The organism is Microbacterium mcarthurae, assembly GCF_046064585.1.
In the GTDB taxonomy this organism is placed as follows: Bacteria; Actinomycetota; Actinomycetes; order Actinomycetales; family Microbacteriaceae; genus Microbacterium; species Microbacterium mcarthurae.
In genome coordinates this window covers 623,811-1,383,745 of record NZ_JAROCE010000001.1, presented here as the reverse complement: position 1 = coordinate 1,383,745, position 759,935 = coordinate 623,811, and the positions used below count along the sequence as shown (strand labels likewise).

Here is a 759,935-nt window from a genome sequence, read left to right as displayed (position 1 = left end):
CCAGCTGCGCGCCGCGCACGGCCGCGACGTACCCGCCGGGACCCGCACCAAGAATGACCAGATCGTAATGAGGCATGCGCTCAGCCCTTCGTGTTCGCGGTGGCGGGGGCGACCGTGCGCGGACGGGAGACCCCGCCCTGCAGACGCTCGACGTAGGAGCGGTGGGCGGCGATCTCGGCCGCCACCCGCGCGGCATCCCACCCCAATTCGCGCGCGGCGCGTTCGGCCACGGCGCGCTCGACGTCGGTGCCCAGCGCCGGCTCGAGACCGACGAGTGTGCGCCGGTGCAGGATGTCGACGAGGGTGGCGGCGCCCTCTGCGCGGATTGCATGGGTCACCTCCGCCGCGACAACGGCGCCCCGGCCGTGGCCGAACACCTCTGCTTCCCCGGGGTCGGTCGCCGCGAGGTCGCGAATCGCCGCTGCCCCCGCGCCGTACACATCGACGAGGCGCTCCGCGAGCGCGGGTTCGAAGGGGAGGGTTGCGAGCAGGCTCTGACGCGCCGCCGCGGCTCCCGCCCAGCGCGCAGAGAGTGCGCCGGGAAGCGGCATCCGCGCCGTCCGGGAGGGGGTCAGGCGGCGCCCGAGCTTCCGAGCGATCTTGTCGATGGTCTGCTGTCCGAGGCTGAGGTGCGGGGTCAGCTTGCCGCCGACGATCGTGACGAGACCGGGGGCGTCGTCGTGCGTGAGGATCAGGTGGCTGCGCGGGATGTTGCCGGCCTTGACTCCCGGCCGATAGGGGAGGGGGCGCACTCCCGTGTAGGTGTAGAGCACGTCGTCAGCGGTGAGGTGCGCGCTGGGGATCAGCAGATTCGTCTCGGCGAGGAGATAGGCCACCTCCTCGTCTGTTCCGCGCACCGCCCCCGGGTCCCCGTCGAAGCGGTCGTCGGTGGTGCCGATGAGGTAGCGGCCGTTCCACGGGATGACGAGAATCGCACGATTGTCCGATCGGGCTTCGAAGTAGATGCACGCGTCGGGAGCGCCCGGGAAGGCGTTTACGACGAAGTGCGTGCCCGTCGTGCCGCCGATCTGTCGTGGCATCCCCAGCTTCTGTCCGATCTCATCGACCCAGGGGCCGGCGGCGTTGACGACCGCGCCGGCTCGGATCTCGAACGTCTCGTCGGTGAGAACGTCGCGCGCGGCGACGCCGACGACGCGCGCGCCGTCGCGCAGGACGTCGGATGCCTCGATGTAGGTGCCGATGACGGCGCCGGAGTCGGCGGCCGACAGGGCGGTCTCGATCACCAGGCGCTCGGGGTATGTGACCTGCCCGTCGTAGTACCGCACCGCGCCGGACAGGCGGTCCTTCTCGAGCCCGGGCAGCTCGGTGTCGATGGCCTTGCGGCCGAGGTAGCGGTGTGCGGGCACGGACTTGCGCAGCGACAGCACGTCGTACATGAGCAGTCCGATGCGGAACATCCAGCCCGGGAGGTGGTTGTGTCCGTACAGGGGCACGACGAAGGGGAGCGGCGTGACCAGGTGCGGTGCGATACGGAACAGGCATTCGCGGTCGTGGAGCGACTCGTAGACGAGCGGGATCTCGCCGTGCTCGAGGTAGCGGAGCCCGCCGTGGATGAGGCGGCTGTTCCACGACGACGTGCCCACGGCGAGATCGCCGCGTTCGATCAGGGCGACGGAGAGTCCGCGGGTGGCGGCTTCGCGGGCGATCGCGACACCGTTGATGCCTCCCCCCACGACGAGGACGTCGAACGTCCGGCCGGTCAGCTGCGCGGCATCGGCGCGAGAGAAGCTGGTCATATGTCTCGTTCTCCATTGACGGGGACATGGGCGGTGCCGGTGCACCTAAGATGTATATACAAGAGTACACAACTTCGGTTCGAGCGAGGATGCCGATCCGAACGACAGGAGGTCTGATGTCCCTGCCCGCGACCATGGTCGGATGCAGCCCGAAGAGCTACCTCACCGCCGATACCGCTGAGCGCTGGCTCGACGCCCTCGTCGACGGTCTGAAGCGCACTCCTGAGCAGGGGGAGGGTGTCTTCGTCTGTCTGCCCGCCGCCCTCCTGGCCCGGGGCGTCGAGATGCTCGCGCCGCTCGGCGTCGTCGTCGGCACCCAGGACGTGTCGGCGCACCCCGTCGGGGCCTTCACCGGAGAAGACAACGCGGAGCTGCTGGCGGGACTCGGCGCGCGGCTGGCGATGATCGGGCACCCCGAGCGCGTGCGGTACTTCGGCGAAACCCCCGAGGTGTTCGGGGCCAAGGCGCGCGCCGCAGCGGGCGCGGGCATCGCCCCCGTCCTGATCGTGGGCGAGCCCGAACGCGGTGCCGACCCCGAGCGCATCATCCGGCCGCAGCTGGACGCGGCATTCGGCGAGATCGCCGCAGACGCGCCCGTAGTGGTCGCTTACGAGCCCACGTGGGCGATCGGTGCTGCCGAACCCGCCCCACCGGCCCACGTGGTGGGTGTCGTCGCCCGGCTCCGAGAACTCCTCGCCGATCGCCGCGGCCCGGTGCGGGTGGTCTACGGCGGCAGTGCCGGCCCCGGGACGTACGCGGCGATCGCCGCGGCCGGCCGTGCGGCCGGTGCGCCCAGCGGCATCCCGGACGGAGTCTTCCTCGGCCGCGCGGGAGTGGATGCCGCGGGCTTTCTCGCCACGATCGCCGAGGTGCGATCCACGTGAATGCCGAACGGCGGCCCGGGTGCGTGGCGTCCGGGCCGCCGTCGAGGGAACTCCGGGTCAGATGACGCCCCACGCGTCGATCGCGACCCGGAGTTCGTCTGTGTCCGCCGCGGCCTCCTCGACCGGGACCCCCGCGACGGCGGCGTCGATCGCTTGACGCATCGCTCGGACGCCGGCCGCGGCGCCCCCGGGGTGACCCTGGACGGCGCCTCCGGCACCGAGCACGATGTCGACGCCGAGGTCGGCGACGTAGCGGGCGACCGTGCCGGGGTGCACGCCGCCACCGATGACGGGCATCGTCGGCGCGATGCCGGGCCGGGGGAGGAGCAGCTGGTGCACGGTGCGCTGATAGGGCAGCGAGCGGATCGTCGCACCGCCGTAGGGGGTGCTGACCAGGGCGAGGTCCGCGCCGGCGAGGCGCGGCAACAGGCCCATGGCCAGGGGAGCGCTCATGCCCGTCGACGGTCCTTCGAAGTAGGGGGCCGCGCCCGCGAAGTGCGCGAGGACGGGAACGTCGACGGCCTCGGCCAGGGCCTCGAGCGACCCGTACCCCACCGTGGCGTAGGTCGCCATGACGGCGCGGGCACCGGCGTCCACGGCGCGGCGGGCGGTGTCGATCATGCGATCCGGTCGATCGCTGACGTTGGGGATGTAGATCGTCTCGATGCCGGTCTCCTGCGCGGCTTGCCGTGCGGCTCGAGTGAAAAGGCGCACGCGCTCCACGACGGGCGAGTACTCGGGGTCGGCCGTGAGCTCGTCGTCCTTGATGAGGTCGATGCCCCCGAGGGCGGTCTCGAAGAACACGTCCCGGGCGACAGCGGGCGGCATGCCCGCGCACGGCTTCAGCATGTTGAGCAGAAGCGGCCGGTCGTGGACGCCGGTCAGTCGGCGCAGGCCCTCGACGCCGAAGGCCGGTCCGGAGAACGAACGCGTGAAGGACTCGGGCATTTCGAGGTCGACGAGCTTGGCCTCCACCGACGTCGAGGAGTCGTTGCCGAGCACGGTCGTCAGCAGCATCGGCAGCGAGGCGCCGAAATTGATCGTGGGGACGGCGATGCGCAGGACGTAGCCGATCCGCGCGGGATCGTCGATGCGTGTGGTGTCGGAGGGGGGAAGGCTGTACACGCTCAGCACGCGAGCCTCGTGCCGGGCGCGCATGTCGTCGGTGATCCCGGGAACCGGCAGCCACGTCCCGATGGTCTGACCCACTGCGAAGCGGGTGGCGCGGACGAGAGCGTCGGCGTCGGCCGGGAGTTCGAGCACGTAGGTCGCCACGATGTGGTCGCTGTCGCGCACGGTCTCGGGGAGGGCGAACAGGTCGAGGGGAGTGGGCATGGGGTTCCTTCAGTGTCGGGCTCGGTCCAGCTCGGCGGCGAGCTCTTCCAGGACGACGGCGGCGCCGTCGTCCGCGTGGTGGAGGGTATGGCGTCGGGTGAGTGCTTTGACTTCGTCGCGGGCGTTCGCCATCGCGACCGGGTGGCCGATGCGACTCAGCCAGGGCACGTCGTTGCCCCCGTCGCCGATGCCGAGGACGTGTGCGGGGTCGATCTCCCCCGCGAGCAGATGCTGCAACGCGGCCCACTTGTGGGCGTCCGGTGCGACGAATTCCCAGAACGTGTCCATCGACCGGGCCGCGTCCGGGAGAGCGGTGCGCACCTCGTGCGCGGCGGCGTCGAGGGCCTCCGGTGTCCCGTGCAGCATCATCTTGAGGGTCGTGTCCGGGCGGATGCCGTCGGGGTCGCCGACGCGGATCGCTTCGGGCGACTCTCCGAGCGCGATCAGCTCGTCGGCCGCGGGGCCGTCGGCATCCACCCAGATGGTGTCGCGTTCCCACCACGTCAGGGCCAGTCCCGTGGAGCGGTGAAGCCCGACCGCGGCGGTGACGTCTGCGGCCGACATCGGCGCGACGCGCGTGTCGACGTCGGCCACGGGGTCGAAGGCGACCGAACCGTTGGCTGCGGCTACGCGGTTGCGCAACCCCAGCTCACGCGCCAGGCGCAGGACGCTGCGGCGCGATCGGCCGGTGAGAAGGAAGACCGGGAGCCCCGCGGCGTGCACGGCGGCGATCGCGGCCATCGTGCGCGCGCTCACCGCGTGGTCGGCGCCGGCGATGGTTCCGTCGACGTCGAGGGCGACGGCGTGGACGTCCTGCGGGGTCCCGGTCTCGTGGCCCATCGGGTCAGCTCACCGCCGGGAAGAGCGCGGCCGCGCCCAGGACGAGGGTGGTCACGGGCCAGATCGCCGCGGCCGGCGGGTCGATGTGGGTGTCGCCGTGTGCGAGCCACAGCCGGGCGAAGACCTCGGCGATCCAGGCGCCGAGCACACCGGCCGCGATGCCGATGAGCATGGCCGCCCACGCCTGTCCGCCGACGATCGGGAGGAAGGTGACGGCGGCGACGCCGGCGGGCAGGGTGATGTGGTGTGTCACGGGAACCGGGATGCCGATGGTGAGGAAGATCAGCGAGACGGCGGAGACGGCGAACATGAACGTTGCGGCACTCCCGGCGATCGCGGGAAGCGACTGCGCGATCGTGATGGCGACGAAGGCGCCGAGCCCGCCGACGAAGACGCCGAGGACGGTGTTGGGCACGAAGCGTTCCTGTCCTTCGATCCACCGGCCCTCGTCCGACGGCGAGTACGCGGCCCAGCCGCTGGCGCCGGAGGAGTTGCGAGCGAAGACGCCCTTGCGTCCGAAGACGATCCGGGCGACGAGCGCCGACACGAGGACCGTGACGGCTACGGAGTCCGTGTTCGCCCCGAACCACGGGATGAGCGCGACGAGCTTCTGGAGGAAGTAGCCGAAGACGCCGAACAGGGCGCCCACGAGCAGGACGTCGGGCTGGGCGAACTTCGCCAGGGGCGTGACGATGTCCTTCCCCTGGAGATCGTGCTTGCGAGCCGCGTACGCCGCGGCCGCGACGCCACCGGCGAAGGAGATGTGCGGACCGAACGCCGGTCCGAAGGCGACCGATCCGAGGATCGGCGAGGAGGGATCGGCGATCAGGCTCACGAGCCCGACGAGCACCATGACCCCGGTGAAGATGAACGCCTGCAGGGCGCCGATGGCGGCGCCGAAGAAGCCGCCGGCGGCGGCGGCGAGGATCGAGAAGAGATCGATGTCCATGTGTGTGTCCTTGGCTTCACGTCGTTGTGTGCGCGGATAGGGATAACCTTCGGTCGGGCGCTACCGACCGGATCACAGAGTAGAGATCTGCGACTAACAGGGCAATACTTGACTATACAAGTTCTATCCGAATAACCTCAGCGTGCCGTCGGACGCCCGTGCCCGACGACGCATTCACCTCCAACACGATGAAGTGGGAGTACCCATGGTCAAATACCTGCTGGGAATCGACGAAGGAACCACGAGCGCGCGTGCCTTCGTCATCGACGAGGACACCACCGTCGTCGGCTTCGGTCAGGCCGAACTGACGCAGATCTACCCGCGGCCGGGCTGGATCGAGCATGACCCGATGCAGATCCTGAACACACAGCTCGAGGTCATCCGCGCCGCGCTGCGTGACGCCGGCATCACGCCCGATCAGCTGGCCGGCGTGGGCCTGACCAACCAGCGAGAGACCGGCATCGTGTGGGACAAGGAGACCGGCCGCCCGATCTACAACGCCATTGTCTGGGCTTCACGCCACTCCGTCGACATCGTCCAGGGTTGGGTGGATGCCGGCATCGGCGACCTCATCCAGGAGCGCACCGGCCTCATCCCCGACGCCTACTACACGGCATCCAAGATCCGGTGGATCCTCGACCAGGTGCCGGGAGCGCAGGGGCGGGCCGAGCGCGGCGAGCTGCTCGCCGGGACCGTCGACACGTGGCTCATCTGGAACCTCACGGGGCGGAAGTCGTTCAAGACGGACTACTCCAACGCGTCGCGCACCATGATGATGAACCTCGAGACCCTGCAGTGGGACGAGGAGCTGCTCGGGCACTACAACATTCCGGTCGGCATGCTCGCCGAGATCGTCCCGTCCGACTCGAACTTCGGCACCATCGAGCCGACCTTCGGCGCGCCCGTCGTCATCGGGTCCGACCTCGGCGATCAACAGGCCGGTCTCTTCGGTCAGGCCGCGTTCACCCCGGGTCAGGTCAAGATGACCTACGGCACCGCGGGCGTGCTCAACATCAACTGCGGCAGCACGCCGCGCCGTATCGAGGGCCTCACCCCGAGCCTGGCGTGGGGTGTGCAAGGAACCACGGCGTACGAGGTCGAGGGCGTCCTGTTCGCCATGGGCAAGACCATGCAGTGGCTGCGCGACGACATGCAGCTGATCCACGCCGCCCCCGACAGCGAGTGGTACGCGGGGCAGGTGCCTGACACGCAGGGCGTCTACCTGATCCCGGCCTTCACCGGCCTCGCCGCCCCCACGTGGGATCCGTACGCGCGTGCCGCACTCATCGGCATGAGCAACTCCACCAACCGGCTGCACATCATCCGCGCGGCCGTGGAATCGATGGTGTTCCAGACCCGCGACGTCGTCGAGGCCGCTCTCGCGGGCTCGGACCTGTCGATCCCCGAACTGCGGGTGGACGGCGGTGCGGTGAAGAACAACCTGCTGTGCCAGCTGCAGGCCGACATGCTCGGCGTGCCCGTCATCCGGCCCAAGAACGCCGAGGCGACGATCTTCGGCGCCATGCTGCTGGCGGGTCTGACCACGGGCGTGTACTCCAGCCTCGAAGAGCTCGAGTCCAAGTGGGTGGTTGACCGCGTGTTCGAGCCGCAGATGAGCCGGGACGAGGCCGACGCGCGCTACGCGGGTTGGACCGCCGCCCGCGAGCTGACCAAGGGGTGGACCAAGAAGGTCCAGGTCGCCTGATCCCCCTCCGGGGCACCGGTGCGCGCAGCGCACCGGTGCTCCGCCCTGCCCGCGGAACGCCGCGCGGGCTCCGCCACCGCCAGACGAAGGGCGACATTGTGACCCAGTACATCCTCGGTATCGACGAGGGAACGACGAGCGCTCGGGCGTTCGTCATCGACGAGGACGCCACCGTGCTCGGATTCGGGCAGTCCGAGCTCACCCAGATCTCCCCGCGCCCCGGCTGGCTCGAGCACGACCCGATGCAGATCCTCCACACGCAGCTCGACGTCATGCGCGAGGCGATGAGCCAGGCGGGAATCACCCCCGATCAGCTCACCGCGGTCGGCCTGACGAACCAGCGCGAGTCGGCGATGGTGTGGGAGAAGGAGACCGGGCGTCCCATCTTCAACCTCATCGTGTGGGCCTCCCGCCACTCCGACGGCGTTGTCCAGCAGTGGGTGGACTCGGGTCTCGGCGAACTGATCAAGGAGCGCACCGGCCTCGTCCCGGACGCCTTCTACGCGGCATCCAAGATCCGGTGGATCCTCGATCACGTGCCCGGGGCGCAGGAACGCGCCGAGCGGGGCGAGTTGCTGGCCGGCACCGTCGACACGTGGCTGATCTGGAACCTCACCGGTCGTGAGTCCTTCGTCACCGAGCCCTCGAACGCGTCGCAGACGATGATGATGAACCTTGAGACCTGCGACTGGGACGACGATCTGCTGCGCGGGATGAGGATTCCGCGGCACATGCTCGCCCGCATCGTTCCCTCCGATGCGCACTTCGGCACCATCGAGGCCACGTTCGGCGCGCCTGTGCCGATCGCCTCCGATCTCGGAGACCAGCAGGCCGGCCTGTTCGGCCAGGCGGCGCACGCGCAGGGCCAGGTGAAGATGACCTACGGCACCGCCGGCGTCCTCAACATCAACAACGGCGCGACCCCTTTCCGTCCCGAGGGGCTGACCCCCAGCGCGGCGTGGAACATCCGCGGCGAGGTGATGTACGAGACCGAGGGCGTCGTGTACGCGATGGGCAAGACGATGCAGTGGCTGCGCGACGACCTCCAGCTCATCCACGCCGCTCCCGACAGCGAGTGGTACGCCGGTCAGGTCGCCGGGACGGAAGGCGTGTATCTCGTCCCGGCCTTCACGGGTCTGGCAGCGCCCACGTGGGACCCCACCGCGCGGGCCGTGATCGTCGGGATGTCCAATGCGACCAACCGTCTGCACATCATCCGCGCCGCCGTGGAGTCGATGGTGTTCCAGACACGGGATCTGGTGGATGCCGCCGTCACGGGCTCGCATTTCGAGATCCCCGAGCTGCGGGTGGACGGAGGGGCCGTCAAGAACGACCTCCTGTGCCAGCTGCAGGCCGATGTGCTCGGCATTCCCGTCGTCCGGCCGAAGAATTCCGAGGCCACCATCTTCGGTGCCATGATGCTGGCCGGCCTCTCCACCGGGGTGTACCGAGATCTGGCGGAAGTGCGGTCGAAGTACGTCGTCGACCGCGTCTTCGAGCCGCAGATCGACGCCGGTCGCGCGGACGAGCTCTACGCGGGGTGGCGTGCGGCGCGCGATCTGACCCGTGGCTGGACGGCGGCCGTGGCATGAACCGCCCCGCACAGATCCCGGACTTCGAGTCCTACGTCTTCGACCTGGACGGCACGATCTACCTCGGCGAAGCGCTCCTGCCCGGGGCGCAACGTCTCATCGAGGGGCTGCGCGCGCGCGGCAAGCGCGTCATCTTCTGCAGCAACAACCCCACGAAGCGTCCCGAGGACTACGCCGACAAACTCACGCGGCTGGGACTTCCGACGGCGGTGCCCGAGGTCTACACGAGCCTCGCCGCGACGGTGTCGTGGATCCGTCGCACCATGCCTCACGCGGCCGTGTTCCCGATCGGCGAGATGCCGCTGGTCGAGGCGCTGGCTGAGGCGGGTATCCACATGAGCGACGACCCGGAGCGTATCGACCTGGTCGTGTCGTCGTACGACCGCACGTTCGAGTACCGCAAGCTGCAGATCGCCTTCGACGCGCTGTGGTTCCATCGGCGCGCTCGGCTGGTGACGACGAACCCCGACCGGTTCTGCCCCTTCCCCGGCGGGCGTGGAGAACCGGATGCCGCCTGCATCACGGCCGCGATCACCGCGGGAACCCAGATCGAATGCGAGGCCGTCTTCGGCAAGCCGTCGAAGGATCTGCTGGAGATCATCGCCGCCGAGACCGGTCTGGATCCCGCGACCTCGGTGATGGTGGGCGATCGGCTGGCCACCGACATGCTCTTCGCCAAGAACACCGGAATGCGTTCGGCCCTCGTGCTGACCGGAGAGACCGACCGCGGCCTCTTGGCGGCGGCGCCGGAGGAGCAGCGCCCCGATTTCGTGCTCGACCGCATCGACGACCTCCTGGACGTCGACCTCGCCCTCCGCTGACGTCTCCGCGTCGCGCGCGCGACGCGGGAAAGGATCCCCCATGACCTCCGTATCGACGATCGACCTGGCCCGCACGTCCTCCGGCGGGGCGATGCGCCTCATCGCCGAACCCGGCGCGTTGCGGCACCTCGCCTCCCTCGTCGACGAGCTCGCCCCCGTCGGGGACATCGTCCTCGTCTCCGATGACACCCCCAAGCTCGTCTCCGGCGCCCCCCTGGACGCCCTGGTCAGCGCCGCTCTTCCCTCAGGGCGGCCTCGGCGCGCGGTTCCCGTGCCCGCCGGCCCGCACGGCGTCACTCTCGACGAGGCGACGGTGGACGAGGTGACGGCCGCGGTCGCGGGAGGCGCGATCATCGTCACCGTCGGCTCGGGAACGGTGAGCGACCTCGGCAAAGTCGTGTCGGCGACGCTGCGGGTCCCGCTCGTGTCCGTGCAGACGGCCGCGAGCGTGAACGGGTTCGCCGACCCCCTGTCGGTGCTCGTGCGCAGCGGAGCCAAGCGGACGGTCCCCAGCCGATGGCCCGACGCCCTCGTGGTCGATCACGATGTCGTCGCGGGAGCGCCGATGGATCTCACGCGAGCGGGCGTGGGCGACGCCGTGGCGATCTGGTCGTCCCCGGCCGATTGGTACCTGGCCTGCGCGCTCGGCATGGATCCGGGCGCGTACGACAGCCGGTTCGTCGACCCCGTGCGCGACCTCGCCCCGCGGTTGGCGGACACGTCGCTCGCCGCGGACGAGCGGCTCGCCGCCCTCGTGGATGTGCTCACCGTCGGTGGTCTCGTCATCGGCGAGGCGGGCAGCACGGCGCCGCTGTCGGGTGTCGAACACCTCGTCAGCCATGTCCTGGACATGGCCGCGCTCGCGGAGGGTGGTGAGCACGACCTGCACGGTGCGCAGGTGGGCGTCGCCAGCGTCCTTTCGGCGGCGCTGTGGGACGTGGCGCTGACCGAAGAACGCGTGTTCGACGTCGGTCCGGACGACCTCGTCGTGCCGCTCGGCCTGGAAGAGCGGGTGCGGGCGGTCTGGCATCCCGTCGACTCCTCCGGAGCGCTGGGGGACGAGTGCTGGCGCGCTGTCGAGACGAAGATGCGCCGATGGGTGGCCGCCGCGCCCATGATCGAGGACTTCTTCCACCGTCGCCGCGAGCACGTGTCGACGCTGCGTGCGCTCGCCGCCGACCCCGCGCTTCCGGTGGCGGCTCTGCGGGCGTGGGGCGCGCCGACGACGTTCGCCCAGCTGCGCCCCGCGGTGTCGGCGGATCGGGCGCGCTGGGCGCTCGAGGCGCTGCCTTTCATGCGGGATCGGATGTCGCTCGCCGATCTGCTCGTCCTCGCCGGCCGCTGGAACGACGACCTGTTCGATCGTGTGTTCGCCCGGGCCGAGCGCGCCGGCGGCGGCCACGGAGGGGTCTAGTTGTATAGGGTTGGCTATACTTGTACTGTTAAACTGATCGCAGCAGAGCCGCTCCGATCCAGAGGAGGGAACCCCCAATGACTTTCGCCAGCACGAAGCTGCTCGCCCGCGAGGCGCGCGCGAACGGGTACGCGATCCCCGCGGTGAACATCGTCGACGGCATCTCGATCGCCGCTGTCGTCCGTGCGGCCGACCGCGCCGGGTCGCCCATCATCCTGCAGACCTCGGTCAAGACGGTGAAGTACTTCGGAGCCGAGGTGCTGGCGGGCCTCGCACGCGCGGCCGCCGACGCCGCCGATGTCCCCGTCGCCCTTCACCTCGACCATTGCCCGGACCGCGCCGTGATCACCGAGACGATCGCCCACGGCTGGTCGTCGGTGCTGTTCGACGCCTCCGACCGTCCTTTCGACGTCGCTCGGACGGAGACGGCCGAGGTGACGGCGGAGGCTCACGCGGCCGGTGTCGACGTCGAGAGCGAGATCGAGAACATCGTCGGTGTCGAGGACGGCGTCGGCTCGGACGACCCGAACGTGCACTTCTACCCCGATGAGCAGCTCGTCGCGGTCGCCGAGGAGACCGGCACGGATCTCATCGCCCCCGCCCTCGGAACGGCCCACGGGCTCTACAAGGCCTCGCCCGTGCTGCTGTTCGACCGCGTCGCCGCGCTCGCCGCGCTGACCGACATCCCGATCGTGCTGCACGGCGGGACGGGGCTCTCGGGGGAGGAGTTCGCGCGCTTCATCGATGCCGGCGTGTCCAAGATCAACATCTCCACCGCGCTGAAGCTGGCGTACATGTACTCCGCGCGTGACCACCTCGCCGAGGCCGAGCGCACCGGCAAGTGGGAGCCGGTGCGGCTCTTCGACCAGATCGGGGCCGCGGTCGAGGACGTCGTGACCGAGCACATCGCCCTGTTCCGTTCGGGTTCGCGTCAGGAGGTGTCCGCATGAGCGGTCGCGCCCTCATCCTCGATTGCGATGGCGTCCTCGCCGACACCGAGTTGGACGGCCACCTGGTCGCCTTCAACCGCACCTTCGAGGAGCTGGGGATGCCGTTCCGGTGGAGCGCCGACGAGTACGGCCCGCTCTTGCGCATCGGTGGCGGCAAAGAGCGCATGCGCGCCTACCTCGCCCAGCATCCCGAGATCGGTCTCGGCACTGCCGAAGAGGTCGACGCGCTGATCGTCCGCGCGCACAAACGCAAGTCCGAGATCTACGTCGAACTGGTCGAAAGCGGCGCTCTCCCCGGGCGGCCGGGAATCGCCCGCATCGTCCGGGAGGCGTTGGATGCCGGTTGGCAGGTCGCCTGTGCGTCGACCTCCGCCGAGAAGAGCGTCGAGGCCGTGCTCGCCTCCGTGGTGGGGTCCGAGCTGCGCGGGCGTATGGCCGGGGTGTTCGCCGGCGACGTCGTCCCGGCCAAGAAGCCGGCGCCCGACATCTATCTGCTGGCGGCGGAGTCGCTCGGCCGCTCGCCCGAGGAGATCGTGGTCATCGAGGACTCGCAATCCGGTGCCGCCGCGGCCGCTGCCGCGGGGATGGCCCACATCGTGACGGTCAGTCACTTCACCGCCGACGACGACTTCCCGGCGGCGGCGGTCATCGTCGACGTCGTCGGGGATGCCCGCACGCCGGCGACGGTCCGCTCGGGGCTCGACGTGCGCGACGACCGCGGCGTGATCGGCGTCGAGGGACTGGAGAGGATTCTCGCGGCGCGCGCCTGATCACACGCACGACGGCCCCGCTTCGGCGGGGCCGTCGTGCGTGCGATCTCAGGTGAGGTCGTAATGGAACTCGAGGCGGATCATGTCGCCGCGGAAGCTGATGCGGCTGAACTCGAACGGCGTGCCGTCGGGTGCGGCGATGCGCTGCTCCAGCAGAAGCAGGGGCGTGCCCGCCCGCGTGCCGAACAGCTTGGCCACCGCGGGGGAGGCGGTGGTCGTCTCGAGGGTCTCGGTGACCCCGGCCATCCGCAGACCGAAGTCGCGATCCAGCACCGTGCACAGCTGCTCGTGGGCGAGGTCGCGATCGAGCATCTCGGGGGCGAGGGCCCGGGGCACGAACGACTCGTGCAGGCTGATGGGGTGACCCTCGACGCGGCGGAGGCGGCGCACGTTGTAGACCTGGGTCCCCTCGGGCAGCGAGAGGGCGGATGCCACGCGGGCGTCGGCATCCACCAGGGTGCTGGTGAGGACCTCGGTCTCGGTGGCGTAGCCCTGCTGCTCCAGCTGCTCGCGGATGCCCTGGTAGGACGGAGAGCGCGTGCTGATCTTGCGCCGGGACACGAACGTGCCCTTGCCCTGGACGCGGAAGAGCAGTCCCTCATCGACGAGCCGGGCGAGCACCTGGCGGGCGGTCATGCGGCTGATGCCGTAGATCTGGTTGAGCTCGTTCTCGGACGGGATCTTCTGGTCCGGTACCCATTCGCCGCGCTGGATCTTGTCGCGGATCACGTCGGCGAGTTGGATGTAGAGCGGTGTTGCAGAGTCGCGATCCAGCTTCTCGGTCATCCGGTGCCCCTTCCGTGCGGCGGTCGCGACATCGCAGCTCGCGCGTCGCCGATCATCGTCGTCGCCGAACAGGACAAACTCGTCTAACCTTGTATATACTTGTATTGTATTTTTACAACGGGTACGACGACGTCCGCTCGGCTTCGCTGAAGCCTATCTGACCGTGTCGGCCCGACGTCGGTCCGGCCACTGCGCGCCGGAGGATTCATCGAGGATGAGGATCATGGCTCAGACCATCACGCTGGAGCCCGCGGCACCGTGGGTCGAACTCCGAACGACCGAGGCCGACTGGGATGCCGCTGACCCGGTGCTCCTGCAGACCATGCTGGTGCAGCTGCACCTCATCCGCGCCTTCGAGGAGTACGTACTCGAGCTCGCGGGACAGAAGCTCATCAACGGTCCCGCCCACTCCTCGATCGGGCAGGAGGGCGGCGCCGTCGGCTCGGCGCTGCCGCTGGTCAGCGCCGACCAGGTCAACGGGTCGCACCGCGGCCACCACCAGTTCCTCGCCAAGGCCTTCGGTCACGTCCAGCCGAACGGGTTCGACGCCACCGCCGACTTCTCGCCCGAGGTGCGCGAGGTGCTCTACCGCGCGCTCTCCGAGATCGCGGGTCTGCGCGATGGCTACTGCAAGGGTCGCGGAGGTTCGATGCACCTGCAGTGGACCGAGGCCGGGGCGATGGGCACCAACGCCATCGTCGGGGGAGCCGTTCCGTTCGCCGTCGGCTTCGGGTGGGCCGATCAGCACGCGGGCACCGACAACGTCGCGGTGACGTTCTTCGGCGACGGTGCGGTCAACATCGGCTCGGTGCTCGAGAGCTTCAACCTCGCCTCGGCGTGGAAGACGCCGACGTGCTTCTTCATCGAGAACAATCAGTACGCCGTGTCGACGACCGTCGCCGAAGCCACCGGCGAAGCGCGCCTGTCCGGCCGCGGACTCGGGTTCGGCATCCCCAGCTGGCGCGTCGACGGGCAGGACACCCTTGCCGTCTACCTCGCGATGCAGCAGGCCGTCGAACTCATGCGGGCCGGGGGAGGACCGACGATCGTCGAGGCCGACACGTACCGCTTCTTCCACCAGAACGGACCGTTCCCCGGTTCGGCTTTCGGATACCGCACCAAGGACGAGGAGAAGGGGTGGCGTGATCGCGACCCGATCGCCCTGGTCGAGTCCCACATCGTGCGCCGCGGCATCCTGAGCGCGGACGAGGCGCAGGCGGTGCGCACCCGCGCGAAGAAGATCATGCAGGAAGTCGGTTCGACCGTCGTCGAGGCGGATCCCGACGGCAAGCCCGGTCAGCTGCGGCTGCGCGCCGAGCTGTGGCCGTCGACCGACACGATCAACCTCGGCATCCGGGGCGAGATCCCCGAGATCACCGACGTCGCCGTCAAGGACAACGCCGACTTCGGGCCCGACGAGCTGGAGGAGAAGAAGTTCGTCGATGTCATCGCCGAGGTGATGCATCGCCGTATGGAGCAAGACCCCTCGATCGTCGTCCTCGGTGAGGACGTGCACCGCCTCAACGGCGGGTCGCGCGGAGCGACGAAGGGCCTGGCTGACGACTTCCCCGACCGCACCCTCGGCACGCCCATCAGCGAGAACGCCTTCACCGGTTTCGGGGGAGGACTCGCGCTCGACGGGCGCTACTACCCGGTCGTCGAGCTCATGTACGCCGACTTTCTGTGGGTGGCCGCCGATCAGCTCTTCAACCAGATCGGCAAGGCGCGGCACATGTTCGGCGGCGACCACGACATGCCGTTGCTGCTGCGGATCAAGATCGGCACCAACACCGGTTACGGTTCGCAGCACTCGATGGACCCCGCCGGGATTCTCGCGACCTCGGTCGGGTGGCGCATCATCGCGCCCTCATCGCCGCTGGACTACGTAGGCCTCCTCAACACCGCGATGCGGTTGAAGGACCCCGTCGCGGTCCTCGAACACGACGCCGACCTCTACAAGTCGATGGGGGAGGCCCCGAAGGACCTCGACTACTGCCTGCCGTTCGGCAAGGCCGCCGTCCGTCGGGAGGGCACCCAGGTCACCGTCATCAGCTACCTGTCCATGGTGCACCGGGCCGTCGAGGCGGTCGAGAAAGCCGGCGTCGACGGCGAGGTCATCGACCTGCGCTGGCTCGACAAGGCCAGCGTGGACTGGGACACCATCGGCGAGTCGATCCGCAAGACCAATCGGGTCCTCATCGTCGAGCAGGGCTCGGAGGGCACGTCGTACGGCGGCTGGCTCGCCGACGAGATCCAACGCCGGTACTTCGATTGGTTGGACGCTCCCGTGGAGCGGGTCACCGGGTCGGAGTCGTCTCCGAGCATCTCGAAAGTGCTCGAGGCGGCGGCCCTGGCCACCACCGACGACATCGTCGCCGCGCTGACGGCGATCGTCTGAGCCGGGCGAGAGAGGACAACTGACATGGCTCGTTACCTGCGCATGCCCGGCGTCTCCGCCGACTCCGACGCCGCGGCGCTGGAGTTCTGGACCGTCGAAAAGGGTGATTCCGTCTCGGCCGGCGACACCGTCGCCTCGGTCGAGACCGAGAAAGCGGTCGTCGACATCGAGATCGACGAGGATGCCGTCATCTACGCCCTCGTGGCGGAATCCGGTTCCATGGTTCCCGTCGGCGACCCGATCGCCGTCCTCATCGCCCCCGGCGAGGACCCCGCCGAGGCGGAGGAGCTGCTCGCCCAGCTCGGCGGAGCGGCATCCCTTTCCGCGTCCGAGGACGCGGCCCCAGACCCGGCGGCGTCGAGCGGCTCGGCTTCGGCGCCGCCGGCCGCCCTCGCCGCGGAGGACATGGCCGCTCCGGCCTCGCCCCCCGCCGATGCCGCGCCCGAGCTGGTGACCGAGGAGGTGTCGGCCGCGACGAACGACACCGGCGGGCGCATCTTCGCCAGCCCGCTCGCGCGTCGGGTCGCCGCCGACAAGGGCGTCGACCTGGCCACCGTGACCGGGTCCGGCCCTCGCGGCCGCATCGTGCGTGCCGACGTCGAGGCGGCCGCCGCAGCGCCCGCCCCTGCGGCCGACGCGCCCGCCGCATCGTCGCCCGCGACCCCGGCGGCCGGCACCACGACGGCCCCCGCGGCGCCGGTCGCGGCGCCCGCCGGAGGGACGGCGACGCCGCACACGAAGCTGCGTCGACTGATCGCGAACCGCCTGCAGGAGAGCAAGCGCACCGCCCCGCACTTCTACCTCACGCGGCATCTGCGCGTCGACGCCCTCCTGGCGCTGCGCGCGCAGATCAACGCGCAGGCGACCGTGCGCGTCTCGGTGAACGACTTCTTCGTCAAGGCGGCGGCGCGTGCGCTCGTGGACGTGCCCGAGATGAACGTGATCTGGACCGACGACGCTGTCGTCGGCTACGACACCGCCGATGTCTCGGTCGCGGTGGCCAGCGAGCGCGGCCTGGTCACGCCCACCTTCCGCTCGGTCGAGTCGATGTCGCTCACGGTGCTCTCGAGCAGCATCAAGGATGCCGTGGCCCGCGCCAACGAGGGTCGGCTCCAGCAGTCCGAACTCGAGGGCGGGACGCTGTCGATCTCGAACCTCGGCATGTTCGGCGTCGACGAGTTCGCCGCGATCATCAATCCGCCTCAGGCCGCGATCCTCGCGATCGGTGCCGCGACAGCGCGCCCGGTCGTGGGTGCGGGCGGAGAGCTGGAGGCGGCGACCGTCGTCACGGTGACCCTGTCGGTGGACCACCGGCCCGTGGACGGCGCGATCGCCGCGCGCTGGCTGGACCGTCTGGCCGCCCTCATCGAGTCGCCGCTGACCATCCTGCTCTGACGCAGGAATCGCGAGGGCCCCGGACCGATCACGGTCCGGGGCCCTCGGCATCCGCCCATCCGTCCAGGTCCGGCTGGCGGGACCGCGCGTGGGAGCGTGCGGGGTCAGCCGAAGAGGATCTCGGCCTCGGCGTAGCGCTCGGCGGGGACGGTCTTCAGCTCGTCGAGGGCGTCGGCGAAGGGGACGGTGGTCAGGTCGGTGCCGCGCAGCGACACCATGCGGTCGCGCTCCCCACGCAGCACCGCCTCGGTCGCGGCCATGCCCATGCGGGTGGCGAGGACACGGTCGAACGCCGACGGGATTCCTCCGCGCTGGATGTGACCCAAGGTCGTCGCACGTGTCTCGATGCCCGTGAGGGCCTCGATCTGCGGCGCGAGGCGTTCCCCGATTCCGCCGAGGCGCGGGCGTCCGAAGGCATCCAACCCGCGCTCGGAGTGCGGGTCGTCGGCCTGGTCGGGGATGAAACCCTCGGCGACGACGACGAGCGGGGCCTTCCCGCGCGCCCGGGCATCGGTGACCCAGGTCGCGATCTCGTCCATCGTCGTGCGGCGCTCGGGGATGAGGATCGCGTGCGCGCCGGCGGCCATGCCGGAGTGCAGAGCGATCCACCCCGCGTGTCGGCCCATGACCTCGGCCACCATGCAGCGGCCGTGCGAATCTCCGGTGGTGCGCAGACGGTCCATGGCATCCGTGGCGATCTGCACGGCGGTGTCGAAGCCGAAGGTGTAATCCGTCCCGTTGAGGTCGTTGTCGATGGTCTTCGGAACGCCCAGGACGTGGATGCCGCCCTCTCCGAGTCGCTGCGCCGCGGCGAGGGTGCCTTCGCCGCCGATCGCGATGAGGGCGTCGACGCCGAGATCGGCGAAATTCGCACGCACGCGCTCCACGCCGCCGTTGTCGAACGGGTTGAAGCGGCTCGATCCCAGGATCGTGCCGCCCTGCTTCGCGATGCCGCGGATCCGTTCGCGGTCGAGGACGAGGTGCTCGCCGGTGGTGGCTCCGCGCCAGCCGTCGCGGAAACCGACGAAGGTGTGGTCTCCGGCGGCGAAACCGCGCAGCACGGCGCCGCGGATCACGGCATTCAGGCCGGGGCAGTCGCCGCCGCTGGTCAGGATGCCGATGCGCACGGCTGCTCCTCGGGGACGGGTGGGGTCGTCGCGCTCACGGTCGCTCCTCTCCGCGGTCGACATCGACCGCAAAGGCTGTTGTATATACAAGTATAGCCGTCAGGCGGGTGTCATGTCGCCGCTACTGTGAGGGACCATGAGCGGCGACGGCGGGGGAAAGCGCATCGGTATGCGCGAGGTCGCCGACGCCGCCGGCGTCTCGACCCAGACGGTCTCCCGAGTGCTGAACGGGTACCCCGGCATCCGGGATGCCACGCGCGAGCGCGTCCTCGACGCGGTCGCCGCGCTCGACTACCGCCTGAACAACGCCGCTCGCGCGCTGGGCACGAGCCTCACGCGCACGGTCGGCGTCGTGGCATCCGATGCCGCCCTGCACGGACCGTCGGCGGGCATCGCGGCCCTCGAGCGAGCGGCGCGGGCTCGGGGGCGGTGGATCTCGACCGCCTACACCAGCTCGGACGACCCCGCCGATATCGACGCCGCGGTCCGGCACCTGCTCGCACAGGGCGTCGACGGGGTCGTTCTCGTCGCCGCGCACAGCACGACCCCGCTCGAGGGACACGGCGTTCCGCTCGTGCCGCTCTACGGCGAGTCGGGCATCCGCCAGCGCTCCGCGGCGGCCCTCGTCGTCGAGCATCTCGCCGACCTCGGCCACCGCCGCATCGTCGAGGTCGCCGGACCCTCGGACTGGCGCGAAGCGCTGGCGCGCGCGTCCGGCGTCGCCGATGCCGTCGCGCGCCGAGGGCTCGCGTGCGTCGGTCGGATCGACGGGGACTGGAGTGCATCATCGGGCGCGGCGGCCGCCGACGCCGTCGCAGCGCACGTGCGCGCGGGCGCCACGGCCGTCGCGGTCGCCAACGACCAGATGGCGTTGGGGCTCATGGCCGCGCTCGCCGCGCGCGGGCTGACGGTACCGCAGGACGTCTCCGTCGCGGGCTTCGACGACAATCCGGATGCCGCCTTCTACACGCCCGCACTCACGACGGTGCGACTCGACGTCGACGGCGAGGCCGCCGAGGCGGTTGCGGCGGTGCTCGGCGAGGCCGCCGCCGCCCCGGCCGACCCGGTGCTGGTTCCGCGCGCCTCTACGGCGCGCGCGCGGTAGCGGCTCGGCGGGCGTCGACGGCGTGGCCGCGGTGGTGGCTCGGCCGGCGTCGACGGCGTGGCCGCGGCGGCGCCTCGGTCGGCAGAACTCCGGCGTTGCGTGCGGGTGCGGGCGCGGCGGCGCCTCGGTCGGCAGAACTCCGGCGTTGCGCGCGGGTGCGGACGCGGTCGGCATCCGGGGTTCGGTTTCGCCGGAGTTGTGCGCGCCGGCTCGCGGAGCCGTGCTGCGGGGGTGCCGGATGCCACGCCGTCCATGTCCCACTCTGTGCGACATCAGGTCCTCAGTTCCGCACATAGTGGGACACGCCCCACGACAGGCGGATGAGGCGCAGCGATGCGCGCCGGCGTGCGGCGGCTCGGCGGGCAGAACTCCGGCGTTGCGCGCGGGTGCGGGCGCGGTTGGCATCCGAAGTTCGGGTTTTGCCGGAGATGTGCCCGCCGGCTCGCGGAGCTGGACGGCCGGGATGCCGGATGCCGTGCCATCCATGCACGCCGGCTCGCGGGGCTGGACGGCCGGGATGCCGTGTGGTCGGGGCCTGGGCCGCCGGGAGTGCTGGGGCGAAGCTGGCGAGGCCTGGCGGGGCGGCGCGGATGCCGGGGCAGAGCGGGGCGCCACGGAGGCCGGGGCGCGAAGTGACCGCATCCGAGGGTCGCGAAACCGGCGATGTTACCGGTAACATAGACACGCCACCCGGCCCTAACGTCGAAGGAGACCCCGCGTGTCCGATGCCGCCACGTTCGCGCCCGAGGTGCAGGAGGCGATCGACGCAATCCGCGCCGACGTCGCGAAACTGCACGCCGAGCTCGTGCGCTACAACCTCATCGTCTGGACCGGCGGCAACGTCTCGGGCCGCGTCCCGGGCGCCGATCTGTTCGTCATCAAGCCCTCGGGCGTCTCGTACGACGATCTGGCCCCCGAGAACATGATCCTGTGCGATCTCGACGGCAACGCCATCCCCGGCACGCCCGGGAGCGAGCGCAGCCCCTCCAGCGACACCGCCGCGCACGCGTACGTGTACCGGAACATGCCGGAGGTCGGCGGCGTCGTGCACACCCACTCCACCTACGGCGTCGCGTGGGCGGCCCGCGGCGAAGAGATCCCGTGCGTCATCACCGCCATGGCCGACGAGTTCGGCGGCCCCATCCCCGTCGGCCCCTTCGCGATCATCGGCGACGACTCGATCGGCCGCGGCATCGTCGAGACCCTGCGCGGACACCGCTCGCGCGGCGTGATCATGCAGAACCACGGTCCCTTCACGATCGGGACGAGCGCGAAGGATGCCGTGAAGGCCGCCGTCATGCTCGAAGACGTCGCCCGCACCGTGCACATCGCGCGCGAGGCCGGACCCCTCATCCCGATCCCGCAGGACAAGATCGACGCCCTCTACAACCGCTACCAGAACGTCTACGGACAGAGCACGGACGACCGTCGATGAACGCGCACATCACCGAAGGCCGGGCCTCGCTCGGCATCGAGCTCGGCTCCACCCGCATCAAGGCGTGCCTCATCGGACCCGACGCCGAGGTGCTCGCCACGGGTTCGCACGAGTGGGAGAACGTCTACGCCGACAAGCTGTGGACGTACTCCCTGGATGCCGTGTGGTCGGGGCTCCGCGCCGCCTACGCCGGCCTCGTCGCTGACGCACAGCACAAGTACGGTGTCATCCCCGAGCGGTACGCCGCGATGGGTGTGTCGGCGATGATGCACGGCTACCTCGCCTTCGACGCCGAGGGAGAGCTCCTCGCCCCCTTCCGCACGTGGCGCAACACCAACACCGGTGTCGCCGCCGCCGAGCTGACCGACCTGCTGTGCGTGAACATTCCGCTGCGCTGGTCGATCGCGCACCTGCACCAGGCGGTCGTGGATGCCGAGCCCCATGTGCCCGAGATCCGCTTCCTCACCACGCTCGCCGGCTACGTGCACTGGCAGCTGACGGGCGAGAAGGTCCTGGGCGTCGGCGACGCCTCGGGCATGTTCCCGATCGACTCCGCCACCCGTGACTACGACGCCGAACTCGTGGAGCGGTACGACGGCCTCGCCGCGGGACGCGTGCCCGCGCTCGGCGACCTGCTGCCCGAGGTGCTCGTGGCGGGCGCTGCTGCGGGGGAACTGACGGCGGCGGGCGCCGCGCTGCTCGATCCGAGCGGGGCGCTGCAGCCCGGCATCCCGTTTGCCCCGCCCGAGGGCGACGCGGGCACGGGCATGGTCGCGACGTGCGCCGTCGCGCCGCGCACGGGCAACGTCAGTGCCGGCACGAGCATCTTCGCGATGGTCGTGCTCGAGCGGCCGCTGGCCGAGGTGCACCACGAGCTCGACCTGGTCACGACCCCGTCCGGCGACGCGGTGGCGATGGTGCACTGCAACAACGGCGCGAGCGAGCTGGCGGCGTGGGCGAACATGTTCGGCGCGTTCGCCGCCGCCGCGGGCGTGCCCCAGACTCCGGATGCCACCTACGCGGCGCTCTTCGCCGCGGCGCTGGAGGGCGAGGCCGACGCCGGCGGACTGCTGGCCTACAACCACCTCGCCGGTGAGCCGATCGCCGGTCTCGACGAGGGACGCCCGCTCGTCGTCCGCACTCCCGACAGCCGCTTGACGCTGCCGAACTTCATGCGCGCACAGCTGTACGGCGTCTTCGGGACGCTCGCGCTCGGCATGGCCGTCCTCCACGGCGAGGGCGTCGGCCTCGACAAGATGTACGCGCACGGCGGCATGTTCCGCACCGCGGGGGTCGCGCAGCGCTTCCTCGCGGCGGCCCTCGACGCCCCCGTCGCGGTCGCCGAGACCGCGTCCGAGGGCGGGGCGTGGGGCATGGCCGTGCTCGCCGCTTACGCCGCCGACGGCGCGGGCCGCGACCTCGACACCTACCTGCGCGAGGCCGTCTTCGCCGACGCGCCCATCGTCACCGCCGAGCCCGAACCGGCGGACGTCGCCGGCTTCTCGGCCTACCTCGACCGTTACCGCGCCGGGCTCGCCGTCGAGGCGGCCGCCGTGGCATCCCTTTGAGAACGACAGGAAAAGACATGACCCGCACGCCCCTCAAGAACGACCTCGACGGCTACGAGGTCTGGTTCGTCACCGGCAGCCAGAACCTCTACGGCGAGGAGACCCTGAAGCAGGTCGCCGAGCAGTCCCAGGGTGTCGTCGAAGGCCTCTCGGGCCTGCCCGTGAAGGTCGTCTGGAAGCCCGTGCTGAAGGACTCCGACAGCATCCGCCGTATGGCCCTCGAGGTCAACGGCCGTGACGACGTCATCGGCGTCATCGCGTGGATGCACACCTTCAGCCCCGCGAAGATGTGGATTGCCGGCCTCGACGCGCTGCAGAAGCCGCTGCTGCACCTGCACACGCAGGCCAACGTCGAACTGCCGTGGAACGACATCGACTTCGACTTCATGAACCTCAACCAGGCCGCCCACGGCGACCGCGAGTTCGGGTACATCCAGACGCGCCTCGGCGTCGCGCGCAAGACCGTCGTCGGGCACGTGTCGAACCCCGCCGTGCGTCAGCAGATCGAGGACTGGGAGCGCGCCGCCGCCGGCTGGACGGCCGCCCGCACCCTCAAGCTCGCGCGCTTCGGCGACAACATGCGCTTCGTCGCCGTCACCGAGGGCGACAAGACCGAGGCCGAGCTGCGCTTCGGCGTCCAGGTCAACACGTGGGGCGTCAACGAGCTCGTCGAGGCCGTCGAGCAGGCAACGGATGCCGACATCGACGCGCTCGTGCAGGAGTACATCGACAGCTACGAGGTGGTCGAGGAGCTGCTCCCCGGCGGCGCGCGGCACCAGTCGCTGCGCGACGGCGCCGCGATCGAGCTCGGCCTGCGGTCGTTCCTCGAGGAGGGCGGCTTCGGCGCGTTCACCACCTCGTTCGAAGACCTCGGTGCCCTGAAGCAGCTGCCCGGTCTCGCGGTGCAGCGCCTCATGGCCGAGGGCTACGGATTCGGCGCCGAGGGCGACTGGAAGACGGCGATCCTCGTGCGCGTCGCGAACGTCATGGGCGCGGGCCTGCCCGGTGGCGCGTCGCTCATGGAGGACTACACCTACGACCTCGTCCCCGGCAACGAGCGCATCCTCGGCGCGCACATGCTCGAGGTCTCGCCGTCGCTCACGACGGCCAAGCCGCGCCTGGAGATCCACGAGCTGGGCATCGGCGGCAAGGAAGACCCGGTGCGTCTGGTGTTCACCGCCGACCCCGGTTCGGCTCTCGTCGTCGCGCTGAGCGACATGCGCGACCGCTTCCGCCTCACGGCGAACGTCGTCGAGAACGTCGAGGCTCCCGACCTGCCGAAGCTCCCCGTGGGCCGCGCGGTGTGGAAGCCCGCCCCGGACTTCGCGACGTCGGCCGCGTGCTGGCTCGCCGCCGGCGCCGCCCACCACACCGTCATGACGACGGCCGTGGGCATCGAGGTGTTCCGCGACTTCGCCGAGATGGCCAAGACCGAGCTCGTCGTCATCGACGAGGACACCACGGTCCGCGGCTTCCAGAGCGAGCTGCGCTGGAACCAGGCGTACTACCGCCTGGCCCAGGGCATCTGACCCCCGCCGCCCCGGGTTGCTTCGAGCCCCGGGGCGGTGCGGCACGTACGCGAACCGGTCGCTCGGGGCGCGTCCCGTGCAGCGGGGCGGACATCGTGCGCCCCACTGCACGAACCGTGCCCCGGTTGTTCCGGCGCACGAACCGTGCCCCGGGCCCGCGTCGGTGGTGGGCCACCGCGGGACCCGGGGCATTCGTGTGCCCGCAGCCGCGGCAGCCGGCCGGCGTGCATGTCCCACTTCGTGCAGCTTCGGGACACTGCCGTCGCACGAAGTGGGACATGGATGCCGGGAGACCGCGCTACAGTCGCTGGCCCAGCGACCACAGGCGGTCGGCGCGGCCGGAGATCGCCTCCGACAGCGTGAACGCCTGGGCGTCGGTGAGGGATGCCACGTAGTCGACGATCCCGCGGGAGCGCGCGAGCGTCTCGGCCTCGGCATCCGTCGGCCGGCGTTCGGCGGGAAGAGCGGCGTACTGCTCCTGCGCGAGGGCGATGAGCTCGCGCAGCCGCCGCGGGGTGCGCGATCGGTCGAGGTCGTCGTCGAGCCATTCGCCGAGCGCGCGCACCGATCGCGCGAGGATCCGGCTCATTCCGCGTTGCTGGATCGCCAGGTCGGGGCGGCTCAGCACGAATCGCTTGTGGACGAACTTCAGCACCTCGACGTGGTGCCAGGCCGACGGCGACAGCGCCACCGGTCCGGACCGCGGAGTGTCCAGCGGTCGCAGATGCACCGATTCCTGGAAGCGGCGGATCCACCGGTCGGTGAACGCGGCCAGCCGCCGCTCGGCCGTCAACGACCCGTCGAACGGGCGCGCGAGCAGGTCGGTGACCATCTCGGCATCCACGTCGCTCACCGCGTCGAGGAACGCCTCGTCGTCCGCGATCCACGGGTCGTCGCGGCGCATCTTCCGCCGCAAGCGTTCCAGGCCCGCGCCGGGCGCGAGCTCGGCCCGCACCTCGGCGTCATCGCGCGAGCGCCACTCGAGCACGTCGTCCAGCCAGCCGCGGAACTCCGCCGCGATCGGGGCGTGGTCCAGGATCCCCGCGCGGTAGAAGTCGTCGACGTCGTGCACCGAGTACGCGATGTCGTCGGCGAGGTCCATGACGGCGCCCTCGATCGTCTGCCGCAGCGGCTCGGCATCCACGCCCTCCCGCGCCTGGTCCAGGTCAGCGGCATCGAGGTCGTACACCGAGTACTTGTGCACGCGGTACGCGCCGTCTGAGGCGCGACGGATGCCACGGGGTGGACCGAGCCGCTCGATCTCGGCCGCCGACACCGACGGCGACCACGGGTACTTCGCCGAGGCCGCGCGCACGGCGGCGGTGAGGTTGAGCCCCCGGGGCGCGTGCTCGACGACGTCGAGGGCCGCGAGGATGCGATACGTCTGCGCGTTGCCCTCGAACCCGTCGGCAAGGCCGAGCTCGGTGCGCGCGAGACGGTCGAGCGTCGATTCACCGAGGTGGCCGAACGGCGGGTGGCCCAGGTCGTGCGCGTACGCGGCGGCTTCGACGACGGTGGCGTTGCACACGTCGGTGCCGGCGCTCGTGTTCAGCTGCAGGGCAACGACGCGGGCGATCGCGCTGACCTTGAGCGTGTGCGTGAGGCGGTTGTGCACCGGGGCGCCCGAGATCGACGGCGACACCACCTGGGTCACGGCCGACAGGCGGGAGAAGTACGGCGAGAACTGAATGCGTTCCAGGTCGATCGACCACGGGTCGGCGCCGGCGGCGTCGCGATCGTCGAACACGCGCGAGGATGCCGTGGGGAGCGTCATCCGTCCACGCTATCGGCCGTCCACCCCCGCGAGACAGCATCGCGCCGACAACCCCCGTGCCGTATGCGGGGCGGTCGTCGGCGCGATGAAGTCTCGCGGACAGGAGAGGCGGGATCAGCCCCGGCGCACCTCGACGGCGACGATGCGAGCGTCGTCGGGACGCAGCTCGAACGCCGGGCCCGTGAGGCGCAGGGCCACGGCTTCGTCGACCTCGGCGCAGGACGGACCCACGCGCAGCTCGACCTCGCCGGGCTCGACGACCCGGCGCAGCGCACGATCGCTGTACGCCAGGCGCGACGCGGGGATCGTGAACCGCACGTCCGCCGTCTCGCCCGGCTCGAGCTCCACCCGGGCGTACGCGACGAGCTGGGCGACGGGGCGCGTCACGCTCGCGACGGCGCGGTGCGCGTAGAGCTGCACGACGTCGGCACCGCGGTGCTCGCCCGTGTTGGTCACGCGGACGCGCGCGCAGAACGCGTCACCGGCCCGCACCTCCACGGCGGACCCGGACGACCCGTCCACCTCGAGGCCCTCACGCCGGAACGTCGTGTACGACAACCCGAAACCGAACGGCCGGACGGGGGTCGGGTCGGTGCTCGTGACCTCGGTGGGGCCGCCGAGGATCGGGTGCAGGTACGAGTACGGCTGCGCCCCGGCCGAGCGGGGAAGCGACACCGGGAGGCGCCCCGAGGGAGAGGCGTCACCGGCCAGCAGAGTCGCGAGAGCGGCACCACCCTCTTCTCCCGGGAAGAAGGACTGCACGACCGCCGCGGGACCGGTGGCCTCGTCGAGCGCCCACCCGAGGGCGTACGGGCGGCCGGTGAGCAGCACCATCACCACGGGCGTCCCGGTCGCCACGACCTCCTCGACGAGACGGCGCTGCAGGCCCGGCAGCTCGAGAGAATCGGCGTCGTTCCCCTCGCCCACCGTGCCGCGACCGAACAGGCCCGCGCGGTCGCCGACGACGACCACCGCGACGTCGGCCGAACGGGCGAGCTCGACCGCCGCGGCGATGCCCGAGGCATCCGTCCCCTCGACCGTGCAGCCTTCCGCCGCGACGACATCCGGGAACCGCGCGGCCAGGGCCTCGCGCACCGTCGGGATGTCGAAGCCCATCGGCGTCCCGGGGTGGTGCGCCAGCACGTGGTTGGCGAACGAGTAGCAGCCCATGAGCGCCTCGGCGCTGTCGCCGTTGGGGCCGATGACGGCGATGCGTCCGGGAGCGGCCGCGAGCGGCAGCACGCCATCGTTGCGCAGCAGCACGGCGCTCTCCAGCGCCAGGCGGTACGCCAGCGCGCGGTGTTCGGCGTCGTCGAGGTCGACCTCCGTGGGGGCGTCGTCGAAGGTGGCATCCAGGAGACCGAGGTCTTCCTTCTCGGCGAGGACGCGCGCGACCGCGCGGTCGATCACGGCTTCGGGAAGGTCTCCGGATGCCACCCGCGCGGCCAGGTGCGGGTAGGCGTCGGCGCCGGGGAGCTCGACGTCGATCCCCGCCTCCAGGGCGAGCTGCGCGGCCTCGCCGGGGGTGCCGGCGACGCCGTGCATCGAACGGAGGAAGTCCACCGCGAAGTAGTCGGAGACCACCGTGCCGTCGAAGCCCCACCGTCGGCGGAGCAGATCGGTGAGCAGCTCGGGCGAGGCGGCGACGGGGACGCCGTCGATCTCGGCGTACGAGTTCATCACCGAACGCACACCGCCATCACGCACCGCCATCTCGAACGGCGGCAGGAACACGTCCTGCAGCTCGCGCGGACCCGCGTGCACGGGGGCGTGGTTGCGGCCCGCCCGCGAGCCCGAGTACCCCACGAAGTGCTTGAGCGTCGCGTGCACGCCGGCGTCCTGCAGGCCCCGCACGTACGCGGTGCCGATCGTGCCGACCACGTACGGGTCTTCGGCGATGCACTCGTCGACGCGTCCCCACCGGGGATCGCGGATGACATCGAGCACCGGCGCGAGTCCCTGGTGCACGCCGACCTCGCGCATCGAGCGTCCGATGGCGGATGCCACGAGCTCGACGGTCTCGGGATCGAACGACGCGCCCCACGCGAGCGGGGTGGGGAAGGTCGCTGCCTTCCACGCCGCGAAACCGGTCAGGCACTCCTCGTGCACGAGGGCGGGGATGCCCAGACGCGTCTCGGTCTTCAGTCGACGCTGCTCGCTCCACAGCCAGGCGGCCCGGTCGACCGGGTCGACCGGCCGCGTGCCGTACACCCGGGTGAGGTGGCCGAGGCCGTGGACCGTGGCATCCGCGTAGTCGGTCGAGGTGACCTTCTCGCCGGACATCGGCGCGACGACCTCGTCGCCCTGGTCGACCCAGTAGCCGACCAGCTGGGCCAGCTTCTCGTCCAGGGTCATCTCGGTCACGAGCGCCTGCACGCGGGCCGAGACGCCGGGGGCCAGCGGTGCGCCGATGTCGGACTTGTGGATGGTCATGCGGATCAGCCCTTCACGGCGCCGGTGAGGCCGCCGACGATCCGTCGCTCGAACACGCTGAAGAACAGCAGAGCGGGGATCATCGACAGCGAGGTGAATGCGAGCACGCGCGCGGTGTCGACGGAGTACTGCGAAGCGAAGGCCTGTGTTCCCAGCGGGAGCGTGTACGAGGCCTCGTTGTTGAGGATGAACAGCGGGAGCATGTACGAGTTCCAGCTGTTGACGAACGCCAGGATGCCGACGGTGACGACCGCGGGGACGGCCAGCGGCAGCACCATGCGCCAGAAGAAGCCGAGACGACCGAGACCGTCGATGGAGGAGGCCTCCTGCAGCTCCTTCGGGATCGCGGCGAGGAACGGCGACAGGATGATGATCGTCAGCGGCAGCGCGAACGCGATCTGCGGGATGATGACGCCGGTGAGCGAGTTCGTCAGCCCGAGGTTGCGCACCAGGATGTACAGCGGCGTGATGGCCACCGTCATCGGGAACATGAGTCCCGCGGTGAACAGCGCGTACACGGCCCCGCGCCCGCGGAAGCGGTAGCGCGACAGCGCGTACGCGGCCATCAGACCCAGCGCGACGACGAACACCGTCGTCGCGATCGCGGCGATCGCCGAGTTGCCGACTTGGCCCCAGAACACGCCGCTGCCGAGGACGTCGGCGTAGTTCTCCCAGTTCCACCGGGTCGGGAACCCGGACGGGTCGACGGTGATCTCGGCGTTCGAGCGGAAGCCGCCGAGGATGATGTACACCACCGGGGCGAGCATCATTCCGATCAGCAGGAGGGCGACGAAGCCCACGATGACCGAGCTCGAGCGCGAGGTGCCGACAGGGGAGCGGCGGGCCGATCGCGGCGCCTTCGGCGCGACGAGGGTGGCGGTGGCGGTCACTTGGTGCCTCCCGTGAGAGCGCCGGCCGTGTCACGACGGAGCACGAAGCGCTGGTAGATGAGGGCGACGGCGAGGGAGATGAGGAACATCACCACGGCCACGGCGCTGCCGTAGCCGAAGCTGCCGGCGTTGCGGCCGTTGGCGACCATGTAGGTGGCCATGGTCGAGGTTCCGGCCGTCGAGGCGACGTACTGACCCCAGATGATCCAGACGAGGTCGAACAGCTGCAGCGAGCCGATGATCGACAGGAACGCCCAGATGCGGATCGTGGGTCCCATGAGGGGCAGCACGATGTGGCGCTGGATCTGCCAGAACGACGCGCCGTCGATGGCGGCGGCCTCGGACAGCTCCTCCGGGATGCCTTGGAGCCCCGCGAGGAAGAGGATGACGGCGAAGCCGATGTACTTCCACGTGATGATGATGAGCAGCGTCCAGATCGCCAGCGCCGGGTCGGAGATCCAGTCGGCGCGGAGGGCGCCGAGCCCGATCTTCTCCAGTGCGCCGTTGAGCGCGCCGCCGGACTGCAGCATGAGGCCCCAGCCGAGGCCGACGACGACCTCGGAGATGACGTAGGGAACGAAGATCAGCACGCGGATCAGGGACTGCGCCCGCATCTTGCGATTGAGAAGGAGGGCGAGTCCGAGGGCCAGGGGGCCCTGCAGCACCAGCGAACCGATGACGATGAAGGCGTTGTGACCGAGCGCCTCGTGGAAGGCGGGGTCGGTGAGGATCGTCAGGTAGTTGCGGAATCCAACGAACTCGGTGGGGGCGCCGAACCCCGACCAGCTGTAGAAGCCGTAGAAGGCGGCCAGGGCCACCGGCAGGATGACGAACGAGACGAAGACCACGAGGGCAGGGCCCAGGAGGATCGCCAGTTCGCCGCGGATGCGCCAGTTCTCGCGGCGGCGCCGCACGGGCGACCGCCCGGCCGAGGAGGAGCGGGTAGCTCCCTCCTCGGCCAGGCGGCGACCGGCGACGTCGTCCGACGCGGTGGCGACGGGGTGACGCACGGTGGTCATGTCGGGATCCTTAGGAGCGGGCGCCAGCCGCGTTGACGGCGTCGACGATGCCCTGCGGTGTGCCCTTGCCGGCGAACATGTCGACCACGGCGACATTCAGCGCGTTGCCGACGTTCTGGCCGTAGAGCGTGTCGAGCCACACCGACACGTAGGGGGCGTCGGTGTAGGCGGCCAGGGCCGACTGCAGGGCGGGCGTCGTGACCGCTGCGGTCGCCTCGCTCGAGGCGGGGATGGTCTGGAACGCTTCGGCGTAGTACTCCTGGTTCTCCTGGGTCACCATGAAGTTGAGGAAGTCGACGCACTGTTCGGGGGCGTTGACCCAGCAGGAGTATCCGTCGACGCCGCCCATGATGGCGCCGGGCTCTCCGTCACCACCGGGGACCTCGGGGAACGGGAACCAGCCGAGGTCGGGCAGCGGCTGCTGGTCGGGGGTCAGCGACGCGATGACGCCGGGGTTCCAGGCGCCCATGAGCTCCATCGCGGCCTGCTTGTTGGCCAGAAGACCCGCCGAAGAACCGGCGCCCTGCTGGGCTGCGGTGGTCAGGAAGCCCTCGTTGAAGGGTTCGGTCTCGAGGAAGGCCTGCAGGTTCTCGCCCGCTTCGAGCCAGCACGGGTCGTCGAAGTTACGGCTCTCGGCCGCGGCATCCAGCACGTCCTTGGCGCAGGCGCGCAGTGCGAAGTTGTAGTACCAGTGCGCGGCAGGCCACGCGTCCTTGGCGCCCACGGCGATGGGGGCGACGCCGGTGGCGCGGATCTTCTCGTCCGCCGCCACGAGGTCGTCGATCGTCGCGGGGGCCTCGGTGACACCCGCGGCGGTGAGCAGGTCCTGCGAGGTGAAGATGCCCGAGGGGAGCACGGCGACGGGCATGCCGTAGTTCTTGCCGTCGACCTCGAAGGCGCCGAGCGATCCGCCCAGAGCGGACTTGACGTCATCGGAGATCTTGTCGGTGAGATCCATCGCCTGGCCGGCCTCGACGATGTCGGCGAGCTTGCCGCCACCGCGTGCCATGAAGACGTCCGGCGCGTCGCCGGAGTTCAGCGCGGTCTGGAGCTTGCCGTCCATCTCCTCGTTCTGCACGGCCTGGATCTCGATGGTGACACCCGGGTTGGCCTCCTCGAAGGCCGCGGCGGTGTCTTCCCAGTACTTCTTTCCGTCACCGGTGGTGGAGTTGTGCCAGAAAGTCAGGGTGACGCTGCCGTCGGCGTTCTGTCCGCCGCCGCCGCCCGCGGCGCAACCGCCGAGGGCCAGGGTGCCGGCGACGGCGATGGCCGACGCGGCGAGGATCTTCCTCGTGTTCATGTGATTCCGTTTCTCTTCGTCGAGGTGCGTCCCTCGCGGGATGCTCCGGTGTTCGGCTGCGATGCCGTTCGTTCACCCCCGGGTGTGCGGCCCGAGGTTCCAGAAGTGTCACCCGGGGCGTGACGAGCGTCAAACGTTTTCGAAAATGATTTCCACGACTAGTGTCGAGCCGTGAACAGACGCGCGACCATCCACGACGTCGCCACCGCCGCGGGGGTTTCGGTGGCAACCGTGTCCAAGGCCGTCAACGGCCGATACGGCGTCTCGCCCGAGACGGTCGCGCGCGTGCTCGACGCCGTCGAGGCCCTTGGTTACGAGTCCAGTCTGGTGGCCAGCAGCATGCGGGCGCGACGCACGGGGGTCATCGGCGTGCTCGTGGCCGACATCGAGCCGTTCTCGGCCGAGATCCTCAAGGGTGTGGGCGGGGCGTTGTCCGACACCGGCTACGACCTCCTCGCCTACACGGGTGCCCGCCGCGACGGTGAGGGCTGGGAGCGGCGCTCGCTCAGCCGCCTGAGCGGCACGCTCATCGACGCGGCGATCCTGGTCACGCCCACGGTCGTCAACGTCGTGAGCGAGGTGCCGATCGTCGCCGTCGACCCGCATACGGGCCGCGCTGACCTGCCCACGGTCGAATCCGACAGCTTCACCGGCGCCCAGCAGGCCGTCCACTACCTCGTGCAGCTCGGCCACCGTCGCATCGGCTTCATCGCCGGTCGCCCCGACCTGCGGTCGGCGGTGGCGCGCGCGTCCGGGTACCGCGCGGCGCTGTCGGCGGCCGGCATCCCGTTCGATCCCGCGCTGGTGGGGGTCGGACGCTATGAGCAGGACGTGGCGCGCGAGGCCGCCCACGCGATGCTCGCGCTGCCCGATCGGCCCACCGCCGTCTTCGCCGCGAACGACCTGTCCGCCCTGTCGATCATCGAAGTCGCCGCCGAACGGGGGCTGCGCGTCCCCGACGATCTATCGGTCGTCGGGTTCGACGACGTGCCCGAGGCCGCGCGCGCCCAGCCCGGCCTCACGACGATCCGTCAGCCCATGAAACGCCTCGGGGCCGAGGCGGTGCGCATCGTCCTCGCGCTCCTGACGGGCGAGGACTTGCCCGAAACCCACGTCCAGCTGCCGACCCGGCTCGTCGTCCGCGCCACGACCGCACCCCCGCCTCGGCCCCGCTGACCCGGTTCCCGGCGCCGCCCCGCGCTCCGCCCGGCGGTTCGGTGTCCAAGACACGCGGACGCGTGTGAGGCGTGTCCGCGTGTTGTGGACACTCGCTGCGCCGGTCGAGAGCGGCCCCGGCGATGCGCGTTCCTCTCGCGGTTCAGTGTCCAAGACACGCGGATGCGCGCGCTCGGCATCGGCGTGTCTTGGACACTCTGCCCCCCGCCCCCGCCCGCGCCCCGCCCCCGGCCCCGGCCCCCGCCCCGCCCCGCCCCGCTCCCGGCGCCCGCCCCCGGCCCGTGCCGACGCACCGGGCGGAGTAGGGTCGGCGCGTGACGCGCGTGCTCTTCGCCCCGGACGGGTTCAAGGGGTCCATCTCCGCGGCGGGGGCCGCGGCGGCGCTCGCGGCGGGGTGGCGTTCCGTGCGGGGCGACGACGAGATCGTCGAGCTGCCGATGGCCGACGGCGGCGAGGGCACCCTCGACGCCTTCCTCGCGGCCGTGCCGGGGGCTCGCCGGATGCCGGTGCGTGTCACGGGTCCGCACGGGCGTGAGGTCGCGGCATCCTGGGTCCTTCTCCCCGCGGCGGCGGACGCGACCGGTGAGACCGGCGTCGTGGAACTCGCCTCGACCTCGGGCATCGAACTGCTGGGCGGCGACCTGCGCCCGCTCGACGCCGACACCCGCGGATTCGGGCAGGCGATCGCCGCGGCGCTCGATCACGGCGTCACCCGCCTCGTGCTCGCGATCGGCTCGAGCGCGTCCACCGACGCGGGATTCGGCGTGCTCTCCGCTCTCGGGGCGCGCATCATGGATGCCGACGGGCGCGAGGCGCTGCCCGGGTTGCGGGGCGTGCGCACCGCGGTCCGCCTGGATCGCTCGGGGCTGCGTCCTGCGCCGCGGGACGGGGTCCTCGTGCTCAGTGATGTGCGCAGCCCGCTCACCGGTCCGTCCGGCGCGGCAGCGGTGTTCGGTCCGCAGAAGGGGCTCGGGGTCCGGGCGGTCGCGGAAGCCGATGCGGCGCTCGCTCGCGCGGCGGCGCTGCTCGGCGTCGACACGAACGAAGCCGGAACGGGTGCGGCGGGCGGGACCGGCGCAGCCCTGCGCGCGTGGGGTGCCGTCCTCCTGCCGGGGGCTGAGCGCGTCGCGGATCTGATCGGCCTCGCCGACGCCGTGGCCGCCGCCGACGTCGTGGTCACGGGGGAGGGGGCGTTCGACGCGGGGTCCGCGGCGGGGAAGGCGCCGGCCCTGGTCGCTGGGCTCGCCCGGCAAGCGGCGCGTCCGACGGCTCTCGTCGCGGGGCGGATCGCGCCGGATGCCGACACCTCGGGCTTCGTCTCGACGGTGGCGCTCGTCGATCTCGCGGGGACGGCCGACGCCGCTCTCGCCGACCCGGGGCGGTGGCTGTCGGCGGCCGGCGGGGTGTTGGCGCGGCGCGAAGGCCGGTCCGCGCCACGGTGAGCGTTCCCGGGGAGCCCGCGGGATTGCGGGTTGCCGTCGAATAGCCGGGCGGGGCCGCGACGGTCGAATGCGCCCGGCGAACGCACAATCCCGCCGCGAAACGCCCGGTCCGGAGCCGATCGCCCCCGCGACTCCGGTACCGTCGAAGTGTGTCCACGGTCTCCAGCAGCAAAGACGACGAGGTCGACCTCCTCATCGACGCCTGGTCGCAACTGCTGCCCGAAGTCGACCTGACCCCGCTGGACGTCATGTCGCGGCTGCGTCGCGCGGCCTTCCACCTGTCGAAACTGCGGGCCCGCGCCTTCGCAAGCGCCGACATCGCCGTGTGGGAGTTCGACGTGCTCGCCGTCCTCCGTCGCGCCGGTACCGAGCTGAGCGCCACGCGCCTCATCGCGGCGACGATGATCGGCAGCGCGGCGATGACCAATCGCCTCGACAAGCTCGCGGATCGCGGGCTCGTCCACCGTCGGCCCAACCCTTCCGACGGTCGCGCGATCCTCGTCGCCATCACCGCCGAGGGCATCGAACGTGTCGACGCCGCGATGACCGAGCTGGTGCGTCTCGAGGCCGAGGCCCTGCGCGATGTCAGCCGCGCGGATCAGGCGCTTCTCGCGCGCGTGCTGCGCGTCCTCGCCGCGGGCGAGACCCACGAGGCGTGATCGACCTCGAAACCCGCCCCCTCGTCCTCGATGGAGGCCTCGGCACCCTGCTCGAGCGCCGCGGCAACGATGTGTCGTCGTCGCTGTGGTCCGCGCGGGTTCTGCGCGACGACCCGGGCGAGGTCCGCGCCGCCCACGAGCAGTTCGCCGCCGCCGGCGCGGACGTCCTGATCACCGCGTCTTATCAGGTGGGCTTCGGCGGATCGATTCCGGATGCCGAGGTCGAGACGCTCCTTCGGCGCTCGGTCTTGCTCGCCCGCGAGGTCCGAGGTCCCTTGGTCGCGGCATCCGTCGGTCCGGTCGGTGCGCTGCGCGCCGACGGCAGCGAGTACACGGGGGAGTACGGGCTGGACGTCGCGCAGCTGCGTGGTCTGCATCGCCGCCGCCTCGCCGTTCTCGCCGAGGCGGGCGCCGATCTGCTCGCGGTCGAGACGATCCCGTCCCCGCTCGAGGTCGAGGCGCTCGCTCTCGAACTCACCGCTCTGGGCATGCCCGCGTTCGTCAGCCTGTCCGCCGACAGCACCGGGTTCACTGCTGCCGGGGCTCTGGCCGAGGCTCTGCGCACCGCGGCATCCGTTCCGGAGGTCATCGCGGTCGGAGTCAACTGCTGCACACCGGCGCGGGTCCTCCCGGCCCTGGCCGAAGCGCCCGCCGTGCCGCTCGTCGCCTACCCGAACACCGGGGAGCGGTGGGATGCCGAGGCCCGCACGTGGCACGGCGCCCCCGCGCCGCTGGCCGAGACCGCCCCGTCGTGGGTGGCGGCCGGAGCGCGGCTCGTGGGCGGCTGCTGCCGCTCGACCCCGGCTGACATCGCCGCGATCGCCGCCGCGCTTCATTCGTGACGCCTCGGTGTCAGGCGCGCTCGCCGCGCCCGCGCGCGGCCCGGCGTTCGGTCAGGAGTGCGATCTCTTCCGGGCTCCAGCCGAAACCGTTCTGCAACTGGTCGCTGAGCGTGGACAGCGCCGACGGGAGTGCCGTGGCCACGCCGTCTCGGACGTCGACGGCGCGATCGTCGATGGCGTGGGTCGCCGCCCGCATCTCGTTGACGAGCGACCTCAAGTGCTCGACGCCGTAGGCCCGCGCCACGAGGCGCGCGTCACCGACCACGATGACGGTGAGCTCGCCGGAGACGCTGTCCGCCGTCCGGCTGGGCGAGCGCAGGGACAGGATGATGGCGAGGCCGCACGCCAGAACGATCATGATGGCGACCGCGGAGCCGATCTCCAGCGAGCGGAACACCGGTCCCATCGGCCCGGCCCAGCCGGTCGCTGCGCCCACCACGGCACGCCCTGCCGAGTAGACGGTGTAGACCCCCATCGCGACGGCGAGGAGACGCGCAGGATGCCGCGGTGCGACCGTCGAGCGGGCCGCGGCGATCGCACACACACCGCACACCACGGCGAGGACCGCCGCCTTGATGATGAGGGACTGCTCCTCGCTCATGGTCGCAGTCGCTGCGCCCGTCGCGAGCGCGATCACCGCGACCAGCGCCAGAGCGGCGCGGCGGCGGCGCGTGGACAGTGCGGCCACGGCGACGGCCATCGTGCCGGCGGTGAGGACCATGCCGGCGTCGGCGACGACCAGGGCCAGCCGTGCGCCGTCGTACCGGTGCACGGCGTACATCATCGCCGATCCCACCGAGAAGATCCCGGCCATGGTGGCGTACTGCAGGAAGGTCGTGAACCGTACGGGCGCTGAGGTCTTGGGGAGGGCGATCCCCACCACGGCGATAGCGACGCCGATGGACATCGCAGCGAGCCCGATCGTCAGCAACACGGCTCTTCCCCTCGCCGTGCGGCGCCGCACGGTTCCGCCACTCTATCGGCCCGCGGTGCGCCGTCTCGCCGCCGCTGCGGGCCGTCTCACGCGAAGTCGGCCGCGAGGGCGTTGCGGTGGTACTCGAAGATGATGCTGGTGCGGGTGGATGCCACGCTGTGCCGGGCCGAGAGCTGATCGACCACGAAGCGGCGCACGGCCGAAGAGTCGTCCACGGCGATGTGCACGAGGAAGTCGTCGGCACCGCCGAGGAAGAACAACTGGATGACGTCGGGGTGTCGTCGCACCTCCTGAGCGAACGCGCGGATGCTCTCGTGGCGCTGCCCAGGTCGGAGTGTGACTCCGACGATGGCCTGAAGCCCCCGGCCGAGACGGCTCTGGTCGACGGCGGCGTGGAACCCCGTGATGAGGCCGCGCTCGACCAGACCGCGCACGCGGGCGTGTGCCGTCGACGCGGCAACACCGAGCGCGTCCGCGAGTGCCGCGTTGGTCATCCGAGCGTCGGCGGACAGCAGGTCGATGATGCGGGCGTCCAGGGGATGTAGGTCGTCGTCGGCCATCGCAGATCCTTCGGTCGGGCCATCGGCTGAGGGTGGGTTCGCTTGAGGGTACCGCGGTGCACGGCATCCAGAGCGAAGAATATTCGGCGTTACGCCACGGAAACGTTTGTTTCTGCGATTCTTCCTGCCACGACCACCTCAGAGGAGAGACCGATGCGCGTCGCCGTGCCCACCGAGATCAAGAACAACGAGAACCGCGTCGCGATGACGCCCGCGGGCGTGGATGCGCTCGTGCATCGCGGACACGAGGTGCTCGTGCAGGCGGGCGCCGGTGAGGGCAGCGGCTTCTCCGACGAGCAGTACCGTGCCGCGGGCGCCGAGATCGTCGCCACCGCCGAGGAGACGTGGGCGCGTGCCGAGCTCCTGGTCAAGGTGAAGGAGCCCATCGCCCCGGAGTACGGGCACCTGCGCTCGGACCTGACGCTGTTCACCTACCTGCACCTGGCGGCCGACCGCCCGCTCACGGATGCGCTGATGGCGGCGGGCACCACCGCGGTCGCCTACGAGACGGTGCAGACCGCCGACCGGGCGCTGCCGCTTTTGGCCCCCATGAGCGAGGTCGCTGGACGCCTGTCGATCATCGAGGGCGCTCACCACCTGCTGCGCGCGTCGGGCGGGCGCGGGCTGCTCCCGGGCGGAGTGCCCGGCACCCCCAAGGCGAAGGTCGTCGTAATCGGCGGCGGCGTGGCCGGCGAGCACGCCGCCGCGAACGCGCTGGGCCTCGGCGCCGACGTCACCGTCATCGACATCTCGCTGCCCAAGCTCCGCCAGCTCGAGGAGCGCTTCGGCGGTGCGATCCAGACGCGCGCCTCGACCCGCCTCGAGATCGCCGAGCAGCTCGCCGACGCCGACCTCGTCATCGGGTCCGTGCTCATTCCCGGAGCCGCTGCGCCCAAGCTCGTCACCGACGACATGGTCGCGGCGATGCGGCCGGGGTCGGTGCTCGTCGACATCGCGATCGACCAGGGCGGGTGCTTCGAGGGATCGCGGCCGACCACCCACGACGCACCCACGTTCCGCGTCCACGACTCCCTCTACTACTGCGTCGCCAACATGCCCGGTGCCGTGCCTCACACCTCGACGCGTGCGCTGTCCAACGCCACGCTGCCTTACATCACCCGCATCGCCGACGCGGGCTGGGAGGCCGCGGCATCCGCGGATCCGGCTCTGGCGAAGGGCCTGAACGTCCGTGCCGGAGTCGTCGTGAACGAGGGCGTCCGCGCCGCCTTCGACCTCTGACGCGCGCTACCCGCTCCGCCCCGCGATCGGCGCGGTCCGCCTCCGATCGACCCGGTCCGGGACGGCGGGGCGTGGACCGCACCGGGTCGAGGCGCGTTGCCCGCTTGAGTGTCCAGGACACGCGGACGGACACGTGACGCGTCCGCGTGTCTTGGACACTGAACGGGATGCCGGGGCGCCGACGCCGACGTGGGGCGCCGACGCCGACCCGGGGCGCGGGCTCGGACGCGGGCGAGTGGGCGGGTGGGGAACGGGAGAGCGGGCGAGCGGGCGGCGCGGGCGGCCCCGCGGGGCGGCGCGACGGACGGACGCGGGTGCGTCAGGCGCGGACCCAGGCGTACGTGATCTCGGGGCGACCGGGGCCGCCGTAGCGCGGCTCGCGTCGCACGCGGCCCGCGTCGGCGAGGTGTTCGAGATACCGTCGCGCCGTCACGCGCGACATCCCCTCGCGCTCGCCGACCTCCGTCGACGACACCGCCCCCGGGGACACGCGGACGCGCTCCGCCACGGCCTGCAGGGTCTCGTCGCTCAGGCCCTTCGGCAACTTCGGCGAGACCGCGCGCAGCGTCCCCAGAAGCGCGTCGACCTCGGACTGCGTCGCTTCGCCCGCCGCGCGGTCGAGCCCCTCCACGTAGGCCCGGTACGCCTCCAGACGCTCGCGGAACGCGGCGAACGTGAACGGCTTGATGAGGTACTGCACGACCCCGGTCGACACGGCCGCGCGCACCGTCGCAGCATCGCGGACGGCCGTCACGGCGATGATGTCGACGCCCGCACCCATCGCCCGCGCGCGGCGGGCCACGTCGAGACCGCCGCCGTCGGGCATGGTCATGTCCAGCAGCACGAGGTCGACCGGGCGTTCGGGGTCGGCGATCGCCGTGAGAGCAGCGCGCGCCCCCGCAGCCTGACCGATGACCTCGAAGCCCGGCACGCGGCCGACGTAGGCGGTGTGGAGCTCGAGGGCGAGCGCGTCGTCGTCCACGACGAGAACACGGATCACGCCGGCACCGCCTCGACGGGGGCGGGCAGGACCACCCGGATTGTCGTGGGGTCGGCCGTGACACGCAGCGTTCCGCCGTGGGCTGCGACGATGTCCCGCACGAGGGCGAGTCCGACACCGCGACCGCCGGGCACCGCGGCCGGCTTGGTCGAGGCGCCGAACGCGAACGGGTCGGCGAGGTTCGGATCGAACCCGGCCCCGCTGTCGCTCACCTCGATCGCGACATCGGGCCCGCGCCGCGTGAGCGACGCGCGCACCCACCTCGGCTCCGCGCCGGTCGAGGCGGCATCCAGGGCGTTGTCGACGAGGTTGCCGACCACCGTGACGGCCTCGCCGGGCGCGAGCGGAAGCGCGGGGGTGGGCTCGTCGACGTGCAGTTCGAGGGCCACGCCGCGTTCGGCGGCCTCGTCCAGCTTGCCGAGCAGCAACGCCACCACGACGGCGGCGTCGCTATCGGCCACCAGGCGGTCGGCGAGATCCTGCCTCTCTTCGGTGGATGCCACGATGAGCCGCCGTGCGTCGTCGACACGGCCCAACTCCAGCAGCGCCAGCAGGGCGTGCAGGCGGTTGCCGTGCTCGTGCGTCTGCGAACGAAGCGTGTCGCTCAGGGTGCGCACTCCCTCGAGTTCGCCGAGGAGGGCCTGGAGCTCGGATCGGTCGCGCAGCGTCATGACCCGCCCGCGCTCGGGGGCGCGGCGCCCGGAGAGGTCGCGCGCCTCCTCCTGATTCACCAGCAGCACGCGATCGCCGGTGACCACGGTCTCCTCGACCATGCGCCGACCTGTCGCGATGGCGTCGGCGAGCGCGGCATCCATGTCGATCGCGCGCGGGTCGAGGCTCACCTGCCCCTGCGCGGCCGGCGGCAGGCCGAGGAGATCGGCGGCTTCGTCGTTGTAGAGCACGATGCGCCCGCGATGGTCGGTGACCACGAGGCCTTCCCGCAGCGAGTGCAGCACGGTCTCGTAGCTCTCGACCAGCCGCGCCAGTTCGCTCGGCGTGTACGAGCCGGTGACACGGCGGGCGCTGCGGCGGACGTACAGGGCGCCCAGGATGCCGATCCCGACGATGCCGGCCGCGGCGGTCACGATCAGGGGCACGCGCGCGGCCAGGTCGGCCTGCACCGCCGTGAGCGTGACACCGACCGAGACAAGCCCGACGATCTCGCCGTCGTCTGCGCCGTCGCGGCGGATCGGCGCGATCGTCCGCACCGAGGGGCCGAGCGTGCCGCCGTACACCTCGGTGAACGTCTGTCCGGCGAGCGCTTCGTCGCGGGAGCCCAGGTACGGTTCGCCGATCTCGTCACGATTGCGGTGGGTCAACCGGATGCCGTCGGGCGTCATGATCGTCACGAACGACAGGTCGGCGTCGGCCAGGATCGCCTCGACCATCGGCTGCAGCGCGTCCGAGTCGCGCGTACCGACGAGCGCGGCGACCTCGGGCTCGTGCGCGAGGGTCTCGGCGACGGAGCGCGTGACCTGCTCCGCCTGACGTTGTCCGGAGTCCGACAGCTGCACCGACATCAGCGCGGCGAGAACCCCCGCGACCAGCACGACGACGCCCAGCGACACCATCGCCAGCCGTCCGCCCACGCTCAATCGCACGTCGTGCCCTTTCCGGTCTGCCGTGAACAATACGACCACAAATCGTCCCGTGCCCGGCGGTCGAGCAGAGTCATCACGTCGCCGGCGACCCCGCCGGACTCAACGAAGACGTTAGGAAAAGGGGAAGTCGCCGATGTCTCTCTCACTCCGCACCACGCGCGACGGTCGTCCGCGCAAGAAGATCGACCGCAACCACTGGCTCTACATCGCCGTCATCGTGGCGGTCGTGGCGGGAATCGTCGTCGGGCTCGTGGCGCCGGCGTTCGCCACGGCTCTCGAACCCCTCGGCAAGGGCTTCGTCAACCTCATCAAGATGATGATCGCGCCGGTCATCTTCTGCACGATCGTGGTGGGCATCGGCTCGATCGCCAAGGCATCCACGGTCGGCAAGATCGGCGGCCTGGCGATGCTCTACTTCCTGGTGATGTCGTCGTTCGCGCTGATCATCGGCCTCGTGGTGGGCAACATCATCCACCCCGGCGAGGGTCTGAACATCGCGGGCGCCACCTACGAGGCTGCCCCCGAGGCGACCACGACGCAGGACTTCGTTCTGGGCATCATCCCCACCACGTTCTTCTCGGCGTTCACGGGCGGCAGCATCCTGCAGGTGCTCTTCATCGCGCTGCTGGTGGGCTTCGCCCTCCAGGGCATGGGCGAGCGAGGTGCGCGCATGGTCGAGGGCATCCGCAACTTCCAGGCCCTGGTGTTCCGCATCCTCGGCATGATCCTGTGGCTCGCGCCCATCGGCGCCTTCGGCGCGATCGCCGCTGTCGTGGGCAAGACCGGCTTCCAGGCCGTCATCAGCCTCGGCATCCTGATGGGCGCGTTCTACCTCACGTGCTTCCTCTTCATCACGGTGGTGCTGGGCGTGCTGCTGTACGTCGTGACGCGGGTCAACATCTTCACCCTGATGAAGTACCTCGGTCGCGAGTACCTGCTGATCGTCGGAACGTCGTCCTCCGAGGCCGCCCTGCCGCGGCTCATCGCCAAGATGGAGCACCTCGGCGTCTCGAAGCCCGTCGTCGGCATCACCGTTCCGACCGGGTACTCGTTCAACCTCGACGGCACCGCGATCTACCTCACGATGGCGTCGCTGTTCATCGCGTCGGCGATGGGGGCGCCCATGTCGATCGGCGAGCAGGTCGGTCTCATGGTGTTCATGATCATCGCCTCCAAGGGCGCGGCGGGTGTCACCGGTGCCGGGCTGGCCACCCTCGCAGGCGGCCTGTCGGCCTACCGCCCCGATCTCGTCAACGGCGTGGGCGTCATCGTCGGCATCGACCGGTTCATGTCCGAGGCCCGCGCGGTGACGAACTTCACCGGCAACGCGGTCGCGACGATGCTCATCGGCGTCTGGACGAAGCAGTACGACGGTGCGCGCGTGCGTCAGGTGCTGGCGGGCGAGATCCCCTTCGACGAGTCGCTCCTCACCGGTCACGACCACTCCGAGACCCCCGCGGCGGATGCCAAGGAAGAGGCGTCCGCGGAGGCCGGCGTCGGACCGGCACCGGTCGACACGCAGGCGCTCGACGCGTTCCGTGCTCAGGCCGAGGCCGAGGCAGCGGCACGGGGTCGTTCGTGAGCGTCACCCCGATCGCGGCGGGGGCGGCTTCGGCCGTCCCCGCCCCCGCGCGTGTCGACCTGGCCCGCACCTGGCTGCTGCGCTCACCGCTGGCCGCGGGCGGCGACACCGCGGCCGACGTCCTGGTGCTCGATCTCGAAGACGGACTGCCGGCCGCGCGCAAGGCCGAGGGGCGGGAGCGGGCGCGTCGTGCGGCCGAGCGCGCGCCGGTGTGGCTGCGCATCAGCGCCGCCGGAACGCGCGAGGGCGAGGCCGACCTGGCACTCGGCCGTGAGCTCGGCGACCGTCTCGCCGGTGTCGTCCTGGCGATGTGCGCCGGACCCGCCGACGTCGCCCACGTCGCGGCATCCCTCCCAGCGGGCGTTCCGATCGTGGCCATGATCGAGTCGGCCGCGGCGCTGCTGTCGGCCCCCGCGATCGCCGCGCACCCGGCGACCCGCCGCTTGGCGTTCGGTACCGGCGACTTCCGCCGTGACACCGGTATGGCGGCGGACCGCGTCGCGCTGTCGTGGCCGCGCGCGCAGCTGGTCGTCGCATCCGCGGCAGCCGGCATCCCGGGGCCGATCGACGGCCCGTGCGGCCCGGTGGAACAGGCCCGGGATGCCGCGGAGCACGCCGCCGCGATGGGCTTCACCGGCACGCTGGCGCTGCGGGATGCCGCGATCCCGGGCGCCCACGCCGGGTTCACGCCGAGCCCCGCCGAGGTCGCGAGCGCCCGAGAGATGCTGACGAGCGCTCCCGACGGCCCCGTCGACGGCTCCTACGCCCCGGCCCTGGCCCGTGCCCGCGCCCTCGTGCGTCGTGCCGACGCGCTGTCGCGGCTCTGACGCGTCCCGTCCCGTCCCGCCCCACCGGAACGTGTGCTTTCGCTTCGCTCAGCGCGCGCGGAACCAGCGGCGGCGACGCGGCGTCGGGGGTGCCACGGCCGCGGCGGCCGCTCGCGCGCGGCGGCGTGACGCCCACGCCTCGATCTCGGCATCCACATCGACCGTCGGCGTGACCACGGGCGGGCCGCCGAGCAGCTGCCTGCGGGCTTCGATGACGCGACGGTTGAAGTCCTCGAGGGCGTCGCGAACGTCGCCCTCGCGCGCCAACGCGTCCATGCGGTCGGCGAGCGCGGCGTGCTCCACGCGCAGCGTCAACGCCGGCGGCCCGAGCCCGCTCAGCTTCTCATTCTCGATCTTGCGGCGGATCCACCAGTCGGGATCGTGGCTGTCTCCGAGGTTCGTGAGGGGCTTGCCGGCTCCCGGCAGGTCGTCGAAGTCGCCGCGCCGGATGGCCTGCTGGATCGCAGTCTCGACGTACGCGGCGCGCTCCGCGGCGGTCGATCCGCGTTCCGGCGCCGTGGATTCGGTCTCTCCCGGGTCGATACCGGCATCCCGCAGCCGCCGATCCAGGCGGTAGCGTTCGGCCGCCTGCCGGGGGTCTTCACTCATGCCGCCTCCGCGTGTGCTCGGGTGCTTCCAGGCTACGTCGGCGGCGGGCGCATGGCGCCGGACGGGAGGTGGGGGCGTCGCGCCCCCACCGGGGTCGATGTCCAAGACGCGCGGATGCCACGTGAGGGCGTCGCGTGTTCCGGCCACCGAACGACAAGGGAGCGGGGCGCACGACTCCGGCAGACCCGCCGCTCGCCGGCTCCGGATGCCGCTACCCCCGACACCGTGCAGGACTTGTGCGGCACTGCCCCTGGGTGTCCACGACACGCGGATGCCGCTCGAGGGCGTCCGCGTGTTTTGGACACCGAACGGGAAAGGACGTGCGCCCCGCCCGCGCGAGAACTACAGACCCAGCCGGCGCAGCCGCAGGCGTGCCATGTCCTGCGCGCGGGGACCTGAGCCGAGCGCGCGCTCGGTGAAGCGCAGGATGAGGCCAGTCGCGGTCTTCACCGGAAGCCAGGACCGGCGGAGCCCGAGCATATGCCGGATCCGCGGGGGGAAGGTCGCCACGGCTGCCGCGAACAGCACCCGGTAGGCAAGACCCATCGCCCCGGGGAACGGAGGCTTTCGCAGGAACCGCACGACGTCGTCGACGCGTTCGTCGCGGCGCAGCTCGCCGCGGTCGAGGAAGCCGTCGAGCTCGGCGCGGAGCGCTTCTTCTGTCTGCGGCGGGTCGGGGATCCGCATGAGTCGGCCGGCGGTCGCCCAGTCGGCGACGTAGGCGTCGGGGCCCCCGGGGATCGGGCCCCCGTACGCCTCGTGGCTGCGCAGGAACGCGTCCGTGAAGGCCAGGTGCACCCACCGGACGAGGTCGCCGTCTTCCGCCGAGTACGTGCGTTCGCCGCCGTCGCCCGCCGTGTACGTACCCTGCACGCGGCGGTGGAACCGGCCGACGCGGGCGGTCTCGGCATCCGCTTGGCTCGTCGAGCCGTAGGTGAGCGTGATGACCCATCGCACGGTGCCGGTGAGGCGCCCGATGGGATCCTCGCGATAACGCGACCAGTCGTGGACCCCCGCGAGAGCCCCGGGGTGCAGTGCCTGGAGGAGCAGAGCCCGGATGCCGGCGACGAGCGTCCCCATGCCGGCGTGAACGGTCCACGCGGGACCGTTTTCGACGAAGTAGCCGCCGTCGTCACCGTCCGCGATCGCCCGCACGTACGGGGCCATGCCGGTCGGGTCGCCGGCGAGGGCGGTGAGCAGCTTCGCACGCAGCCGCGCGACGCGTGCCGGAACCGGGGGTGAGGACGTCACTGTTCCAGCGTGCCATCCCGTCGAAGCGGGAGGGCCGGATCAGTGATCGTGGGTGATGACGGGGACGGACCCGTCGTCGCGGATGAGGACGGCATCCTGCGCAGAGCCGAGGGCGGGCGTCACGACAACGGCGATGATCGAGGCGGCGAGGAGGAGCCCCCAGACACTCATCGGCTGAGCGGTGCTCGGCGTCGACTCGGCTCGTCCGCGTCGGCGCAGGGTGGGTGCGATTCCGGCTCCGACCCCGATGAGGAGCAACCAGGCCGCCGCGACGGCGATGACGCTGGTGTGAGACGGGAGCACGAACATCAGCGCCGACGAAGCCAGCAGTCCGACCACGACGCCCGTGAGGGTCGCGCGGGGAAAGACGAGGCGGCCCAGGGCGAGAGCGGCGCCGCCCCACACGAGGGCGGCGACCCCGAGGGCGACCAGACCCGCTCCGAGGCCGCGCGAGGCGGCCCCGGAGCTCGGTCCGACGATGGCGCCCGCACCGAGGGCGGCGAGGATGAGCCCGGCCCCCCATGCGGACACGGAGGGCCACGACCTCACGAAGGTCGCGGCGTTCACGCTCAGACCGCCGCGGTGCGGGGGACGTTGCGCTCGGTGCCCAGGCCCACACCCAGCAGCACGACGGCGCTCGCGAGGTGCAGGAAGTGGTCGGGCACGTTCAGCGCGAGGATGTTCGCGGGACCCGTGAGGAAGAAGCCCACGATACCCAGGAGCAGGTACACGGCACCCACGGCGATGTTGACGCTCTTGGCGGCGCGGGCGTTGGCAAGACCGGCGACCAGAAGCGCGGCACCGATCAGGAGGTGCGCGATGTTGTGCAGCGGGTTGACCTCGAAGATGCCCAGCAGCAGGCCACCCTCGTTGGCGATGAACCCGACGCCGCCGGTCACGGCGAAGCCGAGCAGACCGACGAGCAGGTAGACGGCGCCGAAGATGGTGGCGACGATGCGGTTCGGTGACGAGCTCATGATGAACCTCCCAGAGTTCTGACAGCGACCACTCGGCCGCCTTCCCTCCATGTTCGAAGAGAATGGGAGATTCGGATTGGCCTTTGCAGCATTCGCCTGAATCCGGTAGAGAGCCGTGGCAGCTTTCTCGTGCCCCGAAAACGACAGAAGGCCCCCGAGTACTCTCCGAGGCCCTCCGCAACGGAGTCGACGCTACGGGCGCGCACGATCCGTGCCGGGGGCGTTGCATTTTTTTCTTTGTTCGCCTAGTGCACGCGGGGAGCGTTGCGGAGGCCTAGAGCGGCGGATGCGCGCGCGACGTATCGCGAAGATCTTCGCCGCCCTGACGTGAGGGAGCGATGGCCCCCGACGTCCGGGCGATAGCCTGGAGCGGGAGGTCGCGTGGGCCGGACGAAGGATGCCATCGCCGAAGGGCTGTCGATCGCGACGGCTGCGGCGCGACTCGCCGTACGCAACCGCATCCTCGTCGAGACCATCGCCCGGGGCGGGCATTTCGATCAGGACGTCTTCGCCGCCTTCGCGCGCGACACGCTGCACGCCCTCGCCGACGAGCAGGACCAAGCGGCCGACCGGGTCACGCAGCAGCGGAAGAGGGCCTGGGGGCGGTTCTCCGATTCGTCGGGCACGCACGATTACCGCGACCGCGATACGCGGAATCTCCGCCGGCGCGCGCGGCAGTCTCGCGGCGTCGCGAAGGAGCTGCGCGATTTCGCCGACGATCCGTTCCGGGTGGAGCAACTGGTCGCGGGCGCGCGCGTCGCGGCCTGGGGGGATGTCGAGGCGAACCTGTCCAAGCGTCTCGACGTCGAGGGCATGACCGAGGATGCCGATCCGGATTACGCCACGATGCGTCGCGCCCGCATGGATGCGCTGCGCATGGTCGACCTCGCCCGCCTCGCCTCGCAGGCGAAGAAGCGGGCGAAGGCGCAGGCCGCCGCCGACGCCGACGGGCCGACCGCGTCAAAGGGCGACGCGAAGAAGCCGTCGTCGACCTGAGCTGGTGCGGTCACCAGGACGCCGGCCGGATGGGCCGGTGGGACTCGACGGTCGCCGCGGTGGGGGGCGACGGGGACATCATCGCGGCGTCACCCGCCGGGCGGTGCGCGTGGCTTTCGGTCCGGGGTGAGGTGCACCCGTTCTCGTGGTTCGACCGGTGCGAGTGCCACAGCGTGGCCTTGGCCTCGTCGAGGTCGGCGCAGGTGTCGAGGGGGCGGGCGTCGTCATCGAACACCGTCCACGTGTCGTCTCCACCGCGGTTGAGGAACCCGATCACACGCCGTGAGCACGCCCCCAGGACGAAGTCCTCATCGACCGATCTCCACAGCGCCTCGGGCGCCGGTCCTTTCCGCCACAACATCGGCAGCCCCTTTGCATGCCCTGTCACCGATCGTCGAACACTAGGGCGGACCCGGGATGGCTGCGATGCCGCCCGTTTGCGTTTTTCGTATTTCGTACGAAAGTCGGCGTAAAGCTGCCGGAATGCCCTCGAACGACGGAGGCGGAGAAAACACCGACGGCCTCCGCCGAAGCGGAGGCCGTCGATTTACTGTCTCAACACAGTGTGCGCCCGAAGGGACTCGAACCCCTAACCTTCTGATCCGTAGTCAGATGCTCTATCCATTGAGCTACGGGCGCAGGGCCTCCGCGCGAAACGGCGCGCAGGCCGTGGTCCAGCATAGACGCAGAACCCGCGGAGGTCTAATCGGCGGGGACGGCATCGTATCTCGGGCGTGGCGCGAGCGTGTCCGGGGGGTGAAGCGGCAGCGACGTACGCTGGGGACATGAGCGCCTACGTCTCGGCGTTCGAGCTGTTCTCCATCGGTGTAGGACCCTCGAGCTCCCACACGGTCGGCCCCATGAGGGCCGCCGCCGACTTCGCCGCACGCCTGCGCTCGACCCGAGTGCTCGACGACGTGGCATCCGTCTCCTGCGCCCTCTACGGCTCGCTCGGAGCGACCGGGATCGGCCATGGCACGCCCGACGCCGTCGTCGCGGGGCTGCAGGGCCTTGAACCCGAGACGGTCGATCCGGACGCCGTGCGCCGGGCGTGGTCGGACTGGCCCGACGGAGGGACGCTCACGCTCGCCGGCACCCACGGCATCCCTTTCGCCAAGAGCGACGTGGTGCTCGCGCCGCGCACCCGCCTTCCCGGCCACCCGAACGCGATGACGCTGTTCGCGCGCGACGCCGACGGCGTCCTGCTCGCCGATGAGACCTACTACTCCGTCGGCGGCGGGTTCATCCGTCGCGAAGGAGAGGCTCCGCGGGTCGCCGCGGCATCCGTGCCCTTCCCGTTCACGGACGCCGCGAGCCTGCTGGCTCTGTGTGACGAGCACGGCATCACGATCGCCGAGGCCGCGCGGCGGAACGAACAGGCGCTGCGCTCGGACGAGGAGATCGCCGCGGGGCTGGACCGCATCTGGGATGCCATGGCCGCGTGCGTGGACGCGGGTCTGCATCACGACGGCGTGCTGCCCGGCATCCTGAAAGTGAAGCGGCGCGCGTCGGTGCTGCGTGCACAGCTGGAGGGCATTCAGGCGGAGGGGCACCGCGAACTCCCGGGGGAGTGGCTGGGGGCGTTCGCTCTCGCGGTCAACGAGGAGAACGCCGCCGGAGGCCGCGTCGTCACGGCTCCGACCAACGGGGCGGCCGGCATCCTGCCCGCGGTGGCGATGTACTGGTGGCGGTTCCTTGCGGACTCGGGGCTGGGCGTCGGCAACGCGGTCACCCCGCACGGTGAACTGGTCGGCAGCGCGCTCCTGGGCTTCCACGGGGATGCCGTCGCACCTGACGAAGCCGCCGAGTGGGATGACGCGCGAGTGGCCGAGGCCAACCGGCGCCGCGGCATCCGTCGCTTCCTGCTGACGGCGACGGCCCTCGGGTCGCTGTTCAAGAACAACGCCTCCATCTCGGGGGCCGAGGGCGGATGCCAGGCCGAGGTCGGCTCGGCGTGCGCGATGGCGGCCGGCGGGTTGACCGCGGTGATGGGCGGCACCAATCGGCAGATCGAGAACGCCGCCGAGATCGCGATGGAACATCACCTGGGTCTGACGTGCGATCCGGTCGGCGGACTCGTGCAGATCCCGTGCATCGAGCGCAACGCGATCGCCGCGTCCACCGCCGTGACCGCGGCCCGACTCGCCCTGCGGGGCGACGGCACGCACTACGTCTCGCTCGACACCGTCGTCGAGACGATGCGCCAGACGGGCATCGACATGTCCACGAAGTACAAGGAGACGAGCGAGGGCGGTCTCGCGGTGAACGTCATCGAGTGCTGACGCGGAGTCGGATGCCGTGCTTCGGTGTCGCCGTGCCCGTTGAGTGTCCACGACACGCGGATGCCGTGCTTCGGTGTCGCCGTGCCCGTTCAGTGTCCACGACACGCGGATGCCATGCGCGGGCGTCGGCGTGTTCTGGACACTCAACCCGGAAGACCGGGAGCGGGCAGGGTGTCAGCGGGCGTCGCGGAGCTTTGCGGTCAGGGCGTGCAGCTGCGCGAGCTCGGCGTCGTCGAGGCGTGCCATGCGGTCGGCGATCGAAGTGGCGTGCGTCGCGGCGAGGCGCCGGAACGCGACGGCGCCGGCCTCGGTGGCCGTGACGAGCGAACCACGGCCGTCCTCGGGGTCGGCGCACTTGGTCAGCAGGCCGCGCGCGACCATGCGCTCGACCAGACGTGAGACGCTCGGCTGGCTGATGAGCATGTTCGCGGTGACATCGCGCAGCCGCGCGGTCATCGCCCGGCCGCGCGTCACCGTGAGGAGCACGTCGTATTCGGCCTGCGACAGTTCCGCGCACTCGAAGTCGGTGCGCAGGTCGTCGAACACCTCGTGTTGCGCGCGGAACAGGCTCTCCCAGGCCTGGACGGCGAGGCGACGATCGGTCATGACTTCAGCGTAGAGCCGTCCGGCCCGCGCGCGGACTCGCGCGGATAGCACACGCGGGTTGCGAGCCGAGTCACCCGCCGGTCACCTGCCGGGTCAGTCTGGTTCACCGTTCCGGTCACCCGGGCTCCTAGGGTCGGGCCGTTCCCCCGATCGAAGGTGGCTCTTCCATGCGCTCTCCGCGTCCCCGTCTCCTCTCCGCCGCTCTCGCGACCGTGCTCGTCGCTGGAGGGGTCCCGACCCTGGTCGCTCCGGCCGCGCACGCCGCCGAGGCGTCCTCCCGCGTCGTCGTCACCGAGATCCTCGCCGACACCACCGGCGTCGACGACTTCGAGTACGTCGAGATCCACAACATCTCGGATGCCGCCGTCGACCTCGGGGCATCGGGGATCACGTTCGCGTACTCGTACGACGACTCCACCGACCGCACCCGCGACGTCGCCCTCGAGACCGAGCCGCTGGTGCTGGCCGCGGGCGAGACGGCCCTGCTGTGGGTCAGCTACACCTCGGGGTCGGTGAACGCCTCGGCCAAGTCGGTCGCGGAGTTCCGCGCGTTCCACGCCGTCGCAGACGACGTCCAGGTCGTACGTCTCACGGGGCAGCCGGGTATCGCCAACGGCGGCAACCGTGGCATCCGCGTCGTCGAGAACGGCGAGCTGACCTCGTGGTCGCACGCGCCGGCCGGGGGCTTCGGTGTCGGCCTCGCCACCCACTTCCGCCTGGCCGCCGACACGGCGCAGGCGCGCCTCGACGTCCTCGGCGTCAACGCCGCGCCGACGCCCGGCTCGGTGCTGCCGGAGCAGGTCGGCGGCTCCGCGCCCTCGCCGTCCCCCGAGCCCACGTCCACCCCCACGTCGACGCCGACCGTCACCCCCACGCCGACGTCCACCCCGACGCCGACCGCCACCCCCACGCCGACGTCCACCCCGGTCCCGACCACTCCGGCACCGTCCCCGACGGCGACCGCCCCGGGTGAGCCGCTCCTCGCGGGCGCGCCGCTGCAGATCACCGAGGTGCTGCCCGACTCGACCAACGTCGGCGGCTCGGACGGCTACGAGTTCATCGAGGTCTTCAACGCCACCGATGCGCCGATCGACTTCTCCGACTACGCCATCGACTACCTCTACCCCGTCGAGGGCACGGTCAGCCGCTGGCCGGCCGTCCCGTCCGACGTGGTCATCCCCGCGCGCAGCGCCCTGGTGTTCTGGATCAAGAACGGCGCGAACGACGCCCTGACCGCCGCCGACTTCAACCGCCAGTTCGGCACCGATCTCGTCGCCGGTGTGTCGCTCGTGGAGATCTCCTCCGCCGGTATGGCCAACGGCAGCCCGCGCGGACTGCAGGTGTCCACCAACACCGGGTACGCCGTGAGCACCGCCTTCTACAACCTCGACGGCCGCGACGACACGCAGGCCGATCGCGGCATCCGGTACACCGCGACCGAGGATGCCGGTCGCCAGCGGATCGTCGACCTTGCTCCCGCGACCCCCGGTGCGGCGCAGAGCGACCAGGTCGCCGAGGAGCCCGTCCGGACCCCCGTGGACACCGTGGCACCGACGGTCACCGACCGCACCCCGGCGGAGATCGTTCCCGGGCAGGACTTCGTCATCGACCTCGCGCTCGCCGACGACGTGCAGGTGCGCACCGCCACTCTCGAGCTTCGCAACGACGTGGATGCCGAGACTCTGCGCGTCAACCTGAGCGACGCCGGCGACGGCGCCTTCCGGCACACGGTGAAGGCGGTCGACCTCACGGGCAAGCGCTGGTACGCGTACACCGTCACCGCGACCGACGGCGTCAACACGACCACGAGCCCGGAGCGACGCGTCAACGTCGCCGGCACGTCCGATGACCCGGTACGTCTCAACGTGACGGACGGCCAGTTCGTCCGCGGCGAGACCGAACTCGTGGCATCCGGAGACGCCTACCCGAGCCCGCTGTCTCTGTCGGTCGACGGGAAGACCGTCGAGACGACGCCGAGCCTCGAGGCGCGGCCGGTGTTCGTCTTCGAGACCACCAACGTCAACTACTACTTCAAGAACGGCGTGCGCATCGGCGACGACGTCCTCGCCATCTTCGACAAGGGCACCGTGGGCTGGGAGACCATCGCGACGCCGGTCCCGCTGGAGTACCTCGAGCGCGGCGGAGACGTCACGGCCAGCGTGTGGGCGGGCACGAAGAAGGCGCCCGAGATCGACCCGGACGAGAACAACGACGACTTCGAGATCCGCGGCATGCGCCTGATCCTCCCCGACGGCCGCACCCTCACCCCCGCGGGGTACGACGACCCCACGGCCGTCCTCCGCATGGGCGACAGCGCCGGAAAGCTCGACTTCTACGACGCGCGGTTCACCGTTCCCGAGGACGCGTACTCGGCCGTGGCGCACGCGTGGGACACCACCGCGCGGACCGACGGTCCGGCCGAGATCGCCGCGACCGACGGTGAAGAGGTCGTCACGCGCACGGTCCGGGTGGACAACACCGCGCCGACGGTGACCTCGCGCATCCAGGACGGCACCGCCTACCGCGGCACGATCGACATCGACGCCGAGGTCGTCGACGACGGGTCCGGTGTGGCGGAGGTCGTCGCCCGACTCGACGGTGCCGAGATCGCGCTGCCGTATCAGACCTCGTCGGTCGCGCTCGCCCCGGGCGATCACTCGCTCGAGATCGCCGCGACCGACACCGTCGGCAACGCCACGACCTGGACGGCCACGTTCGAGACCTACGCGGAGCAGCCGGCCGCCGGGCTCCTGGCTCCCGCCGAGGGTGCGGAGGTCACGGCGGGTGACGTGACGCTGCAGGCCAAGGTCGAGGACCCCCAGGGCGACACCCTCGACGTCGCCTTCCTCGAGGGGCGCCGCCTCGACCTCGCGGACGGCGACGTGACCGTGCAGTCGGGCACGGTCTCCGATGCGGCATCCCTCGACCGCACGCAGCCGCAGACGCTCTCGCGTGCGCAGGTCGAGACGCTCGCCGCCGTGGACGGACTGTCCGACGACGTCACCAGCTCGGAGGCGTTCCCGTATCAGCTGTTCGAGGTGGCGGTGGATGCCGCCGACGCCGGCGCCGATGTGCGCTCGACGTGGTCCGGGCGCGCGAACGCGGGTGCCTCGGTGATCCTGTCGGTGCAGCGTCCCGACGGTTCCGGCTGGGACGAAGTGGACCGGCACGTCGCGGCCGCGGACGACGAGGCGTTCGACCTCGACGGTGTCGTCGGCGTCGACGAGTACGCGGTCGACGGCGCCGTGCGCATGCTCGTGCAGCACTCGGAGGGCTTCGCGGCTCCCGATCGCAGCTCGCGTGACACGGCGGTCGCACCGCACAACGTCGACGACGTTCCGCGCTCGGAGTACGACTTCACGTTCGGGTGGGAGTCGGACACGCAGTACTACAACGAGAACGAGATGGCCGGGGAGCCCTACAAGCACCAGGAGGCGATCCACTCGTACTTCCTCGACCGGCGTGACGAGCTGAACCTGCAGTACGTCATCCACACGGGCGACATCGTGGACGACTACGACGTGATCCCGCAGTGGGAGCGGGCCGACGTGCAGTACGACCGTCTGGACGAGGCGGGGCTTCCCTACGGCGTGCTGGCGGGGAACCACGACGTGGGTCACGACGTGGGCGACTACACCAACTACGGCACCTACTTCGGCGAGGACCGCTTCGCGCAGAACCCCTGGTACGGCGGAAGCTACGAGAACAACCGCGGTCACTACGACCTCGTCTCAGCCGGCGGCATCGACTTCCTCATGCTGTACACCGGGTGGCTGCCCGATGACGCGTCGATCGCGTGGATGAACGACGTCCTGAAGCGCTACCCCGATCGCGTGGCGATCGTCGCGCAGCACGAGTTCATCCTCACCACCGGTGGACTGGGTGCCATCCCGCAGCGCGTGCTGGACGAGGTCGTGGCTCCGAACCCGAACGTGCGCATGGTCATGTCGGGCCACTACCACGACGCGTTCCTGCGCACGGATGCGTTCGACGACGACGGTGACGGCGTCGACGACCGGACCGTGTACTCGATGCTGTTCGACTACCAGGGTCTCCCCGAGGGCGGCCTCGGCTACCTGCGCCTGCTGCACTTCGACAACGAGGGCGAGCGCATGATGGTGCGGACCTACTCGCCGTCCCTCGACCGGTACAACTCCGACGAGCCGAGCCTGCTCGGCCCCGCGGACGACCCCTACGCGCAGCAGGAGTTCGAGCTGACCTACGACCAGCTCGGCATCCAGCCGATCGAGCGTACGCTCGGCACCGACGCGTTCTCGGCCGAGGTACTCGGTGGCACCGAGATCGCCGCGTTCGCGGATGTCGCCAGCGGCACGATCCTGTCGGCATCCTGGCCGCTGACCGAGGCAGGCGAGTACGGCTGGTATGTCCGCTCGAGCGACCCGTACGGCGCCGTGGACTACTCGCGGGTGGCGCTGTTCACGGTGCGCGCCGCGCCGGTCGAGCCCGAGGAGCCGGGCGAGGAACAGCCGGGCGACGGGCAGGAGGAGCCCGGTGACACCGGTGGGGGACAGGGCAGCGGATCGGGCTCGGGCTCGAGCGGCGCGGGTTCCCCGGCCGCCGGCGACGCGGGGTCCGATGACACCGGCGGGGGAGCGCTCGCGGTGACCGGGGCGAATGCCGGAACGCTCGCTCCCTGGGCGCTGGGAGCCCTGCTGCTCGTCGCCGTCGGGATCGTGATCCGGCGTCGATCGCGGCGCAGCTGAGGCGGGGGCGCCGGTGCGAGAGCATCGGCGCCTCGCTCCGTTAACGGGGCAAGGGCCGGTCGAAGCGGCATCCGACCGGCCCTCTGCACCAGAGTGTCCTGCAATCACATGTCGGTAGCCGCCACAGCAAAACGGTTACCGCGCGATGACTCTATAACGGTGAGGTAACGGAACGGAAGGGGTTCCGTGATCTTTTCGTGACGAACGGGGCGCCTGGCAGCCGGTGTCTCAGCGACCGCGGACGTGGTTCCACTGCGTGATGACCTCGGATCCATGCTCGAATCCGAGCTCGCTGACCGCCGACGTCCCCAGCACGAAGTAGCGGCCGCCCGCGGCGGTCAGGCCGAGCCAGACGCCCGCGAGGGCACGCAGGAAGTGCGCGTGCGAGAAGACCAGCACCTGCTCCCCGGCTCGCACGCGGGGGCTCAGCTCGTCGAGCAGGGACTGGGCGCGCGCGGTGACCTGTTCGACGCTCTCGCCCGGGGTGGCGCCCGCGGGGGCTCCCGCCTGCCAGATCGTCCATGGCCGCCCGAGTCGTTCGACGATCTCGGGCGTCGTAAGGCCCTCGTACGCGCCGTAGTCCCACTCCACCAGGCGCGCATCGGGTCGGGCGTCGGGGTAGCCCGCGCGATCGGCGGTCTCGACCGCCCTCCGCAGCGGGCTCGTGAGGACGAGGTCCCACCGCCGGGTCGCCAGGAGGGTGCCGGCGAGCTCGGCCTTGTAGGCGCCCGTCTCGGTCAGGGGGATGTCGGTCAGGCCCGTGTGGCGACCGGTTCGGCTCCATTCGGTCTCGCCGTGGCGCACGAGCACGAGGCGCCCGTCGGGATCGGTCAGCTCGGCGTCTTTCACGAGCCCATCCTGCCGTCATCGGCGGGCATTCGGGGTCCTGGCCGCAAAAGACGAAGGGCCGGTCGAGGAGTGTCGACCGGCCCTTATCCCTGCACCAGAGTGTCCTGCAATCACATGTCGGCAGCTGCCACAGCAAAACAGCTACCGTGCGATGACTCTATAACGGTGAGGTAACGGAGCGGAAGGGGATGCCGTTATCTTTTCGTGATTCACAGGTGGCGCTGGGCGCGCGCTCGGCGTCCGCCGAGCTCGCGCGCATTCGTCAGCGCGCCACTTCGCGCTCGCGTCGGACGTCCGGCTCCGGGGCTGTGACGGGAAAGAGCCGACGTCGCAGCCACAGCGCGACGTAGACGAGCCCGATGAGCACGGGCACCTCGATGAGGGGGCCGACGATGCCCGCGAGGGCTTGTCCGCTGGTGGCTCCGAACGTGCCGATGGCCACCGCGATGGCGAGCTCGAAGTTGTTGCCGGCCGCAGTGAAGGCGAGCGTCGTGGTCCGCTCGTAGGTCAGTCCGATGATCTTTCCGGTGCCGAAGCCGATGAGGAACATCGCGAGGAAGTAGGCCAGCAGGGGCAGCGCGATGCGGGCGACGTCGAGCGGGCGCTCGATGACCTGCTCGCCCTGGAGCGCGAAGAGCATGACGATCGTGAACAGCAGGCCGCCGAGGGCGAGCGGGCCGACGCGGGGGAGGAAGGTCGTCTCGTACCAGGCGCGGCCGCGGCGACGCTCGCCGATCAGCCGCGAGAGGTAGCCGGCGACGAGAGGAATCCCGAGGAACACCAGCACGCTCAGGGTGATCGCCCACAGGGAGAACTCGGCGCTGGTGGTCGGCAGTCCCAGCCAAGCGGGGAGGATCTGCAGGTAGAACCATCCGAGCGCGGCGAACGCGATCACCTGGAAGACGGAGTTGATCGCGACGAGGAAGGCGGCCGCCTCGCGATCGCCGCACGCGAGGTCGTTCCAGATGAGAACCATCGCGATGCAGCGCGCGAGGCCGACGATGATGAGCCCGGTGCGGTACTCGGGGAGGTCGGGCAGAAGGACCCAGGCGAGCGCGAACATCAGGGCGGGGCCGACGAGCCAGTTCAGGACGAGGGAGGATGCCAGCAGGCGCTTGTCCCTCGCGACGATCGCGGCATCCGAGTACCGCACCTTGGCCAGAACCGGGTACATCATCACGAGGAGTCCGACCGCGATCGGGATGCTGATCGTTCCGATCGATGCCGCGTGAAGGAATTCCCCGAAACCCGGGGCGAAGACCGCAAGGGTCAGACCGGCGCCCATCGCGAGCAGGATCCAGAGCGGCAGAAGCCGGTCGAGGGCTCCCAGGCGGGCAGGGGTGGGTGTCGCGGTCACGTCGCTCCTCTATCGATAGACAAGTATCGATATGGACCCTATCAATACATTGACGCTCGTCGATGCATTAGGCGCCCTTCGGTATCCGTGTAGGGGCGATCGGGTTGGGGTGTGGAAGTGGTTGCTCTCGTTCACCGCGCGTTCAGATAGATCAGCTTCTATACCAAACGGATAGAAGCTCATCTATCTGGATGGGTCGTGCGTCGACTCGTCCTGGCGCCCGCACCGGGCACGAAGGGAAGCGCACTCGTGAAGAAGAACACAGCAAAGTTCGCCGCCGTGGCGACGCTCGCCGCCGCCGCTCTGGCTCTGAGCGCATGCGGCGGTCAGGCTGCCTCCAGCCCCGCTCAGGGAGAGTCCGCCGCGGGAGGGGCGGGTGGCTCGGTCACGACCGATGGATCGTCCACGGTCGCGCCTCTGACCGAAGCGGCCGCGGATCTCTTCCGCGAAGAGGACCCGTCGGTCAACGTCTCGGTCGCCACCTCGGGCACGGGCGGCGGCTTCAAGGCCTTCTGCGCGGACGAGACCGACATCTCGAACGCCTCGCGCCCCATCAAGGACGAGGAAGCCGCCGAGTGCGAGGCGAACGGTGTGGAGTACACCGAGATCGTGGCGGCGAACGACGGCCTCTCGGTCATCCTGAACCCCGAGAACGACTGGGCGACCGACCTCACGCTGGAGCAGGTGGCCAAGATCTGGGCTCCCGAGTCCGAGGGTGTCGTGAACAGCTGGTCCGACGTCGACCCCAGCTTCCCGGACGTCCCGCTGGTGCTGTTCGGAGCCGGCACCGACTCGGGGACGTTCGACTACTTCACCGAGGAGGTCAACGGAGAAACCGGCGCGATCCGTACCGACTACAGCCCGTCGGAGGATGACAACATCACCATCCAGGGTGTGGCGGGCGACCGCGGCGCGATCGGCTTCCTCGGCCTCAGCTACGTCGAGGAGAACGAGGGGACGATCATCGCCGCCTCCATCGACGGCGTCTACCCGAGCACCGAGACGGTGCAGGACGGCACGTACACGCCTCTCGGGCGCCCGCTGTTCATCTACGTCAAGAACGCGGCGTACACCGACAAGCCGCAGGTGAAGGAGTTCGTCGACTTCTACGTCGCCAGCTCGGCCGAGATCGCCGACCTCGCCCTGTTCGTCCCGCTGACGGAGGAGCAGATCGTCACGGCGCAGGAAGAGCTCGCCTCGCTCGGCTGAGCGAGACCTTGCGGAGACTCTCCATGACCGTTGTCACCTCCACGGCCGGGGACTCGAGGACGACCTCCTCGGGCCCCCGGCCGCGCTCCCCCTTCGCCGGGCGCCGCCGTCCCGGCGAAGCCGTCATCAAGCTCGCTCTCCGGCTGGCCGCCGTGCTCACGATCGCGACCACGATCGGCATCCTCTTCGCCCTCGTGATCCCGTCCGCGGCGTTCTTCGCCGAAGTTTCGGTCGGAGACTTCCTGTTCGGCACCCGCTGGGCTCCGCGCTTCGCGGATGCCTCGTTCGGCGTCGTGCCGCTCGTCTCGGCGACCCTGTGGACGACAGCGATCGCATTGCTGGTCGCGGTGCCCTTCGGGCTCGGCGCCGCCATCATGCTGGCCGAGTACGCCCGGCCGCGCACGCGGAAGATCCTCAAGCCGATGCTGGAGATCCTCGCGGGCGTGCCCACCGTCGTCTACGGATTCTTCGCTCTGCAGTTCGTTCAGGCCACGGTGCTCCGCGACTGGCTGCAACTCCCCACGGGCGCTTTCAGCGTGCTTGCGGCGGGGCTCGTCATGGGCGTCATGATCATTCCGACGATCGCTTCGATCTCGGAGGACGCGATGTCCGCGGTGCCCGGTGCGCTGCGTCAGGGCAGCGCCGCTCTCGGCGCGAACCGGATGCAGACCACGCTCCGGGTGGTGTTCCCGGCTGCTCTGTCAGGAATCGTCGCGGCCGTCGTGCTCGGGGTCTCCCGAGCGGTGGGGGAGACGATGATCGTCGCGATCGCGGCCGGCAGCCAGGCCAGGATCGTGACGAACCCGATCGAGCAGGGGCAGACGATGACCGGGTTCATCGCCAACGCCGCGCTCGGCGATTCCCGCGTGGGGAGCCTCGAGTACAACACCCTTTTCGCAGTGGGGCTCTTGCTGTTCCTCATCACGCTGGCGATGAACTTCATCAGCATCCGGTTCGTCCGCCGCTTCCGAGAGGCCTACTGATGATCTCCCTCACGCACCGCACCACATCCGAGACCGTCCGGGCCTCCACCCCGTTGGGTTCGGGAACCCCCGGTGACCGCAGGCCCGGGCCGATGATCTTCCTCATCCTGCTCTGGCTGTCGCTGCTGGTCGCCTTCGGCGTCCTCGTCACGCTCCTGGTCACCATCCTCGTCGAGGGGTGGGCGAGGCTGACGACCCCGTTGCTGACGGAGTACCCCTCCGCGTCGCCGGAGACCGCGGGCGCCCGCCCCGCCATCCTCGGTTCCGCCTGGGTCATCGCCACCACGGCGGTGCTGACGCTTCCGCTCGGTATCGCCGCCGCCATCCACCTCGAGGAGTTCGCCGACAAGAAGCGCTGGTTCAACCGGCTCCTCGAACTGAACGTGCAGAACCTCGCGGCTGTCCCGGCGATCATCTACGGACTCCTGGCCCTCGGGTTCCTCAGCATGCTGCAGGTTCAGAACAAGAACATCGTCATCGGTGGCGCGGTCGCGCTGTCGCTGCTCATCCTGCCCGTCATCATCATCTCCACGAGAGAGGGTCTGCGCGCGGTTCCGAGTGAGATCCGAGACGGCTCCCTCGCCCTGGGCGCCACGAAGTGGCAGACCGTGTGGAGGCAGGTGCTCCCGGCATCCGTGCCCAGCATCGCCACCGGCTCGATCCTCGCCCTCTCACGCGCGCTGGGAGAGGCGGCGCCGCTGCTGGTCCTGGGCGCACTCGTCTACATCACCTTCGATCCCAACGGTCTGATGAGCGGGTACACCACGCTTCCCATCCAGATCTTCAACTGGACCGGCCGTCCGCAGGCGGGCTTCCACGAACTCGCCGCCGCCACGAGCGTCCTCCTGCTGGGAGTTCTCCTCCTCATGAACGCGCTGGCCATCTTCATCCGCAACAAGTACCAGAAACGGTGGTAACCATGAGCGACTCGATCGTCCCGTCCCCCGAGGCGTCTCCTCACCCCTCCTTCCGCTCTCCTGCCGCGAACACGAGCGTGAGCGCATCGCCGAGCGGTCTGATCCGTTGCGAAGCCGTCGACGTGTTCTACGGCGACTTCCGTGCGGTGACCGACGTGAACCTGAGCTTCGGCAAGAACGAGATCACCGCGCTGATCGGCCCCTCCGGGTGCGGGAAGTCGACTCTCCTGCGCTCCTTGAACAGAATGAACGACCTCGTCGACGGTGCGCGCGTGGAGGGTCGGATCCTGTTCCAGGACGACGACATCTACGCCAAGAACGTGGACCCGATCGAGGTGCGCCGTCGGATCGGCATGGTGTTCCAGAAACCCAACCCGTTCCCGAAGTCGATCTACGACAACATCGCGTACGGGCCCCGCGTGACGGCGATGAAGGTGTCGAGCATGGACGACCTCGTCGAAGAGGCACTGACCAAAGCGGCTCTGTGGGACGAGGTGAAGGACAAGCTCAAGCAGTCGGCCTTCGGATTGTCGGGCGGGCAGCAACAGCGTCTGTGCATCGCCCGCACGATCGCCACTCAGCCCGACGTGATCCTCATGGACGAGCCCTGTTCGGCCCTGGACCCGATCGCGACCATGCGCATCGAAGACCTCATGCACGACCTCCGCCGGGACTACACGATCATCATCGTCACGCACAACATGCAGCAGGCCGCGCGGGTGGCGGATCGGACTGCGTTCTTCACCGCCCTCGCGGACGAGACCAGCGGAGACCGCACCGGAGTGCTCGTCGAGTACGCCCCGACGGCGGAGATCTTCGAACATCCGAAAGACCAGCGCACCGAGGACTACATCAGCGGCAGGTTCGGGTGACCACGCTCGCCGGGCCGGTGCGCGGGGCGGCGCGGATCGTCGTCCTGTCGTCAGACCCCCACGTCGTGAGAGGCAGCACCGCGGAGTTCCGGCACTTCGGCGCGTCGCTCGTGCTCCGCGCCGACGTCGTGAGCGCACTGACGGAGGTCGTCCGCGATCCGGACACGATCCTCCTGGTGTGCTCGGATGTCGACTGCCAGGACATGGCGTCCGTCCTCGAGCTCGCGCTCGCCACGTCGCGGTCGACCGTCCTCTTCGGGGTCCACCCGGCGGGCGGGCTCGGCGCGCTCGGCACCGCGGTGGCTGCGGGCGTCGGCGGGATCGTGGATCTACCCGTCACCCCTGAGCGCCTGGTCGCCGCGTTGCGCGACCTTCCGGTGCCGACCACCGACCTGCCCGGCCCGGTGACCGTCGGGGGGCTGGTCGTGGATCGGTATCGGCACCGCGTCGAGCTGTTCGGGACGCCCATCCCGACGACGCCGCGGGAGTTCGACATCCTGCTCGCCCTCGCGACGTCATATCCGGGAGTGGTCACGCTCGACCGACTCGCGGGGGGCCGCGGGCGCGGAGCCGGGCATCGTGCGTCCGTCCGCGTCATGGTCGCCGGCTTGCGATCGCGGTTCTCTGCCCTGGCGGGAGTGGCGCGCGATGCGGTCATCGAGACGCAGCGCGGTGTCGGCTACCGACTGGGCCCCTGAGGAACCAGGTCCATCTCCGTCAGAAGCGATTCGACGTGCCGACGGATTCGATCCCTGACGCGGCGGAGTCCTCGGTCGTCCAGAGCCAGGGGGTCCTCGAGGTCCCAGTCCATATAGCGGCGGCCGGGATAGACCGGGCACGCGTCCCCGCAGCCCATCGTCACCACGTAGTCCGCTGCCTGCACGACCTCGTCGGTCAGGGGCTTGGGGTACTCGTCAGGCATCGGCACACCCACGTCGGCCAGGGCCGAGACGACACGCTCGTTGATCTCCGCCGCGGGCTGCGAACCTGCGGTGCGGACATGGACGCGATCGCCGGCGAGGTGACGCAGATACGCCGCGGCGATCTGCGATCGGCCGGAGTTCTGCACGCACACGAACAGCACCTCGGGCGTGCCTCGCAGCATCAGGCCCCTCGCCGACGCGAGCGCGTCGAGGCGGTCGGCGGCGTACCGAGCCGTCAGGGAGGGCAGGTGCGACTTGACCCGGGCCCTCTGGCTGAGCAACAGGAAGCTGTCGACCACGTACTGCGACACCGTCTCCTCGCTGAAGGTGGAGGAGAACCGATAGGACAGGTCTTTCGCGACGGAGGCGATCGACGCGGGTAACGCGGCGACGGCGGGCTGGTCATCGGGGAGGGGGAGAGCGGGCGCGTCGCCGACGAGGAGGCGGCCGAACCTCACCCACGACGTCGCGGGAAGGACGACGTCGTCTGCGCCGTCGGCGTGGATGATCTCCGCGGCTGTCAAGCGAGCCACAGCGTCCGCGACCTCATCGGTGGGCGCGTGCAGCAAGGTTGCGAGGTCGTCGACAGGAGCGCCCGCCGCGAGTGCGCTGAGGACCCGCAGGGCCAGCAGATCGCCGAGCACGGCGGCCTGCGCGGCGCGCTCGCGCGCGGCTCGGTCGTCGAGAGGGCGCCCGACCCGGTGGCCGGAGTCGCCGGTCACCGCAGCAGATCCTCGATGGCACTCCGCCGGGACGGGGTGACGGAGAGCCACACGAACTTGCCCTCCGGTTCTCGCTGCAGCAATCCATCGTCGACGAGGATGCGGACGTGGTGCGTGACGGTGGGCTGCCTGAGACCCAGGGCTTCGGTCAGCTGTCCGACGGTCGCGCGCTCGCCCTCCGAGTCCAGGACGACGCTCAGGATCTGCAAGCGCGTGGGATCGGCCACGGCTCGCAATGTGCGAGCCAGGTCTTCCGCCGCCGACCGCTCCAGCGGCGCGCCCGCACCAGCGGCGGCGGGACCTCCGGATGAGCGCATGGCGCCATCGTACCGGAGGATAGATCGCCATCTATGAAAATCGTAATGGGCGGCCGGCGCCCTGCCGCCGGGGCTCGGCGAGTCACCGTCCGTTCACCTGGCGTTGGGCTGCCATGCATAGACGACTCTCTATGCTTCAAGTCACAGGAAGTGAGAATGCCATGTCCGACACCCCCACCGTCCTTTTCGTCTGCGTGCACAACGCGGGTCGTTCGCAGATGGCGGCCGGCTACCTCAAAGAACTCGCGCAGGGCCGCATCGAGGTGCTGTCGGCCGGCTCCGCGCCGAAGGACGAGATCAACCCGATCGCGGTCCAGGCGATGGCCGAGGAAGGCATCGACATCGCCGGCAACACCCCGAAGGTGCTGACCGTCGAAGCCGTGCAGGAGTCCGACGCGGTCATCACCATGGGGTGCGGCGATGCCTGCCCCATCTTCCCCGGCAAGCGTTACGAGGACTGGGAGCTGGACGACCCGGCCGGGCAGGGCATCGAGGCCGTCCGCCCCATCCGCGACGAGATCCGCCGACGTGTCGAGGTGCTGATCGGCGAACTCCTCCCGGCGGGCGGTGTCGCATGACCGGGCGGAAGGGGCAGGACGGCCTTCTCGCTCCCGACTCGGTCCTGCACCGTGCGGCGGAGCGCCTCGCCGTCCAGTTCACCGGAATGGTGGGAGCCGAGACGGTCGAACGCGTCGTGTTCGAGTCGTACGCCGCGCTCGCGCGCACAGCGAGTGTGTCCACCCACCTGCCGTCACTGGCCGAGAAGTTCTCCCGAGACCGGTTGACCGCACTGGCGCAGTCCCGGGGGTTCCTGCCCAAGCCCGTTCCCGAGGTGTTGTACGTCTGCGTGCAGAACTCCGGCCGCTCCCAGATGGCTGCGGCACTCACGCGACACCTCGCGGGAGACCGTGTGCACGTGCGCTCCGCAGGATCTCAGCCGGGTGAAGGCATCCTCGCGGTCGTCGTCGAGGCGCTCGCGGAGAAGGGCATCGACGTCCACGAGGAGTTCCCGAAGCCGCTGACCGACGATGTCGTCCGCGCCGCGGATGCGGTCGTGACCATGGGCTGCGGCGACGCGTGCCCGGTCTACCCCGGTAAGCGCTATCTCGACTGGGATCTCGCCGATCCCGCGGGGCTCGACCTCGCGGCGGTTCGCGAGATCCGTGACGACATCGAGGCGCGCGTGCGGCGTCTGCTCGAGGAGCTCACGACCTCGGGCGCCTGAGCCGCGGATTCCCGCGACCATGGCTGCGTTCGGCGGCCAGCGACTGCCCGTTTCGAGCAGTTCCTCCCGCACCGCCCGCTGGTCGGTGAAGATGTGGCCGTGTACGCACCGGATGCCACCCGGCCGCGGGCGACCGTCCGAGGGGGACACTGAGGGGGAGATGTTCCGCTGGCGGTCGGGTGGTGGTGCGTCCGGACGTACGGGCACCTCGACTGCGCAGACCGGCGCCCGCGCGGCGGTGTCCGCGGGCGCCGGAGTCCTCCGTCAGGCTCCGATGGCGTGCCCGGCGAAGTACTCACCGAGGCCGCGCCGGGATCCGGCTCCGACCTTCCCGCGTGCCTGATAGATGTGCGACTCGACTGTCCGGACGGAGATGAAGAGGTGGTCGGCGATCTGGCGGTTCGACATCCCCGCGGCGATGAGGGTCGCGATCTCGCATTCTCGACGCGTCAGCGAGGACGACTCCGCCGAGCCGGGGCGCGGCGATGCGGCGGCGGAAGCGTCGGACGAGGAGGGCGTTCGCGCGATCAGGGTGCCGAGGAACGCCGATCGGACCGTCCCTTCTCGCGGCGACCGGTGCGGCGGATGCGACAGCGCGTGAGTGAGAGGCGATCGTCCGTCATGGAGCAGCCGCCGGATCTCCAGCAGCGCTTCTTCTCCGAGCACGTCGAGGGCGACGCCGCGGTAGAGATCGCGAGCGCGTCGCATCGGTGATTGTCGGGAGGTCGTGGCGGCGAGCGCGCCCCGCAGGGCCCGTGCGGCCTCGTCGTTCCGCTGATCCAGGGCGTCGATGATCGATCGCGTGGCGGCGCAGGCGTGACGCAGGGACAACGGTCCCTCCGACCACACCGTCTCCACGCGCTCCGCGATGGCGCGCGCTTCCCCTGTGCGACCGTTGCTCGCGAGGAATTGCGCGATCCACAGCTTCACTCCCGCGACCGCCATGTCCTGCCGCAACGGGGCGAAGCGAGCCCGTGCGGCATCGAGGCTCCTCACGGCCGCATCGCTCTCGCCGCGGACAGCGGCGGACAGTGCCACCGCGAGACCGGCGATGCCGAGGACACGATCGTTGCCTTCGCGCGCGGCTCGTCGCCTCTCTCGTGCGATGCGTTCATGAATCGGCGGTGCGTCCTCGCCGAGCACGAGGTGCGTGGCGAGCTCCACCATCAGTATCCATAGCCGGTCCGTCGTCGTCAGGCCCGGAGTGCCACCGTCGATGACGTCCTCGTCCACGCGCGTGAGGAGGCGTTTTGCTCCTTCGGCGTCGGCGAGCTCGCCCCGCGCGTAGGCCTCCATCAGCCAGCACCACAATCGCCACTGCCCCGTGGTCGCCCTTGCCGCGTCGTGCGCCGCGTCGCGGGCCTCCGGCCATTCCAGCGACAGGCCGAGTGCGTCGATCAAAGCGAAGGTCACGTGGGGGTCCTCCGGACCGGAGGCTCCTCGTTCGAGAGCCGACCGCAACTCCTGTGCGCGGGACGTGTAGCCGCGCACCCCCCACGTGGCGCTGAGGAGCAGAGCGCGTGCGCGATCTTCCTCATCCGACAGGATCTCCGGCAACCGCAGCCCGGCGCTGGGCTCTCCGGCGGACACGCGCGCGTGCGCCAGCTCGAGCTGGAGTCCCGCGTCATCGGCAGCGCCGGCGATACCCATGGCGGCGTACGCCTCCGCCGCTGCCCACCGGCCGTCGTCGTTGTTCCGGCGTGCGGCATCCCGCAGAGCCCGCTGGCACAGATGGGCGGGCGCCGGCGCGGGCAGAGCGCCGCCGCGCAGGAGCAGATCCGCAAGACCCGTCGCGATCGGAGGGCTCCACCAGCGACCGCCGCCTTCGAGCAACCGAGAGACGGCCGACCCGACGAGTGCGTCCACCTGTGCCGCCCCGAGGATGCGGGCAGCCCCTTGAGCGAGCAACGGGTTGGCCCACAGGGACCCGGTGTGCGATTCCTCCCTGTGCAGATAGCCGCCGCGTCGCAGGGCGTCGATCTCGTGCTGGGGGCGGATGCGGACCGCGTGCGCGGAAGCCAATCCCGGGAACCGGTGGACGGTGACCAGCGTCCTCAGGTGGTCGGCGTCCAGGCCCGCGAGATGCGAGTGAACGGTGTCAGCCAGCCGAGCCCACACCGGAACGTCCCGGACCGCGACGAGAGGGTCGCGTCCGTCCGCCGACGCCTCGCGCGCCACCTCCGCGAGCTCCTTCAACAACGCGCGGGACCCGTTGGCCAGCCAGACGATCGTCTCGATCGTCATGTCGTCGAGGTCGCCCGCTCCGGACTCCACGACGAAAGACCTCGCCTCGGCGTCGCCGAGCGGCTCGAGGTCGATCCGCCGAGCGAAGCCCTTCGACGCGAGACCGAGGAGTGCGCCGGTCACCGGATCGGACGACGCCCGGGCCACCGTGGGGGCCTCCACGGCGAAGCACACCGGGACGCGCTGCCGACACACCGCCTCGATCAGCATCGAGGCGCTGTCGGGGTCGAGATCATGGGCGTCGTCCACCAGGAGGGCCGCCCCGGCGACGGGAAGGCCCCCCGAGCCCGCCAGCGCCGTCGGAACCCGAGCCAGCCCCCGGATCAGGTCTGACGCGACGTCACGTTCGGCCAGCGCATGGGCGACGCGATGCATCGTCTCCGTCTTGCCCGTTCCCAGCGGTCCGACCAGTACGACGGCGCCCCCGGACGCCACGTGATCCGCGATGTCCTCCGGATCAGTGAATCGACCGGTACTACCGATGAAGCCATGCCCCCCGCAGAACTCCACTGTCGCCCCCCATCCCCACATATGGTTTCGGCTCGGTGTGGGGTTCAGGTTAGTGGCTGCGCGAACGGTTCAGCCCCCAGATCACGCGAATGTCTCGGCAGTGCGCACTCGGTACTGCGGCGCACTACCGGGATTTCGTCCGTATTGCGGAGGACCTCCCCCTCGCCTACCGGTTTCCGCCCTGGTTCACCGCCCAGGTTCTAGGCCCCGTACGGCGCTTGCGACAGGCTCGCCGTCGCGGGGGGTTTCGCTCGCCCGCCGGCACCGGCACGGCGGAACGTGATCGATTGGGGTTTCCATGGAGCAACACAAGCGTCGGACCGTTCGGCGTCGGATCTTCGCCATCGCGGCGGGTGGCGCCGCGCTCGGGCTGGGTGCCGCCGCGACCCTCGCGGCGTGGACCGACACCGAATGGGTCTTCGGGGGTGACGGTACGGGCGGCCCCGGCGTGGGCACATCCACCTTCGCCGTGCAGCAGAACACCGATGCGCCGGCCTTCGACGAGGCGGCGTGGACGGACGAGCCGGACAACCCCGGCGGTGAGATGGTGTTCACGGCCGACGGAATCCTCGGTACCGAACTCTCCCCGGGCACGAGCGTGTACGCCCCGATGGCCTTGCGGACCACGTCCACCTCGATCGCCGGTTCCGTCGAGCTCCAGGCCGCGACGCCGGCGGCGGGCATCACGACCACAGACCCGGACGGCCTCCTCTTTGCCGCTCTCGACGTGCGCGTCGCCACCAGTGCGACGCCTTTCGCGTGCGACGCCAGCGCCTTCACGGGTGGCGCGACGGTGATCGCCGACGGCGCGCTCGCGAGCACGGGCGGATCGGTCTCCCAGGATCTGCTCGAGGAGTCCGGATCGGTGCAGTACTACTGCTTCGAGGTGACGCTCCCCGATCCGATCCCCGTGGCCGGCGGTGTCGGTCCCGCGGAGTACATGGGTCGCACGGTTGCGCCGGCCTGGGAGTTCGTGGCCACCTCGTGATCGAGCCACTCACGGCATCCCGCCCGCTCGCCGCGCACGCTGCGTCATTGTCCGGCCGCGGCTCGGCCCGGTCATCGGAAGGTCGACCGGTTCCGTTGATCGAGCGCGTGCGGGATGCCGTGACCCTGGTGTTCGGATGCCTCGGCATCGTCGCCGTCGCCTGGTTCGCGGCGAGCGCGCTGTGGAGTCTGGGGATCATCGTGTTCGTCACGGGATCGATGGCCCCTTCCCTCCCGACCGGCGCCGCCGCGGTCACCCGCGTCGTCGACGCGTCGGAGTTGGCCGTCGGAGACATCGTCACCGTTCGTCGTCCCGATGCGAACGAGCAGGTGACGCACCGTATCGTCGGCATCGCGCCGGTCGCCGACGACGCGCGCGCGCGCAGTCTGACGCTCCGCGGCGACGCGAACTCGGCCGCAGACCTGGAGCCGTACATCGTCACCGAAGCGGCGCGCGTGCTGGTCGGTCTCCCGGTCGTCGGTGAGGTCATCATCGCCGCCAAGACACCTGGAGTCATGCTGGGCGGCGCAGGGCTCGTCGCGTTCGTCGTCACCTGGGCGCTGTGGCCCGCACCGGAGCGGGCAGGAGCCGACGAAGATCGGTCGGATCCCGAGCGGCGTCAGACCCGCTGAAGTCGAGCAGGAGAAGTATGTTCCACCCCGACCGCTCTCGGCGCCGTCGCCGTAGCGCGACGGTCCTGGCCGTGGCCTCCCTGGCGTTCCTCGGCGCGGGGAGTCTCGTCGTCGCCGACACCGCCCTCGCCGACCTCATCGAGGCCGCACCCACGGGGGCGCCGGGGCGGCTGATTCTCGCCTCCGATCCGTACCCGGCGCAGTTCCTCGACCTGAGTCCGGGCGAGCCGGCCCACTGGAAGATCCGCGCGCGGCTCGAAGACGCCACACACGCCGAGCTCGCCCTCGAGCTCCGCAAGAGCGGTGCCCTCGCGGCCGCTCCCCGGGGGCTGGTCATGCGGGTGGACGTGTGCGACTCCCCGTGGTCCGATGTCGCCGACCAGCCGATCTGCCGGTCTGGGGCGCGAGAGGTCACCGTCGCCCCGCCGGAGGACGATTACGCCTCGTCGTCGCCGACCTTCGAGTTGCGCCCGCTGACGCCGTCGGCGCCCCAGTACCTCCTGGTCACGCTCGCCGTCGACAGCACCGGGGAAGCGGCGAGAGACGCAAGCCTCATGGGTCTTCGGGGAAACGTGGCGGTCGGCCTCACAGCGACGTCCATCGAGGACGACTCCGCCCGCCCGGCGGAGCGCCTGGCCGTCACGGGTGCTGCCCCCGAGATGCTCCTCGGGGTCGGTGCGCTCGCGGTCGGTGTGCTCGGGCTCGGTGCGGCGCTGCGTCGTGCGCGGAAGGGCGGTGCCGCGTGAACCGGCGGACGCGTACCACGCTGGCGGCGGTGGTCGGAGCCGTGCTCGTCATTCCGCTCGGCATCACCGCGACGACCGCGAGCTGGAACGATCGCGAGTGGGCGCACGGGGAGTCGATCGGGACGGGCATCCTCTCGTGCGACGGCGATGCGGTGCTCGATACCCGCTCGCGCGGCACCCTCCTCGCCGGCCAGCTGTTCGGAGTCGATCTCGATGCGGTCGCCGAACTCGAGCAGCTGAGCTTGACGGTGGATGCCGACGACGGCCCCCAGCCGCGCCCGGGTGACGCGATCGATCTCGCTTCCTCGCCCCCCACGTACACGTACGCGAACCCCTTCGATGTGACGGCCGTGGACATCGTCGGGGTCAACCTCACCGGGTTCGCCATCGCGCTCCCGGGCGCGCAGTCGGGTGCGGCGAGCCAATGGACCCGGGGAGCGACGGACGGACGTGCGGCGGGGGCGTCCGGTCTGGTCAACGACTCGGGTGGCATCCTGGTGTCCGAGACGACACCGGGACCGCAGGTGCCTCAGCCGGCGAGGATCGACCTCACTCGTCTCCTTCCGCCGATCACCGGGCTGGATCGTGCCGAGCTCGAGATCGGCGCGGTCGCCGCGAGCGCGCAGCTCGACGGATGCGCGGCGCTCCAGGAGCAGGTGTGGGGTATCGCGCCGTCGCAGGCGGTAGCGGAGCGCGACTACGGCATCGCCGGCATGGAGGTCGTCCTCGAAGCGCCCGCCGTCGAAGCGCTGACCGGGGCGGTCACCGCCGGGGTCGCCGACCTCGATGCCGCCGTCGGCGCACTCGTCGGGCAGAGCGGGCTGATCGCACAGAACCTGCGTGCGAACCTCGCGCTGGCCGTGCCCGGGGTGGCCGCGGCGAGCATGGCGGGCGACGTGACGATCACCGGTCTCGATCTGAGTGGGACGGTCGCGCCCTTCCTCGGTCTGACACTCGACGGCGACGGTTTTGCGATCGACCTCGCGAACGGCCGCATCCTCGTCGACGTCGAGCGCCTCGCGGGACCGTTGAACAACGCCCCACCCAACAGCGAGCTGGTGCTGAACGCCGACGTCGTCAATGCCATCGTCGCCGAGGCCGGGGCGCTTCTCGACGACTGGGCGAGCGATGTCACGGAGGCTCTGCGCACCGCGATCCGCGACGCGCGGCTCGGAATCGCCCTGACCACCTCGGTGTCCGCGGCCGGCTACACGTTGGCCACCGTGCGGCTCGGCCTCGACGCGACGATCGGACAGGTTCTCTCGGGCGACGCCACCATCGGAGTGACCCTCTCCAACCAGCCGACCGGCCTCATCGTCGGGACGATCAATCTCGCACTGGGCGCGCTGGGCCTGCCCACCCTGAGCTCGATCCTCTCGATCCTCGGCGGCTCCGGCGGGGCATTGACCGCCGCGCTGGCGAACCTGCTGACCACGGAACTGATGAACCGGGTCACGTCGCTGGGGGCGACCCTGTCGGCGCTTTCCGCGCCGGTGATCGACGTTCTCGGTGGCGTGGTGAATGCGCTCCCCACGGTCGTATCGGTGATGGTCAACGTGCAGCCCGATCAGGAGGGCGCTCCGCCGGGTTCGTCCTTCGTGCCGGCGGGGCCGCGATCCACGGCCGAGTTCGCCGTCACTGCGCTTCGACTCGGGCTTGCGGATGCCGCCGTGCCCGGGGACGTCGCGCACATCCTCTTCGCGACCGGCTCGGCGGGCCCGGTCGATCTGCCTTGAGGTCAGTGGAGACAGTCCGTGCCGCGTGTCCTACGTCTTCGCGCCGGTCAGCGCGAGCGTGCCGCCGAGGCCGATCATGAGGACCCCTCCCGCCCCCGACAGGGTGGAGATCCGCCGCGGCGACCGCGCGAACCACGCACGCGCGGTGCCGGCCGCCAGGGCCCACACGCTGTCGCACGCCAGCGCCAGCACCTGGAACAGCAGTCCGAGGATCAGCAGCTGCGCCCACACGGGGCCGGAGGAGGGCGAGACGAACTGGGGCAGCACGGCGACGAAGAAGGCGATCGTCTTGGGGTTGGTCAGCCCCACGATCATGCCCTCGCGCAGCAGCGTCCACGGTGACCGGACAGTGCCGACCGCGGCGACGCCCGACGTCCGTCGATGCCGGATGGCCTGGATGCCGAGCCACACGAGGTAGGCCGCCCCCGCGACCTTCAGCACCGTGAACGCGGCGATCGACGAGGCCACGATCGCTCCGACCCCGAAGGCGACGGCGATCACGGCGGGGATCGTTCCGAGGGCGTTCCCGACGACGCTGAGCACCCCGGCGCGGCGCCCGAGGGCGATTGACCGGCCGATGACGAACAGCACGCTGGGACCGGGGATCACGATGATCACGATCGAGGCGAGCGTGAACGCCACCAGGTTCGACCACGGGATCATGCGCTCACACTAACGCCGCCGGGAAAGCCCCCGCGCACTACTCTCTTCTCACGGTCGTCTACCCGAGGGAGCCGTCATGGAACAGTTCGACATCGTCGTCGTGGGAGCGGGGATCTCCGGTCTGTCGGCCGCGCGTCTGCTGGTCGCCGAGGGGCGCCGCGTCGTCGTCCTCGAGGCGCGCGACCGCGTCGGCGGACGCGTGCATTCGCAGCGTGAGGGGCACCGGATCACCGACCGGGGTGCCTCCTGGATCCACGGCATCGACGACAGCCCCGTCGAGGCCGCGGCCCGTGCGTTCGGCCTGCCCATGGCCGAGTTCACCGTGGGCGGGTACCAGCCCGACAGTCGGCCGCTGGCGTACTTCGGGCCGAACGGTGAGCGACTCGGCGCCGACGAGGTGCGGCGCTTCGCCGACGACGTCCGCGCGCTCAACGTCGATCTCGTCGAGGTCATCGCCCGTTCCGCTCCGGATGCCACCTACGCCGACGTGGTCGAGGAAGCGCTGGCCGCGCGCGACTGGGACGCCGAGCGGGCGCAGCGCGTGCGCGAGTACAACGGCCGCCGCGCCGAGGAGCAGTACGGCGTCCACATGTCCGTGCTCGGTGCTCACGGCCTCGATGACGACACCGTCAACGGGGACGAGGTCGTCTTCCCGCGGGGCTACGACGAACTCGCCACGCACCTCGCGGGCGGTCTGGACGTCCGGTTCGGTCACGTCGTGACGGCTGTCGCCTGGTCCGCCGCCGGCGTGACCGTCACGACCGACCACGGCGACTTCCACGGCGCGAGCGCGGTCGTGACGCTGCCCATCGGCGTCCTGCAGTCCGGCGACGTCGCCATCACCCCGCCGCTGCCCGACTCCCATCAGCGCGTGCTGGGGGTGCTGGCATCCAATGCCTTCGAGAAGGTCGTGCTGCGCTTCCCCGAGAAGTTCTGGGATGCCGAGGTGTACGGCATCCGTCAGTTCGGCGACGAGGGGGAGTGGTGGCATTCCTGGTACGACCTGGGGCGCATCCACGACGAAGCGGCGCTGCTCACCTTCGCCGCGGGGCCCGCCGCCGTCGCCACCCGCTCCTGGACCGACGACGAGATCGCCGCCTCGACGATGGCGCAGCTGCGTCGCCTGTACGGCGCGAACATTCCGGATCCCGAGAGCGTCGTCGTCACCCGCTGGCAGGACGACCCGTTCGCGCGCGGGTCGTACAGCTACATGAAGCCGGGTTCGGTGGGTCCCGACCACGACGACCTGGCCGAACCCATCGGTGGCGTGCTGCACCTCGCCGGCGAGGCGACGTGGGGAGACGATCCCGCCACGGTCCCGGGGGCGATGCTGTCGGGGCACCGCGCGGCGGAGAACGTGCTCGGTCGCGCCGTGCCCATCGAGCGTCTCTGGAGCTGAGTCAGCGCGGATCGGGGCCCGTCGCCACGGGCAGCTCCGGGTGATTCGACCACTGGCTCCACGACCCGGGGAACAGGCGCGGCGTGAATCCGGCGAGGGTCAGGGCGACCGCCTGGTGCGCGGCCGTCACCCCGGATCCGCAGGAGACGCCCACCTCCACGCCCGGAAGCGCACCGAGCTCGGTGAAGCGCTCACGCAGAGCCTCGGGGGCGTGGAAGCGACCGTCCGCCCCGACGTTCTCGGTGGTGGGCGCGCTCACCGCCCCCGGCACGTGCCCCGCGCGCGGGTCGATCGGCTCCACCTCGCCGCGGTACCGTTCCCCGGCGCGCGCGTCGAGCAGCAGACCGTCGTCGGCGAACGCGGCCACCTCGTCGAGCGCCAGCACGGGCAGCGCGCCGTAGGCCAGGGTCACCGACCCCGGCGTCGGGGTCGCGGCATCCCCCGTCTCCATCGCGAGGCCGGCGTCGGTCCACGCGCGCAACGACCCGTCGAGCAGGCGCACGTCGGCGACGCCGGCGTATCGCAGCAGCCACCATGCGCGGGCGCTGGAGAGGTTGTTCAGATCGTCGTAGACGACGACGGTGTCGCCGTCGTCGATGCCCCAGCGGCGGGCCGTCTGCTGGAGTGCTTCGACGGGCGGGAGAGGATGCCGGCCGTCGGTCGGCGCGCCCGGGGCGGCGAGGTCGTGATCGAGGTCGACATACTGTGCGCCGGGAATGTGTCCTGCCCGGTACTCGGGTCGTCCGTCGGGGCGGTCGAGACGCCAGCGCACGTCGAGGACGCGCACGGGGCCGCCGTTGGGGAAGCGGCCGGCGCGCAGGGCGGCGTCCAGTTCGGCGGGGGTCGTGAGGATTCCCGGCATGGGCCTGCGCCACCTTCCTTCGCGAGAGGCGGGCGTCACCCGCCGCTCGAGCTTACGGTGCGCCCGTCCGCGACGCGGGCGGAGGCCCGGTCGTGGCGGGAGCCGACCGGAACCATCGTGGTCGCCTTCGGCAGCCCCATGGTCGGGGTGGCCACAAAGATCGACTCGGCGCGGTCGACGAGGTACGTCTCGTGCCAGATGCCCACGGCGCCGGCGGCCTTGCGTGCCCGCTTGTTGAAGCGCGTCCACGCGGGGCGGTGCGCCTGCGCGGGAGAGGAGGCGTAGGCGTACAGCTTCTCCAACGACGACCAGTACTGCACGATGTACGGTCCGCGTGGACCGAAGAGCGTCGTGAACCCGAGCAGACCCGAGTCCGGATCGCTGCTCAGTTCTCGCAGCATCGGGCCCATCTCCCCGAACACGGGGAGCCAGGCGTCGGGCCGCCACCACCGGTTGATGGTCATGCCGATGTGGAAGACGACGAGTTCGCCGTCATGCTGGTGCGTCATCCGCCCCGAATTGATGGATGCCATGGGTCCGTCCTCACTCGATAGTGGTGCTATCTAGTGTTGGATAGTGGTGCTATCCAGTCAAGGGGGAATCCATGCGGATCTCGGAACTGTCCGCCCGCAGCGGTGTGCCGGTCGCGACGATCAAGTACTACCTGCGCGAACGCGTCCTCCCTGAGGGAGAGCGCACATCGCCGACGCAGGCGACCTACGGCGACGCGCACCTGCGTCGTCTCGGCGTCATCCGTGCGCTCGTCGATTCCGGCGTCGGGATCGCCGGAGTGCGCAACGTCGTGGCCGTCCTCGAGAACCCGCCCGATCACCCGTCGGCCCTCCTCGGAGCCGCCAGCGCCGCCGTGAACCCGGTCGACGACGACACGGCCGATCTCGATCTCGCCCCCGCCCTCGCGCTGCTCGAGCGCCTGGGAGGCGGCGCCGACGACTGCTACCCCGGACAGGTCACCGCGATCGCACGCGCGCTCGCCGCTCTCGACCGTGCCGGCTTCGCCGTGCCCGAGCCGGTGCTCGCGGCGTACGTCGAGCACCTCGGCGCGATCGCCGACGCGGAACTCTCGGCCACGCCGACCGACTCCGCCGAAGCCGCCGTCCGCTACGTCGTCCTCGGCACGACCCTCGTCGAGCCGCTCATCCTGGCCCTGCGACGCGTCGCCGAGCAGATCGCGGCCTCTCGCCGCTTCGGGCGTGACTGACCCGCCGATTCAGCGCTGCGGATTCGACGCGGCACCGTCCAGCCACAGGGTGTCGGTCGCGTCGCCGTGCGCGCCCCCGCGCCCCACGTGCGCATCGCTGATCTTCGGCCCCTTCGTGATGACGTGCACGAGGGCCATGCCGTGACCGCGACCGAGGTCGTAGTCCTGCTTCAGCCACTCCAGAATCGGAGTGGCCTTCGTGTCGGGGCCGAAGCCGAGTTCGTGCGCCCGCTCCACGAGCTGGCGCGGAGTGAGACCGGTCTTCTTCTCGGCCGCGTCGAGATACGCCTGGAAGGACATGTGCACACCCTAGAGTGGGCCGCCCGCGATAGCGTCGAGGAATGTCCGTCACGCTGCACCGCGCGCCCGTCGCGCAGATTCCTCCGGGCACCCTCTACCGCATCCTGTGGCTGCGCGTGAGCGTCTTCGTGGTCGAACAGGACGCCGCCTACCCCGAGATCGACGGGCGCGACATCGAGGCCGGTGCCGAGCTGATGTGGGCCGAGGAGTCCTCGGGCGACGTGCTCGCGACGCTGCGCGTCTTGAGGGAACCGCAGAACACCCGCATCGGCCGGGTCGCCACCGCCGCGCACGCCCGCGGCCGCGGCCTTGCCGCCGATCTCCTGCGCGCGGCGATCGGGGTCCTGGATGCCGAAGCCCCCGGCATCCCGATCCTGCTCGACGCCCAGGCGCACCTCGCCGACTGGTACGGCCGGTTCGGTTTCGTCGTCTGGGGTGCGCCCTTCGCCGAGGACGGCATTCCGCACGTGCCGATGCGCCGCACGGGACCGGGCGAGCCGATCGCGAAGGAGTCGTCGTCGTGAGGCGGACGGCGGCCGCGGTCGTCGCGCTCGTGTGCGCCCTGGTGCTCTCCGGGTGCGGCCTGCAGTTCTCGCTCGGCTTCGGAACGGGCGAGGACGGACGCTTCGACGGCACCGAGGTGACCGTCCCCGTCCTGTACGCGAGCGGGAAGAAGGGCGTGCTCGCCACGCAGCGCATCGCCGCCGCCTCGGCCGAGGGGCTGCGCATCGACATCACCGAGAACGACCTCAGCGGCGTCGACCCTGTCACGCAGTCCGCGACCTGGACCGCCGTCACGGCGGCGACCCTGCTCACCGGAGCGCGGCCCGACACCGCGTACACGTTCGCGTTCGACACGCGCATCGCCACCCCCGCGGCCGGCGCGGTGACGGCCGTCGGCGTCCTCGCGCTGTACTACGGCACCGAGATCCTCCCCGGTGTCGCGCTGTCGGGAGCGGTGACCCCGTTCGGCGCCATCCGCCCGGTACCGGGACTGGCCGAGCAGGTGCAGGCCGCCATCGAGGCCGGGGGCATCGACACGATCCTCGTCCCCGCCGGCCAGCGCACCGTGCGCGCCGCGCAGGGCGAGACCGTCGACCTCGACCAGCTCGCCGCGACGGGCGGGATGACCGTGACCGAGGTCGCCGACATCGCCACCGCGTACGCCGTGATGACCGGTGAGGATGCCCCCGAGGCGGCTTTCCCGACGCCCCCGGCCTCGCCGACACCCCTGCCGGAAGCCGACGACGCCTCCGCGCCGGACGCGGTGCTCGAGGGGGCGGTGGACGAGATGCTGGCTGATGCCGACGACCTTCTCGCCCTGGCATCCGATCCGGTCCTGGTCGACTCCGGCCGCGCGGCGCTCGCCCGCGCCGAATCTCTCCGGGCCGCGGGAGAGACGGACGCCGCGCTCGCTGCGGCGGTCACGGCTGCCGACCGGGCCGCTCTCGCCGCGGCGCCCGAGGCTTCGGCCGCCGAGGCGACCGTCGCGGCCGGCCGGGCGAGCGACGGTGCCTCGGCGCTCATCGACGACCTTCAGGCGCGGTCGCCCGCGACCCTCGACGACGCCGACCGCGTGCTGCGCGCGGCGACCGCCGCCGCCGAGGCCTTCGCGCTGGCCCGGTACGCGGAAGACCTGCTGTCCGACCCCGCCGCCGACGACACGGCCCGCACCGTCGCGACGACCGCGGCGTTCTTGGCGACGTCATCCGCACGCACGGCCAGCGCCCTGGCCGCGCTGCCCGAGGGCGGCGGCGGCGGGTTGTCCGGCGACGCGGACCTGGACGCGGTGGCCTCCCTGCTGCGGCGCGCGGGAGTCGCGGCGAGCGAGGCGTATCGAACCCGCGTCGTCGCGGCGCGGGCCGATGCCGACGGCGTCTCGCTCGACGCGGCCGAGATCCGGCTGGCCGGCGCCGATCCGGCGGCGCTGCGCGCACTCGCGCTGGATCGCGCGCGCGGCGAGTTGACCGCACGTGCCCCGCAGGACCGCGGGTGGGGGGCCCTCGGGATCGCACTGGCCGGCTACACGAGCGCCTCGCCCGTGCTGGCGGCGACGCAGGCGGTGCGCCCGCCCTCCGAGGCGGATGCCGATGCCGCCGCCGCCCAGCGCGTCGCCGTGGCGGAGGAGTACACCGTCGCGGCGATCGACGCGCTGACCGCGACCGGAGCGGAGGTACCGTTCGCGCGTGGCCTGCTCACCCAGGCGGTCGCGGCCGCCGAGGCGGAGCCGGCGGCCGGCGCGGGGGGTTTCGTCACCCCGTTTGTGGCGGCGCGTGTCCTCGCTTTCGCAGCGGGCGTCGAGCGGTCGTGACCCGGCTGCGTCAGTGCGGCGCGTGGTACTCGGCGGTTCCCCGCTTCCAGTAACCCTTCACGATCGTGGTGGCGGGATCGCTCGCCCAGCGGTCGAGCAGCAGCGCTCGACCGGCTCGGACGACCGATTGCTCTGCCGCGACGAAACCGAAGACGCAGCCGTCGGGGCGCTCCGGGGCGTCGAGGGCGTCGAGCCAGTCCGTGAGCTCTTCGCCCGCGGGTCGTGCCCCGCGGTGCACCTGGGTCACGTCGACACCGGGCGGGGCGGCGATCGGGAGGTCGTGCGCGGCATCCCGCACTTCGATCGCGATCCGGCCGACCGCCTCGGCATCCATCGACGCGGCGAAACGGCGAATCGCGGGCACCGCGGTCTCGTCTCCGGCCAGCAGCCACGCGTCGGGTCGACCGGTCAGCACGAGCGAGCCCCGCGGTCCGCCGATCGCCGCGGGTGCGCCGATCGGCGCGGTCTCGGCCCAGCGGCTGCCGATTCCCTCGCCGTGCAACGCGAAGTCGAGATCGAGCCAGCCCTCCTCGGCATCCCATGCGACCGGCGTGTACTCCCGGCTCGGCGCCGCGCGTACCTCTTCGGGCGTGGATGCCGCGGACTCGGGGAAGAACACGCGCACGTGGTCGTCGGCGCCGGGGGAGTCGAAGCCGCGGAGCTCGGGCCCGGTCAAGCGCAGGCGCACGTATGAGGGGGTGACCGCGGTGCGCCGGGTCAGCGTCGCCGACCGGAAGAGGAGGGGGTTTCGGCGGGGCTCGAGACGGGCTTCGCGGTCCCGAATGGACTTCGTCATGTAGCTAAGGCTAACCTAACTCGCCGGGCGGGGTCGTTCCGGTCGCCCGCCCCTCGAAGACCGCTCTGGAGAAGATCGCATGAGTTCACGCCTGTCCCGTCCCGTCGTCGTCCTGTCGCTGACGGCTGCCCTCGCCCTCACCGGGTGCGCCTCGGGAGCCGCTGCCCCGGTCGAGGAATCCGCCGCCCCCGCCACGGTCACGATCGAGGACAACCACGGCGCCATCGAGGTGCCGGTGAACCCCGAACGGGTGGTCGCGTTGGACAACACGACCTTCCAGACGCTCAGCGACTGGGGCGTGACGCTCGTCGCCGCGCCGAAGCCGCTCATGTACGACCTGTGGCCGTCGCTGTCGGGCGGAGACGAGGTCCTCGACGTGGGCCTGCACCGCGAACCCGACCTCGAATCGGTCGTCGCCGCCGAACCCGATCTGATCGTCGGCGGCTACCGCTTCCGCGAGATCTACGACGACCTGAAGCAGATCCAGCCGGCGACGATCGAGACCAGCCCCCGCGACGGCGAGGACCACACGTCGGAGCTGAAGCGCCAGACCGAGATCCTCGGCACGGTGTTCGGGCGGGAGGCGGAAGCCGCCCAACTCACCGCGGATCTGGATGCCGCCATCGCCGACGCCCGCGCGGCGTACGACCCGTCCGAGACCGCGATGGGACTCATCGCCTCGGGCGGCAAGATCGCCTACGCAGCTCCCGGTGACGGTCGCGGTGTCGGCACGCTCTTCCCGACGCTCGGGCTCACCCCCGCGCTCGACCGCGCGGCGGAGGACGCCTCGCACGGTGACGACATCTCGGTCGAAGCGATCGCCGCAGCGCAGCCGGAGTGGCTGTTCGTGCTCGATCGCGACGCGATGTTCGGCGAGGACGGCTACGTCCCCGCGAAGGAGCTCGTCGAGAACGCCGAGGCTCTCAAGAACGTGCCCGCCGTGCAGAAGGGGCAGATCGTGTACCTCGACGGCAGCTTCTACCTCGACGAGGGGATCCAGGCGTACACGAAGCTGTACCGCTCCGCCGCAGAGGCGTTCACGTCCTGACGTGACGCGCCTTCCCCTGTCGATCGCCGTTGTCGTCGTCGCCGCTCTCGTCGCCCTCTCGCTTTTCGTCGGGGCGTACGACCTGGGCGGCGACGACTTCGGCGCCGAGATGTTCTGGATCTCCCGCGTGCCGCGAACGGCTGCACTCGTGCTGGCCGGCTGCGCCATGGCGGTGTCAGGGCTGATCATGCAACTCCTCACCCAGAATCGGTTCGTCGAGCCCTCCACCACCGGCACGACCGAGTGGGCGGCGCTCGGGCTCCTCGTCACGGTCGTCATCGCCCCCGCGGCCCCCGTAGGGGTGCGCATGGTCGTCGCCTCGCTCGCCGCGTTCGCCGGCACCCTGGTGTTCCTGGCGATCCTTCGCCGCATCTCGCTGCGCTCCTCGCTCGTGGTCCCGCTCGTCGGCATCATGCTCGGGGCCGTCGTGTCCTCGTTCACCACGTACCTGGCCGTCACGACCAACGCGCTGCAGATGCTCGGAACCTGGTTCATGGGGAGCTTCACCTCGATCGTCCGTGGCCGCTACGAGATCCTCTGGGTCGTCGCCATCGTCGTGGTCCTGGTCTTCCTGTACGCCGATCGCATCACGGTCGCGGGTCTGGGGCGCGACGTCGCGACATCGGTGGGGCTCGACCACGGGCGCGTCCTGCTGGTGGGGACCGCGCTCGTGGCCGTGGCGACGGGCATGACGACCGTGGTCGTCGGCTTCCTCCCGTTCCTGGGGTTGGTGGTGCCCAACCTCGTGTCGATGTGGCGCGGCGACAACGCGCGGACGAACCTGCCGTGGGTGTGCCTCGGCGGGGTCGCGATCGTCGTGGTGTGCGACATCGTGGGGCGTGTCATCCGGATGCCGTTCGAGGTCCCGGTCTCGATGATCCTGGGCGTCGTGGGCTCGGTCGTGTTCCTGTCCCTGCTGCTGAGGATGCGTGCCCGTGTCTGACATCCTGCTCCGTCCCACCCCCGCGGTGCGGTCCCCGCGCATCGCGTGGCGCTTCGCGATCCTCGCCGCGATCGTCGCGGTCGCGGCCGTCGGCGTTCTTACGTGGGACATTCCGGGCGCCCCCGGCTCGCGGGGATTCTGGATCGCGATGAACCTCCGCGTGGTGAGTGTGGCGACGATCGCCCTCGTCGCGTGCTGTCAGGCCACGGCCACCGTGCTCTTCCACACCGCCACGGCCAATCGCATCCTGACCCCGTCGATCATGGGCTTCGACGCCCTGTACGTCGTGATGCAGACCGCGCTGGTGTTCTTCTTCGGGGCCGCGGCCCTCTCGGCGACCGATGGCCTGCTGAAGGTGGCGCTGCAGAGCGCGCTGATGGTGGGCTCCGCCACCCTGCTCTACGGCTGGCTCTTCGCCGGTCCCCGCGGCAATCTCCACGTCATGCTCCTGGTGGGGGTCGTGCTCGGTGTGGGGTTCGGCTCCCTCTCCACCGTCATGCAGCGGCTGCTCACCCCGAGCGACTTCGACATCCTGTCCGCGCGATTGTTCGGAAATCTGTCGAACTCGGATGCCGACTACTTGCCGTGGGGAGCGCTCGTCGTCGCCGCGGTCCTCGTGGTCGTGTGGCGCGCACGGTACCGGCTCGACGTGCTCGCCCTGGGACGCGAGGCATCCGTCAACCTCGGGCTGTCGTACCGCCGCGAGGTGACGCTGATCCTGGTGCTGGTGGCGGTGCTCATCTCGGTGTCGACCACGATGGTGGGGCCGATGACGTTCTTCGGCTTCCTCGTCGCCACGCTCGCCTATCAGCTGGCGGGGTCCTCCGAACACCGGATCGTCCTGCCGTTCGCGATGCTCCTCGCGATGGCGACCCTCCTCGTGGGGTACTTCGTGCTGCGGCACGTGTTCTACGCCGCCGGGATGCTCTCGATCATCATCGAGTTCGTCGGCGGCGTGTTCTTCCTGATTTTCCTGCTCCGGAAGGGAGCGATGTGATCCGCCTCACCGACATCACGATGACCTACGGAGACCGAACGGTGCTCGGGCCGGTGACTCTCGACATCCCCGCGGGGGGTGTCACGGCGCTCGTCGGGCCGAACGGTGCGGGCAAGTCCACACTGCTCACCATCGTGGGAAGGCTGACGACGCCCACGTCGGGTCGAGCGTCGGTGGCGGGCCTCGACGTCGCCACCACGCCCGGGCGCACCCTGGCGCGCGTGGTGTCGATCCTCCGGCAGGAGAACCACTTCGTGACGCGGTTGACCGTGCGCGATCTCGTCGGCTTCGGGCGCTTCCCGCACTCGCAGGGCCGGCTGACCCCCGCGGACCGGGCCGTCATCGACCAGGCGATCGCGTTCCTGGATCTCGAGGAGCTCTCGGAGCGCTATCTCGACCAGCTGTCGGGCGGACAGCGGCAGCGCGCCTACGTGGCGATGGTGTTGGCGCAGGACACCGACTACATCCTGCTGGACGAGCCCCTGAACAACCTCGACATGCGCCACGCCGTCGCCATGATGGGGCAGCTGCGTCGAGCCGCCGATGACCTCGGCAAGACGATCGTCATCGTCGTGCACGACATCAACTTCGCCGCAGCCTACGCGGACCGGATCGTCGCCCTCGCCGACGGTCGCGTCGTGCACGCCGGGACTCCCGCCGAACTCATGACGCCCGCAACCCTCGAGGAGGTGTTCGGCACGCCGGTGGAGGTCCGTCATGACGGCGCGTACCCGTTGGCCGTCTACTACCGCTGAGCGACCCGCGACGGAGAGCGCCGCAGCGGTGGTGCGTCAGAGCTCGACGCCGTTGTCGGGGTCATTGACCCCGACATTGCGTCCGCGGCTGGATTCGAAGGCGAGAAGCCAGCCGAGCGACACTACCGCGGCCAGGAGCACGCCGAGCCAGACGTTCTGGAGGATCAGACCGAAGAGCACGCCGCCGGCCAGCAGCACGAGGGTGCCCAGAATCCAGTACGTGCGTCCCCGCGGCCATCCCGTGCCCGATTGCGTCATGCGCCCAGCCTAGGGTGCGGGCGCTTCCGCTCCGGTGTCGATGACGACCTGCCAGTCGATGCCGAAGCGGTCGGTGACCGTTCCGTAGCGGCCGCCCCACGGCGGCGTCTCGAGGGGCAGACCGATGCGACCGCCCTCGGCGAGGGCGTGGAACCATCCCTCGAGCGCCGCTTCCTCGTCCCCGTGCAGCGCGATGGAGATGCCGGCCGCGGGGGTGAACGGCATCCCCTCCGGAACGTCGGATGCCATCAGAACGAACCCCTGCGGGGTCGTGAGCTGGGCGTGCATGACCAGATCGCCGTCGCCGTCGCCGACGGGCATGCCGTAGTCGTCGAACGTGGCGATCTGCAGGTCGCCTCCGAACACGCCGTGGTAGAACTCCATCGCTGCGCGGCTCTCGCGTCGGAAGTTGAGGTAGGTGGTGAGTGCTGTCGTCATGCCGACAGTGTGTACCCCCTCCCGGGCGATGTCGATGGCCCGCGTCGACGTCGCCGCGCTAATGATCGCGGTGGTCTTGCGGGTGAAGCCGCGGGCCGCGACGCGGCTCCAACGACGCGCCCGCGTAGATGAGGCGGATGACGCGCTGGCGGTGCCCCGCGAACGGTTCGAGGAGCTCGAGCATGCCGTCGTCGTCGGTGCGATGCCCGGTGAGGGCGAAGCCCACCTGGTGCGCCAGATGGTAGTCGCCGATGCTCACGGCATCCGGGTCGCCGAAGGCGCGGATGCGGGTCTCGGCGCTCGTCCACACGCCGACGCCGCGGAGGCTGATGAAGACGCGATCGCGCGCCTCGCCGTCGGGGGCTGCCGTCGCCGCACGTTCGATAGCCGACCCGCGGCGTGCGGTCTCCACGATCGTGCGCGACTGCGGGGGCTCGAGCCCCGCGCGATGCCACGCCCAGGACGGCACGTGTCGCCACCCCTCGATGTCGGGCGGGGCGAACATCGGCAGCGGGGTCGGACCCGGCGCGCGTTCGCCGTACCAGGTGACGATGCTCCGCCAGGCGGAGAAGGCCTGCAAGCTGGTCACCTTCTGCTCCATGATCGCGCTGACCAGAGCGTCGAACACGAGGTCGGTGCGCCCGATGCGCAGGTCGGGGTGCCGTCGGTGCCATTCGGCGACGGACGGATGCCGCGACGCATCGAAGCCGTCGGGGTCGTCGTGCGCGCCGCAGAGGGCGGGGAGCTGGGCGAGGGCCCACTCCGCGCCCGGGCCCCACGCGGCCGCGCGAACCGTGCCGCCCGCGGTGCACCGCAGGGCCATGGTCGCCACGCCCATCGGCGTGCGGCTCGCGCGCCACACGATGCCGCCGGTGCGCAGCGGGCCGGTCGCCGCGAAAGTCGGGTCGTTGCGCCCGTGCCGCTGCGCCGTGATCGTGCGATCGATGTCGACCGGCTGCGGCGGTCGGTACTCGGTCTGAAGGGGGTCGGAGACCGGTGGCCGAACCTCGCGCGAGGGCAGTGCCGCGCGCGCCCGGGTCGATCTCATGCCGACACCCTACGTCGCCCCGCCGACATCGCGGTGGGAGCGGCGGGAGCAGGGCTCAGAAGCGGTCGGGCGAGGGCGTGCCGTGGCCGTAGCGGATCGAGACGTCCGCGTGGCGATCGAACCGGTATCCGACGCCGCGTACGGTGCGCACGATGTCCTCGTAGACGCCGAGCTTGGCGCGCAGCCGACGCACGTGGACATCGATCGTGCGCTCGCCGGGCGCTTCGTCGTCGGTGGCACCCTCCCACAGCGACGAGACCAGCTCGGTCCGCTCGATGGTGCGGCCCTCGCGGAGAACGAGGTACTGCAGCAACTCGAACTCCTTGAAGGTGAAGGCGGCGGACTCGCCGTCGATGAGGACCCGCTTGCGTGAGATGTCGACGACGACGCCGCGCGGGGCGCGGTCCTCTTCGGCGGGCTCGTCCTTGGTGCGGGCGACGGCGGACGGTTCGTGCAGGGCCAGTCGGACGACGTCGACGTCGCGGCCTCCGGCGCCGGCGGGGGCGAGAGCGACCGTGGCGTACGTCTCGGCGGCGGGGGCCAGTTCGCCGAGGGTGCGACGCAGAGCCTCGACGAGGGTGCCCAGGCTCACGCCGGCGGCGGCGGCCTTGGCTTCGTCGATGCCGACATAGAGCGCGAATCCGCGCGGCGAAGTGCCGGCGGGGACAGCGGGGCGGGCTGCGGCGGCGGGCGTCGTGGGAGCCGGTGCCGAGGGAGCCGGCGGTGCGGTGATCCGGCGTGCGGGCTGCGGGCGAACGGCGGAGACGGGGGTGGGACGATCGAGAACGGCGGAGGTCGACATGAGGAAGGTGTCCTTCACTGGTGAACCCGGGCGTCGAGGGAGCGGGGTTCGACGGGAGGTGTGTGGCCGAGGGGCCGGAGCGCGGTGTCGGGGTGCGCGTGATCGACGCGGACCGCGGACGACCGGGGGACGACGTCGGCGTTCAGAAGCTCGAGATCGTCGGACGAGGGTCGCTGTTAGCGGCACATTCGACAACACATGACAACGCGGCCGGGCATCATCATGCCGGCAGTCCCGTTCGCCTCCCGGGCGGACAGAGAGAGCGCGTTGACAGTCATGCGGCCGATTATGACCTACCGTGTCCGCTCGCGTCAAATCATGACGCCCGGAGAACCGGGCATCCTGCTCGATGTCGTGGCCGATGGTGGGCATTCATCGAGCACATTGCTCGTGAGGCGCCGGTGTCGGCGGAACGGCGTACCGTGTCATCCCATGACCGACCTGCGTTTCGCCGATGACCGGGCCGCCTCGCGCTACACGCTGCACGACGGCGACGACCTGGTCTCGGTGCTCGATTACCGCGACGACGGCCGCACGGTGGCTCTCACTCGCGCGTTCACCATTCCCACGTTCCGCGGTCGCGGGTATGCCGCGGTGCTCGTCGAACGCGCCGTGGATGCCATCGAGAAGGCCGGCGACCGCGAGATCCTGCCGGTGTGCTGGTACGTGGGCGAATGGTTCGAGGCGCACCCCGAGCGGGGAAGCCTGCTGCACGCCCGCCGCTGAGCGATCCGGTACCCGCGGCCCGCAGACCCGTCAACCCCTGCCGCCTCACAGCACGGGGCGACGATGCTGGGTCGGGTCGAAAGGGGTTGTCATGACCGACGAACGCGACCTGCCCGAGGGCGTCATCGATGCGAACCCGCCGGGAGGCTGGGAGAGCGGCGCCGTCGCGGACGACGAGACGGCCGAGCAGAACGAGAACGCGAAGGGCTCGCCGCGCCTGAACGACGCCGAGCCGTCGGACCCGATCGAGGGGGATGCCGCCAGCCAGGGCATCGACCCCGACATGAGCACGGAGGAATGACATGACCGAGCACACCCGAAGCCCCGAGCCGTCCGACGCCGCCGAGACCGGCGCTTCGCCGGCCGACTCCGTCGGGGGAGCCGTCCACGAGGACGGGAAGGCGTCGCGGCCCGATGAGCAGTCCGCTCCCGCGATGGACACGCACCCCACCGACGACGAGGCGCGGATCGCGGGCGTCGTGGTGCAGACCCGGGCCGACGTGGGCGACAAGTCGCCGGAACGTATCGCCGACGTTCTGCGACAGCGTTTCGCTGACATCGGGCTCGAGCTGGGCGATGACCGCATCCGGGCTCTGGCGGCCGAGGTGTCGGGGGCCTGAACCGCGGCGCGGGTGCCGTACGGGCGACCCGCGCGGCAGCTGACCGCCGATGTCGGAGGCCCGACGTACCGTGTCAGCATGCGGATCCTGCACACGTCCGACTGGCACATCGGGCGCTCGTTCCACGGCCACTCGACGCTCGAGGCGCTCTCCGAGGTGCTCGGGGTCCTGGTCGGTCAGGTGGAAGAACACGGCGTCGACGTCGTCGTCGTCGCCGGTGACGTGTTCGACTCCGCGGCGCCGTCCGCGGCGTGCTATCCCCTCTTGACCCGCACGCTCGCCGCACTCGCAGAGGCGGGGGCGCGCGTGGTCGTCACCTCCGGCAACCACGATTCCGCCGCGCGTCTCGGGTTCCAGTCGGCGCTGCTGCGCGACGACATCACCGTCGTCACCGACCCGCTGTCCGTCGGCACCCCCGTCACGATCGAGGACGCGCACGGCCCCGTTCACTTCTACGGCATCCCGTACCTCGAGCCGGCGATCGTGCGGCATCTGTGGCCGGGTGCAGAACTGCGCAGCCAGGCGCAGACGATGGCGCACGCCATGGATCTCGTCCGCCGTGACCTGTCCGCGCGCGGCGGTCGCTCCATCGCGATCGCGCACTGCTTCGCCGCGGGGGTCGAGGCCACCCCCGGGGTGGAGCGCGAGATCCGGCAGGGCGGTCTCGACAACGTGCCGCTTCCCGTCTTCGACGGTCCCGACTACGTCGCCCTCGGCCACATCCACGGGCGACAGAGCCTGTCGGATCGCGTGCGCTACGCCGGCGCTCCTCTGCACTACAGCTTCGGCGAGGCGGGCAAGCCGCGCGGGTCGTGGCTCGTCGAGCTGGATGCCGCGGGCCTCTCGTCCGTCGAGTGGCTCGCCCTGCCGGTACCGCGACCGCTCGTGACTTTGCGGGCACCGTTCGACGACTTGCTCTCCGACGCGGCCCTGGATGCCCACGTCGATGACTGGGTGCGCGCCGAGTACACCGACCCCACTCCCCAGATCGACCCGATGCGTCGGCTGCAGGCTCGCTTTCCGTGGTGCGCGACCGTGGCTCACCTGCCGGCCGAGGCGAGACAAGACGACGGACGCGGGTACGCCCGCCGGGTGCGCGCGGCTCGCGACGAGACCGAGATCGTCGACGCCTTCCTGGTGCACGTGCGCGAGGGCGAAGGGGCGTCCGAGGCGGAGCGGGAGATCCTCCGCGACGTGCTCGACGCGCGCGCGATGACCCAGGCGCAGTCGTGAAGCTGCACCGCCTCGAGCTCGAGGGCTTCGGTCCTTTCCTGGAGCGTCAGGTCGTCGACTTCGACGCCTTCGCCGATGACGGCATCTTCCTGATCGCCGGGCGCACGGGCGCCGGGAAATCGAGCGTGCTCGACGGCGTCTGCTACGGGTTGTACGGCGGCGTTCCCCGGTATGACGGAGCCGAGCGGCGACTGCGCAGCGATCATTGCGGCCTCGATGACCCCACCAGCGTGACCGTCGAGTTCAGCGCCGAGGGGAGGCGCTGGCGGGTGACGCGGTCGCCCGAGTACGAACGCCCCAAGCGCACGGGCACCGGCACCACGAAGGAACCGCATCGCGCGAGCCTCGAGGTGCTCGAGCCCGAAGGCTGGACGGGCGTGGCCGCACGACCGGTCGATGTCGCCGCCCGGCTGGATGAGATCCTCGGACTCACGCAGCAGCAGTTCCTTCAGGTGATCCTCCTGGCCCAGAACCGGTTCGCCCGGTTCCTGCTCGCCAAGAACGACGAGCGTCAAGCGCTCCTGCGCACCCTGTTCGGTACGCGCTCGTACGAGCAGTACGCGGCGGCCCTCGACGAGCGACGCAAACGCGCGGCCGAGCGACTCGCGTCCGGCGGCACCGAGGTGACCACGCTGCTCGACGAGGCCGAGCGGATGATCGTCGCCGACGAAATCGCTCGGGGCGCGGGAACACCCGACGTCGCTCCGGGAAAGGACGACGCGATCGAAGGGGTCAGCGGCCCGGCGGCCGCCCTGACCATCGACGAGCGCCTCGCTCGCGTGGTGCGGGCCGTCGAGCGCATGGAGTACCGCGTGGACGCCGTCGCGCACGAACGCGTGGTGGCCAAGGCCGCCCTCGACGCCGCTCTGGCAGCGGAGCGCGACGCGACCGCGATGCGGGACCGGCAGATGGAGCGGCAGAGTGCGCGTGAACGTCTCGCCGCCCTCGAGGCCGACGCCGAGCGAATCGACGCCCTGCGCGCCGAGCACGACGCCGCCGCCGCGGCGGAGGCGTTGCGGGCTCCGCTCGAGGCGGTCGATCGTGCGCAGCGGTCCCTCCAGTCGGCGGAGGACGCCTTCGCGGCCGCGCTCGATGCGGCGGAGCGGTCCGGCGAGTCCGGGCTCGGCGACGCCGGGGTGCTGGCGCAGCGCGATGACGACCTCACGGCCCTGCTCGCACGCGTCGACGAAGCCCTCGCGGCCGAAGAAGACCTCCGCCGGGTCGAGGCCGGGGTCGCGGCCCGGCGCGTCGACGTCGAGAGCGCCGAGAGTCGGAGCGCCGACGTCGCAGCGCGCCGCGCCGAGGCGCCGGCGTTACGAGAGGCGCTCGAAGCGCGTCTGACCCTGCTCGCCGACGCCCAGCCGCGCCGTGACGTCGCCATCGCCGAGCGCGACGAGATCTCGCGGCGAAGGGCGGCGGCTCGTGAGGCGGAAAGGCTTCACGAGGAACGGGAGAAGGCCGACCTCGCCGCGCTCGTGCGCTCCGACGAACTGCAGCGCGCGGTCGAGGCCTGGAGCACTCTCCTGCGCCGCAGACTCGCGGGCGCCGCCGGTGAGCTCGCCCACCGCCTCGTCGACGGCGAACCGTGCGCCGTGTGCGGGTCACGCGAGCACCCCGCGCCCGCGGTCGGCAGTGACGACCCCGTCACCGACGCCGAGATGTCGGCGGCCGAGGATCGCAAGGCCGTCGCGGCCGAGAATGACCGCCTCGCCTCCGACGCGTCGCGCATCGCCCGCGATGCGCACGCGCTCGCGGCCGCGCGCGCCGGCGGTGAGACGGTGACGGAGCTCGACGAGCGCCTCACCCGCGTCGAAGACGTGCTCGCGCGCGCCGAGGCCGATGTGGCCGAGTACGACCGCCTCGCTGCCGAGCGCACCGAGCTGAGCGATCGCGAGCGCGCGGACGCCGCCGAGAGCGAGGAGCTCGCGCGCGAACTCGCCGACGCGCGGCAGGATCTCGCGCTCCAGCTTCAGCGGGCGGACGGTCTGCGCGCCACGGTCGCCGAGGCGCGCGGAACGTTTGCAACGGTGCGCGAGCGTCGGGACGACCTGCGCACCCGCCGCGATGCCGTGCGGGCCGTGGCCGCTGCAGGGGCTGAGCGCGACGCGTGTCGGCGCGCCGCCGTCGACGCGCGCACGGCCTTCGGCGCGCTGCTCGCCGCGAGCGACTTCCCCGACGAGGCGGCCGTGCGCGCCGCCGTGCGCGACCTCGCCGAGCGCCGCCGGAACGAGGCCGTCCTGGCCGAGCACGACACGGCGCTGGCCGCGACGCGTCGCCGCCTGCTCGACCTCGAGCTGCAGCTCGTCGGCGCGCCCGACGATCCGATCGACCTCGCCCCCGTCCTCGAGGCGGTGACCGTCGCGCGGGCGGAGGTCGAAGCGGCGGCCGCCGCTCATGCCTCCGCGTCCGCCGCCGCGCAGCGCGTGCGCGATCTGGCACAGCGGGCCGACGCCGGGAGCGCCGCCGTCGCGCGATTGTCCGACGAGCATGCCGTCGTGGTGCGTCTGGCCGACACCGTGGCCGGCCGCGCCCCCAATACCCGCCGTATGACCCTCGAGACCTTCGTCCTCGCGGCCGAGCTCGAAGAGATCGTGGATGCCGCCAACCTGCGCCTCGATCACATGTCCGCGGGGCGGTATCGACTGCAGCACACCGACGCGCTGGCCGCGCGCGGAGCGGCGAGCGGGCTGGGTCTCGAGATCATGGACGCCTTCACCGGTCAGTGCCGGCCCCCGCAATCCCTCTCCGGTGGTGAGACGTTCCTCGCCTCGCTCGCGCTGGCGCTCGGACTCGCCGAGGTGGTCACGGCTCGGGCGGGCGGCATCCATCTCGACACGCTCTTCATCGATGAGGGGTTCGGTTCGCTCGACGACGAGACCCTCGATCTGGCGATGCGCACTCTCGACGAGCTGCGGCAGGGCGGCCGCACGGTGGGAGTGATCAGCCACGTCGCCTCCATGAAGGACCAGCTGCCCGCACAGGTGCGCGTGACCGCCACCCCGCGCGGCCCGAGCGTGATCCGGCAGGACTCGGCGGTGAGCTCCCTCACCTAGGCTGGAGGCATGCGCAAGAGCACCCTGTGGACCGTTCTGGGGGTCATCGCGGCCATCGTGATCGCGTGGGTCCTCGTGAACATCCTGTTCTCGGTCATCGCGTTCGTCTTCCGGCTGGTGGTCGTCGCGGTGGTCGCGGTCGTCGTGTTCTTCATCCTGCGGGCCGTGTTCGCGCGACGCGACATCGACTGACGCCGCGAACGCCGGGACCTGCCGTCCTCGGCGCGCAAGCCCCGGCCGGGGCGGGTGATCGCGGGGGTACCGTGAGCTGCGATGCCTGAAGACAGCTCGTCCCCCCATCCCCCCACCCGCGACATCCCGCTCTCGTCGCGCCACCGCTGGCGCGCCTACTGGGTCGCCGTCTCCGTCGCGGCGCTGACGATCCTCGATCTCACGAAGGTCAACGTCGCCCTCCCGTCCATCGAAGCGGCGCTGAACGCCGGACCCACCGAGCTGCAACTCGTCGTGTCGGGGTACATCCTGACCTTCGGGCTGGTGCTCGTGCCCGCGGGCCGGCTCGGCGACCTCCGCTCGCGTCGTGTGCTCTTCCTCGTCGGCCTGTCGCTGTTCCTGGTGACGAGTCTCGTGTGTGCGCTGGCCCCCAACACCGCCGTGCTGCTCATCGCGCGTCTGCTGCAGGGCGTCGCCGCCGGCATCCAGATGCCCCAGGTCCTCGGGCTCGTACAGCAGCTCTTCCAGGGAAAGGAACGCGGTCGCGCATTCGGGTTGTTCGGGGCGACGATCGGCATCGCGACCGCGCTGGGCCCGACCCTCGGCGGACTGCTGATCGCGGTGGGCGGTCCGACCGACGGCTGGCGCCTGATCTTCTGGATCAACATCCCGCTCGTCGCGATCGTCATCGCGTTGGCCGCGTGGCTGCTGCCCAGCACGCGCACGAAGTCGCACCGGGCGCTCGATCTCGACCCGATCGGCGTCGTGCTGTTCGGCGCGACCATCGTGGCCCTCATGTGGCCGTTCTTGTTCACGACGGGCTCACCCGATGACGACCCCCGACGGTGGTGGCTCCTGGTGGTGTCCGCGGTCTTGGCCGCCGGGTTCGTCTTCTGGGAACGCCGCTACGCCCAACGGGGACGGATGCCGCTCATGCCGTTCTCGATCTTCTCCCTCGCGTCGTACCGCAACGGCGTGCTCATCTCGACCGCCTACTTCTCGGCCGTTCCCGCGATGTTCCTCCTCGGCACCCTCTACTTGCAGGGCGGTCTCGGACTCGAGCCCGTGTTCGCGGGCATGGTCACGATCGGCTTCGCGGTGGCATCCGCGTGGAGTTCGTGGATCGGCGGGAATCTCGTCACACGTCTGGGTCGACCGCTGGTGGTCGCCGGCATCGTGGGCGTGCTCGCCGCAGCCGGTGCGCTGGCCCTCGTCGCGCTGGTGACGCCCCCGGAATGGACGCCGTGGGCGATGGCCGGGGTCATGGTGGTGGGCGGCTTCGCGGGAGGTCTCGTCATCTCGCCCAACCAGACGCTCACCCTCGCCGACATCCCCGTCAGCAGCGGCGGTGTGGCGGGATCGGTCGGTCAGCTCGGGCAGCGCATCGGCACCGCGGTCGGCACGGCCATCGCTCTCGCGCTGTTCTACGCCACCGTCTACCGCGAGCAGGGGGAGCGCGATCCGCTCGTGGTGTTCCACGACGCGTACGCCTACGGCATGATCGCGGTCGGAGTGTTCCTGGGGTTGGCTCTCATCGTCGGCGTCGCCGACCTCGCGGGCCGGGCCCGGAACGGGTCTCAGACGCCGTAGAGCTCGCGCAGCTTCGCGCGCAGCTCGTGACTGCACCGCTCGACGACGTCGTCCCAGAGCTCGGTCGCTCCGCCTTGCGCGCGATCCGAGACGGCGCGCAGGATGCGGATCGGCACACCGAACTGCTGGGCGACCCAGGCGAGGGCGTAGGACTCCATGTCGACCATGCGGGCGTCGAGGTCGCGGATGAGCGCGACGGCTTCGGCGTCGTCCACGAAGTGGTCGCCCGTGGCGATGACGACGCCCTCGGAGGCGATGTCCACCCGAGAGGGCAGCCACACGTGCTCGCCGAACGTGCCGTCCAGCCCCTTCACGTCGTGCTGCACGGCGGCGGCGATGTCGTAGATGCCCCCCTCGAGTGCGGGGTCGATCGCGCCGGCGGTGCCGACGACGACGATCTCGTCGTACTCGCCCTCGCAGAGGGCCCGCGTGAGCGCGTAGGCGGCGGGGATCTTGCCGACGCCCGTGAGCAACCGGTCGAAGCCGGGGATCTCGGCCTCGAAGGCGACGAATTCGGACGCGTGGGCGGCGACGAGAAGCTTCACCGGACCATTCTCGCCGACGCGGCGCACGAGCCGCGTCGGCAAGCACGATCCGGGGCGACTCAGCCCTGGGCTTCGGCGGAGACTGCTCCCAGGCGGGCGAGTTCGTCCGCCGACAGTTCGAGCGACATGCTCGCGATCAGGTCGGCGACCTGCTCGGGTCGCGACGCGCTGGCGATGGGCGCGGCCACGGTCGGCTGCAACCGGAGCCATGCCAGCGCGGTCGAGGCGATCGACGCGTCGTGGGCGCGGCCGATCTCGTCGAGGACATCGATCACGGCGAGACCCGCGGGCGTGGCGAGCTTCGCGGCGCCGCTCGCGCGGGGCGACTCGCCCGCGGCATCCGTCGTGCGGTACTTGCCCGTGAGGAAGCCGCTGGCCAGCGCGTAGTAGGGGACCAGCGAGAGACCGAACTCCTCGGCGACCGGCACGATCTCGCTCTCGACCTGTGTGCGGTGCACGAGGTTGTAATGCGGCTGGATGGCGACGGGGAGGTCGGCGCCGGCGGCCTGCGCGAGCGAGATCCATTCGCGGATGCGGTCGGCGGTGTAGTTCGAGACGGCGACGTAGCGGACGAGACCGTCCGACACCAGGTCGGCGAAAGCGCCGACCGTCTCTTCGAGCGGAGTGTCGGGGTCATCGAAGTGGGCGTAGTAGAGATCGATCGCGTCCACGCCCAGCCGGCGCAGTGAGGCCTCTGCCGCGGCCCGGACATTCGAGGCCGACAGGCCGCGGAAGTCGGGGTGGGTGCTCACCTTGGTCGCCACGACGACGTTCTCGGGTCGGCGGCTCGCGAGCCACTCGCCGATGATCGTTTCGCTCTCACCGCCGGAGTTCCCCGGCGCCCACGCGCTGTACCCGTCCGCAGTGTCGATGAAGTTCCCCCCGCCGGTGTGGAAGGCGTCGAGAACCGCGAACGAGGTGTCGCGGTCGGCCGTCCACCCGAAGACGTTGCCGCCGAGGGAGAGCGGACGGATGTCGAGGTCGCTGCGTCCGATGCGCGTCATGGATGCCCTTTCGTCGTGATCGGTGTCCTCGGGACAACGACCACGACCACGGGGAATTCCCGCTCCGGTTCAGTTGCCGGAGAGGATGCCGATGAGACCGCTGCCGAGCAGCCAGAGCCCGACCGCGGACACGGCGACCCAGATGGCGACCGTTCCCGGCGGGTACTTGCGGGGCCGGGGGTCCTGGCCGCCCTCGTCGGCGCCGCTCACGAGCGGACCATCATGACGATCGAGACGATGATCACGGCGAGGCCTCCGATTCCAGCGATGGCGGCGATCACGGGACCGCCTCCCGAGAGGAGCGCGGCGATGCCGAGACCGAGGAACAGCACGCCGATCAGGATGCCGATCACCTGGTACACCCGGTACCGTCGACCGCTGTCGATGCCGTGCTCGCCGCTCACTCGTGCCCCTCCTGTTCCCAGGCTACCGAACCCACCGCGCCGAGCGATCCGTCCTGCGTTCAAGGGCGCCCCGATTCCGCCCCTCCCCGGCGTGGTCGGCGTAGCGTTGATCCATGGCCCGCCCTGTTCCCGATCCCGTTCGTCCCGGTCAGGAGTCCGTCTGGGACTACCCCCGCCCACCCCGCGTGGAACGTATCGCGAAGCGCGCGCAGATCGATTTCGGTGGCATCCGGATCGTCGACACCGACGACGTCGTGCGCGTGCTCGAAACAAGCCATCCGCCCGTGTACTACCTGCCGATCGCCGCGTTCGGCGATGCTCTCACGCTCGGTCAGGGGGCGTCGTTCTGCGAGTTCAAGGGCGGTGCTCGCTACTTCGACGTACACGGCGGGGGAGGTGCGCTCGCGGAGCGGGCCGCGTGGGACTACCCGCATCCGATGCCCGGCTACGAAGTGCTCGCCGATCGTGTCGCCGTGTACGCCGCCCCGATGGATCGGTGCATCCTCGCGGGCGAGACGGTGCAGCCGCAGCCCGGGGGGTTCTACGGCGGCTGGGTCACGAGCGATCTCGCGGGACCGTTCAAGGGCGTCCCCGGCTCGATGGGCTGGTGAGCTCAGTCGCCGGCGAACGCGCTCGGAACGGCCGCGTGCAGATCGGCGAGCCACGCGCGCGCGTTGCCGTCCGACGGTGCGCGCCAGTCGCCGCGGGGTGAGAGCGACCCGGCGGGCGAGACCTTGGGCCCGTTGGGGATGGCGCTGCGCTTGAACTGGGCGAACCCGAAGAAGCGCTGCAGGAACACTTCCATCCACCGGGCGACGGTGACGAGGTCGTACGAGGGACGTGCGCCCTCGGGGTAGCCCGCGGGCCAGGACCCGGCATCCGGATCCTCCCAGGCCTTCGCCGCAAGGAACGCGATCTTCGACGGCCGGAAGCCGAACCTCAGCACGTGGTAGAGCGTGAAGTCGTGCAGGTTGTAGGGACCGATGCGATCCTCGGTGGACTGCATCTTGCCGTCCTGGCCCGCGGGCACCAGTTCGGGGCTGATCTCGGTGTCGAGCACGGCCTGCAGCACCTCGACGGTCGCGGCGCTGAGCTCGCCCGCCGAGATGACCCAGCGGATGACGTGCTGGATGAGCGTCTTCGGCACGCCCGGGTTGACGGAGTAGTGGCTCATCTGGTCGCCGACGCCGTACGTCGACCAGCCCAACGCGATCTCGGACAGATCGCCCGTGCCGATGACGATCCCGTTCCGCTGATTGGCGAGGCGGAACAGGTAGTCGGTGCGGAGCCCCGCCTGGACGTTCTCGAACGTGACGTCGTGCACCGGCTCGCCGGCGGCGAACGGGTGGCCCATGCGGGAGAGCATCTCGGATGCCGCGGGGCGGATGTCGATCTCTTCGATCGTCGCTCCGACGGCTTCGGCCAGGGCGATGGCGTTGCGTTTGGTCTTCTCGCTGGTCGCGAACCCGGGGAGGGTGTACGCGAGGATGTCGCTGCGCGGGCGGCCCATGCGGTCCATCGCTCGGGCGATCACCAGCAGCGCATGGGTGGAGTCGAGCCCACCGCTCACGCCGATGACGGGCCTCGGACCGCCGATCGCTTCGAGACGCTGCACCAGGCCCGACACCTGGATGTTGAACGCCTCGTAGCAGTCCTGCGCCAGACGCGCCGGGTCGTCGGGGACGAAGGGGAACCGGTCGAGCGAGCGGCGGAGGCCGAGATCGGCAGCGGGCGGTGCGAGCTCGAACGTGACCGTGCGGAAGGGGGCTCCGGCGGTGCGCCGGTTGTCGTCGAACGTTCCCTGGCGGAGCCGATCTTGGCGCAGACGATCCAGGTCGACGTCGGCGACGCTGCGCCGCGGCCCGTCGGGGAAGCGTTCGGTGGTGGCCAGGAGCTGGCCCCCCTCGTAGATCATCGTCTGACCGTCCCACGACACGTCGTTGGTCGACTCGCCCTGGCCCGCGGCGGCGTACACGTACGCGGCGAGGCAGCGCAGGGACTGGGACTGCGACAGCAGGGTGCGGTCGTCGGCGCGGCCGATCGTGATGGGACTGCCCGAGAGGTTGGCCAGCACCGTGGCCCCGGCCAGGGCGGCGGCGGACGACGGGGGGATGGGGACCCACACGTCTTCGCACACCTCGGCGTGCAGAGTCAGCCCCGGCACGTCGACGGCGTCGAACAGCAGGTCGGGACCGAACGGCACCGTGGAACCCGCCACGGAAATGTCCTGACCGGCCTGGTCGTCGCCCCGGGCGTACCAGCGGTGCTCGTAGAACTCGCGGTAGGTGGGCAGATACGACTTGGGCGCCACGCCGAGGATCCGGCCCCGATGGATGACGACGGCGCAGTTGTAGAGACGGTTGCGGTGCCGCAGCGGGGCCCCGACGAGCAGGACGGGCAGCAGGTCGGCGGACGCCGCGACGATTCGCGCGACGGCGGCCTCGACGGCATCCAGCAGGGGGTCCTGCATGACGAGGTCGTCGATCGCGTAGCCCGACAGGCACAGCTCGGGGAACACCGCCACCGCGACGCCGTCTGCATCGCAGTCCCGCGCGGAGGCGAGCACCGCCTCGGCGTTGGCGGCGGGGTCGGCGACCGCGACGGGGATCGTGCACGCGGACACACGCGCGAACCCGTGCCGGTAGACGCTCTCGAACGGCAGCTCGGTGATCACCGGTCCAGTCTGTCAGGTGGGTCGGACACCGCGGCAGACGGTTCGCGCAGACTCGCGGACCGTGCGCACCGCCGCGCGGCGATGTCGGCGGCCCCGGTTAGCGTTGGGGATCATGCGGTACATCGAGCAAGACGCCCGGATCGTCTGGAGCGCCAGCGACCTCAAGGCGGCGGCCGAGTGCGAGTTCGCGTGGCTGCGCGCGATCGATGCGAAAATCGGCCGTATCGCCGCCGTCCCCGACCCCGAGGATGCCACGCTCGAACGCGCCGCCGCGCTCGGCACCGCGCACGAACGGCGCGTGCTCGACGACTACCGCCGCCGCCTCGGATCCGCGGTGCGCGAGATTCCCGCCGTGCGCTCCTCCGACGCCGATGCCCTGGCCGAGGCGGTGCGGCTCACGTCCGCGGCACTCGCCGACCCCGCGGCCGAGGTCGTGTATCAGGCGGCGTTCTCGACCGACGAGTTCGTCGGGTTCGCCGATTTCCTCGTGCGCGAGCCCGACGACGGCAGGGGCGGTCCCCGCCCCTGGATCGTGCAGGACACCAAGCTCGCGCGGCGGGCGCGGGTGACCGCCCTCATGCAGCTGGCCGCCTACGTCGATCAGCTCGACAGGCTCGGGGTTCCCCGCTCCGACGAGGTGCAGTTGCTCCTCGGCGACGGCACCACCAGCACGCATCGCGTCGACGATCTGCTCCCGGTGTTCGCGTTGCGCCGCGCACGTCTGCGCGCCCTCATCGCGGACCGCCGGGCCGATCTCGGCGCCGCGGGTCCCGTGGTTCCGTGGGGCGATCCCCGCGGGGAGCTGGCCGTCCTCGCGTGCGGCCGTTGCCCCACGTGCGAGATCGAGGTGGTGGCGCACCGCGACCTGCTCCTGGTCGCCGGTATGCGTCCGGTGCAGCGCGACCGCCTCCGCGCCGGGGGCATAACCACGATCGACGCGCTGGCGGCGGCGCCCGTCGCCCCTGAGGCGATGAGCCCCGACACCTTCGCCTCCCTCCGCACGCAGGCGCGGCTGCAGCTGGCCAGTCCCGCCGGCGACGGCGCCTCCGCCGCGCACGTGGTCCCGACCTACGAGGTGGTCGCTCCGAAGGCGCTCGGCGTCCTTCCCCGCCCCGACCACGGCGACCTGTTCTTCGACTTCGAGGGTGATCCGCTCTACACCGAGGGCGATCGCGAGCACTGGGGCATCGATTACCTCTTCGGCTGGGTGGATTCCCGCGAACGGTACACCGCGCTGTGGGCGCACACGTTCGACGAGGAACGGGCAGCCCTCGAGCGGTTCCTCGACATGGTGGCGGTCCGCCGGGAGCAGTTCCCCGGCATGCACATCTACCACTACGCGCCTTACGAGCCCACTCATCTGCTCACGATGGCGGCCCACTACGGCGTCCGCGAGGCCGATGTCGACCGGCTCCTGCGCGACGGGGTGTTCGTCGATCTCTATCCCGTCGTCCGCCGCGCGCTGCGCGTGGGGTCGCGCTCGTATTCGATCAAGAAGCTCGAACCGCTCTACATGGGCGATGAGGTGCGCACGAGCGACGTCCAGCGCGGCGACGACTCGATCGTGAAGTACGTCGAGGCGCGCGCGCTCGCCGCCGACGGCGAGGCCGAGGCCGCGCAGCGCGTCCTCGACGACCTCGCGGACTACAACCGCTACGACTGCGTCTCCACTCGCCGACTGCGCGACTGGCTCGTCGAACGCGCGCGCGAGGGCGGAGCGGTCCCGGCCCGCGGCGCCGAGCCCGACGAGCAGTCGTATGAGCCGTCACCGCGCGCCACCGCGCTGCAGCGCTGGGCGGCCGACGCCCCCGAGCCCGAGGCGACGGCTCTCCGGCTCGCGGCGGCGGCGATCGACTACTACCCGCGCGAAGACAAGACGTACTGGGCCACGCACTTCCTCCGCCTGCGCGAGCCCGTGTCGATCTGGGAGGACTCGCGCGACGTCGTCGTGGTGGATGCCGCACGCTCCCGCGTCGTGGCCGACTGGCACATCGCGGAGTCGGGCCGGGGTGCCGAGCGGCGTCTCGTCGAGATCCGGGGCGAGGTCGCCCCCGGGAGCCGGCTGACCGTGGATGCCGAGCCGTTCGCCGTCTACGACCTGCCGACGCCCTTCCCCCTCGACGTGCGGCCGCGCTGGATCCACGGAGCACGCAGGGTCACGGTGCGCGAGGTGCTCGACGACGGCGCGGTCATCGAGGAGACCGCGGTCGACGGGATGACGTGGGATGTGCTTCCGCTCGCGCTCACACCGCCGGCGCCGCCCCGCGCGGGCAATCAGCAGAAGGCGATCGACGCGTGGGCGGATGCCGTGCTCGCGGCGGCGCCGTCCATCCCCGACGGGCCGGCGGCCGACATCCTGCGTCGCCGCCCGCCGCGCACGCGGTCGGGGTCCTTGGCGCCGGTGACCGCTCTCGACGGCGCCGGGGGAGACGACGAGGTCACCGCGATCGCCCGCACCGTCGCCGACCTCGACCGCAGCTACCTCGCGGTGCAGGGCCCACCCGGCACCGGGAAGACCTACGTCGGCTCGCACGTGATCGCACGTCTCGTCGCCGAGCGCGGCTACCGTGTGGGCGTCGTCGCCCAGTCGCACGCGACGGTCGAGCACATGCTCGACCGGGTCATCGCCGCGGGCGTGCCGGCCGCGCGTGTGGGCAAGGCCCCGAAAGACCCCGCAGCGGCGCACGCGTTCACGGTGCTGCCGAAGAACGGGATCCCCGCGTTCGCCGCCGAGAACGCCGCCCACGGCTTCGTCGTCGGGGGTACGGCGTGGGACTTCAGCCACGAGGGCCGGATTCCTCGCGGAAGCCTCGACCTGCTCGTCATCGACGAGGCGGGGCAGTTCTCCCTGGCATCCACGGTGGCGGTGTCTCTGGCTTCGCCGCGGCTGCTGCTGCTCGGCGACCCGCAACAGCTGCCCCAGGTCAGCCAGGGAACGCACCCCGAGCCCGTCGATACCTCGGCGCTCGGCTGGGTCATCGACGGCGCCGAGGTCGTCCCCGCCGAGCTCGGCTACTTCCTCGCGCGAACGCGGCGCATGCACCCGGCGGTCGCGCGTCCGGTGTCCCGTCTGTCCTATGAGGGACGCCTCGCCGCGCACCCGTCCACGGCGCTGCGCGCGCTGGAGGGGATCGAGCCGGGCGTGCACCCCTGGCCGGTGCGGCACAGCGGCAACGCCACGTACGCGCCGGAGGAAGCGGACGCCGTCGTGCGCCTGGTCGCCGACCTCGTCGGACGCGAGTGGACCGGCGCCGAGGGCGGGGCCGGTGACAGCGCGACGCTGCAGCGCCCGCGGCCGCTGGGCGCCGACGACATCATCGTGATCACGCCGTACAACGCGCAGCAGGTGGCCGTCGAGGAGGCGCTCGCCGCGGCGGGCTTCCCGGAGGTGCCCGTCGGCACCGTCGACCGGTTCCAGGGCAAGGAAGCGGTCGTCGCGATCCTCACGCTCGCCGCGTCGTCGGGGCGCGACGCCCCGCGAGGATTGGAGTTCCTGTTGCTCCGCAACCGCATCAACGTCGCGATCTCGCGGGCGATGCAGGCGGCGTACGTCGTGTACTCGCCGTCGCTGCTCGACGATCTCCCGCGCACGCCCGAGGGCGTGGCCCGTCTCAGCGCGTTCGCGCGCTTGGTCGGCGCCGACGGCTGACCCCGGGCGAGGCTCCCACCTCCCCGCACAACCCGCCCGGCTGCTCAATGTTTCTGGTTTGGGGCGCATTTCGTGCTTCGGGGCGCGCGATGTCCGCCCCAAAGCACGAATCGCACCCCAAACCGGGGGGAGGGGGGTCCGACCGCGCGAGACCCGCCCGGGATGAAGTGCCCGCGTCAGGCCGTGCCGTAGAGGCGGTCGCCCGCGTCGCCGAGGCCGGGCACGATGTAGCCCTTCTCGTTGAGTCGCTCGTCGAGAGCGCCGAGCACGAGGGTCACGTCGTGTCCTTCGACCTGCTTCTCGATCGCGGCGACGCCCTCGGGCGCTCCCAGCAGGCAGATCGCGGTGACGTCCTGCGCGCCGCGGTCGAAGAGGAAGGTGATGGCCGCCCCGAGGGAGCCGCCCGTGGCCAGCATCGGGTCCAGCACGAAGCACTGCCGGTCGCTGAGATCGTCGGGCAGGCGTTCCGCGTATGTGGTGGGCTCGAAGGTCTGCTCGTCACGCACCATGCCGAGGAAGCCGACCTCGGCCGTGGGCAGCAGCTTCACCATGCCCTCGAGCATGCCGAGACCGGCGCGCAGGATCGGCACCACGATGGGACGCGGTTCGCTGATCTTGACCCCCTGGGTCTTCGTCACCGGCGTCTGGATCTCGATGGCGTCGACGCGCACGTTCCGGGTCGCCTCGTACGCCAGCAGAGTCACGAGTTCTTCGGTGAGCTGGCGGAACACCGGCGACGAGGTCTGCCGGTCGCGCAGCACCGTGAGCTTGTGGGTGATGAGGGGGTGGTCGGCGACGTGGACACGCATAGGCTCAAGGCTAGCCGCTCGAATCGAGCCCTCCACCCTCGTCTTCCGGGAGAGCACCGTGACCCCCGCCGCTGCCGACCTCGCCGCGATGCAGCGCGCCCTCGCGCTGGCCGGGACGGCGTCGGTGCATGACGACGTCCCCGTGGGGGCGGTCGTGCTCGACGCCGAGGGGCGCGTCGTCGGCGAGGGGCGCAACCTGCGGGAGATCACGGGGGACCCCACCGCGCACGCCGAGGTGGTCGCGCTCCGAGAGGCCGCGACTCTTCTGGGGACGTGGCACCTCGCCGGGTGCACGCTCGTGGTGACTCTCGAGCCGTGCGTCATGTGCGCGGGGGCGATCCTGCAGGCGCGGGTGCCGCGGGTGGTGTTCGGATCGTGGGATGCCAAGGCGGGCGCGGCCGGCTCGTTGTACGACGTCCTGCGCGACCGGCGTCTGCCGCACCGGGTCGAGGTGGTCGGCGGGGTCGCCGAGGAGGCGGCATCCGCTCTGCTGCGGGAGTTCTTCGAACGTCGACGGGACTGACGCGCCCGGGACGACGGGCGCTCAGCGCGGCAGGAGCGGCAGCAGGTCGGTGCCGATCTCGTCGGCGTGCTCGACGTCGCGCAGATCGAGCAGTTGGAAGTAGACGCGGTCGGCGCCGATCGCCCGGAGGCGCTCGACCTTGTCCGCGATCTGCGCGGCGGAGCCGATGAGGTTGGCGCCGTTGTCGAACTGCTCGCGCGTCTGCCCGATCGCGGCCGCCCGGCGTTCGATGGTGCGATCGTCGGCGCCGAGGATCGTCGGCAGCGCGACCGAGAACTTCAGCGTTCCGGGGTCGCGCCCGGTGCTCTCGCACGCGGCCCGCACGACGGCGAACTTCTCGGCGACGACGTCCTCGGCCACGAACCCGATGTTGTACTCGGTCGCGAAGCGGGCGGCGAGGGCCGGGGTGCGCTTCGGGCCGCCGCCGCCGACGATCACCGGGACGGGTGATTGCACGGGCTTGGGCAGTGCGGGCGCGGCATCCAGGCGGTGGTGCGCGCCCTCGAACGAGAAGGTCTCGCCGGCCGGCGTCGACCACAGGCCCGTCACGATGGCCAGCTGCTCCTCGAGCAGGTCGAAGCGGCGCGACGGGAAGGGGATGCCGTACGCGGCATGCTCCTGCTCGAACCAGCCGGTGCCCAGGCCCAGCTCGACGCGGCCGCCGGACATCGCGTCGACCTGAGCCACCTGAATGGCGAGGATGCCGGGGACACGGTAGGTGACCGAGGACACGAGAGTGCCGAGCCGGATCCGCGAGGTCTCTCGGGCGAGGCCGGCGAGGGTCGTCCAGGCGTCGGTGGGGCCGGGGGTCGGATCGCCCTCGCCCATGCGGAGGTAGTGGTCGGAGCGGAAGAACCCGTCGAGGCCGTGCGTCTCGGCCGAGCGGGCGAAAGCGAGCTGGTCGTCGTACGAGAACCCCTGCTGGGGCTCCGTGAACAGGCAGTACTCCACGACGGTCGCCTCAGTCCGCCGAGCGGAGGATGATCGCCTCGGTGGGCGGTGCCGGGTCGGCGGGCCGGCCGACGTACCCGATGTGCGTGAGAAGGGCCTGGCGGAACTGCGCGGGTCGCTCGAGGTGCGGCGCGTGTCCGGCGCCCTCGACGGCGATCTCGGTCACCTCGCCGCCCGCGGCGGCGTATGCGTCGAGCACGTCGCGCGTCTGCGACACCATCGGCTGCGCCGGGGCGACATCCTCACCGGGCCACCCCGGCACGATGCCGAGGGCTCCGAGGTGGTTGATGTCGTAGAACGAGGCGTCGGAGACGATCGCGTCGGCCGTGCCGTGGATCCACAGGATCGGGGGCTTCGCGGCCAGGTCGACGATGCCGGAGACGTCGAAGTGTCGGGGTGCGAGCGTGTTCAGCACGCCGATGGTGCCGGCGGCGAAGCCGGGCCAGTTCGGCGACGGCACGGAGTCGCCGGGGTAGTTCCCGCCGGCGGTGGAGGTCGTGAGCATCGACTCGACCCACACGTCCTCGTGGTCGCTCGTGTACCCCGGTGCGACGTAGCCCGAGCGGAACACCGAGCGCGGCGACGTCGGCGCCTCCGTGGACGTGTCGTGGTCGATGAGGCGCTGGACGAAATCGGGGTTCGCGGCGCCGGCGCCGGCACCGGCGTCGTCGTCGGTCAGGCGCGTTCCGTCGCGGCGCGTGCCGCCGAACCCATAGGGCGATACGGGCGCTTGCAGCGTGAGCGAGAGGACGGGGTGGTCCAGGGCGTACTGCAGCACCACGCCGCCGCCCAGGGACCAGCCCACGAGGTGCGCGGTGGGGATGCCGAGCGCTTCGAGCGCGGCGTGCAGATCGTCGCTGAAGTCGCGTACACCGCGCGTGGCATCGATGGGAGCGTGCTCGGTGCCGCCGAAACCGCGCAGGTCGACCGCGAGCACCCGGAGGTCGCTCGGCAGATCCTGCATGATCTCCTGCCAGAACAGCGAGGAAGAGACGTTGCCGTGGACGAAGACGACCGTGTGGTCGGGCACCGTGGCGGGATCGTCACCCGCGCGCTCGAGCACATTGACGCTCAGCCGACCGGTCTCGACCAGGCGCGAGGTGATGCCGTCGAAGAGAGTCATGGGGTCCTCCGTGTCACTCTCGCCCGCTCCGGCACGGGCGCGTTTCGACTCTAACGCGCGCCCCTCCGCGCCGCACTCAGGCTTCGTAGACTTGCGGTCATGACGGATGCAACTTCCTCCCTGCCCGCAGTCGCCATCCTCGGCGCCGGTTCCATGGGAGGGGCGATCCTGCGGGGCCTCGTCGCGGCGGGTCTCACGGGCGGCGGCATCACGGCGACGAACCGTTCGGCCGCGAAGGCCGAGGAGCTCGCGGGGCTCGACGGCGTGACGAGTGTGGCGCTGGAAACGGAGCCCGACGGCAACGTTCGGGCGGTGGCATCCGCCGACATCGTCCTCATCGGCGTCAAGCCGGCCATGGTGCCCGACCTGCTCGATGACATCGCCCCGCACCTGCGCCCCGGGACGGTCGTGGTGAGCCTTGCCGCCGGTGTCACGCTCGAGACCTTCGCCCGCCACCTCGGCGAGGGCGTCGCGACGCTGCGCTCGATGCCGAACACGCCGTCCCTCGTCGGTCAGGGAGTGACCGGGCTCGCGGCAGGCCCCGCGGCAACTCCCGAGGACGTCGCCGTCGTCCGTGCGCTCTTCGAGACGGTGGGTCACGTCGTGGAGGTGCCCGAGGCGCAGATCGATGCGCTCTCGACCATCTCGGGTTCGGGTCCCGCTTATGTCTTCCTCCTCGTCGAGGAATTCACGAAGGCCGCCGTCCGCATGGGCTTCGACGACGACGCCGCGCGCCTCCTGGCCGAACAGACGTTCATCGGGGCGACGGCGCTTTTGGCATCCGCCGATGTCGATCCGGCCGAGCTGCGTCGCCGGGTCACGAGCCCCAAGGGGACGACCGAGCGCGCGATCGCGGTGCTGCAGAACGCGCGCCTCGACGACACGTTCGCCGCTGCCGCCGAGGCCGCTCTCGCCCGCGCGAAAGAACTGGCCGCCGGAGCCTGACGTGCGGCTGCGGTTCGAGGGCGAGATCTGGTTCTGGCGCGGGCCCGCGCCGTTCCACTTCGTCACCGTGCCGACCGCCGAGGCGGCCGCGATCGCCGAGGTCGCTCCGGTGGTCACCTATGGCTGGGGCATGATCCCCGCGGCGGTGACCATCGGCGACACGCGCGTGACGACATCGCTCTGGCCGAAGGACGGCGCGTACGTCGTGCCGATCAAGAAGGCGCTCCAGGGTGCCGAGCACCTCGGCGTCGGCGACACCGTGACCGTGGAGCTGGAGATCGACGCCTAGGCGCATGCCTTCCCCGGGCATAAACGCTCTCCGCGTTCATAAACGCGCTCCGCACGCGTTTTTCGGCGCCGATCGCGTTTATCGACGGTCGTGCGGGTGGGGGATCACTGCGGAGGGGGGTCAGCGGTCGAGTGCCGCGAACCGCTCGATGTCGCGGTTGGTCCCCGAGACGATGATGAGGTCGTGGTTGGTGACCACGGTGTTCGCCTCCGCGTAGCGGAAGGGCCGGCCCGGGCTCTTCACCCCGACCACGGTGACGTTGTACTTCGTGCGGACACCGGACTCGTTCAGCCCCACGCCGCGGACGAGCTTGGGCGGGTACATCTTGGCCAGCACGAAGTCGTCGTCGAAACGGATGAAATCGAGCATGCGGCCGCTGACGAGGTGGGCGACGCGCTCGCCGGCCTCTGCCTCGGGGTAGATGACGTGATTGGCGCCCACGCGCGCGAGGATCTTGCCGTGCGACTGCGAGACCGCCTTCGCCCAGATCTGCGGGACCTTCAGGTCGACGAGGTTGGCGGTGATGAGGACGGATGCCTCGATGAGAGACCCGACGGCGACGACGGCGACCTGGAAGTCCTGAGCGCCGATCTGGCGCAGGGCGTCGATGTTGCGGGCGTCGGCCTGCACCGCGTGCGTCACACGCTCCGACCACTTCTGCACCAGCTCGAGGTTGCCGTCGACGGCGAGCACTTCGCGATCGAGCCGGTCCAGTTCGCCGGCGCACGCCGCACCGAAGCGTCCGAGGCCGATCACCAGGACGGGCGCGTCGCTGCGAATCCGTTCAACCAACGATGGGCCTTTCGACGGGCAGCGCGTACAGCTGCGAACGGGACGAGGCCGCGACGGCCGCGGCGAGTGTCACAGTACCAATGCGTCCCATGAACATGGTCAGTGCCAGGACGTAGACCGCCGGGTCGGGCAGTTCCGCAGTCAGGCCGGTGGACAACCCCACCGTCGCGAAGCCCGAGATGACGTCGAAGAGCACGTACTCGATGGGGGCGTCGGTGATGCGACTGATCGTGACCGTGGACAGCGCGACGATCGTCGCCCCCCAGGCCACGACCGACAGTGCCACGCGCTGCACGTCGCTCGGGATGCGTCGGCCGAACGCCTGGACCGAGGGGCGGCCCTTGGCCTCCGACCACACGGCGAGGGCGAGCACGGCCAGCGTGGTGACTTTGATCCCGCCCGCGGTGGATGCCGAGCCGCCGCCGACGAACATGAGCATGGATCCTACGACCAGCGTCGCACCGTTGAGGTCGCCGACCTCGACGACGGAGAACCCGCCCGAGCGTGTCATGGCGGAGAGGAAGAAGGCCTGGAACGTCGTGTCCCACGCGTCCATGCTCCCGAAGGTCAGGGGGTTGTCGTATTCCAGCAGGAGAATGACACCGGCGCCGGCGAAGAACAGCACGATCGTCGTGATGATCGTCAGCTTCGCGTGCAGTGACCACAGCCGGAACCGCCACCAGTGCCGCCACAGCGTGAAGATCACCGGGAATCCGATCGACCCGAGGAAGACGCCGATCATGAGCACCGTGAGCAGGTAGTAGTCCTGCGCGAAAGGGGCCAGCCCCTCGGCGTTCGGGACGAACCCGGTGTTCGTGAAGGCCATCGCCGCGTAGTACGGCGCCTCCCACAGGGCGACCACGGGGTCGATGCCGCCGATGATGAGCGAGGGGTAGATGAGGACCGCGAGGACGGCCTCGATGACGAGGGTCGACAGCGCGACCGTGCGCAGCAGCTGGCCCACCTCGCCGAGCCGGATCGTCTGGCCCTCGTTCACGGGTCCGCCGTGGACACGGAGCGGATTGCTGTCGCCGGCGGCGATGAGCTTGGCGCGCAGCCCCAGCCGCTTGGAGATGACGAGGCCGAGGATCGACGCGAGGGTCAGCACCCCGAGCGCCCCGACGTTGACGCCGACGTAGGTGATGGCGCGACCGAGCGGCGACCAGTCGCTGTACATGTTGACCGTCGACAGACCCGTCACGCAGATGGTCGAGACCGCCGTGAAGAGGGCGTCGGCCAAGGGGGTCCGCTGCCCGTCGGCGGCGGCGGCCGGCAACGAGAACAGCGCGGTGAACAGCAGGATGAGGATGACGAACACCAGCACCGCGAATCGCGCGGGGGATGCCGTCGTCAGATCCCGCAGGCCGTCCCATGCGCGATAGGCGATGCGCTGTACGCGCATCGACATACGCACCTCGTCGGGCGTCGCCGCCATGCGTCGCTCCCTTCGGGCCAGCACCGGAATCATGGTACTCGGGCTGGACCGCGGCTAACCTGATGCCATGGCGGACATCTTCGACGTGATCGCTGACGGCACGCGTCGCGACATCCTGCAGCTTCTGTTGGACCGTGCGACCGGGGGAGAACGGGGCACGAGCGTTTCGCAGATCGTGCACGCGCTGGGCGTCAGCCAGCCGACGGTGTCCAAGCACCTCAAGGTGTTGCGCGAGGCCGAACTGGTCTCGGTCCGTGAGGAGGGGCAGCACCGGTACTACAGCCTGGCGGTCGCACCCTTGGACGAGGTGGATGACTGGCTCGGTCCCTTCTTCTCGATCGACGTCGAGAACGAACCGGCTCTCCCCGAGTCCGCGGTCCATGCCGCCGAGGTCGTCGGCCGCGCGGCGGCTTCGGTGAAGCATTCCGTGACATCGGCGCTCCGCAAGCTCCCGGGTCGCTGAGTCCCGCACGCCCGAGGGCGGCGGCATTCCCCGTCACATCCGTCACTCAAGCCCCGACGGTTTACAGCCGTCGCGCGCAGACCCTAGAGTGTGTCGACATCAGGGTGAAGTCCGCCCGCGGCGAAGGGTGATCGATGGCAGAGCTGCCCGACGTGCGTTTCCTCACGGTCGCCGAGGTCGCCGACCTCATGCGGGTCTCGAAGATGACCGTCTACCGGCTCGTCCACGCGGGCGAGCTCCCCGCCGTGCGGTTCGGCCGCAGCTATCGCGTGCCCGAATCGGCCGTCGCCGAGCTCGTGCAGCGTCCGGTCTCCGACGTCGGCTAGACTGGTCCGAGGCCTTTTTCCAACGCCTGCCCGTTCCCGGGAGCCGACATCGGCACCCAGACCCCGACTTAGTGAGGTTTTCCGTGGGTTCTGTCATCAAGAAGCGCCGTAAGCGCATGGCGAAGAAGAAGCACCGCAAGCTGCTTCGCAAGACTCGTCACCAGCGTCGCAACAAGAAGTAAAGCGACCACCACACCGAGCGCCTGTCTGCTGACGGGCGCTTCGTGTATGCGGCATCCGTTCCCTTCGTCTCCGAGGAGCAAGAATGCAGTCCATCTCGGTCCATGACCTGCACGCCGGACGCGACCGTCCGCTCATCGACGTGCGCGAGGTCGACGAGTTCACCGCCGGGCACGTCCCCGGTGCGGTCAACCTTCCGATGTCGACTCTCGGCGAGAACCTGCACATGCTCCCCGAAGGCGCGTTCGACGTCATCTGCCAGGCGGGCGGGCGTTCGGCGCGGGTCGTCGAGGCGCTGTCCGCGCGCGGCCACGACGCGACCAATGTCGAAGGCGGCACGGGCGAGTGGATCGCCTCGGGCTACGACGTCGAATCCTGACCCCCAGGCGCCCTCCTAGGATGGAGGGGTGACGACCCTGACGCTCATCGGCAAGACCGACTGTCACCTGTGCGACGTGGCAGAGCAGATCGTCGAGACCGTCGTCGCCGATCTCCCGTCCGAGGTCGCCGCTCGGGTCGTCATCGAGCGGGCGTCCATCGCCCAGGACGCCGCGCTCTACGAGCGGTGGTGGGAGAAGATCCCCGTCGTCCTCCTCGATGGTGAACTGCACGCGCACTGGCGCGTCTCCGCCGATCGCCTGCGTGCCGCGCTCCTGGCGGCCGATCTCGAAGGAGCTTCCGCGTGAGCATCCGTCACATCGTCCTATGGAAGCTCGCGGCCGACGACGCGGACACGCGTGCGCTGCACGCCGAGCAGATCGAGGAGCGCCTGCTCGCGCTCCGCGCCGAGATCCCGGAGATCCTGCACCTCGAGGTCGGCCGGAACGTCGCCTACCCCCAGACGAACTGGGATGTCGTCCTGGTCAGCGAGTTCGCGGACGTCGACGCTCTCGAGCGCTACCAGGTCCACCCCGCGCACCAGGAGGCCGGGGCGTTCGTCCGCTCGGTGGTGTCCGAGCGCGCGGGGATCGACTTCCCCGCCTGAGCCTCCGCCTCAGCCCAGCGGGCGCGTCGTGACCGGAACCGGGGCGAGCGCGATCCGCACGCGGGCGTGATCGTCGAGCCGGTCGGTGACGGCGTGATCGACCTGCACGAGACTCCCATCGGTGGTGCGCACGAGCGAGCGCCGCACGCTTCCCAGGAACGTGCTCTCCTCCACGACGGCATCCATTCCGGGGGCATCGGATGCCACGAGCACGACGTTCTGCGGACGCACCAGCACCTCGCAGTGACCGTCGTGGGCCGGGCCGGCCAGGGGGACGTGCTGCCCCCAGACATCCACGACCGCACCTTCGACGATGCCGGGAACGGCGTTGACCGGTCCGAGGACGGCGGCGACCGCGGGTTCCGCCGCACGTGCGTAGACCTGTTCGGGGGAGCCCTCGGCGGCGACGCGGCCGCGGTGGAGGACGACCACGCGGTCGGCGACCGCGACCGCCTCGGCGGTGTCGCGGGTCGCCCACAGGGTGGTCGTGCCGCGGCGACGGAGCTCCCGCACCACGGCGTCCCGCACTCGTTCCCGGGCGGAGGTGTGCAGGAAGCTCAGGGCGTCGTCCAGCACGAGCGCGCGAGGGCGGGCGAACAGGGCCCGCGCGATGGCGAGGCGCTGCCGGTCGCCCCGGGAGAGCCGACGTGCCCGCTCCTCCCGGTGCTCGAGGCCGACGAGGTCGAGGAGCCGCTCCATTTCTTGGTGCGCTTCCGCGTGGGCGCGTTGCGCTCGCGGAACGATGGTGTCGCGCGCGCGGCGCCAGCGGGGTGAGAAGCGGTGGGGGACAGCGACCACGGGGGGCGCGTCCGGCCGCGTACGTCCGTCGATGCGCACCTCGCCGCGGTCGGGGCGTTCGCGCCCGGCCACGATCCTCGCCAGGGTCGATGCCCCGCACCCGGATTCGCCGACGACGGCGACGATCATGCCCGCGGGCAGTTCGAGGTGGATGTCGTCGAGCACCGCGGTGCCCTCGCGACGACGCCCGATCCCGTTCAGCCGAATCGGCCAGCCCGCGCGGGGTGGACCGTCCACCGGGACGGTGCGCACGGCGCTACCTTCGACCATGACGACACGCTATGAGCCCGGGATGGCCCTTCCCGGCCCGGAGAGTGAACCCCGGGGGTCGGGCCGGCGAAATCAGGGGGCCAGGCGCGTCGGTCCGCGGAACAGGTAGGTGACCTCGCGGATCGACGACTCACCGAGCAGCAGCATCAGCACGCGGGCGAGGCCCATGCCGAAGCCGCCGTGCGGCGGGGCGCCGAAGCGGAAGAAGTCGAGGTAGAAGTCGAGGTGCTCGGGGTCGAGCCCCTTCTCCTTCGCCTGCTCGACGAGGACGTCGACGCGGTGCTCGCGCTGCGCGCCGGTCGTGATCTCGACACCGTTGAACAGCAGGTCGTACGACTTGGTGAGCCCGGTCTCGGGGTCGCGCATGTGGTAGAAGGCACGGATCTCGGGGTGGTAGTCCGTGATGAACACGAACTGGTGGCCGTAGGTCTCGCCCACGTGCGCCGCGATCTGCCGCTCGCCCTCGGGGTCGAGATCCCCGTCGGTGCGCGGGATCTCGTATCCACGGGCAGCGACGATGTCGCGGGCCTCGGCGAGAGGGATGCGCGGGAAAGGCAGGCTTGGCACCTGGACGTCGACGCCGAAGAGTTCCTGGATCTCGTCGCCGTGCTTGTCCTTGACCGCCTGGATCGCGGTCTGCAGGAGCTCTTCCTGCATGCGGGCAACGTCCTCGTGCGAGTCGATCCAGCTGATTTCGGCGTCGACGGAGGTGAACTCCGTCGCGTGGCGGCTCGTGAACGAGGGGTCGGCGCGGAAGGCGGGGGCGATCTCGAAGATCTTGCCGAAGCCGGCGACCTGCGCCATCTGCTTGAAGAACTGGGGGCTCTGCGCGAGGTACGCGGTCTTGTCCTCGAAGTAGGGCACCTCGAACAGCTCGGCGTTGGATTCCGACGGGGATGCCATGAGCTTGGGCGAGTGGATCTCGATGTAGTCGCGCTCCACCCAGTACGTGCGCATCGCGTGCTCGAGGGTGGTCTGCACCCGGAAGATGAGGTTGTTGCGGCGCTGGCGCAGGTCGAGGAAGCGCCAGTCCATGCGCTTGTCCAGACCGCTGTCGGCGGCGATCGGCGTCTCGGGGTTCGCGGCGGCGGCGATCTCGAGCTCGCCGATCCTGATCTCGACACCGCCGAGCTTCACGCGCTCGTCGTGCTTGAGCTCGCCGTGCACGGTGAGGAAGGTGCCGTTGGCCAGGGCGCCGATCGTCTCGGTGAGCGCGAGGGCCGTGGCATCCTGCTCGCCGGCGTCTTCGGACGGACGGGTCGCCGGGTTGACCAGCTGCACGGCACCGGTCTCGTCGCGCAGGACGACGAACTGCACCTTCTTCTGATCGCGCACGGTCTCGACCCAACCGGACACCGAGACGGGGCCCGCGGGGAGGGATTTCAGCTGCTGCACCAGGACGCGTTCGCTCACGAGAAGCCAGTCTACGTGCGGGCGCGGGCGGCCTTTGCGCCTCAGCGACCGGAGCCGGCGGTCAGGCCCGCCTTGACGTGACGCTGGGCGGCGAGGATGACGACCAGCGCCGGCACGCTCGCGATCAACGAAGCGGCCATGGTCGCGGCCCACGTGTTCAGGTTCGAGTTCGACAGCGCGAGGATCAGCACCGACATGGGGTACATCTCGTTGCGGTTGACGAGGGTCAGGCCGAACAGCAGATCGCCCCAGCTGAAGAGGAAGGCGAACACCCCGGCGGTCACGATCGCGTTGCGCGAGAGCGGGACGACGATGCGCCACAGGGTGCCGACCGGGCCGAGACCGTCGACCGTCGCCGCCTCGATCACCTCGGTGTCCAGGCGCAGCATGAACGCCCGCATCACGATCACGGCGAAGGGCACGCCCGCGGTGGAGTTGGCGAGGATCAGCCCGATGAAGGTGTTGAGCAGCCCCCAGGAGTTGAACATCGCGTAGAAGGATGTGGCGAGGACGACGCTCGGGATCATCTGCGCCAGCAGCAGCAGGATGAGGGCGATGCTCACCGCGCGGGAGCGGAGGCGACTCAACGCGTAGGCCGCGGGGATCGCGACCAGGAGGGTCACCAGGACCGAGCCGAGCGAGACGAGGACCGAGACCCGCAATCCGCCAATGCCCGCGTCGTCCAGGGCCTTCTCGTATCCGCCGAGTCCCGGTGCCGCGGGGAACCAGGCCGTGTCCGCGGAGTTCGCGGAGGGTTGGAGCGACGCCGACACCATCCAGTAGACCGGGAAGAGGTAGACCGCAAGAACGATGACCGTGACCACGGTCCACGTCCAGCCGCGTCTGCGGCGGCGGGCAGCGACGGGGGCTGCGGCCGGCTCGGGCGTCGCCGTCGCGGGGGCGACGGGCAGGGTGGCGGTCATTCGTCACGCTCCCGGCGCATCGACATCACGGTGTAGGCGATGGCGAACAGGATGCTGATGCCCAGCAGCAGCATCCCGTACGCTCCGCCCAGTCCGAACTGGAACTGCTGGAAGGCCTGCCGGTACGACAGGAGTCCGAGGGTCACGGTGCTGTTCGCGGGGCCGCCGGCGGTGAGCACCAGGACCAGGTCGACGATGAGCAGCGTGTAGACGACGCTCATGACCACGAGCACCGAGATCACCGGCCAGATGGTCGGCATCACGATCGAGAGAAGGCGGCGCCACGCCCCGGCGCCGTCGAGCTGCGCGGCCTCGAGCTGCTCCGCGGGCACCTGCTTCAGCGCGGCGCCCAGGATCGTGGCCCAGTAGGGCAGGCTCGCCCAGACGGCGACGACGATGACCGCAGGCAGGGCGGTGGCGGGGTTGGCCAGCCACGGCTCGACCGGGATGCCGATCGAGGAGAGGACATCGTTGATCGGGCCGTCGCCGGCGAGCAGCGACTTCCAGACCGTGGCGACCACGACGGCCGGGAGCAGCCACGGCAGAAGGATGAGGGTCGGCAGCCAGCGGCTGCCGGGGAAGCGTCGGGCGAACAGGAGCGCGAGAGCGAGGCCGAGAACGAGTTCGACCGCGACCGAGACGACCGTGATGGCGAGGGTGTTCGCGAGGGCGCGGAAGGTCACCGGCTCCGCGAGGATCGCCTCGAAGTTCGCCGTTCCCACGAAGGGCGCGCGGCCGGTGATGAACGTTCCCGTCGTGAAGGTGGTCGTGCTCATGTACACGCCGTACCCCAGGGGGAACAGGAAGAACACGACGAAGAACACGATGGCGGGGGAGAGGAATCCCCACAGCTCACCGCGCTGCCGCGCCGCGAGAGAACGCCGGAACCGGCCGGGGGAGCGGACCCCCGGCCGGTCGGTCGACGTCAGCGTGTCCGCCGTCACTGGCCGCTGGCCTGCTCCAGTGCGGCCTGCGCCGTCTGCCCGCCGACGGTCGCACTCTGGATGGCGTCGACGTACTGCTGCTGCAGGGTGTTCCACTCCGTGCCCAGCTCCGCGGAGTTGTACGCGCCGTCGACCGCGTCGACGAACGGGGCCGCCGCGGGCACCTGCTCCACGAAGGCCTCCTGCGCGCTCTGCAGCGCGGGGATGTACCCGCCCTGGACGGCGGTCTCGATCTGGTTCTCCTCCGAAGCGCGGCACTGCACCAGGGCGGCCGCTGCGGCCTCCTTCTGCGCGTCCGCATTGGCGGCGACGCCGTACGCGTAGCCGAGCAGGTTCACCTGCGGCGACTCGCCCGCCTCCGCGGTCGGGAAGGGGAACGTGCCCCACTCGAACGGGATCGAGGTATCGACGAGGTTCCAGGGACCCGACACCGTCAGGGCGGCGGAGCCCGACGTCCACTGGTCGATGGAGTCCCAGCCCCAGTTGACGAACTCCGACGAGAGGGAGCCACTGTCGACGAGCTTCTTGTACAGGTCGACCGCCTCGACCGCGCCCGCCCCGGTCGGGTCGGCGGGGTCGCCGCCGGCCGAGAGGAGGAACGGCAGGAAGTACACCGGCGTCGAACCGTCGCCGCCGATTCCCGGCAGGACGATGCCCTTCTGCGTCGGGGTCGTGAGCGACTCCGCCAGCGCGACGAGATCGTCGAAGGTCTCGGGAGCGGTCTCGGCGACTCCCGCCGCGGCGAAGGCGGCCTTGTTGTAGAAGACGGCGTAATCCTCCACCTGCACGGGCAGGCCGTACAGCGTGCCGTCGTAGCGGCCGAGGTCGGCGGCGCTCTCGGCCAGACCGTCGGTGCTGACGTCGTACTGACCCAGGTCCGCGAGGACCCCCTGCGACGCGAGCTGGGGCAGCTGCGTGTCGGTGGAGAGCAGCGCGACGTCGGGCAGCGACTTCGCGCCGGCGGCCTGCAGCAGGCGTGTGGTGTAGTCGCCCGACTGGGTCTGGACGTCGACGGTGATGCCGAGGTCGGCGGCACAGGATTCGAAGTACGTCTTCTGCAGTCCCTGGTACGGCTCGAAGTCGATGTTGTTCCACACCGTCAGCTCGACGCCCTCGAAGCCGTCCGTGGCGGCGGGGGTCGAGGAACCGCCCGCGCAGGCGGTGAGCGCGAGGACGGCGGTGAGCCCGGTCGCAGGCACGGCGATGCGGCGCAGGCGAGAGATGGATGCCATGGGTCTGTCCGTTCCCGACGACGCCGTGGCGCCGGTCGACGTGTGCTGTGGGGGAGGCGGGTCGGGAGCTACCCGCGTCATGGCTCACTCTGGGGCGTCCACGTGACGAACAGGGAACGAACGTGTCACGCGATGTAACGCCGCGCCGTGTCGGCGTGGGGGAACCGGCAGGGTGAGAGCGTCCCCTTCTTCCGCCCGAGGAGCATTCATGGCATCCGTCCCCCCTTCCGTCCGCCGCGTCCTCGTCGACACCGACACCGGTCTCGACGACGCCCACTCGCTGATGTACCTGCTGGCGCAGCCGGACGTCGAGATCGAGGCGATCACGACGATCTACGGCAACACGCCGGTCGAGGACTCGGCGCGGAACGTGCGGACGGTGCTGCGGCTGGCCGGTCGCGAGGACATCCCGATCCACCTCGGCGAGGCGACGCCGTTCGAGGGCGAGGCCTCGATCGCCGACTTCGTTCACGGCACCGACGGTCTGGGCGATCGTTTCGAGCGCGCCGAGCTGCGCGTGGAGGACGAGAGCGCGGTGGATGCCATCGTGCGCATCGCCGCCGAGCACCCCGGCGAGGTCGACCTGCATCCACTCGGGCCGCTGACGAACATCGCCCGCGCGCTCGAGCGCGACCCCGACCTGTTCCTGAAGTTCCGCTCGGTCGTGATCATGGGCGGCGCGGGTCCGTACCCGGCACCGGGGGGAGCGACCCTGACGGATGCCAACACCGCCAACGACCGTCGAGCGGCCGAGATCGTCTTCGGGGCGCGCAACTCCGGCAACGTGGTCATGGTGGGCGTCAACGTCACCGCGAAAGCCATCCTGGACGAGCACGTGCTCGCCGTCCTGCGCGGAGCGGGCAACCCGTGGGCGGAGTTCGCCGGCGAGGTCCTCGACGCCTACAACGACTTCTACCAGTACAAGTGGGGGCGTCGGATCTCGTCGGCCCATGACGGCCTCGCGACCGTCGTACTCCATCGTCCCGAGATCGTCACGGGCTGGATCGAGGGGCCCGTGGACTACACGCCCTACGGCGGTTCGCTGGCCACTCGCGTCGCACTGACCCACGACGGCCTGCCCCTGGTGTGGGGGACACCGGCAGGTCCTTCCGTCCGCGCCGTCACGGCGTTCGACGGCACCGAGTTCCTGCTGCGGTTCGTCCAGGCGCTGTCGACCGGCCCGGCACCGCGGGACCGATGACGCCCGGGGTGCTCCGCCGACCGTGAACCCCGGGGCGTCACACCCCGGCAGACGACCGATCGTGCCCGGGCGTGCGCGTCCAGCGCTCGCGGCCGCCGACCACGGTGAGGGATGCCTCGTCGGGCCCGGCCTCGACGAGCTCCGCGAGCGCGTCGCGCGCGGTGGAGGCGGACACGGGGAACACCGCCAGGTCGGCCCGTGCGCCCGGGCGGAGCGCCCCGGTGTCGGCATCCATTCCGAGCGCGTGCGCGCCGCCGATCGTCGCGGCCGCGAACAGGCGTGCGTGGAGGTCGTCGGCCGCGTATCCCTGGGCGCGGGCGATGTCGTGGAGCGCGGCCACGTCGTGCCACGGCGAGAGGCTGGGCGAGGACGACAGCGAGTCGGTGCCGACCGCGATCGCGTTCCCCTCGCGCAGGTACGCGGCCACGGGCGGCGCGTCGAGCCCGATCACGGCGTTCGAGCGGGGACACAGGGCGACGCTGACACCGCGTGCGCGCAGCAGCGCCCGGTCGGCGGCATCCACGTAGATTCCGTGCGCGAGGTGCGTGGAGGGGTTCAGAGCGCCGAGGTCGTCGAGGTAGCGGATGACCCCGGTGCCGACCCCGCCGTCGCGGAGCAGCGCGAACTCTCCGCGACCGTTGGCGCGCCAGCGTTCCGCGAGATCACCGGTGCCGGAGCGGACGTACGCGTCCTCCCACGCCGACTCGGCGGCGTGGATGTGCTGGCGCACGCCGAGTTCCGCGGACAGGCGCGCGAGGTCGCGGATGACCGCGGTGTCGAGCGAGTAGATCGCGTGCGGGGAGAGTCCGATCGCGGGAGTGGCGGGGAGGGCGGCGAGCTGTGCCCGCACGGTGCGCTCGCCGCGCTCGTCCCAGGCCCGCTCGGTCCACCCGAGGACCTCCCAGAACGCGATGCCGTGGAGCCCGGCGTCGTGCACCGCCGATCCCGCGGCGGCGTCGGTCACGATCTCGGCGACGGTCGTCGTTCCCGAGCGCAGGGCGAGCGCGGCTCCCGCGGCGGCCGACGCACCCCAGTCCCGCGGCACGGGGTAGAGCTCCATGAACGCGCTCATCCACGCTTCGAAACCGGCGTGCGCGGCGAGGCCGACCGCGGCCATGTCGCTGTACTGCAGGTGGGTGTGGGCGTTGACCAGACCCGGTGTGAGCGCACCGTCCCATTCGTGCACCACCGCGCCCGGCCCGACACTCGCGAGGACCTCGTCGGCGGAACCGACGGAGAGGATGCGGCCGCCCGCCACGGCCACGGCACCGTCCGTCACCGCGGCTGCGCCGGGCGACAGGACGAACCGGGCGCGATGGACGACGACCATCACTCCTCGTCCTCCTCGGGATTCCACGCGGCAAGGAACGCCCGCTGCGCCGCCGACGGCGCGTCCAGCGTCCCGCCGAAGGAGGCGAGGGCGAGAGCGGCCACCTCGTCGTCGGCGGCGCGCGGCAGCTCGTGCACGCCCGGGCCCAGGGACGGGGTGGACAGCACGTGGGCGACCGAGGCCAGCTGGACGCCGAACGAGAGGTCCATGATCTCGACCGGATTGCCCTCGGCGGCGCTGACGTTGAGGCAGTTGCCGTCGTCGAGCACGCGCACCTCGGCTCCGCTCGGCATCCGGAGAACCGACACCGCCCCGTCCCGCGCGACCTCGACCGCCCCCGCGGCCCGCGCGGCCGTCAGCGCGATCTCCTGGCCCACGCCGCCGCCCACGGCGACCACCGCGCCGCTGCGCAGCGCGTCGAGGTGGGCGACGTCGATGGAGTGACGGATGCCGGTGGCCGAGATGACGATGTCGGCGTGACGAACGGCTTCGGCGAGGGTTCGCACCTCGAAACCGGCGAAGGCGGCCTGCAGCGCGGCGACCGGGTCGGTCTCGGTGACGACGACGCGCGCGCCGAGAGCGGCGGCGTGCTGGGCGATCCCGGTGCCGACGCGACCGAAGCCGACCACGACCACCGTCGCACCGAGGAACGAGCGGTCGGCCACGTCGGCCACGGCGAAGACGACCGACTGCCCGGTGCCGTGCATGTTGTCGAACAGGGACTTGGAGCGGGCGTCGTTCGCGGCGACGACCGGAATCCGCAGCGCGCCTTCGACCTCCATACGCCGAAGGGGACGCACACCGGAGGTCGTCTGCTCGGTGGCGCCGCGCATGTCGGCCACCACATCGGGGCGCTCGAGGTGGGCCAGCCGGATCGTGGACGCCCCGTCGTCCACGATGACGTCGGGCCGGTGGGCGAGAAGCGCCAGGGCGTTCGCGCGGTCCTCGGCGCTGTCGGCATCCGCCCGTGCGTACACCGGCAGACCGGCGTGCGCGAGTGCGGCCGCCACGGCGTCGTCGGTGTTCCGCCCGGCCGAGGTGACCGTCACCTCGGCGCCGGCCTCGGCGAGCGCGAGCGCGACCGTCGCCGTCTTGGGCTCGAGCACGTCCGAGACGCCGATCCGGACGCCCGCGACGGTGCCATCGCGGCCCAGACGCGCGGCGAGAGCCGTGGTCACCGGCATGTGGGCGCGAGCCCACTCGATGCGGTCGTGCCCCTCGGGCCACAGGTCCGCGTCGGCAATGCGGCCCGTCACGGCGTCACCGCCGCGGCGAAGGCGCCGCTGTCGCCGTCCGGGCCGTCGTCGACGATCAGCGCGGCGACGAGCGCGTCGGCCAGACGTCGTTGCGCCGCCGTGGTCGGCTCGGTGTCCGCGGGGAGCGGAGAGGGCATTTCCACGAGCGTTCCTCTCGGTGTCGTGCCGACGTGCGCGCGCGGAGACGGCAGGGAGGCGGCCGTCGTCGGTCGGGGTGCGGCATCCGCGACGATGCCCGCGAAGTCGAGAGCCGAGACACCGTCGTGTCCGACACCGGTGAGCAGGGTGAACGCGGTGGTGCCGGCGGTGGACACCGGCTCCACGCGAACTCCGTCGAGCCGCGCGGCGAGACGTTCCACGGGGTCGTCGGTCGCCCGCACGACCGCGGCGCCCAGCCGCCGCAGGGCGGTCGTCAGGACGGGGGCGAGCGCACCGTCGCCGACGACGCGCACGGTGGCTCCGGCGAGGGTGAGGTTGGTGCGGGAGGAGAGGGCGAGGAGCACCTGCTCGGCGCGGACGTGCGCGTACAGGATGCCGAACGCCCGCGACGTGAGCGGGTCGAACGCCGCCGGGTCGTGGTCGATCCGGAGATCCCACGTCTCGCGGAGGGCCTCACGAAAGGTGCGAGGAAGGGCGGGGAGCGGGCCGCCGTAGGCGACGGGGGAGGGCGGCAGCGATCGCGCACCCAGGAGCTCGCGCGTGATCGGGAACCCGCCCTCGAGCCCGACGGGGGCGGCAGAGGAGGAGGACGACACGGCTCGAACGTAGGACCCGGGGACCCTTCCGCGCGAATCGGGGGCGCGGCATCCCTAGGATGTCGCCCGTGACCTATTCCCTCTCACCGGAGTCGTACCGGATGCTCCGGCCCGAGCGGCCGCAACGGCCTGCGCGCCGGGGATGGGATCTCGCCCTGACGATCGTTCTGCTGGTCCTGCTCCCGCTCGTCGCGATCGCGGGCTCGTACGCGGGCTTCTTCCTCGCGTTCGCCTCGGACGCCTGCGGCGCGGCACGGTGCGACTTCGGCGTCATGAACTTCGGGCTGTGGTTCGCGGTCATCGCCCCCTGGGTCGTGCTGCTCCTCACGGTCGTCGCCGCGATCGTGCGCCTCGTGCGTCATCGCGTGACGTTCTGGGTTCCGCTGGTGGGGGCGGTCCTCATCACGGCCACGTGGTTCGTGGCCGCGGCGATCGTGAGCGCCGGGGTCTCCACGACCTGACGCGCTCACAGGTCGCGCCGAGGCGACACCCGTAGGCTTCGGGCGGACGTCCGGACGGGCGGCCGATCACCGAGCGCGAAGGCACCCGATGACCGACACCACCCTCACGCACGCGTCCGCGGCATCCTCCTCGGGCGACACGTCGTGGCTCACGTCGTTGGCCGACTGGACCGTGTCGCTCATGGAGATCATCGGTCCCGTGGGCGCCGGTGTCGCGATCGCGCTGGAGAACCTCTTCCCGCCGCTGCCGAGCGAGGTCGTGCTGCCGATGGCGGGCCTCACCGCCAGCCGGGGGTCGTTCACGCTGTTCGAAGCGCTGCTGTGGACCACGCTCGGCTCCATCGTCGGCGCCTTCGCTCTCTACGGACTGGGCCGGTGGCTCGGTGCCGCGCGCCTGCGCGCGTTCGCCGCGAAGATGCCGTTGCTCCACCCCGAGGACGTCGACCGCACCGTGGCCTGGTTCGAGCGCCACGGCGGCAAGGCCGTGTTCTTCGGGCGCATGGTGCCGATCTTCCGCAGCCTCATCTCGATCCCCGCCGGGGTGGCGAAGATGCCGCTGTGGCGGTTCGGTCTGCTCACGGGCGCCGGCAGCCTGATCTGGAACACCATCTTCGTCCTCGCCGGGTACCTGCTCGGCGAGAACTGGCACGTCATCGAGCAGTACGCCGACATCCTGCAGTACGTGGTGATCGCCGCGGTGGGCCTCGGCATCGCGTGGTTCCTGTACACCCGGATCCGCTCGCTCCTGGAGGCGCGCCACGGCGCCTGAGCGCCCGCGCTCACGGATACGACGCCGTCGAACCAACGGCACCGCCCGCTCAGCCGGCCCACAAGACCCGCCCGTAGACTGGTGACGTGCCCGCCGACCGCCTTCATCTCGTGCGCCACGGGGAAGTCCACAACCCCCGTCGTGTGCTCTATGGCCGGCTCCCCGGATTCGGGCTGAGCGTCGATGGCCGCCGTATGGCCCGCCAGGCCGCGGACTACGTGCACGGCCTGCAGCGGCCCGTCGGGGCTCTCGTCGTGTCGCCGCTCCAGCGCACGCGCGAGTCCGCCGAACCGTTCGTCGAGCTCTTCGGAATCGAACCCTTCATCGACGACCGCGTGATCGAGCCGACCAACGTGTTCGAGGGGCGACGGATGAAGCGCGCCCTGGCGAACCCGATCAACTGGCGCCACCTCTCGCGCCCGGCGGTGCCCAGCTGGGGCGAACCGTACGAGCGGATCGTGGCCCGCATGACCGAGGCCATGACCGACGCCTGGGAGCGCGTTCCCTCCGGCGATGTCGTCGTCGTCTCCCACCAGCTCCCCATCTGGGTCACGCACCTGGCCCTCTCACGCCAACCCACCCGCCACGACCCCCGCAAGCGCCGCTGCGCGCTGTCGAGCGTGACGAGCTTCGAGCGGCGAGACGGTGCCGCCGGGACCTCGCGCTGGGTCGAGGTGGCGTACGCCGAGCCGGCCGCGACGGCCGGAGCCGTCGACGTAGGAGCCGTCTGATGCGCCGAGTTCTTTCCGCCGCCGCGGTCGCGATCCTGGCCGTCGGCTTGGCCGCCTGCGGTGCCGACCCTCTCGCCGAGCAGTACCGCGCCGGTGACAACAAGGGCTTCATCGCGGCCAACGGCTTCCAGACCCAGGAGATCGCGCCCGATCAGCGGGGAGAAGCGGTCGACTTCGCCGGGACCCTCGACAACGGGTCGCCCGTTTCCAGCGCCGACTTCGCGGGACAGGTCCTCGTGGTGAACTTCTGGTACGCCACGTGCGGCCCGTGCATCATCGAAGCGCCCCGTCTCGAACAGGCCTTCCAGACGTTCGAGGGTCAGGACGTGGAGTTCCTCGGGATCAACACGTACGACCAGCCCGCCACGGCGCTGGCGTTCGCCCGCGACAACGGCGTGTCCTACCCCAGCGCCATGGCGGTGGGCGACGCGGAGCTCAAGCTCGCTTTCGCCGAGAAGACACCGATCAACGCCACGCCGACGACGCTCGTGCTCGACCGGCAGGGGCGCGTCGCCGCCCGCGTGATCGGTGAGCTGCCCGAGGCATCCATCCTCGAGGCGATGGTGCGCACGGTGCTCGCGGAGAGCGCGTGAACCCCGGAGCTCTGGTCTTCGACGGGGCGCTGTGGCTCGCGATCCCCGTCGCCCTCGCCGCGGGCCTCGTTTCGTTCCTGTCGCCGTGCGTGCTTCCGCTCGTGCCGGGCTACCTCGGCTTCATCGGCGGCGCCGTCGCGCCGCGCGGGGGGTCGGCATCCGCCCCCGGCCGCTCCCGACTGGTCTTCGGCACCCTGCTCTTCATCGCCGGGTTCACGCTCGTGTTCATGGCGGTCAACGTATTCGGCGGGACCGCCGGCATGTTCTTCCTGCGGTACGCCGACACGATCACCCGCATCATGGGCGTCGTGATCATCCTGCTCGGGCTGGTCTTCATCGGGCTGTTCGGTCTCGCGCAGCGGTCGGTGCGCCTGCAGGCGCGCGGCAACCTCGGGCTGGTCGGCGCTCCGCTCCTCGGCGTCGCGCTGGGCGTGGGGTGGACCCCGTGCATCGGGCCGACGCTCGCGGCGATCCTCTCGGTGTCGTACAACCTGGGCGACCCCGGTCGGGCGGCACTCCTCGGGCTGGCGTACTCGCTGGGCCTCGGCATCCCGTTCCTGCTGCTGGCGCTCGGCTTCGGATGGGCGTCCCGTTCGGTGGCCTTCGTCCGTCGGCACATCCGCGTCGTCAACCTCATCGGCGGCGCGCTGCTGATCGTGCTGGGCCTGCTGATGGTCACGGGCGTGTGGGGTTCGTGGATGTCGAACCTGCAGGGGGTGATCGGCAATGTCCAGCTCCCGCTCTGATCGAGGGAACACCGTGACCGAACCCGCCGACGGCGTGCTCCGCCCGTCCGACCATGCCGACTCGGCGACCCCCTCCGGCGACGAGATCTCCTCCCCGCGCCTGGGCGTGGTGGGGTGGCTGCGGTGGGGCTGGCGGCAGCTGACGAGCATGCGCACCGCGCTCGTGCTGCTGCTGCTCCTCGCGATCGCGGCGGTCCCGGGCTCGCTCGTGCCGCAGCGCAGCGCCGACCCCAACGGCGTGACGCAGTACTTCCGCGACAACCCGGATCTCGCGCCCGTCCTCGACAACCTCAGCCTCTTCGACGTGTACACGTCGCCGTGGTTCTCGGCGATCTACATCCTGCTGTTCATCTCCCTCATCGGGTGCGTTCTGCCGCGCACCAAACACCACGCCAAGGCGCTCCGTGCGCAGCCTCCGCGCACGCCCGCGCGGCTCGCGCGACTCGACGATCACCGCGTCGCATCCGTTCCCGTGCCGGAGGGGCAGGATGCCGACGTCGTCGCCACCGCGGCGGTCGACAGTGCCGCGGCGCAACTGCGCAAGGCCGGGTACCGCGTGGCGCGGTACGACGGGCGCGGAGCCTTCTCGGTGTCGGCGGAGCGCGGGTACCTGCGCGAGACCGGAAACCTCGTCTTCCACGCCGCTCTCGTCGGCGTGCTCATCGCGGTCGGTGTCGGCGGCGGCTTCACGTACACCGGTCAGCGCGTTCTCGTCGAGGGGCAGGCGTTCACGAACAGCCTCCTCGACTACTCCTCGTTCAACCCCGGTCGTTTCGTCGACAGCAACGCCCTGGCCCCGTACTCGATGACGCTCGATCGTTTCGACGTGAGCTACGTCCCGCCCGGGCAGCCCGGCTCGGGCCAGGCCGGCGACTTCGCCGCCCACGTCACCACGATCGCTCCGGGCGGCGACCGCCGCGAGGGGCAGATCCGCGTCAACCACCCGCTCGACGTGCAGGGCGATCGCGTGTACCTGCTCGGCAACGGCTACGCGCCCACCGTGACGATCCGCAACGCCCAGGGCGAAGAGGTGTTCCACGACTCGGTGGCCTTCCTGCCTCAGGATGCCAACATGACCTCGCTCGGTGTGATCAAGGTCGCCGACGGTCTGCCCGACCAACTGGGTCTCGTCGGCTTCTTCTACCCGACGATGGACACCCTCGACACGGGGGCGCTCACCTCCACGTTCGGTGGCCTGGAGTACCCCGTGCTCACGCTGCGCGCCTACTCGGGCGACCTCGGCATCGACGGCGGGACACCGCGGTCGGTGTACACGCTCGACACGAGTGAGATGACCCAGATCGCGGGCGGCGACAGCGGCACGCCGGCGTTGCGCCTCATGCCGGGCGAGACGCAGGACCTGCCCGAGGGCCTCGGAACCATCACGTTCGAGAACGAGGCACCCGCGGGGGCGGTGGGCTACCAGGACTCGGTCAAGCGCTTCGTGTCGCTCTCGATCCACCGCGACCTCGCGGGTCCGTGGGTGCTGGTCTTCGCCACGCTGGCCACGCTCGGGCTGCTGGCGGCACTCTTCGTCCCGCGTCGGCGCATGTGGGTCAAGGCCGCAGCGGACGGCGACACCGTGCGCATCGAGTACGCCGCCCTCGCCCGCGGCGAAGACCCCACGCTCGCCGCCGCGCTCGACCAGGTGGTCGAACGGCACCGTTCCACGCTCCCGGCCCCCGACGACCAGAGCCGCCCCGACACCGGAAAAGTAGACTGACATCATGCCCGGAACCGACCCGCTCGTCCTCGACGAGATCTCCCTCCTGTTGGTGTGGACGGCCGTCGCGATCTACGTGCTGGCCTTCATCGCGTACGCGATCGATCTCGCCCGCCGATCCGACCTGGCCCTCAAGGCCAAGGACGAGATCGTCGCGCGCGAGCTGGTCACCGCGGGTGGCGGCGGTGTGATCGACGCCGCCTCGCCGTCGGCGGCATCCGGAACCTCGCCCGCCCGGCCGCGGTACCTCTGGGCCCGCATGGGCACGGCGCTCACGGCCCTCGGCTTCCTGTTCCACCTCGCCGCCACGGTGCTGCGCGGTATCGCGGCCGAGCGTGTGCCGTGGTCCAACATGTACGAGTTCGCCCTCACGGGCGTGCTGCTCGTCGTCGCGGTCTACCTCGCTGTGCTCACCCGGTACGACCTGCGCTTCCTCGGCTCTCTCATCACGGGTCTCGCCGTGGTGCTGCTGGGCGGGGCGACCCTGGCCTTCCACGTCGAGGTGGTGCCGCTCGCGGACCCGTTGAAGTCGGTGTGGCTCGTCATCCACGTGTTCGTCGCGTCGCTGGCCACCGCGCTGTTCGCCCTCGCCTTCGGGCTGTCGATCATGCAGCTGCTGCAGGCGCGCCGCGAGCGGAAGCTCGCCGCGGCCGCCGCCTCCCCGGACGCCGCGGCGCCGCGCCGCAGCTTCCTGCAGACCCTGCCGACGGCGGATGCGTTGGAGTCTCTGGCGTACCGCTTCGCGATCGTCGGCTTCATCTTCTGGACCTTCACTCTCATCGCCGGTTCCATCTGGGCCAACGACGCGTGGGGCCGGTTCTGGGGCTTCGACACCAAAGAGGTCTGGACCTTCGTGATCTGGGTGCTGTACGCCGGGTACATCCACGCTCGCGCGACCCGCGGCTGGCGCGGCACCCGTTCGGCCTGGCTGTCGATCATCGGCTTCGCCGCGGTGCTGTTCAACTTCACCATCGTCAACGTCTTCTTCAAGGGTCTGCACGCCTACTCGGGTCTGACCTCCTGACGCGTCGCCCGCGCGGGCGCCGCGCGCGCGTGCCGGGGTGCCGAGGCGTGCGGGCGCCGGCGCGCGTGCCGGGGTTCAGTGTCCAAGACACGCGGACGCGGGGGCGCGTCATCCGCGTGTTGTGGACACTCAATCGGGGCGTCGGGGCGAGGCCGGCCTAGCGGAGCGCGGTCGTGGCCTGCGGTGGCATGCCGGGTTCGGTGTCCAAGACACGCGGATGCGGGGGCGCGGCATCCGCGTGTTGTGGACACTCAAGAGGGATGCCAGCGCGTTGGGGCGTCGGAATACCGGGGCGTCGGGGCGTTGCCGGCTTAGCTGCGCGGTCGTGCGCTGCGGTGGCGTGCCGGGGTTCGGTGTCCAAGACACGCGGACGCGGGGGCGCGACATTCGCGTGTTGTGGACACTCAATCGGGCGTTGGGGCGTTGGGGCGTCGGAATGCCGGAGCGCGCGGGGCGCGGGGAATGCCGGGGCCTGGCCGGCCGAACGGAGCGCGGTCGTGCGCTGCGGTGGCGTGCCTGGGTTCAGTGTCCAAGACACGCGGACGCGGGGGCGCGGCATCCGCGTGTTGTGGACACTCAACCGGGGCGGGGCGGGGCGGGGCGGGTCGGGGCGCCACGCGCGGGTGGCATCGGGACTGCCGGCCTACGTGCCGGGGCGCCAGCCTCGGGAGATCAGCGCGGCACGGACCGGGCCGACGACGTCGCGCGCGGGGACGTGGAGGTGGTGGTCGAGCACGCGCACAAGGAGCCATCCCGCTCCGGCGATGGCGCGCCACCGGTCGGCATCGCGGCGGAACTGGTCGAGCGCGGCGTGTTGGCGCCCGTCGTACTCGACCGCGACACGGTAGGCGCGGTACGCGAGGTCGAGTCGAGCGACGAACCGGCCGTCCACATGCAGGTTCTCGTTCAGCTCCGGTTCGGGCAGCCCCGCGCGGTGGAGCAGTAACCGCACCTCGGTCTCCCGCGGCGATTCTGCGCCGGCCCGGGCGAGGTCGAGGGCGGTCTCGAGGTCCGCGGCCCCGCGTCGACGGAGGCGTTCGAGGGCGCCGCGGAGTTCGTCACGGTCGGCGTCCCGCCGGGTCAGGACGACATCGACCGCCGCGACCAGAGCGTCGAGCGGGAGCATTCCCCCGAGCTGCGCCCAGGTCTCGGCGGCCGAAGGGACCGGGAGTCCGTGGCGGAGGGTCAGGTCGGCGCCATCCATCCGGAGCCGATGGCCGATCACGCCGACCGACCGCGGCTCGCGTGCGGGACGGTCGGCCGCCACGTGGAGGTCGCGTAGGGCGTAGCCGGGGAGCGGCAAGTCCCAGAGCGCGGCGGCGGTGGTGTGGCTGAAGAACTGACTCCCGCGCAGCCGGGGTGCGTACGCCACGCACCGGTCGAGCACTTCGTCGAGCGGATGATCGACCCCGACTCGTACGCCATGGAAGGGCGCGAGGAGGTCGTGAGCGAACAGGCGCCCCGAGGCGATTCCCTCCCGGCGGGCGGTCGCGACGTCGAACGCGGGTCCGAGGTGGTCGGGCAGGGCAGAGCGACGCATGTCGCCAGGAAACCGCACCCGCACTCCTGGCGGTCGCGGCCTCTCGCCGTTCTGGGGATGGCGAAGGCACTGCGTGTCATGTGGAGGAGGGGCACTCGCACAGGTGCGGGGTGGTCCACCCCGTTGAGTGTCCAAGACACGCGGATGCCGGAGCGGCTCGTCCGCGTGTCTTGGACACTCAACAGGGAGAGGCGCCGCGCCCCCGCGCAGCGCCCCGGCGTTGCGTCCCCGCGCCGCGTCCCCGCGCCGCGTCCCCGCGCCGCGTCCCCGCGCTGCGCCCCCGCGGCGCTACGCGGGCTGGGCGGCGGCGCGCACGGACGCTGTGCGGTGCCGGACCACGACGAGCGTCGTCACGATCAGCGCGAGCACGGCCCAGACCGCGAGGCCGGCGACACCGGCCGCCACTCCGCCCGATGATGCGAGGGCGCCGAGCATCGCCGCGTAGGCGGGGGAGGTCGGCAGCAGCGAGGCGAGACCCGCCAGGATCGGCGGCACCGTCGAGACGATGTTGGCCGCGACGGCGAGGGCTCCGATCACGGCCGCGACCCAGCGTCCCGCTCCGCCGAAGAGGGCGACGAGGGCCTGGTTCACCGCGGCGAACGCCACTCCGGCGGCGATGCACACGAGGGCGAACAGCGCCCAGTCGCTCCAGTCGTACTGGGATGCCACCTGTACGACGCCCGCGACGAGGATGCCCTGCACGGCGCCAATGATCGCGGCGGGGGCGAAGCCCCGCAGAGCGACGAGGCCCGAGGCGCGGCGGCTCGTGAGCGCCCGCGCCGACACGGCCTGGAACGCGACGAACGAGGCGAGGCCGCCGAACCAGAGCACCGCCATCGCCAGCAGCGGCACCGCCGCGATGCCGAACAGGGAGTCGCTCACGCCGGACGCCGAGACGGGGTCGGCGACGACGTCGGCGAGGTTCTGTGCCTGGGCGTCGGTGTAGGTCGGCAGTTGCGCGACGGCCGTGTCGAGCCCGTCCGCGAGCGACGAGGTGCCCGAGGCGACCTGGTCCACGCCGTCGGCGAGCTGCACGGCACCCTCCTCGGCTCCGGCGACACCGGATGCCAGCTGCGCGGCGCCGCTGCTGAGGCCCGCTGCACCTGTGCCGAACTGTCGTGCGCCGTCGGCGAGCTGGTTCGCGCCTCCGGCGAGGCCGTCGACGCCGCCGGCGATGGTGTTCAGGCCGTCCGCGGCTTCGGTGGCGCCGCCGGCCAGCCCGCGGGCGCCGTCGGCGAGCTGCTGGTTCGCGGCGGCGATGGTGCGGATGCCGGCGGGCAGCTCTGCGGCGTCGCCGGCGAGTTCGCCGATCCGCGTCACGGTCGCCGTGGCCTGGGGGAGCGCGGCGTTCGCGTCGGCCGCTGCGGCGCGCAGCGCCTCGCACTGCTCGGGCGTGCCCGTGCACTCGTCGGCGGCCGTCTGCAGCGCTGCCGCCGCCGCCACGAGGGCGTCGTTGACCTGCGGCGCGGCTTCGGACAGGTCGGTCGCGATCTGCGCGAACTGCGGCGGGATCTGGTCGGCGATGCCGTTGATCTCGTTGGCGAGCTGTTGGTTGCCGTCGGCGATGCTGTTCGCACCGCCCGCGAGGTCGCCGACACCGGCGGCCGCCTCGCGCGTACCGCCGGCCAGCGCGGTCGCACCGCCGGCGAGCTGCGACGCGCCGTCGGCCAGTGGGCCGGCTCCCGCGGCCAGCTGCTGCGCGCCGGTGGCGAGCTGCGAGGCTCCGTCCGACAGCTGCCCGAGGCCGTCGGCCAGTGCGTCGGCACCGTCGGCGGCTTGACCGGCGCCGTCGGCGAGCTGGTGCGCTCCACCGGCCGCCGTGCTCAGCTGCTCGCCGAGGGTGGTGAAACCGAGGAACACGTTGGTGAGGTACTGCGACGACAGCTCGCTCCCGAACACCGAGGAGGCGGTGGATGCCAATTGCGCGGTGATCGCGCCGTCGACGACGCGCGCGTTGGGTGCGGTCTCGACGCCGATCGTGGCTCGTTCGGGTGTTTCGCCCGGTCGCGTGGAGAGGGCGGCGGCGGTGAAGTTCTCGGGGATCGTGACGACGGCTGTGTACGTGCCGTCCTTCAGGCCCGTTGCGGCGTCGTCGTCGTTCGAGATGACCCAGTCGATGTTGCTCGGCTGGTCGTCGGCGCCCTCGACGAGTCCGCCGGTGAGCTGCCGGCCCAGGGGCACGAGCTGCCCGTCGAGCTCGACGGCCTTGTCGTCGTTCACGATGGCCGCGGTGATGTTGTCGAGACGGTCGGTGGGGTTGTAGAGCGCGCCGACGAGGATGCCACCGATCACAGCGGGCAACAGCAGCACGCCGATGAGGGTGAGCCAGGTCACGGGGCGGCGCGAGCGGGAGCGCTCGACGGGGACGGTCATGCGAACACCTCGGAGAGATCGGTGAAGGACTCGGGAGCCGGTCGGTGGCGGTGGGGCGACGGGAGGGCGAGCGAGGTGACGTCGGGGCGGTGTGCGTCGGCGAGGAGCGCAAGGGCGCGGCGCTCGTCGCGGGCGGAGACGACGAGGGTGAAGGCCCCGGAGGCGTCGTCGCTGCGCTCCCGCGCGGCGGCCGATGCCCGGCGGATCGCCTCGGCGACATCGGCGCGGGCGTCCGCGTCGAGGCGATCGACGTCGCACAGCACGGCCAAGCGTGTGCGGCCCGACACTGCGCTGTCGACCTCGGCTGCGACCGTCTCGGCGTCGTCCAGCAGGGCCACGCCCACCCGCGAGCGCACCGTGCCGGCCCGCTCGGGCAGCAGCAGCCCGTCGACGCGCAGGCGTCCCTCGATCGCCGAGAGGCGACCGGCGAGGGCGAGGAGCAGGGGACGCGTGACGCGGGTCTCCCCGGTGACGAGCAGCGTGCCCCCGTATCCGAGGCGGAGCTGCACGTCGGCGAAGGCGGGGTCTTCGTCGTCGCGCACCGTCGCCGCGCGCAGGTCGTCGGCCGCGATCGCGATCGCCGGCTCGGAGGGCCACCCGGCGAGTCCGAGCTCGCGCTCGACGGCTTCGCCCTCGACGTCGAGCTTGGGCAGGAGCCGGTCCAGCCACCGCGGCATCCACCAGGCCTTGGCCCCCAGCAGCGCGAGGATCGCCGGCACCAGGGTCATGCGCACGAGGAACGCGTCGACGGCGACGCCCACCGCGAGGCCCAGGGCGATCGGCTTGAGGCTCGAGTCTCCCTCGGGCACGAAGGCGACGAACACCGAGAACATGATGACGGCGGCGGCCACGACGACCCGCGCCGAGCCCCGGAAGCCGCTGCGCACGGCGCCGAGGGCGATCTCCCGGGGGGTGCGACCCTCGCGGGAGGCGTGCACGTAGTCCTCGCGCATGCGCGAGACGAGGAACACCTGGTAGTCCATCGCCAGACCGAACAGCACGCCCATGAGCACGATCGGCATGAAGCTGATGATGGGGCCGACCTTCGCCACGTGCAGGGCGTCGGCGAACCAGCCCCACTCGAACACCGCGGCGACGACGCCGAAGGACGCGGCGACCGAGAGCAGGTACCCGCCGGCGGCGGTCAGGGGCACCCAGATCGAGCGGAAGACGATCATCAGGAGGATCAGCGACAGGCCCACGACGAAGATGCCGAAGGGGAGGAGCGCCGCTCCGAGCTGGTCGGAGATGTCGATCGTCACGGCGGTGTAGCCGGTGACCAGCAGGCGCACGCCGAACTCGTCGTACAGGCGGTCTTCGGCGGCGCGCAGTTCGCGCACGAGGTCGGCGGTGCGCGGGTCTTCGGGGCCCGTTTCGGGGACGATCTGCACGATGCCGGTGTCGGCGGTCTCGTTGGGGGTGGCGAGGGCCACTTCGGCGACGCCGGGGATCTTCGCGACCTCGTCGCCGATGTCCTGCATGAGCGTCAGCGGATCGTTGGACGTCACGATCGTTCCGGTCATGATGAGGGGGCCGTTGGCGCCGGGACCGAAGTACTCCTCCGTGAGCTCGTACGTGGTGCGTGCCTCGTTGCCCTCGGGGAGCTGACCGGCGGTCGGCAGGGTGAGGGCGAGGCTTCCCGCCGGGATAGCGGTGACGCCGAGGAGGCCGATCACGGCGACGGTCGTGATGACGGGATGCCGTGTCACGAGGCCCACCCACCGCTTGGCGGGACCGTTGCGTTCGGCGCGCGCCTTGGCGGCGGCGACCTTCTTCTCGCGCTCGAGGGCGGCGGCGTGGACGGCGTCGGCGTCCTCCTGCGCGGACATGCCGCGACGGCGGCGCGATGTCGTGCCGCGCGACCCGTAACCCCAGCCGACGACGCGGCCCTTGGCGAAGCCGAGGAGCGCCGGCGTGAGGGTGAGGCCGATGCAGACCGCGATGGCGACCGCGACCGACGCGGCGATGCCCATCGTGGTCAGGAACGGGATGTTCGCGAAGCCGAGGCCGATGAGCGCGATGAGCACGGTGATGCCGGCGAACACCACGGCCGACCCGGCGGTGCCGGTGGCCCGCGCGGCGGACTCCTCGGGGTCCATCCCCTCGCGCACCTGATCCTGGTGGCGCGAGACGATGAACAGGGCGTAGTCGATGCCGACCGCCAGGCCCAGCATCACCGCCAGCAGCGGGGTGGTGGACGACACGGTGGCGAACCCGGTCGAGATGAAGATCAGGGCGACGGACAGCGCCACGCCGAGGATGGCGGTGGCCAATGGCATCCACGCCAGGCGCAGCGAGCGGAACGTCAGCATGAGCACGATCGCGGCGATGACCACGCCCAGAGCCTCGGTGATGGTCGCGCCGGGGACCTCGGTGGCGAACAGCTGACCGCCGAGCACGGCCTGCGAGCCGCTGGGGAGGGCCGCGCCGAGGGCCTCGGTGTCTTCGCGCAGGCCGTCCTCGGTCGCGGCGGGGACCGCGGTGGCCTCGCCCGAGAATTGAATGCGGATGATCGCGGCGCGATCGTCGTCGGAGACGCCGCCGGAGATGCGGTCGTCGAAGGGGTTGGTGACGGCCTCGACGAACTCGAGGGTGCCGATGTCGTCCACCGCGGTGCCGATGGCGTCCTGGTAGGCCTGGTCGCGCACGCTCGCGCCGTCGGCGGAGACGACCACGATGTCCGCGCTCGCGCCGCTGACCTGCGGGAACGTGCGGGAGAGCATCTCGAGCCCGGCCTGGGATTCGGTGCCCGGGATCGAGAAGGTGTTGTCGGTGCCTTTGGCGAACAGCGCCACACCGCCGCCGGCGAGCGCGAGGATGAGCAGCCAGGCCGACAGGACGCGCCACGGGTGGCGGAACGACCAGCGGCCCAGGGTGTACAGGAAGGTGGACACGGTGGCTGCTCCCGAGGTCGGCGGTGGGTCGATACAGCACCGTATCGGATACAAGACTGTATCGTAGTGATGCGGGCTGACCTACAACCTGAGTCTCGCCCGTGAAACGAAGAGGAGCGCGGCATGACCGATACGGCACCGGCGCCGTCGCGACGACGCGAGAACACCCGCACCCGACTCATGGATGCCGCGGCCCAGATGTTCGCCGAAGAGGGGATCGACGCGTCCTCGGTCGAGGCCATCTGCGAACGCGCCGGCTTCACCCGCGGGGCCTTCTACTCGAACTTCGCCTCCAAGGAGGAGCTCTTCCTGGCCCTCTGCGGGCGCTCGGCCGACACGACGCTCACGGCCGTGCGCGAGCGTGTCGCCTCGCTCGAGGTCACCGAACTGGATGCCGACAACGAGGTGCGCAAGATCGTGCAGGAGGTGCTCGAGGTCGCGGGACACGACCGGCTCGACGTCCTGCTCGGGGCCGAGATCCGCGTGCAGGCGCTGCGCAACGGCGATTTCGCGGAGGCGTACCTGGCGCTTGACCGCGGACTCTCCGAGAACGTCGCCCACCTCGTACGCGATGTCGCACAGGCGCGCGGCCTGTCATTGCGCCTGCCCCTCGACGAAGCGACCGATCTGCTGCTGTCCACGTGGATCGCCGCGTCGGAGCACGCGCTCATCACACGACGCGACCCGAACCGCGCCCGGCGTGACCTCGCCGAACGTCTGGCGCACCTCGTGGCGCTCATCCTCGAGTGACGTCGGCCTCGAGCAGCCGATAGCACCGGGTGAGGCGCTGCAGCCACAGGTCGCGTCGCTCGGCGGGCGCGGCGACCCTGTCGAGCCCCGCCGTGGTCGGTACGGGACGAGACACGGCCAGAGCCCCCGCGCGCGGCCGGAGGGGTTCGGCGACGACGTCGGCGGTGAACAGGGATGCCGTGCCGAGGCCGCAGTCGTATTCGAGGTCGGGAAGCGCGGCGGCCACGGCGAGTCCCATCGACAGTCCGATCGAGGTGTCCAGGGCGCTGGAGACCACGGCCGGCAGGCCCGCATCGGCGACGAGGGCGAGCGCGGCGCGGACCCCGCCGAGCGGCTGCGCCTTGATCACGAGCAGGTCGGCCGCGCCCGCGCGTGCGACCCGGAGGGGGTCGGCCGCCTTGCGGACGCTCTCGTCCGCAGCGATCGGGATGTCGAGGTAGCCGATGCGCTGTCGCAGCTGCGCGAGTTCGTCGACCTCGGCGCACGGCTGCTCGATGTACTCGAGGTCGAACTCGGCGAGGGCGTGGACGGCGCGCTCGGCCTCGTCGACGTTCCACCCGCCGTTCGCATCGACGCGGATGCGGCCCTCGGGCCCCATGGCCGCGCGGACCGCGCGGACCCTCGCGACATCGTCGGCGAGCACCTGGCCGGCCTCGGCGACTTTGACCTTGGCCGTGCGGCATCCGTCGAAGCGGGCGAGGACCGCGTCGACCTCGTCCGCGGTGACCGCGGGGACCGTGGCGTTCACGGGGATGCTCGCGCGAAGCGGCGGAGGGGTGGGATGCCACCCGAAGTCCACGGCCGCCGCGAGCCACGTCGCGGCCTCCGCGTCGTCGTACTCGATGAAGGGCGAGAACTCCGTCCACCCCTCGGGCCCTTCGAACACGACGGCCTCGCGCGTCCGGATGCCACGGAACCGGGTCGCCAGCGGGAGGGCGACGACGCGGGCCGTGGCCAGGACGTCGGCGAGCGGGGGAAGCGCGGTGGGGCTCATCGTCCCATCCTGGCCCGCGCCCCGGACCGCCGGGAATAGGCTGACGCCATGCTCTTCGACACCCCGGTCCGGCTCGGCGTCCAGATCCAGCCGCAGCACGTGCAGTACTCCGACATCCGTGACGCCGTCTTCCGCCTCGAGGAGATGGGCGTCGACATCCTGTTCAACTGGGACCACTTCTTCGCGCTCTACGGCGACCCCGACGGTGAGCACTTCGAGTCGTGGACGATGCTCGCCGCGTGGGCGGAGCAGACCGAGCGGGTGGAGTTCGGCGCCCTGGTCAACTGCAACAGCTATCGCGGGGCCGACCTGCAGGCCGACATGGCCCGCACCATCGACCACATCAGCAAGAAGGGCGGCGACACCGGTCGCTTCATCTTCGGCACCGGGTCGGGGTGGTTCCAGCGCGACTACGACGAGTACGGCTACGAGTTCGGCACGGCGGGCTCGCGCCTGAACGCGCTCGCCGGCGACCTCGACCGCATCGTCGAGCGCTGGGGCAAGCTCAACCCCGCGCCCACGCGGAAGATCCCCGTCATGATCGGCGGCAAGGGCGAGCAGAAGACGCTGCGCATCGTCGCCCGTCACGCCGACATCTGGCACAGCTTCGTCACCCCCGAGGAGCTGCCGCACAAGTTCGAGGTCATCGAGCGCTGGGCCGAGACCGAGGGGCGCGACCTGTCGGGCCTGGTCGTGTCGAACGAGCTCAAGGACCGCGACGAGGACGTCGCCGACGCGCTGTTCGACGCGGGGACCCGGCTGTTCACGCTCGGGTTCTCGGGTCCGGACTGGGACTACTCGATCATTGAGCGCTGGCTCGCCTGGCGGGACGCGAAGAACGCCTGAGTCCCGTGAGCGTCTCCGACATCTTCGACCCCGCCGAGTGGACCCTGGCGCCCGGCGCCAAGGGGTACACCGACATCACGGCCCACGTCACGCACGACGGCCGTGTCGCCCGGATCGCGTTCGACCGTCCCGAGGTGCGCAACGCCTTCCGGCCGCACACCGTCGATGAGCTGTACCGGGCTCTCGACATCGCGCGGCAGGACCACCGCATCGGCGTCGTCCTCCTCACCGGCAACGGGCCCAGCCCGAAGGACGGCGGGTGGGCGTTCTGCTCCGGCGGCGACCAGCGCATCCGGGGGCGCGACGGGTACAAGTACTCCGAGGACGAGGACGCCGTGGCCGATCACGGCCGCGCGGGACGGCTGCACATCCTCGAGGTGCAGCGGCTCATCCGGTTCATGCCGAAGGTGGTCATCGCGGTCGTTCCCGGGTGGGCGGCGGGCGGGGGGCATTCGCTCAACGTCGTGTGCGACCTGTCGATCGCAAGCGCCGAGCACGGACGCTTCAAGCAGACGGATGCCGACGTGGGATCGTTCGACGCCGGTTACGGCTCGGCCTACTTCGCGCGGCAGATCGGGCAGAAGTTCGCGCGGGAGATCTTCTTCCTCGCCGAGGAGTACTCAGCGCAGCGGGCGTACGAGATGGGCGCGGTGAATCGCGTCGTGCCGCACGTCGACCTCGAGCGCGAAGCCCTCGCGATGGCCCGCACCATCCTCACGAAGTCTCCCACGGCCATTCGCATGCTCAAGTTCGCGTTCAACGCGGTCGACGACGGCCTGGTGGGCCAGCAGCTGTTCGCGGGCGAGGCCACGCGGCTGGCGTACGGCACCGACGAGGCCGCCGAGGGGCGGGATTCGTTCCTGCAGAAGCGCGACCCCGACTGGTCGGGCGTCCCGTGGCACTACTGATCCTCGGATGCCGCGGCCCGGTGCGGTCGTGAAGCTCGAGCGGTTGACGTCCGACGGCCCGCGCGACGTGCTGCGGGCGCTCCGCCACGCGGTCCTGGGGGCAGGGCCCGCCGTCGCGCTCGGCGGCGACGCGGTCCTCCCCACCGAGGTGGCCGCCGGAACAGCCGCGGTCATCACCACCTCGGGGTCGACGGGGGTGCCCAAGTCCGTCGCGATCGGACGAAACGCGCTCATCGCCAGTGCGTTCGCGACCTCCGCCCGGATCGGCGAGGGGGCGTGGCTGCTCGCGGTCCCGGCGACCTACGTCGCGGGGGTGCAGGTGCTCGTCCGGGCGCTCGTGAACGGCCGGGAGCCCGCGATGCTCACCGGGCCGTTCCGCCCGGAACCGTTCGCCGCCGCGGCCCTGGGAATGGCGTCGTACGAGAACGGCATCCGCGTCCCGACCTACACCTCCCTCGTGCCGGCACAGCTGCAGCGACTTCTCGACGCCGCCGAAGACGATTCCGACGTCGCCCGCGCGCTGCGGTCGTTCGAGGCCATCCTCGTCGGCGGCCAGGCCCTCGCTCCCGCCCTCCGGGAGCGCGCCCAGACCGCGGGGGCGCGGATCGTGCGCACCTACGGCTCGACCGAGACCTGCGGGGGATGCGTGTACGACGGGCGAGCGCTCGACGGGGTGAAGGTCGCGATCGTCGACGGCGAGGTGCGCATCTCCGGTCCCACCCTCGCGGACGGCTACGTCGGCGACCCGGATCGCACGGCCGAACTCTTCCCCGTGGATGCCGACGGCGCCCGGTGGTACCGCACAGGAGACGGCGGTGACCTGGCCGACGGTGTGCTGCGGGTCACCGGGCGGCTCGACAACGTCATCGTCTCGGGTGGGGTCAACGTCTCGCTCGACCGCGTCGAGGCGGCGGTGCGTGGCATCCCCGGCTTGGAATCGGCCGTCGTGATCCCCGTCGACGACGAGCGCTGGGGCCAGGGGTCCGCGGTCATCGCACCGCACCGTCCGGGCCTCGACGAGGGGAGGACCCTCGATCTCGTGCGCACCGAAGTGGCCGCCGTGATCGGGCCGGTCGCCCGCCCGGCACGTCTCGTGCTGGTCGATGCCGTGCCGCTCCTGGCATCCGGCAAACCCGACCGTGCCGCCCTGCGAGCCCGGTTCGGCCCCGCGAAGAATTAGGCTTTCCCTCCGTGGCAGCACAGTCTCGCAAGCGCTCGCGTCCCGCCCCGAAGCGGCGTCCCGGGGGAAATCCCCAGAAGGCCCACCGACCCGTTCCGCGCGCGGCGACCCCCGCGACCGCGCGCGATTGGATCGGCGCCGCTCGGCTGCGCACCCTGCCGCTGGCGATCACGCCCGTGCTCATCGGCACGGGAGCGGCGACCCTCGTCGACGGTCAGCTCCACTGGGTGATCGCGCTCGCGTGCCTCGCGGTCGCCTTCGCGCTGCAGATCGGCGTCAACTACGCCAACGACTACAGCGACGGCATCCGCGGCACCGATGACGTCCGGGTCGGGCCGGGCCGGCTCACGGGCGGCAAGAAGGCGAAACCGCGCACGGTGCTGATCGTGGCGTTGGCGTTCTTCGCGCTCGCCGCGCTCGTGGGTCTCGCGCTCGTCATCCGCACCGGGCAGTGGTGGCTCATCGCCGTGGGCGCCGCGTGCATCGTCGCCGCCTGGTTCTACACCGGTGGCAAGCGGCCCTACGGCTACAACGCCCTCGGAGAGGTCTTCGTCTTCGTCTTCTTCGGCCTGGTCGCCACCCTCGGCACGACGTGGCTCCAGGTGCAGTCGCTGCCGCAGGAAGCGTGGTTCGGTGCCGTGGCCGCCGGCCTTTTCGCGTGCGCGGTTCTGCTGCCGAACAACCTCCGCGATATCGACCAGGACCGTCTCGCGGGCAAGCGCACCCTCTCGGTGCTCATCGGCCGACGCGCGACGCAGGTGCTGTTCAGCGTGTTCGTCCTCGTGCCCTTCGCGATCTCGGTGTTCCTCGCGCTGGTGTACCCGATCGCGTGGCTGACGCTCCTGGCTCTGCTCGGCGCGCTGTCGGCGATCCTCATCGTCTGGACCTACCGGGCGCCGCGCGAGCTCATCGTCGCGCTTCAGGTGACGAGCTTCACGTCGGTCGGCTACGGCGCGATCCTGTTCTGGGCGTTCGTGGCCTGACCCGCGAAGCCGGCCTCAGCGTTCGGAGCCGGGGCGCTCGTCGCTCGTCGAGTCCACGACGGCGTCCTCGACGTCGGCATCCGTCTCCGCCCCGGTGCGGCGGTTCGCGGCGCGGCGCTCCGCGCGACGGGCGGCGAGGTCGCCGGTCACCTGATCGAGGGGGCGCCGGAGGAACAGCAGCGACAGGCTCAGACCGATCAGCGCGGCGAAGACGGCCGCCAACCACGGCAGTTCCCGGAAGATCGGGAACAGCAGCAGGATGCCGAGGGGCACCAGGAAGGCCAGCAGGCGCAGCACCGTGTAGACCAGGGCGGAACGGGCACGCATATTCCTAGCTTACGACCGCCGGCTGACACCCCGGCGCCCGGCCGGTGTCCAGGCAGCGCCGGTAGAATCGGGTCATGGCACGCCTGTTGCTGATCCTGGCGCTCGTGGCGATCGCATTCTGGGTCTACACGATCGTCGATTGCGCCGTTCAACCGGCCGCACGCCATCGCGGGGTCAGCAAGCCCGCCTGGATGGTGATCGTGATCCTGGTTCCGGTGCTGGGCGGCATCCTGTGGTTCCTCATCGGTCGCGGCCGCGCCGGCCGCCCCGTCGTACGGCGTGCGCCCGACGACGACCCCGAGTTCCTCGGCGGGTTGTCCGCGCGTGCTCGCGCCGACCAGGACGAGCGGATCCGACGTCTCGAGGAAGAACTCGCGCAGCTCGACTCCGCCGCCGACGACCCCCGCGACAAGCGTCCGCCCGCCGAGCCCGACGGTGACGCCGATGGTGACCCGGGCAAGGGCGACGACGACACCCGCGGTCAGCGCGGCGCCGTCGGCTGACCGTGGCACGAGAGGAACGGGGCTCCGCGGCCCCGGCGACCGACGCGGCCGCCGCGCTCCTGGCCGGTCTCGTCTCTCGCGGAGTCCGGCACCTGGTCGTCAGCCCCGGGTCCCGCTCGCAGGCGCTCGCGCTCGTCGCCGCCGACCTGGAGCGGGCGGGGATCGTGCGGCTGCACGTCCGCATCGACGAACGCGTCGCGGGCTTCACCGCGTTGGGGATCGGCCGCGAGACCGGCGTTCCCGCCGCCGTGATCTGCACGTCGGGGACGGCTGTGGCGAACCTCCTGCCGGCCGTGTTGGAAGCCCACCACGCGGGTGTGCCGCTCATCCTCCTCACCGCCGATCGCCCGCCCGAGCTGCGCGGGGTCGGAGCGAACCAGACCACGCGCCAACCCGGGCTCTTCCGCTCGGCGGCGCGCTACGAGGCCGACCTTCCCGTGCCCGAGGACGTGGATCCGGATGCCGGGGGCAGCCAGACCGCCGTCTTCGATGAAGCCGCTGCGACGGCGCTGGCCGCGGCGCTGGGGGAGGGCGCCCGGCCCGCGGGGCCGGTGCACCTCAACGTCCCGCTGCGCGAGCCCCTCGCCGGGGCCGCCCCGCGGTGGCTCGTCGACCGCGCCACGCGTGCCGCAGCCTCGGAAGACGCCGCGGCCGACGAGGGCGACGCCTCGGGCGCGCATTACCAGGGCGGCGGGGGAATCGGTATCGCCGACCTCCCGCCCGAGCCCGAGGCGCCGTACGTGCTCGAGTCGGGACCGCGAACGATCGTCGTCGCGGGAGCGGATGCCGGCCCCGCCGCGGAGGAGCTGGCCCACCGGGGCGGTTTCCCGCTCGTCGCCGAGATCGTCAGCGGGGCGCGCTTCGGACGCTCCGTGGTCCACGCGTACCGCGCTCTGCTGCGCGAGCCCGAGCTCGGCGGGCGGGTCGAGCGCGCGGTCGTGTTCGGTCACCCGACCCTGAGCCGCGAGGTGGTGCGTCTGCTCTCGCGGGAGGACGTCGAGGTCATCGCCGTCCGAGGCCCGGGGGAGCCGGTCAATCTCAACGGGGCCACCCACGCGGTGGACGCCGTGCGGGCCGCCGGTGCCGAGGATCGCGCGTGGCTGGGGGAGTGGATGCGGGCGTCTCGCGCCGCCGCCGTCGACCTCAGCCCGCCCGCCCCCGACGCGGACGGTCTTTCGTCGGCTGTCCCGCACGAGCGCCTGGGCGCGATCAACGCCGAGGTCGAGGTCATGCGCGCGCCGATCGACCGCGCGACCCTGGTCGACGCGCTGTGGCGGGCCACGTGGCCCCACGACCGTCTCGTGTTCGGTTCGTCGCGCCTCGTCCGTGTCGCCGACGATCTGCTCGGCGGCAAGAAGGTGGCGGTGCACGCCAATCGGGGGCTCGCCGGGATCGACGGCACCATCGCCACGGCGACCGGTGTGGCCGTGGCCAGTCAGGACGGCGAGCGCCCGGGTGTGACACGCGTGCTCCTCGGCGACCTCGCTTTCCTCCACGACGCCGGGGCGATGCTGCTTCCGCCCGGAGAGGACGAGCCGCGGTTGCAGGTGATCGTGGGCAACGACGGCGGAGGGACGATCTTCGACGGTCTGGAGGTGGCATCCGTCGCCGGCGAGGACGCGATGGAGCGGGTGCAGTACACACCCCAGAACGTCCGGCTCGAGCATCTCGCGCTCGCCTACGGGTGGGAGTACCGCCGTATCACGACGCGGGTCGCGCTCGATCAGGCGCTCACCGCTCCCGTCGGAGGCCGGCAGCTCATCGAGGTGCCCCTGGACCGTTGAGCGCCGTCCGTCAACCACTGGCGCGCACCACCGTCCCCCGCCACGATGTGACGATGAGTTCGCACAGCCGCTGGTCCACGCCCGCCGCCGATGCCCTGAGCGTCGCTCCGGGCTTCCGTCTCGTCGATGTCGACACCCGCGCGACCCCCGGGTACGACGGTGACAAGGATCAGGGCAAGGCGGACCTCGAAGCGGGTGTGGCGCCGCTCGCCGACCTCCAGGAGCGGCTCTTCGCGCAGAGCGTCGCGGGCACCGCCACCGGGTCGGTGCTGCTGGTGCTGCAGGCGATGGACACCGCCGGCAAGGGCGGCATCGTCAAGCACGTCGTCGGGGCCGTCGACCCGCAGGGCGTGGAGCTGGCGTCGTTCAAGAAGCCCACCGCCGAAGAGCTCTCGCACGACTTCCTGTGGCGCATCCGCAAACGCCTCCCGGATGCCGGCCGCCTCGGCGTCTTCGACCGGTCGCACTACGAGGACGTCTTGATCGGTCGCGTCCGCGAACTCGCACCCGCGGACGAGATCGAACGACGCTACGGCGCGATCGTCGCGTTCGAGGCGGAGGCGGCGGAACTCGGCATCCGCGTGGTCAAGGTGATGCTGCACATCTCCAAGGAGGAGCAGCGCGAGCGGCTGGCGGACCGTCTGGAGCGGCCCGACAAGCACTGGAAGTACAACCCCTCCGACGTCGACGAGCGCGCGCTCTGGGACGACTACATGGATGCCTACCAGGTCGCGCTCGAGCGCACGTCGACGCCGCTCGCCCCCTGGCACGTCGTGCCCGCCGACCGCAAGTGGTACGCACGATTGGCCGTGCAACAGCTCCTCATCGACGCTCTCGCCGACATCGACCCGCAGTGGCCGGGCGCCGACTACGACATCGCGACGGAGAAGCAGCGCCTCGCGGCATCCTGAGGTCAGGCCAGGGCTTCCACGATCGGCCGGAACTTCACGCGGGTCTCGAGCAGCTCCGATTCGGGAACGCTGTCGGCGACGATGCCCGCTCCCGCGTACGCCGTGATCGGCGCGGTGGGCGACGACGGGGCCGCGCGGTCGATCTGAGCGCACCGCAGGGCGATCGCCCACTCCCCGTCCCCCGAGGCGTCGATCCATCCGACCGCCCCGGCGTAGCGGCCGCGGTCGAACGGTTCGAGTCGTCGGATGACCTCCATCGCGGCCGCCGTGGGGGTTCCGGCGACGGCGGCGGTGGGGTGGAGCACCGCGACGAGGTCGAGCGCGGATGCCGCCTCCGACAGCTCTCCCTCGACGTCGGTGGCGAGGTGCCAGACGTTGGGAAGCTTGAGCGTGAAGGGCTGTTCGGCCGCGGCGAGCGCCGAGGTGTGCGGCCGGAGGGCCGCGAGCACGCTCTGCACGGCGAACCGGTGCTCCTCCTGGTCTTTCGCGCTCTCGGTCAGGGCGAGAGCCGCGGCGACGTCGCTGTCGGCGTCGCCGCCGCGCGCGACCGTACCGGCGAGGACGCGAGCGGTGACGGTGCCGCTGGACACCGTCACGAGGGTCTCGGGGCTCGCGCCGATCAGCCCGTCCACGGCGAACACCCAGCAGTCCGGGTAGCCCTCGAGGAGAGCGCGGGCGAGCCGCCGCAGGTCGGATCCGGCCGGCACGGTTCCCGTGATGTCGCGCGCGAGCACGACCTTGCCCACTTCGCCGCCGTGCACCGCTTCGACGGCCTGGCGGACGGCATCCTGATACCCCTCGGCGGTCTGCTGGCCGGGGCCGAGGGTGGCCGACCAGTGGGGGCCGAACGGCGACCGCGGTGGCAGGTCGGGCTCGGGTTCGTCGGGGGTGTCGGCGAAGGCGATGCGCGTCACCCACGCGCGTCCGCCGTAGCGACCCACGATCGTGCCCGGGACGCGCAGGACGTTCTCGCGCTCCGACCGCGGATCGAACACGAACGACCCGAACGCCACCAGACCCGTGCCCGGAAGCCGGACCGGATCGTCGACCTCGGCGGCCGCGGCGATGCGCCGCCAGCGGTCGGCGATCGTGGCATCCCCCGGCTGAGCGCCCGTGTACCGCAGCGTCAGAAGGTCGCCGAAGCCCGCGAGCGACTCACCACGGCGGCTCCAGAAGAGCGGGTCGTACCCGGTGGTGTAGCCGAGCACGTCCTCCATCGGGGGCAGCTCGCGCGTGACGACACGCAGACGCGGGACGAGGTCATCCGCCGGTTCCTGCACGTTCCCACAGTAGACCGCGACTTAGACTCGCGGCATGACCTCCCGTCCCGCACCCGGCACCCGGCTCGTGTTCCGCTGGCGCAAATGGGACGGCTCGCCGCACTGGGAGCAGGACTGCGTGTACCTCGGCTCCGATGAGTGGGGCGACTGGTTCGGACAGCGGGTCGGCTGGCGCAGTGTGCGTCCGGGGCGCGAGTTCGTCTGCCGCGAGCCGAACGTGACGCTCGTGCCCGCCAGCGGTGACTGGGCCTTCACCCACAACGCAGCACCGCACCCGGTCGCCGTCTACATCGATCTCGCGTGGGACGCCGGATGGAACGAGGAGGGCGCCCCGGTGGGCGTCGACATGGACCTCGACGTCGTGCGTCGGACCGATGAACGGGGCACGTGGATCGACGACCGCGACGAGTGGGACGATCACCGCGTCCGGTACGGGTACCCGGCCGACGTCGTCACGCACCTCGAATCCGTCGCGGTCGACCTCGAGCGCCGCGTGCGGGCGGGTGAGGCGCCGTTCTCGGACGAGGTGACCGGGCCGTGGCTGCAGCGCCTCGCCGACCTCGCGCAACCCGGGGCCGACGCCGCGGCCCGCGCCTAGACTCGACGCGTGAGCAGCGACCCCAACCGCGCCGATCTCGGCAAGGATCCCCAGCGCGTCAGCGGCATGTTCGACCAGGTGGCCGCGGCCTACGACCGGACGAACTCGGTGCTGAGCCTCGGCAACGACCGGTTCTGGCGCGTCGCGACCCTCCGGGCCGTCGCGCCGCGGCGCGGCGAGCGGATCCTCGACCTCGCCGCCGGCACCGGGACGTCGTCGATGGCGTTCGTCCCGAGCGGTGCGCACGTGGTCGCCGCCGACTTCTCGCGCGGCATGATCGCCGAGGGCCGTCGCCGTCACGGCGACGTCCCGAATCTCGAGTTCGTGCAGGCGGATGCCACCGACCTGCCGTTCCAGGACGGGGAGTTCGACGCGGTGACGATGTCGTTCGGCCTGCGCAACGTCAACGATCCTCGTCGCGCGCTGCGGGAGCTCCGCCGTGTGACGCGGCCGGGGGGACGCATCGTGGTGTGCGAGTTCTCGCATCCGCCGTCCCGGGCGTTCAACGGTGTCTACCGCTTCTACAACGACCGCGTCCTGCCGGTGGTCGCGAAGGCGGTCAGCTCGAACGCCGAGGCGTACGACTATCTCAACGAGTCGATCCGCGACTGGCCGGATCAGCCGACGTTGGCGTCGTGGATGCGGGACGCCGGGTGGGCCGACGTGGCGTACCGGAACCTCACCTTCGGCATCGTGGCCCTCCACCGCGGAGTCAACCCCGGCGCGTAGCCCGGACGATGCGCGCCCTGTCAACCGTCGAGATACCGTCGGCGGCCTGTGACCGCGCCAGGATAGGCTGGAAATCGTGACCCCGAGACCGCCCGCGGCCGGCTCCCGCCTGTCGGGCAAGCTGGGCCTGAGTGACCGCATCTTCGGCGGGCTGCGCGCGCGCACCCTGCTCTCCACCGTCGAGGCCGGTCTCGACCTCGTCGAGAGCACGCTGGAGCGCGAGGTACGCAGCGCCGACAAGCTCGCCGATGTCACCGCCCGCTATCTGTACGAGGCCGGCGGCAAACGGGTGCGTCCCATGCTCGCGATCCTGACGGCGCAGCTCGGGCAGGGCACCACGACCGAGGTCGTCGAGGTCGCCACGGCTCTGGAGCTGACGCACCTGGGGTCGCTGTACCACGACGACGTCATGGACGGCGCAGACAAGCGGCGCGGCGTGCCGAGCGCTCAGACCGTGTGGGGCAACAACATCGCCATCCTCACGGGCGATCTGCTGTTCTCCCGCGCGAGCCAGCTCATGGCGCGCCGCGGTGAGCGCGCGATCCAGTTGCAGGCCGACACGTTCGAGCGTCTCGTGCTCGGGCAGATGCACGAGACCGTGGGCCCGCAAGAGGGCGACGAGCCGGTGGAGTTCTACCTGCGCGTACTCGCCGACAAGACGGGCTCGCTGATCGCGGCGGCCGCCCAATCGGGTGTCATCTACTCGGGGGCTCCCGAGGAGTTCGAGGCACCCATGGTCGTCTTCGGCGAGAAGGCGGGCGTCGCTTTCCAGCTGCTCGACGACGTCATCGATCTGTCGCCCGATCCCTCCGAGACGGGCAAGGTGCCCGGCACCGACCTGCGCGCGGGCGTTCCGACGATGCCGTACCTCCTCCTCGGACACCGCACCGATCAGGCATCCGCCGACCTGCGGGCCCGCATCGACGAGGGGCAGGACCGCATCGCCGCCGGCGCCGACCCGGCGATCCTCGACGACGCGCTCACCGAGCTTCGTGAGCACGAGACCACGCGCGAGACGCTCGACCTGGCCCACCGCTGGTCGCAGGAAGCGATCGACGCGCTCGCTCCGCTGCCGGACGGTGCCGTCCGCGAGGCCCTGACGCGCTTCGCGCGCGCGGTGGCCGACCGCTCCGCCTGACCTTTTCCACACCCCCCGATCACGATCGAGAGGATTCCCATGAAGCTGCGCCTTGCCATCGTCGGAGCCGGACCCGCCGGCATCTACGCCGCCGACATCCTGCTGAAGGCCGAGCGCCAGTTCGACGTGTCGATCGACCTGTTCGAGCAGCTGCCCGCCCCGTACGGTCTCGTCCGCTACGGCGTCGCGCCCGATCACCCGCGCATCAAGGGCGTCATCACGGCCCTGCGCGAGGTGCTCGACCGCGGCGACATCCGGATCTTCGGCAACGTGCGCTTCGGTGAGGACATCACCCTCGACGACCTCAAGCAGCACTACAACGCGGTGATCTTCGCCACCGGCGCCATCCGCGACGCCGATCTCGACATCCCCGGGATCGACGCGAAGGGCTCCTACGGCGCCGCCGACTTCGTCAGCTGGTTCGACGGGCACCCCGACGTGCCGCGCGAGTGGCCGCTGGAGGCCGAGTCGGTCGCGGTCATCGGCAACGGCAACGTCGCCCTCGACATCACGCGCATCCTCGCCAAGCACGCGGACGACCTGCTCCCGACCGAGATCCCCGCGAACGTGTACGAGGGACTCAAGGCATCGCCCGTCACCGACGTGCACGTGTTCGGCCGCCGCGGTCCCGCGCAGGTGAAGTTCACCCCGCTGGAGCTGCGCGAGCTCGGCGAGCTGCGCGACGTCGACATGGTCGTTTACGACGAGGACTTCGACTACGACGAGGCCTCCCGCACCGCCATCGAGACCAACAAGCAGGTCAAGGTCATCGACCGTGTGCTGCAGCAGTGGCGCACCCGCCCGGGCGCGAACAACGCCGGGGGAGAGGCATCCCGCCGCCTGCACCTGCACTTCTGGGCGAAGCCGCTCGAGGTCGTGACGGATGCCGAGGGCCGGGTCGCGGCGCTGAAGTACGAGCGCACACGCCCCGACGCCGAGGGCGGCGTCGTCGGCACCGGCGAGATCCGGGAGGTGCCGATTCAGGCGATCTACCGCGCCGTGGGCTATTTCGGTTCGCCGTTGGCCGACGTGCCCTTCGACGAGCGACACGGAGTCATCCCGAACCACGAGGGTCAGGTGCTGGCATCCGACTCGAACTCGCGGATCCCCGGTCTCTATGCGACCGGCTGGATCAAGCGCGGACCCGTCGGCCTCATCGGCCACACCAAGTCGGATGCCATGGAGACGGTGCGCCATCTCATCAACGACCAGGGCGAGTGGTGGCGGCCGGCCCACCCCGAGGAGGAGGCCATCCCGGCGCTCCTGGCCGAGCGCGGTGTGCGCTGGACCGACCTCGCGGGCTGGCACCGTCTCGACGAGCACGAGATCGCCCTCGGTGCCCCGCACGAGCGTGCCCGCATCAAGGTCGTTCCGCGCGAGGAGATGATCCGGGTCTCGCGCGGCGAGTGACCCGATGTGCTCTCGGGCAGCCCCTCGCCGGGCAGCCCTCGGCGCGAGGGGGGCCAGAGGATCGTTCGGAGGGGTTGAGTGAGCATCGCGGCGATCCTGATGGGTGTCTTCCTCATCGGCGCGGGGGTGGCGGCGTATCTCGGTCGCTGGCGACGATGGGCCTTCGCGCGTCCCGTCTTCTCGTACGCGATCGGTTTCGGCGTGCTCTACATGGGTGTCGGCATGGTGATCTTCGGTGTTCTGACGATGGTCGGAGACGCCGTTCCTCTGGGCGTGGAGCGGGTCGCCGCCGTGGTCGTCTTCGCGCTGATCGCGATCATGCTGCTGTCCCTGTTCTGGTTCCCGTCCTTCCTGACCCCGCGGTGGTTCCGGACCGAGCGGACGGCGCAACGCGGCGCGCGCGGGACGAAGGGCGCTCCCCCGTCCGCCTGACGCCCCGCGCGCGAGTAACACCCATCCCACGGCCGAGGCAACCCTCGCGACCGGAATCGACCCCCGTCGGCAGGATGGAGTGCACGATGGCGGGCGCCGGTGCCCGCGACGACGCGAGGGGGCCGGATGCGAAGAGCCAGACGGATCGTGGCCGGAGTCTCCGCCCTGGCCCTCGCGGGCACGCTCGGCGCGTGTTCCGCCGATGACGGGGTGCCGACCCTCACGTGGTACATCAACCCCGACGACGGCGGTCAGGCCGAGATCGCGGCATCCTGCACGGAAGCCGCAGACGGGGCATACCGGATCGAGACCTCGCTGCTGCCGCGCGACGCCGCGTCGCAGCGCGAGCAGCTCGCCCGGCGTCTCGCGGCCAGCGACCGCTCGCTCGACATCATGAGCCTGGATCCGCCGTTCATCCCCGAACTGGCCGAGCCGGGGTTCCTCGCCCCCGTCCCCGACGACCTGCAGAACACCGACGGGGTCGTGCAGGGCGCCGTGCAGTCCGCGAGTTGGAACGACGAGCTGGTCACGGTGCCGTTCTGGGCCAACACGCAGCTGCTCTGGTACCGCAAGTCGGTCGCCGAAGCCGCAGGCCTCGACATGACGCAGCCGGTCACGTGGGATCAGATCATCCAGGCAGCCGAGGACCAGAGCAAGCAGCTGGGGGTGCAGGGCGCGCTCGCGGAGTCGATGACGGTGTGGATCAACGCGCTCGTGGCCTCGGCGGGCGGCGAGATCCTCGAGAACCCCGACGCCACCCCCGACGAGATGCAGCTGGGACTCGACACCGACGCCGGTCGCGCCGCGGCCGACATCATCGGCCGCATCGGCTCGTCCGGTCTCGGCGGCTCGGGCCTGCCCACGGCCGACGAGAACGCGAGCATGAACCTGTTCCAGGGCGACAACGGCTCGTTCATGGTCAACTGGCCCTTCGTCTACCCGGCGATGCAGGGCGCCGCTCCCGAGGTCGTCGAAGACCTGGGATGGGCCGTCTACCCGCGGGTGGATGCCGGGACTCCCGCCGCACCGCCGGTCGGGGGGATCAATCTCGGCGTCGGCGCGTACAGCGCGCACACCGACCTCGCCTGGCAGGCGGTGGCGTGCATCGTCAGCCCCGAGAACCAGGCGCAGTACTTCGTCACCAACGGCAACCCGCCCTCCAACACCGCGGCCTACGACGACCCCGAGGTGCAGGAGAAGTTTCCGATGGCCGACACGATCCGCGAGTCGCTCGACCTCGGCGCCCCGCGGCCGCAGACGCCGTACTACAACGAGATCTCGATCGGGCTCCAGCGCACGTGGCATCCGCCCAACGCCGTGAACCCCGACACCACGCCGCAGACGTCGACGGACTTCATCCTCGCGGTGCTGAGAGGGGAGAGGCTGCTGTGACCGCCGAAATCGCCGCGGCCGGCAAAGTCCGGACCGACACCGAGGCCACGCCCTCCGCACCGAAGCACAAGAAGCGCCGATCCGACCGTGCGCGCGCCGAGGCTCGCCTCGGCTGGATGCTCGCCGGCCCCGCGTTCGGCATCATGCTGCTGGTCACGCTGTACCCGATCGTGCAGGCGCTGTGGGACTCGTTGTTCAGTCTTCGCCTGACCGCGCCGGACGATCGCGAGTTCATCTGGTTCCGCAACTACGCCGTGATCCTCGGAGACCCGGCGTTCTGGCAGTCGATGGGGGTCACACTCTTCATCACGGTCGTCACGGTGCTTCTCGAACTCATCCTCGGGTTCGGGTTCGCGCTCGTCATGCACCGCGCGATCAAGAAGCTCCGCGGGTTCGCCCGCACCGCGATCCTCGTGCCGTACGGCATCATCACCGTGGTCTCGGCGTTCGCGTTCTTCTACGCGTTCGACATCAACTCCGGCGGCTACGTGAACAGCTGGCTGGCGTGGATCCCCGGTTTCGACGAGAACCTCAACTGGTTCGCCTACCAGGGAACCTCTCTCACCGTGATCATCCTCAGCGAGGTGTGGAAGACGACGCCGTTCATCTCGCTCCTCCTCCTTTCCGGTCTCGCGCAGGTCCCGGGCGACCTGGAGGAGGCCGCGAAGGTCGACGGCGCGACGGCGTGGGAGGTGCTGCGTCGCGTCATCCTGCCGAACATGAAGGCGGCGATCATGGTCGCCGTGCTGTTCCGCACGCTGGAGGCGTTCCGCATCTTCGACAACATCTTCATCATGACCGCGGGTGCCAACGACACCGAGGCGCTGTCGCTCCTGGCCTACAACACCTCGATCGGACGGCTGGAGATCGGTCTCGGCTCGGCGATCTCGGTGCTGCTGTTCCTCAGCGTCCTGATCATCGCGGGGATCTTCATCAAGGGCTTCAAAGTCGACCTGTCCGCAGGGAGGAATGGGTAATGCGCGCGATGACCTGGCCCCAGCGGATCACGTGGATCGTCATCATCGCGGTCGTCCTGGTGTGGTCGCTGTTCCCCGTGTTCTCGATCGCGATGACGTCGTTCAAGACGCCCGCGGGCCTGTTCTCGGGCACGCTGCTTCCGCAGGAGTGGACCCTCGACAACTACGCCACGATCCTCGCCCCCGGCGGCAGCGCGCAGGACCTGTTCCTGCCGGCGTTGCGCAACTCGATCGGCATCTCCCTCATCGCGACGTTCATCGCGGTCGTGCTGGCGACGCTGTGCGCCTACGCCATCGCACGGCTCGACTTCCCCGGCAAGCGGGTCATCCTCACCACGGCGCTCGCGGTGTCGGTGTTCCCGATCGTGTCGATCGTGACGCCGCTGTTCAACCTGTGGCGCGTCGTCGGGCTGTATGACACGTGGCTCGGGCTCATCATCCCGTACCTGTCGCTCACGCTCCCCATCTCCATCTGGACCCTCGCGGCGTTCTTCCGTCAGATCCCGTGGGAGCTCGAGCAGGCGGCGCAGGTCGACGGCGCCACGCCGTTCGAGGCGTTCCGCAAGACCGTGGTGCCGCTGGCCGCGCCCGGCGTGTTCACCACCGCGATCATCGCGTTCTTCATCGCCTGGAACGACTTCGTCTACGGCATCTCGTTGACCTCGACGGATGCCGCCCGCCCGGTGCCGGCGGCGCTGTCGTTCTTCACCGGGGCATCGCAGTTCGAGGAACCCACGGGGGCGATCTCGGCCGCGGCGATCGTCGTGACCATCCCCATCGTCATCGTCGTCGTGATCTTCCAGCGCCGGATCGTGTCCGGTCTCACGCAGGGCGCCGTCAAAGGCTAAGGAGCGAATCCATGGCATCCATCACCCTCAACCGCATCGTCAAGACCTACGACGACGGTTTCACCGCGGTCAAGGGCGTCGACCTCGACATCGCCGACGGCGAGTTCGTGATCCTCGTCGGCCCGTCGGGCTGCGGCAAGTCGACGCTGCTGCGCATGATCGTCGGGCTCGAAGACATCTCGGACGGCGAACTGAAGATCGACGACGAGGTCGTCAACGACAAGGCGCCCAAGGACCGGAACCTCGCGATGGTGTTCCAGAACTACGCGCTCTACCCGCACCTGACCGTGTACGAGAACATCGCCTTCCCGATGCGACTGAAGTCCAGCGACCTCGACGACAAAGAGATCGACGAGCGCGTCCGAAAGGCGTCGAAGCTGCTCGAACTTGACGAGCACCTCGAGCGCAAGCCCGCGAACCTTTCGGGCGGTCAGCGTCAGCGCGTCGCGATGGGACGGGCGATCGTGCGCAACGCCAGCGCGTTCCTGTTCGACGAGCCGCTGTCGAACCTCGATGCGAAGCTGCGCGGTCAGATGCGCACCGAGATCGCGCGACTGCAACGCTCGCTCGGCATCACCACCGTGTACGTCACCCACGACCAGACCGAGGCGATGACGCTCGGCGACCGTGTGGCGGTGCTCCGCCGGGGCGAGCTGCAGCAGGTCGCGAGCCCGCGCGGACTGTACGACCAGCCCGTGAACCTGTTCGTCGCGGGATTCATCGGCTCACCGCCGATGAACTTCCTCAGCGGTACGGTCGACGGCGACGTGCTGCGCCTGCCGTTCGCCGATGTCCCTCTCGACGATCGGCTGCGGGCGGCGGTCGAGGGTCGGGACCTCGTGATCGTCGGTGTCCGCCCCGACGCGTTCGAGGACGCCGATGCCACCGAGCGCGATCTCACGGGCGGCATCACCGCCGATCTCGACATCGAGATGACGGAGTGGCTGGGCGAGGTGCTCTACGCCTACGTGCCGTACGAGACCGACGCGACGGTGAAGGAGAAGCTCTCCGAACTGGACCGCGACCTGGACGGCGAGAGCCTGCGCACCGAGCTCGTCGTGGCCCTGGATGCCATGAGTGCGATCCGTGCCGGCGACACCGCCCGTCTGTGGTTCTCGCCGGACTCTCTGCACCTGTTCGACCCGGAGACAGGCGTCAACCTCACCCGCGACGAAGCGAAGGCCGAGAAGCTGGAGGAAGACGCCCGCTCCGCGCGCAAGCGCGCGCTGGAGCGTGCCAAGGAGCGGGCGGAGCGGGAGAACGCGTCGCCCTCACGCTGACGCGCCGAGCTGCCCGAGCCACAGGTAGAACCCGACGAACAGGCTCGCTCCGACGATCGCGGCGAGACCGCCGGTGACGCTCGGCGCGATGCGCGGGCGGGCCTGCAGGATCGCGGCCGTCATGAGGGCGAGCCCGAGCACGATCTGCAGGATCCAGTACACGGGGCTCGTCGTCGCGGCGACCACCGTCAGTCCGTAGACGCCCTCGCCGAGGAGGACGGCGGCGACCGGCGCCGCGGCGACGGGCTTCCACCCCGCGGGTCCCGACCGCACGAGTGCCGCCGCCACCCCGACGACGGGACCGGCGAGCACTCCCACGATCGTGAACGTGTCCTGGAACGGCTCGGCGTAGTAGTACCCCCGCCAGCCCGAAACGATGCGGTACCCCTCGATGAGCAGCACGAAGGACACGATCCCCAACGCGGCGGCGATCGGCGGCCGTACCCGCGACAGCCAGATCACGCCGAAGGTGAGGATCGTCCACCCTCCCGCCGAGTTCGCGAACGACACCAGGGCGTCCGGCAGCAGCGTCTGACCCCAGCTGGTGAGGCCGCCGAGCGCGAGCGATGCCGCGGCGACGACGAGGGCGGGAACGAGCCAGTGCCGGGGGTGCATGTCTTCACGGTAGGCAGCGGCGGCCGGGCGCGCGTCCTCCCGGAGAGGGTGGTCGTGTCATTCTTCCGATGGATGTCGTCGCCCTAGGCTGAGGCCATGGGGGACTGGCATCCGGACATCCTCGGCGACGGCTTCCAGCAGCGCACGCTGCCGCTCGGCGCGGATGACGAGGGAGAGGTCGTCGCGACGCTCGTCCGCGCGATGCCCCACCCGGGAGCGCGGCTGTTCGGGGCGTGGCGCGAGATCGATGTGCTGTACGTGCACGGGTGGTCGGACTACTTCTTTCAGACGGGTCTCGCGCGCTTCTTCACCGACGGGGGCGCCCGCTTCCACGCGCTCGACCTGCGCAAGTACGGCCGCAGCATCCGCCCCGGCCAGACACGCGGGTACGTTGCGGCGCTCGACGTCTACGACGCCGACATCGAGGCGGCGCTGGATGCCATGGGCACCGAGGGCCAGGGACGGCGCCTGGTGCTCCTCGGCCACAGCACCGGGGGACTGACCCTCACGCTGTGGGCCGCGCGGCATCCGGGGCGCGCGCACGCCGTCGTTCTCAACAGCCCGTGGCTCGAACTGCAGCTCGGTCCCCTGGGGCGACAGGCGCTCGCGCCGATCCTCAACGCCCGTGCCCGCATCGACCCGCTCGGCACCCATCCCGCGGTCGACCTCGGGTTCTACACCCGCGCCCAGCGCGAGGTCGGGTCGCTGCCCGACAGCCCCGACGGGTGGCGCCCCGAGCGCGGCTTCCCCACCCACCCGGGCTGGCTCGCCGCCGTCGTCGCCGGCCACGCGCGGGTGGCATCCGGGGTCGATGTCGGGTGTCCCGCGCTCGTGCTGCTGTCGGCTCGGTCCACCTCCGCGATGGCGTGGAGCGACGCGATGCTGGGGTCGGACTCGGTGCTCGTCGTGGACGACATCGCCCGTGCGGCGACCCGCATCGCGCGGGAGGTGACGATCGCCCGGATCGACGGGGCGCTGCACGACGTGTTCCTGTCGCGGCCCGCGGCCAGGGATGCCGCGTACACCGCGCTCGACCGCTGGTTGGGGTGGCTAGCGTAGAGGGTGAGTGAAGGAGCCCCATGACCTCGACCACCCCCACCGAGCTGTACCGCGCCGCGCGCGACGAACTGCTCGCCGCCCGCACGGATCCGGCTCGGGCCGCGTCCTTCACGTGGCCTCGCGTCGAGGGGCCGTTCAACTGGGCGATCGACTGGTTCGACCCGATGGCGCGGGGTAACGATCGACCGGCGCTCATCGTGGTCGACGACGACGAGACGCACCACGAGCGGACGTTCGATGAGCTCGCACGCCGCTCCGACCAGCTCGCCGCGTGGTTGGCATCCCAGGGCGTGCGCACGGGGGATGCGGTGCTGCTGATGCTGGGCAACCAGGTCGAGCTGTGGGAGTCGATGCTCGCGATCATGAAGCTCGGCGGCGTGATCGCCCCGACCACGACCGCCCTCGGACCGGGCGATCTCGCCGATCGCATCGTCCGCGCGGAGATCCGCCACGTCATCGCCGGGTCCGCGGATGCCGACAAATTCGATGACGCCCCGGCGGAGCTCGGCCGTGTCGTCGTGGGGGAGGCGCGGTCCGGGTGGGCCCGGTACGACGACGCGTTCGAGGCGGATGCGCCGCCGTCGCGGCATCCGGGAACGACCGCCGAGGACCGCCTGCTGCTGTACTTCACCTCGGGCACGACGTCGAAGCCGAAGCTCGTCGAGCACACGCACGCGTCGTATCCGGTGGGGCACCTGAGCACCGTGTACTGGCTCGGGTTGGAGCCCGGCGACGTGCACCTGGCGATCAGCTCGCCGGGATGGGCGAAGCACGCGTGGAGCTGTTTCTTCGCGCCGTGGATCGCCGAGGCGACGGTGCTCGCTTTGAACTACTCACGGTTCTCGGCCGACCGGCTGCTGGCCGAACTCGAGCGCGATCGCGTGACGACGTTCTGCGCGCCGCCGACCGTGTGGCGCATGCTCATCCAGGCCGACCTCACGGGTCGTCGCGGTGCTCTGCGCGAGGTCGTGTCGGCCGGGGAGCCCCTTAACCCGGAGGTCATCGCGCACGTGCAGCGCGCGTGGGGCCTCGACATCCGCGACGGATACGGGCAGACCGAGATGACCGCGATCGTCGCCAACACACCGGGCGCACCCCTCGTGCCCGGGTCGATGGGACGCCCGTTGCCGGGTTGCCCGGTCGTGATCGTCGATCCCCTCACCGGCGAGCGCGCCGACGAGGGCGAGATCTGCCTCGACCTGACCGAACGTCCCGTGAACCTCATGACGGGATACGTCGGGGAGGCCGAGCGCAACGCGGATGCGTTCGCCGACGGCCTCTTCCACACCGGCGATGTCGCGCGCCGCGACGAGACCGGCAGCATCACCTACATCGGCCGCACGGACGACGTCTTCAAGTCCTCGGACTACAAGATCAGCCCGTTCGAACTCGAGAGCGTGCTGATCGAGCACCCCGCGGTCGTGGAAGCGGCCGTCGTGCCCGCCCCGGACGATCTGCGGCTGTCGGTGCCCAAGGCCTACGTCGTGCTGGCATCCGGTCATGAGCCCGGGGAGGACGTCGCGCTGGAGATCCTGCGCTTCGCCCGCGAGAATCTCGCCCCCTTCCAGCGTCTGCGTCGCATCGAGTTCGCGGAGTTGCCGAAGACCATCTCGGGAAAGATCCGTCGTGTCGAACTGCGCGATCGCGAAGAGCGTGCCGCCCGGGGCGAGGTCGTCGTCGTCGAGTGGCGGGACGACCGCCTGCGGGGCTGACGGCAAGCCCCTCGCCCCGCGGCGACCGCGCGTGTGACGATCGCTTCATGGACAACGAGAAGAAGCAGCCGTTCGAGAACCCCACCGTCGACGACGATAGTGACATGCCCTCGCCCGAGGAGGACCGCTCGATGGGGCGCGAGACCGAGCGTGAGATCGACCAGCTGATCGGTGGCATCGAGTGACGACGCAGGCCCCGTAAGCCCTCTAGCCGGGCTCGGTCGTTCGGATCAGTCCGCAGTTCACACACGACCAGGCCACGAGGAACCGCTCGTCGTCGAGAACCTCGAACCGCAGCGGCTCGCCGCAGGTCGGGCAGCGGGGGAGGGCGTCGGCCGTCGTCAGCGCGTCACCGGTAGTTGACGAACTGCAGGTCGACGTCGAGGTCGGCGGCCTTGAGCAGCCGCTGCACTTCCTGGAGGTCGTCGCGCGACTTCGACTGCACGCGGAGTTCGTCGCCCTGGATCTGCGACTTGACTCCCTTGGGGCCCTCGTCGCGGATGATCTTGCCGATCTTCTTGGCGTTCTCCTGCGAGATGCCTTCCTTGAGGGTCGACGTGATGCGGTACTCGCGGCCGCTGGCGGTCGGCTCGCCGGACTCGAGGCTCTTCAGCGAGATGCCGCGCTTGATGAGCTTGGTCTGGAAGACGTCGAGGACGGCATTGGCGCGCTCCTCGGAGTTCGCCTTGATGAGGATCGCTTCGCCGCTCCACTCGATCGACGCGTCGGTGCCTTTGAAGTCGTAGCGCTGCTCGACCTCTTTGCGCGCCTGGTTGAGGGCGTTGTCGGCTTCCTGGCGGTCGATCTTGGAGACGATGTCGAATGAGCTGTCGGCCATCCCGCGATTCTACCGAGCCGTGACGCGCAGGCCAGGGGAGTGCCGTCGGTAGATCACAGGTTGGTATCGACGTGCGCGGCGCTTTGCGGCCAGGGTGTTCGTCCTTCACTATGTAAGCGCTTGCAACGTAAGCGCTTGCATGCGCACCCGGGGCCGATGACGTCCGCGATCTGGACGATCTGGAGCCCCTCCCCCCACCAGAGAGGCACACACCAATGAAGGTGAAATCCACGAGCGCACTCGGCTTCGGCGTTCTCATCGCTGCCGGTTCGCTGCTGCTGGCCGGTTGCTCCGGCAGCGGTTCCACCCCGCAGGCCAGCGGCGACGCCGCCGCGGCCGGAACCCTGACCGTCTGGGTCGACGCCAACCGCGCCGACGCACTGAAGGATGTCGCGGCGACCTTCGCCGACGAGAAGGGCATCGCGGTCGACCTGGTCGAGAAGGACTTCTCGAAGATCCAGGCCGACTTCGCCGCTCAGGTTCCCACGGGCAAGGGTCCCGACATCACGGTCGGCGCCCACGACTGGCTCGGCGGTTTCGTGCAGGACGGCCTCGTCGCCCCGATCGAGCTCGGTGACACGGCATCCGACTTCCAGGACGTCGCCATCCAGGCGTTCACCAACGACGGCAAGGTCTACGGCCTGCCGTACGCGACCGAGAACATCGCGCTCATGCGCAACGTCGATCTCGTCCCCGAGGCTCCCACCTCGTTCGACGACATGATCGCCAAGGGCGCGGCCGCCGGCGTGCAGTACCCGTTCGTCATGGGCCTCGACCCGGCCAACGCCGACCCGTACCACCTGTACCCGTTCCAGACCTCGTTCGGGAACTCGGTGTTCGCGCGCAACGCGGATGGCAGCTACGACGGCTCCCAGCTGACGATCGGTGACGAGGCCGGGCAGGCGTTCGCCGCGTGGCTCGGCGCGCAGGGCACCGCGGGCACGATCAACCTGAACCTCACGCAGGACCTGTCCAAGGAAGCCTTCAACTCCGGCCAGACGCCCTTCATCCTCACCGGGCCCTGGAACGTCGCGGATGCCGAGGCCAAGGGCATCAACATCGCGATCGATCCGATCCCCTCGGCCGGCGGCCAGCCCGCGCAGCCGTTCGTGGGTGTGCAGGGCTTCTACCTCAGCGCGAAGTCGCAGAACGCGCTCGCCGCGAACGAGTTCCTCGTGAACTACCTCGGCACCGAGCCGGTGCAGACCGTGCTGTACGAGGCGGGCGACCGTCCGCCGGCTCTCAAGGCCGCGTACGAGAAGGCTGCCGCCGACCCGATCATCGCCGGCTTCGGCGAGGTCGGCGCACAGGGCGCTCCGATGCCGAGCATCCCCGAGATGGGCTCGGTGTGGGAGTTCTGGGGCGTCGCCGAGGTCGCGGTGCTGAAGGGTGAGGACCCGACGGCGACGTGGACCACCATGTCCGACGACATCCAGGCCAAGATCACCGGCTGAGCCGGCGCCGCGGCGGGCCCCCTCGCGGTCGCCCGCCGCGGCATCCCCCTTCTTCCCCCTCAACCCCCGGACTTCGTCCCCCTGACGCAGAAGGCCTCAACGATGACGGCTCCCCTCCTCGAATCCGACGCGCCCGCCGCGAAGCGACCCGATCCCGCCGCCGAGCGTCGCCGCCGCCGAGCGGAGCGTTACGCCGAAGCCGCGTCCGCCGGCTGGAAGGTGTGGCTGGTCAAGATCGTCGCGCTGGCGATGATCGACGCGGCCGCGGTGTACGCCGTCATGGTGCTCGCGGGGACCGGACAGTGGGCTGTCGCCGCGGCCGTCGCGCTCATCGCGGTCGGCGTCAACGTCGTCTACCTGACCCCGGGTCTGCTGCCGGCGAAGTATCTGACGCCGGGGCTCATCTTCCTGCTGATCTTTCAGATCTTCGTCGTCGTGTACACGGTCTACATCGCCTTCACGAACTACGGCTCGGGCCACAACTCGACCAAGGACGATGCGGTGAACGCGCTTCTGCTGCAGTCGCAGACGCGCGTGGCCGACTCGGCGACCTACCCCATCACCGTCGTCGAGCAGGGGGGCGTGTTCTCGTTGCTGGTGACCGACCCCGAGACCGGCGACGCTCTGGTCGGCACGACCGACGAGGCCCTCGAGCCCGTGGACGCGGAGTTCTCCAGCGGGCGCGCCGTGTCGGCGGACGGCTACACCAGCCTCGACTTCGCGAGCATCATCGCCAATCAGGCCGAGATCGGCGCGATCGCCGTTCCCGTCTCGGACGACCCCAACGACGGGTTCCTCCGCACCACCGACGGCTCGAACGCGTACCTGTTCACGTCGAGCCTGACCTGGGATGCCGCGGCCGACACGATGACCGACACCACCGACGGCACGGTGTACCGCGACACCGGCACGGGCGCCTTCACCGCCGATGACGGGACCGAGCTTCTGCCCGGGTGGGTGGTGACGGTCGGCGCGGACAACTTCGTGCGCGCCTTCACGGAGGAGTCCATCCGCGGCCCCTTCGTCGCGGTGGCGATCTGGACGTTCGTCTTCGCGTTCCTGTCGGTGGCCACGACGTTCGTGCTGGGCCTCTTCCTCGCGATCGTGCTGAACGACCCGCGCATGAAGAGCCGCAAGTACTACCGCGTCGTGATGATCCTGCCGTACGCGTTCCCCGCCTTCCTGTCAGCGCTGGTGTGGGCCGGCATGTTCAACCAGGACTTCGGGTTCATCAACCAGGCGATCCTCGGCGGGGCCTCGATCCCGTGGCTGCAGGATCCGCTGCTGGCGAAGATCGCGATCCTCATCGTGAACCTGTGGCTGGGCTACCCGTACATGTTCCTCGTGTGCACGGGGGCGTTGCAGTCGATCCCCGACGACATCACCGAGGCGGGGCGCGTGGACGGCGCCAGTGTGTGGCAGGTCTTCCGCCACATCAAGTTCCCGCTCCTGCTGGTGTCGGTGGCTCCGCTTCTGATCTCGTCGTTCGCGTTCAACTTCAACAACTTCAACCTGATCTACATGCTCACCGGCGGCGGACCGCGATTCGCGGATGCCGCGATCAACGCCGGCGCCACCGACATCCTGATCTCGATGGTCTACAAGGTCGCCTTCGTCGGCCAGCTGCGTGACTTCGGTCTGGCCAGCGCGTTCTCGATCGTCATCTTCCTGCTCGTGGGCGTGATCTCGTACATCGGGTTCCGCCAGACCAAGGCTCTCGAGGAGCTGAACTGACATGGCCACCGACACCGCGACCGTCACCCGTCCCCGTCGTCCGGCGCCGGCGCCTCGCCGGTCGTTCGGCACCTGGTTCCGACAGACCGGGTGGCGCCACTTCGTCGGCATCGCGATGCTGATCTTCTCGGCGTTCCCCCTGTTGTACGTGCTGTCGGCGGCGTTGAACCCGGGGGGAACTCTGCTCACCGCGAACGGGCTCTTCCAGACGTTCAGCATCGACAGCTTCATCCGGTTGTTCTCTCTGCCGCAGCAGCCGTTCGCGGCCTGGTTCGTCAACTCTCTCGTGATCGGGCTGGCGACCGCGGCGGGGACGGTCTTCCTCGGTGCTCTCGCCGCGTACTCGTTCTCGCGCATGCGCTTCACGGGTCGACGCTTCGGTCTGCTGAGCCTGCTGCTGGTGCAGATGTTCCCACAGCTCCTGGCGTTCGTGGCGATCTTCCTGCTCATGACGACGATCGCCGACGTGTTCCCCGCGATCGGACTGAACACGCAGATCGGGCTCATCATGGTGTACCTCGGCGGCGCGCTCGGGGTGAACACGTACCTGATGTACGGCTTCTTCAACACCGTTCCCGCATCCATCGACGAGGCCGCCAAGATCGACGGTGCCGGTCACGCCCGCATCTTCTTCACGATCATCCTGCGTCTGGTGGCCCCGATCCTCGCGGTGGTGGGGCTGCTGTCGTTCATCGCGACGATGAACGACTTCGTGCTGGCATCCGTGATCCTCGTCGACCCCGCGAAGCAGACCCTCGCGGTGGGCCTCTACCAGTTCGTGTCGCAGGAGACGGCGACGAACTGGTCGGTGTTCGCGGCCGGAGCGGTGCTCGCGGCGATCCTGCCGATGGCGCTGTTCCTCGCGCTGCAGCGCTACATCGTGGGAGGGCTCACGGCCGGCAGCGTCAAGTGAGCTCTGGCCCGTCGCGCTTCGCGCGCTTCTAGACTCGGATGCCATGCGAGCACTCACCGAGAACGAGGTGCGCGACGCGTTCGTCAACGCCGCACCGGACGAGCTGCGAGTCGTGGCTCTGCCGCACGACTTCCTGCTGACCGATTGGGATCACCTCGACTTCTGGGCGTGGCGGGATCCCCGCACCCGGGGCCGCGGCTATCTCGTGACCGAACGCGACGGGGAGGCGACCGGGGTGGTTCTCCGGGTCGCCGACGGGCAGTCGCGGGCACGGTCGGCGATGTGCAATCTGTGTCACACGATGCAGCCGGGCGACCAGGTGGCGCTTTTCACGGCGCGCAAAGCCGGGGCCGCGGGGGAGCAGGGCGATACGGTCGGAACGTACATGTGCGCCGACCTGTCGTGCCACGAGAACGTGCGCCTGGCGATGCCCCTGGCGCCGAGTGAGATCCGCGGGAGTGTGGACATGAAGATCGACGGCACGAAACGCCGTACCGAGGCGTTCGTCGAGCGGGTGCTCGAGACGGCCGGGGTGGAGCGGTGAGCGGCCGCGTCGTCGTGATCGGCGACGCCCTGATCGACGAGCTGCGCGATGACGACGGCGTGCGCGAGTTCGTCGGTGGCGCGGCGCTGAACGTCGCGGTGGGGCTGTCCCGCCTGGGCGTGCCCGCTTCGCTCATCGCGATGGTCGGCGACGACGCCGCGGGCGAGCAGATCCGGGCGTACCTCGCAGAGTACGACGTCGACCTGCTGCCGAGTCCGTCGGAGCACGGCTCGTCGCGTGCGGTCAGCACGCGGTCGGCGGGCGGCGAGCCGGAGTACGTCTTCAACGACGCCGCGCAGAACCGCCGCGTCCACTACGGCGACGCCGAGCGCCAGGCGCTGGCCGACGCGACCATGGTGGTCGTCAGCTGCTTCCCCTTCGACGACGCCGAGCAGACGGACGCGCTCCTGGATGCCGTGGGCTCGGCGTCCGCGTCGCTCGCGATCGATCCGAACCCCCGCGCCGGCATGCTGCACGACCGCGACGCGTTCGTGCGCGGTTTCGAGAAGGCCGCCGCCCGCGCCCAGCTGGTGAAGGTCGGCGAAGATGACGCGCAGCTGCTCTACGGCCGCCCGCTGGAAGACCTGCGCGAGAAGCTGACGGGCCTCGGCGTGGATGCCGTGCTCGCCACCTACGGCGCCGGGGGAGCCGCGATCGACGCGGACGGGATGACGGTCTCGCGCGGTATCGCCGACCTCCCCGGCCGCATCGTCGACACGATGGGCGGCGGCGACGCGGTGCTCTCGACCACCGTCGCGCTCGTGCGCGAGGGCCTGCCCGAGGACGAGGCATCCTGGGGCTTCGTGTTGGACCGTGCGATGGAAGTGGCCGCGGCGACCTGCCGCAGCGAGGGAGCGCTCCTGCGCATCCCGGAGTGACCTCGCCCCGTGTTGGAACCATGCCCTCGGGGAGGGTAAGGTAGGTGATCGCGCCTCTGGTCGACTGTGAAAGCCGGGCGGGTGCGCACCTGGCGAGTTACCCAAGCGGCCAAAGGGATCTGACTGTAAATCAGACTGCATTGCATTCGGGGGTTCGAATCCCTCACTCGCCACCACCAACACCAGCAAGAGCCCCGGGAGACCGGGGCTTTTCGCTTTTCTTGCGCCTTCCCCGCCCGGGTTCCTGCCTGATGATCCGGCCGGCCTCCATGCGCACGACGACGTCGGCTTCGGCGATGAGTCGGTCGTCGTGGCTGACGCACACCACGGCGGTGCCGCGCGCCGTCTCGTCAGCGATCGCGTCGCGGATGAGCGCCGCGCTGGCGGCATCCAGGGCCGTGGTCGGCTCGTCGAGCAGGAGCAGGTCGGCGCCGCGGGCGAGGCCCTGCGCGAGGAGGGCGCGCTGACGCTGACCGCCCGAGAGGGTGGCGAACGGCCGGCGGTGGAGGGCCGTCATGTCGACGCGGCGCAGCGCGTCATCGACGGCGGCTCGGGCCTCGCGGTCGAGGCGGCGCATCGCTCCGACGCGCCCCCAAGCGCCCACGACCACGACGTCGCGCACGGTGAGCGGGAGGCGCTCCGCGACCGCGGCGCGCTGCGGCACGAACGCGCGCGCCCGCGCGTCGACGACGACCGTGCCCGCGGAGGGGGCGCGCGCTCCGGCGAGCACCTCGATGAGCGTCGACTTGCCCGAGCCGTTGGGGCCGACCACCACGGTCAGGGCGTGCCGAGCGATGTCGAGATCGACGCCGTCGACCGCGCGCGTGTCATCGAAGTCGACGCGGATGCCGCGCAGTGCGGCAGCGGGCGAGAGTCGGGTGATCGGGGGCATGGCATCCATTGTATGAGTTTGAGAATCGTTCTCATTACGGATACGGTCGACTCCCGTGCCGTGGTTCACCGATCCCTTCTCCCTCGAGTTCGTGCAGCGCGCGCTCCTGGGCGGCGTTCTCGTGGCCGTGCTGTGCGCGGTCGCCGGCACCTGGGTGATCGTGCGAGGCATGGCGTTTCTCGGCGAAGCGCTCGCGCACGGCATGCTTCCCGGGGTGGCGCTGGCCACCGTCCTCGGGCTCCCCGTCCTGCTGGGCGCAGCCGTCAGCGCCGTGGTGATGAGTTTCGGCATCGGCGTGCTGCAGCGTCGGGCGCGGCTGTCCTACGACACGAGTATCGGGATGCTGTTCGTCGGCATGCTGGCCCTCGGCGTCATCGTCATCTCCCACGCCGGAAGCTTCGCGACGGATGCCACGGCGATCCTGTTCGGTGACATCCTCGCCGTCGGGACCGGTGACCTGGTCGTGCTCGTCGTGGCCACGGCGGTGGGCGTGGCCTCCGCGGCGTTCTTCCACCGCTCTCTCGTGGCCCTAGCGATCGACGAGCGTGTCGCCCGCGTTCTGCGACTGCGTCCCCGGGTCGCACAGACCGTGCTCGTGGGGCTGGTGACCCTCGCGGTCGTGGCCTCGTACCAGGCCGTGGGCTCTCTGCTCGTGGTCGGCCTCTTGGTCGCCCCGGCCGTGGCCGCCCGGCAGTGGACCGAGCGCATCCCCACCACCATGGCCCTCGCCGCCGTGATCGGTTCGGCCGCCGTCTGCGCGGGACTTCTCGTCTCGTGGCACGCGGCCACCGCCGCCGGGGCCACCATCGCCGCCACTGCGATCGCCGCAGCCGGCGTGTCTTGGGTCCTCCGCGCGGGGATCGACACCGTTCGGCGCCGCCTGGTCGCGCCCGATCTCGTCCCCGCCTGATGCAGAAAGCCTCCATGTCTCACCGTTCTCCCCTCCGTCCCTTCGTCCTGTCGCTCGCGATGGTGCTCGCCCTGACCGGGTGCGCGGCGAACGGTCCGACGGCATCCGTGACCGAACCGGCCCCCGACACTCACGGCGAGATCGCCGGGGCCGAAGAGCTCGCGGAACCGGCGCTCGGTCTCACCTCGATCGATGCCCAGGGGCGGGTGTCCCACCTCGACCTCCTCGACGAGACGACGGTCGAGCTCGGGGCGGTCCGTGCCCCGCGCGCGGTCCACAGCGACGGCCGCTACCTCTTCGCGATCGACGAGACCGGTGTCTCGGTCGTCGACAGCGGGGTGTGGACGTGGGATCACGTCGACCACTTCCACTACTACCGCGCCGAGGCGCGGGTCCTCGGCGACGTCGAGGGGGCGGGGGCGGCGACGGTCGCGACGTCGAACTCGTCGACCACCGGCGGAACGGGCGTGTTCTTCCCCGAGTCCGGCGACGCCGTGCTGCTGGACACCGAGGCCCTCTCGAAGGGGCGGCTCGTGGAGTCCTTCCGTCTCTCACGCGAGCCCGGACCCGGCATGGTCGTGCCCGCCGGATCGTTCGCCGCGGTCGCCGCGGGCGACGAAGTGACGCTGCACACGGCCGACGGCGCCACCACGGGTGAGCCGGTCGCGTGCGAGGCCGCCGCCGGGACCCTCACCACCCGCGTGGGAGCCATCATCGGATGCCAGGACGGCGCGCTCCTCATCCACGTCGAGGACGAGCGGCCGGTCGTGGAGCGTATCCCGTATCCCGACGGTGTGAGCGCACCGCGGGCCACGGCTTTCGCGAACCGCGAGGGGCGTCCCCGCGTCGCGGCTCTCGCGGGCGACGCCGGCATCTGGATGCTGGACACCCGCGCCCGCACGTGGACGCTCCTTCCCGTGCCCGAGCCGGTAGTGCAGGTCACCGCGGTCGACGACGCCGACGCGAACGTGCTCGCACTGACCCGCGACGGGCGCGTGCTCGTGCTCGACGGCGAGACGGGCGCCATGCGCGCGGCATCCGTTCCCCTGGTCGGGGCGAGCCTCGCCGCAGGAGCCCCCGTGACCCTCGTGGCCGACCAGCAGCGCGCGTACCTCAACGGTCCGGCGGAGGGACGGCTGTGGGAGATCGACTTCGCCGACAACTCCCGCCTCGCCCGCGAGTTCGAGACCGCTTCCGCGCCCGTGTTCTTCGCCGAGACGGGACGTTGACATGAAGCTCTCCCGCCTCGCGGCTTCGTTGTTGCTCGCCGGTGCGCTGCTCACCGGGTGCGCGTCCAGCGCGACCGAGCGCCCGCTGATCGTGGTGTCGACGAACATCCTCGGCGACGTCGTGTCGAACCTCGTCGGCGACGACGTCGAGGTCCTGACCCTCATGCGCCCGGGCGCCGATCCGCACTCATTCGAGATCTCGGCATCCGAGGCGGCCCGCGTGCGTTCGGCCGACCTCGTCGTCTCGAACGGGCTGGGGCTCGAGGAGGGCCTGCAGCAGCACCTCGATGCCGCCGCCGACGCCGGTGTGGCCGCCTTCGTCGCGGGCGACGTCGTCGACGTGCTGCCGTACACCTCGACCGACGCCGGGGGTGCGGACGACCCGCACTTCTGGACCGACCCCGCGCAGACCATCGCCGTCGTCGACGCGCTGGTCCCCGTCCTCGAAGGCGTGGACGGGGTGGATGCCGCCGCGATCGCCGCGCGCGCGGCCGACTACCGCGAGGCCCTCGAAGCCCTCGACGCCGACATGACGACCGCCTTCGCCGCCATCCCCGAGGCTCGGCGCGCCCTGGTCACGAACCACCACGTCTTCGGCTACCTGGCCGAGCGCTTCGGGTTCCGCGTCGTGGGCGCCGTCATCCCTGGCGGGACGACCCTCGCGGCCCCGAGCGCGAGCGATCTCGCCGATCTCGTCTCGGCGATCGACGAGGCGGGGGTGCGCACGATCTTCGCCGAGTCGTCGCAACCCGACCGCTTGATGAAGGCGCTTGCGGAAGAGGCGGACGTCGACGTCACCGTCACCGAGCTCTTCACGGAGTCGTTGACGGATGCCACCGGGGGAGCCCCCGACTACCTGACCATGATGCGCGTCAACACGGAGCGCATCGCGACCGGCCTGTCGCCCTGAGCGCCCGGCCACCCCAGAGAAGAAAGAAGAATCACATGCGCACCCTTCCCCTTCGACGCGCGGGCGTACTCGCGCTCGCGGTCGGCGCCACCGTCGGACTCGCCGCGTGCTCCGGCGGCGCCGGCGGCGGTTCTGCCGCTCCCGCCCCCGGCTCGTCGTCGTCGGCCGCCGACGAGACCGGAACCCGCGTCGCGCTGTCGTACCCGGGCGGCATCGTCGTCCTCGACGGCGAGACGCTCGAGGTCGTCGGCGACGTCGACTCCGAGGAGTTCACGCGGCTCAACTCCGCCGGCGACGGTCGGCACGTCATGGTGACCACCACCGCCGGCTTCCAGGTGCTGGATGCCGGGACGGCGCAGGACGAGCCCGTCCTCACCGACCTGGTGTTCCCCGCCGAGAAGGCCGGTCACGTCGTCGTCCACGGCGGCAAGACGGTGCTGTACGCCGACGGCACGAGCGACACCACCGTGTTCGACACCGACGCCCTGCTGGCATCCACCGACGCACTCCCCGAGACCGAGACGATCCCGGGCGTCGAGGCGCACCACGGTGTGTCGATCGTGCTCGAGGACGGCTCCTTCGTCACGACCGTGGGCAACGCCGACGGGCGCACGGGCATCGTCGTGAAGGACCCGTCGGGTGCGACCGTCGCCGAGAGCGCCGACTGCCCCGGCGTTCACGGTGAGGGCACCGCTCAGGACGAGGTCGTCGTGTTCGGGTGCGAGAACGGCGCGCTGATCTTCGACGACGGCGAGATCACCAAGCTCGACGCTCCCGACCAGCCGTACGGTCGCACCGGCAACCTGTTCGTCAGCGAGACCAGCCCGTTGGTGATCGGCGACTACAAGGACGACCGGGATGCCGAGGGCTACCTGCTGAACCGCATCGCCCTCATCGACACCGCGGCCAAGACCCAGACCGTCGTCGACATGCCCGAGGGCGCGGAGTACACCTTCCGTGACCTCGCTCGCGGCCCCGGGGACCTCGGCTACATCCTCGCCTCCGACGGCGCGATCCACGTCTTCGACCCCGAGGCCGGCGCCTTCACGGACGCGTTCCCGGTGATCGACGCGTGGGAGGGTCCGGCCGAGTGGCAGGACGCGCACCCCGCCATCAAGGTCAGCGGTGACATCGCCTACGTGACCGAGCCCGCCAAGAACATGGTGCACGCGGTCGACCTCACCACGGGCGAGGTGCTCACGAGCGCGACGCTCGAGGTGACGCCCAACGAGATGGCCCTCACGCGCTGAGTGCGACGAGCCGCCCCGGGACTTTCCCGGGGCGGTTTCGTGCGCTCACGCCGATTCGCGCCAGACGATCGGGCTCTCCAGCAGGATCGGGGCGTCGAAGGTCTGACCGTCGAGCTGGGCGAGGACGGCGCGGGCGGCGGTACTGCCGAGCTGATCGGCGGGCTGGTGCACGGTCGACAGCGGGGGGTCGCAGCGCAACGCCCACGAGCTGTCGTCGAAACCGACGATGCCGACGTCGTCCGGCACGCGGCGCCCCGCCTCGCGCAGTGCTTCCAGCGCCCCGGCGGCGACGGCGTCGCTGGAGGCGAAGATGCCGTCGACATCGGGAGCCCGGTCGAGCAGACGCTTCATGCCCGCCTTGCCGTCGGAGAACGAATAAAACGGCACGCGTTCGACGAGCTGCGGATCGAAGCCGGCGCCCAGGGCATCGACGAACCCGGCGAGGCGGTCGGCGCCGGAGTCGCGGTCCAGGGCCGCGGCGACCATGCCGATGCGGCGACGGCCCGTGCCGACGAGCCGCCGCGTGATCTCGCGCGCAGAGCCTCGGTTGTCGATCGCCACGTGGGCGGCATCGCCGATGTCGCGCGGGTTTCCGACGAAAGCGGCGGGCAGACCCAGCTCGACGACCGCGCGCGTGATGGGGTCGCCGACGCGGGCCGAGACGATGATGACACCGTCGATGAGTCCGCCGCTGAGGTAACGCGCGAGCCGGTCGACGTCGCGCGGGGTGTCGGCGATGAGGCAGGACAGCTGGTAGTCGGCCTCGGACAGGGCGCTGTTGGCCCCCAGCAGAATGGACGCGATGTTCGGGTCCTCGACGAACAGCGAGTGCGGTTCGTGCACGATCAGGCCGATCGCCTGGGAGCTGCGCATCACGAGGCTCCGCGCGGCGCGATTGGGAACGAATCCGACCTTCGCGATGGCCGCCTCGATCGCCGACCGGGCGTCTTCCGACACGTATGGCTGCCCGTTCAGCACGCGGCTCACCGTGCCCCGTGAGACGCCCGCCTCGAGGGCGACGTCCTTCACGGTCGCGCGACGCCGACGCTCCGTTTCCACGCCCCGATCCTAGGGGGAGGAGGGGCCCTCTGTGAACGAGCACAGATTGGTAACGAAGCCTTGACGCGGAAAACGCGGGATGACACTCTGTGTACGTTCACAGAACCTCGACGGTGAGGCATCCGCTCGAATCTGTGCACGTTCACAGAACGAGGAGCAGGATGACCGATCGCACCCCCTTCACTCACGAGGGCATCGCCTTCGGGTGCGACTACAACCCTGAGCAGTGGTCGCCCGAGGTCTGGGACGAGGACATCCGTCTCATGCGCGAGGCCGGGGTCGACCTCGTGGCGATCAACATCTTCGGGTGGTCTCACCTGCAGCCGGGCCCCGACGCGTTCGACTTCGCCGCCCTCGACGACATCCTGCAGCGACTTCACGACGCCGGGATCCGCGTCAACCTCGGCACCGGCACCGCGTCGGCCCCCGCGTGGCTGAGCCGGGCCTACCCCGAAGTGCTGCCGATGGCCGAGGACGGGACCCGCCGGTACCCGGGTGGGCGTCAGGCCTGGTGCCCGAGCTCGCCGATCTTCCGCACGGCATCCCTGCGTCTGGTCGAAGCGGTCGCCGCCCGCTACGGGTCGCACCCGGCCGTGGCGTTGTGGCACGTCTCGAACGAACTGGGATGCCACAACGCGCTCTGCTACTGCGACGAGAGCGCCGCGGCGTTCCGCCTCTGGCTGCGCGAGCGATACGGGTCGATCAGCGAACTGAATCGCGCGTGGGGGACCGCCTTCTGGAGCCAGACGTACCACGACTGGGAGGAGATCCTGCCGCCGCGGGCGGCGCTGTCGGCCCGCAACCCCGGTCAGCTGCTCGACTTCCACCGCTTCAGCTCGGACGCCGTCTTCGCGCAGTACCGCGCGGAGGCCGACGTGCTCCGCCGTCTCAGCGACCGCCCGGTGACGACGAACTTCATGGTCACCGCGCACATCGAGAACATGGACTACTGGTCGTGGGCCGCCGAAATGGATGTCATCGCCAACGACCACTACCTCGACCACCGGCTCGGCGACCCGCGGAGCGAGCTCGCCTTCGCCGCCGACCTCAGCCGCGGCCTCGCCGAGGGAGCGCCCTGGATCCTCATGGAGCACTCCACCGGGGCGGTGAACTGGCAGCCGCTCAACCTCGCCAAGGAGCCCGGCCAGCTGCTGCGCAACTCCCTCACGCACGTCGCGCGCGGCGCGGACGGCGTGTGCTTCTTCCAGTGGCGGGCGTCGGTGCAGGGCGCCGAGAAGTTCCATTCCGCGATGCTGCCCCACGCCGGCACCGACTCCGCGGTGTGGCGCGAGGTCGTCGAACTCGGCGGGATCGTCGACCGCCTCGGCGAGGTCGCGGGCTCCCGGGTGGTGGCGGATGCCGCGCTGGTCTTCTCGTGGGAGGCGTGGTGGGCCACCGACACCGAATGCCGTCCGAGCCAGGCGGTCGGATACCTCACGCAGGTGCACGCGGTCTACGCCGCGCTGCACCTCCAGGGCCTCACGGTCGACATCGTCCGACCGGGCGCCGACCTGTCGGCCTACCGCTTCGTCGCGGTACCGGGACTCCACCTCCTGCGCGCCGACGAGGCGGCCGTCCTGACCCGCTGGATCGATGCGGGCGGGACCGCCGTGGTCACCTTCAACTCGGGCATCGTCGATGAGAACGACCGCATCTGGGCGGGCGGCTACACCGGTCCGCTGCGCGAGGCGCTCGGCATCCACGTCGAGGAGTTCGCGCCCGTCGCCCCCGGTGTCGGGATCGCGCTCGACGACGGTACGGCCTCCCGTCTCTGGAGCGAACGCCTCCGTGCGACGACGGCCGAGACCGTCGCCCGCTTCGTCGACGGCCCGGCGGCCGGGTCGCCCGCGATCACGCGCAATGCCCACGGGCGGGGGAACGCCTGGTACTTCGCCACGCAACTGGAGCCCGCCGCCCTCGCCGACCGGCTCGGTGCGATCGCGCGCGAGGCGGGCGTCCGCCCGCCCGTCGAGGTCGATGCCCCGGGGGCGTGCGAGATCGTGCGGCGGCGCGGCGAGACCGCGTCGTACGTCTTCGTCGTCAACCACGGCGACACCGAGCTGGTCGCCGACGTGCGCGGCGCCGAGCTCGTCACGGGAACGGCGGTCGACGGACGACTGCCCGTTCCCCCCGGCGCCGTGCGCGTCGTCCGAGAGGAGAACCACTCATGACCGCTCCCGTCGCCACCGCGGCACCGGCCGGGGCATCGACGCCCCGGGTGCGCCGCCGCATCCCCCACAAGGGAGCGATCGTGGCCTTCATCGCCCCGTTCGTGGTGCTGTTCGTGCTCTTCTACCTCGTGCCGATCGGCTACGCGGTGTGGAAATCTCTGCTCGTCGTCGAGCGGGACGGCACGTTCGGTCAGGCCCGCGAGGTGTTCGGTGGGCTGGCCCAGTACGCACTGGTGTTCCAGAACACCGCGTTCTGGACGTCCGTCGGGCGCGTCCTGCTGTTCGGTGTCGTGCAGGTGCCGGTGATGCTGGGACTCGCGCTCCTGTTCGCGCTGCTGCTGGACTCGCCGTTGCTGCGCGGCAAGCGGTTCTTCCGTCTGGCGTTCTTCGTGCCCTACGCGGTGCCGGGAGTGATCGCGGCGATCATGTGGGGGTTCCTGTACTCCCCGAACCTGTCGCCGTTCCCCGCGGTCACCGCCAACGTCGACCTGCTGTCCGCCGACCTGGTGCTGTGGTCCATCGCCAACGTCGTGACGTGGGTGTTCGTGGGCTACAACATGCTCATCATCTACTCGACGCTCCTGGCGATCCCGCAGGAGATCTACGAGGCCGCACGCATCGACGGGGCGGGTCAGGCCCGCATCGCGTGGTCCATCAAGATCCCGCTCGTGCGGCCCGCTCTCGTCCTCACCGGCGTGCTGTCGATCATCGGAACCCTGCAGCTCCTCGCCGAACCGCAGACCTTCCGGTCGTTCAGCTCGGCGGTGACGAGCACCTTCACCCCCAACATGACGATCTACGCGACCAGCTCGATCCCGAACGTCTCCCTCGCCGCGGCGTTCTCGGTCGTGCTCGCGCTGGCGACCTTCGTGCTGTCGTTCACCTTCCTCCGTCTCAGCCGTCGTGGAGTCCAGTCATGAGCGCGCTCGCCCCCCACCCCACCGACACCCGCACGCTCACGACGGGCCGGCGCGCCGCGCGGCGTCCCGTGGCGACCGGCCCGCGCGAAAGCATCGTGTCGCGCACCACGGCCATGGTCGTGATGTCGATCTTCACGCTCTACTTCCTCATTCCGCTGTGGTGGCTCGTCGTGGCATCCACGAAGGACCGCGGACAGCTCTTCAGCACCAACGCGCTGTGGTTCGCCGACTTCCGGTTCTTCGAGAACGTGGCGCAGCTGTTCACCTACCGCGACGGGGTGTACCTGAAGTGGCTGGCCAACAGCGCCCTGTACGCCGGCGTCGGCGGTGTCATCGCGACCATCGTGGCCGCGATGTGCGGCTACGCGCTGGCGAAGTACCGGTTCCCGGGCCGCGAAGCGATCTTCAACACCGTCCTCGGCGGCGTCCTCGTGCCGGCGACGGCCCTCGCCCTGCCGCTGTTCCTGCTGTTCAGCCAGGTGCAGCTCACCGACACCTATTGGGCGGTGCTGCTGCCCAGCATCGTCAGCCCCTTCGGCGTCTACTTGGCGCGGGTGTTCGCCGAGGCATCCGTGCCCGACGAGCTCCTCGAGGCCAGCCGCCTGGACGGGGCGGGGGAGGTGCGCACGTTCTTCACGGTGTCGATCCGCCTGATGTTCCCCGCGCTGGTGACGGTGTTCCTGTTCCAGTTCGTCTCGATCTGGAACAACTTCTTCCTGCCGCTGATCATGCTGCGCAGCGAAGAGCTCTTCCCCGTCACGTACGGCCTCTACGCGTGGAACTCCACGATCAACCAGTTCCCCGAGCTGCGCACGTACGTGCTCGTCGGCTCACTCATCTCCATCGTCCCGCTCATCGTGACGTTCCTGCTGCTCCAGAGGTACTGGCGCACCGGGCTCGGCACGGGGGCCCTCAAGTAACGAACCTCCCGTCGGCGCGACCGACGGGCCAACCGAGAGAAGGAATCATGCAGCACAAGAAGAGAGCGGTCAGTGTCGCCCTGCTCGCCGCGGGCGCCCTGGTCATGGCGGGATGCTCGGCGTCGAGCACCGGCGGCGGCGACGCGGCGTCGTGCGCCCCCGCGGGCGAGGACGTCACGCTCACGTTCACCTCGTGGATCCCGGGCATCGAGGATGCCGTGGCGATCTGGAACGAGCAGAACCCCGACATCCAGGTCGAGGTGCAGACCGGCCCCTCCGGCAACGCCGGCACGTACCAGAACTTCTTCAACCAGCTGCAGGCGGGGAACGCCCCCGACCTGGGCCAGATCGAGTACGACGCGCTGCCGAACTTCCGCGTGCAGGACGGACTGGCGAACCTCGGCGCGTGTGAAGAGGTCGTCGCCGCTCAGGACCAGTTCGTCGACTGGACCTGGAAGCAGGTAACGCTCGGCACCGAGAACGAGGTCTACGGTGTGCCGCAGGACGCCGGCCCCATGGCGTTGTTCTACCGCAGCGACCTGTTCGCCCAGAACGGCATCGAGGTTCCCACGACGTGGGACGAGTACCGCGAGGCGGCCGTGAAGATCCGCGAGCTGGGGGGATACATCACCAACTTCTCGCAGAGCGACATCAACCAGTTCGCCGGCTTCGTGTGGCAGGCCGGCGGGCAGTGGTTCGCCAACGACGGGGACGCGTGGCAGGTCGATCTGACCGACAGCGTCTCGACCCAGGTCGCCGACTACTGGCAGGGTCTCATCGAAGACGACCTCGTCTCGTCGTACCCGGCGTGGACCGACGAGTGGAACAACGCCTACAACACCGGTGAGGTGTGGACGTGGAACTCCGCCGTGTGGGGCGCCAACTCCATCTCGAGCGGCGCTCCCGACACGGCCGGCAACTGGTCGGTCGCGCAGAGCCCGCAGTGGGAGGCCGGTCAGTCGGCGGCGGGGAACTGGGGTGGATCCTCCATCGCGGTGTTCAAGTCGACCGAGCACCTCTACGAGGCGGCGAAGTTCGCGCTGTGGCTCAACACGTCGGAGGAAGCCCTGACGTCGCTGAACACGACCGCGGCGATCTACCCCGCGACCAAGGACGGCCTGTCGCTGCCGTCGCTGCAGGAGGGCGTGCCCTTCTACGGTGACCAGAAGATCTACGACGTCTTCGCCGAGGCCTCCGGCCAGGTCGACCCCAACTTCGTGTGGGGCCCGACCATGACCCAGGTGTACGCCGACGTGTCGGACGGCTTCAAGTCGGCCGTCGCCGGTTCGGGGACTCTGGCCGAGGCACTGGCCTCCGCTCAGGAGAAGACCATCGCGACCCTCGAGGCGCAGTCGATCCCGGTCGCGGAGTAACCGCGGGCATGATCCATCACCTCCGCGCCGCGGGCGTCGACCTCATCATCGACGCCCGCGGCACGGCGGCGCCGGTCGTGGTGCATTGGGGCCGCGCCCTCGGTGACCTCGACACCGCCGCCCTCACCGCCCTGGCCGACGCGAGCGCACCCGCCATCGCCCCGAGTTCGATCGACCACCCGTTCCGGGTGAGCGTCGTCCCTCTCCTCACCGAAGGCTGGACCGGGCGTCCCGCCGTCGAGATCTCCCCCCACGCCGCCGCGCTCCGCCACATCGGGACCGGCCGCGACGGCGATGCCGTCCTGACGATGCTCGCCCTCGGCGACGCCCGGATCGAACTGCGGTACGCCCTCAGCCCCGAGGGCGTTCTGCTCGTGGACCGCCGGGTGCGCAACGACGGCCCCGCCGACATCGAGGTGCGCGCCCTCGCCGCCCTCCTGCCCGTGCCGTCGCGGGCCCGCGAGGTGCTCGACTTCACCGGCCGCTGGGCCGGCGAGCGCGAGCCGCAGCGCCTGCGTCCGGGTCACGGCGTGTGGGCGCGTGACACGCGCCACGGCCGAGGCGGACACGACGACCCCTTCCTGTTCACGGTCGGGACTCCCGGGTTCGGGTTCCGCCACGGCGAGGTCTGGGCCACGCACGTCGCGTGGAGCGGCGACCGCTCGGTGTGGCTCGAGCGCAGCGACCTGGGTGCGTCCGTGGTCGGGGCCGGAGAACGCCTCGACGGTCACGTGCTCGCTCCGGGCGAGACCTACGCCGCCCCCACGGTCGTGGCCGTCTGGTCGGACGAGGGTCTGGACGGGCTCTCCGCGCGCCTGCATCCGTGGGTGCGGTCGTGGGCCACCCCGCGTGGCCCGCGCCCGGTGACCCTCAACACGTGGGAGGCCGTGTACTTCGACCACTCGCTCGAGCGGCTCACGCCCCTGGTCGAGGCGGCCGCCCGAGTGGGCGCGGAACGCCTGGTGCTCGACGACGGCTGGTTCCACGGCCGCACCGATGACCGCCGGGCGCTCGGCGACTGGACGGTCGACGAGCGGGTGTGGCCGGACGGCCTCGGTCCTCTCATCTCCCGCGTCTCGGAGGCGGGGTTGCAGTTCGGGCTCTGGGTCGAGCCCGAGATGGTCAGCGCCGACTCCGACCTCGCGCGCGCACACCCCGACTGGATGCTGACGCCCGCGGACGCGGTGTCGTGGCGGTGGCAGCACGTGCTCGACCTCACGCATCCGGATGCCTGGCGGCACGTGTTCGACAGTCTCGATGCCCTGCTGACGCAGTACCCGATCGCGGCGCTCAAGTGGGACCACAACCGCGACCTCCTCGTCCCGCACTCCGGCGGGCAGGTTAGGGCGTTGTACCGGCTGCTCGACGCGCTTCGCGCCGCCCACCCGGACGTCGAGATCGAGTCGTGCGCGTCCGGGGGTGCCCGCATCGATCTCGGCATCCTGCGGCGCGTCGACCGGTTCTGGACGAGCGACACCAACGATCCCCTCGCCCGTCAGCGGATCCAGCGGTGGACCGGCATCCTCATCCCGCCGGAGTTCCTCGGATCCCACGTGGGCGACGAGCGTGCGCACACGACCGGCCGGACGGCCTCGATGGCGTTCCGTCTCGCGACGGCGCTGTTCCTGCACGCCGGCATCGAGTCCGACATCTCGCGGCTCGACGACGCTCAGCTCGACGTCCTCGCGCGATGGACCGAGGTGTACCGCACGCACCGTGCCCTGGTGCACGGGGGCACGGCCGTCCGGTCGGACGATGCCGACCCTGCCCTGCTGCAGCACGGCGTGGTCTCGCCCGACCGCACGGAGGGACTGTTCGCCTACGTCGCCCTGGATCGTTTCGAGGCGGCGCTGCCGTCGCCGATCTCGCTGCCGGGCCTCGACCCGCTCCGGCGCTACCGCGTGCGGGTGTGCGATGTCGGTGCTCCCGTGCGGACGGTCCAGGATGCCGATCCCGCGTGGCTCGCGAACGGAGTCGAGCTCCCCGGCTCGGTGCTCGCCGAGGGCGTGCTTACGGCGCCGCTCCTGGCCCCGGGGGAGGCGCTCCTCCTTCACGCCGTCGCCGTGTGACGACAGACGAATCGCCCCGTCCCGGGTTCGGGACGGGGCGATTCGTCGTGGGGCGCGGGTCGGTCAGTCGTCCTCGGGGGTGAAGGGGACGCTGCCGGCGCTGCAGTACGAGCCTGGGGAGTGCACGAGGTGCGCGATGCGCAGCTCTGCGTCGGCGTCGCCGGACATCTGCGGACGCACCTCCGGCGAGGCGTTCCATTGGAACTGCTCGCTGTCGGGGAAGCGGCGGGCGTGGGCCTCGAGCCCCAGCGGCAGCAGGCGCATGCGTCGGTCCACCCACTCGGCATCCCAGGGCCCCTCCGTGCGGATCTGCTCCGCCGCGCGGAACTCGTAGTAGATGGTGCGGCGCAGACGGTTGCCGGTGACGGCCTCCGACCCGTGCACCACCATGACGTCGTGGACGAGCACGTCTCCGGGCTCGAGCTCCACCTGGACGACGCCGGGTGCGTCCCACCCGAACTCGTCCTGCAGCTGGCAGACGTCGACGGGGGCGAGGTGCGACCCGGGAGCCACGCGGAGCGCGCCTTCCCCGGCTTTCGACGCGTCGAGGTAGACGTCGATGTTGAAGATGCGGTGCGTACGGGGGTGCACGGCATCCTGGTGCCAGTCGATCGCGGCGCCATCGCCGGTGTCCTTGAAGACCAGGGATTCGTAGGTCGGCACCAGGTCGGGGCCGGCGAGGCTCTCGGCGATGCCGAGCACCGCGGGCGAACCGAGGAGCTCGAGCGAGGCGGGGGAGCCCTTCCCGTGGAGGTAGTCGACGCGGAACATGCGGCGGGCGCCGCCCCGGGTGGCCCACTGGTAGTCGGGCCCCTCGGGGTGGTCGGGGCCGAGGGCGCGGCCGTCGGCGATCCAGTCATCGGCGGCGTCCTGCAGGCGCGCGAGCAGGTCAGCGGGAATCCGCCCGGGGAGGACGACGTAGCCGTGTGCGTCGAAGTGCGCGATCTGCTCGGGGGTCAGGTGGTACGGCGAGGTCGACACCGAGGGCAGTGTCGGCGCGAGCGAGGTCATGAGGTTCCTTTCTGTCGCCTCGGCGAGGCGTCCCCTCACGCTATGGGCCGAAGAAAGGCGATCTCCTCGCGTGCAGACCTCCGTTCTTCCGGGATACTCGGATCATGGGTTCTGCGATCTCGTCGTTCGACCTCGCGTGTTGGCGGGGAGCGGTGCCGCGCATGTCGGTGGCGCACACGCACGACGACCTCGAATTCAACACCGCTCCGGTGGATCTGGAGTACCTGATCGACGGGCGTCAAGTGGTCATCCCCGCGGGAGCCCTCGCGGTGTTCTGGGCGGCGCGCCCGCACCAGCTCGTTCGCGACTCGGGCGAGAGCGCGCTGGCGTGGCTGACCGTTCCGTTGGCGCAAGCGCGGGGATGGCGCCTGCCCGGCGCGTTCCTCGCGCGGATGTTCGCGGGCGAGATCGCGGTGGCGGGAACCGCCGTCGGTCCGCTGGCCCTCGCCGACCGCGTCGAGTCGTGGAGCGACGAGCTGGCGGCGGCTCACCCCTTGCGCCGCGCCGCGGTGGGGGAGGTGCAGGCGTTCGTCCTGCGCGCGGCGCACGCGGTTGCTCCTGCGGCGCCCGCGGGTCGCGCTGGCGGAGGCCTGAGGGCGGATGTGGCCGACATGGCGGCGTGGATCGCCCGTCACGCGGCGGAGGACATCTCCGTTGCGGACGTCGCCGCGCAGGTCCACCTGCACCCGCATCACGCGATGTCGGTGTTCCGGGCGGCTCTGGGCGTCACGGTCGGCGAGTACCTCGCGCAGTGCAGGATCGCACGGGCGCGCGAGCTACTTCTCATGACGGATGCCGGCATCCCCGACATCGCGGCATCCGCGGGGTTCGGTTCGCTGAGCCAGTTCTACGCCCGGTTCCGCGAACACACCGGGGAGGCGCCGGCCGCGTACCGGCGTCGCCACGGAGGGTGACGCGGCGCTAGCAGGAGGCGAGCAGCGCCCGCGACTTCGTCTCCAGGAAGGACACCAGCGCGCCGAGGACATTGACCTCGTTGCCGAGGTTCACCAACTCGACCGCCGTGAGCTCGATCGTGGTGTCGCGCGCCTCCATCGTGGCCTTCCAGCGGCCTTCGCTCTCGGCGATCGGCTGGAGATACGTGATGGTCGCCGCCTCGCTCAGGTCGACGACGATCAGTCCGCGACGGGCGTCGGCGTCGTCCTGCTGCTCCAGCACACGGATGTCGCTGCCGGTGAGATAGCCGAGGCTTCGGAACTCGTCGAGCCACTGCTCCAGCAGCTGCATGTCGAGCAGATCACGTACAGGCACGGCGGACTCCGTCTCGGCGCTCGGGCGGCGCTCACGTCATTATCCCGTGCCGGGACGCGGACGTGACCGTACCATCATTTAAGCGTCTTAAATAGTGAGCCGAATTATTCACAGATCTAGGCAGTCGCCCATACTGTGGAGCCATGTCGTCCCGTCCCGCTCTCTCCCTCGCGCTCGACGCCTACGTCGAGGCGCGGCGCTCCGCGGAGCTGGCGACACGGGCCGAGCTGCGGCTCAGTGAGACCGAGGTGCGGGCACTGCTGCGCATCCGCGAGCGTCCCGGCATCCGGCCCTCCGAACTGCGCGACCACCTGGGCGTGACGTCGGCCGGTGTGACGACGCTGGTCGACCGGCTCGTCGAGCGCGGTCTGGTGCGTCGCGAACTCGACACCGCGGATCGCCGGATGAACCACATCCACCTCGAGGTCGACCTGGATGCCGTGCCCTGGTCACGGCTCGACCGCTTCACGCGCGACCTCGATGGTGCCGTCGACGCCGAGCCGGCGTCGACGACCGACGACTTCGCGGAGACTCTGCACCGCATCATCCGCGCGGCGCAGGGTCCGCGCTGATCCCCGTCGCCCCATCGAACGCCGTCTGCAGGGCCGACCGCACGGCTCGGATGCCGGGACGCTCGGCCGTACCGCGCCGCACCGCCGTGAAGATCTCCCGTCGCGGCCGCCCGGGGAGGTCGAGGAGCCGGGTCGCCGGCTCGTCGCCCCCGAAGACCAGCGCCGGGATCATGCCGACCGCGTGACCGGACGCCACCAGGCGCACGTGTGCGGTGAGGTCGGCGAGCTCGAAACGCACGTCGGGTTCGAATCCCGCGGCGCGGCACTGTTGCGTCGCCCATTGGCGGGCAGCCGTCCCCTCCGGCTCCATCACCCACGCCCGCTCGCTCAGGTCGGTGATCGACGCGGCGTCGTCGCCGTGCGCGACGGCGAGGTGGATGGCATCCCTTCCGAGCGTGCGCCGCTCGAGGAGCTGGCGCTGCTCGCGCGTGTGCCCCGGATACTGTTCGGCCACGGCGAGATCGAATCCCCGCGCGGCGACCTCGAAGAGGCTCTCTTCGGGCGCGAGCTCGACGACCTCGACACGCAGTCCCGGCTCGGTCTCGGCGAGGGCGCCCAGAGCGCGCGGGAGGATGCCGTGCGCGGCGGACTGCATCACCGCCAGTCGCACGGGGGCGCGTGACGGCTGCAGCGACTCGAGCTCGGCCCTCGCGGCCTCGTCGGCGGCGAGCATGCGGGCCGCGTGCGCGGCGAGGGCTTCTCCCTGTGCCGTGAGGCGCACGCGCCTGCCGTCCGGCTCGAGCAGGGGAACGCCGGCGTCGCGTTCGAGCTGCGCGAGCTGCTGCGAGATCGTCGACGGGCTGAACGAGAGGGCATCCGCGACCGCCGCCAGCGTGCCGCGCATCGACAGCTCGTGCAAGAGCCGCAGACGACGAAGGTCGAACATTCCGCTCCGTTCAGGTTTCGCGAACAATACCGTTCGCAAATCATCGCTTTTCTCGATCGTACGCCGGCCGCACACTGAGGGCATCCGAGGAAGGATCCCCATGTCGCTCACCGATGTCACCCCCGCCGAGATCGCGCCCGCCGACCTGGCCGACGACGCCGTCGCGCTCGTTCGACGCTGGCTGGCGGAAAGCCGTTCGGAGCCCGTCGATGCGGCGGCCACCCGACTCGCCGGTGTGCTGCGTGACCCGAACGGTCTGGCGTTCACGGTGGGATTCGTCGACGGTGTCGTCCGACCCGAGGACCTGCGCGTCGCGGCCGCCAACCTCGCCGGTCTCGCACCGCTCGTCCCCTCCTTCCTCCCCCTGCATCTGAAGGCCGCGATCCGCCTCGGCGCGCTCACCGCCCCGATCGTGCCCCGGGTGGTGGTCCCGGCCGCACGCGCGGCGCTGCGGTCGATGGTGCGTCACCTCATCGTCGACGCGAGCGACCGCCGCCTGGGGGATGCCATTGCCGCCATCCGCGGCCGCGGCGAGGGCATCCGTCTCAACGTGAACCTCCTCGGCGAGGCGATCCTCGGGAAGAAGGAGGCGGCTCGGCGCCTGGAGGGCACGCGGCGCCTGCTCGCCCGCGACGACGTCGACTATGTCTCGATCAAGGTCTCGTCGACCGTCGCGCCGCACACCCCGTGGGCCTTCGACGCGGCGGTGTCGGACGCGGTCTCGGCCCTGCGCCCCCTCTACCGGGTGGCGAAGGAGACCGGGACGTTCCTGAACCTCGACATGGAGGAGTTCAAGGACCTCGATCTGACACTGGCGGTGTTCGAGACGCTGCTCGGGGAGGCAGAGTTCCACGACGTCGAGGCCGGCATCGTGCTGCAGGCGTACCTTCCGGATGCCCTCGCCGCGATGATGCGCCTGCAGGACTGGGCGGCGGCGCGCGTGGCATCCGGTGGCGCCGCCATCAAGGTCCGCGTCGTGAAGGGCGCGAACCTGCCGATGGAGCGCGTCGATGCCGATGTCCACGACTGGCCCCTGGCGACCTGGCCGTCCAAGCAGGCCACGGATGCCTCGTACAAGGCGGTGCTCGACTACGCTCTGCGCCCCGAGCACACGGCGCACGTGCGCATCGGCGTCGCGGGGCACAACCTCTTCGACATCGCGCTGGCCTGGCTGCTGGCCGAACGGCGTGGCGTCACGGGCGGTGTCGACGTGGAGATGCTGCTCGGCATGGCCACGGCGCAGCAGGCGGTGGTGCGGCGCACCGTCGGCTCGATCCTGCTCTACACGCCGGTCGTGCACCCGCAGGAGTTCGACGTCGCGATCGCCTACCTCATCCGCCGCCTCGAAGAGGGCGCTTCGAGCGAGAACTTCATGTCGGCGGTGTTCGATCTCGACACGCACGAGGCGCTGTTCGCGCGGGAGCGCGACCGGTTCCTCGCGTCTCTCGCGGACATGCCGGAGGGTGTGCCCGCGTCGCACCGGGTGCAGGACCGCACCGCGGTGCCGGAGCCCGCTCCGCGGGAGGGCTTCCGCAACACCCCGGACTCGGACCCCGCGATCGCGGCGAATCGCGCGTGGGCGGCGGAGATCGTCGCGCGCATGGCGACGTCGCGCCGGGGTGCTGAGACGATCGCGGCGCACACCGTGTCGGACGAGGCGGTCCTCGATCAGCGCATCCGCGCCGCCGCTGCTGCCGCCGCCGCGTGGCGTGACCTCGGCGCCGATGCCCGCGCCGAGATCCTCCACCGGGCCGGTGACGTGCTCGAGGCGCGGCGCGCCGAGCTCGTCGAGGTGATGGGGGCCGAGTGCGGAAAGGTCGTCGAGCAGAGCGATCCCGAGGTGTCGGAGGCGATCGACTTCGCGCACTACTACGCCGAGCACGCGCGGCACCTGGATCGTGTCGACGGCGCCCGCTTCACGCCGGTGGGCGTGACGGTGGTGACCCCGCCCTGGAACTTCCCCGTCGCCATCCCCGCCGGCTCGACCCTCGCCGCGCTCGCGGCCGGGTCCGCAGTTGTGATCAAGCCGGCCGCGCTCGCCGAGCGCTCGGGAGCGGTCATGGTGGAGGCACTTTGGGAGGCGGGCGTCCCGCGCGACGTGCTGACGCTCGTGCAGGTCTCCGAGAACGACCTCGGTCGGCAGCTGCTGACCCACCCGGCTGTGGAGCGCGTGGTGCTGACGGGCGCGTACGAGACGGCGGAGCTGTTCCGCTCGTTCCGGCCCGATCTTCCCCTGCTGGCCGAGACGAGCGGCAAGAACGCGGTGATCGTGACCCCCAGCGCCGACCTCGACCTCGCCGCGAAGGACGTCGCACTCTCGGCCTTCGGCCACGCGGGCCAGAAGTGCTCGGCCGCGTCGCTGGTCGTTCTCGTCGGGTCGGTCGCCACGTCTCGCCGGTTCCGGGACCAGCTCGTCGACGCGGTCACCTCCCTCGAGGTAGGGATGCCGTGGGACGACGCCGCCCGCGTGGGACCGCTCATCGAGCCCGCGCAGGGCAAGCTGCTGCGGGCGCTGACGACCCTCGAGCCCGGCCAGCGGTGGGTCGTCGAGCCGCGCCGCCTCGACGAGGACGGGCGACTGTGGCGACCCGGCATCCGCGAGGGGGTCCAGCCGGGGAGCGAGTTCCACCGCACGGAATACTTCGGACCCGTGCTGGGCATCATGACCGCCGAGACGCTCGACGAGGCGATCGAGATCGTGAACGCGATCGAGTACGGCCTCACGTCGGGACTGCACGCGCTGGACGAGGCTGAGATCGAGCGGTGGCTGTCGCGCATCGAGGCGGGGAACGTCTACGTCAACCGCGGCACGACGGGCGCCATCGTGCAGCGGCAGCCCTTCGGCGGGTGGAAGAAGTCGGCGGTCGGAGCGGGCACCAAGGCCGGCGGTCCGCACTACCTCTTCGGATTCGGGACGTGGACGGATGCCGAGTCCTCCGCGCCGCGCGGGGGAGATTCCCTCGTCGGGTCGGCGTCGGCGGCCGTTCCGGCAGAGGATCGCGAGTGGCTCGCTTCCGCTCTGGCATCCGATGCCGCCATCTGGTCGAGCGAGTTCGCCGTCGCGCGTGACGTGACCGCGCTGCAGTCGGAGCAGAACGTGTTGCGGTACGCCGCGGTCCCGGTGACCGTGCGTCTCGAGGACGCGCGCGACGTCGCTCTCGTCCGGGTGGTGGCCGCGGGCGTGCGGGCAGGGTCGACCGTGACGGTCAGCGCGCACCGCGAGCTGTCGCCCGCGGTGCGGGCCTGGCTCGAGGGCGCGGGCGTGGCCTCCGCGATCGAGGACGCCGGCGCGTGGGAGCGTCGAGCGGCTCGTCTCGTCCGCACCGGCGGCCGTGTGCGCCTGCTCGGCGGTTCTCCGGACGCGTTCGCCGCGATCACCGACGGATCGCCCGCTGTCGCGGTGTACGCGGGTGAGCCGACCCGCTCCGGCGAGGTCGAGCTGCTGCCGTTCCTCCGCGAACAGGCGGTGTCCATCACGGCCCATCGCTTCGGCACACCGCGGCGATACACGGTGCCGCCGCTCGTGGCGCCCTGACAGTCGGATGAGGTGACGGCGCGCGCGCTCGTGACGCTCCGGCGGGTGGGCTGCGCCGCGGCGTGCCCGCTTCCGGGGCTCGGGCGGCTGGGCGACGCCGTCGTGTGCGCCTCCGGGACTTTGACGAGGCGGCGACGCCGTGGTGTCCGCGCTTCCGAGGGTCTGACGGCTCCTACGCCGTGCCGCTGGCGGCGATCCGTTCCGCTGCGCGGCGGACCGACGCGGGGATCGCGGTCGACGGTCGGGTCTGCGCGGAGGTGACCGGGTCGCCGGTTACCACCCGAAGGGGGAGGGTGCCGGCCCATACCGAGCGGTCTTCCCCGTCGTCGTCCTCTTCGACTGCGGAGCCGGCGTTGTCTTTGACGCTGGCTTCGGCGAGAGGCAGACGCAGGACCATGGTCGCCGCGAGCTCCCGCGCGGTCATGGGGCGCACTTCGGCCGGACGTCCGGGCATCAGGTGCTCCGACAGGGTGAGGAGAGCGCTTTCCTTGTCGTCGGGAGGGACGACGGATGCCATCCCGTGCACCACGGCGCAGCGGTAGCGCATCGAGCTGTCGAACAGGGAACGCGCGTACTTCAGTCCGAGCAGGTGCGTGACGGTCAGACAGACCGGTGCCCCCGCGGCGATCCTCCGGAAGAAGTCGCTGCCGGTCGACCCGTGGATGAGGACGTCGTCGCCGTCACGACCGATGCCGACCGGAAGCGCCACGGGGCGCCCGTCGCGCGAGATCGCGAGCGTCGCCGCGAGGGCCCCGTCGATGATGTCGTAGAGGGCTGCGCGATCGGTGACCTGGTGATGCGGGAGCCGTCGGATGCGGGTCAGGGGAGTGAGCGGCAGATCGGTCATGTGTCGATCTCACGCCCCCAAGAGGACCGATGCATAGACCGGTTTTCTCTGGATCGGGTGGACCAGTGCCAGGATCGGTTCCGTGATCTCGTCCGGCATCCTGGATCGCTCCTCGCCCGTCCCGCTGCACACGCAGCTCACCCAGGGGCTCCGAGGTGCGATCGTCGACGGACGCCTCACGCCGGGGGAGCCGCTTCCCTCGACGCGCACGCTCGCCGCCGATCTCGGCATCGCCCGGGGGACCGTCGTCGCCGCGTTCGAGACGCTCGCGGGTGAGGGGTACCTCGTGGCGCGGCCCGGCGCGCGCACGACGGTCGCGGTGCTTCCGCGGCAGCCGTCGTTCGCCTCGGAGGTGCCGCCACAGCCGTCGGCGACCGCTCCGTCGGCGACCGATCTGCGTCCGGGCCGCCCCGGCACGCGGGGGCTCGCCGATGCCGCGTGGCGGTCGGCGTGGCGGCGGGCGAGCGCGGTCGACCCCGCGCCCGATGTCGACGACGAGACCGGGCTGCTCGCGCTGCGTGAGGAGATCGCCCGCCACCTCGGGCGTACCCGCGGGCTGACTGTCGATCCGGGCGACGTGATCGTCACGGCCGGGACGAGCGACGCCCTGCTGCTGTTGGCCCTGAGCCTGTCAGGTTCGCGGCGCGCGCGGGTCGGGATCGAGAACCCGGGCTACCCGCGTGTTCGCATGATCCTGGGTCGAGCCGGCGTCGAAAGGGTCCCCCTGCCGGTGTCGGTCGACGGGGGACTCGATCTGGATGCCGTGGAGCGGCACCGAGACCTGGATGCCGTCGTCGTCACACCCCACCACCACTACCCGCTCGGAAGCCGACTCGACGCGGCGGCGCGGGCGCGCCTGACCGCGTGGGCGCGAGACACCGGGACGGTGGTGATCGAGGACGATTACGACAGCGAGTTCCCGCACGGTCGTGCTCCGCTCCCGCCCCTTCGCCTGCTCGACCCTAGGCATGTCGTGCTGATCGGAAGCGTGTCGAAGGTGCTCAGTCCCGCCCTGAGGTGCGGCTGGGTGGTCGCCTCCGGAGTGGTGCGGGACCGGATCCGCCAGGCCCGCGCCGACCTCGACGCACCTGTGTCGGAGGTCGCGCAGCAGGCCTTGGCGCTGTACCTCGCGGACGGTTCGCTCGCGCGGCACACCGCGCGTCGCCGCCGCGACTACCGCCACCGGCGGCAGCTCGTGCTGGAGGCCCTCGGATCCATCGCGGGGGTGTCGCTGGCGGCCGTGAACGGCGGGCTGCACGCCGTGGCGCTGCTGTCGCCGGCCGAACCGGGGGAGGAGGCGGCCCTGGTCGACGCCATTGCGCAGCGCGGCGTGCTCGTGGCCGGGCTCGGGGCGTACTCGGTCCCCGACGCGCCCTCGAGTCCCGCTGTCGGCATCGTTCTGGGATACGCCGAACCGACCATTCCGCAGCTCGTGGAGGCGCTCGCCGTCGTCGCGAAGGTGCTGAGCGCCCGCGACGCCGGTGGCGGGGGGCGCTCTCCCCGCTGAGGGAAGGGAGGGCGTCGGCGCGGCGGATGCGGGCGTGGGGAGAGCCGTCCCCGCAGAGGGCGCGGCAGGCAAGGGCCGGGGCGGCGGGGCGGGCCCGGGGCTGTAGCGGGACCGATGACGACCGGCAGGGGGCAGCCGCCGGGCCGATCGCGAAGAGCGATGGTCCGAAGACGAGGCGTGTCGCCCGGCTCCATCCCCGCGGGATCAGAACGGCGGCGGATCCGTATCCGGTACGAACAACACCCGGGGTGCGAGCTTTTCGGTGCGTTCTTGTCCCAGGGGACTGTGGAAGGTGAGCGTCCCATCGGGAGCCTGCGTCACCGTCCATCCGGTCTCGGTCTTCAGCGTGTGGTGTCGGACGCACAGGTGACACAGGTTGGCGAGGTGGGTCGGGCCGCCCTCGTGAGCTTCATGGTTGTGATCGATCTGGCATCGCGCGATGGGGGCCCGGCATCCGGGAGCCCGGCAGTGCCGATCGCGGGCAGCGAGGAAGCGCCGCTGCGCGGCTGTCGGCGTGTACCGGTCGACGTCCAGCACGGTCCCCGACACGGGGTGGCAGAGGACGCGGTCCCAGCCGGGAGCGTGGGCGGCGAGGTGCCGCGCCGTCGCGGCGTCGATCGGGGTGAGGCCGTCGATACTGGCACCCGCGTCCGCGTGCCCGAGAAGCGTCAGAACGGGAACCGTGATCTGCACCCGGCCGCGGATCGCCCCCAGTCCGCCCGGGCAGTCGGCATCCGTCGTCGGGTCGATCGCGGGGACGGCGGTCAGCAGCAGGTCGGCACAGACGTCGGCTCCGATCTGCGCCAGAGTGCGGGTGTCGCGTGCCTCGGCGTCGGTCGGGCGGGTTCCCGCTCGCGCCTCCGACTCGGCCGCCGCCAGGGACGACCCCGCCGCAGCCGGTGCCGCTGCATCCAAGACGGGCGCCCCCGCCGCCACGCGCACTGCCGCCGCTCCGCGCGCCGCCGCCGCCGCCACAGACGCCCCCGCCGCAGCTGGAGCCGCTGCGTCCAAGACGGCCGCCCCCGCCGCATCGGCCGCAGCCCGCGCCCCGTCGACGACCGCCTCTTCGCGCAGCGCGGCGTCGCGAATCGCAACGGCCTGCCGCCGCAGGCGGTCGCGGATCCCGTAGGCGACCGTCGCCGGCAGGATCACGCTCAGCTCGGCCATGCCGTCGGCGAGGTCGCGCACGCTCACGCCGCGCGTCGCGGCGGCGCGCGCGTGACGCGTGCTCATTCCGACGGGGTGCACGCTCTCGGCGAGCTCCCGTCCGAAAGCGCGCACGCGTCCCGGTGATTCGCGTTCCGCGCGGGCGAGCACGACCTGCTCCCATCCGGCGCGCGTCGCGTCGTCGTCGAGCACGACCCCCGTCTCGAGGATCGCCTGTGCGTGGCGCGCGCCGATGCGCCCGGCGGAAAGAGCGTCGACCGTCGCGGCGAACTTCTCGGTCAGCGTGTGCGCGTCGGAGAGTTCTCGCTGCACCGTGAGGTCATGACTCTGCGTCGCGACGGCGATCTCGAGCGCGAGTGAACGGACGGGCATCTCGCGCTCCCTCGCGTTCCGGGAGCGCGAGCGGGCGACCTCGTCGAGCGCGATACGCAGGGCCTCGGAACGCAGCTTCACGAGCTCGGCGTGAGTCTTCGCGGCCTGCCGCGACTGTTCCCGGATCTGCTCGACGAGTGTCCGCAGCGAGCCACCCTCATCCTTCCCGAGGGGGATGGAGCGGGGGGTGGATGCCATGACTCCACGCTAGAACACATGTTCGACACTCTGAAGTGATCTCGTCTGAATCTCGCCCGGAATCACCCTTCGGTGCTGCGGATGCCAGCATTCCGCACTCTCGCGCTGGCCCACTCTCGCGCTGGCCATAGATCTCCGACGTCGCCGCACTGTGCCCCAGAATCTCGCACTTCCGCGCCGTTCCAGAACTCTCAGCCGCCACTGCGCCCCGGAACCCCCCCCGTTCAGCGCCGTTCGAGGATCTCCAGCGCCGCCATCGCCGCGTTGTGCCCCGCGATGCCGCTCACCGCGCCGCCGCGCTGCGCCGAGGATCCGCACACGAGGATGCGTCCGTGGCCCGTCTGCACGCCCCATCGCTCGGCGGGCCCCAGCCCGTCGGCGGGGCCCTCCAGCCACGGCCACGAAAGGCCGCCGTGGAAGATGTCTCCTCCGATCATGCCGAGCGACCGCTCGAGATCGGTGGTCGTGCGCGCCTCGATGCACAGGCGGCCGTCGGGGGCCTCGAGGATGCAGTCCCGCAGCGGTTCGTCCAGCACCGAGTCCAGCGACTGCTGTGCCGCGGCGAGCAGGCGGGCTCCGGCCGCGACGGGATCTTGGCCGTCGATGAGTCGGTGCGGCACCTGCAGCCCGAACAGGGTGAGCGTCTGCGCGCCGCTCGCGCGGAGTTCTTCGCCGAGGATCGACGGGTCGGTGAGCGAGTGGCAGTAGATCTCGGCGGGGAGCGGCTCGGGCACGAGTCCCGCGGATGCCGCAACGTAGGCGGCATCCAATTGGGTCATCGTCTCGTTGACGTGGAACGTGCCCGCGAACGCCGCCTCGGGCGTCACCGACGTGTCCTTCAGCCGCGGCAGGCGGGAGAGGAGCATGTTGACCTTGATCTGCGCGCCCTCGGGTGCGGGTGCCTCGGTGGGGGCTCCGCCGGCGGTCAGCAGTCGCGCGAGCACCGCGTTCCCCACGCCGCTGAGCACGACCTCTCCGACGTAGGCCTCGGACCGGTCGGTCACGCCGTGCACCTCACCCGAGGGCGAGACCGAGATGACCTCGATACCGGTGCGGATGTCGACGCCGGACTCGCGGGCCGCCCGTTCCAGCTCCGCGGTCACGGCCCCCATGCCTCCTACGGGGACGTCCCAATGGCCGGATTCGCCGCCGATGACGTGGTAGAGGAAGCATCGGTTCTGGGCGAGTGAGGTGTCATCCGAGGATGCGAAGGTGCCGATGAGTCCGTCGGTGAAGGCGATGCCGCGGGCGAGGTCGCTATCGAGCGACGTGCGCAGGAGGTCGCCGAGGGGCCGTTGGGTCAGAGCGGTCCAGAGATCGTCGTCGTCGAGTCGGCGTCGCACTTCGTCGGCGGTGGGCAGCGGCTCGGTCATCGTGGGGAAGACGGCCCGCCCGAGCGGGGCGAGTCGCTCGCCGAGCGCGGCGAACCGCTCCGCTTCCGCCGTGTCGCCGAGGGTGCGCGCAAAGGACGCTGCGGTGGCGTCGGCGTCGTGCGTATCGATCAGGATGCCGCGCGTCGGATCCGTCGGGTCGGGGGTGTAGGACGAGTACCGGCGCCGACGGAGATCGATCCGGAGCCCGAGATCGTCGATGATCGTCCGTGGCAGAAGGCTCACCAGGTACGAGTACCGCGACAACCGGGCGTCGACTCCCGGCCACGGCCGCTCCGAGACGGCGGCGCCGCCGACGGCATCCTGCTTCTCCAGAACCACGACCGATCTCCCCGCGCGGGCGAGGTAGGTTGCGGCGACGAGGGCGTTGTGTCCTCCGCCGACGATGACGACGTCGTAGCGAGTGGTCTCCGGGGCGCTCATGCCCCCACGGTAACGAGTCGGACCCGGGCCGCCCAGGGCTTGGCATCGCAGTAGCGTGGATGCCATGACCCTCGCCGCAGACCTGCTCGATATCGCCACCCGCATCGCTCGGGAAGCCGGGGATCTGGCCGCGCGCCGACGCCGAGAGGGGCTGGAGATCGCGACGAAGTCGGTCGCCGCCGACATCGTCACGGCGGCGGATCGCGAGGTGGAGGCCTTCATTCGTGCCGAGCTCGCGCGCGAGCGCCCCGACGACGGTTTCTTCGGCGAGGAGTCGGCGGCGCAGGAGAGTGCCAGCGGTGTGACGTGGGTCGTCGACCCGATCGACGGCACGGTCAACTACGCCTACGGTATCCCCGCGTGGGCCGTGAGCATCGCGGCCGTCGAAGGAACTGCCGACCCCGCGACGTGGACCGCCGTCGCCGGGGTCGTCTACAACCCGGTGTCGGGCGAGATGTTTCGCGCCTCCCGCGGGGGTGGCGCGTGGCTGGGCGAGCAGCGCCTTTCGGTCACCGGCGAGGTCGGCCCGGCCGGTGGTCTCATCGCGACGGGCTTCGGCTACGACCCCGCGACGCACGCGCCGACCCTCGAGCGTCTGAGCCGAGTGATGCCGATCGCCCGTGACATCCGGCGCATCGGGGCGGCCTCGCTCGATCTCGCATCGGTCGCCGCCGGTCGCTTGGATGCCTACTACGAGAAGGGCACGCACCCCTGGGATCACGCCGCGGGGGTGCTGCTCGTCGAGGAAGCCGGCGGACGTGTCGGCGGGGCACCAGGGGGTCGCCCCGGGAACGCGATGGTGGTGGCCGCGGGGCCGGACTTCTTCGACCGGCTCGCCGCACTGCTCGAACCCGAGCTGCGGACCTCGGAGCGTTGATGGCATTCCCAGCCGTCCGAGGGTAGGGTGTTTACCTGATCGTTATTTTCGCGACCCGAATCAGCGGAAATGGCAGAAGCCCAGAAAGCCCGAAGCCGTCGCCCTCGCGACACGACACGAGAGCCCCCGCGCGTTGCCGTCAGAATCCCCCCAGACTGAGCCCGCCCGTACCCGGCGATCCAGTCGACCCTCCGCCGCGCCCAGCGCCACCGAGCTGACGCGGGCCGAGAGGCGTCGTCGCGCCGTCCCGGTCCCCGCCGCCGATGAGGCGTCGGCGCCGGTGGCATCCGACCCCGCCCCGATCGACGCCGAGAACGCGGCACAGCCCGAGATCGTTGAGCAGGTCGCCGCCGCCGTCGTCGAGACGGTCATCGCCGCGACGATCGTCCCCACTTTGCCGGCGGCGCGCCGTCGGTCCGCGCGGCCCGCGGCAGGTTCCGCTGTCTCGGCCCCCACCGAGAAGACCCCGGTCGCATCGGCCGAGGGCTCGGCATCCGACGCCCTCGAGGTGACGGTCGTCGACGAGCGTCGTACGGACGACGACGAGGTCGCCGTCATCCTGCAGAGCGCCGACGCGTCCGAGGCGACAACGCCCGTGACGCTTCCCACGTCTCCGATCACGCTCCCGGCGACCCGCCGAAGCCGTCGTCGTCCCGCGGCGATCGACGACGCTCGCCTGATCGTCTCCGACGCTCCGCGCGGGGAGGACGCCCCCTCCGACGCAGGCGCCGCTCCAGCGGATCGCGCGACCGTTGACGAGGCCGCGGATCGCGAGGCCGTCGACGAATTCGAGGCCGCCGCACGGCTGTTCGCCTTCACCGGCGAGACTCCCGTGCAGGGAGCCGCCTCCGAGCCCATCGCAGCGCCGGCGAGTCCGGTGACGCAGGGAATCCCAGTGGATGCCGTTGCACGCCGCCGCAACGGCCGTCGCGTCGCCGCCGCGTCGTTCTCCGTCGGCGTGATGGGGTTGGTCGGTCTGATGACCGTCGGGATGACCATGCCGGTCAGCGCTCTCGCCTCGGCCAGCGGCACCGCCAATGTCGCCTCGGCGGAAACGGCGACCCAGAACCTCGCCGTGGGCGGTGGCGACGTCGCCGGTGGCGAGATCCAGGCCTATGTCGCCCCCGCGGAGGCCCAGGCGGGCGTCGTGGATCGTGCCGACGGCTACAGCGCCGCAACCTACGCGCAGATGGCCGCCGACTCGGGCATCTCCAACTTCTCGAACTTCTTCGTCAACGACCCCACGGCGGCGATCCAGTGGCCGTTCGCGGTGGGTGTTCCGATCACGTACGGCTTCGGCATGCGTGACGGTCGGATGCACGAGGGCGTCGACTTCGTGCCCGGCGACGGGTCGCCCATCCAGGCGATCGCCGACGGCACCGTGCGCATCGCCACCGAAAGCGGTGGCGCCTTCGGTGTCACGGTGGTCATCGACCACGAGGTCGACGGCCAGCTGATCTCGAGCCGTTATGCACACATGCAGTACGGCTCACTGCAAGTCACCCCCGGGCAGAAGGTGACGGTGGGGACATTCCTCGGCCGTACCGGCAACACCGGCCGCTCGTTCGGCGCGCACACCCACTTCGAGCTGCTGCAGAACGGGTCGACGCCGATTGACCCCCTGCCGTGGCTGCGTCAGCACACCGGTGGCTGACTCGATTCGAGGATGACGGCTCTGCTCTGATATCCTCTTCTAGTTGCCCGGAGAAATCCGGGTACGCCCCGATAGCTCAGTGGCAGAGCACTTCCATGGTAAGGAAGGGGTCGTCAGTTCAATCCTGACTCGGGGCTCACAGCATCTCTTCCCAGGGATGCCGCGCGGCGGGGTAGCTCAGTTGGTGAGAGCGCACGACTCATAATCGTGAGGTCGCGGGTTCAAGCCCCGCTCCCGCTACCGAAGCATCACAGAAGCCCCGGCCCTGCCGGGGCTTCTGTTGTTGCTGCCAGGTCCTCGTGGAGTCTCCCCTTACGTTCACCCGGACGACCCGTGATCGCGGGAACCGCGTCGCATGAACGTGAGTCCATGCCTCCCGTACCGTGTCCGCTTCATGCGTCATCAATGACAGCCGCTATGAAGGCCGCCGCGATCAAACATTTCGACTCGCGAAATGCATATAGGAATAATCGTTCGCGAGGCGTACCACTAATCCATCGAAAGATCGCTTCAATTGGGGGGCGCCACCTGATTCAGCGAGATCTCGCGCGAATCGAACAGCCCCCGCTTCGCGATCACCATCGTGTAGCCGTGCGCGCGCAGGTCTCGAGCATTCTCGGGCGTCAGTGGTCGACGGCCGATCTTCTCCCATCCGACGGCGAGCCGGTATCCGTGCGTAATGGTGCGTTCGCGTGCCATTTGTTCCTCCCCGAGGTCATAATGGCATCGGAATAGGCGAATTACGAAATGGCGGGTTTCGTAGAGCTGAACGACGCGTCGCGACCGGTTCGGTCGCTCCGGCGGGCGTTCCCCGTCAGCTCTCCCCAGTCCGCCGCCGGCGCCCCACCGGGACGCAGCGACGCCAGGAACGCCATATGTACCTGGAAGCATGCAAGACGAAGAGTCGTTGCCCAACCGATGTTCTCGCCAGCCTGAACGGCCTTGTACAAGACCCGGTCAGCGGCGGGAACACGGCGGATCTCGACGCGGCCGTACTCGTGGCCGTGCGGGTCGATCATGCGCCAAACGCCCGTGGGGCCTTCGACCGCGGCGAGAATCGGATGCCATTGCGTCACGGTGTGCCGGAACCTTTCTCCGGCCGAGGACCCCCACCGTATCGGCGGCCACCGACATCGAAGCAAGACCGTCGGGACCGGCCTGGATCACGGCGTCTCCAACGCGCCCCATAGGGCCGGATAGCGAAATCGTCTGAGTAAGCCTCCGTGTTCCCCTATTCTCGGCATCATGGGGGCGGCAATTCGGGCCACGGGCGTGGTCAAGAAGTTCGGCGAGGTCACGAGCGTCGATGGGGTGGATCTCTCCATTCCGGCGGGCTCCTTCTACGGCATCGCCGGACCGAATGGGGCGGGCAAGACGACGACCATTCGCATGATCACGGGTCTTCTCGAACCGGATGCCGGTCGGATCGAGGTCGACGGAATCTCCGTATGGCCGAATCCCCGCCGTGCCAAGAGTGTTCTCGGGTACGTCGCCGACAATCCGCCGCTGTTCGGCCGCCTGGCGGCGCGAGAAATGCTCGATTACGCCGGAATGCTGCGCGGAATGGCCGCGCAAGATATCCGGACGCGAGGCGACGAGTTGTTGCGCGTGCTGGACCTCGAAGCCGATGCGGGGCGACCCATCGCTGATTTCTCGCTGGGCATGACCAAACGCGTCGGGCTTGCCGTCGCCATGCTGCACGCTCCGCGGGTCCTGATTCTCGACGAACCGTTCGGAGCCCTCGATCCTGTCAACACCCAGGTGATGGAGCAGATGCTGCAGCGGTTCCGCGAGGGAGGCGGCACGGTGGTGTTCTCGAGCCACGTGCTCGACGTGGTGCAGAAGCTGTGCGATCGGGTCGCGATCATCGCGCGGGGTGCCGTGGTGGCGGAGGGCACCGTCGCGGAACTGTCGCACGGTGGGTCGCTGCAGGACGCCTTCGTCGACATCGTCGGTGGACGCGAACTCGCCGAGGGGGATCTGTCGTGGCTCTCGTCCTCGCCCGCCTGAAGCTCGCTCTCCAGATCGGGGGCGCGCGGGCGTCGAGCCTCGGTATCGTCGCGTTCGCGCTCGCGTGGGCGCTCGGCATCCTGGGCGGACTCGCCGGCGGATTCCTCGTCGCCTTCTTCGACTCGGGCGGTTCGCCGTTCGGCGACCTTCTGGTGCTGCTGCTGTTCGTGGCGATCTTCGGTGCGTGGATCGTGCTGCCGATCGCAACGCCCGTTCCCACCGCGAACATCATCGATCCCGCGGTGCTGGAGCAGTATCCGCTCAGCCGGGCACAGCAGGTCGCGGGACTGGTGCTCGGCGGGCTCGCCTCGCCGGCGGCGGCGGCGACGTTCCTGACCGCCGCGGGCGGCGTCGCGGCCGTGAACGTCGGAATTGGCGAGCGGGTGGTCGCCGTGGCCGGGGGAGTGCTCTTCACGGTCTTGTGCGTGGCCGCGTCATCGGGGGTGCGCGCCCTGTTCGCCGAGGCTCTGTCGGCGCGACGCGGGCGCGATGTCGCGGTGATCGCGTCGACCCTCATCGTGGTGGCGCTCTACGTCCTCCCGCACCTGCTTCGCCCGCTGCTCGGGGCGGCCGAAGACGCGGGCGCGATCCTCGTCACGATCCTGACGTGGACGCCACCGGGAGCCGTCGGAGCGATGGGGTACGTGCTCGAGACCGGCGACGTGGTGGGCGCGCTCGCCCGCCTCGCGGTCGTCGTCGCAACCATCGCTGTCGCTCTGCTGCTGTGGGGCCTGGCACTGCGACTTCACGTCCGGGGGCGGACGGCGCGGGCCGTGGCATCCGGTCACCACCGGTCGGCGGCGGACCTGGCCCTCGTACCGCTGGTGCTGCGGGTGTTGCCCACCGGTCCCGCGCTCGCCGCGGCGAGCCAACACCTGCGGTACTACTTCTTCCGCGCGCCGCGGGCGGCGCAGGTCGTCATCCTGGGGCCGGTCGTCGGGGTGATGTTCTCAGCGACCCAGGTGCATGCGACGGGCCTGACGTTCGCCGTCGCCGTGGGCGCGGTGGCGATGGGCTCGAGCGCCCTGTTGAACCTGTTCGGTTTCGACGGGCGCGGTGTCGAGCTCACCGTGCAGACGGGTGGCTCGCTCGCGAGCGTGCTCCGGGGCAAACTCCTCGCGGTCTCGCTGTTCCTCGTTCCCGGGGTTGCCCTGCTCACGATCGGCCTCGGCATCGCGACGAACATGGCCGATCAGATTCCTCTGGCGTTGGTGTCGGCGCTCGCCGGGCTGCTGCTCGCGTTCGCCGTCGGCGCCGCCTGCAGCGCCTGGAATCCGTATGACCAGGAGGCGCCGCACGGCGACCGCAGCACGATCGCCGTGCGGATGTACCTCGCGTTCGGCCTCGCCTTCGCGCTCGTCTACGTGGTCGGCTGGCTGAACACGTGGCTCCAGCCCGCTGTGCCCGTCGAGGTCGTCCTCGGCGCCGCGTTCGTGCTGTCCGCGATCGCCGCGACACTCTCCACCCGGATGAGCGGTCTCTTCCTCGACCGGCATCCCGAACGCGTCCTCGCGGCCTTCACCCCGCGCTGATCACCCCTCGAACGACAGGAGTTCCCGTGTCCGCACCGACCCCCACCATCAGCAAGGGCCGCCTCTGGCTGAACAGCTTCATCATGGCTCTGGCCGCGAGCTGCGGGTATCTCATCGTGGCGCTGATGAGCCAGCACCAGGTGCTCACGATCGTCATCGCGATGGCCTCGATCACGCTCGTGCTCACGCCGATCTTCTACTGGACCAACTCCCGGCGGGCGCGGCTGGGCAACGCGCCACGCCGCGGCGCCTGACGCGAGCGCTGCGGTCGTCGACGCAGCGTCGGCGGCACGGGATAGCGTCGAGTCATGAGCGACGATCCCGTTCCCCCGGCAGCCCTCGGCCTGGGGCTGGCCGCCGTCGGACGGCCGGCCTACATCACCGCGGGCCGCGACGACGATCTCGGCGCTCCGGCCGAGAGGTCGATCGCGGCGATGCGCGCGCGCACGCACGCACTGCTCGACGAGGCATGGCGTCTCGGCATCCGCTACGTCGACGTGGCCCGCTCGTACGGTCATGCCGAGGATTTCCTCGGCGTATGGCTGCGGGAGCACCCCGAGCGCGCCACGGAGCTGACCATCGGGTCGAAGTGGGGCTACGCCTACGTCGGCGGCTGGCGGATGGATGCCGAGGTGCACGAGCGCAAAGAGCACTCGGTGGCGATGTTCCAACGACAGTGGCCCGAGACGCTCGAGGCCCTCGGACGCGCTCCCGACCTCTACCTCGTCCACTCGATCACCCCCGACAGTCCCGCCCTGGCGGACGCCGCCCTGCTCGACGACCTCCGCCGACTGGCCGACACCGGGGTGCGCGTCGGACTCTCCACGAGCGGACCCCATCAGGCCGCCGTGCTCGACCGGGCTCGAGAACTCGATCGCACGCCGTTCACGGCGGTCCAGGCCACCTGGAACCTGATCGAGGGATCGGTCGGGCCGGCGCTCGTACGCGCCCACGACGACGGCTGGACCGTCGTGGTGAAAGAGGTCCTCGCCAACGGCGAACTCGCCGCGGGCCCGGCGGAGGTCGCCGCGGCCGCCGCGACCGCGGGTGTCCCCGCCGACGCGTTCGCGATCGGCGCCGCGAGGACGCAGCGCGGCGTCGACATCGTGCTCAGCGGGGCCTCGACGGTCGCGCAGCTGCGGCGCGGCGCGCACGCGGCGCCGCTTGTCGTGGGCGACGACGAGCGCGCGCGGTGGGCCGTCGATCCCGAGCTCTACTGGCGGCGGCGTTCGGAGCGCGCCTGGCGATGACGGTCGCTGGAGGCCGCGTCAGCGGTGATCGCGCCAGGAGTGTCGCGGCTCGAATCCCAGCACTCGTCGCGCCTTGTCGATCGAGAGCAGCGTGTCGGTGCCCCCGAGGTCGCCACGGGTCTCCACGTTCGGGAAGACCTCGGCCACCAGCTCGGAGTTGGGCCGCGTCATGACCGTGTCGGCGGCCGCGATGATGAAGCGGTCGAATCCCGCGGGCGCGTTCTCGAGCGCACGCTGAACGGCTTGGGCGCCGTCCCGTGCGTCGATGTAGCCCCATAGGTTCCACTTGCGGGTGCGCGCGTCGGCGTCGAACGGGAACTCGACGTAATCCTCGGGCACCATGACGTTCGAGAACCGCAGAGCCGTGATCGACAGCTCCGGATGCCATCGCACCAGCTCACCGGCGAGGTGCTCCTCGAGCACCTTGACCAGCGAGTAGACCGACTCGGGGCGCGGCGCGTACTCCTCGTCGACGGGGATGTACGGCGGGTCGACGTCGAACGGGAGCCCGAGAACGGTCTCACTCGACGCGTACACGATGCGCTGAATCCCCAGCCGCACGGCCGCCCAGAACACGTTGAACGTGCTGGTCATGTTGTTGTGGAATGTCGCGACGTCCGAACGGATGCCGGGAGCGGGGACCGCCCCGAGATGCACGAGGGCGTCGACACCGTCGTGCTGGTCGTTGACACCGGCGAGGGCGTCGATCACCTGGCCGTAGTCGGTCAGCTCGACCTGCACGAATCCGGGCCCGCGCTCGCCGCGCACGTCGAGGCCGATGACCTCGTGGCCGGCGGCGCGCAGCTCGCGAGCGACGACGGTGCCGAGTTTTCCGGATGAACCGGTGAGGGCGATGCGCATAAGCGTCCTTCGATCGGGGGAACGCTACGACGTTACCCGTGTGCTGGGGGGTCGAGGCCGCGCGACCGGAATGCCCCCTCGATCGCGGATGCCACGAGTTCGCGCGTTCGTCAAGAGCCCGCGCGCCGCCGGGCCGGGGTGTTTCGCTATGGGTCGGATCCGGATCGTGAATCGTCACGGGACCGGACGCAGATCATCCGACGGGAATCGCCATGACCACTTTGTCCTCCGCGACCGACGCGTTCCTCGCGTCGCGCGCGGCGGACGGCCACCAAACCGCTTTCGGCGTGCTCGTCCGCCGCCACGCACCGTTTCTGGTCGCGTTCGCCACCAAGCTCACCGGGTCGCGGGCGGACGCCGACGACTGCGTCCAAGAGGCGCTCATCACCGCCTGGCGCCGGCTGCCCGATCTCGCCGATCCCGAGAAGGTGCGCAGCTGGCTGACCACGATCGTGTCCCGCAAGGTCACCGATCGCATGCGGGCCCGGAAGATCTCGGAACAGATCGACGAGGAGATGGTCTCTCTCGGGGATGACCCCGAGCGCTCGGTTGTGGCATCGTCGCAGATGGACGCGTTGAAGAAAGTCCTCGCCGATCTCCCCGAAGAGCTTCGCGTCGTGTGGGTCCTCCGAGAGATCGGCGGGCACAGCTACGACGAGATCGCCTCCGAAGTCGGCGAGACGCCCGCGACGGTGCGGGGACGCCTGGCGAGGGCCCGCAAGACCGTGTTGGAACGCATGCAGGAGTGGAGGTGATCGAATGAGTGACGACGTGAACGATGTGGGCGGCTCGGGGTACTCGCTCGAAGACCTCTCCGCCTATCTCGATCGCGGACGTACCCCCCGGATCCCGGCGATCGAGCGCAACGCCGAGTGTCAGGCCCTGCTGGCCTCGATGGAACGGATGGGCCGGCTCTCCCGCGAGATCGTCGACGAGCAGGCCTCCGAGCCGCTCGCGGAGTCCTGGTACGACGGCATCATGCGCGAGGTCATGCGCGAGTTCCGGGCGGGCCGCGACATCCCCCTGGCCCGGACCGAGGACGGCACCGAGCTGGTGGTCACCGAGGGGGCGCTCTACGAACTGATTCGAACGGTCGGTGACGAGGTTCCGGGTGTGCTGGTGGGGCGTGTGCGTCTCGATCAGGCGGAGGCCGCGGCACCGCTCGATGTGCGGGTGACCGTCAGTGTGCTCTTCGGTCACCCGATGGAGCAGACGGTGGAACGTATGCGCCAGGGGATCCGGGATGCCATCGAGCGTCACGGCGATCTGCGCGTGGGCCGTGTCGACGTCACCGTCGGCGACGTGCACCTCGAGGGGGAGGACGAGGGATGACGGACAACGCTGCCGAACTGGCACCGCGAATCGACCTGGCGGTCACGGCGGTCGCCGGGGTGCGCGAGTCCTACTCCGCCCGACCAGTCGTGGCGCGTGCCTACGAACGGATGGCGGAGGTGGAGGGCTCGCTCGCGGCCGTCGAGGAGGCTGGCGAGACCCGCGCGATCACCGTCTGCATCGGTGTCTCCGCCGACGACGACAGCGCGGAGGTGGCATCCGCGGTGGCTCGCGCCGTGCGCAGCGCGGGGGCCGGGTCGTCCGACACCGTGCGCGTCCGCGTCGCCCGGCTGGTCGCCCCGCGGATCTGACCTTCGCGGCCGCCTCGAAGAAACAGCGCAATACGCTGGAGAGCACCGACTCTCGCCTCTCGGAGGACGCATGCCCGCCCAGCCCGTCATCGCCGTCACCGGTTCCACCGGAGCAGTGGGAGGACGGGTTGCACGCGACCTGGCTGCCCGCGGCATCCCGCAGCGCCTGCTCGTGCGCGATCCGGCCCGCGCTCCCGAACTCGACGGTGCCGAGGTGCACGTCGCGGGGTACTCCGACGCCGATGCCGCAGCCGCCGCGCTCGACGGCGTCACGACGCTGTTCATGGTGTCGGCATCCGAGACCGCCGACCGGGTGGAGCACCACCGCCAATTCATCGACGCGGCCGCGCGCGCGGGTGTGCGCTCGATCGTCTACACGTCGTTCCTCGCCGCCGCACCCGACGCGGTGTTCACTCTCGGGCGGGATCACGCCGCGACCGAGGAGATCATCCGCGCCTCGGGGATGTCGTGGACGTTCCTGCGCGACAACTTCTACATGGACATGATGGAGCTCTTCGCGGGAGACGACGGCGTCATCCGCGGGCCCGCCGGCGAGGGGCGGTGCTCGCTCGTCTCTCGCGCGGACGTGGCCGCAACGGCCGTCGCGGTCCTGCTCGACCCCGCCGCGCACGCCCACGCGACCTACGACCTCACCGGTCCCGAGGCTCTCACGCTGAAGGAGGTGGCGGAGAAGATCTCGGCCGTGCGCGGCCATCCGGTGCGCTTCATCGACGAAAGCGTGAACGAGGCGTACGCGTCCCGCGCGGTGTTCGGGGCTCCCCGGTGGCAGGTCGACGCCTGGGTGAGCACGTACACCGCGATCGCCAGCGGTGACCTCGCCGGGATCTCCGGCGACGTCGAGGCCGTCACCGGTCGCCCCGCCCAGACGTTCGAGGAGTTCCTCGGCGCGGTCGGCTGAGCGGTCGCGCCGCCGCGGACGACGACGCGACCGCCTCCGTTCAGCGGCGGAGGATCCGTCGCGCCAACCGGTTGCCGAGGAACTGGGCCAACTGGACCAGCACGATGATGATGCCGATGGCGATCCACATCGTGAGGAAGTCCCACCGACGGAAGCCGTAGGTGAGGGCGAACGAGCCCAACCCGCCCGCTCCGACGGCGCCGGCGACCGCGGTCATGTCCACGATCGCGACGACGACGAACGTGTACCCGAGGATGAGCGGTCCCAATGCTTCGGGCACCAGCAGCGTCGCGATGATCCGCCACGGCCCCGCGCCCGCGGCGCGCGCCGCTTCGATGACCCCGGGGCTGATCGTGACGAGATTCTGTTCGACGATGCGCGAGAAACCGAACGTCACGGCGATCGACAGCGGCACCACGGCCGCGGTCGTCCCGATCGCCGTGCCCACAACGGCCGCGGTGACGGGCGAGAGCGCCAGGATCAGCACGATGAACGGAATCGGTCGGAACACGTTCACGAGAAGGTTCAGCACGACGTTCACGGCTCGGGCGGGAAGCACACCGCCCGCGCGGGTGACATAGAGCGCGAGCCCGAGCAGAAGGCCGCCGATCCCGCCGAACACCATCGTGAGCAGCACCATGGTGAGCGTCTGACCGATCGACTCCAGCAGGATGGGGCCGTACCGGTCCCAGCTCCATTGCGTCGCCGCGGGGGCGATCAGGGCGGTGAGAGAGGTCATCGCGCCACCTCCTCGACACGGGTGACGGCGCGCAGCTGCGCGATCACGGCATCCACGGGGTCATCCGATCCGGTCAGTTCGATCGTGAGAGAGCCGAACGAGCGCTGCTGCAGCGAGCTGATGCCCCCGTACAGCAGCTCGAAGGTCACGCCGGTGTTCGCCGCGCGAGACAGGATGCCGCCGATCCCGGCGCCGTCGATGACGTCGGCGATCACGATCCGTCCGGGGTGCGCGGCGCGCAGGCGCGCGAGGTCGTCGGGGCTCGGACGGTCGTGCAGCGCGGTGGACACGAACGACCGGCCCGTGTCGGAGGAGGGCTCGGCGAACACGTCGAACGCCGTTCCGCTCTCGACGATCCGGCCGGCGCTGAGGACCGCGACCCGATCCGCGATCGCCCGCACGACGTCCATCTCGTGCGTGATGACCACGACGGTGACCCCCAGCTCCCTGTTGACGCGACGCAGGAGGTCGAGGACGTCCGCGGTGGTCGCCGGGTCCAGCGCGCTCGTGGACTCGTCGGCGAGGAGGATCGGGGGAGAGGTCGCCAGGGCACGGGCGATCCCGACCCGCTGCTTCTGACCGCCCGACAGCTGGTCGGGGTACGCGTGCGCACGATCGAGCAGCCCGACGAAGTCCAGCAGCTCGGCGGCGCGCTTCTCGCGGTCGGCCTTGGACCATCCCGCGACCTTCAGCGGATACATGACGTTGCCGGCGACGGTGCGCGAGGCGAAGAGGTTGAACTGCTGGAAGATCATCCCCGTCCGTCGCCGGATCGGGCGCACCTGCCTCTCCGGCAGGGTCGAGATGTCGACGCCGTCGACGACGACCGTGCCCGAGGTCACGCGTTCCAGGCCGTTGATCAAGCGCACGAGCGTGCTCTTACCCGCGCCCGACTGACCGATCACGGCGAAGATCTCGCCCGCGTCGATGTCGAGATCGACACCGTCGAGCGCCGTGACGGTGCTTCCGTCGACGTCGTAGGTCTTGGTCACGCCCTGGAGGCGGATGAGCGGCGGCATGGCGGCCTCAGGCCCCCGCATCCTTCTCGTCCTCGATCTCGGCGAGCCACTCGCGCACCTGCGCGGGCTGCTCCTCGACGATGCGGGCGGTGCCGCTGGACTCCGCCACGACGATGTCGGTGACGCGCGGGTCGTGGTACGCCTCCCACACCTTTTGGAAGACGGGGTCGTCCTCCTCGCCGGCGCGCGAGGCGATGATGTTGATGTACGGCCAGCTGTTGGCATCCGACGGGTCGACCGAGTAGATGGCCTTGTCGATGATGCCGGCGTCGGTGGCGAAGGTGTTGTTCACGATCGCGGCCGCGATCGAGGGGTCCTGGAGTGCGGGGGCGGTGAGCGACGCATCGACCGGTTCCACCTGCACGCGGCTGGTCACGACGTCGGCCGGGGTCGGGGTGGTGGCGTCGTTCAGCTCCAGCAGGCCGGCCGACTCGAGCACCTTCAGCGCACGCGCCTGGTTGGTGGCATCCTGCGGGATGGCGACGCGACCGCCCTCGGGGATGTCGGCGACGTCGGAGTACTGCTCGGAGTAGATCGGCAGGGGCACGATGATCGTCGGGCCCACCACGGCGAGACCGTCGCCGGTGGCGTTGTTGTGGTCGGAGAGGTAATCGACGTGCTGGAAGGCATTGAGGTCGATCGAGCCGTCGGCGAGGGCCGGGTTGGGGGTCTCGTACGAGTCGAACGGGACCACCTCGAGATCGATCCCCTCCTCCGAGAGGATCTCCTCCAGCACCGGCCAATGTCCCTGCGCGGCGTCGGTCGTCCCCAGACGCACGGTGGTGCGCTCGCCGCCGGCGGTGTCATCGGACGACGCGAACAGCCGCGGGATCACGAGCGCACCGGCGACGAGGACGGCGACCGCGGCGACCGCGATCAGGGCGTACAGTCCGCCGCGGCGGCGGGGCTTTTCGGGAAGGACGGGCCCGGTAGGGCCGTTCGTGCGATCACTCATGGTGCTCTCCTTGGTGCAACACCCGGTTCGGGGCGTCCGAGCACCGTAGGCAGTGCCGCACGGCATCCTCAATTCGCGTGACGAAGCGTGACCATCGAGGACCGGATCACCGGTATTCCTCGCCGCGCGCGCCCTCCCTCGGGTATGCTGACCGCGTGCTGACCTGTCGCTGTTGTCGCTGAACGCCCCCGCGTTCTTCTTCGACGACCCCGTCAGCCGCGCCCTCCGGCGCATCGACCCTCAGGATTCCACCGTGCGTTACGCCCAGAGCGTCGCCGACCTCGTCGGCAACACCCCCCTCGTCCGCCTGAACCGTGTGACCGATGGCATCGCCGCGACGGTCCTCGCCAAGATCGAGTACTTCAACCCCGGCGGTTCCGCGAAGGACCGCATCGCCGCGAACATCGTGGATGCCGCCGAGCGGGACGGACTGCTCCGCCCCGGTGGCACCATCGTCGAGCCCACGAGCGGCAACACCGGAGTCGGTCTCGCTCTCATCGCGCAGCAGCGCGGCTACCGGTGCGTCTTCGTGGTGCCCGACAAGGTCGCCGAAGACAAGCGCGCGGTCTTGCGCGCCTACGGCGCCGAGGTCGTGGTGACCCCCACGAACGTCGAACCCGACGACCCGAACTCGTACTACAGCGTGTCCGACCGGCTCGTGCGCGAGATCCCCGGCGCCTTCAAGCCCAACCAGTACGCCAACCCGAACGGCCCGCGCAGCCACTACGAGACCACCGGCCCGGAGATCTGGCGCGACACCGACGGTGCCCTGACCCACTTCGTCACCGGCGTCGGCACCGGCGGCACCATCAGCGGCACCGGACGCTACCTCCGCGAGGTCGCCGGTTCGGCCGTGCGCATCATCGGCGTCGACCCGGTCGGCTCGATCTACTCGGGCGACGACATCCACGGGTACGACGTCGAGGGCGTGGGAGAGGACTTCTGGCCGCCCGCGTTCGACCCCACCGTGGTCGACGCGTACGAACGGGTCTCGGATGCCGAGTCGTTCGCGATGACGCGGCGCCTGGCCCGCGAGGAGGGGCTGCTCGTCGGCGGCTCCAGCGGCATGGCGGTCGTCGGCGCCCTGCGCGTGGCGCGTGACCTTCCCGCCGACGCTGTCGTGGTCGTCCTCCTCCCCGACCACGGCCGCGGTTATCTCAGCAAGATCTTCGACGACCAGTGGATGGCCGACCGCGGCTACGAGGTCGAGCCCGTGGCATCCGTCCTTCCCGTTTCGAACCCCCAGGAGCACTCCGCATGAGCACCCACGACGCCGCCCGCGGCTTCGACAGCCTCGCCGTCCACGCGGGGCAGGCTTTCGACCCCACGACCGGTGCGGTGATCCCGCCCGTGCACCTGTCGACCACGTACGCGCAGGACGGCATCGGCGGGCTCCGCGGCGGCTACGAGTACGGCCGCAGCGGCAACCCCACGCGCACCGCCCTCGAGACCCAGATCGCCGCGCTGGAGGGCGGCGTCCGTGCCCTCTCGTTCGCGTCGGGCCTGGCCGCCGAGGACGCGCTCCTGCGCGCCGCGCTCGTCCCGGGCGATGAGGTGCTGCTCGGCAACGACGTCTACGGCGGCACGTACCGTCTGCTCGCGCGCGTGCTGAGCCCGTGGGGCGTGAAGCTGCGCGTGGTCGACATGAGCGACCTGGATGCCGTGGCATCCGCGATCCAGGAACGCGCGCCGCGCATGGTCTGGGTCGAAACGCCCAGCAACCCCATGCTGCGGATCACCGACATCGCCGGCCTCGCACGCCTCGGTCACGACGCGGGCGCGATCGTCGTCGTGGACAACACCTTCGCGTCGCCTGCGCTGCAGCGTCCGCTGACCCTCGGCGCCGACGTGGTCGTGCACTCGGCCACGAAGTACCTCGGGGGCCACTCCGACGTCGTCGGTGGCGCGCTCGCCTTCGCCGACGCGGAGCTGGCCGAGAAGACCCAGTTCCTGCAGTTCGCCGCCGGCGCGGTGTCGGGTCCCTTCGACGCCTACCTCACCACGCGCGGCATCAAGACCCTCGGCATTCGGATGCAGCGGCACAGCTTCAACGCGCAGGCCGTCGCCGAGCACCTCGTCACGCACCCGCGCGTCGCGAAGGTCTACTACCCGGGCCTGCCCGCGCACCCCGGTCACGCACTCGCCGCGGCGCAGATGAGCGGGTTCGGCGGCATCGTGTCGCTCGAGCTCGCCGACGGCGCGACCGCGCGACGCTTCGCCGAGTCGACGCGTCTGTTCACGCTGGCGGAGTCCCTGGGCGGTGTGGAGTCGCTCGTGAACTACCCGGATGCCATGACCCACGCCTCGGTGCGCGGCACCGAGCTGGCCGTCCCCGACACGATCGTGCGCCTCTCGGTGGGGATCGAGTCGGCCGACGACCTCGTCGCCGACGTCGACCAGGCCCTCGCCGCGCTCTGACGCCCGGCGTCCCATTCGCGTGAGGCGCCAACTTTTGTCGCCCGCGACGGCGTCGGGGCGACAAAAGTTGGCACCTCACGCGGGGGAGCGGCCGGGTCAGCGCTCGGCGCGAGCGAGGTTCTGCTCGAGCTCCTCACGGGTCTGGCGGATGCCGTAGCCCGGGGTGTCGCGTTCGATGCGCCAGCTGTCGGCGAGGGGGCCGATGGCGACGGTGTCGAAGCCGAACTCGTCGTAGATCCGGGTGGCGACCTCGATGCCCTCGGGGGAGTCGCTCGCCGTGGCCAGGGCCCGGCGCCCGGGCGTGCCGGCGGGAGAACCGGTAGTGAGGATCTCGGCGGCGACGATGTGGTTAAACGCCTTCACCACCGTGCTCCCGGGCAGGTGCTCCTGCAGCATCTGCGCGGTGGTGGTGCGCTTGTCGTCGAGTGCGGCGATCCGCCCGTCGCGCTCCCAGTAGTAGTTGTTCGTGTCCAGCACCGTCTTCCCGCGCAGCGGTGCGACGGGAATCTCGCGGTACGCCTTCAGTGGGACGGTCACCACGACGAGTTCCCCGGCCTCGGCGGCGTCGTGGGCCGTGGCGGCGCGCGCCTTGTCGCCCAGCTCTGCGACGAAGTCGGCGAGCGTCTCCGGTCCCCGGGAGTTGGCGATCACCACGTCGTATCCGTTGTTCACGAAGCCCTGCGCGAGGGCCTGCCCGATGTGTCCTGCTCCGATGATTCCTACGGTGGTCATACTCGTACCGAACCGTCGGGCCGCCGAGCGCATTCCCCCGCGAGATAGACGAACCGAGTTAGTTAGTTAGCAGCCTGAGATATCAGTGTCAAGAGGGAGATCCTTCCGGTTCCACGGGGTAACTTCTTTCCTGTCGCACCCTCGCGATCGTGGTCGCAGACCGGTGTTCGGGTCACCGTTCCGCTTGACCTGTGAGGGCGACGGCCCCCGGTGGACGCGGCTTCGGACCACCGGGGGCCGCTTTCTTTCCCGCCCCGGGTCGCGTCCGGAGAGCCGTCGCGAAGGTGGAAGACTGGTGCGTCGGCGGGCGTCGGCCCGTCGCGACCCCATCGCGCGAGGATTCCGCACAGTGATCGAACAGACCCGCCCTCCCCGCTCCGCCCGCTACTACACCGTCTGCATCGGGGTCGGCCTGCTCGCGGGTCTCCTCTCCGGCCTCTTCGGCGTGGGGGGTGGCACGGTGATCGTGCCCCTCCTCGTGCTGCTGCTCGCCTTCGACCAGCGTTTCGCCGCCGGCACCTCGCTCGCGGCCATCGTCCCCACCGCGTCCGTCGGTGTGATCACCTACGCGATCGACGGGCACGTCGCGTGGATCCCCGCGCTCATCCTCGCCGCGGGTGCGGTCGGTGGGGCGCAGATCGGCACGTGGCTTCTCCCGCGACTGTCGCAGACCGCGCTGCGCTGGGCCTTCGTCGCGTTCCTCGTCGCCGTGATCGTCAGCCTCTACTTCGTCATCCCCTCCCGCGACGCCGAGCTCGAGCTGACCCTCGTCACGGGACCGGGGCTCGCCCTGCTCGGCCTGATCACCGGCATCCTGGCGGGGTTGCTGGGCGTGGGCGGCGGCATCATCGTGGTGCCGGCGTTGCTGCTGTTCTTCGGCACGAGCGATCTCGTCGCGCGAGGCACGTCGCTTCTCATGATGATCCCCACCGCCATTTCGGGCACGGTCGGCAACCTGCGTCGGTCCAACGTCGACCTCGCCGCGGCGGCCTGCATCGGGATCGCCGCCTGCACGACCACCGCGCTCGGGGCTTTCCTGGCGAAGCTCATCGACCCGTTCGTCGGCAACGTGCTGTTCTCGCTGTTCCTCGTCTTCATCGCCAGCCAGATGGCCGTGAAGGCCGTGCGCGGACGACGCCAGCGCTGAGGATGCCGGGGCGGCGGTCGATAGACTGAACCGGTGCCCGTGAACCCCGAACTGGTCGGTCGTGTCTTCCCGCCGACCGCGCCGTACCTCGTCGGCCGTGAGAAGGTGCGCGAGTTCGCCCGCGCCGTCTTCGCCGACGCCGCCCCGCACTCCGACCCCGAGGCCGCGCGTGCACTCGGCTACGCCGACGTCGTCGCGCCGCCGACGTTCGCCATGGTCGTGCAGGACCTCACGCTGCAGCAGCTGCTCGGCGACCCCGACTCGGGCATCGAGCTGTCCCGTCTCGTCCACGCCGAGCAGCGCTTCCGCTACACGCGCCCGATCGTCGCGGGCGACGAACTCACCGCGACGCTGTCGGTCACGGGCATCCGTTCCCTCGGGGGCAACGCGATGATCACCAGCGAAGCCGAGATCGTGGATGCCTCCGGCGCCCACGTCGTGACGACGACCAGCGTCCTGCTGGCCGGGGAGGCCGGCGCATGAGCGCGTTCACCGTGGGAGAGATCGTCGCCGAACGCTCCGTGCACCTGACGCGCGAATTGCTCGTGCGCTACGCCGGCGCATCCGGCGACTTCAACCCCATCCACTACCGCGATGACGTCGCCGCCGCCGTGGGCCTGCCGGGTGTGCTCGCCCACGGGATGCTCACGATGGGCATCGCCGTCGGCACCCTCGCAGACGCGATCGGCGACACGGGGCGCATCCTCGAGTACGGCGTCCGCTTCACCCGGCCCGTCGTCGTCGACCCCGACTCCGGGGCCGACCTCCACGTCAGCGCCAAGGTCGGCGCCGTGGACGACGAGGCCGCCCGTATCGACCTCACCGTGACGCACGCGGGGACCACCGTCCTCGGCAAGGCGCAGGTGCGCGTGCGGCTGTCCTGATGCCCGAGGTCACCCCCGTACCCCTGTCCGGCTTGACGACGCTGCGGACGGGTGGACTCCCGGCGCGCGCCATCGAAGCGCGGACCTCGGACGAGCTCGTCACCGTCCTGCGCGACGTGTGGGCGACGGGTGAGCCGTGGCTCGTCGTGGGGGGCGGCTCGAACCTGTTCGTCGGCGACGAGCCCTTCGACGGCACGGTCGTGCTCGTGCGCACGTCGGGGATCGAGGAGCTTCCCGGGTCGCGCGCGGACACGGTGCGCCTGCGCGTCCAGGCGGGCCACGATTGGGACGCTCTCGTCGCCGAGACGGTCGACCGCGGTCTCGCGGGCATCGAGGCGATGTCGGGCATCCCGGGAACGGTCGGCGCCGCGCCCGTGCAGAACATCGGGGCGTACGGTCAGGAGGTCGTGCAGACCCTCGTCGAGGTGGAGCTGCTGGACGAGGCCACCGGCGAGCTGTCGACGGTCCCGGCATCCGATCTGGGGCTGGGCTTTCGCACCTCGGTGCTGAAGCAGCACTACGGGTCGGTCGCCGAACGGCCCGCCGTCATCGTCTCGGTGACCCTCGAACTCGCGCGGGTCGGCGACGGTGAGCGTCCCATCGAGGGCGCTCAGCTGCGCGGAGCCCTCGGACTGGATGCCGACACGGCGGTGTCGTTGCGCTGGATCCGCGAGCACGTGCTGGCCACGCGCGCCCGGAAGGGCATGGTGCTCGACGACGAGGATCCGGACACCTGGAGCGCGGGGTCGTTCTTCCAGAACGCCATCGTGTCCGAAGCGTTCGCGCGGACTCTGCCCGCCGAGTGTCCCCAGTGGCCGTTGTCGCCGGCGGTGGACCCGGTGACGGTGATCCCTCTGGCAGCGTTCGACGGCGTCGTGCCGCCGCCGACGGCAGAGCGCCGCGAGGTGAAGGTGAGCGCCGCGTGGCTCATCGAGCACGCGGGCCTGTCGCGCGGTTTCCGTTTCCCCCGCTCCCGTGCCGGTCTGTCGACCAAGCACACCCTCGCGCTGACGAACCGTGGCGAGGCGACCGCCGCCGAGATCGCCGAACTCGCGCGCTTCGTGCAGCAGCGCGTGCAGTCGGAGTTCGGTCTGCTCCTGCAGCCCGAGCCCGTCCTGGTGAACGTCGAGCTGTAGCCCCTCCAGGGCGCGAGTCGCCAGGATTTGTCGCCTCGGCGCTCGCACGGGCGACAAAAGCTGGCGACTCACGCGAGGAGGAGGCGGCGGAGACGGGCGAGCAACACCTCGGGGGCGTCGAAGTCGCGGGCCGTCACCACCGTCACCCGGTAGCCGAGGGACTCCAGCTCGGCACGGCGGGACTGGTCGCGGCTCCACTGATCCGGATCGCGGTGGTAGTCGCCGTCGTACTCGACGATGAGGCGGGCCTCCGGATAGAGCAGGTCGACGCGAGCGACGAAGCGGTGCCCGTCGAAAATCTCGACATTAGTCTCGGGCGTTGGAAGTCCCGCCTGGATCAGCAGGACGCGAAGCTCAGACTCCCGCGGCGACTCGGCCCGGTCGTCGGCGAAGTCGACGGCGAGCCGCCGCCGGCGAGATCCTCGCCCACCCAGGAAGCGCAGATGCGTACGCTCGAGCTGCCCTCGCGTGGCGAGGGGCCGACGACGCGAGATCAGATGGTCCGAGATGGCGGTCAGCTGCCCGACGCTGAGGCTCTCGGCGAGCTCGGCCCACGTCCGAAGGGCGGATGTGCACCGGATGCCATCCACCTCCACGATGTCGTCCGGACCCACCGTCAGCGCGCGTCCCCTCGTTCCCGGACGACGGATGCGATTGCGCCCGCGGGGCACGCCGACCACCGGATGACTCCACGCCCGCGTGGCGACGGGCAGAGGCAGGGGCATCCCGAGAAGGACGGCCGCCGTCGATCCGCAGAAGAACGTATGGTCAGGCGCGGCGCGCTGGAGTGCGGCCAGCCGCTGCCGCTGCGTCGCTGACGCTTCGACGCGCACCCCCGTGTGCGGGCTCGTCCAGCGCGCGGACCGCAGGCTGCTGGGCGAGAGACCGGATGCCGAGCCCTCGGCGACGGTGAAGGCGGGAGCGGGGGCGACGAGGTGGGGCGATATCGGCATCCGCCGATCCTCGTGCCTCGTCGCCCCTCCCATTCGGGTCTCTCCCCAGGTGGAGGAGGGTCACCCCGTGTGAGTCGCCAAGATTTGTCGCCCGGGCTGCGCTCCGGGCGACAAATCTTGGCGACTCGCGCCCTGGGACTAGGAGAAGAGGCGCTGGAGGCGGTGGATGCCCTCGAGGAGCTCCGCGTCGCCGAGGGCGTACGACAGGCGCAGGTAACCGCTCGGGCCGAAGGCCTCGCCGGGGACCACGGCGACCTCGGCCTTGTCAAGGATGAGGTCGGCGAGCTCGAGCGAGGTCGTGGGTGTCACGCCGTCCCACTCGCGGTTCAGGAGCCCCCGCACATCGGGGTAGACGTAGAAGGCGCCGAGGGGGTTGGGAACCTCGACCCCGTCGATCTTCGCCAGCTCCGAGACGATCAGGCGGCGGCGCCGGTCGAAGGCCTCGCGGAACTGCTCGGCCTCGTCCTGCGGGCCGTTGAGGGCCGCCGCCGCGGCGATCTGCGCGATGTTGTTGACGTTGCTCGACAGGTGCGACTGCAGGTTGCCGGCGAGCTTCATGGCATCCGCAGGTCCCACCATCCAGCCCACTCGCCACCCGGTCATCGCATACGTCTTGGCGACGCCGTTGACCAGCAGGGTCTGGCCGGCGAGCTCGGGCACCGCCTCGACGATCGAGACGGCGCGGGCACCCTCGTACGTGAGGTTCTGGTAGATCTCGTCGGTGATCACCCAGATGCCGTGTTCGAGCGCCCAGCGGCCGATCTCGGCCGTCTCTTCGGGCGTGTAGACCGAGCCCGTGGGGTTCGAGGGCGAGACGAACACCAGCACGGTGGTCTTGTCGGTGCGGGCGGACTCGAGCTGCGCGACGGTGACCTTGTAGTCCTGGTCGGCACCGGCGAACACCTCGACGGGCACGCCGTCGGCGAGCGCGATCGCCTCGGGGTAGGTCGTCCAGTACGGCGCGGGGAGCAGCACCTCGTCGCCGGGGTTCACCACGGTCTGGAACGCCTGGTACACGGCCTGCTTGCCGCCGTTGGTGACGATGACCTGCGACGCCGGGACCTCCAGGCCGGAGTCGCGCCGCGTCTTGGCCACGATCGCCTCGCGCAGCACCGGAACGCCGGCGGCGGGGGTGTACCGGAAGTTCGCGGGGTCGCGCAGCGCCTCGGCCGCGGCATCCACGACGAACTGCGGGGTGGCGAAATCGGGCTCGCCGGCCGCATAGGAGATGACGGGACGGCCGGCGGCCTTGAGGGCCTTGGCCTTGGCGTCGACCTTCAGGGTCGCGGATTCGGCGATGGCGGAGAGCTTGCGGGAGAGCGGTGCACGGTCGGTCACGGCACAGAGCCTACTCGGCACGCCCGGGATGCCGCGGGCCCCGCGTCGGCGCGGACGCCGGTGTCACACGGTCGAGCCGACGAGCACCCACAGCATCGGCAGGACGAGGAGAACGCCGAGCACCAGCCCGATGATCGACAGGACGGGGTTCCGGTGCTGCCGCACGCGCAGGACGACGCCGATCACCCCGATGACGACGGCGACGCCCCCGAGGAACGCCATGATCGGCAGCAGCACGATTCCGAGCCACCAGATGGCGTTCATCTCGGGGGAGAGGCCGATGAGGAAGATCATCAGCGCCGGCAGCAGGATGAGCGCCGCGAGGATGATCGCGACGATCCCGAGGGCGTCGGCCGCGCGCCGACCGGCGGGGGAGACGGATGCCATGCGCTCACGGTAGCGCGTGGCGGACACGAGCGAGGGGCCGGAGCGCTGAGCCCCGGCCCCTCGTGGCATCCGGTCAGTCCAGGTACTTCGCGTACGCCGGGAGCGTCAGGAAGGACGGGAACTCGTCGCGCAGCGCCACCTCGCGGAACACGTCGGCGGCGTCGTCGAAGCGGTCGCCCTCGAAGCGCGTGACCTCGGCGAGGACGTCGCCGAGCAGCCCCTCGACGTACTCGCGCGTGATGCGCGTGCCGTCGTCGGTCGAGCGGTCCTGGTGGATCCACTGCCAGATCTGCGAGCGCGAGATCTCCGCGGTCGCGGCGTCCTCCATGAGGTCGTCGATCGCGACGGCCCCGAGGCCCCGCAGCCACGCCTCGATGTAGCGGATCGCCACCGAGACGTTGCCGCGCACCCCGCCCGCGGTGATCGGCAGGCCGATCCGCAGGTCGAGCAGCTGCTCGGCTCGCACCTCGACGTCCTCGCGCAGCCGGTCGAGCTGGTTGTCGCGGTCGCCGAGCACCGCGTCGAACTCGGCGAGGGCCACCGGGATCAGGTCGGGGTGGGCCACCCACGTGCCGTCGAAGCCGTCGCCGGCCTCGCGCCGCTTGTCGGCGGCGACCTTCTCGAACGCGGCCTCGGTCACCTCGGGCTTCCGGCGGTTGGGGATGAATGCGCTCATGCCGCCGATCGCGTAGGCGCCGCGCTTGTGGCACGTGCGCACGAGCAGCTCGGTGTAGGCCCGCATGAACGGAACCGTCATCGTGACCTCGCTCCGGTCGGGCAGCACGAACCGTGCTCCGCGACCGCGGTAGGTCTTGATGATCGAGAAGATGTAGTCCCAGCGGCCGGCGTTCAGTCCCGCGCAGTGGTCGCGGAGGGCGAAGAGGATCTCCTCCATCTCGAACGCCGCGGGCAGCGTCTCGATCAGCACCGTCGCCCGGATCGTGCCGTGGGCGAGGCCGAGGCGCTCTTCGGTGAAGGAGAACACGTCATCCCACAGCCTCGCCTCGTCGGCGGACTCGATCTTCGGCAGGTAGAAGTACGGTCCCCGGCCCGCCGCGATCAACGCGTGCGCGTTATGGAAGACGTACAGGCCGTAGTCCACGAGGGACCCGGATGCCGCCAGCTCCCGGCCGGCGCGGTCGATCACCGTGATGTGCTTCTCGGGCAGGTGCCATCCGCGCGGGCGCATCACGATCGTGGGCGTGCGCTCGGCGGTGACCCGGTACTCCTTGCCCTCGGGGCTGGTGTAGCTCAGCCGTCCGCGGATCGCGTCGAACAGCGAGAGCTGGCCGCCGATGACGTTGCGCCACGTGGGGGAAGTGGCATCCTCCTGGTCGGCCAGCCAGACCCGCGCGCCGGAGTTCAGCGCGTTGATGGTCATCTTGGGGTCGGTCGGACCGGTGATCTCGACGCGGCGGTCCTCGAGTCCGGGGCCGGCACCGGCCACCTGCCACGACGGGTCCTCGCGGATGTGCGCCGTCTCGGAGCGGAAGTGGGGGTCGTGTCCGTTGCCGATCTCGAACCGTCCGCGCAGGCGGGCGGCGAGCCGGTCGTGGCGGCGGCGGCCGAAGCGGTCGTGCAGCTCGGTGAGGAACGCGAGGGCCGCAGGGGTGAGGATCTCGCCGTCGCGCCCCTCGAGAGGGCGCTCGATCCGCAGGTGCGGCGCGGTCGCGGATGCCGCGGGCGCGGGGTTCCGTCGATCGGTGGTGGGCGGGGGTTCGATGAGGGTCATGATCGTCGCTTTCGTGTGGGCCTCGGTGTCCACGACACGCGGGCGGAAGAGCCTGGCATCCGCGTGTCGTGGACACTCGATGGGCGGAGACGGGGTCAGTGGAACTGCGCGGCTTCGGTGGAGCCGGCGAGGGCGAGCGTGGCGCTGTCGGGGTTGAGCGCGGTCGAGACGACGTCGAAGTAGCCGGTGCCCGCCTCGCGCTGGTGCTTGGTGGCGGTGTAGCCGACGGCCTCGGCGGCGAACTCGGCCTCCTGCAGCTCGACGTACGCGCTCATGGCGCGTTCGGCGTAGCCGCGGGCGAGGTCGAACATGGAGTGGTTCACGGCGTGGAAGCCCGCGAGGGTGATGAACTGGAACGCGTACCCCAGGGCGGCGAGGTCCGCCTGGAACGTCGCGATCTGCGCGTCGTCGAGGTGACGCTTCCAGTTGAAGCTCGGCGAGCAGTTGTAGGCGAGGAGCTTGCCCGGGTAGCGGGCGTGGATCGCCTCGGCGAAGGCGCGGGCGAGCTCGATGTCGGGCTCGCCGGTCTCGACCCAGATGAGGTCGGCGTAGGGGGCGAACGCGAGTCCGCGCGAGATGACGGCATCCAGGCCCGGACGCACCCGGTAGAAGCCCTCGCTGGTGCGCTCGCCGGTGAGGAACTCCGCGTCGCGCGGGTCGACGTCGCTGGTGAGCAGGTCGGCGGCGAGGGCGTCGGTGCGGGCGATGATGACCGTCGGCACTCCCGCGACGTCGGCGGCCAGCCGCGCGGCGTTCAGGGTGCGGATGTGCTGCTGCGTCGGAACGAGGACCTTGCCGCCGAGGTGCCCGCACTTCTTCTCGCTGGCGAGCTGGTCCTCCCAGTGGATGCCGGCGGCCCCCGCCGCAATCAGCGACTGCGCCAGTTCGTAGGCGTTCAGCGGCCCGCCGAAGCCGGCCTCGGCGTCCGCCACGATCGGGGCGAGCCAGTCCCGCGTGACCTCGCCCTCGGCGCGTTCGATCTGGTCCTGCCGTAGCAGCGCGTTGTTGATGCGTCGTACGACGGCCGGCACCGAGTTGGCGGGGTACAGGCTCTGGTCGGGGTAGGTCTGCCCGGCGAGGTTGCCGTCGGCGGCGACCTGCCACCCCGAGAGGTAGATGGCCTTCAGGCCCGCGCGCACCTGCTGCACGGCCTGGCCGCCGGTGTAGGCGCCGAGCGCACGGACGTACTCCTCGGTGTGCAGGAGGTTCCAGAGGTTCTCGGCCCCGCGGCGGGCGAGGGTCGACTCCTCGCGGACGCTCCCGCGGAGGCGGACGACGTCCTCGGCGGAGTAGGTGCGCTCGATGCCGTCCCAGCGGGGGTCGTTTTCCCACGAGGCGCGGATCTCATCGGCGGTCTCGGTCTGGTCGCCGGGGCGCAGGGGCTGCGAGGCGGGGGTGGCCTGGATCGTCATGTCGTCCTCCTTCGGGTGCGGGGCGTCGGTGCCCGTGAGACCACTGTCGCGAAGAATGCGGGTCTCCTCGACAAAATCTCTTGTGAAGTTTGGCCGTTCTTCCGTTCTGGTGAGATCATCGCGTCATGGACACCGGTGTCTCCCTGACAGCGCCTTCCGCGGCATCCGACGATGAGGGCGTGGACACGCTCACGATCGGCAAACGCATCCGGCAGCTGCGCACGGCGCGCGGCTTGACGCTGGACGAGCTCGCCGCCGCGGTCGGCCGTGCGCCGAGTCAGATGTCGATGATCGAGAACGGTCGTCGCGAGGCGAAGCTCACGCTGCTGCAGGCGATCGCGCGAGCGCTCGGCACGGGCCTGGACGCCCTTCTGGATGCCGAGCCTCTCGACGAACGCGCGGCGCTCGAGGTCGCCGTGGAGCGTGCCATGCGGGGATCGACGTTCCAGGCTCTCGGGATCACCCCGTTCCGCGTCGGCAAGACCGTCCCCGACGAGGCGCTCGCGGCGATGCTCGCGCTGCAGGCCGAGATCGAGCGGCTGCGCGACGAACGCTCCGCCACGCCCGAGGAGGCGCGACGAGCCAACGTGGCGCTGCGCCGGCTCATGCGCACGCAGGACAACCACTTCCCGGAGCTCGAGCGCACGGCATCCGAGATCCTCGCCGCGGTCGATCATCCGGGCGGCCCTCTGACGCAGCGGGCCGCGAGCGACATCGCCGCCTACCTCGGCTTCTCGTTGCACTACGTGCCCGACCTGCCGCAGACGACCCGCAGCATCGCCGACGTGAAGAACGGACGCCTGTACCTGTCGACCCGCGTCGCGAAAGGCGACCCCCGGGCGTCGGTGCTGCAGGCGTTGTCCAGCCGCATGCTCGGGCACACCGAGCCGACGAGCTACGGCGAGTTCCTCCGGCAGCGCGTCGAGACGAATTACCTCACCGGTGCGCTGCTCATGCCCGAGGCGCACGTCGTCGCCGCGCTCAGGGATGCCAAGGCCCGCCGCGCCCTCAGCATCGAGGACCTCCGCGACGCCTACTCGGTGTCGTACGAGACCGCCGCGCACCGGTTCACCAATCTCGCGACGGTGCATCTCGGCATCCCGGTGCACTTCTTGAAGGTGCACGAGTCGGGGACGATCACGAAGGCGTACGAGAACGACGACGTGAACTTCCCGACGGATCGGCTGGGGTCGATCGAGGGGCAGATGTGCTGCCGCCGCTGGACGAGCCGCGTCGTCTTCGACGAGGACGACCGCTTCAACCCCTACTACCAGTACACCGACACCGGCAACGGCACGTACTGGTGCACCGCGCGCGTGGAGCAGTCCAGCGAGGGCGCGCACTCGGTGAGCGTCGGGGTGCGGTTCGACGACACGAAGTGGTTCCGGGGGCGCGACACCCCCAACCGCGGCGTTTCGCGGCACGCGGTCGAGGTGTGCTGCCGCCGTCCGCCCGCGGAGCTCGAGGCCGCGTGGCGCGACAACGCGTGGCCGAACGTCCGCACGCCGCGCACCCTGCTCGCGACCCTGCCGACGGGCGCGTTCCCCGGCGTCGACACGACCGAGGTGTACGAGTTCCTGGAGGCGCACGCGCCGCGATGAGGCGAGCCCTTCGCCAACGTATGAGCTGGCGGGGCGGGACGCGGGGTTGTGTAAAAACCACGCGGGTGTAAGGTTTTGTGCACCGAGCTCCGTCCCCCCGGAGCGCTTTCGATGAGGAGAGCCCGTCATGAAGCACACCCGCTTGGCATCCACCGCGATCGCAGGTCTCGTCGTGAGCGGTCTCGTCGCCGCCGCTCCCGCCGTCGCCGCACCGCCCGGACCGCCGCCGCACGCCGGCGCACCGGTCGGGGCCGGAAGCGGCCCCGGCGCCCGCGACCTGCTGCGATACGCCGAAGACACGTGGACGTCGATGGCCGCGATGGCCCACGCGAACACCGGACTCCCGGACGACAACATCGGGGGAGACCTGGATGCCGCCACGGCATCCGGCTACACGTCGCCGACCAACATCGGCGGTTACCTGTGGTCGACCGTGACCGCACGCGACCTCGGCATCATCGGCGTCGATGAGGCGCGCGAGCGGCTGACGGCCACGGTGACGACCCTCGAGGGCATGGAGCGCAACGAGGGCAGCGGCATGTACTACAACTGGTACTCGCCCGAGACCGGCGCCAAGCTCGAGATCTTCCCGACGTCCGGCGAGGTCATCCACCCCTTCCTCAGCACCGTCGACAACGGCTGGCTCGCCGCGGCGCTGCGGATCGTGCGCGAGGCCGAGCCGTCGCTCACCGAGCGGGCCGACGCGCTGTACGCGTCGATGGACTTCTCGGCGTTCTTCGACACCGCCGGGGCAGCGGGCCTGCCGGCCGGGACCAACCGCGGCGGCTTCTGGGAAGCCTCGCCCGGCGGGGGCTGCGCCGTGGAGGCGCCGATGTACAACGGCAGCGGCGAGACGGCCTTCTACACGTGCCACCACTACGACACCACCGTGAGCGAGAGCCGGATCGCCACCTACCTCGGCATCGCGCAGGGCGGCATCCCGGCGACGGCCCTGTACGGAACGCACCGGACGATGCCCGCCGGCTGCGACTGGGCATGGCAGGAGCAGCTGCCCACCGGGCAGACGCGCACGTACGACGGTGTCGACGTGTACGAGGGCGTCTACTCGTACGACGGCATGTCGTTCGTGCCCAGCTGGGGCGGCAGCATGTTCGAGTCGCTCATGCCCGACCTCCTGGTGCCGGAGACCGAGTGGGGCCCGCAGTCGTGGGCGGTCAACCACGCGATCACGGTCGAGGTGCAGAAGAGGCACGGCCTGCGCGAGGCGGGCTACGGGGTCTGGGGCTTCTCCCCGGCCAGCAACCCGTTCGGCGGATACGCCGAATACGGCGTCGACATCGCCGGCATCCGCTCCGACGGCTACACCTCGGATGCCGAGAAGACCGACGTCGACATCGACCGTGCGGGATGCGCGACCGGGACGAACCCCGACCCGGCCTTCGGGGACGGTGTCGTCACCCCGCACGCGGCCTTCCTCGCGCTGCCGTACGACCGGCCCGGCGTGCTGAAGAACCTCCGCGGCCTCGAGAAGAAGCTCGGCGCGTACGGTCCGGGAGGCTTCTACGACGCGGTCGCGGTGAAGAGCGGAACGATCGCCGAACGCTACCTGTCGCTCGACCAGTCGATGATCATGGCAGCCATCGGCAACGCCCTCACCGGCGACACGCTCAAGGACTACTTCGTCGATGACCGGATGGAGCAGACCCTCCGCCCGGCGATGGAGCAGCAGGTGTTCGGATCGTCGTGGGGTGAGCGCCGCCCCTGACGCTCGGTCGGCTCGATGCCCGGTACCCTCGCGGGACCGGGCATCGGTGCGTGCGGAGGGATTCGAATGGCGGACGAGGGGATGCCGCGCGCCGCGCGCGGAAGCTACCCGAAGGGACAGCAGCGGCGTCAGCGCATCGTCGACGAGGCCGTCCTCGTCTTCGGGCGCTCGGGGGTCACGAGCGGGTCGTTGCGGGAGGTCGCCAAACGCGTGGGGTTGACCCCGGCGGGCCTGCTGCACCACTTCGCCACCAAGGAGGAACTGTTCGCCGAGGTGTTGCGCCAGCGCGACGAACGCGTGCGCGCGGCCGCCGGCGACCCGCGCGAGCACACCCTCGTCGAGCAGATGAGCAAGGTCGTGGCCTACAACGCCACGACGCGCGGTCTCACGTCGCTGTACACGGTGGTCGTCGCGGAGGCGAGCGACCCCGACCATCCCGCTCACGCCGCCTTCGCGGCCCGGTACCGAGACGGCGCGGAGCGCGCCACCGAACTGCTGCGTGTGGGGCAGGCCGCGGGAGAGGTGCGCGCCGACATCGACCCCGAGCGCGCGGCGCGGCTCCTCAGCGCGGTGATGGACGGACTGCAGCAGCAGTGGCTGCTCGACGACACGGTCGACATGGTGGCCCACTTCGCCGAGTTCGTCCGCGGGTACCTCGCACCGCGGCCCTGACGCCCCGGCATCCCGGTCGCCCGTCCCGGCAGCCGGCGTCCGTCGGCGTCCCGGCGTCCGTCGGCCGCTGGCGTCGAGCGCACACGCTCGGGTCGAACGCACACGTTCGGGGCGGCCCTGTCGTGTGCGTTCGACCGGATCGTGTGCTTTCCAGAGACGCGGTGGTTGCCGGGCGAGAAGTTATGCGCTTAAACTAAAGGGGACACCGCGCCCGATGGAGGGCGCCCGTTCGAGGAGGAACACGATGAGAAAGACCCGATGGAGCGCCGTCGCCGTCGTCGCGGTGGCCGCGATCGCGCTGACCGGGTGCGGACGCACCTCCGATTCCGGCGGCGACGCCGCCGAGGCATCCACGATCGGCGACGCGCAGGCCGAGGGCACGCTGACGATGTGGGCCATGGGCGCGGAGGGTGAAGCCCTGCCCGAGTTCGTGAAGACTTTCGAAGACGCCAATCCCGGCGTCACGGTCGAGGTGACGCCGGTGCCCTGGGATGCCGCGTACAGCAAGTTCCAGACCGCGATCGCCGGCGGCAACACCCCGGATCTCGCCATGGTCGGCTCGACCTGGATGGCCGATTTCGGTGATGCGCTGCAGACCGTCCCCACCGACCTGTCCACCGACGGGATCTTCCCCGGCGCCGTGGACTCGACGATGATCGACGATCGCGCGACCGGGGTGCCGTGGTACGTCGACACGCGCGTGCTCTACTACCGGACCGACATCGCCGCGCAGGCCGGCTGGACCAGCGCGCCCACCACGTGGGACGAGCTGAAGCAGATGGCCGCCGACATGCAGGCCAAGGGCGGAGCCGAGTACGGCATGCGCCTTCCCGCCGGCAACGATTCCTTCCAGGGCAACCTGTGGATGCCGTGGTCCAACGGTGTCGAGCTCGAGAACGGTTCCGAGTGGACGCTGGACACCCCCGAAGCGGCGGAGGCGTTCGAGTACTACCAGAGCTTCTACACCGACGGTGTGGCCAACCCGGCCGCGGACCGCTCGGCGGGGGCGCAGGAGGCGGACTTCGTCTCGGGAGCCACCCCGATGCTGATCGACGGCCCCTTCCTCATCGGTCAGCTCGAGGAGCTGGGCGGGGAAGGCTTCAGCGAGAAGTTCACCACCGCCGTTCTGCCGGCGAAGGAGTCGTCGACGTCGTTCAGCGGCGGCGCGAACCTCGCCGTGTTCGACAACTCCGACAACGCCACCAGCGCTTGGAAGCTCGTGCAGTGGCTGACCGAGCCCGAGACGCAGGTCGCGTGGTACGAGGCCACCGGTGATCTGCCCGCCGTGCAGGAGGCGTGGAACGACGACGCGCTCGCATCGTCGCCGACGCTCGCCGCCTTCGGCACGCAGTTGGAGACGGCCAAGTCCGTCCCCGCCACCACCACGTGGGTGCAGGTCGCGGCGGCCGGTGACGGCATGCTCGAGAAGATCCGTCTCGGGCAGCAGACCCCGGCCGACGGCCTGAAGGAACTGCAGGCCACCGCCGACCAGCTGGGCCTGGGCTGAGGCCATGACCCAGACAGTCGTGGGCGCGACCGGGACGCGTGCCGTTCCCGGTCGCGCCCGGGCGCGCGGCGGCGCGGGAAGCCGTCGCCGCCGTCAGGGATGGATCGCGTGGGGTTTCGCGCTGCCGTTCGTCGCCGTGTTCGCGGTGTTCATGGTGATCCCGATCGTCGGATCGTTCGCGATGTCGTTCACCGACTTCCGCGCGGCCGACATCCGCTCCCCGTTCTCGGTGAACTTCATCGGGCTCGAGCAGTACGCCGCCGTGCTCGGCGACCCGGTCTTCCTGACCTCGCTCGGGGTGACCGCGACGTTCGTGATCGTCGGCATCCCCGTGACGATGGCGCTCGCCCTCGCCCTCGCGCTCGCGTTGAACGCCAGCCGTGGCCGCATCGTGTCGATCCTGCGCGTCGGGTTCTACGCACCGGTGGTCACGAGCATCGTCGCGGTCGCCGTCGTCTGGCGCTACATCCTGCAGCCGGAGGGGCTGCTGAACTCGGCGCTCGCGGTCGTCGGCATCCAGGGTCCGGACTGGCTCAACGACACCTCCACCGCGCTCCCGTCGCTGATCGCGATGGCGGTGTGGCGCAACGTCGGAACGCTCATGGTCATCTTCCTCGCCGGGCTCCAGGCCATTCCGACCGATGTCAAAGAGGCCGCGCTGATGGACGGTGCCTCGTCCTGGCGCCGACTGACCTCGATCACGCTGCCGCTGTTGCGCCCGACGCTGCTGCTGGGTGCCGTGCTCATCTCGGTCGGGTTCCTCCAGTTCTTCGAGGAGGCCTTCGTCATGACCCAGGGCGGTCCGCTCAACTCCACCCTCTCGGTGGCCTTCTACACGTTCAAGCAGTTCGGCTTCGGTCAGTACGGCACCGCCTCCGCGGCGAGCTACCTGCTGTTCCTGGCCATCGCGCTGCTCAGCCTGCTGCAGTTCCGCCTGTTGCGCTCGCGCGACTGAGGCAAGGAGACGCTCATGACCCTCACCGCCCCCGCGGCCACCCCCGCCGTCGCCGAGACCGCGCACCCGCCGCGCCGTCGCCGCTCCGAGACCCGTCTCACCCCCGGTCGCGCCCTCACCCTCACCGTGCTCGTCGTCGGCCTGCTGGTGTGGATGGTGCCGTTCGCGTGGATGCTGCTGGGGTCGGTGAAGACGCAGCGCGAGATCCTGCAGCGCCCGCCGACGTGGTGGCCGCAGGAGTTCACGTGGGAGAACTTCGCCGTCTGGTTCGGACAGCTCAACTTCGGACAGTTCTTCGGCAACAGTCTGCTCGTGGCCGTCGTCACCGTCGCCGGCAACCTGGTGTTCTGCTCGATGGTCGGCTACGCCCTGGCGAAGATGGACTTTCCCGGCAAGAAGGCCTTGTTCGTCGTCGTGATGGTGACGCTCATGGTGCCGGGCGTGGTGACCTTCGTGCCGCTGTTCGTCATGGTCTCTTCGCTGGGCCTCGTCGACACGTACGCGGCGCTCATCCTGCCCTTCGTCACCACACCGCTGGGCGTCTTCCTCATGCGGCAGTTCATGCTCGGCATCCCGGATCCGTTGCTCGAAGCCGCCCGCATCGACGGTGCGGGGGAGCTGCGCATCTTCGCCCGCATCGTCATGCCGCTGTGCGGACCGCCCCTGGCGACCCTCGGCATCCTGACGTTCCTGGCGTCCTGGAACAACTTCCTGTGGCCGCTCGTGGCCGCCCAGACGCAGGGCAAGTACACCCTCCCCGTTGCGCTGTCGCTGTACTCCACCGGGCAGAACGCGACCGACTACGGCCTGCTGCTGGCCGGATCGGTGCTGGTGATCGCCCCGATCATCGTGCTGTTCGTCTTCCTCCAGCGGTACTTCATCCAGGGCATCGCCTCGACCGGGCTGAAGTGACCCGCGAGACCCTCTCCACGACGTCGCCCTCGGGGTCGAGTGACCCGCGACCGATCCGAAAGGATGCCATGACCTCCTCCCGCTTTCACACGGCCCCCGACGGGACGCGCTTCCGCGACCTGAACGGCAACGGCGTGATGGATCCGTATGAAGACCCGCGCCGCAGCGTGGACGAGCGCACGGAGGATCTCCTCGGCCGCCTCAGCCTCGAAGAGAAGTGCGGTCTGATGTTCCAGACCGTGATCGAGGTGGGCGACGACGGCGAGCTGCTCGAGGCGCCGGGGAAGATCTCGAAGTCACCGACCACGACCGTCGTCGTCGGCAAGAACATGACGCACTTCAACGTGCACGCGATCCGCACCGCCCGCCAGGCCGCCGAGTGGAACAACCGCCTGCAGGCGTTGGCTGCGACGACCCCCCACGGCATCCCGGTCACCATCAGCACCGATCCGCGGCACGCCTTCGTCGAGAACACCGGTGTCGCCTTCTCGGCCGGTCCGTTCTCGCAGTGGCCCGAGGGGCTGGGTCTCGCGGCGCTCGACGATGTCGAGACGGTGCGCGAGTTCGCCGAGGTGGCGCGGCGCGAGTACCGCGCCGTCGGCATCCGGGCGGCTCTGCACCCGCAGATCGACCTCGCGACCGAGCCGCGCTGGGGCCGACAGGCGCAGACCCTCGGACAGGATGCCGCCCGCGTCGCGGAATTCACCGCGGCGTACCTGCGCGGATTCCAGGGCGAGACCCTCGGACCGGACAGCGTCGCGTGCACGACGAAGCACTTCCCGGGCGGCGGTCCGCAGCAGGGCGGTGAGGACGCTCACTTCCCCTACGGTCGCGAGCAGGTCTACCCCGGCGGCATGTTCGACTATCACCTGGAGCCCTTCCGCGAGGCGATCCGCTGCGGCACCGCGGGCATGATGCCGTACTACGGCATGCCCATCGGCCTCGAACTCGACGGGCAGCCGATCGAGCCCGTGGGCTTCGGGTACAACAAGCAGATCGTCACGGGTCTCCTGCGCGAGCAGCTGGGCTACGACGGCGTCGTCGTGACCGACTGGGAGCTCGTCAACGACAACCACGTGGGCGACCAGGTGCTGCCCGCCCGGGCATGGGGCGTCGAGCACCTCAGCGCGACCGAGCGCATGGAGAAGATCCTGGATGCCGGCGCCGACCAGTTCGGGGGTGAGGAGTGCGTCGACATGCTCCTGGACCTCGTGCGCTCCGGCCGCGTGTCCGAGGAGCGCATCGATGCCTCGGCGCGGCGACTGCTGCGGGTGAAGTTCGCCCTCGGGTTGTTCGACGACCCGTTCGTCGACGTGGACGAGGCCGAGCGCATCGTCGGCAACGCGGACTTCCGGGCGCAGGGGGAACGCGCCCAGGCGCGCTCGCTGACGGTGCTGGTGAACGAGGAGCGCGACGGCGCCCCCGTGCTGCCGCTCGGCGCCGTCGGCGCCGTGTACGTCGAGGGGTTCCGTCCCGACGAGGTCGCCGAGCTCGGCCGTGTGGTCGCTGACCCCGCGGACGCGGGTCTCGCGCTCGTGCGCGTCGGCGCTCCGTTCGATCCGCGCGACGACCTCTTCCTCGAGGCGTGGTTCCACCAGGGCTCGCTCAAGTTCGCCCCCGGGTTGGTGTACCGGTTGCAGCAGATCGCGGCATCCTGCCCGCTCGTTCTGGTCGTCAACCTCGATCGCCCGGCGATACTGACGCCGTTCGTCGGGCATGCCGCGGCGATCGTCGCCGATTACGGCAGCTCCGCGCGGGCCGTCCTGGATGCCCTCACCGGACGCGTGGCGCCGCGGGGGCGTCTGCCGATCGAGATCCCCCGGTCGATGGATGCCGTGCGGGCCTCGCGAGAGGATGTACCGTCGGACACCGGCGACCCTGTCTTCCCCGTCCACTTCGGCTTGGACCTCGAGGGTGTGGAGGAGGCGCCGGAGCCGACGAGGGGATACGCGCACCGATGAGCGAAGCGGACGCGACGCGACGACCGACCGTGTACGACGTGGCGCAGGAGGCCAACGTCTCGATCGCGTCGGTGTCGTTCGCGTTCCGCCGCCCCGACAAACTCAGCGATGCGACTCGGGAACGCGTCCTCGAGGCCGCGCGGCGACTGGGGTACGCCCCCAGCGCCGCCGCCCGGGGCCTCGCGCACGGCCGCACGGGCACGCTCGGCCTGCACGCTTTCGATCTGCTGCTCGAGCGCGCCGATCCCATCGCGCAGGCGAACCCGCTGTCGGGCCTGGCCACGCCGCGGCTGGACGCCGACGGAGTGATCCCGTGGACGCAGACCGACGACGACGTGCTGTCCGACCCGCGCGCGTTCCCGCTGTACGTCGATGAGGTGCAGCGCGGATTCGAGCTGGAGTGCTGGGCGCTGGGGCGCCCCGTGATGCTCAGCAGCGGTGCGGGGACGGACGTGTCGGTGGCCGACACCGCCGGTCGTGTCGACGGGCTGGCGATCTTCCCGTCGCCGCAGACGGCACCGGCCCTTGCCCGCTACGCGCCGACCATCCCGATCGTGCTGTTCAGTGCGCCCCCCGCCGACGACCACCACCATCGCGTCCGCGTCGACAACGCCGCGGGCATGCGTGCGGTCGTCGAGCATCTGGCCCGCGCGCACGGCGTCCGCGACGTCGCCTTCGTCGGGCGGCCCGAGGCCTCCGACACCGTCGAGCGACTCAGCGGTCTGCGTGCGGCGGCGACGGAGTTCGGCGTCGCGCTGCGCCCCGACGTGGTGGATGCGACGGTGCGCGGCGAGGACGAGCTCGTCCCGCAGTTGCGTGCCCTCATCGCCGGGGCGCGGATGCCGCGGGCACTCGTGTGCGCGACCGACCAGCACGCCTTCGCGGTGCTGGACGCGCTCGCCGCCGAGGGGATCCGTGTGCCGGACGACGTCGTCGTCACCGGGTTCGACGGCACCCTGGCCGCGCGGTTGAGCTCTCCGCCGCTGACGACCGTGCGTCAGCCGATGGAGGCGATGGGTCGCGCCGCCGCGCGCATCCTCGCCGGCGCCGCGGGCCCCGCCGACCGTCCCTTCGACGTCGTCTTCGAGCCGCGGCTGACGGTGCGCCAGAGCTGCGGCTGCCGCGCCTGACCCGCGCCCGGGGTTCCGCGGCGCCGAGCGCACACGAACGTGTGCTCTCGAGGCGGGCACCGCACTACCGGCAGGCGGCGGGCGGGGCCGCGGCGTCAGGCCCGCTGGACCCGGAGCGCCGCCCACAGCTCGGCGCGGGTCGCGAAAGACCCCAGGTCGCGCCCGAGCAGCCGTTCGGCCAGGGCCAGCCGCGTCCGCACGGTGTGACGGTGCACGCCGAGCGCCTGGGCGGTCGCCTCGTGGGAGCAGTCGTGGTCGAGCCAGGCGCGGAGGGTCTCGACGAGCCGCGACCCCTCGACCGCGTCGTGGGCGGTGAGGGGCGCGAGCTCGGCGGCGGCGAGGGACGGCGCGTCCGGACCGAGCGCCGACAGCACTCCGGAGGCGGCGACGGCATCGAAGGTCGTCACCGGCTCGACGCCGCGGTCGCGGGCGACGCGCGCCTGCCCGAGGGCCGCGGCGAACCGGTCGTAGCCGGTGGGGTCGGACACGCCGATCCGCGCGCCGAAGCGTTCGGCGGCTTCGTCGAGGGCGTGCCGCTCGTTCGCCGGCAGCACCACGACGACGCCGTCGTCGGATCGACCGAAGAACAGGCCGCCGTGCCGCTCCTCGGCGCGCAGCTCGAGGAGTTCGGCCAGGCCATCGCTGCGGGCGACGACGGCGTCGGTGAGGGCGACGACGATCGGCGCCGAGGGCAGCGGCCCCCAGGCGTCGCGCGCGATACGCCGGGCGAGGGCGGGGTCGTCGGTGAGCAGCGACTGCACCAGGCCTGCGCGCAGGGCCCCGCGGGCTCGGCTGAGCCCCTGATGCTGCTCGAAGGCGAGACCCGCCATGGCGATGACGGCCGTCACCACCCCACGCCCCTCCTGGTCGAGTTCTCCGGCGGCGATCGCGATGACGCCGCGCAAGTGTCCGCCGCGCCCGAGCGTCTGGAGGGTGAAGGGGCGCCCCGCGATGCGGAGAGCCGATGCGGCGCGCGCTCCGCGTCGCAGGACCGCGGCCACCTCATCGCTCACAGCGCGGGCGCTCTCGGCATCCAGGTCTCCGGGCGGGTGTTCGCGCGTGAGCTCTCCGGCGGCGTCGTACAGTCCCACCCAGGTGCCGAGCTGTCGGGCGAGTTCCGCGAGGGTCGCGCCCAGACCATCGGGCCGCAGCGCCGCGAGCGCGATCGCGCGCTGGGCCGAGAGCGCCCACGTGCGCCGCGCGAACGCCTCGGCCGCGATGGCCTCGGCATTGGCGCGCGCGACGGCGAGGAACGGTGTGCGGTACGGCACCTCGAACAGCGGCAGCCCCGCCTCGCGGCACGCGGCGGCGAGCTCGGGAGGGATGCCATCGCGAACGACCTCGGTGCCGAACCCGAGCCCCGCGACTCCCCGGGCGGTCAGGCGCTGCACGTAGTCGGCGGCGGAGGTGGCGTCGGGGCCCTGGAATTGCGTGCCGGTTGTCAAGAGCACTTGCCCGTCCGAGAGGAAGGGCGTCGGGTCGGCGAGATCGCTGCTGTGCACCCACCGCACGGGGCGCTCGAGGGCGTCGGGTGCTCCCGTCTCCAGCTTCAGGTGGAGGTCGGAACGGCGCAGCAGCGCCCCCAGGGTGGGGGTGTCGGTGGCATCCATGGGTTCCTTGCGACGAGGCGTGTACGTCTCGTACAGCCGGGTAAGCAGAATGTACAGCACGGAAGGTGCTCGGTCGCGTCGCCGTTGCCTACGCTCCCGAGCATGACCGCACCGCACACCGTCACCGCACCCCCTGTCGGCGGACCCTCGCTCCCGCAGGAGCGCCGCCTGGTCACGAGCATTCCCGGCCCGCGCTCGCAGGAACTCCTCGACCGCAAGGCCGCCGCCGTGTCGGCCGGCGTCGGCCACACCGCCCCCATCCACGCCGTCGCCGCCGGCGGGGGAGTCGTCGTCGACGCCGACGGCAACTCGCTCATCGACCTCGGCTCGGGGATCGCCGTGACCTCGGTGGGCAACGCGCACCCGGCCATCGTGGCCGCCGTGCAGGAACAGGTCGCGGCGTTCACGCACACGTGCTTCATGGTCTCGCCGTACGACTCCTACGTGTCGGTGGCCGAGGCCCTCAACCGCCTGACCCCGGGTGACCACGCCAAGAAGAGCGCGCTGTTCAACTCCGGCGCCGAAGCGGTCGAGAACGCCATCAAGATCGCGCGCAAGCACACCGGCCGGCAGGCCGTCGTCGCTTTCGACCACGCCTACCACGGCCGCACGAACCTCACGATGGCGCTGACCGCGAAGAACATGCCGTACAAGAGCGGTTTCGGACCGTTCGCCGCCGAGGTCTACCGCGCTCCGCTGTCGTACCCGTTCCGTGACGGCCTCTCCGGCGCCGAAGCCGCCGCGCGCGCGATCACGCTCATCGAGAAGCAGGTCGGGGCCGAGAACCTCGCCGCGGTGATCATCGAGCCCATCCAGGGAGAGGGCGGATTCATCGTGCCCGCCGACGGGTTCCTTCCCGCCCTGGTGGACTGGTGCCGCGCGAACGGCGTCGTCTTCATCGCCGACGAGGTGCAGTCGGGCTTCGCCCGCACCGGCGCGATGTTCGCCTCCGAGATCTTCGGCATCGTCCCCGACCTCGTCACGACCGCCAAGGGGATCGCCGGCGGTCTGCCGCTGGCCGCCGTCACCGGTCGCGCCGAGATGATGGATGCCACCCACACGGGCGGCCTCGGCGGCACCTACGGCGGCAACCCGATTGCGTGCGCCGCGGCGCTCGCCGCGATCGACGCGTTCGAGAACGACGGACTCGTCGAACGCGCCCGGGAGATCGGCGAGGTCCTGTTCTCGCGCCTCACCGCGCTGCAGCAGACCGACCCGCGCATCGGCGACGTCCGCGGTCACGGCGCCATGATCGCCGCGGAGTTCGTCGATCCCGCCACCGGCGCCCCCGACGCCGCTCTCACCGCGGCCGTGGCCAAGGCGGCCATCGCCGAGGGCGTGATCGTGCTGACCTGCGGCACGTACGGCAACGTCATCCGCTTCCTCCCCCCGCTGTCGATCGGAGACGACCTGCTCCACGAAGGCCTCGACGTCGTGGCCGCGGCGCTCGCGCGCCACTGAGCGATAGACCCGAGGGGGCGGCAATGACCCGAACGCGCCGCCCCCTCGTCCTCCCTTCGGGTCACCGACGCAGAGAAAGAAGATTTCATGGATGAGATCACGCGAGACGTCGTCGTCATCGGTGCGGGGGCCGCGGGCCTGACCGCCGCGAACGACCTGCGCAAAGCCGGCCTCTCGGTCGTGGTGCTCGAGGCGCGCGACCGCGTCGGCGGACGCCTGTGGACCGACGTCGTCGACGGCGCCATGCTCGAACTCGGCGGCCAGTGGGTCTCGCCGGATCAGCAGGCCCTCATCGACACCGTCGCCGACCTGGGCCTGTCGACCTACAGTCGCTACCGCGAGGGCGACAGCGTCTACGTCGGTCCCGACGGCGTCGCCAAGCGCTTCACCGGTGAGATGTTCCCGGTGGCCCCCGAAACCGAGAAGGTCATCGACGAGATCACCGCGCGCCTGGATGCCATGGTCGCCGAGATCGACCCGGACAAGCCGTGGGAGCACCCCCGCGCCGCCGAGTGGGACAAGATCTCGTGGGACGCGTGGCTGCGCGAGCAGACCGACGACGACGAGGCGGTCCGCAATCTCGCGTTCGCCACCGGCTCGGCGATGCTCACGAAGCCGACGCACACGTTCTCGCTCCTGCAGTCGCTGCTCATGGCGGCATCCGCGGGCTCGTACTCGCACCTCGTCGACGCCGACTTCATCCTCGACAAGCGCGTCGTCGGCGGTCTGCAGCAGGTGCCCGAGCTCCTCGCCGAACGGCTGGGCGACGACGTCCTGCTGAACCAGCCCGTTCGGCGCATCATCTGGGGCCCGGATTCCGTGGCGCCCGAGCGCGGCGGGGAGGCGGTGACCGGGCGCCGGGTCGACGAGCTCCGCGCGCTGACGGCCCGCGTCGAGGCCGCGAAGTCCTCGTCGGCGGGCGTGACGGTGATCGCCGACGGCGTCACGGTCCGGGCACGGTACGCGATTCTCGCGCTCGCCCCCGTGCTGTACTCGCGGATCTCCTTCGACCCGCCGCTGCCGCGGCTGCAGCATCAGATGCATCAGCACATCTCGATGGGCTTCGTCATCAAGGTGCACGCGGTGTACGACCGGCCGTTCTGGCGGGAGCAGGGCCTGTCCGGCACCGCCTTCAGCCCCTACGAGCTCTCGCACGAGGCGTACGACAACACCAACCACGGCGACGAGCGCGGAACGCTCGTCGGGTTCGTGTCCGATCAGAACGCCGACGACCTCTTCCGCCTCACCGCGGAGGAGCGCAAGGAGCGCATCCTCGAGTCCCTCTCGCACTACTACGGGCCCGAGGCGAAGAACCCGATCGTCTATTACGAGAGCGACTGGGGAACCGAGGAGTGGACGCGCGGCGCCTACGCCGCCAGCTTCGACCTCGGCGGGCTCGAGCGCTACGGTGCCGACCTGCGCGAGCCAGTCGGCCCGATCCATCTCGCGTGCAGCGACATGGCGGGTGCCGGCTACCAGCACGTCGACGGCGCGATCCGCCAGGGTCACCGCGCCGCCGACGAGATCCTGGAACGGGCACGGCGATGACCGCCGCGGTGGTCGTGGGCTACACCGCGACCGACACCGGTGCCGATGCCCTGGCGCTCGGCATCCGTCTGGCCCGGGCGATCGGTGCTCCACTGGAGGTGGCCCTCGTCCTGCCCGACGACGCCCGGAGCGTCATCACGCCCCCGGACGCGGCGTACGCGCGGCTCGTGGCCGAGCAGGCCGACCGGTGGCTGAAGGACGCGGCGGAGGTGATCCGGGATGCCGTGCCCCACCGCGAGCACGTCCGTCACGCCGACTCGTTCGCCGAGGGCCTGGTGGCTTTCGCCGACGAGATCGGCGCCGGCTACATCGTCGTCGGCGCGGCCAACGGCGGGCTCCGCGGGCGGCACCGCCTCGGGACGGTCGCATCGGAGCTGCTGCACTCCTCCGACGTCCCCGTGGTCCTCGCCCCCGAGGGGTCGCGTCGCGTCGACCCGGCGATCGGCGTGAGCCGCATCACCGCCGCCATCGGCAGCCGTCCCGGGGCCGACGTGCTGCGCGAGGAGAGCGTCGCGCTCGCCGCGGCGGCATCCGTTCCCCTCCGCCTGTTGTCGCTGGTCACCGTGGACCTCCCGCCGGGGCTCGAGACCGGCGCCATCCGCGTCGCCGGCGCGCGTCACGCCGAAGAGGTGCTGGCGCAGGCCCGCGTGGAACTCCCCACCGACGTCGCGGCCGAAGTGGTCGTCGCCGACGGAGACAGCATCGAGGAAGCCGTGCGCGACCTGCCGTGGGACCCCGCCGAGCTCGTGATGGTCGGCAGCAGCCGTCTCGCGCAGCCGCGTCGGCTGTTCCTCGGTTCGACCGCGGCGAAGATGCTGCACGAACTGCCCGTTCCCCTCGTCGTCGTGCCACGCAGCCGTGCCGACGTCTCGTCACCGGAAGGATCGCGGCCATGACCGCACCCGCACCCGCCACCGGCAGCGACGCCGGCGGCCTGTCGAAGAAGGGGTTGAGCGCCGGCACGATCGGACTGCTCGGCGCCGTCGTCATCGGCATCTCCTGCATCGCCCCCGCCTACACCTTCACCGCCGCGATCGGCCCGACCGTCGGCGCTGTCGGTCTCCAGGTGCCCGCGATCATCCTGGTGGGGTTCATCCCCATGCTGCTGGTGGCCTTCGGCTACCGCGAACTGAACAACCGGATGCCGGACTCCGGCACATCCTTCACCTGGGCGGCGCGCGCGTTCGGCCCGTGGATCGGGTGGATGGCCGGGTGGGGGCTGATCGCGGCGACCGTCATCGTGCTGTCGAACCTCGCCGGCATCGCCGTCGACTTCCTCTTCCTGCTCATCTCGCAGCTCACCGGGCAGCCCGGCGTCGCCGACCTGGCATCCAATCTCCCGATCAACATCGCCGTGTGCCTGCTGTTCGTGCTCGGGGCGACGGTGGTGTCGTACCGCGACATGCAGACGACGCAGAAGCTCCAGTACGTGCTGGTGGGCTTCCAGGTCGTCGTGCTCGTCATCTTCGCGGTCGTCGCGATCGCGCACGTCGTGGGCGGGGATGCCTACGACCCGACGCCCTTCGACTGGTCGTGGTTCAACCCGTTCGCGGTGTCGTCGTTCAGCGCGTTCGCCGCGGGCGTGTCGCTGTCGATCTTCATCTTCTGGGGGTGGGACGTCACCCTCACGATGAACGAGGAGACCAAGGACCCCGAGAAGACGCCGGGGCGCGCCGCGACCATCACGGTGCTCACGATCGTCTCGCTGTACCTGCTGCTGGCGGTGTCGATGATCATGTTCGCCGGCATCGGCGACGGCGAGTTCGGCCTGGGCAACCCCGACATCCAGGACAACGCGTTCTTCGCGCTGGCCGGCCCCATCCTCGGGCCCTTCGCGGCATTCGTCTCGCTCGCGGTGCTGACCAGCTCGGCATCCTCACTGCAATCCACCTTCGTCGGGCCCGCGCGCACCCTGCTGGCGATGGGGCACTACGGCGCCCTGCCGCCGAAGTTCGCCGCCGTCAGCCCGCGGTTCTTCACCCCCGGGTTCGCGACGATCGTCTCGGCCGCGGTCGCGGCGGGCTTCTACGCCGTGATGCGGGTCGTGAGCGTCAACGTGCTGTCGGACACGATCCTCACGCTCGGCATCATGATCTGCTTCTACTACGGACTCACCGCCTTCGCGTGCGTGTGGTACTTCCGCAAGCAATGGTTCGACTCCGCGCGGAACGTGTTCTTCACGTTCCTGTTCCCGCTCGTCGGTGGTGTCATCCTCGCGGTGATCTTCGTCACCACGCTCATCGACAGCATGAACCCCGAGTACGGCAGCGGGTCGGAGATCGGCGGCGTGGGCCTGGTGTTCATCCTCGGCGTGACCATCATCGTGCTCGGGGCGGTCATCATGGTGGTGCAGTACTTCCGCCGGCCGGCGTTCTTCCGCGGCGAGACACTCGCCACGGACGCGCCGCCCAGCGCCCGCCACCTGCGCCGCGCGAACCAGTGACCATCGACCACGACACCACACGGGAGCACACATGAGTGACTACGCCGTCATCAACCCCGCCACCGGGGAGACCCTCGCCGAGTACGACACCCTGTCCGACGCCGGGGTCGAGGCGGCGCTCGCCGCCGCCCACGACGGGTACCGCGTGTGGTCGCGGACCGCTCCGGCCCAGCGCGCCGAGGCTCTGCGCCGCGTGGCGCAGCTGCACCGCGACCGTCGCGACGACCTCGCCGCGATCATCGTGCGCGAGATGGGCAAGCCCCTCGAGGCCGCGCTCGGCGAGGTCGACTTCGCCGCCGACATCACCGAGTACTACGCCGACAACATCGACAGGATCACCGGCGACACGCCGATCGACATCCAGGGGGAGGGCACTGCCGTCATCCGTCGCTCGGCGCTCGGGCCGCTGCTGGGGATCATGCCCTGGAACTTCCCCTACTACCAGGTCGCCCGCTTCGCCGCGCCGAACCTCGCGGTCGGGAACACGATCCTGCTGAAGCACGCGCCGCAGTGCCCCGAGTCCGCCGAGGCGCTGCAGCTGATCTACCGCGACGCCGGCCTCCCCGAGGGCGCCTACGTCAACATCCGCGTCACCAACGACCAGGCGGCCACCATCATCGCCGACCCCCGTGTGCAGGGCGTCTCGGTGACCGGCTCCGAGCGGGCCGGTGCCGCTGTCGCCGAGGTCGCCGGCCGCAACCTCAAGAAGGTCGCCCTCGAACTCGGTGGTTCCGACCCGTTCATCCTGCTCTCGACCGACGACCTCGACGCGGCGGTGCAGGCGGCCGTCGACGCGCGCCTGGACAACAACGGCCAGTCCTGCAACGGGGCCAAGCGATTCCTCGTCGTCGACGACCTGTACGACGCCTTCCTGGCGAAGTTCAGCGCGGCCCTGGGCGAAGCGAAGGTGGGCGATCCGTTCGCCGAAGACACCGTGCTCGGGCCGCTCTCCTCGCTCGCGGCCGCGGAACGCCTGGACGAGCAGGTGCAGCGCGCCGTCGAGCAGGGCGCCGTGCTCGAAGTCGGTGGCACACGCGACGGTGCGTTCTACCCGGGCACCGTGCTGACCGGAGTGACGAGCGACATGGACGCGTACCGCGAGGAGTTCTTCGGCCCCGTCGCCGCGGTCTACCGCGTCTCCGGTGAGGACGAGGCCGTGGCGATCGCCAACGACACCGGCTTCGGTCTGGGATCGTACGTGTTCACGACGGATGCCGCGCAAGCCGAGCGGATCGCCGAGCGTCTCGAGGCCGGCATGGTCTACGTCAACCTCGTCCTCGCCGACTCGCCCGAGCTGCCCTTCGGCGGCGTCAAGCGCAGCGGCACCTCCCGTGAGCTGGGGCTGCTCGCCGCGGACGAGTTCGTGAACAAGAAGCTCATCCGCACGGCCTGAGTCGTGCTCGTCCCCCGGCGCGGTTCGCCACGCCGGGGGACATGGCATAGACTGGGACGTGCAGTCGAAATCTGCATTCTTTCGCCGTGCCCCGCGCACAGGCGGCATCCCTCCCCGAGAGATTCCTGGCGAAGACGTGTCGGTTTCGCATCCCGGACCCCCCGCGGGTCTTAGGGCGGTAGCTCAATTGGCAGAGCAGCGGTCTCCAAAACCGCAGGTTGCAGGTTCGATTCCTGTCCGCCCTGCGCACAGCGCACGCTGGCAACGAGAAGCGACCTAGGTGGTTCGATGACGCAGGACGAGACGAAGGGCGAGATCGTCGCAGACCGCGGCGCGCCCCGTGAGAAGAAGCTCAACTTCTTCGCGCGGATCGCTCTTTTCATCCGTCAGGTCTTCGCGGAACTGCGCAAGGTCGTTACGCCCACCCGGCAAGAGCTGGTCAAGTTCACCGCCGTCGTCCTCGGGTTCGTCGTCGTCATGATGGCGATCGTCTACGGCCTCGACGTGCTGTTCGTGTGGCTGACCAGCGCCGTGTTCGGTATCCCGGGCGCCGCGGGCGCCTGACCGGCGCTTCGGCGGACGCGCGGCCCCACGAGCGGCCGCTCCAGAACGGAAGAGATCATCAGTGTCTGAAAGATATGTCGACGACGCCGATTGGGCGCCCACGGCCGAGCAGTCCAGCGAGGACGACGAGGCCCAGGAGGGCAACATCCTCGCCTCGCAGGAGCACGCCTCCGACGCGGCCGAGCACAGTGCCATCCACATCGTCGACGACGAGAACGACGACGTCGCCGATGACCTCGGCGACATCGACATCACCGACCCGGAGGCGGACGCCATCGTGAACGACGCGCTCGAGATCGACGAGGCCGGCGAGGCCGAGGCCGCCGCCGAGGTGCTCAACGACTCCCTCGCCGAGGAAGCCGCGGAAGAGGCGGCCGAAGCAGCCGATGAGGTCACCCCCTACGACGGCCCCGACATCAACGGCGAGCCCGACGCGCCCGTGCTGGACGAGGACTTCGTCGACGAGGTCGCGGGCGCCGCGAGCGTCGTCGACGAGGTCGAGGCATCCGTCTCTCCGGCCGACGCCGCCGATGCTCCGGTCGACGAGGACGCCGCCGACGCCGAGGACCTCGACCCGTACGAGGCGTTCCGTGCCGAGCTGCGGTCGCTGCCGGGCAAGTGGTACGTCATCCACTCGTACGCCGGTTTCGAGCGCAAGGTGAAGGCCAACATCGAGCAGCGCAAGTCGACGCTCGAGGTCGAGGACGACATCTACCAGGTCGAAGTCCCGATGGAGGACGTCGTCGAGATCAAGAACGGCCAGCGCAAGATGGTCACGCGCGTGCGCATCCCGGGCTACGTGCTCGTGCGCATGGACCTCAACGAAGACACCTGGTCGGTCGTCCGTCACACCCCCGGTGTGACCGGCTTCGTGGGCAACGCCCACAACCCCACGCCGCTGCGCTTCGATGAGGCGTTCAACATGCTCAAGAGCCTCGTCGAGGTGAAGGAGTCGGCTCCCGCCAAGTCCGGTGCCGCCAAGGGCGCTCCGGTTGCTCAGCGTGTTATCCCCGCCGAGGTCGACTTCGAAGCCGGCGAGACCATCACGATCAAGGAGGGCTCGTTCGCGGGCCTGCCCGGCACGATCAGCGAGATCAAGCCCGAGAGCGGCAAGCTCACGGTGCTCGTGTCGCTCTTCGAGCGTGAGACCCCGGTCGAGCTGTCGTTCGACCAGGTCACCAAGATGATCTGACGCCCCGCGTCTTCGCGAACGCCCCGCCCGGCTCCGGCCGCGCGGGGCGTTCGCCGTTCCCCCCGCGCTGCCGCGGTTTGCGGCGCGGGTCGGGCGGGCATTCGCGCATAAACGCTCCGAGCGTGCATAAACACGCTGCCCCCGTGTTTATGCGCGACGATCGCGTTTATGAGCGCCCCGCCGCGCCCCGCCGTGCCGTGCCGGTGCCGTGCCGCGCGCCCCGTCGCGCGCCGGGCGCGGGGCTGTCCGGTGGAATCGGCGGGCATCCGGGCATAAACGCTCCGGGCGCGCATAAACACGCTGCCCCCGCGTTTATGCGCGCCGATCGCGTTTATGCGCGCCTCGTCCGCGCCCCGTCGTGCCGTGCCGGTGCCGTGCCGCGCGCCCCGCCGCGCCGCGCCCCGCCGGGCCGTGCCGTGCCGGGCCGTGCCGTGCCGGGCCGCGCGCCGGGCGCGGGGCTGTCCGGTGGATTCGGCGGGCATCCGGGCATAAACGCTCCGAGCGCGCATAAACACGCTGCCACCGCGTTTATGCGCGCCGATCGCGTTTATGCGCCGCAGCGTGTGCCCGCGTCGATCGCGTTGATGCGTGTCAGGTTGAGCGGGCGTTCCTCCCCACGGAGGCCAGGGCGGCGACCTCGGGGCGCCGCACCGGCCGCAGCCCCACGGCCATGAGCGCACGGCGCAGCGCGTCCACCCCGAGTGCCCCGGCGTAGTCCCACCGAGCGATGCGCCACCCTTGCCGCCGAAGCGCGTCCTCGCGTCGTTTCTCAGCCCGGACTGAGAAAGCGGCCGCGGCGGCGTCATCGGCGCTGTACTTGAGCCAGCCGTCGGACTCCCCGAGGATCTTCTCGTCCGGCCAGCAGAAGTCCGATCGGAAGATGCGCCCATCGACACGGTGTTCCACCTGCAGGGCCGGGTCAGGGAAACCGCACCACTCGATGACGGCGCGGCTGATCGACTCTCCCGGTGACTCGGCGAGCGGCGTTGCGTGTGCCAGCGTCCACTGCAGACGTCGCAGACCGAAGCTGTTCCGCTGCGCCGCAGCCCGATCGAGCAGTCGCTCGCGGTCGAGGTCGAAACTGCGCAACGCGGCATCCGCCACCGCCAGACCCAGCGCGGGCGGTAACGCGCGGGCGAGGTCGACGACCACGTCTTCGACGGCGGTGATCCGGATGCCGGCGACCTCGCATGCCGATCGCGCGTCGGCGCTCGTGTGCACGGTGACGTCGCCGTATCGGACCGAGCGCGAGCGGCGCGCGTCGAAGATGTGGATCATGCGGGGGTGCCCGAACGTGGGCAGCCCGAGGAGGGATGCGGCGGACTCGTGGGAGAACACGGCATCCGGTCGCGCCAGAGCGAACGCGTGGACGCGGACGAGGTAGCGGTCCCAGGGAGTCAGTCCTTCCCACGCGGAGCGCATCGTGTAGATGCCGGCGCGAACTCGCAACAGCGAGTCGTCACGCCACGGTGGGGGCCCCGACCGGGGAGCATCCGAGGTGAGAAGCAGGGGAGTCGGTGACGCGCGCAGCGAGCGGGGAACGGCATCCATCCGGCGAGACTGCCAGGTTGGCCGACGGCGGATGCCGGGGCTGTGGAGAACCATCGTCCGCCCGCACGCATAAACGCGATTCACGCGCAGAAACACGTGGCCAGCGCGTTTCCGCGCGCCGATCGCGTTTATGCGTGGCGGCGGCGCGGGGCGGCGGCGGCGTGGCGGCGGGGAAGGGCAGGCGGCGGCCGGCTGCGGCGGCGGCCGCGGGGCGCCGGTCGGGCGGGGGAGTGCGGATGCCGGGACATCGCGTATGATGGGGAGGTTGCTCGTGCGCCCGCGCGAGCGCGACCGCTGCCCGGAACCGCCGGGCGTGCGGGAGAGAGGGAGCCGTCAGGCACCCGCTCGATGAGAGGAAGAGGATATGGCACCCAAGAAGAAGGTGACCGGCCTGATCAAGCTCCAGATCAACGCCGGTGCTGCCAACCCGGCGCCGCCGATCGGCCCCGCGCTCGGTCAGCACGGCGTCAACATCATGGAGTTCTGCAAGGCCTACAACGCCGCGACCGAGTCGCAGCGCGGCAACGTGATCCCCGTCGAGATCACGGTGTACGAGGACCGCAGCTTCACGTTTATCCTGAAGACGCCCCCGGCCGCCGAGCTCATCAAGAAGGCCGCCGGCCTGCAGAAGGGCTCCGCGACGCCGCACACCACCAAGGTGGGCAAGCTCACCAAGGAGCAGGTGCGTCAGATCGCCGAGACCAAGCAGCCCGACCTGAACGCGAACGACATCGAGGCCGCGGCCAAGATCATCGCCGGCACCGCCCGTTCCATGGGCATCACGGTCGAGGACTGAGGGAGATAATCATGGCTACCAAGTCCAAGGCATACCGGGCCGCCGCCGAGAAGGTCGCGCCCGACACGTTCTACACCCCCGCCGAGGCCGTCGCCCTGGCGAAGGAGACCGGTTCGAAGAAGTTCGACTCGACCGTCGAGGTCGCGCTGAAGCTCTCCGTCGACCCCCGCAAGGCCGACCAGATGGTCCGCGGCACGGTCATCCTGCCCCACGGCACGGGTAAGACCGCCCGCGTCATCGTGTTCGCGAACGGCCCCGCGGCCGAGGCGGCCCTCGCCGCCGGTGCCGACGAGGTCGGCGGCGCCGAGCTCATCGAGAAGGTCGCCGGCGGATACACGTCGTTCGACGCGGCCGTCGCCACGCCCGAGCTCATGGGCCAGGTCGGTCGTCTGGGTAAGGTCCTGGGTCCCCGTGGCCTGATGCCGAACCCCAAGACCGGCACCGTGACCCCCAACCCGGCCAAGGCCGTCGAGGAGATCAAGGGCGGAAAGATCGAGTTCCGCGTCGACAAGCACGCCAACGTGCACTTCGTCGTCGGCAAGGCCTCGTTCTCGGCCGAGCAGCTCGACGAGAACCTGAAGGCCGCGCTCGAGGAGATCGTCCGCCTCAAGCCGTCCAGCTCGAAGGGCCGCTACATCCAGAAGGGCGCCGTTTCGACCACTTTCGGTCCCGGCATCCCGCTGGACGTCAACGCCATCGTCTGACGCATCTCGCCGAAAGCCCCGTCGCGCCCCGTGCCGGCGGGGCTTTCGCGTGCCGACGCCGCCCCGCCCGCGCTGCCCCGCCCGCCCCGCGCCCGCGCCGCCCCGCGCCCCCGCCCCGCGCCCGACGCCGCCCCGCGCCCCGCCCGCGCCCCCGACCCGCGTCCCGTGCGCTGCACGAACGTGCAACACAACGTCATCCGGGAAGGATGCCGCGCGGATCCGTGTTGGGGTGGAAGGTGCGCGCCGCGCCCCGCCCCCGGAACCCCACCCGCATCACTTGCAAGGAACACCTATGCCCCGTCGCCTCCCCTTCCTCGCCGCCGCTCTCGGCACGCTCGCTCTCGCGCTCACCGCGTGCAGCGGCGGATCCACATCCGGCTCGGCCGAGCAGGGCGACGACCTCGGTCTGGTCTCCGCGGGCACCCTGACCGTCGCCACAGAGGGCACGTACCGTCCGTTCTCGTTCCACGACGAGTCGGGAGACCTCACCGGTTTCGACGTCGAGATCGCCGAGGCCGTCGCCGAGAAGCTCGGGCTGGAGGTCCGCTTCCAGGAGACCCAGTGGGATGCCATCTTCGCCGGCCTCGACGCGGGTCGCTTCGACGTCATCGCCAACCAGGTGTCGATCAACCCCGAGCGCGAGGAGAAGTACCTCTTCAGCACGCCGTACACCGTCTCGCGCGGCGTCGTGGTGACCACGGAGGACGACTCCTCGATCTCCAGCTTCGCCGACCTCTCGGGCAAGACCACCGCCCAGTCGCTCACGAGCAACTGGTACGAGCTGGCCACCGAGAGCGGCGCCCAGGTCGAGGCCGTCGAGGGCTGGGCGCAGGCCGTCGCCCTGCTGCAGCAGGGCCGCGTCGACGCCACCGTGAACGACCAGCTGACCTACCTCGACTACGAGAAGACCAACAGCCCGACAGGTCTGAAGATCGCCGCCGAGACCGAGGACACCTCGGAGAGCGCGTTCGCGACGACCAAGGACAAGCAGGCTCTCGCGGATGCCATCGACGGAGCGCTCGAGGAGCTCGAGGCCGACGGCACCCTCGCCGAGATCAGCCAGAAGTACTTCGGCGCCGACGTCACGAAGTAAACCCCCGGCGCACGCCCGCGACTCCCGCCTAGCGTGGGGGGCGCGGGCGTGCCGCGTTCGCGACAGGAAGGAGGGCGCGTGAACGACATCTGGACGCTGTTGCTCGATTCGTTCTGGCCCATGGTGCTGGCCGGGCTGCGGGGGACCATCCCGCTGTCGCTGGCGTCGTTCGCGATCGGGCTGGTGATCGCCCTCGGCATGGCTCTGCTGCGTCTCTCGCGCAACGTCGTGCTGCGCGGCGTCGCGCGGTTCTACATCTCGGTCATCCGGGGGACGCCGCTGCTGGTGCAGCTCTTCGTCATCTTCTACGGTCTGCCCGCGGTCGGGGTCGTCATCGACCCGTTCCCGGCGGCCGTGATCGCGTTCTCGCTCAACGTCGGCGGGTACGCCGCCGAGGTCATCCGCGCCGCGATCCTCTCCGTGCCCCGCGGGCAGTGGGAGGCGGCGCACGTCGTGGGTCTTTCACCGCGCAAGACCTTGACGCGGATCATCCTGCCGCAGGCGGCGCGCGTCTCCGTGCCGCCGCTGTCGAACACGTTCATCTCGCTCGTGAAGGACAGCTCGCTGGCATCCCTGATTTTGGTGTCGGAGCTGTTCCGCCAGGCGCAGAACATCGCCGCGTTCTCGTACGAGTTCATGGCGATCTACCTCGAAGCGGCCCTGATCTACTGGCTGTTCTGCCTCGTGCTCTCGGCGGGGCAGGGCGTTCTCGAGAGGAGGCTGGATCGCCATGTCGCACGCTGACGATGCCGTGACCCCGCCGGCGGGCCCGACGGGCGCGCCGCTGCTGCGGGTGCAGGGCCTGCAGAAGAGCTTCGGCGCGAACCGCGTGCTCGATGGCGTGGACCTCGAGGTCCGGCGCGGCGAGGTGCTCGTGCTGATCGGTCCCTCGGGGTCGGGCAAGACCACGGTGCTGAGGTGTCTGAACGGTCTCGAGACCGCCGACGCCGGCCGCATCGGGTACGACGGCGGGCCCTCGATCGACCTCGCCGGCCGCGTGTCCAAGGCGGATCGAGCCGCGATGCGGGACCGATCGGCGATGGTGTTCCAGCACCACAACCTCTTCCCGCATCTCACCGTGCTGCAGAACGTCATCGAGGGACCCGTGCAGGCGCACGGCGTTTCCCGAGCCGACGCCACCGCGCGCGCGGAGGCGCTCCTGGAACGCGTCGGTCTCGCCGAGAAGCGCGACGCGTATCCCTTCGAGCTGTCGGGCGGCCAGCAGCAGCGCGTGGGCATCGTCCGCGCGCTGGCTCTGCGCCCTGACCTCCTCCTCTTCGACGAGCCCACCAGCGCGCTCGATCCCGAGCTCGTGGGCGAAGTCCTCAAGGTGCTGCGCGGGCTCGCCGATGAGGGATGGACGATGATCATCGTCACTCACGAGCTCGCCTTCGCTCGCGAAGTCGCCGACGAGGTCCTGTTCTTCGACGAGGGCGTGATCGTGGAGCGCGGCGCACCCGCGACGCTCTTCACCCGCCCCGAGAAGGAACGCACGCGCCGGTTCCTCGATCGCATTCTGCGTCCGTTGGACTGACCATGTCGCGGGTGTGCGAGCTCTTCGGCATCGATGTTCCGATCGTCCTCGGACCGTTCGGCGGCCTGTCTTCGGTGGAGCTCACGGCGGCGGTCAGCGCCGGCGGCGGTCTCGGCTCGTTCGGCCTCTACGGCTATGCGCCGGACCGCATCGTCGAGACCGTGCGCATGCTGAGGAGCTCCACCGACCGGCCGGTCGCGGTGAACCTGTGGTGGTCGCGGGGCGACGAGGTCACCCCCGCGGACGTCGATCTCTCCTCCACCCGGGATGCCATGGCCGGGCTGTTCGCGGCCGCGGGCGTCGCGGTGCCCGACGTGCCGGAGGTGTTCTTGCCCGATCTCGCGGATCAGCTCGACGCCGTCTTCGCCGCAGTGCCCGACGTCCTGAGCCTTGTCTACGGCGTACCGGATGCCCAGACCGTCGCGCGCGCTCGAGAGCGCGGCATCCGCGTGATCGGCACGGCCACGTCGGTCGCTGAGGCCGTCGCTCTCGAGACAGCCGGCGTCGACGCGGTGGCGGCGACGGGGATGGAGGCCGCGGGGCATCGCGTGTCGTTCCTCCGCGACCCGGCGTCGTCGCTCGTGGGAACGTTCGCTCTCATCCCGCAGGTGGTCGATGCGGTCTCGGTGCCGGTGATCGCGGCCGGCGGCATCGCGGATCGTCGGGGTGTCGCCGCCGCGTTCGCGCTCGGAGCGGAGGGGGTGCAGGTCGGCACGGCGTTCTTGCGCACGCGACAGTCCGGCGCGACGGCCGCGCACCGTGAGGCGATCGCTGCGGCCGGCGACACCGACACCGTGCTCACGCGGGCGATGAGTGGACGGTGGGCGCGCGGCATCCCGAACCGCGCGGTCCGCGAGATCGAAGCGGCCCAGGCGATCGCGCCCTTTCCCGCGCAGAACTGGCTCACCGGCGTGTTCCGCGCGGCGGCCGCCGCGGCAGGGGAGGGCGAGCTGCTGTCGTTGTGGGCGGGGCAGGCGGCGGGACTCACCCGGTTCGACGAGGCCGCCGACGTGCTCGTCGAACTGCGCGCGGGGCTCCCCGGCGGCCGGGACTAGGCGGACGCGCGGATCTCGAACGCGGTGTCGTTCGTGGCATCCGTGTCGGTCTCCCGCTCCTCGACGCGCTCGACTCGGGCCAGCGGGGGCCCCTGGCTCGCCCAGGACACGATCGCGTCGACCGCGTCCGTGGTGCCGGTGACGCGGGCCTCCACGGTGCCGTCACGCCGGTTCCGCACCCAGCCGGTGACACCGAGGCGTTCGGCTTCGGCGCGCATCGCCCAGCGGAAGCCGACGCCCTGCACGTGTCCGCGGATGCTCAATTCGACGCTGCGCATCTGTTCATTGTGACCTCACCCGGTGAACACGGGGAGGACGAGAGAGAACGCCAGCCCCCACATGACGAGCGCGATGACCCCGTCGAGGACGCGCCAGGCCCCGGGGGAGTCGAGCCATCGCCCGAGGAAGCGTGCGCCGTAGCCGAGGGCGGCGAACCACACCAGGCTGGCCGCGGCCGCGCCGACGCCGAACACTCCGCGTTCCGCCCCGTGCGTCGCGGCGACGGAGCCGAGCAGGAAGACGGTGTCGAGATAGACGTGGGGATTGAGCCAGGTGAGCGCGAGGCACGTCAGGACCGCTGCCGTGCGGGTAGTCGTCGCCACCATCGTCCGCCCGCCGCGTTCTGCGGGCGGGGCCTCCGTCTCGACGTGCAACGCGGCCCCCGTCGGACGCAGGGCTCGGCGGGCGGCGAGCATCCCATAACCCACGAGGAAGGCGGCCCCGGCCCATCTCACGACGTCGAGAAGCCACGGCACCGCGGTGACGACGGCGCCGATTCCCGAGACGCCGAGCGCGATGAGCACGGCGTCGGACACGGCGCACACGGCGACGACGGACAGGACGTGCTCGCGACGCACGCCCTGCCGCAGCACGAAGAGGTTCTGAGCGCCGATGGCGACGATGAGCGAGAGGCCGAGCCCGAAACCGGCAGCGAGGGAGGAGAGCACGGTGTCGAGGGTAGGCGGGCGTCGTCCTTCAGTACATTTCAGGATTCTGCAGCACCATTAGCATCGCTTCATGACGATTCCGTTTGAGCTCGCCCGCACCCTGGCGACCGTCATCGACGAAGGAACGCTGGATGCCGCTGCCCGGCGGCTGCACATCACGTCGTCCGCCGTCAGCCAACGAGTGCGCGCTCTCGAGGATCAGCTCGGCCGTGTCGTCCTCGTCCGGTCGAAACCGGTGCGGGCGACACCCGCGGGAGACGCGGTGGTGCGTCTGGCCCGCCAGCTGGCCCTGCTCGAGCACGACGCGCTGGCAGCGATCGGTGCGGAGAGCGGAGCCGTGGCATCCGTGCCCCTCGCCGTGAACGCCGACTCCCTCGCGACGTGGTTCCTCGCCCCGCTGGCCCGTGTCGCCGAGCGGAGGGCGGTGGTGTTCGACCTGCATCGCGACGATCAGGACTTCACCGCCGGACTGTTGGAGACCGGTGTCGTGATGGCGGCGGTCACCTCCCGGGAGACCCCCGTGGCCGGATGCCGCGTGCGGAGCCTCGGGGTGCTGCGCTACGAAGCGGTGGCTTCCGCCGGGTTTGCGGCCCGATGGTTCTCCGACGGGGTTCATGCGGGAGTGTTGACCTCGGCGCCCGTCGTCGACTTCGATCGTCGCGACGACCTGCAGACCCGGTGGCTCGCCGGGTTCGACGTGCCCGTGGGAGCTCCACCGCGGCACCGCGTCCCGGCTTCCCAGGACTTCGCGACGGCGGTGGCGCTGGGGCTCGGATGGGGGCTGCTGCCCGAGTTCCAGTCCGCGGAGGGACTCGCCTCCGGTGCGCTCGTCCGGCTCGGTGGCCCACCGGTGGACGTTCCTCTCTTCTGGCAGCAATGGAACCTCACCTCGCCGCTGCTGGACGAGGTGGCCGACGAGGTCGTGGGCGAGGGGCGCCGCGTGCTGTCGCCGCGGCCGGTCAATCGTCGCTGACGCGCAGGACGATCTTCCCGCGCGTGTGCGCCTTCTCCAGCTCGCGGTGCGCCGCTGCCGCCTGTTCCAGATCGAACACGCGGTCCACGAACACGCGCACCGCCCCGGAATCGAGCAGGCGCGCGATGGTGGCGAGCGCGCCGCCGTCGGGGACGACCTTGTAGCCGGTCGAACGGATGCCGCGCGCCGCCGCCGCGTCGCGGAAGCCCGGCCAGGCGCCGGTGGGAACCTCGATCAACAGGCCCCCCGGCCGCACGACCTCGAGGGAACGGGTCCCGGTGTCGTCGGCGACGTTGCCGATGAGGTCGACCACGACATCCACGTCGGCGACGACGTCCTCGAACCTCGCCGTCGTGTGGTCGACGACCTCGGCGGCGCCGAGCTCCCGGAGCCAGTCGAGATTGCGCGAGGACCCCGTCGCGATGACGTGCGCGCCGAAGTACGCGGCGAACTGCACCGCGAAGTGGCCCACCCCGCCGCTGCCGGCGTGAATCAGGATGCGCTGACCGGCGTGCGCGAGCGCCGTCTCGACCACGACGCCCCACGCGGTGAGGGCGGCCAGGGGCACACCGGCCGCCTCGACGTGCGACAGCGACGCGGGCTTGCGCGCGAGAGAGAGGGACGGGACCACCGTGTACTCGGCGTAGGTTCCCGGCGTCCGCGGGGTCGGCGTCATCCCGAACACCTCGGTCCCGGGCGGGAACGGGTGAGATTCGTAGGGAGCGGCGACCACGACGCCGCTGAAGTCGTACCCCAGCGTGGCCGGCCACCCGGTGATGGCACCGGCCGCACCCCGGCCCGCGCGTGTCTTGGCGTCGATCGGGTTGATCCCCGCCGCGACCACGCGGACGAGCACCTCACTGAGGATGGGGTCGGGTGTCGAGACGGATGCCACGCGCAGGGCGTCGGCGTCGCCCGGGGCGTCGAACACCACGGCGCGCATGGTCTCGGGGATGACGACCCCCGGCGAGTCGGCTGTGGCTTCGGGACGCGTCGATCGGAATCTCATCGGGCGTTCCTCCTCGGGGGTCACATCGACGGCGACTCCGCCGCGACCCCTTCAGTCAAGCGCGCGATTGTCTCGACGGTGTTACACCTCGGTCACCGTGTCGCGTCGCCCGGAGTGCAGGAGCCTCAGCGGCGTCCGGGGACCTCGCCGACGGCCAGGGCGTGCAGCATCGTCGAAAGGTGCTCGATCTCGTCCACGGACCAGTCCGCGAGAGCCTCGTGGAGTCGGCTCTCGTGCGGAGCGCGCGCCTCGCTCAGACGATCACGGCCGAGATCGGTCACAGCGATCAGCCGGGAGCGGCGATCGTTCGGGTCGGGCGTCCGGGTGACCAGTCCCATGCCCTCGAGGTCGCTGATGGCACGGCTGAGGAAGCCTTTATCGGCAGAGAGCCGTTCGGCGAGGGCGGACAGCGTCAGGGGGCCGAAACGGCTCACGACCGACAGGGTCTTGAACGTCGCCGGCAGCATGCCGGGGCTGACCCGTTCCGCCGCCTCTGAGACGAAGCGGCGGAACACGGTCATCAGTTCCGAGAACGACGACTCGAGCGCGTGCACGGCGGCCTGTCGCTCGGCGTCGGGTTCGGGGGTCACGTCACCCATCCTCCCCCACGGGAGCGTCGGAGCGGGGACGGCGGCGGGTCTCGGCATCCACCGTCGGAACCGTCCCCGTCGTCGACAGGGTCGCCATACCGGCGGGAACCGACACGGTGGCCAGGTCCGCCTCGCTCGCCGCGACGCGCTCGGACGTCGTCATGCGGGTGAGCGGACGGTTCGGCAGGAACACGATCGCGATGAGGCTGACGACGGCCACCGGCACCGCAATGAGGAACGCGTGCGCGATGGACTGGGCGTAGATGTCCTCGACGATGACGCGCACGACCTCGGGCAGGGTCGACACCTGGGGGATCGTGTCGGACTGCAGGGCCTCGGCAACGGGAGCGCCGGCCGCGCCGAGACCGACGATCGCGGTCTGCAGGTCGGTGGCCCGGTCGGTGAACAGGCGCGTGGCCGTGTCGGCGAGAACCGCGCCCATGACCGACACGCCGATCGTGCCGCCGAGGCTGCGGAAGAACGTCACGCCGGAGCTGGCCGCACCCATCCGGGCCGGGTCGGCGGTGTTCTGCACGATCAGCACGAGGTTCTGCATCGTCATGCCGACGCCCGCGCCGAGCAGGAACATGTACAGCGAGACCAGCGCGAAGTTCGTGTCGTAGTGGATGGTCGACAGCAGGTACGTGCCCGCGATGAGCAGCACTCCACCGGCGATGAGGAACGGCTTCCAGTACCCGAAGCGCGTGATGAGGGCGCCGACGACGATGGATGCAAGCAGGAGCCCCGCGATCATCGGAATCGTCATGACGCCGGCCTCGGTGGGCGTGGCGCCGCGGGCCATCTGCATGTACTGGCTGAGGAACACCGACGTGCCGAACATCGCCAGGCCGGTCGCGATCGACGCGATCGTGGCGAGGGTGAAGGTGGCGTCGCGGAACAGCGTCAGCGGGACGAGCGGCTCGGACGAGCGCAGCTCGACCAGGACGAACAGGATCGCCGCGAGGACGGCGCCGCCGACCATGAGGAGCGTCTCGGTGCTGGCCCACTCGAACGTGCGCCCGGCGTTGGTGATCCAGATCAGCAGCAGCGACACGGCGGTCGAGAGCAGCACGATGCCGAGGTAGTCGATCTTGACCTTGCGCGGTGCGCGCGCGGGCAGGTGCAGCGTGCGCTGCTGGATGACGAGCGCGGCGACGGCGAAGGGCAGGGCGACGAAGAAGTTGAACCGCCAGCCGAAGGCATCCGTGATGACGCCGCCGAGCAGCGGGCCACCGACGGTGGCGACGGCCATGACGGCACCGAACAGGCCCATGTAGCGACCGCGCTCGCGCGGGCTGATGATGTCCGCCATGATCACCTGGCTGAGTGCGGCGAGACCGCCCGCGCCCAGACCCTGCACCGCGCGGAAGGCGATGAGCATGTCGGTGTTCTGCGAGAACCCGGCCGCGGCGGTGGCCAGGACGAAGATGCCGATGGCGACCTGGATCAGCACCTTGCGGTTGAACAGGTCGGCGAGCTTGCCCCAGATGGGTGTCGAGATCGCGGTGGTGAGCAGGGTCGCCGTGACCACCCAGGTGTAAGCGTTCTGGTCGCCCGAGAGGTCGTGGACGATCACCGGCAGCGACGTCGAGACGACGGTCGAGGCCAGCATCGACACGAACATGCCGAGCAGCAGCCCGATGAGGGCGGGGAGGACGCGGCGCGGTGCCGCGGTCTCGGGGACGGATGAGGTCATGCGGGACTCTCCAGGGGAGGAAGAAGGATGCCGCGACGACGACGGCGCGTTAGTTGACGAAGATCAACTATACGCCGATTGTTTGATTTCGGTCAACTATCCGTCGAGGAGCGCGAGAGCGCGGTACCTCTCCGTCGGTTCCGGGCGCCGCACCGGCACCCGGCCCGCGGTCGTCCGCCGGTAGAGCTCGTCGATGAGCGAGGTCGCCAGCCGCACGAGCGACGCGATCTCCTTCTCGTCGCGGTCCACCCACTGGCAGCGGGGCTCGTCGCCCACCGGCACGAAGCCGTCATGCTGCTCCCACGCGACCAGCGTGCGCTCGGCGCCGAGGACGTGCTGCTGCCACCACACCTGGCGCAGATACGTGCGGGGGATGGAGCGCCACGCCTTGTTCGTCGTCTTGATCTCGGCCAGGACGATGCGCCCCTCGGCATCCACCACGACACCGTCCGGGGTTGCGAGGTGACGTTTCTCGACGACCGCGTGATACAGCGCGGACGAGGGCTGGATGCCATGCGTCGCGGCGACCCATGCCGCGATCTCGGGTTCGCGCCGACGACCGTGCGCCGTGTAGGCGTTACCCGAGAAGCTCGAGCCGAGGAGCTTGGCATCCGCCGCTCGCGTGATCGCGTTGGCGCTGGTGAGAGTGGCGACGTCGGTCGCCGTGATGCCGCGCGAGCGCGCCCGGATCCACGCGACCCGGTCGCGCGAGTCCGCGACGATCCGCGACTCGAGGTCGGCGCTGCGGGAGGCGACGAGCTCGGGGGACATACGTTCGACCCTAACCCGGTCGCGCGTCTGGCGCGTTCCTGCGTGGCGGCGCGTCGCGGGCCGCGGCCGCGCCGCGCCGAGATGACCCACCGTTCGCGAAATGACCCCGGACGGCGCGGGATCGCGGGTCGTCTCGGTGAACGGGGGTGATCGCGCGAGGGGTCGGCCGGGGCAAGACGCCAGGCGCTCCTCCCCAGGCCGGTGGGCGGCCGAGATGTCCACGGATGCCGGGGGTGGGGGATCGCGCGAACGGGTGGTGGCGGCACGATCGGGGGGATGCACAGGACGGTGGGTATCGGCATCCGGGGGGTGCCCTTGTTCACCCGCGCGGACCTGCTCGCACGGGATGTCACTCCCACCGAGCTGTCACGCGCGGCGGCCGGGGGCGTGTTCCTGCGGCTGCAAGCGGGTGTCTACGTCGAGCGCGCGGCGTACCTCGCGCTCCGGCCCGTCGAGCAGCATCGGCTTGCCGTCTGCGCCGCCATGGAGCAGACGCGCGGTGGTTCCGCCGTCGTCTCTCACCTCTCGGCGAGCGTGCTCCATGACCTGCCGCAGTACCGGTTCAGGGATCGGCCCGTCGACGTGACGGTCGCCGCCGACGTCGGAGCGACCAGTCGCAGAGGGCTGCGGCGACATCTCGACGCCATCGACACGGGCGACCTCACGACGGTCGCGGGCATCGCCTGCACGACCCTCGATCGCACGGTGTTCGACGTCATGCGCACGATGCCCCTCGAGGTCGCGGTGACCTGCGCGGACGCCGCACTGCGGCGTGAAGCGGTGGTCGGACGCCGGTTCGACCCCCACGCGCAGGAGGACTGGCGCGAAAGGATGCGCGAGAGGGCTGCGCGGAAAGCGGGAGCACGCGGCATCCGGCGAGCTCGCTGGGTGATCGAGTTCGCCGACGGACGCGCGGAACTGCCGGGGGAGAGCGTGAGCCGGGTGCAGCTGTTCCGTCTCGGGTTCGTCGAGTTCGACCTCCAGGTGGCGGTGCCCGGGCCCCGCGGCGCCGACTACTTCGTCGACATCGCCTTGCCCGAGGCTCGAACGTTCTGGGAGTTCGACGGGGAGGTGAAGTACCGCGACCCTTCCCTGCGCGGAGACCGGTCGATTGAGCAGGTGGTGCTCGACGAGAAGAAGCGCGAGGACTGGATCCGAGGGCGCACGCAATGGCGCGTGTGCCGCGGCGGCTTCTCCGACATCACGACCCCCGAGGTACTCGCGGCCCGGCTCGAGGCGTTCGGCGTGGCACCCAGGCGTGGAGGACCGGTGGCGCCGCCGCCGAGATGACCCCTGTCTCACCACATGGCCCCCCATTCGCCCGAATGGCGCGTCATCTCGGAAACGGAGCGTCATCTCGCTGCACGTCAGCGCGGGGCAGGGCGCGACGCGGGGGCGGGGGCGCGGCGGGTGGGGCGGATTTGGCGGGGGCGGGGGATGCCGAGTACAGTAGAGACCAAGCCAAAGACCGCCGGTCATCGTCGTGCGTGCACGAAGATCGAAGCGTCTGCCGAAAGGCAGAGGACCTGCGCAGGTGACATGAACTCCTCCCGATCGGGAATCCGAGCTCCGTGCGCCTGCGCCGGAGCTCTTCTTTTTTGCCGTCGCCCGGTGTCTTGGCCGGCGCCCCGCCTCCGCGGAGCGCCTCGTACACACAAGGAGTGGCCATGGCGCAGAAGGACGCATCGGTCGCCGAGCTCACGAAGCACTTCGAGAACTCGACTGCCGTTCTGCTGACCGAGTACCGCGGTCTGACGGTTGCCCAGCTCAAGCAGCTGCGCAACGACATCCGTCAGGACGCGGAGTACGCCGTGGTGAAGAACACGCTGACCAAGATCGCCGCGGCCAACGCGGGGGTCACGGGACTGGACGACGAGCTCAAGGGCCCGTCTGCCATCGCGTTCGTGCACGGCGACCCGGTCGCCGTCGCGAAGGGGCTGCGTGCCTTCGCCAAGGCTAACCCTCAGCTCGTGGTGAAGGGCGGCTACTTCGATGGCGCCGCTCTGACCGCGGATGAGGTTAACAAGCTCGCCGATCTCGAGAGCCGTGAAGTCCTGCTGGCGAAGCTCGCCGGTGCGATGAAGGCGACGATGACCAAGGCGGCATACGTCTTCCAGGCGCTTCCGTCGAAGGCCGTTCGCACGGTCGACGCGTTGCGCGAGAAGCAGGACACCGCGGCCTGACCCGGCCCGGATGACAATCCCGATCAAGGAGAAACACAATGGCTAAGCTCAGCACCGAAGAGCTGCTCGACGCGTTCAAGGAGCTCACCCTCATCGAGCTCTCCGAGTTCGTGAAGGCGTTCGAGGAGACGTTCGACGTCACCGCCGCCGCCCCCGTGGCCGTGGCCGCTGCCGGCGCCCCCGCCGGTGGTGCCCCCGCCGAAGAGGCCGAGGAGAAGGACTCGTTCGACGTCGTCCTCGAGGCCGCCGGTGACAAGAAGATCCAGGTCATCAAGGTCGTCCGCGAGCTCACCTCGCTCGGCCTCGGCGAGGCCAAGGCCGTCGTCGACGGTGCCCCCAAGGCCGTGCTCGAGGGCGCGAACAAGGAGACCGCCGACAAGGCGAAGGAGGCCCTCGAGGCTGCCGGCGCCACGGTGACCCTCAAGTAATTCCACGCACTTCGCGTACACGAAGGCCCGGATGCCATTGGCATCCGGGCCTTCGTCGTTCCGCGCCCGCGGCTCCGGGTCTCGCTGCGGGCGGCGGCGGATGTTCACCTACTCGAAACAAAGAAGTCTGGGAAATCGGTATGCGTCTCGTCTACGGTCGAGATGACCCCCCCGTCGATCCCCCCACCGGCGTCGCTCCGTCGCGCGTCGTTCTCTGGAGACCCATGCATCACGCACCCTCCCGCGCGCCCGCGCGCCGCTTCACCACGACCCTCAGCGCCGTCCTGGGGGCGGCGTTGCTCGGCTCCGCCCTCGCTCCCGCCCCCGCGTTCGCGGCCGACGGCCCCCGGGTGGTGATCAACGAGGCCTACCTGAAGGGCGGTAGCGGCGCCGCCGCGTACACGCAGAAGTTCGTCGAGTTGTACAACGCCGGCGACACCTCTCAGGACCTCAGCTCGTGGTCGCTGCAGTACCGCTCGGCCTCGAGCACGAGCGCGCCGAACGGCGCCAACACCCTGCGCCTGACGGGTTCCATCGCCGCCGGCGGCTACTACCTCATCGCGCTCCCCGGCAACGGCGTCGTCACCAACGCGTTGCCGACGCCCGACGTCACGAGCACGGGTCTGAACCCGTCCGGGACGACGGGGCAGCTCTTCCTCGCGAATGTCGCCGAGTCGCTCGCTCTGCCCGCGGGCAACGTCGACGACCCCCGGGTCGTGGACTTCCTCGGCTACGGCGCCGGGGTGAGCTTCGAGACCGCCCCGGCGGTGGTCGACGGCCCCAATGCCACGCAGAACGCGCTGATCCGCAGCGGATTCGTCGACAACGACGACAACTCCGCCGACTTCACCAATACCGCGACCGTCACGCCGCAGAACTCCGGCGGCAGCACCCCCGCCCCCGAGCCGACCGTCACCCCGACCACGGCGCCCACGACCCCGGCGCCGACGCCGAGCGTCACCCCCGGCGAGGTCGTCGCGATCCGCGACATCCAGGGCACCGGTGCCACGACCCCGCTCGACGACGCCACCGTGACCACGCGCGGCATCGTCACCGCCGCGTACCCGACCGGCGGCTACAACGGCTTCTACATCCAGACGCCGGGGACGGGCGGCGACATCGACCTCGCCGCGCACGCCGCATCGGACGCGATCTTCGTCTACGGCTCCGCGGCCACCGCGAAGGTGCAGATCGGCGCCCACGTCGAGGTCAGCGGCACCGCGAGCGAGTACTACGGCCAGACCCAGATCACCGCTGCCGCCGACGGCATCCAGTCGCTCACCGAGCAGGCCGCACCGGTCGAGCCGGCGAAGATCGGGTGGCCGAAGACGGACGAGGAGCGCGAGCGGTTCGAAGGGATGCTGCTCGCCCCGCAGGGTGACTTCACGGTCACCAACACCTACACGACGAACCAGTACGCCGAGGTCGGCCTCGCGGCCGGCACCACGCCGCTGCGCACCCCGACCGATGTCGCGCGTCCCGACACCCCGGAGTACGTCGCGGCCGTCGCCGACAACAAGGCCCGCGCGATCGTCCTCGACGACGGGGCTTCGCTGAACTTCCTCAGCACGGCGAAGAACGTTCCCCTGCCGTACGTGTCGCTCGCCGAGCCGGTCCGCGTCGGCGCTCGCGCGACGTTCGAGACTCCGGTGATCTTGGACTTCCGCAACAACACCTGGAAGTTCCAGCCGACCGAGCAGCTGACGGTGGAAAACGCGGATGCCGTGCAGCCGGCGACCTTCGAGAACACCCGGACGGTGGCTCCAGAGCCCGTCGGCGGCAACGTGAAGATCTCGAGCTTCAACGTGCTCAACTACTTCACCACGACCGCCGAGAGCGTCGGCTGCACCTCGACCTACGACGACCGCGAGGGCAACCCCATCACGGCGAACCGCTGCCCGGACAACGGTCCGCGCGGTGCCGCGAACGACGAGAACCTCCAGCGCCAGCAGGCCAAGATCGTCGCGGCGATCAACGGCCTCGGCGCCGACGTGGTCTCGCTCGAGGAGATCGAGAACTCGGCGCAGTTCGGCAAGGACCGCGACGCGGCCCTGTCCACCCTCGTCGACGCTCTCAACGCCGCCCTCGGCTCGGAACAGTGGGTCTTCGTTCCCTCACCGGCCGATCTGCCGGCGTCGGAGGACGTCATCCGCACCGCCTTCATCTACAAGAAGGCCGTCGTGGCGCCGGTCGGTGACAGCGTCATCCTCGACGACCCTGCGTTCGCGAACGCGCGTCAGCCGCTCGCGCAGGCATTCGCCCCCGTGGGCGACGAGGATGCCGCCATCCTCGCGATCGTGAACCACTTCAAGTCGAAGGGCGACAGCGACCCCAAGGCGACCGGCGACAACGCCAACGGCATCCAGGGTGCGTTCAACGGCGACCGCGTGCGTCAGGCCGAGGCCCTTGCGGCCTTCGCGGACGAGCGCGCGGCCGCGATCGGCACCGACGACGTGTTCCTCCTGGGCGACTTCAACGCCTACTCGCAGGAAGACCCGATCGAGAAGCTCCGCGAATTCGGCTACGAGCCGCTCGAGGCGGGCACGGGCAAGTTCTCGTACTCCTTCAGCGGTCAGTCGGGGTCGCTCGACCACGTGCTGGCGTCGCCGTCGGCGCGCGAGCTCGTCACCGGTACCGACATCTGGAACATCAACGCCGTCGAGGCGCTCGCCCTGGAGTACAGCCGCTACAACTACAACGCGCTGAATTTCTATGAGGCCTCGCCGTACCGCTCGAGCGACCACGATCCGGTGATCGTGGGCCTGGACCTGTCGTCGACGACCGAGATCAACCTGCTCGGCATCAACGACTTCCACGGCCGCATCGACGCCAACACGGTGAAGTTCGCCGGGACGATCGAGCAGCTGCGCGCGGAGTACGGCGACGACAACTCGCTGTTCGTCTCGAACGGCGACAACATCGGCGCGTCGCTGTTCGCCTCGTCGGAGTTCGGTGACAAGCCCACGATCGACGTGCTCAACGCGCTCGAGCTGGCGGCCTCGGCCGTGGGCAACCACGAGTTCGACAAGGGGGCCGACGACCTGACCGGACGCGTGTCCGACCTGGCCGACTTCCCCTACCTCGCGGCCAACGTCTACAAGGACGGCCAGCCCCTCCTCCCCGGTTACGAGATCGTCGAGGTGGACGGCGTCCGCGTCGGCGTCATCGGCGCCGTCACCGAGACGACCCCCCAGCTCGTCACGGAGAGCGGCATCCGCGGCATCGAGTTCCGTGAGCCGGTCGCCGAGGTCAACCGGGTGGCCGCCGAGATCGATGACCGGGTCGACGTCATCGTCGCCCAGTATCACGAGGGCAGCGAGCTCGGGGACGCGGACGCGACGCTCGAGCAGGCCCTCGCCCAGGGCGGCGCGTTCGCGTCGATCGTGAACGACACGGACCCGGCGGTGGATGCCATCTTCACCGGGCACACGCACGCCGAGTACGTCTGGGACGCTCCGGTCCCCGGCGGTGAGGGCACGCGCCCGATCCTGCAGACCGGGAGCTACGGCGAGAACATCGGTCAGATCGTGCTCGACGTCGACAGCGACGGCGACGTCGTGGACTACACGGCCCGCAACGTGCCGCGCCTGTCCGCGCCGGACGCGGCCGCGAGCGCCGAGCTCGATGCGCGTCTGATCGCGACCTACCCCCGGGTTCAGGAGGTCAACGACATCGTCACGGCCGCGCGTGCCGAGGCGGACGTCGTGGGCCGCGTCCCGGTCGGCTCGGTCACGGCCGACATCACCACCGCCTTCAGCGGCGGCGCCTACGTCGACGGCGTCTACACCGGAGGCAAGCGCGACGACCGGTCCAAGCCGTCGGCCCTGGGTGGTCTCGTCGCCGACGCTCTGCTGACGACGCTCGAGGCGCCCGCCCGTGGCGGTGCCGACCTGGCGGTGGTCAACCCGGGCGGTCTGCGCGCCGAACTCCTCTACGACGGCGACGGCATCATCACGCGTGCGGAGGCGAACGCCGTGCTGCCGTTCGTGAACAACCTGTGGACGACGACCCTCACGGGAGACCAGCTTCGCGTGATGCTCGAGCAGCAGTGGGGCGACGCCGCGGGACGCGGCACGACCAACCTCGCGCTGGGCGTGTCCGAGAACGTGCGCTACACCTACGACGCCTCGCGCCCGGCGGGCCAGCGCATCCTGGGCATCTGGATCGACGGCGTCGCCGTCGATCCGGCGGCCGAGTACCGCGTGGGCTCGTTCAGCTTCCTCCTCGGCGGCGGTGACAGCTTCTCGGTCTTCCGCGAGGGCGCCGATACGCGCGATTCCGGTCTCATCGACCGCGACGCGTGGATCGACTACCTGAGCGCGAACCCGGGCCTCACGCCCGACTTCACCGCCCGCGGCGTGCAGGTCACGGGTCTGCCGGCGCAGGTCGAGCCCGGTGCCGAGGTGACGCTGACGGTTTCGGGTCTCGACCTGACCTCGCTCGGCGCTCCCGCGCACACGTCGCTGCAGGCGTCGCTCGGAACGACGGACCTCACCCCGGTCCCCGTGGCCGCAGGGGTCGGGACCCTCACGCTGACCGTGCCCGCTGAGGCAACCGACACGCTCGAGCTGCGGCTGACGGCTCAGCCCACCGGCACCACGGTGTCGGTGCCGTTGCGGGTCGCCGCCCCGGGCACGACCGACCCGGGAGCCGGCGACTCCGGCACCGGTGCGGGCGGGACCGGACAGGACGGTCCCGGCCGCGGCAACGCGGGGCAGGCCGGCGGGAACCTCGCGGTGACCGGTGCGGAAGGCGGCTGGATCGGCGCCGGGGTGCTCTCCGCCATCGCGCTGCTCGGACTGGGCGTGGCCCTGCGCCGCCGCTCGGTGCGTTCGACCGACTGAGCCGAAACGAGACGGGACCCCGGATGCCTGGCATCCGGGGTCCCGTTCGTGTCAGACGGTGCGCGGGGGAGCGGTGGAGGCCCGTACGACCAGACGGGTCTCGGCGAGGGTGCGCGGCGGTGGCTGCTCGCCCTCGATCATCGACAGCAGCAGGCGTGTCGCCGCGACGCCCTGGGCCTCGGGGTACTGCTCGACCGTCGTGAGCGCGAACATCTCGGCGTAGTCGTGGCCGTCGATCCCGACGACGCTCAGCTCCGTGGGGACGGCGATGCCCATGCGGCGGGCGGCGATGACGACGCCGATCGCGACCTCGTCGCACGCCGCGACGACGCCGGTGGGGCGTGAGGCGGCGTCGGCGAGGAAGGATGCCGCCGCGGCGTAAGCGTCGGTGATGGTCAGTGTCGACGGGACGCTGCGGATCCTTACCGCGAGACCGCTGTCGTTCATGGCGTTGCGGTAGCCGATGGAGCGTTCGTCCACGTCGCGCGCCGGCGCGTCGGTGGGCGGGGTGCTGCCCACGAAGGCGATGTCCGTGTGGCCGAGCGCGATGAGGTGTTGTGTGATGATGCGGGTGATGCCGATGTTGTCCAGGCCGAGGGTCGGGATGCCCTGGAGGGGGTTTCCGATGCAGACGGTGGGTTTGTCGATCGCGAGCAGCCGCTCCAGGTCGGTGTCGCCCGGTTCGAGAGCGACGGCGATGATCCCGTCGAATCTCTTGCGTGCGAGGTAGGTCGAGTACAGACTCTCCCGGTCGCGTGAGCCGGGTTCGGCGACGTAGAGGGTGACGTCGTAACCCTGCGAGATGAGCGAACGCTCGACCCCCTCGATGATCGCGCCGAAGTACCATCGGTTGACCTTCGGGACGATGAGGGCGACGGTGCGCGTGCGTCCGGTCGCCAGGCTCACGGCGCTGGTGGAGGGCACGTAGCCGAGGGATGCCGCGGCGTCGGTGACGCGGCGGCGCGTGTCGTCCGAGACGTAGCCGCCGCCGGTGAGCGCGCGACTCGCCGTCGACTTCGACACGCCTGCCAGGCGTGCCACATCGGCGATTCCGCTCATGAGCCGTCTTCCTCGAGGATCGTCGACGTCCGTGTCGACGTCATGAAGAGTATCCGACAACCGCACAAACTGGAACCGGTTCCGCGCACATATCCGCCAGGAATCCCGCGTGATTCCGCGAGTTACGGAGTCGTAATCAAAGATTGTTGCGTAGCGGGTCTTTGTCGCCTACGGTGATCTGGAATCGGTTCCCGATGGGTGCCGGTGCACCACTGAACTCAAAGAGGAGAAATCACATGGGCATGTCACAGCGGTATCGCCTGCTGGCTCCCGTCGGACTGCTGGCGGTCGGCGCGATCGCGCTCGCGGGTTGTGCGGAGGGCGACTCGGGCGGCTCCAGCGGTGGCACCGAGGGTGCGACCGTCCGGATCTCCGGCGGCATCACCGGTAGCGAGGCCGATCTGCTGAACCAGTCGTTCGAGAAGTTCACCGAAGACACCGGCATCAAGGTCGAGTACACGGGCGACAAGAGCTTCGAGGGAAACATCGTGACGAAGGTCACCGGTGGCGACGCCCCTGACATCGCCATCGTCCCGCAGCCGGGTCTTCTGCAGACCCTCGTGGGCACGGGCGAGGTTCAGAAGGCGACGGACACCGTCTCCTCGAACGTCGACGAGTACTGGGGCGAGGACTGGAAGTCCTACGGCACCGTGGACGGAGAGTTCTACGCCGCCCCGATGCTCGCCAACGTCAAGGGCTACATCTGGTACTCGCCCTCGAAGTTCGCCGAGTGGGGCGTCGAGATCCCCAAGACCTACGACGAGCTCCTCGCCCTCACGCAGACCATCCAGGAGAAGACGGGTGCCGCTCCGTGGTGCGCCGGCTTCGCCTCCGGCGACGCGTCGGGCTGGCCCGGCACCGACTGGATCGAGGACCTCGTCCTCCGTCAGTCCGGCCCCGAGGTCTACGACCAGTGGGTCGCGAACGAGGTCAAGTTCACCGACCCCGAGATCAAGCAGGCCTTCGACGCGGTCGGTGAGATCCTGCTGAACCCCGCCTACGTCAACGCCGGCTTCGGTGACGTCAAGAGCATCAACTCGGTCGCCTTCGCCGATGTCGCGGCCAAGGTCGCCGACGGCAGCTGCCCGATGACGCACCAGGCTTCGTTCCTGTCGTCGAACTTCCTCACCGTCACGAACGCAGAGGGCGGCGAGGTGACCGTCGCGCCCGATGGTGACGTGTACGCGTTCCTGACCCCCGGCATCACCGAGGGTGAGCAGTCGGTCGAGGGTGGCGGCGAGTTCGTCGCGACGTTCTCCGACGACCCGAACGTGCAGAAGGTCGCCGAGTTCATGTCGACCCCCGAATTCGCTGACGCTCGTGTGGAGCTCGGCGGCGTGATCTCGGCCAACAAGGGCGCCGACCCGTCGCTCGCTTCCAGCGAGTTCCTGAAGGAGGCCATGGAGGTCCTTCAGAACCCCGACACCACGCTCCGCTTCGACGCGTCCGACCTGATGCCGGCCACGGTCGGTGCCGGGTCGTTCTGGAAGGGCATGGTCAGCTGGATCGACGGCACGCCCACCGACGAGGTGCTGCAGAACATCCAGGCCGGCTACGACAACTGAGCCGACCCGCAAGACCGGTGGGCCGTCCGCTTCGGCGGGCGGCCCACCGGTACCGTACCCCCATCACGGCGCCGCTGAGCCGGCCCGTCCATCGATGAGCACGAGGGCGTGTTCGGGAGGGAAGTCATGACCCAGATCAGGCAGGCGGAGAAGCCCCCGGAGGCATCTCCGCGACGCGGGCGGGCGGAGGCCGATCCGGCCCCGCGGGGCCCCGCACGGAGGCATCGGACGACCGTCCTGGTCGTCGTCATCGGGCTCATCGCCGCGGTGGCACTGTTCCTGTTCATGATCACGCGGGCACCCGCGGAGACGAGGCCCACGACCCTCGGCTTCTCGCTGAACAGCTTCTTCCGGACGCTGGGCGAGATGAACCCACTGATCCAGATCCCGCTCGTGATCCTGGTCTTCGCCGCGGTCGTCGGTCTGCTCCTCCTGCTCATCGAGTACGCGCCCCGATCGGGTAAGGGGTACTTCTGGCTGCGGCTGGTCGCGTGCTTCGGCATCCCGGTGCTGGCCTTCATGCTCCTGCGCCCGTACCAGAACGCCGTCATCTACGTCCTGGGCATCGCCGTGATCCTCGGTGGCATCCTTTTCTACGCCGACTACCGCTCACGTCAGGGCGCGGGCTACCTGTTCCAGCTCGTGCTGTTCGCCGCCCCGGCCGCGATCCTGCTGCTCATGGGGCTGGTCTACCCCGCGCTGTCCACGCTCGTGCAGTCGTTCATGGACAAGACCGGCGAGAACTTCGTCGGTTTCGAGAACTACATCTGGACCTTCACGAACCCCGAGGGCTTCTGGTCGGTCATCAACACCCTCATCTGGGTGCTGCTCGCCCCGACCTTCGCCACCGCGATCGGCCTGGCCTACGCCGTCTTCATCGACCGAGCCGCGGGGGAGCGGTTCCTCAAGATCCTCATCTTCATGCCGTTCGCGATCTCGTTCGTCGGCGCCGGCATCATCTGGAAGTTCGTCTACGACTTCCGCCAGGGCGACCAGATCGGCATCCTGAACGCGATCGTCACGGCGTTCGGCGGTCAGCCGGTGTCGTGGCTCGCGGCCACCCCACTGATCAACACGCTCCTGCTTGTCGTGGTGTTCATCTGGAGCCAGACGGGCCTCGCCATGGTCATCCTGTCGGCGGCGATCAAGGCGGTCCCGCCGGAGCAGATGGAGGCCGCGGAGCTCGACGGGGCGAACGCCTGGGAGCGCTTCATCAACGTCACGGTCCCCGGCATCCGCTCTTCGCTCATCGTGGTGCTCACCACGATCGCAATCGGCGCTCTGAAGATCTACGACATCGTCGCGGTCATGACCGGTGGTCGCAACGACTCCACCGTCCTCGCCTTCGAGATGGTCAACCAGCAGCAGCGGTTCCAGAGCTACGGGCACTCCGCGGCGCTGGCCGTCGTGCTGTTCCTGTTCGTCCTGCCGCTGATCATCTTCAACGTGCGCCAGATCCGGAAGCAGAGGGAAGTGCGATGACCACCTCCACCGTGGTGCTCGAGCCCACGTCAGACACCCGTTCGGCACGACAGGTCGCGCGGGACACCCGTCGCCACGAGGCGATGGCGCGCAAGCGACTGACCTCGAAGGGAGCCACGATCGCGGCGATCGCGATCGCGTTCTTCTGGACGATCCCGACCTTCGGTCTGTTCGTCACCTCGTTCCGCCCGGGCTCCGACACGCAGTCGACCGGATGGTGGACGGTCTTCACGGACCCGTCCTTCACTCTGGAGAACTACCGTCTCGCCTTCACGTCGGGCGGTACCGCGCTGACGCTGGCGGCATCGTTCCTCAACTCGCTCGCCATCACGATCCCGGTGGTCGTGTTCGCGCTGGCGATCGCCTCCTTGATCGCGTACGCGTTCGCGTGGATCGACTTCAAGGGGCGGAACTTCTTCTTCATCTTCATCTTCGCGTTGCAGATCGTGCCGCTGCAGATGGCCCTCGTGCCGCTGCTCAGCCTGTTCTCGCGCGGCTTGACGATCAACGACGTGACGATCTTCCCCGGCTTCGAGCTGCGGGGCATCGAGCACAGCTTCGCCACGGTGTGGATCGCCCACGTCATCTTCGCGATGCCGTTGGCGATCTTCCTGCTGCACAACTTCATCGCGGAGATCCCGCACGAGGTGATCGAGGCGGCGCGCGTGGACGGCGCGGGGCACGGACAGGTGTTCTTCCGTTTGATCCTGCCGCTCGCGGCTCCCGCCCTGGCATCCTTCGCGGTGCTGGAGTTCATCTGGGTGTGGAACGACCTGCTGGTGGCGACGATCTTCGCCCCGTCGTCATCGCTGCCGTTGACGCAATCGTTGAACTCGCTGTCGGGAACGTGGGGTGACCAGTGGTTCCTGCAGTCCGCGGGAACGTTCATCTCGATCCTCGTTCCCCTGATCGTGTTCTTCCTGCTGCAGCGCTTCTTCGTTCGGGGTCTCCTCGCCGGCGCGACGAAGGGCTGACGCCTTACGACGACGAGAGGGCGTGGCATCCGCGAGGGCGCCACGCCCCTTCGTCGTGCGAAGGGTCAGCCGGAACAGGACAGGCGGGCCTGGATGCTGCGCATCGCGTCGATCTCGGCCGACTGGCCGGCGACGATGGCCTCAGCCACGTCCTTCACGCGAGCGTCGTCGCCCAACTCGATGACGGCCTCGGCCATGGGAATCGCTCCCTGGTGGTGCCGGATCATCAGGTCGAGGAACAGACAGTCGGCGGGCTGCCCGTCGAGGGTGGCGAGGCGATCGAGCTCGGCATCCGAGGCCATGCCCATCTGCGCGAGCACCTCGTCCTGCGAGAGGGCGGACGTGTCGCCGTGGCTGTGCGCGCCGGACGCGGCCATCCACTGCATGAGCGGCTGGGACGACGCCTGCGGCAGCCCCCACTGCACGAGCCAGCCGTACATCTCGCCGCGCTGACCGGACTGGGTCGTGGCGATGTCGTACGACAGGGTGCGCAGCTCGGGGTCGGCGGTCTTGCGGTAGATCTCCATCGCCATCTGGACGGCCTGCGTGTGATGAACCTGCATGTCGCGGGCGAAGCCGGCGTCGGCCGAGGCGGTCGACGGCGTCGCCGGCGCGGCGGTCGCGCCGAACGCGGTGAAGCGCCCGACGGCGAAGGCGACCGCGAGCAGCGCCACGGCGGCGACGGCGACGACGAGCCACCGCGTCGCCGGTCGCGCGACCGGGGCGTCGTCGTTCACGTCACGCCTTGCCGGGGCCGTCGATCGCACCCGAGCACGTGGCGTTCGGCTCGGGGACGTTCTGGCTGCGCCAGTACTCGGTGAAGAACTCCGCGATGCGCGGGTCGGTGGGGTCGTCCAGCTTCAGCTGGTGGTTCCAGGCGCTGACAGCCACGGGGGTGTCCATACCGGGGTACGGCGAGAGGATGGCGTAGCTGGAGGGCATGACCGCCTCGAGCGCCTCGACACCGGCCTCGTCGACACGCTCGGGATCGTAGGTGATCCAGATCGCGCCGTGCTCGAGGGAGTGCACCGCGTTCTCGTTCTGCTGGGGCTCGGTGTAGACGGCGCAGTTCAACCAGTACGGGTTGTGCGGACCGCCGGCGGGCGGGGTCTGCTCGTACGTCACGGTTCCCTCGACGTGGTCCGTGCGGTTCTCGAACGTCTCCACGCCCTCGATCTCGCGCCCGGTGCTGTTGCCGGCCTGATAGCTGGGCGGTGGCGCCGGGGCGAAGGCGAAGGATGCCACCACGAGACCGATCACGGCCAGGGCGGCGGTGGATCCGACCACCCACCAGACGAGCTTGCTGCGCTTACGACGCGCGATCTGCTTCTGGTACTCCTGGAGCTTCTGCTGCCGCTTCTGCTCGCGTTGCTGCTTGACGGTGAGGTCGATATCGGCCTGCGTGGCGGGGTTGCCGCTCTTGCGCTTGTCGGGGGAGGGGCTCATGCGGTCTGTGCTGTCTCTCTCTTATGCGGGAGGCGTCGGCGCGGGCCGATGCGCCCAGCCTATGCGGGTGAATGCGGCGTCGGCCTGAAAGGAACCCGCGAGGGGATGGTGCTGAAGCTGAGCCGCGCGATAGTATGACGATGTCGAATCGTTTCGAGGTTCGGCGATCCCCCTCTTTTGTCAGCCCGGCTCCGTCCGGGCCATCCGTGTTGCGAAACGAACTGACTGCCGTGCTCGATACCGCCTCCCAGCCCGTGATCCCCTCGACCGCCCGCCCCGAGACCTCGGCGACGGGTGCCATCCGCGCGCTCGGCAGCAATCCCGCCACCGCGCCGGTCGTGTTGCATCCCGGCGACAGCATCCCCGCATCGCGTCGTGTGCTGTACGTCGTGCTGCTGGGGGCGCTCACCGCCCTCGGGCCCTTCACGATCGACCTGTACCTGCCGGCCTTCCCGGTGCTCGAGGCCGACTTCCAGACGTCGGCGGCGGCGATCCAGCTGACGCTGACCGGGACGATGATCGGCTTCGCCCTCGGGCAACTCATCGTGGGGCCCCTCAGCGACAAGGTCGGGCGCCGCATCCCGCTGCTGTCGGTCACCGCTCTGCATGTCGCGGCCAGCGTCTTCGCGGCCCTGGCCCCGACGCTCGGCACGCTGTCGATCGCGCGCGTGCTCATGGGGGCCGGTGCGGCGGCCGGTGGTGTGGTCGCCGCGGCGATCGTCCGGGACCTTTTCGGAGGGCGCCGCCTCGTCGTGATGCTCTCGCGTCTGGCTCTGGTGTCCGGCGTCGCTCCGGTCCTGGCTCCCCTCGCCGGCTCGCTGCTGCTGTCGGTCATGCCGTGGCGCGGCATCTTCTGGGTCTTGGCCGCGTACGGCACGGTCATGCTCGTGTCTGCCATCGTGTTCGTTCCCGAGACGCTCCCCTCCGCTCGCCGCGGCGGCAAGGGCGCGACGACCGTGTGGCAGCGGTACGCGAGTGTGTTCCGCGACCGCGTCTTCATCGGTGTGCTCGTCATCGGCGCCATGACCTTCAGCGGTCTCTTCTCTTACCTGTCGGCGTCGTCGTTCCTCTTCCAACAGAGCTACGGCTTCGACGCCCAGCAGTACGGCGTGCTGTTCGCGGCCAACTCCGTCGGTCTGGTGATCGGCGTGCAGGTGGCCTCGCGTCTGGCTGCGCGATTCGGTCCCCAGTGGGTCTTGGCGTTCTCGACGGCCTCGCTGGTGTTGTGGGCGACCGTGATCGTCGTGTTCGATCAGCTCGGCCTCGGGCTGTGGGGCACGGTGATCCCGTTGTTCTTCTTCATGACCTCCTGTGGATTCACGTTCCCGTGCGCGCAGGTGCTCGCCCTGGATCGCCACGGCAAGGCGGCAGGAACCGCGCAGTCGATCATCGGCGCGTCGAACTTCGGCATCGCGGGAGTGATCTCGCCCGTGGTCGGTCTGTTGGCCACGGGTTCCGGCATCACCGCGACGACGATGGCATCCGTCATGGTGGGGTGCGCGGTGCTCGGCGTCCTGGCCCTGTGGCTGCTCGTGCGCCCGCGCACCGTCGCGCGGCTCGCGCCGTGACCCGATGCCGCGGCGCGAACAGTAGCAGAGGGCGTGCCGAGGTTCCGCGGCGCCGCCCGGACGGGCATCATTAGCCGATGAACGTCGATTCCGAGCCCGTGGCGCCGCTGACGGTGCGCTCCGATCGTGCGTGGGGCATCGTCGGCCTGGTGCTGATCGCTCTCGCCTGCGGACTGGGGGCGTGGGTGTACTTCCGTGGGCCGAGCCCGTTCGCGATCGACGTGTGGTGGAACCAGTTGTTCGCCGCGGCGCCGCTGGAGCCGCTGCTGTCGTTCGCGCTCGTGATGAACGAGCTGGGCGGCTACGTCACCGCCATCCTCATCGTCCCGATCGGCGGTGCGCTCGCGCTGTTCCTCTTCGGCAGGCGGTGGGCGGCGCTGTACTTCCTCGCGGCCTCGGCGGGCAGCGCTCTGCTCGTGCAGGTGCTGAAGCACACGTTCGGACGCGCGCGTCCGGAAGACATCCTCGTGCTCTCCGATTACGGCTCCTTCCCGTCGGGGCACACCGCGAACGCGGCGACCATCGCGGTGGTGGCGGGAATCCTCTTCCCGTCGCTCTGGGTGCGGCTGGCCGGTGCGGCCTGGCTCGTGCTGATGGCTTTCAGCCGCACATACCTGCACGCCCACTGGCTCTCCGACACCATCGGCGGCGCCCTCGTCGGCGCCGGCGCGGCTCTCGTGCTGGCCGCGGTGTTCTCGCGTCTGCGCGCACGCGACGCCGACCGCGCGACGCTCCGGCGCGCCGGCCGAGCCCCGGATGCCGTGTCCCCGCGCACGTCCTAGGCTGACCGCTATGAGCGACAGTGCCGCCGCCCGTCCCGCCGACGATCCCGAGGTCGCACGTCTGCGCGCGGCGGCAGAGGCCGCGGAGGCGGAACTGCGTCTGGCCCGGGCGCGCGCCGAGCTCGCGGCCGCCGAGGCCGCTGCCGCTCGTGCCCGCGCGGATGCCGCCGCGGGGCCGGACGTCGAAACCACGACGTCGGCGGGCGAAGCGGCGCCATCACGTACCTCGTCGACGCGGCAGCCCGCCCCCGACGCCGAAGCTCCTCTCACCGCCGCCCAGGTCGCCGAGATCGCGGCCGGGTATGGGAGCGACGCGGCGGCCCTCGACCTCGGCGTGCTCGTCAACGGCGGCCCGGTGGCATCCGTTCGCGTGCGCATCCCGCTCGCCATGACCAACCGGCACGGGCTTGTCGCCGGGGCCACCGGGACGGGCAAGACGCGCACGCTGCAACTCCTGGCCGAGCAGCTGTCGGCCAGCGGCGTTCCCGTGTTCGCGGCCGACATCAAGGGCGACCTGTCCGGTATCGCGGCTCCCGGCGCGGAGAGCGAGAAGCTCAGGGCGCGCACCCGCTCCCTCGAACAGGACTGGTCACCGCGCGCGTACCCCACGGAGTTCTACGCCCTCGGGGACGACTCCGCGTCCGGTGTGCCGGTGCGGGCGACGGTATCGGGATTCGGCCCCCTGCTGCTCAGCCGCGTGCTCGGCCTCAACGCCACCCAGGAGTCGAGTCTGGCGCTCGTGTTCCACTACGCGGACGAGAAAGGCCTCGCCCTCGTCGATCTCTCCGACCTCCGGGCGGTGCTGACGTTCCTCACCAGCGATGAAGGCAAAGCCGAGCTGAAGAACGTCGGGGGACTGTCGAGCGCGACCGCCGGTGTCATCCTGCGCGAGCTCGTTGCCTTCTCGGCCTCCGGCGCCGACGGCTTCTTCGGCGAACCGGAGCTGGACGTGACGGACTTCCTGCGCGTCACCGCCGAGGGCGAGGGCATGGTGAGCTTGCTCGAGGTGCCGAACGTCGCCGCACGCCCCGAGCTGTACTCGACGTTTCTCATGTACCTGCTGGCGGAGCTCTACGAGGTGCTCCCCGAGGTCGGCGATCTCGACAAGCCGAAGCTGGTGTTCTTCTTCGACGAGGCGCACCTGCTGTTCCGGGACGCGTCGAAGGCGTTCCTCGCGGCGATCACGCAAACCGTGCGCCTCATCCGGTCGAAGGGCGTCGGCGTCTTCTTCGTCACACAGACACCCAAGGACGTCCCGGCCGACGTGCTGGCGCAGCTCGGTTCGCGCGTCCAGCACGCGCTGCGCGCCTTCACTCCCGATGACGCCGCGGCTCTGCGCGCCTCGGTGCGCACGTACCCGGCCTCCGGTTACGACCTCGAGCGCGTGCTGCAGGAGCTCGGGACCGGCGAGGCGATCATCACCGTGATGGATGAACGTGGCACGCCGACGCCCGTCGCCTGGACGCGGCTGTACGCACCACGGGCGTCGATGTCGCCGATCCCTGCGGGCGACCTCGCCGCCGCCGTCTCGGCATCCCCCCTGTTCGCCCGATACGGCTCACCGCTGGAGCGCGAGTCCGCGCGTGAGATCCTCGCAGCGCGGCTGCAAGCGGCGGCCGAGGCGCGGGAGGCCGCCGAACGGGCGAAGAGGGCCGCCGCCGATGAAGCGGAGTACGCGCGGCAGAAGGCGGCGATCGACAAGGCCCACGCCGAGGCGCAGAAGAAGGCGCAGCGCGAGTACGACCGGCTGCTCAGGGGAACGGCATCCCCTCGGTCGAGCTCTCCCTCGTCGCCGCTCGACGACCTTCTGGGCCGCGGTTCCACGCGGACGATCCTGAACGGTGTGATCCGGGGCCTGTTCGGCACCGGCCGCCGTTAACCCGGCGCGAGTCGCCAAGATTTGTCGCCGCGGAGCACCCGGTGGCGACAAATTCTGGCGACTCGCGCGTGGCGGGGCGGTCAGGGGCGGCGGATCTCGAGGGGCATCGTGGAGGTGTCGATGAGGGGGTCGTCGTCCTGGCGGGCGACCACGGCCTCCGCTTCCGCGGGTGTCTCGACCGCGGGCACCGAGCCCAGCAGGGGTCGCCGCGCGGTCTCGCGCATCGCCAGCAGCGCGAGGAGACCGAGCGCCGCGAAGAACATGATGTAGAACGCGGGCATGAGGGTGTTCCCGGTCCACTCGATCAGCGCCTGGCTGAACAGCGGCGTCGTTCCGCCGAACAGCGACACCGCGATGTTGTACGCCACCGCCATCGCACCAAAACGTGACGCGGTGGGGAAGAGGGCGGGGAGCGCGGATGCCGAGATCGCGACGTAGAACGCCACCGGCACCGCCGCCATGAACAGGGCGATCATGACCGCCCACAACTCGCCGATCTGCATGATGAGGAAGGCCGGCACGAGGAGCACGACGGCCGATCCGGCGGCGATCGCGTACACGGGCTTCCGGCCGATCCGGTCACTGAGCTTGCCGATCAGAGGGAGCGTGGCCGACATCACCAGCAGGACCGGAACCGTTGCGACGGCGGCTCCGAGGTTGGAGATGCCGACCTCGGTCTCTAGGTAGGTGGGCATGTAGCTCGTCAGCGCGTAGCCGGCCGTGTTGGTCGCCGCGACGAGCGCGATGCCGATGAGCAGCGCACGCCAGTGATGACGCACGATGCCCCTGAGCCCCTGCCGAGCCAGGGGATCGTCGGAGCCGATCTCCTGCGCGGCTTCGGCCGCATGGGTCTGCTCGAACGAGGGGGTCTCGGGGATGCGCAGACGGAAGTAGATCGCGACGATACCCAGCGGGATCGCCAGCAGGAACGGGATACGCCAGCCGTACTCGACCATCGCGTTCTCGCCCGAGATGGAGGTCGTGATCGCCGTCGTGATCGCCACCGCCGAGGCCCCGGCGGCGAACCCGACGTACGAGCCGACATCGAGCCACGACGACCAGAACCCCCGGCTGCGGTCGGGGGAGAACTCCGACACGTACGTCGTCGCGCCGGCGTACTCGCCTCCCGTGGAGAACCCCTGGACCATCTTCAGCAGGTACAGCGGCACGATGGCCCACAGACCGATCGCGGCCGACCCGGGCAGCAGGCCGATGAGGGCGGTCGCGGTGGCCATCATCGCCATGGTCAGGAACAGCACCTTCTGGCGTCCGATGCGGTCGCCAAGGGGGCCCAGGACGAAGCCACCGAACGGGCGGACGAGGAACGAGATCGCGAAGCCGAGCAGGGTGACGAGGAGGCCCCACGGCTCGGGGAGGTCGGAGGTGAAGACGACCGCGAGGGTGACGGCGAGGTACCCGTAGATGCCGAAGTCGAACCACTCCATGAAGTTGCCGACGACGGTTCCGCCGATGGCCGTGCGGACGCGCTTCTTGTCGACGACGATGACGTCATCGACCTCGAGGCGGGGATGATCGGATGCCGCGGAAGAATGCTGGCTCATACTCCACCCCTACCGCGAACGCGGTGCGTTTTCCAGTCGATGGGATGCGCGGAACGGATGTGTTAGCCCGGTCCCGTCGCCCGCCGCGAGAAGCCCGGTCGGTCGCTCAGAGCCGCTCGCCCTCGACAGACTTCCCCCCGCGTGTCAGGAGAACGTCAGGATCGTATCGCCCCACGCGCGGCGGAGGTCGCCGTCGAGGTCGTTGACGACGGCGTCGTGCCGGTCGATCACGAGCGTCGCCCGCGCGTCGTCCCCGTCCGTGCGGAATGGGCGCCAGGCGGGGGTGCCGGATGCCGTCGGCTCGTCTCCCCGAGCGAAGGCAGTCCACCGCGCCAGCATTCGCGCGGAGATCAGGTCGGCGATGCGGCGCCCGCCGAGCCGGAAGGTCAGGTCCTTCGGGCCGCTCACGAGGTTCCCCCACACGTACGGCAACTCGGTCGCGTGTGTGGCCCCGAGGCCGATGAGTCGGAGGAAGGGCGCGGCGTGGTCGAAGCGGTACAGCCACACCGGCGCGGCCTTCGAGTGACCTTCGGCCACCCACAGCGTGGGGAGACGGAAGCCGATATCGCGCGCCACGCCCAGCCCGATCGCACGATGACGCACGTGCTCGTACGCGGTCAGCACCTGTTCGCGCGTCGGCAGTTCGACGCCGGGGCTCTCCGCCGCCATATCGGCGAACATCTGATCGATGCGTTCGCCCGTGATGGGGATGAGCGGCGACTTCATGAACGAGAACAGTGACGCTTCGTCTTTGTTCGTGCCGATCACGAGGGGGACCGGGATGCCGCGGCCCTCCCGGAGCACCGCGATGGGGGCTTCCGGGAGCAGGTCGCCGTCGACGACCGGAGCGAACGCGAGCGTGCCGGGGTCGCTCGTCGGGACGTCGGCGTAGACGCGCTGGCTGGCGGCGACGATCGCATCGACCGAGGCGGCCTCGACCGCGGTCGAAGCCGCGGGGTCGTCCGCGGCGATTCCCAATTCGGAGAGGAAGCGGCGGGCGACCTTCATCGCGCGCGCGCTGCCGTAGACGCTGGAGGCCGGAGACGATTGAGCGATCGCGCGGTGGAACAGACCCCGCGCCGACGGGGTCGCAAGGAGCGTGGTGACCAGGCCGCCCCCTGCGGACTCGCCGAACACCGTGACGCGGCTCGGATCACCGCCGAAAGCCGCAACATTGCGCTGCACCCACCGCAGGGCGAGCAGGACGTCCTTGAGAGCGAGATTGCCGTCGAAACCCCCGTCGGGCAGGGCGTGGGAGAGGTCGAGAAAGCCGAGGGCGCCCAGGCGGTAGTTGACCGTGACCACGATCACGTCGCCGGCCGACACCATCGACGTCGCGTCATAGAGCGGTTGGCTCGAGGACCCGAACGTGTAGGCGCCGCCGTGCAGCCACACCATCACCGGGCGGGCGGACGCGCTCTCCCCCTCCGGTGCCCACACATTCAGTGACAGGCAGTCCTCGTCTTCGACGGCTCCTTCTCCGAGCGGGATCGCCGGATTCGTGGGCTGAGGGCAGACGGGGCCGAAGACGGTGGCATCCACGACGCCGTCGGCGTCCGGCGCAGGAAGGGGAGCGCGCCAGCGGCGCTCGCCCGTCGGGGGGAGCGCGAAGCGGATGCCGCGCCACGAGCGGACGGAACGGTCGACGCGGCCCCGGAAGGTGCCGGCGGGCGCGGTGACGGTGGTCTCCACGCGCCTCACCCTATCGGCGTCAAGCCCCCGCTCGTGTCGTCGGCCGGGCGTACGGTGGCGGCATGAGCGAGCTGTCCGCCCCCACCGGCCGTGAACCCGCGCTCGTCGCGCAACCCCGACCGGACGGATCGCCTCCGCGCGCGCTCGTCCTCGGGGCCACCGGCTATCTCGGGGGTCGTCTGGTGCCGCGCCTGCTGTCGGCCGGCTATCGGGTGCGCGTGCTCGCCCGCGACGCGCGGCGCGTCGAAGCGTTCCCCTGGGGCCATGACGTCGAGACGATCGAGGGCGACGCGACCGATCAGGCGGCGGTGGCCCGTGCCGTCGAGGCTGTCGACGTGGTCTACTACCTCATCCACTCCATGGGCGGCGGGCGCGACTTCGAGGACACCGATCGTCGCGCGGCCCGAACGGTCGCCGACGCCGCCGCAGGGGCGTCCGTGTCTCGGATCATCTACCTCGGCGGGCTCCACCCCGACGACGCGCCGCTGTCGGCGCATCTTCGATCGCGCGTCGAGGTGGGCGAGATCTTGCTCGCCAGCGGAGTGCCGACGCTCGTGCTGCAGGCCGGTGTGGTGATCGGATCGGGCTCGGCGTCGTTCGAGATGGTGCGACACCTCACCGACGTCCTGCCGTACATGCCCGCGCCCAAGTGGGTGCGCAATCACATCCAGCCGATCGCCGTGCGCGACGTGCTGCACTATCTGCTCGGGGCCGCGCGTGTCGCCCCCAACGTCAACCGCGCCGTCGACATCGGCGGTCCCGACGTGCTGCGCTACGGGCAGATGATGAACGGCTACGCCCTCGAGGCGGGGCTTCCCCAGCGTGCGATCGCGTCACTCCCCGTGCTCACCCCGCGGCTGGCCTCGCACTGGGTCAATCTCGTCACCCCGATCCCGAAGTCGATCGCCCGTCCGCTGGTGGAGTCGCTGCAGAACGACTGCGTCGTGAAGGACCGTGCGATCGACGACCTCGTCCCGCGTCCCGAGGGCGGGCTGATGCCTTACCGTGAGGCCGTGCGCCGAGCGCTCGGCCGGGTGAACGACGACGCCATCGAGACCAGCTGGCAGGATTCCGAGGTCTCGGGAGCGCCGAGTGACCCGCTGCCGAGCGACCCCGAGTGGGCGGGCCGTCTGGTCTACACCGACGAGCGGACGATGCGCACGAGCGCGAGCCCCGCGCAACTGTGGTCGGTGATCGAAGGCATCGGCGGCGAGAACGGCTGGTACTCGTCACCACTGCTCTGGGCCATCCGGGGGTGGATGGACCGTCTGGTCGGCGGGGTGGGCCTCGCGCGCGGTCGGCGCAGCCGTACGGTCGTCACGGTCGGAGACGCCCTGGACTTCTGGCGTGTCGAGGCCATCGAGCCGGGCCGTCTGCTGCGCCTGCGTGCCGAGATGAAGGTGCCTGGTGGGGCGTGGCTCGAGCTGCGCGCGAGTCCCGAGGGCGACGGTGCGCGATTCGACCAGCGGGCGTTGTTCTTCCCCACGGGGCTCGCCGGGCGGTTGTACTGGCTGGCCGTCCTCCCGTTCCACGGACTCATCTTCAGCGGTATGGCACGACGCATCACCGCCGCCGCCGAATCGGTGCAGCGCGATGACCTGGCGCCGAAGGCCAAGGCGGGGCGCATGGCCCCCGAGGTGCCCGAGGTGGAGACGATCCCCGCCGCATCGGACGCACCCGCCTAGGCTGGGACGGTGCCGCACACCGCTCGCGTGATCACCGTCTCCGACCGCTCCGCCGCCGGGCTCCGCGAGGACCGGGGCGGTCCGCTCGCCGTGTCGCTCCTGCGCGAGGCGGGGTTCGAGTGCGCCGACGCCGTCGTCGTACCCGATGGTGCGGACAGCGTGGAGAGCGCTCTCCGCGCCGCGATCGCTGCGGGCGCGGGTCTGGTCGTCACGACCGGCGGCACCGGTGTCGCACCCACGGACCGCACGCCCGAGGGCACCGTGACGGTGCTCGACCGTCAGATCCCGGGGATCGCCGAGGAGCTCCGCCGCCGCGGACTCGACGACACGCCGCTCGCGGTCCTCTCGCGCGGACTCGCCGGCATCGCCGACCCCGCGACCCTCGTCGTGAACCTTCCCGGATCCACGCGTGCCGTGGCATCCGGAATCGCCGTGATCGCCGAGCTGGCCCCGCACGTCCTCGATCAGCTCGCCGGAGGAGACCACGCATGAGCGCCGTCCGTATCGCCCGCCTGTCCGAGGAACCGCTCGACCTCGACGCGCACCTGCGTGCGGTGGAAGACGACGCCTCAGGAGCGGTCACGACGTTCGTCGGGCGCGTTCGCAACACCGACCCGGATGCCACGGATGCCGTCGTCGCGCTGGAGTACAGCGCACATCCCGACGCGCCCGCCGCGCTCCACCGCATCGCCGAGCACGCTGCCGCGGGCACCGATGCGATCGTGGCGGTGAGCCACCGTGTGGGGCGCCTAGGCGTGGGGGAGGCGGCGGTCGTCATCGCGGTGGCTTCGGGTCACCGGGCCGCGGCATTCGAGGTGTGCCGCACCGTCATCGAGACGATCAAGACCGATCTGCCCGTGTGGAAGCGTCAGGTGGAGGCAGACGGCACCACGGCCTGGAAGGGCCTCGGAGGCTAGCGCTTGGCATCCGAGCACGCATAAACGCGTTCGGCGAGCATAAACGCGCTGTGCACGCGTTTCTGCGCGTGGAAAGCGTTTATGCGTGAGGGCCGACGGCGGGACGGCGGGACGGCGCGGCGGCGGGACGGCGGGACGGCGGGACAGCGCGACGCGCGGAAGGGGTGGGGTGAGGCTCAGCCGCCGGCAAACGGGGGCAGCACGTCCACGTGCGTGACCCCCTCGAGGGGCGCGTCGTCGTCGCGGCGCTCGCCGTCGACGAGGACGGCGCAGCGATTCAGGATGCCGCCGAGCTCGGGGTGGTCGGCGACGACGGCCGCGCGCAGCGCCTCGAGTCCCGGCTCGTGGCGGTCTTCGGCATCCGTTCCCGCTGCCTCGGCCGCGGCGGCGAAGTAGCGCACCCGGACGCTCACGCGGTCTCTCCCGGGCGGTGCCAGTCGCCGGACTTGCCGCCCGTCTTGGACACGATCCGCACGTTCTCGATGGACGTGCCCTTGTCCAGGCCCTTCACCATGTCGACGATCGCGAGGGCAGCCACCGACACGCTGGTCAGGGCCTCCATCTCGACGCCGGTGCGGTCGGCGGTGCCGACGGTGGCCTCGATCTCGACGCCGTCGTCCACGATCGCGAGGTCGACCGAGGCCCGGTGCACGCCGATGACGTGCGCGAGGGGGAGGAGCGCGGGCGTGGACTTCGCCGCCTGGATGCCGGAGATCCGTGCCACCGCCAGGACATCGCCCTTGGGGGCGGTGCCGTCGCGGAGAGCTGCGACCACCTCGGGGCTGCAGCGGACGAAGCCGCGCGCCGTCGCGGTGCGCACGGTGGGCTGCTTGGCGGTGACGTCGACCATGCGGGCGTGGCCCGCGGCATCCAGATGGGTGAAGGTCATGGCATCAGCATGACATCGACGGGGTCGCCGACGGCGACGGAGGCCACCTCGGCGGGGACGATCGCGAACGCCTCGGCTCGCGCCAGCGACGCGGCGAGGTGGGACCCGGACCCTCCCGGGGTGGCGGGGCGCACGGTGCCGGCGACGAGGTCGACGACGGCGGGGAGGTACTGGCGGCGACCGGGGGGTGTCGTCCAGGTCTCGGATGCCGTGAGCCGGGCCCTGCGGCGGTCGATCACCGCGCGTCCCTGCAGGCGGAGCAGCGCGGGACGCACGAACACCTCGAACGATACGGCCACGCTCACGGGGTTTCCGGGAAGCCCGAAGACGAGCCGGCCGTCGTCGAGTCGACCGAAGGCCTGCGGCTTCCCCGGCTGCATCGCGACCTTCTCGAACGCTATGCGGTCGGACAGTGCCTGGCGCACCGGTTCGTACGCTCCGGCGCTGACGCCGCCGCTGAAGACCACGACGTCGACCTCGGCCGCGTGTGCGAGCACGTCGTCGATTGCTCCGGCCTCGTCGGTCACGTGCGCCACGAGCACGACGTCGGCGTCGGCATCGGCGACGAGCGAGGCCAGCAGCGTCGCGTTCGAGTCGGGCGTCTGACCGCGGCCCGGTGCGACGCCGGGCGGCACCAGCTCGCTCCCGGTGGACACGACCGCGACGCGCGGACGGCGACGCACCTCGACCCGGTCGACGCCCGCCGCCGCCGCAGCGGCCCGTGCGAAGGGACCGAGCCGCTCTCCCGCGGTGAGCACGACCTCGCCCGCGCGGACGTCGCCGCCGCGGCGTCGGATGAACGCCCCCGCGGCGGCCGGCGCGTGACGCACCTCGATGAGGCCGAGGGAATCGGCGAGACCTCCGGCGGTGTCCTCGAACGGGACGACGGCGTCGGCGCCCGTCGGGATCGGCGCTCCCGTCATGATGCGCACGGCCTCGCCCGGGCCGAACGCGGGGTCATCGGCGGAACCCGCCGGGAGGTCGGCCACGACCCGGAGGACCACCGGGGTTCCGGTATCCGCGCCCTCGACGTCGGCGAAGCGCACGGCGAAGCCGTCCATCGACGAATTGTCGTCTCCCGGGAGGTCGTGGCGGGCGCGTACATCCGCCGCGAGCGTACGGCCCGCGGCCTCCACGAGACCGACCGTCTCGACGGGCAGCACGGTGACGGCTTCGAGCACGCGGGCGCGTTGCTCCTCGGCGGTGCGGAGATCAGGCACGCGGGGTCCTTCCGGTGAGCGGGACGATGTCCTGGCGGGCGCGCAGGGCGTCGATGACGGCCATGCGGCCGAGGAGCGGCTCCCCGGCGCCCGTGACCAGCTTGATCGCCTCGGTCGCGAGCATGCCGCCCACCTGCACGCACAGCGAACCGAGCACGCCGACCTGCGCGCACGTGGGGGGTTCGCCGACGGAGTCCGCAGGGAACACGTCCGACAGGGTCACGGGGGCGTGCCCCTCGGGCGGACGTGACCAGAACACCGTCGCCTGCGCCGACCACTCCTGCACCGCGCCCCACACCAGCGGCATCCCGAGGGCGTCGGTGGCGGATGCCACGGCGCTGCGCGTGTCGAAGGTGTCGCTGCCGTCGATCACGACGTGCGCGTCGGCGAGGAGCGGCCGCGCATTGTCGGCGGTCAGGCGCACTGTTTCCTCGCGCACGCGAGTGAGGGGCGAGAGGTCGCGGATCGCGCGCGCCGCCGAGGCCGTCTTCGGGACGCCGATGTCGTCGACGCGGTGCATCAGCTGCCGCTGCAGGTTCGTGCGCTCCACGATGTCGTCGTCGATCACGGTGAGTTCGCCGACGCCGGCGGCGGCGAGGGCCAGCAGCACGGGCGAGCCCAGACCCCCCGCCCCCACCACCGCGACGCGCGCGGCGGCGAGGCGCCGCTGGCCTTCCTCGCCGATGCCGGCGAGCACGGCGTGCCGTGCGGTGCGGACGAGTTCTTCGGGGGCGAGGGACACCACCGGGTCGACGAGCGGCTTCATCCGCCGATCGCGCTCATCGTGCGCTCGGGCTGGACGAAGTCGGCGCGCGCGAGCCCGACGCGGTCGGAACCGTGCGCGCGGGGCTTTCGCCACATGGCATCCCGCCAGATCTGCGCGAGACCCTCGTCGCTCGCGCCGTCGCGCAGCGCGGTGAGCAGATCGGTCTCCTCGTGCGAGAACAGGCACGAACGGATGCGGCCGTCGGCGGTGACCCGCGTGCGCGTGCACGCGGCGCAGAACGGCTCGGTCACCGAGGAGATGATCCCGACGTGACCCGCCAGCGTGCGGTGGCCGCGGCGCCGCACCTCCCACCGCTCGGCGGGGGCGGCGCCGCGCCCGCGCGGGTCGGGCGACAAGTCGAACACGTCCTCGAGGGCGCCGCGGATCTCGCGCGCGGGGACGACCTGCGTCTCGGTCCACGAGCGGTCGCCGTCGAGCGGCATGTCCTCGATGAACCGCATCTCGTAGCCGTGGGTCACCGCCCAGTCCACGAGCGGCACGACCTCGGTGTCGTTGATGCCGCGCAGCAGCACCGCGTTGATCTTGATGGGGCCGAGGCCCGCGGCCTGGGCGGCGTCGAGCCCCGCGAGGACCTTGTCGAGGTGCGGGCGGCGGGTCAGCTCGGCGAAGGTCTCGGGGTGCAGCGTGTCCAGTGACGCGTTCAATCGAGTGAGGCCGGCATCCTTGAGGGCCTGCGCGCGACGGTCGAGCCCCACCGCGTTCGTCGTCATCGCGATCGGAAGGTCGGGGTGGTCGGCGCGGATGCGGCCGATGACGTCCTCGAGGTCCTTGCGGACGAGCGGTTCCCCACCGGTAAGTCGCAGCTCCTCGGCGCCGAGCTGGCGCACGGCGACCCGCACGATGCGCGCGATCTCCTCCCCGGTCATGAGCTGCTGCTGCGGCATCCAGGGCAGCCCCTCGGCCGGCATGCAGTACGTGCAGCGCAGGTTGCACTTGTCGATGACGGAGACGCGCAGGTCGCGGGCGACGCGCCCGAACCGGTCGAGCAACCCGCCCTCGCGGGGCGCCCCGGTCTCGCGCACGGCATCCATGCGACGAGCCTAGGCGAGTGGCGGCGGGCCGGGGGTCGCCGCCGTCGCGTCGGCGGCGATACCGTCGTGCCATGCCGCACACCTTCCGCATCGCGCAGGCCGCACGCCTGCTCGGGGTCAGCGACGACACCGTGCGCCGCTGGGTCGACCAGGGTCTGCTTCCCACGACGGGCGCGACGCCCGTAGAGATTCCCGGTGAGGCGCTCGCCGCCCGCGCCGTCGCCCTCGCCGACGAACCCGAGGACCCCACCGGTGCCGTCTCCAGCGCGCGCAACCGCTTCGTCGGGATCGTCACGCGCGTACGTATCGACGGCGTGATGGCCCAGGTCGACCTGCAGTGCGGGCCGCACCGGATCGTGTCGCTCATGTCGGCCGAGGCGGCCCGCGAACTCGCGCTCGTCCCGGGCGCGCTCGCCGTGGCATCCGTGAAGGCCACCGTCGTGACCGTGGAAACGCCGCGCGAGCGGATCTGATCGCCCATCTGGTCCGCGGATGCGGAACAATGGATGCCGCGGCCCCGTGCCCGCGGAAAGGTCCCGCCATGCGTCTCGCCCGTCTCGCACTGCCCCTCGCGGCCGTGCTGTCGATGACGGCGTGCGCTTCGGCGGTGCCCCCCGCCGCGGGCAGTGGGCCCACCGGAGTCGTGCAGGTGTACGCGGCGGCGTCGCTGCAGAGAGCGTTCGACGAGATCGCCGCGGCGTTCGAGGCCGCGCACCCGGGGGTGGACGTCGTCTCCGTATACGACGGCTCGAGCACGCTGGCGACCCAGATCGACCAGGGCGCCCCGGCCGACGTCTTCGCATCCGCCGACGAGGACACCATGCACAGGATCGGTGATCTCGCCGTGGATGCCCGGATCTTCGCGGCGAACACTCTCGTCATCGCGGTCCCGGCGGGCAATCCGGGCGGCGTCACCGGCCTTACCGATCTCGCCCGCGTGACGACGGTGCTCTGCGCGGCCGCGGTCCCGTGCGGGTCGGCGTCGGCGACGCTCCTGGCGCAGGCCGACGTGTCGGTGACGCCGGTGAGCGAGGAGCAGAACGTCACCGCGGTGCTCGCGAAGGTCGAGGCGGGCGACGCACAGGCAGGCCTGGTCTACGCCACCGACGCCGCCGGTCGCGGCGATGTCGAGGTCATCGTCCCGGAGGGGGCCGAGGGCGTGGTCAACCGCTACCCGATCTCCGCGCTCCGCGATGCCGCCAACCCCGGGGGTGCGGAGGCGTTCACCGCGTTCGTGCTGTCGCCGCAGGGGCAGGGCATCCTCGCCGACGCGGGATTCCGCGCCCCATGACCGGGGGCGGGTACGTTCCGCGCTGGCTCGTGGTGCCGGCGCTGGCGGGCTTGGCATTCCTCCTCATCCCCCTCGCGGCGCTCATCGGGCGCGTCGAGTGGGGCACCCTGTGGGCGGATGTGACCTCGGATGCCGCCCGCTCGGCGCTGCTGCTGTCGGTGGCCACGGGGGCCGCGGCCACCGCGGTGTGCGCCGGTGTCGGCATCCCGCTCGCCCTCCTCATCGCCCGCAGCTCCCGTCGCACTGCGGCGGTGTTGCGCGCGCTCGTGACCGTGCCGCTCGTGCTGCCGCCCATGGTCGGCGGCGTCGCGCTGTTGTACCTCTTCGGCCGCAGCGGATGGCTGGGCGGCCTCGGGCTCCCCTTCACCACGATGGCCGTCGTGCTCGCCCAGGTCTTCGTCGCCCTGCCGTTCCTCGTGCTCGCCGTCGAGGGGGCGCTGCGCAGCACCGGGGTGGACTTCGAGCGCGCCGCCGCGTCGCTCGGTGCGAGCCGCGGCACGATCCTGCGGCGCGTGACGCTGCCGCTCGCCGCCCCCGGGATCATTGCCGGAGTCGTCCTGTGCTTCGCCCGGGCGATCGGCGAGTTCGGCGCGACCGCCCTGTTCGCCGGCAATCGTCCCGGTGTGACGCAGACGATGCCGCTGGCGATCTACACCGCGTTCAACGGCGGCGGTGTGGCCGAGGGCACCGCGGTGGCACTCGCTCTGCTGCTGCTGGTCACGGCGATCGCCGTCCTCCTGCTGGTGCGCGGGTGGCGCCCGTCGGCGGGCGCGTCGTGACCGCCGCGCTCTCGGCGCACATCGTCGTGCGGCGTCGCGCCTTCGTCGTCGACGTCGGCTTCGACGTGGCGCCCGGTGAGACGCTCGCGATCATGGGGCGCAGCGGCGCGGGGAAATCGACGCTGCTCCAGGTCCTCGCCGGGCTTCAGCCGCTCGACGCGGGGGAGGTGTCGCTGGATGACCGCGTGCTGGACCGTGCCGCAGCTCCTCGCGTGCGTACCGCCCCGATGCATCGGGGCATCGTGCTCCTCGACCAGGACGCACGCTTGTTCCCGCACCTCTCCGTCCGCGAGAACGTGGCCTTCGGTCCGCGCGCCGCCGGCGTGGACCGTGGGACCGCTCGGGACCGGGCGGAGGAGTGGCTCGCCCGCGTCGGGCTGCCCGGGACCGGTGAGCGTCCTCCGGCGACCCTCTCCGGCGGGGAACAGCAGCGTGTCGCGGTCGCGCGCGCCCTCGCGGCCCGACCGCGTGCGGTGCTGCTGGACGAACCCCTCGTCGCCCTCGACCCCGTCACCGCCGCCGAGATCCGGGCCATGCTGCGCGAGGCGCTGAGCGGCGTCACCGCGGTCGCCGTCACGCACGACGCCGTGGACGCCGCCGCTCTCGCCGACCGGCTGCTCATCATCGAAGAGGGCAGGGCCACCCAGGGGGGTGCGGTGGCCGACGTGCTGCGCGCTCCGGCCACCGATGTCGCGGCGCGCATCGCCGGACTGGAGCGTCTCGTCGGTCGTGCCGCGCGCGGCGGCTGGACGAGCGACGCGGTGCGGCTGGAGTCGTCGGATGCCGCCTCCCGCTCGCTGGCCACGAACGAGGGGCGCCCGATGGCCGCGGTGTTCCGGGCCTCCGATGTCCGCATCGGCGGGGCGGCGGTCAACGCCTGGTCCGCGCGCGTGGAACGACTGGAGCCGACCCCGTCGGGGGTGCGGGTCGTCACCTCGCGCGGAGCCGCCGAGGTCGAGCCGGTCGACGCGAGCGGGCTTCGCCGCGATGACGACGTGATGCTCTCGATCGCTCCCGATCGCGTGCGGTTCGTCCCGGCATCCTGACCGGTTCAGCTCGCCACGACCCGGCCCTCTTCCAGGCGCACGGTCCGGTCCACGATGTTCTCGGGCACCTCGACGTGCGAGATCAGGACGACCGCACGCGCGTCGTCGACCGCGCCGAGCAGATCGCGCAGAAGGGCGTCGGATGCCGCGGGGTCCACGCCCGCGGTGGGCTCGTCGAGCACCAGCACGGGGAATCCGCGCAGCAGGGCGCGCGCGAGGGCCAGGCGCTGGGCCTGGCCTCCCGAGACGAGGGCGCCCCGGTCGCCGACGGGAGCGTCCAGGCCCCCGCGCTCGCCGATCCACGTGTCGAGTCCGACGCGCTCGAGGACGCGGCGCAGGTCGGCGTCGGTGGCGTCGTCACGCGCGAAGAGCAGATTCTGGCGCACCGACTCGTCGAACAGATACGGGGACTGCTCGACCAGGCCGACGGTGCGGCGCAGGTCGTCGCCCGCGAGGGAGCGCGCCTCGACGCCGCCGATCGTGTACGAGCCGTCGTAGTCGAGGAAGCGGACCAGGACGTGCGCGAGCGTGGTCTTGCCGGCGCCACTCGGACCGGTGACGAGGACGCGTTCGCCGGGTCCGACGCGCAGGGTGACGTCAGCGATGCGCCCCGGGTCGTCGGCATCCGCGTCGCTGCGCGCGGGCCAATGCGCGGCGACGTCGCGCAGCTCAAGACCGGCCCCCAGCAAGGGTGCCTCGCCCCGCGCGGCGGGCTCGTGACGGGGGAGACCGTCGGGAATCTCGGCGGGCACCGCGTCCGCGATGCGCTCGGCTGCCGCCCGCACCTGGCGCCACGACGCCAAGGCCAGCGGCACCGGTCCGAACACCTCGAAGACCGCCATCGGCAGCAGGACCACCACGGCCAGGCCCGGCCCCGAGAGCGTGCCACCGGTGACGGCCGGGGCGGCCACGACGAGGGCGAAGAGGGAAGCGAGGCCGGCGAGTACGGAAACCGTGCCGGAGGTGAGACCCTGGGCGGCACCGCGGCGCACGACCGCGCGTCGAAGCGCTCGGTCGGCGGAGCGAACGCGTTCTTTCGCCGCGTCGAGCGCTCCGTAGGCGGTCAACACGTCGAGGTTGGTCAGCAGGTCGTGGACCGCATCGGCGACTGCGCCGCGGAGCGGTGCGATGGCACGTTCGGCCCGCGCCCCCGCCGCCCATCCGACCGCCACCGACACCGCGAACGCCCCGGCCAGGCACGCCAGGAGCGTCAGCGCGGCCGGCCACGACACCAGGGCCGTGAACGCGACGGCCGCGAGCGAGGTGATCCCGGCGACGGACAGCGGGAGAACGACGCGCAACGGGAGGTTCTGCAGCTCCTCGACGTCGTCGACGACGCTCGACAGCAACCCACCGCGTCGCGCGCGACCGAGACCGTCCGGCGCGAGGGGCACCAGGTCGCGCACGAGGTCGGCTCGCACGACCGCGAGTCGTTCGAGCGCGGCGTCGTGCCCGGTGAGTCGCTCGAGGTAGCGGAAGACGCCGCGCGACAGCGCGAAGGCGCGCACGCCCACGACCGCGGCGGACAGATACATCACCAAGGGCTGTTCGGCCGCGCGTGCGATCAACCACGCGCTCGCCGCGAGCAGAGCCACCGCGCTCGCCGCGGTGCCGAAACCCGACAGCACCGCGGGGGCGAACCGCCGGCGCGTCGGCATAGCGGAGGCCAGGATGCCGCGAACCCGGGCGTTCACGCGCGTGCTCCCAGCTCGACGACCCGGTCGGCGATCTCGCGGGCGGAGAGCCGGTGCGACACCAGGAGCACGCCCGCACCGCCGTCGGCCTCGGCGCGCAGGGTGCGCCAGAGGTGAGCCTCGGTTGCGGCATCCAGGGCGCTCGAGGGCTCGTCGAGGACGAGGATGCGGGCGCCCGCGACGCGTGAACGGTACAGGGCACGCGCGACCGCGACGCGTTGCGCCTGCCCGCCGGACAAGCCTGCGCCCCCCGCGCCGAGCGGCGTGGCGGGGTCGAGGTCGGCGGCACCGGCGTCGGCCAATGCCTGTGCGATCTCGCGGGCGTCCGCGGGAGAGCCGAGAGCGATATTCTCGGCGACGGTGCCCGACACCAGGCCGGGTCGCTGCCCCGCCCACGCCACGACCTCGCGAGCGTGCGCGACCGGGCGGCCGTCGACGCGCACTTCGCCCTCATGTTCGGCGTAGCCGAGGATCGCGGCGACCAGGCTCGACTTGCCGACGCCGCTCGGACCACTCAGCAGCACGACGTCACCGGGTCCGATCGACAGCGAGATCCGTGGCATCCGGTGCGCCCCGCGCGCGACGAGGACATCGTCGAGCTCGAGGGACGTGCCCGCACCGCCCGCATCGGCCCGCGGCCGCTCGGCCGTGCGCGCCGAATCCAGCGCGTCGAAGATCTCCTCGGTCGCGGCGACGCCCTCGGCGGCGGCGTGGAACTGCACGCCCACCTGGCGGATGGGCAGGTACGCCTCGGGAGCGAGCAGCAGGACGAAGAGCCCCACGAGCAGGCTCAGGTCTCCCGCGAGCAGCCGGAACCCGATGGTCACGGCGATGATGGCGACCGAGATGGATGCCAGGAACTCCAGCGCGAAGCCCGACAGGAACGACACGCGCAGCACCGTCATCGTCTCGCGCTTGTAGTCACGGGTGACGCGTTCGATCGTGTCGGCGGCGCGGTGCTCGCGTCCGAAGGCCTTGAGGGTCCCCAGGCCCTCGACGGTGTCGGCGAAACGCGCCGCGAGGCGACCGAGTGTGCCGTACTGCTTCTTCTGCACGGTGCGGGTCGCGAGTCCGATGAGCACCATGAACACGGGGATGAGTGGCAGGGTCAGCACGACGATGAGCCCGGACAGCGGATCGGCCAGGGTGATCGCCCCGATCAGGATCGGCGTCGTCACCGCGGTCGCCACCAGCTGCGGGAGGTAGCGGCTGAAGTAGGAGTCGAGCGCCTCGAGGCCGTGCCCGGCCGTCACCGATAGGGAGGCGGCGTTGCGCCGCGCGAGCCAACCGGGGCCGAGCGCGGCGACGGCGGACAGCAGCCGTTCCCTCAGCTGCAGGGAGGCGGCGGCGGCGCCGCGAGCCGCGACGCGTTCGGACGCCGCCACGAGCAGACCGCGCAGCACCACGAGCGCCGCCGCAGCGGCGATGGCTGCGGAGAGCTCTGCGAGGGGGCGTCCATCGATCGCACCCACGAGAGCGGAGGTGAGCGCCCACGCGAAGCCGACGACGACCCCCGTCTGGGCGAGGACGATCGCCGCACTCACCGCGAAGAAGCCGCGGGAGGCGGTGGCGTACCGCACCAGTCGGGGGTCGACGGGGCGCACCCGTGTCGTGTCGGTCAATGCGCCACCAGCGCGGCCTTCTCGATCCGTGCGCGCGTGACGCGCTTGCGGAACACCCAGTACGTCCAGCCCTGGTACGCGAGCACGACCGGCAGGAAGATCAACGCCGCCCAGCTCATGATGGTCAGGGTGTAGTCGGTGCTCGAGGCGTTCTCGATGGTGAGGCTCGAGCCGGCCTCCAGCGTCGACGGCATGACGTTGGGGAACAGCGCGAAGAACAGCGCCGCGACGGCGGTGACGATGGTGACCGCGCCGAGGGTGAAGGCGGTGCCTTCGCGATCGCGGAGGTTCGCCACCCACGAGCCGATGAGCGTCAGTGCGGCGATGCCGGACAGCGCCACCACACCCAGCAGCAGCGGAGCCTCGTTGTTCGCGGCCTGCAGGATCGTCCAGGCGAGGAACACCGCGGCGGCCACGATCGTGAGCAGCCCGGACGTCTTCGCCAGCGCGCGGGCGTCGCTGCGGACCTGCCCGTCGGTCTTCAATGCGACGAAGTAGACGCCGTGGGTGAAGAACAGCAGGAGCGTCACGACGCCGCCGAGCAGGCCGTAGGGGTTGAGGAGCGTGAAGAGCGTGCCGACGTACTCGTGGTCGGCATCCAGGGGGACTCCCTGCACGATGTTCGCGAAGGCGACACCCCACAGCAGCGCGGGCACGGCCGACCCGACGACGATCATGCGGTCGAAGCCGCGCTTCCACTTCAACGACTCCCGCTGATGGCGGTACTCGAACGACACTCCCCGGGCGATCAGCGCGAGCAGGATGAGGAGCAGCGGCAGGTAGAACCCGCTGAAGAGCGTGGCGTACCACTCGGGGAACGAGGCGAACAGCGCGGCGCCGGCGACGATCACCCACGTCTCGTTGAGGTCCCACACGGGGCCGATCGTGTTGATGATCTGACGGCGGGCGATGTCGTCCTTGCCGAGGAACGGCAGCGACATGCCCACGCCGAAGTCGAACCCGTCGAGGACGAAGTACCCGATGAAGAGGAATCCGACGATCCAGAACCAGAGATATGCGAGGTCCATGACTGTGCTCCTAGTAGACGGTCGTCGGGGTGTTCTCGATGGTGTCGGGCTCGCGCGGCGCGTCTGGGTCGGGCAGCGGGTCCGGCCCCTTCTGCGCGTGCTTCTTGATCAGCCCGAACTCGACCACGGCCAGGGTGGCGTAGATCGCGGTGAAGGCGATGAGCGAGATCAAGACGCTCCAGCCGGGCACGCTGGGCGAGACACCGTCCTCGGTGAGCATGAGGCCGAAGACGATCCACGGCTGTCGGCCCATCTCGGTGAAGACCCAGCCGACCAGGCTGCCCAGCAGCGGCAGGGGAGCGGCCCAGATCGCCACGCGCCACATCCAGGGAGCCACGGGGCGCGTCGCCTTCTTGCGGGTGACCCACAGGCCCACGACGCTGATGAGGGCGGCGAGGCCGCCGAGCGCGATCATCCACCGGAACGACCAGTAGGTGACCCACAGCACGGGGGCGAAGTTGCCGTCGACCTGGTCGGCGAACTGGGGAAACATCTCCTGCGCGTACATCGTGTTGAGGTCGTTGATGCCTTCGACGCAGCCGTCGAGCGAGTGCGTCGACAGGATGCTGAGAAGGAACGGCACGCGGATGGAGAACAGCTCGCTCGTGCCGTCCGGGGTGCCGAGCGTGAAGATCGAGAACGAGGCATCCGCCCCGCAGACGGTGTTGAAGGTCGCTTCGGCGGCGGCCATCTTCATCGGCTGCGTGGCGACCATGACGAGGCTGAGCTGGTCACCGGCGATCGCGACGAGGACGAACGAGACCACCGCAGACCACAGGCCGAAGCGCAGCGGCTTGCGCATCATCTCGACGTTGCGTCCGCGGGCGAGGTGCCACGCGGACACGGCGACCACGACCATCGCGGCGAACATCCAGCCCGAGAAGATCGTGTGGGGGAACGCGGCGAGGGCGACGGGGTTGGTGAGCATGGCCCAGAAGTCGACGAGTTCGGCGCGGCTGCCGTCGGCCGCCATCTGGTAGCCGACCGGGTTCTGCATGAACGCGTTCGCGGCGATGATGAAGTACGCCGAGAAGGTCGCCCCGAGCGTGGCCATCCAGATGCTCGCGAGGTGGGCGAGGCGGGGGAGCTTGTCCCAACCGAAGATCCACAGCCCGATGAATGTGGCTTCCAGGAAGAATGCCAACAGCCCCTCGAACGCCAGGGGAGCGCCGAACACGTCACCGACGAAACGCGAGTAGGCCGACCAGTTCATGCCGAACTGGAATTCCTGGACGATGCCGGTCACGACGCCCATCGCGAAGTTGATCAGGAAGATCTTCCCGAAGAAGCGCGTCAGGTGCAGCCACTTCACGTCGCCCGTGCGGTACCAGACGGTCTGGAAGATGGCCACGACCAACGACATGCCGAGCGTCAGGGGCACGAACAGGAAGTGGTACAGGGTGGTCAGGCCGAACTGCCACCGAGCGAGGATGAGGGGGTCGAGCCACTCCACGGGATGCCTCCGATCGACGACCTTCTCTGTGGTCTGACCACAGGCTACTCCCGCGTCGTGGTGCGGCGGAGAGCGATCACTCGGCATCGAACCATATACTCGGAAAGCCATTTGTTCACGGGTCGGAGGGCCCTATGTCCGTACGCCAAAGCCTGCTAGCGATCCTCGATCGCGGCGACTGCTACGGCTCGCAACTGCGCGCCGAGTACCTGCGCCGCACGGGTGCGGCGGTCAATGTCGGGCAGGTGTACACCACCCTCGAGAGACTTCAGCGTGACGGTCTCGTGGAGCACCGGGGCGTGGATGAAGAGGGTCGCGTGCTGTGGGGGGCCACCGCCGCGGGTCGCGCGGAAGCCCGCGCGTGGCTCGGCGAGGCATCGGTCGCTGATCGGCGGGATGAGGTCGCTCTGCGCATCGCCTTGGCGCTCACTCTGCCCGGGGCGGACGTCGCGCGCATGATCGCCGTCCAGCGGGCCGCGGTTCGCGAGGCCCTGGCCGAAACGAGGGCGGACGACGACGAGCAGATGGATGCCGTCGCGCGCGCGGTCGTCCTCGCCGCCCGCCGCGCGCGGCTGGACGCCGACCTCCGCTTCCTCGACGAGGTCGAGAGGCTGGCCGCCGATGCCACCCCGTTCGGCCTCTCGACGGAACGTCCTCGCCGCGGCCGGCCGGTGCGAGCCGCCGGCTGAGCGGCCGTATCCCGAGATCCACGATTCGTCAACCCCGAAACGACACGCCGACGCGCGGCGCACCCTGAGAGTACCCCGGATATCAACAAGGAGTTCTCTCATGGTCATGGACATGCCCCTTCGCCGTCCGGGTCGCTTCGACACCACCACGGAGATCCCCTGGACGCGGATCGACCTGGACCTGTACGAGGTCGCACGGGACGGGCTCATCGTGGGGTACGTCGAGGTGGTCGGGGCCGTTTTCGTGGCTCTGGGGGGAACGCGTTACGACCGCGCCGTCGAGGTCGCGCAACACCTGACGTTCCATGCCGCCGTCGACACGGTTCTGCGCCGCGCCGGGAGCTGACGGCGCCGGGTAGCACGCCCGTTCGCGGAGTCAACCCCCTCGGCGTCGCGGGAGGGCTGACGGAGTGTCGAATCACCAGGAGGTCGACATGCTTTACCGACTCGCCGGTGGTGGTCGACGATGACCGCCGATCCCTTCCCCACCGGACCCCACCGTCCCATTCGCATCGCGCATCTGCCCCCGGTGCGATCGCAGCGACGAGAATCAGAAGATGACGCAGACGCTGGCTCGCCTGCCGGGCGCGGCTCGAAGGTTGTGCCTGAGCCGCCGAAGAGGAGAGATCTGCACGCGTGAGAAGGGCCATCGCGGCCTCCATCACCGTCGTGGCGGCGCGCTCCTGTGGAACGACCTCCAGGCCGACCCGCCCGAGTGCCCCGCCGGGGGGTCTCCGGCCGAACCGGCTCCCCGCCTGGACGACGGATTCCCGGGTGGTCGATCCCTCTGTCCCACCTGCTGGGCCTTCGTGCCGTTGCAGGACGACGGGACGTTGAGGCCGCACGACACGTGGCGGGGCGACCCCACCCGAGCCGATGCCGATCGACGGCGGGAGTGGTTCAACACCTTCGGCTGGTGACCTCATGATCCTCGCAGAGCCACGACGGGCTCGACGCGTGCCGCACGGCGGGCCGGCAGACCCCCGGCGATCAGACCTACGAGGGCGCCCAGCAGCGCGCCACCGATGGCGATGAACGGATCGAGCACCGGCGTCCAGTTCTGCACCACCGCCACCCCGACGACGGTGAAGACGCCTAGTGCGGCGCCGATCAGGCCGCCGAGGCCGCCGACGACGACCGACTCCACGACGAACTGAGCGGCGACCTGACGCCGCGTGGCTCCGAGGGCGCGTCGCAAGCCGATCTCGCTCGTCCGTTCGGTCACCGAGAGCATGGTCACGTTCGCGATGCCCAGCCCGCCCACGAGAAGGACGACGAGGCCGACGGCGGCGAAGATGGTCGTGAGGTCGTTCTGAACTCCTGAGCTCACGGTCGAGGACGCGGGGGGCGCGCCGACGGTGACATCGTCGGGCTGGTCGGGGAACAGCGCGAGCGCGATCTGCTGTCGCAATTGCGGCCCGGCGCCGACGACGATCTTCGCCCGCACGGTTGCTGGCGAGCGCAGACCGAAATCCCGTCGCGCCGCGCCGTCGGGGATGACGAGAGCATTGACGAGATCGCCGATGGCCTCGGTCCCGCTGATGATTCCGATCACGGCGTAGGCGCGCCCATCGAGGAAGACCGACGGCTGTGAGTCCACTCGCGTGATACCCAGCGCCATGGCGGTCTCCGACCCGAGAACCGCCACGCGATCGCCGCGGCGGTCATGGCCGGCATCGAAGAAACGTCCCGTGACGACGTGCCCACCGGCTGTGCTGAGCAGGCCCTCGGAGGTCGCGTAGATCGTCGGGGGCACAGCGGCCGCCGCGGAAGGATCCGTGATCGACACGGCGGAAACCGTCCCGCCGCGCAGATCCAGAGGGCTGAGTGTCGCGGAGGCCTCCACTCCCGCCAGCCGTGCGACCCGCGCAGCGGCGTCCTCGGGGAGTGCGGCGGTGGCGACGGATTTGCCATCCTTGTCCTTCGCGGTGGCCGGCGAGGCGACGACCTGTGTCGAAGCGACGGCGTCGAACTGACGCTCGATCTGAGCCGACGCGGTCCCTGCCAGCCCGATCGTGGCGACGAGCGCGGCTACGCCCAGCGTGGCCCCGGCGATCGTGGCCACGAGGCGCCCCGGACGTACACCGATGTCGCTCGTCGCCTCGGCAAGGAGGTCGTTCCAACCGAAGCGATTCGCTCGCACGCGGCGCTTCACGATCTCTCGCTCATGCGGCCGTCGCTGATGCGAATCACTCGGTCGGCGCGCTTCGCCACGGTGGTGTCGTGGGTGATGATCACCAGCGTCATGCCTCCCTCATGCAGCGCTTCGAAAAGGGTCATGATCTCCTCTGTCGTCCTTCCGTCGAGGTTCCCCGTGGGCTCGTCGGCGAGGACCAGGCGCGGCCTCGTCACCAGAGCGCGCGCGACCGCGACACGCTGGCGCTCGCCGCCCGAAAGGACGTCCGGCCTGAAGCCCAGGCGGTGGCCCAGCCCCACTCGTTCGAGGGCTTCTCTCGCGCGCGATTCTCGGTCGCCCCGGGGGGCGTCGCTGTAGATCAGAGGCAGCATGACGTTCTCCTCCACCGATCGCCGCGGAAGCAAGTGGAACGCCTGGAAGACGAATCCCAGTTGTCGAGCCCGCAGGGCCGTGCGTGCGTCGTCATCGAGCGTCGTGGTCGGTTCGCCCCCGAGCAGGTACTCGCCACTGGTGGGCCGGTCGAGCAGTCCCAGGATGTTGAGCATCGTGGATTTCCCTGAGCCACTAGGACCGACGATGGCAAGGTAGTCGCCTTCGTGGATCGTGAGGTCGACTCCCCGCAGCGCCCGCACTTCCGGCGGCCCCGGGAAGGAACGCGTCACCTCCTGTAACTCGAGAAGCGGGGCGATCATCGTCCCACCACCACGAGGTCGCCCTTGGACAGCTCTCCATCGACGGGACGTACTTCTACTGCTCCCGAGGCGGACAGCCCCGTCTCGACCACGACGCGGCGCGTCGATGCGGACTGTCCGTCCCGGGGGTCGCCGGTGACGACCTCGACCCGATCCTCGCCCCCGGGCCCCGCGGTGAGGGCGGCGAGAGGGACGTGGAGGACGTCGCCATCGGTGGCGGCGACGGGGATGCGAACACGGAGATTCTGCCCGCGCAGTTCCGTCAGCTGCTGGTCGGTGACGGCCGCCGGCGCGAGGGTCACCGTCCATCGATCACCCGCTTTCTGACCAGGAGTGACGCTGGTGACCGTGGCGTCGAGCGTCGAACCGTCGGGAAGGTCGACGACTGCCTTGCCATCTTTCTTCACGAGCCGGGCATCGGACTCGGGAACCGATCCGGAAAGCGAGAGCGCGGCACCGGACACGGTCATCGCCGTGCCCTTGAGTTCCGCTCCGCGCTGGGCCTCCACCGAGTCGACGCGACGGGGAAGGGCCGAGAGGTAGAGCACCTCCCCGGCGGGGAGGTACGGGAGTGCTCGCTCCTGTGCCCGCGCGAGATCTTCGCGTGCCTGATCGAGCTGCTCCTGGGCGCTACGAAGGTCCGTCTGAGCGGAGGACGCGTCCGGTGCGACATCCAGCTGCGCGCGCTTGGTTTTGGCCAACGCGAGCGCGTCCCGCAAATCGGCCACGCGCGCCTCGGTTTCGCCGCTGGCCACAGCGGCATCCAGGGCCCGTTGTGCACTCGCCACAGCGTTGTCCGCCTCTTGCTTCTCCGCGGCCGTCGCTCCGGCTCTCGCCTTGTCGTAAGCGGACGAGGCGGTTGCGACGGCCCGTTCGGCGCTGGCGACGGCGGACCGAGACGAACGAACCGCCGCCTCGGCATCCTCAGAGACTGCCGGAGCCGGGTAGCCCGCCTGCGCGTACAGTGCCTTCACTGCTGAAGCGGCCTGCTCATCGAAGACCGCGTTCTCTGGGTCGCCGGCGTCCAACCCGATGGAGCGCATCGCGGACTTGAACTGAGACACGTCCGGTCCGGAGACGCCGAAGCGGAGCGAACGGTACGCGGGAAGGTCCCCGGGCAGCACAATGACGGGGCGTCCCGCGACTTCCAGAGCGACGGAGAGCGGGTTCAGCTGGGTACCGACCTCCGGCACCCGTCCGGTCACGATGGGTTGGCCGGGCAGGTCGGTCGTATCGATCTTCACGTCGACTGGATCGGCGTAACCGAAGTCGGCTCGCATCGTGACCTCGTTGCTGAGCGGCCCATACTCCACCGGGGCGGTCACGTAGCCGGGCGCGGGGGGAGACCCCAGAGCAGCGGCGTCCGTCGGTGACACGACGAAGCGTCCCACCACGAGACCGGTCACCAGCGACGCCACTGCGACCGCGGACACGATCCACAGCGGGCGGTTGCGGCGGATGATCGCCCGGACCGGCGCGACCATATGGCCCACCCGAGTGCGCACGCCCGTCACGAGTTACCCTGCTCGGCCGCCGCTTTGGCCTTATCGAGCTCCGACCTGTGGTCGGCGACGAACTTCTCCTCGGCCGCCCACTGAACCTTCTCAACCCGCTCGTCGTAGCCGGTCTTCGTGCGGCAGTCCAGATCAGCCAGTGCCGTCTCGATCTCCTCCGTCTTGAACTTCTCCTTCGCGGAGGCGTCGGGCTGTGTGCTCCCGTCTCCCAGCAGCTCCATCCACTGCTGACTGAGGCTCGTGATGGCGCCCTGCGGGTTCGTGAAGCTGTATCCGGCCGTCGTCATGCAGGCCGCCCACTCACTATCCGCCCGCGCGATCTCCGGCGACGACGTGACCTTCTCCTGGAGCGTGCCCAGGGCCTGCCGGAGGTCGGCGAACTCGTCCGAGTCTGCGGAGGTCTGTTGGTCGGCCTTGCCGGAGCATCCGGCCCTCGCGGGAATCCACTCCTGCGGGGCCTCTTCTCCGGCGTAGTCGCCCAGCAGTGCTCGATTCCAGGCGCGCTGCTGCGATTCGGGAAGCGATTCCAGGTGCTTGGTGTTGGGGTCTGGTTCTGACGTCTCGGGGGTCTGCTCGAATGATCGGAGCATCCCGTACCCGTTCTGCGCGACCCACGAGCGGTCGTCGGGCTTCCAGTCATCCGCGGACACGGTGCTGTACGCCGTGGCGTCGACGTATGGTACGTAATCGAAGCCCTGCTCTTTCATGCATTCGGCGATCACTCCTTGCCGCTTCTTCTCTTGCTCCAGGAGCGCGGCACTGTCCGCGTTGGGATCGCTGGCGGCGCCGAAGAGCGCAGAAAGGTAGGGCGTGAGGGGCGATTGTCCTGTTGCGGTGCTGTCGTCTGCTGGGGATGACGCCGTGCACCCGGCGAGAATCAGCACGATACCGAGGGCGGCGGGGACGGCGAAAGTGTTGCGGTGGAATGACATGAGTACCTCCTGGTCGAAAACCAGAGGTAGCAGCGAAGCTTTTGGAGACATGAGGCACACCTGTGAGCCAGTGATGTGTGCCGCGCGGGTCCGCGAAGGAAGTAGCCGGGCCGCCCAGTGATTCACCCGTCTGCTCATCCGTTCGGTTGCGGCCCCTAACATGGCGTCATGGTCCCGGTACGCGTGCTCGGCGTGGCTCTCGACTCCGCCCAACAGCACGTCATCCTGCTGGCCCCGCTGTCGGGCGCCGAGCGGGAAGATGCCGTGGTCCTCCCGATATGGATCGGCCCGCAGGAGGCGATGTCGATCCTCGTCGCGATCGAGGGCGCGGCCGCCCCACGCCCGCTTTCGCACGACCTGATGGTCGTCATGCTCCAGGGCCTCTCGGCATCCGTCGACCGGGTCGAGGTGACTCGGTTGGTCGAGGGCACGTTCTACGCCGAGATCCACGTGCGTACGCCGCGGGGACCGTTCGTCGTCGACGCGCGCCCCTCGGATGCCATCGCTCTCGCCGCCCGCACCGACGCGCCGATTGCGGTCGCCGAGGCGGTGCTGGCCGAGGCGGGCGTGCCCGAAGGGGCGGTCGAGTTCGACACGAGGGGCGACGACGACCGGGTCGAGGAGTTCCGGAAGTTCCTCGACGACGTCGACCCCGACGACTTCCAGGGCTGACCCGGCCGCGACGTCTCGCCACGCTCCTAGACTCGCGTGAGAGCCGTCGATCGCGGCGGTGATCCACGACGAACGGGGTACGGATGCAACTCGCCATGGTCGGACTCGGGCGGATGGGCGCCAACATCGTCCGCAGACTCATGAAGGACGGCCACGACTGCGTCGTCTACGACGTCAATCAGGATGCCGTTTCGGCCCTGGTCGCGGAGGGCGCCGTCGGCGCTTCGAGCATCGCCGACCTCGCCGCCAAGCTGGAGAAGCCGCGCGCGGTCTGGCTCATGATCCCCGCGGGGCTCACCGGCGGTGTCGTCGACGAGGTCGCTCAGGTGCTGGACGCCGGTGACATCATCATCGACGGCGGCAACTCCAACTATCGCGACGACGTGCGGCGGGCAGCGAAGCTTCAGGACACTGGCATCCACTATGTCGACATCGGCACCAGCGGCGGTGTCTTCGGTCTCGAACGCGGCTACTGCCTCATGGTGGGCGGCCACGACGAGGCCGTCGCGCACCTGGAACCCGTCCTGCGTACGATCGCTCCCGGCCCGGGTGAGGTCGAACGCACACCCGGCCGCACGGGCGACTACACGCCGGAGGAGCGCGGCTACCTGCACTGCGGTCCCTCGGGTGCCGGGCACTTCGTGAAGATGGTGCACAACGGCATCGAGTACGGCATCATGGCGGCGCTCGCCGAGGGGCTCAACGTCCTGAACAACGCCGACGCGGGGATGCGTCAGGGGGAGCACTCCGCCGAGGTCGCGCCGCTGGAGGAGCCGGAGTACTACCAGTTCGACATCGACACCGCGAAGGTCGCCGAGCTGTGGCGGCGCGGATCGGTGATCTCCTCGTGGTTGCTCGACCTCACCGCCGCCGCTCTCGCGCAGAATCCGACGCTCGACGGCCTGGCCGGTCGTGTATCGGATTCGGGTGAGGGCCGATGGACGGTCAAGGCCGCCGTCGACATGGGCGTGCCGGTGCCCGTCCTGGCCTCGTCGCTGTTCGAACGATTCGCCTCACGGGGCGAGGACCACTTCGCCAACCAGGTGCTGTCAGCCATGCGGTTGCAGTTCGGTGGACACCAGGAGCTCCCCGCGGGCGATGTGCTCGAGGCGGGCGCGAAGAAGGCTGACAGCAGCGAGGGGTGACCCATCGCGTCAGCGAGCGAGCGAGATAGCGCAGATGAAGAGGGTGGCTCCGTCGTTCCACACGTCGGTGGCGGGTGCGACGCAGCCGCTCTCTTGCGCCGTGAGCAGTACGACCTCGTCGCCGCGGTACTCCACGTAGGGGCCGATCGTCCCGTTGACGGCTGCGGACACACCCGTGGGGAGGGAGCCGACGGAAGCGAGCGCCTCCATGAGCTCGACGCTGCCCTGTTCGGTGTAGTAGTTGCTCGCGTCGTAATCGCGGCAGTTGGCCGTGCCTCCGCTTCCCGTGGGGAATCCGGTGCCGAGGCAGTATCCACCGTCCGGGAGATCGGGCAGTGCGCCGTTCGTCTCCCGGTACTGCTCGAAGAGCTGCTGCCATTGCTGCAGCCTCTGCGTGGCCTCCTCGTTGGGGTCCTGGGGAATGTTCAAGAACCAGATGAGGAAGCCGACGGCACCGGCGATGATCACGGCGGCCGCGGCGATCGCGACGCGCGCAGCGGTCGACAGACGTGAGCGGGGCTCGGACATGGAGAGACTGTCCCACGCCCGTCGACGTCGCTGCGACGACCGGCACGCAATACCGCCCTTCGACGCTCATGACTTCATCCGGCCGGCGTCGGCGAGACTAGAGAGATGAGCACCGCCGAGTCTTCCCCCGATCGTTACATCGTCGCCACCGACGGCGCGTGCAAGGGCAACCCCGGACCCGCGGGGTGGGCCTGGGTGGGAGAGGACGGGCACTGGGCCGCGGGGTCCGTCCCCGAGGGCACGAACAACATCGGCGAACTGCTCGGACTCTTGCACGCCATCACCGATCATGCCGAGGTGCGCGACCTCGTGGTGCAGGCGGACTCGAAGTACGCCATCGATACGTACTCGTCGTGGATGGACGGCCATCGCCGACGCGGCTGGGTGACCTCGGCGAAGAAGCCTGTGGCCAACCGCGGCATCCTCGAAGCGCTCATTGCGGCGCGCGACGCGCGCCGGGCGGCGGGGCTCCCGGATGTCGTGCTGGAACACGTGCGTGGACACAGCGGCCACGTGCTGAACTCGTGGGCCGACGAGCGTGCCGTGCGCGCGTCGCAGCACGCCGCGAAGGGCGAGGAGCTGATCTGGACGTCGCTGCGAGGCCTGGACCGGCTCGACGTCTCGTCGGCGCCCCCGCGATCAGCGGCCGATCGTCACGGACGGTGACGCGAGAGAGGGGTGCCCTCAGGCACCCCTCTTCGGACACCTCGGGGCCGAGGACGCGCAGCGGCGGGCGAGGATCACCGCACCGATGCGCGGCGCAGCAGGACGTACTGCCCCACGATCGACATGACGATCATGGTCGTGGAGGCCACGACGAGCCACCACGGCTGAAACGCGGAGGCCAGCGGGACCAGGAGGATCGCGACGATACCGAGGGCGAGGACGAGCACCACGCCGAGCGCCGTCGGGCCCAGCGCCCCGAATCGCACCCACGCGGCAGCGAAAGCCCCGCCGATCGACAGGACGAACAGGGTGCTGAGGAAGGTGGTCAGGGCGAGCTGGAAGGGATTTCCCGACCCCAGAATGGTCACGTCCGTCATATAGATGTCGAAGAACCAGTGCCCCGTGGCCAGTTCGATGGCCAGGAGGACGAGCAGCATCGCGGTGACGTAGAGCGAGAGTGCGACGTGAGTGATCACGGTGCCGGCGACGAAGCTCCGGCGCGTGCAGCCCAACGACAGCGCGAGCGGGAACGTCAGCGAGACGGTCTGGACACCCAACCATCCCAGGAAGCCGGGAAGCGCCCAGAACACCGCGGCGTTGTTCCGGCTGTTCTGCACCCACTCGGCGCTTCCGGGAACGGAACCGGCCCGCCAGAAGATGATCGCGATGATCACGGTGAGTGCGAACACCACGAGCATGATCCCGGGCGGGGTCCGCAGCAGCAACGCGCGCTGCGAGAAGTGCAGGCGGAGGACGTCGAAGGGAGCGGCCCCGCGGCGGGAGCCGGCGATCAGTGCGGTCATGCGGGTGTTCCTTCCAGGGATTCGCTCTCGACGCCGTAGGCGGCGACGAGGTCTTGCAGTGTGGCCGGGGTGAGCTGCGCTCCGGCGCGGGCGACGCGGGCTCGCAGGTCCTCATCGGCGTGCGTCTCCAGGACGACGGAGGTGAGTCCGCCGATGGTCCTGCGCTGGAGGACTCGGAGCCCGCGAGCGAGATCCTCGACGGCGGTGGTCAGCCCGCTCAGGGTGACCGCGCTTCCCCGCAGGTCGTCCGCCGCGGCGGAGCGGACGAGTCGTCCTTCGTCGACGATGACGACGTGCTCGAGGAGGGGTTCCATCTCGTCGATCAGATGCGTGGACACCACGATCGTTCGGGGGTGATCGAGGTAGTCCTGCATGAGTGTGTCGTAGAAAAACCGGCGGGCCGTGGCATCCAGGCCCAGGTAGGGCTCGTCGAAGATCGTCAGGGGAGCCCGCGACGCCAGTCCCAGGACGATTCCGAGCGAGGAGGACTGACCGCGGGAGAGCTTCTTGATCGCCGTCTTGTGGGGGAGGCGGAAGCCGCGGACCAGATGGTCGGCGACCTCGGCATCCCATCCGGTGTGAAAGAGCGGGGCGACTTCGAGCACCTGTCGCAGTGTGAAGTCGTCGGGGTATCGCTGGTTGTCGCGGACGAAGCTGATGGCGGACATCGTCGCGGCGTTCTCGAACGGGTCGGTGCCGAAGACGCGGACCGAGCCCGACGTGGGACGGTCGTGACCGGCGATGATCGACATGAGCGTCGTCTTGCCGGCGCCGTTGCGGCCGAGCAGGCCCGTGATGGCGTTCTCAGGGATGTCGAGGGTGAGGTCGTCGAGGGCTCGCGTGCGCCGGAAGCGTCGCGACACCCCCGAGAGGTGGGCGGCGGGCTGCGTCATGACGGTGCCCCTTCCTGGTCGATGATGCGGTGGACGTCGGAGAGATCGAGACCGAGCGAGGCCGCCTCGTTGAGGAGCGGGGCGACGAAGTCGGCACGGAAGGCGGTGGCGCGTTCGTCGCGCAGCTGACGTCGGGCGCCCTCGCTGACGAACATGCCGAGACCGCGACGCTTGTGAAGGATGCCGCGGTCGACGAGGAGTCCGAGACCTTTTCCGACGGTCGCCGGATTGATGCGGTGGAACGCAGCCAGCTCGTTGGTCGAGGGAACCTGCGTTCCCTCGGGGTACACGCCGGCGAGCACGCCGTCGGCGATGGATTCGGCGATCTGAAGGAAGATCGGCTTGCCGTCGTCGAGCATCACACTCCTTGGGTTCATTACTTGAGTAATGAACCTACGAGGTGTCTCTTGTCGTGTCAAGTGAGCGTGCGCGCACGTTGAGCGGAACCGGACGTGCGCCACCGGTCAGAACGGCGGCGGATCAGGTTCGGGGACGAAAGCCACGTACCGTTCCGGACGGTCGGTTGCTCGGCGGCCGAGCGGACTCGTCCATTGGATGCTGCCGTCGGGGAGCTGGCGAGCGACCCATGGCGTCTCGGTCTTCAACGTGTGATGTCGTTTGCACAGGCAGGCCAGATTGCACCGGGCGGTGGGGCCGCCGCGCGCATGGTCGTGGTTGTGGTCGAGGTCGCACCGGCGAGCGGGCTGACGGCATCCAGGGAACCGGCAGTGCACGTCGCGGGCTCGGACGAACCGTTGCAGGGCGGGGGAGGGGCGGTACCGATCGACCGCCAGGACGCTGCCCGTGACGGGGTGCGTGACGAGTCGGTCCCACGCGGGGGCACCCGCCAGAAGGCGGCGAGCCGTGTCGGCGTCGATGGGACTGAGCCCGTCGATGGAGGCGTCCCGATCGGTCGCTCCCGCGGCGGTGAGCGCGGGAACGATGACCGACACGTTCGCGCGGATCGCGCCGAGACCGCCCGGAAGCGTGCCGGCCGTCGGGTCGACGGCGGGCTGTCCGGCGAGGACGAGGTCGCACAGGAGATCCGCGCGCGTCTGGTCCGTGGTGCGGCGGTCTTGCACGGCATCCGGATGGATGTCACCGACCTCGGCCTCGGCACGCGCGACCACGCGGATCGCACGTGCCTGTTGCGTCAACCGGTCGTACATCGCGCGGATCTTCGCCGCGCCGTCGATCACCCCCAGCCGTGCCATGCCGTCGACGCCGTCCTCCATCCACACGCGCCGCTGCTGCTCGGCACTCTCGAACCGCTCGGTGATCGAGGCCGGGTGCAGCTCTTCGAGCAGGGCGCGCGCGAACGCCCGTGTTCCCGCCGCGGTGTCGCTCGCGGCCCGCGTGACGACCCGGGCCTCGAACGCCGCTCGCAGCGTCGGATCAACGAGTTCGGTCCCGACATCGCGGATGACGGCCGCGTGGCGCGCGCTGATCCTGCCGTCGGAGAGGGCCTGCACCGTGGTCGGGAAGTCGTCGACGAGCTGGAGTGCCTCGCCGAGCCGCCGCTGGACAGTGCGGTCGTTCCATCGCAGCGCGACGCCGATCTCCGCCGCGATCGAGCGCAGCGCCATCTCGCGCTCCTGGATCGCCCGCGGACGGTGCTCCGACCGCCGCAGGGCGACGCGCATCGCCGCGGCGAACTGCACGATGCGCACGCCTTCGAGCTCGGCGAGAGCCCGTTCGCTCTCGACGAGCGCGCCGACGACCTCGGTGAGGACGGCGTCCTCGCGATCGTCGAAGACGGGCGGTCGATCCGGCATGCAGACATGCTGTCACGGACCTCCGACATCGCCGGCCGCACATCCACCGGGGGAGGAACGATCGATCCGCGCTGTGGCGGACGAGGCTCCACGCCCGACCGGAGATCGTCAGCCGACGATAGCCCCGCTCAGTCCCGAAACCGTCACGTCGGCTCGCGCGCGTGTGACCTCGATCAGGGCCGCGTTGGCGCCGTCGACGTCGCGCGCCCACGCGGTCGCCGCCTCACGCGTTCGACCGTAGGTCTGGTGTCGCTCGATGAGCCGTTCCTCGCGCAGCGCTGCCGGTGTCGCACAGAACCACGTCTGATCGAGCGCGTCACGAACGCGTGCCCACGGGCCCTCGTCGACCAGCAGGTAGTTTCCCTCGACCACCACGATCCGCGTACGGGGCTCGACGGCGATCTCACCGGCGACGCCTTCGTCGACCTCGCGACGGAAACTCGGCGCGAACACGGTGTGCCCCGTCTCTGCGCGGAGGCGATGAAGCAGTGCGAGGAATCCCCAGCCGTCGAAAGTGTCGATCGCGCCTTTGCGGTCGCGGCGGCCGAGGCGATCCAGGGTGGCATTGGCGAGGTGGAAGCCGTCCATCGGCAGGACCGCGGCCGAGCCTGCGCGGCGGGCGTTCAGCTCGGCGACGACGGCAGCCGCGAGCGTGGACTTGCCGCTGCCCGGACTGCCCGCGATCCCGAGGAGGAAGCGCGAGGATCCGGATGCCGCAGCCTCCACGCGCGCGACCAGAGCGGCGACGGCGTCGGCTGGTGGGGACGCGGGCATGCTTCGACTGTAACCGCGGCGTGGTCAGCGTCGACGGAAGATCCCGAGCAGGAGCGAGCGCCCTCGGCGTGTGCAACGACGAACGCCCCCGCCTCCTCGGCCGAAGCCGGAGGATGCGGGGGCGCGTCGCCTCGTGCGGGCGCTCAGCGCGTGCGAGCGCTACGGCCGCGCGTGGCGAAGACGTAGATGCCGAGCACGATGATGGCGCCGATGATCGAACCGATGATCCCGGACGGCTGCAGGAAGCCGCCCATGGGGTCGCTGCCGAAGATGAGGAAACCGAGGAATCCGCCGACGAACGAGCCGACGATCCCGAGGATGATGGTCATGAGGATGCTCATGCTCTGCTTGCCGGGGATGACGGCGCGCGCGATGAAGCCTGCGATCAGACCGACCAGGATGAGGCCGAGGATCGTCCAAAGCATGCTGTACTCCTTGCTGCGAGGTGCCGGGTGGCACAGCGCTTCTGCTGTGTGAAGCGCCTCCGGGAACGCTAGGCCAGCGGCATCCGTCTTCGCGCGCCCTTGAGGGACGGCATGCCAGTGGCTATGCTCTCGCGCTCGCGAAAGCGCATATGGCGTTCGCCGCATGCGAGAGTCGCTACCTTCCTCGAAACGCATATGCCTCGTTCGCGAGGCCCGAGGAAGGTGGGACCAATGATGGATCAGCAGACGCACCTCGAGATCGGACGGCCGACCGCCGCCTTCGTCGGGGCCTCATGGGTGGCGCTAGGGCTCGGCGCTTCCGTCTACTTCATCGGCCTGGCGAATGCCCAGATGCAGCTCGCGGAGAAGGGGTACTTCCTCGCGATCTTCCTGCTCGGCCTGTTCGCCGCCATCTCCGTGCAGAAGGCGGTGCGCGATCGCGCGGAGGACGTCCCCGTGACGGGGGCGTACTTGGGTGTCGCCTGGGGCATGCTGCTCGCGTCGCTCACGCTGATGTCGGTCGGCCTGTGGAACGCCGATCTCCTGCTGTCGGAGAAGGGCTTCTACGGCATCGGCTTCGCCATGAGCCTCTTCGCGGTAGTCGCGGTGCAGAAGAACGTGCGCGACATCGCGGCGTTCCGCGCGATCCACCCCGACCCCGTGCCGGCCGAGCGGCCCGGTCTGGTCGGAAGCTGAGGCTCGCACGGAAGCAGCCCCGGATGCCATGGCATCCGGGGCTGTCCTTTCGTGCGGCCTCACGCGGTGGCGAGCGTCGACTCCCACCCGAGCGCCGGCGCGACGTGCGTGGCGAAGTTCTCGACCAGGCGCAGGTTGAACTCCACACCCATCTGGGACGGGATCGTCAGGAGCAGAGTGTCGGCGCTCATCACGGCCGCGTCGTTCTGCAGCTGCTCGACGAGGACGTCGGGTTCGGCAGCGTACGTCTTGCCGAAGGTCGATCGCATGCCGTCGATGACGCCGATCTGGTCGGACCCCGCCGAGCCACCGAAGTACAGGTGATCCTCGTCGCTGACGATGGGGAAGATGCTGCGGCTCACCGAGGTGCGCGGCTCGCCGGGGTGGCCGGCCTCACGCCACGCGGCGCGGAAGGCGTCGAGCTGACGCGCCTGCAGGATGTCGAACGGCGTGCCGTCGGCCTCGGTCAGCAGCGTCGACGACATGAGGTTGACGCCGATACGCCCCGCCCACTCGGCCGTGGCCGTGGTGCCGGCGCCCCACCAGATGCGCGTACGCAGTCCGGGGGAGTGCGGTTCGATCCGCTGCCGCCCGGTGCCGCCGCCGAAGGGGCTCAGGGGGTCGCGTTCGGCGAGGCCTTCGTCGTCGATGGCGCGGAGGAACAGGTCGAAGTGGTCGCGGGCGATGTCGGCACCGCGCGGATCCTCCGAGCCGGTGTAGCCGAATGCCTCGTAGCCGCGCACCACCGTCTCGGGTGACCCGCGGCTCACGCCGAGGGCGAGGCGGTTTCCGCTGATGAGGTCGACGGATGCCGCCTCCTCGGCGAGCATGAGGGGGTTCTCGTACCGCATGTCGATGACGCCCGTCCCCACCTCGATACGCGAGGTGCGTGCGGCGATGGCGGCCAGGAGCGGCATGGGCGCCGACTGCTGTCGGGCGAAGTGGTGGACGCGGAACGAGATGCCGTTCACGCCGAGGTCGTCCATGCCCTGAGCGAGGTCGATCGCCTGCAGCATGGAGTCGCCGGCGGAGAGGTGATGCCCGCCGCCGAGGGGGCCGTAGTGCCCGAAAGAGAGGGTGCCGAAGGAGCGCATGTCCTGTGCAACGCGGCATCCGGAAATCTATTCCGTCGAATGAACGTCCGACCCCGCCGTCCGCCAGCTGTGAAACGATGCAGGGCATGGATGCCGAGGAGCGGAGCGAGCTCGAGAGGCTCCGGGCGCGGGCCTACGGACCGGATGCCGATCTCGCCGACGACCCGGACGCGTGGGCGCGGTTGCGTGAACTGGAAGAGGACGACCGGCAGGGCAGGACCGAAGCGTCCGAGAGTCTCGCCGCGGCCGAAACCGAACCGCCCGACGCCGGTGTCGCCGACGACGCCGAAGAGCGGGACGCCGGCGGCGACCGGACCGCGTCCCGACGACCCCGAGTGAAGAATCCGCGGACTCTCTGGCTCTGGGCCGGCTCACTTGCGGCTGTCGCGGCGATCGCGAGCGCGGCCTCGATCGCCGCGGTGACCGTCGTTCCGGTGGCGCGTACCGCCGGCGTCGCACAGGTGGACAGCCTGCTCCCGGACCCGTCGGTGCGGACCGATTCCCTCTCATCGCTCGGCATCGACTCATCGCAGCTGACGGGTTATGCGGACTACCTCGGTCTCACCGCCTTCGCGGGGCCCACCCAGATCGATTCCGCCGGCAACCGGGCGGACTGCCTCGTGCTCGTCGACACGAACGAACTCTCCGGTGAGGACGACGACGAGGACTCGTTCCGCGGCGGATTCCGTTACGGCGGCTGCGGGGCGGGCAGCTTCCCCGCGACCGTCGAATTCATCGTCACGCCTGAACTGCCCGAGGATTTTCGCAACCGATTCCCCGTCGGCACGGCGGTGCAGTTCGTGCGTGAGGGGGAGCGCGTCGGCGTCTTCTCCGACGCCGAGTGAGCGATCCGACCGGCCGCGCAGCGGCGGGATGAGAGGCTGGAACGGTGACCTCCCTCCTCGACCACGTGCCCGCAGGCAGCGACCCGGATGCCGCCTACCTCGGGTTCGTGGAGTGGGCGAGCGGTCGCGGACTGACCCTCTACCCCGCCCAGGACGAGGCGGTCATCGAGATCGTGTCGGGCGCCAACGTGATCTTGTCGACCCCGACCGGCACGGGGAAGTCCCTCGTCGCTGTCGCCGCGCACGCGGCATCCCTCGCCCGGGGTGGTCGCAGCTACTACACCGCCCCCATCAAGGCCCTCGTGAGCGAGAAGTTCTTCTCCCTCGTCGAGGTCTTCGGTGCCGAGAACGTCGGCATGGTCACGGGCGACTCGTCGGTGAACTCCGACGCCCCGATCATCTGCTGCACGGCCGAGATCCTCGCCAACCTCGCCCTGCGGCAGGGGGCGGATGCCGACGTCGACCAGGTCGTCATGGACGAGTTCCACTACTACGGCGAGCCCGATCGCGGCTGGGCGTGGCAGGTCCCGCTGCTGCTCCTGACGCGAGTGCAGTTCGTCCTCATGTCGGCGACCCTCGGTGATGTCACCGACATCGCCGACGACCTCTCGCGGCGTACTGGCCGGCCGACGGCGCGGGTGACCGGCGTCGAGCGACCCGTGCCGCTGCACTTCGAGTACGCGCGGACGCCCGTGCACGAGACGGTGCAGGAGCTCCTCGACACCCGGCAGGCTCCCGTCTACGTCGTCCATTTCTCGCAGGCGGCGGCGATGGAGCGCGCGCAGGCCCTGTCGTCGATCCGCATCATCGGGCGGGAGCAGCGCGACGAGATCGCCGAGGCCATCGGTGGTTTCCGCTTCACGACGGGGTTCGGCAAGACGCTTTCCCGTTACGTGCGCGCGGGGATCGGCGTGCACCACGCCGGGATGCTGCCGCGGTACCGCCGCCTCGTCGAGACGCTCGCGCAGCGGGGCCTCCTGCGTGTCATCTGTGGTACCGACACGCTCGGCGTGGGCATCAACGTCCCGATCCGCACGGTGCTGCTGACCGCGCTGACGAAGTACGACGGGCAGCGCATGCGGCAGCTCTCCGCCCGCGAGTTCCACCAGATCGCCGGTCGCGCCGGCCGCGCGGGGTATGACACGGCGGGGACGGTGGTCGTCATGGCCCCCGACCATGAGATCGAGAATGCCGCGCAGATCGCCAAGGCCGGCGACGACATCAAGAAGCAGAAGAAGATCGTCCGCAAGAAGGCGCCGCAGGGCTTCGTCAATTGGACCGAGCAGAGCTACGACCGCCTCGTCGCGGCGGAGCCCGAGCCGCTGCAGCCGCAGATGGAGCTCACCGCCGCCATGCTGATCAACGTCATCGCGCGGGGCGGCGACGTCTTCGGCAATGTCCGCGCGCTCGTCTTCGACAATCACGAGCCCCGCGCCCGCCAGTACGAGCTCGCCCGCCGCGCGATCGCCATCTTCCGCACGCTGGTGCAGGCAGGGGTGGTCGAGGTAGTCCCCGGCCCCGCCCCGCGCGAGTCGCCAAATTCTGTCGCTTCGGGCGGCCCCGAAGCGACAAATCTTGGCGACTCGCGCATCCGGCTCACCGTGGACCTGCAACCGAACTTCGCGCTCAACCAGCCGCTGTCGCCCTTCGCGCTCGCCGCCATCGAGATGCTCGACCCCGACGTGGAGCTCGGCAGGGGAGCGGATGCCGCACCGTCGGCGTCCTCGGTCGGCACGGGGCACTACGCGCTCGATGTCGTCAGCGTCATTGAGGCGACGCTCGACGACCCGCGACCGGTGCTGTCCCAGCAGCAGTTCCGTGCGCGGGGCGAGGCCGTGGCGGCGATGAAGAGCGAGGGGATCGAGTACGACGAGCGCATGGAGCTGCTCGAAGAGATCACGTGGCCGAAGCCCCTGGACGAGCTGCTCGCACAGGCGTACGAGGTGTTCGCCTCCAGCCAGCCGTGGATCCGTGACTTCGAGCTGTCGCCCAAGTCCGTCGTTCGCGACATGTACGAGCGGGCGTGCTCGTTCGGCGAGTACGTCTCGCTATACCAGCTCGCGCGCAGCGAAGGACTCGTCCTCCGCTACCTGAGCGATGCGTACCGGGCGATCCGGCAGACCGTGCCGGTCGATGCGCAGACGCCCGACCTGCTCGACCTCATCGCGTGGCTCGGCGAAGTCGTGCGGCAGGTCGACTCGAGCCTGGTCGACGAGTGGGAGCAGCTCGTCAATCCCGCCGACGACCCGTCAGCTCCGGTGGTCCCGCCGGCGCCGCCGTCGATCCTGACCAACCACCGCGCGTTCGTCGTCCTCGTGCGCAACGAGATGTTCCGCCGCGTGCAGTTGGCCGCGTTGCAGCGCGACGACGAACTCGTCGAGCTCGACCCGGCCGTGGACTGGCCCGCGGCGCTCGACGCCTACTTCGACGAGCATGACGCGATCGGTACGGGGGGAGCGGCGCGGTCGTCGGCGTACGTCGCGATCGACGAGTCCGCGGCGTCGGATGGCCTGTGGCGGGTAGAGCAGACGATCGACGATCCGGCCGGCGACCACGATTGGCGCATCCGCGCCGAGGTGGACCTCGCGGCCTCCGAGGACGAGGGCACCGCGATCGTGCGTGTCACGGAGGTGCTGCGGCTCTGACCACCCTCCCCAGCGGGCGGCAGGGTGAAGTTGTCCACGGTGGGCGCCTGTCGACTCGCGAGCGGGAGACAGACGTCGTACATTCGACCGCACCCCCGCTCGAAAGGACGCACCGTGACCGTCGACGCCGCGCAAGCGATCATCGCTCTCGTCGCGCTCTTCGTCACGTTCGCCTCCCTGATTCTCGGCGGGACGAAATGGATGATCGTGCGGATGGAACAGCGCATGGATCGCCGCTTCGTCGACTCGGAAACACGATGGGACGCGCGGTTCGCCCGTGCGGAAGAACGGTGGGAAGCGCGGTTCGCTCGATCCGAGAGCCGCCTCACCGAGCGCTTCGAGCAGATCGATAAGCGGTTCGAGCAGGTCGACAAGCGCTTCGAGCAGGTCGACAAGCGGTTCGAGCAGGTCGACCATCGTCTCGTCGCTCTCGACGAGGAGATCCGGGGTGTCCACGACTCCCTGTCAGACGTCAAGGTCGCCCTCGCCCGGCTCGAGGGCCCGCACCCGCCCTTCCTGATCGCGCGCGGCTGATTCACGCCGGAACGACGGATGCCGAGGCCCCGAGGCCCCGGCATCCGCTGTGTTCCGTCGCTCTTACGACTTTCGTGCGACGCGGTTCTCGGCGCTGACCATCCACGACAGCTGCTCGAGCCGCTCGAGGATCCCGTGCAGGATGTCGGCGCTCGTGGGGTCTTCGTCGTCGACGTCGTCGTGCACGTCGCGAACGGTGCCCACGGTCGCGTCGATGCGCTCGGTGATGAGGTCGACGACCTCGGCCGTGTCGACTTCGCCCTGCGGGAACTCCGGCAGGGTTGTCGTCTCGGCGATGGTGTCGCTGCGACCGTCCGGCAGTGCGTGCAGCGAACGCATGCGTTCGGCGACGGTGTCGCTGAACTCGCGTGCGGCTTCGATGATCTCGTCGAGCTGCAGGTGCGTGTCGCGGAAGTTCTTGCCGACGACGTTCCAGTGGGCCTGCTTGCCCTGGATCGACAGCTCGATAAGGTCGACCAGAACGGCCTGCAGGCTCTCGGTGAGCTTCTCGGAAGCCTGGAAGCCCTTCTCGGCGTTCTGCTCCTCGGTGGTCTCGGGGCCGCTGCCGCCGCGAGCCGGGCGACGACGGTTCTTGGTCGGGGAGTCCTTCGTGGTGGAAGACATGCGCGTTCCTTTCACTCGCGGTCGGAGTCGACGTTAGGCCGTGGAACCTCGGGTGGGCCGGGGGTTGCGAGTGCGGCGGTGCCGCGGTACCGCCGGTCCCGTAGCCGCTCGCCCCCGGATCGACAACCCCCGGCGGCGGGCGGAGACCGGTTCTTACCGTGGGGACGTGCCCTCGAAACCACCCTCTCCGTCCCGCCCTCTGCGCGACTACGCGGCGATCGGCGACGGCCGCACGGTGGCACTGATCGCGCGCGACGGAGCCGTCGACTGGTTGCCGTTGCCGAACATCCACTCCCGCCCGGTCTTCGCACGGCTCGTCGACGAGTCGGCGGGCGGCTGCATCGAACTGGCGCCCGTGGGCGAGTTCGAAGTGACGCGTCGCTACATCGCGCACACCAACGTGCTCGAGACCACCTTCACGACCGACACGGGCGTGGCCACGCTCACGGATGCCATGGTCACGGGCATCGCCGGGCGGCTGCCGTGGGCTGAGCTCGCTCGAAGAGTCGAGGGCGTCTCGGGCGAGGTGGAGTTCGCGTGGTGCGTGCAGCCCGGCACCATGCTGCGTTCGGCAGCACCGTGGACCGAACGCATCGACGGGTTCTCCATCATGCGGGTCGGGCACGTGTCGCTCGCCGTGGTGGGTTCGGAGCACGGCATCCACGGTGAGCCCGACGAGCGAAGCGAGAGCATCTCCGGCGGCTTCACCACGGCAGAGGGTTCGCGGCATCTGCTCGTGATCGCGGCGACAGAAGGCGAGCCCTTGCGGGTCCCCGACGCGAAGAACGTGGACCGCGGCATCGACCGCACCGTCGACGGATGGTCGATGTGGTCCGAGGAGTTCTCGTACGACGGGCCGTGGGCGGAGGACGTCCAGCGCAGCGCGTTGGCGCTGAAACTCCTGCTGTTCAGTCCGACCGGCGCGATCGCCGCCGCCGCCACCACATCACTGCCCGAGAACCCCCGCGGCGGAAAGAACTGGGACTACCGCTTCGCGTGGGTGCGCGATCTGGCGTACACGGCGCACGCGTGGGTGGGATTCGGTCTTCGCGAAGAGACCCACGCGGCCTTGTCGTGGATGCTCCGCACGATCCGCGAGCACGGCCCCGAGGTGCGGGTGATGTACACGCTCGACGGCGGTACCGACGTGGGCCTGGAGAAGCACGAGGTGCCCGGGTGGAATGGCATCCAGCCCGTCGTCACGGGAAATCCGGCACAGGGCCAGCTGCAGCTCGGTGTGTACGGCGATCTCATCGCGATCTGCCGGACCTACGTCGAGGCCGGCAACCGTCTCGATACCCAGACCGGGAGGCTCCTCGCCGACGTCGCCGACAAGACGTGCGACCTGTGGCGCCGTCAGGACTCCGGCATGTGGGAGCTCCCGGAACTCGAGCACTACACGTCGTCGAAGATGGGCTGCTGGAAAGCGCTCGACGATGCTCAGTGGCTCGCCTCCGGCGGACACATCCCCGACAACGGTGAGCGGTGGCGCGCCGAACGCGACCGCATCCACGTCTGGGTCGAGGAGAACTGCTGGTCCGAGACGCTGCAGGCGTACACGCTGCGCCCCGGCACCGACGATCTCGACGCCTCGGTGCTCCTGCACGCCCCGACCGGTTTCGATCGCGGCGAGCGGATGTCGAAGACACTGGATGCCATCACCGAGCGTCTCGGTACGGAGAACCACCTCGTCTACCGCTACACCGGCATGGACCAGGAGGAGCACACCTTCGTCGCGTGCGGGTTCTGGCGCGCGACGGCCCTGGCCTGTGTCGGCCGCCACGCCGAAGCGCTCGAGGCGATGGACGCTCTCGTCGCCCAGGCCAACGACGTCGGCATCTACGCCGAGATGATCGCCGAGGACGACGGCGCGTTCTGGGGCAACCTGCCGCAGGCCCTCAGCCACCTGGCGCTCATCAACGCCGCCCTCGTCATCCGTGACGTGGTCGACGAATCCGACCTCGGCGACCGCTGAGCCTCCCCGCCGGGGCGGTCCGTCTCGGCATCCCCCTACGAAAGGACTCGCCATGACCTCGCAGTACACCTTCACCGACCCGGCGAAGCTCTACGCCGACATCGAGCCGTCGAAGCAGCACCAGCCGGAACCCGGTCTGGACGCCGAACTGGCGCCGAAAGCCGCGCTCGGCGAGGACACCTATGTCGGCAGCGGCCGCCTCGAGGGCCGCAAAGCCCTCATCACGGGCGCCGACTCCGGCATCGGGGCTGCCACGGCGATCGCCTTCGCCCGCGAGGGCGCGTCCGTGGCGATGTCGTATCTGCCCGAAGAGAAAGAGGATGCCGACCGCATCGCGGGCATCCTGCGCGAAGCCGGGGCGACCGTGGCGCAGATCCCCGGCGACCTGCGCGATCCCGAGTACTGCCGCACCCTCGTGGCTCAGGCTGTCGAAGAGCTCGGCGGTCTCGACATCCTCGTGAACAACGGCGGCAAGCAGCTGTTCAACGAAGACCTGACCACCCTGACCGACGAGCAGTTCGACGCGACGTTCAAGACCAACGTCTACGCGATGTTCTGGATCACGAAGGCAGCACTGCCGCACCTGCCGGCGGGTTCCGCGATCATCAACACGACGTCGATCCAGGCGTATTCGCCGTCGGCCATCCTCGTCGATTACGCCTCGACCAAGGCGACCATCAACGCCTTCACCAAGGCGCTCGGCCAGCAGCTGGCCCCGAAGGGCATCCGCGTGAACGCGGTCGCCCCGGGTCCGATCTGGACGCCCCTGCAGGTGTCGGACGGGCAGCCCCAGGAGAAGGTCGCCGAGTTCGGCGAGGAGACCCCCCTCGGTCGCATGGGACAGCCCGCCGAGCTCGCCCCGGCGTACGTGTACCTGGCATCCGCGGAGTCGAGCTACGTCATCGGCGAGACGCTGAACGTCAACGGCGGCATGCCCACCCCGTAAGGCGACGCGTTCCCCGTCGCCTGGGGGTTCCCCCGGCTGAGTGTCCAAGACACGCGGACGGCCCGTCGTGGCATCCGCGTGTCTTGGACACTGGGGCACTCTGAGTTCGAGACGGTGGGATCGTCAGCGGTGGCGGTAGGACTGGCCCGCCTGGCCGAACACCTGCATGCGCTCCGCCACCATGCTCTGCATCGCGACGCGGCCGCGTGAGCCGTAGAGCGCGGGGTCGCAGCCGATGCCGTCCTCGTCGAGGTAGGTACGCACAGCCGCGGCGTGGGCCATGTGCGAGTCCATGCCCTGATTGATCTTCCGGATGCCGAGTTGCGTCGACCGTGCCTTCTCGGACTCCGGTACACCCCACGATTCGGGCAGTTTCCCGCCGTGGGCGTTGATGGTCTCGCGCAGATCTGCCGGCAGCGAGGACGAGCCGTGCATCACCAGGTGCGTGTTCGGCACGCGCGCGGCGATCTGCTCGATCAGATCCATGTGCAGCACCGTTCCATCGGGCGGGCTGGTGAACTTGTACGCGCCGTGGGAGGTGCCGATCGCGACGGCGAGGGCGTCGACTCCGGTTGCCGCCACGAAGCGCTCGGCCTCGTCGGGGTCGGCCAGAACGATCTCCTTGCTGCTGGCGCCGCCGTCCTCGGACCCGCCGATGGTGCCAAGTTCTCCCTCCACGGATACCCCGTGCGCGTGCGCGTAGTCCACGACCTTCTTGGTAACGGCGACGTTCTCCTCGAAGGAGGCCGGGGTGACATGATCGTCGCGCATCGACCCGTCAATCATGACGCTGGTGAATCCCGCCCCGATGGCGCGGACACAGTCGCCATATGACGCGCCGTGATCCAGGTGCAGGACGACGGGCACGTCGGGGTAGTGCGCGATGAGGTTGACCAGTGCCTCCCAGAACAATTCGTCGCGTCCGTGCGTCGATGCTCCGGCGATGGTCTGCACGATCACGGGGGAGTCGGTCTCGGCGGCGGCGTCGAGCACGGCTTCGGCTTGTGCGAGGTCGGTGACGTTGAACGCCCCGACTCCGTACGATCCGGCGCGCGCGGCGTCGAGCGCGTCGGTGAGTGAGATGAGAGCCACGGGCTCGTCCTCCATTTCGTCGGCCCGTCGGGACGGGCGGTGTCTGACAACGGTAGACAGGCTATGGGGGCCGTGCTACTTTGTCCATCGTTGGACAGAACACCGACGGCGACGAGGCCGACGGAGGACGCGGAGGCCGCCATGCGAGACGAGCTGTTGCTCGGCATCGATCTGGGCACGTCGTCGATCAAGGCGAACGCGATCGACCGCCACGGACGATCGATCGGCCTCGGCGTCGCCCCCACGCCGTTCGAGTCGGGTCCGCACGGCGTCGAGATGAGCACCGCCGCGCTGTTCTCCGCGATCCGCGACGCCATCGTCGACCTCGGCGTCCTCGCGACGCGTGTCGCGGGAGTGGGCATCGCCAGCATGGGCGAGACTGGCACCATCATCCGCTCCGACGGGCCGAGCGATCTGCCCCTCGTGGCCTGGCATGACGCGCGCGGCGCCGACATCGTCGATGAGGTGATCGCGCACTTCGGGGCCGACGAAATATACCGGCGCACCGGACGTGCTCCCCGCAGCGTGACGAGCATCGCGAAGCTGGGCTGGCTGTTGCGCAACGGCCACCGCACCGGAGGCACGTGGACGGGGGTCGCGGGTCTGACCCTCTGGCGCCTGACCGGCGCGCTCGCGCAGGAGCAATCTCTCGCGGCTTCCAGTGGGGCTTTCAATCCGCTCTCGGGAGAGTACGACCGCGAGATCCTCTCGTTCCTCGGGTTGGACTCGCTCGTGTGGGCCCCCGCTCGCATCGGCGGCACCGCGCTCGGGCGGATCTCGACCGAGGGCGCCGCCTGGAGTGGCCTGCGCCCCGGCATCCCCGTGACCATCGCCGGACACGACCACCCCGTCGGAGTCATCGGCGCCGGAGGAGACCACACCGAGGTCATCGACTCGATGGGTACCGGAGAGCCACTCGTGGTGGCGTGGGAGCAACGTGCTGGCTCCGGGCGTTCCCACCCACGGTGGCCCGACCAGTTCGGCGATCTCACAATCACCGCGTGGCCCGGAACGTCCCGTCACATGCTCCTGTGGGAGACGCTGCGGCCCGGCTTGGCCATGCGTCATCTGCGACAGGCGCTCAGAGTCGATCGCGACGACATCGAGTTCGCCGCCATCGGCGTCGAGGCGTCGCCGCTGTCGCTTTCGACGCTGCTCGCGCTCCAGGACGGCGAGGTCTCCGAGGACCTGCGTGGTCTCGCCCCCCAGGTCGCGTGGGCCAGCGTACTCGAGGGGTTCGCTCTGGCATCGGCCGACGCGGAGCAGCATCTGCGCGCTCTGTCGGGAGTGTCGGGGCAGACGCTGCTGATCGGGGGTGGCCTGCGCAGCCGCCGCTGGGTCGAGGCGAAGATCCGGCGCACACTTCACCCCGTCGCGATGGCGCAGGAGAGGGAGGCCGTCTCTCGCGGCGCTGGCCTGCTCGCCGGTGTCGCCGCCGGCTGGTGGGCACCGGAGAACTATCCGCCTGCCGACGCGGTCCCGCTGGCCGCGGGGGCCGAGCGGGGCGAGATGGTGAGGGGTCTGTCATGAACTGCACGCTGGCGGCGACGCCGCCGCCCCGCCGTCAGGACGGACGATCGTGACCGGCTCGCCGCGCCCTGGCCTCCGCCCGCCCGCGCGGCTCGTCGACATCGCCCGCGCCGCAGGAGTGTCGACGAAGACGGTCTCGCGCGTGCTCAACGACGAGATCTACGTCACGGATGCCACGCGCCAGCGCGTCATGGACGCGGTCACCGAACTCGCCTATGTCGGTGACGCCGCGGCCACGGGTCTTCGCACCCGCAAGTCGGGGTTCATCGGGCTCATCCTCCCCGACGTGCGCAACGGCTTTTTCGCGTTGCTCACGCGCGCGATCGAGGAACGCCTGTCACCGGCGTCGCCGACTCTGCTGTTCGGCGACTCCGACGAGGAAGCCGACCAGGAGGAGAGGTACCTGCGGACCTTCCGTCAGCAGCGGGTTGACGGGCTCATCATCCTCCCCAGCGGAGCGCCCAGCCTTCCCGATGCCGTGTCGGAGATTCCCACCGTGATCGTGGACCGTACCGTCCCATCTGTCCGCAAAATCGCCGACCACGTCCTCGCCGACAACTCCCGAGCCGCGGGACGACTCGTCGAGCACCTTGTTCGCCACCACGGCCTCCGCTCAGTTGCGCTGGTCGCCGGCAACACGCGGGTCTCGAACGTGCGCGACCGCCAGGCCGGCTATCTGCGAGTCGTCCGCGACGCGGGCCTCGAGCCGCACATCACGTCGGGGCACTCGACGCCGGACGACGCCGCCGCCGGAGCGATGGAGCTGTTCCGCACGCTCACACCGCCCTTCGGTGTCTTCGCCACGAACAACCGGATGTTCTGGGGTGCGATGGCGGCCATCGCGCGTCTGGGTCTGCATGTCCCGCGAGATGTGCTGGTCACCACGATCGACTCGATCGGTGAGGCGACGGTCACCGGGCTCAAGCCCACGCAGGGCGTCGTCCCGGTCCAGACGGTCGCCGCCAAAGCGATGCGCCTGCTCGCCGAGCGCACCGAGGACCCGACCCTGCCCCCGCGCCGGGAGACCGTCGACATCGACATCGAGTTCGGCACCACGTGCGGGTGCATCCCGCTGACGAATCCCCTGATGATGGGCCCCGTCGGCTCCGTTCCCACCTCTCCCGCGGGCGACACGCGGGAAAAAAGCGAGGACTGACCTCGGCAGCCGCAAGCACGACGAGATCAGCCCCCGCAATGTCGCACCAGTAGTCCCGAAAGTCACATCCTCAAAGGAGAGAACCATGACCCGACACACCCTGACGCGCTCCGCCGTAGCGGCCGCCGCGACGGTGACGATCCTAGCCGGGGCACTCGCTGGCTGCTCGGATTCCGCTGCGCCGCAGGGGACCCCTGCGGCCGGTGAAGACGGCAACGGCAAGATTGCCCTGGTCCTCAAGCCGCTGGACAACACCTACTTCGGTGCGATGGCCGAGGGAGCGCAGGCAGCGGCAGACGAGGCCGGCGTCGATCTCACGATCGTCGCGGCGGAGAACGTCACCGACGACTCCGGGCAAGCGACGAAGCTGAACTCGCTCGTGACCGCGGGCTACGGCTGCTACATCGTCAACCCGACCAGTCAGACCAACCTGATCACCGGGCTGGTTCCCGTGACCCAGGCCGGAGCGCCCATCGTCAACCTCGATCTGCCCATCGACCTGGATGCCGCCGAGCAGGCAGGCGTGAAGGTGACGACCTACGTCGGCACCAACAACGAGACCGCGGGCGAGGCCGGCGGCGAGGCGATGCTGTCACTGGTGCCCGAGGGCTCGCAGGTCGCCCTCATCGGCGGTCTGGTCGCCGACCCCGGCAACATCGCACGGCTCGGAGGCTTCGAGAAGGCGGTCGAAGGCAAGCTCGAGATCACTCAGACGGTCGCGGCGGACTTCGACAAGGCGAAGGCCAAGAGCGCGGCATCCACGATCCTCATCGCCAATCCCGACATCAAGGGCTTCTTCACTCCGTCGGGCGACATGGCGATGGGAATCCAACAGGCCGTGGAAGAGGCCGGGAAGAAGGGTCAGGTCTCGGTCGTCGGCATCGACGGCACGCAGGACCAGCTCAAGGACATCGTCGCCGGCGGCCAGCCGGCCGCGATCGAGCAGTTCCCGTACCTGATGGGCGCGCAGTCGGTCCAGGCGTGTGTCGCGGCGATGGGGGGCGCCTCGATCCCGTCCACGGTCGAGACCCCGGTCCTGATCGTCGACTCGGAGAACGCCCAGGACGCGCTCGACGCCTTCCCGGCACCGCCGAAGGGCTTCGACGTCCCGAACCCGTTCAAGTAACTCCTCACCAGTGATCGGGGATCCTCACCCATGACTACGCAGACACCCCCTCGACCGGCGGCTGCCGCAGAGACGGCCGCGACGGGGCTCCGTCGGGCGTTCGGTTCCGAGGAGATCTGGATGAAGCTGGCCGCACCGGTCGCTCTCATCGTGCTTTCCATCGTGTTCACGGCGCTGAACCCTCGGTTCCTGTCGTGGCCGAGCGTCTCGACGATGCTCGCCGACTCGACCATTCCGATCCTGCTGGCGCTGGGCGCGACGTTCGCCGTGTCCCTCGCGGGCATTGATCTGTCGCTCGCAGCGACGGTGGCCCTCGGCAGCGTCACGATGGCGACGGCCTATCAGAGTGGGATGCCGCTCATCGTGTGCTGCGCGATCGCGCTGCTCACGGGGCTCGCGGTTGGCGCGGTCAACGGCACGTTCATCGGCTGGGTGAGGATTCCCGACTTCATCGTCACGCTGGGCTCGCTCAGCGTCGTGATGGGGCTCAGCCTCATCATCTCGCAGGGCAAGCCGGTGGCGATCCCCGAGCGCGCACTCACCTCGCTCAGCACCATGAGCTTCGCCGGCATCCGCGTGAACTTCCTGCTGGCGATCGCGGTCGCGATCGTGCTTCACATCGTGCTGTTCCGCACGCGATTCGGAACCCACTTGCTGGCGGTCGGCGACAACCCCGAAGCGGCCAAGGCGATGGGACTCAAGGTGCCTCGCGTGAAGCTGGCCGGATACATGATCTGCGGGGCGATGGGGGGCCTCGGTGCCATCCTGCTCACCTCCTACATCGGGTCGAGTCAGCCCGCGACGAACACCGACTACTTGTTGAAGGCGATCGCCGCCGTCGTCCTGGGCGGGGTGAGTCTGTTCGGCGGCCGCGCCACCATCTACGGACCGGTGATCGGGGCGATCCTGCTCACATTCCTCCAGTCCGGACTCACGCTGCTGGGCGTGAGCGCCTTCTACTCGCCGCTGGTGATCGGCATCGTCGTCATCGCGGCCGCGACGCTCATGAGGGGGCGCAAATGACCACCGATACAGGCGAAAAGATCGTCGTCGACAACATCCACAAGTCGTTCGGGAACGTCCACGCACTCAAGGGCGCTTCCCTCACTATTCGTGCGGGGGAGATCACCGCGATCGTCGGCGACAACGGTGCCGGCAAGTCCACCCTCGTGAAGTGCCTCACGGGGCTGTACGCGCCCGATGAGGGAGAGATCCGCATCGACGGCAGCCCCGTGCGGTTCTCGTCGCCGCGCGACGCTCGCGACAAGGGCATCGAGACGGTTTACCAGGATCTCGCCCTGAGCGATCAGCTGAGCGTGTGGCAGAACATGTACATGGATCGCGAGCTCGTCCGTGGCATCCCGGGGTTCCGGTTCCTCGCTCGTAAGGAGATGAGAGAGCGCGCGGCCGAGCTCGTCGCCGACCTCGCAGTGAACGTGCCCGGTGTCGGCCGTCCCGTCAAGCGACTCTCGGGCGGGCAGCGGCAGGCCGTCGCGATCGCGCGCGGCGTGATGTGGGCCGAGAACATGATCATCTTGGACGAGCCGACCGCAGCGCTCGGTCTCAACGAGACGGCGCAGGTCGAGGCCCTCATCCGCCGGGTCGTCGAGGGCGGCAAGACCGTCCTGGTCGTGTCGCACAACTTCGAGCAGGTCAAGCGACTGTCGCAGCAGGTGTGGGTGATGCGCGGGGGGCGCGTCGTCGGCGGCACCCGCACCGAGAAGGTCACCGGCGAACAGCTCGTGGGGATGGTGACCGGAGCCGTCCGCACGATTGACTGATCGGTCGAGCTCAGCTCTCCTGTCACCCATTGAGTGTCCAAGACACGCGGACGGCCCGTCGTGGCATCCGCGTGTCTTGGACACCAAACGTTTGGGAACGCGGCGACGGGAACGGGACGGCGCGGGGCGGGGCGGGGCGCGACGGCACGGGAACGGGACGACGCGGGGCGGGGCGGGGCGCGACGGCACGGGAACGGGGCGGGACGGGGCGGGACGGGGTCAGGCCAGCGGCTTGCGGTAGTAGATTTCGCCGTCGTCGGTCGTCTCCGTGCGGTGGTAGCCCTCGCGCTCGTAGAGGCGCTGATTGGCCTCGCTGAGGCCGCCGGTGAACAGCTCCGCCTCGGTGGCGCCGGCGCGGCGACCGCGCTCCTCGACCGCGGCGAGCAGCATCGAGCCCAGCCCGCCGCCCTGCTGGTCCGGGGCGATCGCGAGGCGCCCGATCAGCAGCAGGGTCCCGTCGCGGCGGGCGCGAACCGCCCCCACGAGGCGGTGTCCGGCGATCGCCACGCAGCCGAGGTTCTCGACCAGTTCCGCCTCGAGTTCTTCGAGCGTCTGGGTGAGCGGCGGCATGTCCGCGTTGCCGTAGATGAGGGCCTCGCTGGCGAATGCCGCGCGTTGGATGGTCAGCACCTCTCCGGCGTCCTCGGGGCGGATGTCTCGGATGACGGGCGAGTCGGTCATGGGGGCGATCTCCTGTGTCGGTGAACTATCGGCGGCGGCACGGTGCGCCTGGTGCGGCTCAGGGTTAACTACTATGGCGGTGGCGCAGGAAAGCGGAAACGGAGTGCCGCGAGCTATGGGCGACTACTTCGACACGCAGATGATGACAGCGGAGCCGTCGGAAGCCCTGGCCTGGTTGCAGGAGCATTACGGCCGCGTCGACATCCAGGTCGAAGACGGATCGTTCGCCGAGCACGCCGTCGGCGACTGCGGCTTCGCGCTCAGACGCCTCCTCTGGAAGTGCCGCGCGGAGGTGCACTACGAGGCCGACCGCTTCTACTTCGCGACGTCGACGCCCGGCTACGCGTGGCGCATCGGTTCGGCGGAGGGCGAGTACAGCGTCGAACCGGGCATCGTGCAGCCCGGCCACGAGTTGGTCGGCCACGCCGACGACAGCTCCGTGCAGCTGGTCGCGTTCGACGCCGGGCACCTGACCGAGACCGCACGGGCCATCTACGGCGACGACAGTCTTTCGGTGCGCTTCGACGGGACGGGGCCGGTCTCGCCGCGCATGCGGGACTACTGGCTCGCCACGGTGCGCTGGTCGCTGACGCAGCTGCCTGTGCTCGGCGAACCGCTCGTCCGCGCTCACGTGTACCGCGCTCTCGCGTCTGCGACGCTCGAGGCCTTCCCGCTGGCCGGGGATCCGCGTGAGCGCCGCGCCTCTGCTCTCGAGCAAGCGGCGATCTACGCCGCCGCGACGGCCTGGATGGACGACCACGCGTCTCTCCCCGTGACCGCCGCTGACGCGGCTCGCGCGGCGGGTACCTCGGCTGCGGGTCTGCGCCGCGCGTTCGTCGCCAACGGCACCCTCGCCCGGACGCCGGAGGGGTATCTCGCTCAGGCGCGCATCAGCGCCGCGCACGCCGACCTCGTGGCATCCGATCCCACCGGGTCGACGATCGCCCAGATCGCGCTGCGCTGGGGGTTCGCCGACGCGGCGGGTTTCGCCGCCGCCTACCGTGAGGCGTACGGCAGCGACCCGCAGGCGACCCTCGAACGCTGACTCAGCGATCGCGGTCGGTGTACTCGCCCGGACGCTCCGTGTCGTCTCGCGACTCGTCGCCGGAAGGCAGCTCCACGTCGGTGTAGGAGCCGGCCTCGTCGGCGCGGGGTCGTGCTTCAGTGCCGTCGGCGCGCTCGTTGTCGACGTACTCACCGGGGGCGTCGAGGTTGCGGCCCGCCTCTTCGCCGTCGGGGAGTTCGACTTCGGTGTACTCGCCCTCGTCCGGCCCCGTGCCGTGGCCGGTGGTGTCGCGATCGCCCATGATGCGCCTTTCTCGTCGTGGTGGTTCCGAGGCTAGCCCCGAGAGGGGACGGTCCACGGGTGCTTGACACGCGCTTGGTCTGTAGCCGCCCGGGTGTCAAGGGCACCGGTCCGCGTGCCGCGGGGGAGGAGAGTGGATGCCATGCCAGCTCTCGCCATTCTCCTCATCGTCGTCGGTCTCGTCTTCCTGTTCCTCGGCATATTCGTCGAGGCCGTGAAGTTCCTCCTGTGGATCGGCATCATCATCCTGATCATCGGCGTGATCGCCGCGCTGATGCGGTTCGTCCGCCGCAACACCTGACCTCGACTGCTCAGGCCGCGAACAGATCGCGGGCCCGGGGCCGGCGCACGGATGCCACAGCGTCCAGCGCCGGCCCCAGCTCGTCGTACGCGAACTGGAAGCCCGCCGCCGTCAGCACGGCCGGGGTGGCCCAGCGACTCTTCAGCACCAGCTCGGGTTCGTTGCCGAGCACCGCCATCGCCGGGTCGAGCATCCATCGGAACGCGGGTAGCCCGAAGGGGGCGCCCGCCACACGTCGCACCTCGCGCATCAGCGTGCGATTGTCCGTGACGCCGGGCGCGGCCAGGTTGACGGGACCGGCGAGGTCTTTCCGATCGCGGAGGAATCGGACGGATGCCACGACGTCGTCGATGTGGATCCAACTGAAGCGCTGGCGACCTCGGGTGCGATGCCACGAGGACATGACCGCGCCGGTGGGGTGGGCGCCGATGCCACGGTAGCGGCGATGCGGGAACCACCAGCTGTCGATCTGCGGGCCGCCGAGACCGAGCCTGCCGAGGGCGAACAGCAGACGGGTCGCCGGCCCGTCGCCGAGCACGATCGCCATGCGCAGCGCCACGCGCCGGGTGGCGGGGAGGTCGTCGGCGAAGAAGGCTCGCTCCCAGCTCGTCGCGACGTCGACCGAGAAGCCCTCGCCGATCACGCCGGTGGTCTCGTCGTTGCCTCGCTCGATCTCGTGCCGGTAGATGGTGGCGGTCGAGGCGTTCATCCACACGCGCGGGGGGTGCTCTGCATCCCGGACCGCCCGGTGCAGGGCGCGCGTCGTATCGACGCGTGAGCGCAGGATCTCATCGCGATTGTCGTCGGTGTAGCGGCACGACACGATCCTGCCCGCGAGGTTGATCAGCACGTCGGCGCCGTCGACGAGGCGCGCGATCCCGGCCGGGTCGTCCCACGTGACGGTCCCGGCGCGCCCCACCGTCGCCACCTCGTCGCCATCGGCACGGAACGCAGCGGTCAGCGCCTGGCCGACGAAGCCGCTCGCTCCGGCGATCACGACTCGGCGGGGGGCGAAGGCGCGGGACTCGGGCGTCATCCGCTCAGACTACGACCGCGGGGTCAGGCGTCGTCGGGATCGGGGAGGTTCTGCGCAATCTTGCTCGATTCCGCCGATCCGCGACCGACGCCCGGCTCGTACTGAGCGATGAGGGAGTCGGCATCCACGTGGTCCTCGCCGCCGTCCGCGGAGCGGGGCGGCGACGCGGGAGTCTCGTGAGGGGCGTGACGCGACGTCGAGCCGCTCTCTCCGCGGGCATCGTCGGTGCCGCGTTCCATGTCGCCGTCGCCCGCGCGGGTGCCGACGCCCGCCACGTCGTTCTGGCTTGAGACGTTCTGCACGCGCGCCTCGTCGGCGTCGTCGATCTCGGTCGCGGACACGGCGCCGGTGTCCGCTCCCGCGCCCCCGGCGGGGACGTCGGCGGTCAGGCCTTCGGCATCGGAGACGGTCTTCTCGTGGTCGGCGCCGGGGAGGTCGTCGGGGGGAGTGTTCACGGTGATCCTTCCGGTGGGTGTGGCCCCACGCTAGGCGTCGCGTCGGGCTCCGGAGACGGGGTTGACGACCTCGCGGAGAAGGGCGACGGCCGCCTCCACGCTCTGCGCGATGACGGCGGCCGGGTCGCCGTCGAACTCGTGGAGACGCCACGTCGAGGCATCGTCCGACACCGCGGCGATGTACACCGTGCCGGCCGGATGGCCGGCGTCGTCCGCGTCAGGACCGCCGACGCCGGTGACGGCCACCGCGTAGTCGGTGTCCACGAGGCGGCGCACCCCGGTGGCGAGCTGGATCGCGCATTCGGCGGAGCACGGATCGATGTCGGCGTCGACTCCGAGCACGTGTGTCTTCGTCGCCATCTGGTAGGCCACGACCGAGCCGGCGAACCATTCCTGCGTGTCCGACCCCCGGCCGAGGGCGGTGCCGACGGCGCCGCTCGTGAGGGATTCGGCGACCGCGAGACGGGCCCCGCGCCGGGTGAGATCCGCGGCCAGGTTCGTCACGGCCTCGTCGAGAGAGGTGTCGCTCATGGGGTGTCCTTTCGCTCTGCGGGGCTCATCGCCCCCGAGGGGGGAGGGTCTGGATAGGCTCGGTGCGATCCCCGAAAGGAACCGCCATGCAGCAGCGCCCCCTCTCTCGTACCGGCCGCGAGGTCTCCGCGATCGGTCTCGGCACCTGGCAGCTCGGACCGGATTGGGGCGGGGTGAGCGAAGACGACGCCCTGCGGGTTCTCGGGGTCTCCGCCGACGCGGGCGTCACGCTGTTCGACACCGCCGACGTCTACGGCGACGGCCGCTCCGAGGAGCTCATCGGGGCGTTCCTGCAGCAGTCCGGGGTGGGCGGCATCACGGTGGCGACGAAGATGGGTCGCCGCGAAGACCAGGTGCCCGAGAACTACACGATGGAGAACTTCCGGGCGTGGACCGAACGATCGCGTCGCCTGCTCACGCAGGACACGCTCGACCTGGTTCAGCTCCACTGTCCCCCGTCGGCGGTCATCGACGACGACGCGACCTGGGACGCGCTCGACCAGCTGGTGTCCGAGGGCGTGATCGCCGCGTACGGCGTGTCCGTCGAGACGATGGACCAGGCGATGTCGGCGCTGCGGCGGCCGAACCTCACCAACCTCCAGATCATCTTCAACCCGTTCCGGTTGAAGCCCCTGGACGAGGTGCTGCCGGCTGCTGCCGAGAGGGGCGTCGCGGTCTTCGCGCGCGTCCCGCTCGCCAGCGGCCTTCTGTCCGGGAAGTACACCGCCCAGACGACGTTCGACAAAGACGACCACCGCACCTACAACCGCAACGGCGAGGCGTTCGACAAGGGCGAGACGTTCTCGGGCGTGCCGTTCGCCGAAGGTGTCGCGGCGGCCGACGAACTGAAGGCGGCTCTCCCCGAAGGCGTTTCGCTGCCGGCGGCGACCCTGGCCTGGATCGCGTCGCGCGAGGGCGTCACCTCCGTCATCCCCGGCGCCCGGTCGGCGGAGCAGGCTTCCGCGAATGCCGCCGCGGCCGATCTGCTCGAGGGGGGCTTCGATCTCGACGCCTTCGACACGCTCGTGCGCGACGTGTACGACCGTCGTCTGCGCGCCGAGATCCACCCGCAGTGGTGAGACGACGCCGCGCCTCGGGCTGACGGGGCGCGGCGTCATCGCAGACCCGACGACGCGACGCCCTGGATGATCTGCTTCTGCGCGACGAAGAAGACGAGGATCATCGGCACGGTGGCGATGACGCTCGCGGTCACGATGATCTCCCAGTTCCACTGGCCGCTGAAGCCGAAGGCATCCACCATCGCTTTCAGGCCCCGCGGGATGGTGAAGGTCGACGAGTCACGCAGGTAGATGAGCGCGCGCATGAGGTCGGTCCAGACCGCTTGCACCTCGAACACGAGGGTCACCGCGAGGGCGGGGCGGGCCATCGGCAGCGCGATCCGCCAGAACACCGCCCACTGGGACGCCCCGTCCACCCGCGCGGCGTCGAAGAAGTCCCGCGGCAGACCCAGGAAGAACTGCCGCAACAGGAAGACGTAGAACGCGCTCGCGAAGAGGTTCTGCGCCCACAGCGGTACGAGCGTGCCGACGAACCCGAGCGAGTTCCAGATGAGGAACGTCGGGATCATGGTCACCGCCCCCGGGAGCATCATGCTCGCCAGCACGAAGCCGAACAGCACCCCTCGGCCGCGGAACCGGAACCACGTGAACCCCCACGCGACCATGGCGCTGGAGAGCGTGACGGTCACCGCTGCGAGCACCGTGACGATCGCGGTGTTGGCGAACCACAGCGCGAGCGGCGCCTCTTGCCAGACGGCCGCGTAGTTTCCCAGCGTGAACGTCTCGGGGATGAGGCGATTGTCGAACACCTCGCCGCGCGGTTTGAAGGACGCGCTCACGAGCCACACGAACGGATACGTGAACACCACGCCCAGCACCGAGAGTGCAGCGATGACCAGGACGCGCACGACGCGGGCACGGCGTCGCGCCGACGCCGACGGGTTGCTGCCGACCGACGCGGGCGGTACGGACGAAGCCGGCCGCTCGGGCTCGTGAAGGTCCCCCGGGGCGGTGAACGGAACGGTCCGGCTCATCGCTGGCCCCCTTCGTAGTACACCAGGCGGCGCGAGACGAGCAGCTGGATGCCGGTGACCACCAGGATCAGGGCGAAGAGCAGCCATGCCATCGCCGAGGCGTACCCCATGTGGAGGAACTCGAACGCCTGCTGGAACAGGTAGATGACGTAGAAGAGGGCGGCATCGTTGCTGTAGGTGCCGTTCCCCGCGCCGAAGAACGCGGTGTAGGCCTCGTCGAAGGTCTGCAGACCCGCGATGGTGTTGACCACCACGATGAAGAACAGGGCGGGACTGATGAGGGGCAGCGTGACGCTCCAGGACTGTCGCCAGAACCCGGCGCCGTCCAGACGCGCAGACTCGTAGAGCTCGACGGGGACGTTCTGCAGTGCGGCGAGCAGGATCAGCACCGACGACCCCACCGTCCACAGGCTCATGAGGATGAGCCCCGGCTTGATCCACGCGGGATCGGTCGTCCACGCGGGCCCGTCGATCCCGACGACCCGCAGAGCGCTGTTGATGAGCCCGTTCTGCCCGTTGAACAGCAGCAGGAACAGGATGCCGACGGCCACCGGCGGCGTCATCTTCGGCAGGAAGAACAGCGTGCGGAACAGACCCGCCCGGCGACCCGCCCGGTTCAGCAGGAGGGCGAGGGCCAGCGCGACGGCGATGTACAGCGGGATCTGCACGAGCGTATAGAACGCGGTGTTGCCGAGCGACTGCAGCACCTTGGCGTCTTCGGCGAGCTGGGCGTAGTTGTCCAGTCCGACGAAGCGCGGGTTGCGGATCACGTCGTAGTCGGTGAGCGAGAGGTAGACGCTGTAGAGCAGAGGCCACGCCGTGAAGACGGAGAAGCCGACGATCCACGGCGAGAGGAAGAGCAGGGCCGAGCGCAGGTTCCGGCGAGCGGCCCGCCGGCGGGACCGCTCGCGCGTCAGGTCGCGGGCGGCCGGGGCGGTCGTGGCCACCTCAGCGGTTCTCGATCTCGGCCCACGCATCGTCCAGCGCCTTCTGCGCCGTCTGCTGCGCGCTCGCGAGAGCATCCTCGGGCGTGGATTGCCCGTTGAGCACCGCGTTGACGGCGTCCTGCCAGGCCTGGGTGAACTCGGCGTCGGCGGGGTTCGCCGGGAGCGAGAAGGTGTGGTCGTTCGCCTCGTACATCGCGTCGACCGCGTCGCTCCAGGGGGCCGTGGTCGCCGTGACCTTCTCGCGCACGAGGGCGTCGGCGGTGGCGTTTCCGGTGAGGATGCCGGTGAAGGGCTTGCCCTCGGCCTCGCGTGCGGCCAAGCGGGCGTCGGCGGCGGCCTGCCACGCGTCGACGGAGGTCATCACGCGGGCCCAGCGGCAGGCGGCCTCGGGGTTGTCGCTGCCGGCGGGGATGGCCCACGTGGAGCCGGAGGCGTAGGCGAGCGGTTCTCCCTCGCTGTCGCGAACCGTGTCGAACACGAGGGGGGCGTCGGGTGAGACGTCGTTGAGGATGTTGACGTACCACTGCTCCATCGGCATCGCGCCGAGAACGCCGGTGGCGAACTGGTTGCCCGCCCCGAAGAAGTCGGCCGAGTCTCGGAACGCCTTCACGGCGCTGAACCCGCCCTGCGCGTCATAGATGCCCACGGCCCACTCCAGCGCCTGCACCACGGCGGGGTCGTCCAGCTGCGCCGTGCGGCCGTCCTCCGAGATCAGATCGGCGCCGCCGGCCTTGGCCCACAGGGGAAGGAACTCCGGCAGTTTGCTGTCGACGCCGATGACATCGAGCCGTCCGCCCTCGCGGCGCATCAGGGCCTGGTTGGCGGCGGTCATGGCATCCCGGTCCGAGCCGTTGACCGCGGAGATGTCGAGCCCCGCGCCGGCGAGCAGGTCCGCGTTGGCCATGGTGATCTGGATGCCGTTGAACTCGGGGATGCCGTAGATGCGGTCGTCGAGGGTGACCTGCGCGATCGCCGAGGGCACGTACTGCGACGTGTCGATGCCCTCACCCTCGATGCAGGCGTCCAGGGGGATGATCGCCCCGCGCGCGGCGAGCGAACCGATCTGGTTGCGATCGGCGTAGATGATCTCCGGCGGCTGGCCGCTGGCGATCGCGGACAGGAACTGCTGGATGTCGAGTTCGCCCTCGACCAGGGAGACCTCGACGCCGCTCAGGGCCTCTTTGGCGAGGTCCATGCGGGTGGTGGCGACTTCGTCGACGCCGCCGAATCCCATGACGGTGAGTTTCCCGTCGAGCTCCGCACCGGAGTCGTAGTCGGCGCCGGAGTCGTCGGCGCCACCGGTGCCGACGGCGCAGCCGCCGAGGGCGAGGACGCTCGCGAAGGCGAGGGGGAGCAGAAGGCGTCGGGGGGATGCCATGGCGAGACCTTTCTCTCAGCCCAGCGAGAAGTGGGCAACGGAGGAAGGTAAGAACTGCTTCTCGGATAATCCGAGGGGGTTGACAGCGAAAGAGCCGGGTCCGCCCCGAAGGGCAGACCCGGCTCTCGAGGAGGTCGGCGTCAGCTGACGTCGCCGCGCCACGCGCCGGACTCGGCGCCGCGCGACTCGATGTACTCCTTGAAGTTGGCGAGATCCTTCTTGACCGAGTGGTCGTCGGCCCCGAAGACGGCGCCGGCCTTCTCGAGCAGGCCCGTGGGGTCCCAGTCGATCTGCACCGTGACGCGGGTCTCATCGTCGGACAGGCGGTGGAAGGTAACGACGCCGGCGTGGTTCTCCTCGCCGCCGACGCTGTTCCACGCGACGCGCTCGTCGGGGTGCTGCTCGGTGATCTCGGCGTCGAACTCGCGCTCGGCGCCGGCGATCTTGACCTTCCAGTGCGTGAGGGTGTCGGTCTTCTGCGTGATGGACTCGACGAAGCTCATGAAGTGCGGGAACTCCTCGAACTGCGTCCACTGGTTGTACGCGACGCGAACGGGGACGTTGACGTCGATGGTTTCGATGACCTGGGCCATGATCTCCTCTTTCGTGTGATCCGGGGCTGCCCCCAGTCTTCGCGCGTCTGACCCGGTAACCCCCGGGGGTTGAGGGATCGGCCCGAGTGGCCTATAGGCCCCGCGTCGCTCAGGCGCGTCCGCGCAGGATCAGGTGCCAGTACACCCACGGCAGGATGCGGCGATCGGCGATCCAGGTCGAGCGCCGCTCGCGCGAGAGGGAGCGCCAGAAGGGGATCGTCGGTCGCGGGCGACCCCACCGGTCGAACTCGGCGAAGACGACGGTCCCGCGTGAGACGGTGAAGGGGACGACGCTGTACCCGTCGTAGCGGGCGGTGGGCGCCTGACCGCGGAGCGCGGAGCGCAGGTTCTTCGTCAGCACCTTGGCTTGCGGACGAATCGCTCCTCCCGACGGGCGCGTCGCGACGCGGGCCGCATCGCCGAGCGACCAGATGTCCGCGTAGCGGCGATGCCGCAGGGTCTCGGGATCGACGTCGACGAAGCCGTGGGGGTCGTCGTCCGCGGACAGGCCGCTGCCCGCGATCCACTCGGGCGCCCGCTGTGGCGGTACGGCGTGGAGGACGTCATAGGAAAGGGTCTCCTCGTCATCGCCGTGGCCGATGGTGACGGTGCGGGCGTCGGCGTCCACGCTGCGCACTTCGCGGGAGTACCTCACCTCGACGCCGTACCGGTCGAGCACGCGGTGGAGCTCGCGGTCCACGTCGGGAACACCGAAGGGCACCGGGTCCGGCAGGACGAGCACTCTTCGGATGTCGTCGAGCACGCCCAGCGACCTCCACCAGTCGCACGCGAGGTAGAGGGGCTTCTGTGCGGCCGCGCCGCACGAGGCCGGCTCGGCGGGCTGCGTGAAGACCACCGTGCCGCGGCGCAGGTCGCGCAGCACCGCCGACGCCCGGGTGGCGAGATCGAGCGTGTAGTTCGACACGCTCTCGGGGCGGTCCATCGCCTCGGGGAGACCGGGCACCTGTTCCCAGGCCAACCGCAGACCGGCCGCGACGATCAGCTGGTCGTAGTCGAGGTGCCCGCCCGACACCAGGTGCACCCGTCGGGCCTCCGGATCAACCGTGAACGCCTCGTCACGCAGCCATCGCACGCCCGGTGGCGTGACGTCGCCCTGCGGGCGGACGGCGAGCGACGCGCGTGCGGTTCCTCCGGCGATGTGCGACTGCAGCGGCGCGTACACGTGCTGCGTGCGGGGTTCGACGACCGTGACGTGACCGAGCCGTGCGCGAGTGAGGCGCCCGGCGATCGAGAGTCCGGCGTTGCCGCCCCCGATCACCACGATGTGCGGGCCCGAGGTGGGCGAGTGCGGCATGCGGCATCCTTCCGTTTGTCTCAGCCAACCCCGCCCGCGCCGCACCGGCGACCGGGTTGACAGCGGCTCAGGCGAACGAGTCGGCGGATCCCGCATCCTCCGGCGGCTCGGGGACGACGTAGAGCCCGCTCGGGGAGTTCGCCATCGTCATGAGCGCTTCCAGCCAACTGCGGTTCAGCGCGGGCGGGCGTCCCCCGTGGAACTTGAACACGATGTTCGAGCGCGGGTGGATCCAGACCGAGGTGCGGCCCCCGCCGGTGCTGACATCGTCCTTCCACTGGAAGTAGAAGGGCTCCCCGCGGCGCAGCTTGTTGCCCACCACGATCTGCAGGTGAGCGAGAAGGCGATCCTCGAAGTCTGTACGAACGGTGCCCTCGTAAATGAACTTCCCCATGGCGCGGTCTCCTCGTCGGCGGTCTTCGTCACTGTGCCTCGCGTTCGCTCGCGGGGGCGACTTCGCAGACGCCGTGCGTCACGACGGCACCGAATGCGAAGAGAGTCAGAACATTCGTGCCGTCTGGCTCGGGTTCCGGCCGTACATGTCGCGGTAGAACTTCGCGAATCGTGACGGACTGGAAAAGCCCCACCGGCGGGCGACATCGCCGACGCTGTCGGTGCCGCTCACGAGGTCGCGATGAGCCGCGGTCAGGCGCACCGTTCGCAGGTGAGTGGACGGCGTCGTGCCCAAGGCTCGGCGGAAGGCGTGCTGAAGGCCGCGCGTGGAGATCCCCGCCGCTGTCGCGACGTCGTCGATGGTGATCGGTCGATGCGCGTGCGAATCGATGAAGGCGAGGGCCCGGCGCACCGTGCGCGGTGCGGCGGCCCGCTGGGTCGCGTGATCGACGGCTTCCCCGTAGGTGGTCGAGAAGACCGAGAGGGTGGACAGCAGCGCGTGACGCTCGAGTTCCGCCGCGACGAGCGGATGCTCGTGGCCGGCGACGAGGGCGGATGCCACGTACCCGAAGCTGCGTTCCCACTGCGACGCGAGCATCCGGTCGCGCGCGACCGAGTCGATCGTCCGCAGCACGAGACGGTCGTCGCCCGAGACGGCGCGAGCGACACGCTCGGCGGACGTGCGGTCGAACAGGAATGCCCGCACCTTGCCGGTGCCGCTCCAGCGGGCGCGCATCGGCCCGTCGCCGGTGAGCCAGGGCTGCCGCGGATCGATGTCGCGATCTTCCGCCCGCAAGCGGGCATCGAGGGCGGCGAGCTGGCAGGCCATGATCTGATCGTCCAGCTGCACCGACGAGCGGACGTCGGCCCGGAGGGAGTACTGGACGAGCGAGAACGTTCCGGAGTCGATCGACGACCAGTCGAAGCGCACCCGGTCGGGGTCGACGTGATCCAGACGTGCGCCCGGAACGAACTGCCGCCACACCGCTTCGACATCGTTCGCGCCCGTCGCGCGTACGGTGAGGACTTCCCCCATATGACCCTCCTCCACGGCCTCGACCGCCGTGGCATCCGGGATATCTTGCCTCCGGCTCGCGGGTCCAACGTGCGGTCGGACGCCGCGCGCCAGGGTTCGGCCTCAGAGCGAAAGCACGGGAGTACGGGGCGGGTCCAGGCGGTGTCAAGGGGGCGGGAACGCTGCGAGTACCGCCGTTGGATGGAGGAGTCGCCGACGCGGCGACCCGCGATACCGCATCGCGGACGACGAAAGGATTCCGCCATGAGCGACGCTTCGATCGACCCCGTCTCCTCGGACCCGACCGTTCCGCAGGCTCCGGATGCGGTGACCGGCGTGCAGCCCCTCCGCGACGGCGACACGTCCATCGAGCCGGACCCGTCGCTGGATCCGGCGCAAGCGGAGTGGGATGCCACGACCGCGCTCGACGAGGGTGCGGACCCCGCGGACCTTGATCCCGCCACGGCGACAGGAGCGGACCCGGCGGAGATCCCCGCCGACGACAGCGACATCCCCCTCGCGGATGTCCACCCCGAGTCCACGGGGACGGACTCGCAGGGGGAGGACCCCGGCGTCGTGGAGCTGGGCGAAGAAGGTCAGGGCGACCTCGCCCCCGAAGACCTCTGAGTGCGATCTAGCCGCCGTCCGCCGCGATCCCGCTCTTGACCGGCCCTGCGTTCCGGGACAGGCCGCCGGGGGAGTGGCGGCGGCGGAGGACGCGCAGCGGCGTCGCCGCGCGCGCGACACGCGTTCCGGCGTAACGCACCCCTCCCCGTACGCGCGCGCCGACGGCGATCCAGCTCGTCACCGACCGCTCGATCGCCCACACCGGCGCCCACAGGGCCGCGGAGGGGCGGAAGACGCCCCGACCGCCCGCGCGTCGGCGCCCGCCCTCCGCCGCGGCCACGACGCCGAGCGCGATCAGCAGAAGAACCCCGCGTCGGCGGCGCAGGGCCACGATGGTCGGGAGCAGGGTCAGCTCGAGGAGCAGACGAGGTGGCTGCGCGAGACTGTCGTACGCCTGCCGCACCCGTTGTCCGAGGAAGTGCGACAGCGTGGGCGGGCGCCGCACGACGAACACGTCACGGCGAAGCCGCACGACGCCCCCGGCGGCGCGGACGGTGCGTTCGAGCTCGAGGTTCTCGAACAAGCAATCGGGGTCGTACCCGCCCGTGCGTTCCAGCACGGAGCGCCGGATGCCGTACGTGCCCGAGTAATCGCGGTGGAAAGCGCGGTTGAGCAGCGTGCGGCCGGTGTCCCATCGCGCGTGCCAGGGCAGCGGATCGAACACGTTCTGCGGAGCGACCAGGTCCGCATCCGCGAGTGCCGACACCACGGCATCCAGGCCCGCCCGGTCGTAGCGGACGTCGTCGTCGGCGAGGACGATCCGCTCGTGCCGGGCCACGGCCACACCCGTCAGGACGCCGCGCACCTTGCCATTGGCGCCGTGCGCGAGGGCGGGGCGCACGTGTCGGACGAGTCCCGGAAAGGCGCGGGCATGGGCGGCGAAGAGCGGCGCGTCGGACCCGTCCACCACCGTGACGTCGATCCAGCCCGCCAGTTCGCCGAGGTAGTCCGTGAGGTCGCCGATCGCGTCGTCGTCGCTCCACCGAAGCGGCAGGACGTACTCCGCCGCGAGGCGCATCAGTCGTCCGTGCGGAATCCCGCGGCCTTGTGCGTCCCGTCGCAGAAGGGCTTGATCGTGGACAGGCCGCACCGGCACAGCGCGACCGTGCGACGGTTCTTGGGGATGGGCCGGTCCGCGGCGTCGCGGAGGTCGACCTCTCCGCGCACGAGGAACGGGCCGTCGGGATAGGCGGTGATGCGAGCCGGATCCGCCATCATCGACCCTCTTCGGGCCGCAGGGACGACTCCCCGCGCGACCACGCGTCGAGCAGATGACGGCCGACCCTGCCATCGACGTCGAGGCACGCGGCGGCGCCGAAGAGGATGTCGGGGAGCAGGTCGGGGCGATCCTCCGCGAGTGCGCCGGCCAGGTCGCGCGCGGCGATCTGCTCGTGCACCGCGTCGGCTTCGACGTGCTCGTCGAAGTACGCGCACACGTCATCGCCGAAACCGAGGCGCCGCAACCCTTCGGCGTAGAGGCGATTGGGGATCGACGACGTCATCTCGAACGCCGCGAGATGACCGACGATCGCCCCCAGCAGACGGCGATTGAGCCCGAACATCGACATCGTGTTGTGGGAGGCGAGGGTGACGGCGGGAACGTCGTCGATGTAGGCCCCGTAGGCGTCGGAGAGTCCGGCGCCGCGGACCGCGCGCGCGAACATTTCGGCGTGCACGCGCTCCGGATTGCCGCCGCCGTACTCGTCGGACTGGATCTCCACGAGCGCCGCCTTGGGGCGCCCCGTCAGCCGTGGGATGGCCCACGAATGGGGGTCGGCTTCGCGCAGGGTGTAGACCGTGCGATGCACGAGGAGCTCGTGCGCCTGGTCGAGGGTGGCTTTTTTCGCGAGGTAGCGCGAGAGGCTCGGGCCGGTGTCGGCGGCGGTCAGGGCGAAGAGGCAGCGGGCTACGGCGTCCGCCGTCGTCACCGGCGTCTCGGGGACGGCCACGCGATCGCGGAGTGTCGCTTCGAAGGCTCGCTCGATGACGCGACGGGTCGCGATGAGCGACGGGTCCCATTCGAGATCGGGCGCGAACGCGGGGATCGATCCGTAGGCCGAGGCGTAGAGCGCGAAGAGGGCGAGCTGCAGATCGTCGTCGGCGGCGACGTCGGGCGAGGCCTCCACAGCGGCGTCGGCGAGGGCGGTGTGGGCCGTCGGCGTGCCGCCGCACAGGTGCGGGAGGATCGCGGCGCTCACCGGGCCGCGAGGGGAGAAGGGCGGTGAATCGTCCGCCCCTTCCGCGTCGGAGAGAACGGGGGAGGAGGAGGTGACGGACACCCCCGCACTCTGGCGGCGAGGGGAGCGATCACCGAGACCCTTGACAACGACGCGCACGCGACGAGGGGGCCACCGGCGTCGGGTGCCCCCTCGTCGTTCGTGCTCACTGCTCGATCGGGTGCGGAGCGCTCTCGTGCGCGGCGATCACGTCGTCGGAGTCGTCGGTGGACACCGCGATACGGCGCGGCTTGGCCTTCTCGCTCACCGGAATCGTCACGGACAGCACGCCGTTGCGGTACGACGCGCTGATTCGATCCGTGTCGATCCCCTGACCGAGGTTCAGCTGGCGAACGAACGAGGCGGTCTCGCGCTCGCGCGTGATCCATTTCACGCCTTCCCCGGCGGCGAGCGTCCGCTCGGCCCGGATCGTGAGCAGCTGACCGTCGACATCGATGTCGACCGAGCCGGGATCCACGCCCGGGAGATCAGCGGAAAGCACGTAGTGATCGCCGTCGCGATAGAGGTCCATCGGCATGCGGCGGGGTCCTCCGCGTCGGGCGTCGAGGAGCGTCGACGCGAGGCGGTCGAGGTCGCGGAACGGGTCGTAAGCGGCCATGGTCGTTTCTCCTTTTCGATCGGTCCGGATGCCGGATCCGGAGGTGGTCGTAGGTTGAGTCTGTGTGACTCAACTTGGGATCAGATTAGCACTCTCGTGGGGAGAGTGCCAAGAGTTCGTCGCGCGATTGTGCTCCCGTCGGCCCGCCGCCGCAACCCCCGTGCCGGACCCCCGCGCGCCGCGGTGTCGTAGGCCCCGGATGCTGCGGCCCCTGGACGGCATCCGGAGACGACGAAGGAGAGCGATGTACTTCCACCGGCAAGAACTCCAGCACAAGGCCACCCCCGACAAGCCGGACGCGGTCTACGCGCGCAAGCTTCAGGAGGTGCTCGGCGGACAGTACGGCGAGATCTCCGTCGCGATGCAGTACCAGTTCCAGGCGTGGAACATGCACATGCCCGGCAAGTACCGCGACCTCGTGTTCGGGATCGGTGCGGAGGAGATGGGGCACGTCGAGATGCTCGCGATCATGATCGCGCAGCTGCTCGAGAAATCGCCGCTCGGCATCACCGAGGAAGCCGTGCAGGACGACCCCACGGTGGCCGCGGTGATCGGTGGCACCGACATCCAGCACGGCATCGTCGCGGGAGCGGGTGCGCGTCCGGTCGACTCCAACGGCAACCCGTGGCAGGGCAGCTTCATCACGGCCAGCGGCAACCTGCTCGCGGACTTCACCGCCAATGCCAACGCCGAGATGCAGGGGCGCGTGCAGGTCGCGCGTCTCTACCACCAGACCGACGACCACGGCGTCAAGGATCTGCTCGCCTTCCTCCTCGCCCGCGACACCATGCACCAGAACCAGTGGGCGGCTGCTGCGGCCGAGCTGCAGGAGGAGGGGTACGAGAGCCTCCCCGTGCCGAGCAATTTCCCGCTCGAGAAGGAGGATCGGGACGTGTCGTACCAGTACATCAACTTCTCCGACGGGGCTGCGGCCGCCGAGGGGCGCTGGGCGTCGGGACCGACGCCCGACGGAAAGGGCGAGTTCACCTACCTCGCGTCTCCCGAACCCGGCGTGCCGATGCCGCCGCCCACGCACCCCGATGTGCGGTTCTACGGCACCACCGAGCTCCCCAACACCGTGGAGAAGCTCGCCGGCCGCGCGCAGGACGCGCTGCACAAGGAATGAGCGGGGCGGATGCCGCGGTGCCGGGGCCCTCGATGGCCGCGGCACCGCGCAGCGGAGCGAGCTTCCCCGCGATGCGGGCCGCGAAGGTGCCGCGCACGATCGTGGCAGGACCGTACGGACACCCCTTCCACCCGGTGGCCGTGACGATTCCGATCGGCGCGTGGTCGTCGAGCCTCGTGTTCGACCTGCTCGGTGTCGCCGCCGATGACCCGCGGTCCTTTGCGACGGGGTCGCGGTGGCTCATCGCGATCGGATTGGGCGGGGCGGTGGGAGCCTCGGTGCTCGGCCTTCTGGACTTGTCCCGCATTCCGAAGGGCACACCCGCGCATCGGACGGCCCTGGTGCACCTGACCCTGAACGTCACCGCGATGGTGCTGTTCTCGATCGGCCTGTTCGTGCGCATGCTCGATCTCGGTCGCGTTCCGGGCGTGGCGCTGGCGCTCAGTCTGATCGCCGCCGCCGGACTGTCCGTCTCGGGGTGGCTCGGCGGCAAGCTGTCGTACCGCTGGGGCGTGCGCGTCGCCGACGAGAACACCCAGCGCGAGGGCTTCGAGACGTCCTGAGCTGACGTAACCCCGGGTGCCCTGGCATCCGGGGTTCGTCAGCGCGGGCGGCGGACGGGAACCCGGGGCCAGCTGCCACTCACCGCGCCCGGGTCATGCTGTGGCGCGAGCACCGCGCCCGGAGTCGGGGCGGCGGGCCTTCGGCGAAGGCCGAGGGTGCGTTGCAGTGCGCGGATGAATCGGTCGTACACGCGCGGAGCGATCGCCTGCAGCGGGCGGGTCACGAACTGCGCCGCGCCCACGCCGACCTCGAGCCGCCGCCCGCGTGTGACGCGCACGATCGCGCGTGCGACGCGGTCCGCCGAGACCACGGGGGGCAGGGGGAACGGTGTGCGACCGGTGTAGTTCGCGGCGCGTTGGTAGATCGGCGTGTCGATGCTCGCCGGCAGCACGACCCTCACGCGGATGCCGCGGTGCGCGAGCATCTCCTGGCGCAGCGACCGCGCGAAGCCCAGCAGACCGTGCTTCGCCGCCACGTACGACGAGACGTACGGGCCCGCGACCTGGGAGTACAGCGAGCCGACGAAGACGATGGTGCCGCCGCCGCGCGCCCGGAAGTGGGGGAGCACGGCGCGGGCCGCGCGCATGTGGCCGACGAGGTTCGTCTCGACGACCCGGTCGCGCACGGCATCCGGTGTGTCTTCGACCGACCCGTACGAGAAGACGGATGCCGCAGCCACCCACACATCGATGCGACCGAAGCGGACGATCGCGGCGTCCGTCGCCCGGGCCGGGCCCTCGGGGGTCGCGAGGTCGATGGCGAGGGTGAGCACCTCGGCACCGCGACGGCGGCAGGCCTCGGCGGCGGAGGCGAGGGCGACCTCGTCGCGCGCGACGAGCACGAGACGGGTATCGCGGCGAGCAAAGCGCAGCGCGGCCGCGCGCCCGATCCCTCGGGATCCCCCGGTGATGACGACGACCCGAACCATGCTGCCCCCTTCGCGCGCAGCCCCGGTGGCTCGTCACGTGTGCCGCGACAGTAGGCGGCGGCGGGGCGAGATCGGAGGGGGTTGACGGTGGGGATGCCGGCGAGCGGATGCCACGGGCGGTGACGAGATAACAGCACGTCGGCGCCCCCGCAACCCCGTGTGCGGCCGGTGGCCTCCGCGCGGAGGGTGTGCGGCATGTCGAGTACACACACGGAACTCGGGCGCACGCCCGACGGCGTGAGAGAGGTTGCCGACGGCGTGCTCATGATCACGCGCGCCCTCACCAACAGTTTCCTCGTCGACACCGACGACGGCCTCGTGCTCATCGACGCGGGGCTGCCGCGCAGCTGGCCGTACCTCGTGGCGGCGTTGGCCGCTCACCGCAGCGGCCCCGACGACCTCGTGTCGGTCGTCCTCTCGCACGGCCACTTCGACCACGTCGGCACGGTCGACCGTCTGCAACGGGTGCACCACGTGCCGATCCACGTCAACGAGGCCGACGTCCCCCTCGTGCGGCATCCCTACCGGTACGATCGCGAGGCCTCGCGCGCGCTGTACCCGCTGCGCCACCCTGGCGGCATCCCTGTCTTGGCCCGGATGGCCCGTGCGGGTGCGCTGTCCGTCCGCGGCGCCGAGGCGCTCGGCGACATCCGCCCCGGGGCACCCCTGCTGGGCGGTCTCGTCCCCATCCCCACGCCGGGTCACACGTACGGCCACATGGCGTTCCACCTGCCCGACCGAGATCTGCTCTTCACCGGCGACGCGCTCGTCACCTTTGACCCGTACACCGGCCGGGCAGGGCCGCAGATCGTCGCCCGCGCCGCCACGGCTGACAGTGCGGCCGCGCTCTCGGTGCTCGCCGCGCTGACCCCGACGGGAGCCGGCACGCTCCTCCCCGGGCACGGCGACCCGTGGACCGGCGGGGTCGAGCACGCCGTGCTCAACGCGCGCGCGACGGGCCCCCACTGAGACCACCGCGCGCGACGACCGGATGCCGCGGGCCGAGCCCGTTGACAAGACCCCCCGACCCACGAAATGAGAGCACGCATGAGAGCGATGACCTACCGCGGACCGTACAAGGTGCGCGTCGAGAACAAGCCCGATCCACGTATCGAGCATCCGAACGACGCGATCGTCCGCGTCGAGCGGGCCGCGATCTGCGGGTCGGACCTGCACCTGTACCACGGCCTGATCCCCGACACCCGTGTCGGGCACACCTTCGGGCACGAGTTCATCGGCAGCGTGGTGGACGTGGGTTCGTCGGTGCAGAATCTCTCGGTGGGCGACCGCGTCATGGTGCCCTTCAACATCGCGTGCGGAACGTGCTTCTTCTGCGCGCGGGGGCTTCTGAGCAACTGCCACAACGTCAACGCGAACGCCACCGCGGTCGGCGGCATCTACGGCTATTCGCACACCGCCGGTGGCTTCGACGGCGGTCAGGCCGAGATGGTGCGCGTGCCGTTCGCCGACGTCGGGCCGCGAGTCATCCCCGAATGGTTGCACGACGAGGACGGGCTCCTGCTCACCGACGCCTTCTCGACCGGCTACTTCGGCGCGCAGCTCGGCGACATCGTCGAGGGCGACACCGTCGTGGTGTTCGGGGCGGGGCCCGTGGGTCTTGCCGCCGCCCGGTCGTCGTGGCTCATGGGCGCGGGGCGCGTGATCGTCGTCGACCAGATCGACGCGCGCCTCGAGGCGGCCCGATCGTTCGCGCTGGCTGAGACCCTCGACTACCGAGAGCACCGCGACATCGTGGTCGAGCTGAAGAAGCAGACCGACTGGCTCGGCGCCGACGTCGTGATCGACGCGGTCGGAGCCGAGGCCGACGGACACTTCCTGCAGCACCTCACCGGGGCGAAGCTCAAGCTGCAGGCCGGTTCGCCCGTCGCTCTGAACTGGGCGATCGACTCCGTCCGCAAGGGCGGCACCGTCTCGGTCATGGGCGCCTACGGCCCGTTGTTCAGCGCCGTGAAGTTCGGCGACGCGATGAACAAGGGCCTGACCATCCACACGAACCAGGCGCCGGTCGCCCGGCAGTGGCCGCGTCTGCTCGAGCACATCCGTGCGGGGCACGTCTCGCCCCGCGAACTCATCACCCACCGCATCCCCCTCGAGCACATCGCCGAGGGCTACCACATGGTCTCGGCGAAGATCGACGGTCTCGTGAAGGCCGCCGTCCTCCCGCCGACCACCTGAGAGGAGTCGCAATCATGGCCTACACCGCCGAAAAGCCCACGCCCCCGCCGAGTGCCGACGAGCTGCGCGCCCGCATCCCCGGGTGGGGCGCCGACCTCGACCCGGCCGACCGGCCGTCATTCCCGAAGGAGCAGCGACTCGATCTCAATGCCCACTGGGCGTTCCCCGATGAGCAGCCCGAGCCCCCCGGTGGACGCGAGCGATCCATCGAGCACGGCCGCCTCACGCCCGTCTTCGGAACCGCCCAGCCGCTGCACGGCGTCTCCGGCGCGATCCGTCGTTACGCCTACGCCCGCTTCAGCGAGGCCCGCGCTGCGCACTGGCTGCTCCTCCTCGCGGCCGACCGCGTGGATGCCGGTGGTGCACACCTGCGATCGCTGCTGTCGCGGCATCCCGACAACCCGATCACCGAGACCGGCGTGCTCGCCGAGCGTCACTGGTCGCCGCTCGGCGACCGGCTCGGGCGCGTGGACGCCCGTCACCAGTGGATCGACCCGCTGCTGGTCGCCGGCCCGTGGATCCTCGGCGTAATCGGCGTCGTGGCCGTGGGACGGCGGATTCTGCGGCGTCGGTGACGCGGCACCTCGCGTCCGCTCGAAGGGTCGGCATCCGTGGCCTCGTGACCCCGGGCGCCGTCCCGGACGGTCTGCCTCGCGGTAGCGTCGTCGCGTGATGGATGCCGTGCCCCGCCCTCCCGCCCGGCCCCACCTCGTGCGAGCCCTGTGGGGCGCCACCCACCCCGGGCCCACGCTGGTGGTCACGGTGCTCTCGCTCGCCCTGGGCATCGCGGCGGGTGTCGAACCGCTCCGTCTCGCCCTGTTGGTCACGGCCGTCTTCGCCGGTCAGGTGTCGGTCGGGCTGTCGAACGACGCGATCGACGGCGCCCGCGACGCCGCGGTGGGTCGTCTCGACAAGCCCATCGCCGGGGGAGCGGTCACCCCGGAGCTCGCGCTCGCGGTGGCCGTGGCATCCGCCGTCGTCGCCGTCGCTCTCTCGGCGCCCCTGGGTGCGGGCCTGCTGGCCGCGCATGCCGTCGCCCTCGCCTCGGCGTGGGCCTACAACGCTGGGCTCAAGTCGACGCCGTTCTCGATCGCGCCGTTCCTGTTGAGCTTCGGGCTGTTCCCCTCGTTCGCGACGCTGTCGCTCCCCGCGCCCGGCCTGGCCGCCCCCTGGGCGTCGCTCGCTGGCGCCGCACTCGGCGCGGCGGTGCATCTGACCAACGTCGTCCGCGACCTCGACGACGATCGTCGGACCGGGGTGCGCGGGCTCCCGCACCGTCTTGGTGCCCGCGCATCGGTGCTCGTCGCGGCCGCCGGGATCGTTGTCGGGGGACTCGCCGTGCTCGTCGGTCCGACCGGGGCGCCCTCCCCGCTGGCCGGAGCCTTCTTCGCGGCGGTCGTTGCGGCCGCCGCGGCCACCGTCGTGCTGGCGCTGCGGCGCCCGCCCGGGCGCGCCGTGTTCCGGGTGACGATGCTGGCGGCGCTGCTGCTGGCGGCGCAGCTCGTGCTGGCCTGAGGGGGCGATCGAGCAGGCCGCGCACGGATCGCGCGGGCGTCGCAGCACCGGTCTCTCGGGCGGGACGCCCGTCAGTCGCGCGCCGCGCGGTCGAAGCGCATGGCGTACGCCCGTGCGAACGCCTCGGCGCCGGGGCCGCGCAGGACCGTGCGCAGCGCAAGCGATCGTGCCGCGTGCGCGGTCGGGCCGGCCGCCCGACCGAGCACCGTGTTCAGTGCCGCCAGCCGTGCCGCGTGCCGTGCCGAGGCGAGCCGGTCGCCCTCCCACCGGGCGAGGCCGTCATCGCGCCCCGATCGCACCCATGCTGTGAGGAGCGGGCTGAGCGTCAGGGCGTCGAGAAGGCCGAGGTTCATGCCTTGACCGCCGATCGGACTCACTTCGTGCGCCGCGTCTCCGACGACGAACACCCGTCCTCGCCGCAGCGCCGGCGCGACCGCCCGCCGCACCCGGAACGTCGAGGCGCCCGCCGTGTCGATGTCGACACCGGTGCGGGCGGCGACGGCGTCGCGGAGGAAGCCCGCGGCATCCGCCACCTCGTCGCGCCCCGTCCATGCCACCACGCGGCGTCGGCCGCCGGGCAGCGGGAACGACTCGATCACTCCGTCGCGCTCGAGGTGAACGAGGGCCGTGGGCCCACCGGCGCCGACCGTGTCGACCATCGCGTAACGATCGGGGTAGTGCCGCGTGTGGACGGCGCCGGGGCGGTAGACGAGGCTTCGACCCGACCATCCGGATGCCACGACGACCAGACCCGCGCGAACGTCACCCTCGTCCGTCTCGACGCGCACCCCCGCTCCGTCGTCGACGACGGCCGTGACCTGGACGCCTCGGCGCACGGGAGGGGCCAGAGCCGTCAGAACCGCCGTGGTGTCGGCCTGGGGGAGCGCGGCGACGTAGGGGTGCCGTGCGCGTAGCCGATCGAAGCGGATCGCGGCGAGCAGTCGCCCGTCGGCCCGCGCTTCGCCGCGACGGATGGTCACCGCCCGCTCGAGCAGCGCGTCGGTCGCGCCCGACACCTCGAGCAGGGCCAGGGCGGGGGAATGGATGCCGATCGCCCGCGTGCCGTCGTCGATGCCCGTCCGTCGCTCCAGGATCTCGACATCGATGCCGCGCGCGCGGAGATCGGCGCCGAGCGCGAGGCCCACGGGGCCCGCTCCGACCACGAGCACCTCAGGCACGGGCGTGCCCCTTCGCCGTGGCGAGGAGACGGAATGGTGCCGGGGTCTCCACGCGCCAGGGGGCGCCCAAGGCGTTCGCGAGCTCCGGAGCCCGGTAGCTGCGACGAATCGAGCGCAGCCCGTCAACGCGCAGGAGGGTCCCCGCCGCGAGGGGAGCGACGCCGACCGCGTACAGGGCGTAGGCAAGGCGTCCGCGGGCGATGTCGGCGTGCAGCACCGACCCGCGTGACAGCGCCCGGGAGTCCTCGGCGAACGCCGCGAGACCGGCGGCGTCGAGGTGGTGCAGAACATGGTTCGAGAGCACGAGGTCGAACGTCTCGCCGGCCGCCAGGAGTTCCCTCGACCCTTGCGCGGTGAAGACGAGCCCGGGGCGCTCCCGCTCCCGAGCAGCGTCGAGCGCGCGGGGGTCGGGGTCGGCGCCCACCCATTCCACGTCGAGGCCGTCGCGGGCGGCGAGCGCTGCCAGGCGCGCCACCACATCGCCCCCGCCGCAGCCGAGGTCGAGCACTCGCGCGGGTCGGCCGAGCGCGCTCAGCTGCGGGCGCACGCGCGTGCGGTACACGTGGCCCCACGCCGAGACGAGACGGTTCACCACGTCGAAACGTCGATAGGTCGCCGCAAGGGCGAGCGGATCGCAGTCGGGGTCGTCCATCAACTCGGTGACCACCGTGTCGCGCGCGTCCAGGCCGGGCCCGAACAAACCCCCGCGGTCGGCGGCGCGGGAGCGCCGGTCGGCCGTCACGCCACCGGGCGACGCAGCACGAGGCGCGCCGCCTCCACCGTGAGGCCGGGCCCGAACGCCAGGGCGGCGACGCGATCGCCGTCCGCCCGGTCCGGGTCGGCGAGGAGATCGCGCAGGATGAACAGCAGCGTGGCGCTGGACATGTTGCCGTGGGCGCGCAGCACCTCGCGCGAGGGGGCGAGCGCCGCGGCATCCAGGGCGAGCGCCGACTCGACGCGGTCGAGGATGCTCCGCCCGCCGGGATGCACGGCCCACGCGTCGACCTCGGCGAGGTCGCCCAGGACGTCGGCGGCGATCGCGGCGATCTCGCGCCCGATGATCCGCGGCACCTCGGGGGTGAGCGTCATCTCGAACCCCGAGTCGCCGACCGTCCACGCCATGTCCTTCTCGCCCTCGTCGGTGACGAACGTGGCGAAATCCTCCAGGTCGAGACCAGCGCGGCCGCCCTCCGCGGCGGCGACGACGGCCGCGGCGGCCCCGTCGGCGAACACCGACGCGGCGACGATCTGATCCGGATGCGACGACGTCTGCCAGTGCAGGGAGCACAGTTCCGCTGCCGCGACGAGCACCACGGCGTCGTGGTCGGCGGCGACGATGCGGGCCGCCAGGCGGAGGGCGGGGATGGCGGCGGCGCACCCGATGAAGCCCAGGTGATAGCGCTCGACGCTCGGCGAGAGATCCAGATCACGGACGAGGAGGTAATCCGGTCCGGGAGCGAACATGCCGGTGCACGAGACGGTCACCACGTGCGTGACGGCTGCCGCATCGCGCCCCGACCCGGCGATCGCGCCGCGGGCGGCTTCGGCGAAAAGTGCGGGGGCGGTACGGCGGTACTCGTCGTTGCGTGCACCGGTCGGGGGCATCAGCAGCGCGTCGCCGTCTCGCGCGGCGAGTCCCCCCTCCGCCGCCGCGCCAGCCAGCTGCGGCAGCACGGTATGGCGGGTGTCGATGGCCGCGGCGTCGAACGCGGCACCCACCAGGCGCTGGCTGCGCCGATCGAATCCGGGCTGGGCGGCGAACAGGTCGCGCAGCGCCGACTGGGCGACACGGGTGCGGGGCAGGGCCGTGCCGATCGAGAGGATGCTCGCGGTCATGCCTCACTGTAGGCACGGTTGGGGCGGTCGGTGGCGGGGATGGTGTCACCCGCCCCTGCCGTCTATGGTGCCGAGAGTTTCGTCCGGGGTGTCAACCCCTTCCGATTCGAGGGCGCGTCGACCGTACGGTGGCCGTTCGCCACCGACCGGAAGGCCCCCCCATGAGCGATGTCGACCCCACCCGTGTGACCCACCAGGATGCCGTGCGCCGACCTACGCCGCGCGTGTGGGTCGTGGCATCCGGGCTCCTGGCGCTCGTGGCCGTCGTCCTTTTCGCGTTCTCGATCCCGGTCGTGGCCGCATGGGCGTGGATCGGGATCGCCTTCCAGGTCGCGATCTTCGCGGCGATCGCCGTCAACGGGCTGACCGGGCGCCGCGGCTCGTACCAGGGCTACATCTTCGCGGTGCTGATGTGCGTGCAAGCCGCGGTGGCGCTGCTGGTCATGGTGGTCATCGCCGTCGCCGCGTGGGCGCCCCTCGGCTGACCGAGGGACGCCCGCGGTCGAGGTCAGAGGATCGGCTTGCCGCCGGTTACGGCCACGCGTGCCCCCGAGATGTAGCTGCCCTCGTCGGAGGCGAGCAGGACGTAGACGGGCGCCAGTTCGGCCGGCTGCCCGGCCCGGCCCAGCGGCGTCTGCTCGCCGAAGCTCTCGACGGCCTCCGCGGGCATGGTGGCGGGGATGAGCGGAGTCCACACCGGCCCCGGGGCGACGCTGTTGGCCCGGATGCCACGCTCGCCGAGGAGCTGCGCGAGCGAGGCGGTCATGTTGGCGATCGCGGCCTTCGTCGCGGCGTAGGGCAGGAGCGTCGGATTCGGCATGTCGGAGTTCACCGAACTGGATCCGATGATCGAGGCCCCCTCCTTCAAGTGGGGGAGCGCCGCCTTGACGAGGTGGAAGTAGGCGCTGACGTTGGTGGCCCAGGTGTAGTCCCACTCGTCGTCCGACACCTCCTCGAGGGTCTCGTGGCTCATCTGGAACGCCGCGTTGCTCACGAGAACGTCGAGGCCGCCGAGCTGGTCGACGGTGTGGGCGACGAGGTCGCGGCAGTGCTGCGGATCCGAGACGTCTCCCGGGAGGAGGATGGCGCGACGACCCGCGTCCTCGACGAACCGGCGGGCCTCTTCGGCATCCTCGTGCTCGTTCAGGTAGGCGATCGCGACGTCCGCTCCTTCGCGGGCGAAGGCGAGGGCGACGGCCTTGCCGATGCCGCTGTCACCGCCGGTGATGAGGGCGACCTTGCCCTCCAGTCGTCCGGACCCGCGGTAGCTGTCCTCGCCGTAGTCGGGTCGGGGATCCATCGCCCGGTCCGTACCGGGCACATCCTGCTGCTGAGCGGGCTGCTGAGCCATATCGTCCTCCTGGGGGGTGGGGTCTTCCGACTTCACCCGCTCCGGCGCGAACACGCACGAGGGTTGACAGCTCCCGCGTCGCGAGGAGGGCGCCTGCCCGCGAGGTGTCAGGCGGCGATCACCTCGGGGAGGACGAGCCCTTCGATCGCGCCCCGGTAGTCGGCGATCATCCGCCGACGATCCAGACGACCCCGCGCCGCGATGGCTGCCGAGCGCAGCCGCGGGCGATGGAGGAGGGCCTCCTGCCACGCGGCGCAGACCGCGTCGGCATCCCGCGGGGTCACGATGCCGAAGCCCGCGACGACGCGCGCCGCGTCGCCGACGTCGGTGGTCACCGGGATCGCGCCGGAGGCGGCCCCCTCGGCGAGACACAGGGGCGAGGCCTCTCCGAATGCGCTCGTAAGGGCCACGACGTCGGCGATGCGATAGAGCGCGGGCATGTCCTCGCGCAGACCGAGCGCGTGCACCGGCACGCTCGGGTCGATTCCCGCTTGCGCCACGAGGCTCGCAAACCCCGGGTTGCCGTATGTCATGCCCGAACCGCACAGGACGTAGTGGGACCCGGGGTGTCGCCGCGAATGCCGTGCGACGGCGTCGAGGAACAGCCCGGGGTCCTTCATCGCATCGAAGCGCGCCGCGAGCATCACCACCGGTGCCGACTCCGGGATGCCGAGGCCGAGCCGGATGCGGCGTCGCTCCGCGCGCGTCCCCGGGCGGAACCGCCGCGTGTCGATGCCGTTGTCGATCACCCACGCGTGCGTCGTCGAGACCCCCGCGCGGGCGTACGCGTGCGCGGTCGACGCCGCGCACGAGATCGTCGCCGACACCGCTCCCGATGCGCCCGCGTCGACGAGCCAGCCGAGGGCCGGGCCGGAGTGCGTGGGGTCGGAGCGGTGCAGGCACGCGGCGGTCGGGCGGTCGGGGAGCATCCCGGCCCGGTCCAGCGCGACGATGAGACTCAACGGCTGCTCCTTCAGAGAGAGCACGATGTCGGCATCCGCGATGACGGCGGCGGCGTGCTCGAGCTCGGCCCGGCTGAAGGATTCGGGCGTCATCGGGTGGTCCCCGGCGACGCGATCGAACATGTCGATCGACACTCCGGCGGCGCGCAGTGCCCGAAACCGCGCGTCGTCTCGCGCGTCCTGCAACGAGGCGTCCCTCCGGGCGGCGGAGGTGAGCGAGAGCACCCGGTGATCCTGGCCCCCGTCGGCGGCAAGGCCAGCCACGACGTCGGAGTGGAGGATGCGGGCTCCTCCGGCGAAGAACCCCTCGTAGAGGGACAACACACGCACGGGTCGGGTCATCGCGGTCGCTTTCCGGGGAGGGCGCCGCGGTGCGGTGCCGGATCGTTCACCGCGGATGCGGTTTCCCCATGCTGAGGCGTCCACCCCCGGTAACGGGTTACGCCGCGAAGACCATTGCGTGAACGCGTACGCCTCGACAACGACATCGACGCGCCGGTCCTCGGGGGAAGGACCGACGCGTCGGATCAGGACCGCGGGACGGAACGAGCCCGGTGCTCCGTCCCGCGGTGTCTGTCAGGCCTGGCGCACGTTGTCGCCGGCCTCGTGGGCCTGGTCGCGCACCGTCTCCGCCGCCGACGAGGATTCGTCCTTGACGTGCTGCACGGCCTCGGTGGCCCGGTCCTTGACGGCGGTCGCCGCTTCGGTCGCCGGTTCCTTCAGGTCGTCGACGATCTCGTGAGCGAGATCCTTGGCCTGGTCGACGACCGGCTGAGCCTTGTCCTTCACGGTGGCCGCGGCGTCACGCTCGGCCCGCGTGGGCGGGATGAGGGATGCCACCACGAGACCCACACCGAAGGCGACGAGGCCCACGGCCAGGGGGTTGCCCTTGGCCTTCGCCTTCGCGTCGTGCGCGGCGCCGTGGACGGCGTCGGTCGCGCCGTGGGCGAGGCCCGATGCGCCCGAGGCGGTGTCATCGGCCGCTCCCATCAGGCGGTCCTTCAGGTCGCCGATGGCGCGGTGGACCTTGTTCTTCTGCCGGTCCACGATCTTGGACGGCGTCACCTTGTCGGCGAGGGCGTCGACGTCGGAGCCGAGCGTCTCGCGGGTGCGCTCGATCTCGGCGCGGATGGCTTCCGGTGAATCGGTCATCGGTTCTCCTCGTTTCTGCTGAATGCTTCCGGGATCTCGCGGAGGGTCTCGGCCGTGACCGGGGCGCCCTCCACCTTCTTCAGTTCGCCGCGGCCGACCGCGTACAGGATGCCGGCCACGATCGCCCACACCACGGCCACGACCACGCCGGACCAGGCGTAGCCCATCAACTGGGCCAGTGCCGCCCAGAGGGCGAGCGACAGGAAGAGCACGACCATCCCCGCGGCGTACCCGGCGCCACCGAGGAGACCGGCTCCCTTCGCGGACTTGGATGCCGAATCCTTCAGTTCCGCCTTGGCGAGCGTGAGCTCCTGCCGCATGAGGGTCGACATGTCCCGCGTGACCTCGCCGACGAGCTCGCCCAGGGACGAGTTGGCGGCGCGCTGCTCAGACGGTGTCGGGTCGGTCATCGCGCACCTCGTCTCCGCTGCCGTCGATGAGGTGGGCCGAGCGGCTGTAGACGGGAGTGTCGCCCGCGATGCTCTCCGAGGCGCGCGCGTCGGCATCGGCCTCGGCGAACCGCGGACCGGTGGGCGTGACCACCGCGGCGGAACCGGACGTCCGCGAGCTCGATCCGCTCGAGGTCGCCCCGGCCGCGAGCGCTCGGCTCAGCCGGCCGACGACGAGACCCGCCACGGCCGCGCCCAGAATGAAGGCTCCGGGGCGACGCCGCGCGAAGGCCTGCACCTCTTGCAGAAGCTCCTGCGGCTCGCGATCGGCCAACCATTGACCGGCCGTCGAGGCGTGCGTCGCGATGCGCCGCACGAGGTCGCCGGCGAGGCCGGACCCCTCATCCGCGTCGGCCATCCGCGACAGGTCGTCGCCGAACGTGGATGCTCCTGCCGCGAGGCGCTGCTGCTGACTCGCCGCTTGATCGGACAGTTCGCGCCCGGTCTGGCTGAGGATTTCTGAGAACTGGGCTTTGGCCTCACTGGCCACGGCGACGGCTTCCTCTTTGCCGGTCCGTGCGACCCCGGCGGCTTCGCCCCGGGCTGTCGTCGTGACCCCGGCCGCTTCGTGCGCGGCGGTCTGCGCTTTCGCGCCCGCGTCTGCGCCTCCGTCGTGCGACGCGCTGAACTGCGACATGGTCGCTCCTTCCGTCGTGCTGTTGGGCTCCCCGGTCTAGGCCCGATCCGGCCCGCGGCGCGCGACCCTTGCGCACGGCGATCCTGCGTGCAACGCGCGCAGCGGCTGTCATTGCGCGCTCTCAGGCCGAAGAAAGCGCGGATCGCGGCCGTGCGCGCCAACGGTGGTGTCACGGCATGAGTACGATCAGGGCTCGTGCAGAATTCCTTCGACGCCCCGACGTCGTCCGACGCGGATTCCGAGCTGGGTCGTGCGCTTCTGGCCTACGACGAGGCGCGTCGCGCCGCTGCCGCGGAGGCTCGTCGAGCTCTGTCGCTGAACGAACTTGACGCCAAGGCATTGCTCTTCGTCGCCCAGAACCCCGGAGCCCGGCCGTCGCACGTGCGCGACCATCTGGGCATCACGTCGGCGGGAGTGACGACCCTCATCGACCGTCTTGTCCAGCGCGGTGCGGTGAAGCGCGAACTGGACGTGGTGGACCGGCGGGTGAACCACATCACGGCGACCGTGGATCTGGACGCGCCACCGTGGTCGGCCCTGCGGGCTTTCGACGGCGCGGTCGAGTCGGCGATCGCGACGATGGATCCCGGTGAGGCGCGCATCGTGGCCGCGGCGTTGGAACGTCTCACAGCGGCCGGCGCGGCATCCCGCTGACCCGCGTCAGCGGCGAGCGCCCCTCCGCCCCTGCGGCGAGCGCTCAGGCGCGCGAGTGGACGAACGCCTCGGCGCGCGCCTGGAGGAATGTGCACAACGCCGAGAGCATCGCCAGCTCGCCCGAGAGCGCCAGGACGCGCGCCGAGCCCAGGGGGGCGGCGTTCTCGCGCGGTTCGAAGGTCACCGCCCAGCCGGTCGATCCCGCTTCGGTCTCCGGCGCGACATAGAACGTGGTCGAGACGCTGCGCAGCTGCGCGGCGATCAGGCCGGTGTCCGACTCGTCCTCGCCGTCCTGCGGGATCACACGGAGGATCCCGGCGTCGTCGTATCCGAGCGCGCGGAAGTCATCGATCCACGACTGGAGCGTCGTCATCGTGCGGTAGGGCATGGAATGTCCCATCGGTCGTGCCGCGGGGGCGGCGGAGGCTTTTCGATTATGGGTCCCACGAGCGGGGAACGCATCTTCGCCGCGCATGGAACCGATTCCATGCCACAGATCACCGCACGGCGCAATGGTCTATCCGCAAATCGCAACGCGAATCTAGAAATCCTGCGTGGAGCATACGCATGTGGAGACCAGAGACGTCGCGACAGTAGAGGAGATGTGGCAGACCGTTCTCCCGGGCACCCGTATCTCTCGCGCGGACGGCATCCAACCGGCGTTCGTCTTCCACGGTGTTGCCGACACCGGCTTCGGATTCTGCGACTACACGATCGGTTCGATGATGGTGGTCGACACCGACCCGGGCGACCAGATGATCGTCGGCCGCATCGCCGGTCCGCGTGTTCGGGCGACCTATCGGAAGGAACGGGTCGATACGACGGTACCGTTCCTGGTGGTCGACCGGCCGGTGGAGATCGCCTTCTCGGGTCGCATCGCGGGGACGGTGATGTCGTTCGCCCGTGCCGACGTGGACGAGGTCGCACGACGGCTGACCGGTGACGACACGTTGCGCGTGCGTCCCACCGGCCACGCCCCGCTTTCGGAACAGCGCTTGCGCTACTGGACGCGAACGTGGGAGTACGGGCGGGACGTCCTTCTCCGCGCCCCCGAGCGCACGCCGTTGATCGAGCACCAGGTGCGATCGCTCTTGCTCGAGGCGACTCTGATGGCGTTTCCATCCAGCTTCACCGAGGCGCTCGCGGCGGGGCGTCCGGCCCGGCCGCTCCCGGCTCCCGTGCGCCGGGCGAAGGCGTACATCGAGGCGCATGCCACCGGCCCGATCGCGCTCGCCGATATCGCGCAGGCGGCGCGACTGTCTCCGCGCGGTCTGCAGTACGCGTTCCGTACCGCGACCGGGCGCACACCGATGCAGTACGTCCGACGAGTGCGGCTGGATGCCGCCCGCGCGGAGCTGCGGCACGCCGACCCGTCCGTCGACACGGTCGCGGCCATCGCCGCCCGCTGGGGGTTCTCCAACCTCGGACGCTTCGCAGCGATGTATCGGGGCGAGTTCGGAGAGACTCCGTCGACGACCCTGCGGTCCTGACGTCTCGGCGGCGCTCAATGGCCGCCGTCGAGTCGACCGCTCAAGCGCTCGTGGAAGCGCGAGGTCGCGTCGTTCATGCCGGTGATCTCGACCGCCGTGCCCAGCCGGGCGTAGCGGGTCTGGACGGCGTCGAGAGCGGCGACCGTCGAGGCATCCCAGACGTGCGACGCGGACAGGTCGATCTCGACGCGCGAGGGGTCGCGATGGTAGGCGAACTTCGTCGTCAGGTCGTTGCTCGAGGCGAAGAAGAGCTCGCCCTCGACCCGGTAGCGGGCGACTCCTCCCTCGACCTCGCGGTGGACGACGGTGAGGTTCGCGACGCGGCGGGCGAAGAGGACCGCCGCGGCGAGGACGCCGACTCCGACACCGATGGCGAGGTTGTGCGTCCATACGGTCACGGCGACGGTCGCCACCATCACGACCGTTTCGCTCACCGGCATCCGGCGCAGGGTGGCGGGGCGGATGCTGTGCCAGTCGAAGGTCGCGACGGACACGACGATCATGACGGCGACCAGCACCGCCATCGGGATGATCGCGACGACCTCGCCAAAGACCAGCACGAGAACGAGCAGGAACACGCCGGCGAGGAAGGTCGAGATGCGGGTGCGTGCCCCGGAGGCCCGGACGTTGATCATGGTCTGGCCGATCATCGCGCAGCCGCCCATCCCGCCGAACAGACCGGACAGGACGTTCGCGGCGCCCTGACCGAGGGACTCCCGCTTCTTCGAGGACGGGGTGTCGGTGATGTCGTCGACGAGAGCCGCGGTCATCAGGGATTCGAGCAATCCGACGATCGCCATCGCGGCGGCGAACGGGAAGATGATCGCCAGCGTCTCACCCGTCAGGGGCACGTTCGGCAGCAGGAGAGCGGGCAGACTCTCGGGCAGGGCGCCCTGGTCGCCCACGGTGGGCACGGAGATGCCGAACACCACTGCCGCTCCGGTCAGCAGGACGATCGCCACCAGGGGAGCGGGCACCGCGCGGGTCACGCGCGGAAGCAGGTACATGATCGCCAGGCCCGCGGCCGTCAGCGGATAGACCATCCAGGGCACGCCGATGAGCTGCGGCACCTGCGCGACGAAGATGAGGATCGCCAGCGCGTTGACGAACCCGACCATGACGCTGCGCGGGATGAACCGCATGAGTCGGGCGACTCCCAGGAGTCCGAGGACGACCTGCAGGATGCCGCCGAGGATCACGGTCGCCAGCAGGTAGTCGACGCCGTGGTCCCGTGCCACGGGAGCGATCACGAGCGCGATGGCGCCGGTCGCGGCGCTGATCATCGCGGGCCGGCCGCCGAGGAAGGCGATGGCCACGGCCATCACGAAGGACGAGAAGAGTCCGAGGCGAGGGTCTACCCCCGCGATGATCGAGAAGGCGATGGCCTCGGGGATGAGCGCGATCGCCACGACGAGACCGGCGAGGGCCTCGCGAGTCAGAAGGCGTGGCGAACGCAGGGCCTGGAACACGGTGGGTTCCGGGCGCGGGCGCGCGGGGGCGTCAGTCACGGGGACTCCGGGGAGGGGGGAGACAGAGGGGGTCGCGGTCGCGACGGGGCAACTCTACCGTAACGAGAGGTTTACGCGCGCGGCGACGTGGGGCCGTGCGCGGAGGCAGGCGGGGACGCTCCCGGGCACACGCCTCGCGCGGAGGGTGGGCCGGCGGGCGGACCCGCTCACGATGCCGTCGTTGTGCCCTTCGAGTGACGTGTGATGCGAACGCCGGCAATACGTCGACGGTCGAGCGCCGTGACCTGGATCGTGGCGTCGGATACGTCGACGGTGTCGCCGACGACCGCGAGTCGCCCGAGCTGCTCCGTGATGAATCCGGCGATGGTGTCGGAGGAGCCGCGGGGGAGCGCCAGGCCCGTCGCCTCCTCGAAATCCTGCAGATTCAGGCGCCCGTCCAATTCGTCGCCCGCGGCCGGGTCAGCTGCGGTGTCGTACTCGTCGAAGATCTCCCCCACGACTTCTTCCACGAGGTCTTCGAGCGTGACGATGCCGTCTGTGCCGCCGTACTCGTCGACGACGACGCCGATCTGGTGGCCGTCCGCTCGCATGCGCGTCAGCGTCGGGAGGACTCGCGCGGTGGCGGGCAGATACGGGATCGGCCGGACGAGCCGCTGGATGGAACCCCCGGCGTCGTCCGCCGCGGCCTCGAACAGGTCGCGGACGTGGATGAACCCGACGATGTCATCGATCGACTTGTCGGCCACGGGGTAACGCGAGAACGGAAGATCGTGGACCTGCGTCACGGCTTCGCCGACCGTCGCCGTCTCATCGAGCGCCACGACCTCGGGGCGGGGTCGCATGACCTCGCTGATCTGGCGACCGCGCAGCGAGAGCACGTCGTCGAGGATGCGCCGTTCATCGTCGGGGAGGCCCTGGTGGGTCGCCACGATGTCTCTCAGCTCGTCGTCGGTCATCTCGTCGGCGGTCTTGTGGGGGTCGCCGCCCAACAGCCGCACCAGGGCGTCGGTGGAAACGGACAGCAGCCAGATCACAGGGCGCATGATCGTCGCGAACCCGTCGAGGACGGGGGCGACGACGTAGGCGAACTGCGCGTTGCGCTGAATCGCGAGGCGCTTGGGCACGAGTTCGCCGAGCACCAGCGACAGGTACGCGATGACGAGCGTGAGCAACACCGTCGAGATCGTCAGCGCCACGGGTGCCGCGACCCCGAGCGATTCGAAGAGGGGGGCGACGGACGGTGCGAGGGAGGTGGCTCCGTAGGCCGCCGAAGCGAAACCGGCGACGGTCACACCGATCTGAACCGCCGAGAGGAACGTGTTCGGATTGCGAGCGAGGCCGGCGACCTTCTGCCCGCGGCGCCCGCGCGCCGCGATCGTGTTGATCTGACTCTCGCGAAGTGTGACCAGCGCCATCTCGGTGGCGGCGAAGACGCCGCCGACCAGCACGAACACGAGGACGAGGGCGATGTTGAGAGCGAGGTCGCCCATCAGCGGGTGCCGCCGTTATCGGTCGGGTTCGGTGCGCTCGGGCTGACCCGGGCGTACGGACTGTCGGGGTCGTCGGCTGCGATGGTGCGCCGCTGCGTGGTCACGGGGGTTCCTTCTCCCTGGGGATGATGCTCGAAACGGCGGTGCAGGATGCGAGGAAGCGCCGCTGTGTCGAGGGCCCGGCCGCGAGCGCGGCCGGGATGATCGTGCGTCGAAGGATATCGAAACCACCTGCAAAGCCCCCGGATGCAGAGGCGATCGGCCGCCGTCGGGACAAGCCGCGCGAGGAGCTCCGCGAGGGCGTCGGCCGCGGGGATCCGTCGGAGGATGAGGGACAATCGAGGGGGCCGCGGTCGCGGCCCGGAGACTCCATCGTGACGAGAGGCGTGCCGATTCATGGATGCCAGCGACCGGGTGCGGCCCATGCAGATCGGGGAGCTCGCCGAGCGGACGGGTTTGTCGATCCGCACGCTCCGCCACTACGACGAGATCGGTCTGCTGCGTCCGTCGGCGCGTTCGGAGGGCGGATTCCGGCTCTACACCGCCGATGACGAGTCTCGTCTGCTGCTGATCCGCCGGATGAAGCCGCTCGGCTACTCGCTCGAGCAGATGGGCGAGCTGCTCGCCGTGGTCGACGGCCTCGCCTCCCGGCCCGACGATGCCGCCCTGCGGACGCGGTTCGACGAGATCCGTCGCGAGGCCGCCGAGCGGCGCGATGGGCTGCGCCGTCAGCTCGACGCCGCCGACGAGTTCCTGGCCCAGTTGGCCGCGCGATGACCGGCCACGACACCGAGCTGACCGGCTACGGCGTACGTCTCGCCCCGGCTCGCCCGCACGACGCGGGCGATCTCTGGCCGCTCACCGATCCGCAGCTGTGGAACGGCATGACGACGCCCTGGCCGGATTCGGTCGCGGCGTACGCGGCGCATATCGAGCGGCAGAACGCGACGTCGGGCGTTCTGGCGTTCACGGTCCGTGACGCGGGAACGGGCGAGGTGCGCGGTTCGACGACGTTCTACGACTACGCGCCCGCGCAGGGTCGCGTCGAGATCGGCACCACCTGGTACGGCCGCCGGTTCCAGGGCGGACGGACGAATCCCGCCGCGAAGCTCCTCCTCCTGCGTCACGCGTTCGACGTGTGGGGACTGCGCCGCGTGGCCCTTCGGTGCGACGCACGAAACGAGCGGAGCGCCCGCGCCATCGAACGCTTGGGCGCCCGCCCCGAGGGGCTGCTGCGGCAGCACCGTGTCGCCGCGGACGGCTCGATCGGCGACACCCTCTACTTCTCTATCCTCCGCGACGAGTGGGCGCAGGTGCGAGCGGGGCTCGAGGCGCGCCTGACCTGAGCGCGGGCGGCACCCCGACGGGTCGAGGCCGGCGGCCGTGTAAGATCGTCTGTTGGAAGTGTGTCCGAGCGGCCTAAGGAGCATGGCTGGAATCCATGTAGGCGGGGTAACTCGCCTCGCAGGTTCAAATCCTGTCACTTCCGCCACAGAAAGAGCGTCGCCCCCGATCCATCGGACGGGGGCGACGCTCTTCCTTCGGTGAGGTCCTCACCCGACCGGCTCGGGCACCGCGACGGGCGGCGAGACCGACCGCATCGTGAGCGAACGCGGCAGCACGGCGGCGGCCAGGCGGCGCGCCGGTGTCGCTCGCGCGCGCAACCGCGCCCGCACTCGTGCGACCGCGTCGGTGAACGCGGGACCGGCCGCGGGGTCGGCCGCCTCCTCGGCGTACACGGCCCGCTCGACGGCATCCCGCAGAAGATCGACGTCGGTGTCGTCGGCGTCGTGCTCCTCGATGAGTCGCGTGGCGAACGCGCGCGGCGACTCGACATCGGGGGAGGGGATGCCGAGGTCCACTGCGCTGGCCCGCAGCTCACCCCACCCGGCGGTCGCGTCGCCGCCCAGGGCACGGCGCATCCGCGAACGGCGCTGCCCGGCGCGCACCGCACTCGGCAGCACGGCGGCGCCGAGCGCGAGGATGACGACCGTCCACAGCAGCACCGCCACCGGGCTCGTGGTCGCGGTGCCGTCCTGGCCGGCGGTGACGGTACCCGCGCCACCCGGATCGTCGAGCTGCGGTGCGGTCGTGCGCGTCGCCTCGGGCACCGCGGCATCCTGCTGATCGGGGGTGTCGGCGGGATCGGACCCCCCGCCGGTCGTCCCCGAGACGAAGTTCGTCGGCACGCCCAGACTGTTGGTGGGTTCGAACGGAACCCACCCGATGCCCCGGAAGTACACCTCGGGCCACGCGTGCAGCTGGCTGGAGGTCACGACGAACTCGGTGTTCCCCTGTTCGATGCTGCCCGAGCGGGTACCCGGGAGGTAGCCGACCACGATGCGCGCGGGCATGTCGAGCGTGCGCGCCATGACCGCGAAAGCAGAGGCGAAGTGCACGCAGTAGCCGGTGCGCTCCTGCAGGAACTGCGCCACGGCATCCATGCCCGCGCCATCGAATCCGGCTTCGACCGGTGCCTCGAGCGAGTAGCGGAACTGACTGCTCCGGAACCACGACTGCAGGGCGACGAGTGCGTCGTACGGCGACTGCGAGCCCGCGGTCACGGAGCGAGCGGTGTCGCCGATGATCGCGGGCACATCGGCGGGCAGGTCGCGCACGGCCCCGCCCAGCTCGTCGCCGCCGACCGGACGTGTCCGGATCTGCTCGAGGGTCGGTCGCGGGACGATCGCCTGGGCCGAATACTCCTGGTCGCGCGAGGACCCCGAGCGCGACACGACCGTGCGGTTCTCGGGAATGCCCAGCCACTCGCCCTCGAGCCCCGACACCGTCGACGCGGGGTAGGGGACGGGAAGCCACGGGCTGTCGAGATCGCCGACCGTGATGGTCGTGGTCGCGTCGGCCAGAGCGATGTCGCCGTCGACCGGGACGGGGTCGAACACGGGGCCCTCCGCGGGCACCGCCACGGCGTCGCCCGAATCGGGCTCCCATACCGATCCGTCGAACCGCGACAGCGTGACCGCCCGCAGGTACGGTGCGGTCGCTGCCGTCGTGGTCACGGTGAGGACGTCGACCTCTCTCGGCTGTCGCAGGTCGTTGCCCAGCTCGAGGTTGGGGTTGATCGTCGTGCCCGCACCCGTCCCCGTCCCCGAGGCGAACCGCAGCGCGGGCTGCGGAAGCAACGGAACGGCCGCAACCGTCACGACGACGGCGACCGCGGCGATGCCGATCGCCGTGGCCGACGCGCCCCGGGCGCGCGCCGCCACGCGGCGTCCCGATGTCCCCGCGCGCGTGCGGGAGCGGACGTCCATGCGCAACAGGAAGAGCACGGTGGCGGCGAGGAGGAGGACCGCCGGCACGTCCACGGCGGCGGGGATCGCGATCGTCGGGATGAGAGAGACAGCGACGAGTCCCACGCCGGCCAGGAGCGGCATCCGGGCGGTGAGGACCACGTGGTCGAGGACGACCGCGAGCCCGGCGACAGCAGCGACGAGGACGAACGACAGCCCCGTGGCGGGCACCACGGGCGCGACGCCCAGCCGGATCTCCTCGGAGGCCGCGGCGAACAAGGAGGGGACGCTCGCGAACGTCGCGGGGCCGGGAATCACCCCCAACAGGGCCGTTGAGCGCCCGAAGATCGCCGTCAGCAGGATCACTCCGACGCCGAGCTCGATGACGGTGGCCACGAGCGCGTTGAGGCGGAGGACGCGCACGGCCAGTCCGGACAGGAGCACGGCGGCCGTGACGGCGAGGGCGCCCACGGTCCACGCACCCGGCGCGATCACGGAGAAGACCGGAAGGAGGGCGGCCACGATACCGGCGTAGACACCGAGCGAAAGCAGCGCCAGGTCGCGCCGGCGTCGAGCCGGGGACGGGCTCGACGTATCAGACGCCGACACGAGCGGTCTCCGGTCGAGTCGCGTCTTCCCACGCGCGGGCGACGTCGCCTCCCGGGCGCAGCATCGACGCCTGCCAGCCCGCGCTCCCCAGAGTCGTGGCGGCCTGACCGTCGGTCACGGCCAGCAGCACGGGCAGCCCCGATTGCGGGGCTCCGGAGTTCAGTGCCGTCAGGTCGTCGGCATCCAGTCGTCCGGTGATGACGACGACCGGACCGAGCATCGCGCCGGCCGACGCGGGAAGGACGCGACGCGACGGATGATCGACCCGGGCGCGCAGAGTGGCGAAGGATGCCGCGAGGCCGCCAACCTCGGCATCCTCGCCGCCCTCGACGGGTTCGGCGAGGAGGTCGCCATCGCTGTCGACCACATCGACGGTGTATCCCTCGTGGACGAGCCGCGCCACGACGGAGACGCACGCCGACACCGCTGTCTCGAACGCCGGATCGCCGCCAGGGGCATCCGCGGCCGCGGGGGACCACCGGGAGAGTGCGCGATCGAGCACCACCGTCGCGGCGGGGCTCGACTCCTGCTCCTCCTGGCGGACCATCAGCGTGTCGCGGTGGGCGGTCGCCCGCCAGTGGATACGGCGCATGGAGTCGCCGGGAGCGTACGGGCGAGCGACGAGGTTGTCCGCACCCTGCCCGAGCTGCAGGGCGGCGCTCTGACGCGTGCCGCCGGGTTCGCCGGGTGCCGAGGGGAGGGGGGCGAGTTCGACGATCGTGGGGGCCACGGTCACCGGCGTCGCTCGTCCGACCCGGATGCGTCGACGGATCAGTCCGAACGGGTCGGTGGTCGTCACCACCAGCGGGCCGATCAGGAAGGGGCCGCGAACGGATCCCACCACCTCGTACCGCAACGCCACGGGGGCGGCGGAGCGGCGCAGCGTGGACGGGGCCGCGGGGAAGGGCCCCTCGGCGCGCCCCCGCAGTCCGGGCGGCACCGTGTCGGACCATCGACCGGGCAGGACCGGAACGGGCGTGCGGAGCGTCACCGAAACCCGGACCTCGGTGATTCCGCCCACTTCGGCGACCTCGGGCGCCAGCGTGCGTGTGACCTCGCCCGTCGGGCGCGCGACCAGCGCGCTCACCGCGGCGAAGACGACGAGCGCGAGCATCAGCGTCCCGAAGTACATCAGCTCGGGGATCGCGGCCCGCTGCGCCACGACGAACGACACGACCGCCAGGGCGAGTGCGCCGGTGCCGCGAAGGGTCAACGGCCAGCGCTGCGTCATGGTCGGGTCACGCTCGCTGGGCCAGGGGCACCCGGACGCTCGCGGCGATGCCCGCGAGCGCGTCGGCGACGACGACCGCTCCCGCGCGGCCGCCCGCCGCCGAGCGGTTCGCGATGAGACGGTGGGCGAAGACCGGTGCCAACAGTGCGGTGAGGTCGTCGGGGATGACGTAGGCGCGCCCGTCCAGCGCCGCCCGCACCTTCGCCGCGCGGACGAGCTGGAGGGTGGCGCGGGGGCTCGCGCCGAGCCGGATGTCGGGGTGGCTGCGGGTGCTCTGGGCCAGGGCCACGGCGTAATCCTCGAGCGCGGGGGCGACGTGCACTCCCCGGGCCCACGCGATCATGCTCGTCACCTGTCGCGCCGTGACCACCGGGGTGAGAGCGTCGAGCGGGTTCACGGTGTCGCGCTGGCGCAGCATGAGCGCTTCGGCGGCCGAGTCCGGGTAGCCCATCGAGATGCGCAGGAGGAACCGATCCCGTTGCGCTTCGGGGAGAGCGTACGTGCCCTCCATCTCGAGCGGGTTCTGCGTCGCGACGACGAGGAAGGGCGAGGGAAGCACGTGCGTGCGGCCGTCGACGGTGACCTGCCGCTCCTCCATCGCCTCCAGCAGAGACGACTGGGTCTTGGGGGAGGAGCGGTTGATCTCGTCCGCGATGACGATGTGCGCGAACACCGCGCCCGGTGTGAACTCGAACTGGCGCTGCACGGGATTGAACACCGAGACTCCGGTGATGTCGCCCGGGAGCAGATCGGGAGTGAACTGGATCCGGCGGACGTCGGCGTCGACCGTCGCGGCCAGCGCCCGCGCGAGCATTGTCTTGCCGACGCCGGGCACATCCTCGATGAGCAGGTGCCCCTCGGCTAGCAGCGCGATGAGCGCGCTGCGGACCGCGTCCGGCTTCCCGTCGATGACGCGGGACATGGATGCCAGGATCCGTTCCGTCAGCGCGGCGAACGACTCCGCGGTCAAGGGCGCCTCGCCGTCGGCACGAGAAGGCTGCGGATCGGGTCGGCGCAACCGCGGGGCCGCTTCGGGCGTCACCGTCTCGTCCATGGCATCCCTCGTGTCGCACTGCGGCGGAGGAGCGTCAGGGCCGCCGTGACCTGATCGTAACCTGCACGGGGCGGGCGAGGGTCGGATCTCGGCAGGTGCCCAGGCGTACGCGGCTCTAGGATCGGGCATCGTCGCCCATTCGAGGAGAGAACAATGCCCCTTGCCGCCCCCGTCCTCGCCGTCGACATCGGGGGAACGAAGGTGGATGCCGCCGTGGTCACCGCGGAGGGCGAGGTGCTGCGCGAGAGCGTCGCGCGTCGGCCTACCGGCCGGGACAACACGCGGACGGGCATTGCGGCGAACATCCGCGCCGCTGCGGAAGCAGCGCTCGGTGCGGTCCCCGACGTGCGAGTCGCGGCCATCGGCGTCGGCAGCGCGGGCCCGGTGGACCTCCCCGCCCGCTCGGTGTCGCCACTGAACCTGCCCGACGCTCGCGGCCTCGTGATCGACGAGGTGCTCGGCGGGCTCGTCGACGGTCCGCTCACCCTCGCGCTGGACGGGACGTGCATCGCGCTCGCGGAGCACTGGCGGGGAGCGCTGGTCGGCTCGCGCAACGCGATGGCCATCGTGGTGTCCACGGGCGTCGGGGGAGGGCTCGTGCTCGATGGTCGCCCGATCACGGGCGCGAGCGGCAACGCCGGGCACCTGGGCCAGACGTTCGTGCGCACGATCGAGGGTGACGCTGCCGCCGCGACCCTCGAAGCCGTCGCGGCGGGGCCGGGCTCGGTGGCGTGGGCTCGGGAGCAGGGCTGGATCGGCGAGACCGGCGTGGATCTCGCGGCGTCCTACCGTGGCGCAGACCCGATCGCCGTCGCCGCGGTGCGGCGGTCGGCCGCGGCGGTCGGGCAGGCGATCGCCGCCGCAGCGACCCTGTGCGATCTCGAGGCCGTCGCCGTCGCGGGAGGCTTCGCGCGCGTCGCCGACGACTACGTCGATCTCGTCCGTGCGGCGGCCGCCGCGGCCGCCGTCCACGATTACGCCCGCCGGTGCCGCGTCGTTGCGTCGGGGCTGGACGGTGACGGTCCGCTTCTCGGCGCCGCCGCGCTCGCGCTGCGGACCTGACGCGCGTCGGGTAGACTGGGGTCGGCTCTCCGCGTGGCGGCATCCAGGCCAACTCCCCCAGGACGGAAACGTAGCAAGGGTAACCAGGCTCTACCGGGTGCGCGGAGAGTCTTTTCATGCCCGGGGGCGGCATCCCCGGGAGGCCGAGGCATTCCCTCGACGCCGAGGCAACCCCGGTGTGTCGCGGGTCGCCCCGCCTAGGCTGGATGCCGTGACGCAGAGCATCTACATCACGTCGGCCGAGGGCCATTCCGGCAAGTCCACGGTGGCGCTGGGCGTCCTGGACGCCGTCAGCCGCGTCACCCCGCGCGTCGGCGTCTTCCGCCCCATCGCCCGCTCCACCGCCGAACGCGACTACGTCCTCGAGATGCTGCTCGACCATGACGGCGTCGACCTCGCGTACGACGACTGCGTGGGCGTCACCTACGACGACGTGCGCGATGACGCCGACGCCGCCCTGGCGCGCATCGTCGAGCGGTACAAGGCCGTCGAGGCGCAGTGCGACGCCGTCGTGATCATCGGCAGCGACTACACCGACGTCGGCAGCCCCGCTGAGCTCGCCTACAACGCCCGCATCGCGGCCAACCTCGGCGCGCCCGTGCTCCTCGTGCTCGGCGGCCGCGCGCAGCAGGGCCAGGGCGAGACGCTGGGCCTCTCCATTGCCCGCACCCCGCAGGAGGTCGGGCAGATCGCCGCTCTGACAATGCCGGAGCTGCTGCACGAGCGCGCCGAAGTGTTCGCCGTCGTGGTCAATCGCGCAGATCCGGATGCCCTGGACCAGGTCGTGTCGTCGGTCCGCCACGTGGTCGACGCCGCGGCCGCTCCGCGCAGCCGCACCGTGCCCGTGTGGGCCCTGCCCGAAGACCGCTTCCTCATCGCCCCCTCCATGCGCGGCGTCTTGCGGTCGGTCGAAGGAGAGCTCATCAAGGGAGACCCCGAGCTGCTCACCCGCGAGGTGCTCGGCGTGGTCGTGGCCGGCATGTCGATGGTCAACGTGCTGCCGCGCCTGAAGGAGTCGGCGGTCATCGTCATCCCCGCCGACCGCACAGAGGTGCTGCTCGCGACGCTCCTGGCCAACGCCTCGGGGACCTTCCCGTCGCTCGCGGGCGTCGTCCTCAACGGCGGTTTCGAGCTGCCCGATGCCATCGTGCGCCTCATCGACGGTCTGGGGTCGCCGCTGCCCATCATCGCCACCGACCTGGGCACGTACGACACCGCGGTGCGCATCATGAACACGCGCGGCCGCCTCGCCGCCGACTCGCAGCGCCGCTACGACACCGCCCTGGCCATGTTCGAGCGACACGTCGACACCGCGCTGCTGACGCGGGAGCTCGGGGTGGCGCGGCCGAGCGTCGTAACGCCGCTGATGTTCGAGTACGGCCTCGTCGATCGCGCCCGCAGCGACCGACGCCGCATCGTCCTGCCCGAGGGCAACGACGATCGCGTCCTGCGCGCTGCCGCCACCGTGCTGGCGCGCGGCATCGCCGACCTGACGATCCTGGGCGAGCCCATCGAGGTGCGCGGACGGGCGATCGAGCTCGGCATCGACATCCGGGATGCCGAGGTCCTGAGCCCCTTCGACGCGGTGCACGTCGACAAGTTCGCCACCGAGTACGCCCGGCTGCGATCGCACAAGGGCGTGACGTACGCGCAGGCCGCCGACACCGTGACGGATGTGTCGTACTTCGGCACGCTGATGGTGCACCTCGGGCTTGCGGACGGCATGGTCTCCGGCGCCGCGCACACCACGGCGCACACCATCCGGCCCGCGTTCGAGATCATCAAGACCGCCCCCGGCGTGTCCGTCGTGTCGAGCGTCTTCCTCATGGCGCTCGCGGACCGCGTGCTCGTCTACGGCGACTGCGCGGTGATCCCCGACCCCACGAGCGAGCAGCTCGCCGACATCGCCATCTCCTCCGCCGCCACCGCCGAGCAGTTCGGCATCGAACCGCGCGTGGCGATGCTGTCGTATTCGACGGGCGAGTCGGGCACCGGAGCCGACGTCGAGAAGGTGCGCGCGGCCACCGCGCTCGTGCGCGAGCGCGCGCCCGAGCTGCTGGTGGAGGGCCCGATCCAGTACGACGCCGCTGCCGACGCCGCCGTCGCGAAGGCCAAAATGCCCGGATCCGAGGTCGCCGGCCGGGCCACGGTGTTCGTCTTCCCCGACCTCAACACCGGCAACAACACCTACAAGGCCGTCCAGCGCTCGGCCGGAGCGGTGGCGATCGGCCCGGTGCTGCAGGGCCTGAACAAGCCCATCAACGACCTGTCGCGCGGCGCTCTCGTCGACGACATCGTCAACACGATCGCCATCACCGCGATCCAGGCGCAGGGGAGTGCCGCGTGAGCGTCGTGCTGGTCGTCAACAGCGGGTCGTCGTCGTTCAAGTACCAGCTGCTCGACATGGCGCAGGAACGCGTGCTCGCATCCGGGCTGGTCGAGCGCATCGGCGAGCCGAGCGGAGTGGCGAAGCACACCGTCGTCGGCGCCCTCACGGATCCGGACGGTCCGGCACCCGCGGTGACGGATGCCACGTCCACCATCGAGCGTGAGATCCCCGACCACACCGCCGGTTTCGCCGTGATGCTCGAGGCGTTCGCCGCCTACGGACCTTCGCTCCAGGAACGCGCACCGATGGCGGTCGGACATCGGGTCGTTCACGGTGGGGCGCGCTTCTTCGCGCCGACCCTGATCACGCCGCTCGTCGAGATCAACATCGACGAGCTGTCGGTGCTGGCCCCCCTGCACAACCCGGCGAACCTGGCCGGCATCGTGGCGGCGAAGAAGGCCTTCCCCGATGTGCCGCACGTCGCCGTCTTCGACACCGCGTTCCACCAGTCGCTCGCCCCTGCGGCCTACACGTACGCCATCGATCGAGAGCTCGCCGAGGCGCATCGCATCCGCCGGTACGGATTCCACGGCACGAGCCACAAGTTCGTCAGCGAGTCCGCGGCGCAGTTCCTCGGTCGACCCCTCGCCGAGCTGCGCCAGATCGTGTTCCATCTGGGCAACGGCGCATCGGTGACGGCCATCGAGGGGGGCCGGTCGGTCGAGACGTCGATGGGGCTCACCCCGCTCGAGGGGCTCGTCATGGGGACGCGTTCGGGCGATCTTGACCCGGCGGTGCTGCTCCAGCTGGCGCGGCGCGCCGACCTGTCGATCGGCGACCTCGACGCTCTGCTGAACAAGCGTTCGGGTCTGCTCGGACTCGCCGGCGTCTCGGACATGCGCGATCTGACCGCCCGGTGCGACGCGGGAGACCCCGCCGCGCAGCTCGCCTTCGACGTCTACGTGCATCGCCTCCGGGCGTATGCCGGCGCGTACCTCGCCCAGCTGGGGGGCGTCGACGTGATCTCGTTCACCGCCGGTGTGGGCGAGAACGCCGCACGCGTGCGCGCCGAGGCCGTCGCGACCCTCGGCTTCGCGGGGGTCGAACTCGACCCCGAGCGCAACGAGGCGCGGGGGCGTGGCATCCGCCGGATCTCGTCCGACGCATCGCGCGTCGAGGTGCTCGTCGTGCCGACCAACGAAGAGCTCGAGATCGCTCGCCAGACCCTGTCGGTCGCGTCGTGAGCGGACCGGCGAAGTCCCCCGCCACTACGCTGGAACAGCGGCGCACCGTCGTGACCGCGCGTCCCGCCCTCACGATCTGGAGCCCGCCGTGACCGACAGCCGTGCCCTGCCCGATCTGACCTCTTTCGAGGCCGTCCTCTTCGATCTCGACGGCGTGCTCACCCCCACCGCCGAGGTGCACATGCGCGCGTGGAAAGAGATGTTCGACGAGCTGTTCGCCGCGTGGGGGATCGAGCCGCCGTACACCGATCGCGACTACTTCGAGCACGTCGACGGCAAGAAGCGGTACGACGGCGTGGCCAGCCTCCTGCGCAGTCGCGACGTCGAGGTGCCCTGGGGCGACCCCTCCGACGACCCCGCGCTCGACACCGTCTGCGGCGTCGGAAATCGCAAGAACGCGGTGTTCTCGCGCATCCTCCGTGCCGAGGGGATCGCGCCCTACCCCGGGTCCGTCGCCCTGCTGGACGTGCTGCAGGCGGCGGGAACGCCGATCGCCGTGGTGTCCAGCTCGAAGAACGCCGTCGAGGTGCTCGAAGCCGCCGGCATCCGGGAACGATTCCCCGTCGTCATGGACGGCGTCATCGCCGAACGCGACCACCTCGCATCCAAGCCCGCGCCCGACGTGTTCGCCGAGGCCGCTCGCATGCTCGGGGTCGACCCGGCGCGTTCCGCCGCGGTCGAGGACGCCACCAGCGGCGTCGCCTCGGCGTCGGCCGCCGGTTTCGGGCTCGTCGTCGGGGTCGACCGCGGCGCCGGAGCGGACCACCTGCGCGCCGCCGGGGCCGACGTGGTCGTCGATGACCTGCAGGCCTTCGTAGACTGAGCCGTCGCCCCGCGCGACTGACCCGAAACCCGGCACCGGAAGGCATGCCCCCGATGATCGATCGCGATCGTTTCCCCCTCGACGAATGGCGCCTCGTCGAAACCGAATTCTCGGTCGACGACACCGGCGTGACCGAGACGCTGTTCGCCGTGGGCAACGGCTACCTGGGGTTGCGGGGCAACTCCATCGAGGGGCGGTTCGCGCAGGAGCAGGGCACCTTCATCAACGGGTTCCACGAGACCTTCCCGATCCGTCACGCCGAGCAGGCCTACGGCTTCGCCGAAGTGGGGCAGACGATCATCAATGCCCCGGATGCCAAGGTCATGCGCGTCTACGTCGACGACGAGCCCCTTTCGCTCGATGTCGCCGACGTGCGCGAGTACGAGCGCGTTCTCGACATGCGCCAGGGCATCCTGCGGCGAACGCTCCTGTGGGTCACCCCGTCCGGCAAAGAGGTGCGGATCGAGGACGAGCGGTTCGTCTCGTTCGACGAGAAGCACCTCGTCGTGCTGCGCCTGACGGTGACGGTGCTGAACTCCGACGCCCCGGTCACGGTCGCGTGCCAGCTGCTGAACCGTCAGGACGGCGAGGGCATCTACGGCGGTTCGCCGATGGCATCCTCGTCCTCGGGATTCGATCCCCGCAAGACCGAGAAGCTCACCGACCGCGTTCTGCAGCCGCGCGAGTACTGGCAGGACGGCACCCGCTCGGCGCTGTCGTACGAAGTCACCGAGTCGGGCATGACGCTCGCCGTCGTCGCCGACCACGAGGTCGACACCGAGAACGCGTACACCTCGCGCCAGCTCATCGAGCCCGACATCGCCAAGAACGTCTTCCGGGTGTCGGCGCGTGCCGGTGTTCCCACGACCATCACCAAGTTCGTGAGCTACCACACCTCTCGGGGTGTCCCAGCGGGCGAGCTCGTCGACCGCTGCCGCCGGACGCTCGACCGGGCACGCGACGTCGGCGTCGCAGAACTCGTGAAGCGTCAGATCGACTGGTTCGCGGCGTTCTGGGACCGCTCGGACGTGCGCATCGGCGGCCAGGCCGACCTGCAGCAGGCCACACGCTGGTGCCTCTTCCAGCTCGCGCAGGCCGCGGCGCGCGCCGACGGGCAGGGCGTGCCCGCCAAGGGCGTGACCGGCTCGGGGTACAGCGGCCACTACTTCTGGGACACCGAGGTGTACGTGCTCCCGTTCCTGGCGTACACGACCCCGCAGTGGGCGCGGAACGCCCTGCGGATGCGGTACCTCATGCTGCCGGCGGCGCGCAAGCGCGCACACCAGCTGAACGAGGCCGGCGCGCTGTTCCCGTGGCGCACGATCAACGGCGAGGAGGCGTCGGCGTACTACGCCGCCGGTACCGCGCAGTACCACATCAACGCCGACGTCGCCTTCGCGCTGGCCAAGTACGTCCGCGCCACCGGCGACGAGGAGTTCCTCGCCCGCGAGGGCGTGGACATCGCCGTCGACACCGCGCGGCTGTGGTCGACGCTCGGGTTCTGGCGCTCGAGCGACGGAGACGACGGCGAGCAGGATGCCTTCCACATCCACGGTGTGACCGGTCCGGACGAGTACACCACCGTCGTCAACGACAACCTCTTCACCAACGTCATGGCCCGCTTCAACCTGCGGTTCGCCGCACGGACGGTCCGTGACCTCGCCGAGAACGATCCCGAGGCGTACGGCCGCATGGCGGACCGCATGAACCTCGACCCGTCCGAGCCCGACCGCTGGGAGAAGGCGGCCGAGGCGATGCACATCCCGTTCAGCCCGGCGCTCGGCATCCATCCGCAGGACGCGGTGTTCCTGGAGCGCGAGATCTGGGATCTCGAGAACACCCCGCCCGACCAGCGCCCGCTGCTGCTGCACTTCCACCCGCTGGTGATCTACCGCTACCAGGTGCTGAAGCAGGCCGACGTGGTGCTCGCGCTGTTCCTCCAGGGCAATCACTTCACGGATGCCGAGAAGCTCGCCGACTTCGAGTACTACGACCCGCTGACCACGGGCGACTCCACGCTGTCGGCGGTCGTGCAGTCGATCCTCGCGGCCGAGGTCGGCTATCAGGATCTGGCACTGGAGTACTTCCGCCAGGCGGCGTTCGTCGACCTCGGCGACCTGCATCACAATGCCGCGGACGGCGTGCACGTGGCATCCGCGGGCGGCGTGTGGACCGCGCTCGTGAGCGGCTTCGGCGGCATGCGCGACCACTTCGGTCGCCTCACCTTCGACCCGCGTCTCCCGGTGGACTGGCCGGAGCTGTCGTACGTCTTGCACTGGCACGGTACGCGCCTGAACATCACCCTGACGGCCGCCGCGCTCACGCTGCACGCGGGTGACGAGGGGGCGCCGGTCGAGTTCGCCGTGCGCGGTGTGGACTACACGGTCGCGCCGGGCGAGACCGTCCGCGTGGCCCTGCACGGCCAGGGGCCGATCATCCCGGGTCGCCCGTCGATCCGTCAGCTCGAGGGGTCGGTCCGCGAGGACGGGAGCCTCCTGTCGGCATCCGTGCCCATCGTCACGGCCGCGATCCCGCTGGTATCCAGCGACGACGAGCCGATCGCGGTGGGCCTCGACGCCTGACTTCCCCGCCTGACGCGGCGGTGCCGTTCGTCAGCGCGATGAAGTCTCGCGGATGCCGTGCGGCGGACGCCGCAGCGAGCCGGACGCGAACACGGCGGGACGGGGAGCTCGGCAGCGGCGATGTCGGTGGCACGCCGTAGGCTGGGGGAGTGACGACAGCCCTCTACCGCCGCTACCGCCCGCAGGCATTCGGCGAAATGATCGGGCAGTCGCAGGTGACCGAGCCTCTGATGACGGCCCTCCGCAGCGACCGGGTGGGCCACGCCTATCTCTTCTCGGGGCCGCGTGGCTGCGGCAAGACCACCTCGGCCCGTATTCTCGCGCGCTGCCTCAACTGCGCGCAGGGCCCCACCGACACCCCCTGCGGAGAGTGCGACAGCTGCGTCGAGCTCGGGCGCGGTGGCGGGGGCTCCCTCGACGTCGTCGAGATCGATGCCGCCAGCCACAACGGCGTCGACGACGCGCGCGACCTGCGCGAGCGCGCGATCTTCGCTCCGGCGCGTGATCGCTTCAAGATCTTCATCCTCGACGAAGCGCACATGGTGACCCAGCAGGGCTTCAACGCGCTGCTCAAGCTCGTCGAAGAGCCGCCGGCGCACGTGAAGTTCATCTTCGCCACCACCGAGCCCGAGAAGGTGCTCGGCACGATCCGTTCGCGCACCCACCACTACCCGTTCCGTCTGGTCCCGCCCGCCGCGATGCTCGAGTACGTCCAAGAACTGTGCGAGAGCGAGGGCGTCGCCGTCGAGGCGGGCGTTCTGCCCCTGGTCGTGCGGGCGGGCGGTGGGTCGCCCCGTGACACGCTCTCGCTGCTCGATCAGCTCATCGCCGGATCGGATCGGGATGCCGACGGCCACGTGCTCGTGAACTACGAGCGGGCCGTCGCCCTCCTGGGCTACACGCACTCCGAGCTGCTCGACGAGGTCGTCGACGCGTTCGCCGCGCTCGACGGGGCCGGCGCCTTCGCCGCCGTAGACCGCGTCGTCCAGACCGGACAAGACCCCCGCCGCTTCGTCGACGACCTGCTCGAGCGTCTGCGCGACCTCATCGTCGTCGCCGCCACCGGAGCGGGGGCCTCGGCGGTTCTGCGTGGCGTTCCCGACGACGAGCTCGAGCGCATGGGGCGTCAGGCCACCGCATTCGGCGTCGCGCGTCTGTCGCGAACGGCCGATCTGGTCGTGGCCGCGCTCGACGAGATGACCGGGGCGACGTCGCCCCGCCTGCAGCTGGAGCTGTTGGTCGCTCGAGTGCTCACGCACGCGGGCGTCTCGCAGGGCACATCGCCCGCGGCGGCATCGGCGCACGCGGCCGAGCACGCGTCGCCGAACACCGGCGGTCGAGCCGGCGGGGTTCCGGGTTCCGCCCCCGCGGTGGCTCCGCCCGCCGTCGCCGCTCCTGCGGTCGCCGCCCCCGCGGTGGCTCCCCCCGCCGTGGCGAGCCCCGGTATCGCGAGCCCCAGTGTGGCGAATCCTGGTGTGGCGAATCCTGGTGTGGCGAACCCGGGGGCCACGAACCCGGGTGTGGCGAGCCCGAGTGGGACGAACCCCGGGATTGCGAACCCGAGTGTCGCGAACCCGAGTGTCGCGAACCCGAGTGTCGCGAACCCGGGTGTGGCGTCACCGGGCGGTCCCGCGCGTGCGGTTGCGGCGCCGGATCGCGTCGCGCCCCCCGCCGCCGCCCCCGTCGCGCCCCCGGCGGACGCGCCACCGAGCGCACCGCCCGCCGCGTCGTCGACCGCCGCAGCACGACCGCAGTCCGCCGTACCCGTTCCCGGGCCGGATGCCCCGTCCGACGACGACGCGCCGCCGCCGCTCGACGACGATGACGCGCCCCCGCCGTTCGACGAGGACGAACCGGTCCGCACCGTCGGGCACGAGGGCAGCGCTGCCGACCCAACACCGTCCGCGGCGTCCGCGGCGGCGAAGCCCGCGGTCACGGCGGCGTCCGCGTCCGCCGATCCGCACCCGTTCGACGCCGCACCGTCACCGGACGACACTCCCGCTGCACCGGTCGCCGACGGCTCCGCCGCTGCGGCCACCGACGCGGCGGCCGCGGCGGAGGGCTCCGCGCCCGCCCAGCCGAACGAAGACGCCGTCTCGGTGCAGTCCCCGTCCGAGCCGGCCGACGACGAGCCCGCGAGCTCGGCCGAAGAGCGCTCGCCGCTGGAGCCCGTCGCCCCGACACCTCCGGTCGTGCCGGTCGGCCCGCTCGAGCTTTCCCACGTGCGCGACGCGTGGCCCGAGGTGCTCGGTCAGCTCGAGGCTGCGAGCCGGACGTCGTGGCTCGTCGTATCGACGTCGTCGGTTCTCGCGTTCGATGACGACGTGCTCACCCTGGGATTCCGCACGGCGTCCGACCTCGCGGCGTTCAAGACGCGCTCCGCAGAAGGAGGCCCGAGCGAAGACCTGCGCCAGGCGATCCAGTCCGTTCTCGGCGTGCGGGTCAAGTACCTCGCGCGTCTCGAGGGCGACGGCGGGTCCGGTGGCCCCGGCGGTTCACCGCAGCGCGGTCCCGCGCCGGGTCCCGAGGGCGGCGCACGCGCCTCGCGGCAGGCCTCCGCCCCGCGTTCGTCCGCCCCGTACGCGGCGGCGACGGTCAGCGACTGGGCGGTCGCGCCAATCCCCGGAGCGTCGGCGGGCAGTGGCACCGCGCTCACGGGTGCCGCGCCCGCCTCGGCATCCGCCCCCGCCTCGGTATCCGCCCCCGCCGGCGGGCGTCCCGGACCCTCCGCCACCGGTCCTGCCGCGGCGCCCGCCGGCGCTACCGTCCTGGCGGTCGACGACGAACCCGAAGAGGCTGCCGTGCGGTCCGCGCCGCGGATCGCGCCGCCGCCGTTCGAGGGAGCGGTGCTCCCGTCCGCCGACGTGGCCCGTTCCGTTCCGGCTCCCGACGAGGTCGACGACGACGACGTCATCCCCCCTGCGGACGACGAGGCGAACGTTCCGGTCCCGCCCGTGGTGGTGCCGCGAATGGCGCCTCTGCGCGGAGGCGTTCAGCGCTACGGCGAGGCCGTGGTCCGCCAAGTGCTCGGCGCGACCTACGTCCGCGACGAGCCCTACGAGCCCCCCACGAGGTTCAGCTGATGTACGACGGCATCGTCCAAGACCTAATCGACGAGTTCGGTCGGCTGCCCGGCATCGGTCCGAAGTCGGCACAGCGCATCGCGTTCCACATCCTGCAGTCGCCGACGTTCGACGTGTCCCGGCTCTCGACCCTGCTGGGCGAGATCCGCGACAAGGTCAAGTTCTGCGAGATCTGCGGCAACGTCTCCGAGCAGGAACGCTGCTCGATCTGCCGCGACCCTCGTCGCAACGCCGCCCTCATCTGCGTCGTCGAAGACGCGAAGGACGTCGCGGCCATCGAGCGCACGCGCGAGTTCCGCGGGCTGTACCACGTGCTGGGTGGAGCCATCAGCCCCATCGCCGGGATCGGTCCCGACGATCTGCGCATCACTCAGCTCATGCAGCGCCTCGCGGACGGCACCGTCCAGGAGGTCATCCTCGCCACGAACCCCAACCTCGAGGGGGAAGCGACGGCCACGTACCTCAGCCGCCTGCTGCACACCCTCGAGATCCGCGTGACGCGTCTGGCATCCGGTCTGCCCGTGGGCGGCGATCTCGAGTACGCCGACGAGGTCACGCTGGGGCGGGCGTTCGAGGGGCGCCGCACGCTCTGAGGGCTGCGCGCTCTCGCGTCCCGCTCGGCTCTGATGCGCGTGTGCGGCCGTGCAGTGCTGTCGTGACCGGTGTGCCCGCGCCGCGACCGCGGACACCCCGACAGACACCCCCGGGGTGAGTGAACAAAGCGTTGAGGGTTGGTGAACCGGCCGTTCACCTGCTGCTCTCGGTGTGGCAATCCAACGGGAGCACTTTCATCCCTGCGGAACAGCGCTGAGGAGCCCGAACCCGGCGCGCAGGTCCGTCAGACAGGGGCCTTCCGTGAGCGAGCAGCTCTCCGCACGACCGACGCCGACCGCGCGTGTGGTCTTCGACACCTTCCGGTCGACCACCGATCCGATGCTCGTCGCATGGTTCGCGTTTCGCGCCCGCGTGCTTCCTCAGGCCGTCCCGCCGGCCCCACCGACGCTGCGGCCCTCGGACGGTCCCACCACGGACGGGGTGTTCGGGGTGTGGCGTCTGCTGGCGACGAACAACCGCGAGTTGGGGCGAGGGAGCGTTCTGCATCCGTCGCCCGAGCGCGCCTGGGCGGATGCCGAGACGGTGAGCGCGCGGGCGGGGGAACTGACCGCGATGGTGATGCGTGGGCCGCTCTCCATGCGGCACGGCTGGGCGCTCCGGCTCGCAGATCACCCCGTCCTGATCTGCTCGCGGTGGTACGAGTCCCCGGGGGAGGCCGCGGCGGCGGCGCGCGCGGCGCGCGACAACCTCGCGCGCGCGAGCATCGTTCGGTCGGTGAACATCGGCACACGATCCGGTCGTCGTCATCGGCAGGCCCCCGCGTCCCTGCGCGTCGATGACTGACGGGCGCGACACGGAGAACACCGCCGCCGCTGCCGTGGCGGAGCGTTTTCAGATCCGCGGGCTTCTCGGTGCCGGAGCGACCGCCTCGGTATACGACGCACGGGACCTGTGGACGGGTGAGGACGTCGCCCTCAAGGTCCTCCATCCGCACCTCGCCACCCAGGTGGCTCTCGCGCAGGCGTTCCTGCGTGAGGCCGCCGTCGTGGCGGGGATCCGGCACCCCGGCCTCTGCGCGCTGCGCGCCTCCGGTGACGGGCGGACTCCGGAACGAACCTGGACCGCGTGGGAGCTGGTGCGCGGCGTCTCACTGTCCGAGACGGTCCGCACCTCAGGACGTCTCGACCCCCTCGCCGCCTCCACCGTCGTCGGGCAACTGCTCGACGCGCTCGGAGCGCTTCACGCGGCCGGGATCGTCCACCGCGACATCTCGCCCGCGAATGTTCTCGTGACCCGCGATTCCGAGGGGCGCGTGCAGGACGTCCGCCTCGTCGACTTCGGCCTGGCCGCCCCGATCGGCGAGTCCGCACGCGGCGGCGACGTCCTGCGCAGCGCCGAAGGCGACGGCGTCGTGGGCAACGCCTCCTATGCATCCCCGGAGCAATTGCGCGGCGAACCCGTCGGTGTCGCCGGTGACATCTACCAGGTCGCCGGGGTGCTCTACTTCGCACTCGTGGGGACACCGCCGTTCCCCCGCGCGCACACCGCCGACGTCGTGGACGCGCACCTGACGGCCCTGCCTCCCACCGCGTCCGTGAGCGTTCCCGGCATCCCTGTGACTCTCGACCGCGTGGTCGTGCGGGGTCTGCTGAAGGACCCCGCCGAACGGTTTCCGGATGCCGCGACGATGCGCGGCGCTCTGGACGCGGTTCTCCGCGCCCGGGATCCTCGCGCCGTCGTGGCCGCGGCATCCGCGGCCGTGCCGTCGCCTCGCGCGATCGTGGCGCCCACCCGCGTCCTTGCGCCGGGCGCTTCGGCGACCGTCGGCGATGACGCGGAGCGGCGACGAACGTCTCCGTGGCTGTGGGTTCTCGCCGGTGCCGCAGCGGCGTTGGTTCTGACCGTGGTCGCCGTCGCTGCGCGGCCCGCCGTGTCAAATCCGGCTCCATCGGCGACGGGAGCGCCGATGGCCGAGGCGGCGATGCCCGTCGGCGACCCTCCCGCGGCCACGCCGACGTCCGTCGTGGCGAGCGCCGTTCCGTCGCCCATCGCCCCGACGTTCGCGCGGATGCCGGACATCCGTGGCCTCCTTCTTCCCGACGCCGTCGACGCCCTGCGACGCGAGGGTCTCGAGGTCGGTGAACGCACCGACCGGGACGGAACAGCCCCCGCCCAGACGGTCGTGGCGGGATCCGTGTCGCCGGGGGCCGAGGTCCCCGCGCGGAGCCGCGTCGATCTCGTCGTCGCCACGGGTTGGAACGCCGTTCCGGACGTCGCCGGGTTCGCCGAGCAGGATGCCATCGGCCGGCTGACCGGGGCGGGGCTCATCCCGGTCGTCGTGAGGGAGCCGCGTCCGGGTGTCGCCGGTGCCGTGGCGGCCGTCGAGCCCGGTGCCTCGACACGCCTCCCGCTGGGTTCGGCCGTCACACTCATCGTCGCGACTACCCCGACCCCGAGCCCGTCCGCCCCCACGTCGACGACACCGTCCCCCGGTCCGAGCGCGTGATGTCCCTCCCTCATGACCCGGAAAGGTCTCCTTCGCCCGTGTGTCCTCCCTCGTTCACCCGTGAACCCCACGATGAGCGTCGTCCGGTCGGAACCCGCCGCCGGCCTCTCTGCTCAGGAAGTTCCATGAGTCGAAATCTGCGCATTGCAGCGCCCGCGCGTCGGCGTGTTCGCGGATGAACGCCGCTCCTTCGGGCGACCTCACCGAGGTCCTCTTCGCCGACGTCCCCGACTCCGACCAGACGGCGCCCCGCGGCGACGATGGTCCGCGCGCCCGTTCGCTCGCGTCGCGCCCCTCGACGGCGGATTCGATCTTCCGGACGACCGCCTTCGCGGCCGGAGGCATCACCGTCGCCATCATGCTGGCGGTCGGCTTTTTCCTCACGCTCCGCGGGGGCGACGCGCTCCGGGTCGCGGGCTTCTCCTTCCTGACGACGCAGGAATGGTCGCCCGAGACCCGGACCTTCGGTATCGCGGCGGTTCTCTCCGGCACCGTGACGATCGCCCTGGTCGCCATGTTCTTCTCGGTGCCACTGGCCATGGGCACGGCCCTCCTCATCTCCGAGGTCATCCCGCCGCGGTTGCGCTCTCTCCTCATTTCGCTCGTCGATCTGATGGCGGCTGTTCCGAGCGTCGTGTACGGCCTGTGGGGTTTGTTCTTCCTCCAGCAGAACGTCATCCCGGTGGCCCAGTGGATCTCGTACTACTTCGGATGGATTCCTGTCTTCGCCGTCACCGACGCCGACGGCGCACGACTGACGGATGCCAGCCAGTTCACGTCGTCCGCGTTCATCGCCGGGATCGTGGTCGCTCTCATGGTCGCGCCGACCCAGACCTCGGTCATGCGGGAGGCCTTTTCGCAGGCACCCGTCGGCGAACGTGAGGGGGCACTGGCTCTCGGCTCCACCCGCTGGGGGATGATCCGTACCGTCGTCCTGCCGTTCGGACGCGGCGGCATCATCGGCGGCACGATGCTCGGCCTCGGCCGCGCACTCGGGGAGACGATCGCCGTCTACCTGATCATCTCGCCGATCTTCACGATCAACTGGCAGGTACTCAAGACCGGCAGCAACTCGGTCTCGGCGCTCATCGCCCTGCGCTACGGCGAGGCCAGCGAGTTCGGTCTGTCCGCGCTCATGGCAGCGGGGCTGGCCCTGTTCCTGATCACCCTGGTGATCAACTTCACCGCTTCCTCGATCGTGGCGCGTTCGCGGTCGGGTGCGCAGAGCGAGGGCTGACCCGCATGGACGAGACGATCACGACGGTCATTTCCGGTGGTGCCTCCGGCGGTCACGGCGGCGGTCCCGTCGACACCGGGCCGAGACGGACCTTCCGCCCGGCACCGGGCAACGACCCCGTCGGTCCGCGTCGTCGTATGAGCGGCGCGACCGCCGACGACACGTTCAATCTCACGGGTGCGCTCGGTGCGGCCCTGGCCGTGGCGACGCTGTTGTTCGGGTGGTTCACTCCGATGACGGGCGCCGTCGGGTGGGCGATCGTGACCTACCTGCTCTTCGTCGTCATCTACGCCCTCCTGGTGGCGCTGCGGGCGACGGGTCAGGAGGTCGCGGACCGCGTCATGACGGCGCTTCTCTACAGCGCTGCCTCGATCCTCATCGCGGCACTGGTCTTCGTCGTGTGCTTCGCCGTGTTCCGCGGTCTGCCGGCGCTGGTCAACCTCAACTCGTTCGTACAGACCATGGAGTCGGCCGGTCCGCTCGAGCCTCTCAGCGTGGGCGGTATCGCTCACGCGATCGTCGGGACGCTCATCCAGATCTCGATCGCGCTGTCCATCACGGTGCCCCTCGGCATCGCGACGGCGGTGTTCATGAACGAGATCGGCGGCCGGTTCGCCCGCTTCGTCCGGACGATCTCGGATGCCATGACGGCCCTGCCCTCGATCGTCGCGGGCCTGTTCGTCTATTCGGCGGTGATCCAGCTCGTCACGCATGAGCGATCGGGTTTCGCCGCGTCACTGGCGATCACGGTGATGATGCTTCCCATCGTCATCCGCGCGTCGGATGTGGTCCTGCGCCTGGTTCCGGGCAACCTGCGCGAGGCGTCGTACGCGCTGGGCTCGTCGCGGTGGCGCACGGTGTGGCACGTCGTGCTGCCGACGGCGCGATCGGGCCTGGTCACCGCGGTGATCCTCGGAACCGCGCGCGGTATCGGCGAGACCTCGCCGGTCCTGCTCACCTCGGGCGTGACGGCCGTGATGAACGTCAATCCCTTCTCGGGCCCCATGATCTCGTTGCCCTTGCAGGTATTCGACTTCGTCAAGTCGCCCGAGCCGAACATGATCGCTCGCGGGTTCGGTGCCGCCGCGACGCTCCTTCTGCTCGTGCTCCTTCTTTTCGCGATCGCGCGCGTCATCGGGGGTCGCGGTCCCGGCCAGCTCAGCCCGCGCCAGCGTCGTGCCCGCAGCGCGCAGTCCGCCGCCGACCTCGAGCGCATCGAGAACCGACACCGCGTCGCCGCCGAGACGCTCCCGAACGACCCGACTCCTCCGAAGGACCAGCCGTGATTCGCCGCATCCGCTCTCTCCTGGCGGCTTCCGCCGTCGCCGTGCTCGTGGCCACCGGATTGGTGTCGTCGTCTCCGCCTGCGGCGCACGCCTATTCCTGGGCGCCCATCTCCGGTACCGGGTCGACGTGGTCGCAGAACGCGCTCGACCAATGGCGTCGCAACGTCGGCGAGAACTACGGCATGACGGTGAACTACTCGGGCGTGGGCTCCTCGGCCGGTCGCCGCGACTTCATCAACGGGACCGTCGACTTCGCCATCAGCGAGATCCCCTTCCAGTCCAACCCTGAGGACGGCTCGCAGCCGGAGGTGCCTCGGAGCGGATACGCGTACATGCCGATCGTCGCCGGTGGGACGGCCTTCATGTACAACCTCAAGATCGGCGGAAAGCGGGTCACCAACCTGCGTCTTTCCGGTGCGGTGGTGACGAGGATCTTCTCGGGAGCCATCACGAAGTGGAACGATCCGGCCATCCAAGCCGACAATCCCGGCCTCGCGATGCCGGACCGGGCGATCGTCCCGGTCGTCCGCTCGGACGGATCGGGTTCGTCCGCGCAGTTCACCCTGTGGATGTCCAAACAGCACGGTGACATCTGGACGCGCGGCATGACCTCGCAGTTCCCGACACCCGGAAACGGCAAGGCGCAGAACGGCTCGCTCGGTGTCGCCGGGTACGTCAGCCAGGACTACGGTGAGGGCGCCATCACCTACGTGGAGTACTCGTACGCGGTGAAGTCCGGCTTTCCGGTGGCCAAGATCCTCAACTCCGCCGGCTACTACATCGAGCCGACTGCGCCGTCCGTGGCGGTGGCTCTGCTGCAGGCGCAGATCAACAACGATCCCAACTCGCCGGACTACCTGACCCAGATTCTGGACGGCGTCTACAACAACGGCGATCCCCGTACGTACCCGTTGTCGAGCTACTCGTACCTGATCGTGCCGACACAGACCGCGGGGATCTTCACCGCCGAGAAGGGGCGCACGCTGGGAGGTTTCGCCGAGTACGTGCTGTGCGAGGGTCAGCAATCGGCGACGGCGCTGGGGTACTCGCCGCTGCCCATGAACCTCGTCCTGGCCGGTTCCGAGCAGCTCAAGCGCATCCCGGGAGCCAACGCCAACGGCGTCGACATCAACCGGTGCAACAACCCGACCTTCAAGCCGGGTGACTCGCCGTCCAACAACCAGCTCGCCGTATCCGCTCCCGCCCCCGCGGAGTGCGACAAGCAGGGTCCGAACCAGTGCACCTCCGGCACTGCGGGTTCGGCCGGTACCGACACGCCCGTGACGGGGTCCGGCTCGGGCGGCTCCTCCGCAGAGGCCGGCGGGGGCGGGGGAGCGGCGGCGGGGAGCGGTGTCGCGACCGGGGCGGCGGATGCGACGAGCACGGGGGGCGACGCGGTGTACGACGCGAACGGCAATCTCGTGAGCGGGTCGGCCGCGGCCGGGGGCGGTGTCGCGGCGGCTGCGGTCTCCTCCCCGTTCACCCTCGCGGAGGACGGATGGAAAGCGCCGCAGTGGCTCATGCTGGCCGCCGCGCTGCTGCTCATCGCCGCGATCATCCTCCCGCCCGTGAGTTTGCGTCGTATGCGAACGACAAGAGCCGGCAAACGCTGATCGCCGTCGAATACCGCCTCCTCGCGGAGGCGGTATTCGACGTGTCAAAAAGGACCTTTGATCTCGGCTTTGTTTTGCCATCGCGGCTCCCGTGCAGATACGACCTCTCGTTGATGGACCGTTCACGCGGAAGTCACGACCCGCCCCTACTTTCATCGCTGTCGGCACCCGGACAGGGTGTCGCCCCCACTTGGAGAATCCTGTGCGTAGTGCTCTACCCGAAGGGCGCGCCGCGCGACGTGCGCTGTCCGGCCTGTCCGGCGCGCTCGTCGGCGGTCTCGTCTTCGCCGCTCTCACTGCCGGCGGCGTGATGCCGGTCGGTGCCGCCGTCGCGGCCGATGCGACGTCGGCGACGGTCACCGCCAAGGCCTACGACGCGGATTGGGAGAACGCCCCGTTCCCCGATCTCTCCGTGACGGTCTCACAGACCAAGGGACTGGTCTCCCAGGGCGTGGAGATCAGCTGGACAGGGGGGAAGGAGTCGACGCCCCCCACGCAACAGTCCGGCGGGCAGAACTTCTTGCAGATCGCCCAGTGCTGGGGCGATGACCCGCAGAACCCGGGGCGGCCCGACCGCACGACCTGCCAATACGGCGCGTTCGGCACACCTGGTGCGACACGGGACGGAAACCGCGTCGAGGGGAGCGTCGCCGACGCCGATCGATCCTTGACGGTGCCGGCCGCGGGTGTCCTCGACCCCGCGTACACCTCGATTCCCTTCCGATCGGCAACCGGCGAGACGGTCGCCTCGGTGGTCGACGGCACCCGCGTTCCCGGCGTCGACGTGAACACCAACCCCTTCTTCACGCAGTACACGTCCAACGAGGTGCCGTGGGCCGGTACCGGTGCGGACGGGACCGGCAGCACCAAGTTCGAGGTTCAGACCGTCACGCAGTCCCGGGGTCTGGGCTGCGGCGCCCGCACCTCGGATGACGCTGCGGCGACCAGCGGCCAGCCCTGCTGGCTCGTCATCATTCCGCGCGGTACCACCGACACGGGTGAGGCCTCCGTGGTGAGTTCCGGTCTGTTCTGGGACAACTGGAAGCACCACGTCGCGATCAAGCTCGACTTCCGCCCGGTGGGTCTCCGGTGCGCCATCGGCGCGGCCGAACGTCAGCTGTCCGGCAGCGAGGTCGTCGCGCGAGCGGTGTCGTCGTGGCAGCCGTCGCTGTGCTCGGGCGCGGAAGGCAGTGTGTTCACGCTCCTCACGGGAACCGAGAGCGACGCCGTCGCCACCGCCAACACGGCCGCCGACACCGCGCCGCTCGCCCTCACCTCTCTGCCCTACCGCGGTGAGGAGGAGGACAGGCTCGTGTACGCCCCGATCGCGCTGAGCTCGGTCACCGTGGGCTTCGCGATCGACCGATTCCCGCGGCAGGACGGGACGGTCCCCGCCGACGCGCTCGCACGCGCCCGGCTGCCGTTGACGGACATGAAGCTGACTCCGCGCCTTCTCGCGAAGCTGCTCACCTCCTCTTACCTGGATTCGCTGCCCTACCAGGCCGACCGGTCGCACCTGGGCAGCAATCCCCGGAACCTCCTCTTCGATCCCGACTTCCTCGAGATCAACGACCCCGAGTGGTCACAGCAGGCGATCGCCAGCGTGGCCGTGGCCGACATGCTCGTCCCGCAGGGACGAACCGACGTCGCCACCGCGCTGTGGAGCTACGTCATGGCCGACCCCGACGCCCGAGACTTCCTCGCGGGGAACCCCGACGACTGGGGGATGGTCATCAACCCCTACGCCTCCACCGACGCGGCGAAGAACCCCACCGGCACTGCCTTCGCGCTACCGCGCGACAGCTTCCCGCGCCCCGACCCGGTCGAGGTGCCGGCTGTCGAGGACGGCCCCGCGGCCATCAACTCGGTCACGTGGCGCCCCTACACCAACGACCTCGACAACGCGGCGTATTACACGCTGCGCGGCGACGGGCTGGCGCTCAGCGCGTGGGACCCGCTGGGCAACCCACCCCGCTACACACGCAGCCCACGGAACCTGCCGGGCACACAGGCTGTCATCTCCCTCACCGACGGCGCCGCCGCCGACAAGTACCAGCTCGTCACCGCGTCGTTGCGCAACCCGGCCGGGACCTTCGTGAGCCCGACGAACGAGGCGCTCGTGGCGGCAGCCGTCGCGATGACGCCGATCGGATCGCAGGCGCAGGTCCGCGGCTTCGATCCCGCCAGCGCCGAGGCGGCTCGAGCGGTGGATGCCTATCCGCTCGCGCTTCCGGTCTATGCCGCCGCGAGCCCGTATGTGAAGGATGCCTCCGTCCGTCGCGTGTACGCGGACTTCATCCGCTATGCCGCGGAGCCCGGCCAGGCCCCGGGGGTGCAGACCGGTCAGCTCCCCAGCGGCTACGCTCCGCTTCCCGACAGCTGGCGGGTCCAGGCGCGTGCGGCAGCCACCGCCCTCGAGAACGGTGTCACTCCGGCGACTCCGGCGCCGCCGCAGGCTGCGCCGTCGCGGCCCTCCGGAGCGGTCGGAGGCAGCGTCACCGGCGGAGGATCGTCGTCTGGTGCTTCCGCGGGAGCGGCCGCGGCGCCCGCGGCGGCAGCCTCGGCGGGAGACGCCAACCCCACGGCATCCGGGGCCGTCGCCGGCGCTCTCGCGGGCGCCAAGACCGCGGCCGACCCCGACTCGGGTGCCCTCCCCGCCGCCCTGCCGATCAGCCTCCTCGCCGGTCTCATCGCCGCGCTGGTCGTGCTGCTCATCCCTCGTCTGCCGCGCAGAACGTGACCTTCGACTTTCCCTTCCCGCAGTTCCCTTCTCACCACACCAACCCACAGATAGGTCATCAGTGAAGATCAAGAAGATCGCCGCACTCGGTGCGGCTGTCGGCCTCGTCCTCTCGGGCGTCGCCTTCGCGTCATCGGCCTCCGCGGAGCCCGTGTCGAACAGTTATGCCGTCGTCGGTTCGGACACGCTCCAGGACTCGATGAACGCCCTCACGAACGGCACCAACGTGTCGGGCTCCTTCGTCCGCATCCTCGCCGGCGGCAAGTCGGTCGGGAACTTCGACGCATTCGGGTCGGCCGCGATCCAGACCAAGCCGGGTGGCGTGTTCTTCGCCCGGCCGAACGGCTCGGGGTCGGGGCGCGACGCGCTGCGCGCTTCGGTCAGCGGGGCGAACTGGTCGGTCGCCAACAACAGCACGCCCGCACGCGCCATCACCAACCAGGTCGACATCGCCCGCAGCTCGAGCGGCCCCGGCACCAACGCCAACGCCAACGGCCGCCTGCTCTACGTCCCCTTCGGTCGTGACGGAATGGCCTACGCCTACAAGGGCGGCACGGCCGCGTGGGCGAACCTCACCGCCGCGCAGCTCAAGTCGATCTACGACGGCACGCTGACCTCGATCGACGGTGTCCCCGTCACCCCGCGCCTGCCGCAGGCCGGTTCGGGTACCCGCACGTTCTTCCTGAACGCGATCGGCTACTCGGGGAGCGCCCCCACGGCCCCCGCGGTCAACGACACGGGCAACGTCACCCCCGAGAACGACGCGACCGTCCTCGGCGACAACCAGATCATCCCCTTCTCGGTGGCGAACTGGGTCGCTCAGGCCAACAACGTCTCGGGTGTCAACACCGTCGCGGCCGCTCCCACGGTGGCCCTCGGTTCCCCCGTCGCCGGCCAGGTTCCCTACACGGGCACGGCGCCCAACCTGATCCCGAGCACGGCGTACTACGCCGACACCACGTTCGGCCGTGACACCTACCTGATCGTCGAGCGCGCCAAGGTGCAGTCGTCCTTCACCTACACCGGTTCGCCCGCGTACGACCCGGTGCTCGCCGGTCTCGTCGACTCGTCGAAGGTCACCAGCCTGACCAACTTCTCCACCTCGCCCTTCGCGCCCGGTTCCGTCAAGCGGAAGTTCGGCTTCCTCGCGCCCAGCTCCTCGACCCCGATCGCGGCCTACGCGGCCGGCTGACCGACCTCTCGATTGGACAGATCATGAAGAACCTCCGTATCAAGGCCGCCCTCGCCGGCGTCCTCGCCCTCACCCTGTCGGCCGGCGGCGCCCTCGCCGCATCGGCTGCCCCCACCCCGGCCCCCTCGCTCGAGCAGATGTGGCTGTGGAACCCCGATGAGACGATCGTCCAGAGCACCGACGTCAAAGCGTGGGACGACCCCGTCTACGGGTACCCGCTGAACGCCGGCTTCTCGGACTACGACGACATGTTCACCGGTCCCGCGGACGCGGCTGCCGTCTTCACCTTCTTCTCCAACCCCGGCGATGAGCTGGACTCGCAGAAGTGGCTCGGCAGTGGCTTCAACGGGTTCAACGACCCGGCGCTGAAGACCGTCCTGACACCCGCCCTGCGCCCGATCGACATCGACGGCCTCGGTATGGCGGCCGCGAAGGCCAACGGTGGCATCTACTCGGTGGGCATCGCCTTCACCGACGGAGCCGGCGTCCTGGTCAAGGGCGTCACCTTCGTTCGCGTCAACGTCGCCCCCGGTGGGAACTACACCTACACGCCGACCATCGAAGGCACGGTCGACCCGGAACCCACCGGTGACTCGAAGGACATCGACATCTCGGCCGACGTGCAGGAGGCGCCCGGCGACCTCACCTTCACGGTGCCGACGACGTCCGTCGCCCTGACCACGTCGATCAACGCGCAGAAGCTGTCGGAGTCCACCGGCTCGATCACCGGCATCACGGTCGCGGACACGCGCCGTACGGCCGACCGCAAGGGCTGGGACCTCACGCAGTCCGTCGCGAACTTCGTGTCGGGCGCGAACACCATCGACAAGGCCAACTTCGGTGTCAAGGTCACCAAGACCGAAGGCGCCGCTGCGACGGCCGCCGCGGAGCAGGTCGCCGGCAGCGCGACCTACCCCTCGCCGTTCGCCACGGCCGGCGCGGGGGTCTCGACCGAGCCCAACACGACGCTCAACGCCGACCTGAAGCTCGTCGCCCCCGCCGGCACGCCCGCCGGCACCTACACCTCGAAGATGACGCTCACGCTCGTCTCGAAGTGACCCCGGGGAAGGGCGGCGCCGACGGCGCCGCCCTTCCTCTCGGACCTTCCTCGTTCAGCCCTCGTTTCCGCTGCCGCAGTGCGGCCGTAAGCCCTTACTGGGGAGATGTACCGTGCAGATCTTCCGACCCGCGGTGCGCCCGAACGCCCGCCTTTCCGCCACGATCGCGTCGGTCGTCGCCGGTGCCGTGGCACTCGGCGCGATGCTCGCGTCCCCGCCCGCCCGCGCCGAAGAAGCGGCCCCCATCGACGAGATCGGTATCTCGGCTCAGCCCGTCAACGACGACGGTCCGATCCGCACGCGGTTCGACTACCAGATCGGTCCTGGCCAGTCGTTGGAGGACGGCTACAACGTCAGCAACCGCGGAACCGCTGCGCAGACCTTCAGCGTCTTCGCCACCGACGCCTTCAACACCGACGAGGGAGCGTTCAGCCTCCTCGATACGGGAGTCGCCCCCACCGATGCGGGAGCCTGGGTCAGCTTCAGCGGTGAGCCCTCGGTGCAGGTGACGCTGCAGCCGGGCGAATCGACGACGATCCCGTTCACGATGCGAGTCCCGGACGACGCCACACCGGGCGACCACGCCGGGGGCCTGGTGGCATCCGTCCAATCGCCCGACGGCCAGGTGATCGTCGACCGCCGTCTCGGGACGCGCCTGTACGTCCGCGTCCCCGGCGACCTCCAGCCGAACCTGTCCATCGCGGGAATCTCGGCGTCTTACACGCCGAACGTCAACCCGTTCGCGGGCGAGACCACGATCACCTACACCGTCCGCAACGCGGGCAACGTCGCCCTCTCGGGAGATCTGAAGGCCGAGGTTCGCGGTCTTTTCGGCATCCCGCTGGCGGCTCCCGTCCAAGAGGAACTGTCCGAGATGCTGCCCGGGAGCACCCGAACGGTCACGACCACGATCAGCGGCGTAGGTCAGTGGGTTTACCTCAATCCCTTGGTCACGGTCTACCCCCGGGTCGATGAGACCGCTCCGAACCCCGGCCCACTGCTGAGCGTCTCACGCGACACCGTCGTGTTCGCGGTGCCGTGGCTGCTCCTCGGGCTCATCCTTCTCGCCCTCCTTGTCTGGGGTGGGCTCCGTCTCAGCCGCCGACGCAACGACGCCCGCGCCAAGGAGTGGATGGAGTACGCCGAGGCGGAAGCGCGCCGCAAGGCCGAGACCGAGCGCGAATCCGTCTCCGCCGGCTCGGGAGCGTGACCGCCGTGCGCTTTGTTCCTCCGTCGATTCGGTCGGCGCGTCGCGTGGGGGGTGCGGTGGTTCTCGCCCTCGCGATGATCGCCGCGCCGGCGGCGGTGACCTCGGCGGCGGCGGCGGACGGGGCGGTCCAGTGCCCCTCGCCCTCGCCGGTGGTCTCGCCGGCTCCGACGGGAGGGGGAGTGGGGATCACCGCGCTGGTGTGCGGACCCACCGCCGCGCCCTCCGGTACCGGGACCGCGGGACCCGCGTCTTCGGGCGGTCTCCCGGCTTCCGTCGGGTCCGGTGCGTCGAGCGGAATACGCGGCGGTTCGAGTTCCGGTGGCGGAACGGGTGCGCCTTCGACGGTGACGCCTTCGTCGCCCGCGGGGGTGACTCTGGTCGACAGCGTCGACCTGGGTGGCATCCTGTCGATCGGCGGACTGTCGACCGGAAGCGCGCCCTCGCTGAATCCCTTCGGCGGGGAGGCGCAGGTGTGGTTCACCGTGCGCAACATGTCGAAGTCCTCGATCGACCTGACCGTGGACTTCTGGATGGAGAACGTTCTCGGCCTGCGCCTGTCGAATGTCGACGGCGTCGCCGTTCCGGCGCTGAAGCCGGGGGAGACCCGCACGGTCGGCGCCGACCTGCCCGGTGCCGGCCAGTGGACGGTGCTGACCGCACACGCACGGGTCAACCCGCCCGCCCAGGTCGAGGGAACCGCGCTCAGCCCTGTGACCCGCGATGCGACGGTGTTCGTCCTGCCGTGGCTCGTCGTGCTGCTGCTCGGCGTCGGTGCGGCGGCCGTGGTCGTCGTCTCTCTCATCCGTCGTGCCGGTGGCACGCCCCTCCCCGTGACGGTGGGCGCATGACGGTCACGGAAGAACACGCCACCGGCGTCCCGGCTCGCCCGCGCCGTGCGCCGTCGGTCCCGCGCCCACCGCGTCGCCCTCCGCGCGAGAACAAGCCCGCTCCGCCGCTCACCGCGACCGAAGCGATCGTCCGAGCCGTCGTCGCGCTCGCTGCGGTACTGACGCTCATGTTCGTCCTGAACGTCACGGTGTTCAGCCACGTCCAGCACCTCGTTTCCCAGCAGCGCGTGGGGGATCAGTTCCGCGAACAGCTGCGCGCGGGGACGGCCCCGGTCAGCGAGTACACCTTCGACGAGAACCTGCTACCCGACGGTGCACCCGTCGGCATTCTCGAGATCCCGAGCCTCGGGCTGCACGAGGTGATCGTCGAGGGGACGTCGTCGGCCGAAACGGCGCAGGGCGTCGGCCATCAGCGCGACAGCATCCTGCCGGGTCAGGCGGGCGTCAGCTTCCTGCAGGGGCGCAGTGCCGCGTTCGGCGGTCCGTTCTCCGGCATCCAGTCGCTCAGCCCCGGGGATGCCATCACCGTACGCACCGGACAGGGGCTGCAGGAGTTCTCCGTGGTCGGCGTCCGCTATGCGGGCGATCCGACGCTCCCCAACCTCCGCCCCGGGGAGAGCCGCCTCGTCCTCATGACGGCGCGCGGTGCGCCCTACGTCCCGACGGGCGTGGCCTATGTCGATGCCCGGCTGGTCGGCACGGCGCAGCCCCGCGGCGCTCGTGTCACCACCACGGCCGCGCTGCCCCCGGAGCAGCGTGCGATGTCGACCGACACGACGACCGTGTGGGCGCTCGTGTTCGCTCTGCAGTTCCTCATCGCGGCCGAGCTCGCCGCCGTCTGGGCCTTCCGGCGGTTCGGCGCGCAGCGCACCTGGATCGTCTTCGTGCCGGTGCTGCTGCTGGCCGGCTTCCTCGCGGCCTACCAGGTCACGCTCCTTCTCCCGAACCTCCTCTGACCTTGCGAGAGGCATCCATGTCCGACGACATCACCCGCGTCATCGGGGCGACACCCGATCCGACACCCCCGGGGCCCGTGCTGCCCGTCCCCGCCGCTGCGCACGACGACATCACCACCGTCGTCACTCCGGTCGCCGCTGAGCCGTTGCGCCGCAACCGCGCCGGCGGCTCCCCGGCGCCGGATGGCGTCCCGCCGGTGGCCGTTCAGCCGGCTCCACAGGACGTTTTCTCGTCCCCCGCGCCCTTGGCGACGCTGGAAGCACGCGGCATCACCGCCTGGTTCGGTGACCACCAGGTGTTGGACCGCGTGTCGCTGACGATGCCTGCGGGGCAGGTCACCGCGCTCATCGGACCATCGGGGTGCGGGAAGTCGACGTTCCTGCGCATCCTCAACCGCATGCACGAGCTCGTGCCGTCGGCATCCCTCGCCGGTGAAGTGCTCCTCGACGGCGACGACATCTACGATCCCGCTCGCCGCCTTACGGACGCCCGCAAGGACATCGGGATGGTGTTCCAGAAGCCCAACCCCTTCCCCGCGATGTCGATCTACGACAACGTCGTCGCCGGCCTGAAACTGACGGGGGTGCGGGCGAGCCGTGACGAGAAGGACTACCTGGTGGAGCGCTCGCTCACCTCGGCGGGACTGTGGAAGGAGGTCAAGGACCGTCTCCGCGCTCCCGGCGGCGGATTGTCCGGCGGTCAGCAGCAGCGTCTCTGCATCGCCCGGTCGCTCGCGATCAAGCCCAAGGTCCTCCTCATGGACGAGCCGTGCTCGGCGCTCGACCCGACCTCGACGCGTGTGATCGAGGAGACGATGGGCGAGCTCCAGCACGAGGTGACGATCGTCATCGTCACGCACAACATGCAGCAGGCGCAGCGTGTGTCGCAGCAGTGCGCGTTCTTCCTCGCGTCGCAGGGCCAGCCCGGTCACATCGTCGAACACGGTGACACGGAGGCGATGTTCGATTCGCCCATCGACCCGCGCACGTACGACTACGTCAACGGTCGCTTCGGGTAAGGGTGCGGCGATGACCCTCTTCGACGAATCGACGGCCGTTCTGACGCGCCCTGCGCCGTCGCCGGAGGCTGCGGATTCTCCGCCGTCGTCTTTTCCCACGGCGCGGGTCGTCCTGCTCATCGTGATCCTGCTGGGCCTCGCGGTCGCCGCTGTCCTGGTCGGGGAGGCGGTCGGTCGCAGTGAGGTCGAACGCTCGGTCGCGGCGGAGGCGCGCGCGGCGATGTCCCTGCCGGAGAGCCAGCACATCGGAGCAGTCGTGGACGGTTCCGCCCTGCTCCAGGGGGTGGTCAACCACTACGAGAGCATTCATTTGACGATGCCGAATGCACCGTTCGCCGAAGGAACCGCTGATCTCGCGATGACGCTCACGGGTGCGCATCTCGACGACGGCGGCGTGTGGGTCGCGGACCGGGTCGCGGTCGTCGCGAGTCTGAACGCCGGGCAGGCGACATCGATCTACATCCCCGAGAACGCCCGCGGCGCGATGCAGATCGGGTTCCGTGGGTCGGACATGGCCCTCGATGTGTCGATGGCGTCCGGCGGCACGAATGTCGCGGCGAGCGTCGCGGTCACCCCGGCGTTCGCGGACGGTTGGCTGAGCGCGACGGTCTCGTCGGTCACGATGGGTGGCACGACGCTGTCCGGCGATGAGCTGCGGGTGAAGTTGGGTGACGACGCTCTCGGCGCCCTGCAGGCGCCGCCCGTGTGCCTCGCCGAGGCCTTGCCCCGGTCGATGACCGTGCGTGAGGTGGAAGTGCGCGACCAGCACCTGCGAATCGATGCCTGGGTCGACGTGGCTCTGTGGAACACTCCTGCGGGCGCTGAGCCCGGGGCCTGCGGTCAGGTCAGCCCGTGACGAGGCGTTACGTCCGCGTGCGCGTTCGAGCCCGCACCACGCTCGACAGCGTCGCTCGCACCGGCTGCCCGAGGTAGATGCCGAGCGAGGCGCCGACGGCCAGGGCGATGCCGATCGTCGCCGCACCCGCGAGGGTCGTGACCCCGGCCATGAGGACGGCGGCGTCGTCGCCGGACTCGACGATGCCCAGCAGCCCCCGGAACACCGCTGCTCCGGGCACCATCGGCAGGATCGCGGCGGTCGTGATCGCCACCGAGGGCACGTGGAGACGGTAGGCCACCACGACGCCGATGAAGCTCGCGACGAACGCCCCGACACCGCTGGCTGCGGCCACCTCGAACCCCAGGCCCGAGGCGCCGACGTACCCGACCCAGGCGAGGAGGCTGAGGACCGCGCTGACGAGCACGATCCGGGCTCCGGCGCCGTTGTAGATCGCCACGGCGATCGCGATGACAGCCGCGCCGACGAACTGGACCGGCAGCGGCCCGAGCGGCAGCGCGGTCGAGGGCGGCGACATCCCGAGGCCCAGGACGCGCACGGTCTCCAGCCCCGCGAGGATCCCGAGCACCACGCCGAGGGTCTGCGTTGTCAGCTCGAGGATGCGGCCGGTCGCGGTGAGGGCGAACCCGTCGATGGCATCCTGAGCCGCCCCGACGACGGTGAGCCCCGCGAGCATGAGGACGATCCCGGATGCCACGATCACCGAGGGCCGGATCGCGGCGGCCGCCTCGATCCCGGTGTAGCGCAGCAGGGGCGAGAGCGCCGCGACGACGGTGATGACGAACCCGCCGGCGATCTGCGCGAAGAAGTACGGCACGCGCACGCGCGCGAGGAAGTACTGGGTCGTGGCGGCCAGGGCCGCCGCGACGAACGAGAGCATCAGCGCCAGCCAGTTCGCGCCGAACATGATCGCGACACCCAGGGCCAGCATCGCCTGGGCGGCGATGACGGCGGCGGGCCGATATCGGAAGGGCAGGCGTCGGATCGCGCGACAGCGCGCGATCGCCGCGTCGAGGTCGAGACCGTCGGCGATCTCGCCCACCAGGGCTTGAAGACGCTGCAGCTTGGCATGGTCGGGCACCGACCCCCGCACCACGCGCAGCAGTGTCGTCGGGTGCGCCGCCCCGGGCAGGCTGTGGGCGATCGTGATCGAGTTGTAGGTGACGTCGACGTGGACGGGATCCAGACCGTACGCCCCGCACACGCGGACGATGGTCAAGGTCACCTCGTTCGCCGGAGCCCCGACCACGAGCATCGTCTCGCCGATGCGGATCGCCAGGTCCAGGATGCGGGTGGCGAGCCCCTCGTCGATGACCGTGAGGAGCTGGGTTTCCGGCGCGAGGGCCTCGTCGGCGTGGACGAGTCGGCGAAGTGACGACAGCCATCGACCGGGGGTGGGGGACATCCGCAACGCTCCCAGAGGCAGAGGGTGGAACTCCACGATCCTATCCGCGCCCGCACCTCCGCCCCGGCCGCGCCCCTGCCCCGCGCCCGCATGACGTCAGCGGCATGCGGGCGCCTCTAAGATGAACCCTCGGGCGTGGCATCCGAGCGCCCCTTCGTGGCATCCCGACGCCCGACCCTCCCGGGAGTTCCCCTCATGGCGCTGATCGTCCAGAAGTACGGCGGTTCGTCCGTCGCCGACGCCGAGAGCATCAAGCGCGTCGCCAAGCGCATCGTCGACACCCGGCGCGCCGGCCACGAGGTCGTCGTCGCCGTCAGCGCCATGGGCGACACGACCGACGAGCTCCTCGACCTCGCGGGGCAGGTCGCCCCGATCCCGGCGCCGCGCGAACTCGACATGCTCCTCTCCAGCGGTGAGCGCATCTCGATGGCGCTGCTGGCCATGGCGATCCACTCGATGGGCTTCGAAGCCCGTTCCTTCACCGGCAGCCAGGCGGGCATGATCACGGATGCCACCCACGGCGCCGCGCGGATCGTCGACGTCACCCCGGTACGTCTGCGCGAAGCCCTCGACGAGGGCGCCATCGTCATCGTCGCCGGCTTCCAGGGCTTCAACCGCGACACCCGCGACATCACCACCCTCGGCCGCGGCGGGTCGGACACGACCGCGGTGGCGCTCGCCGCGGCGCTCGAGGCCGACGTGTGCGAGATCTACAGCGACGTCGACGGCATCTTCACCGCCGACCCGCGGGTGGTGCCGCTGGCCCGGAAGCTCGACCGCGTCTCCAGCGAGGAGATGCTCGAGCTCGCCGCCAACGGCGCCAAGGTGCTGTACATCCGCGCGGTCGAGTACGCCCGCCGCCACGGCGTCCTCATCCACGCGCGGTCCACGTTCAGCTCGAGCGAGGGCACGTGGGTGCTCGACGCGTCGAAGAAGTCCCCGCTCGTCCCCGAGGGAGCCACCATGGAAGAGCCCATCGTCGCCGGCGTCGCCACCGACCTCAGCCAGGCCAAGATCACCGTCATCGGTGTCCCCGACGTGCCCGGCAAGGCCGCCGACATCTTCAAGATCGTCGCCAAGTCCGGCGCGAACGTCGACATGATCGTGCAGAACGTCTCGGCCGCCGCGACCGGTCGCACCGACATCTCGTTCACGCTGCCGAAGACGGACGCTGCGACCGCGCTGAAGGCGCTCGCCGGCGAGCAGTCCGAGGTCGGGTTCGAAAGCCTCGTGCACGACGACCAGATCGGCAAGCTCTCGGTCGTCGGCGCCGGCATGCGCACGCACTCCGGCGTGTCGGCGACGCTCTTCGAGGCGCTCAGCATGGCGGGGGTGAACATCGAGATGATCTCGACCTCCGAGATCCGTATCTCGGTGGTCGTCCGCGGTGTCGATCTTGCTGAGGCGGCGCGTGTCGTGCACACCGCGTACGGCCTCGACAACGAGATCGAGGCGACCGTGCACGCCGGCACCGGTCGCTGAACGCCTCCGGACACGTTCAGCCGCGTCGCAGAGAAAGCCCCTATTCTTCGGCCGAACGGAGGCGGAGATGGCACGGTCGTGGCCGACGAAAAGGTCTCGCTGGTGGTGGGGAATCGGCGCATCGATCGCGGTGGTCGCCTTGGTCGTGCTGGGGCTGATCTTCCAGCCGTGGTTGCTGTTCATCGACGTCCGCGTCGATGACGAGATCCCCGCGTCGGCGCCCACCGTGTCTGCGCCGGCCGCGCCCTCCACGGCCGCCACCGCACCCACGACGGACCCCGTCGACGTCGTCGAACCGCAGACGGGACCCGTCGATCTGCTCACCGGTGCGCTGATCAGCCATGAGCACGAGACCAGCGGGACGGTGCGGGTCATCGAGAATCCCGACGGCTCCCGCCAGCTGGCCCTGATCGGCCTCCAGACGACGAACGGGCCCGACGTGCACGTCTGGCTGAGTGCGGGCCCCGTCGTCGAGGGCCGAGAGGGATGGTTCACGGCCGCGGGCTACGACCACGTCGACCTCGGCCCCATCAAGGGGAACCTCGGCGATCAGCTGTACGACATCCCCGCCGACGTCGATCTGTCGGTCTTCCGCACGGTCGATCTGTGGTGCGTGCAGTTCGGGGTGTCGTTCGGTGCAGCGGCGCTGACCTGAGCCCCGCCGGCCGAGGCGATCGCGCTCCGCGGCAGAACGCTACAATCTGGATCTCACCCATAAATCCCGAGGACTTCGCATGACCCGCATCTCCGATTCCGGAATCTCCCTCGCCGTCGTCGGCGCCACCGGCCAGGTCGGCACCGTCATGCTCGAGATCCTCGCGGAGCGCGCCTTCCCGATTCGCGAGCTGCGCCTGTTCGCCACCGCCCGCTCGGCGGGCACCTCGATCGACTTCAGCGGCCACACGGTCGTCGTCGAGGACGTCGCCACCGCCGACCCGGCCGGCGTGGAGGTTGCGCTGTTCTCCGCCGGCGCCACCGGTTCGCGCGCCCACGCGCCGCGCTTCGCCGAGGCGGGGGCGCTCGTGATCGACAACTCCAGCGCGTGGCGCATGGACCCCGAGGTTCCGCTGGTCGTGAGCGAGGTCAACCCCCACGCCATCGCCGAGGCGAAGAAGGGGATCGTCGCGAACCCCAACTGCACGACCATGGCCGCCATGCCGGTGCTGAAGGTGCTCGACGCCGAAGCGGGTCTCGAACGTCTCATCGTCAGCACCTACCAGGCCGTGTCGGGTTCCGGCCTCGCGGGTGCGCGGGAGCTCCTCGGCCAGGTCGAGGGCGTCCTCGCCCAGGGCGACGTCGAGCGTCTCGTGCGCGACGGCTCGGCGCTCGACTTCCCGCAGCCCGAGAAGTACGTCGCGCCCATCGCGTTCGACGTCATCCCCTTCGCGGGCAACCTCGTCGATGACGGCCTCAACGAGACCGACGAGGAGAAGAAGCTCCGCAACGAGAGCCGCAAGATCCTCGAGCTCCCCGACCTGCGCGTCGCGGGCACGTGCGTGCGCGTCCCCGTCTTCACCGGCCACTCGCTCAGCATCAACGCCGAGTTCGACCGTGACATCACGCCGGAGCGCGCGCGTGAGCTGCTCGCCGATGCGCCCGGCGTCGTCCTCGAAGAGGTGCCGACCCCGCTGCAGGCCGCGGGCACCGATCCCAGCTACGTGGGCCGCATCCGCGCCGACCAGTCCGCGCCCGAAGGTAAGGGCCTGGTGCTGTTCATCAGCAACGACAACCTCCGCAAGGGGGCCGCGCTGAACGCCGTGCAGATCGCCGAGCTCGTGGCGAAGGAACTTTCCGCACGCGTCTGAGCTCGGCATCCGGATGCCGTTCGAGCGGGCGTTGTCTCGATATCGAACCGACGGATCTCTCGATGTCGAGACACTCTCACCCGGCACCTAGAATCGTCTGGTGACCGAAAACGTCGACGTTCTCCTCATCGGAGGCGGCATCATGTCCGCCACCCTCGGCACGATGCTGAAGGATCTGCAGCCCGATCTGAAGATCGCGGTGCTCGAGAGGTTGAGCGACGTCGCGCAAGAGAGCTCGAACGCCTGGAACAACGCCGGCACCGGGCACGCGGCACTGTGCGAGCTGAACTACATGCCCGACAACCCCAACGGTCCGCTCGATCCGTCCAAGGCCGTCACGATCAACGAGCAGTTCCAGCAGAGCCGCCAGTTCTGGGCCTCGCTGGTCGCGGAGGGCGTGCTCGACGAGCCGTCGACCTTCATCAACCCGACCCCGCACATGACGTTCGTGCGGGGCGAGAAGGACGTCGCCTACCTTCGCCGCCGCTACGAGGTGCTCAAGCAGCAGCCGCTGTTCGCCGGCATCGAGTACAGCGAGGACTCCCGCGTCATCAACCAGTGGGCGCCGCTGCTCATGCAGAAGCGTCGGAAGGGGGAGCCGTTCGCGGCGACCCGGGTTCCCGCGGGAACCGACGTCGACTTCGGCTCGCTGACGCGTCAGCTGTTCGCGGGGCTTCGCGAGAAGGGCGTCGAGGTCGTCACCAACCACGAGGTGAAGAAGCTCAAGAAGCGCAAGGACGGTCGGTGGGACGTGAGCTACCGTCACGTCATCGGTCACACCCCCGGCACGATCACGGCGAAGTTCGTCTTCGTCGGCGCCGGCGGCTGGGCGCTGAAGCTCCTCCAGCGCTCCGGCATCCCCGAGATCAAGGGGTACGGCGTCTTCCCGATCGGCGGCCAGTGGCTCAAGACGTCGAACCCGGCGATCGTCGCGCAGCACCGGGCCAAGGTGTACTCGCAGGCGTCGGTCGGAGCGCCCCCGATGTCGGTGCCGCACCTCGACACCCGTGTCGTGGACGGCGAGACGTCGCTGCTGTTCGGTCCGTTCGCGACGTTCAGCCCGAAGTTCCTCAAGAACGGCTCGATGCTTGACATCGTCACGCAGGTGCGCCCCCACAACATCTTCCCGATGCTCAAGGTCGCCATCGACAACCCCAGCCTGCTGAAGTACCTCATCAGCGAACTCCTCAAGAGTCACGCGAAGAAGGTCGACAGCCTGCGGGAGTTCATGCCGACGGCCAAGGCCGAGGACTGGGAGCTGCTCGACGCCGGTCAGCGCGCGCAGGTGATGAAGCGCGACAAGGACAAGGGCGGTGTGCTGCAGTTCGGCACAGAGGTCGTCACGTCGGGCGACCGCTCCATCGCGGGTCTCCTCGGGGCGTCGCCGGGGGCCTCGACCGCCGTCTCGATCATGCTGGGCCTGATCAAGACCTGTTTCCCCGAGCGGATGCCCGAGTGGGAGCCGCGCCTGCGTCAGCTCATCCCCAGCTATGGCGAGACGCTCAACACGCGTCCCGAAGCGGCGCGCGCCGAACTGGATGCCACGGCCCAGGCGCTCGCGATCAACGCCTGAGGCACCCGTGGCCAAGCTGTACTTCCGCTACGGAGCGATGAACTCCGGCAAGTCCACGGCCCTGCTGCAAGCGGCGTACAACTACGAGGAACGCGGCCAGCGGGTGCTTCTCGCCAAACCCGAGATCGACACCAAGGGCGCTGACCAGATCGACAGCCGACTGGGGGTCACCCGGACGGTGGACTTCCTCGTCGGCCCGGCCGATGACCTGCGCGCCGTCTTCCACGAGGCCGCGGGTAAGGCGCCCGTGGCGTGTCTCCTGGTCGACGAGGCGCAGTTCCTGACCGCCGAGCAGGTCGACGACCTCCTGCGCATCGCCGTGCTCGACGGCATCCCCGTCCTCGCCTACGGCATCCGCACGGATTTCCGTACCGACGCGTTCCCCGGTTCGGCGCGGCTCCTCGAGATCGCGCACAGCCTGGAAGAACTCAAGACCATCTGCCGGTGCGGCCGCAAAGCCGTGTTCAACGCGCGTCTGGTGGGCGGCCGGTTCGTGTTCGACGGCGACCAGGTCGCGATCGACGAGGGGCAGATTGCCGGCGAGGTGACGTACGAGTCGATGTGCGCGGCGTGCTACCTGCGCGAGTCCGGCGGTCGTCTCGACGGGCGCTGAGGCCGCGCCGACCGACCTCGTCGGGCGAGGCCGTCGTCGGCCGATAGCCTGGAGACATGCGCGTACTCCTGGCCGGTGGTGCCGGCTACATCGGAACACACACGGCCGTTGCTCTTCTGGATGCCGGTCACGACGTCGTCCTCCTCGATGACCTCTCGGGCACGCACGCCGTCGCCGCAGAACGCGTCGAGCGCATCACCGGAAAGTCGGCGCCCCTCGTCGTCGGCGACGCGGCCGACGAGGCCGTGGTCGCGTCCGTGTTCGACGAGCACGGCCCCATCGACGCGATCATTCACCTGGCCGCGTTCAAGGCCGTGGGCGAGTCCACGCAGAAGCCGTTGGAGTACTACTCCAACAACCTCGACACGACGTTCACGCTTCTGCGTGTCGGTATCGCCCGCGGCATCCGATCGTTCGTGTTCTCCAGCACGGGAACGGTGTACTCCGACCCGGCGGACCTCCCCTTCACGGAGGAGTCCACGACGAGCGTCGACCTGTCGAACGCCTACAGCAAGTCCAAGCGCATGAACGAGGTCGTCCTCGCGGACGTCGCCCGCGTGAACCCCAAGCTGAACGTCACGGTGCTGCGCTACTTCAATCCCGTCGGGGCGCACCCGTCCGGGCTCATCGGCGAAGACCCGGCCGGCATCCCGAACAACCTGATGCCGTTCGTGTCACGCGTCGCGATCGGAACGCTCGATGAGATCGGCGTGTTCGGTGACGACTACGACACCCCCGACGGCACGGGGCTGCGCGACTACATCCACGTCGTCGACCTCGCCGAGGGGCACGTCGTGGCGCTCGAGCAGGCACAGCCCGGACACCAGGTGTTCAACCTCGGCACGGGCCGACCCATCAGCGTTCTCGAGCTCGTGGCCTCGTTCGAGAAGGCAGTCGGTCACGAACTGCCGAAGAAGATCCTCGCCCGCCGTCCCGGCGACGTCGCCGCGACGTACTGCGACCCGACGAAGGCCGCCGACGTGCTCGGGTGGCGGACGCGTCTGACGATCGATGACGCGTGCCGTGACTACTGGAACTGGCAGTCCAAGAACCCGGCCGGTTACGCAACCCCCGCCGAGGACTGACGGACCGCGCGTAGTGTCGTGTGGTCAGGCCACATGGTCTGCCGCATCGACCGAGGGGATGCCATGCCGGATTCCGCACTGCGCGCGTGGCAGGTGGTTCTCGAACGTATCGAGACCGACCTGCGTGAGGGGCGGCTCTCGCCGGGCGAGCGTCTGACGCCCGAGCGTGAACTCGCCGCCCAGCTGGGTGTGGGGCGTTCGAGCGTCCGCGAGGCGATCCGCGTGCTGGAGGTACTGGGGGTCGTGCGCACGGCGACCGGATCCGGTCCGTCCTCGGGAGCGATGATCGTCACGACGCCGCGCGGGGGGCTCGCCGCCTTCCTGCGACTCCAGGTGGCGGCGAGCGGCTTTCCGCTGGGTGATGTGGTCCGCACTCGCATCGTGCTCGAGTGCGATGTCGCCGAGACGCTCGCCGGCGCGGATGCCGACCTCACCGAGATCCGCGGCATCCTGGATGCCATGGATGCCGCCGCGCTCGATCGCGACGAGTTCCTCGCTCTGGATGCGCGCTTCCACCAGGCTCTGGCGGAGGCGTCGGGCAACGCCGTGATCTCGGCGATGATGGCGGGCCTTCGCAGTTCGATCGAGTCGTACACGCGGGCCGGTGCGGCGATGCTCGAGGACTGGGACGAGACCTCTCGCCGGCTGCGGGCCGAGCATCGGGGCATCGTGCAGGCGGTCGCCGACGGTGACGCCGCGGCCGCACGCGACCGCGTCCACGCGCACATCGCGGGCTACTCCGCGCAGGTGGCCGATGCGTTGCGTCGCCGAGGAGCGGGGGTGGATGCCGCGTGAGCGACCGTCCCGTGCGCCCGCCGCGCCCGCAGCACGTGCTCGAGGTGGTCTCGGCGGAGCGCCTCACGCCCCACCTCGTGCGCCTGCGGGCGCGCGGTGTCGATCTGGCGGTGTTCCGCGACAGCCCGCACACCGACCGGTACGTGAAGATCACCTTCGCCAAGCCCGAGCTGGGCCTGGAACCGCCCTACGACCTGGCGGCGCTGCGAGAGACCCTCGCCCCGGAGGATCTGCCCGTCACCCGCACGTACACCGTGCGGGAGGTCCGGGGCGACGAGCTGACGATCGATTTCGTCGTCCACGGCGACGAGGGACTCGCGGGACCGTGGGCGGCGCGCGCGCAGCCGGGGGAGCGGCTGGTGGTGTCGTCGCCCGGTGGAGGGTACGCCCCCGACCCCACGGCATCCTGGCACCTGCTGGTCGGCGACGAGTCGGCGCTGCCGGCGATCTCGGCGGCGCTCGAGGCCCTCGCCCCCGACGCGCGCGGGACGGTGTTCGTCGAGGTATCCGGCACCGACGATGAGATCGCGCTGGTGTCTCCACCCGGTCTCGAGATCGTGTGGCTGCACCGGGGAGGGGCGGCGGCGGGAACGTCCCGTGTTCTCGTGGAGGCCGTCACGGCGTGGACGGTGCCCTCGGGGCGAGGGCACGTCTTCGCTCACGGAGAGCGCGAGGCGATGAAGGCTCTGCGCGAGGTCTTCTTCACGGCGTGGGGTCTGGAACGCGCCCAGGTGTCGCTGTCGGGCTACTGGGCGTACGGCCGCACCGAGGACCGATTCCAGGCCGAGAAGCGCGAACCGATCGGGAAGATCCTCTAGTCGCGGCTCGTGCGCTCCGGCGTAGGTCGCGCCGCGGTCGTATGCGGCGGGATCCGATCGTGTCGGTCGCGTGCGGCGGGTCAGTCGCGCGCGGGCAGCGTGGGGATGAGGGCCTCGAGGTAGTCCGCGGTGTCTTCCCACCCATGGACGGCGTGACACTCGACACCCATGGCCAGCACGGGGTAGTCGTTGCCGTCGGGGTCGAGCCGGTCGCCGATGAACAGCATGTCGTCGAGCGAGATGCCGGTGGCGTCGGCGAGCTGACGCATGCCGTACGCCTTGTCGATGCCGCGGTGGGTGATGTCGACCGAGGTGGATCCGCCCGAGCGCACCTCGAGGTCGGGAATACGGGCGGCGACCGCCTCGCGCAGCGTGTTCTTCTTCTCGCCCGTGGGATCCCAGGCCATCTTGGCCTCGAGGGGAGCGCTCTGGCCGAGCGCGGAGAAGGTGATCTGAGAACCGCGATCCTCGAGGATCTCGCCCCACGGCTCGGCCTCCCACAGCCCGAGACGCTCCGCCTCCTCGCGAACGGCGGTGAGGGCGCGCGACTTCTCGTCGTCGGTCAGCGAGTGAGCGTAGACGGTCGTGATGCCGTCTTCGCTGAGGCGGTAGTACTGCGTTCCACACGTCGGCATCAGGTGGAGGTGTGACACGAGTGCGGCGTCCGCCTGAGGCAGGCGCTCGACCACCTGCGTCTTGAACTGCTGGAGCTGGCCACCCGAGATGATCGCGACCTCGACACGCTCGGCCAGAGCGAGCAGCAGGTCGCCCATGCGCGGGTCGATCGCGGTCTTCGATGGAGCGAGGGTGTCGTCGAGGTCGAAGGCGACGAGGCGGGGCGAGGTATCGGACACGGTGCTCCTGAGGGCGGGTGAAGTCGGTATCTCGGTACACGAGAGGCCCCACCCGAAGGTGGAGCCTCTCTGCGGTCGGGGTGACAGGATTTGAACCTGCGGCCTCGTCGTCCCGAACGACGCGCGCTACCAAGCTGCGCCACACCCCGTGGCCAACCCTGCAAGTCTACCCCGTCCGCGACCGTGGTCCGAACCGTGCCGTCGGGCGGGCGCGTCGCGCGAAACGTTGCAATCCCGACGGCCCGCCCGGTCGGCAGCGTCACGTGCGCTGCGCTTGGTCAGACGCGCCCGGCCACGCGGCGGCGAGCGATGACGAGCGCAATGAGCCCCGCCGCGATCGCCGACGCCGCCAGGCCCCCGGCCGTGCCGACGTCGCCGGCCGTCAGGCCGGTCGCTGCGAGAGCCGCGGTCGGAGGGGCTGCGGCCGGCGGCGCTACCGGTGCGGGAGTCGAGACGGGCGTCGGCGTCGGCGCGGGGGCGGGAGGGGCGAGCTGCTCGGTCTGGCTGGGCGTGGCGAACCGCTCCACCCACACGTAGCGGGTTGGCAAGTGAGCAAGGGTGGCAACCTCCTGATCGGCGCGTTCGATACGCCAGACCGCGCTGTAGACGCCGGGTCCCGGCAGCGGCCCCGTCGATGCCGTGTAGGTACCCGGCCCGATGTCGGGGGAGGTGGTCAGCTCGAGCTGGGCGACGGGTGTGAGCCCGGCCGGGATCTCGGCAGACTCGGCCGGAAATGCCCCCGTACGGTAGACGTCCGCGCGGGCCCGGAGCCGGACGAAGCTGCCATCCGCGTGACGGGGCCATACCCCCTCGCCCGAGGTGAACTCCACGTCGTCGATGAAGCGCCCCTCCTGGATGCGGGCGAACGTCTGGATCCGGGGCGAGAATCGCACCGGTCGCGCCGTGGCGTCTTCGGCCGCCAGAGTGAACCGCTGCGGCTCAGCGGGGCCGGCGGACTCCTGCTGGCCCGGTGTCGTGAACAGGCGCACGGCTGCCGACCGCACGGAGAAGGTGCCGCGGACCCGCACGGTGTATGGCCGCCCGTCGGTGTCGACGGGCGGTGGCGCGAGGATCGGATACGCCACCCCGGCGACGACATCGCTGCGTTCGGACAACCCGGTGTCGCCGAACACCGCACCTTCGAGGCGAAGGGCGCCCCGTGCGTCGGGGTCGACGTCGGCGACGACGGTCCCCTGGGTGGGATCGTCGGGGTGCACCGTCAGCGTCAGCGTCCCGCCGACGCGAGGAACTCGGACGGCCGCGGCCTCCGCCAGATACTGCTCCGCGCGCTCTTGAATGGCGAGGCTGTTCTCAGGGCTCGCTCGCCGCATGATGTAGTCGATCGCCTCGCGGAACGAATCCCCCTGGTATCCCCACGAGTGCAACGTCGTGTCGCGGTCGGCGATCGCCTTGACCGCCCATCCGACGCTCGCCGCTTGAACCGGGTCGTCGGTCTGGCCGTAGGTCGTGACGAGGTGGTTGATCGAGACCAACTGCTGGGGGCTCATTCCGTCGGCATACGTGCGGACACCCTGGTCGGTCGTGGGGCCGGTGGCCAAGGGAAGGCCTGGGTGGATGCAGTACGTGTGCACGTCGCCGACGCGCATGGAGCCGTGCCACCCGGTGGAAGACAGTGGAGCCCACGTGCCGAATCCGGTGCCCCGGTCTGCGGCGTGCGCGGGAGCCGCCACGAGAGCCGGAGAGGTCAGGACGGCGGCGCTGAGGAGGAGTGCGATCGCCGAGGGGAGTCGGCGGCGGCGGGGAGGTGGTCGGTGCATCGAGTGTCCCTTCGGTCGAGGAGACTCGATCATGCGATGTCGGCGTGGGCACGGAACGAGCGAAAGGGCCGATCCGTGAACGGATCGACCCTTTCGTCAGAGGGGGAGGAGCGGTCAGCGCGTCAGCAGCGTCAGCAGTGTCGCCTCGGGACGGCACGCGAAGCGCACGGGCGCGTAGATCGAGTGGCCGAGACCGGCGCTGACGTTCAGCGGAACCGTTCGTCCGCTGTGCGACCACTCGCTCAACCCGCGGGCCTGATCAAGCGGCAGATCGCAGTTGGAAACGAGCGCTTCGCGGCTGAACGGCACGCGGACCTGACCGCCGTGCGTGTGACCGGCCAGGAGGATATCGGCGCCGAGATCGACGAAGCGATCCAGCGTTCGCCGATAGGGCGCGTGCATCACGCCGAGCGTGAGGTCGGCGGCATCCAGGGTCGACAGCACCGGGGGAATGAGCTCGGGCTTGTCCCAGTTGCGATGCGCGTCGTTCACCCCGAACGCGGTCACACGCACACCCTTCACGTCGACGGACACCGCGGTGTCGTCGAGGATGTGCCAGCCGAGATCGTCGGTGAAGAAGCGATCGAGGGCGTCGACATCGAGGTGTTTGTGCTCGGGAACGTTCTCGGACGGTCCGAGGAAGTAGCGCAGCGGATTGCGCGGCGACGGCTCCTGAAAATCGTTCGAGCCGTGAACGACGAGACCCGGTACGCCGCGCAGCGGCGCGAAGGCCGTCCGGATGCCGGTCAGCCCGTCGCGGTGGCCCAGGTTGTCGCCCGTGTTGACGACGAGATCGGGCGACAGCTCGGCGAGCCGCGCCATCCACTCCTGCTTCCGGTGCTGCCAGGGCGCCATGTGAGCGTCAGAGACATGGAGGACACGCATCGCGTCCACGCCCGGCGGGAGTACGCGAAGCGCGTGATAACGCACGGTGAAGAGGTAGCGCTCGACGCCCATACCCCATACAGCAGCGCCGACAGCGGCCGCCCCCGCAACCCCGAGGGGTGCGAGGGCGGCCTTCACGAGCGGACCCGTCACGGGCAATCCTTCGCCACGATGTCGAGTCGGATGCCGGTGTTCTTGTTGGCGGACGAGTTCGCGGCCGGATCGGTCGACCTCACCTGACCCTCGTCGGGGGCAGATCCGTTCTCTTCGCAGTCACCGATCGAGACATTGCCGAAGCCCGCGGACTGCAGCGCCGCTCGTGCGGCGTTGACGTTCTGACCGCTGACGTCCGGCACCGTCCCGCCCTGGCCGTTGCCGGGGCGGATCGTGATCACGGAACCGGCGGCCGCCGACCCGCTCGGGCTCTGCTCCGCCACGCGGTCGCCCCCGAACTCGGCGTCCACCGGGTCGCCGACGTTCACGCGGAAGCCCGCGCGTTCGAGCGTGCTCCGCGCTTCGTCGATGCCGCGTCCGACGACGTTCGGCACGTCGCGCTGGATGGTGCGCAAGAGGTTCTGCGCCGGGTCGGGGAACCGGTCGCCACCGTAGAACTCGTTGGCGGCGCTCTGAACGTCGCGAGCGAGCGTGTAACGCATGTCGCTGAGCCGCAGCCCGTTGGAGTACCGGTTGAACAGGTCGACGTCGCCCGTCCAGTTACCGACCCACACCGCGGTGGTGGCGTTCGTGGACGACTCGATCATCCAGGTCTGGAAGCCTTCGTGTGTACCGGTCTTTCCGATCACGGGGACGCCGTCGCGCGGGTTGGCCGACGAACCCGTGCCGCCACCGGCCATGACGCCCTGCAGGGCGTACGCTGTCGTCGCCGCGACCTCGGGGGTCAGCACCGGCTCGCACTTCCGCTCCGGAATGGGCCGCTCGGCGCCATCGGCATCCGTCACCTTGTCGATGACTTTCGGCTGGCAGTGGTTGCCGCCGTTGGCCACTGTGGCGTACGCACCGGCCATGGCGATCGGCGACACGTTGTCGCTTCCGATCACCTCGTTGGCGTTGGCCATGAGGATCTCATTGCCGTCGCCCGTGGTGACGCCCAGCTTCTTCACCGTCTTCGCGATGTCGCACAGGTCGAGCTGAGCGGCCATGGCGAGGTAGCCGGTGTTGAGGGAGTCGCGCGTGAACATCATCGGGGTTCCGACGTAGCCCGAGTTGTTCGCGAAGTTGTTGATGCGCACGTTGCCCTGGTTGACCCACCGGCCCTGGCAGGAGTTCTCCATGTTGGGCACCGGCTGCAGGCGACCGTTCAGCTGCTCGTTGAGCGATTTGCCCTGCTCCAGCCAGTCGACCAGGGTGAACAGCTTGAAGGTCGATCCGGCGTTGAAGCCGATCGAGCCGCCGTTGGTGGAGTCTCCCGCGAAGATGATCGAGTTGTACGACGGGTCGGACTGGGCGAGGTCGGGGTCCTGCGTGAACTTCGTGTTCTGCGCGATGGCGAGTAGGCGCCCGGTCTTGGCCTCCAGGCTCACGGCCGTGGCGCCGAACTTCATGCCGTCGAGGCTCTGCGGCGTGTTCTCGTTGATCGAGTTCTGCGCGGCATCCTGCATGCGCCAGTCGAGCGTCGTCTGGATCGTGAGCCCGTCCTGGCGGAGGGCGCGCACGCGGTCGTCGACCTCGGCGCCGAAGGCGGGGTCGTTCAGGATCGTCGAGACGACGTACTGGCAGAAGTACGGAGCGCGCGAGCTGCCGCAGCCCTGATCGGTCGGGGTGATCTGCGGCGAGATCGGCTCGGTCGCGTACTGCACGTACTGTTCGTGCGTGATCTTGCCGTCAGCCTCCATGCGGCTGAGCACGTAGAGCTGGCGGCCCTTGGTCTCGCTGTAGCCGTCGGCGGCGGCGACGAGCTGCTCCTGGGTGATCTCGCCGTTGTCGAGAAGGGTGTACAGAGCCTGGATCGTGCCCGGGTCGACGTCGTCGATCGAGCCGTCCGGCTGCTTGTTGTAGGCCGTGCCGTCGTTGTCGAAGATCGAACCTTCGGCGCGGTCGATGCGGAAGCGGTTGGGGTTCTGCACCATGCCGGCGAGGACGGCCGACTGCCCGATGTTCAGCTCCGACGCGGGGACGTTGAAGTAGTACTTGGCGGCGGCGTCGATGCCGTACGTCACACCGCCGAAGTTGGCGATGTTCAGGTATCCCAGAAGGATCTGGTCCTTGGTGTACTGCTTCTCGAGCTGCACGGCGTAGCGCATCTCCTGCAGCTTGCGCTGATACCCCTCCACGCCCTCGGCCTGGATCGCCTCGAGAGCGCACGCCTGCAGCGCCTCGTCGCGCGTCATCGCCGGGGTGTCGTCGGTGGCCTCGACCGCGCGCGCGTCGCGCTCGCAACGCTGGACGAGCACGTTCTTGACGTACTGCTGGCTGATCGACGACCCACCCTGCGTCTCGCCGCCCGCGGCGTTGCTGAGGAGGGCGCGCGTGGTTCCGATGAGGTCGACACCGCCGTGCTGGTAGTAGCGCGGGTCTTCCGACGAGAGGATCGCGTCGTACATGACGGGGTTGATCTGGTCGAACGTCACCGGCGAACGGTTCTGGTCGTAGAACTTCGCGAGGACCTCGTCGCCGGCCATGAACGTCGTCGGCAGCATCAGCTGGTCGGGCTGCAGGTAGCTCGGCATGTTGTCGAAGATCGTGATCGCGCTCGACGCCGCGAGGCCCGAAACGGCGATCGCCGGGGTCACTGCCGCGGTCACGAGGACGCCGGCGGCCGCGCTCAGGCCGACGAGGCCGACGATGCCGCCGAGGGCACCACTGGCCGTACGTTTGTTCTCAGGCATAGGCTTGATGCTAAGCGACGTTGCTGGGCGATGCCTCGAAGGCGTGCCCTCGCGCGCGTACGCGCCCATCCTCTCGCTCGCTGATCGAGCCGACCCGCCGGGAGTCCGTATGACCACGTGGGAGTACCTCACCACGCCGCTGCTGATCCACAACACCGCCGCGATCCTCAACAACTGGGGCAAGCAGGGGTGGGAGCTCGTCCAGGTCGTGACCGGCCCCGAGGGGGGACTCGTGGCGTACTTCAAGCGCCCCGTCGGCGGGGGCGAGGCCAACGCCGGCCTGGGCGCCGCCGCGACCGCCGCTCGCCAGTTCGAGGGTCAGCAGTGAGCGTCTCGGAGCGCCTCGCCGCGCTCGGCGTCGAGCTCCCCGGTGTCGTCCCGCCCGTGGCGGCCTACATCCCCGCGAAGCGGCACGGCGACCTCGTCTACACCTCCGGTCAGCTCCCGATGGTGCAGGGCGCGCTCCCCGCCACCGGCAAGGTCGGCGAGGCCGACGCGCTGGTGTCCCCGGCGGATGCCAAGACCCTCGCGCGTCAGTGCGCGCTCAATGCCCTCGCGGCCGCCGCGTCGCTCGTGGGCGGCGTCGACAACGTCACCGGCGTGCTGAAGATCACCGGGTTCGTGGCATCCGTGCCCGAGTTCACCGGCCAGCCCGGCGTGATCAACGGCGCGAGCGAGTTCCTCGGCGAGGTGTTCGGCGAAGCGGGTGCCCACGCGCGTTCCGCCGTCGGCGTGCCGGTGCTGCCGCTCGACAGCCCCGTCGAGGTCGAGGTCGTCTTCACCGTCTCCTGAGCTCGCGTCCGTCGCTGCGCGTCACCGCGACGCGACGCTGCCGAAGACGCGCGCGACGGAGGCGAGCACGGAGGGCCGAGCGGCGATCCACGCCGCGGCGATCACCGCGAGGGATGCCGCGAACACGATGACCCCGAGCCATCCGTCGCCGTCCTGCGCGGCGTACATGTGGTTGAGGTTCCTGCGCGCCCCCGTGGCGAGCACGAGCCCGACGTGCACGACGGTGAAGGCGACGAAGAACAGCATCACCGGGTAGTGCACCGCGCGGGCCCACGCGATCGGGTAGGCGCGGTTGAGGCGCTCGGCGTCCCTCGGCCACACACCCGACATCCGCACCCCCGACACGATCGCGAGCGGGGCCGCGACGAACACGATGGTGAAGTACGCCATCTGCTGCAGCGCGTTGTACGCCACCCACCCGTTCTCGGTCGGCCACTGGAGCGACGCGTACTGCAGGACGGCGCTGACGGCGTTCGGGAAGACCTCCCACGATGTCGGCACGATCCGCATCCACTGCCCGGTGGCGAACAGGAGGACGACGAACGGGATGCCGTTGGCGATCCACAGCACGTCGAGGGCCTGATGGAACCACAGCGTCAGGCTGATCTTGCGCTTGGCGTTGCGACGGGGTGACCAGAAGGCCGACGGGCGCTTCTCGTGCCGCACCTGCAGACCCGACCGCACGATGAGCACGAGGAAGAACGCGTTCAAAAAGTGCTGCCAGCCGAGCCACGCCGGAAGCCCCACGGGGGCGGTCTCGGGCAGCGGGTAGTCGCCCGGGTAGGCGATGAGGAAGGCGGCGACGGCGGGGGTGCTGACGATCCACCGGGTGAAGAGCACCACCATCACGGCCGCGACGGCGAGGGCCGCACCGCCCGCGAGAGCCTGAGCGACGCGTCGCGAGGGCGCGGGCGCCGGGGTTCGCTCGCGTCCGAGCCGTTCGGCGCGCAGGTCGCTCCACTGCTCCGACGACGCCGTGGGGACGACGGTGCGCGGCATGCGGAGCGGAGGTCGGTCGGCGGCCGCGGTCGCAACGGCCGGAACCTCGGATGCCGCGGGATCGGCGAGAGCCGTCGCGCCGGTCGTTTCGTCGCCGACGTGGACGGAGGATGCAACGGCATCCTCGACCGGCCGTCGCGCCGCCGCCGGGGGCCACGGATCGCCCCCCGGGGTGCGGGGGAGTCCGCGGCGCAGCGGGAGTCCCTCGGTGGCGGCGGGAAGGACGGCGTCGGTCGTGCGCGTGCTCGTCGCAGAGGGCATCGGTGCCGCGGCCGGGGCGGCGGGCGCGTCGGAGGACCCCACGGCATCGACCGGAGCGGTGGTCGCCGCCGTGGCCGCGCCGGTTCCCGGCGGCCACGGCTCGCCGCCGGGAACACGGGGGAGCCCGCGGCGCCGCACGGTGGCGTTCATGACCGCTTCGCCTCGAGCGCGGCGATCGCCTGCGGCACCACGGTGAAGACGTCACCGACGATGCCGAGGTCGGCGATGGCGAAGATCGGCGCCTCGGGATCCTTGTTGACGGCCACGATCGTCTGCGCGGTCTGCATCCCCGCGCGGTGCTGGATCGCACCGCTGATGCCGAGCGCGACGTACAGCCGGGGGGATACCGACACCCCCGTCTGCCCGACCTGGGCCGCCGCCGCGACGTAGCCGGCATCCACCGCCGCCCGGGACGCGCCGACGGCGGCACCGAGCGCGTCGGCGAGCTGCTCGACGAGGGCGAACCCCTCGGCCGAGCCCAGGCCGCGGCCGCCCGATACGACGGCGGAGGCCCCGCGCAGCTCGGGGCGGGCCGACGTCGCGACGACGGGTTCGACGCGCTCGATGATCGCGGCGGGCGCGTCCGAGGCCGCGACGTCGAGCGTCTCGACCGGGACGTCGGCGACCCGATCGGCGCGCGCGTCGATCGCTCCGAGACGGACGGTCACGACGAGCGGCCCGAACGTCGAGGCCGAGGTCACGTCATACCCCCCGCCGTACACCGAGTGCCGCGCCAGGACGCCCTGGTCGTCGCGCTCCACGCCGACGGCATCCACCGCCAGCGGAAGGTGACGTCGTGCCGCGAAACGTGCCGCGGCATCGCGACCATCGACGGAGTTCGGGACGAGCACGGCCGCGGGAGAGACGCGGTCGAACGCCGCGTCGAGGGCGTCGACGACGGGGACGGTCAGCGCCGTGGCGTCGCCGCGCGCGACGAGCACGCGCTCGGCGCCCGCGCCCATGGCCTCGTCGGCGAGCGTGGCGACCTCGCCGTCGCCGACGACGAGCGCGACCGCCGTGCCGAGCTCCCGCGCGGCGGCGAGCAGACCCGCCGCGGAGCGTGTCAGGGTGCGCGCGGGGGTGGTCTCCAGCAGGACCAGGATCGTGTCGGTCACAGTCGTCCCCCTCACGCCAGCCGGTTCTCGAGCAGGAACGCCGCGAGCCGCTCGCCCGCGTCGCCCTCGTCGACGATCACGGTTCCCGCCGTGCGGGCGGGTCGCGGCGAGATCGTCGTCATGATCGACCAGGGTGCTCGCGCCGGGTCGGCGTCGAGATCCAGATCGGCGAGCGTCAGCGTCTCGTACGGCTTCTTCTTGGCGGCCAGGATGCCTTTGAACGTGGGGAAGCGTCCGTCGGGCAGCGCCTCCGTCACGGAGATGACCGCGGGAAGCGGCGCCGACACCCGTGCCGTGACGGCCTCGGTCACCCGCGTGCCGGACACCTCGGCGTCACCGAGTTCGACCGTCGACAGCGAAGTCGCGTGCGGCACGCGCAGGTGCTCGGCGAGCATCGCGGGCAGCACCCCGCCGGATCCGTCGGTGGAGAGGTTCCCCGCGATGACGAGGTCGAAGCCGACGCGCGTGACCGCGGCCGCGAGCACCTCCGCCGTCAACGACAGGTCCGCGCCGCGCAGGGCATCGTCGACGATGTGCACCGCCGCGTGCGCCCCCATCGCGAGCGCTTTGCGCACCGTGGCCGCCGCCGCTTCCGGTGCCATCGTCACGGCGACGACCTCGGCATCCGGATGCGTGTCGGCGTAGGCGAGGGCGACCTCGAGGGCGCGCTCGTTGATCTCGTCGACGACGTGATCGCTCGCGTCGCGTCGCGCCAGGCCCGTTTCGAGGTCGAGCGTGCGCTCGCCCCACGTGTCGGGCACGTCTTTCACCAGGACCACGATCTTCATCGATCTCTCCTTGTCCGATTCCGCCGCGTCGCGGAATCCGCCGTCGCCCCGGGTCGGGGCCGATCTCGCGCCCCGGGTCAGGGCGACGAGGTCACTGTGCTTCTGCGTCGCGTTCCGCGACCTCCCGTTCGGCCTCGGAGGCGACGTAGCCCTCGATGTGCCGTTCGTCCGGCCCGTTGTAGGCGGACAGCGGACGGATGAGGGCGTTGGATGCCGCCTGCTCCCTCACGTGGGCCGTCCACCCGGTCACGCGCGCGGCGACGAACAGCGGCGTGAAGGTGAGCGTGTCGAACCCCATGAGGTGGTACGCCGGGCCCGACGGGTAGTCCAGGTTCGGGTAGATGCCCTTGCGTCCGACGAACTCCGCCTCGAGCGCGTCGTACAGCGCGGCGAGGTCGCCGGCGCCGTAGTGCTCGACGAGGGTGTCCAGTGCGGCCTTCATCGTCGGGACGCGCGAGTCGCCCTTCTTGTAGACGCGGTGGCCGAATCCCATGATCTTGCGCTTCTCGGCGAGAGCGGCATCCAGCCAGGGGCCGACGTTCTCGGCGGATCCGATCTCGTCGAGGATGTGCATCACGGCCTCGTTCGCGCCGCCGTGCAGCGCGCCCTTGAGGGCGCCGATGGCCCCGACGACCGCGGAGTACAGGTCGGCGGTGGTCGAGGTGATAACGCGCGCGGTGAACGTCGAGGCGTTGAAGGAGTGCTCGGCGTAGAGCACCATCGACACCGTGAACGCCCGGGCGACGACATCGTCCGGGTCTTCACCGAACGTCATCCAGAGGAAGTTGCGCGCGTAGTCCAGGTCGGCGCGCGGCTCGATCAGGGCCTCGCCGCGTCGACGCCGCTGGTCGTACGCCACCATCGCGGGGATCTTGGCGAACAGCAGCTTCGCCTTGGCGAGGTCGGCCGCGGGGGAGTTGTCGTCGACCCCGGCGGCGGACGCGCCGAGGACCGACACCGCGGTGCGCAGCACATCCATCGGGTGCGCCTCGAGCGGCAGCAGGTCGATCACGGTGCGGACGGCGTCATCGAGATCGCGGTTCGCGCGCTCGTACTCCTCGAACGCGCGCAGTTCCTCGTGAGTGGGCAGCTCGCCGTTCCACAGCAGCAGCGCAACGGCCTCGAACGACTGCGTCGCCGCGAGCTCCTGAACCGGGTAGCCGCGGTAGAGCAGGCTGTTGGTCTCGGGGTTGACCTTGCTGATGGCGGTGTGGTCCACCGTCACCCCGGCCAGGCCCTTCTTGATCTCGACGTCGGTCATGCTCACTCCTTCGTGACGGTGAAATCGAACACGTTCGCGTCGAAGCGCGAGTAGTGCTCGTAGTCGATGAGGTCGTACAGGTCGGCACGGTGCTGCATCTGGTCGAGCTGGTCGCGCAGGTGCCCCTCGGATGCCAGCGCGTCCAGGCCGCGGCCGGCGGCACCCATCGCCAGGCGCAGGAGCGACACGGGCCAGATGACCATGTTCACGCCGGCGTCGCGCAGCTGGGTCGTGGAGAACAGCTCGCTCTTGCCGAACTCGGTCATGTTCGCCAGGATCGGCACGTCCAGGGCGGCGCGCATGGCCTCGAACTCTCCGAGGTCGCGCATCGCCTCGGGGAACACCGCGTCGGCGCCGGCGTCGACCAGGGCTTTGGCGCGGTCGATCGCGGCAGGAAGCCCCTCCACCGCCCGCACGTCGGTGCGGGCCATGATGAGGAAGTCCGGGTCGCGGCGGGCGTCGACGGCGGCGCGGATGCGCTTGATCGCGGTGTCGGCATCCACCACGCTCTTACCGTCGAGGTGGCCGCAGCGCTTCGGGTTGACCTGGTCCTCGATGTGGGTGCCCGCGAGCCCCGCGTCTTCGAGCGTCTGGATCGTGCGGGCGACGTTCATCGGCTCGCCGAAGCCGGTGTCGGCGTCGATGATCGCCGGCAGCTCCGTCATGCGCGCGATCTGCTGGCCACGGCCGGCGACCTCGCTGAGCGTCGTCAGCCCGATGTCGGGGAGCCCGAGGTCGGCCGAGATCACGGCGCCGGAGATGTAGACGCCCTCGAAGCCCTTGCGCTCGATGAGGCGGGCGGACAGTGGGTTGAAGGCCCCCGGCATCCGCACGAGCTCCCCGGATGCCAGTCTCTCGCGCAGCGCGCGGCGCTTCTGCGCCGGAGTGGTCTGGGAGTACAGCATCAGTTCTCCTCCATCGGGCGTGCACAACTCCTGCAGAACCGTGTCGACCGGGGCGTGCGACCGCGGAAACCCGCGGGCCAGGCGCCCCCGACCGGCCGAATTGCCGGAGTTGTGCGGGGCATCGCCCCCGCGCGCGTCATCAGAACAGCCCCTTCGGGGCCGGAGCCAGGGCCAAGACGCCGGGCTTCGCGACGATCGTCAGCTGCTGCACCTCGTCGGCGGTCAGCTCGGGCAGGCGCTGCGCGAGGTCGAGGAAGCGCTCGATCTCGTCGGGCAGCAGCACCGGCTCGGCGAGCAGGCGGAACTTGCGGACGTAGTCCTCGCGCGCGAACGGCCGCGCCCCGAGCGGGTGGGCGTCGGCGACGGCGATCTCGTCCTCGACCACCGAGCCGTCGGCGAGGGTGATCACGACCCGCCCGCCGAACGCCTTCTCGTTCGGGTCCTCGGAGTGGTAGCGGCGCGTCCACTCGGCATCCTCGGCCGTGGTGATCTTGTGCCACAGGGCGACGGTGTCTTCGCGGCCGGCGCGCTCGGGCGAGTAGGAGTCGACGTGGTGCCACGCGGCGTCCTGCAGGGCGACGGCGAAGATGTACGGAATCGAGTGGTCGAGCGTCTCGCGCGACGCGGTGGGGTCGTACTTCTGCGGGTCTCCCGACCCCGAGCCGATCACGTAGTGCGTGTGGTGGCTGGTGTGCAGGACGATGGATGCCACGTTCTCGGGGTCGCGCAGGTCGGGGCGCTCCGTGCCGAGGCGCCGGGCGAGGTCGATCCACGCCTGCGCCTGGTACTCGGCCGAGTGCTCCTTCGTGTACGAGTCGAGGATCGCGCGCTTGGACTCGCCCTCGGCCGGCAGCGGCACGTCGTAGGTGGCATCCGGTCCGCCCAGCATCCAGGCGATGACGCCGTCTTCACCCTCGTAGATGGGGGAGGGGCTGGTCTCGCCGCGCATCGCGCGGTCGACGGCCTCGATCGCCATCTTGCCCGCGAAGGCGGGGGCGTGCGCCTTCCACGTCGAGATCTCGCCCTTGCGCGACTGCCGTGTGGCCGTGGTGGTGTGCAGGGCCTGACCGATCGCCTGGTAGATCGTCTCCTGGTCGAGGTCGAGCAGCGTGCCGATGCCGGCGGCGGCCGAGGGTCCGAGGTGGGCGACGTGATCGATCTTGTGCTTGTGCAGCGAGATCGCCCGGACGAGGTCGATCTGCACCTCGTACGCGGTTGCCAGCGCGCGCACGACGGCGGCGCCGTCGCCGCCGGTGTGCTGCGCGACGGCGAGCACGGGCGGGATGTTGTCGCCGGGGTGGGAGTAGTCGGCGGCGAGGAACGTGTCGTGGTAGTCGAGTTCGCGCACGGCGACGCCGTTGGCCCATGCCGCCCATTCGGGGCTCGAGCGGCGTTCGAGGGTGCAGCCGAACACGGTCGCTCCGACGCCCCCGATCGAGACGGCGTGGTCGAGGGCCTGCTGCCGGGCGGCGCTGACGGGCCGGCGGGTGAGCGAGGCGGCGGCGACGGCGGCGTTGTCGATGATGCGGTTGATGATCATGTCGACCACGTCGTCGTCGACCGCGACCGGGTCGACGGCGATGCGCGCGAGGGCCCACGCCAGCTGTCCTTCGCGGGCGAGGTTCTCCTCGCTGCGGTGGACACGGAGGTGGTGGGTGATCGTCATGCGGAGGCCTTTCGTTCGGGCGAGGGCGCGGCGTCGTCGAGAGACTCGAGGATGCTCGTCAGGGCGTTGTGCAGGTGCACGTGGGTGGCGTCGGCGGCGAGATCGGCGTCACCGGCGGCGATCGCGGCGGCGATGAGGCGGTGCTCCGACACCGAGGCGGCGAGCCGCTCGGGCTGGTAGCGGGCGAGGCGACGCACGCGCACGAGGTGGGTGCGGACGGTGCGGAGCGCGGAGCTCAGGTATTCGTTCGCCGCGGCCTCGTCGAGCGCCGCATCGAAACGCGCGATGAGGCGGTAGTACGCGTCGCGCGCGGCCTCGCCGTCGAGGCGAGCGTCGTCGAATGCGTGGACGAGGGCGGCGAATTCCGCCGAACGGTTCGACGCGGCGGCGAGACGTGCCGCGGTCTCTTCCAGGGCGCGTCGGACGACGAAGAGGGCGCGGATGTCATCCCCGTCGATGTGGGTGACGACGGTGACGCGGGGCGAGGTCTGGGCGACGAGTCCGTCCGCGGTGAGGCGCGCGAGGGCCGCGCGCAAGGGTGTGCGGCTCACACCGAGTCGGGCGGCCTGCTCGACCTCGCCGAGGACGGTTCCGGGAGCGAGAGCGCCGGTCTGGATCTCTTCGAGGAGCGCGGCGTACGCGCGGTCGCTGGCGCGCATGGCATCCCTCCTCCCCGCCCGTTCCTTTCAGTGTATACACACGGCGGAAAGGTAGCGCTGGGGGGGCCGCTCCCTTGCGTCTTTCGTATACAACACCGCCGCGCCGGCATCCGTCGTGAAGAACGCGCCGCGGATGCCAGGCTCGGGCATCCGCGGCGCGTCCGGGTCTCACTTCACTTGGGCGCTGATGACGCTCATGACCGCGGTGTCGGCCAGCGTCGTGGTGTCGCCGACCTCGCGGCCTTCGGCGACGTCGCGGAGCAGGCGCCGCATGATCTTGCCGGAGCGGGTCTTGGGGAGCTCGCCGACGATGTAGACGTCGCGCGGGCGGGCGATGGGGCCGATCTGCTCCCCGACCCACCGGCGCAGTACGTCGCCGAGTCCGTCGACGCCGTTCTTCTTCATGTAGCGGCTCTTGACGATGACGAACGCGACGACGGCCTGACCCGTGGTCTCGTCGGAGGCGCCGACGACCGCCGCTTCGGCGACTCCCTCGTGCCCGACGAGCGCCGACTCGATCTCGGCGGTCGAGAGGCGGTGTCCCGAGACGTTCATGACGTCGTCGACGCGGCCGAGCAGCCACACGTCGCCGTCGTCATCGAGGCGCGCGCCGTCGCCGGCGAAGTAGTAGCCCTTGTCGGCGAACTTCTGCCAGTACGTCTCGACGAACCGCTCAGGGTCGCCCCAGATGCCACGCAGCATCGACGGCCACGGTTCGGTGATGACGAGCAGACCGCCGTTGCCGTGGCCGACGTGCTCGCCGGCGTCGTCGACGACGTCGACCGAGATGCCCGGGAGCGGCACCTGCGCCGAGCCGGGCTTGGTCTCGGTGACCCCGGGAAGGGCCGAGATCATGATCGCCCCGGTCTCGGTCTGCCACCACGTGTCGACGATCGGGGCGCGGTCGCCGCCGATGATGTCGCGGTACCAGACCCACGCTTCGGGGTTGATGGGCTCACCGACCGATCCGAGCAGACGCAGCGACGACAGGTCGAAGCCCTGCGGCACATCGCGACCGATCTTCATGAACGAGCGGATGGCGGTGGGCGCGGTGTAGAAGATCGTCACGCCGTGGTTCTGGATCAGCTCCCACCAGCGGCCGGGGTGCGGGGTGTCGGGCGTGCCCTCGAACAGCAGCTGCGTCGCACCGTTGGCGAGCGGGCCGTACGCGACGTACGTGTGCCCGGTGATCCAGCCGATGTCGGCGGTGCACCAGTACACGTCGGTCTCGGGGTGCACGTCGTGGACGACGCGGTTGGTGAACGCGGCCTGGGTGAGGTAGCCGCCCGAGGTGTGCAGGATGCCCTTCGGCTTCCCGGTCGTGCCGGAGGTGTAGAGGATGAACAGCGGGTTCTCGGCCGGGAAGGCTTCGGCCTCGTGGTCGCTCGAGGCTTGCGGCACGACGTCGTGCCACCAGATGTCGCGGTCGTCGGTCCATTCGACGTCGTTCTCGCCGCGCTTGATCACGAGGACGTGCTCGACGGTCTCCTGGATGCCGGACCCGTTGCGGTCGGCGAGGGCTTGATCGACCGCGGGCTTGAGGGGCGAGACCTTGCCCTTGCGCCACCCGCCGTCGGCTGTGATGACGAGCTTGGCGCCGGCGTCGTCGATGCGGGCGCGCAGGCTGTCGGCCGAGAAGCCACCGAACACGACCGAGTGGACGGCGCCGATGCGGGCGACGGCGAGCATCGAGGCGATGGCCTCGGGGATCATCGGCAGGTAGATCGCGACACGGTCGCCGCGCTCGACGCCGAGGCCGAGGAGCACATTCGAGAGGCGCTTGACCTCGTCGGTGAGTTCGGCGTACGTGACATTGCGGCGGTCGCCGGGCTCACCCTCCCAGCGCAGTGCGATGCGGTCGCCGTTGCCGGCCTCGACATGGCGATCGAGGCAGTTGTAGGCGACGTTGAGCTCGCCGTCGGCGAACCATTCGGCGAACGGCGGGTTCGACCAGTCGAGCACGGTCGTGAACGGCGTGTGCCAGTGCAGTTCCCGCGCCTGGTCGGCCCAGAACCCCTCGCGATCGGCGGCCGCGCGCTCGTACAGACTCGCGTCGGCGACGGCGTTCGCGGCGAATTCCGCCGACGGGGCGAAACGGCGGGTCTCGTTGAGGAGATGATCGATCTGGCTGCTCATCTGGCGCTCCTTCGCGGTCGAGGCACGGCGCGTCCTCGCGCCACGGTCACGTTATCCCGCGGCCTCGCACGGCGGTTACCTCCGATAGTTGGCATCCCTCCTCCGCGACCCGCCTGATATATCGCTCGCTTATCGAGATATATGAGTTGGTGCTCGCTGCTCGCCTGCGTACGCTGGACTTGCCCGAACATCGTTCGGCAGCGCGTCGGGGGGAGCCCCCCAATTTTTCCCCGGCGCGTGGCGGCATCCCTCGCCCCCCATTGACGGGATGCCGCCCCCTCTTTTTTCCGCCGACATGCCTGGCGCGGGTTCTCCTCAGGCGGGCGATCGGCCGAACGCTTCACGCAATCGGCAGCGAGCCCCGCGCGGTCGGCGGCGCTTTCTTTACGTTGTCGGCGTGACTTCCCCCCGCCTCGTTCCCGTCCCGACCTCGCCCCGGTCGTCCGCGGCTCCGTCGCTCGCGCCATCGCCGCCCTGGGGTGAGCCCTCGCTCGCCTTTCTGCGCCCCTTTCTCGATGACCCCGCGGTGACCGACGTCTTCGTCAACGGCGAGGACGGCCTCTTCATCGATCGCGGTGCCGGCCCGGTCCGCGTGCCGTCGTGGCGGGCGAGCGAGAGCGAGGTGAGACATCTCGCTGTGCGCTTGATCGCGCTCGGTGGTCGGCATCTCGACGACGCGTCTCCGTGTGTCGATGTCCGCATCGAACGGGGGCTACGTGTGCACGCCGTGCTCGCTCCGGTCGCCGCGCGGGGGACGGCCATATCGATCCGCGTTCCGCGGTGGGACGCTCCCGATCTCGACGAGCTGCAGCACACGGGAATGCTGTCGGGCCCGGTCCGCGATCGCCTGGAGGCGGCCGTTTCCGCTCGATCCAACGTGCTGATCACGGGCGCGACGGGGGCGGGCAAGACCACACTTCTGTCGGCGCTGCTGTCGCGCGTTCCGGCGACGGAGCGCATCGTGACCATCGAAGAAGTGGCGGAGCTGCGCCCCCGACACCCGCATCATGTCTCGCTGGAGGCGCGCCAGGCCAACATCGAGGGTGCCGGCGCTGTCGACCTTGCGCGGCTCGTTCGTGAGGCGCTGCGCATGCGGCCTGACCGGTTGGTGCTGGGGGAGTGCCGCGGCGCCGAGATCCGGGAACTCCTTCTCGCGCTGAACACCGGTCACGACGGCGGGGCGGGCACACTGCACGCGCGCGGGCTCGCCGAGGTTCCCGCGAGGCTCGAAGCCCTCGGAGCGCTGGCAGGAATGGATGCCGTGGCCCTCGCGCGCCAGGGGGTGAGCGCGCTGCACGTCGTCATTCACGTCGAGCGCGTGGCAGGACTCCGGCGCGTGGCCGGACTGGGCCGGCCCGTTCTGCGCGACGGGCGGCTGGCGATCGTCGAGGAGCCCCGCCCGTGAGGACTGCCCGCCGAGAGGACTCCGACGCCGTCATCATCGAGACGACCATGCGGTTGGCTGTCCTCCTCACCGCGGGGGTGGCCGTGGCGTCCGCCTGGGCCCACCTCGCGAAGGCCGGCGACCCCCTGCTCGTGCGTGCGGCGCACGCCGCCGAATCGGGGGGAGATGTCGCCGCCGTGTTGCGCTCGGGCGAGGGTGCCTGGCCTGACATCGCGGCAGTTTGGGCGGTGGCGGTGAACGTCGGGGCGCCGCTCGCCGACACCCTGCGATCCGCTGTGGCGGCGTTGCAAGCCGCCACGGAGGTGAGAGCCGAGGTGACCGTCGCGCTGGCCGAACCTGCGGCTACCGCGCGCTTGCTGACGTGGTTGCCGCTCCTGGGCGTGCCATTGGGATGTGTTCTCGGGCTCGATCTGCTGCGGGTGGTGAGAGAGCCCTTCGGCGCCTGCTGCGTGATCGGCGGGCTGATGCTGGTCGGAATCTCGCACGTCTGGACCTCACGTCTGGCCCGACGCGCCCGACCCTCGCCCGGCATACCGGGCTGGGGTGCCGAACTCCTCGCTCTCGCTCTGGCATCGGGGGCGTCGATCGATCGCGCCCGCGAACTCGCAGACGGGCACCGGAGTCTCGCGGAGGCCGAGCCACCGGAGGGCGTGGACGCGGCACTCGACCTGTCGATGAGCGCGGGGGCGCCAGCGGTAGACCTCCTCCGGGGCGAAGCCTGGCTTGCGCGGCACCGCGCACGCACGAGAGGGCGAGAAGCGGCCGCGCGGCTGTCGACGCGGCTGCTCGTCCCCCTCGGCGTCTGCACTCTGCCCGCGTTTCTGCTCCTCGCCGTGGTTCCCGCGGTGCTCGGCATCGTCCGCTCCACTGTCGTGCCCGTCTAGCCCGTGGTCGGCCCCGCTCGTGCCCACACCCCTAGAAGAAGGAGTCCTATGTTCCGGTTTCTCGCCCCTCGTCCCCTGCCCACAGTCGGTCCTCTGCCCGCGCCCCCGCGGCTCGACTCCCGTCGTGCGTCGTTCCTGTTCCTGGACGACCGCGGGGCCGCCACCGCCGAGTACGCGATCGCGACGATGGCCGCTGTCGCCTTCGCGGGGCTGCTGGTCGTCATCATGCGGTCCGACGAAGTGCGGGGCATTTTGACCGACCTCGTGCGCCGAGCGCTGACGGTGCAGTGATACGTCCTCTGCACGACGACCGTGGAGCGGTCGCGGCGGAATTCGCCGTGGCCCTCCCCGCGGTCATCCTCGTCCTGGCGCTGGGCCTGGGTGCTCTCGCCGCCGGCGCGACGGCGGTGCGTCTGCAGCACGCCGCCGCGGAGTCGGCGCGGCTATTCGGCCGCGGTGACGACGGCCGCGCTCGAGAGGTGGTCGCGGGCGTCGGCGCCACGATCTCCGTCGAACGGCGCGATCGACTCGTCTGCGTCGAGGCCTCGGCGCCGGTCCCTATTCCTCTTCCCTTCGGACCGCTCACCGCGCGCTCGTGCGCGCTCGACGGGGGCGAGTGATGGCGGGGAGCGTTTCGGCCGTCGGCGTGGTCGCCGCCGTCGCCGTCGCCGCCGTCGGCCTCGCGGTCGTCGCCGGCGCCGCCGTGCAGGCGCAGCGTGTCGCGGGGATCGCGGATGCCGCGGCGCTCGCCGCCGCCGACACCGTCAGCGGCGCCATCCCCGGGGTGCCGTGCGAGGCGGCCGCGGAGGTGGCGAGCGCGGGTGGTGTGAACCTGAACGGATGCGATGTCGACGGCCTCGTCGCGACGGTCACGGTCGGTACCGCGTACGGTGGGATTCCGTTCGCTGCACGCTCGCGGGCAGGACCGCCCGATGTCTCGACCGCGTACGACCTCCCGGATCCCGACCAGGAAGGCGTGTGTATGGTGTGCAACGAAGAAAGGACCCCAGTGGCAAACGGCAAGAAGCTCGTCATCGTCGAGTCCCCGACGAAGATGAAGTCGATCCAGGGATACCTCGGCGACGGTTATGAAGTGCTCAGCTCGGTCGGGCACATCCGCGACCTCGCCTCCAAGAAGGAGATCCCCGCCGACAAGAAGGCGGCCTACGGCAAGTACTCCATCGACGTCGAGAACGACTTCGACCCGTACTACGTCGTCAACGACCGCAAGACCAAGACGGTCGCCGAGCTCAAGCGTGCCCTGAAGTCCGCCGACGAAGTCCTGCTCGCCACCGATGGTGACCGCGAGGGCGAGGCCATCGCGTGGCACCTGCGCGAGGTGCTCAAGCCCAAGGTCCCCGTGCGCCGCATGGTGTTCCACGAGATCACCAAGGACGCCATCCAGGATGCCGTCCAGCACACCCGCGACCTCGACGAGTCGCTCGTCGACGCGCAGGAGACCAGGCGCGTCCTCGACCGCCTCTACGGCTGGGACGTCTCGCCCGTGCTGTGGCGCAAGGTCGGTTCCGGCCGCGAGGGGACTGCTCTCAGCGCCGGCCGCGTCCAGTCCGCCGCCACCCGCATGGTCGTCGAGCGCGAGCGCGAGCGCATGGCGTTCGTCTCGGCCACGTACTGGGACGTCGAGGCCTTGGCATCCAAGTCCGGCTCCTCGTTCACCACGCGCCTCAACCGTCTCGACGGCGCCCCGCTCGCCCGCGGCGGTGACTACGACGACAACGGAAAGCTCAAGAAGGCCGTCGTCGTGCTCGACGAGGCGCAGGCCCGCGCGCTCGCCGCCGACATCGTCGCCGCGGCTAAGGCCACGGTCGCCAAGGTCGAGGCCAAGCCCGGAACCCGCAGCCCCCGCGCCCCCTTCACCACCTCCACCATGCAGCAGGAGGCCGGTCGCAAGCTCTCGATGAGCGCCAAGCACGCCATGGGCGTCGCTCAGCGTCTCTACGAGAAGGGGTACATCACCTATATGCGTACCGACTCCACGGCGCTGTCGACGCAGGCCGTGAAGGCCGCGCGGGCGCAGGCCGTGGCGCTGTACGGCGACAAGGCCGTCCCGGCCAACCCCCGCGTCTACAAGAGCAAGTCCAAGAACGCGCAAGAGGCGCACGAGGCCATCCGCCCCTCCGGCGAAGACTTCCGCACCCCGGCGTCGGTCGCCTCCGCGCTCGACCGCGACGAGCAGAAGCTGTACGACCTGATCTGGAAGCGCACCATCGCCAGCCAGATGTCGGATGCCAAGTACGAGACCACCACGGTCACCCTTGCCGTCCAGGCGGGGGAGAAGAACGCCGAGTTCACCGCGTCGGGCACCGTCTACACCTTCAAGGGCTTCCTCGAGGCCTACGAAGAGGGCAACGACGAGAAGCGCAACGACGACGACGCCGACCAGTCGCTCCCGGCGGTCGCCGTGGGCGACGAGCTGGCGATCAGCGACGTCGAGCCCAAAGGCCACAGCACCTCGCCCAAGCCCCGCTACACGGAGGCGAGCCTGGTCAAGGCCCTCGAAGAAAAGGGCATCGGTCGCCCGTCGACGTTCGCGAGCATCATCGGCGTGATCCTCGACCGCGGCTACGTCACCAAGCGCGGACAGGCGCTCGTGCCCAGCTGGCTCGCCTTCAGCGTCGTGCGGCTCCTCGAACAGCACTTCGCCGACCTCGTCGACTACGACTTCACCGCCGCGCTCGAAGACGACCTGGATGCCATCGCCCGCGGCGAGCAGCGCCGCACCGAGTGGCTCAAGGCCTTCTACTTCGGCTCCGACAAGCAGGTGGGTCTGCGCCACATCGTCGAGAACCTCGGAGAGATCGACGCACGCGAGCTCAACTCCACGCGCATCACCGACACCGCGACCCTCCGCTTCGGCAAGTACGGCCCCTACCTCGAGGTCGTCGAGCCCGGCGCACCCGAGGACGCCAAGCCCCGCATCGTCAACATCCCCGAAGACCTCGCCCCCGACGAGCTCACCCCCGAGAAGGCGCAGGAGCTCATCGACGCCCCCGTCGCCGGCGACCGCGTCCTCGGAGAGAACCCCGAGAACGGCAAGCTCGTCGTCGTCAAGGACGGCCGCTTCGGTCCGTACGTGCAAGAAATCGAGGCCGAAGAGCCCGAAGAGGTCGACCAGGCCACCGGCGAGGTCGTCGAAGCGCCGAAGAAGCGTGGCGCCAAGAAGGAAGCTGCGCCCAAGCCCCGCACCGCGTCGCTGTTCCGCTCGATGTCGGTCGACACCATCGACCTCGACACCGCGCTGCAGCTGCTCTCGCTTCCGCGCGTCGTGGGCGTCGACCCCGAGTCCGGGGCGGAGATCACCGCGCAGAACGGTCGCTTCGGCCCGTACCTGAAGAAGGGCACCGACTCCCGGTCGCTCGACTCCGAGCAGCAGATCTTCGACATCACGCTCGAAGAGGCCCTCGCCAAGTACGCCGAGCCCAAGTACGGGGCGCGTCGTGCCTCCAGCGCGCTGAAAGAGTTCGACGCCGACCCGGTCAGCGGCAAGCCGATCAAGCTCAAGGACGGTCGCTTCGGCCCCTACGTCACCGACGGTGAGACCAACGCCACGGTGCCGCGCGGCGAGGACGCGATGGCGATCACCTTCGAGCGGGCCGTCGAGCTCATCGCCGACAAGCGCGCCAAGGGCCCCGCCCCGAAGCGCACCGCGGCGAAGAAGACGACCACCACCCGCAAGGCCCCGGCGAAGAAGTCGTGACCGGCGCGTCTCCCCGGCCGCCCCACGCCCCCCGCGCGGCAGCAGCCGGGGGGCCCGGGCTGTTCCTCACCTTCGAGGGCGGCGACGGCGCCGGAAAGACCACACAGGCCGCACTGCTCGAGGAATGGCTGCGGGCGCAAGGTCGCGAGGTCGTGCGCACCCGCGAACCGGGAGGCACCGACGTCGGCGTCCGCATCCGCGACATCGTGCTCCACCATCGCGGCCACATCGCGCCCCGCGCCGAAGCCCTGCTCTACGCCGCCGACCGCGCCCACCACATCGAGACCGTCGTGCAGCCCGCCATCGCGCGCGGCGACGTCGTCATCCAAGACCGGTACCTCGACTCGTCGGTGGCGTACCAGGGCGCCGGTCGCGTGCTCGACGCCGACGACGTCCGCGAACTCTCGCTGTGGGCCACCGGGGGACTCCTCCCCGACCTCACCGTGCTGCTCGACCTCGACCCCGCCGCAGCCCGCGCGCGCCTCGACGCCGACGACAAGCCCTTCGACCGGCTCGAAGCCGAGAAGGCCGAGTTCCACGAGCGCGTGCGCGCCGCGTTCCTCGCCCTCGCCGCCGACGAGCCGAATCGCTTCCTGGTCCTGGATGCCACCGAGCCCGCGCTCGCGCTCGCCGAGCGCGTCCGCGAGGCCGTGGCATCCCGACTGTCCTGACCGTGCCAGCCGCCGACGCTCAGCGGATCGACAGCGGCCGTGTCGGCGCCCGCGATTAGGGTGGAACCCATGTCGGCCGCCGTGGACTCGCCCCCTCGACCCGTCGCCGCCCCCTTCCCGTGGGACGCCGTGTGGGGCCAAGACGATGCGGTCGAAACCCTCCGCGCCGCCGCCACCGACCCGGCCGCCCTCGCGCACGCGTGGCTCATCACGGGACCTCCCGGGTCGGGCCGCTCCACCCTCGCCTACGCGTTCGCGGCCGCCCTCATCGCCGATCCCGGCGACGAAGCCGCCCAGCGCCAGGTGCTCGCCCGCACCCACCCCGACCTCACGGCCCTCCGCACCGAGCAGGTCGTCATCCGCATCGACGAGGCCCGCCGGCTCGTCGAGCGCGCGTCGTTCGCCCCCTCGCTCGGCCGCTACCGCGTCATCGTCGTCGAAGACGCCGACCGCATGGCCGAGCGCACCTCGAACGTCCTGCTCAAGGCACTCGAAGAGCCGCCCGAGCAGACCGTCTGGGTGCTGTGCGCCCCCAGCGACGCCGACCTGCTGCCCACGATCCGCTCCCGCGTCCGCGTGCTGCGCCTGCGCGAACCGTCGGTCACCGACGTCGCCTCCCTGATCGTCGAGCGCACGGGCGTCCCCGCCGACGTCGCCGAAGAATCCGCGCGCCACGCGCAGCGGCACATCGGCATGGCCCAGCGCCTCGCGACCGACGACGACGCCCGCGCGCGCCGTGCCGAGACGCTCTCGGCCGTGCTCGCCGTGCGGGGCATCAGCGACGCCGTCGAGGTCGCCGGGCACATCGTGCGTCTCGCCACCGACGACGCGAAGGCACTCACCGCCACCCGCGACGAGGAAGAGCGCCGCACCCTGCTGCGCACCCTCGGCGTCGCCGAAGGGGCGGCCGTCCCGCCCAGCGTGCGCGGGCAGCTCAACGCCCTCGAAGACGACCAGAAGCGCCGTGCCACCCGCAGCCTCCGCGACGGCATCGATCGGGTTCTCACCGACCTCCAGTCGCTCTTCCGCGACGTCGTCATGCTGCAGTACGGGCGCGACGGCGACCTCGTCAACGCCGAAAGGATCGACGCCCTGCGCTCCCTCGCCGCCGAATGGACCCCCGCGCGCACGCTCGGGGTGCTCGACCGCATCACCGACACGCGCCGCAACCTCGAGCAGAACGCCGCCCCGCTGCTCGCGCTCGAGAGTCTGCTCATCACCGTCGCGAACGGGTCGGCGCCGTGAGCCTGCGTCGACGGCTCGTCACGGCCGTGGCGGGCGTTGCGGCGCTCGCCGTCGCATTGTCCGGATGCCTCTACGCCCAGATCCCGCCGATCGCGCCCGACGACGGCGCGTCACTGGCCCCGCAGACCGACGGGGTACCCGCCGAGCTTCTGCCGTACTACGGGCAAACCCTCGACTGGGAGGAGTGCGGCACGGGCTTCGACTGCACGCGTGTCACCGTCCCCCGCGACTACGCCGACCCGAGCGTGGGCGAGCTCGAACTCGCCGTCGTGCGGCACCGCGCGACGTCGGGCGAGCCGATCGGCTCGCTGCTGACCAACCCCGGCGGGCCGGGCGCCGCCGGCGTCTCGCTGATGAAGCAGGCCCTGTCGGTGCTCGTCGACGACCGGCTGACCGACGCGTACGACGTCATCGGCTTCGACCCGCGCGGAGTCGGCGAGTCCACCGCCGTCACCTGCTACGACCCTCCGCAGCTCGACGCGTACCTCTACGACATCCCGCCCGGGGCACGGGGGAGCGAGGAGCGCGAGGCCGCCCTCGACCAGCGCGCCAGCGAGTTCGCGCAGGCCTGCGAGGCGCGCAGCGACGGCATCCTGCCCTACATCACCACCGACAACTCCGCGCGCGACATGGACGTGCTCCGCGCGGTGCTCGGCGACCCTCAGCTCAACTACCTCGGGTTCTCGTACGGGACGTTCCTCGGAGCCACCTACGCCGGGCTGTTCCCCGAACGTGTCGGCCGCATGGTGCTCGACGGCGGCATCGACCCGAGCGTCTCCGGAACCGACACGTCACTGCGGCAAGCCGTCGGCTTCGAGAACTCGCTCCGCGCGTTCATGGCCGACTGCCTCAACACGAACGAGTGCCCCTTCGCCGGCAGCGTCGACGACGCGATGTCCGACCTCTCCGCGCTCCTCGCTCGTGTCGACGCCCGCCCGATTCCCGCCGCCGACGGGCGTCAGCTCGGCGGTGACTCCCTTATGACCGCGATCACCGCGGCCCTGTACAGCGAAGAGAGCTGGCCCTACCTGAGGTCCGCCCTCTCCGACGCGCGCGACGGCCGCGCCGACGTCGCCTTCCAGCTCGCCGACTTCTACAACGGGCGCATCGGTGACGAATACGACGGCAACACCATGGAAGCCTTCGTCGCCTACAACTGCATGGACTACCCCGACGAGGGGACGGATGCCGATCTGGCGGCGCTGCAGCAGAAGCTCGACGCCCAAGCCCCCGTCGTCGCGCCGTACTGGGCCGGCGCAGGAGACCCGTGCGCGTCGTGGCCCGTCCCGCCCACCGGTGTGCGCGAGCCCATCACCGCGCCCGGCTCGCCGCCCATCGTCGTGATCGGAACCACCGGAGACCCGGCGACGCCGTACGACGGCGCGGTGAGCCTGGCGTCCCAGCTCGAGCAGGGCGTCCTCGTCACCAACGTCGGAGAGGGGCACCTCGGGTACAACAAGGGCAACGCCTGCGTCACGGATGCCGTCGACGACTACCTGATCAACGGCACGATCCCCGAGGACGGTCTGCGCTGCGGCTGATCCTGGGTCCCGCGAAGCAGCACGCACACGAGCGTCGACGGGGTCGGGAACGTAGGCTTGTCGTCGTCCCCGCCCGAAGGAGCATCATGACCCCGTCCGCCGCCGACCTCGCCACCTTCATCGACCACACGCTGCTCAAGCCTGAGGCCACCCGCGCCGATGTCGAGCGCACCATTGCCGACGCCGCGGAGCTCGGCACCTACAGCGTGTGCCTGTCGCCCTCGTTCCTCCCTGTCGAGGTGCCGGCGGGGCTCAAGGTCGCCGTCGTCTGCGGCTTCCCCAGCGGCAAGCACCACGCCGAGGTCAAGGCCGCCGAGGCCGCGCTGTCGGTCGCGCAGGGCGCTGACGAGATCGACATGGTCATCGACATCGGTGCCGCCGTCGAAGGACGCTACGAGGTCGTCGAGGCCGAGATCCGGGCCGTGCGGACCGCGGTTCCCGCGCCGACCGTCCTGAAGGTCATCATCGAATCCGCGGCACTGTCCGACGATGCGATCGTCGCCGTCTGCGAGGCCGCCGTCGCCGCCGGTGCAGACTTCGTCAAGACCTCCACCGGTTTCCACCCCGCCGGCGGCGCGAGCGTGCACGCCGTGCGGCTCATGAAGCAGACGGTCGGCGACCGCGCCGAGGTCAAGGCATCCGGGGGCATCCGCACCCGCGCCGCGGCCGAAGAGATGATCGCCGCCGGCGCGACGCGCCTCGGCCTGTCATCGAGCCGCGACATCCTCGCCGACCGCGCAGCGAGCGGCGACTACTGACCCCCGCCCGATTGGTCAGGCAGCCCGCTGAGCATGTAAGATCGATGATCGTGCACGCGTCAGCGGCGCGCGCCGCCTTAGCTCAGACGGCAGAGCGATTCACTCGTAATGAATAGGTCAAGGGTTCGATTCCCTTAGGCGGCTCCACATCACGAAAGGCCCGGGTTCTTCCGGGCCTTTCGTCCTTCCCACCCCGAGGGTGGGCCCGCACGGTGCGACGACGACGGCGCACCCGCCGCCGCCCGATAAGCTGGAGGACCCACCCGTCGCGCCTCGGCGCGGAGATCGTCGCCCCGCCCGCAGGAGCCCCCGTGTCGAACGTCCTCGATGTCGTCATCGAGCTGTTCACATGGGTGGGCCTCGGTGCCGGGACCCTGCTGGCCGTCGTCGCGCTGATCCTCTATGTCGCCGACGGCACGTGGCTCCCCGCTCGCGCCGTCGTCGAAGACCTCGGCGACCATCGCGTCGTGCGGTGGTTCGACGACGAGGGCGGCGTCAACGAAGCGCCGCTGTCACACCACGACGAGGCGAAGGTGGGCGTGGCCGACATGACCGACATCTTCTATCGCCGCGGCTCGCAGCACCGCATGCGGCTCACCCGCTCGTCACCGCTCGTGCGATTCGTCGCGCTGGCGGCGACGGGAGTCCTGAGCCTCGGGCTGGTGGCCTTCGCCGTGTCGGTCGTGCTGCTCTTCGCCCGCGGCTGACGCGGGCCCCCGTTCCTCGCCCGCGGAGGCCGCGCCCCCCCAGTAGCGGCGGCGCCGGTTTCCGCCGCCGAGCGTAGGCTCGGAGCATGAGCCGCGCACTGTTCATCGTCGACGTCCAGAACGACTTCACCGAACGCGGTGCGCTCGGGGTCGTCGGGGGAGACGAGGTCGCCGCGCGCATCTCCCGCTACCTCGACGCGCACGCCGACGACTACGCGATCGTCGTCGCGTCCCGCGACTGGCACAACGGGGACGACGACAACGGCGGCCACTTCTCGGCCGAGCCGGACTTCGTCGACACGTGGCCCGTGCACTGCGTGGGCGGGACCTACGGCGCCGACTACGACGAGGTCTTCGACACGAGCCGTGTCACGCACCACCTCAAGAAGGGGCAGGGAAAACCCGCCTACTCCCTCTTCGAAGGGGTGACCGACGACGGCCTCACCGCCGACGACATCCTCGAAGAGCACGGCATCCGCGACATCGATGTCGTCGGCATCGCGACCGACTACTGCGTGCGCGCGTCCGCGCTCGACGCGATCGCCGCCGGCCGGGGCGTGCGCGTTCTCACCGACCTCGTCGCGGGCGTGCACCCGGATTCCAGCGCCGCCGCGCTCGACGAGATCGCATCGGCGGGGGCCCGGCTCACTCGATCGGAGTGACCTCGTCGTCGGCGCGGGGGATCGTCAGCGTCACGGTCGTTCCGACGCCGAGCTCGCTCGCGATGCGCACGGTGCCGCCGTGCTCCTCCACGATCTGCCGGACACTGGCCAAGCCGATCCCGTTCCCGCCGTCGCCGGCATCGGCGAGCCGTCCGCGTTGTCCCTCGCGCAGCACCGTCCGGAGGTCGTCGGGGTGGATGCCTCGCCCCCGGTCCTTCACGGTCACCGCCGCGCCCTCGTCGGTCTCGCGCACACAGACGTCGATCGCGTCGTCGGAGTACTTCGCGGCGTTCTCCAGCACGTTGGCCACCGCACGGCGCAGGCCGAGGACGTCCCCGAGGACGGGCACGGCATCCATCCGACCGAAAACGGCGCGGTCGGGCCCAGCGCCCGGCAGGACGAGGGCGACCGCCCCGCGGGTCACGAGGTCCATCGTCGTACGTCGCCGCCCGCGTTGGGGACGCGCGTGCGTGTCGGCCAACAGGGCCTGCGCCATCGCGACGATGTGGTCGCTGGCCTCGGTGGCCAGACGCAGGATCCGGTGGTCGGCCGGCAACTCGTCGACGAGCAGGTCGAGGTATCCGCGGATCGCGGTGACGGGCGAGAGCAGATCGTGCGCGAAGGTGCGCTGCAATGCCGCCTGTTCCTCCTCGACGCGCTTCTCTGTCGTGAGGTCACGGACGATCTTGACGAAACCCCGCACCTGCCCCGCGTCGCTGCGGATCGCGGAAATCGTCACGCGGGCCCAGAACTCGCCACCGTCCTTGCGGACCCGCCACCCCGTGTCTTCCACGTGCCCGTCGCGCTGCGCGGCGGCGAGCAGACGATCGGGAAGGCCCCGTCGGCGATCCTCCTCCCGGTAGAACCGCGAGAAGTGCGTCCCGACGATCTCGTCCTCGGTGTACCCCTTGATGCGCTCCGCGCCCGGGTTCCACCCGCGCACAACGCCTCCGCCGTCGAGCTTGACGATGGCGAAGAGATCGACCTGGTCGTCCCAGTCGGGAGGCAGAGAGCGCCGCAGGCTCGCTAACGGCCGGTCGGAGCCGTCCCGCTCATCCGCGAGAGGAGAGACCGGGTCACCCTCGACCACGCTCATGCGATCGGACCGGACGAAGACGGGATGCTTGCTGAAGGCATGAACCGATCTTGCCCGTCGCCGGAAAGCGCAGACGAGGACTTGACACGCACCACACGCCGACGGCGGTCAGCTGACGGTGACCAGCGTCCGCTGCCAGCCGCTCGACCCGTTCGGGGCGATCGCGGCCGGTTCCTGGATCTGGACGTTGCCCTCTTTGTCGATCGCGCGAACGGTGATGTAGTGCGAACCCGGCTCGGCATCCCATTCGAGCACCCACTGCACCCACGACTGGTCGTTGATGGGAGTCGAGAGCGTCGCCTGCTGCCAGTCGCCGTCGTCGATGCTCACCTCGACAGCTTGCACGCCGATGGGCTGCGCCCACGCCATTCCCGCGATGGGCACGGTGCCCGCGGAGACCGGGCTGCCGATCTTGGGGGTGTCCACGCGCGACGACATCTTGATCGGCGCCTCCGCCGAGTAGCCACGAGGCGTCCAGTAGGCCTCGTCCTGATCGAATCGCGTGACCGTCAGCTTGGTGACCCACTTCGTCGCCGAGACGTACCCGTAGAGCCCGGGCACGACCATGCGCACGGGGAAGCCGTGCTCGAAGGGGAGCGGTTCGCCGTTCATGGCCACCGCGAAGATGGCATCCAGTCCATCGTCGGTGAGGGCGGACAGGGGAGTGGATGCCGTGTACCCGTCGACGCTCTCGGAGAGCACCATGTCGGCGTCCGCCTGGGGGCCCGCCATGCGCAGGACGTCGCGGATGGGGATACCGGTCCAGATGGCGTTGCCGACGAGGCCGCCGCCCACCTCGTTCGAGACGCAGGTGAGGGTGACGCCGTATTCGTCGAGACCCATGGCGACGAGGTCGTCGAAGCTCAGCTCGATCGGCTGGTCGACCATGCCCTCGATCTGGAGGCGCCACGTCGAGGGGTCGACGTTCGGCACGGTCAACGCGGTGTCGACGCGGTAGAAGTCGGCATTGGGTGTGATGATCGGCGACAGGCCCGGCACGTCGAGCGACGCGCCCTCGGGGATCGTGACCGTGCTGCGGGCGGACGGCAGCCGCAGGGCGTCCCGGGCGGCGGCGACCGATGCGGTGGCGGCGTTCACGACACGGGCGCCCACACCGACGACGACCGCGGTGGCGGCCGCGATGCCGGACAGCAGGAAGAATCCGCGGCGGTTGACGCCGGCGGCGGTGGCGTTATCGCCCAACGCCGCGGCGTCCCAGCGGCGCAGGCGCCGCACGAGGAACACCAGGAGCACGACGCCCGCCACGGTGCCGAGCACGGGAGGCAGCCAGGCGAGGGCACCGGCCGCGGCGCGCGTGATGATCGCGGCGGTCGCCAGCGCGCCACCCACCCCGAGGAGGATCGCCCCGACAGGCCGGAAGCGGTACTGCAGAATTCCCGCAACCGCGGCGGCGACCGCGGCCCCGAGGCCGACTCCGACCAGCAGCGCGACCTTGTCCGCCTCACCGAACACGGTGATCGCGAACTCCTTCAGGGGGCGCGGGACGATGTCCACGATGAACGACCCGACCGCGAGGACGGGACTCGCCGAACGGGCGACGAGCACCGCGAACAGCTCGGCGACGGCCAGCAGCGCGGCGGCCGAGACGAGCCCGGCAAGAGACGCCCAGAACCAGGCGCGCGGCCGCCGGACGGTGGTGGCGTCATCGGTGCGGGCCGCAGTGTCGGTGGTCATGGCATCCCTCTCGTCGGCGACGACGCACGAAGCACCGCCCTCATCCGATTGTTCGGAGCGGGGGGTCGAACGGATGCCGCTTGACAAGCGCGCGCGACAGTCCGGCGCCGTGATGCGGTGGCCCGGGTGCCCTCGCCGTTCGCGCGCGGCGTGCGTCCGGACCTCCGCCGACGCCACTCGACTCCGGTCTCGCCCCCGCTACGCTGTGGAGCGTTCGCCCCGTGGCATCCGGCCCGCCCGTGCGAGAGGAGCCCGTCGTGACCGATGTCGCTCGCTGGGCCGCGGCACTGTCGACCCTCGTCGGACTCGGTCTCAGCCTGGGGCTGAACCCGGCGCTGTACGCGGCCACGACGACGGTGCTGGCGCAGAACACGCGCGTCGCGTCCCGCATCGGGGGGATGATCGCCGGGCTCGCCGTCGGGGCGACCGCACTGTACTTCCTGCTGCAGAGCTTCGATCCCACAGCGCTCGTCTCGGCGGCCGAGGAGCGCGCGTCCGAGGCGGTGCGCGACGCTCGCGTGGATGCCGTCGCCGGCGCGGTCTTCCTCGTCGGTGCCGCCGCGGTCGCCGTGTGGAAGCTGCGCTCCCCGATCCCGACGCCCCGGACCGCGCCGGTGACCGCGCGGACGCGTCCGTGGAGCTATGTCGCCCTCGGGCTCGGGTGCTCGGTCATCGGTTTCACCACGCTGCCCATCATGTACATGACCGGGCGCGTGACCGAGGGGGTGACAGCCGACCCCGCCCTGCGGCTCGTGGCGTTCGCGGTCTTCCTCGTCGCGCTCGCCGCACCGTTCGCGGGTCTCGCGGGGGCGTGGTCGCTCTTCCCGTCGACGGCGGCGAGGGTCAACCTCGTCTACGCGCGGCTGGCTCGCACGGATCACCGCTGGCTCTATGCGGGCCTGCTCGCTGGTGCCGGCCTCGCCTGCTTCGGGTTCGCGCTGCTGCCGGTGCGGTGAGACACCGGCAGCCGCAGCGGCTCTAGGCGCGCGTGATGTCGCTGATGGTGCCCTTCGCCAGGCGCAGCCGTCGCCGAGCACGGCGGGCGACCGCGGAATCGTGCGTCACGACGACGAGGGTGAGTCCCTCGCGATTGAGGGCGTCCAGCACGTCCAGGATCTCGTCGCGCATGTGTTCGTCGAGGTTCCCCGTCGGCTCATCCGCCAGGAGCACGCGGGGGTGCTTGGCCACGGCGCGGGCGATCGCCACCCGCTGCTGCTGACCACCCGACAGCTCACCCGGACGATGGTCGTGGCGGTCGGCGAGGCCGACGCGGTCGAGCGCTTCGGTGACGCGTCGACGGCGTTCGTCGCGGTCGAGGCCGAGCGGCTCGAGCCCCATGTGGACGTTCTCGGCGGCAGTGAGGGTGGGGATGAGATTGAACCCCTGGAAGACGAAACCGATCTCGGCGGCACGGACGCGGCCGAGGTCGAGGTTCGACGCCCGGGCGAGATCGAGGTCGCCGAGGCGCACGCTGCCGGATGTCGGGCGGTCGAGGGCCCCGAGCATCTGCAGCAGCGTCGACTTTCCGCCCCCGGTCGGCCCCTGGATCGTGACGAAGTCGCCGGCGGCGATCTCAAGGTCGATGCCCGCGAGGGCGGTCACCGTCCGTTCGCGCTGTCGGTAGGTCCGCGTGACCCCCGTGAGGCGGTAGGCGGTCGCGCTCGCGGCCGGATCGGCGATGGAGGACGCAGCTGTCATGGTCATGATGTCTCCTTCGAAGGACGAATCGGATGCCGGTCAGGCGACGGCGCGGAGGGCGGCGGCCGGGCTGAGGCGGGCGGCGCGCCATCCGCCGAAGGCGCCCGCGAGAACTCCGCCGAGGACGGCGATGCCGACCGCCGCGACCACGACGGTGGGCGTCACCGGTGCGTGGAGGACGATGTCCGTGGCCTGCTGCGCCGCCTGACCGAAACCGCCGGGGCCGCCCATCCGAGGACCCCCTTGTCCGGTCGGGGCGGTGGAGTCGGTGGCCGCGGACGTCACCGAGATCGTGGGGGAGATCAGGTTGACCAGCAGGATGCCGCCGAGCCCGAGGACGAGGCCGACCGCGCCCCCGATGAGCCCCTGCACGAGCGACTCCCCGGCGACTTGACGGACGACCCGGCCGTTCGACCAGCCGATCGCCTTGAGGGTGCCGAACTCCCGCGTACGTCGAGCGACGCCCGAAAGGGTGAACAGCACAGCCAGGGCCACGGCCACGGCCAGGACGACGATCGACAGCCACGTGCCGAGGTTCGTGATCAGCGACGACGCGCTGGACAGCGACCCGGACACTGTGGAGGCGAGCTCGGACTGCGTGCTCAACGTCGCCTCGGGCAGCGCGGCCGACACCTCACTCTGCACGGCGTCGATGGCATCCGCGGATGCCGCCTGCACATAGACGGTCGAGACCACGTCGCCGACGCCCGCGAGCTCCTGCGCGACATCGAGGGGAAGATACACGTTCGCGGCCGTATCGGCTTCGGCCGACGCGGATGCCACGATGCCGACGATCTGCAGGGAGGAGCCCCCCACGTCGATCGTGCCGCCGACGGTGAGGTCGTGGGAAGCGGCGTAGGTCGCATCGATCACGGCGACGTCGGTCCCCGCGTCCGCCGCGGTGAGTGCGCGTCCGTCGGAGACGGTGATGGACGACAGGGGTCCCACGGTCGCTGCGGGGTCCACGCCGAGCACGCTGAACGACTCGATGCCGAACGCGCTCCCGCCGTCTCCGTTCGGTCCGCCCGCGGGAGGTTCGCCCATGCCGCCGCCCTGCGCGCCGTCCGTTCCGGACATCGCGCTGCGGTCGGGGATCTCGCCCGAGAAGGTGGTGTTCGTCAGCGACAGGGCCCCCGTCGCGGCGGCGACTCCGTCGAGATCGGCGACGGTGGTCACGGTGGAGGCATCGAGCGTCTCACGCAGGAAGTCGGTCATCAGACGCGACTGGCTGAGCGATGTCGTGCCGTCTTCTGTCGATCCATCCTCGGCGCCGAAGTCGAAGCGGGGACCTCCGCCGCCCTCGGCGGGCTGCGTCTGAGCCCCGGTCACGGTCAGGTCGGTGCCCACGCCGTACACCGACGACAGCGCCTCGGATTGTGCGTCGCGCACGCCCGCGGAAAGGGCGTTGACGACGATGACGAGTGCGATCGCGACAGCCAGCCCGATGGCGACGATCACGGTCTGTTTCGTGCGGCCCGCGAGTTCGCGCCGCAGGTACGTCCAGTACATGTTTCTCCTTCCGGCGCGGGATGCGGCCGTGGACCCGAAGGTAGGAACGCCGCCCTCACCGTTCCCTCACCGTTCCTATGAACCGTTTATGCACGTGCGGGAGGGCGTGCCTCGCGGACCCGGACGCGGCATGCTGATCCCCATGCCCGCGCCTCGATCGCCGCTGACTCGTCCCGACGGCTCGCCCATCCGTGCCCTCGTGGTCGACGACGAGGTCAACCTCGGCGAGCTGCTGCGCATGGCGATGAGCAATGAGGGGTGGGACGCGCGGGCCGCCACCAACGGTCGTGACGCGCTGGAGCTGATGCGCGGCTTCGGTCCGGACCTTCTCGTGCTGGACGTGATGATGCCCGGCCTCGACGGCATCGAGCTGTTGACGCGCATCCGAGCGGCGGGAGATGACCTTCCGGTGCTCTTTCTGACCGCGAGGGATGCCGTCGAGGACCGCATCGCCGGGATCGCCGCCGGCGGCGACGACTACGTGACCAAGCCGTTCAACCTCGAGGAGGTGATCCTGCGGCTGCGTGGGATGGCGCGGCGACACGTCGCGGCCGCCGTCGCGGCGGACACGCTCCTGCGCGTCGGCGATCTCGCGCTCGACGAGGACGCGTACGAGGTCACCAGAGGGGGGAGCGAGATCAAGCTCACCGCGAAGGAGTTCGAGCTGTTGCGCTACCTGATGCAGAACACGCGGCGGGTCGTGAGCAAGGCGCAGATCCTCGACGCCGTCTGGGGGTACGACTTCGGGGGAGACAGCGGCGTCGTGGAGATCTACATCTCGTACCTGCGGCGCAAGATCGATGCGGGCCGTGACCCGCTCATCCACACCGTGCGCGGTGTCGGGTACACGATCAAGGCCTCATGACGCGGCGGCCGGTGACGCTCCAGCGGACCCTGGTGATCGGAGCCATCGCCCTCGTCGCCACCGCCCTCGTGCTCATGAGCGTCGCGACGGTGACGGCATTGCGGGCTTTCGTCTACGACAGACTCGACGAACAGGTCGTCGGGGGTCTCGTTTTCGCCGGCGGTCCCGGAGACGGGCGTGGCTGGCCGCCATCGGAAGAATCGACCGGTGCTCCGACGCCGAGCGCCAGCGCCGGCGTCCCCGCCGAGGGGCGCGGCCCGGCGCCGCGGATCGGCTCCTTGCTGGTGAGGGTTGCGGACGACGGCGCTGTCGCATCGAGCTATACCCGCTCCGACGGCACGGTGCAGACGCTCTCCGACGAGCAGGTCTCGGTGCTTTCCCGCGGCGTTCCGCCCGATGAGGTGCCGGTGACCGTCGAGCTCGGCGCTGAGCTGGGGACGTTCCGCGTCGCGGCGCGGAGCGCGAACGGCTCGACCGTGTTCTCGGGCATCTCCCTCGCCGATGCTGCCGCCACGACGTCCGCGTTGACGACGATCCTCATCGCGGTCGGAGCCGTGACGCTGCTCGCCGCGGTCGTGGGCCTGTCGTTCTTCGTCCGGCGGGCGCTTCGCCCCCTGGACCGCGTCGCCGCCGTCGCGCAGCGGGTGTCCGAGCGGACTCTCGGTCGAGGCCCCGCGGAGATCCCCGATCGCGTCGAGGCGGCGGACACCGACACGCGTACCGAGGTCGGGCGAGTGGGGGCGTCGCTGAACGATCTGCTCGGGCATGTGCAAGCGGCCTTGACCGCCCGCGCTCACAGCGAGAGCGAGCTCCGCCGGTTCATCGCGGATGCCAGCCACGAGCTGCGGACGCCGTTGGCCAGCGTCCGTGGCTACACCCAGCTGACGCTGACCGGGCCCGAGCCGATGACGGCGACGCAGCGGCGCTCGCTCGAGCGCATCGAGTCGGAGGCCCGTCGGATGACCACACTCGTCGAGGATCTGCTGTTGCTCGCGCGATTGGACGCCGGACAGCGATTGCGGGTGGAGGACGTCGAGCTGCCGCTCGTGGCGATCGATGCCGTCAGCGATGCACAGGCCGTCGACCGTGAGAGGGAGTGGCGTCTCGACATCGCCTCCGACGCCCCGCTGACCGTTCCGGGCGACGAGGATCGTCTGCGGCAGGTGGTGGCCAATCTTCTGCGTAACGCGCACGCGCACACCCCGCCCGGCACGATCGTGACGACGTCGATCGAACGCGATGACGACGAGGCGGTGCTCCGCGTGACCGACACGGGGCCGGGGATCGACCCGGCGGTGGCCGATACACTCTTCGAACGCTTCACGCGCGGCGATCGGGCACGCAACCGTGACGCCGGCAGCACGGGCCTCGGACTCTCGATCGCGCAAGCGATCGTGGTCGCGCATCGTGGCACTATCGCCGTGCGCAGCCGTCCCGGCGAGACGACGTTCACCGTCCGTCTGCCCGCGCATCGATCACGTGCAGCGACGGACTCCTAGATTCGACGCCTGCCGTCGCGCCTGATCAGGGGCGCAGCGTCCGCAGCAACTCTCCGATCCGGTGGTCTGCCTCGAGCGGATGCCGCAGAGGAAGGTCTTCGACGCAGTCGTAGCGGTTGCGTCGACCTTCCTTCGTCCGTCGCAGGTACCCGGCGTCGACGAGGTCGGTCAGGATGCCCTGCGCGGTTCGCTCGGTGATGCCGACGGCGTCGGCGATCTCACGGACGCGCGCGCCCGGGTCTCGGGCGACGTAGATGAGCACGTGGGCGTGATTCGTGAGGAACGTCCACTGGCCCATCCGGCCATCGTAGCCGAAGCACACAACGCGAGACGCGAATCCGGACTCACATCACGTGTGATTCAACACCGGCATTGAAATGCATGTATTGTGCATCCCATGTCGATGGCATCCCTGATCGTGACCGCCGCCCTGCTCGTCGCCGTCCTCGTCGCTTCGCTCGCGCGAACCGAAGGGCGTCGCCGGACGGCGGGGTTCGCCGCGGTATGGCCCACGGGCGTGGCCGCGGTCATCGCCGCGGCGGGCCTCTCGCACGAGGTGCTCACCCGGGGCGACATCGCGGGTGCGTCGCTGACGGTCCTCGTCGCGGTGCTGACGCTCGTGGTTCAGGTCTTCGCCGACCGCCATCTGCGGGGCGACCCGCGGGCGCGGGCGTTCTTCGCCCTGTCCGCCCTCGTCGCGGCGGGGTCGACGGTCGCCGTCTCCGCGGACGGTGTCGTGCTCCTTGCCGGGGGGTGGACTGTCGCGACGGCCGGAATGATCGGGCTGATCAGGACCGGGGGTCGTGGGCCGCAGACGCGTGCGGCCGTGCGACGGGCAGCCCTCGCGCTGGGCATGGGCGACGCGGCGCTGTGGCTCGCGGTCGCGATCACGATCACGACGATCGGCTCCGGCGAACTCGCCGACCTCGGAAACCTCCGCGGTGCGCCGGCGGTCGCCGTGGGCGTGCTCGTCGCCGTCGCCGCGATCGCCCGCGCCGGGTCCTTCCCGCTGCACACGTGGCTCGCGGCCACCGCGGCCACGACGACCCCCGCGTCGGCGCTCCTGCACGCGGGTTTCGTCAACGCCGGTGCGCTCCTGCTGCTGCGGTTCGCCGAGGTGCCCTCGGTCATCGGTCCCTGGATCGTCGGGGTCGCGGGCGGGATCACCCTGCTCGCCGCCGCGGTCGCGATGCGCACGCGCCCCGACGTCAAAGGCCGACTCGTGCAATCCACGGCAGCGCAGATGGGCTTCATGCTGCTCGCCTGCGGGATCGGCGCCTTCGGCGTCGCGCTCGTCCACGTCCTCGGCCACGCGCTGTTCAAGGCCAGCCTGTTCCTCGGCGCCGGCTCCGCGGTCGAGCGCGCGATCGCCCTGCGGTCCGCGCCCACGGCACCCCGGTCACGCGGGGGCAGTGCCGCGGCGGCCGGCGCGGTGATCGTCGTCGGAGCGGCCGTGATCCTTCTCGGAGGAGCCGTCGCGCACACCTCGGCCGTCCTGTTGCTCTTCGTCGTGGCCACCGCCGCGCTCGCGGGAGCCCGTCTCGGCGGAGCGACTTCGCCCCTCGGCATCCGCGCCCTGCTCGTCGCCCTGGTCGCCGGCGCCGTCGTCGGATACGTCCTGGTCGTCGCCCGGGGAGCCGAGGCCCTCGCGCCGGTCGCGCCCGCCGCCGCCCTGTCGCCGCTGTTCGCGCTCGCCGTCTTCGTCGTGGCGAGTGTGCTCGCCCTCGTGTCGTTCACGTCCGGGCGCGCGGCGGACGCGGTGTTCGCCTTCGCCTTCGCCTGGGGTCGATCCCCGCTTCCGGCCCCCGCCCGGACCCCCGACGTCACCACACCCCCGACCGCCGCGCGCGGTCCCCTCGAGTACGGGAGGCTCTCATGACCACGAACACCCCGGAATCACGCCGGGCAGCCATCCGGGGGTGGGTCGCCGTCGCCGGTCGGGCGATCTCCCCGCATCACCCCCTCGAGACGTTCATCGCCCGCAATCCGCTCGCCGACTACGAGCACCTCCCGTACGAGGAGGCCCTCCGGGCGGTCGCGCGCGAGCACGGCATCCTGCTCACCCGCGCGGAAGCAGAGTTCCGGGAAATGCACGCGGCCGGGCGCATCACCGACGAGGACCTCGTCGCGGCGCTGCATGTCGTCGTGCCCGAAGCGCGCACTCCGCGCCCGGTGATCGTGGACGGGCGGATCACGAGCATCACGGAGATCCTGCGTCAGGACCTGCTCGTCTCCCCTCCCGCGGTCACGTCGGGAGCATCGATGCCGACTCCGGCCGCGGCGCTCTTCCCGCGCCTCCACGCTCGAGTCGACGACCTCACCGGCCGGTGGCTGGCCGCATTGCTCGGCGCGCCCGCGTGGTCGACACCGATCCGGCGCGGACCGATGTGGGAGACGTGGCGTCGCCTCGCTGCCCTCGACCCGAGCGTGCCCCGGCGCGTGCGCGCTGGCATCCGCACCGCTCCGGTGGATCCCGCGGATGCCATCGACGCGGCGTTGCAGCGCTGGGGCATCGACGACGACGGCGCCGAATCGTTCATCCGCGCGCACCTGCTCGCCCAGCCCGGGTGGACGGCTCTAGTGCGTTCCGTCGGTGACCGGGCCCGGGGGACCGACCTGACCTCGCTCGTCGCGGTCCGCGCGACGTGGGAGCGGCTCCTCCTCCCCGCCGATGCGGCACTGCCGGAGACGACGGCGTCGAGTTCCGACACCGCCGCGCGTCAGGAGGCGGTGGCGCACGCGCTCGGCGCGGACGGGGCAGGGGTCGGTGTTTCGGCGACGCTGCACCGCACGCTCTCGCTCGTCGACGCGACGGCACGTCTGGCCGTCTGGCAGGAGGCGTACGAGCGGCGCGTCGCTCGCACGCTCAGCCCGTCGGCCGAACCGGTGCTGCGTCCTGTCGGTCCTGCCATGGCTCGGCCGCTCGCGCACGCGGTGTTCTGCATCGATCCGCGGTCCGAGAGCTTCCGTCGCCACCTCGAAGCCGCCGCCGACGTCGAGACGCTCGGATTTGCCGGCTTCTTCGCCGTCCCCATCTCGTTCCGCCCGGCCGACGGTTCGCCCGAGGTCGCATCGTGCCCCGTCCTGTTGACGCCGCGCGTGGCGATCAGCGAGTCGTCGGTCGACCGCGACGCCATCACCGGGTGGCGCAGACGTCGCTCGGCGCACCTCGAACGGCGAGCGACCGTGCAGGCTCTCGAGAAATCCACCCTCGCGCCGTACGCGTTCGCCGAGACGGCCGGCTGGGTCTTCGGGGCGGCGGCCGCGGCCCGCACGGTGGCCCCGCGCGCATGGCGGGCAGCGAGCGAGCGGCTGCGCTCGCGGAAACCGCCCACCCATGTCGACGCCGATGTCGTCTTCGGTCTCGAGGAGCGGGTGCTGTACGCCGAGACGGCCCTGCGCATGATGGGGCTCGTCGACGGATTCGCACGCATCGTACTGCTGTGCGGACACGGGGCGTCGGTCACCAACAACCCCTTCGCGTCGAGCCTGCAGTGCGGGGCGTGCGGCGGACACGAGGGAGAGCCCAACGCGCGCGCCGCGGCGATGATCTTCAACGACCCTGCGACGCGTGCGGGGCTGGTCGAGCGCGGCATCCATATCCCCGATGACATGCTCTTCGTGGCCGCGCAGATGGACACCGTGACCGACGAGGTGACAGTGCTCGAGCCGTGGCGCATCCCCGCGACGCACGAGACGGCCATGTGGGAACTCTCCCGCGCGCTCGAGCGGGCCCGCTCCGCGAACGTCGTCGACCGTGCGGCGGAGCTCCCCGGCGCGCCGGTCGGTGCGGCCGACTCCGTCGTCGTGGCGGACGCTCGCCGCCGTGCGGCGGACTGGGCCGAGGCCTACCCCGAGTGGGGGCTCGTCGGCAACGCCGCGTTCATCGTGGGGCCGCGCGCCATCACCGCCGGCCGCGACCTCGGCCGCCGCGCCTTCCTGCACAGCTACGACACGGCCGCCGATCCGGACGGCTCCGGTCTGGAGACGATCCTGACCGCGCCGATGATCGTGGCGCAGTGGATCAACGCGCAGTACGCCGCCTCGACGGTGGCGCCCGACCGCTTCGGTGCCGGACCGAAACCGCTGCACAACGTCGTCGGCACCGTCGGCGTGCTGTCCGGGTTCGGGGGAGACGTGCGCATCGGGCTGCCCTGGCAGTCGGTCGGGGTGGGCCGCGAAGCCCGGCACGAACCGGTCCGGCTGCAGGTGTTCGTGCAGGCGCCCCTCGCGCGCATCAACGCGATCGTCGAGTCGTCGGAGGTGGTGCGCACTCTCGTGCTCCACCGCTGGATCACCCTGCGCGCGCGCGAGCACGACACCGACCGCTGGCTGCGGTTCGGTTCGTACGGCTGGCACACCGAACCCGGCTTCGCCGTCGCCGAAGCCTCCGCCGCGACCGTCGCGCGCGAAGAACAGCGAGAGAAGGAGAACCTGTGATGAGCCTGTCCGACCTCACTCCCATGACGAAGATCGAGGTGGTCGTCGGCAGCGACGACGTCCGCGAGATCGGCGACCTCATGCAGTCGCTCGGGGCGCGCGGCTACACCGCGATCACCGGGGTGGCCGGGGTCGGCCATCACGGCCCGCGGGGCGGGCGTCTGCTGTTCAACGATCACGACGCGCTGACGTTGCTGGTCACGGTCGTGGACCCCGAGCGTGCGGACGCGATCGTGGCCGGCATCCGTCCCATCCTCGATCACGCGTCCGGGGTCATGTTCGTCTCGCCGACGGCCGTGAGCCGCCCCGACTACTTCGCGTGACGCCCAGCAGCGGATGCCGTGCCCCGGCGTCGTACGTCGGCGCCGAGGTCGCGGTCGGCACCCGTCACGGCAAGGAGACGGCCTTCGCCCCGCCTTCGCGCGCTGGCTCGGAGCGTCGGTGCGGGCTGCCCACCTCGCGCGTGCGGGCCGACGTCGACGGGTGCGCCTTCTGCGCCGTTCGGGCGGAGCGCCCCCGGGCTCTGACGCGTGCGGATCCCGCCACGTGCGACGCGTGCAATCCGTGAGCCGCGCACTTGCGGCGGCGGATCCGGGTCAGAGCCCGTCGATGAAGTCTCGGACGGCGGCCGCGACCTCGGGCGAGGCCGGGTACACGTGGTCGGCCGCGGGGAACGTGCTCTCGCGCACCTCTCGCGCGTACGCCTCGACGCCCTCGACCATCGCCTCGCCGACCGCGGCGTAGCGCTTGACGAACACGGGCGGACGCCCCTCGGTGATTCCGAGGAGGTCGTGCTGCACGAGCACCTGTCCGTCGGCCGCGCCCGCGCCGATACCGATCACGGGGATGTCGAGCGCCCGACGGATCTCGTGCACCACATCGGCGGGGACCGCTTCGATCACGAGCGCGAAAGCCCCTGCCGCCTGGACCGCGAGGGCGTCGCGGGCGACCCGGATGGCATCCTCCGCCGTCCGGCCCTGGGCTCGGAGGCCGCCGAGTGCCGTCGCTGTCTGCGGGGTGAGGCCGACGTGGCCCACGACGGGAATGCCCGCGTCGACGATCGCCCGCACACGCGAGAGGCGCGCCGGGTTCGCGCCCTCGATCTTGACCGCCTCGGCGCCCGCCTCGTGCACGAAGCGGACGGAGGTGGCGACGGCCTGCTCGTCGCTCAGCTCGGTCGATCCGAACGGCAGATCGCACAGCAGCAGGGGAGTACGGACCGCCCGGCGCACGGCCTTGGCGAGGGTCAGCATCTCGTCGAGGGTGATGGAGGTGGTGTCGGGGTACCCCAGCACCACCTGTGCGCCGGAGTCGCCGACGAGCACGATGTCGACGCCGGCACGTTCGGCGACGCGACCCGACACGAAGTCGTAGGCGGTGACCATCACGATTGGCGTTTCCGCGTCGGCGAGTTCGCGGAGGCGGCGGAGCGTGACTTTCGGACTCGTCACGGGTGACTCCTGTCGGTGGGGGCGAGGGGAAGGGGGTCGGTGACGCCCGGCACCAGCACCACGTTGTCGATGAGCCGCACGGGCCCGACACGCACAGCGAGGGCCAGCAGGGCAGGGCCCTCCACCTGCGCGATCGGCTCGAGGCTGTCGGCGTCGACCACCTCCACGTACTCGGGCTCCAGCTCGGCGGCGGCGAGATGCTCGCGCACCGTCGCCGCGAGGCGGCGAGGATCCCGGATGCCGGAGGCGAAGGCATCCCGAGATGCCCGAAGCGACCGCGGAATCGCCGCCGCGAGCTCTCGTTCGGTCGGGGAGAGCCGCGTATTGCGGCTGGAACGCGCGAGGCCGTCGGCGTCGCGGGAGGTCGGGCACGTGATGATCTCGACCGGGATGCCGAGGTCGGCCACCATGCGCCGGACCACGACGACCTGCTGCGCATCCTTCGCGCCGAAGTAGGCGCGGTCGGGCTGCACCGCGAGGAGGAGCTTGGAGACGACCGTCGCGACACCGTCGAAGTGGGAGCGGCCGCGGAGGGCTCCCTCGAGCGTGCCGGTGATGGCGCCGCCGACCGACACGGTGGTGGCGAACCCGGCCGGGTACATCTCGCCCTCCGAGGGGGCGAAGATCAGGTCGGTGCCCGCGCCGCCCGCGAGAGCGACATCGGATGCCTCGGTTCGGGGGTAGGCGTCGAGGTCGGCCGCTTCGCCGAACTGCGTCGGGTTGACGAAGATCGACAGCACCACGACGGCGTTCTCGTCGCGCGCGGCACGCAGGAGCGAGAGGTGGCCCTCGTGCAGCGCGCCCATGGTGGGGACGAACCCGATGCTCGAGGCACGGTGCGGTGCGAGGGCCGCGCGCAGCTCGGCGACCGTGCGGACGATGCGGGGACTCATGGGCCCACCGCGGTTTTCGGCTGCTGCGTCGCAGCGAGGTCGCGGGTCGCATCCACCAGCGCGTCGAAGAGCGCCAGACGGTGCGGGAGGCGTTCGGCGATCGCGTCACGTTGCCGCGCGATCGTCGCCGCGTCACCGCGCGAGACGGGCCCGGTGAGGGCACCTGCGGCTCCGCGCTCGGCCCAGTTGTCGACGGCGGCACGCACGAGCGGGACGAGCGCGGCCCGTTCGACTCCCGCGGTTTCGGCGAGCTCCTCCGCCAGCCCTTCGAGCGTGACCAGGAAGTTCGCGGCGATCGAGGCGGCGGCGTGGTACGCCGCGCGGTCCTCATCGCGGACGGCGACCCCCGTCATCCCGAGCACATCGGCGAGAGCCGCGGCCGCGGCGTACGCGCGCGGGGTCGTGCCCGCGAGCGCGGCCGTGGCGCCCGCGAACGTCGCACCGGGCCCGGTGACGGTGAGCAGGGGATGGATGCCGAACGCCTCGTGCGGCGTCAGCGGCGAAAGGTCGAGCGCGCCCGAGAGGTGGCCGACGAGGCGGCCGGGGGCGATGGCGCGCGCGGCATCCGCGATCGCGGCGTCCGGCACGGCGAGCAGGACGATGCCGGCATCCGTCGCGGTCTCTCCCCGCCCCGCGGGTCCGATCACGGGCACCGCGGCGGACTCGAGCGCGTCGGCGAGCGCGCGGCCCATTCGGCCGTCGCCGACGATGAGGACCGGCCCGGAGAGCCGGAGGACGGAGAGGGAGGTGGAGGTCGACATATCGAGCGGCGAGGACCGCGGGGACGGCTTCGCCGTAGAACACCGTACCTCCTGCGGGGGGACAGGGGCCCTCAGGACCTCGGACCGCCCGGCGAGGACACGACCGCCGCGGTGGTGGCATCCACCGCCACTGCCAGGGTGCCGACGTAGCCGTTGCGCGCGTCGCCGGCGAAGCTCGCCATCTCCAGGGCGTAGCCGTCCGAGAACACGTTGTCGTTGTCGAGGCTGCCGATGTCCGAGAGATTCTCCGCGGAACCCGTGTACGCCGCGTCCTGATAGACGGCATCGAGCATGTCCTGCGGAAAGGCGACCTGCGACGTGGCGATCTGGTTGGACACGTTCGTCGCGGAGGCGGCATCCGGGTACACCTCGAAGTGGATGTGGGTCCATCGGCCGCGGTAGCAGCCGGGCACGATCGTGGTGAAGGTCACCCGCCCCTGAGCGTCGGCGACCTGGATGCCGCGCAGGTACGTCTCGGTGACGATCTCGTCGGAGTACATGGAGTATCTGCCGAGCGCGTCGCAGTGCCAGATGTACACCGCGGCGCCGGCGTAAGCGGTGTTGCCGGCCGCCAGGTCGCTCAGCGTGAACGTGAAGGTGAGGGGCACGCCCTCGGCGGTGGTGCCCCCGTCGAGGCTGGAGCGGATGTCGCTGCGGACCATCCCCGACCGTTCGAGCACGTTGAGACCGTTCGTCCCGTCGGCGGGGTAGGGGCCGTTCGTCTCCTGCGGGATCTCTTCCGTCGCGAACGCCGCCGCACTGGCGGTGGGCGTCGCCGTGGCTGTGGCTGTCCCAGTGGGGGTGGATGTCGGGGACGGGGAGGCGGTCGCCGTGACGGTGGCTGCGCTCTGCGGTGTGCAGGCGGCGAGCAACGTCGCGCCGGCACTCAGCCCGACGAGCCCGAGGAGGCCTCGACGATCGACGAGGGTACGCAGATCGAACCCCGCGCCCTGATCGACGACCTCCTCGTCGGGTCGGTGGAGGAGTCGCCCCTCGTAGGCGGGGCCGAGGGGTGTCTGGTCTGGTTCGGGGACGCGGTTCACGAGGACTCCTGGATGCCGAGGGAACGGGACATCCACAGAATGGGCGGGCTACCCTGACCGCACCCTCACGGTTCCTATGGGCGGTCTATGGAGGGCGGGAGCGTGTGCCGCGGGTCGCCACACTGCGCCCGAGTGCGACAAGCTGTGCGGGACGACGGAGGACGTGGGGGCGTGTCTTGAATGACGAAGAAGGCAGCGAGCTCAGACGCCTCTCGGCGCGCACGCGAACGTATGTCGCCGCGATGGTGCTGAGCTTCTTCCTGCAGGGAGCATTCCTCGTGAACGCCGTCCGAAGTGAGGAATCGCTTGGAGCGTGGCTCACCTGGGGAGTCGTCTTCGTCATCGCGCTCGCCGGGATCGTCTTCACCGGAGTGCGGGCGAGCCGCCTCGCCCGGCGTTACCGACGTTTGCGGTGGGGCGAGCGCTGAGACGCCAGCGCGCGTTCCGACGAGTGCTGAGGTGGGCCCCGTGGGGCTCGAACCCACGACCCGCGGATTAAAAGTCCGATGCTCTACCGACTGAGCTAGAGGCCCGCGGCATCCAGCCTACCGGGCCGCGCGAGGCGGATCGTGCACGGGTGGACGCGCAAAGAGCGAGCGCCGGACCCCCTCGCCTGGGGTCCGGCGCTCGCCGTCAGGTCCGATCGGTCATCGATCGGTCGGAAGCGTGGTGATCACGCTCCGAGGACTTACATCGGGGGCATCAGCACCGAGTCGATGAGGTACACCGTGGCGTTGGCGGTCTGCACGCCACCGCAGATGACGTTGGCGTCGTTGACCATGATCGAGTCACCCGAGCCCGAGACGGTGACTTCCTGGCCCTCGACCGTGGCCTGCGCGCCCTCGATCTCGTCGGGGGTCATCTGGCCGGGAACCACGTGGTACGTGAGGATCTTGGTCAGCAGGTCGCTGTCGGTCTTCAGCGTCTCAATCGTGGCGGGGTCGATCTTGGCGAACGCGTCGTCGACCGGAGCGAAGACGGTGAACTCACCACCGTTGAGGGTGTCGACGAGGTTCACGTTGGGGTTCAGCTCGCCGCTGACGGCAGCGGTCAGCGTGGTGAGCAGCGGGTTGTTCGAGGCGGCGACGGCGACCGGGTCGGCAGCCATGCCCTCGACCGAGCCAGCGCCCGAGGGGACGGCCTCGGCGTAGTCGGCGCAGCCGGGGCCGACGAGGTTGGCGGCGGGGTCCATCATGTTGGACGAGGCCGAGGGCGACGCCTCCATGGACGGGGCGGCCGAGGTCTCCTCAGCGGCGCCACCGGCGGTCGAACCACCCGAACATGCGGTGAGAGCGAAGGCCGAGCCCAGGACGAGGGCGAGACCGGCGACGACAGGCTTCTTCTTGGTGAGCATGACATTCCTCCGAAATCGTTCGGACCGCGGCTGCGACCCGTCAGGGACACCCCGGTGCGAGGGGCGGTCCGCCGTGTTGCGGCGTACACAGGGTCTTCGGGATGCCCCCGCCTTCGGATTGCGGAATGTTGCGAAATCCGCCCTGACCCGGCACCCCGATGCCGGAAAAGCCCAGATCAGAGGTGGGGAAATATTCTTGAGAATGTTTTTGCGTGGGTACGGTCCCGCGTGATCCGCCCTGCGTTCGGATGCAGTGGTCACGGTTCTGTACCTCATGCGCGCCACGCGCGCACGAGGAAGGGAAGTCTCGGTGCGGTACGGCATGCTGGGAGGCATGGTGATCGACGGATTCTCTCTCCCCGATGACGGGGCAGACCACGTCGACCACGTCGGAGAATTGCTGCAGAGAGTCGCCGAGGGCGACCGGAATGCCTTCGCCGAGCTGTACGACACGCTGTCTGCTCGCGCGTTCGGTCTCATCCTGCGGGTGCTCGTCGACCGGTCGCAGAGCGAGGAAGTGCTTCAAGAGGTGTTCCTCGAGATCTGGCAATCCGCCGGGCGCTTCACTCCGAAGAAAGGACAAGGAAGGTCGTGGGTCCTCACGATCGCGCACCGACGAGCGGTGGACCGGGTCCGGTCGTCGCAGTCCAGTGCCGATCGTGACGTGCGCGCGGGCTTCCGGGATATCGACGTCGCCTACGACGGTGTCTCCGAAAGAGTAGAACTCAAGATCGAGGGGCGGCGCGTCGTGGATGCACTCGCGACACTGCCCGATCCGCAGAAAGAGGCGATCACTCTCGCCTACTTCGGTGGGTACAGCCAGAGCGAAATCGCTACCCTCGTCGGAGCGCCGCTCGGTACGGTCAAAACACGAATGCGCGACGGCCTGTCGCGATTGAGAATGGAAATGGGGGTGGACAAGTGAACGAGAGGGATTTCGCCGACCTCGCTGCCGGTCACGCGTTGAACGCGCTATCGGAAGCTGATGAGCGCGCGTACCAGGAGGCTCTCGCGGGGAATCCGCACTGGTCCTCCCATGTTCGGGATGCCACCGACGCCGTCGCCGCGATCAGCGCGACGATCGAGCCCGTCGAGCCGCCGGCATCCATTCGGGCTTCGCTGCTCGCGCGGATCACCGATCTGCCGCAGGAGGGCACCGCGGGTCCGGAGTCGAACTCAGCCGACGCGGGGGACTACGCCGCCGCCGGCCCCGCTCCTGTCGTCTCCGAGCCGTCCGCCCCGACCCTGACCACGTCGGGTTGGGGGATGCGCCGCTGGTTCACGCTGGCCGCGTCCATCGTGGCCGTTCTCGTCCTCGGCTTCGGCGCCGTCACCGTCAGCCAGCAGCTGACACGCCCGGCCTCCGTCGTCGCGCTCGAGCAGATCACCACGGCGCCCGACGCGCAGTCGGCGACCGCGACCATGCCCGGCGGTGCCGTCGCGACGGCGCACTGGTCGGCATCCACCGGCCAGAGCGTTCTCGTCACGGAAGGCATGCCGACGCTGCCGGACGACCAGACGTACGAACTGTGGTTCGTGCGGGACGACACCCCCATCGCCGCGGGAATCTTCTCGACGGATGCCGAGGGCAAAGCGACCGCCGTGCTGCAGGGCGAATTCCACTCCGGCGACGTCATCGCCGTGACGGTCGAGCCCGCGGGCGGATCACCGGACGGCACGCCCAGTTCGGCGCCCGTCGTCGCGGTGGCCACCGCCTGAACGCTCTCCCGCGACGGCCCGTGCTTCACGGGGCACGCTCTAGCCTGGAACGATGAGCGATTCCCCCCGCGAGTTTCACAAACCGGTGCGGCGCCCCGCCGAGCTGTTCGACCGGCTCTTCGCGGCGGACGACCCCGCCGAGGTGTCGCGCGTCGCGCACAGCACCGCTCAGGCCCTGCTGTCGCGCGTCCGCGCTGACCCGACCGTCGACGTGGTCGAACGGCTCGTCGCCTTCACCGACGACAACGGCATCGACGACATCGCCGAACTGTGGTCGCGCTCTCCTGCCCGCTCGCTGCCCGGCGCCCTGTGGCGGCTGTACCTGCTGCAGCTCATGATCCACGACGACGCGGCCACCGCCGCACTGCTGTACGAGCGGGGGCGCGGCGAGATGGCCACGGTCGATCCGGTGGTGGTCGGTGCGCCGGCGCCCGCCGGACCGGAAGAACTGGTGCAGCTGATCGACACCATCCTTCGCGGCCTGTTCCAGGGGGATTTCGCTGTCGCCCTCGAGCGCGCCGCCGCGTTCTGCCGCGTGCAGGCGTCCGGATCCACGCATCTCGCCGACGACTACGAAAACACCGAGTCCGAGCGCGCGACGGCACTCACGACGCGCGCGCTGCGGCTGTCCACGTACGCCGACGATCTCGCCGCGGCTGCGGCCCTGTGGCGTCGTGACGCGCTGACCTGACCGCGCTCGCGCCGTCCCGCGCCCGCCGTCGCGCCGAGCAGCGCCCAGGCTCGGCCTCAGGGCCTGCGGCGAGCCCAACCGTCGAGACAAAGAAAGTGCCGGGCCGCAGAACGCCTCTCGGCGCAAGGCCGCTCGCAGCGGCAGAAGATGGAGCCCGGGGTTACTGCGGCCCGGCTATGAAAGTGTAACAAGCGCATGCCTGAGGCATTCCCTCGGGCGGGGTGGTTGACGCGGCCCGGGCGTGTCGGTAGGAGGGCATAGAGTCGATCCATGGCTTGGCGTTTCGCGCTCGTGATCGACTCCGTGGCATCCGGTTCCGGGCGTGGAGACTTCTCCGACACGTTCACGGTCGTCGACCCGGCCGGTCCGGTGCTGAGCCTCGGCGAGCTGAGCGCCCAGCGCGGAGACGGCGTCTTCGAATCGCTCGGCGTGGTCGACGGCCACGCGCAGGAGGTGGGGCCGCACCTCGACCGCCTCGCGCACTCCGCACGGCTGTGCGACCTGCCGGCCCCGAACCTCGATCAGTGGCGCGCGGCGATCGCCCGCGTCGCCGTCGAGGCGGGACCGGGGGAGTCCGTCATCAAACTCATCCTCAGCCGCGGGGTCGAAGACGGCCCGTCGCCGACCGCGTGGGTGACCCTGGGCGACGCCCCCGACAACGCGCGCTCCCGCACCGAGGGGGTGCGCGTCGCGACCCTCGACCGCGGGTACGCGCTCGACACGCCGAGCCGAGCGCCCTGGCTGCTCCTCGGGGCCAAAACCCTGTCGTACGCGGTGAACATGGCTGCGATCCGCGAGGCCAAGCGGCGGGGGGCCGACGACGCCGTCTTCGTCACGACCGACGGCTTCGTGCTGGAAGCTCCCACGGCATCCGTCCTGCTCCGTTTCGGCGACCGGTTCGTCACCCCCGCCCCGGCCGCCGGGATCCTGCACGGCACGACGCAGCTCAGCCTCTTCGCCCTGCTCGAGCGGCGCGGTTTCCGCACCGCATACGAGACGGTGCCGGTCCAAGACCTCGTGCGGGCGGATGCCGCGTGGCTGCTGTCGAGCGTGCGACTCGCGGCCCCGATCGCCGCTGTCGATGGCGAAGTCCGACCCGTCGATCGGGTGTTCACCGACGAGCTGAACGCCTACCTGCTCTCCCCGCGCGAGTGATCCGGAAACGACGACGGCCCCGCCGAAGCGGGGCCGTCGTGGAACCGGGGCTTATCCGAAGCGGCCCGAGACGTAATCCTCGGTCGCCTGCACGGCCGGGGTGGTGAAGATCGTCGCGGTGTCGTTGTACTCGATGAGCTTGCCCGGCTTGCCGGTGCCGGCGATGTTGAAGAACGCCGTCTTGTCGCTCACGCGAGAGGCCTGCTGCATGTTGTGGGTCACGATGACGATCGTGTACTCGTTCTTCAGCTCGCTGATGAGCTCCTCGATCGCAAAGGTCGAGATCGGGTCGAGCGCCGAGCACGGCTCATCCATGAGCAGCACATCGGGCGACACGGCGATGGCGCGGGCGATGCACAGACGCTGCTGCTGACCGCCGGACAGGCCCGAGCCCGGGCGGTCGAGGCGGTCCTTGACCTCGTTCCACAGGTTCGCGCCCTTCAGCGACTTCTCCACGAGCGCGTCGGCGTCGGACTTGGAGATGCGCCGGTTGTTCAGCTTCACGCCGGCCAGGACGTTCTCGCGGATCGACATCGTCGGGAAGGGGTTCGGGCGCTGGAAGACCATGCCGACCTGACGGCGCACGAGCACCGGGTCGACACCCGCGCCGTACAGGTCGTCGCCGTCGAGCAGCACGGATCCCTCGACGCGGGCGCCGGGAATGACCTCGTGCATGCGGTTCAGCGTGCGCAGGAAGGTGGACTTGCCACAGCCGGACGGGCCGATGAAGGCGGTGACGCTGCGGGGCTCGATATCGAGGGACACACCCTCGACGGCGAGGAAGTCGCCGTAGTAGACGTTCAGATCGTTGACTTCGATGCTCTTGGACACGATTCCTCGGGTGTTTCTACTGGGGTCTGACGATAAAGGGTTCAGCGGCCGAGCTTGGGCGAGAAGATCTTCGCCACGACGCGGGCTACGAGGTTCAACACCATGACGATGACGATGAGCACCAGGGCGGCGCCCCAGGCCCGATCGACGAAGGCCGTGGCCGGGATGCCCTGGTTCATGTACTGCGAGTACGCGAACACCGGCAGCGTCATCATGCGGCCGCTGAAGAGGTCGTAGTTGACGGAGGTGGCCACACCGGCGGTGAGCAGCAGCGGGGCGGTCTCGCCGATCACGCGCGAGATCGACAGCATGACGCCGGTTGTGATGCCCGCGACCGCGGTCGGCAGGACCACCTTGCTGATGGTGAGCCACTTGGGCACGCCCAGGGCGTACGAGGCCTCGCGCAACTCGTTCGGCACCAGACGCAGCATTTCCTCGGTCGAGCGCACCACGACCGGGATCATCAGCACGGACAGGGCGATCGCGCCCATGATGCCCATGCGGATGCCGGGACCGAAGATCAGCGCGAACAGGGCGTAGGCGAACAGACCCGCGACGATCGAGGGGATGCCGGTCATGACGTCGACGAGGAACGTGATGGCCTGCGCGAGACGACGCCCCGCGCCGTACTCGATGAGGTAGATCGCGGTGAAGATGCCGATCGGGATCGAGATGATCGCGGCCGCCAGCGTGATCATCAGCGTTCCGACGATCGCGTGGAGAGCGCCGCCGCCCTCACCGACGACGTTGCGCATCGAGGAGCTGAAGAACTCTCCGGTGATGCCGTTGACGCCATTGGTCACGACGGTCACGGCGACCGAGACCAGAGGCACCATCGCGATGGCGAAAGCGGTGACCACGATGCCGGTGACGAGGCGGTCGACGCCCTTCCGGCGGCCCTCGACGATCGTCGAGGTCACGGTGATGAAGATCAGGTACAGGATCGCGGTGACGACGGCCCAGCCGGCGATGTTGAAGCCGCCGGCCCCGCCGAGAGCCAGGATGCCGAACAGGGCGGCGCTCAGCGCAGCCGAGGCGACGAGGATCGCCCACGGGGCCCACGACGGCAGATGGCCGCCACGGAGGCCGCTGACGGGCGCGACCGGCGACTCCGTGGCCGGTGTCTGGGGAGCGGTGGTGGTCGTGGTCATGTCAGTTGGCCCCCGAGAATTCCTTGCGACGGCTCACGACGTAGCGCGCCAGCGCATTCACAGCGAAAGTGACAATGAAGAGCACAAGGCCGGTGGCGATGAGCACGTTGACGTTGAAGCCGTAGGCCTCGGGGAAGGTGAGCGCGATGTTGGCGGGGATCGTGCTCGGGTTCTCGGACGTGAAGAGCTGGAAGGTGACGACACCGGATGCCGAGAGCACCAGGGCCACCGCCATGGTCTCGCCGAGCGCACGGCCCAGGCCCAGCATCGAGGCCGAGACGATTCCGCTGCGACCGAAGGGGAAGACGGCCATGCGGATCATCTCCCAGCGCGTGGCGCCGAGGGCGAGCGCGGCCTCTTCGTGGAGGACGGGGGTCTGCAGGAAGATCTCACGACAGATCGCCGTGATGATGGGCGTGATCATGACGGCGAGGACGACGGCGGCGGTGAGGATCGTTCGGCCCGTCGCCGACACCGTGCCGGAGAAGAGCGGGAACCAGCCGGCGTTGGTGTTGAGCCACGCGTAGACCGGCTGGATCGCGGGAGCGAGAACCAGGATGCCCCACAGGCCGAAGACGACCGAGGGGACGGCCGCCAGGAGGTCGACGATGTAGCCGAGGCCCTGAGCCAACCGGCGCGGCGCGTAGTGCGAGATGAAGAGGGCGACGCAGACCGACAGCGGCACGGCGAGGATGAGGGCCAGGATCGAAGCCCAGATCGTTCCGAAGGCGAGAGGGCCGACGTAGGCCCAGAAGTTGCTGCCCAGGACCGAGGCGTTCTCGCTCGTGGCGGTGAAGCCAGGAATGGACTGGACGACGAGGAAGATCGTCACCGCGGCGAGCGTGACGAGAATCATCGACCCTGCGAACAGGGCGGTACCGGAGAAGACGCGGTCTCCGGGGCGTTGCTTCGGCTTTTCGGGTGCCGGAGCAGTGGTGGCTGTCATGGCTTCCTGTTTCGGGTCGATAACGGGCGGAAACCCGGCCCGACGCGGTGACGCATCGGGCCGGGCATCCAAAGGGGTGATTACTCCGCGACGATCAGGTCGATCGCCGAGTTCACGCGCTCGCGCAGCGTGTCGGTGATGGGGGCGCTACCGGCCGCCTCGGCGGCCGCCTGCTGGCCCTCTTCGCTCGCGACGTACTGCAGGAACGACTTCACGATCGGAGCGCTCGACGCGTCGGCGTACTCCTGGCACGCGATCATGTAGCTGATGAGGACGATCGGGTAGACGCCCGCCTCCTGCGAGTCGCGCTCGAGCTCGATCGCGAGGTCGCCCTCGGTGCGGCCCTCGACGAACGGCGAGGCGTCGACGATGGCGGCGGCAGCCTCGGGCGAGTAGGCGACGAACTCTTCGCCGACCTTGATCGCGACCGTGGACAGGCCTTCCTCGGCGGCGCGCGACGCGTCGGCGTAGCCGATGGTGCCGTTGGCGCCGGAGACGGCCGAGACGACACCGGAGGTGCCGTTGGCGGCCTCGCCCGAGCTCAGCGGCCACTCGCCGTCGGGCTCCGACGTCCAGACGCTCGGGGCGGCCTGGTAGAGGTAGTCGGTGAAGTTCTCGGTGGTGCCCGAGTCGTCCTGACGGTGGACGGGGGTCACGGCGAGGTCGGGCAGGGTGACACCCGGGTTGGTCGCGGCGATGGCCGGGTCGTTCCAGTTGGTGATCGTGCCGGCGAACAGGCCCGCCACCGTCGCGGCGTCGAGGTTGAGCGAGTCGACACCCTCGAGGTTGAAGATGACGGCGATCGGCGAGATGTAGGTCGGCAGCTCGATGATGCCCGAGCCGTCGACGCATGCGGCGAACTCGCCGGAGGCGATCTCCTCGTCGTTGAATGCGCGGTCGGAGCCGACGAAGGGGAAGGCGCCGGCCTGGAACGACTCGCGTCCCGCACCCGAACCCGAGGGCTCGTAGGTGATGGTGACGTCGGGGTTGGCGGTCTGGAAACCGGCGGTCCAGGCCTGGACCGCGACCTCCTGAGCCGACGAGCCGCCGCTGGCGACCTCGCCGGAGAGCGTGGAGCCCGAGCCGCCACCGTCGGTGCTGCCGGATCCGCCCTCGTTCGCGGCACAACCGGCGAGAGCGAGTGCTGCGACGGCCGAGACGGCGCCGAGCTGGGCGAAGCGAGTGATCTTCACGATGTGGAATCCTTCTGGATATCGGGTGCTGTGGTCGAAACCCTGTGCGGGGTTCGCCGGGAACGCTAAACGCCGACCCTTACCAGAGTGCGTTGCACGGGTGAACGGAAGGTGAACCGGGGCGGCCTTTCCGGGGCGTTTCCCCGGCCCGTATACGCTTCACCCCCGTGACGACCCCCGCGTTCTCGCCCCAGGCGATGCTCGATCGCACGAGCGCCGCCGCGCCGCCGCGCACGCTCATCGATCTCCTCGCCGACGTCGCCGCCCGGCATCCGGAAGCCTCCGCGATAGACGACGGTTCCGGCGCCCTCAGCTACCGCGAGCTGTTGGCCAGGGTGTGGCGCACGGCCGCCGCCCTGCACGACGCCGGGGTCGGTCGCGGCGACCGGGTGGGCGTGCGCATGCCGTCGGGTTCGAAGGAGCTGTACGTCTCGATCCTCGCCGTGATGGCGGCGGGTGCCGCTTATGTCCCCGTGGATGCCGACGACCCTGACGAGCGCGCGCGTCTGGTGTTCAGCGAGGCGGGGGTGAAAGGCATCGTGGCGGGCGACGGGGAGTTCGTCGCGGGCGACGCGCAGGTGGTGCGGCTCTATGACGGCGCGGCTCCGCACCCCCGTACGAGTGCGGTTCCGATCGTGCCACCGCCCGCCGTCGACGACGACGCGTGGATCATCTTCACGTCGGGTTCTACCGGGGTGCCCAAGGGTGTCGCCGTCACGCATCGGTCGGCGGCGGCGTTCGTCGAGGCGGAGGGGCGGCTGTTCCTCCAGGAGGACCCGCTCGGGCCGGGGGATCGCGTGCTCGCCGGGCTGTCGGTGGCCTTCGACGCGTCGTGCGAGGAGATGTGGCTCGCGTGGGGACACGGGGCGTGCCTCGTGCCCGCCCCGCGTTCCCTCGTGCGCTCCGGCGAGGATCTGGCGCCGTGGCTGCTGCGACAGGGCATCACGGTCGTCTCGACCGTCCCCACCCTCGCGGCGATGTGGCCCGCCGACGCGATCGAGAACGTGCGCCTGCTGATCTTCGGCGGCGAGGCGTGCCCACCCGAACTTGCCGCGCGGCTCGTGGCGGACGGGCGCGAGGTCTGGAACACCTACGGCCCCACCGAGGCGACCGTGGTGGCGTGCGCCGCTCCGCTCGACGGCACTCTGCCGGTCCGCATCGGTCTGCCCTTGGACGGCTGGGCGCTGGCGGTGGTCGACGCCGAGGGGTACCCGGTCGCCGAGGGAGGGGTCGGCGAGCTCATCATCGGGGGAGTGGGCCTCGCGCGGTACCTCGACCCGGCGAAGGATGCCGAGAAGTACGCGCCCATGCCGACGCTCGGGTGGGAGCGCGCGTACCGATCCGGCGACCTCGTCCGCTTCGAGAGCGCGGGACTGGTCTTCCAGGGGCGCGCCGACGATCAGGTGAAGGTCGGCGGTCGCCGGATCGAGCTGGGGGAGGTGGAGTCGGCTCTGCAGGATCTGCCCCGGGTCCATGCCGCCACGGTCGCTGTCCGCACGACCGGTGCGGGTGTGCCCGTTCTCGTCGGTTACCTCGTGATGGACGAGGGGGCTGAGCTCGATCGCGCCGCCGCCCGTGCGGCGCTCGCGGAGCGTCTGCCGGCGGCCACCATCCCGTTGCTGGGTGTCGTCGACGAGCTTCCCGTCCGCACCTCGGGCAAGGTCGACCGCGCCGCTCTGCCGTGGCCGCTCCCCGGCGTCGACGCCCCCGCCGCCGCCGATTTCTCGCCGGATGAGGCGTGGCTCGCCGAGCAGTGGCAGGCGGTGCTCGGCCTCCCCGTGACCGAACGCAAGGCGGACTTCTTCGACCTGGGCGGGGGATCCCTGTCGGCGGCGCAGTTGGTCTCGCGGATCCGCGCCCGTGTGCCGGAGTTCTCGGTCGCCGATATCTACGACGTCCCGCGCCTGGGGGCGATGGCCAAGGCGCTGGGGCCACAGCTGACCGACGACGCACCGGCGACGTTCCACCGCCCGTCGCCGACACCACGGGCGACGCAGTGGGTGCAGACGCTCCTGGGGGCTCCACTGTTCATCCTCTCGGGCGTGCGGTGGCTGCTGTACCTCCTCACCGCCTCGGCGATCCTGCAGACCACCGCCGGTTTCGAGGTGCTTCCGGACGTACCGTGGCCGATCCTCCTCGTCGGCCTCCTCGTGTTCGCGACCCCGTTCGGACGCATGGCGATCGCCGTCGCGGCGGCGCGGGTGCTCCTGGCCGGGCTGCGCCCCGGCGACTACCCCCGGGGCGGATGGGTGCACGTGCGGCTGTGGCTGTCCGAGCAGATCGCCGCCCAGGTGGACGCGGTGGGTCTCGCGGGCGCGCCGTGGGTGTCCTACTACGCTCGTGCGCTCGGAGCGCGGATCGGCCGCAACGTCGACCTCCACGCGATTCCGCCGGTCACCGGGATGCTCGAGATCGGCGACGGGGCTTCCATCGAACCGGAGGTCGATCTCACCGGCTACTGGATCGACGGCGATCTCGTGCGCATCGGAGAGGTGCGTATCGGGGCGGATGCCACAGTCGGGGCACGCTCCACCCTCGCCCCGGGCACCCGAATCGGCCGGCGCGCCGAGATCGCCCCCGGCTCGGCGGTGTTCGGCCGCGTCAAGGCCGATCAGTCGTGGGCGGGTTCGCCCGCCGTCCGCGTCGGCGGAACCACCAGGGGATGGCCGGCGCAGCGTCCCCCCGCCCCGACGCGCTGGCTGTGGGCCTACGCCGCTTCGGCGGTCGTCCTGGCCCTGCTCCCGCTCACCGCCTTCGCCGTCGGGGGTCTCGTGGTGGCCCACGGTCTCCGCGGGGCGGACTCTCTCGCCGCCGCCGCTGTGGCGGCGTTCGCCTGGCTCGTCCCCGGTGTCGCCGTCACGGGCCTGGTGTTCGCGGCATCCGTCGTACTCCTGGTCCGGATCCTCTCGATCGGCCTCGTGGAGGGGACCTTCCCCGTGCGCAGCCGTGTCGCATGGCAGGCGTGGACGATCGAGCGCCTGTTGGACGCGGCGCGGACGATCCTGTTCCCCCTGTACTCGAGCCTGTTCACCCCCGTCTGGCTGCGTCTGCTCGGCGCGCGGGTGGGCCGCGACGTCGAAGCATCCACGGTGCTCCTCCTGCCGACGATGACGTGGATTGAGGACGGGGCGTTCCTCGCGGACGACACGATGGTGGCGTCGTACGAATTGCGCGCGGGATGGCTGCGCGTCGGGCCGGTGCGCATCGGAAAGCGCGCGTTCCTCGGCAACTCGGGCATGGCGGCCCCCGGACACCGGGTCCCGCGCGACGGACTGGTCGCGGTGCTGTCGTCGGCGCCGCGGAAGGCGAAGCCCGGATCCTCGTGGCTGGGCTCACCCGCGGTGCGGTTGCGACGGTTGTCGGCGGAGGGGGACGAATCGCGCACGTACCGTCCGACGCGCGCCCTGCGGGTCGCGCGCGCCCTGTGGGAGCTCGGGCGCTTCGTGCCCGTCGTCGTGACCTGCGGCATCGGGCTCGCCGTGCTGTTCGCGCTCGCCGCGCTGTGGGAGGCGACGGGGCCGGTGGGGACGCTCCTGCTCTCGGGAATCGTGCTGCTGGCCGCGGGGGCGGTGGCAGCCGGTGTCTCGACGGCGGCGAAGTGGCTCATCGTCGGGGTCATCCGTGCGGGCGAGCAGCCGCTGTGGTCCAGCTTCGTCTGGCGCACCGAGGTCTCGGACACGTTCACCGAGATGGTCGCCGCTCCCTGGTTCGCTCGGGCCGCCGCGGGCACCCCCGCGCTCGCGGTCTGGCTGCGCAGTCTCGGCGCCCGCATCGGGCGGGGCGTGTGGTGCGAGAGCTACTGGTTGCCGGAGCCCGACCTGGTGACGCTCGGCGACGCCTCGACCGTCAACCGCGGGTGCGTCGTGCAGACCCATCTTTTCCATGATCGAATCATGAGCATGGACACCGTCGAGCTCGAGCCCGGTGCGACCCTCGGGCCGCACAGCGTGGTGCTGCCCGCCTCGACCGTCGGGGCGCACGCCACCGTCGGCCCCGCCTCGCTGGTCATGCGGGGTGAGTCCGTCCCGGTGGGCTCGCGGTGGAGCGGCAACCCCATCGGACCGTGGCGCGCGGTGAAGGTGCGCGCCTACCAGTCGACCACGTGAGCGGGGTCGATCCGTACGCTCCCCAGAGCGGCGACGCCGGGTATCGCGTCACGTCGTACGACGTGACGCTGGGATACCGCGTCCGCACGAACCGTCTCGAGGGAACCGCCGTCATCGCCGCCGTCGCCACCGATGCGCTGGCGACCGTCGTCCTCGACCTCGTCGGGCTTCGGGCATCGCGGGTGAGAGTCGATGCGGCGCCCGCGCGATTCACGGCCGCGGCGGGGAAGCTGCGGGTGACGCCCCCGGCATCCCTCGTTCCCGGCCAGGCCTTCGAGGTCGAGGTGGCCTACGCGGGCGCCCCCGCCCCGCGGCGGTCGCGGTGGGGAGCCGTTGGATGGGAGGAACTGACCGACGGAGCGCTCGTCGCCGGCCAGCCCATCGGCGCTCCGACGTGGTTCCCGTGCAACGACCGTCCGGACGATCGTGCGCGCATGACCCTGCGCGTGACCGTCGACGAGGGGTACACGGTCGCCGCCACGGGCGTCGCCGGTCCCTCCGTGCGGCGGGGCGGACGGGTCACGACGACCTTCACCTCGAACGTCCCAACCGCCACCTATCTCGCCGCCGTCCACGTGGGTCGCTATCGGACCGTGCCGCTTGCGGGGACCGGGGCCGATGACGTGCCCGCCGTGACCGTCACGGCTCCGCCCGCGCTGTCCGCGGCGGCCGATCGCGCGTTCGCGACGGTGCCCGAGATGCTGCGCGTCTTCGGCGAGCTGTTCGGTCCATACCCGCAGGAGGCGTGCACGCTCGTCGTCACGGCCGACGAGCTCGAGATCCCGCTGGAAGCACAGGGGCTGGCCGTCTTCGGCATGAACCACCTCGTTCCCGCGGCGCAGCGGTTGATCGCGCACGAGCTGGCCCACCAGTGGTTCGGCAACAGCGTCGGGATTGCGCGCTGGAGCGACATCTGGCTCAACGAAGGCTTCGCCTGCTACGCGGAATGGCTGTGGTCCGAGGCATCCGGAGGTCGCACCGCGGACGACTGGGCCCGCACCCACGAGGCGCGCGTGGCCGCGCAGCCGCACGACCTGCTGCTGGTCGACCCGGGACCGGACGACATGTTCGACGACCGCGTCTACAAGCGCGGCGCGCTCGCTCTGCACGCCGTGCGGCGGCTCATCGGGGACGACGCGTTCTTCGATCTGGTGCGCAGATGGACCTCGACCCATCGGCACTCGCTCGTCACGACCGACGACTTCCGTGCCGCCGTGCGCGCGGCGGGCGGACCGGATGCCGTGGCCCTGCTGTCGCGTTGGATCGACCGCGCCGAGCTGCCGCCGCGGGGCTGAGGGTCCGAGCGCGCATCGCCGAAGCGCGTCAGCCCCGCGGGGGCAGTGCCACGGCGACGACGACCCCGGGCGGTCCCGTGAAATCCCACCCCGTCAGCGCGGGACCGTCGTCGACGCGGGCGTTCCAGTCCGCACCGGGCGAGGCCGCGGCGAATCGGACGCGTGCAGGATCGACGGCGAGTCCCCGCCCGTCGGCCTTGAGCACCGCCTCGACACGGGCCCATGCCCCTGCATCGGCGCCGGGGAGCACCCGTTCGAGGCCCGTCACCGCAACCGGCACGGCATCCAGACCCACGCTCATCGCCCCGGATGCCGTCACCGCGAACGCCCATCCTTCGGCGTAGGACACCGACACCGCGGCATCCGCCCCCGACACGCGGAGCCGGCCATGCTCACCCCCGCAGCGGGCGCACCGCGCGGCGAACGACGCCCCCGGGAGCAGCTCGGCCAGGAGGGCGCGGGAGACGGTGCGGCGCTCGACGCCCTCGGGGATACGGCGCCACGCCACGCGGATCTCGGCCGGAAGCGTCACACCTGCGGCTCGTGCGTCTCGATCGCGACGATGCCCGATCCCGGGTGGGAGACCGGGATGTGGGCCACCGAGAACCCGGCCGGATCCAGCGCCGATGAGCTGCCGAGGTACGATCCGCGCATCGTGCCCGTGGCCAGCGCCAGCTCGTGCATGATGTCCGGGAGCACGGGACCGTGGCTGACGAGCACCACCGGTTTGCGGGCGCGGACGCGTTCCCCCACGACCGTGCGCGCGTCGCTGCGTCCCTCTTCCCACGCGTCCTGACTGATCGCCTCGCTCAGCTGCACACGCTGCGCGAGGGTCGCGGACAGTGGTGTCACCGTTCGCACGCAGCGTTCCGCCGGGCTGGACACGATCCGCCGGATTCCGAACGCCAGGAGCGGACCGACGATCGCGTTCGCCTGACGGCGGCCCCTCGTGCTCAGCGGGCGCGCCGTGTCCGACCCGTCCCACTCGTCGCGGGAGCGCGCCTTCGCGTGGCGGAGCGCCACGATCGGGAAGGTGGGGAGGGCCTGCTCGTCGACGAGACGGACGAACTCGTCGAGGATCTCGATGTCGACGGGGTAGCTGAGGTGCTTCCGAGCCTTCTTCAGGCCCACCCACTCGATCGCCGCGATCTCCTTGTTCGGCACGAACGTGGACGTGCGCACGGCGGCGTCGGTGGCCTCGGCCGCCCAGTAGTGCACGATCTTCGTCCGGGAGCTCGGCATCCGGTACCGGGACACTCCGACAGGGACCCCGAGGGCGACCCGGATGCCGGTCTCCTCACGGATCTCACGCACAGCGGTCTCGGCCAGGGTCTCGCCGGGGTCGACCTTGCCCTTGGGAAGCGTGACGTCGCGGTACTTGGTGCGATGGATGAGCAGGACGCGGTACTTGCCCTCGACCAGGCGCCACACCACTCCGCCGGCGGCGTAGACGGCGGTTTCGGTCACCGGACCGCCCGCGAGCGCCGCTTGCGCTGGACGCGCGACATGGTGTGCTCCTGCAGATCGATCAACGGTGTGCCGTCGGCGGACGTGCTGTGCCGCGTCCATTCGCCGTCGGGGCCGAGGTGCCACGAACTCGTGCCGTCGTCCATCGCCAGGTCGAACAGGTCGGACAGTTCCTGGATCTGCTTGGCATCCACGACGCGCACGAGCGCCTCGACGCGACGGTCGAGGTTGCGGTGCATCATGTCGGCGCTGCCGATGAACACCTGCGGGTCGCCGTCGTTGACGAAGGTGAAGATGCGGGAGTGCTCGAGGTAGCGGCCGAGGATCGACCGCACCCGGATGTTCTCGCTCATGCCCGGGACGCCCGGCTTGATGGAACAGATGCCGCGCACCCAGACCTCGACGGACACGCCCGCCTGGCTCGCCCGGTAGAGGGCGTCGATGATCTGTTCGTCGACCATCGAGTTGACCTTGATGCGCACCCCGGACGGCTTGCCCTCGAGCGCGTTCGCGCGCTCTCGTTCGATGTGGCGCACGAGGCCCTTGCGCAGGTGCAGCGGGGCGACGAGGAGCCGCTTGAACTTCTTCTCGATGGCGTAGCCGCTGAGCTCGTTGAACAGGCGGGTGAGATCGCGCCCGACCTGGTCGTCGACGGTGAACAGGCCGAAGTCTTCGTAGATGCGGCTCGTCTTGGGGTTGTAGTTGCCGGTGCCGACGTGGCTGTAGTGGCGCAGTCGACCCTCCTCCTCACGGATGACGAGGGCGAGCTTGCAGTGGGTCTTGAGGCCGACGAGGCCGTAGACGACGTGGACGCCCGCCTTCTCGAGCTTGCGCGCCCACACAATGTTGTTCGCCTCGTCGAAGCGCGCCTTCACCTCGACGAGCGCGAGCACCTGCTTGCCGGCCTCGGCCGCGTCGATGAGCGCCTGGACGATCGGGCTGTCGCCGGACGTGCGGTACAGGGTCTGCTTGATGGCGAGGACGTTCGGGTCCTTCGCCGCCTGCTCCAGGAACGCCTGAACGCTGGTCGCGAACGACTCGTAGGGGTGATGCACGAGCACATCCGCCTTGCGGATCGCGCCGAAGACGTCGGCGCGGCCGTTCTGCTCGCCCGGCTGGAACGCCAGCGCCGTCTTCGGCACGTGCGGCGGGTAGTGCAGGTCGGGACGGTCGATGCGCGACAGGTCGAAGAGCCCGCGGAGGTCCAGCGCACCGGGGAGGCGGTAGACCTCCTGCTCGGTGATGTCGAGTTCGCCGAGCAGCAGCTCGCGCGTGACGTCATCCATGTCGTCGGTGATCTCGAGACGGATCGGCGGGCCGAACCGGCGGCGCAGCAGCTCGGCCTCGAGTGCCTGGATGAGGTTCTCGGTCTCGTCCTCCTCGATCGTGACGTCTTCGTTCCGGGTGAGCCGGAACGCGTGGTGATCGAGGACCTCCATCCCGGGGAAGAGATCGCCGAGATGGTTGGAGATGAGCTCCTCCAGGGGGAGATACCGCACCCCGGGGCCGTCGCCGGGCACCTCGACGAACCGGGGGAGCATCGGGGGCACCTTGAGGCGAGCGAACTCCTGACGCCCCGTGCGGGCGTTGCGGATGCGGATGGCCAGGTTCAGCGACAGGCCGGAGATGTAGGGGAAGGGGTGCGCGGGGTCGACGGCCAGCGGCATGAGCACCGGGAAGACGTTGCGCTGGAAGTACTCGGTGAGCCGCGCGGAGGAATGCTCGTCGAGGGAATCCCACGACACCACCTCGATGCCCGCCTCGGCGAGGGCGGGGCGCACCTGGTCGGTCCAGACGGCGGCGTGACGCAGCTGAAGGCGGTGGGCCTCGGCGGAGATGTCGGCCAGGACGTCCTGGGGAGCGCGACCGACGTTCGTGGGGACGGCGAGACCCGTGACGATGCGGCGCTTCAGGCCCGCGACCCGCACCATGAAGAACTCGTCGAGGTTACTGGCGAAGATGGCGAGGAAGTTGGCCCGCTCGAGCACCGGGACGGTGGGGTCCTCGGCCAGCTCGAGCACGCGCTGATTGAACGCCAGCCAGCTGACCTCGCGGTCGAGGTACCGGTGGTCGGGGAGCTGGGCGTCCTCGGCCTCCACCGCCTCGTCGAAGTCGTCGTCGTCCGCGTCACCGAGGCCCGCGTCCAGCACGTCGTGTTCGATCATTCCCACATCATTGCAGGGGACGATGACGTGCGCGTGAACGTGTGCGCCGAGGGGTCAGGGCGTTGCGGCCGGGACGGGCGGCTGATCGTCTTCGTAGACGTTGAAGCGATACCCCACGTTGCGCACCGTGCCGATGAGCTGCTCGAGGTCGCCGAGCTTGGCGCGCAGGCGCCGGACGTGCACATCGACGGTGCGGGTGCCGCCGAAGTAGTCGTAGCCCCACACCTCGCTCAGCAGCTGCTCGCGCGTGAAGACGCGGGAGGGGTGCGTGGCGAAGAAGTGCAGGAGCTGGAACTCCTTGTACGTCAGGTCGAGCGGCTTGCCGTGGACCTTCGCCGAGTAGGAGGACTCGTCGATGGTGATCCCCGACGTCGAGATGCGGGACGACACCTGCTCGGCGCTGCGGCGTCCCATGGCGAGGCGGATGCGCGCGTCGATCTCGGCGGGCCCGGCCCCCACGAGCACGACGTCGTCGACGCCCCAGTCGGTGGACACGGCGGTCAGACCGCCCTCGGTGACCACCAGCACGAGGGGAGCTTCCATCCCCGTCGTGGTGAGGATCTTGCACAGCGACTTCGCGCCGACGAGGTCGACGCGCGCGTCGACGAAGACGACGTCGGCGCTCGGCGCATTGACCAGCTGCGCCGGCTCGGCGGGGATCTGCCGGACCCGGTGGCTCAGCAGTTCGAGCGCAGGCAGCACAGCGCTGCCGCCGGGGGCGGAGCTGAGAACGAGAAGCTGAGCCAAACGGACCTCCCCGTGCGGGCCTGCCGCACACCCGCCCATCTTAGGGTCAGCCGCGCGGTGCCGCCGTCACGCTGCCGTCCGGCGACGCATGTGACGTCCGAGGCGCGCGAGAAACGGCCGGCGTGCGGAATGATGGGGGCATGTCCACCCCTGATCTCGCGCCGCGCCGCACCTTCGGCGGCATCGTCGCCGTGTGGGTCCTGGCCGTCGTCGCGGGCGTAGCCATCGGGCTGTTCGTCCCGACGGAGTGGCGGGCGCAGTGGATCACCGTCGCGCTCGGCGGGTGCGTCATCGCGGCGTTCGCCGTGCAGCTGTGGGGCGGACGGTCGCAGGCGTTCATCCAGAGGGTCGCCGTCAGCGTCCTGGGTGCCCTCGTGGTGCTCGGCCTCATCACCGCGGGGTTCGGGCTGGCATCCATCGTTCCCCGGTAGGATTGGGCCATGGACCTCCTCGCGCTCGAACTCTTCTTCGTGGGACTTCTCGGCCTCGCCTCGCTCGCGATCGCCTTCGTCTCCGGAACGGTCATCTGGAACCTCTACCGCGGCCAGCGCTGACGAGCGCCGTCGTGATCGAGATTCCGACCGACCTCCCCGCCGACCTCGTCCCGCTCTCGTGGCTGATCGGCGTGTGGGAGGGCACCGGCGTCATCGACTACGAGGCCGACGGCCGCACGTTCTCGGGCGAGTTCGCGCACCGCGTGAGCTTCAGCCATGACGGCGGCGACTTCCTGAACTACACCGCGCACGCGTGGCTCCTCGACGGCGAGGACCGCCGTCCCCTCGTATCCGAGACGGGGTACTGGCGCGTCGCGCGTCCCGCCACCGACGCGGATCCGGGCCCCGCCCTGCTGCCCGCCACCGCCGAGGCCCCCCGCCGCACCGCCGACGACGTCGAAGCGTTGCGCACCGACGAGGGCGGTTTCCCGCTCGAGGTGAGCCTCGCCCACGCCGACGGCATCCTCGAGCTGTACCTCGGCCAGGTGCGCGGTCCCCGCATCGACCTGGCCACCGACGCGGTCGTCCGCACCGCGGGGGCCAAGCCCTATGGGTCCGCGACCCGGCTGTACGGACTCGTCGACGACCACCTTCTGTGGGCGTGGGACATCGCGGCGTTCGGCCGCGAACTGTCGTCGCACGCCTCCGCGCGTCTGGCCCGGGTGGAGTGATGCCCTCTCTCTCCGAAGTCCCCGGGGCCGTCGTCGACGAGGCGGGTCTCCGTCACGTCGGTGCGCCCCTCGCCGAGCAGCGGAAGCTGGCATCCGGTACCGCCCTCGCCCCCCTGGGCGATCGGCGAGTGATCTCGGTCACCGGACCCGACCGGCTGAGCTGGCTCGACTCGCTGTCGTCGCAGGCGCTCACGCACCTCCCGGCCGGGGTGTCGACCGAGACGCTGATCCTCGACCCGCACGGTCGGGTCGAGCACGCCGCCGCCGTGGTCGACGACGGTGACACGACCTGGCTCCTCGTGGATGCCGCCGACGCCGAGCCGCTCGCGACGTGGCTCGGCCGCATGCGCTTCCGTCTCCGGGTGGAGGTGCGCGACCGGTCCGACGAGCTCTCCGTCGTCGGCGGGACGCGTGCCGCCGTCGGCGCGCTGGCGGCGATCTCACCGGCGGGCGTTCCCGTCGTGTGGGTCGATCCGTGGCCGGACGTCTCGCCCGGTGGGTGGGCGTACGCCCGTGTCGACGACCACCCGGGTGTCGAGCGCGACTGGGCCGAAGCGGTCGTGGATGCCGCCGAGTTCGACCGCGTCGTGGCCGCCGCCGCTGCCGGCGAGATGTCTCTGGCCGGTCGCGACGCCGTGGAGGCTCTGCGCGTCGCCGCTTGGCGTCCACGCCTCGCGGTCGACGCGGATGAACGCTTGCTTCCCCACGAGATGGACTGGTTGCGCACGGCCGTGCACCTCTCCAAAGGCTGTTACCGCGGGCAGGAGACGGTCGCCAAGGTGCACAACCTCGGACACCCGCCCCGTCGAGTCGTGGCCCTGCAGCTCGACGGAAGCGACAGCGTGCTGCCCGCGCGCGGCGACGTCGTCCGCGTGGGTGACGACCCCGTCGGCGCCGTGACGTCGGTCGCAGTGCACTATGAAGAGGGTCCCATCGCGCTGGCCCTGGTCAAGCGCACGGCGCCCGCCGATGTGCCGTACGTCGTGGACACGACCGACGGCCCGATCGCCGCGTCCGTCGAGACGGTCGTGCCGGCGGACGCCGGCGCCACCGCGGGCGTGCCGCGCTTGCCGCGCCTCGGTCGTCGCCGCGCCGCGGAATGACCGGCGAGGAGTCTTCCACGACGACCGGCGTCGTCGTTCCTCGATCGCGTCTGCGTGCGACGCTGCGACGCCGGCTCGGCCGGGTGCGGGAGTCGCTTCCGGCGATCGTGCAGATCGTCGTGGCCGCCACCGCCGCGTACGCCTTCGCGCATTTCGTGCTGGGCCACACCGTACCGCTGCTCGCGGCGACCGTCACCGTCTCGAGCCTCGGGCTCGTGCGCGACGCGCGACCGTGGCGTGTGGCCGAGACCGTCGCGGGGATGCTCGTCGGCATCCTGCTGGCCGAGCTCGTGCTCCTTCTCGCGGGTGCCGGCTGGTGGCAGATCGGCCTGGCGATGCTGGTCACGCTGGTGGTGTCGCGTTTTCTTTCGCCACAGCCGGGGTTCGCGCTCGCCGCGGTCGTCCAGGCGCTCATCGCGCTCGTGCTCGTCACGGGTGCCCCGTTCGTCCGCGTCATCGACGGCGCCGTCGGGGGAGCGGCGGCGCTGCTGGTCACCGCGCTCATCCCGCGCACGCTGCGCCGGACCGAGCTCCGTGACGCCGACGAACTCTTCGACGCCTTCGACGTCGCCACGGCGACCATCGTGCGGGCCCTGCGGCGCGGCGACCGTGCCCGGGCCGAACGCGGCCTCGAACGCGCGCGCGCCCTGCAGACCTACGTCGACGCGTGGAGCGGATCGCTGGAGTCCGGACAGGAGGTCGCGCGGATCTCTCCGTTCCTCCGGCGGCAGCGGACCGAGCTCGAGCGCCATGCGCGGGTGCGTGCGGCGATGGACCTGGCGACGCGCAATCTGCGCGTCGTCGCTCGGCGTGCGGCGTACCTGTGCGCCGACGGACAGGCACGAGCGGTGCCCGCGGATCTGCTCGGCGAGATCGAGCGCGGCGCCGGACTCGTGCGCGACGCGCTCGACGACGTCTCGATGGAGCCCGCCGCCCGCGCCGCCCTCGCGGCCCTCGCTCGGCGTCTGGATCCGGCGGCTATCCTCCCCGACGGCAACATCGGCGAGATCAACCTCGTCGCGGCCATGCGCCCGCTCACGGTCGACCTGCTCGTGGCGACCGGGATGCCATCCGCCGAGGCCCAGGCGCTGCTCCCGCGGATCTGACCCTCAGCGCGGAGCCACCGCGCTCCAGTCGACGCTCACCTCGCCGAGCCGCCAGCGGGAGCGCCCCCGCACCGGCCACCCTGCCGTCGCGAGGGCCTCGACGGTCGTGCGCCACCGGTGCACGGGGCCGAACGGCGCGACGACCGCGGCACGGTTCCACTCCCGCTGCAGCGCGCCGACGTAGTCGTGCACGCGTTCGCCCGGCACGTTGCGATGGATCAGCGCCTTCGGCAGACGCTCGGCGAGGATGGCAGGATCCTCCAAGCCCGCGAGACGGAGAGAGACGCTGAGGGTGCGCGGCTCGGCATCCGCACCCACCTCGATCCACGTCACGACCCGCCCGATCTCGTCGCACGTCCCCTCGACCAGGATGCCGTCGGGCGCCAAGCGTCCGCACATCCGGGCCCACGCGTCGGCGACGTCGGCCTCGTCGTACTGCCGGAGCACGTTCATCGCCCGGATGATCGCGGGCCTCCGGCCGCCGGCGATGGGGATCTCGAACCCCCCGAGCGCGAAGTCGAGTCCGGGCACGCCCTCGGCCTGCGCCCGGGCGCGGGAGACCCGTTCCGGATCGATCTCGAGGCCCAGGACGGTGGCATCCGGGCGTACGCGGGTCACCCGTGCGTGCAGTTCGAGAGGGGTCACCGCGCTGGCGCCGAAACCCAGGTCGACCACGAGGGGGTCGTCGGTCCGCCGCAACACCGGATGCCGTGCGATCCAGCGATCCACCCGCCGCAGACGATTGACCCCCGTGGTGCCGCGCGTGGGGCGGCCGATGGGGGAGGGGGTCACGTCCGACATGATGCCAGTCGCCGGCTCGGAACGGCCCGTGCGGCGTCGCTAGCATGGAGGCATGCCTCACACGCTGATCCTCCTCCGCCACGGGCAGAGCGAGTGGAACAAGACCAACCAGTTCACCGGCTGGGTCGACGTCCGGCTCACCGACCAGGGGAAGGCCGAGGCCCAGCGCGGCGGCGAACTCCTGAAGGAATCGGGCGTCCTGCCCGACGTGCTGCACACCTCCGTGCTCAGCCGTGCCATCCAGACGGCCAACATCGCCCTCGACGCCGCGGACCGCCTGTGGATCCCCGTGAAGCGCTCGTGGCGTCTCAACGAGCGGCACTACGGGGCGCTGCAGGGCAAGGACAAGGCGCAGACGCTCGAGGAGTTCGGCAACGAGCAGTTCATGCTGTGGCGCCGCTCGTTCGACGTGCCGCCGCCGCCGCTGCCCGCGGACGACGAGTACAGCCAGTCCGGCGACCCCCGCTACGTCGGCATCGACGGCGAGGTGCCCGACACCGAGTCGCTCAAGATCGTCATCGATCGCATGCTGCCGTACTGGCACAACGACATCGTCCCCGACCTGCAGGCCGGGAAGACGGTGCTCGTCACCGCGCACGGCAACTCGCTGCGCGGTCTCGTCAAGCACCTCGAGGGCATCAGCGACGCCGACATCGCGGAGCTGAACATCCCCACGGGGATCCCGCTGGTCTACCAGCTCGACGATGACATGAAGCCGCTCGGACCCGGCGAGTACCTCGACCCCGAGGCCGCCGCGGCCGGCGCCGCCGCCGTCGCGGCGCAGGGCAAGAAGTAACGCCCACCGCAACGAGAAGGGGGTGGATGCCATCGGCATCCACCCCCTTCGACATCGTGTGTCAGATCACCGGGGCCGGGGTGACGTCGTCATCCGCGCCCGCCCAGTCACCGGTCGCAAGGTAGACGACCTTCTTGGCGACCGAGACCGCGTGGTCGGCGAAGCGCTCGTGGTAGCGGCTGGCGAGCGTGGCATCGACGGTGGCCGTGGCCTCGCCCTTCCACGAGTCGCCGAGCACCTTCTCGAAGACGCTGACGTGCAGCTCGTCGATGTCGTCGTCGGCGTCGCGGATCTCTTCGGCGATGCGCAGATCCTGCGTGCGCAGCAGCTCCGCCAGACGACGGGCGACCTGGACGTCGAGCTCGCCCATGCGCGTGAAGGTGCCCTTCAGGCCCTTGGGGATCGCGCGCTCGGGGAAGCGCGACCGCGCGAGCTGAGCGATGTGCTCGGCCATGTCGCCCATGCGCTCGAGCGACGCGCTCACGCGCAGCGCCGTGACCACGATGCGCAGGTCGCGGGCGACCGGCTGCTGGCGGGCGAGGATCTCGATCGCGAGCTCGTCGAGCGCGACCGCCTTCTCGTCGATGATCGCGTCGGCCTCGATGACCTCCTCGGCGAGGGCGACGTCGCTCGTTCCGAAGGCGCGCGTGGCGCGATCGATCGCGACCGCCACCAGATCGGCGATCTCGACCAGTCGACCTTGGACGTCCTCGAGGGACTGGTGGAACACTTCGCGCATCGCGATACCTTCCTCGTCGGCGGCACGGCACACATGCGTCCCGCGACCCTCCGGGATTCTTCCCAGCGAAGGTTAACGAGTGGTGCTGTGACAGTGAATAGTATCCGCTCGCGTCGCCCGGCCCTGTCTGAACGGCAGGTGACGCGTGCGGGGCGGCTCTACGCTGGACCCATGGATCACACGCAGCTCTCGCTGCTCGCGCTCCTCGTGGGAGTCATCGTCGGGAGCTCCGTCGTGGGTCTGGTCGTCACCGCGCAGCGTGCGCGCGACCGTGCTCTCGCCCAGGGATCGTCCGATCTCCCGGAGGGCGTGGAGTCCATGCTCGGCGCTCTGGACGATCCCGCCGTGGTGTGCGACACGTCGGCCACGGTCCTGGCTCTGTCGCCCGCGGCCGAGGTGTTCGGTCTGACCGCCGGCAACGTCATCGCCGACGAGGACCTGCGGCGTGTGGCCCGCGCGGCGCGCGACAACGGCGCCGCGGTGAGCGAGAACCTGCGTCTGCGCCGCGGAGCAGCGCCGGCCGAGCCCCGCCTCGTCGCGGTACGGGCGGCACCGGTGACTCCTCGCATCGTTCTGCTCGTGCTGCGCGACATCACCGAGCGCGAGCGCGTCGAAGAGATGAGGCGCGACTTCGTCGCCAACACCAGCCACGAGCTGAAGACGCCCGTCGGCGCGGTGAGCCTCCTCGCCGAAGCGATCGAGTCGGCGGCCGACGACCCCGCGCAGGTCCGGTACTTCTCGGGCCGGCTCCAAGCCGAGATCCAGCGACTGTCGGCGCTGACCAATCGCATCCTCAGCCTGTCTCGCCTGCAGGCATCGGACGAACTCAGCGAGGTCAGGGACGTCTCGATCGACGAGGTCGTGACTGCCGCCGTGGAGTCCAACACCGTCCAGGCCGACTCCGCGCAGGTCACCGTGGTGCGCGGGGGAACGAAGGGTCTGTGGGTCCGGGGTGAGCCGCAGATCCTCACCGAAGCGCTCGGCAACCTCATCGCCAACGCGATCGCGTACTCGCCGCAGGGGTCGAAGGTCGGTGTCGGCGTCAAGCTCGACGAAGACGTCGTGGAGATCGCGGTGACCGACCGCGGTATCGGCATCCCCGAGAGCGATCAGCATCGGGTGTTCGAGCGCTTCTACCGCGCCGACCAGGCGCGGTCGCGCCGTACCGGAGGAACCGGGCTCGGCCTGTCGATCGTGAAGCACGCGGTCCAACGGCACGGCGGTGAGGTGCGGCTGTGGTCGCGGCCCGAACGCGGCTCCACGTTCACCATCCGCCTTCCGCGGTCCGAGGCGCCCGACCTCGACCTCGTCCGTCCCAAAGCCCGGCGCAAGAGCCGCAAGACCGGCTCCGCCGCACGCTCCACACCCGTGAAGGGAGACACCGCATGACCCGTGTTCTTATCGTCGAGGACGAGCCCGACCTCGCCGACCCGCTCGCCTATCTGCTGCGACGAGAGGGCTACGAGGTCGAGATCGCCGAGGACGGTGCGCTCGCCCTGGCCGCGTTCCGCGAGCGCGGAGCCGACATCCTGCTGCTCGACCTCATGCTGCCGGGCATGCCCGGGACCGAGGTGTGCCGTCAGCTGCGGCTGACGTCGCAGGTACCGATCATCATGCTCACCGCGAAAGACTCCGAGGTCGACATCGTGGTGGGGCTCGAGCTCGGCGCAGACGACTATGTCACCAAGCCCTACTCGACTCGCGAGCTGCTGGCGCGCATGCGCGCAGTGCTGCGTCGCCGCAGCCCCGAGGAGTCCGACCTCGATGAGCGCGTGCTGACCGGTGGGCGTGTGACGCTCGACATCGACCGTCACACCGTCTCGGTCGACGGTGCCGAGATCAACATGCCGCTGAAGGAGTTCGAGCTGCTCGAGGTGCTCATGCGCAACGCCGGCCGCGTTCTCACCCGCGGTCAGCTCATCGACCGGGTGTGGGGAACCGACTACTTCGGTGACACCAAGACGCTCGACGTGCACATCAAACGCATCCGGTCGCGTATCGAGCAGAGCCCGAGCGAGCCGTCGATGCTCGTCACCGTGCGCGGGCTCGGCTACCGTTTCGAGGCCTGAGCCCGAGAACGACGAAGGCGCCGACGGGAGAACCGTCGGCGCCTTCGTGCGCAGTCAGGAGGACGGCGTCGGCGTGGGGGTGGGCGTGGCCGAGGGCGTCGTCGCCGGAACGAGAGCACTCGTCGGCGTGGGCGTGGGGGCGAGCGGGCTCAGGTACTCGAGGGCGCCGTCGAGGACGGGCACCTGAATGAGAGCGCCTTCGCCGTCGCCGGACTGGAAGAAGACGGGGACGGTCGAGCCGGGTGCGCCCTCGAAGCCCTCGAGGGGGAGCGGCTCGACGTCGTTGGCCAGGTCGCCCAGGCTCAGCGTGCGGCCGGCCGGAACGTTCACCGAGGCACGGATGACGTCGCTGCCCTCGCCGACCTCCAGGCGCAGGGTCTGCGCCTCGGCGGTGTCGTTGACGATCGCCGCGACCAGGTTGCCGGCGGTGCCCTCGTCGTCGGCCACGATCAGGGCGTTGCGCACCTGCAGGGGTCCCGACTCGGGAACATTGACTCCGTCGGAGGCGGAGTACTCGATGGTCGTCGCCTGGGGCGCGATGAGGTTGCATCCCGTCGTTCCGAGAACGACGGCGGCACCAACGGCCAAGGACGCGAACAGGCGCGTTTTCACGGATCCTCCCGGAACGACAGACGGCATCCAGATCATCCTACGGGGTCGGGGAGGACGAGCAGCCCGCGGGCGCCGCCTCGCGCGCACGGGGACCGGAGGGGTGCGGGTGGGGCGGAACCTTAGCGCATCAGGGCCTGTGGTATCCTGGATGTTGCCGAAAGGACATAACTCCATGCTTTTTGAGGTTGGCGAGACCGTCGTTTACCCGCACCATGGCGCGGCCACGATCATCGAGGTCAAAGAACGCGTCATCAAGGGCGAGACGAAGAAGTACCTGAAGCTCAACGTCACGCAGGGCGACCTGGTCATCGAGGTCCCCGCCGACAACGTCGACCTCGTGGGCGTTCGTGACGTGATCGGCAAAGAGGGTCTCGACCGCGTCTTCGAGGTGCTGCGTGCGCCCTTCACAGAGGAGCCGACCAACTGGTCGCGCCGCTACAAGGCGAACCTCGAGAAGTTGGCTTCGGGCGACGTCATCAAGGTGAGCGAGGTCGTGCGCGACCTGTGGCGCCGTGACCAGGACCGCGGTCTGTCCGCGGGCGAGAAGCGCATGCTGGCCAAGGCCCGGCAGATCCTCGTCTCCGAGCTCGCTCTGGCGGAGAAGACCGACGAAGACCGTGCGAGCGTCGTGCTCGACGAGGTCCTCGCCTCCTGATCGTCGGCGCGGTTCTCCCGCGCGTGCGCGCTAGCGTGGTCGGGTGATTCCCTCACCCGTACCGCGTCTGGCCGTCATCGTCGTCGCCGCCGGCTCCGGCACTCGCTTGAACGGCGGTGCTCCCAAGGCCTTCGTCGGCCTCGACGAACACACGATCCTGCGTCATGCCCTTCGGGGGGTGTTCGCTGCGCCGCGCGCGCAGGTGGTCGTCGTCGTGCCCGCGGGGTTCGAGGGCCCTGCTCTCACGGAGGTCCGTGAGGTGGCGGGCGATCGAATCGATCTGGTGTCGGTCGTGGCCGGGGGAACGACGCGCCAGTCCTCGGTGGCGGCCGGTCTCGCGGCCCTCTGGGCGGACGTCGACACCGTCCTCGTCCACGACGCTGCCCGCGCACTCACGCCCCCGTCGGTGTTCGAACGCGTCGTCGCCGCGCTCGAAAAGGGTGCGGACGCGGTCATCCCGGCGGTGCCCGTCGTGGACACCATCAAGAAGGTGAATGCCACCGGGGCCATCGTCGCGGCCGTCGACCGCTCCGAGCTCGCCGCCGCGCAGACGCCGCAGGGATTCCGCCGGCACGTGCTGGTGGAGGCCGTGAACGCCGCCGACGCCGACCATACGGACGACGCCGCTCTCGTCGCCGCCGCCGGTCACCCCGTGATCACGGTCGCGGGGGACGCGGCATCCTTCAAGATCACGACCGCCCCCGATCTCGATCGCGCACGAGCGCTCGTGTCGGACTCGCCGGCGATCACCGCCCCCGCCCGCGCGCTCCCCGCTCCCCGGGTCGGCGTCGGCACCGACGTGCACGCGTTCGGCGGCGAGGGCTCGCTGTGGCTGGCGGGCCTGGAATGGCCGGGAGAGCCGGCGCTGTCCGGCCACTCCGACGGCGATGCGGTGGCGCACGCGATCGTCGACGCCCTGCTGGCGGCCGCGGGCCTCGGCGACATCGGCACGCACTTCGGCACGGATCGTCCCGAGTTCGCGGGCGCGCACGCGGAGGCGTTCCTCGCACACACGCGAGAGCTGCTGAGCGCGGCGGGCTGGCGCATCGGGAACGTCTCGGTGCAGGTTCAGGCCAACCGACCGCGCTTCGCTGCGCGGCGGGCCGAGGCCGAGCGGGTGCTCTCCGTGGCCCTCGGCGGTGCGCCGGTATCGGTGAGTGCGACGACCACCGATGGTCTCGGCTTCACCGGACGCACGGAGGGCGTCGCCGCCTTCGCGACAGCGCTCGTCGTCCCGGCCTAGAGCTCTCGCATCATGAAGGTCGAGAGCGGGTCGGGTCGGTACGACCCGAACGGCCCGCACTCGACGAATCCCTCGCTCCGGTAGAGGCCGCGTGCGGCGAGGAAGTCGTCGCCGCTTCCGGTCTCCAACCACAGGCTCCGGATGCCGCGGCCGCGCGCCTCGTTCATGATGTGCCGCAGAATCGCGCGGCCGACCCCCTGCCCGAGGAACTGTTCGGTGACGCGCATCGACTTCAGCTCACCCGCGTCCTCGCCCCACGGGGCGAGCGCGCCGATACCGGCGAGCTCGCCCTCGACACGTGCGGACCACAGGAGCGCGCCCCCGTCCAGGAGCGCGTCGGCGTCGAGCGCGTGGCAGCTCTCGGGCGGGGTGTTCTCCCGCATCCTGGACACGTGTGCGGTGACGAGCGCGCGTGTGTCGGCGGCGGACACGTCGTCGAGTCGGATCTCCCACACCATGAGGCGACCCTAGCGGGGCCGTGTTTCGGGCCCGGGTCGCCGTCCGAGGCGGCCGATAGGCTGTAGCGGTGACCGTCCGGCTGTATGACACGAAAGCGCAGGCTCTGCGCGACTTCGTCCCCGTCGACCCCACGAACGTCACGATGTACGTCTGCGGGCCCACGGTCCAGTCCGGCCCGCACATCGGTCACGTCCGCGCCGCCCTCGCTTTCGATCTGCTTCGCCGCTGGCTGCAGTACCGCTTCGAACGGGTGACGTTCGTCCGCAACGTCACCGACATCGACGACAAGGTGCTCGCCAACGCCACCGACGCCGAGCCGTGGTGGGCGCTGGCCTATCGCATGGAGCTGGAGTTCACCCGCGCCTACGCCTCCGTCGGCATCCTGCCCCCGACGTACGAGCCCCGCGCGACCGCATCGGTGACCCAGATGCAGGAGCTCATCGCTCAGCTGATCGATCGCGGGCACGCCTACGCCGCCGCGGGCGACGTCTACTTCGATGTGCGCTCGTGGCCCGCCTACGGCGAGCTCACGCACCAGAGCGTGGATGCCATGGAGTCCGCCGCCGACGCCGATCCCCGCGGCAAGCGCGACCCGCGGGATTTTGCCCTGTGGAAGGGGGCGAAGGAGGGCGAGCCCGCGTCGGCGACCTGGGCGTCGCCGTGGGGCGCGGGACGACCCGGATGGCACATCGAGTGCTCCGCGATGTCGCGGCGCTACCTCGGCCCGACGTTCGACATCCACGGGGGTGGCCTCGACCTGCGCTTCCCGCACCACGAGAACGAGATCGCGCAGTCCACCGCGGCGGGCGATGCCTTCGCGCGCTACTGGGTGCACAACGGTCTCGTGACCGTCGACGGGCAGAAGATGTCGAAGTCGCTCGGCAACTTCACGCTCGCTTCCGACGTGCTCGCCGCGCGCGATCCGCGGGTGGTGCGGTATGCGCTCGCCGGCGCCCACTACCGGTCGAGTCTCGATATCTCGGACCGTGCTTTCGAAGAGGCCGAAAGCGCCCTCGGGCGCGTGGATGCCTTCATCGCGAACGTCGAGCGCGTCTTCGGACCGTCGCTGCGCACGACCCTTCCGTCCGAGTTCGAGGAAGCGCTCGACGACGATCTGAACGTGCCGCGTGCTCTCGCGGTTCTGCACGAGGCCGTTCGTGCAGGCAACAGAGCCTATGATTGGGCGGGCGATCCGAGCGTGGAGGTCGAAAGACACGCATCGGACGTCCTCGGGATGATCCACGTGCTCGGACTGGAACGGTCCGCCTTCGCGGGTTCCCGAGATCACGCCGACGCCGCCGCAGAGTCGACACTGGATTCGCTCATGCGCGGACTCGTCGACGAGCGCGCCCGTGCGCGCGCCGACAAGGACTGGGCCGCTGCCGATCGCATCCGTGATGCCATCGCCGCCGCCGGAATCACGCTGGAGGACACTCCGGCCGGAACCACCTGGAGTATCGAATGAGCAAGCCTGGACGGCCCGGAGCCCGCAAGCCCGGCAAAAAGAAAGGCCCGCTGAAGGGAACCGGCGGTCACTCGCGCAAGGCGCTCGAGGGCAAGGGCCCCACGCCCAAGGCGGAGGACCGCAGCTGGCACGTCGCCGGCAAGCGCAAGGCCGCTCAGGAGCGTTACGCCGCCGCCGGTGGCAAGGGCAAGCCCGGGGTGCGCCCGGTCGGCTCCTCGCAGAACCGCGCGCGGCCCAAGCAGTCCGACGACACCGAAACCGTCACCGGCCGCAACTCGGTCCTCGAGGCGCTGCGCGCGAAGATCCCTGCGACGGCGTTCTACATCGCGCAGCGCGTCGAGATGGACGACCGTGTCAAGGAGATGCTGTCGATCGCTACGCACCGTGGCATCCCCGTGCTCGAGGTCACCCGGCCCGAACTGGACCGGATGGCGGGCTTCGACGGCGTTCACCAGGGCGTCGCCCTGAAGGTGCCGCCGTACGAGTACGCCCACCCGCAGGACATGCTCGAGCAGATCATCGACCGTGGCGAGCTGCCGCTCCTGGTCGCTCTCGACGGTGTGACCGATCCGCGCAATCTCGGCGCGATCATCCGCTCGACCGCCGCTTTCGGGGGTCAGGGTCTCGTCCTGCCGCAGCGTCGATCGGCGAGCGTGAACTCGGCGGCCTGGAAGACCAGCGCCGGTGCGGCTGCGCGCGTGCCGGTGGCGCTCGCGGCGAACCTCACCGCGACGCTGAAGGACTTCAAGAAGCAGGGCGTCTTCGTGCTCGGCCTCGCCGGCGACGGCGACGTGTCGCTGCCCGAGCTGGAACTGGCCGACCGCCCCGTCGTCATCGTCGTCGGGTCCGAGGGCAAGGGCCTGTCGCGCCTGGTGACCGAGACGTGCGATCAGGTGGTGTCGATCCCGATCTCGACGGCGACCGAGTCGCTGAACGCGGGGATCGCGGCATCCGTCGCCCTGTACCAGGTCTCGACGCTGCGTAACGCCAACTGATCCCTCAGCCGCGCTGCATCTCGCGCAGCGCGGCCGGGGACGGTTCGACGTCGCCCCGCTCGATGGCGTGTCCGACGGCGACGATCGCCTCGTTGACGGGCGTCGGGATGCCGAGCCGGCGGCCCGCGGCCACGACGGCGCCGTTGATGTCGTCGACTTCGCTGTGCCGGCCCTTGCGCCAGTCCTGGAGCACCGTGGTCGTCGCCCCCGGCACGGTGAACCGTTCGTAGAGCGCATCGAGCATCGTCTCCACGACATCCGGCGAGTCCGCGATCGACGCGGGCGTGAGGCCGAAGATCGGCAGCACGCGGTGGGTGCCCGCCACTCGCAGTGCCTCACGGCCCGCCTCGAGCATGACGTCGCGCATGCCCGGCACCGTGATGGCATCCACCATGGGCAGACCGAGTGCCGCCGTGGGAACCAGCACCGATGCGTTGCTGACGAGCTTCATCCACTTCGCCGAGGCGATGTCGTCGACGCGGGCGACCTCGCCCGAGTGCGACAGGAGGTCTGCCACGTCTGCGCCGCGCGGGGCTCGAGCATCCACGGCGAACCAGGACCGCTCGGGATCGACGTGGCGATGCACGATGCCGGGGTCGGTCATCGTCGAGGAGATCTCGATCACGGCACCGACGCACCGGTCCGCTCCGACCACGTCGGCGACCGCCTCTGTCGTCATGCCGTTCTGCACGGCGGCGATCGCACCGTCGGGGGCGAGATACGGCTCGATGAGCGCGGCGGACCAGCGGGCGTCGTACGCCTTGGTCACCAGGAGAACCAGGTCGAACCGCTCCCGCAGGGTCGCAACCTCGCACAGGTGAAGTGTGCGCGGGTGCACGTGCCGGATTCCGGACGGCATCTCGATGCGGAGGCCGTCGCGGCGCATCGCCTCCACGTGCGCCGGCCACTGTTCGATGAGCACCGGGTCGAGGCCGGCGTGGATCAGATCCGCGCCGATGGAGGCGCCGTTGGCCCCCGCGCCCAGGACGGCGATGGACGGTGTGGTCATCATGCTCCTTCGTTGGAGTGGGGGCGAACGTACGAGACACGACCGCGCAATTCATGAAACTCGGCTGAACGTTCCGTCCCGCTCTTGCCGGGAACTTGGGAAGAGTGTAAACCAGGAACGAACATTCTCAATGGGGAGAAGACCATGACCGACAGCACACCCTCCGCTGAGCAGTTCTCGGCGGACCGCCCGTTCGTCTTCCGCAACGCCACCGTCATCACCATGGACGAGCAGGGCGTGCTGAACGACGCCGACGTTCTCGTGATCGGCCGCGACATCGCCGCGGTCGGGCACCGACTCGCCGTTCCCGAGGGCACTCTCGAGATCGATGCCGCCGGCGGCATCGTCACCCCCGGGTTCGTCGACACCCACCGTCACATGTGGCAGTCCGCGTTGCGCGGATACGGCGGGGACTGGGCGCTCAGCCAATATTTCGTCTTCTACTACCTGAACTGGGGAGAGGTGTTCCGCCCCGAAGACGTCTACGCCGGCAACCTCCTCAGCGCGCTGGAATCCGTCGACACCGGTGTCACCACGACGCTCGACTGGTCGCACGGCCTCCGCACTCCCGAGTACGGGGACGCGGCGCTCCAGGCGTTGCGCGAGATCCCGGGGCGGTTCGTCCTCGGCTACGGCAACTATCTCGGCGCGCCGTGGGAGTGGGCCAACGCTCCCGAGTTCCGCGACTTCGTCTCGCGCAACTTCTCGGCGCCCGACGACATGATGACGCTGCAGCTGGCCTTCGACGTCCCCGGTTCCCCAGAGTTCCCCGAGCGGGGCGCGTTCGAGGCGGCGCGCGAACTCGGCCTGCGCGTGACCACGCACGCCGGTGTCTGGGGAGCCACGACCGACACCGCGATCACGCAGATGTACGACGCCGGGTTCATGACGCCCGAGATCTGCTACGTCCACTCCGCGTCGCTCAACGAGCAGAGCTACCAGAAGATCGCGGCGACCGGGGGGACCGTCTCGGTGGCCACCGAGTCCGAGCAGAGCGCCGGCCAGGGATACCCCTCGACGTGGGCGATCCGCAAGCACGGAATTCCGGCATCCCTCTCGATGGACACGAGCGTCTGGTGGAGCGCCGACTTCTTCTCGGCCATGCGGGCGACCCTGAGCGCCGACCGCTCACGCGACCACCTCGAGGCGCACGCCCGGGGTGAGACCATCGTGGCCAACCGGCTGCGGGCCGAGGACGTGCTGCGGATGGCGACGATGGGCGGTGCGCGTTCCCTCGGTCTCGAGGACCGCATCGGCTCACTGACGCCCGGCAAGCGCGCCGACATCGTGCTGATCAAGAACGACGAGTCTCCCGCGATGACCCCGATCCTCCACCCGTACGCGCACGTCGTCTACCAGGCCGGGACCGCGGACGTCCACACGGTCGTCGTGAACGGAAAGGTCGTCAAGTACCAGGGGACCCGCATCGGCCTTCCTCTGGCGCCCGTGCGGGACAAGGTGGCCGCGTCGGTGGAGTACGTGCGCTCGAAGCTGGGCGATCAGGCGTGGGAAGAGGGCATGCACCCCGAGATCCCCGTCGACGAGGAGATCGAGAACCCGTACCGCTACACCGACGGCGACGCCCACGTCGTCGCCCGCGCCCAGGACTGAGGAGACCGGATGATCCTGCACGCCGCCCTGTTCACGTGGAGGTCTGAGGTCACCCCCGAGGAGGTGGAGGCTCTGACCGAAGCGCTCGAGGACATGGCGGCGGGGCTGCCGGTCCTGCGCGGATACCGGTGCGGCGTGAATCTGCGCCTTCGACCGAGCCCCGCGGACTACGCCGTCGTCGCTCTCGTCGACGATGAGCAGGCGCTCGCTGCGTACCTGGACTCCCCGGCGCACGCGGCGGTGTACGACGCCCACCTGTCCCGGATGATCGAGGACCGCCAGGCGGCGCAGCTCGAGGTTCCCGACGGGACCGCCCTGTGACCGTCATGCGGGCGGCCGTGCTCTACGGGCCGGGGGACCTGCGCGTCGAGAGCCGGCCGGTGCCCGTCCCCGGTCCCGGCGAGGTCCTCGTCCGGGTGACGGGGTGCGGGGTGTGCGGGTCGGATGCCACCGAGTACTCCCGCGGTCCCGTGCTCACGCATCTGCCGGTCGTGCTGGGTCACGAGTTCACCGGGACCGTCGAGGCCGTCGGCGAGGGCGTGGATCTTCCGCTCGACGCGCAGGTGGTGTGCGGCGCCGGGATCTCGTGCGGTGAGTGCAAGCCGTGCCGTGCGGGCCGGACCAACCTGTGCCGCCGCTATCGCACGGCCGGACTGCAGGTGGACGGGGGACTCGCGGAGTTCGTGCGCGTCCCGGCGGGCACGGTGCAGGATGTCTCGGCGTGGGGGCTGGCATCCGACACGCTCGCGCTCGCGCAGCCGATGGCCATCGCGGTGCACGCGGTGGCGCGGAGCGGGCTCTCGGAGGGGCAGGACGCCGTGGTCGTCGGTGTGGGAGGGATCGGCGCTTTCCTGACGTACGCCGCCGCGTCCGTCGGTGCCCGGGTGCTCGCGGTCGACCGCTCCGAGAGCCGACTCGCTCTCGCCCGCGCACTCGGAGCCGAACGCACCTTGACGGCCGGGGAGAGCTCCGTCGCCGCTGAGCTGAGGTCTGCGGGGCGCGAGGCCGACGTCCTGTTCGAGGTGAGCGGGTCTCGGGCCGGATGGGACGAGGTCGTCGACGCGGCCCTCCCGGGCGCGGTGCTCGTTCCCGTCGGCATTCAGCGCGAGGACATCCCCGTCCCTCTGGGAGCGTGGACGTTGCGCGAGTACACGATCGTCGGCACCGTCGCTCACGCGATCGCGGCCGATCTTCCGCGCGCGGTGGAGCTGCTGGCGGCCCGGGCGGACTGGTCCGACGTCGCCGACGAGGTGCTCCCTCTCGACGAGGTCGCGGAGGGGGCGCTCGGCCCCCTGACCCGCGGAGGGTCGCGCCAGATCAAGACCGTGATCGACCCGACCGCGACACGGCGGCGCGTGGCGCGACACGGCGCGGTGCGCTGAGGGCGTCAGCGGCCGAGGTCGTCCATCGCGCGCAGGACGTCGACCGCGGACTCGATCGTCTCGCGGGGCGTGCCGAGCTGCCCCGCCGACGGCATGGCCTGATTGTGCTCGCGGCGTCCGACGACGAACCAGATGCCGCGAGCGATCTGATCGCTCTGGTTGACGTACAGGTGGGGGCGGATCGAGTCGAAGTGCAGGCTGTCGCCCGGCCGGAGGGTGAAGGTGTCGAACTCCAGGCGCAGGGTCAGCTCGCCCTCCAGGAGATAGGCGTACTCCATGCCCGCGTGGCGCATCATCTTGCCCTCCACGGAGCTGGAGGCACCCGGCTGATAGGTGACGAGCAGAGCGTCGGCCGGTCCCGCGCCGGCGGCCAGGCGCTCCCACCGCACGCCGTTCTCCATGTCGAGGACGGCGTTGTCGGCCGCGTGCTGCACGGTGGGGTCGGACGATGTCGGCGCGGGTGAGGGAACCGTCGTCTCGGTGGGAGCGGTCGCGGACACCCCGAGCAGCTCGTCGATGGAGATGCCCAGATGCGTCACGATCGCGTACAGCGTCGACACGGACGGCTGCGTCTTTCCCGTCTCCACCTGGGAGATCAGGCTCGCCGACACGCCCAGCGAGCTCGCGACGCTGCGCAGACTCATCCCGCGCTGCAGCCGCGCGTCACGCAGTCGCTGGCCGATGTCGTCGGTCATGTCCGCGCCTCCTCGTCCGAGGGCGGTGATCCCGATCACCGGGAGACCGCCCGTCGAGGGACCACGCTACCGGCCTGCCCGCGCACATCCTGTGCGCCGCGCCTGAACACGGTGACGCCTCATCCGTTCACGACGACGTCGAGGAGGGCATCGACGTTCGCTGCGGAGCGGGGCATCCGTCCCGCCTCGATCTCTTTCGCGAGGCGAACGGTGTGCGCGTTGTACGGCGCTTCCTGCCCCGCGGCCGCGAGCACGGATACGACGAGCCCGTTCACCTCCTCGTACTCCGCGTGTCGACCCTTCATCCAGTCCTGCAGGACCGTCGTCTTGGTGTCGGGGAGGGAGAAGCTGTCGAGCACGGCGCCGAGGAGGTCGGCCGCGTAACGGTCGGGGTCGGTCACGGCGTCCTCGGAGAGCCCGAAGATCGGCATGAGCCGGCTGCCGTCGGCGAGCGCGGCGCGCGCGGCCTCTTTGCCGCACTCGATCATGAAGTCGTGCACGCCGGGGAGTGCCACCGCGGGGGCCAGGGGGAGGTCGAGGATCGCGGAGGGGACGAGTTCACCGGCGTTGGCGACCAGCTTCATCCACTTGGACGAGCGGATGTCGGGCGAGATGTCGACGCGTCCGGTATGGGAGAGGACCGCCTGCACCTCGGGCTCTCGCCCGCGGGCGCTGTCGTCGTAAGCACCGACGGCGAACCATGAGCCCGAGACGGGTGTCTGCCGGTTCACGATGCCGGGTTCGAACATGTTCGACGCGACCTCGATCACGGCGCCCATGGTGCGGTGCGCGCCGACGGCGGCCGCGATGGCATCCTGCGTCATCCCGTTCTGCAGGCCCACGACCAACCCGTCCTCCGCGACGTACGGGGCGATCAGCTCGGCGACCCAGCGGGTGTCGTACGCCTTGACGACGATGAAGACGATGTCGAAGGGCTCGCGGAGGGTCGCCACCTCGCACAGATGCAGGGCGTGGACGGGCGTGACGTGGGTCTCGTCGGGCAGACGCACTTCGATCCCGCGCGCGCGCATGGCCTCGACGTGCGCCGGCCACTGCTCGATGTACGTGACGTCGAGACCGGCACGGACGAGGTCCGCCCCGATGCTTGCGCCCTGCGCGCCGGTGCCGAGCACGGCGATGCGGGGATTCTTCTGGCCCATGGGTCCTCCTTGACCGGCGGTATGTGCGCTCAGGCTTTACAAATCTTGCTGCGACTGTACATTCGTGTGTAGTTCAGCACAACGTCGGGTCGAGGAAGACCCGAACGGATCGCGAGGGAGCGAGCATGCGCACACTCATCCGTGACGTGGCGGCGGCCACCGTCGACGACGATCTGGGCGACCTCGCCCGGACCGACATCCTGATCGAGGACGGTGTCATCCGTGAGATCCGCCCCGACATCGCGGTGTCGGACGCCACCGTCATCGAGGGGCGCGACATGATCGCCATCCCCGGGATGGTCGACACCCACCGTCACACGTGGCAGACGGCGCTGCGCGGGATCCTCGCCGACGGCAACATCCCCGACTACCTGAGGGGCATCCGGCTGCACATGGCGCCGCTGTACCGCGCGGACGACATGTACGCCGGCAACTACGTCGGCGCCCTCGACGCGCTCAACTCCGGCATCACGACGATCGTCGACTACTGCCACAACATCCTCGACCCGGACGGCGCGCACGCGGCCGTGACGGGGCTTCGGGATGCCGGCATCCGGGCGCTCTACGCCCACGGCCTCACGCCCATCACGACGAACACCTGGAGCCAGTCCCGCGGCGGGTCGCACGCCGGGGCGGACCCGGCGGCTCTCGCCACGCGCGCGCTGCTGGCCGAGAGGATCCGCGAGGAATACTTCTCCAGCGAGGACCAATTGCTGCGTTTCGGGATCGCGCCGCAGGAGCTGGCCATCGCGCCCGTCGCAGACGTGGCGGCGGAGTTCCGACTGGCGCGTGAGCTCGGCGCGCGGATCACTTTCCACGCCAATCAGGTCATGGTCCGCCAGCTCTTCCAGGACGTGGAGGTGCTTCATGCGCACGGGCTGCTCGCCGACGACCTGCTCCTCGTGCATTGCACCTTCAACACCCCCCACGAGTGGGCGCTGCTCGACGGCAGCGGGGTGACCGTCTCGGTCTGTGCCGAGACCGAGATGCAGATGGGGATGGGGTATCCCGCGATCGCTGAGGTCACGGCTCACACGCCCGGGCCCAGCCTCGGGATCGACTGCGTCTCGGGGAACGGGGGCGACATGATCTCGCACAGTCGCCTCGTGCTGCAGGCGTCGCGCTATCGCGCCGACGAACCCGAGTACGCCGTGATGCGCGCGCCGCAGGCGATGTCGTGGACGACGCGCGACGCGTTGCGCTGGGTCACTCTCAACGGGGCGCGTGCGGCCGGCGTCGATCACCTCGTCGGCTCGCTGACCCCGGGTAAACGTGCGGACATCGTCCTGGTGAACATGTCGGGGATCAGCCAGGTCGGGTGGAACCGCGCCGACCCGACCGGGGCCGTGGTGTCGCAGGCGCACGCCGGCTGCGTGGACACGGTGCTCGTGGACGGGCGGATCGTCAAGCGCGGCGGCCTCCTGACGCACGTCGACGTCGGGGCGGCGGCCGCCACGCTCGAGCGCTCGCACGAGTACCTGTACGACCGGATGGGGGGAGCGGGGTCGTTCATCCCGCAGCCTCCCATCGACATCCCGCTGTATCGGGAGCGCGCGTGAATTCAGCGACGCTGGACGTAGGACTACGGAGTGATAACAAATACTTGACATGTTCAGTCACACTTTCTAGCATCCGAACAACGCACATCACCGGCGCGACGACGCTCCGGTTCGACGAGGGAGTCACCACGACATGAGCACGCGCACGCTGCTGCGGGGAGGGACCGTCATCACCGCGGTCCGGCCCGGCGAGGTCCTCACCGACACCGACATCCTGATCGGTGCAGACGGAACGATCGAGGCCATCGGCCAGGGCCTGGATGCCGCGGACGCCGAGGTCATCGATGTCCGCGGGCGCATCGTGCACCCGGGCTTCGTCGACACCCACCGTCACACCTGGCAGTCGGTCGTTCGCAACCTCGCGTCGGACTGGTCGCTGACGGAGTACCTGGCCGGGCTCCACACCGGACTCAGCAAGCACTTCCGCCCCGAGGATACCTACACCGGCAACTACCTCGGCGCCCTCGAAGCGCTGGACTCCGGCATCACCACCCTGGTCGACTGGTCCCACAACCTCGCCACGCCCGAGCACGCCGATGCGGCGGTCGCGGCGCTCAAGGACACGGGCATGCGGGCGGTCTTCGCGCACGGCGGCGGTGCCGAGCAGTGGGGGAGCCTCCCGTCGGCCAACCCGCACCCCGCCGACGCGCGACGCGTCCGCGACGAGCACTTCTCCTCCGGCGACGGACTGGTGACCATGGCCCTCGCTCTGCGCGGACCCCAGTTCGTCACGCCCGAGGTGAACGTCCTGGACTTCCGCCTCGCCGCCGACCTCGATCTGCGCGTCACGATGCACGCGGGCGACGGATACTGGGGCAAGTCCGGACCCATCCACAAGATGAACGCCGACGGCCTGCTCTCGGACCGCATCACCTACGTGCACTGCTGCACGCTCAGCGACGACGAGCTGCGCCTCATCTCCGACAGCGGCGGAACCGCCTCGGTCGCGCCCGACGTCGAGATGCAGATGGGGCACGGGTTCCCCGCCACCGGTCGTCTGCTGCGCGCGGGCATCCGCCCGACGTTCTCGATCGACGTCTGCAGCTCCAACGGCGGCGACATGTTCGCCACGATGCGCACGGCCATCGGCATGCAGCGGGCGCTCGACAACGCGCCGTCGGTCGACACCGGCGAAGTGCTCGAGCGCATCAGCCTCACGTGCGCCGACGTCGTGCAGTTCGCCACGATCGACGGCGCGCACGCCGCGGGGCTGGCCGAGACGACGGGATCGCTGGCCGTCGGCAAGGCCGCCGACATCGTCGTGCTCGACGATCGTTCGCTCGCCCTGACCCCGCTGAACAACCCGATCGGGAGCCTCGTCTACTCGGCCCACCCGGGTCTCGTCCGCGACGTGTTCGTGCAGGGACGACGAGTGAAGAAGGACGGCGAGCTGGTCGGAGTCGACCTCGCCCGGCTGAAGGCGGATGCCGAGGCATCCCGCTCGTACCTGCTCGGACAGATGCCGGAGGCCCGGCTCGACGGCACCTGGCACCCCACACTGGTGACGGCATGATCGGTCTCGCCGCTCCCGCCCGCATCGCGCCGAAGGACCACGGTCCCACGGCGCGGATGGTGCTCGCCTGGCCCGGCACCCGCGCGCTCATCGCGGTGGCCGCGCTGTTCCTGGTGAGCCCCCTCATCGCGCCGGGCAGCGTTGGACCGACCGCGATCGTGTCGATGCTGCCGTTCGCGGCCCTCATCGCCATCGTCGCCATCGGACAGACCCTCGTCATCCAGCAGGGCGGCCTCGACCTGTCGATTCCCGGCGCGGTGACCCTGGGCGCCTTGATCGTCGCCCGATTCGGCGGAGACGACGCCCTGGGGCTTCCCGCCGCGATCGTGGCCGCCATCGTCGCGACCGCCGCGTTCGGCCTCGCCAGCGGCCTGGTCATCACGCTCTTCGGTCTGCCGCCCCTCGTGGTCACCATCGCGGTGAACGCGCTGATGATCGGTACCGTCCAGGCCGTCTCCGGGGGCTTCGCGACCCAGAGCCCCGACGCGCTGAACCAGTTCGCGCTCAGCCGGTGGGGCGGCATCCCGGTCCTCGTCTTCTTCGCGGTCGCGCTGACCCTCGCGGTGCACATCGTGCTGAAGCTGACGCGGCTCGGCCGCCGCTTCGAGCTCGTCGGGGAGAACCCCCGCAGCGCGGCGAATCTCGGCATCGGCACACGCGGCTACACGATCGTGGCGTATGTGCTCTCGGCGGGTCTCGCCGCCGCCGGTGGCGTGCTGCTCGCGGGACTCCTGCGCACCCCCACGCTGACCGCGGGCGACGACTACCTGCTGCCCTCGATCGCCGCGGTCGTCCTCGGCGGTACCGCCCTCACGGGCGGCCGGGGGAGTGTCGTCGGCACCGCGCTCGGCGCTCTCTTCCTCGCCCAGCTCACGCAGCTGGTCCAGACGTTCACGCAGGCCACCGCCGTGCAGAACATCGTCCAGGCGCTCATCATCGGCGTCGGGATCGTCGCCCAGCTGCAGCTGGGAGGCACCACGTCACGTATCCGGAATCTCATGAGACGGCGTCCCGGAGCCTGAACCGGCCCTCCGAACACCGCGGCCCACGGGTCGACGGGCGACCCGTCACGCCCACCCACGTCCCTGCATACCCGATCACCCACTCGAAGAGGAGTACCCCATGATCACCACAGCACCCGCACGGCGAACAGGAGTCGCCGTCATCGCGCTCGGCGCGCTCGTCCTCGCCGGCTGTTCCTCGACCAACAGCGCCGGAGGCAGCGCCGAGGGCGCCAACAACCTCACCGCCGACATCGCCGCCGGAACCGTCGGCACCGTCGATCAGTTCGCGGACATCGCCGACATCTGCCCCGCCGACGGTGAGCCGGTGTCGGTCGGCGTCGTCGACGGCTACGGCACCAACACGTGGTCGCAGACCGTGCTCGCCGAAATCGAGAGCGAAGCGGCCAAGTGCGACGCGATCTCGGGCGTGGAGTTCATCGCCGGACGCGGCGACCTCGAGGCGACCACCTCGGGCATCACGAGCCTCGCGGCCAAGGGCACCGACATCATCCTCGTCATCCCCGACGCGGGACCCGGTGAGGCGCACCTCCCCGCGATCCGGCAGGCCACCCAGGCCGGCTCGATCGTGGTGAACTTCGCCTCCGACCCGCAGGGAACCGCCGGCACGGATTACCTGGACTACACCGACCAGGTTCCTCAGTTCGTGGGCAAGTCCAAGGCGCAGTGGATCGTCGACCAGCTCGGCGACGCCGGTGGCAACGTCGTCTTCTTCGGTGGTCCTTCGGGGGCGCTCGTGTCCACGCAGGAGTTCGCCGGCGCAAAGGAGGTCTTCGACGCCAACCCGCAGATCACCCTCGTGAACGAAGAGCCGATCTGGACCAATTGGGATCCCGCTCAGGCGCAGCAGGCGATGGCGGGTGTCCTCTCTCAGGGCACGCCCATCGACGCGATCATCGCGGACTACGGCGCTTCCGCCTCCGGCGTCATCCGCGCCTACGAGGCGGCCGGACAGCCCCTGCCGATCCTCACCTCGACCGACGACAACTCCCTCAGCTGCGGCTTCGCCGACCTCAAGGCCGCGAACCCGGACTACGAGCTGGCCACCGTCTCGTCGCGCACGTGGATCGGCCGCGTGGCGCTGCGCAAGGCGCTCGCCGCGAAGTTCGGCGCGCAGAACGTCGAGCCCTCGCTGTACGAGCTCGCGCTCTTCGAGGACTCCACGGGATCCGCGTCCGGGGCCATCACCCCGGAAGAGGCCTGCCTGTCCTCCGCCCCGTCGGACGCCACGCCGTCGACGCTGCTGACGGCCGACGAGATCACGAAGCTCTTCGGCTGATGAACGAGACCCCCACGACCGTGGCATCCGCACTCACTCTCTCGGGCATCACCAAGACCTACCCCGGTGTCACCGCGCTGGACGCGGTCTCGGTCGACATCGCCGCCGGTCGCGTGCACGCCGTGCTGGGCGAGAACGGCGCCGGAAAGTCCACCCTCGTGGGGATCGCGGCGGGGTCGGTGGTGCCGGATTCGGGCACCATCGGCCTCGCCGGGCGGGAGTTCGACCGCATCCGTCCCGCCGAAGCGCGCGAGGCCGGCCTGGCGATCGTGTACCAGGTCCCGGCCCTCGCGCCCTCGCTCAGCGTGGTGGATGCCGTGCTCCTCCTGCTTCCCGCGAGCAAGCGCCCCTCGCGCCGAACGGCGGCCGCGTGGGTGGCGGCTCACTTCGAGAAGCTGTCGCTGAAGATCGATCCCCACGCGCAGGTGTCGTCGCTCTCGCTGCGCGAGGCCCACCTGGTCGAGATCGCGGCCGCGCTGGCATCCGATCCTCGTGTGCTCGTCCTCGACGAACCGACCGAGGCGCTGGGGCCCGAGGAGACCGCGTGGCTGTTCGCCCAGGTGCGCAGTCTGCTCGCGGAAGGCGTGGCGATCGTCTACATCACGCACCGCATCCCCGAGGTGATGGAGATCGGCAACGACCTCACGGTGCTGCGCGACGGTCGCGTCGTCGGGCGGGGCCTGGTGGCCGACTTCACTGCCGACGAGGTGGTGGAGCTCATCGTCGGCCGCTCGCTGGAGACGACGTTCCCCGACAAACCCGCTGCGCCCTCGGCATCCGATGCGCCCGCACTCGAAGTGCTGGAACTCAGCGGTCCCGGCTATGACAACGTGTCGTTCTCGGTGTACCCCGGGCAGATCATCGGTCTGGCCGGCGTCGAGGGGAACGGACAGCGCCGCGTCCTGCGCGGCATCGCCGGCGACGGAGCGACGGGCGGCCGGATCCTCGTGAACGGCCACGAGATCCCGACACGGTCGCGCCGGGCCGCGGCTGCCGCGGGAGTGGTGTTCCTGCCGGGCGATCGCATCGGCGAAGCCATGTTCGGCAAGATGTCGATCCGCGAGAACGCCGTCGCCGGTGCCCTGAAGGCCGCGATGCCGGGGGGCTTCGTCCGACGACGCCGCGAGTACGAGCTGACCCGCGAGGGTGTCGACGGCCTCGCGGTGAAGACGCCCCACTTCGAAGTGCCCGTCTCGGCCCTGTCCGGCGGCAATCAGCAGAAGGTGCTCCTGGCCCGCGGGCGCCTCGGCGACCCGAAGGTCCTCCTGGTCGAAGACCCGACCCAGGGCGTCGACGCCGGTGCCCGCGTGGACATCTACGCGTTCCTGCGCGAGATGGCCGCCTCCGGCGTCGCCGTCGTCGTCCTCTCCACCGACGCCGTGGAGCTGGAGGGCCTGTGCGACCGGGTCGTGGTCTTCTCGCGCGGCCGCGTCCAGACCACTCTCATCGGCGACGACGTCGACGAGCGGGCCATCACCGGCGCGGCGGTGCTGTCGTCGGAGACGGCGTCCGTGGAGATCGCCGTCAAGGCGCGCCGCTCCCGCTCGCGCAGCATCCTCGCCGGCGAGACGCAGGCGGTCGTGCTGCTGGGGTTGGCGGTGACGCTGTCGGTCATCACGTCGTTCGTGTCCTCGGCGTTCCTGAGCCCCCTCAGCATCAGTCAGCTGCTCGCCGCGGCAAGCGTGCTCATCCTCGTCGGTCTCGCGCAGCTCGTGGTCGTCATGACCGGAGGCATCGATCTGAGCATCGGGTCGGTGACCGCACTCTCGGCCGTGGTGCTGTCGTTCTTCGCGCAGCAGGGCATCGGTCTGTTCCTCGTCGGCCTGGTGCTGGCGCTCGCGGCCGGGGCCGTCGTCGGATTGATCAACGGCCTACTGGTGACACGGCTGTCGCTGCCCCCGGTCATCGCCACGTTGGTCAGCTCCATCGCTGTCCTCGGGGTCGCGCAGGTGCTCCGCCCCAGCCCGGGCGGCGCCGCCCGCGCCGACGTGCTCACGACCCTCGGGCTCGCCGTCGCGGGAGTGCCGGTGATCCTGGCGCTGGCGATCGTGATCGCCGTCGCGATGTGGTTCGTCATCCAGCGCACCCGTGGGGGACGCGCACTGCGCGCGGCCGGCTCCGACCCCGTCAAGGCCAACCGCATGGGCGTCCGTGTGCCGCGCACGCGTCTGCTCGCCTCGGTCACCGCCGGTGGGCTCGCCGCGCTCGCCGGACTGGCGGTGTACTCGCGCTCGGGCATCGGTGACGCCAACGCGGCGCAGGCCCTGACCCTCACGTCGGTGACGGCGGTCGTCATCGCCGGCGCGAGCATCTTCGGCGGGTCGGGCTCGGCGCTCGCCGTCGCCGCCGCCGGCGTGCTGCTGCAGACGGTGACGAGCGCCCTCGCGTTCCTGTCGCTCGGCCTGTCGTGGCAGTACTGGATCCAGGGCGCCTTCGTGCTCTTCGCCGCCGTCGTCCCCCTCGTCATGGTGCTCGTGCGCCGTGGTCGCTCGTCGAGGGTGCGGACCGGCTGAACCGCCGGCCCACGCACCCCTCCCGGAACCCCTCGAACCTCGGAAAGGCCATTATGAAGAACACCGGAACCACGGGCACCAACGGCGTCGACTGGGAGGCCCGGGTCGACTTCGACCGGCTCCGCGATGAGCGCCTCGCTCGCGTGAAGGCCGAACTCGAACGCTCGGACCTCGGTGCGGTCCTCGCGTTCGACTTCTCCAACATCCGCTACATGACCGCGACCCACATCGGCACGTGGGCGATGGACAAACTGATCCGCTTCTCGCTGCTGACGCGCAACACCGACCCCATCTCGTGGGACTTCGGGTCGGCGGCCAAGCACCACGCGCTGTACAACCCCTGGCTGGACGTCACCTCGTCCGAGATGGATGCCGACCCGCACGCGCCGCACGAGGGAACCAAGCGGCCCCGGCTCGAGTCCGGCGCCCGCGCCGGTATCTCGACCCTCCGGGGCGCCTTCCCGCCCGACGCCGGCATCGCGGAGGAGGTCGCCCGCAAGATCAAGCGCGAGCTGGAGAAGTTCGGGGTCGCCGACCAGCCGCTCGGCGTCGACGTCATCGAGCTGCCGATCCTGTTCGCGCTGCAGAAGGTCGGCATCCAGGTGGTCGACGGGCAACAGGTCTTCATGGAGGCGCGACGCATCAAGACGAATGACGAGATCCGTCTGCTGACGCAGGCGGCGTCGATGGTGGATGCCGCGTACGAAGACCTGTACCGGTTCCTGCGCCCCGGTGTCCGCGAGAACGAGGCCGTGGGGCTCGTGGCCAAGACCCTCTACGACCTCGGCTCCGAGTACGTCGAGGGCGTCAACGCGATCTCGGGCGAGCGGTGCTCGCCCCACCCCCACGTGTTCTCGGACCGGCTCATCCGGCCGGGCGACCCCGCGTTCTTCGACATCCTGCACAGCTGGAACGGCTACCGCACCTGCTACTACCGGACGTTCGCGGTCGGCTCGGCCAGCACCAAGCAGAAGGACGCCTACACGCGGGCCCGCGAGTACATGGACCGGGCGATCGCCCTCGTGCGTCCGGGAGCTACGACCGCCGACATCGTCTCGGTGTGGCCGACCGCGCAGGAGTTCGGATTCGCCGACGAAGAGGCGGCGTTCGCCCTGCAGTACGGTCACGGCGTGGGCCTGTCGATCTGGGAAAAGCCGATCTTCTCGCGCCTGGTGTCGTTCGACCACCCGGAGGAACTGAAGGAGGGCATGGTCTTCGCCCTCGAGACGTACTGGCCCTCGGCCGACGGGTGGGGTGCGGCCCGCATCGAGGAGGAGGTCGTCGTCACGGCCACCGGCTGCGAGGTGATCACGAAGTTCCCCGCCGAGGAACTGCTGATCGCCGGTCCCCGCTACATCGCCGTGGGCGGGCCGCTGAACAACCAGCGCGACTCGCAGTCGCACTTGAACACGACCTGGGGCCGCGGGGAGGCGTGATGGCGTCGGTCGGTTTCCTCGGTCTCGGCTCGATGGGAGCGGCCCTGGCTCGCCGCCTGCTCGGGGCGGGGCACGACGTGCACGTGTGGAATCGCTCGCGCGGGCCGGTCGACGACCTCGTCGCGGTCGGGGCCGTGGCCTGCGCGACGCCGCGCGAGGCGCTCGCGCACCCGGTGTCGTTCTCGATGCTCGCCGACGGCCCCGCGGCGCTCGCCGTCCTGGATGCCGAGTCCGTGGCATCCACGACCGGCGGCGTCCACGTGAACATGGCGTCGATCAGCCCCGCGGAGGCGGGGGAGCTGCAGCGGCGGTTCGCGGCCGTCGACGCCCGGTACGTCGCCGCGCCCGTGCTCGGGCGGCCGACCGTTGCGGCGGAGGGCAAGCTCAACGTCCTCGTCGCGGGGGCGCCCGGCGACGTTGCCGAGGTCGAGCCGTTCCTGCAGCTCTTCGCCGCGCGCCTGTGGCCGCTCGGCGCCGAGCCGTCGACCGCGAACGCCGTGAAGATCGCGGTGAACTACGACATCATCCACGCCATCCAGGCGATCGGTGAGTCCGTCGCCCTCGTCGAAGCGCGCGGCGTCGACCCCGGCCTGTTCGTCGAGATCCTCACCTCGACGCTGTTCGGTGGGGTGGTGTACAGCGGCTATGGCGGGATGATCGCCCGGCAGGCGTACGACCCGCCGGGGTTCGATGTGGCACTGGGGTACAAAGACCTCCGGCTGAGCGCAGAGATCGCGGGTGAGACCGGGACGCACCTGCCCACGCTCGCCGCATTGACCGCCGTGTTCGAGCGCGCCTTGGCCGAACCCGACCTCGCGCGCCTCGACTGGGGCGCCGCGGCGGAAGTCACTCGGCGCGGACTGCTGCCGGCATCCGACGATGAACGAGAGGAAGGTGCGGCATGAGCCGCAGGTATTTGGTGGTCGGGGGTACGTCCGGCATCGGGCGGGAGATCGTCGCGTCGCTCGCCGCCGACGGGCACGAGGTGACGCTCACCGGTCGCGACGCCGTGGCCGCGGAGGCGATCGCGCGCGAGATCGGGCCCAACGTCCGCGGCATCGCGGTCGACATCTCGGAGCCTGAGGACATCGCTCCGGCGCTCGCCGACGTGGGCGAACTGGACGGCCTCGTCCTCGCCGCGATCGAGCGCGACGCGAACACCGTGCGCGACTATGACATCGCCCGCGCCCGGCGCCTGGTGACCCTCAAGCTCGTCGGGTATACCGAGACCGTGCACACGCTGTTGGACCGGCTCGTGCCGTCGCGGTCGACCGGGATCGTCCTCTTCGGCGGCAGGGCGAAAGACGCCCCGTACCCCGGATCGATCACGGTGTCGACGATCAACGGGGGTGTCGAGGGGCTCACGACGGCCCTGGCGCTGGAGCTCGCGCCCCTGCGCGTGAACGCTCTGCATCCCGGCATCATCGGCGACAGCCCGTTCTGGGCGGGGAAGCCCGCGGGAGTCTTGGACGGCTACTCGTCGCGGACGCCGGGTGGGGAACTCGCGACCATGCGGGACGTGGTGGATGCCACCCGCTTCCTGTTGCACAACGAGGGCGTCTCGGCGACCAACCTGTACGTCGACCGGGGTTGGCGCATCACCTGACCGGCGGCTCGTTCGCGAAGATCTCCGGATGCCGCTCGAGTTCGATGCGCGTGCGTCGGATGTGCCGCTCGAGCACGTGGGCCGCTTCGTCGGCGTCACCGCGACGCAGTGCCGCGACCAGCAGTCGGTGATCGTGATGCGCCGCGCCGTCGTGCCGGGCGTGGGCCGCGGTGACGAAGGCGCGGCGGTAGTGGTGCGTCCGGTTCCACAGGCCCACCACCGTCTCGCCGAGCATCACCGTGCGGGCGGGAGCGTAGGTGAGGAAGTGGAAGGCCCGGTCGTGGCGCAGGAAGTCCTCGGCATCCGCGTCCTCCATCCGCTCGGCCAGGTCGTCCAGGTCGTCGAGGTCGGCCGTCGACAGCAGCGGTGCGCTGATCGCCAGGAGCACCGGTTCGACGCGCTCGCGTACCAGGTACAGCTCTTGACACTCGTCCAGCGTCAAGCGCGACACCCAGGCGCCGGCGTTGGCGACGCGGGTGACCAGTCCCTCCGCCTCGAGGATGCGCAGCGCTTCGCGCACCGGGATCCGGCTCGTGGTGTGTCGGGTGGCGAGGTCTTCTTGCCGGATACGGGCGCCGGGCGGATGGATGCCGCGCAGGATCTCGTCGCGAAGAGTGTCGGCGATTCCCGCCCCGGCGCTGCCGTGATCCCGGGGGACGCGGAGCAGCCCGGTCACTCGGCGGGCCTCGCGGGGTGCCAGAGAAGCGTGGACGCGGTGCGTTCGTACGCCTTGCCCTCGGGGAAGCTGACGAGCTCGAACTGCATCCCCCACGGTGCGCGGAAGTAGATCCATCGCTGTCCCGTCGAGGCCGCGCCGCTGATCACCGGATCCCCCATCACCTCGACGCCGTGCGCGCGGAGGTGGGCGACCGCGGCATCCAGGTCGTCGACGTACAGCGCGAGGTGGTGCCCACCGATGTCGCTGTTGCGCGGGGGAGGAGCCTGTCCGTCGGCGGCGTCGTACGCGAAGACCTCCAGGTTGGTGCCCATGCCGAGGCGGTAGAAGCGGATCTCGCGGATGCGCGTGCGCGGGTGGACGCCGAGCTGCCGCGTCATCCAGTCGCCTTCTCCGCTGCGGCCGGGAAGCGTATACACCGGCTCGGCGCCGAGGACCCCCACCAGGAACGCCTCCGCCTCGTCGAGGTCAGGAACCGTGAAACCGATGTGGTCGCTGCCACGCAGCCCCGGAAGTCCCATCGCACATCCTCCATTGGATCCATTCACGGCGCTGAAACCGCCTGTGAAGCGTACCGCGGCGGAGAACACCTTGTTTTGGCAACAATGTGATCGTACAGTGTGGGTGAACGTCTGTATAGATCGACGCAACGACGCGTGAGGAGCGACATGGCGAAGCGGAAACGGTTGAACACCGGTGTCGAATGGGCGCAACTGGAGACGACCACGGCGGACTGGAAAGCCGCGGACCCCGCGCTCCTGGGCACGATGCTGGGCCAGCTGCACCTGATCCGGGCGTTCGAGGAGGCCGTGCTCGACCTGGCCGGCGCGGGCCTCGTCCACGGCCCCGCGCATTCCAGCATCGGCCAGGAGGGCGGCGCGGTCGGCTCCATCGTCGACCTGCGTCCCGCCGACGCGGTCAACGGCTCCCACCGCGGACATCACCAGTTCCTGGCCAAGACGTTGACGTACGTCTCCGGGGGAGTGCTGGATCCCGCCTCGCTCGTCACCCCGGACGTGCAGACGCTCCTGGACCGCACCCTCGCCGAGATCCTCGGCCTCGCCTCGGGCTTCTCCGGCGGACGCGGGGGCTCTATGCACCTGCAGTGGCTCGAAGCGGGCGCGCTCGGCACGAACGCGATCGTCGGCGGCGGCGCGCCGTTGGCCACGGGGCACGCGTGGGCCCAGAAGCACGCCGGAACGTCGGACGTGTCGATCAACTACTTCGGAGACGGATCGAGCCAGATCGGGTCGGTTCTCGAGTCCATGAACCTCGCGTCGACGTGGAAGCTTCCTGTCGCGTTCTTCATCGAGAACAACCTCTACGCGGTATCGACCCGTGCCGACGAGGCGAGCGCCGACACCCGCTTCTCGGTGCGCGGGCAGGGCTTCTCGATCCCCGCGTGGCGGGTGGACGGCATGGATCCCCTTGCCGTCCACCTCGCGATGGGCGAAGCGCTCGACCGCATGCGCGCGGGGGAGGGCCCCGCCATCGTCGAGGCCGAGGTCTACCGCTTCTTCCACCAGAACGGCCCCTACCCGGGGAGTGCCTTCGGCTACCGGACCAAGGACGAAGAGGGGCAGTGGCGCGCGCGCGATCCGCTCGAGCGGATGGCGTCGGAGATGCGCCGACTCGGCCTCCTCGACGACGCCGAAGCCGCCGCGGTGCGCGAGCAGGCGGTGGCGGCCGTCGCGCAGTCGGTGTCGGCGGTCGTCGAGCCGGATCCCGACCGCCCCGGCCGGCGCCGTATCCGTCCGCAGCTGTGGCCCGATCCGGCGGTCGTGGACACCGGCATCCGGGGGGATGCCTCTGAGCTCGACGCCCTCACGGCGGCCGAGCCCGCCGAGTGGACGGGTTCCTGGCGCGACGTGAAGTTCGTCGATGCCGTCGCCCAGACCATGGACCGCCGGATGGGGGAGGATCCCCGCATCATCGTCCTCGGTGAAGACGTGCACCGGCTCGGCGGCGGCACGAACGGAGCGACCAAGGGGCTCGCCGAGAAGTACGGACCCGACCGCGTCATCGGCACGCCGATCAGCGAGAACGGCTTCTTCGGCGCCGCGGGCGGCATCGCGATGGACGGTCGGTTCCGTCCCGTCGTGGAGTTCATGTACCCCGACTTCATGTGGGTGGCCGCCGATCAGGTGTTCAACCAGGTCGGCAAGGCCCGGCACATGTTCGGCGACAACAACACCGTCCCGCTCGTGCTGCGTACCAAGGTCGCGATGGGTTCGGGCTACGGCTCGCAGCACCTCATGGACCCGGCCGGCATCTTCGCGACCCAGGCGGGATGGCGCATCGTCGCCGCCTCGACGGCGGCCGACTACGTCGGGCTGATGAACGCCGCCCTCGCCCTCGAGGACCCGGTGCTCGTGATCGAGCACGTCGACCTCTACGGCACGGCGGACCGCGTGCCCGACACCGAGCTCGACTACGTCATCCCGCCGGGCCGCGCCGCCATCCGACGTCCGGGGAACGACGTGACCGTGCTCACCTACCTCTCGATGGTGGGACACACCCTCGAAGCGGTCGAGCAGACCGGGACGGATGCCGAGGTCATCGACCTGCGATGGCTCGACCGGGCGTCGCTGGACTGGGACACCGTCGGGGAGAGCATCCGCAAGACCAACGCCGTCCTCATCGTCGAGCAGGGCTCGCGCGGACCGTCGTACGGCGGCTGGCTCGCGGACGAGATTCAGCGCCGGTTCTTCGACTGGCTGGATCAGCCGGTCGAGCGGGTCACCGGCGGAGAAGCGAGTCCCAGCATCTCGAAGGTCCTGGAGCGAGCGGCCATCGCGCGCACCGAGGAGGTCGTCGCCGGGCTGGAACGGGTGCGCGCGGCGGGAGGGATCCACTGATGGCTGTCGTCGTCCGCATGCCCGAGATCGCCACCGGCGCCGCCGAAGCGGCGATCCAGAGCTGGCTCGTCGAGGTCGGCAGTCCCGTGCGCGCGGGACAGGCGATCGTCGAAATCGAGACCGAGAAGGCCGTCGTCGAGTACGAGGCCGAGCGTGCCGGCGTGCTCGCCGGCATCCTGCTCCCCGCCGGGGACGCCGCGGCCGTCGGGGTACCGATCGCCGTGCTCGCCGAGGAGGGGGAGACCGTCGACGCGGCGCTCGCCGCCGCCGGCGGCGCACCCGCGCCCGCGACGGCCGACCCCACCGACGCCGACATCGCCGCCGTCCCGGAGGAAGGTGCGGAGTCCGCAGCGGCACCCTCCGAGGGTGCACCGGAGGCTGCCCCACAGGCCCCGGCGGAGACACCGGCCGCGTCCGCACCCGCCTCGGCCGCGGACGCCGCGCCCCGCGATCAGCGTCTCTTCGCCTCGCCGCTCGTGCGGCGTCTCGCCCACGAGCGCGGGATCGACCTCACCGACGTCCCGGGATCGGGACCGCGGGGCCGCATCGTCCGCCGCGACCTCGAAGCGTGGACGCAGGCGCTCCGGGAGCGGCACCCGGAACCCCGGCCGCAGGCGTCCACCCCCGCACCGGCCGCACCCGCCGGGACGTCTCCCGATCCCACCGGAGCACAGTACGAAGACGTGCCGCACACCGGCATGCGGCGTGCGATCGCGCGGCGGCTGACGGAGTCGAAGTCCACCGTCCCGCACTTCTACCTGCAGGCGGACTGCCGCGTCGACGCGTTGCTGGCTCTGCGCGCCCAGATCAACGAGGGGCGCGAGCAGCGCATCTCGGTCAACGATCTCGTGGTGAAAGCCGTCGCGGGAGCGATGCGCGATGTGCCCGAGGCCAACGCGATCTGGACACCGGATGCCACCCGCCGATTCGCCTCGGCCGACATCGCGGTGGCGGTGTCCGTCCCCGGCGGCCTGCTGACACCCGTGGTCCGCGGCGCCGACCGTCTGTCGATCGGAGAGCTCTCTGCCGCGGTGCGCGACCTCGCCGAGCGTGCGCGCGAGGGGCGGCTGAAGCAGAACGAACTCGAGGGCGGCTCCTTCGCGGTCTCCAACCTCGGCATGTACGGCACGACATCCTTCGCCGCGATCATCAACCCCCCGCACGCCGGCATCCTCGCCGTCGGGGCGGCGACCCGGCGTCCGGTGGTCGAGTCCGACGGCTCGCTCGCTTCGGCGACGGTGATGACGGTGACCCTGTCGGCCGACCACCGCGTGCTCGACGGCGCGCTGGCCGCGCAGTGGTTGGCCGCGTTCGTGGCACGTATCGAGAATCCGCTTCAGATCCTGCTGTGAATCCGTGCGACACCGGGGTTCCGGCTTCCCGGTGGCGCCGAGAACCGGCACGCTGAACAAAGACGTCCGCGCGAGGGTGCGGACCGGAGGAAAGGAACACCCGTGCCCCGTATCGCCGTCATCGGAGGAACCGGCTACGCCGGTAGCCACATCGTCGCCGAGGCCGTCCGCCGCGGCCACACGGTCGTCTCGGTCGCTCGCTCGGTTCCCTCCGAGCGTGTCGACGGTGCCACCTATGTCGAGGGCACCGTGCTCGACGTGCCCGGCCTGGTCGCCGAACTCGACGGCGTCGATGTGGTCGTCTCGGCCGTCGCCCCTCGCGGCGACATGCTGGGCAAGCTCCGCCCGGCCATCGCCCAGTTGACGTCCGTGCTCCCCGAGAGCGTCCGGCTCGGGGTCGTCGGTGGCGCCGGCGGCTCTCTCGTCGCGGATGGCGGCCCGCGCCTGATCGACACGGACGGTTTCACCGACGACTACAAGCCCGAGGCGTCCGAGGCGATCGGCATCCTGGAGGATCTGCGGGCGGACGCGTCCGACCGCGACTGGTTCTACGTGCACCCGGCCGGCGGCTTCGGTGCATGGGCGCCCGGCGAGCGCACCGGGAACTACCGCGACGGCGGGCACGTGCTCGTCGTCGACGACAACGGAGACTCGTTCATCTCGGGCGCCGATTTCGCCGTCGCCGTGCTCGACGAGATCGAGAACTCGCGCCACTCTCGCGACAACTTCACGGTCGGGTACTGACCCGAACGACGACGGCGCCGTCCCTCCGGGGCGGCGCCGTCGTCGTCTTCGTCACACCAGGTCGCGCCAGTCCACGGCATCCGTGTCGGTGGTCGGGACCTCTCCGGTCTCCGGGGCCGAACCGTCTGAGATGGTCGAGAGCGACATCGTGTCGGTCGGCGGTCCCATCACGGTCGCCTCGTCGCGGCGGTGGCTGAGGACGTCGTCGATGTAGGACGTCACGACCTCCGCCAGCGGAACGGATCGCCCGCGTGCTTGCGACATGTACCACCGGTGCTCGAGCACCTGATGGAACACCTCGGCGGGTTCGAGCTTGGCGCGCAGGTCGAACGGGATCGCCATGACGATCGGCTCGAACACGCGTGTCAGCCACTCGTGCGCGACCATCTCCTCGTCGGCGCCCAGGCGTGACACGCGCGCGCGGAACTCGTCGAGGTCGTTCAGCAGTCGTCGAGCCTGATTCTCTTCGACGTCCAGGCCGGTGAGGCGCAGCAGGCGGCGCTGGTGGTGGCCGGCGTCCACCACCTTCGGCTGGATCGAGACGCGAGTGCCGTCGCCGGTGGTCTGGATGGACATCTCGCCGATGTCGAAGCCCAGCGCGTTCAAGCGATGCACGCGCTCGGTGATGCGCCACGATTCGTCGACGGCGAACGTCTCTTTGTCCGTCAACGCGCCCCAGAGCGAGTGGTACGACGACACGAGTCCGTCGGCGATCGCGACGGCATCCACCCCGCCCTCGAGGCGGCCACCGGCTTCGAGGTCCATGATCTCGCCGGCGATGTTGGTGCGCGCGATGTCGAGATCGTGCGCGCGTTGCCCGTTCGTGAGGCGGTTGCCGTGCAGCTCGCCGGTCTCGGCATCCACGAGGTAGGCGGCGAACTCACCCGCGTCGCGGCGGAAGAGCGTGTTGGAGAGCGACACGTCACCCCAGTAGAAGCCGACGTTGTGCAGGCGCACGAGCAGCACGGCCAGGGCGTCGACGAGGCGCGTCGCCGTATGCGGCCGCAGCACCTGGGTGAAGAGGGCGCGATAGGGGAGGGAGAAGCGCAGGTGGGCGGTGACGAGCGCCGCGGGAAGGGGGCGGCCCGAGGCATCCGTCCGACCGGCGATCACGGCGACCCGGTCGACGCACGGTGCGGCGAGCCGGTCGAGGTTGCCCAGCATGTCGTACTCGCGCCGCGCCATCTGTTCGGTCGTCTCCTTGATGGCGACGACGCGGCCCGACAGGTTGGCGAAGCGCACGAGGTGGCGGGAGATGCCTTTCGGCAGGGCGACGATGTGCGAACTCGGCCAGTCAGCGAGACCGGTCGACCACGGCAGCTGCAGGAGCCCCGGGTCGACGGTGCTGGCGGTGATGCTGAGGGATTCGGCCACGGTTCCTCCGAGAAAACGGGTGCGGCGCGGGGAGTCTCGAAAGACTCCCCGCGCCGCGACGATGCGTCGGGTCAGGCCGAAGCGATGGCCTTGTCCGTGAGACGGTCGCCCGACTCGAGGTCGAACACGTGCACGTGACCGGGGACCGGTGCCAGCACGACCGTCTCGCCCGCGTTGGGGTGACGGCGGCCGTCGACGCGGGCCACGATGTCGGTGCGCTTGCCGTTGATGTCGGTGTGGCCGTAAAGGTAGCCGTCGGCACCGAGTTCTTCGACGAGGTCGACGACGACCGAGAGGCCGCGGCCGTCGGCCGGAGCGACCTGGATGTCTTCGGGGCGGACGCCGATGGTGACCTCGGAGCCGTGCGCCTTGCCGATGACGTCGGCCTCGACGGGGACGACGAGGTCGCCGAAGCGGACGCCGCCCTCGGCCAGGTCGACCGGGAACAGGTTCATCGCGGGCGAGCCGATGAAGCCGGCGACGAAGACGTTCTTCGGCTTCTCGTACAGGTCGCGCGGGGTGCCGACCTGCTGGAGCAGGCCGTCCTTCAGAACGGCGATGCGGTCGCCCATCGTGAGGGCCTCGGTCTGGTCGTGCGTGACGTAGACCGTGGTGACGCCGAGGCGGCGCTGCAGCGACGCGATCTGGGTGCGAGTCTGGACGCGGAGCTTGGCGTCGAGGTTCGACAGCGGCTCGTCCATGAGGAAGACCTGCGGCTGGCGGACGATCGCGCGGCCCATGGCGACGCGCTGACGCTGACCACCCGAGAGGGCCTTCGGCTTGCGGGTCAGGTACTGCTCGAGGTCGAGGAGCTTGGCGGCCTCGAGGACGCGGGCGGCACGCTCTTCCTTGCCGACGCCGGCGATCTTGAGCGCGAAGCCCATGTTCTCGGCGACCGTCATGTGCGGGTACAGCGCGTAGTTCTGGAAGACCATCGCGATGTCGCGGTCCTTGGGGGGCACATCGGTGACGTCGCGGTCACCGATCAGGATGCGGCCGGAGTTGACCTCTTCGAGGCCCGCGAGCATGCGCAGCGAGGTGGACTTTCCGCAACCGGAGGGACCGACCAGGACGAGGAACTCGCCATCGCCCACCTCGAGGTTGAGCTTGTCGACCGCGGGGCGGGTGCCACCGGGGTACAGACGGGTTGCGTTGTCAAAGGTGACGGACGCCATTTCTTCTTCTCCTTCACCGGCAGGTACGTGCCGGACGATCCGTAGTGAATGGAATGAACGGGGGCGACCCCGAGCGCGCACGACATTGAGCGCACGGTCAGTATCGCACGTGTCTGGGCATTTCTCAGCCAGGCTCATTACCATCGATGTTCGTTCGCCTTCCCGTGCGTTCCCATCATCGTCAGCGGCTCCCGTCCGCGCCCGAGAGGTTCCATGTCCAACGACCAGACGCCGAATCTGCCCGCCGAGAACGCCCGCCGCGAGGCGGTGCGCGAGAAGGCGCAGCAGGTCAAGGCGCGGCAGACGCGGGCGCGCATTCTCCGTCGCTCCCTCGTGACCGTCGGCGCGGTCGCGGTCGTGGCGGTGGGCGCCGCCGGCGTCACGTACGCTCTGTCGTCGCGCGACGGGCGGTCGCAGGCGCTTCCGGATGTCGCGTCGGACGACGGTTTCGTCGTGACGGCCGCCACCGGCATCGCCGACCCGCTCGCCGACCAGACCGTCGACGGCAACGCCTCCGCCCTCGCGGCCGAGGCGACGGCGACACCGACGCCGGCTCCGACGACGACCGCCGCTCCCGTCGACATCCGCGTCTACGTCGACTACCTCTCGACCGAGGCTCGGGAGTTCCAGCTCGCCAACGCCGAGCAGCTCTCGAAGTGGGTGTCGCAGGATGCCGCCTCCCTGACGTACTACCCGGTGGCGATGCTGACGTCGAAGTCCAACGGCACCAAGTACAGCCTGCGTGCCGCCGGTGCCGCCGCGTGCGTCGCCACGCATGCCTCCGACCGCTTCTTCGCGTACAACCACGAACTCCTCGTCAACCAGCCGGCGGTGGACTCCGAGGGGTACAGCGACGAGAAGCTCGCCGACATGGCGCAGGGCGCCGGTGTGAGCGACCCCGACACGGTGCGTGCGTGCATCGAGGACGAGACGTTCACCGGTTGGGCGAAGGCCGCCACCGATCGAGCCATCAAGGGGTTGCCCGACACTGAGGGTCAAGCGCTGACGGCGACGCCCACGGTGCTCGTGAACGGCACGCCCTACGTCGGCCGCATGGACGACCCGAAGGAGTTCGCGCAGTTCGTCCTCACGGTCGACAGCAACGCCTACTACTCGACGGCGACCCCGACCCCGACGCCCGTCCCGGCGGACACGCCCGCCGGGTGAGACGCGTGGGGCACCGCCCTCGCGCGTCGATAGACTGGCGTTCTCGCCGGCTTGGCGCAATTGGTAGCGCACCGTACTTGTAATACGGGGGTTGCAGGTTCAAGTCCTGTAGCCGGCACATACCCCCGCGGCTCGTTCGTGGTTTCCTCCGCTGGTGATCGCGGATGTCCCGCGAGTCGCCGGCACGAGGAGTGCCCCCTCCCTCCGGGGCGGAAGGGGGCACTCCGCCTCTGTGGGGGCTTCACCGCGCGGCGGGGCGACGAAACCGAGGGGGGTTACCGTCGTAGGATCTCGACCTCGAGGTCGCGGGCTTTCTCGGAGTCCTTCAGCGCCCAGGGCGTGCCGGCGGCATCGATGGCGAGTGCATAGTTGCCGGTGCCGGTGGCATTGCCCTCGAGGGAGGTGATGGTCTGCTCCGAAGGAGTCACGACCGTCACCCGGCCGTCCGCGATGTACGACACGCGCCCGTCGTCGCTGAGGATGAAGGCGTGTCCCGCGGTGGTCGTCGCTTTCCTGGGGAGGTCGATCCTGACCATCGGAATGCTGTCATGCGCGGACCATACGGTTCCATCGTTGGCGATGGCGAGACCCCGGTTACCGTCGCCGGCGGGGTTCCCCGTGAGAGAGACGAAGGTCCTCGAGGAGGGCGAGACCACGGTGACGCGGCCATCGGCGACGTACGAGATGCGACCGTTCTCGCCGAGGACGAAGGCGTGCGCGGCAGTCGCTCTCGCCTTCCCCGCCAGCGCGAGCTTGACCATCGGGTCGCTGTCACGGGCGGACCACACGTCACCGTTCTCATCGATGCCCAGGCCGTAGTTCTGGCCCGCGGCCCAGTCGCCGGTGACCGACGCGAATTTCACGCCGGAGGGGGAGACGACCGTGACCCGCCCGTCAGCGACGTACGAAACACGACCGTCCTCGCCGAGGACGAAGGCGTGTCCGGCGGTGGCCTTGGCCTTTCCGGGGACGGCGATCTTCTGCATCACGCGGCCGTCGTGGGCTGACCATACCGACCCGTCGGCGGCGATGCCGAGTCCCATGTTGCCGAAGGGCGTGGGGTCGGCGGACACGGATGTGAAGGTCACGCCTGCCGGCGAAACGACCCTCGCCGGGCCGTCGGCGACGAAGGAGATGCGACCGTCGCTGCCGAGCGTGAAGGCGTGCCCCCCCATGTCGGTCACCGTTCCGCACCCCAGTTCCTCGGCCAGACCAGCGAACGTGGCGATGCCGGTCGTGTCGGCCAGCGGTGCAGCCGGGTCGGCGGTCGACATCGCTGAGCGGCCGGTGGGCGTACCCGACGCGGGTGCGGTGCGGATGTTCTGAAGCGTCCGGGTGGTGCCGTTCTCGGTCACCGTGACGCTCATCGAGGTGCCGGCCACCCCGCTGAAGCTTCCCTCGCCTGAGAACCGGGCGGTGTCACCGGCGGGGACGACCGACGACGGGGTCACGACCGTCCCGTCGTTCTTCTGGAGCGCGAGAACCCTCCCTACAGGGACGGAGAACTTCTCCCCGCAGCGATTCGCGAACTTCACGTTCCCGACGATGTCGCCTTCCAGCTTCAACTTCCCCGAGAAGGACGCTCGTTGCATGAGCGCCTGCACCGTGACGGACGTATGGGCCGGCACGGAGATCGCCTGACTGGGGACGGTCCACGCGTTGGTCACCGTCTTCGTGGCCGTGTCGGTCCTGCGGAACGACGCCTCGACCTCGACAGACAGGCGATGCGTTACCTCGACCCCGGTCCCGAGCACGGTGACGGACACTTTCCGGTCCAACTCGTTCTTGACCCGGAGGGCCGCGCCCACCTCCGTGGAGGATGTCGTCGTATCCCACGTGGTGACCGTGTTCGATTGCGAGGTCAGCGTCTGGGGGTAGGGGAGATCGTTCCGGAGGGTCGTGGTGTAGGCAGAGTACGGTGCTTGATACTCGGCTGACACGCCGTACGGCGTCACAGCCGGATTGTCGAGCATCACCTCGCTCGTGTCGACGCGAAGGTTGGCGAGTTCGGGGATCGCCAGTGCCCGCTCGATGTCGAAGTCTCCGGTCACCGCTGCGTGAGCTTCGGGCGGTGGGGGACACGAGAGGGCGACGGCGCAGGCGAGGGCGCCGCTGAGCAGCCCGACGGCAGTCTTCTTCATGAAATTCCTTTCCTCATCGAATGGATTCGACCCGACCCCCGGATGCCGGGCATCGAAAGCATTCGACTGCCGTGATGGTGCCGAGGTCGAATGGATTCGATCCGAGAGCGGGGGCGGGTGAGGCAACCCTGTGGTGTCGTCGACGAGAAAATGTTGCGCGCCCCTGCAAATACGGCGAAGTCGACCGTTCAGTTCATGACGACGCCACCCGATGACCCGCCACACCTCACCATGCTGATGCGACTCCCGCCGCCCCGCCGAGGTGTGCCCGGAGCGTCCGTCCCTCGAAACGAGAAGCCCGGGACCGTTCGTCAGCGCATCCCGACGCGCAGCCAGAGCACCCCGTGCGCGGGTGCCGTCAGCCCGCCGGCCAGAGCGACGGACTCGTTCGCGATGAGGTCGACGGCATCCGGGTCCAGGCCCGAGAGGGTCAGCGCGTCGATCTCGACCGCGTGATCGGCGACGTTGGCGATGACGAGCACCGCTGCTCCCGCCTCGCCCGGCCGCAGGAACGCCACGACCGAGTCCACGTGGGCGTCGAAAGCGATGAGGTCGTTGCCGGCGAGCTCGGGGGTTGAGCGCCGCACCTCGATGAGCCGCGTGAGGCGGGCGAAGACGCGGCCTGCGGGGGTCGTGGCATCCGCGCGGTCGGCGTAGTTCTGCTCGGGGCGGTGCGGTCGGTGCACCCATCGGCTGTCGCCCGCCTCGGCGCGGTTGCGCCGGTACGAGTAGTCGTTGAGCTGGGCGACCTCGTCGCCGAGGTAGAGCAGCGGGATGCCCCCGGTCGACAGTGCCAGCGCGTGCGCCAGGATCACGCGGTCTTCGCCGCCGGCGTCTCCGGCTTCGATACCGGCGAGCGAGGCGGTGGTGCCGGCGATGCGCGCGTCACCGGTGCGCGGATTCTCCTGGAACGGCACGCCCCGCGAGAACGAGCCCTCGACGCGGCCGACGTAGAAGTCGTTGAGGAAGCGGCGGTGCGGGTATCCCTGGACGCCGAGCTCGGCGGCGTCCTCATCGGCGAACGTCCAACCGATGTCGTCGTGGCTGCGGACGTAATTCACCCACGCCGTTGCGTCGGGCAAGGCGTGGCGACGCTCCAGGGCCTGCTGCAGCAGCCGGCCGTCGCGCGTCGCGAGCGCTTCCCACGTCAGGGCCATCTGGAGCGGGTTGTAGGAGAGCTGGCACTCCTCGGGCGAGATGTAGGAGATGACCTCGTCCGGGTGCACGATCGCCTCGGACTTGAACAGCAGGCTCGGCGCTGCCATCCGCAGCACCGCGTTGAACGCCTGCAGCAACAGGTGCGCCTCGGGCAACGACTCGCACGCCGTTCCCAGGCGCTTCCAGATGAAGGCCACGGCATCCATCCGGAGGATCTCCACACCCCGGTTGGCGAGGAACAGCATCTCGCCCGCCATGGCTTCGAACACCGCGGGGTTGGCGTAGTTGAGGTCCCACTGGAAGTGGTAGAACGTGGCCCAGATCCAGCGCCCGTCGGGCAGCTGCACGAACGAGCCGGGGTGGTCGTCGGGGAAGATCTCGCGCGTCGTGCGCTCGTAGGCGTCGGGCAGCGCGCGGTCGGGGAAGATGAGGTAGAAGTCCTCGCACCCGGCGTCGCCGGCCACCGCCTTCTGAGCCCACTCGTGCTCATTGCTGGTGTGGTTGAAGATGAAGTCGACCACCAGCGAGATCCCGGCGCGGCGAAGCTCCGCGGCCAGTTCCGTCAGTTCCTCCATGGTGCCCAGGGCCGGGTTGACCCGGCGATAGCTCGAGACGGCGTACCCGCCGTCGCTGTTGCCCTCGGGGCTCTCGAACAGCGGCATGAGGTGCAGGTAGGTCAGTCCGAGCTCGCGGAAGTACGGGATCGACTCCCGGATGCCATGGAGCCCGCCGGCATAGCGGTCGACGTAGCAGACACCGCCGAGCATGCGTTCGCTCTCGAACCAGTCGGGTGCGCTCGCCCGTTCCCGGTCGAGGGCTTTGAGCCCCGCGGGGCGCGCATCCCACGACCGGTGTGCGAGGTCGACAACGGAGGCCAGCCGTTCGCGCCCATCGGGACGATCGCCGTAGAGCCGGAGGAAGAGATCGTGCAAGCGGGGGAGGTGGAGCTCGACTCCCGCGATGAAGTCGCGGTCGGCGCGCGCGGCGGTCAGTCGGGACAGGATTGCCGAGACGTCATCGGGGCCGGCGCTGAGGTGGGGCACGGGGAAAGCCTCGCGCATCGGGGCCGGTGGGTCCACTCGGCGCGCGGGCACGTACGATCGACGACGGCCCCCGACGTGGGCGGCGCCCAGGGAAGAGGATCCATGTCTCAGCGACGATCGGTCGGGATCGCGGTTCTCGGGGCGGTGCTGATCGGCGCGCTGACGGCGCTGCAGGCGCGCATCAACGGCTCGCTCGGGGCGGAGATCGGCGACGGCGTCCTGGCCGGGGCCATCTCGTTCGGCTCGGGTCTGGTGGTCGTGCTCGTCATCGCCGCCGTGCTCCCCGTCGGGCGGGCCGGTGTGCGGCGCCTGGCCGCGGCGATCCGGGAGCGGTCGATCCCCGGGTGGATGCTCCTGGGCGGCGTGATCGGAGCTTTCACGGTGGCCTCCCAGGGACTCGCGGTCGCCACGATCGGGGTGGCTCTGTTCACCGTGGGATTCGTTGCCGGGCAGACCACCGGAGGACTGTTCCTCGACCGATTCGGTCACGGCCCGTCCGGCGTCGTCCCGGTGACGCTCCGCCGCGTTGTGGGTGCACTTCTCGCCCTCGCCGGGGTGGGCGTGTCGCTGACCGGGGACCGGGTGGGCGGCGTTCCCGTGTGGATGCTGGTCGTCCCGGTCATCGCCGGGGCGGGCGTCGCGTGGCAGCAGGGGACGAACGGACGCCTGCGGCTGCGCGTGCAGAGCCCGCTCGCGGCGACAGTCGTCAACTTCGCCGGCGGAACCGCGGTGCTCATCGTCGCGGCGCTCACGCACATCGCCGTCGTCGGACCGCCCCGGGCCCTCCCCACCGATCCGTGGCTCTATCTCGGGGGAACGCTCGGCGTCGTCTACATCTTCTTGTCGTCGGTCATCGTGCAGCACACGGGCGTGCTGGTGATGGGCCTCGGCTCGGTGGTGGGGCTTCTTACCACGTCCGTCGCGCTCGACGCCGTCTGGCCCGCACCCGCGGCGCCTTCGACGCCCGTCGCTCTGGTCGCAGCGGGGGTGGCCATCGGCGGCGTCGTCGTGGCCGCCGTTCCCTGGCGACGTCGGCGCCGCGGCTGAGACCGCGGACGCCCACGAGGGATCAGAGGCGGGTCTCGTCGACCTTACGGCGCTTCTTCCCGCCGGGCATTCGCGAGATGTGCTTCGCGGCATCCACGGTCTTGCGCCGCGTGGGACGTGACCGCACCGGCTTGCCGCCGACGTACAGCCACCCCAGGAGCACCTCTCCCTTGCCCAGCCCATGGGCTTTGGCGAGGACCTTGCTCCGGGTGTTGTCGTCGGTGCGCCAGAACACGCCGAACCCGGCCTCGTCGAGCGCCAGGCTCAGCATGTGGGCGACCCCGGATGCCACGGCCTCCTGCTCCCACGCGGGGATCTTCTTCGAGCTCAGGTCGGCGACCACGGCGATGATCAGCGGGGCACGCCGGGGCTTCGACGACAGCCCCTTCTTGCCGTCGGCCTTGTTCAGCGCCCGCGCGAGCACGTCGCGGTCGGCGCCGCGGATCTCGATGAGCCGCCACGGGCGCAACGACTTGTGGTCTGCGACACGGCCGGCGGCCGCGACGAAAGCCTCGAGCTCGGGCCCCGTGGGGGCCAGGTCGGTGACTTTGGACCACGACCGCCGATCGCGCATGGCCTCCAGCGCGCTCATGCCTCGTCGGCGGGAGTGAAGCTCAGCGAGAGGGAGTTCATGCAGTAGCGGTCGCCGGTCGGTGTGCCGAAGCCATCGGGGAACACGTGGCCCAGGTGGGATCCGCAGTTGGCGCACCGGACCTCGGTGCGCTGCATGCCGTGGCTGTTGTCTTCGAGCAGTTCGACGGCCTCGGGGCGCACCGACTCGTAGAAGCTTGGCCAACCGCAGTGGGAGTCGAACTTCGTGCCGCTCTGGAAGAGCTCGGCTCCGCACGCGGCACAGGCGTACAGGCCGGCACGGCTCTCGTCGAGCAGCTCACCGGTCCAGGCGCGTTCGGTCCCGGCCTGGCGCAGGACTGCGTACTGCTCGGGGCTGAGCTCGGCCCGCCACTGGTCGTCGGACTTGTCGACGGCGTAGGTCATGAGTGGTCTCCTTCGTCGCGTCCATTCTCTCGCGTTCAGGGGACGTCGCGCCCGCACGGGCATAATCACCGGGGTGGACCTGGATGCCGTGACCGTCGTCGTCGACCGCTACACCCGCTTCGCCGACCACGAGGCGCCCGGTCGCTCCGAGACCTACGCGAAGTGGGCGCGTCGGGTCGCCGAGGATCCGGCCGTGGCACGCGTCGTCGCGGCGATCCCGGAGACGCATCGACAGCCCCCGCTGGTCTTCGCCGTGATGCGACTCCTCGGGGCGACCGACGACACCGGGGACGCGTGGGCGGACTGGGTCGTGGCGCACGCCGACGCCATCGTCGCCGAATGCGGTCGCCGGAGCGTCCAAACGAACGAGCCGCTGCGTTGCGCGGCGCTGCTGCCGGCGCTGTCGCTCATCGACGGGCCGATCGCACTCCTCGAGATCGGCGCGAGCGCCGGACTGTGCCTCTACCCGGACCGCTACTCGTATCGCTACGTCTCGGCGGACGGGGACACGACGCGCCTCGACCCCGACGGCGGCCGCAGTCCGGTCGTCCTGGACTGCGCGGTGGACGGCGACCCGCCGCTACGACTGCCCCGGGTCGTGTGGCGGGCGGGGATCGACCTGCAGCCGCTCGACGCCCGAGACCCCGAGGACCGGGCGTGGCTCACCGGTCTGGTCTGGCCGGGGGAGGACGGGCGTCGTGAGCGCATCCAGGCCGCGCTCGACATCGCCGCCGCCGACCCTCCGCTTCTCGTGGCCGGCGACGGGGCCGGCGCTCTCCCGGCGCTCGCCGCACAGGCGCCACGCGACGCGACACTTGTCGTGACGACACCGGGGGTTCTCGCCCACGTGCCGCGGCGGCACCGCGGGGCGATCATCTCCGCCGCCCGCGCGGCCGGCCGGTGGGTGACCCTGGACGCCCCCGGCCTCCACGAGGCGTGGAAGGGGATGCCGACCCTCCGGCCCGGTGGCTTCGCCCTCGCTCTCGACGGCGACGTGCTGGCCAGCGTCGACCCGCTCGGGGCCTGGGTGGCGTGGCATCCCGGATCGGCGTCCCCCTCGCAGTAGCGTGGCGACGTGCCTCTCTCCGACCGTGACCGTGCATTCCTCGCCTTCGAGGCGGAGTGGCGGCGCCACGGCGGAGCGAAGGAGGAGGCGATCCGCGCCGAGTTCGACCTCGCGCCCGCACGGTACTACCAACTGCTGGGACGCCTTCTCGACGAGCCGGAGGCCCTTGCGCATGACCCGATGCTCGTGCGGCGGCTGCGTCGGCGGCGCGACGAGGCGGCGCAGCAGCATCGCGCGCGCCTGGGCCGCACGGCGACGCGGTGACGGGGCCGCGGAACGCCGCCCGATAGCATCGTCCAATGGCCAGATCGACCTTCCCTAGGGATCGCTTCGACGACCTGCCGGTCGAAGCGGGCCGTGTCGGCGCCCACCGGGCCGAACGTCCGCGTTCGCGGGGCTGGATCATCTTCCTCTGGGCCGCACTGGCTACCGTCGTGCTCATCATCGTGGGCATCTTCGGTGTGCTCGTGGCGTCCGGTCGCATTTCGCTCGGGTCTGATCCGTCACCGACCCCCACCGCGGTCGAAACCGCTCCGGCCGCCATCGACACGTCGTACTCGGTCGTCGTGCTCAACGGCACCGCGGATGAGGGGCTCGCCGGCAACCTGCGCGACCGCATCGTCGAGCTGGGCTGGCCCGGCGACAGCGTTCAGACCGGTGACTCGGACACGACCGATTTCGCGACGACGACCGTGTACTACCGCACCGCGGACGATGCCGAGGCCGCTCGCGGTCTCGCCGACGCGATCGGTGGTGCCGACATCGCGGAGAGCGACTTCCTGCAGCCGACGGACGATCCGGACACCGCTGACGACGAGAGCGCCGAGAAACGTCTCGTCGTCGTCATCGGTCTCGATCGCGCGGCGGGTCAGCCCACGCCCTGAGCCTCGCTGCGCCGCGTGTTTCCGTGGGGTAAAAAGTTGGATGCCGCCGTGTCAACAATGCTCTCCCGGGCCGGATCGGCGCGGGCTCGCGTGCTTACGATGACCTCGTCGTTCAGCAACAGGAGATTCGCATGACGCAGGGCACCGTCAAATGGTTCAACGCCGAGAAGGGTTACGGCTTCATCACCGTGACGGACGGCCAGGACGTCTTCGTCCACTACTCGAACATCGAGATGTCGGGGTTCCGGGTCCTTGAGGAGGGACAGGCGGTGGAGTTCACGGTCGGTTCCGGGCAGAAAGGACCGCAGGCGGAATCGGTTCGTCTGATGGCCTGATCCTCCGGCTCACGCACGCCGCGGTCCCCGTCACGGGGCCGCGGCGTCGTCGTTCCCCCTCCGCACCGGGCGGCTTGCACTCCCCAGGGTCGAGTGCCAGAATGAGTTAGCACTCGCTTTTGTCGAGTGCTAAAGACTGGTAGCCACCCGTCCGGGAGGGACGACACACTTATGGCAAAGATCATCGCTTTCGACGAAGAGGCCCGGCGCGGTCTCGAGCGCGGCCTCAACACCCTGGCCGACGCCGTCAAGGTGACCCTGGGCCCCCGCGGTCGCAACGTCGTGCTCGAGAAGAAGTGGGGCGCCCCCACGATCACGAACGACGGTGTCTCGATCGCCAAGGAGATCGAGCTCGACGACCCGTACGAGAAGATCGGCGCCGAGCTGGTCAAGGAGGTCGCGAAGAAGACCGACGACGTCGCCGGTGACGGAACGACCACCGCGACCGTCCTGGCTCAGGCGCTCGTGCGCGAGGGTCTGCGCAACGTCGCGGCCGGTGCCGACCCGATCTCGCTCAAGAAGGGCATCGAGAAGGCCGTCAAGGCCGTCACCGACGAGCTGCTCGCCTCCGCCAAGGAGGTCGAGTCGAAGGAGCAGATCGCCGCGACCGCGTCGATCTCCGCCGCTGACTCGGCCATCGGCGAGCTCATCGCCGAGGCGATCGACAAGGTCGGCAAGGAGGGCGTGGTCACCGTCGAGGAGTCCAACACCTTCGGCACCGAGCTCGAGCTCACCGAGGGTATGCGCTTCGACAAGGGCTACATCAACCCCTACTTCGTCACCGACCCCGAGCGCCAGGAAGCGGTCTTCGAAGACCCCTACATCCTGATCGCGAACCAGAAGATCTCGAACATCAAGGACCTTCTGCCCATCGTCGACAAGGTGATCCAGGAGGGCAAGGAGCTCCTCATCATCGCCGAGGACGTCGAGGGCGAGGCTCTCGCGACGCTCGTGCTCAACAAGATCCGCGGCATCTTCAAGTCGGCCGCTGTCAAGGCGCCCGGCTTCGGTGACCGTCGCAAGGCGCAGCTGCAGGACATCGCGATCCTCACCGGCGGCCAGGTCATCACCGAAGAGGTGGGCCTCAAGCTCGAGAACGCCACGGTCGACCTCCTCGGCCGCGCGCGCAAGGTCATCATCACCAAGGACGAGACCACCATCGTCGAGGGTGCGGGCGACTCCGCTCAGATCGAGGGTCGCGTGACCCAGATCCGCCGCGAGATCGAGAACACCGACAGCGACTACGACCGCGAGAAGCTCCAGGAGCGTCTCGCCAAGCTCGCCGGCGGCGTGGCCGTCATCAAGGCGGGCGCGGCCACCGAGGTCGAGCTCAAGGAGCGCAAGCACCGCATCGAAGACGCCGTCCGCAACGCGAAGGCGGCCGTCGAAGAGGGTGTCGTCGCCGGTGGTGGCGTGGCCCTCATCCAGGCCGGCAAGACGGCGTTTGCGAACCTCGAGCTCACGGGCGACGAGGCCACCGGCGCGAACATCGTCAAGGTCGCCATCGAGGCTCCGCTCAAGCAGATCGCCCTCAACGCCGGTCTCGAGCCGGGCGTCGTCGCCAACAAGGTCGCCGAGCTCGAGGTCGGCCACGGCCTCAACGCCGCGACGGGTGAGTACGGTGACCTGTTCGCGCAGGGCATCATCGACCCCGCCAAGGTGACGCGCTCCGCGCTGCAGAACGCCGCGTCGATCGCGGGCCTGTTCCTCACGACCGAGGCCGTCGTCGCCGACAAGCCCGAGAAGGCCGCGGCTGCGCCCGCCGACCCGACCGGTGGCATGGACTTCTGATCCACGCTCAGGCATGAGAAGAACGCCCCCTCCTTCGGGAGGGGGCGTTCTTCGTTCGCGCCGTCAGGAGTTCCGCGGCTCCGGCGGGGTGTCGCCGAGGCGCACATCGTCGGGGAGGCGTTCGAGCGGCTGCGTGGCGATGAGCGCGTGCTCGCTGGCATCCCGACGCTCGGCGAGAGGAAGAGACACGCGGAAGGTCGCTCCGCCGCCCGGGGTGTCGCGCACATCGACGGTGCCGTGCAACGCGTCCACGATGGATGCCACGATCGACAGGCCCAGGCCGGAACCGCCCGTCTCGCGCGTCCGCGAGGTGTCCGCTCGCCAGAAGCGCTGGAAGATCTGCTCCCGGATCTGCTCCGGCACTCCTTCTCCGTGGTCGATCACTTCGATCCACCCCATGTCGCTCTCGACGTCCACGCCCACCCGCAAGCCGATGGGGGAGTCGTCCGGGGTGAATCGGCGGGCGTTGCCGAGCAGATTCGCCACGACCTGACGGACCCGGTTCTCATCGCCCAGGACGATCGGGGCGAGGCTGGGGATCCGTCGGGGGCCCGTCGTCGTCTCCGGCGGGGCTTTGGGTGCGTTCTCGGTCTCGCCGGGGGTGGCCTCGGCCGCCGTCTCCCGCCTCCGTCGCAGCCGCGACAACGTCGCGCCCGCGATCGCCATCGCCGAGGTCGTCGGGGCGCTTCGTCGCCGATGGGGCCCCGAGGAGGCGTCGTCGGCGGCGGGGTCCTGTTCGAGCGTCATCACCGGCAGCACGATGGCCGCGCGGCTCGTGGTGTCGTCGACCGTGACCTCGCGCTGCGGGGACGTGACGCGGAGGTCGAGCGCGGCATCCCTCGCGATCGGGCGCAGATCCAGCGCCGTGATCGCCACGTCTCGCCGCTCGTCGAGGCGGGCGAGGGCGAGAAGGTCCTCCACCAACGCGCCCATGCGGATGGCTTCCTTCTCGATGCGCTCCATCGCCTGGGCGACGTCGTCATCGGAGCGGATCGCTCCCATCCGGTACAGCTCGGCATACCCGCGCATGGTGACCAGCGGTGTGCGCAGCTCATGGCTCGCGTCGCCGATGAAGCGGCGCATCTGCCGCACCGTGGCATCCCGTTGATGGAGGGCGCCGTCGATACGGGCGAGCATCGCGTTGATGGCCGCCTTGAGCCGGCCCACCTCCGTGTCGGGGACGATGTCGGTCAAGCGCTGGCTGAAGTCGCCCGCCGCGATGTCCATCGCCGTCGTCTCGACCTGACCGAGACTGCGGAACGTCAACGTGACCAACGCGCGCGTCAGCAGCGCGCTGGCGATGAGGATGAGCAGGGCCACGAAGCCGTAGATGCCGACGTACGCCGCCACGATCCGGTCGGTGGGTGCCAGCGGCTGGATGATCATCTGGGTGTAGATGCCGTTGTAGCCCGGAACCTGGAGCAGCCCGACGCGCGCCAAGAACTTCTGCCCCGAGACAGGGTCGTCCAGCTCGATGCGGCGGTCGACCTGACTGTAGGTCTGCTCGACCGAGAAGGTCTCCGGAAGCTCGGGAACCGTCCTCATCGTGGTGCCGTTGTAGAAGGCGACCCGCTGGCCGTCGGGCCCGTAGACGACGACCATCGAGCCGATCTGCGGGGCGTTGTCGACCTGCGCGAACGACAACTGCCCGTCGACATCCTCGGTGACGAAGACGCTGTTGGCGATGTTGCCCGCCGCCTGCTGTCCGAGTTGCTCGTCGAGGTTGTTGATGAGGGTCGTGCGCAGGAAGATGAGAGTGCCGACGCCCGCCGCCACGAGCCCCACGGCCAGAAGCGTGACCGTGACGCCGGTCACCTTCGTGCGGAGGCTGAGTCGACGCCACCAGTGCGTCAGAGCGTCGTCGGAATTCTCCAGGATGGATCCCCGCTCAGGCGGTCTTGCCGGACTTCAGCATGTAGCCGAAACCGCGCTTGGTCTGGATGAGCGGCTCGGAGGAGTGCGGGTCGATCTTTCGACGCAGATAAGAGATGTAGCTCTCGACGATGCCGGCATCGCCGTTGAAGTCGTACTCCCACACGTGGTCGAGGATCTGCGCCTTGGACAGGACGCGGTTCGGGTTGAGCATGAGGTAGCGCAGGAGCTTGAACTCCGTCGGGCTCAGGTCGATCGAGACGTCGCCGACGCTCACGTCGTGCGTGTCCTGATCCATCGTGAGTTCACCGGTGCGGATCACCGACTCCTCGTCCGCCTGCATCGTGCGGCGGAGGATCGCCTGGATGCGCGCGACGATCTCGTCGAGGCTGAAGGGTTTGGTGACGTAATCGTCACCGCCCGCGTTCAGGCCGGTGATCTTGTCCTCGGTTTCGTCCTTCGCGGTGAGGAACAGGATCGGGGCGGTGTAGCCGGCCCCGCGAAGCCGCTTGGTGACGCTGAATCCGTTCATGTCGGGCAGCATCACATCGAGCACGATCAGGTCGGGTTCCTCTTCGAGAACCGCGGAGATGGTCTGCGCGCCGTTGGCGACGGCCCGGACCTGGAATCCGGCGAAACGCAGGCTCGTGATGAGCAGGTCGCGGATGTTGGGTTCATCGTCGACGACGAGGATGCGCGGTGCTGTCATGCGCCCATTATCGTGACTTCGTTCAAGGAAGTGCTGGATATCGCGAGAAACGCCGAGTCCTGGTAGGGCTCACGCGGCCGCGGCACCGATTCCCTCGGCATCCAGGATCGTGTAGGCGTAGCCCTGCTCGGCGAGGAACCGCTGGCGGTTCTGCGCGAAGTCCTGGTCGACGGTGTCGCGCGCGATGAGCGTGTAGAAGCTCGCGGTGTGCCCCGATTGCTTGGGACGCAGCAGCCGACCCAGACGCTGCGCCTCTTCCTGGCGCGACCCGAACGACCCCGACACCTGGACGGCGACGGATGCCTCGGGGAGGTCGACGGAGAAATTGGCGACCTTCGACACCACGAGCAGCGAGATCTGTCCCTCGCGGAAGGCCTGGAACAGCTCCTCGCGCTCCGCGACCGGAGTGGACCCGGTGATCTTGGGGGCGTTCAGGGCCTCGGCGAGCTCATCGATCTGGTCGAGGTACTGCCCGATCACCAGCACGCGCTCACCCGGATGCCGATCGACCAGCCGCCGCACGACGTCGATCTTCGCGGGCGCTGTGGCTGCCAGCCGATAACGCTCCTCGTCGGCTGCGGCGGCGTACTCCAGCCGTTCCTCGGCGGGGAGGTCGATGCGCACCTCGTAACAGGCCGCGGGCGAGATGAAGCCCTGCGCCTCGATCTCCTTCCACGGCGCGTCGAATCGCTTGGGCCCGATCAGGCTGAACACGTCGCCTTCGCGGCCGTCCTCGCGCACGAGGGTGGCGGTCAGGCCCAGTCGGCGGCGCGCCTGAAGGTCGGCGGTGAGCTTGAACACCGGCGCGGGCAGCAGGTGCACCTCGTCGTATAGCACCAGGCCCCAGTCGAGGGCATCGAGAAGTGCGAGGTGCGCGTACTTGCCCCCGCGCTTGGCGGTGAGGATCTGGTACGTCGCGATCGTGACCGGCTTGATCTCCTTCGACTGGCCGGAGTACTCGCCGATCTCCTCCGGCGTGAGGCTCGTGCGCCGCAGGAGTTCGTCACGCCACTGACGGGCGCTGACGGTGTTCGTGACGAGGATGAGCGTCGTCGTCCGCGTCTCGGCCATCGCACCGGCGCCGACGAGCGTCTTGCCGGCGCCACACGGCAGCACGACGACGCCCGAGCCGCCCTCGGAGAAGGACTCGACCGCCTGACGCTGGTACGGCCGCAGCTGCCAACCGTCCTCGTCGAGGTCGATCGGGTGCGGCGTGCCGGGGGTGTAGCCGGCGAGATCCTCGGCGGGCCAGCCGATCTTCAGCAGCTCCTGCTTGATGTGGCCCCGCGCCCACGCGTCGACCGTGTAGCTGTCCGGCGTCGGGTGACCGATGAGAAGCGGCGAGATGCGCTTGTTGCGAGAGACCTCTCCCAGCACCGCCGGATCCGTCGAGCGCAGCACGAGCGCGCCCTCGTCGTCTCGCTCGATCACGAGGCGGCCGTATCGCCCGACGGTCTCACGGATGTCGGTGCTCACCGACGCGGGCACCGGAAAGCGCGACCATTTGTCGAGGGTCTGCAGCATCGCGTCGGCGTCGTGTCCGGCCGCGCGCGCGTTCCACAGCCCCAAACGCGTGATGCGGTAGGTGTGGATGTGTTCCGGCGCGCGCTCCAGCTCAGCGAACACCGCGAGTTCGTGTCGCGCGGTCTCCGCGTCGGGGTGCGCGACCTCGAGCAGCACCGTGCGGTCGCTCTGGACGATGAGGGGGCCGTCAGCCATAGCGTTCCATCCTACCCGTGCGCCGGAGAGGCGTCATCGCCTCGCGGCGGCTCACGCGACGGGGCTCACCGAATCGATGTGCGACAGCGGCAGCGTGCGTTCCACGTCGGCGGCGCGGTCGCGACCGCGGAGACGTCCACCGCCGAGTCCCGTCGCCTCGAGCCGGAACACACGGGCGGACCCGTCGGGCAGGCGCACGGTGACATCGACCACGGCGCGGGCGCGCACCGCCTGATCGAGCTCGCGCTCGAGCCAGGCGGCATCCGAGTCCTCCCCGCCCGAACGCAGACGATCGATCAGGGGGCCGTACACCTCGAGCGGTTCTTCGGGCGTGGCCGCCGGTGCCAAACGCGCGCGTTCGACCGTACGCGGGCGTCCGTCCGGGTCGACCGCTACGGCCGGGTACCGTGCGTCACTCAACGCCCAGAACACGACATCGGCCGAGACGTGCGTGAGGAGTTCGTCGTCGGAACGGGTGAGCGCGACCGAGCGCAGCGCGGTGTCGACCTCCATGGCGCGCAGGAGCGTCTCATCGTCGGTTCGCACGGTGGTCAAGCCGGATGCCGCGTCGGCCGTGACCCGCACCCGACCATGTTCGGCGGAGGTGCGCTCGATGACGTACGCGAGCGGCTGCGGCAGGCCCGTGAGGGAGATGCCGGTGAGGAAGTCCCGCAGGCTGTCGGCGGTTTCGCCTCCCGTGATGGCCGCGCCGATCGTGGCCGCGCTGAAGCGATAACTGGACGCCTGCGCGCGAGACTCGCGCGCCGCCATGCTGCGCAGGCGCACGTCGAGGTGAGGAGCCAGCGGGCCCGGCGCGATCGCGGTGAGATCGTTCTGCAGGTACACCCGGTCGACCTCGGGCGGCAGGAGGTCGCGCAGCTCATCGATGTCGGCATCCGCTCCTTCTGCGAGGCCACGGCCCCACGGTGGGACGGCCCCGTCTGCGTCGAGCAGACCCCACGCGCGCAAACGGTGGGTCCACCGCGCCGCGCGCTCCGGCCCGGCGGGATCGAAGGGTGTCGCGCCCGCCCACGCGGACGGCGGCAGCCATCCACCGTGGGGCGCGCGGTACGCGCGGGGGAGGGCCTCGCTCAGGGCGCGCGCCATCGACGCCCACCGTTCCAGCGTCGGCAGTCGCAGCCAGGAGCGCCCGGCGGCGGTCACGAGCCATGCCCGGCCGGTCGAGCCGAGGAGCCCCGTCCGGGCTGCCATCCCGACGAGCAGGTCCGCTTCCTCCGCCGAGGCAGCCGCCCCCGCCTCGACGAGGCGACGTCGTTCCCCGGCGCCGAGCGAGCCCGATCCGATGCGTCCGAGCGGCGCCTCGAGGGTGAGCATGAGCACGTCCGCCAGCGCGGCGGCGGTGGTGAAGGCCGCTTCCGCAGTGGATGCGGTGTCGGCGCCCCCGCTCGGCGGGGCCATCGGCGCGTCCGGGAGGCCGTCGGGAGCTGCGTCGCGGACGGCTGCGGAGACATTGGCGTAGGGGTGGCCGTCGTCGTCGACGAGTGCGCGTCGACGGAGAGCGTCCCGGATGCCGTCTTCGGCCGGAACACCGTCGAAGACCGCGGCGACGAGCGCCTGCGCCTCCGCGCGATTCAGCAAGGGGAGTACCCGCGCGATCGACGCGGGGTCGAGGAGCGCATCCGCCGCATCGAACATGTCGCGCCAGGTCGCGGATACCGAGACGTGGCGATCTGCCAGAAGTCGGGCGAGGACCTCGTCACCGAGAGCGCTCAGCGAGACCGCCAGTGCGCGTTGGTCGGAGGTCTCGGCCATGTCAGCGACCCCTGTTGGCTCGTGCCCTCCGCACGAAGCTCATGATGAGCACGGCCATCATCAGGAGGAAGGCGACCGGCAGCGCGATCAAGGGAAGGACGACCATGGTCGGCCAGATGCCCTCGGAGAAGTTCGTCACACCCGCGGGGCGGGCGAGGATCACGACGAAGAAGCAGACGATCGACACGACTCCGAGCCCCAGCGACATGAAGGCCAGGATCCGGTCGATACGACGGATCGGGACGTCGCCGTCAGGGGTGCGCGTGCTCATCGTCGTCAGCCTACTGCCTGGCGGGCGTGCCGTAGGCTGGGAGGCCGGGATCCGTTCGGACCCGTGTTCCGCCGCGCGATCGCGCACACACTCAGCGAGGTGTCCATGCCCACCGGCAAGGTCAGGTTCTACGACGACGAGAAGGGCTTCGGCTTCATCACCACCGATGACGGCCAGGACGTGTTCCTGCACGCCACGGCCCTGCCCGCCGGGACCGCCGCGCCCAAGGCGGGCACACGTCTCGAGTTCGGTGTGGCCGACGGCAAGCGCGGGCTGCAGGCTCTCTCGGTGCGAGTGCTCGACGCCCCCGTGAGCCTGGCGAAGCGGGCGCGCAAGCCCGCCGATGACATGGCCATCATCGTCGAGGACCTCGTCAAGCTCCTCGACGGCATCGGCGGAGACCTCCGTCGCGGCCGGTACCCGAGTGGTGCGCACGCCAAGAAGATCGCTGCGGTCCTGCGTAAGGTCGCCGATGACTTCGAAGCCTGAGCCCGTCGCCGACGAGCGACTGCTCCACGCCCACGATCTGGCTCTCGCGGCGCTTTCCGAAATCACCCCGGCCGACACCGTCGGCCCGGCGGCCGGTCACATCGTCGAGGATGACGGCGTCGTCTCGCTCCGATTCCACACGCGGCTGCCCGGCTATCCGGGGTGGCACTGGACGGTGAGCGTCGCCGTGGTCGAGGACGCCGAGCCGACCGTTCTGGAGGCGGAGCTCTTGCCCGGTGACGGTGCGCTTCTCGCACCGGACTGGGTTCCGTGGGCGAAGCGACTTGCGGAGTACCAGGCGGCACAGTTGGCCGCCGCGGAGGACGAGTCCGATGAGGACATCGACGACGACCTCGACGGCGACGATGAGTCCGACGAGGATGCCGATGACGACGATGACGAGGACGATGACGACGAGCCAAAGGCGCGGCTGCACGCCGGAGACCTCGACGGCGTCGACATCGACGAGTTGGACGAAGATTCCGACGACGATGACGAGGACTCCGTCGACGGCTCCTACAGCGACGAGGACTCCGGCGACGACGACTCTGACGACTCGGACGACTCTGACGACTCGGACGACTCGGACGACGACGACTCGGACGACGACGACGACGACGACGATGACTCCGACGACGACGAGGACGACGAGCGCGAGCGGAGTTACTGACGCCGCGCAGCCGTCCATCGGCGGCCTCGCGCCTCACTCAACGCCCCGATGACGAAAGCCGCCCCGCTGTGCGAGGCGGCTTTCGTGTGGGGACGTGTCAGGTGCGCGGCAGGCGCTCGATCGTGTAGTCGATCGCCGCGATGAGCCGGCGCACGTCGTCGGGCTCGATCGAGACGAACGTCGCGATGCGCAGCTGGTTACGCCCGAGCTTGCGGTACGGCTCGGTGTCGACAATGCCGTTCGCGCGGAGGCTCTTGGCGATGGCGGCCGCGTCGATCGTGTCGTCGAAGTCGATCGTGACGACCACGGGGGAGCGGTCCAGCGGATCGGCCACGAACGGTGTCGCAACCTCGCTCGACTCCGCCCAGTCGTACAGCGCCGACGACGACTCGGCCGTCCGGGCGCCGGCCCACGAGAGCCCGCCGTTGTCGAGAATCCAGCCCAGCTGCTCGTCGAGGAGCAGCAGGGTCGACAGGGCCGGGGTGTTCAGGGTCTGCTGCAGCCGCGAATTCTCGACCGCGTTCTTCAGGCTGAGGAACTCCGGAATGTACCGTCCGGAGGCCGCGATCCGCTCGATTCGCTCGATTGCGGCGGGGGATACGGCGGCGTACCAGAGCCCGCCGTCCGAACCCAGGTTCTTCTGCGGTGCGAAGTAATAGACGTCGGCCTCGGCCACGTCGAAGTCGATGCCGCCGGCGGCGCTGGTCGCGTCGATGACCGTGAGGGCTCCGGCATCCGCCTTCACGCGGGTCACGGGCGCGGCGACACCGGTGGACGTCTCATTGTGGGGCCAGGCGTAGACATCGACGCCATCGACGGCCTCGAAAGACGCACGCGTGCCCGGCTCGGCGCGCCGAACGTCCGGCGCCTGCAGCCACGGCGCTGCCGCGGCGGCAGCGAACTTGCCACCGAACTCCCCCGAGACGAGGTTCTGGCTTCGGTTCTCGATGAGTCCGAAGGCCGCAGCATCCCAGAAGGCGGTCGATCCGCCGTTGCCGAGGATGATCTCGTACCCCGCGGGCAGGCGGAAGAGCTCGGCGAGGCGCTCACGAGTGCTGGCAACCAGGTTCTTCACCGGCGCCTGACGGTGTGAGGTGCCGAGGATCGTCGCGCCGCGCGTCACGAGCGCCTCGAGCTGCGCGCCGCGCACCTTCGAAGGGCCGCACCCGAAGCGGCCGTCGGCGGGCAGGAGGTCGGTGGGCAGGTCCACGTGCGGCATGCGTCGATTCTAGGGCGGGGGTCGAGCACGTCCCGTCCGTGTGTCGGAGGGGGTCGGTAGGCTGGGAACACCGCCGAGACGCCCGAGGACTGCTGAATGACCGATCTCATCGACACCACAGAGATGTACTTGCGCACGATCCTCGAACTTGAGGAAGAGAACATCGTTCCCCTTCGGGCTCGCATCTCTGAGCGCCTGGGCCACTCGGGCCCGACCGTTTCGCAGACGGTGGGTCGCATGGAGCGTGACGGCCTCGTCGTCGTCTCCGAAGACCGTCGCCTCGAGCTCACCGACGATGGCCGGCAGAAGGCGGTCGACGTCATGCGCAAGCATCGTCTCGCCGAGCGGCTGCTCAGCGACGTGATCGGTCTCGACTGGGCCTACGTCCACGACGAGGCCTGTCGCTGGGAGCACGTCATGAGCGAGCAGGTCGAGCGTCGTCTGGTCGAGCTGCTCGGGCATCCGACCGAGTCGCCCTACGGCAACCCCATCCCCGGTCTCGACCAGCTCGGCGATGTGGCGAGCGCCACTTTCGAAGAGGGCGTGGTCGGGCTCGTGCGCAAGCTGACGGATGCCGGTGGCCCGATCTCCGGCACCGTCCGCCGTCTTGCCGAGCCGGCGCAGGTCGACCCCGAACTCCTGCAGCAGCTGAAGGCTGCCGGTGTCCTGCCCGGTGCCCGTGGCCAGTACCGCTTCAACGAGGGCTACGTGCTCGTCGAGATGGACGGCATCGACGAGGGGCTCGAGCTGCCCGTCGAGGTCGCCTCGCACATCTTCCTAGTCGACGAAGCCTGAGCGCGCGCTGCGCCGGTGTTCGCGCGTGCGCCCCGTCGTATCCCGGACATCGGCTCTTCGTCTCGGCGCTGAGCGTGACAGTTTCGTTATCTTCGGGTAGCCTCTGAGGGTCCACAGGCGAGAAGCCCGCCGTCGGACCCCTCGCGGTTTGCCTCATCGGCTCGTCGTCCGCAGAGGGTGAAGCCCGCACATCGTGCCCCATCGAGTGCTGACGAGCCAGCGTCGACGACGCAGAGGCGCCGGAGGAAATTTGGCTGAACACAACGACCCCGCTGCAGGCCTGCCCGAGGTCCCCGCAACGGGTCAGACTCGAAAGAGCGCGCGCGCCGCGGTCACCCGACCCGCACGGCGGCCTCGTCAGACGCCCGTCGTGGCTTCGTCGACGGTGGCACGCCCCGCTCCCGCCCCGCGCTCGACGTCATCCTTCCGCCGTGGCGCGAAGCCGCTGCGCAGCGCCGTCATCCTGTCGATGGTCGCCGGACTCGTCGCGACCGTGGCGATCCCGGCGTACGCCGCGACGATGCCCGCGGCCGAGACCATGACCCTGCAGGAGATGTCGGCTCCCGACAACCAGTCGCTCGTCGTCGCCTCGGATGCCACGGCCGAGACCCTCGACCGCAGCAGCTACTCGGCCACCACCGCCGAAGAGATCCAGAAGAAGAAGGAGCAGGAGGCCGCCGCGGCGGCCGCTGCCGAACGTGCGCGTGAGCTCGCCGCCCGCGCGAACGTCGCGGTCTCCTCGGTCGATCTGAACATGACCGCTCCCGGTTCGGGCGAAGTGCGGTGGCCGCTCAGCAGCTACACGCTCGGTCGCGGACTGTGGGACTCCGGCTATCACCAGGGAGTCGACCTGCTCGCACCCGGTGGGCAGCCCATCTTCGCGGCCGCGGGCGGTGTCGTGAAGGTCTCGTCCGAGAGCTTCGGCGGATACGGCGTGGGTGTCGTGATCGAGCACGTCATCAACGGTCAGCGTGTCTCCACGACCTACGGGCACATGACGTACGGCAGCCGCCAGGTCCAGGCGGGCCAGACCGTCGCCGCCGGCCAGCTCATCGGTCTCGTGGGCTCGACGGGGAGTTCGACGGCCAATCACCTGCACTTCGAGGTGCACATCAACGGATCGGTGGTCGATCCCTACGCCTGGCTGCAGCAGAACGCGGGCTGAGCGTCTTTTTTGCGGACGGCGTGCCGGAGACGATCGTTCTCCGACACGCCGTCTGTCGTTTCCCCGGGCGGCGGACCTCGGGCGTGTCGCGGTGGGTTAGCCTGTTCCCGACGTCGGGAGAACCGGAGGGAAAGTCGATGGACACCATGCCTCGCATCCGCACCATGGATGCGCTCGGGCTGCTCGTCCTTCGGCATCGTGTGAGCGGATGCCGCGGCCTCACCGCGACTTCCAGGGCGCTGTCTGTATAGGCAGCGCCTTTTTTCATGCCCCTACGCCGCTCCCGCCGTCACGAGTCGAACATCCGAGAAGCCGTCTCGGCCATTCGAGAGGAAACGGAATGCGCACACTGGTGCTGAACGCGGGCTACGAGCCGCTCGCCGTCGTGTCGTTCAAGCGGGCCCTCGTGCTCGTGATGAACGAGAAGGCCACCGTCGTCGAACGTGTCGACGGTGATCCCGTCTGGGCAGCGGCGGGGACGTACGACCGCCCCGCGGTGATCATCCTCACGCGCTACGTGCGCGTTCCCGGTGCCCGCCGCGTACCGGTGACGCGTCGTGGCGTGCTGCGTCGTGACGCGCACCGCTGCGCGTACTGCGGCAAGGCGGCTTCGACGATCGACCATGTGCTGCCGCGCTCGCGCGGGGGCAAGGACACGTGGGAGAACCTCGTGGCCTGCTGCCTCCGCTGCAACAACGTCAAGGGGGATCGCACGCCCCAGGAGATGATGTGGGAGCTGAGGGTGATTCCCGGTCCGCCGCGGGGATCGTCGTGGACGGTGCGCGGCGTCGACAAATCCGATCCGCGCTGGGAGCCGTATCTGGCGCTCGCGGCGTGAGGTATTCGGTGAAGGGGCGTGGGGAGTCCTGCGCGATGGGGGAATGACCGGGTAACCCGAACCGTCTCGGCGATGTCGGAGGGTGATCGTATCTTCGAACCACAGGGATTGAGAGTGTAGAACACATGTTCTAACCTGTGGGAGTGAGGGCGATCGTGCGAGACCAGGCGCAAGCCGTACCTGACATCCACGCGCTCCGCGATCGGCTCGAGCGGATGCAGGGGCGCCGCATGGATGCTCCCGTGCTGCCGACGCACCCCGCCTTCACCTCTCTGCTCCCCGGGGGAGGTCTTCGCTCCGGTTCGGCGTATGCGATCGCCCGCTCGATGTCGCTGTTGCTGGCGCTCATGGCCCGACCGTCGCAAGACGGGGCGTGGTGCGGGGTCGTCGGCATGCCTGAGCTGGGAGCCGAAGCCGCCGAGAAGTACGGCCTCGACCTCGATCGGCTGGTCTTCATCCCCGACCCCGGGCCCCGATGGCTGGCGGTGACGGCCACGATCGCCGAGGTCCTGCCGGTCGTGGCCGTGCGTCCCCCGGCAGGGGCGAACAGCGCGCGCGGCGGTGCCGAGGCCACGCGACTCGCCGCACGACTGCGCGATCGTGGCACTGTGCTGCTCGTGCAGGGGCCATGGCCTCAGGCCGAGGCCGTGATCGATGTCGCCGACCCGCATTGGACGGGCCTGGGGCAGGGGCACGGCTATCTCGCCGGGCGTGAGCTGACGGTATCGGTCCGAAGCAAACGCACGCCGACGGCGCGGCGCGCTCGTATGCTGCTTCCGGCCGCCGACGGGTCGATCGAGCTGCTGGGCGCGCCGACCGAGAGGCTCGTCCCGCGGGAAAGTGCGGAGTATCGACAGCGGGCGGCAGGATGATGCGCGAACCCACGCGCAGCCTGGTGCTGTGGTTTCCGGACTGGCCGGTCCTGGCGTACCGTCGCGAGGCTGCGCGGCCCCCACGAGCGGATGCCCCCCTCGCGGTGTTCGAGAACAACACGGTCGTGGCATGCTCCGCCGCCGCGCGCGCTCACGGGGTGCGGCGGGGGCAGCGGCGTCGCGACGCCCAAGCGCTCTGCCCCTCGCTGGTCGTCGTCGCGGCCGACTCCGTCCGTGACGCGCGCGTCTTCGCTCCCGTGGTGGCTCTGGTCGAGGAGCACGCCCCCGGCGTGCAGATCGTGCGACCGGGACTCTGCGCTCTCCGTGCGCGCGGCCCGGCGCGGTACTACGGCGGAGAAGAAGAGGCGGCGCGCATGCTGGTGCGGCTGCTCGCGGCCGAGGGGTTCGACGACATTCGCGCGAGCGTCGCCGATGGCGTCTTCACCGCCGAGCACGCCGCCCGCGTCACCCGCCCCGACGATCCGGTGCGCGTCGTGGCCGGTGGACAGGCCCCGGCCTTCCTCGCCCCGCTCCCGGTCACCGCGCTCGATGACGTCGATCTGGCGAGTCTCCTGGCGCGCCTCGGGGTGCACACCCTGGGAGAGTTCGCCGCGATGCCGGTCGAACGTGTCCGTGAACGGTTCGCTGAACGGGGGGCGCGATTGCACGCCCTCGCCTCCGGCCGCGACTCCCAACCGGTACAGCCGCGCACACCACCGCCCGAACTCCGCCGCGAGGTCGCATTCGAGCCGCCGCTGGAGCTCGCCGACCAGATCGCGTTCGGTATGCGAGTGGCCGCGGAAGAGTTCATCGCGCGCCTGGGGGCGCTGAACCTGGTGTGCACCGAGCTGCGCGTGGTGCTCTGGGGGGAGCGAGGGGAGCGCAGCGAACGGGTGTGGCTGCACCCCGGGTCGTTCGACGCCGGAGCGGTGGTAGACCGCGTGCGGTGGCAGCTCGCCGAAGACGGCCGCGGCATCTTCGGCAGCGGAGTGGCCGGAGTGTCCATCGAGCCCGAGGCCGTCGACGACGCCGCCCATCACGCCAAAGGGCTCTTCGGTGCAGGGTCCGATGAGAGGGTGCATCACGCGCTCTCTCGCGTGCAGGCGATGCTCGGACACCGCGCCGTCGTCACGCCTGTCATCGGCGGCGGGCGGTGGCTGGCCGAGCGGCAGGTGCTGGTGCCCTGGGGAGACCGTGCCGTGACGGCGAAGGAGCGCTCGCGCCCCTGGCCGGGGAGTCTCCCCGACCCCCTCCCCGCGACGGTGTATCCCGAGCCGCGTCGGGTCGAGGTCACCGATATCGCCGGAGCGCCGGTGACGGTGGGGGAGCGCGACGCGATGAGTGCTCCGCCGGCGATCCTCGAGGCCGGCGATCGACGCGTGCGAATCCGCGAGTGGGCGGGGCCCTGGCCGATCAGTGAGCGCGGGTGGGATCCTCTGCGGCGGCGTCGTGCCCACCGCTTCCAGGTGGTCGACGCCGACGGAGGTGCGTGGTTGCTCGTGGTCGAAGAAGGGGAATGGCGCGCGGAGGGACGCTATGACTGAGCGGATCATCGCCACAGCCCTCGTCAGAGTGAGGACGCGCTGATGGGCTGGCACAACCCCCCGGTGAAGTGGTCCGAGCTGGAACGCGCCCTGAGCGACGCGCGCCGTCCGACGACGGCACCGCCCCACGCTGACGGGGGCGACAGCCCGGCATGGTCGCACAAGCGCGGACCCTACGTCCCTCCCTCGATCGAACGCCCCGCCGACGTCGTGCCCTACGCCGAGCTGCACGCGCATTCGTCGTACTCCTTCCTCGACGGGGCCTCCTCGCCCGAAGAGCTCGTGGAAGAGGCCGAGAGGCTGGGCCTCCACGCCCTCGCCCTCACCGACCATGACGGCTTCTACGGCATCGTGCGCTTCGCCGAAGCCGCGGAAGCCCGTGCCGTGCACACCGTGTTCGGTGCCGAGCTGTCGCTCGGGCTCCCCGGCCCGCAGAACGGCGAGGCCGACCCCGCGGGGTCGCACCTGCTCGTCCTCGCCCGCAAAGAAGAGGGATACCACCGACTCGCCGCCGCGATCACCCACGCCCAGCTCTCCGGTGGTGAGAAGGGGCGACCGGTCTACGACCTCGCCGACCTGGCCGAACGCGCCGGAGGGCCCGCCGACCCCCACTGGGCGGTGCTCACCGGATGCCGCAAGGGGACGGTCCGTCAGGCTCTGGCATCCGAAGGGCCCGCGGGGGCGGCTCGCGCCCTCGACGACCTGGTGAGGTTGTTCGGGCCCGACGCCGTGTACGTCGAGCTCATCGACCAGGGCAGTCCGCTCGACTCCGCCCACAACGATCTGCTCGCGACTCTCGCTGCAGAGCGCGGACTCCCTCTGCTCGCGACCAACAACGTCCACTACGCCGCGCCGAAGAAGGAGCTCTTGGCCGCCGCGGTCGCCGCCGTGCGCGCCAACCGCAGTCTGGATGAACTCGACGGCTGGCTTCCCTCGCATGCCGGTGCCCACTTGCGTTCCGGCGCCGAGATGGCAGCGCGGTTCGCCCGCTATCCGGGGGTGGTCGAGCGCACGGTCGCCCTCGCGGACGAACTGGCCTTCCCCCTCCGACGGGCCAAGCCCGCACTCCCGAAGCAGACCGTTCCCGAGGGCCACACCCCCATGTCCTGGCTCCGGCACCTGGTGTGGGAGGCGGTGCCCCGCAAGTACCCGAACCTGTCCGCCGACGACCGCGACCGCATCGAGCGTGAACTCGCGGTCATCGAGATGAAGGATTTCCCAGGCTACTTCCTCATCGTGTACGGCATCGTGGCCGAGGCTCGGCACCGCGGCATCCTGTGCCAGGGGCGAGGATCGGCCGCCAACAGCGCCGTGTGCTACCTGCTCGACATCACCGCGGTCGATTCGATCTTCTATCGGCTGCCCTTCGAACGGTTCCTGTCGAGCCTGCGCGACGAAGAGCCCGACATCGACGTCGACTTCGATTCCGATCGCCGCGAAGAGATCATCCAGTGGGTCTACGAGACCTACGGCCGTGATCGCGCCGCGCAGGTGGCGAACGTCATCCAGTACCGGCCCAAGAACGCCGTACGCGACATGGCCCGTGCCCTCGGACACTCGCCCGGCCAGCAGGATGCCTGGTCGAAACAGGTCGAACGATGGGGAGCGACCCTCGAAACCGGTGCCGACCACGACATCCCGGACGAGGTCATCGAGTTCGCATCCGAACTCCTCAAGGCCCCCCGGCATCTCGGCATCCATTCCGGCGGGATGGTGCTCACCGATCGGCCCGTCGGCGAGGTGGTGCCGATCGAGCACGCGCGCATGGACAACCGCACGGTCATCCAGTGGGACAAAGACGACGCCGCCTGGATGGGCCTGGTGAAGTTCGATCTGCTCGGGCTCGGCATGCTCGCGGCCCTGCAGTACTGCTTCGACCTGATCCGGGATGCCACGGGCGAGGAGTGGGAGCTGGCGACGCTTCCGAAAGAAGAGAAGGCGGTCTACGACATGCTGTGCCGTGCCGACTCGATCGGGGTGTTCCAGGTCGAGTCGCGTGCCCAGATGGGGCTGCTGCCGCGTCTGCAGCCCCGCCGCTTCTACGACCTGGTGGTGCAGATCGCGCTCATCCGTCCGGGGCCCATCCAGGGCGGCGCCGTGCACCCCTTCGTGCGGCGCAAGCTCGGGCAGGAGCCGATCACCTACGTGCATGAGAAGCTCCGACCGGTGCTCGAGCGCACGATGGGTGTGCCGGTGTTCCAGGAGCAGCTGATGCAGATGGCGGTCGCGGTGGGCAACTGCACCGCGGAGGACGCCGATCTGCTCCGGCGCGCGATGGGCTCCAAGCGAGGGCTCGAGCGCATCGATTCCCTCCGCGAGAAGCTCTATGCCGGCATGGCCGAGAACGGCCTCGTCGGATCCGTGGCCGACGAGCTGTACGCCAAGATCCAGGCGTTCGCGAACTTCGGGTTCGCCGAATCGCATTCGCTGTCGTTCGCGCTCCTGGTCTACGCCAGTTCGTGGATCAAGCTGCACTATCCGGCGGCGTTCCTCGCGGGGCTCCTGCGCGCACAGCCGATGGGCTTCTACTCGCCCGCGACGCTGACCGCCGATGCGCGTCGGCACGGCGTGCGGGTGCGACGGCCCGATCTGCACCGTTCGGATGTCGAGGCGGGTCTCGAGCCCGTCGACGACGAGACGAGCGAGACGGATGCCACGACTTCTCGCCGTGCTCCGACGGGGCTCGACACCTGCTCGCTCGCCCATCAGCCCCCGACCGGCGATTTCGACCGGTTCGCCCCCGACGACACCGAGGCCCACCGACGTGACGGCGCGTTCGCGGTTCGCCTGGGGCTCGCCGGTGTCACCGGCATCGGCACGAAGGTCGCCAAACGCATCGTCGCCGAACGCGAGCGCGGCGGTGCCTATCGCGACCTGCGCGATCTCGTGCGGCGCACCGGACTGGTCACCGCTCAGCTCGAAGCGCTGGCCACGGCTGGAGCATTCGAGTGCCTGGGCCACTCGCGACGCGAAGCGATCTGGCTGTCGGGCTCGGCGGCTTTGGACCGACCGGAGTTCCTCCCCGACTCCGTGGCTTTCGTGCAGCCCCCGCTGTTCACCGATCCATCCAGCTACGAGGTGCTCGCCGCCGACCTGTGGGCGACGGGACTCTCGACCGACGATCACCCGCTCACCCATTTCCGGTCCGCGCTGGATGCTCGCGGTGTACTGACATCGAGGGAACTGCGCACGGCCGAGGTCGACCGTCGCGTCGAGGTGGCGGGGCTGGTCACTCACCGTCAGCGTCCCGCGACGGCATCCGGGATCACGTTCCTCAACCTCGAGGACGAGCACGGTCTCATGAACATCGTGTGCTCCGTGGGGGTGTGGAACCGGTATCGACGTATCGTGCGGGAGTCGCCCGCGCTCATCGTCCGAGGAATGCTCGAACGGTCGGTCGAGGGGGTCACGAACGTCGTCGCCGACGGGTTCACCGATCTTCGGGTGGGTGTTTCGCACGCCTCCCGGGACTTCCGGTGACGTCGGAGCCCCTCATTAGACTCGGGGAAACGTGCACGGAGCACCGAAGCACCACAGGGGGAACGACATGACCGACACGCCCACTCCGCCCGACGGCTGGTATCCCGATCCCGCCGGGGGCGGCGGACTGCGTCGCTGGAACGGCACCGCGTGGACGGACGAGGTGCGACCGGCCGCCGGCGGCTCCTCGGCTGAACAGTCCTCGAGCCGCCCGGAGGCTCCCGCGGCCCCGCCCGTCCCGCCGACCCCGAACACAGACGTCCCGGCGTCTCCCGCCGCATCCGCGCCGCCCGTCCCGCGCGCGGACGCCCCGGCGTACGCGAGTGGCCAGAGCGCCCCGGACCACGCCGCCGCCCCTGCTCGCCCCGCACCGAGCGCGCCGGCGTATCCGACCGCGCCCGCCGCGCCGTCGGCCTCGGCCCCCGCGCGCCGCGACATCCCCACCAACACCGTCTGGATCTGGCTCGTCGTCGCCCTGCCGCTCGTCTCTCTGGTGACGCTGTTCCTCTTCGACTGGACGACCTACATCCAGGAGTCGATCTACGCCTCGCTGTATCCCGAGCAGGCCCCGTACGCTGCGGCGGCATCGCTGGCGGTCACGGCCGGCGCCTCCGCTTTCAGCTTCGTCATCGCCGCGCTCACGGTCCTGTTCTCCTTCCTGGACTGGAGGCAGCTGCGCGCCCGCGGCATCGACAGGCCGTTCCACTGGGCGTGGAGCTTCTTCGTCCTTGCCATTTCGAGCGGCGGCGTGTACATCATCGGTCGCGCGGTCATCCTGCGGCGTCAGACCGGCAAGGGGATGGCTCCGGTGTGGGGGTGGATCGCCGTGACCCTCGTCACGATCATCGCCGTCGCGGTGTGGGTGGCGCTGCTCCTGAACGCACTGCTTCCGCTGATCGAAGAGCTGCAGTACTACGGGTACTGACCCTCAACGCGAGCGGATCGCCAGGATCGCGTCGAGGAGCGCGTGGGCGGTGTCGTCCTTGGACCCGGATGCCGAGGCCACGACGTCACCGTCCCGCCCGACGATCGTGAGGGCGTTGTCGGCCGTCTCGAAACCGCGCGTCCAGCCCACGGCGTTCGCGGCGAGGAGGTCGACACCCTTCCGGGCGATCTTGGTGCGGGCGCGTTCGATCAGCTCGTCCTCGCCCTCGACGGTCTCGGCGGCGAACGCGACGACGGTCTGCCCGGCGCGCCGCGCAGCGACGAGCCCCGCGACGATGTCGCGGTTCTCGACGAGATTCAGCGTGAGTCTCTCGGGGGCATCCTGCTTCCGCAGCTTCTGCTCCGACACCGCGGCAACGGAGTAGTCCGCCACCGCTGCGGCCATGATGATCACGTCGGCCTCGGGGGCGATGGCATCCATCGCCCGTCCGAGCTCGTCCGCGGTTCCCACCGAGATGACCTCGACGCGCGGGTCGGGGTGCACGTTGGCGTCGAGGTGCGCCGCAACGAGGGTGACCGTCGCGCCGCGATCGGCGGCGGCGCGCGCGATGGCGACGCCCTGCCGTCCACTCGAGCGGTTGCCCAGGAATCGCACGGGGTCGATGGGTTCTCGGGTGCCCCCGGCGCTCACGACCACGGTGAGCCCCTCGAGGTCTCTCGGACGCTCGACCAGCGCGAGCGCCGCCGTCGCGATCTCCTCCGGTTCGGACATGCGACCGGGACCGCTGTCGCCGCCGGTTAACGCGCCGTCGGCCGGGCCCACGATGTGCACTCCCCGGGCTTGCAGCACCTCGATGTTGTGCACCGTCGCCGGGTGGCGCCACATCTCGGTGTGCATGGCGGGGGCGACCACCACCGGGGCGGTCGTCGCGAGCAGTGTGGTGCCCAGCAGGTCGGATGCCAGTCCCGCGGCCATCGACGCCAGCGTGTTCGCCGTGGCGGGGGCGACGATGACGAGGTCGGCGGACTGGCCGAGCGCGACGTGCCGCACGCGTGCGACGTCCTCGTGGACCGATGTCGTGACGGGGTTGCGGCTCAGAGCCTCCCACGTGGGCAGCCCGACGAAACGCAGCGCGTCGTCGGTGGGGACGACGTGGACGTCGTGCCCCGCCTTCACCAGCAGCCGGACCAGGGTCACGGTCTTGTAGGCGGCGATGCCCCCGGTCACTCCCACGACGACGAACATGGCCCCAGTCTCCCAGGTGCCGGCCCGCCGAGCGCACCGAAATCGAGCGAGGCGGCGGCACCGGCGAGTCATCGGCCTGATCCCGTGCGGCCGGGGCATCCGCTGGACAGCGGGCCTGCGCGGCCACCCGACCCGTCCCGAGCGGCGGTACCGTGAGAGGAATGTGCACCGTCGTCGTCGATGTCCCGCGCGAGAGTGGCGAGCCCGTTCGCATCCTGGCCGTCCGCGACGAGGACCGGCATCGGCCCTGGCGGGGCATCGGCCAGTGGTGGCCCGAGCGGCCGGGCGTGCGGGGCGTGCGGGACGACCGTGCCGGCGGCGCGTGGTTGGCCGTCGACCCCGACGCCCGACGGCTCGCGGTCCTGCTCAACCGCGAGGACCTGTCGCAGCGCGCGGACGACGAGGTCATCAGCCGCGGTGGCATCCCCCTGCAGTCCGTCGCGGGCACGCTCGCCACGACCCCGGCGACCCGCGGATTCAATCTGGTCGAAGTGGATGCCGCTGGCGCCACGGTCGTGGAGTGGGACGGTCTCACCGTCCGCCGTACGCGCCTCGCACCCGGAACGCACATGATCGCTCACCACGGCCCGGACGACCCGGCGACGCCCCGCATCGGGCGCTGGCTCGCGGAGTTCCGTCGCGTCGGTGTCGCGCCGGGCGCGGGCTGGTGGGCGCCGTGGCTCAAGGTCGTCGCGGCATCCACGGCCGATCCCTCCACCTCGGTCCTGCGCCGCGACGAGCACGACAACCTCGTGCTCGAGTCGTTGCTCGTGTGCGCGGCATCCGTGGGTGCCGACGGCGTGGATGTGCGCGAGGCCGCACTTTCCGAGCCGGGGGAGTGGGACGACACCCTCGCCGATCGCCTCCGCGCGGGCATCCCGGCTCGCCCGCAGTAGGCTGGAAGGAAGCCCCGCCTCCGTAGCTCAGGGGATAGAGCGCCGCACTCCTAACGCGGGCGTCGCAGGTTCGAATCCTGTCGGGGGCACCCTTTTCCCGCATCGCGGCTCTGCCACACTGGCTCCGTGAGCAGTCCCGCGCCGTCCCGTCGTCGCCCGATCCTCTGGATCGTCGTCTGTGTCGTCGTGTTCGCGGCGCTCTACGGCACCGTCGTGGGGCTGTACGCGGGCAGTGGTGATGTCGTCACGACCGGCGAGGCCGAAACGTCGGGTGAAACCGTCGCGCTGTCGATGACGCCCGAGAAGATGGATGCCACGACCAATCGACTGACCGTCTCCGTCGTTCCCACCCAGGGCGAGGACGGGACGGTCACGAACGGGCTGGTGGCGTGGCGTTCGTTCGGTGTGCTCATCTCGGCGGTCGCGGGGTCGACGGCGACCGAGTACGCGGCCGACGACCTGATCGCGCCGATCCAGACGTCGTTCGTCATGGAAGGGCGGATCGAGAACTGGCCCTTCGACCGTTATGCGGTGCGCTCGGTGATGATGGCGATCGAGGAGGACGCCGACGGGGAGTCGGTCCCGCTTCCCACGACGGTGCACACGTCCAAGCGGGGGATACCCGGCTGGGACATCGCGGTGACGGAGACGCAGCTCGGAGATGGCGTCCTTGCCGTCGACATCGCCGTGACGCGTTCGGGTTCGACGATCGCGTTCGGGATCGTGCTGCTCTCGCTCATGGTCATCATCCCCGTCCTGGTGTTGACGGTCGCGATCGTCGTGCTGCGCGGGCGGCGCAAGGTCGAGGTGACGGTGATGGGGTGGATCGGAGCGATGCTCTTCGCCACCATCCCGTTGCGCAACTTCCTGCCCGGCTCTCCTCCCATCGGGTCGTGGATCGACTACCTCATCGTCCTCTGGGTGCTGGCCGGCCTCGTCGGGGGGCTCGTGCTCTTCGTCATCGCCTGGCTGCGACGCGGTCCCGCGTGATCCGTCCCGGGTGAGCGGCTGCCGCGGGTGCGGATACGACGATGCCCCGGCGCGCGGCCGGGGCATCGTCGGAAAGCGGTCAGGCCTGGGCCGTGACGGCGAACTGCACTGCGCCCTGGCCGTCCATCTGGGCGTCCAGCACACGATCGTCGAGGACCTCGGCGGCATCGGCGTCGAGGAAGACGCGAGCTCCCGCGTTCTCGACGACGGCGTCTTCCGGCGCGGGGCCATCGACGACGGACAAGCGGAACTGCGATTCGGGCGAACCGGCGCCCTCGATACGCACACCGCCCTGCGCGGCATCCGGCAGCTGGGCGGCGATGGTCTTGACGGCGGTGGTGGCCTCTTCGGTGAGCGTCAGCATGGGCTCTCCTTCTGTGTCGACGTCAGGGGCCAGCCACGATTCCGAGAATCGACGGCGGTCACAACCTCAGAGCGTCTTTTCCAGGGGATTCTCACGGACCGCTCAGCGCGCGCGTCGCTGGCTCAGGGGAGCAGCCCGACGCGCCGCGCCCGTGCGACCGCGGCGTGGCGGGTGGAGGCATCCAGCTTCGACATCGCCGACGCCAGGTAGGACTTGACGGTCGTCTCACGCAGGTGGAGGGATGCCGCGATCTCCCCGTTGGTCGCGCCGACCGCGGCGCACGCGAGGACATCGAGCTCTCGACGGGAGAGATGGATGCCGGCACCCTCGGAGGTCGGCGGGGCATCCCCCGACAGCGCGGCCAGGCGGCCCTCGAGCTCTTCCAGGCGCCGACGCACGCTCTCGTCGTCCACCGTCGCGGCGATGCTGCGCAGCTGCGCGTAGCTCTGCCGGATCTCCTCCCGAGCGCCCGCGCTCATGCCCTCGTCGCCAACGGTGACGGAGGCGAGGCGGCGGTCGACCTCGTCCCGCACGCGCAACTCCGTCCCCAGCTCGCCGGCGATGTCGAACGCAGGGCGTGCTTCCCGCTCGCCGAGGGGCGCCTGCGCCCACGACCCGCAGTAGAGCACACCGCGGGCGTCGCCGCGCACGAGGACGGGGACGGCGAAGAGCGTCGCGATGCCCTCGCCGAGGATGACGCGGTCGTAGTCGTGGGTGATGGTGCGGGCCGTGCGGTAATCCAGCGCCAGGCGCGGCCGTCGTTCGACGAGCGCACGTCCGCCCAGGCCACGCTCAGCGTGCACGACGAGCCCCTCGATACTCCGGGTGCGCGCGCCGACGACGGTGGATACGTGAACAGCGCCGTTGTGCTCGAGGCCGCCGAAGGCGACGGGGAAGTTCGTGCGGCGTGCGAGCTCGGTGACGGCGTGCGACACGAGCGTCGCGTCGTCACGGAGTGCGGCCGATGCTCCCACGAACTACCTACTTCCGGGGGTGACGGCTACGTCGCCGCCTTTCGTAGCGTCGACCCTACCACCGGGGGGTCGTCCCCACCCGGTGATTTCCCCCTTCCGGTGCCGCATGGCACCGGTCTCATGAGGCAAGGAGGCCACATGACGAACAGAAGGATTGACGGCGCCGCCAGCGGCGTCGACTACATCGCGGTCGAGGAGTCCGCGCCCTTCCGGGAGCTGAAGCGGCGCCAGCGCAGCTTCGTCTTCCCGATGGCCGTGGCGTTCCTGGTCTGGTACTTCGTCTATGTATTGCTGTCGTCGTTCGCGCCGGACTTCATGGCGCAGCGGGTGTTCGGCGCCATCACGGTCGGACTGGTGTTCGGACTCGGACAGTTCGTCACCACGTTCGCCATCACCATGGGGTACGTCGCGTACGCGAACCGCCGGCTCGACCCGGGAGCGGAGCAGCTGCGCGAGGAACTCGAGCGCGCGGAGCGGGGTGAGGCATGAACGAGGTCTTCGGCACCATGCACGCGGCCGTTCAGACGGTCGAGAACAACCCCATCCTGAACATCTCCATCTTCGGCGCGTTCGTCGCGGTGACGCTGTTCATCGTCATCCGCGCCAGCCGCAACAGCAAGACCGCGGCGGACTACTACGCAGCCGGACGATCCTTCACGGGACCGCAGAACGGTTTCGCGATCGCGGGCGATTACCTTTCGGCGGCATCGTTCCTGGGTATCTGCGGCGCCATCGCGATCAACGGCTACGACGGCTTCCTGTACTCGGTGGGGTTCCTGGTCGCGTGGCTCGTTGCCCTGCTCCTTGTGGCAGAGCTCATGCGCAACACCGGGAAGTTCACGATGGCCGACGTGCTGTCGTTCCGTCTGAAGGAACGCCCGGTGCGGATGGCGGCCGCGATCACGACGCTCGCGGTGTGCTTCTTCTATCTGCTCGCACAGATGGCCGGTGCCGGTGGCCTCGTGTCGCTGCTGCTGGGAATCACGGAGCGTGTGGGCCAGTCGATCGTCGTGGCGGTCGTCGGCATCCTGATGATCGTGTACGTCCTGATCGGCGGCATGAAGGGCACGACGTGGGTGCAGATCGTCAAGGCGTTCCTGCTCATCGGTGGCGCCGTGGTCATGACGATCTGGGTGCTCGCCATCAACGGGTTCAACCTCAACACCCTGCTCGAGAGTGCTGTCGCGGCGTCGCCGAAGGGCGAGGCGATCCTCGGACCCGGTCTGCAGTACGGCGCCAATCCGTGGGACTTCATCTCGCTTGCACTGGCCCTCGTGCTCGGAACCGCCGGTCTTCCGCACGTGCTGATGCGGTTCTACACCGTGCCGACGGCCAAGGAGGCGCGGCGATCGGTCGTCTGGGCGATCTGGCTGATCGGCCTCTTCTATCTCCTGACCCTGGTTCTGGGGTACGGCGCCGGCGCTCTCGTCGGGCCGGAGGCGATCCTGGCCGCTCCCGGCGGTGTGAACGCGGCGGCGCCGCTCCTGGCGCTGTCGCTCGGCGGGCCGATCCTCCTCGGCTTCATCTCCGCGGTCGCGTTCGCCACGATCCTCGCGGTCGTGGCAGGCCTCACCATCACGGCCGCGGCGTCGTTCGCCCACGACATCTACGCCAATGTGGTCAAGAAGGGGAACGTGCCGCCCGACGGTGAAGTGAAGGTCGCACGGCGGACGGTGATCGTCATCGGCATCCTCGCCATCGTCGGTGGCATCGGCGTGCAGGGGCAGAACGTCGCGTTCCTCGTGGCGCTCGCCTTCGCCGTAGCCGCCTCGGCGAACCTGCCGACCATCCTGTACTCGCTCTTCTGGCGCCGATTCACCACGCGTGGTGCGGTGTGGAGCATGTACGGCGGGCTGGGGTCGGCGCTCGTGCTGATCCTCCTCTCCCCGGTGTTCTGGGGGACGCCCACCAGCGTGTTCGCCAACACGGGCGTGGCGATCTGGCCGCTGAACAATCCCGGCATCGTGTCCATCCCGCTCGGATTCCTCGTCGGATGGCTGGGGTCGATCACCTCGAGCCGGAAGGAAGACCCGCGCAAGGCCGCGGAGATGGATGTGCGCTCGCTCACCGGCTTCGGTGCGGAGAAGGCTTCGAGCCACTGACCCCCGTGCGTCGCCCGGCCCGGCACCTGCCCGGGTCGGGCGACGCCGCGTCAGCGAGCGGGGCTATTCACGCGGGCGTGCGCAGGCCTCCGGCGACGCTGTTCTCCAGATCGAGCAGGAAGTGCTTGACCTCGGGGTGCCCGCCGTACTCGCCGATCGAGCCGTCGGCGCGCACGACGCGGTGCACCGGCACCACGATCGAGAACGGCGTGTTCGCGCACGCCGTCCCCACCGCCCGTGCGGCACCGGCGGAGCCGGCCATGATCGCCACCTCCCCGTACGAGGCGACCTCGCCGAAAGGAATCCGTCGCGTCGCCTCGAGCGCCGTGCGCGTGAAGCCGCCGACGAGCCGCCAGTCGAGGAGGATCTCGAAGGCGCGGCGTCCCCCGGCGAAGTATTCGTCGAGTTGGGTCACCGTCTCTCGGGCGGGTTCCGGATCGGTGTCGGGCACCACGCCCAGGCGGCGAGCGATGCCCTCGCGCGCCGCGTCGACGCCGTCGTGCGCCACGTCGAGACGAACGAGGGCGTCGTCGACGAACGTCAGCAGGATCGGGGCGAACGGGGCGTCGTAGACGGTGCTGGTGACTGTGCTCATCTCTTCATCCTCCGCACGCGGCGAGACGGTCGCAGGGCCCGGTGCCCCAACTGTGGATGCCATGCCGCACTCGGCCGCGGGGGAGAAGGCGCCGATGCGCCCGGCGTGTCGCGCAATCACGCGAAACTCGCACCCGCTGCGCGTCATCCGACGGTGCCCGGCTTAGTCTGGCAGGTGTGTGGCGAGCTGAGGACGGCGTCGTGACGGGCGCCGAAGGCGACGTTCCGACGTCGATCGATCCGGGCGAGCTGCGACTGTCGGAGCCCGGCATCGTGGTTCGTCACGTCGCCGACCCCGAACGCGACCGTATCCGCGCCGAGGCCGCAGCGCTCGGCGGGCGGTCGACACTCCTGCGATTCGACGACACGCAAGACGCGGGCATCGACATCACGAAGGCCCACCCGGGTTCGCTTCCGCAGTTCATCACGGGCCGGGCGACGCTGCTGTCGAACCTGTTCCGCGACGAGGTGGCATTGCGCACCGCGCGGCTCGCGGCCGAACGGATCACGGCGAAGAACGTCGAGCTGCGGACCGCGCGAGGACTCGAGCCGGTTCACCTCGCCGTGGGCCTGGCCGCCTGGAAGATCGGCGGAGTGGAGTGGTCGGCGCCCGTGCTGCTGCGGCCCCTGGCCATCCGGCGTCACAACGGCGATTTCGAACTGAAGCTGCACGGCGCGTTCGTCATGAACCCCGAGCTGGCCCGCGCTTTCCGCACGCATCTCGGCATCCCGATCGACAGCACGGCTCTGGCCGGCCTCGCGTACGACCAAGGCGTGTTCAAGCCGCAGCCGGTCATCGACCACCTGCGCCGGTTGACCACGCACGTCCCGACCTTCGTCGTGCACCCCCGTCTGGTCATCTCGTCGTTCGCAGATGTCGGGTCCGGGATGGCTCGCGACACGCAGCACCTGGACGTCCCGCTGCTCAACGCCCTCGCCGGACACCCCGACGACCGCGCGCGTGTCACGGTGCGGCCCGCCGATCCGGTCGTCGCCGGTCCCGACGAGCGCACACCCGCGGCCGACACGCTCCTCCTGGACGCCGATGCCGAGCAGGAACAGGTGCTGGCGCGGATCTCCGCCGGACACTCGCTCGCGGTCCACACCCTGCCGGGAACCGGCGGAACCCAGACGGTCATCAACGCGATCGGCCAGTGCGTCCACGCCGGCAAGCGCGTGCTCGTGGTCAGCGCGCGGCGCTCGACCCTCGACGGCATCCGTCACCGCTTGGCCGGTGTGGGACTGACCGGACTCGCGGTGTCGCCGACCCACGTCCGGCGTGATCTCATCCGCGCGATCGGCCGCAACGAGAAGGCCGAGCAGCCCAAGGTCGCCGAGATCGACGACGCTCTCGTCCGGTTGCGCGCGGTCCTGCGCGACTACCGCTCCGCGGTCACCGAGCCGCATCTGGCTCTCGGTGTCTCGGCCCTCGACGTCTTGCGCGCGCTGACCGCGCTGGCATCCCTGTCTCCGGCGCCGTCCACCACCGCGCGGTTCGATCTCGACACGCTCGAACGTCTCGCCGGACGTCGTGATGCGGCGGCGAGAGCCCTCGCGACCGCGGCCCGTCTCGGCGAGTTCCGCTTCGGGCCCGACGACTCCCCGTGGTACGGCGTGAGCTTCACCCGGACCGAAGACGCCCGCGCTGCCCACGATCTCGCGGGCAAGCTGCACGCGCAGGACGTCCCGCGCCTGCTCGAACGCGGCTACGAACTCATCGCGCAGACCCGCATGCGCCCGTTCCAGACGGTGTCCGAGCTCGGCGCGTATCTCAAGCTCCTGCACGGCATCCGCGAATCGCTCGACCGCTTCAGCCCCACGGTGTTCGAGCGTCCGTTGGGTGAACTGATCGACGCGCACTCGCCGCGCCGGGACTCGTCGGCGATGAGCGGCCCCAACCGCCGACGCCTGCGCCGCCTGTCGAAGGAGTACGTGCGCCCCGGTGTGCACGTTCCCGACATGTACGAGGCGCTGGTGCGCATCCAGCAGCAGCGCACCGAGTGGCAGCGGGTGGTCGACGCCGGAGTCACGCCCGAGGTGCCGCTGGGGCTCGCCGACGTGCACGTGGCGTGGCAGCGCGTCGACGCCCTGCTCGGCGACCTCGATCAGATCCTGGGACGTCAGGGGTCCGAACGGCTCGCGACCCTGCCCGTGCAGGTCCTGGTGCGGACGCTGGCGGGACTGGCTGCCGAGTCGACGTTCTTCGACAACCTCGTCGAGCGGGCGCAGCTGCGCGGAGAGTTGGCGCGTCTGGGGCTCGAGCAGCTCCTCGTCGAGCTGTCGGTGCGGCACGTTCCGGAAGACCGGGTCGGCGACGAGCTCGAATTCGCGTGGTGGCAGTCGGCTCTCGAACACCTGCTCCGCACCGATCGTGCCCTCCTGGGTGCGAACACGAGCGTGGTCGACCGGCTCGAGCGCGACTTCCGTCTCGTCGACGAGGCGCACGCCGCCGCGGCGGGTCCGCTGCTGGCCGCGGAGCTGGCGAAGCAGTGGCGGATCGGCATCGTCGATCATCCCGACGAGGCATCCGCGCTCCGAGGCGCGCTGAAGGACGGTCTGCACAGCGCTCAGGAGATCGCCGACGCCGCGCCCACCCTGCTGCGCACGCTCGCCCCGGTGTGGCTGGCATCCCCCTACGAAGTGCCCGATGTGCCCACGGACCTTGCCTTCGACACCGTGATCATCGCGGATGCCGCGGCCCTGTGCCTCGCCGAGGCGGTTCCGGCTCTCCTCCGCGCACGTCAGGTCGTGCTGTTCGGTGACCCGGTGGTGCAGAAGCCCACGCGGTTCCGGGTCAGCGCGTCGATCGCGCCGGTCGCGGACGACGAGGCCGACGACATCCCCTTCGACGAGACCTCGGTCTTCGAGCGCCTCGCGGAGCTGCTGCCCGTCGAGACCCTGACTCGCAGCTACCGTGCGGGCGGTGAAGACCTGGCCGAGCTCGTCAACGACGCCTTCTACGGCGGTGAGATCGTCTCGCTGCCGTGGGCGGGCTCGTACCTGGGACGCGGCAGCTTGAGCGTGGACTACGTCGAGAACGGCGTCGGCGCGCCCGATCCCGTGAGCGGTGCGGTCGAGAGTCCGGATGCCGAGGTGGCACGCGTCGTGACCCTCGTCGTCGAGCACGCGGTGAACCGCGCATCCGAATCCCTCATGGTCGTCACCGCCAGCCGCAAGCACGCGGAGCGCGTGCGCGCGGCCGTGGAGGCGGCGCTGGCCGGTCGGTCCGACGTCGCCGCGTTCATCTCGCGCGATGGTGCGGAACCTTTCGCGGTTCTGACGCTCGAGGAGTCCGTGGCCGAGAGCCGCGATCGGGTCGTGTTCTCGCTCGGCTTCGGACTCACCCGCCACGGTCGGGTGCTCAGCGACTTCGGCGACCTGTCGACCCCCGACGGGGAACGACTGCTCACGGTCGGCATGACGCGAGCCCGCCGGTCCATGGTCATCGTGTCGTCGATCCGGCCGTCGGCGTTCGACGACGGCCGTCTGGAACACGGCGCGGCGACGCTCATGGGCATCCTCGGCAACCTCGCCGGCCGTGGTCGCGAGTCACGTCTGGAAGATCTGGTCGATCCGCTGACCCGTGCGCTCGCGCGCGAGCTGCGCCGGCTCGGCGTCGAAGTCGACCTCGACTACCGCGGACTCCTTCCGCTCGTGGCGCGGTACCGCGGGAAGGCGGTCGTCGCCGAGAGCGATCCCGAGACCATCGGCGAGTCCCTCCGCGAAACGCTGCGGCTCCGTCCGCAGATCCTGCGGAGGCTGGGCTGGCACTACGTACGCGTCCACGCGTTCGACCTGTACAGCGACCCCGCCGGCGTGGCATCCCGTATCGCCGAACTCCTCGGGCTCGCGCCGGAGGATCCCGCAACGCCGGGGAACACGACCGAGCCCCTCGACCTGCCCGGGTGAGCGTCGTGGGGGAGACTCCGGATGCCTCCGACCCCGTCGACGCATCCACCGACACCGCGACGGCGTCGGACGGCCGGACCGATCGCCAGCCGATCGTGAAGGTGCGGGGATCGCGGCGGGCCCGGTTGCTTCCGGCCCCGGGGACGAGCGCCGAACCGGCCCCGGCCGATGACCGCACGCGGGAGCGCCCCGCGACGCCCTCGGCCTCCGGCCCCAACGACGCGCAGCTGTTGCGCGACGTCCCTCCGCACTACTGACGTTCGCCGGTGTCGTCGCGCGCCCGGCGCGGAAACGAGCCTCCCGCGGAGAGCGCCGTGATGTGGCGCGCCCTCCGCGGGAGGCGGGTGTCGATGTGTGCGCGGCCGCGCTCAGCCGCGGGGCTGGCGCTCGAGAAGGTCGCGGATCTGCACGAGCAGTTCCTGCTCGGTCGGGAGCGAGGGCTCCTCGGCTTCGCCCTGCACGCCGGCCTTGGCGGCGGCTCGCGCCTTCCACCGGTTCATCGGGAAGACGAACACGAAGTAGACGATCGCGGCGACCGCGAGGAAGTTGATGACGGCGACCAGGATCGCCCCAAACTGGAAGGTCGACTCCCCGCCGAACAGCGTCGGGATCGTCACGTCGAGGTCGCTGAGGTCGCCGATCTGGAACAGGAACCCGATCAGCGGGTTGATCAGGCCCTGGACCATCGCGTTGACGATCGCTGTGAAGGCGGCTCCGATCACCACCGCGACGGCGAGATCGATGACGTTGCCGCGGAGGATGAACTCCTTGAAACCCTTGATCACGACGTGGCTCCCTTTCTGCCGCGTCGCTCACGGATCAGGATGCCGGGGCGGACGCGGTCTTCGTCGATTCCGAGGACGATGATGTCGAAGAAGCGCCCGAGGTGCCGGATGCCGCGCCGGTCGACGTTCCATTCGACCCGCGCGAGTCGGTGCGGTAGAACCCGGAACCGTTGAAGGTCACGCCGATCGAGCCGTACTGCTTGCGCAGCTCGCCGCCGCAGGCGGGGCACTCGGTGAGAGCAGCATCGGAGAAGGACTGCACGGCGTCGAAACGGTGACCGCACTGCTTGCAGGCATAGGCGTAGGTGGGCATTCGGGTTCCTTCGGGTGTTCAGGCGGCGGAGCCGTCGATCGCGACGGTCCGCGTGGGGGTCACGACGCCCGAAACGGGTTGATCGTGCACGTCCTTCGGAACGTCGTCGACGAACTCGGAATCGAAGATCACGGCGTACACCGGCGGGCACTTCTCCATCGAACCGATGGTCTTGTCGAAGTAGCCGCGGCCCCACCCCAGCCGCATCCCGCGCCGATCGACGGCGGCCGCCGGGATGATGAGCAGGTCGACGTCGTTGACGGCGATCGGCCCGAGCACGTCACCGACGGGTTCGGGCAGCCCGAACAACCCCTCGGCGATCTCGGCATCCGGTGTGGCCACCGTCCAGTCGAGCAGACCGTCCTCGCGAGTGATGGGGAGAAGGACCCGGATGCCGCGGGCCACCGCGTCGGCGACGAAGGCGTGCGTGCCCGGCTCGCTGGTGGTCGACAGGAAGCAGGAGATGCTGCGGGCGCCGAGACGCTCGACGAGCGCGTCGAGCTGGGCTTTGACTCCCGCCTCGGCGGCTTCGCGACCCTGCGCGGAGACGGTTTGGCGTCGCTCGCGCAGATCGGCGCGCAGAGCGCGCTTGGCCTGCTCGATACTGTCGGGCATGCAGTAAGTGTACGTGCGTGCGCGATCCGTAATGGCGCTGTCGCATGGCACCAGTAGGGTATGCCCATGCCTAACAAGCCCTTCAAGGCCGTGATCCCGGCCGCAGGACTCGGTACTCGCTTCCTTCCGGCCACCAAGGCCATGCCGAAAGAGATGTTGCCGGTCGTCGACAAGCCCGCCATCCAGTACGTGGTGGAGGAGGCCACCGGAGCCGGAATCGATGACGTGCTCATCATCATCGGGCGCAACAAGAACAACATCGCCAACCACTTCGACTCGATGCCCGAGCTCGAGACCAAGCTGCGTGAGAAGGGCGACCACGACAAGCTCGCCAAGGTCGAGCACTCGTCGGACCTCGCCGACGTGCACATGGTCCGCCAGGGCGAGCCGAAGGGACTCGGTCACGCGGTGCTCCGCGCTCGCAGCCACGTCGGCGACCACCCGTTCGCGGTGCTCCTGGGCGACGACCTCATCGACGAGCGCGACCCGCTGCTCGAGCAGATGCTGGCCGAGTACACCAAGCGCAACGCGACGATCATCGCCCTCATGGAGGTCGACCCCGAGCACATCCACCTCTACGGCGTCGCCGCGGTCGAGCCGACCGAGGACGAGGGCGTGGTCAAGGTGAACCAGCTCGTCGAGAAGCCGAAGGCCGAAGACGCGCCGTCGAACCTCGCCATCATCGGTCGTTACGTGCTCGGACCCGACGTATTCGGCATCCTGGAGCACACCGAACCGGGCAAGGGCGGCGAGATCCAGCTGACCGATGCGCTCGAAGAGCTCGCCAACGGCGGTGGCGACGGCGGGGGCGTCTACGGTGTGGTGTTCCGCGGGCGTCGATACGACACCGGCGACCGCGTCGACTACATCAAGGCGATCGTGCAGCTCGCGTCCGACCGGGAAGACCTCGGCCCGGCGCTGCGTCCCTGGTTCAAGGAGTTCGCGGCGGGTCTCTGACCCGACCGGATGTCATGGATCTCACCGTCCCGCGACGGCACGGCGAGGTGTCGATCCGCCTCATCCGCAACCGCGACGCGCGCGTCCTTCAGCAACAGCTGATCGACAACCGCTCGTGGTTGCGGCCGTGGGAGGCGACCAGTCCAGACGGACCGGTCTCCTTCGACATGCGGCTCGGCATCCGTCGTCTTCTGCAGCAGTATCGCGACGGCCTCGGCGTGCCTTTCGTCATGGAGTGGCAAGACCAGGTCGCGGGGCAGTTGAACGTCTGGGGTGTGGCGCGCGGGTCGCTGGCCTCGGCGACGATCGGCTACTGGGTCGCCGAGGAGTTCGCGGGCCGCAACATCACCACGATCAGCGTCGCGCTGGCGACCGATGTCTGCTTCACGGCGCTGAACCTGCATCGCGTGGAGATCTGCATCCGCCCTGAGAACCACGCGAGTCTGCGGGTGGTCGAGAAGCTTGGGTTCCGGTACGAGGGACTACGCCGGCGGTACATCCACATCGACGGCGACTGGCGTGACCACTACGCGTTCGCGCTGGTCCGCGAGGAGGTGCCGCACGGCGTGCTCGACCGGTGGGAGCGGGGTCAGGTTCCCCCCGACGCCGCGCGCGTCCCTCCGGCGGATCGGCTCTAGTCGGCAGCGCCGGGGGTTGATTCGCGAGACTTCATCGCACCGACGACTGCCGCACAGAATGTCGCTGCGTCGTCGCCGCGATGAAGTCTCGCGATTCGCGGGCGCGACACGCGGACGGATGCCGAGGTGTGACCTCGCCGTGACCTACCGTGGTGCCATGGGTGGACAGGTTCTCGGCGGCGGGGTGATCGTGTTCGTCGCGGTCGCGCTGTGGTTGGTGTACCTGCTGCCGTCGTGGCAGAGCCGTCACCGCTTCACATCGGCGGAGCGGAACGCCGTGCGGCTCAACCAGGCCCTGCGTGTTCTGGCCGAGACGGCCGAGACCCCGCGCGAGGTGCATCTCGAGCTCACGGCGCGGACCGCGCACCAGCAGCAGAAGATCGCGCGCCAGGTGCAGGCGCAGAAGGCGCAGACCGAGCTCGCCGAGGCAAAGGCCCGCCTGGAGGTCGCGCGTCTCGAAGCTGCCCGCGACCGTGATCTCGTCAAGGAGCAGCGCGCGGCTGCGGTCGAGCTCGCCCGCGCGGAGCGCGCCGCTGCCGTTGAGATCGCGAAGGCCGAGCGCGCCGCCGCCCTCGAGAAGGCGCGCGCCGAACAGGCCGCCGCGGTCGAGCGCGCTCACGCCGAACGCGCGGCCGCGGTTTCCCGCCCCGAGCTCCGACGCGCTCGCGCGCGTCGCCGATTCCGTCTGGCCACGACCTCGTTCGCCGCGCTCGCACTCGTGGCTGTCGTCGCCGGTGGCATCCAGGCCTTCTTCGGTGCTGCTCCCGTGCTGCTGTCGGCCGGGGGAGTGGTGCTCGTCCTGGCGCTGATCGTGCTGCAGCGGCTGTCTCGCGTCGCGGCCCGGGCGACGGCGCGACCCGTCGTTGTCACCGCCGAGCGTGCGCCGATCGAGGTGCAGGACTTCGGTGCCGCGGCTCCGGCTCCGCGCCCGACATGGACGCCGCGCGAGCTTCCTCGGCCCCTCGTCGCCTCCGCGGGCTCGCGAGCAGCGGCCGTGGTCGACGAGCAAATCGCCCGCGAGGCGTTGCGCGCCGCCGCACGGGAGCAGGTCGCCCGCGAGATCGCCGCCGCGCAGGCGCCCACGCCGATCGAGATCGCGCGGCCCGCCGCCGAGGCATCCCGCCCCGCTCCCTCGCCCTACGCGGCCATGGGGTACGTCGACGACGCCGAGATCGAGGGGCACGTCCGCCGGCTCCTCGAGCGCCGCGCGTCGGGTCAGTGACGCACCACCGCTACGGCACGCCCGAGGGTCGCCCGAGTCGGGTGGCGCGCGAGCGTCGTGATAGTGTTGTGGAGTTGTCCGGGCCTGTGGCGCAGTTGGTAGCGCGCTTCGTTCGCAATGAAGAGGTCAGGGGTTCGAATCCCCTCAGGTCCACCACATGACGCGCGGCGTCTCTCCCTCGGGAGGGGCGCCGTTGTCGTTTTGTTCAGGGTGCCGATCGCTCCGCGGGCATGAAGTTCCCACGCGCCCATTCGCCGAGCTGCTCCTGCACCGGCAGCAGTCGGCATCCGGCGTCGGTGAGGGCGTAGGACACCGAGACGGACGGGCGGACGCGGTGGCGTTCGGCCGCCGCGCGAGGCCACGCCCACTGACGGAGTCTCCCGGGCCCGAAGAGGAGAGACCTCGTCGAGCCCGTCGGCACGCCTCAGGTCGTCCGGCGACGTGAGCGACTTCGGATGATCCCGAAGATGACTGTCCCGAGGAACAGGACGATGCCGATGATGGCGAGCCACAGCAGGCCCTCGAACGCGAACCCCACGATCGAAAGCACCGCCCAGGCGACGAGCAAGATGATGAGTACGGTCCACATGCGCGGAACCGTACGTCGAAAAATCCCGGTCCGATCGTCCATTGACGGATGTCGCATTGTGTGAGTCCCGCGGGCGCGCGCCAGCACCTGAGCGCCCATGACGCGCGGGCGCCCTCGCGCGGCTGCGCGCCCGCGAGGCTACGTTGCGCCCGTCGCCCTGTCGACCCCCAAACGGATCGACTCCGGCATCCCCTTCACTTGCCGCACATCGCAGATCCCGAACGTGATTCCCGAAACGGTTCCAGCTCTCGCCCGGGTGATGGTCGCCGTCGCCCAGCGACGGTTCTCGCTGACCGCCGCGTGATGACCCTGTCCCTTCGCGAGAAACGACGTCCCCGATGACGCCTGTGATTTTTTCCGCTGCCTTTCACCCTCAGGCCGCGACCTCCACCGCCGTATGGCAGACCGTGCAGTCCCTTTACGCGGACATCAGCGGGTACTTCCCGCTCGCCATAGCCGGAGTTGTGGTCTGGGGCCTGTGGCTGTATCGCTTCATCCTGTCCAGACGAGCGCGCCCGATCGAGTCCGATCATCGGACGACGACCTCGGTCATCGTCCCCTCGTACCACGAGGATCCCGACATCCTGATGCGGTGTCTGGAATCCTGGCGCGCGCAGAGCCCGACCGAGATCATCATCGTCCTCGACGTGCAGGATCTCGAGGCCTACGGCCGGATCATCGCGCTCGACGACGCCAGCGTGCGCCCCATCCTCTTCCATCACGTGGGGAAGAGATCAGCGCTCGGCGCAGGTATCCGACTCGCGGTGGGAGAGATCATCGTGCTCACCGACTCCGACACATGGTGGCGCCACGGACTTCTCGTCGCGGTGCAGAAACCGTTCGTCGACCCCCTGGTCGGCGGCGTGGGGACGCATCAGAACGTGTTCCAAGCGCGAACGAGGGTCTGGCGACGCATCGCCGACTGGATGGTCGATCTGCGCTACTACGACTACGTACCCGCCATGGGCCGCGCCGGCGCCGTCCCCTGTCTGTCCGGGCGGACGGCCGCATACCGGCGTGACGCCGTGATGGCCGTCCTCGAACACCTCGAGAACGAGTTCTTCCTCGGACGCCGCTGTATCGCGGGCGACGACGGTCGGCTGACGTGGTTGATCCTGGCATCCGGGTACAAGACGGTGCACCAGTCCTCCGCCCGTGCGCTGAGCATGTTCCCCGACACCTTCCGGGCTTTCGTGAAGCAACGTGTCCGGTGGAGCCGCAACTCGTACCGCTGCTACCTGACGGCGATCGCCAAGGGGTGGCTGTGGAAGGTGCCCTTCGTGACGAAGGTCACTGTTCTGCAGATCCTTCTGACGCCCGTGACGATGGGCCTGACGATGTTCTACCTCGTGTTCAGCCGCCTGGATCTCTCGATCATCGGCGTGCTGGCCGCCGTCGGCTGGGTGCTTCTCGGTCGCGGCATCCGCGGAATCTCTCACCTTCGACGTAACCCCGCGGACCTCTTGATCCTGCCGCTGTACGCGATCGTCGTGATCTTCGTGGCACTGCCGGTCAAGCTCTTCGCGTTCTTCACCATGAACAAGCAGGGCTGGCTGACCCGCCACGCGAACCAGATCGGCGGAGACGGCCAGACGGCGCGCACGCTCGACGCCCCGGCCGTCGCGCTCGAGCCGGCGGTGGCGTCGTGAGGGGCCGCGCCGTCATCGCCCTGGTCGCTGTGGCCGCCCTCGTCGGGGGTGGAGCGGCCGTGACAGCGACGACCCTCCTCGCCGACTCGGGCGAAGAAGAGGCGTATGGCCTCAACGAGATCGCCCGGAACGGCAACGTCCAGGGGAAGCTCTACCCGGGGGATCCGACGAGCGAAGCTCGACTCGTCGAGCAAGAGGCGCAACGGGTGGTGTACATCCGTAAGGTGGCCTCCGCCGCCTACTGGGCACTGTCCGTCGACGAGCCCTACCGCTTCCAGACCGGCGACCGGTACACCCTGGTCCTCCCCGAAAGGCCGGAACCGTACACCCTCGATGACCTCCGCGCGCTCGGGCCGGACTCCCTGACGCAGAACGCCGACGGGTCGTACCTCCTCACCGAGGACGTCGCCGTCATGCAGGGAGCAACCCTGTCCCTCGGACCGATTGATCTGCGTCTGGAGAGCTCCCCGACCGGTTTCACCTCGATCGTCGCCTTCGGGGGACGGCTCGAGATCGCCGGAACCCCGGATGCCACGGCCTCCCTCACCAGCTGGGACAGCGCCGCGGGCGCTCCCGACACCGACACCCGCGACGGGCGCGCATACGTGCGGGTGATCGGCGGGACCGCCGATGTGGCTCACGCCGCGCTGTCGTCCCTGGGCTTCTGGAGCGGAAGCACCGGGGGATTCGCGATCACGGGAAGCGACGATCTGGATGATCCCGCGCTCGCCGGTGCGATGCAGACCGATCGGCAGGGGGTGGCGCCGCCGGGCGGTGCGCCTGTCGTCGACGCCGCGAGCGCGATCGATGTCCCGGAGGGAACGGATGACGCAGCGCCGCCGGCGGCGGCCGGCCTCGCGACCGCGACGATCGCGGACTCGACGATGACCGACAACGCCTTCGGCATCTTCGTCTCCGGCGCCCAGGACGTGACGATCACGCGTACCTCCGTCACCGGCAGCCTCGTCGACGGCATCACCTTCCACCGCGCGGTGTCGGCGAGTCTCGTGCAGGACACGCAGTCCCTCGACAACGCGGTGGACGGCGTCACGATCGGCCGTTCCACCTCGGGCATCACCCTGCAGAACGTCATGGCCGCTCGCAACGGCCGAAACGGCGTATCGATGGACGGGCAGTCGCTCGCCGACGGGCCGAGCGCCTCGGGGACGACCGTGGAGAGCTTCGGCGACAACATCCTCGACGGGGGACACGTGGCCGAGAACGGCCGCTATGGCGTCGAGATCATGGGCGGCAGCGGCATCCAGGTGACGCAGACACGTTTTGTCGGCAACCCCGACGGCATCGTGCTGGACCGCGGCGCCGCGAGGGTGAGGGTCACGGGCAACGAGTTCGTTGATCAGACCGCCAAGTCCGTCGCGGTGCGCGAACAGGTGACGGATGCCATCGTGGCCGGCAACACCATCACGGGGTCGGATACGGCCGTGAACGTCCGCAACGCCGACGCCGACATCACGGGCAATGTGGTTCGCGGGGTGTCCAATCATGCGGTCCTGCTCGTCGGCGATGTGACGGGGACGACGGTGGCGGACAACGATCTCGGCGGCGATGGCGGCACCGCCGTGCGGTCCGAGGACTCCCGAGGCGCCGTGATCGGTGACAACGTCACCGACCGGTGGCATCCGGCCGCCACGGTCGAATCGGTGCTGCGGTTCGTCTTCCAGCCGTTGACGGTGATCTGGATCGGGCTGGGGATCCTGCTCCTCGTCACGGCCGCGACCAGGAAGGATCGTCACTTCGGCGCGTTCCGCCATCCCTACGAGGAGCACGTCCCGCTCACGTCGCTCAGCCGCGGGATCGTCTCCCCGGACTCCCTTCGCCGCGGGTCGCCGTGAGTCGCCGTCGCACCGCGGTCATCGCCGTCGCCATCGTCCTCCCCGTCACCGCGATCGTGGTCGTCCTGGTCGTCGTGGCTGCCCTCACCACGCCCCGCTCCGCGGGACCCCCGCCGACGACCGGCGAGAGCGGAGCGGCCTCCGCGTCGCCGCAGCCCGGCCCTGAGGCCGGAGGCATCGAGTGCGCGGAGGCCACGGTGGTGGTCGCGACGACGTCGGAACTGCAGGAGGCGCTGGACGCCGCGGAACCGGGGACTTCCATCCGCCTGCAGCCGGGCGTGTATCCCGGCGAGTTCACCGCGACGGCGCGCGGCACCGCTGACGCGCCCATCCGGCTCTGCGGCGCCCCCGACGCCATCCTCGACGGGGGGCGCGTGGACGGCGGCTACGTGCTGCACCTCGACGGTGCGTCGCACTGGCACATCGCGGGCTTCAGCATTCGCAACGGGCAGAAGGGGTTGATGGCCGACGGCGTCACGCACACGACCATCGAAGGCCTGACGGTCTCGGAGATCGGCGATGAGGCGGTGCACCTGCGTGCCCACAGCACCGACAACCTGGTCATCGGCAATGTCATCCGCGACACGGGCAAGCGGCGTGCGAAGTTCGGCGAGGGCGTCTACATCGGCACGGCCGAGAGCAACTGGTGCGACGTCACCGACTGCGAGCCCGACCGCAGCGATCGGAACGCAATCGTGGGGAACCGCATCTCCGCGACGACGGCCGAGAGCGTCGACGTCAAGGAAGGCACCACGGGCGGGCGCGTCGAAGACAACATGTTCGACGGTGCACAGCTCGTGGAGGACGACGCCGACTCGTGGGTCGACATCAAGGGCAACGATTGGCTGATCCGCGGCAACACCGGCACCGCGTCACCGGGCGACGGCTATCAGACCCACGAGATCCTCGACGGCTGGGGGCGGGGGAACGTGTTCCGCGACAATGTCGCCGATGTCGACGGCCCGGGATTCGGCTTCGCCGTCACGGCGCGCCTGGGCAATGTCGTCGAGTGCAGCAACTCCGCATCGAACGTCGGCGAGGGCCTGAGCAACGTCGACTGCTCGCCGGTCGCGCCCTGAGCGCGAACTCGGATCGGCAGGTGTCACGCCGCGGCGGGGCGGAACCGGGGTCGTCCCTCGGCTCCGCCCCGCAACGGCACGCGGTTTCCCGTGATCCGGCTCAGCCCGTGCACGTGATGTTGCTCAGCCCCTTTGCCGCAGCGGACGGAGCGCACGCGACGACGTTTCCGATCGCGCCGGACTGCACGGACACCTCGTAGCCGGGGATGCCTCCGGTGACGCTGTTGTTCCGGAACACGTTGCCCTGGCCCCATCCGGGCAAAGCGACGTGCACCTGGAAGGCGTCCAGGAGCGCGCCCGACCCGCGGTTCTCGATCAGCTGATATCCGTTGCCCTTCACATCAACCCAGGAATCGCCGTAGTTCTGCCCGGAGTAGCCCGCATCGGTGAAGGTGTTCCCGCGGATGACCCCTCCCGTGGTGCCTTCCTTGATGTCGATACCCTCCGCGGAGGTGCGCCAGATCGTGTTCCCGATGATCTGCGCACGATCCGACCGATCGGGCGTGCTCGCGGAGCCCATGATCGACGACCAGTTGCTCTTCGCGCTGCCGACGTAGATGCCCTCCCCGTAGGCCGGTTTGTCCAGACCGGTGTCGTGAATACGGGAGTTGCGGACGGTGACGTTCGCGCTGCCGGTGCGCAGATGCACCGCCTCGGCGCCGATGGTGCCGACATCAACGCCGTCGATCACGGTATCGCTGGAGCCGTCCAGAACGATCCCCTTGGCCGCCCGCGTGACCGTCAGCCCGAGCACGTTCCAGTGGTCGCCCGTGATGTGAAGGGCGTAGCCCGAGGTGATCTTGCCCGTCGTCAACACGGCCCGGGAGGAGCCGATGAGTGTGATCGGCTGCGACGCCGACCCTGAGGCCGCGGCGACGAACTGCCCCGTGTATGTGCCGTCGTTCAGACGGATGGTCTGCCCCGCGGCGGCTGACTTCAGGGCCGCTGTGAGCTGCGCCGATGTCGAGACCGTGACGATCGAGCCGCCCGAACCCGTGGCCGGCGCGGAGGGGGCCGGGGCGGGAGCCGGCGTCGTCGGAGCCGCTGTCGGTGTGGTGGGGGAGGGAGTCGGTGTCGCCGGCTTCGTGGCGGCGGCGGCTGTCACCGTGAACGTTGCATTCGTTTCGTGGCGACCAGAACTGTCCTGCCACCGCACGTTGAGCGTGTGCGTGCCCGTCGACGTGCGAATCGGCCACGTGTAGGGCGCGGTCGAGTCTTGACCGAGGTAGGTCCCGTCCAGCCGGAACTTCACCGTGACGCCGGCCGGTGCACGCACCGCGAGGTCGAAGGTGCCGCTGGATCGGATCGTTCCCGCCAGCGCAGCACCGTCGACGGTGACGTCGGCGACCGTCAGCGCGGACGCGGCGGGCGAGGCGGCGATCGCCCCGATCATGGCTGTCGTGGCCACGGCGACGCGTGCGACCGTGCCGATGTGCTTCCCCGAGTTCTTCACCTTCGTGCCGTCTTCCTTCCCGAGCGGCCGATGCTCGAACCCGCCGTTACGATGTTGTCAACCCCCTGGCGCGAAGATTCAATCAGCTGCTGCGTGACGTCCAAATCTTCGGTACTCGGCACGCAGATGTCGTCCCTGATGCGAACGCGTGTTCATTCCGGGCGCACGTATCGCCGTCCTCGGGCGCGACGGCACCCCGTCCGCATCGGACGGGCGCTGTCGCCGATCGCTCTTACCGGATCGCGTCGATCACCCTTACGCGGACGGCGACCACGGCGGATTCCCGGGGGCAGAAATCACGGATGCCACGACCCCGGTGAGGGGACGTGGCATCCGTGGTCCGACGATCAGCGGCCCGGAGGGCCGACCACCCGGGGTTTCGACGGGTCGAGGAAGTCGCCGGTTCCGAGGCGGGCGTGCCGACGGGAGTACGCGAAGTAGATCGCGAACCCGAGCGCGAGCCAGATCAGGAATCGCAGCCAGGTCTCGACCGAGAGGTTGAGCATCAGATACGTGCACACCAGGGCGGACACGATCGGCAGCACAGGGCTCCAGGGCACCCGGAACCCGCGCTTGAGGTCGGGGCGCGTGCGGCGCAGCACGATGACGCCGATGGACACCAGGACGAAGGCGGACAGGGTGCCGATGTTGACCATCTCTTCGAGCACGCCCACCGGGGTGACTCCCGCGACCACGGCGACGATGACCGTCACGACAATCGAAATCACCCAGGGGGTACGGAAACGCGGGTGCACCTTCGCCAACCGCTGCGGCAGGAGGCCGTCGCGTGACATCGCGAAGATGATGCGTGTGGCACCGATGAGGAGGGTGAGCACCACCGTGGTCAGCCCAGCAACGGCGCCTGCGGAGATCACCGTGGCCATCCATCCCTGGCCGTGATAGACGAAGGCGTTCGCGAGCGCAGCGGCCGGGTCGAGATCGCGGTACGACACCATGCCCGTCACCACGAGGGCCACGGCGCAGTAGAGGATGGTGCAGATCACGAGCGAGGCGATGATGCCGATCGGCATGTCGCGCTGCGGCTTCTTCGTCTCCTCCGCGGTTGTGGCCACGACGTCGAACCCGATGTAGGCGAAGAACACCAGGGCAGCGCCGGCGAGGATGCCGCCGACCCCGAACGTCGCGGGCTCGAGTCCGGACAGGAACTGCAGCAGCGGCTGCGTCAGGCCAGACGCGGCTTCGGTCGGCTCGCTCGCCGGGATGAACGGCTGGTAGTTGGCCGGGTTCACGAACATCAAGCCGGCGATGATCACGAACAGCACGATGAACAGCTTCACGGCGACGAGGACGAGATTGACCCGGAGCGATTCCTTGATGCCGAGAGTCATGAGGCCACCGAGCACGAGAACGAGGAGCACCGCGGGGATGTCGACGACGCCGCCGTACGACAGCTCCGGGGGGAGCGCGATGCCGAGCTGGCCGAGGAAGGCGCCCAGGTACGCGCTCCAGCCCTGGGCGACGACACTCGCCCCCAGGAACATCTCGAGAATGAGATCCCATCCGATGATCCAGGCGGAGAGCTCCCCCAGGGACGCATAGGAGAAGGTGTATGCCGACCCCGATACGGGCACCGTGGAGGCGAATTCGGCGTAGCACATCGCGGCGAGTGCGCACGCGATCGCCGCGACGACGAAGCTCAACACGATCGCGGGGCCGGCGACATCGTGCGCGGCGCGTCCGGTCAATGTGAAGATTCCCGCGCCGATGACGACGCCAACGCCGAACACCGTGAGATCGAGGGCGCTGAGGGATTTCTTGAGCCGGAACTCCGGCTCGTCGGTATCGGCGATGGATTGCTCCACCGACTTGGTGCGAAAAAGACTCACTCGACACTTCCTCCGTCGGGGCGTTCCAGGAGCGAACGCCACCCCGGCACGATAGTGCCTTCGTCGTCGAGGCACGACATCCGAGTCGCTGGACGAACCCGGACGAAGTCGAGGGGCGAATCGTATGGCATCCGGGTTGAAAGGGATGCAAGGTGTAGGGTTCATTCACCATGGCCACGAAACACATCACACATCTTGTTGACGATCTCGACGGAACCGTCCTCGAAGAAGGCGACGGGAAGCAGATCACTTTCTCGATCGAGGGTCGTTCCTACGAAATCGATCTGTCCGACCGGAATGCCGACAAGTTCTATGCGGCAGTCGCTCCCTTTGTCGACGCGGCCCGTCCCGTCGGTCGCACAGGTTCCGGCTCCGGGCGCGCCCGCCCGGCTCGCCGGTCCAGCGATCTCGACCTCTCGGCCGTGCGCGAATGGGCCCGCGCGAATGGGCACACCGTGAGCGACCGCGGTCGTGTGCCGGCCTCTGTGCTCGAGGCGTACGGCGCCGCGCTCTCTTGACGACGTGGCCGCGTTCTCCGCGCGCACCGCGGGAGCGGTGCATCCCGGTGCGGTGACGCAGTTCGCCGTTCTCGATGCACTGATGAACGGCGTCTACTCTTCGGGCGTCCCCGTCGCCGATCTCCCCGAATGGGGAGACCTCGGGATCGGTTGCTGCGAGGGCCTCGGCGGCGAGGTGATCCTCGTGGACGGCGAGGCGTTCGAGTGCACGGCGGATCAGGCTCCGCGTCGTATGCGACCGACGGAGACTCTCCCTTTCGTCGACCTCTGCTTTCCCGGTGACAGCAACCCGACGCCGGTGCGAAGGGTGGACTTCGCAGGCGTCACGAGGACGGTGGAGGAGCGCCTCGTCAGCCGCAATCTGTTCCACGCGATTCGACTCGATGGTGTGATGGCTCGCGTGCGTACGCGCGTCACCGCGCGGCAGGATCCCCCGTCGCGTCCTCTGGCGGAGGTCGCGGCCGAGCAGATCGAGACCGAAACGGTGCAGCGAGCCGGCGTGGTCGTGGGATTTTGGATGCCGCACATCTATCAGGGCATTTCGGTTGCGGGGCTGCACCTGCACTTCTTGAGCGAGGATCGCCTCATCGGCGGGCATGTTCTCGACATCGAGATCGATGAGGCCGTTCTCCGAATGTCGGCTTTCGCGCAGTTCTCTCTTCGACTTCCCGTGGATGAGCATTTCCTCTCCACCGAACTCACCCACGGCGATGATCACCGCATCGTCGCGATCGAAGGGGGTGCACGTCCCGCCTCCGGTAATGATTGACCCGCTCCAGGCAGGGTTATCGGCGGGGTGAAGTCGCTGCCTTCTCAAGGAATTCCTAGAAGGTGTAGTCGTACAATGGCGCTATGGCGAAAAAGCAGATCACGCAGCTCATCGACGACCTCGACGGGACTGTCATCGACGACGGAACCACATTGCATTTCTCGGTCGAGGGGCGCGCGTACGAAATCGACCTTTCTGCTGACAACGCGACCAAATTCCGAGAGGCGTTCGAACCCTACGTGTCGGCGGGACGTCCGCTGGGCTCCGTCCCGGCGAGCTCGCGTCGGTCGAGCAGAACGCGATCCGCGGCGTCGCGCGACCTCGCCGACGTGCGGGCGTGGGCCGAGGCGAACGGGCACGCGGTGAACTCTCGGGGCCGCATCTCCGCGACGGTCCTCGAGGCTTACGACGCCGCCCACTGAGGGAGAAAAGAGCCCCGGATGCCATGGCATCCGGGGCTCGTGCGTCCTCAGACCAGGGCGGCCGAATCGGCGCCGATCCGCAGCCGCTCTGCCGCGATGCCCTCGGCGGCGGCGAGCGGGGTCACCCCGCGCGCGGCGGCCTCATCGAACACGCGGCGCAGCGTGTCGCCGATCCCGGCGACGCGCTCCATGATGCTGTCGCGCGAGCCCCGCTGTTTCGCCTCCATGTCCAGGTAGATCACGCCGCCGGCGTTCACGACGAAGTCCGGGGCGTACAGCACGCCGCGTGCCGCCAAGCGATCGGCGCCCGAGCGGTCGGAGAGCGGGTTGTTCGCCGGTCCGCAGACCGCACGCGCGTCGAGCGCATCGATGACCTCATCGGTGAGGACACCCCCGATTCCGGCGGGAACGAAGACGTCCGCGGGAACGAGGTGCGCCTCGCTCGGTTCGACCCACGCCGCGCCCAGACGCGCGGCCAGCGAACGCTTGGCGGGATTGACGTCGGTCACCGTCAGGATCGCCCCCTCGCTCGCCAAGCGCTCGGCCAGGCGGCCACCCACCTGACCGAGACCGGCCACCGTGATGCGACGCCCCGTGATGTCGCCGGAACCTGCCGCCCGCTCGAGCGTCGCCACCAGCGATGCATACACGCCGAGGCTGGTGGGCCCGGCGGGCTCTCCCGAGCCACCGACGGTGTCGGGGAGACCGACGACGTGCGCGGTGCGTTCGCTCACGACGAGCATGTCCTCGGTGGTGGACCCCACGTCTTCTGCGGTGCGGTACAGGCCACCCAGGCTCTCGACGGCGTCGCCGAGGTCCAGGAAGGCCGCGCGGCGACGATCGTCGTCGAGAACGGCACCCTCGGGAAGGCCGATGACCGACTTGCCGCCGCCCGCGTCCAGACCGGCCGCCGCGTTCTTCAGCGTCATCGCCGCCGACAGGCGCAGGGCGTCTGCGAGCGCGTCGCTCCAGTGCGGGTAGGTCCACAGGCGGGCACCGCCGAGCGCGGAACCGAGCACGGACGAGTGCAGGGCGACGGCGATGAACAGGCCGCTCCGACGCCCGGTCACCACCTCCACGCGCTCGTGAGAGAAATCGGGCAGGGCAAGGGCGTTGGTCATCGCGATCCTTATCGTCGGCCGCCTTGTGGGCGGCGCTGCGGTGGATGCCGCTGCGTTGTGGCATCCACCCCCATTGTGACCCGCCGAGGCGGTGGGGGCGAGCACTCTAGGCTGACGGCATGAGCGAGTCCCTTCCTACCCGCAGTCGCGCGGTCGCGGCCGCCCTGAGAAGCGCGGGCATCGAGGGTGAGATCGTCGTGCTCCCCGACGCGGCCCACACGGCCGCGCTGGCCGCGGCAGCGCTCGGAGTCGAGGTCGGTGCCATTGCCAACAGCCTCGTGTTCTGGAGCGACGACGAGCCCCTCTTGGTTATGACCAGCGGCGCGCACCGCGTCGACACGGCGGCGCTCGCCGCACGGCTGGGGCGCGGTGGCATCCGCCGAGCAACCCCTGAGCAGGTGCTCGCGGCGACGGGGCAGCCCATCGGGGGTGTCGCGCCGAGCGGGCACCCGTCGCCGCTGGCGACGATCGTCGACGAGGATCTCGCGGCTTTCCCGCGGATCTGGGCGGCCGGCGGTACGCCGCACACGGTGTTCCCGCTCACTTTCGACGACCTGGTGCGTCTGACCGGCGGAACTGTCGCGAAAGTCGACTGACACCGCGGCCCGCCGCCCCGCCGCCCCGCCGCCCGCGCTCAGTGTCCAAGACACGCCGTTCACACGATGTCGTGTCCGCGTGTCTTGGACACTCAACCCGGAGAAGGGCGGGGGAGCGAGGGGGTGGGAGGGGGCGGGAGGGAGCGGGCGGGGCGGAGGGTCAGGCGGGGGTGAGTGCCGTGAGGCAGACCACGGCGGCAGCAGCCGACCACGCCTGCGGGCGGCACGCCGCCGGATACGGGGTGGGCACCGAGGATGCCGAGCGGGGGTCGCCCGAATGCAGCTCGGGCACCCGGTACGCGAAGCCCTCGGCGGCGTCGAGCAGCTCACCCACGACCGCCCGCGCGTCATCCACGAGGCCGGACCGCTGCATCCCATGGACGGCGATCGCGGTGTCGTGGACCCACACGCTCCCGCCGTGGTACGACAGCGGCCAGTACCCGGCGGCGCCGGTCGACATCGTGCGGATGCCGTACCCGCTCGACATCGACTCGTGGCGCAGCAGGCTCGCGACGTGCGCCTCGTCGTCGGCATCCAGGATCCCGGTTCCCAGGAGATGTCCGATGTTGCTGGTGAGCGTGTCGACGGGACGCTTGTCGCGATCCAGTGCGACGGCGGGGTAGCGGCCCTCGGGGGTCTCGATCCAGTACGCGTCGGCGAACCGGGCCTTGAGGTCGGAGGCCCAGGCGCGCCAGAACACCGCGTCCGCGGCATCCGTCTCGTCGCCGAACTCCTCCAGCAGCGCCGCGCCCGCGAGAGCGGCCTCGTACGCGTACGCCTGCACCTCGCACAGCGCGATCGGACCCTCGGCGAGGCTGCCGTCGCGCCACTGGATCGAGTCGCCCGAGTCCTTCCACCCCTGGTTGGCCAGGCCCGTGCCCAGCCGGTCGATGTAGTCGAGGAACCCGTCGCCGTCGCTGTCACCGCTGTCGCGGATCCAGCCGAGCGCCGCGCGCAGTGCGGGCATCAGGGCGCGCACCTCGTCCGCGGGCAGGCCGGCGCGGTGCGCGTCGGCGAGAAGACACACCCATAGCGGCGTCGAGTCGACACTGCCGTAGTAGCGCGGCGGCAACGAGATCCCCTCGCTGGGGATCTCGAGGTCGGACGAGCGCAGCTCGTGCAGGATCTTGCCCGGCTCCTGAGCGGTGCGCGGGTCGTCGTCGGTGCCCTGCAGGCGCGCCAGCACGCGCAGCGTGGATGCCGCGATGTCACGGTCGAGGGGGAGGGCCAGGCGGGCCGCCCAGATCGAGTCCCGCCCGAAGAGGGTGAAGAACCACGGCGCGCCCGCGGCGAAGAACTCGTCCTCCGGCGCGTCGGGCAGGACCAACCGGAGGGCGTCCAGGTCGCCGAGCGCCGTGGTCAGCCACCGCGCCAGACGCGGATCCGCCGCCCCGGACGCGACGGCGGCGACATCCCATCGCGCCGGCGCATCGGCGCCGCCCACGACGAGGGAGTCGTCCCGCAGCGCGAGCTCCCAGGTCACCGCGGACTCGCCGAACGCCGGCACATCGACGTCCCACGACACCTCGACGCCGTCGGTTCCGGATGCCACCTCGCCCGTCGCTGCGGTGAGCGAAAGCCCCTGAGGCCCGGCCGAGACGCGCGCCGAACCGGCGCCGATCTCGACGTCGACCTGCCGCGGGCGGGCGTGGCCGGACTTGACCTCGTGCAACAGCGCGAACTCCGGCTGGAAGCGCAGCCGCAGCGTCGTACGGACCGGGAAGTCCACGCGAGAGCGGAGCGTCCACGTTTCGGTCACCCGCCCGTCGGTGACGATGCGCTCGCGCAGCAGGCGCACCTTCGGGTCGGGGGTGGTGTCGTCGAGCCCGCGCAGGACTCCGCCGAACACGATCCGCGACGGTCCGTCGGGAGCCGTCGAGATCCACTCGATCGCGGAGTCGTCGCACGACATCGTCAGCGCACGGACATGACGCACGTCACCGTGGTAGATGCCGTGCACGGGAGCCGTGCCCACCGTGCCGGAGCGGTCGGACCACACCTGGGTCGGGGCCCGGAGCACGATGACGGCGTCGCTGAGCAGGGGCTGCAGCGGCGCGGCGTCGTCGGCGGAGGGCGCGGCGGCGGAGAGCGCCTCGGTCGAGGCGGCTGCGGTGGTCATTCTTTGACGGCTCCTTCACTGGCGTTCATGATGCGGCGCTGGAACACGAAGAACACCACGGCGACCGGAATCGTCATGATGGCCGCGGCCGCGAGTTTGAGGGGGAACTGGCTGCCCTGACTGAGCTGTCCGCTCGCGAGGGAGGCGACGCCCTTGGTCAGGGTGGTCAGTTCGGGGGACTGGGTGGAGATGACGAAGTGGCTCAGCTCGTTCCACGATCCCTGGAACGACAGGATCACGATCGTGATGAGCGCCGGGCGCGCCATCGGCAGGACGACCGACCAGAAGATGCGGAACGTGCTCGCGCCGTCGATCCGCGCCTGCTCCTCGACGGACGGGGGGATCGACTCGAAGAAGTTCTTCATGATGAACACGCCCGCGGCATCCACCAGCAGCGGCAGGATCATGCCCGCGTACGAGTCGTAGATGCCGAGCTGGTTGATCACGAGGAACTTCGGGATCAGCAGCACCACGGCCGGAACGGCCATGACCGCCACGAGCGCCGCGAACACGATGCCGCGCCCCCGGAACTGCAGCCGGGCGAGGGCATAGCCCGCGAGGGAGTTGAAGAACACTCGGCCCAGGGTCACGAACACGGTGACGACGGCGGAGTTGGCGAACCAGACGGGGAAGTCCGAACGGAGGAAGAGGCGTTCGTACGCGGCCCACGTGAAGGGCTGGGGAACGAGCGAGATCGGATCGGCGGCGGCCGAGGCATCCGTCTTGAACGAGGTCGCGACCTGCACCAGGAACGGATAGATGTAGATCAGCGCCAGCACCGCCAGCAGCACGTACAGCCCGATCTGCCAGCGCAGGGTCTTGGCCGACATGCGGTGCTTCTGCTTCGGCCGGCGAGGGCCGTCGACGACCTGCTCGGCCAGAACGGTGGTCTGCGGGGATGCCGTGGCGGTCATCGCGCGTCTCCTCTCGGTGCGCGCACTTCGTACTGCCGTGCGCGACGGCGCGACACGGGGCGCTCGCGCAGCACCCAGCGCTGGAGAATCGTCAAGACGACGATGATCACGAACAGCACGAACGCGATCGCCGCGCCCTGACCCCACTCCTGCGACAGGAACGCCGACGAGTAGCTGAGGTAGGCGGGGGTCAGCGTCGTCTTGCCGGGACCGCCCTGCGTGCCGGTGTAGATCTGGTCGAACACCTGCCAGGTGCCGATGAGCCCGAGCGTCAGCACCGTGAACAGCACGGGACGCAGCTGCGGGAGGGTGACACGCCAGAAGCGCTGCCAGCCGTTGGCGCCGTCCATCATGGCCGCTTCCTGAACGTCGCCACCGATGTTCTGCAGGCCCGCGATGAACAGGAGCATGAAGGTGCCGGAGGTCGTGAACACGGCCATCAGGATGAAGGCCGACATCGCCACCGAGGGGCCGGCGAGCCAGTCCCACCAGGTGACCCCGAGGAACGTGCCGCCGGTGAGAGCGGCCGGTCCGCTCGTGATACCGACCGCGGCGAGGGCGTTGTGGACGATCCCGGAGGGATCGCTGAACCAGTTGGGCCCGTTGACGCCGAGCCACGACAGCACCTCGTTGATCGCGCCGGAGGTCGAGAAGAGGAACAGCCACAGCACGGTGATCGCGACGGAGCTGGTGACCGAGGGGAAGTAGAACGCCGTCCGGAAGAATCCACGTCCGCGCAGCACCGCGCGGTTGACGAGCACGGCGAGGAACAGCGAGAGCGCCGTCTGCAGCGGCACGACCAGGAGCACGTACCAGGCGTTGTTGCGCAAGGCGGTGCCGAAGTCCCGCTCGGCGAGGCCGCCGCCCGTTGTGACGGCGGCGTAGTTGTCGAGGCCGACGAAGCTCACGCTCGACGAGAACGGGCTGCCCCGCCCCGACCAGTCCGAGAAGCTCACCCACAGCGCCATGAGCACGGGGACGAGGAGGAACACGCCGAGGATGATCAGCACCGGGGCGGTGAAGAGCCAGCCGGCGGCGGCCTCGCCGCGCCGAATCCCCGAGGTGGAGGAGCCGGCGCGGCGAGGCGCGGTGGTGAGAGCGGTCATGAGGTTCGCGCCTACTCGGCGATGGCCTCGAGGTTGCTCTGCACCGTGGCGAGGATGGCCTGCGGGTCACCGGTCTTGAGCGACTCCAGCTGAGCGTTGAAGTCGGTGATGACGTCCGCGGCACCGGCGATGTTCGGCGGGAACTGCGCGTACTCGGCACCGGCGAGGAACGCCGTCAGGTCGGGGTTGGCGCTGGACCACGCGTCGGCGGCCGACTCGATCGACGGCATGGGGCCGAACGCCTCCGAGAAGGCCAGCTGCTGGTCGGTGCCGGTGAGGAACTCGGCCAGGGCGCGGGCGTTCTCCTGGTTCGGGCTGTCGGCGGCCATGCCCCAGCAGTTGGTGAACTGCAGCGTGCCCTTGCCGCCGGGACCCGCGGGCAGCTCGGCGACCGTGTAGTTCACGTCGGGGTAGTCGGCGCTGAGGGCGCCGGTGATCCAGTTGCCCTCGATGGTCATGGCGGCCTTCTGCGTGCCGAAGGCCTCACCGCCCCACCCGGCGCCGATGTCGGCGGCGAAGGCGAAGCTGCCGTCTTCGAGATGCGTCTTGACGTACTGCAGCGCCTCGACGTTGGCGGGGCTGTCGGCCGTGGCCGCGCCGTCGGTGAGAAGCCCGCCGCCGGCCTGTGCCATGAAGGCACCCAGGCGCTGGTACTCGGCCCCGAAGGCGAGCCCGACACGACCGTCCGCGGTGAGCGTCTGGGCGACGGATGCCAGCTCGTCCCACGTCTGCGGGATATCGGCATCCGTGAGTCCGGCCGCCGACCACACGTCGGTGTTGATCACGAGTGCGAGCGTCGAGAAGTCCTTGGGGGCGCAGTAGAACGAGCCGTCGACGGTGAAGTTCTCGACGAGCGACGGGTAGAAGTCGTCCTTGTTGGCCAGGTCGTCGCCGTAGGCGGCGATCGATCCGTTCGCGGCGTAGCCTGCCAGCGCCTCGGGGGCGAGGTAGAACAAGTCGGCCGGCGATCCCGCCGCGAAGCCCTGCGACAGCTGCTGCGGGAGGTCGTTGGCGACCTGCACCTGCGCCTCGACGCCCGATTCCTCGGACCACGCGGCGACGGCGTCTTCGACGGCCTGCGTCTCGGCGTCGCCCGACGAGCCGATCAAGACCGTCAGGGATCCGCCGGAGGTCTGCTCCGCGTCGCCGGAGTCGTCGAAGCCGGATCCGCATGCGGTGAGGGTCAGGGCTCCGGTGGCCAGGAGCGCTCCGGCTCCGAGCCAGGTGCGGGGGTAGTGCCGTGTCATGTGTCTCTCTCCTTCGATGAGGCATGCGACCCCTCCGCGGTGCCCGGAGGGCCAGAGTTTTGAACGTTCAAACTCCGGTGGGACTAAGGTACGGAGCGGCGGGCCGCGCTGTCAAGCCACGGGGCTCGCCCTACGATGACCGTCTGCCTATCGAGAGGGATGCGATGACGAAAGCCCCCACCGTCGAAGACGTCGCCCGTGTGGCAGGAGTGTCTCGACAGACCGTGTCGAACGTCGTGAACACCCCCTCGATCGTGCGCGAGGCGACACGCCTCCGCGTCGAAGCGGCCATCGCCGAGCTGGGCTACCGCCCGCACGCGGCGGCGCGGCGCCTTCGCACCCGGCGCAGCTCGACTATCGGCATCCATCTCGATCCGTACGCGGGGGGCATCGCGGGAGTCGTCCTCGACCGCTTCGTGCACGCGTTGACCGAACGGGCGAGCGAAAGGGACATGCGTGTTCTCCTCTACGCCGCCCGCACGGCGGAGGAGGAGATCGAACGCCTGGGGGATCTGCTCGAAGGGGGAGAGGTGGATGCCGTCGTGGTCACCGGCACCTTCCACGGTGACCCGCGCACGGGGTGGCTCAACGAGCGGGGGCTGCCGTTCGTGTCGTTCGGGCGCCCGTGGGGCGAGGACGACGTCGCCGCGCCCGCCCACCTGTGGGTCGACGTCGATGGCGCGGCCGGAACCCGCGCGGCCACCGCGCACCTTCGCGCGGCCGGAGCGGACCGCATCGCCTTCCTCGGGTGGCCCACCGGCTCAGGGACGGGCGACGAACGCGAGCGCGGGTGGCGGGAGGACGTCGGCGCCGCGGCGGGACCCCGGTGGGTCGTGGAAGACAGCGTCGGTCTCGCGCGTGATGTCGTCGCCGACGGCCTTGCCGCAGACCCGCGCGTGAGCGGGATCGTCTGTGCGAGTGATTCGCTCGCGATCGGCGCTCATCTCGCCACGACGCTCGCGGGGCGCGCCGACATCCCCGTCGTGGGCTTCGACAACACCCCCGCCGCCGAGGCGCTCGGGCTCTCCAGCGTCGAGCAGTTGCCCGAGCGTGTGGCATCCGGGGCTCTGGACCTCCTGATGGGGGAGGGTGGAACGGTCGTCGCTCCGCGGCCCGCCACCGCCGGCGCGGCCCACGTGCTCGTGGAGCCGCGGCTCGTGGTGCGCTGACCCCGGCTTTCCCTCCGTCGTCCATCCGGTGTCCAGGACACGCCGATGCGCGAGGCGCCGAACGGCGTGTCTTGGACACTCAACCCGGGGCGGGGCCCGGGGGCCGGTGGGTCAGCGGCTGAGGCCGTACGTCACCCCCGGCGCCCGCTGCGGCGGGCGAGCTCTGCCGCGCACGCGCGAGCCGCGGCGGCCAGGGCTGCTTCGTCGCGCGGCGCATCGTCCGGCCACGTCACCGCCACCGCGGCGAGCGGCCACCCGGTGTGGTCGAGCACCGCCGCAGCGACGGAGCGGAACCCCGAGGTCACCTCCCCGTTCTCGCGAGCGAACCCCGTCGCGCGCACCGTGCGCAGTGCATCGCGCAGCTCCGCTCGCGTGCGCGGGCCCCGCCCGGTGCGCTGCGTGAGCGCGGTGGCATCCGGATAGAGGGCGCGCACCTGCGCCGCGGGGAGCGCCGCGAGCATCGCCTGACCGCTCGCGGCGAGGTGCGCCGGTAACCGGACCCCGACGTCGGTGACGAGCACCGGGCGGCGTGGCGCGCGCTCCTCGACGATGTACAGCACGTCGCGGCCGGCGAGCACCGCAAGATGCGTGCTCTCGCCCCATCGGTCGGTGAGCGCTGCCAAGAGGGGCCGGCCGAGGCGTGCCAGCGGCTGCTGTCGGGCGTACCCGCCGCCGAGCTCGAACGCGGCCGTTCCCAGTCCCCAGCGGCGCTCCTCCTCGAGGTGCACGACGTAGCCGTGCTGCGCGAGCGTTGCAAGCAGGTGATACGTGGTCGACCGGGGGAGCTGCAGGGTGTTCGCGATCACCTGCGCCGCCAGAGGTGCGGGCTGCCGGGCGAGCAGCGAGAGTATTCGCAGCGTCTGATCCGCGGCCGGCACCTGGGGTGCCGCGCCGTCTGTGATCACAGACACAGGATGCCAGAACGGCCCCGCCCGTGACGGTGCGAGGCGGTGCAATCGGGTCATGAGTACCGCCGTGATGGTCGGAGACGACCGCCTCACCCTCAACGATGTCGTCCGGGTCGCGCGCCACGGGGCCGTGGTTCGGATCGCCCCCGATGCCGTCGCCCGCGTCGCCGCAACCCGCGAACTCATCGACGGGCTCGCGGACGATCCGCAGCCGCACTACGGCATCTCCACCGGTTTCGGTGCCCTCGCCACGACGTTCATCGCGTCCGACCGGCGCGCGCAGCTGCAGGCGAGTCTCGTCCGCTCCCATGCCGCGGGCACGGGGGGCGAGGTCGAGAGGGAGGTGGTCCGTGCGCTCATGCTGCTGCGTCTGCAGACCCTCACCACGGCGCGGACGGGGGTGCGACCGGTCGTGGTGGAGACCTACGCGGCCCTGCTCAACGCGGGCATCACGCCGGTCCTGCGCGAATACGGTTCGCTCGGCTGCTCGGGTGACCTCGCCCCGCTCTCGCATGTCGCCCTGGCGGTGATGGGCGAGGGGGACGTGCGCGACCAGCACGGTCGTTCCGTGCCCGCCGCGGAGGCGCTCGCCGCTGCGGGGATCGCGCCTCTCGTGCTCCGTGAGAAGGAAGGCCTCGCGCTCATCAACGGCACCGACGGCATGCTCGGCATGTTGGTGCTGGCCCTGCACGACCTCGAGACGCTGTGGACGACCGCGGACGTCGCGGCCGCGATCTCGGTCGAGTCGCAAATGGGCAGCGACGCGGTGTTCGCCGCCGATCTCATGGCCCTCCGCCCGCAGGTCGGACAGGCCACCTCGGCCGCCCACCTGCGCGCGTTCCTCGCCGGCTCTCCGATCGTCGCGAGCCACCGTGGTCCGGAGTGCACCCGCGTGCAGGATGCGTACTCGTTGCGCTGTGCTCCGCAGGTGCACGGTGCCGCGCGGGACACCGCGACCCACGCCCGGATGGTCGCCGAGCGTGAACTCGCCGCTGCCGTGGACAATCCCGTGGTCACCCCCGACGGCCGGGTGGAATCCAACGGCAACTTCCACGGTGCGCCCGTGGCGTACGTGCTCGATTTCCTCGCCATCGCCGTCGCCGACGTGGCCTCCATGTCGGAACGACGCACCGACCGTGCACTGGACGTCGCGCGCAGCCACGGGCTGCCGCCTTTTCTCGCCGACGAGGCGGGCGTCGATTCGGGTCTCATGATCGCCCAGTACGCGGCCGCGGGAATCGTGTCGGAGATGAAAAGACTCGCCGCGCCCGCGTCGGTGGACTCCATCCCGTCGAGCGCGATGCAGGAGGATCACGTGTCGATGGGATGGGCTGCCGGTCGGAAGCTGCGTCGCGCCGTCGACGGCCTGGCCCGCGTACTGGCGATCGAGGTGCTGACCGGATGCCGAGCACTCGACCTGCGTGCGCCGCTTCTGCCCGCGGATCCCACCGCAGCCGTGCGGGATCTGGTGCGCACGCGCGTGGCGGGCCCGGGCCGTGATCGCTTCGTATCGCCGGAGATCGAGGCCGTGACCGATCTCGTGGTCTCCGGGGCGATCGCCCGTGCCGCCGTGGAGAGGGCGGCGCTCAGGGCGTGAGCAGCTCGAACTCGTCGGGAGGAGCGGATCCGACGGTGGCCCACTCATGGTCGTGCCAGGTGCAGATCGCCACGGCCGAGGTGACCATGCGTACATCGTGACCGGCGAGGCGCGAGACGAGGTCGCTCATACCCGGGTCGTGCGCCACGACCATGACCTCCGCGACCCCAGTGCTGTGCGCGGCATCCCACAGGGCGTCGGCATCCGCGAGGTAGAGCTCGGCCCGTTCGGTCACGTCGACCTCGAACTCGGCGGCGAACGCCTCCGCCGTGGCCTTCGCGCGCGCGGCGGTGCTCGACAGGAGCAGCTCGGGTCGCACACCACGACGCAGCACGGAACGCGCCATCGCGGGAGCGTCGCGACGACCCCGGTCGTTGAGCGGCCGCTCGTGATCGTCGAGACCTTCATCGGCCCAGTCGGATTTGGCGTGCCGGGCCAGGATCAGTTGGATCATCGTCTCTCCGCATCGTCGCCGCCGAGCAATCGGACGCGGAGCGCGCGGGGCGCGTCTCGATCCGGCATCCGAGACGAGGATATCGGCGCGGGGGAGCGTGCGGGGCGGCCGCTCGTGCGGCGTGTCCTCTGCCCGGACGAGGGCTGGGGCCGGCCGGGCGCGACGCTCACCGCCCGACGTACACCCACGCCTGCCGGCCGCTGGACAGCGACACCGAGACCCGGCGGTAGAGCGACACCTCGTACTCGTCGGCGGCGTCCAGCTCCTCCGCGGTGAGAAACAGGACCCGCCCGAAGACGCGGTCGCGAGGATCGCCCGTGAATCGCACGATGGGATGCGCGTCCATGCCGGACAGGTTCGTCACGCGGTCGTCGTCGATCGGCGTCCATTCCCGTCGATAGCCGGGCAGGACGTCTTCGTCACCTTCGACGACGCGGCCGAAGGTGTCGAGTTGGACCTGCGGAAGCTGCAGCGTCCCGTAGGTGAAGAGGGGTTCCACCCCCGAACCGGAGCTCACGGGTTCAGGCTACCCATCGCCGCGCCCGGCGTCTCGGGATCACGACCCCCAGGCGAGGTGTGCGACGGTGAAGATGGCCAGCCCCGCGAGAGCGCCGACGATCGTGCCGTTCAAGCGGATGTACTGCAGGTCGCGCCCCACCATGAGTTCGATCTTCTCGGTCGTCTCATCGGCATCCCATCGCTCGACGGTGTCGGTGATGATCGAGGCGATGTCGTGCCGATACCGCTCCACGAGGAAGACGGCGGCGTCGATGACCCACCCGTCGACGCGGCGTTGCAGCGATTCGTCGGTCTGCAGGCGGCGCCCGATGTCTGCCAGGGCGGCCGACGCGCGGCGGCGCAACGCGCTGTCGGGATCGGCGAGCGAAGTCAGCAGGCCCGCCTTGGCGGTGTTCCACGCCTCGGCGGCGAGCCCGCGCACGCGCGGGCTGTCGAAGACGGATGCCTTCGCCTCTTCCAGCCGCATCCGGGTGGCGGGGTCGTGCTGCAGGTTGTCGGACAGGCGGGTGAGGTACTGGTCGATGGCGGCGCGTGCCTGATGGCGGGGATCGGCGCGGACCGCATCGACGAATCCCATCGCCTCGCGGTAGACCGTGTCGTCCACGAGACGCTGGGCGATGCCCGGCACCCACGAGGGGAGCCGTCGCGACACCAGGCCCTGGAACATCTCGCGGTTGTTGCCCAGCCACACCGCGATGTTGTCCAGCGCGAGGTCAACCGCGCCGTGGTGCGCGCCCGCGTCGACGACGCGCTCCAGCCACCCGCCCACCGACGGCCCCCAGTCGGGCTCGAGCAGGTGTTCGCGGGCGAGGTCTTCGATCAGGCCTTGCACGTCGTCGTCGCTGAGCGCGCGCAGAACGCTCGACGCGAGCGTCGCCCCCTCGGCGGCGATCCGATCCGCGTGCGCGGGCTCGGCCAGCCACGCCCCGGCCCGCGCCGACAGCGGGGTCGCCTCGAGCTTGGTGCGCACGACGTGTCCCTCGAGGAAGTTCGTCTCGACGAACTCCCCGAGCTGCTGCCCGATCTCGTCTTTCCGGCGCGGGATGATCGCCGTGTGCGGGATGGGGAGCCCCAGGGGGTGCCGGAAGAGCGCCGTCACGGCGAACCAGTCGGCGAGAGCGCCGACCATTCCGCCTTCTGCGGCGGCTCGCACATACTGCAGCCACTCCACCTCGCGCTGTAGCGCGAAGGCGACCGCGAACACGACCGCCATCCCGAGCAGGGCGCCCAGGGCCACGCCCTTCATGCGGCGGAGCGCGCGGCGGCGCTCCTGGTCGGCGGGGCTCAGGAGAGCGATCGGTGTGCGGGCCATCAGGCGTCGACCGGTCCGAGCCAGGCCCCGGCGACGGCGGAGTGGGCGGACTCGGGGTCGGAGGGGTGGAACTGCCCCGCCAGCACGTCGCGATACAGGCGGCTCAGCTCGGTGTGCGCGAAGTAGGACGACCCGCCGCCGACGAGCGTAGCCTCGTCGACGATCGCCTTGGCGGCGGTGACCGCGCGATGCTTCAGCCCCGCGAGCAGCGAGAACCACCGTCCGCCGTGGTCGACCTGGCCGTCGACGTCGGCGCTGAGGGCGGCGATCTGCGGGGGAAGGGCGTCGTAGGCCAGGGCCATGTCGGCGATGCGCCAGCGGATGTCGGGGTCGGCCGCGTAGCTCGCTCCCGTCTTCTTCGAGCGCCGCGACTTCGCGGCATCGACGGCGAGGTCGAGGGCACGCCGGGCGATCCCGGTGTACACGGAGGCCAGCAGGATCTCGAACACGGCGAAGATGCCGAACACGAGCGGGTCGGGCTGCGGACCGGGGTCGAGCCGCCGGACGACGCGTGTCGCGGGGGCGTGCGCACCCCGCAGTTCGGTCGTGCGGCTCTGCGTGCCCCGCATGCCGAGCGTGTCCCAGTCGTCGCGGGCGACGATGTCGTCGCTGCGATCGAGGAAGGCGAACACCATCTTGGGGGCGTCCGGCGACGTGGTGTCGAGGCCGTGAACGCCCAGGTGATCCCACACCGGGGAGAGGGAGGTGAAGATTTTCGTCCCGGTGAATCGGTAGCCGCCATCCCCGTCCGGAGTGGCCGCGGTGTCGCTGCCGAAGAGCACGAGGTCGTTGCCGGCCTCGCTGATGCCGAAGGCGAAGACCTCCCCGGCCGCGGCGCCGCGCAGCACGGAGTCGAGGTCGTCGAGGCCACGGTCGTGCAGCACCTTCGCCACACCCGTCCACACCAGATGCATGTTGATCGCCAGCGCGGTCGCCGGTGCCGCGCCGGCAAGGCGCTGCTGCAGTTCGGCCGCCTGGGCGAGCGTGAGGCCCGCGCCCCCGAACGCGGTCGGCACCAGGATGCCGAGATACCCCGCCGCGCGGAGATCATCGAGGTCGTCGTTAGGGAACGTGTTCTCGCGGTCGTGCACGGGCGCGCGCTCCCGCAGCCGCGCGAGCAGATCGTCGGGGAGGAACCGAGCGGTATCGAACACGGGGGCCATGGCATCCATTCTGGTCCTCCGCTCGGACATCCTGGCCGTCGGCGGCCCCGCTTCTCAGTCCAGGGCGGACAGCAGGGCGGCGACGGTGTCGTGGGGGCGGTCGCGGTGCGGCGAGTGCCCCGCGCCGGAGACCACCGACATCGTGATCGCGGGGTTCGTCAGCACCTCCGCGGCCAGCGCGCCCGAGAAGATCGAGTGCACCGCGGGGTCGGCGCCGATGACGTGCGTCGGTACCCGCAGCGCGGCGGCGTCGGCGCGGACGTCCCACACCGCGTTCTGCAGGCTGGTCTGCTCGATGGCCCAGCGGCTCGCCCGCTGGGTGGCGCGCGCCTTCAGCTCGACGTCGACGGGATGCCAGTCGGGGTGCGCGGACCGCACGGCGGCGACGGTCGGATCGGCGAACGCCTGCTCCTGGCTCTGCCGGACGATCTCCCGGTCCTCGTCCGCAAGGTGGATCGCGGGGTCGACGAGCACGAGACGCCGGGTCCAGGTGGGATCGCCGGCGGCGGCGACGGTCGCCGCCGCGCCCCCGAGCGAGTGGCTGACGACCGCATCCCATGCTCCGCCGGACTCCGGGTGCGTGTGCGCGACGTCGGCCGCGTACGCGGCGAGGGAGTAGTCGAGGGCTCGAGGGGCGTCTCCGTGTCCGCGGAGGTCGACGGCGACCGCGTGCCAGCCGGCGTCGGCGAGTGCGGCGCCGAAGCGCCACATGAGCGCCCCGTCCGAACCCAGGCCGTGCACCAGGAGCACGGACGGACGGCCGGCATCGCCCCAGGTGAGGCGGGGGAGTGTCACGGGAGCGCGCATGCCCCCATTCTGTCGGGTGCACGCGGGCGGCCCCGCGTCGTTCGCCCGCCCCCAGAATGGATGCCATGATCTCGACCGAGATGGCTCTCGCCCTTCGTGAGGCGGGGCTGGTGTGGCATCCGCGCTCGGGCGACCGGTTCCAGTTGAACGAACCGGAGTTCGAAGCCGACGTCTTCACCGTCAGCGAAATGACCGTCGAGCCGCGCGAGTACCCGACCGGACGGATCCTCGCCTTCAACGGAACGACCGAGTGGGCGCTGGATTCCGTCGCCACCGAGGACGCGCTGTGGCTGCCGTCCGAGGCGCAGTTGCGCGAGATGCTGCGGTCCGCGTTCCGGTCGCTGCGCCGACTCTCAGACACGCACGAGGTCGAGATCTCCGTCGGCGGCACGACGCTCGTCTTCGATCACCCCGAGCCCGCCGACGCGTACGCGCTCGCCGTGCTGGAGCTGCTGCGTCGCCTGCGCTGAGACTCGGCTCCGACCTGCTCGGCGAATCAGGTGATGGTGTGCACCGGTTCGGTGTCGGGGATCGGGCTCGCGTCGCGGTGACGCAGGTCGGGGAACCCGCGCACGAACAGCACCGAGACGACCAGGCCCGCGGCGGCGAACGCGGCGGCGGCGATGTAGGCGCCCTGCGGGCCCACGCCGTCGACGAGGAAGCCGGCGACAGCGGAACCCGCGGCGGCGCCGATGAGCTGGCCCGTGCCGATCCAGCCGTACGCCTCGGCGGTCTCGCTGAAGCGCACGCTCGCGGAGGTCATGGCGAACATGACGGCCAGCGCGGGCGCAATACCGGCGCCGGCCACCAGCAGCGTCGCTCCGAGCCACCACGCGTTGAGCGAGACGATCGTGAGGCTGAGGCCGACCGTGACGATCGCGAAGCGGCGCGCCATGGCCCACGGGCCGATCGGGATGTGACCGAAGGTCAGGCCTCCTGCGAGGCTGCCGACGGCGAACACCGCCAGGACCAGGCCCGCCTCGAGGCCGCCGTGGTCGAAGGTCGCCACGACACCGGCCTCGACGGCCGCGCACGCCCCGATCAGGAGGAAGCCCGTCGCGGTGGCCAGGATCACCGGCGGCTTGCGCAGCACGGTGCCCAGGGCCCGTCGACTCCGGGGGATGCGGACCCGACCCACCTCGGGGCTGAGGATGAACCACGCGCCCCCGCCGAGAAGGATGACCACGATCAGGAGGAGCGCCGGGACCGTGCCCGCCTGGGTGCCGACCAGGGTGATGATCACCGGCGCGAGCACCCAGATGATCTCCTGCAGTGAGGCGTCCAGCGAGTACAGCGGCGTCAGCTGCGACGAGTTGACCATCTTGGGGTAGATGGTGCGGACGGCCGACTGCACCGGGGGAGTCGAGAGGCCGCCGATGAGTCCCAGCGCCATGTAGACCGGGAGCGGGACCTCGAGCAGGGCGATCGCGGTGATCGCGGCGGCACAGATGAGGAGCGTGGTCGTGAGGACGCGCCGCATGCCCCATCGGCCCATCCACCGGCTCGTCACGGGGCCCGCGACGGCCTGCCCCACGCTCGTGGCCGCCAGCACCAGACCCGCGGCGCCATACGACCCGGTGACGTGCTCGATGTGCAGCAGCACGGCGAGGCTGATCATGCCGTTGGGGAAGCGTGCCGTCAGCTGAGCGGCGATGATGCGCCCTACGCCCGGGGTTCTGAGGAGTACGCGGTAGCCGGCCACCGCACCACGCTACCCGGTGCCCTGGGCGCTCGGCTGCCCCTCCGCGCTCCACCAGGGAGCGACACGCCGCGACACGCCGGAGGGCGTTATCCACCCCCTGTGCGATGTCGGAACCCCCGTCTAGCGTCCGAGCTGTGGACGGATGCCGGGAGGAGGCGCAAGATCCGCGGAACGGCGGGCCTCGACGAGGTCGGAAAAGGTCTGCCGCCTGTGGATGAAATCGTGGACAACCTGTGTTGTACATGGGGAGAGTGGTGGAAAATCACACTCATGTAACTACTACCCCTTGTGGTTCCCCCCGATGTCCGTCCCCATATGTAGTATTGAGCTCCCGGCCCGCCCCGAGCGACCGGATGACGATCTTCCAGGGGAGAGAGAGAACGAAATGGCGATCACGGTCTACACCAAGCCGTCCTGCGTCCAGTGCACCGCGACGTACCGCGCACTCGACTCGAAGGGCATCGAGTACCAGGTGCTCGACCTCACGGAGGACCCGTCGGCTCTCGAGCAGGTCAAGTCGCTCGGTTATCTCCAGGCCCCCGTCGTCATCACCGACGAGGACCACTGGTCAGGTTTCCGTCCCGACAAGATCGACGAGCTGGCTTCGCGCCTGGCGTGATCCCCGGCGGGCTCAGAGGGTTCTCATGAGCGCTGTCATGTCGGAGACGGAAGCTCCGCTGCTGGTCTACTTCTCGAGCGTGTCCGGAAACACCGCACGTTTCATCGAGAAGCTCGGCAAGCGGGCTGTGCGCATCCCCCTGCGACCGACCGATCCGCCGCTCCACGTCGACGAACCCTTCGTGCTGGTCACCCCCACATACGGCGGAGGTGTCGGCCGAGGCGTCGAGAAGGGTGCCGTCCCCAAGCAGGTCATCCGCTTCCTCAACGAGGAGCGCAACCGACGCCACATCCGTGGGGTCATCTCCGCGGGAAACACCAATTTCGGCGACGCTTTCTGCCTCGCCGGAGACATCATCAGCCGCAAGTGCTCCGTGCCGCACTTGTATCGCATCGAAGTATTCGGCACACCAGAAGACGTCGAGCACGTCACCGAAGGATTGGAACAGTGGTGGAAGTAGGGCTGAGTGACGTGGGCTTCAAGACCGAGGCGCGTTTCGAGGGGCTGGATTATCACGCCCTGAACGCGATGCTGAACCTGTACGACGCCGACGGCAAGATCCAGTTCGACGCCGACAAGCGGGCCGCACGGGAGTACTTCCTGCAGCACGTCAACCAGAACACCGTGTTCTTCCACTCCCTCAAGGAGCGTCTCGACTATCTCGTCGAGAAGGAGTATTACGAGCCCAAGGTGCTCGAGAAGTACTCGCTGGAGTTCATCCAGGAGCTCAACGACCGGGCTTACGGCAAGAAGTTCCGCTTCGAGACCTTCCTCGGCGCCTTCAAGTACTACACGAGCTACACGCTGAAGACGTTCGACGGCAAGCGCTATCTCGAGCGCTTCGAAGACCGCGTGGTCATGACCGCCCTCGCCCTCGCCGACGGCGACCAGCGCCTGGCCGTCCAGCTGGTCGACGAGATCATCTCGGGCCGCTTCCAGCCCGCGACCCCGACGTTCCTCAACGCCGGCAAGGCGCAGCGCGGCGAGCTCGTCTCGTGCTTCCTCCTCCGCATCGAAGACAACATGGAGTCGATCGCCCGCGGCATCAACTCGGCCCTCCAGCTGTCCAAGCGCGGCGGCGGCGTGGCCCTCCTGCTGTCGAACATCCGCGAGTCGGGTGCTCCGATCAAGCAGATCGAGAACCAGTCTTCGGGCATCATCCCCGTGATGAAGCTCCTCGAAGACAGCTTCAGCTACGCCAACCAGCTCGGAGCCCGTCAGGGCGCGGGTGCCGTGTACCTCAACGCGCACCACCCCGACATCCTGCGCTTCCTCGACACCAAGCGCGAGAACGCCGACGAGAAGATCCGCATCAAGACGCTGTCGCTCGGTGTCGTCATCCCCGACGTCACGTTCGAGCTGGCCAAGAACGGCGAAGACATGTACCTCTTCTCGCCGTACGACGTCGAGCGCGTCTACGGCAAGCCGTTCGGCGACATCTCGGTCACCGAGAAGTACCGCGAGATGGTGGACGACCCGCGCATCAAGAAGACGAAGATCAATGCGCGCGAATTCTTCCAGACCCTCGCCGAGATCCAGTTCGAGTCGGGCTACCCGTACATCATGTTCGAGGACACGGTGAACAAGGCCAACCCGATCAAGGGTCGGATCAACATGTCCAACCTGTGCTCGGAGATCCTGCAGGTCAACACCCCGACGACGTACAACGAAGACCTCTCGTACGCCGAGATCGGCAAGGACATCTCCTGCAACCTCGGGTCGATGAACATCGCGCTGGCGATGGACGGCCGCGACCTGGGCCTCACGGTCGAGACCGCGATCCGCGCCCTCACCGCCGTGAGCGACCAGAGCCACATCGCTTCGGTCCGCTCGATCGAGGACGGCAACGACCGCTCGCACGCGATCGGCCTCGGCCAGATGAACCTGCACGGCTACCTCGCTCGCGAGCACGTGCACTACGGCTCCGAAGAGGGCATCGACTTCACGAACATCTACTTCTACACGGTGCTGTTCCATGCGCTCCGCGCGTCGAACCGTCTCTCGATCGAGCGCGGCACGTCCTTCGACGGCTTCGCTGACTCGACCTACGCGTCGGGGGAGTTCTTCGACAAGTACACCGACCAGGTGTGGGAGCCGCAGACCGCCAAGGTGAAGGAGCTGTTCGCCGGCATCCCGATCCCCACGCAGGACGACTGGCGCGAGCTGAAGGCATCCGTCCAGCAGTACGGCATCTACAACCAGAACCTGCAGGCCGTCCCGCCGACCGGGTCGATCTCGTACATCAACAACTCGACGAGCTCGATCCACCCGATCGCGTCGAAGATCGAGATCCGCAAGGAAGGCAAGCTCGGTCGCGTCTACTACCCGGCGCCGTTCATGACGAACGACAACCTGGAGTACTACCAGGACGCGTACGAGATCGGCTACGAGAAGGTCATCGACACGTACGCCGCCGCCACGCAGCACGTGGACCAGGGTCTGTCGCTCACGCTGTTCTTCAAGGACACCGTCACCACCCGCGACATCAACAAGGCCCAGATCTACGCGTGGAAGAAGGGCATCAAGACGATCTACTACATCCGCCTGCGTCAGCTGGCACTCGAGGGTACCGACATGACCGAGTGCGTCTCGTGCATGCTCTGATCCGCTGATCACGATTTGTTATTGAGGACACCATGGCTGAGAAGCTGCAGCTGCTGAACCACGTTCAGGCCATCAACTGGAACCGCATCCAGGACGACAAAGACCTCGAGGTCTGGAACCGTCTCGTCAACAACTTCTGGCTGCCCGAGAAGGTGCCGCTGTCCAACGACATCCAGTCGTGGAACACGCTGACCCCCGAAGAGCAGACGCTGACGATGCGGGTGTTCACGGGTCTGACGCTGCTCGACACGATCCAGGGCACCGTGGGCGCGGTCTCGCTCATCCCCGACGCGATCACCCCGCACGAGGAGGCGGTGTACACCAACATCGCGTTCATGGAGTCGGTGCACGCCAAGAGCTACTCGTCGATCTTCTCGACGCTGTGCTCGACGAAGGAGATCGACGAGGCGTTCCGCTGGTCGACCGAGAACGAGTTCCTTCAGAAGAAGGCGCACATCGTCATGGACTACTACCGTGGCGACGACCCGCTCAAGCGCAAGGTCGCCTCGACCCTGCTGGAGTCGTTCCTGTTCTACTCGGGCTTCTACCTGCCGATGCACTGGTCGAGCCGGGCCAAGCTCACCAACACCGCCGACCTGATCCGCCTCATCATCCGTGACGAGGCCGTGCACGGCTACTACATCGGCTACAAGTTCCAGCGCGGTCTGGAGCAGGTCGACCAGGCCCGCCGCGACGAGATCAAGGACTACACGTTCTCGCTGCTGTACGAGCTGTACGACAACGAGACGCACTACACGCAGAGCCTCTACGACTCGGTGGGTCTCAGCGAGGACGTGAAGAAGTTCTTGCACTACAACGCCAACAAGGCACTGATGAACCTCGGCTACGAGGCCATGTTCCCGGCGTCGGTGACGAACGTGAACCCGGCGATCCTGTCGGCGCTGTCGCCCAACGCCGACGAGAACCATGACTTCTTCTCGGGGTCGGGTTCGTCGTACGTCATCGGCAAGGCCGAGGCGACGGAAGACGACGACTGGGACTTCTGATCCGGTAACGACGAGGGCCCCGCGCGAGTGATCGCACGGGGCCCTCGTTCTTTTGCGATGCGGCGACTGCACCGGTGGGTCGACACAACCCGGATATCTCCACCTCGTAGGCGGTCGTCAGCCACCGCTAAGCCGGAAGCCGTCCTGCGAGAGTCCCGACGGGTGCGACGTCAGGCCGCGTCCACCCGCTTCAGCAGTGCGGCTAGCTGGGTGAGCTCTCCGTCGGAGAGCGCGTCGAACCACGGTGCGGTGCGGTCGATCGTCGCGGCCTCGAACGCGGCGACCTGCGCGGACGCGGAGGCGGTCAGCCGCCACACGCGGGCCCGTCCGTCGCTGTCTGAGGAGAACTGCTCCACCAGTGCGTGCGTGCGGAGCTGATCCATCGCCTGGGTGATCGCGCCCGGGGTGATCTTCAGCGTCCGCGCGAGACGTCCAGGAGTCACCGGCTCCGCGTCGTGAGCGAGAAGAAAGAGGATGTCCCACTGTGTGCGCGTGAGCACGAGATCCCCGAACGGGGTGGATCGGGGGCCGGCGAGCCCCCGCGACAGGGTCACGACCGCTTCGAGCACATCACCGATCGCGGTCGTCCGCTCCACGCGCTGTGTCATCGCCCGGGGTCACGCACTCACGAACGGCAACTGGCCGACGAAGGTGCGGTCGTCCACCTGGGTCAGGAGGAAGTCGCTCAGATCATCCCTGCTGATCTGCGTGCTGGCGTTCACCCCGACCCAGCCGACCCGGTACGTGCCGGTTCCCGGCTTCTCGGTCAGCCGCGGTCCCCGTACGACCGTCCAGTCGAGCCCCGAGCCCTGCAACACGGTCAGGTGGCCTCGCGCGTCGGCCAGGACGTGCCCCGACAGCGTCTTCAGGAGGAAGCGGATGATCTTGTCGGCGGCTTTGGGGCGGTCGGGCTCTGCGGGGAGGCCCCCTCCGGACAGCGTCACGATCCGCCGAACACCGTGCTTCTTCATGGCCTGGACGATCAACGCGGTCCCGTCGGTCTGCAGGCTCGCCGGTGAGCCTTTCACCTGGCCGAACACGCTCAGCACGACATCCGCCCCCGCCACCGTCTCGAACACCTTCGCCGCGTCGAGCACGTCGCCCTCGACCACCGTGAGCCGAGGGGAGGACACCGTGAGTTTCTTGCGATCCCGGACGAGCACCCGCACATGATCGCCGCGATCGATCGCGCGCCGGAGCACGCGTCGCCCGGTCTTGCCCGTCGCACCGAAAAGAGCAATCGTCACCATGCCGTTTACTTTAGCCGCTAAACGATATGCGAGGTCCGTTTTCGGCGGGGCGGAGGTTCTACGGCGGAAAGCGCTGCGTGCGAAGCCTCTCGGACATCGTGAGTTTGGGCCCGAGCGATCGCCGGATCACACCCCGTACGTGTCGAGCGGCCCGAGCGCGGGTTGAGACGCGTCGTCCGCGACGGCCGCGGCCCCCACGGCGCACGCGCGCGCGAGCGCGTCGGTCTCGGCGTCGCCGCGCAGCAGACCGACGACCAGCGCCGCGCAGAACGCGTCGCCCGCGCCCACGGTGTTGCGGACCGTCGTGGGCACGCCGGGGGCGGAGGCGACGAGCTCGCCGTGCCGATACAACCGTGCGCCCTCCCCGCCGAGCGTCACGCACAGCAGGGGCGCGTCATGAACCTCGGGGAGCTGCGCGTACTCGGTCTCGTTCACGATGACGAGGTCGGCGCGCTCGAGCACCCCTGCGGGGAGCGGACGCGCGGGCGCGGCGTTGAGGGCGAAGAACCCCGCGGCTTCCGCGGCGGCTGAGATCACGGCATCCGACACCTCCAGCTGCGCGAGCACGGCCGACCGGGGCGCGATTCCGAGCGCGTCGGCGTCGATCGCGGCGTTCGCGCCCGCACACACGACGATGGAGTTCTCTCCGGTCGCGTCGACCACGATGAGGGCGGTGCCGGTAGCCGCATCGGCGGTTTGGACGCCCGACGCGTCGACACCGACGGATGCCAGCTGCTCGCGCATGCCTCTTCCGTCGAGGTCGTCGCCCACGGCGCCGACCAGGCGCACCCGGCCCCCCAGGCGGGCGGCGGCGACGGCCTGGTTCGCGCCCTTGCCGCCGGGACCGCGCTGCAGGACACCGTCGGCGACGGTCTCGCCGGGGCCGGGCGCGCGCTCGACGCGCGCCGTGAGGTCGACGTTGATCGCGCCGACGACGGTCAGGGCGACGGGGGTCGGGTTCGGCATCCGGGTCTCCCTCGATTCAGGCGGTGGGACGACGCCGCAACGTCGCGGACACGATCGCCACGGCGGTTCCCACGGCCACACCGATCACGGTCTCGAGCACGCGGTCGCGCAGCAGCAGCTCCGGGGTCGCGGGGGAGGCGAGGGAGACCATGAGCAGCGCGAGCGGGGTGATGAACACCATCGCGATGCCGTAGTTCCGGCCGACGAACAGCTCCGCTCCGGCCTGCAGTGCCACCGCGATGACAAGCACCGCCCACGGCGGCAGCGCGAGCGCCAGCAGTCCCGCGGCGATCAGCACCCCGACGAGCGTTCCGACCAGGCGCTGCACGCCGCGGACGAGACGCGCCGTGACGTGCGCCCCGCCGACGGCCGCGACCGCTCCCACCATGGCCCAGTACCAGTGGGTGCCGACGAGGAGGACGCCGGCGACTCCGGCGAGGAGCGCGGCGACCCCGACCGTCGCGGTCATCTCCCACGCGACCGTTCCGATCTGCGGTCGATTCCGCGGGGGCAGGTGCCATGAACCGCGGCGGGCCAGCGCGAACAGCGTCGTGACGGTGAGGCTCCACAGCACGCTGCTGACACCGACGAACAGCACCAGACCGAAGGTCGCGGGGGTCGCTGGGAAGCTCGCGCAGGCCCCCGCGGCGAACACCGTGAACAGCGCGCCGGGCGGATGCCACTGCGTCCGGTAAGCGAACAGCGTCACCGCCGCGGCGAGGGCCGCCACGACGACGACGGTGGCGACGGGAGGGGTCGCCGCCGCGGAGAGCGCGGTGCCCAGAAGCATCGACAGCACCAGGATCCCACCCGCCGTGGCCTGCATCCGTACACGCGTGCGCGGCGGGTCGAGGCGTCCGTAGAGCGCGGCGAACGCGCCGAACGACGCGTAGACGCTGAGGTCCAACCGGTCGATGAGCAGCAGCACGAGGAGGGGCACACCCACGCTGAGGGCGGCTCGAGCCGCGACGCGGTGGTCTCCGCGATGGGGGCCGATGCGGATGATCCCGGTCCACACGCGCCCCCGGGAATCCGCCACCGGTCCAGCCTACGCCGGGGGTCGACGCGCGCCGCCGTGCCGGGGGACGGAGGCGTCACCGGTGGCCCGTGTGATGGAGTGGAGTCATGGATGCCGACCGCGAGAAGCCGCCCATCGACCCCGGCCCCGAGCCGGACACGTCCACCGCAGCGGAGGGAGAGCTCTCCGACCCGACGCTCGACCGCGAGGACGATCCGGTCGAGTGAGTGAAGGGCTCCCTCGATGTCGAAGGACGCAGCGCGCAACGACGAGGCCGCTTCCGTAGGGTGGGAAGCCCTGCACCGAGGAGGAGAGACGTGTTCCGCACGCCCCTGACCCTGTTCCGTACGCTCGCGATCGCCGAGGCGATCTCGTGGACCCTCCTCATCGCGGGTCTCATCCTCCGGGCCACGGCCGACCTGTCCATCGCCGTGACGATCGGCGGCGGCATCCACGGCTTCGTCTTCCTCGCCTACGGGGCGACCGCGGTGCTCGTGGCGTTAAATCAGCGCTGGGGCTTCGGGCCGGCCGCGGTCGCCATTGTCAGCGCGATCATCCCGTACGCGACCGTCCCGACGGAGCTGTGGCTGCATCGCACCGGCCGGCTGCGCGGCGCGTGGCGACTCGAAGCGGGCGACGACCCGCGCGACGCGCGGCCCCTCGATCGGCTGCTGCGGTTCTTCCTGCGTCGGCCGTGGGTGCTCGGCATCCTGATCGTGCTCGCCGTCGCGCTCATCTTCGTGGTGCTGCTCGTCGTCGGGCCGCCGGGCGGCAAGGACTGAGGCTCAGCGCCGGGTCGACGCGGTGACGGTGAACTTTCGGTCGCGCGCGACCTGACGCGTCGGGCCCACCTGGCGCTCGAGCGCGGGTCGGTACTGCAGCGCCGAGTTCCACACCGTCCATAGCTCGCCCCCGGGCCGCAGCACCCGCGCGGCGTCGGCGAACATGCGCGGCGCGATGCCCTCGGTGATCGCGCCGGCCGTGTGGAACGGCGGGTTCAGAGCGATCAGGGAGGCGCTGGCATCCGGGCGCGAGCTCAGCAGATCGTCGCGGAAGACCTCGACCCGATCGGCCACCCCGTTGGCCTCGGCCGTCGCGCGGGCGGACGCCACCGCGACCGCGGACCGATCCGTCGCGACCACACGGACGGACGGATGCCGCGTCGCCCACGCCGCCGCCACGACCCCGGTGCCGCACGCGAAGTCGATCGCGCCGTCCGCGGGCTCGGGGAGGTGGGCGAGGAGCAGCCGCGTGCCGATGTCGATCGACGCACCCGCGAACACTCCGCCGAACGCGCGTACCTCCAGGCCGTCGACGGTCGCCGCCTCGGGTCGCGGGTCGGCGCCGTCGTGGGGACCGCGGGCGATGAGCACACGCGACTTCTGGCGGGCGTGGGTGACGTCGACGCGCGCGAAGCGTCCGCGGAGGACGTCGTTCATCGCGGGGGTCATGTGCTTGATCCGTCCACCGGCGTAGACCACGACGTCGGGGTGGGCGTACGCGGCGATGAGTCCGGCGATGTCGTCGAGGGCGCGCAGGGCGCGGGGGAGACGCAGCAGGATCACGCGCGCGTCGCGCACGAGGTCGGCATCCCGTTCGTGCGACGTGAACGTGGTGTCGAGGCCGGCCCGCAGGGCATTCGCGGTGAGCGCGCGTTCGCCGGACAGGGCGTCCTGGTGGACGCGGATGCCGCGCATGCCGGCCGCGGCCGAGCCGAGGGTGAGTGCGCCATAGGCGTCGTCGATGACCACGAGGGAGCCGTCCGCGAGCGCGGCGCGGGCGCCGGCGGATTCGTCTAGGAGCAACCGGTCCGCGGCATCCACCGCGACGAGGTCCGGGCCCTCGATGTCGGGCCACCGGCTCAGATCGTCGAGGGCGATGTTCACGCCATCACGCTCCCCAGGGGTCGGGGCCGTCGGTGAGGGGGATCAGCGTGTACCGAAGTGGAAGGGCAGCGCGAGCGAAGCCGCGACCAGCAGGATGCCGAGGGCGAAGAACAGCGCGGGCGCGGCGAGCGAGAACGACAGGCCGGTCAGCAGCATGCCGCCGACGAACAGGATGAGCGAGACGATGAACATGGGGATCCCTTCGGTCGCTTCAGGTTATCGTGCCGCATCGGTGGGCCGGTCCTCGGCCCGAGCCGTCTCGCGCAGGGCGGCGTGCGTCCACAGGGTGCTCCCGGCCACGGCGGCGGGCATCACGGCCACGGCCCCGAGCGGCACGAGGAAGCACAGCTGCGTCGCGACCCCGAACCCCAGCGCTCGGGCGCGATTGCCGCGCAGGACCGCGCGCCTCGCGCGACGATCCAGCCCGCGGGCGGAGAGGGAGCGCGAGGTGAGCTCGTCGGCCAGCAGCCATCCCGTGAGGACGAGCCCCACGAGGAAGCCCAGGATGCCGCCGACGAAGGGGATCAGCCCCACGAGCCACGCCGCGACCGCCGCCATTGCTCCGCGGGCGATGAGGCGGACGGCGTCTCCTGCCGCGCGCCAGAAGCCGTAATCGGCGTCGGGGACCCGACCGGTCGCGGTGCGCTCGGTCGCCCGCCAGATGCGGTCGTAGAACGGTTCCCCGACGGTGAGGGTGACCGCGGTGAACGACACGATCGCCAGGAAGGCCACCGCGCCGAACGAGGCCACGCCGATCGCCGTGCGTACGACGGTGGCCCAGAGGGGCGTCCAATCGTCGGCGAAGGGAGTCCAGTCGTCGACCACGTTCGTCAGCAACACCGCCCACCCGACGAGTGCCGCCGTGAAGACCAGACCCACAACCAAGCCGGGGATGAGGCCGAGGGCCATCGCGCCCGGGGAGCGACGCCACTGCCCGAGGCCGCGGAGCAGCATGCGGGCGCCCTGGACAAACTCGTGCATTCGGGAATTCTCGCAGAGCGCCGCCCAGCCGCGTCGGGGGTCGCTGACAAGATGTGCGCATGCGCATCCGCACCACGTCGACGCAGCGCACCTACCGGTACGTGCGGGTGACGATCCTCGCCGCGACCCTGCTCCTCATCGTCGCGGTGGCCGTGCAGTCGGTCACCGGGGGAGTGCCGGCGTCACTGAGCGCGGCGTACTACACGCCGGCAGGGCCGATATTCGTCTCGGCGCTGTTCGTGGTCGCAGCCGCGTTCCTCGCCCTGTCCGGCCGCAGCATCGAGCAAGGGCTGCTCGATGTCGCTGCGGTGCTGGCGCTCGCGGTGGCGGTGGTGCCCACCACCGTCGAGAGCGAGGTCTGCGGTCCGGCCGGGCGGTGCGTGCCGTCCGCGGTGGTCCCGACGGTGGTGAACAACGGGATCGCGGTGGCATCCGTCGTGTACGTCGGTGTGCTCGCGGCGCTCGTGCTCGCGCGGGTGCAGGGCACTCTGTCGCGCGGAGTCCTTCTGACCGCCGGCTCCGTCGGGGTGGTCGCGACGGGCTTCCTCCTGTGGGCTCTCGTCGCTCCCGATGCCTTCCTCGCTCTCGCGCACAACGCGGCGGCGGTGGCGTTCTTCCTGCTCATCGGGGCCGTCGCGGCGCTCGCCGCGTGGCGACCGCAGCGCGCGCCGCAGCGATTCCGCCCCGCCTACGCCGCGGTGGCCGTCGGCATCCTGTTCGCCCTGGCCGGGCTCGGGGCGACGCTGGTCGCCGCTGCGCTGGGAGCGGATACGACCGTCCCGGTGCCGTGGGTGTTCCTCGGTGAGGCGGTGGCGCTCGTGCTGTTCGCGGTGTTCTGGGTGCTGCAGACCGTGGAGCTGTGGGACGAGCCGGATCCGCGTCTTCGCGCTGGGACCTGATCGCCGGGAATATCCTCGGAGCCTCACCGTTGAACTTGATACGCAGCCACTCAAGTCGCAAACTTGAGTCGACTCCACTCACGTATCACAGGAGACGGAATTGCCTGAAGATGTCACCCCCGGCGCCGGGGACAACGGCGCCCAGTCGTTCGACGAGTTCCTCGCGCGCTACCTCGCGGGAGAGCGGGCACGCGCCGAGCGTTCGATCGACCTCAGCAGGTTCCTGAGCGCCCGCACGCAGGAAGCCCTGCAGGAGGCCGGCCGTTACGCCCTGGGCCGCGGCCAGCGCGAGCTCGACGCGCTGCACGTCCTGCACGTGCTCGTCGGTAAGGCGCCCGCGCGTGACGCCGTCGCGCGCCTGGGCGCCGACCCCGCCGCGATCGCCCGCGCCGCCGAGAGCCGTCTGCCGGCCGCCGGTCCCGCCGCCGACGTCGACGGTGCCGTCGTGGCGGGATCGGTCCAGCGCGCGCTGTTCCACGCTTTCCAGGTCGCCCGTGCAGCGGGATCCACCTACGTCGACCCCGACCACCTGTTCTTCGCCCTCGTCCTCGCGCAGGACGCCCCCGCGGGGCAGATCCTGGCCCAGGCCGGTGTCACCGCCGAGGCCCTGACGCAGGGTGTGCGCGAGACCGTCGTCGGCGCCGAGCAGACCGCGGCGCAGGAGGAGGCGGCATCCCCCACCCCGAACCTCGATCGTTTCGGCACCGACCTGACCGCTCTCGCCCGCGAGGGGCGCCTCGACCCGGTCATCGGCCGCGCCGACGAGATCGAGCAGACCATCGAGATCCTCAGCCGCCGCACGAAGAACAATCCCGTGCTCATCGGCGAGGCGGGCGTCGGCAAGACCGCCGTCGTCGAGGGCCTGGCCCGCGCGATCGTCGACGGCAGCGTGCCCGAGCAGCTGCGCGAGACGCGCGTCGTCTCGATCGACCTGGCCGCGATGCTCTCCGGAGCCCGCTACCGCGGCGACTTCGAGGAGCGCCTCACCCAGACGATGGACGAGATCGCCGCACAGTCCGGAAAGCTCGTCGTCTTCATCGACGAAGTCCACACGATCGTCGGCGCCGGAGCCGGAGGCGAAGGGGCGATGGATGCCGGGAACATCCTGAAGCCGCGCCTGGCCCGCGGTGAGCTGCACCTCATCGGTGCCACGACGCTCAAGGAGTACCGCACGATCGAGAAGGACCCCGCCCTCGAGCGGCGCCTGCAGCCCGTGCGCGTCGGCGAGCCGTCGATCACGGACGCCGTCGAGATCCTGCGGGGTCTGCGTTCGGCCTACGAGGAGCACCACGCCGTGACCTACACCGACGACGCCCTGCGCGCCGCGGTGGAGCTCGGCGACCGGTACCTGCCGGACCGCGTCCTGCCCGACAAGGCGATCGACCTCATCGACCAGGCTGGCGCCCGCTTGCGACTGCGTCTGGGTGCCAAGGTCGACGTGTCCGCCCTCGTGGAGAGCCTGGCGACGCTCGAAGCCGACAAGAACGCGGCGGTCTCGGCCGAGCACTACGAGGAGGCCTCGCGCATCCGCGACGAGATCACGGCGGTGCAGGAGCAGCTGGCATCCGCGACGTCCGCCCCGCGCCCTGACGCGGTGGTCGACGAGCCCGAGATCGCCGCCGTGATCAGTCGAGCCACCGGCATCCCCGTGTCTCGGCTGACCGCTACCGAGCGCGGACGGCTGGCGCACCTCGAGGACGACCTGCACGCGCGGGTCATCGGACAGGATGCCGCGGTCACCGCGGTCGCGAAGGCCGTGCGCCGCAACCGCACCGGTCTCGGCGACGAGCACCGGCCGGTCGGGTCGTTCCTGTTCCTCGGCCCCACCGGTGTCGGCAAGACGGAGCTCGCCAAGGCCCTCGCGGGATCGCTGTTCGACGACGACGCCGCCGTGATCCGCTTCGACATGAGCGAGTTCGGCGAGCGGCACACCGTGTCGCGCCTCATCGGTGCCCCTCCGGGATACGTCGGCTACGACGAGGCCGGCCAGCTCACCGAGCGCGTGCGCCGGAACCCCTACTCGGTCGTGCTGTTCGACGAGATCGAGAAGGCTCACCCGGATGTCTTCACGCTGCTGCTGCAGGTGCTCGACGACGGGCGCCTGACCGACGGTCAGGGGCGTACGGTCGACTTCCGCAACGCCGTCATCGTGATGACGTCGAACCTCGGCAGCGAGTACCTGGCATCCCGTTCCGGAGCCATCGGGTTCACCACGACCGGCCGGGAGTTCGACGACGCCGACCTGCGCGACCGCGTCATGGGCAAGCTCCGCGAGGCGATGCGACCCGAGTTCCTCAACCGCATCGACGACATCGTGATGTTCCGCAAGCTCGAGAAGGAGCAGCTGCGCGACATCGTCCGGCTGCTGCTGGAGCGGACGTCCCGGCGCCTCGCCGCGCGGGAGGTCACGCTCGAGGTGACGGATGCCGCCATCGACCGCCTCGCAGAGGTCGGGTACGAGCCCGAGTACGGCGCGCGCCCGCTGCGCCGTGTCATCCAGCGCGAGATCGACGATCGCATCGCCGACCTGTTCGTCGCCGGGGAGTTGACCGACGGGGGAGCGGTGACGGTGGATGCCACGGCATCCGGGTTCGTCGTCCGCGCCGCGGCGACCGCGCTCGCCGCGTAACGCTCGTGAGGCCCTCGGAACCTTCGGGTTCCGGGGGCCTTTGTCATGTGGGGCGTGCCCTCGGCCGCGCACAACTCCTGCGAGGGCCGCTCCATCTGAAGCCGTTCGACGGGTCGGGCGCCGGGTCTGCAGGAGTTGTGATGGATGCCGTGTCTGTCTCGCCGCGATGTCGGTGGGGCACGGCAGAGTAGGGGCATGAGTCGTATCGGCACGATCTTCAGCCCCTACCCGCACCCGCCCGAGGAATTGCGCGAGGCCGCGCGGGTTGCAGAGGGCGAGGGGGTGCCCGAGCTGTGGCTGTGGGAGGACTGCTTCCGGTCGTCCGCGTGGGCGGCGGCGGCGGGTGCTCTCGCGGCGACCGACCACTTGCGCGTCGGCGTCGGCATCTCGCCCTTCCCGCTGCGCAACGTGGCTGCGTCGGCGATGGAGGTCGCCACGATCGAGCGGATGTTCCCGGGGCGGCTGCTCCCCGGCTTCGGGCACGGCGTGCAGGACTGGATGCGGCAGGTGGGGGCGAAGGCGGCTTCGCCGCTCACCCTGATGCGCGAGCAGGTGCCCGCGTTGCGCGCGCTTCTGGCGGGCGAGGCCGTGACCACCGAGGGGCGGTATGTGCGGCTGCGCGACGTGTCGCTCGACTGGCCCCCGGCGACCGCGCCGCGAGTGTACGCAGCCGCCGAAGGACCCCGCACGCTGCAGCTCGCGGGCGAGGTCGCCGACGGCGTCATTCTCGACAGCCGACACACCGTCAACGAGATCCGCGTCGCCGTCGACACCGTGCGCGCGGGCTGGGCCGAAGCCGCACGCGAGGGCCGCCCCGATGTCGTGGCCTACGTCCTCACCGCGTTCGGTCCGAGCGCCTCCGACCGGGTTGCCGCCGCGCTGAGCGACTACCCGGATGCGGCCGATCGCGCACTCGCGGGCTCCGTGGGAGAGGTCGGCGAGGGTGTCGCGCGCTTCCAGGCGGCCGGCGTCGACGACGTGGTGCTCCTACCCACCGACGACGTCGATCTCTCCGTGTTCTTCGCGGCGGTGGGCCAAGTCGCCGTCGCCCTGCCCGCTGCCGGAGGGGTGTCGTGAGCCGCGGAGTCGTCTCCATCGGTTTCGCCGGTTCGCTCGGTCCTGACGCCGTTGCCCGGATCGCCCCCTCCGTCGAAGCGGCGGGCTTCCATACGCTCTGGATCAACGACACGCCCGACGGCGATGCGCTCGCCGCGCTCGCGGCCGCGGCGCGCGTGACCACGACGCTGCGGCTGGCGACCGGTGTCGTTCCCGTCGACCGCCGTCCCCCTTCTCGGATCGCCGCCGAGGTGGCATCCCTCGCTCTCCCGCTCGACCGGCTGACCATCGGGATCGGTTCCGGCGTCGCGAAAGAGGGGGCGCTCGCGCGCGTGGGTGAGGCGATCGCGGTGCTGCACGACGCGGGCCTTCCGCGCGTCCTCGTCGGGGCGCTCGGGCCGAGAATGCGCCGGCTCGGAGCCGAGCGTGCCGAGGGCGTGCTGCTGAACTGGGTGCCGCCGGCCGAGGCGTCCGTGCAGGCTGAGGAGGCGCGGGCGCACAGCGCGACCAGCCACGTCGCGGTCTACGTGCGCACGGCGATCGTCGATGCGGCGCGTGAGCGGCTCGACGCCGAGACCGCGCGGTACGCGTCGTTCCCGAATTACGCGGCCAACTTCGCCCGGATGGGGGTGGATGCCGCCGACACGACGATCCGCGACGTCACCAAGCTCGGAGGTGCGCTTGAGGCGTACACGGCTGCCGTCGACGAGGTCGTCCTGCGGGCCATCGTCCCGGACGACAGCGTCTCGGCGTACCTCGATTTCGTGCGACGGACGGGCCCGACCCCGCTGTGACGTCGCTCTAGCGAGGGGCGTGGGCGCGGGTCGGGCGGTTCACGAACGGGTGCCGACGGGCTCCGACCGTCGGTTCAGAGTTTGCCCCCACGCGCAGCGAGCGGAGCCAGAACGGCGCGGACGAGTCTCCTGCCGCGCTCGGCGGTCATCCGCGCGTCGCCCTCGGCTCCCCGGGCGACGGCGATCCCGTCGAGCGCAGCGAGCACGAGCGCGGCGTCGTCGGCGGAGATGTCCGCGCGGGGATACGCCTCCGTGAGAAGCGTCCGCAGGCCTTCCTCGGTTCGAGCCCATTCGCGCTGGTGCAGGAGTCTCACTTCGGGGTCTGTCGCCGCGCGGGAGGCGAACGCCGCCCACACCACCGCGTCCCGGCGTCCTTCGTCGCCGAGGGCGGCGAGCTCGTCGCAGAAGACCCGCACACGCTCCTCGGCCGTCGCCGCGCCGGTCAGCGCGGCGCGGAGCCGCGTGCGGAAGTGCATCGTCACGGTGTGCATGGCGGCGGTGATGAGGCTCGCACGCGTCGGGAAGTGGTGCTGAACGGCGCCGACGGACACTCCGGCGGCGGTGGCGATCTTGCGCACCGTCAGTGCGTCCGCGCCCCCGTTCACCAGCACCTCGAGCACGGCTTCGGCGATGGCCTCGCGCCCGCCGTGCGGGCCGGCCGGTGCTGCGGATGAGCGGGAGGTCACGGCCTTAGGCTACGGTCTTCGCATGACCAATACGAATGTATTGCCCGCAGATGCCGCTTCAACGCGGCTCGCGACGCTCGATGTCGTGCGGGGCGTGGCGATCATCGGGACCCTCGCCACCAACATCTGGGTGTTCTCGCACCCGTGGGGGCTCCTCGGGATGCTCACCGATCCGGTGCTGCCGGGAGAATCGCCGGCCGCTGCGACGACGCAGCTCGTTCTCATGTCGCTCGCGCAGGGGAAGTTCCTCGCCCTGCTGTCGCTCACTTTCGGTGTCGGCTTGGTGATCCAGCATCGAGCGGCGCAGCGCCGCGCCCGCCCGTGGCCCGGACGGTATCTGTGGCGCGCTGCCCTGCTCTTCCTCGACGGCGTGATCAACTACATCCTCATCGCCGAGTTCGATGTCCTCATGGGTTACGCCGTGACGGCCGCGGTGGTGTCGGTCCTCCTCCTCACGAGTTCCCGCGCGCAGCGAGCGATGATCGTGGTTTTCGCCGTCATCCACGTCACGGTCATGACGGCGGTCGTCGTCCTGCTGGTCGCCGTGCCCGGCGCGAACGCGCCGTCCGCCCTCCCGAGCGGTCCGAGCCCGTACGCGACCGAGTCCTTCCTCGGGCTGGCGGTCTTCCGCCTGCAGAACCTCGAGATCTTCCGCGCCGAGCCCGTGCTGATCGCCGTTCTGTCTCTGGCCATGTTCCTCGCGGGAGCGGCGCTCTGGCGCGCCGGGGTGTTCACCGCGCAGGGGAGCCGGCTGCGGGCACGGTTGATGATCGCGGGGGCGGTGGCCGCACCCATCGACCTCGTCCTCGCACTGATGGACTCTTCTGCCGCCGTGCTGGTGGAACGGTACGTCGTCGCACCCGTGGTCGCACTCGGCATCCTGGGGCTCGTCAGTCACCTGTGCCTGCAATGGGGAACCGGCGGGTGGGTCGCTCGACGTGCGAGTGAGATCGGTCGGGTCGCGCTGAGCGCCTACATCCTGCAGAACCTGCTGGGCGGAGCTCTGTTCTACGGGTGGGGGCTCGGGCTCGCCACCTCCGCCGCGGCGTGGCGCGTGCCGGTCACGGTCGGCGCGTTCATCGCGATCACGATCGTCGTCGCCGTGCTCGCGCACGTGTGGCTGAGGAAGTTCGCCCGCGGGCCGGTCGAGTGGCTGTGGCACGTGGCCGCGGGCGTCGGCTCCCGAGATCGGCGTGACACCGCCCCCGCGACGCCCGGCCCCGCGGGGCAGATGGCAGACTGACCGGATGCCACGCCGCCGAGGTCGCCCCATCCGTTCGCTCGCCCGCGGCGTCCTGGCGCTGCTGCTGGTCGCCGCCGGGGTCAGCCATCTGACGTGGGGTCGTCGCGGGTACCGCATCGTCGTCCCGGACTGGGCGACGCGTGTGCTGCGGACCGACAAGGACGCCATCGTCGTGGCATCCGGTGCCGTCGAAGTGGTGCTGGGGGTCGGGCTCGTCGCGTTCCCGCGGGAGCGCCGTCGGATCGGCGCCGCCATCACGGCGTTCTTCATCGCCGTCTTCCCCGGGAACGTGCACCAGTGGCGCACCGGCCGATCCGCGCCGGGGCTGAGCACAGACCGCGCGCGCTTGGTCCGGCTCTTTTTGCAGGCGCCGCTCGTGGCGTGGGCATGGTGGTCCACGCGCGAGTGACTGGCGAGGGCCGCGACCGGCGCCTTCGGCTCCTCGATGTCAGGCGGCGTCGGCGAGCTCGAGGATGCCGCGCTCGAACGCCGCGCGGGCCAGCACCTTGTAGCCGTGGTCGGGGAAGAAGACCGTGAGGCGATCGCTCTCGACGGCCATGACCGTTCCGGTGCCCCACTCGTGATGCTCGACGACGGCGTCGATCCGGATGCCTTCGCCCGCGGCGGTCGTGACGGCCGCGTCGGCGGTCACGGGTTCCGCCGCCGACGCGTCGCATCGATCGCAGCTGCCGCAATGTTCGGGCGCATCGACGCCGAAGTACTCCAGCAGCGCGCGACGTCGGCAGCGGACGGTTTCGGAGTAGCCGCGCATGATCTCGATGCGTGAGGCACGAATCCTTTCCTCGGCCTCGTCGCGCTCGCGCACCGCGGCCACCGCGTCTCCCGCCGACGCCTTCGATGCGGGTGAAACGCCGTCGGGGCCCGACACAGCGAGTCCGCACGTGACGAGCTGGGTCAGCACGCGCCCGATCGCTCGGGTCGATCGGCCGCTCGTTGCGGCGATGTCCTTGGCCCGCAGCGGGCCGTCGCCGCGCTGGAGCGCGTCCCACACTCCCGCGATGTCGGCCCGTTTGCTGCGTCCGCCCGCGAAGAACGAGCGGAGCGAGAAGTCTTCCGCACGGTAGTGCAGCACCGCCTGCGCGGGCTGCCCGTCGCGAGCGGCTCGGCCGATCTCCTGCGCGTACGCGTCGAGCGACTCGGTGACGTCGGCGTGCACCACCCGCCGGACGTCGGCTTTGTCGACTCCCATGCCGAACGCCGAGGTCGCCACGACGACATCGAGCTCGCCCGCGCTCCACGCGGCGTGCACCGCGTCGCGCTTCTTCTGCGCCATGCCCCCGTGGTACGCCGCGGCGCGACGGCCGCGCTCACCGAGTTCGGCGGCGTAGGCGTCGGTCTCTTTGCGTGTGGCGACGTACAGCAGCGTCGGGCCGTCGGCATCCGAGACGTCGTCGAGGACCGCGCGCTGCTTGTCCGCATCGTGCTCGTGTCGGCGGACGGCCAGGTGGATCTCGGGGCGGTCCATGCCGCGTACCTCGAGGTGGGGATCGCGCATGCCCAGGCTCGCGACGATCTCGTCGCGGACGGGGCCGGATGCGGTCGCCGTCAGGGCCAGGACCGGCGGGCGTCCGAGAGCGTTGACGGCGTCGCCGATCCGCGCGTACTCGGGACGGAAGTCGAAGCCCCAGGCCGACACGCAGTGGGCTTCGTCCACGACCACCAGTCGTACGTCGGCCGCGGAGAGCCGATCGAGGATCTCGGGGTTGGCCAACTGCTCGGGCGCGAGAAACGCGTACACCGGCTCGCCACCCTCGATCGCGGCCCACGCGGCGGTGCGGCCGCGCGCGCCGGTCCGGGAGTTCAGCGCGACGGCCGCGGGCGCATCGGGCGCCGCGTCGATCGACGCGATCTGGTCTCGCTGCAGGGCCAGCAGGGGCGAGATCACCACCGTGACCCCACCCAGCTCGCACCCGGCGATCTGGTACACCGCGGACTTCCCCGCTCCCGTCGGGAACACCACGAGCGTGTCGCGCCCGGACACGATCGCGTCGATGGCCTCGGCCTGGCCGGGGAGCAACGCGTCCCATCCGAAGGCCTCGCGGGCGGTGCGGGCGGACTGTTCGGCGGTGGCGGGAGCGTTCACGGGACCTCATTCCGGGGAGAGGCATCCAGCACACTTCACGTGCGCCGCGCGCATTCGGGGGTTGCGAACAGCGGCGGCGTGTGATCAACGGCGACCGAGACGCTGCGCACCCGCGCGCGACATCGACCCGCCCTGCCTCGTTCGGGATCGTGCCGGCGGGCCGTGGCATCCCGAGCGGGGGAGCGCAAGCCGACGGGCGATGTCGGAGGGGGATGCCAGGATGCCGACATGCTGTTCGGTGATGTCCAGGTCGCGCTCGAGACAGTGGCTGCCACGCGCTCGCGCCTCGCCAAGGTCGACGCGCTCGCCGACGTCCTCGCTCGTCTGGCCCCCGACGAGATCGTGCCGGCGGTGGGGTTCCTCGCGGCGGCGCCGCGCCAGGGACGGCTCGGTGTCGGCTGGCGAACCCTGGCGGCGAGGGCCGCGGATCACGCCGCGGTCGCGACTCTCACGGTCGCCGAGGTGGACGCCGCCTTCGAGCGACTGTCGACGATCTCCGGGAGCGGGTCGACGGCGGTGCGGGAGGCGGTGCTGGACGAGCTGGCCGCCCGCGCCACCGCCGCCGAGTGGCATCTGCTCGTGCGCATCGTGACGGGCGAGCTGCGTACCGGCGCGCTCGAGGGGGTGCTTCTCGACGCCATCGCGCGGGCCGGGGATCGCGAAGGAACCCTCGTCCGCCGTGCCGCGATGCTGTCGGGCGACCTCCGGGAGACGGCCGCGATCGCGCTGACCGGCTCGGTCGACGATCTCGCCTCGGTCGGTCTCGTGGTGGGCCGCGGCGTGCAGCCCATGCTCGCATCGACCGCCACCTCGGTCGGCGAGGGGCTGACCATCGCGGGGCGCGCCTCCGTGGAGTACAAGCTCGACGGGGCGCGTGTGCAGGTGCACCGTCACGGTGACGACGTACGGGTGTTCACTCGCACGCTCGCCGACGTGACGCACCGCGTGCCCGAGATCGTCGAGGTGGCCCGCGCGCTGCCGGTCACCGACGCGATCCTCGACGGTGAGACGCTGTCGCTCGACGAGGACGGTGCGCCACGGCCGTTCCAAGAGACCATGGCCCGCTTCGGCGCCGAGACGGCGCGCGAGATCGCGCTGCACCCGTGGTTCTTCGATGTGCTCCACGTCGACGGGCGCGACCTCATCGACGAGCCCCTGTCCGTTCGCCGGGCCGAACTCGAGCGGATCGCTCCCGCCCTGCGCATCCCCTCGATCGTGACCGGTGACTCCGCCGAGGCGGACGAGTTCTCGCGGGCGGCGCTGCGCGCCGGTCACGAGGGAGTCATGGTCAAGGGCATCGATTCCCTCTACACGGCGGGCCGCCGCGGCAAGAGCTGGCTCAAGGTCAAGCCGGTCCACACGTTCGACCTCGTCGTGCTGGCCGTCGAACGCGGTTCGGGTCGCCGATCCGAGTGGCTGTCGAACCTCCATCTCGGGGCACGCGATGCTCGGGGGGCCTTCGGTGAGGCGGACCGGTTCGTGATGGTGGGCAAGACGTTCAAGGGCCTGACCGATGACCTCCTCCGGTGGCAGACGGCGCACTTCGCCGAGCGCGAGACGGGGGCCGTGGCCGGCGGCATCCGCGTCGTGCCCGACACCGTCGTCGAGATCGCCATCGATGGTGTTCAACGATCGTCGCGGTATCCCGGCGGCGTTGCGCTGCGCTTCGCTCGCGTCAAGGCCTATCGGCCCGACAAGTCGGCGGCCGAGGCTGACACCATCGACACCCTGCGCGCGCTGCTCCCCGGCGCGGGCGCGCACCCCGAGGAAGGATGACCCGATGAGTCGTGCGCCCTGGTTGGACGGAGAACTCGAGTACCGCAGCTTCGGAACTCCCGGGGCGCCGCGTGCGGTGGTCGTGCTCCGTACCGGCGACATCTCGACCATCGATCCGGACGTCCGTGTCACGTCGGGCTTCGACGTTCGTATCGTCGCGATCGGGTTGGACGCTCCCGAGCTGGAGAACCCCCCGGCCTTCGGCGGTCAGACACCCGCGGGTCTCACGGTCGGGGCGCTGGAAGACCTCCTGGCGCGCGAGGCCCCGGGCACGCGTGTCGGGCTGGTCGGCGAGAGGTCGGCGGGGCCCATCGCGATTCATCTGGCGGCGGCCATGGGCGGCACGGTCGACCGTCTCGCGATTGTCGGCGTCGAAAGCCCATCCGACCCGTTGAGTCGCGATCTGCACACCCCCCTGCTCGACGAGGTCACCGCTGACACGCTGATCGTCGTCGGCGGCGAGGGGCCAGCGACCGTGCGCGACGCGGAGTGGTACGCCGGACGCATCGCTCGCGCCCGTGTCGACGTCATCGATGCCGAAGAACTGGACACCATCAACGGGCAGGTGACGCTGACTGCCGTATGGGGCAGCGTGCTCGCCCACGTCGCTCCGGGCGCCGAGCGCCGCTGAGCCCCCGCACACCGGTTAAGCGCTCATGGCGCCGCCGCGTCACCCCGCGCGGGCAACGGCGCGCACCTGGACGATGTGCGAGTTCTCGTCGACCTCGACCTGGTCGGTCTGGGCCTTCAGGAAGTCGGAGAAGCTACGGAACCCGAGCGATTTCTCGCTGAACGAGGGATCCAATCGCTTCATCAGGTCTTTCACGGCCGAGGCGTGCAGCCATTCCCCGTCGGCGCGTTCTCCCTCGAGCTGCATCGCGCGTTCGAGCAGGTTCACCGACGGGTCCTGCGAGCGCTTGCGGGCGCGGGGCCGCGAGGGCGCGGCATCCTTCTTCGTGTCGGCGAGCTTCGGGATGCCGGGGAGCGCATCGTAGTTGTCGAAACGGTCGCACGCCGAGGCAAGCGACTTCGCCGTCGAGCCGGCGACGCCGACGCCGACGACATAGCGGCCGAGCCGTTTGCAGCGCTGCGCGAGCGGCACGTAGTCGCTGTCACCCGCGACGATGACCACGTGCGAGAGGTCGGGGAGGCGGAACATGTCCTCGACGGCATCCACCGCGAGCCGGATGTCCGCACCGTTCTTGGCGTAGGCCGCCGCCGGGAACAGTTGCACGAGATCGACCGCTCGAGCCACCAGCTGCGATCGGTATTCCGCGTTGACGGGGGCCGACCAGTCCGCGTAGGCGCGGGTGAGCACGAGCGTGCCGAAGGACGCCGCGTAGTCGATGATCGCGCCCACGTCGATCGTCGCCTTCGTCAGCCGCTCCGTGATCTCGGGCTCGATGGGGTTCTCGGCGATCTTCTGCCGATCCCGTGAATAGGCGTTGCGGCCGTGGACCCGGTCGTACCAGGACATGACGATGTTGTCGAAGTCGAGGTAGACGGCGACGCGAGCGCTTTGGGAATCCGGCATGCCCCCAGTCTCCCCCGGAGACGGGTTCGGCGGATACCCCGCTCAGTGCTCCGAGGGGTAGACCACGCCGATCTGCCGGCGCACCTCGTCCAAGACGCCCATGATGGCGACGGTGTCGTCGATCGAGAGGATGTCGCTCGACGTGGCGCCGGCTGCCACGAGGCGTTCCGCGGCGAGGGCCTGGTACTGCATCCCGCGTCCCTCGACCGCGCCGTCGAACTCCTCGCGCACCGACCCGTCGGGAGTCACGACGCGGAACGTCGTGGGGGTGTACCAGACCCGGTCGATCTCGAGGCGGGCTTCGGTGCCGACGATCTGCGCCACGTTGGCGCCCGCCCCGCGCGACGACGAAACCGTCGTCGACAGCGCGCCGCCGGGGTGGACGAACACCGTCGCGACCTCGGCGTCGCTGCCGGCGTCCGACAGTCGTGCGAACGCGGTGATGCGTTCGGGGACCCCGAGCACATCGACGGCGAACGAGATCGGGTAGATGCCCAGGTCCAGCAGGGCGCCACCGCCGAGCTCGAGGGCGTTCAAGCGGTGCCCGGGGTCGGTGGAGATCTTCTGCGTGTGATCGGCCGAGACGACCCGGATCTCGCCGAGCGTCCCCTTCGACAGGATCTCGCGGATCCGCACCATGTGGGGGAGGTAGCGCGTCCACATCGCCTCCATCGCCAGCAGGCCCTTCAGGGCGGCGCGGTCACGGATGACGGCGGCCTCGTCGGCGTTGAGCGTGAAGGGCTTCTCGACCAGCACGTGCTTGCCGTGATCGAGGGCGAGCAGCGCGTTCTCGACGTGTCCCGGGTGAGGGGTCGCGATGTAGACGATGTCGACCTCGGGATCGGACACGAGCTCTTCGTACGACCCGTGGGCGTGCGGGATGTCGTACTGCTCGGCGAACGCGCGGGCGCTCTCGATGGAGCGGGAGCCGACGGCGGTGACGTCGAGGCCCGCGGTGCGGAGGTCGGAGGTGAAGGCGTGCGCGATGCCGCCGGTGGCGAGGATGCCCCAGTGCAGTCCGGTCATGGGTCCACCGTATCGGCGTGGGGGCGGTGTCGGCCCTCCGGCGGACGCTCCGCGAAGCACGGATGCCGTCCGCGTAGGCTCGCGTCATGACGCCCGTCGAGCGCTTCCGTGAGCTGCTGGCCATTCCGACCGTGTCTCACATCGACACGTCCCGCACCGACATGGCACGGTTCGAGGAGTTCCATGCCGCGCTGTCGCGGCTGTATCCCCTCGTGCACACGCATCTCGAGCGCGACGTCGTCGCTGGCCATTCGCTGCTCTACCGGTGGAAGGGCGCGTCACCGACGGATCCGCTCGTGCTCCTGGCCCACCAGGACGTGGTCGACACCGAGGGGCAGGTCTGGACGCGCGACCCGTTCGCCGCCGTCGTCGAGGGTGAGGGTGCCCAGGCGACGCTCTACGCCCGCGGCGCGATCGATGACAAGGGCGCTCTCGTGGCCATCCTGGAGGCCGTCGAGCAGGCGCTCGCCGAGGGCGTCGTCCCGTCCACGGACGTGTGGCTGGCGTTCGGGCACGACGAGGAGACCCTCGGAACGGGCGCGCGGGCGATGGCGCGCGTTCTCGCAGAGCGGGGGGTGCGTCCCGCCCTCGTTCTGGACGAGGGCGGCGCCGTCGTCGAAGGCGCACTGCCGGGGGTCGCGGCACCCACCGCCATGGTCGGCGTCGCCGAGCGGGGAACCGCGACGTTCGACCTGATCGCCCGCGAGGCCGGCGGTCACGCGTCCACCCCGCCGCGGTTCCCCGCGACGGCGCGCCTCGCGCGGGCGATCGACCGCCTCCGGCGGCGCCCGTTCCCGCGTCGACTCGCGGCACCGGTGCGGGCGATGCTGGCGTCGGCCGCCCCCCACGCCGCCGAGCCACTGCGAACGGTGTTTCGGCGCGCCAAGGTCACGGCCCCTGCGCTCACGGCGGCCTTCGCGGCCCTCGGGCCCGAGACGAACGCCCTCGTCCGGACGACCGCGGTCGTCACGCGTCTCGAAGGCTCCGCCGGCGACAACGTCCTGGCCACGACGGCGCGTGCCACGGTCAACGTGCGCCTGCTCACCGGTGACACCGTCTCGGATGCCGCGATCCACCTGCGCCGCGCGGTGGCGGATCCGCTGATCGACATCGAGCTGCGTCACGGGGGCGATCCTTCGCCGGTGTCGCCGTGGCAGGGACAGGCGTGGCGACGCCTGGCGACCGCGGTCGCGGAGACGCTCGGAGACGATGTGGTGACCCTGCCGTACCTGCAGCTCGGCGCGAGCGACAGCCGGTTCTACACCGATCTCACTCCCCACGTCTACCGCTTCACCCCGTTCCACCTCACGCGGGAAGAGCGTGACGCGCTGCACGCTCCCGATGAGCGGATCCGCGTCGAGGTGTGGCTGCGGGGCATCCGCTTCTACCGCGAGCTGCTGGCATCCTGAGCCCCCGTCCTTCCCGCGGGACGTCATCGCGCTGACGGGACATGCCCAGTGCGCGCCGCGGTTGTCGGCCCGATGGAGCCTCGGGGGAGAGGGGCTGCGCAGCGGCGCCCGGGGGAGGCGGCGCGGGGAGGGGCGGGTCGGCTATCCTCGTGTGACCGGTCACGTGCGGCCGGCGACGCAAAGAGGCGAGAGCGATGAGCGAGACCGACATCCCGGATGCCGTGGGCAAAGCGCCCAGCATCCGCGACGTGGCCCGCCTGGCCGGTGTGTCCTACCAGACGGTCTCGCGCGTGATCAACAACAGCCCGCAGCTGCGACCGGAGACGGCGGCGCGGGTGCGTGACGCCATCGCCGAGCTGAAGTTCGTGCCGAATCAGGCCGCTCGGGCCCTCGCCACCAGCCGCACGCGACTCATCGGCGTCCTGGGGCCGCGCACGACGACCCACGGGGTCTCGGCGATGGTGCAGGCGGTGGAATCGGCGGCCCGCTCTGCGGGGTACCGGCTGACCCTCACGAACCTCGGCACGAGCGCCCCCGACGACGTGCGAGCCTCGATCGACCACCTCATGCAGCAGTCCATCGAGGGGCTGATCGCGGTCGCCCCCCAGACGCGCGTCGTGCCCATCCTCGACGAGATGAAACTGCCGGTTCCGGTCCGCATCGTCTCGTCCACGGGACCGGCCGCATCGGCCGCGGTCGTCAACGACCAGGTCGCGGGGGCACGCGCCGCCGTCCGCCACCTCGTCGAGCTCGGGCACTCCCGCATCCTGCACATCGCGGGTCCGCGCGACTGGATCGAGGCCGATCATCGGATGCGCGGCTATCTGGCGGAGATGGATGCGCAGGACCTCACGCCACGCCCACCGGTGCTCGGCGACTGGACCGCGCAGTTCGGCTTCGAGGCGGGTGTGGAACTGCTGCGCACGGAGGATGCGACCGCCGTCTTTGCCGGCAACGACCACATGGCCCTGGGCTTCATGCACGCGGTACGCGCGATCGGGCGGTCGGTGCCGGAGGACGTGTCGGTCGTGGGATTCGACGACGTCCCCGAAGCGGCGCACCTCTGGCCGCCGCTGACCACGGTGCGCCAGGACTTCGCCGGAATCGGGCGGCGGGCGGTGTGGGATCTGCTCGCTGACCTGGGCGTATCGCACGACGGCGAGACGATGCCGGAGCCGGACCATCTCCGCCTGATCGTGCGCTCGTCGACCGCGCCGCCCCGCCGCTGATCACGTCACGGTTTGGCAACGGCTGGTCGCCGAACGCAGCGGGACTTGACAGCGGCGGCGAGGTGCGAGGTACCATCACACACACAATGTGAACGGTCACATCACCGCCACACCACGCCGACGGGACTCGCTGCGGAGCGACTCCGTCGAGACGAAGACGTTTCGAACGATGCGTTTCCCGCTTCGCCCGATCGGCCTCGTTTCGCCCCGCCGGATGCGTGTGGGCGTGCCGTCCGCGCTGCAGCGGCGCACTCCACGCGGAGAAGCCGTGTCATCGAACCCAACGAAGGGAACCAGAGTGAAGAAGCACAGCATGCTCAAGGCGGTCGCGGGAGCGGGCGTCCTCGCGCTCGGCATCGGTCTCGCGGGCTGCGCGGGCGACCGCACCGGCGGCGGCAGCGGAGACGAGGGTGAGGCCGGCGGCATCATCGGCGTCGCCATGCCGACGCAGCAGTCGGAGCGGTGGATCGCCGACGGCAACAACGTCAAGTCGCAGCTCGAGGAGCTCGGCTACCAGGTCGACCTGCAGTACGCCAACGACGACATCCCCACCCAGGTCTCGCAGATCGAGAACATGATCACGTCGGGCGCCAAGGCCCTGATCATCGCCTCCATCGACGGCACCACCCTCACCGACGTGCTCCAGCAGGCCGCCGACGCCGAGATCCCCGTGATCGCGTACGACCGCCTCATCAACGGCACCGAGAACGTCGACTACTACACGACGTTCGACAACTTCCAGGTCGGCGTGCAGCAGGCCACGTCGCTGCTCACGGGCCTCGGCATCCTCGACGCCGACGGCAACGAGACCGGTGCGACCGGCCCGTTCAACGTCGAGCTGTTCGCCGGTAGCCCCGACGACAACAACGCGACGTTCTTCTGGAACGGCGCCATGGAGACCCTCAAGCCCTACATGGACTCGGGTGTCATCACCGTTCCGTCGGGTCAGACGGAGTTCGGTCAGGCCGCCATCCTCCGCTGGCTGCCCGAGACGGCGCAGGAGCGCATGGAGAACATCCTCACCGTCATCGGCGACACCAAGCTCGACGGCGTGCTCTCGCCCTACGACGGCCTGTCGATCGGCATCATCTCGGCCCTGACCTCGGGCGGCTACGCGGCCAACGCGCTGCCGGTCATCACCGGTCAGGATGCCGAGGTCGGCTCGATCAAGTCGATCATCGCGGGCGAGCAGTACTCGACGATCTTCAAGGACACGCGCGAGCTGGCGAAGCAGGCCGTGACCATGGTCGACGACATCCGCAAGGGTGAAGAGGTCGAGGTCAACGACACCGAGACGTACGACAACGGCGAGAAGGTCGTCCCCTCGTACCTCCTCGAGTCGACGATCGTCACGAAGGACAACTACGAGCAGGTCCTCGTCGACAGCGGCTACTACAGCGCCGACGACCTGAAGTGATCCCCGCGGGAGGGCCCCGGCCCTCCCGCACCGCCTCCGCCGCGACCGCACGCCGGTCGCGGCGGAGGCCCCTGTTCCCTCATCCCCACCGGCGGAAAGCCGGTCCTGCAAGGAGGACCTCGTGAGCACCATCCTCGAGATGCGCTCGATCACCAAGGAGTTCCCCGGCGTCATCGCGCTCGCCGACGTGTCGCTGACCGTCGAGCGCGGAACGGTTCACGCCATCTGCGGCGAGAACGGTGCCGGCAAGTCGACCCTCATGAAGGTGCTCAGCGGTGTGTATCCCGCGGGCGACTACCGCGGTGAGATCGTCTTCGACGGCAACACCGTCGAGTTCAAGGACATCCGCGACAGCGAAGCGGCCGGCATCGTCATCATCCACCAGGAGCTGGCCCTCAGCCCCTATCTGTCCATCGCCGAGAACATCTTCCTCGGCAACGAGATCACCCACCGCGGCCTGATCGACTGGGATGCCACCAACCGCGAGGCATCCAAGCTCCTCGCCCGTGTCGGCCTCGGCGACAGCCCCGACGTGCCGGTGAACGAGATCGGCGTCGGCAAGCAGCAGCTCGTCGAGATCGCCAAGGCCTTGTCGAAGGACGTCAAGCTCCTCATCCTCGACGAGCCCACCGCCGCTTTGAACGACGACGACTCCGAGCACCTGCTCGACCTGATCCGCCACCTGAAGGGCCAGGGGATCACGTCGATCATCATCAGTCACAAGCTCAACGAGATCCGCGCGATCGCCGATGAGGTCACGATCATCCGTGACGGGCGCACGATCGAGACGCTCGACGTGGCCACCGGCGGCACGAGCGAGGACCGGATCATCCGCGGGATGGTCGGGCGCGAGCTGGAGAACCGCTACCCCGACCGCGATGTCGAGATCGGCGAGGAGGTGCTGCGCATCGAGGACTGGACGGTGCACCACCCCACCGACGGAAGCCGCGTCGTCATCCACGAGGCGAACCTCAACGTGCGCGCCGGCGAGGTCGTGGGCATCGCCGGTCTCATGGGGGCGGGACGCACGGAACTGGCCATGAGCGTGTTCGGCAAGAGCTTCGGTTCGCGCATCTCCGGAAACGTCTACATCCGCGGCCAGAAGGCCGACACCTCGTCGGTTCCCGCGGCGATCCGCAGCGGTCTCGCGTACGTCACCGAGGACCGCAAGGGTGCCGGGCTCAACCTCATCGACACCATCAAGCGCAACATCTCGCTCGCCGGGATGCGCAAGCTCGCCAAGGGCGGGTGGGTCGACGGTGACGAGGAGTATCTCGTCGCCAACCGGTATCGCAAATCGATGAACATCAAGGCGCCGACGGTCGACGTCGTGGTCGGCAAGCTCTCGGGCGGCAACCAGCAGAAGGTCGTGCTGTCGCAGTGGCTGTACTCCGACCCCGAGGTGCTGATCCTCGACGAGCCCACGCGGGGCATCGACGTCGGTGCCAAGTACGAGATCTACACGATCATCAATTCCCTCGCGGCGCAGGGCAAGGGGGTGCTCGTGATCTCGTCGGAGCTTCCCGAGCTGCTCGGCATTTGCGACCGCATCTACACCCTCAGCGAAGGCCACATCACCGGCCAGCTGCCCATCGAGCAGGCCACACCCGAGGCCCTCATGGTGCTCATGACGAAGGAGAAGGAAGCCGACCATGTCAGCGCTTAACAACACGGCGACCCAAGCGGGTCCGGGCGGGACTCCGCGCGGTCCGGTCGGCGGCGCCGCCAACGGGGGAGTGGGCATCGTCCAGTTCTTCACGTCGCGCCTGCGCGAGATCGGCATCTTCATCGCGCTGATCGTCATCGTGCTGCTGTTCCAGGCCCTCACCGGCGGGCGTCTGCTCACCGCCGGCAACGTCTCGAACATCATCGTCCAGAACAGTTACATCCTGATCCTCGCGATCGGCATGGTGATGATCATCATCGCCGGACACATCGACCTGTCGGTCGGTTCGGTGGCGGCCTTCGTCGGCGCCGTCTCCGGTGTGCTGATCGTGCAGTGGGGCATGCCCTGGTGGCTCGGCATCCTGCTCTCCCTCGTGCTGGGCGCGGTGGTCGGCATGTGGCAGGGGTTCTGGGTGGCATACGTCGGCATTCCGGCGTTCATCGTGACGCTCGCGGGCATGCTGCTGTTCCGTGGTCTCACCCAGATGACCCTCGGCAACACCCAGATCACGCCGTTCCCGACCGAGTACCGTCAGCTCGGCGGTGGGTACCTCTTCCCCGACCTGTTCCCGGCCTCGAGCTCGCCGGCGGAGTGGATCACCGTCGCCCTCGGCGCTCTGACCCTCGTGCTGTTCGTCGTCTCGCAGGTGCGTCAGCGCGCCAAGCGTGCCGCGCTCGAGCTGCAGAACGAGCCGCGCGTGTGGTTCCTCTTCAAGATCATCGGCGGCGGTGCCCTCATCGCGTACCTCACGTACCTTCTGGGTGTCGCGCCCGGTTCGCGCGGAACGCCGATCGTTCTCGTGGTCCTCGCGATCCTCATCATCGGCTACTCGACGGTCATGAGCCGCAGCGTCTTCGGCCGCCACATCTACGCGATCGGTGGCAACCGCACCGCCGCGAAGCTGTCGGGCATCAACACCCGCCGCGTCGACTTCCTGCTGTTCGTGAACATGGGTGTGCTGGCGGCCCTCGCCGGCATCGTGTTCACGGGCCGTCTGAACTCGGCCGGTCCCGGCGCCGGAAACCTGTTCGAGCTGGATGCCATCGCCGCCTCGTTCATCGGTGGCGCCGCCGTCCAGGGTGGTGTCGGCCGCGTGGTCGGTGCGATCGCCGGTGGTCTCGTGATGGGTGTGCTCAACAACGGCATGTCGCTCATGGGTATCTCCACGGACGTGCAGCAGTTCATCAAGGGTCTCGTGCTCCTGCTCGCCGTCGCTTTCGACGTGTGGAACAAGAACCGCAGCCGCGGCTGATCCCGTCTCTCTGCGGATGCCCCGTCGCCTCGCGCGGCGGGGCATCCGTCGTGTCTGGGGCAGGATGGAACGGGTGACCCCCCGCTCGATCCCGCGCGCTCTCGGCGCGGTCGCTCTCGTCGCCGCGTTCGTGCTCTCCGGGTGCTCCGCCACCACCGCGCGGACCACCGGCACGAATGACGGGGAGGGCGTGATCGGTGTGAGCCTGCCCGCCGTCGACGACCGCTCGTGGGAACGGCTCGGCGACGCGCTCGGCGAGGAACTGCGTGCCCGGGGCTACCGTGTCGACCTGCAGTACGCCGCGGGCGACGGCCGCACCCAGTTTGCGCAGGCGCAGAACATGCTCACCAAGGGTGAGGATGCCATCGTCCTCGTGCCGCTGTCGACGGACACGCTCGCCCGTGCCCGTACGGCGGCCGTCGATGCCGGGGTGCCGCTGATCGCCGCCGGACGCGACCTCGACGGGGCGGGCGCCGTGGAGGCCGTGGACCCCGCCGCGCTGGGCCGTGCTCAAGCCCAGGCGCTCCTCGACGCGATCGCGGATGCGCCGGAGCCCACGGACGTCGCGGTGTTCGCCGGATCCCGCGACGACCCGGATGCGACGACCCGTCACGCCGCCGCGCTCGAGGTGCTGGAGTCGGCCGAGGCCTCGGGAGCCGTACGGATCGTCGCGGGGGCCGACGCGCAGTCCGCCGCCGTGGCGGACGCCCCGGCAGAGGTCGAGAGCGCGTCCGAGGAACGCGCCCGCGCCGTGCTCGCGCCCTCGGACGACGCGGCCGTCGGTGCCGTCCTCGCTCTGGGAGACACCGTCACCCGCGGCGTCGTGGCGGCCCTGACGACGCCCGACCCGCGAGAGACCGCGTCGCCGAGCCCCACGGCCTCGCCGGAGCCGACGGCGCCCGCTGAACCGGACACCACCCCCGCGCCCCGGGTGCCGCCCGTCGTGGTGGGATCCGGGGGCGACGCGCCCACCGTGCGGGCGCTGCGCGACGGGATCGTCTCGGCGACGGTGTTCGTCGACACCCGCGAATGGGCGGTGCCGCTCGCCGACGCCGTCGAGCAGGCTCTCGCGGGTGACCCGCCGCCGGACAGCGCCGCACCGCAGCCCCTCACGGTGGAACGGAACGCCGTCCAGGCGGTGTTCCTCGACAGCGCGTGGGTGCGCGTCGAGGATCTGGCCGACTGACGCTTTCGGGATAACCCGAACGAAGCGGCGGGCTGCCCGGGCTGTCCCGACGAGGCCTGCGTCCTACCGTGGAACACATGACCACGGCATCCGTCCTCCCTCCTCCGCCATCGACGCTGCCCGCGCCCCCGGGAGCGGTCTCGCGACCCGGCGTACGCATCTCCGGGCCCGGCCGGGTGGCCGGCGCGATCGCCCAGCTCGCCGCGCTCGGCGTCGTGGGGCCGGCCGTCTTCGGTGCCCTCTTCGGCCTGTTCGGCGCGGGGGTGGGTCTGCTGTTCGCCCTCCTGATCGGGGCCGTCCTGCTCGCGGGCCTCGTGTACGCCCTGTTCGGCGTCGCGTGGTTCGAACAGGCGCGCCTCGACGGTCTCTACGGCTTCGACCTGCCGGCTCTCCAGGTGCGCCGCAGCCCGAAACCCGGCTTCGTCGGTGTGCTGCACACGATCTGGCTGCAGGCGATCGACCCGCGGCAGTGGCGCGCGGTGGCGTCCTTCACCGTCTCCACGGTGCTGGGGCTCGTGACCCTCATGCTGATCGGGTCGGTGTCGTGGGGGCTCGTTCTCCTCGTCGACCCCCTCTTCGGGTGGGGGGACACCCGGCTGTTCGGACTCGTCGCTCTCGACGGGGTCGGTGCTCCCCTCGTCGGCGCGCTCATCGTCGTCGTCGCCACGGGCGCGGTGATCGGACTGGGCCTGCTTCAGGGCGTCCTGGCGCGAGCCATCCTGGTGCCGTCCCGTGAAGCGCAGCTCGAGGAGCAGGCGCGCACGTCCGACACCCGCCGCGCCGGCGCCGTCCGCGCCGCGGAAGTGGAGCGGACCCGCATCGAGCGCGATCTGCACGACGGCGTCCAGCCGCGGTTGGTCTCGATCGGGATGACCCTGGGACTGGCTCAGACGAAGATCGACGACGACCCCGAAGCCGCCAAGGCCCTCGTCGCCGAAGCCCACGCGTCGACGAAGTCGGCGATCACCGAGCTCCGCCAGCTGGCCCGTGGCATCCATGCCTCGGTGCTCGAGGATCGGGGCCTGGATGCCGCGCTCTCGGCGCTCGCGTCGAGGTCGCACATCCCCGTCACCCTCGACGTGCGGCTGCCGCGCAGATGCAGTCGACCCGCGGAGGCGGCGGTGTACTTCTCCATCGCGGAGGCGCTGACCAATGCCGCCAAGCACTCGCGGGCAGGATCCTGTCGTGTCGACGTCCGGGTCCGGGACGACGGATCGCTCTGGGCGCGCGTCGAGGACGACGGTCTGGGAGGCGCGCGCGTCGTCCCCGGCGGCGGACTGGACGGCATCGTGAACCGCGTCACGGCGGCGGGGGGAACCGTCCGCATCGACTCTCCGCAGGGCGGACCGACGTCGGTGGAGGTGACGGTCCCGTGCGCATCCTGATCTGCGAGGACTCCGTCCTCCTGCGCGAGGGCCTCGTGCGACTGCTCGCCGACGACGGGCACGAGGTCGTCGCCGCGCTGCCCGACGCGTCGGGACTGGAAGCCGCGGTGGCCGACACCACCCCGGACCTGTGCGTCCTCGACGTGCGCCTGCCCCCGTCCTGGACCGACGAGGGCATCCGGGCGGCGATCACCCTGCGGGCGCGGCATCCGAGGCTCGCGGTCCTCGTGCTCTCGCAGTACGTCGAGGAGCGCTACGCGAGCGACCTCATCGCGGACGGACAGGGCTCGCTCGGCTACCTCCTGAAGGACCGGGTCGCCGACGTGCGGGACTTCCTCGACGCCGTCGCACGAATCGCCGAGGGCGCGACCGTCCTCGATCCCGAGGTCGTCGGGCAGCTCCTCGCTCGACGCCGCCGCGACGATCGTTTGCAGTCGCTGACGGAGCGTGAGCGCGCGGTCCTCGCTCTCATCGCCGAGGGGCGGTCCAACCAGGCGATCGCGCAGGCGCTTTTCGTCTCGCCGGCCAGCGTGGAAAAACACATCACCGCGATCTTCACCAAGCTCGGCCTCGAGCAGGACGAGACGGGCAATCGCCGCGTCATCGCCGCACTCGTCCACCTGGGCCACGACACCACCGGAGCATCCTCATGACCGTTCAGACCCCTCCCGACCGGACTCAGGCCGCGCCGCACCGCTCGACGGGAACGTTCGCGGTCTCGATCATCACGATCGTCGTCGGCGGATGCATCATCCTGGGCACACTCGCCAGCAGCGGCCTCTCGGCGGTCCGGAACGCCCGCAGCGCCGACGCGGGGCCACCGGTCCAGCTGACGGACACGAGCGGGGTGGAGAGTGTCGACATCGATGTGACGGGGGGAGCGCTCACCGTCGTCTACGACGACGTGCCCCAGGCGGAATTGGACGGCGACGGAGCCGGCGCGTGGCGACTCGAACTCCGGGGTGACACGCTGTACGTGGCCACACCGCGTCGCTCTTTCGCGGACTGGGGGAGCGAGAAGGGTGCGACCCTCACGCTTCCCCGCGCACTGGAAGGGGATGCCGTCAGCGTCGATGCTCGGATCGCCGGGGGGAGCTTCGACCTCGACGGCGACTTCGGTGACGTCGACGTGGAGGTGTCCGGGGGCAGCGCGAACGTCTCGGGCGGCGTGAACGCTCTCGCCCTGACCGTCGCGGGCGGCTCGGTGTCAGCCGACGTCGACGGCGCCGTGGAGGCGACGTTCGACGTCGCCGGTGGCGAGCTCACGGCGACGCTCACCGGGGAGGCGCCGACGCGCACGAGCATCGAGGTGACCGCGGGGTCGGCCGACATCGGTCTCCCCGACGACACCTACCGCTTCACCAGCGAGGGCCCCGGGTCGGTCGACAGCACCCTGCGGACCTCACCCAGCGCGACGCCCCGCGTCGAGGTGCAGGCGGTGATGGGCTCGGTGACGCTCCGCGCCACCTGAAACTGGCGACTCACGCACGCGAGTGGGCTACGCCGACGTGAGGGCCTTTGCCAGGCGCTGCGGAGAGACCGGTTCGGCCGTCCCGAGGCGCTGGGCGAACAGGCTCACGCGGAACTCCTCCAGGAGCCACCGCGTCTGCACGAGGTTCGCCGGGGCGTCGGCCGGAAGGGGCGTCGCGCCCCCCGCCTCGACGAAGCCGGCGGCGCCGCGCTCGTACTCGGTCATGCGCTGACGGTCACGGCCCGGGTTGTCGGGCAGGGTCTTCACCCGGTCCAGAGCACCCGCGAGGTACCGGGGCAGATGCGCCAGGCGGGCCAGCCCGGTGCGCGAGATGAAGCCGGGGAAGATCAGGCCCTTCAGCTGCCCCCGCACGTCGTTCAGGGCCCCGAGCAGCGTGATGGAGGAGGCATCCTTCATCGCCCGCTCGACCTCGCGCTGCGCGAGCAGGATCTTCGCGACGAGCGACACGGCCTTAAACGTCTCGTCGACCGACGCCGCGGAGAAGGCGTCACGGACGCGCTCGAAGTCGGCTTTGGTGCGGACGATCCCGCCGGATGCCGTGCGCCGGAGCACGTCGTCGGCGACGGCGACCCGCGCGTCTTCGATCAGTGCTTTGGCGTTCTGGTACGGCGACGCCGCCAGCGCCAGCTTCTCGTTCGCGGTGAGGTGGTCGAGCACGTAGGTTGCCGGAGAGGGGACGGCGAGCAGCATCAAGCGGAGGATGCCGGCACGCGTGTGCCGCGCGGCCTCCTCCGGCGTCGCCTCCACGCGGAGCGCGACGCTGTCCCCCTCGTCGATGAGCGCCGGATACCCGCGCACGACACCGCCGGCGACCGGGGTGTCCACGACCTCGGCGAGGTCGTCGAGATCCCACGTCGTGAGCCTCGCGCGAGAGGCGAAGGCGGGGGATGCCTCGGCGACACGCGCCGCGGCCGTCCGCACCGGAGTACGCGCGATCGTCGACTCCACGCTCGAGCGCGCACGGTCGGCGAGTCGCCGCTGCAGCGCGCCCAGGTCGCGGTCGGAGCCGACGGCGCGGCCGCGGGGGTCGACGGCGCGGAACGACATCATGAGGTGCCCGGGCACACGATCGAGTTCGAAGTCCGCGGCGCTCACGCGCTGGTTCGCCACGCGCTGCACCAGCGCCGCGAGCGCGTCGACGAGCGTCGTCTTCGGAAGGCCGTTGGCGTGCTCGGGGCCCTTCTCGGCGAGCTCGGCGCTGAACTTCTCGGCCCAGTCGGCGGCCGGGACGACGTTGCGGCGGATGGTCTTGGGCAGGGCCCGCAGCAGCGCGGTGACGAGTTCGTCGCGCATCCCCGGCACCTGCCAGTCGAAGCCGTCGGGGCGCAGCTGGGCGAGCAGCGGCAGCGGGACGACGACCGTCACACCGTCATCCGGTGCTCCCGGCTCGAAGCGGTACGCGAGGTTCAGCGTCTGGTCTCCCTGCCGCCAACGGGCCGGGAAGGCGCGGTCATCGCCCTGCGCGCGGTCGCCGGTGAGATCGGACTCGCGCAGATCAAGCAGGTGCGGCGTGCGGTTCGAGGCATCCTTCCACCAGGTCTCGAACGAGCGGACGTCGGTGACGTCCGCGGGGATCCGCGCGTTGTAGAACGCGAACACCGCCTCGTCGCCGACGAGGATGTCGCGGCGACGCTCGCGCTCCTCGATCTTCTCGAGGAGGCGGCGCTGCTCCTGGTTGCGGCGGAGGAACGCGGTGAGGCGCTTGTCGAGCACCGACGGATCCCATTCGCCCTCGACGAGCGCATGCCGCACGAACATCTCGCGCGCGAGCGGTCGGTCGAAGCGGGAGAGCTGCACCCTCCGGCGGCTGACGAGTTCGACACCGAACAGCGTGACCTTCTCGTAGGCGGCGGCGGAGCCGGCATCCTTCGACCAGTGGGGCTCGCTCAGCGAACGTTTCACGAGATCGGGGGCCAGTTCTTCGGCCCACGCCGGGTCGACCGCCGCAACCGTGCGGGCGAACAGACGTGAGGTCTCGACGAGCTCGGCGGCCATGACCGCGGAGGGACGCTTCTTCTTCAGTCCCGAGCCGGGGAAGATCGCGAACCGCGCGCCGCGCGCGCCGATGTACTCACCCTTCGTGGGGCGGGCGTCGCCGGGCGCCTTGCGGTCCTTGGTCTGCGCGATCGTGCGCGGATCCAGGATGCCGATGTGCGACAGGAGCCCCGCCAGGATGGCGCGATGGATGGCATCCCCCTGCGCGTGCCCCTCGGGTGCTTCTTCGCGCGACTCTCGCCGCGCTTCGGACGGTGCATGGCGCGAACGGTGCGGTTGGGAGCGGCCCGAAGCCGCAGTCTGGGCGCGACGCCGCTCGCGGCCGGCGCCGAGCAGCGACGTCAGCTGCCGGTGTACGTCGACCCACTCGCGCACGCGCACGTAGTTGAGGTGCTCGCTGTGGCACAGCCGACGGAACGCGCTCGAACCGAGCTCGGCCTGCTTGTCCTGCAGGTACTCCCACAGGTTCAGCAGCGACAGGAAGTCGCTGGTCGGATCGGTGAAGCGGGAGTGGAAGCGGTCGGCTTCCTCACGCCGCTCCTCGGGACGCTCCCGGACGTCCTGGATCGACATGCCGGCGACGATCGCCATGACCTCGGGCAGCACGTCGGTCTCGCGGGCCTCGAGCAGCATGCGGGCGAAGCGCGGGTCGATGGGGAGCCGCGCGATCTCGCGTCCGATGCCGGTGAGCCGGGGACCGTGCTCGTTCCGCCGCCGCGACGGGTCGCCGTCCTCACGCACGTCGCGGTCGGTGTCCGCTCCCCGCGACCCGGGTGCCGGCAGCTTCACGGCACCGAGCTCGACGAGCAGGTCGAACGCGGCCTTCACGCCGCGGGAGTCGGGCGGCGTGAGGAACGGGAAGGCCTGGATGTCGCCGAATCCGAGCGAGAGCATCTGCAGGATGACGGATGCCAGGGAGGTCCGCAGGATCTCGGGCTCGGTGTACTCGGGGCGGCGGAGGAAGTCGTCCTCGGAGTACAGGCGGATCGCGATACCCGGCGACGTGCGGCCGGCGCGACCCGAGCGCTGCTGCGCGGAGGCTTGAGACACGGCCTCGATCGGCAGGCGTTGGATCTTGGACCGGTTGCTGTACCGCGAAATGCGCGCGGTGCCCGTGTCGACGACGTACCGGATGCCGGGAACGGTGAGGCTCGTCTCGGCGACGTTGGTCGCGAGGATCACGCGGCGACGGACGCCGGCGACCGTGGAGCGTTCGAACACGCGGTGCTGCTCCGCGGCCGAGAGACGCCCGTAAAGGGGGAGGACCTCGGTCGGGGCGGCATCCTTCTGGTACGCCCCGCGGATCGCGTCCGCGGCATCCCGGATCTCGGCCTCGCCGGGGAAGAAGACGAGGACATCGCCCGCGGGCTCCCGGTCGAGCTCGCGCAGCGCCGCGACGACGGCACCGACCTCGTCGACGTCGTCGGTGTCGCGCTTGCCCGCTGCCGGGCTGCGGAGCTTCTTGCGTTGCGGCGCGGTCCTGCCGGCATCCGGGTCGGAATCGCCGTCGTCCTCCGGAGACGGTTCCGCTCCATCGAGCGGCCGGTAGCGGATCTCGACCGGATAGGTTCGGCCGGACACCTCGATGACGGGCGCCGGGATCGGGTCGCCGCCGGGCTGTGCGGGGGCGGCGGCGAAGTGTCGCGCGAAGCTCTCGGGATCGATCGTCGCCGACGTGACGATGATCTTGAGGTCGGGCCGCTGCGGCAGGATGCGCCGCAGGTATCCCAGCAGGAAGTCGATGTTCAGCGAGCGTTCGTGCGCCTCATCGACGATGATCGTGTCGTAGCGGCGCAGCAGACGGTCGCGGTGGATCTCGTTGAGCAGGATGCCATCGGTGACAAGCGCCACACGGGTGTCGGCTGACACCTTGTCGGTGAAGCGCACCTTGTAGCCGACCGTGGACCCGAGCGGCACCTGCATCTCTTCCGCGATGCGCTCCGCGATGGTCCGCGCGGCGATGCGGCGCGGCTGCGTGTGCGCGATCGAGGTGCGGCCGAGCTCGAGGCAGATCTTCGGCAGCTGCGTCGTCTTTCCCGACCCCGTCGCGCCGGCGACGATCACGACCTGGTGGTCGCGGATGGCGCGCGCGATCTCGTCCCGCGCGGTGCTGACGGGCAGCTCGGGCGGGTAGACGATGACGGGTTCACCAGACACAGCCTTCCAGCCTATCGGCCCCCATCGCGTGAGTCGCCAGGTTTTGTCGCCGCGCGGGACGCGCAGGCGACAAGACATGGCGACTCAGGCGGGTCAGGGCGCCTTCGCGGCGAGGACTCGGCGAGCGGCGGCATCCACCTTCGCGGCGAACGCCGGGTCGGCTTGGGCCTTCGCGATCACCGCCTGACGCATCTCGGGGTAGACCGAGGAGTCGGCCGAGACGAGCAGCAGATCGATCCCGGCGTCGACCGCGAGCGTCGCTCGGTCAGCGGGCGGCCACGGTCGCACCTGCTGCGCGGCCGAGAGGTCGTCGGTCGTGACGACGCCGTCGAAACCGACCGTGTCGCGCAGCACGCCCACGACCGTCGGCGAGAACGCGGCGGGGGAGTTCGCGTCGATCTTGGCGTAGATCGCGGTGGAGAGCATGACCACCGCGGGACCCTGCGGGAGGACGGTGCGATAGACGCCGACGTCGGGACCGTCGGCGGTGACGAAGTCGTCGGTGACACCGGAATTCGTGTCGGTGTTCTCGCCCACGTGCCCGAGCCCGGGGAAGTGCTTGAACGTGGGAAGGATGCCGCCGTCGCGCATCCCCTGCGCGAACGCCCCGGCCTTGGCGGCAACGGTGGCGCCGTCGTAGCCGTACTCGCGGGCGAGCTCGCCGATGGGCGGATTGCTCTGCGCGGTCTCGGGGCTCGTCACGACGTCCGCGACGGGAGCGAGGTTCATGTTCACGCCCGCCTGCGCCAGCTGTCGGCCCCACGTTGCGGCGTTGGCGCGGAGCGTGGCGTCGTCCTGCTGTCCCTGGTCGACGGCGGAGGGGATGTCATCGAATCCCGGCCCGGACAGCACCTGAACGGTGCCCCCCTCCTGGTCGGTCGCGACCCACAGCTCCGGCTGGCCCGTTGCCACCACCGAGGTGAACCCGCTCACCAGGTCGGCGGTCGCCTGCGCGCCGGCATCCGACCGGCCGTGGAGGAAGATGCCGCCGATGCGATCGTCGCGCACCGCGGCCAGGGTCGTCGGGTCGGTGCCGTTCACAGACGTCCCGACCATGAACATCTGCCCGACTTTGTCCTCGAGGCTCCAGCCGGCGAGGGGATCAGGTGTCGGCGTGGGGGTGGGAGCGGGGGTCGCTGTTGCTGACGGCGTCGGCGTCGCGGAGGGTGTTGGCGCCGGTTCGGGAACGCAGCCGGCGAGCGCGACGGCAGCGAGCAGGAACAGGACCATGGACCGCGCAGTCTTCCTCACCCCTCGATCGTCGCGCATCACTCGCCTCCGTGCGCCGATCTGCGCGGGATCCGGCCGGGGCTTGACTCTGCCGCTGCGTCAACCGACAGGGTGGATGCCATGAACGAATGGCCCATCGCCGAGGTCGCCCGTGCCGCGGGCGTGACCAGCCGCACCCTGCGGCATTACGAGAGCATCGGTCTGCTCCATCCCGCCCGTGTGGCCGCCAACGGCTACCGCTTCTACGGCGAGGACGAGATCGCGCGCCTCTACCGGATCCTCGCGCTGCGTGCCCTGGATCTGCCGCTGCCGGAGATCGCCCGCGCCCTCGGCGACGAGCGGACACTGGCGCAGGCGATGCGCGCGCATCTGGCCGCGCTCGAAGAGCGCCGCATCGGGATGGACCGACGAATCACCGCGGTGAGGAACACCCTGGCCGTCCTGGAGGAAGGAAAGACGATGGACATCGATGACGTGCTCGCCGGGGTCGACGACTCGCGCTGGGAGGGCGAGGTGCGCGAACGCTGGGGCGACGAGGCGTGGGAGCGCAGCGCCGCCCGGCGAGCGGCCCTCACGCCGGAGGAGCGGCGTGTCGACGACGCCCGCAGCGCCGACATCAATGCGGCTCTCCGGGATGCCGCCGCGCGAGGTCTGACCGCGGATGCCGACGAGTTGCAGTCCCTGGTGGCCGCGCACCATGCGTGGGTCGCGCGGCAGTGGGGTCGGACACCCGACGCGGCTGCGTACACCGGTCTCGGTGACCTCTACGTCGCGGACCCGCGGTTCGCCGACGTGTACGGCGGGGTCGAGCAGGCCCGGGTCGTACGGGACGCAATGGCGGCGTACGCCTCCGCGCACCTGGGCTGAGTCCCGCTCAGCCGTTGCCGGCCGAGCACGTGGCCTGGTCGGCCTTGGACCCGCTGACGTTGCTCGGCAGTTCGACGACTTCCGGCGCGGCGGGGGTGTCGGTGGCATCCGGCGCCGGGGTGGTCTCGGCGGGAGCCGGTTCGGTCGGGGCCGGTGCGGACGGGTCGGCGATCACGCCGCCGTTCGCGCCGGCCTCACCCGTGAGCGCCAGGGGAGCGTTGCGTTCGAGCGCGTCCCACAGGATCGCCGCGGATGCCTCGTCGGGCACCACGCGGTTCGGGTCGTCGGGGTCGTCGACCACCGGGAACTGCACGAACGTGATGTCGTCGAAGGGGACGTCCTTCAGCGTGTAGGCGAGCTGCGCGATGCGGATCGGATCGGCCAGGCTCTCGCTCGGCGTGATGTTGTTCACCGCGGTGTTGGCGAGGCCGATGAGCGTCCCGGGGTTGGACAGCACCTCGTCGCTGCGCAGCTTGTTGACCAGCCGCGAGAGGTACTGCTGCTGGTTGCCGATGCGGGCGAGGTCGCTGCCGTCGCCGATGCCTTTGCGCGTGCGCAGGAAGGCCAACGCGTCGTACCCGGTGACCACGCGTGGGCCGGGTTCCCAGTCGATGCCCGCGTCGGGGTCGTCGATGCCGTCGCCGCCGATGCACACCTCGACGCCGCCGATCGCGTCGGTGATGTTCACGACGTTGCCGAAGCTCACCTTCGCGGCGAAGGGGATGCTCTGACCGCTCAGCTGAGATACGGTCTCGGCGACGCATGTCAACCCGCCCGCGGCGTAGGCACTGTTGATGGGTGCCTTGAAGGAGCCCTCGAAGACGGTCCCGTCCGGGGCGGTGCACTCCGGAATCGGCAGTTCGAGGTCTCTGGGGAAGGACACCACGGTCACGCGGCGGGGATCGGCCGAGACGTGCACGAGCATGTTGACGTCATTGCGGGTGCCGTCGTTCTCGGGATCGGTGCAGCGGGCACCGAAGGCCTCTCGCACCTGATCGTCGCATTCGTCCGTGCCGACGACCAGGACCGTGAACGGCTCGGCGTACTCGCTGAGCGCCGGAGGCTGCTCGGGGGCGTCCGCGAGCGGCACGGCGGCCTCCTGCAACCGCTGCGACAGAGACCAGGCGTAGAAGCCGCCGACGGCGACGGCGGCGACGATGGCGACGGTCAGCGCGATCGCGAGGGCCTTGGCTCCGCGGCGCCAGCCCGAGAGGGGCGTACGGCGCGCGTGTTGCGCGGGAGGCTGCGTCATCCGGGTAGTCAACCACGGCGTTCCGAGAACTCGGTGAGACACGGGGCGGCCGCCGGACCGACCGCCCCGTGGCGCATTACTGCCCGCCCTCCGTGAGGGTGACTTCGATCGGCGTGTACTCGCCGTCGACGGTGACGCCCTCGTCCTCCAGGGCACTGAGAGCCGACTCGATGTACTCGTTCGAGTAGGCCGAGGCCGGGGGCTCGGCGGTGATGAGGTTGAGCCCGTCCTGGTTCACGGCGGCGAGTGCGCCCTGAACCGTCTTGTCCCAGGCGGCCGAGTCGACGAGGCCGAAGTCCCCGCCGGCCCAGATGAGCTTGTTGACCTCGTTCATCTGCCACAGCTGGTGGGTCGGCCCCACCGGGAAGGCGCTGACGCCCGGTGCGGTGGCTGCCTGGTAGGTGATCTCCGCGGCCTCGGTGGGGTTGTCGCGCGCGAAGACCCAGCCCTTGATGACGGCCTTGAGGAAGCGGACGGCGGCGTCGGCGTAGGCGGGGTCGTCCGCGAGGCGCTGGGTATCGGCCCAGATGGCGTCCTGCAGCATGGCACCGGCGGTGTCCTCGTACGAGATGACGTTGATGTCGTCCATCGTGTACAGCTCTCCCGTGGCCGGGTCGACCGTCTCGAGAAGCTGCGCGAGCTCGTTGTAGGTCATCGCCTGGGCGGCATCCACGTCCTTGTCCAGGAGCGCATTCATCGAGAAGTCCTGCGTCGTGATCTCCACCGTCGAGGCATCCAGACCCTTGTCGGCCATCGCGGCGAAGATCTCCCACTCGTTGCCGAATCCCCACGAGCCGATGCGCTTGCCTTCGAAGTCGTCGACGCTCGTGATGCCCGAGTCCTTCCAGGACACCTGCAACGTGCCGGACTTCTGGAACACCTGCGCGATGTCGGTCAGCTCGACGCCCTGGTTCTCCATCGTGCCGAGGACCTTCGGCACCCAGGCGACGGCGAAGTCGACGTCACCGGCGACGAGGGCGTCCTGCGGCACGATGTCACCCCCCGAGGGGAGGACCTCGACGTCGTCGAATCCCTCTTCCTCGAAGTACCCCTGGTCGAGTGCGACGTAGTAGCCGGCGAACTGCGCCTGCGGCAACCACTGCAGCTGCAGCTTCACGGTGGTGAGTGGCTCGAAGTCGGTGCCGGATTCGGCGGGGGCGGCGGATCCGCCGGCGCAGGCGGAGAGGGCGAGGGATGCCACGGCGATCCCCGCGACCGCGCTGAGGGCGCGGCGTGTGCTGTGTGTCATGGGAGTCCTTTCGGGTGCGGGTGGTGCAGGTGTGGAGCGGTGGGACCTGTTCTGTCGAGGGCGGATGGGAAGGATGCCGGTCAGGCCGGCGGACGCCCCGCACCGAGGCGCCGTGCGACGACGCGCTCGAGCAACGAGGTGACGAGGAAGAAGACGAGACCGATCACGATGCCGCCGCCCACGAACGCCCAGGCGAGGGCGGCGCGCCCGGATTTGGCGTAAGTGGCGATCGCGGTGCCGATTCCGTCGGACGGTCCGCCGAAGTACTCGGCGACGAGGGCGGAGATCACCGCAAGCGAGGCGGCGACGCGGATGCCGGTGAGCAGGTACGGCAGCGCGGTGGGGAGGGTGAGGAAACGGAACGTCTGTCCGCCGCTCGCGGCGGTCGCGCGGAACAGGTCGCGCTGCACGGGCCGGGTCTGCCGCAGTCCGCGCAGCGTGTTGACGAAGACGGGCACGAACGCGGCGATCGCGGCGACCGCCTGCCGGCCGAATTGGCTGGAGGCTCCGAACATCGTGTTAAGGATGGGGGTGATGGCCACGATCGGCACCACGGCCAGCATGGCCACCAAGGGCGCGGTCATCCCGTCGACGGGGCGCCAGGTCGCGGCCAGGGCCGCCAGCGCCACGGCGACGACGCTGCCCGCGACGAGGCCGACCAGAGCATTGGTGCCGGTGATCGCGGCCGCCTCGACGATGAGCGGGAAGCGCTGAATGCCTTCACTCAGGATCGCCGCGGGGTCGGGCAGCATCCGGGGAGCGTTCCCCGAGGCGACGTACGCGAACCACAACGCGAGACCGATCAGCCCGACGGCGATGGGCGCCGCCAACCGCAGCCAGGAGGGGAGTCGTGTCGCGGTCATCGCTCGTTCGCCCGCTGCAGGGGAGCGCCGTGCAGTGCTTCCCGCACCGCCGTGACGCGCGCGAAGTATTCAGGCGATTCGCGTAGAGCCTCGTTGCGCGCGCGTCCGGGGCGGGTGTCGATCACGTCGGTGATGCGCCCCGGCCGCGGGCTCATGACGACCACGCGATCGGAGAGGAACACCGCCTCGGGGATCGAGTGCGTGACGAAGACCACCGCGGCGCCGGTCTCGGCGGCGATGCGGGCGAGCTCGGTCTGCAATCGTTCGCGGGTCATCTCGTCGAGCGCGCCGAAGGGCTCATCCATGAGAAGGAGCTGCGGCGACGCGGCGAGCGAGCGGGCGATCGCGACGCGCTGCTGCATGCCGCCCGACAGCTGGTCGGGATAGCGGCCGACGAACTCCGACAGCCCGACGAGCTCGGCGAGCTCGGCGACCCGGGCGTCGCGACGGGCGCGGCTCCAGCGGTGCAGCTCGAGCGGCAGCGCGATGTTCGCGGCGACCGTGCGCCAGGGAAGGAGTCCGGCCTGCTGGAACGCGATGCCGTAGTCCTGGTCGATGCGCGCCCTGCGGGCGGGCTTGCCGAAGATGGCGAGGTCGCCCGCGCTGGGCGTGTCGAGGTCGGCGATGAGGCGGAGCAGCGTCGACTTCCCGCACCCCGAAGGGCCGATGAGCGAGACGAATTCACCGGCGGCGACGTCGAGGTCGACCCCGGTCAGCGCGGTCACCTCGCCACCGGTGGAGGGGAACACCTTCCCTACGCCCGAGGCGTGGACGGCGGGTGCGGTCATCGGATCTCCTCTCCGCGACGGAAACGGTGAAGGGTCACACCGATGAGCGCGACGCCCGCGGCGGCTACGAGCCCGATGGCGACGGTGCCGAAGGTGGGCGCCCAGGGGGCGGCCGGATCCGACGAGGCTTGACCGGCGAGCTGGATGAGCATGCGCCCGAGGCCGCCGCGAAGTCCGATCGACACCTCCGCGACGACGGCGCCGACGACGGCGGACGCGGCAGCGAGCCGCAGAGCCGGCAGGAGGTGCGGCACGGCGGCGGGGAGTCGCAGGTGGATCAGCGTCGACCACCACCCGGCCGCCCCCGCGTGGAACAGGTCGAGGTGCAGCGCGTCGGGCGCCTCGAGGCCTCGGAGCATGCCGACGGCGACGGGGAAGAACGCCAGATACGACGCGATCAGCGCGACCGAGAACCACTGCGGCCACGGCAGGATCCCGGCGCGGTCAATCTGGTTCCCGAGCGCGTTGACCACCGGGGCGAAGGCGATGAGCGGCACGATCTGGCTCACGACGATCCAGGGCAGGAGCCCCCACTCGACGAGCCGCCAGCGCTGCATCGCGATGCCCAGGATGCCACCGATCATCACGCCGATGAGCCAGCCGAGGGCCGCGAGGCCCAGGGTGGTCCCGGCGGCTTCGAGCACCGAGACGATCAGCGGGGGAGTGTCCCCACCGCTCGTCGGCGCGAACATGCGCGCGACCATGTCCCACACGTGCGGCATGGCGCGGTCGTGCGTGCGGGGGAGGAGGATGACCCCCGACCCCGCCGATCCGTCGCCGCCGACGGTCACGCCGTCCGCGGGGCCGAGGAGCTTGTACAGCTCCCAGATCGCGATCACGGCCGCGACCCCCGCGACACCCCAGCCCACGGGACCGAGGCGGCTTCCGGGACGGCGCCGGGGGCGCGGCATCCCGTCGCCGGCGCCCTCGACGATCGAGGTCACCGACCCCGGAACGATCGCCTGATCCGTCACCGCTTCGCCGTCACCGGGGGAGTGAGCGCGGGGATGACGGTCTCTCCGTAGACCCGCATCGTCTCCTCCTTGTTGTCGTGCTGGAGGTAGCCGGCGAACTGCGTGACGCCCAGCGCGCGGAGCTTCTCGAGCTTGGCGATGTGCTCCTCGGCGGTGCCGAGCACGCAGAAGCGCTCGACGATCTGGTCGGGCACGAAGTCGACGTGGTCGTTGCTGCTCTTGCCGTGCGCGTTGTAGTCGTAGCCCGTGCGCCCCGCGATGTAGTCGGTGAGGGCCGCGGGGACGTCGGAGCCCTCGCCGTACTTCGCGACGATGTCGGCGACGTGGTTGCCGACCATCCCGCCGAACCACCGGCACTGCTCGATCATGTGCGCGCGGCTCTCGGGGGTGTCCTCGCCGATGTACATGGGGGCAGCGACGCAGAACGCGATCTCGTCGGGGTCGCGGCCCGCCTCCTCGGCGGCGCGGCGCACGGTCGCGATCATCCACTCGGCGATGTCGAGGTCGGCCAGCTGCAGGATGAAGCCGTCGCCCACCTCGCCCGTGAGCTTCAATGCGAGCGGTCCGTAGGCGGCGACCCACACGTCCAGTTCCGATCCGCGGCTCCACGGGAACTGCAGCGTCGCGCCGTTGTACTCCACGGCGCGGGAGTTGCCGAGCTCACGGATCACGTGGATCGATTCCCGGAGAGCCTTCAGCGTCGTGGGGCGGCCGTTCGTCACACGCACCGCGGAGTCGCCCCGGCCGATCCCGCAGATGGTGCGGTTGCCGTACATCTCGTTGAGGGTGGCGAACGTGGATGCCGTGACGGTCCAGTCGCGGGTCGCGGGGTTCGTGACGAACGGGCCGACGACCACGCGGCGCGTGGCGGCCAGGATCGCCGAGTGCACGACGTACGGTTCCTGCCACAGCAGGTGCGAGTCGAACGTCCACACGTGGCTGAAGCCGTGCGCCTCGGCGAGCTGCGCGAGCTGCACCGTGCGGGCGGCGGGCGGGTTGGTCTGCAGGACGACACCGAAATCCATGGGGAGCCTCCCTCAGACCAGGTACTGGCTCAGGCCGCGCTTGACGAAGCGACCGTCGCCCGGGGAACCGAGGTAGGTGCCGTCGTCGACGACGACCTTTCCGCGCGAGATCACGGTATCGACGTGCCCGTCGATCTCGAAGCCCTCCCACGCGGAGTGGTCCATGTTCATGTGGTGGGTCTTGTCCACGCCGATCGAGGTGTGCCCGGCCGGGTCGTAGACCACGACGTCGGCATCGGCTCCGGGGGCGATGACGCCCTTCTTGCCGTACATGCCGAACATGCGCGCGGGGGTCGTGCTGGTCAGTTCGACCCATCGCTCGAGCGTGATCTGCCCGGTCACCACGCCCTGATACATCAGGTCCATGCGGTGCTCGACCGAGCCGATGCCGTTGGGGATCGCGCGGAAGTCGCCGAAGCCCAGGGTCTTCTGATCCTTCATGCAGAACGGGCAGTGGTCGGTCGAGACCATCTGAATGTCGTTGGTGCGCAGCGCCTGCCACATGTGGTGCTGGTGGCCTTCGTGCTTCGAGCGCAGCGGTGTCGAGCACACCCATTTCGCGCCCTCGAAGGCGCCCCACTCCTCGCTCGAGGCCCCCAACTGATCCTCGAGGGAAAGGTAGAGGTACTGCGGGCAGGTCTCGCCGAAGACGTTCTGGCCGTTGTCGCGCGCCCAAGCGAGCTGTTCGACCGCCTGCTTGGCGCTCACGTGCACGACGTAGAGCGGGGCGCCGGTCAAGTGCGAGAGCATGATGGCGCGGTGGGTCGCCTCCTCCTCCATCTGCCAGGCGCGGGCGACGCCGTGGAAGTACGGGTCGGTGTTGCCCGCCGCGACCAGCTGTTCAGCGAGCACGTCGATGACGGGTCCGTTCTCGGCGTGCATCATCGTGAGGAGTCCCGTGTCCGCGGCCACCTGCATCGCTCGCAGGATCTGCGCGTCGTCCGCGTAGAAGACCCCCGGGTAGGCCATGAACATCTTGAAGCTGGTGACGCCGTCGTCGATGAGGCCCGGCAGAGCCGCGAGCGAGTCGGCATCCACCCCGCCGACGATCTGGTGGAAGCCGTAGTCGATCGCGCAGTTGCCAGCGGCCAACTCATGCCAGTGGGCGAGTCCGTCCTGTATGCGCTCGCCGGCGCGCTGCACGGCGAAGTCGACGATCGTCGTCGTCCCTCCCCACGCGGCCGCGCGGGTGCCGGTCTCGAACGTGTCGGAGGCGCTCGTTCCGCCGAACGGGAGCTGCATGTGGGTGTGGGCGTCGATCCCGCCGGGGATGACGTACTTGCCCGTGGCGTCGATCACCCGATCCACGGATGCCGCGAGGTCATGGCCGAGCAGCGTGGAACCGGGCGCGAGGACGGCGGCGATGGTCTCGCCGTCGATGAGGACGTCGGCGGGGGAACGTCCGGTGGCCGAGACGACCGTGCCGCCGGTGAGGAGAGTCGTCGTCATCTCAGGCCTCCACGATCTCGCCGTAGGTGTCAGGGCGACGATCGCGGTAGAACTGCCAGTCGTCGCGCATCTGCTGCACCAGATCCATGTCCAGGTCACGCACGAGGATCTCCTCGTGCTCCGCCGAGCCGGCCGCTCCGACGAGGTTCCCCCTCGGGTCGATGATCTGGCTCGTTCCGTAGAAGGTCACGGCATCCTCGCCGTACTCGTTGTCCTCACGCCCGACGCGGTTGGGCTGGAGGACGAAGTACCCGTTGGCCACGGCGGCGCACGGCCCTTCCACCTCCCACAGGCGGTTGGAGAGCCCCGGCTTGGTGGCGTTGGGGTTGAAGACCATGTGAGCGCCGTTCAAGCCCAGCTCACGCCACCCCTCCGGGAAGTGGCGGTCGTAGCAGATGTACATTCCGACCTTGCCGACGGCGGTGTCGAAGACCGGGTAGCCGAGGTTGCCCGGGCGGAAGTAGAACTTCTCCCAGAACTTGTCGAGGTGCGGGATGTGGTTCTTCCGGTAGCTGCCGAGCACGGTGCCGTCGGCGTCGACGAGCACCGAGGTGTTGTAGTAGACACCCGTCTGCGCTTCCTCGTAGATCGGGAGCACGGTGACCAGACCGAGCTCCTTCGCCAGCGCGGCGAACCGCTGCACGATCGGACCGTCGACCGGCTCGGCGTAGCGGTAGTACTTCTGATCCTGGGTGATGCCGAAGTACGGCCCGTAGAACAACTCCTGGAAGCACAGGACGTCGGCGCCCTGGGCCGCGGCATCCCGAGCGAACTGCTCATGCTTGTCGAGCATGGACTCCTTGTCGCCGGTCCATGTGGTCTGCGTGATGGCGGCGCGCACCGTCGTCATGATCCCCTCGTTCCTCCGGGCCGTCGTCCGGTTCTGTTACTGTCCCGCTTGAACATTTCTCCACGATTTCCACGAGTGACACCGCCGTAAATTGGGAGCCCATGCTGTCCGCCCACGCGCTCGTCGACCGCACGCCCGCGGGCCTCGCCGCCGAGATCGCGCGTTTGGTGAGCGATGGCACGCTCGCGCCCGGGGAGCGTCTGCCGACGGTGCGCGAGGTCGCCGCCGCACTCGGGGTCTCCACCGGCACGGTCGCCGCGGCCTGGCGCGCCCTGGCGGACGCCGGAGTGGTGTTCTCCCGCGGCCGCGCGGGAACGTTCGTAAGGGCGGAGCGGCGGGAGTGGCTCAGCCCGAGGGTGCAGGGCATGTCGGCGGACGGGAGCCGGGAAGCGCCCCGGGGGCTGGGCCTGGGGCACGAGGGGACAAGGGCCCTGCGGTTGGATCTGTCGCTCGGCACCCCCGATCCCGCGATGCTCCCCTCGATCGAGCGTGCGCTGACGCTCGCACGGCCGCGCGCCGACACCGGGCGCTATCACGACCTGCCCGTGCTGCCGGATCTCTCCGACGTGTTGCGTGAGCAGTGGCCCGTGCGCGGGGTCGAAGAACTCACCGTCGTCGACGGCGCGCTGGACGGGATCTCGCGGACTCTCGATCAGGTGGTGCGGTTCGGCGACCGTGTCGCCGTGGAATCGCCGGGTTTCCCCTATTTCTTCGACCTCATCGAGGCCGCCGGTGCCGTGCCGGTCCCGATGGAGAGCGACGCCGACGGCGTACTTCCGGCGTCGCTCGCCCGCGCTCTGGCCCTGGGACCCTCGGCGGTGCTGCTGCAGCCCCGAGCGCAGAATCCGACGGGGGTGTCGATGTCGGCCGAGCGCGCTCGGCGGCTCGCGAACGTGCTGCTGAGCGTTCCGGGAGGTACGCGCGTGATCGTCATCGAGGACGATCATTCGGCGCTCATCGCCACAGCACCGCCCGTGAGTCTCGCTCTCTGGGTGCCCGGACAGGTCGTGCACGTGCGCGGGTTCTCGAAATCCCACGGTCCCGACCTGCGGATCGCGGCGCTCGGCGGGCCTGCGACGATCGTGGATCGCATCGTCCGGCGCCGGATGCTCGGCCCGGGCTGGACGTCCCGCCTGCTGCAGTCCGTGCTGCACGAACTGCTCACCGACCCGCGCTCGACCGCGCCCGTGCGCACCGCACGCCTGATCTACCGAGATCGCCTCGATCGGCTCGGCAGCGCGCTGCGCCGCCTCGGCGTCGATGTGGGCGACCCCGACGGCATCAACCTCTGGATGCCGGTGCGCGACGAGCGCGCCGCGATCGTGCGTGCCGCCGCGGAAGGCATCGGCGTCGCCGCCGGCGCACCCTTCGTCGTCGACGTCGAGACGGCCGCGCGGGTCGGACCACGGGTGCGCGTCACCGCGGGATCGGTCGGTGAGAACGTGCGCCTCGTCGCGGAGGCGCTCGCCCGCGCGGCGAACGCCGCACCCCTGTCCTGAGCGCCGTCAACCCCGAAACCGACTTCCCCGCACGCTTCTACGCTTGGTCTCATGACTGTTCCCTCTGTCCAGCTCAATGACGGAAACTCCATCCCCCAGCTCGGCTACGGCGTGTTCCTCGTTCCCGCCGACGACGCTGAGCGCGCCGTGTCCGAGGCGCTCGAGGTCGGCTACCGCCACATCGACACCGCCGCGATTTACAAGAACGAAGAGGGAGTCGGCCGCGCGATCGCCGCCAGCGGCATCCCGCGCGACGAGCTCTTCATCACCACGAAGCTCTGGAACGACCGCCACGACGGCGAGGAGCCGCACGCCGCGATCGACGAGAGCCTCGGCAAGCTCGGCCTCGACGCCGTCGACCTGTACCTCATCCACTGGCCGACGCCGAAGAACGACAACTATGTGCACGCGTGGCAGAAGATGATCGAGATTCGCGAGGCCGGGAAGACCCGGTCGATCGGTGTCTCGAACTTCCTCGTGCCGCACCTCGACCGCATCGTCGCCGAGACGGGTGTGACCCCTGTGGTCAACCAGATCGAGCTGCACCCGGCGCTCAGCCAGCGCGAGATCCGGGCGTGGGGCGCCGAGCACGACATGCACATCGAGTCGTGGGGCCCGCTCGGCCAGGGCAAGTACGACCTGTTCGAGATCCCCGCCGTCGTCGACGCCGCGGACGCCCACGACAAGTCGCCGGCCCAGGCGGTGCTGCGGTGGCACATCCAGCACGGCCTCATCGTCTTCCCGAAGTCGGTGCGCCGCGAGCGCCTCGAGGAGAATTTCGACCTGTTCGACTTCGAGCTCAGTGCCGACGAGATGGCCGCGATCGACGCGATCGACCCCGGCGACGACTCGGGCCGTGTCGGCACCCACCCCGACGACCTCAACTGAGGACGGATGAGACGCTGAACCGCCTCGCGAACGCCTCGAGCCCCTACCTGCGGGCCCACGCCGACAATCCCGTCGCGTGGTTCCCGTGGGGGCCCGAGGCGTTCGCCGTCGCGGCCGAGCGCGACGTTCCCGTGCTCGTGTCCATCGGCTACAGCACGTGCCACTGGTGTCACGTCATGGCGCGGGAGTCGTTCCAGGATGCCGAGACCGCCGCGCTCGTCAACGACGGGTTCGTGGCGATCAAGGTCGACCGCGAAGAGCACCCCGACGTCGACGCGGCCTACCTCGACGCCGCCTCCGCGTTCACGCCGCACCTGGGATGGCCCCTGACAGCATTCGCCTCGCCGGACGGCCGCGTCTTCTACGCCGGCACGTACTTCCCGCCGGAGCCGCGCGGACAGCTTCCCTCGTTCCGCCAGGTGCTCGCTGCCGTTCGCGAGGCCTGGACCGAGCGGCGAGCCGAAGTGGATGCCACGGGCACCGCCCTCCGCGAGGCGCTTGCCGCCGCAGCCCCCGCCGCGGCCGAGGCGCTCCCGTCCGCCGACGCGCTCGCCGATGCCGTCGCGGCCGTCGTTGCCCGCGAGGATCACGAGTTCGGCGGGTTCGCGGCGGGCGCCGCCGTCGAGTCGCCGAAGTTCCCGAACACCCCGGTGTTGCGCCTGCTGCAGCACCCCGCACTGGCGTCCCTCGCCCCCGAGGCCGCGAGCGTGGCATCCCGCGCCCTAGCGGCGATGACGGGGTCCGAGCTGCGCGACCCGGTCGAGGGCGGATTCTTCCGCTACGCCACGCGCCGCGACTGGACCATCCCGCACTACGAGCGGATGCTGACCGACAACGCCGGACTCGTCGAGGTCGCGCTCGCCGCGGGCGACGACGGGACCGCCGCCGAGACCGCGCGGTTCCTCGTCGACGTCTTGCAGTTGCCGTCCGGGGGGATCGCCGCCGCGCAGGACTCCGAGTCGATCATCGACGGGCAGCGTTCCGAGGGCGGCTACTACCGGGCCACCGATCGTTCGCAGCTGGCGCCCCCGGCCCTCGACGCCAAAGTGGTCACGGGCTGGAACGGGCACGCGATCGCCGCGCTGGCCGCCGCCGGTGCCCGGACGGATCCGCGATTCGTGGAGGCCGCCCGGTGGGCCGCCGACACCGTGCTCGAGAACAACGTCGCCGACGACGGGTCTCTGCGGCGCGCGTCGCTCGACGAGATCCGGTCCGCCGCTCCCGCGACGCTCGAGGACTACGGCGGGCTGGCGCGCGGTCTGCTCGTCCTCGCACGCGTCACCGGGGAAGTGGCGTACGCCGAACGGGCGCGCGCCCTCGTCGACGCGTGCGTCGGGGCCGATGGCATCCACCCGCCCGGTGGGGGCGATCCCGTACTCGCCCGGCAGGGGATGCAGCCGCAGGGTGTTCCCAGCGACGGCGCGGCTCCATCGGGGCCGTCGGCGTTCGCTGCCGCGGCCCTGGACCTGTGGCGGATGGGTGCGGGGGAGCGCTACCGCGAGGCAGCGGCGATGCTCGTCCGGGCGGCTGCGCCCGCGGCGCTGGGGGCACCGCTCGCCTACGGGGCGATCCTGGAGGTGGCGCTGGGGCTGGCGACGCCGCCCCGTCAGCTCGTCGTGGTCGGGGAGACGGACTCCGAGATCGCCGACGTGGCCCGCCGCGTCGTGGCCGACGTCATCGCGGTGGTCACCCCCGCTCAGGCGACCGCCTTCGCTCAGGCCGGCTTCGCGCTCTTCGAGGGCAAGGTCGCCCGCGACGGCGGGGCAACCGCCTACGACTGCCGGGCGTTCACCTGCGCGCTTCCGACCTCCGATCCCGCCGCGCTGGAGACACCGCGGCGCACGTCCGCGTAGATCGCGAGGTACGCCGCAGCGGGGGCGGGCGGGGGCGGAACCGGGGTCGTCGGTCGTGGACCGTCCGCCAATGCCGACGCGAGAGCCGTTGCCCAGGCGCCCGGGTCGGAGAAACCGGTCACGGTGCGGATCCCCTCGCCGTAGAGATCAGCGAGCTCGGGCAGTCCGCCGACGTGGGAGGCCACGACCGGCGTTCCCGCTTGGAGCGCCTCGGCCGCGACGCGGCCGAACGGCTCGTGCCATTGGGTGGGGACGGCCAGCACGTCGCAGCGGGCGAGGAGGTCGCCGGGGTCGACGTAGCCGAGTTGGACGCACGCGCCGGCGGCGTACTCGAGGGCATAGCGGTCCGTGAGGGCGCGTCCGTAGGACGTGGGTCCGCCGGCGACCAGCAGACGGACTTCGATGCCGCCCGCCCTCAAGAGACGGACCGCCTCGTGCAGGATGCCGACCCCCTTGTCGGCGTCCAGACGGCCGAGGTACCCCACGACCGGGAGCCCGTCGGCCCGGTGGGACGGCGTCGCGCTCTCGGCGGCATCGCCGGAGGGGCGGGGGCGGTTGCGGACGATCGTCGGGGTGTCGTCGCGGCCGCGCACCCCGGCCGCCCTCATCCGGCGCCACACGTAGTCGCTCACCCCGACCACGCGGCGGGGGCGCAGCCACGACAGGGTGAAGGGTGCCTTGAGGATGCGGCAGCGCAGGCTCCGGCGGGAGCACACGGAGTGGTTGTGCTCGCCGAACGACGACGTGCAGACGAGGGAGTAGTCCCGCACCGTCTGGACCGTCGGGACGCGTCGGACGGCGAGCCATGCCAGCCAACCGAACCCGGCGATGTTGTTGAGGTGGACGACGTCCGGCCGTCCCTGGCGGATCTCCGCACGCAAGGCCGCGTACTCGCGAAGTCGCAGGAGCTCTCCCACGTGCCACAGGGCCCGAGCCCACCGGGCCGGATGGCGCCCCTCGGGGTGCAGGCGCCGTCGCCACAGGCGTCGGACCGAGACCCGTCCGGGCTCCGGGGACGCATCGGCGTCGCGGTGGGCGTCGCGTCGACTGCGCGGGGCGAGACACAGGACCCGGACGACGTGCCCGTCGGCCGCGAGGTCTTCGGCCAGCTCCTGCACGGAGAGCTCGGCGCCGCCGATCACGAAGGGAGGGTACGACGTGTTGACGAGCAGCACCTTCACTCGTGCGATTATCGCCGTGTCACCGGCCCCGTTCTTCGGGTCGTCCCTGGAGTCGTCTCTGCGCTCACCAGAGGTCGATCCTTCATTCACCATGACCGCGATCGGCGCTGGCCGAGAGCCGTCTCGTCGGTCAGGATGTGGGGGTACCCGATCGCTCGAGGAGGAGCACCATGTCCGCGCACGCCATTCCCGACACCCCCGAGATCCGCGCCCGGATGGATGCCGCTCAGGCTGAGGGGATGGCCGCGCTCGGTCTGCACGGGAGCGAGGTGCAGGCCTGGGAGGACGGCTATCGCGCCGCCGAGGCCGCCGACTCGACCTTCGAGTGGTGGTACTTCGACTGCCAGTTCGACGACGGCTCGACCCTCGTGGTCACCTTCTCGAACAAGCCGCACACCGACCCGGGTGGGCCGATCACACCGACCGTGCTGGTCATCCGCCAGCTCGCCGACGGAACACGGACCCACGTCGAGCCCTCTTTCCCCGCGGAATCGTTTGCGGCCGAGACCACCCGGTGCGATGTGCGCATCGGCGCCAACACGGTGACCGGAGACCTCGACACCTACCGGTTGCACGTGGATGTCAAGGGCCTGACCGCCGACGTCACAATCCATCGCGCCGCGCCGTCGTGGCGGCCGGGCGCCGGGATCACTTTCTTCGACGCGGCCAAGACGCACTATCTCGCCTGGGTCGTTCCGGTCCCGTACGGCACCGTGGAGGCGACGATCACCCAGAGCGGAAAGACCGTCACTCTGACGGGCACCGCGTATCACGACCACAACTGGGGCAACCACCTCATGGGGTCGTTCCTCGACCACTGGTTCTGGGGGCGCGCCCACCTCGGGGAGTACACGCTCGTGTACGTGCAGATGACCACGAAGGGACTGTTCGGTCTGGGACAGATTCAGATCCCGACCTTCTACCTCGCGCGCGGCAACGAGGTACTGACCGATGACCTCTTGCCGCTTCGGCTCACCACGAGCGGCGAGGTCCCGGGTCCCGGACACCAGACGTATCCCACGCGGCTCGAGTGGACGTGGGAACGCGAAGGCGACCGCATCGCCTTCACCGTCACGCAGCCGCGACTGATCGAGGCACTCGACATGCGCCCGCGACGATCGCCCCTGTCGGCCGTGCTGCACGCGGGGGAGCACCCGGAGTACTACGACTTCACCGCCGACGCCGAGCTCGACATCCGGCTCGGCGAACTCGTCGACCGCGTTACGGGCCGGACGCTCTACGAGAAGATGATGTTCCGCTGACGCGGGCGGTCAGATCCAGGTCGGCAACCAGTTGTGCAGGCGCCAGAACTCGTAGGGCACCGGCAGCCCCGTCCACACCGGGTACCAGAACGCCGAGAGCAGCAGGCACGCGGCGAGGAACACCGTCACCCAGGCCTGCCCGCTCGCCCGTGAGATCGATGCGGGACCCCGCGCGACGTCGCGGAGCGCGAACGTCAGCGCGAGCACGAGGAAGGGCGCCATGGCGACCGTGTAGAACTGGAAGATCGTGCGCTCGGGGTAGAGAAGCCACGGAACGTACGTTGCGGCGAGGCCGGTGAGAACGAGGGCGTAGCGCCCGTCGCGCACGATCACGAACCGCACCACCAGGTACACCGATGCCGCGACGCCCGCCCACCACAGCAGCGGGTTGCCGATGCTGGAGATGGCCTCGGTGCAACCATCGGGGAGCTGGCATCCGTTCACACCGAAATCGTCCTGATGCCAGTACATCGACGTGGGTCGCACGAGTAATGGCCACTGCCACGCGGGGCTCGCGTACGAGTGCGGGGTGGCGAGCCCGACATGGAACCCGTACATCGCCTGGTGGTAGGCCCACAGATTCTGCAGCGGCAGCGGCACCCACGCCCAGAACCCGGTGGCGGGGGAGGCGTCGACCGCGTGGCGTCCGTACCCGCCGTCGGTGAACAGCCACCCGGACCAACTGGCGAGGTACACCACGGCGGCCACCGGGACGAGCAGCACGAACGAGACGGCACCCTGGCGCACGGCATCCGCGGGCCACTGCGCCACGCCCGCCCGCCGGCGAGCGAGCGCGTCGGACACGACGACGTACACACCAACCGCGGCGAGGACGTACAGCCCCGACCACTTCACCGCCGTGGCCGCGCCCGCCGCCGCCCCCGCAGCGAGCAGCCAGGGGCGATTCCAGAACACGGGTCCCCACGCCGACCGCGCTGGCCCGCGTGCGGCCCACCGCTCCAGCGATGCGCGCCGGTCCCGCGCGACGAAGAACAGCGTCAGCACGACGAAGAACGTCAAGAAGATGTCGAGCAACGCCACCCGGCTGAGAACGATGCTGAGGCCGTCGATGGCCAGGAGTCCGGATGCCACCGAGGCGAAGACGATCGATCCCGTCAGGGTGCGCGCGAGCACGTACACCAGCAGGACGGTGGCGGTACCGAACACGACCCCGGCGATCCGCCAGCCGGTCGCGGTGTCGGCGCCGAAGAGGGCCATGCCCGCGCCGATGAAGATCCGCCCGAGCGGCGGGTGGACGACGTAGCTGCCGACGCCGGAGAAGAAGTCGGTGTCGCCGCTGTTGAAGCGTTCATCGGCGCCCTCGGGCCACGTCGAGGGGAAGCCGAGCAGCCACTGACTCCACGAGTCCTTGACGTAGTACGTCTCATCGAACACCAGCTCGTGCGGGTCGCCGACGTGGACCACGCGCAGCACGAAGGCGATCACGGTGATGAGCGTCGGTGCGAGCCACCGCCACAGGCGTTCCCCGCGCGGGGTGGCCAGGAGCGCGTCGCGCCATCGGTCGAGGCGCGTCGCCGGCTCCGCGGTCGAGGCGGGCGGAAGGACGGCACTCACGCCCCCAGCATAGGGTGGGGCGGTGATCATCCTCGCGGCGACCCCCATCGGCAACCTGGGCGACGCATCGCGCCGGCTGGTGGAGGCCCTCGAGAACGCCGCCGTGGTCGCCGCCGAGGACACCCGGACCACGCAGCGTCTGATGGCGGGGCTGGGCGTCGCGAATCGACCGCGGCTGATCGCCCTGCACGATCACAACGAGAAGGACCGTGCCGCCGAACTCGTCGAGCTCGCGCGTGAGGACGATCTCCTCGTCCTCAGCGACGCGGGCATGCCCACCGTCAGCGATCCCGGCTATGGACTCGTCGCGGCGGCCGCCGCGGCGGGGGTCACCGTCACCGCTCTCCCCGGACCCAGCGCGGTAGTCACCGCGCTCGCCGTCTCCGGACTGCCGACCGACCGCTTCGCGTTCGAGGGCTTCCCGCGCCGTAAGCCGGGCGAGCGGCGCCGCATGTTCGCCGAGCTCGCCGCCGAGCAGCGCACCCTGGTGTTCTTCGAGTCGCCGTCGCGGCTGGCATCCACCCTCGACGACCTCGCCGCCGCATTCGGCGCCGACCGTCCGGCGGCGGTGTGCCGCGAGCTGACGAAACTCCACGAGGAGGTGCGGCGCGGCACCCTCGCCGAGCTGGCCGCGTGGGCGGCCGAGGGCGTGCGCGGCGAGATCGCGATCGTCGTCGGCGGCGCGTCCGCGCGCGAAGTGGCGTTCCCGGATGCCGTGACCCAGGTCTTGGAGCTCGTTCGCGACGGCGCGCGCCTGAAGGCCGCGGCGGCCGAGGTGGCGGCGCTGACCGGACACTCGTCCCGCGAGCTGTACCAGGCGGCGCTCGCGGTGCGGGGCTGACGCGTCACACCGGCCGGGCCGGGCGGCGCGCCCCCGTAGAATCCTGAGGTGACTTCCGGCCGATCCTTCTACATCACGACGCCGATCTACTACCCCAGCGACCTGCCCCACATCGGGCACGGGTACACGACCGTCGCCGTCGACACGCTTGCCCGCTGGCACCGCCAGGCCGGGGACGACACCTGGATGCTGACCGGCACCGACGAGCACGGGCAGAAGATGCTGCGCGCCGCCGCCGCGAACGGGGTCACTCCGCAGGAGTGGGTCGACAAGCTCGTGAACGAATCGTGGTTCCCGCTCCTGCGCACCCTCGACGTCGCCAACGACGACTTCATCCGCACGACGCAGCCCCGCCACGAGGAGCGGGTGCAGCAGTTCGTGCAGGCTCTCTTCGACCGCGGGTACATCTACGCGGGCGAGTATGAGGCGCTCTACTGCGTCGGCTGCGAGGAGTTCAAGCCCGAAGCCGAGATCGTCGACGGCACGGGCCCCTTCGAGGGTCTCAAGGTGTGCGCGATCCACTCCAAGCCGCTGGAGCTCCTCCAGGAGAAGAACTACTTCTTCAAGCTCAGCGAGTTCCAGGATCGCCTGCTCGAGCTGTACAAGACCGAGCCCGACTTCGTGCGTCCCGAGTCGGCGAAGAACGAGGTCGTGTCGTTCGTGCGCAGCGGCCTGAAAGACCTGTCGATCTCGCGCTCGGCGTTCGACTGGGGCATCACGGTGCCGTGGGACCCGTCGCACGTCATCTATGTGTGGGTCGACGCGCTGCTGAACTACGCCACGGCCGTCGGGTACGGCACCGACCCGGAGGAGTTCGCTCGACGGTGGCCCGCGTACCACGTCGTCGGCAAGGACATCCTGCGGTTCCACGCCGTCATCTGGCCCGCGATGCTCATGGCCGCGGGGCTGGACGTCCCCCGCGGGGTCTTCGCGCACGGTTGGCTCCTCGTCGGCGGCGAGAAGATGTCGAAGTCGAAGCTCACCGGCATCGCCCCGACCGAGATCACCGACGTCTTCGGGTCCGACGCCTACCGCTTCTACTTCCTTTCGGCCATCGCCTTCGGCCAGGACGGTTCGTTCTCGTGGGAAGACCTGTCGGCCCGGTACCAGGCCGAGCTCGCCAACGGCTTCGGCAACCTGGCATCCCGCACCATCGCCATGATCGAGCGCTACTTCGAGGGCATCGTGCCCCCGGCGTCCGCCTACACCGAGGGCGACCGCGCGATCCAGGCGACGGTGGCGGATGCCGCGACGCGGGCCGACGCGGCGGTCGAACGCTTCCGCCTCGACGAGGCGATCCAGGCCATCTGGACCATCGTGGACGCGCTCAACGGCTACATCACCGAGAACGAGCCGTGGGCCCTCGCCAAAGACGAGACGCAGCGCGAGCGACTGGGCACGGTGCTTTATACCGCGGCCGAGGGCCTGCGCGCGCTCGCGGTGCTTCTCTCGCCGGTCATGCCCGCCTCGACCGAGAAGCTGTGGATCGCGCTCGGCGCGACCGAAAGCCTCGGGCGCCTGCACGATCAGCCGCTCCGCGAAGCCGGGGAGTGGGGTGCGCTGCGACCGGGCTCGTCGGTCAACGGCCTCGCGCCGCTCTTCCCCCGGGTCGAGCAGGCGTGAGCACTCCCGTCGAGCGCCCCCGCGGCACGATCGAGGGCGGTGACCCCAGCCAGTACGTGCGCGAGCGGTCGGCGGACGGCCGACGCGACGTCAGCTACCCGCCGGCCTCGGACCCCCTGCGGGTGCCGGTCTACGACAACCACTGCCACCTCGAGATCGAGGACGGCGAGACCGGGCTGTCGCTCGACGAGCAGCTCGAGCGCGCGGTCTCCGTCGGCGTGCACGGCGTCGTCCAGGCCGGGGGAGACGTCGATTCCTCCCGGTGGTCGGCGTGGGCGGCGGCGAACCACCCGCGCGTCCTCGCCGCGGTCGCGATCCACCCCAACGAGGCGCCCGCCTACGCCGCCGCCGGCGAACTGGATGCCGCGATCGCGGTCATCGACGAGCTCGCGGCCGAGCCGCGGGTGCGGGCCATCGGCGAGACCGGCCTGGACTTCTTCCGGACCGAGGCCGATGGCATCCCGGCCCAGATGCATTCGTTCGAAGCGCACATCGCGCTCGCGAAGAAGCACCGCATCGCGATGCAGATCCACGACCGCGACGCCCACGACGCGGTCCTCGAGACGCTTGAGCGGGTCGGCGCCCCCGACAAGACGGTGTTCCACTGCTTCTCGGGCGACGCCGACATGGCACGCATTGCGGCCGAGCGCGGGTACTACCTCTCGTTCGCGGGGAACGTCACGTTCAAGAACGCGCAGAACCTCCGCGACGCCCTCGCCGTGACCCCGCGCGAGCGCATCCTCGTCGAGACCGACGCGCCCTTTCTGACCCCGACGCCGTACCGCGGGCGTCCCAACGCGCCCTACCTCGTGCCCGTCACGCTGCGCTTCCTGGCCGCCGAGCTCGGCACGGATGCCGACGAGCTCGGGGCGCAGGTCGCGGCCAACACCCTCGAGGTGTACGGCGAGTTCTGACGCGACCCGGAACGACGAAGGCCGGCACCCTGCGAGGGTGCCGGCCTTCGTCGTTCGTCAGGCCTTCGTCTTCTGCTTGCGGACGAACAGCGTCTCGGTCTGCTCGAGCTCCATGCCCTTGGTCTCGGGGATCTTCCACAGGACGAAGACGAAGGACAGTGCCGCGAAGAACGCGTAGGCGCCGTAGGTGATCGTCAGCGACCAGTCCGCCAGCTGGGGGAACGTCCACGACACGAGGAAGTTCGCGAGCCACTGAGCGCCCGCGGCGACGCCGAGCGCCTTGCCGCGGATACGGCTGGGGAAGATCTCGCCGAGCAGCACCCATACCAGCGGGCCCCACGAGGCGCCGAACCCGACGACGAAGAGGTTCGCGGCCACGAGGGCGACGGGGCCCCACGCACCGGGAAGCGAGACATCCTGACCCGAGCCCGTCGCGAACGAGAAGGCGAGCGCCATCGTGCCGAGCGACAGGGTCATGAGGGCGGAACCCACGAGCAGGAGCGGCTTGCGCCCGACGCGGTCGACCAGCCAGATGGCGATGAGCGTCACCAGCACGTTGGTGACCGAGGTGATGACGCCGATGAGGAGCGAGTTGCTCTCATCGAATCCGACCGCGCGCCACAGGCTCGTGGAGTAGTAGAAGATGACGTTGATCCCGACGAACTGCTGGAACACCGACAGGATGATGCCGATCCACACGATCGGCTGCAGCCCCAGCGCGGGGCCGGCGAGCGACGCCCCCTTGTTCTTGCGGTCGGTCTCGATCGCGGTGGTGAGATCGTTGACGGTCTTGTCGAGGTCTGCCGGCGGCACCAGGCGCGCGAAGATCGCGCGTGCTTCGTCGGTGCGACCACGCGAAAGCAGGAAGCGCGGCGACTCGGGCATCGTGAACGCCAGGAAGCCGTAGACGGCGGCCGGGATGACGCCGATCAGGAACATCCACCGCCAGGCATCCAGGCCCCACCACAGCATGTTGTCGGCGCTGCCGCCCGCCACGGCGACGAGGAGCGCGTTGCTCAAGAGCGCGGCGAAGATGCCCAGGGTGATGGCGAGCTGCTGCAGCGAGGCGAGGCTCCCGCGGATCTGGCGGGGCGCGACCTCGGCGATATAAGCCGGTGCCACCACCGACGCGATACCGATACCGAGGCCGCCGAGGATGCGCCAGACGATCAGGTCCAGCACGCTGAAGGTGAGCGCCGACCCGATCGAGGAGATGAGGAACAGGGCGCTGCCGACGATCATGACCTTGAGGCGCCCGTAGCGGTCGGAGAGCGCACCCGCCGCGATCGCGCCGACGGCGCAGCCGATCAGGGCGATCGCGACGACGAAGCCGGTGAGGATCGGCTCTTTGGTGTAATCCGCCTCGATCGAGCGGACCGCGCCGTTGATGACCGACGAATCGAAGCCGAAGAGGAACCCGCCGACGGCCGCTGCGATCGAGAGGACGATCGCCCGCCGCCCGTAGGGACTGCGAAGGGTGAAGGCATTGGCGGGGATCGACTGCGTTTGACTCACCCGCTTCACGGTACTCCTCGCACAGGGGTGAACGGCGGAGGCTGACTACAGTGGAACAATGCCCGTTTCCCTCCTCGGTGCCGCCGAGATCCGCCGGCTCGCCGCCGACCTCGACGTCACACCGACGAAGAAGCTGGGGCAGAACTTCGTCGTCGACGCCAACACGGTGCGCAAGATCGTTCAGGCGGCGAGGGTCTCGGCATCCGATCGGGTGGTCGAGATCGGGCCGGGACTGGGCTCGCTGACGCTCGCGATCCTCGAGGCCGGTGCCTCCGTCGTCGCCGTCGAGATCGATCACCGCCTGGCCGCGCGCCTGCCCGAGACCACGGCCGCGCACGGCGTTGCCGAAGACCGGCTGACGGTCATTGACGCCGACGCTCTCCAGGTGCGCGAGCTGCCCGGCGAGCCCGAAGTGCTCGTCGCGAACCTGCCCTACAACGTCTCGGTTCCCGTCCTCCTGCACTTCCTGGAGACGTTCCCGTTCCTGCGGCGCGGAGTGGTGATGGTGCAGGCGGAGGTGGGGGAGCGCCTCGCGGCCCCTCCCGGGTCGAAGGTGTACGGCGCTCCCAGCGTCAAGGCTGCCTGGTACGGACCGTGGCGCCTGGCGGGAACGGTGTCGCGTCAGGTGTTCTGGCCGGTCCCCAACGTCGACAGCGTCCTCGTCGGGTTCGAGAGGGATGCCGTGCCCCGCGGCGACGAGGAGCTTCGGCGCCGCACCTTCGCGATCGTCGATGCCGCTTTCCAGCAGCGTCGCAAGATGCTGCGCCAGGCGCTCGCGGGCGTGCTGGGCGGTTCCGCCGCCGCCGCGTCCGAGGCGCTCGAGCGCGCCGGCGTGGATCCGACGTCGCGCGGCGAGCAGCTGTCGATCGACGACTTCGTCCGCATCGCCGCCCTGTAACCCGGCGCCCCTGGGGCGCGAGTCGCCAAGATTTGTCGCCTGCCGCGGAGCGGCGGCGACAAATCTTGGCGACTCGCGCGTCCGGGACGGGGGAATTCGCGACGTGTTCATCACGCGTTCCCGAAACATGTCTGTAACATTTCGAGCCAACCGGGAGCATCACGCCGGTCAGAGGTCGCACCCGACGACCCGAAGGGAACGAGATGCGCTACGCCGAATACCCGCGCGCCGAACGCGTGCTGCTGCACCTGAGTGACACCCACCTGCGCGCCGGCGGGGCACCGCTGTACGACCACGTCGACTCGGAAGCGCGTCTGGCGCAGGCGGTCGCGGCGATCGAGGCATCCGGTATCCGCCCCGATGGGCTCATCTTCACCGGTGACCTAGCCGACTGGGGTGAGGGCGATGCGTACGCGCGCGTCCGGGCGATCGTCGAACCGGCGGCCGAGCGCATCGGAGCGCCCGTCATCTGGGTCATGGGCAACCACGACGACCGTGCGACGTTCCGCGCGCACCTGCTCCCCGGCGACGACAGCGACCCGACAGCCCCGGTCGACCGCGTCGACGAGGTCAACGGTCTCCGCGTCGTCACGCTCGACACCTCGGTCCCGGGTCACCACCACGGCGAGGTCACCGCCGCGCAACGCGAATGGCTCGCTGAGGTCCTTTCCGTTCCCGCCCCTCTGGGCACGGTCCTCGCGATGCATCACCCACCCGTTCCCAGCGTGCTCGACCTCGCCGCCAGCGTCGAGCTGCGTGATCAGCGCCTCCTGGCCGACGTGCTGCGCGGCAGCGACGTCCGCACGATCCTGGCGGGGCACCTGCACTATTCGACCTTCGCCACGTTCGCGGGGATCCCGGTGTCCGTGGCGTCCGCGACGTGCTACACGCAGGACCTGATGGTCCCCGTCGGCGGCACCCGTCCCCAGGACGGGGCTCAGGGCTTCAACCTCGTCCATGTGTACGACGAGACGATCGTCCATTCGGTCGTGCCGGTGGGGACGGCCGAGGTGCTGCAGTACGTCGACGCGGCGGAGTCGCAGGAACGGCTTCGTGCGGCCGGCATCGCGGTGCCGACCGCACGCGAGCTCAGCGGACGGGTGTCGCCGCCGACGGCGCCTCTGCCGATCCTGCGCTGACCGCGGTCTTCTCCCAGGGCGCGGCCACGGGGAAATAGCGCTCGAGACAAGCGCGAAGCGCCGGCACGCGCACCTCTTCGGGGATCTCGGGCACGCTGCCGTCGTTGAGGCAGAACATGTCGGTGTCACGGCGCGACACCAGGCGCTCCATGCGGCGCAGGGAGTCGAGCTGCGTCGTCTGCACGTACCGCGTGCGCGGCTCGGTCGTGATGACCGCCCGCCCGGTGGCCAGCGCGTAGTAGTGGTAGAGGCTGTTGGTCACCGAGATATCGGTCGCCGACCGGAACCTGCTCGCCGCCGTGCGCGCGTAGTCCTCCGCGAACTCGCGCTCCAGCTCGTACGCGACCGAACGCCGCAGCGGCGTGGCGCAGTGCTCCAGATCGAGGGTGATGACCCGTCCGAACCGTTCCTGGAGCAGTGCGCGATTGACCCGCAGACCGTTGTCGTGCCCGGACCTTCCGACGTGCGCGGGCCCGCTGCCGATGCGGATGCCGCTTTCGACGAACCGGCTGATGCCGGAACCGCTGAAGAACAGTTCGGGGGTGACCGGACGGCCGAAGAACATGTCGTCGTTGCTGTAGAGGAAGTGCTCGGCGAGGCCCGGAATGCGGTGCAGCTGGGCTTCCACCGCGTGCGAGTTGTGGGTCGGCAGCACCGACGGGTCGGCGAAGAACTCCTCGCTGCGCACGATCGTGACCTTGGGGTGATCGGCCAGCCACTCGGGGGTGGGCGAGTCGGTCGCGATGAAGATGCGGCGGACCCAGGGTGCGTACATGTGCACGCTGCGCAGCGCGTAGCGCAGCTCGTCGACCTGGCGGTAGCGGGCGGCGTTGTCGTCGCCGTCGCCGACGACGTAGCCCTTCATTCGTGCCGCACGCTGCCGCTGGAACTCGCTCGAGGACCCGTCGACCCATGAGAAGACCATGTCGACGTCTTCGGTGAACTCGTTCGGGTGCGGGTCGAACATCCCGGCGATCGTCCGCCAGCGTCGCCCGTAGCGCTCGACCTCGACGAGGTCCAGGTCGGCGACGGCGAACGTGCGGCGGGTCAGCGCGCTCGGGCGCGGTGCCTCGATGGTCTGCGCGCCGAAGCGCCACAGTTCGAGGCGTGGCGCGAGAGCGGAACCGTAGCGGTACGACCCCTCCGTCGACGTGCGCGGACGGAAGACGGCATACGCTTCGACCGCGTTGCGGCTCGGTGTCACGCTGTGGGCGGGTACGGGGTCTTCGCCGCGCGCCTTCAGGTAGACGGGGCCGAGGTCGGGGTCGCGCAGCGCCGCGAGCGCGGCATCCGCGTGTGTGGTGTCGACGACCAGTTTCGGTCGGCGGTTGGCATCCCGCACCAGCAGCACGGCGATCCCCGCGGCCTCGATGGCGGCGGCCACCGTGAGGAGGTCGTCTCGCTCGGCGTCCGCGGGGGTCGAGGAGTCGTCGATGACGTGGAGGATGCCGTCGACCATGCGGATGTCGTTCCGCGAGAGGAGGGCGCGCCACGGGTCGGTCTCGACAGAAAGGGGGACCATCGATCGCATACTGTGCCTCCTCGGGGGTGATGGGGGACGATTCGTACACCGTAGGTAGCCGGCGTTACGTCCGCGTTTCGGCGACGGCGCCGAACGGCGGAGGGTGGGGCGCTACTGTCGAAGAGTGACTGAGATCGCCCGTTCCGGCCCGGCCGCCATCGACCCGTCTCTCGCGGGCCGGACGTTCTCGGACCGACGTTCCAGTTTCGCACACCCGGCGGCGTGCGAAGTCCCGGGCGTGGCGGTGCGTCGATGAGCGGTCCGCTTCCCGCGCGCGTGCGCGTGCGCGCGCCCGGCAAGATCAACGTCTTTCTCGAGGTCGGTGACGTCCAGGACGACGGTTATCACGACGTGGCGACCGCGTATCAGGCCGTGTCGCTCTACGAGGAGGTCACCGCGACCGCGTCGGATGACGTCACGATCGAGATCGTCGGCACCTCCACGGTCGACGTCGAGGGCGTGCCCACCGATGAACGCAATCTCGCCGTCCGCGCCGCGCGGATGCTCGCGAGAGTGGCGGGTGTGACGGACGGAGTGCACCTGGCCGTCCGCAAAGCCGTGCCAGTGGCGGGCGGAATGGGGGGCGGGTCCGCCGACGCGGCCGCAGCGCTCGTGGCGTGCGACGCCCTCTGGGGGGTCGGGATGCCGACGGCCGACCTGGCGCGCCTGGCAGCGCGTCTGGGCGCCGACGTGCCGTTCGCGCTCCTCGGGGGCACCGCGGTCGGCACGGGGCGTGGCGACGAGCTGAGTCCCGCTTTGGCATCCGGCCGCTTCGACTGGGTCCTCGTTCCCAACAGCACCGGCCTGTCGACTCCCGTCGTGTACGGAGAGCTCGATGCGCACCGCGAACGCCATGCCGTCGACATCGGACGGGCGACCCGGGCGCCGGCCGTCGACCCCGACGTCCTGCACGCCCTGCGACAGGGCGACGCGCAAATGCTCGCCGCCACCGTGCGCAACGACCTCCAAGCGCCCGCGCTGCACCTCCGGCCCGATCTGGCCCGTGTCCTCGAGCGGGGGGAGGGTTCGGGAGCGCTCGCCGGGATCGTCTCGGGCTCTGGACCGACGCTCGCTTTCCTCGCCTCCGACGAGACCGCCGCGATCGACCTCCAGGTCTCCTTGAGTGCTGCCGGGTACCCGGCTCTTCATGTGCACGGGCCGGTCGCTGGCGCACGTGTGGTCTGACCAGGCGGGCACCATAGCCCAGGTCGTCACATGCGGCAATCTGCCATTTCGTGTCGGAGGCCCTCGCTAGCCTCAATCGAGGTGGCCACCCACCGGCGGGCCGTGCGCCCGCAAGCGCCCACGGAAGGGGAATCCCCATGAAGGCAGTACTCGACGGCGTCGTCATCGCCGAAGCGGACCGCAGCGACCTCGTGTCGATCGAGGGCAACTGGTACTTCCCGCCGAGCGCGGTGCGGGAAGGTGCCCTGTCGCAGAGCCCGACCCCGTACACGTGCCCGTGGAAGGGGGCGGCCCAGTACTGGAACGTCTCGCTCGACGGAGCCGAGCTCGCCGACGGCGCGTGGTCCTACCCCGACCTCCGACCGGGAGCGGTCGACCGTGTCGGCACCGACTTCGCCGGGTACGTCGCGTTCGACCGGAAGGTCGTGGTCTCCGACTGAGTTCGGACACGCGCATGATCGAGTTCTCGACCGTCTCGAAGGTCTTCCCCGACGGCACTCGTGCTGTCGACGATTTCAGTCTCGTCATCCCCTCCCGAAAGACCACGGTCTTCGTGGGATCGTCGGGATGCGGAAAGACCACGCTTCTGCGGATGATCAACCGCATGGTGGAGCCCTCCGCCGGCACGATCAGCATCGACGGCGACGACATCGCGTCGCGACCCCCGGTGCAGCTGCGGCGCAGCATCGGCTACGTGATGCAGAACTCCGGGCTCCTGCCGCACTTCACCGTCGCCGAGAACATCGCGACGGTGCCCGTTCTTCAGGGTGAGAACCGCAAGAAGGCGCGCACCCGCGCGCTCGAGCTGATGGAGACCGTGGGCCTGGACACCGCGATGGCCGACCGCTATCCCAGCCAGCTCTCGGGCGGTCAGCAGCAGCGCGTCGGCGTCGCGCGGGGCCTCGCGGCCGACCCGAACATCCTTCTCATGGACGAGCCGTTCGGCGCCGTCGACCCGATCGTCCGCGACGAATTACAGCAGGAGCTGCTCCGGCTGCAGAGCGACATCGGCAAGACCATCGTCTTCGTCACTCACGACATCGACGAAGCCTTCCTCCTGGGTGACCAGGTGGTGCTGCTCGAGAAGGGCGCCCGGGTCGCCCAGGTCGGGGCTCCGAGCGAGATCATCGAGAACCCGGCGAGCGACTTCGTCGCGAGCTTCATCGGCGCGGTGAAGGGCAAGCGTGCCCTGCGGTTGAAGCAGACCCCCCGGGGCACCGTCGTCGTAGACGCCGAGGGACGCACGCAGGGTGCGCTCGTGGAGGAGCCGCGCGCGTGACCTGGGTCTGGAACAACCTCGACCTCATCGCGGAGCTGACGCTGGTGCATCTGCGTCAGAGCCTCATCGCGCTCGTGGCCGGCTTTCTGCTCAGCATCCCGCTGGGGTGGGTGGCGTGGCGTTACCGGCTCGTACGCAGCGGTGTCATCACCATCACCGGGCTGCTCTACACGATCCCGTCCCTCGCCCTCCTCATCCTGCTTCCGGTCGTGACCGGGTGGTACTCGATCGTGAGCGAGACCAACCTCATCGTGGCCCTCGCGATCTACGCGGTCGCGATCCTCGTCCGCGCGGTCGCCGACGGCCTCGACTCCGTCGACGCCGGGGTGCGGCAGGCGTCCACGGCCGTCGGCTACGGGTCGTTCCGCCGCTTCTGGGCGGTGGAGTTCCCCCTCGCGGGACCCGTGATCCTCGCCGGTCTGCGCGTCGCCTCGGCGAGCACGATCGCTCTGGCCACGGTCGGCATCCTGGTCGGCATCCAGAACATCGGGTACCTGTTCACGAACGGCCTGCAGCGCCGCATCATCCCGGAGGTGTTCGCCGGCGTGATCGCCGTCGTCGTGCTCGCGCTCGTGATCGACCTCCTGCTCGTGATCCTCGGACGCGTGCTCATGCCGTGGACGCGGCGCATCCGCACGCGCGCGCCGCGCGCGAACCGGACGGCGGTGGCCGCGTGAACCTCATCGGCGATGCCATCGGCTGGATCTTCTCGGGCGAACCGGGGCGCGGATTCGACAGCATTCCCTCGGCCATCGGGGTGCAGCTGCTGTACACGGTGATCTCCGTGGTGATCGCCGGGGTGATCGCCATCCCCCTCGGCTGGTTCATCGGCCACACCGGAAAGGGCCGCGAGATCGCAGTGGCCATCTCGGGCGCCGCGCGTGCCATCCCCTCGTTCGGTCTGCTGATCCTGCTCACGCTGCTTCTCGGAGTGCTCCACAAGCCCGAGGCGGCCGTCATCTCGTTCGTCGTGCTGGCGATCCCGTCGCTCTTGGCCGGCGCGTACACGGGGTTCGAGGCCATCGACCGCCGTGTGCTCGACGCGGGGCGGTCGATGGGCATGACCGAGTCGCAGATCCTGTGGCGCATCGAGGTGCCGCTCGGGCTGCCCCTGCTCGTCGGCGGCATCCGTGCGGCGACGCTGCAGGTGCTGGCGACCGTGACGATCGCTGCCTACATCGGTCTGGGTGGGCTCGGGCAGTACATCATCGCGGCCATCCCGCTCCGCCGGTTCGACATCCTCATCGGCGGGGCCATACTGGTCGCCGTGCTCGCCCTCGTCATCGACGGACTGTTCGCCCTGCTGCAGCACCTCGTCGTGCCCCGTGGCATCCGGGCCGCCGGCGCCGCCTCGCCGCGTGCGCGCTCGGCGCGTCAGCGCCGCGCCGAGGCCGTTGCGGTCGGCGCCCCCGCGTCCCCGCCCACGACCACCTGACTCACCCGACTCCCACCACCAGAAAGAGGAACCCATGTTCACAGCACGAACTCGCAAGGGCCTCGGCGTCTTCGCCGGGCTCGCGGTCGCCTCGCTCGCCCTCGCCGGCTGCGGCGGCTCGAGCGACCCTCTGAGCGATGGCGGCGACGCCAGCGCGTCCGCCGATGAGATCGTCGTCGGCTCGCAGGCGTACTTCTCGAACGAGATCATCGCCGAGATCTACGCTCAGGCCCTCGAGAACGAGGGGCTCACGGTCAAGCGCCAGTTCCAGATCGGTCAGCGCGACGCCTACATCCCGCTGCTCGAGGACGGCACCATCACCGTGTTCCCGGAGTACAGCGGCAACCTGCTGCAGTTCTTCGACGAGGAGACCACGGCTCGCACCGCCGACGAGGTCTACGCCGCTCTGCCCGACGCTCTGCCCGAGGGCCTCGAGGTCCTCGACCAGTCCTCGGCGACCGACCAGGACTCGTACACGGTCACCGCGGCCTTCGCTGAAGCCAACGGCCTGACCACCATCGCCGACCTGGCGAAGGTCACGACGGGGCTGACCCTCGGCGGCAACGCCGAACTCGCCGAGCGCCCCTACGGCCCCGAGGGGCTGAAGGCGACCTACGGCGTGGACGTGCAGTTCTCGCCCACCGGTGAGACGACGGTCGACGACCTCGTCGCCGGCACGATCCAGGTCGCGAACGTCTACACCGCCGACCCCCGCATCCAGACGGACGACCTCGTCACGCTGGAAGACCCCGAGGGCCTCTTCCTCGCTTCGAACGTCGTTCCGGTCGTGAACTCGAGCGTCGCGTCGCAGGTGTCCGACATCCTGAACAAGGTCAGCGCCGCGCTGACCCCCGAGGGGCTCGTGGAGCTCAACGTGAAGTCGACCGTCGACCAGGAGTCGCCGGCCGACATCGCCGAGGCCTGGCTCGCCGAGAACGACCTCTGAGGTCGTAGCCGCGCCCCGCGGGGCCGTCCGGTCATCCGGGCGGCCCCGTTTCGCGTGTGCGCGCGCTGCTGGCGTCCGTGTTCTCCCCAGCTCGCCTCATCGATGGTCGTCTCGCGGACGGGATGCCGGATGCCAGCAGGCGGGGCCAGCGCGGAAGCACGCCGCGTCCGCGCCGCGTAGCCTGGGACGGATATGGCACATCTGCTCGGGGGCGAAGCCCTGCACCTGGAATACCCGACCAAGGTCGTGTTCGACTCCGTCTCGCTCGGCGTGAACGAGGGCGACCGCATCGGCATCGTCGGCCGCAACGGCGACGGCAAGTCGAGCCTGCTCGGGATGCTCGCCGGGATTCGCGAACCCGACGGTGGTCGTGTGACCGTGCGCGGGGGAGTGACGGTCGGCGTCCTCGATCAGCAGGACACCCTCGACGACGACGACACCATCGGCCGCGCGGTCGTCGGCGACCGGGCCGAGCACGAGTGGGCGGGTGACGCCCGCACGCGCGACGTGATCGCAGGGCTCTTGGGCGACCTCCCCTGGGACGCCCGACTCGGGGATCTGTCCGGTGGCCAGCGCCGCCGTGTCGCGCTCGCGCGGCTGCTCTCGGGCGACTGGGACGTGCTGTTCCTCGACGAGCCCACGAACCACCTCGACGTCGAGGCCATCACGTGGCTCGCGGGGCATCTGAAGAAGCGGTGGGCGCCGAACGCGGGTGGTCTGCTCGTCGTCACGCACGACCGGTGGTTCCTCGACGAGGTGTGCAACACGACGTGGGAGGTGCACGACCGGATCGTCGAGCCCTTCGAGGGCGGCTATGCGGCCTACATCCTGCAACGCGTCGAGCGCGATCGTCAGGCCGCCGCGATCGAGCAGCGTCGGCAGAACCTCGCCCGCAAGGAGCTCGCGTGGTTGCGACGCGGCGCACCGGCGCGCACGTCCAAGCCGAAGTTCCGCATCGATGCCGCGAACGAGCTGATCGCCGACGTCCCCGAGCTGCGCGACCGTGTCGCACTGCAGTCGCTCGCCGTCGCCCGCCTCGGCAAGGACGTCGTCGACCTCCTCGACGCGGGCGTGACGTACGGCGACCACACGGTGCTGCGCGACGTGGAGTGGCGCATCGCCCCGGGGGAGCGCACCGGCATCCTGGGCGTGAACGGCGCCGGCAAGTCCACGCTGCTCGGCCTCGTGTCCGGCACCATCGAGCCCACCACGGGTCGGGTGAAGCGCGGGAAGACGGTCAAGGTCGCGACCCTGACGCAGCGTCTCGACGAGCTGGAGCAACACCTCGACGACCCGGTCCGCGTCGTGATCTCGCGCTTGCGCACCACCTATACGTTCGGCGCCGGGTCGAAGGCGCAGGAGCTGACCCCCGGACAGCTCCTCGAGCGCCTCGGCTTCTCGAGCGCCCAGCTCTCCACGCCCGTGAAGGATCTCTCGGGCGGGCAGAAGCGCCGCCTGCAGCTGCTGCTGATCCTGCTCGACCAGCCGAACGTCCTCATCCTCGACGAGCCCACCAACGACCTCGACACCGACATGCTCGCCGCGATGGAAGACCTCCTGGATTCCTGGTCGGGGACGCTCATCGTCGTCTCGCACGACCGCTACTTCCTCGAGCGGGTCACCGACCAGCAGTACGCGATCCTCGATGCGCGCCTGCGTCACCTCCCCGGAGGCGTCGACGAGTATCTGCGTCTGCGGGCGATTCAGGATGCCGAGCCCCGGCGCTCGACGAGCACGGAGGTCGTGGCATCCGCGGGTCTTCAGGGGGCGGAGCTGCGCGCCGCGCAGAAGGAGGCATCCGCGACCGAGCGCAAGATCGAGAAGCTGCAGGCTCAGATCGATCGGGCCAAAGCCGCGCTGGCCGATCACGACCAGTCGGACTACGTCGGGCTCGGGAAGGAGATGCAGCGCATCTCGGAGTGGGAATCCGAGCGCGACGAGCTCGAGCTGCGCTGGTTCGAGCTCACCGAGGCGATCGGCTGACCGCGACCGATCCGGGCGTCAGTGGAAGCCGTACTCCAGGATCACGATGAAGATACCCAGCATCGCGGTCGCCAGGGCTCCGAGGATGCGGCCGAGGACCGGCGCCCGGCGGCTCTGGAAGGCGTGGTAGCCGAGGATGGCCAGCACGATGAACGCTGTCAGCAGGCAGTTGTCCACGGCGTCGGCGAGGGTGGCCCCGGTCAGGTCGGACACGACCAGGACGATGATCGAGGGCACCGACGCGTAGAGCATCCCGGCGCCGTGGCGGAGAGCGTTGCGCGTGGCCCCACGGAAGCCGTGCTCGGAATGCTCGGTGAGGGTGTGGGCGAAGACGTGCGCGATGAAGAAGACGACGAGACTCGCGACCGAGGTCGCCAGCATGTCCTCGATGCTCTCGGCGTGGTCTTCGGCGATCGTCACGAAGGCCGTGAAGACGATCAGGCCGTAGATGGCGGCGGGAGAGCGGAACCGGACGTCCAGCCACGTGACGATGCGTCGCCAGACCGACGGTGACGTCGCCGGGGCGCTCACGCGTCGAACCCCAGACTGAGCTTGCGCAGCAACGTGGCCAGGCGGTCACGGTCGGCGCGGGAAAGGCTCTCCAGCAGCAGCGCCTCGGCGTCGACGAGGCGGGTGATCGCGGCATCCACGCGCACGCGACCGTCTTCGGTCAGGGTCACCAGAATGCTCCGTCCATCGCCCGGATCGGCTTCTCTCCGCACGAACCGGCGGGCGACGAGCCGGTCGATGCGGTTGGTCATCGTGCCGCTGGAGACCAGGGTCTGCTGCAGCAGCTGCTTGGGGCTGAGCTGGTAGGGCTCGCCGGCGCGACGAAGTGCCGAGAGCACGTCCCACTCCCAGGACTCGATGTCGCTGCGGCGGAACGCCTCTTTCCGGGCGATGTCGAGGTGCCGTGACAGGCGCGCGACGCGCGAGAGCACCTCGAGCGGCGAGAAGTCGAGGTCGGGTCGCTGGCGCACCCAGGCCTCGACGATGCGATCGACCTCGTCGCTGTCCCGGCTCACGTGTTCATTATGTCGAGAACGTTCCGGCGTCGCGGTCTGGCAGACTTGACCGGTGCCCGCGGGCACGGTCCGCCGTGGTGTAACGGCAGCACGACAGCCTTTGGAGCTGTGAGGTCTAGGTTCGAATCCTGGCGGCGGAGCATGACATCAACGACCGATCTCGCCGTCGTGGTGCTCGCGGCGGGGCAGGGCACCCGCATGCGTTCGCGCACCCCCAAGATCCTGCACACGGTGGGCGGGAGGCCGCTCGTCGGGCACGTGCTCGACACCGCCGCAGCCCTGGATCCGGCGCGCATCGTCGTGGTCGTGCGGCACGAACGCGAGCGCGTGGCCGAGACCGTCGCCGAGCTGGCGCCCGGGGTCGTCATCGTCGATCAGGACGAGGTGCCGGGCACCGGGCGCGCGGTCGAGGCCGCTCTCGGCGCACTCGAGGACTTCAAGGGCGACGTGCTGGTGCTCAGCGGCGATGTTCCGCTGCTGCAGGCGCACACGCTCACCGATCTCGTCGCGGCCCACCGGGCCGGCGGCACGGCCGTGACCCTGCTCACCGCGCACGTGGACGATCCGCAGGGCTACGGCCGGATCATTCGCGACGACACCGACGGTGTGCGCCGCATCGTCGAGCAGAAGGATGCCACGGCCGATGAGGCCGCGGTCCGCGAGATCAACGTCGGGGTCTACGTCTTCCAGGTGTCGCCGCTGCGCGACCACCTCGCGCGCGTCGGCACCGCCAACGCGCAGGGCGAGAAGTATCTGACCGACGTCGTGGCGTTGCTGCGCGATGCGCAGCTGGGGGTCGCGGCATCCGTCACCCCCGATGCGGGTGCGGCCCTCGGGGTGAACGACCGCATCCAGCTGTCGGAGGCCGGGCGCACGCTCAACGAGCGCACCGTGCGGCACTGGCAGCGCGAGGGTGTCACGGTCGTCGACCCGGCCACGACGTGGATCGACGTCACCGCCGTGCTGGCCCCCGACGTGACGATCCTGCCCAACACCCACGTCCGTGGTGCGACGGTCGTCGCCGCGGGAGCGACTATCGGACCCGACACGAGCCTGGTGGACTGCGAGGTCGGCGAGGATGCCACCATCACCCGCACCGACGCGACCCTCGCGGTCGTGGCGGCGGGGGCGACCGTCGGCCCGTTCGCGTACCTGCGCCCCAACGCGCGCGTGGGGGTGGGCGGCAAGGTCGGCACGTTCGTCGAGGTGAAGAACTCCTCCATCGGCGAGGGCAGCAAGGTGCCGCACCTGTCGTACATCGGCGACACCGAGATCGGCCGTGGCGTGAACCTCGGGGCCGGGGCGATCACGGCGAACTACGACGACATCGCCAAGCATCGCACCGTCATCGGCGACGAGGTGCACAGCGGCTCGCACAACGTGTTCGTGGCGCCGGTTACCATTGGAGACGGCGCCAAGACCGGCGCCGGCGCGGTGATCCGCAAGGATGTCCCGGCCGGTGCGCTGGCCCTCAGCGTTGCACCCCAGCGGAACATCGAGGGGTGGGTCGAGAAGAATCGACCGGGCACGGCCGCGGCGGACGCTGCAGCGCGTGCTCGGGATGAACAGGAAGCGCGCGATGGCTCGTAAGAAGAACCGTGTAGATCTCGACCGCGACAACGGCATCGCCCCCGGGCTCGTCGCCAAGACCAAGAAGCGGCTCGTGGTCGCCTCCGGGAGGTCGCACCCCGAGCTGGCGCACGAGGTGGCCCGTCATCTCGGCACGGAGCTCGCTCCCACCGAGCACCGCACCTTCGCCTCGGGCGAGATCTACACCCGGTTCGAGGTGTCGATCCGCGGGTGTGACGTGTTCGTCGTCCAGTCGTTCGGCCCGCCGGTGAACGAGTGGCTCATGGAGCTGCTCATCATGCTCGACGCCCTCAAGCGCGCGTCGGCCAAGCGCATCACGGTCGTCGCGCCGTACTTCCCCTACTCTCGCCAGGACAAGAAGGGACGCGGCCGCGAGCCCATCAGCGCGCGCCTCGTCGCCGACCTGCTGAAGACCGCGGGCGCCGACCGCATCATGAGCGTCGACCTCCATGCCGCTCAGATCCAGGGCTTCTTCGACGGCCCCGTCGACCACCTGTTCGCCAAGCCGGTCCTCCTCGAGCACTTCGAGCAGGGGCTGACGGGCGAGGATCGCGAGACGCTCACGGTGGTCTCGCCCGACATGGGGCGTGTCCGCGTCGCCGACACGTGGTCCGACAGCCTCGGCGCGCCGCTGGCCATCATTCACAAGCGCCGCGACCCGAAGGTCGCCAACCAGGTCTCGGTGCACGAGATCGTCGGTGACGTGACCGGCCGCACCTGCCTGCTCGTCGACGACATGATCGACACCGGTGGCACGATCCAGAAGGCGGCGCAGGCCCTCAAGGCGAACGGGGCGCGCAAGGTCATCGTGGCCGCGACGCATGCGATCTTCAGCGACCCGGCGAGTGAGCGGCTTCAGGATGCCGCGATCGACGAGGTCGTCGTCACGGACACCGTGCCGCTGCCGCCGGAGCGTCGCTTCCCGGGGCTCACGGTGCTGCCGATCGCGCCGCTGCTCGCGCGCGCCATCCACGAGGTCTTCGAGGACGGCTCGGTGACGAGCATGTTCGGCGGCGACGCCTGAGACTCACGGCGTGCTCAAAGGTTCGGCGAAGACTGAACCGGGCCGGGCCGGGGATCGTGTTGTGAGGGAGCACGCTCGCTCCGTTAGGCACGACCGAAAGAGGACCCCATGATCCGCGCGACCGCCGTCCCCCGTCCCCTCCGTCTCGGCACCGCCCTCGTGGGCGTCGCCGGCATCGCGGCCCTGGCCGGATGCTCGGGCGGGACCGTCGATGCCGCAGACCCGGCCACGTCGGCTCCGGCCGCCTCGGCGGCGCCGAGCGCGGAGGCCGGCACGGGGGGTTCGACCGCGTCCGGCACCTTCGCGGACGGCACGTACGAGGCCACCGGCCAGTACGCCACCCCCGAGAGCGTGGAGACCGTGGACGTGACGCTCACGATCGCGGACGACACTGTCACGGACGTGACCGTCACCGGCGACCCGCAGGCGGCCGAGTCTCGGCGCTACCAGGCGGAGTTCATCGGGGGGATCAAGGACGAGGTGGTCGGGAAGAAGCTCGATGAGATCTCGGTGAGCAAGGTCGCGGGTTCCTCCCTCACCAGCGGCGGATTCATGAAGGCTCTCGAGACGATCACGTCCGAGGCGCGGGCCTGAGTCCATGACCGCGGCGACCGCGACTGGTTCCGTCTGGACCTTCGACGCCATCGGTACCGCGTGGGCGATCGAGACGACGCACCCGCTGTCTCCGGTCGTCCGGGCGGAGGTCTCCGCCGTCGTGGACGGGTTCGACCGGGCCTGGTCGCGGTTCCGCGACGACTCGGCGGTCTCGGCGCTGGCCACGGGGCGGTCGGCATCGGTCGATGCCCCCGAAGACACGGATGCCATGCTGGCGCTGTACGACGAGCTCGACGTCGCGACGCGCGGCGCCGTCAACCCGCTCGTCGGCGATGCGCTCGCACGCCTCGGCTACGACGCGCGGCTGACTCTGGCCCCGGTCGGATCGCCGGAGTCCGCGCCGCCCTGGCGCGAGGTCATGACGTGGGGGAGTGGCATCCTGTCGCTCTCCCTCCCCGCGACGATAGACGTCGGCGCGCTGGGGAAGGGGCGCCTCGTCGACCGTGTGTTGGAGTCGCTCCTGTCGCGCGTGGAGGGCGACGTGGTCGTCGACGGCTCGGGCGATCTCGCCGTTCGAGGCGCGCCCGTGCGCGTCGGGTTGGAGCACCCCTACGATCCGACCCGCGCGATCGGTGTGGTCGAGGTGCGGGATGCCGCGCTGTGCGCGTCGGCGATCACCCGCCGCGCGTGGGGTCAGGGGCTGCACCATGTGCTCGATGCCCGGACGGGGGCGCCGGTGGACGCGTTCGCGGCCACGTGGGCGATCGCCGACACCGCGATGCGGGCGGATGCACTCGCCACGGCGCTGTTCTTCGACGGCGGCCCGGAGCTCGCGGCCGCCTGGGGCGCCTCGTGGGTGCGCATGCGCACCGATGGCCGCGTGGAGTGGTCGCCCGGATTCGAGGGGGAGATCTTCTGATGAGTGCGACGTTGACGGCGGGTTCGACTCGTGTGCGCGGCATGCTCGGCCGTGTCTCGATGTACCGACTCGTGCTGGCCTCGCTCGGTCTTCTCTCGCTCATCGCCGTGGTCCTGGCGTTCGCCGGGCTGGTCGTGCCCGATCCGCTCGAGATCGTCGTGAGCGCGGTGGTCCTGAGCGCCGCGTGCGTCGCGGCCGACCTCGTCGCGCAGAGCGTTCTGCGGATGCCGCGACGCCTGGAGTCCTCGCTCATCACCGCGGCGATCCTCCTGTTCGTGCTCCGCCCCACGGTCGAGCCGCTGGGCGTGGCCGGGCTCGTGCTCGCCGGTGCCGTGGCATCCCTGTCGAAATACCTGCTCGCGTGGCGCGGCCGGCACATCCTCAACCCGGCCGCGACGGGTGCGACGGTGCTCACGATCGTGAGCGTGTGGGCACCCGAGCTCGGGGGGTCGTCCTGGTGGGTGGGGTCACCGTGGCTGGCGGGCCCGGTCCTCGTCCTGGGCCTGCTGCTCCTCGCGCGCACGGATCGCCTCGCCGTCGTCGCGGTGTTCTGGGTGGTTGCGGTGGTCGTGGCGTTCATCCGGACGACCGTGCAGTTCCAGGCGGCGGGCTTCCCCGTCGACGTCGCGGCGGTGCTGCTGCAGGTGACGTTCTCGTCACCGTTCCTGTTCCTCGGGGCGTTCATGCTGTCCGAGCCGCTCACCCTGCCACCGCGCCGGCGTCAGCAGTTCGTCGTCGCCGCGATCGTCGGTGTCCTCGCCGGCTGGCCGATCGCCGTCGGCGCCATCACGCTCGGTCAGGAGCGTGCGCTGCTGATCGGCAATCTGGTGGCGTTCCTGTTCTGCCTCCGAGCCGCCGTGCGACTGCGGCTGGAGGGTCGACGCGATCTGACCCCGACGGTGCGGGAGCTGACGTTCCAGGCGGCGCGGTCGTTCTCGTTCGCGCCGGGGCAGTACTTGGAGCTCGACGTTCCCCACCGGCGACCCGACGGACGCGGCACGCGGCGAGAGTTCTCGATCGCATCGGCCCCCGAGGATCTGCCGACGGTGCGCATCGCCTTCAAGGACGGATCGCAGTCGTCGTACAAGCGTGCTCTCGCCGAGGTTCCGCTGGGCGGGACCCTCGCCGTGACCGGAGTGTGGGGCGACTTCGTCCTCCCCGCCCGTCCGACGGCGCCCGTCCTCCTCGTCGCCGCGGGCATCGGCGTGACGCCGTTCGTCGCGCAGCTGCGGCACCTGGCGGCCACAGGACAGCGCCGCGACATCGTGCTCGTCTACGTCGTCTCGGACTCGGGCGAGCTGGCCTTCCGCGACGACATCGCCGCCAGCGGCATCCCGGTCGTGGTGTTCTGCCCCGACGAGCCGCGCGACCTGCCCGCCGGCTGGACGTGGGCCGGCCCCGAGCGTGTGGATGCCGAGAGCCTCGTGCGCGCGGTCCCCGACATCGCGCAGCGCGCGGCGTACGTGTCGGGTCCGCCGCGTCTCATCGCGGCGCTGGCACCGGGCCTCGCCCGCGCGAAGTCGCTCACGACCGACGCGTTCGCCGGGTACTGAGACGGCACGCGCGGTGACCGGGGAGCCCGGGTTCGGCCGGGCCCCGCGGCTCGCGTGAGGATTCAGACCGGATCGACCGGCTTCGCGGGCAGCCGCACCTCGAAGGTCGTGTCGCCCGGGGTGCTGCGCACCGTGATCGTCCCGTGGTGGGCTTCGACGATCGCCCTCGCGATCGACAGGCCCAGGCCCGTGCCCCCGGTCTTGCGGTCGCGGGAGCGGTCGGCGCGCGCGAACCTCTCGAAGAGCTGAGGGGCGACGGCCGGGTCGATCCCCGGGCCGTCATCGTGCACGCGCAGGACCGCGTCGTCGCCTTCGCGCGCGACCGAGACCGTGACCTCGGTTCCGGCCGGCGTGTGGGTGCGGGCGTTGGCGAGCAGGTTGGCGACGACCTGATTGAGCCGTGAGGCGTCGCCGGCGAGCTCGACCGGCTCGTCGCCGACCTCGATCGACCAGGCATGATCCGGTCCGGCCGGGCGTGCGTCCCCGACCGCCTCGACGGCCAGCCGCGTCAGGTCGACGGTCCCGTAGACGAGCTCCTGCCCTTCATCGAGACGCGCGAGGAGCAGCAGGTCCTCGACGAGCGTGGTCATGCGCAACGATTGCGCCTGAATGCGTTCGAGCGATTGCTCGGTGGTTTCCACGGCCATGGCGGTGCGCTGGCGGGTCTCGTCGTCCTGGGCCTGGCGCATCGCGCGCAGCGAGAGCTCGGAGAAACCCCGGATGGATGCCAGCGGCGTGCGCAGCTCGTGACTGGCATCCGCCACGAACCGGCGCATCAGCTCCTCGTTGCGCTGTCGAGCGGCGAGCGAGGCGTCGACCTTGTCGAGGAGCGTGTTCAGCGCGGCGCCGACCTGTCCGATCTCGGTGTGCTCGTCGACCTGCTCCGCCGGGACCCGTTCGTCGATGGAGACGTCTCCCTGATCCATGCGGATGGATGCCACGCGCGTCGCCGTCTCGGCGACGGAACGCAGGGGGCGAAGGCCCACGCGGATGACGAGCGCGATGATGACGGCGAGGAGGAGCAGCCCGCCGGCGGTGACGAGGGCCACCGTGGTCAGGATCGCTCCGATCGTCGCCGTCACCTGGCTGAGGGGGAGGCCGAGGACCACGACCGTGCCCGCCTGGTTGCCGGTGATGCCGATGCGGTAGTCGCCGAGGCGCGGGAGATCGACGGTGTCGGAGCCGATCTCGGAGAGTCCGGTCGCCACCGCATCGCGGATCTCGTCGACCTGCGCCTCGTCGAGTGCGCTCACCGACCGGCCGTCGACATAGGCGCCGGTGTCACCGGTGAGCGGGGTACGCAGGACGAGGACCGTGCCGTCGGGAAACGGTCCGGCCGAAAGGACGTCGATGGCCGAGCTCGTCGGGCCCACCTGAACGTTGGCCAGGGCAGCCGAGACCTGCGCGTTGAGGTTGGTCTGCAGCACGCCGGTGATGATCGCGCTCGTCGAGACGGCGATCATCACGAGGATGAAGGCGACCATGCCGATGACGGCGGTCATCAATCGCGCCTGCAGCGTCCACCGGTGGCGCGCGAGGGAACGGGTCACTGAGGCGCTTTGATCATGTAGCCGACGCCGCGGACCGTGTGGATGAGCGGTTCGTTGCCGGCGTCGATCTTCTTGCGGAGGTACGAGATGTACAGCTCGACGACGCTGGAACGGCCGCCGAAGTCGTAGTTCCAGACGCGGTCGAGGATCTGCGCCTTCGACACCACGCGGCGCTGGTTGCGCATGAGGAAGCGCAGCAGCTCGAACTCCGTCGCCGTCAGGTCTATCTCCGTGCCGCCGCGCACCACCTCGTGGCTGTCCTCGTTGAGAGAGAGGTCGCCCACGCGGAGGATCGGCTCGGAATCACGCGTCGACGCCGTCCCCGCCCGGCGCATGAGTCCGCGCAAACGCGCCACGACCTCTTCGAGGCTGAACGGCTTCGTCACGTAGTCGTCGCCCCCGGCGGTGAGCCCCGCCACCCGATCGGCGACGGCATCCTTCGCGGTGAGGAAGAGCACCGGGACGTCGTTGCCCGAGTGACGCAAGCGCTGCAACACCGCCATGCCATCGAGGTCGGGCATCATGATGTCGAGCACCATGGCATCCGGTTCGAAGTCCCGGGCGGCGGCGAGGGCGTCGAAACCGGAGCCCGCGGTGCGGACGTCCCACCCCTCCATGCGCAGAGCCATCGACAGCAGGTCGGTGAGCATCTGCTCGTCGTCCACGACGAGGACGCGGAGGGCACTGCCGTCCGGGCGAGTGAAGGCGGGAGCGCTGGCGGTCGTGGTCATGAGACCCATTGTGCGGTGGAATCTATGAGCTTTCTATGGCGCGCGCTATGCGCTCGCTGTGAAGTCGACGGGCCCGCGCGACGGCCATCGCCGCGACGACCCCGACGGCCGCGCCGATGGTGTTGGCGAGGAGGTCCCGGGTATCCGCCACCCGGCTCGGAAGCAGTGCCCATTGCGACAGCTCGATCACGACGCTGAGCGCGAGGCCGCCGAGGACGCCCAGCCACGGCCGACCGCCCCACGCCAGGACGAGGAGTCCGAATGGCGCGAATAGCGCGATGTTGGCGCCGAACTCGACGAGCTCGAACGTCACCCACGCCGTCGGTGGCCACGCCTCCAACGCGCGGAGAAGGCTCTCCAGGACGCTCGCAGTCTCCGGGCCGTACGGCGCGGGGCGCAGGGTGATCCACCAGAGCCCGAACGTATACGACGCCGAAGCGGCGACGAGCAGGGCCCGCCGCCGCTTCGTGATGGTGCGCCTCAGTGGGTGTCCTCGGCCTCGATCTCGGTGCGGTCGCCGGACCAGAGGGTGTGGAACGTGCCCTCCTTGTCGATGCGGCGGTACGTGTGCGCACCGAAGAAGTCGCGCTGGCCCTGGATGAGAGCCGCCGGCAGGCGGTCGGCGCGCAGGCCGTCGTAGTACGCCAGCGACGAGCTGAACGCGGGAGCGGGGATGCCGCTCGCCGCCGACAGCGCGACGATGTGGCGCCACGCGTCCTGGGCGCGACCGAGAGCCTCGACGAAGTAGGGCGCGGTCAGGAGGACCGGCAGGTTCGCCTCGGCGTCGTACGCCTCGGCGATGCGGTTGAGGAACTGCGCGCGGATGATGCAGCCACCGCGCCAGATCTTCGACACCGCACCGAGGTCGATGTTCCAGTCGTACTGGGCCGCACCGGCGCGGATCTCGTCGAAGCCCTGGCTGTAGGCCACGATCTTCGAGGCGTACAGCGCCAACCGCACCTGCTCGATGAACGCATCGGCATCCTCTCCCGAGAGCAGGTCGGTGCCGGAGGGGCCGGGGAGGTCACGCGACACCTCGCGCTGCTCGGGGTGGCTGGACAGGGAGCGGGCGAAGGTGGCCTCGGCGATGCCCGAGACCGGCACGCCCAGATCGAGCGCGGTCTGCACCGTCCATGCGCCCGTACCCTTCGCTCCGGCCTGGTCGAGGATGACATCCACGAGCGGCTTGCCGGTCTCGGCATCCGTCTGGCGCAGGACCTCGGCGGTGATCTCGATCAGGTAGGACTCCAGTTCGCCGCGGTTCCACTCGGCGAAGACGTCGGCGATCTCGGCCGGGGACTTGCCCGTGGCGCGACGGATGAGGTCGTAGGCCTCGGCGATGAGCTGCATGTCGGCGTACTCGATGCCGTTGTGCACCATCTTCACGAAGTGGCCGGCGCCATCGTGGCCGACGTGGGTCACGCACGCCTCGCCCTCGGCGACGGCGGCGATGGAGGTGAGGATCGGGCCGAGAGTGGTCCACGATTCGTCGGAGCCGCCGGGCATGAGCGACGGCCCGAGCAGCGCGCCCTCCTCACCGCCGGAGACGCCCATTCCCACATAGTTGATACCGGTCTCGCGGACGGCCTTCTCGCGACGGATGGTGTCGGTGAACAGGGCGTTGCCGCCGTCGACGATGATGTCGCCCGGCTCGAAGACCTTCACGAGCTCGTCGATGACGAAGTCCGTCGCGCGACCGGCCTTGACCATGATGATCGCGGTGCGCGGCTTCGACAGGGAGGCAGCGAAGTCCGCGTACGAGAACGACGGCACGAACTCGGCCTCGGGGTGGGCGGAAACGAGGTGCTCGGTCTTGTCCTGGCTGCGGTTGAAGATCGCGACGGTGTTGCCTTCGCGGCTCGCGAGGTTGCGCGCGAGGTTCGACCCCATGACGGCCAGACCGACCACGCCGATGTTCGCCGTGCCCTCACCGCGACCCTCGGGGCGCGAATCGGCTTCTGCGGTCGGGCGGGCGACGTCCTCGGGGCCGGGTGCGCCCTCGTGCACCTGCGCGGCCTCGTGCGGTGCCTGGTCCTGGTCGGTCGAGGGTCCGGTCGGGGAGGGGGTCGACGTCATTCGTTGCTCCGTTTTCACGCGCGAGAGAAGAGGGCGGACGGGAGTCGCGCACCCCCGCCACTGTATCGGCTCGGTTCGCCGCGGATCAGGCCTCGGCCTGTAGGTGCAGACGCGTGAGGATGGCGTCCACCTGTTCCTGCGGCGTCATGTCCAGGTCGATGTGGATGGCCCGCTCGTCGGCATCCGGCACCTGCAGGGTGTCGAACTGCGAGGTGAGGAGGGCCGGCGGCATGAAGTGCCCCTGGCGGCGCAGCAGGCGCTCGAGCACGAGGGCGGGGTCGCCCATCAGGAGCACGAACGTCACGTCGTCACGGCGCAGCACATCACGGTAGCTGCGCTTCAGGGCAGAGCAGGTGATGACGCCGGGGCGGCCCGCGGCGATCTGGCCGTCGATCCAGGCGGCGACCCGATCGAGCCATGGCCACCGGTCGTCGTCGTTGAGCGCGTGACCGGCTGCCATCTTCGCGACGTTGGCGGCGGGGTGCAGGTCGTCGCCTTCCTGCAGGTCCCAGCCGAGACGACCGGCGAGGAGGGCGGCGACGGTGGACTTGCCGGTGCCGGCGGGGCCCATGAAGACCAGGACGGGGGTGGTGCTGTCCAAGGAACTCTCTCTTCGTCGAGGTGCGGTGGATGCCGCACGGGGGCGATCAGATGCTGCGTCGGACCTCGGTGAGGACCGCGGCGACGTAGCGGCGGGTGTGCTCTTCCGCGGCGTCGGGATCGGCGCGTCCGATGGCCGCGGCGGTCTCGATGTGATTGTGGAGGGCCTCCGGGTTGGGAACCCCGGGAGTGAGCCCGTGCAGCGAGCGGCCTTCGATCGCCGCCGCGATGGGGGCCCGAGCCGCCGCGAGCATGAGGTTCCCGCTCGAAACGAGGATGAGGTCGTGGAAGGCGATGTCCGCCTCCAGGTACTCGGGGGAGTCGCCGCGCCCCTCGGCGCCGAGACGCGCGAGCTCGTCCGCGAGACGAAGGATCTCCCGCCGCTGCACGTCGGTGGAACGTTGCGCGCTCAGCCGCGCCGCGATGGGTTCGATCCCCGCGCGCAGCTCCGTGGTGTTGACGATCAGCTGATCGCGACGACGGCCGGCGAGCTGCCAGCCGATGAGGCGCGTGTCCAGTGCGCTCCACGCACTCGGCGGTCGCACGGTGACCCCGACGCGGCGGCGCTGTTCGACCAGACCCATGGCCTCCAGAACCCGCACGGACTCTCGCACCACGGTCCGGGAGACGCCGTACTCGGCTTCGAGGCCGCCGAGGGTGAGGACCGTGCCCGGCGCGAGGTCACCGTCCGCGATCCGGGCGCCGATCGCGTCCGTCACGGAGCCATGCGAGGCTCGGGCCATAACCCCTCCTTAGGTACGACCATATCTTGCCAAAAATATGATCATTGTGTGAAGATCGTGCGGCGCCCCCGGCGGAAGCTGCGCGACGCGCTTGCGTGCGGCGTTGCCTGACCATCCTGAATCGACGGAGATCTTCTTGGACGACTGGACCCAAACACTCGGCACAGCTCCGCTGCTGGCCATCGCGGCGGGAGCGATCGCGCTCATTCTCGTCCTCATCATCTGGCTGAAGGTGCACGCCTTCCTCGCCCTCATCATCGTGTCGCTCGTGACGGCGTTCGTCGCCGGCATCCCGGTCTCGGCGATCGTGACCACGCTGACCGGCGGCTTCGGGGGAACCCTCGGCACCGTGGCGCTCTTGGTCGCCCTCGGGGCCATGCTCGGGCGGTTGATCGAGCATTCCGGCGGTGCGCGAGCGCTCGCGGAGATGTTCGTGCGCATCTTCGGCGAGAAACGGGCGCCGTTCGCACTCGGAATCACCTCGCTCGTCCTGGGCTTCCCGATGTTCTTCGACGCCGGCCTGGTCATGATGCTGCCGATCATCTTCGCCATCGCGCGGCGCGTCTCGCGCACGAACGTGCTGCTGTTCGGTCTCCCCGCGGCGGCCGCCTTCTCGGTCATGCACGTCTTCCTGCCGCCGCACCCCGGACCGGTGAGCGCGAGTGAGCTGTACGGGGCGAATCTCGGAATCGTCCTGCTGGTGGGCCTCATCATCGCTTTCCCCGTCTGGTACGTCTCGGGCTACCTGTGGGGGAAGTTCGTCGCCCAGCGCATTCAGCTGCCGGTCCCCGCGCTCTTCGGCGACATGGACGACGACCAGCCGGTCAACCCGCCCAAGCCGGGCACCGTCATCGCGGTTCTGCTGCTGCCGATGTTCCTCATCTTCCTGAACACGGGCCTGTCGACCCTCGCCAGCGCGGGTGCGGTCTCCACCGACGACACCTGGGTGCAGGTGCTCATCCTGCTGGGCAACTCGGCCGTGGCGCTGCTCATTACGGTCATCGTGGCGACGATCGTCTTCGGCTTCCGCCGCGGCGAGAAGGGCACCGCGATCGAGAAGGTCGTTGACTCCTCGCTCGGCCCGGTGGCATCCGTCATCCTCATCACCGGCGCCGGCGGAATGTTCGGTGCCGTGCTGCGCGCCTCGGGGATCGGCGACGCGCTCGCCGACAGCCTCGGTGATCTCGGTCTGCCGGTCATCGTGGCGGCCTACATCATCGCCGTCGTGCTCCGTCTGGCACAGGGCTCGGCGGCCGTCGCGCTCGTCACCGCCGCGGGTCTGGCCGCCCCCGCCGTCATGGCCGGGGACTTCTCGCCCCTGCAGATCGCGGCCATCACGCTCGCCACCGCCGCGGGTTCGGTGTTCGCGGGGCACGTCAACGACTCCGGGTTCTGGCTCGTCGGCCGCCTCATGGGCATGGACGTCAAGACGACGCTGAAGACCTGGACCGTTCAGCAGGCGATCGAGTCGGTTCTCGGCTTCCTCGCGGCGCTGATCGTGTTCGGCATCGGCGCCGTCATCTGACCGGGAGGACTCATGAGCCGCTCGGACCGGAACGTCGTCGTCGACGATGGCATGACCGCCCTCGTCTGTGGAGAGCACGAAGCATGCACGCGCTGTTCATCGATGCCGCCCTCGAGGCGGAGGTCCGCGAGATCGCCGTTCCCGAGCCCGCGGAGGACGAAGTCCGTATCCGCGTCGAGTACGTGGGGATCTGCGGCTCCGACCTGCACTACTACTTCCACGGGGCGAACGGTGCATTCGTCGTGCGCGAGCCGCTCATCCCCGGCCACGAGCTCGCGGGGCGGATCGACCATGATCCGACGGGACAGTGGGCGGCCGGTACCCCGGTCACGGTGCACCCGGCGCAATTCGGCCGCCCCCGGCCCGGTCTCGAAGGTGCCCCGCACCTGTGGCCGGGCGGGTCGTACCTGGGCAGCGCCTCCACGTGGCCCCACACGCAGGGGGCGGCGGCGGAGTACCTCGTCGTCGACCGGGGCATGATCCGTGTTCTCCCCGAGGGCGTCACGGCTCGCCGGGCCGCGCTCGCCGAACCGCTCGCGGTCGCCCTCCACGCGCTCGGCGTGGCCGGGCCCGTCGCCGGCGCCCGGGTGCTGGTGACCGGATCGGGCCCGATCGGACTCATGGCTGTCGCTGCCGCGGTAGCCGCGGGAGCCGAGGTCACCGCCACCGACGTGCTGCCCGGACCGCTGGCCCGGGCCCGTGTCCTGGGTGCTTCGCACACCGTGGACGTACGGACCGAGGAACTGGACGCGGGGGCGTTCGACGTGGTGCTGGAGTGCTCCGGTGCCCCCCAGTCCATCTCGGCGGCGCTGCGGGCCGTGCGGGCGGCGGGCGTCGTGGTGCAGGTCGGGATGCTGCCCGATGCGGAGCGTCCCGTGAACCTCGCGCCGTTCATCGCGAAAGAGGTCCGCTACCTGGGGAGCTTCCGCTTCGCGGACGAGATCGATGCCGCTATTCGACTCCTCGCCGAGCACCCCGTCATCGAGGCCGCGATCACGCACGAGTACCCTCTCGCGGAAGCGGCCGCCGCCTTTGCCACGGCTCGGGACTCCGACGCCTCCGGGAAGGTGCTGCTCGTGCTGTGAGCGCTCCGCTTCGTTGACGTGCGAACGGCGCCGTGCCCCTAGAGCCGGCGCCGTTCGCGATGTCTGCGGGGAGCGGTCAGTGCTTGTTGTAGCCGGAGTGACGTCCCATCGAGAACAGGGCGCCGACCACGCCGACCCCGCCCACGAGCGTGATCGCGCCGACGACCCAGAGCAAGACGTGAGAGAAGAAGTCGCTGTCCATGGTGTTCCTCCGGTCCGTGGGGCTTCGCTCGATTCTATCGGGGCCCTCGGAGGCGTTCTGAGTGCGGGTCGAACGCGGGACGGGTCGCTGGTAGACTTTCGGGGAACTTCGGCGAGGGATGCATCGCCGTGCGCCCGGCGGGTGTGCGTGGCATCCGTGATCGACGCGGTGATGCAGGCTCCCGGCTTTCCTCACGCGCTCGCGTTCGAGTCGAATCCAGACCACATACGCGCGGACTCCGTCCGCTCCCAAGCTGCGGGACCCGTGCCCGCGAGGAGAACATCATGTCGGAAGACAACAAGGTCGTCGCCGAGGTGCGCGAGAACTTCGGCAAGGGCTTCGCCCGCCGTCTGCGCGCCGCCGGCAAGATCCCTGCCGTCATCTACGGGCACGGCACCGAGCCGCAGCACGTCGCGCTGCCGGGCCACCAGGTGTCGCTGCTGATCCGCCGCGCCAACGCGCTGCTCGACCTCGACATCAACGGCAAGAGCCAGCTGACGCTCGTCAAGGACGTCCAGAAGGACCCGGTACGCCAGATCGTCGAGCACATCGACCTGCTCGTCGTCCGCAAGGGCGAGAAGGTCGCCGTCGACGTTCCCGTCGTCGTCGTCGGTGAGCCCTTCTCGGGCACCGTCGCCATGCTCGACACGGCCACGGTGTCGCTCGAGGTCGAGGCCACGCACATCCCCCAGACCATCGAGGTCGACGTCGAGGGCGCCGAAGACGGCACGCAGATCACCGCGGCCGACCTGGTGCTGCCCGCGGGTGCCGCACTGGTGACCGAGCCCGAGACCCTCATCGTGGGCGTTTCGGTTCCGCTGGACACCCTTGCCGCCGAGGAAGAGATCGCCGAGGCCGACGCCGAGGTGGCCGAGGAGCAGTCCGAGGAGTCCGAGGCGGCTTCTGAGGCTGACCAGAACTGAGGCTCGCGGACCGCAGGAGCGGTCCGGTAACGACGAGGGGGCGTGCATACGCCCCCTCGTTCGTCGTATCAGGGTCCGCGGACGGATCCGGAAGGATGGATGCCATGGCGGACACCTGGCTCATCGTCGGTCTCGGCAATCCCGGGCCACGGTATGAGGCGACCCGGCACAATGTGGGCCAGATGGTCGTCGACGAACTCGCCGCCCGTCGCCGGGAGACCTTCCGCGCGCACAAGGCGAATGCGCGCGTCGTGGAGACCTGGGTGCGTCCCGGGGGAGCGAAGCTCATCCTGGCGAAGCCGAACAGCTTCATGAACGTCTCGGGCGGCCCCGTCTCGGGGCTCGCGCGCTTCTACGCGGTCGACCCGGAGCGCGTGGTCGTCGTCCACGACGAGCTCGACATCCCGTTCGACACGATCAAGCTCAAGACCGGCGGCGGACACGGCGGGCACAACGGCGTGCGCGATGTCGCCAAAGCGCTCGCGACGCCCGAATTCCCTCGGGTCCGCGTCGGAATCGGCCGGCCGGTCGGCCGTCAGGACCCGGCGGACTGGGTGCTCGATCCGTTCGGGGCGAAGGAGCGGCAGACGCTTCCCCTCCTCGTGTCGGATGCGGCGGATGCGGTCGAGACGCTCGTGGAAGAGGGACTGCTCGCAGCGCAACAGCGCTTCCACGCGCCCCGCTGAGTGTCCTCCGGCGGCCGGAGGGATGCCGTCGTCAGTCCGATCTCCGCTGGCGAAGGGCGCGCGCCAGGGTGACCGTCCCGAAGATCCCGGCGGCGACACCCGCGAGGCAGGCGGCGAGGCAGCAATAGGCGCCCACGTCGTCGAGGAGACGGTCCTCGCCGCGACGCAGCGCGAAGGCGAGGGCGAACAGGATCACGCTGCCGGACCCGCACACGAGGAAAGGAACGCGGCGAGAGGGCCTCAGAGCCCGCGGTCCGTGCTCTGCCCACCCCGAGGAGGGGTCGTGCGGTGCGGTGGTGACCGTCGGGCGTTGCGCGGGCAGCCGTGCCCGGTCAGGGTGTCGGTCGGTCGGTCGCATTCCCGCGAGGTTAGGAGTTCACGAGTACCGGCACGCGCGGTCATCTCAATCTGTGGAGAAGTAGCGCACGACTCCGGACTGTGGAGGAGGGGTGGCCGCCCGCGGCCCGCGGCGGCGTACGCAGAAGAGCCCCGGCCATGACCGGGGCTCTCGAGAGACGGGCCTCACGGGCCCGCGCATCACTGTGCGTAGGGAGCGGCTCCGATGACGGCGCCGATGCCGAACACGACCAGCACCACGCCACCGCCGAGGACGGCGAGGATGATGGCGGCGATGGCCCAACCGCGACCGCGGTTCTTCACCGCGGCGACGATGCCCTGGATCAGGCCCCACAGGGCGAGGACGCCCCACACGAGGAAGGCCGAGACCGACAGGGCGCCGGCGGCGAGACCGATCTGGTTCGCCGCTTCGGGCAGGGTCTCGGGGTCGAGAGTCGCCGTGCCGTTCGCCACGTCGGCGAACTGCGCCAGGCTGCCGCTCTGGATCCCACCGAGGAGGGCGAGGATCGAGCCGATGACGACCGCCGCGAGCGACACCACGAAAGCGATGAGACCGAGTCCGCGCGACCCTTTCGCGCGTCCTGCCGGTGCGGTGGGTGCGGGAGCGGCGTATCCGGCCGAAGCCGCGGGGTATCCGCTCTGTGCTGCCTCCGCGCGTGTGACGGGCGGGGTGTCGTACGGCTCGGGGGGCGGCGGTGTGCTGCTCACGGTGTCCTCCTGTGGTCGTCGAGGGCACGGGCGCCCTCGTCGTCGAAAGCCTAGGGAGGGGCCGTGGATGTCCCGGACGGGGTGGACGGATCGCGAAAGAGCCGGTAGGCGGCTAGATCGGCGTCCCCGAGCCCGTCGTCGCACCGGCGCCGGCCGCGACGGCCAGGAGCACGAGCCCCGCGAACAGGAACGGCCCGAGCGCGGAAATCACGATCGCCGCTATACCCGAGGCGCGGCCGGAGTTGCGCACGGTGGCGACGATGCCCAGGGTCAGGGCGGCCACTCCGAGGACGGTCCCCGACCACAGGGCGATCTCCGCCACCAGCACGAGGTCGCGCACGGGAGACAGCAGACGCCAGTCCACCGCCTGGCCACCGCGCGCGACGAACTCGGTGCCCGCGCCGCGGGCGATACCGAAAGCGGCGAAGCCGGCCACCCCGGATGCCACCACCCCGGCGAGGATCGACAACGTCAGCGCAACCGCCCCCATCGGGCGGCGTCGCCGGACGACGGGCGGCGCGGTCAACAGAGCGCCGGCCGGGGGAGCCGCGTGAGGAGCCGTGAAGATCGGACCGCCGGGGGCATCGGGCGAGGACATGAGGCCACTGTACGAGGCGAGCCGCCGTCGGCGAAGGAGCCGTGACGCCCGGGCCGGTGTGCGCGCGGGCACGTTGAGCCGTCGCCCGCATCGGAGCCGGTGTCGGTGCCCCCGCGTAGGATGGGTCGAGTGACAGTTCCCGGGATCGTTCGCGCCCTCGAGCAGGCTGAGTCGTACCGGGACGCCGCTTCGGCGGCCTCCTCCGATCTGTCTCTCTCGGTCATCGACGGGCTCGATGCGCCCGTCATCGCCGCCCTCCTCGAGCACCGTCGCTCCGGCGGAGCCCCCGGTGCCGTTCTCGTCGTCGCGCCGACCGGCCGCCGAGCCGAGTCTCTGGGTCCTGCCCTGGATGCCGTGATGCCCGGAGCCCAGGTGCTGCACTTTCCGGCATGGGAGACGCTGCCCCACGAGCGCTTGAGTCCCAGTCCCGAGACGGTCGGCCGCCGGCTCGATGTGTTGCGCCGCATCGCGGCGTGGGACGGCGTCACGCCCCTCGTCGTCACCGCTTCCGTCCGAAGCGCTCTGCAGCCCCTGGCTCCCGGACTCGGTGCCGTCGAGCCGGTCGAACTGCGTGTCGGTGGTCGCGGGAGCGAGCTCGATGCGGTGATCACACGGCTGGTGGAGCTGGCCTACCACCGCGTCGACATGGTCTCGCGCCGGGGCGAATTCGCCGTGCGGGGTGGCATCCTCGACGTGTTCCCGCCCGTTGCCGATCATCCTTACCGCGTCGAGTTCTTCGGCGACGAGGTCGACCAGATCCGCGCGTTCTCGGTCGCCGACCAGCGGTCGCTCCCCGGCGAGGTCACCGAGGTGTCGCTCGTGCCGAGCCGCGAACTCCTCCTGACGCCGGCCGTGCGCGCGCGTGCCGCCGAGCTCCGCGACGGGTACCCCGGCCTCCGACAGTTGCTGGAGAAGATGGCCGAGGGCATCCCCGCCGAGGGGATGGAGTCACTCATCCCGGTGCTGATCGACGATCTCACCACCATCGTCGACTACCTGCCCGAGGGGAGCGCGGTCGCCCTGGTCGACCCCGAGCGCTCACTCGCGCGGGCGACGACGCTCGGTGACACGAACCGTGAGTTCCTCGAGGCGGCGTGGTCCGCGGCGACCGCAGGGGCCGACACGCCGGTCGATCTGGGCGCCGGTGATTTCGTCACGCTCGACGATCTCCGCGAGATCGCCGGGGGCCGTGGCGGCGTCTGGTGGAGACTCAGCGCCTTCGACTCCGGAGCGGCGGATGCCGAGGCCGAGGGTCTCGTCGTCGTCGACGATTCCACGCACCGCGTGAAGGCCGACCCGGTGCCTTCGTTCCAGGGGAACGTCGAGGGCGCGACCGCCCACGTCGGCGAACTCCTCGCCGAGGGGTGGGCCGTCGTGGTCACGGCATCCGGTCCGGGGCTCGTCGACCGCGCACGCGACGTGCTCGCCGAGCGGGGGATCGCGGCACGCCGGGTCGATGCGGTGCTGTCGCCCCCGGAGCCCGGGGTCGCGCACATCGTGTGCGCACCCCTGGAGCGCGGCTTCGAGCTGACCGAGACGAAGTTCGCCGTGATCACCGAGACCGAGTTCTACGGTCGCGCGGTGGGCGGAGACAACCGCGGCGTCAAGAAGCTCGCGTCGCGGCGACGCAACGTCGTGGATCCGCTGCAGCTGAAGCCCGGCGATGTCGTCGTGCACGCCACCCACGGGATCGGGAAGTTCCTCGAGCTCACTCGCCGCGAAGTGTCCAGCGGGGGGCGCAACGCCGTCAAGACGACCAAGGAGTACCTGGTCCTCGAGTACGCGCCGTCCAAGCGCGGCTACCCGGGCGACAAGCTGTTCGTGCCGACCGACCAGCTCGACCTGCTCTCGAAGTACGTCGGCGGTGAAGCACCCACCTTGTCGAAGATGGGCGGCAGCGACTGGGCCGCCGCGAAGGGGCGCGCGCGCAGGGCCGTGCGCGACATCGCGGTCGAACTGGTCAAGCTGTACTCCGCCCGGATGGCGGCCAAGGGGTACGCCTTCGGCCCCGACACCCCGTGGCAGCGCGAGCTCGAAGAGGCCTTCCCGTTCGCCGAGACGCAGGATCAGCTGCAGACGATCGACGAGATCAAGGCCGACATGGAGAAGCCCATCCCCATGGATCGACTGCTCTCGGGCGACGTGGGGTTCGGCAAGACCGAGGTCGCCGTGCGGGCCGCCTTCAAGGCGATCCAAGACGGCAAGCAGGTCGCGATGCTCGTGCCGACGACGCTCCTGGTCAAGCAGCACCTCGAGACCTTCGCCGAGCGCTTCGCGGGGTTCCCGGTGAAGGTCCGCCCGCTATCGCGCTTCCAGACCGACAAGGAGGCCCGCGACACGATCGCCGGCCTCGCCGACGGCACGGTCGACATGGTCATCGGCACGCACCGCATCCTCACCGAGAAGGTGTTGTTCAAGGACCTCGGGCTCATGATCATCGACGAGGAGCAGCGTTTCGGTGTCGAGCACAAAGACGCGCTGAAGAAGCTCAAGACGAACGTCGACATCCTCGCGATGAGCGCGACCCCGATTCCCCGCACGCTGGAGATGGCCGTCACCGGCATCCGCGAGATGTCCACCCTCGCCACGCCGCCGGAGGACCGGCATCCGATCCTCTCCTACGTGGGGCCGCGCAACGACAAGCAGATCGCCGCGGCCATCCGCCGCGAGCTGCTGCGCGAGGGGCAGGTGTTCTACGTTCACAACCGCGTCTCGTCGATTCAGCGCGTCGCGGCGCATCTGGCCGAGCTGGTGCCCGAGGCCCGCATCGTCGTCGCGCACGGGCAGATGGGGGAGCACCAGCTCGAGCAGGTCGTCGACGACTTCTGGGAGCGCCGCGCGGACGTGCTCGTGTCGACCACGATCATCGAGACGGGGCTGGACATAGCCAACGCGAACACGATCATCATCGATCGCGCGGACAAGTACGGCCTGTCGCAGCTGCATCAGCTGCGCGGTCGGGTGGGCCGCGGGCGCGAACGCGCGTACGCCTACTTCCTGTACGACGAGATGAAGCCGCTGTCGGAGACCGCGGCCGACCGCCTCGAGACGATCGCGGTGAACAACGACCTCGGCAGCGGTATGCAGGTGGCTCTGAAAGACCTCGAGCTGCGCGGTGCGGGCAACCTGCTGGGCGCCGAGCAGGCCGGGCACATCGCCGGCGTCGGTTTCGACCTTTATCTGCGCATGATCGGCGAAGCCGTCGCGACGTTCCGCGGCGAGGACACCGAGGGGCCCACCGAGCTGCGCCTCGAGCTTCCGGTCGATGCGCGCCTGCCCGAGACCTACATCGACAGCGAGCGCCTGCGGCTCGAGGCCTATCAGAAGCTGTCGGCCGCGGCATCCGCCACGGCGAAGGACGACGCGATCGACCTGGTCGTCGATGAACTCCGCGACCGGTACGGAGAGCCGCCGACCGAGGTGGAGGGCCTCGTCGCCGTCGCCCGTCTGCGACGCCGTGCCGCGCAGGCCGGTCTCGCCGATGTGGTGGCGATGGGGTCGAACCTGCGTATCGCCCCGGCGAACCTCGCCGACTCTATGCGTGTGCGCCTGCAGCGCCTGTACCCGAAGGCGAAGCTGGTCGCGAGCGGGGATGCCCTGGTCGTCCCCCTCCCGCAGAATGCCGACGACACGAACCTCATCGCGTGGGTGCGACAGCTCCTCGACGCGCTGTGGCCCCTGCCCGCCGCGAAGGAGTCGGAGACGGCGCCGGCGTGAGCCCGCTAGGGGCGCACCAGGATCGTGCCCACCTTGTGGCCGGAGTCCACCCGGGCGTGCGCTTCGACGATCCGATCCAGCGGCAGGGAGGCTTCGATCACCGGGGTCAGCGTGCCGTCGGCGACCCGCTCGACCAGCGCGCTCACGAGGTCGCGCCCTGACCCCGCGGTGCCGGTGAGGACGCGTCCCCGGGCGGTGATCGTCTCGCCGAGCGTCGCCGCGGCCAAGAGGAGGCGTCCGCCCGGCGTGAGGAGCGCATCGGCGTCTCGGGGATGGAGCACGCCCACGGTGTCGAAGACGACGTCGTACCGCTCACCGAGGTCGGTGAGCGGAGTGGTCGCGCGGTCGAGGGTGCGATGGGCGCCGAGACGCGTGAGCAGTGCGGTGTTCGCGGCGCTGGAGGTCGTCGTGACCTCCGCGCCCAGAGTCCGGGCGATCTGCACCGCGTGGCTGCCGACCGCGCCGGCGGCCCCGATCACGAGCACGCGCTCACCCGCCTGCAGTCGGGCGCGGTCGCGCAGGAACCACAGGGCGGTCGTACCGCCGAACAGGACGGCCGCGGCCTCGTCGTCACCGACGTGGTCGGGGACCGCGACGAGGCGGTCGTGGGGAAGCGCGACGTACTGCGCGTGTGCGCCCATGCGCATGTCCGTCATCCCGCACACACGATCACCCGGCCGCACACCGGTCGCCTTCGGTCCTGTCTCGACCACCCGGCCCGACAGGGCGATGCCCAGCACGGGGCGACGGGGGCCTCGCAGCCCGAGGGCGAGGCGTCCGGGAACAGCGAAGCCCGGGGGAAAGCGCGCGGCGCGGATGCGAGCGTCGCCGCTGTTGACCGAAGCGGCGGCGACCTCGACGACGACGTCTCCGCCGGTGGCGCGCGGGCGGGGGCGGCGCTCGATCCGGACCACCTCGGGTGGGCCGTAGCGGTGAACGACCGCGGCGTTCATGTCCATGAGAGCTCTCCTCGATGTCAAATATTCTTGACACCGGATGGTGCCCCTCCTAGGGTCGTGATGTCAAGTTTTCTTTACATGGAGGCGTGATGTCGTTCGAAGAGCGCAACACCTGGGCGGGGCTGATCGCCAGCGTGCCCGGCATCGCCGTGTACGTCGTGTGGATGCTGTGGGCCTCTCGCGACACCCCCGTCGACCGCATCGACTGGGTGTGGCCCATGGCATCCACGATCGTCGCCAGCATCGTCGTCGCCATCGTGCTCAGCATCGTGTGGGGCATCGTCCTGTCGCGGCGGGATCCCGAGACCGACCACCGGTCCGACGTCCGAGACCGCGAGATCGCCACCCTGGGGGACCGCGTCGGTCAGGCGTTCCTGGTCTTCGGAGGACTCGCGGCCCTCGTGCTGTGCGCCGTGCAGGCGCCGTGGTTCTGGATCGCCAACGCGGTGTACGCCGGCTTCGCGCTCTCGGCGATCATCGGCAGCATGGCCCGTCTGGCGCTGTACCGCCGGGGGATGCCGTGATGGCCAAGCCCACGCGGGTGAGCAACGCGATCCGCGACCACCGCGACACCTCCGGCATGACGCAGGCGGAACTCGCGCGGCGGCTGGGCGTGACGCGTCAGACGGTCATCGCGATCGAGCAGGGCCGTTACTCGCCCAGTCTCGAACTGGCGTTCCAGATCGCCGCGGAGTTCGGGGTGGGCATCGACGACGTCTTCTCGTACGACCGCGGGTGATCTCGCCGCGGACCGGTCGCGGGACTACGCTGACGCCCATCGAGGGGAAGGACGCCGCTCATGCGCTTCGCTCATCTCGGGGCCGAGCCCCGCATCCATCCCGACGCCGTCGTGGCGCCCACTGCGGTCGTCAGTGGCGATGTCACGATCGGCCCGGGATGCCAGGTCCTCCACGGCGCGGTCATCACCGCCGAGGGGAGCCGGATCGTGCTGGGGGAGAACACCATCGTGATGGAGAACGCCCTCCTGCGCGCCAGCTCCACTCACGCGGTGCACGTGGGGGCGCACACCCTCATCGGTCCGATGGCAAGCGTCGCGGGTGCGGAGATCGGTGACGAGGTGTTCCTGGCCACGGGCACGCGCGTCTTCAACGGCGCCGAGATCGGTGACCGATCCGAGGTCCGCATCAACGCGGTCGTCCACCTCCGGACCGTCCTGCCCCGCGAAACGGTCGTGCCGATCGGATGGGTGGCCGTCGGCGATCCCCTGCGGATCCTCCCGCCCGACCGGCACGACGAGATCTGGGCCGCCCAGAAGGAGCTCGACTTCCCCGGCTACGTCTTCGGTCTCGACCGCGAGACGCCGGATCTCATGGTGCAGCTCACCGAGCGCTATGGGCGCAGCCTCGCGCGCCACGCGGCCGACCGCCGTCTCGACTGAAGCGGGACGGCGGTCTCGCCGGGATGCCGCTCAGCCGGTGTTCTGCAGGCCGGCGGCCACGCCGCTCACCGACAGCAGCAGGAGGCGCTGGTGCTCGGCATCCGGTGTCGCGTTCTCGGCCTGCGTATCGCGGAGAGCCCGGAGTGCACGCAGCTGCAGCAGTGACAGGGCATCGACGTACGGGCTGCGCATCTTCACGGCACGCTGGAGGACCGGCTTGTTCTCCAGCAGGGCGCCGCCCGTGATGCGTTCGACCCACGAACGGGTCAGGAGCATCTCGTCCATGACGAGGTCGGCGAGGTCGTCGCGGTCGCCCAGCGCCAGATAGCGGCGCGCGATGCGCGCGTCGGCCTTCGCGAGGCTCATGGCGACGTTGTCGATCATCGTGCGGAACAGCGGCCACTGCTCGTACGCGTCGCGGAGGCGGTGCTCGTCGCCCACCGCGTCCAGCGCGGTGCCGAGACCGAACCAGCCCGCCAGGTTGATGCGTGCCTGCGTCCACGAGAACACCCACGGGATGGCGCGGAGGTCTTCGAGGGACTCCACCGACAGGCCGCGGCGCGCCGGTCGCGACCCGAGCGCGAGGTGGCCCAGTTCCTCCATCGGCGTGACGGTGGCGAACCAGGGTGCGAAGCCGGGGGCCTTCACGAGGGCGAAGAAGCGTTCGCGGGAGGCGACGTCCATCGTGGCGGCGACGTCGGCGAACGCCTCGGCCGCACCACGGTTGCGGCGCTCGATCGAGGGGGAGGATGCCGTGAGCACGGCCGCCGCGACCTGGTCGATGTGGCGCATCGCGATGTCGGGGTCGCCGTAGCGGGCGAAGATGACCTCGCCCTGCTCGGTGAGCTTGAACCGACCGTCGACGGAGTGCGGCGGCTGAGCGAGGATCGCGGAGTTGGCCGGGCCGCCGCCGCGGCCGAGCGCTCCGCCGCGTCCGTGGAACAGTGTCAGCTCGATGCCCTCGGCCTGCGCCCACGTCGAGATCTTCGCCTGCGCTTCGTACAGCGCGAGGTTCGCGGCCACCGGACCGACGTCCTTCGACGAGTCGGAGTAGCCGAGCATGACCTCGAGGCGGCGGTTCGTGGCATCCAGTCGTCGGACGAACGCGGGGTGCTCGACGATCTGGGCCAGGATGCCGGGGGCCGCCTGCAGGTCGGCGAAGGTCTCGAACAGCGGGATGACGTCCAGCACGGGCAGCGGCTCGCCCGGGCCCATCGCGTACGTCGCGAGCTCGTGGACGTTCGCCAGGTCTTCGGCCGACTGCGTGAACGAGACGATGTACCGGCCGGCCGCGCGGGGACCGAAGCGCTCCTGCACGTAGGCGATCGAGCGGAAGACCTCGAGCACCTCGTCGGCCAGCTCGCTGCGCTCGCCACCCGCGCGGAGCTCGTCGAGCACCTTTCGGTGCACGGCGGAGTGCTGGCGCACCTCGAGCTCGGTGAGGTGGAAGCCGTAGGTCTCGACCTGCCACACCAGCCGCTGCAGCGCACCGTAGGCCTGGCGCGCGGCACCCGCGGCGACGAGGGAGTCCTGCACCGTGCGCAGGTCGGCGAGCAGGTGCTCGGGGTCACGATAGGCGAGGTCGGCGTTGCGCGTGCGGGTCGCGGCGATCTTGCGCGCGATGAGTAGCAGGATCCGGCGGTGCGGCTCCGCGGGGGAGCGCTCGGCGATCTCCGCCGCGGCGTCCTCGTCGGCGGCGCGCAGACGGTGCCACAGCGAGACCAGGGCGTCGCTGGGCGGCGTGGTCTCGGCATCCAGCGTGAGGCCGCGCCCGACGCGCTGGGTCGTGCGCTCCAGGCCCAGGAGCACGTGCTCGCTCGCGATCGCGGCGGCCTTGCGGGTCACGGATGCCGTGACGAAGGGATTGCCGTCGCGGTCGCCGCCGACCCACGAACCGACGCGGACGAACGGCTTGACGATGGGGGCCTTGGCCCCCGAGTCGTCGCCCTGGAGGATGTCGTCGATGCGGCGGTACACGCGCGGGACGGCGGTGTACAGCGTCTCGTCGAACACCGCCATGACCGAGCGCACCTCGTCGACCGGGGAGGGCTTCTCGCGGCGCAGGGGCGCGGTACGCCACAGCGTGTCGATCTCTTCGAGCATGCGACGTTCGGTGCGGCGCGTCTCACCGGCGTTGTCGCCGGCGGCGTCGTGCTCGCCGAGCAGCTCCGAGAGCCGCCGAATGCTGGTCGAGATCGCCCGGCGCCGAGCCTCGGTGGGGTGGGCGGTGAAGACCGGGTGGAAACGCAGCGCCTGCAGGCGCGACAGCGCCGTCTGCTCACCCACCTCGCTCGACAGGCGCTCGAACGCGGCGGCGATCGTGTCGGGCGTGCCCGAGCGCGACGGGCGGTCGCCGCGCTCGCGCAGCACACGCACGCGCTGGTGCTCCTCGACGAGGTTGACCAGGTGGAAGTACGCGGTGAACGCACGCGCGACCTCGTCGGCGCGGGAGATCGAGAACCCGTCGGCGATGTCCGCAGCCCGCTCGAACGCCTCGGGCGTCTCGTCGGTGTAGGCCTGGATCGTTGCGGTCCGCAGCTTCTCGACGTCGTCGTACAGGCCGGGGGAGCCGCTCTCTCGCAGCACACGGCCCAGCAGCGAGCCGAGGAGGCGCACATCGGCACGCATCTGCTCGGGAAGCTCCTGGCCGGCTTCGAAGCGGCCCACGAGGTCGATCGCCTCGGTCGGGGTCAGTTCACGCACACGCCCCAGAGTAGTTGCGTCGCGTTGCGCCCAGATGACACGGGTCCCTCCCGCCCCGTCGCGAGGACGCAACGCAGGAGATTGTCCGACGTCAGGCTGCGGATGCCGCAGCATTTCGCGCCCGCGGGGGTGATGGCATCCGGAATCTCCTTCGCCGAGTCGCCCCGGGGCCCGGCACAACTCCGGCACGCCATCGACGGGCGACCGCGCGCCGCGTCGGAAGGCGGAATCTTCAGGAGTTGTGACGGGCCTCGGCGGGCGACGGAAAGTCGGGGGATACTCGGGACAGCGGTGCACGGATGCCGCGGGAGGAGGGGCCGTGAGCGAGGACGCCCTGCGGCAGGCCGCCGAGACGATGCGGGCGGTGCGGGAACGCTGCGCGTGGACGCGAACGATCGACCACCGCGACCTCGTGGCGTACCTGGTCGAGGAGAGTGCCGAGGTGATCGACGCCGTCGAGTCCGGCACGCGGGCCGATCTGCGGGAAGAGCTCGGCGACCTGCTCTGGCAGGTGCTCTTCCATGCCGAGATCGCGGCCGGCGATCCCGTGGATCCGTTCGACATCGACGACGTGGCGCGTGGTCTCACCGAGAAGATGGTGCGCCGCCATCCTCACGTGTTCGCCGGCGCCGTGGCATCCACCCCGGAAGAGGTGCTGGTGCACTGGAACGCCGCGAAGGCGGCCGAGAAGCGCGAGCGCACGAGCGTGCTGGACGGCGTCTCCGACCACATGCCCTCCCTCGCGCTGGCACAGAAGGTGCTCGGCAAAGCCGCGCAGGTGGGTGTGGCTGCGGGCCGTGCGCCCCTGGCTCCCGCCGACGAGTCCGAGCTCGGCGACGCGTTGCTCGCCCTGGTGCAGCTCGCCCGCGAGCACGGCTGGGATGCCGACCGCGCCCTCCGGGGTCGCCTCCGCGCCCTGCGCGCCGAGGTCCGCGCCGCCGAGTAGCCGCGCGAGAGCACACGATCGGGTCGAACGCATACATTCGCGCCTCCCGCATCGTGTGCGTTCGACCGCATCGTGTGCGTTCGGCGCCGGGCCGGACGGGGCCGGGCCGGACGAGGGGCGGTGCGGGGCCTGGAACAATGGAGCCGTGGCATCCGTGAACCCGCCGCGCGGCATGCGCGACTTCCTCCCCGCTGACAAGGCCCGGCGCGAGCGCGTGCTCGCCGTCATCCGCGAGCGCTATCGCGCGCACGGCTTCGACGAGATCGAGACCCCGGTGGTCGAGGAGTACGGGCGTCTGCACGCCGGTATCGGCGGCGACAACGAGAAGCTGTCCTTCAGCGTGCTCAAGCGCGGACTGGATGCCGAGGCGATCCGCGCCGCGGCCGATGACCCCGCCGCCCTGGCCGACCTGGGTCTGCGCTACGACCTGACCGTTCCGCTGGCGCGCTTCTACGCGACCCACCGCGCGCAGCTGCCCTCGGTGTTCCGAGCCATTCAGATGGCGCCCGTGTGGCGGGCCGAACGCCCGCAGAAGGGGCGCTACCGCCAGTTCGTGCAGTGCGACATCGACATCATCGGCGACGCGACGCCGCGCGCCGAGGCCGAGCTGATGACGGCGAGCCTCGACGTGCTCGACGCGCTGGGCCTCGAGGGCGGCACGATCCGGGTGAACGACCGCCGCGCGCTCGACGCGATGCTGGATGTCTTCGGCTTCGCCCCGGACGAGCGGCCGGGCGTGCTCATCACCATCGACAAGCTCGACAAGGTCGGTGCTTCGGGCGTGGTCGCTGAGCTGCGCGAGCGCCGCGCGACCGCCGCCGCGGTCGACGCGTTCGCCGCCTACCTCGACCGTCCGCAGGCCGCGGACACCGCCTTCGACGACGCCGGGATCCGTGCGGCCCTGCCCGCCGGCATCCCGGACGACGTCGTCGAACACCTGGTCGGACTCGGCGAGACGGTCGCCGCCGCGCGTGGTGCCGACGCCCCCCTGCGGTTCGACCCGTTCCTCGTCCGCGGGATGGGGTACTACACCGGCACGATCTTCGAGCTCGCGCACCCGAGCGTCGACTACTCGCTCGGGGGCGGGGGCCGGTACGACGGCATGATCGGCCGCTTCCTCGGACAGGACGTGCCCGCCGTGGGCTTCTCCATCGGGTTCGAGCGCATCGTCGATCTGCTCCAGGATGCCGAGGACTCCGGGTCTCGTTCGCTCGTGCTCGTGCACGACCGCGATGTGCCGCTCACGACGCTGCTGCGACTGAAAGCCGATCTCGTGTCCGCCGGGACGCGGGTGCGGCTCGAGCAGCGCTCCAAGAACCTCAAGGCCCTGCTCGAGCGTTCGCGGGCGGACGGATACATGTCCTTCGCGACCGTGAGCGCGGACACCACCGCGGAATCCCTCGAGATCAAGCCGCTCGACTGACCCGGCGGTCGCGTCACCGCCCGTTCACCGCCGCGCGGTGAGATCGCCTCATGCGCACACGCCGTCCGATCACCGTCGCGGCCGCTTCGTCGGCGGCGCTCGTCGGCGCCGCCGCGGTGGGCGTGCGCACGCTCATCGTCCGTCAGGCCGCGATCGCGCGGCGACGCATCGGGAAGCCGCTCGGAGAGCAGGCTCTGGATGCCGACCGGGTGTGGCGCCGCAAGAAGCATCCGGGGCCGCCGCTGGAGCTCCTTCTGCTCGGCGATTCGATCGCGGCGGGTCTGGGCGCCGGCCATCGGCGCGACACGCTCGGCGCGCGCCTCGCGAAGGGCATCGCCCGCGCTCAGGGTCGGTCGGTGCGGCTGCACACGGCGGCGGTGGTCGGAGCCGAGACGTCGGCGCTCGCCGGGCAACTCGACGGCCTCCCGGACGGCTACCGCGCGGACGTCGCCGTCATCGTCGTCGGAGGCAACGACGTCACGCACCGTGTTCCGGCCGCGCGTGCGGCGGCGCAACTCGAAGCCGTCGTGCGCACCCTCCGCGGTGGGGGAGTGCCCGTCGTGGTCGGCACCTGTCCCGATCTGGGCACGCTGCGCGCGATCCCGCAGCCGCTGCGGGCCCTCGCGGCGCGGTCGTCGCGTCAACTGGCCGCCGCTCAGGCCGCCGCGGTGCGCCGGGCGGGCGGGCGTGTCGTCCCTCTCGCACGGGCGGTCGGTCCGGTCTTCGCCGAACGCCCCGACGAGATGTTCAGTGTCGACCGCTTCCATCCCAGCGCGCTCGGTTACCGGCGGACCGCAGACGCACTCCTCCCCGCGGTTCTCGCCGCCCTGACCGCGGAATCCCCGGCGGCGGCGGGCCGGGACTAGACCGCCCTCCGGCCGCTCGGCTCCCGCACCGGCGCCCCCGGACACCGCTGCGATCGCGGCCCCGGGGTCATGGCATCCGGCCTCCGTCCCACGCCGCCGTTGACCGGCGCGGTCCGGGCCGTCAGGCTGAGAACGTGCCCCTCCACGACGATGTCGATGCCTTTCTGACCGAGACTCTCATCGGTGCGGATCCCGCGTTGGATGCCGCGCTCGCCGCGCAGCAGGACGCCGGACTCCCGGCGATCGAGGTGGCGCCGGTCAACGCCAAGCTTCTGCACCTCCTCGTTCGCATCAGCGGTGCCCGACGGGTGCTGGAGATCGGCACCCTCGGTGCGTACTCGACGATCTGGCTCGCCCGCGCGCTCCCCGAGGGCGGACGGGTCGTCACGATCGAGGCCGAGGAGCGCAACGCGGGCATCGCCCGGGCCAACCTCGAGCGTGCCGGGGTCGCCGACCGTGTGGACATCCGCGTGGGCCGAGGTCTCGACGTGCTTCCCACCCTCGTGGGCGAGGACCCCTTCGACTTCGTCTTCGTCGACGCCGACAAGGAGTCCAATCCCGGCTACCTCGACTGGGCCGCTCGGCTGGGGCGGCCCGGCACGGTGGTGGTTCTGGACAACGTCGTGCGTGCCGGCGCGGTCGCCGACCCGCCCCCGGGGGACACGAAGGTCGCCGGTGCCCGCGCGGGCGTCGTGATGCTGGGGGAGGACCCGCGATTCGATGCGACGGCCCTGCAGACGCTCGACCGCAAGGGGTGGGACGGTCTCGCCGTGGCCGTGCTGACGGACGCCGTGGCATCCGAGGTCCCGTCCGTGTCGTCCTGACCGCCCGCGTGTTCCCGTCCCGCAGCCGCGTCCGGCGTCGAGTGCCAGGCGGCGCGCGGACCCGGCCACACGAGCGGCGACCGTGATCACTAGACTCGAAGCGGACCGACGACGCTCCGCCCTCTCACACCCAGAACCAACGAGGAGTCCTTCGTGGCACTTATCGAGGCTGTCAACGCGCGCGAGATCCTGGATTCGCGCGGTAACCCGACCGTCGAGGTGGAGGTGCTCCTCGACGACGGCATCGTTCAGCGCGCGGCCGTCCCCTCCGGCGCATCCACCGGTGCCTTCGAGGCGTACGAGCTCCGTGACGGCGACAAGAGCCGCTACAACGGCAAGGGCGTGCTCAAGGCCGTCGCCGCGGTCGTCGACGAGCTGGGTCCGGCCATCGAGGGCGTCGAGGCCAGCGAGCAGCGCATCATCGATGAGATCCTGATCGAGACCGACGGCACCGACAACAAGTCGCGCACCGGCGCCAACGCCATCCTCGGCGTGTCGCTCGCGGTCGCGAAGGCCGCCGCCGACAGCGCCGACCTTCCGCTGTTCCGCTACCTCGGCGGCCCCAACGCCCACCTGCTGCCCGTGCCGCTGTTCAACGTCATCAACGGTGGCGAGCACGCCGACAACGGCATCGACTTCCAGGAGTTCTTCCTCGCGCCCATCGGCGCCGACACCTACGGCGAGTCCCTCCGCTGGGGCACCGAGGTCTACCACGTCCTCAAGGGCGAGCTGAAGGCCGCCGGCTTCGCCACCGGTCTCGGCGACGAGGGTGGCTTCGCCCCCGACCTGCCCAGCAACCGTGAGGGTCTCGACTTCCTGATCCGCGCGATCGAGAAGGCCGGCTTCACCCCCGGCACCGATATCGCCGTCGGCCTCGACGTCGCCGCCACCGAGTTCTACAAGGACGGCGTCTACACGGTCGAGGGCAAGGCCTGGAGCGTCGACGAGCTCGTCGACTACTTCGCCGACCTCGTCGCGAACTTCCCGATCGTCACGATCGAGGACGCCCTCGCCGAGGACGACTGGGACGGCTGGAAGAAGCTGACCGACGCGATCGGTTCGAAGGTTCAGCTCGTCGGCGACGACCTGTTCGTCACCAACCCCACCCGCCTGCAGCAGGGGATCGACCGCGGCGTCGCCAACTCGCTGCTGGTGAAGGTCAACCAGATCGGCACGCTCTCCGAGACCCTGGATGCCATCGCCCTGGCCACCCGCTCCGGGTACACGTCGATGCTCTCGCACCGTTCGGGCGAGACCGAGGACACCACGATCGCCGATCTCGCCGTGGCGGTGAACGCCGGACAGATCAAGACCGGTGCCCCCGCCCGCAGCGAGCGCGTCGCGAAGTACAACCAGCTGCTGCGCATCGAGGAAGACCTCGGCGACGCCGCCGTCTTCGCCGGCCGGTCCGCGTTCCCCCGTTTCAAGGGCTGAACGCAACCCGCGTTTCTGGGAGGGGGGAGCCGTGCGGCTCCCCCCCTCCGTCGTTCGTGGTATCCGCCGAGCGGATGCCGGGAGCGCGGCGCGTCACGGGGGCACTTTCCCCGCGCCGCATAGGCTGGGTCACTGCCCGCGGTGCGTACCTTGCGGCGGGCGAGGAAGGAGCCGTCGTGGATCGACCGACGCTCCCCACCCGTCCCCGAGGCCGGAACGACGCGGCGCCGGGGCCCCACGGCTCGGCACGGTCGCCGCGGGAGCGCTCCGGGGCGCCGAAGGCCGAGCGCTCGCGGCCCCGCCGAGTCGATGTGCGCGAATGGCTGAGCGGGCTTCGCATCTCGGGTTTCGTCGTCATCATGCTGGGCCTCGTGGTGCTCGGAACCCTCGTGCTGGTCCCGACCGTCGGCACGTACATGGAGCAGCGGCAGCGGATCCTCGCGCTGCAGAATGCCGTGGCTCTCAGCCAGAACGAAGTCGCCGATCTGGAATCCCAGCGTGAGCGCTGGTCGGACCCTGCCTACATCACCACGCAGGCGCGGGAGCGGCTCTACTACACACTGCCGGGCGAGGTCGTGTATCTCATCGACGACGATCTTCCGGCATCCGCGACCCCCCAGGAACAACAGGACGTCTCGCAAGACGTCGAGCAGACGCGCACCGATTGGATGTCGCAGCTCGTGCGGTCGGTGACCTCCGCCGGGGCGGCTCAGGTCGTCGTGCCGTCCATCGGCGTGCCCGATCCCGCGCCCACTCCGGCGCCGACGCCGTGAGCGCACGCCTCTTCTGCCGCGGACGTCGGGGGCGCCGGGTACCCTGGAGGGAATGAGCACCCCGCCCCTGCCCCCGGCCTCCGACTCCGATCTCGACGTGCTGCGGTCCCAGCTCGGCCGGGTTCCGCGCGGTGTCGTCGGCATCGCGGCGCGGTGCGTGTGCGGGAACCCCACCGTCGTGGCGACGTCTCCGCGGCTCGACGACGGAAGCCCGTTCCCCACGTTCTACTACCTCACGCACCCGGCTGCGACGGCGGCGATGTCGGTGCTCGAGGCCGGTCACGTCATGAAGGAGTTCACCGACGAACTCGCGAACGACGAAGAACTGCGGGCCGCCTACACGCTTGCGCACGAGGCCTACCTGCGTGATCGAGCCGTCTACGGCGAGCCCGAAGAGATCGCCGGCATCTCCGCGGGAGGAATGCCCACGCGCGTGAAGTGCCTGCACGCCCTCGCGGGGCACGCTCTGGCGGCCGGACCCGGTGTGAACCCCGTGGGCGACCGTGCGCTCGCGCGCGGCACCTGGTCGCCGGAGCGCTGCGAGTGCGAGACCCCCGGAGCGGGCGGATGAGACGCGTCGTCGCGGCCGTGGCATCCGTCGTCCTGGGGGCGGTCATGCTGACGGGTGCGACGGCGGCCCCGGTGCCCGAGGATCCCACCGACCCGGTCCGCGCCGCCCAGTACTGGCTCGACCAGTACGGCATCCGCGACGCGTGGAAGACCACGCGCGGAGCGGGACAGAAGATCGCCGTCATCGACACCGGTATCGCGCGCGGGCCCGTCGAGTTCACCGGCGCTGTCGCGGCGGGGACCGATGTATCGGGTGTCGGCGCTCCGGACGGGCGCACGCCCGTCGGGGCGGTGGACTCCAATCACGGCAGCTGGGTCGCTTCGCTTGCGGCCTCGCGGGGCACCGGCAACGGGCGCGGGATGATCGGGGTGGCTCCCGAAGCCGAGCTGCTCTCCATCTCGGTCGGCTTCGGGGCCACCACCTCGAAGCCCTTCACCGAGCAGATCGTGGACGCGCTGCGGTGGGCGGTCGACGAGGGCGCGACGATCATCAACATGTCGCTGACCACGAACACCCTCGACTGGGACCCCAGTTGGGACGAAGCCTTCCAGTACGCCTTCGAGCATGATGTCGTCGTCGTCGTCGCGGCCGGGAACCGCGGGAGCGGGACGTCCCGCGTCGGAGCGCCCGCCACGATCCCGGGTGTCCTCGCCGTCGGTGGGGTCGACCCGTCGGGCAGGGCGAGCAACGATGCCTCCACGCAGGGCATCACCATCGGTCTGTCCGCACCGAGCGAGCGTCTGCTCGGCGTGTCGGCCGACGGCACGCTCGTCCAGTGGAACGGGACGAGCGGGGCTGCGCCGATCGTCTCCGGCGTTGCGGCTCTGGTCCGCGCCGCCCATCCCGAGCTGGATGCCAACAACGTGCTCAACCGTCTGATCCGCACCGCGGCACCGGTCCCGGGGGCGGCGGCCGGCCAAGACCCCTTGTACGGCTATGGTCTGATCGACGCGGAGGCCGCGGTGTCGGCGACGAACGTGCCCTCGGTGTCGTCGAATCCGCTCGGTGACCTGGCCGAATGGGTGCGGTTGTACCGGCGTGCGGACGCTCCCGCCCCCACCGGTGAGCCCACCACCGCACCCGTCGAGATCCCGCCGCTCCCGCCCGCGGATTCCGCGCCCCGCGCGTCATCCCCCCTGCTCCCGACGCGCGACAGCCTGCTGTACGGGACGCTTCCACTCGCGGGCGGCACCCTCGCCGCTATAATGATCCTGCTCGGCGTCAGTGCTGCTGCCCGGCGAATCCGACAGGCGCGCACTCCTCGCGAGCCGAGCCGCATCACAAACCAGGAGTCTCTTCCATCGTGACCAGCACCGTGCCCAAGATCCTCATCGTCGGCGGAGGCTACGCGGGCTTCTACACCGCGTGGAAGCTCGAGAAGCTTCTCGGCCGCAACGAGGCCGAGGTCACCCTCGTCGATCCGCTGCCGTACATGACGTACCAGCCGTTCCTGCCGGAGGTCGCTGCGGGCGAGATTGAGCCTCGCCACGTCGTGGTGGGCCTGCGGCGGCACCTCAAGCGTACGACCGTCATCGCGGGCAAGGTCACGGGCATCGAGCACGCCCGAAAGACCGCGACGATCACGCCGATCGCCGGCGAGGAGTCGTGGCAGCAGGAGTACGACCAGATCGTCGTGACCGCCGGTGCGGTGTCTCGCACGTTCCCGATTCCCGGCATCGCCGAGAACGCGATCGGGCTCAAGACCATCGAAGAGGCCGTCGCGATCCGCGACCGGCTCACGTCGAACTTCGACAAGGCTTCGGTGCTGCCTGCTGGTCCCGAGCGCGACCGTCTGCTGACCGTCGTCGTCGTCGGTGGCGGCTTCGCGGGCATCGAGGTGTTCGCCGAGCTCCGCGCCTACGCGTCCTCGCTGCTCAAGCAGTACCCGACGCTGTCCTTCGACGACACCCACTTCCACCTCATCGAGGCGATGGGGCGCATCATGCCCGAGGTGTCGCAGAAGACGAGCGAGTGGGTGCTGGCCGATCTGGCGAAGAAGGGTGCATTCGTGCACCTCGACACGCAGGTCAAGGGCGCAGTCGACGGTGTGGTCGAGCTCTCCACCGGTGAGCAGCTCCCCACCGATCTCATCATCTGGACCGCGGGCGTCATGGCGAACCCGACGGTCGTCCGCGGGAGCGACCTCCCTGTCGAGGAGCGCGGTCGCATCCGTACGCGCCCCGATCTGCGCGTGGGCACGGACGAGGAGATCGTCGAAGGCGCCTGGGCCGCCGGTGACGTGTCGGCTGTGCCCGACCTCTCCGGTGGCGGTGTGGGTGGCTTCTGTGTGCCCAACGCCCAGCACGCGGTGCGCCAGGGCAAGCTCATGGCGAAGAACCTCGTCGCGGTCCTGCGCGGCGAGGAGCCGAAGCAGTACTTCCACAAGAACCTCGGCGCGGTCGCGGGGCTCGGGCTGTACAACGGCGCGTTCCAGTCGGGCAAGATCGCGCTGACGGGTCTGCTCGCGTGGTTCGCGCACCGCGGTTACCACGGCCTGGCCATGCCGACGTGGGAGCGCAAGTTCCGCGTCGTGGGCGACTGGATGCAGAACTTCCTTCACGGCCGCGAGACCGTGTCCCTCGAGACCGTCCAGAACCCCCGCGCGGCGTTCGAGGAGTTCGCGGCTCGCCCGCGCCCCGCGCAGCCTGCGGCCGAGGCCCCGGCGGACAAGAAGCCCGAGAAGGTCGGCGCGTCCCGCTGACATCGATCGAGACCCCCGCATGACGCGGGGGTCTCGTCGTTTCGGGATGCCGCGTGCGGCCGCGCTACGGTGGGTCGTGGCATCCGCCCCCGTAGCCCAATGGCAGAGGCAGGCGACTTAAAATCGCTCCAGGTGTGGGTTCGAGTCCCACCGGGGGTACCGGTTCGGCATCCGTGTGCTCCGCGGTCGCTTCAGTGTCCAAGACACGCGGACGCCCGGTTCCGCCGTCGGCGTGTTCTGGACACTGAACCGGTGTCGAGGCCTCCAGACGCAGACGCGAGACCCGTGACGCGGTGGGCAGTCCTCCTGCCTCAGTGTCCAAGACACGCGGACGCCCGGTTCCGCCGTCCGCGTGTTCTGGACACTGAACCGGTGTCGAGGCCTCCAGACGCAGACGCGAGACCCGTGACGCGGTGGGTAGTCCTCCTGCTTCAGTGTCCAAGACACGCGGACGCCCGGTTCCGCCGTCCGCGTGTTCTGGACACTGAACGGGGGACGGCGCGGCGCACCGCCCGCGCGTGCGTATCCACTGGGAGTCGTCCGTAGGCCCCTGTCGGGTGACAGCCGCGCCGTTAGGATTGTGCCGCAGTCGTCGAACGGAGTATCGGAATATGTGGGAGTGGCTCGTCCCCATCATCGTGATCGTCGCGATCCTGGTGATCGCGGGGATCTATCTGTGGGCGACGTACAACTCGCTCGTTTCCTTGAACGTCCGTGTCGACGAAGCATGGAGTGACATCACCGTCCAGTTGAAGAGGCGTGCCGATCTCCTGCCCAACCTCATCGAGACCGTGAAGGGGTATGCGGCACACGAGAAGGCGGTGTTCGAGAACGTCACGCGGGCTCGTGCCGAGACGATCTCGGCACAGAGCCCCGCCGAGGCCGGGGTCGCTGAAGGTCACATGCAGCAGGCGCTGAAGTCGTTGTTTGCTGTGGCCGAGGCCTACCCGCAGCTCCAGGCGAGTCAGAACTTCCTGCAGCTGCAGCAGTCCATCGTCGACACCGAGGACAAGATCCAGGCATCGCGCCGGTTCTACAACGGTGGCGTGCGCGAGCTGAACACGAAGATCAAGGTCTTCCCCAACAATCTGTTCGCGCGGCAGCTGGGCTTCCAGGCGCGCGAGTTCTTCGAGGTGGTCGACGGCGCCGCGATCTCGGAACCACCGCGCGTGCAGTTCTGACGCGTGACCTCGCGCCCCCTCATCCCCCTAAAGGCGAGGGGGCGCTGTCGTTGCGCGGTGCACGCGGATGTTCGTGCCGCTCGGCGTCCAGAGCCGTGGACAGGGCGTCGGCCGCGTCTCCCCACCGGGACACCGTGACTCGTTCGAGGCCCTGCCACGCCGCCGCGGCGCGCAACTCGAGCGCCATACGCTCGGCGGCGTCGGCGGGCGCGCCGTGCTCCCACCACGCCGATTGGACCCGAAGCGCGGAGGCTGCGCGGTCGGCCTTGAGGTCGACCCGCCCGACGACGTCGTCACCGACGACCACCGGAAGGGAGTAGTAGCCGAAGCGCCGCTTCTCGGCGGGGGTGTAGATCTCGATCCGATAGTCGAAGTCGAACAGCCGCTCGGCCCGTTCCCGGAACCACACCACGGGGTCGAAGGGCGAGAGGATCGCCGTCGCATCGATCCGCCGGGGGCGCGCGGCATCCCGGTGGAGCCACGCCCGCGCCGGCCGCCCGCCACTGTGCCAACCCTCGACGTGGACGGGGATGAGTTCACCGGTGTCGACGAGATCGTTGACCGCCGACAGGACGGCAGGCCGATCCCGGATGCGCCAGTAGTCCGCGAGATCGGCCGCGGTCGCGACGCCATAGGCAACGGCGGCGCGACGGACGAGCTCGGCGATGGCCTCGCTGCGGGGGACCGTTCGATCGAGCGCGTGCGCAGGCAGCACGTCGGCGGAAAGGGCGTACCGCCTCTCGAAGCCCCGTCGCCCCGCGATGGCGACCTCCCCGAACAGCCACAGACGCTCCAGTCCGTTCTTCACGTCATCCCAGCCCCACCATGACCCGCGGGACCCTTTCCGGGCGTCGTGATCGATCTCGGCGGGACGAAGCGGGCCGCGTTCCGCAAGCTCGTCTCGCAGCCACTGCAACAGGGGGCGGTGGGCGTCCGCCCAGGCGTCGCTTCCGTACTTGCGTCGCATGTCGTCGCGTCGGAACTGCAGGAGCGGCCAATCGTCGGCGGCGACGAGGGATGCCACGTGCGCCCACGACTCGACCCACCTCGGTCGGCGCGAGAAGGCGACCGCGTCGAGGAGTCCGGTGTCGTAGGGCCCGAGGCGCGCGAAGAGGGGCATGTAGTGGGAGCGCGAGAAGACGTTCACCGAATCGATCTGCAGGATCCGCATGCGCTGGAGCGTCGCGGTGACCTGCCGGGTCCCGACGGAGGCGGGGCGGGGGCGACCGATGCCCTGAGCGGCGAGCGCGATGCGGCGCGCCTCGGCGCGGCGGAGGGACAGCGTCATGGGCGCCAGCGTAGACGTCGGCTCCGACATTCCCGGCGTTCTCGCCGGGACCGCGGCGGTAGGCTGACGGGATGACCGGAACCGATCCCGAGGACCGCGGATCGTTCTTCGACGCCCTGCGACGGCGTACCGTCTCGAGCGACCTTTCACCGGGAGTACCGCCTGCCTTGCGCCAGGCCACCGCGTACTCGTGGCGGCTGCTCGTGATCGCTGCGGCCATCGGGGTCGTGGTGTGGGTCGTCATCCAGCTCAAGCTCCTGGTGGTCCCGCTCCTGGTCGCGATCCTGGTGACCGCTCTGGTGTGGCCCGCCTTCTCTTTCCTGCTCCGGCACCGATGGCCGAAGTGGTTGGCGATCGTCGTGACCGTGCTCGGGACGATCGCCATCATCTCGGGTCTTCTCTGGCTGGCCGTGTGGCAGATCACGCGTCAGTTCGGGTCGGTGCGGGAGCGGACGATCGAGGCCGTGGCACAGTTCCGCCAGTACCTGATCGACGGACCGCTCCACCTGAGCGCGCAGCAGATCGATGACGGCTTGCGCCAGGCCGGTTCGTTCCTGCAGGAGCAGGCGGAGGTCTTGTGGACCGGGGCCCTGGCGATCGGCACGACGCTCGGTCACGTCGCCACGGGCCTGTTGCTGACGCTGTTCATCCTGCTGTGTCTTCTCGCCGACGGCGCCGGCATCTGGCGATGGACGACACGCCTGTTCCCGCGCGTCGCACGCCCCGCCGTCGACGGTGCGGGACGCGCCGGCTGGCGCACCGTCATGACCTACGCGCGTACCCAGCTGCTGGTCGCGACGATCGACGCGGTCGGCATCGGACTGGGCGCCTTCCTCCTCGGAGTGCCGTTGGCGATACCGATCGGCGTGCTCGTGTTCCTCGGGGCGTTCATCCCCTTCGTCGGTGCGGTCGTCACCGGTGCTCTGGCCGTCTTCATCGCCCTCGTCTACAACGGGCCCCTCATCGCTCTCTTCATGCTGATCGTGGTGCTCGGTGTTCAGCAGATCGAGAGTCACATCCTGCAGCCCATCCTCATGGGCTCGGCCGTCAAGGTGCATCCTCTCGCGGTGGTGCTGGTGGTGGCCGGCGGTGCGATGATCGGTGGCATCCCCGGGGCCCTCTTCGCGGTGCCTCTCTCCGCCTTCGTGAATGTGGTGGCGGTGTACCTCAGTACGAAAGCGTGGCGAGACGACGGCGCGGCGGTGAATTCCGCCGACCTCATCTGGCAGACCGTGCCGCGGGATCGCGGAAGGAGATCATGAACCACACGCCGACGTTGGCCGAGTTCGAGGATGCCGCGCAGACTCTGCGCGGCATCATCACGCGAACCCCGCTGGACGAATCGCTGCATCTGACCGAGTTGCTCGGCGTCCCCCTTCACCTCAAGCTCGAAAACCTCCAGCGGACGGGCTCATTCAAGATCCGCGGGGCGACCTACCGCCTCTCGCGGCTGACGGCCGAGGAACGCGCGCGAGGGGTCGTTGCGGCATCCGCGGGCAATCACGCGCAGGGAGTCGCTCTCGCGGCGCAGCAACTGGGCATCTCGGCCACGATCTTCATGCCCCTGGGCGTTCCGGTTCCCAAGCTCCTCGCAACACGCGGCTATGGCGCGGATGTCATCCTGGAGGGCGCCACGGTCGAGACCCCGCTCCGGCTGGCCGCCGAGTTCGCCGAACGGACCGGGGCGGTCCTGATTCATCCCTTCGACCACCGCGACATCGTCGTCGGTCAGGGGACGCTCGGTCTCGAGCTCGTCGAGGACCTGCCCGACCTCGAGACGGTCATCGTCGGAATCGGTGGCGGGGGACTGGCCGCCGGGGTCGCGGCGGCGGTCAAAGCGCGTGCGGCCGCCGAGGGACGCGCCGTACGTGTCATCGGGGTGCAGGCCGAGAACTCCGCGGCTTACCCGTCATCCCTGGCGGCCGGATATCCCATTCAGGTCTCCACCACGCCCACCATCGCAGACGGTATCGCCGTGGCCCGCCCCGGAGACCTTCCGTTCGAGCTCATTCGCGAGTACGTGGATGAGGTCGTCACCGTCACCGAGGATGACATCGCGCGGGCCCTGCTGGTCCTGCTCGAACGCGCGAAACAGGTCGTCGAGCCCGCGGGCGCGGTCGGGGTCGCCGCCATCCTGGCGGGCAAGGTCCAGGCGACGGGAACGACCGTGACGATCCTCTCCGGAGGCAACATCGACCCGCTCCTGCTGCAGCGTGTGGTGGCACACGGGCTGTCGGCATCCGGCCGGTACATGTCGTTGCGGATTCCTCTGCCCGATCGCCCCGGCCAGCTGGCGCGCGTGTCGGAGCTGCTCGCCCAGGTCGGGGCGAATGTCATCGAGGTGCTGCACACGCGACACGGACAAGGACTTCAGATCAGCGAGGTCATCCTGCAGCTCAGCGTCGAGACCCGCGGTGCCGAGCACCGCGCTCTCGTCATCCGCACGCTGGAAGAAGCGGGCTTCATCGCCACCGTCGTTCCCGACTGACCGGCGGAGCGGCCGAGCGCTTCTCTCACGTCGAGTGATCGGGGGTGAACGGCTTCGCCGCTCCCGATCCGTGGCAGAAACACCGCGAGCCGCTCACCCCGACGGGGGAGCGGCTCGCGATGGCCGAGTCACTGGCCGGAGTAGGTTTCGACCTTCACGATCTCGACGGAGATCTGCTTGCCGTTGGGTGCGGTGTACGAGCCGCTGTCGCCCTCTTTCATCCCCAGAATCGCCTCACCCAGGGGGGAGGCTTCACTGTAGACGTCGAGTTCCGAGTCGGCCGCGATCTCACGATTGCCGAGAAGGAACTTCTCCTCGCCCCCCGCGATGAGCGCGGTCACGACGGTGCCGGACTCGACGACGCCCGTGCTCTCGGGCGCTTCGCCGACCTTGGCGTTCTTCAGCAGCTGCTGCAGGGTGCGGATGCGCGCCTCCTGCTTTCCCTGCTCGTCCTTGGCGGCGTGGTAGCCGCCGTTCTCCTTCAGATCGCCCTCTTCACGAGCGGCTTCGATGCGCTTGGCGATCTCTTCGCGGCCCGTGGTCGAGAGGTGCTCGAGCTCGTGGGCGAGACGGTCGTAGGCATCCTGGGTGAGGAACGTCACCTGAGCGTCGCTGGACACGGTGGTCTCCTTCGTCGTTCGGGCCGGCGATGCGGCGCGATTCATGGGCGCCCGCCGGGAATATGTCGAACGCCCCGGCATCGAGCCGGGGCGCGTCTTGAGCAAAAAGCCTACGGCACCCAACAAGAGTTGACAAAACCCGTGGTCGCCAGGGCGAGGGTGGGGATCTCCTCGGTGAAAGCGCGACTGTGGTCGTCGGATGCCGGGTACTCCACCACGCGCCAGCCGACCGTTCCGTGGTCTTCGTCCTGCGCCTCGATCGCACAGGCCACCGGCTGCCCCACCGGCGCGGTGATCTGGAAGGACACGGTCACACTTTCGGCATCCGCGACGGTGAAGCCGGTGTCGGTGGCCGTGACGGATGCCAGGCTGTTCGACACGGTCGTCCACGCCAGGGCGGCCGTGAGACCGACGCCGAGCAGGCCCACGACACTCCACAGAACGATACGGCGCCGTGGCGATCGGGCGCGTCCGTATCGCTCATCGAGCATGGCCTGCGTCGTCATGGTCTCCTCGGGCTTTAGGCTGGAGTTCCAGGCTACGCGCTTCCGCCCGGACGAAGGACTTCATGCTCACCGCGCTCGCGGCCCTCGCGGCCACGCCCACCCCCGCGTCGACCCCCGACCCCTCGATCGTCACGCCGGGCCCGATCGGGTTCGCGGCGATCGCCTTCATCGGCGTCGCGGTCTTCCTCCTGGTGTGGGACATGCTGCGTCGCATCCGTCGTGGGCGGTATCGCGAAGAGGTCAACGCCGAGTTGGACGCGGAAGAGCAGGCCCGTTCCGCTCAGGCCGCCAGCGAGACCGACGACGAAGACATCGACCCCGCCGCCCCGCGCGGCTGAGGAGGTCGCCGCGACAGCGGCATCCGCGTGATCAGCCGCCGTGGTAGGCGGGCGCGAGCGCGATCAGCAGGCACGCCGTCCAGTGGCAGAGGAACGCCAGCACCGTGCAGACGTGGAAGATCTCGTGGAACCCGAAGTGTCCCGGCCACGGGTTCGGGCGCTTGAGCGCGTACACGACCGCACCGGCGGTGTAGAGCAGGCCACCGACCACGACGAGGACCATCATGGCCACATTGGCGGCCAGCAGGTCGCCGATGTACATCACGGCTGCCCACCCGAGCGCGAGGTACAGGGCGACGTACAGCCATCGGGGCGCGTGGATCCAGAACACCCGGAAGAAGATGCCCAGGATCGCTCCTCCCCACACGATCGAGAGCAGCAGCACCGTTTGCGGCGTGGGGAGCGCCAGCACCGCGAGCGGGGTGTAGGTGCCGGCGATCAACAGCAGGATGTTCGCGTGGTCGATGCGCTTGAGCACTGCCCTGGTCTTCGGCTTCCAGTTGAACCGGTGGTACAGGGCCGAGTTGCCGAACAGAAGCATCGACGTGGCCATGAACACCGCGGACGCCCACTTCGCGGGAGCTCCCTGCGCAAGGCTGATGAGGACGATGCCCGCGGCGATCGCGACGGGGAACGTGCCGGCATGGATCCATCCGCGCCACGTGGGCTTGAGGTCCGCTTGCGCTCCGACCGCCCCGGCCTCCAGAAGGGGGAGCTGGGGCATCTCGGGGCCGTCGCCGGAGGGGGGAAGTGTCACCCTTCGACCCTACGTCGCTCCGCATACCCCGGTCCGTACATGCCGGCGACGTCGGGGGAGGTGACGCACTTCGCACGGGAATCCGAGGCCGCGACGCGGTAGCGTAGGCGGGTGGCGCGCATGCGGAGGAACGAGGGGCGAGGCCCCCTCTACCGGCTCTACATCTCGCGCCTGCGGCGCCGTATGCCGGCGACGGTTCCCCACCACGTGGCGATGATGATCGACGGCAATCGGCGTTGGGCGCGTCAGCTCGGTTTCGACAGCGCGGCCCACGGGCACCGTGCCGGGGCCGCCAAGATGCACGAGTTCCTGCGGTGGTGCGACGATCTCGGCATCCAGGTCGTATCGCTGTATCTGCTGTCCAACGACAATCTGCGCAAACGAGATTCGCGCGAGCTGGACGATCTCATCGACATCATCGCCGAGCTGGCACGCGAACTGTCGCACGAACCGGATTGGCGCGTGCAGCATGTCGGACGCTCCGACGATCTCCCCCCGGCCCTCGCCGAGGTGTTGCACGAGGTCACCGCCCGCACGCGTTCGCACACCGGTCTGCACGTGAACCTCGCCGTCGGCTACGGCGGCCGCAGCGAGATCGTCGACGCGGTGCGCAGCATCATCGCGAAGCACGACGAACAGGGCGGGTCGCTGGAAGAGCTCGCCGCGAGCCTGACGCCGGAGCAGATCGGCGAACACCTCTACACCGGGGGACAGGCCGACCCCGATCTGGTCATCCGCACCTCGGGTGAGCAGCGGCTGAGCGACTTCCTGCTGTGGCAATCCGCGCATTCCGAGTTCTACTTCGTCGAGGCGCTCGGCCCCGATCTGCGCGAGGTCGACTTTCTCCGGGCGATCCGCGATTTCGCGACGCGCGATCGCCGATTCGGGCAGTAGCAGCGTTAACGCACTCGTCACTTTTCCGGGCGTGTTCGCGCGCCCCGCAGTGCGTTTCAGGCCTTACGGTGAGGTCATCGGGCACGGAGCCCGGTCGAGTCGGCCTTCGGATCGCGACTCGTGACCCACAGGTCGACTCGTGAGTGCCGGGTGAGACACCCGGGTCGGGAGTGGGTTGTGACTGCACGAGCACCGTACGACCAGCGGAACGTCGTCGACAGCAGTGTTTCGGAACCGGATGCCTCAGCCGATCAGGCTCTGCGCACGTACGTTCTGGACACCTCGGTCCTGTTGAGCGACCCGCGGGCGTTCTTCCGTTTCGCCGAGCATTCGGTCGTGATCCCGGTCGTCGTGATCACCGAGCTCGAGGGCAAACGCCACGATCCCGAGATCGGGTACTTCGCGCGGCAGGCGCTGCGGCATCTCGACGAACTCCGTATCGAGCACGGCCGGCTGGACTTCCCCGTTCCGGTCGGCACCGACGGCACCCTGCGCGTGGAGTTGAACAACACCGACCCCTCGGTCCTGCCCTCGGGGATGCGCCTCGGCGACAATGACAGTCGCATCCTGGCCGTGGCCATGAACATCGCACGTGACGGCGCCGAGGTCACCGTCGTGTCGAAGGATCTTCCGATGCGCGTGAAGGCGTCCTCGCTGGGTCTGACGGCGGAGGAGTATCTCGCGGAACAGGCGATGGACTCCGGCTGGACGGGCATCGCCTCGATCGACGTGTCCGGTGACGACCTCAGCGACCTCTACGAGGCCGAGGTGGCCGTGAGCGAGGACGTTCGCGGCCTCCCGGTGAACACGGGCCTCATCATCCACTCCGAGCGCGGATCGGCGCTCGGCCGCGTCACCGGCGACGGGGAGTTCCGTCTGGTCCGCGGCGACCGTGACGCCTTCGGTCTGCACGGGCGCTCGGCTGAGCAGCGCATCGCCATCGACCTGCTGCTCGATCCCGACGTGGGCATCGTGTCGCTCGGGGGTCGGGCGGGCACCGGCAAGTCGGCGCTCGCGCTGTGTGCGGCCCTCGAGGCGGTGCTGGAGCGGCAGCAGCAGAAGAAGATCATCGTGTTCCGCCCGCTGTTCGCGGTCGGGGGACAGGAGCTGGGCTACCTCCCCGGCGATCAGGCCGAGAAGATGAACCCGTGGGGTCAGGCGGTGTTCGACACGCTCGGTTCCGTGGTGTCGGGGAACGTCCTCGAAGAGGTGCTCGCGCGAGGCCTCCTCGAAGTGCTCCCGCTGACGCACATCCGCGGGCGCTCGCTGCACGACGCGTTCGTCATCGTCGACGAGGCACAGTCGCTCGAACGCAACGTCCTCCTGACCGTGCTCAGCCGCATCGGACAGAACTCCCGCGTCGTTCTCACCCACGACGTCGGACAGCGTGACAACCTGCGGGTGGGACGCCACGACGGGGTCGCATCGGTCATCGAGACGCTCAAGGGGCACGCGTTGTTCGGGCACGTCACGCTCACGCGGTCCGAGCGCTCGGCGATCGCCGCGCTCGTGACCGACCTGTTGGAGGCCGGCGAGCTCTCTTGAGGTCGACTCGATGAGGGGCCGGGATGCCAGGCATCCCGGCCCCTTTTCTCTGCCCGGGCGCTCATGAGAGCTTTCTCATCTCCAGCTTCACCGCATCTCACGTGCAGCGGCCACGATGGACTCATCGGCGAGGGAGACCTCGTCTCCGCCTCGGCGGTTCCCCCCATAAATGAATAAGAGGTCGGCTCATCGAGCAGGTCACCGGCGTTTCGGGTACGACGGAAGACCGCCGCAGACGATCTCCCCAGCCCCCGGTTCCCCCCACCGGGGGCTTTTGGGTTTCCGGAGGTCTACTCCCAGCGGTAACCGGCGCCGCGCACCGTCACGATGCGTGCCACGCCGAACTTCGCGCGGAGGTAGCGAACGTACACGTCCACGACGTTCGAGCCGGGGTCGAAGTCCAAGCCCCAGACGCGGCTGAGGAGCTGTTCTCGGCTCAGCACCTGGCCGGCATGCCGCACGAACTCCTCCGCGAGCGCGAACTCGCGTGCGCTGAGGTCGATCTCGCGGCCTCCGACCGTCGCCCGACGGCTGAGCACGTCGAGCGAGACCTCGCCGTGCGAGACGGTGATGCTCCCCAGCGTGACCGGCTCGCGCAGCCGGGAACGCACGCGCGCCAGCAGCTCGTCGAACTTGAACGGCTTGGCCACATAGTCGTTCGCTCCGGCATCCAGTCCGTCGACGGTGTCGCGTGTGCTGGTGCGGGCCGTCAGCATGATGACCGGCAGGGACGAGCCCTGACCACGCAGGCTGCGCAGCACCTCGAAGCCGTCCATGGTCGGTAAGCCCACGTCGAGCAGGACGAGATCGACGTCGCCCGCCAGGGCGGTCTCCAAGGCGTCTGCGCCGTCGTCGACGATCAGGGTCTGGTACCCCGCGGACACCAGTCCTTTCGCCACGAACGCCGAGATGCGCTCTTCGTCTTCGGCGATGAGGATGCGGGTCATCCAGTGGCCTCTCTCTGCAGCACCACGTCGCCGGCACGAACCGGCGTCGGCAGGTCGGTGGGAGCGTGCGCGCCGCCCAGGGGAACGTGCAACGTGAAGGTCGCGCCGCCTCCGGGGGTGTCCGTGATCGCGCAGTGTCCGTCGTGCGCCTTGGCGATGGCATCCACGATCGACAGTCCCAGCCCGGAGCCATCGATCCCTCGCCGAGTGGACACGCGATCGAACCGCCGGAACACCCGGTGTCGCGCGGCCGGAGGGATGCCGGGTCCGTGATCGCGCACCCACAGGCTGGCCGTCGTTCCGTCGGTGGAGCTGCCGATCTCGATGGGGCTGCCCGCGGGCGTGTACTTGGCCGCGTTGTCGGCCAACTGCAACCACGCCTGCACGAGGCGGTCGTGGTCGCCGACGATACGGCCGCGTCCCCGGGCCTCCACCGTCCACGTGTGCTCGGGGATCGCGGCGACCATCTCCGCCACGCGGTCGGTGAGGGCCGACACGTCGACGACCCCGGTCGACAAGGACCCGGCCTCCACCGCGGCGAGCGCGTCGATGTCGTCGACGAGACGCGAGAGCCGGTCGAGTTCGGCGATGCCGAGGTCGCGTGTCTCGATGACGTCGTGGGGGTCGGCGGGGTTCATGGTCTCGAGGTGTCCTCGCACGATCGTGATCGGCGTCTTCAGCTCGTGCCGGACATCGTCGAGCAGCTGACGCTGCGCCTCGACCGACATCGCCAGACGGTCGAGCATCGAGTTCACCGATGCGGTGAGCCCGGCGATCTCGTCGTCGCCGTCGGTGGTGAAGCGAGTGCCGAGATCGGCGATCGTGATCGCGTCGGTGGTGTCGCGCAGCTTGCGCAGCGGCGAGAACAGCCGCCCGGTGACGAACCAACCCGCCACCGCTACCGCGAGAAGGACGATCGTGCCGGCGATCGCGTAGGTCGTGGTGGACAGGGTGACCAGCTCCCGACGCTGATCCATCGAGATGGCCTGCACGACAGCGGTATCGCCGTCCACGACGGCGGCGAACCGCAACGGTCCGATGGCACTGGGGAGCTCGCCCCGAGTGTCACCGCTCTCCAGGGCGTCGATGAGACCGTCGAGGAACGTCGCATCACCGGACAGAGCGAGACCGGGAGGGGCGGGAGTCGTCGCGACCACCGTGCCGTCGCGAAGCGCCAGGGTCCCATCCGTTCGCCCCGGTACGGCCGCCGCGACCAGCGCGACGGCATCCTGCTCGCTGGAGGCGACGGTCGACACGAACCCGTCGAGTTGTCGCTCGGCGTTGGCGGTCGCGCGTTCGCTCTGCACGAAGAACGTCACGCCGCCCGTGATGATCAACCCGAGCAGGACGACGCCGAGGATCGCCGCGAGGAGCCGTACGCGCGCCGACACTGCTCTCGTGCGGCGGCTCATCCTCTGATTATGGCGCTCCTCGGCGTCGTGCCGGTGCGCGTCAGCCCGGGTGGGTCATCGACAGCAGATCGAGCTTGGCGTCGAGCACCTCTTCGGTGATCTCGCCGCGCTCGACGTAGCCGAGGTCGACGACGGCCTCGCGGACCGTGATGCCCTTGGCAACCGAGTGCTTGGCGATCTTCGCGGCGGCTTCGTAACCGATGACCTTGTTCAGCGGCGTGACGATCGACGGCGACATGCCGGCGAACGCCTCGGCGCGGGCGACGTTGGCCTCCAGACCGTCGATGGTCTTGTCGGCCAGGACGCGCATGGCGTTGGAGAGCAGACGGATCGACTCCAGCAGCGCCGTCCCCATGACGGGGATCGCGACGTTCAACTCGAACGACCCGGAGGCGCCGGCCCAGGCGACGGTGGCGTCATTGCCGATGACGCGGGCGCAGACCATGAGTGTGGCTTCGGGGACGACCGGGTTGACCTTTCCCGGCATGATCGACGAACCCGGCTGCAGGTCGGGGATGTGCAGTTCTCCGAGGCCCGTGTTGGGACCGGAGCCCATCCAGCGGATGTCGTTGTTGATCTTCGTCAGCGACACCGCGATCGTCCGCAGGGCGCCGGATGCCTCGACCAGACCGTCGCGGTTGGCCTGAGCCTCGAAGTGGTCCTTCGCCTCGGTGATCGGCAGTTCGGTCTCGGCGGCGAGCAGCTCGATGACTTTCTGCGGGAAGCCGAGCGGCGTGTTGATCCCCGTTCCGACGGCCGTCCCCCCGAGGGGCACTTCGCCCACGCGGGGGAGGACGGCCTGAACACGCTCGATCCCGAGACGCATCTGGCGCGCGTACCCGCCGAATTCCTGGCCGAGCGTGACCGGGGTGGCATCCATGAGGTGGGTGCGCCCGGACTTGACGATGCCCTTCCATGCCTCGGCCTTGGCCTCGAGCGCGACGGACAGGTGGTCGAGCGCGGGGATCAGGTCGTCGATGAGAGCCTGCGTGACGGCGATGTGCACGGAGGTGGGGAAGACGTCGTTGGACGACTGCGAGGCGTTGACGTGATCGTTGGGGTGCACGGTCTCGCCGAGAATTCGGGTGGCGAGGGTGGCGAGCACCTCGTTCATGTTCATGTTCGACGAGGTGCCGCTGCCGGTCTGGTAAGTGTCGACTGGGAAGTGCGCGTCGTGCGCACCGGTGATCACTTCGTCGGCCGCCTGCGCGATCGCGTCGGCGATACGCGGGTCGAGCGTGCCGAGGTCTTTGTTCGCCTGCGCGGCGGCCTTCTTGATGCGGGCGAGCGCCGCGATCTGCGTCGATTCCAGCCCCGAGCCCGAGATGGGGAAGTTCTCGACCGCGCGCTGCGTCTGCGCGGCGTAGAGGGCGTCTTTCGGCACCCGCACCTCACCCATGGTGTCGTGCTCGATGCGGTACTCGATGTCGGTCACGTCGTCGTTCCTCCAGATCGTTGTGGTGCGTTGTCAGGCGGCGCGGGACTCGTCCACGTCGCCGACGCTCACGACGGGGACGGCTTCCCCGTCGTCGAGTCGGTAGTTGGCGCCCACGACCGCGACCCGGCCATCGGCGACGGCCTCGCTGATCAGTTCGGAGGCGCGCAGCAGGTCTGCCACCGTGTGGCGCAGGTGCTCGCGGCCCACCAGCTCGGGGTCGATGCGCTCGGGGGTGTGCCCCGCCTCGGCTTCGCTCCGCTGGACGCGACGGACCGCGGGAACGATGGGGGCGATCTGTCGCCAGATGTAGGCGGGAAGCGTGGGAGCGTCGACGCCGGTGCTGTCGATCGCTGCCCCGACCGCGCCGCAGGCGTCGTGCGCGAGCACCACGATGAGCGGGACCTCGAGCACGCCCACGGCGTACTCGAGGCTGCCGATCACCGAGTCGGAGATCACCTGACCGGCGTTGCGGACGACGAAGAGATCACCGAGTCCCTGATCGAAGATGATCTCGGCCGCGAGGCGGGAGTCGGAGCATCCGAACAAGGCGGCGTTCGGACGCTGGTAGCTGGCGAGTTCGGTGCGGCGTTCGACGTCCTGGCGCGGGTGCGCAGGCTCACCGGACACGAAACGCCGATTGCCCTCGAGCATCTGGTTCCATACAGCGCGCGGGGTCATGCGATCGTTCACGAAATCTCTCTCAGTTCTTTCACCTGCGCGGTGACGGACGCTGCCGCGATGGCCGTGGTTTCGGGGCTCGCGTCTCCGTAGATCAACACCTGATCGGGTCCGGCCGGGGTCGAGAGCGCGTAGGTGATGTTGCCGGCTCGTTCGGGATCGCTGGGTTCGTAGACATCCCACGCGATCCCGTCGATCTCGATGGAGTCCGTGCGCGGGGCGCCGCCGAGCACCTGCGCGACCCACTCCTCCCCGGTATCGAGTCCCTGCGCGACGCGCACGAAACCGGACTCGCCGGAGCGGACGTAGACCATGGTCCACGCCTCGATGCCGCCCTGTCCTTCGGTGACCGCCTGATTGACGCGCCATCCGTCGGGCAGCTGAGGGGAGAGGGCGGGCCGACCGAGGTCGTCGGACAGGTCCGCCGCAAGAGCGGGGACATCGGGCTCGGGGCGCGGGGCCGGTGTGCCTCGCGGAACGGCAGCGATGACGACGAGAACGACGGCGACCGTCACCAGCAGCGCAGCCAGGAGATTGCGGAAGGTCTTGCTCGAGCGGTAGCGGCGGGAGGACTCGGCCTTGCGGGCCGCCGTCTCTTCCGGAGTCTCGGGGCGGCCGAGCTCGGCGACGACACGACCCATCAGGATTCCTCGCCCTCGCCACGAGCGGCATCGAGCCGGCGTTTCGCCCCGAGCAGCCACTCTTCGCAGCGAGCGGACAACTGCTCGCCGCGCTCCCAGAGCGCCAGCGACTCCTCCAACGTGGGCGCGCCCTGCTCGAGTTCGGCGACCACGCGGACGAGTTCGTCGCGGGCCTGCTCGAAGGACAGGGACGCGACGTCGGCGGAGGGGCCGGAGGGCGTCGCGGTCATGGCATCCATTCTAGGCGTGACCGGCGGGCGGGCCGCCGACGGAGGGGGAGTCATCGGGCGTGATCGCACCCGTGGAGGAGGCGCCGAAGGCCCCTTCGGCGACGGTGACCACCACTCGCGAGCCGGCGGGCGCCTGCGCGGCGTCGCGCACGATGCCCCCACCCTCCACCTGGGCGATGGCGTAGCCGCGCGCGAGCGTGGCCTCGGGTGAGAGCGCGCGCAGCGACGCCCGCAGCTCCCGCGTCCGGCGATCCTCGGCCTGCAGACGTCGGTCCACGACGTCGCGACCGCGGGTCGACAGCATCCACACGTCCTGGGCGCGCGCGGTCAGCATCGTGTGCGGGGTGCGCAGCGCCGGCCGCGAACGCAGCTGCTCCAGCTGGGCGATGTCGTGCAGCACGCGCTGCGTGAGCCGACCGGTCAGGCGTGCCCGCAGCTGCGCCACCACCGCACGCTGCTCGCTGACGTCCGGCACCACGCGCTTCGCGGCGTCCGTCGGCGTGGACGCGCGGACGTCGGCGACATCGTCGAGGAGAGGGCGGTCGTTCTCGTGTCCGATGGCGCTCACGATCGGAGTGGATGCCGCCGCCACGGCGCGCACGAGGCGCTCGTCGCTGAACCCCAGCAGCGTCTGCGGATCGCCGCCTCCGCGCGCGATGACGATGACATCGACCTCGGGGTCGGCATCCAGCGCCTTCAGCGCCGCGAGCGTCTCGGGGACGCACCGGTCACCCTGCACGGCGGCGTAGCGCGTGCGGAAGCGAACCTGCGGCCACCGCAGCTCGGCGTTGCGGTGCACGTCTTTCTCGGCGTCGGAGTTCTCGCCCGTGATGAGGCCGATGCAGTGCGGAAGGAAGGGCAGCGGCTTCTTGCGGCGGGAGTCGAAAAGGCCCTCGGAGCGCAGCTGCACCCGCAGACGTTCGAGGCGCTCGAGCTGCTCGCCGAGACCGACGTGACGCATCGCGGACACGGCGAAGGAGAAGTCGCCCGTGCGAGGGAAGTAGTCGGCCTTGACGCACGCGACGACATGGTCGCCGACTTCGAAGTCCTTCGGCAGTCGAGCGAGCGTGCTCGACCAGATACGGAACGCGACGGTCGAATCGCTGCCCAGATCCTTCAGGCGCCCGAAAACGTTGCCGCCGCGTCGATTGAATGACGTGATCTCACCCTCGACCCACACCGAGCCCCACCGCTCGATGAACCCGCGGATGGTGTCGTTCAGCCGTGACACCGACGTGGGCGCATCGTTCCGCGACTCGCGCGGGTGCACGGAGTCGGCGGGGGGCGCCTGCCCCTCGACGGCTTCGGGTCGGAAGGAGGTCATGGTCTCTCGTCAGGTTCGATGGTGGGCGGTCGGCCGTCGTTCAGGGGCGCCCCGGTAGAATCGAGGGGTGAGCTCACCTGCCGTCCACCTGCCCGTTCCCCGAATCCCGGGTCGACGCGGGCGGCTCCAGGATATCCCGGTCCGCGGACAGAAGAAGGTGCTGCTCGCAGCACCACGCGGCTACTGCGCGGGTGTCGATCGGGCCGTCATCGCCGTCGAGAAGGCGCTCGAGCGCTACGGCGCGCCGGTGTACGTGCGCAAGCAGATCGTGCACAACATCCACGTCGTCACCGAGCTGGAGAAGAAGGGCGCGATCTTCGTCGAAGAGGTCGACGAGGTGCCCGAGGGCTCCCACGTCGTCTTCAGCGCGCACGGGGTGTCGCCCGCGGTGGTGTCCGCGGCATCCGACCGGCACCTGCAGGCGATCGACGCGACCTGCCCGCTCGTGACCAAGGTGCATCGCGAGGCCGTCCGATTCGCCCGCGACGACTTCGAGATCCTCCTGATCGGTCACGACGGACACGAGGAGGTCGAGGGCACCGCCGGCGAGGCGCCCGAACACGTCACCGTGGTGAACTCGCCCGAGCACGCCGACACGGTCGAGGTCCGCGATCCGTCCAAGGTCGTGTGGCTGTCGCAGACGACGCTCTCCGTGGACGAGACCATGGAGACCGTCCGCCGGTTGCGGCTGCGGTTCCCCGAGCTGCAGGATCCGCCGTCCGATGACATCTGCTACGCCACGCAGAACCGCCAGGTCGCGATCAAGAAGGTCGCGCGCGACGCCGACCTGGTGATCGTCGTCGGTTCGGCGAACTCGTCCAACAGCGTTCGCCTCGTCGAGGTCGCGCTCGAGCACGGCGCGAAGGCGGCCTACCGTGTCGACTACGTCGACGAGGTCCGCCAGGAGTGGCTCGAGGGCGTCGAGACGGTGGGTGTCACCAGCGGCGCGTCGGTACCCGAGGTGCTCGTCACCGAAGTGCTCGAAGAGCTCGCCGGTGCCGGCTACCGCGACGTCGAAGAGGTTCGCACGGCCGAGGAAGACCTGATGTTCTCGCTCCCCAAGGAGCTGCGTCAGGATGCCTCGGGCAAGCGCGATCAGCGCGCCCTGGGTGGTCGGGGGCGCGCGTGAGCGACGGCGAGTCGCGCCCCCGTCCCCAGTATGGCGAGTACGCCACGCCCGAGGAGCAGCGCGCGCGGATCCAGCGTCCCGAGGTGACCGAGGCGCTCGAGGCGGGCGTCGCCCCGCCCGCCGAGCCCGCACCCGCCGCCGACTCCGCCCCTCGCGTCCGCGGTCCGCTCGCCGATCGGATCGCCACGTTCGTGCTGTTGGCCTACGGGCTCGTGTCGGTCGTGTCGACGATCGTGCAGCTGCAGGACTTCCCTGGCTATGCGGAACGCGCCGCTCAGATCCTCGGCGTCGATGCGACGTACACCGCCCTCTCCGCGGGTTACGTCTGGGGAGCCGCGGCCTCCGTGGTCTACGGCGTCGGGTACGTTCTCACGGCGTGGCTCACGTGGCGTCGACTGCGTCGCGGCCGCATCGCGTTCTGGATCCCGCTGGTGGGATTCGTCGCCACGACGCTCCTGGCGGGCGTGTGCGTCACGATCGCCCTCACGGCCGACCCGGCCTTCCTCTCCGCCCTCACCGGCGTCGTCGCGAACTGAACCGTCGGGCGCGGCATCCCGTGTTCTCTTCGACGAGAGGAGGCCGGCGGTGGCGCGCAACGACCATGCCCAGTTGACCGCGCTGTACGACGCGCATGCCGCGCCGGTCTGGCGTTACGTCGTGAGTCTCACCGGCGACCATGCGGGAGCGGACGACGTCGTGCAGGAGACCCTGCTCCGGGCGTGGCGCACGCCGCGGGTCATGGCGGACGACCCGTCGCGGCTTCGGTCGTGGATGTTCACGGTCGCCCGCAATCTCGTCATCGACGAGGCTCGGAGTGCGCGTCGTCGCCATGAGCTGCCCGTGGACGAGCTCCCGGAGGCGCCGAGCGGAGACGACACGGATGCCATGTTCGACGCGCTCCTCGTGGAGGAGGCGCTGGCGACGCTGACGCCCGATCACCGCGCGGTCATCGTGGCCGCCTACTACGGCGGCCGCAGCGTCGCCCAGGCGGCGGAGGAGCTGGGGATCCCGGCCGGAACGGTGAAGTCCCGGCTGCACTACGCCGTACGCGCGCTGCGGCTCGCTCTGCAGGAACGGGGGGTGACCCGGTGAACCTCGAACACGAACGATTCGCGACGTGGGACGGCGCCTACGTCCTGGGCGCGCTGTCGGCCGCCGACCGCGGCGAGTTCGAGCGGCACCTCGAGGGATGCGTCCTGTGCCGATCCGCCGTGGCCGAACTCGCTCCCACCGCCGGGCTGCTGTCCCGACTCTCGGCCGAGCGGGCCGTGGCGATCGACGCGTCCGATCCGGTTCGGCGTGACCGACCGACCGACCCCGACCCCGCCCTTCGTGGCCGCTTCGTGCGCACGGCGCGCCGCCGTCGCCACCGGGCGGTCGCTCTGTCGGCCGGCGCCGCCGCTGCCGCCGCGCTGGTCATCGCGGTGCCGAGCGTCATCGCGCTCACGAGCGCACCGGCCGACACCGCCGGCACCGTCTACTTGCTCGACGACGTCGCCGGGGCGCCCTTGGAAGCGTCGGTGCGACTCACCCCCGTCGACTGGGGGACGCGTATCGATCTCGTCTGCGAGTACACCGGTGAGGTTCTGGACGCGCCCCCCGGCGGTTGGCCGTACGCTCTCGCCGTGACGGACGATGCCGGTGCGACCACGATGCTCTCGACCTGGCGCGCGGGGCCCGGCTCGACGACCGAGCTGAGCGCCGGGACGGACGTGGCGGCATCCCGGATCGACGCGATCGAGATCCGCACCGTCGATGGCGATCGCGTCGTCATGCGCCGGGAGTTCGACACCCCTTAGCATCGACGGATGCCAAGCCTCGTCGCCGTGTGCGCTGTCCATGCTCTTCGCCCCGATGCCGGGTCGGTCGGGGTGACCGCGATCGACAAGCGTGCCGTCGAGGGCGCCGTGCGTATTGGGCGCCTCGGCGTTCGTGCGGACGTTCAGGCGAGCCGGAAGCACCACGGTGGGCCCGACAAGGCCGTGTACGCCTACGCGCAGGACGACGCCGAGTTCTGGGAGCGCGAACTCGGTCGCGAGCTCGCCCCCGGCTGGTTCGGCGAGAACCTGCGACTGGAGGGCATCGATGTCAACGGCGCACGCATCGGCGAAGTGTGGCGCATCGGTGACAGCGTCGAAGTGGAGGTGACGATGCCGCGCACGCCCTGTGCGACGTTCGCCCGCTGGGTGGGTGGTGCCGCCGCTCGCGGGTGGGTCAAGCGGTTCTCGGATGAGGGCCGTCTCGGTGCATACCTGCGCGTTCGACGCGCCGGTGAGGTCCGCGCGGGCGATCCGGTGACAATCGTGTCGTCGCCCTCCGGCGCGCCCACGGTCCTGCAGATGTACCGCGCCTGAGCCGGCCGCGTGCGTCCTGCCCGCGGTGTCGCGTGTCCGTCTCGCGGAACCCGGATGCCGGACGCACGAACGCCCCGGCCGGAGCCGGGGCGTTCGTGGCGGGGCTCAGCCCTGCGACTTGCCGAAGGAGCCGAGCTGCTTCGTGGCCTCGACCACGCGGACGGCCATCGCCGACTCGGCGATCTTGCCCCACGCGCGCGGGTCGTACTGCTTCTTGTTCCCGACCTCGCCGTCGACCTTGAGCACGCCGTCGTAGTTCGAGAACATGTACCCGGCGATCGAACGGGTGAAGGCGTACTGCGTGTCGGTGTCGATGTTCATCTTCACGACGCCGTTCGAGACGGCCAGCGCGATCTCCTCGTCGGTGGAGCCGCTGCCGCCGTGGAAGACCAGGTCGAGGGGCTTGGGGCCGGTGCCGAACTTGGCGGCGATCCCGTCCTGGATCTCGCCGAGCAGTTCGGGGCGCAGCTTCACGCCGCCGGGCTTGTACACGCCGTGCACGTTGCCGAACGTGAGGGCCGAGATGTAGCGACCGTTCTCGCCGAGGCCGAGGCGCTCGACGGCCTTCGTCACATCGGCGACCGTGGTGTACAGCGCTTCGTTGGAGCCCTCGTGCGCGACGCCGTCCTCCTCGCCGCCGACGACGCCCACCTCGATCTCGAGGATTGCGTTGATGTTCTTCATGCGGGGGAGGAGCTCGGCGGCGATGTCGATGTTCTCGTCGAGCGGCACGGCCGACCCGTCCCACATGTGCGACTGGAAGATGGGGTTGCGTCCCGCCTTGACCTCTTCCTCGGAGGCCTCCAGCAGGGGGAGAACGAATCCGGGCAGGGCGTCCTTCGGGCAGTGGTCGGTGTGAAGGGCCACGGTGATGGGGTAGTTCTTGGCGACCTCGGTGACGTACTTCGCGAACGCGAGCGCACCCGTCGCGCGGGCCTTGACGGTGTGGCCGGCGAAGTAGTCGGCGCCACCGGTGGTGACCTGAAGGATGCCGTCGGAGCCGGCCTCGGTCAGGCCCTGGAGCACGGCGTTGATGGTCTGCGAGCTCGAGACGTTGATCGCGGGGTACGCGAAGCTGCCGGCCTTCGCGCGGTCCAGCATGTCGGCGTACTGGTCAGGGGTGGCGACGGGCATGGAGGTGCTCCTTGGTCGTGACGGGGACATCGTCACTCTAGCGAAGGCCGTCGTTCGTGACGCCGCGAGAGCGCGAGGATCATGTCCGTTCTCGCGTGGCGTTAAGAATGCCGTTTCCTTCGGCCGAAAGCGGAGCAAAACCCTCGAATGTCACACGTGCGGCGCATACAGTGGGCCGCATGGTGAGCCTGACGTCCGACATGAGTCCTTTGCATCCCGATCGGAACCTGGCTCTCGAGCTGGTGAGGGCGACCGAAGCCGCCTCGATCCGCGCGGTCCCTTTCATCGGTCGTGGCGACAAGGAGGCCGCGGACGGCGCGGCGGTCGACGCGATGCGAGCCTTCTTCAGCACGGTCAACTTCGACGGCACGATCGTGATCGGCGAGGGCGAGAAGGACAACGCTCCGATGCTCTTCAACGGTGAACGCGTGGGCAGCGGCCGCGGTCCCCGGTGCGATGTCGCGGTCGACCCGATCGACGGGACATCACTCACGGCGGCCGGGCGACAGAACGCCCTGTCGGTGATCGCGGTCTCCGACCACGGCACGATGCTCGATGCGTCCAGCGTGTTCTACATGGACAAGCTCGTCACCGGCCCCGCCGGGGTCGGCGTGGTCGACATCCGCCTGCCGATCGGTGAGAACATCCGTCTGCTGGCCAAGTCGCTCGGCAAGCCCGTCGACGAGATCGTCGTGTCGGTGCTCAACCGGCCGCGTCATGAGAAGCTCATCGCCGAGATCCGTGAGGCCGGCGCCGGCACGCGCCTCATGAGCGACGGTGATGTGGCCGGTGGCATCAACGCCGCCCGTCACAACGCACGGACCGACATGTGTGTCGGTATCGGCGGGAGCCCCGAGGGCATCGTCACCGCGTGCGCCATCAAGGCGCTCGGCGGGCACATCCAGGGCGTCCTCGCGCCGCGTGACGACGAAGAGAAGCAGAAGGGCATCGACGCCGGCCTGAAGGTCGGCGGCGAGGTGTACGAGGCCGACGACCTCGTCCGCGGGAAGAACACGATCTTCGTGGCCACCGGCGTCACCGACGGGCAACTGGTGCAGGGCGTGCGCCGCGAGGGCGACTTCGTGTACACCGAGAGTGTCGTGCTGCGTGGCGCGTCCGGCACGCTGCGCCGCATCTCGTCGGAACACCTCACGTCGAAGTGGCTCTGACCGCTCGCTGACCCCCTCGCTGCGCGGGGCCGACGGATCGGTTCCCCGAGACTTCATCGCGCCGACCACCGCGCCGCAGCTCGCGGGGCGGATGCCGGCGCGATGGAGTCCTGTGGAGAGGAAGCCGGCGTGCAGGTACAGCCGGGCGTGTCGTTGCGCAAGCGTGACTGCCGCGGAGAGGGCGGTCTGGCAGAATTGGCAACGGTGTCAACGGCGACGCTGCGTTCTTCCGAGACCCGAAGGGGGATCGTCCATGACAGCTCCGACGAACTCGACCGCACCTCAGACAGGTGCCCAGGCGGTCATCGCCAGCGCCGTTGACCCCGCGCGCCGTCCCGATGTGCTTCTTCGTAAGCGCCGCGACGAGGGCCACGAGATCAGCGCGTGGTGGATGGTCGGTGCCTTCGTCGCCGTCTCGGCGGCCGTGGTGAGCCTGCTCAGCTGGGTTCCGGGCGGCTCTTGATCGGCGCTCACTCCTACTCGTCCTGAGGGAGGCCCGCTCGCGCGCGGACGGCGCCGAGATCGGCGTGGGTCACACCGCCGTCGTCGTCTCTGACGCTCGTCTGGTCTTCGCCCTGGCTCGGGATCAGTTCCGGTGCCGTCCAGCGGCGCGGTGCTGTTTCGATGGCCGACGGCGCCGCCACGGCATCCAGCTTCGTGTCGTCGATGCCGGGGAACTTGCGCGCCGTGACGAGAACGCGCGACTCGAGCGACCCGGCGAACTTGTTGTAGCTGTCGACGGTCCGCTCCAGCGCTCGACGCAGGTCGCTCGCGTGGGTCGCGAGCACGCCGACGCGTTCGTACAGTTCGGTGCCGAGCGCGAAGAGCGAGCGAGCTTCGTCGGAGACGTCTTGCTGCGTCCAAGTGAAGGCCACGGTCTTCAGTACCGCCCAGAGATTGACGGGCGAGGCCAGTGCCACCCGTCGTGTGAAGGCGTACTCGAGCAGGGTCGGGTCGTCGTCGAGCGCGGCCGACAACAGCGACTCGCTCGGCAGGAAGCAGATGACGAACTCGGGGCTGGTCGACAGCCCGGCCCAGTACGTCTTCCGTGCCAGGGCGTCAACGTGCGCACGGACCGCCTTCGTGTGCTTCGTCATCAGAACCGATCGGCGTGCGCCCTCGTCGCCGGCGGCCGTCACCGGGATCGCGCTGGCCTGCAGATAGGCGTCGAGCGGGACCTTGGCATCCACCGCGAGGGCCTTGCCGCCCGGAAGCCGGACGACCATGTCGGGGCGTCCGGCGCCGGCGTCCGACGAGATCGACGACTGCAGGTCGAAGTCGACGTTCCGCGTGAGGCCCGCGGCCTCGACCACGCGGCGCAGCTGGGTCTCGCCCCACACGCCGCGGGTGCTGCCCGAACGCATGGCCGAGGCCAGCGCTTCGGTGGTCGCTCGCAGCGCCTCGTCGGCCTCGCGGGAGAGGCGCAACTGCTCGCCGAGCGCGGAGTACTGTTCGACACGGTCGCGTTCGAGGCCATCGACCTTGCGCTGCATCGCGTCGAGCGTCTCGCGCACGGGGTCGAGCGCGCGCAGGACCGTCTGCTCGCGGCGCTCGCGCTCTTCGCGCGCCGCCTGCTCGGCCCGGGTCTGCCCCACCAGGTCGCGGTAGAGCGTGGTCTGGTGCTCGAGCTGGGCCTGGAGGCCGGCCTTCGCCGCGTCGGCCGCGGCCACGCGCGCCCCGAGCTCGGCCCGGTCGGATGCGGCGCGCGACGTCGCCCGCGCGGACCCGAGGAACCAGCCCGCACCGGCTCCGATGGCGAGGGCGAGGATCGCGACGATCGGGGCGATGGCATCCATGAGCTCAGTGTGCCGCAGGCCTCCGACATCGCCCGGATGCGCGCGGGGATCAGGCGACGGCGCGCTCGAGCCGGGGCTCGACCGCGATCTGCGACACGCGCACGCCGAGATGGTCGGCGAGGGAGAAGACGTCGTCCGCACCGGCGCGTCGGGCGCAGTCGATCGTGATCTCGGCGCACGCGACGGCGTCGGCCAGAGCGTCGTGGTGCGCGAAGGGCGAGCAGCCCGCTTCGGCGGCGACGAGGGGCAGGCGGTAGGAGTCGAGCGTGTAGGTCTTGCGCGACACCTGAACACTGCACAGGTAGCGGTACGGCGGGCACTCGTCACCCGTCGCCGCGCAGGCTCGGCGCAGCACCGACATGTCGAAGCCGGCGTTGTGGGCCACGAGCACGTCGGCGCCCGCGAAGGCGGTCAGGCGCGCCAGCTGCGTGCTCCAGTCCGGTGCGTCGACGACATCGGCGGGACGGATGCCATGGATGCCCACGTTGATCGCGGCGAACTGATCGTGCCCGGCCGGCGGTTTGATAAGCCACGCCGCGGTGGCGACCACGCGACCGTCTCGCACGCGGGCGAGACCGACAGCGCACGCGGAGGCGCCGCTGGAATTCGCCGTTTCGAAGTCGATCGCGGTGAAGTCCAGAGCCACGGTCCCACCTTCCGACGCCGTGGCGTCCGCGGCGGGGAGGCGCGCCGGGAACGCGCGCGAGCGCCGCGCGGTGTCGAGAAGTGCGACGCCCCCGCGTGGTATCCCGGGCCTGCGCGTAGGGTCGACGCATGACGGAACGCCAGAAGTCGACCTCGTTCGGACAGGCGGCCGCAGCCTACGAGTCGGGGAGGCCGGAGTACCCCGCCGAGGCGGTGGCGTGGATGCTCGCCCCCGTCCGCGAGCCCGGTCGCGCCCTGCGCGTCGCCGACGTCGGCGCGGGCACCGGAAAGCTCACGCGCGCGGTCGTCGAGATCGGTGCCGACGTGGTCGCGATCGATCCGGATGCCGCGATGCTGGCGTCGCTGCGCGAGAACGTCCGTGGCGTCCCGACGTTCGCGGGGACCGCCGAGCGTCTGCCGCTTCCGGACTCGGCTCTCGACGCGGTCGTCATGGGGCAGGCGTGGCACTGGGTGGACCCGGATGCCGGCTCGCGCGAGATCGCTCGGGTCCTGCGCGTCGGGGGTGTGCTGGGGCTCGTGTGGAACATCCGCGACGAGCGTGTCGATTGGGTGCACCGGCTGACGGCGGCGATGGGAGCGTCGAACGCCGAGCGGCTCATCTCCGCCGGTGGCCCGCACGTCGCGGCACCGCTGGCGGACCTCGAGCATCGCTCCTGGTCGTGGAGCCGTCGCATCACCCTCGCGCAGCTGCGCGACCTCGTCTTCTCGCGCAGCGACACCATCACGGCAACGCCGGAGCAGCGCGCGCGCATCGATGCCGAGGTCGACGGGGTCGTGGCATCCGTCCCCGGACTCGCCGACGGGGGAGCGGTCGACCTGCCCTACGTCACCCACGCCTTCCGCGCCCGGCGTCCCTGACGCCGTGGGGGCACCGCGGGCCGGGTAACCTGGACTCCCGTGGCTCTTACCATCGGAATCGTCGGCCTTCCCAACGTCGGAAAGTCGACCCTCTTCAACGCTCTGACCAAGAATCAGGTGCTCGCGGCGAACTACCCGTTCGCCACCATCGAGCCCAACGTCGGGGTCGTGAACCTTCCCGATGCGCGGCTCACGAAGCTCGCCGACGTGTTCGGCAGCGAGCGCATCGTGCCCGCCGCGGTGTCGTTCGTCGACATCGCCGGCATCGTCCGCGGCGCGAGCGAGGGCGAGGGCCTCGGCAACCAGTTCCTCGCCAACATCCGTGAGGCGGATGCCATCGCCCAGGTCGTCCGCGGATTCGCCGACGACGATGTGGTCCACGTCGATGGGCAGGTGAACCCGGCCAGCGACATGGAGACGATCAACGCCGAGCTGCAGCTCGCCGACCTCCAGACGCTGGAGAAGGCGATCACGCGGTACGAGAAAGAGGTCAAGGGCAAGAAGCTCGACCCCTCGGTGCTGGATGCCGCGAAGGCCGCGCAGGACGCGCTGCAGCGCGGGCAGTTGCTCTCGGCATCCGGTCTCGACCTGTCGCCGATCCGCGAACTCGGGCTCCTCACCGCGAAGCCCTTCATCTTCGTCTTCAACGTCGACGAGGCCGTCCTCACCGACCAGGCCCGCAAGGACGAGCTCGCCGCGCTCGTCGCTCCCGCGAAGGCCGTGTTCTTGGATGCCAAGATCGAGTCCGAGCTGATCGACCTCGACCCCGACGATGCCGCCGAGCTGCTGGCGTCCACCGGCCAGGACGAGTCGGGCCTCGACCAGCTCGCCCGCATCGGCTTCGACACGCTGGGGCTGCAGACTTACCTGACCGCCGGGCCCAAGGAAGCACGTGCCTGGACGATCGGCAAGGGCTGGAAGGCTCCGCAGGCGGCCGGTGTCATCCACACCGACTTCGAGAAGGGCTTCATCAAGGCCGAGGTCATCTCGTTCGCCGACCTCATCGAGCTCGGCTCGGTCGCCGAGGCCCGCGCGAAGGGCAAGGCGCGCCTCGAGGGCAAGGACTACGTCATGCAGGACGGCGACGTGGTGGAGTTCCGCCACAGTTAGGCATCTGATGCTCATCGTGATCTCTGGGCTGCCTGGCGTGGGGAAGACGACCGTCGCCGACCTCGTCGGTGCTCGCCTCGGTGCGGTGCGTCTGTCCATCGACCCGGTCGAGGATGCCCTGCTCGGGGCGGGGTTCCCGCAAGGGTGGGAAACAGGTGTCGCCGCCTACGAAGCGGTTCGCGCGATGGCCGAACTGAATCTGCGCACTGGTCGGACTGTCGTGGTGGATGCTGTCAATGACAGCGAGCCAGCGCGTGACACCTGGCGTCGAGCAGCCGACTCAGCGGACGCGGAACTGTGCTCGGTCGTATTGACAATGAGCGACACCATCGGCCATGCGTCGCGACTCCGTGAACGTGATCGAGGCTTCACGCATGTCACTGAGCCGACCTGGACCGAGGTTGCCGGGCGGGAGGTCGCGCCGTGGGTTGATACCCTCCGGACGATCGATGTGTCGGGGATGAGCGGGGAGCAGGTCGCGGCAGATGTCGAACGATACGTCGTGGAGTTCCGCTTCAACAACTGAGCGGAGGCCGGCCGGCCGAGGGTCTTTCCTTCGGGATGGAGTAGCGCCCGTGTGCGAGCGATGGCGCGTCGGCGGCGACGGCATCGACGCGCCTCAACCCCAGATTGCCTCGATCACTCCGCTGCAGGTCGTGTGACGGGCGCGTCTGCACCGCGCCCGCGGCTCAGCCGAGCTCGCCCGGATGCGTCAGCCTCCACCACAGGGACGGCTCCTCGATCGCGCCCGAGATGGCCACTTCGGCGGAGGTGGTGTTCGGACCCGCGGTCCAGGTGACCGTGCCGACCGTCTCACCGTCGGCGAAGGTCTCGGGCGTGCGGACGTCGAGCGTCGCGGTCACGGGGGTGTCGGACCATGTCATCAGCGACGCACCCCGCGCGAGGACGATGTCGGCGCGCGAGCCCCACGCCGTCGTGATCTCGCCGATCGGTGCGCCGACGCTCCCGACCGGCACCTCGTGGAACCCCGCCCGGATGCTCTGCAGCAGTGTCACGACGTCCTGATCGGTGCTGTCGTGCGTCGTGCCGCCCAGGCGCACACCGGTGATCCTCAGGGGCGCACCAGTGCCCACGTCGAGATCCGAGGTGAACAGAAGATTGAAGCTGCCCTCGCCCAGGTTCCCGGTCTTGAGCCCGTCGATCCCCTCCACGCCCAGCAGGCCGTTGGTGTTCGTCACCGTGCCGGGCCCGGCGGGCACCGAGATCGACGACGTGCCCGTGATCGCCGCGACCACGGGATTCGCCGCCGCGATCTTGCCGAGCGCGAGGAGGTCGCTCGGCGTGCTCGTGTTCCGTTCGTCGACGCCGGTGGCGTCCATGATCCGTGTCGAGGAGAGTCCGTTCGCGTCCAGCCACGACCGAGCCGCGTTCACGTACGCGCTCTCGGAACCGAAGCCCCACCGCGCGACCGCGACGGCATAGTTGCTTGCCGACGGCAGGAGCATGGTGGCGAGTGCGTCGTGCAGCGACACCTGTGCGCCCTCGGGCATCCTCGCGATCGTTACGCCTCGGACGTAGAACTCGTCGTACAGGTCGGCGTCGGCCTCGCCGAAGGTCAGAGTCGGTCCAGGGTCGTCAGGGCTCGCGAGTGGATGCCGGTCCAGCACGACGAGCGCGGTGACGAGCTTCGCGATGCTCGCGATCGGCCGCGGCTCGTCACCGCCCGAGGACACCCAGGCGCCGGAGGCATCCGGGCCCAGGTAGGCGTCCCCGCCGGAGGCACTGACGAGCATCGATCCGGTGGTCGGCAACCGGATCGATGCCGGCTCGGATGCGGGGACCGCGGGCGGCTCTGAAGTGACCGCGGGGGCCCCTAGCGGTGCTGCCGAAGCCCACCACACGTATCCGCCCCCGGCGCCGAGGGTCGCGAGTACGACCACGAGGAACACGATCAGCGCGATCTTGCCGGCCCTGCCCGTACCGGATGCCGCGGGTGCGTCGTCGAGCAGATCCGCGAATGTCGTCAGATCGTCGACCTGTTGTGCTCCCCCCATTGCGATTCCCCCTCGCGCTCTTCGAACCTAACCTCCCCGGGTGCGGAGCGGAAACGGTGTGCGCCTCCGGGGCCGGTGGTCACACCCGCTCGGCGAAGACGACCCGGTTGTCGAGATAGGAGCCGGCGCCGCGGTCGAAGATCCCTCCGCACGTGATCACGCGCAGCTCGTCGCGCGCCGTTGCGCCGAATACGCGGGCCGTGGGGAATTGCGCCTTCGGGTAGTCGGCGGTCTCGGTCACGCGATAGGCGTGGACGCGTCCGGCCGCGTCGTGCACCTCGACGACGTCACCGACGGACACGTCCTCGAGGTATCGGAAGACGGCGGGGCCGGTGGGGGAGTCCACGTGCGCCGCGATCACGGTGGGCCCGGTTCCGCCCGGTCTTCCGCCGCCCGTGAACCAACCGACCTCGTCGTAGTCGACGGGCACCTCCATGGCTCCGTCTTCGGCGAGGCCCAACTCGATGAGTGGCTCGTCGAGCCCGAGACCCGGGATGACGACGCGCGCGGGATCGGCGATCGCTGTCGAGTGACCTTTCTCGAGGAGTGGGGTCTGCGAGGGGGCGGGCGCCGGCGCGGTGATGGTCGGCGCGAAGCCGGAGGTGGTCGGCGCGGTCCCGGCAGCCGTCGGCGCGACGGCGCATCCCGCGCAGACCCACACCGCTGCGAGCGTGAGCGCGCACGCGGCGCGCCGCGGTCGCCCGGCGGGGGCGTTCCGCTGCGCGCCGCGCGGCGTGGGGATCACTGTGCCGCGGACCCGCGACGACGGTGGATCATCAGGGCGGCGCCCGCAATGACACCCGCACCGGCGACAGCGGCGGAGACGACGAGGGGAGCGGCGTCGGTATCGGCGGCGCCGCCCGCGCCGGTGTCGACGCCGCCGACCGGGATGGCCGTCAGCTGGCCGCGTACGACCCCCGCGGGAGACATCACGGTGTGGGAGTCTCCGGTGAAGCCGGCCGGGTTCGCCTCGATCTGGGCGAGGGTGAAGCCGTCGCCGGTGTCGACGCCGTCGGCCTGGACACCGGTGGTGAAGGGGCCCTCAAGGCAGCCCGACGATTCGCGCGGGCCGTCGCCGACGGGGGCCGGGTTGGGGAAGGCGATACGCGGCGGCCCGGGCTTGCCGACGGCCGCTTCGTGGATGTGCGTCGCTGTCTTCGCCGGGCTCTGGTAATCGCCGCTCACGCCCTCCAGTCGGATGTCGTAGCAGATGATGTCGAGGTCGGAGTTGATGCGGAACGTGAAAGTCCCCGTCGCTCCGTCCTGGCCGGGCGCGGGCACCCCGTCGTTGTTGATCACCTGGTCGGGGGTGGCCATGACGGTGAACGCGCTCGTGAACTCCGACGGTTCGGCGACCTCTGTCTCGGCGTGCGCCGGGGCGGCGATCCCCAGAAGCGCGATGCCCGCGACGGCACCTATCGTCAAGGGGCGGGCATATACCTTCTTCGTCATCGTCGTGCCTTTCGATCGGGACGCTCGTCGTCCGGTTGCGGGGTGTACGTCGCCGGTGGCCGGTGCGTTCATCGAGACGGGAAGCTTCGCGATGAACGTTTCGGAGCTCGTCGACGTATTCCTCGGCGAGTCCAACGGCATCGCGACCGTTAGCCTCGGGGAGGACGGTCACCGATGGTCGGTCGACGGGCGGCTTCCGCCGCGGAACGCGAGGAGGCACCCATGCGCGTGCCTCGGCGACGGGCGGTCGCGTTCGACGTGCGGCGTGCATTCGAGGAGCATGGCGGCGCGCTTCTCGGCTACGCGGTCAACGCCCTACGTGACCGGCCCCTGGCCGAGGACTGCGTGCAGGAGACCTTCCTGCGTGCGTGGCGTGCGCGAGACCGGTTCGACCCGGAGCAGGCGTCGGAGCGCACGTGGCTCTTCTCTATCGCGCGCAACGTCATCGTCGACGCCCTGCGTACGCGGGCACGCCTTCCGCTCATCGGCGACGACGCGGAACTCGAGAGCCGTGCCACCGACGCCATCGACCCGCTGGAGCGCCTGCGCATGCTCGAGGCCCTCGCTGTCCTGAGCGAGGCCCACCGCACAGCGGTCGTCGCCGTCCATCTTCACGGTCGGAGTTATCAGGAGCTCTCGGATGCCACGGGTGTCCCCGTCTCCACCTGGCGTACGCGCACGTTCCATGCGCTCCGCGCCCTCCGCACGCACTTCGAAGGAAGGGAGGAGCCGGATGCGCGCTCCCGATGACCGATGGGCCGAACTCGTCGCCGCTGCCCTGGCGGGAGAACTGACCCGCGCCGAGGCGGAGGAGTTCGACGAACTGCGTCGCGGCCACCCGCGACGCGCCGACGAATACGCCGGCCTGCAGGAGGTCGCACGTCGCCTCCGCCAGGGCGACGTCACGTGGATCGCCCCGCGCGACACCGCCGACCTGGGCGAGCGGATCATGGCATCCATCGATCGCGAGGATGCCGCAGCGGCGGTCCCGGCGCCCGGCACCCCGGCCGTGGTTCCCCGCCGCCGACGGCCCTGGATCGCCCCCGTTTCGGCCGCGGCGTGTCTGGTGGTCGGTGTCATCGTGGGGGTGAACGGAGCAGAACTCCTTCGCCCCTCCGCACCCTCGGGACCGCCCGGAACCCTCGGAGCTGTCGAAAGCATCGTCGTGGACGACGACGTCGCCGAGGTCGACGTCGACGCGCAGCTCGTGGCGCACACGTGGGGGACCGAGGCCTACCTGCAGGCCACCGGACTCGATGTGGGAGCGACCTACGAGCTGGTGTTCGTGGGCGCGGACGGCGGAGAGTTCCCGGCCGGCGAGGTGCTCGGTTCCGAGGTGCCGATCGTGTGCCGGATGAACGCAGCCGTGCTGAGGGCGGACACCGTCCGCATGGAGCTGCGCGACACCGAGGATGCCGTGGTCGCGCACGCGGATCTTCCGGGCGTGTGATCCAGGGGGCACCGTGCCTCACGGCGAGCGGTAGGTCAAGCCCCCCGACGGCAACGAGGGCGTCGACCTACCGTGGAGGACATCGGGAGATACCCGGATACCACGCGGGAGGAGCCGACATGGGACTCGACGACAAGATCAAGAACGCCGCTGAAAACCTCACCGGAAAGGCGAAGGAAGCCGCCGGCAAGACGACGGACAACGAGCGCCTCGAGGCCGAGGGACACGCCGACCAGAGCAAGGCAAACGTCAAGCAGGCCGGCGAGAACGTCAAGGACGCCTTCAAGTAAGTCGCCCTCCCCGAATGCCCCGGCCGTCCTGGTCGGGGCATTCCTGTTCTCCGGACGGGGCGATGACCAAACCGGCCGATCCTCACCGGGATAATGGCGACATGACCGCTGCTGTTCCCACCGAGACCCCCACGCTGGTCTCGGGTACCCCCGTCGTCCTCCGCGCCCACGGCTACGAAGCCGCCGTCGCGAGCGTCGGCGCCTCTCTCCGCTCGCTGACCTTCGAGGGGCGCGACCTCGTCGTCCCCTTCGACGAGGACGAACTGCGTCCCGCCTACCGGGGGACCACGCTCGCGCCGTGGCCGAACCGCATCGTGGATGGCATCCACCGCTTCGACGGACGCGAGCACCAGCTCCCTCTCACCGAGCCCAACCGAGGGCACGCGCTCCACGGCCTGCTGTCATGGGCGCACTGGAACGTCCGCGACGTGTCGGACGATGCGGTCACCCTGACGGCGACGCTCCCCGCACAAGCGGGATACCCGTGGTGGCTCGTCGTGTCGACGACGTACCGGCTGGATGCCGACGGCCTCACCCAGACGGTGCGGGCGACCAACCTCGCCGACACCCCCGCACCGTGGGGTACCGGCCCGCACCCGTACCTGGTCGCAGGCCCCGCCGCTCTCGACGAGTGGACGCTCAGCCTCCCGGCCGACACCGTGCTCGAGGTGACGCCCGACCGCCTGTCGCCGGTGGCGCTGACATCTGTCACGGTCGATGCGGCGCGCTTCGACTTCCGCGCCGCGCGAGAGATCGGTGCCGTCGAGATCGACCACGCCTACACCGGACTGATCCGGGATGCCGACGGCCGGGCGACCGTCACGGTCACCGACCCGTCGGGCACGGGTGTGGCGATGAGCTGGGCGGGGGAGTGCGCGTGGGTGCAGATCCACACAGCGGATCAGCCCACCGGGCCGGGTACGCCCGGGCATCGCGCGGGGCTCGCGGTGGAGCCGATGACGTGCGCGCCGGACGCGTTCAACGACGACGCCTACGACTTCGACACCGGTGTGGTCTCGCTCGACCCCGGCGCCTCGCACGAGGCCGGATGGACCATCTCGGCCCGCTGAGCCCGCACACGGAACCGCCCCGATCGATGTGATCGGGGCGGTTCTGCGTGGTGTGTCAGACGACCTGCGCGCCGCACATGCCGCAATCGCCTCCGGCGGAGACTTCGACGAAGCAGTCGGGGCACATCGCCCGCGTGGGACGGTCGGTGACCGGCACCGGCTTGGGCGAGGCCGTACGGCGCTCCGCACGCGGGGCGGACGCGCGCTTCTTCAGCTCGATCGGCGCGGCCGGCGCGGGTGCCGGAGCCGGCTTGTGCTCCGCGCAGTAGAACCGGACGAAGCCGCCGTGGTGCTTGGGATGACGGTGCTTCACCGCCCACAGCTGCGTGCGGTCGAACAGCTCTCCGTCTGCACCGCACCCGACGCAGCGGGTGGGTTCACCGGGGACGACATCGGCGACGACGACGGGAACGTCGAAGGCGATGGCATCCCGCCAGTCCGAGGACGAGACGATCTTCATGGGGGACCCTTCTTCGGCGGTTCGGGCCGCCTCACCCACAACGGTACGCGTCCGCCGTGGGGTGCGGGGACGGATATCCGTCCACAGGGGGATGGACACCGGGTGCGGGCCCCCCGATAGGTTGGGAGGAATTCCCCCGCGTCGCCTCGGGCGGCGCCCATCGAAGGAGAAGCATGGAAATCGCCGCTCTGGGGGCGATCGGTCTCGTCGTCGTCATCGCTCTCGTCGTCGTCATCGTGGTCGTCCTGATCGTCGCGGGCCTGATCCGCGGCTGGTATCGCGTCGCGAAGGCCGATGAAGCCCTGGTCATCGTCGGTAAGCGCCAGAAGGCCGCCGACGGGAACTCGTCTCGCATCACCGTCATCACCGGTGGCGGCGCCATCGTCAACCCGCTCACGCAGCGGGGCGAGATGATCTCGCTGCGCGCCCGTCAGATCAAGATGGAGCCGACCGCGCAGTCCTCCAACGGCGTCACCGTGAACGTCAGCGGTGTGGCCCTGGTGAAGATCGGCTCGGATCCCGAATCCGTGCGTCGCGCGGCCGAACGTTTCGCCTCGCAGGACAAAGCGATCGAGCAGTTCACCACCGAGCAGCTCGAGGGTGCGCTGCGCGGTGTCGTGGCGACGCTCACCGTCGAGGAACTCATGCGTGACCGGCAGCGGCTGTCGGACCAGATCGCCGAGGGCATCAAGGGCGACCTGTCGTCGCAGGGGCTGATCCTCGACTCGTTCCAGATCCAGGGCGTCACCGACAGCAACGGCTACATCTCCGCTCTCGGTGCCACCGAGGTCGAGCGCGTCAAGCGCGAGGCCGAAGTCGCACGCATCAACGCGGTGCGAGAGATCCGCGCGCGGCAGATCGCCACCGACGAAGCCAACCTCATCGAGCAGACCGCGCTCGACAAGAACAGCGCCGCCGCGAAGGCCGAGGTCGGTCGCGCCAACGCCGAGGCGGAGCAGGCCGAGGCGCTCACGCGCGCCGAGCGTCGGCAGGCGGTCCTCCAGCAGGAGGCGCAGAACACGCAGGCCCGCCTCGAGTCCGAGGTCGCCCGCGTCGCCGACGCCGACCTCTACCAGCGGCAGAAGGAGGCCGACGCCGAGGCCTACGCGCAGATCAAGGCGGCGCAGGCCCGCGCACAGATCGCCGAGCAGGAAGCCGCCGCGGTACGCGTGCGTGCCGAGGCCGATGCGCAGGCCGTGCGCCTGGCCGGTGAGGCCCGCGCCGAAGCGATCCGCGCCGAGGCCGAGGCGCTGTCGCACAACCAGGAGGCCCTGCTCGCGCAGCGGGCGCTGGAGGCGCTCGTGCCGATGATGGCCGAGTTCGCAAAGGGCTACGACCGCGTCGGCAACGTCACGGTGCTCGGTGGAGAAGGCGCCAGCGGCCACCTCGCGGCCGAATCGGCGACGGGTCTGCGCTCGTCCTTCGAGGCGGTGCGTGCGGCGACCGGTATCGACCTGACCGCCATCATCCAGGGCCGCGCCGTGGCCGATGCGTTCGCCGATGCGTCGCGCCGACCTACGGAGCCGGCTTCCGCGGCTTTGGACCGCTCCGCGCCGGTGACGCCGCCCACTCCGGCCGCGTCGGCGACGCGGCCGACGGCCCCCGAGCCGCAGGACTGACAGGGCCGCCACCGTGCCCGAGGCGCCCGAGGTTGAGGCGCTCACGCTGTTTCTGCGTGAGCGCCTCACCGGGCAGGCGGTGCGTGCGGTGGAAGTGGTCGAGTTCCGGGCCGTGAAGTCGCGACCCCGCTCACTCGACGAGCTCGTCGGGCGGACGGTCACGGAGGTCGTGCGATACGGCAAGCACATCGACATCGATCTGGAGGGAACGCATCTCGGGATCGGGTTCGGTCGCGCCGGTTGGGCGACGTGGACCGACGACGCGATGGCATCCGACTCCTCTCCCGACGGTGCCGCGGTCATCGCTCGCGTGCGGTTCGACGGCGGTGTCCTCGGTATCACCGACGCGGGCGACTGGCTGTCGGTGCAGCTTCACGTCATCGACGACCCGCGCGAGGTTCCATCCGTGGCGAAACTCGGCCCGGATGCCGCCGACCCGGGGTTCTCACGCGACGACCTCGCCCGCGCGCTCGGCATGCGCCGTAAGCAGCTCAAGTCGCTGCTGCAGGAGCAGGAATCCCTGGCCGGCATCGGCAACGCGTACTCGGACGAGATCCTCTACGTCGCGCGCCTGTCGCCCGTCGCCCACGCGGCAGCCCTCACGGACGGCGAGATCACACGACTGCACGAGGCGCTTCGCGCCGTGCTCGACGAGGCCGTCGCGTCGCGCCGCGGAGTGCCCATTGCCGATCAGAAAGCGGCGAAGGTCGCGGCGATGCGGGTGCACGGGCGCACCGGCGAGCCGTGCCCCGACGGCGATGGCGTCGTCGAGGACATTCCCGGCACGAAGGGCGGTGGCCAGTACTGCCCCGCGTGCCAGCCGCCGCACGCCTGACCCTGCGGCCGCCGCTCTCTCGCCGCCGCGGTGTCATCGCGCTGCATCCGTGCGGCAGGCAGCGGGGCAGACGTCGGCACGATGACGTCTCCGCGAACCGGATGAACGACGAAGGGCCCCGAGCCGAAGCCCGGAGCCCTGCGCTCGAACGGTGTCAGGCCGTCTGGCCCGCGTGCTTTCCTTCGGCGACCTCCTCGACGAGCTTGGCGTTGAACGCCGGCAGGTCGTCGGGGTTGCGGCTCGAGACGAGGCCGTGGTCGACGTGGACCTCCTCGTCGACCCAGGTGGCGCCGGCGTTGCGCAGGTCGGTCTGCAGCGTCGGGTAGCTGGTGAGGGTGCGGCCCTTCAGAACATCCGCCTCGGTGAGGATCCACCCGCCGTGGCAGATGACGGCGACCGGCTTGTGCTGGTCGAAGAAGGCACGGGCGAAGTGCACGGCATCCTTCACGATCCGGATGTCGTCCGCGTTCTGAACGCCGCCGGGGAGGACGAGCGCGTCGAAGTCGTCGGCCGTCGCCGCACCGACGGGGAGGTCGACCTTCTGCTCGTGCCCCTTCTCGCCCGTGACGCTACCGTCAGCGGGGGAGACGAGTACGGCCTCCGCGCCGGCCGAGGTGACGGCGTCCCACGGGCTGGTGAGCTCGCTGTCTTCGAAGCCGTCGGTGAGAAGGAAGGCGATGCGCTTTCCGGTGAGGTCCGTCATGGGGACTCCTCTCGTTCGTGGTCGGGATGCCACCACGCTACGAACCACCCGTGACGGCGCCGCGGGGGTTGCGGATGCCCGGACCGGGGGCTACGGGCGCCCGCGCCGTCTCGCGCCGTCACGGGGCGGCCCCGGCGACGGGGCGCGGGCCTAGCATGGACGGATGTCCGGTGACACCACCCCCGATACCGAGACGCCGCAGAAGCCTCTGATCGCTCTGCTGACGCCCGAGACCGACGACGACGTTCCTCCCGCTGCTCGCTGTTGCGGGGGCGGAGCCTGCTCGCTGGACTGACGCGCGGACGCTCCGGCGACGGAGCGCGCGCGGGCCTCAGTGCGCCATCGGCGCTGCGCCCTCGATCTGGTCGGCCGGCTTGCGAATGACGAAGGCACCGACAATCAAGGGCAGCGAGACGATCGCAGCGATGAGGAAGGCCGTGCGCGTGCCGGCGGCATCGGCCTCGAGGCCCCCGCCGTTCGAGGCCGACACGGCGGACATGACCGTGACCAGGAGCGCGATGCCCGCGGCGCCCGCCACCTGCTGGACGGTGCCGACCACGGCGGAGCCGTACGAGTAGAACTGCGGCGCGACCGAGCCGAGGGAGGCCGTGAACAACGGCGTGAACGACAGCGCGAGTCCGATCGACAGCACCGTTTGGGCGACGATCAGCAGGACGAAGGACGTGTCCGTGCCCACGGTGGAGTAGAACCACAGCATGGCGCTCGTGATGACCGCGCCGGGCACGAGCAGGACCTGGGTGCCGAAGCGGTCGTACAGGCGTCCGATCACCGGGCCGGCCAGGCCCATCGCGAGCGAGCCGGGCAGGACGGCGAGGCCGGTCTCGAGCGGGCTCTTGCCGAGGACGTTCTGCAGGTAGAGCGGAAGGAGGGTGATCGCGCCGAAGAACGCCAGCGACATCACACCCAACTGTGCGACCGACAGCGTGAAGTTGCGCGAGCGGAACACGCGCAGGTCGAGCAGCGCGACGCCGCCCTTCTGCAGGCGGAGCTGACGCAGGACGAACAGCGACAGCCCCACGGCACCGATGACGAGCGAGATCACGAGCGTGGCAGTGGATGCCGATTGCGCCGCGGCGGCGTCGGCTCCCGCACCGTGTCCGCCGCCGCCGATCTGGCTGAGTCCGAACACGAGACCGCCGAAGCCGAACGCCGACAGGATGACGGAGAGGATGTCGATCGGAGCCCTCCGCGTCTCGCCGAGGTTGTGGATCCACCGCGCGCCGACGAACAGCGCGACGAGCGCGATCGGCAGCACGATGCCGAAGATCCAGTGCCACCCGAGTGACTGCAGCACGAGGCCCGACATCGTCGGTCCGATCGCGGGCGCCAGGGCCATGACGATGCTGACGCGGCCCATCATCCGTCCGCGCTGCTGCGGGGGCACGATCGTCATGATCGTCGTCATCAGCAACGGCATCATGATCGCGGTGCCGGACGCCTGAATGACACGGGCGGCCACGAGCACCTCGAACCCGGGTGCGACGAACGCGACGAGGGTTCCAGCCGAGAACAGGCTCATTGCCGCGATGAACACCTGCCGCGTGGTGAATCGCTGCAGGAGGAAGCCGGTGATGGGGATGACGACGGCCATCGTCAGCATGAACGCGGTGGTCAGCCACTGCGCGGCGACGGCGGTGATGCCCAGATCGCGGATCAGAAACGGGATCGCCACGTTCATGGTGGTCTCGTTGAGGATCGCCACGAACGCGGCCGTGAGCAGGAGCCAGATCACGCGGCTCTGCTCGGCGGTCACCCCCGACGCCGAGGCCGGGGGAGCGGTGGGGATTCCGGTGGTGGCGGCCATGGCGAGATCCAATCGGGGAGGGCGTCGTGGCGTCACGGAAGGCGACGGACTTCGGGGGCAACGGCGCTGTCGCGCGGCGTATTCCCAGGATCGAAGAATCGGAAGACGGATGCCGAGTCTAGCGGGAGCCTCGGACATCCCCCGGGCGTCCCCATGTCCGCGGTCGGACGTAGGCTGACCGACATGAGCATGGGTGGCGCCGGCGGGAGCATGTTCCGCGGCGTGTACGCGGAGACGCAGCGGCAGCGCAATGCCGAGGCGCCGCGTGTGCCCGACCTGGGCCGGCGCGTCGCCGCGCTGTTCCGGCCCTACCGTGGTCGCATCGTCGCGACGGTGGTCCTCGTGGTCCTCGGCGCCGCGGTGGCGGTGATCCCTCCGCTCCTGGTGCAGCGCATCTTCGACGACGCCCTGTTCCCGGTCGACGGTTCGCCCGTCGACCTCCGGCTGCTGGCCATCCTCGTCGCCGCGATGATCGGTCTCTTCCTGCTCTCCGGTGGCTTGGGGGTCGCGCAGACGTGGTTCACGGCGACCGTGGGCAACCGCGTCACGGGCGACCTGCGGGTGCGCTTGTTCACGCACCTGCAGTCCATGGAGCTCGGCTTCTTCACGCGCACGAAGACCGGTGTCATCCAATCGCGTCTGCAGAACGACGTGGGCGGGGTCTCGGGGGTCCTCACCAACACCGTGACCAGCATCCTGGGCAATTCGGTGACGGTGGTCGCCTCGCTCGTGGCGATGATCCTCATCGACTGGCGGCTGACCCTCATCGCGGTGGTCATCATGCCGTTCCTCGTCCTCGTGCAGCGCCGCGTGGGGCAGGTCCGCGCCCGCATCGCGGCGCAGACGCAGGAGTCGCTCTCCGAGCTGTCGGCGATCACGCAAGAGACGCTGAGCGTGTCCGGCATCCTGCTGTCGAAGTCCTTCAACCGTCAGCGCACCGAGTCCGCCCGGTACGACGCCGAGAACGCGAACCAGGTGCGGCTGCAGGTGCGTCAGGCGATGAGCGGTCAGCGGTTCTTCGCGGTCGTCCAGGTGATCATGTCGAGCGTCCCCGCCCTCATCTACCTCGTTGCGGGACTCCTCGTCGGCAGCGGTGCGGGCAGCCTCACGGCCGGAACGATCGTCGCCTTCACCACGGTGCAGGCGCGGCTGCTCATGCCGCTCATGGGCCTGATGCGGGTCGCTCTCGACGTGCAGACGTCGTCCGCGCTCTTCGCCCGCATCTTCGAGTACCTCGACCTCACGCCCGCGATCGCGGACGCGCCGGATGCCATCCCGGTGTCCGCGGCGCCCGGCCCGGTCGGACGCGTCGAGTTCCGCGACGTCGTGTTCCGCTACCCCGATGCTCCCGAGCAGGCGCGCCCCACTCTCGGCGGCGTGTCCTTCGTGGTCGAGCCGGGCCAGCACGTCGCCTTCGTCGGGCCCTCGGGCGCCGGCAAGACGACCATCCTGTACCTCACCCCGCGCATGTACGAGGCGAGCGGCGGCTCGGTGATGTTCTCGGGCGCCGATGTGCGAACGCTGGAACGCTCGTCGATCATCGACAACATCGGCATCGTCTCGCAAGAGACGTACCTCTTCCACGCCTCGGTGCGGGAGAACCTCCGTTATGCCAAGCCCGACGCGACGGATGCCGAGATCGAGGCGGCGTGCCGGGCCGCGAACATCCACCACGTCATCGCCGGTTTCGAGGACGGCTACGACACCGTCGTCGGTGAGCGCGGTTATCGATTGTCCGGGGGCGAGAAGCAGCGCATCGCGATTGCCCGCGTGCTGCTGAAGGATCCTCCCGTGCTGCTTCTCGACGAGGCCACGAGCGCGCTCGACACGGTGTCGGAACGCATCGTGCAGGAGGCCCTCGAGACCGCGGCGCACGGTCGCACGACGCTCTCGATCGCGCACCGCCTCTCGACGGTCATCGGTGCCGACCGCATCCACGTGGTCGATGCGGGAAGGATCGTGGAGTCCGGCACGCACACCGAGCTCCTCGCCGCCGGGGGCCTGTACGCGGGACTCGCGGCCGAGCAGCTGGCCGCGTCGTTCGTCCTCAGTGAAGAGGGGCGCGACAGCGCCGGCCTCCCACGTCCTGCCCTGGCGTCGCGCCGGGGCGATGAGCCACCCGCCTAGACGTCATTCCGGCAGCGTCTCGAGGAACGCCTCCAGTGCGATGCGGTACGACGGATCGGGATGCGTCTGGGCGATACGGATCAGCGGGGGCAGGTCGAGCGCGCGGATGAGCCGTCCGCGTTCAGCGACGGCGTCGTCAGCTCCGGCTGCGCGCAGAACGGCGATGCCCTCGCCCAGCGCCTCGAGATAGTCGTGCAGGACCTCGACCTCGCTCAGTCGCTGCGTGATGGAGCTGCGGTCGCGGCGTTCGCGCCAGTCGACGACGACGTCGGGCACGACGTCGAAAGCGCGCGCGAGGGTGTACATGCGCTGGGCGACCACTTGGTCTTCGTAGTAGCGACCCTCGGGGAAGCGCAATCCGTGGGAGTGCCAGAACGAGGTCCGGCTGAGCTTCGACCAGGCGACGATGTTCCCGGATGCCGCGGGGTGCTGCGCGAGGGTCGTGGCGGTGCGGGCAGGATCGGTCGCGGCGCTGACCCACGGCTGCACCGCCCCGGGCGTGTAGCCCGGGCCCTCGGCATCCGGTCGCAGGCGCACGTATGCACCGACGACGAAGTCGCTGCCGGATGTCTCGAGGGTCGCGTGCAGCCGCTCGAGAGCGCCGGGCCGCAGGCGGTCGTCGGCATCGAGGAAGGCGGTGTAGTCGGTGTCGACGCGGGCGAGGCCACTGTTACGGGCGGCGCCGAGGCCGCGGGGCGCGGGATGCTCGACCAGCTGGAAGCGTGGGTCCGAAGATGCCGCGTCGGCGAACAGCCGCCGGGTGTCGTCCGTGGAACCGTCGTCGACGAGGATCGCCCGCCAGCGGTCGAGCGATTGATCCTGGAGGGAGCGGAGCGCTTCGCCGGCGAATTCGGCGACGTCGCGGCCGGGGACGATCACGGTGATCGCGGGGGAACTCACCCGCGTGATCCTACGGCCGCCACCGCCTCGCCGACGGCGGTTGCCACGGCGTCGAGATTCTGCGTCAGCCCGTGCGGAAGGGTAAAGCGCACGGCGGTGCGCGCGTCGTCGGCCTCCATGCCGAGGGCCAGCAGGACATGAGACGCTTCGTCGCTGCCCGCGGCGCACGCGGATCCGCTCGACGAAACGATTCCGCGTCGCTCGAGCTCGAGCAGGACCGTTTCGCCGTTGACGCCCGGGAACACGAAACTCGCCGTACCCGGGAGCCGGCGCGTGGGATGGCCGGTCAGGCGCGCGCCGGGGACGGCGGCGAGAACGCCCGCGATGAAGGCATCGCGGAGCGCGCTGATGCGCCCGGCCTCGGCGACGCGTTCGGACTCGGCGAGCGCGAGCGCCGTGGCGATCGCGACGGCGCCGGCGACGTCCGGTGTGCCCGAGCGGCGCCCGCGTTCCTGGCCCCCACCGTGCAGCAACGGTTCGAGCGGCAGACGCCCGCGGACGGCGAGGATGCCGGTGCCCTTCGGGGCGCCGATCTTGTGCCCCGCGATGGTGAGGGCGTCGGCGCCGAGTCCGGCGAGCGGAAGCCAGCCGGCGGCCTGGACCGCGTCGAGGTGCAGCGGGACCTTCTGCTCGTGGGCGACCGCGGCGAGGGCGGCGGCATCCTGCACCGTCCCCACTTCGTTGTTGGCGTACCCGATGGTGACCAGTGCGGTGTCCGGCCGCAGAACGGCCGCGAGGTCGTCGGGTGCGAGGGCCCCTGTCTCGTCGACCGGTGCGTGGGTCACGTCGACACCGTGAAGACGGGCCAAGTAGTCCGCCGACGCGAGGACGGACTCGTGCTCGATCGCGGTCGTGACGAGGTGTCGTCGCCCCAGGGGCAGCGCGCCCAGCACGAGCCCCTTGATCGCGGTGTTGTTCGACTCGGTGCCGCCCGACGTGAACACGATGTCGCCCGGCCGCATGCCCAGGATCGCCGCGACCCGCGCGCGGGCGTCGTCGAGCGCGGTCGCCGCGATCTCGCCGACCTCATGGCGACTGGAGGGGTTCCCGAACCAGCGGGTGAGGTAGGGCGCCATCGCCTCGACGACCTCGGGACGCACCGGGGTCGTGGCGGCGTTGTCGAGGTACAGGTTCACGTCGTGCGGATGCGGATGTCGAGACCCAGGTCGAGTGCGGGAGCGGAGTGGGTCAGTGCGCCGACCGAGATCACGTCGACTCCGGTCTCGGCGATCTCCCGCACGGTGTCGAGCGTGACCCCGCCGGATGCCTCGACGATGGCGCTCCCGGCGATCTTCTCGACCCCTGCCCGCAGATCGTCGAGGGTGAAGTTGTCGAGCATGATCGTGTCGACGCCGGCCGCGAGCACCGCGTCGATCTGGTCGAGGCGGTCGACCTCGACTTCGACGTGGGTGGTGTGCGGAAGCCGTGCCATCGCGCTCTGCAGCGCCTGGGTGAGCGGCAGACCGCTCGCGGCGAGGACGGCGAGATGGTTGTCCTTGGCCATCACGGCATCCGAGAGGGAGAACCGATGGTTGTGGCCCCCGCCGTCGCGAACCGCCTGGCGTTCGATGGCTCTCAGCCCCGGTGTGGTCTTCCGGGTGTCGACGATGCGCGCCCCCGTGTGGGCGACGGCGGCGACGTAACGGTTCGTCAGGGTCGCGATCCCCGACATGCGTTGAACGAAGTTCAGGCCGATCCGTTCGGCGGTGAGCACGGCGCGCGCGGGGCCCGACACGACAGCGAGCACCTGGCCCGGCACGAACTCGGTGCCGTCGGCCACCCGGACCTCGACCTCGATCGAGGGGTCGGTGAGGGTGAAGGCCGCGCGGAACACCTCCGACCCGCTGAAGACCCCGATCTCGCGCGCGACGAGTTCGGCCCGAGCCGTCGCGTCCGCCGGGATCAGTGCCTCGCTGGTCAGATCACCCCACGGCGCGTCCTCGTCGAGAGCGGCGGCGACGACACGCTCGATGACGGTTCGGGTCAGCATGCGAGGGCCTCCTGGGCGGCGAGGGCGGATGGCGCGTCGGCGCGGGAGACGGTGCCCGCGTCGGCACGGAAGTGCGCGCCGATCGAATCGGTGCGGGCCAGAGCGGCGGCGACGATGTGGCGGGCGAGGACCAGCAGCCCGGCGTCCTCGAGCGAAGGAGGGGTCGCGGCCGAGGCCCAGGCGGCGAGCACGCCGGCGGCGCGGCGCAGGCCGGCTTCGTCGCGGACGAGACCCGCGTTCTGCCACATCAGGTCTTGCAGCGCCGCGCGCGTGAACGGTGCCGCGTCCGGGGACGCCTCGACGTCGGCCAACGGGATCGCTGCGGGTGCGGCGACGTCGGGCCACGGCGCGTCGGTGGCTGCGGCGTCTCCCGCGCGCGCGCCGAACACCGCGCCTTCGAGGAGCGAGTTGGATGCCAGACGGTTGGCGCCGTGCACACCCGTCCGTGCCGTCTCGCCCACCGCGTACAGTCCCGGAACCGTCGTCCGCCCGTCGAGGTCGGTGACGACGCCCCCCATCAGGTAGTGCGCCGCGGGGGTGACGGGGATCGGTTCGCGGGCCCAGTCCAGGCCGCGCGCGCGCACGGCCGCGTCGATGGTGGGGAATCGACGGGCGAGGTGGTCGCGGCCCAGGGCCGTGGCATCCAGGTGTACCGGTCGGCCACCCTGCGCAGCCATCGCCCGCGCGCTGGCGCGAGCGACCACATCGCGAGGTGCGAGCTCACCGTCGGGGTGCGCGTCGAAGGCGAAGCGGCGTCCGGTGTCGTCGACGAGGATCGCGCCGTCGCCGCGCACCGCCTCGGACACGAGGAACGGTTCGCCCGCGGCGAGAGCGGTGGGATGGAACTGGACGAACTCGAGGTCGGCGACGGCGGCTCCCACCCGCAGCGCCGCCGCGATGCCGTCGCCGGTGGCCGAGCGGGGATTGGTCGTGTGGGAGTAGAGCTGCCCGGCTCCGCCCGTGGCGAGGATCACCGCGTCGGCGGGCAGGCGCCGGGCGACGCCCGCGGTGTCCACGTCGACGGCGATGATGCGACCGCCTTCTCGGACGAGCTCGCACAGCATGGTGTGCTCAAGCACCTCGATCGCGCTTGCGCGCACGGCGGCGCCCAGCGCGGACTGGATCGCGGCACCCGTCGCGTCTCCACCGGCGTGCAGCACCCGGGGGCGGGCGTGTGCCGCTTCGAGGCCGCGCGCGAAGTCGCCGTCGTCGGCGCGGTCGAATGCGACGCCTCGCCGGACGAGCTCGGCGATCCGCGCGGGGCCCTCCGTCACGAGCGTGCGGACGGCATCGGCGTCGTTGAGCCCGACGCCCGCGGTGAGGGTGTCGGCTGCGTGCGATGCGAGTGTGTCGTCGGTCGCGGTGACGGCGGCGATTCCGCCTTGAGCCCAGCGCGTATTGGTGTCGGCCAGGGCGCCCTTGGTGACCACCGTGACGCGGCATCCCGCCTCGGCCGCGTGGAGGGCCGCGGTGAGACCGGCGATGCCGCTGCCGACCACGACCACGTCGGTCATTTCACGGCCCCGTTCGGCTTGGCCGCCAGCATGCGCTCGAGGGCGACGGTGGCGGGTTCGGCGACGTCGGCCGGAACGGTGATGCGGTTGACGACGTCGCCGGCGACCAGGGATTCGAGCACCCACGCGAGGTATCCGGGGTGGATGCGATACATCGTCGAGCACGGGCAGACGACGGGATCCAGGCAGAAGATCTCGTGCTGCGGGTACTGCGCGGCCAGGCGCTGGACGAGGTTGATCTCGGTTCCGATCGCGAAGGTCGTCGGTTCTTCGGCGGCGGCGATGGCCTTCCGGATGATGTCGGTCGAGCCCGCCTCGTCGGCGGCATCCACCACCTCCATGGGGCACTCGGGGTGCACGATGACGCGCACGCCCGGGTGCTCGGCGCGGGCTTTGTCGATCTGGGCCGCCGTGAAGCGGCGGTGCACCGAGCAGAAGCCGTGCCAGAGGATGACCTGGCTGTCCTCCACCTCCTCGGCCGTGGACCCGCCGAGGGGACGGCGGGGGTTCCACATCGGCATCCGATCCAACGGCACGCCCATCGCCTTGGCGGTGTTGCGGCCCAGGTGCTGGTCGGGGAAGAACAGCACGCGCCGGCCCCGCGCGAACGCCCACTCCAGGACGGTGCGAGCGTTCGACGACGTGCAGACGATGCCGCCGTGACGGCCGACGAAGCCCTTGATGGCCGCGCTGGAGTTCATGTACGTGACCGGGATCACGGGCAACAGGCCCTCGGCATCCGGTGTCTCGAGGTCGCCGAGCACGTCGGCGAGCTGCTCCCAGCACTCCTCGACCTGGTCGATGTCGGCCATGTCCGCCATCGAGCATCCCGCGGCGAGGTTCGGCAGGATCACCGCCTGCTCGGGCTGCGAGAGGAGATCGGCGGTCTCGGCCATGAAGTGCACGCCGCAGAACACGATCGCCTCGGCTTCGGGGTGCGCCTTGGCGGCGTTGGCGAGCTGGAACGAGTCGCCCACGTAGTCGGCGTGGCGCACGACCTCCTCGCGCTGATAGAAGTGGCCCAGCACGACGACCCGGTCGCCCAGCGTCTGCTTCGCCGCGCGGATGCGGGCGTCGAGCTCGTCGTCCGAGGCCTCGCGGTAGGCGATCGGCAGCTCGCCCTGGCGCGGGGCGCCGGTGGGGATGACGTCGCCCATCGACGAACCCGGGCCATAGCCGGGACGCGCGTCGAAGTCCCAGGGGCCGACGGCGAGGTCGGTCGTGCACGTGGCCTCGGTCGAGGCGCCCGAAACGATGGCCTGGATGACGTGGTCGACGGACGGGTCGATGGCCGGACGGGGCTGCAGGGTGAGGGGTGTCGTGCTCATGGGCGGTCCGATCAGTGACGGGACGTGAGCGGGCCGCGATCGGCGAGCTCCACGTCACGGTTGTAGCGGTACAGGCGGGCAGGGCGATGGCTTCCGGTGCGGAAGCGCTCGGTCGGGATGACGGTGTCGGAGGTGTCGATCTGGCGGCGGAAGTTGGCCGGGTCGAGGCGGCGGCCGAGGATCGTCTCGGTGACTTCGCGCAGGTCCGCGAGCGTGAACTCGTCGGGCAGCAGGCCGTGTGCGATGCGGCTGTAGCCGACCTTGTTGCGCAGACGCCACAGCGTGTACTCGACGATGTCGTTGTGGTCGAACGCGAGGGCGGGCAGGTTCGTCGCGTCGAACCACTCGACGTTCTCGGGCGCGTCGTCGTGGCGGGCGTGGGCTGCGACCTGGGCGTCGACCTCGTCGGAGCGCAGCAGCGCCCAGTACACGATCGAGACGACCCGGGTGGGGGAGCGGTCGACGGCGCCGAACGCGTACAGCTGCTCGAGGTAGCTGGGCGTGAGACCCGTCGTCTCTTCCAGCGTGCGGGATGCCGCGGCGTCGAGACTCTCGGACGGGTCGAGCCATCCGCCGGGAAGCGCCCACCGCCCCCCGAACGGATCGCGCGTGCGACGGACGAGGGGGAGCGACAGCACGGGGTCATCGTCGACGTCCCGTCGAACGCTGAAGATCACGGTCGACACCGCGACGCGCACGTCCGCGTCACGGAATTCGGGTCCGGGGGTTCGTGTCATACTGACCATATCTCCGGGATCGATCTTAGTGTCAAAGTGACCCGAAGGGCAAAACGGCACTCTCTCAGCGGCTCCCCGTACCCTGAGGCGAGACCCAGGAGGTAGGGATGCCGCTCGTCGACATCGTGCTGATCGTGCTGCTCGCACTCGCGCTCATCGTGGGCATCGCCCGCGGATTCCTCGCCACGATCGGCTTCTTCGCGGGACTCGCGCTGGGCGGGATCGCCGCGTACTGGCTCATCCCTTACGTCGGGCAGTGGGTCACCGACCCCCTGTGGCGCGGTGCGGCCATCGTCGCGGCGGGCGTGCTTCTGCTGATGCTCGGCGCGGCCCTCGGGACCGCCGTGGGCAACGTCCTGCGCAGCGGCGTCGACCGCATCAAGCTGCGCGTGCCCGAGCGCCTGTTGGGCGGTGTCGTCAACCTGGCCGCGGCGGCGCTGGCCCTGTCGTTCTTCGCCGGTACCCTCACCACCGCCGGCGTACCGATCGTGTCGGCCGCCCTGGCGTCGTCGAACGTCGTCCGCACGATCGACCGGGTCACTCCCGACCCCGTCCGCGCCGCACTCGCCGAGCTGCGGGGAACGGTCTTCGCCGACGGGATCCCCCGCCTCGGCCAACTCATCCAGATCGGTCCGGTGCCCAGCGCGCCCGACATCGCGCTCGACGACCCCGCGCTCACCCGTGCCGCCCAGTCGGTCGCGCGCATCACGGGCACGGCGTACGCGTGCGGAGTGACGGCGAGCGGCTCCGGATTCGTCGTCGCGGACGATCGTGTCGTCACCAACGCCCACGTCGTCGCCGGTGTGGACGCCCCGCTCGTCGAGCTGCCGGGACGGGAAGCCATCGAGGGCCGCGTCGTGTACTTCGACCCGGTCGACGACCTCGCCGTCATCGCCGTCGACGGGTTGGATGCCGCTGCCCTCCCGGTCGTGCCCGCGCTGTCCGTCGGGTCCGCCGCCGTCGTGCAGGGCTATCCCTACGGCGGCCCGTTCACGTCGGGAAACGCGCAGGTCCTCTCCACCGGTACCGTGCCGGTGCCGGACATCTACGGGGATCAGTCGGCCCCGCGCGACATCTACGCGCTCGGCGCCGTCGTGCGCCCGGGCAATTCGGGCGGCCCCCTGCTGACCCCGGCGGGCGAGGTCGCCGGAGTGGTGTTCGCCCGTTCCGAGACCGACGACGAGGTGGGCTACGCGATGACGCCCGCCGAACTCGACCCCGTACTGGCCCAACTGGGGTCGCTGTCGGCCCCCGTGGCATCCGGGAGCTGCACGCCGCGCTGACGCCCTGGGCTGTGCGGGCGCGTCGCCTCGGTTATGCTGGCGCCACAAGTCCACACCGGCCCCATGATCGATGCGGGAGAGCTCCGGCGAACGCAGCCGGGCACCGAAGGAGCAAGCCTCCCCGCCAATCTCTCAGGTACGCGTACCGCCTCGATCGGGCCACTCTGGAAAGAGACCCGGATGCCAATGGCCGGGTCCGCCGACGGTGAAAGCCCGCGTCTTCCGACGCCCGGGTGAAACTCTCAGGTCCATGACAGAGGGGGAGTTCTCAGGCGCCGTCCGGCGTCTGTCCGTCCTCGCGAACGGCAGAACTCATGACCGCTACCCCCGCTCCACCGCGCTCGTCGCCCTTGCACGATCGACACGAGGCCCTGGGCGCCTCGTTCACCGACTTCGGTGGTTGGAACATGCCCGTGCGCTACTCCAGCGATCTCGCGGAGCATCGCGCGGTGCGCGAGGCGGCCGGTCTGTTCGACATCTCCCACATGGCCGAGTTCTGGGTGCACGACGGGCGGGCGGCCGACTTCCTCGACTACGTGCTTGCCGGCCGCGTCTCCGCGATGAAGATCGGCAAGGCGAAGTACTCGCTCGTGCTGGCCGACAGCGGCGGGATCGTCGACGACGTCATCGTCTACCGCACGGGAGAGCAGTACTTCCTCGTGGTGGCCAACGCCGGCAACCGCGAGGCCGTCGCCGCCGCGTTCGACCGGGCGCGCGAGACCTGGCCCATCACGCAGGCCTTCCTCGATGGGCGCCCCGACGACGGCGACGATGCCGTGGTGCTCGGCGGGAGCCTCCCGCACGTCGAGGACGTCACCGACCAGATGGCCCTCATCGCCCTGCAGGGGCCGCGGGCGCGTGGCATCCTGTCGACGACCCCCGGCGTCGAGATCCTCGCCACGCCCCTCGACGAGCTCGGGTACTACGCGTGGACCGAGGGCACCTTCGAAGGCGCATCGCTGTTCGTCGCGCGGACCGGGTACACCGGCGAAGACGGGTATGAGCTGCTCGTGCCGCTCGAGAAGGCCGGCGCCCTGTGGGACGCCCTGCTCGTCCGCGGTGCGGATGAGGGTCTCGTGCCGTGCGGGCTCGCGGCTCGCGACACGCTGCGGCTGGAAGCCGGCATGCCGCTCTACGGACACGAGCTCTCGCGCGACATCACCCCGGCGCAGGCCGGTCTCGGTCGTGTCGTCGCCGTCGACAAACCGGCGTTCGTCGGCAAGGACGGGCTGTCGTCGGGTCCCGCCGACGCCCCCGTTCTCGTGGGGCTCGCCTCCGAAGGCAAGCGCGCGGGCCGCGCCGGCTACGCGGTGCTGCGCGGCGACGAGGTCGTCGGCGAGATCACCAGCGGCGCCCTCAGCCCCACCCTCGGCCATCCCGTGGCGATGGCCTATGTCTCCCCGGCTGCGGCCGAGCCCGGCACCACCCTGACCATCGACGTACGCGGCACGCGCATTCCCGCGACCGTCACCGCCCTTCCCTTCTACCGGAGGAACGCATGACCGACCTGAACGCCCTCAGCTACACCTCCGAGCACGAGTGGATCGCCGTCGACGGCGACGTGGCCACCGTGGGGATCACCGACTTCGCGGCCGAGAAGCTCGGCGACGTCGTGTTCGTCGACCTTCCCGCCGCAGACTCCGCGGTCACCGCGGGAGACGTCTGCGGCGAGATCGAATCCACCAAGTCGGTCGGTGAGCTTTACGCCCCGCTCGACGGCACCGTCGTCGAGGTCAATGACGCCGTCGTCGACGACCCCTCGCTCGTCAACGCCGACCCGTTCGGCGAAGGCTGGCTCGTGAAGATCCGCCTCGGCGGCGACCTTCCCGGCGACCTCCTCGACCGCGCCGCGTACGAGGACCTCACCGCATGAGCCTGAGCACGGCCCCCCGAACGGATGCCACGGCGCCCGCCGCCTTCGCCGACCGCCACATCGGCATCGGCGCCTCGGACCGCGCCCGCATGCTCGAGGTCGTCGGCTACGACAGCGTCGAGCACCTTGTCGAGACCGCCGTTCCGGCATCCATCCACGTCCGTCCCCGCGCGACCAGCGATCTGCCGCCCGCCGCCACCGAGGCCGAGGCGCTCGCGGAACTGCGCGAGCTCGCCTCCGCGAACCGGTCGGCGCGACCCATGATCGGTCTGGGCTACTACGACACGTTCACGCCGTCGGTGATCCAACGCAACGTCCTCGAGAACCCCTCCTGGTACACCGCGTACACGCCGTATCAGCCCGAGATCTCCCAGGGGCGGCTCGAAGCGCTGATCAACTTCCAGACGATGGTCACCGACCTCACGGGACTCGCGACCGCCAACGCCTCGATGCTCGACGAGTCCACGGCGGTCGTCGAGGGCATGCTTGTCGCGCGCCGCGCCTCCAGGGCCAAGACCGACGTCTTCCTCGTCGACGCCGACGCGCTCCCGCAGACCAAAGCGCTGCTCGTCCACCGCGCCGCCGCCGTCGGTATCCGGATCGTCGAGACCACTTTCGAGGGAGAGGTGCCCGAGTGCTTCGGCGCCTTCGTGCAGTACCCCGGGGCGACGGGGCGCGTCTGGGACTTCTCGGATGTCGCCACGGCCGTGCACGCCCACGGCGGACTGGTCGTCGCCGCGGCCGACCTCTTGGCGCTCACGCTGTTGCGCTCGCCGGGTGCCCTCGGCGCCGACGTGGCCGTGGGCACGACCCAGCGCTTCGGCGTACCTTTGGGCTTCGGCGGGCCGCACGCCGGATACATGGCCGTGCGCGGAGGTCTCGAGCGCCAGCTGCCGGGGCGCCTCGTCGGAGTGTCGGTGGATGCCGTGGGAAACCCCGCCTACCGTCTCTCCCTGCAGACACGAGAGCAGCACATCCGCCGCGAGAAGGCCACGTCCAACATCTGCACCGCGCAGGTTCTGCTCGCCGTGATGGCCGCGATGTACGCCGTCTACCACGGACCCGACGGGCTGCGGGCGATCGCGACCCGCGTCGCTCGGACCGCCGACGCCCTGGCATCTGCTCTCGTCGCGTACGACCTGCACCTCGCCGCGGACGCGTTCTTCGACACCGTCCGCGTGCGCGTGCCCGGCCGGGCACAGGACGTCGTCGATCGCGCGCGGGAGCGGGGCTATCAGCTGCTGTGGGTCGACGACGCCACGGTGGGCGTCTCGGTCGACGAGACGACGACGGATGCCGATGTCGCCGCGATCGTGGCATCCTTCGGGCTGCCGGCGGCTGAACTGCCGGAAGGCGAGGCGCTGCGCGCCGTGCCGGAGCGACTGCACCGCGAGGACGCCTACCTCACGCATCCCGTGTTCCACGCGCACCGCAGCGAGACGGCGATGATGCGCTACCTCAAGTTGCTCGCCGACCGTGACTACGCGCTCGACCGGGGCATGATCCCGCTCGGCTCGTGCACCATGAAGCTGAACGCCGCGACCGAGATGGCCGCCGTGTCGTGGCCGGAGTTCTCGCGGGTGCACCCGTTCGCGCCCGAGGCCGACGTGCACGGCTACCTGGCGATGATCGAGCAGCTCGAACGCTGGCTCGCCGAGGTCACCGGCTACGACGCGGTCTCGTTGCAGCCCAACGCGGGATCGCAGGGCGAGCTCGCGGGTCTCCTCGCGATCCGCGGCTACCACCGTGCGAACGGTGACACGGAGCGCACCGTCTGTCTCATCCCCTCGTCGGCGCACGGCACCAACGCGGCCTCCGCAATCCTCGCGGGGATGCGCGTGGTCGTCGTCGCGTGCGACGAGGCCGGAAACGTCGATCTGGACGACCTGCGCGCAAAGATCGCGCAGCACGCCGACGCCCTGGCCGCCCTCATGATCACGTACCCGTCGACGCACGGGGTGTACGAGCACGACGTGCTCGAGATCACGCAGGCCGTGCACGACGCCGGTGGCCAGGTGTACGTCGATGGCGCGAACCTCAACGCGCTGCTGGGCTTCGCCCGTTTCGGCGACCTGGGGGGCGACGTGTCGCACCTCAACCTCCACAAGACGTTCGCGATCCCGCACGGCGGTGGCGGTCCCGGCGTCGGTCCCGTGGCGGCGAAGGCGCATCTCGCGCCGTATCTGCCGTCGCACCCGTTCTCGCAGCGCGCCGATCACGCCGGCGGCGTGTTCGACGGTGGACCGGTGTCGGCCGCGCCGCACGGGTCGGCCGGCATCCTGCCCATCTCGTGGGCGTACGTGCGCATGATGGGTGCGGAAGGGCTGCGCCAGGCAACCGCGGCCGCCGTGCTGTCGGCGAACTACATCGCCGCGCGCCTGCGCGCGCACTACCCGGTGCTGTACGCCGGGGAGGGGGGACTCGTCGCGCACGAGTGCATCCTCGACCTGCGTCCGCTCAAGGAGCAGACCGGGATCACGGTCGACGACGTCGCCAAGCGGCTCATCGATTACGGCTTCCATGCACCCACCATGTCGTTCCCGGTGGCGGGCACCCTCATGGTGGAGCCCACTGAGAGCGAGGACCTCGCGGAACTCGACCGGTTCGTGGATGCCATGATCGCGATCAAGAACGAGGCGCTCGCGGTGGCGGCGGGGGAGTGGCCGGCCGACGACAACCCGCTCGTGAACGCCCCGCACACCGCGGAGACCGCGGTCGCGAACGACTGGACGCACCCGTACTCCCGGGAGACCGCGGTGTACCCGCAGCGCTCTCTGGTGCGCGGGAAGTACTGGCCGCCCGTGCGCCGTATCGACCAGGCCTACGGCGACCGCAATCTGGTGTGCTCCTGCCCGCCACCGGAGGCCTTCGCCTGACCCGGACCTCGTGCCGCGTCGGTGCCCGGGTCCGGGCACGTTTGCGCGAGACCGCGTCCCGCTGACATCCCCTGCGCAGTATGCGCGGGGGATATCAGCGCAATGACGTCTCACGGGCCCTGACCGCCGGGCCGGAGGAGACGCGAGAGCGATGCCAAGGCTCCGAGATCGGGGACGGTGTCGGGAACCAGACCGACGCCGACAAGGATCTCGCGCAGCGCCGACGGGTGCGCCAGATCGTCCCAGGACCAGTGCACGACCGTTCGGGCGCCGCGTCGCCGCAAGCGGCGATCGCGCTCCTCTCGGGCGAGCACCGTGCGGGCCGGATCGCCGCATCGGCCGTCGTACGTCAGATGTCCGTCGGCTTCTCCGGCGATCCGCGCACGGTCCCACCAGAAGTCCGTACGGTCGGCGTCGCCCGGAGGGCCGATCCACCGTTGCAGCTCGGGCGCGGGAAATCCGCTCCATTCGATCGCGGCACGGCTGACCGATTCCCATGCCGACTCTGCGTCGCCGTCCGCACGTGCCAGGGCCCACCGTGCGTGCCGACGGCCGCGACCAGAGGCGCGCTCCTCGTTCACCGCGGCGAGCACCGCTGCACTCAGCCGTGGATCCTGGCGCACCGCGGCATCCGCCACCGCGAGTGCCGCTGCCGGGTGTCGGAATCGCGCCACGTCGACGCACGTATCGACGATGGATGTCAGCCGGATGCCCTGCACTTCCTCGACCACGCGATCGTCGTGGACGCTGGTGTGCAGCCGTGCTCGCCCCACGCGTCGCGACGTGGACGTGTCGGGACAGAGCACGTGCACGGCATCCAGAGATCCGACGATCGGCAGCCCCCACAGCAGTGCCGCGGATTCCCGGCAGATCACGGCATCCGGATGCCGGAGGAGATGCGCGTGGATGCGCGCGAGATCACGGTCCCACCGGGAGAGGCCCCTCCAGGCGGCGCTGTCGACGTACACGCCGCGGGCGACGGGTTCTACGTCTCCCCGCCGCACGCTGCGGGTCGAGTGGGTCAGTGCTGCGGCGGGGATCAAGGGCAGGGGAGAGGGGCGCAGGGTCCGAAGCATGGCCCCAGGCTGTGGCATCCGGTTACCGCGTCCGCTCTCTTCCACAGTTCCGGCTTCGGTACCGGCCGCATGGGGAGGAGGGGCCGCCACTGTCCGAGGCCGCCGAAACCGCACCCGGCCGACATCCCTGACGCCCAGCGCGGAGCGGATGTCGTCGCGATGGAGTCTCGTGGATGCCACGCGCCCGAACGCCGGGAGGGGCGGCGGCACTCAGGGGAACCCACAGGGTGCATTGGATAGGGTGCCCCTGTGCACCTCGGGCAGTACCAGCGAACCTCGACAACGCGCCGCCGCTTCGCCAGGCTGGCCGCCGTGGCCGCGGCCGCGGCCGTCGCCCTGACGGGCTGCACGGCTCCGGAGCCCGCGCCGGCGGAGGAGCCTCCGGCCCCCACGACGCTCACCGTCGGCGTGGTGGGAGAGCCCACGAGCTTCAACTCCGCCTCGGCCCACGGCAACACCCCCGCAAACCGCGCCGTATCGGCGTTCATCGACGAACACCTCGGTTCGCTCGACGGCACCCTGCAGGTCGTACCGAACGACGGGCTCGGCCGCATCACGCGCATCGAGGGCGACCCTCTCACGGTGAGCTACGAACTGTTCCCCGATCGTGTGTGGTCGGACGGAACCCCGATCACCCTCGACGATCTCCTGTTCGGCTGGGCCGTGTCGTCGCACTACTTCGATGACGCGACCTACGACGAGACGGGGGCCGTCGTCTCGGGCACGCGCTACTTCGAGACCTCAGAAACGGAGGACCCGAACGCGCAAACCTCTCGCCCTCTGCTCGACCGTGCCTCCGACACGCTGACCCTCACGTACGACGAGCCCTTCGCCGACTGGAACCGCCAGTGGCTGCTCGACCGGCCGGTGCACATCGTCGCCGCCCAGGCGGGGGTGAGCGTCCGCGACCTCATCACGGCGATCCTCACCACGCCCGAGGGTGACCCGGCGGCCCCCGTCGCCCCCAACCCGGTGCTGGCGGCCGCCGCCGCCGCGTGGAACACCGGCTTCGATGCCGCCGCGGACGGAGCGCTCGATCCGGCGAAGGCGGTCGCGTCGGGACCATGGTCGGTCGGCGAGGCCACGCCGTCGTCGATCACCCTCGTCCGCCGCGACGACTACCAGGGCGGGCACTACCCGGGTCTGGAGGGTCTCACTCTGCGCTTCTTCCCCGACCGTGCGGCGCAGGTGGCGGCGGTGGCGGCCGGCGAGGTCGACGTTGCGAACATCGGAGATCCGGATGCCGCCGACCTGGAGGCCCTGGCCGACGCCGGTGTGTCCGTGCTCACCGGCCCGACGGCGCAGACGCTGCAGCTGCGATTCGCCGCGGACACCCCGGACGCACTCCGCCAGGCCCTGACGCTGTCCCTCGATCGGGAGGCGATCGTCACGGACGCGCTGGGGGAGGAGCGAGACGATGCGCGCCCTCTGCAGTCGTTCCTGTCCTCGCCCGCGACCGGCCAGACCTACGCCGACCTCATCGCGGGCAACGGCGCACCCGGCACGGGGGCAGACCCCGGCGCCGCACGCGCGGCCCTCGAGGATCGACCGGCTGTCCTGCGCGTCGCGCACGACCCGACCGACGAGGTCGCGCGGACCGTCTTCGCTCAGATGATCACCATGGGCGCCGAGGCGGGTATCGCGGTGCGCGCCGCGGCCGCCAATGAGGTCCCGGATGCCACCCTCGCCTGGGTGGGCGAAGACGAGAGCCTTTACCGCTCGGCGCGCGACCGCCTGGCCGAAGGGGTCACCACGGCCGAAGCGGAGCAGACCTTCGAGCAGATGACGCGCGACACGGATCCGGTCGACGTTCTCGAGCGGGCCAAGGAGATCGACCGGGCGCTGTTCGCCTCGTACGCCGGTATTCCGCTTCTGGAACGGACGGGCGCGATCGCCGTGGCCGAGGGCGTCGGGGGAGTGACCTACACCTCGGAGCCGGACGGCATCCCGCCGTCGTTCTGGACCTGGTCCGCGCCCACCCGCTGACCTCGGCCATCGGGGCCGTCACGTGCCGGGCGTCGCCGTCGGGGTGGGTGCGGGAGTCGGGGGAGCGAACACACCGGGCCACCACGCCGCCGCGAGCGGGTAGCCGACGAAGGCGACGACATCGATGAGCGTGTGCGCCACGACCAGAGGCATGACACGCCCCCATCGCTTGTAACACCACCCGAAGACGAGGCCCATCACCACGTTGCCGAGGGCCGACGGCCATCCCTGATAAAGGTGGTAGCTGCCGCGGAGCAGAGCGGTCGAGACGATGATCCACGTCCACGACCACCCGAGGCGGCGTAACCGGTCGAAGACGTATCCGAGGAAGATGACCTCCTCGGTGAGGCCGGCGCGCAGCGCGGCGAGGACCAGTAGCGCGATCACCCACCACGACGAATCCAGCGGCGCGGGCACGACCGTGATGCTCTGTCCGAGGAGTCGGCCGACCGCATACACGCCGATGCCGGGAACCCCGATGAGCGCAACCAACGCGATACCGCGCAATACATCCGAACCGGTACGGCGGAAATCCAAGCCGATTCGGTGGAGCGCGTTCTTCCCCGGTTCCCACAACAGAAACAGCGCGAGAGCCACGAGGGCGAGCGAGAAGAAGATGTCGAGGAACTGGTAGAGCGCGTCCCAGAACGGCTCCGCGCTGCGCGACGGATTGAGCTGCGCTTGCTGTTGCGAGATCGGTCCCCGCGTCGCGGCGCGAAGGAAGGAGACGACCGAATAGATGGCCGACTGTCCGACGCTCACCAGCAGGACGAGTGCGATCTCCCAGATGAAGCGATGGCGCACGTAACGGTCGGAGCGGTCGAGAGGCGCAGGAAAAGCGCCGCCAGTTCCGGGCGGCGAATCACTTTGCCACATCCGCGGCCTCCCGAGTAAATCCTTTGTAACGGTTCTGCCTCCAATTGGAAGCACGTCGTTCATGTTGCCTAGGGTGTTCCTATCCTGCCCCCCGGAGCCGTGCGATTCCGCACGACCCGTGTAAACGCTCCGGACGGGCCTCATTCCCTTCCCTGGAGGAACTGTGAAGCGCAACAAGCTTGCCCTCACCAGTCTCGCTCTGCTGGGTGTCGCCGGGCTCGCGCTCGCCGGCTGCTCGGCAGGCGGCGACGACTCGGGCAACACCGGCTCGGCCGATGCCACGGCCATCATCACCACGAATGGCTCGGAGCCCGAGAACCCGCTGATCCCGACCGCGACGAACGAGGTCGGCGGCGGCAAGATCCTCGACGCCATCTTCGCGGGTCTCGTCTCGTACGAGGCCGACGGTGCGCCGGTGAACGACATGGCCGAAGAGATCACGGTCGACGACCCGCAGAACATCACGGTCAAGATCAAGGAAGGCCAGACCTTCACCGACGGTGAAGAGGTCACGGCCGACAACTTCATCAAGGCGTGGAACTACGGCGCTCTCGCTTCGAACGAGCAGTACAACAGCTACTTCTTCGAGGACATCGTCGGCTTCAGCTACGACGAGGACAGCGAGCTCACGGGTCTTCAGCAGGTCGATGACTACACCTTCACCATCGAGCTGAACAAGCCGGCCTCCGACTTCGCGCTCCGCCTCGGCTACTCGGCGTACTACCCGCTGCCCGACGCCGCATTCGAGGACATGGAAGCCTTCGGTGAGAACCCGATCGGCAACGGCCCCTACAAGCTCGCCAGCGAGGGCGCCTGGCAGCACAACGTCCAGATCGACCTCGTCAAGAACGAGGACTACCAGGGCGTTCGTCAGGCGCAGAACGGTGGCCTGACCATCTCGTTCTACGCCTCGCAGGACGCCGCCTACGCTGCTCTGCTCGGTGGCGAGCTCGACGTCCTCGACGCCGTGCCGCCGTCCGCTCTCGCCAGCTTCGAGTCCGACCTCGGCGACCGTGCGGTCAACCAGCCCGCCGCCGTCTTCCAGTCGTTCACGATCCCCGGTCGCCTCGAGCACTTCTCGGGCGAAGAGGGCCAGCTGCGCCGCGCCGCGATCTCGCACGCGATCAACCGTGAGGAGATCACCTCGACGATCTTCCAGGGCACCCGCACCCCCGCCACCGACTTCACGTCGCCCGTCATCGACGGCTGGTCGGACGACCTCGAGGGCTCCGACGTTCTCGAGTTCGACGCGGAGAAGGCCAAGGAGCTGTGGGCTCAGGCCGACGCCATCTCGCCGTGGACCGGTTCGTTCCAGATCGCGTACAACGCCGACGGTGGACACGACCAGTGGGTCGACGCCATCTCGAACCAGCTCGCGACCAACCTCGGCATCGACGCGTCGGGCGCTCCCTACCCGACCTTCGCCGAGCTGCGTGCCCAGGTGAACAACGACTCGATCACCACGCCGTTCCGTAGCGGCTGGCAGGCCGACTACCCCGGTCTGTACAACTTCCTCGGACCGCTCTACGCGACCAACGCGGGTTCGAACGACGGCGACTACTCCAGCGCCGAGTTCGACCGCCTGCTCGCCGAGGGCATCTCCTCGACCGACCTCGAAGAGGCGAACCGTCTCTTCGGCGAGGCCCAGACGGTGCTGTTCAAGGACCTGCCCGCGATCCCGCTGTGGTACTCGAACGTGACCGGTGGCTACGCCGAGACCGTCGAGAACGTCGAGTTCGGTTGGAATTCGGTGCCGCTGTTCCACGAGATCACGAAGGTCAGCTAACATCGCTTGATCACTCACCCGCGAGGCGGTGACGTATCCGTCACCGCCTCGCGTGGTGTGTTCCGGCCGTGCACTGCTCATCGGCGGTGCACGGCTTTCGTGCGGTGCCACATCCGAGGCATCCATCCATTCCCCGAAGGGAGACGAGGGTGGGCTATTACATCCTCAGACGACTCCTGCAGGTCATACCGGTATTTTTCGGTGCGACGCTGCTGATTTATTTCATGGTCTTCGCCATGCCAGGAGACCCGATCCTGGCCCTGTTCGGCGACCGGACTCCGAACCCGACTCTGCTCGAGCAGATCCGGGAGCAATACCACCTGAACGAGCCGTTCATCGTTCAGTACTTCTACTACATCACCGGCGTCCTGCAGGGCGATTTCGGCGTCAGCTTCTCGGGCCAGAACGTCAATGACATCCTCGCGCGGGCGATTCCCGTCACGCTGCGCCTGGCCGTGATGGCGATCGCGATCGAGCTGGTGCTGGCCATCATCATCGGCACCGTCTCGGCGCTGCGCAAGGGCAAGATCTTCGACAACGTCTCGCTGATCATCGCGCTCGTTTTCGTCGCCGTGCCCGTCTTCGTGCTCGCGTTCCTCGCTCAGTACTTCTTGGCGATCCAGTTCGGCTGGTTCCGTGCCACGGTGGGCGGCCAGAACGGCTGGGGCGATCTTTGGTTGCCTGCCCTCGTCCTCGGCTTCAGCCTGTATGCGACGAGCATGCGCCTGACGCGCGCGTCGGTGATCGACACGCTCAACCAGGACTGGGTGCGCACCGCCTACAGCAAGGGGCTGCCGCGTCGCCGCGTCATCCCGGTGCACGTGCTGCGCAACTCGCTCATCCCCGTGATCACCAACAGCGCGACCAACTTCGGTGTGCTGATGGTGGGCGCCACGGTCACCGAGGGCATCTTCGCGATCCCCGGTGTCGGCGGCACGCTCTACCAGGCCACCATCCGCCAGGAGGGCCCGACCGTCGTGTCCTTCGTGACGGTCTTCGTCGTCTTCTACGTGCTGATCAACCTCGTGGTTGATCTGCTCTACGGTCTGCTCGACCCGAGGATCCGCTATGCCAAGTGATCGCACCCCCACCCCGCACTACGTCGCCCCGGTGCGCGACGTCGTCGACACCGTCGACGCGGTCCGCGTCGGTGACAAGCCCCGCAGCCTGTGGGCCGATGCCTGGCGCGACATGCGTCGCCGTCCGACCTTCTGGATCACGTCGGCGGTCGTGTTCGTCGTCGTCCTGATGGCGCTGTTCCCGACCCTCTTCACGCAGGTCGAGCCCTACGGCGCCGGCTGCTCGCTCGCGAACAGCAACGCCGGGCCGACCGATGGTCACCCGCTCGGATTCACTCTGCAGGGCTGCGACATCTGGTCGCGCATCGTGCACGGTGCGCGCACGTCGCTGCTCGTCGGCTTCCTGGCCACGGCCATCGGCACCATCATCGGCACCATCATGGGCTCGTTCGCGGGTTTTTACGGCGGATGGCTCGACTCGCTGCTCTCGCGCGTCGGCGACATCTTCTTCACGATCCCCTACGTGCTCGCGGCCATCGTCGTCATGAGCGTCTTCTCCCAGAACCGCACGCCGCTCGTCCTGGCCTTCGCCATCGGCGGATTCGCGTGGGCATCGACCGCGCGCGTGGTGCGCGCCGAGATCCTGCGCGTGCGTCAGGCGGACTACATCACCGCCAGCCGGGCACTGGGTCTTTCGCGCTTCCGTACCCTGCTCTCGCACGCGCTCCCCAACGCTCTCGCCCCGGTCATCGTCGTCACGACGATCACGCTGGGTGCGGCGATCTCGGCCGAGGCGACCCTGTCGTTCCTGGGTCTCGGCCTGGGCAGCACGGTCATGTCGTGGGGTCTGGACATCGGACAGGCGCAGTCTTCGCTGCGCGTGGCCCCGATGGCGCTCATCTACCCGTCGATCGCCCTGACCGTCACGGTCCTGGCGTTCATCATCCTGGGCGAGCTGCTGCGCGACGCCCTCGACCCGAAGGCGAGGGCACGTCGATGAACGAACGTTCCAGCGCACCGCTGCTGAGCATCCGCGATCTCAAGGTCGCCTTCGACGCGGGCAAGACGTCGCGTCAGGTGCTGCACGGCGTCAGCCTCGACATCCACCCCGGCGAAACCCTCGCGATCGTGGGCGAGTCCGGGTCGGGGAAGTCGACGACCGCGTCGGCGATCGTCAACCTCCTTCCGGGCACCGGTCACGTCACCGGCGGATCGATCACTCTGGAAGGGCGCGAGCTGACCGACCTCAGCATCGCCCAGATGGAAGCCGTCCGCGGTCGCGAGATCGGCTACGTGCCCCAGGACCCGATGTCGAACCTGAACCCGGTGTGGAGCATCGGCTTCCAGGTCAAGGAGGCCATCCGGGCCAACGGCATCGCCTCCGGACGCAAGGAGGTCGAGCAGCGCGCCATCGAGGTGCTGAAGCAGGCCGGGCTGAGCGACGCGGAGCGTCGCCTGCACCAGTTCCCGCACCAGTTCTCGGGCGGTATGCGCCAGCGCGCCCTGATCGGTATCGGCCTCGCGGCCGACCCGAAGCTCCTGATCGCCGACGAGCCGACCTCCGCCCTCGATGTGACGGTGCAGCGCGTCATCCTCGACCACATGGCGTCGCTGACGCGTGAGCGCGGCACCTCGGTGCTGCTCATCACGCATGACCTGGGCTTGGCCGCCGAACGCGCCGACACCATCGTCGTGATGAACCAGGGCGAGATCGTGGAGTCCGGGCCCAGCCGCGAGATCCTCGAGAACCCGCAGCACCCGTACACGCAGCGGCTCGTCGCTGCGGCGCCCAGCCTGGCCTCGAAGCGCATCCAGGCACGGGTGGAGGACCGTGGCATCCTCCACGAGTCCGACCTCTCCGCTCCCGCCACGGTCAAGGTGACCGAGCTGGTCAAGGAGTACAAGATCCGCCAGGGCGGTTTCCGGAGCGAGCAGTTCCGCGCCGTCGACGGCGTGTCCTTCGAGATCCCGCGCGGCAAGACGCTGGCGCTGGTCGGCGAGTCCGGGTCGGGGAAGTCGACCGTCGCGAAGATGCTGCTCAAGCTCGAGGAGCCCACCTCGGGCACCATCGAGATCGACGGAGTCAACTCGGGTGGCCTGTCGTCGCGCGAGGCGTTCGCCTTGCGTCGTCGCATGCAGCCGGTGTTCCAGGACCCCTATGGTTCGCTCGACCCGCTGCGAAACATCGGATCCTGCATCGCCGAGCCGCTGGACATCCACAAGGTCGGCGACAAGGCGTCGCGCCGCGCGCGCGTGGCCGAGCTGCTCGACCAGGTGTCGCTGCCCCAGGAGGTGGCATCCCGCTACCCGAACGAGCTGTCCGGCGGTCAGCGCCAGCGCGTCGCGATCGCGCGCGCCCTGGCGCTCAAGCCCGACATCCTCGTGCTGGACGAGGCCGTCTCGGCGCTCGACGTCCTCGTGCAGGCGCAGATCCTGCAGCTGCTCGCGGAGCTGCAAGGCGAGCTCGGGCTGACGTACCTGTTCATCACGCACGACCTCGCCGTCGTCCGCGTCGCGGCTGACCTGGTCTGCGTCATGGAGCGAGGCAAGGTCGTCGAGCAGGGCACCGTCGACGAGATCTTCGCGGAGCCGTCGCAGGAGTACACGCGTCGCCTGCTGGACGCGATCCCCGGCGCGACGCTGTCGCTCGGCGGCAAGTGACGCGGGACGAGCGCTTTCGGGGCGCGGATCACCCTCGGGTGTTCCGCGCCCCCTCCGCGGTGTTCGGTCTCGTGGTGGGCGCCGTCCTGGCGGTCGTCCTGCTGGCGGATGCCGCCCTGCGCGCGGGCGTGGGGGAGATGCTGCTCATCGCCCCGTGGCTGCTTCTGGCGATGTGGGGGGTCTACGCGCTGCTGTTCGCGCCGCACGTGCGCATCGACAGGCGTGGCATCCGGATCCACAATCCCCTCAGGATCGCCGACATCCCGTGGGGGCGCGTCGCGGACATCGACATGCGATGGCAGCTCGAGGTACGTACCGACGAACCCCGCGTCTACAAGGCCTATGGAGGGCCCGTTGCGGGTCGTCCCGGACGGCCGGGTCTTCGAAGAGACGACGACCGCGACCGCCGCGAGCCGCCCGCGATCCGTGATCTCCGACTCATTCAGGAAGCCTGGGAATCGGCGGGCGCGCCCGACGCGGGGCAGCCTGTGCGGCGCAAATGTGACATTCCGTCGCTCATTTCCCTGGCGGTGCTGATCGTCTGGGTTACTATCTCTTTGTTCATCTCGGGAGTACTTCGTTGAGCGCGATGATGCGCTTGCCGTAGTTCCCTGTGACAAAGCGCTATGTCATCGCTTTGTTACGAACGTGAAAAGTGTGTTCCCCCGGCACCTTTCCCACGAGAACAGCGACGTAGGGTCGATCGAGATCCCACGTCGGGTGCTTTGATCGGCGGGGGTCTCGAAGGCGAGAGGATCCCCCCCCATGATGCACAACCGCCCTGCGTTCCGAACGGGTTCACGCGCGTCATGACGTTGTACGTCCTGCGGCGGTTTCTGAACTACGCCGTGCTCAGCCTTTTGGCGACGTGTTTGGCCTATGTCCTCGGGAGCGCGCTCCTGCGTCCGCAGGACCGCTTCTACGGCATGAATCCTCGGCCGCCGGAGGAGTCGATCATCGCGAGCCTCAACGCTCTGGGTGCGAATCCGGACGTGCCGATCATCGTGCGGCTGTGGAACTGGCTGGTCAATCTCTTCACGCAGTTCTCCCTCGGCACCACCATCGGCGGCCAGCAGGTGACCGCCGAAATCGCCGCACGCGCCGGCACGAGCCTTCGCCTGTTGCTGATCGGGTCGTTGATCGGCGCGGTCGTCGGTGTCCTCATCGGCGTGTGGGGGGCGGTTCGGCAGTACCGAGCCAGCGACCAGGTCACGACCTACGCGTCGTACCTGGTGTTCGCGACCCCGACCTTCGTCATCGGCGTGCTGCTCATGATCGCCGCGACGGGCTTCAACAACGCCGTCGGCACGCAGGTCATTCGCTTCACGGGCGAGTACACGGCCGGAATCGAAGGCTTCTGGCCCGTCCTGGCCGACCGCGCCGTGCACCTGCTGCTGCCGACGCTCGCCCTCGTGCTCATCAGCGCGGCTTCGTACTCGCGCTACCAGCGCAGCATGATGCTCGACGTGCTCGGCGCCGACTACATCCGCACCGCCCGGGCGAAGGGGCTGCCGCGGACCCAGGCGCTCTTCCGCCACGGCGTGCGGATCGCCCTCATCCCCATGTCGACGTTCTTCGCCTACAGCTTCGGCACCCTGATCGCGGGCTCGACGATGCTCGAGATCGTCTTCTCCTGGCGCGGGATGGGCCAGTTCCAGCTCAACGCCGTGACCCAGCAGGACATCAACGCCGTCGCGGGCTCGACGCTTTTCGTCGCCGTGCTGGTGCTGCTGTCGTCGACCCTGTCCGAGGTGCTGTACGCCGCACTCGACCCGAGAGTGAGGAGCTGACATGACCATGCAGGAAGAGGCCATCGACGGCACCCTGGATGCCGTCAGCCCGGTGACCCGTGATCGCAAGCCGCTCTCTCGAGGAGCGCTGGTCCGTGCGCGTCTGCGGAAGATGCCGCGGTTCTGGGTCGGGGGCGGCATCCTCGTCTTCATCGTCCTATGGGCCTTCATCGGGCCGCTGCTCTACCCGTACGGGCCGAGCGAGCGCGACTTCCTCAATGTCGGCCTCGGGCCCACGCAGCTGCACTGGTTCGGTACGAACGGCATCGGTCAGGACATCTACGCCCAGACCCTCGTCGGGCTGCAGAAGTCCCTCATCATCGGCGCTCTCGCCGGTATCGGCGCGACCCTCATCGCCGCCGCGGTGGGCTCCGTCGCCGGCTACCTCGGCGGCAAGGTCGACGCCGTGATCGGTTGGGTCATCCACCTGCTGCTGGTGATCCCGTCGTTCTTCATCCTCGTGCTGCTGAGCCCGCTGACGCGAGGACTGTCGTGGCTGGCGTTGACGTTCTTCCTCGCCGCCTTCAGCTGGATGATCCTCGCCCAGGTGGTGCGCAACCAGACGCGCTCGCTGCGCAACCGCGACTTCGTGCGGGCGGCCCGCTACATGGGGATGCCCACGCGGAAGATCCTGGGGCGGCACATCATCCCGAACATCGCCTCGCTGCTGATCATCGACGCGACCCTCGGCATCGTCGCGGCCATCATGGCCGAGACGTCGCTCAGCTATTTCGGCTTCGGCGTGCAGCCGCCGGACGTGTCGCTCGGCACGCTGCTGGCCGCGGGCACGTCCGCCGCCGTCACCCGGCCCTGGCTGTTCGTCTACCCCGCAGGCGTGCTCATCGTTCTGCTGCTGGCCATCAGCCTCATCGGCGACGCGTTGCGCGACGCCATCGACCCCACGTCCGGAGCGAACCGTGACTGATCCCCGTTCCGCCACCCTCGCGTCCTCGGCCGGTCGCTCGCCCCTGCTGTCGGTGCGCGATCTCAGCGTCACGTTCCCGCAGCGCGAGGGCAACGCCGTCCGTGCCGTGCGCGGCATCTCCTACGACGTGCACGAGGGCGAGTTCCTCGGGATCGTCGGAGAGTCGGGGTCCGGCAAGTCGGTGTCGTCGCTCGCGGTCATGGGGCTCCTGCCCTCGAACGCGCGTGTCGAAGGCGACATCGTGTACGACGGACGCTCGTTGCTGTCGATGAACGACGCCCAGCTGTCGAAGATCCGTGGCGCCGAGCTCGCGATGGTGTTCCAGGATCCGCTGTCGGCCCTGACGCCGGTGTACACGGTGGGCGACCAGATCTCCGAGGGGCTGCGTCTGCACGACCGCGCGCTCACGGCGCAGGCTGCGCACGCCCGCTCGGTCGAGCTGCTCAAGCTCGTCGGCATCCCGGATGCCGAGCGCCGGGCGCGCGCCTACCCGCACGAGTTCTCCGGCGGGATGCGTCAGCGCGCAATGATCGCGATGGCGATCGCGAACGACCCCCGCGTGATCATCGCCGACGAACCCACGACAGCGCTCGACGTGACCATCCAGGCGCAGATCCTCGAAGTGCTGCAGAAGGCGCGCGAGGTCACGGGCGCGGCGGTCGTTCTCATCACCCACGACCTCGGCGTCGTCGCCGGCCACGCCGACCGGGTCGCGGTCATGTACGCGGGGAAGCTCGTCGAGCGCGGCTCCGTCGACGAAATCTTCCACGATCCGCACATGCCGTACACGGTCGGTCTGCTGCGCTCGGTGCCGAACATGCAGACGGCCGGCTCGCACCGTCTCGTCCCGCTCGAGGGACGCCCACCGTCCCTCGCGGACCTGCCGCGCGGCTGCCCCTTCGCTGCACGGTGTCCGATCGCGATCGACGCCTGCCACGAGGTCGAGCCCGAGCTCGTGGCGCACGGCGTCGTCCCGGATCATGTGTCCGCCTGCATCCGTGCCGATGAGGTTGCCTCGGGGGCGCTGCCCCGGCCCGACATCTTCCCGCGCCCGGTCGCACTGGGGGAGATCCCGCCGTTGCGTCCGGACGTCACGCCGGCGGTCGAGGTGACCGACCTGGTCAAGCACTTCCCGCTGTTGAAGGGAGCGGTGTTCCCGCGCCGGATCGGCACGGTGCGCGCGGTCGACGGCGTCTCGTTCTCGATTCAGCCGGGACGCACCATGGGACTCGTGGGAGAGTCCGGGTGCGGCAAGACCACGACGATCCTCGAGATCATGGAGATGGTCGCGCCGCAGCAGGGCTCGATCCGGATCAACGGCACGGATGTGGGGACCGTGGGACGTCGCGACAAGGCGACCCTCCGCAAGGACATCCAGATCGTCTTCCAAGATCCGATGGGCGCGATCGACCCGCGTCTTCCCGTCGGAGAGGTCATCACCGAGCCGCTCCTCGTGCAGGGCGCCTCACGGGCCGAACGCGACCGCAGGGTCACCGAGCTCCTCGAGCTGGTGGGGCTGGACCCGGCGATGGCCGACCGGTATCCGCATGAGTTCTCGGGCGGTCAGCGTCAGCGCATCGGCATCGCCCGCGCGCTCGCGACCGACCCGGCCGTCGTCGTGCTGGACGAACCGGTCTCGGCGCTCGACGTCTCGATCCAGGCGGGCGTCATCAATCTGCTCGAAGACCTGAAGGAGCGGCTCGGGCTGTCGTTCCTGTTCGTGGCGCACGACCTCGCGGTCGTCCGTCAGATCGCCGACGACGTCTCGGTCATGTACCTCGGACGAATCGTCGAGCAGGGGCCGGTGGACGCGGTGTTCGACGACCCGCGGCATCCGTACACGAAGGCGCTCATCTCGGCGGCGCCCATCCCGGATCCGCGCATCGAGCGCTCGCGCACCCGCATCCTTCTCGACGGCGACCTCCCCAGCCCCACGCAGGAGATTTCGGGATGCCGCTTCCGCACGCGCTGCCCGCTCTACCGCCTGCTGCCCGACGCCGACCGGCGCCGGTGCGACTCCGACGACCCGGCCCTGCGCCCCTCGGCGCGGTCCCGGGTGGCGTGTCACTACGCCGAACGGTCCGATCTCGTCCTGGAGACGGCGTCGACCGGATTCCCCCCCACGTCCCCGACCGATGGCACCACGTCGTCGGGGACCCTCCCTGATCACCAATGAGAGGACTGATCACATGAAGATCCGCAAAGCGAAGGCTCTCGGCGCGCTCGCGCTGCTGAGTGCCGCCGCCCTGGCGATCGCGGGTTGCGCGCCGGGCAACACCGCCGCGCCGTCGGCAGACCCCGAGGCGCAGAACTCCCTGCCCTCCACCGCATGGACGCGCGCCGCCGCCGCGGACGTGCAGGATGGCGGCAACCTCCGCCTCGCCGTCGACTCGTTGCCGGTGAACTGGAACATCTATCACATCGACGGAAACGAGCGGAACACCAACGACATCGTCGCCACGATGCTCGGTGGACCGTTCAAGATCAACGAGTCCGGCGAGCCCGTTCTGGATGAGAACTACGCTTCGTCGGCGGAACTCGTCAGCGAAGACCCGCAGGTCGTCGAGATCACGCTGAACCCGGATGCCGTCTGGGAGGATGGCACGCCGATCACGGTCGCCGACTACCAGGCGACGTGGGCTGCGAACAACGGCACGAACCCTGAGTACGTTCCGGTTTCGACGACCGGGTGGGACCAGGTCTCCTCCGTCGAGCAGGGCGAGAACGAGTTCGACGTGAAGATCACGTTCTCGTCAGTCTTCGCCGACTGGCAGTCGCTGCTGGGCGGTCCGCTGAAGGCCAGCATCGGCAACGACCCGACCGCCTTCAACACCGGATACACCACGCAGGCGATGCCGTCGGCCGGACCGTTCAAGGTGCGCTCGATCGACTCCACGGCCGGCATCGCGACGCTGGAGCGCAACCCCAACTGGTGGGGCGAGACGCCCAAGCTCGAGACCATCGTGTTCCAGGCGGTGAGCCAGGACCAGCAGGGCTCGTCCTTCAGCAACGGTGAGATCGACGCCGTCGAGATCTCGGCCAACGCCGACCTCTACCAGACCGCTCAGAACGTGCAGGGCGCCCAGATCCAGGCCTCGAACGGTCTCACCTGGACGCACATCACCATGCGCGCTTCGGACGGCCCGCTCGCCGACGAGAACGTCCGCAAGGCCGTGGCATCCATCGTCAACCGCGAGCAGATCGCCAACACGGCGAACTCGCCGGTCGGCGTTCCGGCCATCACGCAGGGCAGCTACATCTTCATGCCCGGCCAGGACGGCTACACCGACGGCGCCCTGCCGTACGACCCCGACGCCGGAGCGCAGTACCTCGAGGACGCCGGCTACACCAAGGACGGCGACTCCTGGGTCAAGGATGGCACCGCGCTGGAGTTCTCCGTGACGGTTCCGGCCGACACCGCGACCAACATCCAGCGTGCCGAGCAGATCCAGGCGGACCTCGGTGAATTCGGTATCCCGGTCGAGCTCGTCTCGGTCCCCGTCGGCGGCTACTTCAGCGATTACATCATTCCCGGCGACTTCGAGATGGTGACGTTCTCGTGGGTGGGCACCGCCTACCCGATCTCGTCGACGCGTTCGCTGTTCACGCCCGTGGACTCCGAGCAGAACTTCACCGGCATCGCGGATGAGCGTCTCGCCGGCCTGTGGGAGCAGGCCAACAACGAGCTCGACCCCGAAGCGCGTCTGGAGATCGCGAAGGAGATCGACTCGGTGCTGTGGGAGTCGGTGCCGATCATCCCGATCGCGCCGCTGCCCAACGTCTGGGCCGTGTCCGAGGGCCTCGTGAACTGGGGCGCGACCCAGTTCGAGACCATCGACTGGACGATCGTGGGCTTCGCCAACAGCTGAGCCTGGGGGAGGGGCGGGATCCTGTGGGGTCCCGCCCCTTTCGCATGCCCGCGCGCTTCCTGAACGCCGCCTGCCGGGAGTGTCGCGGGCGCCCGGTAGACTGGGTGAGCCCGATTCCGGGCGCCACCCCGAATTTTCCTGGAGACCCTCCATGGCGCACGCCCTTCGTCCTGACCTCCGAAACGTCGCGATCGTCGCGCACGTCGACCACGGCAAGACGACCCTCGTCGACGCCATGCTCCGCCAGACCGGCTCGTTCGGCGACCACGCGCACGTCGAGGAGCGCGCGATGGACTCCAACGACCTCGAGCGCGAAAAGGGCATCACGATCCTCGCCAAGAACACGGCGATCACCTACAACGGTGAGCACACCGACGTGCCGGTGACGATCAACGTCATCGACACCCCCGGTCACGCCGACTTCGGTGGCGAGGTCGAGCGCGGCCTGTCGATGGTCGACGGCGTTGTGCTGCTCGTCGACGCGTCCGAGGGTCCGCTGCCGCAGACGCGCTTCGTGCTGCGCAAGGCTCTCGAGGCCAAGCTCCCCGTCATCCTGCTGGTCAACAAGACCGACCGCCCCGACGCTCGCATCGCCGAGGTCGAAGAAGAGGCGCACGACCTGCTGCTGGGCCTCGCGTCCGACCTCGTCGACGACGTGCCCGACCTCGACGTCGATGCGCTCCTCGACGTCCCGGTCGTGTACGCGTCCGGTCGCGCGGGTGCGGCATCCCTCACCCGGCCCGACAATGGATCGCTCCCCGACAACGACGACCTCGAGCCGCTGTTCGGCGCGATCCTCGAGCACGTCCCGGCTCCGTCGTACGACGACGAGGCGCCGCTGCAGGCGTGGGTCACCAACCTCGACTCCAGCCCCTTCCTCGGCCGCCTGGCGCTTCTTCGCATCTTCAACGGCACGCTGAAGAAGGGGCAGACCGTCGCCTGGGTCCGCCACGACGGTTCGCACTCCAACGCGCGCGTCACCGAGCTGCTCATGACCAAGGCGCTGGAGCGCTTCCCGGCCGAGTCCGCCGGCCCCGGCGACATCGTCGCCATCGCCGGTTTCCCCGACATCACGATCGGTGAGACCATCGCCGACCCCGAAGACGTGCGTCCGCTGCCGGCCATCACGGTCGACGACCCCGCGATCTCGATGACGATCGGCACCAACACCTCGCCCCTCATGGGCAAGGTCAAGGGCCACAAGCTCACCGCCCGCATGGTCAAGGACCGCCTCGACCGCGAGCTCATCGGTAACGTCTCGCTCAAGGTCGTCGACATCGGACGACCGGATGCCTGGGAGGTCCAGGGCCGTGGCGAGCTCGCGCTCGCGATCCTCGTCGAGAACATGCGTCGCGAGGGCTTCGAGCTCACCGTCGGCAAGCCCCAGGTCGTCACGCGGCGCGGCGAGGACGGCAAGCTCAAGGAGCCGTACGAGCACCTCACGATCGACGCCCCGGAAGAGCACCTCGGTGCGATCACGCAGCTGATGGCCGCCCGCAAGGGTCGCATGGACAACATGACCAACCACGGCACCGGCTGGGTGCGCATGGAGTTCGTCGTGCCGTCGCGGGGCCTGATCGGTTTCCGCAGCGAGTTCCTCACGATCACGCGCGGTACCGGTATCGCCAACGCCATCTCGCACGGGTACGACGACTGGGCCGGTTCCATCACGACGCGCCAGAACGGCTCGATCGTGGCCGACCGCCAGGGTGTCGTCACCCCCTTCGCGATGATCGCGCTCCAGGAGCGCATGAGCTTCTTCGTGCAGCCCACCGAAGAGGTCTACGAGGGCATGGTCATCGGCGAGAACTCGCGCGCCGACGACATGGACGTCAACATCACGAAGGAGAAGAAGCTGACGAACATGCGCTCGTCGACGTCGGACTCCTTCGAGTCGATGACCCCGCCCCGTGTCCTCACGCTCGAGGAGTCGCTGGAGTTCGCCCGCGACGACGAATGCGTCGAGGTCACGCCCGAGAAGGTCCGCATCCGCAAGGTCGTGCTCGACGCGACCGAGCGCGGTCGCGCCGCCTCCCGCGCCAAGCGTCAGGATGCCAACGCCTGAGCGTCCGCATCCCGCAACGGCCCCGTTCAGCTCGCGCTGTGCGGGGCCGTTCCCCTCTTGCGTGTCCAAGACACGCGGACGAGCGCCGCGGCGCTCCGCGTGTCTTGGACACTCAACAGGGAGGGACTGCCGCTCAGAGCGACTCGGACACGAGCACGGCGCTCGTCCCGGGGGTGAGTGCCTCGAACACGTGCGGGGCGTCTCCGGGGTAGGACAGGTAATCGCCCGGATGCAGCTCGAACGGGGCGCCGGCGGGCCCGACGCGACCGCGACCGGTCATGAGGATGCAGTGCTCCACCGTGCCGTGGGGGTGCGGGTCCGAGCGGCGTACGCTGCCCGGCTCGGCGCGAAGGAGGTAGATGTCGCGGCGCGCGTGCGGCGGACTCGCCGAGAGCAGGACGGCGAGATAGTCCGCCGACGTCGCGGGGACAGCGGTGGATGCCTCGCCCGCGCGAATCAGCGTGGGGGAGCGTACCCCTTCGTCGACGAGGACTGCGAACGGCACGTCCAGGGCGGTCGCAAGGGCCCACAGCGTCTCGACGCTGGGATTGCCGCCGCCGTTCTCCAGCTGCGACACCGTCGCCTTGGCCACGCCCGCGCGTCTCGCCAGTTCGGACGCGCTGAGGTCTCGCCGCTCCCTTTCGCGGCGCAAGGTCACCGCGATGCGGTTGCCGAGATCACTCACGCGTTCATTATGTCTGACGAGCGTTCGACTTGACGAACAGGGTCGTTCGTTCGAGACTCTGATCATGCGTTCACTGGAACGAACAGCCTCGCGCGCCGCAGCTCGTCAAGGCATCGCCGTGGCGCTGGCGACGAGTGCGTATGGCATCTCGTTCGGCGCCCTCTCCGTGGCATCCGGCCTGGACGTCTGGCAGACCTGCGTCCTGAGCCTGCTGATGTTCACCGGGGGATCGCAGTTCGCGTTCGTCGGCGTCATCGCAGCCGGGGGAGTCGCGGCCGCGCCCGCCGCGATCGCCTCGGCGGGTCTGCTGGGTGTTCGCAACGCGGCGTACGCGATGCGGATGTCGCCCGTGGTCGGGCCGGGCCGCTGGCGGCGGGCCCTGGCGACCCCCTTCACGATCGACGAGTCGGTGGCCGTGTCGCTCGCCCAGCCCGAACCGCACCCGCGGCGGGTCGGCTTCTGGGTCACGGGCGTTGCGATCTGGATCGGGTGGAACCTCACGACGCTCGCCGGCGCCCTTCTCGGCGACGTCTTGGGTGACCCGCGGGCCTGGGGATTAGATGCCGCGGCGGCGGCCGCCTTCCTCGCGCTCCTGTGGCCGCGCCTTCGGGGTCGACAGCCGATCGCGGTCGCCCTCGGCGCCGCGGTCGTCGCCGCGTTGCTCACGCCCTGGGTGCTGCCCGGGATCCCCGTCATCGCCGCGGCGGGAGTCGCGGTGGCGCTGGGGTGGTTCGACCCGCAACCCACCGCGCGCGACGAGAAGGGGATGCCATGACCCTGTGGACCGCCGTGCTCGCGGCATCCGTTCTCTGCCTCGCGCTCAAAGCGGTCGGCTATCTGCTGCCGCAAAGCTGGCTCGACGCGCCCCGCCCGGCCCGTATCGCCGATCTGCTCACGGTCGCGCTGCTCTCGGCGCTCGTCGTGGTGCAGGCACTGGGGGTGGGCACCGCCATCCTGGTCGATGCGCGCGTGCCAGCGGTGATCGTCGCCGCCGTGCTGCTGTGGGTGCGGGCGCCGTTCCTCGTGGTCGTCGCCGCCGCCGCAGCCACCGCGGCGCTGCTGCGCGCGCTCGGCTGGGCCACATGAACCCGCGCCTAGACTGACCGCGTGGGTTCAGGGATCGTGCGTGCCATCAGCTGGGTCGTCGCGTTCTTGGTCGGCGCGTTCTACGGGACGGCCGCCACCGTCGGTCACGCCTTCCGGCTGGGCTTCGTCCCGGTCGGCCTCATCCTCGCCGTGATCGGCTGCGCCGCCCTCCTGGTGGCTCTGCGCACTCTGACGCAGGACCGGATCAACGCGATCGCGGGTGGACTGGGCATCATCGCCGCGACATTCGTCTTCTCACAGGTGGGTCCCGGTGGCTCGGCCATCGTCGCCGCCGCGACGCCCGACACGGAGTGGATCGCGATCGCCTGGACCTTCGCCGGCCCGATCCTGCTCGCTGTCGTGGCATTCTGGCCCGACGTGTCGGTACGTGCCGACGCGGCCGAGGAATCCTAGGCCACCGGTGTCGAGCGGAGGCCGCGTCGCGCGCACGCGTAGACTGATCCCGTGACTTACGTGATCGCCCTCCCGTGTGTCGATGTGAAGGACCGCGCGTGCATCGACGAATGCCCCGTCGACTGCATCTACGAGGGTGAGCGCTCGCTCTACATCCACCCCGACGAATGCGTCGACTGCGGCGCTTGCGAGCCGGTCTGCCCCGTAGAGGCCATCTACTACGAAGACGACCTCCCCGAAGAATGGTCGGACTACTACAAGGCGAACGTCGAGTTCTTCGACGACATCGGCTCCCCGGGCGGTGCCGCCAAGGTGGGCGTCATCGCCAAGGATCACCCGGTCATCTCGGCGCTGCCGCCGCAGAGCCACTGACCCGTGGGCGTCGCGGACCTCGCCGACTACCCCTGGGATGCGGTCGCACCGTTCGCGGAGCGTGCTCGCCGTCATCCCGCGGGCATCGTCGACCTGTCGATCGGCTCTCCCGTCGACCCGACGCCTGATGTCGTCGCCGCCGCACTCGCCGCGGCAACCGATGCACACGCCTACCCGCAGACGATGGGGACGCCCGCGCTGCGCGAGGCGATCGTCGGCTGGTATGCCCGCCGTCGCGGAGTGCCCGGCCTGACGCCGGCGCACGTCCTCCCAACCGTGGGCTCCAAGGAGCTCGTCGCGCTCCTGCCGTTGCTGCTGGGCCTCGGACCGGGCGATGTCGTCGTCCACCCGCGGGCGGCCTACCCGACGTACGAGGTCGGTGCTCGCCTGGTGGGTGCGGAACCGGTGGCATCCGATGACCCCTCCGACTGGCCCGACAACACCCGCCTCGTCTGGATCAACTCCCCAGGGAACCCCGACGGCCGCGTGCTCTCGACCACGGAGCTGACGGATGCCGTGACCCGGGCGCGGAGTCTGGGCGCGGTGCTGGCGTCCGATGAGTGTTACGCCGAACTCGGGTGGGACGCCCCCTGGGACGCCGAGGGGGTGCCCAGCGTCCTCGATCCGTCGGTGGTCGGCGACGACCTGACGGATGTGCTGTCGGTCTACTCGCTGAGCAAGCAGTCCAACCTCGCCGGCTACCGCGCGGCTTTCCTCGCCGGAGACCCGCAGCTGGTGGCGCGCCTGCTCACCGGCCGCAAGCATCTCGGCCTCATGCCGCCGGCACCCGTGCAACGCGCGATGACGGTCGCGCTCGGTGATGACGCTCACGTTCAGGAGCAGCGTGCCCGGTACGCCCGGCGCCGTGCCGTCCTCAAGCCCGCCGTGGAAGCCGCCGGCTTCCGCATCGACCGCAGCGAGGGCGGTCTGTACCTCTGGGCGACGGAGGGCCGCGACGCGTGGGAGAGCGTGGAGCGCCTCGCCGATCTCGGAATCCTGGTGGGTCCCGGTCACTTCTACGGAACCCACTTCCCGCAGCACGTGCGGTTCTCGTTGACCGCGACCGACGAGCGCATCGAGGCCGCCGCGGAGCGTCTGACGCCCTGACCGTCGGCGGCAGGAGGATCCCTCCATCCGGAGGGGAAGTCCTTTGGCGATGTCATCTGTACGTCCTCGCCCCTACTAGGCTGTAAAGGCACTGCGAGCGGGTGACCCTCCGCCGGGTGCCGAGTCGGAGGCCGCGTGCGGACACCGGCCGAGAAGACTGCGGGTGCCGGGTGCTCCCACGGTTCAATCCACAGGGCGACCAGAAATCGCAAGGAGGCGCGGTGAGCGACGCGGGTACCGAGCACGACAAGGCCACCCTCTCGGTGGGGGGCACCACCGCCGAATTCCCGGTCCTGCGGGGCACCGACGGGGTTCCGAGCATCGACATCGCGTCGCTGACGAAGCAGACCGGTCACACGACGCTCGACTACGGCTTCGTCAACACCGCTTCGACCAAGTCGGACATCACCTACATCGACGGCGATCAGGGCATCCTGCGCTACCGCGGTTACCCCATCGAGCAGCTGGCGAAGAACAGCACGTATCTCGAGGTGGCATGGCTCCTCATCTACGGCGAGCTGCCCTCGGCATCCGAGCTCGCCGCATTCGATGAGCGCATCCGCCGTCACACGCTGCTGCACGAAGACCTCAAGCGCTTCTTCTCCTCGCTCCCGCCGACCGCGCACCCGATGTCGGTGCTGTCGGCGGCCACGGCGGCGCTCTCGACGTACTACGAGTCGGAGTCCGACCCGCACAACCCCGAGCACGTCGAGCTCAACACCGTGCGCATGCTGGCCAAGCTCCCCGTCATCGCGGCGTACGCGCACAAGAAGAGCATCGGGCAGGCGTTCCTGTACCCCGACAACTCGCTCGGATTCGTCGACAACTTCCTGAAGCTCAACTTCGGTGTGCTGAGCGAGATCTACCAGGTCAACCCGGTCATGACGAAGGCCCTCGATCTGCTGCTCATGCTGCACGCGGATCACGAGCAGAACGCGTCCACCTCGACGGTGCGTCTGGTGGGCTCCACCGGTGCCAACCAGTTCGCGTCGATCTCGGCCGGCATCCAGGCCCTGTCCGGCCCGCTCCACGGCGGCGCCAACGAGGCGGTGCTGCAGATGCTCGGTCGCATCCGCGACTCGGGCGAAAGCGTCGAGCGGTTCGTCGAGCGCGTGAAGAACAAGGAAGACGGCGTGAAGCTCATGGGCTTCGGGCACCGCGTCTACAAGAACTACGACCCGCGCGCGAAGCTCGTGAAGGGCGCGGCGGACGAGGTTCTCGAGGCGCTGGGCGTGAGCGACCCGCTGCTCGACCTCGCGAAGGAGCTCGAGCAGATCGCGCTCGAGGACGACTACTTCAAGGAGCGTCGCCTCTACCCGAACGTCGACTTCTACACCGGCGTCATCTACAAGGCGATGGGCTTCCCGACCCGCATGTTCACCGTGCTGTTCGCGATTGGCCGCCTTCCCGGCTGGCTCGCGCAGTGGCGTGAGGCCATCACCGACCCGCAGACGAAGATCGGTCGCCCGCAGCAGCTGTACACGGGCGCGGCGGAGCGCAACTACCCCGGCGTCGGCTGAGCCCGCCGACCCGAAGCGCCCCGTCCCTCCGTCGAAGGGCGGGGCGCTTCGCTGTGCGGCGGGGTGCCACCGTGGGGGCCGCGGCGGCCGGCACGCATAAACGCGATCCCCGCGCATAAACGCGAGCACCACGCGTTTCTGGGCGCGAGAAGCGTTTATGCGGGGGCGCGGGCCGCGCCGGGGGCAGGGCCGCGCCGCGCCGGTGCGGGACGCGTCAGGTGTGCAGCGCCGCGTTCAGCGTTGCGCCCACGCCGCCGCGGCGGCCGACACGCATGAACGCGATCCCCGTGCAGAAACGCGAGCACCACGCGTTTCGGCGCGCGAGAAGCGTTTATGCGTGGGCACCGGCCGCGGGGCCGCGCCGGGTGTGCGGGCCGCGCCGTGCGCGCCGCGCCGGTGCGGGCCGCGCCGGGGGCCGGGCCGCGTCGGGGGCGCGGGCCGCGTCAGGCGTGCAGCGCCGCGTTCAGCGTTACGCCCACGCCGCCGCGCGCCGACGCCTCGACCGCGCCGGTGAGCGAGTTGCGGCGGAACAGGATGCCGTCGCGCCCGGACAGTTCGCCCGCCTTCATCGTTTCGTCGCCGACCCGCACCTTCGTGCCCGCTGTGACGTACAGGCCCGCCTCGACCACGCAGTCGTCGCCCAGCGAGATGCCGATACCGGCGTTGGCGCCGAGCAGGGTGCGGGCTCCGATGGAGACCCGGTGGGTGCCGCCGCCGGACAGGGTGCCCATGATGGACGCACCACCGCCGATGTCGGTGCCGTCGCCGATCACGACGCCCTGCGACACGCGACCCTCGATCATGGAGGCGCCCAGCGTGCCGGCGTTGAAGTTCACGAATCCCTCGTGCATGACCGTCGTTCCGGGGGAGAGGTAGGCACCCAGCCGCACACGTGAGGCGTCGGCGATGCGCACACCGGCGGGTGTGACGTAGTCGAGCAGGCGGGGAAACTTGTCGAGTCCCTGGATCTGGATGCCGTGGCGAAGCAGCACGGGCCGCAGACGTGTGGCGTCGTCGGGGTGCATCGGACCGGCCGTGGTCCAGGCGACATTCGGCAGGTGTCCGAAAATGCCCTCGAGCGAGATCTCGTTCGGACGAACGAGCCGGTGCGACAGCGCCTGTAGGCGCAGGTAGGCGTCGACGGTCGAGGTCGGGGCGGCATCCGCGTCGATGGTGAGCGTCACGACCTCGATCCGAACCGCTCGCCGATCGTCCGTGCCCGTGAGCGCCGCCAGGTCCTCGGTGCCGGACGCGGTTTCGCCGAGAGAGGGCGCGGGGAACCATGCGTCCAAGACCGTGCCGTCGGAGGCGATGGTCGAGAGTCCGGTACCGGTGATCAGTCGTTCATTCGTCACTCCCACAGGCTAGCGAAGCACCCTGGGTAGGATCGGACGCATGCCCCCGCTCGACCTGTCCGCCTCGTCCGTCGAGATCACCCGCGCGATCTGTGACATCCCGAGCGTTTCCGACGACGAGACCCCGTTGGCGGATGCCATCGAGGCGGCCGTCTCGGGACACGCCCACCTCGAGGTCATTCGCGACGGAGACACGATCGTGGCCCGCACGAATCTCGGCCGTGCGCGGCGCGTCGTCATCGCTGGTCACATCGATACGGTGCCGATCAACGACAACCTGCCGACACGCGACATCGTGATCGACGGGGAGGACTTTCTCTGGGGTCGCGGCACGGTCGACATGAAGGCCGGTGTGGCGGTGCAGCTCAAGCTCGCCGTCGAGCTGTCCGAGCCCTCGGTGGACATCACGTGGATGTGGTACGACCACGAGGAGGTCGACTCCGATCTCAACGGGCTCGGTCGGCTCGCACGCCACCGGCCGGACCTGTTCGCCGGCGACTTCGCCATCCTGGGCGAGCCGAGCAACGGTGAGGTCGAGGGCGGATGCAACGGAACGCTGCGTGCCCTCATCCGCACCGCCGGCGTGCGCGCCCACAGCGCCCGGTCCTGGATCGGCGAGAACGCGATCCACAAGGCTGCTCCGGTGCTCGCTCGCCTCGCGGAGTACCGCGCGCGCGAGATCGAGGTCGAGGGCCTGGTGTACCGCGAGGGGATGAACGCGGTCCGGATCACCGGCGGGGTGGCCGGCAACGTGATTCCCGACGAATGCGAGATCGAGGTCAACTACCGGTTCGCTCCGAGCCGCGACGCGGCTGCGGCCGAGAGAGTCGTGCGCGACGTGTTCACGGGCTTTGACATCGATATCGTCGACGTGGCCGTCGGGGCGCGCCCGGGACTGGATGCCGCGCTCGCACAGGAGTTCGTCGCGGCCGTCGGCGCGACCCCCAAGCCGAAGTACGGCTGGACCGACGTCGCCCGCTTCTCGGCCCTCGGCATCCCGGCCGTCAACTACGGTCCGGGGGATCCTCACCTCGCGCACCACGACGAGGAACGCGTCCCCGTCGCGCAGATCGACGCGGTGGAGCGGGGTCTTCGGTCCTGGCTGACCCGATCGTGAGCGCTCAGGCCGCGACCCTGACACGGGCACGGTCCTGGCGGGACTGGCCCGTCGTCGGCCGTATCGCGGTCATCTACGTCGGCGCTCGCATCGTGACGACGCTGTTCTTCCTTCTCGCCGCCGCTCTCTCGGGTCCGACCTCGCGGTACGGGGTCGCGCCGTCGCTCGGGGAACTGGCCCTGGGCTGGGACGCGCAGTGGTACTGGCTGGCCGCGGTTTCGGGCTATCCGACCGATCTGCCGCTCACGCCCCAGGGCGGCGTCGCCGAGAATGCGTGGGCGTTCATGCCCGTGTACGCGTACCTCGCCGCGGGCCTGGGAACGCTCCTGGGATCGTGGGGCGCCGGTGCGGTCGTCATCTCGCTGCTCGCGGGATTCGGAGCCAGCCTGGCGCTTCACCGTCTGCTGCGGGATCGGATCGGGGACGGCGCCGCGCTGTGGGCGGTCGCGTTCTTCGCGTGCGGCCCGCTCGCCGCTCTCTTCCAGGTCGGATACGCGGAGTCGTTGTTCCTTCTCTTCCTCTTCCTCGCCTTGCGGTGCGTTCAACGGCGCCAGTGGGGCTGGCTGTACGTGCTCGTCCCCACCATGGGGTTCACGCGTCCCGGCATCCTCGCGTTCGCGCTCTTCCTCGCGCTGTACGGCGTGCATCGGTTCTTCCGGCGCCGGACCGATCCCCTTCCGCGTCGCGACGTCGTGCACGTCGTGGCGCTCGGGATCGTCGCGGTCGCGGTGGGCTTCTCGTGGCAGGTCCTCGCTGCCGTCGTCACGGGCGACCCCGGTGCCTACCTCGCGACCGAGTTGGCATGGCGACGGAACTGGCTCGGCGACGCGGGCGGGCACTTCGTCCCGGTTGAGGGGTGGGTGCAGGCCGCCGGGTTCTGGTTCACGCAGTGGGGGCTGGGTGCCGGCGTCGGATACGTCGCCCTCGTTCTCCTCGTCCTCGGTGTTGCCGCCATCCTCCTGTTCGCCCCCCAGGTGAAGCGCCTCGGCGTCGAAGTGCGCCTGTGGTCGGCGAGCTACCTCATCTATCTGCTGCTTGTCTTCTTCCCCCAGTCGAGCATTTTCCGGTTGCTCGTTCCCGTTTCGCCGCTGTGGGGGGCGCTCGCCGTTCCCCGCTCCCGCGCATGGCGGCTGACGGTCCTCGGGGTGGCGTTGCTGGGGCAGTGGTGGTGGATCTACAACATGTACGGTCTCGCGAACACCTACTGGCAGATCCCCTGAAGCGCGGAGGACAGGGCTCCCGGCGCGCGTCATCTCGGGCCTCCGCGCAGACCGACTAAACTAGCGCTAGACCAACGACGAAAAGGGGGCCGCGATGGCAGCCATGAAGCCGCGTACCGGTGACGGACCGATGGAGGCCGTGAAGGAGGGCCGGCTGATCATCGTGCGTGTTCCGCTCGAGGGCGGCGGGCGCCTGGTGGTGTCGGTGAACGACGCTGAGGCGAAGGAACTCTACGACGTTCTCGGCGGTGTCGTCGGCGCAGCCTGACGCATCCTGCACGAAGGCCGGTCCCTGGTGGGCCGGCCTTCGTCGTTCCATCGAGGGGTGAAGACTGCGGCAGGCTCAGGTGATCGGAGTGACCGTCGTCAACTGCAGGAGGCCCTCGCCCGTGGTGGAGAGCGCGCCGAACACGGCGGGGGAGGTCTGGACCTCCTGGATCAGCGAGCGGTAGGCGGTCGTGACGGTGTCACGGCGGACCGGATCCGCCACGGCGCCGCCCGCGAGTACGCGGGGGACCAGGACCGTGCCGCCCGCGCGCACGAGGCGCAGCCCGTGCTCGACGTACTCGATGACGCCTTCGGCGTCGGCGTCGATCAGGACGATGTCGTAGGAGGCCTCGTTCATCCGGGGCAGCACGTCGGCCGCCCGCCCGGTGATGAATCGCGCTCGAGCCGCGGGAATACGCGCCTCGGCGAACGCGGCGCGGGCCGCTCCGAGGTGCTCGGGCTCGCTATCGATGGTGGTCAGCGTGGCCCGGGGTGAGCCGTGCAGCAGCCACAAGCCGGAGACGCCGCCGCCCGTTCCCACCTCGACCACGTTCAGCGCTCGAGAGGCTGCGGCCAGAACCGCGATCTGGGCGCCCACCGCAGGGCTGATGGGAGCCGCGCCGAGTTCGAGCGCATGCGCGCGTGCGCGCGCGATGTGCTCCGGTTCGACCGTCGACTCTTGAACGAATCGCTCGTTCGCTTCGTAACCGCTCACCAGGACCTCCCCGCTCAGGCTAGACGTGTGGGTCGGCCGGACGGCCGAGGCGCGGCGGGTAATCTGAAGTCATGTTCTTCGGCCTCACCATCGAGAAGCTCTTGCTGATCGGTGTGATCGCTGCGCTCATCATCGGCCCCGAGCGTCTGCCCCGGTACGCCGAGAGCCTCGCCCGCCTGACGAAGCGGGCCAAAGAGACCATGCAGGGGGCGAAGACCCGCATGCGCGACGAGATGGGCCCCGAGTTCGACGAGGTCGATTGGCGCAAGCTCGATCCTCGTCAGTACGACCCTCGGCGCATCATCCGCGAGGCTCTCCTCGACGACACTCCGACGGCTACGATGCGGGCGGCAGGGGCGGCCGCTCTCGCAACCAAGACCCCGTCATCCGACAAGCCGGTCTTCGTCGCCGGCGAGGCCCCGCCGTTCGACGACGAAGCCACCTGACGCTCAGCGCAGCCGGATCGGCAGCGCCCGCCCGGACAAGCCGCGAGGGCGAGTCGCGAGAGCTCTCGCTGCGGCGTTGATCGCCACGGAGGCCGCGTCGTCGGGGTTGGCCAGCACGACGGGGCGCCCGTCGTCCCCGCCTGTCCGCAGCGCCGTGCTCAAAGGGACGGATGCCAAGAGCGGCACGTCGGTGCCATCGGTCGACAGCGCGCGGGCGACGGCCTCGCCCCCGCCGGAACCGAACAGGTCGAGCGTCGTGCCGTCGGGGAGCACCATGGCCGCCATGTTCTCGATGACCCCGACCGGGTTCTGACCCGTCTGCCGTGCGACCAGACCGGAGCGAACCGCGACGTCGGCGGCGGCAGCCTGAGGCGTTGTGACGACGAGCACGTCGGCGTGGGGGAGCAACTGACCCACCGAGATCGCGACATCGCCCGTACCCGGCGGCATGTCCAACAGCAGCACATCGAGATCGCCGAAGTAGACGTCCGTGAGGAACTGCTGAACGGTGCGATGGAGCATCGGGCCGCGCCACGCGACCGCGCCCGCGGCATCCTCTCCCGGGCGTCGCAGGAACATGCCGATCGAGATGACCTTCACGCCGTAGGCGACGGGCGGCAGGATCAGATCGTCGAGCCGCGTCGGGGCCGGGGGAAGACCGTCGTCGTCGACCAGCCCCAACAGGCCCGGAATCGAGAAACCGTGCACGTCGGCATCCACGAGTCCGACGCGCAGACCGCGAGCGGCCAGCGCGACGGCCAGGTTGGCGGTGATCGTGGACTTGCCGACGCCGCCCTTGCCGCTGGTCACGGCGATGACGCGCGTGAGCGAATCGGGACCGAACGGCATTTCGCGGGCCGCCCGACCACCGCGGAGCCGCTCTGTCAGGGCGCGGCGTTCGTCGGGGGACATGACCCCCACGGCGACCTCCACCCGGGAGACGCCGTCGACCGATGCCGCGGCGGCGCGCACATCGCGTTCGATCCGGTCCGCGGCGGGGCAGCCGACGATCGTCAAGGCGATGCCCACTTCGGCGACTCCCTCACGCACGGCGATCTCGCGCACCATGTCGAGTTCGCCGAGGGGGCGGCGCAGCTCCGGGTCGGTGACGGCGGCGACGGCGGAGCGCACGCGGTCGACGACCGCATCCGTCACGGGGTGGCCGTTCTCGGCTCGGACGCGTCGTGCTCGTCGAGGCGCTCG

General features: G+C 70.3%; 710 protein-coding genes, 14 tRNA genes, 1 other RNA gene, 1 pseudogene and 2 riboswitches (1 of these 728 only partly in view). Of the genes and pseudogenes, 429 read left to right on the top strand and 297 right to left on the bottom strand.

Translation table 11 applies throughout. The annotated features are described in order from the left end of the window. Window positions 1-80: 80 nt before the first annotated feature. Window positions 81-1,757 carry a glycerol-3-phosphate dehydrogenase/oxidase gene (locus P5G46_RS06705; protein WP_408905260.1) on the bottom strand — a complete coding sequence of 559 codons (1,677 nt, stop codon included), beginning with the start codon at window positions 1,755-1,757 and terminating at the stop codon, window positions 81-83. A gap of 116 nt (window positions 1,758-1,873) precedes the next feature. On the opposite strand from P5G46_RS06705, the gene P5G46_RS06700 reads away from it, so the two are divergent. After that, the gene (locus tag P5G46_RS06700; RefSeq protein WP_408905259.1) at window positions 1,874-2,641 is read left to right on the top strand and encodes a triose-phosphate isomerase family protein; all 768 of its coding nucleotides are present in this window, start codon (window positions 1,874-1,876) and stop codon (window positions 2,639-2,641) included. Window positions 2,642-2,698: 57 nt separating this feature from the next. On the opposite strand, the gene P5G46_RS06695 is transcribed toward P5G46_RS06700, so the two are convergent. Genes P5G46_RS06695 through P5G46_RS06685 form a run of 3 tightly spaced genes read right to left on the bottom strand, consistent with a single transcriptional unit; the run spans window position 2,699 to window position 5,765 of the window. Next, window positions 2,699-3,976, bottom strand: a complete 1,278-nt coding sequence (locus tag P5G46_RS06695; protein ID WP_408905258.1) for a RuBisCO large subunit C-terminal-like domain-containing protein — start codon at window positions 3,974-3,976, stop codon at window positions 2,699-2,701. Between the two features lie 9 nt (window positions 3,977-3,985). Then, complete coding sequence (locus P5G46_RS06690; protein ID WP_408905257.1) at window positions 3,986-4,816, bottom strand: HAD family hydrolase; 831 nt, start codon at window positions 4,814-4,816, stop codon at window positions 3,986-3,988. Window positions 4,817-4,820: 4 nt separating this feature from the next. Continuing rightward, a complete protein-coding gene (locus P5G46_RS06685; RefSeq protein ID WP_239276861.1) occupies window positions 4,821-5,765 on the bottom strand; it encodes a DUF7973 family transport facilitator in 945 nt (314 codons plus the stop codon). 205 nt (window positions 5,766-5,970) lie between these two features. Between P5G46_RS06685 and P5G46_RS06680 the strand changes: the two genes are divergently transcribed. The 6 genes from P5G46_RS06680 (at window position 5,971) to P5G46_RS06655 (ending at window position 13,017) form a co-directional block, all read left to right on the top strand. After that, a complete protein-coding gene (locus P5G46_RS06680) occupies window positions 5,971-7,470 on the top strand; it encodes an FGGY family carbohydrate kinase (protein ID WP_408905256.1) in 1,500 nt (499 codons plus the stop codon). Between the two features lie 98 nt (window positions 7,471-7,568). Next, window positions 7,569-9,062, top strand: a complete 1,494-nt coding sequence (locus P5G46_RS06675) for an FGGY family carbohydrate kinase (RefSeq protein ID WP_239276859.1) — start codon at window positions 7,569-7,571, stop codon at window positions 9,060-9,062. After that, window positions 9,059-9,883 (top strand): HAD-IIA family hydrolase, encoded by an 825-nt coding sequence (locus P5G46_RS06670; protein ID WP_239276858.1) that lies wholly within the window; start codon window positions 9,059-9,061, stop codon window positions 9,881-9,883. Before P5G46_RS06675 ends, P5G46_RS06670 begins: the two co-directional genes overlap by 4 nt. Window positions 9,884-9,923: 40 nt before the next feature. Beyond that, the gene (locus tag P5G46_RS06665; protein WP_408905255.1) at window positions 9,924-11,297 is read left to right on the top strand and encodes an iron-containing alcohol dehydrogenase; all 1,374 of its coding nucleotides are present in this window, start codon (window positions 9,924-9,926) and stop codon (window positions 11,295-11,297) included. Window positions 11,298-11,374: 77 nt separating this feature from the next. After that, window positions 11,375-12,247 carry a class II fructose-bisphosphate aldolase gene (locus tag P5G46_RS06660; RefSeq protein ID WP_408905254.1) on the top strand — a complete coding sequence of 291 codons (873 nt, stop codon included), beginning with the start codon at window positions 11,375-11,377 and terminating at the stop codon, window positions 12,245-12,247. Further along, complete coding sequence (locus tag P5G46_RS06655) at window positions 12,244-13,017, top strand: HAD-IA family hydrolase (protein ID WP_239276855.1); 774 nt, start codon at window positions 12,244-12,246, stop codon at window positions 13,015-13,017. The genes P5G46_RS06660 and P5G46_RS06655 overlap by 4 nt, the downstream gene beginning before the upstream one ends. Before the next feature lie 48 nt (window positions 13,018-13,065). Here P5G46_RS06655 and P5G46_RS06650 read toward each other — a convergent pair whose 3' ends face one another. Further along, window positions 13,066-13,803, bottom strand: a complete 738-nt coding sequence (locus P5G46_RS06650; RefSeq protein ID WP_239276854.1) for a GntR family transcriptional regulator — start codon at window positions 13,801-13,803, stop codon at window positions 13,066-13,068. Window positions 13,804-14,026: 223 nt separating this feature from the next. Between P5G46_RS06650 and P5G46_RS06645 the strand changes: the two genes are divergently transcribed. Beyond that, window positions 14,027-16,201: an alpha-ketoacid dehydrogenase subunit alpha/beta gene (locus P5G46_RS06645; RefSeq protein WP_239276853.1), complete on the top strand. Its 2,175-nt coding sequence runs from the start codon at window positions 14,027-14,029 to the stop codon at window positions 16,199-16,201. Between the two features lie 24 nt (window positions 16,202-16,225). Then, on the top strand, window positions 16,226-17,596 hold the full coding sequence (locus P5G46_RS06640; RefSeq protein WP_408905253.1) for a 2-oxo acid dehydrogenase subunit E2: 1,371 nt from the start codon (window positions 16,226-16,228) through the stop codon (window positions 17,594-17,596). Between the two features lie 104 nt (window positions 17,597-17,700). Here the strand turns inward: P5G46_RS06640 and P5G46_RS06635 are convergent, their stop codons facing one another. Continuing rightward, window positions 17,701-18,723: a 6-phosphofructokinase gene (locus tag P5G46_RS06635; RefSeq protein ID WP_408905252.1), complete on the bottom strand. Its 1,023-nt coding sequence runs from the start codon at window positions 18,721-18,723 to the stop codon at window positions 17,701-17,703. Window positions 18,724-18,859: 136 nt separating this feature from the next. On the opposite strand from P5G46_RS06635, the gene P5G46_RS06630 reads away from it, so the two are divergent. The 4 genes from P5G46_RS06630 (at window position 18,860) to araA (ending at window position 24,360) form a co-directional block, all read left to right on the top strand. Continuing rightward, window positions 18,860-19,828 (top strand): LacI family DNA-binding transcriptional regulator, encoded by a 969-nt coding sequence (locus tag P5G46_RS06630; RefSeq protein WP_408905251.1) that lies wholly within the window; start codon window positions 18,860-18,862, stop codon window positions 19,826-19,828. 718 nt (window positions 19,829-20,546) lie between these two features. Continuing rightward, complete coding sequence (locus P5G46_RS06625; RefSeq protein ID WP_375095256.1) at window positions 20,547-21,263, top strand: L-ribulose-5-phosphate 4-epimerase; 717 nt, start codon at window positions 20,547-20,549, stop codon at window positions 21,261-21,263. After that, window positions 21,260-22,831: a xylulokinase gene (locus P5G46_RS06620; protein ID WP_408905250.1), complete on the top strand. Its 1,572-nt coding sequence runs from the start codon at window positions 21,260-21,262 to the stop codon at window positions 22,829-22,831. Before P5G46_RS06625 ends, P5G46_RS06620 begins: the two co-directional genes overlap by 4 nt. A 17-nt stretch (window positions 22,832-22,848) precedes the next feature. After that, window positions 22,849-24,360 (top strand): L-arabinose isomerase, encoded by a 1,512-nt coding sequence (araA, locus tag P5G46_RS06615; protein ID WP_375095258.1) that lies wholly within the window; start codon window positions 22,849-22,851, stop codon window positions 24,358-24,360. Between the two features lie 298 nt (window positions 24,361-24,658). Here araA and P5G46_RS06610 read toward each other — a convergent pair whose 3' ends face one another. The 5 genes from P5G46_RS06610 to P5G46_RS06590 all read right to left on the bottom strand — a co-directional run bounded on the left by P5G46_RS06610 (window position 24,659) and on the right by P5G46_RS06590 (window position 31,776). Then, window positions 24,659-26,134, bottom strand: coding sequence for a deoxyguanosinetriphosphate triphosphohydrolase family protein (locus P5G46_RS06610; RefSeq protein WP_375095259.1), 1,476 nt, complete (start codon window positions 26,132-26,134; stop codon window positions 24,659-24,661). Window positions 26,135-26,248: 114 nt separating this feature from the next. Beyond that, window positions 26,249-28,567, bottom strand: a complete 2,319-nt coding sequence (locus P5G46_RS06605; RefSeq protein WP_375095260.1) for a beta-xylosidase/alpha-l-arabinosidase — start codon at window positions 28,565-28,567, stop codon at window positions 26,249-26,251. A gap of 5 nt (window positions 28,568-28,572) precedes the next feature. Next, complete coding sequence (locus P5G46_RS06600) at window positions 28,573-29,457, bottom strand: carbohydrate ABC transporter permease (protein WP_375095261.1); 885 nt, start codon at window positions 29,455-29,457, stop codon at window positions 28,573-28,575. Next, window positions 29,454-30,476: a carbohydrate ABC transporter permease gene (locus P5G46_RS06595; RefSeq protein ID WP_375095262.1), complete on the bottom strand. Its 1,023-nt coding sequence runs from the start codon at window positions 30,474-30,476 to the stop codon at window positions 29,454-29,456. The genes P5G46_RS06600 and P5G46_RS06595 overlap by 4 nt, the downstream gene beginning before the upstream one ends. A 10-nt stretch (window positions 30,477-30,486) precedes the next feature. Beyond that, window positions 30,487-31,776, bottom strand: a complete 1,290-nt coding sequence (locus P5G46_RS06590; protein ID WP_239276842.1) for an extracellular solute-binding protein — start codon at window positions 31,774-31,776, stop codon at window positions 30,487-30,489. Window positions 31,777-31,947: 171 nt separating this feature from the next. On the opposite strand from P5G46_RS06590, the gene P5G46_RS06585 reads away from it, so the two are divergent. The 4 genes from P5G46_RS06585 (at window position 31,948) to mmuM (ending at window position 35,895) form a co-directional block, all read left to right on the top strand. Beyond that, a complete protein-coding gene (locus P5G46_RS06585) occupies window positions 31,948-32,952 on the top strand; it encodes a LacI family DNA-binding transcriptional regulator (protein WP_408905249.1) in 1,005 nt (334 codons plus the stop codon). A gap of 314 nt (window positions 32,953-33,266) precedes the next feature. Beyond that, complete coding sequence (locus tag P5G46_RS06580; RefSeq protein WP_408905248.1) at window positions 33,267-34,394, top strand: glycerate kinase; 1,128 nt, start codon at window positions 33,267-33,269, stop codon at window positions 34,392-34,394. A 149-nt stretch (window positions 34,395-34,543) separates the two neighbouring features. Next, window positions 34,544-35,053 (top strand): MarR family winged helix-turn-helix transcriptional regulator, encoded by a 510-nt coding sequence (locus P5G46_RS06575; protein ID WP_239277898.1) that lies wholly within the window; start codon window positions 34,544-34,546, stop codon window positions 35,051-35,053. Then, window positions 35,050-35,895, top strand: coding sequence for a homocysteine S-methyltransferase (mmuM, locus tag P5G46_RS06570; RefSeq protein ID WP_408905247.1), 846 nt, complete (start codon window positions 35,050-35,052; stop codon window positions 35,893-35,895). The genes P5G46_RS06575 and mmuM overlap by 4 nt, the downstream gene beginning before the upstream one ends. Window positions 35,896-35,905: 10 nt before the next feature. On the opposite strand, the gene P5G46_RS06565 is transcribed toward mmuM, so the two are convergent. Next, complete coding sequence (locus P5G46_RS06565; protein ID WP_239277878.1) at window positions 35,906-36,829, bottom strand: hypothetical protein; 924 nt, start codon at window positions 36,827-36,829, stop codon at window positions 35,906-35,908. 86 nt (window positions 36,830-36,915) lie between these two features. Then, window positions 36,916-37,389 (bottom strand): Lrp/AsnC family transcriptional regulator, encoded by a 474-nt coding sequence (locus P5G46_RS06560; RefSeq protein WP_239277876.1) that lies wholly within the window; start codon window positions 37,387-37,389, stop codon window positions 36,916-36,918. Window positions 37,390-37,542: 153 nt separating this feature from the next. Between P5G46_RS06560 and ald the strand changes: the two genes are divergently transcribed. Further along, window positions 37,543-38,628 (top strand): alanine dehydrogenase, encoded by a 1,086-nt coding sequence (ald, locus tag P5G46_RS06555; RefSeq protein WP_239277874.1) that lies wholly within the window; start codon window positions 37,543-37,545, stop codon window positions 38,626-38,628. Between the two features lie 319 nt (window positions 38,629-38,947). Here ald and P5G46_RS06550 read toward each other — a convergent pair whose 3' ends face one another. Together P5G46_RS06550 and P5G46_RS06545 are read right to left on the bottom strand one after the other, a co-directional pair. Next, window positions 38,948-39,628 carry a response regulator gene (locus P5G46_RS06550; protein WP_408905246.1) on the bottom strand — a complete coding sequence of 227 codons (681 nt, stop codon included), beginning with the start codon at window positions 39,626-39,628 and terminating at the stop codon, window positions 38,948-38,950. After that, window positions 39,625-41,217 carry a sensor histidine kinase gene (locus P5G46_RS06545; RefSeq protein ID WP_408905245.1) on the bottom strand — a complete coding sequence of 531 codons (1,593 nt, stop codon included), beginning with the start codon at window positions 41,215-41,217 and terminating at the stop codon, window positions 39,625-39,627. The genes P5G46_RS06550 and P5G46_RS06545 overlap by 4 nt, the downstream gene beginning before the upstream one ends. 145 nt (window positions 41,218-41,362) lie before the next feature. Here P5G46_RS06545 and P5G46_RS06540 point away from each other — a divergent pair, with 145 nt between their 5' ends. After that, window positions 41,363-42,811 carry a cation:dicarboxylate symporter family transporter gene (locus tag P5G46_RS06540; RefSeq protein ID WP_375095269.1) on the top strand — a complete coding sequence of 483 codons (1,449 nt, stop codon included), beginning with the start codon at window positions 41,363-41,365 and terminating at the stop codon, window positions 42,809-42,811. Continuing rightward, window positions 42,808-43,638 (top strand): aldolase/citrate lyase family protein, encoded by an 831-nt coding sequence (locus tag P5G46_RS06535; RefSeq protein WP_375095270.1) that lies wholly within the window; start codon window positions 42,808-42,810, stop codon window positions 43,636-43,638. Before P5G46_RS06540 ends, P5G46_RS06535 begins: the two co-directional genes overlap by 4 nt. 48 nt (window positions 43,639-43,686) lie before the next feature. On the opposite strand, the gene P5G46_RS06530 is transcribed toward P5G46_RS06535, so the two are convergent. From P5G46_RS06530 to P5G46_RS06515, 4 genes are all read right to left on the bottom strand, one after another. Then, window positions 43,687-44,247: a DnaJ family domain-containing protein gene (locus P5G46_RS06530; protein WP_375095271.1), complete on the bottom strand. Its 561-nt coding sequence runs from the start codon at window positions 44,245-44,247 to the stop codon at window positions 43,687-43,689. A gap of 342 nt (window positions 44,248-44,589) precedes the next feature. Beyond that, on the bottom strand, window positions 44,590-45,414 hold the full coding sequence (locus tag P5G46_RS06525; RefSeq protein WP_275438472.1) for an oxygenase MpaB family protein: 825 nt from the start codon (window positions 45,412-45,414) through the stop codon (window positions 44,590-44,592). Window positions 45,415-45,537: 123 nt separating this feature from the next. After that, window positions 45,538-46,029 carry a hypothetical protein gene (locus P5G46_RS06520; RefSeq protein WP_408905244.1) on the bottom strand — a complete coding sequence of 164 codons (492 nt, stop codon included), beginning with the start codon at window positions 46,027-46,029 and terminating at the stop codon, window positions 45,538-45,540. Window positions 46,030-46,067: 38 nt separating this feature from the next. Further along, the gene (locus P5G46_RS06515; protein WP_239277774.1) at window positions 46,068-46,475 is read right to left on the bottom strand and encodes a DUF4383 domain-containing protein; all 408 of its coding nucleotides are present in this window, start codon (window positions 46,473-46,475) and stop codon (window positions 46,068-46,070) included. Between the two features lie 381 nt (window positions 46,476-46,856). Between P5G46_RS06515 and P5G46_RS06510 the strand changes: the two genes are divergently transcribed. Further along, on the top strand, window positions 46,857-47,471 hold the full coding sequence (locus P5G46_RS06510) for an asparagine synthase (protein WP_375095273.1): 615 nt from the start codon (window positions 46,857-46,859) through the stop codon (window positions 47,469-47,471). A gap of 10 nt (window positions 47,472-47,481) precedes the next feature. On the opposite strand, the gene P5G46_RS06505 is transcribed toward P5G46_RS06510, so the two are convergent. Continuing rightward, a complete protein-coding gene (locus tag P5G46_RS06505; RefSeq protein WP_408905243.1) occupies window positions 47,482-47,832 on the bottom strand; it encodes a hypothetical protein in 351 nt (116 codons plus the stop codon). A 205-nt stretch (window positions 47,833-48,037) separates the two neighbouring features. Next, window positions 48,038-48,110 (bottom strand) — tRNA-Arg (locus P5G46_RS06500). A 146-nt stretch (window positions 48,111-48,256) separates the two neighbouring features. Here P5G46_RS06500 and P5G46_RS06495 point away from each other — a divergent pair. Then, entirely contained in the window at window positions 48,257-49,753 is a 1,497-nt protein-coding gene (locus P5G46_RS06495) for an L-serine ammonia-lyase, iron-sulfur-dependent, subunit alpha (RefSeq protein WP_239277769.1), read from the top strand. 174 nt (window positions 49,754-49,927) lie between these two features. On the opposite strand, the gene P5G46_RS06490 is transcribed toward P5G46_RS06495, so the two are convergent. Then, window positions 49,928-50,359 (bottom strand): MarR family winged helix-turn-helix transcriptional regulator, encoded by a 432-nt coding sequence (locus tag P5G46_RS06490; protein ID WP_239277768.1) that lies wholly within the window; start codon window positions 50,357-50,359, stop codon window positions 49,928-49,930. A gap of 167 nt (window positions 50,360-50,526) precedes the next feature. Here P5G46_RS06490 and P5G46_RS06485 point away from each other — a divergent pair, with 167 nt between their 5' ends. Continuing rightward, window positions 50,527-55,083: a lamin tail domain-containing metallophosphoesterase family protein gene (locus P5G46_RS06485; protein WP_408905242.1), complete on the top strand. Its 4,557-nt coding sequence runs from the start codon at window positions 50,527-50,529 to the stop codon at window positions 55,081-55,083. 228 nt (window positions 55,084-55,311) lie between these two features. On the opposite strand, the gene P5G46_RS06480 is transcribed toward P5G46_RS06485, so the two are convergent. Further along, window positions 55,312-55,932, bottom strand: coding sequence for a histidine phosphatase family protein (locus P5G46_RS06480; protein ID WP_239277273.1), 621 nt, complete (start codon window positions 55,930-55,932; stop codon window positions 55,312-55,314). A gap of 262 nt (window positions 55,933-56,194) precedes the next feature. Next, window positions 56,195-57,289 carry an ACR3 family arsenite efflux transporter gene (gene arsB / locus P5G46_RS06475; RefSeq protein ID WP_375095276.1) on the bottom strand — a complete coding sequence of 365 codons (1,095 nt, stop codon included), beginning with the start codon at window positions 57,287-57,289 and terminating at the stop codon, window positions 56,195-56,197. Between the two features lie 198 nt (window positions 57,290-57,487). Here arsB and P5G46_RS06470 point away from each other — a divergent pair, with 198 nt between their 5' ends. The 5 genes from P5G46_RS06470 (at window position 57,488) to P5G46_RS06450 (ending at window position 61,968) form a co-directional block, all read left to right on the top strand. After that, a complete protein-coding gene (locus tag P5G46_RS06470; protein WP_239277272.1) occupies window positions 57,488-58,498 on the top strand; it encodes a PstS family phosphate ABC transporter substrate-binding protein in 1,011 nt (336 codons plus the stop codon). Window positions 58,499-58,521: 23 nt separating this feature from the next. After that, window positions 58,522-59,481 (top strand): phosphate ABC transporter permease subunit PstC, encoded by a 960-nt coding sequence (pstC, locus tag P5G46_RS06465; protein WP_239277271.1) that lies wholly within the window; start codon window positions 58,522-58,524, stop codon window positions 59,479-59,481. After that, window positions 59,481-60,398, top strand: coding sequence for a phosphate ABC transporter permease PstA (gene pstA, locus P5G46_RS06460; RefSeq protein WP_239277270.1), 918 nt, complete (start codon window positions 59,481-59,483; stop codon window positions 60,396-60,398). The genes pstC (P5G46_RS06465) and pstA (P5G46_RS06460) overlap by 1 nt, the downstream gene beginning before the upstream one ends. A gap of 98 nt (window positions 60,399-60,496) precedes the next feature. Next, the gene (gene pstB / locus P5G46_RS06455; RefSeq protein WP_239277275.1) at window positions 60,497-61,270 is read left to right on the top strand and encodes a phosphate ABC transporter ATP-binding protein PstB; all 774 of its coding nucleotides are present in this window, start codon (window positions 60,497-60,499) and stop codon (window positions 61,268-61,270) included. Beyond that, complete coding sequence (locus P5G46_RS06450) at window positions 61,267-61,968, top strand: winged helix-turn-helix domain-containing protein (RefSeq protein WP_408905241.1); 702 nt, start codon at window positions 61,267-61,269, stop codon at window positions 61,966-61,968. Before pstB (P5G46_RS06455) ends, P5G46_RS06450 begins: the two co-directional genes overlap by 4 nt. Here P5G46_RS06450 and P5G46_RS06445 read toward each other — a convergent pair. Continuing rightward, the gene (locus P5G46_RS06445; protein WP_239277268.1) at window positions 61,950-62,915 is read right to left on the bottom strand and encodes an arsenate reductase ArsC; all 966 of its coding nucleotides are present in this window, start codon (window positions 62,913-62,915) and stop codon (window positions 61,950-61,952) included. The two genes, P5G46_RS06450 and P5G46_RS06445, sit on opposite strands and share 19 nt — an antisense overlap. Further along, entirely contained in the window at window positions 62,912-63,232 is a 321-nt protein-coding gene (locus P5G46_RS06440) for an ArsR/SmtB family transcription factor (protein WP_239277267.1), read from the bottom strand. The genes P5G46_RS06445 and P5G46_RS06440 overlap by 4 nt, the downstream gene beginning before the upstream one ends. Before the next feature lie 161 nt (window positions 63,233-63,393). Here P5G46_RS06440 and P5G46_RS06435 point away from each other — a divergent pair, with 161 nt between their 5' ends. Both P5G46_RS06435 and P5G46_RS06430 read left to right on the top strand, forming a co-directional pair. Then, window positions 63,394-63,810, top strand: coding sequence for an arsenate reductase ArsC (locus tag P5G46_RS06435; protein ID WP_408905240.1), 417 nt, complete (start codon window positions 63,394-63,396; stop codon window positions 63,808-63,810). Continuing rightward, the gene (locus tag P5G46_RS06430; protein ID WP_375095278.1) at window positions 63,807-64,457 is read left to right on the top strand and encodes an arsenate reductase ArsC; all 651 of its coding nucleotides are present in this window, start codon (window positions 63,807-63,809) and stop codon (window positions 64,455-64,457) included. Before P5G46_RS06435 ends, P5G46_RS06430 begins: the two co-directional genes overlap by 4 nt. 264 nt (window positions 64,458-64,721) lie before the next feature. Here the strand turns inward: P5G46_RS06430 and P5G46_RS06425 are convergent, their stop codons facing one another. Further along, window positions 64,722-67,136 (bottom strand): helix-turn-helix transcriptional regulator, encoded by a 2,415-nt coding sequence (locus tag P5G46_RS06425; RefSeq protein WP_408905239.1) that lies wholly within the window; start codon window positions 67,134-67,136, stop codon window positions 64,722-64,724. A gap of 373 nt (window positions 67,137-67,509) precedes the next feature. On the opposite strand from P5G46_RS06425, the gene P5G46_RS06420 reads away from it, so the two are divergent. The 4 genes from P5G46_RS06420 to P5G46_RS06405 are packed head-to-tail and all read left to right on the top strand — an operon-like array spanning window position 67,510 to window position 71,313. Then, the gene (locus tag P5G46_RS06420) at window positions 67,510-68,199 is read left to right on the top strand and encodes a SipW-dependent-type signal peptide-containing protein (RefSeq protein ID WP_408905238.1); all 690 of its coding nucleotides are present in this window, start codon (window positions 67,510-67,512) and stop codon (window positions 68,197-68,199) included. Continuing rightward, window positions 68,196-68,831 carry a signal peptidase I gene (locus P5G46_RS06415; protein WP_408905237.1) on the top strand — a complete coding sequence of 212 codons (636 nt, stop codon included), beginning with the start codon at window positions 68,196-68,198 and terminating at the stop codon, window positions 68,829-68,831. Before P5G46_RS06420 ends, P5G46_RS06415 begins: the two co-directional genes overlap by 4 nt. A 17-nt stretch (window positions 68,832-68,848) precedes the next feature. Then, on the top strand, window positions 68,849-69,577 hold the full coding sequence (locus tag P5G46_RS06410; protein ID WP_408905236.1) for a hypothetical protein: 729 nt from the start codon (window positions 68,849-68,851) through the stop codon (window positions 69,575-69,577). After that, window positions 69,574-71,313 (top strand): choice-of-anchor G family protein, encoded by a 1,740-nt coding sequence (locus tag P5G46_RS06405; protein ID WP_408905235.1) that lies wholly within the window; start codon window positions 69,574-69,576, stop codon window positions 71,311-71,313. Before P5G46_RS06410 ends, P5G46_RS06405 begins: the two co-directional genes overlap by 4 nt. Window positions 71,314-71,343: 30 nt before the next feature. Here the strand turns inward: P5G46_RS06405 and P5G46_RS06400 are convergent, their stop codons facing one another. After that, complete coding sequence (locus P5G46_RS06400; RefSeq protein ID WP_408905234.1) at window positions 71,344-71,976, bottom strand: LysE family translocator; 633 nt, start codon at window positions 71,974-71,976, stop codon at window positions 71,344-71,346. Window positions 71,977-72,052: 76 nt separating this feature from the next. On the opposite strand from P5G46_RS06400, the gene P5G46_RS06395 reads away from it, so the two are divergent. Further along, window positions 72,053-73,375: a flavin monoamine oxidase family protein gene (locus P5G46_RS06395; protein ID WP_408905233.1), complete on the top strand. Its 1,323-nt coding sequence runs from the start codon at window positions 72,053-72,055 to the stop codon at window positions 73,373-73,375. A gap of 1 nt (window position 73,376) precedes the next feature. On the opposite strand, the gene P5G46_RS06390 is transcribed toward P5G46_RS06395, so the two are convergent. Both P5G46_RS06390 and P5G46_RS06385 read right to left on the bottom strand, forming a co-directional pair. Further along, window positions 73,377-74,237, bottom strand: coding sequence for a sulfurtransferase (locus tag P5G46_RS06390; RefSeq protein WP_239277257.1), 861 nt, complete (start codon window positions 74,235-74,237; stop codon window positions 73,377-73,379). Between the two features lie 35 nt (window positions 74,238-74,272). Further along, entirely contained in the window at window positions 74,273-74,770 is a 498-nt protein-coding gene (locus P5G46_RS06385) for a DUF4188 domain-containing protein (RefSeq protein ID WP_239277256.1), read from the bottom strand. 71 nt (window positions 74,771-74,841) lie between these two features. On the opposite strand from P5G46_RS06385, the gene P5G46_RS06380 reads away from it, so the two are divergent. After that, complete coding sequence (locus P5G46_RS06380) at window positions 74,842-75,456, top strand: MerR family transcriptional regulator (RefSeq protein ID WP_408905232.1); 615 nt, start codon at window positions 74,842-74,844, stop codon at window positions 75,454-75,456. A gap of 9 nt (window positions 75,457-75,465) precedes the next feature. Here the strand turns inward: P5G46_RS06380 and P5G46_RS06375 are convergent, their stop codons facing one another. Then, entirely contained in the window at window positions 75,466-75,756 is a 291-nt protein-coding gene (locus tag P5G46_RS06375; protein ID WP_408905231.1) for a DUF4287 domain-containing protein, read from the bottom strand. Window positions 75,757-75,797: 41 nt separating this feature from the next. Here P5G46_RS06375 and P5G46_RS06370 point away from each other — a divergent pair, with 41 nt between their 5' ends. Both P5G46_RS06370 and P5G46_RS06365 read left to right on the top strand, forming a co-directional pair. After that, window positions 75,798-76,280: a GNAT family N-acetyltransferase gene (locus P5G46_RS06370; protein ID WP_239277253.1), complete on the top strand. Its 483-nt coding sequence runs from the start codon at window positions 75,798-75,800 to the stop codon at window positions 76,278-76,280. Continuing rightward, complete coding sequence (locus P5G46_RS06365) at window positions 76,277-78,067, top strand: hypothetical protein (protein WP_408905230.1); 1,791 nt, start codon at window positions 76,277-76,279, stop codon at window positions 78,065-78,067. Before P5G46_RS06370 ends, P5G46_RS06365 begins: the two co-directional genes overlap by 4 nt. Window positions 78,068-78,077: 10 nt before the next feature. Here the strand turns inward: P5G46_RS06365 and P5G46_RS06360 are convergent, their stop codons facing one another. Next, window positions 78,078-78,863, bottom strand: coding sequence for a siderophore-interacting protein (locus P5G46_RS06360; RefSeq protein ID WP_408905229.1), 786 nt, complete (start codon window positions 78,861-78,863; stop codon window positions 78,078-78,080). A 79-nt stretch (window positions 78,864-78,942) separates the two neighbouring features. Here P5G46_RS06360 and P5G46_RS06355 point away from each other — a divergent pair, with 79 nt between their 5' ends. From P5G46_RS06355 to P5G46_RS06340, 4 genes are read left to right on the top strand one after another with little or no spacing between them, the layout of a single operon-like run. Next, on the top strand, window positions 78,943-79,911 hold the full coding sequence (locus tag P5G46_RS06355; RefSeq protein WP_408905228.1) for a siderophore ABC transporter substrate-binding protein: 969 nt from the start codon (window positions 78,943-78,945) through the stop codon (window positions 79,909-79,911). Window position 79,912: 1 nt separating this feature from the next. Beyond that, the gene (locus tag P5G46_RS06350; protein ID WP_375095287.1) at window positions 79,913-80,854 is read left to right on the top strand and encodes an ABC transporter permease; all 942 of its coding nucleotides are present in this window, start codon (window positions 79,913-79,915) and stop codon (window positions 80,852-80,854) included. Beyond that, window positions 80,847-81,851 carry an iron chelate uptake ABC transporter family permease subunit gene (locus tag P5G46_RS06345; RefSeq protein WP_408905227.1) on the top strand — a complete coding sequence of 335 codons (1,005 nt, stop codon included), beginning with the start codon at window positions 80,847-80,849 and terminating at the stop codon, window positions 81,849-81,851. Before P5G46_RS06350 ends, P5G46_RS06345 begins: the two co-directional genes overlap by 8 nt. Continuing rightward, entirely contained in the window at window positions 81,848-82,606 is a 759-nt protein-coding gene (locus tag P5G46_RS06340; RefSeq protein ID WP_239277723.1) for an iron ABC transporter ATP-binding protein, read from the top strand. Before P5G46_RS06345 ends, P5G46_RS06340 begins: the two co-directional genes overlap by 4 nt. Window positions 82,607-82,642: 36 nt before the next feature. On the opposite strand, the gene P5G46_RS06335 is transcribed toward P5G46_RS06340, so the two are convergent. From P5G46_RS06335 to P5G46_RS06320, 4 genes are read right to left on the bottom strand one after another with little or no spacing between them, the layout of a single operon-like run. Beyond that, complete coding sequence (locus tag P5G46_RS06335) at window positions 82,643-82,864, bottom strand: hypothetical protein (RefSeq protein ID WP_239277719.1); 222 nt, start codon at window positions 82,862-82,864, stop codon at window positions 82,643-82,645. 9 nt (window positions 82,865-82,873) lie between these two features. Continuing rightward, window positions 82,874-83,302: a VOC family protein gene (locus tag P5G46_RS06330; RefSeq protein WP_239277718.1), complete on the bottom strand. Its 429-nt coding sequence runs from the start codon at window positions 83,300-83,302 to the stop codon at window positions 82,874-82,876. Window positions 83,303-83,360: 58 nt separating this feature from the next. Next, on the bottom strand, window positions 83,361-84,350 hold the full coding sequence (locus P5G46_RS06325; protein WP_239277716.1) for a DNA-3-methyladenine glycosylase family protein: 990 nt from the start codon (window positions 84,348-84,350) through the stop codon (window positions 83,361-83,363). Window positions 84,351-84,405: 55 nt separating this feature from the next. Beyond that, window positions 84,406-85,152, bottom strand: a complete 747-nt coding sequence (locus P5G46_RS06320) for a winged helix-turn-helix domain-containing protein (protein WP_239277728.1) — start codon at window positions 85,150-85,152, stop codon at window positions 84,406-84,408. Between the two features lie 432 nt (window positions 85,153-85,584). On the opposite strand from P5G46_RS06320, the gene P5G46_RS06315 reads away from it, so the two are divergent. The 7 genes from P5G46_RS06315 to P5G46_RS06285 all read left to right on the top strand — a co-directional run bounded on the left by P5G46_RS06315 (window position 85,585) and on the right by P5G46_RS06285 (window position 92,545). Then, the gene (locus tag P5G46_RS06315) at window positions 85,585-85,878 is read left to right on the top strand and encodes a GNAT family N-acetyltransferase (RefSeq protein WP_239277714.1); all 294 of its coding nucleotides are present in this window, start codon (window positions 85,585-85,587) and stop codon (window positions 85,876-85,878) included. A gap of 91 nt (window positions 85,879-85,969) precedes the next feature. Then, window positions 85,970-86,179, top strand: coding sequence for a hypothetical protein (locus tag P5G46_RS06310; RefSeq protein ID WP_239277710.1), 210 nt, complete (start codon window positions 85,970-85,972; stop codon window positions 86,177-86,179). Between the two features lies 1 nt (window position 86,180). Next, window positions 86,181-86,498 carry a hypothetical protein gene (locus P5G46_RS06305; RefSeq protein ID WP_239277709.1) on the top strand — a complete coding sequence of 106 codons (318 nt, stop codon included), beginning with the start codon at window positions 86,181-86,183 and terminating at the stop codon, window positions 86,496-86,498. A 78-nt stretch (window positions 86,499-86,576) separates the two neighbouring features. Beyond that, window positions 86,577-87,731, top strand: coding sequence for an exonuclease SbcCD subunit D (locus P5G46_RS06300; RefSeq protein ID WP_239277708.1), 1,155 nt, complete (start codon window positions 86,577-86,579; stop codon window positions 87,729-87,731). Next, complete coding sequence (locus P5G46_RS06295) at window positions 87,728-90,784, top strand: AAA family ATPase (protein WP_408905226.1); 3,057 nt, start codon at window positions 87,728-87,730, stop codon at window positions 90,782-90,784. Before P5G46_RS06300 ends, P5G46_RS06295 begins: the two co-directional genes overlap by 4 nt. A gap of 9 nt (window positions 90,785-90,793) precedes the next feature. Continuing rightward, entirely contained in the window at window positions 90,794-90,976 is a 183-nt protein-coding gene (locus P5G46_RS06290; protein ID WP_239277704.1) for a hypothetical protein, read from the top strand. Window positions 90,977-91,057: 81 nt separating this feature from the next. Next, window positions 91,058-92,545, top strand: a complete 1,488-nt coding sequence (locus P5G46_RS06285) for an MFS transporter (protein ID WP_239277703.1) — start codon at window positions 91,058-91,060, stop codon at window positions 92,543-92,545. Here P5G46_RS06285 and P5G46_RS06280 read toward each other — a convergent pair. From P5G46_RS06280 to P5G46_RS06265, 4 genes are all read right to left on the bottom strand, one after another. Continuing rightward, window positions 92,533-93,090 (bottom strand): phosphorylase family protein, encoded by a 558-nt coding sequence (locus P5G46_RS06280; RefSeq protein WP_408905225.1) that lies wholly within the window; start codon window positions 93,088-93,090, stop codon window positions 92,533-92,535. The two genes, P5G46_RS06285 and P5G46_RS06280, sit on opposite strands and share 13 nt — an antisense overlap. 59 nt (window positions 93,091-93,149) lie before the next feature. Continuing rightward, window positions 93,150-94,094, bottom strand: coding sequence for an aldo/keto reductase (locus P5G46_RS06275; protein WP_408905224.1), 945 nt, complete (start codon window positions 94,092-94,094; stop codon window positions 93,150-93,152). Window positions 94,095-94,163: 69 nt separating this feature from the next. Next, on the bottom strand, window positions 94,164-94,304 hold the full coding sequence (locus P5G46_RS06270; RefSeq protein ID WP_239277694.1) for a hypothetical protein: 141 nt from the start codon (window positions 94,302-94,304) through the stop codon (window positions 94,164-94,166). Then, window positions 94,301-94,498, bottom strand: coding sequence for a hypothetical protein (locus P5G46_RS06265; protein WP_239277693.1), 198 nt, complete (start codon window positions 94,496-94,498; stop codon window positions 94,301-94,303). The genes P5G46_RS06270 and P5G46_RS06265 overlap by 4 nt, the downstream gene beginning before the upstream one ends. Before the next feature lie 113 nt (window positions 94,499-94,611). Between P5G46_RS06265 and P5G46_RS06260 the strand changes: the two genes are divergently transcribed. Beyond that, on the top strand, window positions 94,612-95,109 hold the full coding sequence (locus P5G46_RS06260; RefSeq protein WP_239277690.1) for a DUF427 domain-containing protein: 498 nt from the start codon (window positions 94,612-94,614) through the stop codon (window positions 95,107-95,109). Window positions 95,110-95,111: 2 nt separating this feature from the next. Here P5G46_RS06260 and P5G46_RS06255 read toward each other — a convergent pair whose 3' ends face one another. Continuing rightward, window positions 95,112-97,172: an NAD(+) synthase gene (locus tag P5G46_RS06255; RefSeq protein WP_408905223.1), complete on the bottom strand. Its 2,061-nt coding sequence runs from the start codon at window positions 97,170-97,172 to the stop codon at window positions 95,112-95,114. A 112-nt stretch (window positions 97,173-97,284) separates the two neighbouring features. On the opposite strand from P5G46_RS06255, the gene P5G46_RS06250 reads away from it, so the two are divergent. Beyond that, window positions 97,285-100,821, top strand: a complete 3,537-nt coding sequence (locus P5G46_RS06250; RefSeq protein ID WP_408905222.1) for a TM0106 family RecB-like putative nuclease — start codon at window positions 97,285-97,287, stop codon at window positions 100,819-100,821. A 176-nt stretch (window positions 100,822-100,997) separates the two neighbouring features. Here the strand turns inward: P5G46_RS06250 and upp are convergent, their stop codons facing one another. Further along, window positions 100,998-101,630: a uracil phosphoribosyltransferase gene (gene upp / locus P5G46_RS06245; protein ID WP_239277333.1), complete on the bottom strand. Its 633-nt coding sequence runs from the start codon at window positions 101,628-101,630 to the stop codon at window positions 100,998-101,000. 88 nt (window positions 101,631-101,718) lie between these two features. On the opposite strand from upp, the gene tadA reads away from it, so the two are divergent. Further along, entirely contained in the window at window positions 101,719-102,153 is a 435-nt protein-coding gene (gene tadA / locus P5G46_RS06240; RefSeq protein WP_239277360.1) for a tRNA adenosine(34) deaminase TadA, read from the top strand. A gap of 21 nt (window positions 102,154-102,174) precedes the next feature. Here the strand turns inward: tadA and P5G46_RS06235 are convergent, their stop codons facing one another. Continuing rightward, on the bottom strand, window positions 102,175-103,104 hold the full coding sequence (locus P5G46_RS06235; protein ID WP_408905221.1) for an LLM class F420-dependent oxidoreductase: 930 nt from the start codon (window positions 103,102-103,104) through the stop codon (window positions 102,175-102,177). Between the two features lie 10 nt (window positions 103,105-103,114). Continuing rightward, window positions 103,115-104,227: an alpha/beta hydrolase gene (locus P5G46_RS06230; protein ID WP_239277335.1), complete on the bottom strand. Its 1,113-nt coding sequence runs from the start codon at window positions 104,225-104,227 to the stop codon at window positions 103,115-103,117. Window positions 104,228-104,326: 99 nt separating this feature from the next. Between P5G46_RS06230 and proC the strand changes: the two genes are divergently transcribed. Further along, the gene (gene proC / locus P5G46_RS06225) at window positions 104,327-105,172 is read left to right on the top strand and encodes a pyrroline-5-carboxylate reductase (protein WP_408905220.1); all 846 of its coding nucleotides are present in this window, start codon (window positions 104,327-104,329) and stop codon (window positions 105,170-105,172) included. Between the two features lies 1 nt (window position 105,173). Continuing rightward, entirely contained in the window at window positions 105,174-105,461 is a 288-nt protein-coding gene (locus P5G46_RS06220; RefSeq protein ID WP_408905219.1) for a DUF1905 domain-containing protein, read from the top strand. A gap of 120 nt (window positions 105,462-105,581) precedes the next feature. On the opposite strand, the gene P5G46_RS06215 is transcribed toward P5G46_RS06220, so the two are convergent. Both P5G46_RS06215 and P5G46_RS06210 read right to left on the bottom strand, forming a co-directional pair. Further along, the gene (locus tag P5G46_RS06215) at window positions 105,582-106,253 is read right to left on the bottom strand and encodes a potassium channel family protein (RefSeq protein WP_239277338.1); all 672 of its coding nucleotides are present in this window, start codon (window positions 106,251-106,253) and stop codon (window positions 105,582-105,584) included. Further along, entirely contained in the window at window positions 106,246-107,661 is a 1,416-nt protein-coding gene (locus tag P5G46_RS06210) for a TrkH family potassium uptake protein (RefSeq protein ID WP_374204614.1), read from the bottom strand. The genes P5G46_RS06215 and P5G46_RS06210 overlap by 8 nt, the downstream gene beginning before the upstream one ends. Before the next feature lie 94 nt (window positions 107,662-107,755). On the opposite strand from P5G46_RS06210, the gene P5G46_RS06205 reads away from it, so the two are divergent. From P5G46_RS06205 to P5G46_RS06180, 6 genes are all read left to right on the top strand, one after another. Then, complete coding sequence (locus tag P5G46_RS06205; RefSeq protein WP_239277339.1) at window positions 107,756-108,151, top strand: ArsR/SmtB family transcription factor; 396 nt, start codon at window positions 107,756-107,758, stop codon at window positions 108,149-108,151. Between the two features lie 134 nt (window positions 108,152-108,285). Beyond that, window positions 108,286-108,477 carry a helix-turn-helix domain-containing protein gene (locus tag P5G46_RS06200; protein ID WP_239277340.1) on the top strand — a complete coding sequence of 64 codons (192 nt, stop codon included), beginning with the start codon at window positions 108,286-108,288 and terminating at the stop codon, window positions 108,475-108,477. 83 nt (window positions 108,478-108,560) lie between these two features. Beyond that, window positions 108,561-108,659: a 30S ribosomal protein bS22 gene (locus P5G46_RS06195; protein ID WP_003792170.1), complete on the top strand. Its 99-nt coding sequence runs from the start codon at window positions 108,561-108,563 to the stop codon at window positions 108,657-108,659. An 83-nt stretch (window positions 108,660-108,742) separates the two neighbouring features. Further along, window positions 108,743-109,036, top strand: coding sequence for a rhodanese-like domain-containing protein (locus P5G46_RS06190; RefSeq protein ID WP_239277341.1), 294 nt, complete (start codon window positions 108,743-108,745; stop codon window positions 109,034-109,036). 28 nt (window positions 109,037-109,064) lie between these two features. Continuing rightward, window positions 109,065-109,343: a glutaredoxin family protein gene (locus P5G46_RS06185; RefSeq protein WP_239277342.1), complete on the top strand. Its 279-nt coding sequence runs from the start codon at window positions 109,065-109,067 to the stop codon at window positions 109,341-109,343. Further along, window positions 109,340-109,642 (top strand): Dabb family protein, encoded by a 303-nt coding sequence (locus P5G46_RS06180; protein ID WP_239277343.1) that lies wholly within the window; start codon window positions 109,340-109,342, stop codon window positions 109,640-109,642. Before P5G46_RS06185 ends, P5G46_RS06180 begins: the two co-directional genes overlap by 4 nt. A 9-nt stretch (window positions 109,643-109,651) precedes the next feature. On the opposite strand, the gene P5G46_RS06175 is transcribed toward P5G46_RS06180, so the two are convergent. From P5G46_RS06175 to P5G46_RS06155, 5 genes are all read right to left on the bottom strand, one after another. Continuing rightward, on the bottom strand, window positions 109,652-110,710 hold the full coding sequence (locus tag P5G46_RS06175) for an ATP-binding cassette domain-containing protein (protein ID WP_239277344.1): 1,059 nt from the start codon (window positions 110,708-110,710) through the stop codon (window positions 109,652-109,654). Window positions 110,711-110,782: 72 nt separating this feature from the next. After that, complete coding sequence (gene aspS, locus P5G46_RS06170) at window positions 110,783-112,123, bottom strand: aspartate--tRNA(Asn) ligase (protein WP_239277345.1); 1,341 nt, start codon at window positions 112,121-112,123, stop codon at window positions 110,783-110,785. Window positions 112,124-112,164: 41 nt separating this feature from the next. Continuing rightward, window positions 112,165-113,046, bottom strand: a complete 882-nt coding sequence (locus P5G46_RS06165; RefSeq protein WP_239277346.1) for a carbohydrate ABC transporter permease — start codon at window positions 113,044-113,046, stop codon at window positions 112,165-112,167. Then, the gene (locus tag P5G46_RS06160; protein ID WP_239277347.1) at window positions 113,043-113,990 is read right to left on the bottom strand and encodes a carbohydrate ABC transporter permease; all 948 of its coding nucleotides are present in this window, start codon (window positions 113,988-113,990) and stop codon (window positions 113,043-113,045) included. The genes P5G46_RS06165 and P5G46_RS06160 overlap by 4 nt, the downstream gene beginning before the upstream one ends. Beyond that, window positions 113,987-115,222, bottom strand: coding sequence for a sugar ABC transporter substrate-binding protein (locus tag P5G46_RS06155; RefSeq protein ID WP_239277348.1), 1,236 nt, complete (start codon window positions 115,220-115,222; stop codon window positions 113,987-113,989). The genes P5G46_RS06160 and P5G46_RS06155 overlap by 4 nt, the downstream gene beginning before the upstream one ends. A gap of 208 nt (window positions 115,223-115,430) precedes the next feature. On the opposite strand from P5G46_RS06155, the gene P5G46_RS06150 reads away from it, so the two are divergent. Continuing rightward, window positions 115,431-116,423: a nucleoside hydrolase gene (locus P5G46_RS06150; RefSeq protein ID WP_408905218.1), complete on the top strand. Its 993-nt coding sequence runs from the start codon at window positions 115,431-115,433 to the stop codon at window positions 116,421-116,423. Window positions 116,424-116,460: 37 nt separating this feature from the next. On the opposite strand, the gene P5G46_RS06145 is transcribed toward P5G46_RS06150, so the two are convergent. Genes P5G46_RS06145 through P5G46_RS06135 form a run of 3 tightly spaced genes read right to left on the bottom strand, consistent with a single transcriptional unit; the run spans window position 116,461 to window position 119,764 of the window. Next, the gene (locus P5G46_RS06145) at window positions 116,461-117,753 is read right to left on the bottom strand and encodes an amidohydrolase family protein (RefSeq protein WP_408905285.1); all 1,293 of its coding nucleotides are present in this window, start codon (window positions 117,751-117,753) and stop codon (window positions 116,461-116,463) included. Then, the gene (locus tag P5G46_RS06140; protein ID WP_408905217.1) at window positions 117,753-119,009 is read right to left on the bottom strand and encodes an adenosylhomocysteinase; all 1,257 of its coding nucleotides are present in this window, start codon (window positions 119,007-119,009) and stop codon (window positions 117,753-117,755) included. The genes P5G46_RS06145 and P5G46_RS06140 overlap by 1 nt, the downstream gene beginning before the upstream one ends. Continuing rightward, complete coding sequence (locus P5G46_RS06135) at window positions 119,006-119,764, bottom strand: Rossmann-fold NAD(P)-binding domain-containing protein (RefSeq protein WP_408905216.1); 759 nt, start codon at window positions 119,762-119,764, stop codon at window positions 119,006-119,008. The genes P5G46_RS06140 and P5G46_RS06135 overlap by 4 nt, the downstream gene beginning before the upstream one ends. A gap of 68 nt (window positions 119,765-119,832) precedes the next feature. On the opposite strand from P5G46_RS06135, the gene P5G46_RS06130 reads away from it, so the two are divergent. The 7 genes from P5G46_RS06130 (at window position 119,833) to ccsB (ending at window position 125,811) form a co-directional block, all read left to right on the top strand. Beyond that, window positions 119,833-120,225: a hypothetical protein gene (locus P5G46_RS06130; RefSeq protein ID WP_239277353.1), complete on the top strand. Its 393-nt coding sequence runs from the start codon at window positions 119,833-119,835 to the stop codon at window positions 120,223-120,225. 88 nt (window positions 120,226-120,313) lie between these two features. Continuing rightward, complete coding sequence (locus P5G46_RS06125; RefSeq protein WP_408905215.1) at window positions 120,314-120,994, top strand: DedA family protein; 681 nt, start codon at window positions 120,314-120,316, stop codon at window positions 120,992-120,994. 86 nt (window positions 120,995-121,080) lie between these two features. Continuing rightward, complete coding sequence (locus P5G46_RS06120; protein ID WP_239277355.1) at window positions 121,081-121,725, top strand: histidine phosphatase family protein; 645 nt, start codon at window positions 121,081-121,083, stop codon at window positions 121,723-121,725. Further along, a complete protein-coding gene (locus tag P5G46_RS06115; RefSeq protein ID WP_408905214.1) occupies window positions 121,725-122,318 on the top strand; it encodes a TlpA family protein disulfide reductase in 594 nt (197 codons plus the stop codon). The genes P5G46_RS06120 and P5G46_RS06115 overlap by 1 nt, the downstream gene beginning before the upstream one ends. Continuing rightward, window positions 122,315-123,064, top strand: coding sequence for a cytochrome c biogenesis CcdA family protein (locus P5G46_RS06110; RefSeq protein ID WP_239277357.1), 750 nt, complete (start codon window positions 122,315-122,317; stop codon window positions 123,062-123,064). The genes P5G46_RS06115 and P5G46_RS06110 overlap by 4 nt, the downstream gene beginning before the upstream one ends. Continuing rightward, a complete protein-coding gene (resB, locus tag P5G46_RS06105; protein WP_408905213.1) occupies window positions 123,045-124,787 on the top strand; it encodes a cytochrome c biogenesis protein ResB in 1,743 nt (580 codons plus the stop codon). Before P5G46_RS06110 ends, resB begins: the two co-directional genes overlap by 20 nt. Window positions 124,788-124,791: 4 nt before the next feature. Further along, window positions 124,792-125,811, top strand: a complete 1,020-nt coding sequence (gene ccsB / locus P5G46_RS06100) for a c-type cytochrome biogenesis protein CcsB (RefSeq protein ID WP_239277359.1) — start codon at window positions 124,792-124,794, stop codon at window positions 125,809-125,811. A 643-nt stretch (window positions 125,812-126,454) separates the two neighbouring features. Here ccsB and P5G46_RS06095 read toward each other — a convergent pair. The 3 genes from P5G46_RS06095 to P5G46_RS06085 all read right to left on the bottom strand — a co-directional run bounded on the left by P5G46_RS06095 (window position 126,455) and on the right by P5G46_RS06085 (window position 132,618). Next, window positions 126,455-127,351, bottom strand: a complete 897-nt coding sequence (locus P5G46_RS06095; protein WP_408905212.1) for a hypothetical protein — start codon at window positions 127,349-127,351, stop codon at window positions 126,455-126,457. 288 nt (window positions 127,352-127,639) lie between these two features. Continuing rightward, on the bottom strand, window positions 127,640-129,724 hold the full coding sequence (locus P5G46_RS06090; protein WP_408905211.1) for a YhgE/Pip domain-containing protein: 2,085 nt from the start codon (window positions 129,722-129,724) through the stop codon (window positions 127,640-127,642). Next, on the bottom strand, window positions 129,721-132,618 hold the full coding sequence (locus P5G46_RS06085) for an MMPL family transporter (RefSeq protein WP_408905210.1): 2,898 nt from the start codon (window positions 132,616-132,618) through the stop codon (window positions 129,721-129,723). The genes P5G46_RS06090 and P5G46_RS06085 overlap by 4 nt, the downstream gene beginning before the upstream one ends. 123 nt (window positions 132,619-132,741) lie before the next feature. On the opposite strand from P5G46_RS06085, the gene P5G46_RS06080 reads away from it, so the two are divergent. Then, window positions 132,742-133,368 carry a TetR family transcriptional regulator gene (locus tag P5G46_RS06080; RefSeq protein WP_408905209.1) on the top strand — a complete coding sequence of 209 codons (627 nt, stop codon included), beginning with the start codon at window positions 132,742-132,744 and terminating at the stop codon, window positions 133,366-133,368. Here the strand turns inward: P5G46_RS06080 and P5G46_RS06075 are convergent. Then, the gene (locus P5G46_RS06075; protein ID WP_239277240.1) at window positions 133,355-134,362 is read right to left on the bottom strand and encodes an o-succinylbenzoate synthase; all 1,008 of its coding nucleotides are present in this window, start codon (window positions 134,360-134,362) and stop codon (window positions 133,355-133,357) included. The two genes, P5G46_RS06080 and P5G46_RS06075, sit on opposite strands and share 14 nt — an antisense overlap. Window positions 134,363-134,410: 48 nt before the next feature. Here P5G46_RS06075 and P5G46_RS06070 point away from each other — a divergent pair, with 48 nt between their 5' ends. From P5G46_RS06070 to P5G46_RS06055, 4 genes are read left to right on the top strand one after another with little or no spacing between them, the layout of a single operon-like run. Further along, complete coding sequence (locus P5G46_RS06070) at window positions 134,411-135,208, top strand: LLM class F420-dependent oxidoreductase (RefSeq protein ID WP_408905208.1); 798 nt, start codon at window positions 134,411-134,413, stop codon at window positions 135,206-135,208. A gap of 5 nt (window positions 135,209-135,213) precedes the next feature. Then, the gene (locus tag P5G46_RS06065) at window positions 135,214-136,116 is read left to right on the top strand and encodes a 1,4-dihydroxy-2-naphthoyl-CoA synthase (protein ID WP_239277238.1); all 903 of its coding nucleotides are present in this window, start codon (window positions 135,214-135,216) and stop codon (window positions 136,114-136,116) included. Window positions 136,117-136,144: 28 nt separating this feature from the next. After that, entirely contained in the window at window positions 136,145-137,296 is a 1,152-nt protein-coding gene (locus P5G46_RS06060; protein WP_408905284.1) for an AMP-binding protein, read from the top strand. A gap of 11 nt (window positions 137,297-137,307) precedes the next feature. Then, window positions 137,308-138,279 carry a 1,4-dihydroxy-2-naphthoate polyprenyltransferase gene (locus tag P5G46_RS06055; RefSeq protein WP_408905207.1) on the top strand — a complete coding sequence of 324 codons (972 nt, stop codon included), beginning with the start codon at window positions 137,308-137,310 and terminating at the stop codon, window positions 138,277-138,279. Between the two features lie 15 nt (window positions 138,280-138,294). On the opposite strand, the gene P5G46_RS06050 is transcribed toward P5G46_RS06055, so the two are convergent. Further along, a complete protein-coding gene (locus P5G46_RS06050) occupies window positions 138,295-138,606 on the bottom strand; it encodes a DUF4229 domain-containing protein (RefSeq protein WP_239277236.1) in 312 nt (103 codons plus the stop codon). Window positions 138,607-138,680: 74 nt separating this feature from the next. On the opposite strand from P5G46_RS06050, the gene P5G46_RS06045 reads away from it, so the two are divergent. Genes P5G46_RS06045 through P5G46_RS06035 form a run of 3 tightly spaced genes read left to right on the top strand, consistent with a single transcriptional unit; the run spans window position 138,681 to window position 141,804 of the window. Continuing rightward, the gene (locus P5G46_RS06045) at window positions 138,681-139,109 is read left to right on the top strand and encodes a PLD nuclease N-terminal domain-containing protein (protein WP_408905206.1); all 429 of its coding nucleotides are present in this window, start codon (window positions 138,681-138,683) and stop codon (window positions 139,107-139,109) included. Window positions 139,110-139,111: 2 nt separating this feature from the next. Further along, the gene (menD, locus tag P5G46_RS06040) at window positions 139,112-140,893 is read left to right on the top strand and encodes a 2-succinyl-5-enolpyruvyl-6-hydroxy-3-cyclohexene-1-carboxylic-acid synthase (protein ID WP_239277234.1); all 1,782 of its coding nucleotides are present in this window, start codon (window positions 139,112-139,114) and stop codon (window positions 140,891-140,893) included. Between the two features lie 53 nt (window positions 140,894-140,946). Further along, entirely contained in the window at window positions 140,947-141,804 is an 858-nt protein-coding gene (locus P5G46_RS06035) for a polyphosphate kinase 2 family protein (RefSeq protein ID WP_408905205.1), read from the top strand. A gap of 2 nt (window positions 141,805-141,806) precedes the next feature. On the opposite strand, the gene P5G46_RS06030 is transcribed toward P5G46_RS06035, so the two are convergent. Beyond that, entirely contained in the window at window positions 141,807-143,021 is a 1,215-nt protein-coding gene (locus tag P5G46_RS06030) for an isochorismate synthase (RefSeq protein WP_239277247.1), read from the bottom strand. A gap of 97 nt (window positions 143,022-143,118) precedes the next feature. Here P5G46_RS06030 and P5G46_RS06025 point away from each other — a divergent pair, with 97 nt between their 5' ends. The 9 genes from P5G46_RS06025 (at window position 143,119) to P5G46_RS05985 (ending at window position 151,888) form a co-directional block, all read left to right on the top strand. Continuing rightward, window positions 143,119-143,682: a DUF402 domain-containing protein gene (locus P5G46_RS06025; protein WP_239277232.1), complete on the top strand. Its 564-nt coding sequence runs from the start codon at window positions 143,119-143,121 to the stop codon at window positions 143,680-143,682. Window positions 143,683-143,691: 9 nt separating this feature from the next. Beyond that, a complete protein-coding gene (locus tag P5G46_RS06020) occupies window positions 143,692-144,411 on the top strand; it encodes a demethylmenaquinone methyltransferase (protein WP_408905204.1) in 720 nt (239 codons plus the stop codon). A gap of 76 nt (window positions 144,412-144,487) precedes the next feature. Continuing rightward, complete coding sequence (locus P5G46_RS06015; RefSeq protein WP_239277231.1) at window positions 144,488-145,549, top strand: polyprenyl synthetase family protein; 1,062 nt, start codon at window positions 144,488-144,490, stop codon at window positions 145,547-145,549. A 39-nt stretch (window positions 145,550-145,588) separates the two neighbouring features. Continuing rightward, complete coding sequence (locus P5G46_RS06010) at window positions 145,589-146,959, top strand: FAD-dependent oxidoreductase (RefSeq protein WP_239277230.1); 1,371 nt, start codon at window positions 145,589-145,591, stop codon at window positions 146,957-146,959. 78 nt (window positions 146,960-147,037) lie between these two features. After that, the gene (locus P5G46_RS06005; protein ID WP_408905203.1) at window positions 147,038-147,391 is read left to right on the top strand and encodes a hypothetical protein; all 354 of its coding nucleotides are present in this window, start codon (window positions 147,038-147,040) and stop codon (window positions 147,389-147,391) included. A 126-nt stretch (window positions 147,392-147,517) separates the two neighbouring features. Then, window positions 147,518-148,783 carry a sugar ABC transporter substrate-binding protein gene (locus P5G46_RS06000; protein WP_239277228.1) on the top strand — a complete coding sequence of 422 codons (1,266 nt, stop codon included), beginning with the start codon at window positions 147,518-147,520 and terminating at the stop codon, window positions 148,781-148,783. 8 nt (window positions 148,784-148,791) lie between these two features. Further along, a complete protein-coding gene (locus P5G46_RS05995) occupies window positions 148,792-149,760 on the top strand; it encodes a carbohydrate ABC transporter permease (protein WP_375095400.1) in 969 nt (322 codons plus the stop codon). After that, a complete protein-coding gene (locus P5G46_RS05990) occupies window positions 149,760-150,608 on the top strand; it encodes a carbohydrate ABC transporter permease (protein WP_239277227.1) in 849 nt (282 codons plus the stop codon). Before P5G46_RS05995 ends, P5G46_RS05990 begins: the two co-directional genes overlap by 1 nt. Before the next feature lie 11 nt (window positions 150,609-150,619). Then, complete coding sequence (locus P5G46_RS05985; protein WP_408905202.1) at window positions 150,620-151,888, top strand: ABC transporter ATP-binding protein; 1,269 nt, start codon at window positions 150,620-150,622, stop codon at window positions 151,886-151,888. On the opposite strand, the gene P5G46_RS05980 is transcribed toward P5G46_RS05985, so the two are convergent. Next, on the bottom strand, window positions 151,880-152,503 hold the full coding sequence (locus tag P5G46_RS05980) for a DUF6518 family protein (protein ID WP_408905201.1): 624 nt from the start codon (window positions 152,501-152,503) through the stop codon (window positions 151,880-151,882). The genes P5G46_RS05985 and P5G46_RS05980 overlap by 9 nt on opposite strands. 96 nt (window positions 152,504-152,599) lie before the next feature. On the opposite strand from P5G46_RS05980, the gene P5G46_RS05975 reads away from it, so the two are divergent. From P5G46_RS05975 to P5G46_RS05965, 3 genes are read left to right on the top strand one after another with little or no spacing between them, the layout of a single operon-like run. Further along, a complete protein-coding gene (locus P5G46_RS05975; RefSeq protein WP_408905200.1) occupies window positions 152,600-153,562 on the top strand; it encodes an alpha/beta hydrolase in 963 nt (320 codons plus the stop codon). A 20-nt stretch (window positions 153,563-153,582) separates the two neighbouring features. Continuing rightward, entirely contained in the window at window positions 153,583-155,274 is a 1,692-nt protein-coding gene (locus tag P5G46_RS05970) for an AMP-binding protein (protein WP_408905199.1), read from the top strand. A 47-nt stretch (window positions 155,275-155,321) separates the two neighbouring features. Then, a complete protein-coding gene (locus P5G46_RS05965; protein WP_375095335.1) occupies window positions 155,322-155,459 on the top strand; it encodes a hypothetical protein in 138 nt (45 codons plus the stop codon). Between the two features lie 164 nt (window positions 155,460-155,623). Here the strand turns inward: P5G46_RS05965 and P5G46_RS05960 are convergent, their stop codons facing one another. Beyond that, window positions 155,624-156,112 (bottom strand): YajQ family cyclic di-GMP-binding protein, encoded by a 489-nt coding sequence (locus P5G46_RS05960; protein ID WP_239277222.1) that lies wholly within the window; start codon window positions 156,110-156,112, stop codon window positions 155,624-155,626. Between the two features lie 215 nt (window positions 156,113-156,327). Here P5G46_RS05960 and P5G46_RS05955 point away from each other — a divergent pair, with 215 nt between their 5' ends. The 6 genes from P5G46_RS05955 (at window position 156,328) to P5G46_RS05930 (ending at window position 161,811) form a co-directional block, all read left to right on the top strand. Continuing rightward, window positions 156,328-157,566, top strand: coding sequence for a sugar ABC transporter substrate-binding protein (locus P5G46_RS05955; RefSeq protein ID WP_408905198.1), 1,239 nt, complete (start codon window positions 156,328-156,330; stop codon window positions 157,564-157,566). A gap of 102 nt (window positions 157,567-157,668) precedes the next feature. Then, the gene (locus P5G46_RS05950; RefSeq protein WP_239276311.1) at window positions 157,669-159,300 is read left to right on the top strand and encodes an ABC transporter permease subunit; all 1,632 of its coding nucleotides are present in this window, start codon (window positions 157,669-157,671) and stop codon (window positions 159,298-159,300) included. Between the two features lies 1 nt (window position 159,301). Next, the gene (locus P5G46_RS05945) at window positions 159,302-160,213 is read left to right on the top strand and encodes a sugar ABC transporter permease (protein ID WP_408905197.1); all 912 of its coding nucleotides are present in this window, start codon (window positions 159,302-159,304) and stop codon (window positions 160,211-160,213) included. 43 nt (window positions 160,214-160,256) lie between these two features. Continuing rightward, window positions 160,257-160,757, top strand: coding sequence for an FBP domain-containing protein (locus tag P5G46_RS05940; RefSeq protein ID WP_239276245.1), 501 nt, complete (start codon window positions 160,257-160,259; stop codon window positions 160,755-160,757). Next, the gene (locus tag P5G46_RS05935) at window positions 160,754-161,635 is read left to right on the top strand and encodes a carbohydrate kinase family protein (protein ID WP_408905196.1); all 882 of its coding nucleotides are present in this window, start codon (window positions 160,754-160,756) and stop codon (window positions 161,633-161,635) included. Before P5G46_RS05940 ends, P5G46_RS05935 begins: the two co-directional genes overlap by 4 nt. Before the next feature lie 91 nt (window positions 161,636-161,726). Beyond that, a tRNA-Tyr gene (locus P5G46_RS05930) sits at window positions 161,727-161,811 on the top strand. Here the strand turns inward: P5G46_RS05930 and aztA are convergent. Next, window positions 161,799-162,527 carry a zinc ABC transporter ATP-binding protein AztA gene (gene aztA / locus P5G46_RS05925; protein ID WP_408905195.1) on the bottom strand — a complete coding sequence of 243 codons (729 nt, stop codon included), beginning with the start codon at window positions 162,525-162,527 and terminating at the stop codon, window positions 161,799-161,801. The genes P5G46_RS05930 and aztA overlap by 13 nt on opposite strands. Window positions 162,528-162,582: 55 nt before the next feature. On the opposite strand from aztA, the gene aztB reads away from it, so the two are divergent. The 4 genes from aztB to aztD are packed head-to-tail and all read left to right on the top strand — an operon-like array spanning window position 162,583 to window position 166,826. Next, the gene (gene aztB, locus P5G46_RS05920; RefSeq protein WP_408905194.1) at window positions 162,583-163,437 is read left to right on the top strand and encodes a zinc ABC transporter permease AztB; all 855 of its coding nucleotides are present in this window, start codon (window positions 162,583-162,585) and stop codon (window positions 163,435-163,437) included. Window positions 163,438-163,451: 14 nt separating this feature from the next. Beyond that, the gene (locus tag P5G46_RS05915; RefSeq protein WP_408905193.1) at window positions 163,452-164,666 is read left to right on the top strand and encodes an ABC transporter; all 1,215 of its coding nucleotides are present in this window, start codon (window positions 163,452-163,454) and stop codon (window positions 164,664-164,666) included. A gap of 1 nt (window position 164,667) precedes the next feature. Continuing rightward, complete coding sequence (aztC, locus tag P5G46_RS05910) at window positions 164,668-165,576, top strand: zinc ABC transporter substrate-binding protein AztC (RefSeq protein ID WP_408905192.1); 909 nt, start codon at window positions 164,668-164,670, stop codon at window positions 165,574-165,576. A gap of 35 nt (window positions 165,577-165,611) precedes the next feature. Further along, entirely contained in the window at window positions 165,612-166,826 is a 1,215-nt protein-coding gene (aztD, locus tag P5G46_RS05905) for a zinc metallochaperone AztD (protein WP_408905191.1), read from the top strand. 45 nt (window positions 166,827-166,871) lie between these two features. Here the strand turns inward: aztD and P5G46_RS05900 are convergent, their stop codons facing one another. Beyond that, on the bottom strand, window positions 166,872-167,885 hold the full coding sequence (locus P5G46_RS05900) for a LacI family DNA-binding transcriptional regulator (RefSeq protein WP_408905190.1): 1,014 nt from the start codon (window positions 167,883-167,885) through the stop codon (window positions 166,872-166,874). Window positions 167,886-168,046: 161 nt separating this feature from the next. Here P5G46_RS05900 and P5G46_RS05895 point away from each other — a divergent pair, with 161 nt between their 5' ends. From P5G46_RS05895 to P5G46_RS05875, 5 genes are read left to right on the top strand one after another with little or no spacing between them, the layout of a single operon-like run. Continuing rightward, entirely contained in the window at window positions 168,047-170,056 is a 2,010-nt protein-coding gene (locus P5G46_RS05895) for a beta-galactosidase (RefSeq protein WP_408905189.1), read from the top strand. Continuing rightward, entirely contained in the window at window positions 170,053-170,976 is a 924-nt protein-coding gene (locus P5G46_RS05890) for a carbohydrate ABC transporter permease (RefSeq protein ID WP_239276254.1), read from the top strand. The genes P5G46_RS05895 and P5G46_RS05890 overlap by 4 nt, the downstream gene beginning before the upstream one ends. Further along, the gene (locus P5G46_RS05885) at window positions 170,973-171,896 is read left to right on the top strand and encodes a carbohydrate ABC transporter permease (protein WP_239276255.1); all 924 of its coding nucleotides are present in this window, start codon (window positions 170,973-170,975) and stop codon (window positions 171,894-171,896) included. The genes P5G46_RS05890 and P5G46_RS05885 overlap by 4 nt, the downstream gene beginning before the upstream one ends. Before the next feature lie 47 nt (window positions 171,897-171,943). Then, the gene (locus P5G46_RS05880) at window positions 171,944-173,269 is read left to right on the top strand and encodes an ABC transporter substrate-binding protein (protein WP_239276256.1); all 1,326 of its coding nucleotides are present in this window, start codon (window positions 171,944-171,946) and stop codon (window positions 173,267-173,269) included. 8 nt (window positions 173,270-173,277) lie between these two features. Further along, window positions 173,278-175,338 carry an alpha-galactosidase gene (locus P5G46_RS05875; RefSeq protein ID WP_408905188.1) on the top strand — a complete coding sequence of 687 codons (2,061 nt, stop codon included), beginning with the start codon at window positions 173,278-173,280 and terminating at the stop codon, window positions 175,336-175,338. Between the two features lie 63 nt (window positions 175,339-175,401). On the opposite strand, the gene P5G46_RS05870 is transcribed toward P5G46_RS05875, so the two are convergent. Continuing rightward, a complete protein-coding gene (locus tag P5G46_RS05870) occupies window positions 175,402-176,349 on the bottom strand; it encodes a phytanoyl-CoA dioxygenase family protein (protein ID WP_408905187.1) in 948 nt (315 codons plus the stop codon). Window positions 176,350-176,453: 104 nt separating this feature from the next. On the opposite strand from P5G46_RS05870, the gene P5G46_RS05865 reads away from it, so the two are divergent. Then, complete coding sequence (locus P5G46_RS05865; protein WP_239276259.1) at window positions 176,454-177,263, top strand: helix-turn-helix domain-containing protein; 810 nt, start codon at window positions 176,454-176,456, stop codon at window positions 177,261-177,263. A gap of 7 nt (window positions 177,264-177,270) precedes the next feature. On the opposite strand, the gene P5G46_RS05860 is transcribed toward P5G46_RS05865, so the two are convergent. Continuing rightward, a complete protein-coding gene (locus tag P5G46_RS05860) occupies window positions 177,271-177,618 on the bottom strand; it encodes a hypothetical protein (protein WP_408905186.1) in 348 nt (115 codons plus the stop codon). Between the two features lie 143 nt (window positions 177,619-177,761). Here P5G46_RS05860 and P5G46_RS05855 point away from each other — a divergent pair, with 143 nt between their 5' ends. Continuing rightward, a complete protein-coding gene (locus P5G46_RS05855; protein ID WP_375095348.1) occupies window positions 177,762-178,190 on the top strand; it encodes a MarR family transcriptional regulator in 429 nt (142 codons plus the stop codon). Here the strand turns inward: P5G46_RS05855 and P5G46_RS05850 are convergent. Beyond that, on the bottom strand, window positions 178,162-179,076 hold the full coding sequence (locus tag P5G46_RS05850) for a LysR family transcriptional regulator (protein ID WP_375095349.1): 915 nt from the start codon (window positions 179,074-179,076) through the stop codon (window positions 178,162-178,164). The genes P5G46_RS05855 and P5G46_RS05850 overlap by 29 nt on opposite strands. Window positions 179,077-179,176: 100 nt before the next feature. Here P5G46_RS05850 and P5G46_RS05845 point away from each other — a divergent pair, with 100 nt between their 5' ends. Beyond that, the gene (locus tag P5G46_RS05845) at window positions 179,177-182,611 is read left to right on the top strand and encodes a bifunctional proline dehydrogenase/L-glutamate gamma-semialdehyde dehydrogenase (protein ID WP_408905185.1); all 3,435 of its coding nucleotides are present in this window, start codon (window positions 179,177-179,179) and stop codon (window positions 182,609-182,611) included. 172 nt (window positions 182,612-182,783) lie between these two features. Here P5G46_RS05845 and P5G46_RS05840 read toward each other — a convergent pair whose 3' ends face one another. Beyond that, window positions 182,784-183,458, bottom strand: coding sequence for a pyridoxamine 5'-phosphate oxidase family protein (locus P5G46_RS05840; protein ID WP_408905184.1), 675 nt, complete (start codon window positions 183,456-183,458; stop codon window positions 182,784-182,786). 82 nt (window positions 183,459-183,540) lie between these two features. On the opposite strand from P5G46_RS05840, the gene pdxR reads away from it, so the two are divergent. After that, window positions 183,541-184,965, top strand: a complete 1,425-nt coding sequence (pdxR, locus tag P5G46_RS05835; RefSeq protein WP_408905183.1) for a MocR-like pyridoxine biosynthesis transcription factor PdxR — start codon at window positions 183,541-183,543, stop codon at window positions 184,963-184,965. A 204-nt stretch (window positions 184,966-185,169) separates the two neighbouring features. Here pdxR and P5G46_RS05830 read toward each other — a convergent pair whose 3' ends face one another. Both P5G46_RS05830 and P5G46_RS05825 read right to left on the bottom strand, forming a co-directional pair. Continuing rightward, on the bottom strand, window positions 185,170-186,702 hold the full coding sequence (locus P5G46_RS05830) for an HNH endonuclease (RefSeq protein ID WP_408905182.1): 1,533 nt from the start codon (window positions 186,700-186,702) through the stop codon (window positions 185,170-185,172). Between the two features lie 224 nt (window positions 186,703-186,926). Beyond that, a complete protein-coding gene (locus P5G46_RS05825) occupies window positions 186,927-188,516 on the bottom strand; it encodes a phytoene desaturase family protein (RefSeq protein WP_408905181.1) in 1,590 nt (529 codons plus the stop codon). A gap of 64 nt (window positions 188,517-188,580) precedes the next feature. Between P5G46_RS05825 and P5G46_RS05820 the strand changes: the two genes are divergently transcribed. The 4 genes from P5G46_RS05820 to P5G46_RS05805 all read left to right on the top strand — a co-directional run bounded on the left by P5G46_RS05820 (window position 188,581) and on the right by P5G46_RS05805 (window position 191,287). Then, window positions 188,581-189,393 (top strand): inositol monophosphatase family protein, encoded by an 813-nt coding sequence (locus tag P5G46_RS05820; protein ID WP_408905180.1) that lies wholly within the window; start codon window positions 188,581-188,583, stop codon window positions 189,391-189,393. A 280-nt stretch (window positions 189,394-189,673) separates the two neighbouring features. Further along, complete coding sequence (locus tag P5G46_RS05815) at window positions 189,674-191,047, top strand: M23 family metallopeptidase (RefSeq protein ID WP_408905179.1); 1,374 nt, start codon at window positions 189,674-189,676, stop codon at window positions 191,045-191,047. Window positions 191,048-191,112: 65 nt separating this feature from the next. Then, window positions 191,113-191,184 (top strand) — tRNA-Thr (locus P5G46_RS05810). A gap of 29 nt (window positions 191,185-191,213) precedes the next feature. Continuing rightward, a tRNA-Met gene (locus P5G46_RS05805) sits at window positions 191,214-191,287 on the top strand. 270 nt (window positions 191,288-191,557) lie between these two features. Here the strand turns inward: P5G46_RS05805 and P5G46_RS05800 are convergent. Together P5G46_RS05800 and P5G46_RS05795 are read right to left on the bottom strand one after the other, a co-directional pair. Then, window positions 191,558-191,746, bottom strand: a complete 189-nt coding sequence (locus tag P5G46_RS05800) for an alternative tryptophan synthase beta-subunit (RefSeq protein ID WP_375095357.1) — start codon at window positions 191,744-191,746, stop codon at window positions 191,558-191,560. Window positions 191,747-191,787: 41 nt separating this feature from the next. Continuing rightward, window positions 191,788-192,123, bottom strand: a complete 336-nt coding sequence (locus P5G46_RS05795) for a hypothetical protein (RefSeq protein ID WP_408905178.1) — start codon at window positions 192,121-192,123, stop codon at window positions 191,788-191,790. Between the two features lie 169 nt (window positions 192,124-192,292). On the opposite strand from P5G46_RS05795, the gene P5G46_RS05790 reads away from it, so the two are divergent. Genes P5G46_RS05790 through P5G46_RS05775 form a run of 4 tightly spaced genes read left to right on the top strand, consistent with a single transcriptional unit; the run spans window position 192,293 to window position 195,839 of the window. Beyond that, entirely contained in the window at window positions 192,293-193,057 is a 765-nt protein-coding gene (locus P5G46_RS05790; RefSeq protein WP_408905177.1) for an ABC transporter ATP-binding protein, read from the top strand. Continuing rightward, window positions 193,033-194,589, top strand: coding sequence for a hypothetical protein (locus tag P5G46_RS05785; RefSeq protein ID WP_408905176.1), 1,557 nt, complete (start codon window positions 193,033-193,035; stop codon window positions 194,587-194,589). The genes P5G46_RS05790 and P5G46_RS05785 overlap by 25 nt, the downstream gene beginning before the upstream one ends. A gap of 26 nt (window positions 194,590-194,615) precedes the next feature. Further along, entirely contained in the window at window positions 194,616-194,843 is a 228-nt protein-coding gene (locus tag P5G46_RS05780) for a hypothetical protein (RefSeq protein ID WP_239276274.1), read from the top strand. A 54-nt stretch (window positions 194,844-194,897) separates the two neighbouring features. After that, entirely contained in the window at window positions 194,898-195,839 is a 942-nt protein-coding gene (locus P5G46_RS05775) for an aldo/keto reductase (RefSeq protein ID WP_408905175.1), read from the top strand. Window positions 195,840-195,857: 18 nt separating this feature from the next. Here P5G46_RS05775 and P5G46_RS05770 read toward each other — a convergent pair whose 3' ends face one another. Beyond that, on the bottom strand, window positions 195,858-196,700 hold the full coding sequence (locus P5G46_RS05770; protein ID WP_408905174.1) for an NAD-dependent epimerase/dehydratase family protein: 843 nt from the start codon (window positions 196,698-196,700) through the stop codon (window positions 195,858-195,860). 212 nt (window positions 196,701-196,912) lie between these two features. Here P5G46_RS05770 and P5G46_RS05765 point away from each other — a divergent pair, with 212 nt between their 5' ends. From P5G46_RS05765 to P5G46_RS05750, 4 genes are all read left to right on the top strand, one after another. Beyond that, complete coding sequence (locus tag P5G46_RS05765; protein WP_408905173.1) at window positions 196,913-197,455, top strand: RNA polymerase sigma factor; 543 nt, start codon at window positions 196,913-196,915, stop codon at window positions 197,453-197,455. A 4-nt stretch (window positions 197,456-197,459) separates the two neighbouring features. Continuing rightward, window positions 197,460-198,032 carry an Asp23/Gls24 family envelope stress response protein gene (locus P5G46_RS05760; protein WP_408905172.1) on the top strand — a complete coding sequence of 191 codons (573 nt, stop codon included), beginning with the start codon at window positions 197,460-197,462 and terminating at the stop codon, window positions 198,030-198,032. Continuing rightward, the gene (locus tag P5G46_RS05755; protein ID WP_375095363.1) at window positions 198,029-198,343 is read left to right on the top strand and encodes a hypothetical protein; all 315 of its coding nucleotides are present in this window, start codon (window positions 198,029-198,031) and stop codon (window positions 198,341-198,343) included. Before P5G46_RS05760 ends, P5G46_RS05755 begins: the two co-directional genes overlap by 4 nt. 70 nt (window positions 198,344-198,413) lie before the next feature. Then, a complete protein-coding gene (locus P5G46_RS05750) occupies window positions 198,414-199,262 on the top strand; it encodes an SDR family oxidoreductase (protein WP_408905171.1) in 849 nt (282 codons plus the stop codon). A gap of 40 nt (window positions 199,263-199,302) precedes the next feature. On the opposite strand, the gene P5G46_RS05745 is transcribed toward P5G46_RS05750, so the two are convergent. The 3 genes from P5G46_RS05745 to P5G46_RS05735 are packed head-to-tail and all read right to left on the bottom strand — an operon-like array spanning window position 199,303 to window position 201,975. After that, window positions 199,303-200,001, bottom strand: coding sequence for a methionine ABC transporter permease (locus P5G46_RS05745; RefSeq protein ID WP_239276281.1), 699 nt, complete (start codon window positions 199,999-200,001; stop codon window positions 199,303-199,305). Then, the gene (locus P5G46_RS05740) at window positions 199,998-201,041 is read right to left on the bottom strand and encodes a methionine ABC transporter ATP-binding protein (protein ID WP_408905170.1); all 1,044 of its coding nucleotides are present in this window, start codon (window positions 201,039-201,041) and stop codon (window positions 199,998-200,000) included. Before P5G46_RS05740 ends, P5G46_RS05745 begins: the two co-directional genes overlap by 4 nt. Then, window positions 201,028-201,975 (bottom strand): MetQ/NlpA family ABC transporter substrate-binding protein, encoded by a 948-nt coding sequence (locus tag P5G46_RS05735; protein WP_408905169.1) that lies wholly within the window; start codon window positions 201,973-201,975, stop codon window positions 201,028-201,030. Before P5G46_RS05735 ends, P5G46_RS05740 begins: the two co-directional genes overlap by 14 nt. Before the next feature lie 172 nt (window positions 201,976-202,147). Here P5G46_RS05735 and P5G46_RS05730 point away from each other — a divergent pair, with 172 nt between their 5' ends. Continuing rightward, window positions 202,148-203,236, top strand: a complete 1,089-nt coding sequence (locus tag P5G46_RS05730; protein ID WP_239276283.1) for a pyridoxal-phosphate dependent enzyme — start codon at window positions 202,148-202,150, stop codon at window positions 203,234-203,236. Further along, window positions 203,233-204,393, top strand: coding sequence for a cystathionine gamma-synthase (locus P5G46_RS05725; RefSeq protein WP_408905168.1), 1,161 nt, complete (start codon window positions 203,233-203,235; stop codon window positions 204,391-204,393). The genes P5G46_RS05730 and P5G46_RS05725 overlap by 4 nt, the downstream gene beginning before the upstream one ends. A gap of 96 nt (window positions 204,394-204,489) precedes the next feature. Here P5G46_RS05725 and P5G46_RS05720 read toward each other — a convergent pair whose 3' ends face one another. After that, a complete protein-coding gene (locus tag P5G46_RS05720; RefSeq protein ID WP_408905167.1) occupies window positions 204,490-205,125 on the bottom strand; it encodes an NADPH-dependent F420 reductase in 636 nt (211 codons plus the stop codon). Window positions 205,126-205,474: 349 nt separating this feature from the next. Here P5G46_RS05720 and P5G46_RS05715 point away from each other — a divergent pair, with 349 nt between their 5' ends. Genes P5G46_RS05715 through P5G46_RS05700 form a run of 4 tightly spaced genes read left to right on the top strand, consistent with a single transcriptional unit; the run spans window position 205,475 to window position 208,292 of the window. Further along, complete coding sequence (locus P5G46_RS05715) at window positions 205,475-206,272, top strand: sulfite exporter TauE/SafE family protein (RefSeq protein WP_408905166.1); 798 nt, start codon at window positions 205,475-205,477, stop codon at window positions 206,270-206,272. Between the two features lie 33 nt (window positions 206,273-206,305). Further along, window positions 206,306-206,755 carry an FAS1-like dehydratase domain-containing protein gene (locus P5G46_RS05710; RefSeq protein WP_408905165.1) on the top strand — a complete coding sequence of 150 codons (450 nt, stop codon included), beginning with the start codon at window positions 206,306-206,308 and terminating at the stop codon, window positions 206,753-206,755. Further along, the gene (locus P5G46_RS05705; protein WP_408905164.1) at window positions 206,752-207,156 is read left to right on the top strand and encodes a MaoC/PaaZ C-terminal domain-containing protein; all 405 of its coding nucleotides are present in this window, start codon (window positions 206,752-206,754) and stop codon (window positions 207,154-207,156) included. Before P5G46_RS05710 ends, P5G46_RS05705 begins: the two co-directional genes overlap by 4 nt. Further along, a complete protein-coding gene (locus P5G46_RS05700; RefSeq protein WP_408905163.1) occupies window positions 207,156-208,292 on the top strand; it encodes a UDP-N-acetylmuramate dehydrogenase in 1,137 nt (378 codons plus the stop codon). The genes P5G46_RS05705 and P5G46_RS05700 overlap by 1 nt, the downstream gene beginning before the upstream one ends. 68 nt (window positions 208,293-208,360) lie before the next feature. Here P5G46_RS05700 and P5G46_RS05695 read toward each other — a convergent pair whose 3' ends face one another. From P5G46_RS05695 to aceA, 5 genes are all read right to left on the bottom strand, one after another. Then, window positions 208,361-209,245, bottom strand: a complete 885-nt coding sequence (locus tag P5G46_RS05695) for an endonuclease domain-containing protein (RefSeq protein WP_408905162.1) — start codon at window positions 209,243-209,245, stop codon at window positions 208,361-208,363. 138 nt (window positions 209,246-209,383) lie between these two features. Further along, window positions 209,384-210,583, bottom strand: a complete 1,200-nt coding sequence (locus tag P5G46_RS05690) for a pyridoxal phosphate-dependent aminotransferase (protein ID WP_375095970.1) — start codon at window positions 210,581-210,583, stop codon at window positions 209,384-209,386. A gap of 63 nt (window positions 210,584-210,646) precedes the next feature. After that, the gene (locus P5G46_RS05685; protein WP_375095969.1) at window positions 210,647-210,970 is read right to left on the bottom strand and encodes a hypothetical protein; all 324 of its coding nucleotides are present in this window, start codon (window positions 210,968-210,970) and stop codon (window positions 210,647-210,649) included. A 73-nt stretch (window positions 210,971-211,043) separates the two neighbouring features. After that, a complete protein-coding gene (gene aceB / locus P5G46_RS05680) occupies window positions 211,044-212,702 on the bottom strand; it encodes a malate synthase A (RefSeq protein WP_375095968.1) in 1,659 nt (552 codons plus the stop codon). 95 nt (window positions 212,703-212,797) lie between these two features. Further along, window positions 212,798-214,114, bottom strand: a complete 1,317-nt coding sequence (gene aceA, locus P5G46_RS05675; RefSeq protein WP_375095967.1) for an isocitrate lyase — start codon at window positions 214,112-214,114, stop codon at window positions 212,798-212,800. Window positions 214,115-214,239: 125 nt separating this feature from the next. Between aceA and P5G46_RS05670 the strand changes: the two genes are divergently transcribed. From P5G46_RS05670 to P5G46_RS05635, 8 genes are all read left to right on the top strand, one after another. Continuing rightward, window positions 214,240-215,715 carry a helix-turn-helix domain-containing protein gene (locus tag P5G46_RS05670; protein WP_408905161.1) on the top strand — a complete coding sequence of 492 codons (1,476 nt, stop codon included), beginning with the start codon at window positions 214,240-214,242 and terminating at the stop codon, window positions 215,713-215,715. Window positions 215,716-215,842: 127 nt separating this feature from the next. After that, on the top strand, window positions 215,843-217,441 hold the full coding sequence (locus P5G46_RS05665) for a glucoamylase family protein (protein WP_408905160.1): 1,599 nt from the start codon (window positions 215,843-215,845) through the stop codon (window positions 217,439-217,441). A 66-nt stretch (window positions 217,442-217,507) separates the two neighbouring features. Continuing rightward, a complete protein-coding gene (locus tag P5G46_RS05660) occupies window positions 217,508-218,113 on the top strand; it encodes a TetR/AcrR family transcriptional regulator (protein ID WP_408905159.1) in 606 nt (201 codons plus the stop codon). A gap of 244 nt (window positions 218,114-218,357) precedes the next feature. Further along, window positions 218,358-219,620 carry an extracellular solute-binding protein gene (locus tag P5G46_RS05655; RefSeq protein ID WP_239276298.1) on the top strand — a complete coding sequence of 421 codons (1,263 nt, stop codon included), beginning with the start codon at window positions 218,358-218,360 and terminating at the stop codon, window positions 219,618-219,620. Between the two features lie 4 nt (window positions 219,621-219,624). Then, on the top strand, window positions 219,625-220,575 hold the full coding sequence (locus P5G46_RS05650) for a carbohydrate ABC transporter permease (protein WP_375095964.1): 951 nt from the start codon (window positions 219,625-219,627) through the stop codon (window positions 220,573-220,575). Between the two features lie 15 nt (window positions 220,576-220,590). Continuing rightward, the gene (locus tag P5G46_RS05645) at window positions 220,591-221,487 is read left to right on the top strand and encodes a carbohydrate ABC transporter permease (RefSeq protein WP_375095963.1); all 897 of its coding nucleotides are present in this window, start codon (window positions 220,591-220,593) and stop codon (window positions 221,485-221,487) included. Window positions 221,488-221,555: 68 nt separating this feature from the next. Further along, the gene (locus P5G46_RS05640) at window positions 221,556-223,448 is read left to right on the top strand and encodes a glycoside hydrolase family 3 protein (protein ID WP_408905158.1); all 1,893 of its coding nucleotides are present in this window, start codon (window positions 221,556-221,558) and stop codon (window positions 223,446-223,448) included. Further along, entirely contained in the window at window positions 223,445-224,578 is a 1,134-nt protein-coding gene (locus P5G46_RS05635; protein WP_239276302.1) for a LacI family DNA-binding transcriptional regulator, read from the top strand. Before P5G46_RS05640 ends, P5G46_RS05635 begins: the two co-directional genes overlap by 4 nt. A 95-nt stretch (window positions 224,579-224,673) precedes the next feature. Here the strand turns inward: P5G46_RS05635 and P5G46_RS05630 are convergent, their stop codons facing one another. Then, on the bottom strand, window positions 224,674-226,188 hold the full coding sequence (locus tag P5G46_RS05630) for a PucR family transcriptional regulator (protein WP_408905283.1): 1,515 nt from the start codon (window positions 226,186-226,188) through the stop codon (window positions 224,674-224,676). 102 nt (window positions 226,189-226,290) lie between these two features. Between P5G46_RS05630 and gabT the strand changes: the two genes are divergently transcribed. From gabT to nusG, 8 genes and pseudogenes are all read left to right on the top strand, one after another. Beyond that, window positions 226,291-227,649, top strand: coding sequence for a 4-aminobutyrate--2-oxoglutarate transaminase (gene gabT / locus P5G46_RS05625; RefSeq protein WP_239276303.1), 1,359 nt, complete (start codon window positions 226,291-226,293; stop codon window positions 227,647-227,649). A gap of 72 nt (window positions 227,650-227,721) precedes the next feature. Beyond that, window positions 227,722-229,197 (top strand): annotated as a pseudogene (locus P5G46_RS05620) (flavin monoamine oxidase family protein); the annotation flags it as partial. After that, on the top strand, window positions 229,194-230,093 hold the full coding sequence (locus tag P5G46_RS05615) for a universal stress protein (protein ID WP_239276305.1): 900 nt from the start codon (window positions 229,194-229,196) through the stop codon (window positions 230,091-230,093). The pseudogene P5G46_RS05620 and the gene P5G46_RS05615, both read left to right, overlap by 4 nt. Continuing rightward, window positions 230,090-231,640: an APC family permease gene (locus tag P5G46_RS05610; protein WP_239276306.1), complete on the top strand. Its 1,551-nt coding sequence runs from the start codon at window positions 230,090-230,092 to the stop codon at window positions 231,638-231,640. Before P5G46_RS05615 ends, P5G46_RS05610 begins: the two co-directional genes overlap by 4 nt. Before the next feature lie 31 nt (window positions 231,641-231,671). After that, the gene (locus tag P5G46_RS05605; protein WP_408905157.1) at window positions 231,672-233,033 is read left to right on the top strand and encodes an NAD-dependent succinate-semialdehyde dehydrogenase; all 1,362 of its coding nucleotides are present in this window, start codon (window positions 231,672-231,674) and stop codon (window positions 233,031-233,033) included. Window positions 233,034-233,205: 172 nt separating this feature from the next. Further along, window positions 233,206-233,278: transfer RNA gene (locus tag P5G46_RS05600), tRNA-Trp, on the top strand. 43 nt (window positions 233,279-233,321) lie between these two features. Further along, window positions 233,322-233,597: a preprotein translocase subunit SecE gene (secE, locus tag P5G46_RS05595; RefSeq protein WP_239276308.1), complete on the top strand. Its 276-nt coding sequence runs from the start codon at window positions 233,322-233,324 to the stop codon at window positions 233,595-233,597. A 61-nt stretch (window positions 233,598-233,658) separates the two neighbouring features. Beyond that, window positions 233,659-234,789: a transcription termination/antitermination protein NusG gene (nusG, locus tag P5G46_RS05590; RefSeq protein ID WP_408905156.1), complete on the top strand. Its 1,131-nt coding sequence runs from the start codon at window positions 233,659-233,661 to the stop codon at window positions 234,787-234,789. Window positions 234,790-235,380: 591 nt separating this feature from the next. On the opposite strand, the gene P5G46_RS05585 is transcribed toward nusG, so the two are convergent. After that, window positions 235,381-236,340: a type IV toxin-antitoxin system AbiEi family antitoxin domain-containing protein gene (locus P5G46_RS05585; RefSeq protein ID WP_239276310.1), complete on the bottom strand. Its 960-nt coding sequence runs from the start codon at window positions 236,338-236,340 to the stop codon at window positions 235,381-235,383. A 364-nt stretch (window positions 236,341-236,704) separates the two neighbouring features. On the opposite strand from P5G46_RS05585, the gene rplK reads away from it, so the two are divergent. The 6 genes from rplK (at window position 236,705) to P5G46_RS05555 (ending at window position 241,522) form a co-directional block, all read left to right on the top strand. Then, window positions 236,705-237,136 (top strand): 50S ribosomal protein L11, encoded by a 432-nt coding sequence (rplK, locus tag P5G46_RS05580; protein WP_228163954.1) that lies wholly within the window; start codon window positions 236,705-236,707, stop codon window positions 237,134-237,136. Between the two features lie 11 nt (window positions 237,137-237,147). After that, on the top strand, window positions 237,148-237,840 hold the full coding sequence (gene rplA / locus P5G46_RS05575; RefSeq protein WP_239279199.1) for a 50S ribosomal protein L1: 693 nt from the start codon (window positions 237,148-237,150) through the stop codon (window positions 237,838-237,840). Between the two features lie 292 nt (window positions 237,841-238,132). Beyond that, the gene (locus P5G46_RS05570; RefSeq protein WP_408905155.1) at window positions 238,133-238,933 is read left to right on the top strand and encodes an amino acid ABC transporter substrate-binding protein; all 801 of its coding nucleotides are present in this window, start codon (window positions 238,133-238,135) and stop codon (window positions 238,931-238,933) included. 120 nt (window positions 238,934-239,053) lie between these two features. Beyond that, window positions 239,054-239,677, top strand: a complete 624-nt coding sequence (locus P5G46_RS05565; protein WP_239278669.1) for an amino acid ABC transporter permease — start codon at window positions 239,054-239,056, stop codon at window positions 239,675-239,677. Continuing rightward, on the top strand, window positions 239,664-240,467 hold the full coding sequence (locus P5G46_RS05560) for an amino acid ABC transporter ATP-binding protein (protein ID WP_408905154.1): 804 nt from the start codon (window positions 239,664-239,666) through the stop codon (window positions 240,465-240,467). The genes P5G46_RS05565 and P5G46_RS05560 overlap by 14 nt, the downstream gene beginning before the upstream one ends. Window positions 240,468-240,469: 2 nt before the next feature. Further along, on the top strand, window positions 240,470-241,522 hold the full coding sequence (locus tag P5G46_RS05555) for an NAD(P)H-dependent flavin oxidoreductase (RefSeq protein ID WP_408905153.1): 1,053 nt from the start codon (window positions 240,470-240,472) through the stop codon (window positions 241,520-241,522). On the opposite strand, the gene P5G46_RS05550 is transcribed toward P5G46_RS05555, so the two are convergent. Both P5G46_RS05550 and P5G46_RS05545 read right to left on the bottom strand, forming a co-directional pair. Continuing rightward, window positions 241,519-241,800 (bottom strand): acylphosphatase, encoded by a 282-nt coding sequence (locus P5G46_RS05550; protein ID WP_408905152.1) that lies wholly within the window; start codon window positions 241,798-241,800, stop codon window positions 241,519-241,521. The two genes, P5G46_RS05555 and P5G46_RS05550, sit on opposite strands and share 4 nt — an antisense overlap. Before the next feature lie 15 nt (window positions 241,801-241,815). Beyond that, complete coding sequence (locus P5G46_RS05545) at window positions 241,816-242,469, bottom strand: LysE/ArgO family amino acid transporter (RefSeq protein WP_375095951.1); 654 nt, start codon at window positions 242,467-242,469, stop codon at window positions 241,816-241,818. A 70-nt stretch (window positions 242,470-242,539) separates the two neighbouring features. Between P5G46_RS05545 and P5G46_RS05540 the strand changes: the two genes are divergently transcribed. Beyond that, on the top strand, window positions 242,540-243,442 hold the full coding sequence (locus tag P5G46_RS05540; protein ID WP_408905151.1) for a LysR family transcriptional regulator ArgP: 903 nt from the start codon (window positions 242,540-242,542) through the stop codon (window positions 243,440-243,442). Here P5G46_RS05540 and P5G46_RS05535 read toward each other — a convergent pair. From P5G46_RS05535 to P5G46_RS05520, 4 genes are all read right to left on the bottom strand, one after another. Continuing rightward, window positions 243,429-244,451, bottom strand: a complete 1,023-nt coding sequence (locus tag P5G46_RS05535) for an NADP-dependent oxidoreductase (RefSeq protein WP_239278619.1) — start codon at window positions 244,449-244,451, stop codon at window positions 243,429-243,431. The two genes, P5G46_RS05540 and P5G46_RS05535, sit on opposite strands and share 14 nt — an antisense overlap. Window positions 244,452-244,576: 125 nt before the next feature. Beyond that, window positions 244,577-245,041: a MarR family winged helix-turn-helix transcriptional regulator gene (locus P5G46_RS05530; RefSeq protein ID WP_375095950.1), complete on the bottom strand. Its 465-nt coding sequence runs from the start codon at window positions 245,039-245,041 to the stop codon at window positions 244,577-244,579. Window position 245,042: 1 nt separating this feature from the next. Continuing rightward, window positions 245,043-246,737 carry an MDR family MFS transporter gene (locus P5G46_RS05525; protein WP_408905150.1) on the bottom strand — a complete coding sequence of 565 codons (1,695 nt, stop codon included), beginning with the start codon at window positions 246,735-246,737 and terminating at the stop codon, window positions 245,043-245,045. A 96-nt stretch (window positions 246,738-246,833) separates the two neighbouring features. After that, window positions 246,834-247,508, bottom strand: coding sequence for a YqaJ viral recombinase family protein (locus P5G46_RS05520; RefSeq protein ID WP_239278641.1), 675 nt, complete (start codon window positions 247,506-247,508; stop codon window positions 246,834-246,836). 276 nt (window positions 247,509-247,784) lie between these two features. Here P5G46_RS05520 and P5G46_RS05515 point away from each other — a divergent pair, with 276 nt between their 5' ends. The 4 genes from P5G46_RS05515 to P5G46_RS05500 all read left to right on the top strand — a co-directional run bounded on the left by P5G46_RS05515 (window position 247,785) and on the right by P5G46_RS05500 (window position 254,963). Further along, on the top strand, window positions 247,785-248,798 hold the full coding sequence (locus P5G46_RS05515) for a hypothetical protein (protein ID WP_408905149.1): 1,014 nt from the start codon (window positions 247,785-247,787) through the stop codon (window positions 248,796-248,798). Between the two features lie 377 nt (window positions 248,799-249,175). Next, window positions 249,176-249,691, top strand: coding sequence for a 50S ribosomal protein L10 (gene rplJ, locus P5G46_RS05510; RefSeq protein WP_138177968.1), 516 nt, complete (start codon window positions 249,176-249,178; stop codon window positions 249,689-249,691). A gap of 38 nt (window positions 249,692-249,729) precedes the next feature. Then, complete coding sequence (gene rplL / locus P5G46_RS05505) at window positions 249,730-250,119, top strand: 50S ribosomal protein L7/L12 (RefSeq protein WP_239276729.1); 390 nt, start codon at window positions 249,730-249,732, stop codon at window positions 250,117-250,119. A gap of 224 nt (window positions 250,120-250,343) precedes the next feature. Next, window positions 250,344-254,963, top strand: coding sequence for an ExeM/NucH family extracellular endonuclease (locus P5G46_RS05500; RefSeq protein ID WP_408905148.1), 4,620 nt, complete (start codon window positions 250,344-250,346; stop codon window positions 254,961-254,963). A gap of 51 nt (window positions 254,964-255,014) precedes the next feature. On the opposite strand, the gene P5G46_RS05495 is transcribed toward P5G46_RS05500, so the two are convergent. Then, the gene (locus tag P5G46_RS05495) at window positions 255,015-256,022 is read right to left on the bottom strand and encodes a LacI family DNA-binding transcriptional regulator (RefSeq protein ID WP_239276731.1); all 1,008 of its coding nucleotides are present in this window, start codon (window positions 256,020-256,022) and stop codon (window positions 255,015-255,017) included. Between the two features lie 236 nt (window positions 256,023-256,258). On the opposite strand from P5G46_RS05495, the gene P5G46_RS05490 reads away from it, so the two are divergent. From P5G46_RS05490 to P5G46_RS05480, 3 genes are all read left to right on the top strand, one after another. Beyond that, the gene (locus tag P5G46_RS05490) at window positions 256,259-257,587 is read left to right on the top strand and encodes an ABC transporter substrate-binding protein (RefSeq protein ID WP_239276732.1); all 1,329 of its coding nucleotides are present in this window, start codon (window positions 256,259-256,261) and stop codon (window positions 257,585-257,587) included. A 126-nt stretch (window positions 257,588-257,713) separates the two neighbouring features. Next, window positions 257,714-259,069 (top strand): carbohydrate ABC transporter permease, encoded by a 1,356-nt coding sequence (locus tag P5G46_RS05485; protein WP_374204602.1) that lies wholly within the window; start codon window positions 257,714-257,716, stop codon window positions 259,067-259,069. Further along, on the top strand, window positions 259,066-260,043 hold the full coding sequence (locus tag P5G46_RS05480) for a carbohydrate ABC transporter permease (RefSeq protein ID WP_239276733.1): 978 nt from the start codon (window positions 259,066-259,068) through the stop codon (window positions 260,041-260,043). The genes P5G46_RS05485 and P5G46_RS05480 overlap by 4 nt, the downstream gene beginning before the upstream one ends. A gap of 65 nt (window positions 260,044-260,108) precedes the next feature. On the opposite strand, the gene P5G46_RS05475 is transcribed toward P5G46_RS05480, so the two are convergent. Together P5G46_RS05475 and P5G46_RS05470 are read right to left on the bottom strand one after the other, a co-directional pair. After that, entirely contained in the window at window positions 260,109-260,780 is a 672-nt protein-coding gene (locus P5G46_RS05475; RefSeq protein WP_408905147.1) for a DUF305 domain-containing protein, read from the bottom strand. 1 nt (window position 260,781) lies between these two features. Then, entirely contained in the window at window positions 260,782-261,489 is a 708-nt protein-coding gene (locus P5G46_RS05470) for a thioredoxin-like domain-containing protein (RefSeq protein WP_239276735.1), read from the bottom strand. A gap of 230 nt (window positions 261,490-261,719) precedes the next feature. Here P5G46_RS05470 and P5G46_RS05465 point away from each other — a divergent pair, with 230 nt between their 5' ends. From P5G46_RS05465 to P5G46_RS05455, 3 genes are all read left to right on the top strand, one after another. Further along, the gene (locus tag P5G46_RS05465) at window positions 261,720-263,057 is read left to right on the top strand and encodes a multidrug effflux MFS transporter (protein WP_239276736.1); all 1,338 of its coding nucleotides are present in this window, start codon (window positions 261,720-261,722) and stop codon (window positions 263,055-263,057) included. A gap of 77 nt (window positions 263,058-263,134) precedes the next feature. Continuing rightward, complete coding sequence (locus tag P5G46_RS05460) at window positions 263,135-263,839, top strand: phosphatase PAP2 family protein (protein ID WP_375095944.1); 705 nt, start codon at window positions 263,135-263,137, stop codon at window positions 263,837-263,839. Window positions 263,840-263,849: 10 nt separating this feature from the next. Continuing rightward, complete coding sequence (locus tag P5G46_RS05455) at window positions 263,850-265,718, top strand: helicase HerA-like domain-containing protein (RefSeq protein WP_408905146.1); 1,869 nt, start codon at window positions 263,850-263,852, stop codon at window positions 265,716-265,718. Between the two features lie 80 nt (window positions 265,719-265,798). On the opposite strand, the gene P5G46_RS05450 is transcribed toward P5G46_RS05455, so the two are convergent. Next, window positions 265,799-267,280: an MFS transporter gene (locus P5G46_RS05450; protein WP_239276739.1), complete on the bottom strand. Its 1,482-nt coding sequence runs from the start codon at window positions 267,278-267,280 to the stop codon at window positions 265,799-265,801. Window positions 267,281-267,424: 144 nt separating this feature from the next. Beyond that, window positions 267,425-268,972 (bottom strand): carboxylesterase/lipase family protein, encoded by a 1,548-nt coding sequence (locus tag P5G46_RS05445; RefSeq protein WP_408905145.1) that lies wholly within the window; start codon window positions 268,970-268,972, stop codon window positions 267,425-267,427. A gap of 62 nt (window positions 268,973-269,034) precedes the next feature. Here P5G46_RS05445 and P5G46_RS05440 point away from each other — a divergent pair, with 62 nt between their 5' ends. Genes P5G46_RS05440 through P5G46_RS05430 form a run of 3 tightly spaced genes read left to right on the top strand, consistent with a single transcriptional unit; the run spans window position 269,035 to window position 271,574 of the window. Beyond that, window positions 269,035-270,657 carry an SDR family oxidoreductase gene (locus P5G46_RS05440; RefSeq protein ID WP_408905144.1) on the top strand — a complete coding sequence of 541 codons (1,623 nt, stop codon included), beginning with the start codon at window positions 269,035-269,037 and terminating at the stop codon, window positions 270,655-270,657. A gap of 9 nt (window positions 270,658-270,666) precedes the next feature. After that, window positions 270,667-271,149 (top strand): MogA/MoaB family molybdenum cofactor biosynthesis protein, encoded by a 483-nt coding sequence (locus P5G46_RS05435; RefSeq protein WP_239276742.1) that lies wholly within the window; start codon window positions 270,667-270,669, stop codon window positions 271,147-271,149. Beyond that, on the top strand, window positions 271,146-271,574 hold the full coding sequence (locus tag P5G46_RS05430) for a molybdenum cofactor biosynthesis protein MoaE (RefSeq protein ID WP_239276743.1): 429 nt from the start codon (window positions 271,146-271,148) through the stop codon (window positions 271,572-271,574). Before P5G46_RS05435 ends, P5G46_RS05430 begins: the two co-directional genes overlap by 4 nt. Before the next feature lie 176 nt (window positions 271,575-271,750). Here the strand turns inward: P5G46_RS05430 and P5G46_RS05425 are convergent, their stop codons facing one another. From P5G46_RS05425 to moaA, 5 genes are read right to left on the bottom strand one after another with little or no spacing between them, the layout of a single operon-like run. Beyond that, the gene (locus tag P5G46_RS05425) at window positions 271,751-271,987 is read right to left on the bottom strand and encodes a MoaD/ThiS family protein (protein ID WP_408905143.1); all 237 of its coding nucleotides are present in this window, start codon (window positions 271,985-271,987) and stop codon (window positions 271,751-271,753) included. Next, the gene (gene moaC, locus P5G46_RS05420) at window positions 271,984-272,463 is read right to left on the bottom strand and encodes a cyclic pyranopterin monophosphate synthase MoaC (RefSeq protein WP_408905142.1); all 480 of its coding nucleotides are present in this window, start codon (window positions 272,461-272,463) and stop codon (window positions 271,984-271,986) included. The genes P5G46_RS05425 and moaC overlap by 4 nt, the downstream gene beginning before the upstream one ends. Continuing rightward, window positions 272,460-273,683: a molybdopterin molybdotransferase MoeA gene (locus P5G46_RS05415; RefSeq protein ID WP_408905141.1), complete on the bottom strand. Its 1,224-nt coding sequence runs from the start codon at window positions 273,681-273,683 to the stop codon at window positions 272,460-272,462. The genes moaC and P5G46_RS05415 overlap by 4 nt, the downstream gene beginning before the upstream one ends. Then, on the bottom strand, window positions 273,676-274,449 hold the full coding sequence (locus tag P5G46_RS05410; protein ID WP_408905140.1) for a HesA/MoeB/ThiF family protein: 774 nt from the start codon (window positions 274,447-274,449) through the stop codon (window positions 273,676-273,678). The genes P5G46_RS05415 and P5G46_RS05410 overlap by 8 nt, the downstream gene beginning before the upstream one ends. Next, complete coding sequence (moaA, locus tag P5G46_RS05405) at window positions 274,446-275,501, bottom strand: GTP 3',8-cyclase MoaA (protein ID WP_408905139.1); 1,056 nt, start codon at window positions 275,499-275,501, stop codon at window positions 274,446-274,448. The genes P5G46_RS05410 and moaA overlap by 4 nt, the downstream gene beginning before the upstream one ends. Window positions 275,502-275,572: 71 nt before the next feature. Here moaA and P5G46_RS05400 point away from each other — a divergent pair, with 71 nt between their 5' ends. The 4 genes from P5G46_RS05400 to P5G46_RS05385 all read left to right on the top strand — a co-directional run bounded on the left by P5G46_RS05400 (window position 275,573) and on the right by P5G46_RS05385 (window position 278,617). Then, window positions 275,573-275,974, top strand: coding sequence for a TOBE domain-containing protein (locus tag P5G46_RS05400; RefSeq protein WP_239276749.1), 402 nt, complete (start codon window positions 275,573-275,575; stop codon window positions 275,972-275,974). A 68-nt stretch (window positions 275,975-276,042) separates the two neighbouring features. Beyond that, window positions 276,043-276,792: a molybdate ABC transporter substrate-binding protein gene (gene modA / locus P5G46_RS05395; protein WP_408905138.1), complete on the top strand. Its 750-nt coding sequence runs from the start codon at window positions 276,043-276,045 to the stop codon at window positions 276,790-276,792. Next, on the top strand, window positions 276,789-277,571 hold the full coding sequence (modB, locus tag P5G46_RS05390; RefSeq protein ID WP_408905137.1) for a molybdate ABC transporter permease subunit: 783 nt from the start codon (window positions 276,789-276,791) through the stop codon (window positions 277,569-277,571). Before modA ends, modB begins: the two co-directional genes overlap by 4 nt. Beyond that, window positions 277,568-278,617, top strand: coding sequence for an ATP-binding cassette domain-containing protein (locus P5G46_RS05385; protein WP_408905136.1), 1,050 nt, complete (start codon window positions 277,568-277,570; stop codon window positions 278,615-278,617). The genes modB and P5G46_RS05385 overlap by 4 nt, the downstream gene beginning before the upstream one ends. Window positions 278,618-278,622: 5 nt before the next feature. On the opposite strand, the gene cydC is transcribed toward P5G46_RS05385, so the two are convergent. From cydC to P5G46_RS05365, 4 genes are read right to left on the bottom strand one after another with little or no spacing between them, the layout of a single operon-like run. Continuing rightward, a complete protein-coding gene (cydC, locus tag P5G46_RS05380) occupies window positions 278,623-280,311 on the bottom strand; it encodes a thiol reductant ABC exporter subunit CydC (RefSeq protein ID WP_408905135.1) in 1,689 nt (562 codons plus the stop codon). Continuing rightward, entirely contained in the window at window positions 280,308-281,933 is a 1,626-nt protein-coding gene (gene cydD / locus P5G46_RS05375; RefSeq protein ID WP_375095929.1) for a thiol reductant ABC exporter subunit CydD, read from the bottom strand. The genes cydC and cydD overlap by 4 nt, the downstream gene beginning before the upstream one ends. After that, a complete protein-coding gene (gene cydB, locus P5G46_RS05370) occupies window positions 281,930-282,961 on the bottom strand; it encodes a cytochrome d ubiquinol oxidase subunit II (RefSeq protein WP_239276754.1) in 1,032 nt (343 codons plus the stop codon). Before cydB ends, cydD begins: the two co-directional genes overlap by 4 nt. A 10-nt stretch (window positions 282,962-282,971) precedes the next feature. After that, window positions 282,972-284,414 (bottom strand): cytochrome ubiquinol oxidase subunit I, encoded by a 1,443-nt coding sequence (locus P5G46_RS05365; protein ID WP_239276755.1) that lies wholly within the window; start codon window positions 284,412-284,414, stop codon window positions 282,972-282,974. 134 nt (window positions 284,415-284,548) lie between these two features. Between P5G46_RS05365 and P5G46_RS05360 the strand changes: the two genes are divergently transcribed. The 3 genes from P5G46_RS05360 to P5G46_RS05350 all read left to right on the top strand — a co-directional run bounded on the left by P5G46_RS05360 (window position 284,549) and on the right by P5G46_RS05350 (window position 286,023). Beyond that, window positions 284,549-285,103 (top strand): PadR family transcriptional regulator, encoded by a 555-nt coding sequence (locus P5G46_RS05360; protein WP_408905134.1) that lies wholly within the window; start codon window positions 284,549-284,551, stop codon window positions 285,101-285,103. A 100-nt stretch (window positions 285,104-285,203) separates the two neighbouring features. After that, complete coding sequence (locus P5G46_RS05355; protein ID WP_375095927.1) at window positions 285,204-285,449, top strand: hypothetical protein; 246 nt, start codon at window positions 285,204-285,206, stop codon at window positions 285,447-285,449. Between the two features lie 211 nt (window positions 285,450-285,660). Further along, window positions 285,661-286,023 carry a hypothetical protein gene (locus P5G46_RS05350; RefSeq protein WP_239276758.1) on the top strand — a complete coding sequence of 121 codons (363 nt, stop codon included), beginning with the start codon at window positions 285,661-285,663 and terminating at the stop codon, window positions 286,021-286,023. Between the two features lie 2 nt (window positions 286,024-286,025). On the opposite strand, the gene P5G46_RS05345 is transcribed toward P5G46_RS05350, so the two are convergent. The 4 genes from P5G46_RS05345 to P5G46_RS05330 are packed head-to-tail and all read right to left on the bottom strand — an operon-like array spanning window position 286,026 to window position 290,378. Then, window positions 286,026-287,258: an ABC transporter permease gene (locus P5G46_RS05345; RefSeq protein WP_408905133.1), complete on the bottom strand. Its 1,233-nt coding sequence runs from the start codon at window positions 287,256-287,258 to the stop codon at window positions 286,026-286,028. Continuing rightward, complete coding sequence (locus P5G46_RS05340) at window positions 287,255-287,932, bottom strand: ABC transporter ATP-binding protein (RefSeq protein ID WP_239276760.1); 678 nt, start codon at window positions 287,930-287,932, stop codon at window positions 287,255-287,257. Before P5G46_RS05340 ends, P5G46_RS05345 begins: the two co-directional genes overlap by 4 nt. Then, entirely contained in the window at window positions 287,929-289,416 is a 1,488-nt protein-coding gene (locus tag P5G46_RS05335) for an efflux RND transporter periplasmic adaptor subunit (protein ID WP_375095925.1), read from the bottom strand. The genes P5G46_RS05340 and P5G46_RS05335 overlap by 4 nt, the downstream gene beginning before the upstream one ends. A gap of 26 nt (window positions 289,417-289,442) precedes the next feature. Further along, entirely contained in the window at window positions 289,443-290,378 is a 936-nt protein-coding gene (locus P5G46_RS05330; RefSeq protein ID WP_375095924.1) for a hypothetical protein, read from the bottom strand. 168 nt (window positions 290,379-290,546) lie between these two features. Between P5G46_RS05330 and P5G46_RS05325 the strand changes: the two genes are divergently transcribed. Then, window positions 290,547-291,050, top strand: a complete 504-nt coding sequence (locus P5G46_RS05325) for a bifunctional nuclease family protein (protein ID WP_239276763.1) — start codon at window positions 290,547-290,549, stop codon at window positions 291,048-291,050. A gap of 83 nt (window positions 291,051-291,133) precedes the next feature. Further along, window positions 291,134-292,195, top strand: a complete 1,062-nt coding sequence (gnd, locus tag P5G46_RS05320) for a phosphogluconate dehydrogenase (NAD(+)-dependent, decarboxylating) (RefSeq protein WP_239276764.1) — start codon at window positions 291,134-291,136, stop codon at window positions 292,193-292,195. Between the two features lie 9 nt (window positions 292,196-292,204). Here gnd and P5G46_RS05315 read toward each other — a convergent pair whose 3' ends face one another. Beyond that, window positions 292,205-292,723 (bottom strand): hypothetical protein, encoded by a 519-nt coding sequence (locus tag P5G46_RS05315; RefSeq protein ID WP_375095923.1) that lies wholly within the window; start codon window positions 292,721-292,723, stop codon window positions 292,205-292,207. A gap of 105 nt (window positions 292,724-292,828) precedes the next feature. Between P5G46_RS05315 and P5G46_RS05310 the strand changes: the two genes are divergently transcribed. Continuing rightward, a complete protein-coding gene (locus P5G46_RS05310; protein ID WP_239276766.1) occupies window positions 292,829-293,389 on the top strand; it encodes a ribonuclease H family protein in 561 nt (186 codons plus the stop codon). A gap of 74 nt (window positions 293,390-293,463) precedes the next feature. Here P5G46_RS05310 and P5G46_RS05305 read toward each other — a convergent pair whose 3' ends face one another. The 6 genes from P5G46_RS05305 to P5G46_RS05280 all read right to left on the bottom strand — a co-directional run bounded on the left by P5G46_RS05305 (window position 293,464) and on the right by P5G46_RS05280 (window position 298,059). Continuing rightward, window positions 293,464-294,192, bottom strand: coding sequence for a hypothetical protein (locus tag P5G46_RS05305; RefSeq protein ID WP_239276767.1), 729 nt, complete (start codon window positions 294,190-294,192; stop codon window positions 293,464-293,466). Beyond that, entirely contained in the window at window positions 294,189-295,085 is an 897-nt protein-coding gene (locus P5G46_RS05300; protein ID WP_408905132.1) for an ABC transporter ATP-binding protein, read from the bottom strand. Before P5G46_RS05300 ends, P5G46_RS05305 begins: the two co-directional genes overlap by 4 nt. After that, the gene (locus P5G46_RS05295; protein WP_375095921.1) at window positions 295,082-295,444 is read right to left on the bottom strand and encodes a GntR family transcriptional regulator; all 363 of its coding nucleotides are present in this window, start codon (window positions 295,442-295,444) and stop codon (window positions 295,082-295,084) included. The genes P5G46_RS05300 and P5G46_RS05295 overlap by 4 nt, the downstream gene beginning before the upstream one ends. A gap of 105 nt (window positions 295,445-295,549) precedes the next feature. Continuing rightward, window positions 295,550-296,860 carry an HNH endonuclease signature motif containing protein gene (locus P5G46_RS05290; RefSeq protein ID WP_408905131.1) on the bottom strand — a complete coding sequence of 437 codons (1,311 nt, stop codon included), beginning with the start codon at window positions 296,858-296,860 and terminating at the stop codon, window positions 295,550-295,552. A gap of 108 nt (window positions 296,861-296,968) precedes the next feature. Continuing rightward, complete coding sequence (locus tag P5G46_RS05285) at window positions 296,969-297,634, bottom strand: nucleoside/nucleotide kinase family protein (RefSeq protein ID WP_408905130.1); 666 nt, start codon at window positions 297,632-297,634, stop codon at window positions 296,969-296,971. A 143-nt stretch (window positions 297,635-297,777) separates the two neighbouring features. After that, entirely contained in the window at window positions 297,778-298,059 is a 282-nt protein-coding gene (locus P5G46_RS05280) for a GlsB/YeaQ/YmgE family stress response membrane protein (RefSeq protein WP_239276772.1), read from the bottom strand. A 231-nt stretch (window positions 298,060-298,290) separates the two neighbouring features. Here P5G46_RS05280 and yiaA point away from each other — a divergent pair, with 231 nt between their 5' ends. Beyond that, window positions 298,291-298,755: an inner membrane protein YiaA gene (gene yiaA, locus P5G46_RS05275; RefSeq protein WP_239276773.1), complete on the top strand. Its 465-nt coding sequence runs from the start codon at window positions 298,291-298,293 to the stop codon at window positions 298,753-298,755. A gap of 59 nt (window positions 298,756-298,814) precedes the next feature. On the opposite strand, the gene P5G46_RS05270 is transcribed toward yiaA, so the two are convergent. Beyond that, window positions 298,815-299,849 carry an LLM class flavin-dependent oxidoreductase gene (locus tag P5G46_RS05270; RefSeq protein WP_408905129.1) on the bottom strand — a complete coding sequence of 345 codons (1,035 nt, stop codon included), beginning with the start codon at window positions 299,847-299,849 and terminating at the stop codon, window positions 298,815-298,817. Window positions 299,850-299,935: 86 nt separating this feature from the next. Here P5G46_RS05270 and P5G46_RS05265 point away from each other — a divergent pair, with 86 nt between their 5' ends. From P5G46_RS05265 to P5G46_RS05255, 3 genes are all read left to right on the top strand, one after another. Further along, the gene (locus tag P5G46_RS05265) at window positions 299,936-300,694 is read left to right on the top strand and encodes a hypothetical protein (RefSeq protein ID WP_239276775.1); all 759 of its coding nucleotides are present in this window, start codon (window positions 299,936-299,938) and stop codon (window positions 300,692-300,694) included. 44 nt (window positions 300,695-300,738) lie between these two features. Beyond that, on the top strand, window positions 300,739-303,339 hold the full coding sequence (locus tag P5G46_RS05260) for a DEAD/DEAH box helicase (protein ID WP_408905128.1): 2,601 nt from the start codon (window positions 300,739-300,741) through the stop codon (window positions 303,337-303,339). 114 nt (window positions 303,340-303,453) lie between these two features. Then, window positions 303,454-303,873 (top strand): response regulator, encoded by a 420-nt coding sequence (locus tag P5G46_RS05255; RefSeq protein WP_408905127.1) that lies wholly within the window; start codon window positions 303,454-303,456, stop codon window positions 303,871-303,873. A gap of 63 nt (window positions 303,874-303,936) precedes the next feature. Here P5G46_RS05255 and P5G46_RS05250 read toward each other — a convergent pair whose 3' ends face one another. Beyond that, a complete protein-coding gene (locus P5G46_RS05250; protein WP_239276778.1) occupies window positions 303,937-304,497 on the bottom strand; it encodes a Dps family protein in 561 nt (186 codons plus the stop codon). 166 nt (window positions 304,498-304,663) lie between these two features. On the opposite strand from P5G46_RS05250, the gene P5G46_RS05245 reads away from it, so the two are divergent. Both P5G46_RS05245 and P5G46_RS05240 read left to right on the top strand, forming a co-directional pair. After that, on the top strand, window positions 304,664-306,472 hold the full coding sequence (locus P5G46_RS05245) for a glycoside hydrolase family 15 protein (protein WP_408905126.1): 1,809 nt from the start codon (window positions 304,664-304,666) through the stop codon (window positions 306,470-306,472). A gap of 52 nt (window positions 306,473-306,524) precedes the next feature. Further along, entirely contained in the window at window positions 306,525-307,418 is an 894-nt protein-coding gene (locus P5G46_RS05240) for an SDR family oxidoreductase (RefSeq protein ID WP_239276780.1), read from the top strand. Window positions 307,419-307,541: 123 nt separating this feature from the next. Here P5G46_RS05240 and P5G46_RS05235 read toward each other — a convergent pair whose 3' ends face one another. After that, entirely contained in the window at window positions 307,542-308,510 is a 969-nt protein-coding gene (locus P5G46_RS05235; protein WP_239276781.1) for a ketose-bisphosphate aldolase, read from the bottom strand. Window positions 308,511-308,651: 141 nt separating this feature from the next. Here P5G46_RS05235 and P5G46_RS05230 point away from each other — a divergent pair, with 141 nt between their 5' ends. From P5G46_RS05230 to P5G46_RS05210, 5 genes are all read left to right on the top strand, one after another. Continuing rightward, window positions 308,652-310,040 (top strand): FGGY family carbohydrate kinase, encoded by a 1,389-nt coding sequence (locus P5G46_RS05230; RefSeq protein WP_239276782.1) that lies wholly within the window; start codon window positions 308,652-308,654, stop codon window positions 310,038-310,040. 49 nt (window positions 310,041-310,089) lie between these two features. After that, the gene (locus P5G46_RS05225; protein ID WP_239276783.1) at window positions 310,090-311,196 is read left to right on the top strand and encodes a LacI family DNA-binding transcriptional regulator; all 1,107 of its coding nucleotides are present in this window, start codon (window positions 310,090-310,092) and stop codon (window positions 311,194-311,196) included. Between the two features lie 85 nt (window positions 311,197-311,281). Continuing rightward, complete coding sequence (locus P5G46_RS05220) at window positions 311,282-312,322, top strand: substrate-binding domain-containing protein (RefSeq protein WP_239276784.1); 1,041 nt, start codon at window positions 311,282-311,284, stop codon at window positions 312,320-312,322. A 30-nt stretch (window positions 312,323-312,352) separates the two neighbouring features. Then, window positions 312,353-313,345 (top strand): ABC transporter permease, encoded by a 993-nt coding sequence (locus P5G46_RS05215; protein ID WP_239276785.1) that lies wholly within the window; start codon window positions 312,353-312,355, stop codon window positions 313,343-313,345. Continuing rightward, window positions 313,342-314,103 (top strand): ATP-binding cassette domain-containing protein, encoded by a 762-nt coding sequence (locus P5G46_RS05210; protein WP_239276786.1) that lies wholly within the window; start codon window positions 313,342-313,344, stop codon window positions 314,101-314,103. Before P5G46_RS05215 ends, P5G46_RS05210 begins: the two co-directional genes overlap by 4 nt. A 219-nt stretch (window positions 314,104-314,322) precedes the next feature. On the opposite strand, the gene P5G46_RS05205 is transcribed toward P5G46_RS05210, so the two are convergent. Further along, the gene (locus tag P5G46_RS05205) at window positions 314,323-314,784 is read right to left on the bottom strand and encodes a GNAT family N-acetyltransferase (RefSeq protein ID WP_375095914.1); all 462 of its coding nucleotides are present in this window, start codon (window positions 314,782-314,784) and stop codon (window positions 314,323-314,325) included. Window positions 314,785-314,899: 115 nt separating this feature from the next. On the opposite strand from P5G46_RS05205, the gene P5G46_RS05200 reads away from it, so the two are divergent. After that, window positions 314,900-315,829, top strand: coding sequence for a helix-turn-helix domain-containing protein (locus tag P5G46_RS05200; RefSeq protein ID WP_375095913.1), 930 nt, complete (start codon window positions 314,900-314,902; stop codon window positions 315,827-315,829). A 1-nt stretch (window position 315,830) separates the two neighbouring features. Here the strand turns inward: P5G46_RS05200 and P5G46_RS05195 are convergent, their stop codons facing one another. Further along, window positions 315,831-316,091 carry a hypothetical protein gene (locus P5G46_RS05195; protein ID WP_239276923.1) on the bottom strand — a complete coding sequence of 87 codons (261 nt, stop codon included), beginning with the start codon at window positions 316,089-316,091 and terminating at the stop codon, window positions 315,831-315,833. 141 nt (window positions 316,092-316,232) lie between these two features. Between P5G46_RS05195 and P5G46_RS05190 the strand changes: the two genes are divergently transcribed. Further along, window positions 316,233-316,391, top strand: a complete 159-nt coding sequence (locus P5G46_RS05190) for a hypothetical protein (RefSeq protein WP_228164282.1) — start codon at window positions 316,233-316,235, stop codon at window positions 316,389-316,391. 10 nt (window positions 316,392-316,401) lie between these two features. On the opposite strand, the gene P5G46_RS05185 is transcribed toward P5G46_RS05190, so the two are convergent. The 3 genes from P5G46_RS05185 to P5G46_RS05175 are packed head-to-tail and all read right to left on the bottom strand — an operon-like array spanning window position 316,402 to window position 318,413. Further along, a complete protein-coding gene (locus P5G46_RS05185; RefSeq protein ID WP_375095912.1) occupies window positions 316,402-317,427 on the bottom strand; it encodes an epimerase in 1,026 nt (341 codons plus the stop codon). Window positions 317,428-317,450: 23 nt separating this feature from the next. Further along, window positions 317,451-317,882 (bottom strand): hypothetical protein, encoded by a 432-nt coding sequence (locus P5G46_RS05180; protein ID WP_375095911.1) that lies wholly within the window; start codon window positions 317,880-317,882, stop codon window positions 317,451-317,453. Between the two features lie 30 nt (window positions 317,883-317,912). Beyond that, entirely contained in the window at window positions 317,913-318,413 is a 501-nt protein-coding gene (locus P5G46_RS05175) for a CinA family protein (RefSeq protein WP_408905125.1), read from the bottom strand. Window positions 318,414-318,499: 86 nt separating this feature from the next. On the opposite strand from P5G46_RS05175, the gene P5G46_RS05170 reads away from it, so the two are divergent. After that, window positions 318,500-319,492 carry an aldo/keto reductase gene (locus tag P5G46_RS05170; RefSeq protein WP_408905124.1) on the top strand — a complete coding sequence of 331 codons (993 nt, stop codon included), beginning with the start codon at window positions 318,500-318,502 and terminating at the stop codon, window positions 319,490-319,492. 35 nt (window positions 319,493-319,527) lie between these two features. Here the strand turns inward: P5G46_RS05170 and P5G46_RS05165 are convergent, their stop codons facing one another. The 7 genes from P5G46_RS05165 to P5G46_RS05135 form a co-directional block, all read right to left on the bottom strand. Then, complete coding sequence (locus P5G46_RS05165; RefSeq protein WP_408905123.1) at window positions 319,528-320,466, bottom strand: carbohydrate ABC transporter permease; 939 nt, start codon at window positions 320,464-320,466, stop codon at window positions 319,528-319,530. Next, window positions 320,463-321,413 carry a carbohydrate ABC transporter permease gene (locus P5G46_RS05160; protein WP_408905122.1) on the bottom strand — a complete coding sequence of 317 codons (951 nt, stop codon included), beginning with the start codon at window positions 321,411-321,413 and terminating at the stop codon, window positions 320,463-320,465. The genes P5G46_RS05165 and P5G46_RS05160 overlap by 4 nt, the downstream gene beginning before the upstream one ends. Window position 321,414: 1 nt before the next feature. Next, entirely contained in the window at window positions 321,415-322,791 is a 1,377-nt protein-coding gene (locus P5G46_RS05155; RefSeq protein WP_408905121.1) for an ABC transporter substrate-binding protein, read from the bottom strand. A gap of 140 nt (window positions 322,792-322,931) precedes the next feature. Beyond that, a complete protein-coding gene (locus P5G46_RS05150) occupies window positions 322,932-323,384 on the bottom strand; it encodes an SRPBCC family protein (RefSeq protein ID WP_239276931.1) in 453 nt (150 codons plus the stop codon). Window positions 323,385-323,493: 109 nt separating this feature from the next. After that, a complete protein-coding gene (locus tag P5G46_RS05145; RefSeq protein WP_375095907.1) occupies window positions 323,494-324,699 on the bottom strand; it encodes an NAD(P)/FAD-dependent oxidoreductase in 1,206 nt (401 codons plus the stop codon). Window positions 324,700-324,766: 67 nt separating this feature from the next. Further along, entirely contained in the window at window positions 324,767-325,093 is a 327-nt protein-coding gene (locus P5G46_RS05140) for a DUF7882 family protein (RefSeq protein WP_375095906.1), read from the bottom strand. A gap of 105 nt (window positions 325,094-325,198) precedes the next feature. Next, on the bottom strand, window positions 325,199-326,128 hold the full coding sequence (locus tag P5G46_RS05135) for a helix-turn-helix transcriptional regulator (RefSeq protein WP_375095905.1): 930 nt from the start codon (window positions 326,126-326,128) through the stop codon (window positions 325,199-325,201). 243 nt (window positions 326,129-326,371) lie between these two features. On the opposite strand from P5G46_RS05135, the gene P5G46_RS05130 reads away from it, so the two are divergent. Continuing rightward, entirely contained in the window at window positions 326,372-326,734 is a 363-nt protein-coding gene (locus P5G46_RS05130) for a sugar ABC transporter ATPase (RefSeq protein ID WP_239276935.1), read from the top strand. Window positions 326,735-326,741: 7 nt separating this feature from the next. Here the strand turns inward: P5G46_RS05130 and P5G46_RS05125 are convergent, their stop codons facing one another. The 4 genes from P5G46_RS05125 to P5G46_RS05110 form a co-directional block, all read right to left on the bottom strand. Continuing rightward, a complete protein-coding gene (locus tag P5G46_RS05125; RefSeq protein ID WP_408905120.1) occupies window positions 326,742-327,752 on the bottom strand; it encodes a glycosyltransferase family 2 protein in 1,011 nt (336 codons plus the stop codon). Beyond that, entirely contained in the window at window positions 327,752-327,949 is a 198-nt protein-coding gene (locus P5G46_RS05120; protein ID WP_408905119.1) for a CDGSH iron-sulfur domain-containing protein, read from the bottom strand. The genes P5G46_RS05125 and P5G46_RS05120 overlap by 1 nt, the downstream gene beginning before the upstream one ends. Next, entirely contained in the window at window positions 327,949-329,013 is a 1,065-nt protein-coding gene (locus P5G46_RS05115; protein WP_375095902.1) for an iron-containing redox enzyme family protein, read from the bottom strand. Before P5G46_RS05115 ends, P5G46_RS05120 begins: the two co-directional genes overlap by 1 nt. Before the next feature lie 103 nt (window positions 329,014-329,116). Next, a complete protein-coding gene (locus tag P5G46_RS05110) occupies window positions 329,117-329,569 on the bottom strand; it encodes an Hsp20/alpha crystallin family protein (protein WP_239276938.1) in 453 nt (150 codons plus the stop codon). Window positions 329,570-329,813: 244 nt separating this feature from the next. Here P5G46_RS05110 and P5G46_RS05105 point away from each other — a divergent pair, with 244 nt between their 5' ends. Both P5G46_RS05105 and P5G46_RS05100 read left to right on the top strand, forming a co-directional pair. Next, window positions 329,814-330,695: a manganese catalase gene (locus P5G46_RS05105; RefSeq protein WP_375095987.1), complete on the top strand. Its 882-nt coding sequence runs from the start codon at window positions 329,814-329,816 to the stop codon at window positions 330,693-330,695. A 17-nt stretch (window positions 330,696-330,712) separates the two neighbouring features. Then, complete coding sequence (locus tag P5G46_RS05100; RefSeq protein WP_408905118.1) at window positions 330,713-331,258, top strand: DUF2231 domain-containing protein; 546 nt, start codon at window positions 330,713-330,715, stop codon at window positions 331,256-331,258. Between the two features lie 38 nt (window positions 331,259-331,296). Here P5G46_RS05100 and P5G46_RS05095 read toward each other — a convergent pair whose 3' ends face one another. Then, window positions 331,297-332,187, bottom strand: a complete 891-nt coding sequence (locus P5G46_RS05095; protein ID WP_408905117.1) for an SDR family NAD(P)-dependent oxidoreductase — start codon at window positions 332,185-332,187, stop codon at window positions 331,297-331,299. Window positions 332,188-332,382: 195 nt separating this feature from the next. On the opposite strand from P5G46_RS05095, the gene P5G46_RS05090 reads away from it, so the two are divergent. The 4 genes from P5G46_RS05090 (at window position 332,383) to P5G46_RS05075 (ending at window position 335,898) form a co-directional block, all read left to right on the top strand. Continuing rightward, window positions 332,383-333,156 carry an MBL fold metallo-hydrolase gene (locus P5G46_RS05090; protein ID WP_375095898.1) on the top strand — a complete coding sequence of 258 codons (774 nt, stop codon included), beginning with the start codon at window positions 332,383-332,385 and terminating at the stop codon, window positions 333,154-333,156. A 78-nt stretch (window positions 333,157-333,234) separates the two neighbouring features. Then, entirely contained in the window at window positions 333,235-334,383 is a 1,149-nt protein-coding gene (locus P5G46_RS05085) for a zinc-dependent alcohol dehydrogenase (RefSeq protein ID WP_408905116.1), read from the top strand. Window positions 334,384-334,397: 14 nt separating this feature from the next. Continuing rightward, a complete protein-coding gene (locus P5G46_RS05080; RefSeq protein ID WP_408905115.1) occupies window positions 334,398-334,958 on the top strand; it encodes a hypothetical protein in 561 nt (186 codons plus the stop codon). 97 nt (window positions 334,959-335,055) lie between these two features. After that, window positions 335,056-335,898, top strand: coding sequence for a UbiA family prenyltransferase (locus tag P5G46_RS05075; protein WP_375095986.1), 843 nt, complete (start codon window positions 335,056-335,058; stop codon window positions 335,896-335,898). A 71-nt stretch (window positions 335,899-335,969) separates the two neighbouring features. Here P5G46_RS05075 and P5G46_RS05070 read toward each other — a convergent pair whose 3' ends face one another. The 3 genes from P5G46_RS05070 to P5G46_RS05060 all read right to left on the bottom strand — a co-directional run bounded on the left by P5G46_RS05070 (window position 335,970) and on the right by P5G46_RS05060 (window position 338,912). Next, window positions 335,970-337,076: an FAD-dependent oxidoreductase gene (locus P5G46_RS05070; protein ID WP_408905114.1), complete on the bottom strand. Its 1,107-nt coding sequence runs from the start codon at window positions 337,074-337,076 to the stop codon at window positions 335,970-335,972. Beyond that, a complete protein-coding gene (locus P5G46_RS05065; RefSeq protein ID WP_375095985.1) occupies window positions 337,069-337,728 on the bottom strand; it encodes a methyltransferase domain-containing protein in 660 nt (219 codons plus the stop codon). The genes P5G46_RS05070 and P5G46_RS05065 overlap by 8 nt, the downstream gene beginning before the upstream one ends. Window positions 337,729-337,814: 86 nt before the next feature. After that, the gene (locus P5G46_RS05060; RefSeq protein ID WP_408905113.1) at window positions 337,815-338,912 is read right to left on the bottom strand and encodes a type III polyketide synthase; all 1,098 of its coding nucleotides are present in this window, start codon (window positions 338,910-338,912) and stop codon (window positions 337,815-337,817) included. A gap of 161 nt (window positions 338,913-339,073) precedes the next feature. On the opposite strand from P5G46_RS05060, the gene P5G46_RS05055 reads away from it, so the two are divergent. After that, window positions 339,074-339,397 carry a hypothetical protein gene (locus tag P5G46_RS05055; protein ID WP_408905112.1) on the top strand — a complete coding sequence of 108 codons (324 nt, stop codon included), beginning with the start codon at window positions 339,074-339,076 and terminating at the stop codon, window positions 339,395-339,397. A gap of 23 nt (window positions 339,398-339,420) precedes the next feature. Here the strand turns inward: P5G46_RS05055 and P5G46_RS05050 are convergent, their stop codons facing one another. From P5G46_RS05050 to P5G46_RS05030, 5 genes are all read right to left on the bottom strand, one after another. Then, window positions 339,421-340,263, bottom strand: a complete 843-nt coding sequence (locus P5G46_RS05050; protein WP_375095893.1) for an SDR family oxidoreductase — start codon at window positions 340,261-340,263, stop codon at window positions 339,421-339,423. A 107-nt stretch (window positions 340,264-340,370) separates the two neighbouring features. Next, window positions 340,371-341,567, bottom strand: a complete 1,197-nt coding sequence (locus P5G46_RS05045) for a glycosyltransferase (protein WP_408905111.1) — start codon at window positions 341,565-341,567, stop codon at window positions 340,371-340,373. 234 nt (window positions 341,568-341,801) lie between these two features. Beyond that, window positions 341,802-342,377 (bottom strand): DUF3618 domain-containing protein, encoded by a 576-nt coding sequence (locus P5G46_RS05040; RefSeq protein WP_408905110.1) that lies wholly within the window; start codon window positions 342,375-342,377, stop codon window positions 341,802-341,804. Continuing rightward, the gene (locus P5G46_RS05035; RefSeq protein ID WP_375095890.1) at window positions 342,374-342,787 is read right to left on the bottom strand and encodes a phage holin family protein; all 414 of its coding nucleotides are present in this window, start codon (window positions 342,785-342,787) and stop codon (window positions 342,374-342,376) included. Before P5G46_RS05035 ends, P5G46_RS05040 begins: the two co-directional genes overlap by 4 nt. After that, on the bottom strand, window positions 342,765-343,463 hold the full coding sequence (locus P5G46_RS05030) for a hypothetical protein (protein WP_408905109.1): 699 nt from the start codon (window positions 343,461-343,463) through the stop codon (window positions 342,765-342,767). The genes P5G46_RS05035 and P5G46_RS05030 overlap by 23 nt, the downstream gene beginning before the upstream one ends. A gap of 195 nt (window positions 343,464-343,658) precedes the next feature. Between P5G46_RS05030 and P5G46_RS05025 the strand changes: the two genes are divergently transcribed. Continuing rightward, window positions 343,659-344,117: a MarR family winged helix-turn-helix transcriptional regulator gene (locus P5G46_RS05025; protein ID WP_239276952.1), complete on the top strand. Its 459-nt coding sequence runs from the start codon at window positions 343,659-343,661 to the stop codon at window positions 344,115-344,117. 43 nt (window positions 344,118-344,160) lie between these two features. Here the strand turns inward: P5G46_RS05025 and P5G46_RS05020 are convergent, their stop codons facing one another. Then, window positions 344,161-344,505: a hypothetical protein gene (locus P5G46_RS05020; protein ID WP_239276953.1), complete on the bottom strand. Its 345-nt coding sequence runs from the start codon at window positions 344,503-344,505 to the stop codon at window positions 344,161-344,163. 181 nt (window positions 344,506-344,686) lie between these two features. On the opposite strand from P5G46_RS05020, the gene P5G46_RS05015 reads away from it, so the two are divergent. Further along, on the top strand, window positions 344,687-345,607 hold the full coding sequence (locus P5G46_RS05015) for a helix-turn-helix transcriptional regulator (RefSeq protein WP_408905108.1): 921 nt from the start codon (window positions 344,687-344,689) through the stop codon (window positions 345,605-345,607). Between the two features lie 14 nt (window positions 345,608-345,621). On the opposite strand, the gene P5G46_RS05010 is transcribed toward P5G46_RS05015, so the two are convergent. Both P5G46_RS05010 and P5G46_RS05005 read right to left on the bottom strand, forming a co-directional pair. Further along, on the bottom strand, window positions 345,622-347,115 hold the full coding sequence (locus P5G46_RS05010; RefSeq protein ID WP_408905107.1) for a SulP family inorganic anion transporter: 1,494 nt from the start codon (window positions 347,113-347,115) through the stop codon (window positions 345,622-345,624). Window positions 347,116-347,282: 167 nt separating this feature from the next. After that, the gene (locus P5G46_RS05005; protein WP_408905106.1) at window positions 347,283-348,566 is read right to left on the bottom strand and encodes a hemolysin family protein; all 1,284 of its coding nucleotides are present in this window, start codon (window positions 348,564-348,566) and stop codon (window positions 347,283-347,285) included. A 396-nt stretch (window positions 348,567-348,962) separates the two neighbouring features. Here P5G46_RS05005 and P5G46_RS05000 point away from each other — a divergent pair, with 396 nt between their 5' ends. From P5G46_RS05000 to P5G46_RS04990, 3 genes are all read left to right on the top strand, one after another. After that, window positions 348,963-349,343 (top strand): MerR family transcriptional regulator, encoded by a 381-nt coding sequence (locus P5G46_RS05000; protein WP_375095886.1) that lies wholly within the window; start codon window positions 348,963-348,965, stop codon window positions 349,341-349,343. Further along, a complete protein-coding gene (locus tag P5G46_RS04995) occupies window positions 349,340-349,912 on the top strand; it encodes a GNAT family N-acetyltransferase (protein WP_408905105.1) in 573 nt (190 codons plus the stop codon). Before P5G46_RS05000 ends, P5G46_RS04995 begins: the two co-directional genes overlap by 4 nt. A gap of 54 nt (window positions 349,913-349,966) precedes the next feature. Further along, a tRNA-Ser gene (locus P5G46_RS04990) sits at window positions 349,967-350,058 on the top strand. A 61-nt stretch (window positions 350,059-350,119) separates the two neighbouring features. Here the strand turns inward: P5G46_RS04990 and P5G46_RS04985 are convergent. From P5G46_RS04985 to P5G46_RS04975, 3 genes are read right to left on the bottom strand one after another with little or no spacing between them, the layout of a single operon-like run. Further along, window positions 350,120-352,423, bottom strand: a complete 2,304-nt coding sequence (locus P5G46_RS04985) for a transglutaminase TgpA family protein (protein WP_375095884.1) — start codon at window positions 352,421-352,423, stop codon at window positions 350,120-350,122. Beyond that, window positions 352,410-353,654, bottom strand: a complete 1,245-nt coding sequence (locus tag P5G46_RS04980; RefSeq protein WP_408905104.1) for a DUF58 domain-containing protein — start codon at window positions 353,652-353,654, stop codon at window positions 352,410-352,412. Before P5G46_RS04980 ends, P5G46_RS04985 begins: the two co-directional genes overlap by 14 nt. Window positions 353,655-353,661: 7 nt before the next feature. Beyond that, complete coding sequence (locus P5G46_RS04975) at window positions 353,662-354,708, bottom strand: AAA family ATPase (RefSeq protein ID WP_375095882.1); 1,047 nt, start codon at window positions 354,706-354,708, stop codon at window positions 353,662-353,664. Between the two features lie 153 nt (window positions 354,709-354,861). Here P5G46_RS04975 and P5G46_RS04970 point away from each other — a divergent pair, with 153 nt between their 5' ends. The 21 genes from P5G46_RS04970 to P5G46_RS04870 all read left to right on the top strand — a co-directional run bounded on the left by P5G46_RS04970 (window position 354,862) and on the right by P5G46_RS04870 (window position 382,907). Next, window positions 354,862-355,770 (top strand): ROK family protein, encoded by a 909-nt coding sequence (locus P5G46_RS04970; protein WP_408905103.1) that lies wholly within the window; start codon window positions 354,862-354,864, stop codon window positions 355,768-355,770. A 20-nt stretch (window positions 355,771-355,790) separates the two neighbouring features. Next, an RNA gene (gene ffs / locus P5G46_RS04965) (signal recognition particle sRNA small type) lies at window positions 355,791-355,887 on the top strand. Window positions 355,888-355,981: 94 nt separating this feature from the next. Beyond that, window positions 355,982-358,117, top strand: a complete 2,136-nt coding sequence (gene pta, locus P5G46_RS04960; RefSeq protein WP_408905102.1) for a phosphate acetyltransferase — start codon at window positions 355,982-355,984, stop codon at window positions 358,115-358,117. Continuing rightward, the gene (locus P5G46_RS04955; protein WP_239276963.1) at window positions 358,114-359,343 is read left to right on the top strand and encodes an acetate/propionate family kinase; all 1,230 of its coding nucleotides are present in this window, start codon (window positions 358,114-358,116) and stop codon (window positions 359,341-359,343) included. Before pta ends, P5G46_RS04955 begins: the two co-directional genes overlap by 4 nt. 88 nt (window positions 359,344-359,431) lie before the next feature. Continuing rightward, on the top strand, window positions 359,432-360,166 hold the full coding sequence (locus P5G46_RS04950) for an HAD family hydrolase (RefSeq protein WP_239276964.1): 735 nt from the start codon (window positions 359,432-359,434) through the stop codon (window positions 360,164-360,166). Window positions 360,167-360,219: 53 nt separating this feature from the next. Beyond that, window positions 360,220-362,748 (top strand): glycoside hydrolase family 65 protein, encoded by a 2,529-nt coding sequence (locus P5G46_RS04945; RefSeq protein WP_375095878.1) that lies wholly within the window; start codon window positions 360,220-360,222, stop codon window positions 362,746-362,748. 149 nt (window positions 362,749-362,897) lie between these two features. Then, the gene (locus tag P5G46_RS04940; RefSeq protein WP_408905101.1) at window positions 362,898-365,831 is read left to right on the top strand and encodes a DNA polymerase III subunit gamma and tau; all 2,934 of its coding nucleotides are present in this window, start codon (window positions 362,898-362,900) and stop codon (window positions 365,829-365,831) included. Continuing rightward, complete coding sequence (recR, locus tag P5G46_RS04935) at window positions 365,831-366,424, top strand: recombination mediator RecR (RefSeq protein ID WP_239279084.1); 594 nt, start codon at window positions 365,831-365,833, stop codon at window positions 366,422-366,424. The genes P5G46_RS04940 and recR overlap by 1 nt, the downstream gene beginning before the upstream one ends. 262 nt (window positions 366,425-366,686) lie before the next feature. Then, window positions 366,687-367,229, top strand: coding sequence for a hypothetical protein (locus P5G46_RS04930; protein WP_239279065.1), 543 nt, complete (start codon window positions 366,687-366,689; stop codon window positions 367,227-367,229). Continuing rightward, a complete protein-coding gene (locus P5G46_RS04925; protein WP_239279055.1) occupies window positions 367,222-368,892 on the top strand; it encodes a protein kinase domain-containing protein in 1,671 nt (556 codons plus the stop codon). Before P5G46_RS04930 ends, P5G46_RS04925 begins: the two co-directional genes overlap by 8 nt. A gap of 175 nt (window positions 368,893-369,067) precedes the next feature. Continuing rightward, entirely contained in the window at window positions 369,068-370,129 is a 1,062-nt protein-coding gene (pstC, locus tag P5G46_RS04920; protein ID WP_239279044.1) for a phosphate ABC transporter permease subunit PstC, read from the top strand. 5 nt (window positions 370,130-370,134) lie between these two features. Further along, window positions 370,135-371,415, top strand: a complete 1,281-nt coding sequence (pstA, locus tag P5G46_RS04915; RefSeq protein ID WP_239279033.1) for a phosphate ABC transporter permease PstA — start codon at window positions 370,135-370,137, stop codon at window positions 371,413-371,415. After that, entirely contained in the window at window positions 371,412-373,028 is a 1,617-nt protein-coding gene (pstS, locus tag P5G46_RS04910; protein WP_408905100.1) for a phosphate ABC transporter substrate-binding protein PstS, read from the top strand. The genes pstA (P5G46_RS04915) and pstS (P5G46_RS04910) overlap by 4 nt, the downstream gene beginning before the upstream one ends. Before the next feature lie 202 nt (window positions 373,029-373,230). Continuing rightward, window positions 373,231-375,768 carry a hypothetical protein gene (locus P5G46_RS04905; protein ID WP_408905099.1) on the top strand — a complete coding sequence of 846 codons (2,538 nt, stop codon included), beginning with the start codon at window positions 373,231-373,233 and terminating at the stop codon, window positions 375,766-375,768. Window positions 375,769-375,829: 61 nt separating this feature from the next. Continuing rightward, window positions 375,830-376,960, top strand: a complete 1,131-nt coding sequence (locus tag P5G46_RS04900) for a substrate-binding domain-containing protein (protein ID WP_239275166.1) — start codon at window positions 375,830-375,832, stop codon at window positions 376,958-376,960. Window positions 376,961-376,983: 23 nt separating this feature from the next. After that, complete coding sequence (locus tag P5G46_RS04895; protein ID WP_239275164.1) at window positions 376,984-378,018, top strand: hypothetical protein; 1,035 nt, start codon at window positions 376,984-376,986, stop codon at window positions 378,016-378,018. A gap of 112 nt (window positions 378,019-378,130) precedes the next feature. Further along, window positions 378,131-379,228 (top strand): WxL protein peptidoglycan domain-containing protein, encoded by a 1,098-nt coding sequence (locus tag P5G46_RS04890; RefSeq protein ID WP_239275162.1) that lies wholly within the window; start codon window positions 378,131-378,133, stop codon window positions 379,226-379,228. Window positions 379,229-379,596: 368 nt separating this feature from the next. Further along, on the top strand, window positions 379,597-380,076 hold the full coding sequence (locus P5G46_RS04885) for a hypothetical protein (RefSeq protein WP_239275160.1): 480 nt from the start codon (window positions 379,597-379,599) through the stop codon (window positions 380,074-380,076). Beyond that, on the top strand, window positions 380,073-381,032 hold the full coding sequence (locus P5G46_RS04880; RefSeq protein WP_239275158.1) for a sortase: 960 nt from the start codon (window positions 380,073-380,075) through the stop codon (window positions 381,030-381,032). Before P5G46_RS04885 ends, P5G46_RS04880 begins: the two co-directional genes overlap by 4 nt. 245 nt (window positions 381,033-381,277) lie before the next feature. After that, complete coding sequence (locus P5G46_RS04875; RefSeq protein ID WP_239275190.1) at window positions 381,278-382,051, top strand: phosphate ABC transporter ATP-binding protein; 774 nt, start codon at window positions 381,278-381,280, stop codon at window positions 382,049-382,051. A 10-nt stretch (window positions 382,052-382,061) separates the two neighbouring features. Continuing rightward, the gene (locus tag P5G46_RS04870) at window positions 382,062-382,907 is read left to right on the top strand and encodes an LmeA family phospholipid-binding protein (protein WP_375095869.1); all 846 of its coding nucleotides are present in this window, start codon (window positions 382,062-382,064) and stop codon (window positions 382,905-382,907) included. Between the two features lie 7 nt (window positions 382,908-382,914). On the opposite strand, the gene P5G46_RS04865 is transcribed toward P5G46_RS04870, so the two are convergent. Further along, window positions 382,915-384,312 (bottom strand): threonine/serine exporter family protein, encoded by a 1,398-nt coding sequence (locus P5G46_RS04865; RefSeq protein ID WP_239275154.1) that lies wholly within the window; start codon window positions 384,310-384,312, stop codon window positions 382,915-382,917. Between the two features lie 195 nt (window positions 384,313-384,507). On the opposite strand from P5G46_RS04865, the gene P5G46_RS04860 reads away from it, so the two are divergent. The 8 genes from P5G46_RS04860 (at window position 384,508) to P5G46_RS04825 (ending at window position 392,483) form a co-directional block, all read left to right on the top strand. Next, window positions 384,508-385,794 (top strand): aspartate kinase, encoded by a 1,287-nt coding sequence (locus tag P5G46_RS04860; RefSeq protein ID WP_239275188.1) that lies wholly within the window; start codon window positions 384,508-384,510, stop codon window positions 385,792-385,794. 67 nt (window positions 385,795-385,861) lie between these two features. Continuing rightward, window positions 385,862-386,449, top strand: a complete 588-nt coding sequence (locus P5G46_RS04855; RefSeq protein WP_239275152.1) for a DM13 domain-containing protein — start codon at window positions 385,862-385,864, stop codon at window positions 386,447-386,449. Window positions 386,450-386,528: 79 nt separating this feature from the next. Further along, complete coding sequence (locus P5G46_RS04850) at window positions 386,529-387,599, top strand: aspartate-semialdehyde dehydrogenase (RefSeq protein WP_375095866.1); 1,071 nt, start codon at window positions 386,529-386,531, stop codon at window positions 387,597-387,599. 100 nt (window positions 387,600-387,699) lie between these two features. Then, entirely contained in the window at window positions 387,700-389,172 is a 1,473-nt protein-coding gene (locus P5G46_RS04845; protein WP_239275148.1) for a malate:quinone oxidoreductase, read from the top strand. A 7-nt stretch (window positions 389,173-389,179) separates the two neighbouring features. Beyond that, complete coding sequence (locus P5G46_RS04840) at window positions 389,180-389,785, top strand: thymidine kinase (RefSeq protein ID WP_375095865.1); 606 nt, start codon at window positions 389,180-389,182, stop codon at window positions 389,783-389,785. A 56-nt stretch (window positions 389,786-389,841) separates the two neighbouring features. Further along, a complete protein-coding gene (gene galE / locus P5G46_RS04835) occupies window positions 389,842-390,870 on the top strand; it encodes a UDP-glucose 4-epimerase GalE (RefSeq protein WP_408905098.1) in 1,029 nt (342 codons plus the stop codon). Window positions 390,871-390,933: 63 nt separating this feature from the next. After that, window positions 390,934-391,665 carry a FadR/GntR family transcriptional regulator gene (locus P5G46_RS04830; RefSeq protein ID WP_408905097.1) on the top strand — a complete coding sequence of 244 codons (732 nt, stop codon included), beginning with the start codon at window positions 390,934-390,936 and terminating at the stop codon, window positions 391,663-391,665. Further along, the gene (locus P5G46_RS04825) at window positions 391,662-392,483 is read left to right on the top strand and encodes a siderophore-interacting protein (protein ID WP_408905096.1); all 822 of its coding nucleotides are present in this window, start codon (window positions 391,662-391,664) and stop codon (window positions 392,481-392,483) included. Before P5G46_RS04830 ends, P5G46_RS04825 begins: the two co-directional genes overlap by 4 nt. Window positions 392,484-392,563: 80 nt before the next feature. Here P5G46_RS04825 and P5G46_RS04820 read toward each other — a convergent pair whose 3' ends face one another. The 5 genes from P5G46_RS04820 to P5G46_RS04800 form a co-directional block, all read right to left on the bottom strand. Then, window positions 392,564-393,337, bottom strand: coding sequence for an HAD-IIB family hydrolase (locus P5G46_RS04820; protein ID WP_239275138.1), 774 nt, complete (start codon window positions 393,335-393,337; stop codon window positions 392,564-392,566). A 75-nt stretch (window positions 393,338-393,412) separates the two neighbouring features. Then, window positions 393,413-393,486 (bottom strand) — tRNA-Pro (locus P5G46_RS04815). A gap of 129 nt (window positions 393,487-393,615) precedes the next feature. Then, on the bottom strand, window positions 393,616-395,115 hold the full coding sequence (locus tag P5G46_RS04810) for a hypothetical protein (RefSeq protein WP_408905095.1): 1,500 nt from the start codon (window positions 395,113-395,115) through the stop codon (window positions 393,616-393,618). Window positions 395,116-395,229: 114 nt separating this feature from the next. Beyond that, a complete protein-coding gene (locus P5G46_RS04805) occupies window positions 395,230-396,153 on the bottom strand; it encodes a metallophosphoesterase (protein ID WP_408905094.1) in 924 nt (307 codons plus the stop codon). Further along, window positions 396,150-398,846, bottom strand: coding sequence for a transglycosylase domain-containing protein (locus P5G46_RS04800; protein WP_239275132.1), 2,697 nt, complete (start codon window positions 398,844-398,846; stop codon window positions 396,150-396,152). The genes P5G46_RS04805 and P5G46_RS04800 overlap by 4 nt, the downstream gene beginning before the upstream one ends. A 109-nt stretch (window positions 398,847-398,955) precedes the next feature. Here P5G46_RS04800 and sp36 point away from each other — a divergent pair, with 109 nt between their 5' ends. Both sp36 and P5G46_RS04790 read left to right on the top strand, forming a co-directional pair. After that, window positions 398,956-399,174, top strand: a complete 219-nt coding sequence (sp36, locus tag P5G46_RS04795) for a Sp36 family protein (RefSeq protein ID WP_026095616.1) — start codon at window positions 398,956-398,958, stop codon at window positions 399,172-399,174. Next, the gene (locus tag P5G46_RS04790) at window positions 399,171-399,638 is read left to right on the top strand and encodes a RidA family protein (RefSeq protein ID WP_239275130.1); all 468 of its coding nucleotides are present in this window, start codon (window positions 399,171-399,173) and stop codon (window positions 399,636-399,638) included. Before sp36 ends, P5G46_RS04790 begins: the two co-directional genes overlap by 4 nt. Before the next feature lie 21 nt (window positions 399,639-399,659). On the opposite strand, the gene P5G46_RS04785 is transcribed toward P5G46_RS04790, so the two are convergent. The 8 genes from P5G46_RS04785 to acs form a co-directional block, all read right to left on the bottom strand. Beyond that, window positions 399,660-401,048: a cytochrome b/b6 domain-containing protein gene (locus P5G46_RS04785; protein WP_408905093.1), complete on the bottom strand. Its 1,389-nt coding sequence runs from the start codon at window positions 401,046-401,048 to the stop codon at window positions 399,660-399,662. Beyond that, the gene (locus P5G46_RS04780; RefSeq protein WP_239275126.1) at window positions 401,045-402,013 is read right to left on the bottom strand and encodes an electron transfer flavoprotein subunit alpha/FixB family protein; all 969 of its coding nucleotides are present in this window, start codon (window positions 402,011-402,013) and stop codon (window positions 401,045-401,047) included. The genes P5G46_RS04785 and P5G46_RS04780 overlap by 4 nt, the downstream gene beginning before the upstream one ends. 11 nt (window positions 402,014-402,024) lie before the next feature. Continuing rightward, window positions 402,025-402,801 carry an electron transfer flavoprotein subunit beta/FixA family protein gene (locus P5G46_RS04775; RefSeq protein ID WP_239275124.1) on the bottom strand — a complete coding sequence of 259 codons (777 nt, stop codon included), beginning with the start codon at window positions 402,799-402,801 and terminating at the stop codon, window positions 402,025-402,027. 91 nt (window positions 402,802-402,892) lie between these two features. Next, entirely contained in the window at window positions 402,893-404,062 is a 1,170-nt protein-coding gene (locus tag P5G46_RS04770) for a bifunctional 2-methylcitrate synthase/citrate synthase (protein ID WP_239275122.1), read from the bottom strand. 2 nt (window positions 404,063-404,064) lie between these two features. Beyond that, complete coding sequence (gene prpB / locus P5G46_RS04765; RefSeq protein ID WP_239275120.1) at window positions 404,065-404,967, bottom strand: methylisocitrate lyase; 903 nt, start codon at window positions 404,965-404,967, stop codon at window positions 404,065-404,067. A 139-nt stretch (window positions 404,968-405,106) separates the two neighbouring features. Next, window positions 405,107-406,633 (bottom strand): MmgE/PrpD family protein, encoded by a 1,527-nt coding sequence (locus P5G46_RS04760; RefSeq protein ID WP_408905092.1) that lies wholly within the window; start codon window positions 406,631-406,633, stop codon window positions 405,107-405,109. Next, the gene (locus P5G46_RS04755; RefSeq protein WP_239275118.1) at window positions 406,630-407,292 is read right to left on the bottom strand and encodes a GntR family transcriptional regulator; all 663 of its coding nucleotides are present in this window, start codon (window positions 407,290-407,292) and stop codon (window positions 406,630-406,632) included. Before P5G46_RS04755 ends, P5G46_RS04760 begins: the two co-directional genes overlap by 4 nt. 168 nt (window positions 407,293-407,460) lie before the next feature. After that, window positions 407,461-409,428 (bottom strand): acetate--CoA ligase, encoded by a 1,968-nt coding sequence (acs, locus tag P5G46_RS04750; protein WP_408905091.1) that lies wholly within the window; start codon window positions 409,426-409,428, stop codon window positions 407,461-407,463. A 397-nt stretch (window positions 409,429-409,825) separates the two neighbouring features. Here acs and P5G46_RS04745 point away from each other — a divergent pair, with 397 nt between their 5' ends. The 12 genes from P5G46_RS04745 to P5G46_RS04690 all read left to right on the top strand — a co-directional run bounded on the left by P5G46_RS04745 (window position 409,826) and on the right by P5G46_RS04690 (window position 421,019). Further along, the gene (locus P5G46_RS04745) at window positions 409,826-410,833 is read left to right on the top strand and encodes a TadA family conjugal transfer-associated ATPase (protein WP_408905090.1); all 1,008 of its coding nucleotides are present in this window, start codon (window positions 409,826-409,828) and stop codon (window positions 410,831-410,833) included. Next, complete coding sequence (locus tag P5G46_RS04740; protein ID WP_408905089.1) at window positions 410,830-411,717, top strand: type II secretion system F family protein; 888 nt, start codon at window positions 410,830-410,832, stop codon at window positions 411,715-411,717. Before P5G46_RS04745 ends, P5G46_RS04740 begins: the two co-directional genes overlap by 4 nt. A 48-nt stretch (window positions 411,718-411,765) precedes the next feature. After that, window positions 411,766-412,008: a DUF4244 domain-containing protein gene (locus tag P5G46_RS04735; RefSeq protein WP_239275115.1), complete on the top strand. Its 243-nt coding sequence runs from the start codon at window positions 411,766-411,768 to the stop codon at window positions 412,006-412,008. After that, window positions 412,005-412,337, top strand: coding sequence for a TadE family type IV pilus minor pilin (locus P5G46_RS04730; RefSeq protein WP_408905088.1), 333 nt, complete (start codon window positions 412,005-412,007; stop codon window positions 412,335-412,337). The genes P5G46_RS04735 and P5G46_RS04730 overlap by 4 nt, the downstream gene beginning before the upstream one ends. A 389-nt stretch (window positions 412,338-412,726) precedes the next feature. Further along, window positions 412,727-415,435: a type I DNA topoisomerase gene (topA, locus tag P5G46_RS04725; protein WP_408905282.1), complete on the top strand. Its 2,709-nt coding sequence runs from the start codon at window positions 412,727-412,729 to the stop codon at window positions 415,433-415,435. After that, window positions 415,432-416,106: a dTMP kinase gene (gene tmk, locus P5G46_RS04720; RefSeq protein WP_239275113.1), complete on the top strand. Its 675-nt coding sequence runs from the start codon at window positions 415,432-415,434 to the stop codon at window positions 416,104-416,106. Before topA ends, tmk begins: the two co-directional genes overlap by 4 nt. 69 nt (window positions 416,107-416,175) lie before the next feature. Beyond that, window positions 416,176-417,351, top strand: coding sequence for a DNA polymerase III subunit delta' (locus P5G46_RS04715; RefSeq protein ID WP_239275112.1), 1,176 nt, complete (start codon window positions 416,176-416,178; stop codon window positions 417,349-417,351). Further along, entirely contained in the window at window positions 417,348-418,892 is a 1,545-nt protein-coding gene (locus tag P5G46_RS04710; protein ID WP_408905087.1) for an alpha/beta hydrolase, read from the top strand. Before P5G46_RS04715 ends, P5G46_RS04710 begins: the two co-directional genes overlap by 4 nt. 86 nt (window positions 418,893-418,978) lie before the next feature. Beyond that, entirely contained in the window at window positions 418,979-419,650 is a 672-nt protein-coding gene (deoC, locus tag P5G46_RS04705) for a deoxyribose-phosphate aldolase (protein ID WP_375095851.1), read from the top strand. A 71-nt stretch (window positions 419,651-419,721) separates the two neighbouring features. Further along, window positions 419,722-419,797: transfer RNA gene (locus tag P5G46_RS04700), tRNA-Thr, on the top strand. Window positions 419,798-419,961: 164 nt separating this feature from the next. Beyond that, on the top strand, window positions 419,962-420,357 hold the full coding sequence (locus tag P5G46_RS04695) for a hypothetical protein (protein ID WP_408905086.1): 396 nt from the start codon (window positions 419,962-419,964) through the stop codon (window positions 420,355-420,357). An 86-nt stretch (window positions 420,358-420,443) separates the two neighbouring features. Beyond that, a complete protein-coding gene (locus P5G46_RS04690) occupies window positions 420,444-421,019 on the top strand; it encodes an isochorismatase family protein (protein WP_408905085.1) in 576 nt (191 codons plus the stop codon). Here the strand turns inward: P5G46_RS04690 and P5G46_RS04685 are convergent. After that, complete coding sequence (locus tag P5G46_RS04685; RefSeq protein WP_408905084.1) at window positions 421,003-422,115, bottom strand: ATP-binding protein; 1,113 nt, start codon at window positions 422,113-422,115, stop codon at window positions 421,003-421,005. The genes P5G46_RS04690 and P5G46_RS04685 overlap by 17 nt on opposite strands. 108 nt (window positions 422,116-422,223) lie before the next feature. Continuing rightward, window positions 422,224-423,810 carry a molybdopterin-dependent oxidoreductase gene (locus P5G46_RS04680; RefSeq protein ID WP_408905083.1) on the bottom strand — a complete coding sequence of 529 codons (1,587 nt, stop codon included), beginning with the start codon at window positions 423,808-423,810 and terminating at the stop codon, window positions 422,224-422,226. Between the two features lie 257 nt (window positions 423,811-424,067). Between P5G46_RS04680 and P5G46_RS04675 the strand changes: the two genes are divergently transcribed. Further along, the gene (locus tag P5G46_RS04675) at window positions 424,068-424,766 is read left to right on the top strand and encodes a hypothetical protein (RefSeq protein ID WP_408905082.1); all 699 of its coding nucleotides are present in this window, start codon (window positions 424,068-424,070) and stop codon (window positions 424,764-424,766) included. A 22-nt stretch (window positions 424,767-424,788) separates the two neighbouring features. Here the strand turns inward: P5G46_RS04675 and P5G46_RS04670 are convergent, their stop codons facing one another. Together P5G46_RS04670 and P5G46_RS04665 are read right to left on the bottom strand one after the other, a co-directional pair. Continuing rightward, complete coding sequence (locus P5G46_RS04670) at window positions 424,789-425,514, bottom strand: ABC transporter ATP-binding protein (protein ID WP_408905081.1); 726 nt, start codon at window positions 425,512-425,514, stop codon at window positions 424,789-424,791. A 33-nt stretch (window positions 425,515-425,547) separates the two neighbouring features. Beyond that, window positions 425,548-427,017 carry an ABC transporter permease gene (locus tag P5G46_RS04665; RefSeq protein ID WP_408905080.1) on the bottom strand — a complete coding sequence of 490 codons (1,470 nt, stop codon included), beginning with the start codon at window positions 427,015-427,017 and terminating at the stop codon, window positions 425,548-425,550. Window positions 427,018-427,159: 142 nt separating this feature from the next. Between P5G46_RS04665 and P5G46_RS04660 the strand changes: the two genes are divergently transcribed. Together P5G46_RS04660 and P5G46_RS04655 are read left to right on the top strand one after the other, a co-directional pair. Then, window positions 427,160-427,882: a response regulator transcription factor gene (locus P5G46_RS04660; protein ID WP_275437944.1), complete on the top strand. Its 723-nt coding sequence runs from the start codon at window positions 427,160-427,162 to the stop codon at window positions 427,880-427,882. Continuing rightward, entirely contained in the window at window positions 427,879-429,381 is a 1,503-nt protein-coding gene (locus P5G46_RS04655) for a sensor histidine kinase (protein WP_408905079.1), read from the top strand. The genes P5G46_RS04660 and P5G46_RS04655 overlap by 4 nt, the downstream gene beginning before the upstream one ends. A gap of 25 nt (window positions 429,382-429,406) precedes the next feature. On the opposite strand, the gene P5G46_RS04650 is transcribed toward P5G46_RS04655, so the two are convergent. Beyond that, a complete protein-coding gene (locus P5G46_RS04650) occupies window positions 429,407-429,679 on the bottom strand; it encodes a helix-turn-helix transcriptional regulator (RefSeq protein WP_239275101.1) in 273 nt (90 codons plus the stop codon). A 99-nt stretch (window positions 429,680-429,778) separates the two neighbouring features. On the opposite strand from P5G46_RS04650, the gene P5G46_RS04645 reads away from it, so the two are divergent. The 3 genes from P5G46_RS04645 to P5G46_RS04635 are packed head-to-tail and all read left to right on the top strand — an operon-like array spanning window position 429,779 to window position 434,144. Continuing rightward, the gene (locus P5G46_RS04645) at window positions 429,779-431,260 is read left to right on the top strand and encodes a proton-conducting transporter transmembrane domain-containing protein (RefSeq protein WP_408905078.1); all 1,482 of its coding nucleotides are present in this window, start codon (window positions 429,779-429,781) and stop codon (window positions 431,258-431,260) included. After that, on the top strand, window positions 431,257-433,821 hold the full coding sequence (locus tag P5G46_RS04640) for a DUF2309 domain-containing protein (protein ID WP_408905077.1): 2,565 nt from the start codon (window positions 431,257-431,259) through the stop codon (window positions 433,819-433,821). Before P5G46_RS04645 ends, P5G46_RS04640 begins: the two co-directional genes overlap by 4 nt. Continuing rightward, complete coding sequence (locus P5G46_RS04635; protein ID WP_375095845.1) at window positions 433,821-434,144, top strand: P-II family nitrogen regulator; 324 nt, start codon at window positions 433,821-433,823, stop codon at window positions 434,142-434,144. The genes P5G46_RS04640 and P5G46_RS04635 overlap by 1 nt, the downstream gene beginning before the upstream one ends. Before the next feature lie 273 nt (window positions 434,145-434,417). On the opposite strand, the gene panB is transcribed toward P5G46_RS04635, so the two are convergent. The 4 genes from panB to P5G46_RS04615 all read right to left on the bottom strand — a co-directional run bounded on the left by panB (window position 434,418) and on the right by P5G46_RS04615 (window position 437,969). After that, on the bottom strand, window positions 434,418-435,272 hold the full coding sequence (gene panB / locus P5G46_RS04630) for a 3-methyl-2-oxobutanoate hydroxymethyltransferase (protein WP_408905076.1): 855 nt from the start codon (window positions 435,270-435,272) through the stop codon (window positions 434,418-434,420). Then, window positions 435,269-436,165, bottom strand: coding sequence for a pantoate--beta-alanine ligase (gene panC / locus P5G46_RS04625; protein ID WP_408905075.1), 897 nt, complete (start codon window positions 436,163-436,165; stop codon window positions 435,269-435,271). The genes panB and panC overlap by 4 nt, the downstream gene beginning before the upstream one ends. Further along, a complete protein-coding gene (locus tag P5G46_RS04620; RefSeq protein WP_408905074.1) occupies window positions 436,162-436,926 on the bottom strand; it encodes a DUF2520 domain-containing protein in 765 nt (254 codons plus the stop codon). The genes panC and P5G46_RS04620 overlap by 4 nt, the downstream gene beginning before the upstream one ends. 71 nt (window positions 436,927-436,997) lie before the next feature. Next, the gene (locus P5G46_RS04615) at window positions 436,998-437,969 is read right to left on the bottom strand and encodes an intradiol ring-cleavage dioxygenase (protein WP_408905073.1); all 972 of its coding nucleotides are present in this window, start codon (window positions 437,967-437,969) and stop codon (window positions 436,998-437,000) included. Between the two features lie 176 nt (window positions 437,970-438,145). Between P5G46_RS04615 and P5G46_RS04610 the strand changes: the two genes are divergently transcribed. After that, window positions 438,146-438,397 (top strand): hypothetical protein, encoded by a 252-nt coding sequence (locus tag P5G46_RS04610; RefSeq protein WP_408905072.1) that lies wholly within the window; start codon window positions 438,146-438,148, stop codon window positions 438,395-438,397. Window positions 438,398-438,429: 32 nt separating this feature from the next. Here the strand turns inward: P5G46_RS04610 and P5G46_RS04605 are convergent. Next, a tRNA-Lys gene (locus P5G46_RS04605) sits at window positions 438,430-438,502 on the bottom strand. Window positions 438,503-438,657: 155 nt separating this feature from the next. Then, on the bottom strand, window positions 438,658-439,323 hold the full coding sequence (locus P5G46_RS04600; RefSeq protein WP_408905071.1) for a fasciclin domain-containing protein: 666 nt from the start codon (window positions 439,321-439,323) through the stop codon (window positions 438,658-438,660). Window positions 439,324-439,645: 322 nt separating this feature from the next. Here P5G46_RS04600 and sigK point away from each other — a divergent pair, with 322 nt between their 5' ends. From sigK to P5G46_RS04580, 4 genes are all read left to right on the top strand, one after another. Next, a complete protein-coding gene (sigK, locus tag P5G46_RS04595) occupies window positions 439,646-440,248 on the top strand; it encodes an ECF RNA polymerase sigma factor SigK (protein WP_239275180.1) in 603 nt (200 codons plus the stop codon). Then, window positions 440,245-441,042 carry an anti-sigma factor gene (locus P5G46_RS04590; RefSeq protein WP_408905070.1) on the top strand — a complete coding sequence of 266 codons (798 nt, stop codon included), beginning with the start codon at window positions 440,245-440,247 and terminating at the stop codon, window positions 441,040-441,042. The genes sigK and P5G46_RS04590 overlap by 4 nt, the downstream gene beginning before the upstream one ends. Window positions 441,043-441,094: 52 nt before the next feature. Then, window positions 441,095-441,733 carry a DNA-directed RNA polymerase subunit beta gene (locus P5G46_RS04585; RefSeq protein WP_239275090.1) on the top strand — a complete coding sequence of 213 codons (639 nt, stop codon included), beginning with the start codon at window positions 441,095-441,097 and terminating at the stop codon, window positions 441,731-441,733. Between the two features lie 270 nt (window positions 441,734-442,003). Next, window positions 442,004-442,888: an aminodeoxychorismate lyase gene (locus P5G46_RS04580; RefSeq protein ID WP_408905069.1), complete on the top strand. Its 885-nt coding sequence runs from the start codon at window positions 442,004-442,006 to the stop codon at window positions 442,886-442,888. 51 nt (window positions 442,889-442,939) lie between these two features. Here the strand turns inward: P5G46_RS04580 and pstB (P5G46_RS04575) are convergent, their stop codons facing one another. The 4 genes from pstB (P5G46_RS04575) to pstS (P5G46_RS04560) all read right to left on the bottom strand — a co-directional run bounded on the left by pstB (P5G46_RS04575) (window position 442,940) and on the right by pstS (P5G46_RS04560) (window position 447,009). Next, on the bottom strand, window positions 442,940-443,719 hold the full coding sequence (gene pstB / locus P5G46_RS04575) for a phosphate ABC transporter ATP-binding protein PstB (protein ID WP_239275088.1): 780 nt from the start codon (window positions 443,717-443,719) through the stop codon (window positions 442,940-442,942). Window positions 443,720-443,760: 41 nt separating this feature from the next. Beyond that, window positions 443,761-444,870 carry a phosphate ABC transporter permease PstA gene (gene pstA, locus P5G46_RS04570; RefSeq protein WP_408905068.1) on the bottom strand — a complete coding sequence of 370 codons (1,110 nt, stop codon included), beginning with the start codon at window positions 444,868-444,870 and terminating at the stop codon, window positions 443,761-443,763. Window position 444,871: 1 nt separating this feature from the next. Continuing rightward, window positions 444,872-445,816, bottom strand: coding sequence for a phosphate ABC transporter permease subunit PstC (gene pstC / locus P5G46_RS04565; protein ID WP_408905067.1), 945 nt, complete (start codon window positions 445,814-445,816; stop codon window positions 444,872-444,874). An 80-nt stretch (window positions 445,817-445,896) separates the two neighbouring features. After that, window positions 445,897-447,009 carry a phosphate ABC transporter substrate-binding protein PstS gene (gene pstS, locus P5G46_RS04560; RefSeq protein ID WP_408905066.1) on the bottom strand — a complete coding sequence of 371 codons (1,113 nt, stop codon included), beginning with the start codon at window positions 447,007-447,009 and terminating at the stop codon, window positions 445,897-445,899. A 197-nt stretch (window positions 447,010-447,206) separates the two neighbouring features. Here pstS (P5G46_RS04560) and P5G46_RS04555 point away from each other — a divergent pair, with 197 nt between their 5' ends. Together P5G46_RS04555 and P5G46_RS04550 are read left to right on the top strand one after the other, a co-directional pair. Further along, window positions 447,207-451,115: a Pls/PosA family non-ribosomal peptide synthetase gene (locus P5G46_RS04555; protein WP_408905281.1), complete on the top strand. Its 3,909-nt coding sequence runs from the start codon at window positions 447,207-447,209 to the stop codon at window positions 451,113-451,115. Beyond that, complete coding sequence (locus tag P5G46_RS04550; RefSeq protein ID WP_408905065.1) at window positions 451,112-452,410, top strand: M1 family metallopeptidase; 1,299 nt, start codon at window positions 451,112-451,114, stop codon at window positions 452,408-452,410. Before P5G46_RS04555 ends, P5G46_RS04550 begins: the two co-directional genes overlap by 4 nt. A gap of 28 nt (window positions 452,411-452,438) precedes the next feature. On the opposite strand, the gene P5G46_RS04545 is transcribed toward P5G46_RS04550, so the two are convergent. The 4 genes from P5G46_RS04545 to P5G46_RS04530 are packed head-to-tail and all read right to left on the bottom strand — an operon-like array spanning window position 452,439 to window position 456,789. Next, window positions 452,439-452,942: a 4'-phosphopantetheinyl transferase family protein gene (locus P5G46_RS04545; protein WP_408905064.1), complete on the bottom strand. Its 504-nt coding sequence runs from the start codon at window positions 452,940-452,942 to the stop codon at window positions 452,439-452,441. Then, on the bottom strand, window positions 452,939-453,877 hold the full coding sequence (locus tag P5G46_RS04540) for an NUDIX hydrolase (protein ID WP_408905063.1): 939 nt from the start codon (window positions 453,875-453,877) through the stop codon (window positions 452,939-452,941). The genes P5G46_RS04545 and P5G46_RS04540 overlap by 4 nt, the downstream gene beginning before the upstream one ends. Then, window positions 453,874-456,042: an RNA degradosome polyphosphate kinase gene (locus tag P5G46_RS04535; RefSeq protein ID WP_408905062.1), complete on the bottom strand. Its 2,169-nt coding sequence runs from the start codon at window positions 456,040-456,042 to the stop codon at window positions 453,874-453,876. Before P5G46_RS04535 ends, P5G46_RS04540 begins: the two co-directional genes overlap by 4 nt. A gap of 54 nt (window positions 456,043-456,096) precedes the next feature. Further along, window positions 456,097-456,789 carry a response regulator transcription factor gene (locus tag P5G46_RS04530; RefSeq protein WP_375095823.1) on the bottom strand — a complete coding sequence of 231 codons (693 nt, stop codon included), beginning with the start codon at window positions 456,787-456,789 and terminating at the stop codon, window positions 456,097-456,099. Window positions 456,790-456,929: 140 nt separating this feature from the next. Here P5G46_RS04530 and P5G46_RS04525 point away from each other — a divergent pair, with 140 nt between their 5' ends. The 4 genes from P5G46_RS04525 (at window position 456,930) to P5G46_RS04510 (ending at window position 460,163) form a co-directional block, all read left to right on the top strand. Continuing rightward, window positions 456,930-457,220, top strand: a complete 291-nt coding sequence (locus P5G46_RS04525; protein WP_239275079.1) for a hypothetical protein — start codon at window positions 456,930-456,932, stop codon at window positions 457,218-457,220. Between the two features lie 134 nt (window positions 457,221-457,354). Then, on the top strand, window positions 457,355-457,954 hold the full coding sequence (locus P5G46_RS04520; RefSeq protein WP_408905061.1) for a nitrobindin family protein: 600 nt from the start codon (window positions 457,355-457,357) through the stop codon (window positions 457,952-457,954). Beyond that, window positions 457,954-459,057 carry a CAF17-like 4Fe-4S cluster assembly/insertion protein YgfZ gene (gene ygfZ / locus P5G46_RS04515; protein ID WP_408905060.1) on the top strand — a complete coding sequence of 368 codons (1,104 nt, stop codon included), beginning with the start codon at window positions 457,954-457,956 and terminating at the stop codon, window positions 459,055-459,057. The genes P5G46_RS04520 and ygfZ overlap by 1 nt, the downstream gene beginning before the upstream one ends. Further along, window positions 459,054-460,163 carry an FUSC family protein gene (locus P5G46_RS04510; protein ID WP_239275076.1) on the top strand — a complete coding sequence of 370 codons (1,110 nt, stop codon included), beginning with the start codon at window positions 459,054-459,056 and terminating at the stop codon, window positions 460,161-460,163. The genes ygfZ and P5G46_RS04510 overlap by 4 nt, the downstream gene beginning before the upstream one ends. A gap of 3 nt (window positions 460,164-460,166) precedes the next feature. On the opposite strand, the gene P5G46_RS04505 is transcribed toward P5G46_RS04510, so the two are convergent. Next, window positions 460,167-460,964 (bottom strand): class I SAM-dependent methyltransferase, encoded by a 798-nt coding sequence (locus P5G46_RS04505; protein ID WP_239275075.1) that lies wholly within the window; start codon window positions 460,962-460,964, stop codon window positions 460,167-460,169. Between the two features lie 52 nt (window positions 460,965-461,016). Here P5G46_RS04505 and P5G46_RS04500 point away from each other — a divergent pair, with 52 nt between their 5' ends. Then, complete coding sequence (locus P5G46_RS04500) at window positions 461,017-461,760, top strand: phosphoglyceromutase (RefSeq protein ID WP_239275074.1); 744 nt, start codon at window positions 461,017-461,019, stop codon at window positions 461,758-461,760. Window positions 461,761-461,821: 61 nt separating this feature from the next. On the opposite strand, the gene phoU is transcribed toward P5G46_RS04500, so the two are convergent. After that, window positions 461,822-462,499: a phosphate signaling complex protein PhoU gene (gene phoU, locus P5G46_RS04495; protein ID WP_239275073.1), complete on the bottom strand. Its 678-nt coding sequence runs from the start codon at window positions 462,497-462,499 to the stop codon at window positions 461,822-461,824. 171 nt (window positions 462,500-462,670) lie between these two features. Between phoU and P5G46_RS04490 the strand changes: the two genes are divergently transcribed. Beyond that, window positions 462,671-463,888, top strand: coding sequence for a sensor histidine kinase (locus P5G46_RS04490; protein ID WP_375095818.1), 1,218 nt, complete (start codon window positions 462,671-462,673; stop codon window positions 463,886-463,888). Then, window positions 463,885-464,568: a response regulator transcription factor gene (locus P5G46_RS04485; protein WP_239275071.1), complete on the top strand. Its 684-nt coding sequence runs from the start codon at window positions 463,885-463,887 to the stop codon at window positions 464,566-464,568. Before P5G46_RS04490 ends, P5G46_RS04485 begins: the two co-directional genes overlap by 4 nt. Before the next feature lie 54 nt (window positions 464,569-464,622). Here the strand turns inward: P5G46_RS04485 and P5G46_RS04480 are convergent, their stop codons facing one another. Beyond that, window positions 464,623-465,207: a DNA modification methylase gene (locus P5G46_RS04480; RefSeq protein WP_275437943.1), complete on the bottom strand. Its 585-nt coding sequence runs from the start codon at window positions 465,205-465,207 to the stop codon at window positions 464,623-464,625. Window positions 465,208-465,352: 145 nt separating this feature from the next. Here P5G46_RS04480 and P5G46_RS04475 point away from each other — a divergent pair, with 145 nt between their 5' ends. Next, complete coding sequence (locus P5G46_RS04475) at window positions 465,353-465,835, top strand: CarD family transcriptional regulator (RefSeq protein ID WP_056229249.1); 483 nt, start codon at window positions 465,353-465,355, stop codon at window positions 465,833-465,835. A 43-nt stretch (window positions 465,836-465,878) separates the two neighbouring features. Further along, window positions 465,879-467,078, top strand: coding sequence for a 2-C-methyl-D-erythritol 4-phosphate cytidylyltransferase (gene ispD / locus P5G46_RS04470; RefSeq protein ID WP_408905059.1), 1,200 nt, complete (start codon window positions 465,879-465,881; stop codon window positions 467,076-467,078). Here the strand turns inward: ispD and P5G46_RS04465 are convergent. Next, window positions 467,075-467,536 carry a GNAT family N-acetyltransferase gene (locus P5G46_RS04465; RefSeq protein ID WP_408905058.1) on the bottom strand — a complete coding sequence of 154 codons (462 nt, stop codon included), beginning with the start codon at window positions 467,534-467,536 and terminating at the stop codon, window positions 467,075-467,077. The two genes, ispD and P5G46_RS04465, sit on opposite strands and share 4 nt — an antisense overlap. A 68-nt stretch (window positions 467,537-467,604) precedes the next feature. Between P5G46_RS04465 and cysS the strand changes: the two genes are divergently transcribed. Both cysS and rlmB read left to right on the top strand, forming a co-directional pair. After that, the gene (cysS, locus tag P5G46_RS04460) at window positions 467,605-469,002 is read left to right on the top strand and encodes a cysteine--tRNA ligase (RefSeq protein WP_375095814.1); all 1,398 of its coding nucleotides are present in this window, start codon (window positions 467,605-467,607) and stop codon (window positions 469,000-469,002) included. Continuing rightward, entirely contained in the window at window positions 468,999-469,997 is a 999-nt protein-coding gene (gene rlmB / locus P5G46_RS04455) for a 23S rRNA (guanosine(2251)-2'-O)-methyltransferase RlmB (protein WP_239275066.1), read from the top strand. Before cysS ends, rlmB begins: the two co-directional genes overlap by 4 nt. A gap of 4 nt (window positions 469,998-470,001) precedes the next feature. On the opposite strand, the gene P5G46_RS04450 is transcribed toward rlmB, so the two are convergent. Then, the gene (locus P5G46_RS04450; protein ID WP_239275065.1) at window positions 470,002-471,006 is read right to left on the bottom strand and encodes a ketopantoate reductase family protein; all 1,005 of its coding nucleotides are present in this window, start codon (window positions 471,004-471,006) and stop codon (window positions 470,002-470,004) included. 144 nt (window positions 471,007-471,150) lie between these two features. Between P5G46_RS04450 and P5G46_RS04445 the strand changes: the two genes are divergently transcribed. The 3 genes from P5G46_RS04445 to P5G46_RS04435 are packed head-to-tail and all read left to right on the top strand — an operon-like array spanning window position 471,151 to window position 473,999. Further along, complete coding sequence (locus P5G46_RS04445; protein ID WP_408905057.1) at window positions 471,151-472,617, top strand: amidohydrolase family protein; 1,467 nt, start codon at window positions 471,151-471,153, stop codon at window positions 472,615-472,617. A 9-nt stretch (window positions 472,618-472,626) separates the two neighbouring features. Further along, window positions 472,627-472,938: a Dabb family protein gene (locus tag P5G46_RS04440; protein ID WP_239275063.1), complete on the top strand. Its 312-nt coding sequence runs from the start codon at window positions 472,627-472,629 to the stop codon at window positions 472,936-472,938. Window positions 472,939-472,943: 5 nt separating this feature from the next. Further along, a complete protein-coding gene (locus P5G46_RS04435; protein WP_239275176.1) occupies window positions 472,944-473,999 on the top strand; it encodes a zinc-dependent alcohol dehydrogenase in 1,056 nt (351 codons plus the stop codon). A gap of 5 nt (window positions 474,000-474,004) precedes the next feature. Here P5G46_RS04435 and P5G46_RS04430 read toward each other — a convergent pair whose 3' ends face one another. Then, window positions 474,005-474,694 (bottom strand): helix-turn-helix domain-containing protein, encoded by a 690-nt coding sequence (locus tag P5G46_RS04430; RefSeq protein ID WP_239275062.1) that lies wholly within the window; start codon window positions 474,692-474,694, stop codon window positions 474,005-474,007. A gap of 119 nt (window positions 474,695-474,813) precedes the next feature. Continuing rightward, window positions 474,814-475,854 (bottom strand): ketopantoate reductase family protein, encoded by a 1,041-nt coding sequence (locus P5G46_RS04425; protein ID WP_408905056.1) that lies wholly within the window; start codon window positions 475,852-475,854, stop codon window positions 474,814-474,816. Window positions 475,855-475,979: 125 nt separating this feature from the next. Between P5G46_RS04425 and P5G46_RS04420 the strand changes: the two genes are divergently transcribed. From P5G46_RS04420 to P5G46_RS04385, 8 genes are all read left to right on the top strand, one after another. Beyond that, window positions 475,980-477,413 carry an amidohydrolase family protein gene (locus P5G46_RS04420; protein WP_408905055.1) on the top strand — a complete coding sequence of 478 codons (1,434 nt, stop codon included), beginning with the start codon at window positions 475,980-475,982 and terminating at the stop codon, window positions 477,411-477,413. A gap of 133 nt (window positions 477,414-477,546) precedes the next feature. Then, window positions 477,547-478,926, top strand: a complete 1,380-nt coding sequence (locus tag P5G46_RS04415) for an amidohydrolase family protein (RefSeq protein WP_239275059.1) — start codon at window positions 477,547-477,549, stop codon at window positions 478,924-478,926. Beyond that, window positions 478,923-479,948: an ABC transporter permease gene (locus tag P5G46_RS04410; protein WP_408905054.1), complete on the top strand. Its 1,026-nt coding sequence runs from the start codon at window positions 478,923-478,925 to the stop codon at window positions 479,946-479,948. The genes P5G46_RS04415 and P5G46_RS04410 overlap by 4 nt, the downstream gene beginning before the upstream one ends. Window positions 479,949-480,048: 100 nt before the next feature. Then, complete coding sequence (locus P5G46_RS04405) at window positions 480,049-481,227, top strand: substrate-binding domain-containing protein (protein ID WP_239275057.1); 1,179 nt, start codon at window positions 480,049-480,051, stop codon at window positions 481,225-481,227. Next, window positions 481,227-483,740 (top strand): ATP-binding cassette domain-containing protein, encoded by a 2,514-nt coding sequence (locus P5G46_RS04400; protein ID WP_408905053.1) that lies wholly within the window; start codon window positions 481,227-481,229, stop codon window positions 483,738-483,740. The genes P5G46_RS04405 and P5G46_RS04400 overlap by 1 nt, the downstream gene beginning before the upstream one ends. Window positions 483,741-483,793: 53 nt before the next feature. Continuing rightward, on the top strand, window positions 483,794-485,176 hold the full coding sequence (locus P5G46_RS04395) for a M24 family metallopeptidase (protein ID WP_375095809.1): 1,383 nt from the start codon (window positions 483,794-483,796) through the stop codon (window positions 485,174-485,176). Continuing rightward, window positions 485,176-486,081, top strand: coding sequence for an NAD(P)-dependent oxidoreductase (locus tag P5G46_RS04390; protein WP_375095808.1), 906 nt, complete (start codon window positions 485,176-485,178; stop codon window positions 486,079-486,081). Before P5G46_RS04395 ends, P5G46_RS04390 begins: the two co-directional genes overlap by 1 nt. Then, on the top strand, window positions 486,078-486,782 hold the full coding sequence (locus tag P5G46_RS04385; protein WP_408905052.1) for an SDR family NAD(P)-dependent oxidoreductase: 705 nt from the start codon (window positions 486,078-486,080) through the stop codon (window positions 486,780-486,782). Before P5G46_RS04390 ends, P5G46_RS04385 begins: the two co-directional genes overlap by 4 nt. On the opposite strand, the gene P5G46_RS04380 is transcribed toward P5G46_RS04385, so the two are convergent. Further along, entirely contained in the window at window positions 486,775-487,458 is a 684-nt protein-coding gene (locus P5G46_RS04380) for a GntR family transcriptional regulator (protein ID WP_408905051.1), read from the bottom strand. The two genes, P5G46_RS04385 and P5G46_RS04380, sit on opposite strands and share 8 nt — an antisense overlap. Next, entirely contained in the window at window positions 487,455-487,979 is a 525-nt protein-coding gene (locus tag P5G46_RS04375) for a VOC family protein (protein ID WP_375095805.1), read from the bottom strand. Before P5G46_RS04375 ends, P5G46_RS04380 begins: the two co-directional genes overlap by 4 nt. Window positions 487,980-488,126: 147 nt before the next feature. On the opposite strand from P5G46_RS04375, the gene P5G46_RS04370 reads away from it, so the two are divergent. The 3 genes from P5G46_RS04370 (at window position 488,127) to P5G46_RS04360 (ending at window position 492,412) form a co-directional block, all read left to right on the top strand. After that, window positions 488,127-490,316, top strand: coding sequence for an alpha-ketoacid dehydrogenase subunit alpha/beta (locus P5G46_RS04370; RefSeq protein WP_408905050.1), 2,190 nt, complete (start codon window positions 488,127-488,129; stop codon window positions 490,314-490,316). After that, window positions 490,316-491,668: a 2-oxo acid dehydrogenase subunit E2 gene (locus tag P5G46_RS04365; RefSeq protein WP_408905049.1), complete on the top strand. Its 1,353-nt coding sequence runs from the start codon at window positions 490,316-490,318 to the stop codon at window positions 491,666-491,668. The genes P5G46_RS04370 and P5G46_RS04365 overlap by 1 nt, the downstream gene beginning before the upstream one ends. Window positions 491,669-491,770: 102 nt before the next feature. Further along, on the top strand, window positions 491,771-492,412 hold the full coding sequence (locus P5G46_RS04360) for an NAD(P)-dependent oxidoreductase (RefSeq protein ID WP_375095802.1): 642 nt from the start codon (window positions 491,771-491,773) through the stop codon (window positions 492,410-492,412). Window positions 492,413-492,463: 51 nt separating this feature from the next. Here P5G46_RS04360 and P5G46_RS04355 read toward each other — a convergent pair whose 3' ends face one another. Next, window positions 492,464-493,786 carry a DUF4032 domain-containing protein gene (locus P5G46_RS04355; protein WP_408905048.1) on the bottom strand — a complete coding sequence of 441 codons (1,323 nt, stop codon included), beginning with the start codon at window positions 493,784-493,786 and terminating at the stop codon, window positions 492,464-492,466. Between the two features lie 71 nt (window positions 493,787-493,857). Next, window positions 493,858-494,961 (bottom strand): ABC transporter ATP-binding protein, encoded by a 1,104-nt coding sequence (locus P5G46_RS04350; protein WP_239275046.1) that lies wholly within the window; start codon window positions 494,959-494,961, stop codon window positions 493,858-493,860. 213 nt (window positions 494,962-495,174) lie between these two features. Between P5G46_RS04350 and P5G46_RS04345 the strand changes: the two genes are divergently transcribed. Together P5G46_RS04345 and P5G46_RS04340 are read left to right on the top strand one after the other, a co-directional pair. Further along, window positions 495,175-496,128 carry a DsbA family protein gene (locus P5G46_RS04345; RefSeq protein ID WP_239275045.1) on the top strand — a complete coding sequence of 318 codons (954 nt, stop codon included), beginning with the start codon at window positions 495,175-495,177 and terminating at the stop codon, window positions 496,126-496,128. 45 nt (window positions 496,129-496,173) lie between these two features. Continuing rightward, window positions 496,174-496,246: transfer RNA gene (locus P5G46_RS04340), tRNA-Thr, on the top strand. 157 nt (window positions 496,247-496,403) lie between these two features. Here P5G46_RS04340 and P5G46_RS04335 read toward each other — a convergent pair. Then, the gene (locus P5G46_RS04335) at window positions 496,404-498,269 is read right to left on the bottom strand and encodes an ETX/MTX2 family pore-forming toxin (RefSeq protein WP_408905047.1); all 1,866 of its coding nucleotides are present in this window, start codon (window positions 498,267-498,269) and stop codon (window positions 496,404-496,406) included. Window positions 498,270-498,580: 311 nt separating this feature from the next. Further along, a complete protein-coding gene (locus P5G46_RS04330; RefSeq protein WP_408905046.1) occupies window positions 498,581-500,488 on the bottom strand; it encodes an amylosucrase in 1,908 nt (635 codons plus the stop codon). Between the two features lie 84 nt (window positions 500,489-500,572). Here P5G46_RS04330 and P5G46_RS04325 point away from each other — a divergent pair, with 84 nt between their 5' ends. After that, the gene (locus tag P5G46_RS04325) at window positions 500,573-501,517 is read left to right on the top strand and encodes a DMT family transporter (protein WP_408905045.1); all 945 of its coding nucleotides are present in this window, start codon (window positions 500,573-500,575) and stop codon (window positions 501,515-501,517) included. A gap of 22 nt (window positions 501,518-501,539) precedes the next feature. Here the strand turns inward: P5G46_RS04325 and P5G46_RS04320 are convergent, their stop codons facing one another. Together P5G46_RS04320 and msrB are read right to left on the bottom strand one after the other, a co-directional pair. Beyond that, window positions 501,540-502,109 carry a nitroreductase family protein gene (locus P5G46_RS04320; RefSeq protein ID WP_239275041.1) on the bottom strand — a complete coding sequence of 190 codons (570 nt, stop codon included), beginning with the start codon at window positions 502,107-502,109 and terminating at the stop codon, window positions 501,540-501,542. Further along, window positions 502,106-502,513, bottom strand: a complete 408-nt coding sequence (gene msrB, locus P5G46_RS04315; RefSeq protein WP_239275040.1) for a peptide-methionine (R)-S-oxide reductase MsrB — start codon at window positions 502,511-502,513, stop codon at window positions 502,106-502,108. The genes P5G46_RS04320 and msrB overlap by 4 nt, the downstream gene beginning before the upstream one ends. A 73-nt stretch (window positions 502,514-502,586) precedes the next feature. Here msrB and P5G46_RS04310 point away from each other — a divergent pair, with 73 nt between their 5' ends. From P5G46_RS04310 to groL, 5 genes are all read left to right on the top strand, one after another. Beyond that, window positions 502,587-503,579, top strand: a complete 993-nt coding sequence (locus P5G46_RS04310) for a DUF2332 domain-containing protein (RefSeq protein WP_408905044.1) — start codon at window positions 502,587-502,589, stop codon at window positions 503,577-503,579. A gap of 9 nt (window positions 503,580-503,588) precedes the next feature. Further along, window positions 503,589-503,843, top strand: a complete 255-nt coding sequence (locus P5G46_RS04305) for a DUF3263 domain-containing protein (RefSeq protein WP_239275038.1) — start codon at window positions 503,589-503,591, stop codon at window positions 503,841-503,843. Between the two features lie 35 nt (window positions 503,844-503,878). Then, window positions 503,879-504,463: a LytR C-terminal domain-containing protein gene (locus tag P5G46_RS04300; protein WP_408905043.1), complete on the top strand. Its 585-nt coding sequence runs from the start codon at window positions 503,879-503,881 to the stop codon at window positions 504,461-504,463. 131 nt (window positions 504,464-504,594) lie between these two features. Further along, complete coding sequence (locus P5G46_RS04295; protein WP_013585848.1) at window positions 504,595-504,798, top strand: cold-shock protein; 204 nt, start codon at window positions 504,595-504,597, stop codon at window positions 504,796-504,798. A gap of 171 nt (window positions 504,799-504,969) precedes the next feature. Further along, window positions 504,970-506,589 carry a chaperonin GroEL gene (groL, locus tag P5G46_RS04290; protein WP_239275036.1) on the top strand — a complete coding sequence of 540 codons (1,620 nt, stop codon included), beginning with the start codon at window positions 504,970-504,972 and terminating at the stop codon, window positions 506,587-506,589. Between the two features lie 63 nt (window positions 506,590-506,652). Here the strand turns inward: groL and P5G46_RS04285 are convergent, their stop codons facing one another. The 5 genes from P5G46_RS04285 to P5G46_RS04265 all read right to left on the bottom strand — a co-directional run bounded on the left by P5G46_RS04285 (window position 506,653) and on the right by P5G46_RS04265 (window position 512,933). Then, entirely contained in the window at window positions 506,653-508,404 is a 1,752-nt protein-coding gene (locus P5G46_RS04285) for a sensor histidine kinase (RefSeq protein WP_408905042.1), read from the bottom strand. Window positions 508,405-508,477: 73 nt separating this feature from the next. Then, on the bottom strand, window positions 508,478-509,170 hold the full coding sequence (locus P5G46_RS04280) for a response regulator transcription factor (protein ID WP_128216810.1): 693 nt from the start codon (window positions 509,168-509,170) through the stop codon (window positions 508,478-508,480). A gap of 69 nt (window positions 509,171-509,239) precedes the next feature. Next, complete coding sequence (locus tag P5G46_RS04275; protein WP_239275034.1) at window positions 509,240-510,889, bottom strand: DNA repair helicase XPB; 1,650 nt, start codon at window positions 510,887-510,889, stop codon at window positions 509,240-509,242. A gap of 51 nt (window positions 510,890-510,940) precedes the next feature. Continuing rightward, the gene (locus tag P5G46_RS04270) at window positions 510,941-512,662 is read right to left on the bottom strand and encodes a helicase-associated domain-containing protein (protein WP_408905041.1); all 1,722 of its coding nucleotides are present in this window, start codon (window positions 512,660-512,662) and stop codon (window positions 510,941-510,943) included. 1 nt (window position 512,663) lies between these two features. Beyond that, a complete protein-coding gene (locus P5G46_RS04265) occupies window positions 512,664-512,933 on the bottom strand; it encodes a multidrug ABC transporter ATPase (protein ID WP_239275032.1) in 270 nt (89 codons plus the stop codon). Between the two features lie 105 nt (window positions 512,934-513,038). Here P5G46_RS04265 and P5G46_RS04260 point away from each other — a divergent pair, with 105 nt between their 5' ends. Together P5G46_RS04260 and P5G46_RS04255 are read left to right on the top strand one after the other, a co-directional pair. Next, entirely contained in the window at window positions 513,039-513,422 is a 384-nt protein-coding gene (locus P5G46_RS04260; RefSeq protein WP_239275174.1) for a cold-shock protein, read from the top strand. After that, the gene (locus P5G46_RS04255; RefSeq protein ID WP_408905040.1) at window positions 513,406-514,092 is read left to right on the top strand and encodes a DUF3027 domain-containing protein; all 687 of its coding nucleotides are present in this window, start codon (window positions 513,406-513,408) and stop codon (window positions 514,090-514,092) included. The genes P5G46_RS04260 and P5G46_RS04255 overlap by 17 nt, the downstream gene beginning before the upstream one ends. Before the next feature lie 97 nt (window positions 514,093-514,189). Here P5G46_RS04255 and serC read toward each other — a convergent pair whose 3' ends face one another. Beyond that, window positions 514,190-515,311: a phosphoserine transaminase gene (gene serC / locus P5G46_RS04250; RefSeq protein WP_408905039.1), complete on the bottom strand. Its 1,122-nt coding sequence runs from the start codon at window positions 515,309-515,311 to the stop codon at window positions 514,190-514,192. 96 nt (window positions 515,312-515,407) lie between these two features. Here serC and P5G46_RS04245 point away from each other — a divergent pair, with 96 nt between their 5' ends. The 7 genes from P5G46_RS04245 (at window position 515,408) to P5G46_RS04215 (ending at window position 524,930) form a co-directional block, all read left to right on the top strand. Continuing rightward, on the top strand, window positions 515,408-516,106 hold the full coding sequence (locus P5G46_RS04245) for an iron-dependent transcriptional repressor DtxR (protein WP_239275029.1): 699 nt from the start codon (window positions 515,408-515,410) through the stop codon (window positions 516,104-516,106). A 370-nt stretch (window positions 516,107-516,476) separates the two neighbouring features. Further along, window positions 516,477-517,271 carry a M23 family metallopeptidase gene (locus tag P5G46_RS04240; RefSeq protein WP_375095790.1) on the top strand — a complete coding sequence of 265 codons (795 nt, stop codon included), beginning with the start codon at window positions 516,477-516,479 and terminating at the stop codon, window positions 517,269-517,271. Between the two features lie 340 nt (window positions 517,272-517,611). Next, the gene (locus P5G46_RS04235; protein WP_239275027.1) at window positions 517,612-518,109 is read left to right on the top strand and encodes an HNH endonuclease; all 498 of its coding nucleotides are present in this window, start codon (window positions 517,612-517,614) and stop codon (window positions 518,107-518,109) included. Window positions 518,110-518,252: 143 nt separating this feature from the next. Beyond that, window positions 518,253-518,981, top strand: coding sequence for a hypothetical protein (locus P5G46_RS04230; protein ID WP_239275026.1), 729 nt, complete (start codon window positions 518,253-518,255; stop codon window positions 518,979-518,981). Beyond that, complete coding sequence (locus P5G46_RS04225) at window positions 518,981-520,525, top strand: DNA polymerase Y family protein (RefSeq protein ID WP_239275025.1); 1,545 nt, start codon at window positions 518,981-518,983, stop codon at window positions 520,523-520,525. Before P5G46_RS04230 ends, P5G46_RS04225 begins: the two co-directional genes overlap by 1 nt. Before the next feature lie 42 nt (window positions 520,526-520,567). Further along, window positions 520,568-524,005 carry an error-prone DNA polymerase gene (locus P5G46_RS04220; protein WP_408905038.1) on the top strand — a complete coding sequence of 1,146 codons (3,438 nt, stop codon included), beginning with the start codon at window positions 520,568-520,570 and terminating at the stop codon, window positions 524,003-524,005. Window positions 524,006-524,072: 67 nt separating this feature from the next. Beyond that, window positions 524,073-524,930 (top strand): DUF2510 domain-containing protein, encoded by an 858-nt coding sequence (locus tag P5G46_RS04215; protein WP_375095788.1) that lies wholly within the window; start codon window positions 524,073-524,075, stop codon window positions 524,928-524,930. 3 nt (window positions 524,931-524,933) lie between these two features. On the opposite strand, the gene coaBC is transcribed toward P5G46_RS04215, so the two are convergent. Continuing rightward, window positions 524,934-526,136, bottom strand: coding sequence for a bifunctional phosphopantothenoylcysteine decarboxylase/phosphopantothenate--cysteine ligase CoaBC (gene coaBC, locus P5G46_RS04210; protein WP_408905037.1), 1,203 nt, complete (start codon window positions 526,134-526,136; stop codon window positions 524,934-524,936). Between the two features lie 161 nt (window positions 526,137-526,297). Between coaBC and P5G46_RS04205 the strand changes: the two genes are divergently transcribed. From P5G46_RS04205 to P5G46_RS04195, 3 genes are all read left to right on the top strand, one after another. Beyond that, the gene (locus tag P5G46_RS04205) at window positions 526,298-527,032 is read left to right on the top strand and encodes an NRDE family protein (protein WP_408905036.1); all 735 of its coding nucleotides are present in this window, start codon (window positions 526,298-526,300) and stop codon (window positions 527,030-527,032) included. 16 nt (window positions 527,033-527,048) lie between these two features. Further along, a tRNA-Arg gene (locus P5G46_RS04200) sits at window positions 527,049-527,121 on the top strand. A 37-nt stretch (window positions 527,122-527,158) separates the two neighbouring features. Continuing rightward, window positions 527,159-528,022 (top strand): DUF4436 family protein, encoded by an 864-nt coding sequence (locus P5G46_RS04195; protein ID WP_375095785.1) that lies wholly within the window; start codon window positions 527,159-527,161, stop codon window positions 528,020-528,022. Window positions 528,023-528,101: 79 nt separating this feature from the next. Here P5G46_RS04195 and P5G46_RS04190 read toward each other — a convergent pair whose 3' ends face one another. Continuing rightward, window positions 528,102-528,386 (bottom strand): Fe-S cluster assembly protein HesB, encoded by a 285-nt coding sequence (locus P5G46_RS04190; protein ID WP_239275019.1) that lies wholly within the window; start codon window positions 528,384-528,386, stop codon window positions 528,102-528,104. Between the two features lie 122 nt (window positions 528,387-528,508). After that, window positions 528,509-529,360, bottom strand: a complete 852-nt coding sequence (locus P5G46_RS04185; RefSeq protein WP_408905035.1) for a response regulator transcription factor — start codon at window positions 529,358-529,360, stop codon at window positions 528,509-528,511. 138 nt (window positions 529,361-529,498) lie between these two features. Between P5G46_RS04185 and P5G46_RS04180 the strand changes: the two genes are divergently transcribed. Further along, window positions 529,499-529,849, top strand: a complete 351-nt coding sequence (locus tag P5G46_RS04180) for a DUF485 domain-containing protein (protein WP_239275017.1) — start codon at window positions 529,499-529,501, stop codon at window positions 529,847-529,849. Further along, a complete protein-coding gene (locus P5G46_RS04175; protein ID WP_408905034.1) occupies window positions 529,846-531,462 on the top strand; it encodes a solute symporter family protein in 1,617 nt (538 codons plus the stop codon). The genes P5G46_RS04180 and P5G46_RS04175 overlap by 4 nt, the downstream gene beginning before the upstream one ends. A 67-nt stretch (window positions 531,463-531,529) precedes the next feature. On the opposite strand, the gene P5G46_RS04170 is transcribed toward P5G46_RS04175, so the two are convergent. Continuing rightward, window positions 531,530-532,057 carry a methylated-DNA--[protein]-cysteine S-methyltransferase gene (locus P5G46_RS04170; protein ID WP_408905033.1) on the bottom strand — a complete coding sequence of 176 codons (528 nt, stop codon included), beginning with the start codon at window positions 532,055-532,057 and terminating at the stop codon, window positions 531,530-531,532. Window positions 532,058-532,257: 200 nt separating this feature from the next. Between P5G46_RS04170 and P5G46_RS04165 the strand changes: the two genes are divergently transcribed. Both P5G46_RS04165 and P5G46_RS04160 read left to right on the top strand, forming a co-directional pair. Beyond that, entirely contained in the window at window positions 532,258-535,965 is a 3,708-nt protein-coding gene (locus tag P5G46_RS04165) for an AAA family ATPase (RefSeq protein WP_375095782.1), read from the top strand. Further along, window positions 535,962-536,222 (top strand): hypothetical protein, encoded by a 261-nt coding sequence (locus tag P5G46_RS04160; RefSeq protein ID WP_239275013.1) that lies wholly within the window; start codon window positions 535,962-535,964, stop codon window positions 536,220-536,222. The genes P5G46_RS04165 and P5G46_RS04160 overlap by 4 nt, the downstream gene beginning before the upstream one ends. A 111-nt stretch (window positions 536,223-536,333) precedes the next feature. Here the strand turns inward: P5G46_RS04160 and mscL are convergent, their stop codons facing one another. From mscL to P5G46_RS04145, 3 genes are read right to left on the bottom strand one after another with little or no spacing between them, the layout of a single operon-like run. Next, window positions 536,334-536,750, bottom strand: coding sequence for a large conductance mechanosensitive channel protein MscL (gene mscL / locus P5G46_RS04155; RefSeq protein WP_239275012.1), 417 nt, complete (start codon window positions 536,748-536,750; stop codon window positions 536,334-536,336). A gap of 34 nt (window positions 536,751-536,784) precedes the next feature. Beyond that, on the bottom strand, window positions 536,785-537,063 hold the full coding sequence (locus P5G46_RS04150; protein WP_239275011.1) for an FmdB family zinc ribbon protein: 279 nt from the start codon (window positions 537,061-537,063) through the stop codon (window positions 536,785-536,787). 18 nt (window positions 537,064-537,081) lie between these two features. Continuing rightward, window positions 537,082-537,678: a 5-formyltetrahydrofolate cyclo-ligase gene (locus P5G46_RS04145; RefSeq protein WP_239275010.1), complete on the bottom strand. Its 597-nt coding sequence runs from the start codon at window positions 537,676-537,678 to the stop codon at window positions 537,082-537,084. Between the two features lie 66 nt (window positions 537,679-537,744). Here P5G46_RS04145 and galU point away from each other — a divergent pair, with 66 nt between their 5' ends. The 4 genes from galU (at window position 537,745) to P5G46_RS04125 (ending at window position 540,651) form a co-directional block, all read left to right on the top strand. After that, window positions 537,745-538,635, top strand: coding sequence for a UTP--glucose-1-phosphate uridylyltransferase GalU (gene galU, locus P5G46_RS04140; protein WP_239275009.1), 891 nt, complete (start codon window positions 537,745-537,747; stop codon window positions 538,633-538,635). Window positions 538,636-538,649: 14 nt separating this feature from the next. Continuing rightward, on the top strand, window positions 538,650-539,273 hold the full coding sequence (locus tag P5G46_RS04135) for a GNAT family N-acetyltransferase (RefSeq protein WP_239275008.1): 624 nt from the start codon (window positions 538,650-538,652) through the stop codon (window positions 539,271-539,273). Between the two features lie 157 nt (window positions 539,274-539,430). After that, window positions 539,431-540,495: a flotillin family protein gene (locus P5G46_RS04130; protein ID WP_239275007.1), complete on the top strand. Its 1,065-nt coding sequence runs from the start codon at window positions 539,431-539,433 to the stop codon at window positions 540,493-540,495. Between the two features lie 80 nt (window positions 540,496-540,575). Next, window positions 540,576-540,651 (top strand) — tRNA-Ala (locus P5G46_RS04125). Between the two features lie 268 nt (window positions 540,652-540,919). On the opposite strand, the gene P5G46_RS04120 is transcribed toward P5G46_RS04125, so the two are convergent. Then, a complete protein-coding gene (locus tag P5G46_RS04120) occupies window positions 540,920-541,084 on the bottom strand; it encodes a hypothetical protein (protein WP_239275006.1) in 165 nt (54 codons plus the stop codon). A gap of 347 nt (window positions 541,085-541,431) precedes the next feature. Between P5G46_RS04120 and P5G46_RS04115 the strand changes: the two genes are divergently transcribed. From P5G46_RS04115 to P5G46_RS04105, 3 genes are read left to right on the top strand one after another with little or no spacing between them, the layout of a single operon-like run. Beyond that, on the top strand, window positions 541,432-542,733 hold the full coding sequence (locus P5G46_RS04115) for a glycosyltransferase (RefSeq protein ID WP_408905032.1): 1,302 nt from the start codon (window positions 541,432-541,434) through the stop codon (window positions 542,731-542,733). Continuing rightward, a complete protein-coding gene (locus P5G46_RS04110; protein WP_408905031.1) occupies window positions 542,730-544,586 on the top strand; it encodes a right-handed parallel beta-helix repeat-containing protein in 1,857 nt (618 codons plus the stop codon). The genes P5G46_RS04115 and P5G46_RS04110 overlap by 4 nt, the downstream gene beginning before the upstream one ends. After that, window positions 544,583-545,665: a right-handed parallel beta-helix repeat-containing protein gene (locus P5G46_RS04105; RefSeq protein ID WP_408905030.1), complete on the top strand. Its 1,083-nt coding sequence runs from the start codon at window positions 544,583-544,585 to the stop codon at window positions 545,663-545,665. Before P5G46_RS04110 ends, P5G46_RS04105 begins: the two co-directional genes overlap by 4 nt. Window positions 545,666-545,765: 100 nt before the next feature. Here P5G46_RS04105 and P5G46_RS04100 read toward each other — a convergent pair whose 3' ends face one another. Both P5G46_RS04100 and P5G46_RS04095 read right to left on the bottom strand, forming a co-directional pair. Then, window positions 545,766-547,118 carry a right-handed parallel beta-helix repeat-containing protein gene (locus P5G46_RS04100; RefSeq protein ID WP_408905029.1) on the bottom strand — a complete coding sequence of 451 codons (1,353 nt, stop codon included), beginning with the start codon at window positions 547,116-547,118 and terminating at the stop codon, window positions 545,766-545,768. 347 nt (window positions 547,119-547,465) lie between these two features. Next, complete coding sequence (locus P5G46_RS04095) at window positions 547,466-548,965, bottom strand: amino acid permease (RefSeq protein ID WP_408905028.1); 1,500 nt, start codon at window positions 548,963-548,965, stop codon at window positions 547,466-547,468. Between the two features lie 170 nt (window positions 548,966-549,135). On the opposite strand from P5G46_RS04095, the gene P5G46_RS04090 reads away from it, so the two are divergent. From P5G46_RS04090 to P5G46_RS04080, 3 genes are all read left to right on the top strand, one after another. Further along, on the top strand, window positions 549,136-549,483 hold the full coding sequence (locus P5G46_RS04090) for a histone-like nucleoid-structuring protein Lsr2 (RefSeq protein ID WP_239275000.1): 348 nt from the start codon (window positions 549,136-549,138) through the stop codon (window positions 549,481-549,483). A gap of 4 nt (window positions 549,484-549,487) precedes the next feature. Further along, complete coding sequence (gene budA, locus P5G46_RS04085; RefSeq protein WP_239274999.1) at window positions 549,488-550,252, top strand: acetolactate decarboxylase; 765 nt, start codon at window positions 549,488-549,490, stop codon at window positions 550,250-550,252. An 83-nt stretch (window positions 550,253-550,335) separates the two neighbouring features. Then, on the top strand, window positions 550,336-550,674 hold the full coding sequence (locus tag P5G46_RS04080) for a histone-like nucleoid-structuring protein Lsr2 (RefSeq protein ID WP_239274998.1): 339 nt from the start codon (window positions 550,336-550,338) through the stop codon (window positions 550,672-550,674). A gap of 47 nt (window positions 550,675-550,721) precedes the next feature. Here P5G46_RS04080 and P5G46_RS04075 read toward each other — a convergent pair whose 3' ends face one another. Then, a complete protein-coding gene (locus P5G46_RS04075) occupies window positions 550,722-551,795 on the bottom strand; it encodes a Glu/Leu/Phe/Val dehydrogenase family protein (protein WP_239274997.1) in 1,074 nt (357 codons plus the stop codon). 119 nt (window positions 551,796-551,914) lie between these two features. Between P5G46_RS04075 and P5G46_RS04070 the strand changes: the two genes are divergently transcribed. Continuing rightward, complete coding sequence (locus P5G46_RS04070; RefSeq protein ID WP_239274996.1) at window positions 551,915-552,391, top strand: YbaK/EbsC family protein; 477 nt, start codon at window positions 551,915-551,917, stop codon at window positions 552,389-552,391. A gap of 160 nt (window positions 552,392-552,551) precedes the next feature. Here P5G46_RS04070 and P5G46_RS04065 read toward each other — a convergent pair whose 3' ends face one another. The 4 genes from P5G46_RS04065 to P5G46_RS04050 form a co-directional block, all read right to left on the bottom strand. After that, window positions 552,552-554,510: a glycogen debranching N-terminal domain-containing protein gene (locus P5G46_RS04065; protein ID WP_239277099.1), complete on the bottom strand. Its 1,959-nt coding sequence runs from the start codon at window positions 554,508-554,510 to the stop codon at window positions 552,552-552,554. Then, complete coding sequence (locus tag P5G46_RS04060; protein WP_239277104.1) at window positions 554,507-555,340, bottom strand: carbohydrate ABC transporter permease; 834 nt, start codon at window positions 555,338-555,340, stop codon at window positions 554,507-554,509. The genes P5G46_RS04065 and P5G46_RS04060 overlap by 4 nt, the downstream gene beginning before the upstream one ends. 80 nt (window positions 555,341-555,420) lie before the next feature. Further along, window positions 555,421-556,530: a carbohydrate ABC transporter permease gene (locus P5G46_RS04055; RefSeq protein WP_239277098.1), complete on the bottom strand. Its 1,110-nt coding sequence runs from the start codon at window positions 556,528-556,530 to the stop codon at window positions 555,421-555,423. Window positions 556,531-556,541: 11 nt separating this feature from the next. Next, the gene (locus P5G46_RS04050; protein WP_239277097.1) at window positions 556,542-557,777 is read right to left on the bottom strand and encodes a sugar ABC transporter substrate-binding protein; all 1,236 of its coding nucleotides are present in this window, start codon (window positions 557,775-557,777) and stop codon (window positions 556,542-556,544) included. Window positions 557,778-557,941: 164 nt separating this feature from the next. Here P5G46_RS04050 and P5G46_RS04045 point away from each other — a divergent pair, with 164 nt between their 5' ends. Continuing rightward, window positions 557,942-558,946: a LacI family DNA-binding transcriptional regulator gene (locus P5G46_RS04045; protein WP_239277096.1), complete on the top strand. Its 1,005-nt coding sequence runs from the start codon at window positions 557,942-557,944 to the stop codon at window positions 558,944-558,946. Window positions 558,947-559,077: 131 nt separating this feature from the next. Here the strand turns inward: P5G46_RS04045 and P5G46_RS04040 are convergent, their stop codons facing one another. Then, window positions 559,078-559,824, bottom strand: coding sequence for an IclR family transcriptional regulator (locus tag P5G46_RS04040; protein WP_374204607.1), 747 nt, complete (start codon window positions 559,822-559,824; stop codon window positions 559,078-559,080). Window positions 559,825-559,909: 85 nt separating this feature from the next. On the opposite strand from P5G46_RS04040, the gene hutH reads away from it, so the two are divergent. Then, window positions 559,910-561,451 (top strand): histidine ammonia-lyase, encoded by a 1,542-nt coding sequence (gene hutH, locus P5G46_RS04035; protein ID WP_239277095.1) that lies wholly within the window; start codon window positions 559,910-559,912, stop codon window positions 561,449-561,451. On the opposite strand, the gene P5G46_RS04030 is transcribed toward hutH, so the two are convergent. From P5G46_RS04030 to P5G46_RS04010, 5 genes are all read right to left on the bottom strand, one after another. Beyond that, window positions 561,441-561,905, bottom strand: coding sequence for a SixA phosphatase family protein (locus P5G46_RS04030; protein WP_239277094.1), 465 nt, complete (start codon window positions 561,903-561,905; stop codon window positions 561,441-561,443). The two genes, hutH and P5G46_RS04030, sit on opposite strands and share 11 nt — an antisense overlap. Window positions 561,906-562,071: 166 nt before the next feature. Then, window positions 562,072-562,422 carry a gamma-glutamylcyclotransferase family protein gene (locus tag P5G46_RS04025; RefSeq protein WP_239277093.1) on the bottom strand — a complete coding sequence of 117 codons (351 nt, stop codon included), beginning with the start codon at window positions 562,420-562,422 and terminating at the stop codon, window positions 562,072-562,074. A gap of 39 nt (window positions 562,423-562,461) precedes the next feature. Continuing rightward, on the bottom strand, window positions 562,462-563,736 hold the full coding sequence (locus P5G46_RS04020) for a DUF445 domain-containing protein (RefSeq protein WP_239277092.1): 1,275 nt from the start codon (window positions 563,734-563,736) through the stop codon (window positions 562,462-562,464). Beyond that, a complete protein-coding gene (locus P5G46_RS04015) occupies window positions 563,736-564,899 on the bottom strand; it encodes an acyl-CoA dehydrogenase family protein (RefSeq protein ID WP_239277091.1) in 1,164 nt (387 codons plus the stop codon). The genes P5G46_RS04020 and P5G46_RS04015 overlap by 1 nt, the downstream gene beginning before the upstream one ends. A gap of 54 nt (window positions 564,900-564,953) precedes the next feature. After that, entirely contained in the window at window positions 564,954-565,706 is a 753-nt protein-coding gene (locus P5G46_RS04010) for an alpha/beta fold hydrolase (RefSeq protein WP_408905027.1), read from the bottom strand. A 65-nt stretch (window positions 565,707-565,771) separates the two neighbouring features. Between P5G46_RS04010 and P5G46_RS04005 the strand changes: the two genes are divergently transcribed. Continuing rightward, window positions 565,772-566,176: a pilus assembly protein CpaE gene (locus tag P5G46_RS04005; protein ID WP_239277089.1), complete on the top strand. Its 405-nt coding sequence runs from the start codon at window positions 565,772-565,774 to the stop codon at window positions 566,174-566,176. Between the two features lie 26 nt (window positions 566,177-566,202). Here the strand turns inward: P5G46_RS04005 and P5G46_RS04000 are convergent, their stop codons facing one another. After that, window positions 566,203-567,408, bottom strand: coding sequence for an MFS transporter (locus P5G46_RS04000; protein ID WP_408905026.1), 1,206 nt, complete (start codon window positions 567,406-567,408; stop codon window positions 566,203-566,205). Window positions 567,409-567,793: 385 nt separating this feature from the next. On the opposite strand from P5G46_RS04000, the gene nrdH reads away from it, so the two are divergent. Genes nrdH through nrdF form a run of 4 tightly spaced genes read left to right on the top strand, consistent with a single transcriptional unit; the run spans window position 567,794 to window position 571,638 of the window. Continuing rightward, a complete protein-coding gene (gene nrdH, locus P5G46_RS03995) occupies window positions 567,794-568,027 on the top strand; it encodes a glutaredoxin-like protein NrdH (protein ID WP_239277087.1) in 234 nt (77 codons plus the stop codon). A gap of 25 nt (window positions 568,028-568,052) precedes the next feature. Then, window positions 568,053-568,487: a class Ib ribonucleoside-diphosphate reductase assembly flavoprotein NrdI gene (nrdI, locus tag P5G46_RS03990; RefSeq protein WP_375095759.1), complete on the top strand. Its 435-nt coding sequence runs from the start codon at window positions 568,053-568,055 to the stop codon at window positions 568,485-568,487. 11 nt (window positions 568,488-568,498) lie between these two features. Further along, complete coding sequence (nrdE, locus tag P5G46_RS03985; RefSeq protein ID WP_408905280.1) at window positions 568,499-570,631, top strand: class 1b ribonucleoside-diphosphate reductase subunit alpha; 2,133 nt, start codon at window positions 568,499-568,501, stop codon at window positions 570,629-570,631. A 32-nt stretch (window positions 570,632-570,663) separates the two neighbouring features. Next, window positions 570,664-571,638 carry a class 1b ribonucleoside-diphosphate reductase subunit beta gene (gene nrdF, locus P5G46_RS03980; protein ID WP_239277086.1) on the top strand — a complete coding sequence of 325 codons (975 nt, stop codon included), beginning with the start codon at window positions 570,664-570,666 and terminating at the stop codon, window positions 571,636-571,638. A 170-nt stretch (window positions 571,639-571,808) separates the two neighbouring features. Here the strand turns inward: nrdF and P5G46_RS03975 are convergent, their stop codons facing one another. The 4 genes from P5G46_RS03975 to P5G46_RS03960 form a co-directional block, all read right to left on the bottom strand. After that, window positions 571,809-572,234: a MarR family winged helix-turn-helix transcriptional regulator gene (locus P5G46_RS03975; protein WP_408905025.1), complete on the bottom strand. Its 426-nt coding sequence runs from the start codon at window positions 572,232-572,234 to the stop codon at window positions 571,809-571,811. Window positions 572,235-572,255: 21 nt separating this feature from the next. Beyond that, on the bottom strand, window positions 572,256-572,888 hold the full coding sequence (locus tag P5G46_RS03970; RefSeq protein WP_408905024.1) for an NAD(P)-dependent oxidoreductase: 633 nt from the start codon (window positions 572,886-572,888) through the stop codon (window positions 572,256-572,258). Between the two features lie 126 nt (window positions 572,889-573,014). Continuing rightward, window positions 573,015-573,854, bottom strand: coding sequence for a ribokinase (locus P5G46_RS03965; RefSeq protein WP_239277083.1), 840 nt, complete (start codon window positions 573,852-573,854; stop codon window positions 573,015-573,017). Window positions 573,855-573,870: 16 nt separating this feature from the next. Next, a complete protein-coding gene (locus P5G46_RS03960) occupies window positions 573,871-574,893 on the bottom strand; it encodes an FUSC family protein (protein ID WP_408905023.1) in 1,023 nt (340 codons plus the stop codon). 296 nt (window positions 574,894-575,189) lie between these two features. Between P5G46_RS03960 and P5G46_RS03955 the strand changes: the two genes are divergently transcribed. Continuing rightward, a complete protein-coding gene (locus P5G46_RS03955) occupies window positions 575,190-575,654 on the top strand; it encodes a DUF3817 domain-containing protein (RefSeq protein WP_239277081.1) in 465 nt (154 codons plus the stop codon). 3 nt (window positions 575,655-575,657) lie between these two features. On the opposite strand, the gene P5G46_RS03950 is transcribed toward P5G46_RS03955, so the two are convergent. From P5G46_RS03950 to P5G46_RS03940, 3 genes are read right to left on the bottom strand one after another with little or no spacing between them, the layout of a single operon-like run. Continuing rightward, window positions 575,658-576,758, bottom strand: coding sequence for a class I SAM-dependent methyltransferase (locus P5G46_RS03950; protein ID WP_408905022.1), 1,101 nt, complete (start codon window positions 576,756-576,758; stop codon window positions 575,658-575,660). Window positions 576,759-576,800: 42 nt separating this feature from the next. After that, window positions 576,801-576,950 (bottom strand): hypothetical protein, encoded by a 150-nt coding sequence (locus P5G46_RS03945; RefSeq protein ID WP_166671746.1) that lies wholly within the window; start codon window positions 576,948-576,950, stop codon window positions 576,801-576,803. 24 nt (window positions 576,951-576,974) lie between these two features. Next, window positions 576,975-577,739, bottom strand: a complete 765-nt coding sequence (locus P5G46_RS03940) for an EI24 domain-containing protein (protein WP_408905021.1) — start codon at window positions 577,737-577,739, stop codon at window positions 576,975-576,977. 59 nt (window positions 577,740-577,798) lie between these two features. Between P5G46_RS03940 and P5G46_RS03935 the strand changes: the two genes are divergently transcribed. The 4 genes from P5G46_RS03935 to P5G46_RS03920 all read left to right on the top strand — a co-directional run bounded on the left by P5G46_RS03935 (window position 577,799) and on the right by P5G46_RS03920 (window position 583,117). Next, entirely contained in the window at window positions 577,799-578,638 is an 840-nt protein-coding gene (locus tag P5G46_RS03935; RefSeq protein ID WP_408905020.1) for a hypothetical protein, read from the top strand. 100 nt (window positions 578,639-578,738) lie between these two features. Further along, window positions 578,739-581,267, top strand: coding sequence for an ATP-dependent Clp protease ATP-binding subunit (locus P5G46_RS03930; RefSeq protein WP_408905019.1), 2,529 nt, complete (start codon window positions 578,739-578,741; stop codon window positions 581,265-581,267). A 195-nt stretch (window positions 581,268-581,462) separates the two neighbouring features. Beyond that, entirely contained in the window at window positions 581,463-582,344 is an 882-nt protein-coding gene (locus P5G46_RS03925; protein WP_408905018.1) for an LLM class flavin-dependent oxidoreductase, read from the top strand. Further along, complete coding sequence (locus tag P5G46_RS03920; RefSeq protein ID WP_408905017.1) at window positions 582,341-583,117, top strand: LLM class flavin-dependent oxidoreductase; 777 nt, start codon at window positions 582,341-582,343, stop codon at window positions 583,115-583,117. The genes P5G46_RS03925 and P5G46_RS03920 overlap by 4 nt, the downstream gene beginning before the upstream one ends. Before the next feature lie 74 nt (window positions 583,118-583,191). Here the strand turns inward: P5G46_RS03920 and P5G46_RS03915 are convergent, their stop codons facing one another. Then, a complete protein-coding gene (locus tag P5G46_RS03915) occupies window positions 583,192-583,803 on the bottom strand; it encodes a TetR/AcrR family transcriptional regulator (protein WP_239277074.1) in 612 nt (203 codons plus the stop codon). Between the two features lie 22 nt (window positions 583,804-583,825). Here P5G46_RS03915 and P5G46_RS03910 point away from each other — a divergent pair, with 22 nt between their 5' ends. Next, complete coding sequence (locus P5G46_RS03910; RefSeq protein WP_408905016.1) at window positions 583,826-585,046, top strand: DUF418 domain-containing protein; 1,221 nt, start codon at window positions 583,826-583,828, stop codon at window positions 585,044-585,046. A 4-nt stretch (window positions 585,047-585,050) separates the two neighbouring features. Next, a complete protein-coding gene (locus tag P5G46_RS03905; protein ID WP_408905015.1) occupies window positions 585,051-585,455 on the top strand; it encodes a DoxX family protein in 405 nt (134 codons plus the stop codon). A 39-nt stretch (window positions 585,456-585,494) separates the two neighbouring features. Here P5G46_RS03905 and P5G46_RS03900 read toward each other — a convergent pair whose 3' ends face one another. Next, on the bottom strand, window positions 585,495-587,150 hold the full coding sequence (locus P5G46_RS03900; protein WP_408905014.1) for a RecQ family ATP-dependent DNA helicase: 1,656 nt from the start codon (window positions 587,148-587,150) through the stop codon (window positions 585,495-585,497). 228 nt (window positions 587,151-587,378) lie between these two features. Here P5G46_RS03900 and P5G46_RS03895 point away from each other — a divergent pair, with 228 nt between their 5' ends. Further along, the gene (locus P5G46_RS03895; protein WP_408905279.1) at window positions 587,379-588,926 is read left to right on the top strand and encodes an ATP-dependent DNA ligase; all 1,548 of its coding nucleotides are present in this window, start codon (window positions 587,379-587,381) and stop codon (window positions 588,924-588,926) included. Between the two features lie 4 nt (window positions 588,927-588,930). Then, the gene (locus P5G46_RS03890; protein WP_408905013.1) at window positions 588,931-589,557 is read left to right on the top strand and encodes a hypothetical protein; all 627 of its coding nucleotides are present in this window, start codon (window positions 588,931-588,933) and stop codon (window positions 589,555-589,557) included. Window positions 589,558-589,596: 39 nt separating this feature from the next. Here P5G46_RS03890 and P5G46_RS03885 read toward each other — a convergent pair whose 3' ends face one another. Continuing rightward, window positions 589,597-590,460, bottom strand: coding sequence for an NYN domain-containing protein (locus tag P5G46_RS03885; protein ID WP_408905012.1), 864 nt, complete (start codon window positions 590,458-590,460; stop codon window positions 589,597-589,599). Between the two features lie 42 nt (window positions 590,461-590,502). Continuing rightward, entirely contained in the window at window positions 590,503-591,486 is a 984-nt protein-coding gene (locus tag P5G46_RS03880) for a Gfo/Idh/MocA family protein (RefSeq protein ID WP_408905011.1), read from the bottom strand. Window positions 591,487-591,572: 86 nt separating this feature from the next. Here P5G46_RS03880 and P5G46_RS03875 point away from each other — a divergent pair, with 86 nt between their 5' ends. The 9 genes from P5G46_RS03875 (at window position 591,573) to P5G46_RS03835 (ending at window position 602,501) form a co-directional block, all read left to right on the top strand. Beyond that, entirely contained in the window at window positions 591,573-592,895 is a 1,323-nt protein-coding gene (locus tag P5G46_RS03875; RefSeq protein ID WP_239277067.1) for a M20/M25/M40 family metallo-hydrolase, read from the top strand. A gap of 194 nt (window positions 592,896-593,089) precedes the next feature. Beyond that, a complete protein-coding gene (locus tag P5G46_RS03870; RefSeq protein WP_239278700.1) occupies window positions 593,090-594,124 on the top strand; it encodes a LacI family DNA-binding transcriptional regulator in 1,035 nt (344 codons plus the stop codon). A 313-nt stretch (window positions 594,125-594,437) separates the two neighbouring features. Continuing rightward, window positions 594,438-595,541 carry a multiple monosaccharide ABC transporter substrate-binding protein gene (gene chvE, locus P5G46_RS03865; protein ID WP_239278782.1) on the top strand — a complete coding sequence of 368 codons (1,104 nt, stop codon included), beginning with the start codon at window positions 594,438-594,440 and terminating at the stop codon, window positions 595,539-595,541. Between the two features lie 139 nt (window positions 595,542-595,680). Beyond that, window positions 595,681-597,207 carry a multiple monosaccharide ABC transporter ATP-binding protein gene (gene mmsA / locus P5G46_RS03860; RefSeq protein WP_239278793.1) on the top strand — a complete coding sequence of 509 codons (1,527 nt, stop codon included), beginning with the start codon at window positions 595,681-595,683 and terminating at the stop codon, window positions 597,205-597,207. Continuing rightward, entirely contained in the window at window positions 597,194-598,459 is a 1,266-nt protein-coding gene (gene mmsB, locus P5G46_RS03855) for a multiple monosaccharide ABC transporter permease (protein ID WP_239278717.1), read from the top strand. The genes mmsA and mmsB overlap by 14 nt, the downstream gene beginning before the upstream one ends. 73 nt (window positions 598,460-598,532) lie before the next feature. Then, a complete protein-coding gene (locus P5G46_RS03850; RefSeq protein WP_408905010.1) occupies window positions 598,533-599,645 on the top strand; it encodes a substrate-binding domain-containing protein in 1,113 nt (370 codons plus the stop codon). A 77-nt stretch (window positions 599,646-599,722) separates the two neighbouring features. Beyond that, window positions 599,723-601,030, top strand: a complete 1,308-nt coding sequence (locus P5G46_RS03845; RefSeq protein ID WP_408905009.1) for a sensor histidine kinase — start codon at window positions 599,723-599,725, stop codon at window positions 601,028-601,030. Next, the gene (locus P5G46_RS03840) at window positions 601,018-601,683 is read left to right on the top strand and encodes a LuxR C-terminal-related transcriptional regulator (protein WP_408905008.1); all 666 of its coding nucleotides are present in this window, start codon (window positions 601,018-601,020) and stop codon (window positions 601,681-601,683) included. The genes P5G46_RS03845 and P5G46_RS03840 overlap by 13 nt, the downstream gene beginning before the upstream one ends. Then, window positions 601,680-602,501: a hypothetical protein gene (locus P5G46_RS03835; protein ID WP_375095732.1), complete on the top strand. Its 822-nt coding sequence runs from the start codon at window positions 601,680-601,682 to the stop codon at window positions 602,499-602,501. The genes P5G46_RS03840 and P5G46_RS03835 overlap by 4 nt, the downstream gene beginning before the upstream one ends. Before the next feature lie 27 nt (window positions 602,502-602,528). On the opposite strand, the gene hrpA is transcribed toward P5G46_RS03835, so the two are convergent. Then, the gene (hrpA, locus tag P5G46_RS03830; RefSeq protein WP_408905007.1) at window positions 602,529-606,674 is read right to left on the bottom strand and encodes an ATP-dependent RNA helicase HrpA; all 4,146 of its coding nucleotides are present in this window, start codon (window positions 606,672-606,674) and stop codon (window positions 602,529-602,531) included. Between the two features lie 93 nt (window positions 606,675-606,767). Next, window positions 606,768-607,904 (bottom strand): glycoside hydrolase family 3 N-terminal domain-containing protein, encoded by a 1,137-nt coding sequence (locus P5G46_RS03825; RefSeq protein WP_275437764.1) that lies wholly within the window; start codon window positions 607,902-607,904, stop codon window positions 606,768-606,770. Between the two features lie 120 nt (window positions 607,905-608,024). On the opposite strand from P5G46_RS03825, the gene P5G46_RS03820 reads away from it, so the two are divergent. Beyond that, the gene (locus tag P5G46_RS03820; RefSeq protein ID WP_375095727.1) at window positions 608,025-608,771 is read left to right on the top strand and encodes a MerR family transcriptional regulator; all 747 of its coding nucleotides are present in this window, start codon (window positions 608,025-608,027) and stop codon (window positions 608,769-608,771) included. Between the two features lie 7 nt (window positions 608,772-608,778). Here the strand turns inward: P5G46_RS03820 and P5G46_RS03815 are convergent, their stop codons facing one another. The 8 genes from P5G46_RS03815 to P5G46_RS03780 form a co-directional block, all read right to left on the bottom strand. Further along, complete coding sequence (locus P5G46_RS03815; RefSeq protein ID WP_408905006.1) at window positions 608,779-610,023, bottom strand: LCP family protein; 1,245 nt, start codon at window positions 610,021-610,023, stop codon at window positions 608,779-608,781. 76 nt (window positions 610,024-610,099) lie between these two features. After that, the gene (locus P5G46_RS03810) at window positions 610,100-611,272 is read right to left on the bottom strand and encodes an ABC transporter substrate-binding protein (protein WP_408905005.1); all 1,173 of its coding nucleotides are present in this window, start codon (window positions 611,270-611,272) and stop codon (window positions 610,100-610,102) included. A gap of 80 nt (window positions 611,273-611,352) precedes the next feature. After that, window positions 611,353-612,135 (bottom strand): ABC transporter permease, encoded by a 783-nt coding sequence (locus P5G46_RS03805; protein ID WP_408905004.1) that lies wholly within the window; start codon window positions 612,133-612,135, stop codon window positions 611,353-611,355. Then, entirely contained in the window at window positions 612,132-612,923 is a 792-nt protein-coding gene (locus tag P5G46_RS03800) for an ABC transporter ATP-binding protein (RefSeq protein ID WP_408905003.1), read from the bottom strand. Before P5G46_RS03800 ends, P5G46_RS03805 begins: the two co-directional genes overlap by 4 nt. Continuing rightward, window positions 612,920-613,897: an ABC transporter permease gene (locus tag P5G46_RS03795; protein ID WP_408905002.1), complete on the bottom strand. Its 978-nt coding sequence runs from the start codon at window positions 613,895-613,897 to the stop codon at window positions 612,920-612,922. The genes P5G46_RS03800 and P5G46_RS03795 overlap by 4 nt, the downstream gene beginning before the upstream one ends. Continuing rightward, window positions 613,894-614,922, bottom strand: a complete 1,029-nt coding sequence (locus tag P5G46_RS03790) for a TIGR03842 family LLM class F420-dependent oxidoreductase (protein ID WP_408905001.1) — start codon at window positions 614,920-614,922, stop codon at window positions 613,894-613,896. The genes P5G46_RS03795 and P5G46_RS03790 overlap by 4 nt, the downstream gene beginning before the upstream one ends. 12 nt (window positions 614,923-614,934) lie before the next feature. Continuing rightward, entirely contained in the window at window positions 614,935-616,371 is a 1,437-nt protein-coding gene (gene hydA, locus P5G46_RS03785) for a dihydropyrimidinase (RefSeq protein WP_408905000.1), read from the bottom strand. Window position 616,372: 1 nt separating this feature from the next. After that, the gene (locus tag P5G46_RS03780) at window positions 616,373-617,221 is read right to left on the bottom strand and encodes a nitrilase-related carbon-nitrogen hydrolase (protein ID WP_408904999.1); all 849 of its coding nucleotides are present in this window, start codon (window positions 617,219-617,221) and stop codon (window positions 616,373-616,375) included. A 101-nt stretch (window positions 617,222-617,322) separates the two neighbouring features. On the opposite strand from P5G46_RS03780, the gene P5G46_RS03775 reads away from it, so the two are divergent. From P5G46_RS03775 to P5G46_RS03765, 3 genes are read left to right on the top strand one after another with little or no spacing between them, the layout of a single operon-like run. Next, window positions 617,323-618,720, top strand: coding sequence for an aminotransferase-like domain-containing protein (locus P5G46_RS03775; RefSeq protein WP_408904998.1), 1,398 nt, complete (start codon window positions 617,323-617,325; stop codon window positions 618,718-618,720). 51 nt (window positions 618,721-618,771) lie between these two features. Next, complete coding sequence (locus P5G46_RS03770) at window positions 618,772-619,608, top strand: aldo/keto reductase (RefSeq protein ID WP_239272788.1); 837 nt, start codon at window positions 618,772-618,774, stop codon at window positions 619,606-619,608. Further along, the gene (locus tag P5G46_RS03765; RefSeq protein WP_408905278.1) at window positions 619,605-621,461 is read left to right on the top strand and encodes a thioredoxin domain-containing protein; all 1,857 of its coding nucleotides are present in this window, start codon (window positions 619,605-619,607) and stop codon (window positions 621,459-621,461) included. The genes P5G46_RS03770 and P5G46_RS03765 overlap by 4 nt, the downstream gene beginning before the upstream one ends. On the opposite strand, the gene P5G46_RS03760 is transcribed toward P5G46_RS03765, so the two are convergent. Next, a complete protein-coding gene (locus P5G46_RS03760; RefSeq protein WP_408904997.1) occupies window positions 621,380-622,642 on the bottom strand; it encodes a glycosyltransferase in 1,263 nt (420 codons plus the stop codon). The genes P5G46_RS03765 and P5G46_RS03760 overlap by 82 nt on opposite strands. 170 nt (window positions 622,643-622,812) lie before the next feature. Between P5G46_RS03760 and P5G46_RS03755 the strand changes: the two genes are divergently transcribed. Next, entirely contained in the window at window positions 622,813-623,904 is a 1,092-nt protein-coding gene (locus P5G46_RS03755; RefSeq protein ID WP_408904996.1) for a hypothetical protein, read from the top strand. A gap of 9 nt (window positions 623,905-623,913) precedes the next feature. Here the strand turns inward: P5G46_RS03755 and P5G46_RS03750 are convergent, their stop codons facing one another. Further along, window positions 623,914-625,509 carry a dolichyl-phosphate-mannose--protein mannosyltransferase gene (locus tag P5G46_RS03750; protein WP_408904995.1) on the bottom strand — a complete coding sequence of 532 codons (1,596 nt, stop codon included), beginning with the start codon at window positions 625,507-625,509 and terminating at the stop codon, window positions 623,914-623,916. On the opposite strand from P5G46_RS03750, the gene rsmI reads away from it, so the two are divergent. The 3 genes from rsmI to P5G46_RS03735 are packed head-to-tail and all read left to right on the top strand — an operon-like array spanning window position 625,502 to window position 628,857. Then, a complete protein-coding gene (gene rsmI / locus P5G46_RS03745; RefSeq protein ID WP_239272792.1) occupies window positions 625,502-626,320 on the top strand; it encodes a 16S rRNA (cytidine(1402)-2'-O)-methyltransferase in 819 nt (272 codons plus the stop codon). The genes P5G46_RS03750 and rsmI overlap by 8 nt on opposite strands. Window positions 626,321-626,368: 48 nt before the next feature. Beyond that, window positions 626,369-627,943, top strand: a complete 1,575-nt coding sequence (gene metG / locus P5G46_RS03740; RefSeq protein WP_408904994.1) for a methionine--tRNA ligase — start codon at window positions 626,369-626,371, stop codon at window positions 627,941-627,943. Further along, a complete protein-coding gene (locus tag P5G46_RS03735; RefSeq protein ID WP_408904993.1) occupies window positions 627,940-628,857 on the top strand; it encodes a TatD family hydrolase in 918 nt (305 codons plus the stop codon). The genes metG and P5G46_RS03735 overlap by 4 nt, the downstream gene beginning before the upstream one ends. 57 nt (window positions 628,858-628,914) lie before the next feature. On the opposite strand, the gene P5G46_RS03730 is transcribed toward P5G46_RS03735, so the two are convergent. Further along, on the bottom strand, window positions 628,915-630,372 hold the full coding sequence (locus P5G46_RS03730; RefSeq protein ID WP_239272795.1) for a sugar porter family MFS transporter: 1,458 nt from the start codon (window positions 630,370-630,372) through the stop codon (window positions 628,915-628,917). Between the two features lie 58 nt (window positions 630,373-630,430). Between P5G46_RS03730 and rsmA the strand changes: the two genes are divergently transcribed. Continuing rightward, window positions 630,431-631,270 (top strand): 16S rRNA (adenine(1518)-N(6)/adenine(1519)-N(6))-dimethyltransferase RsmA, encoded by an 840-nt coding sequence (rsmA, locus tag P5G46_RS03725; RefSeq protein WP_408904992.1) that lies wholly within the window; start codon window positions 630,431-630,433, stop codon window positions 631,268-631,270. Between the two features lie 203 nt (window positions 631,271-631,473). Continuing rightward, window positions 631,474-632,409 (top strand): phosphodiesterase, encoded by a 936-nt coding sequence (locus P5G46_RS03720; RefSeq protein WP_375095402.1) that lies wholly within the window; start codon window positions 631,474-631,476, stop codon window positions 632,407-632,409. On the opposite strand, the gene P5G46_RS03715 is transcribed toward P5G46_RS03720, so the two are convergent. Then, window positions 632,360-633,940, bottom strand: a complete 1,581-nt coding sequence (locus P5G46_RS03715; protein ID WP_375095403.1) for a stealth family protein — start codon at window positions 633,938-633,940, stop codon at window positions 632,360-632,362. The two genes, P5G46_RS03720 and P5G46_RS03715, sit on opposite strands and share 50 nt — an antisense overlap. A gap of 243 nt (window positions 633,941-634,183) precedes the next feature. On the opposite strand from P5G46_RS03715, the gene P5G46_RS03710 reads away from it, so the two are divergent. The 7 genes from P5G46_RS03710 to P5G46_RS03680 all read left to right on the top strand — a co-directional run bounded on the left by P5G46_RS03710 (window position 634,184) and on the right by P5G46_RS03680 (window position 640,759). Continuing rightward, the gene (locus tag P5G46_RS03710; protein ID WP_239272799.1) at window positions 634,184-635,116 is read left to right on the top strand and encodes a 4-(cytidine 5'-diphospho)-2-C-methyl-D-erythritol kinase; all 933 of its coding nucleotides are present in this window, start codon (window positions 634,184-634,186) and stop codon (window positions 635,114-635,116) included. Window positions 635,117-635,253: 137 nt separating this feature from the next. After that, window positions 635,254-635,556 carry a DUF427 domain-containing protein gene (locus tag P5G46_RS03705; protein ID WP_408904991.1) on the top strand — a complete coding sequence of 101 codons (303 nt, stop codon included), beginning with the start codon at window positions 635,254-635,256 and terminating at the stop codon, window positions 635,554-635,556. Between the two features lie 14 nt (window positions 635,557-635,570). Then, window positions 635,571-636,395 carry an ABC transporter ATP-binding protein gene (locus P5G46_RS03700; RefSeq protein ID WP_239272801.1) on the top strand — a complete coding sequence of 275 codons (825 nt, stop codon included), beginning with the start codon at window positions 635,571-635,573 and terminating at the stop codon, window positions 636,393-636,395. Further along, window positions 636,392-637,072: an ABC transporter permease gene (locus P5G46_RS03695; RefSeq protein WP_408904990.1), complete on the top strand. Its 681-nt coding sequence runs from the start codon at window positions 636,392-636,394 to the stop codon at window positions 637,070-637,072. The genes P5G46_RS03700 and P5G46_RS03695 overlap by 4 nt, the downstream gene beginning before the upstream one ends. Beyond that, a complete protein-coding gene (locus tag P5G46_RS03690) occupies window positions 637,069-637,830 on the top strand; it encodes an ABC transporter permease (RefSeq protein WP_408904989.1) in 762 nt (253 codons plus the stop codon). Before P5G46_RS03695 ends, P5G46_RS03690 begins: the two co-directional genes overlap by 4 nt. A 34-nt stretch (window positions 637,831-637,864) precedes the next feature. After that, window positions 637,865-638,776, top strand: a complete 912-nt coding sequence (locus tag P5G46_RS03685) for an ABC transporter substrate-binding protein (RefSeq protein ID WP_408904988.1) — start codon at window positions 637,865-637,867, stop codon at window positions 638,774-638,776. 192 nt (window positions 638,777-638,968) lie between these two features. After that, a complete protein-coding gene (locus P5G46_RS03680; RefSeq protein ID WP_408904987.1) occupies window positions 638,969-640,759 on the top strand; it encodes an ABC-F family ATP-binding cassette domain-containing protein in 1,791 nt (596 codons plus the stop codon). An 18-nt stretch (window positions 640,760-640,777) separates the two neighbouring features. On the opposite strand, the gene P5G46_RS03675 is transcribed toward P5G46_RS03680, so the two are convergent. After that, window positions 640,778-641,290: a hypothetical protein gene (locus tag P5G46_RS03675; RefSeq protein ID WP_408904986.1), complete on the bottom strand. Its 513-nt coding sequence runs from the start codon at window positions 641,288-641,290 to the stop codon at window positions 640,778-640,780. Further along, on the bottom strand, window positions 641,287-641,784 hold the full coding sequence (locus P5G46_RS03670) for a MarR family winged helix-turn-helix transcriptional regulator (protein ID WP_239272807.1): 498 nt from the start codon (window positions 641,782-641,784) through the stop codon (window positions 641,287-641,289). The genes P5G46_RS03675 and P5G46_RS03670 overlap by 4 nt, the downstream gene beginning before the upstream one ends. 68 nt (window positions 641,785-641,852) lie before the next feature. Between P5G46_RS03670 and P5G46_RS03665 the strand changes: the two genes are divergently transcribed. The 6 genes from P5G46_RS03665 to P5G46_RS03640 all read left to right on the top strand — a co-directional run bounded on the left by P5G46_RS03665 (window position 641,853) and on the right by P5G46_RS03640 (window position 647,425). Further along, window positions 641,853-641,924, top strand: a tRNA-Gln gene (locus P5G46_RS03665). Between the two features lies 1 nt (window position 641,925). Further along, window positions 641,926-643,374: a bifunctional UDP-N-acetylglucosamine diphosphorylase/glucosamine-1-phosphate N-acetyltransferase GlmU gene (gene glmU, locus P5G46_RS03660; protein ID WP_408904985.1), complete on the top strand. Its 1,449-nt coding sequence runs from the start codon at window positions 641,926-641,928 to the stop codon at window positions 643,372-643,374. Further along, window positions 643,364-644,398 carry a ribose-phosphate diphosphokinase gene (locus P5G46_RS03655; RefSeq protein ID WP_239272809.1) on the top strand — a complete coding sequence of 345 codons (1,035 nt, stop codon included), beginning with the start codon at window positions 643,364-643,366 and terminating at the stop codon, window positions 644,396-644,398. The genes glmU and P5G46_RS03655 overlap by 11 nt, the downstream gene beginning before the upstream one ends. A gap of 108 nt (window positions 644,399-644,506) precedes the next feature. Beyond that, window positions 644,507-644,992 carry a hypothetical protein gene (locus P5G46_RS03650; protein ID WP_239272810.1) on the top strand — a complete coding sequence of 162 codons (486 nt, stop codon included), beginning with the start codon at window positions 644,507-644,509 and terminating at the stop codon, window positions 644,990-644,992. A gap of 4 nt (window positions 644,993-644,996) precedes the next feature. Continuing rightward, window positions 644,997-645,872, top strand: a complete 876-nt coding sequence (locus P5G46_RS03645; protein WP_408904984.1) for an FAD:protein FMN transferase — start codon at window positions 644,997-644,999, stop codon at window positions 645,870-645,872. Beyond that, a complete protein-coding gene (locus P5G46_RS03640) occupies window positions 645,872-647,425 on the top strand; it encodes an FAD-dependent oxidoreductase (protein ID WP_239272812.1) in 1,554 nt (517 codons plus the stop codon). Before P5G46_RS03645 ends, P5G46_RS03640 begins: the two co-directional genes overlap by 1 nt. A gap of 62 nt (window positions 647,426-647,487) precedes the next feature. Here P5G46_RS03640 and P5G46_RS03635 read toward each other — a convergent pair whose 3' ends face one another. From P5G46_RS03635 to P5G46_RS03610, 6 genes are all read right to left on the bottom strand, one after another. Further along, on the bottom strand, window positions 647,488-648,909 hold the full coding sequence (locus P5G46_RS03635) for a sensor histidine kinase (protein ID WP_408905277.1): 1,422 nt from the start codon (window positions 648,907-648,909) through the stop codon (window positions 647,488-647,490). A gap of 62 nt (window positions 648,910-648,971) precedes the next feature. Beyond that, window positions 648,972-649,706, bottom strand: a complete 735-nt coding sequence (locus P5G46_RS03630; protein ID WP_408904983.1) for a response regulator transcription factor — start codon at window positions 649,704-649,706, stop codon at window positions 648,972-648,974. Window positions 649,707-649,728: 22 nt separating this feature from the next. After that, a complete protein-coding gene (locus P5G46_RS03625; protein ID WP_408905276.1) occupies window positions 649,729-650,157 on the bottom strand; it encodes a VanZ family protein in 429 nt (142 codons plus the stop codon). Between the two features lie 29 nt (window positions 650,158-650,186). Further along, a complete protein-coding gene (gndA, locus tag P5G46_RS03620) occupies window positions 650,187-651,782 on the bottom strand; it encodes an NADP-dependent phosphogluconate dehydrogenase (RefSeq protein WP_239272815.1) in 1,596 nt (531 codons plus the stop codon). Window positions 651,783-651,867: 85 nt separating this feature from the next. Next, window positions 651,868-652,383, bottom strand: a complete 516-nt coding sequence (locus P5G46_RS03615; RefSeq protein ID WP_239272816.1) for a gluconokinase — start codon at window positions 652,381-652,383, stop codon at window positions 651,868-651,870. A gap of 46 nt (window positions 652,384-652,429) precedes the next feature. Next, window positions 652,430-653,101: a FadR/GntR family transcriptional regulator gene (locus tag P5G46_RS03610; RefSeq protein WP_239272817.1), complete on the bottom strand. Its 672-nt coding sequence runs from the start codon at window positions 653,099-653,101 to the stop codon at window positions 652,430-652,432. A 160-nt stretch (window positions 653,102-653,261) separates the two neighbouring features. On the opposite strand from P5G46_RS03610, the gene P5G46_RS03605 reads away from it, so the two are divergent. Both P5G46_RS03605 and P5G46_RS03600 read left to right on the top strand, forming a co-directional pair. After that, the gene (locus P5G46_RS03605) at window positions 653,262-654,650 is read left to right on the top strand and encodes a GntP family permease (protein ID WP_408904982.1); all 1,389 of its coding nucleotides are present in this window, start codon (window positions 653,262-653,264) and stop codon (window positions 654,648-654,650) included. 83 nt (window positions 654,651-654,733) lie between these two features. Then, the gene (locus P5G46_RS03600; protein WP_408904981.1) at window positions 654,734-655,735 is read left to right on the top strand and encodes a zinc-binding dehydrogenase; all 1,002 of its coding nucleotides are present in this window, start codon (window positions 654,734-654,736) and stop codon (window positions 655,733-655,735) included. Window positions 655,736-655,811: 76 nt separating this feature from the next. Here the strand turns inward: P5G46_RS03600 and P5G46_RS03595 are convergent, their stop codons facing one another. After that, window positions 655,812-655,937: a hypothetical protein gene (locus tag P5G46_RS03595; protein WP_275437739.1), complete on the bottom strand. Its 126-nt coding sequence runs from the start codon at window positions 655,935-655,937 to the stop codon at window positions 655,812-655,814. Between the two features lie 284 nt (window positions 655,938-656,221). Between P5G46_RS03595 and P5G46_RS03590 the strand changes: the two genes are divergently transcribed. Both P5G46_RS03590 and pth read left to right on the top strand, forming a co-directional pair. Next, window positions 656,222-656,860 (top strand): 50S ribosomal protein L25/general stress protein Ctc, encoded by a 639-nt coding sequence (locus P5G46_RS03590; RefSeq protein ID WP_239272820.1) that lies wholly within the window; start codon window positions 656,222-656,224, stop codon window positions 656,858-656,860. Between the two features lie 104 nt (window positions 656,861-656,964). Further along, window positions 656,965-657,546, top strand: a complete 582-nt coding sequence (gene pth / locus P5G46_RS03585) for an aminoacyl-tRNA hydrolase (protein WP_408904980.1) — start codon at window positions 656,965-656,967, stop codon at window positions 657,544-657,546. Window positions 657,547-657,577: 31 nt separating this feature from the next. Here the strand turns inward: pth and P5G46_RS03580 are convergent, their stop codons facing one another. The 3 genes from P5G46_RS03580 to P5G46_RS03570 form a co-directional block, all read right to left on the bottom strand. Beyond that, entirely contained in the window at window positions 657,578-657,742 is a 165-nt protein-coding gene (locus tag P5G46_RS03580; RefSeq protein ID WP_239272822.1) for a hypothetical protein, read from the bottom strand. Between the two features lie 341 nt (window positions 657,743-658,083). Continuing rightward, window positions 658,084-658,611: a hypothetical protein gene (locus P5G46_RS03575; RefSeq protein ID WP_375095416.1), complete on the bottom strand. Its 528-nt coding sequence runs from the start codon at window positions 658,609-658,611 to the stop codon at window positions 658,084-658,086. Window positions 658,612-658,723: 112 nt separating this feature from the next. Next, the gene (locus P5G46_RS03570) at window positions 658,724-659,209 is read right to left on the bottom strand and encodes a hypothetical protein (protein ID WP_408904979.1); all 486 of its coding nucleotides are present in this window, start codon (window positions 659,207-659,209) and stop codon (window positions 658,724-658,726) included. Between the two features lie 120 nt (window positions 659,210-659,329). Between P5G46_RS03570 and mfd the strand changes: the two genes are divergently transcribed. After that, the gene (gene mfd, locus P5G46_RS03565) at window positions 659,330-662,926 is read left to right on the top strand and encodes a transcription-repair coupling factor (protein WP_408904978.1); all 3,597 of its coding nucleotides are present in this window, start codon (window positions 659,330-659,332) and stop codon (window positions 662,924-662,926) included. Between the two features lie 5 nt (window positions 662,927-662,931). Here the strand turns inward: mfd and P5G46_RS03560 are convergent, their stop codons facing one another. After that, a complete protein-coding gene (locus P5G46_RS03560; protein ID WP_408904977.1) occupies window positions 662,932-663,885 on the bottom strand; it encodes an NAD(P)-dependent alcohol dehydrogenase in 954 nt (317 codons plus the stop codon). Window positions 663,886-663,974: 89 nt separating this feature from the next. Between P5G46_RS03560 and P5G46_RS03555 the strand changes: the two genes are divergently transcribed. From P5G46_RS03555 to P5G46_RS03545, 3 genes are read left to right on the top strand one after another with little or no spacing between them, the layout of a single operon-like run. Then, on the top strand, window positions 663,975-664,409 hold the full coding sequence (locus tag P5G46_RS03555; protein ID WP_375095698.1) for a hypothetical protein: 435 nt from the start codon (window positions 663,975-663,977) through the stop codon (window positions 664,407-664,409). After that, on the top strand, window positions 664,409-664,624 hold the full coding sequence (locus P5G46_RS03550) for a helix-turn-helix transcriptional regulator (RefSeq protein WP_239272867.1): 216 nt from the start codon (window positions 664,409-664,411) through the stop codon (window positions 664,622-664,624). Before P5G46_RS03555 ends, P5G46_RS03550 begins: the two co-directional genes overlap by 1 nt. Window positions 664,625-664,684: 60 nt before the next feature. Beyond that, window positions 664,685-665,284 carry a gamma carbonic anhydrase family protein gene (locus tag P5G46_RS03545; RefSeq protein WP_408904976.1) on the top strand — a complete coding sequence of 200 codons (600 nt, stop codon included), beginning with the start codon at window positions 664,685-664,687 and terminating at the stop codon, window positions 665,282-665,284. Window positions 665,285-665,314: 30 nt separating this feature from the next. Here the strand turns inward: P5G46_RS03545 and P5G46_RS03540 are convergent, their stop codons facing one another. After that, complete coding sequence (locus P5G46_RS03540) at window positions 665,315-667,987, bottom strand: phosphoenolpyruvate carboxylase (protein ID WP_408904975.1); 2,673 nt, start codon at window positions 667,985-667,987, stop codon at window positions 665,315-665,317. 355 nt (window positions 667,988-668,342) lie between these two features. Here P5G46_RS03540 and P5G46_RS03535 point away from each other — a divergent pair, with 355 nt between their 5' ends. From P5G46_RS03535 to P5G46_RS03485, 11 genes are all read left to right on the top strand, one after another. Next, window positions 668,343-668,933, top strand: coding sequence for a nucleoside triphosphate pyrophosphohydrolase (locus P5G46_RS03535; protein WP_375095699.1), 591 nt, complete (start codon window positions 668,343-668,345; stop codon window positions 668,931-668,933). A gap of 172 nt (window positions 668,934-669,105) precedes the next feature. After that, window positions 669,106-670,356: a histidine--tRNA ligase gene (gene hisS / locus P5G46_RS03530; RefSeq protein WP_408905275.1), complete on the top strand. Its 1,251-nt coding sequence runs from the start codon at window positions 669,106-669,108 to the stop codon at window positions 670,354-670,356. A 50-nt stretch (window positions 670,357-670,406) separates the two neighbouring features. Next, window positions 670,407-671,222, top strand: a complete 816-nt coding sequence (locus tag P5G46_RS03525; RefSeq protein ID WP_408904974.1) for an SGNH/GDSL hydrolase family protein — start codon at window positions 670,407-670,409, stop codon at window positions 671,220-671,222. A 134-nt stretch (window positions 671,223-671,356) separates the two neighbouring features. Next, window positions 671,357-672,046 (top strand): O-methyltransferase, encoded by a 690-nt coding sequence (locus P5G46_RS03520; protein ID WP_375095423.1) that lies wholly within the window; start codon window positions 671,357-671,359, stop codon window positions 672,044-672,046. Between the two features lie 153 nt (window positions 672,047-672,199). Next, window positions 672,200-673,480 (top strand): phosphopyruvate hydratase, encoded by a 1,281-nt coding sequence (gene eno, locus P5G46_RS03515; protein WP_239272930.1) that lies wholly within the window; start codon window positions 672,200-672,202, stop codon window positions 673,478-673,480. A 176-nt stretch (window positions 673,481-673,656) separates the two neighbouring features. Continuing rightward, window positions 673,657-674,253: a septum formation initiator family protein gene (locus tag P5G46_RS03510; protein ID WP_408904973.1), complete on the top strand. Its 597-nt coding sequence runs from the start codon at window positions 673,657-673,659 to the stop codon at window positions 674,251-674,253. A gap of 52 nt (window positions 674,254-674,305) precedes the next feature. Then, the gene (locus P5G46_RS03505) at window positions 674,306-674,824 is read left to right on the top strand and encodes a DUF501 domain-containing protein (RefSeq protein ID WP_239272942.1); all 519 of its coding nucleotides are present in this window, start codon (window positions 674,306-674,308) and stop codon (window positions 674,822-674,824) included. Beyond that, window positions 674,821-676,131, top strand: coding sequence for a S8 family serine peptidase (locus tag P5G46_RS03500; protein WP_239272953.1), 1,311 nt, complete (start codon window positions 674,821-674,823; stop codon window positions 676,129-676,131). The genes P5G46_RS03505 and P5G46_RS03500 overlap by 4 nt, the downstream gene beginning before the upstream one ends. Beyond that, window positions 676,128-677,525: an NAD(P)/FAD-dependent oxidoreductase gene (locus tag P5G46_RS03495; RefSeq protein WP_375095424.1), complete on the top strand. Its 1,398-nt coding sequence runs from the start codon at window positions 676,128-676,130 to the stop codon at window positions 677,523-677,525. The genes P5G46_RS03500 and P5G46_RS03495 overlap by 4 nt, the downstream gene beginning before the upstream one ends. Window positions 677,526-677,610: 85 nt before the next feature. Next, window positions 677,611-677,684 (top strand) — tRNA-Leu (locus P5G46_RS03490). Window positions 677,685-678,136: 452 nt separating this feature from the next. Continuing rightward, on the top strand, window positions 678,137-678,706 hold the full coding sequence (locus P5G46_RS03485; RefSeq protein ID WP_239272981.1) for a LemA family protein: 570 nt from the start codon (window positions 678,137-678,139) through the stop codon (window positions 678,704-678,706). A gap of 19 nt (window positions 678,707-678,725) precedes the next feature. Here P5G46_RS03485 and P5G46_RS03480 read toward each other — a convergent pair whose 3' ends face one another. Further along, window positions 678,726-679,994, bottom strand: a complete 1,269-nt coding sequence (locus P5G46_RS03480; protein WP_408904972.1) for a winged helix-turn-helix domain-containing protein — start codon at window positions 679,992-679,994, stop codon at window positions 678,726-678,728. A gap of 71 nt (window positions 679,995-680,065) precedes the next feature. On the opposite strand from P5G46_RS03480, the gene P5G46_RS03475 reads away from it, so the two are divergent. Both P5G46_RS03475 and ilvA read left to right on the top strand, forming a co-directional pair. Further along, window positions 680,066-681,256, top strand: coding sequence for an AI-2E family transporter (locus P5G46_RS03475; protein ID WP_408904971.1), 1,191 nt, complete (start codon window positions 680,066-680,068; stop codon window positions 681,254-681,256). Further along, window positions 681,253-682,482, top strand: a complete 1,230-nt coding sequence (gene ilvA / locus P5G46_RS03470; RefSeq protein ID WP_408904970.1) for a threonine ammonia-lyase — start codon at window positions 681,253-681,255, stop codon at window positions 682,480-682,482. Before P5G46_RS03475 ends, ilvA begins: the two co-directional genes overlap by 4 nt. 128 nt (window positions 682,483-682,610) lie before the next feature. Here the strand turns inward: ilvA and greA are convergent, their stop codons facing one another. Together greA and P5G46_RS03460 are read right to left on the bottom strand one after the other, a co-directional pair. Further along, on the bottom strand, window positions 682,611-683,102 hold the full coding sequence (gene greA, locus P5G46_RS03465) for a transcription elongation factor GreA (RefSeq protein WP_228163536.1): 492 nt from the start codon (window positions 683,100-683,102) through the stop codon (window positions 682,611-682,613). 110 nt (window positions 683,103-683,212) lie between these two features. Continuing rightward, window positions 683,213-683,608 carry a DUF4307 domain-containing protein gene (locus P5G46_RS03460; RefSeq protein ID WP_375095428.1) on the bottom strand — a complete coding sequence of 132 codons (396 nt, stop codon included), beginning with the start codon at window positions 683,606-683,608 and terminating at the stop codon, window positions 683,213-683,215. A 62-nt stretch (window positions 683,609-683,670) separates the two neighbouring features. Between P5G46_RS03460 and P5G46_RS03455 the strand changes: the two genes are divergently transcribed. Continuing rightward, the gene (locus tag P5G46_RS03455) at window positions 683,671-683,946 is read left to right on the top strand and encodes a hypothetical protein (protein WP_408904969.1); all 276 of its coding nucleotides are present in this window, start codon (window positions 683,671-683,673) and stop codon (window positions 683,944-683,946) included. 31 nt (window positions 683,947-683,977) lie between these two features. On the opposite strand, the gene trhA is transcribed toward P5G46_RS03455, so the two are convergent. Continuing rightward, window positions 683,978-684,670 (bottom strand): PAQR family membrane homeostasis protein TrhA, encoded by a 693-nt coding sequence (trhA, locus tag P5G46_RS03450; protein WP_408905274.1) that lies wholly within the window; start codon window positions 684,668-684,670, stop codon window positions 683,978-683,980. Between the two features lie 153 nt (window positions 684,671-684,823). Here trhA and P5G46_RS03445 point away from each other — a divergent pair, with 153 nt between their 5' ends. Next, window positions 684,824-685,597, top strand: a complete 774-nt coding sequence (locus P5G46_RS03445; RefSeq protein ID WP_408905273.1) for an isoprenyl transferase — start codon at window positions 684,824-684,826, stop codon at window positions 685,595-685,597. A 177-nt stretch (window positions 685,598-685,774) separates the two neighbouring features. Further along, the gene (gene phoH2, locus P5G46_RS03440) at window positions 685,775-687,142 is read left to right on the top strand and encodes an RNA 5'-3' helicase PhoH2 (RefSeq protein ID WP_375095430.1); all 1,368 of its coding nucleotides are present in this window, start codon (window positions 685,775-685,777) and stop codon (window positions 687,140-687,142) included. A gap of 290 nt (window positions 687,143-687,432) precedes the next feature. On the opposite strand, the gene P5G46_RS03435 is transcribed toward phoH2, so the two are convergent. Genes P5G46_RS03435 through xseA form a run of 7 tightly spaced genes read right to left on the bottom strand, consistent with a single transcriptional unit; the run spans window position 687,433 to window position 693,812 of the window. Continuing rightward, window positions 687,433-688,089, bottom strand: a complete 657-nt coding sequence (locus P5G46_RS03435; protein ID WP_375095431.1) for a response regulator transcription factor — start codon at window positions 688,087-688,089, stop codon at window positions 687,433-687,435. Further along, the gene (locus P5G46_RS03430) at window positions 688,086-689,501 is read right to left on the bottom strand and encodes a sensor histidine kinase (RefSeq protein ID WP_375095432.1); all 1,416 of its coding nucleotides are present in this window, start codon (window positions 689,499-689,501) and stop codon (window positions 688,086-688,088) included. Before P5G46_RS03430 ends, P5G46_RS03435 begins: the two co-directional genes overlap by 4 nt. 40 nt (window positions 689,502-689,541) lie before the next feature. After that, window positions 689,542-690,936 (bottom strand): class II fumarate hydratase, encoded by a 1,395-nt coding sequence (locus P5G46_RS03425; protein WP_408904968.1) that lies wholly within the window; start codon window positions 690,934-690,936, stop codon window positions 689,542-689,544. A 33-nt stretch (window positions 690,937-690,969) separates the two neighbouring features. Further along, complete coding sequence (locus tag P5G46_RS03420; RefSeq protein ID WP_239273105.1) at window positions 690,970-691,617, bottom strand: carbonic anhydrase; 648 nt, start codon at window positions 691,615-691,617, stop codon at window positions 690,970-690,972. Window positions 691,618-691,625: 8 nt separating this feature from the next. Beyond that, window positions 691,626-692,258: a DUF4245 family protein gene (locus tag P5G46_RS03415; RefSeq protein ID WP_375095434.1), complete on the bottom strand. Its 633-nt coding sequence runs from the start codon at window positions 692,256-692,258 to the stop codon at window positions 691,626-691,628. Then, window positions 692,258-692,497: an exodeoxyribonuclease VII small subunit gene (locus P5G46_RS03410; protein WP_036328293.1), complete on the bottom strand. Its 240-nt coding sequence runs from the start codon at window positions 692,495-692,497 to the stop codon at window positions 692,258-692,260. The genes P5G46_RS03415 and P5G46_RS03410 overlap by 1 nt, the downstream gene beginning before the upstream one ends. A 1-nt stretch (window position 692,498) precedes the next feature. Next, entirely contained in the window at window positions 692,499-693,812 is a 1,314-nt protein-coding gene (gene xseA, locus P5G46_RS03405) for an exodeoxyribonuclease VII large subunit (RefSeq protein WP_375095435.1), read from the bottom strand. Between the two features lie 67 nt (window positions 693,813-693,879). Between xseA and P5G46_RS03400 the strand changes: the two genes are divergently transcribed. The 5 genes from P5G46_RS03400 to P5G46_RS03380 are packed head-to-tail and all read left to right on the top strand — an operon-like array spanning window position 693,880 to window position 697,295. Next, on the top strand, window positions 693,880-694,941 hold the full coding sequence (locus tag P5G46_RS03400; RefSeq protein ID WP_239273142.1) for a 4-hydroxy-3-methylbut-2-enyl diphosphate reductase: 1,062 nt from the start codon (window positions 693,880-693,882) through the stop codon (window positions 694,939-694,941). Then, window positions 694,938-695,477 (top strand): DUF6264 family protein, encoded by a 540-nt coding sequence (locus tag P5G46_RS03395; protein WP_408904967.1) that lies wholly within the window; start codon window positions 694,938-694,940, stop codon window positions 695,475-695,477. The genes P5G46_RS03400 and P5G46_RS03395 overlap by 4 nt, the downstream gene beginning before the upstream one ends. Before the next feature lie 49 nt (window positions 695,478-695,526). Next, entirely contained in the window at window positions 695,527-696,033 is a 507-nt protein-coding gene (locus tag P5G46_RS03390) for a sigma-70 family RNA polymerase sigma factor (protein ID WP_239273160.1), read from the top strand. After that, window positions 696,030-696,740, top strand: coding sequence for an anti-sigma factor family protein (locus P5G46_RS03385; RefSeq protein ID WP_408904966.1), 711 nt, complete (start codon window positions 696,030-696,032; stop codon window positions 696,738-696,740). Before P5G46_RS03390 ends, P5G46_RS03385 begins: the two co-directional genes overlap by 4 nt. A 9-nt stretch (window positions 696,741-696,749) precedes the next feature. Continuing rightward, a complete protein-coding gene (locus P5G46_RS03380) occupies window positions 696,750-697,295 on the top strand; it encodes an MOSC domain-containing protein (RefSeq protein ID WP_375095437.1) in 546 nt (181 codons plus the stop codon). Window positions 697,296-697,400: 105 nt separating this feature from the next. Here the strand turns inward: P5G46_RS03380 and fbaA are convergent, their stop codons facing one another. Next, entirely contained in the window at window positions 697,401-698,429 is a 1,029-nt protein-coding gene (gene fbaA, locus P5G46_RS03375; RefSeq protein WP_239273191.1) for a class II fructose-bisphosphate aldolase, read from the bottom strand. Between the two features lie 179 nt (window positions 698,430-698,608). Between fbaA and glpX the strand changes: the two genes are divergently transcribed. After that, entirely contained in the window at window positions 698,609-699,598 is a 990-nt protein-coding gene (glpX, locus tag P5G46_RS03370; protein ID WP_239273201.1) for a class II fructose-bisphosphatase, read from the top strand. 253 nt (window positions 699,599-699,851) lie between these two features. Beyond that, entirely contained in the window at window positions 699,852-700,061 is a 210-nt protein-coding gene (locus P5G46_RS03365) for a UDP-N-acetylmuramyl pentapeptide phosphotransferase (protein WP_408904965.1), read from the top strand. A gap of 13 nt (window positions 700,062-700,074) precedes the next feature. Here the strand turns inward: P5G46_RS03365 and P5G46_RS03360 are convergent, their stop codons facing one another. Next, entirely contained in the window at window positions 700,075-701,394 is a 1,320-nt protein-coding gene (locus P5G46_RS03360; protein WP_408904964.1) for a DNA recombination protein RmuC, read from the bottom strand. 49 nt (window positions 701,395-701,443) lie between these two features. Further along, window positions 701,444-702,040 (bottom strand): 3'-5' exonuclease, encoded by a 597-nt coding sequence (locus tag P5G46_RS03355; protein ID WP_239273214.1) that lies wholly within the window; start codon window positions 702,038-702,040, stop codon window positions 701,444-701,446. Window positions 702,041-702,168: 128 nt separating this feature from the next. Here P5G46_RS03355 and P5G46_RS03350 point away from each other — a divergent pair, with 128 nt between their 5' ends. From P5G46_RS03350 to P5G46_RS03340, 3 genes are read left to right on the top strand one after another with little or no spacing between them, the layout of a single operon-like run. Continuing rightward, window positions 702,169-702,918: a class I SAM-dependent methyltransferase gene (locus P5G46_RS03350; protein WP_239273225.1), complete on the top strand. Its 750-nt coding sequence runs from the start codon at window positions 702,169-702,171 to the stop codon at window positions 702,916-702,918. 39 nt (window positions 702,919-702,957) lie between these two features. Then, on the top strand, window positions 702,958-704,028 hold the full coding sequence (gene ychF, locus P5G46_RS03345) for a redox-regulated ATPase YchF (protein WP_239273236.1): 1,071 nt from the start codon (window positions 702,958-702,960) through the stop codon (window positions 704,026-704,028). Between the two features lie 7 nt (window positions 704,029-704,035). Further along, window positions 704,036-704,554 carry a P-loop nucleotide/nucleoside kinase family protein gene (locus P5G46_RS03340; RefSeq protein WP_239273245.1) on the top strand — a complete coding sequence of 173 codons (519 nt, stop codon included), beginning with the start codon at window positions 704,036-704,038 and terminating at the stop codon, window positions 704,552-704,554. Between the two features lie 163 nt (window positions 704,555-704,717). On the opposite strand, the gene P5G46_RS03335 is transcribed toward P5G46_RS03340, so the two are convergent. The 3 genes from P5G46_RS03335 to P5G46_RS03325 all read right to left on the bottom strand — a co-directional run bounded on the left by P5G46_RS03335 (window position 704,718) and on the right by P5G46_RS03325 (window position 707,495). After that, window positions 704,718-706,043 (bottom strand): D-alanyl-D-alanine carboxypeptidase, encoded by a 1,326-nt coding sequence (locus P5G46_RS03335; protein WP_375095440.1) that lies wholly within the window; start codon window positions 706,041-706,043, stop codon window positions 704,718-704,720. Window positions 706,044-706,122: 79 nt separating this feature from the next. Next, on the bottom strand, window positions 706,123-706,788 hold the full coding sequence (locus tag P5G46_RS03330) for a class F sortase (protein WP_375095441.1): 666 nt from the start codon (window positions 706,786-706,788) through the stop codon (window positions 706,123-706,125). Continuing rightward, window positions 706,785-707,495 (bottom strand): CHRD domain-containing protein, encoded by a 711-nt coding sequence (locus tag P5G46_RS03325; protein ID WP_239273259.1) that lies wholly within the window; start codon window positions 707,493-707,495, stop codon window positions 706,785-706,787. The genes P5G46_RS03330 and P5G46_RS03325 overlap by 4 nt, the downstream gene beginning before the upstream one ends. Before the next feature lie 222 nt (window positions 707,496-707,717). Here P5G46_RS03325 and P5G46_RS03320 point away from each other — a divergent pair, with 222 nt between their 5' ends. From P5G46_RS03320 to P5G46_RS03305, 4 genes are all read left to right on the top strand, one after another. Beyond that, window positions 707,718-708,245, top strand: coding sequence for a sigma-70 family RNA polymerase sigma factor (locus P5G46_RS03320; protein WP_375095442.1), 528 nt, complete (start codon window positions 707,718-707,720; stop codon window positions 708,243-708,245). Beyond that, window positions 708,229-708,945 carry a hypothetical protein gene (locus P5G46_RS03315; protein WP_375095443.1) on the top strand — a complete coding sequence of 239 codons (717 nt, stop codon included), beginning with the start codon at window positions 708,229-708,231 and terminating at the stop codon, window positions 708,943-708,945. The genes P5G46_RS03320 and P5G46_RS03315 overlap by 17 nt, the downstream gene beginning before the upstream one ends. 119 nt (window positions 708,946-709,064) lie before the next feature. Continuing rightward, window positions 709,065-709,235: a CsbD family protein gene (locus tag P5G46_RS03310; RefSeq protein WP_228163496.1), complete on the top strand. Its 171-nt coding sequence runs from the start codon at window positions 709,065-709,067 to the stop codon at window positions 709,233-709,235. A gap of 101 nt (window positions 709,236-709,336) precedes the next feature. Further along, window positions 709,337-710,305, top strand: coding sequence for an aldose 1-epimerase family protein (locus tag P5G46_RS03305; RefSeq protein WP_375095444.1), 969 nt, complete (start codon window positions 709,337-709,339; stop codon window positions 710,303-710,305). Window positions 710,306-710,360: 55 nt separating this feature from the next. Here P5G46_RS03305 and P5G46_RS03300 read toward each other — a convergent pair whose 3' ends face one another. Next, window positions 710,361-710,765, bottom strand: a complete 405-nt coding sequence (locus P5G46_RS03300; protein WP_239273281.1) for a glucose-6-phosphate dehydrogenase — start codon at window positions 710,763-710,765, stop codon at window positions 710,361-710,363. A 173-nt stretch (window positions 710,766-710,938) separates the two neighbouring features. On the opposite strand from P5G46_RS03300, the gene P5G46_RS03295 reads away from it, so the two are divergent. Then, window positions 710,939-712,384 (top strand): flotillin family protein, encoded by a 1,446-nt coding sequence (locus P5G46_RS03295; RefSeq protein ID WP_375095445.1) that lies wholly within the window; start codon window positions 710,939-710,941, stop codon window positions 712,382-712,384. Window positions 712,385-712,397: 13 nt separating this feature from the next. Beyond that, window positions 712,398-713,219, top strand: a complete 822-nt coding sequence (locus P5G46_RS03290; RefSeq protein WP_375095446.1) for a DNA-formamidopyrimidine glycosylase family protein — start codon at window positions 712,398-712,400, stop codon at window positions 713,217-713,219. A 154-nt stretch (window positions 713,220-713,373) separates the two neighbouring features. Here the strand turns inward: P5G46_RS03290 and P5G46_RS03285 are convergent, their stop codons facing one another. Next, on the bottom strand, window positions 713,374-713,922 hold the full coding sequence (locus P5G46_RS03285; RefSeq protein ID WP_239273312.1) for a type 1 glutamine amidotransferase domain-containing protein: 549 nt from the start codon (window positions 713,920-713,922) through the stop codon (window positions 713,374-713,376). A 163-nt stretch (window positions 713,923-714,085) separates the two neighbouring features. Between P5G46_RS03285 and P5G46_RS03280 the strand changes: the two genes are divergently transcribed. Then, the gene (locus P5G46_RS03280; protein WP_275437741.1) at window positions 714,086-714,217 is read left to right on the top strand and encodes a hypothetical protein; all 132 of its coding nucleotides are present in this window, start codon (window positions 714,086-714,088) and stop codon (window positions 714,215-714,217) included. Window positions 714,218-714,253: 36 nt separating this feature from the next. On the opposite strand, the gene P5G46_RS03275 is transcribed toward P5G46_RS03280, so the two are convergent. Continuing rightward, the gene (locus P5G46_RS03275; RefSeq protein ID WP_239273324.1) at window positions 714,254-715,747 is read right to left on the bottom strand and encodes an MDR family MFS transporter; all 1,494 of its coding nucleotides are present in this window, start codon (window positions 715,745-715,747) and stop codon (window positions 714,254-714,256) included. Window positions 715,748-715,936: 189 nt separating this feature from the next. Here P5G46_RS03275 and P5G46_RS03270 point away from each other — a divergent pair, with 189 nt between their 5' ends. Further along, a complete protein-coding gene (locus P5G46_RS03270; RefSeq protein WP_375095702.1) occupies window positions 715,937-717,874 on the top strand; it encodes an ABC transporter ATP-binding protein in 1,938 nt (645 codons plus the stop codon). A gap of 3 nt (window positions 717,875-717,877) precedes the next feature. On the opposite strand, the gene P5G46_RS03265 is transcribed toward P5G46_RS03270, so the two are convergent. From P5G46_RS03265 to P5G46_RS03240, 6 genes are read right to left on the bottom strand one after another with little or no spacing between them, the layout of a single operon-like run. Then, window positions 717,878-718,774, bottom strand: a complete 897-nt coding sequence (locus tag P5G46_RS03265) for a glycosyltransferase family 2 protein (protein ID WP_239273334.1) — start codon at window positions 718,772-718,774, stop codon at window positions 717,878-717,880. Then, window positions 718,771-719,910 (bottom strand): cysteine desulfurase family protein, encoded by a 1,140-nt coding sequence (locus tag P5G46_RS03260; protein ID WP_308192635.1) that lies wholly within the window; start codon window positions 719,908-719,910, stop codon window positions 718,771-718,773. The genes P5G46_RS03265 and P5G46_RS03260 overlap by 4 nt, the downstream gene beginning before the upstream one ends. Continuing rightward, window positions 719,907-720,764 (bottom strand): carboxylating nicotinate-nucleotide diphosphorylase, encoded by an 858-nt coding sequence (nadC, locus tag P5G46_RS03255; RefSeq protein ID WP_375095447.1) that lies wholly within the window; start codon window positions 720,762-720,764, stop codon window positions 719,907-719,909. The genes P5G46_RS03260 and nadC overlap by 4 nt, the downstream gene beginning before the upstream one ends. Next, the gene (gene nadB, locus P5G46_RS03250) at window positions 720,758-722,278 is read right to left on the bottom strand and encodes an L-aspartate oxidase (protein WP_375095448.1); all 1,521 of its coding nucleotides are present in this window, start codon (window positions 722,276-722,278) and stop codon (window positions 720,758-720,760) included. Before nadB ends, nadC begins: the two co-directional genes overlap by 7 nt. Continuing rightward, on the bottom strand, window positions 722,275-723,606 hold the full coding sequence (gene nadA, locus P5G46_RS03245; RefSeq protein ID WP_375095449.1) for a quinolinate synthase NadA: 1,332 nt from the start codon (window positions 723,604-723,606) through the stop codon (window positions 722,275-722,277). Before nadA ends, nadB begins: the two co-directional genes overlap by 4 nt. 11 nt (window positions 723,607-723,617) lie before the next feature. Beyond that, window positions 723,618-724,343: an NUDIX hydrolase gene (locus P5G46_RS03240; RefSeq protein WP_375095450.1), complete on the bottom strand. Its 726-nt coding sequence runs from the start codon at window positions 724,341-724,343 to the stop codon at window positions 723,618-723,620. 107 nt (window positions 724,344-724,450) lie between these two features. Here P5G46_RS03240 and P5G46_RS03235 point away from each other — a divergent pair, with 107 nt between their 5' ends. The 4 genes from P5G46_RS03235 to gcvP all read left to right on the top strand — a co-directional run bounded on the left by P5G46_RS03235 (window position 724,451) and on the right by gcvP (window position 730,375). Beyond that, window positions 724,451-725,626, top strand: a complete 1,176-nt coding sequence (locus tag P5G46_RS03235; protein ID WP_239273417.1) for a MarP family serine protease — start codon at window positions 724,451-724,453, stop codon at window positions 725,624-725,626. Window positions 725,627-725,689: 63 nt separating this feature from the next. After that, a riboswitch (glycine riboswitch) is annotated at window positions 725,690-725,784 on the top strand. Continuing rightward, a riboswitch (glycine riboswitch) is annotated at window positions 725,785-725,893 on the top strand. Between the two features lie 47 nt (window positions 725,894-725,940). Beyond that, window positions 725,941-727,128 carry a glycine cleavage system aminomethyltransferase GcvT gene (locus tag P5G46_RS03230; protein WP_375095451.1) on the top strand — a complete coding sequence of 396 codons (1,188 nt, stop codon included), beginning with the start codon at window positions 725,941-725,943 and terminating at the stop codon, window positions 727,126-727,128. Then, a complete protein-coding gene (gene gcvH, locus P5G46_RS03225; RefSeq protein ID WP_239273430.1) occupies window positions 727,125-727,499 on the top strand; it encodes a glycine cleavage system protein GcvH in 375 nt (124 codons plus the stop codon). Before P5G46_RS03230 ends, gcvH begins: the two co-directional genes overlap by 4 nt. Further along, window positions 727,496-730,375, top strand: coding sequence for an aminomethyl-transferring glycine dehydrogenase (gene gcvP / locus P5G46_RS03220; RefSeq protein ID WP_408904963.1), 2,880 nt, complete (start codon window positions 727,496-727,498; stop codon window positions 730,373-730,375). The genes gcvH and gcvP overlap by 4 nt, the downstream gene beginning before the upstream one ends. Window positions 730,376-730,485: 110 nt before the next feature. Here the strand turns inward: gcvP and P5G46_RS03215 are convergent, their stop codons facing one another. Further along, the gene (locus P5G46_RS03215; RefSeq protein WP_375095453.1) at window positions 730,486-731,451 is read right to left on the bottom strand and encodes a hypothetical protein; all 966 of its coding nucleotides are present in this window, start codon (window positions 731,449-731,451) and stop codon (window positions 730,486-730,488) included. A 249-nt stretch (window positions 731,452-731,700) separates the two neighbouring features. On the opposite strand from P5G46_RS03215, the gene P5G46_RS03210 reads away from it, so the two are divergent. Beyond that, window positions 731,701-733,437 (top strand): ABC transporter substrate-binding protein, encoded by a 1,737-nt coding sequence (locus P5G46_RS03210; protein WP_408904962.1) that lies wholly within the window; start codon window positions 731,701-731,703, stop codon window positions 733,435-733,437. 18 nt (window positions 733,438-733,455) lie between these two features. Here the strand turns inward: P5G46_RS03210 and P5G46_RS03205 are convergent, their stop codons facing one another. Beyond that, entirely contained in the window at window positions 733,456-734,313 is an 858-nt protein-coding gene (locus tag P5G46_RS03205; RefSeq protein ID WP_408904961.1) for a CPBP family intramembrane glutamic endopeptidase, read from the bottom strand. Between the two features lie 163 nt (window positions 734,314-734,476). On the opposite strand from P5G46_RS03205, the gene P5G46_RS03200 reads away from it, so the two are divergent. From P5G46_RS03200 to typA, 10 genes are all read left to right on the top strand, one after another. Then, the gene (locus P5G46_RS03200; protein WP_239273471.1) at window positions 734,477-736,099 is read left to right on the top strand and encodes a peptide ABC transporter substrate-binding protein; all 1,623 of its coding nucleotides are present in this window, start codon (window positions 734,477-734,479) and stop codon (window positions 736,097-736,099) included. 149 nt (window positions 736,100-736,248) lie between these two features. Then, window positions 736,249-737,178, top strand: coding sequence for an ABC transporter permease (locus tag P5G46_RS03195; RefSeq protein ID WP_239273473.1), 930 nt, complete (start codon window positions 736,249-736,251; stop codon window positions 737,176-737,178). Then, on the top strand, window positions 737,168-738,118 hold the full coding sequence (locus tag P5G46_RS03190; RefSeq protein ID WP_408904960.1) for an ABC transporter permease: 951 nt from the start codon (window positions 737,168-737,170) through the stop codon (window positions 738,116-738,118). Before P5G46_RS03195 ends, P5G46_RS03190 begins: the two co-directional genes overlap by 11 nt. Next, window positions 738,115-739,779: an ABC transporter ATP-binding protein gene (locus P5G46_RS03185; RefSeq protein ID WP_239273483.1), complete on the top strand. Its 1,665-nt coding sequence runs from the start codon at window positions 738,115-738,117 to the stop codon at window positions 739,777-739,779. Before P5G46_RS03190 ends, P5G46_RS03185 begins: the two co-directional genes overlap by 4 nt. Before the next feature lie 38 nt (window positions 739,780-739,817). After that, window positions 739,818-740,363, top strand: coding sequence for a hypothetical protein (locus tag P5G46_RS03180; RefSeq protein WP_408904959.1), 546 nt, complete (start codon window positions 739,818-739,820; stop codon window positions 740,361-740,363). Between the two features lie 225 nt (window positions 740,364-740,588). Beyond that, on the top strand, window positions 740,589-741,569 hold the full coding sequence (locus tag P5G46_RS03175) for an ABC transporter permease (RefSeq protein ID WP_408904958.1): 981 nt from the start codon (window positions 740,589-740,591) through the stop codon (window positions 741,567-741,569). Window position 741,570: 1 nt separating this feature from the next. Beyond that, window positions 741,571-742,494, top strand: coding sequence for an ABC transporter permease (locus tag P5G46_RS03170; protein ID WP_239273512.1), 924 nt, complete (start codon window positions 741,571-741,573; stop codon window positions 742,492-742,494). Then, entirely contained in the window at window positions 742,487-744,670 is a 2,184-nt protein-coding gene (locus P5G46_RS03165) for an ABC transporter ATP-binding protein (RefSeq protein WP_375095455.1), read from the top strand. The genes P5G46_RS03170 and P5G46_RS03165 overlap by 8 nt, the downstream gene beginning before the upstream one ends. 13 nt (window positions 744,671-744,683) lie before the next feature. After that, window positions 744,684-746,363 (top strand): ABC transporter family substrate-binding protein, encoded by a 1,680-nt coding sequence (locus tag P5G46_RS03160; RefSeq protein WP_375095456.1) that lies wholly within the window; start codon window positions 744,684-744,686, stop codon window positions 746,361-746,363. 151 nt (window positions 746,364-746,514) lie between these two features. Further along, window positions 746,515-748,428 carry a translational GTPase TypA gene (typA, locus tag P5G46_RS03155; protein ID WP_239273543.1) on the top strand — a complete coding sequence of 638 codons (1,914 nt, stop codon included), beginning with the start codon at window positions 746,515-746,517 and terminating at the stop codon, window positions 748,426-748,428. A 133-nt stretch (window positions 748,429-748,561) separates the two neighbouring features. Here typA and P5G46_RS03150 read toward each other — a convergent pair whose 3' ends face one another. Beyond that, window positions 748,562-749,113 (bottom strand): helix-turn-helix domain-containing protein, encoded by a 552-nt coding sequence (locus P5G46_RS03150; RefSeq protein ID WP_375095457.1) that lies wholly within the window; start codon window positions 749,111-749,113, stop codon window positions 748,562-748,564. Window positions 749,114-749,177: 64 nt separating this feature from the next. Here P5G46_RS03150 and P5G46_RS03145 point away from each other — a divergent pair, with 64 nt between their 5' ends. The 6 genes from P5G46_RS03145 (at window position 749,178) to P5G46_RS03120 (ending at window position 753,612) form a co-directional block, all read left to right on the top strand. Then, entirely contained in the window at window positions 749,178-749,888 is a 711-nt protein-coding gene (locus tag P5G46_RS03145) for an AzlC family ABC transporter permease (RefSeq protein WP_375095458.1), read from the top strand. Then, window positions 749,885-750,199, top strand: coding sequence for an AzlD domain-containing protein (locus P5G46_RS03140; RefSeq protein WP_375095459.1), 315 nt, complete (start codon window positions 749,885-749,887; stop codon window positions 750,197-750,199). Before P5G46_RS03145 ends, P5G46_RS03140 begins: the two co-directional genes overlap by 4 nt. Window positions 750,200-750,220: 21 nt before the next feature. Continuing rightward, window positions 750,221-750,613, top strand: a complete 393-nt coding sequence (locus tag P5G46_RS03135; RefSeq protein ID WP_239273584.1) for a histidinol dehydrogenase — start codon at window positions 750,221-750,223, stop codon at window positions 750,611-750,613. Between the two features lie 51 nt (window positions 750,614-750,664). After that, entirely contained in the window at window positions 750,665-750,985 is a 321-nt protein-coding gene (gene fdxA, locus P5G46_RS03130; protein WP_022878250.1) for a ferredoxin, read from the top strand. Window positions 750,986-750,988: 3 nt separating this feature from the next. After that, the gene (gene dapC, locus P5G46_RS03125; RefSeq protein WP_375095460.1) at window positions 750,989-752,092 is read left to right on the top strand and encodes a succinyldiaminopimelate transaminase; all 1,104 of its coding nucleotides are present in this window, start codon (window positions 750,989-750,991) and stop codon (window positions 752,090-752,092) included. A 221-nt stretch (window positions 752,093-752,313) separates the two neighbouring features. Further along, the gene (locus P5G46_RS03120) at window positions 752,314-753,612 is read left to right on the top strand and encodes a citrate synthase (protein WP_375095461.1); all 1,299 of its coding nucleotides are present in this window, start codon (window positions 752,314-752,316) and stop codon (window positions 753,610-753,612) included. 443 nt (window positions 753,613-754,055) lie between these two features. Here the strand turns inward: P5G46_RS03120 and dapD are convergent, their stop codons facing one another. Then, entirely contained in the window at window positions 754,056-754,967 is a 912-nt protein-coding gene (gene dapD / locus P5G46_RS03115) for a 2,3,4,5-tetrahydropyridine-2,6-dicarboxylate N-succinyltransferase (RefSeq protein ID WP_375095462.1), read from the bottom strand. A 40-nt stretch (window positions 754,968-755,007) separates the two neighbouring features. Here dapD and dapE point away from each other — a divergent pair, with 40 nt between their 5' ends. The 3 genes from dapE to P5G46_RS03100 all read left to right on the top strand — a co-directional run bounded on the left by dapE (window position 755,008) and on the right by P5G46_RS03100 (window position 757,572). Beyond that, complete coding sequence (gene dapE / locus P5G46_RS03110; RefSeq protein WP_375095463.1) at window positions 755,008-756,084, top strand: succinyl-diaminopimelate desuccinylase; 1,077 nt, start codon at window positions 755,008-755,010, stop codon at window positions 756,082-756,084. Further along, window positions 756,081-757,304, top strand: coding sequence for a hypothetical protein (locus tag P5G46_RS03105; protein WP_375095464.1), 1,224 nt, complete (start codon window positions 756,081-756,083; stop codon window positions 757,302-757,304). The genes dapE and P5G46_RS03105 overlap by 4 nt, the downstream gene beginning before the upstream one ends. Before the next feature lie 94 nt (window positions 757,305-757,398). After that, window positions 757,399-757,572, top strand: a complete 174-nt coding sequence (locus P5G46_RS03100; protein WP_076490128.1) for a DUF3117 domain-containing protein — start codon at window positions 757,399-757,401, stop codon at window positions 757,570-757,572. 75 nt (window positions 757,573-757,647) lie between these two features. Here P5G46_RS03100 and P5G46_RS03095 read toward each other — a convergent pair whose 3' ends face one another. After that, complete coding sequence (locus tag P5G46_RS03095; RefSeq protein ID WP_239273643.1) at window positions 757,648-758,286, bottom strand: O-methyltransferase; 639 nt, start codon at window positions 758,284-758,286, stop codon at window positions 757,648-757,650. Between the two features lie 71 nt (window positions 758,287-758,357). On the opposite strand from P5G46_RS03095, the gene P5G46_RS03090 reads away from it, so the two are divergent. Continuing rightward, entirely contained in the window at window positions 758,358-758,732 is a 375-nt protein-coding gene (locus P5G46_RS03090) for a twin-arginine translocase TatA/TatE family subunit (protein ID WP_239273661.1), read from the top strand. A gap of 3 nt (window positions 758,733-758,735) precedes the next feature. On the opposite strand, the gene P5G46_RS03085 is transcribed toward P5G46_RS03090, so the two are convergent. Further along, window positions 758,736-759,887 carry an Mrp/NBP35 family ATP-binding protein gene (locus P5G46_RS03085; RefSeq protein ID WP_375095465.1) on the bottom strand — a complete coding sequence of 384 codons (1,152 nt, stop codon included), beginning with the start codon at window positions 759,885-759,887 and terminating at the stop codon, window positions 758,736-758,738. Continuing rightward, window positions 759,884-759,935 carry the 3' end of a DUF1003 domain-containing protein gene (locus P5G46_RS03080; protein WP_239273680.1) on the bottom strand. 482 nt of this gene lie beyond the right edge of the window, so the window shows 52 of its 534 coding nt (coding positions 483-534); the start codon falls outside the window, past its right edge; the stop codon is at window positions 759,884-759,886. The genes P5G46_RS03085 and P5G46_RS03080 overlap by 4 nt, the downstream gene beginning before the upstream one ends.

Bases quoted from the DNA above. Each gene is read 5' to 3' on its own strand.
- P5G46_RS06705 (WP_408905260.1), bottom strand. From the start codon at position 1,757: ATGACCAGCTTCTCTCGCGCCGATGCCGCGCAGCTGACCGGCCGGACG.
- P5G46_RS06700 (WP_408905259.1), top strand. From the start codon at position 1,874: ATGTCCCTGCCCGCGACCATGGTCGGATGCAGCCCGAAGAGCTACCTC.
- P5G46_RS06695 (WP_408905258.1), bottom strand. From the start codon at position 3,976: ATGCCCACTCCCCTCGACCTGTTCGCCCTCCCCGAGACCGTGCGCGAC.
- P5G46_RS06690 (WP_408905257.1), bottom strand. From the start codon at position 4,816: ATGGGCCACGAGACCGGGACCCCGCAGGACGTCCACGCCGTCGCCCTC.
- P5G46_RS06685 (WP_239276861.1), bottom strand. From the start codon at position 5,765: ATGGACATCGATCTCTTCTCGATCCTCGCCGCCGCCGCCGGCGGCTTC.
- P5G46_RS06680 (WP_408905256.1), top strand. From the start codon at position 5,971: ATGGTCAAATACCTGCTGGGAATCGACGAAGGAACCACGAGCGCGCGT.
- P5G46_RS06670 (WP_239276858.1), top strand. From the start codon at position 9,059: ATGAACCGCCCCGCACAGATCCCGGACTTCGAGTCCTACGTCTTCGAC.
- P5G46_RS06665 (WP_408905255.1), top strand. From the start codon at position 9,924: ATGACCTCCGTATCGACGATCGACCTGGCCCGCACGTCCTCCGGCGGG.
- P5G46_RS06660 (WP_408905254.1), top strand. From the start codon at position 11,375: ATGACTTTCGCCAGCACGAAGCTGCTCGCCCGCGAGGCGCGCGCGAAC.
- P5G46_RS06655 (WP_239276855.1), top strand. From the start codon at position 12,244: ATGAGCGGTCGCGCCCTCATCCTCGATTGCGATGGCGTCCTCGCCGAC.
- P5G46_RS06650 (WP_239276854.1), bottom strand. From the start codon at position 13,803: ATGACCGAGAAGCTGGATCGCGACTCTGCAACACCGCTCTACATCCAA.
- P5G46_RS06645 (WP_239276853.1), top strand. From the start codon at position 14,027: ATGGCTCAGACCATCACGCTGGAGCCCGCGGCACCGTGGGTCGAACTC.
- P5G46_RS06640 (WP_408905253.1), top strand. From the start codon at position 16,226: ATGGCTCGTTACCTGCGCATGCCCGGCGTCTCCGCCGACTCCGACGCC.
- P5G46_RS06630 (WP_408905251.1), top strand. From the start codon at position 18,860: ATGAGCGGCGACGGCGGGGGAAAGCGCATCGGTATGCGCGAGGTCGCC.
- P5G46_RS06620 (WP_408905250.1), top strand. From the start codon at position 21,260: ATGAACGCGCACATCACCGAAGGCCGGGCCTCGCTCGGCATCGAGCTC.
- araA (WP_375095258.1), top strand. From the start codon at position 22,849: ATGACCCGCACGCCCCTCAAGAACGACCTCGACGGCTACGAGGTCTGG.
- P5G46_RS06610 (WP_375095259.1), bottom strand. From the start codon at position 26,134: ATGACGCTCCCCACGGCATCCTCGCGCGTGTTCGACGATCGCGACGCC.
- P5G46_RS06605 (WP_375095260.1), bottom strand. From the start codon at position 28,567: ATGACCATCCACAAGTCCGACATCGGCGCACCGCTGGCCCCCGGCGTC.
- P5G46_RS06595 (WP_375095262.1), bottom strand. From the start codon at position 30,476: ATGACCACCGTGCGTCACCCCGTCGCCACCGCGTCGGACGACGTCGCC.
- P5G46_RS06590 (WP_239276842.1), bottom strand. From the start codon at position 31,776: ATGAACACGAGGAAGATCCTCGCCGCGTCGGCCATCGCCGTCGCCGGC.
- P5G46_RS06560 (WP_239277876.1), bottom strand. From the start codon at position 37,389: ATGGCCGACGACGACCTACATCCCCTGGACGCCCGCATCATCGACCTG.
- ald (WP_239277874.1), top strand. From the start codon at position 37,543: ATGCGCGTCGCCGTGCCCACCGAGATCAAGAACAACGAGAACCGCGTC.
- P5G46_RS06540 (WP_375095269.1), top strand. From the start codon at position 41,363: ATGTCTCTCTCACTCCGCACCACGCGCGACGGTCGTCCGCGCAAGAAG.
- P5G46_RS06530 (WP_375095271.1), bottom strand. From the start codon at position 44,247: ATGAGTGAAGACCCCCGGCAGGCGGCCGAACGCTACCGCCTGGATCGG.
- P5G46_RS06525 (WP_275438472.1), bottom strand. From the start codon at position 45,414: ATGGCCCCGTACGTGCGGGCGATCGCGGACGGTGACGACGGCGGCTAC.
- P5G46_RS06515 (WP_239277774.1), bottom strand. From the start codon at position 46,475: ATGAGCTCGTCACCGAACCGCATCGTCGCCACCATCTTCGGCGCCGTC.
- P5G46_RS06505 (WP_408905243.1), bottom strand. From the start codon at position 47,832: ATGTTGTGGCGGAAAGGACCGGCGCCCGAGGCGCTGTGGAGATCGGTC.
- P5G46_RS06495 (WP_239277769.1), top strand. From the start codon at position 48,257: ATGAGCGCCTACGTCTCGGCGTTCGAGCTGTTCTCCATCGGTGTAGGA.
- P5G46_RS06490 (WP_239277768.1), bottom strand. From the start codon at position 50,359: ATGACCGATCGTCGCCTCGCCGTCCAGGCCTGGGAGAGCCTGTTCCGC.
- P5G46_RS06485 (WP_408905242.1), top strand. From the start codon at position 50,527: ATGCGCTCTCCGCGTCCCCGTCTCCTCTCCGCCGCTCTCGCGACCGTG.
- pstC (WP_239277271.1), top strand. From the start codon at position 58,522: ATGACCGTTGTCACCTCCACGGCCGGGGACTCGAGGACGACCTCCTCG.
- pstA (WP_239277270.1), top strand. From the start codon at position 59,481: ATGATCTCCCTCACGCACCGCACCACATCCGAGACCGTCCGGGCCTCC.
- P5G46_RS06440 (WP_239277267.1), bottom strand. From the start codon at position 63,232: ATGCGCTCATCCGGAGGTCCCGCCGCCGCTGGTGCGGGCGCGCCGCTG.
- P5G46_RS06435 (WP_408905240.1), top strand. From the start codon at position 63,394: ATGTCCGACACCCCCACCGTCCTTTTCGTCTGCGTGCACAACGCGGGT.
- P5G46_RS06430 (WP_375095278.1), top strand. From the start codon at position 63,807: ATGACCGGGCGGAAGGGGCAGGACGGCCTTCTCGCTCCCGACTCGGTC.
- P5G46_RS06420 (WP_408905238.1), top strand. From the start codon at position 67,510: ATGGAGCAACACAAGCGTCGGACCGTTCGGCGTCGGATCTTCGCCATC.
- P5G46_RS06410 (WP_408905236.1), top strand. From the start codon at position 68,849: ATGTTCCACCCCGACCGCTCTCGGCGCCGTCGCCGTAGCGCGACGGTC.
- P5G46_RS06400 (WP_408905234.1), bottom strand. From the start codon at position 71,976: ATGATCCCGTGGTCGAACCTGGTGGCGTTCACGCTCGCCTCGATCGTG.
- P5G46_RS06395 (WP_408905233.1), top strand. From the start codon at position 72,053: ATGGAACAGTTCGACATCGTCGTCGTGGGAGCGGGGATCTCCGGTCTG.
- P5G46_RS06390 (WP_239277257.1), bottom strand. From the start codon at position 74,237: ATGCCGGGAATCCTCACGACCCCCGCCGAACTGGACGCCGCCCTGCGC.
- P5G46_RS06385 (WP_239277256.1), bottom strand. From the start codon at position 74,770: ATGGCATCCATCAATTCGGGGCGGATGACGCACCAGCATGACGGCGAA.
- P5G46_RS06380 (WP_408905232.1), top strand. From the start codon at position 74,842: ATGCGGATCTCGGAACTGTCCGCCCGCAGCGGTGTGCCGGTCGCGACG.
- P5G46_RS06375 (WP_408905231.1), bottom strand. From the start codon at position 75,756: ATGTCCTTCCAGGCGTATCTCGACGCGGCCGAGAAGAAGACCGGTCTC.
- P5G46_RS06370 (WP_239277253.1), top strand. From the start codon at position 75,798: ATGTCCGTCACGCTGCACCGCGCGCCCGTCGCGCAGATTCCTCCGGGC.
- P5G46_RS06360 (WP_408905229.1), bottom strand. From the start codon at position 78,863: ATGACGAAGTCCATTCGGGACCGCGAAGCCCGTCTCGAGCCCCGCCGA.
- P5G46_RS06355 (WP_408905228.1), top strand. From the start codon at position 78,943: ATGAGTTCACGCCTGTCCCGTCCCGTCGTCGTCCTGTCGCTGACGGCT.
- P5G46_RS06335 (WP_239277719.1), bottom strand. From the start codon at position 82,864: ATGACGCAATCGGGCACGGGATGGCCGCGGGGACGCACGTACTGGATT.
- P5G46_RS06330 (WP_239277718.1), bottom strand. From the start codon at position 83,302: ATGACGACAGCACTCACCACCTACCTCAACTTCCGACGCGAGAGCCGC.
- P5G46_RS06325 (WP_239277716.1), bottom strand. From the start codon at position 84,350: ATGAGATCGACCCGGGCGCGCGCGGCACTGCCCTCGCGCGAGGTTCGG.
- P5G46_RS06320 (WP_239277728.1), bottom strand. From the start codon at position 85,152: ATGTCGACCTCCGCCGTTCTCGATCGTCCCACCCCCGTCTCCGCCGTT.
- P5G46_RS06315 (WP_239277714.1), top strand. From the start codon at position 85,585: ATGACCGACCTGCGTTTCGCCGATGACCGGGCCGCCTCGCGCTACACG.
- P5G46_RS06310 (WP_239277710.1), top strand. From the start codon at position 85,970: ATGACCGACGAACGCGACCTGCCCGAGGGCGTCATCGATGCGAACCCG.
- P5G46_RS06305 (WP_239277709.1), top strand. From the start codon at position 86,181: ATGACCGAGCACACCCGAAGCCCCGAGCCGTCCGACGCCGCCGAGACC.
- P5G46_RS06300 (WP_239277708.1), top strand. From the start codon at position 86,577: ATGCGGATCCTGCACACGTCCGACTGGCACATCGGGCGCTCGTTCCAC.
- P5G46_RS06290 (WP_239277704.1), top strand. From the start codon at position 90,794: ATGCGCAAGAGCACCCTGTGGACCGTTCTGGGGGTCATCGCGGCCATC.
- P5G46_RS06285 (WP_239277703.1), top strand. From the start codon at position 91,058: ATGCCTGAAGACAGCTCGTCCCCCCATCCCCCCACCCGCGACATCCCG.
- P5G46_RS06275 (WP_408905224.1), bottom strand. From the start codon at position 94,094: ATGACGCGCATCGGACGCAGCGACCTCGACATCCGTCCGCTCTCCCTC.
- P5G46_RS06260 (WP_239277690.1), top strand. From the start codon at position 94,612: ATGGCCCGCCCTGTTCCCGATCCCGTTCGTCCCGGTCAGGAGTCCGTC.
- P5G46_RS06250 (WP_408905222.1), top strand. From the start codon at position 97,285: ATGCGGTACATCGAGCAAGACGCCCGGATCGTCTGGAGCGCCAGCGAC.
- upp (WP_239277333.1), bottom strand. From the start codon at position 101,630: ATGCGTGTCCACGTCGCCGACCACCCCCTCATCACCCACAAGCTCACG.
- tadA (WP_239277360.1), top strand. From the start codon at position 101,719: ATGCAGCGCGCCCTCGCGCTGGCCGGGACGGCGTCGGTGCATGACGAC.
- P5G46_RS06230 (WP_239277335.1), bottom strand. From the start codon at position 104,227: ATGACTCTCTTCGACGGCATCACCTCGCGCCTGGTCGAGACCGGTCGG.
- proC (WP_408905220.1), top strand. From the start codon at position 104,327: ATGACGGATGCAACTTCCTCCCTGCCCGCAGTCGCCATCCTCGGCGCC.
- P5G46_RS06210 (WP_374204614.1), bottom strand. From the start codon at position 107,661: ATGTCGATGCGCGTACAGCGCATCGCCTATCGCGCATGGGACGGCCTG.
- P5G46_RS06205 (WP_239277339.1), top strand. From the start codon at position 107,756: ATGGCGGACATCTTCGACGTGATCGCTGACGGCACGCGTCGCGACATC.
- P5G46_RS06200 (WP_239277340.1), top strand. From the start codon at position 108,286: ATGGCAGAGCTGCCCGACGTGCGTTTCCTCACGGTCGCCGAGGTCGCC.
- P5G46_RS06190 (WP_239277341.1), top strand. From the start codon at position 108,743: ATGCAGTCCATCTCGGTCCATGACCTGCACGCCGGACGCGACCGTCCG.
- P5G46_RS06175 (WP_239277344.1), bottom strand. From the start codon at position 110,710: ATGGTCGAAGGTAGCGCCGTGCGCACCGTCCCGGTGGACGGTCCACCC.
- P5G46_RS06165 (WP_239277346.1), bottom strand. From the start codon at position 113,046: ATGACCGCCACCCTGCCCGTCGCCCCCGCGACGGCGACGCCCGAGCCG.
- P5G46_RS06155 (WP_239277348.1), bottom strand. From the start codon at position 115,222: ATGGCATCCATCTCTCGCCTGCGCCGCATCGCCGTGCCTGCGACCGGG.
- P5G46_RS06150 (WP_408905218.1), top strand. From the start codon at position 115,431: ATGGCATCCGTCCCCCCTTCCGTCCGCCGCGTCCTCGTCGACACCGAC.
- P5G46_RS06145 (WP_408905285.1), bottom strand. From the start codon at position 117,753: ATGGTCGTCGTCCATCGCGCCCGGTTCGTCCTGTCGCCCGGCGCAGCC.
- P5G46_RS06125 (WP_408905215.1), top strand. From the start codon at position 120,314: ATGACCGACACCACCCTCACGCACGCGTCCGCGGCATCCTCCTCGGGC.
- P5G46_RS06115 (WP_408905214.1), top strand. From the start codon at position 121,725: ATGCGCCGAGTTCTTTCCGCCGCCGCGGTCGCGATCCTGGCCGTCGGC.
- resB (WP_408905213.1), top strand. From the start codon at position 123,045: ATGTCCAGCTCCCGCTCTGATCGAGGGAACACCGTGACCGAACCCGCC.
- ccsB (WP_239277359.1), top strand. From the start codon at position 124,792: ATGCCCGGAACCGACCCGCTCGTCCTCGACGAGATCTCCCTCCTGTTG.
- P5G46_RS06095 (WP_408905212.1), bottom strand. From the start codon at position 127,351: ATGCGTCGCTCTGCCCTGCCCGACCACCTCGGACCCGCGTTCGACGTC.
- P5G46_RS06090 (WP_408905211.1), bottom strand. From the start codon at position 129,724: ATGACCGTCCCCGTCGAGCGCTCCCGCTCGCGCCGCCCCGTGACCTGG.
- P5G46_RS06080 (WP_408905209.1), top strand. From the start codon at position 132,742: ATGACCGATACGGCACCGGCGCCGTCGCGACGACGCGAGAACACCCGC.
- P5G46_RS06075 (WP_239277240.1), bottom strand. From the start codon at position 134,362: ATGAGCCCCACCGCGCTTCCCCCGCTCGCCGACGTCCTGGCCACGGCC.
- P5G46_RS06070 (WP_408905208.1), top strand. From the start codon at position 134,411: ATGCTCTTCGACACCCCGGTCCGGCTCGGCGTCCAGATCCAGCCGCAG.
- P5G46_RS06050 (WP_239277236.1), bottom strand. From the start codon at position 138,606: ATGCGTGCCCGTTCCGCCCTGGTCTACACGGTGCTGCGCCTGCTGGCC.
- P5G46_RS06045 (WP_408905206.1), top strand. From the start codon at position 138,681: ATGGCACGCCTGTTGCTGATCCTGGCGCTCGTGGCGATCGCATTCTGG.
- P5G46_RS06035 (WP_408905205.1), top strand. From the start codon at position 140,947: ATGAGTTCGCACAGCCGCTGGTCCACGCCCGCCGCCGATGCCCTGAGC.
- P5G46_RS06030 (WP_239277247.1), bottom strand. From the start codon at position 143,021: ATGGAGGACGTGCTCGGCTACACCACCGGGTACGACCCGCTCTTCTGG.
- P5G46_RS06025 (WP_239277232.1), top strand. From the start codon at position 143,119: ATGACCTCCCGTCCCGCACCCGGCACCCGGCTCGTGTTCCGCTGGCGC.
- P5G46_RS06010 (WP_239277230.1), top strand. From the start codon at position 145,589: ATGAAGCTGCGCCTTGCCATCGTCGGAGCCGGACCCGCCGGCATCTAC.
- P5G46_RS06000 (WP_239277228.1), top strand. From the start codon at position 147,518: ATGCGAAGAGCCAGACGGATCGTGGCCGGAGTCTCCGCCCTGGCCCTC.
- P5G46_RS05990 (WP_239277227.1), top strand. From the start codon at position 149,760: ATGCGCGCGATGACCTGGCCCCAGCGGATCACGTGGATCGTCATCATC.
- P5G46_RS05985 (WP_408905202.1), top strand. From the start codon at position 150,620: ATGGCATCCATCACCCTCAACCGCATCGTCAAGACCTACGACGACGGT.
- P5G46_RS05980 (WP_408905201.1), bottom strand. From the start codon at position 152,503: ATGCACCCCCGGCACTGGCTCGTTCCCGCCCTCGTCGTCGCCGCGGCA.
- P5G46_RS05975 (WP_408905200.1), top strand. From the start codon at position 152,600: ATGGGGGACTGGCATCCGGACATCCTCGGCGACGGCTTCCAGCAGCGC.
- P5G46_RS05970 (WP_408905199.1), top strand. From the start codon at position 153,583: ATGACCTCGACCACCCCCACCGAGCTGTACCGCGCCGCGCGCGACGAA.
- P5G46_RS05965 (WP_375095335.1), top strand. From the start codon at position 155,322: ATGGACAACGAGAAGAAGCAGCCGTTCGAGAACCCCACCGTCGACGAC.
- P5G46_RS05960 (WP_239277222.1), bottom strand. From the start codon at position 156,112: ATGGCCGACAGCTCATTCGACATCGTCTCCAAGATCGACCGCCAGGAA.
- P5G46_RS05955 (WP_408905198.1), top strand. From the start codon at position 156,328: ATGAAGGTGAAATCCACGAGCGCACTCGGCTTCGGCGTTCTCATCGCT.
- P5G46_RS05950 (WP_239276311.1), top strand. From the start codon at position 157,669: ATGACGGCTCCCCTCCTCGAATCCGACGCGCCCGCCGCGAAGCGACCC.
- P5G46_RS05945 (WP_408905197.1), top strand. From the start codon at position 159,302: ATGGCCACCGACACCGCGACCGTCACCCGTCCCCGTCGTCCGGCGCCG.
- P5G46_RS05940 (WP_239276245.1), top strand. From the start codon at position 160,257: ATGCGAGCACTCACCGAGAACGAGGTGCGCGACGCGTTCGTCAACGCC.
- aztA (WP_408905195.1), bottom strand. From the start codon at position 162,527: ATGCCCCCGATCACCCGACTCTCGCCCGCTGCCGCACTGCGCGGCATC.
- P5G46_RS05915 (WP_408905193.1), top strand. From the start codon at position 163,452: ATGTCTCACCGTTCTCCCCTCCGTCCCTTCGTCCTGTCGCTCGCGATG.
- aztC (WP_408905192.1), top strand. From the start codon at position 164,668: ATGAAGCTCTCCCGCCTCGCGGCTTCGTTGTTGCTCGCCGGTGCGCTG.
- aztD (WP_408905191.1), top strand. From the start codon at position 165,612: ATGCGCACCCTTCCCCTTCGACGCGCGGGCGTACTCGCGCTCGCGGTC.
- P5G46_RS05895 (WP_408905189.1), top strand. From the start codon at position 168,047: ATGACCGATCGCACCCCCTTCACTCACGAGGGCATCGCCTTCGGGTGC.
- P5G46_RS05890 (WP_239276254.1), top strand. From the start codon at position 170,053: ATGACCGCTCCCGTCGCCACCGCGGCACCGGCCGGGGCATCGACGCCC.
- P5G46_RS05885 (WP_239276255.1), top strand. From the start codon at position 170,973: ATGAGCGCGCTCGCCCCCCACCCCACCGACACCCGCACGCTCACGACG.
- P5G46_RS05880 (WP_239276256.1), top strand. From the start codon at position 171,944: ATGCAGCACAAGAAGAGAGCGGTCAGTGTCGCCCTGCTCGCCGCGGGC.
- P5G46_RS05875 (WP_408905188.1), top strand. From the start codon at position 173,278: ATGATCCATCACCTCCGCGCCGCGGGCGTCGACCTCATCATCGACGCC.
- P5G46_RS05870 (WP_408905187.1), bottom strand. From the start codon at position 176,349: ATGACCTCGCTCGCGCCGACACTGCCCTCGGTGTCGACCTCGCCGTAC.
- P5G46_RS05865 (WP_239276259.1), top strand. From the start codon at position 176,454: ATGGGTTCTGCGATCTCGTCGTTCGACCTCGCGTGTTGGCGGGGAGCG.
- P5G46_RS05855 (WP_375095348.1), top strand. From the start codon at position 177,762: ATGTCGTCCCGTCCCGCTCTCTCCCTCGCGCTCGACGCCTACGTCGAG.
- P5G46_RS05850 (WP_375095349.1), bottom strand. From the start codon at position 179,076: ATGTTCGACCTTCGTCGTCTGCGGCTCTTGCACGAGCTGTCGATGCGC.
- P5G46_RS05845 (WP_408905185.1), top strand. From the start codon at position 179,177: ATGTCGCTCACCGATGTCACCCCCGCCGAGATCGCGCCCGCCGACCTG.
- P5G46_RS05840 (WP_408905184.1), bottom strand. From the start codon at position 183,458: ATGACCGATCTGCCGCTCACTCCCCTGACCCGCATCCGACGGCTCCCG.
- P5G46_RS05830 (WP_408905182.1), bottom strand. From the start codon at position 186,702: ATGGCATCCACCCCCCGCTCCATCCCCCTCGGGAAGGATGAGGGTGGC.
- P5G46_RS05825 (WP_408905181.1), bottom strand. From the start codon at position 188,516: ATGAGCGCCCCGGAGACCACTCGCTACGACGTCGTCATCGTCGGCGGA.
- P5G46_RS05820 (WP_408905180.1), top strand. From the start codon at position 188,581: ATGACCCTCGCCGCAGACCTGCTCGATATCGCCACCCGCATCGCTCGG.
- P5G46_RS05800 (WP_375095357.1), bottom strand. From the start codon at position 191,746: ATGGCACGCGAACGCACCATTACGCACGGATACCGGCTCGCCGTCGGA.
- P5G46_RS05790 (WP_408905177.1), top strand. From the start codon at position 192,293: ATGGGGGCGGCAATTCGGGCCACGGGCGTGGTCAAGAAGTTCGGCGAG.
- P5G46_RS05775 (WP_408905175.1), top strand. From the start codon at position 194,898: ATGAGCGACGATCCCGTTCCCCCGGCAGCCCTCGGCCTGGGGCTGGCC.
- P5G46_RS05770 (WP_408905174.1), bottom strand. From the start codon at position 196,700: ATGCGCATCGCCCTCACCGGTTCATCCGGAAAACTCGGCACCGTCGTC.
- P5G46_RS05765 (WP_408905173.1), top strand. From the start codon at position 196,913: ATGACCACTTTGTCCTCCGCGACCGACGCGTTCCTCGCGTCGCGCGCG.
- P5G46_RS05760 (WP_408905172.1), top strand. From the start codon at position 197,460: ATGAGTGACGACGTGAACGATGTGGGCGGCTCGGGGTACTCGCTCGAA.
- P5G46_RS05755 (WP_375095363.1), top strand. From the start codon at position 198,029: ATGACGGACAACGCTGCCGAACTGGCACCGCGAATCGACCTGGCGGTC.
- P5G46_RS05750 (WP_408905171.1), top strand. From the start codon at position 198,414: ATGCCCGCCCAGCCCGTCATCGCCGTCACCGGTTCCACCGGAGCAGTG.
- P5G46_RS05745 (WP_239276281.1), bottom strand. From the start codon at position 200,001: ATGACCTCTCTCACCGCCCTGATCGCCCCCGCGGCGACGCAATGGAGC.
- P5G46_RS05740 (WP_408905170.1), bottom strand. From the start codon at position 201,041: ATGCGGGGGCCTGAGGCCGCCATGCCGCCGCTCATCCGCCTCCAGGGC.
- P5G46_RS05735 (WP_408905169.1), bottom strand. From the start codon at position 201,975: ATGAGTGATCGCACGAACGGCCCTACCGGGCCCGTCCTTCCCGAAAAG.
- P5G46_RS05725 (WP_408905168.1), top strand. From the start codon at position 203,233: ATGAGCACCCACGACGCCGCCCGCGGCTTCGACAGCCTCGCCGTCCAC.
- P5G46_RS05720 (WP_408905167.1), bottom strand. From the start codon at position 205,125: ATGACCACCGTAGGAATCATCGGAGCAGGACACATCGGGCAGGCCCTC.
- P5G46_RS05705 (WP_408905164.1), top strand. From the start codon at position 206,752: ATGAGCGCGTTCACCGTGGGAGAGATCGTCGCCGAACGCTCCGTGCAC.
- P5G46_RS05700 (WP_408905163.1), top strand. From the start codon at position 207,156: ATGCCCGAGGTCACCCCCGTACCCCTGTCCGGCTTGACGACGCTGCGG.
- P5G46_RS05695 (WP_408905162.1), bottom strand. From the start codon at position 209,245: ATGCCGATATCGCCCCACCTCGTCGCCCCCGCTCCCGCCTTCACCGTC.
- P5G46_RS05685 (WP_375095969.1), bottom strand. From the start codon at position 210,970: ATGGCATCCGTCTCCCCCGCCGGTCGGCGCGCGGCCGACGCCCTCGGG.
- aceB (WP_375095968.1), bottom strand. From the start codon at position 212,702: ATGACCCTCATCGAACCCCCGCCCACCACCGATCGACGGAACCCCGCG.
- aceA (WP_375095967.1), bottom strand. From the start codon at position 214,114: ATGACGATCCAGGCCACCCCCGCCTCGCAGCCCCTGCGCCCCGGCGAC.
- P5G46_RS05670 (WP_408905161.1), top strand. From the start codon at position 214,240: ATGGACACCGGTGTCTCCCTGACAGCGCCTTCCGCGGCATCCGACGAT.
- P5G46_RS05665 (WP_408905160.1), top strand. From the start codon at position 215,843: ATGAAGCACACCCGCTTGGCATCCACCGCGATCGCAGGTCTCGTCGTG.
- P5G46_RS05660 (WP_408905159.1), top strand. From the start codon at position 217,508: ATGGCGGACGAGGGGATGCCGCGCGCCGCGCGCGGAAGCTACCCGAAG.
- P5G46_RS05655 (WP_239276298.1), top strand. From the start codon at position 218,358: ATGAGAAAGACCCGATGGAGCGCCGTCGCCGTCGTCGCGGTGGCCGCG.
- P5G46_RS05650 (WP_375095964.1), top strand. From the start codon at position 219,625: ATGACCCAGACAGTCGTGGGCGCGACCGGGACGCGTGCCGTTCCCGGT.
- P5G46_RS05645 (WP_375095963.1), top strand. From the start codon at position 220,591: ATGACCCTCACCGCCCCCGCGGCCACCCCCGCCGTCGCCGAGACCGCG.
- P5G46_RS05640 (WP_408905158.1), top strand. From the start codon at position 221,556: ATGACCTCCTCCCGCTTTCACACGGCCCCCGACGGGACGCGCTTCCGC.
- P5G46_RS05635 (WP_239276302.1), top strand. From the start codon at position 223,445: ATGAGCGAAGCGGACGCGACGCGACGACCGACCGTGTACGACGTGGCG.
- P5G46_RS05630 (WP_408905283.1), bottom strand. From the start codon at position 226,188: ATGGATGCCACCGACACCCCCACCCTGGGGGCGCTGCTGCGCCGTTCC.
- gabT (WP_239276303.1), top strand. From the start codon at position 226,291: ATGACCGCACCGCACACCGTCACCGCACCCCCTGTCGGCGGACCCTCG.
- P5G46_RS05615 (WP_239276305.1), top strand. From the start codon at position 229,194: ATGACCGCCGCGGTGGTCGTGGGCTACACCGCGACCGACACCGGTGCC.
- P5G46_RS05610 (WP_239276306.1), top strand. From the start codon at position 230,090: ATGACCGCACCCGCACCCGCCACCGGCAGCGACGCCGGCGGCCTGTCG.
- P5G46_RS05605 (WP_408905157.1), top strand. From the start codon at position 231,672: ATGAGTGACTACGCCGTCATCAACCCCGCCACCGGGGAGACCCTCGCC.
- secE (WP_239276308.1), top strand. From the start codon at position 233,322: ATGACGCAGGACGAGACGAAGGGCGAGATCGTCGCAGACCGCGGCGCG.
- P5G46_RS05585 (WP_239276310.1), bottom strand. From the start codon at position 236,340: ATGGATGCCGTTCCCCGCTCGCTGCGCGCGTCACCGACTCCCCTGCTT.
- rplK (WP_228163954.1), top strand. From the start codon at position 236,705: ATGGCACCCAAGAAGAAGGTGACCGGCCTGATCAAGCTCCAGATCAAC.
- rplA (WP_239279199.1), top strand. From the start codon at position 237,148: ATGGCTACCAAGTCCAAGGCATACCGGGCCGCCGCCGAGAAGGTCGCG.
- P5G46_RS05570 (WP_408905155.1), top strand. From the start codon at position 238,133: ATGCCCCGTCGCCTCCCCTTCCTCGCCGCCGCTCTCGGCACGCTCGCT.
- P5G46_RS05565 (WP_239278669.1), top strand. From the start codon at position 239,054: ATGGTGCTGGCCGGGCTGCGGGGGACCATCCCGCTGTCGCTGGCGTCG.
- P5G46_RS05560 (WP_408905154.1), top strand. From the start codon at position 239,664: ATGTCGCACGCTGACGATGCCGTGACCCCGCCGGCGGGCCCGACGGGC.
- P5G46_RS05555 (WP_408905153.1), top strand. From the start codon at position 240,470: ATGTCGCGGGTGTGCGAGCTCTTCGGCATCGATGTTCCGATCGTCCTC.
- P5G46_RS05550 (WP_408905152.1), bottom strand. From the start codon at position 241,800: ATGCGCAGCGTCGAATTGAGCATCCGCGGACACGTGCAGGGCGTCGGC.
- P5G46_RS05540 (WP_408905151.1), top strand. From the start codon at position 242,540: ATGACGATTCCGTTTGAGCTCGCCCGCACCCTGGCGACCGTCATCGAC.
- P5G46_RS05535 (WP_239278619.1), bottom strand. From the start codon at position 244,451: ATGAGATTCCGATCGACGCGTCCCGAAGCCACAGCCGACTCGCCGGGG.
- P5G46_RS05525 (WP_408905150.1), bottom strand. From the start codon at position 246,737: ATGACCTCATCCGTCCCCGAGACCGCGGCACCGCGCCGCGTCCTCCCC.
- P5G46_RS05520 (WP_239278641.1), bottom strand. From the start codon at position 247,508: ATGTCCCCCGAGCTCGTCGCCTCCCGCAGCGCCGACCTCGAGTCGCGG.
- P5G46_RS05515 (WP_408905149.1), top strand. From the start codon at position 247,785: ATGCACAGGACGGTGGGTATCGGCATCCGGGGGGTGCCCTTGTTCACC.
- rplJ (WP_138177968.1), top strand. From the start codon at position 249,176: ATGGCGCAGAAGGACGCATCGGTCGCCGAGCTCACGAAGCACTTCGAG.
- rplL (WP_239276729.1), top strand. From the start codon at position 249,730: ATGGCTAAGCTCAGCACCGAAGAGCTGCTCGACGCGTTCAAGGAGCTC.
- P5G46_RS05500 (WP_408905148.1), top strand. From the start codon at position 250,344: ATGCATCACGCACCCTCCCGCGCGCCCGCGCGCCGCTTCACCACGACC.
- P5G46_RS05495 (WP_239276731.1), bottom strand. From the start codon at position 256,022: ATGAGCGGAATCGCCGATGTGGCACGCCTGGCAGGCGTGTCGAAGTCG.
- P5G46_RS05490 (WP_239276732.1), top strand. From the start codon at position 256,259: ATGGGCATGTCACAGCGGTATCGCCTGCTGGCTCCCGTCGGACTGCTG.
- P5G46_RS05485 (WP_374204602.1), top strand. From the start codon at position 257,714: ATGACCCAGATCAGGCAGGCGGAGAAGCCCCCGGAGGCATCTCCGCGA.
- P5G46_RS05480 (WP_239276733.1), top strand. From the start codon at position 259,066: ATGACCACCTCCACCGTGGTGCTCGAGCCCACGTCAGACACCCGTTCG.
- P5G46_RS05470 (WP_239276735.1), bottom strand. From the start codon at position 261,489: ATGAGCCCCTCCCCCGACAAGCGCAAGAGCGGCAACCCCGCCACGCAG.
- P5G46_RS05460 (WP_375095944.1), top strand. From the start codon at position 263,135: ATGAACGTCGATTCCGAGCCCGTGGCGCCGCTGACGGTGCGCTCCGAT.
- P5G46_RS05455 (WP_408905146.1), top strand. From the start codon at position 263,850: ATGAGCGACAGTGCCGCCGCCCGTCCCGCCGACGATCCCGAGGTCGCA.
- P5G46_RS05450 (WP_239276739.1), bottom strand. From the start codon at position 267,280: ATGAGCCAGCATTCTTCCGCGGCATCCGATCATCCCCGCCTCGAGGTC.
- P5G46_RS05440 (WP_408905144.1), top strand. From the start codon at position 269,035: ATGAGCGAGCTGTCCGCCCCCACCGGCCGTGAACCCGCGCTCGTCGCG.
- P5G46_RS05430 (WP_239276743.1), top strand. From the start codon at position 271,146: ATGAGCGCCGTCCGTATCGCCCGCCTGTCCGAGGAACCGCTCGACCTC.
- moaC (WP_408905142.1), bottom strand. From the start codon at position 272,463: ATGACCTTCACCCATCTGGATGCCGCGGGCCACGCCCGCATGGTCGAC.
- P5G46_RS05410 (WP_408905140.1), bottom strand. From the start codon at position 274,449: ATGAAGCCGCTCGTCGACCCGGTGGTGTCCCTCGCCCCCGAAGAACTC.
- moaA (WP_408905139.1), bottom strand. From the start codon at position 275,501: ATGGATGCCGTGCGCGAGACCGGGGCGCCCCGCGAGGGCGGGTTGCTC.
- P5G46_RS05400 (WP_239276749.1), top strand. From the start codon at position 275,573: ATGCCGCACACCTTCCGCATCGCGCAGGCCGCACGCCTGCTCGGGGTC.
- modA (WP_408905138.1), top strand. From the start codon at position 276,043: ATGCGTCTCGCCCGTCTCGCACTGCCCCTCGCGGCCGTGCTGTCGATG.
- modB (WP_408905137.1), top strand. From the start codon at position 276,789: ATGACCGGGGGCGGGTACGTTCCGCGCTGGCTCGTGGTGCCGGCGCTG.
- cydB (WP_239276754.1), bottom strand. From the start codon at position 282,961: ATGGACCTCGCATATCTCTGGTTCTGGATCGTCGGATTCCTCTTCATC.
- P5G46_RS05360 (WP_408905134.1), top strand. From the start codon at position 284,549: ATGTCCGTACGCCAAAGCCTGCTAGCGATCCTCGATCGCGGCGACTGC.
- P5G46_RS05355 (WP_375095927.1), top strand. From the start codon at position 285,204: ATGGTCATGGACATGCCCCTTCGCCGTCCGGGTCGCTTCGACACCACC.
- P5G46_RS05350 (WP_239276758.1), top strand. From the start codon at position 285,661: ATGACGCAGACGCTGGCTCGCCTGCCGGGCGCGGCTCGAAGGTTGTGC.
- P5G46_RS05340 (WP_239276760.1), bottom strand. From the start codon at position 287,932: ATGATCGCCCCGCTTCTCGAGTTACAGGAGGTGACGCGTTCCTTCCCG.
- P5G46_RS05335 (WP_375095925.1), bottom strand. From the start codon at position 289,416: ATGGTCGCGCCGGTCCGGGCGATCATCCGCCGCAACCGCCCGCTGTGG.
- P5G46_RS05330 (WP_375095924.1), bottom strand. From the start codon at position 290,378: ATGTCATTCCACCGCAACACTTTCGCCGTCCCCGCCGCCCTCGGTATC.
- P5G46_RS05325 (WP_239276763.1), top strand. From the start codon at position 290,547: ATGGTCCCGGTACGCGTGCTCGGCGTGGCTCTCGACTCCGCCCAACAG.
- gnd (WP_239276764.1), top strand. From the start codon at position 291,134: ATGCAACTCGCCATGGTCGGACTCGGGCGGATGGGCGCCAACATCGTC.
- P5G46_RS05315 (WP_375095923.1), bottom strand. From the start codon at position 292,723: ATGTCCGAGCCCCGCTCACGTCTGTCGACCGCTGCGCGCGTCGCGATC.
- P5G46_RS05310 (WP_239276766.1), top strand. From the start codon at position 292,829: ATGAGCACCGCCGAGTCTTCCCCCGATCGTTACATCGTCGCCACCGAC.
- P5G46_RS05305 (WP_239276767.1), bottom strand. From the start codon at position 294,192: ATGACCGCACTGATCGCCGGCTCCCGCCGCGGGGCCGCTCCCTTCGAC.
- P5G46_RS05300 (WP_408905132.1), bottom strand. From the start codon at position 295,085: ATGACGCAGCCCGCCGCCCACCTCTCGGGGGTGTCGCGACGCTTCCGG.
- P5G46_RS05295 (WP_375095921.1), bottom strand. From the start codon at position 295,444: ATGCTCGACGACGGCAAGCCGATCTTCCTTCAGATCGCCGAATCCATC.
- P5G46_RS05290 (WP_408905131.1), bottom strand. From the start codon at position 296,860: ATGCCGGATCGACCGCCCGTCTTCGACGATCGCGAGGACGCCGTCCTC.
- P5G46_RS05285 (WP_408905130.1), bottom strand. From the start codon at position 297,634: ATGCCCGCGTCCCCACCAGCCGACGCCGTCGCCGCTCTGGTCGCGCGC.
- P5G46_RS05280 (WP_239276772.1), bottom strand. From the start codon at position 298,059: ATGCTTTGGACGATCCTCGGCCTCATCCTGGTCGGTCTGATCGCAGGC.
- yiaA (WP_239276773.1), top strand. From the start codon at position 298,291: ATGATGGATCAGCAGACGCACCTCGAGATCGGACGGCCGACCGCCGCC.
- P5G46_RS05270 (WP_408905129.1), bottom strand. From the start codon at position 299,849: ATGCGCTCCTTCGGCACCCTCTCTTTCGGGCACTACGGCCCCCTCGGC.
- P5G46_RS05265 (WP_239276775.1), top strand. From the start codon at position 299,936: ATGGATGCCGAGGAGCGGAGCGAGCTCGAGAGGCTCCGGGCGCGGGCC.
- P5G46_RS05250 (WP_239276778.1), bottom strand. From the start codon at position 304,497: ATGTCTTCCACCACGAAGGACTCCCCGACCAAGAACCGTCGTCGCCCG.
- P5G46_RS05240 (WP_239276780.1), top strand. From the start codon at position 306,525: ATGACCTCGCAGTACACCTTCACCGACCCGGCGAAGCTCTACGCCGAC.
- P5G46_RS05230 (WP_239276782.1), top strand. From the start codon at position 308,652: ATGCGAGACGAGCTGTTGCTCGGCATCGATCTGGGCACGTCGTCGATC.
- P5G46_RS05220 (WP_239276784.1), top strand. From the start codon at position 311,282: ATGACCCGACACACCCTGACGCGCTCCGCCGTAGCGGCCGCCGCGACG.
- P5G46_RS05215 (WP_239276785.1), top strand. From the start codon at position 312,353: ATGACTACGCAGACACCCCCTCGACCGGCGGCTGCCGCAGAGACGGCC.
- P5G46_RS05210 (WP_239276786.1), top strand. From the start codon at position 313,342: ATGACCACCGATACAGGCGAAAAGATCGTCGTCGACAACATCCACAAG.
- P5G46_RS05205 (WP_375095914.1), bottom strand. From the start codon at position 314,784: ATGACCGACTCGCCCGTCATCCGAGACATCCGCCCCGAGGACGCCGGA.
- P5G46_RS05200 (WP_375095913.1), top strand. From the start codon at position 314,900: ATGGGCGACTACTTCGACACGCAGATGATGACAGCGGAGCCGTCGGAA.
- P5G46_RS05195 (WP_239276923.1), bottom strand. From the start codon at position 316,091: ATGGGCGATCGCGACACCACCGGCCACGGCACGGGGCCGGACGAGGGC.
- P5G46_RS05190 (WP_228164282.1), top strand. From the start codon at position 316,233: ATGCCAGCTCTCGCCATTCTCCTCATCGTCGTCGGTCTCGTCTTCCTG.
- P5G46_RS05185 (WP_375095912.1), bottom strand. From the start codon at position 317,427: ATGACGCCCGAGTCCCGCGCCTTCGCCCCCCGCCGAGTCGTGATCGCC.
- P5G46_RS05175 (WP_408905125.1), bottom strand. From the start codon at position 318,413: ATGAGCGACACCTCTCTCGACGAGGCCGTGACGAACCTGGCCGCGGAT.
- P5G46_RS05170 (WP_408905124.1), top strand. From the start codon at position 318,500: ATGCAGCAGCGCCCCCTCTCTCGTACCGGCCGCGAGGTCTCCGCGATC.
- P5G46_RS05165 (WP_408905123.1), bottom strand. From the start codon at position 320,466: ATGAGCCGGACCGTTCCGTTCACCGCCCCGGGGGACCTTCACGAGCCC.
- P5G46_RS05155 (WP_408905121.1), bottom strand. From the start codon at position 322,791: ATGGCATCCCCCCGACGCCTTCTGCTCCCCCTCGCCTTCGCGAGCGTC.
- P5G46_RS05150 (WP_239276931.1), bottom strand. From the start codon at position 323,384: ATGGCCCAGGTCATCGAAACCATCGACGTCAACGTCCCCGTTCGCGTC.
- P5G46_RS05145 (WP_375095907.1), bottom strand. From the start codon at position 324,699: ATGCCGCACTCGCCCACCTCGGGCCCGCACATCGTGGTGATCGGGGGC.
- P5G46_RS05140 (WP_375095906.1), bottom strand. From the start codon at position 325,093: ATGGGGAAGTTCATTTACGAGGGCACCGTTCGTACAGACTTCGAGGAT.
- P5G46_RS05135 (WP_375095905.1), bottom strand. From the start codon at position 326,128: ATGGGGGAAGTCCTCACCGTACGCGCGACGGGCGCGAACGATGTCGAA.
- P5G46_RS05130 (WP_239276935.1), top strand. From the start codon at position 326,372: ATGAGCGACGCTTCGATCGACCCCGTCTCCTCGGACCCGACCGTTCCG.
- P5G46_RS05125 (WP_408905120.1), bottom strand. From the start codon at position 327,752: ATGCGCCTCGCGGCGGAGTACGTCCTGCCGCTTCGGTGGAGCGACGAC.
- P5G46_RS05120 (WP_408905119.1), bottom strand. From the start codon at position 327,949: ATGGCGGATCCGGCTCGCATCACCGCCTATCCCGACGGCCCGTTCCTC.
- P5G46_RS05110 (WP_239276938.1), bottom strand. From the start codon at position 329,569: ATGGCCGCTTACGACCCGTTCCGCGACCTCGACCGCCTCGCGTCGACG.
- P5G46_RS05105 (WP_375095987.1), top strand. From the start codon at position 329,814: ATGTACTTCCACCGGCAAGAACTCCAGCACAAGGCCACCCCCGACAAG.
- P5G46_RS05095 (WP_408905117.1), bottom strand. From the start codon at position 332,187: ATGGTTCGGGTCGTCGTCATCACCGGGGGATCCCGAGGGATCGGGCGC.
- P5G46_RS05090 (WP_375095898.1), top strand. From the start codon at position 332,383: ATGTCGAGTACACACACGGAACTCGGGCGCACGCCCGACGGCGTGAGA.
- P5G46_RS05085 (WP_408905116.1), top strand. From the start codon at position 333,235: ATGAGAGCGATGACCTACCGCGGACCGTACAAGGTGCGCGTCGAGAAC.
- P5G46_RS05080 (WP_408905115.1), top strand. From the start codon at position 334,398: ATGGCCTACACCGCCGAAAAGCCCACGCCCCCGCCGAGTGCCGACGAG.
- P5G46_RS05075 (WP_375095986.1), top strand. From the start codon at position 335,056: ATGGATGCCGTGCCCCGCCCTCCCGCCCGGCCCCACCTCGTGCGAGCC.
- P5G46_RS05065 (WP_375095985.1), bottom strand. From the start codon at position 337,728: ATGGACGACCCCGACTGCGATCCGCTCGCCCTTGCGGCGACCTATCGA.
- P5G46_RS05060 (WP_408905113.1), bottom strand. From the start codon at position 338,912: ATGACCGCGAGCATCCTCTCGATCGGCACGGCCCTGCCCCGCACCCGT.
- P5G46_RS05055 (WP_408905112.1), top strand. From the start codon at position 339,074: ATGAGCGATGTCGACCCCACCCGTGTGACCCACCAGGATGCCGTGCGC.
- P5G46_RS05050 (WP_375095893.1), bottom strand. From the start codon at position 340,263: ATGGCTCAGCAGCCCGCTCAGCAGCAGGATGTGCCCGGTACGGACCGG.
- P5G46_RS05045 (WP_408905111.1), bottom strand. From the start codon at position 341,567: ATGACCCGACCCGTGCGTGTGTTGTCCCTCTACGAGGGGTTCTTCGCC.
- P5G46_RS05040 (WP_408905110.1), bottom strand. From the start codon at position 342,377: ATGACCGATTCACCGGAAGCCATCCGCGCCGAGATCGAGCGCACCCGC.
- P5G46_RS05035 (WP_375095890.1), bottom strand. From the start codon at position 342,787: ATGACCGACCCGACACCGTCTGAGCAGCGCGCCGCCAACTCGTCCCTG.
- P5G46_RS05030 (WP_408905109.1), bottom strand. From the start codon at position 343,463: ATGTCGCAGTTCAGCGCGTCGCACGACGGAGGCGCAGACGCGGGCGCG.
- P5G46_RS05020 (WP_239276953.1), bottom strand. From the start codon at position 344,505: ATGCCCTACCGCACGATGACGACGCTCCAGTCGTGGATCGATGACTTC.
- P5G46_RS05005 (WP_408905106.1), bottom strand. From the start codon at position 348,566: ATGGGCGACCTCGCTCTCAACATCGCCCTCGTCCTCGTGTTCGTGCTG.
- P5G46_RS05000 (WP_375095886.1), top strand. From the start codon at position 348,963: ATGGATGCCAGCGACCGGGTGCGGCCCATGCAGATCGGGGAGCTCGCC.
- P5G46_RS04995 (WP_408905105.1), top strand. From the start codon at position 349,340: ATGACCGGCCACGACACCGAGCTGACCGGCTACGGCGTACGTCTCGCC.
- P5G46_RS04980 (WP_408905104.1), bottom strand. From the start codon at position 353,654: ATGACGCAGCGCTGGCCGTTGACCCTTCGCGGCACCGGCGCACTCGCC.
- P5G46_RS04975 (WP_375095882.1), bottom strand. From the start codon at position 354,708: ATGGACGAGACGGTGACGCCCGAAGCGGCCCCGCGGTTGCGCCGACCC.
- P5G46_RS04970 (WP_408905103.1), top strand. From the start codon at position 354,862: ATGCCCCTTGCCGCCCCCGTCCTCGCCGTCGACATCGGGGGAACGAAG.
- P5G46_RS04945 (WP_375095878.1), top strand. From the start codon at position 360,220: ATGATCGATCGCGATCGTTTCCCCCTCGACGAATGGCGCCTCGTCGAA.
- recR (WP_239279084.1), top strand. From the start codon at position 365,831: ATGTACGACGGCATCGTCCAAGACCTAATCGACGAGTTCGGTCGGCTG.
- P5G46_RS04925 (WP_239279055.1), top strand. From the start codon at position 367,222: ATGACTGACGGGCGCGACACGGAGAACACCGCCGCCGCTGCCGTGGCG.
- pstC (WP_239279044.1), top strand. From the start codon at position 369,068: ATGAACGCCGCTCCTTCGGGCGACCTCACCGAGGTCCTCTTCGCCGAC.
- pstA (WP_239279033.1), top strand. From the start codon at position 370,135: ATGGACGAGACGATCACGACGGTCATTTCCGGTGGTGCCTCCGGCGGT.
- P5G46_RS04895 (WP_239275164.1), top strand. From the start codon at position 376,984: ATGAAGAACCTCCGTATCAAGGCCGCCCTCGCCGGCGTCCTCGCCCTC.
- P5G46_RS04880 (WP_239275158.1), top strand. From the start codon at position 380,073: ATGACGGTCACGGAAGAACACGCCACCGGCGTCCCGGCTCGCCCGCGC.
- P5G46_RS04870 (WP_375095869.1), top strand. From the start codon at position 382,062: ATGACCCTCTTCGACGAATCGACGGCCGTTCTGACGCGCCCTGCGCCG.
- P5G46_RS04865 (WP_239275154.1), bottom strand. From the start codon at position 384,312: ATGTCCCCCACCCCCGGTCGATGGCTGTCGTCACTTCGCCGACTCGTC.
- P5G46_RS04860 (WP_239275188.1), top strand. From the start codon at position 384,508: ATGGCGCTGATCGTCCAGAAGTACGGCGGTTCGTCCGTCGCCGACGCC.
- P5G46_RS04855 (WP_239275152.1), top strand. From the start codon at position 385,862: ATGGCACGGTCGTGGCCGACGAAAAGGTCTCGCTGGTGGTGGGGAATC.
- P5G46_RS04850 (WP_375095866.1), top strand. From the start codon at position 386,529: ATGACCCGCATCTCCGATTCCGGAATCTCCCTCGCCGTCGTCGGCGCC.
- galE (WP_408905098.1), top strand. From the start codon at position 389,842: ATGCGCGTACTCCTGGCCGGTGGTGCCGGCTACATCGGAACACACACG.
- P5G46_RS04830 (WP_408905097.1), top strand. From the start codon at position 390,934: ATGCCGGATTCCGCACTGCGCGCGTGGCAGGTGGTTCTCGAACGTATC.
- P5G46_RS04810 (WP_408905095.1), bottom strand. From the start codon at position 395,115: ATGCACCGACCACCTCCCCGCCGCCGCCGACTCCCCTCGGCGATCGCA.
- P5G46_RS04800 (WP_239275132.1), bottom strand. From the start codon at position 398,846: ATGCCTGAGAACAAACGTACGGCCAGTGGTGCCCTCGGCGGCATCGTC.
- sp36 (WP_026095616.1), top strand. From the start codon at position 398,956: ATGACCACGTGGGAGTACCTCACCACGCCGCTGCTGATCCACAACACC.
- P5G46_RS04785 (WP_408905093.1), bottom strand. From the start codon at position 401,048: ATGAACGCCACCGTGCGGCGCCGCGGGCTCCCCCGTGTTCCCGGCGGC.
- P5G46_RS04775 (WP_239275124.1), bottom strand. From the start codon at position 402,801: ATGAAGATCGTGGTCCTGGTGAAAGACGTGCCCGACACGTGGGGCGAG.
- P5G46_RS04770 (WP_239275122.1), bottom strand. From the start codon at position 404,062: ATGACCGACGTCGAGATCAAGAAGGGCCTGGCCGGGGTGACGGTGGAC.
- prpB (WP_239275120.1), bottom strand. From the start codon at position 404,967: ATGCTGTACTCCCAGACCACTCCGGCGCAGAAGCGCCGCGCGCTGCGC.
- P5G46_RS04760 (WP_408905092.1), bottom strand. From the start codon at position 406,633: ATGACGATCACCCACCACCTCCGTGTCCACCGCAGCGAGGAGAACCTC.
- P5G46_RS04755 (WP_239275118.1), bottom strand. From the start codon at position 407,292: ATGCGCGCCAGCGACCGCGCGTACGCCGCGCTCCTCGAAGAGATCCAG.
- acs (WP_408905091.1), bottom strand. From the start codon at position 409,428: ATGAGCAGCCAGATCGATCATCTCCTCAACGAGACCCGCCGTTTCGCC.
- P5G46_RS04735 (WP_239275115.1), top strand. From the start codon at position 411,766: ATGTTCCGGTTTCTCGCCCCTCGTCCCCTGCCCACAGTCGGTCCTCTG.
- P5G46_RS04715 (WP_239275112.1), top strand. From the start codon at position 416,176: ATGTCGGCCGCCGTGGACTCGCCCCCTCGACCCGTCGCCGCCCCCTTC.
- deoC (WP_375095851.1), top strand. From the start codon at position 418,979: ATGACCCCGTCCGCCGCCGACCTCGCCACCTTCATCGACCACACGCTG.
- P5G46_RS04690 (WP_408905085.1), top strand. From the start codon at position 420,444: ATGAGCCGCGCACTGTTCATCGTCGACGTCCAGAACGACTTCACCGAA.
- P5G46_RS04685 (WP_408905084.1), bottom strand. From the start codon at position 422,115: ATGAGCGTGGTCGAGGGTGACCCGGTCTCTCCTCTCGCGGATGAGCGG.
- P5G46_RS04680 (WP_408905083.1), bottom strand. From the start codon at position 423,810: ATGACCACCGACACTGCGGCCCGCACCGATGACGCCACCACCGTCCGG.
- P5G46_RS04670 (WP_408905081.1), bottom strand. From the start codon at position 425,514: ATGACCATGACAGCTGCGTCCTCCATCGCCGATCCGGCCGCGAGCGCG.
- P5G46_RS04665 (WP_408905080.1), bottom strand. From the start codon at position 427,017: ATGTACTGGACGTACCTGCGGCGCGAACTCGCGGGCCGCACGAAACAG.
- P5G46_RS04660 (WP_275437944.1), top strand. From the start codon at position 427,160: ATGCCCGCGCCTCGATCGCCGCTGACTCGTCCCGACGGCTCGCCCATC.
- P5G46_RS04655 (WP_408905079.1), top strand. From the start codon at position 427,879: ATGACGCGGCGGCCGGTGACGCTCCAGCGGACCCTGGTGATCGGAGCC.
- P5G46_RS04650 (WP_239275101.1), bottom strand. From the start codon at position 429,679: ATGGGCCAGTGGACGTTCCTCACGAATCACGCCCACGTGCTCATCTAC.
- P5G46_RS04645 (WP_408905078.1), top strand. From the start codon at position 429,779: ATGTCGATGGCATCCCTGATCGTGACCGCCGCCCTGCTCGTCGCCGTC.
- P5G46_RS04640 (WP_408905077.1), top strand. From the start codon at position 431,257: ATGACCACGAACACCCCGGAATCACGCCGGGCAGCCATCCGGGGGTGG.
- P5G46_RS04635 (WP_375095845.1), top strand. From the start codon at position 433,821: ATGAGCCTGTCCGACCTCACTCCCATGACGAAGATCGAGGTGGTCGTC.
- panC (WP_408905075.1), bottom strand. From the start codon at position 436,165: ATGAGTCCCCGCATCGTCCGCACGGTCGCCGAGCTGCGCGCGGCCCTC.
- P5G46_RS04620 (WP_408905074.1), bottom strand. From the start codon at position 436,926: ATGTCGACCTCCACCTCCCTCTCCGTCCTCCGGCTCTCCGGGCCGGTC.
- P5G46_RS04600 (WP_408905071.1), bottom strand. From the start codon at position 439,323: ATGCTCACCAAGAAGAAGCCTGTCGTCGCCGGTCTCGCCCTCGTCCTG.
- sigK (WP_239275180.1), top strand. From the start codon at position 439,646: ATGCTGGGAGGCATGGTGATCGACGGATTCTCTCTCCCCGATGACGGG.
- P5G46_RS04585 (WP_239275090.1), top strand. From the start codon at position 441,095: ATGAGCGATTCCCCCCGCGAGTTTCACAAACCGGTGCGGCGCCCCGCC.
- P5G46_RS04580 (WP_408905069.1), top strand. From the start codon at position 442,004: ATGGCTTGGCGTTTCGCGCTCGTGATCGACTCCGTGGCATCCGGTTCC.
- pstA (WP_408905068.1), bottom strand. From the start codon at position 444,870: ATGACCACGACCACCACCGCTCCCCAGACACCGGCCACGGAGTCGCCG.
- pstC (WP_408905067.1), bottom strand. From the start codon at position 445,816: ATGACAGCCACCACTGCTCCGGCACCCGAAAAGCCGAAGCAACGCCCC.
- P5G46_RS04555 (WP_408905281.1), top strand. From the start codon at position 447,207: ATGCTCGATCGCACGAGCGCCGCCGCGCCGCCGCGCACGCTCATCGAT.
- P5G46_RS04535 (WP_408905062.1), bottom strand. From the start codon at position 456,042: ATGATCGAACACGACGTGCTGGACGCGGGCCTCGGTGACGCGGACGAC.
- P5G46_RS04525 (WP_239275079.1), top strand. From the start codon at position 456,930: ATGTCCACCCCTGATCTCGCGCCGCGCCGCACCTTCGGCGGCATCGTC.
- ygfZ (WP_408905060.1), top strand. From the start codon at position 457,954: ATGCCCTCTCTCTCCGAAGTCCCCGGGGCCGTCGTCGACGAGGCGGGT.
- P5G46_RS04510 (WP_239275076.1), top strand. From the start codon at position 459,054: ATGACCGGCGAGGAGTCTTCCACGACGACCGGCGTCGTCGTTCCTCGA.
- P5G46_RS04505 (WP_239275075.1), bottom strand. From the start codon at position 460,964: ATGTCGGACGTGACCCCCTCCCCCATCGGCCGCCCCACGCGCGGCACC.
- P5G46_RS04500 (WP_239275074.1), top strand. From the start codon at position 461,017: ATGCCTCACACGCTGATCCTCCTCCGCCACGGGCAGAGCGAGTGGAAC.
- phoU (WP_239275073.1), bottom strand. From the start codon at position 462,499: ATGCGCGAAGTGTTCCACCAGTCCCTCGAGGACGTCCAAGGTCGACTG.
- P5G46_RS04490 (WP_375095818.1), top strand. From the start codon at position 462,671: ATGGATCACACGCAGCTCTCGCTGCTCGCGCTCCTCGTGGGAGTCATC.
- P5G46_RS04485 (WP_239275071.1), top strand. From the start codon at position 463,885: ATGACCCGTGTTCTTATCGTCGAGGACGAGCCCGACCTCGCCGACCCG.
- P5G46_RS04480 (WP_275437943.1), bottom strand. From the start codon at position 465,207: ATGCCGTCTGTCGTTCCGGGAGGATCCGTGAAAACGCGCCTGTTCGCG.
- P5G46_RS04475 (WP_056229249.1), top strand. From the start codon at position 465,353: ATGCTTTTTGAGGTTGGCGAGACCGTCGTTTACCCGCACCATGGCGCG.
- P5G46_RS04465 (WP_408905058.1), bottom strand. From the start codon at position 467,536: ATGGTGTGGGAGATCCGACTCGACGACGTGTCCGCCGCCGACACACGC.
- rlmB (WP_239275066.1), top strand. From the start codon at position 468,999: ATGAGCAAGCCTGGACGGCCCGGAGCCCGCAAGCCCGGCAAAAAGAAA.
- P5G46_RS04450 (WP_239275065.1), bottom strand. From the start codon at position 471,006: ATGACCACACCGTCCATCGCCGTCCTGGGCGCGGGGGCCAACGGCGCC.
- P5G46_RS04445 (WP_408905057.1), top strand. From the start codon at position 471,151: ATGACCGACAGCACACCCTCCGCTGAGCAGTTCTCGGCGGACCGCCCG.
- P5G46_RS04440 (WP_239275063.1), top strand. From the start codon at position 472,627: ATGATCCTGCACGCCGCCCTGTTCACGTGGAGGTCTGAGGTCACCCCC.
- P5G46_RS04435 (WP_239275176.1), top strand. From the start codon at position 472,944: ATGCGGGCGGCCGTGCTCTACGGGCCGGGGGACCTGCGCGTCGAGAGC.
- P5G46_RS04430 (WP_239275062.1), bottom strand. From the start codon at position 474,694: ATGACCGACGACATCGGCCAGCGACTGCGTGACGCGCGGCTGCAGCGC.
- P5G46_RS04425 (WP_408905056.1), bottom strand. From the start codon at position 475,854: ATGGGCCAGAAGAATCCCCGCATCGCCGTGCTCGGCACCGGCGCGCAG.
- P5G46_RS04420 (WP_408905055.1), top strand. From the start codon at position 475,980: ATGCGCACACTCATCCGTGACGTGGCGGCGGCCACCGTCGACGACGAT.
- P5G46_RS04415 (WP_239275059.1), top strand. From the start codon at position 477,547: ATGAGCACGCGCACGCTGCTGCGGGGAGGGACCGTCATCACCGCGGTC.
- P5G46_RS04410 (WP_408905054.1), top strand. From the start codon at position 478,923: ATGATCGGTCTCGCCGCTCCCGCCCGCATCGCGCCGAAGGACCACGGT.
- P5G46_RS04405 (WP_239275057.1), top strand. From the start codon at position 480,049: ATGATCACCACAGCACCCGCACGGCGAACAGGAGTCGCCGTCATCGCG.
- P5G46_RS04400 (WP_408905053.1), top strand. From the start codon at position 481,227: ATGAACGAGACCCCCACGACCGTGGCATCCGCACTCACTCTCTCGGGC.
- P5G46_RS04395 (WP_375095809.1), top strand. From the start codon at position 483,794: ATGAAGAACACCGGAACCACGGGCACCAACGGCGTCGACTGGGAGGCC.
- P5G46_RS04390 (WP_375095808.1), top strand. From the start codon at position 485,176: ATGGCGTCGGTCGGTTTCCTCGGTCTCGGCTCGATGGGAGCGGCCCTG.
- P5G46_RS04385 (WP_408905052.1), top strand. From the start codon at position 486,078: ATGAGCCGCAGGTATTTGGTGGTCGGGGGTACGTCCGGCATCGGGCGG.
- P5G46_RS04375 (WP_375095805.1), bottom strand. From the start codon at position 487,979: ATGGGACTTCCGGGGCTGCGTGGCAGCGACCACATCGGTTTCACGGTT.
- P5G46_RS04370 (WP_408905050.1), top strand. From the start codon at position 488,127: ATGGCGAAGCGGAAACGGTTGAACACCGGTGTCGAATGGGCGCAACTG.
- P5G46_RS04365 (WP_408905049.1), top strand. From the start codon at position 490,316: ATGGCTGTCGTCGTCCGCATGCCCGAGATCGCCACCGGCGCCGCCGAA.
- P5G46_RS04350 (WP_239275046.1), bottom strand. From the start codon at position 494,961: ATGGCGTCCGTCACCTTTGACAACGCAACCCGTCTGTACCCCGGTGGC.
- P5G46_RS04345 (WP_239275045.1), top strand. From the start codon at position 495,175: ATGTCCAACGACCAGACGCCGAATCTGCCCGCCGAGAACGCCCGCCGC.
- P5G46_RS04335 (WP_408905047.1), bottom strand. From the start codon at position 498,269: ATGAAGAAGACTGCCGTCGGGCTGCTCAGCGGCGCCCTCGCCTGCGCC.
- P5G46_RS04330 (WP_408905046.1), bottom strand. From the start codon at position 500,488: ATGCGCGAGGCTTTCCCCGTGCCCCACCTCAGCGCCGGCCCCGATGAC.
- P5G46_RS04325 (WP_408905045.1), top strand. From the start codon at position 500,573: ATGTCTCAGCGACGATCGGTCGGGATCGCGGTTCTCGGGGCGGTGCTG.
- P5G46_RS04320 (WP_239275041.1), bottom strand. From the start codon at position 502,109: ATGAGCGCGCTGGAGGCCATGCGCGATCGGCGGTCGTGGTCCAAAGTC.
- msrB (WP_239275040.1), bottom strand. From the start codon at position 502,513: ATGACCTACGCCGTCGACAAGTCCGACGACCAGTGGCGGGCCGAGCTC.
- P5G46_RS04300 (WP_408905043.1), top strand. From the start codon at position 503,879: ATGGCCAGATCGACCTTCCCTAGGGATCGCTTCGACGACCTGCCGGTC.
- P5G46_RS04295 (WP_013585848.1), top strand. From the start codon at position 504,595: ATGACGCAGGGCACCGTCAAATGGTTCAACGCCGAGAAGGGTTACGGC.
- groL (WP_239275036.1), top strand. From the start codon at position 504,970: ATGGCAAAGATCATCGCTTTCGACGAAGAGGCCCGGCGCGGTCTCGAG.
- P5G46_RS04280 (WP_128216810.1), bottom strand. From the start codon at position 509,170: ATGACAGCACCGCGCATCCTCGTCGTCGACGATGAACCCAACATCCGC.
- P5G46_RS04275 (WP_239275034.1), bottom strand. From the start codon at position 510,889: ATGGCTGACGGCCCCCTCATCGTCCAGAGCGACCGCACGGTGCTGCTC.
- P5G46_RS04270 (WP_408905041.1), bottom strand. From the start codon at position 512,662: ATGGCCGAGACCTCCGACCAACGCGCACTGGCGGTCTCGCTGAGCGCT.
- P5G46_RS04265 (WP_239275032.1), bottom strand. From the start codon at position 512,933: ATGAGCACGCGCACCCCTGACGGCGACGTCCCGATCCGTCGTATCGAC.
- P5G46_RS04260 (WP_239275174.1), top strand. From the start codon at position 513,039: ATGCCCACCGGCAAGGTCAGGTTCTACGACGACGAGAAGGGCTTCGGC.
- P5G46_RS04255 (WP_408905040.1), top strand. From the start codon at position 513,406: ATGACTTCGAAGCCTGAGCCCGTCGCCGACGAGCGACTGCTCCACGCC.
- serC (WP_408905039.1), bottom strand. From the start codon at position 515,311: ATGCCGCACGTGGACCTGCCCACCGACCTCCTGCCCGCCGACGGCCGC.
- P5G46_RS04245 (WP_239275029.1), top strand. From the start codon at position 515,408: ATGACCGATCTCATCGACACCACAGAGATGTACTTGCGCACGATCCTC.
- P5G46_RS04235 (WP_239275027.1), top strand. From the start codon at position 517,612: ATGCGCACACTGGTGCTGAACGCGGGCTACGAGCCGCTCGCCGTCGTG.
- P5G46_RS04225 (WP_239275025.1), top strand. From the start codon at position 518,981: ATGCGCGAACCCACGCGCAGCCTGGTGCTGTGGTTTCCGGACTGGCCG.
- P5G46_RS04220 (WP_408905038.1), top strand. From the start codon at position 520,568: ATGGGCTGGCACAACCCCCCGGTGAAGTGGTCCGAGCTGGAACGCGCC.
- P5G46_RS04215 (WP_375095788.1), top strand. From the start codon at position 524,073: ATGACCGACACGCCCACTCCGCCCGACGGCTGGTATCCCGATCCCGCC.
- coaBC (WP_408905037.1), bottom strand. From the start codon at position 526,136: ATGTTCGTCGTCGTGGGAGTGACCGGGGGCATCGCCGCCTACAAGACC.
- P5G46_RS04205 (WP_408905036.1), top strand. From the start codon at position 526,298: ATGTGCACCGTCGTCGTCGATGTCCCGCGCGAGAGTGGCGAGCCCGTT.
- P5G46_RS04190 (WP_239275019.1), bottom strand. From the start codon at position 528,386: ATGCTGACGCTCACCGAAGAGGCCACCACCGCCGTCAAGACCATCGCC.
- P5G46_RS04180 (WP_239275017.1), top strand. From the start codon at position 529,499: ATGACGAACAGAAGGATTGACGGCGCCGCCAGCGGCGTCGACTACATC.
- P5G46_RS04175 (WP_408905034.1), top strand. From the start codon at position 529,846: ATGAACGAGGTCTTCGGCACCATGCACGCGGCCGTTCAGACGGTCGAG.
- P5G46_RS04170 (WP_408905033.1), bottom strand. From the start codon at position 532,057: ATGAGCACAGTCACCAGCACCGTCTACGACGCCCCGTTCGCCCCGATC.
- P5G46_RS04150 (WP_239275011.1), bottom strand. From the start codon at position 537,063: ATGCCCACCTACGCCTATGCCTGCAAGCAGTGCGGTCACCGTTTCGAC.
- P5G46_RS04145 (WP_239275010.1), bottom strand. From the start codon at position 537,678: ATGCCCGACAGTATCGAGCAGGCCAAGCGCGCTCTGCGCGCCGATCTG.
- galU (WP_239275009.1), top strand. From the start codon at position 537,745: ATGCCTAACAAGCCCTTCAAGGCCGTGATCCCGGCCGCAGGACTCGGT.
- P5G46_RS04135 (WP_239275008.1), top strand. From the start codon at position 538,650: ATGGATCTCACCGTCCCGCGACGGCACGGCGAGGTGTCGATCCGCCTC.
- P5G46_RS04130 (WP_239275007.1), top strand. From the start codon at position 539,431: ATGGGTGGACAGGTTCTCGGCGGCGGGGTGATCGTGTTCGTCGCGGTC.
- P5G46_RS04120 (WP_239275006.1), bottom strand. From the start codon at position 541,084: ATGTGGACCGTACTCATCATCTTGCTCGTCGCCTGGGCGGTGCTTTCG.
- P5G46_RS04090 (WP_239275000.1), top strand. From the start codon at position 549,136: ATGGCCACGAAACACATCACACATCTTGTTGACGATCTCGACGGAACC.
- P5G46_RS04080 (WP_239274998.1), top strand. From the start codon at position 550,336: ATGGCGAAAAAGCAGATCACGCAGCTCATCGACGACCTCGACGGGACT.
- P5G46_RS04075 (WP_239274997.1), bottom strand. From the start codon at position 551,795: ATGACCAACGCCCTTGCCCTGCCCGATTTCTCTCACGAGCGCGTGGAG.
- P5G46_RS04070 (WP_239274996.1), top strand. From the start codon at position 551,915: ATGAGCGAGTCCCTTCCTACCCGCAGTCGCGCGGTCGCGGCCGCCCTG.
- P5G46_RS04065 (WP_239277099.1), bottom strand. From the start codon at position 554,510: ATGACCACCGCAGCCGCCTCGACCGAGGCGCTCTCCGCCGCCGCGCCC.
- P5G46_RS04060 (WP_239277104.1), bottom strand. From the start codon at position 555,340: ATGTCGGCCAAGACCCTGCGCTGGCAGATCGGGCTGTACGTGCTGCTG.
- P5G46_RS04055 (WP_239277098.1), bottom strand. From the start codon at position 556,530: ATGACCGCTCTCACCACCGCGCCTCGCCGCGCCGGCTCCTCCACCTCG.
- P5G46_RS04050 (WP_239277097.1), bottom strand. From the start codon at position 557,777: ATGACACGGCACTACCCCCGCACCTGGCTCGGAGCCGGAGCGCTCCTG.
- P5G46_RS04045 (WP_239277096.1), top strand. From the start codon at position 557,942: ATGACGAAAGCCCCCACCGTCGAAGACGTCGCCCGTGTGGCAGGAGTG.
- hutH (WP_239277095.1), top strand. From the start codon at position 559,910: ATGAGTACCGCCGTGATGGTCGGAGACGACCGCCTCACCCTCAACGAT.
- P5G46_RS04030 (WP_239277094.1), bottom strand. From the start codon at position 561,905: ATGATCCAACTGATCCTGGCCCGGCACGCCAAATCCGACTGGGCCGAT.
- P5G46_RS04020 (WP_239277092.1), bottom strand. From the start codon at position 563,736: ATGGCCCGCACACCGATCGCTCTCCTGAGCCCCGCCGACCAGGAGCGC.
- P5G46_RS04015 (WP_239277091.1), bottom strand. From the start codon at position 564,899: ATGGCCCCCGTGTTCGATACCGCTCGGTTCCTCCCCGACGATCTGCTC.
- P5G46_RS04010 (WP_408905027.1), bottom strand. From the start codon at position 565,706: ATGCGCGCTCCCGTGACACTCCCCCGCCTCACCTGGGGCGATGCCGGC.
- P5G46_RS04005 (WP_239277089.1), top strand. From the start codon at position 565,772: ATGATCTCGACCGAGATGGCTCTCGCCCTTCGTGAGGCGGGGCTGGTG.
- nrdH (WP_239277087.1), top strand. From the start codon at position 567,794: ATGGCGATCACGGTCTACACCAAGCCGTCCTGCGTCCAGTGCACCGCG.
- nrdI (WP_375095759.1), top strand. From the start codon at position 568,053: ATGAGCGCTGTCATGTCGGAGACGGAAGCTCCGCTGCTGGTCTACTTC.
- nrdF (WP_239277086.1), top strand. From the start codon at position 570,664: ATGGCTGAGAAGCTGCAGCTGCTGAACCACGTTCAGGCCATCAACTGG.
- P5G46_RS03970 (WP_408905024.1), bottom strand. From the start codon at position 572,888: ATGGTGACGATTGCTCTTTTCGGTGCGACGGGCAAGACCGGGCGACGC.
- P5G46_RS03965 (WP_239277083.1), bottom strand. From the start codon at position 573,854: ATGCCGAACCCGACCCCCGTCGCCCTGACCGTCGTCGGCGCGATCAAC.
- P5G46_RS03945 (WP_166671746.1), bottom strand. From the start codon at position 576,950: ATGTTCATCGTCTCGCTCATCCTGTTCGTCGGCGGCATGCTGCTGACC.
- P5G46_RS03940 (WP_408905021.1), bottom strand. From the start codon at position 577,739: ATGCACGAGTTTGTCCAGGGCGCCCGCATGCTGCTCCGCGGCCTCGGG.
- P5G46_RS03935 (WP_408905020.1), top strand. From the start codon at position 577,799: ATGCGCATCCGCACCACGTCGACGCAGCGCACCTACCGGTACGTGCGG.
- P5G46_RS03925 (WP_408905018.1), top strand. From the start codon at position 581,463: ATGAGTCGTATCGGCACGATCTTCAGCCCCTACCCGCACCCGCCCGAG.
- P5G46_RS03910 (WP_408905016.1), top strand. From the start codon at position 583,826: ATGACCAATACGAATGTATTGCCCGCAGATGCCGCTTCAACGCGGCTC.
- P5G46_RS03905 (WP_408905015.1), top strand. From the start codon at position 585,051: ATGCCACGCCGCCGAGGTCGCCCCATCCGTTCGCTCGCCCGCGGCGTC.
- P5G46_RS03895 (WP_408905279.1), top strand. From the start codon at position 587,379: ATGCTGTTCGGTGATGTCCAGGTCGCGCTCGAGACAGTGGCTGCCACG.
- P5G46_RS03890 (WP_408905013.1), top strand. From the start codon at position 588,931: ATGAGTCGTGCGCCCTGGTTGGACGGAGAACTCGAGTACCGCAGCTTC.
- P5G46_RS03885 (WP_408905012.1), bottom strand. From the start codon at position 590,460: ATGCCGGATTCCCAAAGCGCTCGCGTCGCCGTCTACCTCGACTTCGAC.
- P5G46_RS03880 (WP_408905011.1), bottom strand. From the start codon at position 591,486: ATGACCGGACTGCACTGGGGCATCCTCGCCACCGGCGGCATCGCGCAC.
- P5G46_RS03875 (WP_239277067.1), top strand. From the start codon at position 591,573: ATGACGCCCGTCGAGCGCTTCCGTGAGCTGCTGGCCATTCCGACCGTG.
- P5G46_RS03870 (WP_239278700.1), top strand. From the start codon at position 593,090: ATGAGCGAGACCGACATCCCGGATGCCGTGGGCAAAGCGCCCAGCATC.
- chvE (WP_239278782.1), top strand. From the start codon at position 594,438: ATGCTCAAGGCGGTCGCGGGAGCGGGCGTCCTCGCGCTCGGCATCGGT.
- mmsA (WP_239278793.1), top strand. From the start codon at position 595,681: ATGCGCTCGATCACCAAGGAGTTCCCCGGCGTCATCGCGCTCGCCGAC.
- mmsB (WP_239278717.1), top strand. From the start codon at position 597,194: ATGTCAGCGCTTAACAACACGGCGACCCAAGCGGGTCCGGGCGGGACT.
- P5G46_RS03845 (WP_408905009.1), top strand. From the start codon at position 599,723: ATGACCACGGCATCCGTCCTCCCTCCTCCGCCATCGACGCTGCCCGCG.
- P5G46_RS03835 (WP_375095732.1), top strand. From the start codon at position 601,680: ATGACCGTTCAGACCCCTCCCGACCGGACTCAGGCCGCGCCGCACCGC.
- P5G46_RS03825 (WP_275437764.1), bottom strand. From the start codon at position 607,904: ATGGTCCTGTTCCTGCTCGCTGCCGTCGCGCTCGCCGGCTGCGTTCCC.
- P5G46_RS03820 (WP_375095727.1), top strand. From the start codon at position 608,025: ATGAACGAATGGCCCATCGCCGAGGTCGCCCGTGCCGCGGGCGTGACC.
- P5G46_RS03815 (WP_408905006.1), bottom strand. From the start codon at position 610,023: ATGACGCAGCCTCCCGCGCAACACGCGCGCCGTACGCCCCTCTCGGGC.
- P5G46_RS03810 (WP_408905005.1), bottom strand. From the start codon at position 611,272: ATGACACACAGCACACGCCGCGCCCTCAGCGCGGTCGCGGGGATCGCC.
- P5G46_RS03805 (WP_408905004.1), bottom strand. From the start codon at position 612,135: ATGACCGCGACACGACTCCCCTCCTGGCTGCGGTTGGCGGCGCCCATC.
- P5G46_RS03800 (WP_408905003.1), bottom strand. From the start codon at position 612,923: ATGACCGCACCCGCCGTCCACGCCTCGGGCGTAGGGAAGGTGTTCCCC.
- P5G46_RS03790 (WP_408905001.1), bottom strand. From the start codon at position 614,922: ATGGATTTCGGTGTCGTCCTGCAGACCAACCCGCCCGCCGCCCGCACG.
- hydA (WP_408905000.1), bottom strand. From the start codon at position 616,371: ATGACGACGACTCTCCTCACCGGCGGCACGGTCGTCTCGGCCACCGGA.
- P5G46_RS03780 (WP_408904999.1), bottom strand. From the start codon at position 617,221: ATGACGACGGTGCGCGCCGCCATCACGCAGACCACATGGACCGGCGAC.
- P5G46_RS03775 (WP_408904998.1), top strand. From the start codon at position 617,323: ATGCTGTCCGCCCACGCGCTCGTCGACCGCACGCCCGCGGGCCTCGCC.
- P5G46_RS03770 (WP_239272788.1), top strand. From the start codon at position 618,772: ATGACTGTTCCCTCTGTCCAGCTCAATGACGGAAACTCCATCCCCCAG.
- P5G46_RS03755 (WP_408904996.1), top strand. From the start codon at position 622,813: ATGTCCGCGCACGCCATTCCCGACACCCCCGAGATCCGCGCCCGGATG.
- P5G46_RS03750 (WP_408904995.1), bottom strand. From the start codon at position 625,509: ATGATCACCGCCCCACCCTATGCTGGGGGCGTGAGTGCCGTCCTTCCG.
- rsmA (WP_408904992.1), top strand. From the start codon at position 630,431: ATGCCCGTTTCCCTCCTCGGTGCCGCCGAGATCCGCCGGCTCGCCGCC.
- P5G46_RS03720 (WP_375095402.1), top strand. From the start codon at position 631,474: ATGCGCTACGCCGAATACCCGCGCGCCGAACGCGTGCTGCTGCACCTG.
- P5G46_RS03715 (WP_375095403.1), bottom strand. From the start codon at position 633,940: ATGCGATCGATGGTCCCCCTTTCTGTCGAGACCGACCCGTGGCGCGCC.
- P5G46_RS03710 (WP_239272799.1), top strand. From the start codon at position 634,184: ATGAGCGGTCCGCTTCCCGCGCGCGTGCGCGTGCGCGCGCCCGGCAAG.
- P5G46_RS03705 (WP_408904991.1), top strand. From the start codon at position 635,254: ATGAAGGCAGTACTCGACGGCGTCGTCATCGCCGAAGCGGACCGCAGC.
- P5G46_RS03700 (WP_239272801.1), top strand. From the start codon at position 635,571: ATGATCGAGTTCTCGACCGTCTCGAAGGTCTTCCCCGACGGCACTCGT.
- P5G46_RS03685 (WP_408904988.1), top strand. From the start codon at position 637,865: ATGTTCACAGCACGAACTCGCAAGGGCCTCGGCGTCTTCGCCGGGCTC.
- P5G46_RS03680 (WP_408904987.1), top strand. From the start codon at position 638,969: ATGGCACATCTGCTCGGGGGCGAAGCCCTGCACCTGGAATACCCGACC.
- glmU (WP_408904985.1), top strand. From the start codon at position 641,926: ATGACATCAACGACCGATCTCGCCGTCGTGGTGCTCGCGGCGGGGCAG.
- P5G46_RS03655 (WP_239272809.1), top strand. From the start codon at position 643,364: ATGGCTCGTAAGAAGAACCGTGTAGATCTCGACCGCGACAACGGCATC.
- P5G46_RS03650 (WP_239272810.1), top strand. From the start codon at position 644,507: ATGATCCGCGCGACCGCCGTCCCCCGTCCCCTCCGTCTCGGCACCGCC.
- P5G46_RS03645 (WP_408904984.1), top strand. From the start codon at position 644,997: ATGACCGCGGCGACCGCGACTGGTTCCGTCTGGACCTTCGACGCCATC.
- P5G46_RS03640 (WP_239272812.1), top strand. From the start codon at position 645,872: ATGAGTGCGACGTTGACGGCGGGTTCGACTCGTGTGCGCGGCATGCTC.
- P5G46_RS03635 (WP_408905277.1), bottom strand. From the start codon at position 648,909: ATGGTCGCCTTCATCCTCGTGATGATCGCCGTCTCGACGAGCGCGATC.
- P5G46_RS03630 (WP_408904983.1), bottom strand. From the start codon at position 649,706: ATGACCACGACCGCCAGCGCTCCCGCCTTCACTCGCCCGGACGGCAGT.
- gndA (WP_239272815.1), bottom strand. From the start codon at position 651,782: ATGACGTCGACCCCCTCCCCGACCGGACCCTCGACCGACCAGGACCAG.
- P5G46_RS03600 (WP_408904981.1), top strand. From the start codon at position 654,734: ATGCACGCGCTGTTCATCGATGCCGCCCTCGAGGCGGAGGTCCGCGAG.
- P5G46_RS03595 (WP_275437739.1), bottom strand. From the start codon at position 655,937: ATGGACAGCGACTTCTTCTCTCACGTCTTGCTCTGGGTCGTCGGCGCG.
- P5G46_RS03590 (WP_239272820.1), top strand. From the start codon at position 656,222: ATGTCGGAAGACAACAAGGTCGTCGCCGAGGTGCGCGAGAACTTCGGC.
- pth (WP_408904980.1), top strand. From the start codon at position 656,965: ATGGCGGACACCTGGCTCATCGTCGGTCTCGGCAATCCCGGGCCACGG.
- P5G46_RS03570 (WP_408904979.1), bottom strand. From the start codon at position 659,209: ATGTCCTCGCCCGATGCCCCCGGCGGTCCGATCTTCACGGCTCCTCAC.
- mfd (WP_408904978.1), top strand. From the start codon at position 659,330: ATGGGTCGAGTGACAGTTCCCGGGATCGTTCGCGCCCTCGAGCAGGCT.
- P5G46_RS03560 (WP_408904977.1), bottom strand. From the start codon at position 663,885: ATGGACATGAACGCCGCGGTCGTTCACCGCTACGGCCCACCCGAGGTG.
- P5G46_RS03555 (WP_375095698.1), top strand. From the start codon at position 663,975: ATGTCGTTCGAAGAGCGCAACACCTGGGCGGGGCTGATCGCCAGCGTG.
- P5G46_RS03550 (WP_239272867.1), top strand. From the start codon at position 664,409: ATGGCCAAGCCCACGCGGGTGAGCAACGCGATCCGCGACCACCGCGAC.
- P5G46_RS03545 (WP_408904976.1), top strand. From the start codon at position 664,685: ATGCGCTTCGCTCATCTCGGGGCCGAGCCCCGCATCCATCCCGACGCC.
- P5G46_RS03535 (WP_375095699.1), top strand. From the start codon at position 668,343: ATGCGGGCGGTGCGGGAACGCTGCGCGTGGACGCGAACGATCGACCAC.
- hisS (WP_408905275.1), top strand. From the start codon at position 669,106: ATGCGCGACTTCCTCCCCGCTGACAAGGCCCGGCGCGAGCGCGTGCTC.
- P5G46_RS03525 (WP_408904974.1), top strand. From the start codon at position 670,407: ATGCGCACACGCCGTCCGATCACCGTCGCGGCCGCTTCGTCGGCGGCG.
- P5G46_RS03505 (WP_239272942.1), top strand. From the start codon at position 674,306: ATGAGCACCCCGCCCCTGCCCCCGGCCTCCGACTCCGATCTCGACGTG.
- P5G46_RS03500 (WP_239272953.1), top strand. From the start codon at position 674,821: ATGAGACGCGTCGTCGCGGCCGTGGCATCCGTCGTCCTGGGGGCGGTC.
- P5G46_RS03485 (WP_239272981.1), top strand. From the start codon at position 678,137: ATGTGGGAGTGGCTCGTCCCCATCATCGTGATCGTCGCGATCCTGGTG.
- P5G46_RS03480 (WP_408904972.1), bottom strand. From the start codon at position 679,994: ATGACGCTGTCCCTCCGCCGCGCCGAGGCGCGCCGCATCGCGCTCGCC.
- P5G46_RS03475 (WP_408904971.1), top strand. From the start codon at position 680,066: ATGACCGGAACCGATCCCGAGGACCGCGGATCGTTCTTCGACGCCCTG.
- ilvA (WP_408904970.1), top strand. From the start codon at position 681,253: ATGAACCACACGCCGACGTTGGCCGAGTTCGAGGATGCCGCGCAGACT.
- P5G46_RS03460 (WP_375095428.1), bottom strand. From the start codon at position 683,608: ATGACGACGCAGGCCATGCTCGATGAGCGATACGGACGCGCCCGATCG.
- P5G46_RS03455 (WP_408904969.1), top strand. From the start codon at position 683,671: ATGCTCACCGCGCTCGCGGCCCTCGCGGCCACGCCCACCCCCGCGTCG.
- trhA (WP_408905274.1), bottom strand. From the start codon at position 684,670: ATGCCCCAGCTCCCCCTTCTGGAGGCCGGGGCGGTCGGAGCGCAAGCG.
- P5G46_RS03445 (WP_408905273.1), top strand. From the start codon at position 684,824: ATGCGGAGGAACGAGGGGCGAGGCCCCCTCTACCGGCTCTACATCTCG.
- P5G46_RS03435 (WP_375095431.1), bottom strand. From the start codon at position 688,089: ATGACCCGCATCCTCATCGCCGAAGACGAAGAGCGCATCTCGGCGTTC.
- P5G46_RS03430 (WP_375095432.1), bottom strand. From the start codon at position 689,501: ATGAGCCGCCGCACGAGAGCAGTGTCGGCGCGCGTACGGCTCCTCGCG.
- P5G46_RS03420 (WP_239273105.1), bottom strand. From the start codon at position 691,617: ATGACCCCGCGCGCTGTATGGAACCAGATGCTCGAGGGCAATCGGCGT.
- P5G46_RS03415 (WP_375095434.1), bottom strand. From the start codon at position 692,258: ATGGGTCGTGTCGTCGCCGAGCTCGGCCGCCCCGAGACTCCGGAAGAG.
- P5G46_RS03410 (WP_036328293.1), bottom strand. From the start codon at position 692,497: ATGGATGCCATGACCGCGACGCCCTCCGGCCCCTCCGCCGACGTCGCG.
- xseA (WP_375095435.1), bottom strand. From the start codon at position 693,812: ATGACCTCCTTCCGACCCGAAGCCGTCGAGGGGCAGGCGCCCCCCGCC.
- P5G46_RS03380 (WP_375095437.1), top strand. From the start codon at position 696,750: ATGCCAAGCCTCGTCGCCGTGTGCGCTGTCCATGCTCTTCGCCCCGAT.
- fbaA (WP_239273191.1), bottom strand. From the start codon at position 698,429: ATGCCCGTCGCCACCCCTGACCAGTACGCCGACATGCTGGACCGCGCG.
- glpX (WP_239273201.1), top strand. From the start codon at position 698,609: ATGGTGAGCCTGACGTCCGACATGAGTCCTTTGCATCCCGATCGGAAC.
- P5G46_RS03365 (WP_408904965.1), top strand. From the start codon at position 699,852: ATGACAGCTCCGACGAACTCGACCGCACCTCAGACAGGTGCCCAGGCG.
- P5G46_RS03360 (WP_408904964.1), bottom strand. From the start codon at position 701,394: ATGGATGCCATCGCCCCGATCGTCGCGATCCTCGCCCTCGCCATCGGA.
- P5G46_RS03350 (WP_239273225.1), top strand. From the start codon at position 702,169: ATGACGGAACGCCAGAAGTCGACCTCGTTCGGACAGGCGGCCGCAGCC.
- P5G46_RS03340 (WP_239273245.1), top strand. From the start codon at position 704,036: ATGCTCATCGTGATCTCTGGGCTGCCTGGCGTGGGGAAGACGACCGTC.
- P5G46_RS03335 (WP_375095440.1), bottom strand. From the start codon at position 706,043: ATGGGGGGAGCACAACAGGTCGACGATCTGACGACATTCGCGGATCTG.
- P5G46_RS03325 (WP_239273259.1), bottom strand. From the start codon at position 707,495: ATGACGAAGAAGGTATATGCCCGCCCCTTGACGATAGGTGCCGTCGCG.
- P5G46_RS03320 (WP_375095442.1), top strand. From the start codon at position 707,718: ATGCGCGTGCCTCGGCGACGGGCGGTCGCGTTCGACGTGCGGCGTGCA.
- P5G46_RS03315 (WP_375095443.1), top strand. From the start codon at position 708,229: ATGCGCGCTCCCGATGACCGATGGGCCGAACTCGTCGCCGCTGCCCTG.
- P5G46_RS03310 (WP_228163496.1), top strand. From the start codon at position 709,065: ATGGGACTCGACGACAAGATCAAGAACGCCGCTGAAAACCTCACCGGA.
- P5G46_RS03305 (WP_375095444.1), top strand. From the start codon at position 709,337: ATGACCGCTGCTGTTCCCACCGAGACCCCCACGCTGGTCTCGGGTACC.
- P5G46_RS03300 (WP_239273281.1), bottom strand. From the start codon at position 710,765: ATGAAGATCGTCTCGTCCTCGGACTGGCGGGATGCCATCGCCTTCGAC.
- P5G46_RS03295 (WP_375095445.1), top strand. From the start codon at position 710,939: ATGGAAATCGCCGCTCTGGGGGCGATCGGTCTCGTCGTCGTCATCGCT.
- P5G46_RS03285 (WP_239273312.1), bottom strand. From the start codon at position 713,922: ATGACGGACCTCACCGGAAAGCGCATCGCCTTCCTTCTCACCGACGGC.
- P5G46_RS03280 (WP_275437741.1), top strand. From the start codon at position 714,086: ATGTCCGGTGACACCACCCCCGATACCGAGACGCCGCAGAAGCCTCTG.
- P5G46_RS03275 (WP_239273324.1), bottom strand. From the start codon at position 715,747: ATGGCCGCCACCACCGGAATCCCCACCGCTCCCCCGGCCTCGGCGTCG.
- P5G46_RS03270 (WP_375095702.1), top strand. From the start codon at position 715,937: ATGGGTGGCGCCGGCGGGAGCATGTTCCGCGGCGTGTACGCGGAGACG.
- nadC (WP_375095447.1), bottom strand. From the start codon at position 720,764: ATGCTGACCCGAACCGTCATCGAGCGTGTCGTCGCCGCCGCTCTCGAC.
- nadB (WP_375095448.1), bottom strand. From the start codon at position 722,278: ATGACCGACGTGGTCGTGGTCGGCAGCGGCATCGCCGGTCTCACCGCG.
- nadA (WP_375095449.1), bottom strand. From the start codon at position 723,606: ATGAGCACGACACCCCTCACCCTGCAGCCCCGTCCGGCCATCGACCCG.
- P5G46_RS03240 (WP_375095450.1), bottom strand. From the start codon at position 724,343: ATGACACGAACCCCCGGACCCGAATTCCGTGACGCGGACGTGCGCGTC.
- P5G46_RS03235 (WP_239273417.1), top strand. From the start codon at position 724,451: ATGCCGCTCGTCGACATCGTGCTGATCGTGCTGCTCGCACTCGCGCTC.
- P5G46_RS03230 (WP_375095451.1), top strand. From the start codon at position 725,941: ATGACCGCTACCCCCGCTCCACCGCGCTCGTCGCCCTTGCACGATCGA.
- gcvH (WP_239273430.1), top strand. From the start codon at position 727,125: ATGACCGACCTGAACGCCCTCAGCTACACCTCCGAGCACGAGTGGATC.
- gcvP (WP_408904963.1), top strand. From the start codon at position 727,496: ATGAGCCTGAGCACGGCCCCCCGAACGGATGCCACGGCGCCCGCCGCC.
- P5G46_RS03215 (WP_375095453.1), bottom strand. From the start codon at position 731,451: ATGCTTCGGACCCTGCGCCCCTCTCCCCTGCCCTTGATCCCCGCCGCA.
- P5G46_RS03205 (WP_408904961.1), bottom strand. From the start codon at position 734,313: ATGTGGCAAAGTGATTCGCCGCCCGGAACTGGCGGCGCTTTTCCTGCG.
- P5G46_RS03190 (WP_408904960.1), top strand. From the start codon at position 737,168: ATGCCAAGTGATCGCACCCCCACCCCGCACTACGTCGCCCCGGTGCGC.
- P5G46_RS03185 (WP_239273483.1), top strand. From the start codon at position 738,115: ATGAACGAACGTTCCAGCGCACCGCTGCTGAGCATCCGCGATCTCAAG.
- P5G46_RS03175 (WP_408904958.1), top strand. From the start codon at position 740,589: ATGACGTTGTACGTCCTGCGGCGGTTTCTGAACTACGCCGTGCTCAGC.
- P5G46_RS03170 (WP_239273512.1), top strand. From the start codon at position 741,571: ATGACCATGCAGGAAGAGGCCATCGACGGCACCCTGGATGCCGTCAGC.
- P5G46_RS03160 (WP_375095456.1), top strand. From the start codon at position 744,684: ATGAAGATCCGCAAAGCGAAGGCTCTCGGCGCGCTCGCGCTGCTGAGT.
- typA (WP_239273543.1), top strand. From the start codon at position 746,515: ATGGCGCACGCCCTTCGTCCTGACCTCCGAAACGTCGCGATCGTCGCG.
- P5G46_RS03145 (WP_375095458.1), top strand. From the start codon at position 749,178: ATGCGTTCACTGGAACGAACAGCCTCGCGCGCCGCAGCTCGTCAAGGC.
- P5G46_RS03140 (WP_375095459.1), top strand. From the start codon at position 749,885: ATGACCCTGTGGACCGCCGTGCTCGCGGCATCCGTTCTCTGCCTCGCG.
- dapE (WP_375095463.1), top strand. From the start codon at position 755,008: ATGCCCCCGCTCGACCTGTCCGCCTCGTCCGTCGAGATCACCCGCGCG.
- P5G46_RS03100 (WP_076490128.1), top strand. From the start codon at position 757,399: ATGGCAGCCATGAAGCCGCGTACCGGTGACGGACCGATGGAGGCCGTG.
- P5G46_RS03090 (WP_239273661.1), top strand. From the start codon at position 758,358: ATGTTCTTCGGCCTCACCATCGAGAAGCTCTTGCTGATCGGTGTGATC.